Here is a 683,536-nt window from a genome sequence, read left to right on the forward strand (position 1 = left end):
GGCAAGGGCATGAAGGTGGTCGAGGACGTCAGCCAACTGGCCGAAGCCCTGGCCTCGGCGCAGCGCGAAGCCCAGTCGTCGTTCGGCGATTCGCGGATGCTGGTGGAAAAGTACCTGCTCAAGCCCCGTCATGTGGAAATCCAGGTGTTCGCCGACCAGCACGGCAACTGTCTGTACCTCAACGAACGCGACTGTTCGATCCAGCGCCGCCACCAGAAAGTCGTCGAGGAAGCGCCGGCACCCGGCCTGAGCCCGGAGTTGCGCCAGGCCATGGGCGAGGCGGCGGTACGCGCGGCCCAGGCCATCGGTTATGTCGGTGCTGGCACCGTCGAGTTCCTGCTGGATTCGCGCGGCGATTTTTTCTTCATGGAGATGAACACCCGCCTGCAGGTCGAGCATCCGGTCACGGAAGCCATCACCGGCCTCGACCTGGTGGCCTGGCAGATTCGCGTTGCCAGCGGCGAAGCCCTGCCGATCAGCCAGAAGCAGGTGCCGCTGCTGGGCCACGCCATCGAAGTGCGCCTGTACGCCGAGGATCCGGGCAACGACTTCCTCCCCGCCACCGGGCGTCTCGAGGTCTACCGTGAATCGGCCGCCGGACCGGGACGCCGGGTCGACAGCGGCGTGGCCGAAGGCGACAGTGTGTCGCCCTTCTACGACCCGATGCTCGGCAAGCTGATCGCCTGGGGCGAAACCCGTGAACAGGCGCGCTTGCGCCTGCTGGCGATGCTCGACGAATTCGCCGTTGGCGGGCTGAAGACCAACCTTGGTTTCCTCCGGCGGATCATCGGCCACCCGGCCTTTGCCGCGGCGGAACTGGATACCGGCTTTATCCCGCGTTATCAGGAACAACTGCTGCCGGCTGCCGGCGAACTCTGCGACGAGTTCTGGCAGGTGGCGGCCCGGGCCTGGTCCTGCGGCCTGGCGGCGACGCCACGCGCCGATGATCCCGGCTCGCCCTGGGCCAGTGGCAACGGCTTTCGCGGCGGGCTGCCGGCCGAAACCGCCCTGCACCTGAGTTGCAGGGGCGAAGACCGCGCCCTGACCCTGGTTCCGGACCAGGGTGTGGGAGTCGAGTGGCACGGCGAATCCCTGTCCATCGAACGCCAGGGTATTCGCCGCCGCTATCGGGCCATCCGCCAGGGCGATAACCTCTATCTGCAATGGCAAGGCGAGCTGCTGGCGATCAGCGCCTTCGACCCGATTGCCGCGGTCGAGGCCAGCCACGGCCATCAGGGGGGCCTGACGGCACCGATGAACGGCAATATCGTCCGGGTACTGGTGCAGGTCGGCCAGAGCGTCGAGGCCGGGACCCAACTGGTGGTGCTCGAAGCCATGAAGATGGAGCACAGCATTCGCGCGCCCCAGGCCGGCGTGGTCAAGGCGTTGTATTGCCAGGAAGGCGAGATGGTCAGCGAGGGCAGTGCGTTGGTGGAACTGCAGGAGTAACCGGCACCGCGACATGCAGGAGCCGGCTTGCCGGCGATGGCGTCCTTATCGGCACTGCAAGGCTTGCTGGCCCCATCGCTGGCAAGCCAGCTCCTACAGGGTTCCAGTCTGGACCATAGTCCATGGCGAGCCCCCATCCTGTGGGAGCGGGCTTGCCCGCGAAAGCGGCGGCGCGGCTGGCATCGTCATCGCTGGCAAGCCAGCTCCAATCGGTCACCTTTAGAACTTGGTGGTGGCCTGTACGACCACACCGATAATGCTGTAGTCCTCGGTAAACAAAATCTTCGGATAAGTCGGGTTCAGCGGTTTCAGGTAGCGCTGGCCGCCCTCTTCCACCCACTGCCGGAAAAACGCCTCCTCACTGTCCCGCAGGCGGGCAATCACCAGCTTGCCGGGTTCGGCGTCGAGGTCGGGGTCCACCAGGATCAGCATGCCCTCGGGGACGCTGGTGCCCACCGGCGCGGTCATCGCATCCCCCGCCACCTTCAGCCAGAACGCCGCTCCCGAGGCGTAATGATCGGTCACCTCATAGTGCGTCTTGCGGTAATCCCCCACATCCGTCTCCCGCGCCGGCACCACTGAATGCCAGTCGCTGACCGGGTAGCGGAACGCCGAGGTGATGTCATAGGCCTGCCCGTCCCGCTCCGACGGGTCCTGCGCCGCCACCGAACGGTCACGGATCACCAGCACGACCTCCAGATGCCCGAGTCCCAGGGCCTGGAGCACCTTGTTCATGCTTTCGAGATCCGGCTGGCGCCGTTTGTTCAGCCAATGACCGACACCGCCCTGGGATACCCCAACGCGTTCTCCGAGTTTCTCTTGCGTGAGGTCTAGCTCGCGCAGCTTGGCTCTCACCAAGGCAATCCATTTATCCATGGGCGGAACAATACGGGCTGTATTCCGCCGTTCAATACACAAACTGTATTATATGTGACAAACATAAAAATACGGTTAGTACTAGGCTTGTAACGCTGATGCGACTTCTTCCTCAAAGGCAGGTTTTCCATGACTTCCACACCCAAGCACATGACCGATTTCCACACCATGTCCCCCTGTAATTCGCTCAAGGGGAGGCACGCGGCCCAACGCGCGCTCGACTATTATTTGAAACCAAGCGTTTCCGGCCCCCTCTCCGACGAGGGTGCCTGCCGACCTGACGAAGACAAGCTGTTCGCCGTGCGCGAGAACCTCAGCGTCGAGGAGGCCATGGTCCATGCCTCGGACCTGCTGCGTTGCGCGGCCGCCACGGCCTATGAGGCCGCCGATGCCCTGCAGGGCTCATCCCGCGACCTGGCCTTTTCCGTGGTGTACATGGTCGACATGGCCAAGGCCATGGTCGACCGGGCCCTGAGCGCGGAATGCCCGGGAATGTGAAGGGCGCGCGAACGCACCGCCGGTGCAGGGCAGCCAGCGAAACAGAGTGGAGTCTGGAGAGAGGAGTGGAAAAATAATTTCCAGGAGAGACAGGAAAACATTTGACTTGCAAATGATAATGATTATTATTGCAAGCAGCTGGTCGCGAGATCAGTCGATAACCCGGAGACCTTAGGTCGGACTCTGGATTATCTCCTCATCAGGCTAATCACGGTTTTTGACCCGGCTTTTTGCCGGGTCTTTTTTTTGCACCCGTTTTACGGGCTTTGCTTCAGGCTAATGAAGACTTTGGCGCTGCCATCTCGATGGGGCAGTCGCGATGGCGCGGATGATAGCAAAGGAACATCGACGAGCGAAAGTCCGTCATCCCGGGTAGGAGAACGGAAAAACCATGGAAGTACTTGAGAATCAATATCACAAACACTAAGCTGGCGCGGCGTCATGGACGACGCCCCCTTCCCCGCTCCAGGCTTTCTGCGGCTCGGCCAACGACCGCCCGCCGTGTACAGTAGCAACCACAAGACATCATATTCAGGTACACAGACTATGACCGTGGTTCTGCCCTCACTCAAAATCAGCAGCGACTTCGACAGCGGCAATATCCAGGTACTGGATGCCAGCAACCCGCAGCACCTGCTGCTGGCCATCGAGCCAGACACCCGCAGCCACCATTTCCAGTGGTTCCATTTCAAGGTCGAAGGCCTGCAACCGGGACAGACCTATACCTTCGAACTGAGCAATGCCAGCCAGTCCTCGTACAACAAGGCCTGGACCGGCTATCGCGCCGCCGCGTCCCACGATCACCACGACTGGTTCCGCACCGACACGCGCTTCGACGGTGAAAGCTTGCATATCCAGTTCCAGGCCGAACAGCCCCAGGCCTGGTTCGCCTATTTCGAACCCTACAGCCGCGAACGGCACGACTGGCTGATCGAACAGGCCCTGAGCCATGCCGGTACCGAACTGCTGGCCACCGGCAAAAGCGCCGAGGGCCGGGATATCCCGCTGCTGCGCAAGGGCGACGGCGCGCCGGGTAAACGCAAGGTCTGGATCATCGCCCAGCAGCATCCGGGCGAACATATGGCCGAGTGGTTCATGGAGGGGGTGATCGAGCGCCTACAGGAACAGCACGATCCGCAACTGCAAGCCCTGCTGGCCGCTGCCGACCTGTACCTGGTGCCCAACATGAACCCCGACGGGGCGTTCCATGGACACCTGCGCACCAACGCCATGGGCCAGGACCTCAACCGTGCCTGGCAGAGCGCCAGTGCGGAGATCAGTCCGGAAGTGTTCTTTGTCCAGCAACAGATGGCCCAGTACGGCGTCGACCTGTTCCTCGATATCCATGGCGATGAGGAAATCCCCTATGTGTTCACCGCCGGCGGCGAAGGCAACCCGGGCTACACCCCGCGTATCGCCGACCTCGAACACCATTTCCGCAGCCACCTCAGTGCGCTTACCCGGGACTTCCAGACCACCCACGGCTACACCCGCGACCTGCCCGGCGCAGCCAATATGACCCTGGCCTGCAACAGCGTCGGCCAGCAGTACGACTGCCTGTCGCTGACCCTGGAAATGCCGTTCAAGGACAACGATGACGCACCGGATGCGCGCACCGGCTGGTCCGGCAAACGCTCCGCGCAACTGGGCAAGGACGTGCTGAGCAGCATTGCCGATATCGTCGGCCGCCTGCGCTGACCTCGTCTAGCGGACCGTACAGATGGGCGGCGTCTCGACCTGCGCCACCAGCCGTGCGATCAACCAGGACGCCGCCGGCCCCGGTGGCGTATCGGTGCGGTAGATCGCATCGAGGCCGTAGGGCCCGCCGCGCATATCCGGCAGGTCCAGGCGCACCAGACGCCCGCTGGCCAGATCCTCGGCGACCATCGGCGCGGGCATGTTGCCCCAGCCCACGCCCTCGCGCAGCAGCATCAGCTTCGACCCCAGGTCCGCCAGACGCCAGGTGCGGGTGCCGAGCACGCCGAACTCCTGGTTGCGGGTCAACGTCGAGCGGTCCGACAGTACCAGTTGCACGTGCTCGCGCCCGGCGCCGGGCAGGTTCAGGCCCTGGGCCAGCGGGTGATCGGGGGACGCCACTGAAATCAGCTCGACGCTACCCACCCCGACCCGTTCCAGCCCGGCCATGCCGCGACTGAAGAAACCACTGACACCGACACTCGCCCGCCCCTCCAGCACCAGTTGCGCCACCGCGCCCAGGGCTTCCACATGCAGATGCAGGAGTACCGTGGGAAACTCCGCGCGAAACCCCTTGAGCACATCCACCAGGCGCGCCGCCGGCAACATCACATCGACCACCAGATGGATTTCGCCCTCCAATCCCTGCAACAAGCCCTTGACCTTGGCCCGCAGGCCATCGATGCCGTTGTAGATGGTCCGGGCTTCGGCCAGCACCGTACGGCCGGCGTCGGTCAGTTGCGGCTTGCGGGTGGTGGTGCGATCGAACAGTTGCACCCCCAGTTGCAGCTCCAGGTTGGCGATGGTGTAGCTGATCACCGACGTGGCACGACTGAGCTTGCGCGCGGCACCGGCGAAGCTGCCGGTTTCGACGACCGTCAGCAGCACCCGTAGCTGGTCGAGGGTGGGGGTTCCGGGATTGGTGCTCATGACAAGGTCTCGGTGGGCGGAAGGACGAGAGCAATGTTCGATAAAATCGAATCTGATACTCGAAATTATTCGACTATTGCGTACGTTACGCCAATGGCAGACTGCTCACCAGTCCGACGCGCCATAGGGGTCGCGCCGCTTTTTATCAGGTACTTCTCATGTCTCAAAGCACCCTGTCTCAAAACACCACAGCTCATTCTGCCCTCGGCTCGCTGTCCGACAATACCTCCGCATCCGCCGGTGTCGCCCTGGCCGGGCGGATCCTGCTCAGCGTGATCTTCCTGCTCTCCGGTTTCTCGAAAGTCGCCGATCCCAGTGCCATGCTCGGCTACATCGGTTCGGCCGGCCTGCCGTTCCCGCAACTGGCGCTGATCGTGGCGATCGCCGTCGAAATCGGCGGCAGCCTGCTGCTGATCCTCGGCTACCGGACCCGCCTGGTCGCGCTGGTGATGGCCGTCTTCACCCTCGCCACCGCCCTGGCCTTCCACAATCACCTGGCCGACCAGAATCAGTTCATCCATTTCTTCAAGAACATCGCGATGACCGGTGGCCTGTTGCAGGTGGTGGCCTTCGGTGCCGGGCGTTTCAGCCTGGACGCCCGTCGCCGCGGTTGAGATCGGACTCCCCGCCCGGTTGAGCGGGAACCACACCTGCAGGCGCCGGCTTGCCGGCGATAGCGGCCGGTCAGGCGATGCAAGGCCCGCTGGCCTCATCGCCGGCTTGTCGGCGCCTGACAGACCTTGGCCTCGCCGTACCAGACATGATGTGCAAGGATAGTGCGCTGCACAGCGTTGTCTGCCGGATTGCCAAGGATGCTTCATGACTGCCCTCTCCTCCCACGCCCCGCCCAAACAGGCCCCGACCAAACCGGGCCGCCTGGAACAGATGTCGACCCGTATCGCCTTCTTTATCGCCGGTTTCGGTGTCGCCGCCTGGGCACCGCTGGTGCCCTACGCCAAGGCCCGCGCCGGACTCGATGAAGGCACCCTCGGTCTGCTGCTGTTATGCCTGGGCGTCGGCTCGATCATCGCCATGCCCGTGGCCGGTGCCCTGGCCTCGCGTTTCGGCTGCCGACGGGTGCTGACCGTCGGCACCCTGCTGATCTGCCTCGCCTTGCCCCTCCTGGCCACCGTCAGTTCCCTGCCCCTGCTGATCCTCGGCCTGTTCCTGTTCGGCGCCGGGCTCGGTTCGGTGGACTCCACGGTCAATCTGCAGGCGGTGATCGTCGAGCGGGCCAGCGGCAAGACCATGATGTCGGGTTTCCACGGTTTGTTCAGCCTTGGCGGGATTGCCGGCGCGGCCGGGGTCAGCGCCCTGCTCGGCCTGGGGCTGTCGCCACTGGCGGCGATCGGCGTGGTGATCGTGCTGCTGATCCTGGCCCTGCTCAAGGCCGCGCCGCACCTGCTGCCCTATGGCAGCGAAAGTTCCGGCCCGGCCTTTGCCGTGCCTCACGGCGTGGTGCTGTTTATCGGCCTGCTGTGCTTCGTGGTGTTTCTCGCCGAAGGCGCGATGCTCGACTGGAGCGCGGTATTCCTCAATGCCGAACGCCAGGTGCCGGATGCCTATGCCGGTCTCGGCTACGCCGCCTTTGCCCTGACCATGACCCTCGGCCGCCTGACCGGCGATGCCATCGTCCGGCGCCTGGGGGCGAAACGGGTGATCGTGATCGGCGGTATCACTGCCGCGGCCGGACTGGCGCTGTCCACCCTGGCACCGGCCTGGGAAGCGGCGTTGCTCGGCTATGCCCTGGTGGGCGCGGGCTGTTCGAATATCGTGCCGGTGCTGTACACCGCCGTGGGGAAACAGAAGGTCATGCCGGAAAGCATCGCCATACCGGCGATTACCACCCTGGGTTATGCGGGGATTCTGGCGGGGCCGGCGGCGATCGGCTTTATCGCCCATGCCAGCAGCTTGAGCTTGGCGTTCCTGCTGATCGCGCTGATGCTGGTGGGCGTGGCGATCGGCGGAAAGATCCTGCGGGTCTGAGTCGACACACGCTTTTGCAGGGGCCGGCTTGCTGGCGATCCAGGCAACGCGCAGTGACAGGACAGCGCGTCGATGCGATCGCCGGCAAGCCGGCTCCCACAGAGGTCAGGAAGGGTCGATCAGAACCCGACACTGGCCTGCACGAAGAAGGTCCGTGGTTCACCCACGTAGATCCCCGAGTTGTTATCGCTCGACCGCGTGAAGTAGCGCTGGTCGAACATGTTGCGCACCCCGGCGCCCAGCTTCAGGTTCGACAGCTGCGCACCGAAGTCATAGGCACCGCGCGCATCCCAGGTCATGTAGCCGGGAATGTTGCCGTACTGGCCATCGGCGGTCGGCTCGGTGATGTAGTTACCGTTGAAACTGCCATCAGCGTTGGTTCCGGTACCCGGCGCACGTTGGGCGGACTGGGCGAAACCGTCGAGGTTGTAGGTCCAGCGGTTGACCGCGTAACGCAGGCCGACATTCAGCACCTGACGGGAATACAGCGGCAGGTCGCGGTCCTTGAAGCCCGGGATATCGCCCTGGGAAGTCGCCTTGGTGTAGGTGTAGCCGGCGCTCGCGCTCAGGCCGTCGAGCACCGGGTTCAGCGCCGACAGGTCATAGTGCACGGACGTCTCGATCCCCTGGTGCTTGGTCGCGCCGAGGTTGGTCCAGCCCACATCGTTGCTGACGTATTGCAACTCGTCGGCGAAGTCGATGTAGAACAGGGTCATCTCGCCGCCCCAGGTGCCGTTGTCATACCGCGTACCCAGTTCGTAGGTCTTGGCCTTTTCCGGTTGCAGGCCGTTGGCGGTGCTGTTGCCGTTGCCGCCTTGCGCCACCTGGAAGTACTGCAGGCTGCCGAAGGAGGTCTCGTAGTTGGCGAACAGTTTCCAGGCATCGGAGATGTGGTACATCACACTCAGGGCCGGCAACGGCTCGTTGCTGTTGACGCTGCGGTTCTTCTCCTGGACCGGCACGCCATTGGTGCCCAGCACCGGCCGCTCATGCCAGTCGGTGTTGATGCGCTCGAAGCGGATGCCCGGGGTGATCGTCCACTTGCCCACATCGATCTTGTCGTCGATGTAGAAGGCGTTGGCCTCGGTGCCACCGGTACGGTCCTGGAAGATATGGCCGTCGGAAGTCGGGGTAATGGTCGGGATATTGTTGACCAGGGCCACCCGGCTGGACGACTCGTGCATCGCCTCACGCAGGTAGCGATAACCGACGCTGACTTCCTGGCTGGTGTCGCCCAGTTCGAATACCCGCGATGCACGCGGCTCGACACCCAGGGTGTAGTAGCTGCGCGGGAAGGAGCTGAGGGTCTTCTGGTCGCGGGCGGCGATGTTGCTGCCACGGAAGCTGTCGGTGTAGTAGGTCAGCACTTCGACCTGGGTCTGGTCATCCACCTGCCGCTTGTACTTGAAGGAAATGTCCTTGCGGCGACCGGTGAAGTTGTCGTAGTCGCGCACCGACTGATACGGGTTGTCCTTGTACTGCTGCTGGGTCAGGCCGCCCGGCATGTCCGCATTGGCATCGTAGTAATGCAGGTTGAGGGAGAAGTCGTCCTGGTCGGTCGGCGCCCAGTGGGTCTTGAGCAGGACATCGTTGATGTCGTTGTCGTTGTTGCTTTTGCGGTAGCCCTCGCCCTTGACGCCGGAGTACAGCAGCGCAGCGCCGAAACCGTTGTCGGCGGTGCCGCCGAGGAACGCCGTATCGAGATGCTTCACCCCGCCATAACGCGAGGTTTCCACGGTGCTGCCGATCTCACCGGAAAACTTCTGCGGGATCGCCCGGGTCACGAAGTTGATCACGCCACCGACGTTCTGTGGTCCATAACGTACCGAACCGGCACCGCGTACCACGTCGATGCTGTCCAGGTTACCCACCGAAACCGGGGCCATCGACAACTGCGGCTGGCCGTAAGGGGCGAATGCCGCCGGCACGCCGTCGATCAGCACGGTGGAGCGTGGCGACAGACGGGACGTCAGGCCGCGCACACCGACGTTGAGGGAAATATCGCTGCCGCCGGTGCCGTTGTTTTCCTGCACCTGCACGCCGGGAACGGTACGCAGCGCGTCTTTCACGTTCATCGCGCCCTGCTCGACCATGGCTTCTCGACGAACCACGGTCCGCGCGCCCGGGTGGTTCTGCACGATCGCCTGGTCGGCGTCGCCGAGCCAGTCGCCCACCACCTTGACGTCCAGCGGTGCCAGTTCCAGCGAACCGGCGGCGGCCGGGGCGGCTTCGCGCAGGGTCACCGAGCCGTCCTGGAGGTCATAGTCCAGGCCGCTGCCACGCAACAGCACGTTCAGGGCTTCTTCCGGCGACAGGTTGCCATCCACCGCGGGGGCCTGCTTGCCGGCCACCAGTTGCGGGCTGAAGAACACTTGCAGGGAGGTCTGCTGACCCAACTGGCTCAAGGCCGATGCCAGGGGCTGGGCCTGGATATGAATGGCCGAATCGGCCTGGGCCGCCTGGCTCAGGGGGACAACGGCACTGACCGCCAGCGCCAGGGCAAAGGCCTGGGAGCTGGGCAGCGCGTTGCGGATCGCCTGGTAAAGCGCGTTGGGTTTGTTGTTGTTCACGTCTGACCTTGTCCTGTTGTTCGCAAATGTATGCGGCTGTTAATGCAAACCAGTTGCAGTTGGACAAGAAGACGAAGAACTCGAAAAAAACCTGAATCTATTTTGCAATTATTTCCTGGGCACCGTCGGCGCGGCTCCTGACCGCGACCGGCAGGATGCTCGGCAGGGCCTTGAGCAGGGCGTCGGTATCGTTGACCTTGAACACGCTGGTCAGGCGCAGGTTGCCGACGGCCGGGGTGGCGACGCTCAACGGCTTGTCCCGGTAGCGCGAGACTTCCGCCACCACATCGGCGAGGCGGGCGTTGTTGAAGATCAGCTTGCCGCTGCGCCAGGCCGTCAGCTCCTCGGGGTTGACCGCCTGCGCCGCCGCGACCCGGCCCTGGGCATCGACCCGCGTACCGAGGCCGGCCGTCAGGGCGACGAACTCATCGTCGCGGGCATCGCGGCCCTGGACCTTGACCGTTCCCGCTTCCACTACCACGCGGGTTTGCGTCGGATCGCGGCGCACGTCGAAGCGTGTCCCGGTGACCGTCACCTTGCCGACCCCGGCCTGCACCACGAACGGCCGGCTGGTGTCGTGCTCGACGCTGAACATCGCCTCGCCCTCCTCCAGTTCGACATTGCGCCGGTCCTGCTGGTAACTCACGCGCACCCGGCTGCGGCTGTTGAGGTCGATGACCGAACCATCGGGCAAGGCCACATGGCGACGCTCACCGAGCACCGTGGCGAATGTCGCGCTGTAGGGCGCGGGATGGTTCAGGCCGCTGAACAGACCCAGTCCCAGGGCAACCGCGATCACCCCGGCCGCGATCGCATAGCGCAGCAACGGCCGGCGTCCGACCCGCGCCGGCGGCACCTCGCAGAGCGCCTGCAGACGCGCCTGGGGCACCAGGTCGGTGGCGCTCCAGAGCCCCTGGAGCACGTCGAACTCGTCCTGGTGCAGCGGATGCTCCTGGCGCCAGGCGTCGAACTCGGCCTGTTGCGCAGCGCTCAACGGCGCCTCCCGCACCCGCACGAACCAGGTGGCGGCCTCATCGCGAACCGTGGCTGGATCGCGTGTGCAATCGCGGGTATCCATCATGGAAAGTCCTGTCCGGGTGGAATGTGCATCGCCTTGTCCTTCATTGATCCGGTCCATCCAGGCGATCGCGCAGATGCCGCAGGGTGCGGATCATATACTTCTCCACCATGTTCTTGGACAACCCGAGGCGTTCGGCGATCTCCGCCTGGGTCAAACCCTCGATCTTCTGCCAGACAAAAGCCTTGCGACAGTTGACGGGCAACTCGCCCAGGGCCCGCTCGATGGAGTCGGCAAGCTGGATGGCGTGCATGAAATGCTCCGGGTCGCCGGTGGGCGGCGCGCTGTGATGAATCGCTTCCAGTTCCAGGGCACCGCGCCGGTCTTCGCGACGATAGGCATCCACCGCGATATTGCGCGCGGTCTGGTGCAGATAGGCCCGCGGCTGCTCGACGCTGCCGGCACGGCTTTCCAGCACCCGCACAAAGGTATCGTGGGCTAGGTCCTCGGCTTGCTGACGGTTTCTCAGGCGGCGGGTCCAGGTGCCGATCAACTCTTCGTAATGCTCGAAAAAACCGGGTCTGCGGGGTGGCTGGAGATTCATGGCGACGGGCTATGAAGGCGGGATGTTAATAGTAATGCTTCCTATTAATAGCCGCAATTCATTCCGCGAAACCCCGATGGCGGGTCGCCGCCCGATTATCGGCACGCTCATGAGAGCGCCTGATGACAACCGCTTCAACCGGATGGGCCGGTGCCATGATGAAGGACATCGATAGCTACTCCACGATCAGGCACACGCCTCGAACACCGGCAGGGTGAAGCGGAATTCAGCGCCTTTTCCAGGCTCGCTGTTGGCCACGATCTGTCCGCCATGGGCGTTGACGATCCCCTGGGTGATGTACAGGCCAAGGCCGGTACCGGTCGGATTGCCCTCTTTCAACGTCCAGTAGCGGCTGAACACATGCGGCAGGTGCTCCTGGGGAATGCCTTCGCCGCTATCGCGCACGGTGAAGACGATTTCACCACCGGACGACTGCGCCCGCACCCCGACCGACCCCATGCGCGGGGTGAACTTGATGGCATTGCCGACCAGGTTCGACAACACCTGGAACAGCCGCTCGGGATCGGCGTGGATGCGCAGGTCGGGGTCGGCCTCGAAGGAAATGCTGATGTCCTTGTCCAGCGCCAACGGTGCCAGCAGCGATTGCGCTTCCTGGAACATCTGTCCGACATCGAGTTGCTGTGGCTTGATGATGTAGCGTCCGGCGTCGATTTTCGAGGTATCGAGCAAGTCTTCCAGCAGCGTGTTCATACGCGCGGCCGCCTGTTGCATGGTGTCGATGGCCGTGGTGATGCGCCGCGAGGTGTGCGGGCCGTCCGAGCTGAACGTCTTCTGCATCATGCCGCAGAGCATGGAGATCACGGTCATGGGATTACGCAGGTCGTGCGAGACCACGGCCACCAGGTCATCGCGGGCGCGCACCGCTTCCTGCTCCCGGCGCACCTGGCGGGCCAGGTCGTTTTCCAGCGCCGAGCGGCGCAGGTCGTTCGCCGCGAACAGGTCGCCATGGCTCCACTTGATGGAAATCCCGGCCATCTCGACTTTCCAGATCTCGAATGAGGTGCGCGGGCGCAGGTGCAGGCCGGCGTCAGAGTTTTCCAGATCCAGCGGTTTGCGCGGATCACCGCTCCAGTTGATGCTCTCCTTGACCTCCGGCCGGAACCACAGCACGCCGTTCTCCACCGGCTTGGGCAGACTCATGGCGAGCACGCCGCTGGCCACCTGCTGATAATGCGCGGCCGGCGGGTAAACGCTGGCCAGATGATGACTGGCGAACACCGGTTCCCCCGACGCCTGCAACCATTTGTGCAACGCGCGGATCTCTTCAGGCTCCGGGCAGTTGCCGTGTCGGTGCAACTGCTGGTCTTCAATGATCGCGATGCCACCGGCATTGACCAGCGCCATCAGTACCTCTGGCTGATGGGCCAAACCGTCGAAGACATTTTGCGGCGAATCGATCATCGCCTGGTTGAGCACGGCCAGGGCTTCGACCTTTTCCTCGCGCTGGCGACTGACCTCCAGCGCCTCCATCGCACTGATCTGCAGTGAAAGCACCTGGCCTATGGTCTGGCAGGCGATGCGCAGCTCATGTGGCACGTGCAGCGGTTGACGGTTGCCGCAACTGATCAGGCCCCACAGCTTGTCGCCCTTGAGCAGGGAAATGCTCATCGATGACAGCACGCCCATGTTCTTCATGTACTGGCAGTGGATCGGCGAAACGCTGCGCAGGGTCGCGAAGCTCAAGTCCAATGGCGTTTGCGTGTCGGGGCGCAGTTTCGGCACCAAAGGCACTGGCTGGTAATCGGCATTGGGAATGATCCGCAGCCAATTGGTGCGATACAGCTCGCGGGCCTGCTCGGGAATGTCCGAGGCCGGGAAGAACAACCCGTTGAACAGCTCCATCGATGGCGCGGACGCCTCGGCGATGACCTGGCCGTGCCCCTCCTCCTCGAAACGATAGATCAACACCCGGTCGTAACCGGTCATGGCCTGCAGTTCCCTGACACTGATGTCGTACAGCGCCTGCAACGACGTGGCCGCTTGCAGACGCTGCAGCAGGCGCCCCAGATGGGTCTGGTGGCCGGCCACGTTCAGCGGCTGGAAGTGCTCGACGTGGATCTCCAGCTCCAGAATCAGCACGCCTGCGTGCCGATGCAGCAAGCCTTCGAACGCGGTGTCGTTGAGGTGGAAATGCAATGGTGGCGCATCGAAAAACGCCGGTTGCCGTAACGCCTCGCGCACGGCCTCGGTATACGCGGCGCCGATCAGGCTTTGCAATGGCTGGCCAATCAACGTCTGCGGCGCACGAGCGAGCAGGGTTTCAACGTTGGCGCTGATCTGCACGATTTCCAGCGCCGGCTCGCTCAGGGTCAACAACAGGCCGTGGGGCTGGATGGCGCCGGGAAAACGGATCGGTTCGTCGGCACAGTTGGCCAGCAACTCTTCAAACGCTTCCTTGTCCTGAGGGGTCATGCCAGTACCTCCCGGCTTTCGAGCCAATTTTCGAAACAGCCGAATGTCGATTGTGCCGCCGTGACGACAGCCTCGCGCTCGCCCGCCTCCATCGGGCGGCTGCCCAGGTATTCAATGAAATCGAGCCAGCGCCGTCCGGTGGCGGAGCCGTAAACCTGCAGAAACGCCGCGCCCGTGTCGGCATCAAGGCCCAGGCGCCTGGAGACCTCGCGGCGCAGGATCTGCCCGCCGAGCGTCGCCCCCTCCAGCACATACAACACGCCCAGGCATGCGGCGCCGGAGTCGATGGCCGGCAATGACGCACAGGTCGGCAAGCGGTCGATGGCTTCGAGCGGCAGCCCCAGGGTATGCAGGTCCGTGCGCAGGGTTGCCGCCTTGAGGCGCGGCGCCAGATCAAAATCGGCGGGAAGCAGACGACAGTCGAGCAAGGCCTGCTCCAGCGGCAGGTAGAAGCCGTAGTAAGCCTGCATCAGCCGTTGAAAGGCTTTCGAGTCGAGGGTATCGGAGAAAAAGGGAAGACGTTTTTCCAGTGCGACGTGCCGCTCAGCCGTGCCGGATCGCAGGTCTCGCAGAACCGGGGGTACATCAACTTCACGGGCCGCTGCTTGCATGTATATCGCTCTTGGTGGGGTTGGCCACAGCCATTCGGATGTGACGACGAATAGGATCAATCTATCACGATGAATATCGATACTGACTTGATGGTTAGTTTTCCCTTTCGGCGAAATGTTCCAACCTCATGGGATGAGTGACGCTCGCAGGCAAGAAAACCTGAACTGACATGTCAGGCAAAAGCGAGATTTTTGAACTCCTTTACCTACGTACAGCTCCATCGCTAAGAGACGCCGTCAGCGAACAGGAGTGACCATGACGACCCAGGCCCTGCAACATGCCGCCGACGCCCCAGCGGACGAGCGCTGCTACAGCACGGACATTCCCGCTCGCCTCGACCGCCTGCCGTGGACCCGTTTTCACACCCTGCTGGTGCTGGCGCTGGGCATCACCTGGTTGCTCGACGGCCTCGAAGTGACACTCGCAGGCGCCGTATCCGGAGCGCTCAAGGACAGCCCGGTCCTGGCCATGAGCAACACCGAGATCGGGCTGGCCGGCGCCACCTATATTGCCGGCGCGGTGCTGGGCGCGTTGTTCTTCGGCTGGCTGACCGATCGCCTGGGCCGGCGCAAGCTGTTTTTCATCACCCTGTTCCTGTACATCGGCGCCACGGCGGCCACGGCCTTTTCCTGGAGCCTGTGGAGCTTCCTGTTGTTCCGCTTCCTCACTGGCGCGGGTATCGGCGGCGAATACACAGCCATCAACTCCACCATCCAGGAGTTCACCCCGGCCCGCTATCGCGGTTGGGTCGACCTGACCATCAATGGCACCTTCTGGATCGGCGCCGCCCTGGGCGCGGTGGGCTCGGTGATCCTGCTCGACCCAGACGTGGCCGGCGGCGAACTGGGCTGGCGGCTGTGCTTCGGCATTGGCGCGGTGCTCGGGCTGATCATCATGCTGCTGCGCCTGTGGGTCCCGGAGAGCCCGCGCTGGCTGATGATCCACAACCACCCGGAAGAAGCGGAACGCATCGTCGCCGAGATCGAACGCCATTACCACGAACGCGGCATCGAGATACCTGCGATGCAGGAGCCGCCCCTACGTTTGCGGGCCCGCGACCATACGCCACTGCGGGAGGTGTTCCACAGCCTGTTCGTCGATCACCGCCGTCGAGCGATGGTCGGGCTGACCCTGCTCACCGCCCAGGCATTTTTCTACAACGCCATCTTCTTCACCTATGCGCTGGTGCTGACCAATTTCTATGACGTGCCTTCCGCGCATATCGGCTGGTACCTGCTGCCCTTCGCCCTCGGCAACTTCTGCGGGCCGCTGCTGCTGGGCCGCCTGTTCGACGTGATTGGCCGGCGCATCATGATCAGCAGCACCTACCTGATTTCCGGCGTGCTGCTCTGTTTCAGCGGCTATCTGTTCCAGCAGCAGATGATCGACGCCACCCAGCAAACCATCGCCTGGGTGGTGATTTTCTTCTTCGCCTCCGCGGCGGCCAGCTCGGCCTACCTCACCGTGGCCGAAACCTTCCCGCTGGAGATCCGCGCCCTGGCCATCGCCGTGTTCTACGCCTTCGGCACCGGCCTGGGCGGCCTGATCGGCCCGACCCTGTTCGGTGCCCTGATCGAAACCGGCGAGCGCACCAATGTGCTCTACGGCTACCTGATCGGCGCAGCACTGATGATTGCCGCGGCGGTGATCCAGGCGATCTGGGGTGTGGCGGCGGAACGGCGCTCGCTGGAGCATGTGGCCAGGCCGTTGTCGCAGGTGAGTGATTGAGCTGACGGGGTATTCCCGCAGAAGCGGCAATACCCCGTCTTGAGACATTGCTGGCGGTTTCTATCTGCGCAGGTAGCGGTAGGTCAGCAGTGCAAACAGCACGGTTGCCCCCGCCACCATGCCACTGGAAATAGCAACGCTCTCTCGAAATGCCGCATTGACAGCCTCCAACAACCCCACGGTCGCAGCGTCGGACCGGGTTTGGCTGATGGCATGCGCGCCGCCCAGCGTTTGCGCTGCTTTCACAACCTCTTCGGACACCCCCTCCGGCAAGGCCAGCGACAAACGATAGAGGGCCGCCACTGCCCCTCCGATCAAGGTGGTCCCCAGCACCACGCCAACCTCATAGGCCGTCTCGCTGACTGACGAAGCGCTGCCCGCGCTCTCGGCGGGCACCGAGCACAGCACCAGATCGTTGGATACGCTGGTGATGGCTGCCACGCTGACATTCAACAATATGAACGCTACGCACACCGTCAGCATCGTCGCCGGGAACAGAGCCATCACCGTAAAGGCCGCTGCCGCAACCAGCAGGCAGCCGCTGATGACCCGGTTCGGCGCGACCCGTTGCGCAACCGGCACAATGGCCATGCCGGCGACAATTGCCAGCGCCTGGCCGGGTACGAGAATCAGGCTGGCCATCAGCGGCGACATCCCGAACACCAGTTGCAGCAACTGGGTGGCGAAGAAAATGAAACCGATCAGCATTCCCAGGCTCACCAGGTTGACCGTGATCGATACGCTGAATACTGGCCAGGCGAACAGCCTGAGGTCCAGAAGGGGTTGCTCCAGCAGCAGTTGGCGACGGACGAAGAGCACACCCATCAGCACACCGGCCAACGCCCAGAGCAGCGCCTGGGTATCGGCTCCGACCGTCGCCAGATGCTTGAGAGCCAGCATGGTACCGGTCATGGCCCCCAGGCTCAGCAGAATGCTCAGGTAATCGGTCGGCGCCCCTTGCTGCCTTGACGATTCGGTGATCGACGAAGCCAGCAACAGCACCGGCAACAGGAAAGGCAAAGCCACCAGAAATACCGCTTGCCAGTCGAAATACTGCAACAACAAGCCTCCCAGCAGCGGCCCCAATGCCGAACCGATGGTCAGGCAGGTTGCCCAGACCGCCACCGCCAGGCGACGCTCTTCGCGGTCCTCGAAAGCCGTGCGAATCAGGGCCAGGGTTGCCGGCAGGATCATGGCCCCAAAGCAGCCCAGCAACACCCGGCCGGCGATCAAGTGCCAGGCTTGCTGGGAAAAGACTACCAGGACCGAAATGACGGCGAAGCCGCTGCAGCCCAGGCACAGCATCCGGCGATGCCCGACACGATCGCCGGTACTGCCCATGGTGACCAGCAAGCCGGCCAGCACCAGGGAATAAGCGTCGATCATCCACAACTGTTCGGCGGCCGAGGGCGCCAACGCCGTCACGATACGTGGTAGGGCGAAGCTGAGAATGGTGTTATCGATGGTCACCAGCAGTACCGGTAGCATGATGACGAGTAACGCCGCGCCCTTTGAGCGATCCTTGAGGATTGAAACCAGTGGACTTGCTGCTCCCTGCATCAGTCATTTCTCCCCGAAGGACTTAGAACATTGAATAGTGTTTCACAGGTTTTTCCGTATTCATCCACGTAGCCGCCCAGTTGCCGGCGCACCGCGACAATTTCCTCGGCGAAGCGCTCCGGAGTATCGAGCCCGCACAGCTGGTCCAGCATAGCCAGGCTGTCCGACAGTCGATCACGCTGCAACTGACCTGCACTGTTATGTTTCTGGATATCCCAGTAAGTGACAGGCGCATTGAGCAGGATCCGCGCCGACAGGCTCAGCAGAGTCCTCATTGGCGGCGGTGCCAGCGCCTGTATCGTTTCCAGGTCGCACTGGCTCCTCGACAATGCAAAAGTAAACGCAAGGATGGCGGCATGGGGCAATGCCTGGCATACAGCCATCGCCTGGTCATGCTCATCCGGCGACAGGCGCCTCACCTGCATGTCCTGTTCGTGCAACAGTGTCTCGAACCAGTCTCCCGCCTTGCTGGCCGTACGCTCACACACCACCACCGGACGCCCGCGACAGTCGAGCGTCGGGGAAAACATGGGATTGATGCCAACGCAAGGCACGTCGGGAAACAACGACTCGGCCCTGCGCTGGAAAGGTCCCTGCACCGAACAGGTATTGATGATGACCTGGATCGAGGCCAAGGCTCCCGCATAACGCTCAAGCACCTGTATCGCGACGTCTTCGGGCAAGGCGAGGACGATAGCGTCGGTGGACTCGAGCAACCCCGGTGCCTGCTCGGGCAAACCCAGCGCGTCCATTACCCGGTGATCGACTGCAAGGGTCGAGGGTACAAGGTCCACGATCGTCGGTTCGTATCCGCGCTCCTGCAACATCCTCGCAACAAAGCTGCCTACGATGCCGGCCCCACCCAGGATCAGAAAATTATTCAACGGCTATCTCCCTCGCGCTGATGCTATGGAATGGCACACTGGCCTTGACCAGCGTCTCATGCATCTCCTCTGCCGGATCGGAGGCGGCCACGATTGCCCCACCAATGCCGAAACGGGCCATGCCGTCCTTGATCACCGTCGTCCTGATGACAATGCTGAGGTCGATGTAACCATCCAGGCCGATCCAGCCCAGGGCCCCGGAATAGATGCCACGTGCGGAGGACTCCAGCTTGTCGATGATTTCCATGGTGCGTACTTTCGGCGCACCGGTCATCGAGCCGCCAGGGAAACAGGCCTTGATCGCCGCGAACGAATCGACCCCCGCACGCAACTGTCCTTCGACGGTCGAGACCAATTGATGTACCGATGAATAGCTTTCGATATCGAACGCTTTCGGCACTTTCACCGAGCCCGGCACACAGATACTGTTCAGGTCGTGACGCACCAGATCGACAATCATCAGGTTTTCTGCACGGTCCTTGGCCGAACTCGCCAGCTCGCGCTTGAGCTGATCATCCTGCTCCAGGTCAAGTCCCCGCGGACGTGTGCCCTTGATGGGGCGGGAGGCAATGCGGCCGCAGCCATCGATTGACAGGAACGTCTCGGGGGACGCGCTGAGGATGGAGAACTCCCCGGTGTCGATATAGGCACCATAGGGCACGGGACTGATGCTGCGCATGCGCAGATAGCCGTTTAGCGGATCATCCGTACACTCCAGGCTCGCACGGTTGGTCAGGCAGATTTCATATGACTCGCCATCGACGATCTGCTGCAGGCACAGATTGACCTTTTCGATGTAGGCCTTCGAGCAGTCGGCCAGTTGCAGCGCCGACTCGGCCACCGGCCCGGGAGCGAAGGGTTGGTAGCGCGGTTGCTCGGCATCGCCGGTGGGTCTTAGCACAAGACGCTCACCCCACAGGTGACAGAGATAGGTGAGTTCATTCCGGTGATCGAAGACCAGCATGTTCTGCGGTAGGTAGAACAGCGCATCGGGCAATTCGGACACATGCGTGTTGCACACGCCGGTAGCGGTCAGGGCCTTGAGTTCGTACCCCAGGTAGCCGATCAGGCCGGCACTGAAGGGAAACGGCGCCTCGGACTGGCGGGCCGCCCCGAGGTGCTCGACGATGCCGGCCATCAACTCGAAGAAATCCCCCTCGAGACTCGCCTGCCCCGTGGGCCCCTCGATCGACAGGCGCCGACGATTGACGTCATACCTGAATACCAGCGCCGAGTCGCGATCACAGGCGCCCATCACCGAGTACCTGGCTTGCGGCCGATCCGACAATTCGCTGTCGAGCCAGAAGGCCGCCGGCCGTTCTGCGAAATGGGCCTTGAACATCTGCGATGGCCCTGGAGCTTGCTCAATGAGTTGGAAGTCAAACGACAGCTCCATCGAACCACCCGCAACTTGCAATGCCCGTCGCACAGGATCGATCTCCTGTTCGCAATTCTGGCGACCTCGCGCATCAGCGACAAGACGCACGAAATTGCGGATAACCTGCAAGCCATATTCCGAGTCGATGGACTCCGGGTGGAACTGCACGCCCCAGATTGCCCGCTCACGATGAGCGAGCCCCATGATCAGGCCACAGTCGGAGCGTGCGGTCACTTCCAGGCAGGATGGAACCTGCGTGCACACCAGCGAGTGATAGCGGACCACCTCGAATGCCTGTGGAATTCCGGCAAACAGGCCGCTGCCCGAATGAATGATGCGGGTACGGTAGCCATGTACGGGTTCCGGTGCGTGCTCGACCGCACCACCGAAGAAGCAGTTGATCCCCTGGTGCCCCAGGCAAACCCCAAGCACCGGGATCCGGGCACGTGCCAGCACCTCCCGGCACACGCCAAAGTCGGCGTTGCGGGCAGGATGTCCGGGGCCCGGGGAGAGGATGACGGCATCGTAACCCTCCAGGTCGAGGTCCTCGAAAGCGGTGGAATTGGGCACGATCTCAGGCTGTTCGCCGCAAGCCTCGTAGATGTACTGGGCAATATTGTTGGTAAAGGAGTCGAAGTTATCGACAATCAGTGTACGCATGCCTCATTCCTCCACACGTGACTGATCGAGAGCATCCATGATGCGCAGTTCCTCATCGCAGGTTTCCTTGATGATCAACTCGAACACCCGCTCCAGGTATTCCGGACGCAGCTGACGAGATCGCGATAACGCCATCACCTGGTCCAGCGTCGAGGTGATCCGGTGCGGTTGCATCATCGGGATTCCGCTCACGTGCTTGATCCCGGCGATCGTCCGGCATACGTCCATGCGCTGGGCCAACAGATCAACAAGCGACTGGTTGATCCGGTCCAACTGCTGACGACACGGCTGAAGATCCCGCTCCGCCGACGCAGCATTCCTTTCTGCATTCATTGACATGGTCCTTGCTGTTTATCGTCGTCAGGCCGATGCCCGGCCCAGTTGCTGATTGAGCTGACAGGCCAGCGCGTTGATCTGTCCCGGTGTATGAACTGCCGAGACGGCGCAACGCAGCATGGCCTTGCCGGTCTCCACGATCGGATAGAACACTGGAAACACGATCAGCCCCGAGGCCCGCAGGGCACTGGCCGCCATGACCCCCTGCCGTTCCGACTCGAACAGGGCTCCACGGATGGGAGCACGCAAGGAGGCATTCATCATGCGCTGCGAGACCTGGGCGTCGAGACTCCGCACGTTCGCCCACAACGCGTCCTGCAGGGACGATATCTCGGAGGACAGGTGAATCTGCGCAGCTGCGACGTTTGCCGCCTGCAGTGGCACGGAAATGGTGTGACCGAACACCAGCGGATTGGCCAACGCCCGTAGCTGCGCCGCGTTGTAGCCGGGCTTGAGCACGATGAAACCGCCCGCACCACCAAATGCCTTGCTCAACGAGCCCGCGATGAGGGTATTGGCTGGCAACCGGTAGCTCAGATTCTCGAAGGCATAACCGGCACCATGCCTGCCGGTAATCGAAATGCCATGGGCGTCGTCGATATAGAGGTAGCCGCCATAGGCCTGCAGCAACTCGCTCAGCTCACCCACCGGGAGCAGATCCGACATCGAGCCGACCCCGTCAATCAGCAGGACGGGGGTAATCTGCTCCCTGTCACATTGCACCAGTGCCTGCCTGAGCGCATCGATGTCCTGGGTATCGACTCGCTTGACCGCGCCGAACTGCGACATGACCCCTCGCAGAACCTGCATCGAGGCGTGGGCGGTTCGATCGATCAGCCACATGACCGAGCGCCTGATCGGATAGCCTTCCATTGTGCCACTGCCCAGCAACGGCAATACACCGAGGTGGGCATTGCTGGTGGAGGTGAATACCGTCACGCTGGCTCCAAGATAGATCTCGCCCAGCAACTGTTCGAGCTGCCGCAGATAGACCGGGCTCATGGCGCTGCGACTGGCCGACAGGTGGATGCCGATTCGCTCGAGGGCCGACTGCGCCGCCATGATCAGCTTGGGATGGCTTTCAAGTCCCAGATAGGAGCATGAAATAAACTCCGTGCAGGTCGAGCCATCGGCCAACTCCACTTCCTTGCCTTTGCGTGAAACCACCTCGAAACCGGTCAGGCCATCATCCGACGCGCTACCGAGCGCCCCACTGGTGCGCTGCTGGCGAATCGTCATCCAGTTGTCATGGGTGGCTGCCGCCAGGCGTGAGTCCATGTTGTTCATGCCTTTCTCCCTACAGTCACGACGGCAGGTCCCGTCGAATCGCCAAAACGTCCATCGACACAAGTACGAACCGAGTCAAAACCATACTGTTCGAGCAGCGACCTGACCCGATGCCCCTGCGCTTCGCCATGCTCGATCAGCAGCGCCCCCTTCGGCTTGAGGATGAGGTCGGCCAGTCGCGCCGACGCCTCGATCAACTCGCCGCCCTGGTCACCCGCGTAAATGGCGCCGGAAGGATGATGAATGCCCCACTCGGGCAGAAGCTCGGTCCCCGCCGAGACATACGGAGGGTTGGACACGACTACGTCGACGCTGCCACGCGCCTGTTCGAACTTGTCGAGCCTGCTGATATCCCCCTCGCACAACGTCACGTCCGGACGCCCCTGGCAGAGCCGATGGATGTTGCGCCCGAGGTAAGCCTGGGCGATCGGGTCGTTTTCGACACAGACCACCCTGGCCCCGGATCTGGACCAGATCGACAGGCCGATTGCACCTACTCCCGAGCACAGGTCATACACCATCGAATGGCTATCGAGTGGCAGGTTCTCCTCGATCCACCGCACCATCGCCATGCTTTGCAAGCGCGGGATGAATGCGCCACTGCCCACGACGAAGCGCAGATCGGCAAAATCGGTGTATCCCAGGATGTGCCCCAGGGGCGTCCGGGCACAGCGCTCAGCCACATCCAGCTGAAACGCCGACAACCTGTGGCCATCGGGCTCGAGCCCGGAAGAAAAGTGCTTGCCCGCAATGGCCCGCAGATCACCCAGGGGGTCCCATACACCCGCTTTCGTCAGGTTCTCCAATGCCGTGACGTGCTCATGCTCAAGCTGTGAATGGATCATGACCAGGCCTCGTAGTAGCGCGCCAGACGCTCGTACATCGAACGGTACAGATAGGAAAAGGCAACCAGTTCGGGCGGCGGAGTGAAATGCGGGTGCAACGACTCGATCAATCTCGTGTAGTTGTCGGTCATGCCCTTGTCGAGCAGTGGCGTCCAGTAAGGCTTGATGTCCCAGCGGTACTCATAGCCCGTGGCGAACATCTGTTTCACCGTCTCGGCGACCGTACTGCTGCGCGCAAGCCCCTGAAGCGGCTTGCGTACCGGTGCGAAGGAGGACAGGTCGAGACCGTTGGGCACTCCCTGTATCTGGTCCGCCATCCAGGACGCCAGCAGCGGCGATTGATGCAGGCCATCCCGGTAGGTGCCGGTGGCCAGCCAGAGGCCCTCGTACTCGCATTGGCCGATCAGCGGAAAACCATCGGCTGGAATAGGCCGGTTCCCCACCTGGATATTGACGACCTCGGCATCATGCAAATCCAGGTTGAGCTGGTCGACCGCACAGTCGAGCAGGAACTGCACATCGGAAATCAACGCATGGGAACGAGGTTCTTCAGCCAGGATGTTGGTTGCGCCGATATACAGCAGGTCGGCCGAGCGCGGCACACAGTGCAAGCCACAGGCGAAGGCCCTGTTGGGCGTTCGAATAACGGTCGAGGGGGTAGTCTGCCCCGGCTTGAGCCTGGCCAGGATGGACACGCCGTAACCGGCGAACAGTGGGGGAATCCGCGTCTTAATATCGTCCAGGGCGTCGAACAGCTCCAACGATTGGACACCGGCCGCCACGACTACCTGCTTGCCGGCAATTTGCTGGCCATTCTCCAGCACCACTCCCGTGGCAACCCGACCTTCGGTTATCAGGCTGCGGGCATTGCTCGTGACAAGTTCACCGCCGCATCCCAACAGGGCGGCATCCAGTTTTTCAAGGAGCAGGTGCGAATCGAGCGCGTTTTCATCGGGGATCAGCAGTGCCTGCATCGGCCGGACCAGGTCGTTGGCCTTGATCCAATCCAGCCGCTCAGGAGCGACCTCGCGGTAGGGGACCTTGTGATCAACCAGGGATTTCTCGATAGCGGCATAGTTGACGCTGTCGATTTCCGCCATGCCGGCAGAGTTCAGGATGACGTGGGTACCACGGGCCGTCAGCAACTCCTCGCGATTGCCGGAGGCCTGGGCAAGACGCTCGGCCCATTGCCCCCACACGCCCTTGGCCTGGATATCCATCGCCAGTTTCAGGCGACCATGTTCGCTGGCCAACAGACCGTTGGTAATCTCGCCAAAACAGCCATTCATCGCGCCTGCCGCTCTGGATGCCGCATTGATCCTGTTTATTTCCCCCACCCGGCAGACTTTGAGTCCGCGACTTGCGAGTTCGAATGCAATGGAGCCACCAATAGCACCGCTACCGACCACAACAACATCGTAGATCATCTTTATCTCCGCAGAAAAACACTTAAAACTTAAACCGAAACCCGAACTTCAGGCCTGAAAAAAACTAGAGAGCAATAATCGACTTGTTATCGATATGCTCTTGCAATGTTTCATCCAGGTTCACCCTGTGAATGAAGTTCAGGAACTGATGAGTGGGAAAACACAATGCAACCAGCTTGTCCTTGCCCCTGCTCAGGGATCCACCCAGTCTGCGTAGCTCTACACCATGACGCAGAAAGTAACGCTCCAGCGATTGCGTGGTCACAGCCACCACATCACGAACGCCCTGCATGTGGGCGAACTGCATGGAGACCTTGAACAGGCTGATGCCGAGCGTCCCCGAGACCTCGGGAATAGCTGCATAGCGCGACAATTCCCAGATTTTCGCATCACGGGGAACGGGCTTGTCACAGAGTCGGGGAAAAACCTCGCCAAGCAGATAAGGCTGAGTTGTCGGCAACAGGCGAGTACAACCAACCACTTGCCCTTTATTATCCAGGGCAGTGATGAAAATTGTTCCATCCGTATCAAACTGATCAATTTCTATGCCTGGCAGCGGATGCAAGCTAACAACGTCCCAGCGCAACTTTCCGATGAACACCTCATGACGAAATCGGCCCAACTTTTCAAGTGCATCCTTATCCATATCGGCAAAACGCCTGCACACAAACCTGTACATCGGACAGCACCTCCTTTGCAGATCAGGCAGAACTTCCTGTAATTATTTAAACACTATGGATAAAGCCTGAAGACCGCAACTACCAAAATTAGTAGTCAGACATATCACGAAAAAATATGAAACACTTTTATCCTGTGCAAAAAACAGGAGAAGACGTACCAGTCAGAAGGAAAAGCATTGGGTGAGTCCACCACACATGAACGAAGAGTCGTTCAGGTCAGGCGACCCAAGAAAAGCGGCACACCGCCATCAGTCATGCCGACAACTCGGAGAACGGAAATCCAGGCAGAAGAAAAACACGAAATCCGCAAGATCAAATAACACCAAGCGCCGCCGCATATGCCGCCGTCAACACCCTGTTACTGGAGCCAAACTTTCGCTGAATGCTCTTTACATGATAATTTATGGTATGTTCTGAAAGACTCAATATTTCAGAAATACTCCTGGAGCATTTGCCATCGGCAATCCAACGCAGGATTTCGACCTCGCGCCCGCTCAATAACACCTCTGCCTGAACAAGATTGTCAGGACAGGACAGATTGTCCTCAAGCAGCTCCGTGATGCACCTCAACTTGAGCTTGAGCAGCAGGGCTTCATCAGCGCCAACAGAGTCTTCAGCCCTGGAGATCCCCAGCATGTGCAGCGTCTGGTCCCTCCCCCGGGCCACAAAGGTGGCGCCAATGTTCAGATTCCACTCGCGCGCCTCACGGAACAGTTCAGAGCCCAGCAATTCGCTATGCTCTTCCCAGATCACAAGCCCCTGACTACGGGCCTTGATCACCGAGAGGTCAATGGCCCCGTAGCCCTTATCGTTGTAGCGCTCGAGCCATTCCCCGGGATAGGTGCCCACGATATGCGTTTCGGCCTGGTTGAAGGGCACCGGGCGACGATAACCATAGGCAAAACAATCAAAACCCATGAGATGAACTTCATGTTCAATCTGGCGAAACAACTCCTCCGGCCGACTACAATTGGCGAAGCGCGAATTGACGTCGAACCACCACGTCATGAAATCAGCATTTTGCCTCATTGGCATCACCATACTATTCCTTTAGAAATTCAATCTACTCCAGAGTTAAATCTTGAAACAACAACTCGCCCCGGAATAAGTGTTGCAATATTTGAAAACAACCACCTGCTACCGGGAAGCCCAGTTATCCACGTAGTGTTCCGGTCGTACATCAGGGACAAGAGAACGAATAAATCCACTGGAGGGACTCACCCTGGCCGGCGAGCCCCGTGGACGCGGATCGACCCGACACCACCCCACTCGAGAAGAAGTCACGGTCGCCCGCCAGATTCGCCAGGGACTCGACGCGGAAATGATTCAGTACGGTGTGAGGGTCTGGTTTCTGACCACTACACCTCTCACGAAAACAACCCCAAACTATCATCCGTCGCAATCACCGCCCCCGTCACCGCCGCAGCCGTCACTCCCACCGCCACAGCGGCGGGCACCAACGAATCCGCCGCCGAAGACGACTGCGAAGAGCCTGCAGCCCCTGATTCCGTTGGCGCTCTCGATTCGTTCGGTTCGCTACTGAACTCCCGCCGCACCTCATCAACCTCCCGCCTTGCCCCTTCGACCGTATCGATCACCAGCGTGCGCAAGCTCGTGGACATATCCGTTGCCCAGTAGATCAGCAGGTCCAGCGGATTATCGCGCTGCTCCGGCCCCCGCTCGTCCACCGTCGTACGACTCGGGTCGTTGGCGTGGCGGGAGCTGTAATCACGATAATCCCGATCCATGAAATCCGTCCGGTCATCGTTCCTGCGCGCCGCCCGGGCCAGGGTCGCCAGGTGCCGGACCTGTTCCTGCACCTGCGGCGGCAACGGCGTGCCCTGCCGTCGCGCCTGTTGCAGCAATGCCAGCAGTTCGCCGGTCGCCTGGCGCTGGAACTGCAGCCCTTCGCGCTGCGCCGACACCTGGGCGATCTCGTCATTACGCTCGCGCAGGCCGGCATGCTGGAGTTGATCGAGATGGCTGGCCAACCGGGTCTGCAATAACGCCAGGGTATGGGCGTAGTCCTTGCTGGCAAACAGGCCGAGAAATTTGCGCTGGGTGTCGAAGCTTTCCTGCACCTGTAGCGTGACGAAGCCCGGCACCTGCTCGCGCAGCCTGGCCAGGACCACCGAAGACAGCTTGGGCAGCAGGTCGTAGGTCACCTGGCTCAGGTAGGCCTTGCGCTGGCGCGCCAGTTTGCCGAGGGCGCGTTCGCTGGCCTCGGCGCGCTGTTCGAGGGTTTCGAGCACATTGCCCAGCTCGGCAATGGCGTCGTCCAGGTCCGGGTTGGACAAATCGTTCATGCAGGATTCTCCTCGATCGCCTGGAGGCCGTCTTCGTGGCGGCTGGCAAAGTAGTTGGCGAAGTACTGGCGCAGTCCCGGCTTATCCATCCCTGCGGCCCACTCCAGCGGCGCGCCGGGGACGATCTGCAGGTCGGTCCAGGGATCGAAGCCAAGGTCGGTGATGTCGTGCATGCGCAGGAAGTAGCGGCGGTTCACGGCGTCGCCATGCCACAGGTGGCGAATGCGTCCTGGCACCACGCCGAGGCGACCCTGCACCCGTTGGTGGAAGCGCCGGCCCCAGGCCTTGAGGTGATCGATCTGCCGGGGGTCGTGCTTGAGGGCATTGCGGATGCAGAAGTTGTAGTCGCCGAAGATCGCATGGGCCATGAAGTGGTCGGCGCTGCCGGAGACGGCGCACTCGTAGAGCCCCACTTCGTCGAAGATCTCGCGGCGCATCGCCCAGCCGTAGCCGGTGTGGCCATGCAGGTCGTAGCGGCCGGCATCGAGGCTGTCGGGCTGGCGCCGCATTACCGCGGCAAAGGAATGCGCGACGTCGGCCACGGCGCCCTCGACGTTGCCGCGTTCCAGGCGCAGGCAGCTTTCGAAGACCTGCGCCACCGGGTACTCACGCAGCACACGGACCAGGTCGCCGACCCAGGAACGGTTGTCGAAGAGGATGTCGCAGTCGAGCCAGGCGACATAACGACAATTTCCCGGCAGCCAGGAGGCGGCCAGGTTGAGCAGACGCTCCTTCTGCCAGAGCAGCGTGCGCGCGCGGACCTGGATCACGTCCAGGCTCGCGGGCAATTCGAAGGGTTCCTCGCCGAACGCGCATTCGACGGTGATGCAGGTCACCCCGGCCCGGCGCATGCCGGCGATAAACAGGTCGTAGTTGTGCCGGCGGCTGCTATAGCCGCAGGGGTTGAAATAGGTGGTGATGACAACGAGTCCGTTCATCTCGACGATTATCTACCAACTCCGAGCGCCTGCAATCGCCGATACAAGGTCCGTTCGCTCATGCCCAGTTCCTTCGCCAGTTCGCTGCGCGAGCCCTCGAACATCTCCAGGGCATGGGCCAGCTGTTCCAGTTCGTTGCGCCCGCGCTGGCGCACCGGCGCCACTCGGGGAATATCGCCACGCAATTCCGCCGGCAGGTCCTGCACGCGAATCACCCCATCGTCGGTAAACAGCCGCGCCCGCTCCAGCACATTGCGCAGCTCACGGATATTGCCCGGCCAGGCGTACAACGTCAGTGCCCGCAGCGCCTGCGAATCAACGCGTGGCACGGCGCCCGGTGCCAGGCGCTGCAACAGGCTGTCGATCAGCAGCGGCAGGTCGTCGCCACGCTCGCGCAATGCCGGCAGGCGGATCGGGAAGGCGCTGATGCGGTAGAACAGGTCCTGGCGGAAACTGCCCGCCGCGACCATGTCCTTGAGCGGCTTGTGGGTCGCGCAGACCAGGCGGAAGTCCGAATGCACGGTGCGCAGGCTGCCCACCGGACGGAAGCTGCCGGACTCGATCAGGCGCAGCAGCTTGACCTGCATCGCCAGCGGCACTTCGCCGATCTCGTCGAGGAACAGCGTGCCGCCATGGGCCGCCTCGGCAAGGCCGATCTTGCGCTGCAAGGCACCGGTAAAGGCGCCCTTCTCGTAGCCGAACAGTTCGCTCTCCAGCAGCGTCTCGGTCAGGCCGGTGCAGTCGACCACCACCAATGGCCCGCCGGCCCGCGGGCTGCCTTCATGCAGGGCCCTGGCGAAAAGCTCCTTGCCGGTGCCCGATTCGCCCTGGAGCAATACCGGGATCGGCGACGGCGCGGCCCGCTGCAGTGCGGTCAAGGCTTCCTTGAACGCCACCGAACGCCCCACCAGCCCCTGGTGCTGGGGCTGCGCCGAGGCCACCGCGACACTGTTCAGGCGCTCGACATAACCGACCACCTCGCCCTGGCGGTCCAGCAGCGGGCGCAACTCCACATCGACATGCTCCGGCCCGCGTGGCGTGTGATGGATATGCAGCACCCGTTCCGGCAGGCGCGTATCAAAGGCCTTGCGCATCGGGCAGTGTTCGCCGGCCTGGTCACAGGGTACCGCGAACTGATGGGACACCCGATAACACTTGGCGCCGACATGAGGCCGGCCCTGCACGCCGAACTGGCGCTGGTAGGCAGTGTTGGCCGCGACAATGTTGTACTCGGTGTCGAGGACGATGGTCGGCTGCAGATCGTGTTCGAGGTAGGACACCAGTGCCTGCATGTCCGGGTGGGAAAGATCGGTGGCAAGGATGTTCATGGCGACTCCCGGGCGAAGGCCGGAGCTTAATACAGCCGGGGTGCTTCTGCCATCCTCTGCCATTGACTGCCACAATGACTGCCATTTTCTGCCAATTATTTATCTCACCCAGATAACTTCGGCAATTGCGCTGACAAAAGTCAATGAACAGGTAAAAAAATCGCAACCCGTGCTTGGCATGCTTATTGAACTCACTGACAGACAAGGGAAGGCACCCGGCTGGACAGGTGGGCCCCCTCTTTGCCTGGAGTACGCAATGATCATCGGCGACAAGCTCACCGTAGAAGCCTTTTTCGATCCCAATACCTGGACCATCAGTTACCTGGTGATGGACCGCGAGACCCGCCACTGCGCGCTGATCGACAGCGTGCTCGACTACGACCCCAAGTCCGGGCGCACCCGCACGGAGTCGGCGGACCGGATGATCGCGCGGATTCGCGAACTGGATGCCCGGGTCGAATGGATCCTGGAAACCCATGTACATGCCGATCACTTGTCGGCCGCCGCCTACCTCAAGGAACAGCTGGGCGCCAAGGTGGCGATCGGCAGCCGCATCACCCTGGTCCAGCAGGTGTTTGGCGAACTGTTCAACGAAGGCACTGACTTCAAGCGCGACGGCAGCCAGTTCGACGTCCTGCTGGGCGACAGCAGCGAATTCACCATCGGCAACCTCAAGGCCCTGGCCCTGCACACCCCGGGTCATACCCCGGCGTGCATGAGCTACCTGATCCGCGACAAGGACGAAACCGTGGCCTTTGTCGGCGACACCCTGTTCATGCCCGACTACGGCACCGCCCGCTGCGACTTCCCCGGCGCCGATGCGCGCACCCTGTATCGCTCGATCCGCAGTCTGCTGGCGTTGCCGCCGCAGACCCGGCTGTTCATGTGTCACGACTACCTGCCGGGCGGTCGCGAGTTGCAGTACATGACCACCGTCGCCGAACAGCGTGCACGCAATATCCATGTGCACGAAGGCATCGATGAAGACACCTTCGTCAGCATGCGCGAAGCCCGTGACGCCACCCTCGAGATGCCGGTGCTGATGCTGCCCTCGGTGCAGGTCAACATGCGCAGCGGCCACCTGCCCGAGCCGGAAGAAAACGGCATGCGCTACCTGAAGATCCCGCTCAATGCCCTCTGAACCAGGACCCGCCTCCATGAATTCGACACTCGAACAAGCCCCGATCCGGCACCAGGTCGTGATCGTCGGTGCCGGCGCCGCTGGCATCGCCACCGCGTCCAGCCTGCTGGCCCGCGCGCCCGGCCTGGATATCGCGATCATCGACCCGGCCGACAGCCATTACTACCAGCCCGGCTGGACCCTGGTCGGTGCCGGGGTGTTCAGCCCCGAATCCACCGCCCGGCCGCTGGCCTCGCTGATCCCCAGGGGCGTGCACTGGATCAAGGCCGCGGTCAGCGCCTTCGAACCGCAGTCCGATACGCTGGTGCTGGCCGACCAGCGCCGCATCGGCTATCAGCAGTTGATTGTCTGCCCCGGCCTGAAACTTGACTGGGCCGCCATCGATGGCCTGGAAGCGACCCTGGGCCGCAACGGCGTGACCTCCAACTACCGCTACGACCTGGCGCCCTACACCTGGAAACTGGTGCAGGAGCTGCAACACGGCCAGGCGCTGTTCAGCCAGCCGCCGATGCCGATCAAGTGCGCCGGTGCCCCGCAAAAAGCCCTGTACCTGTCCTGCGACCACTGGCTGCGCAACGGCCGCCTGGGGCAGATCCAGGCCCGCTTCTTCAACGCAGGCGCCGTCCTGTTCGGTGTCGCCGACTACGTCCCGGCGCTGATGGAGTACATCAACAAGTACGCGGTGGACCTGCAGTTCGGCCATAGCCTCGTAGCGGTCGACGGTCCGGCGAAACAGGCGACCTTCGCCCGCACCCTGGCCGACGGCAGCCGCGAAACCCTGGTCCGGCCTTTCGACATGCTGCACGTGGTGCCGCCACAGGTCGCCCCGGACTTCATTCGCACCAGCCCGCTGGCCGATGCCGCCGGCTGGGTCGATGTCGATCCCGGCACCTTGCAGCATCGCCAGTTCGCCAATATCCACGGCCTCGGCGATGTGACCAACACCAGCAACGCCAAGACCGCCGCCGCTGCGCGCAAGCAGGCGCCGGTGGTGGCCAACAATGTGCTGGTGGCCCTCGGACGCCTGCCGCGCCAGGCGGTCTACGACGGCTATGGTTCCTGCCCGTTGACGGTGGAGCGCGGGAAAATCGTCCTGGCCGAATTCACCTACGGCGGCAAGCTGGCGCCGACGTTCGCCCCATGGCTGCTCGACGGACGCAAACCGACCCGCCTGGCCTGGTGGCTGAAGGAACGCCTGCTGCCGCCGCTGTACTGGCGCGGCATGCTCAAGGGCCACGAATGGCTGGCCCGACCGACGCTGAAAGCGGACAAGCAGCCGGTATGAATGAACATATGCTGCTGGGCGCCGGACTCGGCACGCTGATCGGCGCGATCCTCGCCCTGACCGGAGCCGGTGGCGGCATCCTGGCGGTGCCGCTGCTGGTGTTCGGTCTCGGTCTGTCGATGGTCCAGGCGGCACCGATCGGCCTGCTGGCGGTGGGCCTGGCGGCCGCGGTCGGCGCCTTGCTCGGCCTGCGCCAGGGCATCGTCCGCTACCGGGCCGCCGGTTTTATCGCCGGGATCGGCATCCTGCTCACGCCGCTGGGTTTGTGGCTGGCCCACCGGCTGCCCAACGAACCGCTGGCACTGGGCTTTGCCGTGGTGATGGTCTATGCGTGCGCACGGATCTTCAACAAGGCCCGCCACGAGTTGCTGCATGGCCAGCCGGCGCCACGGGCCGATTTCCTGCCCTGTGTGCTCAACCCGTTGCAGGGTCGGCTGCGCTGGACCCTGCCCTGTGCCCGGGCGCTGACCGTGACCGGCATGCTGTCGGGGTTGTTGTCGGGACTGCTCGGGGTCGGCGGCGGCTTCGTGATCATCCCCGCTCTGACCCGCTATACCAACCTGGACAGCAAAAGCATCGTCGCCACGTCCCTGGCGGTGATTGCCCTGGTGTCCGTCGGCAGCGTGGTCACGGCGACGCTGTCCGGAGTGATGCACTGGTCGATCGGTGCGCCGTTCGCCGCCGGCGCGGTACTGGGGCTGGTGCTCGGTCGCCAGGTCGCCGGACGACTGGCCGGCCCGAGGCTGCAGCAGCTGTTTGCGCTGGTCGGGGTACTCGCGGCCCTGATGCTCGCCGCCGGTGCCGTTGGCCTGTCATAAGCCCGGGGCAGCGGCTCGATAGGGCTCCAGATAGGCGCAGCCGAGCAGTTCATGCAGGCGCCGGCCGTCGCTGAGCCGGCGGAAAAAACCCGGCGACTGCCAGGGTGCCCGGCCATCGACATTCGGCGCACCGCGACCGGCGAGGACATCGTCGATCCACAGCGTGCGGGTTTCGAAGGAGATCCGTGTCAACCCCGTGTGGTTGGGCACTCCGGCATGGGCGTGAGCCCCGGAGAATGCCAGCAGCGTGCCGGGGTCGATCACCACCGGTATGGCACTTTCGCCTTCGATGGACTCCAGCAGGTGCGCGATGGCCTGGTCGGCATCCACCGTATTGCGCCCGTCACGGTGTGAGCGCTGGAGAATCTGCTGCAGATCGAAGTCGGCGCTGCTGTTGGCCAGCGTCCGCTGCCAGAGCTGCGGATAGATCGCGAAGGTACGCCCGGCGCTGATGGGATAGATCGGGGCCCACCAGTTGGTCTGGGCGTAGAGGTTCGAGCCCCAGGTATCGCGGTGAAAGGCGATGGTCGCCGTCGCGCGGTCCCGGGGGGCCGTTCGACCGTGCTCGGACGGTGGCTGGAAGCGCAGGTGCAGGCGGTCACAGGCAATCCCGGAAGCCGCCAGCCCGAGACTGTCGAGCACCTGCCGCCAGCAGCGCCGTACGCCATCATGCTGATGGAACTGCGCCTGCAGGCGAGTAATACATTCCGCCTGCCGTGCATGGTCCAGATGCCGGTGAACAAGCGTCGGGTCATGGGGATACAGGGTTTCTTCCAGTAACCCGCGGGCCACGTCGACCAGTTCCTGCATAGCCGGCAACGCCAGGGCAAAGATCTCCCCGGCGTAGATCCGCGTGTGAAAGGCTTCCGGCAACGCCGGTGGCTGCAACAGGCTGTACATCCGCTCTCGCTCCCCAGGATGCTGGCTCACAGTTCCACACTGTAAAAGCCCGCGTCCGCCGGGAACAGCCTCAGTGGCGCGGAAAAACAGGCGCTCAGCCAGACGTGACCGCGATCACTCCACCGGCATCTTGCGAAAACCGATGGCCAGGCGATTCCAGCTGTTGATGGTGTTGATGGCCAGGGTCAGGTCGACCATTTCCGTCGGGCTGAACTCGGCACTGAGCAGCGCATAGTCTTCGTCCGAAGCGTGAGTCTCGGAGATCCGGGTCAGGGCTTCGGTCCAGGCCATCGCCGCGCGTTCGCGAGCGCTGAAGAACGGCGTTTCGCGCCAGGCCGAGAGCGTGTACAGGCGCCGTTCGGTTTCCCCGGCCTTGCGGGCGTCGGCGCTGTGCATGTCGAGACAGAAGGCGCAGCCGTTGATCTGCGAGGTGCGCATCTTCACCAGTTCCAGCAGGGACTTTTCCAGCGGCAGCTTGTTGACCGCGTTTTCCAGGGCCAGCATGGCTTTCATGGCATCCGGGGAAGCGGTGTAGAAATCGATACGAGGTTGCATAGTGTCGCTCCTGATAACGTTGGGGATGACGCTACGTTAAGCCCACCGGACGCCAGGCCAAATAGCCAATTCCGGCAAAGATCGGGAAGCCAATCGTCCGGACCCGGACAGCGGATGCCAGCCCGGCCACGGCAGGCTAAACTGCGCCCCACCGCGCACGGCTTTTCTCCTCTCAACGAGCCTTCCCATGGAATTGCATATCAACCTCGAGGGTCGTCGCGACCTGGCCAGGCAGATCACCGAACAACTGCGCACGGCCATCACCCAGGGCCAGTTGGTCGCCGGCACGCAGTTGCCACCCACCCGCCTGCTCGCCGAACAACTGGGGGTTTCGCGCAAGACCGTGGCCGATGCCTATGCCCAGTTGACCTATGACAACCTGCTGGTCGGCCGGGTCGGTGCCGGGACATTCGTCAACTCGCATATCCCCCAGGCCCGCGCCAAGGCCCAGGGCGAGGAACTGGCCGGCGCGGCGGTGATCCAGCAATGGCGCGAGGCGTCGATGCCGATGCATCACCCCATCGGTACCCTACGCTACGACTACCTCGGCGGGGCCACCAGCAAGAACCAGTTTCCCCATGACGAATGGCGCCGCAGCGTGCTGTTCGCCCTGCGCCAGACCGCCCAGGTGCGCGGCCTGTACAGCCAGCCGGAAGGCATCCCGATGCTGCGCGAGGCGATTGCCCGGCATATCGGGTTTTCCCGTGGCGTGCGCTGCAACAGCGATGACCTGCTGGTGACCAACGGCGCCCAGCAGGCCCTCGACCTGGTGGCCCGGGTGCTGGTCGAGCCCGGCTGCACCGTCGCCGTCGAGGACCCCGGCTATCCGCCGGCGCGGCTGCTGTTCGCCGCCCAGGGCGCCAGGGTGGTCGGCATCCCGGTGGATGACCAGGGCATCCGGGTCGAGCTGATTCCCGAGGGCACGCGGCTGATCTACGTGACCCCGGCGCACCAGTTTCCCCTCGGCATGCCCATGAGCCTGGAACGCCGCCTGGCCTTGCTGGAGCGCGCACGGGAGCTGGGAGCGATCATCATCGAGGACGACTACGACTGCGAATTCCGCTACGAAGGACGGCCCACCGACTGCCTGCAGAGCCTCGACCAGCATGGCCTGGTGGCCTATGTCGGGACCTTCTCCAAGACCCTGCTGCCGGAGCTGCGCCTGGGCTACCTGGTGGCCCCGCCCGGCCTGCTCAAGGCGCTGATCTCGGCCAAGCAGTTGACCGACTGGCACACCGCGACCCTGACCCAGTGGGCCCTGGCCAAGTTCATGGTCGACGGCTACCTGCTCAAGCATATCCGCCGCTGCCACCAGGCCTACGCCAGCCGCCGCGAACACCTCATCGAACGATTGGACGGCGACCTGTCGCCCTGGTTCCAGCGCATCCATTCCACCGCCGGCTTCCACCTGGCGATCCTCGACAAGGGCGAACTGAATATCCCGCTGCTGATCGACCTGGCGAAAAAGATCGAGGTCGGCCTGTACCCGCTGGCGCCCTTCTACCACACCGCCACCCCACGCACGGGCCTGCTGATGGGCTACGGCTCCATCGAAACCCTGGATATCCAGCCGTCGCTGGACCGGGTGCGCGAGGTGCTCAGACAGATCGCCTGATCCGACCGGCGGCATAACTACCGATTCACTCGCCCACACGGGACAATTGCCAGCTCGCGATGCGCACCGCTAGAATGCGATCAATTCTTAATTACATTCAGGCAGGATGCCGCGTAGCGAGCAGTCGGTCCCATGTCGTCAGCCCATCACCCCTATATTCATACGCTCTACAGCGAGCATCATGGCTGGTTGCAGGGCTGGCTCAACCGCAAGCTGGGCAACTCCTTCGATGCCGCGGACCTGGCCCACGATACCTTCCTGCGTCTGTTGACCCGCCCCGCCGCGCGTTCCCTGGGCAGCGAGCCACGGGCGCTGCTAACGCATATCGCCAAGGGCCTGCTGATCGACCGCTGGCGTCGCCAGGACGTCGAGCGGGCCTATCTGGACACCATCGCCCATCTGCCGCCGCAGGAAGTACCGTCGCCGGAAACCCGCCTGCTGATCCTTGAAACCCTGTGGCGCATCGAGGCACTGCTGCGAGAGATGCCGCGCAAGACCCGCGAGGCGTTCCTGCTGTCGCAGATCGAGGGACTGACCTATGCCCAGATCGCCGAGCGCCTCGGGGTCTCGCTGGTCAGCGTCAAGCGCTACATGCGCGAGGCATTTATCGCCTGCCTGAGCGTCGCCTGATGTCCACACCGGCCATCAACCCGCATATCCTCGGCGAAGCCGCCGACTGGCTGGTGCAATTGCATTCCGGCACCGCCACCGCGGCGGATCGCCAGGCCATCGAGCAGTGGCGCCAGCGCAGCACCGAACACGCCCAGGCCTGGCAACGGGCGCAGGCGATCCTCGGCGACTTTCGCAGCGTACCGGCGGGGATCGCCCTGCAGACCCTCAAGCAGGCCGAGCGCCAGCACGGCCTGGGCCGGCGCCAGGTGCTCACCCGTCTCGGCCTGTTGCTCCTGGCCGGGCCGATCGGCGTGGCCTGGCAGCATGCCTCGTGGGAACAATGGAGCGCCGACCAGCGCACCGCCGTCGGCGAGCAGAAAACCCTGACGCTGACAGACGGCACCCAGGTCGTGCTCAACACCGACAGTTCGCTGGATATCGCCTTCAGCGGCCATGAGCGCCGGCTGATCCTGCTGACCGGCGAGATCCTGATCAGCACCGCCAGGGACCCCGCCCCGGCTTACCGGCCATTTATCGTCGAGACGCCGCAAGGCACCGCGCGGGCTTTGGGGACTCGCTTCAATGTGCGGATCGATGGCCATCGCAGCGAAGTCGCGGTGCTCGAAGGCGCCGTGGAGCTCAAGGCCCAGGCTGGCGGACCGGGTTCGACACTGCAGGTCGGGCAACGCGCGGGCATGCGCCATAGTCGGGTCGAGCCGCCGGAGAGCTTCGATACGACGAGCCTGACCTGGGATCGCGGCATGTTGCTGGCGCGCAACCTGCGCCTGGCGCAGGTGCTGGATGAACTGGGGCGTTATCGCCCGGGGGTTTTGCGTTATCAGGCGGATGTCGCCGAGTTGCGGGTGTCGGGGGCCTTCTCCCTGAAGGACACCGACTCGAGCCTGCAACTGTTGCAGAACACCTTGCCGCTGAAGATCAGCCGGTTGACCCGGTACTGGGTGTCGGTCGAGAGCCGGGTGTGAGCTTCAGGAGTTCTTTGCGGCCCCCGCTGATTTGAAGATGTCTTTTTCAAAACCTGCCCCCTGGACAAAGACAATGCACAGTCCGCTTTTCCAGATAGAGCCTATTAAAAACCCAAGAAAAATCACACAAACAAAAAGAAATGTAACTCAACAACAAAAGAAAGCTCTTACATTAATATTTATAAAGCAAAAACACTAAGATCAAGCCCTAGTCAAACAACGCACCCTCCTCATAAAAAACAAATCATAAACCCCAAAAAATCAGCCACATCCAAGCACTTCTACAAAAACAGAAAAACAAACTTACAAACTACAGTTTGTTTTATACACAAAGCACACCTAACTTTCACTAACCCTAAGTAGATCAGGGTCACAACCCAACGCAAAACAACAAATAGAGAAAACTCATGAAATCTGCAATCAAACTTTTCAAAACCGACATCACTGACGTAACCACCAAGGGCGTCTGCAGGTGGTAATGCGTTGATCTATGCAGCGAGTTAAGAAAGAGCAATCGACATGCGAGCGTTGAGCCTGAATCGAGGTACGCGCACGCTCTCAGTGGGCTATTTTTTCTCCAAGTGCGGCGAGTTCGCATTCGAGACGGCCTTCGCTGTTGCCGTCTTCTCGATGGCCGAGGCGGATCTGTTGTTTATCGGTGTGGTTTATTTCTTCCGCTATTTACCGAGCGTAGTATGCTCCCCCATCGGAGGCTGGCTGGCGGATAACTGCGAGAAAAAGCACACTCTGGTGAGAGTGGAGTTGGCGAAAAGTCTTCTGGCGCTGGCCTTCTTTGCCTTGTTTACCCTGTCCACCCCGACACTAGGTGCAGTCATCGGATTGGCGATGCTGATGACCGCGCTAGATTGCTTGTATGTGCCGACGTTCCGTGCCTACTTTCCTGATATCGTCGAGAAGGATGAGCTTTCCTCAGTCAACAGCGGCGTGCAAGTAATCGAGGATATTTCCTCGATTCTCGGCCCTCTGGTTTTCTCGATACTGGCCCTGCTGCTGTCCAGTAATACGACATTTCTGTTCTTCGGCTTCAGTCTTTTGTTGTCCGCCGTCAGCATCACCCTGTTGGAACCCGGAAAGAGAAGCCCAAAAGTCGCTTTTGATGGCCTGATCCTGATACGTGATGCGGCCCGGTGCGTGGGCAAACTCAGGATCGATAACCCGCCACTGTTCGCAGTGATCTGCTGTACAACACTTTGTGCCTTATTCGCGACTTCGGTGATCCGCTTCATTCTTCCAGCCTCGATACTTGAACACTTCGCTTCCGAAGCAGCGGTTGGCTATGTGTTCTCCCTGTTGGCCGCGGGCACGGTGTTGGGCGGAGTGCTCTACACCTGGTTCAACAAACACACCACCGCACGCCTGGTGCTGCGCTACTGGGTCGTGTATGGCGCACTCTTCGCCACGGCCGCCGTGGCGCTCGAATTCAATAGCTGGTTATTCCTGCTGATTCTGTTCTTTGTCGGGTTCGTTGGCGCCTTTGTCGATATTGCCATCGTCACCAATATCCAGTGCCTGTCAAAAGATCATGAAGTCGGCAAGAACTTCTCGCTGTACTACTTTACAGCCGTTATCGGTGATGCCGCTTCGGGGCTGGTCGCCAGCCTGGTCTACATGCTGGCGGGGCCGGCTACTTTCATCTGGATGACGCTCATGCTGTTTGCCGCACCGTTACGCTGGAATATGAAAGGCAGCCTTGATGATAAGAATCGGGCATAGCATCTCAATCACCTTGGGTGACGACCTCAGCCACGAAGGATCGCAACAATCACAAGTCTGTGTTCATCGGGGCATTGGTGCATTGCCGGTCTATCTGGAAAACGCAACAGCTGGAACTATCGTGGTAGAGGGCCTCAGAAAATAATTGCTATTAACTGATACCTTTTCCGCTCTCGTCCGGTGTGTGGATAACCCCTTGCGTTTCCACGCGTCCGACAGGATTGTTCGATGACTTCCAGGCCTTCCTCCCCCCTCACTCCCCGCCTGCCACTCAAGGCCCTGACCCTGGCCGTCGGCCTGAGCCTCGGCGTGACGCTGCCGCCTGCCAGCGCCGCCGAAGTCGCCGCCGAAAACACCCCGCACCGCTACACCATCGGTGCCGGCCCGCTGCATCAGGTGCTGGCGCAGTTCGCCGTTGTCGCCGGCGTGCCCCTGTCCTTCGACCCGGCGTTGCTCGGCAACCGCCAGAGTCCCGGCCTCGACGGCAACTACAGCGTCCGGCAAGGTTTCCAGCAACTGCTGCAGGGCAGCGGCTTCGACCTGGTCAGCAGCGGCGGCAGCGGCTACACCCTCGCGCCCCACGTCGAGGCCAACGGCGCCCTGGAGCTGGGTGCGACCAACATCAACGGTCAGTCCGCCCAGGATGCCGAGGTCTACGCCGGCGGCCAGGTGGCCCGCAGCGCCCGCCTGGGCATGCTCGGCACCCAGTCGGTCAAGGATGTGCCGTTCAGCGTCACCAGTTTTACCGCCCAAACCATCCGCGATCAGCAGGCCCAGACCGTCGGCGATGTGCTGCTCAACGACGCCTCGGTGCGCCAGTCCGCCGGCTTCGGCAACTTCTCCCAGGTGTTCATGATTCGCGGTCTGCCGCTGAACGGCGACGATATTTCCTATAACGGTTTGTATGGCGTGCTGCCGCGGCAGATCATCGCCACCGAGGCCCTGGAGCGGGTCGAGCTGTTCAAGGGCCCGAACGCCTTTGTCAACGGCGTCACCCCCAGCGGCAGCGGGATCGGCGGCGGCGTCAACCTGCAGCCCAAGCGCGCCGAGGACACCCCGACCCGCAGCGTGACCCTCGATGCCGGCGGCTCCGGCCGTACCGGTGGGCATATCGACCTGGGCCAGCGTTTTGGCGAGGACAATCGCTTCGGCGCACGGGTCAACCTGCTGCAACGCGAAGGCGATACCGGTATCGACGACGAAGACCAGCGTTCGACCCTCGCCACCCTCGGCCTGGATTATCGCGGCGAGCGCCTGCGGTTGTCGGCGGACTTCGGTTACCAGAAGCAGGTGATCAACCAGGGCCGGCCGGTGGTCTACCTCGGCGCCGGCCTGAGCAAGGTGCCCCATGCCCCCTCGGCCAGGGACAACTACGCCCAGGACTGGAGCTACTCGCAACTGGAGGACACCTTCGGCATGGCCCGCGCCGAGTATGACTTCAGCGACAACTGGACCGGCTACGTCGCCGGAGGCGCCAAGTACACCCGGGAAAACGGCGTGTACTCTTCGCTGACCCTGACCGACCTGGCCGGCAACGGTCGCGGCGGCATGCTCTATTCGCCCCACGACGAGGAAAACAAGAGCCTGATGGCCGGGCTCAACGGCCGTCTGCAGACAGGACCGGTCAGCCATCAACTGAACTTCGGACTGGCCGGCATGTGGGGCGAACAGCGCTCGGCCTACGAAACCATAGCCACCAGCGCGCGCTACTTCAACAATCTCTACGATGTGGTCCCGCGCCCGCGGCCGGTCGCCACCTCGTTCGGCAGCGATATCCACGACCCGCGGATCGTCGGCAAGAACCAGATAAAAAGTACGGCGGTGGCCGATACCCTGGGCTTTCTCGACGACCGCGTGCTGCTGACCCTCGGCGTGCGGCGCCAGTCCATCGTGGTCGATGGCTGGAATACCGTCACCGGCGCGCGCAACGCCAGTTACGAAGAGTCCGTCACCACACCGGTCTACGGGCTGGTGATCAAGCCCTGGGAGCATGTGACGTTCTACGCCAACCGCATCGAAGGCCTGGCCAAGGGCCCGACGCCGCCGACCTCGGCGGTCAACCGCGACGCCACCTTCGCCCCGGTACGCAGCAAACAGGTCGAGGCCGGGGTGCGCCTGGACATGGACACCTACGGGGCGAGCCTGGGGGTCTACCGGATCGAGCAGCCGTCGAGCTACACCGGCTCCGACAACGTGTTCCGGGTCGATGGCGAGCAGATCAACAAGGGCGTCGAACTCAACCTCTACGGCGAGCCGCTGGATGGCCTGCGCCTGCTGGGTGGGGCGACGGTGATGAAGACCGAGCTGGATGGCACCCTCAACGGCAGCAATGACGGCAACCGCGCGGTCGGGGTGCCGAGCTTCCAGCTCAACCTGGGCGCCGACTGGGATATACCGGGGATCGAAGGAGCGGCGTTGAGCGCCCGGATGCTGCGGACCGGCGGGCAGTATGTAAACGCCGGCAACACCCTGAGCCTGCCGACCTGGAACCGCTTCGACCTGGGCTCGCGCTACCGTTTCAAGCTGGATGAAAAGGCAATCACCTTGCGCGCCAACCTGGAGAACGTCGCCAATACCGCCTACTGGGCCTCGGCCAACGGCGGCTACCTGACCCAGGGTACGCCGCGCACCCTGAAAGTCTCGGCCACCGTGGACTTCTGATAGCCCGCGTTATCGTTCTTCGCGGGCAAGCCCGGCTCCTGCGGGTGCGGCGTGGAACACTCAATGTGACACGCCAACCCGGGTCGATCACTCAGGTCAGACCCGGCTGCGCAACCACTGCATGAAGCCACTCTTCGGCACCACCTTGGGCACTTCGCGGGTCAGGTTCTGCGCCGCGTGCAGACGGTGATCGAGCAGGCTCTTCATTGCCTCGCTGATGTCGTGGCGGGCATCCAGGCAGGGCTTGAGGTATTCCTTCTCGATGCGGTACAGCATGCAATCGGTCTTGGCCGTGAAGTCCGCCGGCACGCCTTCTTCGGAGAGGATCCCGGCCTCGCCGATCACCTCCCCCGGTCCCATCCGCCCGGCTTCGATCGGCTTGTCGCCGCGCAGCAAGGTAACCGAGACCACCCCCGACTCGATGATGAACAGATGATCGCTGACCTCGCCCCGCGGCAGGATCATGCTGCCGGCGCGGAACAGTTGCGGGGTCATGTTCTGGCTGAAGGTGTCCTTTTCCTCCGAACGCAGGGTCGAGAAAATCACCGAGCTTTCCAGCAAGGCCCGCGAACGGGAAATGGTCGACGGCGACGTGCTCTCCCCCGTCGACAGCAGGCTCACGCCAGACGCCTGCAGATGCCGGAACGCCAGGTCATAGAGCTGGTTGCGCACCTCGCGCTTGAGCCCCATCGACACCACGAAACCGCTGATCTCGTATTCCACGCCCGCCGCACTGGAGCTTTTCAGCGCCACGCTCGGCGCGGGCGCCGCCAACAGCGCCCGACACCCGAGCATCGCCCGCTCCAGGGCCTCGATCACCACGTGCGGCCGGGCGTGGGGACTGACCTGCAGGCTGATGACCACGCCATGCATGTCGCGGGGCCGGCTGAAGTTGATGATCTTGGCCTTCGCCGCCAGGGAGTTGGGCACCACCGCCATGCTGCCCTGGGAGGTCTGCATGCGCGTGGCGCGCCAGTCGATATCGACCACCTTGCCTTCGATGCCGTCGATGGCGATCCAGTCGTCCACCTGGTAGGGCTTGGTGGTGTTGAGCACGATGCCGGAGAACACGTCGCTGAGGGTGCTCTGCAATGCCAGGCCGACAATGATCGCCAGTGCCCCGGAGGTCGCCAGCACGCCCTTGACCGGCAGATCGAGCACATAGGCTGCCGCCGCGACAATCGCGATCAGGAAAATGATCGCCCCCAGTACGTCCTGCAACAGCCGCCCGGCATGCCCGACCCGCTGCATCATCACCGTACCGAGCAGCACCGTCAGGGTTCGCGCGCCGAACAGCCACCAGCCGATCTGCAAGCCGGTGGCGGACAGGTGCCGGGGTATATCCTCGGGCCAGGGCGCGGTCTGCAGGGGGTTCATGCCCTCGTTGAACAGCACCAGGCTGTACAACGTAAACACCGACAGGCGCACCACCAGCTTCCAGGTGCTGCTGCGGCTGCCGAGCAGGCGCCAGAGCAACAGGTCGACCACCAGCAGCAGCAACGCACATAACAGGGGGTGTTCGGACAAGAGGGGGTGTTGAGTGAACAGGTCTGGCATCGCACGACTCCGGGAGCAGCTGGACAGCTGCAAGCTTCAAGCGCCAAGAATAGCCCGCTTTCACTTGCAGCTTACAGCTCGCCGTCAGCTGTGCATCGTTCCGAAGCGCCCGCTGTGGAAGTCGCTGAACGCCTGGTGGATTTCCGCCTCGCTGTTCATCACGAACGGACCATGGCCGACGATCGGCTCGTCGATGGGTTCGCCGCTGAGCAACAGCAATACCGCGTCATCGTTGGCCTCCAGGGACAACTGCGTGCCGTCCCGTTCGAACAGCACCAGTTGCCCCGGACGCGCGACGGCCTCGCCATTGACCCGCACCGTACCGTGCAGGAGCACCAGCGCCGTGTTGTGGCCGGCCTGCAGGTCCAGGTTCAACACCTTGCCGGCGTTCAGACGCAGGTCCCAGACATCGATGGGCGTGAAGGTCCGCGCCGGCCCCTTGTGCCCGTCGAACTCACCGGCAATCAGACGCAGGCTGCCGGCATCGTCCTTGAGGGCGATCCGCGGAATATCGCCGTCGAGGATGTTCTGGTAGCCGGCCGGAGCCGATTTGTCGCGTGCCGGCAGATTGACCCAGAGCTGGACCATTTCCAGCTTGCCGCCACGTCGGGCAAAGGCTTCGGAATGGAATTCCTCATGGATGATCCCCGCTGCCGCGGTCATCCACTGCACGTCGCCCGGTCCGATCACGCCGCCGGCACCGGTGGAATCACGGTGCTCGACTTCGCCGTCATAGACGATGGTCACGGTTTCGAAACCGCGATGGGGGTGCTGGCCGACCCCGCGGCGCTCGTCGGTCGGGGTGAATTCGGCCGGCCCGGCGTGATCCAGCAACAGGAACGGGCTGATCTGCCGGCCCAGGTTGTCGTAGGAAAACAGCGTGCGCACCGGAAATCCATCGCCGACCCAGTGGCCGCGCGGGCTGGTGTAGATACCAAGAATCTTTTTCATGGATGCCTCCATCAGGTGATGGAGCACAGCTTAGATTCGTTATGTTTTTGGCGGTAGTCGGCAAAAACCGATCTGATCGTTCCATCCATGGAACGACTGGCTTCCGGGTCCGATCCGGCGCATCCGCCCTGGGGCTAATGCTCACGAGTGGCGTGCGGGGGGCTGGATTAATTTATATTTCGACCATAATATAGAAAAATATTATACCCGTAATTTTTCTCTCTCACTGCTTTTCACCCATGGTCGAGGTGCCCCATGCAAAACCCAACCCGCGATGCCACGCTGGCTCAATGGATAGCCCAGGAACAGGCCATGCGCAGTCGCCTGCAAGCCCCCGGCAGTCTCACCATGGCCCAGGTCAGCGAACTGACGCCGGCGCAGTTCTTCGATGGCATCGGCAACGGCGAGCTGCCCGCGCCCCCTATCGGCGATCTGCTGGACTTCGTGCCCATCGAGTGGTCCGAGGGGCTGTTCGTGTTCCAGGGCACACCCGACAACCGCCACTACAACCCGCTGGGCATCGTCCATGGTGGATACGCCGCGACCTTGCTGGATTCGTGCATGGGTTGCTCGGTGCACACCCGCCTGCAGAAAGGCCAGGGCTACACCACCCTGGACCTGCGCATCAGTTATGTACGGGCACTGACCAACCGCAGTGGACCGGTCCGCGCCGAAGGCAAGGTCGTCCACCTTGGGCGCTCCACCGCCCTGGCCGAAGGTCGCATCTACGACGTCGACGGCCGGCTTTATGCGACGGGCACGACCACCTGCATGATCCTCGAACCCCGGGGCTGAGCCACGCCTGACTCGACACCACGCCCCCTGTAGGAGCCGGCTTGCCGGCGATCCGGGCGACGCGGAATGACAGGACACCGCGTCGATAGGATCGCCGGCAAGCCGGCTCCTACCAGAGCAGCGTTGTTTTCAGAATCGAATACATGAGAATCAAGCCATGAAGCCCTTCAACACCCACCTGGCACGCCTGACCCCGCTGGCCCTGCTGGTCCTTCTCGGCGGCTGCAACAGCCAGGCCGATACCGGCGTCACCGCCGCCCTGCCCCGGGCCGTCCTGGCGGTCCGGGTGGAACCGGCCAATCAGCAGCAGAATGCCTATACCGGGGTGGTCGCCGCCCGCACCGAAAGCGACCTGGGTTTCCGCGTCGGTGGCAAGGTGATCGAGCGCAAGGTCGATCCCGGCCAGCGCGTGCACAAGGGCGATACCCTGCTGGTGCTGGATATCCAGGACTTCGACCTGGCCCTCAAGGCCGCGAAAAACCGCGTGGTCGCCGCCCAGGCCCAGCTGCGCCAGCGCCGTGATGACGCCAACCGTTACCAGCGCCTGACGACCACCGGGGCGATCTCCCGGCAGATCTTCGACCAGGCCGCGACCAACCTGCGGGTCGCCGAAGCGGAAATGGCCTCGGCCGACTCCGACGCCCGGCAGATCGAAAACCGTCGGACCTACTCGGTGCTCAAGGCCGATGGTGACGGGGTGATCACCGAAGTCCGGGTCGATCGCGGCCAGGTCGTCGCCGAAGGCCAGGTCGTCGCCCGCCTGGCCCAGGACGGTGCCCGCGAAGCGGTGATCAACCTGCCGGAGAACCAGCGCCCACTGGCCGGCAATCCGGCCCAGGCCTTCCCCTTCGGTGCTCCGGACCAGGCCGTCGGTGCCCGCCTGCGCGAGTTGTCCGCGGCGGCCGACCCGAGCACCCGGACCTTCCGGGCGCGCTATGTGCTCGACGGCCAGGCCGAACGCTTCGCCATCGGCTCGACCATCACCGTGCGCCTGTCCGCCGCCGGCCAGGAACAGACCCGCGTGCCCATCGGCGCCCTGCATGATCCCGGCACCGGTACCGGCGTGTGGCTGATCGGCAGCGACAACCGGGTCAGCTTCGCCCCGGTCAAGGTCGCCAGCCTCGGCCAGGAATACGCGCTGCTCGACAGCGGCGTCAGCGCCGGTCAACTGATCGTCGCCCTCGGCGCGCACCTGTTGCATCCCGGCGACCCGATACGGGTCCCGGCCGCCCAGGCCCTGGCCTTGAACCGAACGCCTACCCCTGCCCAGGATCGTTGATATGCGCGGCCTCAATCTGTCCCAACTGGCGGTCAAGCACCGCGCGGTCACGCTGTTCCTGATTCTCGCCATCCTCGCCGCGGGCATCTTCGCCTTCGGCAAGCTGGGGCGTTCGGAAGACCCGCTGTTCACCGTCAAGATCATGACCGTGACCGCCGCCTGGCCCGGCGCCACGGCCCAGGAAATGCAGGAACAGGTGGCCGACCGCCTGGAAAAGCGCCTGCAGGAACTGGACTCCTACGACCGGGTCGAGACCATCGCCCAGCCCGGTTTTGTGTCGATGAAGGTCAGCTTCCTCGACTCCACCCGTCCCGGGGAAATCCAGGACCTGTTCTACCAGACCCGCAAGAAACTCGGCGACGAAGCCTCGAAACTGCCCAAGGGGGTGATCGGGCCGTTCTTCAACGACGAGTATTCCGATGTCTATTTCGCCCTGTATGCCCTCGAAGCCCAGGACCTGCCCCATCGCCAGCAGGTGCAGATGGCCGAGGACCTGCGCCAGGGCCTGCTCAACCTGCCCGGGGTGAAGAAGGTCAACATCCTCGGCGAACAGGCGCAACGGATCTTCGTCGAGTTTTCCTATGAGCGCCTGGCGACCCTGGGCATCAAGCCGGAGCAGATCTTCGCCGCCCTCGCCGCGCAGAACAGCGTCACCCCCTCGGGTTTTGTCGAGACCGCCGGCGCCCGCGCCTATATCCGTGTCGACGGGGCCTTCGACAGCCTGGCGCTGATCGAAAACGTGCCGCTGGTGGCCAATGGCAAGGTGCTGCGGATCGCCGATGTGGCGACCGTGACCCGTGGCTATGAAGACCCGCCCGGCTATCGTATCCGCCATCAGGGCGACCCGTCGCTGATGCTCGGCGTGATCATGGAAAAACACTGGAACGGCCTGGAACTGGACAAGGCCCTGCAGGCCGAGGAAGCGCGAATCCAGGCGGACCTGCCGCTGGGCATGCGTTTCGACAAGGTCGCGGACCAGGCGAAGAACATCCGCCTGGCGGTCAACGAGTTCATGCTGAAGTTCTTTGTCGCCCTCGCCGTGGTGATGGTGATCAGCCTGCTGGCCCTGGGTTTCCGGGTCGGCCTGGTGGTGGCCGCCGCCGTGCCGCTGACCCTGTCCATCGTCTTCGTGATCATGCTGATGACCGGGCGCGAGTTCGACCGCATCACCCTCGGCGCGCTGATCATTTCCCTCGGCCTGCTGGTGGACGATGCGATCATCGCCATTGAAATGATGGTGGTGAAACTCGAGGAAGGCTTCGACCGCATCCATGCCGCGACCTTTGCCTGGAGCTCCACCGCGGCGCCCATGCTCACCGGCACCCTGGTGACCATCATCGGTTTCCTGCCGGTGGGTTTCGCCCGCTCCAGTGCCGGGGAATACGCCGGGAACATCTTCTGGATCGTCGGCTTCGCGTTGATCGCCTCCTGGCTGGTGGCGGTGGTCTTCACCCCGTACCTGGGGGTCAAGCTGCTGCCGGACATCAAACCGGTCCCGGGTGGCCACGAGGCGATCTATGACGGTCGCTGGTATCGGCGTTTCCGCGCCCTGGTGGAACGCTGCATCGCCAACCGCTGGCTGGTCACCGGGCTGGTGGTGGCGGCCTTTGTCCTCTGCGGCCTGGGCATGGGCGTGGTGAAGAAGCAGTTCTTCCCCAACTCCGACCGTTCGGAACTGATCCTCGAGGTCTATATGCCGCCGGGCAGCGCCTTCAAGAGCACCGAGGCGGTAACCGCCCAGGTGGAGAAGGCCTTGCTGGAGGAACCGCAGACCCTGCTGGTGGACAGCTATGTCGGTGGCGGTGCGCCACGCTTCTTCCTGTCGCTGAACCCGGAACTGCCGGACCCGGCCTTCGCCAAGCTGATCGTGCAGACAGCCGATGCCCATGCTCGCGATGCGCTGAAACTGAAAATGCGTGAACGGATCGCCGCCGGCGAATTTCCCTCGGCGCGGGTACGGGTCACGCAGTTGCTGTTCGGTCCGCCGGTGCCCTTCCCCGTGGTCTTCCGGGTGTCCGGGCCGGATGCCGATGTGCTCCGTGGACTGGCCGAGCAGGTGCGCCAGGTGGTCGCGGCCAACAAGCTGACCCGCGACGCCTTCCTCGACTGGGGCGAGCGCACCAGCGGCTATCGCCTGGTCCTGGATCAGGATCGTCTGCGTCTGCTGGGCTTCACTCCGGACCAGGTGAAATCCCAGCTCAATGCCCTGCTCAGCGGCAACCCGATCACCGAAGTACGCGAAGGCACGCGGGTGGTGTCGGTGGTAGCGCGCTCCCGCGGCGACCAACGCGAAGACCTCGGCAACCTCGACAACATGACCCTGACCAACAACGCCGGGGAGTCGGTGCCGCTGTCCCAGGTCGGGCATTTCCAGCCGGTGATGGAGGATCCGATCCTCAAGCGCCGCGACCGTGCCACTACCTTTGAAGTGCGTGCCGACATTGTCGACGGCAGCCAGCCGCCGGATGTCGAGCTGGCGGTCTGGGCCGACCTGCAGCCGCTGCTGGCCAAGCTGCCGGGCGGCTACCGGGTGGTGATCGCCGGGCCCGTGGAAGAAAGCGTCAAGGCCAACGTCGCGCTGGCGGCGCTGTTCCCGATCATGATCCTGCTGACCCTGCTGGTGATCATGTTCCAGGTGCGTTCGTTCGGCGTGATGTTCATGGTCTTCGCCACCGCGCCCCTGGGCCTGATCGGCGCGGTGCCGACCCTGCTGCTGTTCAACCAGCCGTTCGGTTTCAATGCGATCCTCGGGCTGATCGGGATCGGCGGGATCCTGATGCGCAACACGCTGATCTTCACCGACCAGATCCGCCAGAACCAGGAACACGGCATGGCGATCCGCGAGGCGATCATCGAAGCCACGGTGCGTCGAGCGCGACCGGTGGTACTGACCGCGCTGGCGGCGGCACTGGCGTTTATCCCGCTGACGCTGTCGGTGTTCTGGTCGTCGCTGGCCTATGTGCTGATCGGCGGCGTCCTGGTGGGCACCTTGCTGACGCTGCTGTTCCTGCCGGCGTTGTGCAGCCTGGTACTGGACCGCGTCGCCCGCAAGGCCACGCAGCCAGTCCACGCCTGACGCCCCCGCGTGGGTTTGTGACGCGGAGCGTCACGGGCTGCGTTCCCACGCGGAGCGTGGGAACGATCGGGGCGCAGGGCCGCATCGACAGCTATGCAGAACGATCTGCTAACACTCTGCCGTACGAGCGCTCTGCGGCCCCGCCTAAACTCCAATGATCGTTCCCACGCTCCGCGTGGGAATGCCTCCATCGACGCTCCGCGTCGCCGGGCCACCACCGATTCAAGGATGAATCCATGGGCAGAAGCCGCTACACGATCACGGAACCGGATCAACCCCACTTCCTCACCCGCACGGTGCTGGAATGGCTCCCCCTGTTCACACGACCCTCCCTCGTCACTCTGTTGCTGGACTGCTGGCGTTATCAACAAGCCAATCAGGGACTGCGCCTGTATGGTTACGTTGTGCTGGAAAACCATCTGCATTTCGTCGCTCAGGCACCCGAGCTGAACACATGCCTGCGCAGCTTCAAGTCATTCACTGCACGTCAGATCATTGATCACCTTCATGAGAATAACGCTGAACGCGCACTACAACGCCTGCGCTTCAGCAAGCGCGCCCACAAACACGACCTGGTCTATCAGTTCTGGCAGGAAGGCTCACACGCCGAACTGGTGTGCAGCGAACAGGTCATGCGCGAAAAGCTCGACTACATCCATCACAACCCAGTGAAACGTGGCTATGTCGATCAGGCGGAGCACTGGCGATACTCCAGCGCTCGCAACTATGCAGGGCTGGAGGTGCTGATCGAAATTCAGCGATGGTGCTAGGTCATGACGTGCTGTGACGCGGAGCGTCACGGGCTGCGTTCCCACGCGGAGCGTGGGAACGCTCGGGGCGCAGGGCCGCATCGACAGCTGTGCAGAACGATCTGCTAACACTCTGCCGTACGAGCGCTCTGCGGCCCCGCCTAAACTCCAATGATCGTTCCCACGCTCCGCGTGGGAATGCCTCCATCGACGCTCCGCGTCGCCGGGCCACCACCGACTCAAGGATGAATCCATGGGCAGAAGCCGCTACACGATCACAGAACCGGATCAACCCCACTTCCTCACCCGCACGGTGCTGGAATGGCTCCCCCTGTTCACACGACCCTCCCTTGTCACTCTGCCACCCTGCGCGCGTTCGCGCGGCCTGAAAGGGCGACTTGGGAAGCACACGGTTACAAACACATAAAATTATCGTTTTACAGTAATTAATTACTGCAATATAGTCATTCAAACGCCCATCCTCTCGGGCGTTCTCCAGATCGCTCCCCGACAATAAGGACGTGTTATGACCTCCGATCGCCTGGCCCGCCACAGCCGCCTACTGGCCTCCGCCACCTTGCTGCTGATCATTGCCATGCTGCTCGTCAATATCGCCTGCTGGTTCTATCCCAGCCTGGTCAGTGACTACGGCGTGGGTTTCAACCTCGGCTCGATGGCCACCGAGTACAACGTGAAAGTCGATGACATGCCGTGGTGGCAGGTCGCGGGCTGCATCCTGCTGTCGAGCATTCCGCTATTGATCCTGGCCCGCGGGCTGTTTGCCTTGCGCAGCCTGTTCCAGGCCTATAGCCAGGGCGATTACTTTTCCCCGGACTCCGCCGAACGGCTGGGCAGGATCGGCAGGAGTGTCGGTTTCTGGGTACTCGCCACGTTCCTGCTGGAACCGGCCCTGAGCGTGTGGATGACCTTCCTGTTGCCCGAGGGCGAGCGCATGCTGACCCTCGGCTTCAGTTCGGCACAGGTGGTGGCCCTGTTTCTCGCGGCCTCGATCATGCTGATCGCCAGAATCCTCTACAACGCCTGCTCGCTGGCCCGTGAAAACCAGCAGTTCGTCTAGGACAGCACCATGCCGATCGAAATCAAGCTCGATGTCATGCTCGCCCAGCGCAAGGTCAGGTCCAAGGATCTCGCGGCAGCCATCGGCATCACCGAACAGAATCTCTCGCTGTTGAAGCAGGGCAAGGTCAAGGGCTTCCGCCTGTCGACCCTGGAAGCGATCTGCAGCTTCCTCGATTGCCAGCCAGGTGACCTGCTCGCCTATCGGGCCACCCCGGAAGAAGCCGTGGCCGCCGTCCCACGGGACTCTTGATTTTCGGTAAAGAGTCCTTTTCCCCATCACCTATTTTTCTCAAAGATAGCGATGGGGATACTCCTGGTCATTCCCACTGTCATTCCAGGAGTCACCCATGTCTGTTCCCGCCTTCGGCCTCGGCACGTTCCGCCTGCAGGGCCAGGTCGTCATCGATTCGGTCAGCACCGGCCTCGAACTGGGCTACCGGGTCATCGATACCGCACAGATCTACGAGAACGAAGCCGAAGTCGGCCAGGCCATCGCCGCCAGCGGCGTGGCCCGTGACGAGCTGTTCATCACCAGCAAGATCTGGGTCGCCAATTTCGCCAGGGACGCGCTGATCCCCAGCCTCAAGGAAAGCCTGCGCAAGCTGGGCACCAATTACCTGGACCTGACGCTGATCCACTGGCCCTCGCCCGAGGACCAGGTACCGGTCGAGGAATTCATGGGCGCGCTGCTGGAAGCCAAGCAACTGGGCCTGACCCGCCAGATCGGCATTTCCAACTTCACCATCGACCTGATGAAACAGGCCATCGCCGCCGTCGGTGCCGACAACATCGCCACCAACCAGATCGAACTGCACCCCTACCTGCAAAACCGCAAGGTGGTGGAGTTCGCCCAGAGCCAGGGCATCCAGATCACCTCCTACATGACCCTGGCCTATGGCGAGGTACTGAAGGACCCGGTGATCCAGCAGATCGCCGCGCAACATCAGGCCACTGCGGCCCAGGTCACCCTGGCCTGGGCGATGCAGATGGGTTATGCGGTGATTCCGTCCTCGACCAGACGGGACAACCTCGCCAGCAACCTCAAGGCCCGCGAACTGCGCCTGAGCGACGCCGAGATGACCTTGATCGCCGGCCTGGAGCGCGGCCAGCGCCTGACCAGCCCCAAGGGCATCGCGCCAGACTGGGACTGATCGCCCCGCCCCCTCAGATCAGGTGGTTGCGCTTGGCGAACTCCGCCAGCGCGACCACCGACTTGAGGTTCAGCTTGTCGATCAGACGGGTCTTGTAGGTGCTGACGGTCTTGTCGCTCAGCAGCATCAACTCGCTGATCTCCTTGTTCTTCATGCCACGGGCGATATACCGCAGGATGCTCAGTTCCCGGTTGCTCAGGTTCTCGATCTGCCGTGACTCGGATTCATTGACGCTGGCGGCCGTGCGCCCACGGTCCTCCAGACGCGGGAAGAAGCTCTTGTTGAGCATCACCGCCCGCACCGCCAATTGCAGCTCGTCGAGCTCGGCGGTCTTCGACACATAGCCCAGGGCGCCGGCGCGCATGCAGCGTTCCGAATAGAACTCCGGCGATTGTTCGGTCAACACCACGATCTTGCTCGACAACCCCAGCGTGGTGATCCGGGTGATCACCTCGAGGCCGTCGAGCCGGGGAATGTTCAGGTCCATCACGATCAACTGCGGTTCGAGTTCCCGGGCCCGCTGCACCGCATCGACGCCGTTATCGGCCTCGGCCAGCACTTCAAAACCGAGCTTCTCCAGCAATATCTTGATCGCCAGGCGAACGAACGGGTGATCATCCACAATCAGTGCGTTACGCATCCGCAAATCCTTGAGAAGTACGCCGGCCACTGCTTGAGACGGGAACGTGCTTGCATCGATCAGTAAGGGAAGACAATCCAACCCCATAGAGTGTAGGAAACTTCCTGGAACTTGCCTTGGCGCACGGGCTCGATACCTCAGCCGTCGGCCGGATGGGGCACGCACTTTAGCGGGCGGTCCCGGCGAGATATGTAGGAATAATCCCAAGACTGTCCCGCCGGAACGGAAGATCGCGGCCGCCCGGCAGGAAGCCGGCAGGCCACGCGGGTCAGTCGGTGGTGCTCGGGCTCCAGAACGCCTGCTGGACCAGGCTCGATGTCGACAGGCGCGCCACCAGCGCATCCAGCTCGTCGCCGTCCACCGAGGTGATCGCCAGGGTCGCCTCGATTTCCACATCCTCGTCGCCGAACGGCCGCACCTCGACGTCACTGGCCGGGAAGTTGCTGCGTTCCAGCTCCTTTTCCAGCAACGACATCACGGTCTTCTGCTGGTCGCGACCGGCGATCAGATAGAGGATATAGGTGACCTCCGCCGACACCACATCCAGCGGCTGGCGGTTGATGTAGTTGACGATCGGCCGCAGCAGGGTGTTCGCCGCCAGCACGAACAGGGTCCCCAGGAGCGCCTCGAGGATCAGGTCGGCACCGGCGCAGGCACCGACCGCCGCCGAGGCCCAGAGCGTCGCCGCGGTGTTCAGGCCGCGGACATTGCCCTCTTCGCGCATGATCACCCCGGCGCCGAGGAAACCGATGCCGGAGACCACGTAGGCCACCACCCGTACCGCGCCCTCGGCGCCGCCGAGGCGGTTGGCCATGTCGACAAAGATCGCCGCGCCCACCGCCACCAGCACATTGGTGCGCAAACCGGCGGTGCGCTGGCGGTACTGGCGCTCGAAACCGATCAGGCCGCCAAGGATAAACGCGGCGCTGAGGCTGACCAGGGTGTCGACCAGCGAGTCGAGGTTGATGTTGTCGAGGGCCTGCATTCACTCACTCCTTGATCATGCTCCTGATTATTGCCAGCCGAACCTGCGGATATAGAACCCCTTCACCGCCTGCGTCAGCGCCATGTACGCCAGCAGGATCACCGGCAGGAACACGAAGTACAGCGACGGCAACGCCTGCAGCTTGAAGTAGTGCGCCAGCGGGCCCATCGGCAGGAAGATCCCCACCGCCATGATGATTGCCGTCATCGCCATCAGCGGCAGCGCCGCGCGGCTTTGCAGGAACGGAATCTTCGGCGTGCGGATCATGTGCACGATCAGCGTCTGGGTCAGCAGGCCGACCACGAACCAGCCCGACTGGAACAGGGTCTGGTGGTCCGGGGTATTGGCATCGAAGACATACCACATCAAGGCGAACGTGGTGATGTCAAAGATCGAACTGATCGGCCCGAAGAAGAACATGAAGCGACCGACATCCGCCGGCTGCCAGCGTTGCGGCTTACTCAGCATTTCCTGGTCGACATGGTCGAACGGAATGACGATCTGCGAGATGTCATACAGCAGGTTCTGCACCAGCAGGTGCATCGGCAGCATCGGCAGGAACGGGATAAAGGCACTGGCCACCAGCACCGAGAACACATTGCCGAAGTTCGAGCTGGCGGTCATCTTGATGTACTTGAGCATGTTGGCAAAGGTCCGGCGGCCTTCCAGCACGCCCTCCTCCAGCACCATCAGGCTCTTTTCCAGGAGGATGATATCCGCCGCTTCTTTGGCGATATCCACCGCGCTGTCCACCGAGATACCGATATCCGCGGTGCGCAGGGCCGGCGCGTCGTTGATGCCGTCGCCCATGAAGCCGACCACATGGCCGTTGGCCTTGAGCAGGCGGACGATGCGTTCCTTGTGGGACGGAGTCAGCCTGGCGAACACGTTGGTGGTCTCGATCGCCTTGGCCAGCTGCTTGTCGCTCATGCGCTCGATATCGTTGCCCATCAGCAGGCCCTGCTGCTCCAGGCCGACCTCGCGGCAGATCTTCGCCGTCACCCGTTCGTTGTCGCCGGTCAGCACCTTCACCGCCACGCCGTGTTCGGCCAGGGCGCGCAGGGCCGGTGCGGTGCTGTCCTTGGGCGGGTCGAGAAAGGCCACGTAGCCGATCAGGGTCAGGTCCTGTTCATCCGCCAGGCTGTAGATATCGCCACCGGCCTCCATGGCGCGCGCGGCCACGGCCACCACCCGCAGGCCTTCTTCGTTGAGCGCCGCGGTGACCTGGCGGATCCGCGCCAGCAGCGCGTCGGTCAACGGCTCCTCGGCATCGCCATGGCGCACCCGCGTGCACACCGCCAGCACTTCCTCGACCGCGCCCTTGCAGATCAGCAGGTGCGGATGGTCCTGCTCGACCACCACCACCGACATGCGCCGGCGGTTGAAGTCGAACGGGATCTCGTCGACCTTCTGGAACGCGGTGCCGACCTGCAGCTCGCGGTGCACTTCGACGTGTTCGAGCACGGCAACGTCCAGCAGGTTTTTCAGGCCGGTCTGGTAGTAGCTGTTGAGGTAGGCCATTTCCAGCACGTCCTCGGACTCTTCGCCCCAGACGTCGACATGCCGGGCCAGGAAGATCTTGTCCTGGGTCAGGGTGCCGGTCTTGTCGGTGCACAGCACGTCCATGGCGCCGAAGTTCTGGATCGCGTCCAGGCGCTTGACGATGACTTTCTTGCGCGACAGGAACACCGCGCCCTTGGCCAGGGTCGAGGTGACGATCATCGGCAGCATTTCCGGGATCAGGCCGACGGCGATGGACAACGCGAACAGCAGCGCCTCCATCCAGTCGCCCTTGGTGAAACCGTTGATGAACAGCACCAGTGGCGCCATCACGAACATGAAGCGGATCAGCAGCCAGCTGACCTTGTTGACCCCGTGCTGGAACGAGGTCGGCGCCCGGTCGGTGGCGCTGACGCGCTGGGCCAGGGCACCGAAGTAGGTGTTGTTGCCGGTGGTCAGGATCACGGCCGTGGCCGCGCCCGAGACCACGTTGGTGCCCATGAACAGGATATTGTCGAGGTCCAGCGGGTTGGTGGTGCTGGGGTCGATCTGCCGCGGGAATTTTTCCACGGGCATCGATTCGCCGGTCATCGCCGCCTGGCTGACGAACAGGTCCTTGGCCGTCAGCACCCGGCAATCGGCGGGAATCATGTCGCCGGCCGAGAGCACGATCAGGTCGCCGGGCACCAGTTGCCTGATCGGCAGCTCGATGCGCTGGGCGCCCTGGATCTGCACCGCGGCCCCGTGGAACCTGCCGAACACCGGCGAGGTGTCGGCGGCGAAATCGCGGCGCATGACCGTCGCGGTGTTGCTGACCATCGCCTTGAGCGCATCGGCGGCCTTGTTCGACTTGGCCTCCTGCCAGAAACGCAGCAGGGTCGAGAGCACCACCATGGAGAAAATCACCGTAGCCGCCTTCAGGTCATCGGTCAGCCAGGAGATCAGCGCCAGTAGGGTCAGCAGCAGGTTGAACGGATTCTTGTAGCAGTGCCACAGGTGGTTCCACCACGCCAGCGGCTGCTCGTGCTCGATCTCGTTGAGGCCGAACTTCTCGCGCAGGGCCTGGGCCTGGGCCTCGCTCAGGCCATCGGCATGGGCACCGAGGCGTTCCATCAGCCCGAGCGGATGGTCGTTGGCCGCCGTCGCCAGGGTCTGCGCCAGGGTCGGCGGGACCTCACGGCTGACGCTGGCGTCGGTGATGCTCTCGAACAGGGCCAGACGGCGGAAATGCCGGGCGAAATGCCGGGTCCGCAGGAAGCCGGCAAAGAATTCTTTCAACAGGGTGAGTTTCATGAATATCGCTTCTCGCTTTCGGGCGAGACAACGACAGGGAAGCTGCGCGTTATCTTGCCGAGACTGTGCCGGTCATGGAGACCGACCGCCTACTGCCACTCGAACAAGTGCCCACATGGGCCTCCGCGGGGGATGAAAACGCGCGAAGCTTACACTTCGTCATTTGCACGGGTAAACGGTAACGGCGTGTTTCACGGCGCTACCGAAAGATTCTTCAGGAAGGGTTCAGGTTGAGGGCGCGGGCCGCGTCATTCACGGTCCCACTGACGCATGCGCACGCGACAGTGTTTCATGGCATTGACGATATGTTTTTCCACCAGGCTGCGGGAAATGCCCAGGCGTTCGGCGATCTGCGGATGCGACAGGCCGTCGAGCTTGCGCAACAGGAAACTGTCGCGGCACAGGCTCGGCAACTCCGCCAGGGCCCGCTGCAACATGTCCAGGCGCAAACCATGGTCCAGCGAGGTTTGCGGGGAAGGACTGAAAAACCGCTCATCGCTGTCGAGCACTTCCAGCGACTCGTTCTGGCGCACGGCGTTGCGCCGATAGTCATCGATCACCAGGTTCAATGCCGTGCGATAGAGAAAGGCCCGCGGCTGTTCGATCGGCGTATCGCTGGAACGCTCCAGGACCCGCACATAGGCGTCATGCACCACGTCTTCGACACCATGACGATTGCCCATCTTGGCATTGAGGAAACACACCAGTTCGCGGTAGTAGTTTTCCAACATGACTCCTGTCCGCACAGTCGGCGGGAGCTGTCCTTGAAACCATCGACAAGGTCCGCGGCAAGGACGTCCCGATGATGTCAGTTTGAGGGGTCGTAATTTATAGTAATTCTCATATAGATTTAAAGTACCCCTGGGCAAAAGCCCGAAATGTTTCGAAAAAAAGCCCTGGGCAAAGGCTTAAATTACCGCGGCGAGCCCTCGTCTATTGGACAGCTTCCGTGTTTGTCGCCCGGCGACAACAAGCGCCGCCGGGCGAAACAGCCCCACCGGCGTGGCAACGGACCGACCTTCCACCGGCTGGAACCCTGCATGAAACGTCCCCGACGCACCCGACGCGCGCTGCTTGTCTCACTGTGCCTGATCCCTGTCGTTGCCTTCGCCGCCTGGCAGATCCTGCCGCCAGGGCGGGACAGGTTCGCCACCGTCACGGTGAACCGCGGCGATATAGAAAGCAGCGTGACCGCCCTCGGCACTCTGCAACCGCGCCGCTACGTCGACGTCGGCGCCCAGGCCTCCGGGCAGATCCACAAGATCCACGTTGAAGTCGGCGACCAGGTCAAGGAAGGCCAGTTGCTGGTGGAAATCGATCCGTCCACCCAGAAGGCCAAGCTGGACGCCGGGCGCTACTCCATCGAGAACCTCAAGGCCCAGCTCCAGGAACAACGTGCCCTGCACGACCTGGCCCGGCAGAAATACCAGCGCCAGCAGCAGCTCAATGCCGGCGGCGCGACCCGGGTCGAAGACGTGCAGAGCGCCCAGGCCGAAATGCGCACCACCCAGGCCCGCATCGACATGTTCCAGGCGCAGATTCTCCAGGCGCAGGCCAGCCTGCGCAGTGACGAGGCGGAACTGGGCTACACCCGTATCTACGCGCCCATGGCCGGCACGGTGGTCGCCCTCGACGCCCGGGAAGGCCAGACCCTCAATGCCCAGCAGCAGACCCCGCTGATCCTGCGCATCGCCAAGCTGTCGCCGATGACGGTCTGGGCCGAGGTTTCCGAGGCCGATATCGGTCACGTCAAGCCGGGCATGAACGCCTACTTCACCACCCTCAGCGGCGGCAACCGGCGCTGGAACAGCAGCGTGCGGCAGATTCTGCCGGTACCGCCCAAGCCGCTGGAGCAGACCAGCCAGAGCGGTGGCAGCCCCAACAGCAGCAGTAAAAGCGGGGCCGCCCGCGTGGTGCTCTATACCGTCCTGCTGGATGTCGACAATGCCGACCAGGCGCTGATGGCCGAGATGACCACCCAGGTCTTCTTCGTCGCCGACCGTGCGCAAAACGTCCTGACCGCGCCCATCGCCGCCCTGCAGGGCGGTGCGCAGCCCCATGTGCAGAGCGCACGCGTGGTCAACGCCAAGGGCGAGATCCAGACCCGCGAAGTCCGTACCGGCATCAGCGACCGCCTGCGCATCCAGATACTCGACGGACTGGTCGAAGGTGACCACCTGCTGATCGGTCCGGCTGTCGGTAGCGGAGGCTGAATGCAAACGCCACTGATCGACCTGCAGGACATCCGCAAATCCTATGGGGGAGACGATAGCCCGCTGGTGGAGGTGCTGCGAGGTATCGACCTGTCGATCCATGCCGGGGAGTTCGTCGCCATTGTCGGCGCCTCCGGCTCGGGCAAATCGACGTTGATGAACATCCTCGGCTGCCTCGACCGCCCGACCTCCGGCAGCTATCGCTTCGCTGGCGAGAACGTCGCCGAACTCGACAGCGACGAACTGGCCTGGCTGCGCCGTGAAGCCTTCGGCTTCGTGTTCCAGGGCTATCACCTGATTCCTTCCGGCTCGGCCCAGGAAAACGTCGAGATGCCGGCGATCTATGCCGGCACGCCCGCCGCCGAACGCCATGCCCGGGCCGCCGCCCTGCTCGACCGGCTGGGCCTGGCGAGCCGCAGCGGCAATCGTCCGCACCAGCTGTCCGGCGGCCAGCAACAACGGGTATCGATCGCCCGGGCCCTGATGAACGGCGGCCATATCATTCTCGCCGACGAACCCACCGGCGCCCTCGACAGCCACAGCGGCGCGGAAGTGATGACGCTGCTCGACGAACTGGCGAGCCAGGGTCATGTGGTGATCCTGATCACCCACGACCGGGAAGTCGCCGCCCGCGCCAAGCGCATCATCGAGATCCGCGACGGCCTGATCATCAGCGACACCGCGCGGCACAACCCCGAAGTCCAGCGCAGCGCCAACCCTTCCGCCCTGCAGGCCGTGGACCTGCGCCAACGCCTGAGCGACGGCAGCGAATACAGCGGCGCCTGGAAGAGCGAGTTGCTGGAGGCCGTGCAGGCAGCCTGGCGGGTGATGTGGATCAATCGCTTCCGCACCGCCCTGACCCTGCTCGGCATCGTCATCGGCGTCGCCTCGGTGGTGGTCATGCTGGCGGTCGGCGAAGGCAGCAAGCGCCAGGTCATCGCCCAGATGGGCGCCTTCGGCTCGAACATCATCTACCTCAGCGGCGCGCCCTCCACCCCGCGCGCGCCCCTGGGCATCATCACCCTCGACGACGTGGCCGCGCTGTCGGCCCTGCCCCAGGTGAAAATGATCATGCCCGTCAATGGCAATGACGCGGTGGTGCGTTTCGGCAGCCTCGACCACACCGCCTATGTCGGCGGCAACGACACCCAGTTCCCGGCGATCTTCAACTGGCCGGTGGTCGAGGGCAGCTACTTCACCCAGGCCGACGCCAGCGCCGGGGCCGCCGTGGCGGTGATCGGCCACAAGATTCGCGAAAAGCTGTTCAAGGACATCCCCGATCCCATCGGCCAGTACATCCTCATCGAGAACGTGCCGTTCCAGGTAATCGGCGTGCTCCAGGAAAAAGGCGCCACCTCCGGCGAGACCGACAGTGACGAACGGGTCGCGATTCCCTACTCCGCCGCCAGCACACGCCTGTTCGGCACGCGCAATCCGGAATATGTGGCGATCGCCACCAGCGACGGACGCAACGTCAAGGAGGCCGAGCAGGCCATCGACCAGGTGATGCTGCGCATGCACAACGGCCGGCGGGATTTTCGCCTGACCAACAACGCCGCGATGATCCAGGCCGAAGCCCGCACCCAGAACACCCTGTCGTTGATGCTCGGCTCGATTGCCGCCATTTCCCTGCTGGTCGGCGGCATCGGCGTGATGAACATCATGCTCATGACCGTGCGCGAACGTACCCGGGAAATCGGCATCCGCATGGCCACCGGAGCCCGCCAGCGGGACATCCTGCGCCAGTTCCTGACCGAGGCGGTGATGCTCTCGGTGGTCGGCGGCCTCGCGGGCGTGGTATTGGCCCTGGGGGTTGGCGGCGTGCTGCTGCTGGGCAAGGTCGCGGTGGCGTTCTCCCTCGCCGCCGTGGTCGGAGCCTTTGCCTGTGCCCTGGTCACCGGTGTCATCTTCGGCTTCATGCCTGCCCGCAAAGCTGCCCGGCTCGACCCGGTTACAGCCCTTACCAGTGAATGATCGATCTATGAAGCCGCAACTCTCCCTGCTCACGGTCTGCCTGCTGCTCAACGCCTGCAGCGGCGCGCCGCCAGGTTCCAACAGCGGCCTGGTGCCGCCGGCCAACTGGCAGTTCGAACAACAACGCAGCACGCAACAGGACACCCGTCACTGGTGGCGGCAATTCGGCAGCCCGGAGCTCGACCAGTTGATCGAGCAGGCCCGCCTCGGCAGCTACGATGTCGCCGCCGCCGTGGCCCGGGTCCGCCAGGCACAGGCCTCGGCCGTGATCGCCGGCGCGCCCCTGCTGCCGGAAGCCAAGCTGAGCCTCAATGCCAGCCGCAGCAAACTGCTGCACGGCAACGACAATGCCGACAGTGACAACAACAGCAAGAGTTTCGGTGCCAGTCTCAGCGCTAGCTACGAAGTGGATTTCTGGGGCGGCCTGGCCGCCGCCCGCGACAGCGCCCTGCAGAGCCTGCGCGCCAGTGAATTCGACCAGGCCACGGTGGAGCTGACCCTGCTGGGCGGCGTCGCCGATCAATACGCCCGGACCCTGTCCGCCCGTGAACAGGAGCGGATTGCCGGGTTGAACCTGATCAACGCGCAAAGCGTGCTCAGGCTGGTCCAGACCCGCTATGACTCGGGCTCTACCACCGCCCTGGAGCTGGCCCAGCAGAAAAGCCTGGTGGCCGCCCAGCAACGCCAGCTGCCGCTGATCCGGCAACAGGCCCGGGAGTCGCTGATCACCCTCGCGGCGCTGCTCGGCCAGCCGGTGCAGAACCTGAAGATCGGCACCCAGGCCTTTTCCAGCCTGAACTGGCCGGTGATCGGTTCGGGGGTTCCCAGCGAACTGCTGAGCCGGCGTCCCGACATTGCCAGGGCCGAAGCCCAACTGGCGGCGGCGCAGGCCGATGTCACCGTGGCCCGGGCGGCGATGTTGCCGAAACTGACCCTGGGAGCCAGCCTGGGCTCGGAATCGACCATCGCCTCCGAGGCCCTGCGCACGCCGTTCTACAACCTGACCGCCGGCCTGGTGGCGCCCATCTTCAACAACGGCCGGTTGCGGGCCGAACGAGACAAGGCCACGGCCCGCCAGGAGGAATTGCTGGAAACCTATCGCGGCTCGATCGTCAATGGCTTCGCCGATGTCGAAAAGGCCCTGAACAGCATCAGCGGCCTGGACCAGCAACGACGCTGGCAGGATGAGGAACTGCAGCAGGCCAGGACGGCCTTCGAGATCTCCCAGAGCCGCTACCAGGCCGGCGCCGCCGACCTGCTCACCGTGCTGGAAACCCAGCGCACGCTCTACGCCGCCCAGGACCTCAACGTACAGCTGCGCCTGTCCCGACTGCAGGCCAGTATCGAGCTGTACAAGGCGCTCGGGGGCGGCTGGCAGGCGCCCTGACGGGCAAGCCCCCCGCAAGCTTGAAATACCCGCCTTTGAGGAGCCGGCCTGCCCCGACAAGCCGGTTCCGACAGCGCCGCGACTTAGAACAAGCGGTCCTTGAACGACAGGTGACGGGCATACCAGGGACGTCGCGGAACCCGCCGCAACAGGTCGCCGACGCTTTTCTCCTCGGTAAAGGTGATCCGCAGCGCCAGCTTCATGGTTTCCGGATCCATCTCCACCGACTTGCCGACACTCAGGCCCGGCGTGGTGCTGCAACCATGGGTGCTCGGGCCGAGCCAGGGATCATCCACCTCGACCCAGCGTCCTGGTGCGAACCAGGGCACGCCATTGACCTCCAGGCGTGACACCTCGCCCGGATGAAAGCGCTCGTGGGCCCGAAACCAGTCTTCGATACGGTCATCGATCCAGCCGTGGAACAGCCAGAACACCGGGTTCACATGGGACGAGAACGGGTCGCCGAGAAAGTCGTTTTCCGGCTCGTACCAGCGCGGGGCAAAGTCCATGAACTCACGTGCCATCGGCACCGGCGCACTGTTGGAAGGATCACGGGCCACGGACGCCCAGCGCATGTGCAACCAGTCATGCAGGCCCAGTTCCAGCTCGGAACCGAACTGGCCCAGGGTCAACTTCGACAGGTAGCGCGGATCGCCGTACTGCGATTCCCATACCTGGAAATTGCTGTGGTAGGTCTCGGCACTCTTGATGTCGCCGACCCACTTGCTGTAGTCATCGTCATCCTCGGCCAGCCAGGTCGGCGGTACCGACCAGCCGTCGTGGTTGTCGAAGTACCGGGCGAAACCGGCCCGATCGCGTTCCAGCTCGGGCTGGGGCTGCGGGAAGCGGGTCCACGAGGGCAGCGCCTGGTACTGGCGCGCCGCCCGCAGCATGTGCCGGTGCATGAAGAAGAAGTCGATGCCCGAACCGTTGCGGTCCTTGCGTGGCCCCCGGGCATCCCGCTCCTTGTCCCGCGGACCGGGCTGCCAGCCGATCCCGCGCAAGCCGTTGCGCTTGTCTTCGGACAAGGTGTGCCATTTGTCTCGGGTGGCGTGCCAGAGCTGGTGAAACAGGCGGTGCTCGGGCGACACCAGCGAGGCCAGCAACGGCGCCCCGAGGGCGATCCGCTCACGGGCCTCGGGGAAGACCTGCTTGCTGGCGACAAGACGATTATCCAGTTGCCGCGACGCCAGCGGGCGGTCGAGACGATCGATACGACCGCTGAGCGTGCCGGTGCCGGCATTGCCATAAGTGGCCCAGACTTCATCCAGGGTCAGGCTGAGCTCGTACTCGGGGATGTCCTGCCCGACACGGATCAGACGCCAGAACAGGCGAGCTCCGTCGGCGACCGCCAGATCGCCCAGCAGGCGAAAGCGCGGTTCGGCGTCACTACGCAGGGCCTCGGCGGTATCGATGAAACCGCGTACCCCCCGCCCCCGCGGGGCAATATCGACAAACAGTTCCAGGCCCTTGAGCGGCAAACCGTCAAGACCGCCATCGCGCCCCTCGAAACGCAGGTTCCAGACCCCGCGCAACTGGTTGGCCAGGCGCTGGCCGGCGGTGTCGGGCAGATCGACCGTGGCCTCGCCCGGGGTAATCGGGTCATCCTCCCGCGTCAGTTCACGGTGCGCATAATAAGCCGCGGGGATGGCGGCGCCGGTCAGCGCCAGGCCCGCTATGAACCCTCGTCGAGAAATCGTCATCGCCCTACCTGTGTCAGCCCTGAAGCAGGCTTTATCCAAGCTAGAACGTTGCACCCGCGGGGAAATTTAGCCCGCGACAGGCCACCCGGGGCCTAAATTGCGTGCCCCTCCACTCGTTCTTCCCAGATAGCGAAGGCCCTTGTGCCTGCCTGTGACCTGCGAACCAGAATGAGATGGCAATGACAAAACCGCGTTCGAAAAAGGCTCTCTATATCGGCCTGCCCCTGGCCCTGGCCATTTCCGCTGCGGCGGCCTACCTGACCTGGGACTACTGGCCCAATCCGGGTTACTCGCTCAAGGTCATGAAACAGGCGGACGAACTCCAGGACCGGATCATTTCCTTCGACAGCCACATCACCGTGCCCCTGACCTTCGGCACCGAAGGCCGCGAGGCCGACAAGGACGGTTCCGGCCAGTTCGACCTGGTGAAGGCCGCTCGCGGGCGCCTGTCGGGCGCGGCACTGACGGTGTTCGGCTGGCCGGAAATCTGGAACGGGCCGAATGCGCCACACCGTCCGACGGCGGGCTTCGTCGACGAGGCGCGCAAGCAGCAGGAAGTGCGCTACAAGATCATCACCGGCATGGTCCGCGATTTTCCCAACCAGGTAGGGATCGCCTATACCCCCGACGACATGCGGCGCCTGCACGGCGAAGGCAAGTTCGCGATATTCATCAGCATGCTCAATGCCTATCCGCTGGGCCATGACCTCGACCTGCTGGACACCTGGACCGCGCGCGGCATGCGCATGTTCGGCTTCAGTTATGTCGGCAATAACGACTGGGCCGATTCCTCGCGCCCGCTGCCGTTCCTCAACGATACCCCCGACGCCCTCGACGGCCTGTCCGATATCGGCAAGCAGGCCGTGCACCGCCTCAACGACCTCGGGGTGATCATCGATGTCTCGCAGATGTCGACCAGGGGCCTGGAGCAGGTCAGCCAGTTGAGCCGCACGCCGATGGTCGCCTCGCATTCGGCGCCACGGGCCCTGGTGGATATCCCGCGCAACCTCAGCGACAAGGAAATGCAACTGATCAAGAACAGCGGCGGCGTGGTCCAGATCGTCGCCTTCCCGGCCTATCTGCGCCCACTGAGCCAACCCACCCAGGACAAGCTCAATGCCCTGCGCAAGCGCTTCGACCTGCCGCCACTGCCCAACCTGGCCATGGCCCTGATGCCCGGCGATCCGATCATCACCGTCTGGCCCGAGCAACGCTTCGGCGAGTACGCCAGCGCGCTCTACGCCATTCTCGACCAGGAGCCCAAGGCTGACCTCAAGGACTTCGGCAATGCCATCGACTACGCCGTGAAGAAGATCGGCATCGACCATGTGGGCATCAGCTCCGACTTCAACGACGGCGGCGGCATCGACGGCTTCAAGGATGTCAGCGAGGCCCGCAACGTGACCGCCGAGCTGCTTGAGCGCGGCTACTCCGAGGCCGATATCGCCAAGCTCTGGGGCGGCAACTTCCTGCGGGTCTGGGACGAGGTGCAAAAGGCCGCCAGACGCTGATCTCGAGATCGCCGCAAAGGTGGCGGGCAGGCTTGCCCACCCGCCGCCCAACCACCCTGACAGCTCAAGTGAACGCTCCCATGACTGACCGCAGAACCTTTCTCAAACAGGCCGGTGTACTCGCCGCCAGCCTGCCACTCGGTGTGAGCCTGACAGCCCGGGCGGCCAGCACGCCGCCCCTGCCCCGAGACAAATGGGCACAGCTGCGCCTGCTGTTCGACCAGGATCCCGACTACCTGCACTTCTCCAACTTCCTGGTCACCTCCCACCCCAAGCCGGTGCGTGACGCCATCGAACTGCACCGCGCGGCACTCGACCGCAACCCCGGCCTGGCGATGGACTGGGACCTGGAGGAAACCTGGAAGCGCGAAGGCCAGGTCCGGCTCGCCGCCGGCCGCTACCTGAAGGCCAGGCCGGGGCAGATCGCCCTGACCGGCAGCACCACCGAAGGCCTGGCGATGATCTACGGCGGCATTCATGTGCGTCCCGACCAGGAAATCCTCACCACCGAGCACGAGCACTACTCGACCCGCAACATCCTGCGGTTGCGCACCGAACGCGAAGGCACCCAGGTGCGCAAGATCAGCCTGTTCAAGGACGCCCACCAGGTCTCGGCCGATGAAGTGCTCGGCAACATCGCCCGCGCGATCAAGCCGCAAACCCGTGTCCTGGGCATGACCTGGGTGCAGTCGGGCAGCGGCGTCAAGCTGCCGATCGGCGAGATCGGCAAGCTGGTGGCCGAACAGAACCGCAACCGCGACGACAAGGACAGAATCCTCTACGTGGTCGACGGCGTGCATGGCTTTGGCGTGGACAACCTCGACTTCCCGGACATGCACTGCGACTTCTTCATCGCCGGCACCCACAAGTGGATGTTCGGCCCGCGCGGTACCGGGATCGTCTGCGCCCGCTCGGAAGAAGTACGCGACGTCACGCCCCTGGAACCGACCTTCTCCGAAGACACCAACTTCGCCACCTCCATGAGCCCCGGCGGCTATCACGCCTTCGAACACCGCTGGGCCCTGGACAAGGCTTTCGACTTGCACATGGAACTGGGCAAGGCCGATGTCCAGGCGCGGATCCATGCCCTCAACAGCGACCTCAAGCAGCGCCTGCAAGCCGATTCGCGGATCGAGCTGGTGACGCCCATGAGCCCCGAACTGTCAGCCGGCTTCAGCTTCTTCCGGGTCAAGGGCCAGGACAGCGACAAGGTCGCCGCCTACCTGATGAAGAACAAGGTGGTGGTCGACGCGGTGGATCGCGATGTCGGGCCGGTCGTGCGCACGGCGCCGGGCCTGCTCAATACCGAAGCCGAGCTTGATCGCTTCATGACCCTGCTCGGCAAACAGTCATGAGCACCGCGCCCCCCCGACACCTTCAGACTTCTGTTCCTTGCCTGCGAGAAATCCGATGAAATCCAACCTGCTCACTGTCCGGCCTCGCGCCTGCCTCTGGTCCGCCCTGACCCTCGGTACCCTGCTCGGCGCCTGGCTGCCGGGCGTCACGCTCGCCGCCACCGCGCCACTGCCGGGCAAGGTGTTCAAGGACTGCAAGGACTGCCCGGAAATGGTCGTGCTGCCGGCCGGCACCTACACCATGGGCTCGCCCGAGGACGAACTCGGTCGCGAGCCGGACGAGGGGCCGATGCACGAAGTCACGTTCAAGAAGGCCTTCGCCATCAGCCGTTTCCAGGTGCTGAGCGGCGAGTGGAACGCCTACATCCGCAGTTCGGGCTACAAGATGCCCGACGGCGATGACCGGCCCGGCCGCGAATGCCTCGCCGGCCAGCCGCGCTATCCCATGAGCGACCGCCAGCCGGCGGTGTGCATGGATTTCCACGAAGCCCAGGCCTACACCGAGTGGCTCTCGAAAAAGACCGGCAAGGCCTATCACCTGGTCAGCGAAGCCGAGCGCGAATATGCCGTGCGCGGTGGCAGCACGGGGCCGTTCCCCTTCCCGTTCGATGAAGGCAAGGAATACAGCATCGCCAAGCACGCCAACACCTACGGTCCGGCGGACGGCTTCAGCTACACCTCGCCGGCCGGCAGCTTCCCGCCCAACGCCTTCGGTGTCTACGACGGCCACGGCAATGTCTGGGAATGGACCGCCGACTGCTATGTCGACACCTACAAAGGCGCCCCGACCGATGGCAGCCCGCGACTCGACAGCCAGGAATGCGAGGAGCGCCGTTCGATTCGCGGCAATGACTGGACCGAAGCGCCGATCTTTTCCCGTTCCGGCAACCGCAACGAACGCAGCGCGATCACCCGCGGCGACTGGCTGGGCTTTCGGGTTGCCCGCGAGCTCTGACGCTAAATCACGGCCAGACCCTCTCGTCCTTTAAGAGATCAAGGCGCCGCCCCACCCGGCGGCGCCGACGAACCATCACGAGTAGACCCCATGACCCTCCAAGCACAAAGCCTCGCCCAGGAAACCCTGAGGATCCTCAAGCCTTTCTGGCTACTGGTCGCGCTCTCGGCCGCGCTGGGGATTGTCAGTGGCCTCAGTGTCACGGCGCTGCTGGCGACCATCAACAGCGCCATGAACGCGGTCGGCGGCCCGGATACCCACACCGCCCTGCTGTTCGGCGGGCTGTGCCTCCTGACCCTGGCCTGCTCCACCGTCTCCAACCTGCTGACCAACTATGTCGGCCAGCGGGTGGTCGCCAAGCTGCGCCGCGAACTGGCCGCCAAGGTCCTGGTGGCACCCATCGAGCAACTGGAGCGCTATCGCGCCCACCGGCTGATCCCGGTGCTGCTCAATGATGTCGGCACCATCAGTTCCTTTGCCCTGTCGGTGGCTCCGATGGTGATTTCCTTCACCGTGACCATCGGCTGCCTGTCCTACCTGGCGATGCTGTCCTGGCAGATCCTGCTGCTGACCGTGCTGACCGTGATCATCGGGACCGGCGCGCAGTTCCTCGCCCACCGCTTCGGCATGCGCAGCATTCTCAAGGCCCGGGACGGCGAAGACGACCTGCAGAAGCATTACCAGGCGATTTCCGGCGGGGCCAAGGAACTGCGGATCCAGCGCAAGCGCCGCCAGCACATGCTCGACGAGCAGATTCACGGCACCACCGAACGCATCTGCAAGGCCAACATCCGCGCGGCGAACATCTTCGTCAGCGCGGAAACCTTCGGGTCGATGCTGTTCTTCGCCGTCATCGGTATCGCCATTGCCTTCCAGGCGCTCTGGCCCACCACCGACAAGACCGTGCTCGGCGGCTTCGTGCTGGTCATGCTGTACATGAAGGGTCCGCTGGAACAGCTGATCAACACCCTGCCGAGCATCAGCCGCGCCGAGATCGCCTTCCGCCGTATCGCCGAGCTGTCGTGGCGTTTTTCTTCCCCGGAACCGCACCTGCTGGTCAGCGACCGCGCCGTCGATCCGGCCCCGCTGCAAAGCATCGAACTGCACCAGCTGCGCTATGACTACCCGCAGGTCGAAGGCAGCCAGGCCTTCCACCTGGGGCCGGTGAGCCTGACCATCCAGCAAGGCGAAATCCTGTTCATCGTCGGCGAGAACGGTTGCGGCAAGACCACCCTGATCAAGCTGCTGCTGGGCCTGTATACCCCGCAACAGGGCGAGATCCGCCTCAACGGCAAGGCAGTCACCGCCGAGGGCCTGGACGACTACCGGCAGCTGTTCACCACCATCTTCGCCGACTACTACCTGTTCGACGAAGTGACCCAGGGCAGCAACCCGTTGCCGCCGGAATCGATCAAGTACCTGGAACGCCTGGATATCGCCCACAAGGTCAGCATCCGCGACGGCAGCTTCACCACCACCGACCTGTCCACCGGCCAGCGCAAGCGCCTGGCCCTGATCAACGCCTGGCTCGACCAGCGTCCGGTGCTGGTGTTCGACGAATGGGCCGCCGACCAGGACCCGGCCTTCCGCCGGGTGTTCTACACCGAGTTGCTGCCGGAGCTCAAACAGCAGGGCAAGACCATCATCGTGATCTCCCACGACGACCGCTACTTCTCGGTCGCCGACCAGCTGGTGCGGATGCAGGCCGGGCAGATCCAGGTCGAGCGCGTCGAGCGGCAAGCCCTGCCGGCCTGATCACCGAGTGCCCTCGCTCCCGTGCGTGCCACGCGGGAGCAACCCCGCCCTAAATTTCCCCGCGCCCGTTTCGTTCTTCCCTATAGCCAACGACCCGACAGTCCCCTCCGGCCCTGCGTCCACCGCGCAGGCGCCATGGAAGAAAGCCCCCTCAGCGAATTTTTTCTTCTTTTTTTTCCGATTTTGTCGAGCCGGTGCGTCTTCTTCTCAAGTGATAACAATTCCTACTCGCTTCTCCGACACTTTAAAAAGAGCTGAAACAATGCCGAAAACACACCGACTGACCCCTTTGAGCAAAGCGTTGCTGGTTCGCCAGCTCTTCTGCTCGCCTGTTTCGCTCAGCGCCATGGGGATGGCGCTGGCACTGCCGATGGCCGCCCAGGTCCAGGCCCAGGAGTTCGAGTTCAACATTCCGGCGCAGTCGCTGGCGAGCGCCCTGCAGGAACTGGGGCGCCAGGGCAATATCCAGGTGCTGTACAACCCGGAGCGGGTCAAGGGACTGCAAGGTGGCGCGGTAAAGGGCAAGCTGACTCCCGGCCAGGCGGCCAGTGAGCTGCTGAAGAACAGCGGTGTGAACTACAGCATGCAGGGCGATACGCTGACCCTGAGCAACGCCCCCGCCACCGGCGCCAGCTCGGGCGTGAACCTGGCGGCCACGACCATCGGCGGCCAGATGCTCGGCACCAGCACCGACGGCACCGGCTCCTACACCACGGGCGCGGTGACCATCGGCAAGACGCCCCACACCCTGCGCGAGATCCCGCAGTCGGTGACGGTGGTCACCCGCCAGCAGATGGACGACAAGAACCTCACCAAGCTCGATGAGGTGATGGCCCAGACCACCGGTATCACCCGCTCCAACCGCAACTTCGGCGGTAACGTATTCAACTCCCGGGGTTTCACCCTGGAAGACGACAGCTATCTGATCGATGGCGTCCCGGGGCTGGCCTACAACCTCACCGGCTGGATGCGTCCCGACATGGCGGTGTTCGACCGCGTCGAAGTCATCCGTGGCGCTACCGGCCTGCTGGTCGGTGCCGGCAACCCTGGCGGCGCGGTGAACCTGGTGCGCAAGCGCCCTACCGCCGATCCGCGCTTCTCGATCAGCACCAGCGCCGGTTCCTGGGACAACTACCGCATGGACCTGGACGGCAGCGGCCGGCTGAACGATCAAGGCACCCTGCGCGGTCGCGCCGTGGTCGCCTACGAGGATCGCGGTTACTTCCAGGACGGCCTCAACTCCCAGACCCCGTTGCTGTACGGGATCGTCGAAGCCGACCTGAACGACGCCACCACCCTGGCCGTCGGCCTGCGTCACCAGCGCACGCTCTACCAGGGCTACACGATCTTCGGCCTGCCTCGCTACAGCAATGGCCGCGAGATCGATGTCTCGCGCTCCACCTCGCTGGGCCAGGACTGGAACCGCCACGAGATCGAAGTCAACGAAGTCTTCGCCGACCTGGAACATCATCTCAACGACAACTGGACCAGCAAGGTCTCGGTAAGCCAGTCGGAGAGTATGTTCAACCAACGCGTGGCCTACTCCCAGGGCGCCCTGGACCCTGTGACCCAGAGCGGCACCTTCCTGTCCAACACACAGTTCCGCCGGGAATACGTCACCAGCAAGGGCATCGACGGCCATATCGCAGGCAACTTCGACGCCTTTGGCCTGACCCATGAGTTGATGGTGGGCGCCAACTGGTCGGAGCAACATATCCTGAGTAAACAGTCGCTGGTGCCGATCGATCTACCGATCGACGTCTTCAACCCCAATCACAACCTCATTCCCAAGCCGCAGCAGCCGGCCTGGCAGAGCCTGGACGATATCACCCAGCGCCAGTATGGCCTCTACAGCACCCTGCGCCTGCGCCTGACCGAGCCCCTGAGCCTGGTACTCGGCGGTCGTCTGAGTTGGTACAAGAACGACAATACGCGGTATGACTATCCTAGTGACTTCACGGGTGTAACAGCCACCAAAGTCACTCCCAACGACTATCGTGAAGACCACAAATTCACGCCATTCGCCGGGCTTATCTACGACCTGAACGAGCAGTGGTCGTGGTACGCCAGCTATGCCGATATCTTCCGTCCGCAAAGCAATTACCGGGACGCGTCAGGTAAAGGTCTGGAGCCGACTCTCGGCTCGAACTATGAAACCGGTATCAAGGGCGCGCTCTATGACGGTCGCCTGAACGTGTCTGCCGCCGTGTTCTACATCAAGCAGAAAGATCTGTTCCAGACAGACGACGCCGCTAACGACGTTCCCCTGAATAACTGCCAGCTGTACAACCCCAGCAGCGGCTCCTGCTACAAGAACGGCCCGCCCAGCATCAGCAAGGGCGTAGAACTCGAAGCCAGCGGCGAAGTCGCCACCGGCTGGCAGATGAGTGCCGGCTACACCTACAACATCACCCGCAACGAAGACGGCTCCTCAATCGACTCGGAAACCCCGAAGCACATGCTGCGCGTTTCCACCATGTACAACCTGCAAGGCGACCTGAACCGCCTGAGCGTGGGCGGCGGTGTGTCGACCCAGAGCGGCTACGTATCGCATTTCAACGATCAGGATATCCCCAACCCTGGCCGGGCAATCTGGGATGCACGCACGGCCTACAAGCTGGACGATCACTGGAAACTGTCGTTCGACCTGAAGAACGTCTTCGACAAGAAGTACTACGAAGCCACCGGCGAGTTGCGTCGCGGCAGCTACTACGGCGAACCGCGCAACTTCATGGTCACCCTGCGTGGCGACTTCTGACTGAAGGCGGCGCCTCTGCCACGGGGGCGCCGCACAGCTTGAACACAGAACCCAACCAAGGGGCGACCCTTGGTTTTTTTATGCCTGTTGCCGCCCCCCCCTGAACACCGCGCAAAAAAAAGCCAGGGAATACTCCCTGGCTTTTTTCATTCCGCCTCCGTCAGTTGCGCGTTTTCAAGCGTTCCAGCACTGCCGTCAACAACCCCTGGGAGAGAATGATGCTGTCATGGTTCTCCTCCAGCACCGTTGAAGCCGCCAGCCCGTCGGCTGAGCACTGCTCCACCAGCACCGCCTGCGCCGCGCTGATTTCCCCGGCGGTCTTGCTCGCCCCCGCCCACCAGCAGTCCGGCTTGACCCGCAACGGCTTGAGCGTAAAAGCCTCGCTCAGGAGCGCGTTGGTGCGCAGCAGGCGGTAGCCGGTCTCGATTTCGTCCTGCACCGCGATATCGCGGTAGACCTCACGCAAGCCCTCGGCACTGACACCACCGGCCAGCGCCACCTGATCGATGACCCAGTCGGCAATCGCCTGCTCATCGCTCGACTGCGCCCTGGCCTGTTCGATCAGCCCGACGATGGTCTGCTCCTCGACCCCGGGGACAAACGCCACGAGGCTGCCGACCAGATTGGCGAACAGACTCTGTTCCTCCTGCGCGGCATCCGCCACCGGCTCCTGCTCGGGGGCAAAGACCTCCAGCGCCGCCGGCAGGCTGGTGTCCACCAGGCCGAGGAAGTCCACCCGCTCACCGGCACTCTCCAGCACATGGGCCACTTCAAGCGCCAGGGCACCGCCCAGGGACCAACCCAGCAGGTTGTAAGGCCCTTCGGGTTGGGTATGCCTGATCTGCTGGACGTAGTAAGCGACCATTTCCTCCCAGGTGCGATCGAACCAGCCAGGCACCACGTAGCTTTTATTGACCAGGCCATAGACGCGCCGGCTGTCCTTCAGTTGCCCCGCCAACGGGTAGTAGGAGTAAGTCCCGCCACCACCCGGCGGCAGGCAGAACAACGGCGCGGCCTCCGTACGGCAGGCGTTCATGGCGATCACCGGCGTCTTCACTTTCGCCTCGCCTTCGCGCATGAAGTCCGCCAGGTCGGCCAGGGTTTCCATCAACAGGAAGTCATGCAGCTTGAGGGTCACATCGAAGGTTTCCCGCAGCCGGCCGACCAGCGAGATCACCAGCAGCGAGTGTCCGCCCAGCTCGAAGAAGTTGTCGTTCAAGCCGACGCTCTCGACCTTCAGCAACTCGGCCCAGATGGCTGCCAGGCGCTGTTCCAGCTCGGTACGCGGGGCCACATGGGTTTGCCCGCAAGCCGTGGCGACCGGTGTCGGCAGCGCCTTGCGGTCGAGCTTGCCGTTCGGCGTCAGCGGCATCCGCTCCAGCACCACCAGGTGCGCCGGCACCATATAGTCAGGCAACCCGGACTTCAGGTGGGCCTTGAGTTCGCCGCGCAGGACGTCCGGGGACAGCCCGGCCTCCGCTTCGGCCAATACCACATAGGCCGCCAGTTGCTTGCCCGCCGGCCCCTCGATATCGATGACACTGGCTGCGCGCACCGCTGCGTGTTCTTGCAAGCGTGCTTCGATTTCGCCCAGTTCGATGCGCAGGCCGCGAATCTTCACCTGGTGGTCGAGACGGCTGACGTACTCGATCACGCCCCCGGCGCGATAGCGCGTCAGGTCGCCGGTGCGATACAGGCGTGCCCCGCCCTGTTCGCTGAAGGGATCGGGAACGAAGCGTTCGGCGGTCAGCGCCGGACGCTGGTGATAACCACGGGCCAGGCCCTGGCCCCCGATCAGCAGCTCACCCCGCGCGCCCAACGGCAAGGTATCGAAATCCTCGCCGAGGATATGCAGCGTGGTATTGGCGATGGGGCGACCCAGCCAGACATCGTCGCTGGATGTCAGGTAATGGCAGGCCGACCAAATGGTGGTCTCGGTCGGGCCATAGACGTTCCATACATGCCCGGCCTGGGCGATCAGGCGCTGTGCCAGTTCGCCACTCAACGCCTCGCCGCCGCAGAGCACCTTGCGTCCGGCAAACGCTCGCGCCGGCGCACTGTCGAGCAACATGCGCCAGGTCGACGGCGTGGCCTGGATGACACTGACCGCCTGTTGTTCGATCACCGCCAGCAAGGCTTGCGGGTCCTTGTTCTCATCGGTGTGCAACAGCACCACCGCCGCCCCGCGCATCAATGGCAGGTACAGTTCCAGCCCGGCGATATCGAACGACAGCGAGGTCAGCGCCAGCACCCGGTCGCCAGCCTCGACACCGGGTTGCACGGCCATGCTGAAGAGGAAATTGCTCAAGCCTTCATGCCGCACGGCGACCCCCTTGGGCTTGCCGGTGGAGCCGGAGGTGTAGATCACATACGCCAGGTTTTCCGGCTGCGCGAGATTGACCAGCGGGGCGTCGCTGACCCCCTCCAGCCATTGCGCGGACAGGTCCAGGCACAGGCTGCGGATCCGCGCTGGAATCGGCAGGTGCGACACCAACTGGCTCTGCGTCAGCAGCAGCGCCAGCCCGCTGTCCTCCATCATGTAGGCCAGGCGATCCTCGGGGAAATCCGGGTCCAGCGGCACATAGGCACCGCCAGCCTTGAGGATCGCCAGCAGGCCGATCAGCATATCCGGCCCACGCTCCACCGCGACCCCCACCAGGACATCGGGACCGACCCCCTCTTCACTCAGGCGTCGGGCCAGCTGGTTGGAGCGCAGGTCCAACTGCCGGTAGTCCAGTTCGGTTTCCCCCCAGAGCAGCGCGGTCGCCTGGGGCGTCGCCCGGGCCTGCCGGGCAATCAGTTCGTGGATGCACTGCTGTACGGGCGCGTCGCTGCCGGTGCGGTTCCACTCCTGCTCGATCTGCTGCCGTTCGGCGTCGGCCAGCAACGGCATGTCGGCAACACGCCGGTCGACATTGACCGTGATCGCCTCCAGCAACGTGCGCCAGTGACGCGCCATGCGCTCGATGGTGTCGCGCTCGAACAAGGCGGTGGCATAGGTCAGCGTGGCACCGAGGCCGTCATCACCCTCGCTGGTGTCCAGGGTCAGGTCGAACTGCGCCGTGTGGCTGTCCGACGCCAGTCCCTGGACCTGCAGGCCCGGCAGCTGACGGCCCGGACCACGCACCTGGGTCTGGTGGTTGTACATCACCTGGAACAGCGGGCTGTGGCTCAGGCTGCGTTCCGGTTGCAGGGCTTCCACCAACTGTTCGAACGGCAGGTCCTGATGCCCCTGGGCCTGCAGGGCGGTCTTTTTCACCTGTTGCAGCAATTCACGGAAGCTCAGCTCGGGCGAAAAATCGGCCTTGAGCACCTGGGTATTGACGAAGAAACCTATAAGCAGCTCGGTCTCGACCCGGGCACGGTTGGCGATCGGCACGCCGACACGGATATCGGCTTGCCCGGAATAGCGCTGCAACAGGGTCTGGAACGACGCCAGCAGCAACATGAACAGGGTCACGCCCTGCTCGCGGGCCGTGGCCTTGAGCGCCTGGGTCAACCCGGCATCGAGTTCGACCGCCAGCCGCTCCCCGGCATAGCTCTGGTGCGTGGGACGCGGCCGGTCGAAGGGCAGCTCCAGCACCGGTTGCTCACCGCCCAATCGGGCCTGCCAGTAATCGAGCTGGCGACGCTGCTCCCCGGCCGCCATCCACTGGCGCTGCCAGACGGCGTAGTCGGCGTACTGGATCGGCAGTGCCGGCAATTCGACCTCGCGGCCCTGGCTGTAGCCTTCATACAACTGCACCAGCTCGTCGACCATGACCGGCATCGACCAGCCGTCGGCCACGATATGGTGCAGGGTCACCACCAGCACATGGGCTTGCGCCCCCAGGCGCAGCAGCCGGACCCGCAACAGCGGTCCTTGCTCCAGGTCGAACGGCCGGCGGATTTCCTCGTCGATGTACGCGGCGATGTCCGCCTCCGAGAGCACCCGGTCCGGCTGATCGACATCGAGCACGAAAGGCGCCGGCGGCCGGATGATCTGGCGGGCCTGCCCACCGTCCTGGCAGAACGTCGTGCGCAGGGTTTCATGGCGCGTGACCAGCGCCTCGAAGCTGCGACGCAAGGCCTCGACCTCCAGGACACCGTCGAGACGCAGGGCCGCCGGGATATTGTAGGCGGCGCTCTCAGGCTCCAGCTGCCAGAGAAACCATTGGCGCTGCTGGGCATAGGACAACCCCAGCGGCTGCTCGCGATTCACCCGGACAAAAGCCGGGGCCTGGCTGGCCGTGCCCTGCCCCGCCAGTTCGGCGAACTCGGCGAGGTTGCCGGTCTCGAACAGGCTGCGCAGGGACAGTTCGACCTGCAGGCCCTGGCGAACCCGGGAAATCACCTGGGTCGCCAGCAGCGAATGCCCGCCCAGGTCGAAGAAATTGTCCTCCAGGCCGACCCGCTCGACCTTCAGTACATCCGCCCAGATCGTCGCCAGTTGCTGCTCCAGCGCTGTCCGCGGCGCCACGTGCAGCGCTTGTGACAGGCTGGCCAGTGGCGCCGGCAGGGCCTTGCGATCGAGCTTGCCGTTGGGGGTCAGCGGCAGGCGCTCCAGCAGCACCAGGTGAGCCGGCACCATGTAGTCCGGCAGAGCGGCTTTCAGGACGTCCTTCAGCTCGCGCCGGAACTGCTCCTGCCGTGCCGCATCCCCCTGGACCAGCGTCGCATCCTCGGCCACCAGGTACGCGGCCAGTTGCTTGCCCGCCGCGCCGTCGATATCGACGACCAGCGCTTCACGCACACCGCCGTGCTCTTGCAGGCGTGCCTCGATCTCGCCCAGCTCGATGCGGAAACCGCGGATCTTCACCTGGTGATCCAGGCGCCCGGCGTACTCGATCACCCCCTCGGCGCGATAGCGGGTCAGGTCACCGGTTCGGTACAGCCGACCGCCGCCTTGCGGGTCGAACGGATCGGGAATGAAGCGCTCGGCCGTCAGGCCCGGACGCTGATGATAACCACGGGCCAGGCCCTGCCCGCCAATCAGCAATTCACCCCGGGCACCCGGCGGCAGCACGTCGAAATCGTCGCTGAGGATATGCAGGCGGGTGTTGGCGATCGGCCGGCCCAGCCAGATATCGTCGCTGGCGGTCAGGTAGTGTCGCGCCGACCAGATGGTGGTCTCGGTCGGACCATAGACGTTCCAGACATGCCCGGCCTGCTCGATCAGGCGCTGCGCCAGCTCGGCGCCCAGGGCCTCGCCACCGCAGAGAATCCTGCAGCCGGCGAAAGCCCGTGGCGGCGCGCTGTCGAGCAGCATGCGCCAGGTCGACGGCGTGGCCTGGATCACATTGACCGCCCGTTGCTCGATGACTGCCAGCAACGCCTGCGGGTCCTTGTTCTCCTGCTGGCGCAAGAGAACCAGTGCGGCTCCGCGCATCAGCGTCAGGTACAGCTCCAGCCCGGCGATATCGAACGACAGCGAGGTCAGCGCCAGCACCCGGTCCGACGGTTCGATCCCCGGCTGCTCGGCCATGCTGAAGAGGAAATTGACCAGGGCGCCATGGGACACGGCAACCCCCTTGGGCTTGCCGGTGGAACCGGAGGTATAGATCACATAGGCCAGGTTCTGCGGCTGGGCCAGATTGACCAGCGGCGCATCGCCGAGGCCCGCCAACTCGTCCGCCGAGGTGTCCAGGCAGAGGCTGCGCACCTGCTCGGGAATCGCCAGGCCGGGCACCAGGTGGCTGTGCGTCAAGAGCAGGGCCAGGCCGCTGTCTTCCATCATGTAGGCCAGGCGGTCCGCCGGGAAATCCGGGTCTAGCGGCACATAGGCGCCCCCGGCCTTGAGGATCGCCAGCAGGCCGACCACCATGTCCGGGCCACGCTCCAGCGCGACCCCGACCAGCACATCGGGGCCGACGCCCAGCTCGCGCAGCCTGCGCGCCAGGCGATTGGACTGGCGATCCAGCTGCTGGTAGTTCATCTGCCCATCGCCGAACAGCAGGGCCACGCCCTGCGGCGTCTCCAGGCTCTGTGCGGCGATCAGTTCGTGCACACAGTGCGTCGTCGAATACGAGGCTTCGCTGCGGTTCCACTCGCCCACGATGCGCTGCCGTTCCTCGTCGGCGAGCATCGACAGCTCGGCCACCCGCTGGTGGGCGCCGCCGGCGATGGCCAGCAACAGGTTGCGCCAGTGGCCGGCCATGCGCTCGATGGTCGAGGCGTCGAACAGCGCGCTCGACCAGGTCAGCGCGGCGCCCAGGCCGTCGGCGTGTTCATGGGTATCCAGGATCAGGTCGAACTGGGCGACATGGCTGTCCCAGGACAAGCCTTCCACCGTCAGTCCCGGCAATTGCCGGGCTTCACCCGGCGCCTCGCTCTGGTGGTTGTACATCACCTGGAACAACGGGCTGAGGCTCAGGCTGCGCTCCGGTTGCAGGGCTTCCACCAGTTGCTCGAACGGCAGGTCCTGATGGGCCTGGGCCTCCAGCGCCGCCTGCCGGGCCTGCTGCAGCAACTCGCTGAACGTCATGCCCTGCGTGAACCCGGCACGGACCACCTGGGTGTTGACGAAGAAACCTATAAGCCGCTCGGTCTCGACCCGGGTGCGGTTGGCGATCGGTACGCCGACGCGGATATCGGCCTGCCCGGAATAACGGTGCAGCAAGGTCTGGAACGAGGCCAGCAGCAACACGAACAGGGTCACGCCCTGCTGGCGCGCGACGGCCTTGAGCGAATCGGCCAGTGAAGGCGCCAGCTCGATGGCCAGGCGCTCGCCGACATGGCTCTGGATCGTCGGGCGTGGCCGGTCGGTGGGCAGCTCCAGCACCGGTTGTTCACCACCGAGTTGCCGGGTCCAGTAGGCCAGCTGGCGCTCCTGCTCACCGGCCGCCATCCACTGGCGCTGCCACTGGGCATAGTCGGCGTACTGCACCGGCAAGGCTTGCAGGTCGACCTCATGACCCTGGCTGTAGCCGGCGTACAGTTGCACCAGTTCATCGACCATGATCGGCATCGACCAGCCATCGGCGACGATATGGTGGAGCGTCAGCACCAGCACGTGCTCGGTCTCCCCCAGTTGCAGCAGCCGGACCCGCAGCAACGGGCCGCGGACCAGGTCGAACGGACGTCCGACCTCGGCTTCCACATACTCACGGATGGCGACTTCGCGTTCGCTCGCCAGCTCATCCGGCAGTCGCTCCACGGCCAAGGCAAATGCCGTGGCCGGATGGATGACTTGCACGGCCTGCTCGCCCTCCTCGCGGAAGGTGGTGCGCAGGGTTTCGTGCCGGGCGATCAGGGTCTCGAAGCTGCGCCGCAACGCCTGGCTGTCCAGGCTGCCGTTGAGGCGCAGGGCCGCCGGGATGTTATAGGCGGCGCTGTCCGGCTCCAGCTGCCAGAGGATCCACTGGCGTTGCTGGGCATAGGACAGCGCCAGCGGCTGGCTGCGATCCGCCAGGGCGAAAGTCGGTGTGGCCGCAGTGGCCGGCGGCTCCTGCAACGCACTGCGCACGAATGCCGCCAGGTCCTGGGACTCGAAGAGATCACGCAGCGACACGTCCAGCGACAGGGTCTGGCGAACCCGGGAAATCACCTGGGTCGCCAGCAACGAATGGCCTCCCAGTTCGAAGAAGTTGTCGCTCAGGCCGACCCGTTCGACTTTCAGCACCTGGGCCCAGATATCCGCCAGTTGCTGTTCCAGCTCGGTGCCGGGTGCCACATGGGTCTGCTGCAACTGGCTGACATCCGGTGCCGGCAGCGCCCGGCGGTCCAGCTTGCCGTTGGCGGTCAGCGGCATGCCTGCCAGCACGATCAGGTGCGCCGGAACCATATAGTCCGGAACCACGGACTTGAGGTACGCCTTCAGCTCGCGACGCCATTGGCCCTGGGTGTCGCCGCCGGCCCCGGCCAGCGCCGGATCGGTCGGCACCAGGTAGGCCGCCAGTTGCTTGCCTCCCGGCCCGTCGATGGCAATGACGATGACTTCGCGGACATCGGCATGCTCTTGCAACCGCGCTTCGATCTCGCCCAGTTCGATGCGGAAACCGCGAATCTTCACCTGGTGGTCGAGCCGCCCGGCGTACTCGATGACGCCTTCGGCGCGATAGCGGGCCAGGTCGCCGGCACGGTACAGGCGGCCGCCGCCCTCTTTATCGAACGGATCGGGAACGAAGCGTTCGGCGGTCAATGCCGCACGCCGGTGATAACCGCGCGCCAGGCCGGCACGGCCGATATGCAGTTCGCCGGTGCAGCCCCGGGCCACGGGATTGAAATCGGCATCCAGGACATACCACGACAAGTCATGGATCACCTCGCCGATCGGGCTGACGGTGGCCTGCGACAGGTCGTCGCGAGTGATCGGCCGATAGGTGACATGCACCGTGGTTTCGGTGATGCCGTACATGTTGATCAGTTGCGGCGAGCGGTCGCCGAAACGCTCGAACCAGGGTTGCAGGCTGCCGACATCCAGCGCCTCGCCGCCGAACACCACGTAGCGCAGCGCCAGGGCAGGTGTCGGCGGCGCCTCGCAGGCCACCCGCATCAGTTGCTTGAAGGCGGAGGGCGTCTGGTTCAGGACCGTGACCCCTTCGCTGACCAGCAATGGATAGAAATCCTGCGGCGAACGGCTGGTTTCACGCGGCACGATGACCAGCCGGCCGCCGTACAACAGCGCACCGAAGATCTCCCAGACCGAGAAGTCGAAGGCATAGGAGTGGAACATCGTCCAGACATCGCCCGCGTCGAACCCGAACTGCGCCCCGGTGGCCTCGAACAACCGCAGGATATTGCGGTGCGGCAGCAGCGTGCCCTTGGGCTTGCCGGTGGAACCCGAGGTGTAGATCACATAGGCCAGGTTATCGGGCCCGGCCAGCGTCGGCAGTTGCTCTTGCGGATAGCCTTCCAGCCAGTCGCCCTCCTGGTCCAGGCACAGGCTGTTGACCGTGGCCGGTACCGGCAACTGTCCGACAAAGCGGGTCTGCGTCAGCAACAGGCGGATCCGACTGTCCTCGATCATGTACGCCAGGCGGTCCTCGGGATAGTCCGGGTCCAGCGGGACATAGGCACCACCGGCCTTGAGGATCGCCAGCAGGCCGACCATCATCTCCAGGCCGCGGTCCACCGCCAGGCCGACCAGCACGTCCGGCCCCACCCCCGACTCGCGCAACTTGTGCGCCAGCTGGTTGGCGCGACCATTCAATTCACGGTAGCTCAGGCTCTGCCCGTCACAGGTCACGGCGAAGGCATCCGGCGTTTTCAACGCCTGCGCCTCGATCAACTCATGCACGCAACGGTCGCTGGCGTAGCTCGTCGTCGCCGGGTTCCAGGCCTTGAGGGTCTGCTCGTGCTCCGTGTCGCCCAGCATCGGCAAGGCGGCAATCTTCTGCCCGGCATCCGTGCCGATGGCCTGCAACAGGCAACGCCAATGCCCGGCCAGACGCTCGATGCTGGCGTGGTCGAACAGGTCGCTGGCATAGGTCAGCGCGGCCCCCAGGGCATCGTCGCTTTCGAAGGTGTCCAGGGTCAGGTCGAACTGTGCGGTGCGTTTCTCCCAGGCCAGCCCCTCGACCCGCAGCCCGGCCAGCTCGCGGGCTTCACCGCGGACCTGGGTCTGGTGGTTGTACATCACCTGGAACAGCGGCGTGCGGCTCAGGCTGCGCTCCGGCTGCAGGGCCTCGACCAGTTGCTCGAACGGCAGGTCCTGATGGGCCTGGGCCTCCAGCGCGGTTTTCTTCACCTGTTGCAGCAATTGGGCAAAGGGCGCTTGCGCGTCGATCTCGGCCTTGAGTACCTGGGTATTGACGAAGAAGCCGATCAAGCCTTCGGTTTCCACCCGGCTGCGGTTGGCAATGGCCACCCCGACGCGAATATCGGTCTGTCCGGAGTAACGGTGCAACAGCGTCTGGAACGACGCCAGCAGCAGCATGAACAGCGTCACGCCCTGCTGCCGGGCAACGGCCTTCAGGGAGCGGGCCAGTTCCGGCGCCAGGTCGATGGCAAGGCTTTGCCCCGCCAGGCTCTGATGACTCGGGCGCGGCCGATCGGTGGGCAGTTCCAGCACCGGCTGCTCGCCGCCCAGCTGGCTTTTCCAGTAGCCCAGTTGCCGCTCCTGCTCGCCCGCTTCCATCCAGTCGCGCTGCCACTGTGCATAGTCGGCATACTGGATCGGCAAGGCCGCGAGTTCTGCCTCGCGGCCCTGGCGATAACCGTCGTACAGGCGGACCAGCTCGTCGACCATGATCGGCATCGACCAGCCATCGGAAACGATGTGGTGCAGAGTCAGTACCAGGACATGATCGTCACGGCCGACCGCCACCAGGCGGACACGCAGCAACGGTCCGTTCTCCAGGTCGAAGGGGCGTTGTACTTCCGCCTCCACGCAACGCCGGATCTGCTCCTGCGGGTCGTCACGCTCCGCGACCGCCAGCTCCTCCACCGCCAGCGTGAACGCCTCGGGCGGATGCACCACCTGCACCACCTGCCCGCCTTCCTGGCGCAAGGTGGTACGCAAGGTTTCGTGACGCCGGATCAGCGTCTCGAAACTGCGCCGCAAGGCCTCGATATCCAGGCCACCCTTCAGGCGCAGCGCCGTCGGGATGTTGTAGGCGGCGCTGCCCGGCTCCAATTGCCAGAGAATCCATTGGCGCTGCTGGGCATAGGACAGCACCGACGACGCCTCGGACTCCCGCCTGAAAATCGGGGTCACCCCGTACAGGTTCACACCCTGTCGCTTGAGCAACGCCGAGAGTGCCTTGCGCTCCCGGACGGACAGAGATTTTACGGAGTCGAGCAGCTCTTGCACTTTGGTGTTCTCCCGCTAAGCGATCAAATTATCGATTTCCTCCGCAGTAAGACGTTTGAGGGCGGCCAGCGATTTAGCCAGTTCGTCCTGTGCATGGTCACTTTGGCCGTTTTTCTGCTGCACCGCGCGACTGAAGTCAGCCAGGACCGGCAGTTCGAACAGCTCATTGAGCGATACCTCGATGTGCAGCTGGTCACGGATCCGCACCATCACCTGCATCACCAGCAAGGAATGCCCGCCCAGTTCGAAGAAGTTGTCGTCCAGGCCGACCCGTTCGACTTTCAGCACATCGGCCCAGATCGCCGCCAGTTGCTGCTCCTGTTCGGTCTGCGGCGCCACATAGCGGTGCTGCAACAGGCTCGCGTCCGGCTTGGGCAGGGCCTTGCGGTCCAGCTTGCCGTTGGCGGTCAGGGGCATCCGTTCGAGCAGGACCAGATGCGCGGGTACCATGTAGTCCGGCAGGTGTTCGCGCAGGTGATCCTTGAGGTCATTGCGCAATACGCCCGAATCCTCACCCAGCCAGGCCGCATCCCTGGGCACCAGGTAGGCTGCCAGCTGCCGGCCACCGGGACCGTCGATATCGACCACCACCGCCTCGCGCACCGCCTCATGCTGTTGCAGGCGGACTTCGATCTCGCCCAGCTCGATGCGGAATCCGCGAATCTTCACCTGGTAATCGGTACGGCCGACGTATTCCAGGACACCATCGGCGGCCCGGCGCCGCACCAGGTCGCCGCTGCGGTAAAGACGCTCGCCCGGCGTCGTGCCGAACGGGTTGGGGACGAAGCTCAGGGCCGTGCGTTTCGGATCACCGAGATAACCACGACCGACGCCCATGCCGGCGATATGCAACTCGCCGGTGGCACGCTCCGGCATCGGTTCGAGCAGGTCATTGAGGACGCTCAGGCGGTTGTGGTCGGTCTCCAGGCCGATCGGCAGGTAGGCCCGCTCGCGGTCCTGCAACTGCACCCGGTGCAGCGCCACATCGTCCGAACACTCGGCCGGACCGTAGGCGTTGATCAGCGGGATATCCGGATACTGGCGCAGCCAGCGCTCGGCCAGGGCCGGGGCCATGGCCTCGCCGGTGGTCAACAGGTAGCGCAGGCTCGCCAAGCCGGCCGGCGGCCGGTCGAGCAACCCCTGGATCAGCGCTGGCACCACTTCGAGCACGGTGATACCGGTCTCTTCCACATGCCGCAGCAACGCCGCCGGATCCTGGACAATGGCCGCCGGGACGATCTCGACCCGGGCCCCGCACAGGCCGGCCGTCAGCAACTGCCAGACGGAAATATCGAAGCTCTGGGATGCGGTCTGGGCGATCACATCGGCCTCGGTCAGGCCCAGGTAGGGCAACTTGCTCAACTGGTTGTTGAGCATCCCCGCCTGCTCCACCATCACCCCTTTCGGCATGCCGGTGGAACCCGAGGTGAAGATCACATAGGCCAGGTGCTGCGCCGCATTCGCGGGTAACGCGGCCAGCGGCGTGAGCGACGGGGCCTGCTCCAGCACCTGCTCCCAGACCAGCAGCCGCGGACGAGCATCGACTGCGATGCGCTCCAGCAACTGAGCGGCCAGGGCCTGGCAGGCGGCGGTGCAGACCAGCACGCCACTGCCGCTGAGAGTGAGGATATCCGCCAGGCGCTGGGCCGGCAGCGCCGGGTCCAGTCCCAGGTAGCCGGCACCGGCCTTGAACGCCGAAACCACCATGCCCAGCAACGGCAAGCCGCGCTCGCCGAGGACCGCCACTAGGTCGTCGGCCTGCACGCCTTCGGCCTGCAGCGATTGCGCCAGGCGCCCGCTGTGTTCATCCAGTTCGCGATAACGCCAGCTCTGCCCCATGCAGGTGGCGGCCACCTGCTCCGGCAGCCGCCGCGCGGTGCGCTGGAACAACCGCGCATAGCCCTGGTGCAGGTCGTCACTGACCGCCGCCCCGGCACTCGCCGGCACGACCGGCCGCGGCTGTGGCACGGCGGCCAGTTGCTGGAAGTCCATCTCGACCCCGGCGGCAAACGTCAACAGCACCTCGCGCAGGTCCATCAGCAACTGCTCGACCGTCGCCACTTCGAACACCCGCTCGTCGTAGGACAGGTGCAGGCCCAGGCTCGCGCCCGGGTAGATCACCACAGTGATCGGGTAGTTGGTATGGGTCCGCGACGAACCGGACTCGATCTTCATGCTGTCGGCCTGTTCGCCGATGCTATCTTCGATCGGCGCGTTCTCGAACACGAACAGGCTGTCGAACAGCGCCTGGCCCTTGCCGACCTCGCTGCTGCCCTGGATGGTCACCAGGTGCAGGTGTTCATGTTCGCGCAGTTCCAGGTTGTGTTGCTGCAGCCCTTGCAGCCAGCCCTTGACCGTCTGCGCGCCCTCGGCGCCGGGGATACGGACCCGCAGTGGAATACTGTTGATGAACAGTCCCACCGTCGCCTGCATTTCGGGAAACTCCACCGGCCGACCGGCCACCGTGACGCCGAACAACACGTCGCGCTGGCCGCTGTAGCGATGCAGGACCACCGCCCAGGCCGCCTGCACCAGGGTGTTGAGGGTCAACTGGCTGGACTGGGCGACCTGGGAAAGCTTGCGCGTGTCGTCCAGGCTCAGGCGGCTCAGGCAGTCGCCGGTGGACGAAGTCCCGGCATCACGGCTGATCACCCGGTCGAACGGCAGTGCGGTCGGCTGTTCGAAGCCGGCCAGTTCGCGCTGCCAGAACGCCCGCGAGGCCTGCTCGTCGCGATCCTGCAACCAGGCAATGAAATCGCGGTAACGCGACGGCAACGGCAGTTGGCTGATGCGCCCGTCGACCAGGGCGCCGTAGAGTTCGAAGAATTCCGCGACGATGCCCATCCGGCACCAGGCATCGAGCAGGATATGGTGATTGCTCAGGACAAAGCCGTAGCGCTGCGGCCCGAGCTGGATCAGGCGCAGGCGGAACGGCACTTCGCCAGCCAGGTCGAAGCCCTGCTGCAACTCGGCACCCAGCTCGGCGCTCAGACGCGCTTCGTAGTCGGCGGCATCCACGCCTTGCCAGTCCATGAAACGGATATCCGGCGTCGCACTGCGATGGACGATCTGCACGATGGCATCGCTGACGTCCCAGCAGAACGAGGTGCGCAATACCTCATGGCGCTCGACCACGGTCTGCCAGGCGCGGGTAAAGGCGTCCCGGTCGATGGCGTGGTCGATCAGGTAGCAATACTGCATCAGGTAGATACCCGAGCCCGGCTCACGCAGGGTATGCAACAGCAAGCCTTCCTGCATCGGCGACAGCGGATAGATATCGGCGATGTCCTGCACGGCCACCGGCAGGCGCCCCAGTTGTTCCTGGGTCAGGCGGGTCAGCGGGAAGTCCGAAGGGGTCACGCCGGCGACACCCTCGGCGGTGCAATGGGCGATCAGCGCCTCGAGCTCGCGACGGTAGTCATCGGCCAGTCGCTGCAGGGTCGGGGTATCGAACACCTCGCGGCTGAAGCCCCAGTGCAGTTGCAGTTCACCGCCCTGGACCTGACCGTTGATGCTGATCAGGCTGCCCAGTGGCGCCTCGTCGTCCTGGCCCTGGCCGCTGCTCTCCCCGGACAGGAGGAACAGGCCGTCCGCGGCCTCAACACCCTGGTCGACCTGGCCCAGGTAGTTGAACACGATGCTGCCCTCGGCCAGGGCCTGCAAGGCCTGGCGGGCCGCCGGCGAACCGAGGTAACGCAGGACGCCATAACCGATGCCCTTGTTCGGCACCGCGCGCAATTGCTCCTTGATGGTCATGATCGAACCACCCAGCGAATCCGCGGGGCTGAGTTTCACCGGATAGAGCGTGCTGAACCAGCCGCTGGTGCGGCTCAGGTCGAGGTCGTCGAACAGGTCTTCGCGACCGTGGCCTTCGAGGCGGATCAGCACATCCGCTTGCCGCGTCCAGCGGCCGATCACCCGCGCCAGGGCGGTCAGCAGCAGGTCGTTGATCTGGGTCCGGTAGGCCGCCGGCGCCTCCTGGAGCAGGCGCCGGGTCAGGCCGGCATCCAGGTGCGTACGGACCGAGGCCGCGTGACGTTGTTGCCGGCCACCGTCAGGACGATCACAAGGCAGGGTGTCACTGACACCCTGCAACTGCGCCTGCCAGTAGCCCAGTTCCCGCGCCAGCTCCGGGCTGGCGGCATAACGATGCAGGTGTTCGGCCCAGGCCTTGAGCGATGTGCTCTTGGCCGCCAGTGCCGGGGCCTTGCCCTGGGCGACGGACTGGTAGGCGCCTTGCAGGTCTTCGAGCAGTACCCGCCAGGACACGGCGTCCACCACCAGGTGATGGATCACCAGCAGCAGGCGTTGCCCGCCCTCGGCCAGGTTGATCAGGACCGCGCGCAGTAACGAGCCCTTCTCTAGATCCAGGCTGCGCTGGGCCTCGTCGGCCAGGGCGGTGAGTTGCGTGGCGTCGTCCAGTTCGCGCAACCACAGCAGCTCGGCGCTGCGGGCCGTCGAATAGCGCGCTCGCCACTCACCGTCGTGCTGCGCGAAGCTCAGGCGCAGGCCGTCGTGGTGCTCCACCAGCGCCGACAACGCCACTTCCACGGCACCGGCGTCCAGCGGATCGCGGGCCTTGAGCATCACCGACTGGTTCCAGTGGTGCCGCTGGGGGATATCGCTCTCGAAGAATCGCGCCTGGATCGGCAGCAACGGTTGCTCGCCACTGATCTGCAACGGCGCTTCGGCCGGCGCTTTTCTCTCGATCAGCCTGGCCACCGCCGCCAGTTGGCCGATGGTCTGTTTCTCGAACAACTGCTTGGGACTCAGCTTGATCCCCTGGCGCTTGGCCCGGGCGATGATCTGCAGGCTGAGGATCGAGTCGCCGCCCAGTTCGAAGAAGTTGTCGGTGGTGCCGACCCGCTCCAGCTTGAGCACATCGGCCCAGACCGCCGCCAATTTCTCCTCGATCTCGCCCACCGGCGCGGTGTACTGCTGCTTGACCGCGCCCGGCCTGGGCAGGGCACGCTTGTCGAGCTTGCCGTTGGCGGTCAGCGGCAGGCGCTCCAGCAAGAGAATCTGCGCCGGCACCAGGTACTCCGGCAAGCCGGCCTGCAATTGCTGACGCAGGGCTTCGACCTGCAACGCGACACCCGTCGCCGCCACACAGTAGGCCACCAGTTGCAGGCGCGTCGCATCGCTCTCCAGGGGCAGGGCCAGGACCACCGCTTCTGCCACGCCGTCCAGGGCCAGCAACCACTGGGCGACCTCACCGGGTTCGACCCGATAGCCACGGATCTTCACCTGATCGTCGGCCCGGCCCAGGTACTCCAGGCGCCCCCCGACCCAGCGCGCCCGGTCGCCGGCCCGGTACAGGCGCTCGCCATGCACCGCGGCCGGGTCCGGGACAAAGCGCTCGGCGGTCATGGCCGCCCGCCCCAGGTATCCCTGGGCCAGGCCCGCGCCCCCCAGGTACAACTCACCGCTGACACGTTCGGCCACCGGGTTCAGGTAGGCATCCAGCACCCGCGCCTGGTCATTGTCCAGGGGTTGGCCGACCGGCACCGTGCGGCAGCCGTCCAGGCGCTGTTGCACCTCGTGGGTGAGGATGCCCACGGTGGTTTCCGTCGGCCCGTAGTGGTTGATGATCCGGCAGTCCGGCGCCAGCTTGCGCACCTGTTCGATCAGCGCCCAACTGCTGGCCTCGCCACCGAGAATCAGCAACTGCCGTGGCAGCACGTCCGCCGGGCGTGCCGCTTGCAACAGGCCCTGCAGATGGCTCGGGACGATTTTCAGCACATCGACCCGGTGCTCGGCCATGTAGCCCGCGAAGCTGTCCGGGTCGAATGCATGCTCATGGGCCATCAGGTGCAGCAACCGCCCGCCCGCCAGGGCACCGAACAGTTGGGTGTGACCCAGGTCGGCGGCAATGGTCGAGACCAGCGCCATGCTCGCCTCGGGAGTCAGTTGCAGGCGTTGCAACACCGCTTGTACATAGTTGGCCAGGGCACGATGAGTGATCAGCACGCCCTTGGGTTGCCCGGTCGAACCGGAGGTGTAGATGATATAGGCCGGTTGTTCGGGATCGACCCGGGTCGCCAGCGCGTCGACGCCGTGATCGGCCCACTGTTCCGGAGCATGGGCCAGCACCGGGCAGATCCCCAGGCCGGCACACTTGGCGTCGCCCGGGGCATGGATCAGCAGGACCGCGCCGCTGTCCTTCAACAATTGCTGCAGGCGTTCGGCCGGTTGCTGGGTGTCCAATGGCAGGTACACCGCCCCGGCCTTGAGCACGGCGAGCAACCCCACCACCCACTCGATGGAACGCTCCTGGCACAGGGCGACCACGTCCCCGGCAACGATGCCCTCAGCCTGCAGATAACGTGCGAGCTGATTGGAACGGTGCTCAAGCTCGTCGTAGTCGATCAGCTGTGCAGCGCAGCGCAGCGCCGATTTGCCGCGGCCGGCCTGCAGTCCCCGGGCCCACAGTGCAAGGAAATCGGCATGGGCAAAACCGGCGACCGCCGCTGGCGGCGCGACGGCAGCCGATAGCGGATGTTCCAGCAGGCGGCCGGCAGCGCCACCCGCCATCCACCCCAGTACCTGATGCCAGGCCGCCGCCAGGCGCTCGATGGTCGCGACCTCGAACAGGTCCGTGGCGTAGGTGAATTCAGCCTCGATTCCCTCCGGCGTATCGGTGAAGTCGAGGGCCAGGTCGAAGCGCGCATCGGCCACGCCGATCGGGAACGCCTCGACGCTCAGGGCCGTGTGCACCGGCGCAGCGTTGCTGCGCGAAGCGAGGACGTTCTGGTTGATCTTGACCTGGAACAACGGGTTGTGGCTCAGGTTGCGCTCCGGCGCCAGGGCGTCCACCAGCTGCTCGAAGGGCAGTTCCTGATGGGATTGCGCGCCGGTCACCACCTGCTTCACCTGTTCCAGCAACTGCTCCAGGCTGTCGCGCTCGTCCACCTGGATCCGCAGGACCTGGGTGTTGATGAAGAAACCGATCAACCCCTCCAGCTCTTCGCGGTTACGCCCGGCGTTCGGCGCACCGATACGGATATCGGCCTGGCCGCTGTAGCGCGCCAGCACCACGGCCAGGGCCGCCAGGGCCAGCATGAAGACGGTCTGGCCGTTCTGCCGGGCCAGGCTCTTGAGCTGCGCCGCCAACGGCGCGGGCAGATGGGCGTGGACAATGGCACCGCGATGACTGGCCGTGGCCGGACGCTCGTGGTCCAGGGGCAACTCCAGCACCGGCTGCTCCTCGCCCAGTTGCTGCTTCCAGTAGGCCAACTGCCGCTCGCCCTCCCCGGCTTCCAGCCAGGCACGTTGCCAGATCGCATAGTCAGCATACTGGATCGGCAGGGGCGGCGGGGTTGTACCGGTCCCGGCCACCTCGGCGAGGTAGAACCCGACGAACTCCCGGACCAGCAGTTCGCCCGACCAACCGTCCGACACACTGTGGTGCATGCACAGGGTCAGGACGTGCTCGGACTCACTCAGGTGCCAGAGCCTGACCCGCAGCAAGGGACCTTCCAGCAGGTCGAACGGTGCCGCCAGTTCGGCCCCGACCAGGGCCTGGAGCCGCGCCTCAAGGGTTTCGGCGGGCTGGGCCGCGACGTCGATCCGCTCCAGGACGACCGGCGACCGTGGCAGGATCTCCTGATGAAACTCGCCCTCCACCGAGACGAAGCGCGTACGCAAGGCCTCGTGGCGCTGGACCAGCAAGCCGAGGGCGCGGCCCATTGCCGCCTCATCCAGGGCACCCGCAAGGCGCACCGCCATCGGCACGTTATAGACGCTGTTGTCCGGGTCCAGTTGCCAGAGGATCAGCATCTGCTGCTGGGCGTAGGACAGTGGGATCCGTGCGACATCGTGACGGGTCACGGCAATCGGCAGCAGCTTGAAGCTCTGCCCGCTCTCGCTCATTTTCTGCAGGATCTGGCGCCGCTGTTCCAGCGGCAGGCCGACGAAGCGCTGGGCAATCCGTTGTGCTGTAGTCTTGTCCATCTCAAGCCTCCGCCATTTCGTTCATCATTCTTTCAATGTCGGACAGCCCGTCATCGGTCAGGGACAGGCCGGTGTCTGCAAAGGCCTGGGAAAATTCGTTCAATTGGGGTTTCTCGAAAATGAGCCGCAGCGGTATGTCGATACCGAGGCCCGAATGAATCCTGGAAATCGCCTGGGCCGCCAGCAACGAATGGCCGCCCAGCTCGAAGAAGTTGTCGTGCAGGCCGACCCGCTCGACCTGCAGCACCTCGGCCCAGATCGCCGCCACTTGCTGTTCCAGCTCGCTGCGTGGAGCCACATAGTCCTGCTGCCAGAGGCTCGGGTCGGGCTTGGGCAGGGCCTTGCGGTCGAGCTTGCCGTTGGGGGTCATGGGCATCCGCGCCAGGACCAGCAGATGCGCCGGGACCATGTAGTCCGGCAGGCTGGCCCTGAGGTAGTCGCGCAGTTGCCCGCTCAGGTGCTGTCGGGTGGCGGCATCGGCCTCGGCCAGCGCCGGGTCGTTCGGCACCAGGTAGGCCGCCAGTTGCTTGCCCGACGGGCCGTCGATATCGATGACCAGGGCCTCGCGGACCTGGTTGTGTTCCTGCAGGCGCGCCTCGATCTCGCCCAGCTCGATACGGAAACCACGGATCTTCACCTGGTGGTCGATCCGTCCCACGTACTCGATCAGGCCTTCGTCGCGGTAACGGGTGACGTCGCCGGTGCGGTACAGCCGGCCGCCGCCCTGCTCGTCGAACGGGTCGGGGATAAAACGCTCGGCGGTCAGCGCCGGACGGTGGTGGTAACCCCGCGCCAGCAGCGCGCCGCCGATCAGCAACTCGCCACTGCCGCCCTGGACCGCCGGATTGAAGGCGCCGTCGAGGATGTACATGCGCCGCCCGCCCAGCGGTCGGCCGATGGGCATCAGCACCGGCCTGGCGAGGTCGCCGCGCACATAGGGCGCACACTCCAGGTAGCTGGCGGTGATGGTGGTTTCGGTCGGGCCATAGGTGTTGAGCAGGCGGATGTGTTCCAGTCCCGCCTGTTTCCAGAACGCGATGCCTTCGGCCGGCATGGCCTCGCCCGTGGCGCTGACCTGGCGCAGCGGACCGAAGTCGCGGATGCCCAGGCGGTTGAAATCCTGGACCAGCAGGTACCAGTAGGCGGTACTCAGGTCGGCCACGGTGATGCCCGAACGCAACACCTCACGATGGAAGGTGGTGCTGTCCCAGACCTCGTTGCCTCGTATCACCACCCCCGCGCCGTGGCACAGCGCCGGGAACAGTTGCTCGACGAAACCGTCGAAGTTCAGGGTGGAGAACAGCAGGACGCGATCGCGGGGCTCCAGGCGGAAGTATTCGATGGCCACCTGGCAATGGGCACTCAGGGCCCCATGGTCGATAGCCACGCCCTTGGGTTTGCCGGTGGAACCCGAGGTGTAGATCACATAGGCCAGGTTGTCGCGTAGCGCGAGGTTCGGCAGCGCGGCTTCGCTGAACGCCTGCAGTTCGGCGCCGGCCCGATCCAGGCACAGGACCGGCAGCGCCGCCGTCAGCGGCAGGTGCGCCAGCAAGCGGCTGTGGGTCAGCAGCAGGCGGATGCCGCTGTCCTGCATCATGTAGGCCAGGCGATCTTCGGGGAACTCCGGGTCCAGCGGCACGTAGGCACCACCGGCCTTGAGGATCGCCAGCAGCCCGACCACCATCTCCAGCCCGCGATCCACCGCAATGCCCACCGGCACTTCCGGACCGACACCCATCGCCCGCAACTGGTGGGCCAGGCGATTGGCCTGGCCATCCAGCTCGCGGTACGTCAACGTCTGGTCGCCGAAGACCAGGGCGATGGCCTCCGGTGTGCGCCGTGCCTGGGCCTCGATCAGGACATGCACGCAGTGCTCGCCCGGATAGACCCCCTCGGTACGACTCCAGCGGCCGAGGATCAGTCGTTGTTCCTCGTCGCCCAGCAACGGCAGGTCGGCAACGGGCTGGTCCACGCCCTGGCTGGCAATCGCCCGCAGCAGGTTGCGCCAGTGACCGGCCAGGCGCTCGATGGTCCGCGCTTCGAACAGCGCGGTGGCGTAGGTCAATGCCGCCCGCAGGCCGTCCTCACCCTCGAAGGTATCCAGCGTCAGGTCGAACTGGGCGGTAGGGCTGCCGGTATCGATCGCCTCGACCTGCAACCCCGGCAACGGACGCACCGCCCCCTTGAGTTCGGTCTGGTGGTTGTACATCACCTGGAACAGCGGGCTGTGGCTCAGGCTGCGTTCCGGCTGCAGGGCCTGCACCAGATGCTCGAACGGCAGGTCCTGATGGGCCTGTGCCCCCAGCACCGCCTGCCTGACCTGTTGCAACAGCTGGCCGAAGGTGGTCCGTACATCGAACTCGGCCTTGAGCACCTGGGTGTTGACGAAGAAGCCGATCAGCCCTTCGGTTTCCACCCGCCCACGGTTCGCCACGGGGACGCCGACGCGGATGTCGCCCTGCCCCGAGTGGCGATGCAGCAAGGTCTGGAACGATGCCAGCAACAGCATGAACAGGGTCACGCCCTGCTGCCGGGCAACCCCCTTGAGTTGCCGCACCAGCCCGCTGTCCAGCTCGATGTTCGCCCGCGCCCCGGCATGACTTTGCAGCGATGGCCGCGGCCGGTCGGTCGGCAGTTCCAGCACCGGCTGTTCGCTGCCCAACTGCGCGGTCCAGTACGCCAGTTGCCTGGCCTGCTCGCCGGCCTCCATCCAGTCGCGCTGCCAGTGCGCATAGTCGACGTACTGGAACGGCAGGGCCTTGAGCCGCGACGCCTGGCCCTGGCTGCAGGCGACATAGCCTTCGATCAGTTCGTCGACCATGATCGGCATCGACCAGCCATCGGAGACGATATGGTGCAAGGTCACCACCAGCACATGCCGCTCTTCGCCCACGACCAGCAGCCGGGCCCGCAGCAGCGGCCCCTGTTGCAGGTCGAACGGGGTCAGGACTTCGCGGCTGATGCGCGCCATGATCGACTGCGCGTCGGCCTCGGCGCTGTCCAGCGTCTCGACCGCCAGCTCGAAGGTCGGTGCCGGGTGCACGATCTGCACAGCCTGGCCGTCCTGCTGGCGGAAGGTGGTGCGCAGGGTTTCGTGACGGGCGATCAGCGCTTCGAAGCTGCGCCGCAGCGCCTGCCGGTCAAGGCGACCGTTCAGGCTCAGGGCGGCCGGGATGTGGTAGGCCGTGTTATCCGGCTCCAGTTGCCAGAGGAACCATTGCCGTTGCTGGGCATAGGACAGGCGCAGCGGCCCGGTGCGATCCGCCGCGGTGAAAGCCGGTGCCCGGTCGGCGCCGGCCTGCCCGGCACTTTCGGCGAAACCGGCGAGGTCGCGGGTCTCGAACAGGCTGCGCAGCGTCAGCTCGATACCCAGTACCTGGCGCGCCCGGGAAATCACCTGGGTCGCCAGCAGCGAGTGTCCACCCAGTTCGAAAAAGTTGTCGCTCAAGCCCACCTGCCCGACCTTCAGCACCTCGCCCCAGATGGCCGCCAGTTGCTGTTCGAGGGGGCTGCGCGGCGCGACATAGGCTTGTTGCAACAACGCCGTATCGGCAGCCGGCAGGGCCTTGCGGTCGAGCTTGCCGTTGGCCGTCAGGGGCAGGGCTTCCAGGAGCATCAGGTGCGCCGGCACCATGTAGTCGGCCAGGTGCAGCTTGAGATAATCCCGCAGTTCGGCGCGCAACGCCGCCTGCTGTCCGGCGTCGTGCATGAGCGTCGCCCGGGCCGGCACCAGGTAGGCCACCAGCTGTGTGCCGGTCGCCCCGTCCACGGCCAGGACCGCGGCCTCGCGCACCTGTCCGTGGCCTTGCAGGCGGGATTCGATTTCCCCCAGTTCGATGCGGAAACCGCGGACCTTGACCTGATGATCGCGCCGCCCGATGTAGTCGATCACACCATCGGCACGCATCCGCGCCAGATCGCCGGTGCGGTAGAGTCGTCGGCCACCCGCGGGGTCGAATGGATCGGCCACGAACCGGCCGGCCGTCAGGCCCGGCTGGTTCAGGTAGCCGCGCGCCAGGCCGGCGCCGGCGACATACAGTTCGCCGATGCAACCCGGCGGGGTCAGGTTCAGGGCATCGTCCAGCAGGTACCAGGACAGATCGACGATCGGCTCGCCGATGGGACTGCCCGCCGCCTGCTCCAGGTCGGCCAGGGACAACGGCCGATAGGTCACGTGGACCGTGGTCTCGGTAATACCGTACATGTTGATCAGGGTCGGCGAGCGGTCGCCGAAGCGCTCGAACCACGGACGCAGGCCCTGCACTTCCAGGGCTTCGCCCCCAAACACGACATGGCGCAAGGCCAGCTCGCGCGGCGACTCGATCGCCACCGCCATCAGCGACTTGAAGGCCGAAGGCGTCTGGTTGAGCACGGTCACCCGCTCATCGCACAACAGGGCATGGAACGCCTGCGGCGAACGGCTGACATCGTGGGGCACCACCACCAGCCTGCCGCCATGGAGCAAGGCGCCGAAGATTTCCCAGACGGAAAAATCGAAGGCATAGGAATGGAACAGCGTCCAGGTATCGGCGCTGCCGAAATCGAACCAGTGATCGGTGGCGCTGAACAGGCGCAGCACGTTGCGATGGGGCAGCAACGCGCCCTTGGGGTTGCCGGTGGAGCCCGAGGTGTAGATCACGTAGGCCAGGTTATCGACACCGACCGCACACTCGGGGTTGCTCGCCCGCTCGTCCTCGGGCGGGCGGTTCAGGTCCAGGCATTCGACGCCGGCGGGGACCGGCAGTTGCGCCAGCAGATGCCCCTGGGCCAGCAGCAGCTTCAGGCCGCTGTCGCCGATCATGTAGCGCAGGCGCTCGTCGGGGTAGGCGGGATCCAGCGGCACATAGGCGCCGCCGGCCTTGAGCACCGCGACCAGGGCAACGATCATCTCCAGCGAACGTTCCGCCGCCACGCCCACCAGCACATCGGCCCCCACACCCCGGGCAATCAGCTGGTGCGCCCACTGGTTGGCCCGGGCATTGAGTTCGCCATAGGTCAACTGCCGGCCGGCACAGCTCACGGCGATGGCGTCCGGCTGCTGCGCGGCCCGTTCCTCGATCAGCTGGTGCAGGCAACGGCTGACCGGGTGTTCCAGCGGCGCCGGGTTCCACCGGGCGAGGACCTGTTGCTGCTCGGTCGCATCCAGCAACGGCAACTCGGCGATCCGCTGGCACGGGTCCTGGACAATCGCCCGCAGCAGGCTCGCCCAGTGCTGCGCCAGGCGCTCGACGGTGGCGGCGTCGAACAGGTCGGTGGCGTACTTCAACACGGCTTCGATACCGTGGGCCTGTTCGCTGGTGTTGAGCACCAGGTCGAACTGGGCGGTCTGGCTCTGCCATTGCAGCGGCTCGAGGTGCAGGCCGGCCACCCCCGTGGCGAGATTCAGGCGGCTTTCGGCCTGGTGGTTGAACATCACCTGGAACAGCGGGCTGTGGCTCAGGTTGCGGCCCGGCTCCAACGCCTCGACCAGTTGCTCGAACGGCAGGTCCTGGTGGGCCTGGGCCTGCTGCGCGGTCTGCCAGACCTGATGCAGCAGATCGACGAAGCGCTGCTGGCCGTCGACCTCGGCCTTGAGCACCTGGGTGTTGACGAAAAAGCCGATCAGGCGTTCGACTTCGGGGCGCTCGCGGTTGGCCACCGGTACACCGACACGGATATCGGACTGGCCGCTGTAGCGATGCAGCAAGGCCTGGAACGACGCCAGCAGCAGGGCGAACAAGGTGACGCTCTCGCGGCGGGCCAGGGCCTTGAGCCCTTCGCTCACGTCGCGTTCGAGGGTCAGGTTGCAGCTCGCCCCGGCAAAGCTCTGGGACACCGGGCGCGGATGATCCGTGGGCAACTCCAGCACCGGTTGCTCACCGCCCAGCTGCTGTTGCCAGTAGGCCAGCTGGCGCTCCTGCTCGCCGGCCTCCATCCAGTGGCGCTGCCACAGCGCATAGTCGGCATACTGGATCGGCAACGCCGGCAGGTCCACCGCGCGCCCCTGGCTGAGGCCAAGGTACAACTGCATCAGCTCTTCGATCATCACCTGCAGCGACCAGCCATCGGCAACGATATGGTGCAGCGTCAGCACCAGCACCTGTTCCTCGGCGGCCACCTGCAACAGGGCCGCACGCATCAGGGGGCCGCTGCGCAGGTCGAAGGGCGCCTGGCTGTGGTTCTGGACAAAGGCCTGGATCTGCGTGTCGCGATCCCCCGGCGACAGCGCCTCGACCGCCAGGCTGAACGGCCCGGCGGGCAGCACCACCTGCAAGGGCTGCTGCTCCACCTGGGTAAACACCGTGCGCAGGGTCTCGTGACGCGCCACCAGGGCCTGCAGACTGCCCTGCAACGCCGTCACATCGAGCTCGCCCTGCAAGCGCAACGCCACGGCGATGTTGTAGGCCGCGCTTTGCGGTGCCCATTGCCAGAGGAACCACTGGCGTTGTTGAGCGTAGGACAGGCGCAGCGGTTCTTCCGCCGCGCGCTTGAACACCGGCGCGATTTCGAACAGGTTGATGCCCTTCTGCTTGAGCAGAGTGGCCAGGCCTTTTCGCTGCATCGCCGAGAGCTGCCCTACCGACTCGATTAACTCCTGCACGCGTTGCACCCTCTCAAAAAGCCATTCGGAAAAATCAGCCGGGAAACCGGTCAGGAGACCAGTTTTTCCAGATCATCGAGGGATAGACGTTTGAGGGCCTCCAGTGATTTAGCCAATTCATCCTGAGCCGGTGACAAACCACCGCGCAGGGCCTCGATCCGCTCGCAGAACGCCAACAGCGTGTCGGCCTTGAACAACTCCTTGAGGGCGATCTTGTCGCCCAGGCGCTCGGCGATCCGGGTCACCACCAGGGTCGCCAGCAGCGAGTGGCCGCCGAGCTGGAAGAAGTTGTCGCTGAGGCCGACACGCTCGACCTCCAGCACTTCCTGCCAGAGGCTCGCGACCTCTTGCTGCAATGCCGTGCGCGGTGCTTCGTAGTGCTGCGAGTGCGGATTGCCGCCCAGGGCGATCAGAGCCTTGCGGTCGAGCTTGCCGTTGGGGGTCAACGGCAATGCGTCGATCAGGTGCACATGACCCGGCACCATGTGGGCCGGCAAGCGGCTCGCCAGTGTCGCGCGCAGACTGTCAGCAAAACCTCGCGTATCGCCGGGCAGCGCCTGCGCCACCACATAGGCGTGCAGGTGCTTGCCCGCCGCGCCGTCCTGGGCCAGGACCACGGCTTCACGCACCGCCGGTTGCTCCAGCAGTCGCGCCTCGACTTCGCTGAGCTCGATGCGGAACCCGCGGATCTTCACCTGATGGTCGGCCCGGCCGATGTATTCGATGCGTCCCGCGTCGCCCTGGCGCACCAGGTCGCCGGTGCGGTACAGGCGCTCGCCGTTGTCGCAGAACGGGTTCGGCACATAGCGCTCGGCGGTCAGCCCGGCCCGCAGCAGGTAGCCCCGGGAGACCCCGGCACCGCCCAGGTACAGCTCGCCGGCGACGCCTTCGGGGGATACGTGCAACTGGCCGTCGAGCAGATACGCGTCGGTATTGTCCAGCGGTCGGCCGATATTCGCCGAGCCCATCGCCGTGCGCAGGGTGAAGGTCGAATAAGTGGTGTCTTCCGATGGTCCGTACAGGTCGTAGACCCGTTGCACCGGGGTACTGGCGTAGAGCGTGTCCACCAGCGCCTGCTTGAGCGGTTCACCGGCCAGGTTGATGGTGGTGACCGATGGCGGGATCTGTCCGGCGCGCTGCAAGGCGGCAATCGCCGACGGCACGGTGTTGATCAGTTTGACCCGATGGCGCGCCGGCAGGTCCGCCAGGGCCAGGGCATTGTCCGCCAGCACCAGGTAGCCGCCTCCGGCCAGGGTCACGAAGATCTCCCAGACCGACAGGTCGAAACAGATCGAGGTCGAGGCCAGTACGCCCCGCAACTGGTCGCTGCCATAGACCCCCAGGGACCACTGGATCAGCGCCGCCAGGTTGGCATGGGTGATCGCCACGCCCTTGGGCTTGCCGGTGGAGCCCGAGGTGTAGATGACATAGGCCAGGTTCTGCCCGTCGATCAGCGACAGCGGCGCGCTGTCCGGACAGTCCGCCAGCCAGTCTTCCCGTTCCTCCACCAGCAGTACCTGCGACGGCAGTTCCCGGGGCAGGAATTCGAGCAGGCGCGACTCGCTCAGCAGGACCGCCGAGCGGCTGTCCTCGAGCATGTGCAGCAGACGTTCCTGCGGGTACTCGGGATCGAGGGGGACATAGGCGCCACCGGCCTTGAAGATCGCCAACAGGCTGACAATCATGTCCGGGGTGCGCCGCAGGCAGACGCCGACGCGGACTTCCGGCCCGACGCCCAGCTCGCGCAGCTTGTGGGCCAGGCGGTTGGCCCGACGATCCAGGCTGGTGTAATCGACTTGCCGCTCCTCGAACAGGATCGCCGCCGCATGGGGCTGGCGGGCCACCTGGGCGTCGATGCGCTCGAGGACATTGCGCGGATCGAGCGCGCTGACGGTGCCCCTGCCCCACGCCAGCGCGGCCTGGCGCGACTCGCCTTCGAGCAGTTCCAGGGCGCCCAGCGGCTGCTCCGGGTCAGCCATGAAGCGGCTCATCAGGCGTTCGAGTTCGCGACCCAGGCGCGCCACGGTCGCCGCGTCGAAGCAACCGCGGTCATAACTCAGGCCCAGGGTCAGTTCACGACCGGTGACCGCCACCAGCGTCAGCGGGTAGTTGGTCTGTTCCTGGCGGCTGATCGCGGCGAACTCCAGGCCGCTGCCCGAGGCCTGACCGAGCGCCTCGGCCATCGGGTAGTTCTCGAACACCAGCAGGCTGTCGAACAGCCCGCCGGCGCCGAGGCCGGCCCAGCGCTGGATGTCATAGAGCGGGGTGTGTTCGTGTTCACGCAGCGCCAGGTTGAGATCCTGCACCTGTTGCAGCCAGGCGGCGACGGGGATCTGCGCCTCGGGCGCGGCCACCACCGGCAAGGTGTTGATGAACAGGCCGATCTGTTGCTCGACCCCGGCCAGCTCCATCGGACGCCCGGCCACCGTGGCGCCGAAGGCGACGCCGGCCTGCCCGGTATAACGCTGCAACAGCACCAGCCAGGCCGCCTGCAACAGGGTGTTGAGGGTGACTTTCTGCTCCCGGGCGAAGCGATTCAGATCCGCCGTCAGAGCTTCGCCGAAGACGTGCTCATGGTCGGCATGACCGCTTGCCAGGGCCTGCCGGCTGCCCAGCGCACTCGCCAGGCGCGTCGGCTCCTGCAAACCGGCCAGGGCCTCGGTCCAGAACGCCTGGCTGGCCTGCGCATCGCGCTGGCCGAGCCACTCGATGTAGTCGCGATAACGCCCTGCCCCACGGGCCATGTCGACCCCGGCATAACGCTGCAGCACTTCACCGAACAACTGCGAAGTACTCCAGCCGTCCATCAGGATGTGATGGCTGGTGTAGATCAGGTGATAGTCGCTGGCCGAGGTGCGGACCAGCGTCACCCGCAGCAGGGGCGCGCGGTCCAGCTCGAAGCCGGTCGCCAGGTCTTCCCGGGCCAGCGTCTCGAGTGCCGACTCAAGGTCGCCGCGCTCGCGCCAGTCGTGCACCACCAGCGGCATCCGCACGCCGCGCAGGACGATCTGCAACGGCGCGGCCAGGTCCTGGGGCCAGACAAACACCGAACGCAGCACTTCGTGGGCGTCGAGGCTCTGTTGCCAGGCGGCGCGGAAACGTTCGGCGTCCAGCTGGCGCACATCGACCCGCAGCTGGTTGGTGTAGGCCGCGCCATCCGGCTCGTCGAGGGCATGGAAGAGAATGCCCTGTTGCATCGGCGACAGCGGGTAGATGTCCTCGATGTCGCTCATCGGCACCGACAGGCGTTCCAGTTGCTGCGGCTTGAGCGCCACCAGCGGGAAGTCGGACGGCGTCACGCCCAGTTGTCCGCCCTGGCTGCAATGCTCGACGATCCGCGTCAGTTCCCGCTCGTAGGCCCGGGCCAGGGTTTCGATGGTCGACGGCAGGTACAGCGCCTGGTCGAAGCTCCAGTCCAGTTCCAGTTCACCGTCGAACACCTGGCCGTTGAGGCTCAGCCAGTTGGCCGGCGGCGTATCTTCGGGCTGATTGAGACCGCTGCTGTCGCCACTCGGGACAAACAACGCGCCGTCGGCTTGAGCGAAGCTGCCGTCGAACTGGCCCAGGTAGTTGAAGGTCACGCGGGCCTCGGGCAAGGCCTGCAGGCGCCGGGCGAAATCCCTGTCCCCCAGGTAACGCAGGATGCCGTAGCCGACGCCCTTGTTCGGCACCGCCCGCAGTTGCTCCTTGATCGCCCGGATGGAGGCCCCCAGGTCCGCCTGCGGGGTGAGCCGCACCGGGAACAGGCTGCTGAACCAGCCCACCGTACGGCTCAGGTCGAGGTCATCGAACAGGTCTTCGCGTCCGTGACCCTCCAGCTGGATCAGCGCCGACGGCTGTCGGCTCCAGTCACACAGCACCCTGGCCAGGGCGCCGAGCAACAGGTCATTGATCTGGGTGCGATAGGCCGCTGGCGCGACGCTCAATAGTTGCCGGGTCAGCGTCTTGTCCAGGCGCGAGGTGGCATGACCGACGCCATGGGCGTCATTGTCGAGACGGTCCCGGGGCAGTTCCTCGAGATCCTGCGCCAGGTTGCCCAGCCAGTAATCCTGTTCCGCCGCCAGCGCCTCGCCCTGTGCATAAGTCTGCAGGCGTTCGCCCCAGGCCTTGAGCGAACTGCTCTTGGCCGCCAGTTCCGGGCGCTTCCCGGCAGCGATGGCCGCATAGGCGACTTGCAGGTCTTCGAGCAACACCCGCCAGGACACACCATCCACCACCAGGTGATGGATCACCAGCAGCAGGCGTTGCTCGTCGCCCGGCAGATCGACCAGCAGCGCCCGCAGCAACGGCCCCTTCTCGAGATCCAGGCTGCGCTGGGCCTCGTCGGCCAGGGCGGTGAGTTGCCTGGCGTCGTCCAGCTCGCGCAACCACAGCAGCTCGGCCGCCGGGGCCGAGCTGTAAGAGGCCCGCCATTGACCGTCATGCTCTGCGAAATGCAGGCGCAGGCCGTCGTGATGCGCCAGCAGGCTGGCCAATGCCGCCTGCAGGTGCACGGCATCCAGGCGGACCTGGGGCTTGAGCATCAGCGACTGGTTCCAGTGGTGCCGCCGGGGGATATCGCTCTCGAAGAATCGCGCCTGGATCGGCAGCAACGGTTGCTCGCCGCTGATCTGCGACGGCGCTTCGGCCGGCGCTTTTTTCTCGATCAGCCTGGCCACCGCCGCCAGTTGGCTGATGGTCTGTTTCTCGAACAACTGCTTGGGACTCAGCTTGATCCCCTGGCGCTTGGCCCGGGCGATGATCTGCAGGCTGAGGATCGAGTCGCCGCCCAGTTCGAAGAAGTTGTCGGTGGTGCCGACCCGCTCCAGCTTGAGCACATCGGCCCAGACCGCCGCCAGTTTCTCCTCGATCTCGCCCACCGGCGCGGTGTACTGCTGCTTGACCGCGCCCGGCCTGGGCAGGGCACGCTTGTCGAGCTTGCCGTTGGCGGTCAGCGGCAACTGCTCCAGCAACAGGATCTGCGCCGGGACCATGTAGTCGCTGAGCAACGCCTGCAACTGTCGACGCAGCACCTCGACCTGCAACACCGTGCCCACCACCGGCACGCAATAGGCCACCAGTTGCAGCCGACCGGCATCGTCGTCCATTGGCAGGGCCAACACCGCCGCCTGGGCCACCGACTGGAAACCCTGCAACACCCGCGCGACTTCCGTCGGCTCGACGCGATAACCACGGATTTTCACCTGGTCGTCGTTGCGCCCGATGAATTCCAGCAGTCCCTGGCGGTTGCCACGGACCCGGTCGCCGCTGCGGTAGCAGCGGGAGCCCGGCACGCCATGGGGATCCGGCAGGAAACGCTCGGCCGTCAGTCCCGGTTGCCCGAGATACCCCAGGGCGACACTCTCGCCACCGATGTACAACTCGCCCGGCACCTGTTCGGCGACGATATTGAGCACGTCATCCAGCACATAGGCCCGTGCGCCCGGCAACGGCCGGCCAACCGCAATCCCTCGCTCCAGCGTGTCGCCCGCCAGCACTTCGTGGCTCAGTACGCCCACGGTGGTTTCGCTGGGACCATAGTGGTTGATGAAGCGGCAGCCCGGCTTGAGCTCGCGCACCTGCCGCACCAACGCCAGCGCACAGGCTTCGCCGCCGACAATCAAGGCGTGGGCAGGCAATACATCCGCCGGGCGGGCCGCCTGCAACAGCGCCGACAGATGCCCGGGGACGATCTTCAGGACGCCGACGCGGTGCGTGGTCATGTAGTCGGCAAAACCGTCCGGGTCGAACCCGAGGGCTTCGGGCAGCACATGCAGGGTGCGCCCGGAACACAGGGCGCCGAACAGCATGGTATGCCCGAGGTCGGCGGCAATGGTCGAGACCAGCGCCATGCTGGCATCCGCTGCCAGCGCCAGGCGGCTCGACAGGCCATCGACATAACTGGCCAGCGCTCCATGGCTGACCAGGACGCCCTTGGGCTGACCGGTGGAGCCGGAGGTGTGAATCACATAGGCCGGGGACTCGCTCGACAGCGCCAGCAGCGGCGCGCTGTCCGGCTGGTCGAGCCACAGCGAAGGCACAAACGCCTGGCCGATGCATCCCGGCACGGCAAGGCTCACGGCCCGCGGGTCGCCTTCGGCACACAGCAGCAGCCGTGCCCGGGCACGCTCCAGCAGTTGCCGCAGGCGGGTGTCGGGCGCCTTGGTATCCAGCGGCATATACACCGCGCCGGCCTTGAGAATCCCCAGGACGCAGGTCAACCAGTCCAGCGAGCGCTCCATCAGCACCGCCACCGGTTCGCCACGGCCCACGCCCGCGTTACGCAAATGATGGGCCAGGCGATTGGCGGCCTGGTCCAGCTCGATAAAGCTCAGGGTCTGTTCGAGGCAGCGCGCGGCCACTGCCCGGGGCTGGCGCCGGACCTGGGCCTGCCACTGTTGCAGCACCGGCAGCGCCGGTTCGCGTACTTCGGCAAGCGCCGGCGACGGGCAGCCATGCAGGCTGAACAACGGCGCCTGCGGGGCTTGCAGGACCGCATCGAACAACTCGAGCAGCCGCGGGATAAACCCCTCGACGGTCGAATGCCGATACAAGTCGCTGGCGTAGGTCATCTCACCGTGGATCAGCGTGCCGTCATCGGTGATATCCAGGGCCAGGTCGAAGTGAGTACCGTCCTTGTGCAACGGGTATTCGGCCACGCTCAGGCCCGGCAACTGCATCGAACGCTGTTTCTGCATGCCGACGTTCTGGTTGAACTTGGCCTGGAACAGCGGGTTGTGATCCAGGTTGCGCTCCGGAGCCAGGGCGTCCACCAGTTGTTCGAAAGGCAACTCCTGGTGGGCCTGGGCGCCAAAACTGCTTTCGCGCAGGCGTCCCAGCAGGTCGAGGAAACTCTGGCGTTCGTCGACCTCACAGCGCAGGACCTGGGTATTGACGAAAAACCCGATCAGGCCCTCGACCTCCGAACGACCGCGGTTGGCATTCGGCACGCCGACGCGGATATCGCGCTGCCCGGCATGACGCGAGAGAAACAGCGAATAGCCGCCCAGCACCAGCATGAACAGGCTCACCCCCTGGCTGCGGGCAAAGGCCTGTAGTTGCCGGGAACGTTCGGCGCCGAAATCGAACCGCAGGGTCCGGCCTTCGAAGCTCTGCACCGGCGGGCGGGCAAAGTCGGCGGCGATATCCAGCAGGGGTTGCGCTTCGCCCGACGCCGCCAGTTGCCGGCGCCAGTAATCCAGTTGTCGCTCGCCCTCGCCGGCTTCCAGCCAGCTGCGTTGCCAGATCGCATAGTCGGCGTATTGCAACGGCAGTTCCGGCAAGCCGGGTGCGCGCCCCAGGCTGAAGGCCTGATAGGCCTGGACGAACTCCTTGACCATCACGTCCATCGACCAGCCGTCGGAGACAATATGGTGCATGCTCACCACCAATACCCACTCGTCCGCGGCGAGGCGGATCAGGCTGGCGCGCAGCAGCGGCCCCTTGAGCAGGTCGAACGGCTGCGCGGTGAAGGTCCGGACCCGCGCGGCCAGTTCGGCCTCACGCTGCCCGGCGGCGCAATCCGTCAGGTCGATGCGTTCCAGCGGCACGGCCTGGGTCGCGAGGATCACCTGCCGCGGCTGCTCGCCGTCGACCTGGAACAGGGTCCGCAGGACTTCATGGCGCTCGACGACATGCTCGAAGGCACGCAATAGCGCCGGCTCGTCGAGGTGCCCCTGCAGACGCAGGCCGGCGGCCATGTTGTAGGCGGCGCTGGCCGGGTCGAGCTGCCAGAGGAACAGCAGGCGCTGCTGGGCATAGGACAGCGGGATCGCCGTCACGTCATGCCGGCTGACCGGCATCGGCAGCAGGCTGAAGTCCTTGCCTTCCTGGCTCAGCTTCGCCAGGAACTGCCGGCGCTGCTCCAGGGGCAGGCTGATGAACCTTCTGGCGATACGTACCGCGGCATTGGCACTCATGCTCCAAACTCCTCCAACGAACTCATGAACTGCTCCATATCGGCCCAGTCGTTATCCCCACTGCCCCGCACCAGCGTCTCCAGCTCGGCGGCCAGGTCGCTCAGCAGGGGCTTTTCAAACAGGCTGCGCAACGGCAGGCTGACTTCCAGACGTCCCTTGATCCGGGCGATCACCTGGGCGGCGAGCAAGGAATGCCCGCCCAACTCGAAGAAATGGTCGTCGAGGCCGACCCTGGGCACCTGCAGGACCTCTTCCCAGATGCCCGCCAGGCAACGTTCGGTATCGGTCTGCGGTTCGCGGTAGCTGGCTTGCAGTTGGCTCGGATCGGGAATCGGCAAGGCCTTGCGGTCCAGCTTGCCGCTGGGCGTCAGGGGCAGGACCGGCAGCACCAGCAGGTGCGAGGGGACCATGTAGTCCGGCAACCGGCCTTGCAGGAAAGCCTTGATCTGCAGGCGCCAGACACTCTGCTGCGCCGGCTCCAGAGGTTGCTCGGCGACCACGTAGCCGACCAGTTGCGTACCGCCGGCCAGCGGCAGGGCCAGCACGGCAGCCTCGCGCACACCAGGGCATTGCAGCAGGCGCGCCTCGACTTCCCCCAACTCGAGGCGGAAGCCGCGGATCTTGACCTGGTGGTCGACGCGGCCGATGTACTCCACCGCGCCGTCCTCGCGCAGACGGGCGCGGTCACCGGTACGGTAGAGGCGCTCGCCGGGGCTGAAGGGGTCGGCGATAAAGCGCAGGGCGCTCAGGGCCGGTTGTCCCTGATAACCGCGGGCCAGGCCCGGGCCGCCGATGTACAGCTCACCCACGGCCCCCTGGGGCAACAGGTTGAGGTCGGCGTCGAGCACCCGCAGGCGCCGGGCCGACAGGCCGAAACCGATGGGCACGCCGCGCCAGGACACGGCTTCAGGCAACAGCTCGCTGCAATCGTAGGTGGTCGAGACCACCGTCGCTTCCGTCGGGCCGTAGGTGTTGATCAGGCGTACCGCCGCCAACCCCGCCTGCCGCCACAGGCGCAGGCCGTCGACTGCCATGGCCTCGCCGCCGATATGGATCTGCCGCAGCGCGCCGTAGCCGGCCGGTGGCCGGGCCGCCCAGTCCTGCACCAGCAAGTGCCAGTAGGCGGCCGGCAAATCGGCCAGGGTAATGCCGTGGCACAGGATCGCCTCGTGCAGCGTGGCGCTGTCCCACAGCCGCTCGTCGCGCAGCACCACGCAGGCACCGAGGCACAGCGGCGGGAAGAACTGCTCGACGAAACCATCGAAGCTGCTGGTGGCGAACTGCAGGACCCGGTCCGTTTCCACCAGCTCACTGTACTGCGTGGCCCGGGCGACGAACTCGGCCAGGGCATGGTGGCTGATCGCGACACCTTTCGGACGGCCGGTGGAGCCCGAGGTATAAATCACATAGGCCAGCGAGGCCGCCGCCGGTTGCGCCTGCGGGTCGCTTTCGCAATAGGTCGAATCGTTGATCCGGTCCAGGCACAGGGTTTCGATCCCCTCCAGCGAAGGCAGACTCTCCAGCCACCGGTCCTGGGTCAGCAACAGCTGCAGGCCACTGTCCTGCAGCACGTGGGCCAGGCGTTCGGCCGGGGTCTGCGGGTCCAGCGGGACATAGGCACCGCCGGCCTTGAGCACCGCGAGAATCGCCACGGCCATGTCCAGGGAGCGGCCGAGCGCCAGTCCCACCAGCACCTCCGGCCCGACGCCACGGCCGCGCAGCAGGTGCGCCAGGCGGTTGGCACTACGGTTCAGCTCGGCGTAGCTCAGGCTCTGGCGGTTATTGTGTGGGAGCCGGCTTGCCGGCGAAGGGGCCCTTGAATCCTGCATCGCCCCTTCGGACACCATCGCCGGCAAGCCGCCTCCCACAGGGTCGGGTCCGGCGAGAATCACGGCGATGGCCTCGGGGGTACGTCGGGCCTGGGCCTCGAACAACTGTGGCATCAGCAATGCCGTGTCCGCCGGCGTCGGCAGGGCGCTGCCGCTGTCCAGCAAGCGGGCGGTTTCGTCCGCCGCGAGCATCGGCAAATGACCGATCGGCTGTTGCGGGTCAAGACAGACCCCGCGCAACAGGTTGCGCCAGTGTGCGGCCAGGCGCGCAATGGTCTTGGCATCGAAAATATCGGTGGCGTAGGTGAAGGCCGCGAACAGTTGCTCGCCCTCCTCGCGGGTTTCCAGCATGAGGTCGCTGGTCGCGGCATGCTGCCGCGCTTCCCCGGCCGCCTGCTCCTCGCTCAGATGCGCCACCCGCAGCCCGCACGCCAACTGCTTGCCCTGCACGTCGGTGACCAGCGGCTGATGGTTGAACATCACCTGGAACAACGGGTTGTGGCTCTGGCTGCGAGCCGGTTGCAGGGCCTCGATCAGCGCATCGAACGGCAGTTCCTGGTGCGCCTGTGCTCCCGAGGAAGCCTGGCGCAGGCTCTGCAGCAGATCGGTGAAACGGGTCCGGGCCTGCACTTCGCTGCGCAGCACCTGGGTGTTGACGAAGAAACCGATCAGGCCCTCGGTCTCGCTGCGGGTACGGTTGGCGATCAGTCCGCCAACGCGGATATCGGTCTGCCCGCTGTAGCGGTGCAGCAGGCTCTTGAACGATGCCAGCAGGACCACGAAGAGCGACACGCCCTGGCGCTGGGCCAGGGCCTTGAGTGCCTGGCGCAGATCGCCATCGACCAGCACTTCCAGGCGCGCGCCCCGATGGCTGGCCTGGGCCGGATGGGGACGGTCGGTGGGCAGTTCGAGCACCGGGTGCTCTTCCCCCAGGTGGCCGCGCCAGTAGGCCAGTTGCCGTTCCTGCTCACCCGCCTCGAGCCAGCTGCGCTGCCACAGCGCATAGTCGCGATAGTGCACGGCCAGCGGACTCAACGAAACCGGCGCATGGGCGACGCAGGCATCGTAACAACGGGTGAATTCGTCGATGAGGATGTTCATCGACCAGCCATCGGCAATGATGTGGTGCAGGGTCAGCAGCAACACGTGCTCCTGCTCGGCCAGGCGCAGCAGGCGGATACTGAGCAAGGGGCCCTGCTGCAGGTCGAACGCCTGCGCCGCTTCCCCGGCCATGATCTGGCGCGCGCGGGGCCAACGCTGGTCCTCGGCCATGCCCGACAGGTCGCTGACGACGATATTCACCGCGCTCGGCTGCGCGACGCGCTGGAACGCCCGCTCGCCGTCCTGGCCGAAGGTGGTGCGCAGGCATTCGTGACGGGCCACCAGGGCGCTGAAGGCCTGCTCCAGCGCCGACAGGTCGAGCGACCCCTCCAGACGAACGGCCATGGGCAGGTTGTAGGCCGCGCTGTGCGGATCGAGCTGCCAGAGAAACCACATGCGCTGCTGCGCGTAGGACAGACCGTCACGTTCCGAAACCCCGTCGCAGGAGGCGATGGGCAGCAACGAGAAGTCGACACCCTCCCTGTCCATGGCTGCCAGGAAGATACGGCGTTTTTCCTGGGGCAGCTCGATGAAACGACGGGCGAGTTTCTGTGCGTCTTGGGGCTTCATGTGAGAGGGTCCTTGCTGATCGGCGGCACGGCCGGGGGGCCCGGCCGTATCAACAAGAACGAACCGCCCGGCTGGGGATTTAGCGTGGAAGCGAGTAACCTTCGGCCATCGCCACCACGACCTTGCGCTTGCCGGTGAATGGCGAGCGGGAATGGGCCGCCAGCATGTTGTCGAGCATCAGCACGTCGTTTTCCTGCCAGGGAAAGCTGATGGTGCAGCCATCGAGCACACCCCGGACCTCGTCGAGCAGATCGACCTCGATGGCCGAGCCGTCGCCGTAGTAGACATTGCGCGGCAGGTCTTCCTCATCCACCACATCGAGCAGGGTCTCGCGCACTTCCGGCTGCAGGTTGGACACATGGAACAGGTGCGCCTGGTTGAACCAGACCATCTCCTGGGTCACCGGGTGGCGGGCCACCGTCTGGCAGCGCTGGCGGGTGCGCAATTCGCCGTCGTCCTTCCATTCGCACTCGATGGCGTGGGCCCGGCAGTAGGCTTCGACCACCGCCTCGTCATCGGTGTTGAACACCTGGCTCCAGTCCACGTCCAGGCCGTTGCCGTAGTTGCGCACGTACATCAGGCCCTTGCTGATGAACCGCTCGCGGATAGATGCCGGCACCCGGCGATAGACTTCCCGACTGTCGCAGATCGGCGTTTCGCCGCCGGTCTGTGCCGCGATCATGCTGTAGAACCAGATCTTCATCGGCCATTCGAGGGTATAGGCCTGCTCGTTGTGCAACGGAATGCTCTGGTGCGCCGGGTATTCGGTCGAGGTGTACACCCCCTTGGTCACGTTGCTGCGCGGCGTCGAGCCGAACTCGTAATTGAGCAACGGATGGCCGAAGCCCGCCGCGAACTCACGGAAGGCTTCGGCGCCACCCACGTCGAAACCGCGCAGCAGAACGCCGCCGGCACGGTACAGGTGCGCGTCGATCAGCGGCTTGCATTCGCCGAACGCCTCCCTCAGGTCGAGCCCCGGCTCAGGCGCCTGGATCAGCATGGGCAAGGTGCCCGAACCGGTCAGCAGCGGCCGGATAGCCAAACTCAATGCGTTGTTCATGACGACTCTTCTCCCTTGATCTCGGATCGCAAGGGCTGGGCGCGCGAATGCGCCGTGCACCTGGCTGTGCTTCGGTTAACGGATGGCCGGACGGGGAAATTAGGCAGAGCGGGCAACGCCGGTCGGATGCCCGAACGATTTCGAAAACAGCACACACCTTGTGGGAGCCCGGCTTGCCGGCGATGGCGTCCGATCAGCCTATGCAAGGCTTGAGGGCCTCATCGCCGGCAAGCCGGCTCCTACCGGGACCGAGCAAGACCGGGACTTGCGGGCGCAGAAATATTTACTTTCATTTCCCTATACGTTTTTCCCCTGCTCATTCGTCTCATCTAGATGCAGTCGTCCGCGTAGGCAAAAGCCACGGCCGGCTTTTTCCGGGAGCGAGGCTCTTTCTCAAGCCTCGCTCCGTCCCCCGAAATCGAGAACCCGCTTTCCATGTCCAAGAAGTCCCGCTCGAAACTCTGGTTCCTGGTCCATAGCTGGCTGGCCCTGCCCATCTGGTTTTTTGTCCTGATCGTCTGTGTCACCGGCACGCTGGCGGTGGTCAGCCAGGAAATCGTCTGGCTGGCCAATCCGGAAATCCGCGCCAGCAAACCTTCGGATGACGCCCCGCTGCTGAGCTATGACCAGGTGCTGGCCGCCATCAAGAAAAACGAGCCCGATCTGATCGTGCAATTGATCCAGCGCCCGGACGAAAGCCATTTCGCCCTGCTGGCCGATATCAGCTATCCGGACGGGCGCTCGGTGACGGTCTACGTCAACCCGTACACCGGCGTCATCCAGGGCATCAGCCCGCAATTCAACTTCAAGAACTTCACCCGCGCCCTGCACGGCTGGTGGCTGGTGCCGTTCACCGACGGCTATAGCTGGGGCTGGTACCTGGTGTCGCTGCTGGGCATACCGATGCTCGCCTCGCTGGTGACCGGCCTGGTGGTGTACAAGCGCTTCTGGAAAGGTTTTTTCAAGCCGACCCTGCGTTTTCGCCATGGTGCACGGATCTTCTGGGGCGATTTCCACCGCTTGAGCGGCATCTGGTCGATCTGGTTCATCGCGGTGATTTCCATCACCGGCACCTGGTTCCTGATCCAGGCCATCCTCGCCGACAACCAGATCAGCATCGCCACCCGACCGATCCCGGCCATCATCTCCCACGACAGTGCGCCGCTGATGCCTGACGGCCGGCCGGCGCCGATGCTGGCCGCCGACGAGGCCCTGCGCATTGCCAGGGAACAGGTACCCGGACTCGACGCCAGCTTCATCAGCCTGCCGAGCAACGCCTACAGCCCGTTCGAAGTCGGCGGCCGCAGCTGGTACCCGTTGATGTACCAGACCCTGGAACTCAACCCCTACACCGGCAAGATCGAGCAGTCGCGCCTGCTTTCCGACCGCACGGGCCTGGAGTTCGTCACCGAGTCGATGCGACCGCTGCATACCGGCGACTTCGGTGGCCTGTGGATCAAGCTGATCTGGTTCTTCTTCGGCCTGCTGCTGAGCATGATGGTCCTCAGCGGCCTGTTGATCTGGAGCAAGCGCACCGCCCTGGCCACGGTCAACGCCCTCAAGCGCAGTGCCAAGGCCGAACGCCCCGGTACTGCCAGGCCCCGCGCCGTCCTGGGCGCCGAGACTTCGGAGGTCAACCCGTGAGCAAGACTGCCGTGGCACCCGCCACCTCGACCCTGGGCCGCCTCTGGCACAAGTGGCGCTTTCACCTGAACATCCTGCTGGTACTGATCCCGCTGGGCTTCATGCCCCGGTATTTTTCCGATGCGGCGCTGTTCCGTGGCGACACCGGCCTGGGCCAGCATGTGAACGAACTGCAGGTCGGTCCCTGGAGCCTGCAACTGGCCGAACTGTGGGACGAAGCACCGCGTCGTGACGGTCCCGCCGGCTACTTCAAAAGCTTCAACGCCAGTCTCTGCGCCGACTGTATCGACCAGGTCAAGGCCACTTACCTGCGCGTCGGCAAACCGCGCAGCCTGCGCGCCGCCGGCGTGATCTTCTTCGGCACGCCCTATCGCATGGGCGCCGTGGTGCCGATCCCGGACAACACCAGGGACGATGCCGAGCTCTGGGTCACCCTGGAAGGCTGGGATGGCTCGGTGCACCAGGCCTCCATTCCCCTGATCCAGGCCTCGCCGCTGACGATCGCCTGGCTGAAAAAACAAGGTAACCGCCCATGAGCCCATTGCATCGTCCCTTCCCTTCGCCAATCACCCGACGCCTGCTGGCCGGCGCCGCGCTGCTGGCGGCCAGCGGCCTGAGCCTGACCGCCCAGGCCCATAACCCGATGTGCGAATGCAAACAGATCGACGCCGAGCAGATCCAGTGCAAAGGGGGCTTTTCCGACGGCAGCGGCGCGCCGGGAGTGACCCTGGACGTGATCGGCTACGACGAGACCGTCCTGCTGCCCGGCAAGCTGGGGGCGGACTCGACGCTCACCTTCAAGAAACCGGGCAGCGATTTCTATGTCCTGTTCGACGCCGGTCCCGGTCACGTCGTGGAAGTCGACAAAGCGGATATCGAGGCACCATGAGCAACTTATCGACCACCCAGGTCGTGCGCCCCGCCGGCGCCGGCCACGAAACCCTCTATGTCCTGCTGTTCTGCCTGGTCGTGCTGCTGGTCGCCGGTTCCGTGGTGGCGTTGCATGGCGAGAAACAGCAGGCCAGCCAGGTCGATGCCCATCAACTGGATGCGCGCAGGGACCTCAGTCCCGGCGAACAGGGGATCTACGCCGACCTGCGGGTCACCCTCGATGAAATCCACCTGCTGCAGCAGGACCAGCAGGGCCTGCCCTCCCCCGGACAGCTCGGCGAGGAAGGCTTCGCCCCCTTCGCCCAGGACGCCAGTTCGGTCAGTCGTGGCGATCACGCCTGGCAGTTGCTGGGCCAGGCCTACTTCGGCCTGAGCCGGGCCACGGCCACCGCCGGTTCGTTCCTGATGCGGGTCGGCGGCGACAGCCATGCCGCGCCGGACATCTGGCTGAATCGCGGCAGCGCCCTGGCGGCCCCGACCGACCTGAGCGACAACGCCCTGATCGCCGGCGGCTGGCAGCAGGTGGTCGCGTAATTCGACGCCGGCGTGACCCGCCAGCATCGGCACTGAACCTTTCGACTCACACCAGGGAAACGTGTCCCCTCATGTCCATTTCAGCTCTGTTCGGCCGCCGTCGCCTGCTCCTGGCGCTGCTGCTTTCGCCCCTGCTGCTGACCTTCCAGGTCCAGGCCGATCCGGCCAAGCGCCTGCGCATCGGCATCACCCTGCACCCTTACTACAGCTACGTCGCCAATATCGTCGGCGACAAGGCCGATGTCGTGCCGCTGATCCCGGCCGGCTTCAACCCCCATGCCTACGAACCCCGGGCCGAGGACATCAAGCGCATCGGCACCCTGGACGTGATCGTGCTCAACGGCATCGGCCACGATGACTTCGCCGACCGCATGATCGAGGCCAGCGAAAAGCCGCGGATCGCGGTGATCGAGGCCAACGAAAACGTGCCGCTGCTGGCCGCCACCGGCACCGCCGCCCGGGGTGCCGGCAAAGTGGTCAACCCGCACACCTTCCTGTCCATCAGCGCCTCCATCGCCCAGGTCAACAATATCGCCCGGGAGCTGGGCAAGCTCGACCCGGACAACGCCAAGACCTACACCGCCAACGCGCGGGCCTACGGCAAGCGCCTGCGGCAACTGCGCGCCGACGCCCTGGCCAAGCTGACCCAGGCCCCCAACGCCGACCTGCGGGTCGCCACGGTGCATGCCGCCTATGACTACCTGCTGCGCGAGTTCGGCCTGGAAGTCACCGCCGTGGTCGAGCCGGCCCATGGCATCGAGCCGAGCCCGAGCCAACTGAAGAAGACCATCGACCAACTGCGCGAGCTGGACGTGAAGGTGATCTTCTCCGAGCTGGATTTCCCGTCCACCTATGTCGAGACCATCCAGCGTGAATCCGGGGTCAAGCTCTACCCGCTGTCGCATATTTCCTATGGCGACTACACCGCCGACAAGTACGAGAAGGAAATGACCAGCAACCTCGATACCGTGGTCCGGGCGATCCAGGAGGCCGGTGCATGACGGCCGCCGAAAGCATCGCCCGCGAGGCCATCGGACCTACCCTCGATTTCAGCGCGGTCAACCTGACCCTGGGTCGCACCACCATTCTCGACAACGTCACCTTCCAGGTCCGCCCCGGCCATGTGCATGCGCTGGTAGGGCCCAACGGCGGCGGCAAGAGTTCGCTGATCAAGACCCTGCTCGGGCAGATGCCGCATCAGGGCCGCCTGAGCCTGGAATGGCCGGGCACGCCCGGCACCATCGGCTACGTCCCGCAGGCCCTGGAGTTCGATCGCGGCCTGCCGATGACCGTCGACGACTTCATGGCCGCCATGTGCCAGCGGCGCCCGGCGTTTCTCGGCCTGTCGCGGCATTTCGCCGGGGCCATCGGCGCGGCGCTGGAGCGGGTCGGCATGCAGGACAAGCGCAAGCGCCGCATGGGCGCGCTGTCCGGCGGCGAACGGCAACGGGTGCTGCTGGCCCAGGGACTGATCCCGGCGCCACAGTTGCTGGTGCTCGACGAACCGATGTCGGCCCTGGACGAGGCCGGTATCCAGGTCTTCGAGCGTCTGCTCGGCGACTGGCGCCGCGCCGGCATCACCGTGTTGTGGATCGAGCACGACCTGGAAGCGGTCAAGCGCCTGGCCGATCGCGTCACCGGCCTCAATCGCCGGGTGCTGTTCGATGCCTCGCCGGCCGAGGCGCTGACGCCGGACCGCCTGCTGACGCTGTTCTCCACCCATCCGCGCAGTGTCGACACACCTACCCCGCGGAGCATCCAGCCATGACCTATGAAGCTTTTCGCCTGATGATCCAGGGCTGGGCCACGTCCGGTTTCCTGCCGGCGGCACTGGCCTACGGCTTCGTGGTCAACGCGCTGATTGCCGGCCTGCTGATCGGCCCGGTACTGGGCGGTCTCGGCACCCTGGTGGTGGTCAAGCGCTTCGCCTTCTTCTCCGAAGCGGTGGGCCACGCGGCCCTGACCGGCGTAGCCATCGGCATCCTGCTCGGCGAACCCTACACCGGCCCCTATGGCAGCCTGTTCGGCTACTGCCTGCTGTTCGGCGTGCTGCTCAACTACCTGCGCAACCGCACCGGACTGGCCCCCGACACGCTGATCGGGGTGTTCCTCTCGGTGTCCCTGGCCCTCGGCGCCAGCCTGCTGCTGGTGCTGGCCGGCAAGATCAACGTGCATATCCTCGAAAACGTACTGTTCGGCTCGGTACTGACGGTCAACGGCAACGACCTGCTGGTCCTGCTGATCGTCGGTTCGCTGGTGATGGGCCTGAGCCTGCCGCTGTACAACCGCATCATGCTCGCCAGCTTCAACCCGCAACTGGCGGCGGTGCGCGGGGTCGCGGTAAAGACCCTCGACTATCTGTTCGTGGTGCTGGTGACGCTGATCACCGTGGCCGCGGTCAAGGTCATCGGCGCGATCCTGGTGGGCGCCCTGCTGGTGATCCCGGCGGCGGCGGCGCGCCTGCTCAGCCAGTCGCTCAAGGGGTTCTTCTGGATCTCCGTGGCGATCGCCACCGTCAGCACCCTGTGCGGCATCCTCCTGCCGATCCTGTTCGACCTGCCCGTGCCGTCCGGCGCGGCGATCATCCTGGTGGCCGGTATCGCCTTCGCCCTGGCCGCGATCGCCCGTGGCACCGTGCCCAGCCTCAAAGGGAATATTGGATAAATGCCGAATCTACGCCCCCTGACACTCGCCCTCGTGCTGAGCGGCCTGTTCAGCAGCACGCTGTGTGCCAACCCGGCACCGCTGCCCGCCGCCCCCCAACAGGACCCGCAGGCCGGCACTTCCGCCCGGCCGGTGCGCATCCTCGCCAGCCTGCCGGTCACCCATGGCCTGGGCGAGATCCTGCTCAAGGACACTGGCGTGGTGCTGCAACGCGCCGCCGACGCCAATCTGCCGGGCAGCCGCCAGAGCGCCTACTTCAGCGGACGTGGCGCCGCGGCCCTGCAAAAGCTGGCGAGCAACGCCGATGCGGTGATCGGCCTGCGCTCGTTGTGGCCCGACGACCCGCTCTACCCCATGGCCCGTCGCAGCAATGTGCGCATCGTCGAAGTCGATGCCGCGCGCCCGGTGGACGGTAGCCTGCCAGGCATCGCGGTGCAGCCGGGCCAGGGCGTGGATGGCCTGAACAGCCAACCCTGGCTGTCGAGCAACAACCTGGGACGCATGGCCGACGTGATCGCCGCCGACCTGGTACGCCTGGCCCCCGAGGCCAAACCAAAGATCGAGAGCAACCTGGCGACACTCAAGCAGCGCCTGCTCAAGCTCAGCGCCGACAGCGAAACGCGGCTGGCGAAGGCCGACAACCTCAGTGTGGTCAGCCTCTCCGAACGCTTCAACTACCTGGTGGGCGGGCTCAACCTGGACCTGATCGAGGTCGATGCCCGCAGTGACGAGCAATGGACGCCCGAGGCCCTGGCCAAACTGGGTGAAACCCTCAAGGACGCCGAGGTGAAGGTGGTACTGGATCACCGCCAGCCGCCGGAGGCGGTGAAGTCGACAATCAGCCAGGCCGGCAGCACGCTGCTGGTGCTCGATACCGAGGGCAGCGACCCGCTGACCGGGCTGCAGGACTCGATCAACCAGGTGCTGGCGACACTGGCGCCATAACGGGGCGTGCATCGCCCGCCGAATGACACAAGCGTCGCCCCCTGCCGCGATAAACAAGTACCTCATCGACAAGGACACCGCCGGCGATACTCCTTCGTGCGTTTATTCAAAGCTCACGATAAAAGGACTTATCCATGGCAAACACACGCAGCCGGCATGAATGGGCCGCCGGGCCCATCGACGGCATTGTCATCTCGGACAGGCTTGCCGACCCTCTCATGCAGGGGATTCCCGCCAAGCCCGGCACCCTGCCGCCGACGATCGCCAGAGGAAGGGCCGGTCTCGCCGAACTGGACGCCCGCCTGGGACCGATCACCCTCGATACCTTCGTCATCAGTCGCGTGGAACTCTACGACATGGGCGCCAGACTGAGCGGGCGCCACCTCGACGGCAGCGACCGGCAACTCCAGGACAGTGGCCGGTCCCTGGTCGATGACGTGCAATTCGAACCGGCCGAATTGCAACGGCATCTGGAGACGGGAGACGCGGTCGACCAGCGCCCGGTCGACGTACTGTTTGAAATCGCCTCGCGACGCTCGTTGCAGGCCCCGCCCCTACTCGGGACAAACACCCCACCGCTGGCCGACAACCTGATGAAGCACCTCAACCAGTTGCTGGTGCGCCTGCAGAACATGCAAATCCTCGCGCACAAATATGTCACCTTCAGCCTGCCGGGCTGGATCGACGCCGCCAAGAGCCGCAGCATGCTCACCTCGGGGGCGGGCATGCAGGCCTACGGGATCTACAGCGGCCTGGTGGGCATCCGCGAAGCGCTGAAAAGCGGCGACGTCACGGAGGCCGCGGTGAACGGCGGCAGCATTGCCACCGAATTGACCTCCGTGCTGCTCGAACGCGGCTTGAGGAAAACCGGTGAGGCCCTGCTCGGCCAGGGCGGCCGGATCTTCCAGGGCTTTCGCGCCACCTCCGCCGGCCTGATGATCAGCCGCAGTGCCGGCCTGCTGGGCAATGTGCTGACCCTGCCGTTCGATATCCACAGTGCGGTCACCGCGTTCAAGAATGCCGCCCGGACCAGCGGCAAGGAGGCCATGGACCATTACGTCACGGCCGGGTTCAGCATTGCCAGCGCCACCTTGTCCCTGGCACTCGGCGCGGCCGCCGCGGCGGGTTTCAGCGCCGCCGGCCCGATCGGCCTGGTGGCCTGCGCGGTGCTGATCGTCGGCGCGAAGATCTATGGCGCCGTGCGCCAGGTCGACGATATCGACGACTACATCGAACTGACCGTCGCAGAGCGTTGGCGCTCGGGCTGGTTCGCCTTTACCGGCCAGGAACTGGACCGCTCGGTGATGGATCGCTATCTGGTCGAGCGCACCCGGGTCGAGCATGGCAAAGTCCTGGAAACCCGCGCCCGGGCGTTGCTCGATGTGGAAATGAAGGAAACCCTCGCGGGGGTGGTCAACGGCAGCTTTCAGGTCGAGCTGGAACCCGTCAGGCACTGGGCACACCGCTGGGAGGGCGAGGAACAACCCCATGCCACCGTCAACACACCGGTGGTCCGCGAGGGCGACGATAACATCGATGCCACCTCGGGCCTGGAGCAGGTGCCGGGCGCGTTCAGCGGCACGCCCGGGGAAAAGAAAGCCGTGCTCTGGCAGTTGGGCGGCGGCAACGACCGGGTCACCGGTGTGCGCGACCAACCCAACTATTTCGCCTTTTCCACCGGCCAGAAGACCCTGACCGGCGGCGACCACGATGACGCCTTCCTGTTCCAGGCCCAGGAGACCCTCGGCTCCACCAGCGTACCCGCCCTCGGTGCGCTGCACGGTGGCGACGGCCAGGATACGCTGTCGCTGCAAGGGCAGGTGCCACCCCGCCATCACCTCGCCTTCGTCGGCCACGAGGTCGACCTGGACAACGGCAAGCTGGGTTTGCGGCGCCATTCCACGGATGCCGCCCCCCTCGCCTACGCCTCGCTGGCCGCCATCGAACATGTCGAGACCCTGGCCGGCGGCAGCAGTCGCGTGACCGGCAACGCCCAGGCCAATCACGTGACCCTGCTGGGCCTGGATGACCAGGCGAGCGGTGGCGACGGCGACGACCGCTTCACCCTCAAGGGCACTACCAGCAGGGTCGCCGGAGGCGCCGGCAACGACCACTACCGGATCGCCGCGACAACCCGGACCGTGACGCTCGACGAGGACGGGCGCGAGCCCAGCACCGTCGTCCTGGACTGGCCCATGGAGCGGATCCAGAACTGGCGCATCGTCGGTACCGCGCTGGTCGTCACTTCGTTGCCCGACGACAATGGCCAACCGCCCGACCAGCAATTGACGATCAGGGGGGTCTACCGCGACGACGACGAACGACAACTGCAAAACCACCTGCTGCTGTTTGTCACCCGCGAAGGCTTCACGCTCAAACCCGATCTGCCAGCGACGCTGCCGGGCACCGCCGACCACGATGTGCGGATCACCGTGCTGAGCCTCGGCCAACTGCCGCCGGCGCCCCAGCCCGTCAATGGCGGCGACTACCCGCTGCCGGGGACATCGACGAGCGGCTACTTCCTCGCCAGGCAGACGCTCGACACCACTTTCCAGGTCGGCGCGGACGCCACGCGGCCGTCCACCACGCTGTACCTGGACTACGCCAGCGAGGAGATCGAGCAGGTCAGCGCGGTCTACCGGGTGGCGGCCAGGCGCATCGGCGCCTTCAACTACCTGGACTACAGCGATGCCCGCCTGATCCTGCGCTTCCATGACCAGACGCAACTGACGCTCAAGGACTGGCTGGTCCCGGGCGCGAGCAAACCGACGGATGTCGGCGCCTCCCTGCACAGCGCGGGGTTCGAACAGCAGCACGGGATTGTCCTGGTACTGCGCGACGGCAGTTCGTACCAGGTCGGCGCGCCGACCGCCAGCTACAGCGACGACTATCGCCACCCGGGCCTCAGGACCCTCGATGGCCGCGGGTCATTGCAGCGGCGTGCCGGCAACTACCTGTTCCGCTCGCCGGAAAACTGCAGCGCGCAGCTGAAAGACCACGCCCAGCGCGTCGACTTCAAAGCCGGCAGCGACTCGACGATCTATCACCTGGAGGGCATGAGTTCAACCTATGAACTCTACCCGTGCGCCGCCGCGACCATCCGCCTGTCGACGCCGGCCGCCCTGGCGAAAACCGCCAATGCCTCGACCTGGTACATCCATACCCGGGCCAGCACGCAGATCGTGACCCGCGGCGATATCAAGATCGCCCCCCAGCAGCTGTGGATCGGCAATATCCGTCTGCTGCTGCCGGCCGACGACGATCCCACGCAACCCCTGGACCTGATCTACATCGTCCTGAAGTCCGGCGAGCGCTATGAGGTCGACCGGATTTTCGATCAGCTCCTGTTGCATGAGCTGGATGCCCGCGCCCATGCCGATATCGACGCCATCAAACGCTGCATCGAACAGCATCAGGCGGACAACGAACTGGCCAGTCACCGCGTCAGGGTCAGGGGGCTGAGGGTGGTCACCCCGTCGGCTTCCAGTGCCCGGCTCCAGGCGGCCTTCGGCGCGCTGGTCTACGACACCCTGACGCAGCAGTGGCGCACGGACAACGACGAGTCGACCCTCGTCGACCCCGCCGACCTGTTTATCCATACCCCCCGCTGACCACGAAAGGATTCCAGCATGTCTCCCAAAACACCGATTCGTCCTGGCGTACCCGTTACCGGCCAGGTCGATACGCCAGCAATCAGGCATCCCGAGATCAGTCCCGCGACACGCCCGCGCCTCCCCGGCAGCGGCAGCCCGGTGCTGCCCGGCCCCCCCGGCCAGTTGCCCGCCGCCACACCGGCGGCGACTGCCGCCGCGCAGTTGCCCGGCGCGGCCCCGGTGGTCATCAGCAGCATCAGCGCTGCCGTTGCCAGTCTTCCCGCGCGGGGGCGCCCCTTGAGTGCTTACTCGAGGCCCGCGCCCAGGGGCCTGCCGGCCCCCGACAGCGATGGCTTTCGCGTGGTCCAGCAGCGCCAGTTCGTCAATCTCGAAGATGGCCGGGTCGTCATGGTCCGCTACGATGACAACGTCCGCTCCTACTGCGCCCAGACCCGGGAAGAACACCGGCCCTCGGGCCCGGCCCTGTACCGGGTCGAGGGCAGCGATATCTGGAAAGAAAACAGCGCGGCCAGCCTGTTGCGCCAGTATCAGTTGTCCGTGAGACACCTGGCAGCGACGCTGCCCGGCACAAGCCCCGCGACGGCGGGCGGACGTCCCGAGGCCGGCGCCAACGACCAGGCGCTGCGACATTGCCGGGCACTGCTGCTGGCCGATGCCGGACGTTTCTTCAGGAGTCACCCGGTGCCCGAGCGCCCGCCGTTGTCCGCACCGGGCGCCGCTGCGGGCCCGCGAGCGCTGATCGAGGCACTCTACCGAAACAGCGAAGGGGTGGTCCTCGGCGAAAACCTTACCGATGCGGGCAGCAAGCTGTTCCTGGTCACCCACATGGCGACGTTGGCTGAACAGGGCGTGCGTACGCTCTACCTGGAACGCCTGCGAACCGATGTCGAGCAGGTGCACCTGGATACCTTCCACAAATCCGGCACCCTGAGCAATGCCCTGGACGATCATCTGCGAACACTCGATGGCGACTACGGCAATGCGCCCTCGGGCACCTGCAGCTACCACAACCTGATCAGCACCGCACGCGTCCACGGTATCCGGGTCCAGGCACTGGATTGTGCCGCGAGCGACTCCCTGCGTGTACTCGAGCCTGAAATGCTCAACCGGGCCACCGCCCTGAACTACCATGCCTGCCAGGTCATCCTGGCGGATCAGGTCGGTGGCCGCCAGGGCAAATGGCTGGCCCTGGTGGACATTCATCACGCCAAGGGTTATTCCCCTCAAGGCACTCCGGGACTGGCCCGCCTGCAAGGGGTGACGGCAGTGGAGGTCAACGACACCGTGAAAGGCCCCGCGATAGAGGCGGTCCCTGTTCCGCGGCTCAAGGCGGACGATCCGATGCGCCTCGTCATGCCTGACCTGAGGCTGTCCGTGAAACTGCCCTGGCGAGAGGCGCTTGAAATACCCCCGGCCTACCGCAAAGCACTGCGGGAGCGGATTCGCAACCCGGAAGAAATCGTGCGCAGAACCCACGTCCGGATCGGCGAACGGGCTGGAAACGAGGAAGGTATCAGTGACTTTCTGCGCCGCGCGCAACACCTGGAAGAGGCCAGCGCCGATTTTTTCCAGTGGTACAGCGGCAATCGCCGCGGCCGACCGGAGATTCCCCAGCTACCGGCTGACAGCCCGTCGTCGCGGATCCTGGAAAGGCTCTATGAAAACAACACCGGGCTGGTACTGGGCGCTGAACGGGGGGCGACCACCGCGAGGAAGTTCCTGATCGACAACATGCAAACCCTGGCGGCACTGCAGGTGGAAAAACTCTACGTGCAGAGTCTGCTGACGGACCTCGATCAGCCTTTTATCGACAGCTTTCATACAACGGGCACCCTGCCCCGGGAGCTGGAAAATGCCCTTTTGTCCGAGGACCCGCTCTGGGCGCCTGGCGACAACGGCTACACACTGCGGCGCCTGCTGATCAGTGCCCGTGAGCACGGTATCAAGGTCCAGGCGCTCGACACGGCGACCAGCTACAGGAAAAGACTGGCGCCATACGACGCGCCCAGCTTCAACTACATTGCCCACAAGATTATCGACGACGATCAACAGCAGCAGGGTGATCACAAATGGCTGGCCCTGGTGCTGAATCTCTATGCCAGCAACGTCAGGGGAGTACCGGGCCTGGCGCAACTGCAAGGCGCACCGGGCCTGCGGATTGTCGCCATGGGACCAGGGGCCACCGCGCAGGTAAAAGCCGATCACGGCGAGATAGTGAGTGTGCATGATCGCCACGTCTACCTGCGTTCGGACCTGGTGCTGGAACTCGCCAGTGATGCCGCCCCCCCGGCACGGGCAGTGCAGAACCCCCGCAGTTGTCTGGGTTGGCGAGAAGGGAGTGGACGAGACTTCCTGATTGAAAAACAGGGCGCCAATTTCATCCTGGTGCAGAAAAGTTATCAGATCGGTGGGGATGCCTATTTCGAGAAGGTCATCGAAGTAAAGGATGGCAAATACCTGATGCCACCAGGCGCCATCCGGCTCCAGAGCCTGCCCTACGACAGCCTCGCGGATCTGGTCTGGGGGCTCAGGAGCGAGGGCTATGTCCAGGTCGCCGAAATCCCTGGCGTCATTCCCGCGGTGCCGAGGCTCGACACCCATCCGCAGCTCCATCGGCCAGGCATGTTCCTCTTCGACGAAACCGCGAACGGCACCGTGCTCGTCCATCGCTCAAGGAATCGTGCATTGAGCGTGACGCCCGTCAAACGCAACCCGGCCGGCAAGCTGTACATCAGCCACGCACGCTGGGGCTACGACGAAACCAACCTGTTTGACAGCCTGGACGAAATTGGCCGTCATTTGATCCGGGATAATGGCATGACGCGCTATATCGCCCCCGCCGAGCGTTGAGACCCGGCCCCCGTTCAGCCGTCTGCAACGGGGGCCATCGCTCAGCCAGCCAGGGCCTGGGCGTCCATCTTCTGGCGCAGGCTCAGTGGACGCATGTCGGTCCAGACCTCCTCGATGTATTCCAGGCACTCTTTCTTGAAGCCGCTCTTGCCCACGGTGCGCCAGCCGTTGGGGATGGCCTTGTAGTCCGGCCAGATGGAATATTGCTCCTCGTGGTTGACCACTACCTGAAAGAGGATGTCGTCGCGGTCAAATACTGAAGTCATTGCTGTTCTCCGTGAGAGTGGGGGTGAGGCTGCGCCCATCGCGCAGCCCCCGTGTAGATGAAAACGTGCGGAGCCGCCGGAAAATTAGACCGCGGCGACCGCCGCCGCCAGGGCGTTGCCAAAAATCCGCGCCACTTCGTCGACCTGGGCCGCGGTGATCACCAGCGGCGGCAGGAACCGCACCACGCCGCCGTGACGCCCGCCCAGTTCGAGGATCAGCCCGCGCTTGAGGCATTCGCGCTGGATCAGCGGAGCAAGACGTGGAAAGGCCGGCGGATGCCCCTGGGCATCCAGGGTGCCGCTCGGGTCGACCAGTTCGACGCCCATCATCAGGCCACGCCCGCGAATATCCCCCAGTTGCGGGAAGTCGCGCTGCAACAGGCGCAGGTGCTCGCCGAGGCGCTCGCCCATGGCCGCCGCGTGGGCCGGCAGATCGTGCTCCTTGAGATAACGCATCACCGCGGAACCGGCCGCCATGGCCATCTGATTGCCACGGAAGGTCCCGGCATGAGCGCCCGGGGCCCAGGTGTCGAGCCAGTCGCGATAGACCATGACCGCCAGCGGCAGGCTGCCACCAATGGCCTTGGACATCACCACCACGTCCGGGATGATGCCGGCGTGTTCAAAGGCGAACATCTTGCCGGTACGCCCGAAACCGCTCTGGATCTCGTCGACGATCAGCGCCACGCCGGCCTTTTCGGTGATCCGCCGCAGGCCGCGCAGCCAGTCCAGATCCGCCGGGATCATGCCGCCCTCGCCCTGCACCGCCTCGACGATGATCGCCGCCGGCAGTTGCACGCCGCCCTCGGGATCGTTCAGCAGGTTTTCCAGGTAGTGCAGGTTGACCTTCACCCCCTGCGCGCCGCCGAGACCGAACGGGCAGCGGTAATCGTAGGGATAAGGCAGGAACTGCACGCCATTGCCCAACAGGGCACCCAGCGGTTTTTTCGGCCCCAGGCTGCCCATCAGGCTCAACGCGCCCTGGCTCATGCCGTGATAGGCGCCCTGGAACGACAGGACGGTACTGCGGCCGGTGGCGGTACGCACCAGCTTGAGGGCCGCTTCCACCGCATCGGTGCCGGTCGGGCCGCAGAACTGGATCTTCGCTTCCTGGGCCAGGGCCTCGGGCAACAGGCCGAACAGGTCCTGGACGAACTGGTCCTTGACCGGCGTGGTCAGGTCGAGGGTGTGCAGAGGCAGCTCGTCGGCCAGCACCTGCTGGATCGCCTCGATCACCACCGGGTGGTTGTGCCCCAGCGCCAGGGTGCCGGCGCCGGCCAGGCAGTCGATGAACCGTCGTCCCTCGACGTCTTCGACATACAGCCCCTTGGCCCGCTTCAGTGCCAGCGGGATACGCCGGGGGTAGCTGCGAGCGTTGGACTCCTGGCGATTCTGCCGGGCCAGCAGCGGCGACTCCTCGAACTCATAGAGCGTTTCAACCGCTGACTGGCTGGGGCGGACCGGCGGCTTTTCGATAAGGCTGGTAGCGACTGACATCTCTCGATCCCTCAATACTCTGATGATATTGACCAAAACCCTGTTGCCGCACGCGCACGCGTGCAGACTTCGTGTTCAGGAAACGCACCAGCGTGTCGGGGATTTAGACCCGTCGGGCAGTTGGATGAGAAGTTTTTCCATCGGGTTCGCCAGCCTGGGCCGGCCGGCGGGATTTTTCGGGAGTTGCCCGTCACACCGCCTGCAAGGGCATGGTCAGCTCGACCCGCAGGCCATCCGGCCGGCTGTCGAAATGCAGGACGCAGCCGCAGCGCTGGACGATCGCCTGGACAATCGCCAGCCCCAGGCCACAGCCGGTACTCTTGCCGTTGCGCCAGAAGCGTTGCGTCAGGTGCTGCAGATCATCCTCGGCGATCCCCGGACCATGGTCGCGGACCTGGAAACGCACGCGGTTGCCGATGGTTTCCACGTTCAGCTCCACCGGTGCATCCCCCGGCGTATGGCGCAGGGCGTTGTCCAGCAGGTTGCGCAAGGCGGCGATGGACAGGGTCGAGGGCATTTCCAGCGGCGCGGCCGAGCAATGCTCCGGCAGATGCAGCTCGATCCGCCCGCGGTCGCCAGTGGCCGAATCCTGGATCGCCAGGCGCGCCACCTGTTCGGCAGTGCACTGCACGCCATCGTCGAACGACAGGCTGCCTTCGACCCGCGCCAGCAACAGCAACTGCTCCAGGGTCCGGTGCAGGCGGTCGGCGCCGGCCTCGGCATGGGCCAGGGATTGATCGCGGGCCGCGCCTTCGGTCATGCGCGCCACCTGCAGGTGGGTCTTGATCGCGGTCAGCGGGCTGCGCAACTCGTGGGCCGCGTCGCCGGTCAGCCGCCGCTCGCGCTCGATGGTCTTGCCGATGCGCTGGAGCAACTGGTTCTGGGTATCGAGCAACGGCTGCAACTCGCGGGGCAGCGGCTGCACCTGCAAGGGTTCGAGGGAATCCGGGCTGCGCCGCATCAGCGCGTCGCGCATCCGGTTGAGCGGTGTCAGGCCCTGGCCGAGTCCCAGCCAGAGCAGGCACAGGCAGCCGAGCAAGGCGACGCCGACCGGCACCGAGGCGGCTAGCAGGACCGACAGGTTCAAGGCCTCGCGCTCGACCTGGCGATCGGCGGTGGTGATATGGATATCGCCGCGGACCAGGGTGAAGGTGCGCCAGGGCGCGCCGTCGATCATCTGGTCATGGAAACCGACGTTCTGCGCTTCCAGGTCCTGTTCGGGGTTGTTGTGACTGCGCGCCAGCACTTCCCCGCGCAGGGAACTGACCTGGCAGGCCATGCCGCCGCTGATATTCAACTGTTCGGAGCTGAAATGCGTGCTCCCGTCCTGGCCCGACATCGGCGGCAACTGCTCCAGCAGCCCGGCCACCATGCGTGCCGACGCCACCAGGCGCTGGTCGAGGGAGAACATCATCTGATGGCGCAGGTCGCTGAGCATCCAGGTCGCGGCCAGGGCCCAGATCAGGATGAAGGCCGAGCCGATGGTCAGGCTCAGGCGCAGGCGCAGGCTCATCATGCTTACAGCTCTCCGTCACCCGCCGGGCCCAGGCGGTAACCCAGGCCGCGGACGGTCTCGACAATGCCGTTGCCCAGCTTGCGGCGCAAATGGTGGATATGCACGTTCAGGGCGTTGCTTTCCAGCTCGTCGCTGAAGCCATAGACGCTGTCTTTCAGCTGCTCGCTGGAAAGTACCCGGCCACGGTTGTGCAGCAGGGCCTGCAACAGCGCCTGCTCGCGCCGCGAGAGGTCCACCGACTGACCGTTGAGGGTGGTGACGCGGCTGCTCGGGTCGTAGCTCAACGGGCCGTGCTCGATCAGGTTGACACTGCGTCCGGCTACCCGGCGCAGCAGCGTCTGCAGGCGGGCGAAAAGTTCGCGCAGGTCGAACGGCTTGAGCAGGTAGTCGTCGGCACCGGCCTGCAGGCCGTCGACCCGGTCGGTCACCGAGTCGCGGGCGGTAAGGATCAGTACCGGCAGTTCCAGGCCCTTGCTGCGCAACTGGGTGAGTAGTTTCAGGCCGTCTTCGTCGGGCAGGCCGAGATCGAGGACCATCACGTCGAACTCCGCCGCGCGCAGCATGGCCCGCGCGGCGGATGCCGTGGCCACGTGCTCCACGGTCATGCCCTGGGCGGTCAGGCCGGCAACGATGCCGCTGGCAATCAACTCGTCGTCTTCGCAAACCAGTACGTGCATGGGAATACCTGTGCAAATGTGTCCATTGGGACACAGATGGATTAAGCCGCGATTATGCCGCCAACGGAACAAGGATAGGTAACCGCAGGTCCAGTGGTGAGCGGCGCGCCCCTACGTTGCCCAGGAAGCGCTTCAGCAGGCAGGCACTCGACGGGCGCATGGGTTAATGATCGGTTAATCGCTGCCCAGCAGTCTTGCCTGACAGGTTCCTGCATTAAGGTTTTTTCATGCGTTGGTTATTCACCCTGGTTTTTCTGCTGTTCGCCGGGCTGGCCCAGGCCGGCAATGACCCGTTCGCGGTCAAGAAGCCGGATTTCCCCCCTGCCGGCAAGGTCTTCATCTTCAGCTCCGAGAAGCTCGATTCCGGCCAGACCCGGCTGTACTGGCAGATCGCTGACGGTTATTACCTGTATCAGAAACGCCTGAAATTCGACGGCCTCGATCCGGCCCAGCGGCCTGCCCTGCCTGAGGCGCAGTCCCACAGCGACGAGTTCTTCGGCGAGCAGCCGGTCTATCGTGGCGAACTCGAACTGCTGGTGCCGGCCGGCGCCAGCGGCCAGGTCACGGTTGGCTGGCAAGGCTGTGCGGATGCCGGGCTGTGTTATCCACCGCAGAGCATGGTGGTCGACCTCGGCGGAAAAACCACCCAGGTGGCGGCCGGACAGGCGCAGGGGCTGGCACAGGATCAATCCCTGGCCAGCGGCCTGAGCCAGCATGCGCTGGGCTGGAGCCTGCTGGCGTTCTTCGGCCTGGGCCTGCTGCTGGCCTTTACCCCTTGCACCCTGCCGATGCTGCCGATCCTCGCCGGCCTGGTGGTCGGCAGCGGTGCCAGCCCACGGCGCGGCTTCGCCCTGGCGGGCAGCTATGTGATCAGTATGGCGCTGGTCTATGCCGCGCTGGGCGTGGTCGCGGCCCTGCTGGGCGGCAACCTGCAGGCCTTCCTGCAACAGCCCTGGCTGCTGGGCAGTTTCGCCGCGTTGTTCGTGGTGCTGGCCCTGCCGATGTTCGGTGTCTTCGAACTGCAACTGCCCGGCGCCCTGCGCGACCGCCTGGAACGTGCCGGCCAGGGCCGGCGCGGCGGCAGCCTGGTGGGTGCCGGGATCATCGGCGCGCTGTCCGGGCTGATGGTCGGGCCGTGCATGACCGCGCCGCTGGCCGGTGCCCTGCTGTATATCGCCCAGAGCGGCAACGTCCTGCTCGGCGGGCTGGTCCTGTTCAGCCTCGGCATCGGCATGGGCCTGCCGCTGTTGCTGCTGGTGACCGTGGGCAATCGCTTCCTGCCCAAGCCGGGGGCCTGGATGGACCGGGTCAAGGCGATATTCGGCTTCCTGTTCCTCGGCACCGCGATCCTGATGATTCGCCCGGTGGTCAACGAGTCGCTGTGGCTCGGCCTGTGGGGCGCCCTGGCCCTGATCGTCGCCTGCTGTGCCTGGCGGCTGTCCCGCGAACCCGGGCGCTGGGCGCTGCCGGCCAGTTGCCTGGGCCTGCTGCTGGGCCTCTGGGGCGGCCTGCTGGTGATCGGTGCCGCCGGCGGTGGCAGCGATCCGTGGCGCCCGTTGCAGGTATACACCGGCTCCGCGGCGGGTGCCGGCAACGCGGCGAGCCATGCAGCCTTCGTCACGGTCAAGGACCCGGCGGCCCTGCAACGCGAGCTGGACAGCGCCAGGTCCCAGGGCCAGTGGATACTGGTGGACTACTACGCGGACTGGTGCGTGTCGTGCAAGATCATGGAGAAAACGGTGTTCGGCAAGGCCGAGGTGATGAGCGCCCTGCGCGATGTACGGCTGGTGCGCCTGGACGTGACCGACGACAATGCCGCCAGCCGCGAACTGCTCGGCCGCTTCGAAGTGCCCGGTCCACCGACCCTGCTGTGGATAACCCCCGATGGCGTCGAGCACCGGGCCGGCCGCATCACCGGTGAAGTCGATGCCACCGGATTCCTGCAAAACTGGAACAGCACACGGGATGCCCGCTAAATGCTTACCCTGACCCTCGGTACTTTCGCCCTCTCGATCAACCACCTGCTGTTGCTGCTGGCCCTCGCCCTGGCGACGCTGGTCGGCTGGCGGGTGGCCAGGCGCGGCGGCGATAACCCGGAGTCGGTGCTGTTCAGCCTGTTCCTGCTGGCGATGCTGGCGGCCCGCGGTGGTTTCGTGATCGCCTACTGGAGCTACTTCCGCAACGATCCGCTGCAGGTCCTCGATATCCGCGATGGCGGTTTCCTGCTCTGGCCCGGCCTGCTGGCCCTGCTGGTCGGCGCCCTGGCCTGGTGCTGGCGGCGTCCGGCGCTGCGCAAGCCGCTGGGCTTCGGCCTCGGCAGCGGACTGGCCTTCTGGCTGCTGGCGACCCTGTCGACCACCCTCTACGAGCAGGGCTCGCGCCTGCCGGACATCACCCTGGTCAACGCCGAAGGGCAGACCGTGCACCTGACCGACTATCAGGGCGGGCCGCTGGTGATCAACCTCTGGGCTACCTGGTGCCCGCCGTGCCGGCGGGAAATGCCGGTGCTGCAAAAGGCCCAGCATGAACGCCAGGACGTGACCTTCCTGTTCGTCAACCAGGCCGAAAGCATGCAGAGCGTGACCACGTTCCTCATGACCCAGGGCCTGAACCTCAACAATGTGCTGTTCGACGGCAGCGGCCAACTGGCCCGCACCGTCGGTTCCATGGCCCTGCCCACCACCCTGTTGTACAGCGCCGACGGCCGCCTGCTCGGCAGCCACCTGGGCGAACTGTCCGAGGCCAGCCTGGCCCGGGTCCTGGAAAACTTCGGCCCACCCCACTCCAATACGGCCTCATCGGCCCCAGCAAGGAAACCGCTATGTCCTTCAACCGCCGCCTGCTGAACCTGAGCCTGAGCACCGCCCTCGGCGCGTTGCTGCTGCAGGTGCCCGTGTCCCAGGCCGAGGAATTGCCCGCGCCAATCAAGAGCATCGAGGCCAAGGGCGCCAGGATCGTCGGCAGCTTCGACGCCCCCGGTGGCCTGCGTGGCTATGCCGCCCAGTATCAGAACCGGGGCATGGCCCTGTACCTGACCCCCGATGGCAAGCATGTGATCGCCGGCAACCTGTACGACGCCGACGGCAAGGACCTGAGCCAGGCACCGTTGCAGAAACTGGTGTATGCGCCGATGTCCAAGCAGGTCTGGGGACAGATGGAACAGAGCAACTGGATCGAGGACGGCAAGAAGGATGCACCGCGCATCGTCTATCTGTTCAGCGACCCGAACTGCCCGTACTGCAACATGTTCTGGGAGCAGGCACGGCCTTGGGTCGATTCCGGCAAGGTGCAACTGCGGCACATCATGGTCGGGATCATCCGCGAAGACAGCGCGGCCAAGGCCGCCGCCCTGTTTACCGCCAAGGACCCGCAACAGGCCCTGCACGACCACGAGAAGGCCGGCAAGGGCAGTTCGCTCAAGCCGCTGGCGACGATTCCGAAAGAGATCCAGGCCAGGCTCGATGCCAACATGAAGCTGATGGAAGACCTGGAACTGGCGGCCACACCATCGATCTTCTACCTCGACGACAACGGTGACCTGCAACAGCAGCAGGGCGCACCGTCGGCGGACAAGCTGGTGAAGATCCTCGGGCCGAAGTAAGCGTCCCACGGGCCGGACGATCGCTCCCCTGCCCAGGTGGGAGCGATCGCCAGCAGGCCGCCTCGCGGTCGGTCTCTCCCACGCATTGCCTGTCCATTGTCCGGCCATGACTGTCGGCAAGGCACAAACGACAGTCAACGGCGCACTCCCTAAGCTGTGACTTCACTCAGTCGCAACGCTCAAGGAGAGCCATGTCGCTCAATATTTACCTGGCGCAGATACGCCATATCCCACGCTCCCGCGCCCCGTCGTTCGCCGATCACCTGGAACCCATCTGGGCAGAGGCCGGCCAGGTGCCGAGCATGGAGTCCAATGGCCCCCTCATCGTCATCAGCCAGGGCTGTATCGACTACTGGCCACTCAACAATCTCGAGAATCCCGGCGAGCTGCATCTGCTGGCCTACGGTCCGACGCGCGAACTGCTGGGCCAGAAGCTGCTGAAACTGGGCGACCAGAAGCTGGTTTCCCTGCACATCGAGAATACCGAGTGGCTGGTCTTCCTGGATGGACAACACGGCCGCCACACCCGGGGCCGCTCGATCCTGAAGGAAACCGCGGAAGATACCCACCAGTACTTCTGGATCATCAATACCCGCAGCGATGCCGCCCTGGCCTGGGACGACGCCAGCCCGACGGCGACCCTGGAACCCCTCGCCGCCAGCAGCCAGCAGATCTGGGTCGTCGACAATATCGGCGCCATCTTTACCGGCCGGGGCAATCGACGCCTGTCGGCGGTGCCGGACCCGGCCGGGATTCCGTCGCTGTGCCTGGTGGAAAGCGACGAAGCGGGCCATGACCAGTGGAACATCGACCGCCAGGGCAGCATCCGCTCGTTCAGCAATGACCTGGCCTGGACGCAGACCGGCGAACGGACCGTGGAACTCGCCGAGTACTCCGCGTCCCCGGCAGAACGCCAGGAATGGTTTTTCAAGCCCTACATCGTTTCGCCTTTCACTCACGACAATCAGCTGGCGCAGTTGCTGCCCGAGCAGCCCTTCTACCTCGGCAGCGACAAGCACGAGGGCTCCAGGCTGTTACTCAACGCCTCGCGTCTGCAACTGGTATCGCTGGAGGATCCCCGGGAGCTGGAAGGCGCCTGGCGATACGAACAGGAAAAACTGATCGATCTCGCCAGCGGGCTGGCCCTGACCGCCAGAGCCGGCAATATCCACCTCGCCGCTCCCGATCCGGCGGACGCCCATCAGAACTGGTACATGAGCACCGACGGTTACCTGATCCAGCCCCTGTCAGGAAAGGTACTCGAGTTCGAAAACGGGCGGATCGGGCTGGTGGAATATGACACGCTGCGTGCCGAACGCCTGTACTGGCGGATCCACCCTATCCGCCAGCGCCGCGCCACCGACGTGGTCTTTCAACCCAAGCCATTGGGCTACATCAGCAAGCTGTCGGTCACCGTCACTGTCGCCAACGTCTTCTGGGGCGGCACTTCGGACAAGATCATGATGACCCTGACCTCCCTCGACAAAGCCGTGCGCCTGTTCGACGCGCCCTGCGCGGGCGACTCGGTCACCGTCGATATCGATATCCAGGCGATGTTCGGCAAGCCCAGGATCCCGATGCGCGATGTGCATACGATCCTGTTCTACCAGGAGTCGAGAGCCGAATCGGGGGGCAACGACCAGTGGAAGCTGGAATCGATCCTGCTGAAAGCCAACGACCGCTACCTGAACGACTCGCTGCGCAGCATCAATCGCTGGGTTTCGCCGCCCTACCGTTCCGCCCATATTTCCTGGGGCAGTACGATTTCCTGGTGCAACTGGCGGGATATCCGCTACAACCGGCACATAGACTTCAACGGCCAGACCTACCCGGTGACGCTGATGCCCTATATCGGCGACCTGAAAGCCTGGCGCAACTACGATCCGGCCAGCATCGACGGCGTCGGGCAATTGATCGGCATGAACAATGGCCGGCTGATCGGCGAGATCCTGAAAACCCGCGACTGCGAAGCCCTCAGGCCCAATGACGACAACAACAGCTACACCTGGGTATTCACCCCGGAGGGGTCGATCATCTACCGGCTCTGGAACCACGACGACAGTGCCGGCTATGTCCGCCACAGCCAGTTGGGGAACGGCAGGCCGGTGATCTGCGCGGGCGAATTCAGGGTCGAGAGACGAGCGGATATCGATGGTGTGGTGGATGTCATCGCCATGGTGAACGACGCCTCGGGCCATTACAAACCCGATGGCGGCGCCTGCCTGGGCTCGGTCGAGGAGAAGCTCAAGGCATTGGGCATCCCCACCGACAGCATAAAGTGGTCCTACAAGGAGAAGTGACAAAGCGCGTTTGATCGTTCCCACGCGCAGCGTTGATCGTTCCCACGCTCCTGCGTGGGAATGCCTCACTGGACGCTCTGCGTCCGCTTTGGATCTGTGACGCGGAGCGCCACGGGCTGCATTCCCACGCGGAGCGTGGGAACGATCATCGGCCCTTCTACAAGTCTTCCAGCTCCGCCATCAGGTCGCTCAGGCGATCGACTTTCTCCTCGTTGATCTCATTGGCCGCCAGCCCGTCGATATAGCCAGCCAGTTCCTCCACCGTGCTGCATTCGAACATCGCCCGCAGCGGCACATTGCGTTGCAGGGTCTTCTGCACCCGTGAAGCAATCTGCGTCGCCAGCAACGAATGGCCGCCCAGTTCGAAGAAGTTGTCCAGCACCCCGACCCGCTCGACCTTCAGCACCTCGGCCCAGATCGCGGCAAGGGTATGCTCCAGCTCGTTGCGCGGCGCCAGGTAGTCCTGGCCGTGCAACTGGCCGATCTCCAGGTCCGGCAACGCCTTGCGGTCGAGCTTGCCGTTGGCGTTGAGCGGCAGGCGCTCCAGCCACAGCCAGTGCAACGGCACCATGTACTCCGGCAATGCCGCCCGCAGTCGCTGCTTGATCCGATCCAGGCCTTCACCCGGATTCAAAGCGGCGTCGGCCGCCACCAGATAGCCCACCAGATGCTTGCCGTTGACGCCTTCCTGAACGCTGACCGCCGCCTCGCGGACTTCCGGCTGCTCGTGCAGGCGGGCTTCGATTTCCCCCAGTTCGATGCGGTAACCGCGAATCTTCACCTGATGGTCGATCCGGCCGACGTACTCCAGCACGCCGTCGCTGCGCCGACGCGCCAGGTCGCCGGTGCGATACAGCCGCTCGCCCGCCGCGCCGAACGGATTGGGCACGAATACCTGGGCCGTGCGCAGCGGATCGCCGACATAACCACGACCGACACCGGTACCGGCCACGCACAACTCACCCACCGCGCCCAGCGGCACCAGTTCATCGGCCCCCGCGAGCAGGTACAGACGGTTGTTGTCGGTCGGCGTGCCGATCGGCAGGTAGCTGCCGCGGGTCGAGGCCAGGTCGACGCGGAAGAACGCCACATCGTCCGAACATTCCGCCGGGCCATAGGCGTTGACCAGGCCGACCTGTGGATAACGCAACAGCCACTGGTGCGCCAGCTCCGGCGGCATCGCCTCGCCGGTCGGCAGCATCCAGCGCAGGCCGTCGAGGCTGACCCGTTCCTGGGCCAGCATGCCCTGGATCAGCGACGGCACGCTCTCCAGCACCGTGATCCGCTGCTGCCGGACATGGGCCAGCAAGCCTTGCGGGTCATGGGCGATGGCATTCGGCACGATATCCACACGGGCCCCGAACAACGGTGCGGCGAGGAACTGCCAGACCGAAATATCGAAGCTCTGCGAGGCCGTCTGGGCAATCACATCGGTTTCGTCCAGTGTCAGGTACGGCACCTTGCTCAACTGGTTGTTGAGCATGCCGCGCTGCTCGACCATCACCCCCTTGGGCAGGCCGGTGGAACCGGAGGTGTAGATCACGTACGCGAGGTTGTCCGGCGCACTCTGGATTCCCGGGTTGGACAGCGGGTAGGCACCCTGCTGGACCTCTTCCCACACCAGCAGTTGCGGGCGCGCGCCGCTCAGTTCGTCAAGCAGCGCCGTGGCCTGGGCACGGCACGCGGCAGTGCAGACCAGCACGGGCGTGCGGCTCAGCTCGATGATCCGGCCCAGGCGCTGGCCCGGCAAGCCAGGGTCCAGTGGCAGGTAGCCGGCGCCGGCCTTGAAGCTGCCGACGATCATCGCCAGCAGGTCGAGGCCGCGCTCGGCCAGCAGGGCCACCGGCTGGTCGAAACCGACACCGGCCGCGACCAGGGCATGGCCCAGGCGGTTGCCGCACTGGTTCAACTGCTCATAGCTGTATTGCCGGTCCAGGCAGGTCGCGACGATCCGTTGCGGATGCGCGGCCACCCGTGCCTCGAACAATGCCGCGTAACTCTGTTCCAGCGGATAGTCACGGGCACTCTGGTTGCAGCTTTCGAGCAGGAAATCGCGTTCTTCGGCGCCGAGCAGCGGCAACTCATCCATGTCGCCATGGAAACCCTCCACCAGCGCCAGCAGCAGGCGCTTGAACTCGCCCAGCAGACGCTCGACGCTGCTCGCCTCGAAGTAACGCTGGTCATAGGACAGGTGCAGTCCCAGGTCATCGCCCGGATAACAGACCGCGGTCAGCGGGAAGTTGGTATGGGTGCGGCCCGAATCCGAGGTCGCATTGAGGCTCTGTGCCCGGTCCAGCACCGAGACTTCCACCGGGGCGTTCTCGAACACGAACAGGCTGTCGAACAGCGGCTGGCCCTTGGGCAGTTCGCTGTTTTCCTGGATCGTCACCAGCGGCAGGTACTCGTACTCGCGCAGCTCCATATTGCGTTCGAGCAAGCCGCTGAGCCAACTGCGCACGCTGCAGCCGGCGCCGTCTTCCGGCAGTTTCACCCGCAGCGCGATGCTGTTGATGAACAGCCCGACGGTACGCTGCATCTGCGGCATCTCCACCGGACGACCGGCCACGGTGACCCCGAACAGCACATCGCGATCACCGCTGAAACGGCGCAGGACCAGGGCCCAGGCCGCCTGGGCGAAGGTGTTGACGGTCAACTGGTGCTGCTGCGCCAGTTCCCGCAGCCGCGCGCCGTCACGGGGATCGAGACGGGTGTAGCGGTCGCCCACCACCATGCCGCCGCTTTCCCCGGCATGCTCACGCAGGAACGGCCGGTCGCTGGGGATATGGGTGGTGCGTTCGAAGCCTTGCAGGTTGTGTTTCCACCACTGCTTCGCCGCGGCCAGGTCCTGCCGTTGCAGCCAGCCGATATAGTCGCGGTAGCGCGGCGGCACGGCCAGTTGCGCTTCACGCCCTTCGCCGAGGGCGGTGTAGATCTCGAAGAAATCGTTCATCAGCAACGAGCGGCACCAGGCATCGATCAGGATGTGGTGGTTGCTCATCATGAACCAGTAGCGTGCCGCGCCAACCTTGATCAGGCGCAAGTGGAACGGCGCCTCGCGCAGCAGGTCGAAGCCGGCCTCGCGCTCGCTCTTGAGCAGGCTCTGCAGACGGGGCTCCTGCTGGTCCTCGGGCCCGGCGCTCCAGTCCAGGTATTCGATCGGCGTGCTGCCCGGCTTGTGGATAACTTGCAGCATGTCCTCGCCGACGTTCCAGCAGAACGACGCACGCAAGGCTTCATGGCGAGCGATCACCGCCTGCCAGGCCTGGGCGAAACGCTGCGGATCGAGCTCGCTGTTGATCCGGTAGCGGTCCTGCATGTAGTACAGGCCGGTGCCCGGCTCCAGCAGGGTGTGCAGCAACAGGCCCTCCTGCATCGGGGTCAGCGGATAGACGTCCTCGATCTGGCCGGCGGCCACCGGCAGCGCATCGAGTTGCCCCTGGGTCAGGCGCGCCAGCGGGAAGTCCGAGGGCGTCAGGCCACCGGCATCGTCGCGCAGGCAATGCTCGACCAGGCTGCTCAGTTCGCCCAGGTAGGCGTCCGCCAGCTCGGCCACGGTGCTGCTGTCGAAACGCTCGCGACTGAAGGTCCAGCGCAATACCAGCTCACCGCCATAGACCTGGCTGTCGATGCTCAACTCGTTGGGCAACGGCGCCTCGGCCGCATGGGCCTCGCCCGCCGACTCTTCCAGCGGACGGAACAGCGCGTCATCGCCGAAGCTCTGGTCGAACTGACCGAGGTAGTTGAAGGTGATCGGCGCCACCGGCAGGGCCGCCATGGCCGCGCGCAGCGACGGTTCGGCCAGGTAGCGCAGCACGCCATGGCCCAGGCCCTTGTGCGGCACCCCGCGCAGTTGCTCCTTGATGGCCTTGATCGAGTCGCCCTGCCCCGCGGCTTCCTCGATATTCAGCGGGGTCAGGCGCACCGGATAGGCGCTGGTGAACCAGCCGACGGTGCGGGTCAGGTCGATCTCGTCGAACAGGGTTTCCCGGCCGTGGCCTTCCAGTTGCACCAGCGCCGACGGCTGCCCGGTCCAGCGGCAGACCACCCGCGCCAGGGCGGTCAGCAACAGGTCGTTGACCTGGGTGCGATAGGCGCTCGGGGCCTGTTGCAACAAGGCACGGGTCCGGGACGCATCGAGACGGACGCTGAGGGTTTCGGCATGACGATTCTGCCGCCCGCCCTGCGGACGCTCGCAGGGCAGTTCGAGGTCCGGTCCGGCCAGTTGCGCCTGCCAGCCCGCCAGCTCTTCGCGCAGCGACTCGCTGCCGGCATAGGCCTGCAGGCGGTCCGCCCAGTCACGCAGGGAACTGGTCTTCGCCGGCAATTGCGGCGCCTGACCGGCCAGCAGTTGACGGTAGGCGGTCTGCAGGTCGTCCAGCAGGATGCGCCAGGACACCCCGTCCACCACCAGGTGATGAATCGCCAGCAGCAGGCGTTGTTCGCCCTGCGGCCCGTCCACCAGCAAGGCCCGGAGCAACGGCCCCTGTTGCAGGTCGAGGCTGCGCTGGGTCTCGCTGAACAGGGCCGGGCACTGCGTCATCGCCGCGACGCGTACCTGTTGCAGCAACGGCGTCGCGTCCGGCGCCCGGTATTCGGCTCGCCAGTTGCCCGCTTCGCCGGTGAAACTCAGGCGCAAGGCGTCGTGATGGACCAGCAGTGCCGCCAGGGCCTGCTCCAGCACGTGGGGCTCGAGGGCCCGCACCGGCGCCAGGACCAGCGCCTGGTTCCAGTGCTGGCGCTGGGGAATCTCGCTGTCGAGGAACCAGTGCTGGATCGGTGTCAGGCTGCTGGCACCGCTGAGCAGGCCTTGCTCGGCGCTGATCCGCTCGCTGCGGGTTGCCACCGCCGCCAGGCTCTGCACGGTCTGGTGCTGGAACAGGTCGCGGGGGCTGAAGTGAATACCCAGCTGGCGGGCCCGGCTGACCACCTGGATCGACAGGATCGAGTCGCCCCCCAGTTCGAAGAAATTATCGTTGAGCCCGACCTGGCCGACGTTCAGTACTTCACACCAGATCCCGGCCAGGCTTTGCTCCAGCTCGTTGCTCGGCGCCACATAGTGCTGGCGGTTGAGCTCCGGGTCCGGCGCCGGCAAGGCACGCCGGTCGAGCTTGCCGTTGGCGGTCAGCGGCATGCTCGCCAGCAGGATCAGGTGGGTGGGCACCATGTAGTCCGGCAGCTGGCTTTTCAGGTGTGCCTTGAGCGCTTCACGCAGCTCGACCTGCCGCCCTTCCTCCCGGGTCGCCACATCGCTGACCAGGTAAGCGGCCAGTTGCTTGCCACCGGGGGCATCCAACGCCAGGACCACGGCCTCGCGAATCGCCGGGTGGTCCAGCAGGCGGGTTTCGATTTCCCCCAGTTCGATGCGGAAACCGCGGATCTTCACCTGATGGTCGATGCGCCCGAGGTATTCCACCAGGCCGTCGGCGCCCTGGCGGACCAGGTCGCCGGTGCGGTACAGGCGGGCGCCATCGCCGGCAAACGGGTCGGCGACAAAACGCTCGGCGGTGATTCCCGGACGCTGGTGATAACCCTGGGCCAGGCCGGCGCCGCCGACATACAACTCGCCGGTGGCGCCTTGCGGCACCAAGGCCAGGTCGGCATCGAGGATATAGGCCACACGGGCACCGATCACCCGGCCGATCGGGACGCTGGCCGCGCCCTCTTCCAGTTGCTCGGGTGCCAGGCTGGCCAGTGGCATGACCACGGTTTCGGTCGGGCCATAGGCATTGAAGAACAGGCTCGGCTGGAAGGCCGCGCGAATCCGTTGCAGGTGCTCGCCGGTCAGCGCTTCGCCGCCGGTGATGCACATGCGTACCGGCAAGGTCTGCGCCTGGGTCGCCAGCCACTGGGCCAACTGGCTGCCGTAGCTTGGGGTAAAACCGAGGATATTGACCTGCTGCTCACGGATCAGCTGGCAGATTTCCTCGGCATCCCACTGCCCCTGGGCCCGCAGCACCACCCGGGCGCCGCTCAGCAACGGCACCAGCAGACGCTCGGTGGCGGCGTCGAAGTTGATCGAATAGAAATGCAGTTCGCAGTCATCGGGCTGCATGTCGAAGCGGCGGATCACCGCCTGGCAATGCATGGCGATCTCACCGTGGGAGACCACCACGCCCTTGGGCTTGCCGGTGGAACCGGAGGTGTAGATCAGGTACGCCTGGTGCTGGGGCAGGCTGATAAACGGCAGCTCGTCGCATGGGTACCCGGCCAGGGCCGGGCCGTCCTGCTCCAGGCACCACTGCGCGACACCCGCCGGCAACGGACCCAGGGCCTCGAGCAACGCGGCATTGCTCAGCAGCAAGCCGACGCCGCTGTCTTCGATCATGTAGTTGAGGCGATCCAGCGGGTATTCCGGGTCCAGCGGCACGTAGGCGCCGCCGGCCTTGAGAATCGCCAGCAGGCCGATAACCATCTCCAGCGACCGCTCCAGTGCCAGGCCGACCCGCACCTGCGGGCCCACGCCCTGCTCGCGCAGGCGCCAGGCCAGGCGATTGGCCCGGGCATCGAGTTCGGCATAGCTCAGGGTCTGGCCGGCAAAGGTCAGTGCCGGCGCCTCTGGCCGGGCTTCGGCCTGCTGGCTGAACAGGCGGTGGATGCACTGGTCGAGCCGCTGTTCGCCGTCTTCCGCCCCCAGGCTGGCAAACAGCGCCTGCTGTTCGTCGGCCTGCAACAACGGCAACTCGCTCAGGCGCTGTCGCTGGTCGCCGATCAGGGCCTCCAGCAGGTTGCGCCAGTGTCCGGCCATGCGCGCGATGCGCGGTTCGTCGAACAGGTCGGTACTGTAGGTCAGGCAGCAACCCAGGCGGTGGTCGAGGTCGGTGACTTCCAGGTTGAGGTCGAACTTGGTCGCCCGGGCATCGTTGACCAGGTATTCGACTTTCATCCCACCCAGGCTGCGGCTCTGCTGGAACTCCCAGCGCTGGACGTTGCACATCACCTGGAACAGCGGGTTGTAGGCGGCGCTGCGGGTCGGTTGCAGGGCCTCCACCAGATGATCGAACGGCAGGTCCTGATGGGACTGGCCTTCGATCACGGTGTGGCGTACCTGCTCGAACAACGCCTCGACACACATCTGCCCGTCGAGCTGGCAGCGCAGCACCTGGGTATTGAGGAAGGCGCCGATCAGGCCCTCGCTTTCCGGCCGGATCCGGTTGGCCACCGGCGCGCCGATACGCAGGTCGGTCTGGCCGCTGTAACGATAGAGCAGCACGGACAACGCGGCGGTCATGGTCATGAACAGGGTCAGGCCATGTTGCGCGTTGAACGCCCGAACCCGTGCCGCCAGCTTGTCGCTGAGGTCGAAGCGGTACAACTCGCCACGATGACTCTGCACCGCCGGCCGTGGGCGGTCGCCCGGCAATTCGAGCAACGGATGTTCGTTGCCCAGTTGCGCGGTCCAGTAGTCCAGCTGGCGCTGGCGCTCGCCGGACTCCAGCCACTGGCGCTGCCAGACGCTGTAGTCGAGGTACTGCACCGGCAACGGTGGCAGCGGCGACTCGCGCCCGTCGATAAACGCCTCGTAGAGCGCACTCAGTTCGCGGGCGAAGATATCCATCGCCCAGCCTTCGGTGACGATGTGGTGCAGGGTCAGGACAAAGTAATGCTCCTGCTCCCCGGCCTTGACCAGGCAGGCCCGCAGCAACGGTCCGCGTTCCAGGTCGAACGGCAGGTGCGCTTCGCTGTCGGCCAGTTGTTGCACACGTTGCTCGCGCGCCTCGCGATCAAGGGCCGAGAAATCCTTCCAGGCCAGGCGGATACCGGTCTCGGCGGCCACCCGCTGGTGAGCCACGCCATCGATGCTCGGGAAGGTCGTGCGCAGGGTTTCATGGCGCAGGATCAACGCCTGCAACGCGGCCTCGAAACAGGCCACATCGAGCACGCCGGTAAACCGCGCCATGCCGCCGACGTTATAGGCCGGACTGTCCGGCTCCATCTGCCAGAGGAACCACATGCGCTGCTGGGAATAGGACAACGGCACCAACTGGCTGCGGTCAACGGTGCCGATCGCCGATTGCGGGTTGCGCCGGCCAGAGAGCTGGATCAGGCGGACCTGCTCGGCGAACGCGCCCAGTTCCGGGGCCTCGAACAACACCCGCAACGGCAGCTCGACATCGCAGGCCTGGCGGGTGCGGGAAATGATCTGGGTCGCCAGCAACGAATGGCCGCCGAGGGCAAAGAAATCATCGCCCAGGCCGACGCGTGGCTGGCCCAGCACTTCACGCCAGATCGCGGCAATCTGCTGCTCCAGCGCCGTGCCCGGCTCGATATGCTCGCGCACCTGCCACTGCGGCTCGGGCAGGGCCTTGCGGTCCAGCTTGCCGCTGGGGCTCAGGGGCATGGCGTCCAGGCGCATCAGTTGCGCCGGCACCATGTATTCCGGCAACTCTGCCGCCAGGGCGGCCTTGAGCCGGGCAGCCTGGGCGTCATCGGTTTGCGTCGCCTCGGGACTGGTGTAGTAGCCGATCAGTTGCCCACCGGCAGCGGTCTGGCGCACCAGCACCACCGCCTGGGCGACACCGTCCAGGGCCAGCAGGCGCGCTTCGATTTCCTCCGGCTCGACCCGGAAGCCACGCAGCTTGACCTGCTGGTCCAGGCGACCGAGGTATTCCAGCACACCATCGGCACCCCAGCGAACACGGTCACCGGTGCGGTACAGGCGTTCGCCCGCCGCCCCCAGCGGATCGGCGACAAAACGCTCGGCGGTCAGCCCGGCACGTCCCAGGTAGCCACGGGCCAGACCGATGCCACCGATGCACAATTCACCCGGCACGCCGCTGGGCAGCGGGTTCAGGTCGGCGTCGAGGACCCGGCACAGCACGTTGCCCAGGGGCCGGCCGATCGGCGAACGCTCGCCGTCGGCCAACTGGCAATGCCAGTGGGTGACGTTGATCGCGGTTTCGGTCGGGCCGTAGCGGTTGTGCAACCGCACCTGCGGCAATTGCTCCAGCACCCGGTTGCGCAGCTCGGCGGGCAACGCCTCGCCACCGCAGAACAGCCGTCGCAGACTGGCACACTGCGCCACCTGTGGCTCATCGATAAACAGTTGCAGCAGCGGCGGCACGAAGTGCAGCGTGGTCACGCCAAAGGCCTGCACCAGTTGCGCGATGCGATAAGGATCGCGGTGTTCGCCGGGACCGGCGAGCACCAGCTTGCAACCGGTGATCAGCGGCCAGAAACACTCCCACACCGAAACGTCGAAACTGATCGGCGCCTTCTGCATCAGCACGTCGCTGGCGTCGAGGGCGTAAGTCGCCTGCATCCATTGCAGCCGCTCGGCCAGGGCCGCGTGGGTATTGCCGACGCCCTTGGGCTGGCCAGTGGAACCGGAGGTGTAGATCACATAGGCCAGGTTGTCGCCATGCAGGTGCAGGCCCGGGGCCTGGCTCGGCCAGTTGTCGAGCTTGAGCAGGTCCATCGCCACGGCACTGACGCCGGCGCTCACCGGCAGGTCGTCGAGCAGATGGCTCTGGGTCAACAGCAATTCGACACCGCTGTCGGCGAGCATATAGGCCAGGCGTTCGCGGGGATAATCCGGATCCAGCGGCACATAGGCACCGCCGGCCTTGATGATCGCCAGCAAGCCGATCAGCAACTGCGGTGAACGTTCGGCGGCAATCGCCACCGGCACATCCGGACCGACGCCCTTGTCGCGCAGATAGTGGGCCAGGCGGTTGGCCTGGGCATGCAGTTCGGCAAAGTCGAGGCTGCCGCCCTCCCACAACAGGGCAATGCGTTCCGGGGTCAGCAGCGCCTGCCGGTTCAACAGCTCGGGCAGCCACTGGCGGGCTTCGGTACATGGCGCGACGCTCCACTGGCGTTGCTGCTGCTGTTCAGCCGCGGTCAGCAACGACAGGTCGCCAATGGCCTGTTGCGGCTGGCTCGTGACCTGCTGCAACAGGCTGACGAAATGCCCGGCCAGGCGCGCGATGGTCGCCTCGTCGAACAATTCGTCGGCGTAGTCGAAAGCCAGGCTCAGGCGGCCATTGCGATCTTCCTCGCTGTGCAGTTGCAGGTCGAACTTGGCCTCGCGGCTGTGCCAGGGCAGTTCGTCGGCAAGCAGCCCCGGCAGGCGGCGCAAGGCACCGAGGTCGCGCTGCTGGTGGTTGAACATGACCTGGAACAGGCCCTGCTCGCGAGCCTCGGGGAAGGCTTCGAGCAGTTGTTCGAACGGCAGGTCCTGGTTGGCCTGGGCCTCCAGGGTCGCCTGGCGGGTTTGTGCCAGCAGGTCGGCGAACGGCAGGCGCGGGTCCAGCTCGGCACGTAGTACCAGGGTATTGATAAAGAAGCCGATCAGCCCCTGGGTTTCCAGGCGCGGGCGGTTGGCGCTCGGTACGCCGATGCGGATATCGCGCTGGCCGCTGTAGCGGTGCAGCAGGCTCTGGAACGTCGCCAGCAACAGCATGAACGGCGTCGCCTCGCAGGCCTGGGCGGCCTCGCGCACCGCCTGGCTGAGCGGGGCATCCAGGCGCAGGTTCAGGCGCGCCGCGCTGTGGCGTTGCTGTGCCGAACGCGGATGATCGGTAGCCAGATCGAGCGTCGGTTGCTCGGCGCCCAGGTGCGTTTTCCAGTACGCCAGCTGGCGCTGGCTTTCGCCCTGGGCCAGCCACTGGCGCTGCCAGCTGCCGTAGTCGGCGTACTGCAACGGCAACGGCGCCAGTTCGGCGACCTGGCCCTGGGCAGCCGCCGCGTACAGCCGGGAGAATTCGTCGATAAGGATATTCAGCGACCAGCCATCGGCAATGATGTGGTGCATCGTCACCAGCAACTGGTGTTCCTGGTCGTCCAGGCGCACCAGGGTCACCCACAGCAGCGGCCCCTTCTCCAGGTCGAACCGGGTGTGGGCTTCATCCTCGCGGATCTGCCGGGCGCGGGCCTCACGCTGCTCCGCCGGCAGGTCGCCGAGATCGATCAGTTGAAGTTCGAACGCGACATGGGCCTCGACCCGTTGCAGGGCCTGCCCATCGCGCTCGTGGAAACGCGTGCGCAGGGATTCGTGGCGTTCGATCAGTTGCTCGAAGCTGCTGCGCAGCGCCGCTTCGTCCAGCTCGCCGCGCAGGCGCAAGGCACCGGGAATCGTGTAGGCGCTGCTGTCGGGATCCAGTTGCCAGAGGAACCACAAGCGGTTCTGGGCCAGGGACTGCGGCAGATCTTCATGGCGCGACAAACGCGCGATAGCACCCTGGGCCAGCCCGCCGTCCTGTTGCTGGAGCGCCACCTGGGTGGCGAACGCGGCCAGGGTCGGCGCCTCGAACAACAACCGCAGGTTCAATTCGATGCCCAGCTCTTCACGCAACCGGGCAACCACCTGGGTCGCCAGGATCGAGTTGCCGCCCAGCAGGAAGAAATGGTCGTCGCCGGCAATCTGCCGCAGTTGCAACTGTTCGCACCAGATCCGTCCGATCAGGCCCTGCAGATCATCGACAACCGCCTCGGCCACCTCGCCTTGGGCAGTGGCCTGGTCGGGGAACAGCGCATAACTGTCGAGGCTGCCATCGGCCAGCCGGTTGCGGCAGGCGGAACGTTGCAACTTGCCGCTGGAGGTCTTCGGCAAGGCCCCCGGATTGAGCAGCACCACCACGCTGGGCGCTTCCTGGCAGGCCTCGGCCACGGCCTGGCGGATGGCCTTGATCAGGGCTTCGGCAGGCAGGATCTTCTGCACGCTGCGGCTGATCTCGGCGGCGATGCCGATGCCTTCCTGACCGTCGCGAGTGACGGCAAAGGCGGCAACCCGGCCCTTGCGCACCACTTCCACTTCGCGCTCGACGGTTTGCTCTATGTCCTGGGGGTAGAGGTTGTGCCCACGCACGATCAGCATGTCTTTCAGGCGCCCGGTGATGTACAGCTCACCCTCGCGCAGGAAGCCCAGGTCGCCGGTGCGCAGCCAGGTGCGGCCGTCATGCCGGACAAAGGTCTTGGCCGACGCCTCGGGGTTGCGCCAGTAACCCTGGGCAATGCTCGGGCCGGCGGCCCAGACCTCGCCGACGTGGTTGTCGCCGAGTACCTGCAAGGTGTTCGGCTCGACCACCCGCACCGCGTGCTCGGGCTGGCTGGTGCCACAACTCATGATCGGACTGCCCGCGCCCTGCTCCGCGCGGTTCTGCGCGAGCGCCGCCTCATCCAGGCGCAACGCCGCAATTCCCCGGCCACGCTGGCCACCGGCAACGAACAGGGTGGCTTCCGCCAGGCCATAGGACGCGAAATAGCTCTGCTCGCGGAAACCGCACGGCGCGAACTTCTCGGCGAAACGTTCGAGGGTGTCGAAGCGGATCGGCTCGGAACCGGAATAGGCCACGCGCCAGCCGCTCAGGTCGAGCCGGGCCAGGGCGCTTTCGCTGACCCGCTCGCTGCACAGCCGATAGGCGAAATCCGGCCCGCCGCTGATGGTTCCGCCGTACTCGCTGATCGCCTCCAGCCAGCGCAACGGGCGGCCGAGGAAATACGCCGGCGACATCAGCACACAAGGCACGCCACTGAAGATCGGTTGCAGCAGGCCGCCGATCAGGCCCATGTCGTGGTACAGCGGCAACCAGCTGACGATCACGTCGTCGGGATTGAGATCGATACCGAAGCCGTGGCGGATCAGCAATTCGTTGGCGACCAGGTTGCCGTGGCTGACCTGCACGCCCTTGGGCAACGCGGTGGAGCCGGAGGTGTATTGCAGGAAGGCGATGTCATCCGGCTGTACCCCGGGTTCCTGCCAGGCAGCGGCCAACCCGCTGTCGAGGGTATCGACACAGAGCAGTTGCGGCGCACCGGCGGCCGACAGTTCGTCCATCTGCAACAATGGCTCGCGCAGGTCGGCGCTGGTCAATACCAGGCGCGGCTCGGCATCGGCGATGATCGACAGCAGGCGTTCCTGGTGATGACGACGGGTCGACTCCGGCGGATAGGCCGGTACCGCGATCACCCCGGCGTATAGGCAACCGAAGAACGCCGCGACATAGTCCGGGCCGCTGGGGAACAACAGCACCGCACGGTCGCCCAGCCGCGCATCGGCCTGCAGGGCCGCGGCGATGGTGCGGGCCCGCAGGTCCAGATCCCGATAACTGAGGACCGCGCCCTGCTCCTTGTCTTCGGCGAGAAAACGCAGCGCCACCCGATCCGGAGTCTGCAGCGCACGGCGTTGAAGGGCCTGGGCCAGGGTATTGGGGAGTTCGAACGCGTCCATCATGGGGATTCCTGCCTGGAGTCGGCTAGCAAATTGAATTCTTGGATAGGGCTGCGCCCGCGGGCGCAACACGGGTGTCAGCTGGCGGCGCGGGTCAACTGACGGGCCTGGTCATTGCGCCAGCGCGCCAGGTGCTGGTCGGCATAACGACGCAGGTGGCGCAGCAGCGCGGCTTCCTGCTCGATCAGGTAGAAGTGATGGCCCTCGAACATGTCCAGGGAAAAACCGGTGGCGGTTTCTTCCTGCCAGTCGAGCAGTTCATCGACGCGGACACTGTCCTGCTTGCCGCCAAACACGTGGATCGGCACGGACAACGATGCGCGCTCGCCGTACTGGAAACTGCCGCAGAGCAGGAAGTCGGCACGCAGGATGGGCAGCATCATCTGCATCAGGTCGCTGTTGGCCAGGGCATCCGCCGGGGTGCCCTTGAGGTCGCGCAGGCGCTCCAGCAGTTGTTCGTCGGTTTTCGCCAGGGCGTACTCACTGACATCGCGCCTGGCCGGCCCGGCCGTGGCGGAAGCAAACAACGCCAGTGGCGCCGGCAACCCGCGGGCGCGCAGCACATGGGCCAGCTCGAACGCCAGCAAGCCGCCGAGGCTGTGGCCGAACAAGGCATAGGGACGGTCCAGCTCGGCGGCGATTTCATCCGCCAACTGCCGGGCCAGGCGCGCGATATCCACCTGCAGCGGCTCGTTCATCCGCATGCCGCGTCCCGGCAACTCCAGCGGGCGCACCTGCAGCCACTCCGGCAGCTTGCGCCGCCAGCGGCTGTAGACCATGGCGCTGGCGCCTGAATAGGGAAGGCAGAACAGGCGAAGGTTCAAAGAGGTGCTCATGCCCAGCCACCGTTGCGATTAACCATTGCGCCCTCCTCACGGGTATCGATCCTTGACCGGGTCGCTTACCCGGCCTGTCCACATGAGAACGGATGACGTTGGCAAATAATTAGTCCGGCGCAGCGCCACAAGTCAGCGGACAAACGCCCCAGGGCGGTGCGTCATGTCTCGGTAATGCATCAGCAGGTATCATTAATTCTACTTCTCAATTGACAATCATTATCATTCAACATAATTTGTCGCTCGATGTGTAGCCAGTCGCTGACAGACCCCGGCCTACAACCTATTCGCTACAAGGTGATTTCCATGACGGAACAAGTATCCACAAGCAGGTGTGATTCACCGTTACTCCAGGCCTTTGTCGACAATCGCCTGATCCTGGTCAAGATCGCCGCGCGCATCACCGGGTGCCGCTCGCGGGCCGAGGACGTGGTACAGGACGCGTTTTTCCGGCTGCAATCGGCGCCGCAGATCACCTCGTCGTTCAAGGCCCAGCTCAGCTATCTATTCCAGATCGTGCGTAACCTGGCGATTGATCACTATCGCAAGCAGGCCCTGGAACTGAAGTACTCGGGGCCGGAGGAGGAAGGGTTGAATGTGGTCATCCACGGTGCTTCGCCAGAAACCTCGCACATCAACTTCTCGACGCTGGAGCATATCGCCGACGCGCTGACCGAGTTGCCACAGCGCACCCGCTATGCCTTCGAGATGTATCGCCTGCACGGCGTGCCGCAAAAGGACATCGCCAAGGAACTGGGCGTATCGCCGACGCTGGTGAACTTCATGATCCGCGACGCACTGGTGCACTGCCGCAAGGTCTCGGGGACCCGCGGCGACACCTTCGCCCGGCGCTGAGCGCCGGCAGGCAGAAAGAGCGGGGACACCCGCTCATTGTCAGGACATGACCGGCAGGCGCGTCAGAGCGGCGCCCTGGTCGCATCGGCCACGGGCATGACCGTGATCCGATAAGGCTGGAAGATCTTCAGCAACTCGCCATTGTCGCGCAGGCGCTGCAACAGCTGAGCAAACACCTCCCCACTGATCGGCGCCTTCGGACTCAGCAGGGCGTAGTGGTGATAGACCTGATCGATCCGCTCGGAGATCAGCAACTCCTTGGCGGTTCCCGGATTGCGGCCCAGGTAGTCGAACAGATAGGAACGGGTGACCAGGGCGATATCCGCCCGACCGCGCAGCACCATCAGCAGGTTGCTGTCATGGGAATAGGTCAGCGTGGCGTTATAGGTCTCGGCGAGGAACTTGGGATCGGCATTGAACTGCGCGAACTCGTAGTGATAACCGCTGAACAGCGCCAGGCGCTTGCCTTTCAGGTCGGCAAAATAAGCCTGGCCACGATCCGGCTTGTGCTGGGCGACAAAGATCTCGGCATCTTCCAGGCCCATGTCGACATTGACGTGGGGAATCTCCTTCCAGCCCCACTCCGGGTTCTCGAAGATCGCCATGTCGGTGCGACCTTCTTCGAAATCGCGAAAACGTCGGGGAATCGAGGTCGGCACCAGGACAAAGCGGTAGTCGCTCTGCAAGGCGTTCAAGGCTTCGGCCAGTTGCGGCAGCACACCGGTATCGGCGCCCTGCTCGGGTCGAATGGTGTAGGGCGGAAAGTGCGCGGCACCAATCTTGACTTCTTGCGCGGCCGACACGGTTTGCACCGCCAGCACCCCCAGCGCCAACCCTAGAATTCGGAATGCCATCCGTACTGGCGAAAGGTTCAAGGCCACGCACCTCAGAAAATACCATCGATACCATTAAGCTAGGCGCTTTCGACCACTTAGACAACGCCGCGCCGATTAAATAATTACTTGCACAACGAGCACTTAGCGATCTTTGAGAACCAGCGTCAGGGCCTCATCGGCCAGTTGCTCCAGCGTCAGGCTGCCCTGGGGGCGAAACCAGGTGGTAGTCCATGACAAGGCCCCGGTCAGAAAGCGCCGGGTGATGAACACATCGCCCTTGATGTAGCCCGCGTCGCGGGCCTCGCCCAGCACCTGCAGCCAGATCTGCTCGTAGACGTCGCGCAGCGCCAGGACCTTGGCCTGCCCTTCCGGCGACAGCGAACGCCACTCATAGACCAGCACCGCCATGGCTTCGCCGGTGCCGCCCATGATCGACTGCAGCTCACAGCGGATCAGCGCCAGCACCCGCTCGCGCAAGCTGCCGGCCTCGGCCAGCGAGGCGCGCATCACGGCGGTGTTGTAGCGGATGGTTTCCTCCATCACGGCCCGCAGGATCTCGTCCTTGCTCTTGAAGTGATGAAAGATGCTTCCCGACTGGATGCCGATGGCGCTCGCCAGGTCACGCACGGTGGTGCGCTCGTAGCCCTTGTTGCGAAACAGGTGCGCGGCGGTCTGCAGCAGTTTGCCACGAGCGCTGTCCGGATCGGTCAACTGCCCTTCTTGCACCAGATCCCGCATCACCTGCTGGGCTTGTTGTTCGTTCACGGCATTCTCCTCTGGCTACGCTGTGCCGTTGCACCCCCGGAAACCGGGAGGTTGCGCGCGCAATTTAAGCCTACGGGCGGTCCCAAGCAAGCGCTTGGGCTAAACTTGCCCCCGGGATTTACAAACCAAGCGCTTGCTTGGTAGTCTCATTGCATCCCTTTCGGAGAGTGTGCGGATGAACAGGACGGTTCGTGTCGGTTGTGCCAGCGCCTTCTGGGGCGATACCTCTACCGCCGCCCGACCGCTGGTGGAAGCCGGACGCCTGGATTACCTGGTGTTCGACTACCTGGCGGAGATCACTCTGTCGATCCTCGCCGGAGCGCGCCTGAAAGATCCGGGGGCCGGCTACGCCACGGACTTCGTCGAAGTGCTCGAACCCCTGCTGGCGGATATCGCCCGGCAACGCATCCGCGTCATCAGCAATGCCGGCGGGGTCAACCCGCAGGCCTGCGCCGCCGTCCTGCAACGGGCCTGCGACAAGGCCGGGGTGGCCTTGAAGATCGCCGTGCTGCAAGGCGATGACCTGCAACCGCAGTTCAAGCAACTGGCCGCCAGCGGCATCCAGGAAATGTTCAGCGGCGCGCCATTGCCAGGGTTTTGCGTCTCCACCAACGCCTATCTCGGCGCTCCGGGTATCGTCGAAGCCCTGCGACTGGGCGCGGATATCGTGATCACCGGGCGGGTGGTGGACAGCGCAGTGGTCAGCGCCGCCCTGGTGCATGAATTCGGCTGGCCCTGGAGCGACTACGACAAGCTGGCCCAGGCGGCCCTGGCCGGACACATCATCGAGTGCGGCGCCCAGTGCACCGGTGGCAACTTCACCGACTGGCGCGATGTGCCGGACTACGAACATATCGGCTTCCCGATCGTCGAAGTCAGTGCCGACGGCAACTTCATCGTCAGCAAGCCCGACGGCAGCGGCGGCCTGGTCAGCCCGCTGAGCGTGGGCGAGCAGTTGCTCTACGAGATCGGCGACCCGCGGGCCTATCACCTGCCGGACGTGATCTGCGACTTCACCCGGGTGACACTCGCCCAACACGGCGAAAACGCCGTCAGCGTGCGCGGCGCCAGGGGCTTGCCGCCCACCGGGCAATACAAGGTCAGCGCCACCTGGCCGGAGGGTTTCCGCTGCACCGCCAGTTGCCTGATGGCCGGCATCGATGCCGTGGACAAGGCCCGGCGGGTCAGCCAGGCGATCATCGACAAGACCGGGGAAATGTTCCGCCTGCGCGGCTGGGCGCCCTACAGCGAAGTGAATATCGAACTGCTCGGCAGCGAGGCCACCTATGGTCCCCACGGCCTGCGCCAGGACAGCCGCGAGGTGGTGATCAAGCTCGCCGTGCGTCATCCGGACAAGCAGGCCCTGGTCCTGTTCTCCCGGGAAATCGCCCAGGCCGCCACCGGCATGGCGCCGGGCCTGACCGGCATTGTCGGCGGAAGGCCGACGGTGTACCCGCTGATCCGCCTGTTCTCCTTCCTGATCGACAAACAGCGCTGTGAACTCGGCGTGCACATCGACGGGCAAGTCCACCCCTGCGCCCTGCCCGCCCTCGCCTCGTTCGATCCGGCCGATGTCGCCGAAGACCTGCCACCACCACGACCGCAAGGCCGCGCCGAAGCCAGCGTGCCGTTGATCAAGCTGGCGGTGGCACGCTCCGGCGACAAGGGCAATCACAGCAATATCGGGGTCATGGCCCGGCGCCCGGAATACCTGCCCTGGATCGCCGAGGCCCTGACCGCGGCAGTGGTCGTCGACTGGATGGGCCATGTCCTCGACCCGCTGCACGGGCGCGTCGAACGCTGGTACCTGCCGGGCACCCACAGCCTCAACTTCCTCCTGGAAAACGCCCTGGGCGGCGGCGGTGTCGCCAGCCTGCGCATCGATCCCCAGGGCAAGGCCTTTGCCCAGCAACTGCTGGAGATACAGATTCCCGTGCCGCAACAGCTTGCCGATCAACTTGCCTGAAGGACCGTCACCGTGGCCTACGCTTCCGTGTTCAAACCCGATCTGTTCAACGGCCAGACCATCCTGGTGACGGGCGGTGGCAGCGGCATCGGCCGTTGCACCGCCCACGAACTGGCCGCGCTCGGGGCCCGGGTGCTGCTGGTGGGGCGCAAGACCGAGAAGCTGCAAACGGTCGCCGCCGAGATCCATGCCGATGGCGGTAGCGCCGCCTGGCAGGCCTGCGATATCCGCGACGAAGACGCGGTGAAACAGCTGGTGAGCCAACTGCTGGCCGAACACGGCCCGATCCACGGCCTGGTCAACAATGCCGGCGGCCAATACCCGGCGCCCCTGGCCTCGATCAACCAGAAAGGTTTCGAAACCGTGCTGCGCACCAATCTGGTGGGCGGTTTCCTGGTGGCCCGGGAAGTCTTCAACCAGTCCATGAGCCAGCACGGCGGGAGCATCGTCAATATGCTCGCCGACATGTGGGGCGGCATGCCTGGCATGGGGCACTCCGGCGCCGCCCGCGCCGGCATGGACAACTTCACCAAGACCGCCGCCTTCGAGTGGGGGCATGCCGGGGTCCGGGTCAATGCCGTGGCGCCGGGCTGGATCGCCTCCAGCGGCATGGACACCTACGAAGGCGCCTTCAGGAAAGTCATTCCCACCTTGCGCGAACACGTGCCGCTCAAGCGCATCGGCACCGAGTCCGAGGTCAGCGCGGCGATTGTCTTCCTGCTCAGCCCGGCGGCGGCCTTCGTCAGCGGCAGCACCCTGCGCATCGACGGCGCCGCCAGCCTCGGCAGCCGGGCCTGGCCGCTGCAACCGGCGCGGCACAGCGAGTCGTACAACGGTTTCCACCGGGCCTGCCAGCCGGACGTGCTCAAGGACAAGGAGTAAGCCATGCCGGTGATCGAATCCCAGCTCGACCGTCAATCCGCCGATTTCGCCCGCCATCGCGACGCCCTGCTCGCCAGTCTCGAACACCTTCGCCAACTGGAGCAGAACCTGCTGGACAAGGCCGAACAGGCCCGGGACAAGTTCACCCGGCGCGGCCAGTTGCTGCCCCGGGAACGCCTGAACCTGCTGCTGGACCCCGGTGCGCCGTTTCTCGAACTGGCCAGCCTGGCCGGCTACAAGTTGCACGACGACAAGGACGGCAGCCAGGCCGGCGGCGGCCTGATCGCCGGCATCGGCTACGTCTGCGGGGTACGCCTGCTGGTGGTGGCCAACAACAGTGCGATCAAGGGCGGGACCATCTCCCCCAGCGGCTTGAAAAAGTCCCTGCGCCTGCAACAGATCGCCATGGAAAACAAACTGCCGGTGATCACCCTGGCGGAAAGCGGCGGCGCCAACCTGAATTACGCGGCGGAGATTTTCGTCGAGGGCGCGCGCAGTTTCGCCAATCAGGCGCGGATGTCCGCCATGGGCCTGCCGCAGATCACCGTGGTCCACGGTTCGGCGACCGCCGGCGGTGCCTATCAGCCGGGGCTGTCGGATTATGTGGTGGTGGTGCGCGGCAAGGCCAAGCTGTTTCTCGCCGGACCGCCGCTGCTCAAGGCCGCCACGGGCGAAATCGCCACCGACGAAGAACTCGGTGGCGCCGAGATGCACGCACAGGTGGCCGGCACCGCCGAGTACCTGGCGGAAAACGACGCCGACGGGATTCGCCTGGCCCGCGAGATCGTCGCCAGCCTGCCGTGGAACGCGCGGCTGCCGCTCTCGGCGGCGCCGGACTTCGCCGAACCGCTGTACCCCATCGACGACTTGCTGGGACTGATTCCCGACGATCCGAAAAAGCCCTATGACGTGCGGGAAATCATCGCTCGCCTGGCCGATGGTTCGAGCTTCCTGGAGTTCAAGGGCGAGTTCGACCAGCAGACAATCTGCGGCCATCTGCAGATCCAGGGGCGCGCCTGCGGGCTGATCGGCAACAACGGTCCGATCACGCCCAGGGGCGCGAGCAAGGCCGCGCAATTCATCCAACTGTGCGACCAGAGCTGCACGCCGCTGCTGTTCCTGCACAACACCACCGGTTTCATGGTCGGTACCGAATCCGAGCAACAGGGGGTGATCAAGCACGGCGCGAAGATGATCCAGGCGGTGGCCAACGCCCGGGTGCCTAAACTGACCCTGGTCGTCGGTGGCTCCTACGGCGCCGGCAACTACGCCATGTGCGGCCGCGGCCTGGATCCGCGCTTCATCTTCGCCTGGCCCAACAGCCGCACCGCGGTGATGGGTGGCGCCCAGGCCGGCAAGGTGCTGCGCATTGTCACCGAGGCCCGGCAGGTCAAGGATGGCCAGGACGTCGACGAAAAAATGCTCGACATGCTGGAACAGGTGACCGCGCAAAAACTCGACAGCCAGTCCACCGCGCTCTATGGCACCGCGAGCCTGTGGGACGACGGCCTGATCGACCCACGGGATACCCGGACACTGCTGGGCTACCTGCTGGATATCTGCCACGAGGCCGAGGTACGCCCACTGCACGCCAACAGCTTCGGCGTGGCAAGGTCCTGAGAGTCGAGGCCATGGGATCGTTCCGACTCGGTGGGAGCGGGCTGGCCCGCGAAGCTTTGATCTGTGACGCGGAGCGTCACCGGCTGCATTCCCACGCAGAGCGTGGGAACGATCACATCACAGGAGAACAACAACAATGATCTTTACCCAGGAACATGAAGCGCTGCGCCGTACCGTTCGCCAGTTCGTCGAGCACGAGATCAATCCCCATGTCGAGGAATGGGAAAAGGCCGGGCGCTTCCCGATCCATGCGCTCTTCCGCAAGGCCGGCGAGCTGGGCCTGCTGGGCATATCCAAGCCGGAGCAGTTCGGTGGCATGGGCCTGGACTACAGCTATTCGATCGTCGCCGCCGAGGAATTCGGCAGCATCCACTGCGGTGGGATCCCGATGTCCATCGGCGTGCAGACCGACATGTGCACCCCGGCCCTGGCGCGCTTCGGCTCCGATGCCCTGCGCGAGGAATTCCTGCGTCCGGCCATCAGCGGCGAGCAGGTGGGCTGTATCGGGGTTTCCGAAGTCGGCGCCGGCTCGGATGTCGCCGGGCTCAAGACCCATGCGCGCAAGGACGGCGACGACTATGTGATCAATGGCAGCAAGATGTGGATCACCAACTCGCCGAGCGCCGACTTTATCTGCCTGCTGGCCAACACCTCGGACGACAAGCCGCACGTCAACAAGTCGCTGATCATGGTGCCGATGAACAGCCCGGGCATAACGCTCAGCCCGCACCTGGACAAGCTGGGCATGCGCAGTTCCGAGACCGCGCAGATCTTCTTCGACGACGTCCGCGTGCCGCAGCGCAACCGCATCGGCCAGGAAGGCGCGGGGTTCATGATGCAAATGCTGCAGTTCCAGGAGGAACGGCTGTTCGGCGCGGCGAACATGATCAAGGGCCTGGAGTATTGCGTCGACAGTACCATTGCCTACTGCAAGGAGCGCCAGACCTTCGGCAGCCCGCTGCTCGACAACCAGGTGATCCACTTCCGCCTCGCCGAACTGTCCACCGAGATCGAATGCCTGCGGGCGCTGGTCTACCAGGCCACCGAGCAGTACATCAAGGGCCAGGACGTCACCCGCCTGGCGTCCATGGCCAAGCTCAAGGCCGGACGACTGGGCCGCGAGGTCACCGACGGCTGCCTGCAATACTGGGGCGGCATGGGCTACATGTGGGACAACCCGGTGGCCCGGGCCTATCGCGATGTCCGGCTGGTGTCGATCGGCGGCGGTGCCGACGAAATCATGCTGGGCATCATCTGCAAGCTGATGGGCATCCTGCCGGGGAAAAAACGATGAACGCCCTGCCCGCCTGCCAGACCCTGCGCCTGGAAGCCCACAACGGCGTGCTGCATATCACCCTCGACCGCCCGGACAGCCGCAATGCCATGAGCCTGCAGATGGTCACCGAGTTGCGCGCGGTGCTCGCCGCCGTGCGTGACGATCGCGCCGTGCGGGCCCTGGTGCTGTGCGGTGCCGGCGGGCATTTCTGCGCCGGCGGCGATATCCGCGACATGGCCCAGGCCCGTACCCAGGGTGCCCAGGCCTATCAGGCGCTGAACCGGACGTTCGGCGCCCTGCTGGAGGAAACCCAGCAGCAACCCCAGGTGGTGATCGCCGTGCTGCAAGGCGCGGTACTCGGCGGCGGCTTTGGCCTGGCCTGTGTCAGCGATATCGCGATGGCCGCGCATGACGCGCAGTTCGGCCTGCCGGAAACCGGCCTGGGCCTGTTGCCGGCGCAGATCGCGCCCTTTGTGGTCCGCCGTATCGGCCTGACCCAGGCGCGCCGCCTGGCGTTGACGGCCGCGCGCTTCGATGGCGAAGAGGCCGCGCGCCTGGGGCTGGTGCATTTTGTCGAGCGCGATAGCCAGGGCCTGGCCGAGCGCCTCGGCGAAGTGCTCGGCCAGGTGCTGCGTTGTGCACCGGGAGCGAATGCCGCGACCAAGGCCCTGCTGCTGGATGAACAGCCGCTGGGGCCGTTGCTCGATCAGGCTGCCCTGCGCTTCGGCGAGGCGGTGACCGGGGCCGAAGGCGTCGAGGGGACCCTGGCCTTTGTGCAAAAGCGCGCGCCGCGCTGGGCCGGCTGAGCATTCGCGGGCAAGCCCGCTCCCACCGGTATCCGGGTGCTCTCGGATCCACCCGCGACTCTTGTACGAACAATTGCCTGGTGCATGCCGTTGTGCCTGCCCCTTGACTCAAAGCCAGCAGATATCACGACGCCGACAATATGGGCGCCTGATCCGATCACCGTGGGAGCGGGCTTGCCCGCGAAAGCTGCCTGATTTTCAACACCGAACCAGAGGAATGCCACCATGCCCGCCTTCAGCAAGATCCTGATCGCCAACCGCGGCGAGATCGCCTGCCGGGTGATTCGCACGGCCAAGGCACAAGGCTATCGGACCGTCGCCGTCTACAGCGAGGCCGACGCGGCTGCCCGCCATGTGCAACTGGCCGACGAAGCCGTGTGCATCGGCGCGCCACAGGTGGCCGAATCCTACCTCAACATCCCGGCCCTGCTCGACGCCGCGCGCCGCTGCGGCGCCGATGCCATTCACCCCGGCTACGGTTTTCTCTCGGAGAACGCCGCCTTTGCCCGGGCCTGCCAGGAGGCCGGCATGCTCTTTATCGGCCCCAGCCCCGAAGCCATCGAGCTGATGGGCAGCAAGCGCCGCTCGAAAATCGCCATGCTGGCCGCCGGCGTGCCCTGTATCGCCGGCTACCAGGGCGTCGAGCAGGACGATGCGACCCTCGCCCGCGAAGCCGAGCGGATCGGTTATCCATTGATGATCAAGGCCAGTGCCGGCGGCGGCGGGCGCGGCATGCGCCGGGTCGACGAGCCCGCGCAACTGGCCGGGCAACTGCGCACCGCCCGCTCCGAGGCGCTGCACGCCTTTGGCTACGACGAACTGATCCTCGAACAGGCGCTGGTCGAACCGCGCCATGTGGAAATCCAGCTGTTCGGCGACCAGCACGGCAACCTGCTGTACCTCGGCGAGCGCGATTGCTCGATCCAGCGCCGTCACCAGAAAATCATCGAGGAAGCACCCTGCCCGGTGATGACCGAGGCACTGCGCCAGGCCATGGGCGAAGCGGCCTTGCAGGCCGGGCGCGCGGTGAACTACGTGGGGGCCGGGACCGTGGAGTTCCTGCTGGACGCCCGCGGCCGCTTCTACTTCCTGGAAATGAATACGCGCCTGCAGGTCGAGCACCCGGTCACCGAGCTGATCACCGGCCTCGACCTGGTGGCCTGGCAGCTCGATGTCGCCGCCGGACTGCCGCTGCCCTTGCGCCAGGAGCAGGTCACCCTCCGGGGACATGCCATCGAGGTGCGCCTGTATGCCGAAGATCCGGCCCGCGACTTCCTCCCGCAAACCGGGCAGTTGCTGGGCTGGGAACCGGACTTGGCGCAAGGTGTGCGGATCGACCACGGCCTGCTCGAAGGCCAGGTGATCAGTCCGTTCTACGATCCCTTGCTGGGCAAGCTGATCGCCCATGGCGCGACACGCGAAGAAGCCCGGCGCAAGCTCCTGCGCGCGGTCGAGGACTGCGTCCTGCTGGGCCTGGCCAGCAACCAGCGCCTGCTGGCGAACCTGCTCGGGCATCCGTTGTTTGTCGCCGGCGATTTCAGCACCGCCTTTATCGGCGAACACTTCAGCGCCGATCCGAGCCTGCCGCCCTATCAGCCGTCCAGTGCCGAACTGGCGCTGGCGGCGGCGCTTTTCCATGACGCGCAGGCGGCGCAGCATGCTGGCCGACTCGTCAACTGGCGCAACAACCCCGGCATCCCCCGGCACTATCGCCTGGGCCTGGGCGAGACCACGGCTGACCTGCTCCTGCTGGCCCGTCCCGATACGACGCTGCAGATCCGCCACGCCGACCGTGAGATCGAAGTGCGCGTACTGGAGCGGAACAGCCGCTGGGTAACGGTTGAACTCGATGGCGTACGACGTCGGCACGCCTATCGCCTGGACGCCGATCAACTGTGGCTGTTCACCCGCCCCGGCAGCCTGCATCTGCGCGATCTGAGCCTGGCGCCGGTGGCAAGCCGGACCACGGCCAGTTCCGGCACGGTGAAGGCGCCCATGGACGGGGCGATCGTCGAGGTGCTGGTCAGCGAGGGCAGCCAGGTCCGCAAAGGCCAGCTGTTGATGGTGCTCGAAGCGATGAAAATGGAGCATCCGCTGAAGGCCGCTATCGACGGCGTGGTCAGCCGCGTCCAGGCGGCCCGCGGCGACCAGGTGAAAAACCGGCAGGTATTGCTGGTGGTCGAATAGGCACCCCGGCTCCGTACGACAACTCACCGGGCGCCGATCAGGCAGTTTTCACGCAGAGCCTAGGCGGATGCGTTGGCTTTGGCTACGCTGAGCCGACTAGGATGCTGTCTTCGGAGCTCGAGATGCCGCACTGGCTGGTGATTGATCTGGAAGCCACGACGGATGACGGGGGCTGGCCGCTGGCGGAGATGGAAATCATCGAAATCGGTGCGACCCTGGTCAACCGCGAGGGCCGCGAGCTGGACCACTTCCAGCGTTTCGTACGGCCCCTGCGCAGGCCGCTGCTGACGCCTTTTTGCCGTGAACTGACGCATATCACCCAGGCCAATATCGACGGCGCCGCGCCGCTGGCGGAGGTCTGGGAAGGATTCGAGCGCTGGCTCGGCCAACACCGGGACCGCCTGGAAGGCTGGGCCAGCTGGGGCGACTATGACCGTCGGCAACTGGAACAGGATTGGCGGCAGCTGCAACTGAACAGCCTGCTGAGCCAGATCCCCCACGCCAACCTCAAGCAGCGTTTCGCCAAGGCCCGCAAGCTGCAAAAGCCCCTGGGCCTGAACGGCGCCCTGCAACTGGCGGGCATGCAGTTCAGCGGGCAACAGCATCGGGCGCTGGAAGATGCGCGCAACACCGCACGGTTGCTACCGCTGATCCTGCCGGGCTGAATACAGTTTCTTCAACGCGTGACGAGGCAAAACCGCTTCGGCATACTGACCGGCCAAATTTTCCAGCTCATTTCGAGGAATCGCCCATGTTTAAAGTCAACGAGTACTTCGACGGCACCGTCAAGTCGATTGCCTTCGCACAAGCCGAAGGCGCGGCCACCATCGGCGTCATGGCTCCGGGCGAATACGAGTTCGGCACTGCCCAGCGTGAAATCATGCACGTGGTGTCCGGCGCCCTGACCGTCAAGCTGCCCGACAGCAGCGACTGGGAAACCTTCGCCAGCGGCAGCCAGTTCAACGTACCGGCCAACAGCAAGTTCCAGCTGAAAGTCGCCGTGGAAACCGCCTATCTGTGCGAATACCGCTGAGTCCGGGCGAGCAACACCAGAACGGCGCCCACGGGCGCCGTTTTTCATGAGGGCTACTGGTGCGGCAGGGGTGCTTCGGACTCTGCACTCCGGGCATTGAATTGCAACGCCGCCAATCGCGCATATAGCGGGTTGCTGGCGATCAACTGGGCGTGAGTGCCGATGGCGACCAGCCTGCCCTGATCCATCACCGCGATCCGGTCGGCGTTCTGTACCGTGGCCAGGCGGTGGGCGATCACCAGGGTGGTGCGCCCCTGCATCAGGCTCGGCAGGGCTTGCTGGATCAGGTGTTCGCTCTGTGCATCGAGGGCGCTGGTGGCTTCGTCGAGCAGCAGGATCGGCGCATCCACCAGCAACGCCCGGGCAATCGCCAAGCGTTGGCGCTGGCCACCGGACAGGCCGAGACCGCCATCGCCCAGGTGGGTCCGGTAGCCATCGGGCATCTGCATGATGAAGTCATGGGCATGGGCGATCCGCGCCGCCTCGCGCACCTGCTCGTCACTGGCCGTCGGGTTGCCGTAGCGGATGTTTTCCTCGACGCTGCCGAAAAACAGCGCCGGACTTTGCGACACCAGGGCAAAACAGCGTCGCAGATCGAGCGGGTCGAGTTGGGTCAGGGGTTGCCCGTCGAGTAGCAGGCGGCCCTGTTGCGGATCGTAGAAACGCAGCAGCAGGTCGAACAGGGTCGACTTGCCCGCTCCCGACGGCCCCACCAGCGCCAGGGTTTCACCGGCCCTGACGGTCAGGTCGAGGCCGTCGATGGCGTAGCTGTCCGGTCGCGACGGGTAGCTGAAACGCAGGTTCTCCAGCACCAGGTTGCCACTGACCCGTTCGGCCAGCCGCACCAGGCCGCTGCTCGGCGCGGTGATATCGTTGCTCGACTGCAGCAGCTCGCCGATACGCTCCGCCGCTCCCGCCGCCCGTTGCAGCTCGCCGATCACTTCGCTGAGGGTGCCGAAGGCACTGCCGACGATCAGGCTGTAGAAGACGAAGGCCGCCAGTTCGCCGCCGGAGATTTTCCCGGCGATCACGTCCATGCCGCCGACCCAGAGCATCACGCCCACCGCCCCGAGTACCAGCACGATCACCAGGGTGATCAGCCAGGCCCGCTGGACAATACGCTTGCGCGCGGTCTGGAAGGCCTCTTCGACGGTCACCGCAAAGCGCCTTTCGTCCTGCACCTGGTGGTTATAGGCCTGCACGGTCTTGATCTGGCCGAGGGTTTCGGACACATAGCTGCCGACGTCGGCGATACGGTCCTGGCTCAGGCGCGACAGGCTGCGCACCCGTCGCCCGAAAATCAGGATCGGCGCCAGCACCAGCGGCAAGGCGACCACCACGATGCTGGTCAGCTTGGGATTGGTGATAAACAGCAGCACCACGCCACCGATGACCATCAGCGCGTTGCGCAGGAACAGCGACAGGGAGGAGCCGATCACCGATTGCAGCAAGGTGGTGTCGGCGGTCAGCCGCGACTGGATTTCCGAGCTGCGGTTGTTCTCGTAGAACCCCGGATGCAGGTAGATCAGGTGGTTGAAGACCTGCCGGCGAATGTCGGCCACCACCCGTTCGCCGATCCACGACACCAGGTAGAAGCGCGCGAACGTCCCCACCGCCAGCCCCAGCACCAATAGCAGGAACAGGCCGATGGACTGGTTGAGCAGGTGCGGCGACTGGGTCATGAACCCCTTGTCCACCAGCAGGCGAATGCCCTGGCCCATGGACAAGGTGATGCCCGCGGTGACGATCAGCGCCAGCAAGGCACCGACGGCCTGCCAGCGATAAGGGGCGACAAAACGGCTGGCCAGGCGGATGGCCCGGCGTTGACGAGCTGAAAGCATGAAGGCGGATCCGTGATGGGATGCACAGAGCCTACACCGAAGTTCGAGGGAACTTCTGCAAAACGCAATCAGTCAGGTTGATTATGACCGCGAACGCTAGCGCCTAGAGAAGATCGGTCTAACGCCCGGCTGGCGACCCGCCTTTATTTCTGTTGCACTGGTCATGCGGCGCCACGCGACATGAGGCGTGCGACAGAAGGATGTGCGGTAGAAGGTTGTCACAGCCTGGTCATGCCGCGGTTATACACTTGCCAAGTACCTGATGAGGAGACAGGCCATGGACTTGCAACACAGCACTAACCAGATCCCGGTGATTCGTCATCCCAAGCCAGAAGCCCTGGGCTGCGCGATTATCGACGCAGCAGGACGCGAAGTTCCGATCACCGAAGAAATGATCCAGGACGCCTGCCGCGAACTGGAACAGCGATTGGTCAAGCCTGCGCAGCAAGACTGACAGCCCGAACTCTTTTATCGACCCGGCCCTGCTGCCGGGTTTTTTCTGTCCGCCGCGATCAGACCGGCACGGCCCCCAGGGCCAGGACCAGTTGCCGCAACGCCGCCGACTCGCCGTTGATCTTCACCGCCAGCCCCTCGATTTCACGCCGCTCGGGATAGTGCTTGCGCAGCAGGTCGAACGCCACCCGCTGTTCGGCCACATTGCCGGTCAGGCTGCGGCGAAAGTCCGCGTCGTCGCGGCGCGGGTCGTACACCGCGCGGCAGATCATCGCCATGGCCCAGGCCGGATCGCAGTCGGCATTGAGGATGATTTGCGCCAGCCCCGGCGCGGGCAGCAGGTCGTCGAGGCTGACCACCGGCGCCTGGCCGATAAAGGCACAGTAGGCCTGGTAGATCTGCGCCGTGCCGCGCTGCTTGCCGTCGAGGCTGTAGCCGCCGATATGCGGCGAACCGATCACGCAGAGTTCCGCCAGCTCGACATCCACCTGCGGCTCGGCTTCCCATACATCGAGCACGGCCTGCAGGTCTTCGCGCTCCAGCAAGACGTCGCGCAGGGCGGCGTTATCCACCACCGGGCCGCGGGCGGCATTGATCAGCCAGGTGCCGGGCCGGAGTCGCCCCAACCGCTGGCGATCCAGCAGGTGCCAGGTCGACAGCGCCCCGGAACGGGTCAGGGGCGTGTGCAGGCTGATCACGTCGCACTGCTCGATGATCTGCTCCAGGTCGACATAATCGCCGCCTTCGGCCGCCTGGCGCGGTGGGTCGCAGACCAGCACCTTCCAGCCCAGGCCGCGCAGGACCTTGATCAGGCGCCCGCCGACTTCGCCGGCCCCGATCACGCCATAGGTGCGTCGGGCCAGTTCGGCGCCCTCGATCTCGGCCAGGGTCAGCAGGCTGCCCAGCACGTAGTCGACCACGCCGCGAGCGTTGCAGCCGGGCGCGCTGGACCAGTGGATGCCGGCCTCCTGGAAGTAGTCCAGGTCCAGGTGATCGGTACCGATGGTGCAGGTGCCGACAAACCGCACCGCGCTGCCTTCGAGCAGTTCGCGGCTGACCGGAGTCACCGAGCGCACCAGCAGCACATCCGCCCCGGCCACCGCCGCGCGATCGATGGCGCGCCCCGGCAGGCGGCGGATCTCGCCGAAACCGGCAAAAAAGGCATCGATCAGGGGGATATTCTCGTCGGCAACAATCAGCATGGCAGGCTCCTTTCGCGGACCCGCAGTGTGGCGCAGATCGCCAGCCGCGGCCAGTCGGCGATTGGCCCCGGAGACAGAAAGCCCATTACAAATGCACTACAAGAGGAAATTTCCTGACCTTGGCGTCAATGCGTAGAATCCCCGGTTTTCTTCGCAACACTTGGATACATCACTGGTGAACACCGTTACTGCTCCCCTGGACGCCCAGCCCCTCAGCCGCCCGGCACGGGTGCGCCTGGAAGTGCGCAACCTGCTGGGCCTGGCCCTGCCGATCATCATTGCCCAGCTGGCACACACCGCCATGGGTTTTGTCGACGCGGTCATGGCCGGGCGCGTCGGCCCCCGGGACCTGGCGGCCGTGGCGCTGGGCAACTCGATCTGGGTGCCGGTGTTCCTGCTGATGACCGGCATCCTGCTGGCGACCACGCCGAAAGTCGCCCAGCGCCATGGTGCCGGCACGCCGGCCGAGATCGGCCCGCTGGTGCGCCAGGCCCTGTGGCTGGCGCTGGTGGTGGGCCTGGGCGCGGGCGTGATCCTCTACAACGCCGAGCCGGTCCTGCACCTGATGAAAGTCGATCCGCAACTGATCGGCCCGTGCATGGACTACCTGCGCGGCATCGGCACCGGCCTGCCGACGGTGGCGCTCTATCATGTGCTGCGCTGCTGCAGCGACGGCATGGGCCGCACCCGGCCGAGCATGGTCCTGGGCCTGTGCGGGCTGGCCCTGAACATTCCGTTGAACTACGTCTTTATCTACGGCCACCTCGGCGTACCGGCCATGGGCGGTCCCGGTTGCGGCTGGGCCACGGCGATCGTGATGTGGGTGATGCTGTTCGGCATGACCGGCTGGGTGCGCTGGGCCAAGGTCTATCAACCGAGCCAGGTGTTCAGCCATTTCGACTGGCCGCAATGGCCGGTGATCAAGCGTCTGCTGGGCATCGGCCTGCCCATCGGCATCGCGGTGTTCGCCGAGTCGAGCATCTTCGCGGTGATCGCCCTGCTGATCGGCAGCCTGGGTGCCCATGTGGTGGCCGGGCACCAGATCGCCCTGAACATGAGCGGGCTGGTGTTCATGGTCCCCTACTCCCTCGGCATGGCCATCACCGTGCGCGTCGGCCAGGCCCTGGGCCGCGGGCAACCACGGGAAGCACGCTTCACCGCCGGGGTCGGGGTGGCCACCGCGCTGGTCTATGGCTGTATTTCCGCCAGTCTGATGTTGCTGCTTCGCGAGCCTATCGCGACGGTCTACACCCGCGATCCGGTGGTGATCCAGGTGGCGAGCATGCTGATCGTGTATGCGGCGCTGTTCCAGATCTCGGATGTGATCCAGGTCACCGCCGCCGGGGCGTTGCGCGGCTACCAGGACACCCGGGTGACCATGATCCTGACCCTGTTCGCCTATTGGGGAATCGGCCTGCCGGTGGGCTACGCCCTTGGCCTGACCGACTGGTTCGGTGCACCGAGCGGCCCCAGCGGGCTGTGGGTGGGGTTGATCGTCGGGCTGTCGTGCGCGGCGGTAATGCTGTCGATCCGCCTGGCACGCAGTGCGCGCAAGCGGATCCGGATGAGCCGGGGCTAGGCTCCGGCAGGTCGTGGCCGTCTAGCCGAGCTTCTTGCGGATCCAGTACAGGTAAGTGCCGGACTCTTCCCGTTGCTCCACCAGTTCGTGATCGAGGAACACACAGAACTTGGGGATATCGCGACGGGTCGACGGGTCGGTGGCGATCACCTTGAGCAGGCCGCCGGGCTGCAGGTCGCGGATATGCTGGTGCAGCATCATCACCGGCTCGGGGCAGTTGAGGCCGGTGGCATCGAGGGTGCCGTCAACATTGGGGTCATGGGGCTGGGTCATGCTTAACTCCTGAAACCGGTTCGGCATTATCGCGGCTTTTTCATATCCAGTCGACGCAGATGGCAGGTGACTTCCTCACGGTCGTGATACAGCTGCTTGCAGCCGATCGCCACCCGGATGCCGCGGGCCTTGAAGCCTTCCTCGATCCGCTCCAGCAGGCGCCGGACCTCGGCATAACGCTGCTTCATCGGCAGCTTGAGGTTGACCACCGCTTCGCGGCAATGCCCCTCGCCGATCCAGGTTTCCAGCAAGGCGGCATTGCGCGCCGGCTTCTCGACGATGTCGCAGACCATCCAGTCCACCGGCTGTTTCGGCTTGAAGGTAAAGCCGTCGACCATGAGGTGCTGGACCAGCCCGGTGTCCATCAGGCTTTCGGCCATCGGGCCGTTGTCGATGGCGGTCACCAGCATGCCGCGATTGACCAGTTGCCAGGTCCAGCCACCAGGGGCCGCGCCGAGGTCGACGCCGGTCATGTCGCCATTGAGCCGCTCTTCCCACTGATCGCGGGGGATGAAGTGGTGCCAGGCCTCTTCCAGCTTGAGGGTGGAGCGGCTCGGCGCGTCCTTGGGAAACTTCAGGCGCGGGATACCCATCGGCCACATCGCCGAATTATCCGCCTCGGCCATGCCGAGAAAGACTTCCCTGCCGCTCTTGAAGGTCAGCAGCAAGCGCGGCTTGCCGGCATCCTCCACCAGCTTGCCGGCCTGGGTCAGGGCCTTGCGCAACGGCCCTTCGAATTTCTTGCAGAAGTTCGACAGTTCCTTGCCGTCATTGGTATCGACCACCTCCAGCCAGAGGCTGCCACAGAGCGGGAATGTCGCCAGTTGGGCAAGGATCACGCTGATGCGGTCGGTTTCCGGCAGGTCGATGAAGCTGCCCCGGGCCCACTGGCGCGGGAAGATCAGGTCGGCAAAGCGCAGGCCGGCCATCAGCCGCGCGGCGCCATCGTCCTCGGTGCAGACGAATTCGGCATAGGCGCTGCTGGCCTTGGCCTTGGCGTAACCGGCGACATTCAGGTTCGCGGCGTGCTCGGAGATCTCGGAACAGACTTCGCCTTCGAAACCTGGCCGGCAGTGCATAAAGAGGGTGTTCACAAAAAATTCCTGGGCTGGGCGACTGTGACGAGGAGGCTTGCACGGACTCTGCGACCTCATCGCCGGCAAGCCGGCTCCTGTAATCGAAGCCAAGCCTGTCATTTAAACCTGCGCATGATAGCCGAGTTCGGAACCTTGGACTGCCCCATAGAGTCCAGTGATTAGCCAGATCCCCCGAACGGAGCTAGATTCAAGGCTCTGTTCGTTCCACCCGGCCCGTGCCGTGCGGGCCTCAAGGAGTCATTTCATGTCATCGCTCGATAGCCTGAAAACCCTTAAAACCCTGAATGTAGGCACCAAGACCTACCACTACTTCAGCCTGCCGCAAGCCGCCCAGTCGCTCGGCGACCTGGACAAGTTGCCGATGTCGCTCAAGGTCCTGCTGGAAAACCTGCTGCGCTGGGAGGACGGCAAGACCGTCACCGGCACCGACCTCAAGGCACTCGCCACCTGGCTCAAGACACGCAGCTCCGACCGGGAAATCCAGTACCGCCCGGCCCGGGTCCTGATGCAGGACTTCACCGGCGTGCCGGCGGTGGTCGACCTGGCCGCCATGCGTGCCGCCGTGGCCAGGGCCGGCGGCGATCCGCAGCGGATCAACCCGCTGTCGCCGGTCGACCTGGTGATCGACCACTCGGTGATGGTCGACAAGTTCGCCACAGCGGCGGCGTTCGGCCAGAACGTCGATATCGAGATGGAGCGCAACGGCGAACGCTATGCCTTCCTGCGCTGGGGCCAGAGCGCCTTCGACAACTTCAGCGTGGTGCCTCCGGGCACCGGCATCTGCCATCAGGTCAACCTCGAGTACCTGGGGCGCACGGTCTGGACCAAGGACGAGGACGGCCGCACCTATGCCTTCCCCGACACCCTGGTCGGCACCGACTCCCACACCACCATGATCAACGGCCTCGGCGTGCTCGGCTGGGGCGTCGGCGGCATCGAGGCGGAAGCGGCGATGCTCGGCCAGCCGGTGTCGATGCTGATTCCCGAAGTGATCGGTTTCAAGCTCACCGGCAAGCTCAAGGAAGGCATCACCGCCACCGACCTGGTGCTGACCGTGACGCAGATGCTGCGCAAGAAAGGCGTGGTCGGCAAATTCGTCGAGTTCTACGGCGACGGCCTGGCCGAACTGCCCCTGGCGGACCGCGCGACCATCGCCAACATGGCCCCGGAATACGGCGCCACCTGCGGTTTCTTCCCGGTGGACGAGGTCACGCTGGATTATCTGCGCCTGTCCGGTCGGCCGGCAGCCACCGTGGAGCTGGTGGAGGCCTACAGCAAGACCCAGGGACTCTGGCGTCTGCCGGGCCAGGAGCCGTTGTTCAGCGACAGCCTGGCCCTCGACATGGGCAGCGTCGAGGCCAGCCTGGCCGGGCCGAAACGCCCGCAGGACCGGGTCTCGCTGCCGAATGTCGCCCAGGCCTTCAGTGACTTCATGGGCTTGCAGCTCAAACCCGCGAGCAAGGAAGAAGGTCGCCTGGAAAGCGAGGGCGGCGGCGGTGTCGCCGTCGGCAATGCGGATCAGGTAGGCGGCGTCGACTACAGCTATGAAGGCCATACCTACCGCCTGAAGGATGGCGCGGTGGTGATTGCCGCCATTACCTCCTGCACCAACACCTCCAACCCCAGCGTGATGATGGCCGCCGGACTGCTGGCGAAGAAGGCCGTGGAGAAAGGCCTGAAGCGCCAGCCCTGGGTCAAGAGCTCCCTGGCCCCCGGCTCCAAGGTGGTCACCGACTACTACAAGGCCGCCGGTCTCACCCGCTACCTCGATGAACTGGGTTTTGCCCTGGTCGGCTACGGTTGCACCACCTGCATCGGCAACTCCGGACCACTGCCGGAACCGATCGAGAAAGCCATTCAGCAATCGGACCTGACCGTCGCCTCGGTGCTGTCCGGCAACCGCAACTTCGAAGGCCGCGTCCATCCGCTGGTCAAGACCAACTGGCTGGCCTCGCCGCCGCTGGTGGTGGCCTACGCCCTGGCGGGCAGCGTGCGCCTCGATATCAGCCGCGAACCGCTGGGCACCGGCAGCGATGGCAAGCCGGTGTACCTGCGCGATATCTGGCCGAGCCAGAAGGAAATCGCCGACGCCGTGGCCCAGGTCAATACCGCGATGTTTCACAAGGAATACGCCGAGGTATTTGCCGGTGACGCCCAGTGGCAGGCGATTGAAGTCCCCCAGGCCGCCACCTATGTCTGGCAGAAGGACTCGACCTATATCCAGCACCCGCCGTTCTTCGACGATATCACCGGGCCCCTGCCGGTGGTCGAGGACATCAAGGGCGCCCGGGTACTGGCGTTGCTGGGGGATTCGGTGACCACCGACCACATCTCCCCCGCCGGCAATATCAAGGCCGACAGCCCGGCCGGACGCTATCTGCGCGAACAGGGCGTGGAACCACGGGACTTCAACTCCTACGGTTCACGCCGCGGCAACCATGAAGTGATGATGCGCGGCACCTTCGCCAATATCCGCATCCGCAACGAAATGCTCGGCGGCGAAGAAGGCGGCAATACCCTGCATGTGCCTTCGGGCGAAAAGCTGGCGATCTACGATGCGGCCATGCGTTATCAGACCGAAGGCACGCCGCTGGTGGTGATCGCCGGCCAGGAATACGGCACCGGCTCCAGCCGTGACTGGGCGGCCAAGGGCACCAACCTGCTGGGCGTCAAGGCGGTGATCGCCGAGAGCTTCGAACGTATCCACCGCTCCAACCTGGTGGGCATGGGCGTGCTGCCGCTGCAATTCAAGCTTGATCAGAATCGCAAGAGCCTGCGCCTGACCGGCAAGGAAACCCTGAGCATCAGCGGCTTGAGCGGCGCCGAACTGCAACCGCGGATGAACCTGCAACTGACCCTGACCCGTGAGGACGGCAGCCAGGAGAAAGTCGACGTGTTGTGTCGGATCGACACGCTCAATGAAGTGGAATACTTCAAGGCCGGGGGAATCCTGCACTATGTATTGCGGCAACTGATTGCTTCCTGAGTATTTCCTGTCATCCCGCGTGAAAGCGTACCGGCCCTGGCCGGTGCGCTTTCCACAGGGCGCAGGTTGCAGACCCGGCCTTTTATTGCCGAATATTATCCTACAGACAAACTGATAGTTTCCTTATTGCGCTGAAACTTCCTCCCGCACCGACAAGTAAGCCAGTAAACTTTCGAGCACTTTCAATTTAAATTCGAGCCTATCTAAACTGGAGGCAAGCCCCACAACTACAAAAAGACAACTTGCATGAACAAGAACTCAATACAATTTGAACAGGCTTTTCTGAAAACCGCTCAATCCCACGCAACTTCGCGCCCGCAACTTGTTCCCCCAGTCTCCGGATACACCGCAGAAACTTGCCTCGCCGCGGCAGCCGCCTCTTTCCTGGCGGTCGTCGACCAGGCCGGAGTTACGGGAGGGCTTTCAGCGTCGGTATTCGATGTCGCCCATTCGAAACTGCTGACGGCGAAAGATGAGTATCGCCACCCTTCGACCACTCTTCGCACGATTCTGGACAAGACCGACAGTTATCTCACCTACGCCTTTGACTTGTTCAGGACGGAAAACAACCTGCCGGACAATTTCTTGTCCGATGATCGCCATGAAGGCCCGAAGAGTTACTGGGCTGACATCAGCCAACCCCTGGTCAAGGTCGCCAGCCAGGCACGAGCCTTGCTGGACGGCACGGAGCAAGACAACTCACGCCCCCTGCCCGATGGACGCCGCTATACCGCGAACAATGTCGAAGTGCCCTGGTACTGCGCCGCGTGCAACCATCTCCTGTATTCATCGCCGGAGGTGTTCATGGATGCGGTCGATGCCGCCACGGCCAACGGAAATTACCGGGAACACTATTTACTGTTCAATGACTGGATCCGCGAAAACCTCGGCAGCATCGACAACAGCCCTTTCAAGGACGAAAAAGACCTGTTGCAGCGTTGCCTGCACTTTCTCGAACGGGCGGACGTGCAACTGTTCTGCGCCAGGCTGCTCAAGGAAATGCTTCCTGAATACGCGAGCCAGATCGGCAGTCGAAGCGACTTGCGACTGACTGCCTATGCCATGGCCCGCTGGTCATACGACGATACCCTGGCGCCTTTCGATATAAAGAGCGAACTCTGCCCGACCGCCATGGAAAACATCGAGGGTGCCGAACGCAAACCCTCAGGCGATGTACTGGGTTTGCCGATCCCGGCGGACGCGCAGCCGGTGGCTGTTCATTTCGCCCTGGGACTCCAGCGTATCGCGCTGGACACCCATACCGGAGGCCTACGCCAAGTCGAGAGCTCCCTGAAGGCATTGGCGGGGCCGGACGACGAAGCGGTTTTCTCCATCCTTCCCCAGGATCCTTGCGCCAGCGTGCTCGGCGAAGAACAACTGCGCACCCGGGCCAGCGAACGCTGGAGCCAGACCCGCAGCATTACCGAGGCTCTCTATCCCTACGCCTTCTACCCCTACGTGGCCATGCACCAGGATATGACGGGGATGACGCCGACACCGCTGATGGCGCTGAAACACGCATCGACTCTCGATGAGGCCAATCGCGCGCTTTCGTACCTCTGTCGCAAGGCGGATCTTCATGTCCTCCTGTCAGACTTCACCGGCATGCGGATCCGATCGGCGGCGGGCGCCTGGGCTATTCTCCGGCGACTGGTGCGCGGCCTTGCAGCCTCCGCGACGGTTATTGCCGACAACGGCTTTTCCTCGATACCGGCATTTATCGCGCCCTGGGTGGCCGCCGATCCGCAGATGGATCTGCTGGAACTGGTGTTCCGAAGCACACTGCTGACACGGCAGTACATCCCCGCCAGTGCCTGGAGGCCCGGGATCGAACCGGCAAAACCGGCTGAAATCCCCGTGGCGGAAACGGTGCTCCTGCTGGAGGACGCGGGCGCCACTTTCGCCGCCAACCGACAACAGCTACAGGACGCCAGCAAGGAAAGCGCGTCGGCACCGGCATTCGCCTCACGCGTGCTCGACAAGATCGGCTTGAGCGCCCCCTTTATCCAGGCGCTGCCGGCGTGGGGCGCGTTCGAACACTACCAGCTACTGCAAGGCTTGCCGAAATTCACGGAATGGGCCGCGCAAATGACCCAGGCCCCGGCATCCGCGACGCCAGCGGCACTGACCCCGGGCGAGCAGGCCTGCCTGCTCGTGGAAACGCTGCTGGATATCGCCTGGCCAGCGGTGAAGGACCTGTGGCAACTGGGCCCCGACCTTGGCGGTACGGTGCCGGGCCCCGAATTCCAGACATGGGGCCATCTCAGGGAACACTTGATCACGCCCATCCACGCACGCCTCATGGACCAGCAAGTGACCGACCAGAAAGGCCACGCCACCTTTCTCGCGGGCCTGCTGCTGCAACGCGCACGCCCGGAACTGTTCCTGCGGGACAGCGACGACCTGACCCTGGATTACCAGAGTGATCCTGCCGCGATCACCCTGCGCTGGGCGGCGCGACTGCTCAACGAAATCACGCCCCGTGCCTCGATGGCCTGTTCGATCGCCGAGGTGGTGGCAATGGCCAAGGGTATCGCCAGGCAGAACGATCTCGATATCGACTCGCAGGAAACAGGCGACGCCGAAAGGCTTTCTTCCGCCAGGGCCCCGGCGGAAAATCCACTCAGCGAGCTGAGCGGCCTCATCCTGGGCGAGCAGACCGCCGCCACCGCGCGCGCCTGGGGTTATGCCAACGCCATGGAATGGCTCGACCTGACCAGGGAGGCAGAAGAACGAAACCAGGCGCAGTTGCTGTCAGTGCAACATGAGCGGGCGCCGGATCTGCGTGCCATGGCGAGCGTGCAACTCTGGGCCCTGGGTGCCGATCCCGATGCGCGCTTCGGCGATCGGGACATCAGTACCCTCGACGCTTTCCTGTGCGGCATGAACATGGTGCAACACGACTATTTCCTGGCCCAGAGAAACGCGCTCCTGGCAAAGTTCACGGAGGACTCGACCCGCTACAGAGAGAAGTACCAGCCCATCGTCAAGTCGCAACTCGAACTGATCTTTCAGGGCCTGCCACTGCAGAAACTGCATGCCCTTGACCGCGGGCGCTGGCGTATCCTCGCCCCCTCGTCACGCCACTCGCTGTTCTACAAGGCCGGAACATTGGCCGTCGTCGAGTTCGAACCGCCGGAGGGCAGTCAAAGCCACTTCCTGAATATCCTGAAAGCGGATGACGGACTGGGCACCAGCTGGATTGATATCTGGAGCCGCTCCGCCATGCTGCTGCCCAAGCCGGCGTCGGTGGGAGGCCGACTGGTAAGAGCCGGTATTCCTGCCGGGGTCGGATTGGAAGCCGGCGAATGGCACGCCGGGCTCAACGCCGGCCGACTCTGCCCAGGCGACCCCGCCAGCACCGCCCGACAGGTCATCGACAAGCTGGTCACGTCGGTATGGGATACGCCCATGATCTGGGAGGTCAGTCATTCCAAGGAGCAAAACACCCTCCCGCCCCATAACCGGGGAGAACGCTTCAGCCTCCTGTCGCTGATTCCGTTCTACGACTACTTTGCCAAACCCGCCGCCGAGCGAAGCAACGAGGACCACCTCGGCCTGGTCATGGAGATTGCCCTCACGGCGCTTCCCGGTGCCAAAGGCGTGGGTTCCGCGGTCAAGACATTGGCCACGGCGGTTCGCGCGGGCCTGCAGACGTCCCTGGGCCAGCGGCTGAGAAACCAGGTGTTCGCCATCGGACAGCACGCGCTCACCAGCGCGGCGGGAGAGACTGTCCGCCGAACCGCCATCGGTGGCTTATGGCAGACCCTGAACAAAGTGGGCAGTGGCGTCAGCGCCGGCCTGGCCAATCAGGCATTCCGACAAGGCCTGCGCAAAAGCGGCCTGCAACTGACCCAAGCCGTGGGCGAGAGCCTTTTTTCCGTCTCGCCCCTTCCCTTGTACAGCCCGCGGACACTCACACGTACCGTCAATAAACTCTGGCACAACATACGCAATGCCAGGGGCCGGACGACGCAGGCACTGCACGACGCCCGGCAGGCGTTCGGACAGCAGCTTGACTCGGCAGGCGACCACATCACCGGCAGGTTCCGCAAGCACAACGGCTGCCCGCGACCTGTTCGCCAGCTCCCGGGCGCGGCCGGGCTGCCCTTCGATAAAATGCTTGCCGCGCCCGCACTGGGCTGCGCCGCCCTGGAAGACACGCTACCGATCAGGCCCCTTCCCAAGCTCGACTTCTTCATTGGCGCGGACACCCGGGTAATCCGGATAAAACGGCGGCCGGAAGCCAACTCGGTCGACGTACATGCCTTCTACAGTAAGACCAACAATCAGCCGGGCACGCTGCCCACGCAGAAGTTTCTGGTGAAGAGTCCGGACGAGACCTGGAGCATTGCCGTCCGTGATGGCGATAACGCCTGGGCGGCGCTCAGTTCCAGGCAACTCACTCAATACCACGGAAAAATAGAAAGCATCCTTCCCAGTCGTGCACTGCGGAACAAGTTCTATGTGCAAATGCAGGGAGACAGCCTTCAATCAACATCCTGGAAAAAACTCCATGAGACAACATTGCAGGAGGCAAAAACATCTACGCCTACGTCTGCACCTGCAACTTCCACGGATATCCTTTCACGGCAGAAACGCCCGGCGCCCGAGAGCGCCGAATCGCCGCCGGTGACCAGTCGACACTTCGAGAGTGTTCCCCATTGTCCGAACTTGAGAAGCCGGGAGATTCCAAGGTCGGAGTGGAGCGAGTTCATGTACAAGTACATGGGCCGGGACAAATACGCCGCCATTCGCGGAAGTGGCTACGGTACGGCCTTGCACATGCACCTGCCGGTCACCCGGCAAAGTCCGTTGGGCGACTTTACCCGTACCGACTATGGCATCTACGTGACCGACCTGGCACCGGGCAGCCTTGCACCGGAGAAACTCTCCCAGAATATCTTTGGCAAACTGCACGGGCGCACCCAGCAGAAGGCACGCGTCTCTCATTACTTCGAATTGAGAACATCCGAACTGCCGGAAGGCTGGACCTTGCACAAGATTTCCGGCGAAGGGCTCTCGGGCGACAATATCTTCCTGATCAAGGGTCCGCTGCAAAATGGCGTCATGCCCGACCTGCCCTTGAAAGGCTCGAAATTCAAGGAGCCGCTGAAGATCGTGTCCAGCCACGGCAAATACCCGCCTCCGGCACAGCCGTAATCGCCCTCGAGCGTGGTTGAAAAAACACCGGCCATGCCGGTGTTTTTCATTGGCCAGGCGCTCTGGACCGGACGTTATAATCCCTCGCCCAGACGACCGGGCTTTACTGTTCAACGACTCGAGGACCCTGCATGTCTGCTCTGCCCTGGGCTTACCTGGCCCTGCTTTCCCTTGGTTATGCCCTGGCACTGAGCGTGGGCCACCTGGGCCTGCCCAGCCTGATCGCCTTCGCCCTGCTGCTGGCCTCCGGCGCCGCGGCATTCCAGCAACGCAATCGCCCGCTGCGTTACCTGGGCCACGGCCTGTTCCTGCTGGTCGCCGCCGGCCTCGCTCTGCACTGGCTGCCGGGCTTCGGCAATGGCCGGATGATCAGCGCGGTGCGCTTCACCCCGGATGCCGTGCCATTCACCCTGTACCTCAATCTCGACAAGCCGCTGATCGGCTTCTGGTTGCTGCTGGTCTGCCCGTGGCTGGTCCGGCAGCGTCCGCCGGCACGGGTGCTGGGCACCACGGCGATTGCCGGGGCCGTGACATCGCTACTGGCCCTGGGCGGCGCCGTCATCCTGGGCATCGTCGACTGGGCGCCGAAATGGCCGGAACAGGGCTGGCTCTGGCTGCTGAACAACCTGCTGCTGGTGAGCCTGGTCGAGGAAATCCTGTTTCGCGGCTATATCCAGGGCGGCCTGGGTCGCTGCTTCAAGTCCTTGCCCCGTGGCGAGACCCTGGCGCTGCTGGGCGCCGCGCTGATCTTCGGGCTGGCGCACCTGGGTGCCGGCTGGCAATGGGTGTTACTGGCGACACTGGCCGGCGTCGGCTATGGTCTGGCCTACCGTTTTGGCGGTTTGGCCGCGGCCATCGCCACCCATGTCGCGCTTAATACGCTGCACTTCGTTTTCTTTACTTATCCGATGTTGCAACCGTGATAAATGGAACGGAAGTACTCGATGGGTATTTCCGTTCGGTCAAATCGCAAACGGAAAAATCAACGCGTTAACTTCACGCGTGTTCGACTCGTATTCAAGGACGAGTACGAGTGCGCAAGGGCGAAAATGTGAACCGGCGCTGAAAGTTGAAAAATATATTCAATATTTCCCCTGCCTTGCCGAAAACCTGTCAAAGCCTTGCGGATTGAAAAACCATGCGTAACAACCAACCCATTACCCAACGCGAACGCACCTTTCCCGCTCAGCAACGGTTGATTTCCACTACCGACGCCAAAGGCGTGATCACCTACTGCAACGACGCCTTCGTCGAAATCAGTGGGTTCTCCCGCGAAGAACTGATCCGCGCGCCACACAATCTGGTGCGGCATCCGGACGTCCCGGCGGCGGTGTTTGCGCACATGTGGAATACTCTGAAACAAGGCCTGCCATGGATGGGCATTGTCAAGAACCGCTGCAAGAGCGGCGACCATTACTGGGTCAACGCCTATGTGACGCCTGTTTTCGAAGGCAACCAGGTGATTGGCTACGAATCGGTGCGGGTCAAGCCCACCGCCGAGCAGATCCGCCGGGCCGAGGCGCTGTACCAGCGCATCAACCAGGGCAAGTCGGCCATTCCCCAGCGCGACAAGTGGCTGCCGGTGATGCAGGACTGGCTGCCATTCATCCTGGTCAGCCAGGTGAGCTTCCTGATCGGCGTCTGGCTCAACTCCCACTGGGGCTTCGCCCTCGCCGCCGCCGTCTCGGTGCCGCTGGGCCTGCTCGGCCTGAGCTGGCAGCAACGCGGTCTCAAGCGCCTGCTGCGCCTGGCCGAACAGACCACCTCGGACCCGCTGATCGCCCAGATGTACACCGACAGCCGTGGTGCCCAGGCGCGCCTGGAGATGTCCATCCTCAGCCAGGAAGCGCGCCTGAAGACCTGCCTGACCCGCCTGCAGGATACCGCCGAGCACCTCAATGCCCAGGCCCGGCAGTCCGACGAGCTGGCCCAGAAGAGTTCCAGCGGCCTGGATCGCCAGCGCCAGGAAACCGAACAGGTGGCCACCGCCGTCAACCAGATGGCCGCCACCACCCAGGAAGTCGCCAGCCATGTCCAGCGCACGGCCGACGCCACCCAGGAAGCCAATCGCCTGACCCGTCGTGGCCGCGACATCGCCGGGGAAACCCGCGAAGCCATCGAGCGGTTATCGGTGGTGGTCGGGGAAACCGGCGGTACCGTGACCCAGTTGGCCAAGGACAGCGACGAGATCGGTGGCGTGGTCGATGTGATCAAGGGCATCGCCGACCAGACCAACCTGCTGGCCCTGAACGCCGCCATCGAAGCGGCCCGCGCCGGGGAAATGGGCCGTGGCTTCGCGGTGGTTGCCGACGAAGTGCGCCAGCTGGCGCAGCGCACCAGCGAGTCCACCGGGCAGATCCATGCCCTGATCGCCAAGCTGCAACAGACCGCCGGCACCGCCGTGCAGACCATGGACGCCGGTCATCGCCAGGCCCAGGAAGGTGTGGCCCGGGTCCTCGAGGCCGATGCCGCGCTGGTGGGCATCAGCGAGGCGGTGGCCAATATCACCGACATGACCACCCAGATCGCCGCCGCCACCGAGGAACAGAGTTCCGTGGCCGAAGAGATCAGCCGCAATATCAGCACTATTGCGCAACTGGCTGACCAGACTTCGGAACAGGCGCACAACTCGGCCCAATTGAGTGAGGAACTGACCCATACGGCCAACACGCAATACTCTCTGGTGGAGCGTTTCAATCGCTGACAGAGCAACAAGCAACCCAACAAACCCGATGACTGATAATCATCGGGTTTTTTATTACACGGACGAAATCAGAAACTTTTCTTTTTAATAAGTAAGAATTTTCCTTATATATATAAACTTAAAACTTACATAAGCCAGACAAACAAACTTACTTACGCAAAACTCTTGACAACACATCGAACTTACTATTCGTTGAGCTCTTGGCACTATATCGCACAGACAGTTACCTTTCATCCAAGACTTGAATGCCTTATTTGCCAGATAAGCACGCGACGACACACAACACCGGCAATAAACGCCGACGTGTCCGAGTGTGAAAACGACTGACAACACTCAATTAGATTACAGGGATATCCTTATGAAGGATTTAGCGAGTCAAACCCAATCCGCTTTTCTGAAAGCCCCGTTTGTTGCCGTTGCCGCCCCGGAGGATGGGCTGTTGCAAGTGGCCGATCTGAACCAGCCCCTGGCTGTTACAGTCACCGTGTGGGACTACCTCAAGCCAACCGACACCTGCCAGTTGATCTGGAATGATGTCCTTGCGGGGCCTGTGGTTTCCATGGAGCAGTACCAATCCGGGGATCTACTCACATTGTTCCTGCCCGAGAATTTATTGTCCGAAGAAGGCATGCACAGTCTGCAGTACATTGCGGTCAATACTCTCAATGGGGAATCGAGTCACTCATACCGCACCCCGCTCATCATCGACCTCACCCCACCCGGCGGCACCCTCCTCGCCGCCCCGATCCTCCCGGAGCAGGCCCTGGACGGCCTGACCAACAGCGAGCTGATCGAACTGGGCAACCGGCTCACCGCCACCGTTCCCGGCTACTTCGAGATGAAATGGGGCGATGTCATCCAGAGCTACTGGGGTGAACAGTCCGGCCCCGCGTACACGGTACAGCCCGATGAACCCGGGACCGACAAAGTGCAGATCACCGTCGAGCGCGGCTTCCTCGAACAACTGGGCAACGGCGACTTCCCCGTCAGCTACAGCGTGCGCGATCGGGCCGGCAATACCTCGGTACGTTCGCAGCCGGTCACCCTCAAGCTGCAGTTGCAGCAACTGCCGGCCAACCTGCCGGCCCCGGTTGCCTTGCAGATCGAGGACGGCCAGGTGCACGATGTACACGCCCGCATCGGCGTGAAAATCGCCGTGCCCCGCTACGAGCATGTCGCCATTGGCGACGAGATCCGGGTGTTCTGGAACGGCGAGCAAGCCTCCGGCCGGCGTGTCGTCAGTGCCCATGAGCTGGAAAAACCCCTGCTGCTGAACGTGATGGTGCGCTACCTGGCCATCTCCCGCCATGGCGACGGTCCGGCCAAGGTGCACTACCAGGTGTGCCGCAATGGCGAGGTCTTCACGTCCCCGGACCTGGAACTCGAGGTTTTTTTGCAATTACCCGGGCCCCAGGACCCGACGCCGCAGACGGTGGTCAACGAAGCACTGGCCGCACCGGTGATCAAGGGCAAGAACCCGAACGCCCGGACGCTGGACAACTACCTCGACGAGGACCACGCACAGCTGTCGGCCGACGCTGTCATCGCCTGGCGCGACGCCTTCCGGGCCGGTGACCGGATCAATCTGTTCTGGGGCAAGTCGACGCAGCCGCTGGTACGCCCGATTACCCAGCAGGATGTCGACAGCGGTTGCTACCTGGTCATCAATGTCCCGAACAGCCTGATTACCGAACAGGGCTGCGGAGTGGACATCTGCGTACAGTACACCGTGACCCGCGAGGGCAACCCGAACACCTCCTATTCGCCCAAGCAGTCGGTGGCCGTGATCTTCCAGATGCAACTGCCGGGTGGTTCGGCGGGGTTGCTGGAACCGGTGTTCAGGGGGGCCAACGTGCTCAACGTGGTCGACCCGCGCCGGGACCCGGAGGGCACCGTGGTGCATGTGACGCCGTATCGCAACATGAAGGCCGGCGACCGCATCGTCCTGCAGTTCTTCGGCTTCGATGCCCTGACGGGGGGCAGCGAGATCGTTGAAGCGCAGTTCACCGCCGAGCGGCTGGTGACCGACCACGAGATCCGCCACGGCGTTCGCTTCCGGGTGCCGCTGGCACGCCTGATGGCCGTCGAGCACGGGCGTGGCCGGGCGCGCTACGAGGTCATCAGCGAGCTGGGACGGATCACTTCGTTGCCGGCCGACGTCTATATCTCATCGCGTGCGACCGTGACGGTGCGCTGATCCCCAGCCATAAAAAAACCCTCGACGAAGGATCGTCGAGGGTTCTGCAGAACGCCGGGGCAGTGCTGCCCGGCCATCAGAAACCGTAGCGCATACCGATATTCACACCCCAGGGCTGCTCGATGTGCTCGCCCTTCATATAGTCGAAGTTCGCATGCAGTTGCAGGTTCTTCGACAAGGCCGCCGAGATCCCGACGCCCAGTTCGGCACGGGTCCCGAACAGGTTGTTGTCAAAGGACACATCGTTGACCTTCACCGTATTGCCCCTGCGGGAGAACTCATGGACCATCGCCGCGCGCAGATAAGGCTGCAACAGGCCGCCATCGCTGAGTTCCAGGTTGCGTCCCAGCGTCGCGCCCGCCTTGCCGAGCACAGACAGCGTATGGTCGTTCTTCGCCCGCAGGCCATTGTCCAGGGTATAGCTGTCACCCTTGACGTTGACCGTGGACAGCTGGGCGTAGGGTTCGACAAACATCGAGTCCTGCAACCTGATGTGCTTGCCGAACTCCAGTGAACCGCCATAGGCAAAGTTGTCATAGCTGCCCTTGGCCTTGACGCCATTGGTCATCGAGACATCCGCCTTGTTGCGAAAGCGGTTCAGCTTGGCCACCGCATCCAAGTAGTAGCCCTCTTCCGTCAACCAGGTGCCGTAGGCCCCGACATAACCGCTGTCGACCTTGCCGACAGTACCGCGGCTCAGGCTCAGGTCGGACTCGCTATGACCGGCCATGACCCCGACCAACAGTTGCCCATTGCCCACCGGTACGGGCAGATCGACCCCGAGCGACAAGCCTTTCTGGCGTTGCTTGTAGGCAAACCCGGCGTCCGCGCTGACGTTGTACTGGTTGCCATAACCGCGAATCCAGCCACCGCCCTCGCCACTGGTACGTATTTCGCCCATGCGATTGCGCAAGGTCGCCAGTTCGCCATACCAGACGGTCGGCCCGACACTGAACAGGCCCAGCGCTGCCTGGGTCGAGGGGCTGATGGTCTTGCCGGCGCCAACGATAAACCAGTCATCCCCCTGCTTTTCCAGTTGATAGGAATAGACGCCGATATCGACACTGCCGCCGACCACGTCGAACACGGCACTGCCACCTTCGGTATGCACCACATGCAGCGGGGTGATCTCGGGGGAGTTAGGCTCCAGGCCGGTGTTCTGGATATTCAGCAGGAAGTCGCCATGGGCCTCGCCATTGATGTCCAGCAAATCGCCCGCGTTGTCCAACAGGTTGACATGCATATTGAACATCCCGGTCCCGGACAACTCGCCCAGGGACAGGGTGTAGAACTGCTCGGCCGAGCCCAGGGTCACACTGCCGCCGCCCATGGACAACGACTTGACCTCGGCATCGCCGACCATCGTCCAGTTCGCTCCACTGTTGATGGCCACACTATTGGTGTTGATCAGGTTACCGGTGAGTTGGGCATTGTTTTGCAGGGTGACATCCAGGCTGCTGGTGTCGTCGGCGACCAGATCGCCGGTGAGCGTGCTGTTATCCGCAGTGAAACCGATAACGCTCGCCTCCTTGACTTCCAACAGATTGCCGTTGCCAGCCAGCAGACGAGAGCCGTTCTGGATGGTGATATTTCCAATCGCAGCCTCTGCGGTTGAAATCGCCGGTCCGGTCAACCCCTCGATCGTGGAGTTGTCAACGACGACATCGGCCGGGGTCGGAATCACGGGGCCTCCTGGCATCGCTGTCCGACCATGGATCTCCAAGCCTGTCGAACCGCCCTGGACATAACTGTTGTTGGTCATCGTCAACGTAGCACCGAGAATCCGGATACCCAAGCCGCCCACACCCGCAAAATCATGTCCGAACACCTGCGTATTATCGAGGCTCAACTGGCCCAGCGCTGCAACCCCTATCCCCATCCCTGCCCCGGAAAGCGTGCTGTCCTTGATACTTGCCCGAGAAGGATCTCTTGAGGTGGACGTGCTCACTGTTTCCACCCGCAAGGCCGCCCCGGTGCTATTGCTGATGTTCCCTCGTTCGATAATGGCTCTGGAGGCCTCCAATGTTATACCTCCATCAACCCGGCCATTATTGATTCTGACCTGACCGGCTTCACTCACACGGATCGAATTCGCCGCTCCTCCTTCAATAATTTCCAGTATCCCTCGGTTCAGGACATTCCACGATTCGACGTTACTTTCGGCGGTCAAAATCTCCCATCTGTTGCTCACCGTTCCTCTCGTCTCATTTTCCACGTCTGTTTGCGCGTGGGCACTGCTCACTTGAAGCCCCAACAAAGTGCCCAGCAACAGGCAAATCTTCCCGGCTATGACATCTGCCTCTCTGGCGCTGGACAATCTGTCTTTCATACAAAACATCACTTCCTTCTCCGACATGAAATAAGAGGTGATCATTGGATGAAAAACATTTGCGCCTTAATATGAAAACAACCAGATAATAATGTAAGAAATATCCCAATCAACATAGGAATCTTCCTTTCGGAAAACTCCTTGGCGACTCTTGCAGAAAGAAAAAATAATTATAGAGCACCTCTTGACACATCCTCGAGATGGCGATTACGTGAACCCCAGATAGAGGATTTTCTATCTACGTTTCAAAAATGGCGGCCACCAACAACACCCTCATAACAGCCGCCAAAAACTTAAACAGCCATTATCTTAAGGATTAAAATATGTGTACAAAAAAAAGCTCGCTCATTCTAGATCGGAAAAAATACACGCGATCAATCCCAAAAGAAGCAAGCAAACCTGATGTGGAACTCGCATTCCCCGATGGACTACTGCCGATTTCCGCTCTGAATGAGCCTCTTGCCGTCACATTTGAGTTATGGGCTGACGCCAGCAAGGATCACCAATACAGATTGCTGTGGGAAGGTGAGCCATTTGACGAGTACGTCGATGTTACCGATGACGATCTTGCCAATCCGAATCGTCACTTGAAGTTATATGTTCCGCAAGAATTTCTCGTGGAAAAAAATGACCTTGAGAATCCTACCGATAAAAAATACAAACTCAGCTACGTGATCTATGACAAGGTCAGTATGGAGCCGACACCTTCTTTTGAATATTTACTGGAGATCGACACCACTCGTCCGGGATTGCCAAGCCACGGCCCGATAGCTTTCCCCGTGCAAGTCGATGATGGCCTGACTTCCGCCGAACTGACCGCGATGGGTGACAAACTCGACGTGATTGTCAGCAGCTATAGCACCATGGCCGTGGGCGATATCATTCAGACCTACTGGGGGGATATTGAAGGACCAGCCGAGGTCGTCCAGAAAGAAGACATGAAACCGCGGGAGGTTCCTATTTCCTTCAGTCGGGAATTTCTGGAAGGTGTCGAGTCCGAGGTCGGAAGCGCCGAATCGCCGGTGACCTATATCATCACCGATCGCTCGGGCAACGTTTCGCCTCGCTCCCTGGCTCGCCAGATCAAGTTGCTGTTGGCCGATATCCCCAACGACCTGCCCGTGCCGATCGTCGAACAGGCCAGCCCGGAACAGGGCGGGCTGATCGACTACGAAGACGCGCAAAGCGGTGTCACTGTCGATATTCCAAACTATCCGGGGGCAGCACCTGGGAACCGTATTACCGTCTATTGGGGAGATACAAACCCACTGCCCGAAATACCAGTCCAGGAAGGTGATGAAGATAAGGACCCAATCCTTTCCCCGGTCCTTCAATTCGACATTATCAATCAGTTCCCCGAGGCCACCGTCAACGTCAAGTACGAGGTTCGCCATAATGGACAACTGATCGGAACCTCGCAGTCTCTGCCTGTTGCTGTCTACCTGACCCTGCCCGTTCCAGAAGAGCGCCTTCAGCCTCTGACAATCCAAGGCACCAGCGACAATCCGAACGGGCAAGACAACCTCATTGATCCAGATGACTACGAACTGGACGCAAGGGCCATCTTCCGCTGGACCAATGGGCTGAGAGTCAATGACTATCTCAACCTTCACTGGGGCCAGCAATCACAGGAACAATGGTATCAAATCACACAGGCCGACTTTAATGCCGGCTCCGACCTCGATATTCCGGTTGAAAACTCGATTATCAAGACCCAAGGTACCGGGGCCGCAATTCCGGTTTACTACACGGTAACACGTGATACAAACCCCAATCCGGCCATGTCACCCACACAATCGGTAATCGTTCGTTCGAAAATGGAACAGCCCGGTGGAGAGATGGGTCTTCAGGAACCGGTATTCACACGTTTATCTGACACAGGCCATATCATTCCGGGGTTGAATCCCGAATATACCCCTGTGCTGATCAGGCCTTATGAAAATATCCGCCTTTACCACGATATCACTCTGACTTTCGAAGGCTTCGATGAAGCAGGCGCTCCTATCGAAGAGGCACGCTATGAAAAAACCGAAACAATCAATCCTACAAACATTGGTACCGGCCTGACCTTTCAAGTCCCACGTGCCAACCTGATGAGTATTTGCGTAGGGCGGGCACAGATTACCTATCGTGTTGAACCACGCCCCGAACATAACCAGGAACCTGCCAACTCTCTTATGGGATCAGCCCCCGTAAAAATGAGTCGTCCTGTCGTAGGGTGCGATTACCCCTGGTAACTCGCACCATTAATTTTAACTTCAATAGTTAACTTTCTCCGAGCGACTCTCCCTGCATGCGGTCTGCGCGGGAAGGCCGCATGCAAACAAGGAAAAAACCATGAACATGACAACCCAAAAAAACTTCCAAACAACTAAAGAATCGCAACCAGAACGGCCCGATATCCCATTGGCACTGGAAGATGGATTACTACCTGTAAGTGCTCTCGACAACCCGTTACCCGTTACCTTCAAGGTATGGAACAATGCTTCGGTCGACGAAACCTATCAATTGCTCTGGGAGGGGCAACTGATAGGTACCAGAGAATTCATCAAACCCACGGACAGCCCCGGGGATACATTGACACGGGATGTTCCTATCGAACTCCTTGTCGAAGGCAAATATCAACTGGCCTACCGAATTACAGACACCATCAGCCAGGAATTCGTTGATTCCCTCCCCTACCTTCTCGAAATCGACACCACCGCCCCCGGCCATCCCACAACCCTCGGCCCTCTCGATTTCCCGCCACAGGTCAACGACGGCCTCACCTCGGAAGAACTGACACAACTGGGCGATGTCCTGCCGGGCACCGTCCACGGCTATAGCGGTTTCGCCATCGGTGACAGGATCCGCACCTTCTGGGGCGATACCGAAGGGCCTGGCGGCAGGGTCGAAGAGGGTGACATAGAGCCCCGGGAGGTGATCATCGAGTTTTCCCGCGCCTTTCTCGAGTCGCTGGGCGATTTCAACGGACCGGTGCTCTACACCGTCACGGATCGGGCCGGCAACCGCTCACAGGACTCGACCGCTACAAACGTTCTCCTGCTGCTCAATGAACCGGTGCTCGACCTGCCCGCGCCAATCATCGATGGCTATGTCGAGCCGATCAGCCACGAACAGGCCCAGGCCGGTATCGAAGTCTGGATCCCCACTTCGGACCTGGTGGAAGACGGCGATCAGATTCTCCTGCACTGGGGCAGCGTGGCTCTGGGTCCCTTCGACCCGGCAACCATCGGCCAGCCGATCATCCTGCGTATCGACGTGGCCTTCGAAACCATCGAACAGGCCGGCGACGGTGACATCCGCCTGGGCTATGAGGTCAGACGCAACGGCCATGTCGTCGGTTACTCGTTGCCGCTGGATATCGTCGTCAGGGCCAGGCTGCCGGTGCCCGGCGACATGGCGCGACCGATCATTCGCGGCGCCTCGCCCGAAGCCGTGGACAACCTGATCGACGAGAACGACTTCGAACGGGACGCGAGCGCCATCATCGCCTGGAACCCCGCGTTCGTCGAAGGGCAGCTCATCCAGTTGACCTGGGGCGGCCAGCCGATGTTCGAACCACCCTATCGCATCACCGCAGGCGATGTCAGCGCCGCCCGCGACCTGAACCTGGCGGTGCCCAATAACCGTTTCCGCCCGGTGGGCACCGGCACCGATATACGCGTGCAGTACACCATCACTCTGGCCGGCAATCCGAATACTTCCAGGTCGCCGGAACAAGGCATCATCGTCCGCTCCCGGGATGAACTGCCCGGTGGTCCGAACGGACCGGAAGCCCCGGTCTTCACCGACCTGAACGAGCATGGTGCGATCAATACGATCAACGGCCAGGACGGCGCACCGGTCCATATCGCCCCGTATCTGAACATCAGGCCAGGCGATGTCATCCATTTCCTTTACGAAGGCTTCGACCAACTGGTGGGCGGCAATCCGAAAAACCAGTGGCCATACACGTCCGCTCCACTGACCGAGGAACAGGTTCGCGATGGCTACGACCTGAAGGTGCCGCGCGCGGTGCTGGATAGCAATTGCTATGGCCATGCCGAGGCCACGTTCAGCGTGGAAAGCCTCACCGGCATCGGTCGTTCAAAGCGGCGCAGCGCCTATGTGGATATGCGTGTGTCCGGCAGGTGCCCCGAGGCACGCGGGCAGTGACCACCTGTCTTTTCTCTTTCTGGAGCCTTCATCATGTCTGAATACATCAGCCCAAGAAACCTGGATCAACCGGTGATCCTCAGCGTCAATCCCGCCGGAGTCGGTGCCATTGACGTAGCCGACCCGGAAAAACCCCTGCCCGTGCTGGTGGGGCCGTTGGACCTCAAGCCCCTGGATCATATCGACCTGTACTGGGGGGCAATCGCGGACCCCGTCAGCAGCTACGATCACCCGAGGGACGCGCCACCGATCAATGACTTCGTCATCCTGGCGGTGGATACCGGAAACATCGAGTCGGCCAGGGATCCGGTACCGGTTCGCTATCGCTTCACCCCGTTTCCCGGCAGTACCTCGCAGGACTCCGACATCACCCACATCCGCGTCAAGCTGGAAGCCCCCGGCGGCATCGATATCGATCCGGCCACGCCTTACGAGAACGAAGCCCTGCGTCCGCCCCGGGTGCAACCGCCAGCAGTGATCGTCGACCCGCAGGGTGTGCGGGTGATCGTCACGCCCTACGAGCAGATGAGCGAAGGCGATCGGATCCGGGTCAGTTGGGCCGAATCGACGGTCGACCACCCGCCGCTGACAGCGGCGGAAGCCGGCACGGAGGTGGTTATCCCGATTCCGCCGCAGATCATCGAGGCCGTCGGCGACTCAAGCAAGCTGCCGGTGCGCTACGAGGTCCATGACGTGGTCGGCAACTGGTCGAAACGCTCGGCCGCCACCGAGGTCGTGGTCAGCATCGGTTCGCGCTGAGCCCAATCGCGCCGGTTGCCGCAGGCAGGGCAACCGGCGCTTCAACCGGCATGCCGGCCGATGAATTCAGCGATCTGCCGCGCCGCCGTGTCCAGGTGCTGCGCATGGTTGAAGCCACTGGCCTTCAATGGCTTGAGATCGTGATCGGCAGCCTGCAGCCAGCTCAGTTCGATCCGGGCCGACAGCGCATAGTCCGATACCGCCTGGCGATTGCCCAGGGCGTCGCGTTCACCCTGGACGATCAGCGTCGCTGTCGCGAGCCCGGCCAGGTGCGCCACCCGTGGTTTCTCCGGCTTGCCCGCGGCATAGAACGGGTAGCCCAGGCACACCAGTCCTTGCGCGCCAAGGTCGTCGGCCACCAGGCTGGCCATGCGCCCGCCCATGGACTTGCCGCCAATGAACAGCGGCCCGCGGACCTGCTGCCGGACCTGCTCGTACACCTCGCGCCAGCACTCCAGCAACCGGGCCTGCGGATTGGGCGGACGCTTGCCGCCATCCAGGCGTCGCTGGGCCATGTAGGGAAACTCGAAACGCAGCACGTCGATGCCTTCTGCCGCCAGGCGCGCGGCCATGGCGTTCATGAACTCACTGTCCATCGGCGCCCCGGCACCGTGGGCGAGGATCAGCGTGGCCCGCGGGCCTTCGTCCCCGGCGGCGTTGTACAGATAGGCGGGATTGGTCGGCCAGGGTGCCTGGAACCGGGTTGCTTGCTGCGTCGACATAAGACCTCTCACTTCACCACCCGCACCGACAGCGGGCCTCTAGATATGTAACGCATCGCTGCGCCGCTTTTCCTGAAAATGAATGCACCTTACCTGCCTGCGCAGACACTGCAAGGCCGGCGCTGCCGACACGGGATGCTTCCCGCGGTCATTTCCAGACGAGTATTGCCATGCCCCAAGACGCCCTTACCCACGCCGAACCACCCGCCCCCAGCCCCCTGCAAGGCGATCGTGCCATCGCTCACGGGCCCGGGAAAGCCACCTATCCCTCCCTCGGCCACGCCTTCGCCAGCCTCGAGGAAGCCGCCCGGCATGCCCACGCCCAGGCCGCGCTCAAAGGCCCGGAGCGACAGTCGTCGCTGCTCCTGAAGCATCCACAGAAGGACGAATTCACGGCGACACCACCACAGCCCGGCACGCAGGCCTATCTCGACCCGCAAGCCGTCTTCGGACACGACGCCGGGGGCGTACTGCAACTGCCCGAAGGTTTTGTCCTGGTCGGCCTATATGGCCAGGCCGAGGCCACTCACGAGCAACTGCCACCCCGGGAAAGCGGCGTCTACGAAAACTTCTTCAGCCCCCACGACCTGTTCGCCGGACTCCATCAGGCCCGCCGCTCGCGGCCATCGATACCAGGAGCGCAACCGCTGCCGCTGTTCTACGGCACGCCTGACGGCGCCCTGCTGTCCTATCACGCCGACGATAGCGACCTGGCGTTGGCCCTGTTGCCCGAAGGCGCGGACTGGTCGTCCCGGGCCAGGCACTATCAGGAACAACTGGCGAGCGGCGTACTGCCCCCCAGCCAGTTCGTGCGGACCCTCGCCGCCGCCGGGAAACTGCGGGTGATCGAGACCAGCCGCCTGTGGAACCCTGCCGGCGACGTGAACTCGATCACCTGGGCACCGTTCGCCGATGCCGTGCTCCCGGAACTGGGCCCGATCTTCCTCAGCGCGGACGACGCCGCCCGCCATGCCCAGCAGATCATCCAGGGCGGCACCGACAAGGAACTCGGCGGGCTGATCTTCCAGCGCGAGGACGGCAGCTTTGTCGCCACGCTGCCCACCAGCGGCAGTGGCAGCCGGTTCGACAGCGAGAGCCTGTATCCCGTCACGGAAACCGGTATCGCCGACTTCCCGCCAGGGCACAGGCTGCATGCGCTGTATCGCGCCAATATCAGTTTGTCGGCCATCCGGGAACAGACCAGCGGCGCCGTGGACAACCGGGCGACCGGCACCGAACAGGAGCGCCGCCTCAGGCTGAAAAGCATCACCCCCGAGGAAGTGCTCGCCACCCTCCTTCCCCGTCACCAGGGGATAAGAGCGTTTTATGTGCTGATGACCGACTTGAACATCATCAAGTACATGCCCAGCGGCTCGGCCGAGGAAGATGCCCTGATCCCGCGCCTGCTGCCCGGAAAGGACCTCGGCGATCTCGATCGGCTGGCACCGGCCGATTTCATCAAGGCCCTGGCAAAGGCCGGCGGGCTCCATATCGTGCGCGGCGATAGCTACTGGGGCCCGCCGGGCAAGGTGCCCGACGACTGGGCCCCCTACCCGCCAGCCACAATATCGGCCCCGACCCTGCCGGCCTTCGGGCCGGTGTTCGACACGGCGGATGCCGCCGCCCTGCATGCCAATCAGCGTATCGGCGGCCAGTACCGGGAACGGCGCATCGGCTTTATCGTCACCGACAGCCACGACCGCTACGTGGCGAGCGAGCCGGCCAGCGCCACGGAACCGCTGTTCGCCGCCAACCCGTTGCTGCGTGCCGGGCCTGACGGCTCCCTGGCCGCACTGCCCGGTTATCGCCTGGCCGGTCTTTACTACAGCGCCGAACTGTATCCGGAGCGCCTGCCCTGCAAGGACGTCTGGATGTACCGGAACTTCTTCCTGCCCGATGAGTTGCTGGCGGCGCTCAGCCTGATCGAAGGTTATCGCCCGACACCCGCCACGCCCCACATCCCGCTGTACCTGAGCACCCGCGATGGCGCACAGTTGAAATACCTCTCGCGTGATATCAGCTTCGACAAGGCCTTGCTCGCCGGTTCGAGCAACCTCGCCAGTTACGGTGAACGGCTGGTCCAGGGTGTTCTCGATCCGCTGGACTTCATCCATGCGCTGGCCGAGATCGGTGAACTGAGCGTGCTGCACCCCAGCGAACTGTGGGGCCCGCCCGCTCGCCTGAGCGGCGAATGGCGAGCCTATCAAGGGCAACGGCGACGAACGCTGGGGCCGATCTTCGCCAGCGCCGACGACGCCGCCCGCCACGCCCATGGGCAGATCGCCCGCCGCTACGACAAGGTCTATGGCGGGGTGATCCTGAAACGTCCGGACGGCCAGTTCGTGGCCTCCACGCCGCGGGTCTCGCCCACCGAAATCTTCGATCACACCCTGGTGTTCCCGACCCTCAATGGTTTTCCCCTTGAAGGCCACACCATTGTCGGCACCTACAATTCACGCCTGGGCACGCTGGACTTCCCCCTGCCGGAGAGCGAAGCACGGCTCTACCTGAACCTGTTCCCGACCTGGGACATCTACCGGGCCATCAAGGACCGCTCGATCCCGTTGCATTATTTCTCCTGCCAGGACGGCTCGCTGATCCGCTACAACAGCAAGCATTCGCCAGATGAAGTCGATGTGTTCAATGCCCTGGCGCCTTCATCGGCAAGTCCGCTGAACCTGATGGAAAACCCGACGGAGCAGTGTTTCAAGAGTGGCAGGGACGAGGACAGGGGAGCGGTACTGGCCTTCGCCCGCGACCTGGTCAAGGCCGGGGAACTGCGGGTGCTGGTCAGCGGCCGCGAAGTCTGGACGACGGCTGGCAAGGTCCTGGCCCTGCGCGACAGCGCCGACGGACTGCTGGTCGACACCGACCAGGGTGCCATCGCCACCTCCGCGCCCGCGTTCAGCCCGGTGTTCATGACACCGCTGGATGCCGTGCGCCATGGGCTTGCGCAGATCGGCCAGAGAGGCGGGCGCCGCTTCGGTTTCATTTTCCGCAAAACCGACAGGGAATATGTCGCCACCGAAGCCATCATCGATACCAGCGCGAACTTCGACAGGGCGCTCGTCCTGCCGCCGCAGATCGCCGTCCTCGCCCTGATTCCCGGCTATGTCATCGACGGCCTGTATGTCGCGACCGGCCATCAGGAGGCGCTGCCGGCGGACCCGGTCTACCCGCACTTCATCTCCGCGCGGGACTTCGCCCATGCCATCAAGACCGCTCGGGAAACCGCCATCGTGCCCGGCCACCAGGCCACCACCCACCTGTATCTGTCGACCGCCGACGGCGCCCTGTTGAGCTATACGGTGCCGCTGGTTCCGGATGCCGACGAAGTGATCCGCGGCAGCGTCTTCCACAACGACGGCATCGATACCCAGGGCCAGTTGGAGAACGGCTCGCTGACAGGCCGGGACTATGTCCGCCGCGTGGCGGCGAGCGGCAAGTTGAGCGTCCTGCAACCCGGCACGCTGTGGCGCCAGGGCGGCCCGGTCACGGCCACCTGGGAACCGGTCGATATCGCCACCACCACCGCGCAGCCCTATGCCCTCAGCCCGCTGTTCGCCCATGCGGACGATGCGGCGCTGCATACCCACGACAAGCTCGGCCGTGGCCGCGGCGCGCTGCTGGTCGACGCGATCTACCGCACCTCCGCCCCCGAGGGCTACGTCACCCTGGAACCTTTCGTCGATGGCCAGGCGATCAAGGTCACCCGTACCCTGGCCGACCTGAAGACCCAGGTGCTGGAGAAGGAACGCCTGGAACTGACCCTGGGCAGGACACCGCTCGACAGCATCCACTATGCCAAGCCGCTGGCCCCTACCCGCTACCAGACCGGCGACAGCCCTCACGTCGACTTCTTCTCCGTCGAGGACATCTGCTTCGTCACCCAGACCCTGCTGGCCGACAACCTCTTCCTCAATGGCATCTACTATTCCAGCCAGGACGGCGCCCTGTTCAAGTACGAGCCCAGGGCCTCGCACGCACAGGGCGAACTGTGCGCACCGGTAGATGCCGACAGCATCCGCAGCCTCACCCCGCCACAGTTCCGCCTGGTGAACGCGGTCGCCGCCGCCGGCAAGCTGAGTGTGCTGCACACCAGCCAGCTGTGGCCCACCCCGGGCCCGATCGATCCCACCTGGACACCGGCATGGACGCTCAGCGAGCGCCGCCCACGGGCCACGCGGGCGCTGATCCCGCCGCTGATCAACAGTTTCAATCTCGGCGGCGTCGGTGCCACCGACGTGATCGACCCGCTGCGGCCCCTGCCCGTGGTGATCGCGCCGTTGGACCTGAAGCCCAGGGACCGCGTCGACCTGTACTGGGGCAGCCATCCCGACCCCGTCGCCAGCCATACCCAGGATAGCGAACCCGGCGCCACTCACCTCACCCTGCGGGTCGATACGCGCTGGATCATGAGCGGCGAGGTGACGGTGCGCTATGTCCTCACGCCGTTCCCCGGCGGTGCGCCGGAAACCGCCGAGACCAGCCTGCGGGTCAAGCTGGACGTGCCCGGCGACCCCGACACCCAGTCGGCGACACCGACCCTCAACGACAAGCTGGAACTGCCCGTGGTGATACCTCCCGGGGTGATCGAGGATCCGGAAGGCGTCAGCGTGGTCATCAAGCGCTATGCGAACATGGCCGCCGGTGATGTGATCGTGGTGTCGTGGCATGGTCGCCTGGTGCAACACCCGCCGCTGAGCGCGCCGAGCGATGAAGTGGTGGTGCCGATCGATCCGCGGATCATCCGCGAGGCCGGCAACTCCGACGCGATCCTCGTGCGCTACGAGATCCGCGATGTGGTCAACAACTGGTCGCGCTGGTCACGCCCGGCCCTGGTCGAAGTCGGTATCGGCGATCCATCCCTGCCCGCCCCGGTGGTGCCACGGGCCCAGGGCATGCAGTTGGACCTCGACCTGCTCAATGGCGCCGACGTGCAGACCCTGGTGCTGCGCTACGATGGGATGAACAGCGCGCAGAACCTGCGCCTGCTGGTAGAACGGGAAACCGCCCTCGGCGTATCGCTGCCGGCGTACACCGCCACCCTGCCCGGCCATGACAGCGATCCCTTCGTATCCTTCGATGTGCCCAACGAGCAGTTCCCGCTGATCATCCAGGGCCAGGCTCGCTTCTACTATTATGTCGAGGCGCCCGAGCAACCCGTGCGCCGCTCCAAGAGCCTGCCGCTGAAGATCATCGGCCAGGCGCTGATACTCAAGCCGCCACGGGTGCCCGTGGCCGAAGCCAACGGCAATGTGCTCGACCCGGCGGCCACCGGGGTGATCGCGCGGGTGGAGCCCTACTCGCTGATCGCCGTGGGCCAGGCCGTGACGCTGGTCTGGATCGGCACGACCGCCAGCGGCATGGAAGTGTGCCATGAACAGACCCTGCCGGTGGTCGACACCGGCAGGGACATCGACTTCAGCATCCCGGACGACAAGGTCGGCGTGCTGGCCGGCGGCTCGGTGGTGGTGCGTTATGACGTCAAGACCGAAGCCCCCGATCCCCTGGTTTCGCAACCCTTGCTGCTGCCGGTCAGCGCCCTGCCGCTGGATCTGCCCCGCCCCGCCGTGGTGGAAGCCCATGACACCGTGCTGTTCCCGCTGCAGGCGCTGGATGGCGCGACGATCCGCGTCACTTATGCCATGGAAACCGGCGACAGCATCCAGGCCTACTGGCGCGGCACGCCCGGCAGCGGCACACCGGTGATCGACGCCAAACCCGGCAGCAGTTCCGGCAGCGTCGACTTCAGCGTCCCCGCCGGGGCCGTCAGCGCCAATATCGGCAAGCGCGTGGAAGTCGGCTACAACGTCACCCGCCGTGGGATCGCGGCACCGTCGAAAATCCTGCCGCTGGACATACTGCCCATCGCCCACGAAGACCTGCATCCGCCCTTCGTCCGCGAGGCGCCGGACAATCTCCTGCTGGACCTCAACACCTTTGCCGGCGACGCCCATATCGAAGTCAGGAAATGGCCGCATATCCAGGTCGGCCAGAGGATCTGGCTGAGGATCGAGGGCACCCTGGTCAGCGGCAGGCCGTTCAGCCTGGCGCTGTGGAACGGAGAGGAAGTCAGCACGATCTCGGATGTCATCGAAGGCCTGCTCTCACGCACCCACCTCGATCAGTTGCGCGACCTGAGCGGCCTGACCTTCACCTTCAAGGTGACCTTCGACGGCAGCAGCGATGAAGCCGGCGCCCTGACGTTCCCGCGACTGTCGTTGACGGTCAGGGCTCGCAAGCGGGTGCCGGAACTGGTCTTCGATACCCGGCCGGTCAACCTGTCCGGGAAAATCTACCTGATCCCCTGCCATCCGCAGGTGCTGCCGGAATTCGGCCCGGGCACGACCCTCCAGCGCGCGGCGGGCGGTGGCGTGCCCGGTTATCACTACAGCAGCGATAACCGCAACATCGCCGTGGTCGACAGCAATGGCCGGGTCACCGTGCGCGGCAACGGCAAGACCTTTATCCGTGTCAGCGACAGCGCCGGGCAGCGCAAAAGCTACGAGGTCACCGTCAGCGGCGTGGTGCAGTGCTACAACCTCGGCAAGGGCAGCAGCGCCGACACCCTGCGCAAGGCCCAGGCACAAGGGCTGAGCGTGCCGTCGCTGGAAGAGCTGATCAGCATCCGCTCGGCCTACGGCAAGCGTTGGCCGCTGCAATCGCCGCTGATACCGAAAACCTGGTCCTCGACCACGAAAACCCCGTTGGGGCTGGTGTATGCGGTACTGGACATGACCCTGGAGGTCATCGAGCCCGAGCGCCCCTATATCAAGATCAGCCCGGGCCTGAGCCTGATCTACGAGGCCAACGGGCTGGGGATCGGCCCCGTGCTGCTCGCCGCCTGCACGCCACGCGCCTGACCCCTGCGCCGGTGGCCCCGGGGCCACCGGCAACTCCCGCCCCATTGACCCCCGTCAATACCACCCGCTGGCTATTTGCCCATGCTTGGCTGGCTTTTAGTCTGCCTATAACTCCAGATCCCGCGAATGCAACAGCGCCGGCCGGGTCTGAACCGTGGATGGGGAACCATGAACACTTCAATCAGTACCGCCTACAACTACAGGGTGGTCCGCCAATTCGCCATTATGACGGTGGTGTGGGGCATCGTCGGGATGGGGCTCGGGGTCTTCCTCGCCGCCCAATTGGTCTGGCCCGAACTCAACTTCAACCTGCCGTGGACCAGCTTCGGCCGTCTGCGCCCGCTGCATACCAACGCGGTGATCTTCGCCTTCGGCGGTTGCGCGCTGTTCGCCAGTTCCTACTACTCGGTGCAACGCACCTGCCAGACCCAGCTGTTTTCGCCGAAGGTGGCCGCGTTCACCTTCTGGGGCTGGCAGCTGGTCATCCTGCTCGCGGCCATCAGCCTGCCACTGGGCTACACCAGTTCCAAGGAATACGCCGAGCTGGAATGGCCGATCGACATCCTGATCACCATCGTCTGGGTGGCCTACGCCTACGTGTTCTTCGGCACCGTGATGAAGCGCACCACCAAGCACATCTATGTGGGCAACTGGTTCTTCGGGGCGTTCATCATCACCGTGGCAATCCTGCATATCGTCAACAACCTGGAAATCCCGGTCAGCCTGACCAAGTCCTACTCTGTCTACGCCGGGGCCACCGACGCCATGGTCCAATGGTGGTACGGGCACAATGCGGTGGGCTTCTTCCTGACCGCCGGTTTCCTCGGGATGATGTACTACTTCGTGCCGAAACAGGCCGAACGCCCGGTGTATTCCTATCGCCTGTCCATCGTCCACTTCTGGGCGCTGATCACCCTGTACATCTGGGCCGGCCCGCACCATCTGCACTACACCGCGCTGCCGGACTGGGCGCAGTCGCTGGGCATGGTGATGTCGCTGATCCTCCTGGCCCCGAGCTGGGGCGGCATGATCAACGGCATGATGACCCTCTCGGGCGCCTGGCATAAGTTGCGCAGCGATCCGATCCTGCGCTTCCTGGTGGTGTCCCTGGCGTTCTACGGTATGTCGACCTTCGAAGGGCCGATGATGGCGATCAAGACCGTCAACGCCCTCTCCCACTACACCGACTGGACCATCGGCCACGTGCATGCCGGCGCCCTCGGCTGGGTGGCGATGATCTCCATCGGCGCGCTGTACCACATGATCCCGAAAGTCTTCGGCCGCACGCAGATGCACAGCCTCGGCCTGATCAACGCGCACTTCTGGCTCGCGACCATCGGCACCGTGCTCTACATCGCCTCGATGTGGGTCAACGGCATCGCCCAGGGCCTGATGTGGCGCGCGGTCAACGAGGACGGCACGCTGACCTACTCCTTCGTCGAAACCCTGGTGGCCAGCCATCCCGGCTTCGTCGTGCGGCTGATCGGCGGGGCGATCTTCCTCAGCGGCATGCTGCTGATGGCCTACAACACCTGGCGCACCGTGCGCGGCGCAGAGCCAGCCACCGTCACCGCCGCCGCGCAGACGGCCTGAGGAGTTCGCCATGAAACACGAAGTGATTGAAAAGAACGTCGGCCTGTTGATGCTGCTGATGGTCTTTGCCGTCAGCATCGGCGGCCTGACCCAGATCGTCCCGCTGTTCTTCCAGGATGTCACCAACAAGCCGGTGGAAGGCATGAAGCCCTACACCGCGCTGCAACTGGAAGGTCGCGATATCTACATCCGCGAAGGCTGCGTCGGTTGCCACTCGCAGATGATCCGGCCGTTCCGCGCCGAGACCGAACGCTACGGACACTACTCGGTGGCCGGCGAAAGCGTCTGGGACCATCCGTTCCTGTGGGGCTCCAAGCGCACCGGGCCGGACCTGGCACGGGTCGGCGGCCGCTACTCGGAAGACTGGCACCGCGCGCACCTGTACAACCCGCGCAACGTGGTCCCGGAGTCGAAGATGCCGGCCTACCCCTGGCTGGTGGCCAACGCCCTGGACAGCAGCCACACCGAAACCAAGCTGCGGGCCATGCGTACCCTCGGCGTGCCCTACACCGACGACGACATCAGCGGCGCGGTCGCCAGCCTCAAGGGCAAGACCGAGATGGACGCGCTGGTCGCCTACCTGCAAGTGCTCGGCACTGCGATCAAGAGCAAGAGGTGAGCCATGGAGATGAGTAGCGGAATGATCCGCGGCCTCGGCACCCTGGTGGTGATGATTGCCTTCGTCGGCCTCGCCATCTGGGTGTTCAACGCCAAGCGCAATCCGGAGTTCGCCCAGGCGCGCATGCTGCCGTTCGCCGACGAGCCCTTGCCCGAAACACCCGAACAAGACCCTGCTACAAGGAGCAACCGGCCATGACCACCTTCTGGAGTACGTACATCTGCGTACTGACCATCGGCAGCCTGATCGGCCTGACCTGGCTGTTGCTCGGCACCCGCAAGGGCGAAACCAAGGGCAGCGTCGACCAGACCATGGGCCACAGCTTCGACGGCATCGAGGAGTACGACAACCCGTTGCCGCAGTGGTGGTTCATGCTGTTCGCCGGGACCCTGGTGTTTGCCGTCGGCTACCTGATCCTCTATCCCGGCCTGGGCAACTGGAAAGGCATCCTGCCCGGCTATGAGAACGGCTGGACCGGCGTGCACGAGTGGGAAAAGGAGATGGACAAGGCCGACGCCAAGTTCGGGCCGATCTTCGCCAGATTCGCCGCCATGCCGGTGGAGGAAGTGGCCAAGGACCCGCAGGCGCTGAAAATGGGCGGTCGCCTGTTCGCCTCCAACTGCGCGGTCTGCCATGGTTCGGACGCCAAGGGCGCCTACGGCTTCCCCAACCTCGCCGACAACATCTGGCGCTGGGGCGGCAGCGCCGACACGATCAAGACCACCATCATGGGCGGACGCGTCGCGGCCATGCCGGCCTGGGGCGAAATCCTCGGTGAAGACGGAGTGAAGAACGTCGCCGCCTACGTCCGTCATGACCTGGCCAAGCTGCCGCTGCCACAGGACTCCACGGCGGACCTGGCGGCGGGCCGGCAATCGTTCAGCACCACCTGCATCGCCTGCCATGGTGCCACCGGCCAGGGCAGCCCGATCATGGGGGCTCCGGACCTGACCCAGCCCGCCGGCTTTATCTACGGCAGCAGCCTGGCGCAGTTGCAGCAGACCATCCGCCACGGGCGCCAGGGCCATATGCCGGCCCAGAACGAACTGCTCGGCAACGACAAGGTGCAACTGTTAGCGGCGTACGTATTCAGTCTCTCTCACGGCAGTCAAGGAGAAGATAAGGCTCAATAAATACCGGATATTTCCTGCCGCATCGATCAGGATGCGGCAGTTCCCTGCCTGTACGCGACCAAGTGTCGCACCTCTCTTTTAGTCCGCCTACCCACTCCCGGGAATCGGTACTAAGCTTTGCAAACCTCGATCAATCCGCAACCCCTCGCCTGCCGGTCAGTCCGGGTATCCGCGAGTGCGCGTTTTGACCTTACACCGAGCATGGAAAGGCCGCAGAATCAGCGTCGTAACGTATTGACCCAGGTCATGGCGCGTTGCAATGACCCTACACTTTATCCATACTTGCGGCCGATTTTCACCCCTAATAACTATACCCAAACCGTGGAACCTTAGAATGAGCACAGCAATCAGTCCGACTGCTTATAACTATAAGGTAGTCCGCCAGTTCGCCATCATGACGGTGGTCTGGGGGATCCTTGGCATGGGGCTCGGAGTATTCATCGCCTCTCAATTGGTCTGGCCGGAGCTGAATTTCGGTCTGCCGTGGACGAGTTTTGGACGCCTGCGCCCGTTGCACACCAACCTGGTGATCTTCGCCTTCGGTGGTTGTGCATTGTTTGCCACCTCCTACTACGTGGTGCAGCGTACCTGTCAGGTGCGACTGATCTCCGACAGCCTCGCGGCCTTCCACTTCTGGGGTTGGCAGGCGGTGATCATCGGCGCCCTCGTGACCCTGCCGCTGGGTTACACCACCACCAAGGAATACGCCGAGCTGGAGTGGCCGCTGGCTATCCTCCTGGCGATCGTCTGGGTGGTCTACGCACTGGTGTTCTTCGGCACCATCGTCAAGCGCAAGACCAAGCACATCTACGTCGGCAACTGGTTCTACGGTGCGTTCATCGTCGTCACCGCCATGCTGCACATCGTCAACCACGCCTCCCTGCCGGTGAGCTTCTTCAAGTCCTACTCGGCCTACGCCGGGGCGACGGATGCGATGATCCAGTGGTGGTACGGGCACAACGCGGTGGGTTTCTTCCTGACCACCGGCTTCCTCGGGATGATGTACTACTTCGTGCCGAAACAGGCCGAGCGCCCGATCTATTCCTATCGCCTGTCCATCGTGCACTTCTGGGCACTGATCACCCTGTACATCTGGGCCGGCCCGCACCACCTGCACTACACCGCCCTGCCGGACTGGGCGCAGTCGCTGGGCATGGCCATGTCGATCATCCTGCTGGCACCGAGCTGGGGCGGCATGATCAACGGCATGATGACCCTCTCGGGCGCCTGGCATAAGCTGCGCACCGACCCGATCCTGCGCTTCCTGGTGGTATCCCTGGCGTTCTACGGCATGTCGACCTTTGAAGGGCCGATGATGGCGATCAAGACCGTCAACTCGCTGTCCCACTACACCGACTGGACCATCGGCCACGTTCACGCCGGTGCCCTGGGCTGGGTGGCGATGATTTCCATCGGCGCGATCTACCACATGATTCCCAAGCTGTTCGGGCGTGCGCAGATGCACAGCGTCGGCCTGATCAATACCCACTTCTGGCTCGCGACCATCGGTACCGTGCTCTACATCGCCTCGATGTGGGTCAACGGCATCACCCAGGGCCTGATGTGGCGGGCAATCAACGACGACGGCACCCTGACCTACTCGTTCGTCGAAGCGCTGCAGGCCAGCCACCCCGGCTACATCGTTCGCGCCCTGGGCGGTGCGTTCTTCGCCAGTGGCATGCTGTTCATGGCCTACAACGTGTACCGCACCGTTCGTGCCTCGAACCCGGCTGAAGCTGAAGCCGCCGCTCAGATCGCTGTCGTTGGAGCTCACTGATGAAGCACGAAGTAGTCGAGAAGAATATCGGCCTGCTGGCCTTCTTCATGGTCATCGCCGTCAGTATCGGCGGCCTGACCCAGATCGTTCCGCTGTTCTTCCAGGACGTCACCAACAAGCCGGTCGAAGGCATGAAGCCGCGCTCGGCACTGGAACTGGAAGGCCGTGACATCTACATCGCCAACGGTTGTGTCGGCTGCCACTCGCAGATGATCCGGCCGTTCCGCGCTGAAACCGAACGCTACGGGCACTATTCGGTTGCCGGTGAAAGCGTCTGGGACCACCCGTTCCTGTGGGGTTCCAAGCGCACCGGTCCGGACCTGGCCCGTGTCGGCGGTCGTTACTCCGATGACTGGCACCGCGCGCACCTGTACAACCCGCGCAACGTGGTACCCGAGTCGAAAATGCCGGCGTACCCGTTCCTCGTGGAAAACAAGCTCGACGGCAAGGACACCGCGAAGAAAATGGAAGTCCTGCGCTCCCTCGGCGTGCCTTACACCGACGAAGACATCGCCGGTGCCAGGGACGCCGTGAAGGGCAAGACCGAAATGGACGCGCTGGTGGCCTACTTGCAGGGCCTGGGCACCATCATCAAAAGCAAACGGTGATCTGGATGGATATCGGGATGATTCGTGGCCTGGGCACCGTCGTGGTGATGGTGGCCTTTATCGGCCTGGCGTTGTGGGTATTCAGCCCCAAGCGCAAGTCGGAGTTTGAAGACGCGACCTTGCTGCCTTTCGCGGATGATCCCGAAGCCATCAAGCACGTCGAGCAAGCTTCTAGGAGTAACAAAGAATGACTACGTTCTGGAGTCTGTACGTCACAGTCCTCAGCCTGGGTACCATCTTCGCCCTGACCTGGCTGCTGCTGTCGACCCGCAAGGGCCAGCGCGCCGAGCAGACCGACGAGACGGTCGGCCACTCCTTCGACGGGATCGAGGAATACGACAACCCGTTGCCGAAATGGTGGTTCATGCTGTTCGTCGGCACCATCATCTTCGCCCTCGGCTACCTGGCGCTGTACCCGGGCCTGGGCAACTGGAAAGGCCTGCTGCCAGGTTATGGCTACCTGGACAACGAGAAGCAGACGCCCTTCGCCAACGGCCAGACCGGCTGGACCGGCGTGCATGAGTGGGAGAAGGAAATGGCCCGCTCGGACGCCAAGTTCGGACCGATCTTCGCCAAGTACGCGGCCATGCCGATCGAGGAAGTGGCCAAGGACCCGCAAGCCCTGAAAATGGGTGGCCGGCTGTTCGCGTCCAACTGCTCGGTCTGCCATGGCTCCGACGCCAAGGGTGCCTATGGCTTCCCGAACCTGACCGACGAAGACTGGCGCTGGGGCGGTGACCCGCAAACCATCAAGACCACCATCATGGGCGGTCGCCACGCGGTGATGCCGGCCTGGGCCGATGTGATCGGCGAGCAGGGCGTGGCCGATGTCGCCGCGTTCGTGCTGACCAATCTCGACGGCCGCAAGCTGCCGGAAGGCGCCAAGGCCGACCCGGCCAACGGGCAGAAGCTCTTCGCCGCCAACTGCGTGGCCTGCCACGGTCCGGAAGGCAAGGGCACCCCGGCCATGGGCGCCCCGAACCTGACGCACCCGGCTGCGTTCATCTACGGTTCGAGCTTCGCGCAACTGCAGCAGACCATCCGTTACGGCCGCCAGGGCCAGATGCCTGCCCAGGAACAGACCCAGGGCAACGACAAGGTCCACCTGCTGGCCGCCTACGTCTACAGCCTGTCCCACGGCGACAACAAGCCCGCGGAATAAATACCCGGCTTGCCGCGACACCCGAGGCCCCGCCCGTGCAGACTGGCGGGGCCTTTTTCATCCGCGGGCGCTCTGCCACGGCAGCAATCGGCCCGTCGCGCCACGCGGTTTCATCTATAGTCAATTGACCTGCATCATGCTTTGTTACATTTGCTACACCATCCAGGCCATTCCCCCAACGCGACCAAAGGTCGCACACTTGAGCCGGGGTGACAGGCGTATCATTGCGCCACTGCACTACCCTTTCTGATCGCGGTCGGCATGTACTGACCGAGGCATTTTCCCCCAGCCGTGGGATGCAATGATGAGCAACCAGATTCCGGTACACGACGTTACTCCGCCTGCCAAGCACTCGAACGACACCGTCGATCTCTACGCCTCACGCGAAAAAATCTACACCCGGGCCTTCACCGGCCTGTTCCGCAACCTGCGGATGACCGGCGGCGCCGCACTGTTCCTGCTGTATTTCGGCACCGTGTGGCTGGACTGGGGCGGCCACCAGGCGGTCTGGTGGAACCTGCCCGAGCGCAAGTTCTTCATCTTCGGCGCGACCTTCTGGCCCCAGGACTTCATCCTGCTCTCGGGCATGCTGATCATCGCCGCCTTCGGCCTGTTCTTCATCACCGTCTACGCCGGGCGCGTGTGGTGCGGCTACACCTGCCCGCAAAGCGTCTGGACCTGGATCTTCATGTGGTGCGAAAAGGTCACCGAAGGCGACCGCAACCAGCGCATCAAGCTGGACAAGGCGCCCATGAGCGCCAACAAGTTCCTGCGCAAGTTCGGCAAGCACAGCCTCTGGCTGCTGATCGGCTTCGTCACCGGCATGACCTTTGTCGGCTACTTCTCGCCGATCCGCGAACTGGTCGTCGACTTCTTCACCGGCCAGGCCGATGGCTGGTCGTACTTCTGGGTCGGTTTCTTCACCCTCGCCACCTATGGCAACGCCGGCTGGCTGCGCGAGCAGGTGTGCATCTACATGTGCCCGTACGCGCGCTTCCAGAGCGTGATGTTCGACAAGGACACGCTGATCGTCTCCTACGACCCGCGTCGTGGCGAAGCCCGTGGCCCCCGCAAGAAAGGCACCGACTACAAGGCCCAGGGCCTGGGCGACTGCATCGACTGCACGATGTGCGTGCAGGTCTGCCCCACCGGCATCGACATCCGCGATGGCCTGCAGATCGAATGCATCGGCTGCGCGGCCTGCATCGACGCCTGCGACAGCATCATGGACAAGATGGAATACCCGCGCGGCCTGATCAGCTACACCACCGAACACAACCTCTCCGGGCAGAAAACCCACAAGCTGCGCCCGCGCCTGATCGGTTACGCAGTGGTGCTGCTGGCGATGATCAGCCTGCTGGTGATGGCCTTCTTCATGCGCTCGCTGGTGGGCTTCGACGTCAGCAAGGACCGCGTGCTCTATCGCGAGAATGCGGAGGGCCGGATCGAAAACGTCTACAGCCTGAAGATCATGAACAAGGACCAGCGCGACCACACCTACGTCCTCGACGCCAGCGGCCTGCCCGACCTGAAACTGCAGGGCCGGCGCGAGATCAAGGTGCCGGCCGGGGAGATCTTCAGCATGCCGTTCGAACTGTCCAGCGCCCCCGAACAACTGCCGTCGAGCACCAACGAGGTGAAGTTCATCCTCCGCGACGCCGATGACGACAGCGTCCACATTGAAGCCAAGAGCCGGTTCATCGGCCCGCAAATTCGCTAAGGGAACCCACAATGTCCGTCGCAACCGCCACCAGCCCCTGGTACAAGCACCTCTGGCCCTGGATCATCATCGGCATCCTGGCCTGCTCGGTGACCCTGACCCTGTCGATGGTGACCATCGCGGTGAAGAACCCGGACAACCTGGTCAACGACAACTACTACGAGGCCGGCAAGGGCATCAATCGCTCGCTGGACCGCGAGTTGCTGGCCCAGACCCTGAAGATGCGCGCCAACGTGCACCTCGATGAAGTCACCGGCGAAGTCGATCTGCGCCTGAGCGGCGCGAGCCAGCCTGCGACCCTGGAACTGAACCTGATCTCGCCGACCCAGCCGGAGAAGGATCGGCGGATCACCCTGAACCGCAGCGAGACAGAGCAGGGACGTTATATCGGCCAGTTGAGCGACAAGATCGAAGGCCGGCGCTTCGTCGAGTTGCTGGGGATGCAGGGCGACAAGACCTGGCGTATGTTCGAGGAAGAGCAGGTCAGCCACGACAAGGACCTGCTGCTGGGCGATGAGCCGCTGCAAGGCGCCGAAGACCTGGACAAGTAACCACGATTCCGCTTCCGTAGGAGCCGGCTTGCTGGCGATAGCGGTCTACCTGGCGATAAAGAGGTCGACTGTGAAATCGCCATCGCCAGCAAGCCGGCTCCTACAGTGACCCATGGCGCCTATGACAATCCCTACCCCCTGCTACCACTGCGCCCTGCCCGTCCCCGCCGGCAGCCGCTTCACCGCGGCCGTACTCGGCGAAACCCGCGAATTCTGCTGCCCCGGCTGCCAGGCCGTGGCCGAAGCCATCGTCGCCGGTGGCCTGGAGCATTACTACAGCCACCGCAGCGAAGCCTCCGCCAACCCGGACGTGCTGCCCGTGCAACTGCCGGACGAACTGGCGTTGTACGACCGCGCCGATGTGCAGCAACCCTTCGTCCATCACGATGGCGAACTCGTCGAAGCCACCCTGTTGATGGAAGGCATCAGTTGCGCGGCCTGTGGCTGGCTGATCGAAAAACACCTGCGCAACCTGCCGGCCGTGGCCGAGGCACGGCTGAACCTGTCCAACCATCGCCTGCAGGTGCGCTGGATCGACAGCCAGCTGGCCCTGAGTACCCTGCTCGCCGAGTTGCGCCAGATCGGCTACGCCGCCCACCCCTACCAGCCCGACCGTGCCAGCGAACAACTGGCCAGCGAAAACCGCAAGTCCCTGCGCCAGCTGGGCCTGGCCGGCCTGCTGTGGTTCCAGGCGATGATGGCGACCATGGCCACCTGGCCGGAATTCAATATCGACCTGAGCCCCGAGTTGCACACCATCCTGCGCTGGGTCGCCCTGTTCCTCACCACGCCGATCGTGTTCTACAGTTGCGCGCCGTTCTTTCGCGGCGCCCTGCGCGACCTGCGGACCCGGCACCTGACCATGGACGTCTCGGTCTCGCTGGCGATCGGCAGTGCCTATTGCGCCGGGATCTGGACCTCGATCACCGGGGTCGGCGAGCTGTACTTCGATGCCGTGGGCATGTTCGCGCTGTTCCTGCTCGCCGGTCGCTACCTGGAGCGTCGCGCCCGCGAGCGCACGGCGGCGGCCACCGCGCAACTGGTCAACCTGCTGCCGGCCTCCTGCCTGCGCCTGCTGGCGGACGGCCAGAGCGAACGGATCCTGCTCGGCGAACTGCGCCTGGGCGATCGTGTCCTGGTGCATCCCGGCGCCGTCCTGCCGGCGGACGGCAGGATTGTCGAAGGCCAGTCGAGCATCGACGAATCGCTGCTGACCGGGGAATACCTGCCGCAACCGCGCACGCCGGGAGACGCGGTCACCGCCGGTACGCTGAACGTCGAAGGCGCACTGACGGTCGAGGTCCTGGCCCTCGGCCAGGACACCCGGCTGTCCGCCATCGTCCGCCTGCTGGAACGCGCCCAGAGCGAAAAACCGCGCCTGGCGGAAATCGCCGACCGCGCCTCGCAATGGTTCCTCCTGCTGTCGCTGATCGCTGCGGCGGCCATCGGCCTGCTCTGGTGGCAGCTCGACCCGGACCGGGCATTCTGGATCGTCCTGGCGATGCTGGTGGCGACCTGCCCATGCGCGCTGTCGCTGGCCACCCCGACGGCGCTGACCGCCGCCACCGGCACCCTGCACAAGCTCGGCCTGCTGCTGACCCGTGGCCATGTCCTCGAAGGCCTGAACCAGATCGACACGGTGATCTTCGACAAGACTGGCACCCTTACCGAAGGCCGCCTGGCCTTGCGCGCCATCCGCCCCCTGGGGGAACTGGACAGCGAGCGCTGCCTGGCCCTGGCCGCCGCCCTGGAAAACCGCTCCGAGCACCCGATCGCCAAGGCTTTCGGTCGTGCCCCGCAAGCCGCCGAAGAGGTCCAGGCCACTCCCGGGCGCGGCCTGCAGGGGCGGGTCGGCGAACAGCAACTGCGTATCGGCCAGGCAGCGTTCGTCTGTGAACTCAGCGGCTGCGCGATCCCCGCGCCACCGGACACCGCCGGACAATGGCTGCTGCTGGGCGACAGCCACGGCGCGCTGGCCTGGTTCGTCCTCGATGACCGCCTGCGCGGCGATGCCCCGGCCTTGCTCGCCGCCTGTCGCACACGGGGCTGGCGGACCCTGCTGCTGTCCGGCGACAGCTCGCCGATGGTCGCCAGCGTCGCCGCCGAACTGGGCATCGACGAGGCCCGTGGCGGGCTGCATCCGGATGACAAGTTGCAGGTCCTGAAGCAACTGCAGCAACAGGGACGCAAGGTGCTGATGCTCGGCGACGGCGTCAACGACGTGCCAGTACTAGCCGCCGCCGATATCAGCGTCGCCATGGGCTCGGCCACGGACCTGGCGAAAACCAGCGCCGACGCGGTACTGCTGTCCAATCGCCTGGACGCCCTGGTGCAGGCCTTCGACCTGGCCCGCCGCACCCGTCGGGTAATCATCGAGAACCTGGTCTGGGCGGCGCTGTACAATGGCCTCATGTTGCCGTTCGCCGCCCTCGGCTGGATCACGCCGGTGTGGGCGGCGGTCGGTATGTCCATCAGTTCGTTGACCGTGGTACTAAACGCCTTGCGCCTGACCCGCCTGCCGAGCGCACCGGCCGGCCACGCCCAACCCGATATCCGCCCGCTGCCGGCCTGAGCCGCGCGGGCCTGGAGCAAAGATGCCAGCTCTCTATGTGATGATCCCGGCGGCACTGCTGATCGTCGCCATCGCCGTCTACATCTTCTTCTGGGCGGTGGACAGCGGCCAGTACGACGATCTCGACGGTCCGGCCCACAGCATCCTGTTCGACGACCAGGACCCGAACCACAAGGCCGCCATCGACGAGGCCGACGGGACGCCGCGCGACCACGACCAGCAGGCCCCGCCCCATGCTTGAACTGGCACCCCTGCTGGCCTCGGCGGTGATCCTCGGCCTGCTCGGCGGCGGCCATTGCCTGGGCATGTGCGGCGGCCTGATGGGCGCCCTGACCCTGGCGATCCCCAAGGAACAACGGGCCCGCCGCCTGCACCTGCTGCTGGCCTACAACCTCGGGCGGATTCTCAGCTACGCCACCGCCGGCCTGTTGATCGGCCTCGCTGGCTGGGCCGTGGCCAGCAGCCCGGCGGCGATGCTGCTGCGGGTGCTGGCCGGCCTGCTGCTGATCGCCATGGGCCTGTACCTGGCCGGCTGGTGGAGCGGCCTGACCCGCGTGGAAAGCCTCGGACGCGGCCTGTGGCGGCATATCCAGCCCGTCGCCAGCCGCCTGCTGCCGGTGTCGAGCCTGCCCCGCGCCTTGCTGCTCGGCGCGCTGTGGGGCTGGCTGCCCTGCGGCCTGGTCTACAGCACACTGCTGTGGGCGGCGAGCCAGGGCAATGCCGTCGACAGCGCGCTGTTGATGCTGGCCTTCGGCCTCGGCACCTGGCCGGTGCTGCTGGCCACCGGGCTGGCGGCGGAGCGGGTCACGGCCGTGCTGCGCAAGCGCAGCGTGCGCCTGGGCGGTGGGCTGCTGGTCATGCTGTTCGGCCTGTGGACCCTGCCCGGCCCGCACCAGCATTGGCTGATGGGCCATTGAGGCGCTTGATACAGGTCAAGATGCGTTCCAGGTCCATCCCCTAGACTCCGGGCATTGCAGCCAATCCGGGGGAACGCCCGCATGCTCGACGCCATTCGTTGGGACTCTGATCTGATCCACCGCTACGACCTCGCGGGACCGCGCTACACCTCCTACCCCACCGCCGTGCAGTTCAACAGCCAGGTCGGCACCTTCGACCTGCTGCATGCCCTGCGCGACAGCCGCAAGGCCCTGCGACCGCTGTCGCTGTATGTGCATGTGCCGTTCTGCGCGAACATCTGCTACTACTGCGCCTGCAACAAGGTCATCACCAAGGACCGTGGCCGGGCCCAGCCCTACCTGCAACGCCTGGAGCAGGAAATCCAGCTGGTGGCCTGCCACCTGGACCCGAACCAGAAAGTCGAGCAGTTGCACTTCGGCGGCGGGACGCCGACCTTCCTCAGCCATGACGAACTGCGCCAATTGATGGGCAGCCTGCGCCGGCACTTCAACCTGCTGGACGACGACTCCGGCGACTACGGCATCGAGATCGACCCGCGGGAGGCCGACTGGTCGACCATGGGCCTGCTCCGCGAACTGGGCTTCAACCGGGTCAGTATCGGCCTGCAGGACCTCGACCCGAATGTGCAGCGGGCGGTCAATCGCCTGCAAAGCCTGGAGGAAACCCGCGCGGTGATCGAGGCGGCGCGGACCCTGCAGTTCCGCTCGATCAACATCGACCTGATCTACGGCCTGCCCAAGCAGACACCGGAACACTTTGCGCGCACGGTCGACGAAGTGATCAACCTGCAACCGGATCGCCTCTCGGTCTTCAACTACGCCCACCTGCCCGAGCGTTTCCTGCCCCAGCGGCGGATCAACGGCCATGAGCTGCCGGCCCCGGCCGACAAGCTGGAAATGCTCCATCGCACCATCGAGCAACTGACCGCCGCCGGTTATCGTTATATCGGCATGGACCATTTCGCCCTGCCCGATGACGAGTTGGCGATCGCCCAGGAAGAATCAACCCTGCAGCGCAATTTCCAGGGCTACACCACCCATGGTCATTGCGACCTGATCGGCCTGGGTGTCTCGGCCATCAGCCAGATCGGCGATCTGTACTGCCAGAACAGCAGCGACCTGAACCAGTACCAGAACACCCTCGCCAGCGCCCAGCTGGCCACCAGCCGTGGCCTGTTGTGCAACGCCGATGACCGCCTGCGCCGGGAAGTGATCCAGCAGATCATCTGCAATTTCAGCCTGGAGTTCGCCCGTATCGAACAGCAGTTCACCCTCGATTTCAGGGGTTACTTCGCAGCGCTCTGGCCGCAACTGACGGCCATGGCCGAGGATGGCCTGATCGAGCTGGACAACGAGCGACTCACTGTCCTGCCGGCGGGGCGCCTGCTGGTCCGGTCGGTATGCATGGTGTTCGATGCCTACCTGGGACAGCAGAATCGCCAACGCTTTTCCCGGGTGATCTAGGCCTCAGCTGGCTTTCGGCGGACTCGCCAGTTGTTGCGCCTGGGTCATCTGGTCGCTGTTCAGGCCATCCGCCTCCATGGCCTTGCCCAGGACGGTATTGGCCTTGGTCAGCGCGGCATTGAGGCCACTCATGGCCGAGGTCAGGTTGAAGATCTTGATCTCGGCGATTTTCGGGTCAAGCTCCTTGTCGTTGCGAATTTTCTCCAGCTCGGCACGCAACTGCGCCAGTTTCCGTTGCAGGTCGCGAATGTTCTTCAACGCGGACTGGGTCCTGGACGGCAGGTCACTGTCTTCGATATCGGCGTATTCGCCCGAGCCGGAGCCCTTGACCGCCTGCTGCTTGCCTGCCTCGGACAGGCTGACCTTGACCCCTTCGGGTGCCGTCGGCTGCTCCTGGTCGATTTCATCGGCCCTGCCGGTATTGCGCAGGATCTGCTCGCGGCCGGCCTTGATCGCGGCGGCGGACGCGGCGTCCATGGTGTCGGCGTTACGGGGGACTTCGGTGATGGCGAACAGCGGGACGGAATTGCCGATGGCGGTCATGTGGGGTGCTCCATGCGATAGAGGGTCAAGCTTTGTATCGACATTGGTACGAACAACTTTAGAAAGGTGCGCCATTTTGGCGCAGGCTGGCCTCGGCAACCCTCACTGGGTTACCCTTACGTCTTATGTGTGTTTTCCCACAAGGATTTAAGAAATGTCTGAGCCCGTGAAATTGCGCGCCCACAGCCAGGCCCATTGCAAGGATTGCAGCCTGGCTCCTCTCTGCCTGCCACTTTCACTGAATCTGGAAGACATGGATGCGCTGGACGAAATCGTCAAACGCGGGCGTCCGCTGAAAAAAGGCGAATTCCTGTTTCGCCAGGGCGACACCTTCGGCTCCGTCTATGCGGTACGTTCCGGGGCCTTGAAGACCTTCAGCCTGAGCGACGCCGGCGAAGAACAGATCACCGGCTTCCACTTGCCGAGCGAACTGGTCGGGCTGTCCGGCATGGACACCGAGACCTACCCGGTGTCGGCCCAGGCGCTGGAGACCACCTCGGTCTGCGAGATTCCCTTCGAGCGCCTGGACGAACTGGCCCTGCAACTGCCGCAATTGCGCCGGCAGTTGATGCGGGTGATGAGCCGGGAAATCCGTGACGACCAGCAGATGATGCTGTTGCTGTCGAAAAAGACCGCCGACGAGCGCATCGCCACCTTCCTGGTCAACCTCTCGGCGCGTTTCCGTGCCCGTGGCTTCTCCGCCAACCAGTTCCGCCTGAGCATGTCGCGCAACGAGATCGGCAACTACCTGGGGCTGGCGGTGGAAACCGTTTCCCGGGTATTCACCCGCTTCCAGGCCAGCGAACTGATCGTCGCCGAAGGCAAGGAAGTGCACATCCTCGACCCGATCCAGCTCTGCGCGCTCGCCGGGGGCTCGCTGGAAGGCTGATCCAGACACCCGTCGCGGGTATACTGCGGTGCTTACAGCCCCCCAGGACACCGCGACGATGGCCTTCGACAGCTTCGATATCAAATCCCTGATCCGCCCGGTTATCGACTTTCCGAAACCGGGAGTGATCTTCCGCGACATCACGCCGCTGTTTCAGTCGCCACGGGCGATCCGGCTGGTGGCCGATACCTTTATCCACCGCTATGTCGAAACCGACTTCAGCCATATCGGCGCCATGGATGCCCGCGGTTTCCTGATCGGCTCGATCATCGCCTACCAGTTGAACAAGCCGCTGATCCTGTTCCGCAAGCAGGGCAAGTTGCCGGCCGACGTGCTGTCCGAGAGCTATCAGACCGAATACGGCGAAGCCTTCCTCGAAGTCCATGCCGATAGCCTGTGCGAAGGCGACTCGGTGCTGATCTTCGATGACCTGATCGCCACCGGCGGCACGCTGATCGCCGCCGCCAACCTGGTGCGGCGCATGGGCGCCAAGGTCTTCGAGGCCGGCGCCATCATCGACCTGCCGGAACTCGGCGGCTCCCAGCGCCTGAACGACATGGGCATCCCGACCTACTGCCTGACCCGGTTCTCCCTGTCGGAGAAGTAATCCTTCACCACGGCTCAGAGGCCCATCTGCTTGCCGATGATTTCGTTCATCACTTCGCGGGTGCCGCCACCGATGGAAAGGATGCGGTTGTCGCGGTACAAGCGCTCCACCAGGCTCTCGCGCATATAACCGAGGCCGCCAAGGATCTGCACCGCATCGTGGGTGATGCGGTCGGCGGTGTCGGTGGCGAAATTCTTCGCCATCGACACCTCCTTGATCACGCTCTGGCCCGCGGCCATCCTCGCCGCCTGGCGGTAGGTGAACTCCCGGGAAACCTCCAGCGCGGTGGCCATCTCCGCCAGGCGATGCCTGATCACCTGGAATTTGCCGATGGGTTTGCCGAAGGCCTCGCGCTGCCGGGCCCATTTCAGGCTTTCTTCCAGGGCCAGTTGGGCGGTCATGTTGGCCATGATCGCCAGGGCCAGGCGCTCACTCTGGAAATTGCCCATGATGCAGGCAAAGCCCATGTTCTCGGCCCCGATCAGATTGCCTGCCGGGACCCGGCAATCGTCGAAGAACAGCTCGGCGGTATCCGATGCCCACCAGCCCATTTTCTTCAGCTGTCGGCCCACCGTGAAACCCGGCGTGCCCTTCTCGATCAGCAGCAGGCTGATCCCGCCAAAGCCCGGCGCGCCGGTGCGCACCGCCACGGTGTAGTAGTCGGCGCGGATGCCACTGGTAATGAAGGTCTTGCTGCCGCTGACCCGGTAGCAGTCGCCGTCGCGCACGGCGCGGGTCTGCAGGTTGGCGACGTCCGAGCCGCCGCCCGGTTCGGTCACCGCCAGGGCGCTGATCTTTTCCCCGGCGAGCACGGCCGGCACCACCCGCTCGCGAACCTCGGGACGCGCCCATTTGACGATGGGCGGCAGGCCGATATCCAGGGAACCGAGCCCTGCCACCAGTCCGCCGGAACCGCAGCGCATCAGTTCTTCGCTGGCCGCCACCTTGGCGAACAGGTCACCTTCGTGACTGCCGCCCAGCGCTTCGGGATAACCGATACCGAGGATGCCCGCCGCGCCGGCCTTGAGGTAGAGCTCGCGGGGAAAGCCTTCGGCCTCTTCCCACTGCTCGATGTCCGGAAGGATCTCACGTTCGACAAAACGCCTGACGCTGTCACGCACCAGTTGGTGGCTGGGATCGAAGTATTCCTGAAAGGCAGACATCGGCAAGCTCCCTGAGAAGACTCAGGAAACTTACCTAGCGCTTGCTTGGTTTTCAACCTATATCTGAGGGCTTGCCCGCGAAATGATCGTTCTTCGCGGGCAAGCCCGCTCCCACAAAAGCTCAGCGTCTAAGGGGTTTGCCAGTGCACCTAACCCAACACTTCACTCAGGGGAATGAAGTTGACCCAATCCCCTTCCACCAGCGTGCTGTCTTCCAGCACCTCCACCAGACCCTCGGCCCAGGCCGCACTGCGCAGCACGCCGGAGCTCTGGTTGCGGTAGATGATCGCCCGGCCGTTTTCCAGGCGCCCGCGCAGGTATTCCCGGCGATTACCCGGTTTCGGCCAGACAAAGCCGGCCGGAACCCTGAACTGCAGCGGCTGGACCTGCTGCACGCCCAGGCGACGCAGCAGGTAAGGCCGGGCCAGCAGTGCAAAGGTCACCAGTGTCGACGCCGGATTACCCGGCAGGCCGATCACCGGCACGCCACGAAAATGCCCGAAGGTCAGCGGCTTTCCGGGCTTGATCGCCAGCTTCCAGAGGTCCAGCTCGCCTTCTTCGCGCAGGGCGATGCCGAGGAAGTCCGCCTCACCGACCGATACTCCGCCGGTGGACAGGATCAGGTCCACATCCCCCAGCTCCGCCAGGCGCTGGCGGGTGGTCGGCAGGTCATCCGGGAGGATACCGGCGTCCACCACTTCGCAGCCCAGGCGCTTGAGCCAGCTGCACAGCAGGACACGGTTGCTGTTGTAGATCTGCCCCGGCCCCAGTGCCCGGCCCGGCTCGATCAGCTCATCGCCGGTCGATAGCACCGCTACGCGGACCCGGCGAATCACCGCCAGCCCGGCACACCCCAGGGACGCGGCCAGGCCCTGCTCGATCGGCCCCAGGCGGGTGCCCGCCGCCAGTACCTGTTCGCCGACCGTGGTTTCCTGGCCCTGGGGACGAATGTTCTGTTGCAGCACCAGCGGCTCGGTAAAGCGTATCCGCTGATCGGCCTGGACCTCGGCGTTTTCCTGCATTTCCACGCAGTCGGCGCCGGCCGGGACCGGGGCCCCGGTAAAGATCCGCGCACAGGTCCCGGGCAACAGCGGCGCCGGCGCCTGTCCGGCGAAAATCCGCTGGCTGACCGGCAACGGCTCGCCCTGCCAGTCGGCCAGGCGCAAGGCGTAACCGTCCATGGCGCTGTTGGGCCACGGCGGCAGGTCGAGGCTGGAAACCAGGTCTTCGGCCAGCACCCGGCCCTCGGTCTCTGCCAGCGGCAGGTATTCGGCCTCGCGGATCGGGGCCGCCTCGGCCAGTTCCAGCAGTCGGGCCAGGGCGACCTCGACCGGAATCAAGGCACCGGTCTTGCCCGGCTTACCCGCGGGATTCACAAGGTGCCGCCTGTTTCAGGTGAGGAACGAAATTGCACGGCCGATGGCGCGAGTCCAGTTGCTCGGCGAGGATCCCGTCCCAGCCGGTCCGAACCGCGTTGGTCGAGCCCGGCAGGCAGCAGACCAGGGTCCCGTTGGCGAGCCCGGCCAGGGCCCGGGACTGCACGGTGGACGTGCCGATATCGGCCACGGAAATCTGCCGGAACAGTTCGCCGAAGCCGTCGACCTGCTTGTCCAGCAGGCACGCGACGGCTTCCGGGGTGCTGTCACGACCGGTGAAGCCGGTCCCACCGGTGATCAGCACGACCTGGACCACGTCCTCGGCGATCCAGGTGGCGACTTGCGCGCGGATCCGGTACAGATCATCCTTGAGCAATACCCGCTCGGCGAGGCGATGACCGGCGGCGGTCAGGCGATCGACGAAGACCTGCCCGGAAGTATCGGTTTCAAAGGTGCGGGTGTCACTGACAGTCAAGACCGCGATATTCAGCGGTACGAAGGGTGTATCAGCCTTGGCTTTCATAGGCTTGGTCCAGTTGTTGTAGGAGAAAAAGGCCGGTGTTATATCACAGCGCCGCGGTTCATAGAGGCCGTCATACCGGCTCTGGCCGGCTCCGTCATCGTCCCCGTCGAGGCTTGCAATGTCGCTGATCAATGTCTCCATTCTGCTCCTGGCCGGCGGCCGTGGCCAACGCATGGGCGGCCAGGACAAGGGCCTGCTGGAATGGCGCGGCCAGCCGCTGATCGCCCATCTGCACGCGACGACACGGCCGCTGACCGATGACCTGATCATTTCCTGCAACCGCAATCGGCAACGCTACGCGGCCTACGCCGACCGCCTGGTATCCGACGACAGCGACGATTTCCCCGGGCCCCTGGCCGGGATTCGTGCCGGGTTGGCGGTGGCTCGCCACTCGCACCTGCTGGTCTTGCCCTGTGATGTGCCGCAGGTCGATCGCGACCTGCTCCAGGGCATGCTCGACGCGGCCGGCCAGCACCCGGACCGGCCGCTGATGGTGCGCCAGGGCGAACACTGGGAGCCGCTGCTGTGCGTGATTCCCGTGGCCCTGGTCGCAGCGTTCGCCAGTGCCTGGGCAACCGGCGAGCGCAGCCCGCGCAAGGTCATGCTGCCCTTGCAGGCCCAGGCCCTGCAGTGCCCGCCGGACGATCCGCGGCTGGCCAATCTCAACACTCCGCGTCTGCTTCAGCATTGCGACAGCCTGCCGGATGGACACGGGTGAGGAACTTGCTGAAAATGCTGTCGTCTCAGTAGTAATCAATCCGAATTCTTTCTGGAGAAACACCATGACTCAACGGACCCTCGCCGCACTCATGCTGACCATGGGCCTGGCGACCCTCGCCGGCTGTTCATCGCCGACCGTGATCACCCTGAACGACGGGCGTGAGATCCAGGCCGTGGACACTCCTAAATATGATTCCGAATCGGGCTTCTACGAGTTCAAGCAGCTGGACGGCAAGAACACCCGCATCAACAAGGATCAGGTGCGCACCGTCAAGGAGCTGTAAGCCCTTCGCAAGCCCCCTGCAAAGCCCGCCCTGTGCGGGCTTTGTCGTTTCCGACGACCAGAAGGCCGTCGGCAGGCGCAACCCGGCGCCGACGCCTATTCTATGGAGAACCCTGTCCAGGCCTTGTGTCCTTGCGCAAAGGGGCCCCTACGAGAGGCGAACCATGAAAGTCCTCATGCTCCACGGCATCAACCACAATCTGTTCGGCAAGCGCGAACCGATCCGCTATGGCGGGATCACGCTGGAGCAGATCGACGCCCGTTTGCTGAACCTGGCCAGGGAACTGCAGGTCGACGTCGCCAGCTACCAGACCAACAACGAAGGGGCGATGTGCGCCCGCATCGAACGAGGCGCCAGCGAGCATGTCGACGCCGTGCTGATCAATGCCGGGGCCTGGGCCCACAGCAGCTACGATATCCGCGATGCCCTGGCGCGCCTGAAGGTCCCGGTGGTGGAACTGCACATGGCGAATATCCACGGCCGCGAGACCCTGCACCATCCCTCGGTGCTGGCCGAAGTGAGCGTGGGGCAGATCTGCGGGTTCGGCGTCGACAGCTACCTGCTGGGCCTGCGCGCGGTGGTCGGCGCGGCCCACGCCATGCCGGACTGAACCCGGTTCACCCGCGCCGATTCACCAGTGCAGGATGATTTCGCTCTCGAAATGACGCTCCTGCCCACTGACCGGATCGATGAAACGCAAGGCCTGGGCCAGCAGCTTGAGCGGATTGGCGTAGTCGTCCTCGACGTCCTTGAGCACCTGTGGATAAAACGGGTCGTTGCAGATTCCCGCGCCCAGGGCAGCCATGTGCACCCGCAACTGGTGTTTCTTGCCGGTCACCGGGTACAGGGCATAACGCCACAGACCGTCGTTCCGCTCGACCACTTCGATGGCTGTCTCGGTGTTGCTGGCGCCCTCGCCTTCGCGCATGCGGAAGAATGGCTCGCCCTCCACCAGGCGACTCTTGTGGACCCGCGGAAAGGACAGTTCGGGCAAGGCACGGGCAATCGCCTCGTAGCGCTTCTCGATCCGGCGGGTCGGAAACAGCGACTGGTAAGCCGAACGGCTCTCGGGATTGGCCGAAAACAGCACCAGCCCGGCGGTATGCCGGTCGATCCGGTGCAGCGGCACCAGGTTGGGGTTGTCCAGCCGGCGGATCAGCCGGCGCAGCAAGGTTTGCTCGACATATTCGCCGGCCGGGGTCACCGGCAGGAAATGCGGTTTGTCGGCCACCACCAGGTGCTCGTCCGCGTAGAGGATCGTCTCCGTGACCGGAATCGGCGTCTCGTTCGGCACTTCGCGAAAGTAATGAATCTTCAGGCCTTCGCGATAGGCCAGCTGTGCCGTGATCGGCCGGCCCTCGGCATCGAGCACCCGGCCCCGGGCAATGCGGTCGAGCCACTGCTCGCGACCGATGGCCTGGAAGTGCTCGCACAGGCACTCCAGCACGGTGGACCAGGCACCCGGTGGCAGGTACAGGGTGCTGGCCTGGTTTTCGGCGGCGTTGAAAGGCAAAGCGGACATGACGGGGCTCGAACGGTTGGCTAGGCCGGCATTATCCGGCAAGACCCGGGCGCCCCGTCAATCAATCGCGCCGCCAGACCTCAGCCGGCCGCCAGCTGGCTCTTCACCAGGGTCGCGCCGGCCGCCTCGGTGTAGTCCTTCAGCCAGCGCAACACATCCACCGCTTCCCAGCGCCCCGGATCGTACAGCGCATAGAGCAATCCCTGGTACCCCACCACATCCAGCTGGCGGTGATAGCCCGCCCGCTGGAACAACGCCTCGATTTCCGCGAAGCAGGTGTTGAAATGCAGCTTGTTGAACGGCGTCTTGCCCTCCGTCACCAGCCCATCGAGGCGCAACTCCAGCACCGCTTCGCGGACGACATCCGCGGACATGCGGTTCACGCTGGCTTTCAATTGTTCGACGTTGACCATGCTTTTACCCTCTTGATCTTTCCTGGTTTCGTCCCTGGGTGCGCATGTCATGGTGGACATCCTGTCCCAACACCGAGACGAAAACTGTATGAATATACAGTAACTGAATTTTTCGTAATCCGCCAACGGATTACCGGCCGCACACTGCGGTCATGATTCCCTGGGATGGACCTTTCCATAGACGTTGCCGCCGATGAACGAACCCACCGTGCCCAGGATCACCATGGCATAGGTTGCACCATCAATCTTTCCATACCATGTCAAGGTCGCGGTGCTTACACCTACCACCAATGTCGCGAGAAATTTGCGTCCGCCCAATTGGTTGACCAGCAACACTTGCCTCCCTTTCATCTCACTTCCTCCCTGCACCACCGAACGTGCTGCATCAAAACGTCATGACGCGACGTAAGCACAGGCGTTTTGCGGGTGCAAGCTCAGGCAATTTGATGAAACAGAAGGGTCGGGACAGCGTTGATCGCGGGGATTCAGGGGAAGGATTCAGCGCACAAAGGCCACGACCTGCTCGGCATCGAAAGGCCAACCGAGCTCCGCGCCGTTATCCGCCCGGCGCAACACCGGAATCCGCAGGCTGTAGGTCTCGAACAGCTCTTCGCTGTCGGCGATGTCCACCAGTTCGACCATCAGGCCGTGTTCGACCAGCGGCATCAGCACCGCTTCGGCGACTTCACAGAGATGGCAACCCAGGGTGCCGAACAATTGGCATTCAGGAAGCATGGCAAAGGGTCCGGGACATGATGAAGGTTCATTCTAGGCCCGTCGCCCGGGGCAGTCGAGCCGGCCTCAGAGAATGAACCGCGCGCGCCGGCTGGCGAGGATCAGCAGCGGCGCCGCGAGGAAGGCCAGGACCAGGACCACGGCGGTCAGGGTGTTGCCGTACGCCAACCCCATCGACAGTGCCCCGTAGAGAAACAGCGGGTGCACGTAGTAGAGAGCCGAGGACAGCTTGGCGTTGAGAGTGCTGGTGGACGCCCGGAAAAACACGAACGGCAGCAGGAACAGTGCCGGTGTGGTCAAGGGCAACGACACCAGGAAATCGAAGTTCTGCCGGGCATCGGCCTGATGCGAGTAATTCAGCCAGGCCTCGCCCAGCACCAGCACCAGGCCGACGGTGAATGCCCCGCAGACCTGCCCCCGCGTGACCTTTTCCGGCACCCCGTGGCGGGCCAGCGCAAACCCCAGGGCCATGAACGGAAAGCCCATGAACAGGAAGTTGCGGGCGGTATAGTCGTTCTGGTTGAAGTGCTGGAGAAAGGCATTGGGCAATTCGAAATAGACCCGCGCATATTGCAGCACCAGGCCCACCGTGAATGCCCCCAGCGCCAGCACCATCAGCAGGCCCGTTGGCCGTTGGCGCAACAGGTAGAGGATCAGCCCGCCGCCGAGCATGCCCACCAGGTACCAGAGGTGGAAATAACCGATCACGAACTGCTTGAGGATCGCCAGCACCCCGCCGACACTGCCCAGGGCGGCGAAACTCGTGTAGGTCGGGCTGTAGACCAGCATCCAGAACAGGTACAGCAGCAGGCCGCGCTTGAACCAGAGCGCGAACGAGTGGCCGCGGGCAAGGGTCTGCCACAGGTAATAGCCGTTGATGACAAAAAAGGTCGGCACCGCCACCCGGAACAGGCCGTTGCACAGCACATAGCCCGGCGCCGTGTAGTTGCCGCCCATGAAATGGCAGTGCAGCACCACGACGAATACCGCCAGCAGGACTTTCAGCGCATCCAGGTTGCCGTTGAGGGCTTTAGCCATCGTTCTTCACCTGTCGTCCCGCGGCATCGGTCTGCTGGCGCGATGTCGCGCCGCGGAACCGGCGCTTGCAGTAGCTCGTCGCGCGGTCGAGTACCGGCTTTTCAAAGAACGAGTAGCCGACCCAGCCGTAGCACAGCACTGCGACCATCATCAGTATCAGGAACAGCAGGTTGTCCAGCAGGCTCCCCGGCCAGTTGCCGATCACCAGCCAGGCGCGGCCGATCACCCCGAGTACCAGCAAGTGCGACAGATAGATCGTGTAGGACATGTCGCCGGTAAACACCAGGGGCTGTGGAAAACGAATCAGCTGGCGTCGTTCCAGCAGCACCAGTGACAGGGTCAGGGCACCGAATACCAGGCCGACCGCGAGCATCCGCACCAGCCCTTCGCTGAAGAACAACTGGTAGTGGTAGATCAGCGGAAAACCCACCAGCAGGCTCGCGGCGAACATCAGCCAGACCACCGCCGTCGGCACCCGCGCGCTGTGCCGGCCATAGAAGAACAGGGCCAGCGCACTGCCGACGATGAATTCCAGCGCATAGGGATGCAGCACGATCTTCAGCGCCGGCGAATAGTCCTGCCAGGAGTCCAGCAGGTTGAACAGCACCAGCGCCAGCGCCCATATCGCCAGCAGGACGGGCAGCCAGCGCTCGCGCAAGGCCAGCAGCAGGCTGAACACCAGGTAGAACCACAATTCGAACACCAGCGACCAGGCCACCATCACCAGCAGCACGCGCTCGTTGGGCAGCAGCAGGAACGACATCAGCAGGTTCGAGCCGCCATGGGAGCTGTTGACCAGCGTCGGCGACAACAGATAGACCACCAGGGTGATAAAGAAATACAGCCAGTAGTTGGGGTAGATCCGCGACACCCGGTTGAACAGGAAACGCTGGACCTGGACCTTGTCCTGGAAGCGTCCACGGGTGACGATCACCATGACGAAACCGCTGATGACAAAAAACAGATCGACGCCCAACTGGAAGAAGTCCACCAGCGCCGGCAGCAACGCATCGCCACCGGAGTACTTGAGCTCCACCGCCGCCATGTGAAACAGCACCACCCCCAATACTGCCGCGCCCCTCAGGCCCTGCAGAGAATACAGACGCTCCATACTCCTCTCCGTCGTCTACTCGCTGAAAGGACGCCTCCCCCTGGCATTCCGAAGTTGAGCATAGCGAACCGTGCCAAATATGAGACATTGCTTTGAAACGATGACCGCCATCAATCGATGCCCTGCCCGCCTGCATGATGCTGGCGGCTTTTTTGTCGGTCCTGACCGGAGACGCTTGTGTTTGCCAATCTGTTGATCATCCTCGCCTCGTCACTGGTGGTGATTGCGCTGTTCCGGCGCCTGCAACTGCCACCGGTGCTGGGCTACCTGTGCGTCGGCCTGCTGGTCGGCCCAACCGCCTTCGGCTGGGTCAACGACAACGAGAACCTGCCGGACCTGGCCGAGCTGGGCGTGGTGTTCCTGCTGTTTTCCCTGGGGCTGGAGTTCTCCCTGTCGAAAATGCTCGCCCTGCGCCGCGTGGTATTCGGCCTCGGCAGCCTGCAGGTGGCCTGTACCGGTGCGGCGCTGGGCGGCCTGCTGGTGTTCTTCGGCATGCCGCTGGTGGCGGCGCTGATGCTCGGCGCCGGCCTCGCCCTGTCCTCAACGGCAATCGTCAGCAAGGAGCTGACCAGTCTCGGCGAGATCTTCAGCAGCCACGGTCAGAACGCGATCGGCGTGCTGCTGTTCCAGGATGTGATCGCGGTCCTGCTGCTGACCCTGGTCCCGGTGTTCGCCGGCAGCAGCGACCAGGCCTGGTACTGGGCGCTGCCGATCACCCTGGGGAAAACCCTGGTGCTGTTCGTCGGCCTGCTGCTGGCCAGCCGCTGGCTGCTGCCACGGCTGTTCCATGAGGTCGCCGCATCGCACTCGGCGGAACTGTTTGTCCTGCTGGCGCTGGTGATCGTCCTGCTGACCGCCTGGCTGACCCACCTGCTGGGGCTTTCGCCGGCCCTGGGGGCGTTCCTTGCCGGCATGCTGCTGGGGGAAAGCCACTACCGCCACCAGATCGAAGCCGATATCCGGCCGTTCCGCGACATCCTGCTGGGGGTGTTCTTCGTCAGCATCGGCATGCTGATCGACCTGCAACTGTTCGCCGACCACGGCCTGCTGATTCTCGGCCTGACCCTGGCCTTGCTGCTGATCAAGGGCGCGATCGTGGCGCTGCTGGTCAGGTTGCGCGGCAGCGATGCGGAAACCGCCTGGCGCAGCGGCCTGGCCCTGGCCCAGGGCGGTGAATTCTGCTTTGCGCTGATGGCCCAGATGCAGCAGAACAAGCTGATGCCGGCTGATATCAGCGGCCTGCTGCTGGCCGCGACCTTCTGCTCCATGGTCCTCACCCCACTGCTGCTGCGGGCCGCCCCGCGTATCGCCGCCCGGCTGCACCGCAAGCCGAACCAGGAGGCCCGGCTCGAGGAGATCAGCGCGCTGAACGCAGAACTGCACGGGCACGTGGTGATCTGCGGCTACGGGCGCGTCGGCCAGTCCATCGGGCGTTTCCTGCGCCGGGAACAGCAAAGCTTCGTCGCCCTCGACGACGACCCGGTACGGGTGCGCGAGGCGGCGGCCGGTGAAAGCTGCGTGCACTACGGCGACTCACGTCGTGGCGACCTGCTGGCCGCCGTCGGCCTCGAACGGGCGCGGCTGCTGGTGATCGCCGTGGACAAGACCGATATCGCCATGCTGGTCCTCAAGGCCGCCCGCCACTTGAATACGACAGTACCGATCCTGGTCAGGACCCGTGACGACAGTCAGCTCGCCGAGCTGAAGGCCGCCGGTGCCAACGAAGTGGTCCCGGAACTGCTGGAGTCGAGCCTGATGCTCGCCTCCCACGCGCTGATCATGCTCGGGGTTGCCGAGCCGCAGGTGCAGGCCCGGGTCAATGAGGTCCGGCACACCCGCTACAAGCTGCTGCGCGGTTTCTATCACGGCGCGCAGACCAACCTGCTCGGCACCCAGGGCCAGCCCAAGGTGCTGATGCACGCGGTGAACCTGGCCGTCGACGCCCATGCCTGCGGCCAGTCGATCAATACCCTGGAGCTCGAACAACTGGGCGTCGAGGTCCAGGGCCTGCAGCGCGCCGGCAAGGAACTCGAGGTGGACGGCGATACCGCCCTGCACGCCGGGGATACCGTGCTGATGTCCGGGACACTGGCCGCCATCGAAGCGTGCGAGGCACGCCTGCTCGGGGGCTGAATCAGTCCTGGCTGACCGCGCCGATCTTGTGTATCGACAGATCGGCGCCGTAGTACTCTTCTTCCTGGCTCAGGCGCAGGCCATGCACCGCCTTGATCGCGCCGTACACGGCAAAACCGCCGATCAGCGCGACCGCCACGCCCGACAGCGTGCCGATCAACTGGCTGATCAGGCTGACACCGCCCAACCCGCCCAACGCCTGCTGGCCGAAGATCCCGCAGGCCACCCCGCCCCACACGCCGCACAGGCCGTGCAGCGGCCAGACACCCAGGACATCGTCGATCTTCCACTTGCTCTGGGTGGCGATAAAGCACCAGACAAACAACCCGCCGGCCACCGCCCCCGTCACCAGCGCACCCACCGGATGCATCAGGTCGGAACCGGCACATATCGCCACCAGCCCGGCCAATGGCCCGTTGTGCAGGAAGCCCGGGTCGTTGCGACCGATGATCAGCGCCGCCACCGTGCCGCCGACCATCGCCATCAGCGAGTTGACCGCCACCAGGCCGCTGACGCCTTGCAGGGTCTGCGCACTCATCACGTTGAAGCCGAACCAGCCGACGATCAGGATCCATGACCCCAGGGCCAGGAACGGGATGCTCGATGGCGCGAACGCCACCAGTCGTCCATCGCGGTAACGCCCCTGGCGCGGCCCGAGCAGCAGGACCGCCGCCAGCGCCAGCCAGCCGCCCATGGCGTGCACCACCACCGAGCCGGCGAAGTCATGGAAGCTCGCCCCGAAGCGTTCCAGCAACCAGGCCTGCAGGCCGAAATTGCCATTCCAGACCACGCCCTCGAAGAAGGGATAGACGAATGCCACGATCAGCGCCGTGGCGCACAATTGCGGGGCAAACCGTGCACGCTCGGCGATCCCGCCGGAAATGATCGCGGGAATGGCCGCGGCGAACGTCAGCAGGAAGAAGAATTTCACCAGCCCATAGCCATGATCGCCACTGATCTGCGCCGCCGGGTGCAGAAAGCTCACGCCGTAGGAGATCCAGTAACCGATGAAGAAATAGGCCAGGGTCGAGATGGCGAAATCGCTGAGGATCTTCGACAGCGCATTCACCTGGTTTTTCTGGCGTACGGTGCCGACTTCGAGAAAGGCAAAACCGGCGTGCATGGCCAGGACCATGACCGCGCCGATCAGGATGAACAGGGTATTGGAGCCATGGACCAGAGTGTCCACAGCGCTTTGCAAATTTTCCATGGAGACGGCAGACCTGAAGTCAGGGAAAAGCACCAAAGCTGTTCAACGCGCCCGTTTTTCGCACTCTATTGGCGCAATCGGCGACTGGCGGCGAACCGCTTTGGCGCAGGGCGAAGAACAGGGTCAGGGACCACTTCGGTTTTTTCCGCGTATTTTGATTATTTAGGGTAAGGTTTTCGCGGGTTCCCGCCGATCGACGCCCAGATACGGCGCACGCATCGGCAACAACGCACCAGCACATAGCAAAACCTGTACCAGCCGATCGCAGTGAACCTTCGCCCACGGCCTGTACTCGAACCTGTCACACGCCTTTCACAACGCCTCTCAAGGAGAAGAACACCATGGTCAGCAAAACGGCAAAGACTGCTCAGGAAATACTGATGGCGGATTTTCAGACCCTGGTCAGCGACACGGAACGTCTGCTCGAACATACCGCGACCCTGGCCGGCGACCAGGCTGACGAGCTGCGCGCGCAGATTCACGACAGCCTGTTGAAGGCCCGGGAGACCCTGCAACTGACCGAGGCGTCCCTGCGCGAGCGCGGCCAGGCCGCCGTGGTGGCGACCGAGGACTATGTCCAGGCCAATCCCTGGCAGTCCGTCGGCATCGCCGCCGGGATCGGCTTCCTGATCGGCCTGCTGGCCACGCGGCGCTGATCATGGCGAGCGATGAAGCGGGCAGCACCCGCTCCTCCACGCGCCGCCTGGGCGCCGCCTTCCTCGGCCTGCTGCACAGCCATGTCGAGCTGTTCGGCATCGAACTGCAGGAACAGAAGGCCCGCACCGTCAGCCTGCTGCTGTTCGCCGGACTGGCGCTGGTGTTCGCCCTGCTGCTGTTGATCGGCCTTTCGGCACTGGTGCTGATCCTGGTCTGGGACACCTATCGCCTGACCGGCATCATCGGCCTGTGCGCCTTCTACACGCTGGCGGCACTGTTTTGTGGCCTGCGCCTGAAGGCGGCGATCTTCGATGAGTCCTCTCCCTTCCACGCCACGCTCGAAGAGCTGGCCAACGACCGCGAGCGACTGCTGCCATGAGTGCCCCCGAACTGAAACAGAACAGCTCGCGCCGGGAAATGCGCAAGGCGCTGATTCGCCTGCGCATGGAAATGCACCGCCAGGAAATCCGCCATGAGTCCGGGCAGTTGCTGCAACCACTGCAACGCATGCGCGGCCTGGGCCAGAACTGGCAGGACAATCTCGGTATCAAGCACGCCCCGCTATGGGGGATCGGCGTGGTCACCCTGCTGGGCTTTCTCGGCGGCAAGGGCGCCAAGGGCAGCGGCCTCAATGGCCTGTCCCGCCTGATCCGCCTGGGCACCAGCCTGCTTCCGCTGATCAGGCTGGCACTGCAAGGCTCATCCGGCAAACGCTGATCCCGGCGAATCTGGCTGCATTCTTGCAGTAGCAATGGATCGAACGCGAACCGACGGCGGTTTTCCGTGGTTCGCGCCATTCCACCCTGCCCGTGTGCCAGCCAGCCCCACAACACCGACCAAGGAGGCTCCGTGATCGACGGGCAACCGCTCGCCTGCTTTCAGCCCTTTATCGATACCGCCACCGGACGCATCGCCGGCGTCGAGGCGCTTGGCCGACTGCGCCAGGCCGATGGGCAACTGACCTCCGTGGGACCGCTGTTCGCCGACCCGCGCACGCCGTCCGCGGCCTTGCGTCGCCTCGACCGACAGATCCGCGACAACGCCCTGAGCCGCCTGCACGAAGCCCCCGCGGAGTGGTTCCTGAGTCTCAACATGTCCCCCCGCTGGATCAGCCGCCTGAGCAGTGGCCAGGCCCTGCCGAGCCTGAAACAACTGCAGCAGCACGGTGTCGACCCACGGCGTATCGTCTTTGAAATCACCGAATTGAGCGGTGACAGCTCGCGCCTCTCGGAAGCGGTCAGCCGCTATCGCGAAGCCGGCGCGCGGATCGCCATCGATGATTTCGGTGCCGGGTATTCGCAACTGGATCGGGTCCTGGCCCTGCAGCCGGATATTCTCAAGCTCGATATGCGCCTGTTCCAGGCGGCCGCCCGTGGCGGACCGAGCAGCGAAGTGGTCAAGGCCCTGGCGCAGATGGCGGAAAAGACCGGCTGCTGGATCATCGCCGAAGGGGTGGAAACCGAAGCCGAGCTGAATTTCGCCCTGGAGTGCGGTTCACGCTACGTGCAGGGCTATCTGTTTGCCAGGGCCGAACTGGACTTTTTCCCCAGCGATGCCTTCGTCGCGCGGTTCGCCGAATTGCGTGAACGCTATGTACAGAAAAAACTCGCCGAGCGGGCCCGACTGATGAGCCTGCGCCTGCAACTGGGCGAGCTGATGGGCATCCTCCAGGCCTGGGCCCAGGCCCAGGCGCCGATCAGCCAGTTGCCGCAACTCGACAGTTATCCCTGGCTGCTGCGCTTTTACCAATGCGACCGGCACGGCACGCAACTGACGCCGAACCTGGAGTGGCGCAACCATGCCTGGCACGCCGACAGCAGCTACCTGGGCCACAACTGGTCATGGCGCCCGTACTTCTATCACCTGCTGGCCGAAGGCTGGGATGAACGCCGCCTGACCCTGTCCAGCACCTACCGCGATGCCACCAGCAACCAGTATTGCCTGACCGCCGGACAGTTCTTCGACAACGGCCAGCGTCTGCTGCTGATCGATATCGACGCCGCCGGCTTGTAGTTTTTGCTTGCAGGCGCGCCGCCTAACCGGGAAGCTGGTGGTTCAATCACCCGACGGAGAGAACGCGCCTTGGATTGGCAAACCCTGCTCAACCGCGAACGCCTGGGAAAGCCCCTGCACAGCCCGCAAGAGCTGGGACGCAGCCCTTTCCACAAAGACCATGACCGTATCATCTTCTCCGGAGCCTTCCGGCGCCTGGGGCGCAAGACCCAGGTGCACCCGGTGTCGAGCAACGACCATATCCACACCCGCCTGACCCACTCGCTGGAAGTCAGTTGCGTCGGTCGCTCCCTCGGCATGCGCGTCGGCGAAACCCTGCGCGGCGCCCTGCCCGACTGGTGCGAGCCGAGCGACCTGGGCATGGTCGTGCAATCGGCCTGCCTGGCCCACGACATCGGCAACCCGCCCTTCGGCCATTCCGGCGAGGATGCGATCCGCCACTGGTTCCAGCAGGCGGCCGGGCGTGGCTGGCTGGACGACATGAGCGTCGCCGAGCGTGCCGACTTCCTCAATTTCGAAGGCAACGCCCAGGGTTTCCGGGTGCTGACCCAGCTGGAATACCACCAGTTCGACGGCGGTACCCGCCTGACCTACGCAACCCTCGGCACCTACCTCAAGTACCCCTGGACCGCCCGGCACGCCGATTCCCTGGGTTACAAGAAGCACAAGTTCGGCTGCTACCAGAGCGAATTGCCGATCCTCGAACAGATCACCCAGAAGCTCGGCCTGCCGCAGCTGGAAGAACAGCGCTGGGCGCGGCATCCGCTGGTCTACCTGATGGAGGCCGCCGATGACATCTGCTACGCCCTGATCGACCTCGAGGACGGCCTGGAGATGGATCTGCTGAACTACGCGGAAGTCGAGTCGCTGCTGCTCGGGCTGGTGGGCGACGACCTGCCGGAAACCTACCGGCAACTGGGTCCGCAGGACTCGCGGCGGCGCAAGCTGGCGATCCTGCGCGGCAAGGCCATCGAGCACCTGACCAACGCCGCTGCCAGGGCCTTTGTCGAACAGCAGGACGCCTTGCTCGCCGGGACCCTGTCGGGCGACCTGGTGGAACACATGCACGGGCCGGCCAAGCGCTGCGTGCTCAACGCGAAGGACATCGCGCGCAAGAAGATCTTCCAGGACAAGCGCAAGACGCTCCACGAGATCGGTGCCTACACCACCCTGGAAATCCTCCTGAACGCGTTCTGCGGCGCCGCGTTGGAGCAGCATGGCGGCCGTACGCCGTCGTTCAAGCACCGGCGGATCCTCGACCTGCTCGGCAACAATGCACCTCACCCGGACTGGCCGCTGCACACCTCGTTCCTGCGCATGATCGACTTCATCGCCGGGATGACCGACAGCTACGCCAGCGAAATGGCCCGGGAAATGACCGGCCGCTCCAGTCCCCAGTGATCCCGCGGGCCCGCTGGCGCCAAGCCGGCGGGCCCGCGAGCGAACAGCGATGCCCGCGTCCCACACGGAGAAAGCCTACATTTGCCCCGGAATCACCTGATGGAGACTATGTTGGACCCGCTGAAATAATCCATTCCCTCTTAGTCTGCCACCCGGACTCAATCCGACCCCTCGCTCAACAAGCGCCCGACTTCAGGCCCACCCCCCTGTTCCACGCCTGCTCCTGAAGCCTTGTTCGAAGTAGGTAGTTCGCCTGGAAAATCGCATGTCCAAACAAAACCTGCGTGTATTGCTGGTGGAGGATCATCCCTTTCAACTGGCCGCGACACAGAGCCTGCTCAACAGCTACGGCTACCATCTCCTCACCCCGACCTCAAACGCAGCCGAAGCCCTGACGGCCATGGAGGCCTCGCCGGCGCCCTTCGACCTCATGCTCTGCGACCAGTGCCTGCCCGACCTGCTGGGACTCGAATTGATCCAGACCGCCAATCAGCGCGGCAAGATCAAACAGGCGATCCTGCTCAGCAGTCTCAGCCTCGAAGAGCTCCAGGTGCTCAGCGAAGCGGCCGTGTCGCGCAATATCCCCTTGCTGGGCTGCCTGACCAAACCCCTCAATGGCCTCGCGCTGAAAAACATATTGGCGTTTGAAAGGCAGCGGATGACGAAAAATCATTCAGCGTGAGGAAAACACTTCAGTCATGCCGCCAAGGTACACAATCCAAGTACATAAATATTACAAATACCGATCCACCTATCTGTAGGATACTTCCTAAGAATCTATAAAAAACCACAAACACTAAACCAACATTCATAACCAAAAAATCTAAAAGGTCGCGCACTTCCACCTTTGGCTTGCCAAGAGCGTAAGTCAACAGCCTAATTAAAGTAGGAATATTCCTATACAGCTTCTGTAGGCGCCTCTATTCATGCGCCTCGGGGTGCAACTGAGCTAATGTGCGCGCTTTCTACGAAGCTCGTATGGGATTTTATTATGAACTCGGTTTTTATCGTCGACGACCACCCCGTTGTCCGCCTTGCCATCAGGATATTGTTGGAACAGGAAGATTGTTATGAAATAGTTGGCGAGACGGACAATGGCGTCGATGCGATGCAGATGGTGCGCGAATGCATGCCGGACCTGGTCATTCTCGATGTCAGCATTCCCAAGCTGGATGGGCTGGAAGTCCTGGCCCGCCTGGACGGAATGAACCTCTCGCTGAAAACGCTGGTATTGACCGGACAGTCGCCCTCGCTCTTTGCCATTCGCTGCATGCAATCGGGAGCCGCCGGGTATGTCTGCAAGACGGAAGACTTGAGCGAATTGATGAGCGCGGTGAAAGCGGTATTATCCGGCTACAATTACTTCCCTAGCCAGGCGTTGATCGGTGGACGAAAAGATGAAGCGACAAATCCGGAAATGGAACTTTTCAAACTGGTGAACGACCGGGAACTGATGGTATTGCAACTGTTCGCCCAAGGGCGGACGAACAAGGAAATCGCCAAGGGCATGTTCCTCAGTAACAAGACCGTCAGTACCTACAAGAAACGCCTGATGCAAAAACTGAAAGCCAAATCCCTGGTAGAGCTGATCGAAATGGCCAAACGCAACGCGGTAGTGTGAGAAAACGGATGCCCACGCGCTTAAAGGATTATCTGGCAATCATCACGGGAATGTTCCTGTGCCTGTCAGCGCTTGCAGAAACCGGCGATGTCACCCACTTCGCCCTGCTCAGCCGTTCGAGCAGCGGCCATCTCGAGGTACGGTTCGACAAGGAACAACGCCGCTGGATCGAGGACCACCGCACGCTGGTGCTGGGCACCTCGGCCCCGGACTATCCGCCGTTCGACATGACGGTCAGCGGGCGTGACTACGAGGGCATCACGGCGGACTACGCGGGTATTCTCGCCAGGGCCATGGGCCTGCCCGTCAAGGTACAGAGCTTTGCAACCCGCGAAGCGGCAATCCAGGCCCTCGAGGACGGCAAGATCGACCTGCTCGGGAGTGCCAATGGCTTCGAAGCCGTCAACAAGAACATCGCACTGTCCATCCCCTATGCCGTCGACCAGCCGGTACTGGTCACCCGCGAGGGCGAGACCCGCTCACTGACCGACGGCCTGGCCGGCATGCGCCTGAGCATGGTCTACCACTACCTGCCGCTGGATGAAATCAAGACGCTGTATCCCGACGCGATCATCCAGTTCTACCCCTCCTACCTGAATGCCATCAATGCGGTTGCCTTCGATCAGGCCGATGTCTTCCTGGGCGATACCATTTCCACCCACTACCTGATCAACAAGGGCTACCTGCGCAATGTGAAAATGGCCAATTTCGGCAAGCACGAAGCCTACGGCTTCAGTTTTGCCGTACGGGGCGACAACCCGCTGCTGCTGGGCATCCTCAACAGCATCCTGCAGGCCATCCCCACCGGCGAACGCGAGAGCATCGCCCAACGCTGGAGCGCTGGCAGCGATATCCTGCTGACCGACCACAAGCTGCAACTGACCAACCGCGAGGAACAGTGGCTCAAGGCCAATCCGCTGGTGCGGGTGGTGGTCAACGAGGCCCTCGCGCCCGTTACCTTCTTCGATGCCGATGGCAACTTTCGCGGGGTGACGGCCGACCTGCTGGAACTGATCCGCCTGCGCACCGGCTTGCGCTTCGAAATACAGAAGTCCCGCAGCCTGGACGACATGATCGGCCGCATCGGCAGCGGCAAGGCCGACGTCATTGCCGCCATCAGCCCGACCAATACGCGGGAAAACCTCCTGCACTTCAGCCGCCCCTACATGGAGAACTCCTTCGTCCTGCTCACGGCGAAAGGCAAGGACAGCCCCGGCAACCTCGACCAGATGCAAGGCAAGCGCCTGGCCATCACCCGCGGCAACCCGCTGACCGACTACCTGCGCAACGACTTCCCGCAGATCCGCCTGGTGGAAACCGATGACAGCCTCAAGGCGGTCGAACTGCTCGCCCAGGGTCAGGTGGAAGGCGCAGTGGGCTCGCTGGTGATCGCCAATTACCTGATTGCCTCGCAGGTGTTCGAAGACAAGCTGCAGATCAGCGCCACCATCGGCACCCAGCAGGCGGTCTTCGCCCTGGCCACCGCACGCGGCGCCACCGAACTGGGCTCGATCCTGGACAAGGCACTGCTGAGCATCGCGCCTGACGAACTGGGCATCGTCAACAGCCGCTGGCGCGGCTACACGCCGGCTTCCGACAGCTACTGGCGCAACTATCATCGCCTGATCATCCAGGTCGTCATCGGCGCCAGCGTGCTGTTGCTGCTGTCGCTGACCTGGAACGCCTACATGCGCCGCCAGATCCGCCAGCGCCAACTGGCGGAGCGGGCCCTGAGCGACCAGTTCGAATTCATGCGGGCCCTGGTCAATGGCACCCCGCACCCGATCTACGTGCGCGACCGCCAGGGCCTACTGCAGACCTGCAACGACAGCTACCTGGAGGCATTCTCGGCGAAGCTCGAAGATGTCGTCGGCAAAAGCGTGCAGGACGGCGCGCGGGCCCTTGGCAACGAGCAGGAGGCCGACGAGTACCAGGCCGACTACCTGCGGGTCATCGACGAAGGCACGCCGCTGATCTGTGATCGCACCCTGCATATCGGCGGGCGGGAACTGGCCATCTACCACTGGATCCTGCCCTACCGCAACTCCCTGGGTGACGTGCAGGGGATCATCGGCGGCTGGATCGATATCAGCGAACGACGCCAGTTGTTCGAGGAACTGCGCTCGGCCAAGGAACAGGCGGACGACGCCAACCGGGCCAAGAGCACCTTCCTGGCAACCATGAGCCATGAGATACGCACGCCGATGAATGCGGTGATCGGCATGCTCGAACTGACCCTCAGGCGCGCGGACCAGGGCCATCTCGACCGCCCCGCCATCGAGGTCGCCTACAACTCGGCCAAGGACCTGCTGGAACTGATCGGCGACATCCTCGATATCGCCCGCATCGAATCCGGCCGCCTCAGCCTGTCCCCGGAACGCGTCAACCTGACCGAACTGGTGGACTCGGTCGCCCGTGTGTTCGATGGCCTGGCCCGACAGAAAAGCCTGAGCCTGGTGATGCTGGCGCCGACACAGAACCGCCCGTGCGACGTGCTGGTCGATCCGCTGCGCTTCAAGCAGATCCTGTCCAACCTGATCAGCAACGCGATCAAGTTCACCGAGCAGGGACAGATCAGCATCGGCCTGAACATCCAGCCTGCCGCGGATCCGCAACAGGTCGACGTGCAACTGCGGGTCGAAGACACCGGCATCGGCATCAGCCACGCCGACCAGGTGCGTCTGTTCCAGCCGTTTGCCCAGGCCGACAACTCCGGGCACCTGGCCCGCAGCGGTGCCGGGCTTGGCCTGGTGATCTGTCGCAGTCTCTGTGAAATGATGGGCGGCACCCTGACCCTCTCCAGCGTCCCCGGCCAGGGCACCCAGGTCACGGTGTCACTCAAGCTCGGCTGCCTGGAGCCGATCCAGGGCGTGATCGAGCGTGAGCCGGAGATCCCTCCGGCCCTGCATGAACTGAATGTGCTGGTAGTCGACGATCATCCCGCCAATCGCTTGTTGATGTGCCAGCAACTGGGCTTTCTCGGGCATCGATTCAGCACCGAGCAGAACGGTGCGACCGGCTTGCAGGCCTGGAAGGACGGCCACTTCGACCTGGTCATCGTCGACTGCAACATGCCCGTGATGAACGGTTATGAGCTGACTCGTCGCCTGCGTGAACACGAAGCCGCACAGGCCCGGCCGCGTTGCACGGTGCTCGGCTTCACCGCCAATGCCCAGCCGGAAGAGCGCACCCGCTGCCTGCAGGCCGGGATGGATGATTGCCTGTTCAAGCCGATCAGCCTGACCGCACTGAACAAGAAGCTGGCCGACCTGCGCCCGCTGCCCTTCGATCCCCCCTTCAGCATCGAAGGCCTGAACGCCCTGACCGGCGGCGAACCGCTGCTGGTGCGACGGCTGATGGACGAATTGCTCAACAGTTGCCGCAACGATCGCGACGAATTGATCGCACTGCCGCTGCAGTCCGGCCCCGGCGCGTTCATGGACATGGCCCACAAGATCAGGGGCGCGGCCCGGATCATCCAGGCCCGGACCCTGGTCGAGCGTTGTGAACACCTGGAGAAAGCCTGCGAGCAGAACGTTTCCGCGAATGTGATCGACAACGCCAGGGCAGCGATCCTCGAAGCCATGTCAGCCCTGGAGGCTGCCTTGCAACAGCACCTGGCCCGACTGCCGGAAAAAAATCCCGGCCAGGAGAGTTCCCCCCACCAGACAAAACCCTCTGAAATGGAGTAAAAAACACCCAGGGCGGAGCATTGTCCGTGCACAGTCCCCCCCTCTCGGCAGGACCCACGACAAACGAGACCGCCCGATCTTCGGCGAACCGTTGCCCGCCTGGACGCTGAGCAAGTGCACCGCATCACCAAGGAGACAGTTGCGATGCCCAGTTCAATGCCCGCCCCCAGGCGCCGGTTCCCCCTGCACATCCACATCAGCATCCTGTTCACCTGCCTGCTCTTGCTCACCGGCGCGCTGCTGGGGGTGTTCAACTACCAGCAAACCACCCGCATCATCCTTTCCAGCAGCGACAAACTCTTCGGCAGGATCCAGGACGACGTCCAGCTGGACCTGCAAAACACCTACCAGCCGATTCGCCACCTGCTGAGCCTGCTGGCCATCGACAGCCGCAACCAGGCCTCCGACCTGCAACAGCGCCTGGCCTTGCTCAAGCCGTTCACCCAGGCCCTCAACGACAATCCCGACCTCGCCTCGCTGTACCTGGGTTACACCAGCGGCGACTTTTTCATGGTCCGGCCATTGCGCGATCCGCTCCTGCGCGCCTACGTCAAGGCCCCGGACACGGCGGCCTTCCAGGTCTGGAGCATCGAACGCAATACCGCGGACGGCAGCCTGCAATCGCAGTCGCTGTTCTACGACGCCAACCTCGCGCTGATCAGCCGTCAGGAGAATCCCGAGGAAATCTACGATCCCCGTACGCGCTCCTGGTTCGACAGCGCCCTGGAGGGCGAAGGCCAGATCACCACCGAACCCTATGTGTTTTTCTCGACGCACAACGTCGGTACCACCCTTGCCCGACGCAGCGCCTCGACCGTGGTGGTGGCCGCGGACCTGACCCTGGCGGAGTTGTCCGCGACCCTGGGCAAGCACAAGGTCACCCCCGACACCGAAATCGTCCTGTTCGATGACCAGGACAACGCGGTGGCCTACCCCGACTACAACCGCCTGACCCACCAGGGCGGCAGCCAACTGGCGAAAGTCGCGGACCTGAGCCCGGTGTTGCAGCGTTTCATGGACCCGGCGACCCGACCCGGCAATCACTTCAGCACCCTGGACCGACGCTGGATCGTGGCTCGCAGCAATCTCTCGGAGGGTGGTCCCAGCGGCCTGCACCTGGCCCTGCTGGTCCCGGAAGACCAACTGCTCGAAGACGCCTACCGGATCCGCTGGCAAGGGGCACTGCTGACCCTGGCCACGCTCCTGCTGTGCCTGCCACTGGGCTGGTTGACCTCCAGACTCCTGGTCAAGCCCCTGCGGGCGCTGGTGCGGGAGGCCGATGCGATCCGCAGCTTCGATTTCAACTACCCCGCCACTCCGAACTCGCCGGTCCTGGAAGTCGACCAACTGACGGTGTCGATGACCCGCATGAAAGGCACCCTGGCCAGTTTTTTCGAGATATCCGCCAGCCTCTCGGCGGAAACCCGCTTCGAACAGTTGTTGCAGCGTGTGCTCAACGAAACCATGAAGATCGGCCAGGCCCGCGCGGGCCTGTTGTACCTGCTCAACGCGGAGAACCAGCGACTTGAGCCGCAGGGCCTGATCATCGATGGCGAGCAGCACGACCCACGGCACTTCGCCATTCGCAGCGATGCCGTGACGGATAGCCGACGCGAAGCCTGGCTGAGTCGACTCGACAGCCACGACAGTACCGTCGCGACCCTGGGCTTCGAGCAGGCCGCCGACCTGCAGAAGGTCATGCTCGCCCTGGAAGCGCCGAGCGTCCACCTGATCGGCGTTCGCCTGCACAATCGCCACGGTGAAACCGTCGGGGTCCTGGCCTTGCTGCTGCCCGACAGCGGCACCGAGGCCGACCTGGAAAACCTCAAGCCCGACCGGATCGCCTTTATCAGCGCCGTCTCGGGCGCGGCGGCGGCCTGTATCGAGAGCCAGCATCTGCAGGTGCGGCAGAAACAGCTGCTCGACGCGTTCATCCAGTTGCTCGCGGGGGCCATCGACGCCAAGAGTCCCTACACCGGCGGTCATTGCCAGCGTGTGCCGGTCCTGACCCTGATGCTGGCCGAAGCCGCCGCGGCCAGCGAACAGGCGCCGTTCAAGGACTACCAGCCCTCACCGGACGAGTGGGAGGCGCTGCATGTGGCGTCCTGGCTGCACGATTGCGGCAAGGTCACCACGCCGGAGTACGTGGTCGACAAGGCCACCAAGCTGGAAACCCTCTACGACCGCATCCACGAAATACGCACCCGTTTCGAAGTGCTCAAGCGCGACGCCTGGATCGACTACTGGCAGGCCCGGGCAAACGGCGGCGACGAACAGGCGCTCGCCGCCACCCGCGATGCCAACCTGAGCAGCCTGGATGCCGACTTTGCCTTTGTCGCCCGCTGCAACCTGGGTGGCGAGGCCATGGCCGAGGCCGACCTGGAACGCCTGCGCGGCATCGCCCGACGTACCTGGACACGGACCCTGGACGATCGCCTGGGCGTGTCCTGGGAAGAAAACCGGCGCCAGGAAAACAGTCCCGCCGCGCCCTTGCCCGCCACCGAGCACCTGCTGGCCGACAAGCCCGAGCACCTGTTCGAACGCAGCGCCGCCGAACAGATGCCCGCCGACAACCCCTGGGGTTTCCAGCTGGATGTACCGGCCCACAAGTTCAACCGCGGCGAGCTGTACAACCTGAGCATTCCCCGCGGCACCCTGACCCGCGAGGAGCGCTATATCGTCAACCATCACATGGTGCAGACCATCATGATGCTCAGCCACCTGCCCTTTCCCCGCCATCTGTCCACGGTCGCGGAAATCGCCGGCGGCCATCACGAGAAGATGGACGGCAGCGGTTATCCGAAACGCTTGAGGCGCGAGCAGATGAGCCTGCCGGCAAGAATGATGGCGATTGCCGATATCTTCGAGGCACTGACTGCGGCGGACCGTCCCTACAAGAAGGCCAAGCCGCTGAGCGAGGCGCTGGGCATCATGGCCGGCATGTGCCGCGGTGCCCATATCGATCCGGAACTGTTCGAGCTGTTCATGCGCGAAGAAATCTACCTGCAGTACGCCAACCGCTACCTGCAACCCCAGCAGATCGATGAAATCGATGTCCCGGGGTTGCTGGCCAAGGCCGGGCTCACGGCGTGAGTGCGGTTCAGCAGTCGGTCAGGCGCAGGAAAATCGCCGCCAGTCCCTCGATGCCCGCCTGATCTTCCGGGGTGAAGCGGGCCAGGCGCGGGCTGTCGAGGTCGAGCACGCCGATCAGCTTGCCGTCCTTGACCAGCGGCACCACCAGTTCGCTGTTCGACGCGCTGTCACAGGCGATATGCCCGGCGAACGCGTGCACGTCCTCGACCCGCTGGGTCTGCAGGCTGGCCGCCGCCGCGCCGCAGACGCCACGACCGAAGGGAATCCGCACGCAGGCGATCTGCCCCTGGAACGGCCCGAGCACCAGTTCCTCGTTGCGATTGAGGTAGAAGCCGGCCCAGTTCAGGTCGTCCAGCTGGTTGAACAGGAACGCCGAGAACTGCGCCGCGTTGGCGATGAAATCGCGCTCGTCCGCCAGCAACGACTCCAGTTGCGCACAGAGCAGCCCGTAGCCGTCCAGACCCGCGCCGGCCTTTTGCAAATCGATCATGGTGCCTGCTCCAGTAATTTCAATCCGACCCAGTAACGCGCGAACTGATAGGCGCAACGACCGTTGCGGTTGCCGCGCCCGGTGGCCCAACGCACCGCCTGAATGTCCAGTTCCTCGTCACGCTGCCACTTCAGCCCGGCCTTGAGCGCCAGTTCGCCGATCCAGTGCTCGACCACACTGAGGAAATGCTCCTGGGTGAACGGGTAGAACGACAGCCACAAGCCGAACCGGTCGGAGAGCGCGATCTTGTCCTCGACCGCTTCGCTGGGGTGCAGCTCGCCGTCGACCCGCTTCCAGTTCTCGTTGTCGCTTTCCTTCTCCGGGACCAGGTGCCGGCGGTTCGATGTGGCGTACAGCAGCACATTGTCCGGGGCCTGCTCCAGCGAGCCGTCGAGCACGCTCTTGAGCACCCGGTAGTCGCCTTCGCCGGACTCGAACGAGAGGTCGTCGCAGAACAGCACGAAACGCTGTGGCAACTTCATCAGTTGTTCCACCACCCGCGGCAGGTCCGCCAGGTGATCGCGCTCGATCTCGATCAGGCGCAGGCCGGCACCGGCATGTTCTGCCAGCAAGGCGCGGACCAGCGATGACTTGCCAGTGCCCCGCGATCCCCAGAGCAGCGCATGGTTGGCCGGCAGGCCGTCGATGAACTGCCGGGTGTTGCGGGCCAGTTGCTCGCGTTGCTTGTCGACACCGATCAGGTCGGACAGGCGCATGTCCAGGCTGACCTCCAGCGGCAACAGGTAGCCGGTACGGCCTTCACGCTGCCAGCGGGCCGCCAGGCAACGATCCCAGTCGATCACCTGGCGCGTGGCGGGCAGCAGGGGTTCCAGGCGGGAGAGAAACGCATCGGCGCGTTCCAGAAAGGCATTCAATCGAGCATCCACGACTTTTCCTCAGGCAAGTTCACACTCATGATGTCGCGTCGGCGCCCTCGGGCGCGTCAAAACAACCAGCAATCTCGGTCGACAATGTTTCGGGGCGCCATCACCACCTGCCGGTGACCCCGAAGGATCAGCTATGCTTGCCCGGCGAAGGGAAACGAACGTGGTACACCACCCCATGGATATAAAATTCACCCAGCGCTTGTCCTACAAGCAGGCCCGGTTGACCGTGCTGGTCGGGTTTATCCTGGGGACACTGCTCAGCCTGGTACAGATCGGCCTCGATTATGCCAGCGAAAACGCCTCCATCAATCGTGAAATCCTTTCGCTGCTGGAAATCAGCCACAACCCGGCCTCCAGAATCGCCTACAACATCGATGCCGAACTGGCCCAGGAACTGACCCTCGGCCTGTTGCGTTCGCCGGCCGTGCTGCGGGCGCAGTTGATCGACAACAACAAATCGGTGCTGGCCAGCGTCGAGCGCCCCCGCCAGAGCGGCAACTACCGGATGATCAGCGATTATCTGTTCGGCGCCGACCGGCAATTCGAGGACCGGCTGTTTCTCAGCCACCTGCCGAACGAATCCCTCGGTATCCTGCACCTGGATGTCGACACCTACACCTTTGGCATCCGTTTCCTCAAGCGGGCCGAGGTCACCCTGCTCAACGGCTTCGCCCGCAGCCTGATCCTGACCGGCATCCTCCTCGGGCTGTTCTACGTGATGCTGACCAAGCCGCTGGTGCGGGTCATCCGCGCGCTGAGCAACACTCAACCGGGAACCGCCCGGCAATCGCGGCTGGAGTTTCCCCCCGGTCATGAGAGCGATGAGATCGGCGTCCTGGTCAAGGTCGCCAACCAGCAATTCGACACCATGGCCACCGAGATCCAGCAACGACGCAATGCCGAGAACCGCCTGACCGATTACCTCGGGCAACTGGAAAACATCGTCTCGGCCCGTACCACCGAGCTCAAGGCGATCAATGCCCGCCTGAGCCAGTCCAACGAAGAACTGGAAGTCGCCCGCAGCACCGCCCTCAACATGGCGCAGGCACGTTCGGCCTTCCTCGCCAACATGAGCCACGAGATCCGCACCCCCCTGAACGGCCTGCTGGGCATGATCGCACTGTCCCTCGACAGCTCGCTGAATGCCGAGCAACGCCAGCAGTTGTCGATTGCCCATGACTCCGGAAAAGTCCTGGTGGAACTGCTCAACGATATCCTCGATCTGTCGAAGTTCGACGCCGGGCAACTGGAACTGGAGAAAATCCCCTTCGACCTCGGCGCGCTGGTCGAGGATACCGCCAACCTGCTCTCGCAAAATGCCGCCCCGAGCGTCGAACTGGCCTGCCTGATCGACCCGCAGTTCCCGGCCCTGGTACTGGGCGACCCGACCCGGGTGCGGCAGATCGTCAGCAACCTGTTGTCCAACGCGCTGAAGTTCACCCGTTTCGGCCGCGTCGATGTGCGCCTGTCCGCCCGTGACGGCGGGGTACGGATCGAGGTCTGCGACACCGGCATCGGGATCGCCCAGGAAGCCCAGGCGAAGATTTTCCAGCCTTTCACCCAGGCCGGCGCCGGTATCACCCGCCAGTACGGCGGCACCGGGCTGGGGCTGACCCTGACCCATAACCTCTGCGAAGCCATGAAGGGCCGCCTGACCATCAACTCCGAAGTCGGCTTCGGCAGCCAGTTCTGCGCCGAACTGCCGTTGCCCAGCCATACACCGGCCGCCACGCCCAAGCAGCTCAAGGGCAAGATCATCGCCGTCAGCTCACCGGCCAGCGGCCTGAGCGAGTTGCTCGGCAACCAGTTGCCGGCCTGGGGCCTGGATTACCAGCGCTACGGACTCGACGACAGCCTCGCCGGCCTGCAGGCCGACCTGCTGATTACCGATTGCCCGGAATGCCTGTTCGGGCTGCGCCCGGCCATCACCGCACCGATCCTGCTGGTGACCGCCTACGGCAACTTCATGCCCAGCGAACAGGCCGCCGCCCTGGCCCCCTTGCAACAGCAGGCCCGCCCCCTGGCGCGCAACGCGCTGTATCAGATCCTGCAACGCACCCTGCAGGCGGACGATCCGACCGACCAGGCGGTGCAGGCCCAGGTCAACCAGCCACAACGCCGCGGGCGCATCCTGCTGGTGGAGGACAATCCGGTCAATCAACTGGTGGCCAAGGGCATGCTCGGCAAGCTGGGCTGCGAAGTGACCGTCGCCGCCCATGGCGGCGAGGCCCTCAGCCAGTTGGAACACAAGGATTTCGACATGGTGCTGATGGACTGCAACATGCCGGTCATGGACGGTTACGAAGCCAGCCGGCAGATCCGCCGCAGCGGACGCTGGCCGCATCTGCCGATCGTCGCGCTGACCGCCAACGCCATGCCCGAAGAACGTGAACGCTGCCGCGCGGCGGGCATGAACGACTACCTGGCAAAACCGTTCCGGCGCGAGGAGTTGATGGCGCTGCTGGAACTCTGGGTCCCGCCTACGGCTCCCTGATATACGCCAGCAACTGATCGAGGCCGTCACGCAGTTCATCGAGCCGACCCAGGTCGACACCGCTGTCACAGAGCAGGCGCGCCTTGAGCGGTGCAACCTGCTCACGCAGGGCCACGCCGGATGCCGTCAGGCTCAGGTGCACTTCACGTTCATCGCGGGGCGAACGCTGGCGCTGCACGAACCGCACCTGCTCCAGGCGCTTGAGCAACGGCGTGAGCGTCCCCGAGTCGAGCAACAGGCGCTCGCCCAGGGCCTTGACCGTCGGCTGCTCCGGCGCGGCTTCGTGCCATTCCCACAGCACCAGCATCACCAGGTACTGTGGATAAGTCAGGCCCAACTGCTCGAGCATGGGCTTGTAACCCCGGATAACCGCCCGCGAAGCCGCATACAGCTTGAAGCACAACTGACGATCGAGACGCAGGGAATCGAGGGACAGGTCATTCATTTGAGCAGGGCTTCAATCTCGCGGGTCAGGTCCTCGGGTTTGGTCAGCGGGGCAAAACGCTTCACCAGCTTGCCGTCCTTGCCGATCAGGAACTTGGTGAAGTTCCATTTGATGCGCTCGGAACCCAGCAGGCCCGGGGCGTCTTTCTTCAGTTGCACGAACAACGGGTGAGCGCCGTCGCCATTGACCTCGATCTTCTTGAACAGCGGGAAGCTGACGCCGTAGTTCAGCTCGCAGAACTCGGAAATCGCGCCTTCGTTGCCCGGCTCCTGCTTGCCGAACTGGTTGCAGGGAAAACCGAGAACCACCAGGCCCTGGTCCTTGTAGTTCTGCCAGAGCTGTTCAAGGCCCTTGTATTGCGGGGTGAAACCGCACTTGCTGGCGGTGTTGACCACCAGTACGGCCTTGCCGGCGAAATCGCCGAGGGTCTTTTGCTCACCCTTGATGGTGGTACACGGGATGTTCAGCAGGTTTGCGCTCATGACAGTTCCTCCATTGAATGCCAGATAAAATAGCGAGCAATTGAATTGCACACAATTCAATTTCCCGGACTGATGCCACACCATATCGCCATTTGATAACACCGCCCCCGCGGGGGCGGTGCCTGTGGCAGGACTCAGCCCCGGGGGACCAGGTCCAGGCACACGGAGTTGATGCAGTAACGCAGGCCGGTCGGCGGCGGACCGTCCGGGAACACATGGCCCAGGTGTGCATCGCACCTGGCGCAGACCACCTCGGTGCGAATCATGCCGTGGCTGATGTCACGGATCTCGACCATCGCGTTCTCGCCGATCGGTTCGTAGAAACTCGGCCAGCCGCAACCCGAATCGAATTTCGACTTCGAGTCGAACAGCGGCGCGTTGCAACAGATGCAATGATAGACACCATCTGTCCTGGTGCCATTGTACTTGCCCGAAAACGGCCGCTCCGTGCCCTTCAGGCGACAGACGTTGTACTGCTCCGGATCGAGCATGGCGCGCCATTCTTCCAGGGTTTTCTCAAGCTTTTCCATCGTTACACCTCGGCGACTGAAAAACCCCGATCTGTATCTTTTCCGCGGATCGGGTGGCACGTATGATTGCGCCTCGTTGAACGCCAGTCTGGCACCCGCGCCAGGCGCATTCAAATCGGATTTTCCGAGCGCTGGCCAGGGACCACGGGACGCGCTGAAAACGCAGTATTGCCAGGGCGCTCAGCGAGTCGCCCGGATCGTCCATTTTCGGGATCAAATCGCCATGCAGGTCAGCAAATCGAACAAGCTCGCCAACGTCTGTTATGACATTCGCGGCCCGGTGCTCAAGCACGCCAAACGCCTGGAAGAGGAAGGCCATCGCATCCTCAAGCTGAACATCGGCAACCCGGCGCCCTTTGGTTTCGAAGCGCCGGACGAAATTCTCCAGGACGTGATCCGCAACCTGCCGACCGCACAGGGCTACAGCGACTCCAAGGGCCTGTTCAGCGCCCGCAAGGCGGTCATGCAGTATTACCAGCAGAAGCAGGTCGAAGGTGTCGGTATCGAAGACATCTACCTGGGCAACGGCGTCTCCGAACTGATCGTGATGTCGATGCAGGCGCTGCTCAACAACGGCGACGAAGTGCTGGTCCCGGCACCGGACTACCCGCTGTGGACCGCCGCCGTCACCCTTTCCGGCGGCAACCCGGTGCACTACCTGTGCGACGAACAGGCCAACTGGTGGCCCGACCTGGCCGACATCAAGGCCAAGATCACCCCGAACACCAAGGCCCTGGTGATCATCAACCCGAACAACCCGACCGGCGCGGTGTATTCGAAGGAAGTGCTGCTGGGCATGCTGGAACTGGCCCGCCAACACAACCTGGTGGTGTTTTCCGACGAGATCTACGACAAGATCCTCTACGACGACGCCGTGCACATCTGCACCGCCTCGCTGGCCCCGGACCTGCTGTGCCTGACCTTCAACGGCCTGTCCAAGTCCTACCGGGTCGCGGGTTTCCGCTCCGGCTGGGTGGCGATTTCCGGTCCCAAGCACAATGCCCAGAGCTACATCGAGGGCATCGACATGCTGGCGAACATGCGCCTGTGCGCCAACGTGCCGAGCCAGCACGCGATCCAGACCGCCCTCGGCGGCTACCAGAGCATCAACGACCTGGTGCTGCCGCCCGGCCGCCTGCTGGAACAGCGCAACCGCACCTGGGAACTGCTCAACGACATTCCCGGTGTCAGTTGCGTGAAGCCCATGGGCGCGCTGTATGCCTTCCCACGGATCGATCCGAAGGTCTGCCCGATCCACAACGACGAGAAGTTCGTGCTGGACCTGCTGCTCTCGGAGAAGCTGCTGATCGTCCAGGGTACCGCGTTCAACTGGCCGTGGCCGGATCACTTCCGCGTCGTCACCCTGCCACGGGTCGACGACCTGGAACAGGCCATCGGTCGCATTGGCAACTTCCTGAAATCCTACCGCCAGTAATCTCCTACAACCCGCTGCGACTCCAGGAAAGAGTTGCAGCGTAGCCCCCCTCTCATCGGCTGTTTTTTGTATGCGCGTGCGTCACTCATCGAACTGTTCCGCAGGGAGCTGTCAAAGGCTCTGCGGCGCGGTTTCTGAAGTGACTGGAGGCGCTGCTGCAAGAAAAAATCGGCTTCCGCGCTTCGGAAATGACTGGCAGGATTCTAGAATCGAGCTGTAGGACACAGTTTGAAATAGTCACCCGGTTGAATAGGCGGTAGCGGCACCTTATATACCCCGCATGACGCTACATCTTTAGATGAGGAGAAACTTTCAACCATGATGCGCATCCTGCTGTTCTTGGCCACTAACCTGGCGGTCGTGCTGATTGCCAGCATCACCCTGAGCCTTTTCGGCTTCAACGGGTTCATGGCGGCCAACGGGGTTGATCTCAACCTCAATCAGCTGCTGATCTTCTGTGCGGTCTTTGGTTTCGCCGGCTCGCTGTTCTCGCTGTTCATCTCCAAGTGGATGGCGAAGATGAGCACCAGTACCCAAATCATCACCCAGCCACGCACCCGCCACGAACAATGGCTGCTGCAGACCGTCGAGCAACTGTCTCGCGAAGCCGGGATCAAGATGCCGGAAGTCGGTATCTTCCCCGCCTACGAGGCGAACGCCTTCGCCACCGGCTGGAACAAGAACGATGCCCTGGTTGCCGTCAGCCAGGGCCTGCTGGAGCGCTTTTCGCCCGATGAAGTGAAGGCCGTGCTGGCCCACGAGATCGGCCACGTGGCCAATGGCGACATGGTCACCCTGGCGCTGGTGCAAGGCGTGGTGAACACCTTCGTGATGTTCTTCGCGCGGATCATCGGCAACTTCGTCGACAAGGTCATCTTCAAGAACGAAGAAGGCCAGGGTATCGCCTACTACGTGGCGACCATCTTCGCCGAACTGGTCCTGGGCTTCCTGGCCAGCGCCATCGTCATGTGGTTCTCGCGCAAACGCGAATTCCGCGCCGACGAAGCCGGTGCCAGCCTGGCCGGTACCGCCGCGATGATCAGCGCCCTGCAGCGCCTGCGTTCCGAACAGGGCCTGCCGGTGCACATGCCCGACACCCTGAACGCCTTCGGCATCAACGGCGGCCTGAAGCAGGGCCTGGCGAAGATGTTCATGAGCCACCCCCCGCTGGAAGAGCGCATCGACGCCCTGCGTCGTCGCGGCTGACCTGACCCTGCCCCCGAGGCTATACGGGGGCATGGTTGTGTGGGAGCAGGCTCTTGTGGGAGCGGGCTTGCCCGCGAAGGCGTCATCAAGAGCGCCAAAAGCTTCGCGGGCAAGCCCGCTCCCACACAAGCCCTCCCACACAAGCCCACCACATAAAGCCCACACAGCCTCAACACCCACCAGCTACCAACCTACCCACACCCTCAAGCAATCTTCTCCAACCGGTACACCCGCTCTTCCAGTCGTGTGACACCCGCCTGGAGAAACTTCCAGCTCTCGCCGAGCACATCCCGCTCCTCCTCCATGCGCAATTGCCACTGCGGCTCCAGCAGACGCCGGACCTCACCATCGAGTACCGCGAACGGCGGGCCGTCGATCTGCGCCTGATCGTAATCAAGGGTGATCAGCAAACCCTGGCAGCCACCCGGCAGGATCCGTGTCAGATGCGCCGTGTAACGCGCGCGCATCTCCAGCGGCAAGGCGATCAGCGCCGCACGATCATAAAGCGCCGTGCAGTCGGCGACGTCCGCCGCGGTCAGGGCGAAGAAATCCCCGCACCAGAGCTCCAGCGGCCCGGCCTCGTAGATCCGCAAGGCACCGTGCTCGCGCACCTGCGGCTTGAGCTGCTGCTCGGCAAAAAAGGCCTCCACGGCCTTCTCCGACAGTTCCACGCCCAGTACCCGCAGCCCCTGGGCCGCCAGCCAGGCGAGGTCGAGGCTCTTGCCACAGAGCGGCACCAGCACCCGCGCCTCGGGCTCCAGCGCCAGGTCCGGCCAGAAGCGTTGCAGACAGGGATTGACCTGATCCAGATGAAAACCGATCTGGTTGAACTCCCAGCGTTTGTGCCAAAACTCGGGCTGCATGATTGACCTCAGGAAATTCGATTAAAACCTATCAAAACTTATATTAGATTTAGATCAATGATCTGACCGAAGATGATCTCATCTTAACGCTCAGGACCTTTATTATGCTCCCCAGCCTGTTTATCTCACACGGCTCGCCGATGCTGGCGCTGCAACCCGGTGCCAGTGGCCCGGCGCTGGCCCGGCTGGCCGCCGAACTGCCACGCCCGAAAGCCATCGTGATCGTCTCGGCCCACTGGGAAAGCCAGGAGTTGCTGGTCAGCAGCAACCCGCACCCGGAAACCTGGCACGACTTCGGCGGCTTCCCCCGCGAACTGTTCGCCGTGCAATACCCGGCGCCGGGCGAACCGCAACTGGCCGCCGAGGTAGCCCAGCGGTTGACGGCCAGCGGCCTGCCCGCCCGCCTGGATAACAACCGGCCGTTCGACCACGGCGTCTGGGTGCCGCTGTCGCTGATGTATCCGCAAGCCGATATCCCGGTGGTCCAGGTCTCCCTGCCCAGCCGCCAGGGCCCGGCGTTGCAGACCCAGGTCGGCCAGGCCCTGCGCAGCCTGCGGGACCAGGATATCCTGCTGATCGGTTCCGGCAGCATCACCCACAACCTCGGCGAACTGGACTGGCATGCCGGCCCGGAAACCATCGAGCCATGGGCCAAGGCGTTTCGCGACTGGATGGTCGACAAACTCGCCACCGATGACGAAGCCGCCCTGCACGACTACCGCAAACAGGCCCCCTACGCGGTGCGCAGCCACCCCAGCGACGAGCACCTGCTGCCGCTGTACTTCGCCCGTGGCGCCGGCGCCCGGATGAGCATCGCCCATCAGGGTTTCACCATGGGCGCGCTGGGCATGGACATCTATCGCTTCGCCTGACAGCGCTTTTGTGGGGCCGGCTTGCCGGCGATGGCGTCCGTCAGGTGAATGCCAACCTCACGGGCCTCATCGCCGGCAAGCCGGCTCCCACAAGGTTCCGGGTAGCGAGATATTTCGCGGTGAAACGTCAATCCTCCAGGAGCAGGCAAAAAAAATCCCCGAACCAGTCGGGGATTTTTTTATCGATCAATCAACGCAACGTCTGTCGACGCCTGTCGATCAATCCTCGCGATAGCGACGCAGCTTGAGCTGCTTGCCGGCAACGCGGGTGTCCTTCAGCTTGGTCAGCAGACGCTCCAGACCATCTTCCGGCAGTTCCACCAGGCTGAAGCTGTCGCGCACCTGGATGCGACCGATCGCTTCACGAGCCAGGCCACCTTCATTGAGGATGGCGCCCAGCAGGTTCTTGGCGGCGATACCGTCACGCGCGCCCAGCGCGGTACGGCAGCGGGCACGGCCTTCGGCCAGCGGGATCGGGGCACGACGCTCGCGATCGCTACGCTCGGGACGGTCGCCCGAACGCTCCGGACGATCGCCACGTGGTGCATTGTTCGGCACCAGTGGACGCTCTTTCTCGATAGCGGCCAGGTTCAGCGCTTGACCGTTGGTCGCCTTGCGCAGCAGGGCCGCGGCCAGGGCACGCGGGCTGCAACCGATATCGGCGGTCAGGCGATCGAGCAGATCACCGTGGGTCGATTCGGCATCGGCCACCAGTGGCGACAGGCTGTTGGTCAGCTTCTTGATGCGCGCATCGAGAACGGCCTGGGCATCCGGCAGGCGGACTTCAGCAACTTTCTGACCGGTCACACGCTCGATCACTTGCAGCATGCGGCGCTCGCGTGGAGTCACCAGCAGCAGCGCACGACCTTCGCGACCGGCACGGCCGGTACGGCCGATACGGTGAACGTAGGATTCCGGATCGTACGGCATGTCCACGTTGAATACGTGGGTGATGCGCGGAACGTCCAGGCCACGAGCAGCCACGTCGGTTGCCACAACGATGTCCAGGCGGCCATCCTTGAGGGAATCGATCACGCGCTCACGCTGGTTCTGGGCGATGTCGCCGTTCAGCGCGGCGGCCTTGTAGCCTTTGGCTTCCAGGGCGCTGGCCAGGTCCAGGGTCGCTTGCTTGGTGCGCACGAACATGATCAGGGCATCGAAGTCCTCGACTTCCAGCAGGCTCAGCACGGCCGAGGTCTTCTGGTCGGCGTGAACCAGCAGGTGGGCCTGCTCGATCGCGGTGACGGTCTGGGTCTTGCTCTGGATCTTCACGTGCTTCGGATCGCGCAGGTGGCGCTCGGCGATGGCACGGATCGATTGCGGCAGGGTGGCCGAGAACAGGACGGTCTGGCGGCTTTCCGGCATGGCCTTGAAGATGACTTCCAGGTCATCCATGAAGCCCAGCTTGAGCATTTCGTCGGCTTCGTCGAGAACCAGGTGGTTCACGGTCGCCAGGACTTTTTCGTCGCGACGCAGGTGGTCGCACAGACGGCCCGGGGTGGCGACAACGATCTGCGCGCCATTCCGGATTGCTTTCAATTGTGGGCCCATCGGCGCGCCGCCGTAGACAGCCACAACAGTCACGCCCGGCATCTGCTTGGCGTAGGTTTCGAAAGCGGTTGCAACTTGCAGCGCCAACTCACGGGTTGGGGCCAGGATCAGAGCTTGCGGCTCGCGCTTGGACGGATCGATGCGGTGAAGGATAGGCAGGGCGAAAGCGGCCGTTTTACCGGTACCGGTTTGTGCCTGACCAATCATGTCGTGACCGGCAAGGATGATCGGAATTGACTGCTGCTGAATGGCCGAAGGCTCTTCATAGCCGGTAGCGACTACTGCAGCGACAATATTGGGATGAAGTTCAAGAGCGGCGAAGCCGCCGATTTCCTGGGTCATGGGTCTGCCTCTAAGTGCATCCGCAAAGACCCATGCTCCAAAGCTGCACATGCCGTGTAAGACTCTGAGAGTCACCCTGGCAGCTTTGTCGGCGGGGATTTGCGAAAACGATTGAATGAAAGAATCGTCAAGGATAGTCCGCAGGGCGAACAGCAGCCGAAGCTGGCTTCGGGGAATTGCATTACCTAAACGCGGCCCGGTTAAAGGCCGGCGCGCACTATACCGGAATTGGCGAAAAAAGGGAGATTTATTTATCGGCAAAAGCCGGTAGACGCCCGTCTGTTTCAGGCTTTGCGGATCGGCGGCCAAAGCGTTATTTTCTACGGGCGTGCTTTGGTGCTTAAACGGTTCACCCATCAGGTCGGCTACGCCGGCCCGCGGCTTCGCTCCCCTACCCAGGAACTGCCCCATGAATCAGCCCGCCGCCAGTCGTGTCAGCCGTGAACAACGTGGTCATGTCCTGCTGCTCGGCCTGGACCGGGTCGCCAAGCGCAATGCCTTCGACCTCGACCTGCTCGACGAACTGAGCCTGGCCTATGGCGAGTTCGAGCGCGACGAACAGTCGCGGGTCGCCGTGGTCTTCGGCCATGGCGAACACTTCACCGCCGGCCTGGACCTGGCCAAGGTCGGCGCGACCATGGCCGAAGGCTGGAAGATACCGACCGGCGGTTGTGATCCCTGGGGCGTATTTGCCGGCCCCCGGGTCAGCAAACCGGTCATCGTCGCGGCGCAGGGCTACTGCCTGACCATCGGCATCGAGCTGATGCTCGCCGCGGATATCAACCTGTGCGCCAGCAACACCCGGTTTGCCCAGATGGAAGTGCAACGCGGGATCTTTCCCTTCGGCGGCGCGACCCTGCGCTTCCAGCAGATCGCCGGCTGGGGCAACGCGATGCGCTGGCTGCTGACCGGCGACGAGTTCGACGCCCACGAGGCGCTGCGCCTCGGGCTGGTGCAGGAAGTGATGGCCAGCGAAGACTTGCTGCCAAGAGCCCTGCAACTGGCCGAACGCATCGCGCGACAGGCGCCGCTGGGTGTCCAGGCGACACTGACCTCGGCGCGCCAGGCCCGCTACGAAGGGGAGACGGCCGCGGCGGCGAGCCTGCCGGCGCTGGTCAAGAAACTGCTGACCAGCGAGGACGCCGCGGAAGGCGTGCGCGCCATGCTGGAAAAACGCCCCAGCGAATTCAAGGGGCGCTGAACCTCAGGTCGCCGGGCGGATATCCCTGATCAACGACTGCAACGAATAGCCCAGGCGCGGCGCCAGCTCATCGGCGCGGCCGATCAGGGCGTCGCGGTCCAGCACCTGGTCCAGGTCCGCCGGGACGATGAGGATGACGTTGCCCTCCTTCACCGGCAGTTCCCAGTAATGCCGGTGGTACAACCCGCGCAACAGCGCCGCGCCCAGGGGCTTGCCATCGTCGGTGGCCCACTGGTTGATCACCAGCCAGCCGCCGGGATTGAGCTTCTTCTGGCAGTTCTCCAGGAAGGTCCAGGCCAGATGCCCCACCCCCGGGCCGACATCGGTATAGAGGTCGACGAAGATCAGGTCCGCCGACTCCGCGGTTTCCAGCAGTTCCAGGGCATCGCCGACCCGGATGTAGAGACGCGGGTCGTCGTCCAGCCCCAGGTACTCGATGGCCAGGCGCGGCACGTCCGGGCGCAGTTCGATGGCCTCGACATCTTCCAGCGGCAGGAACTTCAGGCAGGCCTGGGTCAGTGTCCCGGCCCCCAGCCCGAGGAACAGCGCGCTCTCGGGCAACTCGTGGCACAGCGCGCCGATGAGCATGGCCCGGGTATAGTCATATTCCAGCCAACTGGGATCAGCGGTGAACACGCAGCTCTGCTCGATCGCATCGCCAAATTCGAGAAAGCGGTAGTCGTCCACTTCCAGCACGCGAATCATGCCGAAGTCGTCGTGCACTTCAGCCAGCAGACGCTCGACGCGCTCCTCAGACATTTCATCTCCTTGCCGCGAGCGGCCCCTGCCGTCGCGATGAATCAAGCCGCTCGGCTACGAGCGGGAAAGCGCCGATTGTCGGCCAAGCCACGGGAGCAGGTCACGTACTAATTGCTGCTAACATGGGACTCCGACCGTCAACACTAGAGTTCATGATGAGCCACCCCTGGAGCCCTGACAGCTGGCGCGCCCTGCCGATCCAGCAACAACCTCATTACCCGGATGCCGCCCACCTGCTGCGCGTCGAGCAAAGCCTGGCCAGCTACCCGCCCCTGGTGTTTGCCGGCGAAGCCCGCGAACTGCGCCGGCAGTTCGCCGAAGTGACCCAGGGCCGGGCCTTCCTGCTCCAGGGCGGCGACTGCGCGGAGAGTTTCGCGGAATTCTCGGCCGCCAAGATCCGCGACACCTTCAAGGTGCTGCTGCAGATGGCCATTGTCATGACCTTCGCCGCCGGCTGCCCGGTGGTCAAGGTCGGACGCATGGCCGGCCAGTTCGCCAAGCCGCGCTCGGCCAACGACGAAACCATCAACGGCGTGACCCTCCCGGCCTACCGTGGCGATATCGTCAACGGCATCGGCTTCGATGAAAAAAGCCGCGTGCCCGACCCGGACCGCCTGCTGCAGTCCTATCACCAGGCCACCGCCACCCTGAACCTGCTGCGCGCCTTTGCCCAGGGCGGCTTCGCCGACCTGCACCAGGTACACAAATGGAACCTGGACTTTATCGCCAACTCGGCCCTGGCCGAGAAATACAGCCAGCTGGCCGACCGCATCGATGAAACCCTGGCGTTCATGCGCGCCTGCGGCATGGACAGCTCGCCGCAACTGCGCGAGACCAGTTTTTTCACCGCCCATGAAGCGCTGCTGCTGAACTACGAAGAAGCCTTTGTCCGCCGCGACAGCCTGACCAACGACTACTACGACTGCTCGGCCCATATGCTGTGGATCGGCGACCGTACCCGTCAGCTCGACGGCGCCCACGTCGAGTTCCTGCGCGGGGTGAACAACCCGATCGGGGTCAAGGTCGGCCCGAGCATGAACACCGACGACCTGATCCGCCTGATCGATATTCTCAACCCGGACAACGACCCTGGCCGCCTGAACCTGATCGTGCGCATGGGCGCGAACAAGGTCGGCGATCACCTGCCACAACTGATCCGCGCTGTGGAAAGCGAAGGCAAGAAGGTGCTGTGGAGTTCCGACCCGATGCACGGCAACACCATCAAGGCCAGCAGCGGCTACAAGACCCGCGACTTCGCACAGATCCTCAGTGAGGTGAAGCAGTTCTTCCAGGTGCACCAGGCCGAAGGCAGTTATGCCGGCGGGATTCATATCGAGATGACCGGGCAGAATGTCACCGAGTGCATCGGCGGCGCACGGCCGATCACCGAAGATGGCCTGTCGGACCGCTATCACACCCATTGCGATCCGCGGATGAACGCCGATCAGTCGCTGGAGCTGGCGTTCCTGATTGCCGAGACGTTGAAGCAGGTGCGGCGCTGATTCAGGCGGTTTTTCGTGGTTCGTCAGACCGCCTTCGCGGGCAAGCCCGGCTCCTGCAGACGACATAAGTCCGCAGGCGTCGGGCCTGCCCGCGAAGAGGCCCTTCCAGGCAGCGCCCTACCCGGGAGTCAGAGCAAACCGCGCAACCGCTGCGCACTGACCCGCTGGCAGTTGAGCTGAATATCCGGCAACCCCAGCCAGTCGGCCAGTTGCCGCAAACTGACGGCCAGCGCGGCCATCCCCGCCTCATCCAGCCCCTGCTCTTCCTCGTGCACGGCATGCACCGCCAGGCGCCCGAGCGCCCGCTCCGCACGCAGGTCGACCCGCGCGGCGATGCGTTCGCCATGCAGGAACGGCAGCACGTAGTAGCCATACACCCGCTTGTGCTGCGGCGTATAGATTTCCAGGCGGTAACGGAAGTCGAACAACCGCTCGGTACGGCTGCGCTCCCAGATCAGCGAGTCGAACGGCGACAGCAACGCGCTGGCCTCGACCTTGCGCGGCACCTTGATATCCGCCAGGCAGTACACCGGCTGGCGCCAGCCCTGCACCTCGCCCGCCCGCAACTCGCCGGCCTCGAGCAACTCCGCCAGGCGCGCCCGACTGTCGGCCGGGTCCAGGCGGAAGTAATCGCGCAGATCCTTCTCCGTCGCCACCCCGAGGGCCGCCGCGGCCTGGCGCAACAAACCGCGCTGGGCCTCGGCTTCGTCGATCAGCGGCTGCCCGAGCACTGCCGAAGGAATCACCCGCTCCGGCAGGTCATAGAGCCGTTCGAAACCCCGGCGCCCGGCCACCGTCACCTCACCGGCGGCGAACAGCCACTCCAGCGCATGCTTCTCGGCGCTCCAGTCCCACCAGGGCCCGGCCTTTTCCTCACGACTCGACAGGCTGCCGGCCCCCAGCGCACCGCGCTCCTCGACCAGCGCCAGGACCCGGCGAATGGTCGCCTGCTGCTCGCGGCCGAAGCGCGCCATCTGCTGATAGATGCCCTCGCCACGGGAAGCCCGCTCCATGCGCCAGCGCATCAGCGGATACAGCGCCATCGGCAACAGCGAAGCTTCGTGTCCCCAGTATTCGAACAGGGTACGACGCCGGCCCTGGCTCCAGGCCGCCTGGTCGAGCAGGTCGGAAGAGTAATTGCCGAGACGGGAAAACAACGGCAGGTAATGGGAACGCACCAGGGCATTGACCGAATCGATCTGCACGACCCCCAGGCGCTCGATCAGGCGATTGACGTGCAACGGCTTGATCGACGCCTGGGCCCTGCGACCCTGGAACCCCTGGGCGGCCAGCGCCAGGCGCCGGGCTTGCTTCAATGAAAACGACAGGTCTGCGGGCATGCACGCCTCCTTGTGAACCCGCACGCTACCGCAGTCGCCCCCTGCTTGTGTAGTCTCATCAACGGCCCTTGCCCAGCGGATCGTTCCAGAAGTGCTGGTGGGTTTCCCGGTCGACGTCGGCGCGGCTGAGGCCCATGTCCTTGAGCGCGTCGTCACTCATCGCCGCGAGCAGCTGGCGCTCGCGCGACAGATCGTGCCAACGGACCAGCCGCTGCCACAGGGCCCTTGGCGAAAACCCCGAGTGCGAGGCCGCGCCCACCAGCAGATAACCTTTTTGACCTTTCATCATCTTGCCCTCCAGTTGGGGATGACTAAAGTCTCCGCCCGGGGCTAAGATCAATCCAACGAATGTTTCTTATGCAATACATCTCGGAGATTGATGAGTTGTCCAGCTACCCGAGCATCGATACCGACGTCCTGCGCACCTTTGTCGCCATCGCCGAGCACGGTGGCTTCACCAAGGCCGGCGAACAGGTCAACCGCACGCAATCGGCCGTCAGCATGCAGATGAAGCGCCTGGAAGAAGATGTGGTCCAGCGCCAGTTGTTCGAACGCGATGGGCGCCAGATGCGCCTGACCGCCGAGGGCCAGGTGCTGCTCGGCTACGCCCGGCGCATCCTCAAACTGCAGAGCGAAGTCTTCAATACCCTGCGCGAGCCCCATATGGTCGGCCTGGTACGGATCGGTGTGCCGGATGACTACGTGATGCGCTTCATGCCGGGCATCCTGTCGCGTTTCGCGCAGTTCTATCCGCTGATCCAGCTCGAAGTGAACTGCGAATCCTCCACGCAGTTGCTGCAACGCCAGGACCTGGACCTGACCATCGTCACCCGCAAGCCGGGCAGCGAACTAGGCCAGTTGCTGCGCCAGGAGCGCCTGGTCTGGGCCGAGGCCCAGAATGCCGCGATCCACGAACAGAACCCCTTGCCACTGGCCATGGATGGGATGGACTGCTTCTGCACCCAATGGGCCTGCAACGCCCTCGATGCCCGCGGCCGCGACTATCGCCTGGCCTATGCCTGCCCGAGCCTGTCGACGATCATGGCGGTGGTCAACGCCGGACTGGCGATGACCGCCCAGTTGGAAAGCCTGATCCCCCAGGACTGGCGGATCCTCGGCGAAACCGAAGGCATGCCTCAGTTGCCCCTGCTGAACATCATGCTGATACGCAACCTGAACAAGCCTTCGCCGATCACCGAATGCCTGGCCGAGCACATCGTCGAAGGCTTCAAACCTTGAAGCCGAGCAGCAGCGCGCCGAGCACCAGGTAGGCGCAGAACAGGCCGCGCAGGACTTTCTCGGGCAAGGCGTAGGCCACTTTCACCCCCCAGCTGATACTCAGCAAGCCGCCGATGGCCATGGGGATGCCCATGCGCCAGTCCACCTCGCCATGCACCGCGTAAGTTACCAGGGTGACGCTGGTGCTCGGCAGTGCCAGGGCCAGCGACAGGCCCTGGGCCACCACCTGCGAAGTACCGAAGACACTGGTCAGGAACGGCGTGGCCACCACGGCCCCGCCCACCCCGAACAAGCCGCCCATGGTCCCCGACGCCGCCCCCAGTACCCCCAGCCATGGCCAGGGATAGCGCATGTGCGCCGACACCGGCGACTGTGCCATGAACAGACGCACCAGATAGAAAAGCGCCAGCACCAGGAGAAAACCGACAAAGCCCAGGCGCATGCTGCGCGGATCCAGTCCGACCGCCCAGAGCGCGCCGAACCAGGCAAAGCAGAAACTCATCAAGACCAGTGGCAACGCATGGCGCAGCTCGATGCGGTTGCGCTGGTTGTAGCGATGCAGCGCCAGCACCACATTCGGCACCACCATCACCAGCGCCGTACCCTGGGCCAACTGCTGGTCGAGGCCGAACAGGATGCCCAGCACCGGAATGGCGATCATGCCGCCCCCGATCCCGAATATCCCGCCCACGCCGCCCATCACGATGCCCAGCACCAGGTACTCAATCCACTCGATCACAGCTGTCTCCCCGCTCAATGCCCTCCATGCTACGCAGTCCGCTCTAGCGCGGAAACGCACAACAACGCACAATGGCTATGCCGATCTCGCACAAGCAAACACCATGAATCCCACCAGCCTTACGGATCAACTCGGCTTGTTTCTCGATGTCCTGGAAACCGGCAGCTTTTCCGCCGCCTCCCGGCGCCATCCGCTGACCCCATCGGCCGTGGCCCGGCGGATCGACAGCCTGGAAAGCTCGATCGGCAGCCGCCTGTTCATTCGCAGCACCCACGCGGTACGGGCCACGCCCGCCGGGCTGGCCTTTGCCGAGCGGGCCCGACGGATCGTCGCCGAACTGCGCCTGGCCCGGGCCGAGGCGGTGTCCCTGAGCAATGCGCCGGAAGGCTTGATCCGTATCGACGCCCCCGCGGCCTTCGGTCGTCGCCATCTGGCCCCGGCCATCGCCGACTTCCTGCTCGACTACCGCGGACTCGACGTGCAACTGCACCTGATCGACAGCTTCGTCGATATGCAGGGCTCCAACCTGGGCAAGGTCGACCTGGTCCTGCGCGCCGGGCAAATGGCCGATACCCGGCTGGTGGCAACGCCCCTGGCAAGCATCGTGCGGATCGCCTGCGCCAGTCCGGCCTACCTGAAAAGCCGCGGCACGCCGCTGCGTCCGGATGAGCTGGGCGGACACGACGGCCTCGACTGGGACGCCCTGGCCCCGCCGATGGCCTGGCGCTTCCACCAGGACGGACAGGTACAACTGCACCGTCCGTCGCGAATCCGCATGACCTCGAACAACGCCGAAGCCCTGCTGTCCGGCGCCCTCAGCGGCCTGGGCATCGCCCACCTGCCGACCTGGCTGATCAGCGAGTACCTGCTGCGCGGGGAGTTGTTGCCGCTGTTCTGTGAAAATGGCCTGCCGGCCCCCGAGACCGCCGGGGTCTACGCGCTGCGCCTGGAACAACCGGCCAACTCCCGCAGCCGCCTGTTGCTGGAGTTCCTCAAGAGTCGCTTCAGCCCCGTGCCCCCCTGGGACCTGGCACTGCAAAGCGGCCTGGGGCGCCACTAGGCAGAGAAAATTCCCTGGCGCATTAAAGATTCGCCCGCTAGATTCAACAGACGTAACGTACAAGGCTCTAGCGATGAACAGCACCACCGACCACTGTGACGACCTGCTTCTGGACAACCAGGTGTGCTTTGCCCTGCACTCCACCTCGTTGTTGATGACCAAGGTCTACAAGCCCCTGCTCCAGGCCCTGAACCTGACCTACCCGCAATACCTGGCGATGATCGTGCTGTGGGAACAGGACGGCCTGACCGTCGGTGAGATCAGCCACAAGCTGATGACCGATCCCGGCTCCCTGACCCCCCTGCTCAAGCGCCTCGAAAGCGAGGGGCTGCTGAGCCGGACCCGCAGCAAGGCCGACGAGCGGGTGGTGATCGTCGAACTGACCGACGCCGGGCGTGCCCTGCGTGACAAGGCCCGGGGTATTCCGCAATGCATCCTGGCCGCCGGTGGTGGTTCCATGGAGCGCCTGCGTGCCCTGCAGGCCGAACTGCTGACGCTGCGCGGGCACCTGCAAGACAGCCTCTGACAACGATCTTCCCCGGCCCTGCGCCTTGATCGCAGGCAAATCCGCATTGCCCGACCGCTCCTACAAAGACAACAGATCGCTCCTGGCCCCAGGGGCGATCCTGCGCGCAACCTTCCCTTCGGCTTACCGCTAACCTCCCTGGACGATCCAGCCAGAAAAGCCCGTTCGAAACTTTTTTGAAAATTTATCTTGCGCGCAAAACATTAGCACGATACATTTATCTCGCATTCACTTAGCGCGCAAATATTTAGCGCAAAACAAATTTCCGAAACGACGAGGCTCGCCATGCAAACTCTCTATACCGCAGTTGCAACTTCCACCGGTGGCCGTGATGGCCGCGCGATCTCCAGCGACAACATCCTGGACGTCAAGCTCGCCACTCCCAAAGAGCTCGGCGGTGCCGGTGGTGCAGCCACCAACCCTGAGCAACTGTTCGCCGCCGGCTACTCGGCCTGCTTTATCGGCGCGCTGAAATTCGTTGCCAGCCAGACCAAGCGCCAGATCCCGGCTGACGCCTCGATCACCGCCCACGTCGGCATCGGCCAGATCCCTGGTGGTTTCGGCCTGGATATCGACCTGCACATCAGCCTGCCGGGTCTGGAACAGGCCGATGCACAAAGCCTGGTCGACGCCGCCCACCAGGTCTGCCCGTACTCCAACGCCACCCGTGGCAACGTCGACGTCCGCCTGCACGTCACTGTCTAACCCATCTGCCACCTGAGGATCCGTACATGAACACTTTCAGCAAAGTCCTGACCGGTACCCTGCTCGCGTTGTCCGTCCACACGGCGTTCGCCGCCGAAAACACCGGTATCGAACACAACACCCAGGCATTTCTCGACGCCTTGAATGCCGGCACGGGCAAGCCGATGGAACAGATGACGCCAGCAGAAGCCCGCGCCGTGCTGTCTGGTGCGCAGTCAGGGGTCAAGCTGACATTGCCCAAGACCGACGTGAGCCAGAAGACCATCCAGGTCGACGGCAAGCCGCTGGAGTTGACCATCGTCCGCCCGGCCGGGGTCAAGGGCACGTTGCCGGTGTTCATGTTCTTCCACGGTGGCGGCTGGGTCCTGGGGGATTTCCCCACCCACGAGCGGCTGGTCCGTGACCTGGTGGTGGGTTCAGGGGCGGCGGCGGTGTTCGTCAACTACACGCCGTCACCCGAGGCCCATTACCCGACCGCGATCAACCAGGCCTACGCCGCAACCCGCTGGGTGGCCGAGCACGGCAAGGAAATCAATGTCGACGGCAAGCGCCTGGCCGTGGCCGGCAACAGCGTCGGCGGCAACATGGCGGCCGTGGTCAGCCTGATGGCCAAGGACAAGGGCACCCCGGCACTGAAGTTCCAGCTGCTGCTGTGGCCGGTGACCGATGCCAGTTTCGAGACGGCGTCCTACAACCAGTACGCCGAGGGTCACTTCCTCAGCAAGAACATGATGAAGTGGTTCTGGGACAACTACACCACCGATGCCAAGCAGCGCGGCGAGATCTACGCCTCACCGCTGCGGGCCACCACGGCACAGCTCAAGGGCCTGCCACCGGCGCTGATCCAGACCGCCGGGGCCGACGTCCTGCGGGATGAAGGCGAGGCCTACGGCCGCAAGCTGGATGAAGCCGGCGTACCGGTGACCAGCGTGCGCTACAACGGCATGATCCATGACTTCGGCCTGCTCAACGTGGTCAGCCAGGTGCCGGAGGTTCGTTCGGCTCTCCTGCAGGCTTCGCAGGAACTGAAGGAACACCTGAAATAAGCGGCTACGGGTGGCACGGTGAACGCTGCCCCCCTCTGTAGGAGCCGGCTTGCTGGCGATGGCGGTGAATCAGGCGACGACGATGTCGATTACCACACCGCATCGCCAGCAAGCCGGCTCCCACAAGGGGGTCGCGGCAGGCCACAGAAACAAACAGACACAAAAAAGCCCGGGGCATGCCCGGGCTTTTTTGTTCGTGTGGCGAAAAGCAGTGCTTATTTGGCACGGCCTTTGTAGGAACCGCCTTCACGGGTATCGATCTCGATCATGTCACCGATTTCGATGAAGTCAGCTACCGACAGCTCGGTACCGTTCTTCAGCTTGGCAGGCTTCATCACCTTGCCGGAAGTGTCACCGCGAGCGGAACCTTCGGTGTAGTCGACCTGACGCACGATAGTGGTCGGCAGTTCCACGGAAACCAGGCGGTCTTCGAAGAAGACGGCTTCACAGACGTCGGTCATGCCTTCTTCCACGAATGGCAGAACGGCCTCGATGTCTTCGGCGTTCAGCTCGTACATGGTGTAGTCGGTGGTGTCCATGAACGTGTAGGAATCGCCGCTGATGAAGGACAGGGTCGCTTCCTTACGGTCGAGGATCACATCGTCCAGCTTGTCATCGGCGCTGTAGACGGTTTCGGTCTTGTAGCCGGTCAGCAGGTTCTTCAGCTTGGTCTTCATGATCGCGCTGTTACGACCGGACTTGGTGAATTCAGCTTTCTGAACCAGCCAAGGATCGTTGTCGATACGGATCACGGTACCGGGTTTCAGTTCTTTACCAGTTTTCATTGCGAATATCCGAATTTGGATGGGATGTACATAAATCTAGGCCGCGTATCATATCCAATTTAGGTAAAGCTTCACCAGCGCCGTGGCAAGATCGGGCCGCGAAGCCTGTTCCAGACACCAGCGTTCGGCGTGTTCGGCCAGTTCCCGCTCGTTGCGCAGCACCTCCGACCAGCTTTCACCCACCCCGTTTCCACTGTTCCAGGCCCGCCACCAGCCACTGAAAGCGGCCAGGGCCGGCTCGGACAGGCCCCGGGTATACAGCGCGAGAAACGCTTCCAGCTTGTCCAGGTGGATATCGTCCTCCTGTCGGTAGATATGCCAGAGCAACGGCCGGCCGGCCCATTGCGCGCGAATGAACGAGTCTTCGCCGCGTACGGCGTTGAAATCGCAGCTCCAGAGCAGGCGGTCATAGGCTGGCTGGGGGACGAACGGCAGCACCTGCACCGTCAGGGCCCGACGTGTCTCGATGGCCCCGGCCCGCAGCTCACCGCTGCCCAGCCAGCGCTGGACATCCGCCAGTACCCGGCCTTCGGGCACCAATAGCCGGGTCGGGCGGCTGTCGGTCGCCAGGGCTTCGAGCCAACTGGCAACGCCCTCGTTCTCGTAGGCGAACAACGAGATCAACCGCTCGCCATCCGTCGGATCGACGCCCAGGCCACGCAGGAAATCCCGGCGTGCCGCAGGATCCGCCTGAAAGGCCCGACGCTGCTCCAGCAATCCCGCCTCACGGAGCAGGCCGCCGGTGCCCGCCTCAAACCCCGGGAAAAAGAAGAACTTCTGTACCTGCTTGTACTTGACCGAGGGCAGGCCATGGCAGCCGACAATCCAGTCCTCGGCGCTCAGGTAATCCAGGTTGAGCCACAGCGGCGTGGTCTCGCGCCGGGCCATCGCGTCCATATAGTCGTGGGGCAACTGGCAGGCAAAGGCACCGATCACCACATCCGCCGCCACCACCGGCTGCCAGTCGCCCGACCAGCGGCGCACCTCGACGCCCTCGCGGACCTGCTGTTCCTGTTCGATGTCGAGTTCCGGGCACAAGCGCTCGAAGGCCCGCAGATCGTCGACCCACAGGCGCACGGCCAGGCCATGCTCGGCCACCAGTTGCCGGGCCAGGCGCCAGGTCACGCCGATATCGCCATAGTTGTCGACGACGGTGCAGAAAATATCCCAGTTGGCCGGCATGCACGGGCTCCGTTTGGCAAAGGCGTCGATTGTCCGCATAAATCCTCCTGCGCAGAAGAGCCGACGTCGATTAATCTTCATGCGACAATCGCATCCTGCGAAGAACCGCCCGCCAGGAGGCCGCCATGCCTTATCGCCCACCACCGCGTCGCCGCTTGTATGTCACCCTCAATCCACTGCAGTTGACCGCCAGCATCGCGCTGGGCATCTGGCTCGGTTTCGTCGCGCTGGCCCTCACCGCCTGGCTGCTCGCCCGGCTGTTCATTGCCCAGCCGCTGGCCCCCGTCGCCGAGGCCGTCCGGCAGATCAGCCAGCCCGCCGCGCCGACCGCGCCACAAGCTCCCGGCGATTCGACGCAGATGTTCGAGCAGTACAAGGAGAATCTGCGCAAGAACGAAGAGCAGCAACGCCTGGACCAGGCCCGCAACAGCTATCGCAACCTGTCCAATCCGAAATGCCAGTTCTGGTTGCAGCAGGACCAGACCGCGCCCAGCGACAAGAGCCGGGCCAACGTGCTGCAGTTCTGCAATTGAACCGGTTGCACGACATGGACAAGCACGCGGTGCACCAGCGCATCATCGACACCCTGGCGGTCGATCTCGATGTCCTGCAACGGGCGGCACAAACCGCCTACGAAGCCGCGACCGACGAAGAGAACATCGCAGAGAACAAGTACGACACCCTGGGCCTGGAAGCCTCGTACCTGGCCACCGGGCAGGCCCGGCGTGTCGAGGAAATCCGTCAGGCCCTCAAGCAGTGCCGGGAACTGCCGCTGCGTCCCTACGACGATCAGGCGGGCATCCAGCTGGGCGCCCTGCTGACCCTCGAAGCCGAGAACGGCAACGAGCAGCAACTGTTCCTGGCCCCGGATGCCGCCGGCCTGAAGATCGAATGGGAGGGTCGGGCGATCACCGTGATCAGCCCGCGCTCACCGCTGGGCCAGGCCCTGCTGGGCAAGTTCGACGGTGACGAGGTGCAGATCAGCGTCGGCGCCGTGCGCCAGCGCTACACCGTGACCGCCGTCAGCTGACACCGACGCCCTACTTGGCTGCCGCCATCAGGCGGTTGACCTCGCTGCGCACCATGCTGGTGTATTCCGGTGGCGACAGGGTGTCGAGTTCCGCACGTACCCATTCCGCCCACTTGCCCTTGCGCTTGGCGCGCTCGCCGAACAGGCGTGCCGCCTCGCCCTTGGCCTTGCCCAGGTTGCTCTGCCAGAGGTCGAACAGACGGGACTTCTCATCCTCGATGGCGGCACGCTCGGCCAGGGACTTGTTAGCCAGATTGAAGCTCATTGGAAAATCCTGCGGTACAAATAGAGCCGTATCTTACACTGTCGCTACACACATCCGATCGAGGATTTTGGCTGGCCGATGTGCCCGGACGGAAAATTTTGCAACTTTCCCAGGTCCCCCCGACTCCCATTATTCAGAGCATCATTCACTTGAAAGGAATATCGCCATGGCCCGTAAATCCGCCGTACAAGCTGCCGAAGACCAGATCAAGGACCAGGCCTTCAGCGAGTTGCAAGCGCTGATCCAGGAATCGGAAAAACTCTTGAAGGACAGCGCCGCACTGGTGGGCGAGGAAGGCGAAAGCCTGCGCGCGCAGATCAGCCAGAAGCTCAAGCAGGCCCTGGACTCGGTCACCCATGTGCGCGAAAACACCAAGCCCGTGGTCGAAGCGACCGAAACCTACATCGGCGGCCATCCGTGGCAGACCGTGGCGATTTCCGCCGGCTTCGGCCTGGTGGTCGGCCTGCTGCTGGGCCGGCGCGACTGATCGCACAGCGTTCCCCCGGTCCCTTGTCAGCGCGACAAGGGACACGCCTGCCACAGAACTATCTACCACCCCGCGCCCCCGCCACCCGGTAGCGTTTTTGCCATTTCCCGCGAAGCCTGGCCTGCCAGCGCCCAGCGGTTCGTCAGTACGAACGAAGGCAAAAGCCATGACTACCGATTCCTTTCCCTATGAGTTCGCCGAAGCCCTGGAACTGCGCGACACGCCCAATGACCGGGAGCGGGCGCTGAACATTTCCAGCACCGACCGCGACTGGTTGCGCAACGTCTTCCTGCCCAACCAGCAAGCCCGCCAGGCCCTCGACGATCCGATGACCGTGGAAAAATTCACGGTCGAGGCCACCGGCATCGTGCCCGTGGACCTGGCGGGGGTGTTCCTGATGAACCCGGGAACGGACGATTGCTCGTACCTCTACAGCCCGGGCTTGGGCCTGGAACATTTCGATACGCGCAGCGAGGCCACCCAGAGCCTGCTCAGCCGTTTGAACAGCGAGACGCAGCGCGACGAACTGCTGCGCTTCGTGGCACTGGAGACCAGGAGCCGGATCCGCTTCGACGGCAACGTCCGGGTCAAGGCCGAGCCCATCGAAGGCGCGGTATTCTTCGACCGGCGTCGCTCCGTCGACCAGCAGCAACGGCAGAATCTCCAGACCTTGAACGAGCAACTGCTCAAGCTGCCGACCCTGGCGGCGCTGCTCAACAAGATGCTCAACGACGAACTGGGCCGACGGTTTGCCGGGGTCAACCTGGCGAGCGTCAACGTGACCTGTTACCACAGCGACACGCCAGACCAGGGTAACGCCCCGCAAAGGCGCCCCGTCGGCGTACACTCCCTGGCCGACGCGCTGCTGGCGCATTACCTCGCGCAAGCCTGGCCCGCCGACCAGACCCGCGAATTCAGCGCACCCGGGTACAACGCCGTACCCGCCGACACCGCGCAGTGGGAACGCGCCATCACGGACATCTCCGGCAGCCTGAAACTGCGCCTGCACAGCGAACTGGAAAGCTACTGGAACACCGTGCTGGACAACGGTCACTCCCGTCGCCGGTTGTTCAGCGACGTCATGGGCACCTGTTGGCGCACCGAACTGCTCAAGCAACTGCAATGGGAAAACATCAGCCCCAGGACCCACCACTGGCTGGCTGCCCTCTACCCCTACACGCCAGCGCGGCTGCGCCACACCCGCATCAGGAGCCTGGGCTACAACACCAGCAAGCCCTCCCAGGCCGCGCTCGCCAATGCCTTCGTGGTGAGCGACGAATCCGTCAATCCCGGCGCGTTGTTTGTCTATGCCTACGGCAGGCTCACGCGGCTCAACGACCAGGACGCCCTGGACAGCAGCCTTCTGCGGGAGTTGCACGATACCGGCGGCACCGACGAACTGACGGAAACCCTGTCCCTGAGCGAGCTCGACGACCTGCGGCAATTTCCCGCGCTGGCCACGCAACAAGCCGCCGTCGATCAGCCGGTGTTCGAAAACCGGCTGGACGCCATTATCGCCAAGCAACGGGACAACATCGACTACGTACTGGCCCGCTACCACAGGAGTAACGGACAACTGGCTCTCGGCGCAGCCCTGGATGCGGCCCTGGACATCCGCACGATGATCAGCCGGAAACTGCAGTCGCTCGATACCCGCGAGCGCTGGAGCACCCGCCTGGACCGGTCATCGGACAAGCCCGAGCCGCCACCCGCCAAACCCACCGATGCCCAGGCCACGACACAGGACACCGCCCAGGCACACGGGCACACCCTCGAGACCCTGAAAAAACGCCTCGGCGGCGAACTGGCCAAACGTCCCGACCTCCTGACTTTCGCGCAAAACGCCTTGCACGAGGCACTGATCGACACCCGCCGGGGCAACCTGGTACCGGCCACGCTCTACATCAACCAGTACCCAAGCGCCTCCGCCGAACAACAGGGGCTTGCCCTGAGTACGTCGATCAGCCTGGCCGAACATCTGCTGGAACGCTCGGTCGGCCTCGCCCCGCCCCTGGCCGACCGCGTCGATACGGGTCTGTTCAGCCGCGATCCCGACGGGCGCTGGTCAAGGATCGACAACCTCGATATTCCCACCGCCAACCCTCTCGTCGACGCCGCCCTGCAGGACTTCCTGCCGCGCTTGTTGCGCCGCCAGCGCACGTTCTATTCCCAGAACACCCCGTTGTTGCGTGAAGCCCTGAGCAGCGCACTGCGCTACGAAGCTCGCCAGCGAGTCCTGGCCGGCACGCTGGACGACAGCGCCCGGGAACTGCTCGAAGTACTCCTCGACAGCCCGGACAGTCCGCGGCGCAAGGGCCTGCGGGGATTTATCCCGGATGCCTTCGAACTCACCCTGAAAACCGCCGGGCCGTCGCTGCCACGCAAGCTGTTCAACTGTTTCCTGATCACCGAGCGGGGCGGGCTGGACCCGGTCAACTCCGGGCGCGCGCTGCTCTGGACCCCGGCCGGCGGGCTCGAAGCATTCGCCTCGTTGCCCAGGGCCGAAGTCGAACTCAACCGGCGCCTGCACACCCCGGTCCAAAGCCTATCGCTGCTGGAAAACCTGATCGCCGCCCCGCCCCCCGCACCGCTCTGGGCGAACAATCAGCACAATGGCATGAGCATCGGCTTCGAACGCATCCGCAACGACTTCCTGACCGACCTTACCGACTCCGTGGCCGACAAGGCCCTGGGCGACCTCGCCGAAGCGGCCTCCTCGCCACTGCCGGCCGCCATCCTGCAAGGCCACTTTCAGTCCTGCCTGCTCCGACACGCCTCACTGGCGTACCTGGAAAAAGCCCTCGACGCGACACGCCATACCCGCCTGCACAGCGCGCTGCCCGCCTGGCTGGCGAGTGCTCCCGCCAGCCAGCAACTGGCCCTGGCCGAGCTGCTGGATCGACACCGGCAACAGGTCGACGCCCCCCTCGACCACCATCACGACATCCCCGATATCCGCCACTTTGCCCGAACCAAGATCGCCAGCCTGCTGAGCCGCGACTACCCCGCAGCGCGCCTGGACCCGGATGACCTGTACCTGTCGCTGCCCGACCTGGACGCGCCGGGCAGCCACACGCTGACGGACTACACCCTGCGTCATTTCGACGAGATCGAAGGGGCGACGGCGACGCTGACCTCGGTCAACCCACTGCCGGCCGGCCTGACGGTCGCGCACCTCAATGCGCTGGTCAGGGAGGCGGGAATCGGCACCCATTACGCGGCACTGCTGGACTCCCACCTGTCCCACGGCGAGAAGGGCGTACCCGAGCGCCGCGAGCTGTTCAGCCTGCACCTGGTCTGGCAGGGCCTCGAACACGCCCTGCGCCAGTACCTGCAACACTCACTGTCCGCCGAGGCCCACGGTTTTATCCGGCACCTGCTGGGCATGCCCGACGGCGTTGCCCGTCTCCCGCTTGCCGGCAACGACATCGTCGTGTATCCGCTGGCGCTGCTGCGCCAGGCCTGGACGAGCGCGGACCGGGCCCTGGGCCTGTACCTGATCGGACGTTCCGATAACCGCGGCCCCCTGGTGCTCTTCAGCCCGTATGGCGAACAACCGGCCTTTCGCGAATATGGCAACGAAACGCAGCTCATGAGCGAGCTCGGCCGTCCCGGACCGCTGCGCCAGCTGGTGCTCGGCAGGCTTGCCAGCGGCGTGCGCCAGTTCTACGGCGAACAGGTCTTCAGTCGCCAGACCGTCAGTGCCGTCTGGAACGCCTTCAAGGGCAACTTCCTCCACCGGCTGTACCACGACATGACCGCGCTGCTGAAAGATCAACTGGGACTGCAAGACTCCCGAGGCCATCAGTCGGCCTGGAGCACGGTAGTCCACCTGCTCGGCAATCAGCTGCACCAGGACACCCGCTTCATGCTCGGCCGCTTGCGCATGCCCTGGTTGATCTGGCAAACCCTGCCACGGTTCAAGGAGGCCGCGGACAAGGCCTGGCAAGGTCACTGGACAGTGGCCCTGGAAGAGTTCACCCTTGCCCTGGCGCAACTGGCCCTGGCCCGCGAGGCGCCGACAGCCAGCGCCTTGGTCGAATTGCCGAAGCCCGCGCAGGAACCCGTCCCGGCAGCCGCCCCGGTCGAGTCCCCCTTCCCACGATGGCCGGGTTGGGGAGACATACCGTTGACCCGGGAACAGCAGGACCGTGTGCTCGGCTATGAAGCCCGGGATATCGCCCTGAACGACCTGGAGCATGACACCGTCCCAGGCATCCATACCGACCCGGGCACCCGGCGCCAGTACGCCGCCGTCGGCGGACGGGTGTTCCAGGTACGGAACGAGGACCGGCGCTGGCGCATCGTCAGCGATCAGGAACCCGGCCCCTGGCTCAGAAAGGACCAGCAGGGCCAGTGGGAACTGGACCTCAAGGGGCGCTTGCTCGGTGGCGGGGATGGCGGTCGCCTGGTGGACCGTATCAATACCCGGCAGACCGTGGGCCGTGAAATCAAGGTACTGGCCACGGGCATGAAAGCGATCAGGCTTCTTTACCCGGACAAGGCCCGGCAGATCAGGCAGGCCCATGCCTTGACCGTCACCTACCTGAGAAACGCCAGGCAACGCCTGCAATCACTGGCCACCAGCACGCGGCTCGACAGCCAGCGCCAGCTTTATCTCCAGGCGTTCTTTGGCCTCAAGAGTATCAGTCGGGGTCTGAACCAGAGAATCGGCAGGATGCTCGACAAGCTGCTCATGGAGCTGCTGTCCCCTGCCCGCTCTCCCGACCTCTCGGAGCTCTATGTCCTCGGCGCCGCACGGACACCGGAGCGGATGTGCGCGGCCTTCGTGGTGACCTGCGACCACACCCGCAAGATCTACCTGAACGAGCTGTTCTTCGAACCCGGCCTGGAGGTCTATGAGCCCATCCGGCCGAGGACCTTCAACAGCGTCCTGCACAACATGGCCACCATCCTGCTCCACGAGTTCAGCCATATCGTCTTCAATACCGTGGACATCGCCTACCTCGATGCCTTCCGCCCCTTCTACGACCTGATCGACACCACCACCATCGACGGGCGTGAACGACAGGACACATTGCGGGAGCTGCAGGAAACGGCCCTCTCTTCGCGGACTCCCAGCCAACAGCTGTTCAGGGTCGAAGACGAGATCACCGGCACCTGGCACGATATCGAGGATGAACCGTACAAGCGGGTCCTGGCACTGACCCGCAGCCCCGACCTGCACCACGCCCGGCGAAAATTCCAGGAAGACGACGCCAGGCGCATCGATGTCATCCTCGCCAACGCGGACTCCGTGGCGTTGTTCATCAGCTACCTGGGGCGTCCCACGGAGTTCTACCCGATCTTCAGCGGGACACCCCGCCAGGAGCAGGGCTCCACGCAAGCCAGCAGTATCTAACGCCGTCCGCCGACTCGCCGCCTGTAGCGTCGATACCCTTCAAGAGCGATGCCCGGCCCCTGCGGGCATCGCCCGTCGTCAACGCGAACGAAGGCACCGCACATGTCCGGCAATCCCCCTGTCTATTACCTGTCCCAGGCCCTGGAGCTGCGTGACACCTCCAGCGAACTGGAAACCTCCCTGCACATCCAGACCAGCGAGCGCGACTGGCTCAGAGACCTCTTCCTGCCCAGCCACGACGCCCGCCAGGCACTCGATATCCCCATGTCCGTCGATAAACTGTTCCTCGTCGCGCAGGGTTCTCCTCCCGCCGACCTGGCCGGCACCTTCCTGGTCAGCGGCCCATCCGGCCACTCGGTATTCCTCTGCACCCCGGCGTTCGGCCTGGAGCGCTTCGCCACCCGCCAACTGGCTTCCAGCAAGCTGCTCGAACGCTTGAAGGTGAGCGGACAACGCGACGAACTGCTGCGCTTCGTTCCCCTCGGCATCAGGACAGCGATCCGTCATGCAGCTTCACCTTCCCTGGTGGCCGAACCTATTCGCGGGGTGGTCCTGAGCGAACGGCGGCAATCCATCGAAAACTACCTCGACTACACCCGGACGGTCCTGAACAACGAATTGCTCAAGTTGCCCACTCTGAAAACCCTGCTCAACCAACTGCTCGAAAACAGGCTGGGCAAGCGCTTCGGCCAGGTCAGCCTGAGCGCCCTGCGGGTGATCAGCCATGTCGCGCCGCCCGCGGACAACCAGGCTGCGCCACTGCCGTCGCGGCCCCTGTCGACCCGCTCGCTGAGTGAAGCCCTGCTGGAACATTACCGCCGCGGCAGTTGGCCCGAAGACCAGACCCGGGAGTTCGTGGCCCCCGGCTACTCCGCCTCGGCAGCGGATACCCTGGACTGGGAAAATGCGCTGGCGAACATTGCCAATCACCTCGACAGTCACCTGAAAGACCCGGTGAAAGCCTTCTGGGAAGAGACCTGCGACGACGGAGTGCCACGCCGGGAACTGTTCATCGATGCCCTGGGCACCCGTTTCCGGGCCGAACTGCTTCAGCAGGAACAGGACTGGAACACCCTCGCCCCGGAAAACTTCTACTGGTTGAGCGGGCTCTACCCACGGGATGCCGCGAGGCTCAACCTGATCACCCACTACACCCTGGGCATCGAGACCGACCAGCGCTCGTCGGTGCTGGGCAACACCTTTGTCGTGCGCAACGACCGGGAATCCCCTCCCGGCTTTTTCCTCTATGGCGCGGGTCGCCTGCAGCCCTTCGAGAACGAAGCGTCACTGCGTGCCTGGGTCAAGGTACAGATCCAGGACCCGGGCCGGAACGCCGGTCTGCATGATGGCCTGGCCTTGCGCGAGGCCGCCGACCTGCAGGGCTCGACCATCGCCCGTATCAACCTGACAGCCACGGTCTCGTCAGCCTTCGAGGCGCTGTTCCAGACCATCATCGCCAAGCAACTGGACAACCTGGAATATATCCTCGCCCGCTATCGCGCCAGCGACGGTGCCCTGGCACTGGCGACGGCCTTCGAGAGTGCGCTGGACATCCGCGCGTTGCTCGACCCGCGCCTGACGACCCTCGCCTCCCAGGGGCGCTGGAGCCATCGACTGGACCTGGTCCCCAGCGAAAATGCCCAGGCAGCGCTCTCGCCACACGCCCTGACGCCTACCCTGGAGACCGTCAGGTACCAGTTGAAAACCCTGGGCGAGCTCAAGTCCACCCTCACCGAAGGCCTGAAGAAACGGCCGACACTGCGCGCCTTCGCGACCAGCGAGCTGTCCCGGGAACTGCTGCTTGCCCACCGGGTCACGCCGTCACCCGACACCCTGTACATCAATCACTATGCGTCCTCGCTCCCCGTGTTGGGGGATACGGAGCTGCAGCCCGAACGTTCGCAGAACCTCGTCGAGCATTTCCTAGAACGCCTGACCCGACAGGCCGGGGCGCTCCCCCCGGCGACGAACTCGGGACTGTTCAGCACGGACGCCGAGGGCAACTGGTCGCGTATCGCCAACCTGGATATCACGTCGCTCAACACCATCATCGACAGGACACTGGTGGATTTTTCCGCGCGTTACCTGCGCCAGCAACGCGCCGTGTATGGCGAACTCTCCGAACCCCTGAGGGAAGCCGTGACCTGCGGACTGCGTCGCGAGGCGCAATTCAAGGAACTGCGCGGCGACTTGGGCAGAAGCGACCTGGAACTGCTCGACCATCTCCTCGACAGCCAGCAACGCAGCTCCCGCGGCGGCTTGCGCGGCTTCATTCCGGATGCCTTTGCGCTGACCCTCAGGGCCGATGCCAGCGCCGTGCCGATCCCGTTGCACAACTGCTTCCTGCTGACCGAGCGCGGCGGCCTCAGCACCGAGCACTCCGGGGCCGCGCTGCTATGGACACCGGCCCAGGGCGCGGAAGCCTTTCATTCGGTCCATGATGCCGAGGTCGAACTGCAGCGGCGCCTGCATGATCCCGTGGAGCGCCTGTCCCTGCTGGAGAACATCGCCAGGGGCGAGCGGCCGCCGAAACTGGCCGTCGCGCCAAACCGCAACCCCCATCGCCGCGCTTACCCGGCCCTGGGCTTCGCGCTGATCGAGGACGCCTTGCGCGGCGATCGACAACACTCGCTGATCGACAAGGTGCTGGCGGACCTGACTCATGCGCTGACCGCCCCGTACTCGGGGGAAAACCTGCATCGGCACCTGCAGGCCTGTCTCGATGCCCACCTGACCATCGCCCCTCTCGAGAAAGCCCTGCAGGCCGCGGAAAGTACCGCGCTGCACCTGGCCCTGCCGCCCTGGCTGGCCGGCACCACGGAGCACCGCCAGTTCGCCCTGGCCAGCCTGCTCGACCGCTACCGCCAGCAGGCCGCCACGACCGGGGACTACCACCAGGACATCCCCGATATCCGCGACAACGCCAGGACCCGGATCATCAGCCTGCTCTCGCGGGACTTTCCGGCAACCCGCCTCGACCCCGACAAGATCAGGATCTCCCTGAAACGGCAGGATGTCACCACCTCCGAGTCGCTGACCGACTTCGCCTTGCGCCACTTCGACGATATCGACCAGAGCCTGCTCATCGTTCGTTCGCTGGACGGCCCCTTCCCGCCAGGCCTGACCGTCAACCACCTGAGGCCCCTGGTAAAGGAAACGGCCATTGGCAGTCACTTCGCCAATCTGCTCGACGCCTTCCTCAGCGGGGGTCGGGAGGCGCTGACCCGGCGTCGCCCGGCCTTTGCCCGGCACTGCTACTGGCAGGGGCTGATGCACGCCTTTACCCAGGTGATCGACAACAGCCTGTCCGCCGTCGCCCATGGCTTCATCAAACACCTGCTGGCGATGCCGGACGGCCTCGCCAGGGAGCCTCTGAACGGGCGCAGGATCGACCTTCGTCCGCTGGAACTGATCAGCACCACCCATGCGATTCCCGAGCCCGTCGCGGGTTTCTACATGATCGGCCCGCCCCCCGACGAGCCCGGCCCGCACATCCTGTTCAGCCCCCAGGGCACATTGCCGGTGTTCAAGGAGTATGCCGACAAGGCCACCTTTATCGACGACCTCAAGACCTCGGGCGAGCTGCAACAACGAGTCCTCGACAGGCTGGCCCACGACAAGCGCGACCATTACGCGCAGCACGTGTTCGCGGCACAGCGGGCCATCATGCAGATCAGTGACAACCCCGTGCGGGGCAATCTCTTCCACCGGCTCTACCAGGATACGAGCGCGCTGCTCAAGGACATGCTCGGCCAGCAGAACGTACAGGATCAGGGCACGGTCTGGAGCAACGTCCTGTCCTGGCTCAAAGGTGGTCTTTACCAGGGGCAGAGCCAATTGCTGGGGCGCTTGCGCCTGCCGCTGCTGATCTGGCAGACGCTGACACGCCTCAAGGATGCCGCAGACAAGGGCTGGCAAGGTCGCTGGAGCGAGGCGATCGAAGAATTCGTCGTCAGCCTGGCCCAACTGGCCGTGGCGCGCAAAGGGGCGCGCGGGCTGGAAGTGGCAAGCCTGACACCCACGAACGGCGCGGCGGTCGTCGAATCGCCCTTCCCCACGCCGCCCTGGGCAGACAGCCAACTGACGCCCGGGCAAAAGTCCGCGATCCTCGACCACGAAGCCCGCGAAGTGGCCTTGCAGGACATGACCCTCGACCCGGCCACGGGGCTCTACCGCGACGCGACGAGCCAGCGCGTATTCGTCGCGGTCGGCGGCAGGGTCTTCGAGGTACAGGGGGATCTTCGGCGCTGGCGCATCGTCAAGGACCAGGCCCTGGGCCCCTGGCTGAAACAGGGCGCGGACAAACGCTGGTCGTTCGATTTGGAAGGCCACTGCATCGAAGGATCGCGGCCATGAAACTGCTCGACTCTTGCCTCAATCGCCGCACCATCAGCCAGGAAATCCGTGTCCAGGCCATCGGCATTCCCTGTATCCGCAGGCTCTTTCCCAACCGCGCCCGGCTGATTCAGCGCGGCCATGAACAGGCGCTGGCCTATGTGACCGAAGCCCTCCTGAACCTGGACAAGCTCTTTTCCAGCGCCCGCCTCGACCGCCGACGCCGGCTCTTTGTCGAACAGTTCTTCGACATGCCCTCGGTGAGCGCCTTCACCCTGGGCAAGATCAGGGTCCTGGCGCACCGGCTGCTGGGAGAACTGCTCGATCCCTCGCTCAACCCCGAAACCTCGTCGCGTTATGTGGTCGGCACGGCCATCCATCCCGAACACAGCGTCCAGGCCTTCACCCTGCTCAACGAGCCCATCCGGAAAATCTACCTGACCGAGCGCTTCTTCGATCCCGGCTTCGATGCCTACCTGCCCCTGCGCCCCAGGACCTTCGACCTGCTGGGGCACAGCATGGCGACCGTCCTGCTGCATGAAATCAGCCACCTGGCCTTCGACACGCTCGACCTGGTCTACGTGGATGCCAACCGTCCCTTCCTCGATCTGCTGGAGACCGTCACGGCCGAGGGAAAACAGCGCTACAGCGCGCTGGAACAGATTCAGAAACACGCCCTGTCGAGCAGCACACCCGCCGCACAACTGTTCAGGGAACTCGACGACTACGACCTGCGCTGGTACGACCTGGTCGGAGCGCCGTTACAGCGGGTGCTGCAACTGACCGGCACGCGGGATCTGGACGAAGCCCGCCGGGTGTTCTTTTCCGATGCGGACAAGCGGGTCGACGTGATGCTGAGCAACGCCGACTCCCTGGCCCTGTTGCTCGCTCACCTGGGGCGGCCGCCCGAGTTTCATCCCTTGCACTAGGCGCCGTGTGGAAACTGGGCCGGTTGTGCGGCCAGCGCGCGCAGTTGTTGCAGGTCGCTCTGCGCCAGGGCGATCCCCTCGCGCAACGATTCGCCGCGCTGGCGGTGCCGCCGGTCGCCCGGCAGGCGTTGCAGGCCGACACCCTGCATCTGGCCGACCAGGGTCCGGGCGCGCTCGGCGAAATCCTGCCCCGCCGACTTGGCCGGGTCGATGACAATGATCAACTGCCCGGTCCATGGCGTCTTGGCACCAGGGTGTTGCGACCAGTCGAACTCGAAGGAGAAATTGCCCCCGGTGAGGGCGGCCGCCAGCAACTCGACCATCATCGACAACGCCGAGCCCTTGTGTCCGCCGAACGGCAGCAGCGCGCCACCATCGAGGATGGCCTTGGGATCGCGGGTCGGCTGGCCGTCACGGTCGACGCCGATGCCGTCCGGCAACTGCTCGCCCTTGCGCGCCGCGATCTGCACATCGCCATGGGCCATGGCACTGGTCGCCAGGTCGAAGACGATCGGATCGCTGCCGGCGCGGGGCGCGGCGAAAGCAATCGGGTTGGTGCCGAACAGCGGTCGCTCGGCGCCATGGGGGACCACGCACGTCATCGAGTTGACCACGCTCAAAGCCACCAGCCCGTCATAGGCGAACGGCTCGACATCCGGCCAGAGCGCCGCGAAATGGTGGGAATTGCGGATCGCCAGGACCGCGATCCCGGCACTGCGAGCCTTCTCCACCAGCAACTCGCGGGCCGCGGCCAATGCCGGCTGGGCAAAGCCATTGGCCGCATCGACGCGCACGAATCCCGAAGCCACATCCTCGACCACCGGGACCGCCTGGCCATCGACCCAGCCGCTGGCCAGCGTCGAAACATACCCCGGTATGCGGAAGATACCGTGGCTGTGGGCGCCATCGCGCTCGGCACTGGCGCAGTTCTCGGCCAGGACCCGCGCCACTTGTGCAGAAGTGCCATGACCCTGGAAGACCTGCTGCAGAAGCGCAACCAGATCATCGTAGGCAATGTGTTGAGTAGCCGTATCGCGAGGTGCAGACATCCGAAACTCCGATTCCGATTGGTTTTATTGGAAGAACGAGAGAAAGGCAGGGCCTGGGCAGCCGCAGGCACTATCGGGCGACCATCGGGGAACTGTCAAATCCTGCGGAAAAGCATCGGAAATAATGTACACATCACTGTAACCATAAGTGTCACATCAATGTGCACACTTACCATCCCCGCACCAAAAAGTGACAGCCCGGCGCCCGGCCTTGTCGAGGCAGGTTTTCTACAGTCGCAGCCCGTCGAATTGATAGCTGTTCAAACGGTCAAGTTATATCTCTTTAATTTCATGCGGCTAGTTTTAATCGATAAGAAAACGAAATTATCGACGAATTTTATAGATCGGAAACTGGCATAGAACTGGCTTAGCTCGACAAGCAGTTTGTATACAATTCAACTAAAACCTACATACATACGGATCACCGAGCGTTGTCCCGCCTGTTCGCCAGCGAGGTCGGCGTCCGGGGCCAGGAGCTAGCCGGAATGTCTACCAGTCTCTCCCCCCATGCCGCACTGGATCTGCCCGCCTCATCGCCCCACTCGCCCGGCCCGGATACTCCAGCGGGAGCCGTGGTCCTCAGCCCGCGCCTGCACAACCCGGACCTGGCGCCGACGCGGGTCGCGGGCCGGCGCTGGGGCGGCTACAGCCTCTTCGCCCTGTGGACCAACGATGTACACAATATCGCCAACTATTCCTTTGCCATCGGCCTCTACGCGCTGGGCCTGGGCGGCTGGCAGATCCTCTTGTCCCTGGGGATCGGCGCGGCACTGGTGTACTTCTTCATGAACCTCTCCGGCTATATGGGACAGAAGACCGGCGTGCCCTTTCCGGTGATCAGCCGTATCAGCTTCGGCATCCATGGCGCACAACTTCCCGCCTTGATCCGGGCGGTGATCGCCATTGCCTGGTTCGGCATCCAGACCTATCTCGCCTCGGTGGTTTTCCGGGTGCTGCTGACGGCCATCCACCCCGGTTTCGCCGACTATGACCACAACTCGATTCTCGGCCTGTCGACCCTCGGCTGGGCCTGCTTCGTGATCATCTGGTTCGTGCAGTTGCTGATCCTCGCCTATGGCATGGAGATGGTCCGCCGCTACGAGGGCTTCGCCGGGCCGGTGATCCTGTGCACCGTCGCCGCCCTGGCCGGGTGGATGTACACCCAGGCCGGCGCCACCATCGCCTGGTCGATCCGCGAGCCGCTGAGCGGTGCCGAGATGTGGCGCAATATCTTTGCCGGCGGCGCCTTGTGGCTGTCGATCTACGGCACGCTGATCCTTAACTTCTGTGACTTCGCACGGTCGTCGCCAAGCCGCCGGGCCATCCTGATCGGCAACTTCTGGGGGCTGCCGGTGAACATCCTGGTGTTTGCCAGCATCACCGTGCTGCTCTGCGGCGCGCAGTTCCAGATCAACGGCCATGTGATCCAGAGCCCGACCGAAATCATCGCCTCGATCCCCAACACCTTCTTCCTCGTGCTCGGCTGCCTGGCCTTCCTGATCGTCACTGTGGCGGTGAACATCATGGCCAACTTCGTCGCCCCGGCCTTTGTCCTCAGCAACCTCGCTCCGCGACTGCTGACCTTCCGCCGGGCCGGGCTGATCAGCGCCGCGATTGCCGTGCTGATCCTGCCGTGGAACCTCTATAACAGCCCGCTGGTGATCGTCTACTTCCTGTCCGGACTGGGAGCCCTGCTGGGGCCGCTGTACGGCGTGATCATGGTCGACTACTGGCTGCTGCGCAAAGGCCGGGTCAATGTGCCGGAACTCTACAGCGAAGATCCCAGCGGCACTTATTACTACAGCCACGGGGTCAACCTGCGGGCGGTGGCCGCGTTCATTCCGGCGGCGCTGATCGCCATTGTCCTGGCCCTGGTGCCAGGGTTCGCCGCCGTCTCGCCGTTTTCCTGGATGTTCGGTGCCGGAATCGCCGGCCTGCTCTACCTGATCATCGCCAAACGCCAGGCGCATTACGCCGATGTCAGCGGCGAAGCCATCGCGGTCGACAACCTCAGTCATTGAACCTCTGTCATTGAGACTGAGTTACTGAAAAAACACGGCCGGCCCGCTGCGGGCCGTGCCCACTGCCGAAGAAAAAAGGATTGCTGCATGCGGATTCTGATTGTCAACGTCAACACCACCGCCTCGATCACCGAAGCCATCGCCCGCCAGGCCCAGGCCGTCGCCGCGCCAGGCACCGAGATCGTCGGCCTGACCCCCTACTTCGGCGCCGACTCGGTGGAAGGCAATTTCGAAAGCTACCTGGCGGCCATTGCCGTGATGGACCGGGTGCTGTCCTACGACCAGCCCTATGACGCGGTGATTCAGGCCGGTTATGGCGAACACGGGCGCGAGGGCTTGCAGGAACTGCTCGATGTACCCGTGGTGGACATCACCGAAGCCGGTGCCAGCACCGCGATGTTTCTCGGCCATGCCTATTCGGTGGTCACCACCCTGGACCGCACCGTACCGCTGATCGAGGACCGGCTGAAGCTGGCCGGGCTCTATCAGCGGTGCGCCTCGGTGCGGGCCAGCGGCCTCGCGGTGCTGGAACTGGAGCAGGATCCGCAACGGGCCGTGGACGCCATCGTGCGCCAGGCCGAACGGGCGGTGCAGGACGACAAGGCAGAAGTGATCTGCCTGGGTTGCGGCGGCATGGCCGGCCTCGATGAACAGATTCGCCAACGTACCGGCGTGCCGGTGGTGGATGGCGTGACGGCGGCGGTGACCATCGCCGAATCCCTGGTGCGCCTGGGCTTGTCGACGTCCAAGGTGCGCACCTATGCCACGCCACGGCCCAAGACCTTTACCGGTTGGCCGTTGCCTTTGCGGGAGCGTCGCTAGCCGGCGGTTGAACGGCCGCCTTCGGCGGTTCGCGAGCAAGCTCGGCTCCTGCAACGGCAGCGCGGGTCACTGCCGGGCGTCGAAATGGGTCGCCCATTGCCGCTCGGTGAACTGTTCGATGATGAAGTCGACAAAGGCGCGGGTCTTGCCCGGCAGCAGTTTGTGTTCGGCGTAGTAGATCGAGATGTTGCCGTCGTCGACATACCAGTCGGGCAGCACCCGCTGCAAGGTGCCGACCCGCAGCCAGGCCAGGGCGAACGGCATGCTCACCAGGGCGATGCCCAGGCTCTGGGCGGCCACTGCACAGGCCGCTTCCGAGTCGCTCATGGTCATGCACGCCGTCAGGTTCAACGGCTGGTGTTCCCCATCGCGACCGGTCAGTTGCCAGGTGCGCACGCGACCGGTCTGGGGCGAGCGGATGAGGATGCCGGTGCAGCGGCGCAGGTCGTCGGGCGTAACGATCGGGGCCTGTTGCGCCAGGTATTCGGCGGACGCCACCAGGACCCGGTGGGCCACCGTCAGCTTGCGTGCCACCACGCCTTGGGGCAGTTCGAAGCCACCGCCGATCGCGGCATCGAAGCCCTGGCCGATCAGGTCCACCTGGCGGTTGTCGAAATTCCAGTCCGGACGGATATCCGGGAAGCGCCGCATGAACTCCCCCAGCAAAGGCACGATATACAGGCGCCCGAATACCGTGCCCATGCTGACCTTGAGCGTCCCCGCCGGCCGTCCCTTGGCGCTGGCGAGGTTGGCCACGGCATTCTGGATGGTGTGCAGGCTGGCACCGACTTCGCCGAGGAACAGCTGCCCGGCCTCGGTCAGGGTCAGGCTACGGGTACTGCGCTGGAACAGCCGCACACCCAGGCGCGCCTCGAGCTTGGCGACACTCTTGCCGACCGCCGCGGGGGTCAGGCTCAGACGCCGCGCCGCCTCGGCAAAGCTGCCGACTTCGGCGCTGCGGACAAAACATTCGATACTGCTGAAAGTTTCCATGATCGCCATTCACAACTTCTGGTTTACACAGACTATAACAATTACCGTCTACACAGGCAGTAATCCACAGTCGATACTCGCTTCCAACAACAAGGCCACTACCCTTTCCCTCTCACGGCCTTGAACTTTGGAGAACGACATGACCGACAACACCTTCAACAGCAACCTCAACGGCAAAGTGGCCCTGATCCAGGGTGGCTCCCGCGGCATCGGCGCCGCCATCGTCAAGCGCCTGGCAGCCCAGGGCGCCGCCGTGGCCTTCACCTACGTGAGCTCGGCGGCCAAGGCCGAGGAACTGCAGGACAGCATTATCGCCGACGGCGGCAAGGCCCTGGCCATCAAGGCCGACAGCGCCGACGCCGTGGCGATCCGCAACGCCGTGAACGCCACCGTAGAAGCCTTTGGCCGCGTCGATATCCTGGTCAACAACGCCGGCGTACTGGCCATGGGGCCACTGGAAGACTTCAGCCTGGAAGATTTCGACCGGACCCTGGCGATCAACGTGCGCAGCGTGTTTGTCGCGACCCAGGAAGCCGCCCGGCACATGGGCGACGGCGGGCGGATCATCAATATCGGCAGCACCAACGCCGAACGCATGCCGTTCGCCGGTGGCGCCACCTACGCCATGAGCAAGTCGGCGCTGGTGGGGCTGACCAAGGGCCTGGCCCGTGACCTCGGTCCGCGCGGCATCACCGTCAACAACGTGCAACCGGGCCCGGTGGACACCGACATGAACCCGGCCGACAGCGAGTTCGCCGACAGCCTGATCAGCCTGATGGCCGGCGGTCGTTATGGCCGCGTCGAAGAAATCGCCAGCTTTGTCGCCTACCTGGCGGGGCCGGAAGCCGGCTACATCACCGGGGCCAGCCTGACCATCGATGGCGGCTTCAGCGCCTGATTCGGATGATCCGCCAGCGGGTCTGACGTCTTCGCCGTGGTCCGGCGAGCCCGCGCTCATAATTGATCGTTCCCATGCTCTGCGTGGGAACGATCAAGTCACGCCAGCGCCTCCCGTTTCGCCAGCGCCTGCTCCAACAACACCAGGAACGCCGCGGCCGCCGGCGTCGGTCGATGGGACCAGACCACATACAGATGCCGCGACGGCGCGTCACACACCGGTACCGTCACCACCCCGCTGAAACCTTCGGCAATCTTGCTGGGCACCAGCCCCAGCGCCAGGCCACGCCGCACGAACTCCCCCACCAGCATCACGTTGCCCGCCTCGAACTGCACCCGATGGCGCAATCCCGCCGCGGCGAAGGCTTCATCGGTCTGCCGACGCCCGGCGGTCCCGGCCTGGAAATCCACCAGCGTCTGATCCTCCAGCTGTGCCAACGGCAAACGCTCCCACTTCGTCAGCGGATGACCGGGCGGCAGCACGGCGACCAGTTCCTCCTCGGCCAGCAAACGCATCGCCAAGCCCTCGATCCGCTCTCCCGGCCAGAGCCCGACAAAGGCCAGGTCCAGGCGCCGCTCGCGCACGTCAGCCATCAGCAGTTCGCTCTTGCTCATGTTCAGGTGGATATCCACCTGTGGATAAAGGCCGTGGAAGCGCGCCAGCAACTCCACCAGGTCGACTTCGGTCAACGAGGAAATCTTGCCGATGGACAGACTGCCGCGCACCTCCCCGGAAACCGCCGCGACTTCGGCGACGATCCGCCGTGTCGCTTCCAGTGCCGGCCGGGCACTGCGCACAAATGCCTCGCCGGCTGCGGTCAACCGGACCTTGCGCGAGCTGCGCTCGAACAGCGGCGTGCCCAGGTATTCCTCCAGGCGCGCGATCTGGTGACTGAGCGCCGACTGGACGATATGGCAGCGCTCCGCCGCCCGGGTAAAGCTGCCCTCGTCCGCCACCGCCAGGGCGTACTCGATCTGTTTCAGGTTCACCGCGTGTATCTCGTTTCAAGATGGATGAGATGAAAACAATGCATTGGCGTCATGTTAAGACATTCCCAATACTTCGCACATCGATACCCCACAACGAGACAGGCAATGTCCGACGCCCACGCCAACACACGACCTTTAAGCACTGCCCTGATCCTGCTGATGGCCACCGCCACCGGCCTTGCGGTGGCCAGCAACTACTACGCCCAGCCGCTGCTGCACACCATCGCCCAGCACCTGGGCCTGAGCATGGCCACCGCCGGGACCATCGTCATCACCGCCCAGTTGAGCTACGGCGCCGGGCTGTTGCTGTTGGTGCCCCTGGGGGACCTGTTCGAGCAGCGCCGGCTGATCGTGGTCATGACCCTGCTCAGCGCCCTCGGCCTGCTGATCAGCGCCTTCGCCCCCGGCTTGCCCTGGCTGCTGCTGGGCACCGCGCTGACCGGACTGTTCTCGGTGGTGGCCCAGGTCCTGGTGCCGATGGCCGCCAGCCTGACACCGCCGGAACAACGCGGGCGGGTGGTCGGAACCCTGATGAGCGGGCTGCTGCTGGGTATCCTGCTGGCGCGCACGGCGGCCGGGGCGCTGTCGTCGTTCGGCGACTGGCGGGCGATCTACCTGCTGGCGGCAGGCCTGATGTTCATCTGCGCCTTCGCCCTGTTTCGCGCCTTGCCGCAGCACCGGCAGAATGCCGGGCTGAGTTATCCGGCGCTGCTCGGTTCGGTCTTCCGCCTGTTTGTCGAAGAACCGGTGCTGCGCCTGCGGGCCGTGCTCGGCCTGCTGACCTTCTGCCTGTTCGCGCTGTTCTGGACACCGCTGGCATTCCTCCTGGCCAACCCGCCGTACCACTACTCCGATGCGGTGATCGGCCTGTTCGGCCTGGCCGGTGCCGTCGGCGCGATGGCCGCGAACCTCGCCGGGCGCATGGCGGATCGGGGCAAGGGCGAGTTCGCCACCACCATCGGGCTGCTGGCGTTGCTGCTGTCCTGGTTGCCGCTGGGTTTTGCCGGGCATTCGCTGGTGGCGCTGTTGATCGGCGTGCTGCTGCTCGACTTCGCCGTGCAACTGGTGCACGTGAGCAATCAGAACGCGGTGTTCAAGGTCCGGCCAACCGCGCGCAACCGCCTCAATGCAGGCTATATCACCTGCTATTTCATCGGCGGTGCACTGGGTTCACTGCTGGGTGCGCAGTTGTTCGGACCGTTTGGCTGGAGTGGCATAGTCGTCGCCGGCGGGCTGATTTCCGCGCTGGCGCTGGGCGTCTGGGCCACCGTGCAGCGGCGCCTGGGGATAACAGTGTCGGCCTGATCGGGCATAGCTGGGCCGACTTCTTCGCGGGCAAGCCCGCTCCCACAGTGTTCGAGTTGAAACGAAAGTTTGTGCCTGACTCGGAACTTGTGGGAGCGGGCTTGCCCGCGAAGAGGCCCGCAAAGACCACACGGCAACCCGCGTCTAGCGCAGTTCCCAGTCGATTGCCGGCAAGCCCATCGGCTCCAGGGCAAAGTGCTTGAGCGAGGTCACGATGCGGTCGGCATGGTGGTATTTCTCCGCCGCCATCGCCGGGTCGGGCACCGCCACCGCGTACATGCCGGCGGCCTTTGCCGCGGTCACGCCGAACGGCGAATCCTCGAACACCAGGCAATCCTCGGGCGCAACGCCCAGGCGGCTGGCCGCCAGCAGGAAAATGTCCGGCGCCGGCTTGGCCTGGCCCACCTGCGGATCGTCGGCGGTGACAATGGTATCGAACAACGCGAACCACTCGCGGTGCAGGGTGGTCTTGAGCTCGAACGATCCTCGCGACGAACTGGTGCCCACGGCAATCGGGATATTGTGGGCCGACAGGTGCCGCACCAGTGCCTCGGCGCCGGACATGGAACCGGCCTTGGGAAACCGCTCGCGCATCAGCGGCTCGCGCACCGCCAGGAACTCTTCTGCGCTGATCGGCAGTTCCATGGCCTCCACCACATACTGCGCCAGGTCGCCGGCGCCGCGCCCGATGATGTTCTGCTTGTGACTCCAGTCGAAGGTCCGGCCGTAACGCCCGACGATCATCTGCGTCACTTCGGAATAGATGCCCTCGGTGTCGAGCAGCAAGCCGTCCATATCGAAAATCACGGCCTTTATCGGGCCCGGGGAAGAGGCTTTCCAGGAAGAGTCTGCAGCAGTCATCGCATCCGATCCGTATACAAGGGGGTTGAGGTCAGGGCGGCTCAGGTGCGGCCAGCGAAGTGCTAGCCTCGCAGAGCCGCGCGATTCTTTCCATCGTTGAATGAACTCGCTAGCATGACCGCAGCTTTTTCCAGGTCGAAGCGCAGCCTGCAAGACAGGGCGCCGGACCATCGCATCGCACAGAGACTCCAGCATGATCCCCAAAGAATCCCGCAGCGAGGTCGCCCTCGCCAAGTTCCTCGACGCTCACCCGCACCTGCGTGAAGAAACCCGGGGCCTGAGCCCGACGGAACAACAGCAGCAATTCCAATGGGCTTTCGACGACGAAGCCGAGAACCAGGGCATCGAGCCGTGGGAGCTGACCCTGCAACTGGTCGCCGAGACACCCGCGCAACTGCAGGCCATGCGCCTGGAAGTCCACCGCGAAGTGGCCGAGGCACTGGGCATGGACTGGGACGAATACTGCTCGTTCAACGATATCGTCGAAGACTGAGCCACGACACCCTGGCCATTCGTCGCTCCATCGGCACCAACGCCCGGCACGCACAGACCAATATCAGGTAAGGACTCTCAAACAAGGAGACTCACCATGATTTCGTCAAAACTCGCGATGCTGGCGTTGACCGGCCTGCTGTCATCGGTGTCCCTGGCGACCTTCGCCGCGCAACCCACCACGGGGCCGACCAATCCGGTCCAGGAACCGAAGCCGCCGCAGCTTCCAGGCGGGATCAACCCCGACAATGACAGCGTCATCAAAAATGGCGCCCTGCCCCCCGGTAACGGCATCGACCCACGCAACCAGGGCAACGACACCGGTCGCCAGGGCGGCGTGAATACCGATGGCAACGGTCCCATCGGCAACGATACCGCGCCCGGCTCAAGCAAGGGCATGGGCTCGGGCGGCACCAGCGGTTCCCCGGTCAAGTAGATCCCCGGCGGCGGCACGGCGAGGTGCCGTCGCCTTCCTTGCAACGAGCGGAAGGAGTCTTCAGATGCCACGGGCAAGCAAAGCCAAATACACCGCCGCGCAAAAGCGCAAGGCGGCACATATCGAATCCAGTTATGAAGCCAGGGGCCTGTCCCGCGAGGAAGCCGAGGCACGGGCCTGGGCCACGGTCAACAAACAGTCGGGGGGCGGCGAGCGCGTTGGCGGCTCAGGTCGGGACAAGGCCCCCGCCGCCAAGGCGAAAGCCCGGTCGGACTCATCAAAGCGCGCCGCGGCCAGCCGCAAGGGCTACCCCCGTGACAGCCAGGCCTCGCTGCAAACCCAGAGCAAGGCCAGCCTGCTGCAGGAAGCCCGGACCCGCAACATCGCCGGGCGCTCCACCATGCGCAAGCAGGAGCTGATCGAGGCGCTGCAGAAAGCCGGCTGACTCGCTCCCGGACCCAGGCGGGCGCCTAGCCCGCCATCCGCTCCCGCCGCCCCGATAGCGCCTGGTTGGCCAACAATTCGCCGCGCAACTGGCCCATCAGGTTGGAGATCGCCCGGGCACTGGTCAGCGCACGGCTGGAGATTCCCGTCACCAGCAGATCCACCTTGCCCGTTTGCGAATCGAAGACCTTTACCGTCAACGAAGAATCGTGGTCCACCGTGCATTGGCAGCGCAGCGGCAGAAACCCGAGTTCGATGATATTGCGCAGTTCGAGAATGGAAATCACGTCGACACATCCCTAATAGAGGTGATGAAGCAGATGGAACAGCCAAGCAATCATTGCTTGTGAGTGAGCCTAGCAGGCCGTAACCGCCAGCAAGGGGTTTGTCCCCGCCGGCGGCCAAAACAGTGTTTCCAGACACGACAAATATTCTTGCGCCGCTGCGCACAGGAGCTTCTATTCTGCTGAATAAGCCCCCTCGTCGACCTGGAGCATCTGCAATGGAAACACTGAGCAAGTCGGAAATCGAGGCCGAACTGGCCTCCCGGTTGCCCAGCTACAAAGTCGAATGCACCTTGCATTCCGACGGCACGCTGTCGGCCCTCCTCAGCGGGCCGAATGCCGATCACTTTGCCGTGACCGGCATCGTCAGGGCCGACTACAAGGGCCGCGAATCCCTGTCCCGGCTGGCCCGCGAGATCCTCGAGGAGATGGTGCTGTCGCGCCAGGGCAGCCGGACCAGCCGCCTGCAGGCGCTGACGGACAAACCCGGTCAATCGCCCTTGTGATGAGTCATCTCGAGCTTCCTGGCCATGTCCAGGTGCATCTCCAGCTTCGGCAGGGTCTGCTGGGCAAAGGCCTTCAGCTCCGGCGACTGCGAGTCGCGGGCCTCGTCCTCGAACAACTTGATGACCTGCTCATGGGACTTGATCTGGTTGGCCACATACGCCACGTCGAACGACTCGCCCTCCTGCACCTGCAGCATCAGCTTCCTGGCCTGGTCCATGATTTGCGCATCGGAGGCCATGGGCAGGTTGTGCCGGGTGGCGATCGCCTTCAGGTCGCGGTTGGCGTCGGTGTGATCCTTGATCATTTCCACGGCGTAGCTGTTGATATCGGTGGCCGTGGTCTTCTGGATCGCCAGGCGACTGGTTTCAATCTCGGCGATCCCGGCCGCCGAGGCATTGTCGATAAACTCGGCGGGGGTTCCGGCCACGGCATGGGCGGTCAGGCTGGAGCCCAGGATCAGGCTGAAAAACATCGGGCGTAGTCGTTGGGCCTTGCGGCTCATGGCTGTCCTCCTGTGGGGAAAAAATCTGTCCTCTACAGGAATGGGAATGGCCTGGGCGGCAAAGGTTTAGAAAAACCGGGCCGGGACCGACGAACGGAGCCTGGGCCGCCGCCGCCCACCGCGCCAGCGGTGGAAAAAACGACAAAAAAAAGCCCGCGGGAGAGCGGGCTAAGGGAAGCTTTTGAACGAGCGAGGGCACTATAAAGGCTGGATGAACAGCTCACAGTGAAAGAATTTTCATCTTTGACCCGACGTGCTCCAGGTCATCATGGCCCCCTCTTGAATCGGCCTATCCCGAAACGAGCATCAGAGAGTCATTTTCATCAGTTGGATATCTACAGACTTACACAAGTCTTCATGAGGCTGTGCGCGGAAAATCGCTTATACAGGGCCTATACCCAGCGGATTTTCAGCCATGACGCCTCCAAGGTTCATCTTGACCTATCCCTCTTCGCCCCGACACTTCGCGCTGTTGGACCAGAACGGCATCTGCCTGGGTTTCAAGAGTTGCCGCACCCCGCCCGTGAACGGCAACTGGGTGAGCGTCAACGAGATCCGCCTGTGCTGGCTTCACCACCCGCTTCCCGCCAATGTCCGCAAAGACGCGGGGGAAACCGACAGCGCCCTGATCACGCCATAAGACAGCGCGGCCCCCGGACCGCTACCCGGCGCTCAAGCCATGCAGGGCGCAGTACTGCGACCATTCCATCCCGGCCATCTCCGCCACCTCCCTGTGCACCTCGAGTCGCCGGGTCTCGAATTCTTCGGCACTGCCGCTGGTCAGTTGCAACGTCAGCTCCCAGGCAAACAGCCCCTGGCGCTCGGCTTCGGCTTCGAATGCTTCATGCAGGCGTTCCTCGCGGTAGCGTTGCAGGCTCTCGCCCCTGGCCTGGGCGGCCAGCGGATTGAGATGGTCGAGGGTTTCACGCACGCTCGGATGTGCGGCAAGGAAGCGTTCAAGGGCCAGTTCATACTGCTGGGGATGCTGTTCGGGTGAGGACAACTGGAAACTCCGTGGTCGGGTAGCGTCGAAAGTAGCGCTTCGCTCAAGGGTAGAACGCCGCTCGCGTTAATCAATGCCTACAAAGATACCGCGATATTTCCGTATCATGGTCGGACGATTCACACCATCCGCCACGGAGTATCCGGACAATGAAAGTCAGCGCACGCAATGTTTTCAAAGGCATCGTCAGCCAGGTCAAGGAAGGTTCGGTCAATGCCGAGGTGGGCCTGACACTGCCAGGCGGCGAACAGCTGGTGGCGGTGGTCACCCTGGAAAGCCTGAAGAGCCTGGGGATTGCCGTGGGCAAGGAAGCGATCGCCCTGATCAAGGCACCCTGGGTGATGCTGATGACCGAAGCCGGCGATATCCGTCTGTCGGCGCGCAACTGCCTGGAGGGCAAAGTGGTCAGCGTCAACGACGGAGCGGTCAACGCCGAAGTGGTGATCCGGTTGGCCGGCGGGACCGAGGTCTACGCCATCGTCACCCGGCATGCCGTGGCCGAACTGGGATTGGCGCCCGGTGTGAGCGCCACTGCCGTGATCAAGGCCTCCCATATCATTCTCGGCGTACCGGCCTGATCGGCCACCCCCACTCCAGGCTCAGGAAGTGGCTCGGGCGTGGAGCTGCAACCACCTGATCAGCCGCCAGTACAGCCAGCCCAGCAGCATCAGGAAACAGGCGCCACCCAGGGTTGGCACCAGCAGGAAGGACCAGCCCGGCTGCATCATGAAGATGATCACCGGGTTGCCGCCCGCCGGCGGATGCACGGTGCGCGTGACCACCATCAATACCGTCGCCAGCCCACCGGCCAACGCCATCGGCACCAACCCGGGCCCCAGCAGCTGCAGGCAGAGCAGTGCCACCAGGGAGGTCAGGAAATGCCCGCCGATCACGTTGCGCACCTGCGAGAACGGTCCCTCGGGATAGGCGAAGAGCAACACCCCGGTAGCCCCGAACGAGCCGATCAGCCAGGGCTGGCCGGTCGCCATGACCAGCCCGCCCAATCCCGCCAGTCCGGCGAACGCCCCGAGACCGATCCACAGCAGCGAAACGATCTTCAGGCGCCGAACCGCTCCGCCCTTCTGGCCAACCTCGGTCGAAGAGGCCGTCATCGCTTGAAGCGTTCGGCTTCTTCGGAGCCCTTGGTCGCGTTGCCGGCACTGTAGGAATGCGCACCGACACCAGCCAGTTCACCCCCCTGGACAATCAGGTACTCGTCGCGAATCGGCCGGTTCTCGAAATAGCACTCGAGAATCTCGCGGGTGCCCGCGGCATAACGCGCCTGGGCCGACAGGCTGGTACCGGAGATATGCGGAGTCATGCCGTGGTGCGGCATGCTGCGCCATGGATGATCGGCCGGTGCCGGTTGCGGGAACCAGACATCCCCCGCATAACCCGCCAGTTGCCCGCTTTCCAGCGCGGCGGCAATCGCATCGCGGTCGCACAGCTTGCCCCGGGCCGTATTGATCAGGTAGGCACCGCGCTTGAAGTGCTTGAGCGACTGGGCGTTGATCATATGCTCGGTTTCCGGATGCAACGGGCAGTTCAGCGTCACCACGTCACAGGCCTTGGCCAGGCTCTCCAGGGTCGAGTGATAGGTCAGGTTCAGTTCTTTTTCCACCGCCTCGGGCAGGCGATGGCGATCCATGTAGTGCAGGTGCATATCGAACGGCTTGAGCAGGCGCAATACACGCAGGCCGATGCGCCCTGCCGCCACGGTGCCCACGTGCATGCCCTCGACATCATAGGAACGCGCCACGCAGTCGGCGATATTCCAGCCGCCCTTGAGCACCCAGTTGTGCGAAGGGATGAAGTTGCGCACCAGTGCCAGCACGCTCATCACCACATGTTCGGCGACGCTGTTGCTGTTGCAGTAGGTGACCTCGGCCACGGTGATGCCGCGGTCCATCGCACCTTGCAGGTCGGTGTGATCGGAGCCGATACCGGCGGTGACGATCATCTTCAGCTTCGGTGCCTTGTCCATCCGTTCGGCGGTCATGTAGGCCGGCCAGAATGGCTGCGAAATCACGATCTCGGCGTCATGCAGTTCCCGTTCGAGCACACTGTCGGCGCCGTCCTTGCTGGAGGTGACCACCAGTTGATGGCCGTTTGACTCCAGGTATTTGCGCAGTCCCAGCTCACCGGAAACGCTGCCCAGCAAGGTACCGGGCTGGAAGTCGATGGCCTTGGGCGTGGGCAGGGTCTGGCCGTCGGGGTAACGCTCCAGATGCGGCAGGTCGTCCCGTGCGTAGGTTTCGGGTTGGCCGGTGACGGGATCGTCGTAGAGCACGCAAATGATTTTCGCCATGGGGCACCTTCCTCTTCTTGGAATGGACCCGCGCCGCCGTCCTGGCGCGGGTGAGCAGATCATGCTGCTGCGCCACCGATAGTCCGCGAGGAGCCCGGCACTGGCTAATCGCTTGCGCTGATCTATAGATCAGCGCGGGTTATCAACAATGCAGGAAGGAGTCGACGCGGGCCTGCAGGTCCAGCGTGCGGAAAATCGCCAGCGCCGAGGCCAGCAGCAACGGTTGCGGGTCGCGCCGCAGCATCACCAGGCCAATTTCCCGTTGCAGCTCCGGGACGATGGGCAAGGCGGTGATCTCCTGGCGCATTTCGATCAGCGACAAGGCGCTGTGGGGCACGATGCTGTACAGACCGGAACAGCGTACATGGGCATACAGCACCATCATCGAGTCAGTCTCCACCCGTGGCACGACTCGCACGCCCGCGGCGTCGAAAGCGCTGTCGATCCCCTGGCGACACTGCATGTTGGCGGTCAGCAGACACAGCGGCAGCCGCGCAACCTCCTCCCAGGACAGACTGCTCGCCCCACCCAGGGCGCTGTCGTCGCGGGCTATGAGGACATAACGTTCCTTGAACAACGGCATCGTCTGGAACTCCCGCAGGCGCCCGTCCGACAGGTAGGTCATGCCCAGGTCCAGTTCGAAATCGGAGATTTTCTGCAGCATCTGCGAGGCCGGGAGGGTGTACACCTCGTGGCGCATGTTCGGATAGGGTTGCAGGCAGAAATCGGTCAGCAACGGCACCATCGACAGTGTGGTGGGAATCGCGCCGAAACGCAGGACACCGGCCGGATCCAGTTCCCGGGTGCCGACCTCCTGGCGCAACGAACCGCAATCGGAGAGGATCCGTCGAGCCCATACCAGCACGCGCTCGCCGTCAGCGGTGAAACCTTCGAAACGCCGGCTGCGCTGTACCACGGAGATCCCCAGTTCCTGCTCCAGGCTGCGAATCGCTCCGGACAGCGCTGGCTGCGACACATTGCATTTCTGCGCCGCCCGACCGAAATGCTGTTCCTGGGCCAGGGTCACAAGGTAGGTCAATTGACGAAGTAACATACGCGCTGGGCTGCTCTTATTAGAATGGGCGCCGAATCCGGTGTGGCGGCGAAAGCCGCCGATCGAATCGCTATATAGTAAATAACATAACGACCAGAGCACTGGAACCACGGGCCGGCGACTGCGCCAGCCCTTCAGCGAAAAGGAACGGCAATGTTGTGGGTGGTCATGCTCGGGGGCAAACACCCCCGCGCCAGAATCGAAGTGCACGATGTGACGTTCGTGCGCGGTGACAGTCTTGAAGCGACCTATGGGCAACTGCGCCAGGACTGGTTCGGCAGCCAGGCAGGCTTGCATATCGATGGCTGGATGCGGGTCGACGGCGTCGAGCGGTGGAAGGTCGGGTTCAGCGACCTGGCCCCGTCCCCCGGCTCGCCGCGATTGTTCTTCATCAACTTCGGCGGTTATGAAACGCAGGTCTTTGGCGAGGCCCATCGCTATCTGCTGGTGGTCGCCGAAGACCTCGTGCAGGCCAGGGCCAAGGCTAAACAACTGATGTTCCGCGGCTGGGAACAACCCCATACCGACGCGGTGCTCGACATCGACGACTGCCTGCCGATCGACCAGGTCGACGGTCGCTACATCGAACTGGTGGAAGCGCCCCATGGCGGCATCGTGCAGGACAATGACTACATCGTCCTGCCCTGAACCCACGATATGTCAGGGGGCATTCGACCCGTGAATGGTGATTAGCGCTGTCTTGCCCTTCTGCTACGGTCGATGGATGGGCCAAGGGAGCACACAGGATGAATGCATTCGAACAGCACGTGGTAGCGGTCAACGGGATCGAGTTGAGTGTGCACGTGGCCGGGCCGCCCGACGGCAAGCCGGTCTGGCTGTTGCACGGTTTCCCCGAGTGCTGGTATTCCTGGCGCAAGCAGGTGCCGGCGCTGGTCGCGGCCGGCTATCGGGTTTTCGTGCCGGAGATGCGCGGCTACGGCCGCAGCAGCGCTCCTGAAGATATCGCGGCCTACGACCTGCTGACCCTGTGCGGCGATATCCGCGGGGCGATGGAGGTCTTCGGCCATGAACAGGTCGCCATGGTCGGCCACGACTGGGGCGCGCTGGTGGCCTGGCACCTGGCGCTGCTGGAACCGCAACGGGTCAAGGCCCTGGTGACGCTGTCGGTGCCCTTCGCCGGCCGCGCCAAACGCCCGGCCATCGAAGGTATGCGCGAAGTGTTTGCCGATCGCTTCAACTACATCCTCTACTTCCAGCAGCCGGGCGTCGCGGAACAGGAACTCGACGCGGATGTCGAGCGGACCTTGAGGGCCTTCATGGGCGACACCGAAGTGTTTCTGCAAGCCAAGGCGGCCGATGCCAGACTGTTCGACGGCGTAAGCGTGCCGCCAGCCCTGCCGGACTGGTGTACGGAAGAAGACTTCGAGCCCTATCGCCAGACCTTCGCCGACAAGGGCTTTCGCGGCGCCTTGAACTGGTACCGCAACTTCGAGCGCAACTGGCAGCGAACCGGGTTCCTGGCCGGCGCCCAGGTGCAACAGCCGACGCTGTTCCTGATCGGCGACCGTGATCCGGTGGGGGCGCTGGAAGCCCATACCCTCAAACGCATGCCGGGCGTGGTGCCGCATCTGGAACAACAGGTGCTGAAGGATTGCGGGCACTGGATACAAAGCGAAAAACCCGACGAAGTGAACGCGGCGATGCTCGAGTTTTTTGCGCGGGTCTATGGTGCTGCGCAGAAAGCCTCCCGCACCATCAGATCCTGAAGGTATTGACCAGGTTCTGCAGGCGCAGCGCCTGGTTTTCCAGGTCGGTGCAAGCGGTCAGCGTCGACTGCAGGTTGTTCACCATCTGTTGGTTGAGGCCGTTGATATGGGTGATGTCCTTGTCGAGATTGCCCACCACGGCGGTCTGTTCTTCGGTCGCGGTGGCCATGGACAGGTTGATCTCGTCGATCTCGCCGATCCCCGCCATGACGGTGCTCAGGCGTTGCCCGGCGAGAATGCCCACCTTGACGTTATCATCGCTGTGACGCTGGCTGGCCAGCATGGCGTTCACCGCATTGCCGGCGCCGGCCTGGAGTTCTTCGATCATCGTATGGATTTCCAGGGTCGACTGCTGGGTCCGGTGGGCGAGCGTGCGCACCTCGTCGGAAACCACCGCGAATCCACGCCCCGCATCCCCCGCCCGGGCCGCTTCGATGGCGGCATTCAGCGCCAGCAGGTTGGTCTGATCGGAAATGCTCTTGATCACCTCCAGGATATGCCCGATCTTGAGGATCTTGCCATTGAGCGCCTCGATCTCATTGCGGGTCGAAACCACCTGTGCGGACAGCTCCGACATCGCCGCAATACTGCGCTCGACCACCTGGCGGCTGTCCTGGGTCTGCTCCCGCGCATCGGACGCACGCCTGGACGCATGCGCCGCGCTACGGGCAATCTCGTCCGCGGCGGCACCCAGCTGATTGATCGCTGTGGCGACGTTATGGGTCAGGGCCGCCTGCGTATCCGAGCTTTGCAACGAAGAATGCGAAGTCCGACTGACCTGTGCGGCCAATTCGGTGAGCTGGCTGCTGGACAACAACACTTCGCGGATCGACTGCTGAATGCGTTCGACGAACTGATTGAAAGAACCCGCCAGAATGCCGAACTCATCCCGCGACTGAACAGGCAGGCGCTGGGTCAGGTCGCCCTCGCCCTGCGCGATATCCCGCATCGCCAGGCCCATGCGCCGTAGCGGGCGCAGCAAGGCCTTGATCAGCAATCCCAGCAGCGCAATCGTCACCAGCACCGCACTCAGCGTTGCGATCAGCGCGGTCAGGCGAAACTCGTGGAGCGCCCCATAGGCCTTGTCCTTGTCCACCGACAAACCGATAAACCACTTCACCGAAGGCAGGCCGTCGATGGGCATGAAGGTCAGGAGGCGGGCCTTGCCGTTTTCCGTCACCTCGCTCAACCCGGTATTGATGGCGGGCGGCGATTGCGGGAACGCTTCGGCGAGGGTCCTGGTGACGAGCGCCTTGTCCGGGTGGGCCAGGATCCTGCCATCGGCGCTGACCAGAAAGGCGTAGCCGATACCGTTCATGTCCACGGCGTTGATGATCTGCGCCAGCTTGTCGAGATTCAGGTTGGCGCCCAGCACGCCCAGCGGTTGACCGTTCTTTTTGATCGGTACGGATTGGGTCATGACCAGGTAATCGGTTCCGGCACCGATATAGGGCTCGGTGAGTGTCGGACCACTGTTGTGGACGGCGTCCTTGTACCAGGCCCGCTGGCGGGCATCGAATCCCTCGGGCATCACCCGTGTCGGATGGATGCTGAAGGTGCCGTCTTCCTGCCCGACGTAGCTGGCAACGAACGTGGCGTTCAGCACATTCTGCGCCAGAACCCGATTGATGGCCTCCGGCGCGGGATCGGCAGCGATGGCCTCGGCGAGGCTTTCCAGCAGTAGGATACGGCCCGACAGCCAGCTGTTGATGTTGGCACCCAGGACCTTGCCGACATCCTGCATATTGCTGTGCAGGGTGTCGCGGGTGGTCGCGGTCTGCCGGTAGTCGTTGAACAGCGCAAAGCACAGAAACACCACGATCAGCACCGAACAGGCACCCAGGAGAATCTTGTGACCGAACTTCAAGGCGGTGCCCATGCTGAAAATCTCTCCTGGCGTACAAGCGCGCTGTTTTTATCGAAGTCGCGTGACCAGGGGACTGTCGCGAGGCATGGCCCAGGGGCGATGCGCACAGGTCGGATGATCAGCGGCTCGTCGCGTAAGGTAGGGGCAGGCGGAGGGGTTGTCGAACAAGAAAAGTTGAACGTAAAGGCAGGGTATTTGTTATGAGCGCGCGGTCCTTGACCGAACATCGAGGCGGACAATCTTCAGATATCAGAACGCATCGTCTTCCTCTGTGAACAGCTATCCGGCAAGACGATGCAGGATCGGAACTAGTCCAATGCCCCGCTGAGCACTTCGTAGATGATGCCGCTCGCAATGGCTACGAGGATCAGGTCCGTCCCCGCCTGCTGCCATTCATAACCCTCATAGTGAGGCAGGCGCCCCAACAGCCGGCCATCGAGCTTTTTCGCGATACCGGGAGGAAGAGGCTTGCCACGAGCCAGGTTTTTCTGGATACCGGGCGGCAACGCCGGTCCCGGACGCCAGTAATCCCGGTACCCGCCCAGCACACCGAGGACCACGCTGTGATCGACACTCGGCCCTTGTGCCCAGTTGCCGTCCGCCGATTTCTTCCCCTTGCCGTGGCCGCCTTGATGACCAGGGCCCTGATAGTCCTGCGAGTTTCCCTTGCCATTTCCCTGGCCTTTGCCATTACCCGGATCGGCCAACGCCGTAACGGAACCAGTCACCAGGGCGAAACAGGCAAACGCAGCAATAACCGAGCGCGACTTGAGCATCATCCGTTCCTCGAAAGAGGGAAACCTCCTTGCAATGTAGACGGTATAAGGCGAAGAAGTTGCAGAATCGCTCCCTACCCCTACACCCCTCCCCATCCCCCCCTCCCCGAACCGGCCCGGACTGGAACCTTGCCAGATCCCATATATGCTCACGATGGAACTGCCCTGCTCCAAAGCGGTTCGGCCGTATTCCCGCCAGCAGAGGAACCCCATGAGCACCGTCAAAGACCGTCTCAAACAGGGCAAGGACGCCCGCAAGGATTGCCCGCGCAGTTCCCAGGCCACGCCGGGACAGATCAAGCGCGACCCTATCCCGCTGATCGAAGCGTCCAGTGCCGGCCGGGTCGAATCCCTGGTGGCCCTGCGTTACGGACGCATGCTGGTCTCGCCCTTCACCTTTTATCGCGGCAACGCGATGCTGCAGGCCCACGACCTCGCCGGCACCCCGGACATGGGCCTGCAATCGATCATCTGCGGCGATTGCCACCTGATGAACTTCGGCGGTTTCGCCACCCCGGAGCGCAACCTGCTGTTCAGCGTCAATGACTTCGACGAGGTTCATCCCGGTCCCTGGGAATGGGATCTCAAGCGCCTGGTGGCAAGCTTCGTGGTGGCTGCCCGCGACCTGCGCCACGGCGCCGTTGTCGAAGAACAACTCTGCCGCCATGTGGTCGGCGCCTACCAGCGGGCCATGGCCGCCTGCACCGAACAGAGCGCCCTGGACATCTGGTACGAAGCCACCACCTACGAAGACCTGCTGGACCAGGCCCGCGGCAGCAGCACCCTGGAACATGTGCGACGAGCCATCGAAAAAGCCGAGCGGCGCACCCACGCCGAGTTGCTGCCCAAGATCTGCGAGCGTGATCAGCATGGCCGCCTGCTGATTCGCGACGACCTGCCGGAAATCTTCCACCTGCACGAAACCACCACCCTGCTCGATCCCGACGATGACTGGATGCGCCTGCAGGACTGGCGACCGCTGTATGACACCTTCATGCGCGACTATCGCGGCACCTTGCAGGCCGATCGCCGCGACCTGCTGGCCCGTTTCGAAGCCCAGGATCTGGCGTTCAAGGTAGTGGGCGTGGGCAGTGTCGGCACCCGTTGCCTGGTGGCCCTGCTGACCGATACCCAGGAACGACCGCTGTTCCTGCAGTTCAAGGAGGCCAGGCGCTCGGTGCTCGCCGATTACGTGCGTGGCAAGTCCCGGCCCCGGCACAACGGCCAGCGGGTGGTGGAAGGGCAAAGGTTGATGCAATCGGCCAGCGACCTGTTTCTCGGCTGGACCACCGGCCCCAACGGCCGGCACTTCTATGTCCGCCAGTTGCGTGACATGAAGATCTCCGCGGAACTGGAAACCTTCGACGCCGAAACCTTCGCCGCCTATGGACGCATCTGCGGCCGCGCCCTGGCCCAGGCCCACGCCAAATCATCCGGCCAGGCGGCGCTGATCAGCGGCTATATCGGCAAGAGCGAAACCCTGGCCGAAGCCCTGTTCAAATACGCCCAGACCTATGCGACGCAGAATGAACGGGACTTCGAACACTTCCAGCAGGCCTGCCGCAAGGGGCGCTTGCAGGCGCGCTCGGAGGCGGATTTTGCTGCGGATCATTTGCCTTGAGGTTCAATGTTCCCATATCGCCCTTTTTCAAACGCCAAAAACCACAAACCCCCGACTTTCTCTAGGAAAATCAGGGGTTTGTGTTTGCAGAATGTGGCGGTGAAGGAGAGATTCGAACTCTCGATACAGTTTCCTGTATACACACTTTCCAGGCGTGCTCCTTAAGCCACTCGGACACTTCACCGTATCTCGTCAAACCGATTCAGTCTGTCGAGGCGCGCTAATGTAGTCGAAAGCTTTTCCAATGGCAAAGGTTTTTTTCAGAATTTTCATGCGCTTAAGTCGGGTAGCCGACCTGGCGCCATCGCCCCGCCCACCCGTCAGGGCAAACCCGCCAATCTCCGGCCCGGCCCAACGCCTTGCATAAAGGCAGCGCGGGCAGTTGGCAAAGCCCGCAGCCACGGTCGCGGCGGCAAAAGCCTGACTCACCAGTCAGTCACGGCGCTTTACCTCATCCGTGCGGCTGGGTAACGTCTGTGCCACTTCTTTATAAGGAATTACGTCATGAGTGAATTGATCTCCTACCATCTCGAAGACGGTATCGCGACCCTGACCTTGAGCAATGGCAAGGTCAATGCCATTTCCCCGGACGTGATTGCCGCCTTCAACACCGCCCTGGACCAGGCCACCAGCGACCGCGCGGTGGTGATCATCACCGGCCAGCCCGGCATCCTCTCCGGTGGCTACGATCTGAAAGTGATGACCGCCGGCCCCAAGGAAGCCGTCAGCCTGGTGACCGCCGGTTCCACCCTCGCCCGTCGCCTGTTGTCCCACCCGTTCCCGGTGATCGTCGCCTGCCCCGGCCATGCCGTGGCCAAGGGCGCCTTCCTGCTGCTGTCGGCCGACTACCGCATCGGGGTCGACGGGCCGTTCAGCATCGGCCTGAATGAAGTGCAGATCGGCATGACCATGCATCACGCCGGAATCGAGATCGCCCGCGACCGCCTCGGCCGCGCCGCCTTTCACCGCTCGGTGATCAACGGCGAGATGTTCAACCCGCAGGACGCCGTGGCCGCCGGTTTCCTCGACAAGGTGGTGGCGCCGGAAGCCCTGCAGGAAGCCGCCCTGAACGCCGCCCGGCAGTTGAAGAAGATCAATATGAACGCCCACAAGAACACCAAGCTGAAAGTGCGCAAGGCGCTGCTGGAAACCCTGGATCACGCGATCATTCTCGATCAGGACCATATGGGCTGATCCTCCCAGCCATTGCCTGTGGAACAGCCCGACTTCGAGTCGGGCTTTTTCCTACAGGTACGTTCGTACCCGCTGCAACCGCTCTAGACCGCGCCTGACGCCGTAGCGCGAAACATGCGCTAAAACATCGCCCATCTCCGGCCTCTATCGGACTAATTGCCGAAAACAGTGCACATCCGTACACTGCGCCACCTTTTGTCCTGGCGGGCCCGTTCGATGCTGTTTCTGTTGCGTATGTTATTGATGGGGCTGCATTTTATCGTCGCTGGCGTGATCGGCGTGGTACTCGGGCTGTGCCGCCCGTTCAATCCGGATAACAGCCGGCTGTGTGCCCGCCTGTATGCCTGGCCAGCCATGTGCATCCTGCGCCTGCGGGTCAAGGCCGAGGTCGGGCCATTGATGGACAAGCCACAAAGCTGCGTGATCATCGCCAACCACCAGTCCAACTATGACCTGTTCGTGTTCGGTAACGTGGTGCCACGCCGCACCGTGTGCATCGGCAAGAAAAGCCTGAAGTGGGTGCCGCTGTTCGGCCAGTTGTTCTGGCTGGCGGGCAATGTGCTGATCGATCGCGGCAATGCCTTCAAGGCGCGCCAGTCGATGCTGACCACCACCGAGACCCTGCAACACAAGGACACCTCGATCTGGGTCTTTCCCGAAGGCACCCGCAATCTTGGCGAAGACCTGCTGCCGTTCAAGAAAGGCGCCTTCCAGATGGCAATCGCCGCCGGCGTGCCCATCGTGCCGGTGTGTGTCAGCAGCTATATCCGGCATATGCGCCTGAACCGCTGGCACGGCGGCAAGGTGATGATCCGCTCGCTGCCGGCGATCCCCACCGCCGGGCTGACGCTGGACGATATGCCGATGCTGATCGCCCAGTGCCGGGAACAGATGCGCGACTGTATCGCCGCGATGGATCGGCAGTTGCAGGCGGCCTGATCGAGCGCCCGCTCGCGCTGGCCCGGACCACCATGGCTCCCGCCCCGGGGAGCCGCGCGCCGCAACATGAAAGTTGCGGTTTTTCCACGAACTCCCGCTGCTTTGCCGACTCTGAAGAGCCTGGGCAGGCTAAGCTGCAGCCTGTCTTTCCCCTTTTAAAAGAAGAAGATCAGCATTATGGGTAGAGTCGTTGCCGCGGCGGTTTACAGTGCCGGTAGAAAGGTCACCAACATCACCCTCGACGAGGGCGCCGCCTGGGCGGCGAAACCCGATCACTTTGTCTGGATCGGTCTCGAAGAACCCAATGCCCAGGAACTCGCCAACCTGCAGAAACAGTTCAACCTGCATGAACTGGCCATTGAGGACGCCCTGGAAAAACACAGCCGGCCGAAGCTGGAAACCTTCGGCGATGCGCTGTTTATCGTCACCTATTCGCCGATTCGCCATGAGGGCAAGCTGGAGTTCATCGAGACCCATATCTTTGCCGGCAATGGCTACATCATCACCTGCCGCAACGGCCACTCGAAGTCCTACGCCCACGTCCGCCAGCGCTGCGAGGCGCGCCCGCTGCTGCTGGAGCATGGCGAGGACTTCGTGCTCTACGCCCTGCTGGACTTCGTCACCGAAAGCTATCAGCCGGTCAGCGAGGCCATCCATGCCGAAATCGACGAGCTGGAAAGGAACGTGCTCAGCAGTTCGCTGAACGAAGGCGATATCCAGCGCATCCACCACCTGCGCCGGGACGTGTTACGCCTGCGTCGCTACGTGGCGCCCATGGTGGAGATCAGCGAGGAAGTCTCGCGCCTGGACTTCCCGTTTATCGACAAGAACATGCGTCCGTATTTCCGTGACGTGCAGATCCATGTGACGCGGCAGATGGAAGACCTCTCGACCCTGCGCGATATCGCCAGCCAGACCATCGAGATCGGCGTGCTGCTGGAGGCCGCCCGGCAGAGCATCGTGCAGCGCAAGTTTGCCGCCTGGGCGGCGATCCTGGCGTTTCCGACAGCGGTGGCGGGAATCTACGGGATGAACTTCCAGAACATGCCGGAGCTGAGCTGGCATTACGGCTATTTTGCCGTGCTGGGATTTATCGCCGTGGGATGCACGGGCTTGTGGGCCAGCTTCAAGAAATCCGGATGGCTGTAGTCGATCGCGGATCGTTCCCACGCTCTGCGTGGGCATGCAGCCCGTGACGCTCCGCGTCACCCGCAGAGCGGACGCGGAGCGTCCAGCGAGGCATTCCCACGCGGAGCGTGGGAATGATCAGGTAGCCGTTGTCAGGCGGAGGTGGCCTGCGGCTTGTGGGCGACGAAACGCATCATCCACTCCGCCACCGTGGTGCCGTGGTGGTCGTGCTCCAGGCTGGCGATACCCTTGGAATAGATCTGCTCGCCGAGGTTCTGCTGGCGAATGTCCAGCAGGGCCCGCGAATAGTCGTGGATAAACTCCGGGTGCCCCTGGAAGCACAGCACCTGGTCGTTGATGTGATAGGCGGCATACGGACAGAAATCGCTGCTGGCGATCACGGTGGCGTTTTCCGGCAGTTCGGTGACCTGGTCCTGGTGGCTGATCAGCAGCGTCAGCTCTTCCATCACCGGGCTCATCCACGGCGCCTTGGCGGCCATCTTGTACTGGTGGGTGCCGACGCCCCAGCCCTGGCTGGCACGCTCGGTCTTGCCGCCCAGCAGCAGCGCCAGCAGTTGGTGGCCGAAGCAGATGCCCAGCAGCTTGTCGCCGCGCTGGTAACGATCGAGCAGATAGGTCTTGAGGGTCTGGATCCACGGGTCGCTGCCGAAGGAATCAGCCTTGCTGCCGGTTACCAGGTAGGCATCGAAGGTCAGCTCGTCACTCGGGTAGTCGCCCTGCATCACGTTGTAGACACTGAACTCGGCGGCAATCGGCTGACGGGAGAACAGACGCTCGAACATCTGCCCGTAGCCCTGATATTGATCGACCAGTTCCGGACGCAGGACATCGGTTTCCAGAATGCAGATGCGTAACGACATAAAAGTACCTGGCACAAAAGACAAAGAGTGAGGCCTGAGCCTGCCTTGAAACGGCCTTTCAAGGCAAGCACAGAACGCGCCATTGTCAGGCCTGATTCAGCGAAGAACAGGCCCGGCCAGGATCAGGCCCGGTCCCAGCCGTTCAGAACCGCTCGCCCCTGGCCGCCTTGTCCAACAGCAGCGCCGGCGGCGCGAAACGTTCGCCGTACTGCTCGGCCAGGTAACGGGCGCGGGCGATAAAGTCCGCCAGGCCGTACTGGTTGATGAACTGCAGGGCCCCGCCACTCCAGGCGGCAAAGCCGATGCCGAAGATCGAGCCGATATTGGCATCCGCCGTCGACTGCAAGACGCCCTCCTCCAGGCAGCGCACGGTTTCCAGGGCCTGCACGAAAAGCAGGCGGTCGCGCACATCCTGGGGCGAAATCTGCCGCCCGGATTGCTCGAAGCGGCTCTTCAACTCCGGCCACACGTGTTTCGGCGCCCCCGCCGGGTAGTCGTAGAAGCCAGCGCCGGCGGCCTTGCCCGGACGCTTGTATTCCAGCAACAGGTCGATCACCGCAAACGCCGGATGCCGCGGCATGGCCTTGCCTTCGGCTTGCAGGTCCCTGGCGGTCTGCTGGCGGATATGACTCATCAGGCTCAGCGACACTTCATCGGCAATCGCCAGCGGCCCCACCGGCATGCCAGCCTTGCGCGCCTCGGTTTCGATCATCGGCGCCGAGATGCCTTCGCCGAGCATGGCGATGCCTTCGTTGGTGAAGGTGCCGAAGACCCGCGAAGTGAAAAAGCCACGGCTGTCGTTGACCACGATGGGCGTCTTGCGGATCTGCCGGACAAAGTCGAAGCCACGGGCCAGGGTTGCGTCGCTGGTCTGCGCGCCCCGGATGATTTCCACCAGTTGCATCTTCTCCACCGGGCTGAAGAAGTGCAGGCCGATGAATCTGTCCTGTTGCGGCACCGCCGTGGCCAGGCCGGTGATGGGCAGGGTCGAGGTGTTGGAGGCAATCACCGCGGCGTCGCCGACGATACGCTGCGCGGCGGCCGAGACCCTGGCCTTGAGATCGCGGTCTTCGAACACCGCTTCGATGATCAGGTCGCAGCCGGCCAGGTCGCTGTCCTGCTCGGTCGGCTGGATACGCGCGAGGATGGCGTCACGCTGCTCGGCGGTCAGTTGACCACGGGCGATCTTCTGCTCCAGCAACGCTGCCGAGTGGGCCTTGCCCTTCTCGGCGGCGGCGAGGCTGATGTCCTTGAGCACCACTTCGATCCCGGCCACGGCGCTGACATGGGCGATGCCAGCCCCCATCATGCCGGCGCCGAGCACGCCGACCTTGCGCGTGGTGTATGGCGCGAAGCCCTTGGGCCGCGAACCGCCGGCGTTGATCTCGTTGAGCTGGAACCAGAAGGTGCCGATCATGTTCTTCGCCACCTGGCCGGTGGTCAGCTCGGTGAAGTAGCGGGTCTCGATCAGGTGCGCGGTGGCGAAATCGACCTGCGCGCCCTCCACCGCCGCACAGAGGATTTTCTCCGGCGCCGGGAAGCAGCCCTGGGTCTTGGCGCGCAGGATCGACGGGGCGATGGCGAGCATCTGCGCCACCTTGGGATCGGCCGGCGTGCCGCCCGGCAAGCGATAACCCGGCAGATCCCAGGGTTGCCTGGCCGTCGGATGCCCGATGATCCAGGCCCGGGCCTTGTCCAGCATGTCCCCGGTATCGCTCGCCAACTCGCCGATCAGGCCGGCCTGCAGGGCTTGTCGCGCCGAGACCTTCTTGCCTTCGAGCAGGTACGGCAGGGCCTTTTCCAGCCCGAGCAGGCGCACCATGCGCACCACCCCGCCACCGCCCGGCAGCAGGCCGAGGGTCACTTCCGGCAAGCCCAGTTGCACGGCCGGGTGATCGAGGGCGATGCGATGCTGGCAGGCCAGGCAGATCTCCCAGCCACCGCCCAGCGCGGCACCGTTGATCGCCGCGACTACGGGCCGCTCCAGGGTTTCCAGGGCGCGCAACTGGGCCTTCAGTTCGAGCACGCCGTCGTGGAAGCCTTGTGCCTGCGCCGGCGTGACCTTGATCAGTTCGTTGAGGTCGCCGCCGGCAAAGAAGGTCGGCTTGGCCGAGGTGATGATCACACCGGCCAGTTCATCGCGTTCGGCCTGCAGGCGCGCCACGCAGGCGGCCATGGCCTCGCGGTACGCCGCGTTCATGGTGTTGGCCGTCTGGCCGGGCATGTCCAGGGTCAGGACGACGATCCGGTCAGCACCCTTTTCGTAACGAATGGCATCAGTCATGGCAGGTTTCCCGATCGGTTCAAAGGCGTTCGATAACGGTGGCGATACCCATGCCGCCACCGACACACAAGGTTGCCAGGCCATAGCGCAACTGCCGGACCTCAAGCTCGTCGAGCAAGGTGCCGAGAATCGCGCAGCCGGTGGCGCCGAGGGGATGGCCCATGGCGATGGCGCCGCCATTGACATTGACCTTGTCCGGATCGATGGCCATGTCCCGAATGAACTTCAGCACCACCGAGGCAAAGGCTTCGTTGACTTCGAACAGATCGATGTCCTCGATCCGCAGGCCGGCCCTGGCCAGGGCCTTGCGCGTCGCCGGGGCCGGCCCGGTGAGCATGATGGTCGGGTCGGTGCTGGTCACGGCGGTGGCGACGATCCGCGCCCGTGGCCGCAGGCCCAGCTCGCGGCCCTTGGCTTCAGAGCCGAGCAACATCAGTGCCGCGCCGTCGACGATCCCGGAACTGTTGCCAGGGGTATGCACATGGTGGATACGCTCGACATGGCTGTAGACCCGCAAGGCCGTGGCGTCGAAGCCCAACTGGCCGATCATTTCGAAACTCGGCTTGAGCTTGCCCAGGCCTTCGAGGGTCGAATCGGCCCGAATGAACTCGTCATGGTCCAGCAGGACAATGCCGTTCTGATCCGCCACCGGCACCAGCGACTTGCAGAATGCCCCGGCCGCCCGGGCCCGTGCGGCCTTCTGCTGCGATTGCAGGGCAAAGCGGTCGACATCCTGGCGACTGAAGCCTTCCAGCGTGGCAATCAGGTCCGCACCGATGCCCTGCGGGGTGAAATGGCTGTGCATATTGGTTTGCGGATCGAGTACCCAGGCGCCGCCGTCGCTGCCCATCGGCACCCGCGACATGGACTCGACGCCGCCGACCACCACCAGGTCCTCGAAGCCCGAGCGGATCTTCATCGCCCCCAGGTTCACCGCCTCCAGGCCCGAGGCACAGAACCGGTTGATCTGCACCCCGGCGACACTGACATCCCAGTCCGCCACCAGCGCGGCGGTCTTGGCGATATCGGCGCCCTGGTCGCCCACCGGCGTCACGCATCCGAGCACGATATCGTCCACTTCACGGGTATCGAGCTCCTGGCGTTGCTGCAGCGCCGTCAGCAGCCCGGCCAGCAGGTTCACCGGCTTGACGCTGTACAAGGCGCCATCGGCCTTGCCTTTGCCCCGGGGCGTGCGCACCGCATCGAATATCAAAGCCTCTGTCATGACGTCCTCGAACCGCTCTGGTAGGAAAAAAAGCCCTGTTCCCACCTTAGGCTCCGCTCTCCAGGATTCAATGACCGAAGCGCTCACTGGCCTTGACCCTCACGCTCGGACGAACGGTAGTGTGCTAAGCGCTTAACCGTTTTAGTGGACGCACGCGTCTAGCAAACGGCCCGCTAGCCAGCTGGCCATATGCCTCATGCCTTTTTAAAAATAATTTCGCCGGCTTCCATATGAAATGGTTCTAAGACAAGTGTGACGCGGGCTCTAAGGTTATCCGTGTAGGAGTTGCCGCCGGGTTTTGCCGGGGTATCCGACACGGTTATTGAGCAGTCGTCTTCAGGAATAACAACAAAAGGCAGTCAGCCATGTTCAAGCACTCGAAAGTCCGCCAGGCCGGTTTGATCGTATTCGCCACCACGCTTCTGCTTATTCTGCCGAACCTCACCAAAGTGATCGGCTAGACGCTGTGGCGTTTTTTCAACATCACCACAAATTCTCATCCCGATTCCCTGTCGAGGTGCGTTTTTGTGTGCCAATCTTGAGCCATGACTTGATGGAGACAGGTTCATGCGCCACTGGATCGCCGCCGCAGCCGTCGCAACCACCTTGCTCGGCAGTTTCTCCGCCCGCGCGGGCATCATCGATGTAAACCGGGCGGTCGACGAGATCCGCGACGGCGCCCTGATCCTCGACCTGCGCAATAACAGCGACTTCGCCGCCGGCAATATCCACAACTCCCTGCAAGTCGACCTGACCCTGGAAGACGGCACCGGCATCAGCGCCGAAGGCCTGGCCTATCAGTTGCGCCAGGTCGTACTCGACCCCAATGCCACCGTGGTCATCTACAGCGACACCGACCAGCACGCCCTGGAAGCCGAGGACACGCTGGTCAAACGCGGGTATTTCGGTATCGTGAACGGTGGCAACTACAGCGAATTGCGCGATGCGCTGTTCGACCACGTCGAGGACACCCCGACCTGGGCCTTCGACAATGATGACGATATCGCCGACCAGGCCACCCCTACCGCCGTTCCCACGGAATAAAGCCAACGCATGAAACGATTGACCCTGCTGAGCACTTTCCTTCTGAGCATCGTCCCGCTGTGCGCTCCGCTGCACGCCGCCCAACTGACCCTCGACCTCGGCTCCGGCAGCCGCACCTGGGAAACCGAGGCGTTACTGGCCCATCCCCAGGCCCAGACCATCACCATCGATGACGATGTTTCCTACAAACGCCAGATGACCTATCGCGCTGTGCCGGTCGCGGCGCTGCTGGACGGCATCAAGGCCGACGATCATCTGCAGGCGGTGGCGCTGGACGGTTTCGCCGCCGAGCTGAGCGCCGGGCCCCTGCTCAACCAGAAAGGCGCGCAAGCGTGGCTGGCGGTGGAAGACCCGGCCAGGCCCTGGCCGCCGCTGGCGGAGGGCAAGCCCGGCGCCGGACCGTTCTACCTGGTGTGGACCCATCCGCAGGCCGGCCATATCAGCCCCGAGCAATGGCCTTTCCAGGTTGCCAGTATCAAGCGCCTGACGTCGGTGGCGGAACGTTTCCCGGCGCTGTTGCCCGATCCGAAACTGGCGGCCAACGATCCAGTGAACAAGGGCTTTGCGCTGTTCCAGAAGAACTGCCTGGCATGCCATAAGCTCAATGGCGCGGGGGATGCGCAGGTCGGTCCGGACCTGAACGTGCCGTACAGTCCGACGGAATACTTCGCCGAGGGTTTTCTCAAGCGCTATATCCGCGACCCACAGGGCCTGCGCCACTGGCCGCAGGCGAAGATGCCGGCGTTCGCCCCGGCCGTGCTACCGGAAGGCGAACTGGATCTGCTGGTGGGCTATCTCAAGCATATGGCCAAGCGCAAGGTGCCCGCGCAATAGATGATCATTCCCACGCGGAGCGTGGGAATGACTCTCTGGATGCTCTGCGTCCGCTCTTGTGACGCGAAGCGTCACGGGCTGCATTCCCACGCGGAGCGTGGGAACGATCGGTATGGCGTAGTTACTGCTGCTGTACCGACAACACCGGTGTCGGCGACACCAGCACCTTGGCGTGCATCTGCTCGAAACCGCCGCCACGGCGCATGCCGCGCACCGGACAGGCGTCCAGGTAATCCAGGCCCACGGCCAGCTTCAGGTGCCGTTCCGGCCTGGCCAGCTGGTTGGTCACGTCGAAACTGTACCAGGCGTCGTCCAGCCAGGCTTCCGCCCAGGCGTGGCTGGACAGGTGCTCGCTGTTTTCACTGTACAGGTACCCCGACACGTACCGCGCCGGAATCCCCAGGCTGCGGGCGCACGCCAGGAACGCATGGGTATGGTCCTGGCACACCCCGGCACGCTTGGCGAAAGCCTGGGCCGCGCTGGTGTCGACCTCGGTCACGCCCGGCGTATAGGCCATGTGCTGGTTCAGCGCCTGCATCAGGTCGATCAGCGCCGAACGGTCGCGGCGCTTGCGGCATTGCCGGTCGGCGAAGCCGCGCAGCGCGTCATCCGGTTCGGTCAGGCGGGTCATGCGCAGGAACGGCAGGGCCGACTGGCTCTCGTGTTCGGCCTCGCGCTGCTCGTCGATATCGACCTGCCCACGCGCACCGATGATGATCGCTTCGTGGGGCTCGTCGAGGGTCAGCACATGGAGGATATTGCCGAACGGATCGAGCTGCGCGCGCACCGGGCGCGGCAGGTTCAACTGCCAGCTGAGCACATGCTGGCGCTCGCTGTCATGGGGGGTCAGCCGCAGGTACTGGATGCTCGCCCGCACCTGGTCGGCGTAGTGATAGGTGGTCTCGTGGCTAATGGAAAGTCTCATGCAGCCTCCAGGTAGGAACTGTGGATGGCGTTGCCCAGTTCGGCAACCAGGGGAATGAACTCGGTCAGCCAGGCGTGCAGGCCTTCTTCGAGGATTTCATCGATACCGGTATAGCGCAGTCGCGCATCCATCTCGGCCGCCAGGCGTTGCGCCGGCCGGCCGTTGGTGCCGGGCAGGCTGGCGAGGATCTGGTCGATTTCTTCCGTGCAGGCCCGCAGCGAACGCGGCACATCGGCGCGCAGCAGCAGCAACTCGGCTACCTGGCGCGCACCGGGGGCGTCGCGGTAGATCTCGGTGTAGGCCTCGAACGACGACAGGGCCCGCAGCAAGGCGCTCCACTGGTAATACGCATGGGCGGTGTGGTCGCTGACGGCATCGGCCTGGTCGCCGGCCATGTCATAGCGGGCGTCGAGCAGGCGCAGGGTGTTGTCGGCCCGTTCGATAAAGGTCCCCAGGCGAATGAAGCGGAACGCATCGTTGCGCATGATGGTGCCGTAGGACGCGCCACGGAACAGGTGCGAACGCTCCTTGATCCATTCGCAGAAACGGCTCATGCCGTAGTTGCCCAGGCCCTGATCGGCGATGCCGCGGATCTCCAGCCAGGTGGCGTTGATGTTTTCCCACATGTCGGCGGTAATCCGCCCACGTACCGCATGGGCGCTGGCCCGCGCGGCACGCAGGCAACTGTAGATGCTGGCCGGGTTCTCGGCGTCCAGGGCGAAGAAGTGCAGCAGCCGTTCGGCGTGCAGATCGCCATGGCGCTCCAGGTAGTCATCCAGGGTGCCGGTGATCAACAGCGGCATGGCCATTTCGTGCAGGCCATCGCCACGGCCGTCCTGCGGCATCAGCGACAGCGAGTAACTCCCGTCGAGCATCCGCGCGAGGTTTTCCGCTCGCTCCAGGTAGCGCGACATCCAGTACAAATCCGAGGCAGTTCTACTTAACATGGCAGGCTTCCTTAATCCTCGACCACCCAGGTGTCCTTGGTTCCGCCCCCTTGGGACGAGTTGACCACCAGGGAGCCTTCGCGCAGCGCGACGCGGGTAAGCCCGCCTGGCACGACACGGGTTTCACGACCGGACAGGACAAATGGGCGCAGATCGATGTGGCGCGGAGCTATGCCGCTTTCAACAAAGGTCGGGCAGGTCGACAGTGACAACGTCGGCTGGGCGATATAGGCGTGGGGCTTGGCCTTGAGCCGGGCGCGGAAATTTTCGATTTCCGCGGCGCTCGCCGCCGGGCCGACCAGCATGCCGTAGCCACCGGAACCCTGGGTTTCCTTGACCACCAGTTCTGGTAGATGCGCCAGCACGTGGGAGAGTTCCTCGGGCTTGCGGCATTGCCAGGTCGGCACGTTCTTCAGGATCGGCTCTTCGTCCAGGTAGAAGCGGATCATGTCGGTGACGAAGGGATACACCGACTTGTCGTCGGCGACCCCGGTGCCGATGGCGTTCGCCAGTACGACATTGCCGGAACGATAGGACGACAGCAGGCCCGGTACGCCCAGCATCGAATCGGGATTGAACGCCAGTGGATCGAGGAAGGCATCGTCGAGCCGGCGATAGATCACGTCGACCTGCTTGGGGCCGTCGGTGGTGCGCATGAAGACCTTGTCGTCACGCACGAACAGGTCGGCACCCTCCACCAGTTCCACCCCCATTTCCCGGGCCAGGAACGCATGTTCGAAGAACGCACTGTTGAAGCGTCCGGGGGTCAATACCACGACGCTCGGGTTATCCAGCGGGCTGGAGCTTTTCAGGGTGTCGAGCAGCAGGTTCGGGTAATGGTCGATGGGGGCGATGCGCTGGGCGGCGAACAGCTCGGGGAACAGGCGCATCATCATCTTGCGGTCTTCGAGCATGTAGCTCACGCCGCTGGGGGTGCGCAGGTTGTCTTCGAGGACGTAGTAGGTACCGTCGCCATCGCGGACCAGGTCGACCCCGGAAATATGCGAATAGATATCACGGTGCAGGTTCAGGCCCTGCATCGCCAACTGGTACTGCTCGTTGGCCAGCACCTGTTCGGCGGGAATGATCCCGGCCTTGATGATGCGCTGCTCATGGTAGAGGTCGGCGAGAAACATGTTCAGCGCCTTGACCCGCTGGATGCAGCCGCGCTCGACGATCCGCCATTCGCTGGCGGGAATACTGCGGGGAATCGTGTCGAAGGGGATCAGGCGCTCGGTGCCCTGGTCGTCGCCATAAAGGGTGAAGGTAATCCCGGCGCGATGAAACAGCAGATCGGCCTCGCGTCGCCGTTGGGCCAGCAATTCCTGCGGAGTATCCGCCAGCCAACGAGCAAACTCCCGGTAATGCGGGCGGACCTGGCCGCCTGCATCGTACATCTCATCAAAATAGGTGCGGATCATGCCGTGCTCCTTGTCACCCGGTCACAAGAGCCTTCGCAAGGCCCGTGCCATCGGCATAAACGCTTAGATATCAATAAGTTGGATAAACATCCAACCTGCGCCGCACCATAGCTGTGCAGTAAACGCCCCAATGCGATCAGCCGCGCTTCATTGCGAAGCAAGCTTATGGCTATAACCAGCATAGCCCTCGTTCGGCCGCCTGCCCGGGCGGCCTTTTTTTGTGCGCGTTTTTTACAAACAAAAACGGCCGACCCCGAGGTCAGCCGCTGCCGTGTGGAGATCGATGCGTTCAGTTGAGCGCACGTATCGGATGTTTGACGCCCCAGCCTTCGATCACACCACCCAGGGGTTCGACCACCGCCCCGAAGTCGTGCTCGAAGTCATCGATGCCGCCATAGGTGGCGTACATCACCTTGCTCAGCTCCAGGTACCAGGCACCGTCGTCCCTGGCACTGACCTGGGCATTCAAGGATTCACCACGAAACTTGCCTGCTGCCCTGCGTGCCCGCTCCTCGTCCGGGAAAATGGCATAGAACTCGATGGGATGGATGCGTGCGAAATCAAAACCGCCTTCTTTCATGCGGCGCAGCACCTGGCTGCTGATGTCTTCTTGATAGGCTGTGCTCATGAAACGTCCTCCTCAGCAAGCGTTGGATAGACTTTCCGTACTCCCGAACCAGGCACCGGGCGGTGCTGGCAGTTCGACAGGTATCTGCCGACCGGGAAACAAGCATGTAGCTGACAAGATCAGACCACCTTAGCGAATCATTCGCTGATCTCGATTGCAGAGTAGCGCGATGCCAGCAGCTCTGCCAGAGGGTCCGAGAGGGAAAAATACAGTTTCATGAAGCCGGTGCGATGTGCAGGATCTGGATGCTGTTCTGGTCCTTGAGGCTCTTGACCGTTGGATCGGCCCGGCGTCCCTCCAGGTCGTTGAGGTCCAGCTCGGCCGGAACCGGCAGCAGCTTGGCGCGAATCAGCTGCGCGGCCTCCTCCATGCTGGGTTCGCGCTCACAATCGAAGTGCTCGACGGTCTGAACACCATGATCGTCCACGAAAGTGACTTCCCACATTTTCATCGGTGTCTCCTCGATAAAGCCCAAGCCGGGCTTACAACATCTGGACTGCTCGGCAGCGAGGATCGTTCAGAGATCTTGCGGAGGATGAACCTTGTGGGGAACCTTGTGGGAGCGGGCTTGCCCGCGAAGGCGCCCTCAAGGGCGCAAAAGCTTCGCGGGCAAGCCCGCTCCCACATAAGCCCACTCACACACCCCCTTCAACGCCTCACGGCTTCTCGGCGTGTTCCTTGAGGGCTTGCAGGGTGTTGTACGGCGCATCCACCACGAACTTGTTCGCCAGCCACGAAGGCACGCTGCCGCCTGGCTCGGTGTGCACCTGGTAGGTCACTTCGGTGAGGTTGTCCCCCTTGGGCACCAGCTTCCAGAAGCCCGCGACCTGGGCCACGCGCACATAACCCTTCTCTTCCGGCTTGTAGGTCGGCACGCCTTCCAGCTTGCGAGTCAGGGTGCCATCGGCGGCCTTGGTGGTGGTGATATGCAGGTAGGAGTCGCGATCCGTGACCGGGAACGGCGCCTTGAACTGGGTATAGGTCCAGCTCTCGTCACCTTTCTTGTCCACCAGCTTCTGCGACTTGCACTCGTGGATCCAGGAGCAGGCGCCGGCCACGTCTTCCTGCAAGGCGCGGATCCTGGCCACCGAAGCCTTGATCGTCGTCACGCCCTGATAGGCCTTGTACTTGGAACCGGCCACTTCGCTGAGTGAAACCTTGATCCCGTTTTCGTCCTTGGCCGTTTCCCAGGTTTCCGCGCAGGCAGTACCGGTCAACAGGACAGTCAAGCCACAAACCACAGCCATTCGATGCAGCGAACCCATTGTTTTATTCCTTATTGTCAAAGTTCCGTTCATTGAACACACCTCAAGCCGCCGTCATTTCCTCCCACCAGCCGATCAGGCGAATGGCTTCTTCACGGCTATCGCCACAGACCTCGGGATCGGCCTTGAAACCACCGCATACAGCCGGTCGCTCAGGCTTGCCGAACAATTCGCACAGGTGTTCGACCGAGAGATGCAGGCAACGTTCTCCCGCCGGCTTGCCGTCCGGCATGCCGGGCAGCGGCGAGCTGATGGAAGGCGCGATGCAACAGGCGCCACAACCTTCACGGCAGTTCATGACGACACGCTCCTCGCAACGGACCCGGGGTGTGGAAGACAGAGTAACCGCTAAAACGGCTGTTTAAAATTGGTCGCACAATTGTTTTTCAATGACAGGCTATATGACTGGTCAGTCACCGACGAAGTGTCATGACCGAACGAAGGGATCTACTGCTTGAACTCGAAATCCAGGGCCGCGCCTTCCACTTCCCGCCGGCTCTCGTTGCGCAATTGCAGGTCCATCTCATTGCTCAGCAAGCGACCGTTGAGCTGAAACGGCGTCTGGCCCGGAGGCTTCTCACCGAACATCTGCGGCAACAGCGGGCGGCTCTTGGACAGCGGCACCGTACCCACCGGTTGCATCTTGTTGACCAGGTCCTGGGGCAGGCTCAGGTCCAGCTTGGCCGGTGGCAGGCGGGTCTTCACCACCTCGCTGGCCGGCTTGGACCTGGACGCGACAGGCGCACGCTTTTTCACCGGGGCGGTGTTTTTCGGTACGGGTTTCTTTTGCGGCGCGGGGGTCTTGCCGGCCTTGCCTGTCGGCTTGGCGGTCGCCGTGGAGGTCTTTGTCGCCGTCGACGCCTTGGCCGAAGACGCTTCCTGGGCCTGAACCATTGCCGAACCGCCAACACTCAGGCTGGTCAGCAAGGCAATCAACAGCAGGCGCACAGGGAAAGTGGCGGTCATGGGCTCTACGGCGTAAACAACAGAGGGTCATATGCTCGCTTGTTGAGCAGTTGAAGACAAGTAAAGAGACGTAAAGAGTTCGGACAACCTCTCCCCGTGCCCGGAAACGGCCAATGGCGGCCGCCCGGACACAGGGGCTCAGAACAGCCCGGCGGCGGTTTCCTGGCAGAGCTGGCTGGCCAGCATGCCGAGGGTCATCAGCGCCCGGTCGGCCTCGCGATTCCACGGGATCCCGCAGTTGAGCCGGATGCAATGGTTGAACTGCTCGGTATTGCTGAAGATCAGTCCCGGCGCGATGCTGATGCCCTGTTGCAGCGCCCGCACATGCAGCTCCTGGGTATTGACCCTGCCTGGCAGGCTGACCCAGAGAATGAAACCACCGGTCGGCCGGGTCATCTGCGTACCTTCGGGGAAGTACTGCTGCACCGCCAGCTGGAAGGCGCTGAGATTCTTGCGGTATTCCTGGCGGATATAGCGCAGATGCCGGTCATAACCGCCGTTTTCCAGGTAGGCCGCCACGCCCATCTGCGTGACGCTGCACGCCGAATGGGTACTGAAGGTCTGCAGGCGCTGGATTTCCTGCTGGAACTTGCCGGCGATCATCCAGCCGATCCGCACCCCGGGCGACAGCGTCTTGGAAAAGCTCGAACAGTAGATCACCCGGTCCAGCCGATCGTAGGCCTTGAGGGCCTTGGTCCGCCCGACCTCGAACATCAGTTCGCCGTAGATATCGTCTTCGACGATCTGGATATCGAAGTCCGAGGCCAGGCGCAGCAATTGTTTCTGGCGTTCCTCGGGCATGGTCCCGCCCAGCGGGTTGCTCAGCCGCGTGGTCAGCACCAGGGCCTTGATCGACCACTGGTTGGCCGCCAGTTGCAGGGCCTCCAGGCTCATGCCGGTGGCCGGATCGCTGGGGATCTCGATGACCTTCAGGCCCAGCAGGTCGGCCAGTTGCAGCAGGCCGTAATAGGTCGGCGATTCGGCGGCGATCAGGTCGCCAGGGCGGGTCAGCACCCGCAGCGACATCTGCAGCGCATCCACGCAGCCGTGGGTGATCACCACTTCCGAGGGATCGACCACCACGCCGGCATCGCGCATGCGAATCGCCACCTGGCGCCGCAACGGCTCGAAGCCGGGGCTGAACATGTAGCTGAAGGCCCGCGGGCTATGAAACCGCGTGACCTTGGCCAGTTGCTGGTGCAGCGCCCGCACCGGCAGGTAATCCACCGACGGCACCGCGGCGCCAAAGGGGAACACCCCTTCGCGACGGGACTCGACCAGGACCTGCTGGATGATGCTGCTGCGGGTCACCAGCCCCGGGCGCTCGACCCGGGCGATATCCGGCGTCGGCGCGGTCAGCGCGGGGGTCTGGTGAACGTAGTAGCCCGATTGCGGACGTGCACGGATCAGCCCCTGGTCTTCCAGGTTGGCGTAGGCCTGCAACACCGTCGCATGGCTGACATTGAGCTGCGAGCTCATCTTGCGTACCGAAGGCACACGCTCGCCCGGCTGATAGACACCCCGCCGGATATCTTCGGCCAGCTGCTGCGCAATACGTTGGTAGAGCAATAGATTGGTCATGAAGCAGCACTCGGTTTCAACGGCATTTTTATTCTTGGAAGCAACGATACCGGAACAGTTTCAAAGTGTACTGGCACAGTTTCTACAATAGTCGACAATACAGTGACAAGAGAAGTAAAACTGTACGGGCACAGACAGGCGTCTCAATTGACTCGATCGTCCCCATGCCCGGCGTGGCAGCGCCTCCCTGGACGCTCCGCGCCCGCTCAGGTCTTTCGATTATCGAGGCATGAAAAAACCCGGCACCTTGCGGATACCGGGTTTGTCTCGAGAAGAACCTGGGCCTGCAGGTCAAGCCTCAGCGTGCGGCACCGAGCTGGCCCTTCTCGTCGGAGAAGACGATCTCCACCCGACGGTTCTGCGCCCTGCCCCGCTCGGTGGCGTTGACGTCGATCGGGTACTGGTCGCCATAACCCTCGACCTGGATGCGCTTCTCATCGATGCCCAGGTCCACCAGCACATCGGCCACCGACTGCGCGCGATCGCGGGACAACTGCAGGTTGAAGTCCTTGTCCCCGGTGTTGTCCGTATAACCTTCGATCCGCACCACGCGCCGGGGGTTGAGCTGGAGGAACTGCACCAGCTTGAGGACCGTGCGATTGGCCGAACTCTGCAGTTCCGCCTCGCCGGTGTCGAACAGCACGTCGCCCAGGGTCATGACCAGCCCGCGATCGGCCTGGATGCTGGTCAGGCTGTTGATCTGCTCTTCCACCCACTTGCCCTGCTGCTGCACGCTGAGCAACTTGGATTCACGCAAGGCCAATTGCAGGCGCTGGCGCTCCAGTTCCAGCTTGGCGGCACGTTCCTGGTTGAGCACCTGTTCGGTGTGCTCGCGAGCGATCTGCGAATAACGCTCGCTCAGGTAGGCGTAGTGCACCACGTCGGCGCTGCTGCCCCAGTAGCTGGACAGCCGATCGGCGCGGGCCAGCGACTCGCCGGCGCGGATCACGTCCTTGGGCGCGATGCGCAGCACATTGGTGTCTTCCTTGACCTTCTGGAAGCTGGCCGAAGCCTGCTGCAGGGCCGCATCACTGGATTGCTGGCCGGCACAGCCATACAGGCTGGCGCAGGCCGCCAGCAACAGGCCGCCGGCCATTTTGCCCGGAGAGATCATTGGGCGTCCCCCAATTGCTTGCGCAAGCGCGTGATACGGGTGTTGAGCACCTTCAGTTGTTCCTGGCTTTTCTCGGTCAATACCCGGGCTTCGGCCAGGCGGGCGTCCAGTTCGGCCTGCTCGGCACGCATGCGGGCTTTCTTGAAGGACTGGTCGGCCATGTCGGATTGGGCACGTTCGAACTTGCCCTCGGCCAGTTTCAGCTCGGCGACATCGTCGGCCTTGGCACCGACCGCCCGTGCCTGTTCGAGGGCTCGCTCGGTGAGACGCATTTGTTCATTCGGCGCCGGATCGGCTGCGCAGCCCGCCAGAGCCACAACGGCCAGGGCAGCGAATAGAGGTCGAATACTCAATGGAAATTCCTACTGTTTTGGGGCGCTGACCGGTTGGAGCTGCGCCTTCCAACGCTCCAGATTGCGTTGCAACACGGCCTCGGTCAGGCCGGAAGCGGGCAATTCTGTCATCTTTTTCGCCAACTGTCCGCGCAACCAGGCGTCATTGCAGGCCGAGTTGTGCGAGACCGCCAGGAACAGGCCGGGCTGATCCACCGGTCGCGCCCGCGGGCCGAGGTCCCCGGCCATGCCCAGGCTCTGGGTGGTGACCATACCGGCATAACGCCCGGCCAGCACATACTCCACCTCGCCCAGCAGCAGCTTGTGGAACGCCTGGGGCAAGGCCGGGGTGTATTGCAGCGTCAGCTGTTCCTTGGCGAACGCCACGAACGGCTGGGTCATCCGGGCCTTTTGCGACACAGCGCCGCGGTGACCGTGCAGGTCGGTGGCGGTGTCATAGATGAGTGTCGAATCGTTACGGGTCCAGACCAGATAGTCGTTCTGCACCAGCGCCGGGTGGATGTAATCCAGCGAATCCAGCTCGTCGAGGGCAATCGGCGCATCCACCAGCAGGTCCATGCGCCCGCTGCGCACTTCTTCCTGGGCCTGGGAGCGCTTGCCGCCATACAGCACCTCGACCTTGAGCCCCAGCTCGCTGCCCACCTGGCGCAACAGGTCGGCACTGGCGCCGATCAGATGCACCGGATCCTCGGGATCGCGCCACAGGTACGGCGGCGCATCCGGGCTGCCGGTGACGATCAGGCGCTCGCATTTGCCCACGGCAAACGCCGGCGCGGGCAGCGCAAACAGCCCCAACAGCAGTGATGACGTAACGACGCGAAGCACGTCCATGGCACAGTTCTCCTGTCCGCCCCTCCTGTGGGAGCCGGCAAGCCGGCTCCCACAAGGGAACGTTCGGCAAAAAAAATCGCAAAAAAAACCCGGCCAGAAGGCCGGGCTCTTTTATAAGTGAAGTGGCTGGATCAGACCAGCTTCTCCAGCTCGGGTACGGCTTCGAACAGGTCCGCGACCAGGCCGTAATCGGCCACCTGGAAGATCGGCGCCTCTTCGTCCTTGTTGATCGCGACGATCACCTTGGAGTCCTTCATGCCGGCCAGGTGTTGGATCGCGCCGGAGATACCGACGGCGATGTACAGCTGTGGCGCGACGATCTTGCCGGTCTGGCCGACCTGCATGTCGTTCGGCACGAAACCGGCGTCGACGGCAGCGCGGGAAGCGCCGACCGCGGCACCCAGCTTGTCGGCCAGGGCGTACAGGTGCTTGAAGTTGTCACCGTTCTGCATGCCACGGCCGCCGGAAACGACGATCTTGGCGGCGGTCAGCTCGGGACGGTCGGACTTGGCCAGTTCTTCGCCGACGAACGACGATTTGCCTGCATCGTGAGCCGCGGCAACGGCTTCAACCGCGGCCGAACCACCTTCAGCGGCAACCGGGTCGAAACCGGTGGCACGCACGGTGATGACCTTGACGGCGGCGTTCGATTGCACGGTGGCAATGGCGTTGCCGGCATAGATCGGACGCTTGAAGGTGTCGGCACTTTCCACCGAGATGATCTCGGAGATCTGGTCGACGTCCAGCTGCGCGGCAACGCGCGGCAGGATGTTCTTGCCGTTGGAAGTGGCGGCGGCCAGGATGTGGCTGTAGCCCTTGCCCAGCTCAGCGATCAGAGGAGCCACGTTTTCCGGCAGTTGATGCGCGTAGGCGGCGTTGTCGGCCAGCAGCACTTTCGACACACCGGCGATTTTCGCGGCGGCTTCGGCCACGGCGCCAGCGCCGGAGCCTGCGACCAGCACGTGAATGTCACCACCGATTTTGGCGGCGGCGGCAACGGTGTTCAGGGTGGCCGGAGCCACGACCTTGTTGTCGTGTTCGGCGATTACCAAGATAGTCATGATCAGATTACCTTCGCTTCGTTTTTCAGTTTCTCGACCAGTTCTGCAACCGACTTGACCTTGATGCCCGCGCTGCGAGCAGCCGGCGCTTCGACTTTCAGGGTCTTGTTGGTGGAGGCGGTGGAAACGCCCAAAGCATCCGGAGTCAGCGTCTCAAGCGGCTTCTTCTTGGCTTTCATGATGTTCGGCAGGGACGCATAGCGCGGCTCGTTCAAACGCAGGTCGGTGGTGACGATGGCCGGCAGGCTCAACGAAACGGTCTGCAGGCCGCCGTCGATTTCGCGGGTCACGGCAACCTTGTCGCCCGACACTTCGACTTTCGACGCGAAGGTGCCTTGGGCGTAGCCGCTCAGGGCCGCCAGCATCTGGCCGGTCTGGTTGTTGTCGCTGTCGATGGCCTGCTTGCCGAGGATCACCAACTGAGGCTGTTCCTTGTCGACGACAGCCTTGAGCAGCTTGGCCACGGCCAGGGAGGTCAGCTCTTCGGCCGATTCGACCAGGATGGCGCGGTCGGCACCCAGGGCCAGCGCGGTGCGCAGTTGCTCCTGGGCGGTGGACGGGCCGACGGAGACGACGACGATTTCAGTGGCCACGCCTTTTTCTTTCAGGCGTACCGCTTCTTCCACTGCGATTTCGCAGAAGGGGTTCATCGACATCTTGACGTTGGCGAGGTCTACGCCGGAATTGTCCGCCTTGACGCGAACCTTGACGTTGTAATCGACAACGCGTTTGACAGCTACAAGAACCTTCATGGATTCCTCACTCTCCGGTGAAAAGAAAGTCGCCTAGGCGAACCTGGCGGTTGATGCTCATTGGCCCAGGAGGACCTCCAAAAACGCCGACACGCTGAAAAGCGGATCCTTTTTCCCCGATAACTACCGTTCGTCCGACGTGACTATGCAGTCACGGGTCGTCGGGACGTGTAAACTCCGCGCCGAACCGGCGTGGTGCTTCACGTTCGGGTGCCTTCGCCCTGTCTTTGGACGTACTCCTGCGAGCCGCATTTAGCCTACGGCGAACGCAAAACCGCCCGTATCTTGACCGGAACGCCTATTCCGGTCAATACGGCAAAATGGCCAGTCATAAGCCGCGCTACTTTGATTTATCTGGCTTCCAGCGATTTCAAACAAACGTTTGTATTGGACGCTGGTGGTGGTGTAGATATAATGCGCCGCCTAGAGAGAAAGATGTCTCGCCGTGATCCTCTTCCCGACGTGGGGCAGGAATACTGGAGCGCGACACCAAACCTCCACCATTAGAAAAACTGTTGAGCCTTGAGTAGGAGAGAGTCTGTGGAACGCGAATACATGGAATTCGACGTGGTCATCGTCGGTGCCGGCCCCGCAGGCCTGTCCGCCGCTTGCCGGCTGAAACAGAAAGCGGCCGAAGCGGGTCAGGAAATCAGCGTCTGCGTGGTGGAAAAAGGCTCCGAAGTCGGTGCCCATATCCTTTCCGGCGCAGTGTTCGAACCACGGGCCCTGAACGAACTGTTCCCTGACTGGAAAGAACTCGGCGCGCCGCTGAACACCCCCGTCAAGCGTGACGACATCTATGTCCTGCGCAGCGGCGAGACCTCGACCAAGGTCCCCGACTTCTTTGTGCCCAAGACCATGCACAACGAAGGCAACTACATCATCTCCCTGGGCAACCTGTGCCGCTGGCTGGCCCAGCAGGCCGAGAACCTGGGCGTGGAGATCTACCCGGGCTTCGCCGCCCAGGAAGCGCTGTTCGACGAGAACGGCGTGGTCCGCGGGATCATCACCGGCGACCTCGGTGTCGACCGTGAAGGCAACCCGAAGGAAGGCCTGTACACCCCCGGCATGGAACTGCGCGGCAAGTACACGCTGTTCGCCGAAGGCTGCCGCGGGCATATCGGCAAGCAACTGATTTCGCGTTTCAAGCTCGACAGCGACGCCGATGCCCAGCACTACGGCATCGGCCTGAAGGAAATCTGGGAAATCGACCCGGCCAAGCATGAACCGGGCCTGGTGGTGCACACCGCCGGCTGGCCGCTGGACATCATGAGCGCCGAGAACACCGGCGGCTCGTTCCTCTATCACCTGGAAAACAACCAGGTGGTGGTCGGCCTGATCGTCGACCTGTCCTACAGCAACACCTTCCTGTCGCCGTTCGACGAGTTCCAGCGCCTCAAGCATCACCCGGTGCTCAAGCAGTACCTGGAAGGCGGCAAGCGCATCAGCTACGGCGCCCGCGCCATCTGCAAGGGCGGCCTGAACTCGCTGCCGAAGATGATCTTCAACGGCGGCGCGCTGATCGGCTGCGACCTGGGCACCCTGAACTTCGCCAAGATCAAGGGCAGCCACACTGCCATGAAGTCCGGCATGCTCGCCGCCGAAGCCGTGGCCGAGAAGCTGCTGGCCGGCGCCGAGGGTGGCGATCAGCTGACCGGCTACGTCGAGTCGTTCAAGGCCAGCTGGCTGTACGAAGAACTGTTCGCCAGCCGCAACTTCGGCCCGGCGATGCACAAGTTCGGGCCGATCATCGGCGCGGGCTTCAACTGGTTCGACCAGAACATCATGGGCGGCAAGCTGCCGTTCACCCTGCACGATACCAAGCCGGACTACGCCTGCCTGAAGCTGGCCAAGGACTCGACGAAAATCGATTATCCGAAGCCGGATGGCAAGCTGAGCTTCGACAAGCTGAGCTCAGTGTTCATCTCGGGTACCAACCATGAAGAAGAGCAGCCGTGCCACCTGAAGCTGAAGGATCCGAGCATCCCGATCAGCAAGAACCTGCCGATGTACGACGAGCCGGCACAGCGCTACTGCCCGGCCGGGGTCTACGAAGTGATCACCCGGGAAGACGGCGAGAAGCGTTTCCAGATCAACGCCCAGAACTGTGTGCACTGCAAGACCTGTGACATCAAGGACCCTGCGCAGAACATCACCTGGGTGACGCCGGAAGGCGCCGGCGGACCGACCTACCCGAACATGTAGTTCGCCCGCCCGTCACGAAAAGGCCCCCTGGGGGCCTTTTTTTATGATCGTTCCCACGCTCCGCGTGGGAATGCCTCACTGGACGCTCCGCGTCCGCTCTGCAGGTGACGCCTGCCCATGCAGCGCGTGGGAACGCTCACTGGACTGCCAGGCTCCCCTCTTCCACCGGGCTGTGTTCGAAGTAGCGCTTGTACTCCCGACTGAACTGCGACGTGCTCTGGTAGCCCACCCGATGCGCCACCTGGGCCACGCCCAGGCCATCACTGACCAGCAACCGCTGGGCCTTGATCAGGCGCAGGCGCTTGAGGTACTGCACCGGCGACAACAGGGTGCTGCGCTTGAAATGCTCGTGGAAGGTCGAGGTGCTCATGTTCGCGTAACCCGCCAGGGTATCGACGTTCAGCGGCTCGGCGAAATGCTCGTGCAGATGGCTGAGGGAGGCGGCCAGCCGGGCAAACTGCCCCTGCTGTTCCACCAGCGCCCGCAGTACATCGGCCTGGGGTCCGCGCAGCGCGGCGAACAGCACCTCGCGCAGGCGCGCCTGTCCCATGACCCGGCACTCCAGCGGATCATGCAGGCAACGCAACAAGCGTTCCACGCTCAGGCGCATCTCGTCGTCCAGTGCCACCGAGGTCATCGACTCCGGTGTCTGCGACGAAGCCCCGCGCTCCGTCGCCAGGCCCATGGCCAGCACCAGTTCGCTCAACATCGCCCGGTCGATACCGATGGACACGCCGAGCAACGGCTCGTCCTGCGTGGCAAAGGTCTCGTACTCGAAAGGCACCGGCAGCGCCTGGATCAGGTAATGCCCCGCCCCATACTCGAGGATGCGCGGCCCCAGGTAGGCGAGCTTGCTGCCCTGGGCGATGATCATCAGGCTCGGCTCGTAGATCTGCGGGCAGCGCGAGACATTGCCGTAGGCCGCCACGATGTTCACCTGGGGCAGCGGGGTCGGCAGGAAGCCCGAACGAGATGCCAGGGGCTGGAGCAATGAAACCAGGGTGGCATTGGCGTCGAGATGACGGGTCAACTGCATGGCAAAAACTTCACGGAAAAAGGGATGCAAACATCATCGCAGGTCCTGGGCGACATGAAAGTGGCCGGCCGCCGATGCCGGAGGATTAGGCATGACACTCGGAGGAATCGTCATGGCCGGCTCGCCGGGCGACGCAGAGAATGGCCCGCCTCAACCGTCACTGCCTTGCGAGGTTTTTCCATGTACACCGCCATCGGTTATGCCGCTCAATCGGCCACCACTCCCCTCGCCCCCATGACCTTCCAGCGTCGCGCGCCACGACCGGACGATGTCGCCATCGAGATTCTCTACTGCGGCGTCTGCCACTCAGATATCCACCAGGCCCGCAACGAATGGGGCATCGCCGTCTACCCGCTGATGCCGGGCCATGAAATCGTCGGCAAGGTCACCGCCGTCGGTGGCGATGTCACCCGCTACAAGGTCGGCGATCTGGTCGGCGTCGGCTGCATGGTCGACTCCTGCCGCCACTGCGAAGCCTGCCATGCCGACCTGGAACAATACTGCCTGGAAGGCATGACCATGACCTACGGCGGCGCCGACCGCGTGGACGGCAGTCTCACCATGGGCGGTTACTCCGACAGCGTGGTGGTCAGCGAACGCTTCGTCCTGCGTATCCCGGAAAAACTCGACCTGGCCAGCGCCGCCCCGCTGCTTTGCGCCGGCATCACCATGTACTCGCCGATCAAGCACTACGGCATCAAGGCCGGTGACAAGGTCGGCGTGCTCGGCATGGGTGGCCTGGGTCACATGGGCATCAAGCTGGCCAAGGCCGTGGGTGCCGAAGTCACCCTGTTCACCCGCTCCGCCAGCAAGGCCGAGGAAGCCCGTCGCCAGGGTGCCGATCATGTGATCGTGTCCACCGACGACAAACAGATGCAGGCCGCCGCCGGGCACTTCGATTTCCTGCTGGACACCATCCCGGTGCAGCACGACCTCAATCCCTACCTCGATACCCTGCGCTTTGACGGCGTGCATATCCTGGTGGGCCTGATCGAACCGGTGGACCCGGCACTGCATGCCGGCAAGCTGGTGATGAAGCGCCGCGTGCTGGCCGGCTCGCTGATCGGCGGTATCGCCGAAACCCAGGAAGTGCTGGATTTCTGCGCCGAGCACAACATCACCTGCGATATCGAAATGCTCGATATCCGCGATATCAACGAGGCCTACAGCCGCATGATCGCCGGGGATGTGAAATACCGCTTCGTCATCGATATGGCGACGCTGAAGGTCTGACACCCCGAGGGAGCTGGCCTGCCAGCGAAGAGGCCCGCAAGCCTTGCAGCGCCTGATCGGCCGCTATCGCCGGCAAGCCGGCTCCCACAGGGTTCGTGCCACACGCTCAATCCCACAGGTCACAGGGATGGTCAGCCGCCCAGTTCCGCCGAAATACCCGCCGCGGCTTTCTTGATCAGCGGAATCAGCTCGGCCATCTTCTCCAGCGGCATGTAAGGCACGGTACTGGCGATACTGATACCGGCGACAATGCGCCGGCCGGCATCGCGGATCGGCGCCGCCACGCAGCGGATCGACGGTTCGTTGTCTTCCAGGTCGAACGCATAACCGCCCGCCGCATACTCCTGCATACGCTGCAGGAACTGCTCCCAGGATGCTTCCCGGTGCTGCGGCCACAGCGCATTTTTCCCCGCCGCCGGCAGGCTCGCTTCATACAATCGTTGCCATTCCCGTGCCGTATCGTCGAGCAGCAGTGCCTTGCCGATCCCGGTGCGTGCCAACGGCATGCGATGACCGACCCGCGAACGCATCTCCGGGCCGTTGCGCCCCGGATTCTTGTGCAGGTACAGCACATCGTCATCCTCGCGGATCGCCAGGTGGATGGTGTCGCCGGTCAGGCTCGACAACTCGTCCAGGTACGGCACGGCCAGGGTCACCAGTGGCAGTTCTTCCCGTGCCTGGAAACCCAGTTCGATCAGCTTCGGTCCCAGCAGGTAGCCGACCTGCGGCACCACCCGCAGATAGCGTTCTTCCACCAGGCAGCTGGCCAGGCGATGGGTGGTGCTGCGCGTGGTGCCGATGCGCCGGGCGATCTCCTTGAGATCACGGGCACCAGCGGCCACCGCCTGCACCACGCCCAGGCCACGCAGCAGGGTCTGGGTGCCGGTGGGCGCGGCCTCCTTGGCCGTGTTCGTCGGGGAGATCGGAGCGTCTTCCTGCATATCCAGCCTATGAGAGGTGTACCAGAACGGCGGCCATTATGGCCTTTCGCTTGCCGGCTGTGGAGCACGACCAGCCGACTTCGGGAACAGGAGACGATGCCCTGCGCGTCAACGCTGTTTCAGCCGGTCGATGATCACCGCCACCAGCAGGATCGAACCGCGAATCACGTACTGGTAGAAGGTGTCGATATTCTTCAGGTTCATCGCGTTCTCGATGATCGCCAGGATCAGCACTCCGGCAATCACATGGCGGATCAGGCCGATCCCGCCACTGAGGGACACCCCGCCCAGCACACAGGCGGAAATCACCGTCAGCTCGAAGCCCTGGCCGATCATCGGTTGGCCGGAGGTCATGCGCGAGGCCAGGATCACCCCGGCCAGCGCGCCAATCAGGCCGTGCACGGCGAAGATGATGATCTTGGTCCGGTCCACCTGCACCCCTGCCAGCAACGCCGCTTCCTGGTTACCGCCAATGGCCATGGTGTTGCGCCCGTAGGTGGTGTAGTTGAGCAGCCAGCCGAAGAACAGGAAGCACAGCACGGTGATCACGATCGGCACCGGCACGCCGAACAGCTGGCCGTTGCCGAAGACAAAGAACCCTTCGTCCATCACGCCGACCGCCTTGCCGCTGGAAAAGATATAGGCCAGCCCGCGGACGATCTGCATGGTCGCCAGGGTGGCGATCAGCGCATTGATACGCAGCTTGGCGATCACGATCCCGTTGATCAGCCCCACGCACAGGCCCATCGCCAGGGCCGCCGAGACACCGAGAAAGACGCTGTCGGTATCGCGGATGACAATCCCCGCCACCACCCCCGCACAGGCGATCACCGAGCCCACCGACAGGTCGAAGTGACCCGAGGCCAGGCAGAACAGCATGGTGCAGGCGGCGATCCCGGTCGTCGAAATCGCCAGGCCGAGGCCGCGCATGTTCAGCGGGGAAAGAAAGTTGTCGATGAACAGCGTGCAGAACAGGAAGATCCCCAGCGCTGCCAGGAGCATCACCCAATCGTCGAAAAACTTGCGTTGATTCAGACCCAGCCAGAACGCGCCCGGCGTTTTTACCTGTGACATAGCCACCTCGTCAGTCTTCAATTCCACGAACACGGGAATGTCTCTTGGGGCCCGCTGCGCGGGAGTGGTTCATTCCCGGGTTCGCGGGAGTGCCTCTTTATTCCCGCGTTCGCGGGAGTGGTTCTTTATTCCCGCGTCCGCGGGAGTGCCAATTGCAACAGCCGGGCCTCATCGGCCTCACTGCGCGCCAGTTCGCCGGTGATCGCCCCTTCGCTCATCACCAGCAGCCGGTCGGCGATGCCCATGACTTCCATCAGGTCGCTGGACACCACGATCACCGCGATACCCCTGGCGGCCAGGTTGTGGATAATCTGGTAGATCTCCGCCTTGGCGCCGATATCGATGCCGCGGGTCGGTTCGTCGAGCAGCAGGACCTTCATCGGCATCGATAGCCAACGACCGAGAATGGCCTTCTGCTGGTTGCCGCCGGACAGATAGAGAATCGGCTGCGCCGCCGACGGCGTGCGGATATTCAGGGCGGCGATCTGCCGTTGTGCGTTGTCCCGTTCCCAACCGCCCTGGATCAGGCAGCCAAAGCCGGCGTGATGGGCGCGGGCACTGATATTGATGTTCTCCGCGACACTGGCGCGGGGCACGATGCCTTCCTTCTTGCGGTCCTCCGGGCACAGCAACACCCCCGCCGCGATGGCATCGCGAGGCGAGCGCAAGCGTACCTCCCGCCCTTCCAGCAACAACTGCCCGGCCTTGCCGCGGGCGAGCCCGGCCAGCAGTCGCAGCAGTTCCGTGCGCCCGGCACCGACCAGACCGAACAGGCCGAGCACCTCGCCCTTGGCGACGCTGAAGCTGACCGGTTCCTGCAAGCCAGGCCCCAGCAGCCCTTCGACCCGCAGGGCTTCGCCGAAGTGTTCGCGCGGCCGGTAGTTGTAGATATCCTGGATATCGCGGCCGACCATGCAGCTCACCAGTTGATCGACGCTCAGCTGGGCCATGTCCTCGAAGGTGCGCACAAAGCGCCCGTCCTTGAACACGGTCACCGCGTCGCAGATGCGGAACACCTCTTCCATCCGGTGCGAGACATACAGGATCACCCGCCCCTCGTCCCGCAGGCGCGCGATGATCACCATCAACCGTTCGATCTCCCGCGCCGACAGGCTGCTGGTGGGTTCGTCGAAGGCAATCACCCGGGCGTTGCGCGACATCGCCTTGGCGATTTCCACCAGTTGCCGCTGGCCCAGGGACAGGCTGCCGAGACGGGTATCGGGATCGATCTCGTCGGCCAGGCCCTTGAGCAACTCGCGGGCACGACGGACCATCGCCCGCCGGTTGACCACGCCCCAGCGCGTCGGCATATGCCCCAGCAGCAGGTTTTCGGCCACGCTCATTTCCGGCACCAGTTGCAGTTCCTGGTGAATCACCGCGATACCGCTGGCGATGCTGTCGGCGGCGGACCTGAAGTGCAGGGTCTGTCCGCCGATCTGCAGGTGGCCGCTGTTGGGCGCATAGAAGCCGCCCAGGATCTTCAGCAGGGTCGACTTGCCGGCACCGTTTTCCCCCATCAGCGCATGCACGCTGTGGGGCCGGGCCTCGAAGCTGATCTGCGCCAGGGCGCGGACACCGGGGAATTCCTTGCCGATGCCGTTGAAGCGCAGACTGGCGCCGCTGTTCTGTTGGTTCGACATGTTCATGTTCTCGCCTTGCGCTACTTGCACCCCCTCCGAGCCCGCCGCCGACCTGTAGGAGCCTGGCTTGCCGGCGAAGGCGTCCGTGAGGACGCAAAAAGCTTCGCGGGCAAGCCCGGCTCCTACAGGGGACAGCGGTACTCCGGGGAATTCATTTCCACAGGCCGATCTTGCTCAGTTCCGCCTGGAAATTGGCCCGGGTGATCAGGGTGACGTTGTCCAGCGCGGTGTACTTGGCCGGCTCCTTGCCGGTGGTGACCCAGGTGTACATCTGGCTGGCGGTTTCATAACCGGAGGTGTCCGGGCTCAGCAGCATCGAGCCGAAGAAACCGCTGTCGGTCTTTTTCAGTTCGCCGATGGCATCGGTACCGTTGATGCCGACACCGATCACATTGGCCGCCTTGAAGCCGGCGCTTTCGGTGGCGCGCACGCCGCCCAGCACCGCGCTGTCGTTCATCCCGCCGATCAGCAGGTTCTTCGCCGCGGCGGGCAGCTTGACCAGCGCCGAGTTGGTGGCGTCCATGCTGCCCGGTACGTCGAGGGTCTTGAGCGGGCTGAAGAGAATATGATCCGCCGGCAGGCCCGCCGCCTTGAGGCCGTCCACCGAACCGTCGGTGCGCTTCTTGCCGGTGTCCAGCTCGTCGAAGGTATTGATCACCGCGTAGGTGCTGCTCCAGTCCCAGCCGCGCCTTTTCGCTTCCTCGGCCATCGCCGCGCCCTGCTTCTGGCCGATCTTGAACGCCGCCAGGCCGACATAGGGCACGTCCTCCATCGGGTTGCCCTTGGCGTCGACGAAACGGTCGTCCACCGCCAGCACCTTCAGTCCGTTGAGCTTGGCCTTGGCCATGATCGCCGGGCCCAGCGAAGTGTCCGGCGGGCAGATGACAAAGCCCTTGGCGCCATTGGCGGCCAGGGTGTCGATGGCGGCGAGGGTCTTCTCGCCATCCGGCACGGCGATCTTGATCACCGTGAATCCCTTGTCCTTGCCGGCCTTCTCGGCGAAGGCCCACTCGGTCTGGAACCAGGGCTCCTCGGCCTGTTTGACGAGAAAGCCGATTTTCACTTCTTCGGCCGCTGCCAGATGGGTAAGACCACCGGCGGCGACTACCGCGACCGCACAGGCCAGGGAACGGAGCTTGCGTTGAATAAGCATGGGTAACCCTCTTGTTCTTGTTTGACCGGTTCTTGTTGAATCGCTGCGTGCAACAAACGTCGCCCCGAAGGCCGGCGCGCAGATCAGTCGTGGTACATCACCGAGCGCCCGCCATCGATCATCAGGCAGGTGGCGTTGATGAACGGCGCCTCGTCGGTGGCCAGGAACAAAGCCGTCATCGCCACCTCGACCGGCTGGCCGATACGTCGTGGCGGATGCAGGTCGAAGGCCCGCTGGCGTTCGGCCCCGGGATCGGCGAAACCGTTCCAGTAGTCGACATTGAGCTGGGTCTCGATATACCCCGGGGCAATCGCGTTGACCCGGATACCCTTGGGCGCGTACTCGATGCCCAGCGCCCGGGTCAGGCCGAGCAGGCCATGCTTGGCCACCGGATAAGGGAAGCAGCCGGGGATGATGTGGCTGGAATGGGTCGAGGCGATATTGATGATGTTGCCGATGCCCTGTTCGATCATGTGCGGCAACACGGTGCGACAGCCGAACCAGGCCCCGTCCAGGTCGATGGCGAAACAGCGCCGCCAATCCTCGTCGGTCATCTCCAGCGGATCGCGAAACACGTTCACGCCGGCGCAGTTGACCAGCACGTCGACCCGGCCAAAGCGTTCGATGGCCAGGTCGACCAGGGCGCGCCATTGCGTCTGCGAGGTGATGTCGATGGCCTGCGCGTGAATCTGCGCACCCTGCCCGCGCCAGCGCGCGGCGACCTGCTCGACCTTTTCGGCCTGGATATCGCCGATCACCAGCTTTGCCTGCTGCGCCTGGAAGCAGGCGACGATCGCCTCGCCAATGCCCTGGGCCGCGCCGGTGATCACCACTACCTTGTCTTTCAGGCGATCGCCGTACTTCGGCTCGGGGACTTCGGGTAACGACAGCGGTTTTGCCATTTCAAACACTCCTGAATGAAATCGAATGAACCCGTGACGCGCGCTACAGCTCGATCCGCTCGACCTTGCCCACCAACAGCCCGTAGGACAGCGCGCCGATCAACGCCAGCACGGCGATATAGGTAATGGCCGGGGCGAACGAGTCGCCGCTGGCGAGAAAACCGATGACGATCGGCGTGGTGATCGCCGACAGGTTGCCGATGAAATTGAACACCCCGCCGGTCAGCCCCAGCAGACGCGCCGGGGCCAGGGTCGAGACCAGCGACCAGGTAATGGAGGCCAGGCCGTTGCCGAAGAACGCCAGGGCGAGGAAGGCGATCACCAGGGCCGTGGAGTCGACGAAATTGGCGCCGATGATCGAGGTGGAAATCAGCAGCCCGCCGATGATCGGCAGCTTGCGCGCCAGGCCGATGCCGACACCGCGGCGGATCAGCCAGTCGGAGAACAGCCCGGAGCAGAGCACGCCGACAAAGGCCGCGAGAAACGGCAGCGAGGCGAGGAAACCGGACTTGATAAAGTCCATGCCGCGGTACTTCACCAGGTAGGTCGGGAACCAGGTGAGGAAGAACCACAGGGTCGAGTTCAGGCAGAACTGCCCCAGGTAGATGCCCCACAGCTTGCGCTTGCTGAGCACGATGCCCAGGTCCGTCCAGCTGAACGGCGCCTTGCGCCGGGCCGTTTGCGCCTGGATATCCACCAGGCCGCCGCCTTCGCGGATCAGTTCGATCTCGGCGACATTCGCCCCCTTGAAGTCCCGGGGTTCGCGATACACCGCGTACCAGACCACCGCCCAGAGAATCCCCACCACGCCGGTGCTGACAAACACCATGTGCCAGCCGTAGCGGTGCTGCAACCAGGCCAGGACCGGGGTGAGAAAGGCCAGGCCGACAAACTGTCCGGAGGTGTAGAAGCCGATGGCCGTCGCCCGCTCACGCTCCGGGAACCAGGTGGTGACGACCCGGCTGTTGATCGGATAGGCCGGGGCCTCCAGGGCGCCGACCGCCATGCGCAGGACGAACAGGGCGATAAAGCTGGCGGCGAAACCGAGCATCACCGTCGCCACCGACCACAGCAGCAGGGCCACGCTGTAGAGAATCCGCGGCGGCACCCGGTCCACCAGCCAGCCGCCGGGAATCTGCATGGCGGCGTAGGTCCAGCCGAAGGCCGAGAAGATCAGCCCGACATGGATCGGATCGATGCCCAGGTCGCTGGTCAGGGCCGGCGCGGCAATCGACAGGTTGCTGCGGTCCAGGTAGTTGATCACCACGGTGATGAACAACAGCACCATGATGAAGAATCGCTTGCGGCTGGGCGTCATCAGAGACGCCGCGGCCTGGGGCCGTTCGAATTGCATGGAGCGTGCCTCTTCTTATGATTATTGAGGACTGCTTGCCTATCCCTGATGATCGTTCCCACGCTCCGCGTCACCTCCAACAGCGGACGCAGAGCGTCCTGAGCGGCGTTACCACGCGGAGCGTGGGAACGATCAAGCAACGATCAGGTATCACCACTCGGCGAAGCTGCCATCGGCGTGGCGCCAGATCGGATTGCGCCAGCGATGGCCGATGGCGGCCCGTTCGATCACGTATTCCTCGTTGATCTCGATCCCCAGGCCCGGACCGTTGGGGATCTTCACGAAGCCTTTCTCATAGTCGAACACCCGTGGATCCTTGACGTAATCCAGCAGGTCGTTGCTTTCGTTGTAATGGATGCCCAGGCTCTGTTCCTGGATAAAGGCGTTGTAGCAAACCGCATCCAGTTGCAGGCAGGCCGCCAGGGCAATCGGCCCCAGCGGGCAATGCAGGGCCAGGGCGACGTCATAGGCCTCGGCCATGTTGGCGATCTTGCGGGTTTCGGTGATGCCGCCGGCATGGGAAGCATCCGGCTGGATGATGTCGACATAACCTTCACTGAGCACCCGCTTGAAATCCCAGCGCGAGAACAGCCGCTCGCCGAGGGCGATCGGCGTACTGGTCAACGGCGCCAGCTCCTTGAGGGCTTCGTAGTTCTCGCTGAGCACCGGCTCCTCGATAAACATCAGCTTGTAGGGGTCGAGTTCCTTCATCAGCACCTTGGCCATGGGCTTGTGCACCCGGCCATGGAAGTCCACGCCGATGCCGACATCCGGACCCACCGCATCGCGCACCGCGGCGACGTTCGCCAGCGCCAGGTCGACCTTGTCGTGGGTATCGAGAAATTGCAGTTCCTCGGTGCCGTTCATCTTCACCGCGGTGAAGCCACGGCTGACCGCTTCCTTCGCCGCCCGCGCGGTGTCGGCCGGACGATCGCCGCCGATCCACGAATACACACGGATCTTGTCCCGCACCTGACCGCCCAGCAGATCGCTGACCGATACCCCCAGGGCCTTGCCCTTGATATCCCAGAGCGCCTGGTCGATCCCGGCCAGGGCACTCATGTGGATCGCCCCGCCACGATAGAAGCCGCCGCGGTAGAGCACCGTCCAGATATCCTCGATATTGCGTGGGTCCTTGCCGATCAGGTAATCGGACAATTCCTCGACCGCCGCCGCCACCGTGTGGGCACGGCCTTCCACGACGGGCTCGCCCCAGCCGGTGACGCCCTCGTCGGTTTCGATCTTGAGGAAGCACCAGCGCGGTGGAACGATGTAGGTGGTGAGCTGGGTGATTTTCATCGCTTATCTCTCTTGTAATGGGGCTTGTCGATGGACGCCCTGGGCGTCGGCAGTCTTAACGAAAGGTGTTCCAGGCCGTCATGTAGGCCTTGGCGCGAACCGCCACCTCATCGGGGCTCAGGCCCGGCTTGAACAGCCCCGAGCCAAGGCCGAAGCCGCCGACGCCGGCCTCGAGGAATACCGCCATGTTGTCCGGCGTGATACCGCCCACCGGGAGCAACAGGGTCCCGGCCGGCAACACCGCGAGCCAGGCCTTGACCACGGCCGGGCCCATCTGCTCGGCGGGGAACATCTTCAGCACGTCGGCACCTTCGGCGAGGGCGGCAAAGGCTTCGGTGGGCGTGGCGACACCCGGCGACAGGTACAGGCCGGCGGCCTTGGCCGCGCGCAGGACCACAGGGTCGCTGTGGGGCATGACGATCACCTGACCGCCCGCCGCCTTCACCTGCCCGACCTGCGCCGGCGTCAGCACGGTACCGGCACCCACCAGGCAATCGGCGGGCAGGCTATCGCGCAGGATACGGATGCTGTCATAGGGTTGCGGGGAGTTGAGCGGCACTTCCAGGGTGCGGAACCCGGCGTCGTACAACACCCGGCCGATGACCTTCGCCTCCTCCGGGCGCAGGCCGCGAAGGATGGCGATCAGACCGTTTTTTGCCAGCGCTTGCTTGAGCATCTCAAACCTCTGAAAGGAATCGTCGAAAGCTTCAGTCGAGCAAGCCGGCCGCCTGGGCCAGTTGCCATAAACCCCGTTCGGTGGCCTGCTCGGCCAGGCTCACCGAGGCAAAGCCGCAGGCCTCCAGGGCCCGCCGGTAACGGACACAGAGTTGTTCGTTGCCGATCAGCAGGATCGCCGGCAGCTCGCTGCCGGTGTGGCGCTGGAGCAGCAACGCGCGCAGCGCCACCAGTTCATGGCCGATCAGCAGGCCGGACAGGTAGTTGGGTTGCTCGGCAGGACTCAGCTCGCCGGTCAGGCCCAGGGTGCGGGCACTGAACAGGGTCGACAAGGGGCCGATCTCGCCCTCGGCGGACAAGGCCACCTGCACGCCACGATCGAAGGCGTGCGCGTCGAACGGCGCATTGCGTTGCTGGGTGCGGCCGAGGATGGTGTGCTCGCTCAAGGCACCGAAGAGCTCGCCGGTCATGAAGGTGTCGAAGTGCACGAGGTTGCCGGCGACCACCTGGACCCATTTCGAATGGCTGCCGGGCAGGCCGATCAGCACCCGGCTGTCGTCGCCCAGCACATCGAGGGCACCGAGCACCTGGGTTTCCTCGCCGCGCATCACGTTGGGCAGGCGGGAGCGCTGGATGACCCCGGGAACGATATGCAGGTCGCTACCGCGCAAGGTGGCGACCCTTTGCAGACTGGAGCCCAGGCCCGCAAGGCTGGCCGGGGTTTCCCGATAGACCGCTTCGCGCCAGCCCTGAGCGCTGCCGACCATGCCACAGGCGATCACCGGCAGTTGCGGACAGGCATCGAGCCAGTCACCACAGGCCTCATCGAATGCCAGTTCAAAACCGTCGCTGCACCACTGGCCGGCTACCAGCCGTGGCACCTTGGGCAATTGCATGATGCCGCAAGCCAGCGCGCGCTGTTCCAGCACCAGGCCCTGGGGACCGAGCTTGTAGGCACGAAGGGAAGTGGTTCCCCAGTCGAGCGCGATCAATTGCGCCTGCATCGCTTCACCTGTTTTGTTTTTCTGGGCAGTGAGTGCGATGAACTATAAACCCGGCGCGTTTAAAATCTCAATATATAAATATCAATCCCATATAGTGGGAAAAACTAAACTCTTAAGAACAACACCGACCTGGTAGGAGCTGGCTTGCCAGCGATGGCTGCCGTACGGTCGGCGCCAGACAAGGAGGCCCCCCTTACCGGCAAGCCCGCTCCCACAAGGGGCCGTCACGGCAGCCGTGGTATATTCGCGCCCCACCCCGCCCTGTCGAAGGAATGCCCGACGGTGAACAAGAAAATCGGCATCAGAGCCCAGCAAGCCGACCAGACACGCGCCCGTATCCTCAAGGCGGCGGTCAAGGTTTTCACCCGCGACGGCTATTCCGGCGGTCGGGTGGAAAGCATTTCCCGCGAAGCCGAATCCAACGACCGCATGCTCTACTACTACTTCGGCAGCAAGGAGCGGCTGTTCATTTGCGTGCTGGAACACACCTACGAGCAGTTCAACAAGGCCGAAAGCAAACTGCGCCTGGACCTGGACCAGCCCCTGGAAGCCCTGCGGGAACTGGTGGCCTTCGTCTGGAACTACTACGTCAAGCACCCGGAATTCGTGGCCATCCTGAGCATCGAGAACCTGCACAAGGGCAGGCACGCCCAGCAGTCCGGGGAACTGCGGCGGCTGTCGGGGGAAGCGGTCGGCGTGTTGCGGCCGATCATCGAGGCGGGCCAGGCCCGGGGGATCTTTCGCGAGGACCTGGACCTCAAGCACGTGTACCTGATGATCGCCTCGCTCTGCTATTTCTATAATTCCAACCAGCACACCCTGAGTTCATTCCTCGGCGAGCCGCTGGCGGAGAAACACCAGCAGCAGGACTGGCTGGCGTTTATCAGCGACCTGGTGGTTCGCGGGGTATTGCGCCTGCCGTAAACGCAAAACCTGTAGGAGCCGGCTTGCCAGCGATAAGGCCATCAAGCCTTGCAGCGCCCACCCGGCCGCCTTCGCGGGCAAGCCCGCTCCCACAATCACCGGCTCAGCCGCGGATATACGGCCCCCCCCCTGTGGGAGTGGGCTTGCCCACGAAGAGGGCCTTGAGGCTTGCAGCACTCTTGTGGTCCTGCAGCGCCCACCCGGCCGCCATCGCTGGCAAGCCCGCTTCCACAATCACCGGCTCAGCCGCGGATATACGGCCAACACACCCCTGTGGGAGTGGGCTTGCCCACGAAGAGGGCCTTGAGGCTTGCAGCACTCTTGTGGTCCTGCAGCGCTCATCCGGCCGCCATCGCTGGCAAGCCAGCTCCTACAGGTTCGCGGTGCGGCAACGAACAGTGCCCATCAGTGGGTTCCCGGATTCGCGCGTACATGGGCCACGGTCTTTTCCAGCCCCTGCCATGGCGGCGCATCGCCGGCAAAGCGGCTGCGCAGGTACGCCGCCAGTTCCGCCACCTGGGTATTGGACAGGCTGTCCTTGAAGCCCGGCATATAGCCCAGGTCGCGGGTCGCCGGCGTCGCAATCCCTTGCAGGATCACCTTGATCAGATTGTCCGGCAGGTCGCTGTGCACATTGGTATTGCTCGCCAGCGACGGGCTGACCCCGAACAGCTTCGGCCCCAGGCCATCGGCATGGCAGCCCTGGCACGAGCCTTCGAACACCCGCTGCCCGTTGCTCAGGGACAACGCTTCAACCGCTGCCGGACGGGTTGCCCGTTCCACCACCCGTGCCTCGTCCTGCGCGCCGTTGAGCGAGGCCAGGTACACCGCCATCGCACGCACGTCTTCCTTCGGCAACTTCGCCAGTTCGCTGACCACCGGCCCCATCGGCCCCGCCGCCACGCCATGGGCATCGGAATAGCCGCTGCTCAGGTAGGTGAACAACTGGTCCTCGGTCCAGGGCGTCGGCGCCTTAGACAAGCCGGTGAGGGCCGGCGCCTCCCAGCCATCGACCAGCCCGCCGGACAGAAACGCCGCGCCGCCCTTCTCTGCGCCCATCAGGTTGCGCGGCGAATGACAGGCCGCGCAGTGCCCCAGGCCGTTGACCAGATAAGCCCCGCGATTCCACTGCTCGCTGCGTTGCGGCTGCACCTGGATTTCCCCCTTGCGCAGGAACAACGCATTCCACCCTGCCATCAACGGCCGCTGGTTGAACGGAAAGCGCATGGCGTTGGCCCTGGCCGGCTGACTGACCGGTGCCTGGGACATCAGGTAGGCGTACAGCGCCTGCATGTCGGCATCGTTGATATTGCGAAACGCCGTGTAGGGAAACGCCGGATACAGATTGCGCCCGTCGCGCCCGATCCCCTCGCGCATCGCCCGCTCGAAGGCCGGATACGACCAACTGCCAATGCCGGTCTGTACATCCGGGGTGATATTGCTGCTGTACAAGGTGCCGAACGGCGTCTCCATCGCCAGCCCTCCGGCATTGGTCGCCCCGCCCGGCGCCGTGTGGCAGACCGCGCAATCGCCGACCGCCGCCAACAGGCGTCCACGTTCCAGGGTAGCCGCCGACCAGGTGCCGGCGCTCGGTGGCGCGATGGGGGCGATCTCGCCATGCCAGGGCCAGGCAGTGGCCGCCATGCCCAGCAACGCGCCAAAGGCGGCGAACAAGGAACCGAACAACCATTTCGAGCGCTTGGCCGGGGACTTCGGCGGATCCTGCTCGGTACCGGCATTGAGCGCCTGCAACACCCGCTCCGGGGTGATCGGCAGTTCGCGAAAGCGGATCCCGGTGGCATCGAAGATCGCGTTGGCAATCGCCGCCGCGCTCGGCACCGAGGCCGATTCCCCCGCGCCCATGGGCGGCTCGCTCTGGCGCGGCATCATCAGCACGTCGATCTTCGGCACTTCGGGAAAGGTCAGGATCGGGTAGCCGCCCCACTCCTTGCTCGCCACCGTCGATTCCTCGAAGGTCACCCGCTCCTTGAGCACCCGGCTGGTGGACTGGATCACATTGCCGTGGATCTGGTGCCGCACGCCGTCGGGGTTGATCATCATCCCCGAGTCATGGCCGATCACCACCCGGGTCACCGAGACATCGCCGGTCTGCCGGTCGATCGCCACGTCCGCGACCCAGGCGGCCCAGGCCGCGCCGAACCCGGGAAACTTGCTGTGGATATAACGCGCGTAGGCAAAGCCACGCCCGCGCAACAGATGGTCGTCGTTGGGGGTCTGCATCGGCGCGGTGCGCGGGGTCCAGGCGGCGCGCTCGGCGGTGGATTTCACCAGGTCCACGGCGCGCTCGTCATGCAGGTAGCGCAGGCGGTATTCCACCGGATCGACGCCGGCGGCAAAGGCCAGTTCGTCGATATAGGATTCGTGGGCGAAGGTGTTGGGCAAGGCCGAGACCCCGCGCATCCACGAGGCCCGGACAATCGGCGACATATCATTGATGCTGACCCGCATATGTTCGTAGTCGTAGGGTGGGATCGAGGTCCGGTCGCCCATCTCGAACATCGCCGCCACCGGCTCGACGCGCCCGGTGAGCAACAGGGCCAGGGTCGGCGCGCCGTTGGACGGGTAGCTGGTCTGGAAGTCATAGCCGGCGACGCTGCCGTCGGCATTCAGGCCGCCATCGACATCCATCAGTTGCGCCGTGCCCTTGGGCTCCCAGACGTGTTCCTGGTCCCGGGTCAGTTGTACCCGCACCGGCTTGCCGACGGCCCGGGACAACAGCAGCGCGTCGGCGCAGACATCGTCGGCACAGTTGCGCCCGTAGCAGCCGGCGGCCTCCATGCGGATGATCTCGATATGTTCCTCGGGGCACTCCAGCAACCAGGCCAGGTCGGCCCGCAACAGGTGCGGGTTCTGGCTGCCGGACCAGACCCGGATGGCGCCCGCCTGGTAATCCGCCAGCCCGCAGGACGGGCCGATCGAGGCATGCATCTGGTAGGGCCACAGGTAGGTGCGCGGCATGCGCTGGCTGGCACCGGCCAGGGCTTCGTCGACCTGGCCCTGGTCATGCACCGTGCGCTTGATCCGCGGGTTGTCGCGGATCGCCTGCTCGACGTCGCTCAGGTCCGGCAGCTTCTGCCGCCAGTCCTTCCAGCGCACCCGCAGTTCCTGGGCCGCCTTCGCCGCCTGTTCCTCGCGCAACGCCACCACCCCGACAAAGTCGCGGATCACCACCACCCGGACAATCCCGGGAATATGGGCGATGGACGACTCATCCACCTCCAGCAGGCTGTTGCCGACAAAGTCGCCGCTATCGAACCCGGCATAGGGCGGCCGCACCACCCGGCCATGGAGCATGTCCGGCACGCGCATATCGTGGACATAGGTCAGCTCGCCGGTGGCCTTGGCCGGGATATCGACCCGCGCCGCGCCCTTGCCCACCAGCCGATAGTCGGCGGCCGGCTTGAGTGGCGCGTCACCGCTGATGCGCAATTGATCGTGTTCGCCCGCCACCAGTTCGGTGTAGCTCAGGGCCCGGCCGTCCGGCGCCTTGACGATACCGCGCTCGACCCGCAGTTCCTGCGCTGCCAGCCCCCAGCGCCGCGCCGCCCGCGCCAGCAGGAAACGCCGCGCCTCGGCCGCCGCGTTGCGCAGGGGCACCGCGGAAATCTGCAGGGTCGCACTGGCGATGGTCGCGCCCTGGTTCGGTGCCCGCTCGGTGTCGCCGAGCACCATGCGCACCTGCGCCACTTCCAGGTCCAACTCTTCGGCGACGATCTGCGACAGCGAGGTGCGGATGCCGGTGCCGAGGTCGACATGGCCGTTGAAGGCATAGACCCAGCCGTCATCGCTGATCGCGATGAACAGCCCCAGCTCCTTGGGCTTGACCACCGGCGAACCGCCCTTGGCCACCGGGCCGGAGGGCGGCAGGATATCGTCGACAATCAGCAGGACGCCGGTCTTGGCCAGCAATTGATCACGGGTGGGGATGGCATCGGTCATGGTCGTCGGTCCACGTTCAAGGCGTTTGACGGGCGGCACGCAGCACCGCGCGAAGGATTTCGATATGGGTGCCGCAGCGGCAGAGATTGGCGGACAGTTCGTTGCGGATCTGTGCCTCGCTGGGGTGCGGATTGCGGTCGAGCAGGGCCTTGGCGGTCATGATCATGCCGTTCAGGCAATAACCGCACTGGGCCGCCTGCTCATCGATAAAGGCCTGCTGCACCGGGTGCGGCGCCTCGCGGCTGCCGAGCCCCTCAAGGGTGACGATCTGCCGATCCACCGCACCGGCCAGGGGAAACACGCAGGAGCGCGCGGCCACCCCATCGATGATCACCGTGCACGCCCCGCATTCGCCGAGGCCACAGCCGTACTTGGGGCCGTTGAGCCGCAGGTCGTTGCGCAGGATCAGCAACAGCGGCGTGTCCGCCATGGCGGTGACCGAAGTGGTGCTGCCGTTGACCTCAAGGGCTACCGTGATTTCCTGCGTCGTCATGGGCTGCGCTCAGTTCATTTGATGAAGTGATCACTACATGAAAAAGCCATGGCTCTACGCCGTCAGTGTCTCCTGACGACACACTTTTTCTGATGAAGTGGTTACTACATGAACAGAGAGCAAGAAGGATGCCAGCGGCGTGGGTTCGGGTGATCACGATCATTCCCACGCTCCGCGTCACGGGTCCGCAGCGGACGCAGAGCGTCCGGAGAGGCGTTCCCACGCGGAGCGTGGGAACGATCAAACACCCCCCCTGTGGGAGTGGGCTTGCCCACGAAGAGGGCCTTGAGGCTTGCAGCGCTCTTGTGGTCCAGCAGCGGCTGCGCGGACGCCTTCGCGGGCAAGCCCGCTCCCACGGGGTTAGTGTTTGCGGTGCGATATTTGTGAGAGACAGCCAGGCGGCGCTGCGCTTGCTGGCGACGAGGTTGGCACAGGTAAGGCAGGACCCGTTGCCCGGCACCATGGGATCCCTCCCAAGCATCGGTGCAAGAGGGGTTATTCGTCGCGGTCGTCGATCATCTTGCGCAGCAGAAACAGCACCGCCACCTGCTCGGCGGGGTTGAGGTTGCTCATGGTCAGCTCGCTGATCCGCGCGGCACAGGGCACGGTCTGCTGCACCAGGCGGGCGCCTTCGTCGGTCAGGCCGACGATGACCTTGCGCCGGTCCTCGGGGTCAGGCTCCAGGCTGATCAGCTCGCGGGCCTTGAGTCGTTCGACGATGCCACGGATGGTGGCCTGGTCGACGGCGGTCGCCTTGACCAGCTCGGTCAGAGAACTGGGGCCGTGGTCACGCACCGCGCACAGGGTGACGAACTGCACGGCCGTCAGCTGCGAATCGCCGACATTCTGCTGGAAGATCGCCATATGTCGCTGGTAGGCCTTGCGCAGCAGGTGGCCGACCTGTTCGGAGAAGACGTAGGAGTTGGAATCAGGAGTATCCGGCACGGCAGGCTCGAAAAGGCAATGGAGAATGGGCTGGCATGATGGACAGGTTGCGAGGCGGACTCAAGTGTGAGGTCGTCCGGGCCGGCCCCTTTGCAGGCAAGCCCGGCTCCTGCAGTCCTCTGTCGCTCACCAGATCGTTCCCACGCTCCGCGTGGGAATGCCTCTCTGGACGCTCTGCGTCCGCTGTAGATCTGTGACGCGGAGCGTCACGGGGTGCATTCCCACGCGGAGCGTGGGAACGATCCACGTCGCCACTCAACGGGCCCGCGAGGCCTCGGGGGCCACCACGTCGCCGCCGATCACCACCGCCTGGTCATCCAGGTAGACATCGCAATTGCGCAGCGGAATGTCCATGTGGCACGGCGTCTTGCGGGTGCCGCCGACTTCGGTGTTGGGCCCGGTGGAGAACAGGAAGTTGCCGTAGAACGCCCGTGCATCCATGCACATGCCGTCGTTCTTGTCGTGCAGGCCCATGGCGGTCCACTGCGCCTTAGGCTGCAGGCCCCAGCCGATATGGGAGATGCCGTAGACCTCGGGATCGTTGAAGTATTTCATGTAGTCGCGCAGGTATTCGGCCTCGAAACCGCCATGGATCGAGGTAATGAAGCCCTTCTCGATCTCCAGGGTGATCTTCTCCCGGGTATAGGTCTTGAACGGCAGGAGGATGTCGCCGATATCCAGCACCAGCACGCCCTCGGCGGTTTCCTCGTTCGGCCAGGAAAACAGGAAGCCGCTCGGCCAGTGGTCCCAACGCCCCGGCTCATCGGCGAAACCGTACTCGGTCACCGACGGATACTGCCCCAGCGCCGCACGGAAATCGCTGCCGGCACGGGACTTCACATGGATCGAGCGCGCCCTCTTCAACAGTGCTTCTGCCGCCAGCACCCGCACCTTGTCGGCCTCGGTCGGCAGCATGCGCGCCAGTACTTCCGGCGGCTCGACCGCCAGCAGGATGCGCGTGCCGGTCTTGAGGATCTGCTCCTGCTCCGGCGAGTGCAGCAGCATCATGGTGTCGATGATCAGGTCCGCCGCCTCCAGCGCCCGCTGGGCGGCGATATTGCCCGTCAGCGCGGTGTCGCCGCAGTAGGCGGTCATGTCATTGCCCATGGCCATCGGGTGGTTGAAGGACGGCAATTCCACCGCGTACACCTTGGCCCCCAGGCGCTGCGAAGCCTCCATTGCCGAACGCACGGTGCGCGGGTCGGAGTAATGGCTCTTGAGCACCGCGACACTCTGGGTCGAGTCGACCTTCGACAGTTTCAACACGTGCTCGAACATCTGCGTCAGTTCGCAATCACTTACCGGCATTTCCTCTCTCCTCGATTCGCCCACGACGCACCAAGTAGAAGCGTCGCGCTTCACTCTAGTGCATTTTTATAGCGTATACGCCATTTAAATCCGATAAGACCCGAATTGAAGACATTCTGCAAGAGCCAGACAAAAACGTTACCAACCCACACAACCCCAATAAAATAAGGTTACTTAGCGTTACGACAGCCAAATATCGGCAAAATTTTAATTTTTACGGAGGATCTTCTCTTTTCAAAAAAAGAGCGTATACACTTTAAAAACCTTGCGGGTCGTCCCCGCCAACCTTCACTCGGAACGAGGAGCATGCCCATGGCAAGCACACAAAAAATCGCCATCGTCGGCGCGGGCCTGGGTGGCGCGGCCGCCGCCACCCTGTTGCAACAGGCGGGATTCGACGTGACGATCTACGAGCAGGCGCCGGAGTTTTCCCGCCTGGGTGCCGGGATCCACATGGGCCCGAATATCATGAAGATCTTCCGGCGCATGGGCATCGAGCAGCAGCTCGACCAGATGGGTTCGCACCCGGACCACTGGTTCAGCCGGGACGGCATGAGCGGCGACTACCTGTCGCGCATTCCCCTGGGCGAGTTTGCCCGCAAGGAATACGGCGCTTCCTATATCACTGTGCACCGTGGCGACCTGCACGCCTTGCAGATGTCCACCATCAAACCGGGCACCCTGCACTTCAACAAGCGCCTGGAAACCATCGAGGACCGCGGTGACCAGGTGCACCTGACGTTCACCGACGGCACCCACGCCAGCGCCGATATCGTCATCGGTGCCGACGGCATCAACTCGAAGATCCGTGAAGAGCTGCTGGGCCAGGAAGCACCGCTGTACAGCGGCTGGGTCGCCCACCGCGCGCTGATCACCCGCGACAAGCTGGCCCGCTACGACCTGAACTTCGAAGACTGCATCAAGTGGTGGAGCGAGGACCGGCACATGATGGTCTACTACACCACCGGCAAGCGCGACGAGTACTACTACGTCACCGGCGTGCCTCACCCGGAACTGGACTTCGACGGTCCGTTCGTCGACAGCAGCCGCGAAGAGATGTTCGCAGCCTTCCAGGGCTACCACCCCACCGTCCAGGCGCTGATCGAATCCACCGATACCGTGACCAAATGGCCGCTGCGCAACCGCAACCCACTGCCGCTGTGGAGCCGCGGGCGCCTGGTGCTGCTGGGCGATGCCTGCCACCCGATGAAGCCGCACATGGCCCAGGGCGCCGGCATGGCCATCGAAGACGCGGCGATGCTGACCCGCTGCCTGCAGGAAACCGGTCTGGGCGACTACCGCACCGCCTTCGAGCTCTATGAAGCCAACCGCAAGGACCGCGCGTCCCGCGTGCAATCGGTATCCAACGCCAACACCTGGCTGCGCACCCAGGAAGATCCGGCCTGGGTCTACGGCTACGACCTCTATGCCCAACAGCTGAAATCGGGGGTGGCGGCGTGAGCACCTTCGTCCATGGCGGCAACGTCCAGGCCAACGGCATTCGCCAGCACTACCTGCGCTACGGCGGCAAGGGCGCGGCGCTGATCCTGATCCCCGGCATCACCAGCCCGGCGATCACCTGGGGATTCGTCGCCGAGCGTTTCGGCAAGTATTTCGACACCTATGTGCTGGATGTGCGTGGCCGCGGCCTGTCCTCCAGCGGCCCGGAACTGGACTACAGCGCCGAGACCTGCGCCAGCGATATCGCCGCGTTTGCCGCGGCCCTGGGCCTGGACAGCTACCACCTGGTGGGCCACTCCATGGGCGCGCGCTTTGCCGTGCGCAGTGCGGTGCTCAGCCCCGCCGGAGTGAAAAGCCTGGTGCTGATCGACCCGCCGGTATCCGGCCCGGGCCGTCGCGAGTACCCGAGCAAGTTGCCGTGGTACGTCGACTCGATCCGCCAGTCGCTGGTCGGGATGGACGCCGAGGCGATGCGCGCCTTCTGCGCCACCTGGACCGAAGAACAACTGCAACTGCGCGCCGAATGGCTGCACACCTGCTACGAGCCAGCGATTGTCCGGGCCTTCAACGACTTCCATGACGTCGACTTCCACCAGGACCTGCCGCGCCTCGAGGCGCCGGCCCTGCTGCTGGTGGCCGGGCGCGGCGGCGTGATCCAGCCCGAGGACGAAGCCGAGATCCGCGAACTGCAACCGACGATCCGCATCGCCCATGTCGCCGATGCCGGGCACATGATTCCCTGGGATGACCTGGACGGCTTCTTCGCCGCCTTCGGTGATTTCCTCGGCGTGCACCTGACCTCTTGAATCTGTGGGAGCCGGCAAGCCAGCTCCCACAGGTTGATGTATCGGCTGAATTATCGATTTAAGGAGACAAGCATGCTCAAGCCTTACCGCATCGGTCAGATCGTACCGAGCTCGAACACCACCATGGAAACCGAGATCCCGGCGATGCTCAACGCCCGCCAGGCGATCCGTCCGGAACGCTTCACCTTTCACTCCAGCCGCATGCGCATGAAGCAGGTGCGCAAGGAAGAACTGGCGGCGATGGACGGCGAGTCCGATCGCTGCGCCGTCGAGCTGTCCGACGCCAAGGTCGATGTACTCGGCTACGCCTGCCTGGTAGCGATCATGGCCATGGGCCTGGGCTATCACCGCCAGTCCGAGGCGCGCCTGCGCAAGGCCACCGCCGACAACGACGGCAATGCCCCGGTGATCACCAGCGCCGGTGCCCTGATCGAGGGCCTGAAAGTCATGGGTGCCAAGCGCATCGCCATTGTCGCGCCCTACATGAAGCCGCTGACCGAACTGGTGGTGAACTACATCCGCGAGGAAGGTTTCGAGGTCGTCGACTGGCGCGCCCTGGAGATCCCCGACAACCTCGAAGTGGCCCGTCACGATCCGGCCAACCTGCCGGGCATCGTCGCCGGGATGAACCTCGAAGGCGTCGACGTGATCGTGCTCTCGGCCTGCGTGCAGATGCAGTCGCTGCCGGCCGTCGCCAAGGTCGAGGCACAGACCGGCAAGCCGGTGCTGACGGCCGCCATCGCCACCACCTACGCCATGCTCAAGGCCCTGGACCTGGAGCCGATCGTGCCCGGTGCCGGTGCCCTGTTGTCCGGCGCCTACTGAGCGGGGTCCGCGAGATGAGCGAACAAAGCGCCAATGACAATTACCAGGGAGTCTGGGGCCAGCGCATCGGCTTCGGACGCAAACCGGCACTGCTGATGATCGATTTCATGCAGGGCTACACCACCGAGGGTGCACCGCTGTTCGCTCCGGGCGTGGTCAGCGCGGTGGCCGAAAGCGTGGCCCTGCTCGACAGCGCCAGGCGTCACGGGATTGCGGTGGTGCACACCAATATTCGCTACCATCCGGGACACTTCGCCGACGGTGGCGTCTGGGTGCGCAAGGCCCCGGTGATGAAGGACATGGTCGAGGGCAATCCGCTCGCGGCCTTCTGCGAAGCGGTGCTGCCGCTGCCGTCGGAAGTGGTGATCAGCAAGCAGTACGCCAGTGCGTTTTTCGGCACCAGCCTGGCCTCGCAGTTGCACGCCCAGGGTATCGATACCGTGGTCCTGGCCGGCTGTTCCACCAGCGGCTGCATCCGCGCAACGGCGGTGGATGCCGTCCAGCATGGATTTCGCACCATCGTGGTACGCGAATGCGTGGGCGACCGGCATCCGGCGCCCCATGAAGCGAATCTGTTCGACATCGACAGCAAGTACGGCGATGTCGTCAGCAAACAGGAAGCGATCTCGAAGTTCAAGGAGCAATAAGGTTTTACGAAGAACCGCGCCATAGAGCGTGGTCTTGAAAAACTGAGAGCCCACTTTGGCATACGGCTTGTTGAATAAAGCCGGTCAACTATGGGAGCTCCCAGTCTTCTGACACTGCCTTTGGAAGTCGCTTTCACAGCACTCCGAAGTGCTGGAACAAAAGCGGCTGTAATAAAAACCAAAGAGGGCCGCGTGAAAACGTAGCGAGCGAAGTCAATACCAGGCGAAGACAGGCGAGGACGCGGAGTTTACACGTTGTAAATGAGCAGTCCGAACCTGTCTTCAATGCAGTATTTTCGAGCGCGGCAGTTTTCACGGGGCACGAATAAGTCACCGCCAGGAGACAACCAATGCCCATTGCGAATGCAACATCAGCGACTTCGGTCGCCGACCCGACCCAAGCGCTCTACCACAAGATCACCTGGAAACTGATCCCGTTCCTGTGCTTCTGCTATCTGGCCGCGTACCTCGACCGGATCAATATCGGTTTCGCCAAACTGCAGATGCTCGACCAGTTGCACTTCAGCGAAACCGCCTTCGGCCTCGGTGCCGGCCTGTTTTTCGTCGGTTATATCCTGTTCGAGGTGCCGAGCAACCTGGTGCTGGAACGGGTCGGGGCGAAAATCTGGATCGCGCGGATCATGATCACCTGGGGCCTGCTCTCGGCCTGCACCATGCTGGTCACGTCCACCACGCAGTTCTACATCCTGCGTTTCCTGCTCGGCGCCGCGGAGGCCGGTTTCCTGCCAGGCGTGCTGTTCTACCTGACCACCTGGTTCCCGACCCACCGACGGGGACGGATCATCGCTCTGTTCATGATCGGCCTGCCGCTCTCCAGCGTGATCGGCGGCCCGCTGTCCGGCTGGGTGATGGGCCATTTCGACCAGGTCAGCGGCCTGCGCGGCTGGCAGTGGCTGTTCCTGATCGAAGCGATTCCCAGCGTGCTGCTCGGCATCCTGACGTTCTGGGCGCTGCCGAACCACTTCCGCCAGGCCAAATGGCTGAGCGAAGACGAGAAAAATGTACTGGAAAACGAGCTGCGGGCCGATGAGGCCAGCAGCCCGGACAGCAAGCAGAATTTCCGCGACGGTTTCTTCAACCTGAAGGTGTGGATGCTCGGCGGCATCGATTTCTCGATCCTGCTCAGCGCCTATGCCATGGGTTTCTGGATGCCGACGTTCATTCGCAACGCGGGCATCACCGACACCTTCCATATCGGCGTACTGACCGCCTTGCCGAGTGTCGCCGCACTGCTGGGCATGCTGTTGATCGGCGCCAGTTCCGACCGCCACCGCGAGCGCCGCTGGCACATCATCGTGCCGTTCTTCATCGGTGCCGCCGCCATGGCCACCAGTACGTTCTTCACCCATAACGTGGTGGCGACCGTGGCGCTGTTCGCCATCGCCTCGGCGGCAATCATCGGCGCGGTGCCGGTGTTCTTCAGCCTGCCGGCGACCTTCCTCAAGGGCACCGCGGCGGCCACCGGCTTTGCCCTGGCCTGCTCGGTGGCGAACATCGCCGGACTGGTGAGCAACTCGCTGATGGGCGTGGCGATCGACCTGACCGGCAGCAGTGCCGGTGCGCTCTGGTTCTTCGCCGGCTGCCTGATCCTGAGCAGTTTCCTGGTGATCGCACTGCCGGCCAAACTGGTCAATCGTTAAGTAGTCACTTACCTGCCGATGGCGTTTCCAGGCATCGGCAGGCATGCTGGACTACCGCAAGACAACAACAACTCATTGGGGCAAATCAACATGCAACGCTTTCTCAAGGGCTGCGCGCTGGCGCTGGCTGTCGGCTTGTCGGCCGGTTCGCTGCAGGCGGCTGAAAAAGTCATTCTCGACACCGATTTCAACGTCCTCAACGACGACGGCCAGGCCTTTATCATGCTGGCGCAACTGCACGCGCAGAAGAAGATCGACCTGCTGGGGATGACCCTGGTCAGCGGCAATGCGTGGGTCGACCAGGAACAGGTCGATGCACTGAAGGCCGTCGAGCGCATGGGTGTGGAAAAGGAAATCGGCGTCTACTCCGGCGCGGCGTATCCGCTGCTGCATGACTTCGCGACTTATCCACAGGAGAAGGCGATGTTCGGCGCCGGCTGGCCCGGCGCGTTCAAGAACCCGCGACCGACCTCGGCCACGCAACTGGTGGCGCCACCCGATGGCATGGCGACCCACACCCAACTGCGCAGCGAAACCGCCCCGCAGTTCATTATCGACAGCGTGCGCAAGAATCCTCACGAAGTGACCCTGCTGGCCATCGGCCCGTTGACCAACCTGGCCCTGGCGATCCGCCAGGCGCCGGATATCGTGCCGCTGATCAAGCGCATCGTGTACATGGGCGGTGCCATCGAGATCCCGGGCAATACCACCCCAGCCGCCGAGTTCAACTGGTGGTTCGACCCGGAAGCGGCGCGGATCGTCCTGCGCTCGCCGATCGAACATGTGATATTCCCGAACGATGTCTGCGAGAAAGTCACCTTCGACGCCTCGGTCTACAAGCGGGTGATCGCCGCCAAGGGCGCAGTGCCGGAACTGTACAAGAGCGTGTTCGGGCCGGAGTTCGCCAAGGACCCGGGCTACCACAGCTTTACCTGGGACAGCCTGCCGGCGCTGTTCCTGACCGAGCCTGGAATCGTCACCGAATCGCGCGATATGTGGGTCGATGTCGACACCCATTTCGGTCCGGACTACGGGCGTGCCCTGGGTTACAAGAAGAACCCGCCGGTGGGGACGCAGAAAGCCAAGGTGGTGTTCGCGGTGGACCAGAAGAAATTCTGGAACGACTACGTGTCGCTGGTGACCCTGCCGACGCCGGTGAAAAAACCCTAGTCGACACACTCGTTCCCACGCACGGCGTGGGAACGGGCTTGCGCTCAGAAACGCAGACGCCAGCGTCCGTTGCGGCGCAGGTCGACCACTGACAAGGGCTCGATATCGATCGCGTTGAATGAGGCCGGGCCGGCCTGCAGTGCATGCAGGATGGCCGCGCGGATCACGAAGGGATGGGTCACGACGACAAAATGCCCGTCCTCGTGAAAACCGTCGAGCCAGGCTCCGACCCTCGCACACAGCGCCTCCACCGATTCGCCCGCCGGCGCTGCCACCTGCGGCTGGCTGACCCAGGCCGCCAGCGCCTCGGGATCGCTTTCCTGCAGATCCGCCAGGGCCAGGCCCTGCCATTCGCCAAAGTCGTAATCCCCCAGTTCCGGAACGATCTCGATCTCGCTGCCCAGGGCCTCGGCCGTCTGCCAGGCGCGGGTCTCCGGCGCACTGAGAATCCGCACCGGCTTTTTCAGCCGCGCCGCCAGCTCGGCAGCCTTGGCCAGGCCCTTGGGTTCCACCGGCTCATCCAGCGGAAAACGCCCCAGGCGCTGGGCCTCGGTGCGGGCATGGCAGACAACACTGAGCCGGATCGGCATATGGAATTTTCTCCCGTTACGCCTCGCGGGGGATTACACTCCGCGAGCACTTGTATCAATTTGTTACAAGGAAGGAAGCCGGTGGAAACCCGGCACGGTTGCGCCACTGTAATCGCATTCAAACGGCCTGTACGAGTACTCGCAAGGCGGCCTGAGGGTCGCACAGGCGATTATCGTACAGAGCATAGATGCCGAGAGTCAGACCCTTCCACGCACACTCCACTTCTCAGACCGGACGCACAATCCCTGGAGATTTTTCAGATGGCCAGTACCGCAACATACGATACTCCCGGCTCCATATCGACCCCCACCATTCCCCTCGGCGAACTGCTGCCCTGGGCAATCTTCGGCGGCCTGCTGCTGATGCTGGCGATTTACTTCGTCGGCGCGGAACAGGGCGCGACCTCGCTGATCTCCGGCATGTACGTGCATGAGTTCGTACACGATGGCCGTCATTTGCTCGGCTTTCCCTGCCACTGATCACGAGAACTCATCATGACTGGATCACTTCTGCTGCGCGGCATGCTCGTGGGGCTCGTAGCCGGCTTGCTGGCGTTTGGCTTTGCCAAGGTCTTTGGCGAGCCGCAGGTCGACAAGGCCATTGCCTTCGAAGAAAAAATGGACGCCATGAAGGGCGAGGCGCCTGAGCCCGAGCTGGTCAGCCGCGAAACCCAGAGCAGCATCGGCCTGCTGACCGGGGTGCTGGTCTACAGCGCGTCCATGGGTGGCCTGTTCGCCCTGGTGTTCGCCTATTCCCTGGGCCGCGTCGGTCGCATGGGGCCGCGTGGCCTGTCCGCCCTGCTGGCACTGGCCGCCTTTGTCGCGGTGATTTTCGTGCCGGAACTCAAGTACCCGGCCAACCCGCCGTCGGTGGGCGACCCGGATACCATCAAGCAGCGCACCAAGCTGTTCTTCCTGATGCTGGCGGTGTCGATCGCGGCGATGGTGATCGCGATCAACCTCGGTCGCAAACTGATCGCCCGTCACGGTGCCTGGACGGCCACCCTGGTCGGTGCCGCGCTGTATGTCATGATCGCCGCCGTGGCCCATTACGCGTTCCCGGAAATCAATGAAGTGCCGGCGGATTTCTCGGCCGTGGTGCTGTGGCAGTTCCGCGTCGCCGCCCTGGGTATCCAGCTGGTGCTGTGGACCACCCTCGGCCTGCTGTTCGGCTGGTTGACCGAACGCGCCCTCAAGCGCCAGGGCCACTACGTGCTCGGCTGATCGGACCAGGCGACTGCATTACAAAAAAGGAGCCGGCTGCCCCCGGCTCCTTCGTGCCAAACCCCTCTGTACCGGCTATTGTTGCCCCACGTCCTCTCGCATCATCCTCACCTGTTTCTGCCATCAAGGTACTGATCGATGTCATTTCACCACCTGAAAAAAGCCCTGAATACCCTTGTCCTGCTCGGCGCTTGCGTCGCGGCCGGTTCCGCGTTCGCCCATGCGCACCTGAAAAGCCAGACCCCGGCGGCGGACAGCACCGTCAGCGCCCCGAGCGAATTGCGCCTGGTGTTCAGCGAAGGGGTCGAAGCCGAATTCAGCAAAGTCGGGCTGAGCAGTGACGGCGTCCCGGTCGCAGTGAAAAGCATCGTCACCGATCCGGCCGACAAGAAAACCCTCATCGTGACCCCGGCCGCCCCGCTGAAGGCCGGCGACTACAAGGTCGAATGGCATGCGGTCTCGGTCGACACCCACAAGAGCGAAGGCAACTACGGCTTCAAGGTGGGCAACTGAATTCATGCAAAGCGCCATGGTCCTGTGCCGTTTCCTGCATTTCACCATGGTCCTGTCGCTGTTCGGGGCCTGTCTGTTCAGGCCCTTGCTGCTCGGCCCGGCACCCTGCGCGGTCCTCGACCTGCGCCTGTCGCGGGCCAAACGCTGGATGGCCGGCCTGGCCTCGCTCAGTGCGATCGCCTGGCTGCTGCTGACCACCGCCGGCATGACCGGCGATGGGGCCGACGCGTTCCACCTCGGCACCCTGCAGTTGGTGCTGGGCGGCACTTTCTTCGGCAAGGTCTGGAGCTGGCACCTGGGGTTCGGCCTGCTGCTGTTGATCGGGCTCCGGGCCAATACCTCTCCCCGGCTCAATCTTCTGCTCGCCTTCCTGCTGCTGGCGACCCTGGCTCCGGTCGGCCACGGCGCGATGCTCGACGGCCTGGGTGGCCGGCTGCTGATGTTCAACCAGTTGCTGCACCTGAGCGGTGTCGGTGCCTGGATCGGCGGACTGATGTTGCTCGCTCTGGTGCTGGGCAAACCGGCGGAACATGACATCGACCGGGTGCTGCGCCGGTTCAGCAACCTCGGCTACCTGCTGGTCGCCACGATCATCGTCACCGGGATGATCAACGTGCGCGTGCTCACCGGTGCCGTCTGGCCGACTCCGCTGTTCAGCGGCTTTGCCCTGATCCTGTTGATCAAGGTGCTGATGGTCGCGCTGATGCTGGGGCTGGCGCTGTTCAACCTGGTGATGAGCCGGCGCGGACACTTCAGCGTCCTGCGCCGCAGTGTGACGCTCGAATGGCTACTGGGGCTGGGGGCGATCCTCGCGGTATCGCTGCTGGGCACATTGCCGCCGATGCTGATGGACTGAAGCCGCTTCGGTTACTGCTCGCGACCAGCGCAAACCGTCCGGGACTTTCAGACGGCCGTTGGTAAAAAACCCGTGTCAAATAGTCATCTATATGAATTGATCAGGTATATTCCTTCCAACCGCGTAACAAGATATTACAAGAAGGGGTTTCCGTTGGATCTTTCACATGCCGCGTGGCTCGCCCACGACACCCGCCTGATCGTCTGCTGCCTGCTGGCCATCGCCACCATCATCGTGCTGATCAGCCTCACCAAGTTGCCGCCCTTCCTGTCCATCCTGATCGGCACTTTTGTCGCCGGGCTCGGCGCGTCCCTGCCGCCAGAGGAAGTGGCCAAGGCGTTCAGCAAAGGCGCTGGCAGCCTCCTGGGCGAAGCCGGGATCATCATTTCCCTGGGCGCCATGCTCGGCGCGCTGATGGCCGAATCCGGGGCCGCCGACCGCATCGCCTCGACGTTGCTGCGCCACGCCCGCGGCAAGTCGCTGCCCTGGGTGATGGCGCTGGTGGCAATGATCATCGGCCTGCCGCTGTTCTTCGAAGTCGGCCTGGTGCTGATGGTGCCGATCATCTTCGTGATCGCCCGGCAATCCGGCCAGCCGCTGCTCAAGGTGGCGATCCCGGCCCTCGCCGGCATGACCACCCTGCACGCGCTGATGCCACCTCATCCGGGGCCGCTGATCGCCGTCAGCGCCCTGCACGCCGACCTCGGCATGACCATGCTGCTGGGTTTGTGCATCGCCATTCCGGCGGTGATGCTCGCCGGCCCGGTGTATGGCATCTGGCTGTCGAAGCGCCTGGATGTGAAGGAACCAGCGGAACTCGGCGCCCTGTTCACGGCGAAGGTCGAGACCCGGCGCAAGCCGAGCTTTGCCGTCTCGCTGCTGATCATTCTGTTGCCGGTGCTGTTGATGCTCGGCAGCACCCTGGCGAAAGTCGCCATGGCGCCGCAAAGCAACCTGGCGATCACCCTGAAGTTTCTCGGTGAACCGCTGATCGCCCTGGGCCTCGCGGTGATCGCCGCGGTGATCTGCCTCGGCTGGTCGATCGGCATGGCCCGCGACCAGGTCGGCAACGTGCTGCGCAAGAGCCTCGCGCCGATTGCCGTGCTGTTGCTGACCATCGGCGCCGGCGGCGGGCTGAAGCAGACGCTGCTGGAAGCCGGGATCAGCGACACCATCAGCAAGGTCGCCACCGGCGCGAACATGTCCTACGTGCTGCTGGCCTGGCTGATCGCCGTGGCCTTGCGTCAGGCGACGGGTTCGGCCACCGTGGCGACCACCACCACCGCGGGCATCCTGGCCCCGCTGATGGCGGGCCTGGCAACCACCCAGAGCTCCCTGGTGGCGCTGGCCATCGGTGCCGGCTCGGTATTCTTCTGCCACGTCAACGATGCCGGCTTCTGGATGGTGCGCGAATACTTCGGCCTGCAACTCAAGCAGACCATCTGGGTCTGGTCGGTACTGCAGACCATCGTCTCGGTGGTCGGGCTGATCGGCACGCTGCTGTTGTGGCAGTGGTTGCAATAAACATCGGCCCAGGTTGAACCCGGTCCCTGCAGGAGCCGGCTTGCCAGCGATAGCGATGTCACATTCACCGCCGCCATCGCTGGCAAGCCAGCTCCTACAGGTTTCGCGGGGTTTTCAGGATCGCTGTTCAGTCCTGCGAATAGGCGAAGTTCTTCAACACTTCGCCGTCCATCCGGTAGCGCACCCATTCACTCTGGGGTTGCGCGCCGATGGACTCGTAGAAGCGGATCGCCGGCTCGTTCCAGTCCAGCACACTCCACTCCAGGCGTCCGCAGTCGTTGGCACAGGCGATCTTCGCCAGATGCCGCAAGAGCTTCCTCCCCGCCCCCGCTCCGCGTTGTTGTGGCGAGACATAGAGGTCTTCCAGGTACAGGCCATTGCGCCCGAGCCAGGTCGAGTAGCTGAAGAAAAACACCGCGAAACCGACCGGCTCGCCGTCCCGCAGGCAGATCAGGCCGTGGGCCGTGGCGCCTTCGCCGAACAGGCTGCGCTCGATGTCGACGACACTGGCGATCACTTCGTGACGCGCCCGTTCGTAGTCCGCCAGTTCGGTGATAAAGGCCAGGATCTGCGGCGCATCGCTGGGCCGGGCTTCGCGTATTTCGAGGGACATGGGCGCTTCCGGAATCAATGGAGACGCCCATGCTATTCGGATTGTGTTGCCGCTTGAATCATTTCAACGAAAATTCGTTCGCAACAGCAGGCAGGCCAGCAGCGTCAGGCCGAGGATCAGCCCTGCGCCCACGCCCATCCCCAGCAGATGGGCAAGCAGCGCGCGGCTGGCCTGCCCCTGCTCGTCACGCCCGTCCATGACGCCGGCTCTCGACACCGGGTTGGGCCAGGTACAGCACTTCGTAGGCCTCGCTGGCACGACTGCGGTCCGGATGACCTGACGACAGGGTGATGCGCACCAGCCGCCAGCTCGCGGTATCCAGTGCCAGGAAGACCGCGAAGGTATCTTCCTGGCGTAGAAGAGCCTGGTTGCGCTCGATCTCGCTTGCCAGCAACCGGGCGCGATCGGCTTCCGGGTCGACCGCCAGTTCTTCGCGGTACAGCGCCCGCGCCTCAAGCGCCGTGCCCAGCTGGAAATCCAGGGGCAACCAGGCCTCGATCTGCGGACGACCAAACGAATCGATCACCTTCTGGAACCGCTCATCCATCAGGAAGGCAGCGGCGGCGGCCGAATCCGACCACAGGTAGACCGACGCATACTGGTTGGCCGAGGCACCGAAGACGCCGCGCTCCCGGGCGATAAAAGCCTTGAACAGCAGGCCGCGGGCATCGTCCCAGAGCGGTCCGAGTTCAGCGGCACGGCGACGGATCAGATCCATGTCGTAGTTGGCGGGCAAGCGGTGGGAATACTGTTTGGCAAACATGATCGCGCTCCTTGGGAAAAACCGGTTGTGGAAAACCTGGAGCCAGCTTGCGCAAGGTCGATGATTACAACAAGATATCTACCGATATATGTGTGATAAGAGGTAGATATGACAGACATCAGCAGGCCTCTCGATATCGACACCGTCCAGGCCTTTGTCCTGATTGCCGACTTCGCCAGCTTCACCCGCGCCGCCCAGGCACTGGACACCTCCCAGGCGGCCATCAGCCTGAAGCTCAAGCGTCTCGAGGAGCGCCTCGGCTATCGCTTGCTCGAGCGCACGCCACGGCATGTGCGCCTGACGCCTTCCGGCGAGCAATTCATCCAGGCGGCGCGGACCCTGCTCCAGGCCCATGAACGCGCCCTCGGCGACATGAGCGCGCCGCCGAGCCGACGCTTGATCATCGGTATCAGCGATCATGTCGCCGGGCCCGACCTGCCGGTGCTCCTGAGCCGACTGGCCCATTACGATCCGTTGCTGATCATCGAGGTGCGCATCGCATCGTCCCGGGACCTGAGCGCGTCCTTCGACCGCGGCGAGCTGGACGCGGCCATCGTGCGCAGCGAGGGCGACCGCCACGACGGTGAAGTGCTGGTGGTCGAGCGCTTCGGCTGGTTCGCCGCGCCGACCTGGCAGCATGTGCCGGGTAGCGTACTGCGCCTGGCAACCATGGCCGCGCCGTGCGGCGTGCGCCACCTGGCGGTACGGGTGCTGGACGACGCCGCAATTGCCTGGACCGAAGTGTTTATCGGCGGCGGCGTCATGGCGGTGGGCGCGGCGGTCAGTGCCGGGCTCGGCGTCGCCGCGCTGGCAAGGCGGGTGGCTCCGGCCGGTGCTGTCGAAGTCGGCGAACAGCTGGGACTGCCGGCGTTGCCGGTGACCGAAATCATCCTGCATTCACGGCCCACGGACGCCCGCTCCCAGGAGACACTGCGGGCCTTGAGCGCGGCGTTCCGGGGTGTGCTGGAGCGTTGACCGCGCGGCAAGGGTTGATGTGGGTCCGGCAACTTCCCGAATCCAGGTCACTACATCAATCCGACGTATACGAGGCCCGTACAGACAGGGAAAATTCCTTCCCGGAGAAAATCGAAAACACTTGATAGCCAAATGCCTTCATGGTTTAAAGGCCGGGCCTGAAAGATGTCCGGAGCGGCGAACACGTCTTTGCCGCGGCGCACCTGAGTAGGGAATAACTCGAGTTCAAGACCAAGGAGCATTCAATGCGCTTTATCCATTTGTGGCTGCTGGCCGCCGCTGCACTGCTGGGCGGCTGTGCCGGCAACCCGATGCAGGTAGCCCCCACGCAAACCATCCCAACCGCCGAACCGACCGCCGCCCAGGTGGTGTTCATGCGCTCGTCGTTCGTCGGCAAGATCATCGATGCCTCGCTGTATGACGTCACCTGCGGCCAGACCCGGTTTATCGGAATCATGGCCAACGGCAGCAAGATCAACTACCCGACCACCCCGGGCAAGCACACCTTCATGGTGGTCTCCGAAGCCGCCGACTTCCTCGAGGCCGACCTGGCCCCGGGCAAGACCTACTACAGCGTCGTGACGCCACGCATGGGTGCCTGGAAAGCCCGCTTCTCGCTGTGGCCGGTCAGTAGCGACAGCAAGGCCGAGTTCAGCGCCGGCAGCAAGGACGTCACCGATCTGATCAAGAACACCGAACTGGTCGACAACTCGCCGAAATCGCTGTCGTGGTTCGAGAGCAACAAGGGCAGCGTGGAAGAAAAACGCGCCGATTACTGGCCGGTCTGGCAGCAGAAGAGTCCCGAGGACCTGGCCAAGCGTACATTGCACCCGCAGGATGGCATCTAGTTGATCGCCCCTGGCGACCCATTGCGGAACGCTTGAAAAAAATCGGCCGGACTCCCGTTGGGAGCCCGGCCGATTCATTGCTGCAATCGATCGCGGAAATGGCGCTAGATCAGCAGGAACAACGCCAGCAGGCCACCGAAGATCGCCCACTTTTCCAGATAATAGCGGGTGCGATTGGTCTTCTTCAGCGCCTTGCCGCGCAGGCGGATGCCGTACAGTTTGGTGAAGGCCTTGTTGATCCCGCCGGTCTTGTCGCCGTCGCCATTGGGCGCCGCGGCCGCCGCCATCACGTTGCGGCTGAACCAGCGGTTGAACGCCGCCGCCCAGCGATATTTCATTGGCCGTTCGATATCGCAGAACAGGATCACGCGGTCCTTGTCGGTGGTGTTTTCCGCGTAGTGGATAAAGGTCTCGTCGAACATCACCGGCTCGCCGTCGCGCCAGTGGTAGTTCTGGCCGTCGACGTTGATGTAGCAACCCGCGTCGTTCGGCGTTTCCAGCCCCAGGTGGTAGCGCAGCGAACCGGCATACGGATCGCGGTGACGGACCAGCTTCGAACCCGGCGGCAATTCGGCGAACATCGCCGCCTTGACCGTGCCGATGCCGTTGAGCAGCTCGGTGGTACGCGGGCAGAGCTCCAGGGCGGAGGGATGATTGTCGCCATACCACTTCAGGTAGAAGCGTTTCCAGCCGGTCTTGAAGAAGGAGTTGAAACCGACATCGTCGGGCCGCTCGGATTTCTTGATTTCACCCGCCCGCAGCAAGGCCAGGGCCTCCTCGCGGATCGCCTGCCAGTTGTCCTGCAACGGCTTGAGTTCGGGGAAGTCCGTCGTCTGCAGGTACGGTCGGCTGGGGATCTTCGAAAACAGGTAGAGGAAGCAGTTGATCGGTGCCAGGAAGCTGGAGTGGTCGCTCAGTTGGCGGCCCAGCTTGTGCCGGACTTTACCGCGCAGGTGTACATACGCGATGGACAATACGTAAACAGCAATGATGATGAGTTTCACGGGCGTCGTCACAGAAGTCGGAGAATACGCTGACTTCACCCGACCACCAGCCTTGGAGCAGAGCCTCCGGAGGCTGGGTATCGAGAAAAGTAGCCAACGTACTAGGGTAGAACAGCCGCTGCCGTGGTTTCCAGCACTTCCTACTTAAGCAGAAGACAAAAGCGCAATCTATTACAGATTTTTCTTACATCCTTACGACTTCAGCCCCGCGACCAGGACATCCACTTCGTCAGCACCCGGCGAGGTTGCCGGCCCCCAGCGGGTCACCGCCAGGGCCGCCGCCGCATTGGCGCGAAGGGCTGCCTGGGCAGCATCGAGCCCCGCCGCCAGCCCGGCGAGGAACACGCCGGAATGAGCGTCGCCGGCACCATTGGTATCCACCGCCGTCACCTTGAAGCCGGGGATATGCCGGCGCTCCCCGTGCCGGCTGATCCAGCAACCGTCCGGGCCGTCGCGCACCAGCAGCAGGGCACCGTCGGACAGACGCCGCGTCAGGCTGTCCAGAGAGCCGGCAATATCCACGGCGCCGGTAAAGCGCAGGGATTCGACACTGTTGCTGGTCCAGATATCGATACGCGGCAGCAGAGCCGCCATGGGTGCCGAGTCCGGCGCGTTGACCAGCGGCCCCGGATCGAACACCACCGCCACTTCCCTCGGCAAGGCCAGCACCCAGTCCAGCAGCGCCTGCACCTTGTCCGGGTATTGCAGGCTGTAGCCGCTGACGTAGACATAGTCGTCGGCCTGCACCGCAACCCGCGCCAGATCGGCGGCCGAGAGCCCGCCTTCGGCGCCGATATGGGAAATGAAGGTGCGCTCGGCACTGGCTTCGGTCAGGGACACGCAGAGCCCGGTGTCCTTTTCCTTGTCGCTGTCGAGGGCGATCTCGACCCCTTCCGCCACCATCGCCTGACGGGCCAGTTCGCCGAAGCGGCCGTTGCCGTGACGACCGAGGTAGACCACCGCCAGGCCGTTGCGCCGGGCGGCGGCCATCACATTGAAACCGGCACCGGCTTCGAAGCTGGCGGCATTGGCCAGGGCGTCACCACCACTGACCGGCAACTGGTCGAGGGAAATGACCAGGTCAACCATGACCTGGCCGGTATGCAGCAATCTAGCCATTGGCATTCTCTACAAAGGCCGCACGACGATCCGCCGCGCCGCCGAGCAGGCCATAGATACCGCCTGCCACGAGGAAGGTGACGATCCAGCCCAGGCCGTTGTGACCCAGCCAGGAATCGGACAGGAAACCACGGAACCAGATGTTCTCCGCCGTGGTGCCGATGGTGGTGAAACTGAAACCCAGCACGATGGCTACGGCCCAGGCACCGAACGCACGCCATTCCACACCCCCGCGATACCAGTAGGCGCTGGTCGGACTGACGTCCAGCAGGTCCTTGGCGCTGTAGACATGGCGATGCAGCAGGTCGACCACGAAGATCCCGACCCAGGCGGTGATCGGCACGGCCAGCAGCGAGATAAAGGTGATGAACGGGCCGTAGAAGCTGTCGGCGATCAGCATGAAGTAGATGGAGCCGGCGAAGATCGCCACGATATCGACGATCACCGCATGCACGCGCTTGACCCTCAGGCCGAGGGTCAGGGTGGTCAGGCCGGCCGAATACACCGAGAGGTTGTTCGACAGCAGCAGGCCGCCGAATGCGGTGATCAGGTACGGCACCGCCATCCAGGTCGGCAGCATGTCGCGGATCGCGATGATCGGGTCGGTGGCTTGTGCCAGGTCATGGTTGCCCACCGACAGCAGGCCGCCGAGGGTGATCAGCAGCACCAGCGGGATACCCGCACCGAAGGCCGCCGAAGCGACGAGACGCGCAGCCTTGACGCTCTTGTGCTGGTAGCGCGACATATCCGCCCCGGCGTTGGCCCAGCCGATGCCGGTGCCCGCCGCCATGGTACCGATACCGATGATCATCGCGCTCATCGGCGCCGGCGTGGCGTTGAACACCGCGCTCCAGTCGATGGTGGCGCAGAGGAAGCCGCCGACCAGGATATTCAGGGCGCCGAAGACGTAGGTCGCCCACTTCTGGATCACCAGCAAGGTGGCGTGGCCCAGGCCGGAAACCGACAGGGTCAGCAACACGAAGATGGCGATGAACAGCAACGTCAGCGCGGGTGCGCTCTTGGCTTCGACCGGCGAGTGGAACAGGATCGAACACAGCGACAGCAGCACAAAGGCCGCCGTGGTCGTATTGACCGTTTCCCAGCCCAGACGCGACATCAGCGAAACGATGGTCGGACCGATATTGCCACGCACCCCGAAGATCGCCCGCGACAGCGTCAGGCTCGGTGCCCGGCCGCGGCGACCGGCGATGGAGATGACCCCCACCACGGCGAAGGAGCCCGCCGCGCCGATGATGGCGACAATGATCGCCTGCCAGATCGCCAGGCCGCGAAAGGCCACCAGGGTCGCCCCCAGCGGCAAGCCGAGAATACTGATGTTGGCGGCGAACCAGACCCAGAACAGCTGCAGGGGATGGCCGTTGCACTCCGCTTCGGGAGCCGGTTCGATACCGCGGGTTTCCAGTTGCCCGGCACTTTGCCCGGCGTTTGATGAGGTCATGGTGTTCAGCTCCTGATGCCATTGTTGTGGTTGTGGGCAGTGCGGAAGGCGTAGTGAAACCCGGGCCACTCCGGCCCCCTTCTTCTGCAGTCCGTTGCGTTTTGTTTATTCAGGCGGTGCGCAGGGCGATCAGCCCTTGAACCAGTGGAACCAGTTCCAGCCCGTTGACTTCGATGATCTGTGCGATCAGCTCGGGCGGCCAGCACTCCAGGCCGTCGCAGGCGCCGAGCATGGCGCCGAGAATCCCGGCGATGGTGTCGGTGTCGCCGCCGATACCGGCGGCCAGGCAGGTCGCGTCGAAGGCGCTCAGGCGCCCCTCGGCCACGCGCTGGGCCAGGGCAAAGGCGACCACCACCGACTCCTGGCTGGCGACGGAAGTACCGACCACGTCATAGAGCAGATCGGCGAGATCGGCATCGGCACAGTCGGCGCTCAGTTGCCGGGCCCAGCGGATGCGCGGACCGATGCGACCACCGGCAACCCAGTGGCCATGCTGTTCGGCGGCGAAGGCGATCTCGGTGCCGACCTCCAGCGCCTGCGCCAGGCTCTTGCCGTTGATCCCGCTGGAGATCACCGCGGCCACGGCGGCGGCGCTGGCGATGCCCAGGTTAGTGTTGTGGGTGACCTGGCAAGCCTGCACCACGGCCTTGAGAAAACGCCCGGGCTCGGCGATATCGGCGGCAATCCCCACCGGCGTGATACGCATCGCCGCACCATTGGTGGTGCCGTAGCGTCCGGCCTCTTCAGGGCTGTGACCGGCGAGGATCATTTCGATCGCGCGCTTGGTCGACGGCCCCAGCAGGTCCTGGGAACCCTTGGCCTGCATCACCGCTTCCCAGGCGATCAGGCGCTCGGCGAGCACGGCCGGCTCGATATGGCCCTGCCCGTCGATCAGCAACTGGCCGACCAGGATCGCCTGTTCCGTGTCGTCGGTAATGGAACCGGCGGGCATGTTCGGCGCAATCGGCTGGTCCGGACCGGCGTCCACCAGGGTGCGGATGCTGCCGAAGCGCGCCTGGATCTGGCTACGACTCAATGACTGGGTCGGCATGCCGAGGGCGTCGCCCAGGGCCAGGCCATAGAATGCGCCGAGGGCGCGGTGCGTCGGGGTCATGTCGGGTTTCCAAAAGCCAGGTGCAGGCGGAAATGCAAGGGATCGAGCAGGCTTTCGACCTGTTCCATGAAACGGCCCTGTTTGTCATAGGTGGTGCGCAGGGCCTTGAGGAACACGGTGCCCACGGGACGCCCGAGCAGCTCGGCGTCCTCTGCGCCGAGGGGTTCGGCACCGATCCACTGGTCGCCACGCTCGCCGATAAAGCCGTGGGCGGCCAGGGTGATGGTCAGGGAGTTATCGATCAGGCCGGTTTCGGGCAGGCTTTCCAGGCCGCCGCTGGCCGGCATCAGGGAATGTTCGAGGGAGACCACGACGCCTTCGGTGTTGCGCCGCCGCCGGTCGAGGGCGATGAACCGGTCAGTGCCGTAGCGACTGAGCAGGTCCGGACGCTGCACGGCCTCGAAACGCAACACTTCGGTGTTGATCAGCGCACCGGTGTCGGCCAGGGCCTGGGCCCAGCCCGCGCGCTGGTCGAGCACGATGCCGTCATAGGTGACGATCGAGCCGACGCCGCTCTGGGTGGCGATGTAGTTGCGCCGCTTGAGCTCGGCCAGGGCCTCGCGCAGCGTGCCACGGCTCACCGAGAATTCTTCGGCCAACTGATGCTCGCCCGGCAGCAGAAAGCCGTCTTCGAGAAGACCGCTTTCGATGCGCCGGATCAGCTCATCGACCACCCGTTTTTTCTTGTCAAATCGAACATGTCTAATCATGTACAAATTGATAACCGAAACAGGCTTGTCGGTGCAAGGGATTTATTTTTCCAGGGGATGAATGGTGGAGCCCGATATCAGGGTTCGAGGCCGATGGGGAAAAACTCGCCGCCACTCCACACGCCGAGCCAGGACTGGCCGTCGATCTGCCGGGTCACCGCCAGCTCCACCAGTTGGTAGAACACATTGCGGTGGATCAGCGCCTCGAGATTGCTGCGTACGTGGACATAAGGCGTCGGCTCCTGGCTGACGGGATCGATCAGCACCCGGATCGGATGCTCGGCCCCAGCCGTCACCTGTTCATCGACGTAGGTGGTAAAACGCAGTTGCTGCGTCTCGCCCTGCCCTTCGACCTCCAGGGTTACCGCGACAAAAGGCGCGTCATCGACCTTGATGCCGACCTTTTCCACCGGAGTGATGAGGAAATAATCGTCGCCGTCACGACGCAGGATGGTGGAGAACAGCTTGACCATCGGCTTGCGCCCGATGGGCGTGCCCAGGTAATACCAGGTGCCGTCGCGGGCGATGCGCATGTCGATATCGCCGCAGAAGTCCGGGTTCCACAGGTGCACCGGCGGCAGGCCCTTTTCCGTGCCCTTCCCGATCAGAGAAATTTGCGCCAACAGATCATCGGCCTTGCCTGGCTCACTCATGCTCACTCCGAAATGACTTACTGATCGCTCAAGCCCAATAGACTACGCGCATATTCTGCCAGTGGCTTGGCGATCAGGTCCTGCGGCTTGTTGTCGTGGAACGTCAGTAAACCGCCACGACTCTTGATCCGGGCGGTATCGATCAGGTACTGGGTGCTGGTCTCGATCAGCATGATCTGGATAACGCCACTGTCGATCCCCAGGCGATCGACGGCTTCCTGGTCGGCCCACTCGTCGTAGTTGCCGATCCGGTCGTCAGCCTTGGCGAAGCGGGTGTACAGCAGGTAGTGGGCACCGGCGGAGCGGGCTTCGGCCATGGCCTCGTCGAGACCGACCGGGGCACGGGCGCGGCGAACCATCGGGAAGTATTCGACAAAACCGTTGAAGGCCTCTTCGGCCACCACGTTCGGCCGTGGATAGGCGCTGCCAGGCGGGGCGAATGCGCCCTGGGCAATGTAGATGAAGGAGTCCGGCTGAATGCGGAACGAGTGGATCCGGCGCGTATCGCTATGATCGAGCAATCCCGCATCGCTCATCTGATAACGAGCACCTTCTCCCAGATCGCTGACTTTCATGCAGCCGCCCAGCACCAAAAACGCCAGCAGCATAACCAGGCTACGCATCCTATCCTCCAAAGGCCGGTGACGGAAAACCGGCGAATAGCCGCGTGATGCAGCTTCCGCGCCAGATCGGCCTGGCAAGCGGGTTGAGCCTGTGGGAGCGGGGTTTGTGTGAGACAGTGGAACTGCGGGAGCACTGTGGCAACTGTGGCGAGCTCTGTGGCATCGAAGCTCTGTGGCAACTGTTAGCTCTGTGGCATCGAAGCTCTGTGGCAACTGTGAGCTCTGTGGCATCGAAGCTCTGTGGCAACTGTGGGAGCGGGCTTGCCCGCGAAGAGGCCCTTGAGGTCGCTAGAAGCTTCGCGGGCAAGCCCGCTCCCACATAGCCCACTCCCCCATAGCTCACTCCCCCATAGCTCACTCCCCCATAGCTCACTCCCCCATAGCTCACTCCTGCATAGCCCGCCCTGCAGTAAGTCCGCTCCCAGCAAGGCACCGCGACATGACTAGCCGCCGATGATTTTCATCACCGTCGCACCGCCGGAGAAGGCCACTTCCTGCTTGTCGCCCAGGGCCTTGACCAGCAGCCGCTGCAACGCCGGCAGGGCTTCGTGACGCGGCTTGTCCAGCAGATCGCCGACGTAGTGCCGGTTGCTCGACGACAGGCAACCATGCAGCCAGCCAGTCGAGGACAGGCGCAAGCGCGAACAGGTCCGGCAGAACGGCACGCTTTCGTTGGCAATCACGCCAAAATAGCCTTGCCCCGGAATTTCGTAGCGCACCGCGGTCGCGTCGACCGGCGCATTGGCCTGCAGGTATTCATAGCGCTCGCCGATCAATCCCAGCAACTGCTGGAGGCTGACGAACTGCTGGAGGAAGGCATTGTTGTCGCTGGCCAAGTGGCCCATGCGCATCAACTCGATGAAACGCAGCTCGTAACCCCGCTCCAGGCAGTAGTCGAGCAGCGGCATCACCTGGTCCAGGTTCTGCCCGCGCAGCGGCACCATATTGACCTTGATCTTCAGCCCCGCGGCCCGCGCCTGATCCATACCGTCGAGCACGCTGGCCAGATCGCCGCCACGGGCAATGCCGCGGAAAGCCTCGGGATCGAGCGTATCGAGGGAAACGTTGATCCGCCGGATCCCGGCATCCACCAGCAACGGCAGCTTGCGCGCCAGCAACTGGCCGTTGGTGGTCAGGCTGATATCACTCAGGCCCAACTGGCCCACCGCGCCCATGAAGGTTTCCAGCTTGGGACTGACCAGCGGTTCGCCGCCGGTAATACGCAAGCGTTCGATTCCGGCCGCCTCGATCAGGTAGGCAACACCCCGCGCCATGGCCTCGGCCGACAATTCATCCTGGGCAGCCACCAGCCGCTTGCCGTTGGGCACGCAGTAGGTACAGGCATAGTTGCAGGCGGATGTCAGGCTGATGCGCAGATTGCGAAAACGCCTGCCTTGACGGTCAACGATCATGGAACACTCCGGCGATGGACTCTGGCACAAGCTAAAAGTTGACTTGAAAATCAAGTTTTAGCAAGTCCTATCCGTAGGAGCCGGCTTGCCGGCGATTCAAGCGACGCGGAATTCAAGCCGCACCGCGCTATCGTTCTTCGCCGGCAAGCCGGCTCCTACAGGACCGTCACCAGTATACCGCGCCGGTCAGGCTACCGGCGTATCGGTGTCGCGCTTGCGCTTGTTGCCCATGCGCACGCCGATGTCCATCAGGAACTGGAAGAAACCCTCCTGATCCTCCAGCACATTGCTCCAGAACGGCGAGTGGTACAACGCGACCGCGCCATGCACCAATGCCCAGGCCGCGCAATAGTGGAAGTACGGTGGCACGTCCTCGAGCTTGCCTTCGCTGATGCGGCCCTTGATCAACAGGGTCAGGCGTTCGAAGTTGGAGGCGCGGATCTTGTGCAGTTCCTCGACCATTTCCGGAACCTGGTGGCCCTTGACCACCTTCTCTTCCAGGCGATCGAACAGCCGATAACGCTGCGGGTCGCGCATGCGGAATTCGAAGTAGGCGCGGGACAGTGCTTCCTTGTCCTTGTCGACATCGGCCGAGTGCAGCAATTCGTTCAGGTCGCGCTCGTAGTCGAGCATCAGGCGCAGGTAGATCTCCGCCTTGGACTTGAAGTGCTTGTAGATGGTGCCTTTGCCGATACCGACGGCATCCGCGATCATCTCGACGGTGACACTGTCTTCACCCTGTTCGAGGAACAGCTTTAGCGCGGTATCGAGAATTTCTTGCTCGCGGCGACGAAACTCACGGACCTTACGGGGTTCTTTATGCATAAGAAAAGGTCTGTAGGGGCAAAATCGAAGCCAACTATTATGCCTGAGCCGCGCCAAATTGCACGAATCATCCGAAGCTTTTCGTTTTCACTGTCGACGAATCAGGCCGTACTGGTCAAAAAATCTTCGCCCAGGTCACGGAGCGTCGCACTCAGACAAGCCCCGCAGCCCGTGACAAGCAATGAGAACTCAACCGAAGCGGCGGTATTCCAAATCTGTTTAAAAAATGAGCAGGGCTGACTGGACGTGACGCGATACTGGCCAATACTTGAAGTGTCGGCGCGACATCTCCCCCAAGTGACGCGCTGATAAAGGTGCCAAGGGACCGCGCGCCTTTGTTTTACTCCTAATGGTCTTAACCCGGATTCACCCCCCCAGAACCCGGGTTTTTTTTGCCTGCGATTTGACCCCTCCCCCGCAAGCCCCTTGAGCCTTGCGAGGCCGGCGGCGACGGCATTGCCGGCAAGCCAGCGCCCACAGCCCGGCTCAGGAACTCACATGCGCCAGCGGGAACAGCCGCTTGAAGTTCTCGGTGGTCTGCCGGGCGAACTGCTCGTAGGGCACTCCGCGCAGCATCGCCAGGTAGCCCGCCACATCGCGCACGTATTGCGGCAGGTTCGGCTTGCCCCGGTGGGGAATCGGCGCGAGGTAAGGCGAATCGGTTTCCACCAGCAGCCGATCGGCCGGCACCTGCCGGGCCACATCGCGCAAGGCATCGGCGTTGCGGAAGGTCACGATCCCCGACAGCGAGATATAGAACCCGAGGTCCAGCGCCGCGCGGGCCATGTCCCAATCCTCGGTGAAACAGTGCAGCACGCCGGCCTGGGGCAGCTGTGCTTCGCGCAACAGGCTCAGGGTATCGGCGCGGGCGCCACGGGTGTGGACGATCACCGGCTTGCCGGTCTTCTGCGCCGCCTGCAGGTGCAGGCGGAAAGATGCCTGCTGCACCTCGGCCGCTTCCGGCTCGTAGTGATAGTCCAGGCCGGTTTCGCCGATGGCCACCACGCGCGGATGATCGAGCTCGCGCAACAACCAGTCGAGGGCCGGCGTCGCCTCAGGCTTGACGTCCAGCGGGTGCACACCGACCGAACAGTCGACATCGGCATAACGCTCGGCCAGCGCCTTCACGTCGGCGGCGTTATCGGCGCTGACACCGATGCACAGGAAGTGCCCGACCCCGCGCTGGCGCGCCGCTTCGAGGGCGGCATCCAGGGAGCCCTGGTGTTCGGCGAGATCAAGACGGTCGAGGTGGCAATGGGAATCTACAAGCATGGGATAAAGTGACAACTACATCGTATGGGTGGGACGGTCGGACTTGAGGGCGCCGGCCAGATGGGTTTCGATCTTGCTGCGGGCGGTGTTGTCGCCGTCGTTGAACTGTACGCCGATACCTGCCGCGCGATTGCCCTGGGCGCCCTTGGGGGTGATCCAGGTAACCTTGCCGGCGACCGGGATTTTCTCCGGCTCATCCATCAGGTTGAGCAGCATGAACACCTCGTCACCCAACCTGTAGCTCTTGTTGGTGGGGATGAACAGGCCGCCGTTCTTGATAAAGGGCATATAGGCCGCGTACAGCACCGACTTGTCCTTGATGGTCAGGGACAGGATACCGTTGCGCGGGCCTGGACCAATGGGTTCGTTCATGCGGACTCCCGAAATGCAGATAACCCGATTCTAGGCGCTTGGTGGCCTGTACGGCTAGCTCGCCGGCAAAGCCGCCCACTGCACCAGCAAGGCTTCGAGCAACAGCACCCGATTGAGGTTGGCCTTGCTCAGTACCTTCTGGCGCTGGGCGAGGATCCAGTCCTGAATATTCAGGACCTTTTCCTGCGAGGTTTTCTGCGCCAGGTACTGCACCACCTTGCGCATGTCGGGCAGCCCCAGGCCGGCTTCATCCTGGGTCAGTTGATAGCGCAGGATCAGGCTCGACCAGTCGCAGAACCAGTCGAACAGCAGCAGCAGTGGAATGGCGTTCCAGCCCTCGGCCAGTTGCGTGGCCGACTGCTGTTGCTTGAGCAGTTTCTTCACACCGTCCACCACCAGCGCCCGCTGTTCGCGCACGCCCTGGGCCTGCAGGCTGACCGCCGCCAGGGGCGAACCGGCCGCCAGGGTCAGCAGCTCGACGCGCTCCTCCTCGCTGCAATCGGGCAAGGCCCCGGCCAGCCACTCCAGGCTCATGGCCTCGCCCGGCAGCGGACAGGCCTGCTGCACGCAACGGCTGCGAATGGTCGGCAGCAGGCGACTGGACTGGTGGCTGACCAGCAGCAGCACGGTATCGCCGGAGGGTTCTTCGAGGCTCTTGAGCAAGGCGTTGGCGGCGTTGATGTTCATCGCCTCCACCGGCTCGATCAACACCACCTTGCGCCCGCCCAGTTGCGCGGTCTGGACCACGAAGCTGACCAGATCGCGGACCTGATCGACCTTGATCGCCTTGTCCGCCTCTTCCGGCTCGAGGATGTAGTTGTCCGGGTGACTGCCCGCCGCCAGCAACAGGCAGGACTTGCAGTGACCGCAGGCATTGAGGCCGTCCGGGCTCTTGCACAGCAACAGCGCCATCAGGCGCTCGGCCAGGGCCCGCTTGCCGATCCCCACCGGACCATGGAGCAGATAGGCATGGGCATGCTGCGTGCGACCGGCCAGTTGCTGCCAGAGAGCGTCCTGCCAGGGGTAGGCTTCAGCCACGATGCCGCTCCAGGATCAGTGGCAGCAGGCTGTCCAGCGCTTGCTGGACTTGCGCCAGCGGCAAGGCGGCATCGACCAGGCGATAGCGCGCCGGGTCGGCTTCGGCACGCTTCAGGTAGGTGCTGCGTACCGCGTCGAAGAACACCCGCCCTTCCTGCTCGAAGCGATCCAGTCGACCCCGCGCACTGGCGCGGGCCAGGCCGATTTCCACCGGCAGGTCGAAGACCAGGGTAAGGTCCGGGCGCAGTTCGCCCTGGACGAAGGTTTCCAGGGTGGCGATGCGCTCCCGGGACAAGCCACGACCGCCGCCCTGGTAGGCATAAGTGGCATCGGTAAAGCGATCGCACAACACCACCGCCCCTCGGGCCAACGCCGGACGAATCACCTCGGCCAGGTGCTGGGCACGGGCGGCGAACACCAGCAACAGCTCGGTGTCGGCACACATGCGTTCATCGCTCGGTGCCAGCAACAGCTCGCGAATGCGTTCGGCCAGGGGCGTGCCGCCCGGCTCGCGGGTCAGCAGCACATCGATGCCACGGGCACGCAACTGCTCGGCCAGGTATTCGCGATTGGTACTCTTGCCGGCGCCTTCCGGGCCTTCCAGGGTAATAAACAAGCCGGTCACAGGCAGTCCTTAATCAGAGTCATTGCGCGTCCTTCGTCTCGGGGGCGACGGAGTCCGGCGCGGGCGGCGCTTCGGTCGGTGCGCCGAGGGGCGCCGCCGCGGGTTCGGTGGTATCCGGAGCCGGCTTCGACTCGGCGCTGGGAACATCGGCACCGGGAACAACAGCCGGCGCGCCGGCGGGTGTCGTCGCGGGTGCGGTAGCCGGCGCCGGGCTGGAACGATAATCCGCGCGGCGCTTGAGCTGGAACTCGCGCACCGCGTTGTTATGGGCGTCCAGGTCATCGGAGAAGACATGGCTGCCATCGCCCCGGGCGACAAAATACAGGCTGTTGCCCGCCACCGGGTTCAATGCGGCATGAATCGCCTCGCGCCCGACCATGGCGATCGGTGTCGGCGGCAAGCCGACGTTCATATAGGTATTGTAGGGATTGGCTTCGCGCAGGTGGGCGCGGGTCAGCTTGCCGGTGTAGCGCTCGCCCAGGCCATAGATCACCGTCGGGTCGGTCTGCAACAGCATGCCGAGCTGCATGCGCCGTACAAAAACCCCGGCGATCTGGCCACGCTCCTGGGGCACGCCGGTTTCCTTTTCCACCAGCGAGGCCATGATCAGGGCCTGGTAAGGGTCGGTATAAGGCGCATCGGCCGAACGCTTTTCCCACTCCTGGGCCAAAACGTTCTGCAGGCGGTCGTAGGCTTTTTCCAGCAGTTCGGCGTCGGTCATGCCGCGCACGAAACGGTAGGTATCAGGAAAGAAGCGCCCTTCCGGGAATACGTCCTTGTGGCCCAGCTTGCTCATGACTTCACTATCGCTGAGCCCGGCCAGGGTCTGCTGGAGTTTGTCGTTCTTGGCCAGGGCGCTGCGCACCTGGCGAAAATTCCAGCCCTCGACCAGGGTCAGGCTGTACTGCACCACTTCGCCACGCTGCCACAAGCCCAGCAGTGTGCGTATGTTCATGCCCGGGGTCAGGCGGTATTCGCCGCTGTGCAGTTGCACGCCGGCCAGGTTGAAGCGCCAGTACAGGCGCAGCCAGAACGCATCGCGCAGGGTGCCATCGGCCTCCATGCGATTGAAGGTTCCGGTAGGCGTCGCACCGGCCGGCACGTCGAGCAATTGTTCCTGCCTCAGGTCGAGGGTCTGCTCCAGCGCCGAATGGATCTTCCAGGCCGATCCGCCCAGCACCAATCCCGCCAGCACCAGACCCGTCTGCAGCAGCACCAAGAATTTACGTCTCAATTCAAACATCCAATAACGCGCGGGCAATGCCTTGCAGTTTACGGGTGAGCGGACCCACCGACCAGCTCAGATCGGTAAAAGCCCGAACCGGCCAGACACCGTAGACGCTGTTACAGAGAAAGACTTCATCGGCCTGTCGGAGTTGCTCCAGGCTGATGTCTGAAATATCCACCGGGATAGCCAGGGCACGAGCCTGGTCCAGCAGTTCGGCACGCATGACGCCGGCCACGCCGCAACGACTCAGGTCTGCGGTGAACAGCACGCCATCGCGCACCAGGAACAGGTTGCTGAAGACGCCTTCGATCACCCGCCCGGCGCCATCGAGCATCAGCCCCTCCGCATACCTGGCATCCTGCCACTCGCCGCGGGCGAGCACCTGCTCCAGCCGGTTGAGATGCTTGAGGCCGGCCAGCAAGGGTTGCTCGGACAAGCGGGTGGCACAGGGAAAAAGACGAATGCCTTCGTTCTGCAGGGCCGGCGGGTACACCGTCGACGGACTGCCCTGGAGAATCCTGCGGGGCACGGCATCAGCCACCGCGGCGTAACCGCGCTGGCTGTCGCCACGGGTGAGGATCAGCTTGAGCACGCCCTCGCCCATGGCGGCACTGTAGACCAGCAACTCGCTGCGAATCAGCGGGTGATTGGCCGCCATGCCCAGGCGTCGACAACCGTCGAGCAGGCGTTGCAGGTGCCGCTCCAGCAAGAGCGGGCGCCCGGCTTTCACGGCAATGGTCTCGAACAGACCATCACCGTAGGCCAGGCCGCGGTCCTTGAGCGGCAACGAATCAGCCGGCTGACCGTCGACCCAGCTTTGCATCACTCGGCGAACCGGCGGAACACCAGGGATCCGTTGGTGCCGCCAAAACCGAAGGAGTTGGACAGCACCACGTCGATCGGCATGCGCCGCGCTTCGTGCGGTACGAAGTCGAGGTCGCAGCCTTCGTCCGGCTCGTCGAGGTTGATGGTCGGCGGAGCCACCTGGTCGTTGATCGCCAGGACGCTGAAGATCGCCTCGATCGCCCCGGCGGCACCCAGCAGGTGACCGGTCATCGACTTGGTCGAGCTGACCGCCAGCTTGTAGGCATGCTCGCCGAACACCGTCTTGATCGCCTGGGCTTCGGCGAGGTCGCCGGCCGCGGTGGAGGTGCCGTGGGCATTGACGTACTGCACCTGCTCGACATTCAGTTTCGCGTCACGCAGGGCGTTGGCGATGCAACGCGCCGCACCGGCGCCGTCGGCGGGTGGCGAGGTCATGTGATAGGCATCGCCGCTGGTGCCGAAGCCGATCAGCTCGGCGTAGATAGTGGCACCACGCGCCTTGGCGTGTTCCAACTCTTCCAGCACCAGCGCACCGGCACCGTCGGACAGCACGAAGCCGTCGCGGCCCTTGTCCCACGGACGGCTGGCACGGGTCGGCTCGTCGTTGCGGGTCGACAGCGCGCGCGAAGCACCGAAGCCGCCCATGCCGAGGCCGCAGGCGGCCATTTCGGCCCCGCCGGCAATCATCACGTCGGCTTCGCCGTAGGCAATGTTGCGCGCCGCCATGCCAATGCAGTGGGTACCGGTGGTACAGGCGGTGGAGATGGCGTAGTTCGGCCCCTGGGCACCCAGGTGGATGGACAGGAAGCCGGAAATCATATTGATGATCGAGCCAGGCACGAAGAACGGCGAAATGCGCCGAGGCCCGGAATCATGCAGGGTGCGGCTGGTTTCCTCGATATTGGTCAGACCACCAATACCCGAGCCCATGGCCACGCCGATACGTTCACGGTTGGCGTCGGTGACTTCCAGGCCGGCATTGCGCACCGCCTGAAAACCGGCTGCCAGGCCGTACTGAATGAACAGGTCGAGTTTGCGGGCTTCTTTGACCGACAAATATTCTTCGACGTTGAAGCCTTTTACCGAGCCGCCAAAACGGGTGGTATAGGCAGAAAGGTCTGTGTGTTCGATCAGACCAATGCCACTGCGGCCAGCCAGAATGCCCTGCCAGGTACTCGGAACATCCGTACCCAATGGCGACAACATCCCCATACCGGTGACTACGACGCGTCTACGCGACACAGCACTCTCCTTTATCCTGTTGACCACGCTTTGCCTCACGCCTAAAGAAAAAACCGCACGCCATGATGGCAGTGCGGTTTTTCCATGACAGCGGGCAACGATTACAAACTATTACGCCTGGTGGGCAGTAACGTAATCGATAGCAGCTTGTACGGTGGTGATTTTTTCAGCTTCTTCGTCAGGGATTTCGGTCTCGAATTCCTCTTCCAGAGCCATCACCAGCTCAACGGTGTCAAGGGAGTCGGCACCCAGGTCTTCAACGAAGGAAGCAGTGTTGACCACTTCTTCTTCCTTGACGCCCAGTTGCTCGGCAACGATTTTCTTGACGCGTTCTTCGATGGTGCTCATACCTTGTTTTCACTCCTAATGGAAAAATTCAGGCAGCTGGCCGGTGGGTAAGTGTATAGAAAGGCTTTTCAGCTTTTCAACCGAAAGCTTCAGCCTTCGTCCCCCTTTGCCCTCTGCCCATCAATAAGTTGCAGCTTTATAACGGATTTTAGACAGCTGGTATGACATTTTTTTGAAGCAATCCGTCACATTTGAATTACATGTACATCCCGCCGTTCACCGGGATTGTAGCCCCAGTAACGTAAGCCGCACCGTCCGAAGCCAGAAAAGCGACCACTTGCGCGATCTCCTGGGCCTGGCCCAGACGGCCCAGCGGAATCTGCGTCAGCAGGGCTTCACGCTGTGCCTCAGGCAGTTCGCGGGTCATATCGGTGTCGATGAAGCCTGGAGCAACCGAGTTTACCGTAATCGACCGCGAGCCGACTTCACGCGCGAGCGCGCGACTGAAACCTTCGAGGCCGGCCTTGGCTGCCGCGTAGTTTACTTGGCCTGCGTTGCCCATGGCACCCACAACCGAGCCAATATTGATAATTCGGCCCCAGCGCGCCTTGGTCATGCCGCGCAGGACGCCCTTGGACAGGCGGAACAGACTGTTGAGGTTGGTATCGACCACGTCGTACCACTCATCGTCTTTCATGCGCATCATCAGGTTATCGCGGGTGATACCGGCATTATTGACCAGGATCGCCGGCGCACCGAACTGCTCGGTAATGCTGGCCAGGACCGCGGCCACGGACTCGTCGCTGGTGACATTGAGTTCCAGGCCGGTGCCTTGAATACCATTTTCCTTGAGGGTCGCGGCAATGCGCTCGGCACCCGAGGCGGATGTCGCGGTACCGACGACCACAGCCCCCAGGCGACCCAGCTCGAGGGCGATGGCTTGGCCGATACCACGGCTGGCGCCGGTGACCAGTGCAACTTTACCTTGCAGACTCATGCAGGCTTCTCCTAATTCAGGCCTGCGCCGCGCGCGTGGCGGCGAAGGCATCCGGGGTATTCAGGTTGGAGGTGTTCACGCCGTCGGCGCAACGCTTGTTCAGGCCGGCGAGGACCTTGCCCGGGCCGCACTCGACCAGTTCGGTCGCGCCCTGGGCCGCCAGGTACTGCACGGACTCGACCCAGCGGACCGGCTTGTAGAGCTGTTCCAGCAGGTCGCGCTTGAGGGTGGCGAGATCGGCGGCGACGCCGGCGCTGACATTCTGCACCAACGGGATCTGCGGTGCCTGCCAGTCGATGGCGGCCACCGATTCGGCGAAGCGCTCGGCCGCCGGACGCATCAGCTCGCAATGCGACGGCACGCTGACCGGCAGCGGCAGCGCGCGCTTGGCGCCCTTGGCCTTGCAGGCTTCCATGGCGCGTTCGACAGCGGCCTTGGCCCCGGCGATCACCACCTGGCCCGGCGAGTTGAAGTTTACCGCGCTGACCACTTCGCCCTGGGCGGAGTCGGCACAGGCGGCAACCACGTCGGCATCTTCCAGGCCGAGGATCGCCGCCATGGCGCCCTGCCCGGCCGGCACCGCTTCCTGCATGAGCTGACCGCGGCGCTCGACCAGACGAACGGCGTCGGCCAGGCTCAGGCTGCCGGCGGCAACCAGTGCGCTGTATTCACCCAGACTGTGGCCGGCGACATAGGCCGGGCGCTTGCCGCCTTCGGCCAGCCACAGGCGCCACAGGGCCACCGAAGCGGTGAGGATCGCCGGCTGGGTCTTGTCGGTCTGATTGAGCTGCTCTTCCGGCCCCTGCTGGGTCAGTGCCCAGAGGTCATAGCCCAGGGCCTCGGAGGCCTCGGCGAAGGTTTCCAGGATCAGCGGGTACTGCGCGCCCAGCTCGGCCAGCATGCCGAGGGACTGCGAGCCCTGTCCTGGAAAGACGAATGCGAGGGAGGTAGACATGAAACGAGCCCCTAATGATCTTGTCGTCGGAGAGTTGAGGTCCCACCATGGGAACGCCAGAAATTCTTGATTGAATGCCTCAGTTGGATGGCTCGTTGAACCGAGCGGTCACATTTAAGCATTTGCCGGGCAAAACGCCTAAAGCAACAGATCCTCCAGGCGCCCATGCAGGCGTTCAGGGAGGTTTTCCTGAATCTCGATCAGGGCCCGCTGGATGGCGCTCTGCAAGCCCTGCACACCCGCCGAGCCGTGACTCTTGACGACAATGCCCTGCAAGCCGAGGAAACTCGCGCCATTGTGACGCGCCGGTGCCAGGTCGGCCTGCAGGCGCTTGAGCAACGGCAAGGCCAGGACACCGACCACCCGCGAAGCCAGGTTGCGACGGAACAACGCCTCGATCCGTGCCGCGATCATGGTCGCCAGGCCTTCGCTGGACTTGAGCAGGATATTGCCGACGAAGCCGTCGCAAACCACCACATCGGCCTCGCCGCGGTACAGTCCGTCACCCTCGACGAAACCGATATAGTTCAGCCCGCGGGCCTCCTGCAGCAGGCCGGCCGCCAGCTTGACCTGCTGGTTGCCCTTGATGTCTTCGGTGCCGACATTCAGCAAGGCCACCCTCGGCCGCACGACACCGAGGGCCTCGGCGGCCACCGAACCCATCACGGCGAACTGGAACAGGTGCTCGGCACTGCAGTCGACGTTCGCCCCGAGGTCGAGCAACTGGCAATAACCACGCCGGGTCGGGATCGCCGCCACCATCGCCGGCCGATCGATGCCCGGCAAGGTCTTGAGCACATGACGCGACAGGGCCATCAGCGCACCGGTATTGCCGGCACTGACCACCGCCTGGACCTTGTCGTCACGCAGCAACTGCAGCGCCACCCGCATCGACGAGTCCGGCTTGCCACGCAAGGCCTGGGACGGCCGCTCATCCATGGTGATGACCTCGGCCGCCGGGACAATCGTCAGGCGCGCGCGATCAACAGCCGGATAGCCAGCAATCAATTCATCAAGGAGGGAGGGTTGACCGACAAGGGTCAGGTGCAGCGAGGGTGTAGCGGACAGGCAGGCAATACTGGCCTGGACAATGCTGCGGGGACCGAAGTCCCCGCCCATTGCGTCGATCGCGATGATCTGAGCGGACAAGATTTACTCGTCAGCGCCCTTGTCGATCACTTTACGGCCACGGTATACGCCTTCTGGCGATACGTGGTGACGCAGGTGAACTTCACCGGTGGTCTTTTCCACGGACAGGGTGCTAGCCTCGAGAGCATCGTGGGAACGACGCATGTCACGGGCGGAGCGGGATTTTTTGTTCTGCTGAACAGCCATAATTGATTAACTCCTAAACGTTTGGGTCACGCTTTAACTGCGCCAATACACTGAACGGGTTGGACCGCGTTACCTCGTCCTCGCTCGGCTCAGGCTCTTCGAGCCCGTCCGGCTGCTGGCATTCTTCCGGATGATGAGCAGGCACAATGGGCAAGGCGAGCAGAAGCTCTTCCTCGATCAACGCCTGCAGATCCAAAGGATCTTCGCCCAGTTCCAGCACGTCATAACCTTTCGGCAACGACTGGGTATTCGCACCCTCCTTCACCACAGCATAACTGCATTCGCTGTGAATCGGCAGGGTGACCAGCTCAAGACAACGCTGGCAAACCATCTTGACTTCGGTGTCGATAAAGCTGTGGATAACCACAGACTTACGTTCATCTCGTTCAAAAACGAATTTGGCCTGCACCGTACCGACGTTGTCGGAAAGCGGGTCGCAGAGTCTCTCCAAATCAGCCAGCAGCAGTTCACCTTGAAGGGTGGTGCCACGGTCAGCTAATTTGCGCGGGTCAACGTGAGGTGGAATCGGGTCATTCAACATAGGCGCAGCATTATAGGGATGCACCCGCCCATGTCAAAGGAAATTCAGCCCTGTCCGTCAGCTTCGCCTCTGGATAGAATCGCCGGCTACCCTCAGGAGAAGCCCATGCTGCCGTTGTTACTCGCCTCCAGCTCGGTTTACCGCCGGGAATTGCTCGACCGCCTGCGCCTGCCTTTTACCTGCAGCTCGCCCGATATCGACGAGAGCCACCAGCCCGGCGAATCCGCCGAGGCCCTGGTCAGGCGCCTGGCCGAAGAAAAGGCCCGCGCCCTGTCCGCCAGCCATCCACGACACCTGATCATCGGCTCGGACCAGGTCGCCGTGCTCGACGGGCGCATCATCGGCAAACCCCACTCCTTCGACAAAGCCCGCGAGCAACTGCTGGCGGCCAGCGGCGCCCGCGTGACCTTCCTCACCGGCCTGGCCCTGCTCAACAGCCAGAGCGGCCACTGCCAGGTCGACTGCGTGCCCTTTACCGTACACATGCGTCGGCTCGACCCGGCACGCATCGAACGCTACCTGCGGGCCGAACAACCCTACGACTGCGCCGGCAGCTTCAAGGCCGAGGGCCTGGGCGTCAGCCTGTTCCAGCGCACCGAGGGGCCCGATGCCACCAGCCTGGTCGGCCTGCCATTGATCCGCCTGGTGGATATGTTGCTGGCCGAAGGGGTCGAGATTCCCTGAGGCGGGACGCGGAGCGTCCAGGGCGGCATTCCCACGCGGAGCGTGGGAACGATCGAAAGCGGACGGGGAGCGTGGGAACGATCGAAACGCCCAATAAAAAACCGGCCCTCACAGGCCGGTTTTTTCATGTCGCGCAAATCATCAGCGCAAGGTCGGCCCCTGGAAGCCCATCCACATGGCCAACTGCTCGGCCACGCTGGCACCGAGCTTTTTCGAGAAGCGGTCGAAAGGCGACTCCTGGACCGTGAAGTCCACCAACTCCTTCTCGCCGATCACGTCACGGGCCACGGAACTGGCGCTGCCCAGGCCGTCGATCAGCCCCAGGGGCAAGGCTTGCTCGCCAGACCAGACCAGACCGGAGAACAGCTCGGGATGCTCCTTGTCCTTAAGACGATCGCCACGCCCTTTCTTGACGCTGTCGATGAACTGGTTGTGGGTGGTATCCAGCACACCCTGCCAGAACCGGGTTTCATCGGCTTTCTGCGGCTGGAACGGATCGAGGAACGACTTGTGCTCACCCGAAGAGTAGGCACGACGCTCGACGCCGAGCTTCTCCATGGTGCCGACAAAGCCATAGCCCGCCGCTGTCACACCGATGGAACCGACCAGGCTGGCCTTGTCCGCGTAGATCTGGTCAGCCGCGCTAGCGATGTAGTACGCCCCCGAGGCACCGAGATCGGAAATCACCGCATAGAGCTTGGTATCCGGGTGCAGGCCACGCAGGCGACGGATTTCGTCATAGACATAACCCGACTGCACCGGACTGCCGCCCGGGCTGTTGATACGCAGGATGATCGCCTTGACCTTGGGATCCTTGAAAGCCTCGCGCAGGCTGCTGACGATATTGTCGGCACTGGCCGACTCCTTGTCCGCGATCACCCCGCGCACCTCGATCAGGGCGGTGTAGTGGGCACCGCGACCGGCGCTCTTCTCCATGTCCATCAGCGGCGAGAACATCAGCAGCGCGACCAGCAGGTAGGCAAAGGTCAGCAACTTGAAGAAAATCCCCCAGCGCCGCGCCCGACGCTGCTCCTGGACGCCCGCCAGCAGCGTTTTTTCCAGCAGTTTCCAGCTTTTATCGTCGCCCTCGGCGGCACTCGCCTTGGGCGGTGCGCTCCACTCATCTGCCATGCGTGCTCACCCCAATAGACTCAATGGGCCTGGCGATTCAGCCAGGCATGCAATTCAGGAAAACCATCGATCGCCAAACGCGGCTCGAACACTCGCAACTCATCCAGCGACAAGGCGCCGTAGCCGACCGCCACGCTGTCCATGCCAGCATTGCGCGCCATCTGCAGGTCAAACGCCGAATCGCCGACCATCAGCGCCTGGGACGCCGGCACGCCACAGTGGGCAAGAATCTCTTCGAGCATCAACGGATGCGGCTTGCTCGCGGTTTCGTCAGCGGCCCGGGTGATATCGAAGTAATCCAGCCAGCCATGGGCCTTCAGCACCCGATCCAGCCCGCGACGGGCCTTGCCGGTCGCCACGGCCAACTGGTAGCCCGCGGCGCGAAATGCCTCCATGGACTCCACCACGCCCGGGAACAACGGCGAAGGCACCGCCTCCAGGGCAATGTAACTGTCGGCATAGTGCTGGCGAAAAATGACCAGCTCTTCGTCGGAAATACTCGGATAGAGGGTACGGATGGCTTCCGGCAAGCCCAGGCCGATAATCCCCTTGACCGCCGGATCATCGCGCTTGGGCCAGCCGGCCCGTTCGGCCGCCTCGCCCATCGCCTGGACAATCCGACCAATGGAATCGGCCAGGGTGCCGTCCCAATCGAAAATCAGCAGCTTGTAATCAGACCGCACTCAACCGCTCCACCGTCTTGGCCCACATTTCATCCACCGGCGCCTGCAACTTCAGCTCGCCGCCATCGGGCAACGGCACGGTCAGCATGTAGGCGTGCAGGAACAGGCGCTTGCCACCCAGGTCGCGAATCTCCTTGGTGAAACCCTCCTCGCCGTACTTGCTGTCACCGGCGATGCAATGGCCGGCGTGCAAGGTGTGTACGCGAATCTGGTGGGTCCGGCCGGTCACCGGCTTGGCTTCGACCATCGTGGCGAAGTCGCCGAAGCGGCGCAGGACCTTGAACACCGTCAAGGCCTCCTTGCCTTCCTCGTTGACCTCGACCATGCGCTCGCCGGAACGCAGGTTGCTCTTGAGCAACGGCGCCCGCACCTGCTTGAGGGCGGTGTCCCAGCGGCCACGGACCAGCGCCATGTAACGCTTGTCCACGCCATCGCCGCGCAATTGCTCGTGCAGATGGCGCAGCATGCTGCGTTTCTTGGCGATCATCAGCAGGCCGGACGTGTCACGGTCCAGGCGGTGCACCAGTTCCAGCTCCTTGGCGTCCGGGCGCAACTGGCGAAAGGCTTCGATCACGCCGAAATTCAGGCCGCTGCCGCCATGCACGGCAATGCCGGCCGGCTTGTTGATCACGATCAGCGCCTTGTCCTCGAACACGATCGAGGCCTCCAGGCGCTGCAACAGGCCCTGGGCCAGCGGCACGGGCTCGTCGCGCTCGGGAACGCGCACGGGAGGAACTCGAACGATATCTCCGGCCTGCAGCTTGTACTCGGGCTTGATCCGCCCCTTGTTCACTCGCACTTCGCCTTTACGCAAGATGCGGTAGATCAAGGTCTTGGGCACGCCTTTGAGCCGGGCGAGAAGAAAATTATCGATGCGTTGGCCGGCATATTCCGGCGAGACCTCAAGCAGTTGGACGCCTGGGGTCGGGGGGGTAGTCGTCGTCATGCCGCGAATGATAACAATTTTTTATGGAATTGAAGCACTTAATCATTGCTGCTATAGTCGCGAACGCCGCCAAAAGCGGCCGGACAGAGGAACAACGGCAAACAGCCGACCCTGACCAACGCAATTCATCAGGACGCGAGGCCGTCCTACGGGGCTTTCGCTACACATGGCAGGTTCGTGATTGTAACGAGCGCAGGTGACATGAGGCCTGAAGCGAGCCGGGAAACTGAGTAACCACTCGTCATCCCGAGCCGATATTCACGGCCAGTTCACAAAGTGCAGTCAGTCGCAGGACAAGCCCGAGCGAGAGTGCCGGAAACAACGCCTGATTAGCCATGATGCGTGAACTCCCCTTTCGGCGTTCACGGTAAATGCCAACCCGCTGCGGATTCTGCGCGCGGCAGCACCCGAATTATCAGGGATACGTGTAGGGTGGAGATGCACAACCGTCGGACTGTGTAGCATTAGGCTTGTTCAAGACGCTTCATATCGTCCACACCCGCGGTTGATTCCTCCTCCTGACTCAGTTTTGCTTAAGCGGTGCTTATGCCACCACAGCAAGCAGGAAGCGTCAGTCGCGACTTCGCCTGAAGGTCGAAATCTCGCTAGACACTGGAGTGGCCAACCACTCCTGACGCACCTGACACCGACCGTGAGAAGTCGTGTGTGCCGAACGCCGTTTCCGGCAGCCCGGAAACCGACGGTACTACATGAAAAGAATGCTGATTAACGCAACTCAACCCGAAGAGTTGCGTGTTGCACTGGTAGACGGCCAGCGCCTCTACGACCTGGATATCGAATCCGGTGCACGCGAGCAGAAGAAGGCCAACATCTATAAAGGCCGGATTACTCGCATCGAACCAAGCCTCGAGGCTGCCTTTGTCGATTTCGGCTCTGAGCGCCACGGCTTCCTGCCGCTGAAAGAAATCTCCCGCGAATACTTCAAGAAGTCCCCTGAAGGCCGCGTCAATATCAAGGACGTCCTGAGCGAAGGCCAGGAAGTCATCGTCCAGGTCGAAAAAGAAGAACGTGGCAACAAGGGCGCCGCCCTGACCACCTTCATCAGCCTGGCCGGTCGTTACCTGGTCCTGATGCCGAACAACCCGCGTGCCGGCGGCATTTCCCGTCGCATCGAAGGCGAAGAACGCAACGAACTGCGTGAAGCGCTGAACGGCCTGGTGGCACCTGCCGACATGGGCCTGATCGTGCGCACTGCCGGCCTGGGCCGCAGCAGCGAAGAAATGCAGTGGGACCTCGACTACCTGCTGCAACTCTGGACCGCAATCAAGGAAGCGTCCCTGGATCGTTCCGCACCTTTCCTGATCTACCAGGAAAGCAACGTGATCATCCGCGCCATCCGCGACTACCTGCGCCAGGACATCGGCGAAGTGCTGATCGACAGCGTCGAGGCCCAGGACGAAGCCCTGACCTTCATCCGCCAGGTGATGCCGCAGTACGCCAGCAAGATCAAGCTGTACGAAGACAGCGTCCCGCTGTTCAACCGCTTCCAGATCGAAAGCCAGATCGAGACCGCCTTCCAGCGCGTCGTCGAACTGCCTTCCGGCGGCTCCATCGTGATCGATCCGACCGAAGCCCTGGTGTCCATCGACATCAACTCGGCACGCGCCACCAAAGGCAGCGACATCGAAGAAACCGCGCTGCAGACCAACCTGGAAGCCGCTGAAGAAATCGCCCGCCAGCTGCGCCTGCGCGACATCGGCGGCCTGATCGTGATCGACTTCATCGACATGACCCCGGCCAAGAACCAGCGCGCCGTGGAAGAAAAAGTCCGCGAATGCCTGGAAGCCGACCGTGCCCGCGTGCAAGTCGGTCGCATCTCGCGCTTCGGCCTGCTGGAAATGTCCCGTCAGCGCCTGCGTCCGTCCCTGGGCGAAAGCAGCGGCATCGTCTGCCCACGCTGCAACGGCACCGGCATCATCCGTGACGTCGAGTCGTTGTCCCTGGCGATCCTGCGCCTGATCGAAGAAGAGGCCCTGAAGGACCGCACCGCCGAGGTCCGCGCCCAGGTGCCGATCCCGGTTGCCGCGTTCCTGCTCAACGAAAAACGCAACTCGATCACCAAGATCGAACTGCGCACCCGTGCCCGTATCGTGATCCTGCCGAACGATCACCTCGAGACGCCGCACTTCGAAGTGCAACGTCTGCGCGACGACAGCCCGGAAGCCCACACCAACCAGTCCAGCTACGAAATCGCCGCCGCCGCCGCCGAAGTCGAGGAAATCCAGCCGGCCGCCGCGACCCGCACCCTGGTTCGCCAGGAAGCCGCGGTCAAGACCGCCCCGGCCCGCGCCAACGCGCCGGTGCCGACCGAAGTGGTCGCCCCGGTGGCTGCCGCCCCGGCTCCGGTTGCCGAGCCAAGCCTATTCAAGGGCCTGGTGAAGTCCCTGGTCAGCCTGTTCGCCACCAAGGAAGAGCCGGTCGCGCCGGTCGTGGTCGAGAAACCGGCCGCCGAGCGCCCAGCCCGCAACGAAGAGCGTCGCAACGGTCGTCAGCAGAGCCGCAACCGTAATGGTCGCCGCGATGAGGAACGCAAGCCGCGCGAAGAGCGTGCGCCACGTGAAGAACGTGCACCGCGTGAACCACGCGAGGAACGCGCACCACGCGAAGAGCGTGTCCCACGTGAAGCCCGTGAAGAACGTGCACCACGCGAAGCCCGTGAAGAAACCCCGGCCGTAGCCCGTGAGGAACGCGCACCGCGCGCTCCACGCGAAGAACGTGCACCGCGTGCTCCACGTGAAGATCGCAAGCCACGTGGCGAGCGTGAAGAACGCGTGCGTGAACTGCGCGAACCGCTGGATGCCACTCCGGCAGTCGGCGCTGTCGCCGGTGCCGCTGCCGCGGTTGTCGCTGAAGAGCGTCCGGCCCGTGCCCCACGTGAAGAGCGCCAGCCACGTGCACCGCGCGAAGAACGCCAGCCACGCGCCGAACAGGCCGCCGCGGTCGGTGAAGAAGAGGAAGTGCTGCAGGGCGAAGAGCAACTGCAGGACGATGGCCAGGACAACGCCGAAGGTGGTGATCGTCCACGTCGTCGCTCCCGCGGCCAGCGTCGTCGCAGCAACCGTCGCGAGCGTCAGCGTGATGCCAACGGCAATGTGATCGAAGGCTCCGAAGAAGGCAGCGAAGGCAATCAGGGCGAAGCCAGCACTGACGAACTGGCTGCCGGCCTGGCCGTGACCGCCGCTGTCGCCAGCAGCGTGATCAGCGCACCGGCTGAAGCCGAAGCGCACCAGCAGGCTGAACGCGCTACCGCCGCCATCGAAGAGGCCCCGGCCGTCGAAGCACCGGTGGTGGAAGCGACGACTCCGGTAGAAGCGGTTGTCGCCCCGGAAGTGGAAGTGGCTCCGGTTGTCGAGGCCGCCCCGGTGGTCGAAGCGCCGGCTGAGCCCGCCGTTGCTGCCGAACTGCCAGTGTTCGTGGCACCTGAGCCAGCAGTCGAAACCCCGGTTGCTGAAACATCCGTTGTCGAAGCGCCTGTGGTCGCCGCACCGATCATTGAAGCAGCAGTCGTTGAAGCCGCGGTCGAGAAGGCTCCGGAGCCCGCCCAGGAGGTCCAGGCGACCTTCGAATGGTCCGCTGAACCAGCCGTCGTCGAAGCCGCTCCGGCGCCAGTCGCCGAACCTGTGGTTGCCGAACCGGTTGCCGCCGAGCCTGTAGTGGCTCAACCGGCTCCGGTCGAAGCGCCTGTGGTTGCCGAAGTCGCCGCGCCAGTGGTGGAAGAAGCACCGGCAGTGGTCGTGTCCAGCAATGGCCGCGCGCCGAACGACCCGCGTGAAGTGCGTCGCCGCAAGCGTGAAGAAGAAGCCCGCAAGGCTGCCGAACTGGCTGCCGCAGCTGCGGCTCCTGCCGTGGAAGCGCAGGTGGCTGCCGAACCGGTTGCCGAGGTTGTCCAGGAGACCGCTCCGGCGCCTGCTGTACACGCTGAAAGCGAACCGGCTGCGCCGACCATCGACGAGAACCTGCAATCCGTCGAAGAAGTGATCGAGCACACGCCAAAAGCCCTGGAAGAAGCCCACGAGCCTAAACCCCTCGCCTGACTCCGACGGTAATTGAGAAGCCCCGCCTGCAGCGATGCAGGCGGGGCTTTTTTATGCGTCGGGAACGTGATGCGCCGAGGACGTGGAAACGATCAGGTGTCCGTGTCGGAAAGGGGAAACACCAGGGCCGAGGGCAGATCGACATCCCAGGTGATCCCGGGGTCCTCGACCGCTACTGATTGAACCCTGGCCGTCGCGAACAGGGACTTGGCCCCACGATCCCCGGACAATCCCCGCAACGCAGCCCCGAAACCGCTCCCGAAGCCCACCGGATGGCCATATCGACCGGACAGCGTCGGCACCCGGATCAGGTCGCTGGCCATGCCTTCCAGTACCCGTACGAACGTCTGCGGCAGGATAAACGGCATATCGCCGAGCACCACCAGCCAACCGCCGGCACCGGAGGTGGCGGCGACTCCTGCGGCGATGCTCTCGCCCATCCCGGAGGAATCCAGCAACACCACCCGACAGACATGGGCGCGCGCCAGGCGAATCACTTCGGCACGATCAGGCGTGGTGACCACGATCCGCTCGCCAAGACCGCCAGGCAGGCTGCCCAGCACCTGTTCCAGCACAGGGCGCACGATCCCGTCACGCCCACGACAAGGCGCCAGCAACTTGTCCTGGTCCGCCCCGGCGACCTGCCGAAAACGGCTGCCCTGCCCCGCCGCCAGGATAATCGCCGCCGCCCGGTCACTCACTGACCGCAAGCTCCGGTTTCTTTTGCCGCAATTCCACGCCGTTCTTGATCGCGACGATCTCCGCCAGCAACGACAAGGCGATCTCCGAAGGCGTGTGACTGCCGATATGCAAGCCGATCGGCCCATGCAGGCGGGCGATGGCTTCCTCGCTCAAGCCCAGCGCCGCGAGATTGTCCCGGCGTTTGCGGCTGTTGACCCGCGAGCCCAGGGCACCAATGTAGAAGGCCCTGGAGTTCAAGGCCGTGAGCAATGCCATGTCGTCCAGCCGCGGGTCGTGCGTCAGGGCAACGATGGCGGTGCGTTCGTCGGTCTGGATATTCAGCACGGCCTCATCCGGCATGCCCGGCACAAAGCGCCCGTGGTGCTCCTCCCAGCCATGGACGAACTCCTCCCGCGGATCGCAGATCAGTACTTCGAAATCCAGCATCCGGGCCATTTCCGCCACGTACCGCGACAACTGGCCGGCGCCGATCAACAACAGGCGCCACCGGGGGCCGTAGATGGCCCGCAGGGTCTGCTCGTCGAAGACCAGGGTGTCGTGCCTGCTCGCCTCGTGCAGGGTCACCGCGCCGCTGCTCAGGTCCAGTTCCCGGGCAACGATTTCGTGAGCCTCGCAACGCCGCAGCAGTTGCGCGACCCAGTCGGGATCGTCGATCCGCTCCTCGGTCAGGCGCAGGGTTCCACCGCACGGCAGGCCGAAACGCGCCGCCTCCTCACGGGTCAGCCCGTAGGTCACCAGTTGCACCGGCGGCCCGTCCGCGGTCAGGCGGCCATCGTGCAGCCGGGCAATCAGGTCGTCCTCAATGCAGCCACCCGAGACCGAGCCGATCACCACGCCATCGCCGCGCAGGGCCAGCATCGCCCCCGGCTGCCGGGGCGCACTGCCCCAGGTCTGGACCACGCTGTACAAGACCACCCGCTGGCCGGCGCGGCGCCATTGCAGGACGCTGCGCAGGACATTCAGATCGACGCTGTCCATCAGGCCTTCGCCTTGTTCCAGCCTTGCAGCTGGTAACGCACGGGCAGGCTGCGGATCCGCTGGCCGGTGGCGGCGAAGATCGCATTGCACAGCGCCGGCGCGATCGGCGGCACGCCCGGCTCGCCGACACCACCGAGCGGCACCTCTCCCGGCGGAGTGACCAGGTGTACCGCCACCTCTTTCGGTGCCAGGGACATGCGCGCCACTTCATACATATGGAAGTTGTCCTGCTGGACCTTGCCTTCCTTGAAGCTGATTTCCCCCAGTACCGCATTGCCCAGGCCCATCACACAGGCGCCCTCGAACTGCGAGCGGATCCGCTCGGGGTTGATCTGCGGCCCGCAATCCACGGCGATATCGGCCTTGTGCACGATCAGCGTGCCATCGTCCTTGACCTCGACCTCGATGGCCGCCGCCACATAGGTGACAAAGCTGTAGTGCACCGCCAGGCCCAGCCCGCGCCCCTTGGGCAGCTTGCGTCCCCACCCCGCCGCCTTGGCCGCGGTTTCCAGCACGCCGCGCAGGCGGGCGGTGTCGATCGGGTAACGCTCGGGGGATTCGCCGTAGTTCCACTGGTCGCTCAGGGTATGCGGATCGATCTTGCGATCCGGCCCCAGCAACTTGAGCTGATAGGCCAACGGATCCTGCCCGGCCTTGTGGGCGAGTTCGTCGACAAAACTCTGGATGGCGAAACCATGGGGAATGTTCGACACCGAACGGTACCAGCCGACGCGGGTATGCACCTTCGCCTCGGGGTTTTCCAGGCGCACATTGGGAATGTCGTAGGCCATGTTGGTGAAACCCATGCCCAGCTCGAATGCCGCTTCGTTGTTCATGTTGGGCGCGAACAACGCGGTGATGCTCGGCGCCACCGTGCGGTGCAGCCAGCCGGAAGGCGTACCGTCCTTGTTCAGGCTGGCGCGCAGATACTCCGCCGAGACGGTATGGAAATAGGAATAGTGGATGTCGTCTTCGCGGGTCCATTGCACCCGCACCGCCTGGCCCGGCATCGCCTTGGCCAGGATCGCCGCCTCGATGACGTAGTCCGGCTTGGACTTGCGGCCGAACCCGCCGCCGAGCAGGGTGACATTGACGGTGACCTTGTCGAAGCCGATGCCCAGCCGCTCGGCAATCCGCTCACGGGTGACCTGCGGCGCCTGGGTCGGTGCCCAGGCTTCGCACTGGCCATCGTTGAAACGGGCGATGGCGACCATCGGCTCCATGGGTGATTGCGACAGGTGGGGCAGGTAGTAGCCGGCCTCGAAATGACTGGCGGCACGTTTCAGCGCTTCGTCGACATTGCCGGTGTTGCGCACCACCTTGCCCGGCTTGCGTGACGAGTCCTCCAGTTCCTGGCGATAGGCGATGGAGTCGTAGCTGACGTTATCGCCATTGTCCCAGACGATATTCAACGCCTCGCGCCCCTTGATCGCCGCCCAGGTATTGCTGGCGATCACCGCCACGCCGCCCAGCGGCTGGAATTCCGAAGGCAGCGGACGCGCTTCGATCTCCAGCACCTTGAGCACACCCGGGACCTTGAGCGCGGCCGCCGAATCGAAGGACTTGAGCTTGCCGCCATACACCGGCGGCCGCGCCACGGTGGCATAGAGCATGCCGTCGAAATGAATGTCGGCACCGTACAGGGCCCGGCCATTGACGATATCCGCCCCATCGATGGCCCGCGTCGACTCCTTGCCAATGTAGCGAAATTCCGCCGGCTGCTTGAGTCTCAGGCTGTCCCGGGCCGGCACCGCCAACGCGCCGGCGGCTGCCGCCAGGGCACCGTAGCCGAGTTCGCGCCCGCTCGGGCTGTGGATAACCTTGTGCAAGCGGGCCTGGCACTCGCCCACCGGGACTTTCCACTGCTGCGCCGCCGCCTGTTCGAGCATGGTCCGCGCCGCCGCGCCGCAACGTCGCATCGGCTCGTACCAATGGCGCATGCTGCGCGAGCCATCGGTATCCTGGTTGCCGAAACGCACTTCGTCCGCCGGCGCCTGGCGGACCTTGACCAGCGCCCAGTCGGCCTCCAGTTCATCGGCCACCACCATGCTCAGGCTGGTTCGCACGCCCTGGCCCATCTCGGAGCGGTTGCAGGTCACTGTCACGCTGCCATCGGCGTCGATGCTGACATAGACCTTGGGATCGTCGATCCAGCCATTGGGCATGCCATCGGCGCCGTACTTCTTCTCACCCTCGGCAAAGGCCTCGGGCAAGCCCCAGGTCGCTGCCAGCACCAGGGCACCGGTGACCCCGACCCCCTTGAGAAAGCCGCGCCGGCTGAGGTTGCTCAGGGCGAAATCGTTCAGGGACTGGCTCATGCCTTGGCCTCCTGCAGGTGCGCGGCGGCATTGTGGATCGCCGTCTTGATGCGGTTGTAGGTACCGCAGCGGCAGATATTGCCGACCATCGCTTCTTCGATCTGCTCGTCGCTGGGCTGGGGGTTGACCTTGAGCAGTGCCGTGGCGGACATGATCTGCCCGCCCTGGCAGAAGCCGCACTGCGCCACCCCGCCGTCCAGCCAGGCCTGCTGCACCGCCTGGCCGACCGGGTCGCGGTGCAAGCCGTCGATGGTGTTCACGCTCTTGCCCGCCACCGCACCGAGCGGAGTGATGCAGGAACGCGCCGGCAGGCCGTCGATGTGCACGGTGCAGGCACCGCACAGGCCCATGCCGCAGCCGAACTTGGTCCCGGTATAACCCGCCACGTCACGTATCGCCCACAGCAGCGGCATGTCCTCGGTAGCGTCCAGGGGATGGTCTTGACCATTGAGTTTCAGGGTAATCATGGGCACGCCCGCATTATTCAGGTCATGGGGGTCGAGCCATCTGCGCAGGCGCCGCACGGACGGCAGCAGATCGACTCAGGCTAATCGGCTCTTTCATGAAGTGAGTACTTCATCGGCCGTTCTTGAAAGCATTATTTACAGCGTTAACCGGCCAAGGGAAAGCCGTTTTCACAAAAAAGCCCTATGTAGTCTGACTACATAGGGCTTGGCATGGCAGCCATCAGCATAGCTTCAGTACAGGTTCGGTTCCATTTCCAGCTCGACGGCAAAGCGCTCGGCGATATCGGCCTGGATCCTGCGGGCCAGGGCGAGCAACTGCCCGCCACTGGCGCTGCCGTAATTGACCAGCACCAGCGACTGCAAGCGGTGCACACCGGCATCGCCCTCACGGAAACCTTTCCAGCCGGCAGCCTCGATCAGCCAGCCCGCCGCCAGCTTCACCTGCCCGTCAGCCTGTGGATAACCCACCAGCCCGGGATGCGCCTGCTTCAGTTCGGCGGCGTGGACCGCCGATACCAGCGGGTTCTTGAAGAAACTCCCGGCATTGCCGAGGACCGCCGGGTCGGGCAGTTTTTCGCTGCGGATACTGCAGATGGCCCGGCTGACATCACTGGCGTTCGGCTGTCTGATGCCCTGCTCGCTCAGGCGCTCGGCCACCGGACCATAGCCCAGGTGCAGGTGCTCGACCCGGCTCAGGGCGAAGCGCACACGCAGGATCAACCAGCGTCCGGCGGCATGCTTGAACAGGCTGTCGCGATAACCGAACTGGCACTCTTCCAGGGAGAACTCGCGCAACTCGCCGGTGTGCCGGTCCAGGGCGGTCAGGCCGGCGAACACGTCCTTGATCTCGACCCCGTAGGCGCCGATGTTCTGCATCGGTGCCGCGCCGACCGTGCCGGGAATCAGGCTGAGGTTTTCCAGGCCGGACCAGCCCTGGGCCAGGGTCGACAGCACGAACGGATGCCAGGGTTCACCCGCCTCCGCTTCAATGACCACCCGTTCGCCGTCATCGCTCAGCAGGCGGATGCCACGGCTGCCCATGCGCAATACCAGCGCCGGGACATCCGCCGTCAACAGCAGGTTGCTGCCACCGCCGATCACCAGCAGCGGCAGTTGCTGTTGCGCCGCATAAGCCAGGGCCTCGCGTACGTCATCGTCGTTGTGGGCCTCGGCGAACCACTGCGCGCGGACATCGACACCAAAGCTGTTATACGGCTTGAGGGAGACCCCGGCTTGCAGTTGCAGGCTCATAGACGCCCCTTGAGTTCGACGACCAGGCGGTCGCTGGCCTGTTCGATCAGGTCCAGCACCTGCTCGAAACCGTGTTCTTCGTCATAGTACGGATCCGGCACTTCCTCCACCGCACCGTCATAACGACGCAGGAACAGGTCCAGCTCGGCCTTGCCCTGGGCCGGTTGCAGCAGCTTGAGGTTGCGCAGGTTGCTCTGGTCCATGGCCAGGATCAGGTCGAAGCGGTTGAAATCCGCCGCGCTGACCTGCCGCGCGCGCTGCGCCGACAGGTCATAACCGCGCATCCGTGCCGCGCGCTGGCTGCGGCTGTCCGGCGCCTTGCCGACATGCCATTGGCCGGTCCCGGCGGAATCGACTTCGATATGCTCGGCCAGGCCGGCCTCGCGCAACTTGTGGCGCAATACACCTTCGGCCGTGGGCGAACGACAGATGTTGCCCAGGCAGACAAACAGAACCCGCATCAGGCCTCCAGCAAGCGACGAACGCGATCGAGATCCTGCTCCGTGTCGACACCGGTAGGCGGTGCCTCCAGGGCATCGGCCACATGGATCCGCACGCCGTGCCACAAGGCACGCAGCTGTTCCAGGCGCTCGGTGGTTTCCAGCCAGCACGGGCCCCAGCCGACAAAGTCATGCAGGAAGCCGGCGCGGTAGGCATAGATGCCGATATGCCGACGGAACGGCACGCCTTCGGGCATCGTCTCGCGGCTCCTGGCGAATTCATCCCGGGCCCAGGGCAAGGTGGCGCGACTGAACGTCAGGGCCAGGCCGTTGATGTCGCTGACCACCTTGACCACGTTCGGATTGAACAGGGTCTCGACGTCTTCGATCGGCTCGGCCAGCGTGGCCATGCGCGCCTCGGTGTGCGCCGCCAGGTTGGCCGCGACCTGATCGATCACCACGGGCGGGATCAGCGGCTCGTCGCCCTGGACATTCACCACAATGGCATCCGCCGCCAGTCCCAGCAGGCTGGCGACTTCGGCCAGGCGATCGGTCCCGGATTCATGATCTTCGCGGGTCAACAGCACTTCGGCGCCGAAGGCCTTGCAGGCCTCGACGATCCGCGCGTCATCTGTCGCCACTACCACCCGCTGGGCGCTGCTTTTACAGGCCTGCTCCCAGGTGTGCTGGATCATCGGCTTGCCGGCGATCAATTGCAGCGGCTTGGCTGGCAGACGCGTGGAGGAAAAACGCGCCGGAATCACGACGATGAACGGGGTGCTCATTTGTCCAGGCGCTCATCGGTGCTCAGGGTGCGGGCTTCGCTTTCGAGCATCACCGGGATGCCGTCGCGAATCGGGAATGCCAGGCCGGCGCCCTTGCTGATCAGCTCGGTCTTGTCGGCGCTGAGCTTGAGCGGCCCCTTGCAGATCGGGCAGGCGAGGATATCGAGCAGTTTGGTGTCCATGAGGGATTCCCTGGATAAAAACGGGTTTAGGGCAAAAGACGATCGGGCAACAGGCGCAGCAGTTGCGTGTCGAACCAGGCCGCGAAAGCCTCGGAAGGCAGCGCATCGACCGCCAGGTACCACCAATCGGGTGCCGCGAACGCCTGGCACTTCACCGCATCCTTTTCGGTCATGACCAGTGGTAGCGACGGCGTGAAACTCAAGGCTGCAGCGCTGTATTCGGCATGGTCGGCAAAAGCGTGGGGCACTGGCTGCCAGTGTAGCGTTTCGAGGGTGCCGAAGAAACGTTGCGGGTTGCCGATCCCGGCCACCGCGTGCAACGCCTGTCCGGGCGGAAAATGGTCGAGCGGCCGGCGTTCGCCGCTCAGCAGATTGACCAGGGCGGTCGGTCGCAGGTGGAAGGCGAAGCCGTTGTCACCATCCTCGGTGGCCCCGTTGTACAGCAGCGCATCGACACTTTGCAGGCGTTCGAGAGGTTCGCGCAACGGTCCGGCAGGCAGGCACCGGCCATTGCCCAGGCCACGGGCGGCATCGATCAGCACCAGTTCCAGGTCGCGGGCCAGGCGGTAATGCTGCAAGCCGTCATCGGAAAGGATCAGATCGAGGGTTTCGGTGGCCAGCAGGGCCTGCACCGCACGGCTGCGATCCGGGTCGATCATCAGCGGCACATCGTTGCGCCGGACGATCAGCAAGGGTTCATCGCCGGCCACCGCCGCGTCCTGGTCGGCGCGCACCCGCCACGGCAGGCTCGGCGGCCTGGCGCCATAACCCCGGCTGACCACGCCGACGCGCAGGCCACGGCGCCGGCAATGCTCGACCAGCCAGAGAATCATCGGCGTCTTGCCGGTGCCGCCGACGGTGATATTGCCGACCACGATCAACGGAACAGGAGGCTGGTAGATAGTCCCCGAGCCCGCGACAAAGCGCGCCCGCTTGCCGTCGACCACCCGGCGATACAGCCACTCCAGCGGACGCAGCAGAACCAGGGCTGGATGGCCGCTGTACCAGGCGCGCAACAGACGATCGGAAAGTGCCATCAGGGAGCCGGCGCCGCCTCGACGGTGGTCATGCGCAAATGGCTGAAGCCGAGCTTGCCGGCGGCGTCCATGGCGGTGATCACGGCCTGATGCTGGGTCTTGCCATCGGCGCTGATGGAAAGCGGCAGGTTGGTATCGCCGCCGGACTCTTTCTGCAGGGCCTCCATCAGGCTCGCCAGGTCATTTTTCGGCAACAACTGGTTGTTCACCGAGAACACCCCGTCGGCGCTGATGGCGATATCCAGTTGCTTGACCAACTGGTCTTCGGCGGGCGAGCCGCTGACCGCCTGCGGCAGGTCCACGCGCAGCTGGGTTTCGCGGGTGAAGGTGGTGGTGACCACGAAAAACAGGAGCAGGACGAAGACCACGTCGATCAGCGACGCGAGGTTGATATCGATGGTTTCCCGGGGCTTGCGGCGGAATTTCACGCTCTGCCCTCGGGCATTTCCACATCACGGTCGCCCTGTACCACCTCGACCAGCTTGATCGCCTGCTGCTCCATGCCGACCACCAGCTCGTCGATCCGGCGTTGCAGGAAGCGGTGGAAGAACACCGCCGGAATCCCCACGATCAGGCCGGAAGCCGTGGTGATCAGGGCCTTGGAGATACCACCGGCGAGGACCGCCGCGTTGGTGGTCATGCCCGAGCCCATGAACGAACTGAAAATATCGATCATGCCCAGCACCGTGCCCAGCAGGCCGAGCAACGGTGACATGGCGGCAATGGTGCCGAGGGCATTGATATAGCGCTCCAGCTCATGAATCACCCGAGCGGCGGCTTCTTCGATGCACTCCTTCATGATCTCGCGACCGTGCTTGGAGTTCGCCAGGCCCGCCGCGAGAATCTCGCCCAGGGGGGAGTCGGCCCGCAGTTGCTTGAGTTTTTCCTTGTCCAGTTGCTTATCCTTGATCCAGACCCAGACCTGCCCGAGCAGATGCTCCGGGGTCACACGACTGGCGCGCAAGGTCCACAGCCGTTCGGCAATGATGCCCAAAGCCGCGATGGAACTCAGAATGATCGGCAACATCATCCAGCCGCCGGATTTGACCAATTCCCACACAGTGACAGTCCCCTCGAAAAAGTGCGCCACTCTAACATAGGGGTCGGTCTGGCCGAAGAACGTGATGTCGCATGCTGCTGCGCTTTAATAACCCCCGGTTATTTAAATCTTGAAGCCCCCCAAGGCTCCACTGTGCCCCGCCCTCCCGCGGGAGCTGGCTTGCCTGCGAAGCGGTCTTCAACAGCGTCACCTGCCTCCAGGGCCCCTTCGCGGGCAAGCCCGCTCCTACAGTCTCCGCTCCGGGTCGCCATTCTGTGCCGGCTCAATCCTCCGCAGCCCAGCGCCAGAAGCGCCTCTGCTCACGCTGCGACCGGGCGGCGCCGAAGGCTCCCAGTTGCAGGCGCACGGCGCCCTGCTCCGCGCTGTCATGGACCTGCATGCCCAGGGCCTGGTAGCGCGCCATGACCTGCGGGTGCGGATGGCCGAAGGCATTGCCATGCCCCCGCGAGATCAACACGGCCTGGGGCGCCAGCCGCTGAAGGAAGGCCATCGAGGACGAACTGCGACTGCCGTGATGGGGCGCCTGCAGCCAGTCGCCGGCGACGGCCAGCGGACTCTGCAGGAACGCCTGTTCGGCCTGGATATCGATATCGCCGGTGAGCAGCAACCGCTCGCCACTCGCCTCGATCTGCAGGACACAGGAACGCTGGTTGCTGTCCGTGGCATCCGGCCATTGCCACAGGGCAAAGCTCACGCCGTCCCATTCCCAGCGTTCGCCGCCGACACACGACTCGGCGAACAACTGCGCCGGCAGGCCCGCGGCGTCACCGCTGAGCACCCGGCCCACCGGCAAGCCGTTGCGCACCGCCAAGGCGCCACCGGCATGGTCGGCATCGGCGTGGCTGATCAGCATCAGGTCGAGCGCCCGCACACCCAGCTTGCGCAAGGACGGCAGCACCACGCGCTGGCCCAGGTCGAAATCGCCAAAGCGTGGCCCCGCGTCATACAGCAGGTTGTGGTGCCGGGTACGCACCAGGATCGCCAGTCCCTGTCCGACATCCAGTTGCCAGACCTCGGCCTGGCCTTCTGGCATCCGGGAGGGCGGTGCCAGTACCATCAGTGCCGCCAGTGGCCAGCCCAGGGGCCGCAGCGGCACACCCGCGGGCAGCAACAGCAGCAGGATGCCCAGGCTGCCCAGCAACCAGGCCCACGGCGGGATGGCCTCCGGCAACCAGGCCGGAATCCGCAGCGCCACCTGGGCAAGCCCGAGGAACAGCAGCTCCAGCAAGCCGCCGGCCAGCCACAGCAATGCTTCACCCACCCAGGGCAGTGGCAGCAGCAAGGTGCCAAGCAAGGCCAGCGGCAACACCATGAGGCTGATCCAGGGCACCGCGATCAGGTTGACCCACGGTCCGCTGAGGCTGACGGGCAGGCCCAATACCAGCAGGAACGGCACCAGCCCGAGGGCAATGGTCCATTGCGCGCGGGTCCAGGTCTGCCAGATCCCCCAGGCACCGAGACGCCGGCTGAAGGTGAAGACCAGCACCGCCACGGCGGCAAAGGACAGCCAGAAACCCGGTCGCAGGCTCGCCAGCGGCTCGAACAGCAGGACCAGGTTCAGCGCCAGCAGCAACGGCCAGGTAGCCCCCAGGTGGCGAAAACGCAGGCGCCACAGCAGCACCAGGCCGATCATCGCGCAGGCCCGCTGCACCGGAACGCCGAACCCCGCCAGCAGGCCGTAGCCCAACGCGGCCACGAAGGCCAGGCCACAGGCCCATGGCAGCCAGGGCCGGCGCTGCGGCCACAGGCCATAACGCGCCAGCCCGGCAATCAACCCATAGACCAGGGCGGCGAAGAGCCCGATATGCTGCCCGGAAATCACCAGCAGATGGACGGTCCCGGTGTCCTGCAGGATGCGCCAGGTCTCGGCCGACAGTCCCGAGCCATCCCCCAGGACCAATGCCACCAGGGTCGCCGCCTGGCCCCGGGCCTCGACCTGCAGCATCCGCTGGCGAATCGCATCGCGCCAGGAACCCGTGGAGGGCGCCAGCAATTGCCCGTCCTTGACCGTCCCCGTGGCGCCGATCCGTTGCGCCAGCAGCCAGGCCTCACGATCGAAACCATGGGGATTGAGCAGCCCCCGCGGCGACTTGAGCTTGACCGCCAGCCGCCAGCGTTCACCACTGCCGACCGGTGGCCCGCCATACCAGGCCAGGCGGATCCGCCGCGGCAGCACGCCTCGCCGCGCCGTCGCGTCCGCCAGCTCAAAGCGCTGCACGGCATCGCCCGGCTGCGGCAAGCCGACCACTCGCCCTTCGAGCCACAGCGTCTGGCCGTCGAGGGCCGGCGCCAGACGATCAGCCAGGGCCCAGTGCGCCTGCAGGCAGGCCCAACTGAAACCGAACAGGAACAAGGCGACGGGATAGCTGCGAAACGGCAACAGCATCAGGCCGACCAGCGACAGCACCGGCAGCATTCCGACAGGCGGCAACTGCGGCAAAAACCGCAAGGCCAGCAATCCAGCCGCCAGCGCCAGCATCCCTGTGCGCATTCCCCACTCCTTGAACCGGTCCCCAGTTCTCGGAATAGCCCGCCTGCCCGGCAGGTGCTTTATTAATTGTCACAAAGTCTGAATTGGCCGTACGTAGAATCCGGGCATACTGCCCGCTTGAACCGACCGAGAAGCCTTATGCCGCGTCGCTTATTCAAACGCTACATGCCCGACCCGGACAGCATCCGGGAACACAGGCACTTACGATTCTTCGGCAAACTGCTTCACGATCCGAACCTCTGGCACCTCAATCGGCACTCGGTGGCCCGGGCCATGGCGGTCGGTCTGTTCGCCGCGTTGATGCCGATCCCGTTGCAGATGTTGCTGGCGGCGTGCCTGGCGATCTGGGTGCGCGGCAACTTGCCGATTGCAGTCAGCCTGGTGTGGCTGACCAATCCGCTGACCATGCCGCCGATCTTCTACTGCACCTACCAGATCGGTGCCTGGGTCATGGCGGTGCCCCCGCGCAGCCTGCCGGACGAACTGACCTGGGACTGGATCAGCGGCCAGCTGGCGACGCTGTGGCAACCCTTCTTGCTCGGATCGGTGATTCTCGGGCTGTTGCTGGCCGCATTGGGCTACTGCGTAACCATGGGTTACTGGCGGTGGTGGGTGGCGCGGCAGTGGAAGAGGCGTCGGGAACAACGCCGCAAGGGATAACGCACGTTCTGCGTCACAACAGAGGACGCGGAGCGTCCTGCGCGGCATTCCCACGCGGAGCGTGGGAACGATCATCAGGCCAGTGCTACTGGCGCATGCCGCGGCCGCTGACCAGCAACCGCGCACAACCGACATACAACACCACCGTAGCCACCAGCATGAAGGTGATCGCCACGCTGATGCGGATATCCGATACGCCGAGGATGCCGTAGCGGAAGGCGTTGACCATATGCAGCACCGGGTTGGCCAGCGAAACGCTCTGCCAGAACGGTGGCAGCAAGGTGATCGAGTAGAACACCCCGCCCAGGTAGGTCAACGGCGTCAGCACGAAAGTCGGGATAATCGAGATATCGTCGAAGTTGCGTGCAAAGACCGCGTTGATGAAGCCCAGGAGCGAGAAGATCGTCGCGGTCAGCACCACCACCAGCACGGTCACGCCCAGGTGATGGACCTGCAGATGGGTGAAGAACAGCGACAGCAGGGTCACGATGATCCCCACCATAAGGCCGCGCAACACACCGCCGAGGGTGTAGCCGATCAGGATCGTATGGGGTGAAACCGGCGATACCATCAGCTCTTCGATCGAACGCTGGAACTTGCTGCCGAAGAAGCTCGAGACCACGTTGCCGTAGGAGTTGGTGATCACCGACATCATGATCAGCCCCGGCACGATGTACTCCATATAGGTGAACCCGCCCATATCGCCGATCTGCCGGCCGATCAGGTTCCCGAAGATCACGAAGTACAGGACCATGGTGATCGCCGGGGGCAGCAGGGTCTGCGGCCAGATCCGGGTAAAACGCTTCACCTCGCGGTAAACGATGGTGTTGAGGGCGACCAGGTTGGGTTGCAGCTCCGAACTCATACCGCCACCTTCGACAGGTTTTTTTCCACCAGGGACACGAACAACTCCTCGAGGCGATTGGTTTTGTTACGCAGGCTGAGGACTTCGATCTGCTGCGTGGCCAATTGGCTGAACAGCGCGGTGATGCCCACCGCCTTGTCGACCTGCACTTCCAGGGTGTGGCTGTCGAGCAGCTTGCTCGGGTAGCCGATCAACGCCGGCGCGACCGTCTGGGCATGCTTGAGGTCGAGCAGGAAGGTCTCGACATGCAGTTGGCTGAGCAACTGGCGCATGCTGGTGTTTTCGACAATGGTGCCGTGGTCGATGATGCCGATGTTACGGCACAGCTGCTCAGCCTCTTCCAGGTAATGGGTGGTGAGGATGATGGTGATGCCTTTCTCGTTCAGTTCGGTGAGGAAGGTCCACATCGAGCGACGCAGCTCGATGTCCACCCCGGCCGTCGGTTCGTCGAGGATCAGCAGGCGCGGTTCGTGAACCAGGGCGCGGGCGATCATCAGCCGGCGCTTCATGCCGCCGGACAACGAACGCGACGGCACATCGCGCTTGTCCCACAGGCCCAGCTGGGTCAGGTACTGCTCGGCGCGTTCCTTGGCGATCTTCGCCGGAATGCCGTAGTAGCCGGCCTGGGTCACGACGATATCGAAGGTTTTCTCGAACTGGTTGAAGTTGAACTCCTGGGGCACCACGCCGATGCTGCGCTTGAGCGCCGCCGGGGATTTGTCCAGGTCGTTGCCAAAGATATTCACCGTGCCGCTGGTCTTGTTCACCAGGGTCGAGAGAATGCCGATGGTCGTGGATTTGCCGGCACCGTTGGGGCCGAGCAAGGCGAAAAAGTCACCTTCGGCGACATCCAGATCGATACCACTCAGGGCCTGGAAACCGTTGCCGTAGGTTTTGGTTAGCTGCCGGATGGACAGAGCGGAACTCATATCGGATTCATGCACCAAGAAGGGAAGAAAGTTCTAAATAAGGGCAAGCCTGCTCGAAAACAATAGCGGCGCGCCAGCACTATGGTGCTTGGCAGCGCCGCACAAGTACAGCAACCCGCGTTAATAGTGGGTATTAAGTCAACGCTGTCATGACTGCCCGCTGGTAGGCCGGACGTTGTTTCAGACGCTCGTACCAGGCACTCAAATGGGGCAGCGACGGGCGCTCGATGGGCATTTCGAACCAGGCATAGATAAAGCTGCCGAGGGGAATATCACCCATGCCGATCTCGTTGCCGGACAGGTACGGTTGCCCGGCCAGCGCCTGATCGACCGTGGCCAGCAGTTCGCTGCAGGTTTTCAACGAGGCATTGATGGCCGTCCAGTCCTGTTGCTCGGCCGGGGTGCGCAACACGCCCCAGAACACCCCGCGAAACGGCGTGGCAAAGGATGAGGTGGTCCAGTCCATCCATTTCTCGGCGCTGGCCCGCGCCTGCAGGTCATCGACATACCAGGCGGAACCGGCGGCATGCCTGGCGGCCAGGTAACGCACGATGGTATTGGACTCCCACAGGACAAAATCGCCGTCCTCGATCATGGGGACCAGGCCGTTGGGATTTTTCTCGCGGTACTGCGGCGTGCCAACGACCCCGAAGGCACCACCGGCATCGATGGCCTCGTAGGACAGGCCCAGTTCTTCGGCAATCCACAGCGCCTTTCTGACATTCGACGAATTTTTCCGACCCCAGATCTTCAGCATGACGGCCTCTCGTTGGATAAATGCCGAGGCAGTCTACGCCCGATCAGCCACGACTCAAATCGTTGCGCATGTCGCCACGCAGGGAAATCGCGTCGGGGGCGAACAGATGCGGATAACACTCGGCCAGGTGCCCGTAGAACAGCGATTCGGGCACATCGGCAAACTGCCCGTGGTCGCGCAGGTATTCCATATGCCGCTGGCCACCCTGGGTGTAGGGGTGGAACACACTGTCGCTCAGGCCGTCGAATTCCAGCGGTATCACCCCGAAGGTTTCGCACAGGCCGCGGTCGAAGGCCGGCGTGGCCTTGACCCAGCGTCCGTCCAGATAGAACTCGGTGTAGCCGTGCATGGCGAACACCTCGCTCTTGAGCAACTCCAGCACCCGTGGCGTCGACAAGTGATTGCGCACATCCGCCAGGCCGATCCGCGCCGGTATCCCGCAATGCCGGGCGCTGGCGGCGAGCAAGGTGGCCTTGGGCACGCAGTAGCTCTGCCCCACCGCCAGGGCATGACTGCCGCGCAGGGTGTCGGGATTGCGGCTGAAGGCGTAGATGTTGTAGCGGATCTCGTCGCGCACCGCGTAATACAGGCGAATGGCCTGCTCCCGAGGATCGCGACCGGCGCCCCGGCGACTTTCGGCGAACTCCACCACCGCCGGGTGGTCACTATCGATGAAGCGTCCTGGATTCAGATACTCGTGCATGGCCGCAGTCTCCCCTGGGAAGCCTCGAGTCTAGCCCTCGACCTGGCGCGCCGATAACGACGATTCGGCCAAGTCACAGACCAACCGGGGGTTTCCTGCAACGACTCGAAGGCTTTGGACGTTCAGGGATTACCGCCATTCAAATGATTTTTCCCACAGATTTAGACATACAGCTCTGACACCCCGCCTAGCAGATGCCGACTAAGCTCTGGGATGTTTTTGCCCTGTCTTCACGGAGGATTGAATATGTTGCTGTTGTGGATACTGGTTCTGCTGCTTGGCGTCGCCTACCTGGCGCACCGGCGCATCGCCCCGCTTCCCGCGCTTGGCGTGGTGGCCGTGTACCTCGTCGCACTGGGTATTTTTGTCCACGGCCATGGCTGGCTGAAGCTGGTCCTGTGGCTCATCCTCGCCGCCGTGGCGCTGCCGCTGTTGCTGCCCGACCTGCGGCGCCGGCTCTTCACCGCCCCGCTGTTCGCCTGGTTCCAGAAAGTCCTGCCACCGATGTCCGAGACCGAGCGCGACGCCATCGACGCCGGCACGGTCTGGTGGGACGGCGAACTGTTCAGCGGTCGTCCAGACTGGAACAAACTGCTGGCCTATCCCAAGGCGCAGTTGAGCGAAGAAGAACAGGCCTTTATCGATGGCCCGACCGAAGAGCTCTGCGCCATGGTCAGCGACTGGCAGATCGGCCAGGCCATGGACCTGCCGCCCGCCGCCTGGGAACACATCAAGCAGCACGGTTTCTTTGCCCTGATCATTCCCAAGGAGTTTGGCGGCAAGGGCTTTTCCGCCTATGCCCACTCCCAGGTGGCGATGAAGCTGGCGACCCGCAGCGGCGACCTCGCTTCCACCGTCATGGTCCCCAACTCCCTGGGGCCGGCGGAATTGCTGCTGCATTACGGCACCGACGAACAACGCAATCACTACCTGCCGCGGTTGGCCCGTGGCGACGATATCCCGTGTTTTGCCCTGACCGGTCCGCTGGCCGGCTCCGACGCCGGCTCGATGCCGGACACCGGGGTGATCTGCAAGGGTGAGTGGCAAGGCCAGGAAGTCCTCGGCCTGCGCCTGAACTGGGAAAAACGCTATATCACCCTCGGCCCGGTCGCGACCTTGCTCGGCCTGGCCTTCAAGGCCCATGACCCGGATCACCTGCTGGGCGAGGAAGAGGACCTGGGCATCAGCCTGGCGTTGATTCCCACCGATACCCCCGGTGTCGAGATCGGTCGTCGCCACCTGCCCCTGGGCGCCGCCTTCATGAACGGTCCGAACTCCGGCAAGGATGTGTTCATTCCCCTGGAATTCCTTATCGGCGGCCAGGAAATGCTCGGCAAAGGCTGGATGATGCTGATGAACTGCCTGTCGGTGGGCCGTTCGATCTCCCTGCCGGCGGTCGGTACCGGCGCGGCCAAGTTCACCAGCCTGGTCACCGGCCAGTACGCCCAGGTTCGCGAACAGTTCAATGTGCCGCTGTCGGCCTTCGAGGGGATCCAGGAAGCCCTGGCGCGAATCGGCGGCAATGCCTGGCTGATGGACAGCGCGCGGATGCTCACCGCCAACGCCGTGGACCTGGGGGAAAAACCCTCGGTGCTGTCGGCGATCCTCAAGTACCACCTGACCGAGCGCGGTCGCGAGTGCATCAGCCACGCCATGGACGTCCACGGCGGCAAGGGCATCATCATGGGCCCGAACAATTACCTGGGCCGCAGTTGGCAAGGCGCGCCGATCTTCATCACCGTGGAGGGCGCGAACATCCTCTCGCGCAACCTGATGATCTTCGGCCAGGGCGCCATCCGCTGCCATCCGTTCGTGCTCAAGGAAATGGCCCTGGCCGGACGCGAAGACCGTGACCAGGCGCTGCTGGAGTTCGACGGCCTGCTGCTCAGGCATATCGGCTTTGCCGTGAGCAATGCCGCCAGCACCCTGGTCCTGAACCTCGGGCTCGGCCACTTCGAGTCGACCCCGGGCAACCGCCTCAGCCAGGGCTATTTCCGCGCGCTGAATCGCCAGGCGGCGGCCTTCGCCCTGCTCGCGGACCTGAGCATGATGCTGCTCGGCGGCGAATTGAAACGTCGCGAGCGCCTGTCGGCCCGCCTGGGCGATGTGCTCAGCCATCTGTACCTGGCCTCGGCGGCGCTCAAGCGCTACCACGACCTGGATTCGCCGGAGTACCTCGAGCCGCTGTTCACCTGGGCCATGGAAGAAAGCCTCGGCCACTCGGAGCGGGCGCTGGACGAACTGCTGCGCAACTTCCCCAGCCGGCTGTTCGGCTGCCTGTTGCGGGTCATCGTGTTCCCGTTCGGCCGTCGCCATACCGGACCGTCGGATGCCCTCGATGCCGCGGTCGCCGCGGTACTCGGCCGGGCCAAGGGCGATCCGGCCCTGGAAGCGGTGCTTGCCGGCTGCTATCGCCCGCAATCGGCGGACGATCCGGTCGGCGCGTTGCAGCAGGCCTATGACCTGCTGGGTGCCAGCCACGAGTTGCAGAAGAAACTGCACGCCGGGCTCAAGGCCGGCCAGGTCAGGCCGGCGGCCGGCGAATCGGCCATCGACGCGGCCCTGGAAGCCGGGGTGCTGCAACCGGCCGAGGCCGAGGCCCTGCGCAAGGCCGAAGCCGCGCGACGCAAGGTCATCGATGTGGATGACTTCAGCAAGGAGGAACTGAGCCAGAGCGCCGGCAAGGTGCGCTAGCGGGACAACACGGGCGCGGGGCCTTATACTCTCGCGCCTGTTTTACTCTTGAGGCCCCTTGTCATGTCCAACGTCGTTGCCGATCACCTGGTCCTGCTCGACCACCTGCGCAGTATTCTGGTTGCCGTCGGTGAAGCCGAACAGGTCCCCGAAGAAAGCCATGCGCTGTTCCTGGAACGTTTCGACGAACTGCGGGCGCAACTGCCGGTCGAGCCCATCGAAAGCCAGTACCTGGGCCAGGACCTGCTGTGCCAGGTCATCCAGCGTTATCCACAGATCGCCCATCTGGTCCCGCGCGACCTGCTGTGGTTCTTTGGCGGCGATTGCCTGCACTACATGCCGGACGAAGAGCTGGAGCTGTACCAGGCGCTGGAAGAACGTCGCTACGAAGCCGAACAGAACGACGAACCGTTCGACTGGAACCAGGAAAAGCAGCTGCTGGCCCTGTCCAACCAGGACAGCAAGCACTGATGCCGAGCATCACCCGCCCCCTGTGGGAGCGGGCTTGCCCGCGAAGAACGATAACGCGCATCACCCGAAAGACCTCGGAACGCCCTTCGGGGGCAAGCCCCCTCCCACCGGTTCTTCCGCGCAGCAGTGTCCAGGCCCCGCCCCTCAAGGCCTAAGGCGACATTGATCCCTGCGCCGATTTCAACGTCGGCTCCCGCGCCAGGCACTCCACCAGATAGTCGATGAACACCCGCAACTTCGGTGACAGATAGGGCGTTGGCGTATACAGCAGCCACAGGCCGCCGTGATACGAAGCCAGGAACGTCCACGCCGGCAGCACCTGCACGATCAGACCCTGCTCCAGCGCATGCCGCGCGGTGAAATACGGCAGGCTGCCAATGCCGATATGCTGCAGCACCGCATCCAGTCGCACGCCGGTGTGATTGGCCGCATAACGCCCGCGCACCCCGACCGTGACCGACTTGCCGCCCCGGCGGAATTTCCAGCGGGCATCGTTGGGCGTATCCCCCAGATAGATGCAACTGTGTTCCAGCAGGTCATGGGGGTGCTGCGGCGTGCCATGCTCGGCGAGGTACTGCGGGGTCGCGCAGAGCAAATGCTCGATGGGCATCAACTGGCGCCCCACCAGGCCGACCGGCGGGTGATCGGTGATACGCAGGATCAGGTCGACATTGTCCTCGATCAGATCCACCGGCCGGTCTTCGAGAATCATCTGCACATCCACCTGTGGATAACGTCGCAGGAATTCCGGCATGTGCGGATGCACGACGAAGCGCCCCACCGCTTTGGGCACACTCACTCGCACCAGCCCCTGGGCCTCCTGGGTGTACTGGCCACTGATCTCCATCACCGAACGGGCGGCGCTGACCATGTCGCGACAACGCTTGAAGGTCTCCTCGCCGCTGTCGCTCAGGCGTAACTTGCGCGTGGTGCGCTGCAACAGGCGGGTCGCCAGGGCCTTTTCCAGACGGGAAATCGAGCGGCTGACGGCGGACGGTGAAGAGCCCAACTGACGGGCCGCCTCGGAAAAGCTGCCGGTCTCGACCACCTTGACGAAGATCGCCATTTCGCCGAGCAGTGCAAGGGGAGGATTTATGCTCATGACGCACAGGTCCATTGAGATTTGATCGGATTATCACACGCCCCGGCCATTTTTATACTGGTCGCCGACAAACCTGATCACCTCCCCTTCTGCCCAGGAACCGCTCATGTATTCCCAGTACCTCCACGAATTCATCGCCCTGGCGACCATCCACTTTCTCGCCGTGGTCGCTCCCGGCCCGGACTTCGCCGTCACCATCCGCCAGAGCGTGCGGTTCGGCAGGATGGTCGGCCTGTTCACGGCCGTCGGTATTGGTGCGGGTATTTCCGTGCATGTGCTGTACACCCTGCTCGGCGTCGGCGCACTGATGAACAGCGCGCCCTGGTTGCTGAACGTCGCCAAGGTCATCGGTGCCGGCTACATCCTTTACCTGGGCATCAACCTGCTCAGGAGCAAGCCGCAGGCTGCGCGGCCGGACATCGCCGCGCAACAAGCGGACAACGCGCCCCGGCAAGGTTTGCTCAAGGCCTTCTCGACCGGCTTCCTGACCAACGCCACCAATCCCAAGGCCACGCTGTTCTTCCTGGCGATCTTCACCACGGTGGTCAGCGCCTCGACGCCGTTGAAGATCCAGGCGCTGTATGGCCTGTGGATGTGCAGCATCAATGCGCTGTGGTTCATCCTGGTCAGCCTGCTGTTTTCCAGCGAACGGGTACGCCAGGCGTTCCTGAAGATGGGGCACTGGTTCGAGCGCAGCATGGGTGTGGTGCTGATTCTGTTTGCCGGGCGGTTGATGCTTTCTTTATAGTCCAAGGATGTTTCTGTCTGCTTGATCAGATATTTCTCACCAACAGTCTGCAAAGGAATGCCTCCCGCAATGAATTTCGCCCTCAAACACCTGGCCACCACCACATTGATGCTGGCCAGTCTTTCGGCCTTCACCGTCCACGCAGAAGCCAACATCACCCCGCAACAGAGCGCGGCCATCCTCAAGACCTTCAGTGACAGCTCGGTCACGGATTTCCGTCAGTTCCTGGGAAGCCTGGGCAAGAGCGACCTGGCCAAGGCCGGCAACCTCGGCCCGGCCATCAGCGCCTTTCTCGACAACAAGAACCTGTCCGCCGACCAGCAGAACGAGATCTACCGTCTGCTCGGCATCTACGCCCGGGTGAAGTACGGCAGCGTCGCCATGGAAACCCTGCGTGAACTGGTGGAAATCCCGACCTTCAACGTCGACGGCGTTGCCCAGCACGACAACCCCGAGTTCATCAAGATCGCCGACAAGATCAAGGGCCTTGCCCAATCCTTCAACCTGAACTTTCGCAACATCGACAACCGCGTCTACGAGATCTCCCTTGAAGGCACTGGCGATGAAGTCGTCGGTATTCACGCCCATGCCGACGTGGTGCCGGTAACCCCGGAAAACTGGGTACTGAAGGACGGCACCAGACTCGATCCGTTCAAGGTCACCCTGATCGGCGACCGCATGTATGGCCGCGGGACCGAGGATGACAAGAACGGTATCGTCGTCGCGCTCTACGCCATGAAGATCATCAAGGAAGAAAAACTGCCGCTGGCGCGCAATTTCAAGCTGCTGGTGGACACCACCGAGGAAACCAGCGGTGACGCCATCCCCTATTACTTCGAACACAACCCGACGCCCACCTACAACCTGGCGCTGGACGGCGGCTACCCGGTGGTGATTGCCGAGAAAGGCTATGGCACTGTGATGGCCAGCTTTGGCCGGCGTGAGGCCCAGGGCAAGGGCGCGGAAATCACCGCGATGACCGGCGGCATGGCGACCAACCAGATCCCGTCGACTTCCGTCGCCACCCTGGTGACCGACAAGCCCGCCGAACTGGTCGCCAGCCTGCAGAAAGCCGGCGCGGAGTATGCCAAGCGCCATGGCGGTAACTTCGAAGTGAGCGCCAAGGTCGTCGGCAAGGATGTCGCGCTGACGGTCACCGGCGTGTCCGCCCACTCCTCCGAGCCCGAGTCGGGAGTCAACCCGGTGGCGAGGATGCTGGACTTCATCCATGGCATCGACGGCAAGATCGCGCTCAAGCACAACCACATCACCGACGCCGCCCGCTATGCCGCCGACAACTGGGGCCTGGACTACCTGGGCAAAAAGTTGGGCGTGGGCTTCTCCGACGACTTCATGGGACCGCTGACCGCTTCGCTGACCTATGTCGGCCTGGATGACAAGGTCTTCAAGCTCGCGGTCAACCTGCGGGTACCGAAGGGCAAGACCCCGGAAGTGCTCAAGCGTGAAATCGCCGACAAACTGGCCGCCTGGAGCAAGAAGAGCCACGTGGCAGTGGCCTTCGACTACAAGATCGCCGAACCGATGTACCGCAATCCCGAGGGTGAATGGGTCAAGGCCCTGCTGGCCGTGGCCAGCGAAAACCTGGGCATGGCCCACAAGTTCGGCACTTCCGCCGGCGCCACCTCGGTCCATGAACTGCCCAACGGCGTACAGTTCGGCCTGGCTCGCCCCGAGGTCAAGTACACCGGCCACACCGACAATGAGTTCAAGACCGTGGAGCAGTTCCTGCTGGACCTGCAGATCGTTACCGAAATGATGGGACGGATCGGGCAGTTGCCCAAGCTCTAAATCTGTTCAGGGCCCGCCGTCGCGGCGGGTCCACCGTCTCGATCCGCCATGAAATCAACCGGCAGTTGACAAAATCACGCACAAACAAAAACGCCGCTCATCACTAAGCGGCGTTTTCATTGAATTTGGAGCGGGAAACGAGACTCGAACTCGCGACCCCGACCTTGGCAAGGTCGTGCTCTACCAACTGAGCTATTCCCGCAAATGGCGTCCCCTAGGGGACTCGAACCCCTGTTACCGCCGTGAAAGGGCGGTGTCCTAGGCCACTAGACGAAGGGGACACGCTACCCGGAACACATGGTGTGTGTTTCGGTGTCCAGCATCATGTCCGAAGACGTGACCCTGGTTTCACTCAGCCCCGCCCGAAGGCAAGACCGTTTAAAATTGGAGCGGGAAACGAGACTCGAACTCGCGACCCCGACCTTGGCAAGGTCGTGCTCTACCAACTGAGCTATTCCCGCATTGGCGTCCCCTAGGGGACTCGAACCCCTGTTACCGCCGTGAAAGGGCGGTGTCCTAGGCCACTAGACGAAGGGGACACACTACAACATTCACTCCCTGCCGCGTTTCGCTGTGTGCTTTACGCTGCAAGTGGCGCGCATTCTATGGATGGATCGAAGGGTCGTCAACCCCCAACTATAAATTTATTTAAATCAATGACTTCGCCCCGCTTTACGGCCCTTTCGGGGCTTTCGCCGCGTCCGACGATTGGCGCCTATATTCTGGCACTCGACAAGACGCTATAGTCCACCTGCGCAAATAGTGGCAATGTGCGTCTATCTATAGAGAAGCGCTCTGGCACCGTGCTACACGTCGTTCAACGCTATCAGCGACAACGCCAAGCCACTACACTCGCTCGCATTCCACCTTGAAGAGGTCTTAACGGTGACACCACTCATGATCGCCCTGCTGGTTGCAGCCGGGATCTTTCTCTTGATCGCCATTGGCTTCCTCAACCACATGGCCGAGAACAAAAAGCTGGAAAGGGCTCGCCTCAAGGTTGAACTCAATGATCGCCTGCGCCGTTGCGGCGAAATCACCGAGACCTTTCCCGGCCAGTACATGAGCCCCGCGCTCAAGTTGCTGTTGACCCGCCTGGAACTCAACGTCCATCAACGCTTGCTGAACATGAGCAAGACCGACGCCGTGCTCAAGTCGCGCATCGCCGAACTCAACGGCCTGGTCAACCAGGGCGAATCGATTCCGGTCAACAATCCGCCCAGCCCGATCCAGACCGAAGCCAAGGCCAAGGACGTGCGTTTCCTGCTCGAAGCCCTGCACGGCCAGATCACCCGCGCGGCCCAGGATGGTTTCCTGCAACCCACCGAAGCCAAGCACTGGATCCGCGAAGTGCGGCACATCCTGGTCCTGCTGCATATCGAGTTCTTCAACAACCTCGGCCAGCATGCCTTGCAACAGAACCAGCCGGGGCAGGCACGCCTGGCATTCGAGCGCGGCGTGCAATACCTGCGCAAGCAACCGGAGCCGGCGGTCTATACCGAACAGCTGCTGTTCCTGGAAAAACTCCTGGCGCGCGCCAACGCCATGGTCCTGGCCACCACCCAGCCGGCCGAAGATGACGTCAACGAACTGACCCAGGGCCTCAAGGATGTGGAAGCCGACGCCGACTGGAAGAAGAAGGCGATCTACGACTGATTGGCAGCGGGCATGCCCATGCCGGCGCCCACATAATTGCAGGGCACAACGAAAAACGGACACGCCATGGCGTGTCCGTTTTTCGTTGTGCCTCGGGAAAGTCGCCTGGACGGCGCCCTGCCCGAACGACATCAGGCTACCGGATTGATCGGCTTTTCCGGGTACCAGACGTCCAGCAGCGGGCTGACTTCGGCCGAGGTCAGTTCGCTGCGAGCCTTGAGCCAGGCTTCAACGGCAGCGCGCTGCTCTTCGGAAACCGAGCCACGCTTGATCAGGCAGACCAGACCGTAGTCGTCACCGCCGACATAACCCAGGCCATTGGCTTCCATTGCTTCTTTCAGGAAAGCCTCGAGGAAAGCGTCGATAGCCTCTTCACTCAGGTCTTCTTTGAAATCCAGGTTCAGCTCGAAACCCAACTCCTGAAATTCATCAACGCACAGTTTTTTGCGCAGACGCTGGGAACGGTTAGTCGCCATGAAACAATCCTCAAAAGTAATAACGGGCGGCACTTTAGCAGTTTAAGGCTGCAATTGCCCGAGTCTCTGGGCACAGCTGGTCGATCGACCGGAAAAAATTGGCGCACCACTCCACCGGCAAGGCCCCAGTGACGCCTGCTTGGGGCATAATGCCGACACTTTCATGACCATTGAGGGATTTTTGTCGATATGCCCTCGTATTTTCCCCCTCGGCTGTAGGGTCCTATTTTATATGATCAAATCTTTGCGCCCTTTCGTACTCGCCAGTCTTCTTTTCCCCCTGGCACTGCCCGTCTCCGCCGCTCCGGTCAACACCACCCTCTCTCCCAAGGTCCAACAGGCGATCAAGGCCAGCAAGCTGCAGAACGATGCCCTGTCGCTGGTCATGCTGCCGCTCAACGGTCCGGGCACCCCGACGATGTTCAATGCCGATGTGTCGGTGAATCCGGCCTCGACCATGAAGCTCATCACCACCTTCGCCGCCCTGGAAATGCTCGGGCCGAATCACCAGTGGAAGACCGAGTTCTACACCGACGGCACCCTGAGCAACGGCATCCTGCAGGGCAACCTGTACCTCAAGGGCGGCGGCGACCCCAAGCTGAACATGGAAAAACTCTGGCTGCTGATGCGCGACCTGCGGGCCAATGGCGTGACCCAGGTGACCGGCGACCTGGTGCTCGATCGCAGCTTCTTCGTGCAACCGCAGTTGCCGGAGTTCAATGACGACGGCAATGACGAGAACAAGCCGTTCCTGGTCAAGCCCGATGCGCTGCTGGTCAACCTCAAGGCCCTGCGTTTTGTCGCCCGCAACGACTCAGGCAAAGTGATGGTCTCGGTCGAGCCGCCCATCGCCAATATCCGCATCGACAACCAGATCAAGGTGGTCAATGCCAAGCAATGCGCCGGCGACGTGCGCTACAACCCGGTGACCCAGGCCGACGGTACGACCCTGGTCACGGTCAGTGGCCAACTGGCCGAGGGCTGCAGCTCCCAGACCTATCTTTCGCTGCTCGACCATCCGACCTACACCGCCGGTGCCGTACGCGCCATCTGGCAGGAACTGGGCGGCAGCATCCATGGCAAGGACCGCCAGGACGTGGTGCCCAAGGGCGCCAAGCTCCTGGCCCGGGCGTTCTCGCCGGACCTGACGGAAATCATCCGCGACATCAACAAGTACAGTAACAACACCATGGCCCAGCAGCTGTTCCTCAGCCTGGGGGCCAAGTTCCGCAATGACGCCGACGGCGACGATGCCAAGGCCGCGCAACGGGTCGTGCGCCAGTGGCTGGCACAGAAAGGCATCACCGCACCGCACCTGGTGATGGAGAACGGTTCCGGCCTGTCCCGCGCCGAACGGGTCAGCGCCCGGGAAATGGCGACCATGCTGCAGGCGGCCTGGAAGAGCCCCTACGCCGCCGAGTACATCAGTTCAATGCCGATCACCGGCATGGACGGCACCATGCGCAAGCGCCTGAAACATACGGCGATGTCGGGTGAGGCGCATATCAAGACCGGTACGTTGAACACCGTGCGGGCGATCGCCGGTTTCAGTCGCGACAGCAACGGTACGACCTGGGCGGTGGTGGCGATCCTCAACGATCCGAAGCCATGGGGCGCCTCGTCGGTGCTCGACCAGGTGTTGCTGGACCTGTACCGCCAGCCGCGGCCGGCCGATTCGGACGAGTAGGCCTGGCAGGATTCGATGAGCGTTCCCACGCTCTGCGTGGGAATGCATGTGGGAGCGGGCTTGCCCGCGAAGCTGTTGAGCGGCGGAGCGCAGGAACGATCAGCTCGACCCGCCTCAGTCGAGCTCCGCCATCACCCGGTCCCGGCCCTTCTGCTTGGCCGAGTAGACGCCCGAATCCGCCCGCAGCAATAACGCATCCGCGCCTTCATCGGCGCGCCAGCTGGCAATGCCGAAGCTGGCCGTGACCCGCCCGACCCCGTCGAACGGCATATTGCGCAGCCCATGCCACAGCTCCAGCGCCAGGTTGCAGGCCTGTTCGGCGTCGGTATCGGGGCACAGGACCATGAATTCCTCGCCGCCCAGCCGACAGAAGACGTCGGTGCGGCGCAGGCGATGACTGACCCGCACACACAACTCCTTGAGCACCCGGTCCCCTTCGGCATGACCGTAGCGGTCGTTGATGCACTTGAAGTGATCGATATCGAGCATGATCACCGCCAGGCTGCCCGGCCCGCGCTGGGCCCGCGCCAGTTCGGTCTTGAGCCGCTCCTGGAAGTAACGCCGGTTGTAGATGCCGGTCAGCGAGTCGGTGACCGACAGGGCCCGCAGTTCCTCCTCGACCCGCTTGAGATCGGAGATATCCGAAAGATAACCGTGCCAGAGGATCTCGCCGCCGGGCAGGCGCTCCGGCGTGGCCTCGCCGCGCAACCAGCGCAGGCCGCGCACCGGCAGTATCACGCGGAACTCTTCACGCCAGGGACTGAGCCGCTCGGCCGAGACCTGGATCGAGGCCCGCAGCGGCCCCAGGTCGTCCGGATGAACCCGGTCGAATGCCGGCTCGGCGCTCTCCTGCAAGCGTTGGGTATCGACTTCGAAAATACCTCCCGTACCGGCACTGGCGTAGACGAAGTGCGCACCGCCATCGAGGTTGAGCTTGTACTGATAGATGCCGCCGGGAACGTTCGCCCCCAGTTTTTCCAGCAGGCGATCGCGCACCTGCAACTGCGAGGTGCGCTGTTCCACCAGCTTGAGGGCTCGCTGGCGCTGGCTGACGAGGTTGTACAGCAAGGCACTGAGCAGCACGCTGAGCAGGGCGCCGAGCACGGCCAGGCTGGCCTCCGAGGAATGGTTGGCCTGGATGAAGGCATCGCTGGGGCGGATATCCACCTGATAGTCATGATCGGCCAGGCGCAACAGGCGAATCGCGGCCAGTGAGTTTTCAACCGGCAGATTGAGGGACTGATACAACACCTCATGCTCGCCTTCCGTCGACAGATCGAGGATGCGCACCGAGAGGTTGTCGTGGTTCTGTTCCGGCAGGCCGTCGGCCACCAGCTGGCGCATGCTGATCACCGCCATCACGTAGCCATAGGGTGGCGGCCGGGGTTGCCCGGCACTCGCCAGTGGGGCGACCGGCGCCACCAGCAGCACGCCCCGGGCGTAGGCCGGCTCGACCCCCACCAGGTTCAACGGTTGCGAGATCGCCAGGGCGCCCGAAGCACGGGCCCGCTCAAGGGTCGAGCGGCGCAAGGGTTGCGCCAGCAGGTCGTAACCCAGGGGCGACCCCAGGGCACTCTGCGTCGCGCTGTACAACACCGGTACATATTCGTCACGCACTGCTGCCCGTTGCAGGTGACCTTCGGCGTCGAGCTCACGAATGGAAAAGCCGCTGGCGCCCTGGGCCCGGGCCTGCTGCTCGAATCGCTCGCGCTCGCTGCCCTTGACCCGTGGCGCCCAGGCATAGGCCTGGGTGCGCAGCAGCAACGGCCTGGCGTAACCCGAGAATTCCTGGGGAGTCACCGAATCGGAGTTGACGAAAAACCGCCGCAGACTGTCGAGCCGCTGCGCCTGGTCTTCGAAGCGCTCCTCGATACGGCTGAAGCGTTCACTGGCCAACAGTTCGAAACGCTGCTGCAACTGACGCTGGTTGAGGTCACGTGTCGCCACGGACAGCAGCAGCGTGAGCAACCCGCCTGCCACCAGGACCAGTACCGCAACCAGCCACGCAGAAACATCCTCACTGATAAAGCCAAGAATCTTGGGGCGTACGGCATGCGACGACATAGGCGACAACTCATCACGCCGGCGTGTTTTGCATCACATTGGCTTTGACTGAGTTATAGCCATTCGCTAGTAGATTAGCCAGTCCCAAAAGCCCCGGAGCCTATAAAAATCAAGACTCTGGGGCTTTGTCACGGCTTAGCGCGCGGTGATCTTCCAGGCACGATGGATCTTGCTGTTGCGGGCGAAGTCCGGATCCAGGGTCTGGGTGGTGATTTCCTCGACGGCATAACGCGCCACCAGGTTGTCCTCCAGCTGGAACTTGCGGAAGTTGTTGGAGAAGTACAGCACGCCGCCGGGCGCCAGGCGCGCCATGGCCAGGTCGAGCAGTTGCACATGGTCACGCTGGACGTCGAACACGCCTTCCATGCGCTTGGAGTTGGAGAAGGTCGGCGGGTCGATGAAGATCAGGTCGAACTCATCGCGATTGCCTTCCAGCCAGGTCATCACATCGCCCTGCTCCAGGCGGTTCTTGTCGGAGAAACCGTTCAGCGACAGGTTGCGCCGGGCCCAGTCGAGGTAGGTCTTGGACAGGTCGACACTGGTGGTCGTGCGCGCCCCGCCCTTGGCCGCATGCACACTGGCGGTCGCGGTGTAGCAATACAGGTTGAGGAAACGCTTGCCGGCGGCCTCCTTCTGGATCCGCATGCGCATCGGCCGGTGGTCGAGGAACAGCCCGGTATCGAGGTAGTCGGTCAGGTTGACCAGCAGTTGCACCCCGCCTTCGCTGACTTCGGTGAACTTGCCCTGGGCACTCTGGCGTTCGTACTGCTTGGTCCCGCTCTGGCGCTCGCGGCGCTTGATGATCACCCGGCTCTTGTCGACGTTCAGCGCCTGGGGAATCGCGGCCAGCGCATCGAACAGGCGGGCCTGGGCCTTTTCCGGGTCGATGGACTTGGGCGCGGCATATTCCTGGACGTGTACCCAGTCGTGGTAGAGGTCGATGGCCAAGGAGTACTCCGGCATGTCGGCGTCATAGACCCGGTAGCAATCCACACCTTCGCGCTTGGCCCACTTGCCCAGTTGCTTGAGGTTTTTCTGCAGGCGGTTGGCGAACATCTGCCCACCTTCGCTCAGGCGTGCCTGCTCGACCACCGGTGCCGGTACTGGCGCGGGCTTGATCGGGTTGCCGTTCTTGTTGAACTTCGGCGCTTCGGCGGCGATCTGCGCCTGCTCTTCGGCCTGGGCCCGCTCGACCTGGCGTTGCTCCGGAGTACGTCGCTCGCCGGTGACGAACTGATCCGGGACCACCTTGATCAGCAGCAGCTTGCACGGCAGCGCGCCGTTCCAGAACGAGTACTGCTTGTGGCTGCGAATGCCCATGCGCTTGCCCAGGTCCGGGGCACCGGTGAACACCGCCGCCTCCCAGTTCAGGCAGGCCTGGCGCAGGCGCTCGCCGAGGTTCTGGTAGAGGTAGAGCAGGCTCGCCTCGTCGCCCAGGCGCTCGCCGTAGGGTGGGTTGCAGATCACCAGGCCTTTCTGGTTCTGGTCCGGGCGCGGTTCGAAAGTGCCGACCTCACCCTGGTAGATCTTGATCCAGTCGCTCAGGCCGGCACGCTCGACGTTGTTGCGGCCCGGCTGGATCAGACGCGGATCGGCTTCATAACCGCGAATCCACAGCGGCGGCCTGGCCAGGCCGGCTTCGGCGCGGGCCGTGGCTTCTTCATGGAGTTTTTTCCACAGGGCCGGCACGTGGCCGAGCCAGGCATCGAAGCCCCAGTGGATGCGATTGAGGTTGGGGGCGATATCGGCGGCAATCATCGCCGCTTCCACCAGGAAGGTGCCCACGCCGCACATCGGGTCGGCCAGGGCACCGCCTTCGGCGGCGATGCGCGGCCAGCCGGAACGGATCAGGATCGCTGCCGCGAGGTTTTCCTTCAGCGGTGCCGCGCCCTGCTGCAGGCGATAGCCACGCTGGTGCAGGCTGTGGCCGGACAGGTCGAGGGAAAGAATCGCCTCACCACGGTCCAGGCGCAGGTGAATGCGCAGGTCAGGACTGATCTTGTCGATGGACGGACGTTCGCCCGACGGGGTGCGCAGCTTGTCGACGATGGCGTCCTTGACCTTCAGGGCGCCGAAGTGGGTGTTGTCGATGCCCGAGCCATGACCGCTGAATTCGACGGCCAGGGTGCCGTCGGCGACCATATGGTCCTGCCAGTCGATATCCAGCACACCGTGGTAGAGGTCCTCGGCGTCCTTCATCGGGAAACGCTTGAGCACCAGCAGTACCCGGTTGGCCAGGCGCGACCAGAGACACAGCCGATAAGCAGTCTCCATGTCGGCCACGCCGCGAATGGCCGAGGTGTGCTCGCGCGCCTCCTCAAGGCCAAGCCCGACGGCTTCCTCCAGAAGCAGGCCTTCGAGGCCTTTGGGACAAGTGAGGAAGAGTTCGTAACGATCCGACATGGGAATTCCAGGGCCTTGAGCAGTCAATGAACGGGCGACGCATCGCCCGCTCGGTTTCGATCGAGCACTTTTCTTGAAGAGTGCCCGTGTGGCGCACCATTGCGCCGTTCCATCCCGGCAGATGCTTTTGCCCCCTGAAATCGGGGGACAAAAGAACTTGGACGCCGGGACAGTTCATTCTTTCCGTAACAAAAAGTCACATCGTGACCCTTCGTCGAATAATACCTGAGTACGAAGGGTCAGTATTTTCAACAGAGAATTAAACGCATCATTCATGCAAGGGCTGATGATAGCTGGATTTTCTCCGGATAACCGAGCAAACGACCGAGCTATCTTATGGCCTTAACACCCATATCGTTACGTCCTTATGACAAAACGATCATTCACACGCCCCTGCGCATTGGTTAGAACTCAACACAGGTTGACGTCGCAATGGCGTCAACATCCCCGCTCGCGAAGCTATTCGCGGTGCGGAGCTCGCCACGCCGGCAGCGAGCGCTTGCAGATGCATTCTGCCCGGCCTCGACAAGAGGTCGACGGGACATATAACAGTCAACCAGTGAGGGCAACACCCTATGAGAAGACTTAAGCGTGATCCGTTGGAAAGAGCATTTTTACGCGGATATCAATACGGCGTTCATGGCAAATCCCGTGAGCTTTGCCCCTTTACTCTACCGTCGGTACGCCAAGCCTGGATCAACGGCTGGCGAGAAGGACGTGGCGACAACTGGGACGGTATGACCGGCACTGCGGGAATCCACAGACTCAACGAACTTCACGCTGTCGGCTGATCAGGGCACATTCCGACACCACAATCTGAGCATCACCGAGACAGCAACGACTTAACCACGCACGCCCCATCCGGGCGGCGGGCTTCGGCCCAGGGGCTCCCCAGAGGAGCCCTTTTTAATGCGCCGCCTTTAATGGGTTCAGCGGCGCAAAGCGGCGATGGCATCCACCGACTGGCGAATCAGTGCCGGCCCCTTGTAGATAAAGCCCGAATACAACTGCACCAGGCTCGCGCCGGCCGCGATCTTCTCGGCCGCATGTTCGCCCTCGGTGATCCCGCCCGCGGCGATGATCGGCAAACGTCCGGCCAGTTCGGCCGCCAGGACCTTGACCGTGTGGGTGCTCTTCTCGCGTACCGGCGCGCCGGACAGGCCGCCGGCTTCATCGCCATGGGCAAGACCTTCGACACCGACACGGCTGAGGGTGGTATTGGTGGCGATCACCGCATCCATGCCCGACTCCACCAGCGCCTGGGCCACCAGCACGGTTTCTTCATCGGTCATGTCCGGGGCGATCTTGATCGCCAGAGGCACGCGCTTGCCATGCTGCCCGGCCAGTTCCGCCTGACGCTGGCTCAGGGCTTCGAGCAACTGCTTGAGCGAGTCGCCGAACTGCAGGCTGCGCAGGCCCGGGGTGTTCGGCGAGCTGACGTTGACCGTGACATAGCTGGCGTGGGCGTAGACCTTGTCCAGGCAGATCAGGTAGTCGTCAACGGCACGCTCCACCGGGGTATCGAAGTTCTTGCCGATATTGATCCCGAGGATGCCGTCGTAGCGAGCGGCGCGAACCCGGGAAATCAGGTTATCCACACCCAGGTTGTTGAAGCCCATGCGATTGATGATCGCCTCGGCCTCGGGCAGGCGGAAGATCCGCGGCTTCGGGTTGCCCGGCTGTGGCCGTGGCGTCACCGTGCCGATCTCGACAAAGCCGAAGCCCAGCTGGGAAAAACCGTCGATGGCCGCGCCATTCTTGTCCAGGCCCGCGGCCAGCCCCACCGGGTTGGGAAACTCCAGCCCCATGACGGTCACCGGGTTCGACGCCGGCGTCTTGCACAACAGGCCGTTGAGCCCCAGGCGGCCGCCCGCACCGATCAGGTCCAGGGACAAATCGTGGGAGGTTTCCGGGGAAAGTTTGAACAACAGCTGGCGGGCCAGGTTATACATGGGCGGGCTTGACTCGGATGGCGGCGAATTGAAGGGGCGATTATAGCCGGGCAGTCACCTGACAAGCGAGTTTACCAATCGGCCTTTTCCCGACTGTCCTCGTCCATCACCGGGTTGAAGATTTCCTGCAGGTACTGGCTGATGAACATACTGGTGCCGAACAGCCGTGCCATGACCCCGCGCAGTTCCCTGTCCTGCTCGGAGCCTTCCAGCCCCTCATCCTTGAGCCGCGACAAGGCCTGGCCGACGACCTTCATCTGCGCGCCGACGGTACGGTAGTCCCGTGGCCCGTCGTCACTGCTGCGATAGGTGCCGATAAACCGCAGGAGTTCTTTTTCGCCCGCCCCGAACAGCGCCGCCAGGCGCTGATAAAAAGCTTCGAACCCGGGATCGGCCGACTGTACAGCGTCATCCGGCCGGGCCAGGTGCCGCTCCAGGGCGCGCGCCGGGAGATCTTCCGGCGCCGAAGTGGCAGCGACTGCCGTTGGCCTTTCAATGTACATCCTCGACTCCTTGCGCCGGACCGTCGCCGGCCTCGACAAACCTGGATACCAGTTGCACCAGGGCCTGCCGCGCCTGCTGGTCGAGCTGGCGTACGCCATCGGGCAAGCCCGCCAATTGATTCAGCACCCGCGGGGCCAGTTGTTCCCGGGCCGACTCCAGGTCGAACTCGAAGAGCTGGTCGGCCAGCCGGACGACATAACGCTCCTGTGCCGCGAATTCGAACTTGACCGAGGACACCCCCAGGCGCCCCAGGTGCTCGCGCAGAGCGCCGGCCCGATCGCGGCAGCGCGCCGGCAGGAGGATCTGCAAGGTCAGCTGCGCGGTATCGGCCTGGCCTGCCAACCAATGTTCGAGCATCTCCTCGAACCAGCGCGCATCATCCAGTAGATGCCCGAGCAGTTGCCTCACCGCGGCGGCCATCTGCCCATGCAACTGACCGGCCAGGCGCTGGGACTCGCACACCCCCCGGGCCAGGTCGACCGCCGCCTGGATCATGCCCTCGGAATACCCCTCGGCAAACGCCGAGGCCTGGATCGCCTCGACCTGCGCCTGGGCCTGGTCGATCAACTGCCGCGCCCGGCGTTGCGCCTCTCGCTCCAATGCCCGGCAGCGACGGGCGCTCGCCAGTTCCTGGCGAGTGATATGCACCGCATCGCTGCCCGGCAGCGGCAACTCATCAATCCTGCGGATGGCGTCGAGCATGCTGTACCGCCAGGAAAAACAGCGCCGGGTCAGGCGAAAAGACAGGCAGGCAGGCCAGGCCATCGACCACCGCCTCGGGGAACTGTAACAGCAGCCGTTCGCGCAGGGCCGTGGGCAGGGCGCCCTCGAACGCCAGCAACTGCGCCAGGCCGACGCTGTCCACCTGTTGCAGCACGGGACTTTCGGGCCGCCATTCCACGACCAGTCGGGGCCCGATGGCACACCGCGCGAAGTCCCGCACGCTGGCGGACAACAAGCCCATGCGCGCGCCTCGCGCCAGCTCCGGCCACAAGCGCTGGGCCCCGATCAGCCGGGCGATATGCGGTAAACGCCGCCACTCCCGTACCCACAGCGCCGCGAGCGGGGACGACAGCGAACAGGAGGCTGGCCGCTCCAGGTCCTCCAGCAGCATGCGATTGAGCACCTCTCGCACCGTCGTGCCTGCAAGCGCCTCCGGCAGGGTCAGGCGCCGGGCATGCAGGTAGTCCAGCGGCTGCCAGAGAATCTGTCGCAGAGACTCTTCCGGGACACTCATGCCCGCCTGCCTGTCGCACGCATCTGATAGAACCAGCCGGCGGCGGCCAACAGTCCCACGAGCAGTACCAGGCCACCGACCGGAAGCCACCAGGCAGTGGTATCCGGCTCGATCGGCAGCGGCGCCGCATGCTGGGTGGGAGAACGCCGGGTGAGGATCACCGAGATGTTTTCGTACTCGACCGCCGTGAAACTGTTCTTCAGGAAGCGCTTGATATCGTTGACCAGCAGTCCCGGCTCGACATCGCGCTCATGCACGGCCAGCGCGGCCAGATGCACGGCCGGCGCCTTGCGCCCGCCCTCCCCGGCATCCACGTCATAGCTGACATGCACCCGTGCCGAGACGACGCCTTCCAGCACCCCCAGGGTCTGCTCCAGGCGCTGCTCCAGCGCCGAATAGAGCCGGGCCTTTTCCGCCCGGGGCGAGGCGACCAGGGAGTCGGCGGGAAACATCTGGGCCACTTCCAGGCGCGGTTTCGACGGCAACGCATAGAGATTCAGCAGGTCCACCGCCGCCGGGAAATCCACCCGCGCCACCTTGACGCTGTAGCCGGCCTTGCCGTTGTCCTGTTTTGCCGCACCGATATTGTTGCGCTGCAGCACCGACACCACTTCGTTGGCCTGCTGCTGGTCAAGCCCGTCGAGCAGCGTCGGTTGCCGACATCCCGCCAGGGCGAGGCACAGGAAGATAAGCCAGAGGCCCGGCTTCATGATGAACGCAGCAGGGTTTCTGCCGTGCCCACGGCCTTGCGCACCAGGGTGTTGAGCAGGTTGATATCGACGTTGTACTGCCCGAGCTGTTCCTGCAGCACCGCCAGCTTCTCGGGGTGGGTGATGTCCGGGCTGTCCAGCAAGCGCCGCACGCCATCGACCTGCCGGGCCGAGTCCACGGCGGAACCGGCAAAGGCCTCGATCAGGCGGGCTTCCAGCGACACCGCCGCGCCTTCGCCGGGGCTGCGCAACTCGACCATCGCCACCTGGTCGAGCAGGCTGACAGGACTGCTTTGATAGGGCATGGGCACAGCTCTCAGCGCGCGGACTGGATGATCGACATGTCGATATCCTTGAAGCCCTTGATGGTGTTGGTCTGGGCGTTGCGGAACACGGTGTAGGAGGAGAAGGCCGACTGATAGCTGGCCAGCAGCCCGGGATCGGAGACATCTTTCTTGAGGGCCTCCAGGGCAACGTCCAGTGCCGACTTCAGGCTCTTGGCCCCCTCTTCGAAAGCCGCCGCCTGCTTACCCAGGAAGTCATCGGAAAACTCAACGGATCTTGAGACATCTACCATGCGTCACCTCGTTTATTGCGTCGTCGAAAAATGCCAGGAAGAACTGCTCATCTTGATGTAGCCCTGCGGCCCTGCCTGGAACGAGCGGCCCTTGAACAGGTCATCGCGCAGATCGATGGTGAATCGCACATGGCGATTGCCCCAGCGCCGGTAAAACTCATCGACAAAACGCCGGGCGCCCTCGCGGTCCGCATCCTGAAGATCGCCGGCGACGTTGAACGTGACGCCGTCCGCGCGCTCGATCCGCTCGAAGGGCAAGGACAGACGCTGCAAGCCCTCCTGGGCCAGGCTGCCCAGCAATTCGTCGTCCTGTTCCTCGAAGTGCACGTACTGCACATAGGCGGCCTCATCGAGCAACAGTTGCAACACCTGCTGTTTCAGCCCGGCATCGGGCGGACCACCACGGGAGCCATGGAAAACCCGCACACTGGAAGGCCGCGACAGGTCGATACGGCGGACCTTCAACGCCGTTGCCCGCTCGCTCAACAACGACTCCAGCCGCCGCCGCTCCTCCATCACCTCCAGCACCTGGCTGGGAATGCGATGACGCATCAGCACCTGGCGACTCCAGCCCGCATCCCGTTCGGAACTGACAAAGACATAGACATGATCATCCCGTCCCTGGAGCACCTGGACGGGCTCGCGGGTACCGGCGATCAGGCTCGATACATCCGGCCGGGACGTCACCATCGGTCCCGACCACCCCGCCGCGCACACCGCCAGCAAGGCGAAAACCAGCGCCATGACCACCAGCTTCTTGAACCGTGACCCCGGGCGACGGGGCACTGGCGGCTCGACACCCACCGAATCCGTGAACACCTGCGGTGCCCAGGGTTCGTGCTCGGGCCGCAGGGCAATCAGCAACCCGGCGATCCGCTCGCAGCGCTGGAAGGCAACCTCGCGTTCCTCGATTTCGTCACCCAGTATCCGCAGGGTCGCCTGCTTCTGGTCGAGCAGAACTTCGAAGTTGCAGTTGCCCCGTTCCAGCGGGACGAAGACCGCGTCCTCCGGTATGGCGGCGACCAGACCATCGTCTCCCAGCACCTCGGGCGCACCGACAATGAACAGGGTCCGGCTGCTGCGCAGGTTGAACTCGCAGCCCTGCAACAGGCCGCTGCCAATTCTCAGGACACAGGGTAAAAAGGGGTTATCCGGCATCGTCACCCTCTTCGATCGGTAAAGCGTGCGGCGATACTAGCGAGGCCTGCGGGGACGATCCTGATCGCCGCCGGCATCAGTCCGGAAGATTTCAATCAGAATCCGCGGGGCCGCCGCGCTCACGGCACCAGTACCCGATAAAGGCGCCAGACCTTGCGCGCATACCGCTCGCGGGCGGCCTGGCGATCCTCGCCGCTGCCGGCGTTGTAGGCCCCCACGGCGGTCCAGCCGTAGCCATGACGTTCAATGAACTCCGCCAGGATCGTCGCGCCGACCTGCACACTGAGGCAGGGGTCCTCCAGCAACTGCTGCTCGGTAATCCCCCGTGCGGCCAGACGGGGCAGGTGCAGGCTGTTGATCTGCATCAGGCCGATATCCCGGCTGCCATTGCTGTTGTGGCCCACGGCCTGCGCACGCAGGTCGCTTTCCACCTGGGCAATGGCATACAACAGTTCCGGTTCGATGCCATGGCGCCGTCCGGCGGAGTCCCAGCAAAACGCCGGCAGCGGCCCGGCCCACAACAGCATCAGCCAGGCGCCACAGAGGTATCGCCTGCTCATGCCCGGCTTCGCTGTTCCTCGGCGATCCGCACGCGCATCCGCTGGGCCGCCATGAAAGACGGATCGCGCCGCAGCGACGACTCCAGGTACTCCAGCGCGCGATCATCACGCCCACCGGACCAGTGGTGCCAGGCATACAGGTAATGGATATCGGCCCGGTCGGAGGCCAGCAGGCAGCGCTGGAACAACACCTGGGCCGCATCGCCGCAACCTTGCAGGCTGGTGATCAAGGCCAGCCGCGCCAGCGCATCGGTATTGCCCGGTTCCAGCAGCAAGGCCTGGGCAATGGCCTCGCGGGCCTGCTCGACGGCCTGTTCGCGATCGGCCAGCCCGAGCATCGACAGGGCCAGGTGGGCGTCGGCCAGGCCGCACCAGGGCGGAACATAGCTGGCATCCATGTGCAGGCACTGGCGAAAATACAGCAGGGCCTCCTGCACGCTTTGCGCGGTGTGCCGTTGCAAGCCGTAGATCCCCTTCAGGAAAGCCAGCGCCAGGGGATAGGAGGAGCAACCGCGCACGCAGGGGCGAACATCGGGGAGATGCTGCGCCACCATCGACACCATCGACCGCAGCACCTCTTCGAGCGGGCCCTTGATGGCCACGGGGCCGCGCACCAGATAGTGGTCGTTGCCACGGATCAGTTCGACCGACAGTTCCATCCGGTCGCCACGGGCATAAAAGCGTCCGCTGATGTAGTAGTCCGGCGCCAGCCGCTCCAGCAATTGCCGGGTATCGCCCGGGCCGGGGCCAGGCACCATGAGCCCCGCCGGGAGGATCCTGAGCGTGCCGTCGAACGCCGCCTTGAGTTGCCGGATCGTCGCATCCTGCAGATCCAGCGCCGCCATGTCGTCGGCGTGGCGAAACGGCAATACCGCCAGCGAGGAGGCCGTCGGGCATTCGGCCAGCGACGCTTCCAGGGGCGCTACCGCCCCGACAAAGCGATAACCCTTGCCATAGACGGTGGCGATGTAGCCCCGCCCTTCCCCCAGCAATTTGCGCAGGGCATAGATACAGCGCGTCAACGATTCCTCGGCCGCATCACAACCGCGCCACACGCAATCGAGCAACGAGTCCTTGGTGACCAGGCGGCCGGCCGACCCCAGCAGCAACCGCAGGACCTGTAGCTCCTTGGGCGGCAGATGAACTCCTTTTCCGTTTCGCAACAGCGTTCCATCGCTTTGCAGTATCCACTCGCCAAAGGCGAATGATTGTTTCAAGACGTTATCAGTGACTCGGTCCATAAATCAGCTTGAGACCTCTACAGAAATGTACTGACATTCAAGACAGGCCCTGGACAACCCCGGCCTATCAACGAGGAACGGCAGCGACTATAGAAACTTGGTCTCCAGCAGTCCGTAGGACTTTTCCCTCATGAAACAAGAAAAAAACTACGCACTCAGAGGAATATCAAACACCCCGGCAATGAGCGCCACGCAGCAATGGAAAGGGCCCTATGTTATGTCAGCCATTTCCCTGGTCAGTCTTTGCTGCCGGGTTATCCCTACAAGCCGACACACATCCGCCACCGTCCGCCATCGCGCCACGCCCGACTCGGGCAGCTCGATGTCGAAGGCTTCGTTGAGCAACACCGCCATCTCGACGATATTCATCGAATCGACATACAGGTCCTCGACAAGCCGTAATTCGAACAGGATCCTGCGACGCGCCACCTGGAAGTAATCGGCCAGCAACACCATCACTTGCTGTTCGATAAAGTCATCGCAATAGCCCGGTGTCAGATAGGTCATCTGTTGTTTCTCCAGAGCAGGACGAAGCCCGGGAGGTGCCCCCCTGGGATCCGTCTTCGAAGGGTAGTGATACAAGACCGGCAGGCCACGGATCAGAAGTTGAGCATCGACTTCAACATGTCCGTGAACTGGCTCAGGTGGGAAGACAAGGTCTTGATGAAGTTGTCGTGCGTGGAGTTGGCACTGGAATACTTCTGCGTGAGCTTCTGCAGTTCATTCTTGAACTGCTCGCCTTGCGCGTTGAAACCGGTTTGCCAGGCCTGGAACTGGGCACTGTTCCAGGTCACCCGGCCGTCCGTGATTTCGCCCGCCGGGATATCGTCGAGCCGCTTGATCATCGAATCCAGCGCGGAGAGGTCGATCATCACGCTATAGGTGCCATCGCCATTGTCAACGAGACGCCCGGAGCCCATGGCATCGATCCAGCGCTGCGCCTCCTCCTGGCTGGCGGTGTTGGGCGGGGCGCCCGGTGCGGCCGGAACGGGAAACAGGACGCCTGCGGGGGCCTGGCCGAACTGCTGTTTCAGGTCATCGAGGGCCTTTCTCAACTCATCCACATTGAGCTCGACGTCCTTGCCCTCGTTGGCCCCCTTTATCCACTCGTGCAGTTTCGAAGTGATCTGCTCGTTGAACGCTTTGAAAAACTCCGAATACGTCGCCACGATGTGTTCATAGACACTCAGGTAGCCGCTTCCGATCAAGCCGATCAGTTCGATCAGCTTGTCAAAGAAATCCGGGATGCCTTGCGTTCTTTGTGTCCCCTGCCCGCGGATTTCCGGCACGGCATCGAGCTGCTCGGTCAGCTCGGTGAGGGTCTGCTCCTGCCACTGCTGCAGTTCCTCGCTCAGGGTCAAACCGGCGATCTGCTCCGACAGCTCATGCCACGCCCTGATCTGCCCCTGCTCCTTGCGCCTGGCCAGCTCGCCCAGGTCCTTCAGGGTCAGGTCGTACTTGTAGCGCCTGAACTCACGCTCCTCTGCGTCCCTGGCATTGATCAGCTCTTCGACCGCTGCTTCAAGCCTTCTGCGGCCATCCTCGGACAAGTCGGCGACCGTCTGCCGAGCCTGGCCCGTCGTCACCGGCTCACGCCGCGCGGGCGCCTGCGGACTCTCGACTTCCTCAAGGCTCGAGAAGGTCGAAGCCACCGGGCCCCTGATACCCAAATCGTTCATCTGCTCACCTCACGCCCTGCTGCCCGTGGTTTCGATCACGCGGATACGCGACTCACTGACCTGCAGCATGATCTCCAGTATTTTCTGCAACAGCGCGGCGGTACTGGCATCGATCTGCGCCTCTTCCTCGCCCAGGCTCTTCTGCACACCCTGGTTGCTCTGCTGCTGGACCTCCCGCTCTTTTTGGGTGATCTCGGCGACCCGCACGGAGCTGCTCACCATGTTGCTGATGACCGTCGCCAGCCCGCTCACGCTGCCGCCCATGTTCAGCAGGCGATCCCACTTCACCGCGGCCAGCTCACTCTCTTTCACGGCCGACTTCTGGAGTTGCCGGGCATCCCTCATGATGTCCTTCACCACCTTGATCTCGCCCGGGGCCACCTGCTTCAGGTAGTTGTCGCGCATGTCCCTTTCCAGCTCCAGAGCCTCCATGGTCGTTTGCTTCTGGGTGGTCAGGCCGGCTTGCTTGTGCTTGTAGCCATCGAGGGTCATGACGGTACCGCCCAGGACCATGGCACCGGCGATCACCGCGCCACCGATGGCGCTGTACAACGCCGCGTTGCCGCCTTCGCGAATCGCCTTGCCCTGCTCCAGCGCGGCATTGCCGGTCATCACGCTGAAATGCCCGCGCAACTCGGCGGTGGCTATCCGGGCAACGTTCAGGGCGATGATCGCGGCGATCAGCACGCCGGTGTGTTTTTCCCAGGCTGCCGGATTGAAAGCCAGCTCCCTGAGGTCGTTGTCGCTGAGCAGCTTTTTCGCCTCGCCCAGCACTGCCGTCCATTCGGCCTCGCTGAAGTCACTGGGATCGGTCAGCTTTTCAAACTCATCCAGCGTGGGCGGACGCAGGTCCCAGGTCACCACGACCTGGTCCTCGACGATCCGGCTCAGGCTTTCCCCGCTCAGCGGTCCCAGGCTTTGCCGGACGGCCTGGACAGCCTCCTGCTCCGCCAGGGATGCGGGAATCGACAGGGGTGCTGCATGAAGAGAAATCTCGCGCATCGGTATCACCTTCTCTCAACGGTCAGATATGACGGGCGATATGCAGGCTGGCACCGTGACGGTGCTGCATATCGGCCATGAGTTGCTTGAGCTGGTTATCCTTCTGCTCGATCGCCTTGGCGAAAGTCTCCAGCGACTCCTTGAGGTAGTCGCCCAGCGAATCGACCACCGCCATGCTCACGCGGACATCGGCCAGGTGCTCGGCCCCCTTTTTCTGGTGCAGGCCGCTCTGGACCTGGAACCCCGACTGCGTCGCGACCCCGGTCGTCGAGAGCACCGCCAGGAACATCTCCAGGCGGTTCTTCAACTGGCTCATGGCGATATCGTCGCTCTTGGAGGCCACCAGCTCGCTCAGTTGCTTCATCAGGCCGGCCAGGGTCTTGCCTATCGCGCCCGCCATCTGCTTGAGCAGCGACGGCAGTATCTTGGAGAAAACCTCACCGAGCTTTTCCATGACCTTGTTCAGCACCGGGCCGAGCATCGGTCCTGCTGCCTGGACACCGACGACCGCCGCGGCGATGACCATCGCCACGGCAGCGATGGCACCGCTGACCGAACCGATGATTTTCGCGACGTCCTCGGAAACCTTCAGTACGTCCGTCAGGAACTGCGTGACCAGGTCACCCAGCAGCTTGACCAGTTTCTGGAACTCCTCCATCAGCGGCTTCATCGCGCTTTCCATGTACGAGGTTCCGGTCGCCTCCTTGACGATCATGTCCGTCATCGACGCCAGCACCCCGACGATGCCGACCGCCGCGGACACCAGTGCACCGGCGGCGGGCGCGGCGGCCCCCAGGGTCGCGACCGTGCCGACCACCGCCACCACCGCGCTGACGGCCATCACCAGCCAGCCGAAGATCTTGCCGACGCAGCCCATGGCCTTCTGGGCCGCCTCGGCCTTGCGGACCTCCTCCTGGTACTCTTCGGACTTGACCTTCATGAACTCCTGGCGCGCGACCTGCATCGAGCGGAACAACTCCTGGTCGGCCTCCATCTGCTTGTCGGCCGCCTCCCCCAGCAAGGTGATCAATTGCGCCATCGCCAACGCCAAGGCACCCGCGGCGTTCAAATGTTCCTGGCCGAGCTGATCGGCCACCTTGCCATCGATTCCGGCGGCCTGGGCCTGCACCGCCAGGGCCTCGGCCCTGATCGCCACGGACCTGGCCGTGGCCAGCAAGCCGGCATGTGCGTTCAACGCCGTGTCGAAGCCCTGTTGCAAGCCACCCAGGGCCGCCCTGGCGGCATCGCGCCGGGACAAGGCATCGGCGTATCCGGGCGAAGACGGTTGCAGCGACGCCAGGTGCGACTCGGCGGCTTCGAGTTCGACCTGGGCCTGGTCGAGCCGGGCCTTCAGGCTTTCCAGCTGTTCCTGGCTGGTGTCCACCGCCCCCTGGGCCGCGGCCAGCTCACCGAGGGCCAGGGTGTAATCGGCGGACAACCGATCCAGGCCCTGCTGGGACGATTGCGCCATGCTGCGCAGCATCGACAGGCGGTTCTTCAGGCTCTCCAGGCTGGCATTGCCCAACAGCTCGATCAGCGAGGCGATCAGCCGTACGAACTCACCCTCGGTGTTGGCCTGATCGCCATTGACCCGCGCGGGTGGCGGTTGCAACCGGGGCCGGCCATCGTTCCTGGCACCCTCGGCGGACTCGTAGCCCACTGACTCGATACCGGCCAGCACCTCATGACTGAGCCGCTGGAAATCGGCGCTCCTGACGGCTGTCCGGGCGGCCTCGGCATAGGGGCTGTCAGCGGCGGGAGCCATCACCCCGGCGCCCGGGACACTGTTGATCGTTGTCATTGCTGATCCTCCGGACCTTGGCTATCGATATGGCGCAAGGCGTCCAGGTACACCTGGGCCTGCTTGCGCAAATCGTCATGGGTGGCACGTTCGAGCACATACTCGAAACACAGCCTGGCCTTGCCGCCCTGCCCCAGGGCGAGCTGGCATTGGCCGGTGTAGAACATCGGACGGTAATCGTCCTTGCCCTGGGCAAAGGCCACGGCATACAGCTCGATAGCCTTCTGGTAGTTTTTCCTGAGCTGGTGCACCGCAGCCAGGCCCATCCAGTACTGGCTGTTGTAAAAATCGTAGATGCACAGGAAGTGGAAAAATTTCTCGGCGTCATCCAGTCGCCCCTGTTCGTAGAACTGGTAGGCGTAGGCATACAGGCCGTCCATCTGCTCATCGCTGATCCCGCGCACGTCCTTGAGCGGCATGCCTTCGAGGACGGCTTGCACCGCCTCGAACGCTATCTGTTCGTCCTCTTGCGTGTCTCTGCGACTCATCGGCCACACTCCTGAAGATGGCGCCAGACGGGCTGACGCGTTGCATTGAGCCAAAATCCCCGACGGCCCACCGCAAAAATGCGCTCATGCAGGCCCCCGGCGAATCGGGCGGGTTCAGGCCTGCTCGACCTGTTCGAGCCAGATCAGCAGGCGCAGGACGTCCTCGATCTCCTGCAGCTTGATGAAGCTGTAGCGCTGGTGCGTCTTGAAGATCCGCCGGGCCAGGCGGATATCGCTGACCACCGGCACCCCGACCTCACGGGCATAGGCGCGTACCGCGAGGGCGCGCTGGTTGGTCTCGATCACGCTGACCAGGGGGATGAAGCTGATGTCCGGCCTGAAGTAGATGCCGATGGCGATATGGGTCGGGTTGGCGATGATCACCCGCGAGCCGCGGATATCGGAGCGGACCTGCTCGGACAGCAGTTCCATGTGCAGGTCGCGGCGCTTCTGCTTGATATGCGGATCGCCGTCCTGCTCCTTGTGCTCGCGCTTGACCGAGTGCAGGTCCATCTTCAGGTCCTTGATGTACAGCCAGTACTCGCACAAGGCATCGAGCACGACAATCAACAGGGCACAGGCCATGAAGGTCAGCAGCAGGGTCAGCAGCATCCGTCCCCAGGCCGGGAACAGGTCCAGGGGCTGGGCGAACAACTGCGCGAACAGCAACTGGCGCTCGGACTGCCAGACCATCCACAAGGCCACGGCAAAGCTGCCCAGGTAGAGCAACGCCTTCACGCTGTCCTTGACCGTGCGCAGGCTGAACAGCTTCTTGAACCCGTTGATCGGGTTCAACGCCCCCAGGTTCAGCTTCAACGCCTCGGTGGCCAGCGCGAAACCGCTCTGCAACAACGCCGGCAGCGCGCTGCTCAACACGCAGACGAGGAACAGCGGCAGCACGCAGAGCAACCCCAGCTTCAGCAGGAGCGCGGAATACTGCTGGGTGTTGCCGTCGAAGCCGGCGGCGATGATCCGCCGATAGACCTCCATCACGTCCACCAGCGAGACGGTGAAGACGAGGAAGACGATCGCGCACAGGCTCATGCAACTGATGACAAGGTCCTTGGCCTTGAACGTCTGTCCCTTGCGTGCGGAGTCGCGCAGGCGCTTGGGGGTCGGGTCTTCGGTTTTCGAGGCACTGGAGGACATCTCAGGGCGCCCCCGCGGGCTGCATATGGACGGCCAGATCCGCCAGCCCCATGCGCAGGACTTCATCCGGAAGATGGACGCCGAAGTACAGCATCAGCACCACCAGGGCCACCAGGCTCTTGACCGTCAGCGAGACGGAGAACGCATTCATCTGCGGTGCGTATCGCGACAGCAGCCCCAGCAGGGCTTCGCTGATCAACAGGGCGGCCACCACCGGCGCGCTGATCACCAGGATCTTGCCGACCAGGCCGTCCAGCAGCGGGAACAAGGTCGCCAGGCCGATCTCGCAGGTGGGTGTCGGCGGGCACAGCTGGTAGCTGCGGGCCACGGTTTCGACCATCAGCAGCATGCCCCCGCCTTCGAGATACACCGCCGCGGCAAACAACTGGAGGAAGTTCGCCAGCTCCGAGGTATCCACGCCGTTGGCCGGGTCGACCGTGTTGCTGAGCATCGCCCCGCGCTGGTTGTCGATCAGGTTGCCCATGCCGTGCAGGACCCAGAACGGCCAGCACAACAGGCTGCCCAGCAGCACGCCGATCCCCGCCTCGCGCAACAACAGGCCGAAGAACGCCAGGCTGTCCAGCGCCGGCAACGGCAAGCCCACGCCGGGCCAGAAACCCAGCGCGACCAGGATGATCACCGCCTGGCGTGGCGCCCCCGTCAACACGCCACCGTTGAGAAATGGCAGCATGAAAAAAATCGGCGCCAGCCGGGCGAACGCCAGGATCGCCGCCGCCAGCCAGCTGTGCAGTTCGAAAAACAGCGCTATCGACATCCGCCGCTCAATCCAGCGCCAGGCGCATGACTTCCCGGCTGAAATCGAGCAGCGTCTCGCCGTACCAGCCCGACAGCAGGAACAGGCAGACGGACACCGCCAGCAGTTTGAAGCCGAACGGCAGGGTCTGCTCCTGCAACTGGGTGACCGTCTGGATCAGGCCGACCAGCAGGCCGACCACGGTCGCGACGATGATTGGCCAGGCCACCATCAGCAGGATCAGGTACAGGGTCTTGTTGCCGGCATACACCAGGTCATTCATGCCATGGGCCTCATTCCAGCAGCGTCAGGTATTGCCTGACCAGCCCGGTGGACAGCAGCGCCCAGCCGTCCAGGGCGACGAACAGCACCAGCTTGATCGGCACGGAAATGATCACCGGGCTCATCATCATCATGCCCAGGGCCAGCAGGATGCTGGAGATCACCAGGTCGACGATGACAAAGGGCAGGTAGAGGTAGAAGCCGATCTTGAAGGCGCTCTTGATTTCGCTCAGCGCGTAGGCCGGCAGCAGCGCGAACAAGGACGGCTCGACGTCCTCCCGGGACGACGGCGGCGCTTCATCCGGCTCGACCTGCTGGGCCCGCTCGAAGAAGAACGCCAGCTCGGGATCGGTGTAGCGGCGCAGGTAATCCTTGTAACTGCCCAGGCCGTTTTCGCCGAACTCGACGACCGCCTCGACGCTGTCGAAACGCACCTGGTTGTCCTTGTAGTAGCCGTAGCCCTGCTTCACCACCGGGGTCATGACAAACAGCGCCAGCAGCAGGGCGATCGCATTGAGGCTCATGTTCGACGGTACCTGCTGCAGGCCCAGGGCATTGCGCACGATCACGAAGACGATGGAGAACTTGATGTAGCAGGTGCCCGCCGCGACCAGGAACGGCAGCAACGAGGCGAATGCCAGCAAGGCGATCAGCGAGACGTCATTGTTCATCCAGAGCCTCTCGACCGACCTGGCGCAATTCCACGCCCAGTTCCTCGCCCAGGTGCACCAGTTCGCCCCGCGCAACCGCCCGACCGTTGGCCCGCACTTCGATATCGCCCAGCACCGCCGGATCGAGCACCAGGACCTGCCCCTCGAGCAACGCTGCCAGCTCGGCCAGGCTGACGGCTTGCTCGGCCAGGACGAATTCCAGGCGTACGGGCAGCCGGCCGAGCGACGGCGTGTGTTCGGCGTTCTGTTCTGCCGACGTATCGGGTTCAGCGGGTGACAAGCTCATATGCAGGCCTTCTTCGGTAAAGGTGAACTCGCCGACCGGCTGGCCCACGAGATGCCACAGCCGCGCAGGCCGGCTGATACGCAGGACATCGCCCGCGGCGAGGGTGGACAAGGCCGCGCCGGCCAGTTCGCTGCTGCCGAGGGTCGCCCGCACAGGGTGCGGCACCCTCGCCAACCAGGAACCCGACACGCATGGGCCGGGCAGCCAAGGTTCCGCTGCTGGCGGTGCCACGGGCAGACGGACCACCCACAGCGAGCCCCGCGCCGTGGCGATTCGGGGCAACAGGCGATGCTCCAGGGTTGCCAGGGTGACGGGCTCGACCATCGACAGGCGCTCGTAGCGCAGCTCGTCCAACGTGATATCCAGCGGCCGTGGCACGGCCTGGAACAACTCGGCGAGCAGCTCGATGGAACACGGGGCCTTCAGCAGCGAACGCAGTTGCGGGAGGATGCCGTCGAGCCATTCGCGGGCATCGACCAGCCCCTGCCAGCCAGGGCCCTGGCCTTCGGCGCAAAATCCCAGGTAATCGCCGGGGACAACCAGCGGGCTGAGTTCGGCCTGGTGTCCGCCGCGCCGCCAACGTTCGATCGCACACTGCCGTGCGTGAAGCAGCGGCTCGATCCGGCGCAGCCCCAGGGAGTGTCCCGTCGCGCGGGCCGCTGCGCGGCTCAAGATCCTCGGCCGCCATCATCCGGTGCCGGCGATAGCGGCCCGTCGTCCAGCCACCAGTGCGGCTGCCGGTTCCTGTCGAAATTGACCTGCAACTGTTCGAACACCTGCCGGTCGCTCGCACGGATCAGCAGGCCGGTCGAGCCAGCGCCTTCACGGGTGATCAGCACCTCGCCCCGGGCCCGCTCATTGCTGAAAGGCACCTGCAGGAAATGCTGTCCGGTGCCATCGTCCTCCTGCTCGGCTGGCTCCGGTGGCGCACCGTCATGCCGCTCAGGTGTCGCGTCCCGTTCGCCGCTCGTCCCTTCGGCCAGGACCTGTCCGGCCAAGGCCTGGGGTTCCGACCTGACCAGCAGGCTGCCGGGCAGCAGTTCGGAAGGACTTCCAGGCTCGGTTTCCGGAGCTGGCGCCCCTGTCTCCGGGGGCATGGACGAAGCATTTCCCCCGGGAACTGTCAGTATCACCTCACCGTCGGCAGGCAGCGCCTGTGTCCTGGCGTCCAGGCCATCGCCAGGTTGTCCATCGACTCCAGCCGTTCCCCGCGCCCAGCCGACCCGCTCTTCTGCGGCCGCGACTGTGGATATCCGCGCCCCCTCGACATCGCCCTGGTTCAGCGGCCCCTCTGCCGGCGCCAGACCCGGCCCCGCCCTGTCCCCGAGCGGTTCCTGCGGCCTGTCGACCGAGCCGGCGCCGACCTCTGCCCTGCGCGAACCACCCGGACTCACGGTAGCCCTGCCGGGACCACTCCCCGGCAATTGCACTTGCTGCAACACTGCGAACAATGTCGCGGCCCCTGCGAGAATCACTTCCTCCTCAAGCCCCTCAAGACCCTGCCCGATGCCGTCCGGCACTTCATCCGGAAAGTCCGGCACAGGCTCAACGGTCGGCGATACCCGGGAAATGCCGTTCATCCTTTCATTCCAATCAGATCCTCGATTTCACCCTCGTCGCGACGCAGATGCCCAAGCCGATGCTCCCGCCGCAGACGCTGGCGCAAGCCGACGTACTTGGCATGCTTGCGGCGCAACAGCAGCAGTTGCTGCTGCTCTCTGTGTACCGCCTGGTCCAGCTCTGTCCGTTGCTCATGCAGGGGGCCGCGTTCGAGCGCCAACAGCAGGATCTGCCGGCGAATCACCGCCTGGCGCCGCAGCGTCTCGAGCAACTGCCAGTGATCGAGCACAAGGTTCTCGGCGCGATGACTGGCGAGCAACGTCCGCAACGAATCCTCATGCTCATCCAGTGCGCCCAGCTCCCGCTGCAACAGCGCCAGGCGTTGCCGGGCCGCCTGCAGTTCGCGCTCGCCCTGGTGCTGGCGCCAGGCACTCAAGTCCAGCAGGCGCTCGATATCAGCCAATGAGCTCATGCAGGCTCCGCAAGGTTTCATCCGGTCGGCTCGGCTCGGTGGCATCCTGGCGCAGCCAGTGGTTCAGGCCGTCCCGGCAGGCCATGGCGCGATCATTGGTCGGATCGACACCCGGCGTGTACTCGCCGAGATCGAGGAACACCTGCAACGCCTCCAGCCGCGCCAGCACCTCGCGGGTTCTGGTCGCCAACTGCCGGGCCCGCGCATCGGTCACTTGGTGCGCCACCCGACTGGCGCTGCGCAACACGTCGATGGCTGGGAAATGCCCCTTGGCGGCCAGGTTGCGGCTCAGGTAGATATGCCCGTCGAGAATCGAACGAATCTCCTCGGCGATGGGGTCCGGTTCGTCATCGCTCTCGAGCAATACGGTGTAGCAGGCGGTGATACTGCCCAGCGCCGTGATACCGGGGCGCTCCAGCAGGCGCGGCAGCGCATCGAACACCGAGGCCGGATAACCCCTGCGCGCCGGCACCTCGCCGGCGGCCAGGGCCAGGTCGCGACGGGCGCGGGCGTAACGGGTCAGCGAGTCGAGCAGCAGCACCACGCACTGGCCCTGGTCGCGAAAATATTCGGCGATGGCCGTCGCTTGCAGCGCCGCGTTGCAGCGATCCACCGACGACACATCGGAGGTGGCATAGACCACCACGCAACTCGCACGCTTATGCGACTGGCGCAAATGATCGATGAACTCGGTCACCTCGCGCCCGCGCTCGCCGATCAGGCCGATGACAAAGACGTCGGCATCGGTATGGTTGATCAGCATGTTGAGCAGCGAGGTCTTGCCCGACCCGGCGCTGGCGAAGATGCCCAGGCGCTGGCCGATGCCGACGGTCAACAGGCCGTCTATGGCACGGATACCGGTCATCAGCGGCTCGGCCACCGGACGTCGTTGCTGATAGGACGGCGGGTCGGCATCCACCGGATAATCGCGGCCGTTGAACGCCGGTGCCGGCGCCAGGCGCTCGACGATCGTGCCGCGCGGGTCGACCACACTGCCGAGCATCTCGGCACTGCAATACAGGCGCAGCGACGAGCCGGTCGGCACGATCATCGACTCGCGCGACAGGCCGCGGGCTTCCCCCAGGAGACTGAGCACCACCGCATCGGGCTTGAAACCGATCACCTGGGCCCTGGCCAGCAGCTCGACCGATGTCCAGTGCCGGCGGATCTCGCAGACCTCGCCAATCGACACCCCCTCCAGCGCCGCCTCGATCAGCGGCCCGCTCAAGCGCCGCGGATGGGCACCGCGCCGTTCGAGGCGCAGAGCACTCATTGGCGAATGAGGCCGCAGAGTTCCTCGATGGCCTCCATGAAGCCATCGAGCGCCTCGGCAAAGGCCCGGTCACTGTCCAGCGCCTGCTCGGCGAGCATCAACCGCACTTCCAGCTGCCCTTCGTTCTCGAACAACTGCAATTGGCCGGTGCGGGCGTGGGCATTGCCCTTGAGCAGGAACTGCATCAGGTTCTCGGCGCAGTAGGCGAACGTCGCGGGCGTCACCTGCGCGACCACACTCCATAGCCAGACATCTTCACCGATGACGTTGAGGCTGATGTTCGGCTGCTCGATCATCTCCATTTCGATCGTACTATGGCTGTCGAACTGCCCCAGTTGCGCCTCGCTGCAGCCGCTGTAGCGCAGTGCACCGCGCAAGCGTTCGGCAATGTCCATATCCCGCATGGGTATTTCTCCTTATAGAGTCTTGATGACATTCACTGAAATGGTCTCGCTGAGCTCACCGAAGGACATGACATCCAGTTCGCGAAAGCGCCCCTCGACCAGTTTTTTGATGTAGCGCCGCACGTCCACCGAACACAGCAGCACCAGGTCCTTCTGCGGCACGTGCAGGCTTTCGAGGCCCAGGCTCAGGCGATCGATCAGGTCTTCGGACTGCGCCGGTTCCAGGTTGAGAAAGCTGCCGCCGGAGGTCTGGCGGATGCCACCACGCACCACCTCCTCGAACTCCGGCGACAGCAGCAGCACGCGCAGGTCGTTGCCATGGGCGAACTTGTTGCTGATGTAACGCCCCAGGCCGCCACGCACGTGTTCGACCAGGGTGATCGTGTCCTTCTCGCGGGAAGCCCAGTGGGCCAGGGACTCGAGAATCAGCTTCATGTTGCGCACCGAGATGCGCTCGCCGACCAGGCGTTGCAGGACTTCGGTGATCTTCTGCACGGTGACGTGGCGATAGACTTCCTTGAGCAGGTCCGGGTAGCGCCCTTCCATTTCGTCCAGCAGCGCCTTGGTTTCCTGCACGCCGAAGAACTCGTTGATATTGCGCGCCAGCAGACTCACCAGGCAGCGGTAGCATTCGTCGTAGGCCGCGCGCAGCTGGTAGCCCAGGTTCGTTGCCGTGCCCTTGCCCTCGGCACCGATCCAGACGCTTTCGAGCTTGTTGCTGTCGCGCCCGCGCACCAGCGGCAAGCCCATGGCGGCCAGCTCCGGCGAATAGTCGAGGACCCGCCAGTGGTCGAAATGGATATCGAACTGATCGGCCCGCACCTCGTTGATCAGCACCGCCACCTGATGCCCCGGCAAGGACTCGGAACCGCGCAATTGCGGCAGCGGGATCTTCAGGCCGTAGTCGACGAAAAACTGGCTGCGAAAACGCTCGGCGAGCCTCGCCCCGCGCAGTTCCTGCAGGCGCGCCGCGGGCACCAGGAACATCAGCGCGACCGTCTCGGTGGCGATATCGTCGACGCTATCGAGCATCCCCAGCTCGCCCTCCGTCACGGTGTCGGACGCTGCCGGCGGCGCGGCCTCCCGCGACTCCGGCGCTGGCGCCCGGGTCTTGCGCCAGCGCAGGAACACCACCAGGGCCAGGACGCCGGCAATCAGCATGAAGGTCGCCAGCGGAAACCCCGGCAGCGTGCCGACCGCCACCGCCAGCAGGGCGCTGACGCCGATGACGAAAGGGTTGCCGAACATCTGGGTGAGCATGTTGCGCCCCAGGTTGGCTTCGTCGCCGTTGACCCGGGTGACGATGAAACCCGCGCCGATGGCGATCAGCAGCGCCGGAATCTGCGCGACCAGGCCATCGCCGATGGTCAACAGGGTGTAGGTCGACAGGGCCGTCGAGAAATCCATGCCCAGCTGGCCGACACCGATGGCGATCCCGCCGAGGAAGTTGACGAAGATGATGATGATCCCGGCGATGGCATCGCCCTTGATGAATTTCATCGCCCCGTCGAAGGAGCCATAGAGCTGGCTTTCCCGCTCCAGCACACTGCGTTTCTCGCGGGCCTGCGCGGCGTCGATGGCGCCGGCCTTGAGGTCGCCGTCGATGCTCATCTGCTTGCCCGGCATGCCGTCCAGGGAAAACCGCGCCGCGACCTCGGCCACCCGCTCCGAGCCCTTGGTGATCACGATGAACTGGACCACGGTGACAATGGCGAAGATCACGAAGCCCACCACCAGGTTCTCGCCGATCACGAACTCACCGAACGAAGCGATGATCTCGCCGGCATCTGCCTGGGTCAGGATCAGGCGGCTGGTACTGATGGACAACGCCAGCCGGAACAGCGTGGTCAACAGCAGCAGGGCCGGGAACGTCGAGAAGGCAAGAATGCTTTCGATGTAGAACGAGCCCATGAAGATCAGCAGCGAGATGACGATGTTCAGGCCGATCAGAAAGTCGACCAGGGGCGTTGGCAAGGGAATGATCAACATCGCGATGATCATCACCATCAACGACAGGATCAGCAGTTCGGGGCGTGCCGAGACACTGCGCAGGAGTCGATCGAGCATGGCTTTCCCTACTCCCCCGGCCAGTTCGCGCCGGTCATGGCGCGCCGTTGCTCGATCTGCTCATGGCCACGGGCGATCTGCGCCAGGGCCGCGAACTGCTCGGCCAATCGCTCCCCCGCGTCGCTGTCGGCAAACAGCTCCTGGGGCAATTGCAGGCAGGCGCGCCGGACCGCCTGCAGCAAGCTCGAACGCTCGCGATGCAACGCCAGCAAAATCTGCTCCCCGAGGACACCGGACAACAGTTGGTCGAGTTCATCGGGGTGCTTCAGCACGCCGAAGAAGAACACCAGCCAGTCGAGTTCCTGCGGGTTGTATTGACGGACCAGGGCATTGTCCAGCAGGCCACCGACAAACATCGCGTCCGCCGAGCGCAGGCGTTTCAGATCGGCGAGACGGGACAGCAATGAGCCGAATTCGCTGCGCGAGCAGCTGGGGTCCTGGGCATCGATGTCCGTCAGCAAGGCGGCCTCGATAAAGGCCAGCACCGCGACCCGCCGGCCCGGCCCGAACAGTGCCACCCAGTCTTCGTAGCTACTGACGGCACCGGCATCGCTTTCGAGGAAATCCCGATAGGCTTCCCGCAGGAACGTCGCCCGCAAGGCCATCGCGTTGCCAAACAGCCGGGCTTTCAGGGCACTGTTGATACCGGCCTTGAGACGCCGCGGCGAAGCCTGGGCGATCACCTGTTCCAGCAGGCTCTCCAGCCGCTGGCGCACCGGGGCTTGCAGTTGCCGGCGCCGGAGCAGTTCGCGCAGCACCAGCGCCAGGTCGCTGTCATCGGGGAACAGGCTGCGGGCCATCTGCAACAACCATTCGACCGGTTTGTCCGCGACCTTGCCCAACGCCAGCACCTGGCGGGCCTTGGGTACCACGTCCTCGTCGAGCACCGACTCGAAACTCTCGGGCCGGCTCTCGGTCTTGAGCTCGAACAGGCGGCGATTGCGAAACTGCGTCAGGGCCGCCGACATCTCATCGCTGCTCTGGATAAACCGCTGGAGCAGCGCCGCCGGGCTGGCGTCCTGGTCGGCCGGGTCGGCATCGGGCTGGGCCTGCGCCTCCTGCCTGGCCAGGTCGAGACGGGCCAGGGAAGCACGGGTCAGGGCTGGATTGATCAACACCCCGTCAGCGCTCCGCCGCTCGCATGAAGGCGCGGCGCACCGCGTCCTGCTGCTCCGCGGTCATCAACCCCTTGCCCAGGTCGCGGGTGCTCTCCTGCAGGGCACCGAGGATTTCCTTGGGCTGGATCAGGAACACCCGCGCAGTGTTGGCCGAGCTGCTGACCCGGTAGCGGAACAGCCCGCCAATCAGCGGAATCGAGCCCAGCAACGGGATGCGCGCCACCTGCTCGCGATGATCGTCACGGGTAAAACCGCCGACCAGCAGGCTCTTGCCCTGGGGCACCCGGGCAACGGTGCTGATCCGCGTACGGCCGACCGTCGGCAGCGGCTGCACCGTGGTGTCATTCGTGGCACGTTCCACTTCGCTGCCGTCCTCGATATTCAGCGACATCTCGATTTCATCGGCGATGGCAAAGCGCGGCAGCACGCTGATCAGCGTGCCGTAGGTCACGCTCTGCAGATCGACACTGCGCTCACCCAGCAACTGCGTGTAGAAGGTGCGGTTGTTGTCGAACAGTGCCGGGACGTTTTCCTGGGTCAGGATCACCGGGCGCGCCACCACGTTGGCGCGGTTCTTCTGCGCCAGGGCCATGACCCGGGCCATGAAGGACACGCCATCGAGGGTCGTCGCCGAGCCGCTGTTGAGCGACACGCCCAACTGGCCGCCGACATCGATCCCGCCCTGCCAGCTCACCCCGAGCTGGTTCAGTTCGTCCTTGTTCAAGTCGATGATCCACAACGACAGCTCGACATGACGCTTGGGCACATCCAGGGCGGCCACCAGGTTCTCGATGAAACGCACCTGCTCGGGCAGGCCCTTGACCAGCAGGCTGTTGGTGTCCGGATACGCCACCACGCGAATGTTCCCCGCGGCGGTTTCCCGCGCCAGCACCCGCGGGGCGGTGGGATCGTCCGGGGAGATCGGCGTGGCCAGTCCTTCGAGGGGAAACTGCGGCATGCGCAACGGATTGCCGGCCACGGTCGAGACTTCCACCCGCGGCTCGACCCCGCCCTGCTCGCCCTTGAGCAGGCTCTCGATCACCGTGGCCATGCCCGGGATCGAGATCTTCTGCTCCCGTTGTTCGTAGCTGCGGTCGCCGACAAAGGTGTTGAGCAGGTGGATCACGCCGATCCGCTGCTGCCCGAGCAACAGTTCGGAGGGCTGGTTGTCCATCAACTGCGCCGCCTGCATGACCAGGTCGACATAGATCGGCGGGCCGGACACGTAAAAGGTCCGGCGCCCGTCATTGCGCAAGGGGTAACGCGAGTCCTCCAGGCCCGACTGGCGCAGGAACTGCTTCAGGGTGTCGACGCTGATCACCCGCAGCGCCACCACCGAGCTTTTCACCTCGGAAGCGTCATACAGGTAGATGGCCTGTCCGTCGCTGTACCAGATCAGCCCCATCTGGGCGACGATGCGGTCGAAGGTCTGCCGTGCCGAATGCAGCGGGAATTCGCCACTGATGCGTTTGCCGGCGGCGGCCTTGCTGACGATGATCGGCTTGCCCAGGGGCGCCGACAACGCGGAAAAGAAGCTGCGCAGGCCTTCCTCGCGGGCCACGTAACCGTCGGTTTTCGCCGGTGCGGCAACCGCCGGCGAGAGCGGCAGGCAGGCCAGCAGCCAAATGCCGAGCCAGTGACGCGAGGCACGCAACGGCGCAGGTTTCAACCCCGCTGCTCCATGAGATCGAGCAGCCGGCTCGGCGCGACCCCGAGCAGTTCGCGAACTTCCTTGGAGAAATGCGACGAGGAGGCATAACCGTATTCCAGCGCCACGTCGGTGAGCGAGCCGCCGCCGCGGATCATCCGCAACAGCGCCTTGGCCGTGCGCCAGTCCCGCAGTTCCGGCTTGGCCGCCCCGCCCAGGGCCTGATGACACAGGCGGCGGAAATGCGAGACCGACACGCCATAACGCCGTGCCAGGCCGATCAGCTTTTCGCTGGCGGTGCCCTGCTCCAGCAGAAACTGCACCAGCCAGTAGCTCGCGCTTTGCCGCAACATCCCGGCAAACCGTCGATAGTCGGCGTCACCGCGCAACGCCCGCTCGATATACCAGCGTTCCAGACCCTCCTTGCTGGCGGCGATCGCCGCGGTCACCGGCAAGGCGGCCCAGGGCTCCGCGCAAGGCCGCCGCTGGGCGAAACCGCCGCCCATGTCGATGAACACCTGCAACTTCATCAGGCAGGTCCCGGACAAGCTCTCGCAGAGCAACCCGCCGGAAACCACCCGCATCGCCGCCCGCCCCACCAGCAGGCCCTGCCAGCCGGCGGGCAGCCACCAGCCGACCCTGAGGTCATCGTGGCACAGGCACACGCCGGCCTCGCCGGCCCGTACGTACAAGATCCGCTCTGCGGATAGAACCCCCGGACACGTTATCGCGAAGCGTTCGTCAACCTGCACCCTGCATCCCACCTGTCTGTCGATGAATCGTCAGCGATCATCGCGTGATCGCCGCGGCAGATCATGATGAGAAGCTGATGAGCCGTCGGCGCGAACCGGGACACTGGCATATGCCTTGCTACATCGGTGAAAACCCTCACCAACGGCGGTTCGGGTGCAAGGACAAAGACGTCGCAACCCGTCAGTGCATAGGCCACGGACCGGGTGCGGCGTTTTTTTATGAAGAGTGAAAAGCCGATGAACGAATTTCCAGCCAATCCCCTGGCCTGGGTCAATGGCAGCGATGCCCCGGAAAAGAATGCCCTCGACCTGGGCTTCATGCCCCTGAGCGATTGCGCCTCGCTGGTGGTCGCCGCCACCCAGGGCTTTGCCCAGCCCTATGGCCTGACCCTCAATCTCAAGCGCCAGCCATCCTGGGCCAGCCTGCGTGACAAGCTGGTCAGCGGCGAACTGGACGCCGCCCACAGCCTCTACGGGCTGGTCTATGCGGTGCACCTGGGCATCGGCGGCAGCCCGGCCACCGACATGGCGGTGCTGATGGGCCTGAACCAGAACGGCCAGAGCATCAACCTCTCGTCAGCCTTGCAAGAGGCCGGTGTGACCAGCCCTGAGGCACTGGACCGACGCGCGCACCAAAACAAGGCAAAGCTCACCTTCGCCCAGACGTTCCCCACCGGCACCCACGCCATGTGGTTGTACTACTGGCTGGCCAGCCAGGGCATTCACCCGTTGCAGGACGTCAACAGCGTGGTCGTCCCGCCGCCGCAGATGGTCGCCCACCTGCAGGCCGGGCGCATCGACGGCTTCTGTGTCGGCGAGCCATGGTGCGACAGCGCGGTCAAGCAGGGCCTGGGCTTTACCCTCGCCACCAGCCAGGCGATCTGGCCCGATCACCCGGAAAAGGTCCTCGGCTGCACCCGCGCCTTTGTCGAGCAGTACCCCAATACCGCCCGCGCCCTGGTGATGGCCGTCCTCGAGGCCAGCCGCTTTATCGAGCAGAGCCCGGAAAACCGCCGGAGCACCGCCCAGTTGCTCAGCGGCAGCGACTACCTCGATGCACCGGTGGAACATATCCAGCCACGCCTGCTCGGCGACTATGAAGACGGCCTCGGCCATCGCTGGCAGGATCCCCACGCGTTGCGCTTCCACGGCAACGGCGAGGTGAACCTGCCCTACCTTTCCGACGGCATGTGGTTCATGACCCAGTTCCGCCGCTGGGGCCTGCTGCGCGAGGACCCCGACTACCTTGGCGTCGCCCGCCAGGTACAACAACTGGCGCTCTATCGCCAGGCGGCGGCGGACCTGGGCATCGAGCATGGCCCCGAAGTGATGCGCAGCAGCCAGTTGATCGACGGCAAGGTCTGGGACGGCTCCGACCCCGCCGCCTACGCCCGCGGCTTCACGCTGCATGCCCTGCACGACGAGCCGGCCGCGCTCGCCCGCCGCTGACAGGAGATCCGAACATGTTGCGTATCCTGCTGATCAACGACACGGCAAAAAAGGTCGGACGGCTCAAGGCCGCCCTGATCGAGGCGGGTTTCGAGGTCATCGATGAATCGGGACTGACCATCGACCTGCCGGCCCGGGTCGAAACCGTGCGCCCGGACGTGATCCTGATCGACACCGAATCCCCCAGCCGCGACGTCATGGAGCAGGTCGTGCTGGTCAGCCGCGACCAGCCCCGGCCCATCGTGATGTTCACCGACGAACATGATCCCGACGTGATGCGCCAGGCCATCAAGTCCGGCGTCAGCGCCTATATCGTCGAAGGTATCCAGGCCCAGCGCCTGCAACCGATCCTCGATGTCGCCATGGCCCGGTTCGAGAGCGACCAGGCCTTGCGTGCCCAGTTGCAGGCACGGGACCAGCAACTGGCGGAGCGCAAGCGCATCGAACAGGCCAAGGGCCTGCTGATGAAGATGAAGAACTGCAAGGAAGAAGAGGCCTATACGCTGATGCGGCGCCAGGCCATGAGCCGCCAGCAGAAGCTGATCCAGGTCGCTGAGCAGATCATTGCCATGAGCGAGCTGCTCGGCTGAGCCGACGGCAGCGATGGCGAATCTGGCCCGCCTCTTGCTAAGTCAATCCTGCAGGTAACCAACGGCGGTTGCCCCACTGTACGACAAAGACGTCGCCCACCCCTTTCGCGCAAGCAGAGCGGGTAGCGGCGTTTTTTGCGTTTTGGCTCCGCAAACGCGGGCCGGTGGTGCAGCCGTGCAGGCGCACCACCCGATGCCCCTTGCTGTAGCCCCTCCCCTGAGACTCTTACCGCTGAGGTGCGTCATGAATGCAAGTTTCTGGAAGTCCGGCCATACGCCGACCCTGTTTTCGGCCTTTCTGTATTTCGACCTGAGCTTCATGGTCTGGTACCTGCTCGGCCCCCTGGCGGTGCAGATCGCCGCCGACCTGCACCTGACCACCCAGCAACGCGGGCTGGTGGTGGCCACGCCGATCCTGGCCGGGGCGTTCCTGCGCTTCCTGATGGGCCTGCTGGCCGACCAGCTGTCGCCCAAGACCGCCGGGATCATCGGCCAGGTCATCGTTATCGGTGCACTGTTCGGTGCCTGGCAACTGGGCATCCACAGTTATGAGCAGGCCCTGCTGCTGGGACTGTTCCTCGGCATGGCCGGCGCTTCGTTCGCCGTCGCCCTGCCCCTTGCCTCGCAATGGTATCCGCCGCAACACCAGGGCAAGGCCATGGGCATCGCCGGGGCCGGTAACTCGGGGACCGTGTTCGCCGCACTGATCGCCCCGCTGCTCGCGGCCTCCTTCGGCTGGAGCAATGTCTTCGGTTTCGCCCTGATCCCGCTGGTGCTCACCCTGGTCCTGTTTGCCTGGCTGGCGCGCAATGCACCGCAACGGCCCAAGGCCAAGTCCATGACCGACTACATGAAGGCCCTGGGCGATCGTGACAGCTGGTGGTTCATGTTTTTCTACAGCGTGACCTTCGGCGGCTTCATCGGCCTGGCCAGCGCCCTGCCCGGCTACTTCAACGACCAGTACGCCCTGAGCCCGGTGACCGCCGGCTACTACACCGCCGCCTGCGTGTTCGGCGGCAGCCTGATGCGTCCCCTGGGTGGTGCCCTGGCCGACCGTTTCGGCGGCATCCGCACCTTGCTCGGCATGTACACCGTGGCGGCGATCTGCATTGCCGCGGTCGGCTTCAACCTGCCCAGTTCCTATGCCGCCCTGGCCCTGTTTGTCCTGGCGATGCTCGGTCTGGGTGCCGGTAATGGCGCGGTGTTCCAATTGGTGCCGCAGCGTTTCCGCCTGGAAATCGGCGTGATGACCGGGCTGATCGGCATGGCCGGTGGCATCGGCGGCTTCGCCCTGGCGGCCGGCATGGGCGCGATCAAGCAGAGCACCGGCAGCTATCAGCTGGCCTTGTGGTTGTTCGCCAGCCTTGGCGTTCTCGCCTGGTTCGGCCTGCACGGGGTCAAGCGGCGCTGGAGAACCACCTGGGGCTCGGCCGCCGTCACCGCCGCACGGGTCTGAGCGCCCAGTGGGCCTGCAACTGAGTTTCGCCCAGGCCACGGCCACCGGCCCGCGCGCGGAAAACCAGGACGCCCTGCGCCTGGTCACCCCGGCGCCAGAGCTGGCAGCCAGCAAGGGTTATCTGTTCGCCATTGCCGACGGCGTCAGCCAGTGCGCCGATGGCGCCCTGGCGGCGCAGTCGACCCTGCAGGCGCTGGCCCTCGACTATTACGCCACGCCGCAGACCTGGGGCGTGGCCCAGGCCCTGGACCGGCTGTTGCTGGCGCAGAACCGCTGGCTGCAAGCCAATGGCGGCGGCCAGCCGCTGCTGACCACCTTGAGCGCCGTGGTCCTGCGTGGCCGCCGCTTTACCCTCGCCCATGTCGGCGATTGCCGGGTCTATCGCTGGCACGCCGGCCAGTTGCAACGCATCAGCCAGGAGCATGTCTGGGAACAACCGGACATGCGGCACGTGCTCAAGCGGGCCATGGGCCTGGATCAGCACCTGGTGGTCGACTACCTCGATGGCGAACTGCGCCAGGGCGAGAGCTTCCTGCTGCTCAGCGACGGGGTCTGGGCCACCCTCGGCGACCCGGCGATCACGGCCATCCTGCGCGAACAGCCGGAACTCGAAAGCGCCGTGGCGACCCTGGTCAGCGCCGCCCACCTGGCCGGCAGCCAGGACAACGCCAGTGCCCTGCTGGTGCGGGTCGACCAGCCGGGGGAAAACAGCCTCGGCGATACCCTGATCCAATTGCAGCAATGGCCCCTGCCGCCCTTGCTGAAGCCCGGCCAGGCGTTCGAAAACTGGCAGGTCGAGAGCCTCCTCGGACAGAGCCGGCAATCGCTTCTCTATCGTGTCCGCGACGCCCAGCAACAGCCCTGGCTGCTCAAGACCCTGCCACCAGGCCGCCACGCGGAGCCTGGTGCCGGGCAGGAACTGCTCCAGGAGGAATGGTTTCTGCGCCGGGTCGCCGGCCGCTGCTTCCCCGAGGTGCATCCCGCGCCGCAACGTCAGCACCTGTATTACCTGATGCGCGAATACCCGGGGCTGACCCTCGCCGAGCTGTTCCAGCAGATCGGCCCGCTGCCCCTGGCGCAATGGCAGGAACTGGCCCGGCGCACCTTGCAGGCGGTCGGCATGCTGCACCGGCGCAATATCCTCCATCGCGATATCAAGCCGGAAAACCTCCACCTGGGCTCCGACGGCGAGCTGCGCCTGCTGGATTTCGGCCTGGCCTATTGTCCGGGGCTGAGCGAGGAACCGCGCCAGGAACTGCCGGGAACACCCGGCTATATCGCACCGGAGGCGTTCGACGGACAGGCCCCGGATATTCGCCAGGACCTCTACAGCGTCGGCGTCAGCCTGTTCTACCTGCTGACGGGGCACTATCCCCATGGGGAAATCGAAGCCTTCCAGCGCCCGCGTTTTGGCGCACCGGTCAGTGCCGGGCGTTATCGTCCCGATCTTCCCGACTGGCTCGCGCAGAGCCTGACTCGCGCCGTCGCGGTCGATCCCGGACAACGCTACGAGACGGCCGAGGAATGGCTGCTGGTCCTGGAAAAAGGTGAACGCAATGTCTTGGGCATTCGCCCGCGCCCCTTGCTGGAACGCGAGCCCCTGAAAGTCTGGCGCACCGTGGCGCTGGTATCGCTGCTGATCAACCTGGCCCTGCTGCTCTGGGCACTGAAGCCCTGAACGCAGCGGGTGCCGGGCAAATCGCAGGCAAAGAAAAGCCCGGCCTGAGCCGGGCTTTTCCGTACAACCAAGCTAATTACTGAGCTTGGGCTTCAACAGACGCTTCTACGCGACGGTTGACAGCGCGACCAGCTTCAGTGGCGTTGTCGGCCACTGGGCGGGATTCGCCGTAACCAACTGCAGTCACACGGCTAGGAGCAACGCCATCCTTGACCAGGACTTGCTTGACAGCGTCAGCACGACGCTGCGACAGCTTCTGGTTGTAGGCATCAGGACCGATGCTGTCAGTGTGACCAGCAACTTCAACGTTGGTAGCTGGGTACTGTTTCATGAAGTCAGCGAGGTTTTTCACGTCGCCGTAGCTGTTAGGCTTGACTACCGACTTGTCGAAGTCGAATTTCACGTCCAGCTCAACCTTGACCACTTGAGCGATTGGAGCTTCTGGAGCCGGTGCTGGCTCTTCGGCAACTGGAGCTGGAGCAGGTGCTGGAGCAACCTTGCCACCGCTACCGCCGAAGTTCACGCCCAGACCAACCAGAGCCTGGTAGTCCCACTTGCCGTTGTCCAGCTTGTAGTCAGCTTCAACGCCGGCACGAGCGTACAGGTTGTCGGTGATGTACCACTTGGCGCCAGCGCCGGTGGTCAGGAAAGTCGACTGGTCACGACCGGTGTGGCCGTCAGCAGCAACGTTGGTCTGGCTGCCGTGAGCAACGCCACCTTCAACGTATGGACGGATTGCATCGCCAACGGTACCGAAGTGGTACTGGCTTTTCAGACCGAACTGATCGCCGCGGATCTTCTGGTTGCCAGTGCCGTCGTTCGAACGGGTGTAGTCCAGTTTGCCGTAAGTGGCATTGACCGACACGTCGTCGGTGATGAAGTAGCCGATCGAAGCGCCTGGGCTACGGCCGTCTTCTACGTGGTTGACGCTGTCGTTGAACTTCTTGCTGTAGAACAGCTCACCCTCGACAGCGCCTTGGCCTTGTGCCAGAGCGCCGAACGAAGTTGCGGCAACAAGTGTACCAACGGCAACGCCCAAGGTGTTTTTCAGTTTCATCCGTTAAATCCCCATCTGGTGATTGTGAATCAGTCCCCAAACCGGGGGACAACTCGGCGACAAGTCTAGCAGAACTTGCCTGAACGTAAGAGATATTTGCGTTGAACTAAGTTTCAGCAATACCCGCAAATTTCTCACGCAATTTATCTAAAGCCCTTTTGTAGCGCATTTTCGTCGCACTCAACCCCATGTGCATGATGTCCGCGATCTCCTGGAACTCCAGCTCTGCGACAAAACGTAGCACCAGAATCTCCCGATCGATCGGGTTCACATGCACCAGCCAGCGATCAAGTCCGGCCTTTTCCTCAGGTACCGGCGCCTTCTCTTCAGACGCCTCCTCGAGCGGGTCGAGACTCAAAGCGTCCATCAGGCGACGCTTTCGCCGTTCTTTTCGGTACTGCGTAATGCACTCGTTGTACGTGATGCTATAAAGCCATGTCTTGAACTTCGATTTGCCCTCGAAGTTCTTGAGGCCATACAAGACCTTCAACATCACTTCCTGACAGACATCGTCAGCATCACGATCGTTCCCTAAATACCTTGAACAAACGCTGAACAAAGTTCGTTGATAGCGGCGCATCAACTCTTCGTAGGCCCGCGTCACATGAAAAAGCTCCACATGCGAACGCGCGACCAGCTCCTCATCAGAGAGCTCGCGGGGGTCGTAGCGCATGGATAGCGATTGGGTTTTATTCAAAACGAGTCGTGCCGACAGTCAGGTCAATGTCCGCCGCAGCCCAGGGTTGCGGGCTTTTCGCGGCGGCATACATTAGCAGGGTTTGCCGGATTAGCGGCTACTCACATGCTGTTCCAGCAGGATCCGATTGGAGAGAGAGACTAGCTCACCCTCATCGGTCAGCAATGTGGTTTTAACCGTGCCGATCTCTTCGATCTGGCCTTCGACCTCGCCAACTCGCACTTGTTGCCCAACCTGATACAACTCACGCACATAGATTCCCGCAAGAATCTGCCCCGCGATCTCCCGGCTGCCCAGGCCCATGGCCAGGGCAACGGCCAGACCGACGGTAATCAACACGATCACGATCACATGGTTCAGCAGGTCGGTCTTGACCTCCAGCTGACTGATCGCCACCGAAATACTGATGATCACCACCAGCCCCTGGGCCACCCGCCCCAGGCCGCTGGCATAGTCCAGGCCCACGCCTTCGGCGGCACCGCGCACCAGGCCATTGACCAGTTGCGCCAGCAACACCCCCACCAGCAGCACCAGGGCCGCGCCGAATACTTTCGGCAAATACAGCGCCAGCATGTCGAGCGTAGCCGAAACTCGCTCAAGTCCAAGGGATTCGGCGGCGGAAACCAGGAAAATCAGCAATATGAACCAGTAGACGATCTTGCCGATCAGGGTCGAGATCGGTACCTGGATGCCCGCGCGACTCAACAACTTGGTCAGCCCGGTGCCCCCCATGAGGCGATCCAGCCCCAGTTTGGCGAGCAATTTGGACAGCAGGGTATCGAGCAGCTTGGCCACGACAAACCCCAGCAGCACCACGACCAGGGCGCCAAACAGGTTCGGAATGAAGTTCGCGACCTTCGTCCACAACGCTGTCATCGCCGCCACCAGACTCCGGGTCCAGAGATCAAGTTCCATATTCAATCAGCCTTATCCGCAGAGCGAGCAGTAGGGGTACGACGAGAAACCGGCATGACATGGGCCGATCCATTGTTCAGGGCGATCATCAGGGCTTGCAGCCAACGCCCCAGCAGACTGAAGAGATCACCCGCGCCGACCTGGCGGTTGGCGGTTTTCAGCACACGCCCCAGGCACGCATCGTCGTCACGGGTGGACGGCGAGGCCTTGAGCATGTCGCGCAGAGACTGTTCAAACGGATCGTGCATACGCACCTCTCGGAATGTCTTGGAAAGACGCGATCAGAATTTTCCGGGTCACATCAAACATGTTTCACAGCCAGCGCAAACGGCGGAACAGCCACCATTGCCCGAGCGCCACGGCGACGATCAGCAGGCAGGCGATGGCAAATCCATAGGGGTCCTGGGACCACGGAATACCGCCGACGTTGATCCCCAGCAAACCGGTGAGAAAGCTCATCGGCAGGAAGATCCCGGTGATGATCCCGAAGCGGTACATGGTCTTGTTCATGCGCACGCTCAGACGCCGGTCTTCGGCCTCCAGCACAAGCCCCACGCGCTCCCGGGTCAATTCGAGCTCCTCGAGATAGCGGGTCAGGCTGTTGTTCAATTCGTTCCAGTAGTCGGCATCATCGCTGGCAAACCAGGGCAGCCTGATACGCGTCAGCTGGCCAAAGATATCCCGCTGCGGAGCCAGGAAACGTTTCAGCCCGGCAGCTCGACGACGTATCTGCACAATGGCCCCATGTTCGGGACTATACCGTTCGTCGGCATCTATCTTTTCTTCCTCTTCATCGACCACTTCCGAGAGGTCGCTGACCAGATCCTGGACTTTCAGCGTCAGGTACTGCGCCATGTAGAGGATCAGTTCCGAGGCGGTTTTCGGCCCCTTGCCCTCATCCAGTTGCACCAGCAACTCATCGGTCGCGCGCAACGGCCGCAGGCGCAGGGAAATCACCCGCTGGGCCGAGGCGAAGATCCGCACCGAGACCATGTCCTCGGGCTCGGCACCCGGGTTGAGGTTGACCCCGCGCAGAAACAGCAGCAGTTCGCTCTCCGGCAACGGCAGCAGGCGTGGACGGGTGTTTTCCTCCAGCAGCAGGTCGCAGCTGAATTCGCTGAGGCCACTGGAGGCGCGCAACCAGGTACGGGTTTGCGGATGGCTGCGATCCCAGTGCAGCCAGAGACTTTCCTCGGGCCGCAACTGCAGATCGTCCAGCTCCGTCCGAGCAATCGAGCGCGCACCACCCTTTCCATCGAGAATCAGGGCATGGACCAGCCCCCATTGCGCGTTGTCTTCCTCGAACATCCTTACCCCTGTGAATTGATTGCGAAAAATTACTCAGGCATCTGCAACGGGCTGGGCGAGACGATCACCCCGTTGTTGTCCGCATAGACATATTCGCCCGGACGGAACGTGACGCCGGCAAAGGTCACCGGCACGTTCAGGTCGCCGATGCCGCGCTTGTCGGTCTTCATCGGATGACTGGCGAGCGCCTGCACGCCCAGGTCGGTTTGCGCGATCACATCGACATCGCGGATGCAGCCGTAGATCACCAGCCCTTCCCAGCCGTTCTTCGCAGCCTTCTCGGCGAGCAGGTCACCGAGCAATGCCCGCCGCAGCGAACCACCACCGTCCACCACCAGCACCTTGCCGGCACCCTTGAGTTCGACCTGGTCCTTGACCAGCGAGTTGTCCTCGAAGCACTTGATGGTCACGATCTCGCCACCAAAGGAGTCTCGCCCACCGAAGTTGCTGAACATCGGTTCAAGCACCTGCACCAGCTCCGGATAGGCATCGCACAGGTCGGGAGTGACGTAATGGTTCATGGGTAAACTCCTGTAGGTGAGAGAACACGATCGGTGTGCCGACAATCCAGGGCGGCTTGCTTGAAGAAACGCTCCGCCCCGGTGAATGTTTAGACAATGACCAGAAACGCTCAATGCGTCATATCTTAGCCGCTACCACTTCGAAGCGAAATGCCCTTCTTAGAGCGCTTGCTGAACCTCGGCTGACTCAGCCCGCAGAAAAGACGGCTGATCGCGCAGCCAGTCGGCCACCAACGGCCACACTTCGGCTTGCGCGGGTTTGCTCACCAGCATCTCCACGTGCCCGAAATCCGAGCCGAATCCCGCCTTGCGGCCCAGGCAGATAAAGCGCTTGAGCGGCGAGCCGATCTGGTCGAACAGCTTGCGGCAGGCCCAGTCCGGATCCTGATGATCACCGGCGGCACTCACCGCCAGCAGCGGAACCTCGACTTGCGCCAGGCCCTCCCACCAATTGCGTTCCTTGTCGCCGAAGCGCCCGAACAGGCCATGCCAACGCAGGCTTTCCAGGGCCAGGCCGATCGGCTCATCCTCCGGGCCGCGCTTGAGACGTGAGCCGGACAGGTGGGCGAAGCGCTTGAGCAGCAGGCGCCCGCTCCATTCCACCGGTGGAATCTTCAAAGGCCAATAGGTACGACTGACCTGGCAGCCGAACAGGGCCGCCGAGGCCACGGCCGGCGCCCCCAGATACTGGCCGCCGAGGGCCGCCGCCAGGGTCGTGCCGCCCAGGGAATGCCCGATCCAGTGGGGAACCTGCCCACTCTGCTCGCGGACAAAGGCGGCGATGGCCGGCAGGTCGTAGCGCGCATAGTCGGCGACGCGGTTCTTGCGATAGTCCTGGTTGCGTGCGGACAACCCGTGACCGCGCATTTCCGCGATCCACACATCGAATCCGGCCCGCGCCAGATAGGCGCCCAGGCCGATGCCCTTGGGGGAATACCAGAAACGCCGGTTGGAAAAGCTGCCATGCAGGAGAATGACCGGCACGCCACGCACTTCGGGTTCATCGGCCAGACCCAGGCGGGTGACCGCCAGTTCGACCGTGCCATCGGGACTGTTGCCCGGTTTCAAACGATAGACGTCTTCGCTCAGATCGCCACGACGCTCGGCGCTGAGCAAAGCCACCGGAAAAAGACTGCTGCTGCTTTGCATAATGCTCTTGCACAAAAAAGGGCGACTCCTGTGTGGCTTCGCCCTTGTAGGAGCTGGCTTGCCAGCGATGGCGGTGTCAGATTCACCGATGCTGTCGCTGTGTGGCTTCGCCCTGAAAAGTAGTTGATAAACACGACCCATGCAGGAACCGGCTTGCCAGCGATGGGCCAGAGGGTCTTGTATCGACCTTCCGGACGCCATCGCTGGCAAGCCAGCGCCTGCAAAGGGGGGGTCAGGCCTGGGCCTGGCCTTCAGCCAGGAAGAACCAGGTTTCCAGCACGGTATCGGGATTCAGGGAAACGCTTTCGATGCCCTGCTCCATCAGCCACAGCGCCAGGTCCGGGTGATCGGAAGGTCCCTGGCCACAGATGCCGATGTACTTGCCGGCCTTGTTGCACGCCTGGATGGCGTTGGACAGCAGCTTCTTGACCGCCGGGTTACGCTCGTCGAACAGGTGCGCGATGATCCCGGAGTCGCGGTCCAGCCCCAGGGTCAGCTGGGTCAGGTCGTTGGAACCGATGGAGAAGCCGTCGAAGTATTCGAGGAACTCATCGGCCAGGATCGCGTTGGAAGGCAGTTCGCACATCATGATCACGCGCAGGCCGCCCTGGCCGCGGGCCAGGCCATTGGCGGCCAGCAGGTCGACCACCTGGCTGGCTTCGCCGAGGGTACGGACGAACGGCACCATGATCTCGACGTTGGTCAGGCCCATTTCGTTGCGCACGCGCTTGAGCGCACGGCACTCGAGTTCGAAGCAGTCGCGGAACGATTCGCTGATGTAGCGCGAGGCACCACGGAAACCCAGCATCGGGTTTTCTTCTTCCGGCTCGTAGAGCTTGCCGCCGATCAGGTTGGCGTATTCGTTGGACTTGAAGTCCGACAGGCGCACGATGACCTTTTTCGGCCAGAACGCGGCAGCCAGGGTGCTGATGCCCTCGACCAGCTTCTCGACATAGAAACCGACCGGATCGTCGTAGCCGGCGATGCGCTTGTCGACGCTTTCCTTGATTTCCAGCGGCAGCCCGGCGTAGTTCAACAGCGCCTTGGGGTGCACGCCGATCATGCGGTTGATGATGAATTCCAGGCGGGCCAGGCCCACACCGGCGTTCGGCAACTGCGCGAAGTCGAAGGCGCGGTCCGGGTTGCCGACGTTCATCATGATCTTGAACGGCAGCTCCGGCATGGCATCGACGGAGTTCTTCTTGATATCGAAGCCCAGTTCGCCTTCGAAGATATAGCCGGTATCGCCTTCGGCACAGGAAACGGTCACGCCCTGGCCGTCTTTCAGCAACTCGGTGGCATTGCCACACCCCACGACCGCGGGGATCCCCAGTTCACGGGCGATGATCGCCGCGTGACAGGTACGCCCGCCACGGTTGGTGACGATGGCGCTGGCGCGTTTCATCACCGGTTCCCAGTCCGGATCGGTCATGTCGGAGACCAGTACGTCACCGGCCTGGACCTTGTCCATCTCGGACACGTCCTTGATGATCCGTACCTTGCCGGCGCCGATGCGCTGGCCGATGGCGCGACCTTCCACCAGCACGGTGCCGGTTTCCTTGAGCAGGTAGCGCTCCATGACGTTCGCCTGGGTACGGCTCTTCACGGTTTCCGGACGGGCCTGGACGATGTACAGCTTGCCGTCGTCACCGTCCTTGGCCCACTCGATGTCCATCGGGCACTGGTAGTGCTTCTCGATGATCATCGCCTGCTTGGCCAGCTCGCTGACTTCGGCATCGCTCAGGCAGAAACGCGCGCGATCGGCCTTGTCGACGTCGACGGTCTTGACCGAACGACCGGCCTTGGCCTCGTCGCCGTAGATCATCTTGATCGCCTTGCTGCCCAGGTTGCGGCGCAGGATGGCTGGCCGGCCGGCTTCGAGGGTTCCCTTGTGGACGTAGAACTCATCCGGGTTCACCGCGCCCTGGACGACGGTTTCACCCAGGCCGTAGGCGCCGGTGATGAACACCACGTCACGGAAGCCCGACTCGGTATCGAGGGTGAACATCACGCCGGCAGTGCCGGTTTCCGAACGCACCATGCGCTGCACGCCGGCGGACAGGGCCACCAGCTTGTGGTCGAAGCCCTGGTGCACGCGGTAGGAAATGGCGCGGTCGTTGAACAGCGAGGCAAACACTTCCTTGGCCGCGCGAATGACGTTTTCCACGCCGCGGATGTTCAGGAAGGTTTCCTGCTGGCCGGCGAAGGAGGCGTCCGGCAGGTCTTCGGCGGTGGCCGAGGAACGCACGGCCACGGCCATGTCCGGATTGCCCGCCGACAGCGTGGCGAAGGCGGTACGGATCTCGGCGTTGAGCTTCTCGGGGAACTCGGCCTCCATGATCCACTGGCGGATCTGTGCACCGGTTTTCGCCAGGGCGTTGACGTCGTCCACATCCAGCGCATCCAGCGCGGCATGGATCTGGTCGTTCAGGCCACTGAGTTCGAGAAAATCACGATACGCCTGAGCCGTAGTGGCAAAGCCGCCGGGGACCGACACACCGGCACCCGCGAGGTTACTGATCATCTCGCCCAGGGATGCGTTCTTGCCCCCTACGTGCTCCACATCATGGACGCCGAGCTTATCGAGGGAAACTACGTACTCTACCAAGGTGATCTCTCCACTAACTGTGTTGGAAAAGCTCAGGAGCGGGCTGCTCTGTGGCAGGTTGATCCGCTATGTGGCCTGGACCTGGAAAATAAGTGAGAATGCCCGTCATTCCAGATGGGCAAATCGCGCCTATCATATCCAAGAATCGTCATCAGCTTAAGGCCCAAGGTGCAAATGAAACGATCTGCGTTCTTTATCTCCGATGGCACCGGCATCACCGCCGAAACCCTGGGTCAAAGCCTGCTGGCGCAGTTCGAAAACATTACCTTCGCCAAATCCACGCAACCTTATATCGACAGCGTGGAAAAAGCCCGGGCCATGGTCCAGAAGATCAACAATGCCGCCGAAAAGGACGGATTTCGCCCGATCATCTTCGATACCATCGTCAACCAGGACATTCGTGAGATCCTCGCAACGTCCAATGGTTTCATGATCGACATCTTTTCCACCTTCCTCGCCCCGCTGGAACAGGAGTTGAGCGAACACTCCTCCTACTCCGTGGGCAAGTCCCACTCCATCGGCGGCAACTCCAACTACATGGAGCGGATCGAGGCGGTGAACTTCGCCCTCGACAACGACGACGGCGCCCGCACCCACTACTACGACAAGGCCGACCTGATCCTGGTGGGCGTGTCGCGCTGCGGCAAAACCCCGACCTGCCTGTACATGGCGATGCAGTTCGGCATCCGTGCGGCCAACTATCCGCTGACCGAAGACGACATGGAGCGCCTGCAACTGCCGGCCGCCCTGCGCGCCCATCAGCACAAGCTGTTCGGCCTGACCATCGACCCGGATCGCCTCACCGCCATCCGCAACGAACGCAAGCCCAACAGCCGCTATTCGAGCTACGCCCAGTGCGAATTCGAAGTGCGCGAAGTGGAAAACCTGTTCCGCCGGGAAAATATCCCGCACATCAACTCCACGCATTTTTCCGTGGAAGAGATCTCGGCGAAAATCCTCGTGGAAAAAGGCGTGGAGCGGCGCTTCAAATAACCTGGCCGGGCAGGCGATCCTGCTCGAGTACCTGGGCCAGCGCCGCGAACCCGGCCTGCAATTGCCGGTCGTCCCCCGTGGTATTGCACACGCTGGCCCGCACGCACTGGGCCGCCGCGCCATGACCGACGGCAAAGAGTTCCGCCGTGGCGATCAGATAACCGCGCTCCTTGAGCGCCGACTCCACTTCCGAGGCGCGCAGCGATTGCGGCACGCTGATCCAGAAATGCGGACTGTTGGCGTGAGTGCGGTACTCCAGCCCCGCCAGCAAGCCCTCGACCAGTGCCTTGCGCCGGCTGATCTCCACCACTTGCCGCGCCAGCAACGCCTGCGCATCGCCGTCTTCGATCCACTGCGCCGCCAGCTCATGCATCAACGGCGTGGCCATCCAGCAACTGGCCCGCAGGCCACCGGCCAGCCGTGCGATCAGCGCCTGCGGCCCATGCACGTAGCCGACCCGCAGTCCGGCGGCCACCGCCTTGCTCAGGCTGCCGATCAGGATGGTGCGCTCCGGGGCGAAAAAGCTCAGCGGCTCCGGCCGGTCCTGCACCAGCACACCATGGGTTTCATCCTCGATAATCAGCAGATTGTGCCGGCGACAGACCTCGACCAGTGCCTGGCGCCGCTCGAACGATTGCACGCTGGCGATCGGATTCTGCAAGGTCGGCGTGCAATACAACGCCGAAATCCGATGGCCGCGGCAGGCCTCTTCGACGGCTTGCGGCAACAGGCCCTCGGCATCCATTTCGACGCCGATCAGGCGGATGCCCAGCAAGCGCGCCGCACTGATCAGGCCCGGATAACTCAGGTTTTCCGTGACCAGCGTATCCCCCGATTTCAATAACCCGAGCATCGCACTGAGCAGGCCGTGCTGGCCGCCGTTGACGCACACCACCTGCTGCGCACTGGCGACAAAGCCGCCATGGCTCAACCACCGGGCACCGGCCTGGCGATGCCGCTCGAATCCGACCTCCGGGGCATAGTTGGCCAACGCGGCGAGCACCTGCGGATCACTCGCCAGGGCCTGCAGGCTGCGGGCAAAACACTCGGCCTCGGCACCGGGAATATGCGTGTTGCGGCTCATGTCGAAATACGCGTGGACGCCCTCGCCGGGATGGCGAAAACCCCGGTCGCGCTGCTGCTCGCGGGCACGATCACGAACAAAGGTGCCGTCGCCGATCCGCGCCACCACCCTGCCCAGGCGTTCCAGTTCGCCATAGGCACGACTGACGGTAGCCACCGTGACCCCCAGTTGATCGGACAGCCGTCGATGGGGCGGCAGCTTGGTGCCGGGGGCAATGACGCCTTCCTCGATGCCCCGCTCGATCACATCGCTGATGCGCTTGTACTTGAGGCCCTGGCCGTCCAGCAATCCGGCGCGCAACATTGGCACCATGTCATTATAGTTTTTGACAGTCATTGGCGACCTCAATACTGTGAATTTACCCATTCAATGACTCATTCTAGCCGATTGAACAGTTTATTCACGCTGTTTTTGGGAGAAATGACACCATGTCAATTTCAGCCAGCCTTGCCACCCCTCGCCCCGAACGGCACCGCTACCTCACCGCCCTGCTGACCAGCGTGCTGTTCCTGGTTGTCTGCCTGTGCTGGGGCACCACCTGGCTGGGAATCAAGATCGCCGTGGAAAGCGTCCCGCCCCTGACCGCCGCCGGACTGCGCTTCCTGATCGCCTTCCCGCTGTTCCTCGGCTTTGCCGCCTGGCGCCGGGAACCGCTGTGGTTTCCCCGGGAACGCCGTGGCTTCTTCGTGTTCGTCACCCTCGGCTATTTCAGCCTGCCGTATTACCTGCTGAACTACGGCGAACTGCATGTTTCTTCGGGCCTGACCGCACTGCTGTTCAGTTGCATGCCGGTGTTCATCCTGATTTTCTCGGCGTTGTTCCTGCGGGAAAAGATCTACCTGTCCCAGGTCTGCGGAATTGTCGTGGGGTTTGCCAGCCTGTTCATGATCCTGCGCAGCCAGGGCCTGCGCCTGGATCACGCCGAACTGTTCGGGGTACTGGCGATCCTGGCGACGGCGGTGATGCACGCCTTGTGCTACGTGATCACCAAGCAGAAGGGCCAGGCCATCAGCGTGATCACCTACAACACCCTGCCCATCGGCATTGCCGGCCTGATGCTGTTTGTCGCGGGGCTCGCGCTCGAATCGCCGCAGTTCGGCACCATCACCCCACGTTCCTGGGGCGCGCTGCTCTACCTGGGGCTGGTCGCCTCGGTCGGGGGATTTCTCGTCTACTTCCTGCTGCTCAAGCGGCTGAGCCCGGTGATCCTGTCGTTCGTCTTCATCATCTTCCCGGTGTTCGCCGTGCTGATCGGCGCCTGGTACGAAAACCTGCCGGTGTCCCGGGACCTGATGCTGTATTCGGCGACCCTGCTGATCGGCTTTGCGATCACCAAGTTGCCGCTGGAGAAATACCTGGCAGCCCGGTGAGGTCCTTGGGCCTTGCGGCGCTTTCCAGGGCCTCATCGCCGGCAAGCCGGCTCCTACAAAGTAGCGTCATGCTCGAATCCTGTAGGAGCTGGCTTGCCAGCGATGAGGCCCTTGAGGCTTGCGATGCCTGTACGAACGCCATCGCCAGCAAGCCGGCTCCTACAAAGTAGCGTCGCGCTCGAATCCTGTAGGAGCTGGCTTGCCGGCGATGAAGCCCTTGAGGCTTGCGGTGCCGGTACGAACGCCATCGCCGGCAAGCCGACGCCTAGATCACGAACAGATCGACAAAGCGCTGTACCGGCGTGGCCTCCAGCCGCGCCTGGTCCTTGCACAGGGCGAGGATTTCAGCACTGCGCCGGGCGGTGAAGCGCGTCGCCAGGTTGGCCTTGAACTTGTCTTCCAGCAACGGTATGCCCTCGGCCCGGCGCCGACGATGGCCGATCGGGTACTCCACCGCCACCTGCCCGGTGGCGCTGCCATCCTTGAAGAACACCTGCACGGCATTGGCGATCGAACGCTTGTCCGGCTCCAGGTATTCGCGGGTATAACGCGGATCCTCGACTATCACCATCTTCTCGCGCAACACATCGATGATCGGATGGGCCGCGTGGAAATCATCCTCGTAGTGCTCGGCCACCAGGTTGCCGAAAGCCAACGGCACCGCCGTCATGTACTGGAGACAGTGGTCACGGTCGGCGGCATTGGCCAGCTGGCCGACCTTGGAAATGATGCGGATCGCCGACTCATGGGTGGTGATGACGATCCGGTCGATCTCATGCAGCCGGTTCCTGACCAGCGGATGCAGGATCACCGCCGCCTCGCAGGCGGTCTGGGCATGGAACTCGGCCGGGAAGCTGATCTTGAACAGCACGTTTTCCATGACGTAGCTGCCGTACCCCTGGGACAGGCTGAAACCGCGCTTGTCCGCGGGCTTGAGCGCCAGGTCCTTGTTGGTGTGGCTGAACAGCACGTCGTAGAACCCCCATTGCGGCGCGCTCAATACCCCGGGAATGCCCATTTCCCCACGCAGGGCGATATCCGCCAGGCGTACGCCACGACTGGTGGCATCGCCCGCCGCCCAGGATTTGCGCGAGCCGGCATTCGGCGCATGACGATAGGTACGCAGTGCCTGGCCATCGACAAAGGCATGGGACAGCGCCGCCAGCAACTGCTCACGGCTGGCGCCCATCAACCTGGCGGTGACGGCGGTAGAGGCGACTTTCACCAGCAACACATGATCGAGGCCGACCCGGTTGAACGAGTTTTCCAGAGCGATCACCCCCTGGATTTCATGAGCCATGATCATCGCTTCCAGCACCGTGCGCACGGTCAGCGGCGCCTCGCCACTGGCCAGGCGCTTCTGCGACAGATGATCGGCCACCGCGAGAATCCCGCCGAGATTATCCGAAGGATGGCCCCACTCGGCCGCCAGCCAGGTGTCGTTGTAGTCGAGCCAACGGACGATGCAACCGATATCCCAGGCGGCCTTGACCGGGTCCAGGCAAAAGCGGGTGCCGGGAACCCTGGCCCCGAACGGTACCACGGTGCCCTCCACCAGCGGCCCCAGGTGCTTGGTGCACTCGGGAAAGCGCAGGGCCAGGAGGCCGCAACCCAAAGTATCCATCAGGCAGTTGCGGGCGGTATCCAGCGCCTCCGGCGACTCGATGCGGTAATCGAGCACATAGTCGGCGATGTCCTGCAGGACCTGGTCGTAGTCGGGACGGTTGTTCAGATCAACGTTGGCGCTCATCTTCGATTCACTCCGCTAGCGGTGTATGGGGTCGGTTCGGGCCTCGGGTTCAAGACTGATAACGGTTTATCAAACGACTTATTATTCTGGACGGTGCGCTTTCATGTAGGAGCCGGCTCGCTGGCGATGAGGCCCGCGAGCCTTGCATTGCCTGATCGGCCATCATCGCCGGCAAGCCGGCTCCCACGGGTTTTGTGCTTCACCACAAAATCCCGAGCCCTCAGAAGGCATCACCGGGCACACGTACCCAGCCTTCCATCAGCACCCGCGCACTGCGACTCATGATGGCCTTGACCACGCTCCATTCACCGTCGACCAGGGTCGCCTCGGCACCGACACGCAAGGCGCCCGACGGATGCCCGAAGCGCACCGAACTGCGCGCGCCACCGCCCGCCGCCAGGTTGACCAGGGTGCCGGGGATCGCCGCGGCCGTACCGATGGCCACGGCCGCCGTGCCCATCATGGCGTGATGCAGCTTGCCCATGGACAACGCCCGCACCAGCAGGTCGAGGTCGCCCGCCGCCACCGGCTTGCCACTCGACGCGGTATAGCTGGCCGGCGGGGCGACAAAGGCCACCTTCGGTGTGTGCTGACGCTTGGCCGCCTCGTCGATATGCTCGATCAACCCCATGCGTACCGCACCGTAGGCGCGGATCGTCTCGAACATCGCCAGGGCCTTGGGATCGCCATTGATATCGCCCTGCAACTCGCTGCCGGTGTAGCCGATATCCGCCGCATTGACGAAGATGGTCGGGATACCGGCGTTGATCAGGGTCGCCTTGAAGGTGCCGACACCCGGCACTTCGAGGTCGTCCACCAGATTGCCGGTGGGAAACATCGAACCGCCCGCGCCCTCTTCCTCGGCCGCCGGGTCCATGAATTCGAGTTGCACCTCAGCGGCGGGAAAGGTCACGCCGTCGAGTTCGAAATCGCCGGTTTCCTGGACCTGCCCCTCGGTGATCGGTACATGGGCAATGATGGTCTTGCCGATATTCACCTGCCAGATCCTCACCACCGCCACGCCGTTGCGCGGAATACGCGCGGCATCCACCAGGCCGGCGCTGATGGCGAACGAACCGACCGCCGCCGACAGGTTGCCGCAGTTGCCGCTCCAGTCGATAAACGGTTTGTCGATCGATACCTGGCCGAACAGGTAGTCGACATCGTGGCCGGCCTTGATGCTCCTGGACAGGATCACCGTCTTGCTGGTGCTGGAGGTGGCTCCGCCCATGCCGTCGATCTGCTTTTCATACGGGTCGGGGCTGCCGATCACCCGCAACAGCAAAGCATCCCGTGCCGCACCGGGCAGTTGTGCCGCTTCCGGCAGGTCGTCGAGGTTGAAGAACACCCCTTTGCTGGTACCGCCACGCATATAGGTGGCGGGAATCCTGATTTGCGCTGCATGGGCCATGAAATCTCCTGTTGGGGTCTGGACGTGGCGCGATTTCGCGACGCCCCCCTCTGTAGGAGCCGGCTTGCTGGCGATGGCGGCGCTGAATCCTGCATCGCCATCACTGACAGACCGACCCGTCATGAACAAGGCCGGGGCTTCGTTCGCCGCCCCGGCAACACCTTCAACCCGCAGTGGCCGATTGGAGGAAGTCCTGGGCAAAACGCTGCAGGACACCGCCGGCCTCGTAGATCGAGACTTCTTCGGCGGTATCCAGGCGGCAGGTCACCGGCACGTCGACCCGCTCGCCGTTGCGGCGCTGGATCACCAGGGTCAGGATCGCCCGTGGCGTCCGCTCGCCGATCACATCGAAGGTCTCGGTACCGTCGATACCGAGGGTCTTGCGATCGGTTCCCGGCATGAACTCCAGCGGCAACACGCCCATGCCCACCAGGTTGGTGCGATGGATCCGTTCGAAGCCTTCGGCGGCAATCGCCTCGACCCCGGCCAGCCGCACGCCCTTGGCCGCCCAGTCACGGGACGAACCCTGGCCGTAGTCGGCGCCGGCGATGATGATCAGCGGCTGCTTGCGTTCCATGTAGGTTTCGATGGCTTCCCACATGCGCATGACCTGGCCTTCCGGCTCGACCCGCGCCAGGGAACCCTGCTTGACCTTGCCGTTTTCCACGACCATTTCGTTGAACAGCTTCGGGTTGGCGAACGTCGCCCGTTGCGCGGTGAGGTGATCGCCGCGGTGGGTCGCGTAGGAGTTGAAGTCCTCTTCCGGCAGGCCCATTTTCGCCAGGTACTCGCCGGCCGCGCTGTCGAGCATGATGGCGTTGGACGGCGACAGGTGATCGGTGGTGATGTTGTCCGGCAGCACCGCCAGCGGGCGCATGCCCTTGAGCGGTCGCGCACCGGCCAGGGCGCCTTCCCAGTACGGCGGACGACGGATATAGGTGCTCATCGGCCGCCAGTCGTACAGCGGCGTGACCTTGGGTCCGGTGTCTTCGTGGATGGCGAACATCGGGATGTACACCTGGCGGAACTGCTCCGGCTTCACCGACGCCTTGACCACCGCGTCGATCTCCTCGTCGCTCGGCCAGATGTCCTTGAGGCGGATCTCCTTGCCCTCGGCATCCAGGCCCAGCACATCCTTCTCGATGTCGAAGCGGATGGTGCCGGCAATCGCATAGGCCACCACCAGCGGCGGCGACGCGAGGAAGGCCTGCTTGGCGTACGGATGGATACGTCCGTCGAAGTTGCGGTTACCGGACAGCACGGCGGTTGCGTAAAGATCGCGGTCGATGATTTCCTGCTGGATCACCGGATCCAGCGCACCGGACATGCCGTTGCAGGTGGTGCAGGCAAAGGCCACCACGCCAAAGCCCAGTCGCTCCAGTTCGCCGGTCAGCCCGGCTTCGTCCAGGTACAGCGCCACGGTCTTGGAGCCCGGCGCCAGCGATGACTTGACCCACGGCTTGCGACTCAGGCCCAGCCTGTTGGCATTGCGCGCCAGCAGGCCGGCGGCGATCACGTTGCGTGGGTTGCTGGTGTTGGTGCAACTGGTGATGGCGGCGATGATCACCGCGCCGTCGGGCATTTGCCCCGGTACGTCGCTCCACTGGCCGGCAATGCCCTTGGCCGCCAGGTCGCTGGTGGCGACACGGGCATGAGGGTTGCTCGGGCCGGCCATGTTGCGCACCACCGAGGACAGGTCGAACCGCAGGCCGCGCTCGTACTGCGCATCCTTGAGGCTGTCGGCCCACAGGCCGGTATGCCTGGCGTAGTTTTCGACCAGTTGCACCTGCGCGTCTTCACGGCCGGTGAGTTTCAGGTAGTCGATGGTCTGCCGGTCGATATAGAACATCGCCGCCGTGGCGCCGTACTCCGGGGCCATGTTGGAGATGGTCGCGCGGTCGCCCAGGGTCAGTGCCGAGGCACCTTCACCAAAGAATTCCAGCCAGGCCCCGACGACCTTCTGCTTGCGCAGGAACTCGGTCAGCGCCAGCACCATGTCGGTGGCGGTGATGCCCGGTTGCAACTTGCCCGTCAGTTCGACGCCGACGCTTTCCGGCAGGCGCATCCACGACGCCCGGCCGAGCATCACGCTCTCGGCTTCAAGGCCGCCGACGCCGATGGCGATCACCCCCAGCGCATCGACGTGGGGCGTATGGCTGTCGGTGCCGACACAGGTATCGGGAAAGGCCACGCCGTCACGCGCCTGGATCACCGGCGACATCTTCTCCAGGTTGATCTGGTGCATGATGCCGTTGCCCGGCGGGATCACATCGACGTTCTTGAACGCCTTCTTGGTCCAGTCGATGAAATGGAAGCGGTCTTCGTTGCGACGGTCTTCGATGGCGCGGTTCCTGGTAAAGGCGTCCGGATCGAAACCGCCGCATTCCACGGCCAGGGAGTGGTCGACGATCAACTGCGTCGGCACCACCGGGTTGACCTGGGCCGGATCGCCACCCTGGGAGGCGATGGCGTCGCGCAGGCCGGCCAGGTCGACCAGGGCGGTCTGGCCGAGAATGTCATGGCAGACCACGCGGGCCGGGAACCAGGGAAAGTCGAGGTCGCGCTTGCGCTCGATCAGTTGCTTCAGGGAATCGGTGAGCGTCGCTGGATCGCAGCGCCGTACCAGGTTTTCGGCAAGCACCCGGGACGTATACGGCAGGCTGTCGTAGGCCCCGGGCTGGATGGCATCGACCGCCGCGCGGGCGTCGAAGAAATCCAGCGGGCTGCCAGGCAGCGATTTACGGTATTGAGTGTTCATCGTCAGGACTCGATCACGGTAGTTACAAAGGGTGGGGCCTGGCACCAGACCTGAAGTGAACACAACCCACTGTGGGAGCGGGCTCGCCCGCGATAGCGCCAGGTCAGTCGACATCACGGTCGGATGTGACTCGGTCATCGCGGGCAAGCCCGCTCCCACAGGAATCCTGGTGAACTTCAGACCCCTGTGTCAGCCCTCGCCATTCAGCGTTGTTCGATTGGCACGAACTTGCGCTGCTCGACGCCGGTGTACTCGGCGCTCGGACGGATGATGCGGTTGTTGGCACGCTGCTCGAATACATGCGCCGCCCAGCCGGTCAGGCGCGAGCAGACGAAGATCGGGGTGAACAGCTTGGTCGGGATGCCCATGAAGTGATACGCCGAGGCATGGTAGAAGTCGGCGTTGGGGAACAGCTTCTTCTGTTCCCACATGGTCTTGTCGATGGCTTCGGAGACCGGGAACAGCACGGTATCGCCGACCTCGTCAGCGAGTTTTTTCGACCAGCCCTTGATCACTTCATTGCGCGGATCGCTGTCTTTGTAGATCGCGTGACCGAAGCCCATGATCTTGTCCTTGCGCGCCAGCATGCCGAGGGTGCCTTCGACGGCTTCCTGCGGCGAGCTGAACCGCTCGATCATTTCCATCGCCGCCTCGTTCGCGCCGCCGTGCAGCGGTCCGCGCAGGGAACCGATGGCCGCGGTGACACAGGAGAACAGGTCGGACAGGGTCGAAGCACAGACCCGCGCGGTAAAGGTCGAGGCGTTGAATTCGTGCTCGGCGTAGAGGATCAGCGACACGTTCATCACCTTGACGTGCAGTTCGCTCGGCTTCCTGCCGTGCAACAAGTGCAGGAAATGGCCGCCAATCGATGGCTCGTCGCTGACGCAGTCGATGCGCTTGCCGTCGTGGCTGAAGCGATACCAGTAGCACATGATCGCCGGGAATGCGGCGAGCAGGCGGTCGGTCTTGTCGTGCTGTTCGGAGAAGTCCTTCTCCGGCTCGATGTTGCCCAGGAACGAGCAACCGGTGCGCATCACGTCCATCGGGTGGGCATCGGCGGGGATGCGCTCCAGTACTTCCTTGAGCGCTTGCGGCAGGTCGCGCAGCTTGCCCAGCCTGTTCTGGTAGTCGGCGAGTTGCGCCCGGGTCGGCAGTTCGCCGTACAGCAGCAGGTACGCCACCTCTTCGAATTGCGCATCGGCGGCCAGTTCACGCACGTCATAACCGCGATAGGTCAGGCCGGCACCGGCCTGGCCCACGGTGGACAAGGCCGTCTGCCCGGCCACCTGGCCACGCAGACCGGCGCCGCTCAGTACTTTTGCTTCAGCCATTGCTCTCTCCAATTCTTGAATTTATTCGGGACCCGGCAAGTGGGGGTGATCAGGCTTCAGCCCTTCTTCTGGGCAAACAACGCATCGAGCTTCTGCTCGAAGGTGTGGTAGTCGATGCGATCGTACAACTCCATGCGCGTCTGCATGGTGTCGATCACATTGGCCTGGGTGCCGTCTCGGCGAATCGCGGTGTAGACGTTTTCCGCCGCCTTGTTCATGGCGCGGAACGCCGACAGCGGGTACAGCACCAGCGACACATCGGCGCCCGCCAGTTGCTCGACGGTGTACAGCGGCGTCGCGCCGAACTCGGTGATATTGGCCAGGATCGGCGCCCTCACCCGGCTGGCGAACAGCTTGTACATGTCCAGCTCGGTGATGGCTTCCGGGAAGATCATGTCGGCGCCGGCCTCGATGCAGGCGGCAGCGCGATCCAGGGCCGATTCCAGCCCTTCCACGGCCAGCGCATCGGTGCGCGCCATGATCACGAAGCTGTCATCGGTGCGCGCATCGACGGCGGCCTTGATGCGGTCGACCATTTCCTGCTGGGAGACGATTTCCTTGTTCGGCCGATGACCGCAGCGCTTGGCGCCGACCTGGTCTTCGATATGGATCGCCGCCGCGCCGAACTTGCTCATCGACTTGACGGTACGGGCGACGTTGAACGCCGAGGAACCGAAGCCGGTGTCGACATCCACCAGCAACGGCAGGTCGCAGACATCGGTGATGCGACGGACATCGGTCAGCACGTCATCCAGCCCGGTGATGCCCAGGTCCGGTACGCCGAGGGAACCGGCGGCGACACCGCCACCCGACAGGTAGATCGCCTTGAAGCCGGCGCGCTTGGCCAGCAGTGCATGGTTGGCGTTGATCGCACCGACCACTTGCAACGGATGCTCGCTGGCGACCGCATCGCGGAAACGCTGACCGGGCGTGTTTTTCTGACTCATGACTCACCTCGTGGAGTGGCTGTCGGTTTCGCGCTGTCCTGGTAGTGACGCGCAATATTGCGTTTCGACGCGCCGATATGGCGGCGCATCAACAACTCGGCCAGTTCGCCGTCGCGATCGGCAATGGCATCGAGAATCCGGTGGTGTTCGGCAAAGGCCTGCCGTGGCCGGTTGGGCGTGGCGGAAAACTGGATGCGGTACATGCGCACCAACTGGTACAGCTCGCCGCAGAGCATCTGGGTCAGGGTGCGGTTGCCGGCCCCCTGGATGATCCGGTAGTGGAAATCGAAGTCGCCCTCCTGCTGGTAGTAACCGACCCCCGCCTGGAACGCCGCGTCGCGCTCGTGGGTGTGCAGCACCTGGCGCAGTTCCTCGATCTCTTCGCTGGTCATGCGCTCGGCCGCCAGGCGACAGGCCATGCCTTCGAGGGACTCGCGGATTTCATAGAGTTCGACCAGCTCGGCATGGCTCAGGGACACCACCCGCGCCCCGACATGGGGCACGCGCACCAGCAGGCGCTGGCCTTCCAGGCGATGGATGGCTTCGCGCAGCGGACCGCGGCTGATGCCATAGGTGCGCGCCAGCTCCGGCTCGGAAATCTTGCTGCCGGGGGCGATCTCACCCTTGACGATAGCCGCCTGGATGCGCCGGAAGACGTTCTCGGAGAGTGTCTCCGAATCTTCCTGGACAGTCACGACCGGCTCCAGCTCATCCAGCATATTGTCGACACCTTTTAAATCAATGATGCCAAAACTAGCCAATACAGCCGTCTCAGTCAAAGAATTAATTGGTATTGTCGACAATAGTCTAAGAGCGCCAACAAACGCCCCCCGGTGGCAGAGACAGCCGACACCCAGCTTCCCCGGCGCTGGCGCCATAAAACCAGCATGCTAGAATGCCGCGCGCATCAAACGATGCCATGCCTGTCATCTTTATCTGACAGACGCACGAGGAAGCTTGCGCTGTATTGCCAGTCACCTTGAATCAAGATTGCCCGATACGCGCCAGGATTTATGAGACTCAAGCCCTTCCCCCTACTGCTTTTGTTCCTGCTCGGTCTGCCCGGCCTCGGCCTCGCCACCGAAAAGACCGTGTATGGCCTGAACGAGTATGCCAACCTGGTCGGGATCGACCTGGAAGTCGCGGCCAAGCTCGACACCGGGGCCAAGACCGCCTCTCTCAGCGCCCGCGACATCAAGCGCTTCAAGCGCGACGGCGAAAGCTGGGTACGCTTCTACCTGGCCATCGACGCGGCCCATTCGCATCCCATCGAACTGCCGCTGGCCCGTGTCAGCAAGATCAAGCGGCGCTCCGGCGACTACGACCCGGACGAGGACAAGGCCTATACCGCCCGCCCGGTGATTGCCCTGAATGTTTGCATGGGTACGGCTTTACGCAGTATTGAAGTGAACTTGACCGACCGAAGTGCATTCCAATACCCGCTTCTGATTGGCTCAGAGGCGCTCAAGCGCTTCGATGCGCTGGTCGACCCCAGCCTTAAATACGCTGCCGGCAAACCCGCCTGCACCGCCGACGCTCAAACCGCCGAGTAATTCGCATGCGTTCTCTTACCCTCCATCTGAAAATCCTCATCGCCGTCCTGGTGGCGCTGGGTATTTCGGTCACGGCCTATCAGATTTTCGTGCTGGGGATTCCGGTCACCGAGGATGCCACGGACGACCTGTGGAACATCGACGCCAAGGTGGAGTTCATCGCCGCGAGCAAGGACCCGGTGAAGATCCAGATGTTCGTGCCACCGCTGAGCCGCGACTACGTCAGCCTCAACGAGAGCTTCATTTCCAACAACTACGGCGTGAGCGTCAATCGCACCGACGGCAACCGCAAGGTCACCTGGTCGGCACGGCGGGTCAGCGGCAAGCAGACCCTGTATTACCGCCTGGTGCTGACCAAGCGCTACACCGGTGAAAAACCCAAGGTCAAGGGGCCGACCTTCCGCGACAGCATGGCCATCGAAGGCCCGGAAAAGATCGCCGCCGAAGCCCTGCTCGCGCCCATCCGCCAGCACTCGGCGGATGTCGAGACCTTCATCGGCGAAACCATCAAGCGGGTCAACAACCTCAACGACGACAACGTCAAGCTGCTGCTGGCGGGCGATCCGTCGACGCCGCACAAGGCGCAGATCATCGAACTGCTGCTGTCCATCGCCCACGTCCCGCTGGAAAAGGTCCACACCATCCGCCTGGTGGCCGACCAGCCGCAGACCCCGGAACTGTGGTTGCGCAGCTTCAATGGCAACGACTGGCTGTACTTCAACCCGGACACCGGCGAACAGGGCCTGCCCAGCGACCGCCTGCTGTGGTGGACCGGCGATGACAACCTGATCACCGTCGAAGGCGGCAAGAAGGCCAGCGTCAATTTCAGCCTGAACAACAGCGAGATGAACGCCATCCGCCTGGCCAAGCTGACCGACGAGAACTCCGACGCCAACTTCCTCGAATACTCGCTCTACGGCCTGCCGCTGCAAACCCAGCAGACCTTCATGATCATGGTGATGATCCCGATCGGCGTACTGGTGATCCTGATCCTGCGCAACCTGATCGGCCTGCAGACCCTCGGCACCTTCACCCCGGTGCTGATCGCCCTGGCCTTCCGCGAAACCCAGCTGGGCTTCGGCATCGTCCTGTTCACCATCATCACCGCCCTGGGCCTGTCGCTGCGTTCCTACCTGGAGCACCTGAAGCTGCAGATGCTGCCGCGGCTGTCGGTGGTGCTGACCTTCGTCGTGGTGCTGATCGCCGCCATCAGCCTGTTCAGCCACAAGCTCGGCCTGGAACGCGGCCTGTCGGTGGCGCTGTTCCCGATGGTGATCCTGACCATGACCATCGAACGCCTGTCCATTACCTGGGAAGAGCGTGGCGGCGGCCATGCGATGAAAGTCGCGATCGGCACCCTGTTCGCCGCCTCCCTGGCGCACCTGATCATGAGCGTGCCGGAGCTGGTGTACTTCGTCTTCACCTTCCCGGCGATCCTGCTGATCCTGGTGGGCTTCATGCTGGCCATGGGTCGCTATCGTGGTTATCGCCTGACCGAACTGGTGCGCTTCAAGGCCTTCCTCAAGGACGACGCCTGATGTTCGGCCTGTGGAAAACCTGGAAGGCCCTGGAAGCCAAGGGCATCATGGGGATCAACCGGCGTAACGCCGACTATGTGCTCAAGTACAACAAGCGCAGCCTGTACCCGATCGTCGATGACAAGATCATCACCAAGGAACGGGCGATCAAGGCCGGTATCCATGTGCCGGAAATGTACGGCGTGATCTCCACGGAAAAGGATATCGACAAGCTCGGCGAGATCATCGGCGGGCGCAGCGACTTCGTCATCAAGCCGGCCCAGGGCGCCGGCGGCGATGGCATCCTGGTGATCGCCGACCGTTTCGAAGGCCGCTACCGGACGATTTCCGGACGGATCATCAGCCATGAGGAAATCGAGCACCAGGTTTCCAGTATCCTCACCGGCCTCTACTCCCTGGGCGGCCACCGCGATCGGGCGCTGATCGAATACCGGGTGACCCCCGACCAGATCTTCAGGAGCATCAGCTACGAAGGCGTGCCGGACATCCGCATCATCGTGCTGATGGGCTACCCGGTGATGGCCATGCTGCGCCTGCCGACGCGCCAGTCCAACGGCAAGGCCAACCTGCACCAGGGCGCCATCGGCGTCGGCGTCGACCTGGCAACGGGCCTGACCCTGCGCGGCACCTGGCTGAACAACATCATTCGCAAGCACCCCGACACCACCAATGCGGTGGACGGCGTGCAACTGCCGAACTGGGACGGTTTCATGAAGCTGGCCGCCGGTTGCTACGAGCTGTGCGGTCTGGGGTACATCGGTGTGGACATGGTCCTGGACCAGGACAAGGGCCCGCTGATCCTCGAACTCAACGCCCGCCCCGGGCTGAATATCCAGATCGCCAACGACTGCGGCCTGACCACTCGCGCCCATGCCGTGGAAGCCCACCTGGAGCAGCTGGCCGCCGCCGGGATCAGCGAAACCCCGGAAGAGCGGGTGCGCTTCGTCCAGGACATGTTCGGCCACGTGCCGCCCAAGGGTGCCTGAACCCATGACTTTGCGGGAGCGGGCTTGCCCGCTCCCACACCAGCAGCATTGCCACATCATGCCCTTCCACAAAGCCACATAAGCCCTTCCCCAAAAAATGTGCGGCCATCGATATGCCCATCACCGACACCCCTCTAGGAGCGACGCCTGCAGGGGACTACAATCGCCGTCCGCGCGCCAAAGGCTGATCCGCCCCGCATGTTGACCTGCTCCGTACACCCGCTGCCCTATTCCCCCGATCCCGCCCGTTATTTCGCGGCGATTCGCCACGCCCCCGGCGCGGTGCTGCTCGACAGCGGCCGGCCGGCCGCCGAGCGCGGGCGTTATGACCTGCTCAGTGCCTGGCCGCTGGAGCAACTGGCGGTCCTGCCGAACGAGCCGGGCCAGGCCTTCCTGCGACGCCTGCGGGACAACCTCGATCGCCTCGGCGAAGCGACCCTGCCCGAGCCTTATGAGCTGCCGTTCGTCGGCGGGCTGATCGGTTATCTCAGCTACGATTTCGGTCGTCATCTCGAAGCGCTGCCCAGCAACGCCCGGGACGACCTGCAACTGCCCGATGCGCGCTTTGGCCTGTACGCCTGGGCGCTGATCAGCGATCACCAGCAGGGCAGCAGCCAACTGGTCTTCCACCCCAGCGTGGCAACGGCCGAGCGTGAACGCCTGATCGATCTGTTCAGCCAGGCTCCGGCGGACGGACACGAGGGGTTCCGGCTGACCACGCCGATGGCCGCGGACCTCGACGCCGAGACCTATCGTCAGGCCTTCGAGCGTATCCAGCAGTACATCCAGGCGGGCGATTGCTATCAGGTGAACTTTGCCCAGCGCTTTCGCGCGACCTGCCAGGGCGACCCGTGGATCGCCTACCGGGCCTTGCGGGCCGCCTGCCCGACACCGTTCTCCGGATTCCAGAGCCTGCCCGACCATGGCGCGATACTGAGCCTGTCACCGGAGCGTTTTGTCCGGGTCAGCGCCGGCCAGGTGGAAACCCGGCCGATCAAGGGTACCCGGCCACGGGGCAAGGATGCCGCCGAGGATGCGGCCAATGCCGCCGAACTGCTGGCCAGTGCCAAGGACCGTGCGGAAAACCTGATGATCGTCGATCTGCTGCGCAACGACCTCGGTCGCACCTGCCGGATCGGCAGCGTGCGGGTGCCGGAGCTGTTCAGCCTGGAGAGCTATCCGAACGTGCACCACCTGGTCAGCAGCGTGACCGGCGAACTGGCCGCCGGCCACGATGCCCTGGACCTGATCGCCGGCAGCTTCCCCGGCGGCTCGATCACCGGTGCGCCGAAGATCCGCGCCATGCAGATCATCGACGAACTCGAACCGACACGGCGCGCGCTGTACTGCGGCTCGCTGCTGTACCTGGACGTACGCGGCGAGATGGACAGCTCGATCGCCATCCGCAGCCTGCTGGTCAAGGATGGCCAGGTCTGCTGCTGGGGCGGCGGCGGGATTGTCGCCGACTCCGACTGGCAGGCGGAGTACCAGGAATCGATCACCAAGGTGAAGGTGCTGCTCGACACCCTGCAGGGCCTCTAGGCTACTAAAGACTCAGGGCGCGGTTCGACGCCTTGAGGAACTCCTGCTTCAAGTCGGCAAAGCTGTGCACCGCCGGGAACTGCGGGAACTCGCGGATTACATTGGCCGGTGCATGGAACAGGATGCCCACGTCCGCCTCGCCGAGCATGCTGGTGTCGTTGTACGAATCACCGGCGGCGATCACCCGGTAGTACAGGCTCTTGAACGCCAGCACCGACTGGCGCTTGGGGTCTTTCTGGCGCAGCTGGTAATTCACCACCCGCCCCGTGTCATCGGTGACCAGGCGGTGGCACAACAAGGTGGGGAAACCCAACTGGCGCATCAACGGCTGGGAAAACTCATAGAAGGTGTCCGAGAGGATCACCACCTGGAACCGCTCACGCAGCCAGTCGACGAACTCGACTGCGCCGTCCAGCGGCTCGAGGGTGCCGATCACTTCCTGGATATCCGCCAGCTTGAGGCCGTGCTCGTCGAGAATCCGCAGGCGCTGCTTCATCAGGACGTCGTAGTCGGGAATATCCCGGGTGGTGGCCCTGAGCGATTCAATACCGGTTTTTTCAGCGAAGGCGATCCAGATTTCCGGAACCAGGACACCTTCCAGGTCGAGACAGGCAATTTCCACAGCACACTCCTTGATTGGGCAAACAGCCGGTTGCGCCAGCGGATCGGCGCAACCGGCACTCTAGCGGCTCATTCCCGGCGCCGCAACGCAGCGCAGCCGGCCCGCGTCCGCAGGATTTTGTTACTATTGCCGTCTATATGAGCGCAAAGCGCCACTGACTGTAGGAACCGCCTGATGAGCCAACCGTTCGACGTCGCTGAACTTGCCGCGACATACGCCAACAAATCCGCCCAGGACATCCTCAAGCTGGCCTTTGCCCAGTTTGGCGACGACCTGTGGATATCTTTCAGCGGTGCCGAGGACGTGGTGCTGGTGGACATGGCCTGGAAGCTGAACAAGAACGTCAAGGTCTTCAGCCTCGACACCGGTCGCCTGCACCCGGAGACCTATCGTTTTATCGATCAGGTCCGCGAGTTCTACAAGATCGACATCGAGCTGGTGTCCCCCGACCACAGCCAGCTCGAACCCTTCGTCAAGGAAAAGGGCCTGTTCAGCTTCTACAAGGACGGTCATGGCGAGTGCTGCGGCATCCGCAAGATCGAACCGCTGCGGCGCAAGCTGTCCGGCGTGACGGCCTGGGCCACCGGCCAGCGTCGCGACCAGAGTCCGGGCACCCGCAGCCAGGTGGCGGTGCTGGAAATCGACAGCGCCTTCTCGACCGCGGAACGTACCCTGTACAAGTTCAACCCGCTGGCACAGATGAGCAGCGAGGAAATCTGGGGCTACATCCGCATGCTCGAACTGCCGTACAACAGCCTGCACGAACGCGGCTTCATCAGCATCGGTTGCGAGCCCTGCACCCGCCCGGTACTGCCCAACCAGCACGAGCGCGAAGGTCGCTGGTGGTGGGAAGAAGCCACCCAGAAGGAATGTGGCCTGCACGCCGGCAACCTGATCGCCAAGAACTGAAGCGCAGCTTCAGGATCGTATCCCGCACCCATGAAAAAGCCCCGAACCAGTCGGGGCTTTTTCCTGTCCGGGTGACTCAGTGCACCGGCAGCTCGACGCCGTCGAACAGCTCTTCGAGTTCCTGCTTGTTGTGGCACTGGATGGCCTTGGCCATGACTTCGCGGGTCAGGTGCGGCGCGAACTTCTCGATGAAGTCGCACATGAAGCCGCGCAGGAAGGTGCCGCGACGGAAGCCGATCTTGGTCACGCTGGACTCGAACAGCTCGCTGGCGTCGAGTACCACCAGGTCCTTGTCGAGCACCGTGTCGACCGCCATTTTCGCGACGATCCCGACACCCAGGCCCAGGCGCACGTAGGTCTTGATCACGTCGGCGTCGGCGGCGGTGAACACCACTTTCGGGGTCAGGCCACGATGGCTGAAAGCCTCGTCCAGCTTGGAACGCCCGGTGAAACCGAACACGTAGGTCACGATCGGGTATTCGGCCAGGGTTTCCAGGGTCAGCTTCGGCAGCTTGGTCAGCGGATGCCCCTGGGGCACCACCACGCAGCGGTTCCAGCGATAGCACGGCATCATCACCAGGTCGCCGAACAGTTCCAGCGCCTCGGTGGCAATCGCGAAATCCACGGTACCGTCAGCGGCCATCTCGGCGATCTGCATCGGCGAACCCTGGTGCATGTGCAACGCGACGTCCGGGTACTGCTTGATGAAATTGCTGATCACCGGCGGCAAGGCATAACGCGCCTGGGTGTGGGTGGTGGCGATCGACAGGGTGCCCTTCTTTTCGTTGGAGAATTCCTGGGCGATCTGCTTGATGCTCTCGACCTTGCGCAGGATCTCGCCGGCGGTGGTGATGATCCGCTCACCGGCCGGCGTGACGCGGGTCAGGTGCTTGCCGCTGCGGGCGAAAACCTCGACGCCCAACTCGTCTTCGAGCAGGCGGATCTGCTTGCTGATACCCGGCTGTGAGGTGTAGAGGCTTTGGGCCGTCGCGGAGACGTTGAGGTCGTGGTGCGCCACTTCCCAGATGTAGCGCAGTTGTTGAAGCTTCATATGTATCCCTCAAAGCAGGTAGACGCCACAGGCAGCAGCGGCGATATATAACTATATGAATGGTTTGAAGAATAAATCTAGAACTTTTTTATCAATTCGTCGAATTTCCGGCTCAGCTATCGCTGTGCCGACGACGCTGCAACAGCGGCACGAGATAGACCGGCACCTGGGACAACTGCAGGACCCGCGCGGCGGTACGCCCCAAGTGTGCCTCCGCCCCGGTGCCATGACTGTGACTTCCGACAATCAACAGATCGACCGCCAGCTTTTGCGCCTGGGCAAGAATGACTTGTGAAGGATCCCCCTGGATCACCTGGACCGACTGGATCATCGCCAGGTCCTGCTGCCCTTCCCCCAACTCCTCGCGAAAGCTGTCCAATACCCGTTGCTCGATATTGGCCATCACGGTGTTAAGACCCTGGCTGTGCAATTCGTTCAATGCCTGCTCATCCAGGTAACTCTGCAACACCGACTCCGCGAACAAACCCATGGGTTCGACAGCATGCACTACATATAAGTCAGCCTTGAACGTTCGTGCCAGCCCGAGCGCATGCTGCATGACGTAAGGCGCATACAGGCCGAGGTCGGTGGCATACAGCATCGAACGAATCATGGGGGCCTCCTCGAGTGCCAGGATGGCGGAGATGGATTGAGCTTAGCAGCGCGTCGGGGAGTTCGGCGCCCTGCTGGTCGGGCTAATCCGGCAGCCGTTGCTCGTTGCTGATGCCATGGGGTACATGCCCGGTCGCGACCACTTCGCGGGCCTTCTCGCAATGCCCGGCCTGGTCGTCGAAAAACACATCGGCGGCGAACGCTTCGAGGAACGCCGACTTTTCCAGGCCACCGAGGAACAGCGATTCGTCGAGGCGGATATCCCATTCGCGCAACGTACGGATCACCCGTTCATGGGCCGGCGCGGAACGAGCCGTGACCAGGGCGGTACGGATCGGACAGGTCTCGTCGGGGAACTCGCGCTGCAACAGATTGAGCGCCGCCAGGAAGCCCTTGAACGGGCCGCCGCGCAACGGCTCGCGCGCCGATTCGCGCTCGCTGGCCTGGAACGCCTCCAGGCCACCCAACTGATAGATCCGCTCCGACTCATCGGAGAACAGCACCGCGTCACCGTCGAAGGCGATCCGCAGTTCGCCGCTGGCGGCACGCCGGGCGCCGCCGGAAAGGATGGTCGCCGCGGCGAAACCGGCGTCGAGGGCACTGCGCACATCCTCGGCGTGGGTCGACAGGAACAGGTGACAGCCAAAGGCCGCCAGGTACGGATAAGGGCTGCGGCCACCGACAAACGCCGCCCGGGAAATATCCAGGGCGTAATGCTGGATCGAGTTGAAGACCCGCAAGCCGGTGTCCGCGCTGTTGCGCGACACCAGCACCACCTCGACCCGGGCGCGACCGAGGCTGGCATTCAGGCTCAGGAGTTTCTTCACCAGGGGAAAGGCATCGCCCGGTTCGAGGATCTCTTCCTCATGCTCGATCTGGTATTTGCGATAGGCCTCGACCCCCTGCGCCAGATAGACCTTGTGGCTTTCACTCAGGTCGAACAGCGCCCGCGACGAAATCGCCAACACCAGCTTGTCACCCAGGCCCTTTGCCATGCTTTCTCTCCTGGCCGTTTCAGCCGTTGTGCGCGTCGATGAAATCCAGGGCCTGGTAGAGCGCGCGGATCCTGGGCAGCTCGCACCCGGCTTCCCGGGCGGCGGCCAGTGGCCGGGCATACACCGCCTCCAGTTCCAGCGGGCGCTTGTGCAGGAAATCGTGGTACATGCTCGGCCAGTAGTCCGGCATCTTTTCCGTGACCTTGAACAGGTGCTCGGCATAACCGCCGGGCAGGACATGACCGCAGGCCTCGGCGCCCTGCACCACTTCCGCCATCAGTGCCTGGATCAGCTCGCGGCTGCTGGCATCGCTCATCAAGGGCGTGGTGCTGGCCCGCAGCAACACCGACAGGCCGTTGTAAGGCACGTTCCACACCAGCTTCTGCCAGCGCGCCTGCTGCAGGTTGGCCATGGCCTGGGACTCGATGCCGGCCTCGCGGAACAACCGCGCGCCCTCCTCGACCAGTGCCTGGCGAGCGCTTTCATCCTCGCGCAACGGACCGCTGTGATAACCGATGTTCACGGCGCCGAGGGCCTGGTGCACGACAGCGCCGGGGCCGCTGCGGTGTACACAGATGAAACACAGGCCGCCGAGCAGATGCAGCGAATCGGGCAACAACGGGCGCAACTCCTCCTCGACTTCCAGGCCGTTCTGCAACAGCAGGACCCTGGCGTCCGGTGCCGCGGCCTTGGCGATCAGCGGGGCGAGACTGGCATTGCTGGTGGTCTTGGCCCCCACCAGCAACCAGTCGCAGGGCGGCATGTCGTCGGCCGAGGCGTAGGCCTGGACCGGATCCAGGTGCAGCGGGCCATGGACGGCGCTGTCGATATGCAGGCCGCCGTCGGCCACCGCCGAGAACTCGCTGCGCAACAGAAAGTGCACGTCGAAGCCGGCACGCGCCAGCATCACACCGTAGAACCCGCCGATGGCGCCGGTCCCGATAATGCCGACCCGCGGCCTGGTCACTGAAACTGTCATGGCGACTCCTTACTGGGAAAGCTGTCGTGATTCGAGAAAACTCAATGCCTGGAGCAGTGTCTGCGTCCGCGGCATTTCGCAGCCGGCCTGCCGCGCGGCGGCCAGCGGGCGCGCGTAGATCGCCTCCAGCTCCATGGGTCGACGGCGCCGATAATCGTGGTACATGCTCGGATGATAATCCGGGACCCTGGCCGCCATGTACATCAACTGCTCGATGAATCCCGGCGGCAACGGATAGCCGCAAGCACTGGCGGCCTCGGCCACTTCCTCCATCAGGCCCTGTACCAGGGCCCGGCTGTCGGGGTCGGCCATCATCCGTTCGGTGCCGCTGTCGAGCAGGACCGACAGGCCGTTGGTGGCAATATTGAGCACCAGTTTCTGCCAGCGCGCCTGCTGCAGGTCATCGATCACCCATGACTCCAGCCCGGCCCGGCGAAACAGCCCTGCCGCGGCTTCCACCACCGCTCGCCGTGCCGGCTCGTCCGCCGCCGGACCGCTGTGATAGGCAATGTTGACCCCGCCCATGGCCTGATGCACCACCACGCCGGGGGACTCGCGATGCACGCAGTTGAGGCACAGGCCGCCCAGCAGGTGCAACTCGTCGGGCAGTGCCAGGCGCAACCGCTCCTCGACCTCCAGGCCGTTCTGCATCAGCAGGATGCCCGCTCCGGGCGCGGCGATATCGGCCAGCGATGCCAGCAACCGCGGATCGTCCAGCGCCTTGGTGCAGATCAACAGCCAGTCGCAGCGCGGCAGGTCCTGCGCGGCGACATAGGCCTGGACCGGATTGAGGATCAACCGGCCATGGATCAGGCTGTCGAGGAACAGGCCATGGGCAGCCACCTGTTGAAATTCGCTGCGCAGCAGAAAGTGCACATCGAAACCGGCGCGGGCCAGCATCACCCCGTAGAAAGTACCGATGGCCCCCGTACCGATAATACCGATGCGCGGGGAAGCCACGTGCTCTGTCATGGCAACTCCTCTGGAATGCCGGCCAATGCCCGTTCCAGGCCTTCGGCAAGCGCGTTCAAGGTCAACCGGCAACGCAAGGCGCCGTAGAACTCGCCATCCCTGACCACGAACAGCGCCGGCAGGTGAAACACTTCATAACGCTGGACCAGCCCGCCGTTGTCACCGGCATCGATCCAGCACAGGCGCTCCACCGCCAGTCCCAGGCCCGGCAATACTTCGCGGGCGAAACGGCAGGAAGCGCAGCCGACACTGGTGAAGATAACCAGGGAAACACCTGGCAGGGCCAATAAATTCCGGTCCGCGTCAAAATCGGACAACTCCAGTCCCTTCACTATACTGGGGGGAAGTTTTTGCGGTGACCCGCACAGGGAGTCGTTTGTCATGGTGCGTTTTCTACCTCATCCCGTAGACGTTCCAGTAAAACTGACCTTGCTTGAACATTCCTGCATTTCCCGCCATCGGTTGCGAACCCTCAGCCTCGGCGGCATCGCCTGCCCCTCTCCGCGGGCCTGGCGGCATGGCTCGGCCCTGGAAATGTGCATTCCGAGCCTGGGCGAAGCCGCATGTTACTCCGGCTACGTGGCCTGGTGCCTGAAACGCAAGCATGCGTTTCTGGTGGGCATCGCCTTTGTCGACGAACAGACCCTGTTCGGCGCCCGCATGAGCGAACAGATCTGCCAGATCGAACGCTACCGGCGGGTGCGCGAACAGCAGAATGCCCAGCCGCAGAATATCGAGGCGATTGCCCAGGAATGGGTGCAGCAGCATGCCAGCGATTTCTCCCACGCCAGCCTCGAACAGCCATTTATAAGGGCTTTACTGGATTAAACAGGCCGCTGCCCATTGCCCGGCCACGGTCTAACGCGCTAAGGTTCCGCTCCCCGACACGCTCAATCGCTGTGCTCCGCCGCGCGGGGCTGGCGGCCGGCACCTGTGACCTGACGAGTAACACGATGGCTGATTTACCGATCAACGACCTTAACGTCGCCTCCAACGAGACGCTGATCACGCCCGATCAGCTCAAGCGTGACATTCCCTTGAGCGAGGCTGCCCTGCGCACCGTGACCAAGGGCCGCGAGGTGATTCGCAATATTCTCGATGGCACGGACCATCGCCTGTTCGTCGTTATCGGGCCCTGCTCGATCCACGACATCAAGGCCGCCCACGAGTACGCCGAGCGCCTCAAGGTGCTGGCCGCCGAAGTCTCCGACAGTCTGTACCTGGTGATGCGTGTCTATTTCGAGAAGCCGCGGACCACGGTCGGCTGGAAAGGCCTGATCAACGACCCTTACCTGGATGACTCGTTCAAGATCCAGGACGGCCTGCACATCGGTCGCCAGTTGCTCCTGGACCTGGCCGAGATGGGCCTGCCCACCGCCACCGAAGCCCTTGACCCGATCTCGCCGCAGTACCTGCAGGACCTGATCAGCTGGTCGGCCATCGGCGCGCGCACCACCGAATCCCAGACCCACCGTGAAATGGCCTCCGGCCTGTCCTCGGCAGTCGGTTTCAAGAACGGCACCGACGGCGGCCTGACCGTGGCGATCAACGCCCTGCAGTCGGTTTCCAGCCCGCATCGCTTCCTCGGCATCAACCAGGAAGGTGGCGTGTCGATCGTCACCACCAAGGGCAATGCCTACGGTCACGTGGTCCTGCGCGGTGGCAACGGCAAGCCGAACTACGACTCGGTGAGCGTCGCGGTCTGCGAACAGGCCCTGGCCAAGGCCAAGATCAAGGCCAACATCATGGTCGATTGCAGCCACGCCAACTCCAACAAGGACCCGGCCCTGCAGCCGCTGGTGATGGAGAACGTCGCCAACCAGATCCTCGAAGGCAACCAGTCGATTATCGGCCTGATGGTCGAAAGTCATCTGAACTGGGGCTGTCAGGCCATTCCGAAAGACCTCGCCGACCTGCAATACGGCGTGTCCATCACCGATGCCTGCATCGACTGGGAAAGCACCGAGAAAACCTTGCGCAGCATGCATGCCAAGCTCAAGGATGTGCTGCCCAAGCGCACACGCAGCTGATGGCGGATTGATCTGCCGCACACAAAAACGCCGGGCAATGCCCGGCGTTTTTGCAGGTGTTCGATTGACTCAGATCTTCGCGGCGTGCCGCTGATGACGTTCCATGTAGCGCTCTACATAAGAGCAGGAAGGAATCACCGTATACCCCATGCGATCGGCGTACTCGAGCGCCTGTTCGGTCAGGGCCGCCGCAATGCCTCGGCCACGCAACGCGTTGGGCACGAACGTGCGGTAGATATCCAGGGTCTGCTTACCCAGGTCCATATAGGTCAGGTAGGCACGATGACCGTCCACATTGGTCTCGAACTGATGACCAGCCTGGTCATGGTGGATGGACAACGCCTCGCTCATCACTACTCCTCGCGGGTCTTGGTATTCGACCCTACCTTACCGATCTTTTTCCGGCGAAGGAACCACTACGCCACCCCGTGCCGATTTGGACAACGAGAAAAGCCGACCGCTCCCTGAAAAACCGAGCACGTATCAAATAGTAGGCACCCTTGGCCCAAATGCTCAAGACACGCTCGTCACGTGCTCTATCACCGCTTCGATGATAGCGCGGCCGAACACACCCTTTGGGTGGAAAACCTGAACACGGGCTGAAGATTGCCGGAATGTTGTGCTGTTATGACGAGCGCCCTTGGTTAAAGTCACTTTTCATTTAGCAAAAGAGCCTCCCCCGCCGCGACGACGGTAGAGAGCAAGAGTCATCCGCTACTGTTAGAACGACTCTTAGATGCACACTGGCGACACGTCACTGATGGCACACTAGTGCACTTGAAGATCGCACAATGCGCTCAGAACAGGGTCTACAGCTGCATATTTTTTATACAGGATCATGAAAAGTTAGCTGAAAAATATTCAGCATCAAGAATTTTTTTTGCTTCTTGCGTTACGTCAGTTTACTTACTACAAGTAATGGGTAGTATGTACGCCGGCTATTTCCTCACTCTGGGGTTATGGTCATTAATAGAAAGTCCTTGAAGGGGAACACGATGAACAACGTTCTGAAATTCTCGGCTCTGGCCCTGGCCGCTGTTCTGGCTACCGGTTGCAGCAGCGTATCCAAAGAAACCGAAGCTCGTCTGACTGCTACTGAAGACGCTGCTGCTCGTGCTCAGGCTCGTGCTGACGAAGCCTACCGCAAAGCTGATGAAGCTCTGGCTGCTGCTCAAAAAGCACAACAGACTGCTGACGAAGCTAACGAGCGCGCTCTGCGCATGCTGGAAAAAGCAAGCCGCAAATAATAGTCCCTCGGGGCTGTTATCAAGCCGATCCATCTTTGGATCGGCTTTTTTATGCCCGTGTGTTTTCCATGGCGCATAAAAAACCCGCCCGGACAGCAGTGCCCGGGCGGGTCGATTGAAACCGTTACTGCTGCAGGTCGATCGGCGCGTTCGACACCAGCGGCGCCGCACCCGGCACGGCGATTTCGGTCGGCAGGCCATCTTCGGCAGCGACCACGTCACGCACCTCGTCCCAGTTCACCCGCAGGTTCTTCGCCAGGTCGTCACGCTTGAGCAGGGCGTTGATCACCGCGGTGTGCTTGTCGACCACCGACGGGTTGCCGTTGTCATCCAGCGGCGTGTGCGCCTCCAGGTAGACCTTGCCGCCACTGATGCCGAACTTGTAGGCCTCGTTGATGATCCGTACCGAAGTACCGACCGGCACCATGCCGGCCATTTCCAGCACGTTGTTGTTGAACATGCGGAAGCAGCCGTGGCTGGTCCGGGTACCGATACCGAACTTCATGTTCGAACCATGGATCAGGTAGCCCGGCGTACCGAGGGTGAACTTGAACGGCCCCAGCGGGTTGTCCGGACCGGCCGGCACCACGTTGGGCAGCGGATCGCCGTTGGCGGCGTGTTCGGCCTTGATCGAGGCCGGCGGCGTCCAGGTCGGGTTCGGCGTCTTGGCGGTAATGGTGGTGTGGGCGATCGGCGAGCCCCAGCCCTCGCGCCCGATCCCCAGCGGGAAGGTGTAGACCACGTTCCGGCCTTTCGGGAAGTAGTACAGGCGATACTCGGCCAGGTTGATCACGATGCCTTCGCGCGGCCCCGGCGGCAGGATGAAGCGGGTCGGCAGGACGATATCGGTGCCCGCCCCCGGCAACCAGGCATCGACGCCCGGGTTGGCCGCGACCATCTCTGAATAGCCCAGGTCGTAGGTGGTGCCCAGGTCGGCAAAGGTATCTTCATACTTGGCCTTGATCACCTGGACCTGGCCGACGATGTCCTCGCCCGGTGGTGGCAGCGGCAATTCCAGCGCGCTAACGGGACCCGCCGCGCACAGGGCGGCAATGGACAGGCAACGGGTGACGGCAGGAAAGCGCGACAACATCCGGGAAATCCTTCGCATGATCAACGGAAAAATAAAACGCGATTGTACACCGACGCCGCCCCGCAGCGGGAGGTCGTCCCCGAGGACATTAGCAGCGCTTCAGCTGGCAGACAGGCAGGTTTTACAGTTCGAAACGCAATTCCGGCCAGATCGGCGGCGTACCACGCTTCTGCGATTCGAGAATCGCCCGGCACAGCGGGCACAGGCGCTGGTCGCGGAAGATCGACTTGTCCACCCCCGACCAGCGTGGCTGCGCGGGCAACAAGGTGCCGCAGAGCGTCCGATCGGCGGAGCCGCCCAGCTCCAGCTGACGCGTGACCAGGTGCACCCGCACTTCCTGGCAGGCGAACAGATCCAGCTGTTCGTCGGGTTCGATCAGTTGATAGGCAAATAGGGACCAGGCGGGACGCTGCATCGGGGGCTCCAGATCGGGGGCGCCACCTTAGCCGAAAAACCGTCGCTAAAAAAGCTCAAAGCAGCGGTTTCAGGGTCGGCCAGACGTTATCGAGCAACTTGCCCTGACCGGCGGGCGCCGGGTGGATGCCGTCGGCCTGCATCAGCTCCGGATGACCGCCCACGCCGTCGAGGAAAAACGGCACCAGCGGGATGTTCTTCTCCTGGGCCAGGGTCGGATACACCTCGGCAAACGCCTTGACGTAGCGCGCGCCATAGTTGGGAGGCAGTTGCATGCCCAGCAGCAGGACCTTGGCACCACTGGCCCGGGACTGGTCGATCATCGATGCAAGATTTTGTTTCAATTGCGTTGGCAGTTGTCCGCGCAGGCCGTCGTTGCCCCCCAGTTCGAGAATCACCAGGTCCGGCTTGTGCTCTGCAAGCAGCGCCGGCAGCCGCGCCTGGCCTCCGGCACTGGTGTCGCCACTGATCGAGGCATTGACCACCTTGTCCTGGAAACCCTCGTCCCTGAGGCGCTTTTCCAGCAGCGACACCCAACCGACACGGGTATCCAGGCCGAAAGCCGCGCTGATACTATCGCCAACGATCAGGACTGTACCCGCCGCCGCGTTCTGGGCCATGCACATCAAGGCCAGGCCGGCACTCAAAAACCACACTCGCATCGGATTCTCCATGGGCGAAAGCATTCTCACCGCGCAGAACCTTAGCAAAGTGGTTCCCAGCGCGGAAGGTGAACTGACCATCCTGCACCCTTTGAGCCTGACATTGAACAAGGGCGACAGCCTCGCCATCGTCGGCGCCTCCGGTTCCGGCAAATCCACCCTGCTCGGCCTGCTGGCCGGCCTCGACCTGCCCAGCAGCGGCGAAGTGACCCTGGCCGGGCGTGCCCTGAGCAGCCTGGACGAGGACCAGCGTGCACGCGTGCGCGCCGAACACGTCGGTTTCGTGTTCCAGAGCTTCCAGTTGCTCGACAGCCTCAACGCCCTGGAAAACGTCATGCTGCCGCTGGAACTGGACGGCCGCAGCGACGCCCGCGAGCGCGCGCGCCACCTGCTGGAACGGGTCGGCCTGGGCCAGCGCCTGACCCATTCGCCGCGCCAGTTGTCCGGGGGCGAGCAGCAACGGGTGGCCATCGCCCGGGCCTTTGCCGCCGAACCGGATGTACTGTTCGCCGACGAGCCGACCGGCAACCTCGACAGCCACACCGGCGAACGCATCAGCGACCTGCTGTTCGAATTGAACAAGGAGCGCGGCACCACCCTGGTGCTGGTGACCCACGACGAACGCCTGGCCCACCGTTGCCGGCGCCTGATCCGCCTTGAAGCCGGCCAGCTGGTCGGCCCCCTGGAGCCTTGATGGCACGCCTGCCGCTGTTGCGCCTGTTCAGCCTCGCCACCCGCCAGCTCCTGCGCGATGCCCGTGCCGGCGAGTTGCGGGTACTGTTCTTCGCCCTGCTGGTCGCCGTGGCGGCCAGCACCGCCATCGGCTATTTCGGCGCCCGCCTGAACGGCGCGATGATGCTGCGCGCCACCGAATTCCTCGCCGCCGACCTGGTGCTCGACGGCACCTCGACAGCCCGCCCGGAGCAGATCCAGAGCGGCCGCGACCTCGGCCTGGAGCATGCGCGGATCGTCGAATTCTCCAGCGTGATCGCCACCGACAACGGCATCCAGCTGTCGAGCATCAAGGCCGCCGACGACCGCTACCCCCTGCGTGGCGAACTGAAAAGCGCCGCCGAGCCGTTTGGCGCCGAAACCGCCGGCGGCGGCCCGCGGCCCGGCGAGGCCTGGGTCGAAGCCCGGCTGATGACCGCGCTGGACCTGAAGATCGGCGACAGCATCGATGTCGGCATGAAGACCGTGCGCCTGGCCCGGGTGCTCACCTATGAGCCGGACCGGGCCGGCAACTTCTACAGCCTGACCCCACGCGTGCTGATCAACCTCGCGGACCTGGAAGCCACCGGCGTGGTGCAGCCCGGCAGCCGGGTCAACTACCGGGAGCTCTGGCGCGGCCCGGCCAGCGCCCTGGTCACCTACCGCGACCTGATCAAGCCGGGACTGGCGGCGAACCAGCGCCTGCTCGATGCCCGCGACGGCAACCAGCAGATCGGCGGGGCCCTGGGCAAGGCCGAGCGTTACCTGAACATGGCGAGCCTGGTGGCGGTGCTGTTGTCCGGGGTGGCCGTGGCCCTCAGCGCGACCCGCTTCGCCGCCCGCCGCTTCGATGCCAGCGCCCTGCTGCGCTGCCTCGGGCTGTCGCGCCGGGAAACCATGGCCCTGTTCAGCCTGCAACTGGCGATCCTCGGCCTGCTCGCCAGCATCAGCGGCGCCCTGCTCGGCTGGCTCGCGCAGTTGGGACTGTTCTATCTGCTGCACGACCTGTTGCCCGCCGATGTGCCGCCCGGCGGCCTGATCCCGGCCATCGCCGGGATCGGCACAGGCCTGGTGGCCCTGGCCGGTTTCGCCCTGCCGCCACTGGCCGCGCTGGGCCGGGTGCCGCCGCTGCGGGTATTGCGCCGCGACCTGTTGCCGATCCCGGCCAGCACCTGGCTGGTCTACGGCACCGCGCTGCTGGCCCTCGGCCTGATCATGTGGCGCCTGAGCCTCGACCTGGTGCTGACTTTCGCCCTCCTCGGCGGCGGCGTGATTGCCGCGCTGGTGCTCGGCGGCCTGCTGCTCCTTGGCCTGCAGAGCCTGCGCCGGCTGCTGGCCGGGGCGGCGCTGCCCTGGCGCCTGGGACTGGGCCAGTTGCTGCGCCATCCACTGGCCGCCGCCGGCCAATCCCTGGCCTTCGGCCTGATCCTGCTGTCCATGGCACTGATCGCGCTGCTGCGTGGCGAGTTGCTGGACACCTGGCAGAACCAGTTGCCCAAGGACGCACCGAACTATTTCGCCCTGAATATCCTGCCGGCGGACAAGGACGGCTTCCGTGACCACCTGATCAAGCTGTCGGCCCAGTCGGCGCCGATCTACCCGGTGGTGCCGGGCCGCCTGATCAGCATCAACGGCGAGCCGGTGCAGGAGATCGTCAGCAAGGACTCCAGCGGCGACCGCGCGATCCAGCGCGACCTGAGCCTGACCTGGGCCGCCGACCTGCCGCCGGGCAACCTCCTGACCGCCGGCAGTTGGTGGTCGGGCCAGCCGGACACCGATATCCCCGGTGTCTCGGTGGAAGCCAAGGTCGCTGACAGCCTGAAACTCAAGCTCGGCGATCACCTGGTCTTCACCGTCGGGGGGGCCAACCGCGAGGCGCGGGTGACCAGCCTGCGCAGCATCAACTGGGACAACTTCCAGCCGAACTTCTTCATGATCTTCCAGCCCGGCACCTTGCAGGACCTGCCGGCCACCTACCTGACCAGCTTCTATCTGGCGCCAGGACATGACAAGGATATCGTCGAGCTGTCCCGGGCCTTCCCGGCGGTGACCATCCTGCAGGTCGAAGCCCTGCTCGAACAGCTGCGCAGCATCCTCGCGCAGGTCACCATCGCCGTCGAATACGTGTTGCTGTTCGTCCTCGCGGCGGGCATGGCAGTGCTGTTCTCCGGCCTGCAGGCGACCCTCGACGAACGCATTCGCCAGGGTGCGCTGTTGCGCGCGCTGGGGGCGGAGCGGCGCCTGCTGGTCAAGGCCCGGCGGATCGAGTTCGGCCTGCTCGGCGCGGCCAGCGGCCTGCTGGCGGCACTGGGCGCGGAACTGGTGAGCCTGGTGTTGTACCGGTTTGCCTTCGACCTGCCCTGGCACCCTCATCCGTGGCTGTTGCTGCTGCCGCTGATCGGTGCGTTGATGGTCGGTGGCGCGGGTGTCTTCGGCACCCGCCGGGCGCTGAATGCCAGCCCGCTGACAGTGCTGCGCGAGGGCTGATAGACTCGCGCCCCCGTTAACCTGATGGATCGACGATGAGCCGTTACCGCCCGCCCCGCACCGCCGGCACCGCCCTGATCACCCCCGAGGGCGAGGCCCGCATGCGTGCCGAACTGCACGAGTTGTGGCACGTGCGGCGGCCACAGGTCACGCAGTCGGTCAGCGAGGCGGCCGCCCAGGGCGATCGTTCGGAGAACGCCGAATACACCTATGGCAAGAAGATGCTGCGCGAGATCGACAGCCGCGTGCGCTTCCTGACCAAGCGCCTGGAAAACCTCAAGGTGGTCGGCGAGCGCCCGAGCGACCCGAACAAGGTGTACTTCGGGGCCTGGGTGACCATCGAGAACGAGGACGGCAAGGAATCGCGCTACCGCATCGTCGGTCCCGACGAACTGGATCTCAAGCTGAACCTGATCAGCATCGACTCGCCCCTGGCCCGCGCCCTGATCGGCAAGGCGCTGGATGCAGAAGTCCGGGTCATGACACCGACTGGCGAGCAGTTGGTGTACATCACCGCCATCGACTATCCCTGAAGACACACTGATCGATCCCCCGAAACTGTCGATCGTTCCCACGCTCCGCGTGGGAATACAACCCGTGACGCTCCGCGTCACAGATCTACAGCGGACGCAGAGCGTCCCGAGAGGCATTCCCACGCGGAGCATGGGAACGATCATCACCTAGTCTTTGTTCAGCGCCGGGTAATCAGGCCCTGGCGCGCCACCCGGGTCAACTGCCGGATGACCGCTTCGGCCTGCTCGGCCGCAGGCGACTGGATCACCGCGAGGTCGAAACTGTTATCGGCAAAACGCTCCAGGGAATCACCGTCTTCGACGAACTGGATCAGGAACGCCGAGGCACGGCCCTTGCGCCGTGGCCAGCCATCAAGATAACGCAGCAGCGTCGGCTGGTGTTTGCCGCCCAGGAGGATTTTCGGATTGCGATCGGGAAGGTTGGCCGTGATCGGCGCCAGACGTACAACGGGGCGTGGGTTGTTCAAAGTGCGTGTCTCCGCCTCAACGATCTGCCGGGCAGGTGTGAGGCAACACCGAACCAGCGCTTTAGCGGTATTTCGAAGCCTGGATCAGGCTTCTGTCGGAGATCGTTCGACTCCCCTGGCGCCCCGCAAGTAGCTGTTTAAATCGGCGCATAATCAATATCCTAGAGAACCGTGCGGGCCGCTGTCAAGAATCGTGCCCAACGAAAAAGGCCCGCTGCTGCGGGCCTCATCGAACCATCCTCGCGCTTACCTGGCGATGGCCGCGTCGGCCGAGAGCTTGCCGGCCCCTTCGAACAGTACCGCGATCGTGCCGCCGAGCAGGGCCAGGGCGAACTCGTAGCCGTTGTTGGCCATGAACAGGCCGTTGTGGATATGCACCGAGAAGATCGCCACCAGCGAGAGAAACGCCAGGCCCAGTGCCGCCGGGCGCGCCAGCAGGCCGATGATCAGGGCCAGGCCGCCGAAGAACTCGGTGCCGCCGGCCAACAGGGCCATCAGGTGACCTGGTGCCAGGCCGATGCTTTCCATCCATTGCGCGGTGCCCGCCAGGCCGTAGCCGCCGAACAGGCCGAAGAGTTTCTGCGAGCCGTGGGCGGCGAAGATGATGCCGACGAAGATCCGCAGGACAGTCAGGCCGTAGCCGGCACGGGTGCTCAGAACGCGTTGGGTCAGTGTGCTCATGGGATGAATCCTTATTCAAATGTCGGGTTGATGGGCGTCATATTAATCAGTTTATAAAATGACAAAAGCGCAAAAACCGCTGCATAACCATCGAATTTATCGATTACTTCCGTGAGGCAATTTTTCGCCCGTTGCCTTCCAGCGCATGGCCTTCCAGGGAGCCGCGCTCCCGGTCGAATGCCAGGTAGTACTTGTTCACACTGTTAACATAGTTGACCGAAGCCATTCCTACCTGCTCCATCGCCACCCGTTCGACCTGGAAGAACCACTGGTTGGGATTCAGGCCACGCCGCCGGGCTTCGGCCCGCATGCCCTGGACCCGCTCCGGCCCCATGTTGTAGGCCGCGAGGACAAAGGCCATGCGTTCGCGCTCGTTGAGCTTGGGACTGGAGAAGAACTTGCGCCGGATCATCGCCAGGTACTTGGCCCCGGCCTGCACATTGTTATCGACATTCTGGATATTGCCGACGCCGACCCGCTGCGCCGCCGACGGAGTGATCTGCAACAGCCCGGTGGCACCGCTCGCGCCACGGGCATTGGGGTCCAGCGTCGATTCCTTGAACGCCAGCGCCGCCAGGTTCAGCCAGTCGATACCCTGGGCCTGGGCATGGCGTTGCAACACTGGCCGCAGCTTCTCGAGCTTTTGCCGATCGGACCTGGCCAGCGGGTAATGCACCTGATACAGGCGCCGGTAGATCCGCAGGAATGCCACATCCTGGTCGGAAGGCGATTTGTAGGTCTTGAAAAAGCGGTCGACGCTGGCCAGCAGCATCGACGCGTCGCGTCGCACGAACCAGTGCATCTCCCCCGGCTCGCTGACCAGCACCTGCTTGTCGAAGCGCAACTTGGGCATGATCTTGGCCCAGCGCTCGGCAATCGGCTGTTCGACGATGGTCAGGTGGAAAATGCCGCCCTGGACCATCTCCAGCACATCCTCCACGGCCAGGCTCGGGTCGACCCACTCGATCTTCACCGGCGGCAACTTGCGCAGCGCCAGCTTCTGGTTGATCTGGTTCACGGCATCGCCGGCGGCGCTGCCGGTGGTCAGGGCCAGGGTCCGGCCGGAAAGCTGTTCGAGATGGCTGAAGCGTTTTTCGCCCTTGAGCCCCACCAGCAGCAAGGGCACCGGATTGCCGATCGGCTCGCTGGCACTCACCGCATGCCCGGGCTGCGCCTCGAGCAATTCACCGGGCGCGACCAGGTCCCCTTCCCCACGCTGCAACGCAGCGAGCAACTGGTCCTTGGCCTTGGGAATGATCTTGAAGGTGATTTCCTGATTGTCGCGGGCGTGCCCGTTGAGATACAGCTCGAAGGCGCGCAGCCGGTGGTACTCGACGCCGATCGCTTCGCCCTGGACTTCCCCGGAACTGTTGCGGCTCTGGTTGACCAGCACCCGCAGGACCCGGCTGCCGCGGATCTCCGCCAGGTCGCGGACCTTGCCCGGCTGGCCGATTTCCAGGGGACCGGCCAGGCGCGCGACCGCCGGCAGCGGCAGCAGCAAGGACAGGCACAGCAGGAGCAACAGCGAGGGTCGCTTCATCCGTTCTCCGGAAAGAATACTGTCCCGTCTCAAGCGTCATGACGTGACGTCATTGCTTGATAGGGAGCGACAGAAATCGAGCGTCTTTGAACGCAAAAAAGTGCGGAAGACTGGCACAGCAACGGAGGTGGTGCCAACCGATGCTTTCTTCCGGCTTTAAAAGACAGTCATAACTCGTTGTAGTTCTTGGTTTTTATTATAAATCTACAGCTCTGATATGCTTTCCGGCCTGTGGCCTGAGGTAGCACCATGCAACTCATCGATATCGGCGTCAACCTGACCAACCCCAGTTTTGCCGGAAAACACCAGGAAATACTGGACCGCGCCCATGCCGCCGGGGTCTGCCAACTGGTCCTCACCGGCACCAGCATCGAGGGCAGCGAGCAGGCCCTGGAGCTGTGCCGAACCCTGGATGAAAGCGGTCGCCAGTTGTTCGCCACCGCCGGTATCCACCCCCACTCCGCCAGTGACTGGAGCGCCGACAGCGCCGCTCGTCTGAAAGCCCTGCTCAAGGAGCCGAACGTCTGTGCGGTGGGTGAGTGCGGGCTGGACTTCAACCGGGATTTCTCCCCGCGCCCGCAGCAGGAGAAGGTCCTCGAAGAACACCTGGCCCTGGCGGTGGAGCTGCAGTTGCCGGTGTTCCTCCATGAGCGCGACGCCAACCCGCGCCTGCTGGAGATCCTGCGCGACTATCGCGACCGCCTGCCCGCCGCCGTGGTGCATTGTTTCACCGGCGAGCAACGGGCCTTGTTCAGCTACCTCGATCTCGACATGCATATCGGCATCACTGGCTGGATCTGCGACGAACGCCGTGGCACCCACCTGCATCCGCTGGTGAAGGAAATTCCCCGCGGGCGCCTGATGCTCGAAAGCGACGCACCGTACCTGTTGCCCCGCAGCCTGCGGCCGAAACCGAAAAACGGTCGCAACGAACCGGCCTACCTGACCGAAGTGCTGCGGGAAGTCGCGCTGCATCGCGGCGAAAGCGAAGCCGACCTGGCCGCCCATAGCACCGCCTGCGCCCGGGCGTTCTTCGGCTTGCCGTCGATTGCTTGATCCATATCAAGAAGCCTCTTCCTGAGTAGCGGCACAATAATGGCACCTTGCCAAAACTGTTTCCGCTCAATCAGAGAAGACCTTCCATGGGTGCCTGGCTCAGCAACATCTCATTGAAATACAAATTCTGGGCCGTCAACGCGGTGGCCTTCGTCACCACGCTGCTGCTGGTGCTGTACGCGGTACAGCTCGAACAGCAGGCCCGCACCGACGCTTCGCGCAGCGCCGCCCAGGCCCAGGCTCGCCTGCTGGCCGCCTGGCCCGCCACCCAGGCCCTGCCCGAGGGCGACAACCTGTTGCTGTTCCAGGCTGGCCAGACCCCGACCCTGAACGGCCAGATGCTGCCGCGCCTGAGCGACGCCCAGGGCTGGGTCGCCTACGACTACATGCCGCTGTTCGGCGAGAACCCGTTGCTCGGTGCCGAGGTCGTCAACCACGGCAGCCAGCGGGTAGCCGTGTTCGCCCATGCGCCGAGCCTGGCGCAGGTGTTCAGCGAGCGCTTCGCCAACTACGCCATCGCCGTGTTCATCCTGATGCTGGCGATGCTCGGCGCCTCGCAGTTGCTGATCCGCTTTCTGCTCAGCCAGCTCAATACCCTCAAGGACGTGATGCTCCACGTCGAGAAAACCGGCGACCTGTCGGCCCGCGTGCCGCTGGCCTGCAAGGATGAAGTCGGACAGATGGCCAGCGCCTTCAATGCCATGCAGGCCGGCTACCAGCGTGTGGTCGGCACCGTCGCCCGCACCGCCGCGCAACTGGACGTCGGTGCCGCGCGGCTGGCCTCGAGCATGAACGATGTGCGCCACGGCATGCTCGGCCAGCAGAGCGAGACCGACCAGGCCGCCACCGCGATCAACGAGATGTCGGCGACGGTCTATCACATCGCCCAGCACGCCGGCGCCACCCGCGATCTCTCGCAGACCGCCGACACCCTGGCCGGCAGCGGCCAGGCGGTGGTCAGCCGGGTGCAGCAATCGATCGCCGGACTGTCCAGCGGCGTGCAGCAGACCGCCGAGATGATCCAGCGCCTGGCCGAGGACAGCCAGAAGATCAACGGCGTGGTCAGCGTGATCCACAGCATCGCCGAACAGACCAACCTGCTGGCCCTGAATGCCGCCATCGAAGCGGCCCGGGCCGGGGAAATGGGTCGCGGTTTCGCGGTGGTGGCCGATGAAGTGCGCAACCTGGCCAAGCGCGTGCAGACCTCCACCGACGAAATCACCACCATGGTTTCAGCCCTGCAGTCCGGCACCCGCGATGCCGTGGACTTCATGCAGGAGAGCTCGTACAAGGCCGATGACTGTGTGCAACAGGCCCAGGAAGCCGGCGCGGCCCTGGCCGAGATCACCGGTGCGGTGGCACAGATGCGTGAAAGCAACACCCAGATCGCCGTGGCCGCCGAGCAGCAGAGCCAGGTCGCGGAGGAAATGAACCGGGCGGTGGTGAGCATCCGCGACGTCACCGAGAACACCGTGCAGCAGACGGTGGACTCGGCCACCACCAGCAATGAACTGGCGACCCTGGCCGGTGAACTGAGCAAAGCCATTGGCCAGCTCAAGCTATAGAATCGATAGCAAGAGTTGATTCGCCGCCGAGGTTTGCCCGGCCTATCCTTGGTTCATCGAAAACATGAACCAAGGAGCATAACCATGGGCAAACGTCACCCCCACCTTCCTGCCTGGCAATGGCGCGTTGCGCCGAACACTTCGAACGACGGCACTCGCGAAGGCATGCATCTGCTCTCGGTGATCCTGTTTGCCCTGGCCTTCCTGCTGGTCGCCTCGGGCGTGTTCAGCGAAGACCCGACCAACGTGGCCATCGGTGTGATCGGCCTGGTGGCGGCCTACAGCCTCAGGCGCAAAGGGCATACGCTCGAAGCCTGAACCTTTCCTTGGGCAGGGCTCCCCTGGAGTGGACCTCTGTGGGAGTAGGCTTCTGGGAAAGTAGATCCCTGTGGGAGTGGGCTTGCCCACGAAGAGGCCAGTACATCCGCCACATTTCCCGTGGCACGGACATCGCCTTCGCGGGCAAGCCCGCTCCCACAACAAGCCCGAGCATGGGAACGATCTGGTGGTGTGGGAGTGGGCTTGCCCACGAAGAGGCCAGTACCCCGTCACATTTCCTGTGGCACGAACATCGTCTTCGCGGGCAAGCCCGCTCCCACATTCAGCCGAAAACGGTCACGGTCTGCCGGCTCAGGGCGATCAGCCGATCGTCCGGGCTCCACAGCGCCGCCGCCACATGCCCGTAGCCGTCGCGGGCGTGTTCGATCACCGCCAGGTATTTGCACCAGTCCAGGGTATCGAGCGCCAGCAACGGCTGGACGAACTCCACGGTCCAGGTCAGGGTGCTGCCCGCCGCCAGTTTGTTAAGGTGCGGCAACAGCGCCGGCGGCCAGGCGTCCACCAGGGCCAGCAAGTGGGCTTCGGTCAGGGGTTCCTGCTTGACGTCGCCGCGCAGGCGGACCCAGCCGCCCATTTCCCGGGATGTGTTGCCGGTGAACGGAAAGCCACCGACACCCCAGCGCATGGCCAGGTGGCGCATGAACTCCGGTGTCACGCCCTTGACGTAGGGCAGTTCCTGGCACTTGTCCCAGTGCTTCATTTCCGGGGCCGGCTCGGCGCCCACGTCCACCGCCGATTCACGGGACGCACCGAAACTGCCCTGGACCAGGGTCACCACCTGGCCCTTCTGCACCGCCCGCCCGAGCACCTGGCTGACCGCCTTGCCTTCGCGCAGCACCTCGACTTCGAAGGTCACCGGGACTTCCGGTTCGACCGGACCGACAAAAGTCACCGCCAGTGAGCGCAAGGGACGCTCGGCCGGCACGCGGGCACGCAGGGCTTCGTACTGCAGGGCCACCACCAGGCCGCCGAACGTGGCGCGCCCCTGCCCCCATTCGGCCGGAATGGTCAAACCCTGCGGGTCGCGACGGACCTCATCAAGCAAATCTGAAAAGCGCATGCACACCTCGGCTGGCGAAAAATTCCCTGGGCCCTGGCGCGAGCCCTGCGGCTCGAAACCAGGACAGGGATGAATCTTAACCAGCCCGTCCGCGGGATACAGCGCTCATACCGGCCAAACAGCCTGTCAAACAAGTCAGTTGCAGCCGGTCAGTTGAAACAGGTCTCGCTCAGCCGATCGAGTACCCGGTCGGCCTTGCCCTCGGCCCGCGCCATGGCGCTGCGCCAGCCACTCACGCAAGGCTGCAGGTCCGGCTGCTGCTCGGCCTGCAACAACCATTGCCAGCAATCGTGCCAGTCGCCAAGCGCCTCCTGGGCCGCCTTGAGCTGCTTCAACGCCGGCGCCGGCAGGCGATCCAGTTCCGGGTAGGCCTCGGCGGCGTAACGCACCCGCTTGATCAGCAGGCGTAGGCGATGGCGGTCGTGCATCGGATCATGCAGCGCCTGGTCGAGAGCGTCCCACTGTTTCGCCAGGCGCTTTTCGATGCGCTTGCGCAACCCCCTGAGCAGCCCCTGATACTGCGAGGCACGCAAGAAACGCGGGAAGGCATCGAGGGTGCTGAAGAGGTTCTTCAGCTCATCGCTGCCCGCCACTTTCCAGTAATCCTCGGACAACTGCGCGGTCCGCCGGGCCGCCGCGACATGATGCCCCTGCCGGTGCAGATAGGCCGCCAGCACCTCGCGATCGCGGATCGGCGTGGTCAGCCGCCCCACCTCGGCCGCCACCTGCTCCAGTTGCTCGACACCCGGCAACCCGCGCAACGGCCGCAACAGGCTGCGCAGGCGTCGGACGGTGGTGCGCAGGTCATGCAGCCCCTCGTCATCGGTCAGCGCATCCACCCGCGCATGACAGGCCAACAGGCGTACTTCCAGGCTCAGCACCTGAGCCACCAAGCGATCTACCAGGACCGACATCGACACTCACTCCCAAATCGAACTTCCAAGACTGCGACGCAATGACCGCAACACCTGTTGCAATGCATCCATCGACGGGATCTGTTCAGCATAGCGCTGCCTGATGAACAACCGGGTGAACTCGCGGATAAGCTCGGCCTGGCGAGGCAACTGCCGGGCCGCGCGCTCGGCGAACGCCGCCGGGCCCTCGCCCGGCTCGCGCACTAGGCCGCGGCGCGCCAGCAGTTTTTCAAAGGCCGCGAATAGCCGTAGCTGCGGGTCGGCCTTGGCCTGCCAGGGACGCAACAACCACAACGCCAGCAGCGCCAGGATCAACACCAGGCCGACCGGCAGCATCAGCCCGGCGAGATCGCCGAACCAGCGTCCCATCAGTTTGAACTGCTGCTCGCCCTGATACCCCAGGACCCAGCGCTGCCAGCCGTAATTGAGATTATCCCAGCCCAGGCGCAACTCATTGAGCCAGGTCAGATGGCGGTAGCGCAGCGGCGAGAAAACCGAAGCCCCGGGCGCACCTTCATCCGCGGCCAGGGCCTGCTCCAGGCCCTGGTCGATCCGTTCCGGCGCCACCGCGTAGGTCGGATCGACACTGCGCCAGCCCTGTCCGGCCTGCCAGTATTCGACCCAGGCATGGGCGTCGTACTGGCGCACGGTGAGGAAATTGCCCGCCGGGTTCAACTCACCGCCCTGGTAACCGGCCACCACTCGCGCGGGGATACCCGCCGCGCGCAACACGTAGGTCATGGCACCGGCAAAATGCGCGCAGAAGCCCTGGCGGCTGTCGAACAGGAAGGCATCGATACTGTCCGCGCCCAGCGTCGGCGGCTTGAGGGTGTAGTGATAGGGCTCGTCGTGAAAATGCGTGAGCAGTGCCGCCACCAGGTCCCGAGGCTGTGGATAACGTTGCCGCAGTTCCGTGGCCCACTGCCGGGTGCGCGGGTCGCCCTGGGCGGGCAGTTGCAGATCCTGGCGCCGGGCCCGCTCGTTGAGCTGGAGATCGCGCGCGACCTGCGGCCAGGAACTGGCCCGGTACAGCAGCGCCTGTTGCACCGGGCGCTGGTGCTGCAGGCGATAGTCCGCCAGTTGGCGCACATCGCCCTGGTCGCTGCTGGCGACATCCAGGGTCGGCAGCCAGGGCTTGCCGCTCGGCTGCAGGATCACGCTGTAGCGCCAGGGCTCGCCACTGGCCTGCCATTTCGGCGCGGGACTGAAAGACACGCCCGGCGACTGGCTCCAGCGCTGGCCATCGAACTGCTCCAGGGTCAGGGCGCGCCAGTACAGTGCCCGACGCGGCGGCAGCGGCCCCTCGAAACTGGCGCGGAACGCCAGTTCGGCGGAACGGCCGAGCTCGGCCACCTCGCCGGGCGACATGCTCTCCGCAAGCCCGGTCATGCCCTTGTCGCTCGGCAGCGGCAAGGACCACAACGGCGCAATGCGCGGGAAAAACAGGAACAGCAGGAGCATCAGCGGTAACGCCTGCGCCAACAGGACCGCGGCCAGCTTCAGCGTGGCCGCCGGGCGGGTGCCGGGGCCCTGCTGCAAACCGATCAGGGCCGCCAGCAAGGCACCGACCGGCAAGAGGCTGTAGGCCGCCCACGGCAGGCTGTCTTCGAACAGGTAGGCCACCGCCACGCAAAACAGCCCGAGGAAGATCAGCACCAGCGCATCGCGACGGGTCCGGGTCTCCACCAGCTTGAGGATAAACATCGCCACCAGCAGCACGGCACCGGCATCCAGGCCGATCAGGCTCTTGCGCGAGAGCCAGATGCCGGCGATGGTCGCAACCAGCAACAGGACTTCCAGCACCTTGCCGGGAAACCGCGCCCGCATGCGGTAGACCTGGATGCGCCAGATCGTGCAACCGAGCCAGAACGCGACCATCCACACCGGCACATGCAACCAGAACGGCAGCATCACCAGGGCCTGGGCCACCAGCAGCCAGACCAGGCTGGCCCGGGAAATCAGCGGCGCACTGCTCATGGGTTTTTCCCGAACAGCGCCAGGGCCCGCAGGCACGCCTCGCAATGGGCCGCGCCGGAATCCGTGGCGAACCGCTGCCCGGGCAACTGCAAGGCGAACGGCTCCTGGCGCCGGGACAACTCCAGAACCCAGTAGCACAGACGCGACAGGCGCTGCTCGACATCACCACCCAGCGCGAGGAAATCCAGGCAGCGCTCGCGCCCCTCAAGGCGGGCGAAGTCCTTGATCAGCAGCCCCTGGCCTCGGGAATAGGCCTTCCAGTGCAAGCGTCGCCAGGAATCGCCGGGCTGGTAGGACTTCAAGCCCTGGTAGTCATCAACACCCTGGCCGTGGGCCCGCACGCCCTCCTCCTGCTCATCGTCGGGCACGCTGGCGAGGGTCGGCAGCTCGCCTTCCAGGGGCTGTGGATAAACCAGCACCTGCTGGCCGAGATCGACCCAGCTCCAGGTCCGCAGGATGCCCAGGGGGAAGCTGCTGCGCACGCCGATACGCGGAGCCGACAACCAGCCGCGGACCTGGGTCGCATGCGTCAGTTCCAGTTCGCAGAATCCCGCCGGCGGTACATCGACGACCTGTGTCGGCGGATTCGACCAGCCGAGCTGGATCGCCTGGTGACTTCTCCCGGCACTTTCCAGGCGCACGACAAAACGCGCTTCTTCACCGACAAACACCGCCGGACCGACCCCGGCGCTCAGCACCAGCCCCCGCAGGTTGCGGTAGGTGTGCAGGATCGCCACGACGAACAGCGACAGCAGCAGGAAACACAAGCCGTAGGCCAGGCTGTTCTGGTAATTGATCGCCACCAGCAGGATCAGCAGCAACAACGCCGCAAAGACACCGCCGGCGCGGTTGGGCATGATGAAGATGCGTCGCTGGGTCAGTTCGATCCGTGCCGAGGGCGGCAGGCGCCGGCCCAGCCAGGCCTGCCAGGCGGCCCGCAGTCGGCCGGTCAAAGCGCCGGCACCTCGCGCAACAACCATTGCACCAGCGCACCACCGCCCAGCCCGGCCGGATCGGCGCGCTCGCGCAGGCGATGGCTGACCACCGACGGCAGCACCGCCTGGACATCTTCCGGAATCACATAGTCACGCCCGGCCAACAACGCCCAGGCCCGGGCCGCGGCGAGGATCGCCAGGCTCGCCCGCGGCGAGAGGCCCCAGGCGAACTGCGCTTCACTGCGGGTCGCGCCGACCAGGCGCAACACATAGTCCACCAGGGCATCGCTGGCCCGGACCTGCTTGACCTCCTGCTGCAACGCCGCCAGTTCGTGGTGACTGAGGATCGGTTGCAATTGCGGCAACAGGTCGCGGCGCGAGGCCCCGAGCAGCAGTGCCTTTTCCGCCGCCCGGGCCGGATAGCCGAGGGACACGCGCATCAGGAAACGGTCCAGCTGCGACTCGGGCAAGGCAAAGGTGCCGCCCTGGCTGGTGGGGTTCTGCGTGGCGATGACAAAGAATGGCGAGGGCAACGGGCGGGTGGCGCCTTCGATGGTCACCTGCCCCTCCTCCATCGCTTCGAGCAACGCGCTCTGGCTCTTGGGCGTGGCGCGGTTGATTTCATCGGCCAGCACCAGCTCGGCGAAGATCGGCCCCGGGTGAAAGACGAAACGCCCGCTGTCCTTGTCGAACACCGAGGTGCCGAGGATATCGCTGGGCAGCAGGTCGGAGGTGAACTGGATACGCTGGAAGCTCAGGCCAAGCACCTTGGCCAGGGTGTGACTGAGGGTGGTCTTGCCCATGCCGGGCAGGTCCTCGATAAGCAGATGGCCGTCGGCCAGAAGACAGGTGAGGGCCAGGCGAACCTGGGCATCCTTGCCCAATACCACCTGGTTGACAGCCTGCAGGCAGGCTTCCAGTTTACTGCGCATAGGCAGACATCCAAACGCGGGGAGACGCCGGGAATACTACATCCTTTGCCCGCTCAATGATCGTTCCCATGCTCTGCGTCGCAGAGCGGACGCGGAGCATCCGGCGAGGCATTCCCACGCAGAGCGTGGGAACGATCCTCGACCATCCTCAGAGACTCAACGCCCGGCGCGCGACTCGCGGATGTAGAAACGCGCCTTCTCGGCCTTGGCCGAACAGCCCTCGTAGGCTTCGAACTGTTGCTGGGTCTTGGCCCCGGTCAACAGCGACAGGGCCTTGGAGTAACTCACGGTGCCGGCAAAGCCTTCGGCCTTGGCCAGGTCAAGCTCACGCCAGGCGGCATCCAGCTGGGTTCCGCAGCTCTCGCGGTAGGCCGTCTTGCCCGCGCAACCCGCCAACGCCAACGCAATCAATGGCACACAGATCCAGGCTTTCATCGATGACACCTCAAGATAAAGAAACAGTCGTGCAGATTATGACGGTGCGCCGGGCAAAAAGTGCCTTGCCCTGCTCTACAAGCTTAGCTAATCAATATGAAGATAAGGCGCATTCGCCTGATCGGGCACACGTGGCGATTGTACCCCGGTGCCGGGTAAGCGCATTGTTAGCAACCGGCCGTTAAGGAATCCATGATGAAGAAGCGTGTCGCATTGGTGTTGGGCTCGGGTGGGGCCCGGGGTTATGCCCATATCGGGGTGATCGAGGAAATCGAACGACGTGGTTATGAAATCGCCTGCATCGCCGGTTGCTCCATGGGCGCGGTGGTCGGTGGCATCTACGCCGCCGGCAAGCTCGACGAGTACCGCAACTGGATCGAAAGCCTGGACTACCTCGACGTCCTGCGCCTGGTGGACGTGAGTTTCCGCCTGGGGGCGATCCGTGGCGAAAAGGTCTTCGGCCAGATCCGCAAGATCGTCGGCGAGATCAATATCGAAGACCTGCGCATTCCCTACACGGCCGTCGCCACCGACCTGACCAACCAGCAGGAAATCTGGTTCCAGGAAGGTTGCCTGCATCAGGCCATGCGCGCTTCGGCGGCGATCCCCAGCCTGTTCACACCGGTCATGCAGGGCAATCGCATGCTGGTCGACGGCGGCATCCTCAACCCGCTGCCCATCGTGCCGGTGGTGTCCAGCCACTGCGACCTGATCATCGCCGTCAACCTCAACTCGACCAACCAGAAGCACTATCAACTGCCGGTGATCCAGCGCCCGCCGGCCTTCAAGAGCCGCTTCAACAGCCTGCTCAGTTCCATGGGCTCGCGCCTGCCGTTCCGACGCAAGCAGGCAGAGGAACTGCTGCGCCTCGAACAACAGACCCTGGCCGCCGAATCCGCGGATATCGCCAATCCCTGGCTGGAATCGGCGGAACCCGAGGCCCAGCAACCGGCGGCGGCACCACAGGCCGCCGGCGCGCCGAAGTCCGCCACCGGTTCGTTCATCATCGACAATGTCGGCCCGGCTTCGCTGCTGGACCTGATCAACCAGAGTTTCGAGGTGATGCAGACCTCGTTGGCGCAATACAAGATCGCCGGCTATCCACCGGATATCCTGATCAACGTGCCCAAGCGCGTGTGCCGCTTCTTCGAGTTCTACAAGGCGCCGGAACTGATCGCCCTGGGTCGCGAGATTGCCCGCGACACCATGGATCGTTACGAGGAAGACCGGCGCTGAGGCTGCACAATCTGTGTTGGGGGTTGAGCAGGCCCGCTCCCACACAAGCCGATTCCTACACAAGCCGATTCCTGTACAAGCCCTGTACACATCAGCCGATTCCCGGCAGGAAAGCGCCGTTCAACCCTGGCTATCGAGCAGGCGATAGCCGACACCGGCCTCGGTGACGATAAAGCGTGGCTGGGTCGGATCGTCCGCCAGCTTCTGGCGCAGGTGCCCGACCACGATCCGCAGGTAGTGACTGTCCTCGGTATGGGTCGGCCCCCAGATATCCTTGAGCAGTTGCTGCTGGGTGATCACCCGTCCGGGATGGCGCGCCAACTGGGCGAGCACCGCGTACTCCTTGCGCGTCAACGCCACCTCGGCACCGTCCAGCAGCACCCGCCGATAGGCCAGGTCCACGGTCAGCGGACCGAACTTCAAGGCTGCTTCCTGGGTTTCACCGCTGGGCGCCTGGCGCAGCAAGGCGCGGATTCGCGCGAGGAACTCCTGGATACCGAAGGGCTTGGTCACATAGTCATTGGCGCCGCCGTCCAGGGCCTGGACCTTCTGCCCTTCGCTGGCCCGCACCGACAGCACCAGCACCGGCGCCGTGGACCATTCGCGAAACTCGCGCAGCACCTGCTGGCCGTCCATGTCCGGCAGGCCGAGGTCGAGTACCAGCAGGTCGGGCTTGTTCAGCGCGGCATGGGCCAGGCCTTCGGTCCCCGTGCCGGCCTCCAGCACCTTGTAGCCCTGGGAGGCGAGGCTGATGCGCAGGAACTTGCGGATCTGCGGTTCGTCGTCGATGACCAGGATGGTCGCGGTCTGGCTCATGGTTGCAACATCGTGGCGAGGGTTCGCCAAAGCATATCAGGCTTCACTTTCAAATCCCGGTTGCTCCTGCAAGGGAAGGAATAACGTAATACAGGTGCCACGGCCGTCGATACCGTCATCCACGCCGATATGCCCGCCGTGGGCGCCGACCATGCCCTGGCAGATCGCCAGGCCCAGGCCGGTGCCCTGGCCGCCGCGATCGCCACGGGCGGCGGTGTAGAACATGTCGAAGATCTTCGCCCGCTCCTCTTCCGGGATCCCCGGGCCTTCGTCGCTGACGGCAAAGAACAGCTCGCTGTCGGTGGCCCCGGCACGCACCTGCAGGCGACCATGCTGCGCGGAAAAACGCGCGGCGTTTTCCATGACATTGATCAGCGCCTGTTCGATCAGTGCCGCATGCACGTAGAGCAACGGCAATTCCGCCGGCACCTCGGTGCTCACCTGCAACGGCGCGAGGACCGCCCGCAGGCGGTTCAGCGCGCTACCGACGATGTCCGCCGGCGACACCCAGTCCCGCGCCAGCTTCAGCGCGCCATGGCCCAGGCGCGTCATGTCCAGCAGGTTCTGGATATAGCGGTCCAGCCGCTCGGCCTCGTCGCGGGTGCCCTCCAGCAGTTCCTGGCGATCGGCCAGGGGAATCGCTTCGCCCAACGCCAGCAGGCTGTCGATACTGCCGCGCATCGAGGTCAGCGGTGTGCGCAGGTCGTGGGACACCGACGCCAGCAAGGCACTGCGCAACTGCTCGGTTTCGCCATGCAGGCGCGCCGCCTCGAGGTCGTCGGCCAGTTGTGCCCGGGCCAGGGCCTGGGCCAGCGGCTGGCTGAGGGCGGTCAGCAGGCGACGGCGCTGGCCGGTGAGCTGCTGGCCTTCCCGCGGACGCACGCCAAGCAACGCCAGCGGCCCCTCTTCCACCGACAACGGCCACCACCACCAACTGCCGGAGGGCAAGGTGCCGGTGCCCATCCCCGCCGCCTGATCGTGCTGCCAGGCCCAGTCGGCCGCCGCCCGTTCGAATTCGGAAAACTGCAACGGTCCGCCGGTCTCGACCTTCCAGCCGCCCTGGCCATCGCGGTTGAGCAGGCACAGCTCCAGCTCCTCCCAGCCACTGAGATGCTGCGACGCGGCACTGATCACCGCCTGGCGGTCGGTGGCGGCGGTCAGCTTGCGCGACAGGTCGAGCAGCTCGGTGGTTTCTTCCTGGGTATCGCGCAGGGCCTGCAATTGCCGGCGCTGGCGTGCCGCCAGGTTACCGGTGAGTGCCGCCATCATCAGGAAGAACAGCAGGGTCAGCACATCCTCTTCACGCTGGATGGCGAAGGAGAAGTTCGGCGGGATGAACAGGAAGTCATAGGTCAGGAAGGACAGCACCGCGCAGGCCAGGGACGGGCCGAGACTGCTGCGCACAGCCACCAGCAGCACGGCGGCGAGAAACACCAGCGAGATATTCGGTAACGGCAACACACTGGCCACGCCCCAGGCCAGGGCGCTGGCCAGCACCGTCGCCAGCAGCGCCAGCAGGTAGTCGAGCCAGACCACGCTCTGCGGCTCGCGCACGCGCGGCTGGCGTTGCTCTTCCTGGCTGTCGAGGACGTTGATTTCCAGGCCCCGGGCATTGCGCAACAGCCGCGCCGCCAGGCCACCGCCGAACAGCCGACGACGCAGGCGCCGGCGCGACTGGCCGACCAGCACCAGGCTGGCCCGGCGTTCGGCGGCATGCTGGATCAGGGTCTTGGCCACTTCCCCGGCCCGCAGCAGCACTACTTCGCCGCCCAGCCGTTCCGCCAGTTGCTGGGCACTCTGCAGGCGCAGTCGCGATTGTTCGTCGCGGGCCCTGCCGTTATCCACATGCACCAGGCTCCAGGGCAGGTGCCGGCGTTGCGCGACCCGGCTGGCGTGGCGCACCAGGCGCTCGGCCTGGGCATCGCCGTCGACCCCCACCAGCAGGCGTCCACGAATGGCCGGCGCGGCCTGGCCGAGGGTCCGGTAGCCCTGGGCCAGATCGTTGTCGACCTGGGCCGCGGCGGTCTGCATCGCCAGTTCGCGCAGGGCGGTGAGGTTGGTCTGGGTGAAAAACGCATCGATCGCCGCCCGCGCCTGTTCCGGCACATAGACCTTGCCGTCGCGCAGGCGCTCCAGCAGTTCCCGGGGCGGCAGGTCGATCAGCAGCAGTTCGTCGGCCTCCTGCAGGACCCAGTCGGGCAGGGTCTCGCGCACCTGCACCCCGGTGATCCCGCGCACCTGGTCATTGAGGCTTTCCAGGTGCTGGACATTGACCGTGGTGAACACGTCGATACCGGCGGCCAGCAGTTCCTGGACATCCTGCCAGCGCTTCACATGGCGGCTGTCGGGGGCATTGCTGTGGGCCAGCTCATCGACCAGCACCAGTTTCGGCCTGGCCTTGAGCAGACCGTCGAGGTCCATTTCCTCCAGCACCACGCCACGGTACTCGGAGCGCACCAGGGGTTGTTGCGGCAAACCACCGAGCAGGGCCTCGGTTTCGGCCCGGCCGTGGGTTTCCACCACCCCGGCGATCAGTTTCACGCCCTGGCGCAACTGCGTATGGGCGGCCTGCAACATTGCGTAGGTCTTGCCCACGCCCGGGGCGGCACCGAGGAACACCTTGAGCCGGCCACGACCGTCGCGGGGCAGTTCTGCTAACAGCGCGTCGGCGCGACCGGAATCACTCATCTCTTGGGGTCTCACTTGTGGAGCCGAGCCCCCTTTGTAGGAGCCGGCTTGCCGGCGATGCGATCATCTGGCCAACATTATTGTCGCCTGGAAAATCGCCATCGCCGGCAAGCCGGCTCCTACAAGGGAGGTTGTGCTTGTCAGGTTACTTGGCGATATCAGCCAGCGCCGCATTCAATGCAAGCACATTGACCACTGGCGGGCCAATCAGCGGTTGTTCGATATGCGCTTCCAGCAATTTCTCGACGGTCGCCGCCGGCAGGTTGCGCGCCTGCGCCACCCGCGCCAGTTGATAGCGAACCGCCGCCGGTGGCAAGTGCGGATCGAGGCCGCTGCCAGAGGTGGTCAGCGAAGCCAGCGGCACCGGGCCCTGGCCGGGCACGGCCTGCTTGGCCGCGTCATCGAAAATCCGCGTGGCCAGCGCCGGGTTGCTCGGCGACAGGTTGCTCGCGCCACTGGACACCGTGGCAAAGGCCCCCGCCGAAGGACGCGGGTGAAACCAGGCATCACCGGTGAAATCCTGGGCGATCAGGGCAGAGCCGCGCACCTTGCCATCGGCATCGCGCACCAGGCTGCCATTGGCCTGTCCCGGGAAAACCGCCTGGGCCACGCCGGTGACCACCAGGGGATAGGCGACACCGGTAATCAGGGTCATCAACACCAACAGGCTCAAGGCCGGACGCCATACAGTAGACATGTTCAATTCCTCGAATTCAGGGAGATGATCGTTCCCACGCTCTGCGGGAGAACGATCGACTGCAGGAGCCAGGGGCCTCATCGCCGGCAAGCCGGCTCCCACAGTTTTCATACGCGGGCAAACCCGCAAACTCACACCAGATGCAACGCCGTCAGCAGCAGGTCGATGGCCTTGATGCCCACGAACGGCACCAGGATCCCGCCCAGGCCATAGATCAGCAGGTTGCGCCGCAGCAGGTGCGCGGCACTCGCCGCCTGCACCCGCACACCGCGCAGCGCCAGCGGGATCAGCACGACGATGATCAGGGCGTTGAACACGATCGCCGAGAGAATCGCGCTCTGCGGACTGGCCAGTTGCATGATGTTGAGCACGCCGAGCTGTGGATAAATCGCCGCGAACAGGGCCGGCAGGATCGCGAAGTACTTGGCCACGTCGTTGGCAATCGAGAAGGTGGTCAGTGCACCGCGGGTCACCAGCAACTCCTTGCCGATCTGCACCACGTCCAGCAGCTTGGTCGGGTCGCTGTCGAGGTCGACCATGTTGGCCGCTTCCCGCGCGGCCTGGGTGCCGTCATTCATCGCCATGCCGACGTCGGCCTGGGCCAGCGCCGGGGCGTCGTTGGCGCCGTCGCCGCACATCGCCACCAGGCGGCCGTCGTTCTGCTCCAGGCGGATGCGCGCCAGTTTCTTCTCCGGCGTCGCCTCGGCCAGCACGTCGTCCACCCCGGCTTCCGCGGCAATCGCCGCCGCCGTCAGCGGGTTGTCGCCGGTCACCATGACGGTGCGGATCCCCAGCTTGCGCAGTTCGGCAAAGCGGTCGCGGATCCCCGGCTTGACCACGTCCTTGAGGTGGATGGCGCCAAGCAGCTTGCCATTGGCGCAGACCAGCAACGGGGTACCGCCGCTCTGGGCGATCTTGTCGATCTCCCGGGACAGCGCCGGTTGCAGGTCGCCGCGTTTCTGGCCGATGAAGCTCAACAGTGAATCCACCGCGCCCTTGCGATAGATCCGGCCTTGATGGTCGACACCCGACAGGCGTGTCTCGGCGCTGAACGGCACCGCGATCAGTTCCGTCGCGGCCGGTTCCTGTTGTGGATAAAGGTCGCGCAGGTATTCGACGATCGACTTGCCTTCGGCGGTGTCGTCGGCCAGCGAGGCCAGCAAGGCCCCCTCGGCCAGTTCGCGGACATGCACGCCCGGGGCCGGGTGGATCGCGGTGCAGCGACGGTTGCCGAAGGTGATGGTGCCGGTCTTGTCCAGCAGCAGCACATGCACGTCACCGGCGGCTTCCACCGCCCGGCCGGACTTGGCGATCACGTTCAGGCGGACCAGGCGGTCCATCCCGGCGATACCGATGGCCGACAGCAGGCCGCCGATGGTGGTCGGGATCAGGGTCACCAGCAGCGCCACCAGGAACACCAGCGGCAGATTGCCGCCGGCGAAGTGGGCGAACGGCTGCAGGGTCACCACCACCAGCAGGAAGATCAGCGTCAGGCCGATCAGCAGGATGTCCAGCGCGACTTCGTTGGGGGTCTTCTGGCGCTTGGCGCCTTCCACCAGGGCGATCATGCGGTCCAGGGTCGATTCACCGGGGTTGGCGGTGATACGCACCAGCAACCAGTCGGACACCAGCCGGGTGTTGCCGGTCACCGCCGAACGATCACCACCGGACTCGCGAATCACCGGAGCCGATTCACCGGTAATCGCCGCCTCGTTGACCGCCGCGATACCTTCGATCACCTCGCCGTCACCGGGAAGCATTTCCCCGGCTTCGACCCGGACCACGTCGCCTTTGCGCAGGCTGGCGGCAGGCACCACCTGGAAGCTGCCGTCGGCCTTCTTGCGCCGTGCGCTGAGACCTTCGCTGCCGGCCTTGAGGCTGTCGGCGCGGGCCTTGCCACGACCTTCGGCAAGGGCCTCGGCGAAGTTGGCGAAGAGCACGGTGAACCACAGCCAGAGGGCAATCTGCGCGGACACGTAGGTCGGTACGGCCGTATCGGGCACAACGCAGAGGATCGTGGTCAGGATCGCGGTCAGTTCCACCACCAGCATGACCGGCGCACGTTGCAACTGACGCGGATCGAGCTTGACGAAGGCTTGCACCAGCGCCGGACGCCACAGATCGGCGATCGCGGTCTTGGGCTGTTCGACGACAGCAGGTTTTGTTGCGGGAAGAGGCATGTTCATCATCAGGTCCTCAGCTCTTGAATCCAAGGGCAGCCATACTCAAATGTTCTGCAATCGGCCCAAGGGCCAGGGTCGGCAGGAACGTCAGGCCACCCACCAGCAGGATGGTCACGGTCAGCAGGGTGACAAACAGCGGGCCATGGGTCGGGAAGCTGTTCTGGCCGATCGGTGCGGTCTTCTTCATCGCCAGGCTGCCGGCCAGGGCCAGTACCGGGAGGATGTAGCCGAAGCGACCGAGCAGCATGCTCAGACTCAGCATCAGGTTGTGGAACGGGGTGTTGGCACTGAAGCCACCGAACGCCGAACCGTTGTTGGCACTGGCCGAGGTGTAGGCATAGAGCAACTGGCTGAAACCATGGGCGCCGGGGTTGCTGATCGCGCCGGCCGGGCCTGGCAGGCTGGCGGCAATCGCGCCGAGCACCAGGGTGCCCACCGGCATCACCAGCAAGGTCACCACCAGCAGTTGCACTTCCTTGGCCTGGAGCTTCTTGCCCAGGTATTCCGGAGTACGACCGATCATCAGGCCGGCAAGGAACACCGCGATCAGGACGTTCAGCAGCATGCCGTAGAGGCCCGCGCCGACACCGCCGAAGATCACCTCGCCGACCATCATGTTGGCCAGCGCGACCATCCCGCTCAGCGGGCTGAGGCTGTCGTGCATGGCGTTGACCGAACCGTTGGACGCCGCCGTGGTGGCCACTGCCCAGAGTACGGTGCCGGTGGTGCCGAAACGGCTTTCCTTGCCTTCCATCGGCGCGCTCTGTTCCACCACCGGGTTGTTCAGGGTCGGGTTCGGCTGGTACTCGGCGTACAGCGAGACCGCGCCACCGATCAGCAGCAGGGCCATCATGCAGGCCATGATCGCGCGGCTCTGGCGCAGGTCCTTGACGTAGTGGCCGAAGGTGAATACCAGGGCCGCCGGGATCAGGATGATCGAGACCAGTTCGAACAGGTCGCTCCAGGCCGTCGGGTTCTCGAACGGATGCGCCGAGTTGACCCCGAAGAAGCCACCGCCGTTGGTACCCAGTTGCTTGATCGCGATCTGGCTGGCCGCCGGGCCGAGGGGGATCACCTGGTCAGCGCCCTGCAGGGTCACGGCGTTGACGTAGTGGGCAAAGGTCTGCGGTACGCCCTGCCAGACCAGGAACAGCGCCAGCACCAGGCACAGGGGCAGCAGGCCATAGAGGGTGGCGCGGGTCATGTCGACCCAGAAGTTGCCCAGGGTCGCCGCCGAACGCCGACCGATACCACGGCACAGCGCGACCAGCACGGCCAGACCGGTGGCGGCGCTGACGAAGTTCTGCACGGTCAGGCCGACCATCTGGCTCAGGTAGCTCAGGGATGCCTCACCGCTGTAGCTCTGCCAGTTGGTATTGGTCATGAAGCTGATGGCGGTGTTGAACGACAAAGTCCACTCCAGACCCGGCAGGTTCTGCGGGTTGAGTGGCAGGTACTGCTGGAACAGCAGGATCGCGAACAACAGGAGGAAACCCGCCAGGTTGAAGACGAGCAAGGCCAGGGCATATTTCTGCCAGCTCTGCTCGGCCTTTTCATCGACCCCGGACAGGCGATAGCAAGCCCGCTCCACCGGCCCGAGCACCGGGCTCAGCCAGGTACGCTGACCTTCCATCACCTTGTAATAGAAGCGCCCCAGGAAAGGGGCCGGGACCAATACCAGCGCCAGGAAGGCCAGGATCAGCAAATAGTCATAACTGTGCATAACCGCCGCTCCTAGTTCCGATCCGCGCGCAACAGCGCAACCAGTAGATAAATGAACAGTGCCACTGCCAGCAGCAGTGACACCCCGTCCAGAATGCTCATGGGATTTCTCCGTGGTACGGCGATTGCCGCGTGTGGAGTCATTGTCGGAAGGAAGGCTGTAAAGGAACGAGAGCGACGCCCGGGGCGATGCGTAAAGAAGGCGTAAAGACTGAGTTTACGTAGGCATTACGCCCTAGAATCCGCAGGACGCCGACGCTGCCCCGCTCCCGACAAGGCTGCTGGCGTCCCCGGCTTTGTATCGACGCCGATACACAACCGACAACCGGCCAACACCCGGCGCCTGTAGCTTCTGGCGCAGCTACACTTGAAATGGACTCCCCGCCTTCGGGCCGGGGCTCTATCGTGCAACAATCTCGCGAGGGCCTCTGGTGCTTCGCGGCTTTACCGGCAGATAACCACACGCATGCAGAACACTCCCGCTCCTCTGGCTGATGTCAACAAGCCGCTCTCTCCGGGCGATGACAGGCGCTGGAATGTCCGCGCGCTGATCGTCGACGACGATATCCCGATCCGTGAACTGCTGATCGACTACCTGGCCCGCTTCAGCATCCAGGCCATCGGTGTCACCGACGGCGCCGCGATGCGCCAGGCGCTGCAGCTGGAAACCTTCGACGTGGTGGTCCTCGACCTGATGCTTCCGGGCGAAGACGGTTTGTCGTTGTGCCGCTGGCTGCGTGCCGAATCGGATATCCCGATCCTGATGCTGACCGCCCGCTGCGAACCCACCGACCGCATCATCGGCCTGGAACTGGGCGCCGACGACTACATGGCCAAGCCCTTCGAGCCGCGCGAGCTGGTGGCGCGGATCCAGACCATCCTGCGTCGGGTGCGCGACGACCGCACCGAACAGCGGGCCAATATCCGCTTCGACAACTGGCGCCTGAACAGTGTGCTGCGCCAGTTGATCGCCGACGATGGCCTGGTGGTGCCGCTGTCGAATGCCGAGTTCCGCCTGCTCTGGGTCTTTATCGAACGCCCGCGCCGGGTGCTCAGCCGCGAGCAGTTGCTCGACGCCGCCCGCGGTCGCTCGATCGAAGCCTTCGATCGCAGCATCGACCTGCTGGTCTCGCGTCTGCGACAGAAACTCGGTGACGATCCGAAATCGCCGCAGTTGATCAAGACCGTGCGCGGCGAAGGCTATCTGTTCGACGCGAGAGACATCGGCTGATGCGCCCACGCTTCAACACGCTGTTCGGTCGTTTGTTCGGCGTGTTGTTGCTGGCCATTGTCCTGGCCCACCTGCTGGCCTTCCTCTGGTTCCGTCATTACGGTGGCGGCCCGCCGCCACCGCCGCCTCGTCCCCCGGCGGGCATGTCGGAAAACTTCGACCCACGCTTCCCGCCGCCGCACATGCGCGGTCATCGACCGCCACGGCCGTGGTTTGGCGGGCCGGTGGTGCCCCTTACGTTCCAGTTGATCGCCCTGGTGATTGCCGCCTGGTACGGGGCCAAGCTGCTCGCCCGGCCGATCCAGCGCCTGAGCGATGCGGCCGAGCGCCTGAGCGAAGACCTCAACAGCCCGCCGCTTGACGAAACCGGTCCGCGGGAAGCCCGGCAGGCAGCCGCGACGTTCAACCTGATGCAACAACGCATCCGCGAACAGGTACAGCAACGCGGGCGGATGCTCGGGGCGGTGTCCCATGACCTGCGCACGCCGTTGTCGCGCCTCAAGCTGCGCCTGGAGCAGATCGACGACGCCAGGCTGCAGGGCCAGATGCGCCAGGACCTGAACGACATGATCGGCATGCTCGACGCCACCCTGAGCTACCTGCACGAACAACGCACCAGTGAAGCCATGCAATGGATGGACGTGCAGGCGCTGGTGGAGTCGATTTGCGAAAACGCCCAGGACCAGGGCGCCCAGGTCCGTGCCAGCGGCCATTGCGCGCCGCTGCTGGTCCAACCCATGGCCCTGCGTTCCTGCCTGAACAATCTGATGGACAACGCCCTGCGTTATGCCGGCGATGCGTTGATCACGCTGGAGGACAGCCGGCGGCAGTTGATCATCCGGGTCATCGACCACGGCCCCGGCATCGCCGCCGAAAAACGCGAGGCGGTGTTCGAACCCTTCTATCGCCTGGAGGGCTCGCGCAACCGCAACTCCGGTGGTGTCGGCCTGGGCATGACCATCGCCCGCGAGGCCGCCCAGCGCCTGGGTGGCGAATTGACCCTGGAAGAAACCCCTGGCGGCGGCCTGACCGCCGTGGTCGCCCTGCCCCGCGCCTGATCGCTGTGTGTACCAGCCGGTACAAAGCCCACATACCCTCGACACCTGCCATTGGGAGTCTGCACAAGCCGGTGCACCGCCACCGGCTTTGCCAACACTTAGGGAGTGAGCACCATGATCGGTAGCGTCAGTAGTTTATTGAGCTACGTCGGCTCCAGCAGCACGACGACGGCCACCCAGCGCCAGCAACAATTCCAGAAGCAACTGCTTGCCAAGCTCGATACCAACGGCGACGGCGCCATCAGCCAGGATGAGCTGAAAACCGCCCTGGCGAACAAGCCCGACAGCAAGCTGCTGAATAACCTGAGCCAGGACTTCGCCTCGCTGGACACCGATGGCAACGGCAGCATCAGCACCGATGAACTATCGGCGATGAAGCGTCCGGAACATGGGCACCACGCCCCCGACACCCAACTGGCCGACGCCCTGCTCAAGTCCCTCGACAGCAATGGCGACGGCTCCGTCAGTAGCGACGAACTGGCGGCCGGCCTGACCAATGCCGGCAGCACCGCCGACAGCGCTTCGCTGTTCTCGGCGCTGGACAAGGATGCCAGCGGCAGCATCAGCACCGACGAACTGGCCGCAGCTCTGGCCCCACCGCCGCCACCGCCACAACAGTTGTCCGGCAGCGATCTGTTCACTCAACTGGACAGCAACGGCGATGGCAGCATCAGCCAGGCTGAACTGACCAGCGCACTACAGGGCACTGACAGCAGCACCACCACCGCCAGCACCCGCGAAACCACCAGCGCCCTGCTGCTCAAGGCCCTGGCCAATACCGGCGGCACCACCAGCACCAGCCAGACGGCCCAGGACAATATTGCCGAAGCCCTCAGCCGCCTGATGGTTGGTCTCAACAGCCAGTATCAGCAGCGTGGCGCGACGGCGACCGGCAGCACCGCTGCCGCGGCGTGATCCCCCTGTAGAAAAGGACTTGTGGGAAGCGGTGTTTGTGTGGCCGCGGGCTTCTGTGGGAGCAGGCTTCTGTGGGAGCGGGCTTGCCCGCGAAGAGGCCCGCGAGATCACCAAAGACCTCGCGGGCAAGCCCGCTCCCACAAGTTCTGCATGCGCATGCTCAGGGCTTTTCTTCCCGCCGCCCCTGGCTCGCGCTCCAGTCGAGCAGCAGGCTGTAGGCCACCGCCAACAGGGTCGGGCCGATAAACAGGCCGATAAAGCCGAAGGCGATCAATCCGCCGAATACCCCCAGCAGCACGATCACCAGAGGCAGGTTGCCGCCGCGGCTGATCAGGTAAGGCTTGAGCACGTTGTCCACGCCACTGATGATGAACGTGCCCCAGATCCCCAGGAATATCGCCATGCCGTACTCGCCTTTCCAGGCCAGCCAGGCCGTGGCCGGGATCCACACCAGCGGCGGGCCCATGGGAATCAGGCTGAGCAGGAAGGTGGCGATGCCCAGCACCAGCGCCCCGGGCACCCCGGCGATGAGGAAGCCGATCAGCGCCAGCACGGCCTGGGCCGCCGCCGTACCGATCACGCCGTTGACCACCCGCTGCACCGTACCGGCCACCAGTTCCTGGTAATAATCGGCGCGCTCGCCGATCAGCCGTTCCAGCAGGCCATGGACAAAGGCCGCCAGGCGCGGGCCGTCGCGATAGAAGAAGAACACGAAGAGAATGCTCAGGGTCAGTTCGAGAATGCCGCCGCCGATCTGCGCGCTGCGGGCCAGCAGCCAGTTGCCGACCTGCCCCAGGTAAGGCTTGATCGCCAGCATCAGCGCCGCGCCCTGCTGATCGATGGTGTTCCAGGCGCCCACCAGCCGCTCGCCGACAATCGGCACCGAGGCCAGCCAGGTCGGCGCTTCCGGCAGGCCATCGACCTGGACATCCTTGATAAAGGCCACCGCATCGCGCACATGGTCCGCCAGGTTGAGCCCCAGCCACACCAAGGGCGCGGCCACCAGCAACATCCAGCCCAGGGTCAACAGGCCGGCGGCCAGCGACTCGCGGCCACCGAGCAGGCGCGTCAGCAGGCGCATCAGCGGCCAACTGGCAAAGGCCAGCACCGCGCCCCAGAACAGCGCCGACCAGAACGGCGCCATCACCCACAGGCTGGCGCCGAACAGCACCAGGAGCAGTATCTGCACCAACAGCCGATCATTATTGAGCATGGGGATTCCACGAAAGAGATCAGAAAGGAAAGTCTAGGCGAACACACGGGCGTGTGTCCGCCACTCCTGCCGCTACCGCAACAGTTCGAGGTGCAGGCCGCCGGTGCCGCTGTCGCCCAGTTCCAGCCGCGCGGCCCTGACGCCCTTGGCCACCAGGGCCTGGCGCCAGGCTTCGGCGGCAGCCCCGGACAGGCTGACCCGCGACGTGGTATCCAGGTTCAGGCCACGGGAAATCAGGGTGACCCAGGTGTCCTGCGGCTCCCCGGCGAGTTTGGGGAAATCGAGCTTGCCGGTGTCACGCAACTCGCGCAACAGGGTCGCCGAGGTCGGCAGCAGCTCACCCAAGGGGGCGCTCGCGGCAAACTGCTCGACGTGCAGGTACGCACGGCGATTGCCCCGGGTAATGCTGTACAGCGCCACCAGCGAGTTGTCCTGCGGCGCGGCCAGGCGCAACAGCAGGTAGGCCTGCTGGTCGTCGGCGCCGGACAGCACCGCATTGCCGAAGACCTCGTTGGCCCACAGGCTGTTTTCGCCACAATCCCGTGCCTGGCACCAGAACAGCAACTGCGCGCCCTCTTTCTGCAAGGCTTCGCGGGCCGCGGTGAAGGCTTCGTTGGCGGTCCGTTCCGGCGGCAACTCGTAGGTCACCGAGGTCATCTGCCCACGGGCATTGACCTGGCCGTCGCTGCGCAAGCGGTTGCTGATCTTGCGGATCGAGCTCTGTGGATAAATCCGCTCCAGCTCGGTCGGCGCGCGGTAGTCGACGATCTGCGCGTCGGGCAGGCGCGGCACGGGCGGCAGGTCATGGCTGCCCGGAACATCAGCGGCCAGGAGCACGGAACTGAAACACGCCAGGCCCAGGGCGCTGGCAAGGGCTGTGGATAACTTCATCAAATCGGCGGCGCCTGAATGCTGGGCACTGATGCCGGAGCGTGGTGACACGAGGTCGCGGTGGTGTCGAGATCTGGCATGGTTGTCTCCCTTTCAACCCGCCAAGCCTCGACAGTTGCCGGGCGCAAGTCAAGGAATGGCGAAGAAGCGATTGAAACAGTCTGCAACAAGGACCGCCCCGGCCTCGTCGTTCAGGTGCAGATGATGGCCGCCGGGCAGCACTTGCTGGTTGAAGGGTAGCTGCTCCAGCAGACTCCGGTGCTGGGCCAGCATGCCTTGTTCGGCCACCACCAGTTGGGTCGGGCACGCCACCCGGTGGACAAAGGCCATGGCCTGTTCTTCGGTCAGGCGCAGGGGCGAGGCCAGGGTCAGGCGATTGTCGCTGCGCCAGGTGTAGCCGCCGGGCACCGGCATCAGACCGCGCTGGGCCAGCAGTTCGGCGGCTTCGCGGCTGACCGCCACCAGGCCTTTCATGCGCGCCTCGACGGCCAGGTCGAGGGTCTTGTGCAGCGACTTGCGCTTGTCCTGCAGTTTCAGTTGCGCCTGCAGGGCCATGCCCAGGCGCTCGGCGGCATTCTCGCCCTTGGCCGTCGGCGGGATCACCCCGTCGATCAGCGCCAGGTGCGTGACCCGCTCGGGCAATGCGCCGGCCAACACCACCGAGACGATCGCCCCGAGGGAATGCCCGAGCAGGCCGAAACGCTGCCAACCCAGTTGTTCCGCCACCTGCAACACATCATGGACGTAGTCCCACAGGGCATAGCCGGCACCGACCGGACGGTGCCCGGAATGCCCGTGACCGGCCATGTCCAGGGCGATGATGCGCAGCCCCTTGAGCCGGGGTGCCAGGCGCGCAAAGCTGTTGGCGTTGTCCAGCCAGCCGTGCAGGGCGATCACCGGCAGGCCGTCTTCCGGACCGAACAGGTGGGCCGCCAGCTCGATATGCGGCAGGCTCAGGCGGACTTCCTCGACCGCCGTGCTCATGCCCGGCGTCCTTCGGCGGCACGCCGCTGCCAGCGGGTGAAAATGTCCTTGAGCAACTGGGCGGTGTCCTGCGGGCGTTCCAGGGGAAACATGTGACCTCCGGGCATGCTCAGGGATTCGCCCAGGGGCAGGCGTCCCACGGAACGGGTGTGATGACGCATCACCACGCGGCTCGAACGGCCACGCACCACCGCCAGCGGCACCTTCAGGTGCCGGGCCAGGCCCGGGCTGGTATGGGGCACGCCGCGGTAGATACTGATTTCGGTGGCCGGGTCGAAGCTCAACCGCAGGCGATCGCCCTCGGGGCGCAAGCCATGTTGAAGGTAGGCATCGAAGCATTCCGGGTCGAAACCGCGAAACAGGGTCTTGCCGGAAAAATACTGGCGGGCCGCTTCCAGGTCGGCGAACTCCTCGCGTCGCCCCAGGGTACGCCCGGCCGGGGTCAGGCGGTCGATAAAGCCCAGGCGCTTGGCCGCGCGGATCACCCACTGGTCGGCGCGGGTCAGCACCGGCGAATCGAGCATCACCAGGCCTTTGTAGAGTTGCGGGCAGCGCAGGGCCGCGTGCAGGTGCAGGACCCCGCCCAGGGAATGGCCGACGCCCCAGACCGGTTCGGGCTGCTGTTCGAGGTGATGGATCAGTTCGTCGACCAGGTTGCGCCAGTTGTCGTCCACCGGGAAACGCGGGTCATGGGCATGCTGTTGCAGGTGTGCAACCTCATACTCCGGCGACAGGGCGGCGAACAGCTTGCCATAGGTGCCCGAAGGAAACCCGTTGGCGTGGGCGAAGAACACATGTTGCGACATACCGGAACCACTTCATGGAAAACAGGTGTTCATTGTCGGCAGGACGTCCGCCGCCAGCAATGACCGTAACTGCCAGGAATGATGACAGTCCGGCCATGGCCATGGCGCCTGTCAGCGGTTCGGCGGCGTCTGTCCCAGCGGCACCACCGCCATGGTCAGGCGCGAGACGCAGTTGGTCTTGCCCTCGTCGCTGCTCAGGCGGATATCCCAGACATGGGTGGTGCGGCCGATATGGACCGGCGTCGCCACCGCCGTCACCCGTCCGCTGCGCACGCCGCGCAGATGGTTGGCATTGATTTCCAGGCCGACGCAGTAGTACTGGCTGGTGTCGACACACAGGTAGCTGGCCATCGAGCCGACGGTTTCCGCCAGCACCACCGAGGCGCCGCCATGCAGCAGGCCGAACGGCTGGTGAGTACGGTGGTCGACCACCATGCTGGCGGTCAGTGACTGCTCGTCAAAGGCTTCGAAGCGAATGTCCAGCACTTCGCTGATGGTGTTCTTCGCCGAGGCATTGAGTTGGTCGATATTCGGAACAGTGCGCCACAGGGCCATCTTGCAATCCTCAGTTTTTATTTGTCATTCCTGCCACAACACGGACTGCCCGTGCTCGCTCCACGCCTGGAACCGTGCGCCGTAGCACTGCTCGATCACCGGGCGCTTGAGCTTCAGGGTCGGCGTCAGAAAGCTGTTTTCAACCGCCCAACTATCTTTCACCACCACCAGCGCACGCAAGCGCTGATGTTTGTCGAGGGCCTGGTTGACCTCCTCCAGCAAGGTTTCCAGCCCTGCCTGCAAGCTCGCCCGGGGAACCTGGGCAGCTGCGGCCGAGAGCACGCAGAGGCCCAGCGGGGCCGGCAAGCCGTCACCGACGACGCAGACCTGTTCGAGCCAGGTATTGGCCGCCAGGAGGTTCTCGATGGGCGCCGGGGCCACGTACTTGCCCTTGCTGGTCTTGAAGATTTCCTTGAGCCGCCCGGTCAGTCGCAGATTGCCCAGGGCATCCTGTTCCCCCTTGTCGCCGGTGCGCAGGAAACCCTCCTCGGTCAGGGCTTCGGCCGTCTTGAGCGGATCCTTGTAATAACCGAGCATGGTCGCGCCGCTGCGAACCAGCACCTCGCCCTGCTCGTCAATCCGCACCTCCACGCCCGGACAGGGCTGGCCGATCCACCCCGACACATGCTGGCCGCCCCGGCAGACATGGGAGTAGCCGCTGTTTTCGGTCATGCCATAGACCTCGCGCACCTCCAGCCCGAGGCGCCGATACCAGTGCAGCAGCTCCCGCGTCACCGGTGCCGCGCCGGACAGCGCGACGTGCAGGGCATCCAGCCCCAGCCCGGCGAGAACCTTGCGGCCGACCTGCCGCCCGAGCAGCGGCAGGCGCAGGAGCAGGTCCAGTCGCGCCGGCGCGATCCTTTCATGGACGCCCATCTGGAATTTGCTCCAGATCCGCGGCACGCCGAACATCGCCGTCGGCCGCGCACGCCTGAGATCGACCAGGAAAGTGTCCAGGCTTTCGGCGAAAAACACCGTCTGCCCGGTGAAGAGCGACGCCAGCTCGACAAACATCCGTTCGGCCACATGGCACAGCGGCAGGTATGACAGCAGCCGGTCTTTTTCCCCCAGGCCGAACAGCCCAATCGCATGATTGGCGGCAAACGACAGGGTCGCGAAGCTGTGCATCACGCCTTTGGGCTGGCCGGTGGTGCCGGAGGTATAGATCACCGTCGCCAGTTGCTGCGCGGCGGGCAGCGGGTCGTCCTGGATCGGCGAACAGGCTTGCAGGTCGGCCCAGCGGAAATCGAAATCCCCCGCCGGGCACAGGGGCAGGCTGATGGTCGGCAGGCCGGCGGGAAGCCCCGGCTGCATGGCCGGCCAGTCATCGAGCTTGCCGATAAAGGCCAGCGCGGCCTCGGCGTGCCCGAGCACCTGGGCGACGGAGTCGGCCGTCAGGTTGGGGTACAGCGGCACCGAGACATGGCCGGCCATCCAGATCGCCAGGTCGGCAATGATCCAGTGGGCACAATTCTTCGAGATGATCGCCACATGGCTGCCCTGGGGCAACTCCCGGGCCCGCAGCCAGTGGGCCGCGCAACGTGCCTGGTGACCGACCTCGGACCAGCTCAGGGTCTGCACCTCGCCTCCGCCCAGCGGCTGGACCAGGTAAGCCTGGCGGGGATGGCGAGCTTCGCGCTCGTAGAAGACTTCCAGGGGCAAACGAAAAGCGGCAGACATAAGACTCCCTCCCTTGTTCTTATTCCGGATAACAACCAACCAAGCACTTGCTTGGCCGACTATTTCACGGGCACGCCGACACCGCAAGCCCGGCGATATCGTTCCCGGTCGGGAAAAACGGGTGGAATCTGATAGCAGGCCGACGGCGGATCGCGTCGAATTTCCGGTTTCCCAGCCCCTTACGAGACGTTCATGTCAACGATAGGCAGCCTTTTTCGAAGCTTGATCCCTGTCCGCAGCCCACGAACACAGCAGGCACAGCAGCCGGTATCGCCCGCATCGCCGGCGCACGCGCACCGGCAGCCCATGCCGGGAGCCTTTGCGGCAGCCCCCCTCGAACAGCACATGGCCGTGCTGGGACTCAAGGACTGTCTGTCGTCGGCGCAGGCGTTCCTCGGCGGCGTTCCCGACCTGCGCCGTTACCCCCTGGGTGGGCTGCTGGAATTGATGGTGGCCTGCACCGGCCGTTTTCCCGGCATCCTGCAAAGCTGGGACGGTGTGCCGCTGGAAGGCGGCGGACGGGTGTCCCTGCATGTGGAAAAGAAGCTGTTCGACCTGCGGGTGCCGTCCACGCTGTCGCCGTCACTGACCCGGGCGATGAAGCTGTGCGCCTTGAATATCGCGGCAAGCGGCCGATATCCGGGGGACGCGCTGCCCTTCCACGACGTCGATACCCGGCTGCCGTTGAGGAACTGGCACAAGGACGCCATCTGCCAGGTGCTGCGCACGCTGCAGGTGACCAACGTCAACATGATCGGGGTCGACCTGAGTGGCGGCGACCTGGCGGGAGTGCGTTTTTTCGGCCAGTACCACGGAGCGAACTTCATGGCCGCCAATCTCAAGGGCGCCCTGTTGTCGAGTGGCTTCAAGGGCAACAACTTCGATCATAGCGACCTGCGCCACGCGATGTTCTCGGGGTACTTCGAGCACTGCACCTTCAAAGGCGCCAAGGTCAATACGGTGACCTTGAAACAGGCCAGGACCGAGCTGATCGGCGCGGTACTGACGCCATGAGGTAACGGACGGCGCCCGCTTCCGGCGCCGTCCACGAGCCTGTCAGGGGTGACGGACGCTGTTGAGGGTCATGCCACCGGCCAGCGGCCAGTCGCCTTCCAGCTCCGCCAGGCTGGCGGTGCTCATCGGCTGGGCAGTGCGCAGGTGGCCGTCTTCGAGCAATCCGATCAGGCTGCCCACCAGCGGTTGATGGCTGACCAGCAGCAGGTTGTCGGGCGTATCCAGGTGCTCCAGCACCCTCGACGGATGGGTCTCGGGGGTCAGCCAGGGCACCGTGATGATCTCCGGCTCGAACCCCAGGGCTTCGCGTACCAGTTGCGCGGTCTGCTGGGCCCGGACATAGGGGCTGGCATAGATTGCCGTCAGTGGCTGACCGATCAGGTGCGCAGCACTGCGCAGCACTTCCTTGCGGCCATGGGCGGTGAGGTTGCGCTCGGCATCGCTGCGCACCTGCGGCTCGGCTTCACCATGACGCAGCACCCATAACTTCATAGCTTGGGTTCCTCGTCACGGGCCGGGTGGGCAGCCGGCGGCACGCTGTGCGGGGCTTCGCCCTCGGGCGCGCGGGGTGTCGGCCAGTCGGCGAACGGCCAGGGTTTCTGGTCGCTGTGGAAGCTGCCGAAACGGCCGATCTGGGCGAGGTACTGGCTCAGGCTGTCACCGAAGTTCATCAGGTTGCCGCTTGGCGCGCCATAGACCAGCCGGTAGATCAGTTGCACCAGCACCAGGGCGCCGAGGATGAATTGCGTGACCTGCCAGACCAGCAGGAACAGCAGCATCCACACCACGCGCAACACAATGGATTCGTACTTGGCTTCGTTCATGTCTTGCTCCTGTCCCGTGGATCAGTTGAAACCGCTGGTGGAAATGAAATCGACATCGGTCTTCGGCTCACCGCGCATCAGCAAGGCGATCACCTGGTCGAGGGTACGCCCTTCGAACAGAATCGCGTGCAACCCGGCCACCAGCGGCATATAGACCCCCAGTTCCTGGGCCTTGGCCTTGAGCACCTTGAGCGTATTGACCCCTTCGGCCACTTCTCCCAGGCGGGTCACCGCGTCTTCCAGGCTCAGGCCCTGGCCCAGGGCGAAACCGACCTGGTAGTTGCGGCTCTTGGGCGAGGAACAGGTGACGATCAGGTCGCCGACCCCGGCCAGGCCGAGGAAAGTCATCGGGTTGGCGCCCTGGCTCACGGCAAACCGGGTCATTTCCGCCAGGGCCCGGGTAATCAGCATGCTCTTGGTGTTCTCGCCCATGCCCAGCGCCACCGCCATGCCGGCAATGATCGCGTAGACGTTCTTCAATGCCCCGCCCAATTCGACGCCAAACCGGTCGGCGCTGGCATAGACGCGGAAAGTCCGCCCGTGCAGCGCGGCCTGGACCCGGGTGCAGAGTTCTTCGTCTTCACTGGCGACCACGGTGGCGGTCAACGCATGCTCGGCCACTTCACGGGCCAGGTTCGGCCCCGACAACACGCCGATCCGCGCCTGCGGGGCAATGTCTTCGAGGATTTCGCTCATCAGCTTGAAGGTCTGCGCCTCGATGCCCTTGGTCAGGCTCACCAGCAACTTGCCGCTCAGTTGCCTGGCATGGGGCGCCAGCACGCTGCGCAAGGCGCTGGATGGCAGGGCGACAAAGAACAGCTCGCAGCTTTCGAGGGTCGCGGCCAGGTCGGTGACCGGCTCGACCGCCGGATGAATCTTGATGCCCTTGAGGTAACGCGGATTCTCGCGATTGACACGAATGGCCTCGGCCTGTTCAGGGTCGCGCATCCATTGGCGGACCCGATGCCCGTTCTCGGCCAGCAGATTGGCCACGGCGGTCCCAAAGCTCCCGCCTCCCAGGACCGCGATAGGGTGCTGTTCAGTCATATGCAATCCGTTTATACCAATGGCGATGGCCGCATTATACGGAGCCACCCGGCGGCAGCCAGTCCCAAACGCATTCGGCGCAAAGGGCTCTGACACAAGGATTTGTCCGAATTTGCAGACAGAATGCAGGCCCTGTGCCATGGCAAACCCGCCCGGCTCGGTTAACATGCGCGGCTATTATCTGTTATCAAGGCTGAGCCGTGTACTTTGGCCCTCCCCTCACGCGTTCCCCCATGCTCCTGGCGCTGTTGTTCAGCAGCCCGGTGCTGGCCGACGACCTGTTCCTGGAAAACCAGCCGCTGCCCGAGGTATTGACCGCCACGCGCCTGAAACAATCCCCGGCCTCGGTGCCCGGCAGCATGACCGTGATCGACAACGAACTGATCAAGGCCAGTGGCGCCCGGGATATCGCCGAACTGCTACGCCTGGTGCCGGGCATGATGGTCGGCTACACCAACGGCAACCAGGCGGCGATCAACTACCACGGGACCGACGCCGCCAACGCCCGGCGCATGCAGGTGCTGATCGACGGGCGCTCGGTCTACCGGGCCGGGCTGGCGACGGTGGACTGGAGCGATATCCCGGTGGCCATGGAGGATATCGAGCGCATCGAAGTCTTCCGGGGCCCGAACACCGTCAGCTACGGCGCGAACGCGCTGATGGCGGTGGTCAACATCCTGACCAAGTCCCCCGGCAGCACCCACGGCTCGCGCATCAAGGTCACCCGCGGCGAACGCGGCATCAATGACTGGTACGCCAGCGAGGGCACCGGCTGGGAAACCGGCGACCTGCGCCTGTCGATGTCCGGCCAGCAGGACGACGGTTTCGACAGCGACCGTGTCGGCGCCGACTACCGCGACAGCCGGCGGCTGAACCGCTTCAACCTGTCGGTCAGCCAGATGCTCAATGAAAGCCAGAGCATCGACTGGCAGTTGAACGCCAAGGAAGGTACCAACCAGCGGCCGTATACCTACCAGGCGGTGTTCCCGGGGATCCAGGAAGCCGGCGACAACTCCGATGTGGTGGCCAAGGATTACGCCGGTTCCCTGCGCTGGAACCTGGATATCAGTCCACAGCACAGCCTCTATATCCAGGGCTCGGCCCAGCACTGGGATCGCCAGCAGGTCTGGCGCGCCTGTGACGCCAAGGTATCGTTCAGCCCGCAGTTGACCCAGCTGTGGCAGCTCAATCCCAACTATGCGGAAAAGCTGGCGCGTGGCATGACCAACTACAACGTGGGCAGCCCGCCGGCGGGGAGTACTTCGGAGCAGGCACTGGCCAACCAGGTCCTCGACCAGTGGTACAACCAGGGCGGCAAGGACACCGTCTGCGGCGATATCGACCAGAGCACCCGCGAGACCCGCTACGACCTGGAACTGCAGGACACCCTGAGCCTGTCGGACAGCCTGCGCCTGGTCAGCGGCATGAACTATCGTTATGACCGGGCAGACTCCGAGACCTACTTCAATGGCACCGTCGACGACAACACCTGGCGCCTGTTCGGGCAGTTGGAGTGGCGCGCCAGCGAACACTGGTTGCTCCAGGGCGGCGCCATGTACGAAAACGCGCAACTGACCGGTGACTCATTGACCCCGCGGTTTGCCGTCAACTACCTGATCAATCCGCGACACGGCTTGCGTGCCGTGTATTCCGAGGCCATCCGTTCGCCGGACATGTTCGAGAACAACGTCAACTGGAGCTACCGGGTGACCAACCTCGACTCACCGACCTACGGCCAGACCAGCGGCCAGTATTTCGTCAAGACCCGCGGCCCGGGCAACCTCGACAAGGAGCGGATGCGCTCGCGGGAACTGGGTTACAACGGTTTCTTCACGGATATCGGGCTGAGCCTCGACGTGAAACTGTTCTACGACGAAATCACCTCGATGGTCAGTTCGCCGCTGCGCAACAACCAGTACATCGCCAGCAATGCCAACAGCGCCCGCTTCAGCGGTACTGAAACCCAGCTCGACTGGCACCTGAGCGCCGCCGACCGGCTACGCCTGACCTATGCCTATGTCGATACCCAGGCCAGCAACCCCACCGACGAACAGTTCACCGCCCGCAACAGCGGCTCCGCCGGCTGGATGCGCGACTGGGGCGCGGGCTGGTCGAGCGCGCTGTTCTATTACGGCGACGACGCGATCAACCAGTATCGTTTCCAACGGGTCGACCTGCGGGTCGCCAAGCGCATCCCCTTGCGCAAGGCCAGCCTGGAGCTGTCGGGGGTCGTGCAGCAACGCCTGGATGACCAGCCCGTCACCTGGCCCGACAACAACTACGACCAGCGCCAGGTGTTCTACTTCAGCGCCGAGCTGGAATTCTGAGCATGGACGACCGTCAGTCAAGGATGACATCAGCCTGCGGAGCCTGGCTCGGCAAGCTGGCCAGCGGCCTGCTGGTGCTGCTTGTACTGATAGTCCAGGCCCGGGCCGCCGATGTGCTGCTCACCGGCGCCGAGGACAGTTCCGGGGTACAGGCCTTTACCAGCGCCCTGGCGCAGCAGCGCCCCGAGGACCGGGTACGCTTCGTGCCTTTCGGGCAACTGCCGCCGCCGAGCCAACTGCCGCCAGGGACACGCCTGATCCTGCTCGACCCGCCCAGCCTCGACTGGCGCCTGGGCGATCGCCAGGGTCCGGCCACCCTGGTCTTGCGCATCAGCCGCCTGCAAGCGCGCCAGCGCCTCGGCGAACAGTTGCCGAACCAGCTCAGCCTGCTCTGGAGCGATCCACCGCCCTCGCGACAATTGCACCTGATCAACGCAGTGTTGCCGCAGGCGCGACGGGTCGGCGTGCTGTATGACGATGACAGCGAGTTCCTCCTCGCGGAACTGCGTCAGGCGGCCCAGCCGCTGGGACTGGAAATCGTCCCCCAGCGCTGGGACGACACCGCCGACAGCCGTCCCCTGCAGAACCTGTTGCGCGGCAGCGACGTGTTGCTGGGGATCGACGATGCGACGCTGTACAACCCGAAGACCGCGAAAAACCTGCTGCTCAGCAGCTATTCCCGGCAGTTGGCGCTGATCGGGCCGAACGCCGGCTTCGTCAAGGCCGGCAGCCTGGCCAGCAGCTACAGCGACCAGAACGACTGGCTGGCGATCCTCGACAAGCTGCTCGACCAATCCCCCAACAGCTGGCCGCGTACGCTCTACCCCCCGCGTTTCAAAATACTGAGCAATCCGCAGGTTGCCCGCTCGCTGAGCCTGGAGCCGATCGACGAAGTCTCGGTCGCCACCCGGCTGGCCGAAGGAGAATCCCACCCATGAACCTGCGCCGGCACTGGGGCATCAACGCCCGTACCCAGATGATCAGCCTCGGCCCGGCCCTGCTGCTGACCCTGTTACTGATCAGCTTCTTCACTTTCGTGCGGATCCAGGACCTGCGCCAGGAACTCAATCACACCGGCCAGTTGATCGCCAACCAGTTGGCACCGGCCACGGAGTACGGCGTCATATCTGGTAACAATGAAGTGCTCGAAAGCCTGATGAAGGCCAGCCTGACCACTCCGCATGTACGCTTCCTCGAAGTCCAGGACCGCAGCAACAACATCCTGGTCTATGTCGAGCAACCCTCGGAAAGCCATAGCCGCGCGCAACAGGTCGAAGTGTTCCAGGCCCCGGTGCGCCTGCAACGCATCCAGCTCGACAGCGATTTCCTGCAAGGCACCAGTGGCGCCGCCGTGGCCGCGGGCGAGGATTACCTGGGGCGGGTGATCGTCGGCATGTCCAACGACGCCTTCAACCAGCGCCAGCAGGAAATCCTGCTCAAGGCCGGGATCCTGGCGCTGTTCGCCCTGCTCTTCACCTTCCTGCTGGCCCGCCGCCTGGCGGCCAACCTGTCGCAGCCGATCAGCGCCATGGGCCACGCGGTCAAGGCCATCCAGCAGGGTGACTACAAGACCCCGCTACCGGTGCCGGATGACACCGAGCTCGGCGACCTGGCGCGGCATATCAACAACCTCGCCACCGGCCTCGAACAAGCCAGTCGCGAACAGCACCAGGCCATCGCGCAACTGATCCAGACCCGCGAGGAAGCGGAACGGGCCAACAATGCCAAGTCCGACTTCCTGGCCATGATGAGCCACGAGCTGCGCACCCCGATGAACGGCGTACTGGGCATGCTGCAACTGCTCGAAACGACGGAGATGACCGACGAACAGGCCGAGTACGCGACCCTCGCCTCGGAGTCCACCGAGCACCTGCTCAAGGTCATCAATGACATCCTCGATTTCTCGCGGATCGAGCGCTCGGCCCTGGAACTGGAACATATTCCTTTCGGCCTCGGCGAGCTGATCAGCAGCTGTGCCCAGGCCTTCCAGCACAGTGCCGTGCAACGCGGGCTGCAACTGAACCTGCAGTTCCCGCCGGGCCTGCACAACCTGCAGGTCAAGGGCGACCCGACACGGATCCGGCAGATCCTGGTCAACCTGGTCGGCAATGCGCTGAAATTCACCGAGCACGGCAGCGTCAGTATCGAGCCGGCCTGGCAGGGCCTGGACGATGAGGTGATCTGGTTCAGTTGCACGGTGCGCGACAGCGGCATCGGCATTTCCGCCGAACGGCTGGAACTGATGTTCAATGCCTTCCAGCAGGCCGACAGCTCGATCTCCCGGCGTTATGGCGGCACCGGCCTCGGCCTGCCGATTGCACGGACCCTGGCCGAGCGCATGGGCGGCACCCTGCATGCGCGCAGCGAAGAGGGCCAGGGTTCGGTGTTCACCCTGGAAATCCCCCTCGCCCTGTACCGCCAGGTCGAGCCCGAGGCCTTGCCGCAGCTGCTGGCCGGCCACGGCGAAGGGCGCAAGGTCCTGCTGGTGGAGGACAACCCGGTGAACCAGACCGTCATCGAAGCCATGCTGCGCAGCCTGGGCTTCGAGGTCAGCCTGGCCCATGACGGCATCGAGGCGGTCGAGCTGGCGAAAACCGGCGATTTCGCGGCAATCCTGATGGACTGCCGGCTGCCGCTCGTCGACGGCTACGAGGCCACCCGGCAGATCCGCCAATTGCCCGACGGCGCGCAGTTGCCGATCATCGCCCTGACCGCCAACGCCTTGCAGGGCGACCGCGAGCAGTGCCTGGTGGCGGGCATGAACGATTACCTGGCCAAGCCCTTCAAACGCACTGATCTGCAACAGATTCTGCAGCGTTGGGTACCCTGAATACGATGTGCGACTGGCGTGAAAGGCGAAAGTGCGGCAGTCTTAGGCACCCAAACGAGCCATGAAACCGGCTTGAATAATAATTTCAGTGCACAAGTGTACATTCATGTCCCTTGTGCTGTGACTTTCACTACAACGCAATAGTCTATGAGTAGGCTGTCGATTCGAGGCATGAAGGCTTCGATCGGCCGGGAAGATTTGCCCCACCCTGCCGCATGGGATTATTGAGGAGCTCGCATGACCAAACAAAACGCCTTTACCCGGGAAGATCTGCTTCGCTGCAGTCGCGGTGAGCTGTTCGGCCCAGGTAACGCGCAACTGCCCGCCCCGAACATGCTGATGGTGGATCGCATCACCCATATCAGCGAAGAGGGTGGCAAGTACGGCAAAGGTGAATTGGTCGCCGAGCTGGATATCACCCCGGACCTGTGGTTCTTCGCCTGCCACTTCGAAGGCGATCCGGTGATGCCGGGCTGCCTGGGCCTCGATGCCATGTGGCAACTGGTCGGCTTCTTCCTCGGCTGGCAGGGCCTGCCGGGCCGCGGCCGCGCGCTGGGTTCGGGCGAAGTGAAATTCTTCGGCCAGGTCCTGCCGACCGCCAAGAAGGTCACCTATAACATTCAGATCAAGCGCGTCCTCAAGGGCAAGCTGAACCTGGCCATCGCCGACGGTTCGGTGACGGTCGACGGTCGCGAGATCTACACCGCCGAAGGCCTCCGGGTCGGCGTTTTCACCTCCACTGACAACTTCTAAGGGTTATCCGCATGCGCCGCGTCGTTATCACTGGTCTGGGCATCGTTTCGTGCCTGGGCAATGACAAAGAGACCGTCTCCGCTAACCTGCGTGCAAGCCGCCCTGGCATCCGCTTCAACCCGGAATATGCCGAAATGGGTCTGCGTAGCCAGGTTTCCGGCTCCATCGACCTCAACCTCGAAGAACTGATCGATCGCAAGATCTATCGCTTCGTCGGCCACGCGGCGGCTTATGCCTACCTGGCCATGAAGGACGCGATCGCCGACTCCGGCCTGACCGACGAGCAGGTTTCCAACCCGCGTACCGGCCTGGTGGCCGGCTCCGGCGGCGCATCGACCCTGAACCAGATGGAAGCGCTGGATATCCTGCGCGAAAAAGGCGTGAAGCGCGTCGGTCCATACCGCGTGACCCGCACCATGGGCAGCACTGTTTCCGCGTGCCTGGCCACGCCGTTCAAGATCAAGGGCCTGAACTACTCGATCTCCTCCGCCTGCGCCACCAGTGCCCACTGCATCGGTACCGCGCTGGAGCAGATCCAGATGGGCAAGCAGGACATCGTCTTCGCCGGCGGCGGTGAAGAAGAGCACTGGAGCCAGTCGTTCCTGTTCGACGCCATGGGCGCCCTGTCCACCCAGTACAACGACACGCCGGAAAAGGCCTCCCGTGCCTACGACGCCAAGCGTGACGGTTTTGTCATCGCCGGCGGCGGCGGCATGGTCGTGGTCGAGGAGCTGGAACACGCCCTGGCCCGTGGCGCGAAGATCTACGCCGAAATCGTTGGCTACGGCGCGACGTCCGATGGCTACGACATGGTCGCGCCAAGCGGCGAAGGCGCCGTGCGCTGCATGCAGATGGCAATGGCCACCGTTGACGGTCCGATCGACTACCTGAACACCCACGGCACCTCGACTCCGGTCGGCGACGTCGCGGAAATGAAGGGCGTGCGTGAAGTCTTCGGCGACAAGGCCCCGGCCATCAGTTCGACCAAGAGCCTGTCCGGTCACTCCCTGGGCGCCGCCGGCGTTCACGAAGCGATCTACTGCCTGCTGATGATGGAAGGCAAGTTCATTGCCGGTTCCGCCAACATCGACGAGCTGGATCCGGAAGTCGCCGACCTGCCGGTACTGACCAAGACCCGCGAAAACGTCGAGCTGAACAACGTGATGAGCAACAGCTTCGGCTTCGGTGGCACCAACGCCACCCTGGTCCTGAAGCGCTGGCAGGGCAAGTAAGCCCGGCCTGATCGCGAGATGAAAAACGCCCCGACCGGTTCGGGGCGTTTTTTTTTGCCTGAAATATCAGCCCCGCTTGTGTGGAAGCCGGCTTGCCCGCGAATGGCGCGACGCGGTGTTGCAGATACAGCGCATTATCGTTCTTCGTGGGCAAGCCCACTCCTACAAGTCTGTGCCACAGGCCACGGCGCTCCTTACACCGAGAAGCGTGCCACCAGGCCATTGAGGTCCACCGCCAGCCGTGACAGCTCCTGGCTCGCCGCACTGGTCTGGTTGGCCCCGGCCGAGGTCTGCAGGGCCAGGTCGCGGATATTCATCAGGTTGCGGTCCACCTCCCGCGCCACCGCCGCCTGCTCCTCCGAGGCGCTGGCAATCACGATATTGCGCTCGTTGATCAGGGTGATCGCCGTGGCGATCTCATCCAGGGCATCGCCTGCGGCCTTGGCCACTTCCAGGGTCGAACGGGCCCGGCCATTGCTTTTCTGCATGGCGCTGACCGCCTGCTCGGTGCCCTGCTGGATCGCCCCGATCATCTGCTCGATTTCCTGGGTCGATTGCTGGGTACGATGGGCCAGCCCGCGCACCTCATCGGCCACCACGGCGAAACCGCGCCCGGCCTCCCCGGCCCGGGCCGCCTCGATGGCCGCGTTCAACGCCAGCAGGTTGGTCTGCTCGGCCACCGAACGGATCACCTCCAGCACCTTGCTGATGCCATAAACCTTCTGCGCCAGGTCCTCGACCTGCAGCACATTGCCGCTGACGTCATCGGCCAGCGACTCGATGGACAGCACCGCCTGGCGTACCTGTTCGCGACCATGCTGGGCAATCCGGTCGGACTCGCGCGAGGCCTCGGACGTCGCCACCGCGTTGCTCGCCACTTCCTCCACCGCCGCAGTCATCTGGTTGACCGCGGTGGCCGCCTGCTCGATCTCCAGGCTCTGCTGGTGCAAGCCACGGGTGGCATCCTCGGTGACGCAACTGAGCTCTTCGGAAGCGGAGGCCAACTGGCTGGAAGAATCGGAAATCTGCCGGATCGTCTCCCGCAGGCGCTGCTGCATGTCCTTGAGCGCCGCCTGCAGGCGCGCCGGCTCGTCGTGGCCGTCGACATCGATCACCGCGGTCAGGTCGCCGGAGGCCACCACCTCGGCCACTCCCAGCGACTGCGCCAGCGGCAGGACGATGCTGCGGGTCAGCAGCAACGCGAGGCCGACGGTGATGAGCGCGGTCAGGGCAATCATCCCGGCGACCCAGATCCGCGAGCGACTGAACACGGCCTGGGCCAAGTCCGTGGCCTGGGTGGCATGGTGCTTATTGAGTTCCACCAGCTCATGCAGGGTCGTGGCCATTTCATCGGCCAATTGGTTCATCTCGCCGTTGACGATACGTACCGCGTCTTCGAGCCGCCCTTCCCCGGACAAGGCCATGACCTGCTGCTGGCGCTGGAGGTATTGCTGCTCGACGCCCTTGAAACGCTCGAACATCTCCTGCTCCCGAGGCAACGACATCAGCGCCTCATAACGCCCCTGCGCCTTGTCCAGGCCGCTTTTCAGGTGATTGAGCTTGGCTTCGTTCTCCGCCAGGACCTGGGGATCGCGGTTGAGCAGCAGGCGCAGGGTCAACGCCCGGACCCGCAGCAGATCCTGGCTGATCTCGCCGACCGCCATCACACTGGGCAACCAGTTGGTTTCCACCGCTTCGGACTGCTGGCGCATATTGCCCATCTGCAACAGGGCAAAGCCGCCCAGCAGGCACACCATCAACGCCAGCAAGCCAAACCCCAGGCCCGCTCGTGGCGCTATGTTCAAACTCCGGATACTGCTCATCGCTTCGGCTCCCTCCGCAAGACTTCATGTAAAAAACTTCGCTCACAACGGTTTCGTGGCAAAACTTCGGCAAAAAACGCGGCATCCACCCGCTATCACGCTGTCTTCAACGGTAGAGGCATTTGCAACATTTGCGTTAGACGAAAGCGTGATATCAAAGCGCCCAAGAAGTCCGATATGCGCTCCACGAGGGCGCGCGGACGCGAAAAAAGCTGAACACCGCCCCGGTGGAGTGTTCTATAAGGTTCAGGGTCTTTTCCCGTCACTCTCTGCCTGAGGTATGTCATGACCATCACCATCAACACCGAATCGAGCGAAGGTTTTCTTCACAGCGTGCAGATCGATGATCACCAGTTGTTCGCCGATGTGCCCAGAACCGCCGGTGGCGAGGGCTCCGCGCCGGAACCCCACGACTACTTCGACGCGGCCCTGGGTGCATGCAAGGCCCTGACCCTGAAGCTCTACGCGCAGAAGAAAGGCATCCCGCTGACCGGCGTCACGGTCGAGGTCAAGCGCGACAATAGCCAGGAGCAGAAGGGCAAATACGGCCTGCTGGTCAAGCTCACCCTCAAGGGCGTGCTGAGCGATGCCCAGCGCGATGAACTGCACAAGGTCGCCGACCGCTGCCCGATCCACAAATTGATGACCACCAGCGAAGTCAGCATCGAAACCCTGCTGTCCGAAGGCGCCTTCAGTCAGTAACGGCAGCGGCGAAAAAGCGGGTTATGCTCTGCGCATTGCCCGCCGAGCCTGGAAGCCCCATGAACACACCGTTGGTGATTCGTCCTCGCGCCGAGGATGTCGAAGGTCAACCGATCCTGCGTCCCCTGCCCTCGGCCCAGTGCCGCAGCGTCGGGCCTTTCGTGTTTTTCGACCATATGCTGGAAACCCGCTATCCACCGGGCAGCGGCATGAATATCCGGCAGCACCCGCATATCGGCCTGTCGACCCTGACCTACCTGTTCGAAGGCGAACTGCTGCACAAGGACAGCCTCGGTTCCGAGCAGCGGGTAGGCCCCGGCGAAGTCAGCTGGATGACCGCCGGCAGCGCCATTGCCCACGTCGAGCGGACGCCGGCCGAACTGATGGCCAGCGGTTCCGCCCTGCATGGCCTGCAGGTCTGGCTGGCATCGCCCAGGGAGCATGAACAGGGACCGGGGCACTACAGCCATCACCCCGCCGCCAGCCTGCCCACCAGCGACAACCTGGGGGTAAGGATCCGCCTGATCGCCGGCAGCGGCTTCTGTCTGACGTCACCCGTGCCGGTGCTGTCGCCCACGGTCTATGCCGAGGTGTGGATGGACACGGCAACCACCCTGCTGATCCCCGATGAACACGAGGAACGGGCGTTGTATGTGCTGGACGGCGAGGTCGAGCTGGACGGTGAGCCGTTAGTGCCGCGCAGCCTGGTGGTGCTGCCGGGCGGGGAAAGTCCCACGCTGTTCGCCGCGGGCGAGTGTCATCTGGTGATGATTGGCGGGGCGCCGCTGGATGGACCACGGCGGATGAACTGGAACTTCGTCGCCAGCGATCCGGCCTTGATCGATCAGGCGCGGGCACGCTGGGCGGCCGGGGACTGGCCGACGGTCCCGGGGGAAAGCGAGCGGATCGCACTGCCGCGGTAGGCCGGGAGACCGCGTTATCGTTCTTCGCGGGCAAGCCCGCTCCCACAGGGACCCCGCCTGGCACGAAATTGTGGGAGCCGACTTGCTGGCGATGGCGTCCGGATGGGCGCCATGGGGCTCAAGGGCCTCATCGCTGGCAAGCCCGCTCCCACAGGGACACCGTCTGGCGCAGAACTGTGGGAGCCGGCTTGCTGGCGATGGCGTCCGGATGGGCGCCGTAGGGCTCAAGGGCCTCATCGCTGGCAAGCCAGCTCCTACAAGGGATCGCGCCGCGATTCAGCGACCAAACACAAAACCCGTGGGAGCCGGCTTGCTGGCGATGGCGTCCGGATGGGCGCCATGGTGCTCAAGGGCCTCATCGCTGGCAAGCCAGCTCCCACAAGGGATCACGCCGCGCCGCGATTCAGTAACCAAACACAAACCCCGTGGGAGCCGGGCTTGCCCGCGAAGAGGTCGTCAGGGCTGTGACAAGAGTCAGCCCTTGAACACTTCTTCCAGCAGGTTATGCATCGAGACGAAGGCGCGGCTGGCGGTCTTCGCGTCGTACATCATCTTGCCCGGTACGTTGGCATGCGGATCGGTGAAGGAGTGCACCGCACCGCCGTAGCTCAACAGTTGCCAATCGACACCGGCGGCGTTCATCTCGTCCTCGAATGCCGGCAGTTGTTCCTTCGGCACCAACGGGTCGGACGCGCCGTGCAGCACCAGGACCGCGCCCTTGATGTTCCGCGCATCCGCCGGGTTCGGCGTATCCAGGGTGCCGTGGAACGACACCGCCGCTTTCAACGGCGCGCCGGTACGGGCCAGTTCCAGCGAGCAGCAACCGCCGAAGCAGAAACCGAAAGTCGCCAGTTTCGACTTGTCGACCGCCGCCAGGCCCTGCCCCTGCAACGCCTCGAACGCCGCCTGCATGCGCTTGCGCAATTCGGCCCGGTCGTTCTTCAGCGGCATCATCGCCGCACCCGCCTCGTCGCCGTTCTGCGGGCGAACCGACTGCCCATAGAGGTCAGCGATCAGCACCACATAACCCTTGGCAGCCACGGCCTCGGCAATCTTTTCCGCGCCGGCGCTGACACCCATCCAGTTGGGTGCCATCAACAGCCCCGGGCGGGCGCCCTGGTGGCTGGCATCGAAGGCCAGGCGACCCTCGTAGGACTGGCCATCAATCTGATAGGCCACAGAACTCACAGTGATTTGGCTCATTGCACACTCCGCAAGGACATCTGGAAATTAAAAAACCCGCCGAAGCGGGTTTTTCTACAGCGTGATCAAACCGACAGTTCAACCAGCAGCTTGTTCAGTCGGCGCACGTAGGCCGCCGGGTCCTTCAAGCTGTCGCCGGCCGCCAGGGCCGCCTGGTCGAGCAGGATATGGGACAGGTCGCCGAAGCGGTCTTCGTCCGGCTCGGCATCGAGCTTCTCGATCAACGGGTGGGTCGGGTTGAATTCGAAGATCGGCTTGGAGTCCGGCACCTTCTGCCCGCTGGCTTCGAGGATCTGGCGCATTTGCAGGCCCAGGTCCTGCTCACCAATGGCCAGGATCGCCGGCGAGTCGGTCAGGCGGTGGGAAACCCGCACTTCGCTGACAGCGTCGCCCAGGGCGGTCTTGAGGCGCTCAACCAGGCCTTCCTTGGTCTTGGCGACTTCCTCGGCAGCCTTCTTGTCCTCTTCCGAGTCCAGGTTGCCCAGGTCCAAGTCACCCCGTGCCACGTCGACAAAGCTCTTGCCGTCGAATTCGTTGAGGTAGCTCATCAGCCACTCGTCGATGCGATCGGTCAGCAGCAGCACTTCGATGCCTTTCTTGCGGAAGACTTCCAGGTGCGGGCTGTTCTTGACCTGGGCGTAGGTTTCGCCGGTCAGGAAGTAGATCTTGTCCTGGCCTTCCTTGGCGCGTGCCAGGTACTCGGCCAGGGACACCACCTGCTCGCCTTCTTCGCCCTGGGTAGAGGCGAAACGCAGCAGGCCGGCGATTTTTTCCTTGTTGGCGAAATCTTCGGCCGGGCCTTCTTTCATGACCTGGCCGAAGTTCTTCCAGAAGCCCTTGTATTGCTCGGGCTCGTTCTTCGCCAGTTTTTCCAGCATGTCGAGGACACGCTTGGTCAGCGCCGATTTCATCGAGTCGATGATCGGGTCTTTCTGCAGGATTTCTCGCGATACGTTCAGGGACAGGTCGTTGGAGTCGACCACGCCCTTGATGAAGCGCAGGTACAGCGGCAGGAAGGACTCGGCCTGGTCCATGACAAAGACGCGCTGGACGTACAGCTTGAGACCTTTCGGTGCCTCGCGCTGGTACAGGTCGAACGGCGCACGGGCCGGCACGTAGAGCAGCGAGCTGTATTCCAGCTTGCCTTCGACCTTGTTGTGGCTCCAGCTCAGCGGGTTCTCATAGTCATGGGCGATGTGCTTGTAGAACTCCTGGTACTCCTCGTCCTTCACCTCGGTGCGCGGACGGGTCCACAGGGCACTGGCACGGTTGACGGTTTCCCATTCCAGCGCCGGTTTCTCTTCGCCTTCGGCGGCCGCGGTTTCTTTCGGCAGTTCGATCGGCAGGGCGATATGGTCGGAGTACTTCTTGATGATATTGCGCAGGCGCCAGCCATCGGCGAACTCGTCTTCACCGGACTTCAGGTGCAGGACGATGCGGGTGCCGCGATCAGCTTTCTCCACGGTGGCGACTTCGAACTCGCCCTCGCCCCTGGAAGACCAGTGCACGCCTTCGCTGGCCGACAGGCCGGCACGGCGGCTGAACACTTCGACCTGGTCGGCGACGATAAAGGCCGAGTAGAAGCCCACGCCGAACTGGCCGATCAGGTGCGAATCCTTCTTCTGGTCGCCCGAGAGGTTCTTCATGAAATCGGCGGTGCCCGACTTGGCGATGGTCCCCAGGTGGGTGATCACATCGTCGCGGCTCATGCCGATACCGTTGTCTTCGAGGGTGACGGTCTTGGCGTCCTTGTCGAAGCTCACGCGGATTTTCAGTTCGGCGCCACCTTCCAGCAACTCAGGCTTGGACAGGGCTTCGAAACGTAATTTGTCGACGGCGTCGGAGGCGTTGGAGATCAATTCGCGAAGGAAGATTTCCTTGTTGGAATACAGCGAATGGATCATGAGGTGCAGCAGTTGCTTCACCTCGGTCTGGAAGCCCAGGGTTTCCTTTTGAGTTTCCACACTCATGGTCATCAAACTCCAATTGGATGGCAGTGGCCGCCCCCCTGAGGGTTGGCGGCGGGTTGTCATCAAAGTTGGGGGCTATGGTGGGGATTTCAAGTGCTGGGGAGTGTTTCCTCGATCTTGAAGTGGGCCCGGGCGGTGGCAATCGGCTCGGCCTCGGTGCTCTGCCAGGCGGTAATGGCGACATTCGCCACCCGTCGGCCCTGGCGACATACCTGGCATTTGGCATAGGTATCGCGAAACTGCCCGGCACGCAGGTAGTCGAGGGAGAAGTCGATGACCTTGGGCACCCCGGGCGAACCGGTGAAGACCAGCAGGTGCAGGGCGGCCGCCAGTTCCATGAAGCCGGCGATGACACCACCATGGATCGCCGGCAACAAAGGGTTACCAATATTGTCCTTGTTCGCCGGCAGGCGGAACAGCAACTCGTCCCCCAAGCGGGAGCATTCGATGCCGATCAGCTTGGCGTAGGGAATCCGTTGCAGGAGCTGGCCATAGTCGCCTTGCTGGTGTGCCTGCTGGAGCAGGTCCTTGAAGTCGTTGCTCATGCCGCTCCTCCGTTGATCGAGCCACCGAAGCGCTGGCTGCCCTTGATACCCTTGCCCATGCGCATGAAGGTCCCGACCACATGGGCGATGGGGTTTGCCGGATCATCCTGGTAGGCAACACCGCGGGCAAAAATGATGTCGCGGGTGACCCGGTAGCATTCGGCGAAGCCATAGACGTCCTGGCCCGGCTGCGCGGGGTGCATGTAGTCGATCCGCAGGTCGAGGGTCGGACAGACTTCGAACTCGGGCAGGACGCACAGGGTCGCCATGCCACAGGCGGTGTCCATCAGCGACGTCAGGGCACCGCCATGGATCACGCCGCTCTGGGGATCACCGACGATCTGCGGGCTGTAGGGCAGGATCAAGGTCAATCCACGGGTATCGGCACTGTGCAGGGACAGGCCGAGAACCTGGCAATGCCGCAGTGCACCGAGAAAACGCGTGGCGCGCTCAAAAACGGGGTTCTCACTCATGGAATGAACATCTCATATCAATATCGGCGACGATAAAATCTGCACAATTGGTAAAAGTTCCGCACCGGGAATAGTTATATATCTTTGCAAATCAAGGAACTTAACCCTTGGGCTCGGGTTCGAAAGGCCAGTAGTAACTATTTCCACAAAGGAGCAATACCCCATGCGTAAGACTTTAGCTATTGCCTTGATGCTGACCGCTTCTCTGGGTCTCGCTGCCTGCGATAAAAAATCAGAGGACAAAGCTCAAGACGCAAACCAGCACGCCGAGCAAGCTCAGCAAAAAATGAACGAAGCCCAGGATAAGGTGAACGACGCGGCGAAGGAAAACGCCGAAGCTGCCAAAGCTCAGGCTGAATCCAACAAGGCGGCTGCCGAAGAGGCCAATAAAGAAGCCACCGGTTCTTGAGTCATTGGAGTTTCTTCCTTTGCGGAAGAACTCAGGTTGCAAAAGAAAGCCCGCCTTGTGCGGGCTTTACTTTGTCCGTCGGCTAACTTTCCTACAGATTATTCCAATATCCTGGGATGCAACTACTGAAGTCCTGTGGATAACAGTCCACCGGGACAAGAAGCAAAGCAAAAGCCCCCGGTCGTTATCCGACACGGGGGCTTTTTTCACTTATCCACAACCCGTTCGTGACGGGCGCAGACCTCAGGCCAGCGCTTCGCTGCGTTTTCCGAGCAGACGGTCAATCACCACGACCACCACCAGCATGATCACCGAAGGCACCAGCCAGGCCAGCCCCTGCTCGCTCAGCGGCAGGTGGGACAGTTGCGTCGGCATCCAGTCGGCCAGGCCCGCACCCTTCAGCGCATCGACCATCCCGAACAGGAACGACACCAGCATCACCGGCCCGACGATACGTCCCTGAGCGTGCCAGAACGACTGGCAGAAGCTCAGCGCCACCAGGGCGATGCAGGGCGGATAGATCGCCGTCAGCACCGGAATCGAGAACGCGATCAGCTTGGTCAGCCCCAGATTCGACACCAGCAGCGAAAACGCCGCCAGGATGATCACCAGGGTCTTGTACGACAGCGGCAGCACCCGGCTGAAGTACTCGGCACAGGCACAGGTCAGGCCGACTGCCGTCACCAGGCAGGCCAGGGAAATCAGCACCGCCAGGAAACCGCTGCCCAGGGAGCCGAAGGTGTGTTGCACGTAGGCATGCAACACCGCCGCCCCGTTGGTGGCACCGACCGCCACTTCATGGCTGCCCGAGCCCAGGCGGAACAGGCTGATATACACCAGCGCCAGGCCGACACCGGCGATCAGACCGGCGATGATCGCGTAGCGGGTGATCAACCGTGGCGACTCGACACCGCGCGAGCGGATGGCGTTGACGATGACGATGCCGAACACCAGGGCACCGAGGGTATCCATGGTCAGGTAGCCATTGATAAAGCCCTGGGAAAACGGCGCGGCCACGTATTCAGGCGTGGCGGTACCGATATCCCCCGCCGGCAGGGCAAACGCCGCGATGCCCAGGACCGCCAGGGCAATGATCTTCAACGGGGCGAGAAAGCGCCCGACGGTATCCAGCAGGCGCCCCGGGTAGAGGGAGATGAAGAACACCAGCAGGAAATACACCGAACTGTAGAGGAACAGCGCCAGCGGGCTTTCACCGGTCAAGGGCGCCAGGCCGACTTCAAAGGACACGGTCGCGGTACGTGGCGTGGCGAACAACGGGCCAACCGCCAGGTAGCAGACCGCGGCCAGCAGGCCACCGGCAAGCTTGCCGATCGGGCTGCTCAAGGCGTCCATGGCGCCGCCGACCTTGGCCAGGGCAACGACAGTGACGACCGGCAGGCCAACCGCGGTAATCAGGAAACCCAGCGCCGCCATCCAGACATGGGGTCCGGACTGCAGGCCGACGATGGGGGGGAAGATGATGTTACCGGCCCCGACGAACAGGGCAAAGGTCATAAAACCAAGTGCCAGGATGTCCTGGCCTTTCAACACTTTCATTTAAGGAAATACCACACTGCTGAATCGGAATTTAGAGAGGGATTTCCCGTGGGGTGGGGGAAATGCTGTCGACCCGTTTGAGGTTGACCCGTTTAGCGCGCCGCTCCCTTTTGGGGAGCAAACGCAAAATGGCTGCCAGACTAACGAATTTGCGCGGCAAACGCACTGTTAGAGGGCATGTTGTCCGATAAGCGACACTTCACTGTCGCGTTTTCGTATGAAATCGGTACAGCCTGTAGTGACACCTTCGCGGGCAAGCCCGCTCCCACAGTGTCCGCGTCGTACACCTGGAATCTGTGGGAGCGGGCTTGCCCGCGAAGAGGCCAGCACAAACGACACAGGCCTTTCCCCTACCCACAAAGCACAAAGGCCACCCGAAGGTGGCCTTTGCTGGTGGAGCGTCAGCTAAGCGCGAGGCTTACTTGACAGCCCAACCGGTCAGCTCGGCCAGGGCCTTGCCGATGTCTGCCAGCGAACGCACGGTTTTCACGCCTGCGTCTTGCAGAGCAGCGAACTTCTCGTCTGCAGTGCCTTTGCCGCCAGAGATGATTGCGCCAGCATGGCCCATGCGCTTGCCCGGAGGAGCAGTCACACCAGCGATGTAGGAAACAACCGGCTTGGTCACGTGAGCCTTGATGTAGGCAGCCGCTTCTTCTTCAGCCGAACCGCCGATCTCGCCGATCATGACGATCGCTTCGGTCTTCGGGTCTTCCTGGAACAGCTTCAGGATGTCGATGAAGTTCGAACCCGGGATCGGGTCACCGCCGATGCCGACGCAGGTCGACTGACCGAAACCGGCGTCAGTGGTCTGCTTCACAGCTTCGTAGGTCAGGGTGCCGGAACGGGAAACGATACCGACCTTGCCTGGCAAGTGAATGTGACCTGGCATGATGCCGATCTTGCATTCGCCTGGAGTGATCACGCCTGGGCAGTTAGGGCCGATCAGGATCACGCCCAGTTCGTCGCACTTGACCTTGGCGTCCAGCATGTCCAGGGTAGGAATGCCTTCGGTGATGCAGACGATCAGCTTGATGCCGCCGAATGCCGCTTCCAGGATCGAGTCCTTGCAGAAAGGAGCCGGAACGTAGATCACGCTGGCGGTGGCGCCAGTGGCTGCTACAGCGTCTTTCACGGTGTTGAACACTGGCAGGCCCAGGTGCTCGGTGCCGCCTTTGCCCGGTGTTACGCCACCGACCATCTTGGTGCCGTATTCGATGGCTTGCTGGGTGTGGAAACTACCTTGCGAACCGGTAATACCCTGGCAGATAACTTTGGTGTCTTTATTGATCAGGACGCTCATTATTTGCCCTCCGCAGCTTTGACAACTTGTTGAGCAGCGTCGGTCAGGCTGGTAGCAGCGATGATATTCAAGCCGCTTTCTGCCAGTACTTTAGCGCCCAGTTCAGCGTTGTTGCCTTCAAGGCGCACAACAACCGGGATTTTCACGCCGACTTCTTTCACTGCACCGATGATGCCTTCGGCAATCATGTCGCAACGAACGATGCCGCCGAAGATGTTGACCAGTACTGCAGCGACGTTGGTGTCGGACAGGATGATCTTGAACGCTTCGGTTACGCGTTCCTTGGTAGCACCACCGCCCACGTCGAGGAAGTTGGCTGGCTTGCCGCCATGCAGGTTGACGATGTCCATGGTACCCATGGCCAGGCCGGCACCGTTGACCATGCAGCCGATGTTGCCTTCCAGGGCCACGTAGTTCAGTTCGAACTTGGCAGCGTGCGCTTCGCGCGGATCGTCCTGGGACGGATCGTGGAAGGTTTTCAGCTTAGGCTGACGGTACATGGCGTTGGCGTCGATGTTGATCTTGGCATCGAGGCAATGCAGATCGCCGTCGGCCTTGATCACCAGCGGGTTCACTTCCAGCAGTGCCAGGTCGTGATCCTTGAACAGCTTGGCCAGGCCAACGAAGATCTTGGCGAACTGGGCAACCTGCTTGCCTTCCAGACCCAGCTGGAATGCCAGCTCGCGACCCTGGAATGGCTGAGCGCCAACCAGTGGATCGATAGTGGCCTTGAGGATTTTCTCAGGGGTGTCGTGAGCGATTTTCTCGATGTCCACGCCACCTTCGGTGGAAGCCATGAACACGATGCGACGGCTCGAACGGTCAACGACAGCGCCCAGGTACAGCTCTTTAGCGATATCAGTGCACGATTCAACCAGGATCTTGGTGACAGGCTGGCCATTGGCGTCAGTCTGATAGGTCACCAGACGCTTGCCCAGCCACTGCTGTGCGAAGGCCTTAGCGTCTTCTTTGCTGCGAACCAGCTTGACGCCGCCCGCTTTACCGCGACCACCGGCGTGAACCTGGGCTTTTACAACCCACTCGGAACCACCGATCTTGTCGCAAGCTTCTGCTGCTTCTTCCGGGGTGTCTACCGCGTAGCCTTTGGATACTGGCAGGCCGTATTCAGCGAACAGCTGCTTACCCTGATACTCGTGAAGATTCATGCTTTTTACCGTCTTCGTTAGGTACTGCGCGTTCGGTGCTGCACTGATTGCAGTGCCGCACCACCTGTGACTGCTGCTTGCGTCGTTATCCGGTCGCCCGGCGAAACAACGCAAGACTGCGTCCAGCGGATGTTCCGCGGTGAGTCTTGCGCGCAAGGCTCACGACGGGCGATCCGCCGTGGTTTCTTATTATTCGCTTAGCGTTTTTTCTTGTTGGCAATGTGGATGGCGCCGCCATTCACTGCCAATGCCGCTTCGTGCAACGCTTCGGACAGGGTCGGATGGGAGAAGACCATCATGCCCAGGTCTTCGGCGCTGGTGCCGAATTCCATACCGATTGCGCCTTGCTGTACCAGCTCGGCCGCGCTTGGGCCAATCACGTGGACGCCCAGGACGCGGTCGGTCTTGGCATCAGCGATGACCTTGACGAAACCACCGGTATCGTTGGCTGCCATGGCACGGCCACTGGCGGCAAACGGGAAGGTGCCGACGTTAACTTCAACGCCTTCAGCTTTCAAGGCCTGTTCGGTTTTACCGACCCACGCGATTTCCGGGTGTGTGTAGATAACCGACGGGATCAGGTCGTAGTTCATCTGGGCCTTGTGGCCCTTGATGCGCTCGACGACCATGATGCCTTCTTCCGAAGCCTTGTGAGCCAGCATCATGCCGCGAACCACGTCACCGATGGCGTAGACGCCTGGAACGGTGGTCGCACAGTGATCGTCGACGTGGATGAAGCCACGCTCGTCGAGGGTCACGCCGCTGTCGGCGGCCAGCAGGTCGGTGGTCACCGGACGACGACCAACGGCTACGATCAGCTTGTCGAAAGTGATGGTCTGTTCGCCATCCTTGTCGGTATAGGTCACGACCACTTCTTCGCCGTTGACCTTGGAGCCGGTCACGCGAGCGCCCAGCTTGATGTCCAGACCTTGTTTGGTCAGGGTTTTCAGCGCTTCCTTGGACACCGCGGTGTCAGCGGCCAGCAGGAACGTGTCCAGGGCTTCCAGGACAGTCACCTGAGCGCCCAGGCGGGACCAGACGGAACCCAGTTCCAGGCCGATCACGCCAGCACCGATCACGCCAAGGCGCTTCGGTACGGCTTGGAATTCCAGGGCGCCGGTCGAATCGACGATCACCTTCTGGTCAACCGGAGCAGGCGGGATGTCGATCGGACGCGAACCTGGAGCCAGGATCACGTTCTCGGCTTCGATGACCTGGACAACGCCATCCGGACCGGTCACTTCGACTTTCTTGCCGGCCAGCAGCTTGCCGTGGCCTTCGATCGAAGTCACGCCGTTGGCCTTGAACAGGGTGGCAACACCGCTGGTCAGACCCTTGACGATGTTGGCCTTGCGACCGACCATCGCCGGGACGTCCATCTTCACGTCACCGGTGGTGATACCGTGGATGGCGAAGGCATCCTTGGCTTCGTGGTACTTCCAGGAGCTGTCCAGCAGCGCCTTGGAGGGAATGCAGCCCACGTTCAGGCAAGTACCGCCGAGGGCCAGCTTGCCCTCTTTGTCCTGGTACTTCTCGATGCAGGCAGTCTTGAGGCCAAGTTGCGCGGCCTTGATGGCGGCTACATAGCCGCCAGGACCCGCGCCGATCACTACCACGTCGAATTTCTGAGTCATGTGTCATTCCTTATCGAATCAAACCGGACGGCCGCTTTTGGCGACCGTCGTGGGACGAAGCTGGTCATTTACACGGCGGGCAAGGCGCCAGGCGCCCTGCCCTTTGGGCAAAATCAGATATCCAGCAGCAAACGAGCCGGGTCTTCCAGCAGGTTCTTGATGGTAACCAGGAAGGTCACAGCTTCTTTACCGTCGATCAAACGGTGATCGTAGGACAGAGCCAGGTACATCATCGGACGGATCACGACCTGACCGTTGATTGCCATCGGACGCTGGATGATGTTGTGCATACCCAGGATCGCCGCTTGTGGCGGGTTGACGATCGGGGTCGACATCATCGAGCCGAATGTACCACCGTTGGTGATGGTGAACGTACCGCCGGTCATTTCGTCGATGGACAGCTTGCCGTCACGGGCCTTCTTGCCGAAGGTGGCGATGCCGCCTTCGATTTCGGCCAGGCTCATCAGTTCGGCGTTACGCAGTACCGGTACCACCAGGCCACGGTCGCTGGAAACGGCGACACCGACGTCGGCGTAGCCGTGGTAGACGATGTCCGCGCCGTCGATCGAGGCGTTGACAGCCGGGAAGCGCTTCAGCGCCTCGGTGGCCGCTTTCACGAAGAACGACATGAAGCCCAGGCGTACGCCGTTGTGGGACTTCTCGAACAGGTCCTTGTACTTCGAACGCAGGGCCATGACTTCGGTCATGTCGACTTCGTTGAAGGTGGTCAGCATCGCCATGTTCGACTGGGCTTCGACCAGACGCTTGGCCACGGTGGCACGTACGCGGGTCATCGGTACACGCTTCTCGGTGCGGTCGCCGGCGGCGAACACAGGAGCAGCGGCAGCCGGGGCGGCAGCCTTGGCCGGAGCAGCAGCCGGAGCGGCTTTCTTCGCGGCGACGGCAGCGACCACGTCTTCCTTGGTCACACGACCACCCTTGCCGGTGCCGGCAACGGAAGCGATGTTGATGCCGTTTTCTTCAGCCAGCTTGCGCGCGGCCGGAGCAGCAACCGGATCGTCTTCACCACCGGCGGCAGCCGGGGCAGCAGCTTGGGCGGCGGCAGGCGCGGCAGCCGGAGCAGCGGCGGCAGCACCGCCCTCTTCGATGGAGCCCAGTACCTGTGCGGAAAGAACGGTGTCGCCTTCGTTGGCAACGATAGCGCCCAGAACGCCGTCGGCTTCAGCCAGGACTTCCAGTACCACCTTGTCGGTCTCGATGTCGACGATCAGGTCGTCGCGCTTGACCGCATCGCCCGGCTGCTTGTGCCAGGTGGCAACGGTGCCATCGGCAACCGATTCCGGAAATTGGGGGGCTTTGATCTCGATAGCCATTATCTGTGGTTCCTTAAATTCGGTTTCAGGTGCGCGAGGCGTTAAACAGTAAAGGCATCTTGCAACAGTTTTTCCTGCTGCTCGGCGTGCATCGATGCATAACCACAAGCAGGAGCAGCAGAAGCGTCACGACCGGCGTACTCGAGTGCGAGCGACTTGTCGTGGCCGCTGATGATGCGACGCATGTGATGCTGGCTGCTGTACCAGGCACCCTGGTTCATCGGCTCTTCCTGACACCAAACGATATGTTTGAGGTTCTTGTACGGAGCCAGGACTTCGATCAGGTCGTCCTCAGGGAATGGGTACAACTGCTCGATACGCACGATGGCGATATCGTCACGCTCTTCGGCACGGCGTTTTTCCAGCAGGTCGTAGTAGACCTTGCCGCTGCACAGAACCAGGCGCTGGACCTTTTTCGGATCCTGGGCGTCGATTTCCGGGATAACGGTCTGGAACGAGCCTTCGGCCAGATCTTCCAGCGTGGAGATCGCCAGCTTGTGACGCAGCAGCGACTTCGGTGTCAGCACGATCAGCGGCTTGCGCAGCGGACGGATGACCTGACGACGCAGCAGGTGGTAGATCTGAGCCGGGGTGGTCGGCACGCAAACCTGGACGTTGTGCTCGGCGCACAGTTGCAGGTAGCGCTCCAGACGGGCCGAGGAGTGCTCCGGACCCTGACCTTCATAACCGTGCGGCAGCAGCATGGTCAGGCCGCACAGACGACCCCACTTGTGCTCGCCACTGGTGATGAACTGGTCGACAACCACCTGGGCACCGTTGGCGAAGTCGCCGAACTGGGCTTCCCAGATAACCAGGGCATTCGGCGTGGTGGTCGAGTAACCGTACTCGAACGCCAGGACCGCTTCTTCCGACAGGAACGAGTCGTACAGGTCGAAGCGTGGCTGACCCTCGTACAGGTTCTGCAGCGGAATGTAGGTGCCCGCGTCCTTCTGGTTGTGCAGCACGGCATGACGGTGCGAGAACGTACCACGGCCGATGTCCTGGCCGGTCATGCGGATCGGGTGGCCTTCGAACGCCAGGGTCGCGTACGCCATGGTTTCGGCGTAACCCCAGTTGATCGGCAAGCCGCCGGCCTGCATTTTCTGACGATCTTCGTAGATCTTCGCGACCTGGCGCTGAACCACGAAGCCTTCCGGAATTTCCAGCAGCTTGGCGGACAGTTCCTGCAGGGTCTTCAGATCGAAGCGGGTATCGTGACGTGCAGTCCACGCGTGACCCAGGTAAGGGCGCCAGTCGACGAACAACTCCTTGTTCGGTTCCTTGACCAGGCTCTTGACCACGTGCAGACCGTTGTCCAGGGCGTTGCGGTATTCGTCGACCTTCGCCTGCACGCGCGCGTCATCCAGCACCTTGGCCTGAACCAGGCGCTCGGCGTACAGCTCACGGGTGGTGCGCTGCTTGGTGATCTGCTGGTACATCAGCGGCTGGGTGCCACTTGGCTCGTCAGCCTCGTTGTGACCACGACGACGGTAGCAGACCAGGTCGATCACCACGTCGCGCTTGTACTGCATGCGGTAGTCGACAGCCAGCTGGGTCACGAACAGCACGGCTTCCGGATCATCACCATTCACATGGAGGATCGGCGCCTGGATCATCTTCGCGACGTCGGTGGCGTACTCGGTGGAACGCGAGTCCAGCGGGTTGCTGATGGTGAAACCGACCTGGTTGTTGATCACGATGTGGATCGTGCCGCCCGTCTTGAAGCCGCGGGTCTGCGACATCTGGAAGGTTTCCATGACCACGCCCTGACCTGCGAACGCAGCGTCACCGTGGAGGGAAATCGGCAGAACCTTGTCACCGGTCGCATCGTTGCGACGGTCCTGGCGGGCACGAACCGAACCCTCGACCACCGGGGAAACGATTTCCAGGTGGGACGGGTTGAACGCCATGGCCAGGTGAACTTCGCCACCGGTGGTCATCACGTTGGACGAGAAGCCCTGGTGGTACTTGACGTCACCGGAACCCAGCTCGACCTTCTTCTTGCCTTCGAACTCGTCGAACAACTCGCGCGGGTTCTTGCCGAAGGTGTTGACCAGCACGTTGAGACGGCCGCGGTGGGCCATGCCGATAACGATTTCCTTGGTGCCGTAGGAGCCGGAACGCTGGATCATCTCGTCCAGCATCGGAATCAGGCTCTCGCCACCTTCCAGGCCGAAACGCTTGGTGCCCGGGTATTTGGTACCCAGGTATTTTTCCAGGCCTTCCGCGGCGGTGACGCGCTCGAGCAGGTGGCTCTTGATATCGGCGGAGAAGGTTGGACGGCCGCGCACGCTTTCCAGGCGCTGCTGGAACCAGTGGCGCTGCTCGGAATCGACGATGTGCGTGAACTCGGCGCCGATGGTGCGGCAATATGTCTGCTGCAACGCTTCGTGAATTTCGCGTAGGCTCGCTTCCTCTTTGCCGATGAACAGGTCGCCGGCACGGAAGATCGTATCAAGATCGGCATTGGTCAAGCCGTAATGATTGATCGACAGGTCTGCAGGTGCAGGACGCTGCCACAGTCCCAGCGGGTCAAGCTGGGCTGCCTGGTGGCCACGCATCCGATAGGCCTGGATCAATCGCAGCACTTCAACCTGCTTCTTCTCGTGCTCACTGCTCACGCTGCCGGCAGATACCGGTTGGGCGCGGCGCTGGTTCTTTGCCAGCAACACGAAATGCTCGCGGATTGTCGAGTGCGATACATCGGTGGCAGCGTTGCCGTCAGCGGGCAACGTCTGAAATTTGGTGCGCCATTCTTCTGGCACAGCGTTAGGGTCGTGCAGGTAGAGCTCATAAAGCTCTTCCACATAGGCAGCGTTACCACCTGAAAGATAGCCGCTGTTCCACATGCGCTGCATCACGCTTTCTTGCATGCTTGGTCACCCTCGGTTAGGGGACACCACCGGCGAAAACACCGAGCAAGCTTGCAAAAGTCCGAATGCCGCGACCTGAACAAGCCACCTAGGATCACGCTGATAGTCCGGGTACCAGCCCGGATGCCCCTGCTGGTCTCATTTCTTCAAAATAAGAGCCACAGCTTTGTGAGCCGTCGCTCAGGTTAAAACCACGGCGCGGGTTGAAGCCTGCGCCGCAGCTCTCTACGGGTACAGCGATGCCACTCTTTACAACACCGGTTCTACAACAGCCGGGTTACAGCAGCTGAGTCACACGCCGCTCTGCAGCAGCATGTTACGGATGTGACCGATGGCCTTAGTCGGGTTCAGGCCTTTCGGACATACGTTGACGCAGTTCATGATCCCGCGGCAGCGGAAGACGCTGAACGGGTCATCCAGCGAAGCCAGGCGCTCGGTCGTCTTGGTGTCGCGGCTGTCTGCCAGGAAGCGGTAGGCTTGCAGCAGGGCGGCCGGGCCCAGGAACTTGTCCGGGTTCCACCAGAAGGACGGGCAGGACGTCGAGCAGCAAGCGCACAGGATGCACTCGTACAGGCCGTCGAGCTTTTCACGCTCTTCAGGGGACTGCAGACGCTCGATGGCCGGAGCCGGCGTGTCGTTCTGCAGGAATGGCTTAACCTTCTCGTATTGCTTGTAGAAGATGCTCATATCGACGACCAGGTCACGGATAACCGGCAAACCAGGCAGAGGACGAACAACCAGCTTGTTACCCTTGACCACGGCGGACAGCGGCGTGATGCACGCCAGGCCGTTCTTGCCGTTGATGTTCATGCCGTCGGAACCGCAAACGCCTTCACGGCAGGAGCGACGGTAGGAGAACCCTTCGTCCTGCTCCTTGATCAGCGCCAGCACGTCCAGCACCATCAGGTCCTTGCCACCGGTATCGACCTGGAAAACCTGGGTTTTCGGGGCTGAGTCGGTGTCAGGGTTGTAACGATAAACTTCGACTTGCAACATGGCGGTCACCCTTAATAAGTCCGGACTTTAGGTTCGAAAGTCGGAACGGTCTTCGGCGAGAAGTTCACGGCTCGCTTGGTGACGCGCTTGTCACCCGGGAAGTACAGGGTGTGGCACAGCCAGTTTTCGTCGTCACGATCTTCGAAGTCTTCACGGGCATGGGCACCGCGGGACTCTTTGCGCACTTCGGCGGCGATAGCGGTTGCTTCGGCCACTTCCAGCAGGTTTTGCAGTTCCAGCGCTTCGATACGGGCAGTGTTGAACGCCTGCGACTTATCGTTGATCTTCACGTTGGCGATACGCTTGCGCAGGTCGGCCAGTTGCGCGATACCCTTCTGCATGTATTCGCCAGTACGGAATACACCGAAGTAGTTCTGCATGCAGCTTTGCAGCTCGCGACGCAGGGTTGCCACGTCTTCGCCATCGGTACGCTCGTTCAGGGCGGACAGACGCGCCAGGGCAGCTTCGATGTCAGCGTCGGTGGCGTCATCGTATTCGATGCCGTCGGTCAGGGCTTTTTCCAGGTGCAGGCCGGCCGCACGGCCGAAGACCACCAGGTCGAGCAGCGAGTTGCCGCCCAGGCGGTTGGCGCCGTGAACCGATACGCAAGCCACTTCACCTACCGCGAACAGGCCAGGAATGATCTGGTCCACGCCTTCGGCGTTCTGGGTGATGGCCTGGCCATGAATGTTGGTGGCAACGCCGCCCATCATATAGTGGCAGGTCGGTACGACCGGAACCGGGGCAACAACCGGGTCGACGTGCGCGAAAGTCTTCGACAGTTCGCAGATGCCTGGCAGACGGCTGTGCAGCACTTCCTCGCCCAGGTGGTCGAGCTTGAGCATCACATGGTCGCCATTCGGACCGCAACCGTTGCCGGCGATGATTTCCTTCACCATCGAACGGGCAACCACGTCGCGACCAGCCAGGTCCTTCGCGTTCGGAGCATAACGCTCCATGAAACGCTCGCCGTGCTTGTTGATCAGGTAACCACCTTCACCACGGCAACCTTCGGTCACCAGGACGCCGGCGCCGGCGATGCCGGTCGGGTGGAACTGCCACATTTCGATGTCTTGTACCGGTACGCCGGCACGCAGGGCCATGCCGACGCCGTCACCGGTGTTGATCAGGGCGTTGGTGGTCGAAGCGTAGATGCGCCCCGCACCGCCGGTGGCCAATACGGTGGCTTTCGAGCGGATGTAGGAGGTTTCACCGGTTTCGATGCAGATGGCGATCACACCGACGAACGCGCCGTCCTGGTTCTTCACCAGGTCAACGGCGTAGTACTCGTTCAGGAAGGTGGTGCCGGCTTTCAGGTTACCCTGGTAGAGGGTGTGCAGCAGCGCGTGACCGGTACGGTCAGAGGCTGCGCAGGTACGTGCCGCCTGGCCGCCCTTGCCGAAGTCCTTGGACTGGCCGCCGAACGGACGCTGGTAGATGCGGCCGGATTCGGTACGGGAGAACGGCAGGCCCATGTGGTCCAGTTCGAACACCGCAGCCGGGCCTTCCTGACACATGTACTCGATAGCGTCCTGGTCACCGATGTAGTCGGAACCCTTGACGGTATCGTACATGTGCCAGCGCCAGTCGTCGTTCGGGTCGGCCGAAGCGATGGCGCAGGTGATGCCACCCTGGGCGGACACGGTGTGCGAACGGGTCGGGAACACCTTGGTGATCACGGCCGTCTTGTGACCGCCCTGAGCCAGCTGCAGGGCGGCACGCATACCCGCGCCGCCGCCGCCGATGATGATGGCGTCGAAAGAAATCGTTGGAATGTTAGCCATGAATCAGATACCCCAGAGAATCTGCACACCCCAGACGAAGTACGCGAACATCGCAACGCCGCATACCACCTGGAAAAGGAAACGCACTACAGTCGCGGACTTGCCGAACGCCATCGGCGTCAGGTAGTCGGTCGCGATGGTCCACATGCCGACCCAGGCGTGAGCGCCCAGGGCCACCAGGGCCAGCAGACTGAAGATGCGCATCCAGCCGTGAGAGAACAGCTCATGCCACTGGGCATAGCCCAGGCCTGGGTTCGCAATGATGTATCCGATCAGGAACAGGAAATAAGCCGCGAGAACGACCGCCGACACGCGCTGTGCCATCCAGTCATAGAGGCCCGAACGCGAGAGGTTCGTGACGTTAGTTACCATATCCAGACTCCTGCCAGAACGATTACCACCACGGAAACGGCGATAACGATTTTCGAGCCCAGCTTGCCGCCTTCCAGCGTCTCACCGATGCCCATGTCCATGATCAGATGGCGCACGCCGGCAACCAGGTGATACAGCAAGGCGGACAGGATGCCCCAAATCACTAGCTTGGCTAGCGGACTGGTCAGACACGCTTTCACCTGACCGAAGCCTTCCTCGGAGCTCAGCGACTTGTCCAATGCGTAGAGCATGATGGCCAGGCTGACAAAGAGGATGACACCGGAGATACGGTGAAGAATGGACGTGTAAGCAGTGACTGGGAGTTTGATGGTCCTTAGGTCTAGGTTTACAGGTCGTTGGCTTTTCACGGCTTTTTTCACACTGAAGAGCCCCTAACAATCAGGGCAAAGTTGTTGGGCAAGTGCACTGGTCAGGTACCCACCACCCAGGGAGTGACGACCCCCAATGAAAACAGGCCCAAAAGCCCCTGGCGGTCGGACGCCGAGTATAGACAGTTAGGCTACTAATGACAACGCAAAGGACTACCCCTAATGGTGCATTGCGTTAGTGGGATAAAAGGCGTAAATAGCCGTCAATTTCGAGGAAAAATAGCGCTCAAAGCCCTCTGGCGCATGACTTTTGGCAAATTGACTTTCGAATTTATCTCACTATAGTGGTGCGGGCCCTGCGTGGGGGGCCTGTCTGATGATTTCAAGCATAAATAGGAGGCCACATGGCTGACAAAAAAGCGCAGTTGATCATCGAGGGCGCAGCCCCCGTCGAGCTGCCCATTTTAACCGGCACCGTTGGTCCCGATGTAATCGACGTGCGGGGCCTGACGGCCACGGGCCGGTTCACGTTCGACCCTGGCTTCATGTCGACTGCGTCCTGCGAGTCGAAAATCACCTATATCGACGGCGATAACGGCATTTTGCTGCATCGCGGCTACCCGATCGAGCAACTTGCCGAGAAATCGGACTACCTGGAAACCTGCTACCTGCTGCTCAACGGCGAACTGCCGACCGCAGAGCAGAAAGCCAAGTTCGTCAGCACCGTGAAGAACCACACCATGGTGCACGAGCAGTTGAAGACTTTCTTCAACGGCTTCCGTCGCGACGCCCACCCGATGGCCGTCATGTGCGGCGTGGTCGGCGCCCTGTCGGCCTTCTACCACGACTCCCTGGACATCAATAACCCCCAGCACCGCGAAATTTCCGCGGTCCGCCTGGTGGCCAAGATGCCGACCCTGGCAGCGATGGTTTACAAGTACTCCATGGGTCAACCCATGATGTACCCGCGCAACGACCTGTCGTACGCGGAAAACTTCCTGCACATGATGTTCAACACTCCGTGCGAGATCAAACCGATCAGCCCGGTGCTCGCCAAGGCCATGGACCGGATCTTCATCCTCCATGCCGACCACGAGCAGAACGCATCGACCTCCACCGTTCGTCTGGCGGGCTCCTCGGGTGCCAACCCGTTCGCCTGTATCGCCGCCGGTATCGCCGCACTGTGGGGCCCTGCCCACGGCGGTGCGAACGAAGCGGTACTGACCATGCTCGATGAAATCGGCGATGTCTCGAACATCGACAAGTTCATCGCCAAGGCCAAGGACAAGAACGATCCGTTCAAGCTGATGGGCTTCGGTCACCGGGTCTACAAGAACCGCGACCCACGTGCCACCGTGATGAAGCAGACCTGCGACGAAGTCCTCAAGGAACTGGGCATCAACAACGATCCTCAGCTGGAACTGGCCATGCGCCTCGAAGAGATCGCCCTGACCGATCCGTACTTCATCGAGCGCTCGCTGTACCCGAACGTCGACTTCTACTCGGGGATCATCCTCAAGGCGATCGGCATTCCAACCAGCATGTTCACCGTGATCTTCGCCCTGGCGCGGACCGTCGGCTGGATCTCCCACTGGAAGGAAATGCTCTCCAGCCCGTACAAGATCGGCCGTCCACGCCAGCTGTACACCGGCTACGAGTCACGTGACATCACCAAGCTGGAAGACCGCAAGTAAGGTCTGCCTCACGGTAGCTCCTTGACTGCACCCGACAGGGCCTCCATCTGGAGGCCCTGTTCGTTTCTGCCCGCGGACACTCCTGGCGCCCACACTGCCGCCTTCGCGGGCAAGCCCGCTCCCACAAGGTGTGCCACCGCCCCGTGGGAGCAGGGCTTGCCCGCGATGAACGGTAACGCGGCGTACCTGATCCACCCCGGTACTCCCATCGCCAGCAAGCCGGCTCCTACAGGTTCGTGTCTTACACCGGCTTGTGGTCGACACCCAACCGTGGGAGCGGGCTTGCCCGCGAAGAGGCCCTGACAGGCAGCACGAGATTCAAGGCCGCCACCTGCGCCCCCATAAAAAAGCCCCGGTCTCTCGACCGGGGCTTTTCGTTTCGGCACAACTTATATAGGGAAGCCGGTACTCCCTCAGTGGGAAACCGCCCCACTCGCCCCCAGACCAGTCTGCGAACGCACGAACTGCGGGAAGAACAGCGCCCGCTCGTTCTCGGCTGCAGCCGACTTGTCGGTGATGGAGAAGAACCAGATCCCGACAAACGCAATGATCATCGAGAACAGCGCCGGGTACTCATACGGGAAGATAGCCTTCTCGTGATGCATGATCTGCACCCAGATGGTCGGGCCGAGGATCATCAGGCCCACCGCGCTGACCAGGCCCATCCAGCCGCCGATCATGGCGCCACGGGTGGTCAGCTTCTTCCAGTACATGGAGAGCAGCAGCACCGGGAAGTTGCAACTGGCGGCAATGGAGAACGCCAGGCCGACCATGAACGCGATGTTCTGGCTTTCGAAGAGAATGCCCAGGCCGATCGCCAGCACGCCAAGGGCGATGGTGGTGATCTTCGACACCCGGATCTCATCCTTCTCGTTGGCCTTGCCCTTCTTGATCACGCTGGCATACAGGTCATGGGACACCGCCGAAGCGCCGGCCAGGGTCAGACCCGCCACTACCGCGAGGATGGTCGCGAACGCCACCGCCGAGATGAAGCCGAGGAAGACGCTGCCACCCACCGCGTTGGCCAGGTGTACCGCCGCCATGTTGTTACCGCCCAGCAAGGCACCCGCGGCATCCTTGAACGCCGGATTGGTGCTGACCAGCAGGATCGCGCCAAAGCCGATGATAAAGGTCAGGATGTAGAAGTAGCCGATGAAACCGGTGGCATACAGCACGCTCTTGCGCGCTTCCTTGGCGTCGCTCACGGTGAAGAAGCGCATCAGGATATGCGGCAGGCCAGCGGTACCGAACATCAGCGCCAGGCCGAGGGAGAACGCCGAGATCGGATCTTTCACCAGGCCGCCCGGGCTCATGATCGCCTCACCCTTGGGGTGAACCTTGATCGCTTCGGAGAACAGCGTGTTGAAGTCGAAGTTGACGTGCTTCATCACCATCAGCGCCATGAACGAGGCACCCGACAGCAGCAGCACCGCCTTGATGATCTGTACCCAGGTGGTGGCCAGCATGCCGCCGAACAACACATAGAGGCACATCAGGATGCCTACCAGGATCACCGCCACATAGTAGTCGAGGCCGAACAGCAGCTGGATCAGCTTGCCGGCACCGACCATCTGCGCGATCAGGTAGAACGCCACCACCACCAGCGAACCGCAGGCCGACAGCGAACGGATCTGGGTTTGCCCGAGGCGGTAGGACGCCACGTCGGCAAAGGTGTACTTGCCCAGGTTGCGCAGGCGCTCGGCGATCAGGAACAGGATGATCGGCCAGCCCACCAGGAAGCCGATGGAGTAGATCAGGCCATCGTAGCCGGAGGTGAACACCAGCGCGGAAATCCCCAGGAAGGACGCCGCCGACATGTAGTCGCCGGCAATCGCCAGGCCGTTCTGGAAACCGGTGATCTTGCCGCCCGCCGCATAATAGTCGGCAGCCGACTTGTTGCGCTTGGAGGCCCAGTAGGTGATGCACAGGGTGGCACCGACAAACGCGATGAACATCACGATCGCCGAGACGTTGAGGGGTTGCTTGTGCACTTCGCCGGCCAACGCATCGGCGGCCCACAGGGTGGGAGCGAAGGCCATGACGCCCAAGGCAGCTAGAAGACGCCGGATCATTGCTGAGCCTCCTTGAGAATCGCATTGTTCAGGTCGTCGAATTCGCCATTGGCGCGACGCACGTAGATTGCCGTGAGAATAAAGGCCGAAACAATCAGCCCGACACCAATCGGTATCCCCCAGGTAACGGAAGACGTGGGACTGAGCTTGGCGCCCAGCACCTGTGGCCCGTACGCAATCAGAAGAATGAAGCCCGAATACAACCCAAGCATGATCGCCGAAAGAATCCAGGCGAATCGTTCCCTTTTTCTGACCAGCTCCTTGAAACGCGGGCTGTTCTGAATCGAGAGGTAAATGCTGTCGTTCATTGTTTTTATCCTCGCAGCACAGATGAGATGAAACATTTTTCACTTTAGGCGGCTGTGGAAGCGAAACCAGACGACCTTAGTATTAGAACGACACTAGTCCAGATTCGGGGCGACGGCAGGCTGCGAGGCAAATCTTCAACAAACGGAAACACGAAGGCCGCCGGGCAGGACTGCCGGGCGGCCTTCGATACAGCGGTCTAGAGCCTTCGGGGTATTATTTGGTCCACTCGGCGACGCGGTCGGGGTGCTTGGCAACCCAGTCCTTGGCCGCCACTTCAGGCTTGGCACCGTCCTGGATCGCCAGCATGACTTCGCCGATTTCGTCTTTCGAGGCCCACTGGAATTTTTTCAGGAAAGCCGCCACTTCCGGCGCTTTCTTGTCCAGGCCCTTGCTGCCGATGCTGTTCACGGTTTCAGCCGCGCCGTACACGCCCTTCGGATCGTCGAGGAAACGCAGTTTCCACTTGGCGAACATCCAGTGCGGTACCCAGCCGGTCACGGCGATGGATTCGTTCTTCTCTTCGGCACGGGTCAGTTCGGCGATCATCGCCGCGCCCGAGCTGGCTTGCAGCTTGTAGGCGTCGAGGCCGTAGTCCTTGATGGCCTGGTCGGTCTTGAGCATCACACCCGAGCCGGCATCGATACCGACGATCTTGTTCTTGAAGGTCGTATCGTCCTTGAGGTCGGCGATGGATTTGGCCTTGACGTACTCCGGCACGATCAGCCCGATCTTGGCGTCCTTGAAGTTGGGGCCGTAGTCGACCACCTTGTCCTTGTTCTTGGCCCAGTACTCGCCATGGGTGACCGGCAGCCAGGCCGACAGCATCGCATCGAGCTTGCCGGTGGCGACGCCCTGCCACATGATCCCGGTGGCGACAGCCTGCAACTTCACGTCGTAACCCAACTTCTGCTTGATCACTTCAGCCGCCACGTTGGTGGTGGCAACGCTATCGGACCAGCCATCGACGTAACCAATGGTCACGGTCTTGGCATCGGCACTGGCCAGGTTGGAGCTGACCGCAAGCACCAGAGCGGCACCTGCGCCTAAGAGTCGTCGCATCTTCATCGTTACTTCCCCGAAAGTGCTGCGCCCGACGGCTGTCGAGCGGCATCAACGTATAGTTATGGTGCACGGCGCCCCCTTCACGCCTCACGGCCAAACCCGTTCGATCATCAGCGGAGTACTGACGCCCTGATCATCAACCCGACCCGCCAATCGACCTGCTCTGGCAGCGACCTCAAGGCAGCGAGAAACGACATCAGAACGCCAGCAATCAACGCTTCGGAAAAGTCCCACATTTATTGCGCCCGAACTTTGCATGACAAAATACTGCACAGGCCCAAGGCCCGGGTAATTCCGGGTAATATGCGCGGCTTTGTTCCCAGACGGCCTGACCATGCCCGCCACCGCCCGCTTCCCGCTCCTGCCCTATCTGTTCGCCTGCCTGCTGGGCATTTTCGCCCTCTGTGGTTTCTGGTACGGCCTCGGCCAGCCGGTGATCCTGCCGGATGCCGCGACCCCGACGCACAAGCTGCAATGCGCGTCCTACACACCGTTCGACAAGGATCAATCGCCCTTCGACCAGCCGTTCAAGCCGCGCCCGGAGCGCATGGATGCCGACCTGGCCCTGCTGGCGACCCGCTTCGAGTGCATTCGCACCTACTCCATGACCGGCCTGGAGGCCCTGCCGGAGCTGGCGCGCAAGCACGGCCTGAAGCTGATGATCGGCGCCTGGGTCAACAGCAACCCGGTGGACACGGAAAAGGAAGTCGATGCCCTGATCGCCTCGGCCAACGCCAACGCCGACGTGGTCACCGCGGTGATCGTCGGCAACGAAGCCCTGCTGCGCAAGGAAGTCACGGCGCCACAGCTGGTCAGGCTGATCCACAAGGTCAAGGCGCATGTGAAACAGCCGGTGACCTATGCCGACGTCTGGGAATTCTGGCTCAGCCACCCGGACGTCGCGCCGGCGGTGGACTTCCTGACCATTCACCTGCTGCCCTACTGGGAAGACGATCCGGCGGGAATCGACGCGGCCATCGATCATGTGGCGCAGATTCGCCAGACCTTCGGCAACCGCTTCGCGCCCAAGGATATCCTGATCGGTGAAACCGGCTGGCCGAGCGAAGGGCGCCAGCGCGAAACCGCGCTGCCGAGCCGGGTCAACGAAGCCCGTTTCATTCGCGGCTTTGTCACCCTGGCCGAACAGAACGGTTGGCACTACAACCTGATCGAAGCCTTCGACCAGCCCTGGAAGCGCGGCAGCGAAGGTGCGGTCGGCGGCTACTGGGGACTGTTCGACGCCGACCGCCAGGACAAGGGCATCCTCGCCGGGCCGGTATCGAACCTGCCGTACTGGCCGCAGTGGCTGGTGTTTGGTGGCCTGGTCCTGCTCGGCACCCTGCTCATCGGTGGGCGCGTGCGCAGTACCCGGGCCGCCCTGGTCCTGCCGCTGCTCGGCGCACTGGCCGCCTGTTCCATCGGCGCCTGGGGTGAATTGGTGCGGGTGACCAGCCGCTTTGCCAGCGAATGGATCTGGGCAGCCTTGCTGCTGGGCCTGAACCTGCTGGTGCTGAGCCACGCCACCCTGGCCCTGGGCAGCCGGGCCGGCTGGCGCGCGGGCGCCTTCGAATGGCTGGAGCGACGTGCCGGCTGGCTGCTGGCGAGCGCCGGGTTCGCCGGCGCGGTAATGATGCTGGAACTGGTCCTGGACCCGCGCTATCGCAGCTTCCCGAGTGCGGCGCTGCTGTTGCCGGCGCTGGCCTTCCTGGTTCGCCCGGTCCGCGCCCCGCGCGGGGAAACCGCCCTACTGGCCTTTATCATCGGCGCCGGGATCGCCCCGCAACTGTATCGCGAAGGCCTGGAAAACCCGCAGGCCTGGGGCTGGGCGGCGGTCAGCGTACTGATGGTCGCCGCGCTATGGCGCAGCCTGCGCGTGCGCCCCTGATCTGCGGGAGCCGGCTTGCTGGCGATTGCGATGTCGCAGTCAACTACCTTGTTGCCTGACACACCACAATCGCCAGCAGGCCGCCCCCTACAGGTCGAGACCTGCGCTCAGGCCGACCTGACCAGGCGCAACCCGCCAATCACCACCGCAAATACCGCCAGGCTGGTGTTGTACAACGCCAGCGCCGGAAAACCGACCAGCAGTGCCAGCACCGCCAGCACCCGACCGGCACGCCCCGGCACCAGGAACGCCAGCACCGCCGCGCCCAGGGCAGCCCAGCCCAGCACCTTGAAATGAATCAGCCAGCCCAGGTTCGAACGCGCCTGGCACTCCCAGCGCAGCGCCTCATCGACGCAGATACCGACCCACTGCCCGTCCTCCATCAACCCGTAGCGCACGCCGTAACTGGCAGCCAGCCACAGGGGCAGGACGATAAACAGCAGGATCAGCGGCAGACGGCGGGACATGAACAACTCCGATAGGCGAAAACGGCGCCCAGCATAATCGCCAAGACGGCGCATGCAAGCGTAAACAACGCCTGGCTGGTCAGCAAAATGAGGCAAAGTGTATCGTCTGTAGGCTATGGTCTGAATGAATACACGCCGATTGCATTATTTATGCAATGGGACATGGCACTTCGGCACTAGCGTAGTGGTCATAGCCTGCGACCCCCATTCAGCATTCTCCTTTAAAGGGATGTAGTCATGCTCCGTTCTCTGCGCCTCGCTGCTTTCATCGGCGGCCTCATTTTGAGTGCGTCCGCGCTGGCGGTCGATGTCGACGCCGCCAGCTATGGCTATCCGTTGACCAACCCGTTCGAAGCGACCATCGCCACGACCCCGCCGGAACTGCGCCCGCAACTGCCCAGCAACGAGGACATCGACCAGTCCGACTACCAGTTGAAACTGCGACCGGAACGCGAGTTCACCCTCCCGGACAACTTCTGGGCGGTCAAGAAGCTCACCTACCGCATCGCCCGGCAGGACCACGCCGCGCCGCTGATCTTCCTGATCGCCGGCACCGGCGCACGCTATGACAGCAGCATCAACGAGTACCTGAAAAAGCTCTATTACAAGGCCGGCTACCACGTCGTCCAGCTGTCGTCGCCCACCAGCTTCGACTTCATGAGCGCCGCCTCGCGCTTCGCCACGCCCGGGGTGAGCAAGGAAGACGCCGAAGACATGTACCGGGTGATGCAGGCGGTACGGGCGCAGAACCCGAAACTGCCGGTGACCGACTTCTACCTCACCGGCTACAGCCTCGGCGCCCTGGATGCGGCCTTTGTCAGCAAGCTGGACGAGACCCGCCGCAGCTTCAACTTCAAGAAAGTCCTGCTGCTCAATCCGCCGGTCAACCTCTATACCTCGATCACCAACCTCGACAAGCTGGTCCAGACCGAGGTCAAGGGCATCAACAACACCACGACTTTCTATGAACTGGTCCTGGCCAAGCTGACCCGCTACTTCCAACAGAAAGGCTATATCGACCTCAACGACGCCCTGCTCTACGACTTCCAGCAGTCCAGGCAGCACCTGACCAACGAACAGATGGCCATGCTGATCGGCACGTCCTTCCGGTTCTCGGCCGCGGACATCGCCTTTACCTCGGACCTGATCAACCGCCGCGGCCTGATCACCCCGCCCAAGTACCCGATCACCGAGGGCACCAGCCTGACGCCCATGCTCAAGCGTGCCCTGCAATGCGACTTCGACTGCTACCTGACCGAACAGGTGATTCCGATGTGGCGCGCCCGTACCGACGGCGGCAGCTTGCTGCAACTGGTGGACCAGGTCAGCCTCTATGCCCTCAAGGACTACCTGCATGACAGCCCGAAAATCGCCGTCATGCACAACGCCGACGACGTCATCCTCGGTCCGGGCGACCTGGGCTTCCTGCGCAGCACCTTTGGCGACCGCCTGACCGTCTACCCTCACGGCGGCCACTGCGGCAACCTCAATTACCGCGTCAACGCAGACGCCATGCTGGAGTTTTTCCGTGGCTAAACATCTGATGCTTATCGCTGCCCTGCTCTGCGCAGGCTACGCCCAGGCGGACAACAGCAAGGCCCACGACACCGTGGCACCCGACCCGGATGGCTTCACCGAGCCGTTGAAGAAACTCAAGTTCAACCCGGGCCTGGACCAGCGCGAATTCGAACGCTCGACGCTCAACGCGCTGAACGTCTACGACCCGCTGGAGTCCTGGAACCGCCGCGTCTACCACTTCAACTACCGCTTCGACGAGTGGGTGTTCCTGCCGGTGGTCGACGGTTACCGCTATGTCACGCCGACCTTCCTGCGCGAAGGGGTGAGCAATTTCTTCGGCAACCTGGGGGATATTTCCAACCTGCTCAACAGCCTGTTCCAGCTCAAGGGCAAGCGCTCGCTGGAAACCACCGGGCGGCTGCTGCTCAACACCACCATCGGCGTCGCCGGCCTGTGGGATCCGGCGACGAAGATGGGCCTGCCGCGCCAGAGCGAAGACTTCGGCCAGACCCTGGGCTTCTATGGCGTGCCGGGCGGTGCCTACCTGGTGCTGCCGTTCTTCGGCCCGTCGAACCTGCGTGATACCGGCGGCCTGGTCTTCGACTTCACCGCCGAATCCCAGATCAACTTCCTCAACGTCGCCGAGGTCAGCGAAAACCATCCGGAAATCTACGCCCTGCGGGCCATCGACAAGCGCTACACCACCAGTTTCCGCTACGGCCAGCTGAACTCGCCGTTCGAATACGAGAAGGTGCGCTACGTGTATACCGAGGCGCGCAAGCTGCAGATCGCCGAGTAATCGCCCCGCCCCGGACAGCGGCCCGCTCCGTCCGGGGCGGGTCGCTGTCAACCGAACGACACAATTGATCTCTACCGTCCTGCCGGGCAGACTCCTGCTACTCCCCACGGTCAAGGACACCACCATGTACAGCCTCATCGCCTCCGATCTGGACGGAACCCTGCTGCTTGCGGACGACCGCATCGGCGAGTTTTCCCGGTCGGTCCTGACCCGGCTCGTCGAATCCGGCAGGCACGTGGTGATCGCCACCGGTCGCAGCCAACCCGACGTCGAGTCGATCCTGCGCGACTACTCGCTGCCGGTGCACCTGATCACTTCCAACGGCGCCCGCATCACCAGCGCCTGCAAGAACCTGACGGCCAGCGAGCACCTGGCGGAACCCGTGGTCCGGGCATTGCTCGACGCGACCAGGGCCGACCCGGACCTGGTGATCAACGCCTACTGCGACTCGCGCTGGATCACCAACGCCGACAGCCAGTTGCTCGAGGACTTCAACCATAACGATGACTTCCAGCCCACGGTCCTGGCTGTCGATGCGTTTCCGGTCGAGGCGATCGAGAAAGTGTTCTTTATCCACAGGAACAAGGACCACGACGCGCTGGTGCTGCTCGACGGACGACTCAAGGCCCTGGTGGGCGACGCGGTGCACAGCACCTTTTCGGCGCCCTGGTGCCTGGAAATGATGGCCAGCACCGTGTCCAAGGGCAACGCCCTGAAAAAGCTCGCCGAATTCCTCGATGTGCCCATGAGCCAATGCATCGCCTTCGGCGACGGCATGAACGATGTCGAAATGCTCACGATGGCCGGCAAGGGCCTGATCATGGGCACCGCCCATCACAAGGTGATGCAGGCCCTGCCGGAACACGAAACCATCGGTGCCTGCACCGAGGAGTCGGTCGCCCGCTACCTGTCGGAGCACCTGCTGTAGAAGCCGGCTTGCCGGCGATGAGGCCCTTGCAGTGATGTTGTAGACGCTATCGCCGACAAGCCAGCGCCTACAGTGCGGAAGCTGTCTGTAACATCACCGAAGCCTGGGGCAGGCCGAGGAAGCGACACAGCTCGTCCCGCTTGGCCATCGCATCGCGGCGGCCGAGCTCGATCAACTCGCTGCAGTAACCGGCCTCGAACAACAGGTAGCTGAGCACGCCGGCACCACTGGTCTTGGTGGCGCCCGGCCCGCGCAGGAACAGGCGCAACGCCGGCGGCAGCTCATGGCGATGGCGCGCGGCGATCTCATCGATCGGCTGGCTCGGCGCGATCACCAGCACGTCCACCGGTGCCAGGCCCAGGCTGCGCGGTTGCGGCGGCAGCAACTGACTGAACTGGTTCAGTCGCTGCAACAACTCGATGTCGCTTTCCAGGCTGTCAATAAAGGTGCTGTTGAGCATATGCCCGCCGATCTGCGCCAGGCTCGGCTGCTGCCCGCCATAGATGCGTTCGGTGGTGGCCTGGGTATCGACCCCGCGCGGGTTGCCGCTGACCCCGACCACCAGCACACGGCTGGCCCCCAGGTGCAGTGCCGGACTGATCGGCGCCGACTGCCGCACGGCGCCGTCGCCGAAATACTCCTGGTCGAGCTTGACCGGTGCGAACAGCAATGGAATGGCCGAGCTGGCCAGCAGATGATCGACGGTCAACTGGGTCGGCAGGCCGATGCGGCGATGGCGCAACCAGGAGTCGATGGTGCCCTTGCCCTGGTAGAAGGTCACCGCCTGGCCCGACTCATAACCAAAGGCGGTCACCGCGACGGCACGCAATTGCTGGTGCTCGATGGCCTGCTCGATGCCCGGCAGATGGATCTTTTCGTTGAGCAGATCGCGCAGTGGAGAGCTGTTGAGCAGGGCCACCGGCACTTGCGCACCGAGGCCGAGCAGGCTGTGGCCGACAAAACGGGTCGCCTGGTGGATCACCCCTGGCCAGTCGCTGCGCAATACCCGGTGACTGCGAAAGTTCTGCCAGAAGGCGGTCAGGCGCTCGATGGCGGCAGTGAAGTTCATCGCCCCGCTGGCGAGGCTGACCGCATTGATCGCCCCCGCCGACGTGCCGACGATCACCGGAAACGGGTTGGCCGCCCCGGCCGGCAACAGCTCGGCAATCGCCGCCAGCACTCCCACCTGATACGCGGCTCGTGCGCCCCCACCCGAGAGAATCAGGCCGGTAACCGGTTCAGCTGGACTCATCGCGACACTCCGTCAATCAGGTAGCTCGTCATCATGAGCTACCTGATACACCAGGGCCTTCCCTTGCAGCAAGGGCAGGCGACGGTTTAGCGGCGTTTTTTATCGTAGAGCCTGGGCTCTCCCGGCGGCCGGCTCTTGAAGCGGCGATGGGTCCACAGGTACTGCTCGGGGCATTCGCGCAACGACACTTCGACCCAGCGGTTGATGCGCAGGCAATCGGCCTCTTCGGAGTCGGCGGGGAAATCCGCCAGCGGCGGATGGATCACCAGCCGATAGCCGCTGCCATCGGCCAGGCGCTCCTGGGTAAATGGCACCACCAGCGCCTTGCCCAGGCGGGCAAACTTGCTGGTCGCGGTGACGGTCGCCGCCTGGATGCCGAACAGTGGTACGAAGATGCTCTGCTTGATGCCATAGTCCTGGTCGGGGGCGTACCAGATCGCCCGGCCGGAGCGCAGCAACTTGAGCATGCCGCGCACGTCGTCGCGCTCGACGGCCAGGGAATCGAGGTTGTGCCGCTCACGCCCACGGCGCTGGATAAAATCGAACAGCGCGTTCTTGTGCTCGCGATACATGCCGTCGATGGTGTGTTGCTGGCCGAGCAGGGCCGCACCGATCTCCAGGGTGGTGAAATGCAGGGCCATGAGGATCACGCCCTTGCCCTCGAGCTGGGCCTGCTTCAGATGCTCGATTCCCTCGATATGGGCCAGGCGCGCCAGGCGCGGCTTGGCCCACCACCAGCTCATGGCCATTTCGAAGAAGGCGATACCGGTGGAGGCGAAGTTCTCCTTGAGCAGACGGCTGCGCTCGGCGGCGGACTTCTCCGGAAAACACAGCTCGAGGTTGCGCGCGGCGATCCGCCGGCGCTCACCGGCCACCCGATACATCAACGCCCCCAGCACACGGCCGATCCACAGCAGCGCGCCATAAGGCAACTGGACAATCAACCACAACAGCCCCAGCCCCAACCAGAGCAACCAGTAGCGCGGGTGAAAAAAAGCGGCTCGAAAACGCGGGCGATCCATTAATGATTCCGGACAGACACAGGGCCGCGCATTCTACAACGGTTCGACCCGGCTTGCGGGGCGCGGGCGTTCTCGTTATAAGTCTCGGCACTTTTAGTGACAAGCCGCGTTATGCCGACCATGAGCCAAACCGAACCGCTAGACCAGGATCCCGTGTTCCAGCTGAAGGGCAGCATGCTCGCCATCACGGTGCTGGAACTGTCGCAGAACAACCTCGATGTCCTCGACCGCCAACTGGCCGCCAAGGTTGCCCAGGCCCCCAACTTCTTCAGCAACACCCCGCTGGTCCTGGCGCTGGACAAGCTGCCCGCCGACCAGGGCGCCATCGACCTGCCCGGCCTGATGCGCGTCTGCCGGCAACACGGCCTGCGGACCCTGGCGATCCGCGCCAACCGCATCGAAGACATTGCCGCCGCCATTGCCATCGACCTGCCCGTCCTGCCGCCGTCCGGTGCCCGCGAACGTCCGGTCGATCCGACGGAAGGCGAAGTGAAGAAAAAACCGGAAAAACCGCCGGAGCCGACCATCAAGCCGACGAAAATCATCACCACCCCGGTACGCGGCGGCCAGCAGGTCTACGCCCAGGGCGGCGACCTGGTGGTGGTGTCTTCCGTCAGCCCCGGCGCGGAACTTCTGGCCGATGGCAACATCCATGTTTACGGGCCGATGCGTGGTCGTGCCCTGGCCGGCGTCAAGGGCGACACCAAGGCGCGGATTTTCTGCCAGCAGTTGAGTGCCGAACTGATCTCGATTGCCGGCCAGTACAAGGTTTCCGAGGATTTGCGTCGCGATCCGCTATGGGGGTCGGGCGTTCAGATCAGCTTGTCCGGCGACGTGTTGAACATCATCCGTCTTTAACGGATACTTGCCGCCATTTCCAAAACGTCGCCTTCTCGTAGCGAAAACAGCTTCAACGACGTAAGAAAACACGAAATGTAAACATTTACCCCCGGTACTTTGAACATTTCGTCGTCTCCCAGTTGAAGCTGCACGACTACAGTTGTTTTTCAGTGACGTTCTTCAGGGACTGGAAAGTCCTTTTTCCTTAGGGGTGAAACACCTTGGCCAAGATTCTCGTGGTTACATCCGGCAAGGGTGGTGTGGGTAAGACCACCACCAGCGCCGCCATCGGTACCGGCCTCGCGCTGCGCGGCCACAAGACAGTGATCGTCGACTTCGACGTCGGCCTGCGTAACCTCGACCTCATCATGGGCTGCGAACGCCGCGTGGTGTATGACTTCGTCAACGTCGTCAACGGCGAAGCCAACCTGCAGCAAGCCCTGATCAAGGACAAGCGCCTGGAGAACCTGTACGTGCTGGCGGCCAGCCAGACCCGTGACAAGGACGCGCTGACCAAGGAAGGCGTGGAAAAAGTCCTGATGGAACTCAAGGAAACCTTCGAGTTCGTGGTCTGCGACTCCCCGGCCGGTATCGAGACCGGTGCCCACCTGGCGATGTACTTCGCCGACGAAGCGATTGTCGTGACCAACCCGGAAGTCTCTTCGGTACGTGACTCCGACCGCATGCTCGGCCTGCTGGCCAGCAAGTCGCGTCGTGCCGAGAAAGGCGAAGAGCCGATCAAGGAACACCTGCTGCTGACCCGCTACAACCCGGAGCGCGTGAGCAAGGGCGAAATGCTCGGCGTCGAAGACGTCAAGGAAATCCTGGCAGTGACCCTGCTGGGCGTGATCCCGGAATCCCAGGCGGTGCTCAAGGCCTCCAACCAGGGCGTACCGGTGATCCTCGACGACCAGAGCGATGCTGGCCAGGCCTACAGCGACGCGGTTGACCGTCTGCTGGGCAAGACCGTCGAGCATCGTTTCCTCGATGCACAGAAGAAGGGATTCTTCGAGCGCCTGTTTGGAGGCAACTAAGCAATGAACCTTTTTGACTTCTTTCGTGCCAGCAAAAAAGTAAGCACCGCGTCGGTCGCGAAAGAGCGTCTGCAGATCATCGTGGCGCACGAACGCGGCCAACGCAGTACCCCGGATTACCTGCCCGCCCTGCAAAAGGAGTTGGTGGAAGTGATCCGCAAGTACGTCAATATCGGGTCCGATGACGTGCACGTTGCCCTGGAAAACCAGGGCAGCTGCTCGATCCTGGAACTCAATATCACCCTGCCTGATCGTTGATCGATCCGGTCGGAGCCACGGCGGCTCGGTGATATTCACCCTTAACTGTCGTGGGAGCCGGCTTGCTGGCGATAGAATCAACTCGGTTTATCAGGTAAACCGCGTCGATGCGATCGCCAGCAAGCCGGCTCCTACAGTCGGGTGAATATCATCGGGCCGCCGTTGGCGTTTGTTACGAGACTGTTTTAATGCCGCTGTCCAATATCCGCATCATCCACCAGGACGCCGCCGTACTGGTGGTGGACAAACCGACCCTGCTGCTCTCCGTCCCGGGCCGGGCCGATGACAACAAGGACTGCCTGATCACCCGCCTGCAGGAAAACGGCTACCCCGAAGCCCGTATCGTGCACCGGCTGGACTGGGAAACCTCGGGCATCATCCTGCTGGCCCGCGATGCCGATAGCCACCGCGAACTGTCGCGGCAGTTCCATGACCGCGAAACCGAAAAGGCCTACACCGCGCTGTGCTGGGGCCAGCCGGAACTGGACAGCGGCAGCATCGACCTGCCTTTGCGCTACGACCCGCCGACCAAGCCCCGCCATGTGGTCGACCACGAGTTCGGCAAGCACGCGCTGACCTTCTGGAAAGTGCTGGAACGTCAGGGTGACTGGTGCCGTGTCGAGTTGACTCCGATCACCGGACGCTCGCACCAGTTGCGCGTGCACATGCTCTCCATTGGCCATCCGCTGCTCGGTGACGGCCTGTACGCCCATCCGCAGGCACTGGCGGCCTGGCCACGGCTGTGCCTGCACGCGAGCATGCTGAGCTTCACCCACCCGCAGAGTGGCGAACGCCTGCGCTTCGAGTGCCCCGCCCCCTTCTGATATCGCGCAAACGCTACCAGGACAAACCGGCTTCGCTTTCGCCACTGCCAAGCTCCCCACAGGAGCCGGCCTGCCGGCGATAGAGCCCGTGAGAACGGCACAAACCTCAAGGCCGCCATCGCCGGCAAGCCGGCTCCCACAAGATACGGTAAACTTCCGGCACTGCTGTCTGGAGCTACTTATGCGCGAAGAGTTGAACCAAGGCCTGATCGACTTCCTCAAGGCCTCCCCCACCCCCTTTCATGCCACTGCCAGCCTGGTCCAGCGCCTGGAAGCGGCGGGTTACCAGCGTCTCGACGAACGCGAGACCTGGAACACCGAAGCCAACGGTCGCTACTACGTCACCCGGAACGACTCCTCCATCGTCGCCATCAAGCTCGGCCGCGCTTCGCCACTGCTCGATGGCATTCGCATGGTCGGCGCCCACACCGACAGCCCGTGCCTGCGCGTCAAGCCGCAACCCGAACTGCAGCGCCAGGGCTTCTGGCAACTGGGCGTCGAAGTCTATGGCGGTGCCCTGCTCGCCCCCTGGTTCGACCGCGACCTGTCCCTGGCCGGCCGTGTCACCTTCCGCCGCGACGGCAAGGTCGAAAGCCAGTTGATCGACTTCAAGGCCCCCATCGCGACCATTCCCAACCTGGCGATTCACCTCAACCGTGAAGCCAACCAGGGCTGGGCGATCAATGCGCAGAACGAACTGCCGCCGATCCTCGCGCAGTTCGCCGGTGACGAGCGGGTGGATTTCCGCGCCGTGCTCACCGAGCAACTGGCCCGCGAACATGGCCTCAACGCCGATGTGGTGCTCGACTACGAGCTGAGTTTCTACGACACCCAGGCCGCCGCCGTGATCGGCCTCAACGGCGACTTCATCGCCGGCGCCCGCCTGGACAACCTGCTGTCCTGCTACGCCGGCCTGCAAGCATTGCTCACCGCCGACACCGAGGAAACCTGCGTCCTGGTCTGCAACGACCATGAGGAAGTCGGTTCCTGTTCCGCCTGCGGCGCCGACGGCCCGATGCTCGAACAGACCCTGCGCCGCCTGCTGCCCGAAGGCGACGAGTTCGTCCGGACGATCCAGAAATCCCTGCTGGTCTCGGCCGACAATGCCCATGGCGTACACCCGAACTACGCCGACAAGCACGACGCCAACCATGGCCCGAAACTCAACGCCGGCCCGGTGATCAAGGTCAACAGCAACCAGCGCTACGCCACCAACAGCGAAACCGCCGGTTTCTTCCGCCACCTGTGCATGGCCGAAGAAGTCCCGGTGCAGAGCTTCGTGGTCCGCAGCGACATGGGTTGCGGCTCGACCATCGGCCCGATCACCGCCAGCCACCTGGGCGTGCGCACGGTGGATATCGGCCTGCCGACCTTCGCCATGCACTCGATCCGCGAACTCGCGGGCAGCCATGACCTGGCGCACCTGGTCAAGGTCCTCAGCGCCTTCTTCGCCAGCCGCGAACTGCCGTAGTCCCCGACGCAACACCGCACCTGCGGGAGCGGGCTTGCCCGCGAAGCTTTTGTTGATCGTTCCCACGCCCTGCGTGGGAATGCAGCCCGTGACGCTCCACGTCACAAGAGCCTCCAGCGAGACATTCAAATAGCCCGCCCCCACACAAACCCGATCAGGGTGTGCAATCACCGATACACATCAATACACATCCCGCCAAAGCGACCTAGACTCAAGGTATCCCCCTCGACAAGGCCGTCGCGATGATCAGCCCACTTGCGTTTCACTCGATGCTTATCCCGATCCTGGCAGGCATGTTGATGCTGGCCGTCGGCTTCAACTTCCGTGAGCGCAATGCCGGTCCCGTGCTGATCTGGCTGGGCATGTTGTGCATCCTCGGCACCGTGGTCTACAAGATCCTCGCCAAACTGGCTGAAGCTGAATAAATGCGCGACGCCTGAGGCTGGCGTACACTCGGTCGATCCGTATCCCGTATGGTTGACTGCCTAGTGTTCGCCCGTCTTTTCGCTCTGCCCGCCTGCCTGTTCATCTGCCTGCTGACGCTGATGCCGTTGGCCCCCGCCCAGGCGGTCGGCCTGCCCAGCCTGTTGAACAGCGCCGACAAAAACCAGCCGCAACCGACCGAGCCCCTGGCCCAGTCGCTGGACGAAGTGATCAAGAACCTGGAAAACGACCAGCAGCGCAGCAAGCTGCTGAGCGATCTGAAAAAGCTCCGGGACAGCACCAAGAAGGCCCAGCCGGTCACCGAGGAAGGCGTGCTCGGCCTGATCGGCAGCACCCTGTCCAACCTCGAGAAACAGTTCACCGGCACTGACAGTCCGCTCAATCGCTGGTCACAGGAGTTCGACCTGGCCCAGGAGGAAATGCTCGCGCTGATGCTTCCGGCCAGCGAATGGCTGCCGATCATCTTCGCCTTCGCACTGATCCTGCTGCTGTGGAGCTTCCTCGCCTGGACCATGATCTGGCTCAGCCACCGGGTCCGCCTGCGCTTCGGCCTGACCGAGGAACTGCCCCAGCATCCGCGCACGGTCGACCTGCTGCGCTTTGCCCTGCGCAAGCTCGGTCCCTGGATGATCGCCCTGCTGATTACCGTGTACATGGGCTACGCCCTGCCCTCGTCCCTGGGCAAGGACCTGGCGATGGTGCTGGCCTATGCACTGGTGGTCGGCACCTGTTTCTCGGCGATCTGCGTGATCGCCTTCTCCGTGCTCGACGGACCGCACCGCCACCAGGCCCTGCACATCCTGCGGCACCGGGCTTTCCGGCCGCTGTGGCTGATCGGCAGTTTTGCCGCGTTCGGCGAGGCCCTCGGCGATCCGCGCCTGGTCGCCAGCCTCGGCAGCCACCTGGCGCACACCGCCGCGACCTTCGCCAATGTCATGGCGGCGCTGTCCACCGGACTGTTCATCCTGCGGTTCCGCCGGCCCATCGCCCACCTGATCCGCAACCAGCCGCTGTCCCGACGCCTGACCCGGCGCGCCCTCAGCGATACCATCGAGATCCTCGGCACCTTCTGGTTCGTCCCCGCCCTGATCCTGGTGGCGATCTCGCTGTTCGCCACCTTCGTCTCCGCCGGCGATACCAGCACCGCCCTGCGCCAGTCGCTGATCTGCACCGTGCTGGTGGTGCTGTGCATGGTGATCAACGGCCTGGTCCGGCGCCATGCCCTCAAGCCGCAACGCGGACACAAGCGCCACGCGCTGTATTCCGAGCGATTGAAGAGTTTTTGCTACACCCTGGTGCACCTGTTTGTCTGGCTGGTCTTTATCGAACTGGGCCTGCGGGTCTGGGGCATGTCGCTGATCCGCTTTACCGAAGGCGAAGGCCACGAGGTCAGCGTCAGGCTGTTCAGCCTGGGCGGCACGCTGATTTTCGCCTGGCTGGTGTGGATTCTCAGCGACACCGCCGTGCATCACGCCCTGACCCGCTCGCGCAAGGGCCTGGCCAATGCCCGGGCGCAGACCATGATGCCGCTGATCCGCAACGTGCTGTTCGTGGCGATCTTCATCATCGCGTTGATCGTCGCCCTGGCGAACATGGGCATGAACGTCACGCCGCTGCTGGCCGGTGCCGGCGTGATCGGCCTGGCGATCGGTTTTGGTGCGCAGTCACTGGTGGCGGACCTGATCACCGGGTTGTTCATCATCATCGAGGACTCCCTGGCCATCGACGACTACGTGGATGTCGGCGGCCACCTCGGCACCGTCGAAGGCCTGACCATCCGCACCGTGCGGCTGCGGGACATCGACGGCATCGTGCATACCATCCCGTTCAGCGAGATCAAGAGCATCAAGAACTACTCGCGGGAGTTCGGCTATGCGATCTTCCGGGTGGCGATCCCCTACAACATGCCGATTGACGATGCGATCAAGCTGATGCGCGATGTCGGCCAGAAGATGCGCACCGACCCGCTGCAGCGGCGCAATATCTGGTCGCCGCTGGAGATCCAGGGCGTCGAGAGCTTCGAGTCGGGCAGCGCGATCCTGCGCGCCCGGTTCAAGACCGCGCCGATCAAGCAGTGGGAAGTCTCACGGGCGTTCAACCTGTCGTTGAAACGCACCATGGACGAGGCCGGGCTGGACCTGGCGACCCCGCGTCTGAGCGTGCAGGTGGTCACCGCCGGCGGCGGTCCGGAAACGGAATCCACGCCAAAATCTTGAACACACCACTGAATTGTAGGAGCCGGCTTGCTGGCGATGCCATCTGATGGCCACATCGCTGCCGCCTGGAAAGCCGCTATCGCCAGCAAGCCGGCTCCCACAAAATCCGCGTCGCCTGCCAATCCAGGAGTGACCGCTAAACCACATCCACGCCGACATGAATCGCATCATGCCGCCAGAACTCCAGGTCACAGTCGATCAGCCGTTCATGCTGGTCGTAGTTGACCCGGGCAATCCGCAGGCCCGGACTGCCCACCGATACCCGCAACGCGGCGGCCGCCTCGACCTGCAATGAGGTCGGCACGATTTCGAAGCGCACCCGCCCGTAATGCAGGTCGTAGTGGCGGGCATACAGCTCGGTTATCGACTGGTTCAGGTCGAACTCCAGGATGCCCGGGAAGTACTGCGGGTTGAGGTAGTGCTCGACATACAGCACCAGCCGCTCATCGATCCGCCGCGCCCGGCAGATCTGGATCACGCTGGACAAGGCCGGCAACTGCAACCAGTCACACACCGCCGCCGAAGCCGGTTGCAGGCGCGCGCAAATCACCTGGGTGGACGGCACCCGCCCCTGGGCACTGACCATCGCGTGAAAGTGGCTACGCTGCATAAGGTTGTAGGCCAGCCGTGGTGGCGAGATGAACCAGCCACGACGCTCCTCCCGATAGATCAGCCCCTGGGCCTCCAGTTGCAGCAAGGCCTCGCGCACGGTGATCCGGGTGGTGCTGAACAGCTCGCTGAGCTTGCGCTCGGCCGGCAGCTTGCTTCCCGGTGGCAACAGCCCGTGTTCGATCTGCTCATGGAGCGCCTGACCGATGGCTGTCACCGCTTTTGGTGCCTCTTCGCGCATCAACGTTACCTATCTGGACTAGTCCAGCACTGTTTGAGGGCAGAACCGCACAGGATCGCGGTCCCCAGTTGTAGCGCTCAGCCTAGGCAATGCATATGACTGATATGTGACAAAGCGACGAAACGGTGCACGTGGACGGCCGTTCCAGAACATCAATTCGCATAAATATCAGTTAGTTACAAATGGTCTACGCTTAATTCGACGGTCATGAGCACTACGGGCAAAAAACCTTGCAGGACTGATGCCGACATCAAAGTGTCATCCTGCTGGCTTAAATTGGCTCAGGTATTGCTGACCTAGACCAAACGATGCACTGCACCACGTTATAAAAACCGTCATAGAAACTGTTGATAAAAAATCTCTGCGTTGAAAACGCCCAAAGGAGCTTCGGATGAAACAGCTTTTCCTGGCATCACTGTTAGGCTCGACCATTGCCCTGTGCACCTCCGCCATGGCCGCTGACACCGATTTGCAAACACTTGAAAACGCCGCCAAGAAAGAAGGCGCCGTGAACAGCGTCGGCATGCCCGATGACTGGGCGAACTGGGCTGGCACCTGGAAAGACCTGAGCGACAAGTACGGCCTCAAGCACATCGACACCGACATGAGCTCGGCCCAGGAAATCGCCAAGTTCGATGCGGAGAAAGACAACGCCAGCGCCGATATCGGCGACGTCGGCGCGGCCTTCGGTCCGATCGCGGTGAAAAAGGGCGTCGCCCAGCCGTACAAGCCAAGCACCTGGGCCCAGGTCCCGGATTGGGCCAAGGACAAGGACGGCAACTGGGCACTGGCCTACACAGGTACCATCGCCTTCATCGTCAACAAGAAGCTGCTGCACGGTTCCGAAGCACCGAAAAGCTGGGCTGACCTCAAGACCGGCAAGTACAAGGTTTCCATCGGTGACGTGAGCACCGCCGCCCAGGCCGCCAACGGCGTACTGGCCGCTGCCCTGGCCAACGGTGGCGACGAGAAGAACCTGCAACCGGCCCTGCTGATGTTTGCCGATATCGCCAAGCAGGGTCGCCTGTCGCTCGCCAACCCGACCATCGCCACCATGGAAAAAGGCGAAGTCGAAGTCGGCGTGGTCTGGGACTTCAACGGCCTGAGCTACAAGGCCAAGATGGCCAACCCGGATGACTACGTCGTGCTGATCCCATCGGACGGTTCGGTGATTTCCGGCTACACCACCATCATCAACAAGTACGCCAAGCACCCGAACGCCGCCAAGCTGACCCGCGAATACATCTTCAGCGATGCGGGCCAGATCAACCTGGCGCGCGGCAATGCCCGTCCGATCCGTGCCGAGCACCTGACCCTGCCGGCAGACGTGAAAGCCAAGCTGCTGCCTAACGAGCAGTACAAGAAAGTCACGCCGATCAAAGACGCCGATGCCTGGGAAAAGACTTCCAAGGCGCTGCCGCAGAAGTGGAACGAAGAAGTCATCATCAACATGCAATAACCCGACAGCCTTGGCCCGGGGCTCGTCCCCGGGTCAACGCGATCATTGCAGGAGCCGGCTTGCCGACGATAAGGACCGAGAGAACAATATTAGTCTCAAGGCCCTCGTCGCCGGCAGGCCGGCTCCCACATCAGATTCTGTTCGTTCCCCAACATGGAGGCCCGGCTTATGCAGCACAACGTCATCCTGGTCGTGCTCGATGGCCTGAACTACGAGGTCGCCCGGCATGCCATGGGCCATCTCCAGGCTTACGCAGGCGCAGGACGCGCGGCGCTGTACAAACTGGAATGCGAGTTGCCCTCGCTCTCAAGACCGCTCTACGAATGCATTCTCACCGGTGTGGCCCCGATCCGGAGCGGCATCGTGCACAACCACGTCTCGCGCCTGTCCAACCAGCGCAGCGTGTTCCATTACGCCCGCGACGCTGGTCTGAGCACCGCCGCGGCGGCCTATCACTGGGTCAGCGAACTGTACAACCGCTCGCCCTTCGTCGCGGCCCGTGACCGCCATACCCGCAATGAAAGCCTGCCGATCCAGCACGGGCATTTCTATTGGGTCGATCACTACCCCGACTCCCATCTGTTCGCCGATGCCGAAAACCTGCGCCTGCAACACGCGCCGAACTTCCTGCTGGTGCACCCGATGAATATCGATGACGCCGGCCACAAGCATGGCCTCGATACCGCGCAATACCGCAACAGCGCGCGTTCGGCCGACATCATCCTGGCCGACTACCTGCAAGGCTGGCTCGACGCCGGCTACCAGGTACTGGTGACCGCCGACCACGGCATGAACAACGACCGCTCGCACAACGGCCTGCTGGCCGAGGAACGGGAAGTGCCGCTGTTCGTCCTCGGCGATGCCTTCAGTTTCGATCCCGACGCCACGCCCCAACAGACGCAACTGTGCGGCACGATCTGCGAGCTGCTGGGCGTCCCCCATGACAAACCTGTATGCCGGGAGCTGCTGAAGTGAATTCACTCACCCGTGGCAAATGGCTCGCCGTGCTCTGCCTGGTGCCCTTTGCCCTGTTCTTCATCGTGTTCGAGATCGCGCCGCTGGTGTGGGTGCTGATCAACAGCCTGCAATCGGAAGACGATGGCTGGGGTCTGGCCAACTTCAGCAAGATCTTCAGTTCGAAGTTCTACCTGCAGGCGATCCAGTACAGCCTGGAGATCAGCTTCTGGTCGAGCGTGTTCGGCATGATCATCGCGGTGCTCGGTGCCTACTCGCTACGCCGGGTCGACTCGCGCCTGCGGGATTTCGTCAATGCCTTCGCCAACATGACCAGCAACTTCGCCGGCGTGCCCCTGGCCTTCGCGTTCATCATCCTGCTGGGCTTCAACGGCACCATCACCATCATGCTGAAGCAGGCGGGGATCATCCAGGACTTCAACCTGTACTCGAAGACCGGCCTGATCATCCTCTACACCTACTTCCAGATTCCCCTGGGCGTGCTGCTGCTCTACCCGGCCTTCGACGCCCTGCGCGAAGACTGGCGCGAGTCCGCCGCGCTGCTCGGTGCCGAAGGCTGGCAGTTCTGGCGCCATATCGGCCTGCCGGTGCTGACCCCGGCGCTGCTGGGGACCTTCGTGATCCTGCTGGCCAACGCCCTCGGCGCCTACGCCACGGTCTATGCCCTGACCACCGGCAACTTCAACGTGTTGCCGATCCGTATCGCCGCCATGGTCTCCGGCGACATCAGCCTCGACCCGAACATGGCCAGTGCCCTGGCCGTAGTGCTGGTGGGCCTGATGACCTTCGTGACCGTGATCCACCAGTGGCTGTTGAAGAGGAGCTACCATGTCGCGCGCTGAACCCGGCTCCGCCGCCCTGTACCACCGCCTGGTGGTGTACCTGTTGTTCCTGATCCTGTTGCTGCCCCTGGCCGGCACCCTGGTCTATTCGATTGCCAGCAGTTGGTCGGCGACCGTCCTGCCCAGCGGTTTCACCTTCAAGTGGTACCTGCAACTGTGGAGCGACCCACGCTTCCTCAATGCCTTCGGCCAGTCGCTGATCGTCTGCGTCGGCTCGCTGGTGTTGTCGGTGGTGCTGATCCTGCCGCTGCTGTTCGTGGTGCACTACCACTTCCCGCGGCTCGACGCGCTGATGAACATCCTGATCCTGCTGCCCTTCGCGGTGCCGCCGGTGGTGTCCTCGGTGGGACTGTTGCAACTGTACGGCTCCGGGCCGTTCGCCATGGTCGGTACGCCGTGGATCCTGATCGGCTGCTACTTCACCGTGGCCTTGCCGTTCATGTACCGGGCCATCACCAACAACCTGCAGGCGATCAACCTGCGCGACCTGATGGACGCCGCCCACCTGCTCGGCGCCAGCACCTGGCAGGCGGCGTTCCTGGTGGTCCTGCCCAACCTGCGCAAGGGCCTGATGGTCGCGTTGCTGCTGTCGTTCTCCTTCCTGTTCGGCGAGTTCGTGTTCGCCAACATCCTGGTGGGCACCCGCTATGAAACCCTGCAGGTGTACCTGAACAACATGCGCAACAGCAGCGGTCACTTCACCAGTGCCCTGGTGATCTCCTACTTCCTCTTTGTTTTGGTACTCACCTGGGTCGCCAATCGCCTGAGCTCTTCACCAAAAGAGAAGGACAAAAGCCAATGAGCTTCATCAGTGTCCAGAGCCTGAAAAAAACCTACGCCGGCACCACGGTGTTCAGCGACATCAACTGCGAAATCGCCAAGGGCGAGTTCGTCACCCTGCTCGGCCCGTCCGGTTGCGGCAAGTCCACCCTGCTGCGCTGCATCGCCGGCCTGACCCCGGTGGACAGCGGCAAGATCCTCCTCGACGGCCAGGACATCGTGCCCCTCAGCCCGCAGAAGCGTGCGATCGGCATGGTGTTCCAGAGCTACGCGCTGTTCCCCAACATGACCGTGGAACAGAACGTCGCCTTCGGCCTGAAAATGCAGAAGGTCAATGCCGACGACAGCCACAAGCGCGTGATGGAAGCCCTCAAGCTGGTGGAACTGCACGACTTCGCCGCGCGCTACCCCCACCAGCTGTCCGGCGGCCAATGCCAGCGCGTGGCCCTGGCCCGTTCGCTGGTCACCCGCCCGCGCCTGCTGCTGCTCGACGAGCCGCTGTCGGCCCTCGATGCGCGGATTCGCAAGCACTTGCGCGAACAGATCCGGGCAATCCAGCGCGAGCTGGGCCTGACCACCATCTTCGTCACCCACGACCAGGAAGAAGCCCTGACCATGAGTGACCGGATCTTCCTGATGAACCAGGGCAAGATCGTCCAGAGCGGCGACGCCGAATCGCTCTACACCGCCCCGGTGGATGTGTTTGCCGCCGGTTTTATCGGCAACTACAACCTGCTCGAAGCCGACGCCGCCAGCCGCCTGCTGCAGCGTCCGATCAACGGTCGTATCGCCATCCGCCCGGAAGCCATCGAACTGAGTACCGACGGCGAGCTGGATGCGCTGATCCGCAGCCACAGCCTGCTGGGCAACGTCATCCGCTATCGGGTCGAGGCGCGGGGCGTGGAACTGGTGGTGGATGTGCTCAACCGTTCGGCCGCCGATCTGCACCCCGATGGTCGGCGCCTGGCGTTGTCCATCGATCCGACGGCCCTGTGTGAGGTAGCCTGATGTCTTTGACGCGTTTGAAGAGTGTTCCCTTGACGAGAGAATCCCGCTGATGGCCCTGGCAATTTTTGATCTGGATGAAACCCTGATCCACGGTGACTGCGCGACGCTCTGGAGCGAGCAGATGGGTCGCCTGGGCTGGGTCGACCCGGAGTCGTTCATGCGCCGCAACAACGAACTGATGGCCGCCTACAGCAAGGGCGAGCTGGCCATGGAAGACTTCATGCTGTTCAGCCTGGAGCCCATGGCCGGACGCACCCCGGAAGAGGTCGAGCACCTGGTCGAACCCTGGGTCGAGGATGTGATCGAGCCGCTGATCTACAGCGATGCCTGTAAGGCGATTGCCGCCCATCGGGCGGCGGGTGACCGGATCCTGGTGATTTCCGCCTCCGGCACCCACCTGGTGAAACCGATTGCCGAACGCCTGGGCATCGACGAAGTGCTGGGCATCGAGCTGGAGGTCATGCACGGCGTCTACAGCGGGCATACCGTCGGCACCCTGACCTACCGCGAAGGCAAGATCACCCGTCTGCTGGAATGGCTGGATGCCGAAGAGGAAAACCTCGAGGACGCGAGCTTCTATTCCGACTCACGCAACGACTTGCCGTTGCTGCTGAAGGTCGACCATCCCCATGCGGTCAACCCGGACCCGGTGCTGCGCGAGCAGGCGGAAAAGGCCGGCTGGCCTGTCCATCACTGGAAATAGCCGGCCCTTATCGGAGCCGGCTTCTGTGAAAGCCGGCTTCTGTAGGAACCGGCTTCCGTGGGATCGGACTTCTGTGGGAGCGGGCTTGCCCGCGAAGAGGCCCGTCAGACCGCCAAAGACCTCACAGGCAAGCCCACTCCCACACAGGCGCCGCCCCTGCATTCACACCAGCGTTTCGTCGATCACCAGCACCAGCTTGCCCGCCACCTGGTTGCCGGCCAGCTCGGTGAACGCCACTTCGGCATCGCGGATCGGGAACACCTTGGCCAACTGCGGACTGAGGCGTTTCTCGGCGAACAGCGGCCAGACGTGCTGATGCAGGTCACTGAGCAGATCCGCCTTGAATTGCGCGTCGCGACTGCGCAAGGTCGACCCCAGCAACTGGATGCGCTTGGCCAGGATCTTCGCCAGGTCCAGCCGGGTTTCCCGCCCGCCCATCAGGCCGATCAGCAGCCACCGCCCGTCAGCTGACAAAAGTTTCACGTTCAGCTCGGCGTAGTTCGCCCCCACCGGATCGAGGATCACATCAAAGGGCGCGAAGTCGCTCAACCCTTCGATATCGTCGCTGCGGATCGCCCCGCCCTGGGCGCCCAGCGCCTCGCAATAGGCCAGCCGATCCGCCGAACCGACGCTTACCCAGCAGGGATTGCCGAACGCCTTGCACAGCTGGATGGCGGCCGAACCAACGCCACTGGCACCGGCATGCAACAGCACTTTTTCACCCGGCTTGAGTCCGGCCAACTGGAACAGATTCAGCCACGCCGTGGCGTAGACCTCAGGCAACGCGGCCGCCTCGACCAGGCTCAGGCCCTCCGGCACCGGCAGCACATGACGCCCGTCGACCACCACTTCCTCGGCCATGCCGCCGCCGGCCAGCAGCGCACAGACACGGTCGCCGACCTGCCAGGCGGATCCCGGGCCCACTTCACTGATCACCCCGGAGCACTCCAGGCCCAGCACCTCGCTGGCCCCCGGCGGTGGCGGATAGAGCCCGGCCTTCTGCAACAGATCGGCGCGATTGAGTCCCGCAGCCGCCACGCGAATCCGTACCTGTCCGACATCACAGGCCGGACTTGGCTCCTCAACCCACTCCACTTGACCTTCAACGCCTTGCAATGCTTTCACAGTGCCTCCATAGTGAGTCTGGACTGAGCCCGGAGCTGTAGCACCGGGCTTTTTGCATTATGCGACCGGTCCGAGGGTCGTACGAAAACCTGCCAATGCAGTTTTGGTACGCAGTCCCGCGGAACCGGCGACTTTAAAGACGGCCTAATATGCGTGATCAATTGTCCCCGCGTCGACTCAGCATGAAGCATTTGTTCCCCAGCACCGCTCTTGCCCTTTTCATTGGCCTTGGCGTTTCCACGTTCTCGGCCAATACGTTCGCAGCCAATAGCTGGGACAACCTTCAGCCCGACCGTGACGAGGTGATTGCCAGCCTGAACGTCGTCGAGTTGCTCAAGCGTCATCACTACAGCAAGCCGCCGCTCGACGACGCGCGCTCGGTGATCATCTACGACAGTTACCTCAAGTTGCTCGATCCGTCGCGCAGCTACTTCCTCGCCAGCGACATCAGCGAATTCGACAAATGGAAAACCCAGTTTGACGACTTCCTCAAGAGCGGCGACCTGAATGCCGGCTTCACCATCTACAAGCGCTACCTGGACCGGGTCAAGGCCCGCCTCGACTTCGCCCTCGCCGAGTTGAACAAGGGCGTGGACAAGATGGACTTCACCACCAAGGAGACCTTGCTGATCGATCGCAAGGACGCTCCATGGCTCAAGAGCACCGCCGAGCTCGACGACCTGTGGCGCAAGCGCGTCAAGGACGAAGTGTTGCGCCTGAAGATCGCCGGCAAGGATCCCAAGGCGATCCAGGAACTGCTGGTCAAGCGCTACAAGAACCAGCTGGCGCGCCTGGACCAGACCCGGGCCGAAGATATCTTCCAGGCCTACATCAATACCTTTGCGATGTCCTACGACCCGCACACCAACTATCTGTCACCCGATAGCGCGGAAAACTTCGACATCAACATGAGCCTGTCCCTCGAGGGGATCGGCGCCGTGCTGCAAAGCGACAACGACCAGGTCAAGGTCGTGCGCCTGGTGCCGTCGGGCCCGGCGGACAAGACCAAACAGGTCGCCCCGGCCGACAAGATCATCGGTGTCGCCCAGGGCGACAAGGAAATGGTCGACGTGGTCGGCTGGCGCCTGGACGAAGTGGTCAAGCTGATCCGTGGCCCGAAAGGCTCCGTGGTCCGCCTGGAAGTGATTCCGGCGAGCAACGCGCCGAACGACCAGACCAGCAAGATCGTCTCCATCACCCGTGAATCGGTGAAACTGGAAGACCAGGCCGCGAACAAGTCGATCCTGCACCTCAAGCAGGATGGCAAGGACTACAAGCTCGGCGTCATCGACATCCCGGCGTTCTACCTGGACTTCAAGGCCTTCCGTGCCGGCGATCCGGACTACAAGAGCACCACCCGCGACGTCAAGAAGCTGCTGGGCGAATTGCAGAAGGAAGGCGTCGACGGCGTGGTCATCGACCTGCGCAACAACGGCGGCGGTTCCCTGCAGGAAGCCACCGAGCTGACCAGCCTGTTTATCGACAAGGGCCCGACCGTACTGGTGCGTAACGCCGACGGCAAGGTCGATGTGCTCGAGGACGAAAACCCCGGCGCCTTCTACAAGGGCCCGATGGCGTTGCTGGTCAACCGCCTGTCCGCCTCGGCCTCGGAGATTTTCGCCGGCGCCATGCAGGACTATCACCGGGCGCTGATCATCGGTGGCCAGACCTTCGGCAAAGGCACCGTGCAGACCATCCAGCCGCTGAACCATGGTGAGCTGAAGCTGACCCTGGCCAAGTTCTACCGGGTTTCCGGGCAGAGCACCCAGCACCAGGGCGTGTTGCCCGACGTGGATTTCCCGTCGATCATCGACACCAAGGAAATCGGCGAGAGCGCACTGCCGGAAGCCATGCCATGGGACACCATTCGCCCGTCGATCAAGCCGGCGGTGGATCCGTTCAAGCCGTTCCTGGCGCAGCTCAAGTCTGACCACGATGCCCGCGCGTCGAAGGATGCCGAGTTCATCTTCATTCGCGACAAGCTGGCCCTGGCCGAGAAGCTGATGAAGGAAAAGACCGTGAGCCTGAACGAGGCCGACCGTCGCGCCCAGCGCGCCGATATCGATGCCAAGCAACTGGCCATGGAAAACGCCCGCCGCAAGGCCAAGGGCGAAGACGCCCTCAAGGAACTGAAGAAAGAGGACGAAGACGCCCTGCCGCCTGATCCAGACAAGAAAACCAAGCCGGAAGACGACGCCTACCTGAGCGAAACCGGGCGGATCCTCCTGGATTACCTGCGCCTGAATACCGCGGTGGCCAAGCACTGACAGATAATGGCAATTTAATGTGATCGCTCTTCGGAGCGTCATCAAACAGTCATCATTCTGTCGTGAAATAAGGACTGGATGCGGCTCTTGGATCAAGAGTCTCTTCCGGTCCTTTTTTATTATCAGAGACTGCCATGACCATGACCGAACAGCTGAAGGCCTTGAGTTCAATCCTGGCTCAGAGTGGTCTGCACAGTCTGTTCCAGCCGATCATTTCGCTCTCCGAAAGGCGTATCGTCGGTTATGAAGCCCTCAGTCGCGGGCCCTCCAACAGCCCCCTGCACTCGCCGATCAGCCTGTTCGCCGTGGCCCGCCAGGCCGGACGCCTGAGCGAACTGGAAATGGCCTGCCGGCTCAGCGCCTGCCGCCGCTTCAGCGAGCAGAAACTGCCGGGCAAGCTGTTCCTCAACGTTTCCCCAGAATCCCTGCTGGAGCCGACCCACCAACCGGGCCGGACCCTTACGCTGCTCCAGGACTTCGGCATCGACCCCAGCAACGTGGTCATCGAACTCACCGAACAAACCCCGACCGACGACTTCCAGTTGCTGCAGAACGCGCTGCACCACTACCGCGCCATGGGCTTCTCGATCGCCCTGGATGACCTGGGCGCCGGTTATTCCAGCCTGCGCCTGTGGTCGGAGCTGCGCCCGGACTACGTGAAGATCGACCGGCACTTTATCGACGGCATCCACCAGGACGGCCTCAAGCGCGAATTCGTCGGCTCCATCCTGCAGATCGCCAAGGCTTCGCGGGCCCAGGTGATCGCCGAAGGCATCGAATTGCCGGAGGAACTGGCAGTGCTCACCGAGATGGGGGTCGACCTGGTCCAGGGCTACCTGCTCTGCCGGCCCCAGGAACAGCCACCGCAGGACGCCCGCAGCCTGCTGCCGAAACTGGAAAACACCTCGATTGCCCTGAGCGAGGAAGCCAGTGACCTCAGCGCACTGCTGATCGAACAGCCGGCAGTGACCCAGGGCACCCCCACGGCAACCGTGCTGGAAGCTTTCCGCCGCCAGGCCAACCTCAACTCCCTGGCGGTGCTGGACGAGCAGGAACGGCCCTGTGGCATCGTCCACCGGCACTCGCTGTCGGATGCCCTGCTCAAGCCGTTCGCCACCGACCTGTTCGCCCGCAAGCCCATCAGCCGGCTGATGAGCGATGACTTCCTCGCGGTGGAGCTGAGCCAGTCGCTGCAGCAGGTCAGCCGGCTGCTGACCAGTCGCGCCCGGCAACGCATAGAGGAAGACTTCATCATCACCCTCAATGGCTGCTACCTGGGCCTGGGACGGGTGATCGACGTGCTCAAACTGATCACCGAACTGAAGATCCAGCAGGCCCGCTACGCCAACCCGCTGACCCTGCTGCCCGGCAACGTGCCGATCCAGCAGTGCCTGACGCGCCTGTTGCAGCAACAGCGCGAGTCGCTGATCTGCTACGTGGATATCGACAGTTTCAAGCCCTTCAACGATATCTACGGCTACGGCCGGGGCGACGAGGTGTTGCTGTGCCTGGCGCAATGCCTGAACGATCGTGTCGATCCGAGCCGGGATTTCGTCGGCCATATCGGCGGCGACGACTTCCTGCTGGTGCTGGGTTCGGAGGACTGGCGCAAGCGCCTGAATCAGTTGCTGGAAGACTTCCAGCACCAGTGCCGGCGTTTCTACCGCGCCGAGCACCTGGAGGCGGGTTGCTTCATCGCCTCGAACCGCCAGGGCCAGCGCCAGGAGTTTCCACTGCTGTCGCTGTCGATAGGGGTGGTGCACCTGCAACCGCAGTCATGCGGCCTGCTGGATGCCAGCCAGTTGGCGGAACTCGCCTCCCAGGCCAAGCACCACGCCAAGAACGTCCCTGGCTACAGCATCCATGTGATCGATAGCCGGGAACTGGTCACCGCGGCATCGCAGAGCAGCCTGCCGACCGATGAGCCACCCGCCGACAACGCCACGCCGGCCTGGGCCCGCCCCTAGCGGCCTGTGTGGCCCGCCTCAGGCCTCCGCGGACTCGGGATAATCGTACTCGAACACCCGCACCACTTCCGAAGCATGCCAGGACGCCGCCGCTACGCCATCGGACGGGCCGGAGAAACGCCCCAGGCGCTCGACGCACTCGAAGAAGCCGGTACGCGGCAGGCGACTGGCGCCCTGGCTGATCACCAGTGAACTGCGCAGCGGCTGTTCGGCCTTGGCATCGAGGGCCGCCAGGTGCTCCAGGGCCGCCGTCAGGGTCTGCATCGCCGGGCTCGGCAACTGCAGGCGCTCGAGCAGCGCGCGGTAGGTCAGCAAATGGCGCTGGCGGCGGGCCTGATCGAGTTCACCAAGCAAACCATCCCAATGCTGGCGACTGATCCGCACGCTCACGATGCGTCCCTCCAGCCGGCCACACCCAGTTCCCAGGCGAGGCTGCGGCGAATCGCGGCATCCGGCTGGCGCTCACCGCTTTCGATCAGGCCCAGGTACGACGGGCTGATGCCGACGGTCCGGGCCAGGCTTTCAATGGCCAGTCCCTTGGCTTCGCGCAGGCTGCGCAACTGATCGAACGCCGGCAATGCCGGGTCCGCCGCGACAGGCGTATCGGAGGGTTTGGGAGAGGGTTGTTGGCTGCGCAAACCGGCAGCTTCAAGCAAGGCCTGGTACTGAGCCCAGGGGAGAACCGCATACTCCGGTTCGCCGTCACGTGTAATTATTTGAAGATCCATTACCACACCCCGTAGGACGATTACACATAGCGAGTCAGCGCTTTCCCTGTAGCTTAATATTAACAGCCGCCAAGGTCGCTAGTGTGCTTGTTCTTCGTACAACAGGATTTGGATCAATTTTTTTCGTCGTGCTCGAGCTGCAACTGCTCCGGCGTGTCCGGCAGGCGCTCGACGACCTGCAATTGCGCGGGTACCTGACGCTCGCGCCAGGCCCTGAAGGCATTCAACTCCTGGTCCAGGGTATTCATCACCCAGGCCAGCACCGCGATATCGTCGAGCATGCCGAATACCGGGATGAAGTCCGGAATCGCGTCGATCGGGCTGAGGAAATACATCAGGCCCGCCACCACGATGATCATCGACTTGTAGCTGATCTCCCGGTACTCGCCCCGCCAGTACGCCAGGCACAGCACCTGCAGCAGTTTCAGGTCTTCCTTGAGCTTGCCCAACCGTCCACCTTGCCGGGCACTCTTGCTCGCCACCGCGAACAACAGCGTCGGCAAACGACCACGAACCAGCAAGCGTTGGGCCAATGGCAGGAAGCGCGCGAAATTCCAGGGTGCTTTCATCATCACTCCAGCAGGCAGACGCACAAGGTTATCCACACAAATTGTGGATAACCTTGTGAACAGAGCCACTTTTTACAGCTGAGAGCCCCGTCATACAAGGCCCCGGCTCAGATCGGGCGTTTTTTACTCACTAAAAAAAACCCATAATTTCATTGACTTGACGCCAGTCTACGACTAGGTCGATTAGCTCAATGTTAAGACTACGCTGACCAGTCTGCGTTCGATTTCTTACAGCTTATCAAGACGCAGAAACGACAACGCCCCGTCAGACGGGGCGTTGTCACAAGCACGACCAGATTACTTGGCGGCTTCGTCAGCCTTGGCCGGATCCTTGATCGCCAACAGCTCCAGATCGAACACCAGCACCGAGTTGGCCGGGATTGCCGGGCTCGGGCTCTGTGCGCCGTAAGCCAGGTCTGCCGGGATGTACAGCTTGTACTTCTCGCCAACGTGCATCAGTTGCAGGCCTTCGACCCAACCCGGAATCACGCCGCTCACCGGCAGGTCGATCGGGCTGCCGCGATCCACGGAGCTGTCGAAGGTGGTGCCGTTGGTCAGCTTGCCGGTGTAGTGAACAGTCACTACGTCGGTAGGCTTGGGCTGAGGACCGTCGGCTTTCTTGACGACTTCATACTGCAGGCCGGAAGCGGTGGTCACGACACCAGGCTTCTTGCCGTTTTCCTCGAGGAATTTCTTGCCGGCGGCTGCCGATTCTTCGCTCAGCTTGGCCATGCGCTCTTCGGCACGTTTCTGCAGGGCGGCAAAGGCTTCGACCAGTTCGTCGTCTTTCAGCTTCTGCTCTTTCTTGCCGATGGCATCTTCGATGCCCTGGGCAACAGCCTTGGAATCCAGATCATCCATGCCTTCCTGAGCCAGGCTCTTGCCCATGTTCAGGCCGATACCATAGGAAGCTTTTTGCGCCGGGGTTTTCAGCTCTACGCTGGAATGCGAGTCGCAGCCCGCAAGTACCAGGCTTACCAGGGCAACCGCCGCCGCCAACCGATGCTGTTTCATGCTATTTCCTTGTTCATGCGCCTAAAGGGCAATCGAGTAAAGCCGCGAGCTTATCAGGCGGCCACGACCAATGGCTACGGGGATGAGAGGGGTAAAGCGCCAATAAGTTCAGTCATTTCGGGCATTTTACAAAGCCCTGACGTTCAGTTTACGTACCGCTCCGACGCCATCCCCCGACAGGGGGCCAGCATAGACGGCCATCACGGCCACTTGCTGCCTGACAACGGCTCAGGCATAAGAGCATGACAACTCGACAAGGATCGTTATCTTGCGCATATTTTACCGTGTGTTACTGGCTCTGATACTCCTGCTTGGCCTAGGCCTCGCGGTGATTCTGTACTACATCGCCAATCCGAAATTGCCGACATACGTGCCGGCAGAACAGGTCCGCTACCTGGAGCAGTGGAGCCCGGCCGACCGCCAGACCTTCTACTACACGCCGCAGGGCACCCAGGTGAAAGGCCTGCGGTATGAATGGTTCACCGCCCTGGAGCTACCTTTCTCCGAGCAACGCTTCGCGGCCCCGGAATACCTGGCGCGTTTCGGTTTCCTGGTGGACCCCGGGCAACAGGCCACGCCGGACAATCCCGGCAACCTGCCAGTAGGCTTCACCCGTCACCAGAACCCCGGCAGCGACGCCCGCTACCTGGATATCACCTGCGCCGCCTGCCATACCGGCGAACTGCGCTATAAAGGACAGGCACTACGGATCGACGGCGGCTCGGCCCAGCATGTGCTGCCCTCGAGCGTGCCGACGGTACGCGGTGGCAGCTTTGGCCAGGCGCTGGTCGCCAGCCTCGCCGCCACCTATTACAACCCCTGGAAGTTCAAGCGTTTCGCCCGGCAGGTCCTCGGTGACGAATACGAAGCCCGCCACGACGAGCTACGCGCCGCCGTCAAACAGTCCCTGGACACCTTCCTCCACGTCGCCTGGAACGATACCCATCGCGGCCTGTATCCGACCCTGGAAGGCCCCGGCCGCACGGATGCCTTCGGCCGGATCGCCAACGCCAGCTTCGGCGATGCCATCTCCGAGAAGAACTACCGGGTCGCCAATGCCCCCGTGGACTACCCGCAACTGTGGGATATCTGGACCTTCGACTGGGTCCAGTGGACCGCATCGGCCCAGCAACCCATGGCGCGCAATATCGGCGAGGCCCTGGGCGTCGGCGCCACCCTGAACTTCTTCGATGACAACGGCCAGCCGCTGCAGGGCGACGCTCGCTACCCCTCCAGCGTGCGGGTGCGCGACCTGCACAAGATCGAGGAAACCCTGCAACGCCTGAAGCCGCCGACCTGGCCCGAGGACCTGTTCGGCAAGGTCGACCTGGCCCGCGCCGCCCAGGGTCGCGCGCTGTTCGCCGAGAACTGCGCCGGCTGCCACGTGCCGGCGACCAGCGAGGAAAACGGCCGGCCGGTGCAGCACCTGAAAGCGATTCCGCTCGCGGCGATCGGTACCGATCCCAACACCGCCAGCAATATCGCCGACCAGCGCTACGACCTGAGCGCCTTGCAGTGGGACCCGGCGGAGCTGGCAAGACTGCCGGTGGAACTGCACCCAAAGCCGGACCAGCCGCTGGACATGACGCAACTGTCGGTCGCCAAGGGCCTGGCCTATGTCACTGCCTTCGTCGAAGAACGCGCCTACCGCGACGCCAAGGTCACCCCCGCCGAGCGCGCGCAACTGGACGGTTTCGGCCTGCCCATCGGCGTCCTCGAACAGCGCGCCTACAAGGCACGCCCGCTGGCCGGTGTCTGGGCCACGCCGCCCTATCTGCACAACGGCTCGGTACCCAGCCTCTATCAACTGCTTTCCCCCCAGGACGAGCGCGCCACCACCTTCTACAGAGGCACCTTCGAATACGATCCGCGCCACCTGGGCTATCGCCAGAAAGCCTTCGAGAACGGCTTCCTGTTCGATACCCGGATCAGCGGCAACCACAACAGCGGCCACGAATTCCGTGCCGGCAAGCGTGGCAACGGGGTCATCGGCCGCCTGCTGCAACCGGAAGAGCGCTGGGCCCTGCTCGAATACCTGAAAGTGCTGGGCGGACCGCTGGAGCAGCAACTGCCATGAGCCTGCAATCCCACGATCACGTCAAAAGGATGACCCCATGTTGAAGCGACTCTGGCTGCGCCTCGGCGCCTTTCTCGGCAAGAGCCTGCTGGTCCTGATCGGACTCGGCCTGCTCGGCTGGGGGTTGTCGACCGGCTGGTATGCCTGGCGCCACAGCGGGCCGGTCTCGGCGGAGGAACAGGTGCCGCCCGGTGAGTCGGCCATGACCCAGGACATCATCCAGACCGCCGTGCGCATCGTCGACCAGCACCGCGAGGGCACGCGCTTTCTGCGTGACGCCCATGCCAAGGCCCACGGCTGCGTGAAGGCCGAAGTCCGGGTACTCGATGGCCTGGGCGGCGATCTGCGCCAGGGTGTGTTCGCCGAGCCGGGCAAGACCTGGCAGGCCTTGATCCGCCTGTCCAATGGCAACGCCTACCCGCAGTTCGACAGTATCCGCGATGCCCGCGGCATGGCGATCAAGCTGATGGATGTCCCCGGCAAGCAGTTGCTGGCGGGGCAACAGGGTCGTCACGAGCAGGATTTCGTGATGTTCAGCCACCCGAACTTTTTCGTCAGCGACGTTGCCGAGTACCAGCAGAACATCGGGGCCCAGGCCGATGGCAAGAAGGTCCTGGCGTTTTTCCCGAGCTGGAATCCCACCGGCTGGCAGATCCGCCATCTGTTCATTGCCCTGGCAACCCTGGCGCCGGCACCGAAAAGCCCGACCCGGACGACCTACTTCTCCGTATCGCCGTACAAGTTCGGCAGCGCCAACGCCAAGTTCCGTGTAGCGCCCGATCCACAGAGCTGCCCGGAATACGAATTGCCGAAGCAGAACGAGGACCTGCCGAACTTCCTGCGCAGCGCCCTGGTCCAGCAGTTATCCACAGACCGCGTGCCGGCCTGCTTCGTCCTGCAGATCCAGCGCCAGAACGCCAACAAGTACATGCCGATCGAAGACACCAGCATCGAATGGAAGGAAAGCGATGCGCCATACGAGACCGTGGCGAGCGTGCGCATCCCGGCCCAGGACTTCGATACGCTGGAACAGAACATCGCCTGTGACAACCAGTCGTTCAGTCCCTGGCACGGCCTGGAGGCCCATCGACCGATTGGCGGGATCAACCGCTTGCGCAAGGCGGTATACGACGCGGTCAGCGATTACCGGCATAGCCGCAACGCCGAGCAATAGCACCGTCCTTTATCCTTGTGGCGCCTGCGCGGGCGCCATCGCCGGCAAGCCGGCTCCCACAATAGCCCGTGCTGAACGCTGGATTGGCGTACGACAAAAAACTTGTGGGAGCCGGCTTGCTGCCAAGACAACATCAGGCCCGCTCCACCATCACTGACAAACCGGCTCCTGCAATAGCCCGTGCTGAAAACTGGATTGGCGTGCGACAAAAATCTTGTGGGAGCCGGCTTGCTGGCGATCGCGATATGAGCCTCACCGCCGCAACCACTGAACGGCGCCAGAAGAGACGGACGAAAAAAAGCCCGCACAAGGCGGGCTTTCCGTGATGTCCTGGCGTTCAGTGGTCCAGAACATCGAATATGGCGCAGCGGACGGGACTCGAACCCGCGACCCCCGGCGTGACAGGCCGGTATTCTAACCGACTGAACTACCGCTGCGCGTAACACTGATATCGAATGGTGGGTGATGACGGGATCGAACCGCCGACCCTCTGCTTGTAAGGCAGATGCTCTCCCGGCTGAGCTAATCACCCTTCGCTTTCGGTGTGGGCGCATTATGCCACAAAAAATCCATAACGCACTGATTTAAATAATCTTTTTTTAAATCCAGGATTTTTTGCAAACAGCAGACAGCAAAAAGCCCGCACTAGGCGGGCTTCCTGTGATGTCCTGGCGTTCAGTGGTCCAGAACATCGAATATGGCGCAGCGGACGGGACTCGAACCCGCGACCCCCGGCGTGACAGGCCGGTATTCTAACCGACTGAACTACCGCTGCGCGTAACACTGTTGACGAATGGTGGGTGATGACGGGATCGAACCGCCGACCCTCTGCTTGTAAGGCAGATGCTCTCCCGGCTGAGCTAATCACCCTTCGCTTTCGGTGTGGCGCGCATTCTACGGAGCACTCCACACTCTGGCAAGCACTTTCTTTAATATTTTTCTCAGGCCTTCCAAAGACTTAGCAGAGGGTTGGCCTATCGGGCCACGAAGAGAATAATGCCCTCCTTTGTATAAAGGAGAGATTCACCCCATGTGGTTCAAAAACCTGCTTATCTATCGCCTGACCCAAGATCTGCCTTTTGATGCCGAGGCGTTGGAAACCGCACTGGCGACCAAACCGGCCCGCCCCTGTGCAAGCCAGGAGTTGACCACCTATGGCTTCGTCGCTCCGTTCGGCAAGGGTGAAGACGCCCCGCTGGTCCACGTCAGCGGCGACTTCCTGCTGGTCGCAGCACGCAAGGAAGAGCGCATCCTGCCCGGCAGCGTGGTGCGTGACGCACTGAAGGAAAAGGTCGAGGAGATCGAGGCCGAGCAAATGCGCAAGGTCTACAAGAAGGAACGCGATCAACTCAAGGATGAAATCATCCAGGCGTTCCTGCCCCGTGCCTTTATCCGTCGCTCGGCGACCTTTGCCGCGATCGCGCCGAAACAGGGCCTGATCCTGGTCAACTCGGCCAGCCCGAAACGCGCCGAAGACCTGCTGTCGACCCTGCGTGAAGTACTCGGCACCCTGCCGGTTCGTCCGCTGACCGTGAAGACCGCGCCGACCGCGGTGATGACCGACTGGGTCAAGACCCTGAAAGCCGCCGAGCACTTCTTTGTACTCGACGAGTGCGAGCTGCGCGACACCCAGGAAGATGGCGGCATCGTCCGCTGCAAGCGCCAGGACCTGACCGGCGAGGAAATCCAGCTGCACCTGAGCACCGGCAAGATGGTCACCCAGCTGGCATTGGCCTGGCAAGACAAGCTGTCCTTCGTGCTCGATGACAAGATGGTGGTCAAGCGCCTGAAGTTCGAAGACCTGCTGCAGGACCAGGCGGAACAGGACGGTGGCGAAGAAGCCCTGGGCCAGCTGGACGCCAGCTTCACCCTGATGATGCTGACCTTCGGCGAGTTCCTGCCGGAACTGTTCGACGCCCTGGGTGGCGAGGAAATGCCGCAGGGCATCTGATGCCGGACGCGGGCCCTGTGCAGGAGCCGACTTGCCGGCGATAGCGTCCGCCTCATCGCTGGTAAGCCAGCTACAAGGGCCATGTCGGACACGGAACGGGCGTACGACATCCATTCCCTGTGGGAGCCGGCTTGCTGGCGATAGCGTCCGCACAGCCACCACAAGGCTGCGAGGCGGCGTCCCGACAAACCGGCTCCTGCAAGGGGCCGGGTCAAGATGACGAACTCAAATAACAAGGAAATCCCATGCGCGCACTGGCCGCACTCAGCCGTTTTGTCGGTAACACCTTCGCCTACTGGGTGCTGATTTTCGCCGTGCTGGCGTTTCTGCAACCTGCCTGGTTCATCAGCCTGAAAGTCGCCATCGTGCCCCTGCTCGGCCTGGTGATGTTCGGCATGGGCCTGACCCTCAAACTCGAAGACTTCGCCGAAGTCGCCCGCCATCCCTGGCGCGTGGCCCTGGGCGTGGTCGCCCACTTCATTATCATGCCGGGCGTCGCCTGGCTGCTCTGCCGAGCCTTCCAGCTGCCAGCGGAAATCGCCGTCGGAGTGATCCTGGTCGGTTGCTGCCCGAGCGGCACTTCGTCCAATGTGATGACCTGGCTGGCCCGTGGCGACCTGGCGCTGTCGGTGGCGATTGCCGCGGTCACCACCCTGCTCGCCCCGTTGCTGACCCCGGCGCTGATCTGGCTGCTGGCCTCGGCCTGGTTGCCGGTGTCGTTCATGGAGCTGTTCTGGTCGATCCTGCAAGTGGTGCTGCTGCCCATCGTGCTCGGCGTGGTTGCCCAACGCCTGCTGGGGGAACGGGTACGCCATGCGGTGGAAGTCCTGCCGCTGATCTCGGTGGTGAGCATCGTGATCATCGTCACCGCAGTGGTCGCCGCCAGCCAGGCGAAGATCGCCGAGTCGGGACTGCTGATCATGGCCGTGGTCATGCTGCATAACAGCTTCGGTTATCTGCTCGGCTATTTCACCGGCCGCCTGTTCAAGCTGCCGCTGGCCCAGCGCAAGTCGCTGGCCCTGGAAGTCGGCATGCAGAACTCCGGGCTGGGCGCCGCCCTGGCCAGCGCGCATTTCTCGCCATTGGCGGCGGTGCCCAGCGCGCTGTTCAGTGTCTGGCACAATATTTCCGGGGCCCTGCTCTCGACCTGGTTCCGCCGGATGAGTGACAGGCAGGACCGCGAACTGGCCGCCCAGGGCACGGCCGACTGAGTGACAGCTTGATCCCCAGGTTGAGAATGGGCAATATAGTGCGCAACGCAGGGACGACCTTGCGGCTCGATCGAGTTATCAATCTGGGGACGACCCCGTCAATCGATGGAGGTCATCATGTCCTGGATCATTCTGTTTTTCGCCGGTCTGTTTGAAGTCGGTTGGGCCGTCGGCCTGAAATACACCGATGGCTTCAGCCGCCCGCTGCCCACCGCCCTGACCGTTGCCGCCATGGCCATCAGCCTCGGCCTGCTGGGCCTTGCCATGAAGGAATTGCCGCTGGGGACCGCCTACGCGATCTGGACCGGTGTCGGCGCGGTGGGCACGGTGATCGCCGGCATCATCCTGTTCGGCGAGTCCATGGCCCTGTTCCGGCTGGCGAGCGTGGCGCTGATCATCGCCGGACTGATCGGCCTGAAGGTCTCGGCGGCCTGACAGTGTCTCTTGTGGGAGCTGGCTTGCCGGCGATGAGGCCAACAAGCCTTGCGTCGCCTGATCGGACGCCATCGCCGGCAAGCCAGCTCCTACAAGGACCGTGTTCAACCATGAGGAATGGTTGAACACGAAACGCTCTATCGGTGCACCATCCCCCGCAACTGCAACACCTGCTCACGCAACCGCGCCGGCACTGCCTCCTCGGCCACCACCGTCGGCCCGGCCACCAGGGTCACCCGTGACCAGAGGCGACGGAACAGGCCCTTCTGCGGATCGCGGCTGAAGAAGCTGCCCCACAAGCCTTGCAGCGCCAGAGGAATCACCGGCACCGGGGTTTCCTCCAGCACGCGGGTCATGCCGCCCTTGAACTCGCTGATCTCGCCATCGGTGGTCAGCTTGCCCTCGGGAAAAATGCACACCAGCTCGCCGTCCTTCAGGTACTCGGCAATCTTGCGGAACGCACGCTCGTAGATCTCCAGGTCTTCACCGCGCCCGGCAATCGGAATCGCCCCGGCAGTGCGGAAGATGAAGTTGAGCACCGGCAAACGGTAGATCTTGTAATACATCACGAAGCGGATCGGCCGACGTACCGCCCCGCCGATCAGCAGCGCATCGACGAACGATACGTGGTTGCACACCAGCAACGCCGGCCCTTCATCGGGGATCAGCTCAAGGTTCCTGTGTTCGACCCGGTACATGGAATGGCTGAGGAGCCAGATCATGAAACGCATGCTGAACTCGGGGACGATCTTGAAGATGTAGGCGTTGACCGCGATGTTCATCAGCGACACCACCAGGAACAACTCCGGGATCGACAGCTTCGCCACGCTCAGCAGCAGAATCGAGACGATTGCCGAGACCACCATGAACAACGCATTGAGAATATTGTTCGCGGCGATCACCCGGGCCCGCTCGTTCTCGGCGGTGCGCGACTGGATCAAGGCATACAGCGGCACGATATAGAAGCCGCCGAACACCCCCAGCCCGAGGATATCGAGCAACACCCACCAGGCCTGGTGGTAGCCCAGCACATTCAGCCAGTCATTGGCCTGGATGTTCTGCGGCAAGTTGCCCGAATGCCACCACAACAGCAGGCCGAACAGTGTCAGGCCGAAAGAGCCGAACGGCACCAGGCCGATTTCCACCTTGCGTCCGGACAGGCGCTCGCAAAGCATCGAACCCACCGCGATGCCTACCGAGAACACGGTGAGAATCAGGGTCACCACGGTTTCATCGCCGTACATCCATTCCTTGGCGTAGGCGGGAATCTGCGTCAGGTAGATCGCCCCGACAAACCAGAACCATGAGTTGCCGACAATCGAGCGCGAGACCGCCGGCGTCTGTCCCAGGCCCAGGCGCAAGGTGGCCCAGGACTGGCTGAAGATATTCCAGTTCAACCGCAACTGTGGACTGGACGCCGCCGCCCGGGGAATGCCGCGGCTGGCGAGATAGCCCAGGACCGCCACGCCGATGATGGCGGCGGAGACAACCGGTGCGTAATGACTGGAGGACATCATGATCCCGGCACCGATGGTCCCGGCCAGGATCGCCAGGAAGGTACCCATTTCCACCAGGCCGTTGCCACCCACCAGTTCCTCTTCGCGCAGGGCCTGGGGCAGGATCGAATATTTCACCGGGCCGAACAGCGCCGAATGGGTGCCCATGGCGAACAACGCCACCAGCATCAGGGACAGGTGGTCGAACAGGAAGCCGGTGGCCCCGACCGCCATGATGGCGATTTCCCCCAGCTTGATCAGCCGGATCAGCGCGTCCTTGGCGAACTTCTCGCCAAACTGCCCGGCCAGGGCCGAAAACAGGAAGAACGGCAGGATGAACAGCAGGGCGCAGAGGTTGACCCAGATGCCGCGATCACCGTCGATGCTCAACTTGTAGAGGATGGCGAGGATCAACGACTGCTTGAAGATATTGTCGTTGAACGCTCCGAGCGACTGGGTCACGAAGAACGGCAGGAAGCGCCGCGTACGCAGTAGGCTGAACTGTGAGGGGTGACTCATCTTCCATGGTCCTGAGTGGCGCCGAGAGCGGCTTTCTTGTTGGAATGCGGATCACCGCTCCAGGCCACAACCTTACCTAATCCTGAAGATTTATTTCGCGATTCCTGCAAGGCAGGGCGAAACAAACAGCTCGCCTTTATACGCGCCCCGCAGCGTACGACTGCCGACGATCAGCCACAAGACCGCCAGCAAGGCCACCAGCACCAGGCCAAAGCCGCTGAAAAAGCCCAGGTGCAAGGTGCTGCCCAGTTTCAGGGTCGCCAGGGAGTAGACGCCCAGGGGGAAAGTGAAGCCCCACCAGCCGAGGTTGAAGGGAATGCCGCGACGCAGGTAACGCAGGGTGATCAGCACCGCCATCAGCATCCACCACAGGCCGAAGCCCCAGAGGATGATGCCGGCGACCAGGCCCAGGCCACTGGCGATCTCGCCGATCCCCGCCAACCCATTGGCGGCGAAGATCGCCGGCGAATCCGCCCCCAGCACCAGCATGCCCAAGGCCCCGGTACCGATCGGCCCCAGCGCCAGCCAGCTCGAGGCCGCCATGTTTTCATGGGGCAACTTGTGCAAGGCCATGCGCAACAGCAGGATCACCAGGATGCTGAACGCCACAGGCACCGAGAACGCCCAGAGCACATAGCTGGTGATCAGCACATTGAACTGCATGTGCGCATCCAGCAGGTGCGGCGCCAGCAGGCCACCACTGGCCGCCGCCACTTCCGCGGCCACCACCGGCAACAGCCAGACCGCGGTCATCTGGTCGATGCTGTGCTGCTGGCGGGTGAACATCATGAAGGGAATCAGCACGCCGCAGGCCAGGGACATCGCCACATCGATCCACCACAGCACCTCGGCGACCTGCACCGCACCGTCGCCCCAGCGCGCCACGCCAAACAGCAGGAAGCCATTGATGATGGTCGCCAGCCCCATGGGAATGGTGCCGAAGAACATCGAGACCGTGGAATGGCCGAAAATCCGCCGGGCCTCGTCGAAAAACAATACCCAGCGTGCGCCGTAGAGCAGGCTGAACACGGCGAACAGCAGGATATTGAACAACCATAAGCCCTCGGCGAAGGCACGCTGGCCCGGTACTTCAACCGGCAACTGGGCCAGGGCCAGCGCCAGGACTCCGGTGCCCATGGTGGCGGCGAACCAGTTCGGGGTGAACTGGCGGATGGCTTCCCGGGGGTGCTGCAAATGGCTCAAGGGCCGCAGTCCGGGTTTGATGCTGTTGGGGCACGTTTGCATGGCTGACTCCTGTCCTCGGGTGAGGTTGCAGTCATCATAGAACCGTATCGAATATCCATATAACGGGTAATTTCTCTATCTGTTATCTATTTTACAGATATAAATCTATACACTACCTTCGGTTTCGATCACCAGCACCCGCGCCTCTCCCTGGGGTTCGGCCAGGTGCTCGCAACCGATGGCAGCGTAAAAAATATCACCGACTTCCAGCATCACGGCCTGCTCGACGCCGTCCCGGCGATAACGCATGCGAACCTGGCCGTCGAGCACCACAAAGACCTCCTGCCCATCATTGACGTGCCAGACATATGGCTGGTCAGTCCAGTGCAATCGGGTACTGATGCCGTTCATGCTGGCGATATCCAGCGCGGCCCAGGGCCGGCTGCCGGTAAAGTCACGGCTCCGAATGAGGCTCATGAACGTTGCACCGCCTGTTGATTGGAGGCCGGGATCGAAGAGCGGGACAAGGCTACGCCGTCACTCACGGCAGACTGCCATTGCGCCGTGCTGACCACCGCGGCAAAACGCGTATGGAACACCACGCTGAACACCCGGTGGATCTCCTCGGCGCTGGCCTGCCCGGCTTCGTTGGCATAGGGCAGCGAACCGGTGGCGTCACTGAGGAACTCGACCGCCAGGCCACGATGGGTGGCTTCGAAAATCGTCGAGGCATCGCAATTGTGGGTCATATAGCCGACCACGCTCAACGTATCGATCTCGCGCTGCGCCAGCCACTGGCCGAGGTCGGTGTCGGCAAAGGCACTGGGCAGTGTCTTGTGGATCAGATGATCGCGGGCACGCGCGCCGACCACCGGATGCAACGCCCAACCCGGCGAACCGATGGCAAACAGCGGCGATCCCGCCGGGCTGTCGTTCTGCACGACAACCACCGGAATACCCGCGGCATGCGCGGCATCGATGGCCTTGCCGATATTGGCCAGCGATTCCTCGACGGGCGGGTACTCGATCAGCAGGTTGCCGCTGACGTATTCGTTCTGCACATCGATCACGATCAGGGCACGACGGGGGGCGCGGGACATGGTTCAACTCCTCGGTAAACAGGCTTGAGCACGCATGATTGCCTGCCGCCCGAAAATCCATAAGTGGCCCGAAAGACAATATTCGATAAAATCAGGCCAAACCCAGCAACAGCGAGCGCGCCACGATGAGCACGATCCATATCGCCGTGATCGCCTTCAACGGCATCAGCCCCTTTCACCTGTCAGTGCCGACCCTGGTCTTCGCCGAACAGCGCGAAGGCATCGACATGCCGCGCTTTGCCCTGAAGGTCTGCGGTTTCGAACCCGGCCCGCTCGCTACCTGCGCCGGCTTCGATATCCAGACCCACCATGGACTGGAGATCCTCGACCAGGCCGATGTGATCATCATGCCGTCCTGGCGGGACACCGCGGAGCGGCCACCCGAGTCGCTGCTGCACGCCTTGCGCCAGGCGCACGACAAGGGCACCCGGATCGTCGGCCTGTGCCTGGGCGCCTTTGTGCTGGCCGAGGCCGGGCTGCTGGACGGCCGCAAGGCCACCACCCACTGGAACTGGGCGGCGGACTTCGCCCGTCGATATCCGCAGGTGCTGCTGGATGCCGATGTGCTGTATGCCGAGTCCGACCACCTGCTGACCTCGGCCGGCACCGCTGCCGGCCTGGACTGCTGCCTGTACCTGATGCAGCAGTTGTGTGGCGCCGAAGTCGCGCACAAGGTCGCCCGGCGACTGGTGGTCGCACCCCATCGCTCGGGCGGGCAGGCACAGTTCATCGAGCGGCCGATTCCCCTCGCCGGCGAGCAGGATCGCATGGGGCAACTGCTGCAATGGCTCGGGCAGAATTTCACCCGTAGCCATTCCCTTGATGAACTGGCCGACCGTGTGGCAATGAGTCGCCGATCATTTACCCGGCACTTCCGGCAACTGACCGGCACCACCGTCGGCCAGTGGCTGCTGGGACAACGCCTGAGCCATGCCCAGCGCCTGCTGGAAAGCAGCCCCCACAGCATAGAAACCATTGCCCAGGAAGCCGGATTCGGCACGGCGCTGTCGTTGCGCCAGCACTTCAACGCCTCGCTGCAGATTTCTCCATCGGCTTATCGGGCCCAGTTCATCGGGCGCTGAATCGACGGCGGCGAATCATTCGGGAAACAGGCGCAAGCCATTGAACGGCGCACGCACCTCGGGCTCGGGCTCGTCCCGCCGGGCATCCCGTTGAAACTCCCTGCGCAGCCAGGCGGCATCCAGCACCGGCTCCAGGCCCGGTGCCGGTCGCTTGATTTCGTCGCCACGCAGCAGGTCATTGCGCAGGATCGCAAAGCGCGCCCTGCTGATATGTCCGCCGGAACCGTAGAAGCCGGCCCGACCCAGCCTGGCGGCGACACCGGTTTCCCCGCCGAACCAGCCGGCACCGATACCCAGACGAGCCATGACAAAGTCCCGGTCCCTGAGGATCGACGCACAGACCTCCACCAGCGCGATAAAGCCCTGGACCGCCATGTCCATGGCTTCCAGGCCGTGCAGGACAGCGATACGCCGGCCAATGCAACGCCAGCCTTTCCTCACCAGCAGGCTGTCGATGACTTCATGGGCATGCACCACCCGTCGCCGCGCGTCGCGCTCGCGCAGCAGGGCTTCCTTGAGGGCGTACAACGCAAAGGCCAGGGGCGCGGCCCCCTGGGGACGCATCGAGTCCGAAGGCAGGACATGCCGCAGTTGTCGATGAAGAGCGAACAGGACGCCGGGGCTCAACAGCAGGTCGGCCTGGCGCGCCAAGGGTTGTGCGGCGACCTCGAGGACCAGGGCGAAGGCCTCGGGCAGGTCCGCGATGGCGAGTTGTTGTACAAGAGCAGCAGCGTTCAGGGGGGATGCCGGGGATGTGCGGGCGGGCATGATCGACCTAGGAAAATCGGATGTGGGATCCGTACCAGACTGACCTGCCCCCCCTCCCCGCAGCTTTCAATTAGCGCTCGCCGGCCGGCCCGCCGTCTGCCCGGCCCCTCAGGCGGGGCAGGTCTTTGCCGGGCGCTGCAGCCGCAACGCCAACAGCGCGGCCACCGACAGCACGATCAAGATCCCGCCGTAGCCCTGGGTCGTGGCGATCAGGCCGAAGGTGCGGCTCAGGCTCCCGGCCAGAAACGCCGGCAGGCAGAAGGCCAGGTAACTCAGCACATAGAACGCCGACATCAGGCCCGCCCGTTCATGGGGCAATGCCAGGGGTACCACGCTGCGCAAGGCGCCAAGGAAACCGGCACCGAAACCGCTGCCCGCCACCAGCGTGCCGACAAAGAACAGCGCCAGGCTCGCCTCGTGCACAGCCATCAGGATCAGGCTGACCCCCACCGCCAGCAAGCCGGCCCCCAGTTGCAGGACCTTGTCCGCCGGACGCTCGCGCAAGCTGAAAATGGCCGCCGCCCCGCTCAAGGTGAGGATCGCCACCAGGCCACCGCCGATCAGGTTCGAGGTCGAGCCCGTTGCGGCGCGTACCAATGACGGCGCCAGCGAAGAGTAGAAGCCACCCACCGCCCAGACCGCGATATCCACCGGCAACGACAACCACAGCGCCCGCCGGGCCTGTGGCGGGACATGCAAGGTCGGGCGCAGCGACGCCAGCGCACCCGGCTGCGCGCTGACACTTTCCGGCAGGCGCCAGACATACAGGGCCTGGAGCACCAGCAACGCCAGGAGCAACTCGTACACCAACTGCGTGGGCCGTGGACAGAACTCGGCCAGCACGCTGGCGCCAAAGGCACCGCAGGCCATGCCCAGCAACGGCGCCAGGCTGTTGACCAACGGCCCCTTGCGATTGTCGCGATCCAGCAGGGCCGCACTCAGTACGCTGGTGGCCATCCCGGTGGCGAAGCCTTGCAGGATGCGGGCGGCAATCAGCAGCGATATGCTGTCGGCGCCGATGAACAAGCCCATGGCGACGATTTCCAGCAGCAGCGCGCCGAAGATCACCGGCTTGCGTCCCAGGTGATCCGACAACGAACCGACCGTCAGCAAGGCTGCCAGCAGGCTCAGGGCATAGACGCCGAAGATCAGGGTCAGGGTCGCGGCGGAAAATGCCATCGTCTCCTGGTACAGGTGGTACAACGGCGTCGGCGCACTGGATGCCGCGAGAAAGGTCAGCAAGGTGATCGACAGGAACACCAGGCCGGAACGGCTTGAAACGGGCATTTCGGCACGGCTGGACATAAGCATTCTCCACAAAAGCTAATGTTTTGCTTTTGCGCAGTGTGCTACCGACTTTCGCTTAAAGCAAATTCTTTGTGTTAAGGTTTTACCCATGGCAATCAAAGAAAGTATCCGCCCCGGTGGCCGCAGTGCCCGGGTGCAGGAATCGATTCATGCGGCGGTCCGCGCGCTCCTTGAAGAGCAGGACCGCTCGACCCTCACCGTCCCGCAAATCGCCGCGCGGGCCGGTGTCACGCCGTCGACCATCTACCGGCGCTGGGGCGATCTCTCGGAGTTGCTGGCGGACGTGGCCCTCGCGCGCCTGCAACCGGATCGCGAACCGCTCGACACCGGCAGCCTGCCGGGCGACCTGCGCGCCTGGGCCGAGCAGTACCTGGATGAGATCAGCTCGGAGCCGGGACGCAACCTGATGCGCGACGTCCAGAACAGCGCCTCCAGGCCCTGTTATTGCGTGGAGATCCTCGGCGGGCAATTGCAGATCATCCTCGATCGCTACCGCCAGGCCGTCGTGCCGCTGCCCAGCGTCGATCACCTGATCAACCTGATCGTCGCCCCGACGGTGTTCCGCGTCCTGTTCTCCAGCGCACCGTTGAGTGTCGAGGAGTTGCACCAGCAGATCGACATCGCCCTGCGCGGCTGAACCATCGACTGCGACACCCGGCCACGCTCGACCTTGGTCGACACTGACGCCGCCCGGCCATCGTGCGAGACTGTAGCGCCAGGGCCGGACTGCCCTCGGGATATCTTTTGCCGGGAGTTTCCATGTCGCTGTCCAGCGGGCTGATCGCCGCCGTCGCCCTGGCCTATATGGCCATCATGTTCGCCATCGCCTTCTACGGCGACCGCCGCAGCGCGCCCCTGCCGCCGCGGGTGCGCGCCTGGGTCTACAGCCTGTCACTGGCGGTCTACTGCACCAGCTGGACCTTCTTCGGCGCGGTCGGCCAGGCCGCCGACCAGCTCTGGGCATTCCTGCCGATCTACCTGGGCCCGGTGCTGTTGCTGGTGTTCGCACCCTGGGTCCTGCAGAAGATGGTGCTGATCAGCAAACAGGAAAACATCACCTCGATCGCCGACTTCATCGCCGCCCGCTACGGCAAGTCGCAATCCCTGGCGGTGGTGGTCGCGCTGATCTGCCTGGTCGGGGTACTGCCCTATATTGCCTTGCAGCTCAAGGGCATCGTGCTCGGGGTCAACCTGCTGATCGGCGCCGGGGCCGACGCCATGGGCGTGCGGGCCCAGGACACGGCGCTGATCGTCTCCCTGGTGCTGGCGCTGTTCACCATCGTCTTCGGTACCCGCAACCTCGACGCCACCGAGCACCACCGCGGCATGGTGCTGGCGATTGCCTTCGAGTCCCTGGTCAAGCTGTTCGCCTTTCTCGCGGTGGGTGCCTTTGTCACCTACGGCCTCTACGACGGCTTCGACGATCTGTTCGACCAGGCCAGGACCTCGGAACTGCTGGCCGAGTACTGGAAGGAAACGGTCAACTGGCCCTCCATGGTGGTGCAGACCGGTGTGGCGATGATGGCAATCATCTGCCTGCCACGACAATTCCACGTCACAGTGGTGGAGAACATCGAGCCCCAGGACCTGCGACTGGCCAAATGGGTGTTCCCCGCCTACCTGATCCTCGCGGCCCTGTTCGTGGTGCCGATTGCCCTCGCCGGGCGGATGATGCTGCCCGCCGAGGTCCTGCGCGACTCTTACGTCATCAGCCTGCCACTGGCCCAGGCGCATCCGGCACTGGCCGTGCTGGCCTTTATCGGCGGCGCCTCGGCGGCCACCGGGATGGTGATCGTCGCCAGCGTCGCCTTGTCGACCATGGTTTCCAACGACATGCTGCTGCCCTGGCTGCTGCGCCGGACCAATTCCGAGCGGCCATTCGAAGTGTTCCGCCACTGGATGCTGTCGGTGCGTCGCATCAGCATCGTGGTGATTCTGCTGCTGGCCTATGTCAGCTATCGCCTGCTCGGCTCCACCGCCAGCCTGGCGACCATCGGCCAGATCGCCTTTGCCGCCGTGACCCAGCTGGCCCCGGCGATGCTCGGGGCGCTGTACTGGAAACAGGCCAACCGCCGCGGCGTGTTTGCCGGTATCGCCGCAGGCACCTTCCTCTGGTTCTATACCCTGATCCTGCCGATCGCCGCCCATAGCCTGGGCTGGTCGCTCAGCAGTTTCCCCGGCCTGGCCTGGCTGCACGGCAACCCGCTGAACCTGCCCATCACGCCCCTTACCCAGGGCGTGGTGCTGTCGCTGGCCGGTAACTTCACCCTGTTCGCCTGGGTCTCGGTACTGTCGCGGACCCGCGTCTCGGAGCACTGGCAGGCCGGGCGTTTCATCGGCCAGGAAATCAGCGCCCGCCCCAGCGCGCGCTCGATGCTGGCGGTACAGATCGAAGACCTGCTGACCCTCGCCGCGCGGTTTGTCGGCGACGAGCGCGCGCGCCAGAGCTTTATCCGTTTCGCCTATCGACAGGGCAAGGGCTTCAACCCGAACCAGAACGCCGACAGCGACTGGATCGCCCACACCGAGCGCCTGCTGGCCGGTGTCCTCGGCGCGTCCTCGACCCGGGCGGTGGTGAAAGCCGCCATCGAAGGCCGGGAAATGCAACTGGAGGACGTGGTCCGGATCGCCGACGAAGCCTCCGAGGTGCTGCAGTTCAATCGCGCCCTGCTGCAGGGCGCCATCGAGAACATCACCCAGGGCATCAGCGTGGTCGATCAGTCACTGAAACTGGTGGCCTGGAACCGTCGCTACCTGGAGCTGTTCAACTATCCCGACGGCCTGATCAGCGTCGGCCGGCCGATTGCCGACATCATCCGCTACAACGCCGAGCGCGGCCTCTGCGGCCCCGGCGAGGCCGAGGTCCACGTCGCCCGGCGCCTGCACTGGATGCGCCAGGGCCGGGCGCACACCTCCGAACGACTGTTCCCCAATGGCCGGGTGATCGAATTGATCGGCAACCCGATGCCGGGCGGCGGTTTTGTCATGAGCTTCACCGACATCACCGCGTTCCGCGAGGCCGAGCAGGCCCTCACCGAAGCCAATGAAGGCCTGGAGCAACGGGTCGCCGAGCGTACCCATGAACTGTCGCAACTCAACGTCGCGCTGACCGAGGCCAAGGGCACCGCCGAATCGGCCAACCAGTCCAAGACCCGCTTTCTCGCGGCGGTCAGTCACGACCTGATGCAACCCCTGAACGCCGCGCGACTGTTTTCCGCGGCACTCTCCCATCAGGAAGACGGCCTGTCCGGCGAGGCCCAGCAACTGGTGCAGCACCTGGACAGTTCACTGCGCTCGGCCGAAGACCTGATCAGCGACCTGCTGGATATCTCGCGCCTGGAAAACGGCAAGATCACCCCGGACGCGAAACCCTTTGCCCTCAACGAACTGTTCGACACCCTGGGCGCGGAGTTCAAGGCCCTGGCCCAGGAACAGGGCCTGAAATTCCGCGTGCGGGGCAGCCGCCTGCAGATCCACAGCGATATCAAGCTGCTGCGAAGGATCCTGCAGAACTTCCTCACCAATGCCTTCCGCTACGCCAGGGGACCGGTGCTGCTGGGTGTGCGGCGGCGCGGCGAACAACTGCTGCTGGAGGTGTGGGATCGCGGTCCGGGCATTCCCGAAGACAAGCGCCAGGTGATTTTTGAGGAATTCAAGCGCCTCGACAGCCATCAGACCCGCGCCGAGAAGGGCCTGGGACTCGGACTGGCGATTGCCGACGGCTTGTGTCGGGTGCTCGGGCACCAGTTGCAGGTACGCTCCTGGCCGGGACGGGGCAGCGTCTTCAGCGTCAGCGTGCCCCTGGCCCGTGGCCGCGTGGCGACAGCCACCAAGGCGGCGACCCACAACGGCCAAGTCATGAGCGGGGCGCAGGTGCTGTGTGTCGACAACGAAGACAGCATCCTGATCGGCATGCACAGCCTGCTGACCCGTTGGGGCTGCCAGGTCTGGACCGCGCGCAATCGCCAGGAATGCACGGCACTGCTGGAACAGGGTATTCGCCCGCAATTGGCGCTGGTGGACTATCACCTCGATGACGGCGAGACCGGCACCGGATTGATGGCCTGGCTGCGCACGCGATTGAACGAACCGCTGCCCGGCGTCGTGATCAGCGCCGACGGTCGCCCGGAGACGGTGGCCCAGGTACACGGGGCCGGGCTCGACTACCTGGCCAAGCCGGTGAAGCCGGCGGCGCTACGGGCCTTGCTGAGCCGGCATCTGCCGCTTTGAAAGCTTCACCGACGCTATCGCTGGCAAGCCAGTTCCTACAGGGTTCCAGGCTGGACGACAGTTCGTGGTGAGCCCCCATCCTGTGGGAGCGGGCTGGCTCGCGAAAGCGGCGGTACGGCTGGCATCGTTATCGCTGGCAAGCCAGCGCCCCAGAATCGTGCCCGCGCTGGCGGTCTACTCCGGTAATTGCAATGCACCTTCCTCATCGGTCATGGCCCGCTCCAGCAGGTCAGCCGGCAGGCTCTTGCTGGCGCGGGCACCAAGCAGTTTCAGCTGCTCGCTGCGACTGATCAGGTTACCGCGCCCTTCCGTCAGCTTGTTGCGGGCCGCGGCGTAAGCCTTGTCCAGTTGCTGGAGACGACCGCCGATCTCATCCAGATCCTGGATAAACAGCACGAACTTGTCATACAGCCATCCGGCCCGCTCGGCGATTTCCCGGGCATTCTGGCTCTGGCGCTCCTGCTTCCACAGGCTGTCGATAACCCGCAGGGTGGCGAGCAGCGTGGTCGGACTGACAATCACGATATTACGATCGAAAGCCTCCTGGAACAGATTCGGTTCCGCCTGCAGGGCTGCCGAGAAGGCCGCCTCGATCGGCACGAACAGCAGCACGAAATCGAGGCTGTGCAGGCCCTCCAGGCGCTTGTAGTCCTTGCCGGCCAGACCTTTGACATGATTGCGCAGCGACAGCACATGCTGCTTGAGCGCCGCCTGACCGATCACCTCGTCGTCCGCGCCGACGTACTGCTGATAGGCGGTCAGGCTGACCTTGGAGTCCACCACCACCTGCTTGTCGCCCGGCAACAGGATCAGCACATCCGGCTGGAAACGCTCGCCATCGGGCCCCTTCAGGCTGACCTGGGTCTGGTACTCGCGCCCCTTCTCCAGTCCCGCATGTTCCAGGACCCGTTCGAGAATCAGCTCACCCCAGTTACCCTGGGTCTTCTGGCCCTTGAGCGCGCGGGTCAGGTTGGTTGCTTCATCGCTCAGGCGCAGGTTCAGTTGCTGCAGGCGCTCCAGCTCCTTGCCCAGGGAGAAGCGTTCGCGAGCTTCGGCCTGGTAGCTTTCCTCGACCCGTTTTTCGAAAGACTGGATGCGCTCCTTCAGCGGGTCGAGCAATTGCCCGAGACGCTCCTGGCTGTTTTGGGCGAACCGCGCCTCGCGCTCGTCGAAGATCTTCCCGGCCAGTTCGGCAAACTGCGCGCGCAGCTCGTCCCGCGAACCTTGCAGGTCGTCCAGGCGTTGTTGATGGCTGTCCTGCTGTTCACGCAGTTCGGCACTCAGCGAGGCGGCCTGGGCGTCCAGGCGACGCAATTCGGCTTCCTTGTTGCTGCGTTCGAGATTCCAGGCATGGGCCGCATCACGGGCATTGTCGCGTTCGATCTGCAACAACTCGACTTCCCGTCGTGTTGCCGCCAGCTCCGCCTGCCTCGCGGCATTGGCCTGGCCCAGGTCACTGACCTCGTCGCGACAGGCATCCAGCTGGGCATTGAGACCGTCCTGGGCCAGCTGCGCGGTGCTCAGGCGCTCGTCCAGCAAGGCCAGTTCCGCCTGCGCCGCACTGCCACGGCGCTGCAACTGCCAGACGAATGCCAGCAACGGCAGCGCCGCCCCCGCCATACCCAGCAACAGACTGGTCAGATCCAACGCCATAAGCACTCCCGTTAGCCGCCGACACCAGGGCCGGACTCAAAGGGTCAAGGGTAGCGAACCCACTCCGCCAGGGACAGCTCAGTCTTCGAGCAGGTCCAGTTCGCGCCGTGCCACCGGGTCACCGGCGCGCGCGGCCTGGCGCAGCAACTCATGGCCGATACGCTGGTCCCGGGCACTCCCGCAATCACGGCACATCAGTTGCCCCAATCGGCGCTGGGCCAGCACCACACCCTCGCGAGCCGGCTGTTTCAGCAAGCGCCCGGCGAAGTGCTTGACGCTGGGGTTGTGACCCAGGCTCGGGCTGTCCAGCAACCAGAGCGCGACACGCAGGGAAAAACGCTTCGGTTCGGTTGAAATAGTATTGGAGGAAGATAGGGTTGGTGAGCTTGAGCGAAACTTCATATCTGACAGTAGGGTAGATCGCAGGGCGCGCCACTCTACTCTTTTTTCCGCTCAGGTAAAGTCGAAAAAACGTCATATGCCCGTGCTAGAGCAAGCGCTTGGGACAATCCACAGAAGCTGTGGATAACTCAGTGGACAACCACTCTTTAATCCCCGCAAACCCCCATGGAATGGGGCTCGCAGTCAAACTGTCGATTTTTTCACCAATAAAAAAATACGATATTTTTCATTGACTTGTATTTCCGATACAGGCATTCGAGGGCCTGAACCGGAAGATGACAACGAGGTGACAAGGCGGGCCAATAATGTGCACAAGTCATACTTTGACGGTTATATCGACGCACCTTTTTTGCACAAGCGGGCAAAATCGGGCGCGGCACCGCGGCAAACGTCTCGACAAGCGGTCGAGGCAGGGGCTAGAGCCCCGTTGCCCGGCCCTCTGCGCGGGGCCCGAGTTTTTTCATCATCCCCCTTCCATTCCCCGACTCGATGCGATAGTATCCGCACCGTTAGTACCAAGCTGAAAGTCAATTCTGGTCGAACACATCCCCCGGCAAGCGTCCTGCAAAGGAATCAGCGGCTGAAAAAAGGGACCGACCACCTCGATGGTTTCCAGGTAAAACTTGCGACAACACAGCCTTTGAATCGAAAGCAAAGGGTGTTGCCAGGTGTTATTACTCTGACCGAACCAACCTGCAAATTGATCAGGATCTTCACCCCGGGCCCAGAACCTTTGCCCCTGTTGTGATTGCCTGCCCTCCTAAGTACCTACCTGCCAGCCCAAGCGCCACTTATTTCAAGCGCTGCAAACTGGCTGCTTTGTTCCAGTCAGGTTCTTCGTCCGACCAATGGTGGTTCGGCGTTACTGGAACGTTTTAACGTTGCGCGGTTCAGATACCGTGTCATTTGTAGGAACACCTAATAACTATGTCCACTCAAATCCATGCTCAGGATGCCATTCGCACCCTAACCAATGCCTTTGCACCGATGAACTGCCTGATCATGGCCGCTCGCAAAGGTTGCTTCAGCTTCACCCTGGTCAACGAACACGGCATCGCCCGTCACAGCGAACGCCTGTATCCGGATCAGTATTCCAGCGCCGAGCCGCTGCAGGCCGTGATCGAACGCACCCGTCAGGCACTGGTTGCCTGAAGTTCGAACCCGCCGCACTCCAGAAGCCCTGCCCATGAAGCAGGGCTTTTTATTGCCTGAAGTTTCGCGATTTTGCTCGCCGTCCTAATCACGAATAAATATATAAGCTCCGGCTGCACGTTTTAAATATTTTAAAAACAGTCCTTTACAGCAAAGATATGACACTACACTTCAACTCAAGCGGTCTGAGCCGCTTCCGGCAGACCTGATCGATCCACCGCTGCCAAGCGCCAGGTCTCGCCGGCCAATAATAAGTTTGAGGGTGTTATGGGTATTGCCGCGAGGGAACTGCGCCTTTATGTGATTCGCCCGACCTTGCAGTACCTGGGCCGTCACAGCCAGACCGCAGAAGCATTGCTGCTGGGCATCGCCGCCAGCCAATCGGACCTGGGCTCGGCCCTGCACAACCGTCGCGGCCACGGCCTGTACCGCATCGGTGAAAACCGTCATGCCGCACTCTGGGACCACTACCTGGCCCTCGACCCCGAACTCGCCAGCCTGGTTCGCGGCCTCGCCAGCCAACATGCCTTCCTCAGCAGCCCCCACCTCGAACTCACCGTGAACCTGCGTTACGCCACGGCCATTGCCTGGCTGTTGATCGAGGAGCAACAACTGCGCCTTCCTGCCGCCGACGACCTGCTCGGCATGGCGCGAATCTGGCGACAGATCTTCCAGCCACAGGGACGTTTGCGCGACTTCACCCGCGCCTGGAAAAATTGTGACTCATCGGTCAGTTTTGTCGCCTGTTAATCGTCCTCCTTCGATATCGGCAAAATACTACCGATTTTGGTCGGATTGTCCTACAAAACCGCTCTATCTCCTGCGATACAGCCTATAGCGCCGAAGCGAAAATGTTGGTAATTTCCGCCTCGGTGATCACCACGGAGTTCTAATAATGAAAAAAGTAATGCTCAAGACCACACTCAGCCTCGCCGTTACCCTGGCATCCACCCAGCTTTTCGCGAGTGGCTTTGCCCTCAACGAGCAGAGCATCAGCGGGATGGGTACTGGTTTTGCGGGTCGATCCTCTTCTGCCGATGATGCAAGCACTGTCTATGGCAACCCTGCCGGTATGTCATTCCTCAAACGCGATCAGATCACAGGTGGCGTTGCTGCCATTGATGCTTCGACCGATATCCGCGATGCCAGCGGTAGCCGTACCGGTACCAACAAAGGTGACATGGTGCCGTTCACGGCCGTCCCCATGCTGTTCGCCGTGAAGAAACTGGATGATCAATGGGCTTTCGGCCTTGGCGTGTACGCGCCATTCGGTCTGATTACCAACTACGAAAGCAGCTTCCAGGGTCGAAATCAGGCCGACAAGAGCGAAGTGAAGGTTGTCACCTTCCAGCCAACTGTCAGCTACGCCTTCAATGACAAGGTATCGATCGGTTTCGGTCCGACCATCAACCGTATTTCCGGTACTTTGTCGTCCGCACTGAAAACGCCTTTTTCGCCAAATGACGGCGAAGTCGAGATCAAGGGTGACGATGTCGGTTATGGCTACAATATCGGCGTCCTGGTTCAAGCCACCGACACCACTCGTGTCGGCCTGACCTACCACTCGAAGGTCAACTACAAGCTTGAAGGCCATACCACCGTGACACCTGGTGCAGGCACACCATCTCCAGTGTTGAAACCCAATCGTTATGATGCCTCGCTGAAAATCGAGACACCTGAATCGTACGACCTGTCGGTAACACAAGACCTGAGCGATGCCTGGAAACTCTACGCTGGTACCACCTGGACCCGCTGGAGCCGCCTGAAAGACATCACGGTCAACAACGAAGGTGTAACGGTGGCCGCCGGCGGTGCTGCTGCTCCGACTTCGTTTACCAGCATCAAGGAAGAGCAGAACTGGCACGACACCTGGGCTTACGCCGTGGGTACCTCCTATCAGTTGAACAAGCAATGGGTCCTGCGTACCGGCCTGACATTCGACCAGGCACCGACCAACAACACCGACCGCTCGCCACGTATTCCGACAGGCGACCGTACGATTTTCAGCCTGGGTGCCGGTTATGCCGTCACTGACGACCTGACAATCGACGTGGCCTACTCCTACCTCAAAGAGGAAAAGGTCAAAGTCAGCGGCGACAATGGCAACCAGACCTATAACTCTGAATTCAAAAACAGCGCGAACGGCTTTGGTGTAGGCGCGACCTACAAGTTCTGATCCCCCGCCAGCCTGAACGGCTGATCGGTTGAACAGAAAAAACCCCGCACTCGCGGGGTTTTTTATTGGCCGGTTGTCTCACGGCTTCGACGCAATGGCCTTTTCCACCGCCTCGATCAGTTCCGGGTTATCCGGCTTGGTCAGGCTGGAAAAATGCGCGATCACCTTGCCCTGGCGATCCACCACGTACTTGTAGAAATTCCACTTCGGCGCCCCAGCCTGTTCGGCCAGCACCTTGAACAGGTGCGTCGCATCACTGCCCCGGACCGCCTGCGGCTCGGTCATGGTGAAGGTGACGCCGTAGTTCACATAACAGACCTTGGCCGTCTCGGCACCGTCCTTGGACTCCTGCTTGAAGTCATCCGACGGCACACCGATCAACTCCAGGCCCTGCCCCTTGTAGCGCTGATACAGCGCTTCCAGGCCCTTAAACTGCGGGGCGAAACCGCAAAAGCTCGCCGTGTTGACGATCACCAGCGGTTTGCCGGCAAACTTCTGGCACAAGTCGATGGACTCCTTGGCCCGCAGCTTCGGCAATTGCCCCTGCAGCAACTCGGGGCAATCGGCCGCCAGTGCCACTCCCGACACCGCCATCAACATCGCAGGTACCACCAGCCAGCGCATCGCCATATCCAGCGTCCTTGAAAAAGATCAGATTTCGACGTTACTCGTCCCTGCGTGCACCTAGCAAGCACCCATGCCCAATTGCATCAAGGCCAGGCCACCCTGATGCCAGCCCCACCAGGCCAACGCCAGCAGCAACGCCACGGCAGCCAGGGTCAGCAGCCGCGGCCACAAGGTATTCATGCCACCCCCAACTGCGTCTGCAGGCGTGCCACGGGCCGCTCACGCACCGGCCAGTTCAAGGCTGCCGCCAACAGGCTGAGGAGAATCGCCACCTGCCAGATCAAGTCATAGCTGCCCATCTGGTCATACACCACGCCACCCAGCCAACCGCCGAGGAAGGAACCGATCTGGTGGAACAGGAAAACGATCCCACCCAGCATGGACAGATTGCGCACCCCGAACAGGGTCGCCACGGTGCCATTGGTCAGGGGCACCGTCGATAGCCAGAGGAAGCCCATGGCCATGCCGAACAGATAGGCGCTGGTCTGCGTCACCGGCAGCCAGAGGAACAGCCCGATCACCACGGCCCGGGCCAGGTACAAAGCCGTCAACAGGCGCGGCTTGGACATGCGTCCGCCCAGCCAGCCGGCGGTGTAGGTGCCGAAGATATTGAACAAGCCGATCAACGCCAGCACGGTGGTGCCGACACTGGCCGGCAGATGCTGGTCCACCAGGTAGGCCGGCAGATGCACGCCGATAAACACCACCTGGAAGCCGCAGACGAAGAAGCCGAATGCCAGGAGCCAGAACCCGGAGTGGGAGCAGGCCTCGCGCAGCGCCTCGCCCAGGGTCTGCTCACCGGCCAGTACCGGCAGCGGCTTGTCCTTGAGCATCGCCACCAGCGGCACGATCAGCGCCACCAGCAGGCCCAGCACCAGCAAGGCGGTCGACCAACCCAGCCAGCCAATCAGCCCCAGGGTACCCGGCAACATCGCGAACTGCCCGAACGAGCCGGCGGCGCTGGCGATCCCCATTGCCATGCTGCGCTGCTCCGGCGCGACAGCACGTCCGACCACACCGAGAATCACCGAGAAGGAGGTGCCCGAGAGGCCGATCCCGATCAACAGGCCGGCACTCAGGGACAGGCTCAGGGCCGAATCGGAAAGCCCCATGAAGACCAGGCCGACGGCGTACAGCAGGCCACCGACCAGTACCACTTTCGCCGCGCCGAAACGGTCGGCCAGGGCGCCGGTGAAGGGTTGTGCCAGGCCCCAGATCAGGTTCTGCAAGGCGATGGCAAAGGCAAAGACTTCCCGTCCCCAGCCGAACTGCGCACTCATCGGTGGCAGGAACAGGCCGAAGCCATGGCGCACTCCCAGCGACAAGGCGAGAATCAACGCGCCCCCGAGAAGAATCCAGCCACTGGTACGCCAGAGCGATGTCATTATTGTTCTCCAATAGCGGGTATATACCCACTTTTATTCAAATTAAAGGCGATTACTCGCCACACGCCAGTTCATCCAGCAACGCCAGCAGGGCAGCGCGCTTTTCATCTCCCAACCGCTCGGCCAGGCGCAACTGCGCCGCCTCCCAGGCCGGAAACGCCGCCTCCAGCCGTTCGGCTCCGGCAGCGGTCAGGCACACCAGGCGATTGCGCTGGTCGGCCCCCTCGCTCAACTTCACCAGGCCCTCGCCTTCGAGGACCCGCAGATTACGCCCCAGGGTGCTGCGATCCAGGCCCATGGCTTCAGCCAGGCTGGAAATGCTCGGCTTGTCCAGGCGTTGCAGATTACACAGCAGAGAATACTGCGCGACGTTGATCCCGAAGCCATCGAGAGCGCCGTCATAATGTCTGCTGACGCCACGTGCGGCGCGACGCAGGCTGATGCATAAACAGTCGGTGGACAACATGATAGGTGTATATACCCGCGAAACACGTGTAACCAGTTTATCGATAAAACGGCAGCGTGTCAGATCAACGCCAACCCCACCAGTACCGCCATTTCCAGCAACTCCAGCAAGGCCCCTGCCGTATCACCGGTGGTGCCCCCCAGGCGCCGCATCATCAACCGCCGCAACCAGAAGAAACACCCCGCCGCCAGCAGCACGGCAAACGCCCCCTTGAGGCCCGCGAGGACCAGGCAACCCAGGATGCTCGCCAGCAACACATGACGCCCGGTGCGCCGTGGCAGATGATCGGCCAGTGCCTGGCCCAGGCCGCCGGCGCGGACGTAAGGCGTCACCAGGAACAAGCCCAGCAGGGCACCGCGCCCGATCAGTGGGGCCAGGATCAGGGCCACCGTCTGCTGCTGTTCGATCAGGGCCAGCAAGGCACCGAACTTCAACAGCAACACCAGGACCAGGGTCACCACCGCGATCGGTCCGCTGCGCGGGTCCTTCATGATCAGCAGGGTCCGTTCGCGATCGCCGAAGCCGCCCAACCAGGCGTCGGCACTGTCGGCCAGGCCATCGAGGTGCAGGCCGCCGCTGAACAACACCCACACCGTCAGCAACAACGCACCGTGCAAGAACAGCGGTGCCCCGCCCAGCAATCCGTCGACGCCATACAGCACCGCCCCCAGCAGCAACCCCACCAGCGGATACCACAGCAGCGACCGCCCCAGTTCCTCGGGTTGCGGCATGCCCGGCAGGCGAATCGGCAGGCTGCTGAGAAACTGCAGGGCAATCCACAAGGGCAACAGGTTCACCGCCCTTCCCTCAGCACGCCATCGGCCGGCACCCGCAAGGTGAACAAGGCACCATGGGCGACCTCGACCTGCAGCAGTTGTTCGCGCGGCAGGCCCCGTGCCCGGGCCAGCAGCAACTTCATGACGCCACCATGACTGACCAGCAACACCCGCTGGCCGGCATGGCGCTGTTGCAAACGCCCGACCGCTCCCAGCACGCGCTCGGAAAACCGTGACACAGGCTCCCCCTCGGGTGGGGTAAAGCCATATGGGTCGGACCAGAATCGCCCCAGGGCATCGGCGTCCGTCTCCATCAACGCCGCCGCGCTCTGTCCTTCCCAGGCACCGAAATGCAGCTCCTGCAGATCCTTTTCCAGTTCGACCGGCAATCCCAGTCGCCCCCCCAGCTCTTCGGCAAACCGCGCACAACGCTGCAAGGGCGAACTGACCAGCCGATCCCAGGGCCCCTGCCCCAGCACCGCGCTGCGCATCTGCGCCCAGCCCTTGTCGGTCAGCGCGTCATCCAGACTGCCGCGCAAGCCGCCACCCAGCTCGGTCTCGCCATGACGCAGCAGATCCAGATGCAGGGCGGTCATGCCGGACGGTCCGCCACGGCCGCTTCGGCAAAGGTCGCCATCTGTCCGTGCAGATCGCAGGCCAGGCGCAGCAATGGCACCGCCAGCGCCGCGCCGCTGCCTTCGCCCAGGCGCAGGCCCAGCTCCAGCAGCGGTTCGGCCAGCAGGCTTTCCAGCACATGCCGATGCCCCAGCTCCGCGCCACGGTGGCCGAAAATCAGCCAGTCCCGGCAGCCGGGGTTCAAGCGCACCGCCACCATCGCCGCCACGGTACAGATAAAACCGTCGACCAATACCGCCACACCTTCCTGGGCACAGGCCAGGTAAGCCCCGGCCAACGCCGCGATCTCGAAACCGCCGAGGCGGAACAGGGCCTGCAGCGGATCGCTGGTGTGCCCGGCATGCAATGCCAGGGCCCGTTCAATGACCTGCGCCTTGTGGCTGACACCCGCCGGGTCCAGGCCGGTGCCCGGACCGGCGAGCAGATTGGCCGGGCAGCCGAGCAAGGCACAGGCCACGGCACTGGCGGCGGCGGTATTGCCGATGCCCATCTCGCCACCGATAAACAATTCGCTCCCGGCCGCGACGGCGCGGCGCACACTGTCACGTCCGGCTTCCAGCGCCAGTCGGCCCTGGGCCTCGGTCATTGCCGGCGCCTGGACAAAGTTCGCCGTGCCCGCGCCGATCTGCAGGTGACGCACACCCGGCAGGTTGAGCATCGGCGTAACGGTACCGAGGTCATTCACATCCAACTGCGCACCCAGTTGCCGCGCCAGGACGCTGATCGCCGCGCCGCCGCCGACAAAGTTGGCGAGCATCTGCCCGGTGACTTCCTGGGGATAGGCCGATACCCCCTCGGCCACCACGCCATGGTCACCGGCGAAAATCGCGATCCACAGATGATCGACCCGCGGCTTGAGCCGCCCCTGCAGACCGGCCAGTTGCACCGCCACCTGCTCCAGCAGGCCCAGGGAGCCGGCGGGCTTGGTCAACTGTTGCTGGCGCTCGAACGCCGCCTCCCGGGCTTGCAGATCGATTGTCTTGCACGGATTCAGCCACCACGATTCACTCATAACGCAGGTCCTTTCAAAGTCAGGGGCAGGCCGGCCACGGTCAGTACGACACGCTGGCAGCGCTCGGCCAGGGCTTGATGCAGCCAACCGGCTTCATCGACATAACGGCGAGTCAATTCGCCCAGCGGCACGACACCGAGTCCGGTTTCGTTGCTGACAAAAATGATTTCCCCCGGCAGCTCGGCCAGGCAGTCCAGCAGGGCATCACGCTCGGCCTGCAGGCGGGCCGGATCCTCCAGCATCAACAGGTTGGTCAGCCACAGGGTCAGGCAGTCCACCAGCAGGCAGGCGTCTGTCGCGGCGTTGTCACGCAGGACCCGCGCCAGTTGCAACGGTTCCTCGATCAGCCGCCAATGGGCCGGCCGACGCTGGCGGTGCAAGGCGATCCGCTCGCTCAGTTCGCCGTCCAGTGGCTGGCTGGTGGCGATGTAGGTCACCGGCAAGCGGCTCTCGTCGGCCAGGCGCTCGGCCAGACGGCTTTTGCCGGAACGCGCGCCCCCCAGAATCAGTTGCTGCATATTCAATAGACCCGCTTAGCCAAGACCGCACAGCTCGCGCAGGCGATCGGTGTCCAGATGCCGCTCGACCAGATCGGCCAGGCGCTCGATATCCCGTTCGCGCAGGGCGTGGTAGTCCACCTCCTGCACCGCCTCCAGGCCCGCCCAGCGCAACAGCGCGGCACAGGATCGGGGCGACTCGAACAGGCCATGCAGATACGTGCCGAGGATCTGCCCGTCGGCACTCTGGGCGCCATCGTGGCGCCCGTCATCCAGTCGTACCGCCGGGTGCTCCAGCGCCGCGCCGGTGGTCACGCCGGCGTGAATCTCGTAGCCGCTGACCTCGGCGTTCTCCAGCAAGAGGTGCCCGCGCACATTGCGCAGTTGCTTCTCCTGCTCGAGCTCGGTGCTGAAGGCCAGCAGGCCCAGGCCGGCGCTGGACCCCGCCGGACCTTCCAGGCCCAACGGATCGTGCACCTGCTCGCCGAGCATCTGCAGCCCGCCGCAGATACCCAGCACCTTGCCGCCGTAGCGCAAATGCCGGTTGATCGCGGCCTCCCAGCCGTTGCCGCGCAGGTAGGCGAGGTCGCTGCGCACGCTTTTCGAGCCGGGCAGGATGATCAGGTCCGCCGCCGGAATCGCCTGGCCGGGCCCGACGAACTGCAGGTCGACCTGCGGATGCAGGCGCAGCGGATCGAAATCGGTATGGTTGCTGATGCGCGGCAGGACCGGCACCACCACCTTCAGGACCTTTTCGACCTTGTCGGCCTGGCGTCGGTCAAGGCCGTCCTCGGCTTCCAGGTGCAGGTCCATGACGTAGGGCAGCACGCCGATCACCGGCTTGCCGGTGCGCGCTTCCAGCCAGTCGAGTCCCGGCTGCAGCAAGGCGATATCGCCGCGAAAGCGATTGATGATGAAACCCTTGACCCGCGCCTGCTCACTGGCCGACAGCAGCTCCAGGGTGCCCACCAGATGGGCGAACACGCCGCCGCGGTTGATATCGGCGATCAGCAGCACCGGGCAGTCCACCGCCTCGGCAAACCCCATGTTGGCGATATCGCCGGCGCGCAGGTTGATCTCCGCCGGCGAACCCGCGCCCTCGACCATCACCACCGGGTACCCGGCACTCAGGCGTTGATGGGAGGCCAGCACCGCCTGCATGGCGATGGCCTTGTAGTCGTGGTAGGCGACGGCGTTCATGGTGGTCACGGCGCGCCCATGGATGATCACCTGGGCACCGGTATCGCTGTTGGGCTTGAGCAGCACCGGATTCATATCGGTGTGCGGCTGCAGGCCACAGGCCTGGGCCTGGACCGCCTGCGCCCGGCCGATCTCGCCACCGTCGGCGGTCACCGCGCTGTTGAGGGCCATGTTCTGCGGCTTGAACGGCACCACCCGCACGCCCTGGCGGGTCAGCCAGCGGCACAGGGCTGTCACCAGGGTGCTCTTGCCGGCATCGGACGTGGTGCCCTGGACCATCAGGGTGCTCATGGGTGTTCCTCGGTATAGGCCTTGAACGCCAGTTCCAGCCGCTGCCAATCGGCCTCGTCGACCGGCAGGCCAAAGCGCAGGCTGCTGTTCTGGGTGAACAGCCGCAGCAGGATCCCGCGCCGGGCCATGAATTCATGCAGGTGCTCGGCCCGCGACGTGATAAACCACTGGAACAGCGCACAGCCGCCCTGGGGCGCAAACCCGTACCGGCCCAACAGGGCAACCAGGCGCTGGCTCGCCTGTTCCGTGCGCAGCCGCTGGCGGGCATGGCCGGCATCGTCGGCAAGACAAGCCTGCCCCAGCACCCTGGTCGGCCCGGCCACCGACCAGGGGCCGACCTGCTCGGCCAGCAACTTGAGCAACTTGCGCTCGGCCAGGACAAAACCCAGGCGAACACCGGCCAGGCCGAAAAACTTGCCGAACGAGCGCAACACGATCAACCCGACGTTGTGGGTATGCGCCGCCAGGCTCAGTTGCGGCGTGTTGTCCATGAAGGCCTCGTCCACCACCAGCCAGCCGCCGCGCTGGGCCAGCCGGCCATGCCACTCCAGCAACTGCTCCGGCGGCAGGCTCAGGCCCGTGGGGTTGTTCGGATTGACCACCACCAGGACATCGAGGCTGTCGATAAAGAAATCGACTTCATGCTCCAGCACTTCGCGCACGATATAGCCGTTGCGGCGCCAGGCCTCGGCGTGTTCGGCGTAGCACGGCGACAGCACCCCGACCTTGCCCACCCGGCGCAGCCGCGGCAGCAGCTGGATGGCCGCCTGGGAACCGGGCACCGGCAGCACCAGCGGCGCACCGTAGTAGGCGCAGGCGGCCTGCTCCAGGCCGTCGTCGGTTTCCGGCAGGCGGGCCCAGGCGCGCTCGGGAATCGGCGGGATCGGCCAGGGCCACGGCGCGATGCCACTGGACAGATCCAGCCAATCGGCCTCGGCAATGCCGTACTGCTCCACCGCCTTGCGCAACCGCCCGCCGTGCTCAAGCATAAAACTCAGCTCCCAGACAGAGAATCAGCAACCACAACCACACGCCACGCTGCACCAACTGCCAGCCGCGATCGATCGCATCGGCATCGGCGGCCGGACCTTCGCCCAGTTGCGGGCGCTGGTGCAGCTCGCCGTGATAGATCGCCGCACCGCCCAATTCGACCCCCAGGGCACCGGCCCCGGCAGCCATCACCGGCCCGGCATTCGGACTGTCCCAGGTCGGGCCCTGGTCGCGCCAGCATTTCAGCGCCAGCCGGGTCTTGCCCAGCAATGCATAGGTCAGTGCCACCAGTCGGGCGGGAATATAGTTGAGCAGGTCGTCGATCTTCGCCGCCGCCCAGCCGAACCGCTCGAAGCGCTCGTTACGATAGCCCCACATGGCATCGAGGGTGTTGCTCAGGCGGTACAGCACCACACCGGGCACACCGGCGACGGCAAACCAGAACAGTGCGGCGAAGACCGCATCGCTGCCGTTCTCCAGCACCGACTCGGTTGCCGCGCGGGCCACGGCGGTCTCATCCAGCTCAGAGGTCTGGCGACTGACCAGGTAGCCCACGCGCTCGCGGGCCAACTCCAGGTTGCCGCCACGCAGCGCCTGGGCCACAGGGGCCACGTGCTCGCCCAGGCTGCGCATGCCGAGGGCACAATAGAGAAACAGGATTTCAATCACCCAGCCGATATAAGGCGCCCAGGACAAGGCCGTGGCCAACAGTGTCAGCGGCACCACGGCCAGCACCCAGGCGGTCACGCCATGGCTGCGCCAGCCGCGGCCACCGGCGTTGAAACGTTGCTCGATGCGATCGGCGATTCGGCCGAACGCCACCAGCGGATGCCAGCGTTTGGGCTCGCCCAGCAGCGCATCCAGCGCAACCCCGGCGACACTCAACAACGCCACACTCATTGACTCACTCCCCAATAATTTTCGTACAACAATTCACTCAAGGGGCGCTGTTGCGCCCAGCCTTCCAGCACCAGCATCGGCGCCGGATAGAATTCCTTGACCGGCCCCAGGCACAACACCGCCAGCGGCTTGGCCCCCGCCGGTAAACCTAGCAGCTCCGCCAGCGCCTGCGGCTCGAACAGCGATACCCAGCCCATGCCCAGGCCTTCCGCGCGCGAGGCCAGCCAGAGGTTCTGGATCGCGCAGGACAGGGACGCCATGTCCATCTCCGGCAAGGTCCGGCGTCCGAAGATATGCCGTTCGCGATCGTCCATCAGCGCTGCCACCAACACTTCGGCGCAGTCGTTGATCCCCTCGACCTTCAACTTCATGAATTCATCGGAGCGCTCGCCCAGGGCTTCGGCGGTGCGGATCCGTTCTTCTTCGACCAGTTGCCGGATCCGCCCACGCAGTACGCGGTCGCTGATCCGGATAAACCGCCATGGCTGCATCAGGCCGACACTCGGTGCCTGGTGCGCAGCTTCCAGCAGGCGCGCCAGGAGTTGCGGGGGCACCGTGCCACCGACGAAGTGGCGCATGTCACGGCGCTCGGCGATGGCGCGGTAGATTGCATTTCGCTCTTCAATAGAGAATGTGTTGTCTGTCATGGCCTGTTCGCGGCGGTCCGGCGAGCCGGCAAGCCCGCTCCCATTGGAAGAGCGCCGGCCCTGGCAGAATTGATCGCGGCATCAGGTGCCAGCAACGCGGCAACCGCCCCCGGATTGGACGGAAAGTAGAAGTGCACGTAGGAGGCGGTCATGCGTCCCTCGCGATACACCGCTTCCGCGCCGCGCCCGCCATTGGGGCTCAACCCGCGGGCAATCGGTGCCCGTTCGGTGGTGGTCAGCGAATGGTGATAGGTGTGTCCGCGCAGCAAGCCTTCCGGCAACTCCACCGCCTGCAGGGCCAGGGCCGCCAGGCGTTTCTGCATCACCGCCTCCCCCGCCAGCAGGCCCAGCAACTCGGCGCGTTGACCGTCGACATCGGTCAGCGCATCGAGCAGGTAGAGCATCCCGCCGCACTCGGCGAGCAAGGGCTTGCCCGCGGCATGATGCTCGCGGATCGCCGTGAGCATGCCGCGGTTGCCGGCCAGGGCCAGGTGATGCAATTCCGGGTAGCCACCCGGCAGGTAAAGACTGTCGGCGTCCGGCAAGCCGGTATCGTGAATCGGCGAGAAGAAGCGCAACTCGGCGCCCATCGCCCGCAGCAGGTCGAGGTTGGCGCCGTAGATGAATGCAAAGGCTTCGTCATGGGCGACCGCAATCCGCACGCCAGCCAACAGCGGCTCGGCAGCAACCGGTGTCGGTGCGGCGAATTCGACCGGAGGCGGCAGCGCGACTTCGCAACTGCCCCCCAGGGCCTCGGCCGCGGCGTCGAGGCGCCGGTCGAGGTCGTTCAATTCGCTGGCCTGGACCAACCCGAGGTGGCGGCTCGGCAGCTCGATCCCGGTCTCCCGGGAGAGCGCACCGTACCAGCGCAGGCCTTCGGTCAGACTGCCTTCGAGCAATTGCGCATGGCGCAGGGTGCCCACGCGATTGGCCAACACCCCGGCAAACGGCAGGTCCGGTTGATAACGCGCGAGGCCCAGGGCCAGGGCCCCAAAGGTCTGCGCCATGGCTGTGCCGTCGATCACCGCCAGCACCGGCACGCCGAAATGCCGCGCCAGATCGGCGCTGGACGGCGTCCCGTCGAACAAGCCCATGACCCCTTCGATCAGGATCAGATCGGCTTCACCCGCCGCCTCCCACAACAGGCGACGACTTTCCTCGGCGCCGACCATCCACAGGTCCAGCTGATACACCGGCGCGCCACTGGCCCGCTCATGAATCATCGGGTCGAGAAAGTCCGGGCCACACTTGAACACCCGGACCTTGCGTCCCTGGTTGCGGTGCAGGCGCGCCAGGGCCGCCGTCACCGTGGTCTTGCCCTGGCCGGAAGCCGGCGCGGCGATCAGCACCGCCGGGCAATGACGCGGCTGACTCATAATTCGATGCCTTTCTGCGCCTTGATCCCGGCCTGGAACGCGTGCTTGAGCAGGCCCATTTCGGTCACGGTGTCCGCCAGGTCGATCATTTCCTGCCTGGCGCCGCGGCCGGTCACCAGCACGTGCTGCATCGGCGGCCGGGACTGCAGGTCGCTCAGTACCTGGTCGAGATCCAGGTAACCGTGCTTGAGGGCGATATTCAGCTCATCGAGCACCACCAGGCCGATATCCGGATTGCCGAGCATTTCCCGGGACACGGCCCAGGCGGCTTCGGCGGCCGCGATATCACGCTGGCGATCCTGGGTTTCCCAGGTGAACCCCTCGCCCATCACATGGAACCGCACCTGCTCGGGGAAACGCCGGAAGAACAGCTCTTCACCGGTGCTGTTGCGGCCCTTGATAAATTGCACCACGCCACACTGCATGCCGTGGCCCATGGCCCGGGCGAGCATGCCGAAGGCGGAACTGCTCTTGCCCTTGCCATTGCCGGTCAGGACCAGCAGCAACCCGCATTCGTTGGGGGCACTGGCGATACGTTCGTCGATCACCGCCTTTTTGCGCAGCATGCGCGCCAGGTGACGTTCGTCGCGATCGGGGGATTCGTTCATGGCAGCTCTCCGTTGGGGCTGGATAAGGCAAACGGGGGGCAGGAAAAAGCACAGCCGAGGCAGTCCGGCATCGCCCGCCGTGATGCCGTGGGATGGATCAGGCCGGTCTCCGGACTCATGAGCTGCGCAAGCGCGGGACTGCGCGCCTTCCCATGCCGCGGCACAGTGGCGAAAAGCGCAGTCTTGACTCATTTACCGTTGCGGGGGCAGCGCCGGAATCGCGCCTGTCGAAAGGGCTCACCGGCTTCCCTGTTTCACCCTGTCGACGGATCGCCACAGAGCACCTGAAACAAGCCGCGAAGGTTAGAGGGTTGGGGGTGGAGCGTCAATTAAAGCCGAGGAGTGCCCCGTTGATCGAAAGACGACACGGATCAATAAACCGGCGCCAGAATTTGTGCCACACTGCAAGAAGTGATATCAAATAGCCATAACCCAACCAACAATAACAAGGGTGAGCAACATGCAAGGCTTGACGATCAGCAACCCGAAACTGGAATTCCTGCGCCCGGCCCTGGAACGCTGGTTTGATTGCATCGACCGCTACAACCAGGTGCTCGGTGACGGCCAGGCGCCCTACTGGTTCAACGAGCGCGCCAACCTGGGACTGCTGTCGGCCGCTGCCTGGGCGGCGGAGATGGTGACTCTGGAGCATTTCCAGACAAAAAAACAGGCCGAGGAAGACGACCGCAACGGGCGCTGCGACCTGCACATCGCCACGCCGGAGGCCTCGGTGTTTATCCGCGCCAACCAGCGCTGGCCGCGGTTCAACAACCTGAATCTGATGCCGGCACTGCTCGACGCGGTCGGCGATGCCAGGAAGGTCAGCCATCCCCATCACCTCAAGCTCGGCTGCCTGTTCGTCTCGCCATTCAAGCCCCAGCAGAGCCCGAGCCCGGAAGACCTGCAGGACATGGTCGACGACCTGCAAAAAGCCAACAGTTGCGCCGTCGCCTGGTACTTCCCCTACCCCTACCGCAAGCTGCACAACGAAGCCGGCCACTACCATCCCGGCATCGCCCTGCTGTTCAAGGAGGCCTGAGCAAAAGGATTGAACCTGCGCCGACTACGCTTCTCTACTTCTAGACCAGCGTAAGCCTCGACGGAGATTCAGCATGTTCCAGCAGAAACACGCCCTGATCATTCTGCTCGCCAGCGGATTGGCTGCTTGCGGCGAAAGCTCCACCCTGTCGGTGTCCGATGGCACCGGCCCCTCGCCCAAGCTCCCGGAACCGAACAAGACCCTCTTTCCCACGGTCAATATCGCACCCGCCATCGGCTGGCCCCAGGGCACCAGGCCGGTGGCCGCTCCCGGCACCCAGGTCGGCGCCTTCGCCGAGGGCCTGGATCATCCACGGTGGTTGTATGTCCTGCCCAACGGCGATGTGCTGGTGGCCGAGACCAACTCGCCCCCCAAGCCCGATGACAGCCAGGGGATCAAGGGCTGGATCACGGGCAAGGTGATGGGCAAGGCCGGGGCCGGGGTGCCCAGCGCGAATCGCATCACCCTGCTGCGCGACAGCAATCACGACGGGGTCGCGGAAACCCGCACGACCTTTATCGAGCGACTCAACTCGCCCTTCGGCATGACGCTGGTGGGCAATGACCTGTATGTCGCCGACACCGATGCCTTGCTGCGCTTTCACTACGAGCCCGGCGCAACCACGATCAAGGAACAACCGGAAAAGGTCATCGACTTGCCTGGCGGCACCCTCAATCACCACTGGACCAAGAATGTCATCGCCAGCCAGGACGGGAAAAAGCTCTACGTCACCGTCGGTTCCAACAGCAATGTCGGCGAAAACGGCCTGGACAAGGAAGAAGGTCGCGCCGCGATCTGGGAAGTCGATCCGGCCACCCACAGCCACCGGATCTTCGCCTCCGGCCTGCGCAATCCCAACGGCCTGGCCTGGGAGCCACAGAGCGGCAAACTGTGGACCGCGGTGAACGAGCGGGACGAGATCGGCAGCGATCTGGTGCCGGACTACATCACCTCGGTGAAGGACGGCGGGTTCTATGGCTGGCCCTACAGCTACTATGGCCAGCACGTGGATGTGCGGGTATCGCCTTCGGACCCGGCGATGATCGCCAAGGCCATCGCCCCGGATTACGCCGTCGGGCCGCATACGGCGTCCCTGGGACTGACCTTTGCCGAAGGCAGCAGACTCCCGGCGCCGTTCACCCAGGGTGCCTTTATCGGCCAGCACGGCTCCTGGAACCGCAAGCCCCACAGCGGCTACAAGGTGATCTTCGTACCTTTTGCCGCTGGCAAGCCCAATGGGCAGCCCGTGGATGTGCTGACAGGCTTTCTCGACAAGGATGAAAACGCCATGGGCCGCCCGGTCGGGGTCGTGATCGACCAGCAAGGCGGCTTGCTGGTGGCGGACGATGTCGGCAACAAGATCTGGCGGGTGTCCGCCAGCAAATGAGCCATCGCCACCCAACCTCAGGGGCGGGAACGACCGGGGAATACTTGCCCTGGACTGCGGCGGGAGGTCAGACCACCTCGTGGATGCCTCCCGTCCTGATGCCCTTGTTCCATAGCTGGCTGGTCAGCCAGCCGTCCTTCGCGCCCCTCGACCTCGGGTCTGCCGCCACCGCCCCCAGGTCGATGATGCCGCCGAAGTTGGCCTTGTCGAGGAAATAGGTGGCGCCCAGCATGCGAGGCCCCTTCTGGTCCTCGTTCACATAATCGATGGCACTGCTCATGTAATGGTGGGCGGCATTTTTCAGCGAGCTCGAGTTGTTCATGAGCCCGTTGAGCTGCTCCATCTCTTCATGGCTGAGCGAACCGTGGGTATCGAGGACCCGCAACAGGCCATCCGCCCCGACCGTAAAACCGAAGGACTTGCCTGCCAGGTTCTCGCCCAGCGAGCTCTTGAAGTCATTGAACACCGAGCGCAGGCCGATAGTGGCCGCGCCCAGTTGTTCCTGCGCCTGCAAGAACGCCTCGGAGTGGGTATTGAGCTGCGCCAGCCGTGTATCGACATTGGCTTTGATCCGCGCCTGGGTCTCGGCCTCTTCCGCAGCCGTAGGCGCCACGTGCGCAATCGTGACGGACTGGCCCGGCACGTCAGCGGGGGTGAGGGGTTTCGCAGCCAACGAGGGCAGAGAAGCGAACGAGCTGCCCGGGATACTGATACCCATGAGTCACATCCATGTTGTCGGGTGGTACTCCTTGTAACGGCAACGATACAAATAACTTGAACGTGGGGCCTATCGCTTGCGACACAGGGTCAGGCCATCGCCTACGGGCAACAACGACAGATCTACTCGCGAGTCGTCCTTCAAGGCCAGGTTCAATGCCTGGATAGCCCGGGTGTCCTCGCTTTGCGCATCCACCTCCAGCACCCGGCCACTCCACAGGGTGTTGTCGAAAATCGCCAGGCCGCCGCTGCGCAACAGGCGCAAGGCGCTCTCCAGATAACGCGGATAGTTCGCCTTGTCGGCGTCGATGAACATGAGGTCGAAGGTCTCGCCCAGCCCTTGCCGCTCCAGTTCGGCCAGGGTATCGAGCGCCGGTGCCAGGCGCAGCTCGATCCGCCCGGACACACCCGCTTCCTGCCAGTAGCGCAAAGCCGTGGCATTGTAGTCGCCGGGAATGTCGCAGCAGAGCAACGAGCCGCCCTCCGGCAGCGCCGACGCCATGCACAGGGCGCTGTAGCCCGTAAAGGTGCCGACCTCGAGCAGGCGCCGGGCGCCGGTCAGCCTGACCAGCAAGGCGAGGAACTGGCCCTGCTCGGGAGCCACCTGCCAGCGCGCCATGGGCAAGGCCTGGGTTTCATCGCGCAGGCGCTTGAGCAGCGGCGTCTCGCGCAGGGAAACGTCCAGCAGGTAGCCGTAGAGGGCATCGTCGAGCTTGAGGGTGCGAGCGGTCATGACAACCTCACAGAATCAGCGACCAGAGGCCTGTACGGCCAGTTCGTCAGTTCACATTCGGATGCCGGAAGTTCCTGGCCAAGGCGCTGTGACGAGTCATAGCCGCCATGGCCAGGAACAGCAACGCGGGACAGGGGCTTATGGCGCCGAAGTTGACCAGCAGAGCTGGCCGTACAGGGCCATTAGGGATTGCGCGCCAGGTGTTCGGCCGGCAGCACGCGCTTGGCATTCAGGTAAGCCCGCTGCCAGTAGGCCTTGGACAGGCTGTCCAGCTTGACGGTGCCGCCGGTGGCGGGCGCATGGACAAAACGACCTTCGCCGACATAGATCCCCGCGTGGCTGACCTGGGAGCCGCCATTGGTCGCGAAAAAGATCAGGTCGCCGGTCTGCAGGGCATTCTGCGGCACATTCGGCGCACGCATCACGATCATCTCACGGGTCGAGCGTGGCAGGTTGATACCCGCCATGTCACGGTACACATAGCTGATCAGGCCGCTGCAATCGAAACCCGAATCCGGCGTATTGCCGCCCCAGCGATAAGGCGTGCCGACCAGACCCAATGCCCGGAACAGGACGTCTTCGGCCTCCGGTGACGAAGGTTGCGGGGACGCGAAGACCACCGGACGGGCCACCGGCGCGGGCGGCGGCGGCGCATGGCTGGCACAGGCACCGAGCAACGCGGTGAGGGCGATAAGGGCGATACGGGCCGAGGTCGACATGTGCAGAAATCCTGACTGAATGCGGCTTGCTCTGCCGTGGCGTAAAGAAATCAAAACCGCGCAAGCAGGCTTGCGCGGTCAGACACTCAACAATATGTCAGGATTCTAGCGGCTATGGGCCAAACTTCAAGTATCACTTTAACTTCGGACATTTTTTGTACAGTCCTGCCAACCCTGCTGATTGGCATTTGGCCATCAGCGATGGCCGATGGCACTGAAACGTCCGAACGATTACTTGTTGCTGGCCGTGACCGTGGTAGGAGCCATTGCCAGGGCGCGCTTGGCTTCAATGAAGGTCTTGCTCCAGTAGCTGTCGCCCAGGCTATCGACCCGGACGCCACCGCTGCGGCGGCTGCTGGAATGGATGAACTGGTCATCGCCCAGGTAGATCCCGGCGTGGCTGACACGACCGCGACGACCATTGGTGGCGAAGAACAACAGGTCACCCGGCTTGAGCTTGTTGCGAGCAACCAGAGGCGCCTTCACGTTGATCATCTCACGGGTGGAACGCGGCAGATCCAGGCCCGCTTCCTCACGGAACAGATAACCGATGAAGCCGCTGCAGTCAAAACCGGAACTCTCGTTGGTACCGCCGAAACGGTAGCGGGTGCCGATCAGGGACATGCCGCGCTCGAGAATGCTGTCGGCCAGGACTGGCAACTGATAAGGCTTGCTGTCGGCGAACTCGGCGAGCTCTTTCTCGGTGGCCAGCTCATCGTCCAGTACGGCCGAGGATTTGACGCCAGAAACCGAAGCAACCTTGACTGAATTTTCTACCTGCTGTTGCGAAACCGGCGTATGTGCCGCGCAACCAAAAAGCAGGGTAACAAGTGCGAGAGGCACGAGGGGTGCGAAGCGATTTAGCATGGGCACGACCGTGGCTGAATTGTTAGAAGCCGTGACTATGCCCTCTATCACCCTCATTTGCAAATTTTATGGGACAAGATGTGACTCGCTCACATCCTGAAAACATCTAAGGACTTAATACCCGAACGGATCGCGCGCGCCAGAAAAATGCTTTTGGCGTGGGTTTCGTGGCGTCTGGAATTTGGCGAAAAATCGCTTGCAGCCCGCAATATTAGGGGCTTTACCTGTCGTTTACCAGCCCAGGGTTTCTTTCAGGAAGGGAATGGTCAGCTTGCGCTGAGCCTGCAAAGAGGCCTGGTCGAGACGCTCGAGCAGTTCGAACAGCGCACTCATGCTGCGGGTACCACGAGTCAGGATGAAATGTCCTACTTCGTCGGTCAGGTGCAGGCCGCGTCTTGAAGCACGCAGTTGCAAAGCACGCAATTTATCTTCGTCGGAGAGGGGACGCATCTGGAAGATCAGGGCCAGGGTCAGGCGCGATTTCAGGTCCGCCAGCTTCACCGGCAATTCACGCGGCGAGGTCGACGCGGCAATCAGCAGGCGCCGACCGCTGTCGCGCAGGCGGTTGAACAGGTGGAACAGCGCCTCTTCCCAGTCCGCTCGCCCGGCGACCACTTGCAGGTCATCCAGGCAGACCAGTTCGTATTGCTCGAGGTTATCCAGCAACTCGACGCCGCGATCCATCAACTCGGCCAGCGGCAGGTAGACCGCCGGTTCGCCCAACTGCTCGAAACGCAGGCACGCCGCCTGCAACAGGTGGGTACGCCCCACGCCGTCCTTGCCCCAGAGATAAATCAGGCTTTCGGTCCATCCGGCGTCGGCTTCGCATAGCCGCTCGACATAGCCGAGTGCAGCGGCATTGGCGCCTGGATAGTAGTTGATGAAGGTAGCGTCATCACGCAGACGCACACCTAGGGGCAGCTGAATCGGTTTCATGCTGACTGAACAGTTCTAGGGAACCGTTAGTGGCCTCTGTGTAAAGTTTGCAAAGTTTATACCCGTGACGCCGGGCGCACAATGCAACAGACCACAAGCAAAATCAAAGGTTTGCGTTGACCGATGGGATTAGCGGGATAACCGCGTGGTCAAAAATGACACAAATCACCACGGGAGCGCGGCTTGCCTGCAATGGCCCGACAGGGCCATTGAACGCTTCGCGGGCAAGCCCGGCTCCTACAGGGGAACCGCGTCAGAGGTCAGGATCTTCCTGCCCGCCGTACATATCCGACTCCTTGTACAGGTCATGGACATGCCGCACCAGCACCATGATCACCGCCGCCACGGGCAACGCCAGCAGCACACCGGTAAAGCCGAACAGCTCGCCCCCGGCGAGGATGGCGAAAATCACCGCGACCGGATGCAGGCCGATACGATCGCCCACCAGCAACGGCGTCAGCACCATGCCCTCCAGGGCCTGGCCGATCATGAACACCGCGACGATGCCGATCATTGGATACAGGTCGCCGCCGAACTGGAACAGGCCGGCAATGATCGCCGCACCAATCCCGATGACGAATCCCATGTACGGCACGATGGCCGCCAGGCCGGCGAGCAGGCCGATCAACAACCCCAGTTCCAGGCCGACCAGCATCAATCCGCCGGCGTAGATCACCCCGAGTGCCAGCATCACCAGCAACTGGCCGCGCACGAAAGCGCCGAGCACGCCATGACACTCATCGGCCAAAGCGACGATATGCCCCTCCTGCTGACGCGGCAGCAGGCTGCGGATCTTGGCCATCATCAGGTCCCAGTCCCGCAGCAGGTAGAAGCTCACCACCGGGATCAGCACCAGGTTGGCCAGCCAGCCCATCAACGCCAGGCTCGAGGCCGTCGCCTGGGACAGGACCACGCCGACGATATCGGTGGTCTGGCCCATGTGCTCGCTGATGGCGGCCTTGACCTTGTCGAACTTCCAGAAACCGTCCGCCAGGCCGAACTTGTGCTGCGCCCAGGGCATGGCCGTGTGCTGCAGCCAGTCGAGCATCTGCGGCGCCAGCTCATAGAGCCGGAACAGCTGCTTGGCCAGCATCGGCACCAGCACCAGCAACAGGGTCATCAGGATCAGGCTGAACAGGGCGAAGACCGCCACCACGCCCCAGGTCCGCGACAGGCCGAACTTCTCCAGCCGGTCGACCACGGGATCGAACATGTAGGCCAGCAGGATGCCCACCAGGAATGGCGACAATATCGGGTGCAGCAAGTACACAAGCACGCACAGCAGGATCGCCGCGCCAAGCCAAATCCATCGACGGGTGTCGGTCATGGACGATTCCAGCCTTATATATAGAAGGAAAGATGAACTACCAACGGAAACGCAACTGCGGTGTCGGTGCCGGCGGCACCGCGGGAGTCGCGGGAGTCGCCGCGGGATCGCTGACCGCCGCAGGCGCCGGCGCTTCACCCGGCGGTACCTCCAGCAACTTCGCCAGCCCCAGTTGTGCCCGTAGCTGCTGCGCGCTGCCGCTGACCTGATAGACGATCCGGTCGCCATCCACGCTCAGCGGCCGACCGCCAAAAGGTTCGAGCAGATGCCCCAGCGCCGCATAGCGCTCCAGGTTCATGCCCTGCACTTCCAGCAACTGCTCCGTCGCCGTACCGGGCTTGGCGGCAAAGCGCGGAGCCAGGCGCTCGCTCACCGCCAGCAGCACGGCATCGGCCAGGGCCGCGGTGTCCGCGCCCTGGGCCGTGCCCTGCTCCTTCTGGTCGCCCAGCCAGAGGCGCCATTTCGCCTCCCACTGCGTGCCATTCTGATGGGCGTGCACGGCGAGCAGGGCGTCGGCGCCATAACGCTCGGACGCCGCATGCAATGGCGAGGAATCGGAGCCTTCGAGGTTCTTGGCGGTCGCGACGATCTGTTCATCCAGGTCGGCCAGGGGCAGGCGCAGTGGCAGGCCACGATGCTGCGCGGCACGGCGTAGCGGCTCGGCGGCCGACTGCCCATCGCCCACCAGGCTCGAACCCTCGGTGGAATCGCTCAGCCACCAGCCGAGAATCGACGGTCGATTGCTGCCCCACAGGGCCAGCCCGGCACCACGCAAGGCGCGATCGGTACTCACCGGATCGAAATCCACCTGCAGGCTCTGCGGCGGCCCGGCGTCGTAGCCGTACTGGCTGATGATCTGCTGCGGATCCTTGCGCACCTCGGCCAGCCCCGGGCTCTGCGCCGCCTTGGGATCGCCGGTGAGGCGCAGCACCAGGGTTTCCAGCGCGCGCTGGGTGGCCTGGTTACGCTCATCGGGGGTCTGGCTGCTGACCGGCTCGCGGACCTGGTACAGACCGTTCAGGGTTTCGGCATGAATCGCCAGGCTCAGCAGGGAAAGACAACCGACACTCAGTAATTTGAACAAACGCATGGAAAATTCCCGACAGGCAGAAAACGGCGTGAAAGACCGCATGAATACAAAGGGACAGGCGTGTGACCACAGCGCAGTGCCATCATTCATACCGGCATTGAAAGTTTTTCCGCCGTCATAAAGACAGCGATTGATAAAGCTATACCTTATACAGCCGTGCCCGATGCGGCCAGCGCCACCGTTCAGGGATTTTTTAACGGATATCGCCCTGCCCGTCGGCCCGAGGATGGCCGCTGCTGCTCAAGCCTGATAAAATCGCGCGCCTTCGCAGACCGGCAATGACCGGACACCCGGAAAGAACGATTTGTGCCGTTCCTTCCCGTGGTCCCGTCGCTCCCGGTCGATACCCCTGAATCCCCCCTAAAGGCCTGGATCATGAGCAAGCAACCCTCCCTGAGCTACAAGGACGCCGGTGTAGACATCGACGCCGGTGAAGCATTGGTCGAACGCATCAAGAGCGTGGCCAAGCGCACTGCGCGCCCGGAAGTCATGGGCGGCCTGGGCGGTTTTGGCGCCCTCTGCGAGATCCCGGCCGGTTACAAGCAGCCGGTCCTGGTCTCCGGCACCGACGGTGTCGGCACCAAGCTGCGCCTGGCTCTGAACCTGAACAAGCACGACAGCATCGGCATCGACCTGGTCGCCATGTGCGTGAATGACCTGGTGGTCTGCGGCGCCGAGCCGCTGTTCTTCCTCGACTACTACGCCACCGGCAAGCTCAACGTCGATACCGCCGCCCAGGTGGTCACCGGCATCGGCGCCGGTTGCGAACTGTCCGGCTGCTCCCTGGTCGGCGGCGAAACCGCTGAAATGCCGGGCATGTACGAAGGCGAAGACTACGACCTGGCCGGCTTCTGCGTCGGCGTCGTGGAAAAAGCCGAGATCATCGACGGCTCGAAAGTCGCCACCGGGGACGCCCTGCTCGCCCTGCCATCGTCCGGACCGCACTCAAACGGCTACTCGCTGATCCGCAAGATCATCGAAGTCTCCGGTGCCGACATCGAAAACACCCAGCTCGACGGCAAGCCGCTGGCCGACCTGCTGATGGCGCCAACCCGGATCTACGTCAAGCCATTGCTCAAGCTGATCAAGGACACCGGCGCGGTCAAGGCCATGGCCCACATCACCGGCGGCGGCCTGCTGGACAACATCCCGCGCGTCCTGCCAAAAGGCGCCCAGGCCGTGGTCGACGTGGCCAGCTGGCAGCGTCCGGCGGTCTTCGACTGGCTGCAGGAAAAAGGCAACGTCGACGAAACCGAAATGCACCGCGTGCTGAACTGCGGCGTCGGCATGGTCATCTGCGTCGCCCAGGAACACGTTGAAACCGCCCTGAAGGTCCTGCGTGAAGCCGGCGAACAGCCATGGGTCATCGGCCAGATCGCCACTGCCGCCGAAGGCGCTGCCCAGGTCGAGCTGAAGAACCTCAAGGCTCACTGATGTCCGAGCCGATAACCCCGACCTGTAACGTCGTGGTGTTGCTGTCGGGCACCGGCAGCAACTTGCAGGCCCTGATCGATGACGTACGGACCGGGGGCAACCCGGCCCGCATCGCCGCGGTGATCTCCAACCGCGCCGATGCCTACGGCCTGCAACGCGCCAGGGACGCGGGTATCGACACCCGCTCCCTGGATCACAAGGCCTTCGAAGGCCGCGAAGCCTTCGATGCCGCCCTGATCGAACTGATCGACGCCTTCAACCCGCAACTGGTGGTCCTGGCCGGCTTCATGCGCATCCTCAGCGCGAATTTCGTCCGGCACTACCAGGGACGCCTGCTCAATATCCACCCCTCGCTCCTGCCCAAGTACAAAGGCCTGCACACCCATCAGCGGGCGCTGGACGCCGGCGACGCCGAACACGGCTGCAGCGTGCACTTCGTCACCGAGGAACTCGACGGCGGCCCTCTGGTCGTACAGGCTGTGGTTACGGTAGAGTCTGATGATTCGGCGCAGAGTCTGGCGCAACGGGTTCATACCCAGGAACACAGGATTTACCCGCTGGCGGTACGCTGGTTCGCCGAAGGGCGCTTGAGCCTTGGCGACCGGGGTGCTTTATTGGACGGTCAATTACTCGCGGCCAGCGGCCATTCGATTCGAACCTAGGAGATTTTATGCGTCGCGCCCTGCTCTTCGCTCTTACTCTGCTTGCCTTGCCGGTTGTGCAGGCGGCGGATCTTCAGCCTTTCTCCGCCAGTTACACCGCCGACTGGAAACAGCTCCCCATGAGCGGTTCGGCCGAACGTAGCCTGACGAAAAACGACAATGGCAGCTGGACCCTGAATTTCAAGGCTTCCATGATGATCGCCAGCCTGACCGAGGAAAGCACCCTGCGCCTCGAGAAGGACAAGCTGCTGCCACAGACCTACACCTTCGAACGTGGCGGGCTGGGCAAGGCCAAGAAGATCAACCTGGACTTCGACTGGGCGACCAACAAGGTCACCGGCTTCGAAGGCAAGGATTCGGTCAACCTGCCCCTCGAAAGCGGCATGCTCGACAAGTCGACCTATCAGCTGGCCCTGCAGCGTGATGTCGCCGCCGGCAAGAAAAGCATGAGCTACCGGGTGGCCGAAGGCACCGATACCGACACCTACGACTTCCGCGTGATCGGCCCGGAAAAGGTCCAGACCAAGGCCGGCACGATCGACGCGATCAAGGTCGAGCGCGTCCGCGACCCGACACAGAGCAAGCGCATCACGCAAATGTGGTTCGCCAAGGACTGGGGCTACATCCTGGTTGCCCTGCGCCAGGTCGAAACCGACGGCAAGGAGTACAACATCATGCTCCAGGACGGCACCGTCGACGGCAAGGCTGTCAAAGGCAGCTGATACCCTCCACGGCAACAAAAAAGCCCCGCCTGATGCGGGGCTTTTTCATGGGCGATACCACATCGGCTCAGACAGCGGCACCCGATCCACTTTCATCGAAGGTCTGCTTGTCGAGACCCAGGACCTTGTCCATCACCTCCTGCGCACTGCCCTGGCCTTCGGCGGTGTGGGTCTTGTAGTTGAAGTCGAGGGCTATCCAGGCCTGCAACTTCGCCTCGTAGCTGTTCGGGTACTGGGCCTGCTCGATCGCGGGCAGGTCCTTGTAATGCTCCAGCGCCGCGGTGAAGAACTTGCTCAGCTTGCCCGTTCCGTCGTACTCGGCGATCGAACTGGCCACGACTTTCTGCCGCCAGGCATATTCCTGGTCCGATGATTCGCTCCAGGCCGCCCGCCGCTCGTTTGCGGTGAAATTGCCGCTATCGTCGTAGATAATCAACGAAAGCTGGTCTTTCGACATACCGGCGAAGGGGTTCTTCCCGCTGCCATTGACAAAATCCGTGGCATTGCGGGCACGTGCCAGCAAGTCAGGATCCTGGGTATCGGGAACCTCGGCATCATTGGCCGCCTTGTTGGCAAAATAACCGTCGCCGGAAATCTTGCCCAACAGCTCGTTGGCCTTGGCCCCCAGCTCCTTCCTGCTCAGGCTCGCATCCCGCGCCGCCGCACGCGCGGCGCTTTCGCTCAACTGACGGGAGAGCGAGGAAATGCTGCTGGTGTCTTTCGCGGGCTCGGCTGCGGGACTTGGCGCCGTGGAGCCGGCCTTGGCGAGCGGCTCGCCCGGAGTCGCGGCCACGCCGGAAACCTGCGCGCCGGATACTGAATTCGAATTGATTGAACCTACCAAGATGACGTCCTCCCTGTTAGTGGCCACTCCCGAATCCCTGGCCCATCAACCGTTATCGGCAACCGCCGGGGAAACTGTAAGGTCCCACGATGAACGGCAGGACCACGAACCTCGCACGGCATGACCCTGCGAGGCCCGTCATGGCCTTACTTCATCGTGAATTCAACCGTCCACGAATAGGTCGAGATGTTGGTCGAGGTCACTTTCGCGGTACAGACCGCGCCGCCACTCGGAGTCGCGGTGTTGTTCCACTTGGGAATGATCGAGCCCAATGGGCCCAGGGTCCCTACGTAGGTCGCCAGGAAGGTGCAGGTCTTGCCGCCCATGGTGTAACGCAGGTTGGCGTAGTTGGCATTGGGCGAAATATTGCTTTGCACGGTATAGGTATCGGCCCCGCCCGCCCGGACCGTCGCCACGGGCTTTGGCACCGCGTTGACGTTGGTGCTGGCTTCGTTACTGGTGATGATCGTGTACGCCGCATCGGTCGTGCCCAGGTTCTTGAAGGTGACCGCTACCGGAGGACCGGCAAAGGCCGATCCGGCGGTCAGCGTGGCCAGGGCCAGTACCGAAATAACAGACTTGAACATCTTCATGCTTTTGCTCCTTTTGGTTTGATTTCCTGTCCACGGCTTTTCCGGTCGAGCGGAAAGAACCTGTCTCCTGGCACAACCAGGCCGACGGCAAAAGTTCGAAAGCATGGAAAACACAGAACCCGAGGCACGACTTTCCCCACGAATCAGGTCAGGCCTGTCGTCTGGCGGGAAGAGAGATCGGGAGAGCGCCGCAGGGGCAGCAGGACGCTGTCGAGCGAGCGCAGGTATCGACTGTGGCTTCCATGCCGAACTTCTTTTATCCATGGTTCCAGCCACCTGGCTGGAAATCCGAGGCGAGGTATTTACCACAGAACGTCGGAAAGTGGAAAGCGCCCTGACGGATCGCCGACTGCTTTCGTGCGCTCACCGCCGGCTGGGCGAATCACCGTCAGGCATCGCTCTAATCCGCGCTTTGCATCCCATCGAACATGAAACTTTTGTCAGGAAACTCCGCAGAAATCGCCTCATCCCCAACGAATCCGGGCCTTTGTCGATTACTGCAGTTTTTGCAACGGTGAATTTCTTCTGCGAACGATTTACGTAGGAGGCTAATGAATCATATAAAAGAGGCCTGCGACGCGTTGCCGCAGTTCAACAGAGACTGGAGCTTGCAGATGACCGTAAAAGTGACCGAACGCGATGATGCACATATGTCCCATGAAGGCGTAGCCAATGGCATTCGAATCTGGGATGTACACCAACAGGACCTGCTGGTAGGCATGTTTCACAACGAGGCCGATGCTCATAATTACAAGAACGAGCTGGAAACCCTCGAGATGAAACGCCAGGCACAAAGCTCCTGAAGTCTTGAGCACCCTGGGCGCCCCCGGCCCACGCAGCCGGCGATGACCCACAAGCACAAACCCCGCCTTTCGAGCGGGGTTTGTCGTTTCAGGGGTGCCGCCAGGGGCTTACCACATCAGATCGTCAGGGATCTGGTAGGCCGCGTACGGATCGTCCTCGTCCGGCACCTGGCTCTCGGTGAGGATATTGAGCTGGACGATCCGCTCGGGAGCCCGCTCCTGGATCTTCAGCGCCGCTTCACGGGGAATCACTTCATAACCGCCGCCGTGGTGCACGATCGCCAGGGAGCCATTGCTGAGCTTGTTGCGCATCAGCGTGTTGACCGACAAGCGCTTGACCTTCTTGTCGTCGACGAAGTTGTAGTAGTCCTCGGTGGTCAGCTTGGGCAGGCGCGAGGTTTCGATCAATTGCTTGACCTGGGCCGCCCGCGCCTTGGCCTCGGCTTTCTCCTGCTGCTGGCGGTTCAGTTCCTGGTCGCGCTTGACCTTTTCGGCCTGCGCTTCCTGGGCCAGGCGGGCCTGGGTGTCGTCAACCTCGGCCTGGCCTTTATGGACCAGCCGCTGCTGTTTCTGTTTGTCTTTGCTGACCTGCTTGGCCTGCTTTTGATTGACCAGACCTGCTTTGAGCAACTGGTCGCGAAGGGAAAGGCTCATGGTGCTTACTCACTTGGGTCAACGACTCAGCCGCAGCTGGGTGCATTCTTTTCCTGACGTTTGGCTTCGCCCCACAAGGCGTCCAACTCTTCGAGGGTGCAATCTTCCATGGGACGGTGGGTGTCGCGCAATGCCTGTTCGACAAATCGGAAGCGCCTGTCGAATTTGCCGTTGGCGCCACGCAGGGCATTTTCCGGGTCGACCTGGAGGTGACGGGCCAGGTTGACCACACTGAACAACAGGTCGCCGATCTCATCGGCGATGGCCGCCGGGTCGTTGTCGGCCATGGCCTCGAGCACCTCATCAAGCTCCTCGCGGACCTTGTCCACCACCGGCAGGGCGGCCGGCCAGTCAAAACCGACCTGGGCCGCGCGCTTCTGCAACTTGGCCGCCCGGGACAAGGCCGGCAGGGCCGCGGGGACATCGTCGAGCAGGGACAACTGCTCGGGCGCGCGGTGGTTTTCCGCACGCTCCTCGGCCTTGATCTGCTCCCAGCGCAGCTTGACCTGTTCTTCGCTGAGGCGCGGCAGGTCGACGGGGGCATAGAGATCGCCGGTGGGGAAAACATGGGGGTGTCGGCGAATCAGCTTGCGGGTGATGCTGTCGACCACGCCATCAAATTCGAAGCGCCCTTCTTCACGGGCCAGCTGGCTGTAGTAGACCACCTGGAAAAGCAGGTCGCCCAGTTCGCCCTGCAGGTGCTCGAAGTCGCCGCGCTCGATGGCATCGGCCACCTCGTAGGCTTCCTCCAGCGTGTAGGGAACAATCGTCGCGTAGCTTTGCTTGATATCCCACGGGCAGCCGTATTGCGGGTCGCGCAAGCGGGCCATCAGGTGAAGCAGGTCTTGGAGGCTGTACATCGGTTGTCCCGTTCGTTTCTGTCACACGCTGGAAACAGCGCAAACCTTGTAAGGGGCGTGCCGGACGGCGCTTCGCTTGTCCACGAAGCTCATGTCGACTTCAAGGGCCTCTTCGGGGGCAAGCCCCCTCCCACAAAGCCCGGTGGGAGCGGGCTTGCCCGCGAAGCTCTTGGCGACCTCAAGGCCCCCTTCGGCCCCCCGCACACAAGCCCGCTACGCCCCCGCCATCATCAAGGGGTGCGATTGCGTCGGGTCTCGATGATATTCGGCAACTGGGAAATCCGCCCCAGCAACCGCCCCAACGCGTCCAGCCCCGGAATCTCGATGGTCAGGGACATCAACGCGGTGTTGTCCTCCTTGTTCGAGCGGGTGTTGACCGCCAGCACGTTGATGCGCTCGTTGAGCAGCACCTGGGACACGTCACGCAGCAGACCGGAACGGTCGTAGGCACGGATCACGATATCCACCGGATAGGTCGACACCGGCACCGGCCCCCAGCTGACCTGGATGATCCGCTCCGGCTCGCGCCCGCTCAGTTGCAGCACCGAGGCACAGTCCTGGCGGTGGATGCTCACACCACGGCCCTGGGTGATATAGCCGACGATGGCATCCCCCGGCAGCGGCTGGCAGCAGCCGGCCATCTGGGTCATCAGGTTGCCGACGCCCTGGATCTGGATATCGCCGCGCTTGCCGGGCTTGTAGCCGGTGGCCTTGCGCGGGATCAGTTCCAGTTGTTCGTTGCCGCGCTCCGGCTCGACCAGTTGCTGGGCCTGGTTGACCAGTTGCGCCAGGCGCAGGTCGCCGGCACCGAGGGCGGCGAACATATCCTCGGCGGTTTTCATGTTGGCCTTGTCGGCCAGTTTGTCGAAGTCCACCTGCGGCAGGCCAAGACGGGTCAGCTCGCGTTCGAGCAGGGTCTTGCCGGCGGCGACGTTCTGGTCACGGGCCTGCAGCTTGAACCAGTGGACGATCTTCGCCCGCGCCCGGGAGGTGGTGACATACCCCAGGTTCGAGTTCAGCCAGTCACGGCTCGGCGTGCCGTGCTTGCTGGTGATGATCTCCACCTGCTCGCCGGTCTGCAGGCTGTAGTTGAGCGGGACGATCCGCCCGTTGATCTTCGCGCCACGGCAGTTGTGACCGATCTCGGTGTGCACCCGATAGGCGAAGTCCAGCGGCGTCGCGCCCTTGGGCAAGTCGATGGCATGGCCGTCCGGGGTGAAGATATAGACCCGGTCCGGCTCGATATCGACCCGCAACTGCTCCGCCAGGCCACCGATATCGCCCAGTTCCTCGTGCCATTCCAGCACCTGGCGCAACCAGGAGATTTTCTCTTCGTAGTGATTGGAACCGGACTTGACGTCGGTGCCCTTGTACTTCCAGTGCGCACAAACCCCCAGCTCGGCTTCTTCGTGCATGGCGTGGGTGCGGATCTGCACTTCCAGCACCTTGCCTTCCGGACCGATCACCGCCGTGTGCAACGAGCGGTAGCCGTTCTCCTTGGGGTTGGCGATGTAGTCGTCGAATTCTTTCGGGATATGCCGCCACAGGGTGTGGACGATCCCCAGCGCGGTGTAGCAGTCGCGCATTTCCGGCACCAGCACACGCACGGCGCGCACATCGTAGATCTGGCTGAACTCCAGGCCCTTGCGCTGCATTTTGCGCCAGATCGAATAGATGTGCTTGGCCCGGCCGCTGATATCGGCCTTGACCCCGGTGGCCAGCAGTTCGTTTTCCAGCTGGCTCATCACGTCGCTGATGAAACGCTCGCGATCCAGTCGCCGCTCATGCAGCAACTTGGCGATCTGCTTGTACTGGTCGGGCTCCAGGTAACGGAAGGACAGGTCCTCCAGCTCCCACTTGATATGACCGATACCCAGGCGATGGGCCAGCGGCGCGTAGATGTCGAACACCTCGCGGGCCACCCGGTTGCGCTTCTCGTCGTCGGCGTTCTTGACCGCACGAATGGCACAGGTGCGCTCGGCCAGCTTGATCAGCGCGACACGCACGTCGTCGACCATCGCCACCAGCATCTTGCGCAGGTTTTCCACCTGCACCTGGGTGCCGAGGACCTGGGACTGGCGCGGACTGAGGCTGGCGCTGATCGCGGCCATGCGCAGCACGCCGTCGATCAGCTTGGCCACCACCGGGCCGAATTTCTGGCTGACCGCCGGCAGGGCGATCTGCCCTTCGCGCACGCCACGGTACAGCACGGCCGCGACCAGGGAGTCCTGGTCGAGCTTGAGGTCGGCGAGGATCTCGGCGATCTCCAGGCCGGTGCTGAAACTGGAACCGCCTTCGGGCCACAGGTTCTGGGCCGCGTTGGTCTGTTGTTCGGCAAGCCGTGCGTATTCGCAGGCTTCCTTCAAGGCTTCACGATCCAGCGCCAGGTCGACGCTGACCGTATGATCGAGCCATGCCTCGAGATTGATACTGCCGTCAGTGTTGATCGGCTGGTGTGCTCTCACCTGTACCATCTTGCTTACCTTCCCTACGACGCAGATTCATGCGTCAAAATCGCTGGCCGTTCATCGCCCCCGCATTCCGGCAAGGCTGGTCGGAATACGGAGGCGGCCAGTCGGACTAGACGAGCATCCTAGCTCGCTTCAAATAACGCCATGGCCTCGACATGCGCGGTCTGCGGAAACATATCGAGGATCCCGGCACGTTTTAACCGGTAGCCCTGCTTGATCAATTCGACCGTGTCGCGCGCCAGGGTTGCCGGGTTGCACGACACATACACCAGGCGTTCGGCACCCAATGCGGCGAGCTTGCCCACCACCTCGAAAGCACCGTCACGTGGTGGGTCCAAGAGTACCGCAGAAAAGCCTGCTTTGGCCCAGCTGGCATCGCTCAGGGGCTGGGATAAATCGGCCTGAAAAAAAGCCACGTTATGCAGATTGTTGCTAGCGGCATTGGCCGCGGCCCGCTCGACCATGGTCTGCACGCCCTCCACCGCCACCACTTCGCGGACCTGACGGGCCAGCGGCAAGGCAAAGTTGCCCAGCCCGCAGAACAGGTCAAGCACCCGCTCGCCAGCCGTCGGTTGCAGCCAGTCGAGCGCCTGGGCCACCATCGCTTCATTGACCCCGGCATTGACCTGGACAAAATCCCCCGGCCGATACGCCAGTTCCAGGTCCCACGCTTCCAGGCGGTAGCCCAGGGGCTGCGTCGGATCGACCGGCTGCGGACCGTCCTCGCCATGCAGCCAGAGCTGGGCGCCATGCCCTGCGCAAAAATCTTGCAGGACCCGCAGGTCATCGGCCGACAACGGCGACATATGCCGCAACAACACCGCCAGCGCCGAACCGCTGAACAACTCGACATGCCCCAGAGCCTGGGGTTTGCCCAGGCGCCGGAGCATTGCCGGCAAGCCACTCATGATCGGTTGCAAGGCCTGTACCAGCACCGGGCAATCATCGATACCGACGATGTCCTGGCTGGAGGCCGCACGGAAACCCACCTCGAGTTTTTTCGCCTTGGCATCCCAGCGCACCGCCACCCGCGCCCGGCGGCGATAGCCGAACTCCGGACCGGTCAGGGGCGCCGCCCACGCCTCGGGCTCGACACCGGCCACCCGCGACAGCTGCTCGGCGAGCATGCGCTGTTTCAGGGCCAGTTGGTCATCATGGGGCATATGTTGCACGCTGCAGCCACCGCAACGCCCCGCATGGGCGCAAGGGGCCGGGCGCCGCCGCTCGCTGGCGAGCAATACCCGTTCGGTACGAGCCTCGACCACCTTGCCATGGGCCCCCAGAACACGGGCCTCGACCTCTTCACCGGCGAGGGCGCCGGCGACAAACCAGGTACGGCCTTCGATAAACGCGATCCCGCGGCCATCGTTGGCCAGCCGCTCGATCGTCAGGCGTTGCTTCTTGCCCACAGGCACTTGCGGGGCCCGGCTGCCGCCACTCGGTTGGAAGCGCAGGCCTCTCTCATGCTTGGCCATCAGTTGGGCGCGTCGTAGATGCCGGTCGACAGGTAGCGGTCGCCGCGGTCACAGATGATCGCGACCATCACCGCGTTCTCGACTTCCCGGGACAGGCGCAACATCGCCGCCACCGCACCGCCCGAAGACACGCCGCAGAAAATCCCTTCCTCGCGGGCCAGGCGACGCATCACGTCCTCGGCTTCCTCCTGGCCCATGTCGACGATACGGTCGACCCGTTCGGCCTGGAAAATCTTCGGCAGGTATTCGTGGGGCCAGCGGCGGATGCCGGGAATCGACGCGCCTTCCATCGGTTGCAGGCCGACGATCTGCACGTCAGGGCTCTGCTCCTTGAGATAGCGCGACACACCCATGATGGTCCCGGTGGTGCCCATGGAACTGACGAAATGAGTGATGGTGCCCTGGGTCTGCCGCCAGATTTCCGGGCCGGTGCTGGTGTAGTGCGCCTCGGGGTTGTCGCCGTTGGCGAACTGGTCGAGCACCTTGCCACGGCCTTCGGCCTGCATCCGCTCGGCCAGGTCACGGGCCCCTTCCATGCCTTCTTCGCGGCTGACCAGGATCAGCTCGGCGCCATAGGCGGTCATCGCCGCCTTGCGTTCGGCGGTGGAGTTGTCGGGCATGATCAGGATCATCCTGTAGCCCTTGATCGCCGCGGCCATGGCCAGGGCGATCCCGGTATTGCCCGAAGTCGCTTCGATCAGCGTGTCGCCGGCCTGGATCTGCCCGCGCAACTCGGCACGGGTGATCATCGACAGTGCCGGACGGTCCTTCACGGACCCCGCAGGATTGTTCCCTTCAAGCTTGAGCAGCAGGGTGTTGCTGGTCGCTCCGGGCAAGCGTTGCAGGCGAACCAGGGGCGTGTTGCCGATGCAATCGGCGATAGTAGGGTACTGCAAGGTCATGGCGTATTCGCAATCCAGACTGCGGGGGCGACTATCATACCGGCAAACGCCTGCGGCCCATATCACGCAAAGTGCGGATGTTATTCGCTTCGGCTATAAGCTTAACGTGCCGGCCTGTGGCTTGTGGTTTGAGGCTCCCCTACACTGCGCAGGTGGAGCGGGCGCAGGAAGCGCGCGCCAAGAATCGAAGATCGCCGTGTCTGCCGGACGCCGTATCTGATGGAGAGAATTGCGTGCTTAAAAACCTGGGCATCAAAGGCCGCGTCCTGCTGCTCACCCTGTTGCCGACCACACTGATGGCCCTGGTGCTGGGCGGCTATTTCACCTGGCTGCAACAATCGGACCTGCAAACCCAGTTGCTGCAACGCGGGGAAATGATCGCCGAACAACTGGCCCCGCTGGTGGCTCCGGCGCTGGGCCGCAATGACAGCGAGCAACTGGAGCGCGTCGCCACCCAGGCGCTGGAACAGACCGACGTACGCGCCGTATCGTTCCTCGGCGCCAACCGCGAACAGCTGGCCCATGCCGGCCCCAGCATGCTCAACCAGCCGCCCACCGGCAACAGCAGCCATATGCTGCAACGCAGCGGCAATGACGCGACCCGCTACCTGCTGCCGGTCTTCGGCCGCCACCGCAACATGGCCGGCGAACCGCTCCCCGACGAAGCCGACCGGCTGCTCGGCTGGGTCGAGCTGGAGCTGTCCCACAATGGCATGTTGCTGCGCGGCTATCGCAGCCTGTTCGCCAGCCTGCTGCTGATCGCCACGGGCCTGCTCGGCACCGCGCTGCTGGCCGTGCGCATGAGCCGCACCATCAATACGCCGATCAGCAAGATCAAGCTGGCCGTGGCCCAGCTCAAGGACGGCAACCTGGAAACCCGCCTGCCGCCCCTCGGCAGCCAGGAGCTGGACGAACTGGCCTCGGGCATCAACCGCATGGCCGAAACCCTGCAGAACGCCCAGGAAGAATTGCAGCACAGCATCGACCAGGCCACCGAGGACGTCCGGCAGAACCTGGAGACCATCGAGATCCAGAACATCGAGCTGGACCTGGCCCGCAAGGAAGCACTGGAAGCCAGCCGGATCAAGTCCGAATTCCTCGCCAACATGAGCCACGAAATCCGTACGCCGCTCAATGGCATCCTCGGTTTCACCCACCTGTTGCAGAAAAGCGAACTGACCCCGCGCCAGCTGGACTACCTGGGCACCATCGAGAAATCCGCCGACAGCCTGCTGGGGATCATCAACGAGATCCTCGATTTCTCGAAAATCGAAGCCGGCAAGCTGGTCCTCGACAGTATCCCGTTCAACCTGCGCGACCTGTTGCAGGACACCCTGACCATCCTCGCCCCGGCCGCCCACGCCAAGCAGCTGGAACTGGTCAGCCTGGTCTACCGCGATACGCCGCTGTCGTTGATCGGCGATCCACTGCGACTCAAGCAGATCCTTACCAACCTGGTGAGCAACGCGATCAAGTTCACCCGCGAAGGCACCATCGTCGCCCGGGCCATGCTCGAGGAAGAACACGAGGACAGTGTGCAATTGCGCATCAGCGTGCAGGACACCGGCATCGGCCTGTCGAGCCAGGACGTGCGGGCGCTGTTCCAGGCCTTCAGCCAGGCCGACAACTCGCTGTCGCGGCAACCCGGCGGCACCGGCCTGGGCCTGGTGATCTCCAAGCGCCTGATCGAACAGATGGGCGGCGAAATCGGCGTGGACAGCACGCCGGGCGAAGGCTCCGAGTTCTGGATCAGCCTGAGCCTGCCCAAGACCCGCGACGACATCGAAGACCTGCCCGCCGCGCCGCTGCTCGGCCGGCGCGTCGCCGTGCTGGAAAACCACGAACTGGCCCGCCAGGCCCTGCAGCACCAGCTGGAAGATTGCGGGCTGGAAGTGATTCCGTTCAACACCCTGCAGAACCTCGCCAATGGCGTGACCGGCGCGCACCAGACCGAACAGGCCATCGATCTGGCGGTCCTCGGGGTCACCGCCCAGGACATGCCGCCCGAACGCCTGAACCAGCATATCTGGGACCTGGAACATCTGGGCTGCCATGTGATGGTGCTCTGCCCGACCACCGAACAGACGCTGTTCCATCTGTCGGTGCCCAATCCCCACAGCCAGCTCCAGGCCAAGCCGGCCTGCACCCGCAAGTTGCGCCGTGCCCTGTCGGACCTGATCACGCCACGGCCGATGCGCATCGAGCCCATCGAACCCTTGAGCAGCCGCGCGCCCCAGGTGCTGTGCGTGGATGACAACCCGGCCAACCTGCTGCTGGTGCAGACCCTGCTCGAAGACATGGGGGCCGAGGTCGTGGCGGTGGAAAGCGGTTACTCGGCGATCGATGCCGTGCAACAGGCCCGTTTCGACCTGGTGCTGATGGACGTGCAGATGCCCGGCATGGACGGCCGGCAGACCACCGAAGCGATTCGCCAGTGGGAAAACGAACGGCAGAGCACGCCGCTGCCGATCGTCGCCCTCACGGCCCATGCCATGGCCAACGAGAAACGTGCCCTGCTGCAAAGCGGCATGGATGACTACCTGACCAAACCCATCAGCGAACGCCAGTTGGCCCAGGTGGTGCTGAAGTGGACCGGCCTGGCCCTGCGCAACCAGGGCCAGGAGCGCAGTAGCGAAGTCTGGAACAGCGGCAGCGACCTGCTGGTCCTTGATCCGGACGAAGGCCTGCGCCTGGCCGCCGGCAAGGCCGACCTCGCCGCCGATATGCTGGCGATGCTGCTGGCCTCGCTGGATGCCGACCGCGAAGCGATTCGCGCAGCCCGTGAGGCCCATGACAACAACGGGCTGATCGAACGGGTCCATCGCCTCCATGGCGCCACCCGCTACTGTGGCGTACCGCAATTGCGCGCGGCCTGCCAACGCAGCGAGACCCTGCTCAAGCAGGACGATCCCAACGCCCAGAAGGCCCTCGACGAACTGGACATGGCCATCGCCCGTCTCGCCATCGAGGCCCGCGTCAGCGCCTGATCCACGACAACACGCCCTCAGGAGACCGGCGCCAGACTGCCGGTCTGTCTTACAACAAGGAAGTCCGATATGCGTGGAATTCTATTCAGCAGCCAGACCTACGATCGCGACAGCTTCCTGGCCGTCGCCCCGATGGCCGACCTGGAGCTGCACTTCCAGCCCGCCCGCCTGAGCCTGGACACCGCCGCACTGGCCGAACGACATGAAGTGGTCTGCGCCTTTATCAACGATGACCTGAGTGCCCCGGTACTGGAGCAACTGGCTGCCGGCGGCACCCGCCTGATCGCCCTGCGGTCGGCCGGCTACAACCATGTCGACCTGAACGCCGCCAGCCGCCTGGGGCTCAGCGTGGTGCGTGTGCCGGCCTACTCGCCCCACGCCGTGGCCGAACATGCCGTGGCCTTGATCCTCGCGCTCAACCGTCGCCTGCACCGCGCCTACAACCGGACCCGCGAGGGCGACTTCAGCCTGCACGGGCTGACCGGCTTCGACCTGGTGGGGAAAACCGTCGGCGTGGTCGGCACCGGCCAGATCGGCGCGACCTTCGCCCGCATCATGGCCGGGTTCGGCTGCCAACTGCTGGCGTACGACCCCTGCCCCAATCCCGAGGTCGAAGCCCTGGGCGCCCGCTACCTGGAACTGCCGGAGTTGCTCGGCCAGTCGCGGATCATCAGCCTGCATTGCCCGCTGAACAGTCATACCCGGCACCTGATCAACCGCGACACCCTCGCCCACCTGCAACCCGGCGCCATGCTGATCAACACCGGACGCGGCGGCCTGGTGGATACCCCGGCGCTGATCGACGCCCTCAAGGAGGGCCAGCTCGGCTATCTCGGCCTGGATGTCTACGAGGAAGAGGCACAACTGTTCTTCGAGGATCGCTCCGACCTGCCGTTGCAGGACGATGTCCTGGCACGGTTGCTGACCTTTCCCAACGTGATCGTCACCGCCCACCAGGCGTTCCTCACCCACGAGGCACTGGCGGCGATCGCCACCACCACCCTGGACAACATCGCCGCCTGGAAATCCGGCCACGCCCGCAACCTGGTGCAGCCCTGAGCCAACAGAAGCGCCGTGAACCGGATCGAAGGTCGCATCCCGGCGCTATCCGGTTCGCATCTGCGTGCTAGCATACCGGCCATATTTGGAGGACCCATGGTCGAACACGATTTCCGCTACAGCCTGATGAACCCGCAACACACCCTGACCGAATGCCGCGCCCTGGTGCCGGGTCGTTATCAGGTCACCGGCAACGGTGGCTCGATCCGCATCGACGACGTGCTGCTGGTCACCCTCAAGGGCAGCAAGGACCTGTCCATGCGCCTGACCGTCGAAACCGTGCGGCACCTGATCAACCCACCGGGCCAGTGGACCGCCATGGCCCGCGGTCCGGTGTTCGGTGAGCTGGCGATTCACCAGTGGCAGGTCAACTGCGACAGCTGCGCCAAAGAGCTGAACTTCGAATTCGCGGTGGATGCCAAGCTCGGCGTCCCCGCCCAGAAACCCGCAGCCACGGCCCGCATCGCCGAGCTGGGTTGGACCACACAGGGCGAGAAGCACCTCTGCCCGAAATGCCAGGAGGCAACATAATGAAACAAGCAGTGATTCTGGGGATGCTGGCGACCAGCCTGTTGGGCTGTGCCGGCGACCGTGTGCAGTTGCAGCAGGATCACAGCTACGTGCTGGAGTGGATCGGCGAACGTCCGCTGATCGACAACAGCCATCTGACCATCACCCTCGGCGATGACGGTCGGGCCTACGGCACCGGCGGCTGCAACCACTGGTTCGCGCCCTACACCCTGGACGGCGACACCCTGAGCTTCGGCAAGGTCGGCAGCACCCGCAAGCTCTGTGCCCCAGCGTTGATGGAGCAGGAAAAACGCTTCCTGCAGGCCCTGGAAACTGTCCAGCGCTGGGATATTTCCCCGGTGGAACAGGTGCGTTTCTGGCCGGCGCAAGGCCAACCCCTGCGCCTGTGGTCGGAAGAAGGCTGAAGCGCTTTCAACCGCACAGCCGAGGCGCCGTGGCCTGAAACGCACGGCGCCCGCATGGCCTTTCACTCCTCCTTCATTTCCTCCGCCAGCTCCAGCCAGGCGCGTGCCGCTGGCGGCAGGTGCGCACTACGGCGCCAGGCCAGGGCGATATGCCAATCGGTCTGCGGCTCATCCAGCGCAATCTGCGCGATCCCTTCATGCCGATGCTTCTGCGCCAGCATGCGCGGCAGGAACGCCACGCCCAACCCTGCCGCCACCAGATCGACGATAAAGTCGACCTGGGCACTGCGGGCGGTGATCCGCGGCACCACGCCGCGACGCTCACAGGCGGTGAGAATGATCCGGTTGAGGGCGAATCCGGCCTCGAACAGAATGAACGGCGATGGCGCCAGCTGGGCGAAGTCCACCGTCTTGTTCCCGGCCAGCGGATGGCTGCGAGGCATCAGGACCATCAGCGGCTCCGAGCGCACCTCCTGATATTCGAATTCCTCATCGATGGGCACCAGCAACGCCGCCAGATCGACCTCCCCCGCCTGCAGGCATTCGTTCAACTTCTTGCTGCCATGCTCGACCAGCTCGATGTCGATAGCCGGGTAACGGCTGCGATAGGCGGCAAACATCGCGGCGAACAGGGCACCGCTGCCCACCGGCGGCAAGCCGATGCGCAACACCCCACGCTTGAGCCCGCGCAACTCGTCGAGCTCGGCGATCAGGTCGTTGCGCTCGGCCAACAGCACCAGCGCCCGGCGATAGGCGATCTCCCCGGCGGCGGTCAGCTCGCTGCGATGGCCGATACGATTGAGCAACGGCGTACCCAGCTCATCCTCCAGGGTCTTGACCGCCTTGCTGACGGTCGACTGGGTCAACGACACCACTTCCGCTGCCTGGGAAAACCCGCCCTGACGTACCACTTCGACAAATGCGCGCAATGTCCGCAGGTTCATGACTATTCCCTTTGCGACTTAATTCAAGTTGAAAAAGTTGTTTTTATCATACACGGGTTTTCCCTACTCTGACCCCGTCGGCCACCCCGCGGCGATATCCCCCCGGATCAGCGCTCGGGCACGCCAGCCCCGTCACTCAGAGGAATTGCTCCCATGATCATTTCATCGGCCACCGACTACCGCGAAGCCGCACGCCGCAAGTTGCCCCGTTTTCTGTTCGACTACATCGACGGCGGTGCCTACGCCGAACATACCCTCAGGAAAAACGGTTCGGACCTGGCGGACGTCAGCCTGCGCCAGCGGATCCTGAAAAACGTCGACAGCCTCAGCCTGAAGACCAGCCTGTTCGACCAGCCGATGGCGATGCCCATCACCCTGAGCCCGGTGGGGCTGACCGGCATGTATGCCCGTCGTGGCGAAGTCCAGGCGGCCAAGGCGGCCGCCAGCAAGGGCATCCCCTACTGCCTGTCGACGGTCTCCGTGTGCTCTATCGAGGAAGTCGCTTCGCAAAGCCCGCAGGCCATCTGGTTCCAGCTCTATGTGCTCAAGGACCGTGGTTTCATGCGCAACGCCCTGGAACGGGCGCAGGCCGCCGGCGTCAAGACCCTGGTATTCACCGTGGACATGCCGACCCCCGGGGCACGTTATCGTGATGCGCATTCGGGCATGTCCGGCCCCTATGCCGCGACCCGCCGGATCCTCCAGGCGACGATGAAACCGGACTGGGCACTCAATGTCGGCGTCCTCGGACGCCCTCACGACCTGGGCAATATCTCCCGCTACCTGGGCAAGGCCACCACCCTGGAAGACTACGTCGGCTGGCTGGGCAACAACTTCGATCCGTCCATCAGCTGGAAGGACCTGGAATGGATCCGCGAATTCTGGAAGGGCCCGATGATCATCAAGGGCATCCTCGACCCGCAGGACGCCAAGGATGCCGTCAGCTTCGGCGCCGACGGGATAGTGGTCTCCAACCATGGCGGCCGGCAGCTCGACGGCGTGCTCTCCACCGCCCGGGCCCTGCCACCGATTGCCCAGGCCGTGGGCAGCGACCTGAGCGTGCTGGTCGACTCGGGCATCCGCTCGGGGCTGGATGTGGTGCGGATGCTGGCCCTGGGGGCGAAAAGCGTGCTGCTCGGACGCTCGACGGTGTACGCCCTGGCGGCGGAAGGGCAACACGGCGTGGAAAACATGCTGGATATCTTCGCCCAGGAAATGCGCGTGGCCATGACCCTGACCGGCGTGACGTCGATAGACCAGATCAACGAATCCATCCTCGCCCGCGCTCCAGCCTGTTGAGTCCATCATGCCACAGCCCATGACCTCGAAAGTGGCGGCGATCCTGCGTCGGTTGGCAGACGCAGGATCGCCCCATCGGATCCCTCTGGCCGACCTCGCCCGCGGCGGGGTCGTATGCGCGGCCCCGGCGATCCTCGCCGCGTACTGTCACAATCCACTGCTCGGCTGGTCGGCCATCGCCGCGTTCTGGACCCACATCAGCCTGCCCGGCGGGCCCCTGGGCAAGCGCTGCCGGTTCGCCCTGGTATTTGGCCTGGCGGGCGCGTTCGCTTCGGGTCTGGGTGTCTGGAGCACCGCCTGCGCGCCACTGATGATCGTCCTGGCGGCGCTGATCGGTTTCTGTGGCGCCTTCGCCAGCGTGGCGGGCAAGCGCATCGGCTTCCCGGCGTTGCTGGTTGCCACGGCCTTCGCGGTATCGACGGCCTTTGCCGGAAACAACCTCGAGCATGCCCTCGGCTATGCCCGTTACTTTCTCTCCGGCAGCCTCTGGGCAAGCGCTATCACCCTGCTGTCGTGGCGTCCCCGTGAGCAGGCGCTGGTCCCGGGCGAGCTGCCCGCAGTTCTTTCCAGCACGCTGCGACAACACTTCAACCCGGGCTCACAGGGTTTTCTGCACGGCGTGTGTGTGGCCCTGGCCACGGCGATTGCAGTGGCCACCGTGCACTACTGTGAACTGGATCACGGCTACTGGATGATCCTGACGGTGCTGCTGATCAGCCAGCCCGGTTTTGCCGCCACCTTGAAAGTGTCTGTCGAACGGGTGGCGGGCACCTTGCTCGGCGCGTTGATCGCCATGCTGCTGGGCCATTTCGTCCACGCGCCGTTGCTGATGGCGTGGCTGATCCTGCCCATCTCGATCGGAACGCTGGCCTGCCGCAACATCAGCTACCTGGCCTATATGCTGTTTCTGACACCGCACTTCATCCTGGTTGCCCAGTTGGGCCGACCCGACGAAGGCGAAATCGGCCTCACCTACCTGCGCGTGTTCAACAGCCTCGCCGCCGCGCTACTGGTGATCATGATCGCCCTGGTCGCCCGACCGCTCTGGAGAAAGCCACAGTCGAGCGGAGCCGTCGGCAGGCTCGGGGACTCGTAGTCAGCCCTTCAGCCCTTGAGCGCCTTCAGCCGCTCCAGCACACCGGCCGCGGTCTGCTCGCCCATCAGTTGCTCGCGGACCTTGCCCTTGTCGTCGATGATGTAGGTCACCGGCAAGGCCTCGCTGCGTGGCAGGTCGAAGAAATCCGCCGGATCCTGTGCAAGTACGGTGAACCTGATCCCCAGCGCCTCGCTGGCCTTGACCAGGTCATCGCCCTGCAAGCCATCGAAATTCACCCCGAACACCCCCACCGACTGGCCCTTGAGCTGTTCGGACAAGGCATTCAACTCGGGAATTTCAGTGCGGCACGGACCGCACCATTCAGCCCAGTAGTTGACCACTTTCCACTGTTTGTCCAGCCGCTCGGACGCGACCTTCTGGCCGTGCTGGTCAACCCCGTAATCGTTGCCGCAGCCGCTCAGCAGCAGCGCGCCCATCATCGCCAATGCGGCGGCCAATCGCCTCGCCATGTGCACCATCCCCCGTCAATTGAGTCATCGACTGCGACCATTTACCTCGTACGGTTCAGGAGCGCTCGCCAGGCAGGTAGAATACCCGCCACCTTACGCAAGATGCGACCCGCACATGACCGATCTGACGCTTTATCACAACCCGCGCTGCTCGAAATCCCGCGGTGCGCTGGAACTGCTCGAAGCCCGTGGCCTGGCCCCGACCGTGGTGCGCTACCTGGAAACCCCGCTCGACGCTACCCAATTGCGCGCCTTGCTCGACAAGCTCGGCCTCAGCGCCCGGCAACTGCTGCGCAGCGGCGAAGACGAATACAAGAGCCTGAACCTGGCCGACGACCAGCTCGGTGAAGCACAACTGATCGCCGCCATCGCCGCCCACCCGAAACTCATGGAGCGACCGATCCTGGTGGCCGGGGACAAGGCCATCATCGGCCGTCCGCCGGAAAAAGTGCTGGAGATCCTGCCGTGAGCGAACCGTACGTACTGGTGCTGTTCTACAGCCGCAACGGTTCCACCCGCGAAATGGCCCGCCAGATTGCCCGGGGTGTCGAGCAGGCCGGCATGGAGGCGCGCCTGCGCACCGTGCCGGCGATCTCCAGCGAATGCGAGGCCGTGGCCCCGGCCATTCCCGACGAAGGCGCGCTGTATGCCAGCCTCGACGACCTGAAGCACTGTTCGGCCCTGGCCCTCGGCAGCCCGACCCGCTTCGGCAACATGGCCGCGCCGTTGAAGTACTTTATCGACGGCACCAGCAACCTCTGGCTGACCGGCGCCCTGGTGGGCAAGCCGGGTGCGGTCTTCACCTCGACCTCCAGCCTGCACGGCGGTCAGGAAAGCACCCTGCTGTCGATGCTGCTGCCCTTGCTGCACCACGGCATGCTGGTCACCGGCCTGCCCTACAGCGAATCGGCCCTGCTCGACACCCGCGGTGGCGGCACGCCCTACGGCGCCAGCCATCACACCGGCAGCGACGGCAAGCGCGCCCTGGACGAACACGAGATCGCCCTGTGCCGCGCCCTCGGCCTGCGCCTGGCGAACACCGCGCTGAAACTGGAGAACGGCCGTGGCTAGGAAGCCCAAGGTTCTACCCAGCCAGGACTGGCTGGAGCCACGGGTAAGTCTCGGCCGGGTGCTGGCCCTGGTGTGCTTTCTCGGGCTGATCGGCCTGCTTTGCGTGTATTACCTGATGTTTGCCGACCTGCACGGCGCCCGACCGTGGGTGATCCTGCTGGTCGAACTGGTGCCCTTGTTGCCGCTGCTGCCGGGGATGTTGCTGGGCAGCGCGCGGGGCCATTCGTTCACCTGCTATGTGGTGAACCTGTATTTCCTCAAGGGCGCGCTGGCGGCCTTCGACCCCAACCGGCAACTGTTCGGGGTACTGGAAATGGGCGCGAGCCTGGCGGTGTTCTGCAGCGCCATGCTGTATGTGCGCTGGCGTCATCAACTGGACCGGCGACTGGCGGGAGAAGGCCAGGCCCAACCGGCCTGACCCCACCTGCAGGTTGTGACTGGCAGCCCCCGTGGGAGCCGGCTTGTCGGCGATGGCATTGACGCGGGGTGTCTGCTGGAACGCGGTGCCTGCATCGCCAGCAAGCCGGCTCCTACAAGGTCTGCGGGTACGACCGACAGCCCCATTGTGAAGACCGGCTTGCCAGCGAAAAGGCCCTGGTCCTGCGACGATCAGTAGCCGACCGCGAACCGCTGGCGCGAGTGAGCAGGCTGTTCGACCTCATCCAGCAGGGCAATCGCATAGTCGGCGAAGGTGATCCAGCTGCGGCCTTCGGCGCTCACCAGCAGGTCATCCTTGCCCAGGCGGAATTTGCCGGTGCGCTCGCCTTCGACGAACTCCGCCGAAGGCGACAGGAAGCTCCAGTCCAGCTCCTTTTCCTGACGCAGGCTTTCGAGGAAGGCCGCCCCGGCACTGGCCTCGGCCTTGTATTCCGCCGGGAAACCCCGACTGTCGATCACCCGCCCGCCACCGGGCAGCAACAACGAGCCGGCCCCACCGACCACCAGCAGGCGCTTGACTCCGGCCTTCTTCACCGGACCGATCACCGCTGCGGCCGGCAGGGTGGCGAAATGCGCGGCGCTGATCACCACATCGTGACCGGCCACGGCTGCTTCCAGCGCAGCCGCATCGAGGGCATCGACCGCCTTGCTGACGACACCGGGGCGTGCCTCGATCTTCGCCGGATTGCGGGCGATGGCGGTGACGCTGTGGCCGCGACGCAGGGCTTCTTCCAGCAACTGGCTACCGGCACGACCGGTGGCACCAATGATTGCAATCTTGCTCATGACGCTCTCCAAGTGGATTGTTGACGATCAATCAGGCGGTGAACGGACTCACCATTTCATTTCGCCCTTGGCGACCTTGGCGCTGAGTTCCAGGGAGGACTCCTCGCCCAGGTCCGGGTAACGCTGTTTCATGGCGGCGATCAGCTGTGCGGAATCCCTGGCCTTGGCGGTCTCTTCGTCGAAGGCCTTGATGTAGTCCGCCGTGAACTGCGCCGCCGCCACGGAATGCGCGGCATCGCCGAGGTAATGGCCCGGCACCAGGATCTGCGGTTGCAGTGCCTGGATACGTTGCAGCGTAGCCAGCCAATCCTTGTGGGACTGGGCGGACTGGGTGTCGGCCATCCACACATGGATATTGCCTGCGACCACCACGCCGCCCACCACCGCCTTGAGCGACGGGATCCAGACAAAGCTGCGATCCGGCTGCGCGCCATCCAGGCCGATAATGTCCAGCTCGCGTCCCTCAAGGATCAGTCGATGGCCCTTGAGCACCTGCGGCACGACGGTCCGGGCGGGAACATCGGCACCCATTTTCGGGCCCCAGAACGCCAGCTTGCCCTCGACGGTGGCCCTGATATGCGCCACGGTCGGTGCCGAGGCCAGTACCTTGGCCTTGGGGAACGCGCGGGTGAGGGTGTCCAGGCCGAAGTAGTAGTCCGGGTCACCGTGACTGATATAGATGGTGGTCAGTTGCTTGCCGCTGGCCCGGATCTTTTCCACCACCTGCTCGGCCTGGGACTTGCCGAACTGGGCATCCACCAGGATCGCCTCCTTCTCGCCACTGACCAGCACCGAAGTCACCGGAAAAATCGCCGCCGTTCCCGGGTTGTAGACGTCCAGGGTCAGGGCCGGCTGGGCCGCCGCCTGGCCGGCAAAACCGAGGGCCGCAACGCCAAGGGTCGCGCCAGCGAGCAAGAGGCGACGAAATGAAGAGAGTCCGATCATGTACAGCTCCAGGGTCTGTTTGCCGTGATTGGCAGTGAACAGAGCTTAGTTGCCCGATCCGATACAAAAAATGCGATGCTGGGACATAGTTTGTTTCTGAAATCGGGCAAATCATGGATCGTCTTACAGCAATGCGGGTGTTCGTGACGGTGGTGGACCTGGGCAGCCAATCGGCGGCGGCCGACCACCTGGAGCTGTCGCGACCGGTGGTGTCGCGTTATCTGGCGGAACTGGAAGACTGGGTCGGCGCGCGCCTGATGCACCGCACCACGCGCAAGCTGAGCCTGACCGCGGCGGGCAGCGAAACCCTGCCGCGTTGCCGGCAGTTGCTGGAGTTGTCCGGCGACCTGCAGGCCGCCGTCAGCACCCCGGACGAAGCACCGCGAGGCCTGCTGCGGATCAGCGTCAGCACCTCCTTCGGCCAGGCCCAGTTGGCCGATGCCATGGCGGAGTACGTCCGGCGCTTCCCCGGCGTCAGCATCGACCTGCAGATGCTCGACCGCACCGTGAACCTGGTGGACGAACGCATCGACCTGGCGATCCGCACCAGCAACGACCTCGACCCGAACCTGATCGCCCGGCGGCTGACGGTCTGTCGCTCGGTGATCTGCGCGTCACCGGCCTACCTGCGCGAACACCCGGCGCCGCGGCGGGTCGAGGAACTGAGCCAGCACAACTGCCTGACGCACTCCTACTTCGGCAAGAGCCTCTGGCATTTCGAGCAGGATGGCGAACAGGTTTCGGTGCCGGTCCAGGGCAATATCAGTGCGAACGAAGCCAGCACCCTGCTGCGCGCGGTCATGGCCGGGGCCGGTATCTCGATGCTGCCCACCTACCAGGCCGGGGTGCATATCCACCGCGGCGAACTGGTGCGCCTGCTGCCCCACGCCGAACCTCGGCTGATGAACATCTATGCGGTCTACGCCTCGCGCAAGCACATGCCGGCGACCTTGCGCAGCATGCTGGACTTCCTGGTGCAGCGTTTTCCCGAGACGCCGGCCTGGGACAGGGGCCTCTGACTTCATGGATCGCTACGGGGCGCGGCGCGTCCACGCTGGTGGCGCTCGAAAAGCTGGCAAGTCGGCGCAACTGACCTAATCTTCAACTCAGTACCTTCTAGCGAACCCGGTTCGACTGAGTCAGAGGTCAGCACCATGAATATCCTCAAAACAAGAAAATGTGCCGCCGTTCTTGCTGTCTGCGCCGTTGTCGCGCTGTATGCCACCGCCGCCTGGCGGGTCGAGCAGCTCAGGCAGACACCGCGCAACCTCTCCACCTGCAACCTTGAGCATTGCGTGCCGCACACGGCCAGCCTGAGCGCGCTACGTTAGGCCGGTATCGGCGCGAAAGGCACTCGGCGAAAGTCCGGTCAGGCGCCGGAAGAACCGCGAAAAATAGGCCGGGTCCGCAAATCCCAGGTCGTCCGCGACCTGGTTGATGGTCATGCGCGTGTAGATCAGGTTGCGCTTGGCCTCCAGCAACAGGCGCTGGTGAATCATCTGCAGCGCCGACTGCCCCGCCCATTCCCGGCAGATACTGTTCAGGTGGGCGACGGAGATGCCGACCTTGTGGGCCAACTGCTCGACACTCGGCTGCTGGCGAAAATGCGCCTCCACCAAGCCGTTGAAACGACTCAGGTACTCCCGGCCGCGCTCGGGTAGCTGTCCGGCTGCCTGACGGCGGATCACCTGGCGGCTGACCCATACCAGCAATACGCTGACCAGCGAACGCAGGAGCATGTCCCGCGCCGGCTGGTTCGCCGCGTACTCACTCTGCAAGGCGCTGAACAAGCGGTTGAGATAGACGCGGTCCCTGCCCGCCGGATAACTCGCGGCAAGCGCCAGGGCATCCGGCGAACTGCCCAGTTGCTGCTGAAGCTGCGCCACCAGCGGCGCGGCCAGGGTCAGCACGTAGCCATCGATGTTCTCGGAAAAATGAAAGCCGTGCACACACAGGGGCGGCACCACCTGGATCGCCGACTCGCGCAAGGTGGTGCGCTGCCCTTCGATATCGACCTGGGCCTGGCCCTTGTTGAGGAACAGCAACTGGCACAGGTCGGCGTGCCGGTGCGGCTGGATCTCCCAGTGATGCAGGCGGCTGCGCTTGGGAATGGTCTCGCAGTGCAGCAGGTCGGGGGTGATCCAGTCCTGGTTTTCACCATAGAGCTTGAAGACCGGAATCGACGCGGTGGCGGGCTTGTTCATCGACGTGGCGGACCTGGGCGATAATCGCCCGTATTGTTGGAAAGTACCGGCAAAGGCGCAGTTTTCACCTTCTAAAGCCACTACTGCAAGCGAAAAATGCAGGCACTCGATACCAGAGTCCTTATAAGAACCGACTCACCGGCACGCCGCGTGAAGCTTGCAGAGAGAACAACAATGAAAACTCAAGTCGCTATTATCGGTGCCGGCCCCTCCGGCCTGCTGCTCGGCCAACTGCTGCACAATGCCGGGATCGACACGGTGATCATCGAACGCCAGGCACCGGACTACGTGCTCGGGCGGATCCGCGCCGGCGTCCTGGAACAGGGCATGGTCGAGTTGTTGCGCCAGGCCGGGGTCAGCGCGCGCATGGATGCCGAAGGACTGGTGCATGACGGCTTCGAACTCGCCTTCAACGACCGGCGGGTGCATATCGACCTGAAGACCCTGACCGGCGGCAAGAGCGTGATGATCTACGGCCAGACCGAGGTCACCCGCGACCTGATGGCCGCCCGCGAGGCCGCCGGGGCGCCGACGATCTACAGCGCCGGCAACGTCCAGCCCCACGGCATGAAAACCGACGCGCCCTGGCTGACCTTCGAGAAGGACGGCCAGACCCACCGCCTGGACTGCGACTACATCGCCGGCTGCGACGGTTTCCACGGGGTCGCCCGGCAGTCGATTCCGGCCGACGCGCTGCAGACCTTCGAACGGGTCTACCCCTTCGGCTGGCTGGGCATTCTTGCCGACACGCCGCCGGTCAGCGAAGAACTGGTGTATGCCAGCCACGAACGCGGTTTTGCCCTGTGCAGCATGCGCTCGCCCACGCGCACCCGTTACTACGTGCAGGTGCCGGCGCAGGAAAAGGTCGAGGACTGGTCCGACGCGCGCTTCTGGCAAGAACTCAAGGCGCGCCTGCCGGCCAGCCTGGCCGAGCGCCTGATCACCGGACCGTCCATCGAGAAGAGCATCGCGCCGCTGCGCAGCTTCGTGGTCGAACCGATGCAGTACGGGCGGATGTTCCTGGTCGGCGACGCCGCCCATATCGTCCCGCCCACCGGCGCCAAGGGCCTGAACCTGGCGGCCAGCGATGTCAGCACCCTGTTCGACATCCTGCTCAAGGTCTACCGCGAGGGCCGTCACGAACTGCTGGAGCAATACTCGTCGATCTGCCTGCGCCGGGTCTGGAAAGCCGAGCGCTTTTCCTGGTGGATGACCTCGATCCTCCATCGCTTTCCCGACAGCGATGCCTTCAGCCAACGCCTGCAACAGACCGAACTGGACTACTTCGTCGGCTCCGAAGCCGGGCGCAAGACCATCGCGGAAAATTACGTCGGCCTCCCTTATGAGACTATCCAATAGCAAGCTATCTAGTACACTGGCAGGCACTCCCGTGCTTGTCCCGATAACCGTCGGTCCGCAACTGATGCCTATCTGTGGTAGCCGGGCTTGGCCGCGAAGCGTTCAGAGGTCCTGAGGGGCACTTCGCGGGCAAGCCCGGCATCTGCTGAGGACTGCGGCGCTCAAGACAGATCACGGGTCAACCTCTGTGTGCAGGTTCTAACGTGACCAATCTTCATCAGCCCGGCCAGACGAAGCCGGCGATTCGCAGCATATTGATCGCCCTGATGCTGGCGATCTTCCTCGGCGCCCTGGACCAGACCATTGTCGCCGTCTCGATCCCAGCCATTTCCGCCCAGTTCAAGGATGTCGGCCTGCTGGCCTGGGTGATTTCCGGCTACATGGTCGCCATGACGGTGGCGGTGCCGATCTACGGCAAGCTGGGCGACCTCTACGGTCGACGCAAGCTGATGCTGTTCGGCATGGGTCTGTTCACCCTGGCCTCGCTGTTCTGCGGCATGGCCCAGAGCATGGAACAACTGGTGATTGCGCGAATCATCCAGGGCATCGGTGCCGGCGGGATGATTTCGGTCAGCCAGGCGATCATCGGCGACATCATCCCGCCGCGCGAACGCGGTCGTTACCAGGGTTATTTCAGCAGCATGTACGCGGTGGCAAGCGTCGCCGGGCCGGTACTCGGCGGCTACATGACCGAATACCTGTCGTGGCGCTGGGTGTTCCTGATCAACCTGCCGCTGGGAGTGGGTGCCTGGTGGGTGGCGCACCGGACGCTGGTGGGCCTGCCGGTACCACAGCGCAAACCGGTCATCGATTACCTCGGTACGCTACTGATGATCGTCGGCCTGACCGCCCTGCTGCTGGGCATCACCCAGATCGGCCAGGGCCATCGCTGGAATGACAGCGATGTACTGGGACTGCTGGCCACGGCAGTGATCGCCCTGGCGCTGTTCGTATTGCATGAACGGCGCACCGCCGAACCGCTGCTGCCGATGCACCTGTTCCTCAACCACAATGCCCTGCTGTGCTGGTGCACGATCTTCTTCACCAGTTTCCAGGCGATTTCGCTGACCGTGCTGATGCCGCTGCGCTTCCAGAGCGTGACCGGAGCCGGGGCCGACAGCGCGGCGCTGCACCTGTTGCCGCTGGCGATGGGCCTGCCCATGGGGGCCTACTTCGCCGGGCGCATGACTTCGGTGACCGGCTACTACAAACCGATGATTCTCAGCGGTGCGCTGCTGATGCCCCTGGCCATTGTCGGCATGGCCTTCACCGCGCCCCAGGCGGTGGTCTTGAGCAGCCTGCTCATGCTGCTGTGCGGGATCGCCGGCGGCCTGCAGTTCCCGACCTCGCTGGTGGGCACGCAGAACTCGGTGGAGCAACGGGATATCGGCGTCGCCACCAGTACCACCAACCTGTTCCGCTCCCTCGGCGGGGCGGTGGGTGTCGCCTTGATGTCGGCCCTGTTGCTGGCGTTGTTGCAGGACTCGAGCCTGACCCACCTGGCCGGCACCGCGGTGATCGCCGAAGGCAGTTCGGGCAACGCCCTGCTCGACGGCCTCAACGCCGCCCCGGGCCCGGCACAGGAGGCCCTGCGGGCGGAGTTGCTGCTGACCTTCCGGCATCTGCTGCTGATCAGCGCCGGCGTCGCCCTGCTGGGGTTGGCCGCGGCCATCGCCATGCCGAACAGGGTGCTGCGCGGACGAGAGGACAAGGCCGGCTGATCCGGCTCACGCCATTCCCACACCCGCGTGGGAATGGCATGAACCCGGTCAGGGACTGTAGTAGCCGACCGCGACCAGAAGCGACCCGACCTTGCGCAAGTAGGCATGCTTGTCCTCGACCTTGCCGGTCACCGGGTTCTTCCAGCGATACGCGTACTCGCCCTGCTCCTGCTTGCCCATCATCGCCAGGATCGGCTCGCCCACCGGCTTGCCGTCAGGGTCCCTGACCTTGCCGAAATCGGTATTGACCATGCGCAGGTTGGTACCGTGGGCCAGGTAACGATGGCTCTTCAGGTCCACGACAAAGACATACAGGTCATCCTGCAGGAACCCGCCCCGCAGCCCGTTGATCGCGTCAAGCGTGCCCTTGCGATCCTTGCCCAGATCGGTCGCCGCCCTTGCCAGCAAAGCCCTGGCCTGATCCGCCGAAGCCCGTGGCAGGTAATAACCGACCGCCAGGATGCGCTCGCCGACCCGCTGGAAAAACACCCGCTTGCGCTCGACCTTGCCGTCGCTCCAGTTCTGCCAGCGATACTCGGCCTCCTGGATCCCGCTGCCCTCGGGGGTCTTGAGCACGTCCTTGAAAGCCTTGCGCAAATCCGCACCGAGCACCTCGGACACGTCACGCCCGATCAGCGCCGAAGACGGGCCGCCGCTGGCCAGCATCACCCCCCGGGTGTCGACCACGAATACATAACGATCCTGATCGACGAACTCGCCCTGGCGACTGAACGCGGCGAACGCCTTGTCGCCCTGCTCGTGGTAATAGGCCAGGGCCTTTTCCAGCAACGCCCTGGCGGCCGGCGCCTCATCGCTGGGCGCAGCCGCCGCCAGCGCCATCCCCCCGCACAGCAACATCAGGCAACCGGCCAAGGCCCGTAGCAAGCCAGACTTCATGGTGCATCCCTCGTTCTTGTTGGTCTTCCAAGAGCGTAGACCGCCACGGCCTATACGGAATCATTCAGCAAGCCTCGGTGGTGGACCGTTCCCCTGCAAAATGTGCAGGCATTTTTCAGCCGCGCCACTAGAATGCGTCCATCGGGAACCGCCTACGGAATCGTCATGCCGCTTCGCTCTGTGCTCTATTCACAACGTTCGCTGGTGGTGACGCTGGTCGCCCTGCTCGGCTGCGGTTTCCTGGCCACGTCCCTGCTCAGCTACTACGCCTCGCGCGCCTCGATCCGCGACGGCATCATCAATACCGAACTGCCTCTGACGTCCGACACGGTCTATTCGGAAATCCAGAAGGACCTGGTGCGACCGATCCTGATTTCCTCGATGATGGCCCGCGATACCTTCATGCGCGACTGGGTGGTGGCCGGCGAGCGCGATCCGGACCAGATGACCCGCTACCTCAACGAGGTCATGACCCACTATGGCGCCTACACCGCCTTCTTCGTCTCCAACAGCAACCTGACCTACTACCAGGCCAAGGGCGTATTGAAGAAAGTCCGCATCGATGAACCCAACGATCTCTGGTACTTCCGCGTGCGGGACATGCAGCCCCCCTACGAGATCAACGTCGACCCGGACACCGCCAACAACAACCGCCTGACCTTCTTCATCAACTACAAGGTCTTCGACTACGAAGAACACTTCATCGGCGCGGCCGGGGTCGGCCTCACCGTGGATGCGGTGATCAAGCTGATCGACAAGTACCAGCAGCGCTACCAGCGCAGCGTGTACTTCGTCGACACCTTCGGCCGCCTGGTCCTGACCGGTGCCGACGGTGGCCCTGAAGGCGCCCGGGCCGGCACGTCGCTCAACGACCTGGCGAGCATGAAGAACCTGCTGGCCAAGCTGCCCAAGCCCCACGATGGCAGCTACGACTATGCGGAGACGGACGGCCAGCGGCACTTCCTCAACGTACGCTTCATTCCGGAACTGAACTGGTACCTGTTCGTCGACAAGCGCGAAGACAGCGCCCTCAGCGGGATCCGCCAGTCGCTGTACCTGAACCTGCTGATCTGCCTGGTGGTGACCCTGATCGTACTGGCCCTGCTCAACCGCGTGGTCCACCGCTACCAGCGCAAGATCCAGGCCCTGGCGACCCTCGACAGCCTGACCGACCTGCCCAACCGCCGGGGCTTCGACCTGCTGGCGGCCCAGGCCCTGCACGAAGCCCAGCGCGAACCCAAGCCGCTGACCGCGCTGCTGCTGGACCTGGATCACTTCAAGCAACTCAACGACAGCCATGGTCACCTCGCGGGCGATGTCGTGCTGAGCGGTTTTGCCCGGGACCTGGAAAGCTGCCTGCGCCAGTCGGAAATCATCTGCCGCTGGGGTGGCGAGGAATTCATCGTGCTGCTCAAGGACACCGACAGCAGCAATGCCCTGCTGGTGGCCGAGAAGATCCGCCAGCACATCGAGCAACAGCGCTACAGCTATAACGGCAAGAGCCTGCAACTGACTGTCAGTATCGGCCTGACCTCACTGCAACAGGACGACACCCTGCATAGCCTGCTGGCCCGTGCCGACCACGCGCTGTACCGCGCCAAACAGAGCGGGCGCAACCGCGTGTGCAGCGACCTGGCGAAGTCCGCCCATGAATGATCCCAGCCTCTGCCCGGCCTGTGGTGCCCGCAACGACTGCGCCCTGGCCGACCCGCGAACCGTCGACCGGCCCTGCTGGTGCTACAGCGTCAGCATCGACCCGGCGGTACTCGAAGCCCTGCCCACGGAACTGCGCAACGCCGCCTGCCTGTGTCCGCGTTGCGCGCGGGTGGACGAACAACTGAAGCAGGCCCCATCTTCGACGCCATGACGTAAAATACCCACCCGCTTCCCCATGAACATCCCGCCATGCGCCTCGACCGTTTCCTCAGCAACCTGCCCCGCTTCAACCGCCAGCAGGTACGCCTGTTGCTGGTGGAAAAACGGGTCAGGGTCGACGGCCTGATCGCCACCGATCCGCACCATGAAGTGCGTGAGTTCAGCCAGGTCGAAGTCGACGACGAAGTGCTGCAGGCAAGTCGCCCGCCGCGCTACTTCATGCTGCACAAACCCCAGGGCTGCGTCAGCGCCACGCGCGACCCGCAGTACCGGACCGTCCTCGACCTGCTCGAGGAACCGGACGTCCACGAACTGCATATCGCCGGGCGCCTGGACTTCAACACCACCGGCCTGATGCTGCTGACCAACGACGGGCAGTGGTCGCGGCGCCTGACGCAACCGCTGACCAGGCTGCCCAAGGTCTACTACGTGGAGACCGAGCAGGTGATCGGCGCCGACTATGCCGCGACCTTTGCCGAAGGCCTGTACTTCGCCTTCGAAGACCTCACCACCCAACCGGCCGAACTGGAACTGCTGGGCCCGCGCAGCGCCCGGTTGAGCATCGTCGAGGGTCGATATCACCAGGTCAAACGCATGTTCGGCCACTTCGACAACAAGGTCCTGCGCCTGCATCGCGAACGCATGGGCCCGCTGGTGCTCGACGAACGCCTCGCGCCCGGGCAATACCGACCGCTGACGGACGAAGAAATCCGCCAGATCTGAGCGGATGACCGTTGGGCAGAAGTGATCGGCTTATGCCAAATCGCTCCTTGCACAATCACCGCGTGCCTGCTTGAATCAAACCGTCAGCCAGATTGTGACTGACAAGTCACCCCACAACTCCAAGAAACTCTTTGTCGGCTGCAGGGCTTGCCAGCTCTCGCTCTCCGGCAGATTGCCCGCCTATAAAAACACCCGTCGGCCAGGCTTTTACCGGACCGGCATGGGCTTCAAATTCCAGGCGAATGCCTACCTGTCATATAGCTCGTGCACAGTCAGTTGCGCGCATACCCGCTTGCCAGGAGTCTTTTGACATGAGGCCAGAAATCGCTGTGTTGGATATACAGGGTCAATATCGGGTTTACACGGAGTTCTATCGCGCAGATGCCGCAGAAAAGACCATTATCCTGGTCAACGGCTCGATGGCCACCACTGCGTCATTTGCACAGACCGTGAAAAACCTGCATCCGCAGTACAACGTCGTGTGCTACGACCAGCCCTACGCGGGCAAGTCCAAGGCCCACAACCGTCACGAGAAAATGCTGACCAAGGAAGTCGAGGGGCAGATCCTCCTGGAACTGATCGACCACTTCGCCGCCGAGCATGTGATGTCGTTTTCCTGGGGCGGCGCCGCAGCGCTGGTCGCCCTGGCCAAGCGTCCGCGGCGGGTGGAAAAGGCGGTGATCAGTTCGTTCTCGCCGGTGATCAACGAACCGATGCGGGACTACCTGGAGCGCGGCGTCGACTATCTCGGTGCCTGCGACCGCGACCGTGTCGGCAACCTGGTCAACAGCACCATCGGCAAGCACCTACCGTCATTGTTCAAGCGCTTCAACTACCGGCACGTCAGCAGCCTGGCGGAGCATGAATACGGGCAGATGCATTTCCATATCAGCGAAATACTCGCCAGCGATCGCCTGTGCTACCTGAAGGCCGCGGACAGGATCGACGTACCGGTGCTGTTCATGAATGGCGAATGGGACGAATACACCGCCGCCGAGGACGCGCAGAAGTTCGGCAATCACGTCCGCCATAGCCACTTCAGCACCATTCGCAGCACCGGGCACTTCCTCGACATGGAACACAAGTCCGCTTGCCGGGACAGTCGTCACGCCTTGCTCGACTTCCTCAAACCCACCCACCAGGAAAGCCGGGCACGTTATTACCGACACGTCCAGGAACACCATGCGCAAGCCATGTGATCGACCGTCGTCGCGGGCAACGGCATTCTCGGGGAGCCCCTGGCCGATGCTTGAATGCCCGCGATGACGCCTGGCGAAAATCCGCTCTGCGATCTGCGCTAAAATACAGATTCCCAAAGAAAAACTTCAAATCCGCGACAACATCTGGTACAAAGTCAGCCGTTCGAGCGGGTATAGTTTAGTGGCAAAACGAAAGCTTCCCAAGCTTTAGTTGAGGGTTCGATTCCCTCTACCCGCTCCAGATCGAACCCGCTCCGACGCTGCTCAAGCTAGCGACGAAGACCAGAAACCGGCTCTCAGAGGCCGGTTTTTTATGGGTGGAATTTGGGTGATCGCGCCTACGTGATCAGGAATCGAAGAAGCTCGCGAATTTCTCCAGCGAGCAGGAGTTGAGCTATGAACAGCATGACCTACAAGGGCTATACCGCCCGAGTCGAGTTTGACGATCGAGATGATATTTTCGTCGGTCGGGTACTGGGCGTGCGCGACATCATCAGCTTTCATGCCGATTCAGTGACGCAGCTGCGCGCCGAGTTCGCCGGCGCTATCGAGGATTATCTGGCGGATTGTGCCGAGCAAGGCGTCAGCCCCGAGAAGCCCGCCTCCGGGAAAGTGATGCTGCGCATTCGTCCTGAAGTTCATGCCGCCGCGACCATTGCCGCCAAAGCCGCCGGCAAGAGCCTGAACCAATGGGCTGACGAAGTATTCGAGCGTGCTGCGCACGCGTGATCGTAGATGGCAGCCTGCCTCCCCCTGCATTGAAGACAAGAAACCGGCGCTCAGAGGCCGGTTTTTTCATGGGTTTGATTTGGCTGATGCTCCAGCCGCTCTCACGCTCTGAGGGACGCCCTCAACAGGGTGCTGACGTTCAGGTTGTGATTGACCGCAGGACGCGAGTTTCCCGCCATGACCCGGGGCGGCTCGAACGACTTGCGAAAATCGCGCGTTGAATGGCCGGCCATCACGTCAAACTCGATCAGGTCCACGCCACGCCTGCCCGCCTGCTCCAGCCGGTGCCGGGTATCGCGCTGCTGCTTGTCGATCTGCTGCTGAACGCTGTGTTCGAGGAAGCTCATGTCGCTCGGGATCGCTTCGAACTTGTCGAACACATAACGTGTTGTCTCTGGCGAGCGCGCCTGCACCACCTCGGGCAGGAACCGCTGAAACATCGGCGAGACCGCGATGGAGGCCATCAGGTCCTGCCTGGACCTGAACTCCTTGAGCCCCCACCCCGGCAGATAAAGCACGAAGAGACTGCCATCGTCTTCCCCGGAAGAAGGCTGATCATTGGCAGGCCTGACCATGACAAACGGCCCCTGCAGCGTCAGAGAGGGGTTGCAATCGTTGTCATTGCCGTCGTGGGCAGCCTCCCGGACCGACAGGCTGTAGACCCTCGCGCGCCGGCTCTGATCGAGACAGGCAGGTTCGAGATCGGTCGCGGATGGAGTCTTCACGATCGATTCGACAAACGCCTTGCCTTCCTCGCTGAGAATGTCCTGGTCATCCTGCTGCTGCGCCTCAATCAGGATCTGGTCCCTGCGAATTTCCGCCAGTGCTTCGCGCGGCGTCTTGCCATCCAGGCCAGGCGTGACGAAATGGCGAGCCTGCTGCCCGGCCACCTCCCTGGCTTTGTCCGCCGGGAGTTTGCCGATGAAGCCGAGGGCGTCTTGGGTGTTGACCGACCAGATTCTTCGTGGACTCTCGTGAGCGCTGCCATCGCCCAAGCAGTAAGCGTCGCCATGGCCATAGTACAAAATGCCAGGGAACGGGTAACGACCATAGGGCGTGGATACATCGCTGCCGTTGTAGTGCGCCACGATCAAATCGGCCAGGCTGGGCGAGGCCACCAGTGTATGTTCGGACATCTCGTCGCCAGGTGGGGAACCCGTCATCTGATAGACGTGCACCTGGATCCTGTGCAGATCCACGGGTCGCGGCGCATGGGGAAACTTCCGTTCGAATGCCTGCTGCGCGTCTTGTAGAGGGCTCGACCGCGGCATTCCGTTGAACACCGCGCTGGCCTGTTTCCACGACGCCACGAATGCCTCGATCTTCTCCTCGCGGCTCGAAGGAGGAGCTTGCCTGCCCAAGACCGTGCCCGTGCCCGTGCCGCCGGGTGCCGAAAGCATCGCACGAAATCCCGAATGTTCGGCTCGGCCTGGTGCCGACGATAGGGCGGCAAGCCTTTGCCCGGTCGAGTCCTCCTCCGTGGCCGCCGCCAGCATTTGCAACGGCTCGAATTCTGCTCCCGCCGGCTCCGGGCCATACACCCTCCGCGTGTCCTGGATGGACGATCCGCTCCCCTGCAACGGCCTGGGTGCCAACGAGATACTGATACCTACATTCACATGATATTCCCGAACAAAATGCGCCAAAGGACATGTCAGGTCAGCTGTGCGGCGCCTGTCATGCCGGTCGGCAAGGTATCGGTACGGGATCGCAGCGGCTATCGGATACATCCGATTGGCGAGGGAGAATCAGGCTGCTGCTTCGTGTGTGCGATGCACCGGGCGTCCTTGCGATTGACGCCCGGTCTTTCGTCGAGCGGATGAGAGGGTAGAACACATGAACAAGCATACCGCTTCCGATTTCGATGATTTCCTGGAAGAGAAAATCTGCGTAGCAGCACTCAAGCGTGTTATTGCCTGGCAGCCTGACGAGCTCATGCAAGCGTAACGGGCCACCAGCTTGCAGCTTATTGGTAATATTCCACTGTTTTCTTCAGTCGATCCGAAAATTCATAAATGTCGTCGACGGAGTTTATCGGGTGTCGCGTTTCGTTTTTTCCTTCGTCAAAAATCCCGATATATTTCTGTGAGCGGTTGAAATGCAAGCGACAGATTGGCTTGCGGTTGTTGTCATCTAGCAGAATTCCGAAGTAACTCTGGGTATCCCGTTGCACGATTCTCTTCGCATCGACCACCGAACGCACTACGGCGCGAACGATGTGGTAACCCTCAAGCTCCTCCAGCGTCGTCAATATTTTATCGTCTGAGTCCTCACGCGTATCAAGGTTCTCTGTCTGCCCAGACGAAGGTGGAGGGGAACTGATCGTCGGCTGAAGTGCTCCGCTCATCGCAGATTTCAGTCGGTCATTGATCTGGTCATTGAGGAATTGCCCAAGGGCCTTTCGGGTCAACTCATAGAACTGCTCACGAACCTTTTGCGTAATCACCCCATCGTAGACTCTTGAGGCAAACACTTTGACGAAGTCATCATCGGGCTTGCTGACCTGGGCGCCAATCACCTTCTTGATCTGGCTCACGTACTTCAGCTCGCCAGCAGCGTTGATAATCGAATCGACATCAAAAGCGGACTTGGTGAGTTTGGTCAGCTCTGGAACCGAGTACTCATCGATATCGAGCAAATCAAGTTCAAGAAAAGGCTTTTCGTCCATTTTGTTGGGCGCATCCAGATCAGTAAAAAACTTGTAGACCTGCCCATTGGTGAGAATGGAAATCCTGGCACTCGTGACATGAAAATAGCGGAACAACTGCGAGGCATGATTAATATTGAGCGGTTCACCGATCTTCTTGCATTCGATCAGTATCTGAACTTCACCGTCTTTCATGATCGCGTAATCAATCTTTTCCCCTTTCTTCGTCCCTACATCGCAGACGAACTCTGGGGTTACCTCAAGCGGATCGAAAACATCGTAGCCGAGCACAGTGTTGATAAACGGCATGACAAACGCGTTTTTGGTGGCCTCCTCCGTTTGAATCGCAGCCCCTTGCAGGCGAACCTTTGCGGCGAGGCTGGCAAGCTTTTCAAAGAACTCCATAAACGACTCCTTATCTGTTCAGGTCCGTGCATCGGCATACTGGCAAAATGACTGCCCTTGAGCGTAGACACAAAATTGAACAAAGGAAGGAAGAGCTGCAAAGCGTCCAGAAACAGCTGTAGCTAGACAGATCGAACAGTCCCGACGACTGTCACAACTCGCTACCATCAGTCAGTGATTTTGCCGAGCAGGCAAGACAAGTCCCTTTCCTTTGACTGAAACTTCCTAGAAAATCCTGAGCGCTTGTGCCTGCCAATCCAGGTGGCTATCTTCAGTCCATCACTGCACATCAGTGATCGGGTTTGGTAGCCCGGTATAGATTGGCGCACAGCGCCTCCTTGGATTCAGGCGTTTTTTATTGCCTGCAATTTACGGTGGCTGTGCGCAGGGCACCCTCGGGTGCGCCGGTTTTTCCAATCTTCCGGTCTACCAACCTGTGTACAGCCGCCACCCAGAATCGTTTGGTAGCGATGGCGTGACGGCTCCAACCATTGGATTGGAGATTTGCCATGTTCAAGGTCACACCGAACCCGCCAGGTTCACCGAATCTCGAAACGATTGACCCCAAGGTCGCTGATCGCGCCCTGGCGCACTACGACCTACCGCCGCCCCATAGGCGAAAACATCTCGGCGCTGTACCAACACCCGAGCCCTTGCCCGACTTCCAGAGCACCGAAGAAACCTTGGTAAGTGCCAGCTCTGTCCTGGAATCCGCAGCCGCCACGGCCTACGAAAACGCCGACAACCTCACAGGCCCCAATCGCAAGGTAGCGATGGGCGTGGTGCATCTGATTGAACTGGCGCAGAGGATGGTGGATTCAGTGCTGGAGCGTGAACCGGTGATCGCGACAAGCTAAAAGAAGCAGCGACGAAAGGGAGGGGAGCAAAGCCAATAAAGGAAAAGCCGCCCCTCCCGGCTTATCCCTCCGCGAACAACGGGGTTGTCAGCCCTCCAGTGGCGCCATTTCCGCCGGAGCATCGTCCGACTTCACTGTCGCCGTCACCGGAATCGGTTCGGTCGAAAGCGCCGGCGTCGGTTTCTGTTTCATCAGGTTGAACAGGGTCGCGGTGGCGCTGGTCAGGGACGCGCTGAGGGTCGCCATTTCGGTGTTCAAGGCCTCGACCTTGCTGGCCTTCTCCGCATCGCTCGACTGGCTGTTGGCAACCGCCTGGATCTGCGCCTGCTTCTCGGCGATCTGCTTTTGCAGCTCGGCCATCATCTTGCGCAGTTTTTCGATCTGCTGGGCCTGGGCGGTCGCCGGACTCTTGGCCGTCGGCTTGGCAGCATTCGATGCCGCCAGTCCTTCGGCCGAAATCTTTACCTGAATCCCTTCGACCGGCTGGGTCGAAGCGGTGGCAGGCTTGTCTTTCGACGCGGCAGCAGTGCCCTGGGTGGCCGGCAAGGCCGGGTTGTGGATGGTGACACTGCTGATGGAAACCATGGTCGATGCTCGCTCAAGCGCTACAGAAGTCCTTGTATCGACTTATCGGCACCCGCCGGGCGGACTTGAGCACAGAGTAAGCAAATGGATACACAGCCCACTCCGTTGCACTCAAGCAAAACTGCTTTCGAACTGATTCAATGGTTGCCTGAATGCCTGTCGGTCGTAACGGAATACGTAGTGCTTTGCAGGGTCGGAAAAAAAAAGATCGCCGGCAAAGCCGGAAGGCGTCACCACTTCAAGAGACAAAGGGTTATTCATTGAAGATGCCCTGCAGCTCTTCCAGCGTCGGACGCGTGGCCGGCTTGATTTCAACAGTGCATCCCAAGGCGGCGATGACCTTGCTATAGAACTCGAAAGACACGCTGCCCAAGCCTTTCTCGACCAGGATCACCTGCTTGCGGTCAATCATCGCCAGTGCGGCAACCTGCGCCTGGGTCAGGCCGCGACGTTTACGCAAGGCCCGAAGCTGCTGGGCGAATTGATCTTGAACCAGAAGATCGTTCATGTCGGCTATAAATCACTTTTCAAAGAGTAAGTGACTTATAGAGCACTTTTTAAGCAACGTCAAAACCCATAAAGTGATCTATAAATCACACAGCAATAGGAATGTGACTTATAGATCACTTTATCAAGACATCTCCCGATTCTTGCCTCAATGGGTCACCAGCACTCCGCGCTTCACCCCATACATCGCCTCATCCGCATGCTTGAACAACTGGTGCGCCTCCTCGCCGTTTTCCGGATACAGGGCGATCCCGATGCTGGGCATGATGCTCAGCTCGCAATCCTCCCAGATCATCGGTTCGTTGAGCAGGCGACGGATCTTGTCGGCGACCTGGACGGCATGTTCACGCAGGTGCAGTTGCTCCAGCAGAATGACGAATTCGTCCCCGCCGATACGGGCCACGGTATCGGTTTCGCGCACGCATTGCTGCAGGCGCCGGGCCACTTCCTGCAGGAGCAGGTCGCCCACGCCATGGCCGAAGTTGTCGTTGACCTGCTTGAATTTGTCCAGGTCGACATACAGCAGCGCCAACTGCCCACGCTCCCGTCGTGCCCTGGCCAGCGCCGCCTTCAGGCGCTCCTGCAGAAACACCCGGTTGGGCAGGTGGGTCAACTGGTCATAACGCGCCATGTATTGCAGGCGCGCGTGCAGTTGCTTGCGCTCGATGGCCGCCGCGACCTGGGCCGAGACGAACTGCAACAGATCCTGGTCGTGCTCGGTGTAGCGCTCGCCATCCGAACTCTTTGCCAGCAACGCGCCAATGATGCCGTTCTGCGAGGTCAGGGGCACGCCCAGACAAGGCGCTTCCTCGTCGTTCAGCAGCAACGGCAGGCCACTGCGCACGATCTGCGCACAATGGCCGTCGGCGTTGCACCGGGCCCGGTGGTCGTCGATGTGATAGGGGAAACTCAACTGGTCCCGTGGCGCGTCATACAACGCCACGCAGAAGTTCTGCGCCGGCAGCCACTCGCCGATGATCCGGTGTACCCGCTGAAACAGGGTCAGCAGGTCTTCAGTCGCGTGGGCCGCTTCGGAAATCGCGTAGAGCGCCGTCTGTTTCGCCTCGGCAAGCTTGCGCTCGGTAATGTCACGGGCCACGGCGATACGCAGTTGATCGGCCTCGGACCAGCGCGCCGACCACATGATATGGACCACCTGGCCGTCCTTGCGCACATAGCGGTTTTCGAAATGCGGCTTGGGCTCGCCGGCCATGATTTCACTGGCGGCCTTGAGGGTCCGCTCGCGGTCGGCGGGCAGGACCAGGTCGATCATCGAGGTGCCGATCAGTTCGTCCGGCGTATAACCGAAGATGCGCTCGCAGGCGGCACTGACAAAAACAAAACGTCCTTCGACATCAACGGCACACACCGCATCAAGCAGCAGGTCGATATAGCTGGCCAGCGGTGTGACAGTCTTCGTTTCCATCAGAAAGAGATCGCCCGAAAAATTAAGCGTCAGTATCGATCCATGGAAAACAGCGGCTCCCTGCCCCCCTCGCCGTCGACTCAAGCCTTGTTCGGCAACAACCCCGGCAGCGCATGAGTCAGCGCATTTATGGCAAAGCCGATGAACATCACACCGCACAAACGCGTAATCATCAATTCGTGGCGCTGATACAGCACCCGCACCCGCTGGGCGCCGACAACACCGATGAGAATAGCGTATGCCAGCACGCCGCCAAGGAAACTGAGAAAAATCAGCGCCGGCAGCATCGACCAGCTCAACAGCTCGGCACGGCTGGAGAGCAAGGCGGTAAAGGTCGCGACCGCCACCGGGTAGGCCTTGGGGTTGGTCAGGCCGAACAGGATGCCGTGCCAGAACGGTTGCCGGGCCGCGCCCTGGGGTGATTCACCGTTGGCGCGACGGCTGCGCAGTGCCCGCCAGCCCAGCCAGAACAGGTAGAGGCCACTGATGACGCCCAGTACATCGAAGGCGGTGCTGCCGATTTCCCGCGCGCCGACAATCGCGATCAGCGCGGTACTGCACCAGATCACATCCCCCAGCAGGTGACCGCAGAGAAACCCCGCGCCTGCCCGTCGTCCGCGCGCCGCGCCGATGCCGAACACCGCCAGCACACCGGGGCCGGGGGTGATGCCATAGATAAAGCCTGACGCAAGGACAGCCATAAGCAACGATGGAGTCATGGGGGGTTCCCGGACATATGACGAATTGACGGGAGTCTATCCCAGGCTAACAGGTCGCAATACCCTGAATGCGACCTGCGGGACACGGTCGCGCAATGAATCAGTTCCGGCGGTCCAGCAGGTTCACCACCAGGCGGTCGACCCAGCCCCACAGCCGCTGCTTCACCCGGCGCCACAACGGCCGTGCCTTCCAGGCTTCGAGGCTGACCGGCTGGCTGAGGGCGAAGTCGGCGATAAAGCTGGCCGTCACCGCCTCGGTCAACGACGGATCAAGCGCCTCGAGGTTGGCTTCCAGGTTGAAGCGCAGGTTCCAGTGATCGAAATTGCACGAGCCGATGCTGACCCAATCGTCCACCAGCACCATCTTCAAGTGCAGGAAACACGGCTGGTATTCGAAGATCTGCACCCCCGCCCTGAGCAGGCGCGGGTAATAGCGATGGCCGGCATAACGGACCGAAGGATGATCGGTACGCGGCCCGGTCAGCAGGAGCCGCACGTCCACCCCGCGCTGGGCGGCCCGACGCAGCGAGCGTCGGACCTTCCAGGTCGGCAGGAAGTACGGGGTCGCCAGCCAGATCCGTTGCTTGCCGCTGCTCAACGCGCGAACCAGCGATTGCAGGATATCGCGATGTTGCCGGGCGTCGGCGTAGGCCACCCGGCCCATGCCCTGCCCCGCCACCGGCAGCCGTGGCAGGCGCGGCAGACCGAAATGGGCGACGGGCTTCCAGGCGGTGCGCTGTTCGTTGGCCAGCCATTGGCGGTCGAACAGCAACTGCCAGTCGAGCACCAGCGGACCGCGGATCTGCACCATGACCTCGTGCCATTCGAAACGGTCGTTGCCGGGCGTCCAGAACTCGTCGGTGACGCCCGTGCCCCCGACCACCGCCATGGACTTGTCCACCAGCAGCAGCTTGCGGTGATCGCGGTACAGGTTGCGCATGCCGCGCCGCCAGCGCAGGCGGTTATAGAAACGCAGCTCGACCCCGGCCTCGGTCAGTTGCCGGCGCAGCCCCAGGGTAAAGGCCAGGCTGCCATAGTCATCGAACAGGCAACGCACCCGCACCCCGCGCTCGGCCGCCTGGACCAGCGCCTGGACCATGGCTTCGGCGCACTCGCCGGCTTCCACCAGGTAAAGCTCCAACTCGACCTGGCATTCGGCGCGGGCGATCGCCACCAGCATCCGCGGAAAGAAATCCGGGCCGTCGATCAGCAGCTCGAAGGCATTGTCGCTGCGCCAGGGAAAGACCGCGCCGGCCATCTCAGCGCGCCGTGAAAATCAGCACCGCGCCCACCGGTACCGAAAGACTGATCGCCGACAGGCCGGCCACCTTGCGCAACGTCGTGAGGCCCGGCAGCAGGTCGAAATCCTCGGCATGCACCACCAGCGGTTCCAGGGTCACGACCTGGAAGCGCCGGTCATCCAGACGGGTCGCCAACAGCTCGGCGTTGTAGCTGTGCTCCTGGCCATGCAGCCTGACCACCAGGGGCAGGCGCAGTTCGAGCTGGGCACCGGGCGCAAGGTCGTTGATCGGCTGGACATTGATCTGCGCGGTGACCCGCGCCTCGGGGTAGGTCTTGATCTCGAACAGATCACGACGCAGGCGCTCATCGCGCAAGGGAATGCCGGTATTGACCGACTCCAGCTCGACCTCGAGGGTCGCCACCCCCTGGCTATCGACCTTGCCATGCAGGGTCAGGAAGCGGTGGACTTCGGAGATATCGGCGTTCTTGGTGGTGACAAACGACAGGCGCGAAGACTCGTTGTCCAGGTACCAGTTGGCCTGGGCCGGCAGGGCCAGCACCCCGAGCAGGGCCAGAAGAAGGCGGGATCGGTGCATGCAAGCTCCTGATTGAACGTAGGCGTCACCTTAACCGGCGGCGGTTGAGGTGGCAAACGACGTCTCAGGGCTCCAGCCGACAGCCTTCCCGCTCACCGACCCAGACCGCCGTGCTGCTGCGCCCCAGGCCCTCGGCGCTGACCCGGCGCTGGTTCGGATCGTCGACAAAACGACTGGTTGGCACCGACTGCTTCACATACCCGAGGCAATAGTCGGCGGCGTTGTGCATGACATACCGGCAGGAGCAGTACTCTTTGGCGGTATAGGCGCTGATGATCTGCGGGAAGGCCCGCAGGGCGACGCGCTCATGCCAGACCCAGGCAAACAGCGCCAACAGCAGCAACGCCAGCAGGCTGATGATCGGGTGGCGACGCACAAGACTGGCGGACTTCATGGCAGCACCTTCGGCGCGAAGACCACCAGGGCACGCTTGAGCAGTTCGTTGTGACGATAGCTGCCGTCGCGGTCATCGCCGTAGCGCACGATCACCAGGCCGGCACTGGGGACCACATACAATACCTGTCCCCAGTGCCCCAGGGCGGCGAAGGTGTCTGACGGCGCATCGGGCCATGGCTTGGGCGCCCCGTCGATGGAGCGATTGAGCCACCACTGGCCGCCCGCCACGGCTTCATCCTGCCCCGGCTTGTACCCGGAAAACGGGCGTCGGTTGAAATCGACCCAGGCCTTGGGCAGCAACTGCCGATCCTGCCAGCGACCGTTGCGCTCCATCAGCAGGCCGATCCGGGCCAGGTCGCGGGCGGTCATGTAGGCATAGGACGAAGCCACGAAGGTGCCGCTGCCATCGCGTTCCCAGACCGCGCCACGAATGCCCAGCGGGTCGAACAGCGCCGTCCAGGGGAAGTCCGGGTAACGCTGGGCACCGACGATCTGGCGCAGCGCCGCCGCCAGGACGTTGCTGTCCCCGCTGGAGTAACGGAAGGCCCGGCCGGCCGGGCTGTATTCGCCATGGCCGGCGGTGTAGCCGGCCATGTCGGCGTGGCCGAGGGTGTAGAGCATCGCCACCACCGAGGATTTCAATGGCGCATATTCATAGTCTTCCTGCCAGTCGATGCCCGACGACCAGTTCAGCAGGTGCTCCAGGGTGACCTTGGGGTGTGCCTGGAAAGGCGGGTAGAACTTCGCCACCGGATCGTGCAGTTGAAACAGGCCTTCGCCATAAGCCACGCCCAGGACCGTCGCCATGATGCTCTTGCTGATCGACCAGGTGAGGTGCGGGGTATCGACGCGGGTCGGGCCGGCATACTGCTCGTAGACGATCCGCCCCTGGTGGATCACCAACAGGGCATCGGTGCGCACCCCCTTGCGGGTTTCGTCGTCGCGCGGTGGAAAGGCATAGGCCTGCAGGGCTTCGACGGCAGGACCGGCGACCTTTGGACCTTCGGCCCATTCGGCACCGGGCCAGCTTTCGGCACGGACGGTGGAGGTGACCAGCAGCAGGAAAACCGCGAAAAAAGACGAACCCTTGGGCATGGGGCAAGCTCGGAGAAATAACTTTGACGAGTGTAACGAGATTTGATGACAGTTCTGCTCAGCGCCCTGCCTGCTCAGGGTTGGGCCAGGGCCTTTGCCAGGCGCCTGGCCCGTGCACCGGCGGCGATATCCAGCACTGCGCGATCACGCAGCCACATATCCCGCCACGCCACCGGGCCCTGGGCGAATGCCGCTTCCAGCTCGGTCTTGAGGGCCTCGAACTGGGCAAACAGGCCACCCAGCACGACATGCGCCGCCACTGAAGACGGGTTTTGTCGACTGGCCTCCGCGCATCCGGCCAACAGGCCCAGCAGGCGCAATTGCAGCGCTTGCGGCCAGTCGCTGTCCTGGCCGATCCCCTGCAGCCAGGCCGTCAGGGCGCTGAGGACATAAATGTCTTCCAGGGTGCGGAACGGCTTGATATAGGCATCCCAGCCATCACCGGCCAGGCGCTCACAGGCGGCGTTATCGAAGGATGCCTGGCCATGGCCGATATCCGGTATCAGCGGCAATGGCGGCAGGCGCTCCAGGCGGATACCCGGCTCCCCCGGATAGACGATCACCAGGCTCAGGCGCGGCGCATCACCTTCTTCTTCACTGCGCGCGGCCACCAGCAGCCAGTCGGCGGCATCGCCTCCGGTGACGAAATCCTTGTGCCCGGTCAGGCGCAGGTCGGCGAGGCGGGTCCGCATATCGGCCGGGCGCAGGCTGCGCTGCTCGGTCGCGCATAACGCGCCGAGACTGGCCGGGGCGCTGGGCCAGAGCATGCGCAAGGCCGCCTGATAACCCACCAGGAAGGCCAGCCCCGGCGAGGCCATGAGCCGTCCCCCGCGCACCGCCAGTTCGAACGGCGTCACCGCCCCCAGCGTTTCGAGCAGAACCGCATAGCCCTCCGCCAGATCGGTCGACGCAGGCAGGCGTTGGGGCGGATCGAGCAGGAATGACCAGGGCATGGCGGGCTCCTTGGGGGCTGTCATATAAGCATCACCAAAGCTTCATGGCGATGACACCGGGGCTACATAGCCTGACTTTGCACAACAAAGTCGACTGGCCGCAACCCTGGCCGGCAACCGGAGACGCGTCATGACTCAGATCGCCCGCATCAGCGACACCGGCAATGAACGCCGCCTGCAAGCCGAACGCCTGTTGGGCGCCGCGGCCTTGCAAGAAGCCCAGGCCTTGCGCTTCAACGTTTTCAGCGGCGAGTTCAATGCCAAGCTGAAAGGCGCTGAGCTCGGCCTGGATATGGATGATTATGATGTGCACTGCAGCCACATCGGCGTGCGCGACCTGAACAGCGGCCGCCTGGTGGCGACCACCCGCCTGCTCGACCACAAGGCCGCCAACACCCTGGGCCGTTTCTACAGCGAAGAAGAATTCAGCCTGCATGGCCTGCGCCACCTGCAAGGCCCGATCCTGGAAATCGGCCGCACCTGCGTCGACCCGGCCTACCGCAACGGTGGCACCATCGCCGTGCTCTGGGGCGAACTGGCCGAAGTGCTCAACGAAGGCGGCTACAGCTACCTGATGGGCTGCGCGAGCATCCCGATGCAGGATGGCGGGATCCAGGCCCAGGCGATCATGCAGCGTCTGCGTGAACGCTACCTGAGCACCGAACACCTGCGCGCCGAACCGAAGAATCCGCTGCCGTCGCTGGATATCCCCGGCAACGTCATCGCCGAGATGCCGCCGCTGCTCAAGGCCTACATGCGCCTGGGCGCGAAGATCTGCGGCGAACCGTGCTGGGACGAAGACTTCCAGGTGGCCGATGTGTTCATCCTGCTCAAGCGCGACGAGCTGTGCCCGCGTTACGCCCGCCACTTCAAGGCGGCCGTGTAATGAGCCGGCTGCGGGTGTATGCGCGGATAGCGCGGGTGCTGGTGGTGGTCGCCCTGGGCTTGAGCATGGCCAGTGTGTTCGGCGTGTTCGAACGCCTGGGTGTCGCCAACTCGATGGTCCGACGCCAGCGCTGGTCGCGGTTCTTCATGGCCCGGTTGAGCAATGCCCTGCCCTTTCGCGTAACGGTCCGTGGCACCTTGCCGACCCGGCCGATGCTCTGGGTCAGCAATCACGTGTCCTGGACCGATATCGCCCTGCTGGGAGCACTGACGCCGCTGTCCTTCCTGTCCAAGGCCGAAGTGCGTACCTGGCCGGTGGCCGGCTGGTTGGCGGCCAAGGCCGGCAGCCTGTTTATCCGCCGTGGCTCGGGTGACAGCCAGTTGATCCGCAAGCAGATGACCCGTCACCTGGAGCAACAGCATCCCTTGCTGATGTTCCCCGAAGGCACCACCACAGATGGCCGTTCGCTGCGCACCTTCCACGGTCGCCTACTGTCGGCGGCCATCGATGCGGACGTCTCCTTGCAACCGGTGGCGATCCGTTACCTGCGCGACGGACAGCCGGACATGCTCGCGCCCTTCATTGGCGACGACGATCTGCTCTCGCACCTGATGCGGCTGTTTTCCAACGATCAGGCCGAGGTGGAAATCCAGGTACTGGCGCCGATTGCCTGCAACGGCCAGGAACGCGCGGCCCTGGCCTTCCAGGCCCAGCAGGCGGTGCACATGGCCCTGTTTGGCGAAGTCGCCGAACCGAAGCGCACCACGCCCCGCCAGGTCGCCGAAGCCGAAGCGGCATAAACCCCTGTAGGAGCCGGCTTGCCGGCGATAGCGATCGTACGGATATCGCCGGACCGCAGCGCATGACCGCCTGCGGCGGATCGCCGGCAAGCCGGCTCCTACAGGACCTGCAACTGCTCCCGGGAAAACGCCTGCAACTCGGGATAGAAACGCCGGAAATCCTCACCCAGGGGCTCATACAGCAGCTCCAGCTCGTGCATCGCATGGGCCAGTTCCTCGGGCCGCGACAGGCGCCGGGAAATCCCCCGCAAGACCTGCCGCAACACGTCGAACTGCCGGTACGAACCCAACCAGTCATCCGCCGCCATATAGGGCGCGACCTGCGCCAGGCGCCCCGGCAGCCGCGGTTCGCTCGCCAGGAGCCGGTAGACCCCGGCGGTAAAGCTGTCCAGCGAACCCTCGGCGTACAAGCCCCAGTCCCGCGCCAGGCAATGATCGAAGAACACATCCAGGACGATCCCGGCATAACGCCGGCGGGTCAGGCTGAAACGCGAGAGCGCCTGGTCCACCAGGGGATGTCGGTCGGTGAATACATCGATCCGCCGATGCAGCTGGATCGCCGCCTCGATGGACGGGGTGAATTGCCCGTCCACACGCCCCTTGACGAAATCGCCGTAGAGGCTGCCGAGCAGTTGTTCCGGGCGCTGGCCGCCCAGATGGAGATGTGCGAGATAGTTCATGCCACGCAGCTTAGCACCTTCGCTACCTATATCGTTATAACCCGATATAGCGATTTACGCTGAGGTCAGATCGAAATCATATTGGTATATCGCGAAATAGCGATTTATATTTCGCCCCATCGCGATATACCGTTTTACCACCCTGAGACACTGCCATGACCATTGACCTCGACGAAATAATAAAAGCGCTGGCACACCCAGTACGCCGAGACATCCTCAACTGGCTGAAAGATCCGGAAACCCAGTTCCCGGACCAGCAGCACCACCATGAATACGGCATCTGCGCCGGACAGATCGACCAACGCTGCGGCTTGTCGCAGTCGACCGTGTCCGCCCACCTGGCGACGCTGCAACGGGCTGGCCTGATCAGCAGCCAGAAAGCAGGCCAGTGGCACTTCTTCAAACGCAACGAGGAAACCATCCAGGAATTCCTCCGCATCATGAGCCAAGAGCTCTAAAAGGACCGTACCCGATGCCCCTCTCGCTACTTATCCTGGCCCTGAGCGCCTTCGCCATCGGCACGACCGAGTTCGTCATCATGGGCCTGTTGCCCGATGTCGCGGCGGACCTCGGGGTCTCGATCCCCGGCGCCGGCTGGCTGGTGACCGGCTACGCCCTGGGCGTGGCCATCGGCGCGCCATTCATGGCCATGGCCACTGCCCGGCTGCCACGCAAGGCGGCCCTGGTGGCCCTGATGGGCATCTTTATCATCGGCAACCTGCTCTGCGCGGTGGCCAGCGACTACAACGTGCTGATGCTCGCGCGCATTGTCACCGCCCTGTGCCATGGCGCCTTCTTCGGCATCGGCTCGGTGGTGGCGGCCAACCTGGTCAGCCCGGACAAGCGTGCCTCGGCCGTGGCCCTGATGTTCACCGGCCTGACCCTGGCCAACGTGCTCGGCGTGCCCCTGGGCACCGCCCTGGGCCAACAGGCCGGCTGGCGCTCGACCTTCTGGGCGGTGACCGTCATCGGCGTGATCGCGCTGATCGGCCTGATCCGCTTCCTGCCGGCCAAGCGCGATGAAGAAAAACTCGACATGCGTGCCGAACTCGCGGCCCTCAAGGGTGCCGGCCTGTGGCTGTCCCTGAGCATGACCGCGCTGTTCTCCGCTTCGGTATTCGCCCTGTTCACCTACATCGCGCCGTTGCTCGGCGAAGTCACCGGCGTTTCGCCGCGGGGCGTGACCTGGACCCTGGTACTGATGGGCCTGGGCCTGACCGCCGGCAATATCATCGGCGGCAAGCTGGCGGACAAGAGCCTGTCGGCGACGCTGATCGGGGTGTTCATCGCCATGGCCGTGCTGGCCACCGTACTGACCTGGACCAGCCTGATTGTCGTTCCGGCTGAAATCACCCTGTTCCTCTGGGCCACCGCCTGTTTCGCCGCCGTCCCCGCGTTGCAGGTCAACGTGGTGACCTATGGCCAGGCCGCGCCGAACCTGGTCTCGACCCTGAATATCGGCGCCTTCAACATCGGCAACGCCCTCGGTGCCTGGATCGGCGGCAGCGTCATCGCCCACGGTTTCGGCCTGACCAGCGTGCCCCTGGCCGCTGCGGCACTGGCAGTGCTCGCACTGCTGGTGACCCTGATCACCTTTCGCCAGGGCGGCAATGCCGACCTGGCTCCCGCTACCCACTAATCAGCAAAAAGGTTTGTGCACATGACTACTATTTTCGATCCGATCAAGCTGGGCGACCTCGAACTGCCGAACCGCATCATCATGGCGCCGCTGACCCGCTGCCGTGCCGATGAAGGCCGGGTACCGAACGCCCTGATGGCCGAGTACTACGTCCAGCGCGCCTCCGCCGGCCTGATCCTCAGCGAAGCGACCTCGGTCACCCCGATGGGCGTCGGCTACCCGGACACCCCGGGCATCTGGTCCAACGACCAGGTGCGCGGCTGGAGCAACGTCACCAAGGCCGTCCACGCCGCCGGTGGCCGGATCTTCCTGCAACTGTGGCACGTCGGCCGGGTTTCCCACACGTCGTACCTGAACGGCGAACTGCCGGTCGCACCGAGCGCCATCCAGCCCAAGGGCCACGTCAGCCTGGTCCGTCCGCTGTCCGACTACCCGACACCACGGGCACTGGAAACCGCTGAAATCGCCGATATCGTCGAGGCCTACCGCGTCGGCGCGGAAAACGCCAAGGCTGCCGGTTTCGACGGCGTGGAAATCCACGGGGCCAACGGCTACCTGCTCGACCAGTTCCTGCAAAGCAGCACCAACCAGCGCACCGACAACTACGGCGGTTCCCTGGAAAACCGTGCCCGCCTGTTGCTCGAAGTCACCGACGCCGTGGTGGAAATCTGGGGCGCCGGCCGTGTCGGCATGCACCTGGCGCCACGTGCCGACTCCCACGACATGGGCGACGAGAACCTCTCGGAGACCTTCACCTACGTCGCCCGCGAGCTGGGCAAGCGCGGTATCGCCTTCATCTGCTCCCGCGAGAAGGAAGCCGCTGACAGCCTCGGTCCACAGTTGAAAGCCGCTTTCGGCGGTCCCTACATCGCCAACGAACGCTTCACCAAGGACAGCGCCAATGCCTGGCTGTCCAGCGGCAAGGCCGACGCAGTGGCCTTCGGTGTACCGTTCATTGCCAACCCGGACCTGCCGGCCCGCCTGAAGGCCGACGCCCCGTTGAACGATCCCCACCCTGAAACCTTCTACGGCAAGGGCCCGGTCGGCTACATCGACTACCCGACGCTCTGAGCCGCCAGTGACGCACTGAAGGCCGCAAGAAAAAGCCCCGGTTCGCCAGAGCCGGGGCTTTTTTGTCTCTACCGAATTCAACTACATCACTATCGGAAAACACTCACAGGACAAAGGGGGCTTTGTCGCGGGTATTCCTCGCCACAGTCCGCATACTTACCCGGCGCTTTTCCTCCCCTCTTCGGAAAAGCGTGCAACGCCACGGAATGGCGTTGCTTCCAAGATCCGACCTAAAAGGAATTAACATGACTCTCCTGCTGCAATCCTTCAGCATCGCGCTGTTCTGCGGTGCCCTGTCCGCCCTGCTTTCATTTGCCGCCTATGCCTCAGGCATCGTCACCGCGGTGGAAATCCACAACGACTCCTCCCAACCCCTGGAGTTGCTGGGCACCGGCATCGACCTGAATGGCGCCTCGCCTTCGAGCTTTTCCATTGCCGGCGGCGAGCGGCGGGAACTGAAGCTCGCCGGACCACGGGCCTGGTTCATCTACGGCTCGGGGCCCCGCAAGTGCCGCTTCGTGGCCCAGCACTCCCTGCAGCAGCGTTTCGCCCAGGCGCCCCGCCACAGCTACCTGCCGGTGTGGACACGGGAAGCCGAGTCGATCGGCGAACGCCGGGCATCCTGCAAGGCCCGGCTGAACAAGACGCTCAAGGCCCCGCCCTACAGCTATAGCGTGAAATTCAGCATGAGCTGAGTCACCGGGCGTCCGCTGAGACGCGCTTCAGCGGGCGCCCGATGTCGCTCAACTCGCTGCCTGCAATAGAAAATTCCCACACAACAAGCGGAAACCATTCCTATTTAGCCCCCCTTCCAACGGCCGACTCTTATGAGGCATCTGCGCTACGCAGTGATCGGTCCAAAGGAGGAGTGCGGCATGATCCATCTCGAACATTACGGCCCCCTCCCGCGCCAGGTACTCGCCGAGGCTATCGCCAACCTGTGGCTGGCCGGCCGACGCACCTGGCTGAGCCTGTTGGGCCTGGTGGTCGGCAGCGGCTCGATCGTCGCCCTGCTGAACATCGGCAACAGTGCGCAAGCCGAAGCCTTGCGTTCGTTCCAGGCCATGGGGACGGACATGCTGGTCGTCAGCTTCCCGCCGAGCGGCAAGACCTCCCGGACACCCACCACGACGTTCGATCCGGCCACCTTGCGCAACGCCCTGCCTCATCTGATCGATATTGCCCCCGTCAGCCTGCATTCCACGCGTTTGCGCCGCTCTGCAATCGAGGTCGACAGTGCCCTGCTCGGCACCACCAGCGATCTGGCGGCGGCCCTGGGCCTGCAGATGCGCGACGGTCGCTTCCTGAGCGTATTCGACCGCAGGGAAACCTTTGCCGTGGTCGGCGCAGAGGTCGCACGACAATTGTCGGAACAGGGCCATCCCCTGCGCCCGGGTGACCAATTGCCTGTCGAAGGCTATCTGTTCGATGTCATCGGCATCGCGGCTCGCCAGCCCAACAACCCATTGCTGCCACTGGATATCAATCACTCGATCGTGATCCCCGTGCACAGTCTGCGACGCTTGTTTACCGAGCCGAAAATCGACGGCCTGATTATCAGGATCGCGCCGGATGCCGACCCGCACGCCATGGCGCAAGCACTGAAGGTCCATTTGCGGGCCCTGCTCCAGGGCCGGGACGTCGAGGTGCGGATACCGCAGCAACTGCTCGACGGTCTGAAGCACCAGGCCGCCACCTTCTCCCGACTGCTGGGCGGACTCGGCGGCATTGTCCTGCTGGTGGCGGGCGTCGGGGTGATGAACGTGATGCTGATGAACCTCGCCGAACGTCGACGGGAAATCGGCCTGCGCCTGGCACTCGGTGCCCGCCCCCGGGATATCCGCGATGCCTTTCTCTGCGAGGCGCTGTGCATGTCGCTGCTCGGTGCCCTGCTGGGAGCGGTCCTGGGAAGCCTGGTCGCGCTGATCTTCAGTCATCTTGCCGGCTGGTCCCTGCATCTGGCCCCCGAAGCGTTGCTGCTCGGGATCGGCAGTTCGCTGTTGACCGGGCTGTTCTTTGGCCTGCATCCGGCGCTGAAAGCCTCTCGCCTGCAACCGGTGGAGGCACTTCGTGATGACTGATCCGATAGCGCTCTCCTGCAGCTCCCTTCCGGGTCCTGGCCTCCCTCAGTACAGCCACGCGCCCCGGGGACCGCCCACGGAAACCCGGAGCCGGCATGCCCCATAAAACATAAACAACACTCTCTTTTTCCAGGAATACCCTCATGAAAAAGCTGCTTTCGCTCGCCTTGCTTTTGGCAAGTACCCCAACTTTCGCCACCGACGCGAGTATTACCAAATCGGCAAAACCGCCGAGCATGTTCAGCTATATCAATACAGGCACTTCAACACATCGGATATTACTCGCCGATTTCGCTCACCCTACAAACGTTACGATGAAGCTGAAAAATATTCGCTGGAGCACGACGTTTTTTCCAGACGCAATAAATGAAAGGGTCCGACTTTGTTATTTCGAGCCTTACTCCAATACAGAAGTAGAAACAGACTGCCAATTCATTAATCCAAACTCGACCGGAAGCATCAATCGCTTTAACGGAAAAAAATTTGGACATGGCGCAAAGATCCACATCACCCACATTTCGGAAGACCTGGAAAAGCCCGCCCATGCGCTGGGGGAAGACGCTATTACTTTTGAATACAGCTACCAGTGACAAAGTTTCTCCGTCAGCACATAGGTGCTGACGGATTTTTACTATACCCAGAGAACTGAAAACATGAAAATCACCCAGTCAGAAAATCCATACAATTTCCCTTCCGCCCGAATGAAAGCGGCACCAGCTCCACCCACTACAGAGAAAAGTGTACCAGCCACCACGTCAAACTCTATTTCCCTAAGCGGCGAGGCATTACTGATCACCCATCTCTACGGCGGGGAACTCAACCCACCCTTTGAAACAGTTCTGGACACCACCAAGAGCGGAAAATACTACCTGACCAAAGCCGACAGAGATCTACTGGCGCGCATCTATGAGTTTGCTCAAGAACAAGGCGCCGCGCCAAGATACGTCACCTCCCTCGCGAGGGAGTTGGCCGATTACCGTCAATTCAAGAATGGTGCCCTGCTAGGAAGTTTGAACAGTGGCGACATATACGATATTGAAGGACACCAGTTGAGCTACAGCTTTATCGACAAGGACGCTGCAACGGCTGCACGTATTCTCAATGGCGAAGCCATAAAAGGCAGCGCTCTGGACCAAGGCTTCCTGCGTTATCTCCTTGATCCCGGTTACAGTGCTTTCAATATCTGCGACTTCGATTTTCTGGAAAAGGTCGTCACCCGATTTTCCACCACAGGCGACCCGGAGGTGGCGCTTGCGCCACACTTCCAGACTTATCAGAGGCACCAAAGCTACATCGAACATAAATCCCGCGAGATTCTGAACCCCCTGGCCTTGGAACGCCTGGCAAAACAGAAGCAGGAGGCCACGGGGCAAAATCCTGCGACGTCCCCCTCGGCACCGCGCGCGGAAAAATCCGAAACCCTGCAGGACATCTGGCGCAGAAGCCTGCTCCAGATGGTCCGCAATGGCGGCTGGCAATCATCGCTGGCGACCTTTCTCAGCCGAAACCGCAATGGCTGAATGCCGGCCCGGGGTCACGCGCGCTTGCGTTGCCCCCAGGCCACCGCCAGTCCGCTCAGGCAGATCACCGCGATCCCGGCCACGGCGAACATGTCCGGCGTGTGATCGAAAATCAGGTAGCCGTACATGCCCGCGAACAGGATCTGCCCGTAGCTGAACGGCGCCAGCATCGCCGGCGCGGCATGGCGGAAGGCCTGGGTCAGGAACATGTGGCCGAGCATGCCGCAGGTGCCCAGGCCGATCATGAACAGGCCATGGACCAGAGTCGGGGTGCTCCAGAAAAACGGCAGCAACGCACTCATGATCAGGCTGTTGAGGATGCCGGTGAGGAAGTTGCTGGTGGTCGGGCTGTCGACGCCACTGAGCATCCGGGTCAGCAACTGATAGAAGCCGAAACACAGCGCCGAACACAACGGCAGCAGGATCGCCGGGGTGAACAAGGCCCCGCCCGGTCGCACCACGATCAGCACCCCGACAAAACCGGCGATCACCGCCGCCCATTGCCCTCGGCTCACCCGCTCGCCCAGCAGCGGCACCGACAAGGCGGTGACCAGCAAGGGCGCGAGAAAGTTGACCGAGGTGGCTTCCGCCAGCGGGATATAGCGCAAGCCGGTGGTGAAAAACAGGCTGGTGCCGATCAGGCACAAGGCACGCAGCAGCTGCAGGCCGGGCCGCCGGGTGCGGACCACCGCCGAAAAACCGCTGCGGGGCACGAAGACCACCAGCATCAACAGCGTGTGGACCACATAACGGGCCCAGACCACCATCACGATCGGGTAAAAACCCGACAGGTACTTGGACAGGGCATCATGGCTGGCGAACAACAGTACCGCCACGCCGATCAGGGCAATGCCCTTGAGTGGCTGCTCGGCGCTCTTGTGCAGCAGGTTCGATACATTCATTCACACGCTCGCAACAAATTTGCTACAAAATACTTAGCACACTAACTACCAAGTTTCAGCCCACAGGTATATAAATGTGGCCCGCTGTCGGTAACCGCGCTGCTTTTGTTACTAGCGTTAAATGTTGACACAACTAGACTCAATTACGCATTTTGACTCAATTGCGCAGGCTGGGGCTCAGGAGCAGCATATCCAATCCTGTATCGACCCAGCGTTCGGCATCGTCAGCCAGGTTGAAGCTGTCGGGTGCCAGCAACCACTGATAGAGAATGCCATCAATCCAGGCATGGATGCTGATGGCCGCGCGGGCCGTATCGAGATTTTCGGGAAGTTGTCCTCGGCTCACCGCATTACGCAAGGCCAGTTCGATGTGCACGTTGCAGTCCAGGCTGGCGGCACGTCTCTGGCGACGCAAATCACACATTTCATCGGTGAACTCGCACTTATGAAACAGAATTTCATTGATGCGTCGGACTTTCGGATCAAGGGCCACCTGCTGGAAGTAATGCACCAGCAGCTGGCGCATGCAGCCCAGCGGATCAAGTTCATCCTGGTCTTCACTGGCCTTGGCCATGTCATCCAGCGGCTCGCGCAGCGAGTCGAGCATCGCCTGCACCAGGTCGGCCTTGTTGCTGAAATGCCAGTAGATGGCGCCCCGTGTCACCCCCGCCAGGGTCGCGATATCGGCCAGGGTCGTGCGCGCCACACCACGCTCGTAGAACGCCTTTTCGGCAGCTTCGAGTATCTGGCTCCGGGTTTCCTGAGCTTCCTCTTTGGTGCGACGGACCATGGCAGTACAACCTCAATCAGGGGGCCTCGGATGGCCCCTGGGCTTGATCCGAGATTAACGACGGGCGGCGATTCTTGTGCCTTTTCCCGAAATGAATTCAATGCTTTGTCACTACTTTCACGAAAAGTGCAAGTATTTACAAACAACCATGAATGTAAGTATATTCATTAGCAACCTATTTATCCAGTCGGATCACCTTTAATACCCTTCCACTTTTCTTGTGCGCATCGTGCGCGCCTGACCCGAGGATCTTCATGCAACTCAAGCCAGCTGTTACCGCTCTGGTCACCGCCGTCGCCCTGGCATCGCTGCTCAGCGGATGTAAAGAGGAAAAGGCCGCCCCGGCAGCCCCTCCCGCGCCTCAGGTCGGCGTCGTCACCCTGCAACCCCAGACCTTTACCCTGACCTCCGATCTTCCGGGCCGGACCACGGCCTATCGCATCGCGGAAGTCCGTCCCCAGGTCAACGGCATCATTCTCAAGCGCCTGTTCAAGGAAGGCGGCGATGTCAAAGCCGGCCAGCAGCTCTATCAGATCGATCCGTCGGTCTATGAAGCGACCCTGAAGAGTGCCGAGGCGAACCTGCAATCGACCAAGTCGATCGCCGACCGCTACAAGCAGTTGGTCAACGAGCAGGCCGTCAGCCGCCAGGAATACGACACCGCCGTCGCCAACCGCCTGCAATCGGAAGCGGCCCTGCAAAGCGCCCAGATCAACGTGCGCTACACCAAGGTGTATGCCCCGCTGTCCGGACGTATCGGCCGTTCTTCGGTGACCGAGGGCGCGCTGGTCAGCTCCGGGCAGGCCGATGCCATGGCAACGATCTCGCAACTCGACCCGATCTACGTCGACGTCACGCAATCCACCGCGGAGCTGCTGCAACTGCGCCGCGACCTGGAAAGCGGTCGCCTGCAAAAGGCTGGCGACAACGCCGCGACGGTCAAGCTGACCCTCGAAGACGGCAGCCAGTACCAGCAGGACGGCAAGCTGGAGTTCTCGGAAGTCACCGTGGATGAAACCACCGGTTCCGTGACCCTGCGAGCAGTGTTCCCCAACCCCGATCACACCCTGCTGCCCGGCATGTTCGTGCACGCCCGCTTGCAGGCCGGTGTGAAGAGCGCGGCGATCCTCGCCCCGCAACAGGGCGTGACCCGCGACCTCAAGGGCGTGCCGACCGCGATGGTCGTCGGGCCCGACAACAAGGTCGAGCTGCGCCAGCTCAAGGCCACCCGTACCGTCGGCAGCCAATGGCTGATCGAAGACGGCCTGAACGCCGGCGATCGCGTGATCACCGAAGGTCTCCAGTTCGTGCGTCCTGGCATTGAAGTCAAGGCCACCGAAGCCACCAACGTGAAGGCAGCCAACCCGGCACCTGCCCCGGCCACAGAAAAAGCCGCAGGCAGCAAAGGGGAGTAAACCATGTCGAAATTTTTTATCGACCGTCCGATCTTCGCCTGGGTTATCGCCCTGGTGATCATGTTGGTCGGGGCTCTATCGATCCTCAAGTTGCCGATCAACCAGTACCCGGCCATTGCTCCACCGGCCATCGCGATCGCCGTGACCTACCCGGGCGCCTCGGCGCAGACCGTGCAGGACACCGTGGTCCAGGTGATCGAGCAACAGCTCAACGGTATCGACAACCTGCGCTACATCGAGTCGTCGAGTAACTCCGACGGCAGCATGACCATCACCGCGACCTTCAACCAGGGCACCAGCCCCGATACCGCCCAGGTCCAGGTGCAGAACAAGCTGAACCTGGCCACCCCGCTGCTGCCACAGGAAGTGCAGCAACAGGGTATCCGCGTGACCAAGTCGGTGAAGAACTTCCTGCTGGTCATCGGTGTGGTGTCGACCGACGGCAGCATGGTCAAGGAAGACCTGGCGAACTACATCGTCTCCAACATGCAGGATCCGATCTCGCGGACCCCGGGTGTCGGTGACTTCCAGGTGTTCGGTGCCCAGTACGCGATGCGCATCTGGCTCGACCCGGCCAAGCTGAACAACTTCAAGCTGACCCCGGTTGACGTGAAGAACGCCATTGCCGCACAGAACGTCCAGGTGTCCTCCGGGCAACTGGGTGGCCTGCCGGCCATGCCCGGCCAGCAGTTGAACGCCACCATCATCGGCAAGACCCGCCTGCAGACCGCCGAGCAGTTCAAGGCGATCCTGCTCAAGGTCAACCAGGACGGCTCGCAAGTACGCCTGGGCGATGTCGCCGATGTCGGCCTCGGGGGCGAAAACTACAGCGTCAACGCCCAGTACAACGGCAAGCCGGCCTCCGGCCTGGCGGTGAAACTCGCGGCCGGTGCCAACGCCCTGGACACCGCCAAGGCCCTGCGCCAGACCATTGCCAAGTTGCAGCCGTTCTTCCCGCCTGGCATGGAAGTCGTGTTCCCGTACGACACCACGCCGGTGGTGACCGAATCGATCAAGGGCGTGGTTGAAACCCTGGTCGAGGCGATCGTGCTGGTGTTCCTGGTGATGTTCCTGTTCCTGCAGAACTTCCGCGCCACCATCATCACCACCATGACCGTACCGGTGGTATTGCTCGGGACCTTCGGGATCCTCGCGGCGGCCGGTTTCAGCATCAACACCCTGACCATGTTCGGCATGGTGCTCGCCATCGGCTTGCTGGTGGACGATGCCATCGTTGTGGTGGAAAACGTCGAGCGGGTGATGAGCGAGGAAGGCCTGTCACCCAAGGAGGCCACCAAGAAATCCATGGGGCAGATCCAGGGCGCACTGGTGGGTATCGCCCTCGTGCTCTCGGCGGTACTCCTGCCGATGGCGTTCTTCGGCGGCTCGACCGGGGTGATCTACAAGCAGTTCTCGATCACCATCGTCTCGGCCATGGCCCTGTCGGTGATGGTTGCCCTGATCTTCACCCCGGCGCTCTGCGCCACCATGCTCAAGCCGATTGCCAAGGGTGACCACGGCACCGCCAAGCGCGGTTTCTTCGGCTGGTTCAACCGCAACTTCGACCGCAGTGTGCGCGGCTACGAACGTACTGTGGGCAGCATCCTGCGTCACAAGGCGCCGTACCTGCTGGTCTACGTGATCATCTTTGCCGGCATGCTCTGGCTGTTCACCCGTATCCCCACCTCCTTCCTGCCGGAAGAAGACCAGGGTGTACTGTTCGCCCAGGTCCAGACGCCATCGGGCTCCAGCGCCGAGCGCACCCAGGTGGTGCTCGACGAGATGCGTTCGTACCTGTTGGACCAGGAAGGCGACACCGTCAACTCGGTCTTCACCGTGAACGGTTTCAACTTCGCCGGTAACGGCCAGAGCTCGGGCCTGGCGTTCATCATGCTCAAGCCATGGCACGAACGCTCCACGGCCAACAACGTGTTCGCCCTGGCGGCCCGTGCGCAACAGCACTTCTTCTCGTTCCGCGACGCGATGGTGTTTGCCTTCGCCCCGCCCGCGGTACTGGAACTGGGTAACGCCATCGGTTTCGACGTCTACCTGCAGGACCAGGCCGGTATCGGTCACGAGAAGCTGATGGCCGCTCGTAACCAGTTCCTCGGCATGGCGGCACAGAGCAAGGTGCTCACCCAGGTGCGTCCGAACGGCCTGAACGATGAACCGCAGTACCAGCTGAGCATCGACGACGAGCGCGCCAGTGCCCTGGGCGTATCGCTCGCGGACATCAACAGCAGCCTGTCGATTGCGCTGGGCGGCAGCTACGTCAACGACTTCATCGACCGTGGTCGGGTGAAGAAGGTGTTCGTGCAGGGCAAGCCGAGTTCGCGGATGAGCCCTGAGGACCTGCAGAAATGGTACGTGCGCAACAGCGCCGGGATCATGGTGCCGTTCTCCGCGTTCGCCAAGGGCGAGTGGGTCTACGGTTCGCCGAAACTGTCGCGCTTCAACGGTGTTTCCGCCGTGGAAGTACTGGGTGCCCCGGCGCCTGGCTACAGTACCGGCCAGGCCCTGGCGGAAGTCGAGGCCCTCGCCGAGAAACTGCCGGCGGGTGTGGGGATTTCCTGGGTCGGCCTGTCGTATGAGGAAAAGCAGTCGGGTTCCCAGGCGCCGGCGCTGTTCGCCCTGTCGCTGCTGATGGTGTTCCTGTGTCTGGCCGCCTTGTACGAAAGCTGGTCGATTCCGATCGCGGTGGTACTGGTGGTGCCGCTGGGGATTATCGGTGCGCTGCTGGCAACCACCTTCCGCGGGCTGTCCAACGACGTGTACTTCCAGGTGGGCCTGTTGACCACCATCGGCCTGGCGGCGAAAAACGCCATCCTGATCGTGGAGTTCGCCAAGGAACTGCATGAACAGGGCCGCACCCTGGTCGAGGCCGCCGTCGAGGCTTGCCGCATGCGTCTGCGTCCGATCATCATGACGTCCCTGGCATTCATCCTCGGCGTAGTGCCGCTGGCGATTTCCACCGGCGCCGGCTCGGGCAGCCAACATGCCATCGGTACCGGCGTAATTGGCGGTATGATCACCGCAACGATCCTGGCGATCTTCTGGGTGCCGCTGTTCTTCGTATCGGTGTCGTCCATCGGCGGCGAGAAGCAGCACAAGAAGCCAGACACTACTGAAACTCCAAGCAACGAGGCTGGCCAATGAGCAAGTCCCTTCTCTCCGTAGCGGTCGCAGCCTTCGTGCTCAGCGGTTGCTCGTTGATTCCCGACTACCAGCGCCCGGAAGCGCCGGTAGCGGCACAGTACCCGCAAGGACCGGCCTACTCGCCGGCCCAGGCGGCGAATGTCGCGGCAGCCGAACAGGGCTGGCGCCAGTTCTTCAGCGACCCGGCCCTGCAACAGCTGATCCAGGTCGCGCTGGAAAACAACCGCGACCTGCGTGTCGCGGCGCTGAACATCGAAGCCTACCGCGCCCAGTACCAGATCCAGCGTGCAGACCTGTTCCCGGCGGTCAGCGCCGACGGCAGCGGCAGCCGCCAACGCCTGCCGGCCGACGCCTCGGCCAGCGGCAAGGCGGGGATCAGCAGCCAGTACTCGGCCACCCTCGGGGTCAGCTCCTATGAGCTGGACCTGTTCGGGCGGATCCGCAGCCTGAGCGAGCAGGCGCTGCAGACTTACTTCGCCAGCGAAGAAGCCCGCCGCACCACGCAGATCAGCCTGGTGGCCAGCGTCGCCAACGCCTACCTGACCTGGCAGGCCGACAAGGAACTGCTCAAGCTGACCCAGGACACCCTGGCGGCCTACGAGGAAAGCTACAAGCTGACCTCGCGCAGCAACGAAGTCGGCGTGGCGTCTGCCCTGGACCTGAGCCAGTCGCGGACCTCGGTGGAAGGCGCACGGGTCAAGCTGGCGCAGTTCACCCGCCAGGTCGCCGAAGACCAGAACAACCTGACGCTGCTGCTGGGCACCGGCCTGCCGGCCAACCTGCCGGCCGCTCAACCGCTGTCGGCCAAGCTGCTCAGCGACATGCCCGCCGGCCTGCCGTCGGACCTGCTGCAACGGCGTCCGGACATTCTCGGTGCCGAGCACCAGTTGATGGCGGCCAATGCCAATATCGGTGCCGCACGCGCGGCGTTCTTCCCGAGCATCAGCCTGACCGCCAACGCCGGGACCTTGAGCCCGGACCTGGGCGGCCTGTTCAAGGGCGGTTCGGGGACCTGGTTGTTCGCGCCGAAGATCAGCATTCCGATCTTCAACGCCGGCAGCCTGAGGGCCAGCCTGGACTACTCGAAGATCCAGAAGGACATCAGCGTCGCCAACTACGAGAAAGCGATCCAGACCGGCTTCCAGGAAGTCTCCGATGGCCTGGCCGCGCGCCAGACCTTCAACCAGCAGTTGCAGGCCCAGCGTGACCTGGTCGCCGCCAACCAGGACTACTACCGCCTGGCCGAGCGTCGCTACCGCATCGGTGTCGACAGCAACCTGACGTTCCTCGATGCCCAGCGCCAGCTGTTCACGGCCCAGCAATCGCTGATCAGCGATCGCCTGTCGCAGCTCACCAGCGAGGTCAACCTGTACAAGGCCCTCGGCGGTGGCTGGAACGAGCAGACCGGTCAGGCCCGCCCGATCGACGAAACACCACCGAAGGGCTGAAGCCTTTCACGCGACACAAAAAACCCGCCATCGGCGGGTTTTTTCATGCCTGCGCTGTTCCGTTCGGTAATCGCCCAGAACCGCCAAAGCGCGATTGAACCCGGCGGTGGGTCCAACGCAACATTCCTTCCCACAGACCCATACCAATAACAACAGGTTCATCCACCATGCCTCGACGCCCTGCCCTCAGCGGCTGATCGCACCCGCCCGTTTCCCTGTCCACGCCTTTTGTCTGCAACCCCTGGTTGCGGCTGCGCCCTGCTTCATCCCTAACAATTAGAGAGACCGATCCATGAAGCCACTGAACACGAGCAAGCTTCCCTCCCCCGCCCTGCTGGCCCTCGTCATGGCCGGTGCGACCCTGCCGGCCATGGCCGAGGAACATGGCTTCGTGGAGGATGCCCAGGCCAACCTGAACCTGCGTAATTTCTACATCAATCGCAACTACACCAACCCGGCCTATCCCCAGGGCAAGGCCGAGGAATGGACGCAGAACTTCATCCTCGATGCGAAATCCGGCTTCACCCAGGGCACGGTCGGCTTCGGTCTCGACGTGCTCGGCAGCTTTTCCCAGAAGCTCGACGGCGGCAAAGGCACCGGCGGTACCCAGTTGCTGCCGCTGGACCGTGACGG

The 683,536-nt window shown here is 63.6% G+C and carries 582 protein-coding genes, 10 tRNA genes, 2 pseudogenes and 1 riboswitch (1 of these 595 only partly in view); of the genes and pseudogenes, 257 read left to right on the forward strand and 337 right to left on the reverse strand.

The window, feature by feature from the left end:
- Positions 1-1,449, forward strand: partial view of an acetyl/propionyl/methylcrotonyl-CoA carboxylase subunit alpha gene (locus tag HX881_RS13025; RefSeq protein ID WP_177084849.1) — the 3' portion only. 504 nt of this gene lie to the left of the window's left edge; only the last 1,449 of its 1,953 coding nucleotides appear in the window; its start codon lies off the left edge, out of view; the stop codon is at positions 1,447-1,449.
- A 219-nt stretch (positions 1,450-1,668) separates the two neighbouring features.
- Here the strand turns inward: HX881_RS13025 and HX881_RS13030 are convergent, their stop codons facing one another.
- Complete coding sequence (locus HX881_RS13030; protein WP_017125800.1) at positions 1,669-2,325, reverse strand: LexA family protein; 657 nt, start codon at positions 2,323-2,325, stop codon at positions 1,669-1,671.
- 129 nt (positions 2,326-2,454) lie between these two features.
- On the opposite strand from HX881_RS13030, the gene HX881_RS13035 reads away from it, so the two are divergent.
- The gene (locus HX881_RS13035) at positions 2,455-2,823 is read left to right on the forward strand and encodes a DUF6124 family protein (RefSeq protein WP_042935202.1); all 369 of its coding nucleotides are present in this window, start codon (positions 2,455-2,457) and stop codon (positions 2,821-2,823) included.
- A gap of 546 nt (positions 2,824-3,369) precedes the next feature.
- Positions 3,370-4,521 carry a M14 family metallopeptidase gene (locus tag HX881_RS13040; protein ID WP_017125798.1) on the forward strand — a complete coding sequence of 384 codons (1,152 nt, stop codon included), beginning with the start codon at positions 3,370-3,372 and terminating at the stop codon, positions 4,519-4,521.
- 6 nt (positions 4,522-4,527) lie between these two features.
- Here HX881_RS13040 and HX881_RS13045 read toward each other — a convergent pair whose 3' ends face one another.
- Positions 4,528-5,448, reverse strand: coding sequence for a LysR family transcriptional regulator (locus HX881_RS13045; protein WP_017125797.1), 921 nt, complete (start codon positions 5,446-5,448; stop codon positions 4,528-4,530).
- Between the two features lie 158 nt (positions 5,449-5,606).
- Here HX881_RS13045 and HX881_RS13050 point away from each other — a divergent pair, with 158 nt between their 5' ends.
- Both HX881_RS13050 and HX881_RS13055 read left to right on the forward strand, forming a co-directional pair.
- Positions 5,607-6,062 carry a DoxX family protein gene (locus HX881_RS13050; protein WP_017125796.1) on the forward strand — a complete coding sequence of 152 codons (456 nt, stop codon included), beginning with the start codon at positions 5,607-5,609 and terminating at the stop codon, positions 6,060-6,062.
- Positions 6,063-6,267: 205 nt separating this feature from the next.
- Entirely contained in the window at positions 6,268-7,434 is a 1,167-nt protein-coding gene (locus tag HX881_RS13055; protein WP_103032740.1) for an MFS transporter, read from the forward strand.
- Between the two features lie 119 nt (positions 7,435-7,553).
- Here the strand turns inward: HX881_RS13055 and HX881_RS13060 are convergent, their stop codons facing one another.
- From HX881_RS13060 to HX881_RS13080, 5 genes are all read right to left on the reverse strand, one after another.
- Positions 7,554-10,004: a TonB-dependent siderophore receptor gene (locus tag HX881_RS13060; protein ID WP_017125795.1), complete on the reverse strand. Its 2,451-nt coding sequence runs from the start codon at positions 10,002-10,004 to the stop codon at positions 7,554-7,556.
- A 97-nt stretch (positions 10,005-10,101) separates the two neighbouring features.
- Positions 10,102-11,085, reverse strand: coding sequence for a FecR family protein (locus HX881_RS13065; RefSeq protein WP_177084851.1), 984 nt, complete (start codon positions 11,083-11,085; stop codon positions 10,102-10,104).
- Between the two features lie 40 nt (positions 11,086-11,125).
- Positions 11,126-11,626 (reverse strand): sigma-70 family RNA polymerase sigma factor, encoded by a 501-nt coding sequence (locus tag HX881_RS13070; protein WP_017125793.1) that lies wholly within the window; start codon positions 11,624-11,626, stop codon positions 11,126-11,128.
- 186 nt (positions 11,627-11,812) lie between these two features.
- Positions 11,813-14,059 carry an ATP-binding protein gene (locus tag HX881_RS13075; RefSeq protein WP_177084859.1) on the reverse strand — a complete coding sequence of 749 codons (2,247 nt, stop codon included), beginning with the start codon at positions 14,057-14,059 and terminating at the stop codon, positions 11,813-11,815.
- Entirely contained in the window at positions 14,056-14,670 is a 615-nt protein-coding gene (locus HX881_RS13080) for a biliverdin-producing heme oxygenase (RefSeq protein ID WP_103032741.1), read from the reverse strand. Before HX881_RS13080 ends, HX881_RS13075 begins: the two co-directional genes overlap by 4 nt.
- A 256-nt stretch (positions 14,671-14,926) precedes the next feature.
- Between HX881_RS13080 and HX881_RS13085 the strand changes: the two genes are divergently transcribed.
- A complete protein-coding gene (locus tag HX881_RS13085) occupies positions 14,927-16,399 on the forward strand; it encodes an MFS transporter (protein ID WP_017125790.1) in 1,473 nt (490 codons plus the stop codon).
- A gap of 60 nt (positions 16,400-16,459) precedes the next feature.
- Here HX881_RS13085 and HX881_RS13090 read toward each other — a convergent pair whose 3' ends face one another.
- The 12 genes from HX881_RS13090 to HX881_RS13145 all read right to left on the reverse strand — a co-directional run bounded on the left by HX881_RS13090 (position 16,460) and on the right by HX881_RS13145 (position 30,028).
- Complete coding sequence (locus HX881_RS13090) at positions 16,460-17,959, reverse strand: MFS transporter (RefSeq protein ID WP_042935198.1); 1,500 nt, start codon at positions 17,957-17,959, stop codon at positions 16,460-16,462.
- A complete protein-coding gene (locus HX881_RS13095; RefSeq protein WP_177084862.1) occupies positions 17,959-18,843 on the reverse strand; it encodes a prephenate dehydrogenase dimerization domain-containing protein in 885 nt (294 codons plus the stop codon). Before HX881_RS13095 ends, HX881_RS13090 begins: the two co-directional genes overlap by 1 nt.
- Positions 18,836-20,881 (reverse strand): aminodeoxychorismate synthase component I, encoded by a 2,046-nt coding sequence (pabB, locus tag HX881_RS13100; RefSeq protein WP_177084864.1) that lies wholly within the window; start codon positions 20,879-20,881, stop codon positions 18,836-18,838. The genes HX881_RS13095 and pabB (HX881_RS13100) overlap by 8 nt, the downstream gene beginning before the upstream one ends.
- Before the next feature lie 3 nt (positions 20,882-20,884).
- On the reverse strand, positions 20,885-21,214 hold the full coding sequence (locus tag HX881_RS13105; protein ID WP_246356501.1) for a chorismate mutase: 330 nt from the start codon (positions 21,212-21,214) through the stop codon (positions 20,885-20,887).
- Between the two features lie 27 nt (positions 21,215-21,241).
- The gene (locus HX881_RS13110; protein WP_246356502.1) at positions 21,242-22,504 is read right to left on the reverse strand and encodes an aminotransferase class I/II-fold pyridoxal phosphate-dependent enzyme; all 1,263 of its coding nucleotides are present in this window, start codon (positions 22,502-22,504) and stop codon (positions 21,242-21,244) included.
- Positions 22,501-23,349 carry a N5-glutamine methyltransferase family protein gene (locus HX881_RS13115; protein ID WP_177084865.1) on the reverse strand — a complete coding sequence of 283 codons (849 nt, stop codon included), beginning with the start codon at positions 23,347-23,349 and terminating at the stop codon, positions 22,501-22,503. Before HX881_RS13115 ends, HX881_RS13110 begins: the two co-directional genes overlap by 4 nt.
- Positions 23,346-24,776, reverse strand: coding sequence for an NAD(P)/FAD-dependent oxidoreductase (locus HX881_RS13120; RefSeq protein WP_177084867.1), 1,431 nt, complete (start codon positions 24,774-24,776; stop codon positions 23,346-23,348). Before HX881_RS13120 ends, HX881_RS13115 begins: the two co-directional genes overlap by 4 nt.
- A 64-nt stretch (positions 24,777-24,840) precedes the next feature.
- Positions 24,841-25,422, reverse strand: coding sequence for an acyl-homoserine-lactone synthase (locus HX881_RS13125; protein ID WP_246356503.1), 582 nt, complete (start codon positions 25,420-25,422; stop codon positions 24,841-24,843).
- Between the two features lie 346 nt (positions 25,423-25,768).
- Positions 25,769-26,497 (reverse strand): autoinducer binding domain-containing protein, encoded by a 729-nt coding sequence (locus HX881_RS13130; RefSeq protein WP_177084871.1) that lies wholly within the window; start codon positions 26,495-26,497, stop codon positions 25,769-25,771.
- Positions 26,498-26,823: 326 nt separating this feature from the next.
- A complete protein-coding gene (locus HX881_RS13135) occupies positions 26,824-27,762 on the reverse strand; it encodes a hypothetical protein (protein ID WP_177084873.1) in 939 nt (312 codons plus the stop codon).
- A complete protein-coding gene (locus HX881_RS13140; protein WP_177084874.1) occupies positions 27,759-28,700 on the reverse strand; it encodes a glycosyltransferase family protein in 942 nt (313 codons plus the stop codon). The genes HX881_RS13135 and HX881_RS13140 overlap by 4 nt, the downstream gene beginning before the upstream one ends.
- Positions 28,701-28,708: 8 nt before the next feature.
- Positions 28,709-30,028, reverse strand: coding sequence for a sigma-54 interaction domain-containing protein (locus tag HX881_RS13145; protein WP_177084876.1), 1,320 nt, complete (start codon positions 30,026-30,028; stop codon positions 28,709-28,711).
- 256 nt (positions 30,029-30,284) lie between these two features.
- On the opposite strand from HX881_RS13145, the gene HX881_RS13150 reads away from it, so the two are divergent.
- From HX881_RS13150 to HX881_RS13160, 3 genes are read left to right on the forward strand one after another with little or no spacing between them, the layout of a single operon-like run.
- Positions 30,285-31,169 carry an MBL fold metallo-hydrolase gene (locus HX881_RS13150; protein WP_017125778.1) on the forward strand — a complete coding sequence of 295 codons (885 nt, stop codon included), beginning with the start codon at positions 30,285-30,287 and terminating at the stop codon, positions 31,167-31,169.
- Positions 31,170-31,185: 16 nt separating this feature from the next.
- Positions 31,186-32,454 (forward strand): NAD(P)/FAD-dependent oxidoreductase, encoded by a 1,269-nt coding sequence (locus HX881_RS13155; protein ID WP_177084878.1) that lies wholly within the window; start codon positions 31,186-31,188, stop codon positions 32,452-32,454.
- Positions 32,451-33,272, forward strand: coding sequence for a sulfite exporter TauE/SafE family protein (locus HX881_RS13160; RefSeq protein WP_177084880.1), 822 nt, complete (start codon positions 32,451-32,453; stop codon positions 33,270-33,272). The genes HX881_RS13155 and HX881_RS13160 overlap by 4 nt, the downstream gene beginning before the upstream one ends.
- Here the strand turns inward: HX881_RS13160 and HX881_RS13165 are convergent.
- Positions 33,267-34,172 (reverse strand): hypothetical protein, encoded by a 906-nt coding sequence (locus HX881_RS13165; protein WP_177084882.1) that lies wholly within the window; start codon positions 34,170-34,172, stop codon positions 33,267-33,269. The two genes, HX881_RS13160 and HX881_RS13165, sit on opposite strands and share 6 nt — an antisense overlap.
- 114 nt (positions 34,173-34,286) lie before the next feature.
- Positions 34,287-34,727: a carboxymuconolactone decarboxylase family protein gene (locus tag HX881_RS13170; protein WP_017125774.1), complete on the reverse strand. Its 441-nt coding sequence runs from the start codon at positions 34,725-34,727 to the stop codon at positions 34,287-34,289.
- A 187-nt stretch (positions 34,728-34,914) separates the two neighbouring features.
- Between HX881_RS13170 and pdxR the strand changes: the two genes are divergently transcribed.
- The 5 genes from pdxR (at position 34,915) to HX881_RS13195 (ending at position 42,332) form a co-directional block, all read left to right on the forward strand.
- A complete protein-coding gene (pdxR, locus tag HX881_RS13175) occupies positions 34,915-36,342 on the forward strand; it encodes a MocR-like pyridoxine biosynthesis transcription factor PdxR (RefSeq protein ID WP_177084884.1) in 1,428 nt (475 codons plus the stop codon).
- 132 nt (positions 36,343-36,474) lie between these two features.
- Positions 36,475-36,972 (forward strand): sigma-70 family RNA polymerase sigma factor, encoded by a 498-nt coding sequence (locus tag HX881_RS13180; protein ID WP_017125772.1) that lies wholly within the window; start codon positions 36,475-36,477, stop codon positions 36,970-36,972.
- Entirely contained in the window at positions 36,972-37,937 is a 966-nt protein-coding gene (locus tag HX881_RS13185) for a FecR domain-containing protein (RefSeq protein WP_177084886.1), read from the forward strand. The genes HX881_RS13180 and HX881_RS13185 overlap by 1 nt, the downstream gene beginning before the upstream one ends.
- Positions 37,938-38,456: 519 nt before the next feature.
- Positions 38,457-39,671 carry an MFS transporter gene (locus HX881_RS13190; RefSeq protein ID WP_177084888.1) on the forward strand — a complete coding sequence of 405 codons (1,215 nt, stop codon included), beginning with the start codon at positions 38,457-38,459 and terminating at the stop codon, positions 39,669-39,671.
- Between the two features lie 228 nt (positions 39,672-39,899).
- Positions 39,900-42,332: a TonB-dependent receptor gene (locus HX881_RS13195; protein ID WP_177084890.1), complete on the forward strand. Its 2,433-nt coding sequence runs from the start codon at positions 39,900-39,902 to the stop codon at positions 42,330-42,332.
- Between the two features lie 96 nt (positions 42,333-42,428).
- Here the strand turns inward: HX881_RS13195 and HX881_RS13200 are convergent, their stop codons facing one another.
- Both HX881_RS13200 and HX881_RS13205 read right to left on the reverse strand, forming a co-directional pair.
- Positions 42,429-43,889 (reverse strand): mechanosensitive ion channel domain-containing protein, encoded by a 1,461-nt coding sequence (locus HX881_RS13200; RefSeq protein WP_017125768.1) that lies wholly within the window; start codon positions 43,887-43,889, stop codon positions 42,429-42,431.
- 84 nt (positions 43,890-43,973) lie between these two features.
- A complete protein-coding gene (locus tag HX881_RS13205) occupies positions 43,974-44,840 on the reverse strand; it encodes a pirin family protein (RefSeq protein ID WP_177084892.1) in 867 nt (288 codons plus the stop codon).
- A 255-nt stretch (positions 44,841-45,095) separates the two neighbouring features.
- Between HX881_RS13205 and HX881_RS13210 the strand changes: the two genes are divergently transcribed.
- From HX881_RS13210 to dkgB, 8 genes and pseudogenes are all read left to right on the forward strand, one after another.
- Entirely contained in the window at positions 45,096-45,635 is a 540-nt protein-coding gene (locus HX881_RS13210; RefSeq protein WP_042935192.1) for a PaaI family thioesterase, read from the forward strand.
- A gap of 157 nt (positions 45,636-45,792) precedes the next feature.
- Positions 45,793-46,914 carry an efflux RND transporter periplasmic adaptor subunit gene (locus HX881_RS13215; RefSeq protein ID WP_103032529.1) on the forward strand — a complete coding sequence of 374 codons (1,122 nt, stop codon included), beginning with the start codon at positions 45,793-45,795 and terminating at the stop codon, positions 46,912-46,914.
- Between the two features lies 1 nt (position 46,915).
- Positions 46,916-49,990 (forward strand): efflux RND transporter permease subunit, encoded by a 3,075-nt coding sequence (locus tag HX881_RS13220; RefSeq protein WP_017125764.1) that lies wholly within the window; start codon positions 46,916-46,918, stop codon positions 49,988-49,990.
- A gap of 236 nt (positions 49,991-50,226) precedes the next feature.
- Entirely contained in the window at positions 50,227-50,760 is a 534-nt protein-coding gene (locus tag HX881_RS13225; RefSeq protein ID WP_177084894.1) for an REP-associated tyrosine transposase, read from the forward strand.
- 232 nt (positions 50,761-50,992) lie between these two features.
- Positions 50,993-51,100, forward strand: a pseudogene (locus HX881_RS13230) (REP-associated tyrosine transposase); the annotation flags it as partial.
- A gap of 165 nt (positions 51,101-51,265) precedes the next feature.
- Positions 51,266-51,817, forward strand: coding sequence for a DUF2975 domain-containing protein (locus HX881_RS13235; protein WP_177084896.1), 552 nt, complete (start codon positions 51,266-51,268; stop codon positions 51,815-51,817).
- A 9-nt stretch (positions 51,818-51,826) separates the two neighbouring features.
- Positions 51,827-52,069: a helix-turn-helix domain-containing protein gene (locus HX881_RS13240; RefSeq protein WP_017125761.1), complete on the forward strand. Its 243-nt coding sequence runs from the start codon at positions 51,827-51,829 to the stop codon at positions 52,067-52,069.
- A 97-nt stretch (positions 52,070-52,166) separates the two neighbouring features.
- Positions 52,167-52,970 (forward strand): 2,5-didehydrogluconate reductase DkgB, encoded by an 804-nt coding sequence (gene dkgB, locus HX881_RS13245; RefSeq protein ID WP_177084898.1) that lies wholly within the window; start codon positions 52,167-52,169, stop codon positions 52,968-52,970.
- A 13-nt stretch (positions 52,971-52,983) separates the two neighbouring features.
- On the opposite strand, the gene HX881_RS13250 is transcribed toward dkgB, so the two are convergent.
- From HX881_RS13250 to HX881_RS13265, 4 genes are all read right to left on the reverse strand, one after another.
- The gene (locus tag HX881_RS13250) at positions 52,984-53,610 is read right to left on the reverse strand and encodes a response regulator transcription factor (protein ID WP_017125759.1); all 627 of its coding nucleotides are present in this window, start codon (positions 53,608-53,610) and stop codon (positions 52,984-52,986) included.
- Positions 53,611-53,878: 268 nt separating this feature from the next.
- Positions 53,879-54,595, reverse strand: a complete 717-nt coding sequence (locus HX881_RS13255; RefSeq protein ID WP_017125758.1) for an MgtC/SapB family protein — start codon at positions 54,593-54,595, stop codon at positions 53,879-53,881.
- Between the two features lie 27 nt (positions 54,596-54,622).
- Positions 54,623-57,388: a magnesium-translocating P-type ATPase gene (mgtA, locus tag HX881_RS13260; protein WP_177084900.1), complete on the reverse strand. Its 2,766-nt coding sequence runs from the start codon at positions 57,386-57,388 to the stop codon at positions 54,623-54,625.
- Between the two features lie 248 nt (positions 57,389-57,636).
- Positions 57,637-58,119 carry a sigma-70 family RNA polymerase sigma factor gene (locus tag HX881_RS13265; protein WP_017125756.1) on the reverse strand — a complete coding sequence of 161 codons (483 nt, stop codon included), beginning with the start codon at positions 58,117-58,119 and terminating at the stop codon, positions 57,637-57,639.
- Positions 58,120-58,428: 309 nt separating this feature from the next.
- Between HX881_RS13265 and HX881_RS13270 the strand changes: the two genes are divergently transcribed.
- Genes HX881_RS13270 through HX881_RS13280 form a run of 3 tightly spaced genes read left to right on the forward strand, consistent with a single transcriptional unit; the run spans position 58,429 to position 62,962 of the window.
- Positions 58,429-59,601: an efflux RND transporter periplasmic adaptor subunit gene (locus HX881_RS13270; RefSeq protein ID WP_177084902.1), complete on the forward strand. Its 1,173-nt coding sequence runs from the start codon at positions 58,429-58,431 to the stop codon at positions 59,599-59,601.
- Positions 59,602-61,575 (forward strand): MacB family efflux pump subunit, encoded by a 1,974-nt coding sequence (locus tag HX881_RS13275; protein WP_017125754.1) that lies wholly within the window; start codon positions 59,602-59,604, stop codon positions 61,573-61,575.
- A 7-nt stretch (positions 61,576-61,582) separates the two neighbouring features.
- Positions 61,583-62,962, forward strand: coding sequence for an efflux transporter outer membrane subunit (locus tag HX881_RS13280; protein ID WP_177084904.1), 1,380 nt, complete (start codon positions 61,583-61,585; stop codon positions 62,960-62,962).
- 83 nt (positions 62,963-63,045) lie between these two features.
- Here the strand turns inward: HX881_RS13280 and pvdP are convergent, their stop codons facing one another.
- Complete coding sequence (pvdP, locus tag HX881_RS13285) at positions 63,046-64,665, reverse strand: pyoverdine maturation tyrosinase PvdP (RefSeq protein WP_177084906.1); 1,620 nt, start codon at positions 64,663-64,665, stop codon at positions 63,046-63,048.
- Between the two features lie 179 nt (positions 64,666-64,844).
- On the opposite strand from pvdP, the gene pvdM reads away from it, so the two are divergent.
- The 5 genes from pvdM to HX881_RS13310 all read left to right on the forward strand — a co-directional run bounded on the left by pvdM (position 64,845) and on the right by HX881_RS13310 (position 72,999).
- On the forward strand, positions 64,845-66,176 hold the full coding sequence (gene pvdM, locus HX881_RS13290; protein WP_017125751.1) for a pyoverdine-tailoring dipeptidase-like protein PvdM: 1,332 nt from the start codon (positions 64,845-64,847) through the stop codon (positions 66,174-66,176).
- 80 nt (positions 66,177-66,256) lie between these two features.
- Positions 66,257-67,531, forward strand: a complete 1,275-nt coding sequence (pvdN, locus tag HX881_RS13295; protein WP_017125750.1) for a pyoverdine-tailoring periplasmic protein PvdN — start codon at positions 66,257-66,259, stop codon at positions 67,529-67,531.
- Positions 67,532-67,586: 55 nt separating this feature from the next.
- The gene (pvdO, locus tag HX881_RS13300; RefSeq protein WP_017125749.1) at positions 67,587-68,486 is read left to right on the forward strand and encodes a dihydropyoverdine dehydrogenase; all 900 of its coding nucleotides are present in this window, start codon (positions 67,587-67,589) and stop codon (positions 68,484-68,486) included.
- A 90-nt stretch (positions 68,487-68,576) separates the two neighbouring features.
- Positions 68,577-70,241, forward strand: coding sequence for a cyclic peptide export ABC transporter (locus tag HX881_RS13305; RefSeq protein WP_017125748.1), 1,665 nt, complete (start codon positions 68,577-68,579; stop codon positions 70,239-70,241).
- Positions 70,242-70,503: 262 nt separating this feature from the next.
- Positions 70,504-72,999 (forward strand): TonB-dependent siderophore receptor, encoded by a 2,496-nt coding sequence (locus HX881_RS13310; protein ID WP_177084908.1) that lies wholly within the window; start codon positions 70,504-70,506, stop codon positions 72,997-72,999.
- Between the two features lie 160 nt (positions 73,000-73,159).
- On the opposite strand, the gene HX881_RS32990 is transcribed toward HX881_RS13310, so the two are convergent.
- The 6 genes from HX881_RS32990 to HX881_RS13340 all read right to left on the reverse strand — a co-directional run bounded on the left by HX881_RS32990 (position 73,160) and on the right by HX881_RS13340 (position 110,722).
- Positions 73,160-83,731, reverse strand: a complete 10,572-nt coding sequence (locus tag HX881_RS32990; protein WP_177084910.1) for an amino acid adenylation domain-containing protein — start codon at positions 83,729-83,731, stop codon at positions 73,160-73,162.
- Between the two features lie 15 nt (positions 83,732-83,746).
- On the reverse strand, positions 83,747-91,684 hold the full coding sequence (locus tag HX881_RS13320) for a non-ribosomal peptide synthetase (RefSeq protein ID WP_177084912.1): 7,938 nt from the start codon (positions 91,682-91,684) through the stop codon (positions 83,747-83,749).
- Between the two features lies 1 nt (position 91,685).
- Entirely contained in the window at positions 91,686-98,264 is a 6,579-nt protein-coding gene (locus HX881_RS13325) for an amino acid adenylation domain-containing protein (protein WP_343054752.1), read from the reverse strand.
- A 50-nt stretch (positions 98,265-98,314) separates the two neighbouring features.
- Positions 98,315-106,162, reverse strand: coding sequence for a non-ribosomal peptide synthetase (locus tag HX881_RS13330; RefSeq protein WP_177084914.1), 7,848 nt, complete (start codon positions 106,160-106,162; stop codon positions 98,315-98,317).
- Positions 106,159-109,662, reverse strand: a complete 3,504-nt coding sequence (locus HX881_RS13335; RefSeq protein ID WP_177084916.1) for a non-ribosomal peptide synthetase — start codon at positions 109,660-109,662, stop codon at positions 106,159-106,161. Before HX881_RS13335 ends, HX881_RS13330 begins: the two co-directional genes overlap by 4 nt.
- A gap of 79 nt (positions 109,663-109,741) precedes the next feature.
- Entirely contained in the window at positions 109,742-110,722 is a 981-nt protein-coding gene (locus HX881_RS13340) for a TauD/TfdA family dioxygenase (protein WP_177084924.1), read from the reverse strand.
- Positions 110,723-111,157: 435 nt separating this feature from the next.
- On the opposite strand from HX881_RS13340, the gene HX881_RS13345 reads away from it, so the two are divergent.
- From HX881_RS13345 to HX881_RS13390, 10 genes are all read left to right on the forward strand, one after another.
- Positions 111,158-112,366: a PepSY-associated TM helix domain-containing protein gene (locus tag HX881_RS13345; protein ID WP_017125742.1), complete on the forward strand. Its 1,209-nt coding sequence runs from the start codon at positions 111,158-111,160 to the stop codon at positions 112,364-112,366.
- On the forward strand, positions 112,363-112,902 hold the full coding sequence (locus HX881_RS13350) for a hypothetical protein (RefSeq protein ID WP_017125741.1): 540 nt from the start codon (positions 112,363-112,365) through the stop codon (positions 112,900-112,902). Before HX881_RS13345 ends, HX881_RS13350 begins: the two co-directional genes overlap by 4 nt.
- Positions 112,899-113,255 carry a hypothetical protein gene (locus HX881_RS13355; protein ID WP_177084927.1) on the forward strand — a complete coding sequence of 119 codons (357 nt, stop codon included), beginning with the start codon at positions 112,899-112,901 and terminating at the stop codon, positions 113,253-113,255. The genes HX881_RS13350 and HX881_RS13355 overlap by 4 nt, the downstream gene beginning before the upstream one ends.
- The gene (locus HX881_RS13360) at positions 113,252-113,791 is read left to right on the forward strand and encodes a DUF6162 family protein (RefSeq protein ID WP_177084929.1); all 540 of its coding nucleotides are present in this window, start codon (positions 113,252-113,254) and stop codon (positions 113,789-113,791) included. The genes HX881_RS13355 and HX881_RS13360 overlap by 4 nt, the downstream gene beginning before the upstream one ends.
- A gap of 71 nt (positions 113,792-113,862) precedes the next feature.
- Positions 113,863-114,792: a metal ABC transporter substrate-binding protein gene (locus HX881_RS13365; RefSeq protein ID WP_017125738.1), complete on the forward strand. Its 930-nt coding sequence runs from the start codon at positions 113,863-113,865 to the stop codon at positions 114,790-114,792.
- Entirely contained in the window at positions 114,789-115,559 is a 771-nt protein-coding gene (locus HX881_RS13370) for a metal ABC transporter ATP-binding protein (protein ID WP_177084931.1), read from the forward strand. The genes HX881_RS13365 and HX881_RS13370 overlap by 4 nt, the downstream gene beginning before the upstream one ends.
- A complete protein-coding gene (locus HX881_RS13375) occupies positions 115,556-116,455 on the forward strand; it encodes a metal ABC transporter permease (RefSeq protein ID WP_017125736.1) in 900 nt (299 codons plus the stop codon). Before HX881_RS13370 ends, HX881_RS13375 begins: the two co-directional genes overlap by 4 nt.
- Complete coding sequence (locus HX881_RS13380) at positions 116,456-117,400, forward strand: metal ABC transporter substrate-binding protein (protein WP_017125735.1); 945 nt, start codon at positions 116,456-116,458, stop codon at positions 117,398-117,400.
- A 134-nt stretch (positions 117,401-117,534) separates the two neighbouring features.
- Positions 117,535-121,011, forward strand: a complete 3,477-nt coding sequence (locus tag HX881_RS13385; protein WP_177084933.1) for a calcium-binding protein — start codon at positions 117,535-117,537, stop codon at positions 121,009-121,011.
- A gap of 18 nt (positions 121,012-121,029) precedes the next feature.
- Complete coding sequence (locus HX881_RS13390; protein ID WP_246356504.1) at positions 121,030-123,864, forward strand: membrane-targeted effector domain-containing toxin; 2,835 nt, start codon at positions 121,030-121,032, stop codon at positions 123,862-123,864.
- Between the two features lie 41 nt (positions 123,865-123,905).
- Here the strand turns inward: HX881_RS13390 and HX881_RS13395 are convergent, their stop codons facing one another.
- The 4 genes from HX881_RS13395 to HX881_RS13410 form a co-directional block, all read right to left on the reverse strand.
- The gene (locus HX881_RS13395) at positions 123,906-124,130 is read right to left on the reverse strand and encodes an MbtH family protein (protein WP_017125732.1); all 225 of its coding nucleotides are present in this window, start codon (positions 124,128-124,130) and stop codon (positions 123,906-123,908) included.
- A gap of 84 nt (positions 124,131-124,214) precedes the next feature.
- Positions 124,215-125,627, reverse strand: coding sequence for an aspartate aminotransferase family protein (locus HX881_RS13400; RefSeq protein WP_177084935.1), 1,413 nt, complete (start codon positions 125,625-125,627; stop codon positions 124,215-124,217).
- A gap of 190 nt (positions 125,628-125,817) precedes the next feature.
- Positions 125,818-127,143, reverse strand: coding sequence for an ATP-binding protein (locus tag HX881_RS13405; protein ID WP_177084937.1), 1,326 nt, complete (start codon positions 127,141-127,143; stop codon positions 125,818-125,820).
- 2 nt (positions 127,144-127,145) lie between these two features.
- Positions 127,146-127,820: a response regulator gene (locus HX881_RS13410; RefSeq protein WP_017125730.1), complete on the reverse strand. Its 675-nt coding sequence runs from the start codon at positions 127,818-127,820 to the stop codon at positions 127,146-127,148.
- A gap of 227 nt (positions 127,821-128,047) precedes the next feature.
- Between HX881_RS13410 and dsbD the strand changes: the two genes are divergently transcribed.
- From dsbD to HX881_RS13430, 4 genes are all read left to right on the forward strand, one after another.
- On the forward strand, positions 128,048-129,796 hold the full coding sequence (gene dsbD / locus HX881_RS13415; RefSeq protein WP_177084939.1) for a protein-disulfide reductase DsbD: 1,749 nt from the start codon (positions 128,048-128,050) through the stop codon (positions 129,794-129,796).
- Positions 129,797-130,666 carry a TlpA disulfide reductase family protein gene (locus tag HX881_RS13420; protein ID WP_017125728.1) on the forward strand — a complete coding sequence of 290 codons (870 nt, stop codon included), beginning with the start codon at positions 129,797-129,799 and terminating at the stop codon, positions 130,664-130,666.
- Positions 130,642-131,421, forward strand: a complete 780-nt coding sequence (dsbG, locus tag HX881_RS13425) for a thiol:disulfide interchange protein DsbG (protein WP_017125727.1) — start codon at positions 130,642-130,644, stop codon at positions 131,419-131,421. Before HX881_RS13420 ends, dsbG begins: the two co-directional genes overlap by 25 nt.
- 191 nt (positions 131,422-131,612) lie before the next feature.
- Positions 131,613-133,721, forward strand: a complete 2,109-nt coding sequence (locus HX881_RS13430; protein WP_177084941.1) for a hypothetical protein — start codon at positions 131,613-131,615, stop codon at positions 133,719-133,721.
- A gap of 157 nt (positions 133,722-133,878) precedes the next feature.
- On the opposite strand, the gene HX881_RS13435 is transcribed toward HX881_RS13430, so the two are convergent.
- On the reverse strand, positions 133,879-146,892 hold the full coding sequence (locus HX881_RS13435) for a non-ribosomal peptide synthetase (protein ID WP_177084943.1): 13,014 nt from the start codon (positions 146,890-146,892) through the stop codon (positions 133,879-133,881).
- Between the two features lie 74 nt (positions 146,893-146,966).
- Positions 146,967-147,725, reverse strand: coding sequence for a thioesterase II family protein (locus HX881_RS13440; RefSeq protein ID WP_017125725.1), 759 nt, complete (start codon positions 147,723-147,725; stop codon positions 146,967-146,969).
- A 306-nt stretch (positions 147,726-148,031) separates the two neighbouring features.
- Here HX881_RS13440 and HX881_RS13445 point away from each other — a divergent pair, with 306 nt between their 5' ends.
- Positions 148,032-148,580 carry an RNA polymerase factor sigma-70 gene (locus HX881_RS13445; protein ID WP_017125724.1) on the forward strand — a complete coding sequence of 183 codons (549 nt, stop codon included), beginning with the start codon at positions 148,032-148,034 and terminating at the stop codon, positions 148,578-148,580.
- Between the two features lie 62 nt (positions 148,581-148,642).
- On the opposite strand, the gene HX881_RS13450 is transcribed toward HX881_RS13445, so the two are convergent.
- Together HX881_RS13450 and HX881_RS13455 are read right to left on the reverse strand one after the other, a co-directional pair.
- A complete protein-coding gene (locus HX881_RS13450; protein ID WP_042935185.1) occupies positions 148,643-149,434 on the reverse strand; it encodes a substrate-binding periplasmic protein in 792 nt (263 codons plus the stop codon).
- Positions 149,435-149,557: 123 nt separating this feature from the next.
- Positions 149,558-150,181 (reverse strand): TetR/AcrR family transcriptional regulator, encoded by a 624-nt coding sequence (locus HX881_RS13455; protein ID WP_017125722.1) that lies wholly within the window; start codon positions 150,179-150,181, stop codon positions 149,558-149,560.
- 175 nt (positions 150,182-150,356) lie between these two features.
- On the opposite strand from HX881_RS13455, the gene HX881_RS13460 reads away from it, so the two are divergent.
- The 8 genes from HX881_RS13460 (at position 150,357) to ppnP (ending at position 159,951) form a co-directional block, all read left to right on the forward strand.
- A complete protein-coding gene (locus HX881_RS13460; protein WP_177084945.1) occupies positions 150,357-152,147 on the forward strand; it encodes an acyclic terpene utilization AtuA family protein in 1,791 nt (596 codons plus the stop codon).
- Positions 152,148-152,159: 12 nt separating this feature from the next.
- Positions 152,160-153,029 (forward strand): SDR family oxidoreductase, encoded by an 870-nt coding sequence (locus tag HX881_RS13465; protein ID WP_177084947.1) that lies wholly within the window; start codon positions 152,160-152,162, stop codon positions 153,027-153,029.
- A 3-nt stretch (positions 153,030-153,032) separates the two neighbouring features.
- Positions 153,033-154,649, forward strand: coding sequence for a geranyl-CoA carboxylase subunit beta (atuC, locus tag HX881_RS13470; RefSeq protein WP_177084948.1), 1,617 nt, complete (start codon positions 153,033-153,035; stop codon positions 154,647-154,649).
- 136 nt (positions 154,650-154,785) lie between these two features.
- A complete protein-coding gene (gene atuD, locus HX881_RS13475) occupies positions 154,786-155,943 on the forward strand; it encodes a citronellyl-CoA dehydrogenase (RefSeq protein ID WP_017125718.1) in 1,158 nt (385 codons plus the stop codon).
- Positions 155,940-156,731 carry an enoyl-CoA hydratase/isomerase family protein gene (locus HX881_RS13480; RefSeq protein WP_177084950.1) on the forward strand — a complete coding sequence of 264 codons (792 nt, stop codon included), beginning with the start codon at positions 155,940-155,942 and terminating at the stop codon, positions 156,729-156,731. Before atuD ends, HX881_RS13480 begins: the two co-directional genes overlap by 4 nt.
- A gap of 225 nt (positions 156,732-156,956) precedes the next feature.
- Complete coding sequence (locus tag HX881_RS13485) at positions 156,957-158,918, forward strand: acetyl/propionyl/methylcrotonyl-CoA carboxylase subunit alpha (RefSeq protein ID WP_177084952.1); 1,962 nt, start codon at positions 156,957-156,959, stop codon at positions 158,916-158,918.
- Positions 158,919-159,040: 122 nt separating this feature from the next.
- Complete coding sequence (locus HX881_RS13490; RefSeq protein WP_177084954.1) at positions 159,041-159,583, forward strand: 3'-5' exonuclease; 543 nt, start codon at positions 159,041-159,043, stop codon at positions 159,581-159,583.
- Positions 159,584-159,669: 86 nt separating this feature from the next.
- On the forward strand, positions 159,670-159,951 hold the full coding sequence (gene ppnP / locus HX881_RS13495) for a pyrimidine/purine nucleoside phosphorylase (protein ID WP_017125714.1): 282 nt from the start codon (positions 159,670-159,672) through the stop codon (positions 159,949-159,951).
- A gap of 53 nt (positions 159,952-160,004) precedes the next feature.
- Here ppnP and HX881_RS13500 read toward each other — a convergent pair whose 3' ends face one another.
- Entirely contained in the window at positions 160,005-161,792 is a 1,788-nt protein-coding gene (locus HX881_RS13500; RefSeq protein ID WP_017125713.1) for an ABC transporter transmembrane domain-containing protein, read from the reverse strand.
- A 277-nt stretch (positions 161,793-162,069) separates the two neighbouring features.
- Between HX881_RS13500 and HX881_RS13505 the strand changes: the two genes are divergently transcribed.
- Positions 162,070-162,246, forward strand: a complete 177-nt coding sequence (locus HX881_RS13505) for a PA1571 family protein (RefSeq protein ID WP_017125712.1) — start codon at positions 162,070-162,072, stop codon at positions 162,244-162,246.
- 58 nt (positions 162,247-162,304) lie between these two features.
- Here the strand turns inward: HX881_RS13505 and pdxB are convergent, their stop codons facing one another.
- On the reverse strand, positions 162,305-163,447 hold the full coding sequence (pdxB, locus tag HX881_RS13510) for a 4-phosphoerythronate dehydrogenase PdxB (RefSeq protein WP_177084956.1): 1,143 nt from the start codon (positions 163,445-163,447) through the stop codon (positions 162,305-162,307).
- Between the two features lie 175 nt (positions 163,448-163,622).
- On the opposite strand from pdxB, the gene HX881_RS13515 reads away from it, so the two are divergent.
- A complete protein-coding gene (locus tag HX881_RS13515; RefSeq protein WP_017125710.1) occupies positions 163,623-165,026 on the forward strand; it encodes an MATE family efflux transporter in 1,404 nt (467 codons plus the stop codon).
- A gap of 21 nt (positions 165,027-165,047) precedes the next feature.
- Here HX881_RS13515 and tusA read toward each other — a convergent pair whose 3' ends face one another.
- Both tusA and rlmM read right to left on the reverse strand, forming a co-directional pair.
- Complete coding sequence (gene tusA / locus HX881_RS13520; RefSeq protein WP_017125709.1) at positions 165,048-165,299, reverse strand: sulfurtransferase TusA; 252 nt, start codon at positions 165,297-165,299, stop codon at positions 165,048-165,050.
- Between the two features lie 26 nt (positions 165,300-165,325).
- A complete protein-coding gene (rlmM, locus tag HX881_RS13525; protein WP_177084958.1) occupies positions 165,326-166,393 on the reverse strand; it encodes a 23S rRNA (cytidine(2498)-2'-O)-methyltransferase RlmM in 1,068 nt (355 codons plus the stop codon).
- Positions 166,394-166,640: 247 nt separating this feature from the next.
- Here rlmM and acnA point away from each other — a divergent pair, with 247 nt between their 5' ends.
- The 5 genes from acnA (at position 166,641) to HX881_RS13550 (ending at position 179,446) form a co-directional block, all read left to right on the forward strand.
- A complete protein-coding gene (gene acnA, locus HX881_RS13530) occupies positions 166,641-169,382 on the forward strand; it encodes an aconitate hydratase AcnA (protein WP_177084960.1) in 2,742 nt (913 codons plus the stop codon).
- Positions 169,383-169,628: 246 nt separating this feature from the next.
- The gene (locus tag HX881_RS13535; RefSeq protein WP_177084962.1) at positions 169,629-174,545 is read left to right on the forward strand and encodes a hypothetical protein; all 4,917 of its coding nucleotides are present in this window, start codon (positions 169,629-169,631) and stop codon (positions 174,543-174,545) included.
- 131 nt (positions 174,546-174,676) lie between these two features.
- On the forward strand, positions 174,677-175,468 hold the full coding sequence (locus tag HX881_RS13540; RefSeq protein WP_177084964.1) for a CPBP family intramembrane glutamic endopeptidase: 792 nt from the start codon (positions 174,677-174,679) through the stop codon (positions 175,466-175,468).
- A gap of 215 nt (positions 175,469-175,683) precedes the next feature.
- Entirely contained in the window at positions 175,684-177,249 is a 1,566-nt protein-coding gene (locus tag HX881_RS13545) for a methyl-accepting chemotaxis protein (protein ID WP_177084966.1), read from the forward strand.
- Between the two features lie 445 nt (positions 177,250-177,694).
- Positions 177,695-179,446 carry a hypothetical protein gene (locus HX881_RS13550; protein ID WP_343054761.1) on the forward strand — a complete coding sequence of 584 codons (1,752 nt, stop codon included), beginning with the start codon at positions 177,695-177,697 and terminating at the stop codon, positions 179,444-179,446.
- Positions 179,447-179,522: 76 nt separating this feature from the next.
- Here HX881_RS13550 and HX881_RS13555 read toward each other — a convergent pair whose 3' ends face one another.
- Positions 179,523-181,775: an autotransporter outer membrane beta-barrel domain-containing protein gene (locus HX881_RS13555; protein ID WP_177085405.1), complete on the reverse strand. Its 2,253-nt coding sequence runs from the start codon at positions 181,773-181,775 to the stop codon at positions 179,523-179,525.
- A gap of 323 nt (positions 181,776-182,098) precedes the next feature.
- On the opposite strand from HX881_RS13555, the gene HX881_RS13560 reads away from it, so the two are divergent.
- The 3 genes from HX881_RS13560 to HX881_RS13570 all read left to right on the forward strand — a co-directional run bounded on the left by HX881_RS13560 (position 182,099) and on the right by HX881_RS13570 (position 186,692).
- Entirely contained in the window at positions 182,099-184,012 is a 1,914-nt protein-coding gene (locus HX881_RS13560; protein ID WP_177084970.1) for a hypothetical protein, read from the forward strand.
- 340 nt (positions 184,013-184,352) lie between these two features.
- Positions 184,353-185,933 (forward strand): addiction module component, encoded by a 1,581-nt coding sequence (locus HX881_RS13565; RefSeq protein WP_246356507.1) that lies wholly within the window; start codon positions 184,353-184,355, stop codon positions 185,931-185,933.
- 33 nt (positions 185,934-185,966) lie between these two features.
- Positions 185,967-186,692, forward strand: coding sequence for a hypothetical protein (locus tag HX881_RS13570; protein ID WP_177084974.1), 726 nt, complete (start codon positions 185,967-185,969; stop codon positions 186,690-186,692).
- Positions 186,693-186,733: 41 nt separating this feature from the next.
- Here HX881_RS13570 and HX881_RS13575 read toward each other — a convergent pair whose 3' ends face one another.
- On the reverse strand, positions 186,734-187,414 hold the full coding sequence (locus HX881_RS13575) for an alpha/beta family hydrolase (protein ID WP_177084976.1): 681 nt from the start codon (positions 187,412-187,414) through the stop codon (positions 186,734-186,736).
- Positions 187,415-187,584: 170 nt separating this feature from the next.
- On the opposite strand from HX881_RS13575, the gene HX881_RS13580 reads away from it, so the two are divergent.
- The 15 genes from HX881_RS13580 (at position 187,585) to hemN (ending at position 208,396) form a co-directional block, all read left to right on the forward strand.
- Positions 187,585-194,280 (forward strand): hypothetical protein, encoded by a 6,696-nt coding sequence (locus tag HX881_RS13580; protein WP_177084978.1) that lies wholly within the window; start codon positions 187,585-187,587, stop codon positions 194,278-194,280.
- A gap of 168 nt (positions 194,281-194,448) precedes the next feature.
- Positions 194,449-195,873, forward strand: coding sequence for a cytochrome-c oxidase, cbb3-type subunit I (ccoN, locus tag HX881_RS13585; RefSeq protein ID WP_103032483.1), 1,425 nt, complete (start codon positions 194,449-194,451; stop codon positions 195,871-195,873).
- Positions 195,874-195,883: 10 nt separating this feature from the next.
- Positions 195,884-196,492, forward strand: a complete 609-nt coding sequence (gene ccoO, locus HX881_RS13590) for a cytochrome-c oxidase, cbb3-type subunit II (RefSeq protein ID WP_103032484.1) — start codon at positions 195,884-195,886, stop codon at positions 196,490-196,492.
- 3 nt (positions 196,493-196,495) lie between these two features.
- Positions 196,496-196,690, forward strand: coding sequence for a cbb3-type cytochrome oxidase subunit 3 (locus HX881_RS13595; protein ID WP_275936901.1), 195 nt, complete (start codon positions 196,496-196,498; stop codon positions 196,688-196,690).
- The gene (gene ccoP / locus HX881_RS13600; RefSeq protein WP_177084980.1) at positions 196,687-197,625 is read left to right on the forward strand and encodes a cytochrome-c oxidase, cbb3-type subunit III; all 939 of its coding nucleotides are present in this window, start codon (positions 196,687-196,689) and stop codon (positions 197,623-197,625) included. Before HX881_RS13595 ends, ccoP (HX881_RS13600) begins: the two co-directional genes overlap by 4 nt.
- A gap of 334 nt (positions 197,626-197,959) precedes the next feature.
- Entirely contained in the window at positions 197,960-199,402 is a 1,443-nt protein-coding gene (gene ccoN / locus HX881_RS13605; RefSeq protein ID WP_017125916.1) for a cytochrome-c oxidase, cbb3-type subunit I, read from the forward strand.
- Positions 199,402-200,010: a cytochrome-c oxidase, cbb3-type subunit II gene (gene ccoO, locus HX881_RS13610; protein ID WP_103032485.1), complete on the forward strand. Its 609-nt coding sequence runs from the start codon at positions 199,402-199,404 to the stop codon at positions 200,008-200,010. The genes ccoN (HX881_RS13605) and ccoO (HX881_RS13610) overlap by 1 nt, the downstream gene beginning before the upstream one ends.
- A gap of 5 nt (positions 200,011-200,015) precedes the next feature.
- Positions 200,016-200,201, forward strand: coding sequence for a CcoQ/FixQ family Cbb3-type cytochrome c oxidase assembly chaperone (locus HX881_RS13615; RefSeq protein WP_003175465.1), 186 nt, complete (start codon positions 200,016-200,018; stop codon positions 200,199-200,201).
- Entirely contained in the window at positions 200,198-201,172 is a 975-nt protein-coding gene (ccoP, locus tag HX881_RS13620) for a cytochrome-c oxidase, cbb3-type subunit III (RefSeq protein ID WP_103032486.1), read from the forward strand. The genes HX881_RS13615 and ccoP (HX881_RS13620) overlap by 4 nt, the downstream gene beginning before the upstream one ends.
- Before the next feature lie 304 nt (positions 201,173-201,476).
- A complete protein-coding gene (gene ccoG, locus HX881_RS13625; RefSeq protein ID WP_177084982.1) occupies positions 201,477-202,892 on the forward strand; it encodes a cytochrome c oxidase accessory protein CcoG in 1,416 nt (471 codons plus the stop codon).
- Between the two features lie 11 nt (positions 202,893-202,903).
- The gene (locus HX881_RS13630) at positions 202,904-203,443 is read left to right on the forward strand and encodes a FixH family protein (RefSeq protein ID WP_017125913.1); all 540 of its coding nucleotides are present in this window, start codon (positions 202,904-202,906) and stop codon (positions 203,441-203,443) included.
- 121 nt (positions 203,444-203,564) lie between these two features.
- Positions 203,565-206,015: a heavy metal translocating P-type ATPase gene (locus HX881_RS13635; protein WP_177084984.1), complete on the forward strand. Its 2,451-nt coding sequence runs from the start codon at positions 203,565-203,567 to the stop codon at positions 206,013-206,015.
- Positions 206,016-206,037: 22 nt separating this feature from the next.
- Positions 206,038-206,256 (forward strand): cbb3-type cytochrome oxidase assembly protein CcoS, encoded by a 219-nt coding sequence (ccoS, locus tag HX881_RS13640; protein WP_042935261.1) that lies wholly within the window; start codon positions 206,038-206,040, stop codon positions 206,254-206,256.
- Positions 206,249-206,932, forward strand: coding sequence for a sulfite exporter TauE/SafE family protein (locus HX881_RS13645; protein WP_017125909.1), 684 nt, complete (start codon positions 206,249-206,251; stop codon positions 206,930-206,932). Before ccoS ends, HX881_RS13645 begins: the two co-directional genes overlap by 8 nt.
- An 81-nt stretch (positions 206,933-207,013) precedes the next feature.
- Complete coding sequence (gene hemN, locus HX881_RS13650) at positions 207,014-208,396, forward strand: oxygen-independent coproporphyrinogen III oxidase (protein ID WP_177084986.1); 1,383 nt, start codon at positions 207,014-207,016, stop codon at positions 208,394-208,396.
- Between the two features lie 3 nt (positions 208,397-208,399).
- Here hemN and HX881_RS13655 read toward each other — a convergent pair whose 3' ends face one another.
- Entirely contained in the window at positions 208,400-208,939 is a 540-nt protein-coding gene (locus HX881_RS13655; RefSeq protein ID WP_177084988.1) for a hypothetical protein, read from the reverse strand.
- Between the two features lie 154 nt (positions 208,940-209,093).
- Here HX881_RS13655 and fnr point away from each other — a divergent pair, with 154 nt between their 5' ends.
- Together fnr and HX881_RS13665 are read left to right on the forward strand one after the other, a co-directional pair.
- Positions 209,094-209,828, forward strand: a complete 735-nt coding sequence (fnr, locus tag HX881_RS13660; protein WP_017125907.1) for a fumarate/nitrate reduction transcriptional regulator Fnr — start codon at positions 209,094-209,096, stop codon at positions 209,826-209,828.
- Positions 209,829-209,886: 58 nt separating this feature from the next.
- Positions 209,887-210,435, forward strand: a complete 549-nt coding sequence (locus HX881_RS13665) for an adenine phosphoribosyltransferase (protein WP_017125906.1) — start codon at positions 209,887-209,889, stop codon at positions 210,433-210,435.
- Between the two features lie 14 nt (positions 210,436-210,449).
- On the opposite strand, the gene HX881_RS13670 is transcribed toward HX881_RS13665, so the two are convergent.
- From HX881_RS13670 to moaB, 3 genes are all read right to left on the reverse strand, one after another.
- Entirely contained in the window at positions 210,450-211,598 is a 1,149-nt protein-coding gene (locus tag HX881_RS13670; RefSeq protein WP_177084990.1) for an acyl-CoA dehydrogenase family protein, read from the reverse strand.
- Positions 211,599-211,747: 149 nt separating this feature from the next.
- Positions 211,748-212,974, reverse strand: coding sequence for a molybdopterin molybdotransferase MoeA (locus tag HX881_RS13675; RefSeq protein WP_017125904.1), 1,227 nt, complete (start codon positions 212,972-212,974; stop codon positions 211,748-211,750).
- On the reverse strand, positions 212,958-213,497 hold the full coding sequence (gene moaB / locus HX881_RS13680; protein ID WP_017125903.1) for a molybdenum cofactor biosynthesis protein B: 540 nt from the start codon (positions 213,495-213,497) through the stop codon (positions 212,958-212,960). The genes HX881_RS13675 and moaB overlap by 17 nt, the downstream gene beginning before the upstream one ends.
- Before the next feature lie 118 nt (positions 213,498-213,615).
- Here moaB and mobA point away from each other — a divergent pair, with 118 nt between their 5' ends.
- From mobA to HX881_RS13695, 3 genes are all read left to right on the forward strand, one after another.
- Positions 213,616-214,215, forward strand: coding sequence for a molybdenum cofactor guanylyltransferase MobA (mobA, locus tag HX881_RS13685; protein ID WP_177084992.1), 600 nt, complete (start codon positions 213,616-213,618; stop codon positions 214,213-214,215).
- Between the two features lie 64 nt (positions 214,216-214,279).
- A complete protein-coding gene (locus HX881_RS13690) occupies positions 214,280-214,501 on the forward strand; it encodes a YgdI/YgdR family lipoprotein (protein ID WP_017125901.1) in 222 nt (73 codons plus the stop codon).
- Between the two features lie 163 nt (positions 214,502-214,664).
- Positions 214,665-215,111: a type II 3-dehydroquinate dehydratase gene (locus tag HX881_RS13695; RefSeq protein ID WP_177084994.1), complete on the forward strand. Its 447-nt coding sequence runs from the start codon at positions 214,665-214,667 to the stop codon at positions 215,109-215,111.
- A 21-nt stretch (positions 215,112-215,132) separates the two neighbouring features.
- On the opposite strand, the gene HX881_RS13700 is transcribed toward HX881_RS13695, so the two are convergent.
- The 6 genes from HX881_RS13700 to HX881_RS13725 all read right to left on the reverse strand — a co-directional run bounded on the left by HX881_RS13700 (position 215,133) and on the right by HX881_RS13725 (position 219,320).
- Positions 215,133-216,023 carry a pseudouridine synthase gene (locus tag HX881_RS13700; RefSeq protein WP_177084996.1) on the reverse strand — a complete coding sequence of 297 codons (891 nt, stop codon included), beginning with the start codon at positions 216,021-216,023 and terminating at the stop codon, positions 215,133-215,135.
- Between the two features lie 80 nt (positions 216,024-216,103).
- A complete protein-coding gene (locus tag HX881_RS13705) occupies positions 216,104-216,436 on the reverse strand; it encodes a hypothetical protein (protein WP_017125898.1) in 333 nt (110 codons plus the stop codon).
- A gap of 150 nt (positions 216,437-216,586) precedes the next feature.
- Positions 216,587-216,772 (reverse strand): hypothetical protein, encoded by a 186-nt coding sequence (locus tag HX881_RS13710; protein WP_244861828.1) that lies wholly within the window; start codon positions 216,770-216,772, stop codon positions 216,587-216,589.
- Positions 216,773-216,934: 162 nt separating this feature from the next.
- On the reverse strand, positions 216,935-217,171 hold the full coding sequence (locus HX881_RS13715; RefSeq protein WP_177084998.1) for a glutaredoxin family protein: 237 nt from the start codon (positions 217,169-217,171) through the stop codon (positions 216,935-216,937).
- A gap of 66 nt (positions 217,172-217,237) precedes the next feature.
- Positions 217,238-218,209 carry an acyltransferase family protein gene (locus tag HX881_RS13720; protein ID WP_177084999.1) on the reverse strand — a complete coding sequence of 324 codons (972 nt, stop codon included), beginning with the start codon at positions 218,207-218,209 and terminating at the stop codon, positions 217,238-217,240.
- Positions 218,202-219,320 carry an acyltransferase family protein gene (locus HX881_RS13725; RefSeq protein WP_017125894.1) on the reverse strand — a complete coding sequence of 373 codons (1,119 nt, stop codon included), beginning with the start codon at positions 219,318-219,320 and terminating at the stop codon, positions 218,202-218,204. Before HX881_RS13725 ends, HX881_RS13720 begins: the two co-directional genes overlap by 8 nt.
- 177 nt (positions 219,321-219,497) lie before the next feature.
- On the opposite strand from HX881_RS13725, the gene HX881_RS13730 reads away from it, so the two are divergent.
- On the forward strand, positions 219,498-221,453 hold the full coding sequence (locus HX881_RS13730) for a monovalent cation:proton antiporter-2 (CPA2) family protein (protein WP_177085002.1): 1,956 nt from the start codon (positions 219,498-219,500) through the stop codon (positions 221,451-221,453).
- Between the two features lies 1 nt (position 221,454).
- Here the strand turns inward: HX881_RS13730 and HX881_RS13735 are convergent, their stop codons facing one another.
- Positions 221,455-222,663 (reverse strand): ammonium transporter, encoded by a 1,209-nt coding sequence (locus HX881_RS13735; RefSeq protein WP_042935257.1) that lies wholly within the window; start codon positions 222,661-222,663, stop codon positions 221,455-221,457.
- Positions 222,664-223,004: 341 nt separating this feature from the next.
- Here HX881_RS13735 and HX881_RS13740 point away from each other — a divergent pair, with 341 nt between their 5' ends.
- The 9 genes from HX881_RS13740 to HX881_RS13780 all read left to right on the forward strand — a co-directional run bounded on the left by HX881_RS13740 (position 223,005) and on the right by HX881_RS13780 (position 235,140).
- Positions 223,005-223,319: an ElaB/YgaM/YqjD family protein gene (locus HX881_RS13740; protein ID WP_017125891.1), complete on the forward strand. Its 315-nt coding sequence runs from the start codon at positions 223,005-223,007 to the stop codon at positions 223,317-223,319.
- 2 nt (positions 223,320-223,321) lie between these two features.
- A complete protein-coding gene (locus HX881_RS13745; protein WP_017125890.1) occupies positions 223,322-223,699 on the forward strand; it encodes a phage holin family protein in 378 nt (125 codons plus the stop codon).
- Positions 223,696-224,037, forward strand: a complete 342-nt coding sequence (locus HX881_RS13750; protein WP_017125889.1) for a hypothetical protein — start codon at positions 223,696-223,698, stop codon at positions 224,035-224,037. The genes HX881_RS13745 and HX881_RS13750 overlap by 4 nt, the downstream gene beginning before the upstream one ends.
- Positions 224,038-224,169: 132 nt before the next feature.
- Positions 224,170-225,333, forward strand: a complete 1,164-nt coding sequence (locus HX881_RS13755; protein WP_017125888.1) for an EAL domain-containing protein — start codon at positions 224,170-224,172, stop codon at positions 225,331-225,333.
- A 69-nt stretch (positions 225,334-225,402) separates the two neighbouring features.
- On the forward strand, positions 225,403-226,734 hold the full coding sequence (locus HX881_RS13760; protein WP_017125887.1) for a deoxyguanosinetriphosphate triphosphohydrolase: 1,332 nt from the start codon (positions 225,403-225,405) through the stop codon (positions 226,732-226,734).
- 265 nt (positions 226,735-226,999) lie between these two features.
- A complete protein-coding gene (locus tag HX881_RS13765) occupies positions 227,000-227,416 on the forward strand; it encodes a response regulator (RefSeq protein WP_017125886.1) in 417 nt (138 codons plus the stop codon).
- Positions 227,417-227,725: 309 nt separating this feature from the next.
- Entirely contained in the window at positions 227,726-228,355 is a 630-nt protein-coding gene (locus HX881_RS13770) for a response regulator transcription factor (RefSeq protein ID WP_042935256.1), read from the forward strand.
- Positions 228,356-228,363: 8 nt separating this feature from the next.
- Positions 228,364-232,047 (forward strand): transporter substrate-binding domain-containing protein, encoded by a 3,684-nt coding sequence (locus HX881_RS13775; RefSeq protein ID WP_177085004.1) that lies wholly within the window; start codon positions 228,364-228,366, stop codon positions 232,045-232,047.
- Positions 232,048-232,191: 144 nt separating this feature from the next.
- The gene (locus HX881_RS13780; protein ID WP_177085006.1) at positions 232,192-235,140 is read left to right on the forward strand and encodes an HD domain-containing phosphohydrolase; all 2,949 of its coding nucleotides are present in this window, start codon (positions 232,192-232,194) and stop codon (positions 235,138-235,140) included.
- 7 nt (positions 235,141-235,147) lie between these two features.
- Here HX881_RS13780 and HX881_RS13785 read toward each other — a convergent pair whose 3' ends face one another.
- Both HX881_RS13785 and HX881_RS13790 read right to left on the reverse strand, forming a co-directional pair.
- Positions 235,148-235,630, reverse strand: a complete 483-nt coding sequence (locus HX881_RS13785) for a GAF domain-containing protein (RefSeq protein WP_017125882.1) — start codon at positions 235,628-235,630, stop codon at positions 235,148-235,150.
- Positions 235,627-236,517: an ATP-binding protein gene (locus tag HX881_RS13790; RefSeq protein WP_042935253.1), complete on the reverse strand. Its 891-nt coding sequence runs from the start codon at positions 236,515-236,517 to the stop codon at positions 235,627-235,629. Before HX881_RS13790 ends, HX881_RS13785 begins: the two co-directional genes overlap by 4 nt.
- 175 nt (positions 236,518-236,692) lie before the next feature.
- Here HX881_RS13790 and HX881_RS13795 point away from each other — a divergent pair, with 175 nt between their 5' ends.
- On the forward strand, positions 236,693-239,011 hold the full coding sequence (locus HX881_RS13795; protein WP_177085008.1) for a hybrid sensor histidine kinase/response regulator: 2,319 nt from the start codon (positions 236,693-236,695) through the stop codon (positions 239,009-239,011).
- On the opposite strand, the gene HX881_RS13800 is transcribed toward HX881_RS13795, so the two are convergent.
- The 3 genes from HX881_RS13800 to msrB all read right to left on the reverse strand — a co-directional run bounded on the left by HX881_RS13800 (position 238,998) and on the right by msrB (position 240,468).
- Positions 238,998-239,456, reverse strand: a complete 459-nt coding sequence (locus HX881_RS13800; protein ID WP_017125879.1) for a MarR family winged helix-turn-helix transcriptional regulator — start codon at positions 239,454-239,456, stop codon at positions 238,998-239,000. The two genes, HX881_RS13795 and HX881_RS13800, sit on opposite strands and share 14 nt — an antisense overlap.
- A complete protein-coding gene (locus HX881_RS13805; protein ID WP_017125878.1) occupies positions 239,453-239,938 on the reverse strand; it encodes a glutathione peroxidase in 486 nt (161 codons plus the stop codon). The genes HX881_RS13800 and HX881_RS13805 overlap by 4 nt, the downstream gene beginning before the upstream one ends.
- A 134-nt stretch (positions 239,939-240,072) precedes the next feature.
- The gene (gene msrB / locus HX881_RS13810; RefSeq protein ID WP_177085010.1) at positions 240,073-240,468 is read right to left on the reverse strand and encodes a peptide-methionine (R)-S-oxide reductase MsrB; all 396 of its coding nucleotides are present in this window, start codon (positions 240,466-240,468) and stop codon (positions 240,073-240,075) included.
- 223 nt (positions 240,469-240,691) lie between these two features.
- Between msrB and HX881_RS13815 the strand changes: the two genes are divergently transcribed.
- Both HX881_RS13815 and htpX read left to right on the forward strand, forming a co-directional pair.
- Complete coding sequence (locus tag HX881_RS13815; protein ID WP_017125876.1) at positions 240,692-241,903, forward strand: pyridoxal phosphate-dependent aminotransferase; 1,212 nt, start codon at positions 240,692-240,694, stop codon at positions 241,901-241,903.
- 318 nt (positions 241,904-242,221) lie between these two features.
- Positions 242,222-243,109 (forward strand): protease HtpX, encoded by an 888-nt coding sequence (gene htpX / locus HX881_RS13820; protein ID WP_017125875.1) that lies wholly within the window; start codon positions 242,222-242,224, stop codon positions 243,107-243,109.
- Between the two features lie 203 nt (positions 243,110-243,312).
- Here htpX and HX881_RS13825 read toward each other — a convergent pair whose 3' ends face one another.
- Positions 243,313-243,972, reverse strand: coding sequence for a thiopurine S-methyltransferase (locus HX881_RS13825; RefSeq protein WP_177085012.1), 660 nt, complete (start codon positions 243,970-243,972; stop codon positions 243,313-243,315).
- 104 nt (positions 243,973-244,076) lie between these two features.
- On the opposite strand from HX881_RS13825, the gene HX881_RS13830 reads away from it, so the two are divergent.
- The gene (locus HX881_RS13830) at positions 244,077-244,844 is read left to right on the forward strand and encodes a DODA-type extradiol aromatic ring-opening family dioxygenase (RefSeq protein WP_177085014.1); all 768 of its coding nucleotides are present in this window, start codon (positions 244,077-244,079) and stop codon (positions 244,842-244,844) included.
- Between the two features lie 219 nt (positions 244,845-245,063).
- Here HX881_RS13830 and HX881_RS13835 read toward each other — a convergent pair whose 3' ends face one another.
- A complete protein-coding gene (locus tag HX881_RS13835; protein WP_017125872.1) occupies positions 245,064-246,737 on the reverse strand; it encodes a DEAD/DEAH box helicase in 1,674 nt (557 codons plus the stop codon).
- A 409-nt stretch (positions 246,738-247,146) separates the two neighbouring features.
- Between HX881_RS13835 and HX881_RS13840 the strand changes: the two genes are divergently transcribed.
- Positions 247,147-247,938 carry a crotonase/enoyl-CoA hydratase family protein gene (locus HX881_RS13840; protein WP_177085016.1) on the forward strand — a complete coding sequence of 264 codons (792 nt, stop codon included), beginning with the start codon at positions 247,147-247,149 and terminating at the stop codon, positions 247,936-247,938.
- 3 nt (positions 247,939-247,941) lie between these two features.
- Here HX881_RS13840 and HX881_RS13845 read toward each other — a convergent pair whose 3' ends face one another.
- Positions 247,942-248,697, reverse strand: a complete 756-nt coding sequence (locus HX881_RS13845) for a spermidine synthase (protein ID WP_017125870.1) — start codon at positions 248,695-248,697, stop codon at positions 247,942-247,944.
- 155 nt (positions 248,698-248,852) lie between these two features.
- Here HX881_RS13845 and HX881_RS13850 point away from each other — a divergent pair, with 155 nt between their 5' ends.
- Complete coding sequence (locus HX881_RS13850; protein WP_017125869.1) at positions 248,853-250,199, forward strand: class II 3-deoxy-7-phosphoheptulonate synthase; 1,347 nt, start codon at positions 248,853-248,855, stop codon at positions 250,197-250,199.
- A 128-nt stretch (positions 250,200-250,327) separates the two neighbouring features.
- On the opposite strand, the gene HX881_RS13855 is transcribed toward HX881_RS13850, so the two are convergent.
- Together HX881_RS13855 and HX881_RS13860 are read right to left on the reverse strand one after the other, a co-directional pair.
- Complete coding sequence (locus HX881_RS13855) at positions 250,328-251,539, reverse strand: winged helix-turn-helix domain-containing protein (protein WP_177085018.1); 1,212 nt, start codon at positions 251,537-251,539, stop codon at positions 250,328-250,330.
- Positions 251,540-251,597: 58 nt separating this feature from the next.
- Positions 251,598-251,825: a DUF1127 domain-containing protein gene (locus tag HX881_RS13860; RefSeq protein WP_042935266.1), complete on the reverse strand. Its 228-nt coding sequence runs from the start codon at positions 251,823-251,825 to the stop codon at positions 251,598-251,600.
- Between the two features lie 98 nt (positions 251,826-251,923).
- On the opposite strand from HX881_RS13860, the gene HX881_RS13865 reads away from it, so the two are divergent.
- A complete protein-coding gene (locus HX881_RS13865) occupies positions 251,924-252,778 on the forward strand; it encodes a LysR family transcriptional regulator (RefSeq protein ID WP_177085407.1) in 855 nt (284 codons plus the stop codon).
- On the opposite strand, the gene HX881_RS13870 is transcribed toward HX881_RS13865, so the two are convergent.
- Positions 252,768-253,517 (reverse strand): sulfite exporter TauE/SafE family protein, encoded by a 750-nt coding sequence (locus HX881_RS13870; protein ID WP_017125865.1) that lies wholly within the window; start codon positions 253,515-253,517, stop codon positions 252,768-252,770. The genes HX881_RS13865 and HX881_RS13870 overlap by 11 nt on opposite strands.
- Positions 253,518-253,620: 103 nt before the next feature.
- Here HX881_RS13870 and HX881_RS13875 point away from each other — a divergent pair, with 103 nt between their 5' ends.
- The 4 genes from HX881_RS13875 (at position 253,621) to HX881_RS13890 (ending at position 256,854) form a co-directional block, all read left to right on the forward strand.
- Positions 253,621-254,577, forward strand: coding sequence for a LysR family transcriptional regulator (locus HX881_RS13875; protein WP_177085020.1), 957 nt, complete (start codon positions 253,621-253,623; stop codon positions 254,575-254,577).
- 73 nt (positions 254,578-254,650) lie between these two features.
- The gene (locus HX881_RS13880; protein WP_017125863.1) at positions 254,651-255,103 is read left to right on the forward strand and encodes a MarR family winged helix-turn-helix transcriptional regulator; all 453 of its coding nucleotides are present in this window, start codon (positions 254,651-254,653) and stop codon (positions 255,101-255,103) included.
- 285 nt (positions 255,104-255,388) lie between these two features.
- Positions 255,389-255,808: an organic hydroperoxide resistance protein gene (locus HX881_RS13885; protein ID WP_017125862.1), complete on the forward strand. Its 420-nt coding sequence runs from the start codon at positions 255,389-255,391 to the stop codon at positions 255,806-255,808.
- Positions 255,809-255,834: 26 nt separating this feature from the next.
- A complete protein-coding gene (locus HX881_RS13890; protein WP_017125861.1) occupies positions 255,835-256,854 on the forward strand; it encodes an alpha/beta hydrolase in 1,020 nt (339 codons plus the stop codon).
- A gap of 215 nt (positions 256,855-257,069) precedes the next feature.
- Here the strand turns inward: HX881_RS13890 and HX881_RS13895 are convergent, their stop codons facing one another.
- On the reverse strand, positions 257,070-257,639 hold the full coding sequence (locus tag HX881_RS13895; protein ID WP_017125860.1) for an elongation factor P: 570 nt from the start codon (positions 257,637-257,639) through the stop codon (positions 257,070-257,072).
- 48 nt (positions 257,640-257,687) lie between these two features.
- Entirely contained in the window at positions 257,688-258,821 is a 1,134-nt protein-coding gene (earP, locus tag HX881_RS13900; RefSeq protein WP_177085022.1) for an elongation factor P maturation arginine rhamnosyltransferase EarP, read from the reverse strand.
- Between the two features lie 125 nt (positions 258,822-258,946).
- Here earP and HX881_RS13905 point away from each other — a divergent pair, with 125 nt between their 5' ends.
- Together HX881_RS13905 and HX881_RS13910 are read left to right on the forward strand one after the other, a co-directional pair.
- Positions 258,947-259,354 (forward strand): hypothetical protein, encoded by a 408-nt coding sequence (locus tag HX881_RS13905; protein ID WP_177085024.1) that lies wholly within the window; start codon positions 258,947-258,949, stop codon positions 259,352-259,354.
- Positions 259,355-259,368: 14 nt separating this feature from the next.
- On the forward strand, positions 259,369-259,851 hold the full coding sequence (locus HX881_RS13910; RefSeq protein ID WP_177085025.1) for a GreA/GreB family elongation factor: 483 nt from the start codon (positions 259,369-259,371) through the stop codon (positions 259,849-259,851).
- A 10-nt stretch (positions 259,852-259,861) separates the two neighbouring features.
- Here the strand turns inward: HX881_RS13910 and HX881_RS13915 are convergent, their stop codons facing one another.
- Positions 259,862-260,116 carry a hypothetical protein gene (locus HX881_RS13915; protein WP_017125856.1) on the reverse strand — a complete coding sequence of 85 codons (255 nt, stop codon included), beginning with the start codon at positions 260,114-260,116 and terminating at the stop codon, positions 259,862-259,864.
- A 166-nt stretch (positions 260,117-260,282) separates the two neighbouring features.
- Here HX881_RS13915 and HX881_RS13920 point away from each other — a divergent pair, with 166 nt between their 5' ends.
- From HX881_RS13920 to HX881_RS13935, 4 genes are all read left to right on the forward strand, one after another.
- On the forward strand, positions 260,283-260,603 hold the full coding sequence (locus HX881_RS13920; RefSeq protein WP_017125855.1) for an ElaB/YgaM/YqjD family protein: 321 nt from the start codon (positions 260,283-260,285) through the stop codon (positions 260,601-260,603).
- 166 nt (positions 260,604-260,769) lie between these two features.
- Positions 260,770-265,965, forward strand: a complete 5,196-nt coding sequence (locus HX881_RS13925) for a dermonecrotic toxin domain-containing protein (protein ID WP_177085027.1) — start codon at positions 260,770-260,772, stop codon at positions 265,963-265,965.
- Between the two features lie 102 nt (positions 265,966-266,067).
- Positions 266,068-270,321 carry a dermonecrotic toxin domain-containing protein gene (locus tag HX881_RS13930; protein WP_177085029.1) on the forward strand — a complete coding sequence of 1,418 codons (4,254 nt, stop codon included), beginning with the start codon at positions 266,068-266,070 and terminating at the stop codon, positions 270,319-270,321.
- Positions 270,318-271,229, forward strand: a complete 912-nt coding sequence (locus HX881_RS13935; RefSeq protein WP_042935250.1) for a hypothetical protein — start codon at positions 270,318-270,320, stop codon at positions 271,227-271,229. Before HX881_RS13930 ends, HX881_RS13935 begins: the two co-directional genes overlap by 4 nt.
- Here HX881_RS13935 and HX881_RS13940 read toward each other — a convergent pair.
- The gene (locus HX881_RS13940; RefSeq protein ID WP_177085031.1) at positions 271,226-272,278 is read right to left on the reverse strand and encodes an Ldh family oxidoreductase; all 1,053 of its coding nucleotides are present in this window, start codon (positions 272,276-272,278) and stop codon (positions 271,226-271,228) included. The genes HX881_RS13935 and HX881_RS13940 overlap by 4 nt on opposite strands.
- A gap of 485 nt (positions 272,279-272,763) precedes the next feature.
- On the opposite strand from HX881_RS13940, the gene HX881_RS13945 reads away from it, so the two are divergent.
- Both HX881_RS13945 and HX881_RS13950 read left to right on the forward strand, forming a co-directional pair.
- Entirely contained in the window at positions 272,764-274,299 is a 1,536-nt protein-coding gene (locus HX881_RS13945; protein WP_177085033.1) for an NCS1 family nucleobase:cation symporter-1, read from the forward strand.
- 87 nt (positions 274,300-274,386) lie between these two features.
- Positions 274,387-275,121 carry an aspartate/glutamate racemase family protein gene (locus tag HX881_RS13950; RefSeq protein WP_177085035.1) on the forward strand — a complete coding sequence of 245 codons (735 nt, stop codon included), beginning with the start codon at positions 274,387-274,389 and terminating at the stop codon, positions 275,119-275,121.
- A gap of 66 nt (positions 275,122-275,187) precedes the next feature.
- Here HX881_RS13950 and HX881_RS13955 read toward each other — a convergent pair whose 3' ends face one another.
- A complete protein-coding gene (locus tag HX881_RS13955; RefSeq protein WP_042935265.1) occupies positions 275,188-276,114 on the reverse strand; it encodes a LysR family transcriptional regulator in 927 nt (308 codons plus the stop codon).
- Between the two features lie 139 nt (positions 276,115-276,253).
- On the opposite strand from HX881_RS13955, the gene HX881_RS13960 reads away from it, so the two are divergent.
- Positions 276,254-277,012, forward strand: a complete 759-nt coding sequence (locus HX881_RS13960; protein WP_017125849.1) for a 3-oxoacyl-ACP reductase family protein — start codon at positions 276,254-276,256, stop codon at positions 277,010-277,012.
- A 98-nt stretch (positions 277,013-277,110) separates the two neighbouring features.
- Here the strand turns inward: HX881_RS13960 and HX881_RS13965 are convergent, their stop codons facing one another.
- Positions 277,111-278,001 carry a LysR substrate-binding domain-containing protein gene (locus tag HX881_RS13965; RefSeq protein ID WP_177085037.1) on the reverse strand — a complete coding sequence of 297 codons (891 nt, stop codon included), beginning with the start codon at positions 277,999-278,001 and terminating at the stop codon, positions 277,111-277,113.
- A gap of 105 nt (positions 278,002-278,106) precedes the next feature.
- Between HX881_RS13965 and HX881_RS13970 the strand changes: the two genes are divergently transcribed.
- Complete coding sequence (locus tag HX881_RS13970) at positions 278,107-279,306, forward strand: MFS transporter (protein WP_017125847.1); 1,200 nt, start codon at positions 278,107-278,109, stop codon at positions 279,304-279,306.
- 144 nt (positions 279,307-279,450) lie between these two features.
- On the opposite strand, the gene HX881_RS13975 is transcribed toward HX881_RS13970, so the two are convergent.
- Positions 279,451-280,167: an HAD-IA family hydrolase gene (locus HX881_RS13975; protein ID WP_177085039.1), complete on the reverse strand. Its 717-nt coding sequence runs from the start codon at positions 280,165-280,167 to the stop codon at positions 279,451-279,453.
- A 193-nt stretch (positions 280,168-280,360) separates the two neighbouring features.
- Here HX881_RS13975 and HX881_RS13980 point away from each other — a divergent pair, with 193 nt between their 5' ends.
- The 3 genes from HX881_RS13980 to HX881_RS13990 all read left to right on the forward strand — a co-directional run bounded on the left by HX881_RS13980 (position 280,361) and on the right by HX881_RS13990 (position 281,540).
- A complete protein-coding gene (locus HX881_RS13980) occupies positions 280,361-280,660 on the forward strand; it encodes a DUF6388 family protein (RefSeq protein WP_177085041.1) in 300 nt (99 codons plus the stop codon).
- 96 nt (positions 280,661-280,756) lie between these two features.
- A complete protein-coding gene (locus tag HX881_RS13985) occupies positions 280,757-281,095 on the forward strand; it encodes a hypothetical protein (RefSeq protein ID WP_177085043.1) in 339 nt (112 codons plus the stop codon).
- A 64-nt stretch (positions 281,096-281,159) separates the two neighbouring features.
- Positions 281,160-281,540, forward strand: a complete 381-nt coding sequence (locus tag HX881_RS13990; RefSeq protein WP_103032902.1) for a Rho termination factor N-terminal domain-containing protein — start codon at positions 281,160-281,162, stop codon at positions 281,538-281,540.
- A 25-nt stretch (positions 281,541-281,565) separates the two neighbouring features.
- On the opposite strand, the gene HX881_RS13995 is transcribed toward HX881_RS13990, so the two are convergent.
- A complete protein-coding gene (locus HX881_RS13995; protein ID WP_177085045.1) occupies positions 281,566-281,826 on the reverse strand; it encodes a DUF1652 domain-containing protein in 261 nt (86 codons plus the stop codon).
- Positions 281,827-282,041: 215 nt separating this feature from the next.
- On the opposite strand from HX881_RS13995, the gene HX881_RS14000 reads away from it, so the two are divergent.
- Positions 282,042-282,329: a hypothetical protein gene (locus HX881_RS14000; RefSeq protein ID WP_017123954.1), complete on the forward strand. Its 288-nt coding sequence runs from the start codon at positions 282,042-282,044 to the stop codon at positions 282,327-282,329.
- Here HX881_RS14000 and HX881_RS14005 read toward each other — a convergent pair.
- A complete protein-coding gene (locus tag HX881_RS14005) occupies positions 282,314-282,832 on the reverse strand; it encodes a DUF4142 domain-containing protein (protein WP_177085047.1) in 519 nt (172 codons plus the stop codon). The genes HX881_RS14000 and HX881_RS14005 overlap by 16 nt on opposite strands.
- A gap of 436 nt (positions 282,833-283,268) precedes the next feature.
- Between HX881_RS14005 and HX881_RS14010 the strand changes: the two genes are divergently transcribed.
- Positions 283,269-283,472, forward strand: coding sequence for a hypothetical protein (locus tag HX881_RS14010; protein WP_370591014.1), 204 nt, complete (start codon positions 283,269-283,271; stop codon positions 283,470-283,472).
- A gap of 21 nt (positions 283,473-283,493) precedes the next feature.
- Here HX881_RS14010 and HX881_RS14015 read toward each other — a convergent pair whose 3' ends face one another.
- Positions 283,494-283,835, reverse strand: coding sequence for a DUF6388 family protein (locus HX881_RS14015; protein ID WP_177085049.1), 342 nt, complete (start codon positions 283,833-283,835; stop codon positions 283,494-283,496).
- A gap of 149 nt (positions 283,836-283,984) precedes the next feature.
- On the opposite strand from HX881_RS14015, the gene HX881_RS14020 reads away from it, so the two are divergent.
- Positions 283,985-284,413, forward strand: a complete 429-nt coding sequence (locus HX881_RS14020; RefSeq protein WP_017123950.1) for a TOBE domain-containing protein — start codon at positions 283,985-283,987, stop codon at positions 284,411-284,413.
- Between the two features lie 21 nt (positions 284,414-284,434).
- Here HX881_RS14020 and HX881_RS14025 read toward each other — a convergent pair whose 3' ends face one another.
- The 3 genes from HX881_RS14025 to HX881_RS14035 form a co-directional block, all read right to left on the reverse strand.
- On the reverse strand, positions 284,435-284,947 hold the full coding sequence (locus HX881_RS14025; protein ID WP_177085051.1) for an HPP family protein: 513 nt from the start codon (positions 284,945-284,947) through the stop codon (positions 284,435-284,437).
- Positions 284,944-286,143 carry an NAD-dependent formate dehydrogenase gene (locus HX881_RS14030; protein WP_017123948.1) on the reverse strand — a complete coding sequence of 400 codons (1,200 nt, stop codon included), beginning with the start codon at positions 286,141-286,143 and terminating at the stop codon, positions 284,944-284,946. The genes HX881_RS14025 and HX881_RS14030 overlap by 4 nt, the downstream gene beginning before the upstream one ends.
- Before the next feature lie 142 nt (positions 286,144-286,285).
- Positions 286,286-287,197, reverse strand: a complete 912-nt coding sequence (locus HX881_RS14035) for a LysR family transcriptional regulator (RefSeq protein WP_042934476.1) — start codon at positions 287,195-287,197, stop codon at positions 286,286-286,288.
- A gap of 153 nt (positions 287,198-287,350) precedes the next feature.
- Between HX881_RS14035 and HX881_RS14040 the strand changes: the two genes are divergently transcribed.
- Positions 287,351-287,845, forward strand: a complete 495-nt coding sequence (locus HX881_RS14040) for a DUF1543 domain-containing protein (protein WP_177085053.1) — start codon at positions 287,351-287,353, stop codon at positions 287,843-287,845.
- Between the two features lie 98 nt (positions 287,846-287,943).
- Entirely contained in the window at positions 287,944-288,924 is a 981-nt protein-coding gene (locus HX881_RS14045) for an alpha/beta fold hydrolase (RefSeq protein ID WP_177085055.1), read from the forward strand.
- Here the strand turns inward: HX881_RS14045 and HX881_RS33215 are convergent.
- From HX881_RS33215 to HX881_RS14055, 3 genes and pseudogenes are all read right to left on the reverse strand, one after another.
- Positions 288,914-289,744: a methyl-accepting chemotaxis protein gene (locus HX881_RS33215; RefSeq protein ID WP_425503506.1), complete on the reverse strand. Its 831-nt coding sequence runs from the start codon at positions 289,742-289,744 to the stop codon at positions 288,914-288,916. The genes HX881_RS14045 and HX881_RS33215 overlap by 11 nt on opposite strands.
- A gap of 24 nt (positions 289,745-289,768) precedes the next feature.
- Positions 289,769-290,803: pseudogene (locus HX881_RS33220) on the reverse strand (HAMP domain-containing protein); the annotation flags it as partial.
- 296 nt (positions 290,804-291,099) lie between these two features.
- Positions 291,100-291,567, reverse strand: coding sequence for an anti-virulence regulator CigR family protein (locus HX881_RS14055; protein WP_177085059.1), 468 nt, complete (start codon positions 291,565-291,567; stop codon positions 291,100-291,102).
- 211 nt (positions 291,568-291,778) lie between these two features.
- Between HX881_RS14055 and HX881_RS14060 the strand changes: the two genes are divergently transcribed.
- Positions 291,779-293,188 carry a DUF2252 domain-containing protein gene (locus HX881_RS14060; protein WP_017123942.1) on the forward strand — a complete coding sequence of 470 codons (1,410 nt, stop codon included), beginning with the start codon at positions 291,779-291,781 and terminating at the stop codon, positions 293,186-293,188.
- Between the two features lie 94 nt (positions 293,189-293,282).
- Here the strand turns inward: HX881_RS14060 and HX881_RS14065 are convergent.
- Positions 293,283-293,372 (reverse strand) — tRNA-Ser (locus HX881_RS14065).
- A gap of 320 nt (positions 293,373-293,692) precedes the next feature.
- On the opposite strand from HX881_RS14065, the gene HX881_RS14070 reads away from it, so the two are divergent.
- The 3 genes from HX881_RS14070 to HX881_RS14080 all read left to right on the forward strand — a co-directional run bounded on the left by HX881_RS14070 (position 293,693) and on the right by HX881_RS14080 (position 296,470).
- Positions 293,693-294,382 carry a crotonase/enoyl-CoA hydratase family protein gene (locus HX881_RS14070; protein ID WP_103033039.1) on the forward strand — a complete coding sequence of 230 codons (690 nt, stop codon included), beginning with the start codon at positions 293,693-293,695 and terminating at the stop codon, positions 294,380-294,382.
- Positions 294,383-294,598: 216 nt separating this feature from the next.
- Positions 294,599-295,321 (forward strand): lysophospholipid acyltransferase family protein, encoded by a 723-nt coding sequence (locus HX881_RS14075; RefSeq protein ID WP_177085061.1) that lies wholly within the window; start codon positions 294,599-294,601, stop codon positions 295,319-295,321.
- A 177-nt stretch (positions 295,322-295,498) separates the two neighbouring features.
- On the forward strand, positions 295,499-296,470 hold the full coding sequence (locus HX881_RS14080; RefSeq protein WP_103033038.1) for a magnesium and cobalt transport protein CorA: 972 nt from the start codon (positions 295,499-295,501) through the stop codon (positions 296,468-296,470).
- A gap of 131 nt (positions 296,471-296,601) precedes the next feature.
- Here HX881_RS14080 and HX881_RS14085 read toward each other — a convergent pair whose 3' ends face one another.
- From HX881_RS14085 to HX881_RS14095, 3 genes are all read right to left on the reverse strand, one after another.
- Positions 296,602-297,330, reverse strand: a complete 729-nt coding sequence (locus HX881_RS14085) for an amidotransferase (protein ID WP_017123935.1) — start codon at positions 297,328-297,330, stop codon at positions 296,602-296,604.
- A gap of 142 nt (positions 297,331-297,472) precedes the next feature.
- A complete protein-coding gene (locus HX881_RS14090; RefSeq protein WP_177085063.1) occupies positions 297,473-299,614 on the reverse strand; it encodes a 3-hydroxyacyl-CoA dehydrogenase NAD-binding domain-containing protein in 2,142 nt (713 codons plus the stop codon).
- A 19-nt stretch (positions 299,615-299,633) separates the two neighbouring features.
- A complete protein-coding gene (locus tag HX881_RS14095; RefSeq protein WP_177085065.1) occupies positions 299,634-300,839 on the reverse strand; it encodes an acetyl-CoA C-acetyltransferase in 1,206 nt (401 codons plus the stop codon).
- Between the two features lie 567 nt (positions 300,840-301,406).
- Here HX881_RS14095 and HX881_RS14100 point away from each other — a divergent pair.
- Both HX881_RS14100 and HX881_RS14105 read left to right on the forward strand, forming a co-directional pair.
- Positions 301,407-301,883, forward strand: a complete 477-nt coding sequence (locus HX881_RS14100; RefSeq protein WP_017123931.1) for a rhodanese-like domain-containing protein — start codon at positions 301,407-301,409, stop codon at positions 301,881-301,883.
- A 9-nt stretch (positions 301,884-301,892) separates the two neighbouring features.
- Positions 301,893-302,717: a cytochrome c gene (locus tag HX881_RS14105; RefSeq protein ID WP_177085067.1), complete on the forward strand. Its 825-nt coding sequence runs from the start codon at positions 301,893-301,895 to the stop codon at positions 302,715-302,717.
- A 121-nt stretch (positions 302,718-302,838) separates the two neighbouring features.
- Here HX881_RS14105 and HX881_RS14110 read toward each other — a convergent pair whose 3' ends face one another.
- The 14 genes from HX881_RS14110 to HX881_RS14175 all read right to left on the reverse strand — a co-directional run bounded on the left by HX881_RS14110 (position 302,839) and on the right by HX881_RS14175 (position 314,561).
- Entirely contained in the window at positions 302,839-303,642 is an 804-nt protein-coding gene (locus HX881_RS14110) for a transglutaminase family protein (protein WP_017123929.1), read from the reverse strand.
- Complete coding sequence (locus HX881_RS14115; protein ID WP_042934473.1) at positions 303,639-304,589, reverse strand: alpha-E domain-containing protein; 951 nt, start codon at positions 304,587-304,589, stop codon at positions 303,639-303,641. Before HX881_RS14115 ends, HX881_RS14110 begins: the two co-directional genes overlap by 4 nt.
- Positions 304,590-304,600: 11 nt before the next feature.
- Entirely contained in the window at positions 304,601-306,010 is a 1,410-nt protein-coding gene (locus HX881_RS14120) for a circularly permuted type 2 ATP-grasp protein (protein ID WP_017123927.1), read from the reverse strand.
- A 289-nt stretch (positions 306,011-306,299) separates the two neighbouring features.
- The gene (locus HX881_RS14125; protein ID WP_017123926.1) at positions 306,300-306,638 is read right to left on the reverse strand and encodes a ribonuclease E inhibitor RraB; all 339 of its coding nucleotides are present in this window, start codon (positions 306,636-306,638) and stop codon (positions 306,300-306,302) included.
- Between the two features lie 214 nt (positions 306,639-306,852).
- On the reverse strand, positions 306,853-307,089 hold the full coding sequence (locus HX881_RS14130) for a hypothetical protein (RefSeq protein ID WP_017123925.1): 237 nt from the start codon (positions 307,087-307,089) through the stop codon (positions 306,853-306,855).
- Between the two features lie 205 nt (positions 307,090-307,294).
- Positions 307,295-307,903: an START domain-containing protein gene (locus tag HX881_RS14135; RefSeq protein WP_177085070.1), complete on the reverse strand. Its 609-nt coding sequence runs from the start codon at positions 307,901-307,903 to the stop codon at positions 307,295-307,297.
- Between the two features lie 43 nt (positions 307,904-307,946).
- The gene (locus HX881_RS14140; RefSeq protein ID WP_017123905.1) at positions 307,947-308,201 is read right to left on the reverse strand and encodes a YkgJ family cysteine cluster protein; all 255 of its coding nucleotides are present in this window, start codon (positions 308,199-308,201) and stop codon (positions 307,947-307,949) included.
- Between the two features lie 149 nt (positions 308,202-308,350).
- Positions 308,351-308,869 (reverse strand): hypothetical protein, encoded by a 519-nt coding sequence (locus HX881_RS14145; protein ID WP_177085072.1) that lies wholly within the window; start codon positions 308,867-308,869, stop codon positions 308,351-308,353.
- Between the two features lie 138 nt (positions 308,870-309,007).
- Positions 309,008-310,450, reverse strand: a complete 1,443-nt coding sequence (locus tag HX881_RS14150) for an aminotransferase-like domain-containing protein (protein ID WP_017123907.1) — start codon at positions 310,448-310,450, stop codon at positions 309,008-309,010.
- Positions 310,451-310,748: 298 nt separating this feature from the next.
- Positions 310,749-311,564, reverse strand: coding sequence for an OmpA family protein (locus HX881_RS14155; protein WP_042934467.1), 816 nt, complete (start codon positions 311,562-311,564; stop codon positions 310,749-310,751).
- Positions 311,561-311,917, reverse strand: a complete 357-nt coding sequence (locus HX881_RS14160; RefSeq protein ID WP_042934468.1) for a DUF4398 domain-containing protein — start codon at positions 311,915-311,917, stop codon at positions 311,561-311,563. The genes HX881_RS14155 and HX881_RS14160 overlap by 4 nt, the downstream gene beginning before the upstream one ends.
- Positions 311,918-311,926: 9 nt before the next feature.
- A complete protein-coding gene (locus HX881_RS14165; RefSeq protein WP_177085074.1) occupies positions 311,927-312,748 on the reverse strand; it encodes a substrate-binding periplasmic protein in 822 nt (273 codons plus the stop codon).
- 131 nt (positions 312,749-312,879) lie between these two features.
- Entirely contained in the window at positions 312,880-313,809 is a 930-nt protein-coding gene (locus tag HX881_RS14170) for an electron transfer flavoprotein subunit alpha/FixB family protein (RefSeq protein WP_177085076.1), read from the reverse strand.
- A gap of 2 nt (positions 313,810-313,811) precedes the next feature.
- Entirely contained in the window at positions 313,812-314,561 is a 750-nt protein-coding gene (locus tag HX881_RS14175; protein WP_017123912.1) for an electron transfer flavoprotein subunit beta/FixA family protein, read from the reverse strand.
- Between the two features lie 540 nt (positions 314,562-315,101).
- Between HX881_RS14175 and HX881_RS14180 the strand changes: the two genes are divergently transcribed.
- Positions 315,102-316,766 carry a 4Fe-4S dicluster domain-containing protein gene (locus tag HX881_RS14180; protein WP_177085078.1) on the forward strand — a complete coding sequence of 555 codons (1,665 nt, stop codon included), beginning with the start codon at positions 315,102-315,104 and terminating at the stop codon, positions 316,764-316,766.
- A 136-nt stretch (positions 316,767-316,902) separates the two neighbouring features.
- Here the strand turns inward: HX881_RS14180 and HX881_RS14185 are convergent, their stop codons facing one another.
- Positions 316,903-317,802: an AraC family transcriptional regulator gene (locus HX881_RS14185; protein ID WP_177085080.1), complete on the reverse strand. Its 900-nt coding sequence runs from the start codon at positions 317,800-317,802 to the stop codon at positions 316,903-316,905.
- Between the two features lie 180 nt (positions 317,803-317,982).
- On the opposite strand from HX881_RS14185, the gene HX881_RS14190 reads away from it, so the two are divergent.
- Entirely contained in the window at positions 317,983-319,035 is a 1,053-nt protein-coding gene (locus HX881_RS14190) for an NAD(P)-dependent alcohol dehydrogenase (protein WP_017123915.1), read from the forward strand.
- A gap of 131 nt (positions 319,036-319,166) precedes the next feature.
- On the opposite strand, the gene HX881_RS14195 is transcribed toward HX881_RS14190, so the two are convergent.
- From HX881_RS14195 to HX881_RS14235, 9 genes are all read right to left on the reverse strand, one after another.
- Entirely contained in the window at positions 319,167-319,976 is an 810-nt protein-coding gene (locus HX881_RS14195; RefSeq protein WP_177085082.1) for an IclR family transcriptional regulator, read from the reverse strand.
- A 108-nt stretch (positions 319,977-320,084) separates the two neighbouring features.
- Positions 320,085-321,050 (reverse strand): L-arabinose ABC transporter permease AraH, encoded by a 966-nt coding sequence (gene araH, locus HX881_RS14200; RefSeq protein ID WP_042934472.1) that lies wholly within the window; start codon positions 321,048-321,050, stop codon positions 320,085-320,087.
- Between the two features lie 125 nt (positions 321,051-321,175).
- Positions 321,176-322,696 carry an L-arabinose ABC transporter ATP-binding protein AraG gene (araG, locus tag HX881_RS14205; RefSeq protein ID WP_177085084.1) on the reverse strand — a complete coding sequence of 507 codons (1,521 nt, stop codon included), beginning with the start codon at positions 322,694-322,696 and terminating at the stop codon, positions 321,176-321,178.
- Between the two features lie 145 nt (positions 322,697-322,841).
- Positions 322,842-323,843, reverse strand: coding sequence for a substrate-binding domain-containing protein (locus tag HX881_RS14210; RefSeq protein ID WP_177085086.1), 1,002 nt, complete (start codon positions 323,841-323,843; stop codon positions 322,842-322,844).
- 83 nt (positions 323,844-323,926) lie between these two features.
- Entirely contained in the window at positions 323,927-324,745 is an 819-nt protein-coding gene (locus HX881_RS14215) for an SDR family oxidoreductase (protein WP_103033037.1), read from the reverse strand.
- A 43-nt stretch (positions 324,746-324,788) separates the two neighbouring features.
- On the reverse strand, positions 324,789-326,099 hold the full coding sequence (locus tag HX881_RS14220) for an MFS transporter (protein ID WP_177085088.1): 1,311 nt from the start codon (positions 326,097-326,099) through the stop codon (positions 324,789-324,791).
- A gap of 150 nt (positions 326,100-326,249) precedes the next feature.
- Positions 326,250-327,398, reverse strand: coding sequence for a galactonate dehydratase (gene dgoD / locus HX881_RS14225; RefSeq protein WP_177085090.1), 1,149 nt, complete (start codon positions 327,396-327,398; stop codon positions 326,250-326,252).
- A 55-nt stretch (positions 327,399-327,453) separates the two neighbouring features.
- A complete protein-coding gene (locus tag HX881_RS14230; protein WP_177085093.1) occupies positions 327,454-328,074 on the reverse strand; it encodes a 2-dehydro-3-deoxy-6-phosphogalactonate aldolase in 621 nt (206 codons plus the stop codon).
- A gap of 31 nt (positions 328,075-328,105) precedes the next feature.
- Positions 328,106-329,077 carry a 2-dehydro-3-deoxygalactonokinase gene (locus HX881_RS14235; protein ID WP_177085095.1) on the reverse strand — a complete coding sequence of 324 codons (972 nt, stop codon included), beginning with the start codon at positions 329,075-329,077 and terminating at the stop codon, positions 328,106-328,108.
- Positions 329,078-329,359: 282 nt separating this feature from the next.
- On the opposite strand from HX881_RS14235, the gene HX881_RS14240 reads away from it, so the two are divergent.
- Positions 329,360-330,001 carry a TetR/AcrR family transcriptional regulator gene (locus HX881_RS14240; protein WP_177109658.1) on the forward strand — a complete coding sequence of 214 codons (642 nt, stop codon included), beginning with the start codon at positions 329,360-329,362 and terminating at the stop codon, positions 329,999-330,001.
- Between the two features lie 405 nt (positions 330,002-330,406).
- Here the strand turns inward: HX881_RS14240 and HX881_RS14245 are convergent, their stop codons facing one another.
- The 4 genes from HX881_RS14245 to HX881_RS14260 all read right to left on the reverse strand — a co-directional run bounded on the left by HX881_RS14245 (position 330,407) and on the right by HX881_RS14260 (position 336,707).
- The gene (locus tag HX881_RS14245; RefSeq protein ID WP_177085099.1) at positions 330,407-333,961 is read right to left on the reverse strand and encodes a molybdopterin cofactor-binding domain-containing protein; all 3,555 of its coding nucleotides are present in this window, start codon (positions 333,959-333,961) and stop codon (positions 330,407-330,409) included.
- A gap of 16 nt (positions 333,962-333,977) precedes the next feature.
- Entirely contained in the window at positions 333,978-334,454 is a 477-nt protein-coding gene (locus tag HX881_RS14250) for a (2Fe-2S)-binding protein (RefSeq protein WP_017126440.1), read from the reverse strand.
- 495 nt (positions 334,455-334,949) lie between these two features.
- Entirely contained in the window at positions 334,950-335,399 is a 450-nt protein-coding gene (locus tag HX881_RS14255; protein ID WP_017126439.1) for a MarR family winged helix-turn-helix transcriptional regulator, read from the reverse strand.
- A gap of 255 nt (positions 335,400-335,654) precedes the next feature.
- Positions 335,655-336,707, reverse strand: a complete 1,053-nt coding sequence (locus HX881_RS14260; RefSeq protein WP_177085101.1) for a 2,5-dihydroxypyridine 5,6-dioxygenase — start codon at positions 336,705-336,707, stop codon at positions 335,655-335,657.
- A 312-nt stretch (positions 336,708-337,019) separates the two neighbouring features.
- Here HX881_RS14260 and HX881_RS14265 point away from each other — a divergent pair, with 312 nt between their 5' ends.
- From HX881_RS14265 to HX881_RS14290, 6 genes are all read left to right on the forward strand, one after another.
- Positions 337,020-338,168, forward strand: a complete 1,149-nt coding sequence (locus HX881_RS14265; protein WP_017126437.1) for an FAD-dependent monooxygenase — start codon at positions 337,020-337,022, stop codon at positions 338,166-338,168.
- The gene (locus HX881_RS14270; RefSeq protein WP_017126436.1) at positions 338,165-338,974 is read left to right on the forward strand and encodes an alpha/beta fold hydrolase; all 810 of its coding nucleotides are present in this window, start codon (positions 338,165-338,167) and stop codon (positions 338,972-338,974) included. The genes HX881_RS14265 and HX881_RS14270 overlap by 4 nt, the downstream gene beginning before the upstream one ends.
- Positions 338,975-339,046: 72 nt before the next feature.
- Entirely contained in the window at positions 339,047-339,799 is a 753-nt protein-coding gene (locus tag HX881_RS14275) for a maleate cis-trans isomerase family protein (protein WP_017126435.1), read from the forward strand.
- Between the two features lie 14 nt (positions 339,800-339,813).
- Complete coding sequence (locus HX881_RS14280; protein WP_017126434.1) at positions 339,814-340,446, forward strand: N-carbamoylsarcosine amidohydrolase; 633 nt, start codon at positions 339,814-339,816, stop codon at positions 340,444-340,446.
- A gap of 350 nt (positions 340,447-340,796) precedes the next feature.
- On the forward strand, positions 340,797-342,107 hold the full coding sequence (locus HX881_RS14285) for an MFS transporter (RefSeq protein WP_177085103.1): 1,311 nt from the start codon (positions 340,797-340,799) through the stop codon (positions 342,105-342,107).
- A gap of 90 nt (positions 342,108-342,197) precedes the next feature.
- Positions 342,198-343,277: a nucleoside hydrolase gene (locus tag HX881_RS14290; RefSeq protein ID WP_042935401.1), complete on the forward strand. Its 1,080-nt coding sequence runs from the start codon at positions 342,198-342,200 to the stop codon at positions 343,275-343,277.
- 44 nt (positions 343,278-343,321) lie between these two features.
- Here the strand turns inward: HX881_RS14290 and HX881_RS14295 are convergent, their stop codons facing one another.
- The gene (locus HX881_RS14295) at positions 343,322-343,867 is read right to left on the reverse strand and encodes a histidine phosphatase family protein (RefSeq protein WP_017126431.1); all 546 of its coding nucleotides are present in this window, start codon (positions 343,865-343,867) and stop codon (positions 343,322-343,324) included.
- Positions 343,868-344,128: 261 nt separating this feature from the next.
- Between HX881_RS14295 and HX881_RS14300 the strand changes: the two genes are divergently transcribed.
- The 5 genes from HX881_RS14300 to HX881_RS14320 all read left to right on the forward strand — a co-directional run bounded on the left by HX881_RS14300 (position 344,129) and on the right by HX881_RS14320 (position 347,984).
- Positions 344,129-344,347 (forward strand): CbtB domain-containing protein, encoded by a 219-nt coding sequence (locus HX881_RS14300; RefSeq protein WP_177085105.1) that lies wholly within the window; start codon positions 344,129-344,131, stop codon positions 344,345-344,347.
- A 15-nt stretch (positions 344,348-344,362) separates the two neighbouring features.
- Positions 344,363-345,091, forward strand: coding sequence for a CbtA family protein (locus tag HX881_RS14305; RefSeq protein ID WP_177085106.1), 729 nt, complete (start codon positions 344,363-344,365; stop codon positions 345,089-345,091).
- Between the two features lie 138 nt (positions 345,092-345,229).
- Positions 345,230-345,604, forward strand: coding sequence for a copper homeostasis periplasmic binding protein CopC (copC, locus tag HX881_RS14310; protein WP_177085108.1), 375 nt, complete (start codon positions 345,230-345,232; stop codon positions 345,602-345,604).
- A 4-nt stretch (positions 345,605-345,608) separates the two neighbouring features.
- A complete protein-coding gene (gene copD / locus HX881_RS14315; RefSeq protein ID WP_177085110.1) occupies positions 345,609-346,460 on the forward strand; it encodes a copper homeostasis membrane protein CopD in 852 nt (283 codons plus the stop codon).
- A gap of 153 nt (positions 346,461-346,613) precedes the next feature.
- The gene (locus HX881_RS14320; RefSeq protein ID WP_177085112.1) at positions 346,614-347,984 is read left to right on the forward strand and encodes a GntT/GntP/DsdX family permease; all 1,371 of its coding nucleotides are present in this window, start codon (positions 346,614-346,616) and stop codon (positions 347,982-347,984) included.
- 127 nt (positions 347,985-348,111) lie between these two features.
- Here the strand turns inward: HX881_RS14320 and HX881_RS14325 are convergent, their stop codons facing one another.
- The 3 genes from HX881_RS14325 to HX881_RS14330 all read right to left on the reverse strand — a co-directional run bounded on the left by HX881_RS14325 (position 348,112) and on the right by HX881_RS14330 (position 349,360).
- The gene (locus tag HX881_RS14325) at positions 348,112-348,597 is read right to left on the reverse strand and encodes a GNAT family N-acetyltransferase (protein WP_017126424.1); all 486 of its coding nucleotides are present in this window, start codon (positions 348,595-348,597) and stop codon (positions 348,112-348,114) included.
- A gap of 63 nt (positions 348,598-348,660) precedes the next feature.
- A complete protein-coding gene (locus HX881_RS32995; RefSeq protein WP_017126423.1) occupies positions 348,661-348,795 on the reverse strand; it encodes a hypothetical protein in 135 nt (44 codons plus the stop codon).
- On the reverse strand, positions 348,782-349,360 hold the full coding sequence (locus HX881_RS14330) for a DUF4865 family protein (RefSeq protein WP_177085114.1): 579 nt from the start codon (positions 349,358-349,360) through the stop codon (positions 348,782-348,784). The genes HX881_RS32995 and HX881_RS14330 overlap by 14 nt, the downstream gene beginning before the upstream one ends.
- 108 nt (positions 349,361-349,468) lie before the next feature.
- On the opposite strand from HX881_RS14330, the gene HX881_RS14335 reads away from it, so the two are divergent.
- Positions 349,469-350,335, forward strand: a complete 867-nt coding sequence (locus tag HX881_RS14335; RefSeq protein ID WP_017126421.1) for a LysR family transcriptional regulator — start codon at positions 349,469-349,471, stop codon at positions 350,333-350,335.
- 245 nt (positions 350,336-350,580) lie between these two features.
- The gene (locus tag HX881_RS14340; protein WP_177085116.1) at positions 350,581-351,183 is read left to right on the forward strand and encodes a hypothetical protein; all 603 of its coding nucleotides are present in this window, start codon (positions 350,581-350,583) and stop codon (positions 351,181-351,183) included.
- A gap of 104 nt (positions 351,184-351,287) precedes the next feature.
- Here HX881_RS14340 and lpxO read toward each other — a convergent pair whose 3' ends face one another.
- From lpxO to HX881_RS14450, 22 genes are all read right to left on the reverse strand, one after another.
- Positions 351,288-352,187, reverse strand: a complete 900-nt coding sequence (gene lpxO, locus HX881_RS14345; protein WP_177085124.1) for a lipid A hydroxylase LpxO — start codon at positions 352,185-352,187, stop codon at positions 351,288-351,290.
- Positions 352,188-352,379: 192 nt separating this feature from the next.
- Positions 352,380-353,306: a PfkB family carbohydrate kinase gene (locus HX881_RS14350; protein ID WP_177085126.1), complete on the reverse strand. Its 927-nt coding sequence runs from the start codon at positions 353,304-353,306 to the stop codon at positions 352,380-352,382.
- Positions 353,299-354,765, reverse strand: a complete 1,467-nt coding sequence (locus tag HX881_RS14355) for a purine-cytosine permease family protein (RefSeq protein ID WP_177085128.1) — start codon at positions 354,763-354,765, stop codon at positions 353,299-353,301. Before HX881_RS14355 ends, HX881_RS14350 begins: the two co-directional genes overlap by 8 nt.
- 109 nt (positions 354,766-354,874) lie before the next feature.
- A complete protein-coding gene (locus HX881_RS14360; protein ID WP_177085131.1) occupies positions 354,875-355,879 on the reverse strand; it encodes an ADP-ribosylglycohydrolase family protein in 1,005 nt (334 codons plus the stop codon).
- Entirely contained in the window at positions 355,876-356,589 is a 714-nt protein-coding gene (locus tag HX881_RS14365) for a GntR family transcriptional regulator (protein WP_042935396.1), read from the reverse strand. The genes HX881_RS14360 and HX881_RS14365 overlap by 4 nt, the downstream gene beginning before the upstream one ends.
- A gap of 77 nt (positions 356,590-356,666) precedes the next feature.
- A complete protein-coding gene (locus HX881_RS14370; protein ID WP_017126414.1) occupies positions 356,667-357,242 on the reverse strand; it encodes a DUF1285 domain-containing protein in 576 nt (191 codons plus the stop codon).
- Between the two features lie 17 nt (positions 357,243-357,259).
- A complete protein-coding gene (locus tag HX881_RS14375; protein WP_017126413.1) occupies positions 357,260-357,865 on the reverse strand; it encodes a DUF4823 domain-containing protein in 606 nt (201 codons plus the stop codon).
- Positions 357,866-358,308: 443 nt separating this feature from the next.
- Entirely contained in the window at positions 358,309-359,277 is a 969-nt protein-coding gene (locus HX881_RS14380) for a GTP 3',8-cyclase MoaA (RefSeq protein WP_017126412.1), read from the reverse strand.
- Between the two features lie 186 nt (positions 359,278-359,463).
- Positions 359,464-360,102, reverse strand: coding sequence for a TetR/AcrR family transcriptional regulator (locus tag HX881_RS14385; protein ID WP_017126411.1), 639 nt, complete (start codon positions 360,100-360,102; stop codon positions 359,464-359,466).
- A 486-nt stretch (positions 360,103-360,588) separates the two neighbouring features.
- A complete protein-coding gene (locus tag HX881_RS14390) occupies positions 360,589-361,374 on the reverse strand; it encodes a TatD family hydrolase (protein ID WP_177085133.1) in 786 nt (261 codons plus the stop codon).
- 15 nt (positions 361,375-361,389) lie between these two features.
- On the reverse strand, positions 361,390-361,746 hold the full coding sequence (locus HX881_RS14395) for a PilZ domain-containing protein (RefSeq protein WP_017126409.1): 357 nt from the start codon (positions 361,744-361,746) through the stop codon (positions 361,390-361,392).
- Positions 361,747-361,800: 54 nt separating this feature from the next.
- Positions 361,801-362,784 (reverse strand): DNA polymerase III subunit delta', encoded by a 984-nt coding sequence (locus HX881_RS14400; protein ID WP_017126408.1) that lies wholly within the window; start codon positions 362,782-362,784, stop codon positions 361,801-361,803.
- A complete protein-coding gene (tmk, locus tag HX881_RS14405; protein ID WP_017126407.1) occupies positions 362,777-363,409 on the reverse strand; it encodes a dTMP kinase in 633 nt (210 codons plus the stop codon). The genes HX881_RS14400 and tmk overlap by 8 nt, the downstream gene beginning before the upstream one ends.
- A 19-nt stretch (positions 363,410-363,428) precedes the next feature.
- Positions 363,429-364,643 (reverse strand): endolytic transglycosylase MltG, encoded by a 1,215-nt coding sequence (gene mltG / locus HX881_RS14410; protein ID WP_177085135.1) that lies wholly within the window; start codon positions 364,641-364,643, stop codon positions 363,429-363,431.
- A gap of 1 nt (position 364,644) precedes the next feature.
- On the reverse strand, positions 364,645-365,460 hold the full coding sequence (pabC, locus tag HX881_RS14415; RefSeq protein ID WP_177085137.1) for an aminodeoxychorismate lyase: 816 nt from the start codon (positions 365,458-365,460) through the stop codon (positions 364,645-364,647).
- The gene (gene fabF / locus HX881_RS14420) at positions 365,460-366,704 is read right to left on the reverse strand and encodes a beta-ketoacyl-ACP synthase II (protein WP_103033032.1); all 1,245 of its coding nucleotides are present in this window, start codon (positions 366,702-366,704) and stop codon (positions 365,460-365,462) included. The genes pabC and fabF overlap by 1 nt, the downstream gene beginning before the upstream one ends.
- Positions 366,705-366,815: 111 nt before the next feature.
- Complete coding sequence (gene acpP, locus HX881_RS14425; protein ID WP_007987170.1) at positions 366,816-367,052, reverse strand: acyl carrier protein; 237 nt, start codon at positions 367,050-367,052, stop codon at positions 366,816-366,818.
- 196 nt (positions 367,053-367,248) lie between these two features.
- Entirely contained in the window at positions 367,249-367,989 is a 741-nt protein-coding gene (gene fabG, locus HX881_RS14430) for a 3-oxoacyl-ACP reductase FabG (RefSeq protein WP_017126403.1), read from the reverse strand.
- A gap of 16 nt (positions 367,990-368,005) precedes the next feature.
- The gene (fabD, locus tag HX881_RS14435; RefSeq protein ID WP_042935394.1) at positions 368,006-368,944 is read right to left on the reverse strand and encodes an ACP S-malonyltransferase; all 939 of its coding nucleotides are present in this window, start codon (positions 368,942-368,944) and stop codon (positions 368,006-368,008) included.
- Between the two features lie 138 nt (positions 368,945-369,082).
- Positions 369,083-370,093 (reverse strand): phosphate acyltransferase PlsX, encoded by a 1,011-nt coding sequence (gene plsX, locus HX881_RS14440; RefSeq protein WP_177085139.1) that lies wholly within the window; start codon positions 370,091-370,093, stop codon positions 369,083-369,085.
- 3 nt (positions 370,094-370,096) lie between these two features.
- Positions 370,097-370,279 carry a 50S ribosomal protein L32 gene (gene rpmF / locus HX881_RS14445; protein WP_003179396.1) on the reverse strand — a complete coding sequence of 61 codons (183 nt, stop codon included), beginning with the start codon at positions 370,277-370,279 and terminating at the stop codon, positions 370,097-370,099.
- 13 nt (positions 370,280-370,292) lie between these two features.
- Complete coding sequence (locus HX881_RS14450; protein ID WP_083875327.1) at positions 370,293-370,820, reverse strand: YceD family protein; 528 nt, start codon at positions 370,818-370,820, stop codon at positions 370,293-370,295.
- 105 nt (positions 370,821-370,925) lie between these two features.
- On the opposite strand from HX881_RS14450, the gene HX881_RS14455 reads away from it, so the two are divergent.
- A complete protein-coding gene (locus tag HX881_RS14455; protein ID WP_177085140.1) occupies positions 370,926-371,504 on the forward strand; it encodes a Maf family protein in 579 nt (192 codons plus the stop codon).
- A 141-nt stretch (positions 371,505-371,645) separates the two neighbouring features.
- On the opposite strand, the gene HX881_RS14460 is transcribed toward HX881_RS14455, so the two are convergent.
- From HX881_RS14460 to rluC, 3 genes are read right to left on the reverse strand one after another with little or no spacing between them, the layout of a single operon-like run.
- Positions 371,646-372,635: a S49 family peptidase gene (locus HX881_RS14460; RefSeq protein ID WP_017126397.1), complete on the reverse strand. Its 990-nt coding sequence runs from the start codon at positions 372,633-372,635 to the stop codon at positions 371,646-371,648.
- Between the two features lie 20 nt (positions 372,636-372,655).
- Positions 372,656-373,318 (reverse strand): HAD-IA family hydrolase, encoded by a 663-nt coding sequence (locus HX881_RS14465; protein WP_177085142.1) that lies wholly within the window; start codon positions 373,316-373,318, stop codon positions 372,656-372,658.
- Positions 373,308-374,264 (reverse strand): 23S rRNA pseudouridine(955/2504/2580) synthase RluC, encoded by a 957-nt coding sequence (gene rluC / locus HX881_RS14470; protein ID WP_017126395.1) that lies wholly within the window; start codon positions 374,262-374,264, stop codon positions 373,308-373,310. The genes HX881_RS14465 and rluC overlap by 11 nt, the downstream gene beginning before the upstream one ends.
- Positions 374,265-374,974: 710 nt before the next feature.
- Here rluC and rne point away from each other — a divergent pair.
- Entirely contained in the window at positions 374,975-378,319 is a 3,345-nt protein-coding gene (rne, locus tag HX881_RS14475) for a ribonuclease E (protein ID WP_177085144.1), read from the forward strand.
- A gap of 92 nt (positions 378,320-378,411) precedes the next feature.
- Here rne and HX881_RS14480 read toward each other — a convergent pair whose 3' ends face one another.
- The 12 genes from HX881_RS14480 to HX881_RS14535 all read right to left on the reverse strand — a co-directional run bounded on the left by HX881_RS14480 (position 378,412) and on the right by HX881_RS14535 (position 390,030).
- The gene (locus HX881_RS14480) at positions 378,412-379,020 is read right to left on the reverse strand and encodes an NTP transferase domain-containing protein (protein ID WP_177085409.1); all 609 of its coding nucleotides are present in this window, start codon (positions 379,018-379,020) and stop codon (positions 378,412-378,414) included.
- Positions 379,013-379,999 carry an XdhC family protein gene (locus HX881_RS14485; protein WP_177085146.1) on the reverse strand — a complete coding sequence of 329 codons (987 nt, stop codon included), beginning with the start codon at positions 379,997-379,999 and terminating at the stop codon, positions 379,013-379,015. Before HX881_RS14485 ends, HX881_RS14480 begins: the two co-directional genes overlap by 8 nt.
- Complete coding sequence (locus HX881_RS14490; RefSeq protein WP_177085148.1) at positions 379,999-382,317, reverse strand: xanthine dehydrogenase family protein molybdopterin-binding subunit; 2,319 nt, start codon at positions 382,315-382,317, stop codon at positions 379,999-380,001. Before HX881_RS14490 ends, HX881_RS14485 begins: the two co-directional genes overlap by 1 nt.
- Complete coding sequence (locus HX881_RS14495; protein ID WP_017126390.1) at positions 382,314-382,784, reverse strand: (2Fe-2S)-binding protein; 471 nt, start codon at positions 382,782-382,784, stop codon at positions 382,314-382,316. Before HX881_RS14495 ends, HX881_RS14490 begins: the two co-directional genes overlap by 4 nt.
- 231 nt (positions 382,785-383,015) lie before the next feature.
- Complete coding sequence (gene murB / locus HX881_RS14500) at positions 383,016-384,035, reverse strand: UDP-N-acetylmuramate dehydrogenase (RefSeq protein WP_177085150.1); 1,020 nt, start codon at positions 384,033-384,035, stop codon at positions 383,016-383,018.
- Positions 384,032-384,496 carry a low molecular weight protein-tyrosine-phosphatase gene (locus HX881_RS14505; protein WP_017126388.1) on the reverse strand — a complete coding sequence of 155 codons (465 nt, stop codon included), beginning with the start codon at positions 384,494-384,496 and terminating at the stop codon, positions 384,032-384,034. The genes murB and HX881_RS14505 overlap by 4 nt, the downstream gene beginning before the upstream one ends.
- Positions 384,496-385,260 carry a 3-deoxy-manno-octulosonate cytidylyltransferase gene (gene kdsB, locus HX881_RS14510; RefSeq protein ID WP_177085152.1) on the reverse strand — a complete coding sequence of 255 codons (765 nt, stop codon included), beginning with the start codon at positions 385,258-385,260 and terminating at the stop codon, positions 384,496-384,498. Before kdsB ends, HX881_RS14505 begins: the two co-directional genes overlap by 1 nt.
- Positions 385,257-385,442, reverse strand: coding sequence for a Trm112 family protein (locus HX881_RS14515; protein ID WP_010447200.1), 186 nt, complete (start codon positions 385,440-385,442; stop codon positions 385,257-385,259). The genes kdsB and HX881_RS14515 overlap by 4 nt, the downstream gene beginning before the upstream one ends.
- 26 nt (positions 385,443-385,468) lie before the next feature.
- Entirely contained in the window at positions 385,469-386,479 is a 1,011-nt protein-coding gene (lpxK, locus tag HX881_RS14520; protein WP_177085154.1) for a tetraacyldisaccharide 4'-kinase, read from the reverse strand.
- Positions 386,479-386,907 carry an ExbD/TolR family protein gene (locus tag HX881_RS14525; RefSeq protein WP_017126385.1) on the reverse strand — a complete coding sequence of 143 codons (429 nt, stop codon included), beginning with the start codon at positions 386,905-386,907 and terminating at the stop codon, positions 386,479-386,481. Before HX881_RS14525 ends, lpxK begins: the two co-directional genes overlap by 1 nt.
- Complete coding sequence (locus HX881_RS14530; protein ID WP_017126384.1) at positions 386,904-387,539, reverse strand: MotA/TolQ/ExbB proton channel family protein; 636 nt, start codon at positions 387,537-387,539, stop codon at positions 386,904-386,906. Before HX881_RS14530 ends, HX881_RS14525 begins: the two co-directional genes overlap by 4 nt.
- 262 nt (positions 387,540-387,801) lie before the next feature.
- On the reverse strand, positions 387,802-390,030 hold the full coding sequence (locus HX881_RS14535; protein ID WP_177085156.1) for a DNA internalization-related competence protein ComEC/Rec2: 2,229 nt from the start codon (positions 390,028-390,030) through the stop codon (positions 387,802-387,804).
- A 138-nt stretch (positions 390,031-390,168) separates the two neighbouring features.
- Here HX881_RS14535 and HX881_RS14540 point away from each other — a divergent pair, with 138 nt between their 5' ends.
- Positions 390,169-390,690 carry a DUF2062 domain-containing protein gene (locus HX881_RS14540; RefSeq protein ID WP_017126381.1) on the forward strand — a complete coding sequence of 174 codons (522 nt, stop codon included), beginning with the start codon at positions 390,169-390,171 and terminating at the stop codon, positions 390,688-390,690.
- Positions 390,691-390,775: 85 nt separating this feature from the next.
- On the opposite strand, the gene HX881_RS14545 is transcribed toward HX881_RS14540, so the two are convergent.
- The 4 genes from HX881_RS14545 to HX881_RS14560 all read right to left on the reverse strand — a co-directional run bounded on the left by HX881_RS14545 (position 390,776) and on the right by HX881_RS14560 (position 393,944).
- On the reverse strand, positions 390,776-391,555 hold the full coding sequence (locus HX881_RS14545; RefSeq protein ID WP_017126380.1) for an ABC transporter permease: 780 nt from the start codon (positions 391,553-391,555) through the stop codon (positions 390,776-390,778).
- Positions 391,552-392,484, reverse strand: coding sequence for an ABC transporter ATP-binding protein (locus HX881_RS14550; protein WP_017126379.1), 933 nt, complete (start codon positions 392,482-392,484; stop codon positions 391,552-391,554). The genes HX881_RS14545 and HX881_RS14550 overlap by 4 nt, the downstream gene beginning before the upstream one ends.
- 133 nt (positions 392,485-392,617) lie before the next feature.
- A complete protein-coding gene (locus HX881_RS14555; RefSeq protein WP_177085158.1) occupies positions 392,618-393,241 on the reverse strand; it encodes a glutathione S-transferase in 624 nt (207 codons plus the stop codon).
- Positions 393,242-393,284: 43 nt separating this feature from the next.
- Positions 393,285-393,944, reverse strand: coding sequence for a transglutaminase-like domain-containing protein (locus tag HX881_RS14560; protein ID WP_177085160.1), 660 nt, complete (start codon positions 393,942-393,944; stop codon positions 393,285-393,287).
- A gap of 246 nt (positions 393,945-394,190) precedes the next feature.
- Here HX881_RS14560 and HX881_RS14565 point away from each other — a divergent pair, with 246 nt between their 5' ends.
- A complete protein-coding gene (locus HX881_RS14565; protein ID WP_177085162.1) occupies positions 394,191-396,638 on the forward strand; it encodes an acyl-CoA dehydrogenase in 2,448 nt (815 codons plus the stop codon).
- Positions 396,639-396,701: 63 nt separating this feature from the next.
- Positions 396,702-397,109: a PA2817 family protein gene (locus tag HX881_RS14570; protein WP_017126375.1), complete on the forward strand. Its 408-nt coding sequence runs from the start codon at positions 396,702-396,704 to the stop codon at positions 397,107-397,109.
- Positions 397,110-397,260: 151 nt separating this feature from the next.
- Here HX881_RS14570 and HX881_RS14575 read toward each other — a convergent pair whose 3' ends face one another.
- The gene (locus HX881_RS14575; RefSeq protein ID WP_042936180.1) at positions 397,261-398,211 is read right to left on the reverse strand and encodes a LysR family transcriptional regulator; all 951 of its coding nucleotides are present in this window, start codon (positions 398,209-398,211) and stop codon (positions 397,261-397,263) included.
- Between the two features lie 106 nt (positions 398,212-398,317).
- Between HX881_RS14575 and HX881_RS14580 the strand changes: the two genes are divergently transcribed.
- Both HX881_RS14580 and HX881_RS14585 read left to right on the forward strand, forming a co-directional pair.
- Positions 398,318-398,959 carry a LysE family translocator gene (locus HX881_RS14580; protein WP_017128095.1) on the forward strand — a complete coding sequence of 214 codons (642 nt, stop codon included), beginning with the start codon at positions 398,318-398,320 and terminating at the stop codon, positions 398,957-398,959.
- A 69-nt stretch (positions 398,960-399,028) separates the two neighbouring features.
- On the forward strand, positions 399,029-400,768 hold the full coding sequence (locus HX881_RS14585; protein WP_177085164.1) for a dipeptidase: 1,740 nt from the start codon (positions 399,029-399,031) through the stop codon (positions 400,766-400,768).
- Between the two features lie 126 nt (positions 400,769-400,894).
- Here the strand turns inward: HX881_RS14585 and HX881_RS14590 are convergent.
- The 4 genes from HX881_RS14590 to HX881_RS14605 all read right to left on the reverse strand — a co-directional run bounded on the left by HX881_RS14590 (position 400,895) and on the right by HX881_RS14605 (position 401,307).
- Positions 400,895-400,970, reverse strand: a tRNA-Gly gene (locus HX881_RS14590).
- Positions 400,971-400,973: 3 nt separating this feature from the next.
- Positions 400,974-401,049: transfer RNA gene (locus HX881_RS14595), tRNA-Glu, on the reverse strand.
- 104 nt (positions 401,050-401,153) lie between these two features.
- Positions 401,154-401,229 (reverse strand) — tRNA-Gly (locus HX881_RS14600).
- 2 nt (positions 401,230-401,231) lie between these two features.
- Positions 401,232-401,307 (reverse strand) — tRNA-Glu (locus HX881_RS14605).
- A 358-nt stretch (positions 401,308-401,665) separates the two neighbouring features.
- On the opposite strand from HX881_RS14605, the gene HX881_RS14610 reads away from it, so the two are divergent.
- Positions 401,666-402,424 carry a hypothetical protein gene (locus tag HX881_RS14610; protein WP_017128091.1) on the forward strand — a complete coding sequence of 253 codons (759 nt, stop codon included), beginning with the start codon at positions 401,666-401,668 and terminating at the stop codon, positions 402,422-402,424.
- Between the two features lie 131 nt (positions 402,425-402,555).
- Here HX881_RS14610 and HX881_RS14615 read toward each other — a convergent pair whose 3' ends face one another.
- Entirely contained in the window at positions 402,556-402,900 is a 345-nt protein-coding gene (locus HX881_RS14615; RefSeq protein WP_017128090.1) for a YggL family protein, read from the reverse strand.
- A 232-nt stretch (positions 402,901-403,132) separates the two neighbouring features.
- Here HX881_RS14615 and dacB point away from each other — a divergent pair, with 232 nt between their 5' ends.
- Positions 403,133-404,587 carry a D-alanyl-D-alanine carboxypeptidase/D-alanyl-D-alanine endopeptidase gene (gene dacB, locus HX881_RS14620; RefSeq protein ID WP_042936178.1) on the forward strand — a complete coding sequence of 485 codons (1,455 nt, stop codon included), beginning with the start codon at positions 403,133-403,135 and terminating at the stop codon, positions 404,585-404,587.
- Between the two features lie 114 nt (positions 404,588-404,701).
- Here dacB and HX881_RS14625 read toward each other — a convergent pair whose 3' ends face one another.
- The gene (locus tag HX881_RS14625) at positions 404,702-406,651 is read right to left on the reverse strand and encodes a sensor domain-containing diguanylate cyclase (RefSeq protein ID WP_177085166.1); all 1,950 of its coding nucleotides are present in this window, start codon (positions 406,649-406,651) and stop codon (positions 404,702-404,704) included.
- Positions 406,652-406,786: 135 nt separating this feature from the next.
- Positions 406,787-409,054, reverse strand: a complete 2,268-nt coding sequence (gene rlmKL, locus HX881_RS14630) for a bifunctional 23S rRNA (guanine(2069)-N(7))-methyltransferase RlmK/23S rRNA (guanine(2445)-N(2))-methyltransferase RlmL (protein WP_103032955.1) — start codon at positions 409,052-409,054, stop codon at positions 406,787-406,789.
- A 575-nt stretch (positions 409,055-409,629) separates the two neighbouring features.
- On the opposite strand from rlmKL, the gene rmf reads away from it, so the two are divergent.
- Positions 409,630-409,845, forward strand: coding sequence for a ribosome modulation factor (rmf, locus tag HX881_RS14635; protein WP_002553055.1), 216 nt, complete (start codon positions 409,630-409,632; stop codon positions 409,843-409,845).
- Between the two features lie 138 nt (positions 409,846-409,983).
- Here rmf and HX881_RS14640 read toward each other — a convergent pair whose 3' ends face one another.
- The 28 genes from HX881_RS14640 to HX881_RS14775 all read right to left on the reverse strand — a co-directional run bounded on the left by HX881_RS14640 (position 409,984) and on the right by HX881_RS14775 (position 434,339).
- Complete coding sequence (locus HX881_RS14640; RefSeq protein ID WP_017128087.1) at positions 409,984-411,006, reverse strand: quinone-dependent dihydroorotate dehydrogenase; 1,023 nt, start codon at positions 411,004-411,006, stop codon at positions 409,984-409,986.
- 71 nt (positions 411,007-411,077) lie between these two features.
- Positions 411,078-411,509 carry a hypothetical protein gene (locus HX881_RS14645; protein WP_177085168.1) on the reverse strand — a complete coding sequence of 144 codons (432 nt, stop codon included), beginning with the start codon at positions 411,507-411,509 and terminating at the stop codon, positions 411,078-411,080.
- Positions 411,499-412,212 (reverse strand): invasion protein OrgB, encoded by a 714-nt coding sequence (locus HX881_RS14650; RefSeq protein WP_177085170.1) that lies wholly within the window; start codon positions 412,210-412,212, stop codon positions 411,499-411,501. The genes HX881_RS14645 and HX881_RS14650 overlap by 11 nt, the downstream gene beginning before the upstream one ends.
- A complete protein-coding gene (locus tag HX881_RS14655; RefSeq protein ID WP_177085172.1) occupies positions 412,187-412,747 on the reverse strand; it encodes a protein OrgA in 561 nt (186 codons plus the stop codon). Before HX881_RS14655 ends, HX881_RS14650 begins: the two co-directional genes overlap by 26 nt.
- Entirely contained in the window at positions 412,744-413,457 is a 714-nt protein-coding gene (locus tag HX881_RS14660) for an EscJ/YscJ/HrcJ family type III secretion inner membrane ring protein (protein ID WP_177085174.1), read from the reverse strand. The genes HX881_RS14655 and HX881_RS14660 overlap by 4 nt, the downstream gene beginning before the upstream one ends.
- On the reverse strand, positions 413,454-413,762 hold the full coding sequence (sctI, locus tag HX881_RS14665) for a type III secretion system inner rod subunit SctI (RefSeq protein ID WP_177085176.1): 309 nt from the start codon (positions 413,760-413,762) through the stop codon (positions 413,454-413,456). The genes HX881_RS14660 and sctI overlap by 4 nt, the downstream gene beginning before the upstream one ends.
- An 11-nt stretch (positions 413,763-413,773) precedes the next feature.
- Positions 413,774-414,034, reverse strand: coding sequence for a type III secretion system needle filament subunit SctF (sctF, locus tag HX881_RS14670; RefSeq protein WP_177085178.1), 261 nt, complete (start codon positions 414,032-414,034; stop codon positions 413,774-413,776).
- Between the two features lie 12 nt (positions 414,035-414,046).
- Positions 414,047-415,192: a PrgH/EprH family type III secretion apparatus protein gene (locus HX881_RS14675; RefSeq protein WP_218171694.1), complete on the reverse strand. Its 1,146-nt coding sequence runs from the start codon at positions 415,190-415,192 to the stop codon at positions 414,047-414,049.
- A 119-nt stretch (positions 415,193-415,311) separates the two neighbouring features.
- Positions 415,312-415,752 carry a transglycosylase SLT domain-containing protein gene (locus HX881_RS14680; RefSeq protein WP_177085180.1) on the reverse strand — a complete coding sequence of 147 codons (441 nt, stop codon included), beginning with the start codon at positions 415,750-415,752 and terminating at the stop codon, positions 415,312-415,314.
- Positions 415,749-416,915, reverse strand: coding sequence for a winged helix-turn-helix domain-containing protein (locus tag HX881_RS14685; RefSeq protein WP_246356509.1), 1,167 nt, complete (start codon positions 416,913-416,915; stop codon positions 415,749-415,751). The genes HX881_RS14680 and HX881_RS14685 overlap by 4 nt, the downstream gene beginning before the upstream one ends.
- A 288-nt stretch (positions 416,916-417,203) precedes the next feature.
- The gene (locus HX881_RS14690; protein WP_017128077.1) at positions 417,204-417,500 is read right to left on the reverse strand and encodes a phosphopantetheine-binding protein; all 297 of its coding nucleotides are present in this window, start codon (positions 417,498-417,500) and stop codon (positions 417,204-417,206) included.
- A gap of 92 nt (positions 417,501-417,592) precedes the next feature.
- Positions 417,593-418,672, reverse strand: a complete 1,080-nt coding sequence (locus HX881_RS14695; protein ID WP_177085184.1) for an IpaD/SipD/SspD family type III secretion system needle tip protein — start codon at positions 418,670-418,672, stop codon at positions 417,593-417,595.
- A gap of 9 nt (positions 418,673-418,681) precedes the next feature.
- A complete protein-coding gene (locus tag HX881_RS14700; RefSeq protein ID WP_177085186.1) occupies positions 418,682-419,674 on the reverse strand; it encodes a protein IpaC in 993 nt (330 codons plus the stop codon).
- 22 nt (positions 419,675-419,696) lie between these two features.
- Positions 419,697-421,475, reverse strand: a complete 1,779-nt coding sequence (gene sctE / locus HX881_RS14705; protein ID WP_246356510.1) for a type III secretion system translocon subunit SseC family protein — start codon at positions 421,473-421,475, stop codon at positions 419,697-419,699.
- Complete coding sequence (sicA, locus tag HX881_RS14710) at positions 421,472-421,963, reverse strand: type III secretion system translocator chaperone SicA (protein ID WP_017128073.1); 492 nt, start codon at positions 421,961-421,963, stop codon at positions 421,472-421,474. The genes sctE and sicA overlap by 4 nt, the downstream gene beginning before the upstream one ends.
- 114 nt (positions 421,964-422,077) lie before the next feature.
- On the reverse strand, positions 422,078-423,112 hold the full coding sequence (locus HX881_RS14715; protein ID WP_177085188.1) for an EscU/YscU/HrcU family type III secretion system export apparatus switch protein: 1,035 nt from the start codon (positions 423,110-423,112) through the stop codon (positions 422,078-422,080).
- 1 nt (position 423,113) lies between these two features.
- Positions 423,114-423,887: a type III secretion system export apparatus subunit SctT gene (gene sctT / locus HX881_RS14720; RefSeq protein WP_017128071.1), complete on the reverse strand. Its 774-nt coding sequence runs from the start codon at positions 423,885-423,887 to the stop codon at positions 423,114-423,116.
- Between the two features lie 7 nt (positions 423,888-423,894).
- Complete coding sequence (locus HX881_RS14725) at positions 423,895-424,149, reverse strand: EscS/YscS/HrcS family type III secretion system export apparatus protein (protein ID WP_017128070.1); 255 nt, start codon at positions 424,147-424,149, stop codon at positions 423,895-423,897.
- Positions 424,150-424,159: 10 nt separating this feature from the next.
- Complete coding sequence (locus tag HX881_RS14730; RefSeq protein WP_177085189.1) at positions 424,160-424,819, reverse strand: EscR/YscR/HrcR family type III secretion system export apparatus protein; 660 nt, start codon at positions 424,817-424,819, stop codon at positions 424,160-424,162.
- Positions 424,809-425,777 (reverse strand): type III secretion system cytoplasmic ring protein SctQ, encoded by a 969-nt coding sequence (gene sctQ, locus HX881_RS14735; RefSeq protein WP_177085190.1) that lies wholly within the window; start codon positions 425,775-425,777, stop codon positions 424,809-424,811. The genes HX881_RS14730 and sctQ overlap by 11 nt, the downstream gene beginning before the upstream one ends.
- On the reverse strand, positions 425,774-426,685 hold the full coding sequence (locus HX881_RS14740; protein ID WP_177085191.1) for a hypothetical protein: 912 nt from the start codon (positions 426,683-426,685) through the stop codon (positions 425,774-425,776). The genes sctQ and HX881_RS14740 overlap by 4 nt, the downstream gene beginning before the upstream one ends.
- The gene (locus tag HX881_RS14745) at positions 426,682-427,137 is read right to left on the reverse strand and encodes a protein SpaM (protein WP_177085192.1); all 456 of its coding nucleotides are present in this window, start codon (positions 427,135-427,137) and stop codon (positions 426,682-426,684) included. Before HX881_RS14745 ends, HX881_RS14740 begins: the two co-directional genes overlap by 4 nt.
- Entirely contained in the window at positions 427,121-428,410 is a 1,290-nt protein-coding gene (sctN, locus tag HX881_RS14750; protein WP_177085193.1) for a type III secretion system ATPase SctN, read from the reverse strand. The genes HX881_RS14745 and sctN overlap by 17 nt, the downstream gene beginning before the upstream one ends.
- Positions 428,407-428,814 carry an InvB/SpaK family type III secretion system chaperone gene (locus tag HX881_RS14755; RefSeq protein ID WP_017128064.1) on the reverse strand — a complete coding sequence of 136 codons (408 nt, stop codon included), beginning with the start codon at positions 428,812-428,814 and terminating at the stop codon, positions 428,407-428,409. The genes sctN and HX881_RS14755 overlap by 4 nt, the downstream gene beginning before the upstream one ends.
- Positions 428,815-428,826: 12 nt before the next feature.
- Positions 428,827-430,881, reverse strand: coding sequence for an EscV/YscV/HrcV family type III secretion system export apparatus protein (locus HX881_RS14760; RefSeq protein WP_177085194.1), 2,055 nt, complete (start codon positions 430,879-430,881; stop codon positions 428,827-428,829).
- Positions 430,882-430,889: 8 nt separating this feature from the next.
- The gene (gene sctW, locus HX881_RS14765) at positions 430,890-431,996 is read right to left on the reverse strand and encodes a type III secretion system gatekeeper subunit SctW (RefSeq protein WP_177085415.1); all 1,107 of its coding nucleotides are present in this window, start codon (positions 431,994-431,996) and stop codon (positions 430,890-430,892) included.
- Positions 431,997-432,003: 7 nt separating this feature from the next.
- Positions 432,004-433,668 (reverse strand): type III secretion system outer membrane ring subunit SctC, encoded by a 1,665-nt coding sequence (gene sctC / locus HX881_RS14770; protein WP_422765937.1) that lies wholly within the window; start codon positions 433,666-433,668, stop codon positions 432,004-432,006.
- Positions 433,665-434,339 (reverse strand): helix-turn-helix domain-containing protein, encoded by a 675-nt coding sequence (locus HX881_RS14775; protein ID WP_177085196.1) that lies wholly within the window; start codon positions 434,337-434,339, stop codon positions 433,665-433,667. The genes sctC and HX881_RS14775 overlap by 4 nt, the downstream gene beginning before the upstream one ends.
- Positions 434,340-434,636: 297 nt before the next feature.
- Between HX881_RS14775 and HX881_RS14780 the strand changes: the two genes are divergently transcribed.
- The 4 genes from HX881_RS14780 (at position 434,637) to HX881_RS14795 (ending at position 439,572) form a co-directional block, all read left to right on the forward strand.
- Positions 434,637-435,848 (forward strand): CmpA/NrtA family ABC transporter substrate-binding protein, encoded by a 1,212-nt coding sequence (locus tag HX881_RS14780; RefSeq protein WP_177085198.1) that lies wholly within the window; start codon positions 434,637-434,639, stop codon positions 435,846-435,848.
- A 14-nt stretch (positions 435,849-435,862) separates the two neighbouring features.
- Positions 435,863-436,438: an ANTAR domain-containing response regulator gene (locus tag HX881_RS14785; protein WP_017128058.1), complete on the forward strand. Its 576-nt coding sequence runs from the start codon at positions 435,863-435,865 to the stop codon at positions 436,436-436,438.
- Positions 436,439-436,682: 244 nt separating this feature from the next.
- Positions 436,683-437,894 carry a nitrate/nitrite transporter gene (locus tag HX881_RS14790; RefSeq protein WP_177085200.1) on the forward strand — a complete coding sequence of 404 codons (1,212 nt, stop codon included), beginning with the start codon at positions 436,683-436,685 and terminating at the stop codon, positions 437,892-437,894.
- Positions 437,895-437,901: 7 nt separating this feature from the next.
- Positions 437,902-439,572 (forward strand): protein kinase domain-containing protein, encoded by a 1,671-nt coding sequence (locus tag HX881_RS14795; RefSeq protein ID WP_177085202.1) that lies wholly within the window; start codon positions 437,902-437,904, stop codon positions 439,570-439,572.
- A gap of 76 nt (positions 439,573-439,648) precedes the next feature.
- On the opposite strand, the gene HX881_RS14800 is transcribed toward HX881_RS14795, so the two are convergent.
- The 8 genes from HX881_RS14800 to ppsA form a co-directional block, all read right to left on the reverse strand.
- Positions 439,649-440,629, reverse strand: a complete 981-nt coding sequence (locus tag HX881_RS14800) for an OmpA family protein (protein WP_017128056.1) — start codon at positions 440,627-440,629, stop codon at positions 439,649-439,651.
- A gap of 106 nt (positions 440,630-440,735) precedes the next feature.
- Positions 440,736-441,326 (reverse strand): RNA polymerase sigma factor SigX, encoded by a 591-nt coding sequence (gene sigX / locus HX881_RS14805; protein WP_085983797.1) that lies wholly within the window; start codon positions 441,324-441,326, stop codon positions 440,736-440,738.
- Between the two features lie 90 nt (positions 441,327-441,416).
- A complete protein-coding gene (locus HX881_RS14810) occupies positions 441,417-442,241 on the reverse strand; it encodes a mechanosensitive ion channel family protein (protein ID WP_042936161.1) in 825 nt (274 codons plus the stop codon).
- Between the two features lie 2 nt (positions 442,242-442,243).
- On the reverse strand, positions 442,244-442,495 hold the full coding sequence (locus HX881_RS14815; RefSeq protein WP_370590479.1) for a CrfX protein: 252 nt from the start codon (positions 442,493-442,495) through the stop codon (positions 442,244-442,246).
- Between the two features lie 58 nt (positions 442,496-442,553).
- Positions 442,554-443,549: a zinc transporter ZntB gene (locus tag HX881_RS14820; protein ID WP_177085204.1), complete on the reverse strand. Its 996-nt coding sequence runs from the start codon at positions 443,547-443,549 to the stop codon at positions 442,554-442,556.
- A gap of 29 nt (positions 443,550-443,578) precedes the next feature.
- A complete protein-coding gene (gene rraA / locus HX881_RS14825; RefSeq protein WP_017128051.1) occupies positions 443,579-444,070 on the reverse strand; it encodes a ribonuclease E activity regulator RraA in 492 nt (163 codons plus the stop codon).
- Positions 444,071-444,229: 159 nt separating this feature from the next.
- On the reverse strand, positions 444,230-445,219 hold the full coding sequence (locus tag HX881_RS14830; protein WP_017128050.1) for an alpha/beta fold hydrolase: 990 nt from the start codon (positions 445,217-445,219) through the stop codon (positions 444,230-444,232).
- Between the two features lie 232 nt (positions 445,220-445,451).
- Entirely contained in the window at positions 445,452-447,827 is a 2,376-nt protein-coding gene (ppsA, locus tag HX881_RS14835; RefSeq protein ID WP_177085206.1) for a phosphoenolpyruvate synthase, read from the reverse strand.
- Positions 447,828-448,001: 174 nt separating this feature from the next.
- On the opposite strand from ppsA, the gene ppsR reads away from it, so the two are divergent.
- A complete protein-coding gene (gene ppsR / locus HX881_RS14840) occupies positions 448,002-448,820 on the forward strand; it encodes a posphoenolpyruvate synthetase regulatory kinase/phosphorylase PpsR (RefSeq protein WP_017128048.1) in 819 nt (272 codons plus the stop codon).
- Here ppsR and HX881_RS14845 read toward each other — a convergent pair.
- Positions 448,813-450,240 carry an aminotransferase-like domain-containing protein gene (locus HX881_RS14845; RefSeq protein ID WP_177085208.1) on the reverse strand — a complete coding sequence of 476 codons (1,428 nt, stop codon included), beginning with the start codon at positions 450,238-450,240 and terminating at the stop codon, positions 448,813-448,815. The two genes, ppsR and HX881_RS14845, sit on opposite strands and share 8 nt — an antisense overlap.
- Before the next feature lie 92 nt (positions 450,241-450,332).
- Between HX881_RS14845 and HX881_RS14850 the strand changes: the two genes are divergently transcribed.
- On the forward strand, positions 450,333-451,274 hold the full coding sequence (locus HX881_RS14850) for a DMT family transporter (protein ID WP_177085210.1): 942 nt from the start codon (positions 450,333-450,335) through the stop codon (positions 451,272-451,274).
- 265 nt (positions 451,275-451,539) lie between these two features.
- Here the strand turns inward: HX881_RS14850 and prpD are convergent, their stop codons facing one another.
- From prpD to HX881_RS14880, 6 genes are all read right to left on the reverse strand, one after another.
- The gene (prpD, locus tag HX881_RS14855) at positions 451,540-453,024 is read right to left on the reverse strand and encodes a 2-methylcitrate dehydratase (protein WP_177085212.1); all 1,485 of its coding nucleotides are present in this window, start codon (positions 453,022-453,024) and stop codon (positions 451,540-451,542) included.
- 220 nt (positions 453,025-453,244) lie between these two features.
- Complete coding sequence (prpF, locus tag HX881_RS14860) at positions 453,245-454,435, reverse strand: 2-methylaconitate cis-trans isomerase PrpF (protein ID WP_017128044.1); 1,191 nt, start codon at positions 454,433-454,435, stop codon at positions 453,245-453,247.
- A gap of 163 nt (positions 454,436-454,598) precedes the next feature.
- The gene (gene acnD / locus HX881_RS14865; RefSeq protein WP_177085214.1) at positions 454,599-457,193 is read right to left on the reverse strand and encodes a Fe/S-dependent 2-methylisocitrate dehydratase AcnD; all 2,595 of its coding nucleotides are present in this window, start codon (positions 457,191-457,193) and stop codon (positions 454,599-454,601) included.
- A gap of 203 nt (positions 457,194-457,396) precedes the next feature.
- On the reverse strand, positions 457,397-458,524 hold the full coding sequence (gene prpC, locus HX881_RS14870; protein WP_017128042.1) for a bifunctional 2-methylcitrate synthase/citrate synthase: 1,128 nt from the start codon (positions 458,522-458,524) through the stop codon (positions 457,397-457,399).
- Positions 458,525-458,580: 56 nt separating this feature from the next.
- Positions 458,581-459,471: a methylisocitrate lyase gene (prpB, locus tag HX881_RS14875; RefSeq protein ID WP_177085216.1), complete on the reverse strand. Its 891-nt coding sequence runs from the start codon at positions 459,469-459,471 to the stop codon at positions 458,581-458,583.
- Entirely contained in the window at positions 459,468-460,190 is a 723-nt protein-coding gene (locus tag HX881_RS14880; RefSeq protein ID WP_017128040.1) for a GntR family transcriptional regulator, read from the reverse strand. Before HX881_RS14880 ends, prpB begins: the two co-directional genes overlap by 4 nt.
- 294 nt (positions 460,191-460,484) lie before the next feature.
- Here HX881_RS14880 and rloA point away from each other — a divergent pair, with 294 nt between their 5' ends.
- From rloA to pabB (HX881_RS14900), 4 genes are all read left to right on the forward strand, one after another.
- Entirely contained in the window at positions 460,485-461,024 is a 540-nt protein-coding gene (gene rloA, locus HX881_RS14885; RefSeq protein WP_177085218.1) for a retropepsin-like aspartic peptidase RloA, read from the forward strand.
- A gap of 5 nt (positions 461,025-461,029) precedes the next feature.
- Positions 461,030-462,562, forward strand: coding sequence for an osmotic stress tolerance membrane protein RloB (rloB, locus tag HX881_RS14890; protein WP_017128038.1), 1,533 nt, complete (start codon positions 461,030-461,032; stop codon positions 462,560-462,562).
- Complete coding sequence (locus tag HX881_RS14895) at positions 462,562-463,548, forward strand: alpha-L-glutamate ligase-like protein (RefSeq protein WP_017128037.1); 987 nt, start codon at positions 462,562-462,564, stop codon at positions 463,546-463,548. The genes rloB and HX881_RS14895 overlap by 1 nt, the downstream gene beginning before the upstream one ends.
- Before the next feature lie 198 nt (positions 463,549-463,746).
- Entirely contained in the window at positions 463,747-465,090 is a 1,344-nt protein-coding gene (gene pabB / locus HX881_RS14900) for an aminodeoxychorismate synthase component I (protein ID WP_177085220.1), read from the forward strand.
- 4 nt (positions 465,091-465,094) lie between these two features.
- Here the strand turns inward: pabB (HX881_RS14900) and thrH are convergent, their stop codons facing one another.
- Positions 465,095-465,712 (reverse strand): bifunctional phosphoserine phosphatase/homoserine phosphotransferase ThrH, encoded by a 618-nt coding sequence (gene thrH / locus HX881_RS14905; RefSeq protein WP_017128035.1) that lies wholly within the window; start codon positions 465,710-465,712, stop codon positions 465,095-465,097.
- Between the two features lie 174 nt (positions 465,713-465,886).
- Between thrH and HX881_RS14910 the strand changes: the two genes are divergently transcribed.
- Positions 465,887-466,621, forward strand: a complete 735-nt coding sequence (locus HX881_RS14910) for a phosphoadenylyl-sulfate reductase (protein WP_177085222.1) — start codon at positions 465,887-465,889, stop codon at positions 466,619-466,621.
- Positions 466,622-466,697: 76 nt separating this feature from the next.
- Here HX881_RS14910 and cysB read toward each other — a convergent pair whose 3' ends face one another.
- The 6 genes from cysB to HX881_RS14940 form a co-directional block, all read right to left on the reverse strand.
- Positions 466,698-467,672 (reverse strand): HTH-type transcriptional regulator CysB, encoded by a 975-nt coding sequence (gene cysB / locus HX881_RS14915; RefSeq protein ID WP_017128033.1) that lies wholly within the window; start codon positions 467,670-467,672, stop codon positions 466,698-466,700.
- Positions 467,673-467,784: 112 nt separating this feature from the next.
- Complete coding sequence (locus HX881_RS14920; RefSeq protein ID WP_017128032.1) at positions 467,785-468,285, reverse strand: universal stress protein; 501 nt, start codon at positions 468,283-468,285, stop codon at positions 467,785-467,787.
- Positions 468,286-468,367: 82 nt separating this feature from the next.
- Complete coding sequence (locus HX881_RS14925; protein WP_017128031.1) at positions 468,368-469,279, reverse strand: 5'-nucleotidase; 912 nt, start codon at positions 469,277-469,279, stop codon at positions 468,368-468,370.
- Positions 469,280-469,298: 19 nt separating this feature from the next.
- Complete coding sequence (locus tag HX881_RS14930) at positions 469,299-470,258, reverse strand: putative 2-dehydropantoate 2-reductase (RefSeq protein WP_017128030.1); 960 nt, start codon at positions 470,256-470,258, stop codon at positions 469,299-469,301.
- A 9-nt stretch (positions 470,259-470,267) separates the two neighbouring features.
- A complete protein-coding gene (locus HX881_RS14935; protein WP_103032960.1) occupies positions 470,268-471,230 on the reverse strand; it encodes a putative 2-dehydropantoate 2-reductase in 963 nt (320 codons plus the stop codon).
- Positions 471,227-471,613, reverse strand: coding sequence for a YbbN family protein (locus HX881_RS14940; protein ID WP_042936157.1), 387 nt, complete (start codon positions 471,611-471,613; stop codon positions 471,227-471,229). The genes HX881_RS14935 and HX881_RS14940 overlap by 4 nt, the downstream gene beginning before the upstream one ends.
- On the opposite strand from HX881_RS14940, the gene HX881_RS14945 reads away from it, so the two are divergent.
- The gene (locus HX881_RS14945) at positions 471,612-472,058 is read left to right on the forward strand and encodes a PilZ domain-containing protein (protein ID WP_042936155.1); all 447 of its coding nucleotides are present in this window, start codon (positions 471,612-471,614) and stop codon (positions 472,056-472,058) included. The two genes, HX881_RS14940 and HX881_RS14945, sit on opposite strands and share 2 nt — an antisense overlap.
- 125 nt (positions 472,059-472,183) lie before the next feature.
- The gene (locus HX881_RS14950; protein WP_017128026.1) at positions 472,184-473,260 is read left to right on the forward strand and encodes a 3-deoxy-7-phosphoheptulonate synthase; all 1,077 of its coding nucleotides are present in this window, start codon (positions 472,184-472,186) and stop codon (positions 473,258-473,260) included.
- Positions 473,261-473,329: 69 nt separating this feature from the next.
- Here HX881_RS14950 and HX881_RS14955 read toward each other — a convergent pair whose 3' ends face one another.
- Entirely contained in the window at positions 473,330-473,611 is a 282-nt protein-coding gene (locus tag HX881_RS14955) for a GNAT family N-acetyltransferase (RefSeq protein ID WP_017128025.1), read from the reverse strand.
- Between the two features lie 644 nt (positions 473,612-474,255).
- Here HX881_RS14955 and oprI point away from each other — a divergent pair.
- Positions 474,256-474,507 carry an outer membrane lipoprotei OprI gene (oprI, locus tag HX881_RS14960; RefSeq protein WP_003448337.1) on the forward strand — a complete coding sequence of 84 codons (252 nt, stop codon included), beginning with the start codon at positions 474,256-474,258 and terminating at the stop codon, positions 474,505-474,507.
- Positions 474,508-474,631: 124 nt separating this feature from the next.
- Here the strand turns inward: oprI and HX881_RS14965 are convergent, their stop codons facing one another.
- The 3 genes from HX881_RS14965 to HX881_RS14975 all read right to left on the reverse strand — a co-directional run bounded on the left by HX881_RS14965 (position 474,632) and on the right by HX881_RS14975 (position 476,676).
- Positions 474,632-475,600: a L,D-transpeptidase family protein gene (locus HX881_RS14965; protein ID WP_017128024.1), complete on the reverse strand. Its 969-nt coding sequence runs from the start codon at positions 475,598-475,600 to the stop codon at positions 474,632-474,634.
- A gap of 121 nt (positions 475,601-475,721) precedes the next feature.
- Entirely contained in the window at positions 475,722-476,015 is a 294-nt protein-coding gene (locus tag HX881_RS14970) for a hypothetical protein (RefSeq protein ID WP_017128023.1), read from the reverse strand.
- Positions 476,016-476,070: 55 nt separating this feature from the next.
- Positions 476,071-476,676 carry an arylesterase gene (locus HX881_RS14975; protein WP_017128022.1) on the reverse strand — a complete coding sequence of 202 codons (606 nt, stop codon included), beginning with the start codon at positions 476,674-476,676 and terminating at the stop codon, positions 476,071-476,073.
- A gap of 10 nt (positions 476,677-476,686) precedes the next feature.
- On the opposite strand from HX881_RS14975, the gene HX881_RS14980 reads away from it, so the two are divergent.
- From HX881_RS14980 to greB, 3 genes are read left to right on the forward strand one after another with little or no spacing between them, the layout of a single operon-like run.
- The gene (locus HX881_RS14980) at positions 476,687-477,370 is read left to right on the forward strand and encodes an ABC transporter ATP-binding protein (RefSeq protein WP_017128021.1); all 684 of its coding nucleotides are present in this window, start codon (positions 476,687-476,689) and stop codon (positions 477,368-477,370) included.
- Complete coding sequence (locus HX881_RS14985; RefSeq protein ID WP_177085225.1) at positions 477,370-479,874, forward strand: ABC transporter permease; 2,505 nt, start codon at positions 477,370-477,372, stop codon at positions 479,872-479,874. Before HX881_RS14980 ends, HX881_RS14985 begins: the two co-directional genes overlap by 1 nt.
- 35 nt (positions 479,875-479,909) lie before the next feature.
- The gene (greB, locus tag HX881_RS14990; protein WP_017128020.1) at positions 479,910-480,407 is read left to right on the forward strand and encodes a transcription elongation factor GreB; all 498 of its coding nucleotides are present in this window, start codon (positions 479,910-479,912) and stop codon (positions 480,405-480,407) included.
- 158 nt (positions 480,408-480,565) lie between these two features.
- Here greB and HX881_RS14995 read toward each other — a convergent pair whose 3' ends face one another.
- The 3 genes from HX881_RS14995 to HX881_RS15005 all read right to left on the reverse strand — a co-directional run bounded on the left by HX881_RS14995 (position 480,566) and on the right by HX881_RS15005 (position 483,095).
- Complete coding sequence (locus HX881_RS14995) at positions 480,566-480,874, reverse strand: class I SAM-dependent methyltransferase (RefSeq protein WP_017128019.1); 309 nt, start codon at positions 480,872-480,874, stop codon at positions 480,566-480,568.
- A gap of 246 nt (positions 480,875-481,120) precedes the next feature.
- A complete protein-coding gene (locus HX881_RS15000; RefSeq protein ID WP_017128018.1) occupies positions 481,121-481,555 on the reverse strand; it encodes a DoxX family protein in 435 nt (144 codons plus the stop codon).
- 103 nt (positions 481,556-481,658) lie between these two features.
- Positions 481,659-483,095, reverse strand: coding sequence for an MltF family protein (locus HX881_RS15005; RefSeq protein WP_103032962.1), 1,437 nt, complete (start codon positions 483,093-483,095; stop codon positions 481,659-481,661).
- A 249-nt stretch (positions 483,096-483,344) separates the two neighbouring features.
- Between HX881_RS15005 and HX881_RS15010 the strand changes: the two genes are divergently transcribed.
- The 3 genes from HX881_RS15010 (at position 483,345) to HX881_RS15020 (ending at position 486,034) form a co-directional block, all read left to right on the forward strand.
- Positions 483,345-484,151 (forward strand): TatD family hydrolase, encoded by an 807-nt coding sequence (locus HX881_RS15010; protein ID WP_177085227.1) that lies wholly within the window; start codon positions 483,345-483,347, stop codon positions 484,149-484,151.
- An 86-nt stretch (positions 484,152-484,237) separates the two neighbouring features.
- Positions 484,238-485,716, forward strand: coding sequence for a methyl-accepting chemotaxis protein (locus HX881_RS15015; RefSeq protein ID WP_177085229.1), 1,479 nt, complete (start codon positions 484,238-484,240; stop codon positions 485,714-485,716).
- A gap of 84 nt (positions 485,717-485,800) precedes the next feature.
- Entirely contained in the window at positions 485,801-486,034 is a 234-nt protein-coding gene (locus HX881_RS15020; protein ID WP_017128015.1) for a hypothetical protein, read from the forward strand.
- A gap of 283 nt (positions 486,035-486,317) precedes the next feature.
- Here HX881_RS15020 and HX881_RS15025 read toward each other — a convergent pair whose 3' ends face one another.
- The 6 genes from HX881_RS15025 to HX881_RS15050 form a co-directional block, all read right to left on the reverse strand.
- Positions 486,318-487,115 (reverse strand): acyl-CoA thioesterase, encoded by a 798-nt coding sequence (locus HX881_RS15025; RefSeq protein WP_017128014.1) that lies wholly within the window; start codon positions 487,113-487,115, stop codon positions 486,318-486,320.
- A 149-nt stretch (positions 487,116-487,264) separates the two neighbouring features.
- A complete protein-coding gene (locus tag HX881_RS15030) occupies positions 487,265-488,029 on the reverse strand; it encodes a CHAD domain-containing protein (protein WP_177085231.1) in 765 nt (254 codons plus the stop codon).
- Between the two features lie 6 nt (positions 488,030-488,035).
- Complete coding sequence (locus tag HX881_RS15035; RefSeq protein ID WP_017128012.1) at positions 488,036-490,006, reverse strand: transglutaminase TgpA family protein; 1,971 nt, start codon at positions 490,004-490,006, stop codon at positions 488,036-488,038.
- A complete protein-coding gene (locus tag HX881_RS15040; RefSeq protein WP_177085233.1) occupies positions 490,003-490,986 on the reverse strand; it encodes a DUF58 domain-containing protein in 984 nt (327 codons plus the stop codon). The genes HX881_RS15035 and HX881_RS15040 overlap by 4 nt, the downstream gene beginning before the upstream one ends.
- On the reverse strand, positions 490,956-491,873 hold the full coding sequence (locus tag HX881_RS15045; protein WP_017128010.1) for an AAA family ATPase: 918 nt from the start codon (positions 491,871-491,873) through the stop codon (positions 490,956-490,958). Before HX881_RS15045 ends, HX881_RS15040 begins: the two co-directional genes overlap by 31 nt.
- 156 nt (positions 491,874-492,029) lie before the next feature.
- On the reverse strand, positions 492,030-492,308 hold the full coding sequence (locus HX881_RS15050) for a hypothetical protein (protein ID WP_017128009.1): 279 nt from the start codon (positions 492,306-492,308) through the stop codon (positions 492,030-492,032).
- A gap of 195 nt (positions 492,309-492,503) precedes the next feature.
- On the opposite strand from HX881_RS15050, the gene HX881_RS15055 reads away from it, so the two are divergent.
- Complete coding sequence (locus HX881_RS15055; protein ID WP_017128008.1) at positions 492,504-493,544, forward strand: patatin-like phospholipase family protein; 1,041 nt, start codon at positions 492,504-492,506, stop codon at positions 493,542-493,544.
- Between the two features lie 120 nt (positions 493,545-493,664).
- Here the strand turns inward: HX881_RS15055 and HX881_RS15060 are convergent, their stop codons facing one another.
- From HX881_RS15060 to kdpF, 6 genes are all read right to left on the reverse strand, one after another.
- Positions 493,665-494,360, reverse strand: a complete 696-nt coding sequence (locus tag HX881_RS15060; RefSeq protein WP_177085235.1) for a response regulator — start codon at positions 494,358-494,360, stop codon at positions 493,665-493,667.
- 36 nt (positions 494,361-494,396) lie between these two features.
- Positions 494,397-497,048 carry a sensor histidine kinase gene (locus HX881_RS15065; protein WP_177085237.1) on the reverse strand — a complete coding sequence of 884 codons (2,652 nt, stop codon included), beginning with the start codon at positions 497,046-497,048 and terminating at the stop codon, positions 494,397-494,399.
- A gap of 145 nt (positions 497,049-497,193) precedes the next feature.
- On the reverse strand, positions 497,194-497,745 hold the full coding sequence (gene kdpC, locus HX881_RS15070) for a potassium-transporting ATPase subunit KdpC (RefSeq protein ID WP_103032964.1): 552 nt from the start codon (positions 497,743-497,745) through the stop codon (positions 497,194-497,196).
- A 131-nt stretch (positions 497,746-497,876) separates the two neighbouring features.
- Entirely contained in the window at positions 497,877-499,931 is a 2,055-nt protein-coding gene (gene kdpB / locus HX881_RS15075; RefSeq protein ID WP_177085239.1) for a potassium-transporting ATPase subunit KdpB, read from the reverse strand.
- 10 nt (positions 499,932-499,941) lie between these two features.
- On the reverse strand, positions 499,942-501,651 hold the full coding sequence (gene kdpA, locus HX881_RS15080; protein ID WP_017128002.1) for a potassium-transporting ATPase subunit KdpA: 1,710 nt from the start codon (positions 501,649-501,651) through the stop codon (positions 499,942-499,944).
- An 11-nt stretch (positions 501,652-501,662) separates the two neighbouring features.
- Positions 501,663-501,752, reverse strand: coding sequence for a K(+)-transporting ATPase subunit F (kdpF, locus tag HX881_RS15085; RefSeq protein WP_017128001.1), 90 nt, complete (start codon positions 501,750-501,752; stop codon positions 501,663-501,665).
- A 364-nt stretch (positions 501,753-502,116) separates the two neighbouring features.
- Here kdpF and HX881_RS15090 point away from each other — a divergent pair, with 364 nt between their 5' ends.
- The 3 genes from HX881_RS15090 (at position 502,117) to xopAW (ending at position 504,854) form a co-directional block, all read left to right on the forward strand.
- Complete coding sequence (locus tag HX881_RS15090) at positions 502,117-502,881, forward strand: response regulator (protein WP_017128000.1); 765 nt, start codon at positions 502,117-502,119, stop codon at positions 502,879-502,881.
- Positions 502,881-503,939, forward strand: a complete 1,059-nt coding sequence (locus HX881_RS15095) for a sensor histidine kinase (protein WP_103032965.1) — start codon at positions 502,881-502,883, stop codon at positions 503,937-503,939. The genes HX881_RS15090 and HX881_RS15095 overlap by 1 nt, the downstream gene beginning before the upstream one ends.
- A 114-nt stretch (positions 503,940-504,053) precedes the next feature.
- Positions 504,054-504,854: a XopAW family type III secretion system calcium-binding effector gene (gene xopAW / locus HX881_RS15100; protein WP_042936147.1), complete on the forward strand. Its 801-nt coding sequence runs from the start codon at positions 504,054-504,056 to the stop codon at positions 504,852-504,854.
- A gap of 160 nt (positions 504,855-505,014) precedes the next feature.
- Here the strand turns inward: xopAW and HX881_RS15105 are convergent, their stop codons facing one another.
- The 6 genes from HX881_RS15105 to HX881_RS15130 all read right to left on the reverse strand — a co-directional run bounded on the left by HX881_RS15105 (position 505,015) and on the right by HX881_RS15130 (position 510,983).
- Entirely contained in the window at positions 505,015-506,067 is a 1,053-nt protein-coding gene (locus HX881_RS15105; RefSeq protein ID WP_103032966.1) for an AI-2E family transporter, read from the reverse strand.
- A 72-nt stretch (positions 506,068-506,139) separates the two neighbouring features.
- Positions 506,140-506,958, reverse strand: a complete 819-nt coding sequence (locus HX881_RS15110) for a DUF4892 domain-containing protein (RefSeq protein ID WP_177085242.1) — start codon at positions 506,956-506,958, stop codon at positions 506,140-506,142.
- Between the two features lie 129 nt (positions 506,959-507,087).
- Complete coding sequence (locus HX881_RS15115) at positions 507,088-507,942, reverse strand: alpha/beta hydrolase (RefSeq protein ID WP_017127995.1); 855 nt, start codon at positions 507,940-507,942, stop codon at positions 507,088-507,090.
- Positions 507,939-508,748 carry an alpha/beta fold hydrolase gene (locus tag HX881_RS15120; RefSeq protein WP_017127994.1) on the reverse strand — a complete coding sequence of 270 codons (810 nt, stop codon included), beginning with the start codon at positions 508,746-508,748 and terminating at the stop codon, positions 507,939-507,941. Before HX881_RS15120 ends, HX881_RS15115 begins: the two co-directional genes overlap by 4 nt.
- A gap of 111 nt (positions 508,749-508,859) precedes the next feature.
- Positions 508,860-509,303, reverse strand: a complete 444-nt coding sequence (locus HX881_RS15125) for a hotdog fold thioesterase (RefSeq protein WP_017127993.1) — start codon at positions 509,301-509,303, stop codon at positions 508,860-508,862.
- Positions 509,304-509,327: 24 nt separating this feature from the next.
- The gene (locus tag HX881_RS15130) at positions 509,328-510,983 is read right to left on the reverse strand and encodes an AMP-binding protein (protein WP_177085244.1); all 1,656 of its coding nucleotides are present in this window, start codon (positions 510,981-510,983) and stop codon (positions 509,328-509,330) included.
- Positions 510,984-511,328: 345 nt separating this feature from the next.
- On the opposite strand from HX881_RS15130, the gene HX881_RS15135 reads away from it, so the two are divergent.
- Positions 511,329-511,997 carry a pentapeptide repeat-containing protein gene (locus HX881_RS15135; protein ID WP_017127991.1) on the forward strand — a complete coding sequence of 223 codons (669 nt, stop codon included), beginning with the start codon at positions 511,329-511,331 and terminating at the stop codon, positions 511,995-511,997.
- Positions 511,998-512,039: 42 nt separating this feature from the next.
- Here HX881_RS15135 and sixA read toward each other — a convergent pair whose 3' ends face one another.
- The 3 genes from sixA to HX881_RS15150 are packed head-to-tail and all read right to left on the reverse strand — an operon-like array spanning position 512,040 to position 513,868.
- Positions 512,040-512,489 carry a phosphohistidine phosphatase SixA gene (sixA, locus tag HX881_RS15140; RefSeq protein ID WP_017127990.1) on the reverse strand — a complete coding sequence of 150 codons (450 nt, stop codon included), beginning with the start codon at positions 512,487-512,489 and terminating at the stop codon, positions 512,040-512,042.
- Positions 512,486-512,821 (reverse strand): DUF4389 domain-containing protein, encoded by a 336-nt coding sequence (locus HX881_RS15145; protein ID WP_017127989.1) that lies wholly within the window; start codon positions 512,819-512,821, stop codon positions 512,486-512,488. Before HX881_RS15145 ends, sixA begins: the two co-directional genes overlap by 4 nt.
- Before the next feature lie 21 nt (positions 512,822-512,842).
- Positions 512,843-513,868, reverse strand: coding sequence for an NAD(P)H-dependent glycerol-3-phosphate dehydrogenase (locus HX881_RS15150; protein WP_177085246.1), 1,026 nt, complete (start codon positions 513,866-513,868; stop codon positions 512,843-512,845).
- Between the two features lie 200 nt (positions 513,869-514,068).
- Here HX881_RS15150 and HX881_RS15155 point away from each other — a divergent pair, with 200 nt between their 5' ends.
- The 5 genes from HX881_RS15155 to fabB all read left to right on the forward strand — a co-directional run bounded on the left by HX881_RS15155 (position 514,069) and on the right by fabB (position 521,010).
- Positions 514,069-516,195 carry a TonB-dependent receptor plug domain-containing protein gene (locus tag HX881_RS15155; protein WP_042936145.1) on the forward strand — a complete coding sequence of 709 codons (2,127 nt, stop codon included), beginning with the start codon at positions 514,069-514,071 and terminating at the stop codon, positions 516,193-516,195.
- 2 nt (positions 516,196-516,197) lie between these two features.
- The gene (locus tag HX881_RS15160) at positions 516,198-517,133 is read left to right on the forward strand and encodes an ABC transporter substrate-binding protein (RefSeq protein WP_370590939.1); all 936 of its coding nucleotides are present in this window, start codon (positions 516,198-516,200) and stop codon (positions 517,131-517,133) included.
- The gene (locus tag HX881_RS15165) at positions 517,130-519,025 is read left to right on the forward strand and encodes an ATP-binding protein (protein WP_177085248.1); all 1,896 of its coding nucleotides are present in this window, start codon (positions 517,130-517,132) and stop codon (positions 519,023-519,025) included. Before HX881_RS15160 ends, HX881_RS15165 begins: the two co-directional genes overlap by 4 nt.
- Before the next feature lie 237 nt (positions 519,026-519,262).
- On the forward strand, positions 519,263-519,778 hold the full coding sequence (gene fabA, locus HX881_RS15170; RefSeq protein ID WP_017127984.1) for a 3-hydroxyacyl-[acyl-carrier-protein] dehydratase FabA: 516 nt from the start codon (positions 519,263-519,265) through the stop codon (positions 519,776-519,778).
- 11 nt (positions 519,779-519,789) lie between these two features.
- A complete protein-coding gene (gene fabB / locus HX881_RS15175) occupies positions 519,790-521,010 on the forward strand; it encodes a beta-ketoacyl-ACP synthase I (RefSeq protein WP_177085250.1) in 1,221 nt (406 codons plus the stop codon).
- 194 nt (positions 521,011-521,204) lie between these two features.
- Here the strand turns inward: fabB and HX881_RS15180 are convergent, their stop codons facing one another.
- Positions 521,205-522,833, reverse strand: a complete 1,629-nt coding sequence (locus HX881_RS15180) for a methyl-accepting chemotaxis protein (protein WP_177085252.1) — start codon at positions 522,831-522,833, stop codon at positions 521,205-521,207.
- A 285-nt stretch (positions 522,834-523,118) separates the two neighbouring features.
- On the opposite strand from HX881_RS15180, the gene HX881_RS15185 reads away from it, so the two are divergent.
- Entirely contained in the window at positions 523,119-523,535 is a 417-nt protein-coding gene (locus tag HX881_RS15185; protein WP_017127981.1) for an OsmC family protein, read from the forward strand.
- Between the two features lie 59 nt (positions 523,536-523,594).
- Positions 523,595-524,458, forward strand: coding sequence for a pirin family protein (locus HX881_RS15190; RefSeq protein ID WP_177085254.1), 864 nt, complete (start codon positions 523,595-523,597; stop codon positions 524,456-524,458).
- A gap of 474 nt (positions 524,459-524,932) precedes the next feature.
- Here the strand turns inward: HX881_RS15190 and HX881_RS15195 are convergent, their stop codons facing one another.
- From HX881_RS15195 to HX881_RS15210, 4 genes are all read right to left on the reverse strand, one after another.
- Positions 524,933-525,661 (reverse strand): dienelactone hydrolase family protein, encoded by a 729-nt coding sequence (locus HX881_RS15195; RefSeq protein ID WP_177085256.1) that lies wholly within the window; start codon positions 525,659-525,661, stop codon positions 524,933-524,935.
- 65 nt (positions 525,662-525,726) lie between these two features.
- Positions 525,727-527,631: a molecular chaperone HtpG gene (gene htpG / locus HX881_RS15200; protein WP_042936275.1), complete on the reverse strand. Its 1,905-nt coding sequence runs from the start codon at positions 527,629-527,631 to the stop codon at positions 525,727-525,729.
- An 89-nt stretch (positions 527,632-527,720) separates the two neighbouring features.
- Positions 527,721-528,176 (reverse strand): PaaI family thioesterase, encoded by a 456-nt coding sequence (locus HX881_RS15205; protein ID WP_177085258.1) that lies wholly within the window; start codon positions 528,174-528,176, stop codon positions 527,721-527,723.
- Positions 528,173-528,649 (reverse strand): PaaI family thioesterase, encoded by a 477-nt coding sequence (locus tag HX881_RS15210; protein WP_177085260.1) that lies wholly within the window; start codon positions 528,647-528,649, stop codon positions 528,173-528,175. The genes HX881_RS15205 and HX881_RS15210 overlap by 4 nt, the downstream gene beginning before the upstream one ends.
- Before the next feature lie 163 nt (positions 528,650-528,812).
- On the opposite strand from HX881_RS15210, the gene HX881_RS15215 reads away from it, so the two are divergent.
- Entirely contained in the window at positions 528,813-529,058 is a 246-nt protein-coding gene (locus HX881_RS15215; RefSeq protein ID WP_017127975.1) for a hypothetical protein, read from the forward strand.
- Positions 529,059-529,301: 243 nt separating this feature from the next.
- Here the strand turns inward: HX881_RS15215 and brnQ are convergent, their stop codons facing one another.
- The 10 genes from brnQ to sdhC form a co-directional block, all read right to left on the reverse strand.
- Complete coding sequence (brnQ, locus tag HX881_RS15220; protein ID WP_177085263.1) at positions 529,302-530,615, reverse strand: branched-chain amino acid transport system II carrier protein; 1,314 nt, start codon at positions 530,613-530,615, stop codon at positions 529,302-529,304.
- Positions 530,616-531,033: 418 nt separating this feature from the next.
- On the reverse strand, positions 531,034-531,915 hold the full coding sequence (sucD, locus tag HX881_RS15225) for a succinate--CoA ligase subunit alpha (RefSeq protein WP_017127973.1): 882 nt from the start codon (positions 531,913-531,915) through the stop codon (positions 531,034-531,036).
- Positions 531,915-533,081, reverse strand: coding sequence for an ADP-forming succinate--CoA ligase subunit beta (sucC, locus tag HX881_RS15230; RefSeq protein WP_017127972.1), 1,167 nt, complete (start codon positions 533,079-533,081; stop codon positions 531,915-531,917). The genes sucD and sucC overlap by 1 nt, the downstream gene beginning before the upstream one ends.
- A gap of 197 nt (positions 533,082-533,278) precedes the next feature.
- Positions 533,279-534,715, reverse strand: a complete 1,437-nt coding sequence (gene lpdA / locus HX881_RS15235; RefSeq protein ID WP_177085265.1) for a dihydrolipoyl dehydrogenase — start codon at positions 534,713-534,715, stop codon at positions 533,279-533,281.
- Positions 534,716-534,828: 113 nt separating this feature from the next.
- Positions 534,829-536,049, reverse strand: coding sequence for a 2-oxoglutarate dehydrogenase complex dihydrolipoyllysine-residue succinyltransferase (gene odhB / locus HX881_RS15240; RefSeq protein WP_177085267.1), 1,221 nt, complete (start codon positions 536,047-536,049; stop codon positions 534,829-534,831).
- Between the two features lie 41 nt (positions 536,050-536,090).
- Positions 536,091-538,922 carry a 2-oxoglutarate dehydrogenase E1 component gene (locus tag HX881_RS15245; RefSeq protein WP_177085269.1) on the reverse strand — a complete coding sequence of 944 codons (2,832 nt, stop codon included), beginning with the start codon at positions 538,920-538,922 and terminating at the stop codon, positions 536,091-536,093.
- 291 nt (positions 538,923-539,213) lie between these two features.
- Positions 539,214-539,918 (reverse strand): succinate dehydrogenase iron-sulfur subunit, encoded by a 705-nt coding sequence (locus tag HX881_RS15250; protein WP_177057648.1) that lies wholly within the window; start codon positions 539,916-539,918, stop codon positions 539,214-539,216.
- A gap of 11 nt (positions 539,919-539,929) precedes the next feature.
- Positions 539,930-541,702: a succinate dehydrogenase flavoprotein subunit gene (gene sdhA, locus HX881_RS15255; protein ID WP_017127967.1), complete on the reverse strand. Its 1,773-nt coding sequence runs from the start codon at positions 541,700-541,702 to the stop codon at positions 539,930-539,932.
- A 3-nt stretch (positions 541,703-541,705) separates the two neighbouring features.
- Positions 541,706-542,074, reverse strand: coding sequence for a succinate dehydrogenase, hydrophobic membrane anchor protein (gene sdhD / locus HX881_RS15260; protein WP_017127966.1), 369 nt, complete (start codon positions 542,072-542,074; stop codon positions 541,706-541,708).
- A complete protein-coding gene (sdhC, locus tag HX881_RS15265) occupies positions 542,068-542,454 on the reverse strand; it encodes a succinate dehydrogenase, cytochrome b556 subunit (protein ID WP_177057650.1) in 387 nt (128 codons plus the stop codon). The genes sdhD and sdhC overlap by 7 nt, the downstream gene beginning before the upstream one ends.
- A 353-nt stretch (positions 542,455-542,807) precedes the next feature.
- On the opposite strand from sdhC, the gene gltA reads away from it, so the two are divergent.
- Positions 542,808-544,097, forward strand: coding sequence for a citrate synthase (gltA, locus tag HX881_RS15270; RefSeq protein WP_017127964.1), 1,290 nt, complete (start codon positions 542,808-542,810; stop codon positions 544,095-544,097).
- 413 nt (positions 544,098-544,510) lie between these two features.
- Here gltA and HX881_RS15275 read toward each other — a convergent pair whose 3' ends face one another.
- From HX881_RS15275 to HX881_RS15285, 3 genes are all read right to left on the reverse strand, one after another.
- Positions 544,511-546,169, reverse strand: a complete 1,659-nt coding sequence (locus HX881_RS15275; RefSeq protein ID WP_042936106.1) for a cation acetate symporter — start codon at positions 546,167-546,169, stop codon at positions 544,511-544,513.
- Complete coding sequence (locus HX881_RS15280; protein ID WP_017127829.1) at positions 546,166-546,477, reverse strand: DUF485 domain-containing protein; 312 nt, start codon at positions 546,475-546,477, stop codon at positions 546,166-546,168. The genes HX881_RS15275 and HX881_RS15280 overlap by 4 nt, the downstream gene beginning before the upstream one ends.
- A 214-nt stretch (positions 546,478-546,691) precedes the next feature.
- On the reverse strand, positions 546,692-547,543 hold the full coding sequence (locus HX881_RS15285) for a glycine betaine ABC transporter substrate-binding protein (protein WP_042936103.1): 852 nt from the start codon (positions 547,541-547,543) through the stop codon (positions 546,692-546,694).
- Positions 547,544-547,874: 331 nt separating this feature from the next.
- Here HX881_RS15285 and HX881_RS15290 point away from each other — a divergent pair, with 331 nt between their 5' ends.
- The gene (locus HX881_RS15290) at positions 547,875-549,425 is read left to right on the forward strand and encodes a glycoside hydrolase family 17 protein (protein WP_177085271.1); all 1,551 of its coding nucleotides are present in this window, start codon (positions 547,875-547,877) and stop codon (positions 549,423-549,425) included.
- Positions 549,426-549,532: 107 nt separating this feature from the next.
- Here the strand turns inward: HX881_RS15290 and HX881_RS15295 are convergent, their stop codons facing one another.
- Positions 549,533-549,892 carry a hypothetical protein gene (locus tag HX881_RS15295; RefSeq protein ID WP_017127826.1) on the reverse strand — a complete coding sequence of 120 codons (360 nt, stop codon included), beginning with the start codon at positions 549,890-549,892 and terminating at the stop codon, positions 549,533-549,535.
- A 237-nt stretch (positions 549,893-550,129) separates the two neighbouring features.
- On the opposite strand from HX881_RS15295, the gene HX881_RS15300 reads away from it, so the two are divergent.
- The 3 genes from HX881_RS15300 to HX881_RS15310 all read left to right on the forward strand — a co-directional run bounded on the left by HX881_RS15300 (position 550,130) and on the right by HX881_RS15310 (position 553,137).
- Complete coding sequence (locus HX881_RS15300; RefSeq protein WP_017127825.1) at positions 550,130-551,428, forward strand: serine protein kinase PrkA; 1,299 nt, start codon at positions 550,130-550,132, stop codon at positions 551,426-551,428.
- A complete protein-coding gene (locus HX881_RS15305; protein ID WP_177085273.1) occupies positions 551,421-552,209 on the forward strand; it encodes an MlaA family lipoprotein in 789 nt (262 codons plus the stop codon). The genes HX881_RS15300 and HX881_RS15305 overlap by 8 nt, the downstream gene beginning before the upstream one ends.
- Positions 552,210-552,333: 124 nt before the next feature.
- Positions 552,334-553,137: a Cof-type HAD-IIB family hydrolase gene (locus HX881_RS15310; protein ID WP_017127823.1), complete on the forward strand. Its 804-nt coding sequence runs from the start codon at positions 552,334-552,336 to the stop codon at positions 553,135-553,137.
- A gap of 67 nt (positions 553,138-553,204) precedes the next feature.
- Here HX881_RS15310 and HX881_RS15315 read toward each other — a convergent pair whose 3' ends face one another.
- Together HX881_RS15315 and HX881_RS15320 are read right to left on the reverse strand one after the other, a co-directional pair.
- A complete protein-coding gene (locus HX881_RS15315) occupies positions 553,205-554,389 on the reverse strand; it encodes a patatin-like phospholipase family protein (protein WP_042936100.1) in 1,185 nt (394 codons plus the stop codon).
- Between the two features lie 86 nt (positions 554,390-554,475).
- Entirely contained in the window at positions 554,476-555,411 is a 936-nt protein-coding gene (locus HX881_RS15320; RefSeq protein ID WP_177085275.1) for a lipid A biosynthesis lauroyl acyltransferase, read from the reverse strand.
- A gap of 120 nt (positions 555,412-555,531) precedes the next feature.
- Between HX881_RS15320 and minC the strand changes: the two genes are divergently transcribed.
- The 7 genes from minC to HX881_RS15355 all read left to right on the forward strand — a co-directional run bounded on the left by minC (position 555,532) and on the right by HX881_RS15355 (position 562,498).
- Positions 555,532-556,269, forward strand: coding sequence for a septum site-determining protein MinC (gene minC, locus HX881_RS15325; protein WP_042936251.1), 738 nt, complete (start codon positions 555,532-555,534; stop codon positions 556,267-556,269).
- 203 nt (positions 556,270-556,472) lie between these two features.
- Entirely contained in the window at positions 556,473-557,285 is an 813-nt protein-coding gene (gene minD, locus HX881_RS15330) for a septum site-determining protein MinD (RefSeq protein ID WP_017127819.1), read from the forward strand.
- Between the two features lie 3 nt (positions 557,286-557,288).
- A complete protein-coding gene (minE, locus tag HX881_RS15335) occupies positions 557,289-557,543 on the forward strand; it encodes a cell division topological specificity factor MinE (protein WP_007898843.1) in 255 nt (84 codons plus the stop codon).
- Positions 557,544-557,731: 188 nt separating this feature from the next.
- Complete coding sequence (locus tag HX881_RS15340) at positions 557,732-558,367, forward strand: RluA family pseudouridine synthase (protein ID WP_017127818.1); 636 nt, start codon at positions 557,732-557,734, stop codon at positions 558,365-558,367.
- A gap of 181 nt (positions 558,368-558,548) precedes the next feature.
- Positions 558,549-559,838, forward strand: a complete 1,290-nt coding sequence (locus tag HX881_RS15345; RefSeq protein ID WP_017127817.1) for a M18 family aminopeptidase — start codon at positions 558,549-558,551, stop codon at positions 559,836-559,838.
- Positions 559,839-560,080: 242 nt separating this feature from the next.
- Positions 560,081-560,263 carry a hypothetical protein gene (locus HX881_RS15350; protein ID WP_017127816.1) on the forward strand — a complete coding sequence of 61 codons (183 nt, stop codon included), beginning with the start codon at positions 560,081-560,083 and terminating at the stop codon, positions 560,261-560,263.
- A gap of 63 nt (positions 560,264-560,326) precedes the next feature.
- A complete protein-coding gene (locus tag HX881_RS15355) occupies positions 560,327-562,498 on the forward strand; it encodes a mechanosensitive ion channel family protein (RefSeq protein ID WP_042936097.1) in 2,172 nt (723 codons plus the stop codon).
- A 136-nt stretch (positions 562,499-562,634) separates the two neighbouring features.
- Here HX881_RS15355 and HX881_RS15360 read toward each other — a convergent pair whose 3' ends face one another.
- A complete protein-coding gene (locus HX881_RS15360) occupies positions 562,635-563,348 on the reverse strand; it encodes a UTRA domain-containing protein (protein WP_017127814.1) in 714 nt (237 codons plus the stop codon).
- Between the two features lie 391 nt (positions 563,349-563,739).
- Here HX881_RS15360 and HX881_RS15365 point away from each other — a divergent pair, with 391 nt between their 5' ends.
- From HX881_RS15365 to HX881_RS15390, 6 genes are all read left to right on the forward strand, one after another.
- Positions 563,740-564,807, forward strand: coding sequence for an ABC transporter substrate-binding protein (locus tag HX881_RS15365; RefSeq protein ID WP_017127813.1), 1,068 nt, complete (start codon positions 563,740-563,742; stop codon positions 564,805-564,807).
- A gap of 168 nt (positions 564,808-564,975) precedes the next feature.
- A complete protein-coding gene (locus HX881_RS15370; protein WP_177085278.1) occupies positions 564,976-565,782 on the forward strand; it encodes an alkaline phosphatase family protein in 807 nt (268 codons plus the stop codon).
- The gene (locus HX881_RS15375; protein ID WP_167331650.1) at positions 565,761-566,624 is read left to right on the forward strand and encodes an ABC transporter permease; all 864 of its coding nucleotides are present in this window, start codon (positions 565,761-565,763) and stop codon (positions 566,622-566,624) included. Before HX881_RS15370 ends, HX881_RS15375 begins: the two co-directional genes overlap by 22 nt.
- Complete coding sequence (locus tag HX881_RS15380; protein WP_177085280.1) at positions 566,611-567,426, forward strand: ABC transporter permease; 816 nt, start codon at positions 566,611-566,613, stop codon at positions 567,424-567,426. The genes HX881_RS15375 and HX881_RS15380 overlap by 14 nt, the downstream gene beginning before the upstream one ends.
- The gene (locus HX881_RS15385) at positions 567,423-568,412 is read left to right on the forward strand and encodes an ABC transporter ATP-binding protein (protein ID WP_017127809.1); all 990 of its coding nucleotides are present in this window, start codon (positions 567,423-567,425) and stop codon (positions 568,410-568,412) included. Before HX881_RS15380 ends, HX881_RS15385 begins: the two co-directional genes overlap by 4 nt.
- A 49-nt stretch (positions 568,413-568,461) precedes the next feature.
- Entirely contained in the window at positions 568,462-569,115 is a 654-nt protein-coding gene (locus HX881_RS15390; RefSeq protein WP_017127808.1) for an HAD family hydrolase, read from the forward strand.
- Between the two features lie 162 nt (positions 569,116-569,277).
- Here HX881_RS15390 and HX881_RS15395 read toward each other — a convergent pair whose 3' ends face one another.
- Complete coding sequence (locus HX881_RS15395) at positions 569,278-570,240, reverse strand: zinc-binding dehydrogenase (RefSeq protein ID WP_177085282.1); 963 nt, start codon at positions 570,238-570,240, stop codon at positions 569,278-569,280.
- Positions 570,241-570,422: 182 nt separating this feature from the next.
- On the opposite strand from HX881_RS15395, the gene HX881_RS15400 reads away from it, so the two are divergent.
- Together HX881_RS15400 and HX881_RS15405 are read left to right on the forward strand one after the other, a co-directional pair.
- Entirely contained in the window at positions 570,423-572,507 is a 2,085-nt protein-coding gene (locus HX881_RS15400) for a carboxy terminal-processing peptidase (protein ID WP_177064220.1), read from the forward strand.
- Between the two features lie 134 nt (positions 572,508-572,641).
- Positions 572,642-574,474, forward strand: a complete 1,833-nt coding sequence (locus HX881_RS15405; RefSeq protein WP_177085284.1) for a bifunctional diguanylate cyclase/phosphodiesterase — start codon at positions 572,642-572,644, stop codon at positions 574,472-574,474.
- A gap of 18 nt (positions 574,475-574,492) precedes the next feature.
- Here HX881_RS15405 and HX881_RS15410 read toward each other — a convergent pair whose 3' ends face one another.
- The 4 genes from HX881_RS15410 to bamJ all read right to left on the reverse strand — a co-directional run bounded on the left by HX881_RS15410 (position 574,493) and on the right by bamJ (position 576,785).
- Positions 574,493-574,864, reverse strand: coding sequence for a hypothetical protein (locus tag HX881_RS15410; protein ID WP_040065236.1), 372 nt, complete (start codon positions 574,862-574,864; stop codon positions 574,493-574,495).
- Positions 574,861-575,202 carry a helix-turn-helix domain-containing protein gene (locus HX881_RS15415; protein ID WP_042936089.1) on the reverse strand — a complete coding sequence of 114 codons (342 nt, stop codon included), beginning with the start codon at positions 575,200-575,202 and terminating at the stop codon, positions 574,861-574,863. The genes HX881_RS15410 and HX881_RS15415 overlap by 4 nt, the downstream gene beginning before the upstream one ends.
- Before the next feature lie 113 nt (positions 575,203-575,315).
- On the reverse strand, positions 575,316-575,771 hold the full coding sequence (locus tag HX881_RS15420; protein WP_017127803.1) for a YkvA family protein: 456 nt from the start codon (positions 575,769-575,771) through the stop codon (positions 575,316-575,318).
- A gap of 297 nt (positions 575,772-576,068) precedes the next feature.
- Positions 576,069-576,785, reverse strand: coding sequence for a BamJ family beta-barrel-assembly machinery protein (bamJ, locus tag HX881_RS15425; RefSeq protein WP_017127802.1), 717 nt, complete (start codon positions 576,783-576,785; stop codon positions 576,069-576,071).
- 268 nt (positions 576,786-577,053) lie between these two features.
- On the opposite strand from bamJ, the gene HX881_RS15430 reads away from it, so the two are divergent.
- Both HX881_RS15430 and HX881_RS15435 read left to right on the forward strand, forming a co-directional pair.
- Positions 577,054-578,862 carry a di-heme-cytochrome C peroxidase gene (locus HX881_RS15430; RefSeq protein WP_177085285.1) on the forward strand — a complete coding sequence of 603 codons (1,809 nt, stop codon included), beginning with the start codon at positions 577,054-577,056 and terminating at the stop codon, positions 578,860-578,862.
- Between the two features lie 37 nt (positions 578,863-578,899).
- Complete coding sequence (locus HX881_RS15435; RefSeq protein ID WP_177085287.1) at positions 578,900-580,036, forward strand: catalase family protein; 1,137 nt, start codon at positions 578,900-578,902, stop codon at positions 580,034-580,036.
- A gap of 360 nt (positions 580,037-580,396) precedes the next feature.
- On the opposite strand, the gene HX881_RS15440 is transcribed toward HX881_RS15435, so the two are convergent.
- The 4 genes from HX881_RS15440 to HX881_RS15455 all read right to left on the reverse strand — a co-directional run bounded on the left by HX881_RS15440 (position 580,397) and on the right by HX881_RS15455 (position 580,906).
- Positions 580,397-580,473 (reverse strand) — tRNA-Asp (locus tag HX881_RS15440).
- Positions 580,474-580,492: 19 nt separating this feature from the next.
- Positions 580,493-580,568 (reverse strand) — tRNA-Val (locus tag HX881_RS15445).
- 166 nt (positions 580,569-580,734) lie between these two features.
- Positions 580,735-580,811: transfer RNA gene (locus HX881_RS15450), tRNA-Asp, on the reverse strand.
- Between the two features lie 19 nt (positions 580,812-580,830).
- Positions 580,831-580,906 (reverse strand) — tRNA-Val (locus tag HX881_RS15455).
- A 160-nt stretch (positions 580,907-581,066) separates the two neighbouring features.
- Between HX881_RS15455 and rdgC the strand changes: the two genes are divergently transcribed.
- The 3 genes from rdgC to sugE all read left to right on the forward strand — a co-directional run bounded on the left by rdgC (position 581,067) and on the right by sugE (position 583,633).
- The gene (gene rdgC, locus HX881_RS15460) at positions 581,067-581,987 is read left to right on the forward strand and encodes a recombination-associated protein RdgC (protein WP_017127797.1); all 921 of its coding nucleotides are present in this window, start codon (positions 581,067-581,069) and stop codon (positions 581,985-581,987) included.
- 245 nt (positions 581,988-582,232) lie between these two features.
- Positions 582,233-583,198, forward strand: a complete 966-nt coding sequence (locus HX881_RS15465; RefSeq protein WP_017127796.1) for a bile acid:sodium symporter family protein — start codon at positions 582,233-582,235, stop codon at positions 583,196-583,198.
- Between the two features lie 117 nt (positions 583,199-583,315).
- Positions 583,316-583,633 carry a quaternary ammonium compound efflux SMR transporter SugE gene (sugE, locus tag HX881_RS15470; protein ID WP_017127795.1) on the forward strand — a complete coding sequence of 106 codons (318 nt, stop codon included), beginning with the start codon at positions 583,316-583,318 and terminating at the stop codon, positions 583,631-583,633.
- 137 nt (positions 583,634-583,770) lie between these two features.
- On the opposite strand, the gene HX881_RS15475 is transcribed toward sugE, so the two are convergent.
- The 4 genes from HX881_RS15475 to HX881_RS15490 form a co-directional block, all read right to left on the reverse strand.
- A complete protein-coding gene (locus tag HX881_RS15475; RefSeq protein WP_177085289.1) occupies positions 583,771-585,648 on the reverse strand; it encodes an MFS transporter in 1,878 nt (625 codons plus the stop codon).
- A gap of 90 nt (positions 585,649-585,738) precedes the next feature.
- The gene (locus HX881_RS15480) at positions 585,739-586,893 is read right to left on the reverse strand and encodes a TDT family transporter (RefSeq protein WP_177085291.1); all 1,155 of its coding nucleotides are present in this window, start codon (positions 586,891-586,893) and stop codon (positions 585,739-585,741) included.
- Positions 586,894-586,998: 105 nt separating this feature from the next.
- A complete protein-coding gene (locus HX881_RS15485) occupies positions 586,999-587,310 on the reverse strand; it encodes a cupin domain-containing protein (RefSeq protein ID WP_017127793.1) in 312 nt (103 codons plus the stop codon).
- Entirely contained in the window at positions 587,307-587,933 is a 627-nt protein-coding gene (locus HX881_RS15490; RefSeq protein ID WP_177085292.1) for a cysteine hydrolase family protein, read from the reverse strand. Before HX881_RS15490 ends, HX881_RS15485 begins: the two co-directional genes overlap by 4 nt.
- 125 nt (positions 587,934-588,058) lie before the next feature.
- Here HX881_RS15490 and HX881_RS15495 point away from each other — a divergent pair, with 125 nt between their 5' ends.
- Entirely contained in the window at positions 588,059-589,015 is a 957-nt protein-coding gene (locus HX881_RS15495) for a GlxA family transcriptional regulator (protein WP_177085294.1), read from the forward strand.
- 15 nt (positions 589,016-589,030) lie between these two features.
- Here HX881_RS15495 and HX881_RS15500 read toward each other — a convergent pair whose 3' ends face one another.
- Entirely contained in the window at positions 589,031-589,783 is a 753-nt protein-coding gene (locus HX881_RS15500; RefSeq protein WP_177085296.1) for a hypothetical protein, read from the reverse strand.
- Between the two features lie 108 nt (positions 589,784-589,891).
- On the reverse strand, positions 589,892-591,088 hold the full coding sequence (locus tag HX881_RS15505; protein WP_103032789.1) for an MFS transporter: 1,197 nt from the start codon (positions 591,086-591,088) through the stop codon (positions 589,892-589,894).
- Between the two features lie 91 nt (positions 591,089-591,179).
- On the opposite strand from HX881_RS15505, the gene HX881_RS15510 reads away from it, so the two are divergent.
- Both HX881_RS15510 and HX881_RS15515 read left to right on the forward strand, forming a co-directional pair.
- The gene (locus HX881_RS15510) at positions 591,180-591,728 is read left to right on the forward strand and encodes a TetR/AcrR family transcriptional regulator (RefSeq protein ID WP_017127789.1); all 549 of its coding nucleotides are present in this window, start codon (positions 591,180-591,182) and stop codon (positions 591,726-591,728) included.
- A 122-nt stretch (positions 591,729-591,850) separates the two neighbouring features.
- On the forward strand, positions 591,851-595,321 hold the full coding sequence (locus tag HX881_RS15515) for a hybrid sensor histidine kinase/response regulator (protein WP_177085298.1): 3,471 nt from the start codon (positions 591,851-591,853) through the stop codon (positions 595,319-595,321).
- 174 nt (positions 595,322-595,495) lie between these two features.
- On the opposite strand, the gene HX881_RS15520 is transcribed toward HX881_RS15515, so the two are convergent.
- A complete protein-coding gene (locus tag HX881_RS15520) occupies positions 595,496-596,860 on the reverse strand; it encodes a DNA recombination protein RmuC (RefSeq protein WP_167331655.1) in 1,365 nt (454 codons plus the stop codon).
- A gap of 192 nt (positions 596,861-597,052) precedes the next feature.
- A complete protein-coding gene (locus tag HX881_RS15525; RefSeq protein WP_177085300.1) occupies positions 597,053-597,376 on the reverse strand; it encodes a sel1 repeat family protein in 324 nt (107 codons plus the stop codon).
- Between the two features lie 927 nt (positions 597,377-598,303).
- On the opposite strand from HX881_RS15525, the gene HX881_RS15530 reads away from it, so the two are divergent.
- The 3 genes from HX881_RS15530 to HX881_RS15540 all read left to right on the forward strand — a co-directional run bounded on the left by HX881_RS15530 (position 598,304) and on the right by HX881_RS15540 (position 600,704).
- Positions 598,304-598,528 (forward strand): hypothetical protein, encoded by a 225-nt coding sequence (locus HX881_RS15530; RefSeq protein WP_003204606.1) that lies wholly within the window; start codon positions 598,304-598,306, stop codon positions 598,526-598,528.
- 267 nt (positions 598,529-598,795) lie between these two features.
- A complete protein-coding gene (locus tag HX881_RS15535) occupies positions 598,796-599,278 on the forward strand; it encodes a hypothetical protein (protein ID WP_017127784.1) in 483 nt (160 codons plus the stop codon).
- A gap of 145 nt (positions 599,279-599,423) precedes the next feature.
- A complete protein-coding gene (locus HX881_RS15540) occupies positions 599,424-600,704 on the forward strand; it encodes an OmpP1/FadL family transporter (protein ID WP_177064214.1) in 1,281 nt (426 codons plus the stop codon).
- A 78-nt stretch (positions 600,705-600,782) separates the two neighbouring features.
- On the opposite strand, the gene HX881_RS15545 is transcribed toward HX881_RS15540, so the two are convergent.
- Genes HX881_RS15545 through cobO form a run of 14 tightly spaced genes read right to left on the reverse strand, consistent with a single transcriptional unit; the run spans position 600,783 to position 612,115 of the window.
- Positions 600,783-601,334 (reverse strand): glutathione peroxidase, encoded by a 552-nt coding sequence (locus tag HX881_RS15545; protein ID WP_017127782.1) that lies wholly within the window; start codon positions 601,332-601,334, stop codon positions 600,783-600,785.
- 54 nt (positions 601,335-601,388) lie between these two features.
- Positions 601,389-601,511, reverse strand: coding sequence for a hypothetical protein (locus HX881_RS33000; RefSeq protein WP_017127781.1), 123 nt, complete (start codon positions 601,509-601,511; stop codon positions 601,389-601,391).
- The gene (locus HX881_RS15550) at positions 601,508-602,716 is read right to left on the reverse strand and encodes an MFS transporter (RefSeq protein ID WP_042936075.1); all 1,209 of its coding nucleotides are present in this window, start codon (positions 602,714-602,716) and stop codon (positions 601,508-601,510) included. The genes HX881_RS33000 and HX881_RS15550 overlap by 4 nt, the downstream gene beginning before the upstream one ends.
- Positions 602,717-602,768: 52 nt before the next feature.
- On the reverse strand, positions 602,769-603,182 hold the full coding sequence (locus HX881_RS15555; protein ID WP_017127779.1) for a MarR family winged helix-turn-helix transcriptional regulator: 414 nt from the start codon (positions 603,180-603,182) through the stop codon (positions 602,769-602,771).
- Positions 603,183-603,241: 59 nt separating this feature from the next.
- Positions 603,242-603,973 (reverse strand): adenosylcobinamide-GDP ribazoletransferase, encoded by a 732-nt coding sequence (locus HX881_RS15560; RefSeq protein WP_177085419.1) that lies wholly within the window; start codon positions 603,971-603,973, stop codon positions 603,242-603,244.
- 2 nt (positions 603,974-603,975) lie between these two features.
- Complete coding sequence (gene cobC, locus HX881_RS15565) at positions 603,976-604,554, reverse strand: alpha-ribazole phosphatase family protein (protein WP_177085302.1); 579 nt, start codon at positions 604,552-604,554, stop codon at positions 603,976-603,978.
- On the reverse strand, positions 604,551-605,606 hold the full coding sequence (gene cobT, locus HX881_RS15570) for a nicotinate-nucleotide--dimethylbenzimidazole phosphoribosyltransferase (RefSeq protein WP_177060601.1): 1,056 nt from the start codon (positions 605,604-605,606) through the stop codon (positions 604,551-604,553). The genes cobC and cobT overlap by 4 nt, the downstream gene beginning before the upstream one ends.
- Entirely contained in the window at positions 605,603-606,124 is a 522-nt protein-coding gene (cobU, locus tag HX881_RS15575) for a bifunctional adenosylcobinamide kinase/adenosylcobinamide-phosphate guanylyltransferase (RefSeq protein ID WP_177085304.1), read from the reverse strand. The genes cobT and cobU overlap by 4 nt, the downstream gene beginning before the upstream one ends.
- Before the next feature lie 15 nt (positions 606,125-606,139).
- Positions 606,140-607,594: a cobyric acid synthase gene (locus HX881_RS15580; RefSeq protein ID WP_177085306.1), complete on the reverse strand. Its 1,455-nt coding sequence runs from the start codon at positions 607,592-607,594 to the stop codon at positions 606,140-606,142.
- Positions 607,591-608,583: a threonine-phosphate decarboxylase CobD gene (cobD, locus tag HX881_RS15585; protein WP_042936072.1), complete on the reverse strand. Its 993-nt coding sequence runs from the start codon at positions 608,581-608,583 to the stop codon at positions 607,591-607,593. Before cobD ends, HX881_RS15580 begins: the two co-directional genes overlap by 4 nt.
- Positions 608,576-609,484: an adenosylcobinamide-phosphate synthase CbiB gene (cbiB, locus tag HX881_RS15590; RefSeq protein WP_017127772.1), complete on the reverse strand. Its 909-nt coding sequence runs from the start codon at positions 609,482-609,484 to the stop codon at positions 608,576-608,578. Before cbiB ends, cobD begins: the two co-directional genes overlap by 8 nt.
- Positions 609,481-610,131: a 5,6-dimethylbenzimidazole synthase gene (bluB, locus tag HX881_RS15595; RefSeq protein WP_177085308.1), complete on the reverse strand. Its 651-nt coding sequence runs from the start codon at positions 610,129-610,131 to the stop codon at positions 609,481-609,483. The genes cbiB and bluB overlap by 4 nt, the downstream gene beginning before the upstream one ends.
- Entirely contained in the window at positions 610,128-611,507 is a 1,380-nt protein-coding gene (locus HX881_RS15600) for a cobyrinic acid a,c-diamide synthase CobB (RefSeq protein ID WP_177085310.1), read from the reverse strand. The genes bluB and HX881_RS15600 overlap by 4 nt, the downstream gene beginning before the upstream one ends.
- The gene (cobO, locus tag HX881_RS15605; RefSeq protein WP_017127769.1) at positions 611,504-612,115 is read right to left on the reverse strand and encodes a cob(I)yrinic acid a,c-diamide adenosyltransferase; all 612 of its coding nucleotides are present in this window, start codon (positions 612,113-612,115) and stop codon (positions 611,504-611,506) included. The genes HX881_RS15600 and cobO overlap by 4 nt, the downstream gene beginning before the upstream one ends.
- Positions 612,116-612,198: 83 nt before the next feature.
- Positions 612,199-612,418: riboswitch (cobalamin riboswitch) on the reverse strand.
- A gap of 157 nt (positions 612,419-612,575) precedes the next feature.
- Between cobO and HX881_RS15610 the strand changes: the two genes are divergently transcribed.
- Positions 612,576-613,154 (forward strand): hypothetical protein, encoded by a 579-nt coding sequence (locus tag HX881_RS15610; RefSeq protein ID WP_177085312.1) that lies wholly within the window; start codon positions 612,576-612,578, stop codon positions 613,152-613,154.
- Positions 613,155-613,227: 73 nt separating this feature from the next.
- Entirely contained in the window at positions 613,228-614,541 is a 1,314-nt protein-coding gene (locus HX881_RS15615) for a PQQ-dependent sugar dehydrogenase (RefSeq protein ID WP_017127767.1), read from the forward strand.
- Positions 614,542-614,608: 67 nt separating this feature from the next.
- Here HX881_RS15615 and HX881_RS15620 read toward each other — a convergent pair whose 3' ends face one another.
- From HX881_RS15620 to HX881_RS15650, 7 genes are all read right to left on the reverse strand, one after another.
- Positions 614,609-615,259 carry a hypothetical protein gene (locus HX881_RS15620; RefSeq protein ID WP_017127766.1) on the reverse strand — a complete coding sequence of 217 codons (651 nt, stop codon included), beginning with the start codon at positions 615,257-615,259 and terminating at the stop codon, positions 614,609-614,611.
- Positions 615,260-615,328: 69 nt separating this feature from the next.
- Entirely contained in the window at positions 615,329-615,991 is a 663-nt protein-coding gene (locus HX881_RS15625) for a class I SAM-dependent methyltransferase (RefSeq protein WP_017127765.1), read from the reverse strand.
- A 182-nt stretch (positions 615,992-616,173) separates the two neighbouring features.
- Entirely contained in the window at positions 616,174-616,710 is a 537-nt protein-coding gene (locus HX881_RS15630) for a C40 family peptidase (protein ID WP_017127764.1), read from the reverse strand.
- Between the two features lie 231 nt (positions 616,711-616,941).
- Positions 616,942-617,577, reverse strand: coding sequence for a C40 family peptidase (locus HX881_RS15635; RefSeq protein ID WP_017127763.1), 636 nt, complete (start codon positions 617,575-617,577; stop codon positions 616,942-616,944).
- 231 nt (positions 617,578-617,808) lie between these two features.
- Entirely contained in the window at positions 617,809-618,513 is a 705-nt protein-coding gene (gene hda, locus HX881_RS15640; protein ID WP_017127762.1) for a DnaA regulatory inactivator Hda, read from the reverse strand.
- A 253-nt stretch (positions 618,514-618,766) separates the two neighbouring features.
- On the reverse strand, positions 618,767-619,840 hold the full coding sequence (locus HX881_RS15645) for an AI-2E family transporter (RefSeq protein WP_017127761.1): 1,074 nt from the start codon (positions 619,838-619,840) through the stop codon (positions 618,767-618,769).
- Positions 619,841-619,877: 37 nt separating this feature from the next.
- Positions 619,878-620,930, reverse strand: coding sequence for a DUF2066 domain-containing protein (locus tag HX881_RS15650; protein WP_177085314.1), 1,053 nt, complete (start codon positions 620,928-620,930; stop codon positions 619,878-619,880).
- 375 nt (positions 620,931-621,305) lie between these two features.
- Between HX881_RS15650 and purM the strand changes: the two genes are divergently transcribed.
- Genes purM through HX881_RS15665 form a run of 3 tightly spaced genes read left to right on the forward strand, consistent with a single transcriptional unit; the run spans position 621,306 to position 623,748 of the window.
- Positions 621,306-622,364, forward strand: a complete 1,059-nt coding sequence (purM, locus tag HX881_RS15655) for a phosphoribosylformylglycinamidine cyclo-ligase (protein WP_017127759.1) — start codon at positions 621,306-621,308, stop codon at positions 622,362-622,364.
- Positions 622,365-622,375: 11 nt separating this feature from the next.
- A complete protein-coding gene (purN, locus tag HX881_RS15660) occupies positions 622,376-623,026 on the forward strand; it encodes a phosphoribosylglycinamide formyltransferase (protein WP_177085421.1) in 651 nt (216 codons plus the stop codon).
- An 8-nt stretch (positions 623,027-623,034) separates the two neighbouring features.
- The gene (locus HX881_RS15665) at positions 623,035-623,748 is read left to right on the forward strand and encodes a DUF3108 domain-containing protein (RefSeq protein WP_017127757.1); all 714 of its coding nucleotides are present in this window, start codon (positions 623,035-623,037) and stop codon (positions 623,746-623,748) included.
- Between the two features lie 67 nt (positions 623,749-623,815).
- Here HX881_RS15665 and HX881_RS15670 read toward each other — a convergent pair whose 3' ends face one another.
- A complete protein-coding gene (locus tag HX881_RS15670; RefSeq protein WP_343054759.1) occupies positions 623,816-624,541 on the reverse strand; it encodes a hypothetical protein in 726 nt (241 codons plus the stop codon).
- Positions 624,542-624,738: 197 nt separating this feature from the next.
- The gene (locus HX881_RS15675) at positions 624,739-625,185 is read right to left on the reverse strand and encodes a hypothetical protein (RefSeq protein ID WP_017127754.1); all 447 of its coding nucleotides are present in this window, start codon (positions 625,183-625,185) and stop codon (positions 624,739-624,741) included.
- 614 nt (positions 625,186-625,799) lie between these two features.
- Here HX881_RS15675 and HX881_RS15680 point away from each other — a divergent pair.
- Positions 625,800-625,988, forward strand: a complete 189-nt coding sequence (locus tag HX881_RS15680; RefSeq protein WP_017127753.1) for a hypothetical protein — start codon at positions 625,800-625,802, stop codon at positions 625,986-625,988.
- A gap of 108 nt (positions 625,989-626,096) precedes the next feature.
- Here the strand turns inward: HX881_RS15680 and HX881_RS15685 are convergent, their stop codons facing one another.
- The 5 genes from HX881_RS15685 to cysM all read right to left on the reverse strand — a co-directional run bounded on the left by HX881_RS15685 (position 626,097) and on the right by cysM (position 632,350).
- Positions 626,097-626,642: a DUF2058 domain-containing protein gene (locus HX881_RS15685; protein ID WP_017127752.1), complete on the reverse strand. Its 546-nt coding sequence runs from the start codon at positions 626,640-626,642 to the stop codon at positions 626,097-626,099.
- Between the two features lie 26 nt (positions 626,643-626,668).
- Positions 626,669-627,502: a nucleoside triphosphate pyrophosphohydrolase gene (gene mazG / locus HX881_RS15690; protein WP_017127751.1), complete on the reverse strand. Its 834-nt coding sequence runs from the start codon at positions 627,500-627,502 to the stop codon at positions 626,669-626,671.
- A gap of 230 nt (positions 627,503-627,732) precedes the next feature.
- Entirely contained in the window at positions 627,733-629,976 is a 2,244-nt protein-coding gene (gene relA / locus HX881_RS15695) for a GTP diphosphokinase (protein ID WP_017127750.1), read from the reverse strand.
- A 119-nt stretch (positions 629,977-630,095) separates the two neighbouring features.
- Complete coding sequence (gene rlmD, locus HX881_RS15700; protein WP_177085323.1) at positions 630,096-631,448, reverse strand: 23S rRNA (uracil(1939)-C(5))-methyltransferase RlmD; 1,353 nt, start codon at positions 631,446-631,448, stop codon at positions 630,096-630,098.
- Positions 631,448-632,350, reverse strand: a complete 903-nt coding sequence (cysM, locus tag HX881_RS15705) for a cysteine synthase CysM (RefSeq protein WP_017127748.1) — start codon at positions 632,348-632,350, stop codon at positions 631,448-631,450. Before cysM ends, rlmD begins: the two co-directional genes overlap by 1 nt.
- A 233-nt stretch (positions 632,351-632,583) precedes the next feature.
- Here cysM and HX881_RS15710 point away from each other — a divergent pair, with 233 nt between their 5' ends.
- The 4 genes from HX881_RS15710 to HX881_RS15725 all read left to right on the forward strand — a co-directional run bounded on the left by HX881_RS15710 (position 632,584) and on the right by HX881_RS15725 (position 637,331).
- Positions 632,584-635,337 (forward strand): response regulator, encoded by a 2,754-nt coding sequence (locus tag HX881_RS15710; protein ID WP_017127747.1) that lies wholly within the window; start codon positions 632,584-632,586, stop codon positions 635,335-635,337.
- Positions 635,338-635,406: 69 nt separating this feature from the next.
- A complete protein-coding gene (locus HX881_RS15715; protein WP_177085325.1) occupies positions 635,407-636,396 on the forward strand; it encodes a 2-hydroxyacid dehydrogenase in 990 nt (329 codons plus the stop codon).
- Positions 636,397-636,492: 96 nt separating this feature from the next.
- Positions 636,493-636,927, forward strand: a complete 435-nt coding sequence (locus HX881_RS15720) for a hypothetical protein (RefSeq protein ID WP_017127745.1) — start codon at positions 636,493-636,495, stop codon at positions 636,925-636,927.
- Complete coding sequence (locus tag HX881_RS15725; RefSeq protein ID WP_017127744.1) at positions 636,927-637,331, forward strand: META domain-containing protein; 405 nt, start codon at positions 636,927-636,929, stop codon at positions 637,329-637,331. The genes HX881_RS15720 and HX881_RS15725 overlap by 1 nt, the downstream gene beginning before the upstream one ends.
- A 62-nt stretch (positions 637,332-637,393) precedes the next feature.
- Here HX881_RS15725 and HX881_RS15730 read toward each other — a convergent pair whose 3' ends face one another.
- On the reverse strand, positions 637,394-638,275 hold the full coding sequence (locus HX881_RS15730) for a LysR family transcriptional regulator (protein WP_017127743.1): 882 nt from the start codon (positions 638,273-638,275) through the stop codon (positions 637,394-637,396).
- A gap of 153 nt (positions 638,276-638,428) precedes the next feature.
- Here HX881_RS15730 and lldD point away from each other — a divergent pair, with 153 nt between their 5' ends.
- Together lldD and HX881_RS15740 are read left to right on the forward strand one after the other, a co-directional pair.
- A complete protein-coding gene (lldD, locus tag HX881_RS15735; RefSeq protein ID WP_177085332.1) occupies positions 638,429-639,574 on the forward strand; it encodes an FMN-dependent L-lactate dehydrogenase LldD in 1,146 nt (381 codons plus the stop codon).
- Between the two features lie 7 nt (positions 639,575-639,581).
- Positions 639,582-640,670: an FUSC family protein gene (locus tag HX881_RS15740; protein WP_177085335.1), complete on the forward strand. Its 1,089-nt coding sequence runs from the start codon at positions 639,582-639,584 to the stop codon at positions 640,668-640,670.
- Positions 640,671-640,678: 8 nt separating this feature from the next.
- On the opposite strand, the gene HX881_RS15745 is transcribed toward HX881_RS15740, so the two are convergent.
- Entirely contained in the window at positions 640,679-641,140 is a 462-nt protein-coding gene (locus tag HX881_RS15745; protein ID WP_042936244.1) for a TlpA family protein disulfide reductase, read from the reverse strand.
- Between the two features lie 115 nt (positions 641,141-641,255).
- Here HX881_RS15745 and arsC point away from each other — a divergent pair, with 115 nt between their 5' ends.
- From arsC to HX881_RS15760, 3 genes are read left to right on the forward strand one after another with little or no spacing between them, the layout of a single operon-like run.
- Positions 641,256-641,609, forward strand: coding sequence for an arsenate reductase (glutaredoxin) (gene arsC, locus HX881_RS15750; protein ID WP_177085352.1), 354 nt, complete (start codon positions 641,256-641,258; stop codon positions 641,607-641,609).
- A complete protein-coding gene (wrbA, locus tag HX881_RS15755; RefSeq protein WP_017127738.1) occupies positions 641,606-642,211 on the forward strand; it encodes an NAD(P)H:quinone oxidoreductase in 606 nt (201 codons plus the stop codon). The genes arsC and wrbA overlap by 4 nt, the downstream gene beginning before the upstream one ends.
- Entirely contained in the window at positions 642,204-642,629 is a 426-nt protein-coding gene (locus HX881_RS15760) for a DUF2069 domain-containing protein (RefSeq protein WP_177085354.1), read from the forward strand. Before wrbA ends, HX881_RS15760 begins: the two co-directional genes overlap by 8 nt.
- A gap of 191 nt (positions 642,630-642,820) precedes the next feature.
- Here the strand turns inward: HX881_RS15760 and HX881_RS15765 are convergent, their stop codons facing one another.
- The gene (locus HX881_RS15765; RefSeq protein WP_177085356.1) at positions 642,821-643,435 is read right to left on the reverse strand and encodes an NAD(P)-dependent oxidoreductase; all 615 of its coding nucleotides are present in this window, start codon (positions 643,433-643,435) and stop codon (positions 642,821-642,823) included.
- A 48-nt stretch (positions 643,436-643,483) separates the two neighbouring features.
- Positions 643,484-644,380 carry an MBL fold metallo-hydrolase gene (locus tag HX881_RS15770; RefSeq protein WP_177085358.1) on the reverse strand — a complete coding sequence of 299 codons (897 nt, stop codon included), beginning with the start codon at positions 644,378-644,380 and terminating at the stop codon, positions 643,484-643,486.
- 113 nt (positions 644,381-644,493) lie between these two features.
- Here HX881_RS15770 and HX881_RS15775 point away from each other — a divergent pair, with 113 nt between their 5' ends.
- On the forward strand, positions 644,494-645,399 hold the full coding sequence (locus HX881_RS15775) for a LysR family transcriptional regulator (RefSeq protein ID WP_103032632.1): 906 nt from the start codon (positions 644,494-644,496) through the stop codon (positions 645,397-645,399).
- Between the two features lie 135 nt (positions 645,400-645,534).
- Positions 645,535-645,711, forward strand: a complete 177-nt coding sequence (locus HX881_RS15780; protein ID WP_167331649.1) for a hypothetical protein — start codon at positions 645,535-645,537, stop codon at positions 645,709-645,711.
- On the opposite strand, the gene HX881_RS15785 is transcribed toward HX881_RS15780, so the two are convergent.
- Positions 645,703-646,584 carry a helix-turn-helix domain-containing protein gene (locus HX881_RS15785; RefSeq protein ID WP_177085360.1) on the reverse strand — a complete coding sequence of 294 codons (882 nt, stop codon included), beginning with the start codon at positions 646,582-646,584 and terminating at the stop codon, positions 645,703-645,705. The two genes, HX881_RS15780 and HX881_RS15785, sit on opposite strands and share 9 nt — an antisense overlap.
- A gap of 174 nt (positions 646,585-646,758) precedes the next feature.
- Here HX881_RS15785 and pobA point away from each other — a divergent pair, with 174 nt between their 5' ends.
- Positions 646,759-647,943, forward strand: coding sequence for a 4-hydroxybenzoate 3-monooxygenase (gene pobA / locus HX881_RS15790; RefSeq protein ID WP_177085362.1), 1,185 nt, complete (start codon positions 646,759-646,761; stop codon positions 647,941-647,943).
- 203 nt (positions 647,944-648,146) lie between these two features.
- Entirely contained in the window at positions 648,147-649,664 is a 1,518-nt protein-coding gene (locus HX881_RS15795; RefSeq protein ID WP_017127731.1) for an MDR family MFS transporter, read from the forward strand.
- 48 nt (positions 649,665-649,712) lie between these two features.
- Here the strand turns inward: HX881_RS15795 and HX881_RS15800 are convergent, their stop codons facing one another.
- Positions 649,713-650,561 carry a cache domain-containing protein gene (locus HX881_RS15800; RefSeq protein ID WP_042936064.1) on the reverse strand — a complete coding sequence of 283 codons (849 nt, stop codon included), beginning with the start codon at positions 650,559-650,561 and terminating at the stop codon, positions 649,713-649,715.
- A 165-nt stretch (positions 650,562-650,726) separates the two neighbouring features.
- Between HX881_RS15800 and HX881_RS15805 the strand changes: the two genes are divergently transcribed.
- The 6 genes from HX881_RS15805 (at position 650,727) to HX881_RS15830 (ending at position 655,087) form a co-directional block, all read left to right on the forward strand.
- Positions 650,727-652,217 carry a sensor domain-containing diguanylate cyclase gene (locus HX881_RS15805; RefSeq protein WP_177085364.1) on the forward strand — a complete coding sequence of 497 codons (1,491 nt, stop codon included), beginning with the start codon at positions 650,727-650,729 and terminating at the stop codon, positions 652,215-652,217.
- Positions 652,210-652,428 (forward strand): cysteine-rich CWC family protein, encoded by a 219-nt coding sequence (locus HX881_RS15810; RefSeq protein ID WP_177085366.1) that lies wholly within the window; start codon positions 652,210-652,212, stop codon positions 652,426-652,428. The genes HX881_RS15805 and HX881_RS15810 overlap by 8 nt, the downstream gene beginning before the upstream one ends.
- Positions 652,429-652,466: 38 nt before the next feature.
- Entirely contained in the window at positions 652,467-653,159 is a 693-nt protein-coding gene (locus tag HX881_RS15815; RefSeq protein ID WP_177085368.1) for a pseudouridine synthase, read from the forward strand.
- Between the two features lie 311 nt (positions 653,160-653,470).
- Positions 653,471-654,358, forward strand: a complete 888-nt coding sequence (locus HX881_RS15820; RefSeq protein ID WP_177085370.1) for an alpha/beta fold hydrolase — start codon at positions 653,471-653,473, stop codon at positions 654,356-654,358.
- 167 nt (positions 654,359-654,525) lie between these two features.
- Positions 654,526-654,599, forward strand: a tRNA-Gly gene (locus HX881_RS15825).
- 155 nt (positions 654,600-654,754) lie between these two features.
- A complete protein-coding gene (locus HX881_RS15830) occupies positions 654,755-655,087 on the forward strand; it encodes a type II toxin-antitoxin system HicB family antitoxin (protein ID WP_177085371.1) in 333 nt (110 codons plus the stop codon).
- Positions 655,088-655,188: 101 nt separating this feature from the next.
- Here the strand turns inward: HX881_RS15830 and HX881_RS15835 are convergent, their stop codons facing one another.
- Together HX881_RS15835 and HX881_RS15840 are read right to left on the reverse strand one after the other, a co-directional pair.
- The gene (locus tag HX881_RS15835; RefSeq protein ID WP_177085373.1) at positions 655,189-656,706 is read right to left on the reverse strand and encodes a hypothetical protein; all 1,518 of its coding nucleotides are present in this window, start codon (positions 656,704-656,706) and stop codon (positions 655,189-655,191) included.
- Between the two features lie 347 nt (positions 656,707-657,053).
- On the reverse strand, positions 657,054-658,139 hold the full coding sequence (locus tag HX881_RS15840; protein ID WP_177085375.1) for a type I restriction endonuclease: 1,086 nt from the start codon (positions 658,137-658,139) through the stop codon (positions 657,054-657,056).
- Between the two features lie 509 nt (positions 658,140-658,648).
- Here HX881_RS15840 and HX881_RS15845 point away from each other — a divergent pair.
- On the forward strand, positions 658,649-658,996 hold the full coding sequence (locus tag HX881_RS15845; protein ID WP_042936062.1) for a DUF6124 family protein: 348 nt from the start codon (positions 658,649-658,651) through the stop codon (positions 658,994-658,996).
- Between the two features lie 87 nt (positions 658,997-659,083).
- On the opposite strand, the gene HX881_RS15850 is transcribed toward HX881_RS15845, so the two are convergent.
- From HX881_RS15850 to HX881_RS15895, 10 genes are all read right to left on the reverse strand, one after another.
- Entirely contained in the window at positions 659,084-659,581 is a 498-nt protein-coding gene (locus tag HX881_RS15850; RefSeq protein WP_103032631.1) for a hypothetical protein, read from the reverse strand.
- Positions 659,582-659,692: 111 nt separating this feature from the next.
- Positions 659,693-659,842, reverse strand: coding sequence for a hypothetical protein (locus HX881_RS15855; protein ID WP_158683253.1), 150 nt, complete (start codon positions 659,840-659,842; stop codon positions 659,693-659,695).
- Positions 659,835-660,089, reverse strand: a complete 255-nt coding sequence (locus tag HX881_RS15860; RefSeq protein ID WP_017127720.1) for a helix-turn-helix transcriptional regulator — start codon at positions 660,087-660,089, stop codon at positions 659,835-659,837. Before HX881_RS15860 ends, HX881_RS15855 begins: the two co-directional genes overlap by 8 nt.
- 147 nt (positions 660,090-660,236) lie before the next feature.
- Positions 660,237-661,514, reverse strand: a complete 1,278-nt coding sequence (locus HX881_RS15865; RefSeq protein ID WP_017127719.1) for a GGDEF domain-containing protein — start codon at positions 661,512-661,514, stop codon at positions 660,237-660,239.
- 80 nt (positions 661,515-661,594) lie between these two features.
- Positions 661,595-662,233, reverse strand: a complete 639-nt coding sequence (locus HX881_RS15870) for a LysE family translocator (protein WP_042936061.1) — start codon at positions 662,231-662,233, stop codon at positions 661,595-661,597.
- A 100-nt stretch (positions 662,234-662,333) separates the two neighbouring features.
- Positions 662,334-663,491, reverse strand: coding sequence for a phospholipase D-like domain-containing protein (locus tag HX881_RS15875; RefSeq protein ID WP_177085377.1), 1,158 nt, complete (start codon positions 663,489-663,491; stop codon positions 662,334-662,336).
- A gap of 1 nt (position 663,492) precedes the next feature.
- Positions 663,493-664,071, reverse strand: coding sequence for a YceI family protein (locus HX881_RS15880; RefSeq protein ID WP_017127717.1), 579 nt, complete (start codon positions 664,069-664,071; stop codon positions 663,493-663,495).
- 64 nt (positions 664,072-664,135) lie between these two features.
- Positions 664,136-664,465 (reverse strand): hypothetical protein, encoded by a 330-nt coding sequence (locus HX881_RS15885; protein WP_017127716.1) that lies wholly within the window; start codon positions 664,463-664,465, stop codon positions 664,136-664,138.
- Positions 664,462-665,562, reverse strand: a complete 1,101-nt coding sequence (locus HX881_RS15890) for a serine hydrolase domain-containing protein (protein ID WP_177085379.1) — start codon at positions 665,560-665,562, stop codon at positions 664,462-664,464. The genes HX881_RS15885 and HX881_RS15890 overlap by 4 nt, the downstream gene beginning before the upstream one ends.
- A gap of 74 nt (positions 665,563-665,636) precedes the next feature.
- On the reverse strand, positions 665,637-666,515 hold the full coding sequence (locus tag HX881_RS15895) for an acyl-CoA dehydrogenase middle domain-containing protein (RefSeq protein WP_177085381.1): 879 nt from the start codon (positions 666,513-666,515) through the stop codon (positions 665,637-665,639).
- A 130-nt stretch (positions 666,516-666,645) separates the two neighbouring features.
- Between HX881_RS15895 and olsB the strand changes: the two genes are divergently transcribed.
- Together olsB and HX881_RS15905 are read left to right on the forward strand one after the other, a co-directional pair.
- Complete coding sequence (gene olsB, locus HX881_RS15900; protein WP_017127713.1) at positions 666,646-667,401, forward strand: L-ornithine N(alpha)-acyltransferase; 756 nt, start codon at positions 666,646-666,648, stop codon at positions 667,399-667,401.
- Positions 667,401-668,201 (forward strand): lysophospholipid acyltransferase family protein, encoded by an 801-nt coding sequence (locus tag HX881_RS15905; protein ID WP_017127712.1) that lies wholly within the window; start codon positions 667,401-667,403, stop codon positions 668,199-668,201. The genes olsB and HX881_RS15905 overlap by 1 nt, the downstream gene beginning before the upstream one ends.
- Positions 668,202-668,299: 98 nt before the next feature.
- On the opposite strand, the gene HX881_RS15910 is transcribed toward HX881_RS15905, so the two are convergent.
- Positions 668,300-668,881, reverse strand: a complete 582-nt coding sequence (locus tag HX881_RS15910; RefSeq protein WP_103032629.1) for an acyl carrier protein phosphodiesterase — start codon at positions 668,879-668,881, stop codon at positions 668,300-668,302.
- A 155-nt stretch (positions 668,882-669,036) separates the two neighbouring features.
- Here HX881_RS15910 and HX881_RS15915 point away from each other — a divergent pair, with 155 nt between their 5' ends.
- The 7 genes from HX881_RS15915 (at position 669,037) to HX881_RS15945 (ending at position 675,192) form a co-directional block, all read left to right on the forward strand.
- Positions 669,037-669,339 (forward strand): ArsR/SmtB family transcription factor, encoded by a 303-nt coding sequence (locus HX881_RS15915; protein WP_017127709.1) that lies wholly within the window; start codon positions 669,037-669,039, stop codon positions 669,337-669,339.
- 14 nt (positions 669,340-669,353) lie between these two features.
- Positions 669,354-670,520, forward strand: a complete 1,167-nt coding sequence (locus tag HX881_RS15920) for an MFS transporter (RefSeq protein ID WP_177085383.1) — start codon at positions 669,354-669,356, stop codon at positions 670,518-670,520.
- Between the two features lie 21 nt (positions 670,521-670,541).
- Positions 670,542-671,591 carry an alkene reductase gene (locus tag HX881_RS15925; RefSeq protein ID WP_177085385.1) on the forward strand — a complete coding sequence of 350 codons (1,050 nt, stop codon included), beginning with the start codon at positions 670,542-670,544 and terminating at the stop codon, positions 671,589-671,591.
- Positions 671,592-671,836: 245 nt separating this feature from the next.
- On the forward strand, positions 671,837-672,286 hold the full coding sequence (locus HX881_RS15930) for a hypothetical protein (RefSeq protein ID WP_017127706.1): 450 nt from the start codon (positions 671,837-671,839) through the stop codon (positions 672,284-672,286).
- Positions 672,287-672,466: 180 nt separating this feature from the next.
- Positions 672,467-673,672, forward strand: a complete 1,206-nt coding sequence (locus tag HX881_RS15935; protein ID WP_177085387.1) for an ABC transporter permease — start codon at positions 672,467-672,469, stop codon at positions 673,670-673,672.
- Positions 673,673-673,815: 143 nt separating this feature from the next.
- On the forward strand, positions 673,816-674,262 hold the full coding sequence (locus HX881_RS15940; protein WP_177085389.1) for a hypothetical protein: 447 nt from the start codon (positions 673,816-673,818) through the stop codon (positions 674,260-674,262).
- A gap of 63 nt (positions 674,263-674,325) precedes the next feature.
- On the forward strand, positions 674,326-675,192 hold the full coding sequence (locus tag HX881_RS15945; RefSeq protein ID WP_177085391.1) for a hypothetical protein: 867 nt from the start codon (positions 674,326-674,328) through the stop codon (positions 675,190-675,192).
- 14 nt (positions 675,193-675,206) lie between these two features.
- Here the strand turns inward: HX881_RS15945 and HX881_RS15950 are convergent, their stop codons facing one another.
- Together HX881_RS15950 and emhR are read right to left on the reverse strand one after the other, a co-directional pair.
- The gene (locus HX881_RS15950) at positions 675,207-676,094 is read right to left on the reverse strand and encodes a DMT family transporter (RefSeq protein WP_017127702.1); all 888 of its coding nucleotides are present in this window, start codon (positions 676,092-676,094) and stop codon (positions 675,207-675,209) included.
- Between the two features lie 157 nt (positions 676,095-676,251).
- Positions 676,252-676,884 carry an efflux system transcriptional repressor EmhR gene (gene emhR, locus HX881_RS15955; protein WP_017127701.1) on the reverse strand — a complete coding sequence of 211 codons (633 nt, stop codon included), beginning with the start codon at positions 676,882-676,884 and terminating at the stop codon, positions 676,252-676,254.
- A 254-nt stretch (positions 676,885-677,138) separates the two neighbouring features.
- Between emhR and HX881_RS15960 the strand changes: the two genes are divergently transcribed.
- The 4 genes from HX881_RS15960 to HX881_RS15975 all read left to right on the forward strand — a co-directional run.
- Positions 677,139-678,299: an efflux RND transporter periplasmic adaptor subunit gene (locus HX881_RS15960; RefSeq protein WP_017127700.1), complete on the forward strand. Its 1,161-nt coding sequence runs from the start codon at positions 677,139-677,141 to the stop codon at positions 678,297-678,299.
- A 3-nt stretch (positions 678,300-678,302) separates the two neighbouring features.
- Complete coding sequence (locus tag HX881_RS15965; RefSeq protein WP_177085393.1) at positions 678,303-681,455, forward strand: efflux RND transporter permease subunit; 3,153 nt, start codon at positions 678,303-678,305, stop codon at positions 681,453-681,455.
- Positions 681,452-682,903 (forward strand): AdeC/AdeK/OprM family multidrug efflux complex outer membrane factor, encoded by a 1,452-nt coding sequence (adeC, locus tag HX881_RS15970; protein ID WP_103032624.1) that lies wholly within the window; start codon positions 681,452-681,454, stop codon positions 682,901-682,903. Before HX881_RS15965 ends, adeC begins: the two co-directional genes overlap by 4 nt.
- A gap of 292 nt (positions 682,904-683,195) precedes the next feature.
- On the forward strand, positions 683,196-683,536 hold a 341-nt coding region (locus HX881_RS15975; protein WP_177085395.1), incomplete at its 3' end, for an OprD family outer membrane porin.

The sequence above is a fragment of the Pseudomonas gingeri genome (genome assembly GCF_013386115.1).
GTDB lineage: Bacteria > Pseudomonadota > Gammaproteobacteria > Pseudomonadales > Pseudomonadaceae > Aquipseudomonas > Aquipseudomonas gingeri.

Coding starts and splice junctions, on each gene's coding strand:
- HX881_RS15435 (WP_177085287.1), top strand. CDS start 578,900: ATGTTGAAGCGACTCTGGCTGCGCCTCGGCGCCTTTCTCGGCAAGAGC.
- HX881_RS14925 (WP_017128031.1), bottom strand. CDS start 469,279: ATGGCAAAGGGCCTGGGTGACAAGCTGGTGTTGGCGATTTCGTCGCGG.
- HX881_RS15875 (WP_177085377.1), bottom strand. CDS start 663,491: ATGGCCGGCGCGGTCTTTCCCTGGCGCAGCGACAATGCCTTCGAGCTG.
- HX881_RS15845 (WP_042936062.1), top strand. CDS start 658,649: ATGTTCAAGGTCACACCGAACCCGCCAGGTTCACCGAATCTCGAAACG.
- HX881_RS14025 (WP_177085051.1), bottom strand. CDS start 284,947: ATGACGGCCTCTTCGACCGAGGTTGGCCAGAAGGGCGGAGCGGTTCGG.
- HX881_RS13440 (WP_017125725.1), bottom strand. CDS start 147,725: ATGAGCACCTCTTTGAACCTTCGCCTGTTCTGCCTTCCCTATTCAGGC.
- cobU (WP_177085304.1), bottom strand. CDS start 606,124: ATGCAGCAACTGATTCTGGGGGGCGCGCGTTCCGGCAAAAGCCGTCTG.
- HX881_RS13575 (WP_177084976.1), bottom strand. CDS start 187,414: ATGTCGACGCAGCAAGCAACCCGGTTCCAGGCACCCTGGCCGACCAAT.
- HX881_RS15650 (WP_177085314.1), bottom strand. CDS start 620,930: ATGCGTTTGTTCAAATTACTGAGTGTCGGTTGTCTTTCCCTGCTGAGC.
- dsbD (WP_177084939.1), top strand. CDS start 128,048: ATGCGTTGGTTATTCACCCTGGTTTTTCTGCTGTTCGCCGGGCTGGCC.
- HX881_RS14265 (WP_017126437.1), top strand. CDS start 337,020: ATGGCAAGCACACAAAAAATCGCCATCGTCGGCGCGGGCCTGGGTGGC.
- HX881_RS15195 (WP_177085256.1), bottom strand. CDS start 525,661: ATGAGCCAAATCACTGTGAGTTCTGTGGCCTATCAGATTGATGGCCAG.
- HX881_RS15675 (WP_017127754.1), bottom strand. CDS start 625,185: ATGAAGATGTTCAAGTCTGTTATTTCGGTACTGGCCCTGGCCACGCTG.
- HX881_RS13420 (WP_017125728.1), top strand. CDS start 129,797: ATGCTTACCCTGACCCTCGGTACTTTCGCCCTCTCGATCAACCACCTG.
- HX881_RS14040 (WP_177085053.1), top strand. CDS start 287,351: ATGTTGTGGGTGGTCATGCTCGGGGGCAAACACCCCCGCGCCAGAATC.
- HX881_RS13815 (WP_017125876.1), top strand. CDS start 240,692: ATGCAGGTCAGCAAATCGAACAAGCTCGCCAACGTCTGTTATGACATT.
- HX881_RS13560 (WP_177084970.1), top strand. CDS start 182,099: ATGTGTACAAAAAAAAGCTCGCTCATTCTAGATCGGAAAAAATACACG.
- HX881_RS13845 (WP_017125870.1), bottom strand. CDS start 248,697: ATGTCTGAGGAGCGCGTCGAGCGTCTGCTGGCTGAAGTGCACGACGAC.
- HX881_RS14700 (WP_177085186.1), bottom strand. CDS start 419,674: ATGCGCGAGATTTCTCTTCATGCAGCACCCCTGTCGATTCCCGCATCC.
- fnr (WP_017125907.1), top strand. CDS start 209,094: ATGTCTGAGCCCGTGAAATTGCGCGCCCACAGCCAGGCCCATTGCAAG.
- sugE (WP_017127795.1), top strand. CDS start 583,316: ATGTCCTGGATCATTCTGTTTTTCGCCGGTCTGTTTGAAGTCGGTTGG.
- HX881_RS13270 (WP_177084902.1), top strand. CDS start 58,429: ATGAAACGTCCCCGACGCACCCGACGCGCGCTGCTTGTCTCACTGTGC.
- pdxR (WP_177084884.1), top strand. CDS start 34,915: ATGGAATTGCATATCAACCTCGAGGGTCGTCGCGACCTGGCCAGGCAG.
- HX881_RS15580 (WP_177085306.1), bottom strand. CDS start 607,594: ATGAGCACCCTGATGGTCCAGGGCACCACGTCCGATGCCGGCAAGAGC.
- rraA (WP_017128051.1), bottom strand. CDS start 444,070: ATGAACCATTACGTCACTCCCGACCTGTGCGATGCCTATCCGGAGCTG.
- pdxB (WP_177084956.1), bottom strand. CDS start 163,447: ATGCTGATTGTTGCCGACGAGAATATCCCCCTGATCGATGCCTTTTTT.
- HX881_RS13980 (WP_177085041.1), top strand. CDS start 280,361: ATGATCCCCAAAGAATCCCGCAGCGAGGTCGCCCTCGCCAAGTTCCTC.
- kdsB (WP_177085152.1), bottom strand. CDS start 385,260: ATGAGCACCCCGTTCATCGTCGTGATTCCGGCGCGTTTTTCCTCCACG.
- HX881_RS13970 (WP_017125847.1), top strand. CDS start 278,107: ATGTCCGACGCCCACGCCAACACACGACCTTTAAGCACTGCCCTGATC.
- HX881_RS13265 (WP_017125756.1), bottom strand. CDS start 58,119: ATGTTGGAAAACTACTACCGCGAACTGGTGTGTTTCCTCAATGCCAAG.
- lldD (WP_177085332.1), top strand. CDS start 638,429: ATGATCATTTCATCGGCCACCGACTACCGCGAAGCCGCACGCCGCAAG.
- HX881_RS13555 (WP_177085405.1), bottom strand. CDS start 181,775: ATGAAAGACAGATTGTCCAGCGCCAGAGAGGCAGATGTCATAGCCGGG.
- HX881_RS13235 (WP_177084896.1), top strand. CDS start 51,266: ATGACCTCCGATCGCCTGGCCCGCCACAGCCGCCTACTGGCCTCCGCC.
- HX881_RS15485 (WP_017127793.1), bottom strand. CDS start 587,310: ATGAGCCTCATTCGGAGCCGTGACTTTACCGGCAGCCGGCCCTGGGCC.
- HX881_RS14725 (WP_017128070.1), bottom strand. CDS start 424,149: ATGAATGACCTGGTGTATGCCGGCAACAAGACCCTGTACCTGATCCTG.
- HX881_RS14030 (WP_017123948.1), bottom strand. CDS start 286,143: ATGGCGAAAATCATTTGCGTGCTCTACGACGATCCCGTCACCGGCCAA.
- HX881_RS13170 (WP_017125774.1), bottom strand. CDS start 34,727: ATGCAACCTCGTATCGATTTCTACACCGCTTCCCCGGATGCCATGAAA.
- HX881_RS15285 (WP_042936103.1), bottom strand. CDS start 547,543: ATGAAGATGCGACGACTCTTAGGCGCAGGTGCCGCTCTGGTGCTTGCG.
- HX881_RS15680 (WP_017127753.1), top strand. CDS start 625,800: ATGACCGTAAAAGTGACCGAACGCGATGATGCACATATGTCCCATGAA.
- earP (WP_177085022.1), bottom strand. CDS start 258,821: ATGCCGGCCAACTGGGATATTTTCTGCACCGTCGTCGACAACTATGGC.
- HX881_RS13950 (WP_177085035.1), top strand. CDS start 274,387: ATGCGGATTCTGATTGTCAACGTCAACACCACCGCCTCGATCACCGAA.
- HX881_RS13450 (WP_042935185.1), bottom strand. CDS start 149,434: ATGGCATTCCGAATTCTAGGGTTGGCGCTGGGGGTGCTGGCGGTGCAA.
- HX881_RS13145 (WP_177084876.1), bottom strand. CDS start 30,028: ATGAACATCCTTGCCACCGATCTTTCCCACCCGGACATGCAGGCACTG.
- HX881_RS15025 (WP_017128014.1), bottom strand. CDS start 487,115: ATGCGCTTTTCAGATTTGCTTGATGAGGTCCGTCGCGACCCGCAGGGT.
- HX881_RS14985 (WP_177085225.1), top strand. CDS start 477,370: ATGGCACGCCTGCCGCTGTTGCGCCTGTTCAGCCTCGCCACCCGCCAG.
- sctN (WP_177085193.1), bottom strand. CDS start 428,410: ATGAGTGCTCTGCGCCTCGAACGGCGCGGTGCCCATCCGCGGCGCTTG.
- HX881_RS14680 (WP_177085180.1), bottom strand. CDS start 415,752: ATGAGCAGGCGATACCTCTGTGGCGCCTGGCTGATGCTGTTGTGGGCC.
- HX881_RS14790 (WP_177085200.1), top strand. CDS start 436,683: ATGAATGCAAGTTTCTGGAAGTCCGGCCATACGCCGACCCTGTTTTCG.
- HX881_RS13725 (WP_017125894.1), bottom strand. CDS start 219,320: ATGGAGCGTCTGTATTCTCTGCAGGGCCTGAGGGGCGCGGCAGTATTG.
- HX881_RS13595 (WP_275936901.1), top strand. CDS start 196,496: ATGGAGATGAGTAGCGGAATGATCCGCGGCCTCGGCACCCTGGTGGTG.
- HX881_RS14140 (WP_017123905.1), bottom strand. CDS start 308,201: ATGAACTGCCGTGAAGGTTGTGGCGCCTGTTGCATCGCGCCTTCCATC.
- HX881_RS13070 (WP_017125793.1), bottom strand. CDS start 11,626: ATGAATCTCCAGCCACCCCGCAGACCCGGTTTTTTCGAGCATTACGAA.
- HX881_RS13090 (WP_042935198.1), bottom strand. CDS start 17,959: ATGCAGGGAGCAGCAAGTCCACTGGTTTCAATCCTCAAGGATCGCTCA.
- HX881_RS13080 (WP_103032741.1), bottom strand. CDS start 14,670: ATGCAAGCAGCGGCCCGTGAAGTTGATGTACCCCCGGTTCTGCGAGAC.
- HX881_RS15910 (WP_103032629.1), bottom strand. CDS start 668,881: ATGAACTATCTCGCACATCTCCATCTGGGCGGCCAGCGCCCGGAACAA.
- HX881_RS14910 (WP_177085222.1), top strand. CDS start 465,887: ATGAGCCAACCGTTCGACGTCGCTGAACTTGCCGCGACATACGCCAAC.
- prpD (WP_177085212.1), bottom strand. CDS start 453,024: ATGAGCGCCAACGTTGATCTGAACAACCGTCCCGACTACGACCAGGTC.
- ccoO (WP_103032485.1), top strand. CDS start 199,402: ATGAAGCACGAAGTAGTCGAGAAGAATATCGGCCTGCTGGCCTTCTTC.
- HX881_RS13505 (WP_017125712.1), top strand. CDS start 162,070: ATGGACTTGCAACACAGCACTAACCAGATCCCGGTGATTCGTCATCCC.
- HX881_RS13480 (WP_177084950.1), top strand. CDS start 155,940: ATGAACGCCCTGCCCGCCTGCCAGACCCTGCGCCTGGAAGCCCACAAC.
- HX881_RS13615 (WP_003175465.1), top strand. CDS start 200,016: ATGGATATCGGGATGATTCGTGGCCTGGGCACCGTCGTGGTGATGGTG.
- HX881_RS15290 (WP_177085271.1), top strand. CDS start 547,875: ATGCCCGCCACCGCCCGCTTCCCGCTCCTGCCCTATCTGTTCGCCTGC.
- kdpC (WP_103032964.1), bottom strand. CDS start 497,745: ATGTCTACTGTATGGCGTCCGGCCTTGAGCCTGTTGGTGTTGATGACC.
- msrB (WP_177085010.1), bottom strand. CDS start 240,468: ATGGAAAAGCTTGAGAAAACCCTGGAAGAATGGCGCGCCATGCTCGAT.
- HX881_RS13130 (WP_177084871.1), bottom strand. CDS start 26,497: ATGGTGATGCCAATGAGGCAAAATGCTGATTTCATGACGTGGTGGTTC.
- HX881_RS14120 (WP_017123927.1), bottom strand. CDS start 306,010: ATGATCCGCACCTATTTTGATGAGATGTACGATGCAGGCGGCCAGGTC.
- HX881_RS14810 (WP_042936161.1), bottom strand. CDS start 442,241: ATGGAACTTGATCTCTGGACCCGGAGTCTGGTGGCGGCGATGACAGCG.
- sdhD (WP_017127966.1), bottom strand. CDS start 542,074: ATGGTAACTAACGTCACGAACCTCTCGCGTTCGGGCCTCTATGACTGG.
- HX881_RS13930 (WP_177085029.1), top strand. CDS start 266,068: ATGTCCGGCAATCCCCCTGTCTATTACCTGTCCCAGGCCCTGGAGCTG.
- HX881_RS13210 (WP_042935192.1), top strand. CDS start 45,096: ATGCAAAACCCAACCCGCGATGCCACGCTGGCTCAATGGATAGCCCAG.
- HX881_RS14340 (WP_177085116.1), top strand. CDS start 350,581: ATGCGCTTTATCCATTTGTGGCTGCTGGCCGCCGCTGCACTGCTGGGC.
- HX881_RS14650 (WP_177085170.1), bottom strand. CDS start 412,212: ATGCTCGACGCCATCCGCAGGATTGATGAGTTGCCGCTGCCGGGCAGC.
- emhR (WP_017127701.1), bottom strand. CDS start 676,884: ATGGTCCGTCGCACCAAAGAGGAAGCTCAGGAAACCCGGAGCCAGATA.
- HX881_RS15465 (WP_017127796.1), top strand. CDS start 582,233: ATGCGCGCACTGGCCGCACTCAGCCGTTTTGTCGGTAACACCTTCGCC.
- HX881_RS15480 (WP_177085291.1), bottom strand. CDS start 586,893: ATGCAAACGTGCCCCAACAGCATCAAACCCGGACTGCGGCCCTTGAGC.
- HX881_RS14295 (WP_017126431.1), bottom strand. CDS start 343,867: ATGCCGATCCGGCTCAGTGTTGTCTGCCATGCCCGCACCGAGGCCCAG.
- sctF (WP_177085178.1), bottom strand. CDS start 414,034: ATGGTAGATGTCTCAAGATCCGTTGAGTTTTCCGATGACTTCCTGGGT.
- HX881_RS15800 (WP_042936064.1), bottom strand. CDS start 650,561: ATGAAGTCTGGCTTGCTACGGGCCTTGGCCGGTTGCCTGATGTTGCTG.
- HX881_RS13085 (WP_017125790.1), top strand. CDS start 14,927: ATGACGACCCAGGCCCTGCAACATGCCGCCGACGCCCCAGCGGACGAG.
- HX881_RS13385 (WP_177084933.1), top strand. CDS start 117,535: ATGGCAAACACACGCAGCCGGCATGAATGGGCCGCCGGGCCCATCGAC.
- HX881_RS15035 (WP_017128012.1), bottom strand. CDS start 490,006: ATGAGCAGTGCGCCGCTGATTTCCCGGGCCAGCCTGGTCTGGCTGCTG.
- kdpA (WP_017128002.1), bottom strand. CDS start 501,651: ATGCACAGTTATGACTATTTGCTGATCCTGGCCTTCCTGGCGCTGGTA.
- cobT (WP_177060601.1), bottom strand. CDS start 605,606: ATGAGTGAATCGTGGTGGCTGAATCCGTGCAAGACAATCGATCTGCAA.
- HX881_RS14730 (WP_177085189.1), bottom strand. CDS start 424,819: ATGAACAATGACGTCTCGCTGATCGCCTTGCTGGCATTCGCCTCGTTG.
- HX881_RS14380 (WP_017126412.1), bottom strand. CDS start 359,277: ATGATCGTTGACCGTCAAGGCAGGCGTTTTCGCAATCTGCGCATCAGC.
- HX881_RS33000 (WP_017127781.1), bottom strand. CDS start 601,511: ATGAATACCTTGTGGCCGCGGCTGCTGACCCTGGCTGCCGTGGCGTTG.
- brnQ (WP_177085263.1), bottom strand. CDS start 530,615: ATGAAAGTGTTGAAAGGCCAGGACATCCTGGCACTTGGTTTTATGACC.
- HX881_RS13775 (WP_177085004.1), top strand. CDS start 228,364: ATGCCCACGCGCTTAAAGGATTATCTGGCAATCATCACGGGAATGTTC.
- HX881_RS15950 (WP_017127702.1), bottom strand. CDS start 676,094: ATGAATGTATCGAACCTGCTGCACAAGAGCGCCGAGCAGCCACTCAAG.
- HX881_RS15965 (WP_177085393.1), top strand. CDS start 678,303: ATGTCGAAATTTTTTATCGACCGTCCGATCTTCGCCTGGGTTATCGCC.
- HX881_RS15110 (WP_177085242.1), bottom strand. CDS start 506,958: ATGAAGTTATCCACAGCCCTTGCCAGCGCCCTGGGCCTGGCGTGTTTC.
- sicA (WP_017128073.1), bottom strand. CDS start 421,963: ATGAGTCGCAGAGACACGCAAGAGGACGAACAGATAGCGTTCGAGGCG.
- HX881_RS15535 (WP_017127784.1), top strand. CDS start 598,796: ATGGGTATTGCCGCGAGGGAACTGCGCCTTTATGTGATTCGCCCGACC.
- HX881_RS13030 (WP_017125800.1), bottom strand. CDS start 2,325: ATGGATAAATGGATTGCCTTGGTGAGAGCCAAGCTGCGCGAGCTAGAC.
- HX881_RS13890 (WP_017125861.1), top strand. CDS start 255,835: ATGAACACTTTCAGCAAAGTCCTGACCGGTACCCTGCTCGCGTTGTCC.
- HX881_RS13665 (WP_017125906.1), top strand. CDS start 209,887: ATGGCCTTCGACAGCTTCGATATCAAATCCCTGATCCGCCCGGTTATC.
- HX881_RS14290 (WP_042935401.1), top strand. CDS start 342,198: ATGCAACGCTTTCTCAAGGGCTGCGCGCTGGCGCTGGCTGTCGGCTTG.
- HX881_RS14495 (WP_017126390.1), bottom strand. CDS start 382,784: ATGATTACCCTGAAACTCAATGGTCAAGACCATCCCCTGGACGCTACC.
- HX881_RS15530 (WP_003204606.1), top strand. CDS start 598,304: ATGTCCACTCAAATCCATGCTCAGGATGCCATTCGCACCCTAACCAAT.
- HX881_RS13985 (WP_177085043.1), top strand. CDS start 280,757: ATGATTTCGTCAAAACTCGCGATGCTGGCGTTGACCGGCCTGCTGTCA.
- HX881_RS13445 (WP_017125724.1), top strand. CDS start 148,032: ATGACGGAACAAGTATCCACAAGCAGGTGTGATTCACCGTTACTCCAG.
- sctI (WP_177085176.1), bottom strand. CDS start 413,762: ATGCCCTATCAAAGCAGTCCTGTCAGCCTGCTCGACCAGGTGGCGATG.
- HX881_RS15090 (WP_017128000.1), top strand. CDS start 502,117: ATGCAGAACACTCCCGCTCCTCTGGCTGATGTCAACAAGCCGCTCTCT.
- HX881_RS14540 (WP_017126381.1), top strand. CDS start 390,169: ATGCCGCGTCGCTTATTCAAACGCTACATGCCCGACCCGGACAGCATC.
- HX881_RS15665 (WP_017127757.1), top strand. CDS start 623,035: ATGCGTCGCGCCCTGCTCTTCGCTCTTACTCTGCTTGCCTTGCCGGTT.
- cysM (WP_017127748.1), bottom strand. CDS start 632,350: ATGACCTTGCAGTACCCTACTATCGCCGATTGCATCGGCAACACGCCC.
- HX881_RS13895 (WP_017125860.1), bottom strand. CDS start 257,639: ATGAAAACTGGTAAAGAACTGAAACCCGGTACCGTGATCCGTATCGAC.
- HX881_RS13570 (WP_177084974.1), top strand. CDS start 185,967: ATGTCTGAATACATCAGCCCAAGAAACCTGGATCAACCGGTGATCCTC.
- HX881_RS15250 (WP_177057648.1), bottom strand. CDS start 539,918: ATGTTGCAAGTCGAAGTTTATCGTTACAACCCTGACACCGACTCAGCC.
- HX881_RS14245 (WP_177085099.1), bottom strand. CDS start 333,961: ATGACCGATGCCATCCCCACCCGTGATCAATTGCTGGCCAAGACCGGC.
- HX881_RS15880 (WP_017127717.1), bottom strand. CDS start 664,071: ATGCACCGATCCCGCCTTCTTCTGGCCCTGCTCGGGGTGCTGGCCCTG.
- ccoP (WP_177084980.1), top strand. CDS start 196,687: ATGACCACCTTCTGGAGTACGTACATCTGCGTACTGACCATCGGCAGC.
- HX881_RS14965 (WP_017128024.1), bottom strand. CDS start 475,600: ATGTTGTCGCGCTTTCCTGCCGTCACCCGTTGCCTGTCCATTGCCGCC.
- olsB (WP_017127713.1), top strand. CDS start 666,646: ATGACTCAGATCGCCCGCATCAGCGACACCGGCAATGAACGCCGCCTG.
- HX881_RS13355 (WP_177084927.1), top strand. CDS start 112,899: ATGAGCCCATTGCATCGTCCCTTCCCTTCGCCAATCACCCGACGCCTG.
- sdhA (WP_017127967.1), bottom strand. CDS start 541,702: ATGGCTAACATTCCAACGATTTCTTTCGACGCCATCATCATCGGCGGC.
- HX881_RS14185 (WP_177085080.1), bottom strand. CDS start 317,802: ATGCAGTTGACCCGTCATCTCGACGCCAATGCCACCCTGGTTTCATTG.
- HX881_RS15940 (WP_177085389.1), top strand. CDS start 673,816: ATGAAAAAGCTGCTTTCGCTCGCCTTGCTTTTGGCAAGTACCCCAACT.
- HX881_RS15360 (WP_017127814.1), bottom strand. CDS start 563,348: ATGCGCGAAGAGGCACCAAAAGCGGTGACAGCCATCGGTCAGGCGCTC.
- HX881_RS13370 (WP_177084931.1), top strand. CDS start 114,789: ATGACGGCCGCCGAAAGCATCGCCCGCGAGGCCATCGGACCTACCCTC.
- HX881_RS13935 (WP_042935250.1), top strand. CDS start 270,318: ATGAAACTGCTCGACTCTTGCCTCAATCGCCGCACCATCAGCCAGGAA.
- HX881_RS15000 (WP_017128018.1), bottom strand. CDS start 481,555: ATGAGCACACTGACCCAACGCGTTCTGAGCACCCGTGCCGGCTACGGC.
- HX881_RS13410 (WP_017125730.1), bottom strand. CDS start 127,820: ATGCACGTACTGGTTTGCGAAGACGACGAGTTGATTGCCAGCGGCATC.
- HX881_RS13700 (WP_177084996.1), bottom strand. CDS start 216,023: ATGTCCGCTTTGCCTTTCAACGCCGCCGAAAACCAGGCCAGCACCCTG.
- HX881_RS15135 (WP_017127991.1), top strand. CDS start 511,329: ATGGCCGTGCTGGGACTCAAGGACTGTCTGTCGTCGGCGCAGGCGTTC.
- HX881_RS14100 (WP_017123931.1), top strand. CDS start 301,407: ATGCGCCACTGGATCGCCGCCGCAGCCGTCGCAACCACCTTGCTCGGC.
- HX881_RS14330 (WP_177085114.1), bottom strand. CDS start 349,360: ATGTTTGCCAAACAGTATTCCCACCGCTTGCCCGCCAACTACGACATG.
- HX881_RS15280 (WP_017127829.1), bottom strand. CDS start 546,477: ATGAACGACAGCATTTACCTCTCGATTCAGAACAGCCCGCGTTTCAAG.
- HX881_RS14060 (WP_017123942.1), top strand. CDS start 291,779: ATGAGCACCGTCAAAGACCGTCTCAAACAGGGCAAGGACGCCCGCAAG.
- HX881_RS14305 (WP_177085106.1), top strand. CDS start 344,363: ATGACTGGATCACTTCTGCTGCGCGGCATGCTCGTGGGGCTCGTAGCC.
- HX881_RS14335 (WP_017126421.1), top strand. CDS start 349,469: ATGACAGACATCAGCAGGCCTCTCGATATCGACACCGTCCAGGCCTTT.
- HX881_RS15905 (WP_017127712.1), top strand. CDS start 667,401: ATGAGCCGGCTGCGGGTGTATGCGCGGATAGCGCGGGTGCTGGTGGTG.
- HX881_RS14560 (WP_177085160.1), bottom strand. CDS start 393,944: ATGCACGAGTATCTGAATCCAGGACGCTTCATCGATAGTGACCACCCG.
- HX881_RS14895 (WP_017128037.1), top strand. CDS start 462,562: ATGTTCGGCCTGTGGAAAACCTGGAAGGCCCTGGAAGCCAAGGGCATC.
- HX881_RS15020 (WP_017128015.1), top strand. CDS start 485,801: ATGGGCAAACGTCACCCCCACCTTCCTGCCTGGCAATGGCGCGTTGCG.
- dsbG (WP_017125727.1), top strand. CDS start 130,642: ATGTCCTTCAACCGCCGCCTGCTGAACCTGAGCCTGAGCACCGCCCTC.
- HX881_RS14535 (WP_177085156.1), bottom strand. CDS start 390,030: ATGCGCACAGGGATGCTGGCGCTGGCGGCTGGATTGCTGGCCTTGCGG.
- HX881_RS15805 (WP_177085364.1), top strand. CDS start 650,727: ATGCCGCTTCGCTCTGTGCTCTATTCACAACGTTCGCTGGTGGTGACG.
- greB (WP_017128020.1), top strand. CDS start 479,910: ATGAGCCGTTACCGCCCGCCCCGCACCGCCGGCACCGCCCTGATCACC.
- HX881_RS15610 (WP_177085312.1), top strand. CDS start 612,576: ATGCAAGGCTTGACGATCAGCAACCCGAAACTGGAATTCCTGCGCCCG.
- HX881_RS14745 (WP_177085192.1), bottom strand. CDS start 427,137: ATGAGCTCATTGGCTGATATCGAGCGCCTGCTGGACTTGAGTGCCTGG.
- HX881_RS14655 (WP_177085172.1), bottom strand. CDS start 412,747: ATGAGTGTCCCGGAAGAGTCTCTGCGACAGATTCTCTGGCAGCCGCTG.
- HX881_RS14565 (WP_177085162.1), top strand. CDS start 394,191: ATGTTGCTGTTGTGGATACTGGTTCTGCTGCTTGGCGTCGCCTACCTG.
- HX881_RS13335 (WP_177084916.1), bottom strand. CDS start 109,662: ATGAAGCCCCAAGACGCACAGAAACTCGCCCGTCGTTTCATCGAGCTG.
- HX881_RS13785 (WP_017125882.1), bottom strand. CDS start 235,630: ATGATCGATTTGCAAAAGGCCGGCGCGGGTCTGGACGGCTACGGGCTG.
- HX881_RS14110 (WP_017123929.1), bottom strand. CDS start 303,642: ATGAGACTTTCCATTAGCCACGAGACCACCTATCACTACGCCGACCAG.
- dkgB (WP_177084898.1), top strand. CDS start 52,167: ATGTCTGTTCCCGCCTTCGGCCTCGGCACGTTCCGCCTGCAGGGCCAG.
- HX881_RS13655 (WP_177084988.1), bottom strand. CDS start 208,939: ATGACCGCCATCGGCAATTCCGTCCCGCTGTTCGCCATCACCGAAGTC.
- HX881_RS13035 (WP_042935202.1), top strand. CDS start 2,455: ATGACTTCCACACCCAAGCACATGACCGATTTCCACACCATGTCCCCC.
- HX881_RS15850 (WP_103032631.1), bottom strand. CDS start 659,581: ATGGTTTCCATCAGCAGTGTCACCATCCACAACCCGGCCTTGCCGGCC.
- HX881_RS15405 (WP_177085284.1), top strand. CDS start 572,642: ATGACCATGACCGAACAGCTGAAGGCCTTGAGTTCAATCCTGGCTCAG.
- acnD (WP_177085214.1), bottom strand. CDS start 457,193: ATGAACACTCAATACCGTAAATCGCTGCCTGGCAGCCCGCTGGATTTC.
- HX881_RS15715 (WP_177085325.1), top strand. CDS start 635,407: ATGCGTGGAATTCTATTCAGCAGCCAGACCTACGATCGCGACAGCTTC.
- HX881_RS14365 (WP_042935396.1), bottom strand. CDS start 356,589: ATGATTAGACATGTTCGATTTGACAAGAAAAAACGGGTGGTCGATGAG.
- HX881_RS13955 (WP_042935265.1), bottom strand. CDS start 276,114: ATGGAAACTTTCAGCAGTATCGAATGTTTTGTCCGCAGCGCCGAAGTC.
- kdpB (WP_177085239.1), bottom strand. CDS start 499,931: ATGAACATGCCTCTTCCCGCAACAAAACCTGCTGTCGTCGAACAGCCC.
- HX881_RS13735 (WP_042935257.1), bottom strand. CDS start 222,663: ATGGAAAATTTGCAAAGCGCTGTGGACACTCTGGTCCATGGCTCCAAT.
- HX881_RS15385 (WP_017127809.1), top strand. CDS start 567,423: ATGAGCTTCATCAGTGTCCAGAGCCTGAAAAAAACCTACGCCGGCACC.
- HX881_RS15890 (WP_177085379.1), bottom strand. CDS start 665,562: ATGCCCAAGGGTTCGTCTTTTTTCGCGGTTTTCCTGCTGCTGGTCACC.
- rmf (WP_002553055.1), top strand. CDS start 409,630: ATGAGAAGACTTAAGCGTGATCCGTTGGAAAGAGCATTTTTACGCGGA.
- HX881_RS13770 (WP_042935256.1), top strand. CDS start 227,726: ATGAACTCGGTTTTTATCGTCGACGACCACCCCGTTGTCCGCCTTGCC.
- ccoO (WP_103032484.1), top strand. CDS start 195,884: ATGAAACACGAAGTGATTGAAAAGAACGTCGGCCTGTTGATGCTGCTG.
- HX881_RS13340 (WP_177084924.1), bottom strand. CDS start 110,722: ATGAACAACGCATTGAGTTTGGCTATCCGGCCGCTGCTGACCGGTTCG.
- HX881_RS32995 (WP_017126423.1), bottom strand. CDS start 348,795: ATGGACGGGCGTGACGAGCAGGGGCAGGCCAGCCGCGCGCTGCTTGCC.
- HX881_RS13310 (WP_177084908.1), top strand. CDS start 70,504: ATGCCGAAAACACACCGACTGACCCCTTTGAGCAAAGCGTTGCTGGTT.
- HX881_RS15550 (WP_042936075.1), bottom strand. CDS start 602,716: ATGACATCGCTCTGGCGTACCAGTGGCTGGATTCTTCTCGGGGGCGCG.
- HX881_RS13460 (WP_177084945.1), top strand. CDS start 150,357: ATGAACAGGACGGTTCGTGTCGGTTGTGCCAGCGCCTTCTGGGGCGAT.
- HX881_RS14325 (WP_017126424.1), bottom strand. CDS start 348,597: ATGTCCCTCGAAATACGCGAAGCCCGGCCCAGCGATGCGCCGCAGATC.
- HX881_RS14115 (WP_042934473.1), bottom strand. CDS start 304,589: ATGTTAAGTAGAACTGCCTCGGATTTGTACTGGATGTCGCGCTACCTG.
- ccoS (WP_042935261.1), top strand. CDS start 206,038: ATGCCAGCTCTCTATGTGATGATCCCGGCGGCACTGCTGATCGTCGCC.
- HX881_RS13275 (WP_017125754.1), top strand. CDS start 59,602: ATGCAAACGCCACTGATCGACCTGCAGGACATCCGCAAATCCTATGGG.
- HX881_RS14645 (WP_177085168.1), bottom strand. CDS start 411,509: ATGTACATTGAAAGGCCAACGGCAGTCGCTGCCACTTCGGCGCCGGAA.
- sixA (WP_017127990.1), bottom strand. CDS start 512,489: ATGAAGTTATGGGTGCTGCGTCATGGTGAAGCCGAGCCGCAGGTGCGC.
- HX881_RS15300 (WP_017127825.1), top strand. CDS start 550,130: ATGCTCCGTTCTCTGCGCCTCGCTGCTTTCATCGGCGGCCTCATTTTG.
- HX881_RS14085 (WP_017123935.1), bottom strand. CDS start 297,330: ATGTCGTTACGCATCTGCATTCTGGAAACCGATGTCCTGCGTCCGGAA.
- mobA (WP_177084992.1), top strand. CDS start 213,616: ATGTCGCTGATCAATGTCTCCATTCTGCTCCTGGCCGGCGGCCGTGGC.
- HX881_RS13805 (WP_017125878.1), bottom strand. CDS start 239,938: ATGAGCGCAAACCTGCTGAACATCCCGTGTACCACCATCAAGGGTGAG.
- HX881_RS14740 (WP_177085191.1), bottom strand. CDS start 426,685: ATGAACGGCATTTCCCGGGTATCGCCGACCGTTGAGCCTGTGCCGGAC.
- HX881_RS14450 (WP_083875327.1), bottom strand. CDS start 370,820: ATGTTGAATGACCCGATTCCACCTCACGTTGACCCGCGCAAATTAGCT.
- cobC (WP_177085302.1), bottom strand. CDS start 604,554: ATGACCGCCCTGCATCTGGATCTGCTGCGTCATGGCGAGACCGAGCTG.
- HX881_RS15785 (WP_177085360.1), bottom strand. CDS start 646,584: ATGAACAAGCCCGCCACCGCGTCGATTCCGGTCTTCAAGCTCTATGGT.
- HX881_RS14260 (WP_177085101.1), bottom strand. CDS start 336,707: ATGCCGGTAAGTGATTGCGAACTGACGCAGATGTTCGAGCACGTGTTG.
- rdgC (WP_017127797.1), top strand. CDS start 581,067: ATGTGGTTCAAAAACCTGCTTATCTATCGCCTGACCCAAGATCTGCCT.
- HX881_RS14820 (WP_177085204.1), bottom strand. CDS start 443,549: ATGTTCGAGGAAGACAACGCGCAATGGGGGCTGGTCCATGCCCTGATT.
- HX881_RS14385 (WP_017126411.1), bottom strand. CDS start 360,102: ATGCATAAAGAACCCCGTAAGGTCCGTGAGTTTCGTCGCCGCGAGCAA.
- HX881_RS13990 (WP_103032902.1), top strand. CDS start 281,160: ATGCCACGGGCAAGCAAAGCCAAATACACCGCCGCGCAAAAGCGCAAG.
- HX881_RS13365 (WP_017125738.1), top strand. CDS start 113,863: ATGTCCATTTCAGCTCTGTTCGGCCGCCGTCGCCTGCTCCTGGCGCTG.
- HX881_RS15815 (WP_177085368.1), top strand. CDS start 652,467: ATGCGCCTCGACCGTTTCCTCAGCAACCTGCCCCGCTTCAACCGCCAG.
- HX881_RS13375 (WP_017125736.1), top strand. CDS start 115,556: ATGACCTATGAAGCTTTTCGCCTGATGATCCAGGGCTGGGCCACGTCC.
- HX881_RS15865 (WP_017127719.1), bottom strand. CDS start 661,514: ATGGAAACGAAGACTGTCACACCGCTGGCCAGCTATATCGACCTGCTG.
- HX881_RS14950 (WP_017128026.1), top strand. CDS start 472,184: ATGGCTGATTTACCGATCAACGACCTTAACGTCGCCTCCAACGAGACG.
- HX881_RS14375 (WP_017126413.1), bottom strand. CDS start 357,865: ATGCGTAGCCTGGTTATGCTGCTGGCGTTTTTGGTGCTGGGCGGCTGC.
- HX881_RS15420 (WP_017127803.1), bottom strand. CDS start 575,771: ATGAAAGCACCCTGGAATTTCGCGCGCTTCCTGCCATTGGCCCAACGC.
- HX881_RS14640 (WP_017128087.1), bottom strand. CDS start 411,006: ATGTATAACCTGGCCCGCCAGCTGTTGTTCAAACTTTCCCCGGAAACC.
- HX881_RS14350 (WP_177085126.1), bottom strand. CDS start 353,306: ATGGCTAGATTGCTGCATACCGGCCAGGTCATGGTTGACCTGGTCATT.
- HX881_RS13040 (WP_017125798.1), top strand. CDS start 3,370: ATGACCGTGGTTCTGCCCTCACTCAAAATCAGCAGCGACTTCGACAGC.
- HX881_RS15040 (WP_177085233.1), bottom strand. CDS start 490,986: ATGGTTGTTGCGCGAGGTGCCGGCGCTTTGACCGGCCGACTGCGGGCC.
- HX881_RS13110 (WP_246356502.1), bottom strand. CDS start 22,504: ATGAACAACATGGACTCACGCCTGGCGGCAGCCACCCATGACAACTGG.
- HX881_RS15555 (WP_017127779.1), bottom strand. CDS start 603,182: ATGTTGTCCACCGACTGTTTATGCATCAGCCTGCGTCGCGCCGCACGT.
- HX881_RS15685 (WP_017127752.1), bottom strand. CDS start 626,642: ATGAGCCTTTCCCTTCGCGACCAGTTGCTCAAAGCAGGTCTGGTCAAT.
- HX881_RS14090 (WP_177085063.1), bottom strand. CDS start 299,614: ATGACTGATGCCATTCGTTACGAAAAGGGTGCTGACCGGATCGTCGTC.
- HX881_RS14610 (WP_017128091.1), top strand. CDS start 401,666: ATGATCGCCCTGCTGGTTGCAGCCGGGATCTTTCTCTTGATCGCCATT.
- pabB (WP_177085220.1), top strand. CDS start 463,747: ATGTTGACCTGCTCCGTACACCCGCTGCCCTATTCCCCCGATCCCGCC.
- fabB (WP_177085250.1), top strand. CDS start 519,790: ATGCGCCGCGTCGTTATCACTGGTCTGGGCATCGTTTCGTGCCTGGGC.
- rloB (WP_017128038.1), top strand. CDS start 461,030: ATGCGTTCTCTTACCCTCCATCTGAAAATCCTCATCGCCGTCCTGGTG.
- HX881_RS13915 (WP_017125856.1), bottom strand. CDS start 260,116: ATGAGCTTCAATCTGGCTAACAAGTCCCTGGCCGAGCGTGCCGCCATC.
- HX881_RS14490 (WP_177085148.1), bottom strand. CDS start 382,317: ATGAGCCAGTCCCTGAACGATTTCGCCCTGAGCAACCTCAGCCGGCGC.
- HX881_RS14980 (WP_017128021.1), top strand. CDS start 476,687: ATGGGCGAAAGCATTCTCACCGCGCAGAACCTTAGCAAAGTGGTTCCC.
- HX881_RS15340 (WP_017127818.1), top strand. CDS start 557,732: ATGCCGCTGTCCAATATCCGCATCATCCACCAGGACGCCGCCGTACTG.
- HX881_RS15920 (WP_177085383.1), top strand. CDS start 669,354: ATGCCCCTCTCGCTACTTATCCTGGCCCTGAGCGCCTTCGCCATCGGC.
- adeC (WP_103032624.1), top strand. CDS start 681,452: ATGAGCAAGTCCCTTCTCTCCGTAGCGGTCGCAGCCTTCGTGCTCAGC.
- HX881_RS14505 (WP_017126388.1), bottom strand. CDS start 384,496: ATGCGGGTTCTGTTTGTCTGCCTGGGCAACATCTGTCGTTCGCCCACG.
- HX881_RS15945 (WP_177085391.1), top strand. CDS start 674,326: ATGAAAATCACCCAGTCAGAAAATCCATACAATTTCCCTTCCGCCCGA.
- rlmD (WP_177085323.1), bottom strand. CDS start 631,448: ATGGCCAAGCATGAGAGAGGCCTGCGCTTCCAACCGAGTGGCGGCAGC.
- sucD (WP_017127973.1), bottom strand. CDS start 531,915: ATGAGCGTCCTGATCAATAAAGACACCAAAGTTATCTGCCAGGGTATT.
- HX881_RS13160 (WP_177084880.1), top strand. CDS start 32,451: ATGAATGAACATATGCTGCTGGGCGCCGGACTCGGCACGCTGATCGGC.
- minC (WP_042936251.1), top strand. CDS start 555,532: ATGAGCCAAACCGAACCGCTAGACCAGGATCCCGTGTTCCAGCTGAAG.
- HX881_RS13880 (WP_017125863.1), top strand. CDS start 254,651: ATGAACAGCACCACCGACCACTGTGACGACCTGCTTCTGGACAACCAG.
- HX881_RS13835 (WP_017125872.1), bottom strand. CDS start 246,737: ATGACCCAGGAAATCGGCGGCTTCGCCGCTCTTGAACTTCATCCCAAT.
- HX881_RS15725 (WP_017127744.1), top strand. CDS start 636,927: ATGAAACAAGCAGTGATTCTGGGGATGCTGGCGACCAGCCTGTTGGGC.
- HX881_RS15180 (WP_177085252.1), bottom strand. CDS start 522,833: ATGAGCAGTATCCGGAGTTTGAACATAGCGCCACGAGCGGGCCTGGGG.
- ppnP (WP_017125714.1), top strand. CDS start 159,670: ATGTTTAAAGTCAACGAGTACTTCGACGGCACCGTCAAGTCGATTGCC.
- HX881_RS15315 (WP_042936100.1), bottom strand. CDS start 554,389: ATGAGTCCAGCTGAACCGGTTACCGGCCTGATTCTCTCGGGTGGGGGC.
- HX881_RS13200 (WP_017125768.1), bottom strand. CDS start 43,889: ATGCCAGACCTGTTCACTCAACACCCCCTCTTGTCCGAACACCCCCTG.
- HX881_RS14515 (WP_010447200.1), bottom strand. CDS start 385,442: ATGGACACCAAACTGCTCGATATCCTCGCCTGCCCGATCTGCAAGGGG.
- gltA (WP_017127964.1), top strand. CDS start 542,808: ATGGCTGACAAAAAAGCGCAGTTGATCATCGAGGGCGCAGCCCCCGTC.
- HX881_RS13255 (WP_017125758.1), bottom strand. CDS start 54,595: ATGCAGGCCCTCGACAACATCAACCTCGACTCGCTGGTCGACACCCTG.
- HX881_RS15490 (WP_177085292.1), bottom strand. CDS start 587,933: ATGTCCCGCGCCCCCCGTCGTGCCCTGATCGTGATCGATGTGCAGAAC.
- pabC (WP_177085137.1), bottom strand. CDS start 365,460: ATGCAAAGCTGGGTCGACGGTCAGCCGGCTGATTCGTTGCCGCTCAAG.
- HX881_RS13430 (WP_177084941.1), top strand. CDS start 131,613: ATGTCGCTCAATATTTACCTGGCGCAGATACGCCATATCCCACGCTCC.
- HX881_RS15475 (WP_177085289.1), bottom strand. CDS start 585,648: ATGAGTCACCCCTCACAGTTCAGCCTACTGCGTACGCGGCGCTTCCTG.
- HX881_RS14675 (WP_218171694.1), bottom strand. CDS start 415,192: ATGCCGGATAACCCCTTTTTACCCTGTGTCCTGAGAATTGGCAGCGGC.
- HX881_RS15415 (WP_042936089.1), bottom strand. CDS start 575,202: ATGGATCTTCAAATAATTACACGTGACGGCGAACCGGAGTATGCGGTT.
- HX881_RS14935 (WP_103032960.1), bottom strand. CDS start 471,230: ATGACAGAGCACGTGGCTTCCCCGCGCATCGGTATTATCGGTACGGGG.
- HX881_RS14220 (WP_177085088.1), bottom strand. CDS start 326,099: ATGCAATTCGAACGGCCCCAGGCCGCGGCGTCTCTGATGACGCCCAGC.
- HX881_RS14660 (WP_177085174.1), bottom strand. CDS start 413,457: ATGAAGCCGGGCCTCTGGCTTATCTTCCTGTGCCTCGCCCTGGCGGGA.
- HX881_RS15095 (WP_103032965.1), top strand. CDS start 502,881: ATGCGCCCACGCTTCAACACGCTGTTCGGTCGTTTGTTCGGCGTGTTG.
- cobO (WP_017127769.1), bottom strand. CDS start 612,115: ATGAACGAATCCCCCGATCGCGACGAACGTCACCTGGCGCGCATGCTG.
- HX881_RS14800 (WP_017128056.1), bottom strand. CDS start 440,629: ATGAAACTGAAAAACACCTTGGGCGTTGCCGTTGGTACACTTGTTGCC.
- HX881_RS13395 (WP_017125732.1), bottom strand. CDS start 124,130: ATGACTTCAGTATTTGACCGCGACGACATCCTCTTTCAGGTAGTGGTC.
- atuC (WP_177084948.1), top strand. CDS start 153,033: ATGCCGGTGATCGAATCCCAGCTCGACCGTCAATCCGCCGATTTCGCC.
- lpxK (WP_177085154.1), bottom strand. CDS start 386,479: ATGGCACTTTCCGATCGTCTGTTGCGCGCCTGGTACAGCGGCCATCCA.
- HX881_RS15810 (WP_177085366.1), top strand. CDS start 652,210: ATGAATGATCCCAGCCTCTGCCCGGCCTGTGGTGCCCGCAACGACTGC.
- HX881_RS14615 (WP_017128090.1), bottom strand. CDS start 402,900: ATGGCGACTAACCGTTCCCAGCGTCTGCGCAAAAAACTGTGCGTTGAT.
- rpmF (WP_003179396.1), bottom strand. CDS start 370,279: ATGGCTGTTCAGCAGAACAAAAAATCCCGCTCCGCCCGTGACATGCGT.
- cbiB (WP_017127772.1), bottom strand. CDS start 609,484: ATGAGTGTGGCGTTGTTGAGTGTCGCCGGGGTTGCGCTGGATGCGCTG.
- HX881_RS13105 (WP_246356501.1), bottom strand. CDS start 21,214: ATGAATGCAGAAAGGAATGCTGCGTCGGCGGAGCGGGATCTTCAGCCG.
- HX881_RS13580 (WP_177084978.1), top strand. CDS start 187,585: ATGCCCCAAGACGCCCTTACCCACGCCGAACCACCCGCCCCCAGCCCC.
- pvdP (WP_177084906.1), bottom strand. CDS start 64,665: ATGACGATTTCTCGACGAGGGTTCATAGCGGGCCTGGCGCTGACCGGC.
- HX881_RS15045 (WP_017128010.1), bottom strand. CDS start 491,873: ATGCGCAGTAAACTGGAAGCCTGCCTGCAGGCTGTCAACCAGGTGGTA.
- HX881_RS13065 (WP_177084851.1), bottom strand. CDS start 11,085: ATGATGGATACCCGCGATTGCACACGCGATCCAGCCACGGTTCGCGAT.
- sctT (WP_017128071.1), bottom strand. CDS start 423,887: ATGTCGATAGCGCTGTTTTTCGAACTGCACAGCTGGCTGGCGGCGGCG.
- HX881_RS14145 (WP_177085072.1), bottom strand. CDS start 308,869: ATGACCGCCACTTTCCCTGTGCGCCTGCTGTTGATTGCCTTGCTGACC.
- HX881_RS15375 (WP_167331650.1), top strand. CDS start 565,761: ATGCCGGGAGCTGCTGAAGTGAATTCACTCACCCGTGGCAAATGGCTC.
- HX881_RS15275 (WP_042936106.1), bottom strand. CDS start 546,169: ATGATCCGGCGTCTTCTAGCTGCCTTGGGCGTCATGGCCTTCGCTCCC.
- HX881_RS14930 (WP_017128030.1), bottom strand. CDS start 470,258: ATGACAGTTTCAGTGACCAGGCCGCGGGTCGGCATTATCGGGACCGGC.
- HX881_RS13075 (WP_177084859.1), bottom strand. CDS start 14,059: ATGACCCCTCAGGACAAGGAAGCGTTTGAAGAGTTGCTGGCCAACTGT.
- HX881_RS15350 (WP_017127816.1), top strand. CDS start 560,081: ATGATCAGCCCACTTGCGTTTCACTCGATGCTTATCCCGATCCTGGCA.
- HX881_RS15515 (WP_177085298.1), top strand. CDS start 591,851: ATGTCGCTGTCCAGCGGGCTGATCGCCGCCGTCGCCCTGGCCTATATG.
- rloA (WP_177085218.1), top strand. CDS start 460,485: ATGAGACTCAAGCCCTTCCCCCTACTGCTTTTGTTCCTGCTCGGTCTG.
- HX881_RS14190 (WP_017123915.1), top strand. CDS start 317,983: ATGTACACCGCCATCGGTTATGCCGCTCAATCGGCCACCACTCCCCTC.
- sucC (WP_017127972.1), bottom strand. CDS start 533,081: ATGAATCTTCACGAGTATCAGGGTAAGCAGCTGTTCGCTGAATACGGC.
- HX881_RS14940 (WP_042936157.1), bottom strand. CDS start 471,613: ATGACAAACGACTCCCTGTGCGGGTCACCGCAAAAACTTCCCCCCAGT.
- HX881_RS14360 (WP_177085131.1), bottom strand. CDS start 355,879: ATGACCCCGACGCACCGCGCCCTCGGCGCATTCTATGGCCTGGCCCTG.
- relA (WP_017127750.1), bottom strand. CDS start 629,976: ATGGTACAGGTGAGAGCACACCAGCCGATCAACACTGACGGCAGTATC.
- HX881_RS13240 (WP_017125761.1), top strand. CDS start 51,827: ATGCCGATCGAAATCAAGCTCGATGTCATGCTCGCCCAGCGCAAGGTC.
- HX881_RS15055 (WP_017128008.1), top strand. CDS start 492,504: ATGAAGAAGCGTGTCGCATTGGTGTTGGGCTCGGGTGGGGCCCGGGGT.
- HX881_RS15885 (WP_017127716.1), bottom strand. CDS start 664,465: ATGAAGTCCGCCAGTCTTGTGCGTCGCCACCCGATCATCAGCCTGCTG.
- sctE (WP_246356510.1), bottom strand. CDS start 421,475: ATGACAACGATCAACAGTGTCCCGGGCGCCGGGGTGATGGCTCCCGCC.
- HX881_RS13945 (WP_177085033.1), top strand. CDS start 272,764: ATGTCTACCAGTCTCTCCCCCCATGCCGCACTGGATCTGCCCGCCTCA.
- fabD (WP_042935394.1), bottom strand. CDS start 368,944: ATGTCTACCTCCCTCGCATTCGTCTTTCCAGGACAGGGCTCGCAGTCC.
- cobD (WP_042936072.1), bottom strand. CDS start 608,583: ATGCTTGAGCACGGCGGGCGGTTGCGCAAGGCGGTGGAGCAGTACGGC.
- HX881_RS15205 (WP_177085258.1), bottom strand. CDS start 528,176: ATGAGCAACGACTTCAAGGACCTGCTCCAGCAGGCACACCAGCAAGGC.
- HX881_RS13390 (WP_246356504.1), top strand. CDS start 121,030: ATGTCTCCCAAAACACCGATTCGTCCTGGCGTACCCGTTACCGGCCAG.
- xopAW (WP_042936147.1), top strand. CDS start 504,054: ATGATCGGTAGCGTCAGTAGTTTATTGAGCTACGTCGGCTCCAGCAGC.
- HX881_RS15060 (WP_177085235.1), bottom strand. CDS start 494,360: ATGAGCCAGACCGCGACCATCCTGGTCATCGACGACGAACCGCAGATC.
- htpX (WP_017125875.1), top strand. CDS start 242,222: ATGATGCGCATCCTGCTGTTCTTGGCCACTAACCTGGCGGTCGTGCTG.
- HX881_RS15505 (WP_103032789.1), bottom strand. CDS start 591,088: ATGTCCAGCCGTGCCGAAATGCCCGTTTCAAGCCGTTCCGGCCTGGTG.
- HX881_RS13960 (WP_017125849.1), top strand. CDS start 276,254: ATGACCGACAACACCTTCAACAGCAACCTCAACGGCAAAGTGGCCCTG.
- HX881_RS15320 (WP_177085275.1), bottom strand. CDS start 555,411: ATGGATCGCCCGCGTTTTCGAGCCGCTTTTTTTCACCCGCGCTACTGG.
- HX881_RS13750 (WP_017125889.1), top strand. CDS start 223,696: ATGAGTGCCCCCGAACTGAAACAGAACAGCTCGCGCCGGGAAATGCGC.
- HX881_RS13975 (WP_177085039.1), bottom strand. CDS start 280,167: ATGACTGCTGCAGACTCTTCCTGGAAAGCCTCTTCCCCGGGCCCGATA.
- HX881_RS15775 (WP_103032632.1), top strand. CDS start 644,494: ATGGATCGTCTTACAGCAATGCGGGTGTTCGTGACGGTGGTGGACCTG.
- hda (WP_017127762.1), bottom strand. CDS start 618,513: ATGAAACCGATTCAGCTGCCCCTAGGTGTGCGTCTGCGTGATGACGCT.
- HX881_RS15215 (WP_017127975.1), top strand. CDS start 528,813: ATGCGTAAGACTTTAGCTATTGCCTTGATGCTGACCGCTTCTCTGGGT.
- HX881_RS15210 (WP_177085260.1), bottom strand. CDS start 528,649: ATGAGTGAGAACCCCGTTTTTGAGCGCGCCACGCGTTTTCTCGGTGCA.
- HX881_RS14755 (WP_017128064.1), bottom strand. CDS start 428,814: ATGCGGGATATGGACATTGCCGAACGCTTGCGCGGTGCACTGCGCTAC.
- HX881_RS15630 (WP_017127764.1), bottom strand. CDS start 616,710: ATGTCGACCTCGGCCCGTATCGCCCTTATCGCCCTCACCGCGTTGCTC.
- HX881_RS13320 (WP_177084912.1), bottom strand. CDS start 91,684: ATGGACAAGACTACAGCACAACGGATTGCCCAGCGCTTCGTCGGCCTG.
- HX881_RS14555 (WP_177085158.1), bottom strand. CDS start 393,241: ATGCTGAAGATCTGGGGTCGGAAAAATTCGTCGAATGTCAGAAAGGCG.
- HX881_RS14945 (WP_042936155.1), top strand. CDS start 471,612: ATGGTGCGTTTTCTACCTCATCCCGTAGACGTTCCAGTAAAACTGACC.
- HX881_RS13715 (WP_177084998.1), bottom strand. CDS start 217,171: ATGCTTCCTGAATGCCAATTGTTCGGCACCCTGGGTTGCCATCTCTGT.
- HX881_RS14460 (WP_017126397.1), bottom strand. CDS start 372,635: ATGGCAGATGAGTGGAGCGCACCGCCCAAGGCGAGTGCCGCCGAGGGC.
- HX881_RS15960 (WP_017127700.1), top strand. CDS start 677,139: ATGCAACTCAAGCCAGCTGTTACCGCTCTGGTCACCGCCGTCGCCCTG.
- copC (WP_177085108.1), top strand. CDS start 345,230: ATGTCATTTCACCACCTGAAAAAAGCCCTGAATACCCTTGTCCTGCTC.
- HX881_RS15930 (WP_017127706.1), top strand. CDS start 671,837: ATGACTCTCCTGCTGCAATCCTTCAGCATCGCGCTGTTCTGCGGTGCC.
- HX881_RS14000 (WP_017123954.1), top strand. CDS start 282,042: ATGGAAACACTGAGCAAGTCGGAAATCGAGGCCGAACTGGCCTCCCGG.
- HX881_RS15615 (WP_017127767.1), top strand. CDS start 613,228: ATGTTCCAGCAGAAACACGCCCTGATCATTCTGCTCGCCAGCGGATTG.
- HX881_RS15390 (WP_017127808.1), top strand. CDS start 568,462: ATGGCCCTGGCAATTTTTGATCTGGATGAAACCCTGATCCACGGTGAC.
- HX881_RS13800 (WP_017125879.1), bottom strand. CDS start 239,456: ATGAATGACCTGTCCCTCGATTCCCTGCGTCTCGATCGTCAGTTGTGC.
- HX881_RS14920 (WP_017128032.1), bottom strand. CDS start 468,285: ATGATTCGTTCGATGCTGTATGCCACCGACCTCGGCCTGTATGCGCCT.
- rne (WP_177085144.1), top strand. CDS start 374,975: ATGAAAAGAATGCTGATTAACGCAACTCAACCCGAAGAGTTGCGTGTT.
- HX881_RS14975 (WP_017128022.1), bottom strand. CDS start 476,676: ATGCGAGTGTGGTTTTTGAGTGCCGGCCTGGCCTTGATGTGCATGGCC.
- HX881_RS13135 (WP_177084873.1), bottom strand. CDS start 27,762: ATGAACGATTTGTCCAACCCGGACCTGGACGACGCCATTGCCGAGCTG.
- arsC (WP_177085352.1), top strand. CDS start 641,256: ATGACCGATCTGACGCTTTATCACAACCCGCGCTGCTCGAAATCCCGC.
- HX881_RS13405 (WP_177084937.1), bottom strand. CDS start 127,143: ATGATGAGCCTGCGCCTGCGCCTGAGCCTGACCATCGGCTCGGCCTTC.
- HX881_RS13780 (WP_177085006.1), top strand. CDS start 232,192: ATGCCCAGTTCAATGCCCGCCCCCAGGCGCCGGTTCCCCCTGCACATC.
- HX881_RS15635 (WP_017127763.1), bottom strand. CDS start 617,577: ATGCTAAATCGCTTCGCACCCCTCGTGCCTCTCGCACTTGTTACCCTG.
- pabB (WP_177084864.1), bottom strand. CDS start 20,881: ATGCGTACACTGATTGTCGATAACTTCGACTCCTTTACCAACAATATT.
- HX881_RS13795 (WP_177085008.1), top strand. CDS start 236,693: ATGGATATAAAATTCACCCAGCGCTTGTCCTACAAGCAGGCCCGGTTG.
- HX881_RS14195 (WP_177085082.1), bottom strand. CDS start 319,976: ATGCAGGAAGACGCTCCGATCTCCCCGACGAACACGGCCAAGGAGGCC.
- HX881_RS15365 (WP_017127813.1), top strand. CDS start 563,740: ATGAAACAGCTTTTCCTGGCATCACTGTTAGGCTCGACCATTGCCCTG.
- araG (WP_177085084.1), bottom strand. CDS start 322,696: ATGAACATGTCGAACCAACAGAACAGCGGCGCCAGTCTGCGCTTCAAC.
- HX881_RS13910 (WP_177085025.1), top strand. CDS start 259,369: ATGGACAAGCACGCGGTGCACCAGCGCATCATCGACACCCTGGCGGTC.
- HX881_RS15495 (WP_177085294.1), top strand. CDS start 588,059: ATGAGCACGATCCATATCGCCGTGATCGCCTTCAACGGCATCAGCCCC.
- HX881_RS13050 (WP_017125796.1), top strand. CDS start 5,607: ATGTCTCAAAGCACCCTGTCTCAAAACACCACAGCTCATTCTGCCCTC.
- HX881_RS13920 (WP_017125855.1), top strand. CDS start 260,283: ATGGCCCGTAAATCCGCCGTACAAGCTGCCGAAGACCAGATCAAGGAC.
- HX881_RS14355 (WP_177085128.1), bottom strand. CDS start 354,765: ATGACCTCATCAAACGCCGGGCAAAGTGCCGGGCAACTGGAAACCCGC.
- HX881_RS14830 (WP_017128050.1), bottom strand. CDS start 445,219: ATGCAAAGCAGCAGCAGTCTTTTTCCGGTGGCTTTGCTCAGCGCCGAG.
- HX881_RS14570 (WP_017126375.1), top strand. CDS start 396,702: ATGTCCAACGTCGTTGCCGATCACCTGGTCCTGCTCGACCACCTGCGC.
- HX881_RS14690 (WP_017128077.1), bottom strand. CDS start 417,500: ATGACCTATCTGACACCGGGCTATTGCGATGACTTTATCGAACAGCAA.
- HX881_RS14150 (WP_017123907.1), bottom strand. CDS start 310,450: ATGACCAATCTATTGCTCTACCAACGTATTGCGCAGCAGCTGGCCGAA.
- ccoN (WP_017125916.1), top strand. CDS start 197,960: ATGAGCACAGCAATCAGTCCGACTGCTTATAACTATAAGGTAGTCCGC.
- rlmKL (WP_103032955.1), bottom strand. CDS start 409,054: ATGTCGGATCGTTACGAACTCTTCCTCACTTGTCCCAAAGGCCTCGAA.
- HX881_RS15050 (WP_017128009.1), bottom strand. CDS start 492,308: ATGAAAGCCTGGATCTGTGTGCCATTGATTGCGTTGGCGTTGGCGGGT.
- murB (WP_177085150.1), bottom strand. CDS start 384,035: ATGAGCCTGCAACTGCAAGCCGGGGTCTCCCTCAAGCCGTATAACAGC.
- HX881_RS14880 (WP_017128040.1), bottom strand. CDS start 460,190: ATGCTGGATGAGCTGGAGCCGGTCGTGACTGTCCAGGAAGATTCGGAG.
- HX881_RS14275 (WP_017126435.1), top strand. CDS start 339,047: ATGCTCAAGCCTTACCGCATCGGTCAGATCGTACCGAGCTCGAACACC.
- HX881_RS13120 (WP_177084867.1), bottom strand. CDS start 24,776: ATGATCTACGATGTTGTTGTGGTCGGTAGCGGTGCTATTGGTGGCTCC.
- purM (WP_017127759.1), top strand. CDS start 621,306: ATGAGCAAGCAACCCTCCCTGAGCTACAAGGACGCCGGTGTAGACATC.
- HX881_RS14575 (WP_042936180.1), bottom strand. CDS start 398,211: ATGAGCATAAATCCTCCCCTTGCACTGCTCGGCGAAATGGCGATCTTC.
- HX881_RS14175 (WP_017123912.1), bottom strand. CDS start 314,561: ATGAAGGTTCTTGTAGCTGTCAAACGCGTTGTCGATTACAACGTCAAG.
- HX881_RS13720 (WP_177084999.1), bottom strand. CDS start 218,209: ATGGCTAAAGCCCTCAACGGCAACCTGGATGCGCTGAAAGTCCTGCTG.
- cysB (WP_017128033.1), bottom strand. CDS start 467,672: ATGAAGCTTCAACAACTGCGCTACATCTGGGAAGTGGCGCACCACGAC.
- HX881_RS15310 (WP_017127823.1), top strand. CDS start 552,334: ATGTACAGCCTCATCGCCTCCGATCTGGACGGAACCCTGCTGCTTGCG.
- HX881_RS15745 (WP_042936244.1), bottom strand. CDS start 641,140: ATGGCGAGGCGATTGGCCGCCGCATTGGCGATGATGGGCGCGCTGCTG.
- HX881_RS13165 (WP_177084882.1), bottom strand. CDS start 34,172: ATGTACAGCCTGTTGCAGCCACCGGCGTTGCCGGAAGCCTTTCACACG.
- HX881_RS13305 (WP_017125748.1), top strand. CDS start 68,577: ATGACCCTCCAAGCACAAAGCCTCGCCCAGGAAACCCTGAGGATCCTC.
- HX881_RS13645 (WP_017125909.1), top strand. CDS start 206,249: ATGCTTGAACTGGCACCCCTGCTGGCCTCGGCGGTGATCCTCGGCCTG.
- tusA (WP_017125709.1), bottom strand. CDS start 165,299: ATGACCCAGCCCCATGACCCCAATGTTGACGGCACCCTCGATGCCACC.
- dgoD (WP_177085090.1), bottom strand. CDS start 327,398: ATGAAAATCACCCAGCTCACCACCTACATCGTTCCACCGCGCTGGTGC.
- HX881_RS15540 (WP_177064214.1), top strand. CDS start 599,424: ATGAAAAAAGTAATGCTCAAGACCACACTCAGCCTCGCCGTTACCCTG.
- acnA (WP_177084960.1), top strand. CDS start 166,641: ATGTCATCGCTCGATAGCCTGAAAACCCTTAAAACCCTGAATGTAGGC.
- HX881_RS14080 (WP_103033038.1), top strand. CDS start 295,499: ATGGGTAGAGTCGTTGCCGCGGCGGTTTACAGTGCCGGTAGAAAGGTC.
- fabA (WP_017127984.1), top strand. CDS start 519,263: ATGACCAAACAAAACGCCTTTACCCGGGAAGATCTGCTTCGCTGCAGT.
- HX881_RS13830 (WP_177085014.1), top strand. CDS start 244,077: ATGCTCCCCAGCCTGTTTATCTCACACGGCTCGCCGATGCTGGCGCTG.
- HX881_RS15065 (WP_177085237.1), bottom strand. CDS start 497,048: ATGAGTGATTCCGGTCGCGCCGACGCGCTGTTAGCAGAACTGCCCCGC.
- HX881_RS15400 (WP_177064220.1), top strand. CDS start 570,423: ATGAAGCATTTGTTCCCCAGCACCGCTCTTGCCCTTTTCATTGGCCTT.
- HX881_RS15860 (WP_017127720.1), bottom strand. CDS start 660,089: ATGAACGATCTTCTGGTTCAAGATCAATTCGCCCAGCAGCTTCGGGCC.
- HX881_RS14250 (WP_017126440.1), bottom strand. CDS start 334,454: ATGACGACGCAGGAAATCACGGTAGCCCTTGAGGTCAACGGCAGCACC.
- atuD (WP_017125718.1), top strand. CDS start 154,786: ATGATCTTTACCCAGGAACATGAAGCGCTGCGCCGTACCGTTCGCCAG.
- moaB (WP_017125903.1), bottom strand. CDS start 213,497: ATGAAAGCCAAGGCTGATACACCCTTCGTACCGCTGAATATCGCGGTC.
- HX881_RS13695 (WP_177084994.1), top strand. CDS start 214,665: ATGAAAGTCCTCATGCTCCACGGCATCAACCACAATCTGTTCGGCAAG.
- HX881_RS14760 (WP_177085194.1), bottom strand. CDS start 430,881: ATGCTCGATCGACTCCTGCGCAGTGTCTCGGCACGCCCCGAACTGCTG.
- HX881_RS13850 (WP_017125869.1), top strand. CDS start 248,853: ATGAGCCACCCCTGGAGCCCTGACAGCTGGCGCGCCCTGCCGATCCAG.
- HX881_RS13045 (WP_017125797.1), bottom strand. CDS start 5,448: ATGAGCACCAATCCCGGAACCCCCACCCTCGACCAGCTACGGGTGCTG.
- HX881_RS13220 (WP_017125764.1), top strand. CDS start 46,916: ATGCGCGGCCTCAATCTGTCCCAACTGGCGGTCAAGCACCGCGCGGTC.
- HX881_RS14695 (WP_177085184.1), bottom strand. CDS start 418,672: ATGAACGATTTGGGTATCAGGGGCCCGGTGGCTTCGACCTTCTCGAGC.
- pobA (WP_177085362.1), top strand. CDS start 646,759: ATGAAAACTCAAGTCGCTATTATCGGTGCCGGCCCCTCCGGCCTGCTG.
- HX881_RS14095 (WP_177085065.1), bottom strand. CDS start 300,839: ATGACAGAGGCTTTGATATTCGATGCGGTGCGCACGCCCCGGGGCAAA.
- HX881_RS13745 (WP_017125890.1), top strand. CDS start 223,322: ATGGCGAGCGATGAAGCGGGCAGCACCCGCTCCTCCACGCGCCGCCTG.
- ccoG (WP_177084982.1), top strand. CDS start 201,477: ATGAGCAACCAGATTCCGGTACACGACGTTACTCCGCCTGCCAAGCAC.
- HX881_RS13485 (WP_177084952.1), top strand. CDS start 156,957: ATGCCCGCCTTCAGCAAGATCCTGATCGCCAACCGCGGCGAGATCGCC.
- HX881_RS13140 (WP_177084874.1), bottom strand. CDS start 28,700: ATGAACGGACTCGTTGTCATCACCACCTATTTCAACCCCTGCGGCTAT.
- HX881_RS13125 (WP_246356503.1), bottom strand. CDS start 25,422: ATGGATAAGGATGCACTTGAAAAGTTGGGCCGATTTCGTCATGAGGTG.
- bamJ (WP_017127802.1), bottom strand. CDS start 576,785: ATGAAACAGCATCGGTTGGCGGCGGCGGTTGCCCTGGTAAGCCTGGTA.
- HX881_RS14785 (WP_017128058.1), top strand. CDS start 435,863: ATGTTGCGTATCCTGCTGATCAACGACACGGCAAAAAAGGTCGGACGG.
- HX881_RS14485 (WP_177085146.1), bottom strand. CDS start 379,999: ATGGACAGCGTCGATCTGAATGTCCTGCGCAGCGTCCTGCAATGGCGC.
- HX881_RS14550 (WP_017126379.1), bottom strand. CDS start 392,484: ATGAGTTCCGCTCTGTCCATCCGGCAGCTAACCAAAACCTACGGCAAC.
- HX881_RS13670 (WP_177084990.1), bottom strand. CDS start 211,598: ATGTCTGCCTTTCAGGAATACTTCGATCCCAGCCACCAACTGGTGCGT.
- HX881_RS14035 (WP_042934476.1), bottom strand. CDS start 287,197: ATGTTACTTCGTCAATTGACCTACCTTGTGACCCTGGCCCAGGAACAG.
- HX881_RS15120 (WP_017127994.1), bottom strand. CDS start 508,748: ATGTCGCAACATGTGTTCTTCGCCCACGCCAACGGGTTTCCTTCGGGC.
- HX881_RS15525 (WP_177085300.1), bottom strand. CDS start 597,376: ATGAAGTTTCGCTCAAGCTCACCAACCCTATCTTCCTCCAATACTATT.
- HX881_RS15770 (WP_177085358.1), bottom strand. CDS start 644,380: ATGATCGGACTCTCTTCATTTCGTCGCCTCTTGCTCGCTGGCGCGACC.
- HX881_RS14955 (WP_017128025.1), bottom strand. CDS start 473,611: ATGAGCGAGGCGTTGTCCATCCACCATGACCAGGCTGGTCATCAGTTC.
- HX881_RS15295 (WP_017127826.1), bottom strand. CDS start 549,892: ATGTCCCGCCGTCTGCCGCTGATCCTGCTGTTTATCGTCCTGCCCCTG.
- HX881_RS14170 (WP_177085076.1), bottom strand. CDS start 313,809: ATGACTATCTTGGTAATCGCCGAACACGACAACAAGGTCGTGGCTCCG.
- HX881_RS13250 (WP_017125759.1), bottom strand. CDS start 53,610: ATGCGTAACGCACTGATTGTGGATGATCACCCGTTCGTTCGCCTGGCG.
- HX881_RS14165 (WP_177085074.1), bottom strand. CDS start 312,748: ATGGACGTGCTTCGCGTCGTTACGTCATCACTGCTGTTGGGGCTGTTT.
- HX881_RS14625 (WP_177085166.1), bottom strand. CDS start 406,651: ATGTCGTCGCATGCCGTACGCCCCAAGATTCTTGGCTTTATCAGTGAG.
- kdpF (WP_017128001.1), bottom strand. CDS start 501,752: ATGAGCATTCTGGACGGGGTGTCACTGCTGCTGGCAGTGGCACTGTTC.
- mazG (WP_017127751.1), bottom strand. CDS start 627,502: ATGTACAGCCTCCAAGACCTGCTTCACCTGATGGCCCGCTTGCGCGAC.
- HX881_RS13875 (WP_177085020.1), top strand. CDS start 253,621: ATGAATCCCACCAGCCTTACGGATCAACTCGGCTTGTTTCTCGATGTC.
- HX881_RS13400 (WP_177084935.1), bottom strand. CDS start 125,627: ATGTCAGTCGCTACCAGCCTTATCGAAAAGCCGCCGGTCCGCCCCAGC.
- HX881_RS15855 (WP_158683253.1), bottom strand. CDS start 659,842: ATGAATAACCCTTTGTCTCTTGAAGTGGTGACGCCTTCCGGCTTTGCC.
- pvdM (WP_017125751.1), top strand. CDS start 64,845: ATGACAAAACCGCGTTCGAAAAAGGCTCTCTATATCGGCCTGCCCCTG.
- HX881_RS14845 (WP_177085208.1), bottom strand. CDS start 450,240: ATGACTGTCAAAAACTATAATGACATGGTGCCAATGTTGCGCGCCGGA.
- HX881_RS14970 (WP_017128023.1), bottom strand. CDS start 476,015: ATGCAGCGTCCCGCCTGGTCCCTATTTGCCTATCAACTGATCGAACCC.
- HX881_RS13185 (WP_177084886.1), top strand. CDS start 36,972: ATGTCCACACCGGCCATCAACCCGCATATCCTCGGCGAAGCCGCCGAC.
- HX881_RS13855 (WP_177085018.1), bottom strand. CDS start 251,539: ATGCCCGCAGACCTGTCGTTTTCATTGAAGCAAGCCCGGCGCCTGGCG.
- htpG (WP_042936275.1), bottom strand. CDS start 527,631: ATGAGTGTGGAAACTCAAAAGGAAACCCTGGGCTTCCAGACCGAGGTG.
- HX881_RS15130 (WP_177085244.1), bottom strand. CDS start 510,983: ATGTCTGCCGCTTTTCGTTTGCCCCTGGAAGTCTTCTACGAGCGCGAA.
- HX881_RS13540 (WP_177084964.1), top strand. CDS start 174,677: ATGTCTGCTCTGCCCTGGGCTTACCTGGCCCTGCTTTCCCTTGGTTAT.
- pvdO (WP_017125749.1), top strand. CDS start 67,587: ATGAAATCCAACCTGCTCACTGTCCGGCCTCGCGCCTGCCTCTGGTCC.
- fabG (WP_017126403.1), bottom strand. CDS start 367,989: ATGAGTCTGCAAGGTAAAGTTGCACTGGTCACCGGCGCCAGCCGTGGT.
- HX881_RS13280 (WP_177084904.1), top strand. CDS start 61,583: ATGAAGCCGCAACTCTCCCTGCTCACGGTCTGCCTGCTGCTCAACGCC.
- prpB (WP_177085216.1), bottom strand. CDS start 459,471: ATGAGTCAGAAAAACACGCCCGGTCAGCGTTTCCGCGATGCGGTCGCC.
- HX881_RS13860 (WP_042935266.1), bottom strand. CDS start 251,825: ATGAAAGGTCAAAAAGGTTATCTGCTGGTGGGCGCGGCCTCGCACTCG.
- HX881_RS13500 (WP_017125713.1), bottom strand. CDS start 161,792: ATGCTTTCAGCTCGTCAACGCCGGGCCATCCGCCTGGCCAGCCGTTTT.
- HX881_RS13380 (WP_017125735.1), top strand. CDS start 116,456: ATGCCGAATCTACGCCCCCTGACACTCGCCCTCGTGCTGAGCGGCCTG.
- copD (WP_177085110.1), top strand. CDS start 345,609: ATGCAAAGCGCCATGGTCCTGTGCCGTTTCCTGCATTTCACCATGGTC.
- HX881_RS14545 (WP_017126380.1), bottom strand. CDS start 391,555: ATGAGTTCGGAGCTGCAACCCAACCTGGTCGCCCTCAACACCATCGTT.
- HX881_RS15015 (WP_177085229.1), top strand. CDS start 484,238: ATGGGTGCCTGGCTCAGCAACATCTCATTGAAATACAAATTCTGGGCC.
- HX881_RS13545 (WP_177084966.1), top strand. CDS start 175,684: ATGCGTAACAACCAACCCATTACCCAACGCGAACGCACCTTTCCCGCT.
- HX881_RS15010 (WP_177085227.1), top strand. CDS start 483,345: ATGCAACTCATCGATATCGGCGTCAACCTGACCAACCCCAGTTTTGCC.
- HX881_RS14395 (WP_017126409.1), bottom strand. CDS start 361,746: ATGAACGAACCCATTGGTCCAGGCCCGCGCAACGGTATCCTGTCCCTG.
- HX881_RS14075 (WP_177085061.1), top strand. CDS start 294,599: ATGCTGTTTCTGTTGCGTATGTTATTGATGGGGCTGCATTTTATCGTC.
- HX881_RS15830 (WP_177085371.1), top strand. CDS start 654,755: ATGAACAGCATGACCTACAAGGGCTATACCGCCCGAGTCGAGTTTGAC.
- HX881_RS14585 (WP_177085164.1), top strand. CDS start 399,029: ATGAATTTCGCCCTCAAACACCTGGCCACCACCACATTGATGCTGGCC.
- HX881_RS15150 (WP_177085246.1), bottom strand. CDS start 513,868: ATGACTGAACAGCACCCTATCGCGGTCCTGGGAGGCGGGAGCTTTGGG.
- HX881_RS15185 (WP_017127981.1), top strand. CDS start 523,119: ATGACCATCACCATCAACACCGAATCGAGCGAAGGTTTTCTTCACAGC.
- HX881_RS13825 (WP_177085012.1), bottom strand. CDS start 243,972: ATGCAGCCCGAGTTTTGGCACAAACGCTGGGAGTTCAACCAGATCGGT.
- HX881_RS13345 (WP_017125742.1), top strand. CDS start 111,158: ATGTCCAAGAAGTCCCGCTCGAAACTCTGGTTCCTGGTCCATAGCTGG.
- HX881_RS14215 (WP_103033037.1), bottom strand. CDS start 324,745: ATGGCAAAACCGCTGTCGTTACCCGAAGTCCCCGAGCCGAAGTACGGC.
- HX881_RS15895 (WP_177085381.1), bottom strand. CDS start 666,515: ATGCCCTGGTCATTCCTGCTCGATCCGCCCCAACGCCTGCCTGCGTCG.
- HX881_RS13635 (WP_177084984.1), top strand. CDS start 203,565: ATGACAATCCCTACCCCCTGCTACCACTGCGCCCTGCCCGTCCCCGCC.
- ppsR (WP_017128048.1), top strand. CDS start 448,002: ATGAAACGATCTGCGTTCTTTATCTCCGATGGCACCGGCATCACCGCC.
- HX881_RS13490 (WP_177084954.1), top strand. CDS start 159,041: ATGCCGCACTGGCTGGTGATTGATCTGGAAGCCACGACGGATGACGGG.
- HX881_RS14125 (WP_017123926.1), bottom strand. CDS start 306,638: ATGAGCACAGCCTATCAAGAAGACATCAGCAGCCAGGTGCTGCGCCGC.
- HX881_RS13690 (WP_017125901.1), top strand. CDS start 214,280: ATGACTCAACGGACCCTCGCCGCACTCATGCTGACCATGGGCCTGGCG.
- HX881_RS14055 (WP_177085059.1), bottom strand. CDS start 291,567: ATGCTCAAGTCGCGCTCGGTTATTGCTGCGTTTGCCTGTTTCGCCCTG.
- HX881_RS13630 (WP_017125913.1), top strand. CDS start 202,904: ATGTCCGTCGCAACCGCCACCAGCCCCTGGTACAAGCACCTCTGGCCC.
- HX881_RS15730 (WP_017127743.1), bottom strand. CDS start 638,275: ATGAACCTGCGGACATTGCGCGCATTTGTCGAAGTGGTACGTCAGGGC.
- acpP (WP_007987170.1), bottom strand. CDS start 367,052: ATGAGCACCATCGAAGAACGCGTCAAGAAAATCGTTGCCGAGCAACTG.
- HX881_RS15645 (WP_017127761.1), bottom strand. CDS start 619,840: ATGACCGACACCCGTCGATGGATTTGGCTTGGCGCGGCGATCCTGCTG.
- HX881_RS15105 (WP_103032966.1), bottom strand. CDS start 506,067: ATGCTCAATAATGATCGGCTGTTGGTGCAGATACTGCTCCTGGTGCTG.
- HX881_RS15740 (WP_177085335.1), top strand. CDS start 639,582: ATGCCACAGCCCATGACCTCGAAAGTGGCGGCGATCCTGCGTCGGTTG.
- HX881_RS15840 (WP_177085375.1), bottom strand. CDS start 658,139: ATGGAGTTCTTTGAAAAGCTTGCCAGCCTCGCCGCAAAGGTTCGCCTG.
- HX881_RS13765 (WP_017125886.1), top strand. CDS start 227,000: ATGTCCAAACAAAACCTGCGTGTATTGCTGGTGGAGGATCATCCCTTT.
- HX881_RS15005 (WP_103032962.1), bottom strand. CDS start 483,095: ATGAAGCGACCCTCGCTGTTGCTCCTGCTGTGCCTGTCCTTGCTGCTG.
- HX881_RS14135 (WP_177085070.1), bottom strand. CDS start 307,903: ATGGGTTCGCTGCATCGAATGGCTGTGGTTTGTGGCTTGACTGTCCTG.
- HX881_RS15780 (WP_167331649.1), top strand. CDS start 645,535: ATGAATATCCTCAAAACAAGAAAATGTGCCGCCGTTCTTGCTGTCTGC.
- HX881_RS13055 (WP_103032740.1), top strand. CDS start 6,268: ATGACTGCCCTCTCCTCCCACGCCCCGCCCAAACAGGCCCCGACCAAA.
- pvdN (WP_017125750.1), top strand. CDS start 66,257: ATGACTGACCGCAGAACCTTTCTCAAACAGGCCGGTGTACTCGCCGCC.
- HX881_RS15915 (WP_017127709.1), top strand. CDS start 669,037: ATGACCATTGACCTCGACGAAATAATAAAAGCGCTGGCACACCCAGTA.
- HX881_RS15165 (WP_177085248.1), top strand. CDS start 517,130: ATGAACCTGCGCCGGCACTGGGGCATCAACGCCCGTACCCAGATGATC.
- HX881_RS13435 (WP_177084943.1), bottom strand. CDS start 146,892: ATGATGGACGCGTTCGAACTCCCCAATACCCTGGCCCAGGCCCTTCAA.
- HX881_RS15030 (WP_177085231.1), bottom strand. CDS start 488,029: ATGTCGGTCCTGGTAGATCGCTTGGTGGCTCAGGTGCTGAGCCTGGAA.
- HX881_RS13215 (WP_103032529.1), top strand. CDS start 45,793: ATGAAGCCCTTCAACACCCACCTGGCACGCCTGACCCCGCTGGCCCTG.
- HX881_RS13180 (WP_017125772.1), top strand. CDS start 36,475: ATGTCGTCAGCCCATCACCCCTATATTCATACGCTCTACAGCGAGCAT.
- HX881_RS14300 (WP_177085105.1), top strand. CDS start 344,129: ATGGCCAGTACCGCAACATACGATACTCCCGGCTCCATATCGACCCCC.
- HX881_RS14280 (WP_017126434.1), top strand. CDS start 339,814: ATGAGCGAACAAAGCGCCAATGACAATTACCAGGGAGTCTGGGGCCAG.
- araH (WP_042934472.1), bottom strand. CDS start 321,050: ATGTCACAGGTAAAAACGCCGGGCGCGTTCTGGCTGGGTCTGAATCAA.
- ccoN (WP_103032483.1), top strand. CDS start 194,449: ATGAACACTTCAATCAGTACCGCCTACAACTACAGGGTGGTCCGCCAA.
- HX881_RS13155 (WP_177084878.1), top strand. CDS start 31,186: ATGAATTCGACACTCGAACAAGCCCCGATCCGGCACCAGGTCGTGATC.
- HX881_RS15125 (WP_017127993.1), bottom strand. CDS start 509,303: ATGGCCCTGTGGCGCACTGTTCCGAATATCGACCAACTCAATGCCTCG.
- HX881_RS15765 (WP_177085356.1), bottom strand. CDS start 643,435: ATGAGCAAGATTGCAATCATTGGTGCCACCGGTCGTGCCGGTAGCCAG.
- HX881_RS14130 (WP_017123925.1), bottom strand. CDS start 307,089: ATGAAAATGTGGGAAGTCACTTTCGTGGACGATCATGGTGTTCAGACC.
- HX881_RS14045 (WP_177085055.1), top strand. CDS start 287,944: ATGAATGCATTCGAACAGCACGTGGTAGCGGTCAACGGGATCGAGTTG.
- HX881_RS13205 (WP_177084892.1), bottom strand. CDS start 44,840: ATGAAAAAGATTCTTGGTATCTACACCAGCCCGCGCGGCCACTGGGTC.
- HX881_RS15820 (WP_177085370.1), top strand. CDS start 653,471: ATGAGGCCAGAAATCGCTGTGTTGGATATACAGGGTCAATATCGGGTT.
- HX881_RS15925 (WP_177085385.1), top strand. CDS start 670,542: ATGACTACTATTTTCGATCCGATCAAGCTGGGCGACCTCGAACTGCCG.
- HX881_RS15600 (WP_177085310.1), bottom strand. CDS start 611,507: ATGAGTCAGCCGCGTCATTGCCCGGCGGTGCTGATCGCCGCGCCGGCT.
- HX881_RS14230 (WP_177085093.1), bottom strand. CDS start 328,074: ATGCTCAAGCAAGCGCTGGCAAAAAACGGTCTGATCGCCATCCTTCGC.
- dacB (WP_042936178.1), top strand. CDS start 403,133: ATGATCAAATCTTTGCGCCCTTTCGTACTCGCCAGTCTTCTTTTCCCC.
- HX881_RS13360 (WP_177084929.1), top strand. CDS start 113,252: ATGAGCAACTTATCGACCACCCAGGTCGTGCGCCCCGCCGGCGCCGGC.
- HX881_RS14285 (WP_177085103.1), top strand. CDS start 340,797: ATGCCCATTGCGAATGCAACATCAGCGACTTCGGTCGCCGACCCGACC.
- HX881_RS14235 (WP_177085095.1), bottom strand. CDS start 329,077: ATGCAGGCGCAATTGATCGCGCTCGACTGGGGAACCACTTCCCTTCGT.
- bluB (WP_177085308.1), bottom strand. CDS start 610,131: ATGACAGACAACACATTCTCTATTGAAGAGCGAAATGCAATCTACCGC.
- HX881_RS13885 (WP_017125862.1), top strand. CDS start 255,389: ATGCAAACTCTCTATACCGCAGTTGCAACTTCCACCGGTGGCCGTGAT.
- HX881_RS14370 (WP_017126414.1), bottom strand. CDS start 357,242: ATGAGTGAGCCAGGCAAGGCCGATGATCTGTTGGCGCAAATTTCTCTG.
- HX881_RS15380 (WP_177085280.1), top strand. CDS start 566,611: ATGTCGCGCGCTGAACCCGGCTCCGCCGCCCTGTACCACCGCCTGGTG.
- HX881_RS15345 (WP_017127817.1), top strand. CDS start 558,549: ATGCGCGAAGAGTTGAACCAAGGCCTGATCGACTTCCTCAAGGCCTCC.
- HX881_RS15115 (WP_017127995.1), bottom strand. CDS start 507,942: ATGAGCACGGCGGTCGAGGAAGTCCGCCTGAGCCTGCCGCATATCGAG.
- HX881_RS15160 (WP_370590939.1), top strand. CDS start 516,198: ATGGACGACCGTCAGTCAAGGATGACATCAGCCTGCGGAGCCTGGCTC.
- lpdA (WP_177085265.1), bottom strand. CDS start 534,715: ATGACTCAGAAATTCGACGTGGTAGTGATCGGCGCGGGTCCTGGCGGC.
- prpF (WP_017128044.1), bottom strand. CDS start 454,435: ATGGCCCATGCAGCGCAAATCAGGATTCCCGCCACCTATATGCGTGGC.
- HX881_RS15870 (WP_042936061.1), bottom strand. CDS start 662,233: ATGACTCCATCGTTGCTTATGGCTGTCCTTGCGTCAGGCTTTATCTAT.
- HX881_RS14780 (WP_177085198.1), top strand. CDS start 434,637: ATGAACGAATTTCCAGCCAATCCCCTGGCCTGGGTCAATGGCAGCGAT.
- HX881_RS14390 (WP_177085133.1), bottom strand. CDS start 361,374: ATGCTTGTAGATTCCCATTGCCACCTCGACCGTCTTGATCTCGCCGAA.
- HX881_RS15500 (WP_177085296.1), bottom strand. CDS start 589,783: ATGCCCGCCCGCACATCCCCGGCATCCCCCCTGAACGCTGCTGCTCTT.
- HX881_RS14580 (WP_017128095.1), top strand. CDS start 398,318: ATGTATTCCCAGTACCTCCACGAATTCATCGCCCTGGCGACCATCCAC.
- HX881_RS14020 (WP_017123950.1), top strand. CDS start 283,985: ATGAAAGTCAGCGCACGCAATGTTTTCAAAGGCATCGTCAGCCAGGTC.
- HX881_RS14210 (WP_177085086.1), bottom strand. CDS start 323,843: ATGCTTATTCAACGCAAGCTCCGTTCCCTGGCCTGTGCGGTCGCGGTA.
- HX881_RS15720 (WP_017127745.1), top strand. CDS start 636,493: ATGGTCGAACACGATTTCCGCTACAGCCTGATGAACCCGCAACACACC.
- HX881_RS15510 (WP_017127789.1), top strand. CDS start 591,180: ATGGCAATCAAAGAAAGTATCCGCCCCGGTGGCCGCAGTGCCCGGGTG.
- HX881_RS13925 (WP_177085027.1), top strand. CDS start 260,770: ATGACTACCGATTCCTTTCCCTATGAGTTCGCCGAAGCCCTGGAACTG.
- HX881_RS14715 (WP_177085188.1), bottom strand. CDS start 423,112: ATGTCCTCCAGTGCCTCGAAAACCGAAGACCCGACCCCCAAGCGCCTG.
- HX881_RS15935 (WP_177085387.1), top strand. CDS start 672,467: ATGATCCATCTCGAACATTACGGCCCCCTCCCGCGCCAGGTACTCGCC.
- HX881_RS13705 (WP_017125898.1), bottom strand. CDS start 216,436: ATGGTCAACGTCGAACAATTGAAAGCCAGCGTGAACCGCATGTCCGCG.
- HX881_RS13740 (WP_017125891.1), top strand. CDS start 223,005: ATGGTCAGCAAAACGGCAAAGACTGCTCAGGAAATACTGATGGCGGAT.
- prpC (WP_017128042.1), bottom strand. CDS start 458,524: ATGGCTGAAGCAAAAGTACTGAGCGGCGCCGGTCTGCGTGGCCAGGTG.
- HX881_RS13535 (WP_177084962.1), top strand. CDS start 169,629: ATGAACAAGAACTCAATACAATTTGAACAGGCTTTTCTGAAAACCGCT.
- HX881_RS13225 (WP_177084894.1), top strand. CDS start 50,227: ATGGGCAGAAGCCGCTACACGATCACGGAACCGGATCAACCCCACTTC.
- HX881_RS13840 (WP_177085016.1), top strand. CDS start 247,147: ATGAATCAGCCCGCCGCCAGTCGTGTCAGCCGTGAACAACGTGGTCAT.
- odhB (WP_177085267.1), bottom strand. CDS start 536,049: ATGGCTATCGAGATCAAAGCCCCCCAATTTCCGGAATCGGTTGCCGAT.
- HX881_RS15370 (WP_177085278.1), top strand. CDS start 564,976: ATGCAGCACAACGTCATCCTGGTCGTGCTCGATGGCCTGAACTACGAG.
- HX881_RS15620 (WP_017127766.1), bottom strand. CDS start 615,259: ATGGGTATCAGTATCCCGGGCAGCTCGTTCGCTTCTCTGCCCTCGTTG.
- HX881_RS13330 (WP_177084914.1), bottom strand. CDS start 106,162: ATGAGTGCCAATGCCGCGGTACGTATCGCCAGAAGGTTCATCAGCCTG.
- HX881_RS13190 (WP_177084888.1), top strand. CDS start 38,457: ATGCGAGCGTTGAGCCTGAATCGAGGTACGCGCACGCTCTCAGTGGGC.
- HX881_RS14155 (WP_042934467.1), bottom strand. CDS start 311,564: ATGATCTCTCCGGGCAAAATGGCCGGCGGCCTGTTGCTGGCGGCCTGC.
- HX881_RS15145 (WP_017127989.1), bottom strand. CDS start 512,821: ATGAACGAAGCCAAGTACGAATCCATTGTGTTGCGCGTGGTGTGGATG.
- HX881_RS13940 (WP_177085031.1), bottom strand. CDS start 272,278: ATGTCTGCACCTCGCGATACGGCTACTCAACACATTGCCTACGATGAT.
- HX881_RS14455 (WP_177085140.1), top strand. CDS start 370,926: ATGCTGCCGTTGTTACTCGCCTCCAGCTCGGTTTACCGCCGGGAATTG.
- HX881_RS13195 (WP_177084890.1), top strand. CDS start 39,900: ATGACTTCCAGGCCTTCCTCCCCCCTCACTCCCCGCCTGCCACTCAAG.
- HX881_RS14850 (WP_177085210.1), top strand. CDS start 450,333: ATGTCAATTTCAGCCAGCCTTGCCACCCCTCGCCCCGAACGGCACCGC.
- HX881_RS15625 (WP_017127765.1), bottom strand. CDS start 615,991: ATGACCGCTCGCACCCTCAAGCTCGACGATGCCCTCTACGGCTACCTG.
- hemN (WP_177084986.1), top strand. CDS start 207,014: ATGCTCGACGCCATTCGTTGGGACTCTGATCTGATCCACCGCTACGAC.
- mgtA (WP_177084900.1), bottom strand. CDS start 57,388: ATGAAACTCACCCTGTTGAAAGAATTCTTTGCCGGCTTCCTGCGGACC.
- oprI (WP_003448337.1), top strand. CDS start 474,256: ATGAACAACGTTCTGAAATTCTCGGCTCTGGCCCTGGCCGCTGTTCTG.
- HX881_RS14105 (WP_177085067.1), top strand. CDS start 301,893: ATGAAACGATTGACCCTGCTGAGCACTTTCCTTCTGAGCATCGTCCCG.
- HX881_RS15245 (WP_177085269.1), bottom strand. CDS start 538,922: ATGCAAGAAAGCGTGATGCAGCGCATGTGGAACAGCGGCTATCTTTCA.
- HX881_RS14070 (WP_103033039.1), top strand. CDS start 293,693: ATGAGTGAATTGATCTCCTACCATCTCGAAGACGGTATCGCGACCCTG.
- HX881_RS13150 (WP_017125778.1), top strand. CDS start 30,285: ATGATCATCGGCGACAAGCTCACCGTAGAAGCCTTTTTCGATCCCAAT.
- HX881_RS15190 (WP_177085254.1), top strand. CDS start 523,595: ATGAACACACCGTTGGTGATTCGTCCTCGCGCCGAGGATGTCGAAGGT.
- rluC (WP_017126395.1), bottom strand. CDS start 374,264: ATGACGACGACTACCCCCCCGACCCCAGGCGTCCAACTGCTTGAGGTC.
- minE (WP_007898843.1), top strand. CDS start 557,289: ATGAACCTTTTTGACTTCTTTCGTGCCAGCAAAAAAGTAAGCACCGCG.
- HX881_RS13115 (WP_177084865.1), bottom strand. CDS start 23,349: ATGATCCATTCACAGCTTGAGCATGAGCACGTCACGGCATTGGAGAAC.
- HX881_RS15545 (WP_017127782.1), bottom strand. CDS start 601,334: ATGGCGATGCGCTGGCTGGTGGTACCTGCGATGTTGATGGCGGTGTCG.
- HX881_RS13905 (WP_177085024.1), top strand. CDS start 258,947: ATGCCTTATCGCCCACCACCGCGTCGCCGCTTGTATGTCACCCTCAAT.
- ccoP (WP_103032486.1), top strand. CDS start 200,198: ATGACTACGTTCTGGAGTCTGTACGTCACAGTCCTCAGCCTGGGTACC.
- HX881_RS14005 (WP_177085047.1), bottom strand. CDS start 282,832: ATGAGCCGCAAGGCCCAACGACTACGCCCGATGTTTTTCAGCCTGATC.